The following is an 858794-nucleotide window of genomic DNA, read 5'->3' as shown; positions in this document are numbered from 1 at the left end:
AGTCGTCATGGGCTGTCACCCGCTGCTGAACACATAGGCAGTGTGGAGGGAACGAGGGGAAGTGAAACATCTCAGTACCCTCAGGAAGAGAAAACAACCGTGATTCCGGGAGTAGTGGCGAGCGAAACCGGATGAGGCCAAACCTGTGACGTGTGATACCCGGCAGGGGTTGCGTTTCAGGGGTTGTGGGAGTTCTCTTGATCGGTCTGCCGGCCGGTCGGCGAGTCAGAAACCGTATGGGTAGGCGAAGGACATGCGAAAGGTCCGGCGTAGAGGGTAAGACCCCCGTAGCTGAAATCTGTACGGCTCGTTTGAGAATCACCCAAGTAGCACGGGGCCCGAGAAATCCCGTGTGAATCTGGCGGGACCACCCGCTAAGCCTAAATATTCCCTGGTGACCGATAGCGGATAGTACCGTGAGGGAATGGTGAAAAGTACCGCGGGAGCGGAGTGAAATAGTACCTGAAACCGTGTGCCTACAAGCCGTGGGAGCGTCGCGCATCGAGTTTACTCGGTGCGTCGTGACTGCGTGCCTTTTGAAGAATGAGCCTGCGAGTTTGCGGTGTGTTGCGAGGTTAACCCGTGTGGGGTAGCCGTAGCGAAAGCGAGTCCGAATAGGGCGGTTTAGTAGCGCGCTCAAGACCCGAAGCGGAGTGATCTAGCCATGGGCAGGTTGAAGCGGCTGTAAGAGGTCGTGGAGGACCGAACCCACCAGGGTTGAAAACCTGGGGGATGACCTGTGGTTAGGGGTGAAAGGCCAATCAAACTCCGTGATAGCTGGTTCTCCCCGAAATGCATTTAGGTGCAGCGTCGTGTGTTTCTTGCCGGAGGTAGAGCACTGGATAGGCGATGGGCCCTACCGGGTTACTGACCTTAGCCAAACTCCGAATGCCGGTAAGTGAGAGCGCGGCAGTGAGACTGTGGGGGATAAGCTCCATGGTCGAGAGGGAAACAGCCCAGAGCATCGACTAAGGCCCCTAAGCGTACGCTAAGTGGGAAAGGATGTGGAGTCGCAGAGACAACCAGGAGGTTGGCTTAGAAGCAGCCATCCTTGAAAGAGTGCGTAATAGCTCACTGGTCAAGTGATTCCGCGCCGACAATGTAGCGGGGCTCAAGCGTACCGCCGAAGTCGTGTCATTGCAGTATGTACCCCCAACGGGGACTGTGATGGGTAGGGGAGCGTCGTGTGCCGGGTGAAGCCGCCGCGTAAGCGAGTGGTGGACGGTTCACGAGTGAGAATGCAGGCATGAGTAGCGATACACACGTGGGAAACGTGTGCGCCGATTGACTAAGGGTTCCTGGGTCAAGCTGATCTGCCCAGGGTAAGTCGGGACCTAAGGCGAGGCCGACAGGCGTAGTCGATGGACAACCGGTTGATATTCCGGTACCCGCTTTGAAACGCCCAGTATCGAATCAGACGATGCTAAGACCGTGAAGCCGTCCTGGAGCCTTCGGGCAAAGGGAAGTGGTGGAGCCGTCGGACCAGACCTGTAGTAGGTAAGCGATGGGGTGACGCAGGAAGGTAGTCCATCCCGGGCGGTGGTTGTCCCGGGGTAAGGGTGTAGGGCGTTGTGCAGGTAAATCCGTGCAACATGTGTCTGAGACCTGATGCCGAGCCGATTGTGGTGAAGTGGATGATCCTATGCTGTCGAGAAAAGCCTCTAGCGAGTTTCATGGCGGCCCGTACCCTAAACCGACTCAGGTGGTCTGGTAGAGAATACCGAGGCGTTCGGGTGAACTATGGTTAAGGAACTCGGCAAAATGCCCCCGTAACTTCGGGAGAAGGGGGGCCACACTAGGTGATCACTCTTGCAGTGTGAGCTTGGGGTGGCCGCAGAGACCAGCGAGAAGCGACTGTTTACTAAAAACACAGGTCCGTGCGAAGCCGTAAGGCGATGTATACGGACTGACGCCTGCCCGGTGCTGGAACGTTAAGGGGACCGGTTAGTCAATCTTCGGGTTGGCGAGGCTGAGAACTTAAGCGCCAGTAAACGGCGGTGGTAACTATAACCATCCTAAGGTAGCGAAATTCCTTGTCGGGTAAGTTCCGACCTGCACGAATGGCGTAACGACTTCTCGACTGTCTCAACCATAGGCCCGGTGAAATTGCATTACGAGTAAAGATGCTCGTTTCGCGCAGCAGGACGGAAAGACCCCGGGACCTTTACTACAGTTTGATATTGGTGTTCGGTTCGGCTTGTGTAGGATAGGTGGGAGACTTTGAAGCTCATACGCCAGTATGGGTGGAGTCGTCGTTGAAATACCACTCTGGTCGTGCTGGATGTCTAACCTGGGTCCGTGATCCGGATCAGGGACAGTGTCTGATGGGTAGTTTAACTGGGGCGGTTGCCTCCTAAAGGGTAACGGAGGCGCCCAAAGGTTCCCTCAGCCTGGTTGGTAATCAGGTGTTGAGTGTAAGTGCACAAGGGAGCTTGACTGTGAGACCGACGGGTCGAGCAGGGACGAAAGTCGGGACTAGTGATCCGGCGGTGGCTTGTGGAAGCGCCGTCGCTCAACGGATAAAAGGTACCCCGGGGATAACAGGCTGATCTTCCCCAAGAGTCCATATCGACGGGATGGTTTGGCACCTCGATGTCGGCTCGTCGCATCCTGGGGCTGGAGTCGGTCCCAAGGGTTGGGCTGTTCGCCCATTAAAGCGGTACGCGAGCTGGGTTTAGAACGTCGTGAGACAGTTCGGTCCCTATCCGCTGTGCGCGTAGGAGTCTTGAGAAGGGCTGTCCCTAGTACGAGAGGACCGGGACGGACGAACCTCTGGTGTGCCAGTTGTTCTGCCAAGGGCATGGCTGGTTGGCTACGTTCGGGAGGGATAACCGCTGAAAGCATCTAAGCGGGAAGCCTGCTTCGAGATGAGGACTCCCACCCCCTTTGAGGGGTTAAGGCTCCCAGTAGACGACTGGGTTGATAGGCCGGATATGGAAGCCAGGTGACTGGTGGAGTTGACCGGTACTAATAGGCCGAGGGCTTGTCCTCAGTTGCTCGCGTCCACTGTGTTAGTTCTGAGACAATGAACGGCTGTGTGTTATCCGGTTGGTTGTTGTTTTACAGTGTTTCGGTGGTCATGGCGTGAGGGAAACGCCCGGTTACATTCCGAACCCGGAAGCTAAGCCTCACAGCGCCGATGGTACTGCAGGGGGGACCCTGTGGGAGAGTAGGACGCCGCCGAACAATTATTGTGTGAAGTGCCCTGTGCCGGTTATCCGGTACGGGGCATTTCTGCGTTCCAGGACCGTTCATGGCACATTCAAGTCCCGTTCAGGGGAGAGGTTCTGACCTGGGCTCAGCATCAGGTATGCTTCTTCTCGTTGCAGCGCCCCAATAGCTCAGTCGGTAGAGCGTCTCCATGGTAAGGAGAAGGTCTACGGTTCGATTCCGTATTGGGGCTCCGCGTAGAAGTAAGGCCCCCGCCACCCGGCGGGGGCCTTCTTTGTCAGGTCCTAGGGGTTGTCAGGTCCTAGCTGGGGTGGGGCTCCGGGACGCGCATCGTGAGGATGGCCATGTCGTCGGAGGCCGGCTCGGCGGCGAAGCGCTCCACCGCGCGCATGACACGGGAGGCGACCGCGCCGGCCGTCAGTCCCGTGCAGCTCGTCAGGACATCGGCCAGGCCGTCGTCGCCCAACATGCGTGTGCCTTCACGGCGTTCGGTGACTCCGTCGGTGACACACAGCAGGACGTCGCCCGGGTCCAGGGTGATCGTCTGCTCGTACAGCTCCAGGTCTTCCATCACACCGAGGAGCGGCTGCGGTTCGGCGGCCGGTTCGACCGTGCCGTCCTGGCGCAGGCGCAGCGGGAGCGGATGGCCGGCGCAGACCACCTTGAGGATCGCGCTGCCGTCCTCCTGCGGCCACAACTCGCCGTACAGCAGGGTGAGAAAGCGGCTGCGGGCGCCCTCGTCGAGGATCGCCGCGTTCAGCCGTTCGAGGACCGCGGGTCCGCCGAAGCCCTCGCGGGCCAGCAGCCGGAGCGCGTGCCGGGCCAGGCCGGTGACGGCCGCGGCTTCCGGGCCCGTACCGCAGACATCGCCGATGGCGAAGCCGTAGGCACCGTCCCGGATGGGGAACAGATCGTAGAAGTCACCGCCGACCTCGTTGCCTTCGCCCGCGGCGCGGTAGATGACATCGACCTCGACACCCGGCACCTCGGGCAGACCCGGTGGCAGCAGACTGCGCTGGAGCGCCTGGCTGATGGCGGTGCGCTCGGAGTAGAGGCGCGCGTTGTCGAGTGCCAGTGCCGCCCGGCGTGAGAGGTCCTCGGCGAGTTCGAGGATCTCCTGGCGGAAATGGTCGTCCGAGGGCTTGCCGAGAGTCAGCATCCCGATGACCCGGTTGCGGGCCACCAAGGGCAGTACGACCGTCTCGCCGCCGACCGCCGCGGCCGTCGCGAGCGTGGTGCCCACGCCAGAGGAGAGCGAGGAGGAACTCCGTCCCAACTCGCGCATGGAGGTGCGCAGTGCCGCTTGGTGGGCGGCTTCCGAGGGGGCGTTCCAGATACGGGCGCCGGGGGTGGGGACGGGGTCCGGTGGGTTGATTTTGGAGAGGAGGGCCTTGAGACCGTCGATGCGCTCCTCGTCCTCGTGCAGCACGTACGAGAGGTACGGGTCGGACGACTGGTCGGCGATCGTGTAGACGGCGCACCAGGTGGCGAGGGTGGGAACGGTCATCTGGGCCATGAGGGCCAGTGTCTGGTCGCGGTCCAGCGTCCCGGCGAGCAGATCGGAGGCCTCGACGAGGAAGGAGAGCGAGCCGCGGCGGAGACGTTCGAGTTCACCGAGGCGGGCCGATTCGACGGCCAGGGCGATACGGTCCGCGGCGAACTGGAGGCGCAGCGCCTCCTCGTTGGAGTAGCGGCCGGCGCCTTCCGCGGCGACGCCCAGGGATCCGGTGAGCCGGCCCTCGACCTTGAGCGGGACGGTCACGACGGAGCGCATCCCGGTGTCGTTGAGCAGCGGGACGGCGCCCGGGACGGCCGTGAGGTCGTCGTGGACGGCGGGCATGCGTGCGGAGCCGTACCGTCCGGTACCCGCCTCCACGGGGACGCGTGCGAAGCGCTGGCGGGCGGAGGGGAGCCCGGTGGAGGCCCGTACCTCCAGCTCCGTCTCGTCGTCCGTGGCGAGCAGCAGAAAGGCCGAGTCGCCGTCGAGCATGTCGCGGGCGCGCTCCACCGTGCGCTGGAGGAGTCCGTCGAGATCTTCGGGGGCGGGGGAGCCGATGAAGACCTCGAAGGGATCCGTGGTGCGGCTCTCGGCGCCCGCCTCGCTCGGGGCGCGCAGCGGGGTCTGGATGACGGCGCGTTCGTAGTCGCGTACGAGGAGGCAGACGGTCGACGGCTCGCCGTGGGTGTCGCGCACCCTGAGGTGGGAGGCGTAGACGGGGATGACACGGCCGTCGGCGCCGCGGATTCCGTAGCTGCCCTCCCACCGGGAGAGCTGGAGCGCCTCGACGATCCCGGTGCCGAGGCCGGGGGTGTGCGGCCAGGCGGCGATGTCGGGGAGGGGTTTTCCGATGACCTGATCGGCCGCGTATCCGAAGATGTGTTCGGCGTCCTCGTTCCAGTTGACGACAGCGGCGCTTCGGTCGATCTGGATGACGGCGACCCTTACGCGTTCGTCGGCGACCGGCAGCAGACTGGTGGGCAGGACGGGACCGGCCGAGCGGGTGCCCACGGGGCGCTGGGGCAGATCGAGCTGGAACCAGACCTGCTTGTACGTGGACGTGTATTCGACGCCCCAGCGCGAGGCGAGGGCGGCACAGAGCAGCAGCCCTCTGCCGTTCTCGCGGTCGGCGTTGGCGAAGGACCGTCCGGCGCCCTGGATGGGGATCTCGCGCTCGGGGTAGCGGTCGGCGACCTCGACCCGGACGCCGTCCTCGGTACGGAGGCAGAGCACGTCGGCGGAGGTGCCCGCGTGGATGACGGCATTGGTGACGAGTTCGCTGGTGAGGACCACCGCGTCGTCGACGACATCCGCGTAGCCCCAGCCCTGGAGCGTGTCGCGGACGAATGCGCGGGCAGTGGCCACGGACCGTCCGACAGGGTCGAAGGTGGCAGCCGCCCGCGCGGTGATCACAGAACTCCTCGTACGCGTTTCGACGCCCGGCTCCGCCATGATCGGCCCTGCCCCTCCTGGTGCCCGGTGGTAGTACCTTCGCCACACCGCCCCCTGCCGGGCGGACCGGGGTGGTTGGACAGCCGGATGCCAGGTTACTTACCTTCGCTGTCCGAGCGGATGCCGGTCGCCGCTGTTTCCGCCCTCCAGGGGCGGGGACGCTAAGCGAAGCTGCTGCCGAACTGTTATGGCCTGGTTCGGACGTGGTGAAACACTGGGCAGGCTTCCGGAGACAGCCCGGCGGTACGGTCAACCCCTGCGGAGGGACACGGTGGAGTCTGGCACGGCGGCGCGTGGCACGAGTACGCGCGCGAAAGGCGGACGGTCCCGGAGCAATGGGACCACCGAGGTGGACACGGCAGAGCTGCAGAGACTGCTGGCCGCCCTGGTGTCGATGCGGGACGGCAACTTCCGTAAACGGCTGACCGTCGCCGGTGACGATGTGATGGCGGAGATCGCCGCCGTCTTCAACGAGGTCGCCGACCGCAATCTCCATCTCACGGGTGAGCTGGCCCGGGTGCGCCGTATGGTCGGGCGGGAGGGAAAGCTCACGGAGCGGCTGGAGACGGGCGCCTGCGAGGGGTCCTGGGCCGCCGCCATCGACGCGTCGAACGCGCTGGTCGACGATCTGGCGCGGCCCGTCTCCGAGGTCGGACGGGTGCTCTCGGCGGTCGCCGAGGGTGATCTGGAGCAGCGGATGGAGCTGCGCTCGCAGTCTCCGGACGGTGGGGAGAGGCCGCTGCGGGGCGAGTTCCTGAAGGTGGCCCGTACGGTCAACAATCTGGTCGACCAGCTCTCGGCGTTCACCGACGAGGTGACCCGGGTGGCGCTGGAGGTCGGTACCGAGGGCAAGCTCGGCGGCCAGGCCAAGGTGCGCGGCATGTCCGGTTCGTGGAAGGACCTCACGGATTCGGTCAACACGATGGCGTACCGGTTGACCGCTCAGGTACGTGATATTGCTCTCGTCACGACGGCCGTGGCCAAGGGTGATCTGTCACGCAAGGTCACCGTCCATGTGGCCGGTGAGATGCTCCAGCTGAAGAACACCGTGAACACCATGGTGGATCAGCTCTCGTCGTTCTCCTCCGAGGTCACGCGCGTGGCCCGGGAGGTCGGCACCGAGGGCGAGCTGGGCGGTCAGGCGACCGTGCCCGGGGTGGCGGGGGTCTGGAAGGACCTGACCGACTCGGTGAACACGATGGCCGGCAACCTGACCAGTCAGGTGCGCGGTATCGCGGAGGTCACGACGGCCGTCGCCAACGGTGATCTGTCGCAGAAGGTCACGGTGAGCGCGCGGGGCGAGGTGGCGCAGCTCGCCGAGACGATCAACCAGATGACGGAGACGCTCCGTACCTTCGCGGACGAAGTGACCCGGGTGGCGAGCGAGGTCGGCGCCGAGGGTCTGCTCGGTGGCCAGGCGCAGGTGCCGGGGGCCGCCGGGACCTGGAAGGACCTCACGGACTCGGTCAACACCGTCTTCCGCAATCTGACGACTCAGGTGCGGGACATCGCGCAGGTGACGACGGCGGTCGCGAACGGCGATCTGTCGCAGAAGGTCACCGTCGATGTGGCGGGCGAGATGCTGGAGCTGAAGAACACCGTCAACACGATGGTGGACCAGCTCCAGTCGTTCGGTTCAGAGGTCACCCGGGTCGCGCGGGAGGTCGGTGTCGAGGGACGGCTCGGCGGCCAGGCCGAGGTGCCGGGCGCGGCGGGCACCTGGAAGGACCTCACCGATTCGGTGAACACGGCCTTCCGTAACCTCACCGGCCAGGTGCGGGACATCGCGCAGGTGACGACGGCGGTCGCGAACGGTGACCTGACCCAGAAGGTCACCGTCGATGTGGCGGGCGAGATGCTGGAGCTGAAGAACACCGTCAACACGATGGTGTCGCAGCTCTCCTCCTTCGCCGACCAGGTCACCGTGATGGCCCGGGACGTGGGCACGGAGGGCCGGCTCGGCGGCCAGGCGCGGGTGGACGGCGTCAGCGGTACCTGGAAGGAACTCACCGACTCCGTCAACTTCATGGCGGGGAACCTCACGGACCAGGTGCGTCAGATCGCGCAGGTGACCACGGCGGTGGCGCGGGGTGACCTGTCGCAGAAGATCGATGTGGACGCCCGGGGCGAGATCCTGGAGCTGAAGAACACCATCAATACGATGGTCGACCAGCTCTCGGCCTTCGCCGACCAGGTGACCAGGGTCGCGCGTGAGGTGGGTACGGACGGCCGGCTCGGCGGTCAGGCGAAGGTGCCCGGCGTGGCGGGTGTCTGGCGGGATCTGACGGATTCCGTCAACGGCATGGCCGGGAACTTGACCGATCAGGTCCGCAACATCGCGGGTGTCGCGACGGCGGTGGCGCGGGGTGATCTGTCGCAGAAGATCGACGTGGACGCGCGCGGCGAGATCCTGGAGCTGAAGAACACCCTCAACACGATGGTGGACCAGCTCTCCAACTTCGCCGAGCAGGTCACCCGGGTGGCGCGCGAGGTGGGCACCGAGGGCATCCTCGGCGGTCAGGCCGAGGTCCAGGGCGTCTCCGGTACCTGGAAGGACCTGACCCAGTCCGTCAACTTCATGGCGAACAACCTGACCTCGCAGGTCCGCAATATCGCCGAGGTCACGACGGCGGTCGCCAGGGGCGATCTGTCGAAGAAGATCACGGTCGACGCCAAGGGCGAGATCCTCGACCTGGTCACGACCGTCAACACGATGGTCGACCAGCTCCTGAACTTCGCGGACGAGGTGACGCGGGTCGCCCGTGAGGTGGGTACGGAGGGCATCCTCGGCGGCCAGGCCAGGGTCCGGGGCGTCACCGGCATCTGGAAGGACCTCAGCGACAACGTCAACACCATGGCCAACAACCTGACCAGTCAGGTGCGGAACATCTCCCGGGTCTCGGCCGCGGTCGCCAACGGTGATCTGACGAAGAAGGTGACGGTGGAGGCGCGCGGCGAGGTCGCGGAGCTCGCCGACACCGTCAACACGATGGTGACGACGCTGTCGTCGTTCGCGGACGAGGTGACGCGGGTCGCCCGCGAGGTGGGCACCGAGGGCGAACTGGGTGGTCAGGCCAGGGTGCCCGGTGTGTCGGGTACGTGGAAGGACCTCACCGAGTCGGTGAACTCGATGGCGTCCAATCTGACCGGTCAGGTGCGCCAGATCGCCACCGTCACGACCGCCATCGCGAAGGGCGATCTCACCAAGAAGATCGACATCGACGCGCGCGGTGAGATCCAGGAGCTCAAGAACACCATCAACACCATGGTCGACCAGCTCTCCTCCTTCGCCGAGGAGGTGACCCGGGTGGCCCGCGAGGTGGGTACGGACGGTCAGCTCGGCGGACAGGCGCGGGTGCGGGACGTCGACGGCACCTGGCGCGACCTCACCGAGTCGGTGAACGAGATGGCGGGCAATCTGACCCGTCAGGTGCGCGCGATCGCCGCCGTGGCCACCGCGGTGACCAGGGGCGATCTCAATCTGAAGATCGATGTCGACGCGGCGGGCGAGATCCAGGTCCTCCAGGACAACATCAACACGATGATCGCCAATCTGCGGGACACCACCCTCGCCAACGAGGAGCAGGACTGGCTGAAGGGCAACCTCGCCCGTATCTCCGGTCTGATGCAGGGCCGCCGCGATCTCGACGACGTGGCCTCGCTGATCATGAGCGAGCTGACTCCGGTGGTCTCGGCGCAGCACGGCGCGTTCTTCGTGGCGATGCGGACCGGCAATGTGCCCCCGGTCGGTCCGGACGGCGGCAGGGACGGTTCGTACGAGCTGTGCATGCGCGGCAGTTACGGCTACTCGGCCGGGTCGATGCCGACGGTCTTCCGGCCCGGCGAGACGCTCATCGGCACGGCCGCCGAGGAGAAGCGCACCATCCAGGTCAATGTGCCGCCGGGCTATCTCAAGATCTCGTCCGGACTCGGGGAGGCGTCACCGGCGCATGTGATCGTGCTGCCGGTGCTCTTCGAGGGGAAGGTCCTCGGAGTGATCGAGCTGGCGTCGTTCCAGCCGTTCACGCATATCCAGAAGGACTTCCTCAACCAGATCGCCGAGATGATCGCGACGAGCGTCAACACCATCAGTGTCAACTCCAAGACGGAGGTGCTGCTGAAGCAGTCGCAGGAGCTGACCGAGCAGCTCCGTGAGCGCTCGGCCGAGCTGGAGAACCGGCAGAAGGCCCTTCAGGAGTCCAACGCCGAGCTGGAGGAGAAGGCGGAGCTGCTGGCGCAGCAGAACCGCGACATCGAGGTGAAGAACACCGAGATCGAAGAGGCCAGGCAGGTGCTGGAGGAGCGGGCCGAGCAGCTCGCAGTCTCGATGCGCTACAAGTCGGAGTTCCTGGCGAACATGTCGCACGAGCTGCGGACACCGCTCAACTCGCTGCTCATCCTCGCCAAGCTGCTCGCGGACAACGCTGAATCGAATCTCTCCCCGAAGCAGGTGGAGTTCGCGGAGACGATCCATGGCGCGGGCTCGGATCTGCTCCAGCTCATCAACGACATCCTCGATCTGTCGAAGGTCGAGGCGGGCAAGATGGATGTGAGCCCGACCCGGATCGCGCTGGTCCAGCTCGTCGACTACGTGGAGGCGACGTTCCGGCCGCTCACCGCGGAGAAGGGGCTCGACTTCTCCGTACGGGTCTCGCCGGAGCTGCCCGCGACCCTGCACACCGATGAGCAGCGTCTGTTGCAGGTGCTGCGGAATCTGCTCTCCAACGCGGTGAAGTTCACCGACTCCGGCGCGGTGGAGCTGGTGATCCGCCCGGCGGGTACGGATGTGCCGCACGCCATCAGGGAGCAGCTGCTGGAGGCGGGTTCGCTGCGTGACGCGGACGGCGATCTGATCGCCTTCTCGGTCACCGACACCGGGATCGGTATCGCCGCGAGCAAGATGCGGGTGATCTTCGAGGCGTTCAAGCAGGCGGACGGCACGACCAGCAGGAAGTACGGCGGTACGGGTCTGGGCCTGTCCATCAGCCGGGAGATCGCCCGGCTGCTCGGCGGTGAGATCCACGCGGCGAGCGAGCCGGCGCGTGGTTCCACGTTCACGCTCTATCTGCCGCTGCACCCCAGCGAGCTGCCCCCGCAGGGCTATCCGCAGTTGACGCCCGCGGGCGTGCGGTCGCAGGGGCGCCCGGTGGAGGACGGTCCGGGGGAGACGGCGGGCCGGCAGGAGGCGGAGGCGGCCTCTCCGGACGCCGAGCCGGCGGGTCCCGCCGCGCTGTTCCGGCGCCGCCGCAGGAGCCCGGGTGCCGGGACGCAGGGTGCCGGGCCGTCGGGACAGGGCGCACAGGCTCCGCGCGCGGGGGGCACGGGCTCCCTGGGCCGCCAGGAGTCCTGGGGCTCCCGCACGGGCGGTACGGGCCGTCAGGACACCGTCCGGGAGACCCGTACGTTCAGCTTCGCCGGCGAGAAGGTGCTGATCGTGGACGACGACATCCGCAATGTCTTCGCCCTCACCAGCGTGCTGGAGCAGCACGGACTGTCCGTGCTGTACGCGGAGAACGGCCGCGAGGGCATCGAAGTCCTGGAGCAGCACGACGATGTGACGGTCGTTCTGATGGACATCATGATGCCCGAGATGGACGGGTACGCCACGACGACGGCGATCCGCAGGATGCCGCAGTTCGCCGGACTGCCGATCATCGCGCTCACCGCGAAGGCGATGAAGGGCGACCGGGAGAAGGCCCTCGAATCGGGTGCTTCGGACTATGTGACCAAGCCGGTTGATCCCGACCATCTCCTGACGGTGATGGAGCAGTGGATGCGCGACAGGTGACCGGCCGGCGGGAGCGGACAGGGCCGGATCATCAGAATGTCCTGACGGACTGTGCCGCGCGGTGTGTGAGACGGGGATATTCGGGGAACCTTCTGGTCTCGCGCTACGTTTCCGATTCGTGCACAGTGACATCACGGTGACAGGGTGTGGCGACAGGCGGGGTGCGGCTACCATGACCGGCACAAGGACGGACGGCGTAAGGGAGTCGTCCCCTGGGGCGGCGCCCGGTATGACGCGGGGCACCGTGAACGGGGGGCGTCCCATGCCGGGGCGAGGAGGGCGGGTGGCCATGGTGCAGAAGGCCAAGATCCTCCTGGTCGATGACCGGCCGGAGAATCTGCTGGCGCTGGAGGCCATTCTCTCCGCGCTCGATCAGACGCTGGTGCGGGCATCGTCCGGGGAGGAAGCGCTCAAAGCGCTGCTGACGGACGACTTCGCGGTCATTCTGCTGGATGTCCAGATGCCCGGCATGGACGGGTTCGAGACGGCCGCGCACATCAAACGGCGTGAGCGGACGCGTGACATCCCGATCATCTTTCTGACGGCCATCAACCACGGCCCGCACCACACCTTCCGGGGTTACGCGGCGGGTGCGGTCGACTACATCTCGAAGCCGTTCGATCCCTGGGTGCTGCGTGCCAAGGTCTCGGTCTTCGTCGAGCTGTACATGAAGAACTGCCAGCTCAAGGAGCAGGCCGAGCTGCTCAGACTCCAGCTGGCCGGTGCGGGCGAGACCAGGGAGCCGGCCGGTCTGCTCGCCGAACTCTCGGGACGGCTCGCGGCAGTTGAGGAGCAGGCCGAAGCGCTCTCCAAGCAGCTCGACGACGATTCGGCGGACGCCTCCGCCGTGGCCACCGCCGCCCATCTGGAGCGCAAACTCACCGGTCTGCGGCGGGCACTGGACGCGCTGGAGCCGGGCACGGGAAGTGGGACGCCCACCCTGCCCTCGCAGAGCTGAGAGCGGCCCTTCACCGAGCTGACCACCGGCGAGGGCCGCTCCGGCCGTGCTTTCGTGAACGTTCCGGCTGTGCTTTCGTGAACGTTCCGGCCGTGATCCCGTGAACGGTGATCCGGTGAACGGCGTCAGTTTTCCCCGGACTTGTGGCGACACGTACGGGTGAAGCGGTAGGCACACGTGTCGACGGACGTGCACACCGGTAACCTCACCATCATGGCCTCACGTACGTCCGGCAAGGGTTCCCAGGGCACGGCGGGCGCCGCGAAGCCGCGGGCCGGCCGTACGACCGGCGCCGCGAAGGCGGCACCCGCCAAGAAGACGGCGGCGAAGAAGGCGGCGGCGCCCGCGAAAAGACCACCGGCCAAGAAGGCGCCCGCCAAGAAGGCCGCCGGCCCCGCGCCCAAGGCCGCGCCGTCCCCCACCGGGGGCGTGTACCGGCTCGTACGCGCGCTGTGGCTCGGCACGGCCCATGGCGTCGGAGCGATGTTCCGCGGCCTGGGGCGTGGTGCGAAGGGACTCGACCCGGCCCATCGCAAGGACGGTCTGGCCCTGCTGCTGCTCGGCCTCGCCCTGATTGTCGCGGCCGGCACCTGGTCGAATCTGCGCGGTCCGGTGGGCGATCTGATCGAGATGCTCGTCACCGGCACCTTCGGCCGGCTCGATCTGCTGGTGCCGATACTGCTGGGCGCGATCGCCGTACGGCTGATCCTCTATCCCGAGCGGCCCGAGGCCAACGGACGGATCGTCATCGGGCTCTCCGCGCTGGTCGTCGGTGTGCTCGGACTGGTCCATATCGCCTGTGGCGCCCCGGGGCGCGGTGAGGGCACCGAGGCGATCCAGGACGCGGGCGGTCTGATCGGCTGGGCCGCCGCCAGGCCGCTGATCTTCACCATGAGCGAGGTCCTCGCCGTACCGCTGCTCCTGCTGCTCACGCTGTTCGGTCTGCTGGTCGTCACCGCCACCCCCGTCAACGCCATTCCGCAGCGGCTGCGGCTGCTGGGCACCCGGCTGGGCATCCTGTCCTCCCCCGACGCGACGGAGCGGACGGACGACGACGAGCGGTACGAGCGATACGGGGACGGGGACGACGACCGGTACGACGACCAGTGGCGCGCGGGGCTGCCCGCCGGCGTGCGCCGTACCTCCGGGCGCCGGGGCGGCCCGCCCGGGGAGTACGACCCGGACCAGGCGGAGGCCGAGGCGCTCTCCAGACGGCGCGGGCCGCGCCGGGCCTCCGTACAGCCGGCCGTCGACCGTCCCATGGACGCGGTGGATGTGGCGGCCGCGGCCGCGGCGGCGCTGGACGGCGCGGTGCTCAACGGGATGCCGCCCTCGCCGATCGTCGCCGACCTCACGCAGGGCGTCTCCGTGGACCGGATGCGCAAGGGCGGTGACGGGCCCGGGGAGCGCCAGGAACGCCCGGAGCGCCCCGCACCCGTACCGACCGCCAGGGAGCCCGAGAAGCGGCCCGTGGGCGGCGCCGTGGCGGATCTGACCAAGCCCGCGCCCCCGATCGACAAACCGCTCCCGCCGCGCGCCGAACAGCTCCAGCTGCGCGGGGACATCACCTACGCGCTGCCCTCGCTGGATCTGCTGGAGCGCGGCGGTCCCGGCAAGACGCGCAGCGCCGCCAATGACGCCATCGTCGCCTCGCTCACCAATGTGTTCATGGAGTTCAAGGTCGACGCGGCGGTCACCGGTTTCACCCGGGGCCCGACCGTCACCCGGTACGAGGTCGAGCTGGGCCCGGCGGTGAAGGTCGAGCGGATCACCGCGCTCACCAAGAACATCGCGTACGCCGTGGCCAGCCCCGATGTCCGGATCATCTCCCCGATCCCCGGCAAGTCCGCGGTCGGTATCGAGATCCCCAACACCGACCGCGAGATGGTCAACCTCGGCGATGTGCTGCGTCTCGCGGACGCCGCCGAGGACGACCATCCCATGCTGGTCGCGCTCGGCAAGGACGTCGAGGGCGGCTATGTGATGGCCAATCTCGCGAAGATGCCGCACATGCTGGTCGCCGGTGCGACCGGCTCCGGCAAGTCGTCCTGCATCAACTGTCTGATCACCTCGGTGATGGTCCGGGCGACCCCGGAGGACGTCCGGATGGTCCTGGTCGACCCCAAGCGGGTCGAACTGACCGCGTACGAGGGCATCCCGCATCTGATCACGCCGATCATCACCAACCCCAAGCGGGCCGCCGAGGCGCTCCAGTGGGTCGTACGCGAGATGGATCTGCGCTACGACGATCTCGCCGCCTACGGCTACCGGCACATCGACGACTTCAACCAGGCCGTGCGCGACGGCAAGGTCAAGCCGCCGGAGGGCAGCGGGCGCGAGCTGTCCCCCTATCCGTATCTGCTGGTCATCGTGGACGAGCTGGCCGATCTGATGATGGTCGCTCCGCGTGACGTCGAGGATTCCATCGTCCGCATCACCCAGTTGGCCCGTGCCGCCGGAATCCATCTCGTGCTCGCCACCCAGCGGCCCTCGGTCGATGTCGTCACCGGTCTGATCAAGGCGAATGTGCCCTCCCGGCTCGCTTTCGCGACCTCCTCGCTGGCGGACAGCCGGGTCATCCTCGATCAGCCGGGCGCGGAGAAGCTGATCGGCAAGGGCGACGGGCTGTTCCTGCCGATGGGCGCGAACAAGCCGACCCGTATGCAGGGCGCCTTTGTGACCGAGGACGAAGTCGCGGCGATCGTCCAGCACTGCAAGGATCAGATGGCGCCGGTCTTCCGCGACGATGTCGTGGTCGGGACGGCGAAGAAGAAGGACATCGACGAGGACATCGGTGACGACCTGGATCTGCTCTGCCAGGCCGTCGAGCTGGTGGTCACCACTCAGTTCGGCTCGACCTCGATGCTCCAGCGGAAGCTGCGCGTCGGTTTCGCCAAGGCGGGCCGGCTGATGGATCTGATGGAGTCGAGGAACATCGTCGGGCCGAGCGAGGGCTCCAAGGCGCGCGACGTTCTGGTGAAGGCGGACGAAGTGGATGGAGTGCTCGCTGTGATTCGCGGGGAGCCTCAACCGTAGGAAAACGGAAATCCCGAGCGAGCCCGACCGAGTCCGACCGACTTCTGTCGAGTCCGCCCGGGTTCTGGAACCCCTGACAGAACCCGGGCGAATCCGAAGGCAACCGTTTCCCTTGGGTAAACGTCAAGTTGGGGAGGGAGCGCGCCATGTCCCTCCGCCACGCCGTCCGGTCATTCCGATGGCGTACAAAGTGCATCCGCCCGGTTGCCCCACCCTTTCGTACCACCCATAGACTGAACGTCCAGCAGGTGGCTACACGCTCGAAAGGCTCCCCCGTGTCCATCGGCAAATCCCCCGACGGCAGTGCCCCCGACGGCAACTCCCCGGAAGACGACCGGAATCCACCCGAAGACGACCGGAACTCCCTGGAAGAAGAACGGAACTTCCTTGAGGACGACCGGAACTCATCTCCATACGATCAGCCGTTGATCGAAGACGATCGGCCCTCGATCGGGCAGACCCTTCAGCAGGCGCGTATCGCCGCCGGGCTGAGCGTCGACGACATCAGCGGTTCCACGCGCGTGCGCGTCCCCATCGTGCACGGCATCGAGCAGGACGACTTCTCCCGCTGTGGTGGCGACGTCTACGCCCGTGGCCATATCCGTGTGCTCGCCCGCGCGGTGGGGGTCGACCCCGAAGCCCTGGTCGGGCAGTTCGACGCCGAGCACGGCGGCCGTCCCGTACCCACACCCGCGGCACCGATGTTCGAGGCGGAGCGGATCCGGTCCGATCGGCCCCGTCCCAACTGGACCGCCGCCATGGTCGCGGCGATCGTCGCCGTGGTGGGTTTCGTCGGCTTCACGGTGTTCGACGGGGAGGAGAACACCGGCAAGGCCAAGCAGGCCGCCGAGGGGCCCAAGCCCCAGAAGAGCGGTGTCAAACCCACCGCCACCAAGCAGGCCCCCAAGCCCGAACCGTCGGACAGCGCCATCGCGGCGGCGCCGCTCGACAAGGTCACGGTGCGACTGTCGGTCATAGACGACAAGAGCTGGATCTCGGCCAAGGCGCACGACGGCAAGCTGCTGTTCGACGGAACACTCAACAAGGGTGACTCCAAGACCTTCCAGGACGACGAGCAGATCGATCTCATCCTCGGAAACGCCGGTGCGATCGAGCTGTTCGTGAACGGCAAGAAGGTCGAGGACGAGTTCGAGCCGGGACAGGTCGAGCGACTCTCGTACACCCAGGGCGACCCCGAAGACGGCTGAGCAACCCTGCACGCCAAGGGCAGGGCCAGGACAAAGTAGTCTTGAGCCCATGCCCGAACGCCGTACCGTCGCCCTTGTCACACTCGGCTGCGCCCGTAACGAGGTGGACTCGGAGGAGCTCGCAGGCCGCTTGGCAGCGGATGGCTGGGAGCTCGTCCAGGACGCCTCGGACGCGGATGTCGCCGTCGTCAACACCTGCGGATTCGTCGAGGCCGCGAAGAAGGACTCCGTCGACGCCCTGCTGGAAGCCAACGATCTCAAGGATCAGGGCAGGACCCAGGCCGTCGTCGCCGTCGGCTGCATGGCCGAGCGGTACGGCAAGGAACTCGCCGAGGCCCTGCCGGAGGCGGACGGTGTCCTCGGTTTCGACGACTACGCCGATATCTCCGACCGGCTCCGGACCATCCTGAGCGGCGGCGTGCATGCCTCGCACACGCCCCGTGACCGGCGCAAGCTGCTGCCGCTCAGCCCGGTCGACCGGCAGGGCACCGAGGTCGCGCTGCCCGGTCACGGGCAGACGGCGGCCGGGGTGGTCCCGGCCCCCGAGGATCTGCCCGAGGGGCTCGCTCCGGCCTCCGGGCCACGGGCGCCGCTGCGGCGGCGCCTCGACCGCAGTCCCGTCGCCTCCGTCAAGCTGGCCTCCGGCTGTGACCGGCGCTGCTCCTTCTGCGCCATTCCGTCGTTCCGCGGATCCTTCGTCTCCCGGCGCCCCTCCGATGTGCTGGGCGAGACGCGCTGGCTGGCCGAGCAGGGCGTCAAGGAGGTCATGCTCGTCTCCGAGAACAACACCTCGTACGGCAAGGACCTCGGCGACATCCGGTTGCTGGAGACCCTGCTGCCGGAACTGGCGGCGGTCGACGGGATCGAGCGGGTACGGGTCAGCTATCTCCAGCCCGCCGAGATGCGGCCGGGGCTGATCGACGTACTGACATCCACGCCCAAGGTCGCGCCGTACTTCGATCTCTCCTTCCAGCACTCGGCGCCCGACGTGCTGCGCGCGATGCGGCGCTTCGGGGACACCGACCGCTTCCTGGAGCTTCTGGAGACCATCCGCGGCAAGGCGCCGCAGGCCGGAGTGCGCTCCAACTTCATCGTCGGCTTCCCCGGCGAGACCGAGGCCGACTTCGCGGAGCTGGAGCGTTTCCTCACGGGTGCGCGGCTCGACGCCATCGGGGTCTTCGGATATTCGGACGAGGACGGCACCGAGGCGGCGACGTACGAGAACAAGCTGGACCCGGACGTCGTCGCCGAGCGGCTGGACCATCTGTCGCGGCTGGCGGAGGAACTGACCGCGCAGCGGGCCGAGGAGCGGCTCGGCGAGAGCCTTCAGGTGCTCGTCGAATCGGTCGGCGGGGAGTCGGACGGCGAGGAAGGCGGCTACGGGGAGGCGGCGGTCGGCCGCGCGGCGCACCAGGCGCCCGAGACCGACGGCCAGGTGATCTTCACTTCGGGCGAGGGCCTGCGTCCCGGCCTTCTGGTCGAGGCGAAGGTGATCGGCACCCAGGGCGTGGACCTCGTGGCCGAGTGCTACGAGCTCCAGGGACTCCGGGGGCCTCAGGGGCTTCAGGGGCTTTCGCGGGACGATGCGAGGACTCCGGGCGAGGAGGCGGCCAGATGACCGGAGTCCCGGCGTCCGCGGCCGGGGGAACCGGCGCGAAGCCGGCGCCCGGCGGAAAGCGGGTGGCGGTGGTGGTCGATCAGGCAAGTCTGTGGAACATCGCCAATATCCTCACGATGGTGCGGCTGGTGCTGGTGCCCGCCTTTGTGATGCTGCTGCTCCAGGAAGGCGGGTACGACCCCGTCTGGCGTGCCTGGGCGTGGGCCGCCTTCGCCGTCGCCATGATCACGGACATCTTCGACGGCCATCTCGCCCGTACGTACAACCTGGTCACCGACTTCGGGAAGATCGCCGACCCGATCGCGGACAAGGCGATCATGGGAGCGGCGCTGGTCTGTCTCTCCGCGCTCGGCGATCTGCCGTGGTGGGTCACGGGCGTCATTCTTTTCCGTGAACTCGGCATCACGCTGATGCGGTTCTGGGTGATCAGACACGGGATCATCCCGGCCAGCCGGGGCGGCAAGATGAAGACCCTGGCCCAGGGCACGGCGGCGGGGATGTATGTCCTGGCGCTGACCGGGCCGCTGGCCACGCTCCGCTTCTGGGTGATGGCGGTGGCCGTCGTGCTGACGGTGGTCACCGGGCTGGACTATGTGCGGCAGGCGGTCGTGCTGCGGCGGCAGGGGCTCGCGGCGGAGCGCGCGGCGGCCCGGCCCGGGGCGCCGGCGGGACCAGGTGCGTCCGGCGGATCCGTGGCGCCTCCCGGGGAGCTGGGCGGGACCGGTGCGCCGGGAACGTCCGGCGCGTCCGGCGAGGGGGAGTCCGCGCGGTGACCGGAGGGCCGACCGGGACAGGGGCCGGCAGGGCGACCTCGCGGGAGTACGCCGCACGGGTGCTGGCGGCCCTGGAGAAGGCCGGCGGGACGCTGGCGGTCGCGGAATCCCTCACCGGCGGTCTGGTGGCCGCGGAGCTGACGTCGGTCCCCGGCGCCTCCCGGACCTTCCGCGGGTCCGTCACGGCGTACGCGACAGCCGTCAAGCGGGACGTACTGGGTGTCGACGGGGTCCTGCTGGAGGAGCGCGGCGCGGTCGACCCCGAGGTGGCGCGCCAGATGGCGGCCGGAGCGCGGCGGGTGCTGGGCGCCGGGTGGGGTGCGGCGACCACCGGTGTCGCGGGCCCCGACCCACAGGACGGACAGCCCGTCGGAACGGTCTATGTCGCCGTCGCGGGACCGGAAGGCGCGGGGAAAGTGACCGCTTTGCGGTTGAACGGCGACCGTGCGGACATCCGTAAAGAGAGTGTACGCAGCGTGCTCGCGCTGCTCCTCAGCGAACTCTCATGGAACGGGCGGGCACAGGATACGGAACAGAACGGGGGGAATTGATGTTTGCAGCCCTGAGTGAACACGACATCGCTCCCCGCACGGCCGCGGCGCGAGGCGGTACGGTGGGGCGTGAAGGATGCGGCTACGCGGTCCGAGGAGGGAGCCACCGATGATTCTGCTCCGTCGCCTGCTGGGTGACGTGCTGCGTCGGCAGCGCCAACGCCAGGGCCGTACTCTGCGCGAAGTCTCCTCGTCCGCCCGAGTCTCGCTCGGCTATCTCTCCGAGGTGGAGCGGGGGCAGAAGGAGGCATCCTCCGAACTGCTCTCCGCGATCTGCGACGCGCTTGACGTACGGATGTCAGAGCTCATGCGGGAAGTGAGCGACGAACTGTCGCTGGCCGAGCTGGCGGCGTCGGCGGCGGCCAATGAGCCGGTGCCTGCGCCAGTACGCCCAATGCTCAATTCCGTCTCTGTGACGTCGGTGGCGGGAGTACCGACGGAGCGGGTGACGATCAAGGCGCCTACGGAGGCGGTGGACGTCGTCGCCGCCTGACGGTGAGTGTTCCGTAGCGTTGCACAGAGCTCGTTACCCAGAGTTGGTCAGATGATGTCGTTCACATGACGTCGGCTGCACAGCGCTTGACGGAAGCCCCGATCGGTCCTGAGGACCGGCCGGGGCTTCTGTCGCTTGCGGAATGACCGTTTTGCGTCATATGTGCCATGGTGGAAAGTGCCTTTGCGGGAACAAGGGTGAATGGAAACCGTGACGGGAACTGGCGCGAATGGAACTGGAGGGCACGCATGTCTGTCGTGAAGAGTCCCTTGTCCGAGGCGGATCTGAAGCTGGTCGGCGAGACGTTGCAGGGCGCGCTCGTGGATCTGGTGGACACGGCGCTGGTGGCCAAGCAGGTGCACTGGAACATCGTCGGGCCGCGCTTCCGCTCCGTACATCTCCAACTCGACGAGGTCGTGTCCACGGCCCGGAAGCACTCGGACACCGTCGCGGAAAGGGCCTCCGCGATCGGGGTGACACCGGACGGAAGGGCCGCGACGGTCGCGGCGACGAGTGCGTTCGTCCCGGTGCCCAACGGCTGGATCAAGGACGGGGACGCGGTACAGCTCATGATCGACGGGCTGGGATCGGTGATCACGCGGATGCGTGAGCGCATCGAGGCGACGGCCGATCCGGACCCGGTGACCCAGGACATACTGATCCAGGTGGCCGCGGATCTTGAGAAGCACGCGTGGATGTTCCAGGCGGAGAATGTCTGACGGGGCCCGCGGAACCGGTCTCCCCGGAACCGGTGCGCGCCGGGGTGTGCATCCGGTGCGCCCTCGCGGCGGTGGTTCCTTCAGGTCTAGGGTCTTTCATTTGGATCGGACCCATTTAAATCGGACCGGACCGGACCGGACCGGATCGGACCGGATCGCGGGGTCCACCCGCGGGGCGCGCGACGGACGACCTGCGGCGAGGCGCGGCCATCACGGCTGCGGCTGATGTCATCGCGGGCGTGAAGCCCGGCAAGAACCGAACGAGAGGCCCGAGCGTCGGCCGGAGGAGGCAGCCATGGCAAGGCGATGGGCCCTTCTGCCGGCGCTCGCCCTCGGCGGGCTGTGGTGGTGGGCCGTGCTGCGACTCGCGCTGGTGCCCGAGCACAGCGGTCTGGTGGAGGGAGCGGTGGCGGCGGGCAGTTGGGGACTGAGTCTGCTCCCTGTCCATGTCACGGCCGTGCGGCGCCGTCGCCCGGACAACCGTCGTCCGGACAGGCGTCGCCCGGACCGCGGTCGGCTCGACAGCCGGCGACGAAACGACGCTTCCGGCCGGTCCGGCGCCATTGCGGCCGACGGAAAAGGCAGTTGAGCTGACGGGAACGGCAGTTGAGGAGAGGCGGTTGACGTGCCACGGCAGCGGTCCGTGCGGCAACGTCTGTTGACGCGTCGTCAACTCGTCGGTCCCGGCTGACACGCAGGGCACCAGTAGGCGGGGCGGTCGTCCTGGTCGGCCGTACGGATGAGAGTGCCGCAGCGGGGGCAGGGCCGGCCCGCGCGGCCGTACACGGAGAGCCGTCGACTGCCGCCCGGACGGTTCCGGTTGGCTTCGAGCAGCCTCTTCGCCGCTGTCACCAGACGCTCGGGGGACGGGACTTGCCCGATGGGGAGCCAGGGAGTCGCGCGGACCAGGAAACACGTCTCGGACTTGAAGATATTGCCGACGCCGGCGAGGTTGCGCTGGTCGAGCAGTGCCTCTCCGACCGGACGGGCGGGGTCGGCGAGGAGATTGCGCAGCGCGGTGCCGGGATCCCAGTCGGGTCCGAGCAGATCGGGGCCGAGATGGCCGACCGCCTTTTCCTCCTCGCGGGTACGCAGAAGCTCCAGGACCGGGAGCCGGTAGCCGACCGCGGTCCGTTCCGTGGCGCCGAGGATCGCCCGGATCTGGTGTGCGGGGCCGCCGCGCCAGCGTTCACCGGGGCCGTCACCTTCCAGGCGCCCTCCATGCCCAGATGCGAGTGGAGGGTGAGCCCGCCCTCGATACGGGTGAGGAGATGCTTTCCCCGTGGGGTGACGTCCAGGACGGTCCGCCCGGTGAGATCCGCGGTCGCGAATCGGGGCACCCGGAGATCGGACCGGACGAGTGGCCGGCCGGCGAGCGCGATGTGCAGACGTCGGGCGGTCTGCCAGACGGTGTCTCCTTCGGGCATGTCTTCCATGATGCGCGACGCGGCGGGGCGGGGAGCCATGGGCGTGGTACGGGCGGGCGGTATAGCGCGCGGTACGGATGGGGCCGGGTGATGGCGGGGTGCGTCACGGCGCGTCACGGCGGTGGGCCGGAGGCTCTGGCCGGACCGGGCGGGAGTGTCTCAGGCGCGCAGACGCAGGCCCCTGGGGGTGGCGTGGAAGCCCGTCGCCTCCAGGGCGCGGCCCAAGGGTGAGGTCAGCGCGGGGGCGCCATTGGTCCGCTCCACCGTGACCGTGCCGAGGGTGCCCGCTCGGGCCGCGCCCGCCAACGCCTCGGCGGCGGCCCGGAGAGCGGGGTCGTCGGGATCCACGGGCCAGGCCAGCAGTGTCTTGCCGCCGCGCTCCATGTAGAGCGTCAGCTCACCGTCGACGAGGACGACCAGTGAGCCGGCCTTCCGGCCCGGTTTGTGACCGGCGCCGTCCGGTGGCTCGGGCCAGGGGAGCGCGGCACCGTAGGCATTGGCGGGGTCGGAGGCGGCCAGGACCACGGCACGGGGCGAGGGATGCGCCTCGGCGCGGTCACGGGCCGTCGCCGCCGCGCGCAGCCGGTCGACCGCGCCGTCCATCGCGAACTGGGCCGCGCCCAGGCCCTCGACGACATAGCCGCGACGAGCCTGTCCGCTGTCCTCGAAGGCGGACAGCACCCGATAGACGGCGGAGAAGCCGCCTTCCACCCCCTCGGCCGCCACGGCGCCCCTGGTCACCACGCCATGGCGGTCGAGCAGCGTACGGGCCAGGGCATGGGCGCGATGCGTGGGGTCCGGCTCCTGGGCGGGGAGCAGCGACCAGCGTCCGCTCACCGTCGGCGGGCCCGTACGGGACGCGGGTCTGGCCGCGGCCGTGAGCGTGCCGTACCGCCCGCGTGGCACCGGGCGCCGCGCGCGGTGGGCCGTGGAGCCCGCGGTCCGTCCGGAGCCGAGCAGGGAGCGCAGCGGGGCCAGGGTGTCATTGGTGAGCCGCCCCGACCAGGCCAGATCCCAGAGGGCGTCGGCGAGTTGGGGATCGGTCGCGTCCGGGTGGGTGGTCGCACGGATCTGGTCGGCGATCTGCCGGAAGAACAGGCCGTATCCGCCCGACAGCGTGGTCAGGACCGATTCGTGGAGGGCGGTCAGCTCCAGCGGATGCGGGGGAGGCAGCAGCAGTGGCGCGGCGTCGGCGAGATAGAGCGAGACCCACCCGTCCTTGCCGGGGAGAGCACCCGCCCCGGCCCACAGAACCTCGCCGGTGGTGGTCAGTTCGTCCAGCAGCCCCGGGGTGTAGCCGGAGATCCTGGAGGGCAGGACGAGCTTCTCCAGTGCCGACGCCGGGACGGGCGCTCCCTGCAACTGCTCGACGGCGCGGGCGAGTCCGTCGATGCCGCGCAGACTGTTGGCCTGCAGATGCTGCCACTGCGGCAGGAATGTGGCGAGCGCGGCGGGCGCCACCGGCTCCAGCTCCTGGCGCAGCGCGGCCAGGGAGCGGCGGCGCAACCGGCGCAGCACCGTGGCGTCGCACCACTCCTGGCCGATGCCGGAGGGGTGGAACTCGCCCTGGACGACCCGGGAATTCGCGGCCAGACGCTGGAGCGCGCCGTCGGTGACCGCCGTGCCGAGACCGAAGCGCTCGGCGGCCATGTTCGAGGTGAACGGGCCGTGCGTACGGGCATAGCGGGAGAGGAGATCACCCAGCGGGTCCTTGACCGGCTCGGTGAACGCCTCGGGGACACCGACCGGCAGGGCCGTGCCCAGGGCGTCCCGCAGCCGTCCCGCGTCCTCGACGGCCGCCCAGTGGTCGGCTCCGCCGATCCTGACCTTGATGGCGCGGCGGGTCCCGGCCAGTTCCCCCGCCCACGCGGGCTCCGCCCCGCGCACGGCCAACTCCGCGTCAGTGAGCGGTCCGAGGACCCGCAGCGCGTCGGCGACACCCTCGATGTCCTTGATACGCCGGTCCTCCGTGAGCCACTGGAGCTCGCGCTCCAGCTCCGTGAGCACATCCGGGTCGAGCAGCTCGCGCAGCTCGGCCTGGCCCAGCAGTTCGGCGAGCAGCCGGGAGTCCAGGGACAGCGCGGCGGCCCGCCGCTCCGCGAGGGGCGAGTCCCCTTCGTAGAGGAACTGGGCGACATAGCCGAAGAGCAGGGAACGGGCGAAGGGGGAGGGCTCGGGGGTGGTGACCTCGACCAGTCGGACCCGGCGTGACTCGATGTCGCCCATCAGCTCCGTCAGACCGGGGACGTCGAAGACATCCTGGAGGCACTCCCGCACCGCCTCCAGCACGATCGGGAACGAGCCGAACTCGCTCGCCACCTGGAGGAGTTGCGCGGCGCGCTGGCGCTGCTGCCAGAGGGGGGTGCGCTTGCCGGGGCTGCGGCGCGGAAGCAGCAGTGCCCGTGCCGCGCACTCCCGGAACCGGGAGGCGAAGAGCGCCGAGCCACCCACCTGGTCGGTGACGATCCCCCGGATCTCGCCCGCGTCGAAGGTGACGTCCGAGGCTCCGACCGGCGCCTGCTCGCCGTCGAAGGCCGTGCCGAGATGGTCCGGCCCGCCGTCCAGCAGATCCATGCCCAGCAGATCGGCGTCGGGGAGGCGCAGCACGATCCCGTCGTCGGCGTGCATGACCTGCGCGTCCATTCCGTACCGCTCGGAGAGCCTGGCACCCAGCGCCAGTGCCCATGGAGCGTGCACCTGGGCTCCGAACGGCGAGTGGATCACCACTCGCCAGTCACCCAGCTCGTCACGGAACCGCTCGACCAGGATCGTCCGGTCGTCGGGGACATGGCCGCAGGCCCGGCGCTGCTCGTCCAGATACGACAGCACATTGCCCGCCGCCCAGGCGTCCAGCCCCGCCGTCAGCAGCCGCAGCCTCGCGTCCTCCTCGGAGAGGGAACCGACCTCGCGCAGGAACGCGCCGACCGCGCGGCCCAGCTCCAGCGGTCGCCCGAGCTGGTCGCCCTTCCAGAAGGGCAGCCGGCCCGGGGTGCCGGGGGCGGGGGTGACCAGGACCTGGTCACGGGTGATGTCCTCGATCCGCCACGAGGTCGTGCCGAGGGTGAAGACATCGCCCACCCGGGACTCGTACACCATCTCCTCGTCCAGCTCACCGACCCGACCGCCGCCCTTCTTGGGGTCGGCCCCGGCGAGGAACACACCGAACAGCCCGCGGTCCGGGATGGTGCCCCCCGAGGTGACGGCGAGGCGCTGGGCACCCGGGCGGCCCGTGACCGTACCGGCGACGCGGTCCCACACCACACGTGGACGCAGCTCCGCGAAGGCGTCCGAGGGATAGCGCCCGGCGAGCATGTCGAGGACGGCCGTGAAGGCCGACTCGGGCAGGGAGGCGAACGGTGCGGCGCGGCGGGCGAGGGCCAGCAGATCGTCGGCCTGTCTGGTGTCCAGGGCGACCATGGCGACCAGCTGCTGGGCCAGCACATCCAGTGGATTGGCCGGGACACGCAACGCCTCGATCGCCCCGCCGCGCATCCGCTCCGTGACCACGGCCGCCTGCACCAGATCGCCGCGGTACTTGGGGAAGACGACACCCGTGGAGACCGCGCCCACCTGATGGCCCGCGCGGCCGACGCGCTGGAGCCCGGAGGCGACCGAGGGCGGCGACTCGACCTGGACGACCAGATCCACCGCCCCCATGTCGATACCCAGCTCCAGACTGGACGTGGCGACCACGGCGGGCAGCCGGCCCGCCTTGAGGTCCTCCTCGACCTGGGCGCGCTGCTCCTTGGAGACCGAGCCGTGGTGGGCGCGGGCGAGCAGGGCGGGCGCGCCCCTGGCCGCGCCCGACTGGGCCATGACCTGGGCCGGGGAGTGCGCCTCCGGCAGCGGCGCGGCGAGGCCGTCGCCGTCTCCGTCGCCGTCGCCGTCGAGCACGGTCCCCGTGGCCCGTTCGTACGCGATCTCGTTGAGCCGGTTGCACAGACGCTCGGCCAGCCGGCGGGAGTTGGCGAAGACGATCGTGGAGCGGTGGGCCTGGATGAGATCGGCGATCCGCTCCTCCACATGCGGCCAGATCGACGGTCTCTCCGCGCCGTCCGTCTCCGACGCGGGGGAGCCGCCCAGCTCGCCCAGATCCTCGACCGGGACGACGACGGAGAGGTCGAACTCCTTGCCGGAGGGCGGCTGGACGATCTCCACCCGCCGCTGCGGCGACAGATAGCGGGCGACCTCCTCCACCGGACGCACCGTCGCCGACAGCCCGATCCTGCGCGCCGGACGGGGCAGCAGCTCGTCGAGCCGCTCCAGGGACAGGGCGAGATGGGCGCCCCGCTTCGTCCCGGCGACGGCATGCACCTCGTCCACGATCACCGTCTCGATCCCGGCGAGCGCGTCCCGCGCCGAGGACGTGAGCATCAGGAACAGTGACTCGGGGGTGGTGATCAGGATGTCCGGTGGCTTCGTGGCCATCGCGCGGCGCTCCGCGGCCGGGGTGTCACCCGAACGGATACCGACCCGCACCTCCGGCTCCGGCAGCCCGCGCCGTACGGACTCCTGCCGGATCCCCGTGAGCGGGCTGCGCAGATTGCGCTCCACATCGACGGCGAGCGCCTTCAGCGGTGACACATACAGCACCCGGCAGCGCTTCCGGGCCTCGGCGGGCGGAGGGACGGAGGCCAGCCGGTCCAGCGCGGCGAGGAAGGCGGCGAGCGTCTTGCCGGAGCCCGTCGGGGCCACGACCAGCACGTCCGAACCCTGCTCGATGGCACGCCAGGCCCCCTCCTGAGCCGCGGTGGGCGCGGAGAAGGCCCCCGTGAACCAGCCACGGGTCGCGGGGGAGAAGGAGTCGAGCGCGGTCCTTGCCATGTCCCCCATCGTGCACCCGCCCACTGACAATCGCCCCGACCTGGGGAAACGGACCGTGTGCGGAGGTCCGGGCGCCGTGTGCGGAGATGCGGGCGCCGTGGGCGTGGAGCCGTGGGCGTCGAAGCGGGGACCCGGGGCCGAGCGGTGCGGGACCCCGGGTGAGCCCCGCAGAATGGGAGGATGGCGACACGGGAGCAGGCACGGCACTGGCACTACCCCGATCTGCCCGGTGTCGATCTCTTGCGTGCGAGCTACGTCGACAAGACCTTCGTGCGGCACACCCATGAGACGTTCGTCATCGCCGCGATCGCGGAGGGCGTCGAGGTCTTCCACCACGGCGGTGCCGATCGGTACGCGGGTCCCGGCGCGCTGGCGCTGATCAACCCGGAGGCCCCGCACACCGGTCATGCCCAGGGCCCGGAGGGCTGGCGGTACGGAGCCGTCTATCCGGCGGCCGACGTCGTCGCCTCGATCGCCGCGGAGACCACCGGGATCCGGGGCACCCCCGGCTTCACGGCCCCCGTGGTGGACGACCCGTACGCCGCGCGCCTCGTCCACCAGGTGCTGCGCGCGGCCGACGAGGGGAACGCGCTGGCCGCCGACACCCTGCTGAGGGTCGCGGTGACCAGACTGCTCCGGCTGAACGGCGGTGTCCTCCCGCAGCGCGCGATCCGCGGGGCCGGGGCGAGAATCGCGGCACGCGCGCGTGCCGTGCTGGAGGAGCGGATGGCCGACCCGCCGTCCCTGGAGCGGCTCGCGGCCGATCTCGGCACCAGCCCCTTCGCGCTGCTGCGGGCCTTCAAGGACACCTTCGGCCTGCCCCCGCACACCTGGCTCACGGACGCGCGGGTACGGCGTGCCCGCCGGATGCTGGACGCCGGTACGGCACCGGCGGAGGCGGCCGTGGCCGTCGGCTTCACCGACCAGTCGCATCTCCACCGGCACTTCACCCGGATCGTGGGCGTGCCGCCCGGTGCGTACCGCAGAGAACGCGGCGGCGGTGAACGCAGGAGCGGTGAACGCGGGAGCGGTGAACGCGGGGGCGGCGCGGACCGCGGGGCCCCGGGCTACGCCCACCAGGGGCTGCGCGCCCGCAACGCCTCCTGCGCTGAGGAGACCAGTCCCGGATAGCTCTTGCCGGGATACCACGGCATCGAGCCGATCCGGTGGAACGCGGGGATCGTCTCCATATGGCGCACCATCCGCTCCCGTGTGTCGGGGTCGGGCAGCGGACCGCGCATGGCCGCGACGTTCTCCGCCACATGCTCGGGCCGCGAGGTGGCGGGCAGGGCCACGGTGACGGCGGGGTGCGAGATGACCCACTTCAGAAAGAACGCCGACCAGGTCTCGATGCCGAACTCGGCGGCGAACCGCGGCAGGCGCCGCCCCTCCACCGCCTGATGCAGCCGGGCCTTCTCCAGGGGCATGTTCACCAGAACGGCGACGCCCCGGTCCGCGGCCGCCCTCAGCACACTGTCCTCCGCCGCCCGTGTGTGGATCGAGTAGTGGACCTGTACGAAGTCCAGATCGCCCCGCTCCACCCAGCCGGCCACCACAGGGAAGTACGCGGGGTCGTGGTGCGAGACACCGAGCTGCCGTATCCGTCCCTCCCTCTTCAGCGCGTGCAGCAGGGGCACCATCACATCGACATTGACCAGACTGTGGATCTGCACCACATCGATCGGCCGCCTCCGCCGCAGCCGCTTCAGGGAGCGCCGCAGACCGGCCTCCGCGTGCGAGGTGTCCCAGAGATGCTCACCGGTCGACCACACCTTGTCGGTGACGAAGATCCGGTCGCTGATGCCGAGCGACGCGGTGGCGGCGCCCAGTACGGCCTCGGCCGATCCGTACAGCGGTGAGCAGTCGAACACGCGGCCGCCGGCCGACCAGTGCTCGCGGACCACGTCCAGGACCGCGCGGGAGGGGTGTCCCGTCGGCGCGTCGAAGGTCATGAAGGAGCCGAGACCGATGGCGGGGAGCCGCTCGCCGGTGCCGGGAACGGTCTTGAGGATCAGATCCGCGGGAGCGGTGGACGCCGCGGCGGGTCCGGACAGGACACCTGGGGACAGGAACGCGGCCGCGGTCGCGGCGCCCGCCGAGACGACCGTACGCCGGGTCGGCGGCGGAAGGTCCGTGGTGGGCGGGCGATCGCCGGAGTGGTGCGGTGCGCTGTCCGTGGCGTCTTCCGCGGTGTGGTCCATGGTGCGGTGCATGACGGAACTCCGTTCCTGGGCAGGAGATTTCGCGGGGAACCCGAGATACGGGTCACGGGATACGGGTCTCGGGTCACGGTCATGGTCATGGGGTACGGGACTGCCCGCTGACGTGGCTCGGGTCGACGTGGCGCAGGTCCGATCCGGAGTCGGAACCGCTGCCGGGCCCGTTGATCTCACCCTGACAGGCGGGTTCGTGAGGTGTCGACGGACTGGGCCCACCCGTCGGGAATGCTCGGATACCCTCCGGGTATGTCCGTTGATCTGCGGCTCATGCGCTATGTGATCGCGGTCGCCGACGCGGGCGGTTTCGAGGGCGCCGCGGAACTGCTCCATATGACCCAGCCGCCGCTGAGCCGTCAGATCGCCGCGCTGGAGCGTGAGTTGGGCGTCCCGCTCTTCCACCGTCGGCCCACCCGGCCGACCGAGGCGGGCCTGGTGTTCATCGAGTCGGCCCGCCGGATCCTCCGGGAGACGGACGACGCGGTGCGGCGGGTACGGCTGATCGGCCAGGCGGGCACGGGTGTTCTCCGTATCGGCTACACCGTCACGACGGCGTTCGAGGAGATGCCCAAACTCTTCGCCGCGATGCGGGAGGAGCACCCCGGGATCCAGATCGACGCGCGGGAGGCCTGGGACGTCGAACTCGGCGCCGCCCTGCGCGACCGCGAGATCGACGTGCTCCTCGGCAGGCTCGTACCCATACCGCCCGGCCACCGTACGGCGACCCTGCGGCGCGATCCCCTGACCGCCGTGCTCGACATCCGGCATCCGCTGGCGGGGCGGGACACGCTGGCCCTGCGGGAGCTGCGCGGTCACATCCTGCGGTTCTTCCCGAGGGCCGTCGCACCGCGCTATCACGACGGGGTGCTCGCCGCGCTGGGTGTCTCGGGCGAGTCCTTCGAGGTGTGGGAGAACCGGCTGCCCGGACTGCGCACCCTCGGATCGGCCCTGAGCGGAGGGGACTTCATGATTCTTCCCGCCTCGCTGCGCCCGCACCTCCCCACGACCATGGTCGGCGTGACCCTGCTGGACGAGCTGCCGACCATCGATCTCCAGGTGGCCTGGGCGCGTGACGCGCCGCCGACGGCGGCCGCTCTCGTCCGTACAGCTCGCCGTCTGGCCCGTAAGGAGGGCTGGCTGCCGACCGGGGCCAGGGCGGCCAGGACCGGGGCGACCAGGACCGGGGGGACCACGATCAAGGCGGCCGGGGGTGCAAGAACGTACAAGACCGAGCAGGACCGGGCGCCGTAACGTCCCCGGCGTGGCAGAACAGACAGCGTCCGCCTCCGCGGACATACCAGCAGGCATACCGGCGGACGGCTTGGCAGACAGCGCGGCGGCGACCACCGCGCGGCAGACCCCCGTTCCGGCGCCCGTGCCGGCTCCCGCTCCCGGGCCCGCACTCGAACCCGAACCCAAAGCCGACTCGGCCGTCGTACGCGATGCCCTCGGCGTGGGTGTCGCCGTGGGACTCTCCGGCTTCGCCTTCGGAGTCACCTCGGCGGGCGCGGGGCTCTCCGTCCTCCAGACCTGTGCGCTGAGTCTGCTGGTCTTCACAGGCGCCTCGCAGTTCGCCCTGGTCGGGGCGCTCGCGGCGGGTGGCAATCCGCTCACCGCGGCGGCGGGCGCGTTCTTTCTGGGGGTGCGCAACGCCTTCTACGGGCTCCGGCTCTCGCAGTTGCTGCGACTGCCGGGGCCCGTACGCCCGCTGGCCGCCCAATGGGTGATCGACGAGACCACGGCCGTCGCCCTCGCCCAGCCGACGCGGCGTAGCGCGCGGATCGGCTTCACGGTGACGGGGCTCTCGCTCTATCTGCTGTGGAATCTCACCACCCTGGCCGGGGCCCTGGGCGCGGAGGCCCTGGGCGACACCGCCGCGTGGGGACTGGACGCGGCGGGTCCCGCCGTCTTTCTCGCGCTGCTCGCGCCCATGCTCCGTACCACCACCGAGCGGATGGTCGCGGGCCTCGCCGTCGTCCTGGCGCTGGGCTTCCTGCCGGTGCTGCCCGCGGGGGTCCCGGTGCTCGTCGCCGCCCTGGCCGCACCCGCCGTCCTCTGGCTCGAAGGACGACGGCTCGCCGCCCGCCGGACCGGTAAGACCCATCGGACCGGACAGGCGGGGCTTACCGGTAAGACCCGCCGGAAGGGAGCGGACCGTTGAACGTCTGGATCGCGATCGGTGTGACCGCCCTCGGCTGCTATCTCGTCAAGCTGCTCGGGTTGCTGGTCCCCGTCGGCCTGCTGGAACGTCCCCTCGTCCAGCGGCTGGCGGCGCTGCTGCCCGTCGGTCTGCTCGCCGCGCTCACCGCGCAGCAGACCTTCAGCGCGAACGGCGCGCTCGTCCTGGACGCCCGGGGCGCGGGGCTCGCGGCGGCAGCGCTCGCACTGGTCCTGCGCGCCCCTTTCCTGGTGGTCATCGCGGCGGCGGTGGCCGTCACGGCGGGGGTACGGGCGATGGGCGGCTGACGGCCAGGGACCGGTGGCTCGTGGCCGGCCCGCGCAGCGCGTGCGCCGTATCGAGGGGCGCGGTCGTTACCGCTGCGCCGGCCACGCTCCGGTCGTGTCGGCCATGCTCCGGTCGTAGGGCGGAATGTGCCCGGGGGCCGGGAGACCAGCTCGGCCGCCCTCCCAGGGGCGCGATACTGGTCCCATGCGGTTGACGATTTTCTGGGAGCGGATGGCGGACCACTTCGGCGCGGTCTACGCCGACTCCTTCGCCCGTGACCATGTGATGGCCGAACTGGGCGGCCGTACGGTGCGTGAGGCGCTCGACGCGGGCTGGGAGGCGAAGGATGTCTGGCGGGCGGTCTGCGCCGCCGTGGGCGTTCCGCCGGAGAAGCGGTGACGGGCGCGCCGATGGCCGGAGAGGGCCCTGACCGGGGACAGGGCCCCTCGGCGGTGGGTCACACTGGCCCAGTGGCACCGACTGACGAGACCGACGACACCGCACCGGACGCGGCGGATGTGCGACCGCCCGACGCTCCGCCGATTCCCTCACCGAGCGCTCCCGTGGACGCCCCCGCGCCGGCCCCCGCCCTCGCGCCCGGGGGCATGGCTACGGACGTGCTGACGGACGCGCCCGCGGACATTCCGGTGGACGCGCGACCCGCCCCTGACCCCGAGACCGGTGCCGGTACCGATGCCGGAGCCGGGGCGGGAGGGTCGGGAAGCGGGGGGAGCAGGACCGGCGGTCAGGTCCGCATGCCGCGCTGGCTGCCACGCGCCATGATCCTCGCGCTGGCGCTCGTCGCCTGCTTCCAGCTCGGAAGCTGGGCGTTCCATCAGCTCATCGGACTGCTGATCAATGTGCTGATCGCCTTCTTCCTGGCGCTGGCGGTCGAGCCAGCGGTGAGCCGGATGGCGGCGCGCGGTATGCGGCGTGGACTCGCCACGTTTCTGGTCTTCTTCGGGGTACTGGCCGCGTGCGTCGGCTTTGTGGTGATGCTCGGCTCGATCCTGGCGAGCCAGATCATCGACATGGTCGAATCCTTCCCGCAGTACCTCGACTCGGTGATCAACTGGCTCAACGACACCTTCCGTACGGAGCTGTCCCGGGTCGCCGTCCAGGACAGCCTGCTGCACTCCGACTGGCTCCAGAGGTATGTGGAGAACAGCGCGACCGGTGTCCTCGACATCTCGACCACCGTGCTGGGCGGGCTGTTCCGGCTGCTCACGATCTTCCTGTTCTCGTTCTACTTCGCGGCCGACGGGCCCCGGCTGCGACGCGGGCTCTGCTCCGTACTCCCGCCCGCCAAGCAGGCGGAGGTGCTGCGTGCCTGGGAGATCGCGGTCGACAAGACCGGCGGTTATCTCTACTCGCGCGGACTGATGGCGCTGATCTCCGGAGTCGCGCACTACGTCCTGCTGGAGATCCTGGGCGTGCCGTACGCGCCGGCGCTCGCCATCTGGGTGGGGCTGGTCTCCCAGTTCATCCCGACCATCGGTACGTATCTGGCGGGCGCGCTGCCGATGCTGATCGCCTTCACCCTCGACCCGTGGTACGCGCTCTGGGTGCTCGGATTCGTGGTGATCTACCAGCAGTTCGAGAACTACATGCTCCAGCCGAAGCTCACGGCCAGGACCGTCGACATCCACCCCGCGGTGGCCTTCGGCTCGGTCGTCGCGGGTACGGCGCTGCTGGGCGCGGTCGGCGCGCTGATCGCGATTCCGGCGGTCGCCACGTTGCAGGCGTTCCTCGGCGCGTATGTGAAGCGGTACGACGTGATGGACGACGCGCGGGTACGGGGCCGCAGCCCGCGCCGGGGACGGTCGGTCCTGCGGCGGGTACGGCGTGCGCTGCGGACCGACGACGCCCCCGCGCCCGTCCGGACGGCCCCGGCCGAGGCCGTCGGACCCCGGCAGGACGACAGGCGGCCGTAGACGACACGGCCCCGCTCACGGCCCCACGCAGAAGGTGGACGGCCCGTACCGAAGACGCTTCGGTACGGGCCGTCCACCTTCTGCGTGCCGGGTGGCGCGCTTGACAGTGAAATCGAACATCCATTCTTATGGGAGTCCGGCCGGTGTTCCGTGGCCGGCCGGTGAGGCTGTCCGGCGCGGTCCGCCCGTGCGGATTCGGCGTGGACGCCGACGGGGTTTCAGCGGAGTTGTCCACAGGCCGGGAGGACGTCGGGACGCGTTGTCAGTGGCAGGGGATAGCGTCTTCGACGTGAAGCGATCGACACAAGCAAATCGGGTGGAACCCATGGCAGGAACCGACCGCGAGAAGGCGCTGGACGCCGCGCTCGCACAGATTGAACGGCAATTCGGCAAGGGCGCGGTGATGCGCCTCGGCGAGCGGCCGAACGAGCCGATCGAGGTCATCCCCACCGGGTCGACCGCACTGGACGTCGCCCTGGGCGTCGGCGGCCTGCCGCGCGGACGAGTGGTGGAGGTGTACGGCCCCGAGTCCTCCGGCAAGACGACCCTGACCCTGCACGCCGTGGCCAACGCACAGCGCGCGGGCGGCGCGGTGGCCTTCGTGGACGCCGAGCACGCCCTCGACCCCGAGTACGCGAAGAAGCTCGGCGTCGACATCGACAACCTCATCCTGTCCCAGCCGGACAACGGCGAGCAGGCGCTCGAAATCGTGGACATGCTCGTCCGCTCCGGGGCACTCGACCTCATCGTCATCGACTCCGTCGCCGCGCTGGTGCCGCGCGCGGAGATCGAGGGCGAGATGGGCGACTCGCACGTGGGTCTCCAGGCGCGGCTGATGAGCCAGGCGCTCCGGAAGATCACCAGCGCGCTCAACCAGTCGAAGACCACCGCGATCTTCATCAACCAGCTCCGCGAGAAGATCGGTGTGATGTTCGGCTCGCCGGAGACCACGACCGGTGGCCGGGCGCTCAAGTTCTATGCCTCGGTGCGCCTCGACATCCGTCGGATCGAGACGCTGAAGGACGGCACCGACGCCGTCGGCAACCGCACCCGCGTCAAGGTCGTCAAGAACAAGGTCGCGCCGCCCTTCAAGCAGGCCGAGTTCGACATCCTCTACGGCCATGGCATCAGCCGCGAGGGCGGTCTGATCGACATGGGCGTGGAGCACGGCTTCGTGCGGAAGGCCGGCGCCTGGTACACGTACGAGGGCGATCAGCTCGGCCAGGGCAAGGAGAACGCCCGTAACTTCCTCAAGGACAACCCCGATCTCGCCAATGAGATCGAGAAGAAGATCCTGGAGAAGCTCGGGATCGGTGTCAGGCCGGAGACGAAGACCGAGCCCGCCGCGGAAGCGGCCGGTGCTGCCCCGGCCCCGGCCGAGGACCCGGTGAAGTCGGCGCCCGCCGCTGCCTCCAAGGCCAAGTCGGCCAAGGCGGCAGCGACCAAGAGCTGATCCGTACCGTGCCTGGTCGGAAGAGGCGGCTGACGGAAGGACCGGGCGACAGCTTCGACTCGTCGAGGGCCGAGCAGGAGCTGTCGCCCCAGGATCCGGTGGAGCGGGCGCGGGCGATCTGTCTGCGCCTGCTCACCGGGACTCCACGCACCCGTAAACAGCTGGCGGACGCGCTGGACAAGCGGGGCATCCCCGAGGAAGCCGCCGAGGAGGTGCTCTCCCGCTTCGAGGACGTGGGACTGATCGACGACGCGGCGTTCGCGGACGCCTGGGTGGAGTCACGGCACCACGGCAGAGGACTCGCCAGACGGGCCCTCGCGCGCGAACTGCGTACGAAGGGGGTGGACCCCGCCCTGATCGACGAGGCGGTCGGGCAACTGGACGCGGATCAGGAGGAGGCGACGGCCCGCGAGCTGGTCGCCCGCAAGCTCCGGGCCACACGCGGTCTGGAGCGCGACCGACGGCTGCGCCGGCTGGCGGGGATGCTGGCCCGCAAGGGGTATGCGGAGGGCATGGCGTTGCGGGTGGTCAGACAGGCGCTGGAAGAGGAGGGCGAGGACACCGAGGGGCTGGACGAGAGCCTCTACTAGGGTCCCTTTCCAGCACCGCCGCCTCGGCGACTCCCGCCCGTGTGCCGGCACTCAACACCGTGGCCACCAGCTACCACTTGCGCGAGCCGGCCCGCTACGGCTTCACCGGAAGGACCGGCGAGACCTGGGAGACCGGGGCGCGGGGCCGCGCCGGGAGCGATGGCCGGGAGCGATGGTGCCGGGCCGTCCCTGGTGACCGGGTGGCTTCCCCCGCTCGCGTGGCACGATCCGGCTCACCCTCCCCGAACTGGCCGGGACGACCGGCAGGGTCCGGACAGTCGTGCCCGAACTGACTTTTCCCGCTCAGCCGTTGACCGGCGGGCGGCGGCGATCGGTCCGGATACGGGTCCGGCTATGGGTCCGGATACGGTCACGCCTGGGAGTCCGCCACGCTCGCCCACTTCCGTGCACCGCCCGGCGGAGGCGATGGGGGAGGCATGGCGGTGTTCGTGCGACCGCTGCGGAGGACTGGTCCCGGCGGCCGACAGACCGTCCCGAATGTCCGCGCGAATGCCACCCGCATGGCGGCGGTCGTCACTCCGCTCGTCCGGCTCACCGGCATGACCTGCACGGTCCTCTTCACGGTCCTCTTCGTTCAGCCGGCCCCCGGTGACGCGGCCCGTGCCAGGCCCGCGAGGACATCCGGGCCGACCGGGCCTCACCTCCCAGGGACCCGATGCGGGGCAGTACCGCACTTCGGCTCCGCCCCGTCGAGGCGGCGGCGCGGCGGTGATCACACGCCCATCGCGCGCCCGGCAGGGGGGCACGCGCTCACCGCGTGACGGGCAGCCCTTCGGCCTTCCACGCCTGGAAGCCGCCGACGAGGTCGGTCGCGCGGTGCAGCCCCAGCGTCTTCAGGGACACCGCCGCCAGACTCGACGCGTACCCCTCGTTGCAGATCACGACCACGCGCAGATCATGGCTGGTGGCCTCGGCGGCGCGGTGGCTGCCCTGCGGATCCAGCCGCCACTCCAGCTCATTGCGCTCGACGACCAGCGCTCCCGGTATCAGGCCGTCGCGGTCCCGCAGCGCCGCGTACCGGATGTCCACCAGCAGCGCGCCCTCCGCGGCGGCCTCGAAGGCCTCTCGCGGCTCCATCCGATCCAGGTCCTCACGGACCCGTTCCAGCAGTTCGTCTATCCCCACAGGTTCGGACCGGGTCGACTCGCTCACTGCCACTCCTCCGGGCGCTCGACGTGCTCGAGGCGGAGCACGGCACCCGTGCGGCTGTAGCGGCGCATCAGCGGCAGCGGCGGAAAGTACGCGTGGACGGAGACGGCGTGGTCGGCCCCGGACTCATTGCGCACCTCGTGCACATGGTGCCTGCCGAACGCCCGGCCCTCGCCCGCCGTCAGCTTCCGCTCCCGGTCGACCCCCTCGGCCAGCTCCAGGGTCTTCCATCCCTCGGTGGGCAGCCGGGCCGCCAGCGAGTCCTCCTTGAGCGCGCCCGCCGCCGTGGCGAACGCACCGTGCGAGCCGCCGTGGTCGTGCCAGCCGGTCCCCGTGCCGGGCGGCCAGCCGATCAGCCAGGCCTCGCTGCCCGCGGGACCGTCGAGCCGGATCCAGGTACGCCCCTCGGGATCGAGGGGGAGCGAGGAGATCAGCTCGGTGTCGGTGGCCGTCCGGCGGACGAAGTCGAGGAGCTCGGCCGGGGTGGGGCCGGAGGACGGCGAGGCGGAGGACGACGCCGCGCCGGAGGGCGGGGTCGCGGTGGAAGGCCCGGCGGTGGCGGTGGAGAGTCCGGCGGTGGCGGTGGTGTCGGGCGCGGAGCGATGTACGGGGAGAGACATGGTGACCGTCCTGAGATGTTCGCGAGAGTGTGCTGCCGCGTCGGACGCGGCGAGCGCGTGAAGAGAAAGGGCGAATCAACAGGACGGGCGACACACGCAGCCCGCGTAGCGGACCAGGTCCATATGGACCCTCCGCCACAGGCGCACATCGGTGTCAGTCACGTTCCGGAGTACACCATGTGCGCCCGCGTCGGTCAATTGATGTTCGCAGTGCGGTCGGTCGATGCCGCCTCGGAAGGCCCCGAACGGGCGGAGGAACGACCGGACGGAGCGCCTCCGCGCGCCGCGTCGGCCGCCGCGTACAGATCGGCCGGACGCACTCCGCCGAAGGCCGTGACGAGGTGCCCGTCCGGCCGTACCAGCAGCACGCTGTGCGCGGACGCGCCCGGATACGCCTCGGTGACCAGCAGCTCCGCCCGTACCGGCAGGGCGTCCACCGCCGCCGCGAGCCGGGGCATCACCCCGGCCGTCAGCCAGTGCCGCCGGTCCCACACGCCCGTACCGGGCGCGACCAGCACCACCAGGAGGTGTCCCCGTCCGAGCCGGTCCCCGAGCCGTACGGTCGTCCCGTCCGGCGCCGTGACCAGCACATCCGCGACCGGACCGCCCGGGGGCGTGCCCACGGCGGTGTGCGCCTCGGCGTACGGAGGCGCGAGGGGGGAGTGCGGATAGGACGGCGGTGCTCCCAATGGCCCGTGCCCCAGATGCCCGTCGGCGAGCAGGGTGTCATGTCCACGCGCGCCCGGCATATACGTACGCAGCCCGCTGCCACCCCGCAGTATCGGCAGCGACTGGTCGGCGGCGCGCAGCCGGGAGGCGACGGCGGTGCGCCGCTCGGCCTGGTAGCTGTCCAGCAGGACCTCCGTCGCGCCCCGGTGCCAGTCCTCGGCCAGCTTCCAGGCGAGATTGGAGACGTCACGCAGCCCCTCGTCGAGCCCCTGGGTGCCCACCGCACCCAGCAGATGGGCCGCGTCCCCGGCGAGAAAGGCCCGCCCCACCCGCCAGCGCCTGGCCAGCCGGTGGTGCAGCGTGTAGACGCCCGTGTCGAGCAGCTCGTACGGCGGTGTCGCACCGCACCAGCCGGCCAGGGTGTCCCGTAAACGCGTCACCAGCGCGTCGGGCGTGACCAACTCGCCGCGCGCGGGCAGCAGCCAGTCGAGCCGCCACACACCGTCCGCGAGGGGCCTGGCGGAGACCTCCTCGCCGCCGCTGGGCCAGGGCGGCTGACGGTGCAGCAGCGCCTCGCCGGGCCAGGGAAGATCGACACGGAGCGCCGCGACGGCGTGCCGCTCCACCGCCGTACGCCCCGGAAAGCGGATGTTGAGCAGCTTGCGGACCGTGGACCGGGCGCCGTCGCACCCCACGAGATGGCTGCCGCGCCACCAGGTCGCCCCCGGCCCACGCGTGTGCACGGTGACCCCGCGGTCGTCCTGCTCCAGTGAGTCGAGCCGGTTTCCGGAGACGAGCTGTACGAGCTCCTGGCCCGCGATGGCGTCCCGCAGTCCGCGCGCGAGCGCGTGCTGGGGAATGTGCAGCGGCGCGGGGGCGCCGTTCTCACCGCCGAGCGGCAGCTCCCGCATGAGCTGCTTGCGCCGCATCAGCCGCCAGCCGGTCCAGTGGGTGCCCTGCTCGTCGAGGGTGGTGCAGCCGAGCCGGGCCAGCAGGGCGGTGGTGTCGGGCCGCAGTATGGCGGTCCTGGCCGGACGCTGTTCGTCCGTACCCGAGCCCTCGTCGAGGACGACGGCCGGGACTCCCTGCGCGGCGAGGGCCAGGGAGAGCGCGAGTCCGACGGGGCCCGCGCCGGCGACGATCACCGGGTCCACGGCGCGACCCCTCCGGCCCGTGCGGTCTTGCGGTCAAGGGCGGTAGGAGCCCGGTACGTGATCACAGAACGTATGCAACCTACTGGGGGTGCTTGCGTCAAGCGACGGCCTGAGCGGCGCGTACACCCCCTGTCCCGTCCGCCTCAGGCGCCGCTGCCGTCCGGGGTGCGCCCCACAACACTGGCCTGTTGTACATCATCGGGACCGAGCGTGGCGCCCGTGCTCTTCTTGCCCCGGCGCAGCCGCTGCTCCAGCCAGCCGGCGAAGGTGGTGAGCAGGAAGTTCAACGCGATGTACATCAGCGCGATCACGGTGAACGCGGCGATGGTGTTGGCACCGTAGTTCGCGGTGATCGTGCGGTTCTGCGAAAGCAGTTCGCTCAGACCGAGGATCGCGCCGCCGAGCGCGGTGTCCTTGACGATCACCACGAGCTGGCTGACCAGCGCGGGCAGCATCACCGTCACCGCCTGGGGCAGCAGCACATACGCCATGGCCTGGCCCTTGCGCATACCTATGGCCTTCGACGCGTCGATCTGGCCTCTCGGCAGCGAGAGGATGCCGGCCCGGACGATCTCGGCCATGACCGAGGCGTTGTAGAGCACCAGGCCCGTGACGACGGCGTACAGCGGCCGCAGGTCCGAGGAGACATCGGTGAACTGCACGTAGAGCTGACTGGCGAAGACCATCATCAGCAGGACCGGGATCGAGCGGAAGAACTCGACGACGACCCCGGCCGGTACCCGGACCCAGACATGGTCGGACAGCCGGCCGATACCGAGCAGCGCGCCGAACGGCAGGGCTATCACGATGGACAGCGCCGCGGCCCGGAGCGTTTCGCCAAGTCCCGGCAGCAGATAGGTCGTCCACACCTCGGAGTCCGTGACGAACGGACTCCACTTCTCCGAGTCGAGCTGGTGCTTGTCGGCCATGGCGGCCAGCACCCACCACGTGGCGAACGCGAAGAGCACCACGAACACGATCGTGTAGATAATATTGCGCCGCTTGGCGCGGGTACCGGGAGTGTCGTACAGAACGGATGTGGCACTCATCGCTTCACCGCCACTCGCTTGCTGACCCAGCCCAGGATCAGGCCGGTCGGAAGGGTGAGAACGATGAATCCGAAGGCGAACACCGCGAAGACCGCGAAGAGCGCGCTGCTTTCGTTCTCGATCATTGTCTTCATCAGCGCCGAGGCCTCCGCGACACTGATCGCCGAGGCGACCGTGGTGTTCTTGGTCAGCGCGATCAGCACATTGGCCAGCGGCGCCACCACGGAACGGAACGCCTGCGGAAGGATTATCAGCGTCAGCACCTGGAAGAAGCTCAGCCCCAGAGCGCGGGCCGCTTCCGCCTGCCCGACGGGCACGGTGTTGATACCGGAGCGCAGCGACTCACAGACGAAGGTGCCGGTGTAGGCGACCAGTCCGAGGACCGCGAGCCGGAAGCCCATGGTCTTGAAGTCCTCGCCGCCGAGGGTGATCTGGAGGGTCTGGCCGAGCCCCAGTGAACAGGCGAGGATGACCACGGTCAGCGGCGTGTTGCGGACCAGATTGACGTACGCGGTACCGAAGGTACGCATCAGCGGCACAGGACTGACACGCATCCCGGCCAGCAGCGTTCCCCAGATGAGAGAACCAACTGCGGAGTAGAGGGTGAGCTGCACCGTCACCCAGAAGGCGCCGAGCAGGTCGTACTGCCCGGAATCAAGAAAGTCGAACACGATGCCCCGCGCTCTCCCCTGGTTGGCTGGTCGGTACGCGCCGCCGGACGGGCCGGCGGCGCGTCACTCCTGTCTCGGATGCCTCAGCTGATCGCGGGGGCGGGCTCGTTCTTGTAACCGGCCGGACCGAAGTTGGCCGTCACGGCCTTCTGCCAGGAGCCGTCCGACTCCATCTTCTTGAGGGCGTCGTTGATCTGCGTCAGCAGCTCGGTGTCGCCCTTCTTGAGGCCGATGCCGTAGTTCTCGTCGCTGAGCTTGAGGCCCGCGAGCTTGAACTTGCCCTGGTGCTCCTGCTGCGACGCGTAACCGGCGAGAATGGAGTCGTCCGTGGTCAGCGCGTCAACGGCCTTGTTCTCCAGACCGGTCAGGCACTCCGAGTAGCCGCCGAACTCCTGGAGGTCGGCCTTGGGCGCGAGCTCTTCCTTGACGTTCTGCGCCGAGGTGGAGCCCGTCACCGAACAGAGCTTCTTGGAGTTGAGGTCCTCGGCCTTGGTGATGGAGCTGTCGTCCGAGCGGACCAGCAGGTCCTGGTGGGCGAGGAAGTACGGGCCGGCGAAGTCGACCTTCTTCTTGCGCTCGTCGTTGATCGAGTAGCTGGCGACGACGAACTTCACATCACCGTTGGAGATGAGGTTCTCGCGCTCGGCGCTGGGCGACTCTTTCCAGACAATGTCCTTGGCGTCGTAGCCCAGTTCCTTGGCGACATAGGTGGCGACGTCGACGTCGAAGCCCGCGAAGGTGCCGTCCGGCTTCTTCAGACCGAGGCCGGGCTGGTCGAACTTGATACCGATGGTGATCTTGCCACCACCGTCGCCGCCGGCGTCGTCGCTGTTCTCACCACCGCACGCGGTCGCGGTCAGGGAGAGGACGAGAGCCGCAGCGGCGGCCGCGCTTGCCTTGTGAAGCTTCATGCGTGAACTTCCCTCGGGTGAGACGTGGACGAACAGGTTCCGCCGAACTCGGTGGAACCCTGGGACGCGGTGGAGCCGTGCGACTCGGTCGAGCGGTGGAACTCGGCGGAGCCACCTGACTCGACAGAGCCGTATGAAGAGCGCCGTATGAAGAGCGGGGATCAGTGGAAGAGCCGGGATCAGTGATGCAGGATCTTCGACAGGAAGTCCTTGGCACGGTCGCTGCGCGGGTTGCTGAAGAACGCGTCGGGTGTGGCCTCTTCGACGATCCGGCCGTCCGCCATGAAGACGACCCGGTTCGCCGCGGAGCGCGCGAAACCCATCTCATGGGTGACGACGACCATCGTCATACCGTCACGCGCGAGTTGCTGCATGACTTCCAGCACTTCATTGATCATCTCGGGGTCGAGCGCGGAGGTGGGCTCGTCGAAGAGCATGACCTTCGGGTCCATCGCCAGCGCCCGCGCGATCGCGACACGCTGCTGCTGACCACCCGAGAGCTGGGCCGGGTACTTGTCGGCCTGCGAGCCGACGCCCACCCGGTCGAGCAGTGAACGCGCCTTCTGCTCCGCGTCCTTCTTGTCCGACTTGCGGACCTTGATCTGGCCCAGCGTGACGTTCTCCAGCACCGTCTTGTGTGCGAAGAGGTTGAACGACTGGAAAACCATGCCGACATCGGCGCGCAGCCGGGCGAGTTCGCGGCCCTCCTCCGGCAGCGGCTTGCCGTCGATCGAGATCGCGCCCGAGTCGATGGTCTCCAGACGGTTGATGGTGCGGCACAGTGTGGACTTGCCGGACCCGGAGGGCCCGATCACGACCACGACCTCGCCACGGGCGATGGTCAGATCGATGTCCTGGAGCACATGCAGCGCGCCGAAGTGCTTGTTCACGTTGCTCAGTACGACCAGGTCGCCCGTCGCCGGCACGGCGTCCTCGGTGCCCTTGGTCACTGACACTCCGCTCATCGGCTTCTTGCTCCGTCCTCCTCGGTTGGGAGGACCTTAGTCACGCAATGCGATCAGCGTCATCAGATCTGAGCTGGAATTGAGCATAACGATCCGGCCGCAACCGGACACACCGTGTGAAGACGGCACTGCGGGGAGTACCGGGTGGGTAACGGAAACCTTGGTGTAACGGGAAGACTCTTGACTGGCACGACACCATCGGAGTGGATGCCCGAATACCTTGTGCGACCACCACCGAGAGAGGGGGCCCGTGAGACTGCTGCTCGTAGAGGACGACGATCATGTCGCCGCTGCCCTGGCGGCCGTGCTCGCCAAGCATGGATTCCAGGTCGTGCACGCCAGGAGCGGCGAGGAGGCGCTCCAGGCGCTGCTGCCCGCCGCCGGCGCGGGCAAGGAACCGTTCGCGGTCGTCCTGCTCGACCTCGGCCTGCCCGACCAGGACGGTTACCAGGTCTGCGGAAAGATACGGAGACTCACCTCGACCCCGGTGATCATGGTGACCGCGCGGGCCGACGTACGGTCGCGGATCCACGGTCTCAACCTCGGCGCCGACGACTATGTGGTCAAGCCGTACGACACCGGTGAACTGCTGGCGCGGATCCATGCCGTGAGCCGGCGCCGTGCGAGCGAGGAGGAGCCGGGGCCGACGGCCGAGGTTGCCCAGCGGCTCGGACGTCTCACGCTGGAACTGCCCACCCGGCGGGTCAGCGTCGACGGGGAGCCGGTCCAGCTCACCCGCAAGGAGTTCGATCTGCTGGCTCTGCTGGCCCAGCGCCCCGGGGTCGTTTTCGGGCGGGAACAGATCATCAGCGAGGTGTGGCGGACCAGTTGGGAAGGGACGGGCCGGACGCTCGAAGTCCATGTGGCGTCCCTGCGCGGCAAGCTCGGGATGCCCGCGCTGATCGAGACCGTCCGGGGTGTGGGCTACCGGCTGGTCGTCCCGGCCACACGTCAGGGACCGTAACGTCCCGTGAGTTCCCGACTTCTGCCGCTGCTCATCATCCTCATGGCGGGCGTGCTCCTCGCCCTCGGCTTCCCGCTCGCCGTGAGTGTGGCCGGCGCGCAGCAGCAGCGTGTCGTCGTCGACCGGATCGACGACACCACGCGGGTCGCGGCGCTCGCCCAGCTCGTCGCCGAGGGCAAGGCGGGCACCGTCGAGCGGCGTGAACTGCTGACGGAGGAACTCACCCGCTACCACGAGGTGTACGGGATCAAGGTCGGCGTCTTCTACCGCGACGACGAGGCCATGGCGAGCGCCCCGAGGGGGTGGAAGGTGCCCCTGGAGGGGGAGGGGCGCCAGTCCTTCAAGGAGGCCCTGCTGGGCCGCCGCAGCGACGATCCCGAGCAGGTCTGGCCCTGGCAGAACCGCAGGCTCATCGTCGACTCGCCGGTGGTACGGGACGGAGACGTCGTCGCGGTCGTGGTGACCGACTCGCCGACCGGGCAGATGCGTTCACGCATTCTCAAGGGCTGGCTGGTGATCGCCGCGGGCGAGGCGGCGGCCATGCTGCTCGCCGTGGGGGCCGCGATCCGGCTGACGGGCTGGGTGCTCAGACCGGTACGGGTACTGGACGCGGTGACCCATGACATCGCCACCGGCCGGATGAACTCCCGGGTGGCGGCGGCCGGAGGGCCCCCGGAACTGCGGCGGCTGGCCAGTTCGTTCAACGAGATGGCCGACAACGTCGAGGATGTGCTGGAGCAGCAGCGCGCCTTCGTGGCCGACGCCTCCCACCAGTTGCGCAATCCGCTGGCCGCCCTGCTGCTCCGCATCGAGCTGCTCGCCCTCGAACTGCCCGACGGGAACGAGGAGATCGCCTCCGTCCGTACGGAGGGCAAGCGCCTCGCCCAGGTCCTCGACGATCTGCTGGATCTGGCCCTGGCCGAGCACACCCCCGCCGATCTGAGGCTCACCGACATCGGTGAACTCGCGGCGGAGCGGGTCGCCGCCTGGCGGGCGCTCGCCGAGGAGAAGGGGGTCCGGCTGACCGAGCACCGTGCGGCGGTCACCGCCTGGACCGACCCGATCGCGCTCTCCAGCGCCCTGGACGCCGTCATCGACAACGCTCTGAAGTTCACTCCGGCGGGTGAAGAGGTCACGGTCACGGTCACCCGTAACGGTGAAACCTCCATGATCGTCATCAATGACGGCGGCCCCGGACTCACGGACGACGAGATGGCCCGGATCGGTGACCGCTTCTGGCGCAGCAACCGCCACCAGAACATCAAGGGGTCGGGGCTGGGACTGTCCATCTCACGAGCGCTGCTGGCGGCGGGCGGCGGCTCGATCACCTACGCGCACGGCGAGCCGCGAGGACTGCGGGTGACACTGACCGTCCCGAGAGCCTCCCCCGCGTCCTGACGGGTGACCTTCCTGCGCGTGACGGTGGGTCGTATCAGGTCGGGCCGGCTGAGGTCGCCACGGCCACCTCGCGCGGGACGGCGAGGCGCGCTGCGGTGCCCGGGTGGTCGTAGGCCGCCGCCAGCGGCCGGTCGGCCCAGGCACAGGCGCCCGAGAGGAGCGACGAGTAGGCCATGACCGTCAGGTCGGGCTCATGGCGCGCGTAGTCCAGCAGTTCCGGAGTGGGCGCGCTCCCGCTTTGGTCGAGAGCAGCACCTCTTCCCGTACGCGGCGGCTCCTCGGCCAGCGGCCGATGGTCCGATGTCCTGCCGGAAAACCGAGCCAATCCGGCGGGGCGGGAAGGTGGGTGGGGGGAGAGATGCGGGCGGGAACCCGGGGCGGGACGTGGGCCGGAACGCGGTGCCAGGGCTCAGGGCTTGACCGAGCGGTAGTAGCGCTTGGCGCCCTCGTGCAGCCGCAGGGGGGCCGTGTAGATCGCCGTCCGCAGATCCACCAGTTGCGCGGGATGCACCTCCTTGCCGATGCGGTCCCTGCTGTTGATCACGGTCCGCGTGAAGCCCTCCGTAAGACCGGCGTCCATCCGGTCCGTCGTGACCAGCAGATTCGCCACCGCGACCGTCGATACGGGCGTGCCCTTCTGCGCGCTGCCGTAGGCGTCGGCGGGGATCACCGCGGAGCGGTAGTAGCGGGAAGCGGCCTCGCCCGAGGCATGGAGCCGGGCCACGAGGTTCGCGTCCAGCGGCACCAGTCGGATGTCATAGCGCTGCCACAGGAGGGTCACGGCACCGGTGGGCAGCCCGCCCGACCAGAAGAAGGCGTCCAGATCGCCCCGTTCGAGCAGACCCGGCATGGTGTCGATGCCGGCCGGGACCGGGGTGATGCCGTGCTTGGGGTCGAGTCCGGCGGCCGTCATGACCCGGTCCGCTATCAGCCGTACACCCGATCCCTCCTGTCCCACCCCCACCTTCTTGCCGCGCAGACCGGCGACCGAGCGAATTCTGGAATCCTTGGCCACGACGAGCTGTACGTAGTCGTCGTACAGCCGGGCACACCCGCGCAGCCGGTCCGCACCCGGCTTGCCGTCCTCCTGGTACTTGGCGACGGCGTCGGCGGTGGCCACCGTGAAGTCGGCCTCCCCGCTCGCCACCCGCGCGAGATTCTGCTGCGAACCCTCGCTGGTCGTGAGCCGTATCGAGACATCCGGCAGATCGCGCCCGAGGTCCTCCTTGAGCAGCGATCCGTACCGCTGGTAGACCCCGCTGGTGACCCCCGTACTGAAGGTGACCGACCCGCTCGGCGCCGACGCCCCGATCGGCAGCAGCCACCACGCCAGCAGCCCGAGCAGCACCACCACCGCGGCGGCGCCCTGGAGGAGCCGGCCACGTCCGGTACCCCGACTCGTGCGGGACAGAACGGCGAACATGCCGCGATCCTGCCAGTTCACTCCCCGCCAGGACCAGGGCCTCTCCCCAGGGCTTCTTCGAGGATCTCTGCGCGGGCTCCTCCCGAGGGCCTCTCCGTGCCCGGCCGGACCACCGGGAGGCTCCCGGACCGGGGGGTCCCGGGCACCGCCTACCCTTGTCGCATGAGCAGCAGCGACCGGAGCCGGACAGTGGGCGACAACCGAACGTACGAGGTACGCACCTACGGGTGTCAGATGAACGTCCACGACTCCGAGCGATTGTCGGGCCTGCTGGAGGGAGCCGGATACGTCCGCGCGCCCGAAGGGGCCGACGGGGACGCCGACGTCGTGGTCTTCAACACCTGCGCCGTGCGGGAGAACGCCGACAACAAGCTGTACGGCAACCTCGGCCGGCTCGCCCCCATGAAGACCAAGCGGCCCGGTATGCAGATCGCCGTCGGCGGCTGTCTGGCGCAGAAGGACCGCGAGACCATCGTCAAGCGCGCGCCCTGGGTCGACGTTGTCTTCGGTACGCACAACATCGGCAAGCTGCCCGTGCTCCTGGAACGCGCGCGTGTCCAGGAGGAGGCGCAGATCGAGATCGCCGAGTCGCTGGAGGCGTTCCCCTCGACGCTGCCGACCCGGCGCGAGTCCGCCTATGCCGCGTGGGTCTCCATCTCCGTGGGCTGCAACAACACCTGCACCTTCTGCATCGTCCCCGCGCTGCGCGGCAAGGAGAAGGACCGCCGCCCCGGTGACATCCTGAGCGAGATCGAGGCACTGGTCGCCGAGGGCGTCTCCGAGATCACGCTGCTGGGCCAGAACGTCAACGCGTACGGGTCCGACATCGGCGACCGCGAGGCCTTCTCCAAGCTCCTGCGGGCCTGCGGCGCCGTCGAGGGGCTGGAGCGCGTCCGCTTCACCTCACCGCATCCGCGCGACTTCACGGACGACGTCATCGCGGCGATGGCCGAGACGCCCAATGTGATGCCGCAGCTCCATATGCCGCTCCAGTCCGGCTCGGACACCATCCTGAAGGCGATGCGCCGCTCGTACCGGCAGGACCGCTACCTCGGCATCATCGACAAGGTGCGCGACGCCATCCCGCACGCCGCCATCTCCACCGACATCATCGTGGGCTTCCCCGGCGAGACCGAGGAGGACTTCGAGGAGACCATGCGGGTGGTGCGCGAGGCGCGCTTCGCGCAGGCCTTCACCTTCCAGTACTCGAAGCGCCCCGGGACACCGGCCGCCGAGATGGACGGGCAGATCCCCAAGGAAGTCGTCCAGGAGCGCTACATGCGGCTGTCCGCCCTTCAGGAGGAGATCTCCTGGGACGAGAACAAGAAGCAGGTGGGCAGGACGCTGGAGGTCATGGTCGCCGAGGGCGAGGGGCGCAAGGACGGTGCCACCCACCGGCTCTCGGGACGTGCTCCCGACAACCGGCTCGTCCACTTCACCGAGCCGGAAGAGGAGGTGCGCCCCGGCGATGTGGTGACCGTCGAGATCACCTACGCCGCTCCGCACCATCTCCTGGCCGAGGGACCGACGCGGAAGGTACGCCGTACCCGCGCGGGCGACGCCTGGGACAGGCGGAACGCGGCGCCCGCCGCCAAGCCGGCCGGGGTGCTGCTCGGGCTGCCCACGGTCGGCGTGCCCGCTCCGCTGCCGGCCGCGACGGGCGGGTGCGCCGTCGGCTGACGGACTCACCGGACGGGCCGGACTCACCGGCCTGGCGGGACCGACCGGACTGGCGGGACCGAACGGACGGACCGGACCGGCGGGACCGAGGGCGGGCGAGGGAGCGGGCGGGGCTATACAGGGCTGGACCGTACGTGGTCACGCCCGGTCACGCCCGCGTTAGGGTTCGATCATGCTGGTCGCCGCTGCCGTCTGTCCTTGTCCGCCGCTGCTCGTGCCCGCCGTGGCCGCGGCGGCGGCCCCCGAACTGGACGCGGTGCGCGCCGCGTGTTCGGACGCCCTCGCGGTCCTGGCCGCCGCCCGCCCTGATCTGCTGATCGTCGTCGGGCCCGCCGAGCGGGACGGCCGGGGGCCGCATCCGCAGGGTGCGGTCGGCTCCTTCCGGGGCTTCGGCGTGGACGTCGAGGTCGTCCTCGGCGGGACCGGCTCGGGCGGGACCGGCCCCGGCCTGGTGGGCGCGGGCGAGGCAGCCGGAGTCGAGGAGCGTGCCGAGCGTGTGCTCCCTCCCTCCCTCGCCGTCGCGGCCTGGCTGCTGGAGCGGGTCCGCTGGTCCGCCGCCCCTGTCTCGGGACTCGGCGTGGGGGAACCTCTCGCGGCCGAGCGGTGTATTCAGGCCGGGAAGGAGATCGCGGCGCGGTCCGACCGGGTGGCACTGCTGGTGATGGGCGACGCCAGCGCGTGCCGTTCGGTGAAAGCGCCGGGATATCTCGACGAGAGGGCGGCCGGATTCGACGAGGAGGTGGCACGGGCCCTGGCGGCGGCCGATGTGACGGCGCTGAAGGCACTGGACGCGGAGCTGGCGTCCGCTCTCAAGGCGGCCGGGCGCGCGCCGTGGCAGCTTCTCGCGGGCGCGGCCGAGGGGGCGGGGCTGCACGGTGAGCTGCTGTACGACGCCGCGCCCTACGGCGTCGGATACCTGGTCGCGACCTGGTCCTAGAACCGGACCTGGTCCTGGGGCCCCGGTCGGTCTGTCGTCCGTCAGTCTGGCGTACGTAACGCAGCCTGGCGTACGCAACGGCCGCGCGGTGCCCGGAAGCGCCGCGCGGCCGTTCCCAGCCGTTGCCGAGGATCAGGAGGCGGGCGGTGGCGGGGGTGGGGGAGCGGTGTCGTCGCCCTTGTGGGCGAGCCGACCCAGAGCGTTCTTCGCCTTACCCGTACCCGAATCGATCTTGTTGCTGTACTTGCCCTTGGTCTTCTGATCGACCGTCCGGGCGGCCTTGTCCAGCCCGTGCTCGATCTTTCCCCCGTGCTGCTGCGCGAGGTCGGAGACCTTGTCCCTGGCCGGAGCGATCTTGGCCTTCAACGAATCCATGAAGCCCATGGCCCACCTTCCCTCGGAGGAGACAACAGACTGCGCGAGGGGTCGGCCGTCCGGGTGGCGGCCTCTGCCTCGTCGCTGACGTCACGGACACGGCTGCTGACTTCCGGCGAAACCGTGAAGAAACACCCATATCTCCTCCATATAATACTCGGGAGGCCGAAATTCCGCGCTGCCCGGAGCGTTCTCTCGCGCCGCCCAGGGGCACCGGCGGGAAAACCGACGGCCGGAACGTCGCGAAGGCAACGAATCCGGCTGTGTGCCGTCACTTAACTCGTTCGGGTAAGGGCTTGCGGGTTTGCAAGACTGTGGCAGTGAGAAGCGCAGCTACCGCACCGCGGGTCATCGCCGTCGTCGGTCCCACCGCGGCCGGCAAGTCCGATCTGGGCGTCCATCTCGCCCGGCAACTCGACGGTGAGGTCGTCAATGCCGACTCCATGCAGCTCTACCGGGGAATGGACATCGGAACCGCCAAGCTGACGGGCGAGGAACGCGCCGGTATCCCGCACCATCTGCTGGACATCTGGGATGTCACCGAGGCGGCCAGTGTCGCCGAGTACCAGAAGCTCGCCAGGGCGGAGATCGACCGGCTGCTGGCAAAGGGCCGTACCCCCGTTCTGGTGGGCGGCTCGGGGCTGTACGTACGGGGGGCCATCGACGCCCTCGATTTCCCCGGCACCGATCCCGAGGTGCGGGCCAGGCTGGAAACGGAGCTGAGCCTGCGCGGCTCGGGCGCCCTGCACGCCCGGCTGTCCACCGCCGACCCCCAGGCGGGCCGTGCGATCCTCCCCAGCAACGGCCGCCGAATCGTCCGGGCGCTGGAGGTCATCGAGATCACCGGCAAGCCGTTCACCGCCAATCTGCCCGGCCATGACGCGGTCTACGACACGCTCCAGATCGGCGTCGACGTCGCCCGGCCCGAGCTGGACACCCGGATCTCGCAGCGGGTGGACCGCATGTGGGAGGCCGGACTCGTCGACGAGGTGCGCACGCTGGAGACCCGGGGACTGCGCCGGGGGCGCACGGCCTCACGCGCGCTCGGGTATCAGCAGGTGCTCGCGGCGCTCGCGGGGGAGTGCACGGACGACGAGGCGCGCGCCGAGACCGTACGGGCCACCAAACGCTTCGCGCGCCGCCAGGATTCCTGGTTCCGCCGCGACTCACGGGTGCACTGGCTGGGCGGCGGAACGGAGCAGCGGGAGGAACTGCCGCACCGGGCGCTGGCGTTGGTCGAACGAGCGGTCACAGCCTGATCACGTGATGGCATCGGGACGCTCCGCTCGTCCTTGCTGTCCTCCCGGGCGTGCCATCATCGAGCATCGATCGACCATCGGGCATCGATCGGCCAGTGGAGTCCGGATGGGGAGGGCGCGTGGCGATGGCGGCCGGCCCTCGTGACAGAGAACCAGCGGGACCGGACACGCGGGACGACGCCCCACGGCTGAGTCCCGACGGACCGGAGGAGGAGACCGCGACCCCCGAGGTCGAGGTCGAGCTGCGTCCGCAGCGCCGGCTGCGGATCTGGCAGCTCGCGCCCATCGTGGGGCTCGCGGCGATCGGTTCCCTGATGTTCGCCTTCCCCCTCGCCTTCGGTACCGGGGACGGCGGAGCGGTCGTCGCCATGCTGGGACTCCTGATCAGTTGCTGCGCGGCGGGCTGGGGCATGATGGCGGCCCGTAAGGTCGGCCACACCTGGCCGGGGCTGCCGACCCGTACCTCCGGTGAACGTCCCGACTGGCGGGTCATCGCCTTGTATGTGACCGTGGCCGCCGCCCTGGTCGCCCTCGCCGTCTGGCGGGTCGCCCGGCTGCGCTGAGCCGGAAGTCCGGCCGGCCGTGGAATGGCGCGGGACCGCAAACCCGATCGGCCGCCGAGTGGCGCGGGACCGGAAGTCCGGTCGGCCGCCGAGTGGCGGCGGGTGTCGGTCCCTGCTCGTACGATGGGTCCCGTGAGCATCTCGCAGACCGCCCCTCTCGCCTTCCTCAAGGGCCATGGGACCGAGAACGACTTCGTGATCGTCCCCGACCCGGACAACACCATCGATCTGCCCCCGCGCGCTGTGGCCGCCCTCTGCGACCGCAGGTCCGGCATCGGTGGCGACGGAGTGCTGCATGTCGTACGGTCCGCCGCGCACCCCGAGGCGCAGGACATGGCGGCCGAGGCCGAATGGTTCATGGACTACCGCAACGCCGACGGATCCATCGCCGAGATGTGCGGCAACGGCCTGCGGGTCTTCGTGCGCTATCTCCAGCGCGCCGGTCACACGGCGGCCGGGGATCTGGCCGTGGCCACCCGCGGCGGGGTGAAGAAGGTGCATCTCGCCAAGGGCGCGAGCGCCCAGGGCTCCGCCCGTCCGGAACACCCCGGTGACGGCGACATCACGGTCCACATGGGGCGGGCCGTGCTCCCCGAGGACAGCGCCACGGTCACCGTCGGCGGTCGCGCCTGGCCCGCCCGTAACGTCAACATGGGCAACCCGCACGCGGTCGCGTTCGTCGACGATCTCGCACACGCCGGGAATCTGTTCGCCGAACCGCGTGTGAGTCCCTCGTCCGTCTACCCGGACGGAGTGAATGTCGAGTTCGTCGTCGCCCGCGGCCCGCGCCATGTCGCGATGCGGGTGCATGAGCGCGGCTCGGGCGAGACCCGCTCCTGCGGTACGGGCGCCTGTGCCGTGGCCGTCGCCGCGGCCCGCAGGGACGGCGCCGACCCCTCGGTGACCGGCGCCCCCGTCACCTACACCGTGGATCTCCCCGGCGGCCGGCTGGTCATCACGGAGCGGCCGGACGGCGGGATCGAGATGACCGGGCCCGCCGTGATCGTCGCGGAGGGCCATATCGACCCGGCCTGGCTCGGAGCAGCGTCGGCCTAGTGCTGTGGCCGGCAAACCTTCCCGGCCACAGCGCCAGAGACCCCGGGGAGCTTCCCGGGAGCGTCCGTGGAGTTCCGCGGGAGCCCGCGTAGAGCTTCCCGGGAGCTTCGCTCGAATGGGTGATCCGTTTCACGCCGGGCAGGAGCGGGACTGCTCCACGTGGTGGGCTCGGTAGCATCAAGCACCGGCCCGGAGGGCGTTGCCCGTTCTTCGCGTCGCCGGTCGAAGCTGTCCGGAGGTGCCCATGAGTGCAGAGGCCACCAACCCTGGTGCCCACAGTCGGAGACGCGGCCTTCCCAGGATCGACCTCCGCAGACTCGGCAGGGCCGCGTTACTGGGACCCGCCTCCAGGGACCGGCTGCCGGACGCGATGGGCCATGTCGCGGACGCACACCGCGCCCACCACCCGGACGCCGACCTCTCCGTACTGCGCAAGGCCTATGTCCTCGCGGAGAGTTCGCACCGCGGGCAGTTCCGCAAGAGCGGCGAGCCGTACATCACACACCCCCTGGCCGTGACCCTGATCCTGGCCGAACTGGGCGCCGAGACGACGACCTTGACCGCCTCGCTCCTCCACGACACCGTCGAGGACACGGACGTGACGCTCGACCAGGTGCGGGCGGAGTTCGGCGACGAGGTCTGCTATCTGGTCGACGGCGTGACGAAGCTGGAGAAGGTCGACTACGGCGCCGCCGCCGAGCCCGAGACCTTCCGCAAGATGCTCGTCGCCACCGGCAACGATGTCAGGGTGATGTCGATCAAGCTCGCCGACCGGCTGCACAATATGCGCACCCTCGGTGTGATGCGTCCGGAGAAGCAGGCCCGTATTGCCAAGGTCACCCGCGATGTCCTCATCCCGCTCGCCGAACGCCTGGGCGTCCAGGCGCTCAAGACCGAGCTGGAGGATCTGGTCTTCGCGATCCTCCATCCCGAGGAGTACGCCCACACCCGGGCCCTCATCGCGGACAACGCCACCGCCGGCGACGCTCTCGCGGCCATTTCGGAGGACGTCAGACGAGTGCTGCGCGAGGCGGACATCCCCGCCGAAGTGCTCGTGCGGCCACGGCACTTCGTCTCCGTACACCGGTCCAGGCTCAAACGCGGCGAGTTGCGCGGCACGGACTTCGGCAGACTGCTGGTGCTGGTCGGTGAGGACGCCGACTGCTACGCGGTCCTGGGCGAGTTGCACACCTGCTTCACCCCGGTGATCTCTGAATTCAAGGACTTCATCGCGGCGCCCAAGTTCAATCTGTACCAGTCGCTCCACACGGCCGTCGCGGGGCCCGACGGAGCGGTCGCCGAAGTCCTCATCCGTACACACCAGATGCACAAGGTCGCCGAGGCCGGAGTCGTCGCACTCGGCAATCCCTACGCGTCGGTCGACAGCGCGGAGCCCGCGGACGGCGCGGCAGCGACGGCGGGCGCGGAACCGTACGACGGCGAGCGCGCCGATCCGACCAGGCCCGGCTGGCTCTCCCGGCTGCTGGAGTGGCAGCAGGCGGCACCCGACCCGGACACCTTCTGGACGACACTCCGGGCGGACCTCGCGCAGGACCGGGAGATCACCGTCTTCCGCGCCGAGGGCGGGCTGCTCGGACTGCCCGCCGGGGCGACCTGTGTGGACGCCGCGTACGCACAGCACGGAGAGGCCGCGCACGGCTGTCTGGGAGCGCGCGTCAACGGGCGTCTCGCGCCCCTGAGCACGGTGCTGAGCGACGGCGACACGGTCCAGCTCCTGCTGGCCCAGGACGCGGCCTCGGGGCCCTCGCCCGAGTGGCTCGACCATGCCCGTACGGCCGCCGCCAGGATCGCGATCACCGGCTGGCTGGCGGCGCACCCCGAAGCGGTGGGTACGCCCGACGCCGCGCCCCGGGCGTCCCACGCGCTCACCGCGGACCGGCGCGGAGCCGCCAACGCCGTGGTGGACCTGCCGGGAGCGACCGTACGGCTGGCCGGCTGCTGCACCCCCGTACCGCCGGACGCCGTCACCGGATTCCCGGTCCGCGGCGGTGTCGTCAGGGTCCACCGGCAGGAGTGCCGGGCGGTGGAGCGGATGCGCGCCCTGGACCGCGAGCCGGTCGCGGTGAGCTGGGGAGACGCGCCGGAGTGTCAGGTCACGCTGTACGTGGAGTCCTTCGGGCGGCCCCGGCTGCTCGCCGATCTCACGGAGGCCATCGCCACGGCGGGCGCCGCGATCGTCTCGGCCACCGTGGAGCCGCCCAGCGAGCAGCGCGTACGGCACACATACACGCTGGGTCTGCCCGACGCGGCGGGTCTGCCCGGACTGATGCGGGCGATGCGTGATGTACCGGGCGTGTACGACGTCAGCCGCGCCCAGCATCCGGCGACGGCGTGAGGGGCGGTGGCGGACAGGGCGCGACCGGCTGAGCAGTCGGGGCGGGTGTCCGTCGGCCGTAGGGGAGTACGGCAAGAACGCGGACGTCAGCGGAGCCTGAGGGAACGCGGACGTCAACACTGCGACAGACGGCATCCGGCGGGCTTCACCGCTCTGACCTGCCCCTTTCGGGTGGGTGCGGAGCGCGCCGTCGGTGTAGGCCGGTCGGGCGCTGATAGCCGTGGTCCATGCTGTTCACCTCCCGCCGACTGCGCGCCGCTCTGCTGGCCGCCGCCTCGGCCACTCTTGTCGCCGCGACGCTCCCCCCGCCCGAGCCGCTCGGTATCGGCGATCCGCTCTTCCCGCACCTCGGCAATCCCGGTTACGACGTACTGACCTATGACCTCGACTTCACCTACCGCGGGGACAACACCAAGCCCCTGGACGCCATCACCAGGATCGGCGCGCTCACGACCCAGCGGCTGAGGCGGATCAATCTCGACTTCACCCAGGGCACGGTCCGCTCCGTCGATGTCAATGGAGCGCCCGCCGAGTTCACGACAGCCGGCGAGGATCTGGTGATCACACCGGACGAGGCGGTCGACGCGGACACGCGTATGGCGGTCACCGTTCATCACACCAGTGACACGCATGGCAAGGAGGGCGGCTGGGTCCGTACCACCGACGGGCTGGCGATGGCCAACCAGGCCGACGCGGCGCGCCGTGTCTTCCCCAGCAACGACCACCCTTCGGACAAGGCCTACTTCACCTTCCGTGTCACCGCCCCCGAGCGGCTGACGGCGGTGGCCAACGGGCTGCCCGAGGCGACATCCCGCCGCGGCGGGACCACGACCTGGACCTATCGCACCCGTCACCCCATGGCCACGGAACTGGCCCAGGTCTCGATCGGCGACTCGGCCGTCGTCCACCGCGAAGGGCCGCACGGACTGCCCGTACGGGACGTGGTGCCGGCCGCCGACCGCGAGAGGCTGGAGCCCTGGCTGAAGAAGACACCGGCCCAACTCCGCTGGATGGAGCAGCAGGTGGGGCCGTACCCGTTCGAGACGTACGGTGTGCTCATCGCGGGCGCCGACACGGGCTTCGAGCTGGAGACACAGACGCTCACGCTCTTCGAACGCTCCCTGTTCACGCGTCCCGAGTACCCCGCCTGGTACGTCGACTCGGTGATGGTCCATGAGCTGGCCCACCAGTGGTTCGGGAACAGCGTCTCGCCCCGCACCTGGTCGGATCTCTGGCTCAACGAGGGGCACGCCACCTGGTACGAGGCGCGGTACGCGCAGGAGTTCGCCAAGCAGTCGCTGGAGACGCGGATGCGGAAGGCCTATTTGCGCTCCGACACCTGGCGCGCGGCCGGCGGCCCTCCCGCCGCCCCCGAGCCCCCGACACCGGGGCAGCAGATCAGCCTCTTCCGGCCGGTGGTGTACGACGGGAGCGCCCTGGTGCTCTACGCGCTGCGGCAGGAGATCGGTGAGAGCGCCTTCGGGCGGCTGGAGCGCGACTGGGTACGGATCCACCAGGACGGGACGGCGACCACCGCGGACTTCACCTCGCTCGCGTCGCGGATCGCGGGGCGTGATCTGTCGGCCTTCTTCACCGCGTGGCTGTACGGGCGGAAGACTCCGCCGATGCCGGGGCGTCCGGACTGGCGGAGCGAACCGCCCCGGGCCCAGCAGACGTCGCCCGGAGTGAGTGGGCACACTCCGCCCGGCGCCACCGCCCCTGCCACCGCCCCGGCGACCCCCGCGCCTGCGCCTGCCACGGCCACGACCGCCGCCACGGCCACCGAGCAGACCGCTCCCGGTGGCGGCCGAGCGACGGCACCCGGTGCGAGCGGGACGACCGCACCCAGTGACCGTGACACCGCCCGGGACTCACGGCACCGCCCGGGATCCGTCACCGCGCCGTTCCTCCTGGAACCGTCCGGCGACGGAGCGTGAAACACGAGTGACGGCCGGGCGGAACCGTGTCACCATCGACATGTCGGCGACGCGGCGGGGAATCATTCCGGTTCGTCACGCGTTGTGACTGCTGTAACAGACTCTCATTCGACGTAAGGATCCAATGACCTCCTCTTCATCCCCTTCCCAGGACGCGCGGGATTTCGCGGACCTCCGCACGGACAGCCTTCGAGCCGATGCCCTGATGGAAGAGGACGTCGCCTGGAGCCACGAGATCGACGGAGAGCGGGACGGCGACCAGTTCGACCGCTCCGATCGTGCGGCGCTGCGGCGAGTGGTCGGCCTCTCCACCGAGCTGGAAGACGTCACCGAGGTCGAGTACCGACAGCTTCGCCTGGAGCGGGTGGTGCTGGTCGGTGTATGGACCTCGGGGACCGTGCAGGACGCGGAGAATTCCCTCGCGGAGCTCGCGGCACTCGCCGAGACGGCGGGTGCGCTGGTGCTAGACGGTGTGATCCAGCGCCGTGACAAGCCCGATCCGGCCACCTACATCGGCTCCGGCAAGGCCCAGGAGCTGCGGGACCTGGTGCTGGAGAGCGGCGCGGACACCGTCGTCTGCGACGGTGAGCTGAGCCCCGGCCAGCTCATCCATCTCGAAGATGTCGTCAAGGTCAAGGTCGTCGACCGTACGGCCCTGATCCTGGACATCTTCGCCCAGCACGCCAAGTCCCGTGAGGGCAAGGCGCAGGTCGCGCTGGCCCAGATGCAGTACATGCTGCCCAGGCTGCGCGGCTGGGGCCAGTCGCTGTCCCGGCAGATGGGTGGCGGCGGCGGTGGCGGTATGGCCACGCGTGGCCCTGGTGAGACCAAGATCGAGACGGACCGGCGACGGATCCGCGAGAAGATGGCGAAGATGCGCCGGGAGATCGCGGAGATGAAGACCGGCCGCGAGATCAAGCGGCAGGAGCGACGGCGCAACAAGGTGCCGTCGGTCGCGATCGCCGGATACACCAACGCGGGCAAGTCCTCCCTGCTCAACCGGCTCACCGGCGCGGGCGTGCTGGTGGAGAACGCGCTGTTCGCCACCCTCGACCCGACCGTGCGCCGGGCCGAGACACCGGGCGGCCGGATCTACACCCTGGCCGACACGGTCGGATTCGTCCGGCATCTGCCGCACCACCTCGTCGAGGCGTTCCGTTCCACGATGGAGGAGGTCGGTGACTCCGATCTGATCCTGCATGTGGTGGACGGCTCGCACCCCGTGCCGGAGGAGCAGTTGGCCGCCGTGCGCGAGGTGATCCGCGATGTGGGCGCGGTGAACGTACGCGAGATCGTGGTGATCAACAAGGCCGATGCCGCCGATCCGCTGGTCCTCCAGCGGCTGCTGCGTGCGGAGCGGCACGCGATCGCCGTCTCGGCCCGCACGGGCATGGGAATCGGCGAGCTGCTCGCGCTGATCGACGCCGAACTGCCCAGGCCCGAGGTCGAGGTCGAGGTGCTTCTGCCCTATACACAGGGCGGTCTGGTCTCGCGTGTGCACGCCGAGGGCGAGGTGCTCTCCGAGGAGCACTCTCCGGAGGGCACGGTGCTCAAGGCGCGTGTCCATGAGGAGCTGGCCGCGATGCTGGCTCCCTATGTGCCGGTGGCCCGCTGACCGTACGGACGCCGGACATGGCGTAGTCATGACGACGGAGGCCCGTCCCCCTCTCGCGAAGAGGGGGACGGGCCTCCGTCATGATCACTTCCCGGACGATGGCCGGGTGACCGCCGGATGACTGCCGACCGACGGAAGAGCCCGGCCGGAAGAGCACGTCGTCGGGATCCGTCGGGGTCCGTCGGGACGACCTGCCCGTGGGGGCCTCGGCTCTACGCCCGAGGCCCCCGGAGGTCCGTCACTGACCCGCGAACTTCTCGCTGACCCCGTCGTAGATGCCCTTGGCGACATCACCGAGGCGCGGGCCGGCCAGCCAGCCCGCCGTCACCGGGCCGATGGAGGTGTTGGAGACCAGCGCGGGCTCGCCGTCCTGACCGGTCGCGACCCAGCCGCCACCGGACGAACCGCCCGTCATGGTGCAGCCGACGCGGTACATCGTCGGGTCGTCGGCGTTCAGCGACAGCCGGCCCGGCTTGTCCTCGCACTGGAAGAGCTTCTGGCCGTCGAACGGCGGCGCCGCCGGGTAGCCCGTCGCCGTCATGCTCTCGATGTTCGGAGTGGCCGGAGCGTTGAACTCCACCGGCAGTGCCGAACCGACCGTCTCCTCCAGCGACTTGCCGTCACTGCCCTTCTCCGGGGTGACATGGATCACCGCGAAGTCGTACGGGGCGCCCTGACCGCCGGTCGAGGCGCCCTGGGCTATCCACTGCTCGGAGGTCTGTGCCCAGTCGGCCCACCACACGCCGTGCGGTGCCACCTTCTCCTTCGCGGCGCTCTCCAGTTCTGCCCCCGACAGCCCGTCGTTGTTGTACGACGGGACGAAGGCGAGGTTGCGGTACCAGCCGCCGCTCTTGCCCGCGTGCACACAGTGGCCCGCCGTCCAGACCATGTTGGACTGACCGGGGTGGGCGGGATCCTCGACGACGGTCGCCGAGCAGACCATCGAACCCCCGGGCCCGTCGAAGAACAGCTTCCCCGCCTCGGCGGCGTTGTCCCCGTACGGCGTGTTCACCGGCTGCGCGGTGACCGGCTGCGGTGTCGGGTCGGTGACTCCCTCGTCGCCGGAGATGTCCTGCTCCTCGACGGGCCGCTCGGGGGGCTTCTCCGCGTCCCGCATCCGGTCCGGGTCCCAGAGGTCCTCGATGATCGGGTTGACGAAGTCCCTGGCCTCACGGAGCCACTTGTCCTTGTCCCAGTTCTTCCACTCGCCGCCCCGCCACTTGTCCAGGTCGATCCCGTGCTCCTTGAGCCGGTCCTTGAGCTCGTCTGGAATCGTGATCTTGCCGTCGGACGACAGACCGCCGGAGTCACCCGGCTGGACGGCGGCGTTCTCCTCGCCGGTGCCGCAGGCGGTGGCCGTCAGCGCGAGCGCCACCGCGATCGAGGCCGCGGCCAGGGCTGGGGAGAATCTGCGCCGTGTGCTCCTCCCACGGCGTGCGGCGAGCGTCGGGCGAATGGGTCGCATGGCGTGATCCCCCTGGGACTTCGGAACAGTTCGGAACAGTTCGTACGGAAAGCGAATGACGAACCCCGGAAGCGGTGTTGAGGCCGGGGCAAGACCCTCCACTATGCCGGTGCCGATGGGGACGGCGCACGGCAGGGCTCCGGTTCCCCGGGGCGTTAAGGATCTTTGGACAGCCCGTGATCCCCGGCTTTCCACGTCGTTGGTACGTACGGGGGACCCGGCAGTGTTCACCGTCGAACATTCGGCGGGCGAGCGCCGTACTGACATGCGACCGAACCGTGACAGCGGGAGGACCGAACAGCCGTGGCCGTGACCGAACCCGCTCCGGCGTCGCCCACCGTCGCGCACGAGGGCATTCTCCGGCGTCACTCCCTCCGTGAATCGGCGGCCCGCACCTATGCGAGATCGCTGCCCGTCGTGCCGGTGCGCGCACGGGGGCTGACGATCGAAGGGGCCGACGGGCGACGGTATTTGGACTGTCTCTCGGGGGCGGGCGCCCTGGCACTCGGACACAATCATCCGGTCGTCCTGGAGGCGATCAGAAGGGTCCTCGACTCCGGCGCCCCGCTGCAGGTCCTCGATCTCGTCACCCCCGTGCAGGACGCCTTCACCACCGAACTGTTCGCCACGCTGCCACCGCGGTTCGCGGAGAACGCCCGGCTGCGGTTCTGCGGTCCCGCGGCCGGCGACGCCGTCGGAGCCGCCATCGAACTCGTCCGCACCGCCACCGGCCGCGACGGTCTCCTCACCTTCACCGGCGCACACCACGGGACGACGACCGGTGCCCTCGCCGCCTCCGCCGGGGCCCGGGACGTACGGGTGACCCGGCTGCCCTATCCGTACGACTACCGCTGCCCCTTCGGCATCGGCGGCGAACGCGGCGCCGAACTCGCCGTCCGCTGGACCGAGAACCTCCTCGACGACCCCGACGGAGGGGTGCCGCCCTCCGCCGGAATGATCGTCGAAGCGGTCCAGGACGAGGGCGGAGTGATCCCCGCCCCCGATGCCTGGCTGCGCGGAATGCGCCAGGTGACCGCTGACCGCTCCATTCCGCTCATCGCCGACGAGGTCCAGACCGGGGTGGGGCGGACCGGCACCTTCTGGGCGGTGGAGCACAGCGGCGTCGTCCCCGATGTGATGGTGCTCTCCAAGGCGATCGGCGGCTCCCTTCCACTGGCCGTCATCGTGTACCGCGCGGACCTCGACCGCCGGCCGCCCCGAGACCGTACGGACACCTTCCGCGGCAATCAGCTCGCGATGGCGGCGGGCGCGGCCACCCTCGCGTACGTACGGGAGAACGGGCTCGCCACGCGCGCCGCCCTCCTCGGCGCGCGCATGCTGGGACAGCTCCAGGGGCTCGCCGCGAACCACCACTGTGTCGGAGATGTGCGCGGCCGTGGTCTCATGATCGGTGTGGAACTCGTCGCCCCGGCGGCCGGTGCCCCCGCGCCACCGGACCCCGCACTTGCCGCCGCCGTCCAGCGGGAGTCTCTGAGCCGCGGTCTCATCGTCGAACTCGGCGGACGCCGGTCCGCCGTCGTACGCCTGCTCCCTCCTCTCACGCTCACCGATGAACAGGCCGGTGCGGTCGTCGACCGCTTCGCCGATGCTCTGGCCGCCGCGGAGCGTGCCGCACTGCGCCGGAGCGAAGCCGGACTGTCCCACTGACCCCGGACACCCTCAAGGAAGCCCGCGTGAACCCCACTCCCTCACCCGATGTGCCCGAGGCCGACGGCCGTTTCACCCCCCATCCCCGGAACCACGACCAAGGGCACGAGCGAGGGAACGACCCGGCGCGGGCCGCCCGCACCGTCGAATCCCCGACCGTGCCACGGCAGCCGGAGGGCGGTTTCGACGAGCAACTTCCCACCGCGGCACCACCGTTCGCGGGTCCCACGGTGGTGGCCGACCAGCTCGACCATCCCGACCCGCAGAAGGCGGCCGACGCGGCAGCCACCGAGAATCTGCTGCGCTGCTGGGTCCGGGAGACCGATCTGCCCCGCCCCGACGGCAGTGTGCTGAGGATCCCGCTCGACGCCAGTGGCACCGCCCTTCTCGTCCCCGTCCGATACTGGTCGGCCACCGGCTGGCACCGCTTCGGCATGCCCTTCCTGGAGAACGCCCCCCAGGACGCCCCCGCCGCCGAAGCCGTCACCGTCGCCGCGCTCCTCGGTCGTGAGTCGGGCCGCTACCAGGGAGCCGATCTGGTCGGCCGGGTCGCCAACTCCCTCGGGCACACCGCCGAATTCCTCGCCGACCGGCGCCGCCGCCCCGGCGCCGGGGCCGGCGCCGACCTCTTCCTCACCGCCGAGCAGTCACTGCTCCTCGGCCACCCCCTGCACCCCACCCCCAAGAGCCGGGACGGACTCTCCGAGACCGAGGCCCGGCTCTACTCGCCCGAGCTGCGCGGCTCCTTCCCCCTCCACTGGATGGCCGTCGACCGGTCCGTACTGGCCACCGACTCGGCCTGGACCGAGCAGGGCCGTATCGTCCCCGCAGAACTGCTCACCACCCGTCTCCTCGGTGACGTACCCCTTCCCGGACACACCGTCCCGCTGCCCCTCCACCCCTGGCAGGCACGCGAGTTGAGGCACAGGCCCGCCGTCGCCGCGCTGCTCGACGCCGGTCTGCTGCACGACCTGGGACCCCAGGGCGCCCCCTGGCATCCCACCTCCTCGATCCGCACGGTGCACCGGTCCGGTGTCCCCGCCATGCTCAAACTCTCGCTGGGCCTGCGCATCACCAACTCCCGCCGCGAGAACCTCCGCAAGGAGCTCCACCGTGGTGTCGAGGTGCACCGGCTGCTCCGCGGCGGACTCGCCAAGGAGTGGCAGGCGGCACACCCCGGCTTCGACATCGTCCGGGACCCCGCCTGGCTCGCCGTCGACACCCCGGACGGTGAAGCGGTGAGCGGACTCGACGTCATGGTGCGCCACAACCCGTTCGCCCCCGGCGACGACGCCGTCTGTATCGCCGGACTGACCGCTCCACGCCCCTATCCCGGCCGTGCCGTGACGCATTCGCGTCTCGCCGAGATCGTCCTCACCCTCGCCGCCCGCACCGGTCGTTCCCGCGCGGCCGTGTCCGCCGAGTGGTTTCTGCGCTATCTCGACCAGGTCGTACGTCCGGTGCTCTGGCTCGACGGCACGGCGGGCATCGCCCTTGAGGCCCACCAGCAGAACACCCTGGTGCTCCTCGACCCCGACGGCTGGCCCGTCGGGGGCCGCTACCGCGACAACCAGGGCTACTACTTCCGTGAATCCCACCGCCCCTCCCTGGAACGCCGGCTTCCCGGCATCGGCTCGGTCAGCGACACCTTCGTCTCCGACGAGGTCACCGACGAGCGCTTCGTCTACTACCTCGGCATCAACAATGTCTTCGGTCTGATCGGCGCGTTCGGCGCGCAGGGGCTCGCCGACGAACGCGTCCTCATCGCCGCCTTCAGGCAGTTCCTCGCCGGCGCCGCGGGACTCGGCTCACCCCTGCCCGGCCGGCTTCTGGAACCCGCCACGCTGCGCTGCAAGGCCAATCTGCTCACCCGGCTGCACGGCCTCGACGAGCTGGTCGGGCCCGTCGACACCCAGTCCGTCTATGTCACCATCGCCAACCCCCTTCGCCAGTGAAGGAACACGCCCCGTCCGAACTGCCGAGAGGAGAGCGCCCCGTGCCTCCCACCGATGCCAGCGCCGACACCGGAGCCGACCCCACCCCGAGAACCGGTGGGAGCACCGAGGACACCCTCGACCTGCGGCTGCCCGACGAGCTCATCGCGCTGTTCGGAGAGCACGGGCCGACGGACATGGACCCGTCACCCGACAGCACCCCGGCCGGCGATCTGCTCGACAGCCCCGCCGGCTGGGGTCCCGCCGCCACCCTGGCCGGTGTCTTCCAGCTCGTCCCGGTCCGTATCGAGCGTGACCTCTCGCTGGTCAGCCGCTGGATGAACGATCCCGCAGTCGCGGCTTTCTGGGAGCTGGCGGGTCCGGAGTCCGTCACCGCCGCCCATCTACGCCCCCAGCTCGACGGCGACGGGCGCACTGTCCCCTGTCTCGGTGCCCTCGCCGGCGTTCCGATGAGCTATTGGGAGATCTACCGCGCGGACCTCGACCCTCTCGCGCGCCATTACCCAGCCCGTCCGCACGACACCGGGATCCATCTTCTGCTGGGAGGCGTCGCCGACCGCGGCCGCGGTGTCGGCACCGCCCTCCTCAGAGCCGTCTCCGATCTCATCCTCGATCACCGTCCTCGCTGCGCGCGCGTTATCGCCGAACCCGACCTGCGCAACACCCCCTCCGTCTCCGCCTTCCTCAGCGCCGGCTTCCGCTTCTCGGCGGAGGTCGACCTTCCCGACAAGCGAGCCGCTCTCATGGTCCGCGACCGCGCCCTTCGCGACCTGCTGTGAACGATCCGCTGCCTTACATACACCGCTCGATCCCCATCGGTTCCATCCCGAGGAGTCCTTGTGCCGAAGTCCCCTGCCACCCATGACTCCCCCGCCACCCATGACTCCATCGCCGCTCCCGACTCCACCACCCCCGGCCCCACCGTCCTCACCCCGCTGTTCGCCCCACCCGAGCTGAATCCCCGGGCCTGGGACCGGGCGGCCGGCCGCCTTCTCGCCAAACTCCTCGGAGAATTCGCATACGAGCAGATCATCGAGCCGGTCCCCGTCCGCGGCGCCGCCGACGGCTGGTACGCCCTCACTCTCGACAACGGCGAGACACTCACCTTCCGCGCCACGCGCGGCGCCTACGACGACTGGCGCGTCGAACCGGGCTCCGTCGAGTACCGGAACCAGCCCTTCACGGACCCGCTCCGCTTTCTGCCGCTCGCTCGCGGGCTGCTCGGAATCGACGGCGAGACCCTCGGCCATCTCGTCCGCGAACTCACCACGACGCTCGCCGCCGACGCGAGACTCGACCACACGGCCCTCACCGCCGCACGTCTCGCCGACCTCGACTACGCCGACCTCGAAGGCCACCAGACCGGGCACCCCTGGATCGTCCTCAACAAAGGCCGTGTCGGCTTCTCCGCCACCGACGCCGCGCGCTGGGCGCCCGAGGCCCGTACCCCGGCCCGGCTCCCCTGGATCGCGGTCAGCACCACCCTCGCCACCTACCGGGGCGTCTCCGCACTGCGTACCCCCGACCTGCTCTACACCCGCGAACTCGACGCCGCCGTCCGTGAGCGCTTCGACTCCGTCCTCCGGGACCGCGGTCTCGACCCCGCCGCCTATCTCTATCTCCCCGTGCACCCCTGGCAGTGGGCGGAGGTCCTGCTTCCGCTCTACGCGCCCGCCATAGCCGGGGGAGCGATCGTTCCGCTCCCCACCGACGGCGATCTACGGCTGCCGCAGCAGTCCATCCGTACGTTCCTGAACGTCGAACGCCCCGACCGGCACACGGTCAAACTGCCCCTGTCCATCCTCAACACCCTGGTCTGGCGTGGACTCCCCACCGAGCGCACGCTCGCCGCCCCCGCCGTCACCGCGTGGGTGCACGGAGTAAGGGACGCCGACCCCTTCCTGCGTGACGAGTGCGGTGTCGTCCTGCTCGGCGAAGTCGCCTCCGTGACGGTCGAGCACCCGCTCTACGATCACCTCCCCGAGGTCCCGTACCAGTACAAGGAACTGCTCGGGGCGATCTGGCGCGAGCCCCTCCAGACCCGGCTCGCCCCCGGTGAGCGCGCCCGTACCCTCGCCTCCCTCATTCATACGGATCCCCAGGGGCGAGCGTTCACCGCCGAACTCGTCGCCCGTTCCGGTCTGCCGCCGGCCCGCTGGCTCCAGCGGCTCTTCTCGGCGCTGCTGCCGCCCCTGCTGCACTTCCTCTACCGCTACGGAACGGTCTTCTCCCCGCACGGTGAGAACGCCATCGTCGTCTTCGACGATCAGGACGTCCCGGTACGGCTGGCGATCAAGGATTTTGTCGACGATGTGAACATCAGCGCCCAGCCGCTGCCCGAGCACGACGCGATGCCCGGAGATGTGAAGGACATCCTCCTTACCGAGGAGCCGTCCTTCCTCATCCAGTTCATCCATTCAGGGCTCTTCGTCGGGGTCTTCCGCTATCTGGCACCGCTGTGCAAAGACCAACTCGGTCTGCCGGAGGACGAGTTCTGGTCCCTCGTACGGGCGGAGATCCTGCGCTACCAGGTCCGGTTCCCGGAGCTGGAGAAGCGCTTCGAGGCATTCGACCTGCTCACGCCCCGTATCGAGCGTCTCTGCCTCAACCGCAACCGGCTCCATCTCGACGGTTACCGGGACCGCGCCCACCGGCCGCACGCCGCCGTGCACGGCACGGTTCCCAATCCGCTGGCGGCCGGGCGGCAGGACGAGTGATCGCCGTTGTCAGTGGCGCCCCGTAGGGTGGTCGGGCTATGACGAAGCCATCACTCCCCGAGCTCCTCCACGCCGCCGTCAGCTCCGTCGGCGGCGTGGAACGGCCAGGCCAGGTCACCATGGCCGAGGCCGTCGCCGAAGCCATCGACGCCCCGTCCCATCTGCTCGTCCAGGCCGGCACCGGCACCGGCAAGTCGCTGGGCTATCTCGTGCCCGCGCTGGCACACGGCGAGCGGGTCGTGGTGGCCACGGCCACCCTGGCGCTCCAGCGCCAGCTCGTGGAGCGTGACCTTCCGCGTACGGTCGACGCGCTGCATCCGCTGCTGCGCAGACGTCCGGAATTCGCGATGCTCAAGGGCCGTTCCAACTATCTCTGTCTGCACCGGCTGCACGAAGGTGTGCCGCAGGACGAGGAGGACGGTCTCTTCGATCAGTTCGAGGCGGCGGCGCCCAGCAGCAAGCTGGGCCAGGACCTGCTGCGGATGCGGGACTGGGCGGACGAGACCGAGACGGGCGATCGCGACGATCTGACGCCCGGTGTCTCGGACCGTGCCTGGGCCCAGGTCTCCGTCTCGTCCCGGGAGTGCCTGGGTGCGACGAAATGCGCCTACGGCATGGAGTGCTTCGCCGAGCAGGCGCGGGAGCGCGCCAAGCTTGCCGAGGTCGTCGTCACCAACCACGCGCTTCTCGCGATCGACGCCATCGAGGGCGCGCCGGTGCTGCCCGAGCACGAGGTGCTGATCGTCGACGAGGCCCATGAACTGGTCTCACGGGTCACCGGAGTCGCCACCGGTGAGCTGACCCCGGGGCAGGTGCACCGCGCGGTGCGCCGCTCGGCGAAGCTGGTGAACGAGAAGGCGGCGGACGCCCTTCAGACGGCGGCCGAGACCTTCGAGCGGGTGATGGAGCTGGCCCTCCCCGGCCGGCTCGAAGAGGTCCCCGAGGATCTCGGCTATGCCCTGATGGCGCTGCGCGACGCGGCCCGTACGGTCATCTCGGCGCTGGGCTCGACCCGCGACAAGTCCGTACAGGACGAGGACGTCGTACGGAAGCAGGCCCTGGCGTCCGTCGAATCCGTCCACACGGTGGCGGAGCGCATCGCCAACGGTTCCGAGTACGACGTCGTCTGGTACGAGCGGCACGACCGGTTCGGCGCCTCCCTCCGGGTCGCGCCGCTCTCCGTGTCGGGACTGCTGAGGGAGAAGCTCTTCGCCGACCGCTCCGTCGTCCTCACCTCCGCCACCTTGAAGCTCGGCGGTGACTTCAACGGAGTGGGCGCCTCGCTCGGTCTGGCGCCGGAAGGTACGGAAGGGGACGACATTCCGCAGTGGAAGGGCATTGATGTCGGCTCGCCCTTCGACTACCGCAAGCAGGGCATCCTCTATGTCGCGCGCCATCTCGCCACGCCGGGACGGGAGGGTTCGCGCGGGGACATGATGGATGAGCTGGCGGAGCTGGTGGAGGCGGCGGGTGGCCGTACGCTCGGGCTCTTCTCCTCGATGCGGGCCGCCCAGGCCGCGGCGGAGGAACTGCGCGGCAGGCTGGATGTGCCGATCCTGCTCCAGGGCGAGGAGACGCTCGGTGAGCTGATCAAGGCCTTCGCCGCCGATCCGGGGACGTGTCTGTTCGGCACGCTCTCCCTATGGCAGGGCGTCGATGTGCCGGGGCCCAGTTCTCAGCTCGTGGTGATGGACCGCATTCCCTTCCCGCGCCCCGACGACCCGTTGATGAGCGCGCGTCAGAAGGCGGTGGAGGAAGCCGGCGGCAATGGGTTCATGGCGGTGGCCGCGACGCATGCCGCCCTGCTCATGGCCCAGGGCGCCGGACGACTCGTGCGGGCGACCGGGGACCGCGGTGTCGTGGCCGTGCTCGACCCAAGGCTGGCCAATGCCCGGTACGGCAGCTTTCTGCGCGCTTCCCTGCCCGATTTCTGGTACACCACGGACCGTGATCAGGTACGGCGGTCCCTCGCGGCGATCGATGCCCTGGCCCAGACCGCCGGGGAGTAGTCGCGGCATGCACCGGGGGTCTGCTTGGCAGGGCGTGAAGCGGGCTGTTCAGAGCGTGAAGCAGGCCCCGGGACCGGCGCAGGGGTCCCGGGGCCCGGTCGGAGCCGGTGGAGTCGTCACACCCGGCGCAGAACCGCGACCACCTTGCCGAGGATCGTTGCCTCGTCACCGGGGATGGGTTGGTACGCCGCGTTGTGCGGGAGCAGCCAGACATGGCCGTCCTCACGACGGAAGCGCTTGACCGTGGCCTCGCCGTCCAGCATCGCGGCGACGATGTCACCGTTCTCCGCGACCGGCTGGCGGCGGACCGTCACCCAGTCACCGTCACAGATCGCGGCCTCGATCATCGAATCGCCGACGACCTTGAGGACGAACAGCTCTCCGTCCCCGACCAGTTGGCGGGGGAGCGGGAAGACATCCTCGACCGACTCCTCGGCGAGGATCGGTCCGCCCGCCGCGATCCGGCCGACCAGCGGGACATACGAGGCGGCGGGCTTGCCGGTCGTATCCGTCTGCTGGGTGCTCGGCTGGTCGGACCCGCGTACCTCGTACGCCCTGGGCCGGTGCGGGTCGCGGCGCAGAAAGCCCTTGCGTTCCAGGGCCATGAGCTGATGGGCGACGGACGAGGTGCTGGAGAGGCCCACGGCCTGGCCGATCTCCCGCATCGAGGGCGGATAGCCACGCCGTTGGACGGAGTCACGGATGACCTCGATGACCCGCCGCTGGCGGTCGGTGAGGCCGGAGCTGTCCGCCCTGATTCCTGGAGGTCGGCCGGGCAATGACCGGGTGGGCTTGGGCCCCTCCGGATTCATGATCGCGTCATTCATGGCATGCACCGGCTCGAGTCGGCTCTGGGAGCGGTCCTGGGCAGTGATGGTGGCACTGTCTGCGGTGGTGGTCACGTCGGGCCCCTCTCGAAATGTTCTCCCTAGCTGGACAACGGTAGTAGCTTTCGAAAGGTTGCGCCAAACACACGTTCGAGTGAAAAATCGTAGAGTGCCTGTCGTAACTCTCCGGCTAGGTGTATGGGCCCGTGTGTGGCCGTGTGTGGCGTGCTCGTCACGGTACCGTTCGCGGCCGCGCCGCCGTGGCCCGGGGCGCGGTCCGAGTGTTCCGGCGGGTCGGCCTGAAGCGTGTCCGAGGTGCCCTTCCCGTACTCTCGTGGCCGGTTCGCGCGGCTCCGCGGGACCTGTCCCCGTATACGACACGCGTCAGGGCCTAGGATGCGGTCAAACCCCAGATCTAGTGGTTGGATTGTCGCGGCCACCCAGAAGTTGTGGTCCCCGGTCTCGGTAGGTCGAGGCCATCGCCTATGCTGGGGGTTGCTTCGAGGGGCTCTTCACGGGCCCTGACGGGGCTGTTCAGTCACGCCGTGAAGGAGGGTTGGGAGCCATGCACTGCCCCTTCTGCAGGCACCCCGACAGCCGTGTCGTCGACAGTCGCACCACCGACGACGGGACGTCGATCCGGCGCCGTCGGCAGTGCCCCGACTGCTCCCGCCGTTTCACGACGGTGGAGACCGCGTCACTGATGGTGATCAAGCGCAGCGGTGTGACCGAACCCTTCAGCCGTACCAAGGTCATCTCCGGCGTGCGCAAGGCATGCCAGGGACGGCCGGTCACCGAGGACGCCCTCGCCCAGCTCGGCCAGCGGGTCGAGGAAGCGGTGCGCGCCACCGGGAGCGCCGAGCTGACCACCCACGACGTGGGACTGGCCATACTCGGCCCACTGCGGGAACTCGACCTTGTCGCGTACCTGCGCTTCGCATCCGTGTACCGGGCGTTCGACTCGCTCGAGGACTTCGAGGCCGCCATCGCGGAACTGCGCGAGCGGCCTCCCGCAGACAAGTGCGGCGCCGGCGGGACCCATGAGGTCCCCGTGCCCGCCACCGCCGCGGACTGACCGGCCGGCTCGGTCCGGCCGCTCCGCGGCAACCAAGACCCGTCACGGGCGCCCCGCGCGCACCCGAGGCTTTTGGAACACACCCCGTGCCATGGGAAGAGCATGGCACTTCAGGGCGTTTTTGTACGTATATGGGAGGCGGCATGACAGAGACGACGAGCGGCCCGGCACGAGGTTCCCGCACCAAGGGGATCAAGGCCGGCAAGGGGCTGCGTATCGAGCGGATCCACACGACACCCGGCGTGCATCCGTACGACGAGGTGGTCTGGGAGCGCCGTGATGTCGTCATGACCAATTGGCGCGACGGCTCGGTCAATTTCGAGCAGCGTGGCGTCGAGTTCCCCGACTTCTGGTCGCTGAACGCGGTCAACATCGTCACCAGCAAGTATTTCCGCGGGGCCGTCGGCACCCCGCAGCGCGAGACCGGCCTCAGGCAGCTCATCGACCGGATCGTGAAGACCTACCGCAAGGCGGGCGAGGACTACCACTACTTCGCCTCGCCCGCCGACGCCGAGATCTTCGAGCACGAACTGGCCTATGCCCTGCTGCACCAGGTCTTCAGCTTCAACTCGCCGGTGTGGTTCAACGTCGGCACCCCCCAGCCGCAGCAGGTCTCGGCCTGCTTCATCCTCTCCGTCGACGACTCCATGGACTCGATCCTGGACTGGTACAAGGAAGAGGGGATGATCTTCAAGGGGGGCTCGGGCGCCGGTCTGAACCTCTCCAGGATCCGTTCCTCCAAGGAACTGCTCTCCTCCGGCGGCAATGCCTCGGGCCCGGTCTCCTTCATGCGGGGGGCCGACGCGTCCGCGGGGACGATCAAGTCCGGTGGCGCCACGCGCCGCGCCGCCAAGATGGTCATCCTTGACGTCGACCACCCCGACATCGAGGACTTCATCCAGACCAAGGTCAAGGAGGAGGAGAAGATCCGCGCCCTGCGGGACGCGGGCTTCGACATGGACCTGGGCGGCGACGACATCACGTCCGTCCAGTACCAGAACGCCAACAACTCGGTCCGTGTGAACGACGAGTTCATGAAGGCCGTCGAGGCCGGCGGCAAGTTCGGGCTGCGCGCCCGCATGACCGGCGATGTCATCGAAGAGGTCGAGGCCAAGACGCTCTTCCGCAAAATGGCGGAGGCGGCATGGGCCTGTGCCGACCCGGGCATTCAGTACGACGACACGATCAACCGCTGGCACACCTGCCCCGAGTCCGGCCGGATCAACGGCTCGAACCCGTGCAGTGAGTACATGCACCTGGACAACACCTCGTGCAACCTGGCATCCCTGAACCTGATGAAGTTCCTCAAGGACGACGGCAAGGGCAATCAGTCCTTCGAGTCCGAGCGCTTCGCCAAGGTCGTCGAGCTGGTCATCACCGCGATGGACATCTCCATCTGCTTCGCGGACTTCCCCACGCAGAAGATCGGGGAGAACACCCGCGCCTTCCGCCAGCTCGGCATCGGCTACGCCAACCTCGGCGCCCTGCTGATGGCCACGGGTCACGCGTACGACTCGGACGGCGGCCGGGCTCTGGCCGGTGCCATCACCTCGCTGATGACGGGCACGTCGTACCGGCGCTCCGCCGAGCTGGCCGCGGTTGTCGGTCAGTACGACGGCTACGCCCGTAACGCCGAGCCGCACAAGCGCGTCATGAAGCAGCACTCCGACGCCAACGCCACGGCCATCCGTATCGACGACCTGGACACCCCGATCTGGGCAGCGGCCACGGAGGCCTGGCAGGACGTCCTCCGCCTCGGTGAGAAGAACGGCTTCCGCAACGCCCAGGCCTCGGTCATCGCGCCGACCGGCACCATCGGTCTCGCGATGTCCTGCGACACCACCGGGCTGGAGCCCGACCTCGCCCTGGTCAAGTTCAAGAAGCTGGTCGGCGGCGGCTCGATGCAGATCGTCAACGGCACGGTGCCGCAGGCGCTGCGCCGGCTCGGCTATCAGCCGGAGCAGATCGAGGCGGTCGTCGCCCATATCGCCGAGCACGGCAATGTGATCGACGCGCCCGGTCTGAAGACCGAGCACTACGAGGTGTTCGACTGCGCGATGGGTGAGCGCTCCATCTCCGCGATGGGCCATGTCCGCATGATGGCGGCCATCCAGCCGTGGATCAGCGGTGCGCTGTCCAAGACGGTGAACCTCCCGGAGAGCGCCACCGTCGAGGACGTCGAAGAGGTCTACTTCGAGGCCTGGAAGATGGGCGTCAAGGCGCTCGCGATCTACCGTGACAACTGCAAGGTCGGGCAGCCGCTCTCCGCGAAGAAGAAGGAGGAGAAGGTCGCGGAGAAGGCCGAGGACACCATCCGCCAGGCGGTGGAGAAGGTCATCGAGTACCGCCCGGTCCGCAAGCGTCTCCCCAAGGGCCGTCCCGGTCTCACCACCTCCTTCACGGTGGGCGGCGCCGAGGGCTATATGACCGCCAACTCCTACCCCGACGACGGTCTCGGCGAGGTCTTCCTCAAGATGTCCAAGCAGGGCTCCACCCTCGCGGGCATGATGGACGCCTTCTCGATCGCCGTCTCGGTCGGTCTTCAGTACGGCGTCCCGCTGGAGACCTATGTCTCCAAGTTCACCAATATGCGGTTCGAGCCGGCCGGTATGACGGACGACCCGGACGTACGGATGGCGCAGTCGATCGTCGACTACATCTTCCGCAGGCTCGCGCTGGACTTCCTGCCCTTCGAGACCCGCTCGGCCCTCGGGATCCACTCGGCCGAGGAGCGTCAGCGTCATCTGGACACCGGTTCGTACGAGCCGTCCCTGGACGACGAGACGCTGGACACCGAGAGCCTCGTCCAGTCCGCCCCGCGGGCGCCGGAGCCGCTGAAGGCGGTCTCCGCGGCCGAGGTCGCCGGCCCGGCCGCGATCCCTGCCCCCAAGGAGGCGCACACCTCGGCCGAACTGGTCGAGATGCAGCTCGGCATCAGCGCCGACGCACCGCTCTGCTTCTCCTGCGGTACGAAGATGCAGCGGGCGGGGTCCTGCTACATCTGCGAGGGATGCGGCTCCACGAGCGGCTGCAGCTGATACCGGCCGAAGGGCGCCGGGCGTGACGTCCGACCGAGGACGCGGCGTTCGGGCGCCCGGCCCCGGGCACCCCGGTGGCCGCCGGCCGGTGTAGTCCGAGCGTGATTCGCTGGCTCGCCAAGGGGATCGGCCACAGGCCGATCCCCTTGGTCTTCCTGGTCTTGTGGTCTTGGCCGTGCCGTCGGACGTCAGGACCGAGGCCTCTCAGGGGCCCGTCGACCGGGACCGCTCAGACCGGGATCCTTCAGGACCAGGGCGGGTCAGGCGGTGCCCATCAGGGCGCCGAAGGACTGCGGGTCGGTGTCGAAGCCGTGGACAGCCGTGTGGAACTTCCATGCCCCCGACGAATCCCGTGTGAACTGCGCGAGAGTCGCCGCGGTGGCGTCGGGAACCTCCGCGAAGTCGTGCTTCGCCAGCTCGGTGTACCCCTCCAGAACGCGGAGCTGCGCGTTGGCTATGTCGGCGAACGTCCTTCGTCCGTCGCGCTGCTGAATGGCCACACCCACCACCACGCGGTGGTACGCGACCGCCAGCCGGTCCAGCTCCAGCGTCATCTCCTCATCGGCACCGAATCCCTGACCGGTCCTGCTCTCCCGGTCCAGGGTGATCGTGCCGTCCGGTGAGCGGCTTCCGAAGTGGACGAGATAGGCCGGCTTGTCGCTCGGGTCCTTCGACGTGTAAGTCGCCGCGACGATATCGAGATCGTGCGGGGGCGCGCCCAGGGGACTGGGATCCCACTTGAGCGTGACCTCGACCTTCGCCACTCCTCTGTTGAGACTGCTCACCGGTCTTCCCCCTCTTCCGATCCGGGCCGGAACTCCGGGCCTCGCACGCAAGGCTAGACCGGGGCACCGACAACAGGCGGCGCGATCAGTCCGGTTGACGCCACGTTGGCCGATACTCGCCGCGCCCCGTGTTCGTACAGGCGATCCGGGTAGGGTGCACTCCGCCGGAGCGTGACCCGCGCCACCCTCCGCGCCGTACGATGGCGCGGTGCTGGTCAAGTGGACGCGCTGCACCGTGATCGACCGACGAGGTTTCGAACGCGGCCAGCGTAAATGGGCGGGGTTGCTCGGTGAGCCGGGATTCCGGGGGCAGAGCGGGGGCTGGAGCCGGACGAAGCCGGGTGTGGCCCACGTCTTCGCGTTCTGGGAGAGCCGTGCGTTCTACGACTCCTTCATGGCGCGCTCCCACGACCGGCTGGCCGCCTCGCAATCGGGGACATACAGGGACGTCCAGACCAAACTATTTGATTACCGATTCGATGTGAAGACCGGCTTCGAGCCGCGCTTCACCGACGCGGATGTGGTGCGTGTAGCGCACTGCAAGGTCCACGAGGACCGGGTCGAGCACTTCGCGCTGATGCAGGAGAAGGTGTGGAACCCCGCGATGGCGGGGTCGCCCGGGATGGTGCGCGGACTGTTCGGGGAGGCGCCCGGCCATGAGTTCATCGTGCTCTCGATGTGGCAGTCCGCGGCGGAGCACGGAAAGTACCGGGTCGAACGGGTGGAGCGGCTGACGCTGCGTGCCCAGACCGCGGCGGACGTGGCGGCGCTGGCCGGAGACGTCGTCGATCTCGAATCGACCTGGACGGTGTGAGGCGCCGGCGGAAGCCGGACGGGGGCATGCCCGCGGGCGCTGGGCGGTTGTACGCCCGTAGACGCGGAGCATACGCCCGTGGACGCGGAGCATTCGTACGACCGGTCGGTACGCCCCGGTCGGTACCGCTCCCCGGCACCGATCTAGGGTCGGGGCATGGCACGACCGCGGCGCATTGTCCTTGTCCGGCACGGAGAGTCCGAGGGCAACGCAGATGACACGGTGTACGAACGCGAGCCCGACCATGCCCTGAGACTCACCGGGAAGGGCTGGCGGCAGGCCGAGGAGACCGGCGTACAGCTGCGCGAGATGTTCGGCCGTGAGCAGGTCAGCGTCTATGTCTCGCCCTACCGCCGTACGCACGAGACCTTCCAGGCCTTCGGTCTCGATCCGGGTCTGGTGCGGATACGGGAGGAGCCGCGGCTGCGCGAGCAGGACTGGGGGAACTGGCAGGACCGGGACGACGTACGCCTCCAGAAGAGCTACCGCGACGCCTACGGGCACTTCTTCTACCGGTTCGCACAGGGTGAGTCGGGCGCCGATGTGTACGACCGGGTCGGCGCCTTCCTGGAGTCCCTGTACCGGAGCTTCGAGGCACCCGACCCACCGGAGAACGTGCTGCTGGTGACCCATGGACTGACCATGCGGCTGTTCTGCATGCGGTGGTTCCACTGGTCGGTCGCGGAGTTCGAGTCGCTGTCGAACCCGTGCAACGCGGAGACGCGCACGCTGCTGCTCGGCGCGGACGGCCGGTACACCCTGGACAGGCCGTTCGAACGCTGGCGCACCCCGGAACCGTACGGTCCCACCGGTTAGAGTGACGGGCGATGACCGCTTGGACTCCGCGATGACCACTCGACCGATACCCGACACGGCGCGCTACGAACGCGCCCTGGCCAGTCTGCGTGGACTGTCCGTGGGAGACGCCCTGGGCTCCCAGTTCTTCGTACCGTCGAACGTTCCCCTGCTGAAGCGACGGGAGCTGCCGCCCGGCAGCTGGCAGTGGACCGACGACACCGAGATGGGCGCGTCGGTCCTGGCCGTGCTGGGCACGCTCGGCCGTATCGACCAGGACACGCTCGCGCGCTCCTTCGCCGAGCGCCATGACTTCGACCGCGGTTACGGTCCGGCCGTGAACCGGCTGCTCCGGCTGGTGCGGGAGGGCGGCGACTGGCGCGAGCTGGCATCCGCGCTCTTCGACGGCCAGGGCTCGTGGGGCAACGGGGCCGCCATGCGTATCGCGCCTCTCGGCGCCTGGTACGCCGACGACCCGGAACAGGCCACGCACCAGGCCGAGATCTCCGCGTACACCACACATCAGCACCGTGAGGCCGTGGCGGGTGCGATGGCGGTGGCCGCCGCGGCCGCTCTCGCCGCGGATCCGGCAGGTCCGCCCACGCCCGAGGCCCTGCTGGACGGTGTGGTGGCACTCGTACCGCGCAGCGCCGTGGGCGTGGGGCTGCGGCGGGCACGGGACATGCTCGACTACGGGGACGCGGGCACCGTCGCCGCCGTCCTCGGCTGTGGGCGGCGCACCAGCGCGCACGACACCGTGCCGTTCGCCCTCTGGTCGGCGGCTCGCGCCCTCGGTGACTTCGAGCGGGGCTTCTGGACGACGGCTCAGGTGGGCGGCGATGTCGACACGAACTGCGCCATCGTCGGGGGAGTGATCGCGGCCGGGAGCGCCGGAGCGCCGCCGCGGGAGTGGTCCGAGCGTACGGAGGAGCTGCCGGGATGGCTGTCCGCCGCCGTAACCGGGTGACCACTGCCGGCATTTGTTTGTCACGGTCCTGCCACAGGGGCACCTGAGGACCGCGGGACCTCCTTGCCCGCGTGGTTACTCTTTCCGCCACGCCGCCTTGATGATCTTCGACGGAGGCGTGCCGACGAGACACCGGGTCGTACGCGCCACTCCGCCGCGAAGGGGCCCGGTCGGGAGGGGGTCCCGTGACAGACACACCGTCCATACCCGCGCCGGCCAAGGAGCCGGACCCGGGCCACGAGCCGAAGACGAAGAGCGAGCGGGAAGCGGCAAGCGGACAGGAGCCGCGGCGCGCGGCGGCTCCCGACTGGCAGCAGTGGCAGCCCCAGCGGCCCGAGCCGCCCGTCTGGGTCACCGAGATCAGCCCAATCACCCCGGCCCCGATCCGCGCCGCCGCACTCTGGTCGGTCCTGGCGACCGCCCTGCTCAGCGCCCTGCTGCTGGGCGACGGGGTGGGGGTGAATCTGTTGATCGTGACGGTCCCGGCGGCCCTCGCCGCCTACTTCACCGCCCAGGACGCCGGTCGCCGTCCGCGACCCTGGACACTCGTCTGGGCCCTCGGCGGCGTGGCACTGCTCGCTGTCCCCGCCCTCAACGACGCCGGTCTGCCGGCCTTTCTCGCCATCGTGTCCGCACTGGCGCTCGGTTCGCTCGCGCTGCATGGCGCCCGCACCTGGCCGGGTGTGGTGTTCGGCCCGTTCGGTCTGCTCGGTTCGATCGGCAACGGCGTGGCATGGGGCCTGCGCGGTCTGCGCGAGCGCACCGGAAGATCGCGGAAACAGTTGATGCCCCTGATCCGCGGGGTCGTCGTCGCCGTGGTGCTGCTGTTCGTGTTCGGAGCGCTCTTCGCGGGCGCCGACGCGGCCTTCGCCGATCTGCTCGGTGGTCTGACCCCCGATGTGTCGGCCGCCGACGGACCGTGGCGCTTCCTGCTGTTCGGCGTCGGACTCCTCGGCGCTCTCGCCGCCGCGAACACGGCGGCGGCGCCCCTGCGCTGGGACCGGATCACCGTACGCCCCGGCCGGGCCCGCGGCAGGATGGAGTGGGCGCTTCCGCTGATCGTTCTCAATCTGCTCTTCGCGGTCTTCATCGCCGTCCAGCTCGCCGTGCTGTTCGGCGGCTATCGCAAGGTCTTCGAGAAGACCGGACTCAGTCGTTCCGAGTACGCGCGCCAGGGATTCTGGCAACTGCTCTGGGTCACCCTCCTCGTCCTTCTCGTCATCGGGCTGGCCCGCCGGTGGGCCCCGCGTGACGGTGCCCGCGACAGCGCGCTGGTCCGGGCCGTGCTCGGCGTTCTCTGTGTTCTCACACTCGTCGTGGCCGCCTCCGCGCTGCGCCGGATGGATCTGTACGTCGAGGAGTACGGACTGACACGGCTGCGTGTCTCGGTGGCGGCGATGGAGCTGTGGCTCGCTCTGGTGATCGTCCTGATTCTGGTGGCGGGAGCCGTGGGCGGACGGTGGCTGCCGCGCGCCGTCGCCGCCAGTGGCGCGGCGGCCGTGCTCACCTTCGGGCTGCTCTCGCCGGACGCGCTCGTGGCGGAGAGCAACGTGGACCGGTACGAGCGCCTGCACAAGCTCGACGTCGAGTACTTCCAGGAGCTGTCCGCCGACGCCGTACCGGCGCTGGACCGGCTGCCCGAGCCGTTGCGCTCCTGTGCTCTCGCCGGCATCGCGGAGAATCTGGCCCAGGCGGACGACAAGCCCTGGTACGCGACGAACTGGAGCGAGAAGAGGGCCCGCGAGATTCTGGCGAAGCGGGAGGCCGCCTACTCGCCGGAGTGCCGGGGGCCGGGTGACTGGATCGAGTACGGCCGTGACATCGACGTCAACCGGCTGTGACGGTTCCGTACGTCCCGCGCGTACGGCCGATTCGCCGCGTAGGGCCTGCACGTACGGCCGGTGCGTATGGCCTGCGCGTACGGGACGCCCGGCGTTGCTGTCGGACGTCCCGTACGCGTATCCATATCCGTACCGGCGCTCCACGCCCGTACGTGCGCGTGCCAGTACGGGACCAGTACCGGAGCCGGGAATCGGGGTCCCGGACCGGGCGTGGAGCGGAGCGGAGGCTAGGCCACCGGACCGGCTGCCTCCGCCTTGCCGCTGAGTGCCTCCAGGTCGCTCTTGCGTACCCGGATCACCAGCGCCGCCGTCAGCAGCGCGACCGCCACCATGGCCACCGCCGCGATGAAAGCAGTCGAGATGCCCTGGGTCAGTACCTCGTGTCCCCAGCGTCCCGGCAGTTCCTGGGTCTTGGCCAGCTCCGCCTTCTGCGCGGGGCTCGCCTCCGCCATGAAGGACGGAAGTTGCCTCTCCGCCTCGTTGCGGCTGGCCGTACCGAAGACGGTGACCAGGATCGAGAGCCCCAGCGAGCCTCCCACCTGCTGGCTCGCGTTGAGCAGTCCGGAGGCCGCGCCCGCCTCGTGCTGCGCGACGCCCGATACGGCGGTCAGGGTGAGCGTGACGAAGTTCAGGCCCATACCGAAGCCGAAGAGCAGCAGTGGCCCGAGCACGCCACCGAGATATGAGCTGTCCGGGGTGATGAGCGTCTGCCAGAACAGACCGAGACCGGTGATGGCGGAACCGGTCACCATGAACGGCTTGGGACCGAGCACCGGAAGGAACCGCTGGGACAGTCCCGCCCCGACGATGATCGCGACCGTTACGGGCAGGAAAGCCAGACCGGACTGGATCGGGCTGTATCCGAGCACGTTCTGTACGAAAAGGACGATGAAGAAGAACATGCCGAACATCGCGGCGGCAAGGCTCAGCATGATGACGTATGTGCCCGACCGGTTCCGGTCGGCGAACATCCTGAGCGGCGTGATGGGTTCCTTCGCCCGGGACTCGATCACCGCGAACATGGCGAGCAGCACCACCGAGGCCGCGAACGCGCCCAGCGTCAGCGGGTCCCGCCAGCCCTCCTCGGAGGCCCGGATGAATCCGTACACGAGCGACGCCATGCCCAGCGTGGACGTCGCGGCGCCCGCGATGTCGAAGCGTCCCGGATGGCGCTCGGACTCATTGATGTACATCGGCGCGAGGACCGCGATCAGCACACCGATCGGTACGTTGACGAAGAGGACCCAGCGCCAGTCGAGCCATTCGGTGAGCATGCCGCCTGCCAGCAGCCCTATCGCGCCACCGCCCGCGGAGACGGCGGCGAAGACACCGAACGCCCTGTTCCGCTCGGGCCCCTCGGGGAAGGTGGTGGTGATCAGCGCGAGCGAGGTGGGCGAGGCGATCGCGCCGCCCACTCCCTGGAGCGCACGGGCGGCGAGCAACTGCCAGGGTTCCTGGGCGAAACCGCCCAGAAGGGACGCGAGGGTGAAGAGCAGGATGCCGGTCATGAAGACCCGGCGGCGGCCCAGGATGTCGCCGGCCCGGCCGCCGAGCAGCAGCAGACCGCCGAAGGTCAGGGTGTAGGCGCTCAGGACCCAGGAGAGATCCGTGGTCGAGAAGCTGAGAGCGTCCTGGATATGAGGAAGCGCGATATTCACAATGGTCGCGTCGAGTACGACCATGAGCTGACAGGCCGCGATGACGGTGAGGGCGATTCCCGGTCGCCCGCTCCGGCGGGCCGCGCCCGGTGGTTCGTTCCGTGTTTCGAGTTGAGAGGTTGTCACTGCTGGATCCCCCACAGGTGAATTAGTGAACGCACCCGTTCACTGTTGAGTTCACGGTAGTGAGTCCCCTTCAGGGAACGCAAGCGTTCACTGAAGCTGCCGTCCCGGAGTGTCAGCCCCCTATGGAGAGTTACTGATGGTTTCTTCGCGCTCCGCGGCCACCGCTCGGTCGCAGTCGGCGTCGCCGCGGCGCCGTGGGCCCGTGCTGGAGCGGGCGATCCTCGAAGCCGCCCTGGAGCAGTTGAGTACGGTCGGCTGGAACGGGCTGACCATGGAAGGCGTCGCGGCCGGGGCCCAGACCGGCAAGGCCGCGGTGTACCGCCGCTGGCCCTCCAAGGAGGATCTGGTCGCCGACGCGCTCCAGGCGGGGCTGCCGACGCTCGACGAGGCGCCCGACCGGGGGAGTGTGCGCGAGGATCTGTACGAGCTCTGCCGGCTCGTTCGGGACTCGATGTACTCCCGGCCCGGGTTCGCGCTCCGCTCGGTTCTTCACGAATGCGACGCGGCGGGCGCCGAACGCTTCCAGGGGCTGATCGTCAAGTGGGTCATCGAGCCGTCCTACCGGCTCTTCGGCGACGTGGTGAAACGGGGGATCCAGCGTGGTGACGTACGTCCCGATGCCACCGGCGCGCTGATCTGCGATGTCATTCCGGCTCTGATGATGTTCCGTTCCAAGGTGTGCGGGAGCGAATGGACCGATGATGAGATCGCCGAGATGATCGATCAGGTCATGGTGCCCCTGCTCCAGGCACGCGCCCGCTGACGCATCCCGCGCGGCAGGCCGGACAAGGCTGTTGAGGACGGCCGGTACCCGGTCTGTCGCACGGCGTTCCGGCGGCGTAACCTTGCAGGTGCCATGCCGTACGAACCACCCACGCACACCGTTGAGCGCTCGCTGCGCGCCACCACCGACGCCAGAGTCATCGCCGGCGTCGACGAAGTCGGACGCGGAGCGTGGGCCGGGCCGGTCACGGTGTGCGCCGCCATCACCGGACTGCGCAGACCGCCGGCCGGTCTCACCGACTCCAAGCTGATCAGCCCCAAGCGCCGTACGGAGCTGGCCGGTGAGCTGGAGAAGTGGGTCACCTCGCACGCACTTGGGCATGCCTCTCCGGAGGAGATCGACGCCCTGGGGATGACCGCGGCACTCAGGCTCGCCGCCGTACGCGCCCTTGAGGCGCTGCCGGTACGGCCCGACGCGGTGATCCTCGACGGCAAGCACGACTATCTCGGAGGGCCCTGGCAGGTGCGTACGGTCATCAAGGGCGACCAGTCCTGTGTCTCGGTGGCGGCGGCCTCGGTCATCGCCAAGGTGCGCAGGGACGCGCTGATGGCCGAACTGGGCGCGGTGTCCGAGGAGTACGTTCCCTTCGCCTTCGGCGCCAACGCCGGGTATCCCTCACCGGTGCACAAGGCGGCGCTGGAGGAACGGGGGCCGACACCGCACCACCGGCTCTCGTGGGCCTATCTCGACTCGCTGCCCCAGTGGCGGCACCTCAAGAAGATCCGGATCCCCGTAGGGGCCGCGGCCATGGAAAGCGGGGGCCAACTCGGCTTCGACTTCTGACACGTCCGACTCCGGCACGTCCGACTTCCGATCCGTCCGACCTCTGGAACATCCGGTGACCTCTTCGTCCACGTGCCCCCGGCCGTGGGCCGGGCCGCGAACGTGCCCACCCGCCGATGCCTCTGGCGTCGGCGTTTGATAGACATCCAGCCATGCCTCTCATCCCCCAGGAGCCTCAGATTCACGAGAGAGCCCAGGGTCCCAGCGCCACCCCGGCCACCGGCCGCACCGCGCCGACCCCACGTCCTGTACCCGGTCCGCGTCCCGTACCCGGGCCGCGCTCCGCGGCCACACCGCGTCCCGGTCGCCCGGGACCCGGTCCCGCGAGGCCCGCGCCGCCGGCGCAGCGCTCGCAGAGCTCCGCCGGGCAGCCCAAGGCGTCCGGGCCCACCACTCCTTCCGCTCCTCAGCTCCAACTGATCCCGGCTCCGGCGGGCGGGGCGCTCGACGCCGCCGAGGAGGCGGTCGACCTGCTGCTCGACTCGGGTCGGGCGCCGGGCGACATCCTGGTCCTCACCACCGGCGAACAGCACCCGTGGGCCACCCATGAGCTGTCCTTCGGTGAAACCTCCTACTGGGCCCAGCACGACGCCCGCGAAGACGTGTTCTTCGCCGACGCCGCCGCTGTCACCCGCGCGCAGTCACGGCCCGTCGTGGTCGTGGCCGTCAACGGAGGCGACGACGCCGTCGCCGCCCAGGTGCTGCCGCTGGCCCGGGAACGGGCCACCGCGCTGCTGGTCGTGTGCGGTGACAACGAGCGGATCAACGCCGTGCTCGGCGCGGGGGTCTGAACCGTACGACAGTCGTACGGCGTGTGGTGCGCGGGCGTCGGCGCCCGCGCCTGGACGTCCGTACGTCCCGGTCGTGACCCGGCTGCCCGTTCAGGGGGTGGCCGGGCCGCTGTGGTGCGTCCGCACGCGGAAACCCCTCGGCCGCTCGGCGCGTTGTGTGGACGCGTGTCCGCTTCCGCTCAGCGGGCGGCCGTGCGCCGCAGCGCCTCGACGGCGACGCCGCCCCCGCGCACCGGCGACGAAGCGGCGTCGATCACCGTCTCCGACAGATCAGCCGGCGGGGACATGGAGTTGGGCCGACGGCCCCCACGGCCCTCGCCCAGCACCTGCCAGCCGCCGCGTGTCAGGGTGATGTACGCGCCGCACCGCAGCCCGTGCAGGGTGCAGGCGTCCCGCAGTCCCCACATCCAGGCGCCGTCCTCCTCCGTCCACCGTTCGTCGCCCTCACGGCAGTAGAGGAGTACGGCGGTGCGTATGGGCGTGCGACGGCGCAGATCGTGCGGGATGACACGGCGTAGATGTGCCAGCAGCGCGTTGCGGAACTCCCAGCCGTCCACCGGCGCCTCCCGTGGGACGAAGGAGGCGCTCGCGGCAAGCCGTTCCTCATGGTCGAGGACGGCCACGACCGCGGTCCCCGGAGTCGGCCGGTGTCTGCTGTGCAGACCGCTGACGACCTCACGTGGGTTGCGCAGCAGCGGAATCCCCGCTGCCGCCCATTCGTCGAGTTCGAGCATCCTGGCGAGGCGGTTGGCGGAACCCGTCGGCCCGGTGATCGAAGTGGCTGCGGACGGAGCGAATCCGAAGGTCACGATCCTCCCTTCGCATACGCGCCCACAGTGCGGGCTGGGTCGGACGGGGGCGCACCTCGGCACAGCCCTTGCGGACCGCGAGCGACCGTGCGGGGGTAGCGTCAATTCTCCTTGGCGCGGGGGCGTGCGGCAACGAGCAATTGGCGCCGTTGACCGGAATGGGCAGTTATGGCGGTCATATCCCCGGTCGTAGTCGTACGGCTGATGCCGCCTGTCATGCCTGAACGGCGAGGACCAGCGGAAACACCCCCTTCGCCCCTGCCTTGCGCAGCAGTCGGGCGGCCACCGCGAGAGTCCAGCCGCTGTCCGAGAGATCGTCGACGAGCAGAACCGGACCGCCCGCCGAGGCGAGCGCGCCGGCCAGCTCGGGGGGTACGGTCAGCGATTCGTGCAGGGCACGCACCCGCTGAGCGCTGTTGGTGCGGGAGATATGGGTGTCGCCCGCCGCCGGCCCGTACTCGACCGTGCCGAGCAGCGGCATCCGGCCGATCTGCGAGATCCGGTCGCCGAGCGTGCCGACGAGCCGGGGCCGGCTCCGCGAGGCCACGGTGACGATCCCGACGGGCCGGGGTGGCGCGTCGGCAGCGCCGGAGGCCCAGCCGCCCGGTCCCTTGGCCCAGTCGGCGAGCACGCTGACCACCGCGTTCACCACATCGTCGGGCACCGGGCCGTCCGCGGCGTGCGCCGCCAGCATCGGCCGCAGCCTGTTGCCCCAGCCGATGTCGGACAGCCGCCCCAACGCCCGGCCGGCGAAGGACTGTTCGCCCGGGGGGATACGCCCCTTGAGATCGACACCGACCGCGGAGAGTCCGGTCGGCCACATCTTGCGCGGCTCCACCTCCACACCGGGCCTGCCCAGCTCACCGCGTGCGGCGTCGAGGGCGGCGGCGGTCACCTTGTCCTCGAACCGGGCCCCCGCGCAGTTGTCGCACCGACCGCACGGGACAGCTTCCTCGTCGTCCAGCTGCCGCCGCAGGAACTCCATCCGGCAGCCGTCCGCCGACGCGTAGTCGCGCATCGCCTGCTGTTCGGCCTCGCGCTGGCGCGACACCCAGGCGTACCGCTCGGTGTCGTACGCCCACGGGCGGCCCGTGGCGGTCCAGCCGCCCTTCACCCGGTGCACCGCTCCGTCCACATCGAGGACCTTGAGCATCGTCTCCAGACGCGTGCGCCGCAGCTCGACGAGGGGTTCGAGCGCGGGCAGCGACAGCGGCCGCTCGGCCCGGCCCAGGACATCGAGCGTCCGGCGGACCAGTTCCTCGGACGGGAACGCGACGGACGCGAAGTACTGCCAGATCGCTTCGTCCTCCCTGCCGGGCAGCAGCAGCACCTCGGCATGCTCCACCCCACGGCCCGCGCGGCCCACCTGCTGGTAGTAGGCGATGGGCGAGGAGGGGGAGCCGAGGTGCACCACGAATCCGAGGTCGGGCTTGTCGAACCCCATGCCCAGCGCCGAGGTGGCGACCAGTGCCTTCACCCTGTTCGCCAGCAGATCGTCCTCGGCCTGCTGACGGTCGGCGTTCTCCGTGCGTCCGGTGTACGAGGCGACCGTGTGCCCGCACTGCCGCAGATACGCCGTGACCTCCTCGGCCGCCGCGACCGTCAGGGTATAGATGATCCCCGAGCCGGGCAGCTCGCCGAGATGATCGGCCAGCCACGCCAGCCGGTGCGCGGCGTCCGGCAGCCGCAGCACATGGAGACTGAGACTCTCCCGGTCCAGTGGCCCGCGCAGCACGAGCGCGTCCGTCCCCGCCGCGGTGCCCAGCTGCTCGGCGACATCGGCGGTCACCCGTGAGTTCGCCGTGGCCGTGGTGGCGAGGACCGGAACACCGGACGGCAACTCAGCGAGCATCGTGCGCAGCCGCCGGTAGTCCGGACGGAAGTCATGGCCCCAGTCGGAGATGCAGTGCGCCTCGTCCACCACCAGCAGTCCCGTCGCCGCGGCGAGCCGGGGCAGGACCTGGTCCCGGAAGTCCGGATTGTTCAGCCGCTCCGGGCTGACCAGCAGCACGTCGACCTCGCCCGCGGCCACCTCGTCCTGGATCGTGTCCCATTCCTCCGCATTGGACGAGTTGATCGTCCGGGCCCGGATTCCGGCGCGGGCGGCGGCCTCCACCTGATTGCGCATCAGCGCGAGCAGCGGCGAGACGATCACGGTCGGGCCCGCGCCGCGCTCCCGCAGCAGTGAGGTCGCCACGAAATACACCGCGGACTTGCCCCACCCCGTCCGCTGGACCACCAGTGCCCTGCGTCTGTCGGCGACGAGCGCCTCGATGGCCCGCCACTGGTCCTCGCGCAGCCGGGCGGTGCCGGTGGTGTCACCGACGAGGCGGGTGAGTACGGAATCGGCCGAGGCCCGGAGAGCCGCGCGGTCTGCGTTGGTCATGTCCCCATGCAACCCGATGGCCCGGACAAAGCGCGAATGCGGCCACCAGCCTGTGGATAACGTTATCCACAGGGGTCGCGGGATTTGGCCCGCCGCGGGACGGTCGACCCATGAACAAGCACCACGAACCGACCGGATCCGCCGACCGCCAGCAGATCACCCTGCGCAGTCCCGCGGAACTCGCCGACGCCCTCCCGTATTTGCTCGGTTTCCACCCCACCGACTCCGTCGTCATGGTCGCTCTGCACGGCGATCAGGGGCGCTTCGGCGGGCGGCTCAGGCTCGGCATCCCGCGCTCGCCGCAGGAGTGGCCGCCGGTGGCCGAGCAGCTCGCCGAATGCCTGATCGAGGGAAGCGCGCGGCGCGGCTCCCGGCCCGACGGCATCGTTGTCTTCCTCTGCCAGGATCCGACGGAGGGCGGGACGGGCCGGCAGGTGATGGAGCGGCTCCGCCCGCTCGCACAGGGGCTGCGCACCGCGTGCGGGAGCCTCGATGTACCCGTGTACGAAGTGCTCTGTATCTCCGACGGCCGCTTCTGGTCCTACTGCTGCCCCGATGTCCGCTGCTGTCCGCCGGAGGGCACCGGGCTGGCCCTCCCCGGTACGTCGGTGATGGCCGCCGCCGCCACCTACGCCGGTGTCCAGGTCCGAGGATCACTGCGCGAGATGGAGGCGCGACTGTCGCCCTGGCGGACACCCGCCGCTGTGGCACAGGAACGGGCGCTGGACGAGGCGGGCGCGGCCCTTGTGCCGAAGATCCTGGTCGGGGGCAGCAGGGAAGAGGTCGGTGCCGAGACGCTGCGGACGGCGCGCACGCTCATGAAGCGGCTCGGGGAGGCGCCGCGTGGGGGAGAGACCGACACGGACGCCGAGGACGACCGGCTCATCAGCCATGACGAGGCGGCCGCCGTCATCCTCGGGCTCCAGGACCGGGAGACACGGGACCGGGCCGCGGAGTGGATGGAGGGTTCCCAGGCCGGGCCCGCCCTGCGGCTCTGGCGCGCGCTCTCCCGCCGCTGCGTCGGCCCCTACGCGGAACACGCGACCGCACCGCTCACCCTGGCCGGCTGGGTCGCCTGGTCCACCGGTGACGAGCCCGGCGCCAGGGTCGCCCTCGGGCTCGCCCTGCGCCTGGACCCCCGGTATGTCTTCGCGCAACTGCTCCACCAGGCCTGCAACGAGGGACTCGACCCCGAGACGCTGCGCCGCTGTCTCCGCCAGGAGCGTGCCGCGCGCGCTCTGCCCGGCGCACGCGGCGGGGAAGGGCGGCCCGCGTCGCGTCCGGTCCGTCCCCCTGTGCCACGGAAGGCACTGCCGCCCGCGGCACACCCCGGTGGGACGGCGGCGCGGGGCCGCGCGCCCCGGCGCGGTGGCAGGCGCGGCAGCAGGAGCGGGCGATGACGGCCGTGACCAGGTCGGCCGGGTGGGCGTTCACCTCAGTGGCGGAATCGTATGAGCCGCGCCGCCGCAGAGACGGCGGTCCTCCGGAGCGCAGAGAAGGCAGAGCAGACCACCCATGGCCCTCACCGCCCCTCCCCCGAACAGCGAGCCGCCGCGAGCCATCCCCTCCGGAGCCGGGCGCGGGAAGACCGTGCCGCGCGCGGTGCCGCCCGCCGTGCACCATGTCCTGCTCTGTGTCGCGCTGCCGTGTCTCGCGGTCTCGGCCGAGCACGGACAGCTCACCGGTGAGGGGATCGAGGGCTTCTACCAGTCCGGAAGGCGTCTGCTCTCCCGCTGCCGGCTGCGGATCGGCGGACGGGAACCCCTCCCGGTGCAGGGCAGGCTGGTCGCTGCGGACCGGGCGCGGTTCCTGGGGGTCGTCCGCACATCCGACGACGCCGGGCCCGACCCGGAGATCCATGTCGAACGGGTACGGGACGCCGACGGCACCGAGCGGATCACCCTGCACAGCTCGGCCCGCCGCGTCCGCAGATTCCCGGTGGAGATCTCCTTCGGCACCGACCTCGCGGAACTGGCCGCGATCGGAGCGGGCCAGGCCGGGCCCGGACTGCCCGCGGCCGTCCACCCCGCGGGGCTGCGCTGGTCCGCGCCCGGTGGCGGATCCGCCGTCGTCACCGCGTCCCCCGGCCCCCACGACACACTGGCCTCGGCGGGACTCCTGCGCTGGGAGGTGGAGCTGGGGCCCGGTGCCGCCCACACGATCGAACTGCGGATCCGCTCCGGCCGACCGGTACGGCCGACGGGCCGGACGGGGAGCAATCCACTGCCCGAGGCGGCGGCCGAGGGTGACGATCCCCGGGTGGGGGCGCTGTTCGCCGCGAGTCTCGGTGATCTCCGGGGGCTGCTGGTACGGGGGCCGGACGGCCCCGCGGATCTTCACCTCGCCGCGGGCGTGCCCTGGCGCTGCGGACCGCCCGCCGCCGAGGCGCTCTGGGCCGCACGGATGGTGCTTCCGCTCGGCACCCGGCTGGCCGCGGGCACGCTGCGCACCGTCGCCCGGGGCCAGTTCACCGGAAAGGGACGGGACTTCGGGCGGCTCCCCGGGCCGCTGCGGGACGCCGGTCCCCATCTGCCGCCGAGCTGCGGCGGTGTGGAGGCGACACTCGCCTTCCCCGTGGTCCTCGCCGAGGCACGCCGATGGGGGCTTCCCGAGAGCGAGCTGGCCGAGCTGCTGCCGGTCGCGGAGCGCTGTCTGCACTGGCTGCGCGCCGCCCCGGACGGTGGCGGGCTGCTGGGGGAGCCGGGCCCCGCCGGGCCTCAGCGGGTGGAGACCCAGGCCCACGCGCACCGCGCGGCCCTGCTGGGAGCCGATCTGCTGGACGCCTGCGGACGGCCGGGGGCCGACGGCTGGCGCGAGTGGGCGGGCGCGCTGCGGGTGCGGTTCGCGGAGACGTTCTGGATCGACGATCGCGCGGGGGGCCGTCCGGCCGCGGCACGTCTCCATGACGGCCGGCTGCTTCCGTATCCCAGCGGCAGCTCCGCCCATCTCCTGGACACCGGTCTGCTCGGGGAGGGCAGGGCGGCTCCGGGACTGCTGGACCGTGAGCGGACCGAGCAGTTGACCCGTGTGCTCGGCAGTCCCACGCTCGACTCCGGCTGGGGGCTGCGGGGTCTCGGTGCCAGGGAGCCGGGACACAATCCGTTCGGCCATCGCGCGGGTGCGGTGCGGGTCCATGAGACGGCCGTCGCGGTCGCCGGTCTGGCGATGGCCGGGCACGAGAAGGAAGCGGTGTCCCTGCTGCGTGGAGTGCTGGACGCGGCGGAGACCTTCGGCCATCGGCTGCCGGAGATGTACGCGGGGGAGCAGCGCACCGCCGGGGGCGCTCCCGTGCCGCACCCGGCGGCGTGCCGTCCGGCCGCCGTGGCGGCCGCTGCGGGCATCCATCTGCTCACCGCGCTCGTCGGTGTCCGCCCCGATGCCCCCGGTGGCACGGTCGCGCTGTATCCGGTCCGCTCGGCCCCGCTCGGGGCGGTCCGGCTCAGCGGGCTGCGGGTCGCGGGGGAGCCCTTCTCCGTACGGGTCAGCCGGCTCGGACTCGGGATGGTGGAGGAAGCGGCGGACGGGCTCCAACTCGGCGGGGGCGACGGATGAGCCCCGGGCGGGGAGCCGGATGAGCCTGCGTGTCCGACCCGGACATGAGGGCGGCCGGGAGAGCGAAAGAAGTAATCAGTGGTCATGACCGAAGGAGTGTTTATCGTCAGGCAGACGACTATGATCACGGCATGTCGCCCTACGACCCGTCGGCCTTCCCCGCTTTTGCCGTCACCGTCGACCTGGTCGTGCTCACCGTGCGGCGCCACGCGCTCTGCGCGCTGGTCGTACGGCGCGGGGAGTCGCCGTTCCAGGGCCGGTGGGCGCTGCCCGGCGGTTTTGTCAGGGCCGACGAGGATCTCGCCGACGCGGCGGCGCGGGAACTGTCCGAGGAGACCGGGCTCTGCGCCCACGATCCCCACGCGCCGGCGCCCGGGAACGGGGCCCATCTGGAACAGCTCGCGACCTACGGGGACCCCGGACGGGACCCCCGGATGCGGGTGGTCAGTGTCGCCCATCTGGCGCTCTCGCCCGACCTTCCGGCCCCCCGCGCGGGGGGTGACGCCAACAGCGCGCGATGGGCCCCCGTCGAGGCGCTGCTCAACCAGGAGGGTGGTTTCGTCCGTGAGGACGGACAACCCGCGCAGCTCGCTTTCGACCATGGGCGGATCCTCGCGGACGGTGTGGAGCGAGCCCGTTCCAAGATCGAGTACTCCTCGCTCGCCACCGCGTTCTGCCCGTCCGAGTTCACCGTCGGTGAGCTGCGTCGGGTGTACGAGGCGGTGTGGGGCGTGGCGCTCGATCCCCGTAACTTCCACCGCAAGGTGACGGGGACGCCGGGTTTCCTGGTGCCGTCCGGGGGCACCACCACCCGGCAGGGCGGCCGGCCCGCCCAGCTCTTCCGGGCCGGCGGGGCGACCGTGCTCAACCCGCCCATGCTGCGGCCCGAGGTCTGACGGAGAGGGAGACCGGGGCGGGGACAGTGGCGGCCTGACGGCCCGTCAGTCATGAGTCGATGGTGTCAGGTGTCGGGACATAAGACACCCGGGTAGAGAGCCCTGCGCTGCAAGTCGGACATATCGCGTTATCTTGCTGCGGTACTCACCCTGCCGCCGAGCGGTCTCACCCCGCGGGAGAAGCGATGCTCCAGGCCGTCGGACTGACCAGCACCCCCCGTCGAGACCTCACCTCCGCCGTGGACGATCTGACCTTCGAGGCCCGGCCCGGTTCCGTCACCGCGCTTCTCGGTGCCTCCGGCGCGGGCAAGACGACGGCACTCAGACTGATGCTCGAACTCCAATCCGGCCGAGGGATCACCTACTTCCGCGGCCGTCCGCTCCATCGCATCGCCCATCCGGCGCGTGAGATCGGGGTGCTCCTCAGTGATCTGCCCGGCCATCCCGGACGCACGGTCAGGGGCCAGCTCAAGATGCTCAGCGCCGCCGCGGGCGTCCCCGCCTCGCGCGCCGACGAACTCCTCGACGTCGTGGGCCTCAAAGGCCTGCGCGACGAACGTCTCGGCACGCTCTCGCTCGGTATGGAGCGCAGACTCGGGCTCGCCGCCGCGCTGTTGGGCGACCCGCACACCCTGCTGCTCGACGCGCCGTCCGGGGGACTCTCGCCCCGCGAGACCAACTGGCTGTTCGGACTGCTCAGCGCGCACGCGGCCCAGGGCGGCACGGTCCTCTACACCACCGACGACCCGAAGGAGGCCGCTCGAACCGCCGATCATGTCGTCACCATCGACGACGGCCGCCTTGTCGCCGACCAGGACGGGGCGGCCTTCGCCCGCACCAGGCTGCGCCCGCGCGTCGCTGTCAGGACACCGCACGCCGCACGTCTCGCCGATGTGCTGAGCCGTGAGGCCCGCGCGAGCAGACGCTCCGTCGAGGTGGTGGCCGAGGCGGGCAGCCGGCTCACCGTCTTCGGCAGCACCTGCCCCGAGATCGGCGAGGCGGCCTTCCGGCACGGAATCCTCGTCCATCAGCTCGCCGACGAGTTCGGTGACACCGGTCCGGGTCCGGTTCCCCGCCTCGCCCCGGTCCCGGCCGCCGTCTCCGTTCCGGTACCCGGCCCCGGCTCGGGCTCGAGCTCGGGCCCCGGCTCAAACGCGGGCCCCGGTTTCGGTTCCGGTTCCGGTTCTTTCTTCCGCACCGTCTCCGTACCGGGTCCGGCTCGGACCTTCAAGCTTCGGCAGACACGGGCCGAGGCGGATACGGCACCGACCGAGGCGTTGGGCACCCCGCACGCCGCGCCGCACACGCCGTCCCACGCCACGCCGCACGTCGCTTCGCACGCCGCTCCGCAGATCGCCCCTCACTCCGGGACGCACAACAGTCCGCACATCGAACCCCGGGCCGAACCGGCGGCCGACGGTCTCGGGCCGCTGCCGCCGCCGCTGTCGGCCCGCCCGGTCCGCAGTCCGCTCAGACCGGTGCGTTACGAACTCCGCCGCCTGCTCGGTGTCCCCAGCACCCATCTGATCGTGGCCGCCGTCCTTGTCGCGTCGACGGTTCTCGCCGTGACCCTCGCCCACACCGGCAGGACCCCGCTGCCCGGTCTGCTCGCGGCCTGGCCGGGCATTCTGCCGCTGCCGCCCGCCGCGCTCGGTGCCGGACTGCTCGGCGCGCTCTCCTTCGGCCACGAATTCCGCTACCCCGCGCTCGCCGGTGCGCACGGCACCGTTCCACGCCGTCTCGGGCTGCTGCTCGCCAAGTCCGTGGTGACGGCGGCCTCAGCACTGCTTCTCACCCTGCTGGTGGTGGTGGCCGACCTCGGGGTCCTGCGTCTCGTGTACGGCGCCGGCGCCGCGCCCGTACCGGACAACTGGATGGCGCTCTGTGTCGGCTGGGCCGGTCTCGCCGCCGGCTCGGCCTGGGCGGGGCTGCTCGCCGCCGGGGTCTTCCGCGCCGCGGTCGCCGGGGTGGCCGCGGTGATCGCCGTACCGACCCTGGTCGTACCCCTGCTTCAGATGGTGTTCGCCGGTCCGTCCGCGCGTTCGACGGCCGGACTCCCGGGCAGACTCCGTGAACTGGCGTGGCTCCAGTGGCCCGGCCAGGTCGACCGGTGGCTGATGATCGCGGTCAGACTCGTTGCCCAACCGATCGCGGCAGCACTGACGTTGTCACTTTCAGTTCTTCTCTGTGCATATCTGTTCACCGGCCTTCGTCGCAGGGCCCGTTGGTGACCGAGGAACGACCGGAGCGTGCCCTCCTGTCCACAACTCCCCTGAGAAAGCCCGCTTCTTTCCGATAAGGCGTCAATCGAAGAGCGAGCGCCGATCACCCTTTCGTGTGCTTTTCACCAAAGACCTCAAGGCTCATGGAAGCAACGCCGACAAAGGATGCGTGAGTACCCTTGCGCACACCATGATGACCGCCGCCCGTTCCGTCGACTCCGGCCTCGCCGACCCGGGTGAACTCGACCGCTACCCCTTCGCGGAGGCGCCCGGCGCCGACCGCGCGGCCGCCCCCGTCTGGGAGGGCGCCGACACCGATTTGGGCCGGGTGGGACGGCGTACGACGAGCAGCCGCGGCCGCGGACTGCACGGCCAACTCGTCCAGCAGCTCGGGCAGATGATCGTCTCCGGAGACCTGGGCGCCGACCGGCCGCTCGTACCCGAGGAGATCGGCCAGCGCTTCGAGGTCTCCCGCACCGTGGTGCGGGAGTCGTTGCGCGTGCTGGAGGCCAAGGGCCTCGTGAGTGCGCGGCCCAATGTCGGTACCCGTGTCCGTCCGGTGAGCGACTGGAATCTGCTCGACCCCGACATCATCGAATGGCGGGCTTTCGGACCACAGCGTGACGACCAGCGCCGTGAGCTGACCGAGCTGCGCTGGACGATCGAGCCCCTGGCGGCACGTCTGGCGGCCGGCCACGGCAGGGCGGAGGTCCAGCAGCGGCTCACCGACATGGTGGAGATCATGGGCCACGCCCTCGCCCAGGGTGACTCGATCACCTTCGCGCGTGCGGACGCCGAATATCACTCCCTGCTGATCCAGCTCGCGGGCAACCGCATGCTGGAGCACCTCTCCGGCATCGTTTCCGCCGCCCTCCAGGTCTCCGGTGGCCCGATCACCGGATGTGACCGCCCCACCGAGGTCTCGCTCGCCCACCACACGCGGATCGTCGACGCCCTCGCCACCGGCGACGCGCACGCCGCGGAATCGGCCATGCGTCAACTGCTCACCGTGCAGCCCGAGGTGGAGCGCGTCGTGCCAGCGCCGCGCGAGCACTGAGCGCCGCCGCAGCCAGGACGTACGGGGATGTACGCATCGTGTGTCGCCGGACCCGGAGGGTCCGGCGATGCGATTGTGGGGCCTTAGATCCCACTTCTGCTCGCTTTGTCGCAAATGAGGTGTGACTCGGGCCACGTGGATTGGGCGTAACACTCCTCGAGGCAGGGCGATGACTTAAGAGGTGACAGCCGAGGAGGGAATACGACCGCCGTGCGTGGCGCTGTATTCACCCTCTGAGGTCCTAACCCGCGCCGTCGGCACATCCCCAGCCGACGGTCGTCGGCTCCGGCCCGAACCTGGGCGGGGCCGGAAGCCGTTTCCATCGTTCCGAGAGGTTGTTCGTGTCGGCCAGCACATCCCGTACGCTCCCGCCGGAGATCGCCGAGTCCGAGTCTGTGATGGCGCTCATCGAGCGGGGAAAGGCTGATGGGCAGATCGCCGGCGATGACGTGCGTCGGGCCTTCGAGGCCGACCAGATTCCGCCAACCCAGTGGAAGAATGTTCTGCGCAGCCTCAACCAGATCCTCGAGGAAGAGGGTGTGACGCTGATGGTCAGTGCCGCGGAGTCGCCCAAGCGCACCCGCAAGAGCGTCGCAGCGAAGAGCCCGGTCAAGCGCACCGCCACCAAGACTGTCGCGACCAAGACGACCACGACGAAGACCGTCGCGGCCGCCACCGCGGCTCCCGTGGTCGAGAGTGTGGACATGGCGGCCGACGAGGCCGCCGTAACCGCCAAGAAGACCGCCGCGAAGAAGACCGTGGCCAAGAAGGCGACGGTCAAGAAGACCGCAGCCAAGAAGACGACCGCCAAGAAGACCACGGGCAAGAAGGACGCCGACGAGGTCGCGGACGGCGATGAGCCGACCGATGAGATCCAGGGCGGCAAGGTCGAGGAGGAGGAGACCGAGGGCGAGAACAAGGGCTTCGTACTCTCCGACGACGACGAGGACGACGCGCCGGCCCAGCAGGTCGCCGTCGCCGGTGCCACCGCCGACCCGGTCAAGGACTATCTGAAGCAGATCGGCAAGGTCCCGCTCCTCAACGCGGAGCAGGAGGTCGAACTCGCCAAGCGCATCGAGGCCGGTCTCTTCGCCGAGGACAAGCTGGCCAACTCCGACAAGCTCGCGCCGAAGCTCAAGCGTGAGCTGGAGATCATCGCGGAGGACGGCCGACGCGCCAAGAACCATCTGCTGGAGGCCAACCTCCGGCTCGTGGTCTCGCTGGCCAAGCGCTACACCGGCCGCGGCATGCTCTTCCTGGACCTGATCCAGGAGGGCAACCTCGGTCTGATCCGCGCGGTCGAGAAGTTCGACTACACCAAGGGCTACAAGTTCTCCACGTACGCCACCTGGTGGATCCGTCAGGCGATCACCCGCGCCATGGCCGACCAGGCCCGCACCATCCGTATCCCGGTGCACATGGTCGAGGTCATCAACAAGCTCGCGCGCGTCCAGCGCCAGATGCTCCAGGACCTGGGCCGTGAGCCCACCCCGGAGGAGCTGGCCAAGGAGCTCGACATGACCCCTGAGAAGGTCATCGAGGTCCAGAAGTACGGCCGTGAGCCGATCTCGCTGCACACCCCGCTGGGCGAGGACGGCGACAGCGAGTTCGGAGACCTCATCGAGGACTCCGAGGCGGTCGTCCCGGCCGACGCGGTGAGCTTCACGCTTCTCCAGGAGCAGCTCCACTCGGTGCTCGACACGCTCTCCGAGCGTGAGGCGGGCGTGGTCTCCATGCGCTTCGGCCTCACGGACGGCCAGCCCAAGACGCTGGACGAGATCGGCAAGGTCTACGGCGTGACGCGGGAGCGTATTCGTCAGATCGAGTCCAAGACGATGTCGAAGCTGCGCCACCCGTCGCGTTCGCAGGTCCTGCGCGACTATCTCGATTAGGTCTCTTTCAGGGGCGCACTGAAGCGCGTTCGAAGGCCCGGATGCCACCACGGATCCGGGCCTTCGCCTCGTGCGCGGGGTGCGGGACGGACGGGGGAGGATGACTCTGGGTAGATACGTCTTCACCGGAGAGTCAGGAGCCCGTATGCGTCATTCGCTTGCCCGAGTGCTGACGGGAGGAGTGGCGGTGATCGCGGCGGGGGTCCTGTCGCCGCTTCTCGCGCCGCCGCCCGCCGTCGCCGAGAGTGTGGTCATCGGTGGTGAGCCGGTACGGGTCGCCGACAGCCCCTGGGCCGTGGCCGTGTCCAGCCGTGACCGCTTCGGCGGTACGCGGGCGGGCCAGTTCTGCGGGGGCGTGGTGGTGGCTCCCACGAAAGTGCTGACGGCCGCTCACTGTATGAGCCCGGATGTGCTCGGAGGGCCTCCGGGACAGGTGCGCGACCTCAGGATCATCGCGGGGCGGGACCGGCTGCGCGCCAAGGGCGGGCATGTCGTCGCCGTACGGTCCGTCCAGGTCGATCCGGGGTACGACCCGGGCACCAACGCGGCGGATCTGGCCGTGCTGACTCTGGAGCGCCCGCTGCCCGGAAGATACGCGATCCGGCCGGCGGAGCCCGGTGACTCCGCCGCGGAGCCGGGGACCGCCGCCGCCGTCTACGGCTGGGGCGACACCTCGGGTGACGGCGACTACGCCAGCACGCTGCGTTCGGCGCCGGTGACGGTCCTGCCGGACGCGAACTGTTCGCGGGCGTACCCGGGTGGCGGCTCAGGTGGCCGCTACGAGCCCTCCACGATGCTCTGTGCGGGCGATCCCGCGGGCGGGCACGACGCCTGCCAGGGGGACAGCGGAGGGCCGCTGGTGGCCCAGGGGCGCCTTATCGGGCTGGTCTCCTGGGGGAGCGGCTGTGGACGCCAGGACAGTCCCGGGGTCTACACCCGGATCACCACGGGGGTCAGGGCCGTCGCCACCGCGGTCGGAGCACACGTTCCGCGGTGACGAGAACAGGCGGCCACCTCGCTCTCAGCGGAGGTGGCCGCCCGTCGGTCGGTCAGGACCGACCCTTGGCTCGTCGTGGATGCGAGGTGTCAGCGCTCCTCTTCACCACCGCCGGCCGGCACGGCCGTCAGTCGGTCGCTCTCATCCTGTATTTCCGCGGCGATCTTCTTGAGTTCCGGCTCGAACTTACGTCCGTGGTGGGCGCAGAAGAGCAGTTCACCACCGCTGATCAGGACGACGCGCAGATAGGCCTGCGCGCCGCAGCGGTCGCAGCGGTCAGCCGCGGTCAGCGGGCTCGCGGGGGTCAGAACAGTAGTCACGTCGCCTCTTCTCTAGCTCGACGAGCTGTCGTACCAGGGTCAACATCCAACCAGGCCGAAAACGTTCCCGCTCTCGGCTTTTCCTTGAAAACTTCTTTCCGGGTGGCTGGCTGCTGGCGGTTGGCGGCGAATGGGCCGTATCGCTCCGCTCGGGCTTCGCTCTACGGGGTTCGCGTTGCTTGACAGTGCTTGTCAGTGGGGAGCGCCCTCGCCGGCTGGCTTGCCGGTTGTTGATGAGGACGTGCCCGGAGCCTAAATGGTTCATGCCTGGAAGGGAACGTGATGTGTGCTTCACCCCGACGAGGGATCGAACACCTATGCGACCGTGGACTAGCATAAGAAATCGCGAGGGTGGCGTGACAACGGCTCTACCAGGCCTCTGTACCCTCTGACCGGTGACAGACGCCGGGCCTTTACCCCACGGGGCCACATCTCAAATTCAGCGAGGAGCGAACCGCGTGACCGCCGAGACGTCCGTGCCGTCCACTGCGCTGCTGACCGCAGACCGTGACGGCTCCAACTACACCGCGCGGCACCTGCTCGTCCTTGAGGGGCTCGAAGCGGTCCGCAAGCGACCCGGAATGTATATCGGCTCGACCGACAGCCGTGGTCTGATGCACTGCCTCTGGGAGATCATCGACAACTCCGTCGACGAGGCCCTGGGCGGGTACTGCGATCACATCGAGGTGATCCTCCACGAGGACGGCTCGGTCGAGGTCAAGGACAACGGCCGGGGCATTCCGGTCGACGTCGAGCCCAAGACCGGCCTGTCCGGCATCGAGGTCGTCATGACCAAGCTGCACGCCGGCGGCAAGTTCGGCGGCGGCTCGTACGCCGCCTCGGGCGGCCTCCACGGTGTGGGTGCCTCCGTGGTGAACGCGCTCTCCGCCCGGCTCGATGTCGAGGTGGACCGCAACAGCGCCACCCACTCGATCAGCTTCCGCCGCGGAGTTCCCGGGATCTTCACCGAACCGGGACCCGACAGCCCCTTCGATCCGGCGAACGGGCTGATCAAGGGCAAGCGGGTGCCCAAGGCGCGGACCGGTACGCGCGTGCGCTACTGGGCCGACCGGCAGATCTTCCTCAAGGACGCCAAGCTCTCCCTGGAGACGCTCCACCAGCGCGCCCGCCAGACCGCCTTCCTGGTCCCCGGACTGACCATCGTCGTCAGGGACGAGCGCGCGGCCGGCGAGAGCGAGGGCAACGGCACGGTCGAGGAGACATTCCGTTTCGACGGCGGCATCAGCGAGTTCTGCGAGTATCTGGCGCAGGACAAGGCCGTCTGCGACGTGCTGCGCCTGACCGGTCAGGGCACCTTCAAGGAGACCGTCCCGGTTCTGGACGACCGCGGGCACATGACACCCACCGAGGTCACCCGGGAGCTGGGTGTCGACATCGCGCTGCGCTGGGGCACCGGGTACGAGACCACGGTCAAGTCGTTCGTGAACATCATCGCGACGCCCAAGGGCGGTACGCATGTGAGCGGCTTCGAGCGCTCGCTGACCAGGACGGTCAACGAGGTGCTGCGCTCGGCCAAGATGCTCAGGGTCGCCGAGGACGACATCGTCAAGGACGACGCCCTGGAGGGCCTGACCGCCGTGGTCACGGTGCGGCTCGCCGAACCTCAGTTCGAGGGTCAGACCAAGGAGGTGCTGGGCACCTCGGCGGCCAACCGGATCGTCTCCAACGTCGTCGCGAAGGAGCTCAAGGAGTTCCTGACGTCCACGAAGCGTGATGCCAAGGCGCAGGCACGGGCCGTGCTGGAGAAGGCCGTCGCCGCCGCCCGTACGCGGATCGCGGCCCGCCAGCACAAGGAGGCGCAGCGCAGGAAGACCGCGCTGGAGTCCTCCTCGCTGCCGGCCAAGCTCGCCGACTGCCGCAGCGACGACGTGGACCGCAGCGAGCTGTTCATCGTGGAGGGGGACTCCGCGCTCGGTACGGCCAAGCTCGCCAGGAACAGTGAGTTCCAGGCGCTGCTGCCGATCCGGGGCAAGATCCTCAATGTCCAGAAGTCATCCGTCTCGGACATGCTCAAGAACGCCGAGTGCGGGGCGATCATCCAGGTCATAGGGGCGGGCTCGGGCCGCACGTTCGATATCGACGCGGCCCGCTACGGCAAGATCGTGCTCCTCGTCGACGCCGATGTCGACGGCGCACACATCCGCTGTCTGCTGCTCACGCTCTTCCAGCGCTACATGCGGCCGATGGTGGAGGCGGGCCGGGTCTTCGCCGCCGTACCGCCGCTGCACCGGATCGAGCTGGTGCAGCCCAAGCGGGGCCAGGACAAGTACGTGTACACGTACTCGGACAACGAGCTGCGGCAGACGCTGCTGGAGTACCAGCGCAAGAACATCCGGTTCAAGGACTCCATCCAGCGCTACAAGGGTCTGGGCGAGATGGACGCCGACCAGCTCGCGGAGACCACGATGGATCCGCGCCACCGCACCCTGCGACGGATCAACATCGGGGACCTGGAATCGTCCGAGCAGATCTTCGATCTGCTGATGGGCAATGAGGTGGCGCCCCGCAAGGAGTTCATCACCAGCTCCGCGGCGACCCTGGACCGCTCGCGCATCGACGCCTGAGCCACGACCTCGCGAGCGCGGCCTCCACCCACGGGTGGAGGCCGCGTTTCCACCCTTGATCCACCCCCGAGCCGATGCTCTGACCTGGTGCTTCTCCGTAACGTCGAAGTCGCTGAACTTCTTCGTCCCCGGAGGCACCGCATGTCCTCGTTCCTCACCGTCCTGGTGGTCGCCGCCGCTGTCGCGCTGGTCGCCGTACGCCAGTTCAAGCCACAGCGGATCGCCACCGGCGGGCGTGGCCAGCTGGTCCTTCCCGCCGTCCTGGCGGTCGTCGCGCTGAGCCGGCCGGGACTGATCGACGCGGACGACCGCTCCCTGTCGCTGCTGCTGCTCGGAGCCGAGCTGGTGGTGGGGCTGGTGATGGGAGCGGGCTGGGCCTGGACCGGCCGGCTCTGGACCGCCGAGGACGGCTCGGTGTGGACGAGGGGCACCGGGGCCACGGTCGCGGTCTGGATCGGCGGTATCGCCCTGCGGCTCGGGCTGATGGGCATCGGCGCGCTGCTCGGCGTCCACCAGGGCTCCGGAGCGCTGCTGCTCGCACTCGCCGCCTCCGTGCTGGTCCGCAGAGGCATGCTGGTGTGGCGGGTCCGTGCCGTACACCCGTCGTACGGTGACGCGATAGCCGCCGCGCCGTGGAAGGACCGTGTGTGACAGCCGACGCCTGGACGAACTGGCCCTCCCGGGAGGCCCTCACCCGGGAGGGCCGTACCGAGGCGCGGCGATGGCTGGCCCGGTCCGTCCGGACGCTCGGTCTGGCGGCTCTGCTCTGGTCGACTTTCAGCCAGCGCCATGTGGAGGGATGGGCGACGGCCGCGGCCGTGGCCGCCACGCTCGCTCTCGTCCTCTGCGCCTGGGCCTTCTACCGCACCACCCTGCGGCATCAGCTCTGGCCGTCGGTCGGGCTGCTGGTGGCGCTGATGGGCGGAGCCCTCGTCGCGAGCCGGACCGGATTCGACATCGCCGCGGTCGTGCTGTGGTGCGGCTGCGCCGTCACCGCCATGGAGCGGCTGCCGCTCGCCGCCGCACTGCCCACCACCTGTCTCGTCCTCGGCGGATTCGCCGCGTTCGACCAGGACGCCTGGCTGACCACGTCGCTCACCACCGCGGGGCTGCTGCTCGGCGGCTATGTGCTGCGGCTCGACGCGGAGGCGCGCGGCAGCGCCCAGCGGCTGCTGGCCCAGGAGCGGGCCGCCCGAGCCGCCGAGGCCGAGTCGGCCGCCCTCGCCGAGCGGGCCAGGATCGCCCGGGACATCCATGACGTCCTGGCGCACAGTCTCTCCGCGCAGCTCGTGCATCTGGAGGCGGCCCGGCTGCGGATCGAGCGGGAACCGTCGGGACCGTTCCGCGACCAGATACTGGAGCGGGTCGTCGCCGCGCGTTCCATGGCGCGCGACGGGCTCGCCGAGACCCGGCAGGCGCTCTCCGCCCTGCGCGGCGAGATGGCCCCCCTCGGGGACCATCTCCGTGAGCTGGCCGCCATGGAGGGCGCCGAGGTCACGGTCGAGGGGGCGCCGAGGCCTCTGCCCGCGGAGGCCTCGCAGACGGTGCGCAGAGTGGCGCAGGAGGCGCTCACCAACGTACGGAAACACGCGCCGGGCGCGCGTGTACGGATCGTGCTCACGTACCGCGCGGACGAGGTGACGCTGGACATACGGGACTCCGGCGGGAAGGACAGCGGCGGGGCGGGGGCGGAACCGGCCGGTCTGGTGACCTCCGGCTCCGGGTACGGTCTGCTGGGGATGAGGGAGCGCGCCGAACTGCTCGGCGGCACTCTGGAAGCCGGCCCCGACGGTCCTGACCGTCGTCCTGGCTCTCCTGGGACGGGTCCCGGGGGCGCTGGGGGCGTTCCGGGGAAGGGCTCCGGGACAGACTCGGACGGCTCCGGGACCTCTGTGGGATCCGAAGGTCCTGTGGGATCCGAAGACCGTGAAGGGAAGGGTTTCACCGTGCGTCTGCGAGTGCCCGCATGACGGCCCGCGTGATCGTGGCCGACGACCAGGCCGTGGTGCGCGAGGGCATCGTGATGCTGCTCGGGCTGCTCCCGGGCATCGAGGTCGTCGGCGCGGCCAAGGACGGCGAGGAGGCCGTGGCCCTGGTCGCCGAACTCGGTCCTGATGTCGTGCTGATGGATCTGCGGATGCCGCGCTGCGACGGTGTGGAGGCCACCCGCCGTATCCGCGCCGAGCACCCGGGGACCCAGGTCGTGGTGCTCACGACCTACGCCGACGACGATTCGCTCTTCGCCGCGCTCCGGGCGGGCGCCCGCGGCTATCTCACCAAGGACGCGCGGGGCGAGGAGATCGTCCGGGCCGTGGAGGACGTACTGGCGGGCCAGGCCGGACTGGCGCCCGCCGTGCAGCGCAGACTGCTGGAACGGGTCACCGCCCAGCCCGCCCCGCCGGCGCCCGTGGAACTGCCCGACGGACTGACCGCGCGGGAGGCCGAGGTGCTCTCCCTGGTGGCCGAGGGGCTCTCCAACAAGGAGATCGCGCAGCGGCTGCACATCGGGGCGGCCACGGTGAAGACGCATATCAACAACCTCTTCGGCAAGACGGGGGTGCGCGACCGCGCGCAGGCCGTGCGATACGCCTACCAACGGGGACTCATCCCGCCACCCGGGACAATCATCACCTGATGGGGTGAAGCCGGGGCGGAGACGAGCTCGCTGTCCCGCCCCTCCGCCCATCCTTGCTACGCGGCCGAAACGGTTCGCCGACAAGGAGAGTTGACCGGTGGAGAAGCAGGAAGGGCGTGACGCCGCAGCGATGCGGCTCGACGACCCGTGGTACGAAGCGCTGGCCTCGGACTGGGGCGAGCCCGCCGGTCCCGGCATGCCCATGATGTCCGTACCGCCGGGCGGGAGCGCCGCTCCCGGGTACGGGCACGGCGACGGTGACAGCGACGGCGACGGCGCCACCGGGCAGCCGGCCTCCGAGATCTATCCGCGGGTCCAGCGCAGTGCCGCCTTCCAGGAGGTCAGGAGCCGCTACCGGCGGTTTGTCCTCCCCGCCACGCTCGCCTTCCTCCTCTGGTACTTCGCGTATGTCGTGGCCGCGACGGCCGCGCCCGAGCTGATGGCGAGACCGGTGGCGGGAGCGGTGAATGTCGCGATGGTGGCCGGCCTCGGCCAGTTCCTTTCGACGTTCCTGCTGACCTGGGCGTACGCGCGCCATGCCCGGCTGCGCCGGGACCGGGCGGCGCTCGAACTGCGCTGGAGTGTGTTCGACCAGGAGCGAACCCAAGGGCGAACCCAGGGACGGCACCAGGCGCGGACTCAGGAGACATCGCGGGGCAGTGCGCGGGGGAGCGCGACGGTACGGGGGAGCGCCCGGTGACCGGCGACCATCAGACCCTGGCGCTGGTGCTGTTCAGCGCGTTCGTCGCGGTCACTCTGGGGATCACCACCTGGGTGAGCCGCAAGCGCCAAGGCTCCGCCGAGGAGTTCTACGCGGGCGGCCGGCTCTTCTCGCCGATGGAGAACGGATTCGCCATCGCGGGCGACTATATGTCCGCTGCCTCCTTCCTCGGGATCTCCGGCCTGATCGCCCTCTTCGGCTACGACGGCATGCTCTACTCGGTCGGGTTTCTCGTCGCCTGGCTGGTCGTGCTGTTCCTGGTCGCCGAACTCGTACGCAACTGCGGGCGGTTCACCCTCGCCGATGTCGTCGCGGCGAGGATGAGCGAACGGCCGGTCAGGATCGCGGCGGGCACCTCCTCGGTCACCGTCTCCGTGCTCTATCTGGTGGCGCAGATGGTCGGGGCGGGCAGCCTGGTCGCGCTGCTGCTCGGCGGTACGAGCGCCTCGGCGCGCACCTGGACCGTGATCGGAGTGGGCGCGCTCATGGTCGTCTATGTCTCCTTGGGCGGGATGCGGGCCACCACCTGGATCCAGATCGTCAAGGCCGTGCTGCTGATGGCCGGTGCGATCGCGCTGACCGTGCTTGTCCTGGTCCGCTTCCACGGCGATGTCAACGGCCTGCTGAACACCGCCGTCGCGCACAGCGGCCACGGCGCGGAGTTCCTCGCCCCCGGTCTCAAGTACGGCGGGGACTGGACCGCGCGCCTCGACTTCATCAGTCTGGGGCTGGCTCTCGTCCTGGGGACGGCCGGGCTGCCGCACATCCTCTCCCGCTTCTACACCGTGCCGACCGCGCGCGCCGCCCGGCACTCGGTCGTCTGGGCCGTCGGTCTCATCGGCGGCTTCTACCTGATGACGATCGTGCTCGGGTTCGGGGCGGCGGCGCTGGTCGGTTCCGACGCGGTCCGTGCCTCGAACGCCGCGGGGAACACGGCCGTTCCGCTGCTGGCGCTCGATCTCGGCGGCGGGGCGGGATCGACCGGCGGAACGGTTCTCTTCGCGGTGGTCGCGGCCATCGCCTTCGCCACGATCCTGGCCGTCGTCGCGGGCATCACCCTCGCCTCCTCGGCGTCCGTCGCCCACGATCTCTACGTCTCGCTCAGACGCCGGCACGCGAAGCGGCGAAGCGAGGTGGCGGTGGCCCGGTTTGCGGCGGCCGGTATCGGCGCGGTGGCGATCGCGCTCAGTCTGCTGGCCCAGGATCTGAATGTCGCCTTCCTGGTCGGTCTGGCGTTCGCGGTCGCCGCCTCCGCCAATCTGCCCGTCCTGCTGTACTCGCTGTTCTGGCGGAACTTCACCACGCGGGGCGCGGTCTGGTCGGTGTACGGCGGGCTGATTCCGGCCGTGGTGCTGGTGGCGCTCTCGCCCGTGGTCTCGGGGAGTCCCGACGCGGTGCTCCCCGGCCTCGACTTCCAGCTGTTCCCGCTCCAGAACCCGGGTGTGGTCTCCATTCCGCTGGGCTTTCTCGCGGGCTGGATCGGTACGGTCATCTCGTCCGAGCCGCCCGACGAGACCAAGTACGCGGAGACGGAGGTTCGTTCACTCACGGGGGCGGGGGCCGTCTGAGAGCCCGTCGCCTGGCCCCCGGCCACCCGCCGCCCCGCGTCCGTCAGGTGCTCGCCGCCCAGGTGTAGCGGTGTTCGGGGCGCCCCGTCTCGCCGTACCGGAGGGTGAGCCGTACCCGCCCGGCCCGCTCCAGCAGCTTCAGATAGCGCTGCGCGGTCTGCCGGCTCATCCCCGCGTTCTCCGCGATCTCCTGGGCCGACAGCGGACCGTCCGCGTTCATCAGCGCCTGGCGCACCAGCGCGGCGGTGGCGGGGGAGTGGCCCTTGGGCAGGGGCGGGGCGCCGGCGGAGGAGAGCGCGGCGGCGGAGAGCGCCCCGAACATCCGGTCCACCTCCGACTGTTCCGCCTCGCCGCCGCGGTCCAGAGTGCGGCGCAGTGCCGCGTATGCCTCCAGCTTGGCCCGCATGCCGGCGAAATTGAATGGTTTGACCAGGTATTGAAGTGCGCCAAGGCGCATCGCGGCCTGCACGGTGGCGACATCGCGGGCAGCCGTCACCATGATCACATCGGTCTGATGGCCGAGTCGCCGCAACTCCCTCACCACCACGAGTCCGTTCTCGTCCGGCAGATGGTGATCGAGGAGGATCAGATCGATGGTGCGCTCGGATATCCGGCCGAGCGCCTCGGCGGCCGAGTGGGCCTGCGCGACCACCCGGAAGCCCGCCACCTTGGCCACATAGGCCGTATTGATCTCGGCCACCCGGATGTCGTCGTCCACGACCAGTACGTCGATCATCGTGTCTCCCCGGCCGCTGCCCGCGCCTGCGTGGCGTCGTCCGTGCCTTCGTTCGGACCGTCATCCGCGGATCCGCCGTCGTGCGCGGCTCCGTCCTCGTGGGCGGATCCGCCGCCGGGCAGGGCCGCTTCGGCGTCCGGTTCCGTCAGGGCCTCCGGCAGTACGACGGTGAACTCGGCGCCGCCGTGCGCGGATTCGGCGACCCGCGCGCTGCCGCCCTGCCGCTCGGCGAGTCTGCGTACCAGGGCCAGACCGAGACCGCGCTTGCCGTGGGCCGGCGGCTCCTTGGTCGACCAGCCCTCGGAGAAGACGGCTTCACGGTGGGCGGCGGGGACACCGGTACCGCTGTCGGAGATCACAAGAACGACGGTACGGCCTTCGGCGCGCAGTTCCACCTCGATCCGCGGGTCCTCGGAGCCCGCCGCCGCGTCCAGCGCGTTGTCCACCAGATTGCCGACGACCGTCACCAGCCCCTGCGGATCCACCAGCCGGTCGGGCAGCAGTGTGCGGGACGAGAGCCGCAGCGAGACACCGCGCTCGGCGGCCACGGTGGCCTTGCCGACCAGCAGCGCGGCCGGCAGCGGATCGTGGACGCGCTCGGTGATCTGCTCGGCGGTGGCCCGGTGCACCCCGACCACCTCGGTGACGAACTCCGCCGCCTCCTCGTGCATCTCCAGCTCCAGCAGTCCGAGCAGTGTGTGCATCCGGTTCGCGTGCTCATGGTCCTGGGCCCGCAGGGCGTCGATCAGTCCGCGCGTGGCGTCCAGCTCACGGCCCAGCCGCTCCAGCTCGGTGCGGTCGCGGAGGGTGACGACGGCGCCGCCGTCGTCGGTCGGCATCCGGTTGGCGACCAGGACCCGGCTCCCCCGCACGGCGAGCAGGTCGTCGCCCAGTACGCGTCCGGTCAGCACCTCGGTGGTGCGTCCTGCCCCCAGCACCTCGTCGAGCGGCCGTCCGATGGCATCGGGACCGAGTCCCAGCAGCCGCTGCGCCTCGTCGTTGATCAGCCGGATCCGGCCGCTCCCGTTCAGCGCCACCACACCTTCCCGGAGGCTGTGCAGCATGGCCTCGCGCTCGGTGAGCAGCGCCGAGATGTCCGAGAAGGCCAGGTCATGGGTCTGCCGCTGGAGCCGCCTGGAGATCAGATAGGCGGCGAGCGCCCCCGCCGCGAGCGCCCCGCCCGCGTAGGCGAGCAGCCCGGGGATCGCGGCGAGCAGCCGGTCGCGGACGCTGTCGTAGGCGATACCGACCGAGACGGCGCCGACGATGGCGCCCGTACGGTCGCGCAGCGGGACCTTGCCCCGGGCGGAGCGGCCGAGTGTGCCGCTGTCGATCTCCCGTATGTGCGCGCCGGCGAGCGCCTCGCTGGGATCGGTGGAGACGACCTTGCCGATCTGGCCGATATCGGTGTGTGACCAGCGGACTCCGCGTCTGTCCATGATCACCACATACTCGGCGCCGGTGGCGCGTCTGATCCGCTCGGCCTCGGCCTGCACGGGACCGCCGGGCGTCGGCCGCGAGGCCAGCAGATCGGCGGCGGTCTCCGCGGAGGCGGCGGTCTCGGCGATCGCCAGCGCGCGGCTCATCGCCTGGTTGTCCAGCTCCTTGCTGAAGGGCGCCAGAAAGAGCCCCGTGGCCAGCACGGTGACGCCCGCGGCGATGGCGAGCTGCATCAGCAGCACCTGCGAGAAGACCCGGCGCGGCCAGCCGAATCGGCGTCGTCTTCCCGCGGTGCTCGGTCCGGCGCTCATGTCCAGGAACGGTAGAGGGCGGGAGGGGCCTTCTCGAAATTTCCACAGTTACGCAAATCCGTCGCAAGGTTTGCAGATCACTTACGTTTGCCTGATGAGCGGCCAAAAACAGGCTGGCGCAGCGCCGCAGGTGTCAACTCGGGAGGCGAACCACGGGATTTGGTTCTGTCTCAGTGGTGGACGGACTGGCAGTTCTCTGCAACTCTCTGACCGCAAAACGCAAAAGACCCTGTTCATCAGTGCAGAAATGCTTGCCATACCGGCAGGCAGTCAGAGCCGCGCCCTCGCCGCCCCCCGCGCCGAGGCCGAAGATCGGGGATCCATGAGATCGCTACGCCGGAGATGGCGGGTTCTCTCCACCGCCATAGCCACCAGTCTTTTGATGATGGGCTGGCCGTCGTTGACCGCTGCCGCGGCCGACGGTCCTAACATCGCCGCGGGGCGGACCGCGGCGACGAGTGCCAGTACGGGCGACACCGAGGCCCGCAATGTGACGGACGGGAACCAGTCGACGTACTGGGAGGGCAACGGCAAGGGCTCCCAGTGGGTGCAGTCGGACCTGGGCTCCAGCAAGCGCGTCGACCAGGTGGTGCTGAAGCTTCCCGCAGGGTGGGAGAGCCGTAAGCAGACCCTGTCCCTCCAGGGGAGCGCCGACGGGACCAGCTTCGCCACGCTGAAGAGCTCGGCCACGTACAGCTTCAGCAAGGGCCAGGGCAACAAGGTGACCGTGGCCTTCCCCGCCACCAAGGCGCGGTTCGTGCGGGCGAACTTCACCGCCAACACGGCCGGGAAGAAGGCCCAGCTCGCCGAGCTGGAGGTGCGTGCCGCGGCGGCGGCCTCGGTGAATCTGGCCGCCGGCAAGACGCTGACCTCCAGCAGCTTCACCGAGGTCTACGGGCCGGGCAACGCCAACGACGGCAACAAGGCCACCTACTGGGAGAGCAGGAACAACGCCTTCCCGCAGTGGATCCAGGCCGACCTCGGCTCCTCCGTCGGCGTCAACCAGGTGGTGCTGCGCCTGCCCGACGGCTGGGGCGCCAGGGACCAGACCCTGAAGATCCAGGGCAGCGCCAACAACTCGACCTTCTCGGACCTGACGGCCTCGAAGGCGTACACCTTCAGCCCCGCGGGCGCGCAGACGGTGACGATCTCCTTCGACGCCACCAGCACACGCTATGTCCGGGTGCTGATCACGGCGAACACCGGGCAGCCCGGCGGGCAGCTCTCCGAGCTGGAGATCTACGGCCCCGAGACCGGTGACACCCAGGCCCCCACCGCTCCCACCGAGCTGACCTACACCGAGCCGGCCACCGGTCAGATCAGGCTGGCCTGGCGCCCGTCGACCGACGACACGGGTGTCACGGGCTACGACATCTACGCCAACAACGAGCTGCGGACCAGCGTCGCGGGCAATGTCACGACCTTCACGGACACCCAGCCGGCCGGTACGACGGTCTCGTACTACGTACGGGCCAAGGACGCGGCCGGGAATGTCTCGGGCAACAGCAACACGGTCACCCGGCAGGGGGACACCGGTGACACCCAGGCGCCGACCATCCCCGCCAACCTCGCCTTCACCGAGCCGTCCTCCGGCCAGATCAGGCTGACGTGGGGCGCGTCGACGGACAACAGGGGCGTCACGGGTTACGACATCTACGCGAACAACGTCCTGCGGACCAGCGTCGCGGGCAATGTCACGACGTACACCGACAGCCAGCCGGCCGGTACGACGGTCTCGTACTACGTGCGGGCCAAGGACGCGGCCGGGAATGTCTCGGGCAACAGCAACCTGGTGACCAGGAACGGCACGCCGGGCCCGACGGGCTCGAACCTCGCCATCGGCAAGCCGATCACCGCGTCCTCCTCGGTCTTCACCTTTGTCGCGGAGAACGCCAACGACAACAGCGTCACCACCTACTGGGAGGGCGCGGGCGGCAGCTACCCCAACACCCTCACCGTGAAGCTGGGCGCCAACGCCGACACCGAGAACGTCGTGGTCAAGCTCAACCCGGACAGCAGCTGGGGCCCGCGTACCCAGAACATCCAGGTGCTGGGACGTGAGCAGAACGCCACCGGCTTCACCAGCCTGGTGGCCGCCAGGGACTACGCCTTCTCCCCGGCGAGCGGCAACCTCGTGACCATTCCGGTCAGCGCGCGGGTCGCCGATGTCCAGCTCCGGTTCACCTCCAACACCGGTTCCGGTGCGGGCCAGGTGGCGGAGTTCCAGGTGATCGGCAACGCGGCGCCCAACCCGGACCTCACGGTCACCGGGCTGAGCGCGTCCCCGGCCTCGCCGGTCGAGTCCGACCCGATCACCCTGTCGGCGACCGTACGCAACGCCGGAGCGATCGCCTCCCCGGCCGGTTCGGTCGAGTTCCGCCTTGGCGGCACCAAGGTCGGCACCGGTTCCGTGGGCGCGCTCGCGGCCGGGGCCTCCGCCACGGTCACCGCGGACATCGGCGCGCGTGACGCCGGTTCGTACCAGCTCAGCGCTGTCGCGGACCCGGCCAACCAGATCATCGAGCAGAACGAGACCAACAACACCTTCACGGGCGCGAGCCCGCTGGTGGTGCGGCCGGTCGCCAGCTCGGACCTGATCGCCTCCGCCGTCTCCACGTCCCCGTCCAGTCCCGCGGCCGGTGACACCGTCTCCTTCTCGGTGGCGATCAAGAACCAGGGCACGGTGGCCTCGGCGGCCGGCGCCCATGGCATCACGCTGACGGTGCTGAACTCGACGGGTGCCACGGTCAGGACCCTGACGGGCACCTACAACGGCACCATCGCCGCGGGCGCCACCTCGGCCGCGGTCGGCCTCGGCACCTGGACGGCCGCCAATGGCTCGTACACGGTGAAGGTGGTCCTCGCCGACGACGCCAACGAACTGCCGGTCAAGCGCGTGAACAACACCAGCTCGCAGCCCCTCTTCGTCGGTCGCGGCGCCAATATGCCGTACGACATGTACGAGGCGGAGGACGGTGTGGCGGGCGGTGGCGCCCAGGTCGTCGGTCCCAACCGGACCGTCGGCGATGTCGCGGGCGAGGCGTCCGGCCGTAAGGCCGTCACCCTCAACAACACCGGCAACTACGTCGAGTTCACCACCAGGGCCAGCACGAACACGCTGGTCACCCGGTTCTCCATCCCGGACGCGGCCGGCGGTGGCGGGATCAACTCCAGTCTGAACATCTATGTCGACGGCACCTTCCTCAAGGCCATCGACCTCACCTCGAAGTACGCGTGGCTGTACGGCAACGAGACCGGTCCTGGGAACTCTCCCGGTGCCGGCGGGCCCCGCCACATCTATGACGAGGCCAATGTCCTGCTGGGCAGGACCGTTCCCGCGGGCAGCAAGATCCGTCTCCAGAAGGACACGGGCAACGCGCACACGTACGCGATCGACTTCATCAACCTGGAGCAGGCCACCGCGGTCGCGAACCCGGACCCGGCCACCTACACCGTGCCGGCCGGATTCACGCACCAGGATGTGCAGAACGCGCTGGACCGGGTGCGCATGGACACCACCGGCACGCTCGTCGGTGTCTATCTGCCGGCCGGTGACTACCAGACGTCGAGCAAGTTCCAGGTCTACGGCAAGCCGGTCAAGGTGGTCGGCGCGGGTCCCTGGTTCTCCCGGTTCTTCGCCCCGTCGACCCAGGACAACACGGACGCGGGCTTCCGGGTGGAGGCGGCGGCGAAGGGCTCGTCCTTCGCGAACTTCGCCTTCTTCGGCAACTACACCTCGCGTATCGACGGGCCCGGCAAGGTCTTCGACCTGTCCAATGTGTCGGACATCACGATCGACAACATCTGGAACGAGCACACCGTCTGCCTCTACTGGGGCGCCAACGCCGACCGGATCACCATCAGCAACTCCCGGATCCGCAACACGTTCGCCGACGGCATCAACATGACCAACGGCTCGACGGACAACCACGTCGTCAACAATGACGCGCGGGCCACCGGCGACGACGCCTTCGCGCTCTTCTCGGCGATCGACGCGGGCGGCGCGGACATGTTCAACAACGTCTACGAGAACCTCTCGGCGACGCTGGTGTGGCGGGCCGCGGGCCTCGCCGTCTACGGCGGCTACCGCAACACCTTCCGCAACATCCATATCGCGGACACCCTGGTCTACTCGGGCATCACGGTCAGCTCGCTGGACTTCGGCTACGCGATGAACGGCTTCGGGACCGAACCCACGACGATCGAGAACGTGTCGATCGTCCGGTCCGGCGGTCACTTCTGGGGCAGCCAGACCTTCCCGGGAATCTGGCTGTTCTCCGCCTCGAAGGTGTTCCAGGGGATCCGGATCAACAATGTCGACATCGTCGATCCGACCTACAGCGGCATCATGTTCCAGACCAACTATGTGGGCGGTCAGCCGCAGTTCCCGATCAAGGACACCATCCTCAACGACATCTCGATCACGGGCGCTCTCAAGAGCGGGGACGCCTTCGACGCCAAGTCCGGCTTCGGACTGTGGGCGAACGAGCTGCCGGAGGCGGGCCAGGGACCGGCTGTCGGTGAGGTCACCTTCAACCGTCTGAGGCTCAACAACAACGCCGTGGACGTGAGGAACACGACACCCGGCTTCAGGATCATCATCAACCCGTAGAAGCCGTATCAATCCGTAGAGGATCGAAGGCGTGGTGTCGGCCGGATCCGTCCGGCCGGCACCGCGCCTGCCACCCTCTTTACGCTCATAAGCAAGTAGCTTGCATCTCTTGCGATAGTCTTGCGTGTATGACGCGACGACTTGCTCAGGTGGCGAAGAAGGTTGGGGTCAGCGAGGCCACGGTCAGCCGGGTGCTCAACGGCAAGCCCGGAGTTTCGCAGGCCACGCGGCAGTCGGTGCTGACCGCGCTGGACGTTCTCGGCTACGAGCGGCCGACGCAGCTTCGCGGGGAGCGGGCCCGGCTCGTCGGTCTGGTGCTGCCGGAACTGCAGAATCCTATCTTCCCCGCGTTCGCCGAGGTGATCGGCGGAGCGCTGGCCCAGCAGGGCCTCACACCCGTGCTCTGCACCCAGACCAAGGGCGGGGTCTCCGAGGCGGACTATGTGGAGCTGCTGCTCCAGCAGCAGGTCTCGGGGGTGGTCTTCGCGGGCGGGCTGTTCGCGCAGGCGGACGCCCCGCACGACCACTACCGGCAGCTCGCCGAGCGCAAGATTCCGGTCGTCCTGATCAACGCGCCGATCGAGAACCTCGACTTCCCCTGTATCTCCTGCGACGACGCCGTCGCCGTGGAGCAGGCCTGGCGCCATCTCGCCTCGCTCGGCCACGAGCGCATCGGCCTGGTGCTCGGCCCGTCCGACCATGTGCCGTCCCGGCGCAAGCTCGCCGCCGCGCTCGCGGCGTCGCGGGCCGCCAAGGCGCAGCTTCCCGACGCGTACATCGAGCGGACCATGTTCTCCCTGGAGGGCGGCCAGGCGGCGGCCTCGCGCCTGCTGGACCGGGGGGTCACCGGAATCATCTGCGCCAGCGATCCGCTGGCCCTGGGGGCGGTACGGGCCGCACGCCGGCGCGGTCTCGACGTACCGCGCGAGGTGTCGGTCGTCGGCTTCGACGACTCCGCCTTCATGAACTGCACCGAGCCGCCGCTGACCACCGTGCGCCAGCCCATCGAGGCCATGGGCAGGGCGGCCGTCGAGATGCTGAACGCCCAGATCCAGGGCGGTGCCGTACCCCCCGGAGAGCTGCTGTTCGAGCCGGAGCTGGTGGTACGGGGCTCCACCGCGCAGGCGCCCCGCCAGACACCCGCGGAGGCGTCCGCCGACGCCTGAGCGGCCACCCGGACCCGCCTCGGGCGGACCGGTAGGACAACACCCGGACGGGGCCCACTTGTTGGGCCCCGTCGGCGTTTGCGCACGTCCCCGTCGGCGTCCGCGCAGGTCCCGTTGTGTGGGAGGGCCCGCTCGGGATGAAATCGCCACATGCAGCTCACTGTCAAGTATTTGCGAAATCGGGGCGACATATTGCGGTCATCCGTAGTTAGTGGTTGAGTGAGCGCCGCCACACAGCGATGAAGCTGTGGGTTTGCCACGCTCCTGCCGCAAGAGGGGTCCCACCGATGAGAAGTTCCGGGTTCCGCCGTACCTGTACCGCAGCCATAGCCTCCGCGCTCGCCCTGACTGGACTGGCCGCGTGCGGCTCGGACAGTGAGGACACCGCGGGGGGCAAGACGCGTATCACCGTCAACTGCATGCCTCCGAAGAGCGCCAAGATCGACCGGCAGAGCTTCGAGGACGACATGAAGGCGTTCGAGAAGGCGAACCCGACCATCGACGTCGTCGGACGCGACGCCTTCCCGTGCCAGGACCCCAAGACCTTCGACGCCAAGCTCGCCGGCGGTCAGATGGAAGACGTCTTCTACACGTACTTCACGGACGCCAAGCACGTCGTCGACATCAACCAGGCCGCCGACATCACGTCCTATGTGCAGGACATGAAGGGCTACAGCGACATCCAGCAGTCGCTGCGCGACGTCTACACCGTCGACGGCAAGGTCTACGGCATTCCGCGCACCAACTACTCGATGGGCCTCCTCTACAACAAGAAGCTCTTCGAGCAGGCCGGCCTCGACCCCACCAAGCCCCCGGCCACCTGGGAAGAGGTCCGCGTCGCCGCCAAGAAGATCGCGGAGCTGGGCAAGGGCTACGTGGGATACGCCGACTACAGCGCGCAGAACCAGGGCGGCTGGCACTTCACCGCGGAGATGTACTCGCAGGGCGGCGATGTCGTCAGCCCCGACGGCAAGTCGGCGAGCGTCGACAGCCCGGCCGGCAAGGCCGTCCTCCAGACGCTGAAGGACATGCGCTGGACCGACAACTCCATGGGCACCAAGCAGCTCCTGATCCTCAACGACGTCCAGCAGATGATGGGCTCCGGCAAGCTCGGCATGTACATCTCCGCCCCGGACAACATCCCGATCCTGGTCAAGGAGAAGGGCGGCAAGTACGAGGACCTCGCGCTCGCCCCGATGCCCGGCGGCAAGGGCACGCTCATCGGCGGCGACGGCTACATGTTCAGCAAGAAGGCCTCCCCCGAGCAGATCAAGGCCGGCCTGAAGTGGCTGGAGTACCAGACGAACGCCCCGGGCACCGGCCTCAACAACTGGAAGCGCGCGTCCGATCTGAAGGCCCCGGTCGGCCTCCCCGAGCCCCGGCTGTGGACGGGCGCGACGGACGCCAAGGACCAGGAGCTGAAGAAGCAGTACGCCAACGTGCCGGTGGAGAACTACCAGGCCTTCCTCGACGGCAGCCAGCAGCTCACCGCGAAGCTGGAGCCGCCGAAGGCCCAGCAGATCTACTCGGTCCTCGACGGAGCGGTCTCCTCGGTCCTCACCAAGAAGGACGCCGACATCGACGGACTCCTGAAGGACGCGCAGTCCAAGATCGACGGAATCCTGTCCCGAGGCTGAGGCTGACGCACCGATGAAGACTGTCCAGGCCCCCCACCGGTCCGCCGCCGCGCCGCCCGCCACCCCGGGGCCGCGCCCGGCGGGCCGCCGGTCCGCGAGCCCGCTCGCGCGCCGGCTCTCCCACCAGGTCCGCGCCTACGGCTTCCTGATCGGCGGCCTGCTCTGCTTCGCGCTGTTCTCCTGGTACCCGGCGATCCGCGCGGTGATCATCGCCTTCCAGAAGTACACCCCCGGATCCGCCCCCGAGTGGGTCGGGACCGACAACTTCACCCAGGTCTTCCATGACCCGGAGTTCGGGGCGGCCTGGCGCAACACCCTCACCTTCACCCTGATCGCCCTGCTCATCGGCTTCGCGGTGCCGTTCGTGATGGCGCTCGTCCTCAACGAGCTGCGCCACGCGAAATCGTTCTTCCGCGTGGTCGTCTATCTCCCGGTGATGATCCCGCCGGTGGTCAGCGCCCTGCTGTGGAAGTGGTTCTACGATCCGGGCGCCGGTCTCGCCAACGAGGCACTGCGCTTCCTCCATCTGCCCACCTCGAACTGGACCAACGGCGCGGACACCGCGCTGCTGTCCCTGGTCATCGTCGCCACCTGGGCGAACATGGGCGGCACGGTCCTCATCTACCTCGCCGCGCTCCAGGGGATCCCGGGGGAGCTCTACGAGGCGGCGGAGCTGGACGGCGCCAACATCTGGCAGCGGGTGAGGCATGTGACCATCCCGCAGACGCGCTTCATCATCCTGATGCTGATGCTGCTCCAGATCATCGCGACGATGCAGGTGTTCACGGAGCCCTTCGTGATCACCGGCGGCGGTCCGGAGAACTCCACGGTCACCATCCTCTATCTGATCTACAAGTACGCCTTCCTCTACAACGACTTCGGCGGGGCCTGCGCCCTGAGCGTGATGCTGCTCATCGTGCTCAGTCTCTTCTCCGCCCTCTATCTGCGGCTCACCCGCACCGACGACTGAGAGGAGCGCAGCGCCATGACCCAGATCGCGCCGCCTCCCCGGCAGGCACCCCCCGCGCCCGAAGAGGCCACCCGGCGCAAGACGCGAGGCCCGTCCGTACGGACCCTCGTCTCGCCGCTCGCGCTGGCCAGCACCCGCGGCAAGACCCTCTACTGGACCGTCTTCGGCGGGGTCGTCCTCGCCTTCGTCCTGGCCTTCCTGTTCCCGGTGTACTGGATGGCCTCGGGCGCCATGAAGTCCCCCGACGAGCTGGTCCAGACGCCGCCGACACTGGTCCCGGAGTCCTTCTCCGTCACCGCGTACACCGATGCCTGGGATCTGATGCAGCTCCCGACGCATCTGTGGAACACGGTGGTGCAGGCCGCCGGTGCCTGGATCCTCCAGCTCGTCTTCTGTACGGCGGCGGCCTACGCGCTGTCCAAGCTGAAGCCCGCGTTCGGGAAGATCATCCTGGGCGGCATCCTGGCCACCCTGATGGTCCCGGCCCAGGCTCTGCTCGTACCGAAGTACCTGACCATCGCCGATCTGCCGCTGATCCACACCAGTCTGCTCAACGATCCGCTCGGCATCTGGCTCCCGGCCGTCGCCAACGCCTTCAACCTCTATCTCCTCAAGCGGTTCTTCGACCAGATCCCGCGCGATGTGCTGGAGGCGGCGGAGATCGACGGCGCCGGAAAGCTCCGTACGCTCTGGTCGATCCTGCTGCCCATGTCCCGACCGGTGCTCGGCGTGGTGTCCATCTTCGCGCTGGTGGCCGTCTGGCAGGACTTCCTCTGGCCCCTGATGGTCTTCTCGGACACCGACAAGCAGCCCATCAGCGTGGCGCTCGTCCAGCTCTCCCAGAACATCCCGCTCTCGGTGCTGATCGCCGCCATGGTGATCGCCAGTATTCCGATGGTCCTGATGTTCCTGGTGTTCCAGCGGCACATCATCGCCGGCATCAGCGCCGGCAGTACCAAGGGCTGACCAGCCCCGCGCCGGCCCACCCCCCTCACCTCGACGCAGAAGGCTTCGCACTGTGAGACAGCCCTCCCCTGCCCCTCTGGAGCCCGCCGACAAGAACTGGTGGCGGAACGCCGCCATCTACCAGGTCTACGTACGCAGCTTCGCCGACGGTGACGGTGACGGCACCGGTGATCTCGCGGGCGTACGGGCCAGGCTGCCGTATCTCGTGGAACTGGGCGTGGACGCCCTCTGGTTCACCCCGTGGTATCTGTCCCCGCTCGCCGACGGCGGCTACGACGTCGCGGACTACCGCACCATCGACCCGGCGTTCGGCACCCTCGCGGAGGCCGAGAAGCTCATCGCCGAGGCGCGTGAGCGGGGTATCCGTACGATCATCGATGTCGTGCCCAACCATGTCTCCGACCAGCACGCCTGGTTCAAGGCGGCGGTGGCGGCGGGCTCCGGCAGCCCCGAGCGCGACCTGTTCCACTTCAGGACGGGACGCGGCGAGAACGGCGAGATCCCGCCCAACGACTGGATCTCCGAGTTCGGCGGCACGCCCTGGACCCGGCTCGACGACGGGGAGTGGTATCTGCATCTCTTCGCGACCCAGCAGCCCGACCTCAACTGGGCGCATCCCGCGGTACGTCAGGAGCACGAGGACGTCCTGCGCTTCTGGTTCGAGCGGGGCGTCGCGGGCGTACGGATCGACTCGGCCGCGCTGCTCGCCAAGGACCCGGCCCTGCCGGACTTCACCATCGGCCGTGACCCGCATCCCTTCGTCGACCGGGACGAACTGCACGACATCTACCGGTCCTGGCGTGCCATCGCCGACGAGTACGACGCGATCTTCGTCGGGGAGGTGTGGCTGCCCGACACCGAGCGCTTCGTACGGTATCTGCGCCCCGACGAACTGCACACCGCGTTCAACTTCACCTTCCTCGCCTGTCCTTGGGACGCGGACCTGCTGCGCTCGGCGATCGACACGACGGTCGCCGAGCACGCGCCGGTGGGCGCCCCCGCCACCTGGGTGCTCTGCAACCACGATGTGACCCGTACGGTCACCCGGTACGGGCGTGAGGCCAGCGGCTTCGACTTCGCGGCCAAGGAGTTCGGGACCCCGACCGACACGGAGCTGGGTACGCGGCGGGCCCGCGCCGCGGCGCTGCTCTCCCTGGCGCTCCCCGGCGCCGTCTATCTCTACCAGGGCGAGGAGCTGGGGCTGCCCGAGGTGGAGATCCCGCTCGACCGGATCCAGGACCCGATGCACTTCCGCTCCGGCGGTACGGATCCGGGACGCGACGGGTGCCGGGTGCCGCTGCCGTGGACGGCCGACGCGCCGTACGCGGGCTTCGGCTCGGAGAACGAACCCTGGCTTCCGCAGCCGGAGTCGTGGTCCTCGTACGCGGCCGATCTCCAGTCGGGCGACCCCGGCTCGATGCTCACGCTGTACCGCGAGGCCCTGCGGCTGCGCCGTACCGTACCGGGCTTCGGGGACGGACCGATGAGCTGGCTGGAGGCGGCTCCCGGGGTGCTGGCCTTCACCCGTACGGACGGGCTGATCTGCGTCGTCAACTTCGGCGACGAGGCGGCGGAACTCCCGGCCCACACCGGCGTTCTGCTCCTCAGCGGCCCGCTGGACGGCAACGGCCGCCTGCCCCAGGACACGGCGGCCTGGCTACAGGGCTGACGGGGACCGGCGCCCGCGTTCGGGACCGGCGTCGCCCGGAGCGGCGCCCGCGTCGAACGGGGGCCCGCGCCCGGTCGGCTGCCCGGTCGGCCCGCGGTCGGTCGGCCCGCGCCCGGTCGGCCCGCGCCCGGTCGGCCCGCGCCCGGTCGGCCCGCGGTCGGGACCCGCGGCCGGCCGGGCCGGCACACCGGGTCCCGGTCCCGCTCTTGGGCGAGGGCCCACTCCTGCCCGGGACCGGCGTCCGCGCCGGGCTCCGGGTCCGCGCCCGGCCGACCGCAACGGGACCTGTGGTCGGCCGGGCCGTGTGTCGCGGTCGCCGTCGCCCGGCCGGGCGGGCCGGCGACGGACCTTTCGCTCGGTCTCCCGTCCGTCCGGGATCCGTCCGCTCAGAGCCTCCCCGCTCCGGGCAGGTCACCGGGCGGACGGGGGCCGTTGTACTGGCCGTTCGGGCGCAGCCGCAGCGGCTGTTCCCCGTACTCCTCCAGCGCGTGCGCGATCCAGCCCGCCGTACGGGCCACGGCGAAGACCGTCTCGCCCGCCTCGGCCGGCATCCCGGCGGTCACCGAGAGCACCGCGAGCGCGAGGTCGACATTGGCGTGCGGGGGCGCGTGGCGCGCGGTGGTCGCCTCCACCTCCCGCGCCGCCGTCAGTACGGGACCGGCCCCCGGCACCTCCCGCAGTACGGTGAACAGCGCCTCGGCGCGTGGGTCCCGGCCCGGGTAGAGCCGGTGGCCGAGACCCGGCACCGGGCGGCCCGCCCGTAGATGGTCCGCCACCACCGCGGCGGCGCTGCCGCGCTCCAGGACCTCGGTGAGCATCCGGTGGGCGAGACCGCTCGCCGAGCCGTGCAACGGTCCCTCCAGCGCGCCCAGCCCCGCCGAGACCACGGCGTAGGGATGCGCGCGGGCCGAGGCGGCGACCCGGACGGCGAGCGTCGAGGCCGCCAGATCGTGGTCGATGAGCAGGGACAGCGCCATGTCGAGGGCGCGTACGCCCGGTTCGCCGGCCGGCCGCGCGGTCAGTCTGGACCAGAGCCGCCGGGCGAGCGAGCCGTCGTCGTCGCCGTCGCGATCGACGCGATCGACCGGCCGACCGGTACCGCGCGACGGCTCCTCGACCTCCGGCAGCGCGTCGACCAGGGTGGGGATCAGCGCGCGGGCGGTGGTCAGCACCGCGTCCCGGGAGAGGTCGAAACGCAGCGGATCGGCCACCGCCGCCGCGACCGCGGCCACGCGCAGCCGGTCCGTGGACCCGCTGTGCGCGGGCAGGGCCCCGATCGCCCGCCGCGCGGCGACGAGAAGGGCCGCGGGCGCGTCGAACCCGATGCCCTCCCGCAGGGTGCCCGTCCAGAGCCACTCGGCGATCTCCTCGTAACGGAACCGCCGTGCCAGCTCCGTCGCGTCCACGCCCCGGAAGTAGTACCGGTCCGTGTCGATCAGGGTGATGCCGGTACGGATCCGCTGGAAGGCGTCGCCGCCCGCTGAGGGCTCGCGTCCACCCCTGCGGGCGAGCGCGTCGACCTCCTCGGCGTCGAAGGTGCTGCCACGGCCCCGGGGATCGCGCCGGCTCGTGAGCTGGCCCCGGCTGACATAGGCGTACACCGTCTCCGGCTTCACCCCGAGCCGCTCGGCCGCCTCCCGGGTGGTCAGCCGCTGTCCCTCATCCATGCCCTCATCCATGTCCACGCCTCCAGGGCCACACCGTACATACATTGATTGAATCAATGTTGACAGTGATTGAGTCAAGCATGGACAGTCGCATCAAGTTCAGGAGTTCAGGAAGTCGAGCCGCGAGACTTGGCGGCTTGCCAGGTTTGGGAGGAAATGTGTCGACCAACGGGACCCACGGCACCAACACGGCCGCCCCCGGCGTACCGCGCGGACTCGCGGGCGTCGTCGTCACCGACACCGCGCTCGGGGATGTCAGAGGAAGCGAGGGCTTCTACCACTACCGCCAGTACTCCGCCGTCGAGCTGGCACGGAGCCGCGGCTTCGAGGACGTATGGCATCTGATGTTCCACGGAGAACTGCCGGACGCCGCAGGCCGGGCCGCGTTCATGGAGCGCACCGCCGCCCTGCGCCGGCTGCCCGAGGATGTCGCGGCGGCCCTGCCCGTCATCGCCCGCTCCTCCGCGCGGTCGGGCCCGCTCGCCGGGCTGCGGACGGCGCTCTCCCTCTTCGGCGCCTCGGCCGGGCTCAGGCCGCTGTACGACATCGGCGCCGGCCGCCGCCGTACGGACGCGCTCGCGGCCTGCGCCGCCGTACCGACCATGCTGACCGCGCTGTACCGGCTCGGCCGGGGACTGGAGCCGGTCGCGCCGCGCGAGGATCTCCCGTACGCCGCCAACTATCTCCACATGCTGACCGGTACGGAACCGGACCCGGCGCGGGCGCGGGCGGTCGAGCGGTATCTGATCTCCACCATCGACCACGGTTTCAACGCCTCCACCTTCACCGCCCGGGTGATCGCCTCCACCGGGGCCGATCTGGCCGCCTGTCTGGCGGGCGCGGTCGGGGCGCTCTCGGGGCCGCTCCACGGCGGGGCGCCGAGCCGGGCCCTCGACACGCTCGACGCCATCGGGACCGTGGACCGTATCGACCCCTGGATCAGGGAGCGGGTCCTGGCCGGGGACCGGATCATGGGGTTCGGGCATCCCGTCTACCGCACCGAGGATCCGCGCTCACGCATGCTGCGCGGGATCGCCGAGGAGTTCGGCGGCCCGCTGGTCCGCTTCGCCGTCCAGGTCGAGGCGAGGGTGGAGGCGATTCTCGCCGAGCTGAAGCCGGGCCGTGAGCTGCACACCAATGTGGAGTTCTACGCGGGCGTGGTCATGGAGCTGTGCGGACTGCCGCGCGAGATGTTCACACCGACCTTCGCCGCCGCCCGGGTCGTCGGCTGGAGCGCCAATATCCTGGAGCAGGCGGAGGACTCCAAGATCATCCGCCCGGCGGCCCGTTACGCGGGACCGCCCCCGCCCCAGCCGGTCCCGGCCTGCTGAGCGGGACGGCACCGACTCGACCCCCACGCGGCACGGAGGCGCATTCGTGAGCAGGCAGCAGATCCCGGTGGTCGTCCTCACCGGCTTTCTGGGATCCGGTAAGACGACCCTGCTCAACCATCTTCTGCGCCGCCGCGCGGGCCGGCGTATCGCGGTGGTCGTCAATGACTTCGGCGCCATCGAGATCGACGCCATGACGGTCGCGGGACAGGTCGGTTCGACGGTCTCGCTCGGTAACGGCTGTCTGTGCTGCGCCGTCGACGCGAGTGAACTCGACACCTATCTGGAGCGGCTCAGCCGGCCCGAGGCCCGGATCGACATCATCGTCATCGAGGCGAGCGGACTGGCCGAGCCGCGGGAACTCGTCCGGATGCTTCTGGCCGGGGACCATCCGGGCACGGTGTACGGGGGACTGGTCCAGGTCGTCGACGCGGCCGAGTTCGACGCCACCCGGGAGCGCCACCCCGAGATCGACCGGCATCTCGCGATCGCCGATCTCGTGGTCCTGAACAAGTCCGACCGGGTGGCGGAGCGGGAGCGGCGGCGCGTCCTGGCCGCCGTCGGAGGGCTCACGTCCGGGACACCCGTGATCTCCGCCTCGTACGGACGGATCGATCCGGAGCTGCTGTTCGACCCGGCCGTGCCGGCGGAGGAGGAGAAGGTCCGTCAGCTCTCCTTCGAGGATCTGCTGTACGGGGAAACCTCGCACGAGGGGAGCGAAGGCCACGAGGGCGGCGAGGGTCACGGGGGCAGCGGCGGCGACGGCCACGAGGGCCATCTCCACGCGGCGTACGAGAGCGTCTCGTACACCGCGCGGGCCCCGATGAACCCGCGCCGGCTCATGGAGTTCCTCGACTCCCGGCCCGAAGGGCTCTACCGGATCAAGGGGTTCGTGGACTTCGGCGCGTTCGATCCGGGCAATCGGTACGCCCTGCACGCGGTCGGCCGGTTTCTGCGCTTCTACCCGGAGCCCTGGGCGCGCGACGAGGAGCGCCGCACCCAGCTCGTACTGATCGGCTCCGGCATCGACGGCGACGCGCTGCTCAAGGAGCTGGCGGTCTGCGAGGAGTCCGGACCCCAGGACGCCCCCGTCGACGACCGGGCGATGTGGGGCGTCCTGCGCTACGTACCCGACCCGTCCGAGCCAGGGCCCGCCGCCGGGGCCGAGCCCTGAGCCGGCGCCGGGCCCGAGGGCCCGGCCGCCGCCCCGGACCAGCCGTAACTTCAGCCGGACCGGAGATCCGGGATCCGGGTCCGCGATCCCGGGCCCTCGTCCGTCAGTGCGCGGGCCCGGCCAGTGCCTCCACCGCCAGGGTGAACGGCGTACCCGAACCGTCCCGGCGCGGATCGGGATCCGGCAGCTCCACCGGAGCGCCGTTCTTCTGCGCCGCCCGCGCCGGGCTCGCCCCGGCCCAGGCCAGCACGAGCATGTCCTCACCCTTCAGGAACCGGTGGCAGCGCACACCGCCCGTCGCCCTGCCCTTGCGTGGGTACTGGTCGAACGGTGTGAGCTTGGCCGTACGCACCGAGTCGTCCAGTGTGCCGTGCGAGCCCGTGACCGTGAACACCAGGGCGTCCACCGCCGGGTCCACCGCCGTGAAGGAGATCACCGTGGCGTCGTCGGTCAGCTTGACACCCGCCATACCGCCCGCGGGGCGGCCCTGGGGCCGTACCTGCGAGGCCTGGTAGCGCAGCAGTTGGGCGTCCGAGGTGATGAAGACCAGATCCTCCTCGCCCGTGCGCAGCTCAGCTCCGCCGACGATACGGTCGCCCTCCTTGAGGGTGATGACCTCCAACTCGTCCTTGTTGGCGGGGAAGTCGGGCACCACCCGCTTGACCACGCCCTGGAGCGTGCCCAGCGCGAGGCCCGGGGACGACTCGTCGAGTGTGGTCAGACAGACCAGTTCCTCGTCGCCCTCCAGCGCGAGGAACTCCGAGACCGGAGCCCCGCCCGAGAGATTCGGCGCCGAGGCGGTGTCCGGGAGCTGTGGCAGATCGATCACCGAGATCCGCAGCAGCCGTCCGGCCGAGGTGACCGCGCCGACATCGCCGCGCGCCGTCGCGGGCACGGCCGAGATGATCACATCGTGCTTGACGCGCCTGCCGTCGCCGCCCTCCAGCGGCTCGCCGTTGACCGTACGGGCCAGCAGACCGGTCGAGGAGAGCAGCACCCGGCACGGGTCGTCCGCCACCTCCAGCGGCACCGCGGCCACCGAGGAACCGGCCGACTCCAGCAGCACCGTGCGCCGGGGGGTGCCGAACTTCTTCGCCACCGCGGCCAGTTCGGCCGAGACGAGCTTGCGCAGCTCGGTGTCCGAATCCAGGATTCCGGTCAGCTCGTCGATCTCGCCGTTGAGCCGGTCGCGCTCGCTCTCCAGCTCGATCCGGTCGAAGCGGGTGAGCCGGCGCAGCGGGGTGTCCAGGATGTACTGCGTCTGGACGTCGCTCAGCGAGAAGTGCTCGATCAGCCGCTGCTTGGCCTCCGCAGAATTGTCGCTGGACCGGATCAGCCGGATGACCTCGTCGATGTCGATGAGCGCGACGAGCAGGCCCTCGACGAGATGCAGCCGGTCGCGCCGCTTGGTCCGCCGGAACTCGCTCCTGCGGCGCACGACGTTGAACCGGTGGTCCAGATAGACCTCCAGCAGCTCCTTCAGCCCCAGTGTCAGCGGCTGGCCGTCCACCAGCGCCACATTGTTGATACCGAAGGACTCCTCCATCGGCGTCAGCTTGTAGAGCTGCTCCAGCACCGCCTCGGGCACGAAGCCGTTCTTGATCTCGATGACCAGGCGCAGTCCGTGCGAGCGGTCCGTGAGGTCCTTGACATCCGCGATGCCCTGCAGCCTCTTCGCGGAGACCAGGTCCTTGATCTTCGCGATCACCTTCTCGGGACCGACCGTGAAGGGCAGTTCCGTGATGACCAGACCCTTGCGGCGCGGGGTGACGTCCTCCACCGTGGCGGTGGCCCGGATCTTGAAGGTGCCGCGCCCGTTCTCGTACGCGTCCTTGATCCCCGTCAGTCCGACGATCCGGCCGCCGGTGGGCAGATCGGGACCCGGGACGAAACGCATCAGCGTCTCCAGGTCCGCGGCCGGGTGCTTGATCAGATGGCGTGCCGCCGCCACGACCTCCCCCAGATTGTGCGGCGGCATGTTCGTCGCCATACCGACCGCGATGCCGGAGGCGCCGTTGACCAGGAGGTTGGGGTAGGCGGCGGGAAGCGTGACCGGTTCTCGCTCCTGGCCGTCGTAATTCGGCTCGAAATCGACGGTGTCCTCGTCGATCGACTCCGTCATCAGTGACGTGGCGTCAGCCATCCGGCACTCGGTGTAGCGCATCGCGGCCGGCGGGTCGTCATTGCCGAGCGAGCCGAAGTTGCCATGTCCGTCGACCAGCGGCAGCCGCATCGAGAACGGCTGTGCCATCCGGACCAGCGCGTCGTAGATCGACGCGTCGCCGTGCGGGTGGAGCTTGCCCATCACCTCGCCGACGACACGAGCGCACTTCACATACCCGCGGTCGGGGCGCAGGCCCATCTCGTTCATCTGGTAGACGATGCGGCGGTGCACCGGCTTCATGCCGTCCCGGGCGTCCGGCAGGGCCCGGGAGTAGATCACCGAGTACGCGTACTCGAGGAAGGAGCCCTGCATTTCATCGACCACGTCGATGTCGAGGATCTTCTCCTCGAAGTCCTCCGGCGGCGGGGTCTTCGTGCTGCGGCGGGCCATCGCTGCTGCGGCTCCTTCACAGGTCCTGTACGGCAACTTCTCTAGCTGACGCCGACCATTGTGGACCGAGCCAGTGACAACGCCGACCTCGACCCGTCGTTGGGGATGCGGCGAGGGGCCGTCCACAGGTCCCCGGGAGCCCGCCCGGAGATCGCTGAGAGCCCCCGGGAGACCGCTGAGAGGCCCCGGCGGGACCTCGGCGAGACCTCGGAGAGGTGTCCGCCGAGATGTCCGGCGGGACGTCCGCCGGGACGTCCGGCGCGGGTGTGACACCCGGGAACTTCGCCAGGTGTCGGCACGCTTGCATACAGTGGCAGGACTTCTCCATATCGCGATCGAAGGGACGTACATGCCCATGGGTCACACGGCCACAGCGCAGGCCGGTTCCGGCGGCCTGACAGCGACTGAGCACCGCCTGGCCAACGGCCTGCGCGTGGTGCTCTCCGAGGACCACCTGACCCCGGTCGCCGCGGTCTGCCTCTGGTACGACGTCGGCTCACGCCATGAAGTCAAGGGCCGTACGGGACTCGCCCACCTCTTCGAGCACCTGATGTTCCAGGGGTCGGCCCAGGTGAAGGGGAACGGCCACTTCGAGCTGGTGCAGGGCGCCGGCGGCTCGCTGAACGGCACCACCAGCTTCGAGCGGACGAATTATTTCGAGACCATGCCCACCCACCAGTTGGAGCTGGCGCTCTGGCTGGAAGCCGACCGGATGGGCTCGCTGCTCGCCGCGCTCGACGAGGAGTCCATGGAGAACCAGCGGGACGTCGTCAAGAACGAACGCCGCCAGCGCTACGACAACGTGCCGTACGGCACGGCCTTCGAGCGCCTGACCGCGCTCGCCTACCCCGAGGGCCATCCGTACCACCACACCCCGATCGGCTCGATGGCCGACCTGGACGCGGCGACGCTGGAGGACGCCCGCGCGTTCTTCCGTACGAACTACGCGCCGAACAACGCGGTGCTCTCGGTCGTCGGTGACATCGACCCCGAGCAGACGCTCGCCTGGGTCGAGAAGTACTTCGGCTCCATCCCGTCCCACGACGGCAAGCAGCCGCCGCGCGACGGCACGCTGCCCGACACCATCGGCGGGGAGTTGCGCGAGGAGATCCACGAGGAGGTCCCGGCGCGCGCGCTGATGGCCGCCTACCGGCTGCCGCAGGACGGCACACGCGAGTGCGACGCCGCCGATCTGGCGCTCACCGTCCTCGGCGGCGGCGAGTCCTCCCGGCTGCACAACCGGCTGGTGCGCCGGGACCGGACCGCGGTCGCCGCGGGCTTCGGACTGCTGCGTCTGGCGGGCGCCCCCTCCCTCGGCTGGCTGGATGTGAAGACGTCCGGCGGGGTCGAGGTCCCGCGGATCGAGGCCGCCGTCGACGAGGAGCTGGCCAGGCTCGCCGCCGAGGGACCGACCGCCGAGGAGATGGAGCGGGCCCAGGCCCAGCTCGAGCGCGAGTGGCTGGACCGGCTGGGCACGGTCGCGGGCCGCGCCGACGAGCTGTGCAGGTTCGCGGTGCTCTTCGGCGACCCGCAGCTCGCGCTGACGGCCGTCACGCGCGTGCTGGACATCACCGCCGAGGAGGTGCGCGCCGTCGCCGCGGCACGGCTGCGCCCCGACAACAGGGCGGTGCTGGTGTACGAACCGCTCGCCTCCGAGGACGCCGCCGACGCGGCGCGCACGGCCGGCGACGAGACCGACGAGCACGAGGGGACGGACCAGTGAGCGACGCTGCCGTGACCATGGACTTCCATCCGCAGCCGACCGCCGGCGAGGCCAGGCCCTGGGCCTTCCCCGCCCCCGGGCGCGGTGCGCTCGACAACGGCCTGACGGTGCTGCGCTGCGACCGCCCGGGACAGCAGGTGGTGGCCGTCGAGATCAATCTCGACGCCCCGCTGGAGGCCGAGCCCGAGGGGCTCGACGGTGTCGCCACGATCATGGCGCGCGCCTTCTCCGAGGGCACCGACAAGCACAGCGCCGAGGAGTTCGCCGCCGAGCTGGAGCGCTGCGGCGCCACCCTCGACGCGCACGCGGACCACCCGGGTGTACGGATCTCCCTGGAGGTCCCCGTCTCCCGGCTGCCCAAGGCACTCGGCCTGCTCGCCGAGGCGCTGCGCGCCCCCGCCTTCGCGGACAGCGAGGTCGAGCGGCTCGTACGGAACCGGCTCGACGAGATCCCGCACGAGACCGCCAACCCGGGCCGCCGCGCCGCCAAGCAGCTCTCCAAGGAGCTGTTCCCCGCCGCCTCACGGATGTCCCGGCCGCGCCAGGGCACCGAGGAGACGGTGGAGCGCATCGACGCCGCGGCCGTCCGGGCCTTCTACGAGGCGTATGTGCGTCCCGCCACGGCCACCGCCGTGGTCGTCGGCGATCTCACCGGCGTCGATCTGGACGAGGTGCTCGCGGAGACCCTCGGCACCTGGACCGGTGACACCGCCGAGCCGCGCCCCGTACCGCCCGTGACCGCCGACGACACCGGCCGCGTGGTGATCGTGGACCGGCCCGGGGCCGTCCAGACGCAGCTGCTGATCGGCCGGATCGGTCCCGACCGGCACGACCGCGTCTGGCCCGCCCAGGTGCTCGGCACCTACTGTCTGGGCGGCACGCTCACCTCCCGGCTCGACCGGGTGCTGCGCGAGGAGAAGGGCTACACCTACGGGGTGCGGGCCTTCGGGCAGGTGCTGCGCTCGTCCGCCCCCTCGGAGCCGGGCGGGCCGACGGGTGCCGCGATGCTCGCCATCAGCGGTTCCGTGGACACCGCGTCCACGGGTCCGGCGCTGGACGACCTCTGGAAGGTGCTGCGCACCCTCGCGGCCGACGGTCTCACCGACGCCGAGCGTGATGTGGCCGTCCAGAATCTGGTGGGCGTGGCGCCGCTGAAGTACGAGACGGCCGCCTCGGTCGCCGCCACGCTGGCGGACCAGGTCGAGCAGCACCTCCCGGACGACTTCCAGGCACAGCTCTATGCCCGGTTGGCCGAGACCGGCACGGTCGAGGCGACGGCCGCGGCCGTCAACGCCTTCCCGGTGGACCGGCTCGTCACCGTGCTCGTCGGGGACGCCGAGCAGATCAAGGAGCCGGTCACGGCTCTCGGTATCGGAGAAGTGACGGTCGTCTCCGGCTGACCGATCGGCTGACCAGTCGGCTGACCGAACGGTCACCGGTGACCGATTCCGATCGCTGGAGCTCTGCTCGGTAAGCCCGATAAGCCCGGTAACGATAAATCCGTCGGTGAGATAAACCCCGGTGACACCCGTCACCGGGGTTTCCTCATATGTCCGCTTTAGTGGGGAGGTTGCCTGTCTGCCCTGTGGTGTGCGCTACAAAACACCCTGTCCATTTGGTGATTGAAAGATGAGCCGCTTAGCGTCGGTCCGGCTGTTCGCCAGCACCCCGCCGCGACCGCGGCATCGGACAGCCATCGCCGAGTCCCCGTCAGGCGCGAGCCTGGGGAGCCGGGGACCCACACGCAGTCCCCGGGGTGAATCGGACGCCTTGGCGCACACCCGCGCCGAGGTGTCCGTAGGAGACCTTCCTGCTCCCACCCTCTGTCCCGGTAGGCGAGAAGGAGGGAAAGGACCAACCGCTACATGGCGTTCACCCGTGCCACCGGCAAGCATCGTGCCCGGAGCCGTCGGACCCGCAGGGGCATGGGCGCCGCCGGCGCCGCGACGCTCACCGCGACAGGTGTCATCAGCGCCCTGGCCGCCCCGGCGCACGCCGCCGAGCCGGACACCCGGGCCTCCGGACGGACCGGGCTGGCCCAGGCCCTGGTCATCGGTGACTCCCTCGCCGACGCGATCGACGCCCAGGCCGAGGCCCAGCACCAGGCCGCCGTACGGGCCAGGGCGAAGGCCGAGGCCCGGCGGGCGGCCGAGGCCCGTGCCAAGGAGATCCGCGCGGAGAGGCAGCGCGCCGCCCGCGCCGCCGAGCGCAGGCGCCTCAACGCCTTCCGGCTCCCCGTCACCGGCTCGTACGTCACCACCGGCTACCGGACCGGCGGCTCGCTCTGGTCCTCCGGCAGCCACTCGGGCGTCGACTTTTGCGCGGCGTCCGGGACCCCGGTGGTGGCCGTCGGCGCGGGCACCGTCGTCGAGGCCGGCTGGGGCGGCTCGTACGGCAACAACGTCGTGCTCCGGATGACCGACGGCACCTACACCCAGTACGGCCATCTCTCCTCGATCGCCGTCTCCGCCGGTGGGACCGTCGTCCCGGGACAGCGGATCGGTCTCTCCGGCGCGAGCGGCAACGCGACCGGACCGCATCTCCACTTCGAGGCCAGGACGGACCCTGAGTACGGCTCCGACATGGACCCCGTCGCCTATCTGCGCGCACACGGTGTGAACGTCTGACCGAAGCCGGCCGCTGGCCAAAAGATATCTATTGATTCCGGGCACCCATCGGAAATCCGCGTTGATTGCAATAGAGTCACGGAACAGGCGTCGATCGGCAGCGTTTCGCGCGGATTAAGTCGGAGGTTCGGACATGCGCATTCCCGCGCACTCGGTATGCACGGCGATCCGCGACGACATTGTCTCCGGTGTATTCGAACGGGGCAGCCGGCTCACCGAGGAGCAGCTCGCGCGGCGCTACGGCGTCTCCCGGGTCCCGGTGCGCGAGGCCCTGCGCACGCTGGAGTCCGAGGGCTTCGTGACCACCCGCCGCCATGTCGGCGCGTGTGTGGCCGAGCCCACGGACCAGGAGGCGGCGGACCTCCTGGAGGTACGGCAGCTGCTGGAGCCGCTGGGCGCGGCCCGCGCCGCCCAGCGCCGTACGGAGGCCCATCTCAAGGTGCTCCGTGGCCTGGTCAGACTGGGGCAGGAGAGGGCCAGGCGGGGCCAGGGCGAGGATCTGCGCTCGCTCGGCGCCTGGTTCCACGAGACGCTCGCACAGGCGTCGGGGAGTCCGGCGCTCACCGCCCCGCTCACCCAGCTCCGGCACAAGATCGCCTGGATGTATGTGGTCGACCAGCCCGCGCATCCCGTGGAGTCCTGGGCGGAGCACGGCGCGATCGTGGACGCGGTGGCGCGCGGCGACGCGGAGCGCGCGCGGTCCCTGACCGCCCTGCACGCGGAGCGCACGGCGGCGGTGCACCGGCTGCGCCGGGCCGAGCGCGGCCGGGAAAAGGTGAGGGCTTCGCAACATGTTGTAAACACCGCGAGTGCTCGCACTTAACATTCTCGCCGTATACAAAGAATTGGAATAGCGCGGCTTATTCTTCGCTGCCCGCACGAAAAGACGGAGCCGCGGTGCGCCGAATTCGGCGCACCGCGGCTCCGCCGTGCGAAATGACGGCCGACCGCCCGACGGCTGTCGGGCCGTCCGGCGACCGCCGGATAGCCGGGCCGTGCGGACGGTTCAGACCGTCTCGGGCAGCTCGTCCAGTCCCTCGGCGACCAGCTTCGCCAGCCGGTCCAGAGCGGCGTCCGCGCCGTCCGCGTCGGAAGCCAGCACGATCTCCTCGCCGCCCCGCGCGCCCAGACCGAGCACCGCGAGCATCGACGCGGCGTTGACGGGGTCGCCATCGGCCTTCGCGATCGTCACGGGGACGCCGGCGGCCGTGGCGGCACGGACGAAGATGGACGCGGGTCGGGCGTGCAGCCCCTCGGCCCAGCCGACATTGACGCGGCGCTCAGCCATGGTGTTGCCCTTCAAGTCTCAAAAGTCTGAAAAACGATGTCCGGCCCAGAGTCTCATGTGATGTGGAGTGTCCCCGTTCCGGCCCCGTCCCGCCCCCGCTCCCGCCGTAGGCTTTGGCCATGGAGACCCCGCCGGACCAGAAGCCGCCGGACCATGCGTACCCCGACCACGCGTACCCCGACCACGCGTACCCGGATCACTGGGAAGCGGACGTGGTCCTGCGCGACGGGGGCACCGCCCGGATCAGGCCCATCACCACGGACGACGCCGAGCGGCTGGTCAGTTTCTACGAGCAGGTCTCCGACGAGTCGAAGTACTACCGGTTCTTCGCGCCCTACCCGCGGCTGTCCGCGAAGGACGTGCACCGGTTCACCCACCACGACCAGGTGGACCGGGTGGGGCTCGCGGTGACGGTGGGCGGGGAGTTCATCGCGACCGTACGGTACGACCGCATCGACGACCGGGGGCGGCCCGCGTCCGCGCCCGCCGACGAGGCGGAGGTCGCGTTCCTCGTCCAGGACGCGCACCAGGGGCGCGGGATCGCCTCCGCCCTGCTGGAGCACATCGCGGCGGTCGCCCGCGAGCGGGGCATCCGGCGCTTCGCCGCGGAGGTGCTGCCCGCCAACGCCAAGATGATCAAGGTCTTCCGGGACGCCGGGTACACACAGAAGCGCAGCTTCGAGGACGGTTCCGTACGGCTCACACTCGATCTCGAACCGACCGCGGAGTCGCTGGCGGTGCAGCGCGGCCGTGAACAGCGGGCCGAGGCGCGCTCGGTGCAGCGGCTGCTCGCGCCGGGGTCGGTCGCCGTCGTCGGCACGGGGCGCGCGCCCGGCGGGGTCGGCCGTACGGTCCTGCGGAATCTGCTCGGCGCGGGCTTCACCGGCCGTACGTACGCGGTGAACCACGCCTTCGAGGAGGACAGGACCGAGATCGACGGGGTCGCCGCCGTGCGGTCCGTCGGGCGGATCGGCGAGCCCGTCGATCTCGCGGTGCTCGCCGTACCGGCGGAACGGGTGCCGGAGGCGGTCGCGGACTGCGGCGAACACGGCGTACGGGGGCTGGTGGTGCTCTCCGCCGGCTACGCGGAGAGCGGTCCCGGGGGCAGGGAGCGGCAGCGCGCGCTGGTGCGGCAGGCCCGTTCGTACGGAATGCGGATCATCGGCCCGAACGCGTTCGGGATCATCAACACCGCCGACGCGGTACGGCTCAACGCGTCGCTCGCGCCGGAGCCGCCCGAGCGGGGGCGCATCGGTCTCTTCACCCAGTCCGGCGCGATCGGGATCGCGCTGCTCTCCGGGCTCTACCGGCGCGGCGCGGGCCTGTCGTCCTTCGTCTCGGCGGGCAACCGCGCGGACGTCTCGGGCAACGACATCCTCCAGTACTGGTACGAGGACCCGGACACCGATGTCGCCCTGCTCTATCTCGAATCGATCGGCAACCCGCGGAAGTTCACGAGGCTCGCCCGGCGTACGGCGGCGGTGAAGCCGGTCGTGGTGGTCAAGGGCGCGCGCCACAGCGGCAGCGCGCCACCGGGACACGCGGTCCCGGTCACCCGTATCCCAGACGCGACGGTCTCCGCGCTGATGCGGCAGGCCGGAGTGATCCGTGTCGACACGGTCACCGAACTGGTCGACGCGGGACTGCTGTTGGCGTACCAGCCGCTGCCGGCGGGTCCGCGTGTCGCGATCCTCGGCAATTCCGAGTCGCTCGGTCTGCTCACCTACGACGCCTGCCTCACCGAGGGCCTGCGCCCGCTCCGTCCCCGTGACCTCACGACGGCGGCGACCCCGGCGGACTTCCGTGTCGCGCTCGCGGACGCCCTCACCGACGACGCGTGCGACGCGGTCGTGGTGACCGCGATCCCCCATGTCGGCGAGACGGGCACGCTCGACCCCACCGACGGCGGCGCCCTGGGCACGGCCCTCAGGGAGGCGGCCTCCCGCACCCCGTCGAAGCCGGTCGCGGTGGTCCATGTGGAGATCGTCGGCCTCCCGGAAGCCCTCTCGCCTCCGGCGGGCGCGCCCGCCGCTCAGACCGCACCCGACACGGGACCGGCCACCGGGCCGCCGACGACAGCCGTATCCGGCGACGGCGCCGGTCACACCAGTGGCGCCGGTCACGCCGCGGGCCCCGGAGGTGCCACACCGGCCGTTCCCCCGCGCCCCGGAGGCGGTGTTCCGCAGGACAGCCGCAGTCACGACAGCCACGATCACGACAGCCGCAGTCACGACAGCCGCAGTCACGACGGTCGCAGTCACGACAGCCGCAGTCATGACGGTCGCACTCACGGCGCCGTCTCGCGCATTCCCGCCTATCCCGCCGCCGAGCGGGCCGTGCGGGCGCTCGCCGAGGCCGTGCGGTACGCGCGGTGGCGGCGGGAGGCCGGGCGGCCAGGGAAAGTGCCCGAGACCATCGACGACGCCATCGACCAGGGCGGGGCCGCCGCGCTGATCGAGCGGCTGCTCGGCGAGGACGCCGACCCGCGCGGGACGCGTCTCGCCCCGGCCGACGCGCACGAGCTGCTCGCCCTGTACGGCGTCCCCGTACGGCCCACCCTGCCCGCGCCCGACCCGGACTCCGCCGCACTCGCCGCCGCCGGGCTCGGCTACCCCGTCGCGCTCAAGACGACCGCGCCCCACCTCCGCCACCGCGCCGACCTCGGCGGCGTACGGCTCGACCTCGCCGACGAGGCACAACTGCGTCTCGCCTATCGCGAGCTGACCGAGGCGCTCGGCGGTCCCGACGAGCTGAGACCCGTGGTCCAGGCCATGGTCCCGCGCGGGGTGGACACCGTCGTACGCGCCGCCATCGACGCCGCCGCGGGCGCCGTACTCTCCTTCGGACTGGCCGGCGCGCCCTCCGAACTGCTCGGCGATCTCGCCCACCGGCTCGTACCCGCCACCGACCGCGACGCGGCCGATCTGATCCGCTCCATCAGGACGGCCCCCCTCCTGTTCGGCTGGCGCGGGTCCGCCCCGGTCGACACCCCCGCCCTGGAGGAACTGCTCCTGCGGGTGTCCCGGCTGGTGGACGACCATCCCGAGATCGTCTCCGTCACCCTGGAACCGGTCGTCGTCGCCACCCGCGGACTCTCCGTCCTCGACGCGGGCGTCCGCCTCGCGCCGCCTCCCGCCCGCGACGATCTCGGCCCGCGCAGGCTCCCCAGCTACTGAGAGGTCACCGAGGCGCAGACCGGGAAGTCACCGGGAAGTCACCGGGACGGACCGGGTCTCCTGGGCGTCTCCGGCAGCCATCCCGCCCCCGTAGGATGGGGGCCATGGCGAAGACCGGTACGACGACCCAGGGGCTGCGCACGGCGATCGAGCGCAGCGGCTACTACCCGGCTCTCGTGGCCGAAGCGGTGGAGGCCGCTGTCGGCGGTGAGCAGATCGCGTCGTACGTGGTGCACCAGGAGACCACCTTCGACGCCAACGAGGTGCGCCGGCATGTCACCGTCCTCGTCCTGACCGCCCACCGTTTCATCGTCAGCCACACCGACGAGCAGACCGCCGACACCAGCTCCCCGACCCCGTACGCCACCACCTCCACCGAGTCGGTCAAGCTCGACCGGATCTCGTCCGTCGTGGTCAGCCGGGTCGTCTCCAACCCGGAGTCGTACACCCCGGGCAGTCTGCCGCGCGAGGTCGTCCTCACCATCGGCTGGGGCGCCGTCTCCCGGATCGATCTGGAGCCCGCCGCCTGCGGCGACCCCAACTGCGAGGCGGACCACGGCTACACCGGCAGCTCCACCGCCGACGATCTGAGTCTGCGGGTCAGCGAGGCGGGTGACGGTCCCGACACCGTTCGCCAGACGCTCGTCTTCGCCCAGGCGCTCTCCGAAGCCACCGCCGCCACGACGGCCGCCACGGCCACCGGCCGCTGATGGCCGCCGAGGCCCTCTGGCAGGAGCAGGACCCCGTCCCGCTCGCTCTCGGTTCCGCGCCGCTGCCCGAGTACGGCACGGGCTCGCTCGCCGATCTGCTGCCCACCCTCGCGGCCGGTCAGGGCGTACCGCATCTGACCGCCGCCATTCCCGAACTGACCCCGGCCGACCGGAACTGCGTCTTTCTGATCGACGGCCTCGGCTGGGAGCAGCTCAGGGCCCATCCGGACGAGGCTCCGTATCTGACCTCGCTGCTCGGCACCTCCCGCGGTTCCACCGGCCGTCCGCTGACCACCTGCTTCCCCGCCACCACCGCGACCTCTCTCGTCTCCGTGGGTACGGGGCTGCCGCCCGCCGTGCACGGACTGCCCGGCTACACCGTCCGCGACCCCGCGACCGGCGCGCTGATGAACCAGCTCCGCTGGAAGCCCTGGACCGCGCCGGAGGTCTGGCAGCCGTATCCCACGGTCTTCCGGCTCGCCGACGCCGCGGGCGTGCATACGGCCCAGGTGTCCTCCCCGACCTTCGAGAACACCCCGCTCACCGAGGTCGCGCTGAGCGGCGGCACCTTCCACGGCCGTCTCTCCGGCGAGGACCGGATGGATCTCGCCGCCGAGCAACTCGCCGCGGGGGACCGGTCGCTGGTCTACACGTACTACAGCGAGGTCGACGGCAACGGCCATCGCTTCGGCGTCGACTCGGACGCCTGGCGCGGCCAGCTCATGTATGTCGACCGGCTCGTCCAGCGGCTCGCCGAGCGGCTGCCGCCCCGTACCGCGCTCTATGTGACCGCCGACCACGGCATGATCGACATCCCCTTCGACGAGGAGTCGCGCATCGACTTCGACGAGGACTGGGAGCTGCGCGCCGGGGTGGCCCTGCTCGGCGGCGAGGGCCGGGCCCGTCATGTCTACGCCGTGCCGGGCGCCGAGTCCGATGTCCTCGCCGTCTGGCGCGAGGTGCTCGGCGACCGGTTCTGGGTGGCGAGCCGGGAGGAGTCGATCGCCGAGGGCTGGTTCGGACCGCCCGGTACGGTGGACGAGCGGGTGTACGGACGGATCGGCGATGTCGTCGCCGCGGCCCACGACGATGTGGTGATCACGGCCTCCGTCCAGGAGCCGCACGAGTCGGCGATGGTCGGGATGCATGGCTCGATGACCCCCGTCGAGCAGCTCGTCCCCCTCCTCGAAGTACGCTCCTAGCGCCGCGGGCCACGGGGCCACCAAGGCCCCTGGCCGCTGGGCCACCAGGGCCCGCGGGCCACCAAGGCCCGTCCGACCGCGACCCGAGTCGCACTGCCGAGAACCGAAAGGCCGTCACCCCCTCATGCCAGAGCTGGTGTTCTTCTCCGGAACGATGGACTGCGGAAAGAGCACCCTCGCTCTTCAGATCGAGCACAACCGCTCCGCGCGCGGACTCCAGGGGATGATCTTCACCCGTGACGACCGGGCCGGCGAGGGCAAGCTCTCCTCCCGCCTCGGGCTGGTCACCGACGCCGTCGAGGCCGCCGAGGGCTTCGACTTCTACGCGTATCTCGTGAACCGGCTCTCCCAGGGCGGCCGTTGCGACTACGTCATCGCCGACGAGGCGCAGTTCCTCGCCCCCGAGCAGGTCGATCAGCTCGCCCGTGTCGTGGACGATCTGGAGCTGGACGTCTTCACCTTCGGCATCACCACCGATTTCCGCTCCAAGCTCTTCCCCGGCTCGCAGCGGCTGGTCGAACTGGCCGACCGGGTCGAGGTCCTCCAGGTCGAGGCGCTCTGCTGGTGCGGCGCGCGGGCCACGCACAACGCGCGGACGATCGGCGGCGCGATGGTGGTCGAGGGCGCCCAGGTGGTGGTGGGCGATGTGCATCAGTCGGGCGACGAGATCGGTTACGAGGTGCTGTGCCGCCGCCATCACCGTCGGCGGATGACCGCGGCCACCGCGCGGGCGGCCACGCTCTCGCCCGATGTGCTCCCCGTCGAGGTCGGTGACGCGCCCCTGTCCGGGCGACCGCGATCGCTGTCCGACGGCCGAACGGCGGTCCGCTGAGCGGCAGATGGCCGCGGGCCGTCGGCCTCGTCGGCCCGTAGTTTCCACCCCGGGCCCCGCGCCCGTGCCCCCGCGCCCCGATTGCCGCCGCAGAGCTCAGTGAGCCACCGGTGCCCCGTGCCCCGCCGACTGGACGAGAGTGAAGATCGCGCCCTCCGGATCCGCCACCGTCGCGAGCCGGCCGTGCGTGCCCTCGTGCGGCGGCTTGACCACCCGGCCGCCCAGCTCCGTCACCAGCCGTACGGCCGCGTCGGTGTCGTCCGCCTCGAAGTACGTCATCCAGTGCGAGCCCAGATCGCGGGGGAGCGCGCGGCCCACCCCGTGCAGTGAGGCGACGGGCAGGCCCTCCAGACGCAGCGTCAGAAAGTCGAAGTCGGCGGAGACGACCGACTCCGCGTCATAGCCGAAGACCGCCTCGTAGAACTTGCCGACCGCCGATGTCTCGCGTGTGATCAGTTCGTTCCAGACGGGCGTGCCGTGCGGCCCCGCCACCGCCGTCCCGATGTGCGCCGCCGCCTGCCAGATCCCGAAGACCGAGCCCGCCGGGTCCGCGGCGATGGCCATCCGTCCCGCCTCCGCCGCGTCCAGCGGTCCGACTCCGACCGTGCCACCGCAACTTCTGATCATGTCGGCCGTCCGGTCCGCGTCATCCGTCGCCAGATATGTCATCCACGCGATGGGCAACTGGCGGTCGCGCGGAATCTGGCCGATGCCCGCGATCGCCTTGCCGTTCAGCATTCCCCGCACATACGGCCCGAGCTGCTGGGGTCCCGGCTGGAACTCCCAGCCGAACAGCGACCGGTAGAACTCCTCCGTCGTGGCAAGGCCGTGCACCATCAGACTCACCCAGCAGGGCGTGCCGGGTGTGCGCCGGATCGCTGCCTCGGTCATCGTCACTCTCTCCTCGGACCGTCGTGGCCGTACGGGTGCCGGTCGCGGGCCGCCGGATGGGAACAGCCGTACGCCCGAGCAGATGCTTGCACCCGGCACCACGTGCCGCTCCCCGGCCGCGCCGTCCTTGGCGGGATCTCGATCGGGTGTTTACCGGCCGTTTCTCCACCGTTTTGGGCCGGGGCGGCCGTGCGCGAGGATGGCCTTCATGACAGCCATCATCACCGCAGCAGAACTCGCGGGCGAGTCGGCCGGACCGCGTCCGCCCGTGCTGCTCGACATCCGCTGGCAGCTCGGCGGACCCTCCGGCCGGCCCGCCTACGAGGCAGGTCATCTGCCCGGCGCCGTCTATGTCGACCTCGACAGGGAACTGGCGGGTCCGCCCGGCCCCGAGGGCCGGCACCCGCTGCCGGACGTGGCGGCCTTCGGCGCGGTGATGCGCCGCGCCGGAATCTCGCAGGACACGCCGGTGGTGGTGTACGACGGCGGACAGTGCTGGGCGGCCGCCCGTGCCTGGTGGCTGCTGCGCTGGACGGGCCACTCGGACGTCCGGGTGCTCGACGGCGGGGTCGCCGAATGGACCGGCCCGCTCACCACCGAGATCCCGCTCCCCGCCGAGGGCGACTTCACCCCTGTCCCCGGTTCGCTGCCCGTGCTGGACGCGGACGGCGCCGCGGCCCTCGCCCGGAGCGGTCTGCTGCTGGACGCGCGGGCGTCCGAGCGGTACCGCGGGGACGTCGAGCCGATCGACCGCGTCGGTGGTCACATTCCGGGCGCGCTCTCCGCGCCGACAACGGGGAATGTGGCTGAAAATGGCACCTTCCTGCCGGCCCCGGCCCTCGCGGCGCGCTTTCAGGCACTGGGTGCCACCTCCGGAACCACGGTCGGTGTCTACTGCGGATCCGGGGTCTCGGGCGCCCATGAGGTGCTGGCCCTGGAGATCGCAGGTATCCCGGCGGCGCTGTATCCGGGCTCCTGGTCCGCGTGGAGCGCGGACGAGTCCCGTCCGGTCGCCAAGGGCCCCGACCCCCAGTAGCCCGGAACGGCACAGACCGGGCACACAACAGCACATACATACGAAGGGGCCCGTACGCATATCCCGCGTACGGGCCCTTCCACGAACGTCCTGCTGGTCCGCTTCCTCCGCGAACACCCTCGGCTCTGCGTCGGCGTCTGCGTCGGGCGGACCGTTCCGGCTACTCCTGTTTCTTGCGGCGCGTACCGAACACGATCTCGTCCCAGCTCGGCACGGCGGCCCTGCGGCCGGGGCGGACCCCGTCCGCCTCGGCCTGACGGTCCGTCGTGCCGGTGAGCCGGTCCCGGTGACCGGTCACCGAGCGGGGCATCAGCACATCCGCGTACGCCGAACCGGCACCGGCCGACGCGGCGGGCGCCACCGGCTCCTCGGCGTCCGGATCCTCGTCGGGGTCCGTGACCGGGGCGTCCGGAGCGGGCCGCTCCGGCACCACCATGTCGCCCCGGAAGCTCGGCACCGCCTCCAGCAGGCTGGTCAGGGAGTCGCGTTCGCTCATCTCGTCCGCTTCCGGACCCGCCGGCCGCTCCGACTGCCGGTCGAGTGAACGGTCCAGCGGCCGGTCACGCGGCAGCCGCGCGATCCTCGGGACGAACGGAAAGCTCGGCTCCTGGGTGGTGACCGTGTCGTCCGTGTCGCCGATCAGCGCCCGCGCCTCGTCGTCCACGGCCTGGACGAGCCGTCTGGGCGGGTCGTACGTCCAGCTCGCCGAGTGCGGTTCACCCGCGACGCGGTAGACGAGCAGTACCTCCCAGGTGCCGTCGTCACGGCGCCAGGAGTCCCACTGCACGGTGTCCTTCTCGGCGCCGCGCAGCGTGAGCCGCTCCTGCACCGCCTCACCGAGCTGGGGTCCCGCGTTCTCGCCGGGGCGGCGCACGGCGGTCTTCCTGGCCCGCTCGGCCATGAAGGCGCGCTCGGCCAGCACCGGTCCCTCGAACCGGCGCACCCGGTCCACGGGGATTCCGGCGTGCTGGGCGACTTCCTCGGCGGAGGCTCCGGCCCTTATACGTGCCTGGATGTCGCGCGGTCTGAGGTGGCTCTCGACCTCGATCTCGATCTGACCGAGGCGGGCGCGGTCATTGCGCACGGCGGCGCGGAGGCGCTCATCAATCGGAAGCGTGTATTCCGTGCTGTCCGCAGCCTTGAGCACCAGTCGTGTGCCGTCGTTGGAGACGGCCACGACACGCAGTTCGGGCATGGGGACCTCCCGGGTGGTGCCTGCCGACGTCACGTGCGTCGCTGCTTCCGCTAGTCGAGTGTGACCTGCCCGGGTGCAGCCTGCCACAACCTTGCCGTGCTTCCCGGCGTGTCGGGCAAGGGCCCTCGATCGCCGTTATGGCACGGTTACCTCTTTGCGACGCAGAGTGACAGACCCGGTCACTCTGTGCAGCAGGCGCCCGTGCGGTGCCGTGGCGCCGCCGGTTCGAGTGCCACGTTCGGCCCCCTTCCCGTCGGTCCCGGACGCCCATGAGGGAGTCCGGCCCCAGGGCTCGCCACAGTACTCCATTCGGGCCATGTGGGTGGACCGGCACGCCGCCCAAGTTCTCCCCGGGGCCGGGAGTTGAGGTTCGGGACAGACCCCGTACGGGTGTCATTCTTCACAGAATCCACAGAATCGGAACGATCCGTTTCGCCCAGTTGTCCCTTCTGGTGCAAGGTGGGCCGGATGGGTGAGCAGGGACCGGAGATGAACCAGGGGCCGGGTGGCGGCGCGCGAGCGGGAGAGGGCGCGGCGGCGCCGAAGGGACCGCGGCTGGAGCTGAGCGTGCCGCAGGTCGCGGGCAGCGCGGTCGCGGCGGTCGCCGCGGCGGTGCTCGCCTCCCGGCTCGGCGTGTACGGCACGATCATCGGCGCCGGCGTGGTCAGCGTGGTCGCCACCTGCGGGGGTCCGGTCTTCCAGCACATGTTGCGCCGTACGGGTGAGCAGCTGCGCGAGGTCACGGTCCAGGGGAGGCCGGGCGGGCGGCGGCTGTCCGCACCGGGCGATTCCCCCGGCGGTCCCCGTGGTGAAGCGCCCCTGGGGGACGGGGAGTTCGGCGCGCCCACGACGCACGGCACCCGGGTACGGGGCTGGAAGCGGCCGGTCCTCGCGGCCGCCGGTGTCTTCGTGGTGACCATGGGCGGCATCACCGGATACGAACTGATCTCCGGTCATGGTCTGAGCGGAGGGGCGGCGACGACCGTCGGGTCCGCCGTACGGGGCGGTGGCGGTGGTGGCGGCGGTGACGACACCCCCGCCACGCCGTCCGGAACCCCCTCCGGTTCCACCGGTTCCCCGGATCCCGGCCAGGAACAGGAACAGGGACCGACATCGGACACCCCGGCTCCGGGCGGCGGTACCGGTACGGATCCGAGTGGTTCGCCCGGCGGCGGAGCGGGCGCCGGCCCGGATCAGGACGGCTCCGCCGACCCGTCGCGGCCGCCTTCCCCCGCCCCCTCGCACTCCGGGAGCGGCTCCGGACCGTCCTCGCCGGCCCCGGCACCGACACCCTCCGACGGCGGCGGCGCGTCGAGCCGGGACAGCCACTCCGGAACGCCGGGCCGGTAGCGGGACCGCCGACGGGCGGCGGACCGGCGAGGCGGGCATCGCCCCTCAGTCCCCCAGGATCCGCCGCAGATAGTCGTTGCCGAACAGCCGGTCCGGGTCCAGCCGGTCCCGTACCGCCGTGAACTCGCCGAAGCGCGGATACGCCTCCGAGAGATACGCCGCGTCCCTGGTGTGGATCTTGCCCCAGTGGGGCCGGCCACCGTGCGCGGTCATGATCCGCTCCACGGCGCTGAAGTACGCGCGGTACGGCGTACCCCGGAAGAGATGCACCGCGATATACGCGCTCTCCCGCCCCGAGGCCGTCGAGAGCGCGATGTCGTCCGCGGGCGCCGTCCGTATCTCCACCGGGAATCCCACCCGCAGCGGTGAACGGTCGACCATCGCCTTGACCTCGCGCAGCACTCCGACCACCGCCTCACGTGGAAGCGCGTACTCCATCTCCACGAAACGCACCCGGCGCGGGGAAGTGAAGACCTTGTAAGGGATGTCCGTGTACGTACGGGCGGAGAGGGCGCGGCTGGAGAGGCGCGCGATCGCGGGGATGGTCGCGGGGACGGCCCGGCCGAGCAGACAGGCCACCTGGAAGACCCCGTTGGAGAGGAACTCGTCGTCGATCCAGGCACCGACCCGGCCGGGCGGTGCCGCGGGGCCCTGGCTGCGGTTGTTGCGCTTGGTGGTGCAGTTGCCCGTGTGCGGGAACCAGTAGAACTCGAAGTGCTCGTTCTCGGCCACATGCTGATCGAACTCGGCGGTGACCCGGTCGAAGGCCATCGGTTCCTCACGGGCCGTCAGCAGAAAGAGCGGCTCCACGGCGAAGGTGACCGACGTGATCACACCCAGCGCGCCGAGTCCGATCCGGGCGACGGCGAAGATCTCCGGATTCTCCCGCTCGGAGCAGCGCAGCAGCGAGCCGTCCGCCGTGACCAGTTCCAGCGCGAGGATCTGCGCGGCCAGGGAGGCCGAGTCACGGCCGGTGCCGTGGGTGCCGGTGGAGGTCGCGCCCGCGACGGTCTGCTCCATGATGTCGCCCATATTGGTGAGCGACAGACCCTCCCGCGCCAGCGCCGCGTTCAGCCGTTTCAGCGGGGTGCCCGCCGCCACGGTCACCGTGCCCGCGTCCCGGTCGATGTCCCTGATGCCGGTGAGCAGATCGGGCCGTACGAGCACCCCGTCGGTGGCGGCGGTGGCGGTGAAGGAGTGGCCCGTGCCCACGGGCTTGACCTTCAGTCCCTCCTCGGCGGCCCTTCGTACGATCCCGGTCAGTTCCTCGACGGAGGCGGGGGAGACCTCGCGGGCCGGACGGGCGGTGACGTTTCCCGCCCAGTTGCGCCACACGCTCATGCCCGGTCCGCCTGTGCGGGTCCTGGTCATCCGCCCCGTGCCCTCCCCGCGTCGGTAGAGCGCCACGGCCGAGAAGGACGTATTCCCGGCCCAGTTGGAGGGGGATCATACTCATGGCCGTCACCCGGACACCCGCTCGGCTCCGCCTTACCGCGGTTTCCGGGCGGACCGGGGCGTGGTGGTCCGGCGCGGCCGGGTGGATGGCAGGATCGAAACATGGCCGATCAGCTCGGGACTTCCCCCTACGACGCTCTGCTCCTGCTCTCCTTCGGCGGCCCCGAAGGCCCCGACGACGTGATCCCGTTCCTGGAGAACGTGACCAGGGGCCGAGGTATCCCGCCGGAGCGGCTCAAGGAGGTGGGACGGCACTACTTCCTGTTCGGCGGGGTCAGTCCCATCAACGAACAGAACCGCGCCCTGCTGGACGCGCTGCGCAAGGACTTCGCCGAGCACGGCGTGGAGCTGCCCGTCTACTGGGGAAACCGCAACTGGGCGCCCTATCTGACCGACACCCTGCGCGAGATGGCCGCGGACGGCCGGCGCCGGATCGCCGTCCTCGCGACCAGCGCGTACGCCTCGTACTCGGGCTGCCGTCAGTACCGCGAGAACCTCGCGGACGCGCTCGCCGCCCTCGCCGCCGAGGGGCTCGAACCGCCCCGGGTGGACAAGCTGCGCCACTACTTCAACCACCCCGGCTTTCTGCGTCCCATGGTCGAGGGCGTGCTCGCCTCGCTCGCCGATCTGCCGGAGTCCGTACGCGCGGACGCGCACCTCGCCTTCACCACCCACTCCATCCCGGTCGCGTCGGCCGACTCCTCGGGGCCCGTCGAGGACCACGGCGAGGGCGGCGCGTATGTGGCCCAGCATCTCGCCACCGCCCGGCTGATCGTGGCGGCCGTGCGCGAGGAGACCGGTATCGAGTACCCGTGGCGGCTCGTCTACCAGTCGCGCAGCGGCGCCCCGCACATCCCGTGGCTGGAGCCCGACATCTGCGACCACCTGGAGACGCTGCACGGCGAGGGCGTCCCGGCCGTCGTGATGGCCCCCATCGGCTTTGTCTCGGACCATATGGAAGTCCTGTACGACCTCGACACGGAGGCCGTCGCCAAGGCGGCCGAGCTGGGGCTGCCCGTCCGCCGCTCGGCGACGGTGGGAGCCGATCCGAGGTTCGCCGCCGCCGTCCGCGATCTCCTGCTGGAACGCGCCGCCACGGAACGGGGGAGCGTGGTGGAGCGGTGCGCGCTGGGCGCGCTCGGCCCGAGCCACGACCTCTGCCCGGTCGGCTGCTGCCCCGCCCGTGCCCCCAGGCCCGCCGCGGCGGGCGCCGACAGCCCGTACGCCTGAAGGAGCCACGCCGTGACCGACGTACCGCCCGACGAGACCCTCACCGCCGAACTGCTCACGGTCGCCCTGGAGGCGGCGCGCAGGGCCGGTGAGCTGCTGCGCGACGGCCGCCCCGACGATCTGGCCGTGGCCGCCACCAAGTCCAGCCCCATCGATGTCGTCACCGAGATGGACATCGCCGCCGAGAAGCTGATCACCGGCCATATCGCCGAGTACCGCCCCGACGACGGCTTCCTCGGCGAGGAGGGCGCCAGCTCGGCGGGCAGCAGCGGGATCCGCTGGGTCATCGACCCGCTGGACGGCACCGTCAACTATCTCTACGGACTGCCCACCTGGGCCGTCTCGATCGCCGCGGAGCGCGACGGCGAGACGCTCGTCGGCGTCGTCGGCATCCCGCTGCGGCGCGAGACGTTCCGCGCCGTGCTCGGCGGCGGCGCCTTCCTCAACGACCGGCCGGTCCGTGGCCGCCCCGCTCCGCCGCTGGAGCGCGCCCTCGTCTCGACCGGTTTCAACTACGTCACCACCGTCCGCGCCCATCAGGCCGAGGTCGCCCAGCGGCTGATCCCGCGGCTGCGGGACATCCGGCGCGGCGGCTCGGCCGCGACCGATCTCTGCGATGTGGCGGCGGGCCGTCTGGACGGCTACTACGAGCGCGGGCTGCACCCCTGGGACCTCGCGGCCGGCGATCTCATCGCCCGTGAGGCGGGCGCGCTCACCGGGGGCCGCCCCGGCGCCCGGCCGGGCTTCGATCTCACGGTGGCCGCCGCCCCGGGCGTCTTCGAGCCCCTCCAGGCCCTGCTGGACGAGTACGGAGCCTGGCACGACTGAGCCGCCGCCTCCGGGGGGACATGACGGAAGGGCCCCGGCGCCGTCCCCTCGGCGCCGGGGCCCTTCTCTGTAGGTCGCTACGGCTCTTTCACTTAGGTACGGCTCGGGCCCCGCGAAGAATCTGTGGCAGCGAGGCCGTACGGCCGGGGAGTGCGGGTCAGGCGCTCGCGGCGCCGACCTCCACGCCATGTTCGGCCGCGAGCCGGCGGAGGTCTTCGAGCTCCTCCTGATCGACGTCCACAAGGAAGTCGTCGCCCGTCTCCCGGGCTCGGTTGAGATCCGTTTCCGTGGCCTTTATACGCTGCAGAAGCCCGGCGGTGAACGCGTCCATTGCGCCCCCTCGTCGTGGGTCAGTGGCACGGGGGTGTGCCGACGGCGGGTAGATCACGCACCCACTGCCTCTGGATGACAGAAAGGGTGTGGCGTGCCACAAACAGGGCGTGATCTCGGGTGTGAAGTCGTCTTCCCCAGGGTCCGACTTCGAGAAACCTCAACGACTCAAACAATCCGTTCCATTCCCGGGCGTCCCAGGTCACCCCGGCATCGTCTTACCGCCGGTTTATAGCCACTACGGGCAGGATGGGGCCGCACAGCCAGTGCTACAACCTGCCCCGACCACGGGTGACGGGCCCAGAGGAAGGAAAGCGACGTGCGTGTACTCGTCGTCGAGGACGAGCAACTGCTCGCCGATGCGGTGGCCACCGGACTGCGCCGGGAGGCCATGGCCGTCGACGTGGTGTACGACGGCGCCGCCGCCCTGGAGCGCATCGGGGTCAACGACTACGACGTGGTGGTGCTCGACCGTGACCTTCCCCTCGTCCACGGCGACGACGTCTGCCGCAGGATCGTCGAGCTGGGGATGCCCACCCGGGTCCTGATGCTCACGGCCTCGGGCGATGTCAGCGACCGCGTGGAGGGGCTGGAGCTGGGCGCGGACGACTATCTGCCCAAGCCCTTCGCGTTCAGCGAGCTGATCGCCCGGGTGCGCGCCCTGGGACGGCGTACGACCGTGCCCCTGCCGCCCGTCCTGGAGCGCTCCGGGATCAAGCTCGACCCCAACCGGCGCGAGGTCCTGCGGGACGGCCGGGAGATCCAGCTCGCGCCCAAGGAGTTCGCGGTGCTGGAGGTGCTGATGCGCAGCGAGGGCGCGGTGGTCTCGGCCGAGCAGCTCCTGGAGAAGGCCTGGGACGAGAACACCGACCCTTTCACCAATGTCGTACGGGTCACGGTCATGACGCTGCGCCGCAAGCTCGGCGAGCCGCCCGTGATCGTCACGGTGCCCGGCTCCGGGTACCGGATCTGATTGCCCATGGCAACCACCCCGATGCCGCCGGCGGCACCTCCGAAGCCCACCTGGGACCCGCGCAGGCCCGATCAGGCGCTCCCCTGGGTCCGCCCGACCATCCGCATACGTCTCACGCTGCTCTACGGCGGAATGTTCCTGATCGCCGGCATCCTGCTGCTCTCGATCATCTATCTGCTGGCCGCACAGGCCCTGCACGTGGGCAGCGAACTGCCCTTCAAGATCGTGACCGGCAAGGTGAGCAGCGAGGTCTGCAACTTCCCGGACCAGGCGCCGCCCGAGCAGTTCAACGCGGCGATGAACAGCTGCGTCAACCACCAGCGCAAGCAGGCGCTCGACGATCTGCTCAGCCGCTCCCTGTTCGCCCTCGTCGGCCTCAGCGTCATCGCCTTCGCCTTCGGTTACGCGATGGCGGGACGGGTGCTGTCGCCGCTGGGCCGGATCACCCGTACCGCCCGTCGTGTGGTCGGCTCCGACCTGTCCCGGCGGATCGAGCTGGACGGCCCCGACGACGAGCTGAAGGAGCTCGCGGACACCTTCGACGAGATGCTGGAGCGGCTGGAGCGTGCCTTCAGCGCGCAGCAGCGGTTCGTCGCCAACGCCTCGCACGAGCTGCGCACCCCCCTCGCGATCAACCGCACCCTGCTGGAGGTCCATCTCTCCGATCCGGCGGCGCCGACGGAGCTCCAGCAGCTCGGCAGGACGCTGCTGGCCACCAATGAGCGCAGTGAGCAGCTCGTGGAGGGCCTGCTGCTGCTCGCCCGCAGCGACAACCAGATCGTGGAGCGAAAACCGGTCGACCTCGCCGAGGTCGCCACCCGCGCGGTGGACCAGGCCCTCACCGAGGCGGAGGCGAAGGGGGTGGACATCCGTTCGGAGTGCGCGCCCGCGGTCGTCCAGGGAAACGGTGTCCTGCTGGAGCGGATCGCCCTGAACCTGGTGCAGAACGCCGTACGGTACAACGTCCCGGAGGGCGGCTGGGTGGAGGTTTCCACCGAGGTCCAGCAGGGGCAGGCGATCCTGGTCGTGTCGAACACCGGTCCCGTCGTTCCCGCGTACGAGATCGACAATCTCTTCGAACCGTTCCGGCGGTTGCGCACGGAGCGTACGGGCAGTGACAAGGGTGTGGGACTCGGCCTCTCGATCGCCCGGTCCGTGGCACGCGCCCATGGCGGCCGTATCTTCGCGGAACCCCGCGAGGGCGGTGGACTGGTGATGCGTGTCACCCTCCCGGTCTGAGATGCTGCGCGCGGTATTCGGGGAGCAGATGGCTTTGTTCGCTTTGCGCGGAATTTACGGTCCGAGTTACCGACGAGTCCGTGTGTGATCGATCACAGGGTCGAATTCACGCCTATCCACTCTGCGTGATCAGGCCTTCATCGGAAAGCCGGTAAAGTCCGGGTTTCCGGGGGCCGGGATCACGGGAAGTACACGGGGTGGCGCCCGTGAAGCACACCAGGAGGACCGTGTACGGTCCCCTTCGCCACCCGAAGCCGATCACTCCTCAGGGGTCCGGTTGGGTGTCGATTGAGTAACAGACCTTGATGTGAGGCAAAATCTCCGCCTCAGGTCGGGCACAAGTCCGGCCTCTCACGCGTTACGTGCGCTGGAGACACCACAGACACCCAGAGGGGGAGAGCGACATGGCAACGGATTACGACACCCCACGCAAGACCGATGACGACGTCGATCAGGACAGCCTTGAGGAACTGAAGGCCCGTCGGAACGACAAGTCGACTTCAGCGGTCGACGTCGACGAGTTCGAGCAGGCCGAAGGGCTCGAACTGCCCGGCGCGGATCTCTCCAACGAGGAGCTGTCCGTCCGGGTGCTGCCGAGGCAGGCCGACGAGTTCACCTGCATGAGCTGCTTCCTCGTGCACCACAGGAGCCAGCTCGCCAGGGAGAAGAACGGTCAGCCCATCTGCCGCGACTGCGACTGAGGTCAGGTCGGCCGTGGCAGGCGACACACCGTTTCGGAAACGACGCTTCCTCCGCAAGGGTTCACCGGAGGCGTATCAGGGCGGCACAGGCCCGGCAGAAGGCACTCAGCCCGCTGCCGAGCACTCCGCCCTCCTGCCCCAGCACGACGTAGGTGACGACGACGAGCGAGGCCTCCCGGCCTCGCTCGAAGCGGCCCGGGAGGACCACGGCGGCCCCATGAGCAGGGGCCGGCGCCTGGACACCGTCAAACGAGGGGTACGCAAGGGAGGCGCGGGCGCCAAGGCGGCGCTGGCACATATCGCCGACCGGATCATCGAGAACGCTCCCCGGGTCCCGGTCCGCGACCTCGCGACGCTGCGCAAGCAGTTTCCCGGCCTCGGTCCCGAGGAGCTGGCCGACAAACTGGTCGCGGGCGCGGCGAACAGCAGCTCCACGGTCGGTGCCGGTGTCGGCGCCGCCGCGATGCTGCCCGTACCGCCGGCGATGCCCGCCGAGCTGGCGGCCGAGATCACGGCCGTCGCCGCGATCGAGCTGAAGCTGATCGCGGAGCTGCACGAGGTGTACGGGCTGCGCCCGCCCGGCACGCTCAAGGAGCGCAGCGCCGCCTATCTGACCTCCTGGACGGAGGAGCGCGGCGTCGACATCAGCAAACCGTCGACGATCAACGGCGCGCTGAGCGGCCGGATGAAGCGCGAGCTGCGGCAGCAGATCATGAAGCGCACGATCCGCAATCTGCCCAATCTGGTCCCGTTCATGATCGGAGCGGCCGTCGGCGCGATGATGAACCGACGGGACACCAAGAAGGTCGCCGAGCGCGTCCGTACGGACCTGCGCAGCCGCCAGATCCCCTGGGACGCCCTCCCGGAGCTGCCTCCCCTGGAGAGCCCCGGACAGCTCCCTCCCGGGCTCCCGAAGGAGCTGGGGAGCTAGGGCCTCCCGTTTGGATCTCGCTGGACTCGCGTGCCCCGGCAGGCCGCTCGCGTGCCTCCCGCAGGCCGTGGGTCCTCAGCCGGTCCGTACCGCGTCCAGCGCGGTGGCCAGTGCCCGGGGGTTCCGCGTGGAGAGATAGACGTACGGAGTCGGATCGTCCGGATCCGTGATCTCCACGCGCAGCGCCGTCGGCACATAGCTGCGCAGCAGCATGAAGGCCCGCGGATCGGCCTTGTGCAGCCGCCAGTCCCGCGCCTCCTCAGGACCGAGCACCTGCGCCTCGCCGAGCGCCGACACCGGGATCCGGGCGTCGCCCGCGACCAGCGAGTCCGCCACCACCCTGATCCGCGCGGAGCCGTAGGAACTCACCCCGGCCGCCGCCAGCGCCCCCGCGCCGATCACGCCGCCGAGCAGTGGCAACGGTCCCAGCGGCAGGGTGATCAGACCCCCCGCCACCGCGATGAGAGCGGCTATGGCCCACCAGGAACCGGGGGCGGTCAGACGTTCGTCGTAACGTGCGGCGGAATGCTCCATGGAGGCAAGCTTGGCACGGTGCGGTGCCCGGACTGCCGCGCGGGTAAGGTCTGCGCCTGTGAGCAACGTGCCATCCCCGGGGACACCGCCCGGACCCCCGACAGCACCGGGGGCGCTGACACCTCCGGCCGACGCCGGACCGCCGGTCCGGCATCCCGACGCCCCCGCCCCCGGTGAGCTGCTCGGGGCGCACTACGAGCACTGCTTCGGCTGCGGCGAGGCACAGCCGCACGGCCTTCAGCTGCGGGCGCGCGCGGGCGAGGGTGTCAGCATCACCGCCGAGTTCACCGTCAAGCCCGGCCACCAGGGCGCTCCCGGCCTCGCGCACGGCGGCGTCCTGGCCACCGCGCTCGACGAGACGCTCGGCTCGCTGAACTGGCTGCTGCGGGTGGTGGCGGTGACCGGCCGGCTCCAGACCGAGTTCGTCCGGCCCGTACCGGTGGGCACGCTGCTGTATCTGGAGGCCGAGACCACCGCCGTCCAGGGGCGGAAGATCTACTGCACCGCCACCGGCAGGATCGGCGGCCCCGACGGACCCGTCGCCGTCCGCGCCGACGCGCTGTTCATCGAGGTCAAGGTCGACCACTTCATCGAGAACGGCCGCCCGGAGGAGATCCGGGCGGCGATGTCCGATCCGGACCAGATCAGGCGCGCCCGCGCCTTCGAGGTGAACCCATGAGCCGTACCCCCGCCGCCCCTCTCGACGTACTGATCCGCCGTGTCGACCCGGAGGTCCCGCTTCCGTCGTACGCGCATCCGGGCGACGCCGGAGCCGATCTGGTGACCACGGAGGCCGCCGAGCTGGCTCCGGGGGAGCGGGCCGTACTGCCCACGGGAGTCTCCATCGCGCTGCCCGACGGGTACGCCGCCTTCGTGCACCCGCGCTCCGGGCTCGCGGCCCGCTGCGGAGTCGCCATGGTGAATGCCCCGGGGACGGTGGATGCCGGGTACCGTGGAGAGATCAAAGTGATCGTGGTCAATCTGGACCCGCGTGAGAGCGTGCGGTTCGAGCGGTTCGACCGGATTGCCCAACTGGTCGTCCAGCAGGTCGAGAAGGTCCGCTTCCACGAGGTGGCGGAACTTCCCGGGTCCGCGCGGGGCGACGGGGGCTTCGGGTCCACCGGCGGTCATGCCGCCGTGGGCGGCGTACAGGGCGGGAATCGATACGCTTCGGTCGTATCCGACCGGGAAGGACAGTGACGTGTTCGGACGTCGCAAGAAGAGTGGTTCCGCAGCGGACGCGGCGGACGCAGCGGGCGAGGCCGAGCAGTTCACCGACGAGGCCGGTGCCGACGCGAAGGCCGACGGGGCGACGACGTCCCGCAGGGTGAACCTTCCGCCGGCGCCGAGGCCGGACGGTCCCTGGGACATCTCCGAGGTCTCCAGGCCCGAGGAGGGCCGGGTCGACCTGGGCGGGATCTTCGTTCCCGGGGTCGAGGGCATGGAGCTGCGTGTCGAGGTCGCCGGTGACGCGATCGTGGCCGCCACGGTCGTCGTGCGCGACAGCGCCGTACAGCTCCAGGCGTTCGCGGCGCCCAAGAAGGAAGGTATCTGGGGCGAGGTCCGCGAGGAGATCGCCTCCGGTATCACCCAGCAGGGCGGCATCATCGACGAGGTCGAGGGCCCGCTGGGCTGGGAGCTGCGCGCCCAGGTCCCCGTACAGCTCCCGGACGGCACCGGCGGTGTACAGCTCGTGCGCTTCATCGGTGTCGACGGCCCGCGCTGGTTCCTGCGCGGGGTGATCTCCGGGCAGGGCGCGGTGCAGCCCCAGGCCGCCGGGCTGCTGGAGCAGATCTTCCGGGACACCGTGGTCGTACGGGGCGAGGGGCCGATGGCCCCGCGTGACCCGATCGTCCTGAAGCTGCCGGACGACGCGCAGATGGTGGCCGAGGGCGTACAGCAGGAGGAGCAGGAAGGCTCCCGCTTCTCCGGTGGCATGGGACAGCTCCAGCGCGGTCCCGAGATCACCGAGGTGCGCTGAGGCGAGACGAGGCACGGCGCGCGAGGCGCCGTCGACGCCGCGGTTCGGGACGGAACCGCAGGCGAGACGGACGGACACGCGACGGGCCGGGACGCGAGACAGACCGAACGGCCGGTGGGCCGCATCCTCACAAGGGGTGCGGCCCACCGGCCGTTCGGTCTGTCTCGGTCTCGGCCCTTCCCCGTCCTGTGGCTCCCATGGCCCCTATGGCTCCCATGGCTCCTATGGGGCACATCACAGGGCATGGCCGCGCCCATATGAACTCCGTCAAGCCGGTGGCATCGGCCGTATGGGACCCGTCAACGGAAGCCGGGGCCGGGAAATCAGCGGGTTTCCTCAGGGAGTCAGATTTCCCGTACTCATCTAGGAGCACACGATGGCCGATGTGGCCTTCGTCGTCACCACGATCGCGGTCTTCGCGCTGGTGGCCCTCATCGCCAAGGGGGTGGCGAAGCTATGACCGCCGAGAACGTCGTCGGACTGGTCGTGGCCGTCGCCCTGCTGGGCTATCTCGTCCTCGCCCTGTTCTTCCCGGAGAGGTTCTGAGTGATGAGCCCCGTCCTCGCCGGTGTGCTCCAGTTGCTCGCGCTCATCGCCGCGCTCGGTCTGGCATACCGCCCGCTGGGTGACTACATGGCCCGGGTCTACAGCTCGACCGGACATCTGAGAGCCGAGAAGTGGATCTACAAGGCCATCGGCGCCAATCCCACCACCGAGATGCGCTGGCCCGCCTATCTCCGTGGCGTCCTCGCGTTCTCCGCGGTGAGTGTCCTCTTCCTCTATCTGCTGCAACGGGTCCAGGGCGGCCTTCCGGGGTCGCTCGGCTTCTCCGCGATCGACCCGGACCAGGCTTTCAACACCGCGGCGTCGTTCGTCTCCAACACCAACTGGCAGTCGTACTACGGCGAACAGGCCATGGGCCATGTCGTACAGACCGGTGGTCTGGCCGTCCAGAACTTTGTCTCGGCGGCGGTCGGTATGGCCGTCGCGGTGGCGCTGGTACGGGGTTTCGCGCGGGCCCGCACCGGTGAGCTGGGCAACTTCTGGTCGGACCTGGTGCGTGGCACCGTCCGTATCCTGCTGCCCGCCTCCGTGGTCGGCGCGATCGTGCTGGTCGCCTGCGGAGCGATCCAGAACTTCGCCGGGATCCATGAGGTCGGCCAGTTCCTGGGCGGCTCGCAGCAGTGGAACGGCGGCGCGGTCGCCTCGCAGGAGGCCATCAAGGAGCTGGGCACCAATGGCGGCGGTTACTTCAACGCCAACTCCGCCCATCCCTTCGAGAACCCCGGCCCGATCTCGAACCTCTTCGAGATCTTCCTGATCCTGGTCATCCCGCTCGCGCTGACCCGGACCTTCGGCCGGATGGTCGGCAGCGTCCGGCAGGGTTACGCGATCCTGGCCACGATGGTGACCATCTGGCTCGGGTTCACCGCGCTGATGATGTGGACCGAGTTCCACCACGGCGGTCCGGCGTTCGATATCGCCGGCGGTGCGATGGAGGGCAAGGAGACGCGCTTCGGGGTCGGCGGTTCGTCGATCTTCGCGGTGGCCACCACGCTCACCTCGACCGGTGCGGTCAACTCCTTCCATTCCTCGTTCACCGGCTTCGGCGGCGGTATCACCATGCTGGGCATGCAGCTCGGCGAGATCGCGCCCGGCGGTGTCGGCTCGGGTCTCTACGGCATGCTGATCATGGCGGTCATCGCGGTGTTCATCGCCGGGCTGATGGTCGGCCGTACGCCCGAGTATCTGGGCAAGAAGCTCGGCAGCCGCGAGATCAAGTTCGCCGCGAGCTACATCCTGATCACCCCGGCGCTGGTGCTCGGCTTCACCGCCGTCGCCATGGCGCTGCCCACGCCGGGCAACTCGATGACCAACTCGGGGCCGCACGGATTCTCCGAGATCCTCTACGCGTACACCTCGGCCGGCAACAACAACGGCTCGGCCTTCGCCGGGCTCAACGCCGACACCCAGTGGTTCAACACCACCACCGGTCTGGCCATGCTGCTCGGCCGTTTCCTGCCCATGGTGTTCGTCCTGGCGCTGGCCGGCGCGCTCGCGGAGCAGCGTCCTGTCCCGGAAACCGCGGGCACGCTCCGTACCCACAAGCCGCTCTTCACCGGGCTGCTGGTCGGCACGATCCTGATCGTCACCGGTCTGACCTACTTCCCGGCGCTGGCTCTGGGGCCGCTGGCCGAGGGGCTGGCGTCATGACCACTCGTCTGAAGCAAGAGGACACGATGTCCACAGTCACTCCGACCCGTGCGCCGCACCCGTCCGTGTCTCCCGGTCACAGCTCCGGGAGCGAGCGGGTGGGCGGGGGCCTGTTCGATCCCAGGCAGTTGCTCGTCTCCTTCCCGCAGGCGCTGCGCAAGCTCGACCCCCGGGTGATGGTGAAGTCACCCGTGATGTTCGTGGTCCTCATCGGATCCGTGCTGTCCACGGTCTTCGCCGCGCTCGACCCGGGTGACTGGTTCGGCTGGGCCATCGCCGGCTGGCTGTGGCTGACCACCGTCTTCGCGAACCTCGCGGAGGCCGTGGCGGAGGGCCGTGGCAAGGCGCAGGCGGACACCCTGCGCAAGGCCAAGACCGACACCGTCGCCCGGCGTGTCACCGGCCGGGGCGAGGAGCGCGTACCCGGCACCGATCTGCGGATCGGTGATCTGGTGGTCTGCGAGACCGGCGACATCATTCCCGGCGACGGCGATGTGGTCGAAGGCGTGGCCTCCGTCGACGAGTCGGCCATCACCGGTGAGTCGGCGCCGGTCATCCGGGAGTCGGGCGGTGACCGCTCGGCCGTGACCGGGGGGACGAAGGTCCTCTCGGACCGGATCGTCATCAGGATCACCACCCGGCCCGGTGAGACGTTCATCGACCGGATGATCAAGCTGGTCGAGGGCGCCGCGCGGCAGAAGACGCCCAACGAGATCGCGCTGAACATCCTGCTCGCGTCGCTGACCATCGTCTTCCTGCTCGCGGTGGTCACCCTTCAGCCGTTCGCGGTCTACGCGGGTCAGCGGCAGTCGATGATCGTGCTGATCGCCCTGCTGGTCTGTCTGATACCGACGACCATCGGAGCGCTGCTGTCCGCGATCGGGATCGCGGGGATGGACCGGCTGGTGCAGCGCAATGTGCTGGCGATGTCGGGGCGCGCGGTCGAGGCGGCGGGCGATGTGTCGACGCTGCTGCTCGACAAGACCGGCACGATCACCCTGGGAAACCGGCAGGCCGCCGAGTTCGTCCCGGTCAGGGGCGTGACGGAGGCCGAACTGGCCGACGCGGCACAGCTCTCGTCGCTCGCCGACGAGACCCCCGAGGGCCGCTCGATCGTGGTGCTCGCCAAGGAGAAGTACGGGCTGCGCGAGCGCCACCAGGGCCAGCTCACCGGCGCCGAGTGGATCACGTTCACCGCCCAGACCCGGATGTCCGGAGTCGACCTCACCGAGGGCGGGACGGTACGCACCGTACGCAAGGGAGCCGCCGGGTCGGTCATCGCCTGGGTCAGGAGCCGCGGCGGGCAGGTGTCCCAGGACGCCCAGTCCCTCACCGACCGGATCTCCCAGGCCGGCGGCACACCGCTGCTGGTGGCCCTGGACGACGCGGCCGGAGCCCGGGTGCTCGGGGTCATCCATCTCAAGGACGTGGTCAAGGAGGGGATGCGGGAGCGGTTCGAGGAACTGCGCCGGATGGGCATCAGGACCGTCATGATCACCGGTGACAATCCGCTGACCGCCAAGGCGATCGCGGAGGAGGCCGGGGTCGACGACTTCCTCGCCGAGGCCACCCCCGAGGACAAGATGTCCCTGATCAAGCGTGAGCAGGCGGGCGGCAAGCTGGTCGCCATGACGGGCGACGGCACCAACGACGCGCCCGCGCTGGCCCAGGCGGACGTGGGTGTGGCCATGAACACCGGTACCTCGGCCGCCAAGGAGGCCGGGAACATGGTGGACCTGGACTCCAACCCCACCAAACTGATCGAGATCGTGGAGATCGGCAAGCAGCTCCTCATCACGAGGGGCGCGCTGACCACCTTCTCGATCGCCAATGACGTCGCGAAATACTTCGCGATCATCCCCGCGATGTTCGCCGTGGTGTACCCGAGCCTCGACAAGCTCAACATCATGGATCTCTCCTCGCCGGAGTCCGCGATCCTCTCCGCCGTCATCTTCAACGCGCTCGTCATCGTCGCGCTGGTGCCGCTCGCCCTGAAGGGTGTGCGCTACCGGCCCACGAGCGCCGACAAGATGCTCCGCAGGAATCTGGGGATCTACGGCCTCGGCGGGCTGATCGCCCCGTTCATCGGCATCAAGATCATCGACCTGATCATCTCCCTCATCCCCGGCATCGGGTGAACGGCATGTCTTCCATGAACATCGGCAGTACCGCACGGCTTCTCGGGGCGGGGCTGCGCGCCCTCCTCGTCCTCACCGTTCTCTGCGGCGTGCTCTACCCCCTGGCCGTCACCGGCGTCGCCCAAGGCCTCTTCCCCCACCGGGCGAACGGCTCGGAGGTCGAACAGGGCGGCAAGGTCGTCGGCTCCTCACTCATCGGACAGCGGTACGACCTGCCGCTCAAGGAGGGCCAGGAGACCCCGGAGCCGGACCTCAAGTGGTTCCAGCCCCGCCCGGCCAACGGCCTCGGCACCAACGGTGTCAACACCCAGTACAAGCTCATCCTCTCCGGAGCCACCAACCGTTCCGGGGACAACGAGGATCTGATCAAGTGGGTCACGGACGCCAAGGCCGCCGTCGTCAGGGACAACTCCACGCCCGGTTACCGGGTCACCCCTTCCCGGGTCCCGGCGGACGCCGTCACCTCCTCGGGCTCGGGGCTGGACCCGGACATCTCGCCCGCGTACGCGAAGCTCCAGGTACACCGGGTGGCGGAGCGCAACCACCTGCCCGTCGAGCGGGTGGAGAAGCTGGTCGAGGACCACACCCAGCAGCGCGTTCTCGGCTTCGTGGGGGAGCCGCGGGTCAATGTGCTCGCGCTCAACATGGCGCTCAGGGAGCTGGCCGGCTGACCCGGTCCGCCCGCACCGCCCGCTCACACGTCCGGGCCCGCCCCCGCCGGGCGGGCCCGGACCTCTCCGTACCGGCGTCGGATCACTCCGTACCGGCGCCGGACATGTCCGTACCGGCATCAGAATCGTGTCAAGACCACGATCGTGCCCACCGGCCGCCCTGTCCGCCGCGATCGCGGAGGGTAGTTTCGACTCAGCCGACGCGTCGCACGCGGTGGCTCTTCCAGGAAGACAATGGGGCCATGGGACGCGGCAAGCTTCGTATCTACCTCGGGGCGGCACCGGGCGTCGGCAAGACGTACGCGATGCTCTCCGAGGCACACCGCCGGGTGGAGCGGGGTACCGACTGTGTGGTGGCCTTCGTGGAGCACCACGACCGGCCGCGTACGGAGGTCATGCTGCACGGCCTCGAAGAGGTGCCGCGCCGTGAGCTGGAGTACCGGGGGACCGTCTTCACCGAGATGGACGTCGACGCGGTGCTGGAGCGCCGTCCGGCCGTCGCCCTCGTCGACGAGCTGGCGCACACCAATGTGCCGGGCTCGCGCAACGTCAAGCGGTGGCAGGACGTCGAGGAACTCCTCAAGGCGGGCATCGAGGTGGTGTCCAGCGTCAATATCCAGCATCTCGAATCACTCGGAGACGTGGTCGAGTCCATAACCGGTGTGCGGCAGCAGGAGACCGTCCCCGACGAGATCGTCCGGCGGGCCGACCAGATCGAGCTGGTCGACATGTCGCCCCAGGCCCTGCGCCGCCGTATGGCGCACGGCAATGTCTACAAGCCCGACAAGGTCGACGCCGCCCTCTCGCACTACTTCCGCCCCGGCAACCTCACCGCCCTGCGCGAGCTGGCCCTGCTCTGGGTCGCCGACCGGGTCGACGAATACCTTCAGCAGTACCGCGGCGAGCACAACATCCGCACCACCTGGTCGGCCCGGGAACGGATCGTCGTCGGCCTCACCGGCGGCCCCGAGGGACGTACGCTGATCCGCCGCGCGGCCCGGATGGCCGCCAAGGGCTCGGGCAGCGAGATCCTCGCCGTCTACATAGCCCGCAGTGACGGTCTCACCGCCGCCTCGCCCAAGGAACTGACCGTCCAGCGCACCCTGGTCGAGGATCTCGGCGGCACCTTCCACCATGTCATCGGCGACGACATCCCCTCCGCGCTGCTGGAATTCGCACGCGGGGTCAACGCGACCCAGATCGTGCTGGGCTCCAGCCGCCGCAAGACCTGGCAGTACGTCTTCGGACCCGGCGTCGGCGCCACCGTCGCCCGGGAGTCCGGCCCCGACCTGGACGTACACATCGTCACGCACGAGGAGGCCGCCAAGGGCCGCGGACTGCCGGTGGCGCGCGGGGCCAGACTCGGCCGCTCCCGGATCATCTGGGGCTGGCTGGCCGGAGTCGTCGCACCCGTACTGCTCTCGCTGCTGCTGGCCAGGGTCGGCAACTCCCCGGGACTCGCCAACGACGTCCTGCTCTTCCTCTTCCTGACCGTGATGTCCGCGCTGCTCGGCGGACTGCGGCCGGCACTCGCCTCCGCCGCCGTCGGGTCGCTGCTGCTCAACTTCTACTTCACCCCGCCCACCCACACCCTGACCATCTCGGACCCCAAGAACCTGGTCGCCATCGTGATCTTCTTCGCCGTCGCCGTGTCGGTGGCCTCGGTGGTCGACCTGGCGGCACGCCGTACCCATCAGGCGGCCCGGCTCAGAGCCGAGTCCGAGATCCTCTCCTTCCTCGCGGGCAGCGTGCTGCGGGGCGAGACCACGCTGGCCGCGCTGCTGGAGCGGGTCAGGGAGACCTTCGCCATGGAGTCCGTGGCGCTGCTCGAACGCGAGAGCGATGTCGACCCCTGGACCTGCGCGGGCAGCGTCGGACCGCAGCCCGTCGACCGCCCCGAGTCCGCCGATGTCGACATGCCGGTCGGCGACCATATGGCGCTGGCGCTCTCCGGGCGGGTCCTGCCCGCCGAGGACCGCCGGGTGCTCGCCGCCTTCGCCGCGCAGGCCGCCGTCGTACTGGACCGGCAGCGACTGGTGGGCGAGGCCGCCCAGGCCCGTGAACTGGCCGAGGGCAACCGGATCCGGACGGCCCTGCTCGCGGCCGTCAGCCACGATCTGCGGACCCCGCTGGCCGGCATCAAGGCGGCGGTCTCCTCCCTCCGTTCCGACGACGTCGAATGGTCCGAGGAGGACCAGGCGGAACTGCTCGAAGGCATCGAGCACGGCGCCGACCGCCTCGACCATCTCGTGGGCAACCTCCTCGACATGTCCCGGCTCCAGACCGGCACCGTCACCCCGCTGATCCGTGAGATCGACCTCGATGAGGTGGTTCCGATGGCGCTCGGCGGCGTACCGGAGGACAGCGTGGAACTGGACATCCCCGAGTCGCTGCCCATGGTGGCCGTCGACCCGGGCCTGCTGGAGCGCTCGGTGGCCAATATCGTCGAGAACGCCGTCAAGTACAGCCCCGACGGCCGGCGCGTCACCGTCGCCGCCAGCGCGCTGGGGGAGCGGGTGGAGGTACGGGTCGTGGACCGCGGCCCCGGCGTTCCCGAGGACGCCAAGGAACGCATCTTCGAACCCTTCCAGCGCCATGGCGACGCGCCGCGCGGGGCCGGGGTCGGTCTCGGGCTCGCGGTGGCGCGCGGCTTCGTCGACGCGATGGGCGGCACTCTCACGGCCGAGGACACCCCCGGTGGCGGCCTGACCATGGTTCTCACCCTCACGGCGGCGTCCGGCGGACTCACGCCGGCGCGCTCCGGACCACCGGCCCGGATCGGCTCATGACCGGGACAGCAGAAAGGCAGAACCCTATGACGCGGGTGCTCGTGGTCGATGACGAGCCGCAGATCGTACGCGCATTGGTGATCAATCTCAGGGCACGCAAGTACGAGGTGGACGCGGCCTCCGACGGCACGAGCGCGCTCGAACTCGCCGCCGCGCGCCACCCCGATGTCGTCGTGCTCGACCTCGGGCTGCCGGACATGGACGGCGTCGAGGTCATCAAGGGCCTGCGCGGCTGGACGAGGGTCCCGATCCTGGTGCTCTCCGCCCGCCACACCTCCGACGAGAAGGTCGAGGCACTGGACGCGGGCGCGGACGACTATGTCACCAAGCCGTTCGGCATGGACGAGCTGCTGGCCCGGCTGCGTGCCGCGGTCAGACGCGCCGAGCCGGTGGGCGGGGACGGCGACGACTCCCTCGCGGTCGTCGAGACCGAGGGTTTCACCGTCGATCTGGCCGCGAAGAAGGTGCACCGCGAGGGCAGGGACGTACGGCTCACCCCGACCGAGTGGCATCTGCTGGAGGTGCTCGTACGCAACACCGGCCGGCTGGTCAGCCAGAAACAGCTCCTCCAGGAGGTCTGGGGGCCCTCGTACGGCACCGAGACCAACTACCTGCGGGTCTATATGGCCCAGCTCCGGCGGAAGCTGGAGGCGGACCCCTCGCACCCCAGGCACTTCGTCACCGAGCCGGGCATGGGGTACCGCTTCGAGCGTTGATCCCGCGGCCGGGTCCGATGATCCGACGGCCGGTGATTCGGGGGGCCGGTGATTCGAGGGGCGACGGTCGGTGATTCGGGGGTCGGTGATTCGACGGCCGGTCACGACGGCCGGTCACGACGGGCGTCGATCACGTGTGGATCCGGCGCCCGCGCCCCTGGATCCGGCACCCCCTCGCCCCGGTACGCTCTAGCTATGAGTGCTGAGAAGCCGACCGGCCGCTTCCGCCGGATGCTCGACCGGCTCTCCAGCTCCCAGGGGGATCTGGAGTCCGAGGAGCTGCGGGAGGACGCGCAGGCGTCGGGGTGCACGCGGATCTCCGACTGCAACGACCGCCAGATCGTCCGGGTGACTGGTACGTTGCGGACGGTCACGTTGCGTCCGCGGGCGGGAGTGCCCGCGCTGGAGGCGGAGCTGTTCGACGGCACCGCCCCGCTGGACGTGGTGTGGCTGGGCCGGCGCTCCATCGTGGGCATAGAGCCGGGCCGCAGAATGATCGCCTCCGGCCGGATCTCCCTGAGCCACGGCCGGCGGGTGCTGTTCAATCCCAAATACGAACTCCGACCGCTCGGACAGGAGTAGCCGGTGACGTCACTCGACAAGCCCGCCGCCTCGAACGTTTCCAGCGCTTCACCCGACGGGCCTGCCGGGCCGGACGGTGCGGCAGGCCCGTCCGGTGCGGCAGGGCCGGATGCTGCGGCCGACGCGAAAGCCGTCACCGAGGCGGCTCTTTTCGAGGCCTTCGGCGGCCTGCGGGGCATGGTGGAGACGGTTGTCCCCGGCCTGCTCTTCGTCACGATCTTCACGATCAACCAGGATCTGCACACCTCGGCGATCGCGGCCGTGGCGGTCTCGCTGCTGCTGGTCGTGGTCCGGCTGGTGCGCCGGGACACCGTCAAGCACGCGTTCAGCGGCGTCTTCGGGGTGGCCTTCGGTGTCGTCTTCGCGATGATGACCGGCAACGCCAAGGACTTCTATCTGCCGGGCATGCTCTACACGCTGGGACTGGCGCTCGCGTACATCGTCACCACGCTGGCGGGCGTACCGCTGATCGGACTGATCCTGGGTCCGGTCTTCAAGGAGAACCTCTCCTGGCGGACGCGGAACCCGGGGCGCAAGAAGGCGTACGCGAAGGCGAGTTGGGCGTGGGGGCTGATCCTGCTCGCCAAGTGCGCGATCCTCTTCCCGCTCTACTGGTGGGCGGACACGACCCAGCTCGGCTGGGTGCTCATCACCCTGAAGATCCCGCCGTTCCTGCTGGCCGTGTATCTGACCTGGGTCTTCCTGGCGAAGGCTCCGGCACCGATCGATGTCTTCGCCGAGATGGAGGCGGAGGAGGAAGCGGAGAAGGCCCGCAAGGCCGCCGCCGCGACCACCCCGGACGGCCCGACGAGCCACCGTCGCGAGCGCTGAGAGCGCGAACGCCGACCGTGGGCTGAGACCGACCGGGAGCGAGCGCTTGACCGCGGGCGTCGCCCGTACGAGCCGAGGCCTAGTCGCGGGGCCGGGCAGGTGCAGGCTGAGCCCGGGTGTCGCGCGTACGGGCCTGGCGCGGTGCCGGCGGCGGGCGGCTTCGTGACCGGTGGGGACCACCGGGTGGCGGACATACGGAAACGGAAAGGGCCCGGCACCCAAGGTGCCGGGCCCTTTCGCGCGGGCCGCGTGCGCGGGGGCGCGGTCAGCCCGTCGCGTCCTCGCGGCGGACCGACAGAAGGTCCTCCAACTGCTCCTCACGGGCCTGGGCCGCGACGAAGAGCAGCTCGTCACCCGCCTCCAGCGTCTCCTCCGGATTCGGCGTCAGCACGCGCGTACCCCGGATGATCGTCACCAGCGAGGTGTCCTCGGGCCAGGTCACATCGCCCACCAGCGTGCCGGTCACGGCCGACTCCGGCGGCAGCGTCAGCTCGACCAGATTCGCGTCGCCATGGCTGAAGCGCAGCAGCCGCACCAGATCACCGACGCTCACCGCCTCCTCCACCAGCGCCGACATGAGCCGAGGGGTGGAGACCGCGACATCGACGCCCCAGGCCTCGTTGAACAGCCATTCGTTCTTGGGGTTGTTGACCCGGGCCACCACCCGCGGCACGCCGTACTCCGTCTTGGCGAGCAGCGAGACGACCAGATTGACCTTGTCGTCCCCGGTCGCGGCGATCACGACATTGCAGCGCTGGAGCGCCGCCTCGTCCAGCGAGGTGATCTCACAGGCGTCCGCCAGCAGCCACTCGGCCAGCGGCACCCGCTCCACCGAGATGGCGGTCGGCGCCTTGTCGATCAGCAGGACCTCGTGTCCGTTCTCCAGCAGCTCGCCCGCGATGGAACGGCCCACCGCGCCTGCTCCGGCAATCGCGACACGCATCAGATCCCGCCTCCTTCCGGTCCTTCGGCGAATGCCGCCTCGACCTTCTCGATGTCGTCCGTACGCATCATCACGTGGACGAGATCGCCCTCCTGGAGCACCGTCTGGGACGTCGGCAGCATCGCCTCGCCGAGCCGGGTGAGAAACGCGACGCGTACGCCGGTCTCCTCCTGGAGCGTGCTGATCTTGTGCCCGATCCAACTCGATGCCGTATGCACCTCGGCCAGTTGCACCCCGCCGCTGGGGTCGCGCCACAGCGGCTCGGCGCCCGACGGCAGCAGCCGGCGCAGCAGCTGGTCGGCGGTCCAGCGGACCGTGGCCACCGTCGGGATGCCCAGGCGCTGGTAGACCTCGGCCCGCCGCGGGTCGTAGATACGGGCGGCGACGTTCTCTATGCCGAACATCTCGCGGGCCACCCGCGCGGCGATGATGTTGGAGTTGTCTCCGCTGCTCACCGCCGCGAAGGCGCCGGCTTCCTCGATCCCCGCCTCACGCAGGGTGTCCTGGTCGAACCCGACCCCGCTGACGCGACGGCCGCCGAAACCCGCGCCGAGCCGGCGGAACGCGGTGGGGTCCTGGTCGATGACGGCGACTGTGTGCCCCTGTTGCTCCAGGGTCTGCGCGAGTGCGGCTCCCACCCGGCCGCAGCCCATGATGACGATGTGCACGTGGACTTACCCCGCACTCCTGGTCGCCTTGCTGACCTGCGAAAACACCCTGTTCACTCTTCCTTCTCGACCTGCCGGGCACCAAGCGGGAGACCGTATACGACGATTCCCCGGGTCGAGCTTATGCGGCAGGGGTGACAATCCAGTCATCCACGTGAGGGCTCGACCTGACAAGAGAGAGGGGTGCTGCCCGCACGGGCGGCTGTTCGAACGCATAGCATCCTGTCCGTGTCCAAACTGACCGACGTGCCCAAACGGATTCTCATCGGGCGGGCGCTGCGAAGCGACAGACTGGGGGAAACGCTCCTCCCCAAGCGCATCGCGCTGCCCGTCTTCGCCTCCGACCCGCTGTCCTCGGTGGCGTACGCGCCGGGAGAGGTCCTCCTGGTCCTGTCGATCGCGGGTGTGTCGGCCTACCACTTCAGCCCGTGGATCGCGGTGGCCGTCGTGGTGCTCATGTTCACCGTGGTCGCCTCCTACCGCCAGAATGTGCACGCCTACCCGAGCGGTGGCGGCGACTACGAGGTGGCCACCACCAACCTCGGCCCCAAGGCCGGTCTCACCGTCGCCAGCGCGCTGCTCGTCGACTACGTGCTGACCGTTGCCGTGTCGATCTCCTCCGGGGTGGAGAACCTCGGCTCCGCCATCCCCTTCGTCGTGGAGAACAAGGTCCTCTGCGCGATCGCGATAATCGTGCTGCTGACGCTGATGAATCTGCGCGGCGTCCGCGAGTCCGGGAAGCTCTTCGCGATTCCGACGTATGTCTTCGTCGGCGCGGTGTTCATCATGATCGTCTGGGGCGCGGTGCGCGGACTGGCGCTCGGCGACACCATGAAGGCGCCCACGGCCGACTTCCAGATCAAGCCCGAAGAGCAGGGACTGGCCGGTTTCGCGCTCGTCTTCCTGCTGCTGCGGGCCTTCTCCTCCGGCTGTGCCGCGCTGACCGGCGTGGAGGCGATCAGCAACGGTGTGCCGGCCTTCCGCAAGCCGAAGAGCAGGAACGCCGCGTCGACGCTCGCCCTGATGGGCGGTCTCGCCGTCACCATGTTCTGCGGCATCATCGGCCTGGCCATGGCCACCGATGTGAAGATGGCCGAGAGCCCCGGGACGGATCTGCTCAGGGACGGTGTCCCCGTCGGGCCGGGCTATGTGCAGAACCCGGTGATCTCCCAGGTCGCCGCCGCCGTCTTCGGCGACGATACGTTCTTCTTCGTCCTTCTCGCCGCGGCCACCGCGCTCGTCCTCTTCCTGGCGGCCAACACCGCGTACAACGGATTCCCGCTCCTCGGCTCGATCCTCGCGCAGGACCGCTATCTGCCCCGGCAGCTCCATACCCGCGGCGACCGGCTCGCGTTCTCCAACGGCATCGTGCTGCTGGCGGGCGCCGCGGCCCTGCTGGTGGGTCTCTACGGCGCGGACTCGACCCGGCTGATCCAGCTCTACATCGTCGGCGTCTTCGTCTCCTTCACGCTCAGCCAGACCGGTATGGTCCGGCACTGGAACCGCCATCTCAAGACCGAGCGGAACGTGGCCAAGCGCCGTCATATGATCCGCTCGCGCGCGATCAACACCTTCGGTGCCTTCTTCACGGGGCTGGTGCTGATCGTGGTCCTCGCCACCAAGTTCACCCATGGCGCCTGGGTCGCGCTGCTCGGCATGGTGATCTTCTACGGAACGATGACCGCGATCCGCAAGCACTACGACCGGGTCTCCGACGAGATCGCCGCCGAGGAGGGCCCGTCCGACGACAGCGTCAAGCCCTCCCGGGTGCACTCCATCGTGCTGGTCTCCAAGGTCCACAAGCCCACGCTGCGGGCGCTCGCGTACGCCAAGCTGATGCGCTCGGACACCCTGGAGGCGCTCAGCATCAGCGTCGACCCGGCCGAGACCAAGGCGCTCAGGGAGGAGTGGGAGCGGCGTGGCATCAATGTGCCGCTGAAGATCCTCGACTCCCCGTACCGCGAGATCACACGGCCGGTCATCGAGTACGTACGGGGCCTGCGGACCGAGAATCCGCGTGACGCGATCAGCGTGTACATCCCGGAGTACGTGGTCGGCCGGTGGTACGAGCATCTGCTGCACAACCAGAGCGCGCTGCGGCTCAAGGGGCGGCTGCTCTTCACGCCTGGGGTCATGGTGACGTCGGTCCCGTACCAGCTCGAATCGTCGGAGCTGGCGAAGCAGCGGGCGAAGAAGCGGCGGGCGTACAACGCGCCGGGGTCGGTACGACGGGGTCCCGTGGACGCGCGGCCGAGGGAATCGGGAACGGGTAACGGGGGTGACGCCGGCACCGCTCCGGGGGGCGCCGGCAACGCGGGCAGGACCGGCGGCGGTGGCGGCAGCGGCCGGGGCAGCGGGGGCGGGACCGGCGGCGGTGGCGGGACCGGCAGCGGTGGCGGGGGCAAGGACAGGGACTGAGCTGTCTGTGGCGGGCGGCCGGGTGACACGCACGTAGACTGGTGGGCTGGTGTCCCGCCGTGTCCGTCGACGCGTCGTATCCCTCGACGCCTTTCGATGTCCCCGAACGTCCCTCGAATGTCCCTCGCACCCTTGATCCTTTGGAGCCACCCCGTCATGCACACAGAACCGCAGGCTTCGTTGATCGGGGAGGAGTACGAGGTCGAGGTGGGCCCCGTCGCACACGGCGGCCACTGCGTGGCCCGTACCGGCGAGGGCCGGGTGCTCTTCGTACGGCACGCCCTGCCCGGCGAGAAGGTCCGTGTCCGGGTGACGGAGGGCGACGAGGACTCCCGCTTCCTCCGCGCGGACGCGGTGGAGATCATCGACGCGTCCAAGGACCGGGTCGAGGCGCCGTGTCCGTACGCCGGTCCCGGCCGCTGCGGCGGCTGCGACTGGCAGCACGCCAAGCCCGGCGCGCAGCGGCGCTTCAAGGGCGAGGTCATCGCCGAGCAGCTGCACCGGCTCGCGGGCCTCACCCCCGAGGAGGCGGGCTGGGACGGGACCGTCATGCCAGCGCCGGGCGACAAGCTGCCGACGGGCGAGGTCCCCGCGTGGCGCTCACGCGTGCAGTACGCGATCGACGAGAACGGACGCGCGGGGCTGCGCAGGCACCGCTCGCACGACGTCGAGCCGGTCGAGCACTGCATGATCGCCACGGAGGGCGTCAGCGAACTGGGCGTCGAGCGGCGCGAGTGGCCGCAGATCGCGACGGTCGAGGCGATCGCGGCATCGGGTTCCGGCGACCGCCAGGTGATCCTCACCCCGCGCGAGGGCGGCCGGCTGCCGCTGGTGGAACTGGACAGGCCCGTGTCCGTACTGCGCGTGGAGGAGCACGACGGGGGCGTGCACCGGGTGCACGGCCGCGCCTTTGTGCGCGAGCGCGCCGACGGCCGTACGTACCGCGTCGGCATGGGCGGCTTCTGGCAGGTGCACCCGAGCGCTCCCCAACTGCTCGTCGAGGCCGTGATGCAGGGCCTGATGCCGAGGAAGGGCGAGACCGCGCTCGATCTGTACTGCGGGGTGGGCCTGTTCGCCGGGGCGATCGCGGAACGCGTCGGGGAGACGGGCGCGGTGCTGGGCATCGAGTCCGGCAAGCGCGCGGTGGAGGACGCCCGGCACAACCTCCAGGACCTGCCCCGCGTCCGTATCGAACAGGGCAAGGTCGACCAGGTCCTGCCACGCACCCGCATCACCGAGACGGACCTGATCGTCCTGGACCCCCCGCGCGCGGGCGCCGGCAAGCAGACCGTCAAACACCTCTCCACCCTGGGCGCGCGCCGTATCGCCTACGTAGCCTGCGACCCGGCGGCCCTCGCCCGAGACCTGGCCTACTTCCACGAAGGCGGCTACCGCCCCCGCACACTGCGCGCCTTCGACCTCTTCCCGATGACGCACCATGTGGAGTGCGTGGCGATCCTGGAACCGATGGCTAAGGGCTCCTGAACACCGGAAGTCTCAACCTCACGGGTCCCTCCGGCCCGGGTCACGCGGACCGGGGGCAAGGACTCCGGCTCAAACGTCCCACAGGACCTCCCCATCGGCGGTTTGAGCTGCTACCTCGGTCGCGCTCGTATGGGAACCGAGAGTGCGGGCCGGTCGGACATGGAGGACGGCGCCGTGGTCCGAGGTCTCGAGTGGCTGGTATCACCTGGCCACCCAGATACCAGGTCGGTATCATCGCTGTATGGCGATGACACTCCGACTCCCTGACGACCTTGACGCGAAGCTCACCGAGCGTGCTCGTCGGGAGCGCCGCAGCAAGCAGGAGCTTGCCATTGAGGCCATCCGTGACGCCCAGGATCGGGCCGAGCTGAAGGTCGATGACGTCTTGGCCGAGCTCATGGACAGCGATGCGGAGATCCTGGACTACCTGAAGTGACCGAAGTGCGCTACATCCAGATCGACGAGATCCTGGCCGTTGCTCGCACGGTCAACGGTACCGAGCACAGCGTGCGTGACATGGGACTTCTGGTGTCGGCGATTGAGCGGCCCCGGACCAATGTGTTCGGAGCCGAGCTGTATCCCACGCTGCACGAGAAGGCGGCAGCACTGCTGCACTCCGTTGCCCGAAATCACGCGCTGATCGACGGCAACAAGCGCACCGCCTGGCTTGCCATGCGTGTTTTCCTGCGATTCAACGGCGTCAGCGCCGGTACCGTCCCGCCGCCTGTCTCCATTGCCGGCCCGTTTGTCGAGGAAGTCGCGCAGGACAACATCGATGTACCGGTCATCGCCAAGCGCCTGTCGGTCTGGTTCCCTATTTCCTGACACACGACGTCGTGAGTGGGCGGTTCGTAAGGTGATGTCCTTTTCTGGCTGAGGTGGGAGCAAGGACGCTGGTGGAGGTTCGGTCGGCTATTGCTTTCGAGCGAAGTTGCCGGTGTCGGCCTCGGTGAGGATGCCGAGTTTGACCAGGCGTTTCAGTTTGGCGCGGGTGCCTTCGACGTTCTTCGGCAGCAGTTCGTGGCCGAGGGCTTCGCAGACGTCCTTGGCCCGTAGCGGCCCGGTCGTGTGGTTGAAGGCGGCAAGGATGCGGGGGTAGTCCGGATGCTCGGGCAGGTCCGGCGCGACGGCCGGGAGCCGGTCGGCAAGGCTGGTGACGGTCTTGCGGGTGATCGCGAGGTGCTCCAGGTGCATCTCGGCCTCCCGCAACCGGGTCTGCAGGCCGTCGATCTGCGCACGAAGGTCGTCGGCCAGGGCCCGGGCGGCGTCTTCCTGCAGGTCCAGGGCATCGAGCAGGGGCCGGAGGTTCACGCCGCCACCGCCGCCGTCTCGCGCCAGGTGGGGGCGTTCGCGCCGGTGAGGCGCCGGGTCATGACGTGGGTCATCGCCCAGTAGACGCGGGAGACGGAGGAGGACGGGCGGTGCTCGTAGTCGCGGACCAGGCGCCGGTGCAGTATCAGGATCCCGTAGGTCTGCTCGACCCTCCACCGCTTCGGCTGCGGCACGAACCCCTTGACCTGCGGGTTGCGTTGGACGATCTCGACGTCGATCCCCAGGCCGGCGCCGTGCGCGACGACCTGGTTCTTGAAGCCCTGGTCGACCAGGGCTTTGCGGACACTTCCGCCGGCGTGCTCGGCGACCTGGTCCAGCAGGAGATTTCCCGCGGCGTTGTCGTGGGTGTTCGCAGCGAGGACGACGACCGCGATGACCAGGCCGAGGACGTCCACGGCAAGGCCCCGCTTGCGGCCGGGCACCCGCTTGGCCGGATCATGGCCACTCGTGGAGACGGGGACCCCGGCGGCCACATGGACACTCTGGGTGTCCAGCACCACCAAGGTCGGGTCCTCTAATCGTCGGGCGCGTTCGCGGACCTGGCAGCGCAGGAGTTCATGGATGACCTGGTCGGTCCCGTCGTCCCGCCAGGCGGCGAAGTAGTAGTACGTCGCGCTCTTCTGCGGCAGGTCGTGCGGGAGATAGGCCCACTGGCAGCCGGTCCGCCCCTGGTAGAGGATCGCGTTCACGATCTCCCGCATGTCGTACGCGCCCTGGTGGCCGCTGACCGAGCGGTGCCGGCCCTTCCACGCGGTGATCACCGGCTCGATCAACGACCACTGCTCGTCCGATAAGTCACTCGGATACGGCTTGCGTTCACTCACCCGAACACATCACCAGATCAACAACCGCGGACCGGCAGATTCCGCCCCGCTGCCACACCATCAGGCGACAGCAGAACCACTCAAAGACTCACGAACCGCCCACTGAGAGCCGGACACGCGCGTGCCCGGCTCTCACGCACCACCGGGGTTTCTCATGATCAGACCGGGACCGGGCTCAGATCTGACTGATCGGGTCCTCATCCGCGACGTGGGGCAGGACGTCGCGCAATCTCGATGTGCTGCGTCTTTCCCAACCCCGGCAGAAGCGGGTCTCCCCTCGACCACGGTCACGCCCTGGCGGAAACGAGGGAGTTCTTCAAGGAGCTTTCGGTGACGTGCTCGTGGACAAGATTGACGGTGGCGAGTCGACCCTTGCTGCCCGCCACGGTGTGCTGGGTGTCGAGATAGGCGTACAGGGGGCGACGTTCCCTGATCAGCCGCTGACGAGGCAGAAGGGATGCCCACACGGCTTGGTGAGGGCCGTCTTCCGGCCCCATGAAACTGACGAGCAGGCTTGTACGCACCCAGTTCGAACAGTTGTGCCTCGGCCTCGTCCAGGTCCACGACGTCGGAGCAGAGGTGCAGCTACTGGGGAACGGTGTACCCCGGCCTCGCTCTCCGAGTCCGGACCGTCTACGTTTGCTGTCCCCCACAGACAGCGCGAAGGCGTTTGTGGTTGCGGAAGGCAAAGTCAGGAGCACCGGTCGGTCGGCTCGTCGTTCCTGGGCAGTATGAAGGATGTCCGTCCACTGGACGACGGGTCGGGGTGTGCGGCGGCTTGGTGGCCGTTGAGTCGGTAGACCATTTCGTCGGGACAACGGTGCAGGCGGGCCTGGCGCCAAGCGGCATCGTACGACAGGGCGGTTGCGCTGCGCCGTTGAATGACCAGGGCTCGAAAGCTGGTTAGGGGGTCCAGCAGCACTCGCCACAGGACGAGTTTCATGAATGCGCCCTTCGAGACGCTCCTGCAGACCCAGGTGTGTCCACCGGCGCGATGATGCTGGGCAGGCTGCCGCCGTTGAGAGCCTTGAGGGAGTCGGACAGCACGAGCATTGCCTGCTGTCGCTTCTCGACGTCCGTGAACCCTTGCCCAACCTGCTCCCATTGCTGCAGGAGCGGGAACCACCAGCGGTCGCAGGAGCAGATCAGACGAGCCAAGCGCTGGAGTTCGGCAACATGGTTGTCGCCCAAGGTGCCGAGTGCGTGGTGCTCAAGTTGGTCCAGGACGACGAGATCTGGGTGATCGTAAAGGTTCTCTTTCAAGAAGCGCAGGCGGCGGATGCGTTGCTCGTCCGCCGCCCGCTGCGCCAGTAGCTCTAATGCTGCGGTGGGTAGACCGAGATCCGCGTGGGCATTCAGCAGGCAGTAGTTCAGGGCGCGTCGAGGCAGACGGCCGAGGGCAGCGTTGATGGCGTCCTGTGCGCCGGCCACATCCGAGGCTCCCAGACCTGCCGCTGTTTCAACAGCCGTGGCGTGCGCGGTGGCGCGTACCGTCTCCTCCACATTGAGAGGCACACGCCGGAGTGGTCGCCAGGTGATCGTGTACACGGCCTCGAAAGCGATGTCGTCGGAGGCACTGGGCAGCAGACGCGGCTGGACAGACCTGCTCGTACGGACTGCGCGGCGCCATGACCACCTCACGCGAGGCTCTCTTCGAGCGGGAAGACCGCGCGAAGACGGCTGTCGACGAGGTGTCTATAGAAGTCGTCAGCCACGCTGACTCCCTCAGCGGTGGAGATGCCACGCAGCTCGTTCATGAGACTCATGCCAGCCTCGAACATGTTATGGCCGCGCAGTGCTGGCAGGAGCTGTTCGCGCAACTGGGTATAAGCGCTGGGATCGCTGGCGCAGGAACGGATCCAGTCCGTCAGCCGCGAGATGACTTCGGCGGCGGTATCCGAAGAGGAGAGCAGGTCGTGGACGGCACGCTCTACCTCAATGGTGGCGGGAGGTGTGCGCACGAGCCACGGTGTGCCGTCGTGGCGTACGGTCATCAATGCGAGGAAGGCCAGTGCGCCGCTGCGGCTGGAGGAGCCCTTGCCCTGCTGCCAGCTCTGAACCTCGCCGACCAGTCGCTGGGCCACGGTGGGGTGTTGGGCCAGCGCGTCGAAGGCGGCCTGGACTTGGCTGACTACGGTGGCGTCCGTGTTCTTGTGCGCGACGCGGCGCAGGCGCACCATTGCTCGCTTGGCCAGAGCAGTGGCGGCGGAGGTGTCTTCCAGGATGCGTCGGCACAATGCGATCACGACGGCGGCGTAACTCCTCTGTTCCGCCCACCCGTACAGCGCTGCCCAAGCCAGGCGTCCGACATGCTCGTTGCGCACGGCGCTTTCCATGACCGCACCGAGTACCTTCGGCTGATTGCCGCCGACGAGTTCGCCCAGTGTTGTGAGGTAGTCCACTGTTCCGTGTCGCACAGTCAAGTCGGCCAGCGCGGCCACTGCGTGGTCTTCGGGATCATCGCTTTGAGATGTCGCGACGAGCCAAGTCAGCAAGGGCTTGCGCATAACGTCGTAGTTGTCCCAGACGTACTCCAGGACCGCGCGCCCGTAGGCAGGTCGGTCGAAGATGACGGTGTCCTGCATGTCGACTCGGCCCCCGATATCCTGGACACGTCGACGCATTCCCCGTCCGGCCAGGGAACTGAGGGGCGGAGAGAATCCTGCTGCTGTGCCGGGAGCGTCGGGAATGTCTGCGATGGCTTTCAGCAGAACTGCCGCACTGCGTGCGATGACGGGCATAGGCGCGGATTGCTGCACAGCCAGGGCCAGCAGCAGACAACGGTCCTCCACGGTGAGGGAGGGGTTGTCGTGGGTGTGCAGGCTGTTCATCTCGCCGAACCGGCTGTCGAGTTCACCGCGCCAGTCGGTCAGCGCCGCGATGAGGCGTTCTTCCAGGGTGGGGGTTTCAACCTCGCTGCCGGTCTGTACGAGCGACAGCGTGGAATTGGTGTGGATGTGTTCTTTCCAAGCCATCGCAGCGGTCTGTGCGGCTCGCACGGCGGCCACTGCCGTCAGTCCGTCCAAGGAAGCGGTCGCCTTGGGGAAGGAACGCAGCGATGTGACCAACTGTCCGTAGCCGTGGGCGTCCAGATGCGCCTCGACCACTTTCCGGGCATCGGGCGCCTCGCGCAGACGAACCACCTGGATGCCGTCACGGTCGCTGAGGCGGTGATCCTTCCACAGGTCCTGTGCCACGGTCAGCACCAGATAGGAACGGCAGTCCCGGAGGTGCATGGCGTGTTCCGACAGCGCGTTAAGGAAGTCGGCTGAGACCTGATCGTTTTCCGGGTGCTTGAGGTCAAGCTGATAGGCGTGTGCCTTCTCGAGCGGCAGGCGGCCCTTGCTGGGAGTCTGCCAGTCCGCGTCCAGCTTGACCACGGTGGTGTGGCCGGCAGTGTGTTCGGCCAGCAGTCGCAGAGCGAGGGTTGTGGAGCCGCATGAGCGGGGCGCCACAATGATGATCACGGGCCGGTGAGGGCGACTGGTGGTGGGATCGATGATTTGGTCCCATAGCGTTTTCCAGTGCGTGCTGCGAGCGAACGGTTGATCGAGCAACTGCTCGCGGTCTTGTTCGACGCCCTCCAGCAAATCCCGCTTCCGGGTTTCCAGGATCAGCTGTTCGACGACGTTGGCAACGACGTCGACTCCCCCATACACGTTCGTTGTTGCACTGTTGGTTTCATGCACGTGCGGCAGGGGTGGGACTGCGTCCGGCGACGGGGGAACGGCGGAGACGAATGGGGTGTCGAGGTTCGACTCCGGCCGATCGACAGCGCCGGCGCTGGGACGCCATCGTTGCAGCCAGCTACCGGAGCCGTTGGGCTGATCCTCGCCAGCCTCGCCGGTCGGCGAGGTGGAGTCGGAGTGGGCGGGGTCGAATGGGCCGTCAGGCATGCGGGAACTCCATTGTGACTCGGCGAAAGACAGTGGGGTGGGCGGGCGGACGCCTCACCGCTGGCGGCGGTCGATCCGCAGGGTTTTGATGCTGTTGGCGATCGTGGGGTCGTTGACCTGACCGTGGAACTGGAACGTGCCGCCGCTGTCGGCAACTGGTGCCGTCGACGCATCGCTCGGCCGTTCGGGCGATGAGTAAGCGGCAGCTGGCGATATGGCGTCGTTGAGGTAGGGGCGTACGGCCGGTCCGGTCAGCCCCGGCACGTGGATCCGGCACGGCTGCTCGAAGCCGGGCTTGTCGCTGACGCGGGCAATCGCCTCAAGGAAGTGGTGTGAGCTCAGGTCCGGCGTGCGGCCTGCGTGGACGGTGCGTTGGTAGACGATCTCGGAGAGGGCGGCCGCGAGAAATGCACCGCTGTCTTTCGCGGCCGACAGCGCTTGGCGGGTCGCCTGGCTGTTGAGCAGTCGGGTGGTGTCGTTGATGGCGTTACCGCGGTGGTCGGGCACAGACAGAGGGCCGACGTGCACGCTGGCCCGCAGTCGCAGGACGGGACTACTGGCCAGACGCTGCTGCTCGTAGCGCATCAGTGCCGCATTGAGCTGGACCAGCAGCGGGTCCACGAGTTGGGCCAGCACCGAGGGCGGGAACAGCAGGATCGCCCCATCGCCGTTGTCCTTGTAACCCCCGGGAATGTTCTGAGGGGCTGGCAGCTGACACTTGGCGAGCGTGGTCACCACGATGTTGTCCAAGTCGCACCGTACGGTGGCCATTCTCGCCTCGGGGATCTGGCTGTACTTCTCCATGTCGATGGACACCAGGGCGAGCTCAGCGGGGACGTCCAAGGACTCTGCGTGCAGCGGCGCATCCATCGGGCACCGTCCTTTCGGCACAGGCGGTCAGGGGAGTGCCCATGCTGATCGGACGGGACAGCTGCCGCTGCCCAGCAGTGGGCACGCCTGGAGTGCGACCCGTCACGCCTGCGTACGCGCGTGCGATTGAATCGAATGGATGTCGCGAACGAGGAGCCCGCCACCGGAGGTGGTTCGGACCCAGTCTTGCTCGCGCCAGGGCTTGAGCGCGTTGACTACCGCGTTGCGGGAAGCCCCGATCATCTGAGACAGCTCTGTCTGTGTCAGGCGCACGGCGAGATCCGACGCCGAAGTGGATGCGGCTTCTACCAGTCGCGACAGAGCCGATGCCAGACGCAGCGGGACGGACGCTGTGGCCAGTTCGAGCCGGACGGCCTCCGATTCCCTTACGCGAGCGATGGCACGACGCAGCAGAGGGGCGAGCAGGTCATGCTCGTCGACGAAGCTGAGAAAGGCGGCGGCCGGAACGATGTGGATGAGGCAGGGCTCGGCAGCGATGACGGTGGCGGTGCGTGGCTGGGAGTCCAGAACGGCTAGCTCCCCGAGCAACTCACCGGCGCCGCGCACGGCGAGGAGTGTCCTTCCCCCGCAGTCCCCGGTCAGGGTGATCAACGTCGACCCTGCCTCCAGCACGATCACGTGCGTTGCTGGATCTCCCTGGCGGAGCAGCACACTCCGAGCTGGCCTGATGCGCTGCGGTGCGAGCGCTTTCAGATGTGCCCATAACTTGTCGCCGATCACCGTGGCATGCGGCTTATACATAGGTCCCTCTGCTGTGCGGCCCCGACACACTCAGGTGATCGTCTCAACTAACCAGAATATTGCTCAATAGGCACATTCCAGCCATCGTGAGAGCTGCTAGGGCAAAATCAACGGACAGGCGGGCCGCTCGCAGCTTCCTGTCTGCAAGCCAGGCAAGCACCTGTAGTCGGTTAGCCTCGACATGCCGTTCAAGCTCCCCATGCGCGGCCTCGCTCACGCCAACCCGGTGGTGGACGACCGCATCGCTCATCAGTTCGGCGCCTAATCCCGACCTTGGGACTGCGGGTCGAAGGGTGAGCAACGCAGCCCCCAGCGCGGCTATCAGCAGCAGGCACGTCAGTACTAGCAAGATCGTCGTGAGCAGGGGCATGCCATCTGTGCTCGACAGTACGGCGACGCCTGCGGTCAGTAATCCACCGGCTATTCCACACAACGTCGTGGCCTTTGTATCCGCCCGTTGTATTTCGACGAAGGCGCGATCGGCATGTCCTTGCAAGCGCTGTACCTCCGGCGGAAGTTCCCATGGCTCCTGCATACCGCCCACACCCTCCGCAGCCCTCGCCTGCTTGTCATGGCAGTAAGCAGCCTGCTGGCAGCCGCCAAGGGGTGTTGCCCACCGAAGGGCACGAGGAGCGCTGGGTCCATCACTTCTCGGTCTCCGAAGCAAGGCTGGCGGGGTCTGCGCAGGCGTGGCGTCGCATGGTCGAGTCAGCTGTCGGCCTGCAGTCTGGTGTCACGTCCGCGAACGAGTGCGCTCCCGCGCCTCCGCTGCCGAACGGTAGCCGGGATCGCGGAGTCTGGGCTGGTCAGCCGTGACGCTCGTTTGACGCTTCGACTGTCTGACGCTCCCAATCCAGCTCGGGGAAAGTGCCTCTGACCTGTATTTTCAGGACCTCGCCCTAGGAGCACCTTTCCGATGACGCACCACGTGGAGTGCGTGGCGATCCTGGAACCGCTGAAGAAGGACGCCTGACCTATGGGTTTGTGGGTGCGCGTTGCGCGCTCGCGGGCGGCCGGGGGCCGTGGGCTCGTGCGGCAAGTACTCGTCTGACACCTACGGCTCCGGACGGTTCCCGGAGCCGGTTCAGGGCGGTTGGCTCCCGGTCGGACACGTCGTCAAACACCGGCGCGGTGGCCGGCTCCAGGCACTCGGCGAACAGCTGCCGGGTGGTTTGGGAAGGCGGGGTGGGGTCAGGGGCCGTGGGCTCGCGGCGTGCACGCTGGTGTCAGAGGCGTGCCAGGGCCAGGAGGCGGTGCATCTGTTCGGGGGGCAGGTTGGGGTTGGCGGCTGCGGTGGTCGCGACCGATTCCGATGGATCGGCCAGAAGCTGGATCAGTTCGGGGGTCGGAAGCTGGGGGTGGGAGGCGATCGCGCGGCGCACCGTTTGATCGGGATCGGCGGCCAGATGACGGATGAGTTCCACCGGCAGGTCGGAGTCGCGCGGGGCGAGCTGCCGCATTCTCGGGTCGGGATCGGTGGCCAGACGGCGGAGGACGTCCGCCGGGAGGGGGAAGGCGTCGGCCGGACGCCACCGGGTCTTTTTCCCCGGGCGGTAGCCGCGGTCGATGCGTTCGGCGGTGGCGGGGTCGACCCGGTCGCGGGCGTGCAGAGCCATCGTCGTGCGGACGTCGCTCTCCTCGTCGTCGAGCAGCCGGGCCACGACCGGCGCGGGGAGGCTGTCGGACATCGCGGCCGAGGCCCGGAAGCAAGCGTAGGGGGAGTCCACGTACGGCAAGGGGTCAGCGGTCACCCACGGCAGACGCAGTGTCCGGCACTCCAGACGCGCCATCTCGTTCATGAACTGCCGTTCAAGCGCGTCGTCGTCCAGGACCTGATCTTCGGGCCGGTCCAGCGGGGGCGCGTAGGACAGGATCTGCGCGTGGATCGCGGCGCGGCTCGACTCCGGGGTGTCCTGGCGGGCGAAGACGCCGAGCCTGACCCGCAGGCTGGGATCTTCAGCAAGTACGTCGCGCAGCCGCGGCGGGAGGTCGGGGTGCTCGGCGAGTTCCTTGCGCACCTCGTCGTCCGGATCGTCGGCCAGCCGCCGGGCCGTGCCGGCGTCCAGCGCGCAGTGGCGCACCGCCCCGGCGCGGGTGACCGGGTCGGCCAGCAGCGCCGGAAGCAGGTCGGCAGGCGGGACGGGACGGGGAAGCCGTCGATAGTAGGTCGCGCAGGCAGCTGTGCGCACCGCGTCCTCAGGATCCGTCAGCAGGATCCGGCGCACCGCTTCCGGGGCTCGCGTCCACCATTGGGCGAGCGTCGCCCGGACCTCCGGCTCCGGGTCGGCCGCCAGCCGCTCGCGCAGATCCGTCGGCACATGATCGCTCTTCGCCAGGTGCTCACGCACCTGCGGGTCGGCGTCGCCGAGCAGCCGCTCGAACAGCTCGCGGGGCGCGCCGTCCGCGCCCGCCACCGCGGCCGCGCGGATTCCCGGATCCGGGTGCTCGGCGAGCGTCATCCGGAAGGCATACGGGAGGCTGCGGTTGAGCGCGAGTGCGTGCGTGAGCCAATCGTCGTCGGCGGCGATGATCTCGGCGATCATGTCGTCGGTCAGGTCCGGGCGCTTGGCGACGCTGCCATATCCGTTGCGGTAGGAGAAGAGGCGGCGGACGAGTTCCGTCGGTAGCGCGGGGTTCCCCGCGAGTCCCTCCACCACCTCGTCCAGGTGTACCGGCGGCGGCATGACGTCCGACACGGCGAACGACCCTTCTGGCTCGGCGAACTGACCGCCGAGTCTCTCATTCTCGGTCGTCCTCCCGCGCTGCGCGAAGACGGTTGGGGAGCTTCAGTGAGCAGGTCCCGACGGAGATCCCCCCTGACATCGCACAGATGTATGCGCTGATCCGTGACCGTGCGTCGGCGGAACCGTTTCTCCGGGCGTCGTGTCCTCCTTCGGGACAGGTGTTCCACGCCGCGGAACCACCGGTGAAGGGGGATGGCCATGGGGCAGGTACGTGAGGGGGCACGGTTAGGGGTTTGGGCCGTCAGCGGGGTCATCGGCCTGGCGGTGTTGTACGTGATCGGGGCGTTCGCCTTCGGTGGCGCGGGGTGGATCACCGCACCGTTCCGCGGTGAGGCGGACAAGCGCGAGAACACCGTCGGCTCGGGCGAGTTCCGGCAGACCACGTACGAGGAGTTCTTCGATCTGTGCGGGGCCGTGCAGAACGCCGAAGGGACGATCCAGGCGCTCCAGGAGGAGCGGAAGGCCGCTTCGGGGACTCGTACGACACAGATCGACCAGTCGATCACCGCGCTGAAGGCCACGCGGATCGAGTCGGTCAACGCCTACAACGCGAAGGCCGCCCAGGAGCACCGCGCGCCCTTCCGTGACAAGGATCTGCCGTACCGGCTGGATGCCACCGCCGAGCGCACGACGTGCGCCAACTGATCGCCATCTCATCCCGGGAAGAGGGCAGCACCGCATGAAGAAGTTCGCACGCATGGCCCTGGCCACCGTCGTCGCGCTCGTTGTGGGCCTCGCCCTGACGTCCTGCACCGACTCCAGCCAGGACAAGGAGAACAAGGCCAAGCAGGACAGCTACGACCTTCTCGTGGCCCAGCAGCCGGCGGGCCGCATGGAGTACTCGCCGACCCGCGAAGCGATCAACCAGTGGGTCGAGACGTGGGGGAAGCGGGGCAAACTCTCGTACGTCTACATCCAGAACGCCAACGGCGAGTACGGGTACTTCATCATGAAGGGCCTGCCGGTGCCGCGCTGCAAGATGCTCACTCCGACGGAGCGGGTGGAGTCCTACTCCAACGGCGTCGCGGTCCTCGCACAGCCCGGCATGGACGGCACCTACACGTCGGGTTCCACCTGCAACGCCTACTACGGTTTCGACGCCACGACGGGCGCGTACATGGAGTTCACGGTCGGTACGAACCAGTCGTTCTTCCTGTTCGACAAGCCCATGACGATGCCGGAGTACGCCAGCGCCAAGCAGTTGGGGCCGACCTCGGTGAAGGACGTAGAGAAGCAACCTTGAGCGGTCGGGGGCCTGTTGGAGGGGTTGCGGCCCCTGTGTCCCGTCAAGCGCGTCGATGGCGCCGGTGACCTCGCGGGTCAATCGCCTTCGTCAGGACGGGACCGGGCCCGCCTTCGCCTGCCTGGGGCGCCGCCTTGTGGGGCGAACCGGTGGCATCGGCGGCGGCCCTGCCCGTCCCCGGTCACCTGGAATCACGGTCAGGTCCGGACCACTCGGTCTCCGGATCGGCCGACGACATGGGCAGGTTCGCGAACTTGACCGGGCCCGGGTGGAAGACGGAGCTGTTCGGCCCTGTCATGTCTTCTCCCGCCAGGTGCCGGTACAGCCACTCCGCGAAGGAAACGGGGTAGTGATGGAACTCCCCGTCACCTCGTTCGGCAAAGATGGAGCTTTCCGCCCCCGGGGCGCCGTGTGCCAGGAAGACGGTCTCTCCGCGATCACTTCCCAGGAGGGGAGTCAGCCCTCGTGCGACACCGAACCTGATCTCATCCACTCCGAGAATCGGACGAGGGTCGCCCTCCAACTCGTCGTCCCACTCGACATCGGACCAGACGTCCACTGTTTCCCGGACCCACCGCACAAGGTTCCATCTGTGTGTCGCGGGGTGAAGAAGGTAGAGGTGCGCGTTGAGGCGCACGGGGGCGTATCCGTCGATGATGCCCTTGTAGTCCTCCGGCAGTTCGAATCCGAGCTCTCGCTCAAGGTCCTGCCACGCTGAGGGCGACGCGTGAAGTGTCGGCGGTTCACCCAGCACGCCGACGAGAGCCTGAAGATAATCCGCCGCGTTCATGATCATCGGATCGTACGGCAATTCACTGTCCCAGCAGTCGTACCTTCGGTCGGAGGCCGCCGAACGACAATCCGGTGTGCCCCCGCCACGCTCTCGCCGACGAGATCCGCCACGAACGTCCGTGCCACACACCTCATTTGACTCAGCGTCACCTGGTGTCACAGCATCCGGCGAAAGCCCGGGACGCGATATTGCCCGGGGCAAGAGACCGTGGCACGATCGAAAAAATATTCGCCCTGATGGCAGTGAGGTGTTCATGAAACGGACACGACGCCTGGTGGCTCACCTGGTGGGCCGGAAGCGGGTCAGCGGACGCTACATCTACTGGCCTTACCACGCTCGGTAGCCCGACCCGCTCAGCGGAGAACGCCGATCGCGGGATCCCTCACGAGGGGTCCTGCGATTCACCGGGGAGAGGGCGCATGGCGCACCGTGAGAAGCTCAGATGGCCGCCGGGCCCGCGCGGGCACTGGCTGAGGGGCAACACCCGCGAGTACGAGGCCGACCGGATCGGCTTCCTGCGCCGCTGCCACCGGGAGTACGGTGACGTCTTCTCGTACGACGAGCACACGCTGTTCGTGATCGACCCGGAACTCACCCACGAGGCGCTCGCCCGCACCGGCGACGCCTTTGTGACCGAGCTGGCGCCTTTCGACATGCGGCGGGATCTCGACCAGGCCTCCGCACACGCCACCTCCTGGATGTCCGAACGCCGGGCCGCGTGGCCGGGGCTCAACCGGACGGCGGCGGCCACGACCGACGACCTGACCGTCGCGGTCCTCGACGCGGTCATCGCCGACGGGGCCGGCCGTGAGGTCGACGTGCTCACCACGATGCGGACGCTCACCGCCCGGACGATCGCCGAGTACTGCTTCGGCGCGGACTCCGCCGGCGTCCCCGATCTGCTCCAGGAGACCGTTCGCGCCACCCAGCCCTTCGCGGAGTCGTCCCACGAGTTCCCCGCGTGGCTGCCGCTTCCCCGCCACCGCCGCTTCTTCCACACCTACCGGCGCCTGGCCGAGACGCTGACCGGCCTGGTCCGGGAGCGGCGCGCGTCGAAGTCCGGCGTACCCCGGAACGATCTGCTCGGCTTTCTCCTCGCCGCCGAACCGGCCCCGCCCGTCGACACCGTGGTGTCGACGCTGCACAGCGTCCTCATGGGCGGCCATGGCGTCCCCGCCGCCGCCCTCACCTCCGTCGTGTGGGAACTCGCCCGCCGTCCCCGGCTCGTGGACGACCTCCGCGACGAGGCGGACGGTCCGGCGGACGGCGGCACCCCGCTGGCCGAGGCCGTGGTCCGGGAGACACTCCGGCTGTATCCGCCCGCGTGGCTGATGACCCGTACCGCCAGTACGGAGACCACCCTGGGCGACTGGACGCTCAGCCCCGGTGACGACGTACTGCTCAATCCCTATCTGATCCACCGGGACCCCCGGTGGTGGCCCCGACCGGACGAGTTCGACCCCGCCAGGTGGCTGGACGGGCGATCGGCCCCCGGTCCGGCCTACCTCCCGTTCGGTGCCGGACCACGGGTGTGCCTGGGCTCGGCGCTGACCATGCGACAGCTGACGCTGACCACCTCCCGGCTGGCACACCGCTTCACCATCGAGTCACCGAACGCCGCGTCGGTGACACCGGAGTTCGTCGACCGACTGGCCCCCGCACACCTCAGAGCCCGCTTCCTGCCGATCGGGTAGCGGCAACGGTCACAGGTACGCCGGACCGCGCGGCCGTCGCCCACTCGCGGCGGTCGAAGCCCCGTGCCCGCGACACCTGACCCCGCGTGGAGACCAGCGCTTGGGGACCACCGCGTGGAGACCAGCGCGAGGGGACCAGCGCGAGGGGACCAGCGCGAGGGGACCAGCGCGAGAAGAGCAGAGTCTGAGGGGGCACGTCGGTGAGCCGGGTCCGAGGGTCCGGCTCACCGACGTGCCGGCTGCCGGTCAGGTGGTGATGGGGGTGGTCTGGGTGCAGTTCTTCCACTCGACCCAGGGCCGGGCGCCGCCGCTCTGGGGCGCGGTGGCGTAGGTGGGGTCGCCGGTGATGGTCTGTTCCTTGTGCTCGTGGGTGATGTCGATGCCGAAGAGCTTGAAGCCGAGACTGACCTGGCCCGCGGAGATGCCGAAGCCGATGCCGAGCGAGGCGTTCCACCAGTCGGTGTTGGCCTTGTAGTCCAGGCGTGAGAGCTTGCCCTTGTCGTGCATCAGCCGTTCGATCGGGCCGGCGTCGTCATCCGGCGCCTCGGCGGCGTCCGAGGGGGAGGGCAGCGGGTTGCTCGCGGGGGCGTCACCCCGGCCGCGCAGCCAGTCCTCGACGGCGGTGCTGTCCGCGTCGTTGTCGAGTGTGATGTCGGCCGACTCGGTGTGTATCTGCGACTCGATGGTTCCGCCGCCGCCACCGACATCGATCGTCACGGGACCGGCGTTGGCGCCGGCGCCGGTCTGGATGCCGGGTCCGTCGCCGGCTTCCTGGCTGGTGGTGATCACCAGCTTCTGGGGGTGGTGCGCGGCGCCGTCCTTCTCCTCCTGGTCATAGGCCGCCGCGTCGTAGGTGACCGCGACCTGCTGCATCCTGCTGCCCTTGGCCTGTGCCACCCCGCCGGCCGTGCCGCTGACGGAGAAGGTGTAGACGAACGTGATCTTGCCCGCGTCCGGGCCGGTCTTGGCGCGCATGACCACCACGTCCTCGGTCATCGAACCCGAGAGCCCTTCGAAGGAGATGCTGCCGAGGTCCTTGGGACCGTCGGCGCCCTGGCCGTCCTTACCGCCCTTGGTGTCCTTGCCGCTCTTGCCGTTGCCCTTGAAGGTCTTGCCGAAGCTCACTCCGCCGGCCGCCTCGGTGGAGGTCTTGGTGATGTCGACGTCGGGTGCCAGTTCCGGTTCGAGATCGGGTTTCTTGGAGGCCGCGTCCTGGGCGCAGGCTCCCATCGCCGCCCCGGGGTTGTAGCCGCTTTGGTAGCGGCACCCGTCGTTCGCCCTGAGGTACGCGGCGAACTTCTGCGCGTCGGCGAGATTGGCCTCCAGGTCCGCCTGGGGGTTGTCGCTCTTGTTCCCGTTGAAGAGCCACTGTCCGCCGTTGCCGCTGCCCGCCATATAGCTGCCGCTCAGTGAGGCGCTGCCGCCCCAGTCCTTCAGACCGGGGATGCCGGCGGAGATGCTGGCCGTCACCCCGCCCCCGTTCTCGTGCACCCGCTCCAGGGTGACGGTCCCGTCGGACCACTGCTGGAGCTTGACCGTCTCGGAGCTGCTGATCTTGATGAAGGCCACCTGGATGACGACGGTGTCCTTGGTCTGGTCCTGGGAGAGCAGACACTTCGCGGGCTCGAACGGGTCGCCGTTGGGTACGAAGGGATCTCCGTCCCCGTCCCCGCCATCGCCACCGTCGCCCTCGCCTCCGTCGTCGCCCTCGCCGTCCGCGTAGTCGCCGGTGGCGCAGGCGTCGGACCCGCTCAGCGGGTGGAGTATTCGGCACACCGCGCTCTTCAGCCCGGTCGCCGTGTCGGTGGGCACACTCACACCGACGATCGCGGCCACGACCAGTGAGACCACCCCGACCATCGCGGCGTACTCGGCCCCGCTCTGTCCTCTGTCCCCCAGGCCACCGGGCCGCCGACCACTCCGTCCCTGGTCATGCTCATGCCATATCCGAAACCTGCGCGAGCCCTTCATCTGTTCTCCTCGCCGACATCACCACCCGTTCCCCCAAGCGACAGCATCCTAAGGATGGGACCGGGCCCAAGCGCAGGGCCCGGGGGCCCAGTTGAGGGCCCAGCCGCCGAGGGAGCCAGGTCCACCGGCCCATCCCGCACCCCGGTACCGGTCGGCTGTTCCGCCGCGCCGCGCCGCGCCGCATCGTCGGAGGGGTCTCCGCCGCGCCGCATCGAGGAGGGGGCTCCGCCGAGGGGTCTCCTGCCGTCACTTCCCGGGCGGTGGAAGGTCGTACAGGCGAGTCGCGCCGCCGGCGGAGATCGCCAATTCGGTGCCGTCCTCGTTGAGGGCGAGGGCATCAATCCCTCTATGGCCGGTGATCGTCAGGGCCTTCTCCTTCCGGCACCTGGCGTTCCAGAGGTGTGCGGTGGGGGCGCCGTAATGTGCGGTGACGAACCGGGTGCTGTCGGCGTCGGTCCCCAGGAGGGTCGCGGGATCCGGGATCGTACAGAGGCGCTTGCCGCTGGTCATGTTCCACACGGCGGCTTCCTGGGTGCGCCCGCCCCCGGAGACCACGAGCGTCCCGCGGTCGTTCAGGGCCGGCCGCCAGGTCCACAGATCCCCGTCGAGGCGGAATGGGGACTCCTCTCCGCTCCGTACGTTCCGTAGCACCAGACCCGACGTGTCACCGGTGAGGAGATAGCGGCCACCGGTGCTCAGAGCGTGCACATCGCTGTCGCCGGTGTTCACCGGGGAGTCGGGGAGACCGGGTGAAGTCAGCCGTGCGGTCCCGTCCCAGGGGAGCCGCCATGTCGCGAAGGGGAGCCCGTCCTCTTCGGCTTCGGGCGCGTATATCACCGCGCCGTCCTCACGCGCCGCCAGATGGAACGCCGTGCCGCCCTCATAGGCAGGGCTGATCCTCGTCGCCGCGCTGCCCTCGCCGGTGCGGGTGTCCCACCGTCGCACGATGCCGTCCTCGTCGATCGTGACGAGGGCGTGCTTCCCCGCCGGGCCGAAGACCATCGCCTCAACCCCGCCGGTGGGCAGGGTCATACGGGAGGTGTCCTCCGGCATGACCAGGCGGACGAGGAGGCCGACCGACACCAGAGCGGCACCGGTGACGGCGAGTTGAAGACGGCGCCGGCGGACGGTCCCGGCCCGTGGGACCGGCACGCGGTTCCGGGCCAGGGACCGGCCGGCCAGACGTTCCTGAAGCCGGATATGGCGGAACTGATACGTACCGGCGGACTGGCGCAGCAGCTGCCGCTCCCGCGCGTCGGACAGGAACCGTACGAAGCGCCAGGGCAGGCGGCCCCTCGCCGCGAGGAAGAGACGCAGCAGGACGAACCTCGGCCAGGCGCGGGGGAGGAACATCAGTACCGCGAAGATCGCGCCGGGCAGCACGGTGGTGGCGGCGACGAGCTCGGGGGTGCCGTAGGCGCCCGTGTCGTCGGCCACCCGGGACAGGACGTCGGTCAACCGGGGCTCGCCGGACCAGCCGGTCAGCGCCAGGAACACCAGGTACGCGATCGAGACGACCGTCAAGAGCAGCGGGAGCGCGGTGACCCCGAACAGGGCTCCGGCCAGCCCCGCTGCCACCAAGGACGATCTGCGGTCCTGACGCAGCAGAACCATCGGGGTGGCGTGGGTGGAGTGTTCGGGCGGGGTGCCGAGCCACTCGTGGACGGCGAACGCCAGACCGACGGCGATCGAGGCCCCCAGGGCGTACGCGGCGATCCCGAGGAAGTCGGCCAGTACCGCGGGCAGCCAGTCCTCGGTGACGCTGCTGATGACGCCGGCGGTGCCCAGCAGCACCACCGCCAGGACGGACGTCAGGGCGAAGCCCGTACGGAATCCGCCGCGCAGCCGGTGCAGCGACCCGCGCAGGGCGAACGACACCCGGCCCGGCGGCCGGTCCGGTGCCGCGTACCAGGTGAGCATCGCCAGCACCGTGGCCGCCGCTCCGAACACGGGGAGGATCTCCACGTCCCATTCCTCCCGCATGGCCGCTTGTACGGCCGCCACGCCGAGCATGGTGATCACACCGACCCCGATACCGACCAGGAGCCCGGCCCAGTGGGACAGGAGGCGGCGGCTCATGAGCCACCACGCGAGGTCCCGTTCCCGGTGCTGGTGGAGGTAGGTGGCCAGGAAGGTCAGCCACCGCTCGGCCTGCTGGGCCTCCCGCTGCCAGGCACCGGCCGACTGCCCGGGGAGGCCGCCGCCGGGCGGTGGAGCGTAGGCCGCGGGGATGATGTGGTCGACAAGGTGGTCCTCCGCGGCGTGCCGGCTGTCGAAGCCGAGGAGTTCGCGCGGGTCCCGGTCGCAGTGCCGGTAGACCGCACGCGCGAGGGACAGCGCCAGCGGGGTGGAGAGCGCGGTGGCCGCCGGGCCGTCGGGGTGCTGCCGCAGATGGGCGTAGACCGGTTCCCAGTCGACACCGTCCGGCCAGTTCACTTCGCTCAGATAGGCGACGGTGTCCGGCACGGACACGGGGGCCACCTCGACCACCGGCGCCCGGCGGAGCGGGGGCGAGCCGCCCTCGATCACGTCCTGGTACTCGGCCGACCGGCAGGTCAGTACGACACCGCGGCCGTCACCACAGGCCTCGTTGAGGGCGCGTACGGCGCTGCGGCGGGCCGCCTCGGGTATCTCGTCCAGTCCGTCGAGGACGGGCAGCAGCATCCGCCGGTCCAGCAGCTGACGCGGAACCTGCGGGCGTTCGCCGTAGTACGCGGTGGCCAGGGTGCCGACGATCCAGTCGTCCAGGGATTCGCTGACCGGGTCCCAGGCCGACACGGACAGCAGTACGGGGACGGGCGTCCGCGGAGCACGGTCGGCGAGCAGACCGAGCGTCAGCATGAGGGCCAGGACGGTCTTTCCGGCTCCCGGCTCCCCGAGCACCACCAGCCGCCCGCTGGGCAGCTGCCGGTAGCCGGCGGCAAGTTGGGAAGCGGCGCGGTGGAAGTCGCCCTCCAGCCGGCCGTCGAGGGACATCCGCAGGACGCGTCCCGCCTGAGGGCCGACGACGGTCTCGGCCGGCGCCGCCACCGGCCGATCGGTGGCGGCCCAGGAGAGCGGGATCACGCGCGGGTCCCGCAACTGACGGGCCACGACCTCCTCCGACCACTGTTCCCGCACGGTGGCCGCCAGTTGGTCGGCGGCGTCCATCGGATCCTGGGGCGGGGTGTGCGCGGGAAGGAACGGGGCGACCGTTGCCCCGAGCGCCCACAGTCCGGTGAACATGCTGGTGATGGCGGTCAGTTCCTGCACGGAGTCGGGATCGGCAGCGAGCAGCACCCACCCCAGATGGAACGACGCGTACGTCAACGAGGCGAGCAGTACGAGGCGGAGCCACCTGCGCCCCGGATGCCTTGGGAGTCGTATCACCCGCGACAGCGTGCCCGACGCACCAGTCCCACGTCATGAACTCCCGCCCGGATACGCCTACTTGGTGAGTCGTCCTCTCTCGGCGGGGCAACGGTGCCGTCGGGGTCAGGATTCGTAGGCGCCCACGTCGAAGGGTGTGGAGCGTTGTTTCCGGTCGGCGTCGAGCGTGGGAGCGTCCCTGGTGGTCGCGGCGCCGATCGCGGGGGATCCCTGCCTCAGATGGAGGTCTCCGCCCGGATAGTTGACGAAGTGGGTCGAGTAGGCGGTCCCCACCGTGATGTTGTTGGAGTGCTGGACGTTCGTCGCGGCGCCGGTGTTGAAGGTGCGCGCCAGGTTGTTGCGGATGATGTCGCCGCTCGACGGCGTACCGTCCTTCTGATGGGTGAGCCGGATCTCGCTGTCGGTGGCCGGATACCGGGGGACCACGGTGTTGTTGACGATCTTGCTGTCGTTCATACCGTAGAGGCCCATGGCGAGACCCACCTCCACCTGGACCACGTTGTTCTCGATGGTCCAGTTGCGGTACGGGCCGTCGAAGGCGCCGATCCCCTGGATCGTGTACTTGCCGTTGTACTGGAAGGGGATCTTCGTGTACCGCGTGCCCGTGCGGCTGGTGAAGACGTTCCCGCGCAGCACGACGCCGGTGACCGGGGTGAAACTGCCGTCGCCGCGGTAGCTCTGGAACATGTCCCGGTGCGGCGGGTCACTCTCCATGCCGGGTGGTACGACCGCGTAGCTGTTCACCGCCGAGTTGTACTCGACGAGGCAGCCGCTGACCTTGCACCGGAAGGCGTCCTCCCAGAAGTGGTTGACGCTGTTTCCCCTGACCACCGCTCCGGTCGCGCCGGCGCCGGCCTGGGAAGTGCGCTCCAGCATCACACCGTTGCGGACGTTGCGGATCTGATTGTCGAGAACCTGGTTGTCGGCGCCGATGACCAGGACGCCCGTGCCGCTCCGGTTGACCCAGTCGTTGTTGTACCAGGTGTCCGCCGACGCGTCGCTCGCGGCCCGGACCTGTGAGTTCCGCAGAATGTCGTGGGTGGCACCCGCGTCGAACTGCACCAGATTGCCGGTGGTGTACGTACCGTCCGCCTCCTGGGGCGAGATGAGCACCCCGTCGACCGTCCAGCGTGTGGCCCCGGACGCGAACCTCAGCGTCTTCATGCGGGGCGCAGCGCCGGGCGCCGCCTTGACGGTCCGGACGCCCGAGGAGACGCCCCCGGTGATGACCGGGCTTCCGTGATTTCCACTGCGCAGGTAGATGACGTCTCCGTCGGCGAAGGTCCGCCCGGACGCGAAGACTTCCTGCAAGGTCCGCCACGGTCTGTCCGCGGTGCCGGGATTGCCCGCCGAACCCACGGCGGGGTCCACGTAGTACGCCGTGGCGGCGGCCGCGGCGGCCGAGGTTTCGGTCCCGAAGGCGGTCCCGTCCGCCTGGAACCCGATGACCAGTACTGCGCAGGCGAAGAGTGCGGTGCGCCTGCTCGTTCCGCGCACGGACAGGGTGATGGCCACGAGGGAACCTCGTCTTCTTGTGTGGGGGGATCGTGCGTGGGGGATCGCGATGACTGACGCCGCGTCTGGTGAGGAGTTTCGGTCAAGTCATGCCATGCGTCAACAGATTCATTGGAATGAATTCGGGGCCGGTGCTCTCTCGGCGGCGGCGGCTCCGTGCCGGGTAGGGTCGTAAGCTCGTCATGTCGGGCCGGTGCGGGCGCAGATCGAGGGGGATGCGGTGAGTTCGCCACGTACTCCTGTCGGTGCGGCCGCGCGGGGGCACAAGACACGCCGTCTCGCGGACGAGCTGCGACGGGCCATCGCCGAACTGCGCTGGCCGGCCGGCAAGCTGCCCACCGAGCAGCAGTTGGCCCGCGACCAGGAAGTGAGCGTCAACACCGTGCGGCGGGCCGTCGACCTGCTGGTCCAGGAGGGCCTTGTCTACCGCCGGCAGGGATCCGGAACGTATGTCTCGGAGTCCCGGGCGTCCGGCACCGGGTACACCGTCGGCGTCGTGGTGCCCTCGTTGACCTACTACTACCCGCGCGTCATCGCCGGTATCGAACGTGAACTCTCCCGCCACGGCTGCCGGATGCTCCTGCGCTGCACCGAATGGGACCCGGGCATGGAGCAGGAGGCCGTCGACGAACTGATCCGGTCGGGAACGGCCGGGCTGATACTGGTACCCACTCTCGGCGAGGACGGTCCACAGCACTGGCTCGGGATCTCGGGGGAACTCGCCGTGCCCGCGGTGCTCGTCGAGCGGGGGATGGACCTGACGGCGACATCGCACGAGTTCGTCTGTTCCCATCACGCGGCCGGGGCGCGTGCGGCTGCCGAGCATCTGCTGGGGCTCGGGCACACCCGCGTCGGCTATATGGAGAGGACCAGTCCGCACACGGCCCCGCAGATCCGGTCGGGCCTCGCCGTCGGACTGGAGCGCGCCGGGCTCGACCCGGCTCCCGTGGTCACGGCCTCACTGCCGCGCTGGACCGCCGAGGACGCGGACGGCTTCCTCGGCCGTCTGGTGGCGCGGGGGGCGACGGCCGCACTCTGCTTCGCGGACCGTGAAGCGTCCTTGCTGGTCGGCGCGGCGCGGCGGCGCGGACTGAACGTCCCGGAGGACCTTTCCGTGATCGGCTACGACAACGAGGTGGCCGACCTGTGCGAAGTGCCTCTGACCACCGTGTCCCCGGCGAAGACGGATATCGGCCGACGGGCCGCGGACATCCTCAGAGCCCGTATCGCCGACCCGGACGCCCCACGGCGGCAGGAAGCATTTGTGCCGCACCTTGTGGTGCGCGACTCCACGGGCCCGGCGCCCCGGCGGCACTGAAGCACGCGCGACGCTCCCTCGTACTCGCGGTTCGGCGGTCGCGAGCGGACGTACGCGTCAGAGTTCGCGGCCATGGGTTTCGGCGTACCTGATCAGATCCTCGTAGGTCTGTCCGTCGGGGCGGTAGAACTCGTCGCGGTCACGGCCGGGGCCGTCGGCCAGGGCTTCGCCCAGAAGCCTGGAGACGGTCAGGGCCGCGGACAGCGGCCGGTGATCGACGACGATCTCGTCCACCTGGCCCTGGTCGTTGATATGGAACACGCCGACCCCCGTCACCGGCCTGCCGTCGACCACGGCGGTGTACTCGTTCATCCGGCGGTCACCGAACTCGCCCTCCCAGACGGGAGTGAACTCCCGGTAGAGGCCGAGCACGGCACGAATCTGCGCCCGCACCGCCTCGGCTCCCCGCAGACTGCCGTTCATCACCGAACCGGCGAGCACGACATCCGGCGCCAGATCCCTCAGAAACCACGGATCCTGTGACACTGAACCTCCTCGTGGAACAGACGAGTTACGCCATGAACGTACGCGACGCGACGATGCCGTCGTGGTCCCGGCGCACTCCCCAAGGACGGTCCCCTCGTTCCACCGCTTTCCTCCCCGAATAGCGGCGATACGCACTCGACACGCGCCCCGACGCGGAATAAATGACACCCACGTCGAATTGATGGGAGCATCGGGGCATAGCGCACCCGTTTTGAAAAGTAATTGTATGGGCGTTTTGCCCGCATTCTTCCCATGGTGCATTTGAGTAGTATTGGTACACCTTGGCATTCTCTGTACGGTGTTGTGACGTCAGAAATTCCGTCAAGGGTCATGATGTGCGTCACATCGGCGGTGTTCCATGCTTCCCGTCGCCTTGGCCATTTCGCTCCCGGGGAGCGAGAGTTGAGCTCCCGGATGACTTCTGTGTAACCGGATCATTCCGCTCTGGATTCGTCCGCCGGGATCGCGCTGTGAATTCAGGTCTTGTTTTTGTCCGGACGTTCCGCCTACGTTCACGTCAATCCGGACGGACCGCCGAATCCTGCCGCCGTCCGGAAACCGAATCCACTCACGCACGGCAGGAGCGGGGGACCCAGGTAAGGCGCCGTTCCGGAATCCGGACCGGCTTGGGGTGAAGCCGCGCTCATACCGCGGCCGGGCAGCTCCAGCCCGAACCCGACAGCTCACCTCGCAGGCGACGGAGAGGAATTCGTCATGCCCGCACAGGCCAAGCACCGCCGCCCCAGAACCAGCCCGTTCGCCCGAGGTCTCGCCGTCGTGGGCACGGGTGGTGCCGTACTCGCGCTCCCGTTCATCGCCGCGACCACCGCCGAGGCGGTGTCGTCGCCCGCCGCCGCGACGCAGAAGGACAATCCGGAGACCTACTCCGTCGTCGCGGGGGACTCGCTCTCCAGGATCGCGGCGGCGCACTCCGTCAGCGGCGGCTGGAAGAAGCTGTACGAGAACAACCGTGAGGTCATCGGCGGCAACCCGGCACTGATCCACCCCGGCGTCGAACTGACCCTCGGTGAGAGGACCGCGTCCGACCCGCCCGCCACCGCCACACCGGCCACCGCCACGTCGGCGACCACCGCACCGGCCACCGCCGTGGTCGAGCAGGAAACCGCCACACCGGCCACCGAGGAAACGACGGCGACCACGGAGGACGCTACGGCGACCGCCGAGGACGCGACGGCTGCCACCGAGGACGCTACGGCTGATACGAGCGACACCGTCACCCAGGCGGCCCCGAAGACGTACACCGACGATCTGGACGGCTGGATCAACGAGTCGCTGGACGTCATGGCCGCCCAGGGCATCCCCGGCAGCTACGACGGTATCTACCGGAACATCATGCGTGAGTCCTCCGGCAATCCGTCGGCCATCAACAACTGGGACTCCAACGCCGCCGCCGGTACGCCCTCCAAGGGCCTGCTCCAGGTCATCGACCCCACGTTCCAGGCCTACCACGTGCCCGGTACGTCGATGGACAGCTTCGACCCGGTCGCCAACATCACCGCCGCGTGCAATTACGCGGCCGACCGGTACGGCTCGATCGACAATGTGAACGGCCCCTACTGACAGGCCCCGCCGACAGGCTCCGGCGGCGGTCGACGCTGACGTACCGTCACCTCCGTACAGACCCGCGCGCTCGCGCACACGCGCACCCGCACAGACGGCCGGACCCGGCCGGGACATCCCTCCGTCCCGGCCGGGTCCGGCCATCTGCCCGTCCGCCGCCGCCCTCGGTTCATCGCCCTCCGGCGGGCACAGGTGCGAGGGGGTGTTCACGCACCCGCGCGAGCAGGGCCGCCGGATCCGGGTCCGGCTGAAGGGCGTTCAGGAGCAGCAGCCACAGATCGTGCAGCGCTTCCTCGATCTGCCGGCGCCCCTCCAGTGCGTCGGAGACGGTGTGCAGTCCGAAGAAGGCGCACACGAGTCCGTGCGCGGCCACCTGAGGGGTGACGCCCTGCGTGAGTTCCCCCTCCTGCCGGGCCTCTTCGAGAAGTTTGGTGACGGTTTCCAGCCAGCCCACAAAAGGTCTCGGCAGCGTGACATTGATAGCGGTGCGCTCCGCCCAGAGCCGGGCGCCCGCGCGGATGACCACATCGTCCCGGAAGGCCCTCGCCACCTCGAAACTCAGCGCGACCAGCCGTTCCAGCGCCGGGCGGTCGGACGAGCTGTAACGGTCGATCAGATCGGGCCAGGTCGCGAAATGCTCCTCGACAATGGCGAGGGCGAGATTCTCCTTGCTGGCGTAGTGGAAGTAGATGGCTCCGCTGGTACGGCCGGACTGCGCGCTGATATCGCTGATACTGGTGCCTGAGTAACCCCGCTCATCGAACAACTGTGCCGCCGCTTCCAGGAGAAACCTCCGCGTCGTTTTCGCCCGAACCTGCTCCACCCGAACCCGCACGTGTACCTCGGATTGCCGTTCCGTTAAATGACAGCAGGCAATGTAGCGGCTTTTCCCACCGGGCGTGGCGGGCTTGGCGGCTCCGGGCTGGGGTGCGTAGCAACGAAAATTGCGGTGTTCTTGTCGCATGAATACAACGGTTGCTGAGGCATCGATCGTCGGCACCATGGAGGACGTCCGCCCACTGTCCTGGTCGCGTACGGTCGCACGCGAGATGGTGCACCGGGACTCCGTGGCCGAGGTGCTGCTCACCGATGTACGGCGGAGTCCGGACGGCGGATTCGAAGCCGCGGCGTCCTGGTCCCGGTCCCATCCGACTTTCCCGCGCGACGGCGCCGATCTGCACAGTCCGCTGATGATCGTCGAGACTCTGCGCCAGCTCGGGATCTATATCCCGCTCCGGTATTTCGATGTCGCGCCCACCGCGCATCTGCTCATCACCGATCTGTTCTTCGGGATCGACCCGTCGGCGGAACCCCGGGCGGTCTCCGGTGCCACCGGCGTGACCTGCGCCGTACGGGCGAGCGAGGTGCGCCGCGCCGCCGAGGACGGCGCGGTCACCGGACTGCGGCTCGATGTCTCCTTCTCCGCCCGGGGGACGGTGTTCGCGCGGGCCGGGGGCGGTGCGCGCGTCATGGACGGCGAACGGTACGACGCCGTACGGACCGGCCGTCAGCGCTTCGCCGCACCGGGGAGTGCGACCGGCCCGCCCCGCCCCGACTTCCGCGGGCTGGGGGTGACGGGCGCGCACGATGTCGTCCTGGGACTCGACGGCTCCACCCTCCTGGTCGATCCGGCCGACCCGCGGCACCCCTTCTTCTTCGACCACGCCACGGATCATGTTCCCGGCATCATTCTGCTGGAAGCCGCGCGCCAGGCCGCCGCCGTGGAAAGCCGGGGCGCTCTGCTGCGTCCCACCGGCGGACGACTCGAAGCAGCACGCTTTATCGAATACAGTCCGCCCGCTCGAATTATCTGCGTGCCCCACCACGACATCTGTGTGTTCCGTTTTCTCCAGGACGGGGAACAGAAGGCTTTTGGCGTCCTCCGCTACAGGTAAAGCCTGGGAATACTCTGTGAAGTCACTTGACTACCAATAGTTTTCCTCTCTAGCGTAGCGATCGTTATGTTCTTGGGTGGTCGCCTCAACCGGCCTTCTCCATAAGGCCGCGACTGCCCGGATCGCGCCCGCCCGACAGCGGGTGACCAGCGTGCCCGCGGTGTTTCGCACTGTCGCGGCGGCCAGTGCTGCCGCTAATCGGGCTCTTCTGAACGGAACAATCGGATGACAGCTCATCGCATCCTTTCCTGGACTCCCGCGGCCATCGTCTTCGACTGCGACGGAACCCTCATGGACACCGAAATCCACTGGCAGGACGCTCGAATTCTGGCGCTGCGCGAGTATGGATTCGCCCCCATGCCGGGCTTCGCCGAGCGGGCCAAGGGACTGCACTACACCGAATGCGGCCGCCTCATGGCCGAGGAGGCGGGACGCCCGGAACTCGTCGAGGACCTGACCGTCCTGCTGCTCGGGCACTTCCGCGCGCTCGTCGCCGACAACCCCCGTACCATGCCCGGCGCCCGCCGGCTCGTCGAGGAATCGGCGGGCCTCGCCCCTCTCGCCGTCGCCAGCAACTGCCCGAGGGAAGTCGTCGAGTCCTGCCTCGGCACGGCGGGACTGCTCGACCACTTCGACCACATCGTGGTGCCCGAGGGTGAGATCAGACCCAAGCCCCTCCCGGACGTCTATCTCGCCGCCGCACGGCTGTGCGGCGCCGAGCCCGTCGACACCCTGGCGGTCGAGGACTCCTCCTGCGGGATCCGGTCCGCCGCCGAGGCCGGTATGCGGGTCATGGGCGTCGGTCCCTGGCCCGGCGAGGACATCGTGGCGCTGGTGGACGTCTGGGTCCGCTCGCTGAACGAACCGGAGGTGCGCGGCTGGACCGGCGCCCGGGTGCCGGTCCAGGTCTCCTTCGACGTGATGCCCGTGATGCCCGCCACCCGCTGACGCGCCGACGCGTGGCCCCGGGGACAGGATCGGGCGCTGCCCCCGGAACTCGCCGTCCCGGCGAAACGGCCTACCATGATGGCCACGGGACATATACGTTCAAAAGCCTCCGCACAGGGAGATGGGGCATCGGATGGACGAGGAACGCGCCGGCCGTCTCGTGTCCTCCCTGCGGGCCCGGGGCGTCATGGCCCATATGGCCCACCTGGGTGTCTATCAGTGCGGTGTGCAGATCGTGCTCGCCGAGGGGGGCGAGGCGATCTGGGACATGGACGAGGTACTGGGGCTACGGGCCGAGGTCGTGGAGGACGGCGTACTCGTCGGCTTCGTACCGCATGTGCGGGGTTCCGAGGTCTTCACCGAGGAGCAGCTCGTCGAGGTGATCGCCGCCACCCGGTACGACAAACCAGGACTGCGGTCGGCGGCGGACGGAGACGCCGGACCGTATCTGGATCTGGACGAGGACCCGCCGTACCGCGGGGCCGGTCCCGTGGCTCCCTCGCGCCGCTACCGCCGCAGACTCAGGCTTCCCTGGCGGATCAGGCGGTCGGGATGACCGGCCCGGGTGCCCGCCCCCGCGCCGGGGCCGGTGCGTGCCCGCCGCCGGGCACGCACCCGTATGCCTCGTACCATCCCGTGTTCCTCACACCGTCAGCAGACTCGGCGTCGCCGCCATGTCCTCGGGCAGGAACGCCTCCGGGACCGGATCCTGTCCGAGGATGAAGCGCAGGATGGAGACATGCATCGCCTCGACCGGCGCGATGGTGGCCGCGGTCTCGATCCCGGCGGCGCTCTTGCCGTTGTAGCTGGCGAAGAGATAGGTCTGCGCGGCCTGGTCCTCCAGCTGGAGGGCGAGCTTGGCGGCGTCGTCGACGCTGGTGATCCTGGCCAGGGCGGTGGTGATCGCCCGCTGGTTCGACAGCGGCACATCGGTGACGGCCGGCTTGTCCGCGTCCGTCAGGGCCGTGTTCCAGGCCTTGGCGTGGTCGATGTGGTGGGCCATCGCCATGGTCACGAAGGTCGACACGGCGGGCGGTACGGCGCCGAACTTCTCCGCCCCGGCCGCCGCCAGGATCGATCCGTAGGCGCCCACGGCCTGGTTCTCCAGGGCCGCCGACAGCGCGACGAATCTGAGGTGCGCGGTGTACATGACCGTGTCCGCGGCGGCGCGGGGCGGCAGCACGTCCGCCGGCGCCCCCGGCGGGGAGGCGCCCTTCTCATCGGTTCCGGCGCTGGTGCAGCCGGTCAGCAGAAAAGCGGCACCGAGGCTTCCGGCGCCCAGCAGGAAGCGGCGGCGTCCGGCGTCGGCCGGGCCGGTGTTCCCCGTACCGTTCGCCGGCGCGGCGCGGTCCGCCGCCCCGAGGCCCGCCGGGAGACGGCCGGCGCGGTCCCCGCCCGTCGCAAGACCACCGCGCCGCGCCGGGCCGAGCGCCCTGATCCGCTCCGTGAGCGACGCGGCGTCCGCGCGCAGGGCGGGCAGTGTGTCTTGGTGAGCCTCCGTCATCTCCTTGGTGAGACGGCCGAGTTGGCTCTCACTGATGGGCAGCTCCCAGCCGCCTCGCGCGCGTCTCACTTCAGGGCTCCTTCGGGCATCGGCCGGGCGTTGGCGATCGGCTGGAAGACTTCGGGAATGGCCGCGCTGCCGACGGCCGCGGGCAGTCTGGGGGCGTCCGTCGGGATCTCGATGAGGCTCTCGTGGCCCGAGGCGAGCAGGGACTGCACGGCCAGCAGCGTGGCGCGGTGCTGCGCCTCGACCGGTGCGACGGAGCCGAAGAGCCGGCGCAGCTTGGTGTCGGCGACCCTGGTCACATTCCTGGTGTGGGTCCGCGCGGCCACGTCCTCCAGATACAGGGCGAGCCTGACCACGTCCGCCGGGGCCTTGACGGCCGGCAGCGCCCGGGTGACGACGGCCTCGTAGGTCTCGTCGGGCTGGGTCTGGGCCCGGCCGCCCGCCTTGGCGGCGGCGTCGTTGAACGCCTTGGCGTGGGCCTGGTGCTGCTGGGCGGTGGTGTCGAAGAACTCCGCGACGGTCTTGGTCCCGTTCTTGACGAACGGCAGCGCGACGGCGCTCCGGTAGACGCTCACCAGCAGGTTCTCCAGCGACGCGGCGCTCTCCAGCGCCGTGATGTCGTTCCTCGACGCGGACTCCGCCGCGGCGAAGTCGGTCAGCGCGCTCCCGGTGATTCTGCGGGCGTCGCTGTTCAAGTCCTGCGACCGCTCGGTCAGTTCCTCCAGCAATCGGGTGTCGATGTGCTCCGCGCCCATCACGCCCCCTTTCTGCTCGGCGCCCGCGCCACCGCGGGACTCTCACCGACACATTCGCGAGGAGGGGGCCGGTGGATCGCCGACCGCACCGACGGGAGGGGGTGTTTCACCTCATCGGCGGAGCAATACGAGCAGAAACGATGCAAGCGGGTTCGGCGCGCCCCGGCGTGGTACCGGCAGGAGCGCTACGGGCCGGGGTGGTACGGGCCGGGGCCCGGCGGGAGTTTCCCGCCGGGCCCCGGCCCTTCCCCGTCACCGTGCCGCACTCACTCCTTGACCGCGCCCGAGTTGGCGCCGTTGACGAAGTAGCGCTGGAAGCAGAAGAACAGCGCCGCCACCGGCAGGGTGGAGAGCAGCGCGGCGGCCAGCTTGAGCGGATACTGCGTACCGCCGCCCAGACCGCCCGAGACAAAGCGGGCCAGGCCCGTGGTGAGCGTCTCGTACTGGCCGGACTGGGTGGCGACGAGGAAGTGCGTGAACTCGTTCCACGACCCCTGGAAGGACAGGATGGTCAGGGTGATCAGCGCGGGTCTGGCCATCGGCAGGACGACGGACCAGAAGATACGGAACACCCCCGCGCCGTCCACCCGCGCGGCTTCCTCGACCTCGCGGGGCACCGACTCGAAGAACTGCTTCATGATGAAGATGCCCGCCGCGTCCACCAGCAGCGGCAGGATCATGGCGGTGTAGGTGTCGAAGATCCCGAAGGTGTTGAGCACCAGGAACTTCGGGATCAGCAGCGCCACCCCGGGCACCGCCATCACCGCGAGGACGAAGGCGAACAGCACTCCACGGCCCCGGAAGCGCAGCCGCGCCAGCGCGTACCCCGCCATCGAGTCGAACAGCACCCGCCCCGTTGTGACGAGCACCGCCACCAGCGCCGAATTGCTCAGCCAGCGCAGGAAGGGCACCCCGTCCCCGGACTCGCTCAGCCCGAAGAGCCGCTGGTAGGCGGCGGTCGTCGGGGTGACGGGCAGCAGGGAGAGCGGATGCGAGGCGGCGTCCGGATCGGTCTTGAAACCGGTCACCAGCTGAAGCGCGAACGGCAGCAGATAGAGCAGGCCCACGCAGACCACCAGGGCGTACCCCAGCACCCGCAGCGGAACGGGGAACCGGGGCAGCACAGGGCGTCCCTGGTCACGCGAGGCCCGTCGGCGCCGGACCCGTTCCGCCCGGCCCTCCCGTATCGTCCGGCTGTTGCGTTCCGTCTGTCCGTCGAGGTCGCTCGCAGGCGTACCGGTGGCGGTCATCGTTTCCTCCCGGTGCGCGCTCCGCGCTCCCGCAGCACCCAGCGCTGGAACCCGGTCAGACAGAGGATCAGGGCGAGCAGGATGAACGCGATCGCCGCGCCCTGGCCGAAGTCCGCGTTGTCGAAGCCCGCGGAGTACGACAGGAAGGCGGGTGTGAGCGTCGTATTGCCCGGGGCGCCCTGGCCCATCACATACACCTGGTCGAAGACCTGCCAGGTGGAGATCAGTCCCAGCGTGAGGACCAGGAACAGCACGGGACGCAGCGCGGGCAGCGTCACGTACCGCAGGAGCTGACGGCGGTTGGCGCCTTCCAGCGCCGCCGCCTCCTCCAGCTCGCGCGGGATGTCCTGGAGCGCCGCGAGGAAGATCAGCATGAAGGTGCCCGAGGTGGTCCAGACGGCCAGCAGGATGATCGTGCACATCGCGACCGAGGGGCCCGAGAGCCACTCGAACCAGGACAGCCCCATGACCGAGTGGTCCGCCAGCACCCCGGCCGGCCGCTCGGGATCGACGATCCCCAGACCGCCCAGGACCAGCGAGAGCACTCCCCGTGGATCCGCGAACCAGTTCGGTCCCTTCACCCCGATCCACGACAGCAGGGAGTTGACCGCCCCGCTGCCCTGGAACAGGAAGAGGAAGACCGTGGAGACAGCGATGGAGCTGGTGACCGAGGGAAAGAAGAACGTCGTACGCAGGGCGCCCCGCCCGCGCAGGATCTTCTGGTTGACGATCAGGGCCAGGCCCAGCGCCAGGATGGTCTGGAGCGGCACGGTCAGCAGTACGTAATAGGCGTTGTTGCGCAGGGCGGTCGCGAAGAGCGTGCGGTCGAGACCGTCCTGCGTCAGCAGGGTCCGGTAGTTGTCCAGACCCACGAAGTCGGCCTGCCCGGAGAACGGATTGGACTGCCCGTCCCAGCGCAGCAGGCTCACCCACAGCGCCATCAGGATGGGCAGGACCAGGAACAGACCGAGGATCACCACCATGGGGCTGACGAACAGCCAGCCCCAGGCGCCCTCCCCGCGACGGCCCGCGCGCCGGGCGCGGGCCGTCGCGGTCGTACCGGTTCCGCCGGATGCGCCGTCAGGAGCGCCTGGCGTGCCGGTCGCGCGGGGGGTACGGCGCGCGCGGGGCGCGCGCATCGTGCGGATGGACATCGGGCTCAGTTGCCCTTCGAGATGGCCTGTTCGCCGTTGCGCTGGAGGTCGGCGAGGATCTTCTTCGGGTCGGCGGTGCGCAGCGACTGGAGATCGGTGTTGAACTGGCTCAGCACCTTGTCGAAGCCGGCGATCGTCACCGGACCCTGCGCGTACGCGCTGCCGTCGACCCAGGCCTTGGCCGCGGGGAACTGCTCGGCGTACGTGGTGAGCGCGCTGGTCCGCGACGGCATCACACCGAACGCGTCCGCGAAGGCGATCTGCTGGTCCGCGGTGGTGAGCGACTTCACGAGGTCGACGCCCGCCTCGCGGTGCGCGCTGTCGGCGGCCACGCCCCAGCAGGTGCTGAAGGCGAGCGTGCCCTGGCCGGCCGGGCCCGCGGGCAGCGGCGCCACGGCGTACTTGACGTCCGGGTAGTCGAGCTTCATACCGCCGTCGAGCCAGTTGCCCTCGATGGTCATCGCGGCCTTGCCCTTGCCGAGCGCCTCACCGCCCCAGCCGGTGTCGACGTTCTTGGCGAACTTCATCGAGCCCGACTTGAGCAGCGACTGGACGAACGCGAGCCCCTCGGCGTTCTCGGGGCTGTCGGCGGTCATCTTCTTCTGGTCCGTGTCGGTGACCCAGCCGCCCGCCTGCTTCATGAAGACACCGAGGCGCTGGTACTCGTCGCTGGTGACCAGACCGGTGACACCGCCGGTGGTGAGCTTGTCCGCGACGGTCTTCAGCTCCTCCCAGGTCTTCGGGTAGTCCTTCTCCGTCAGACCGGCCTTCTGCCACAGATCGGTGTTGATGGCGAGACCGAGCGTGGAGGTGTCCTTGGGCAGGCACATCAGCTTGCCGTCGTACGTGAACGACGTACGCAGCTGCTCCGAGAAGTCGGAGGCGTCGGATATCTGGTCGCCGTATGCGTAGAGCGAGCCGCCCTTGGCGTAGTTGGCGAACTGGTCGGAGTTCACATAGAAGACGTCCGGCGGCTTGTGCCCGGCGAAGGACTGGGCGAGCTGCTGGTTCATGTCCTTGGCGACCTCGACGGTGACCGTGTTGCCGGACTTCTTCGCGTACGCGGCGGCGGCGGTCTTGACCGCCTGGGTCTCGGCGTCACCCGAGGTGGCGATGAGGACCGTCAGGCTCTGCTTGGCGGCCTTGTCCTGGGCCGGCTCCTTGCTGTCGTCGAAGCTGGACGAACAGCCGGTGGCGGTCAGCAGCGCCGCGCACGTGGCGAGGGCGGCGACGGCCGTGCGGGTGACCATGAATTCCTCCTGAAAGGGATGAAACGTGCGGCTCAGCGGCCCGGAAGGGCGTGCTGTGAATCGATGGGCCGCCACCGGGGCGCGTCGTACGACGGCTCCGGCGGGGGCGGGTGGGCGCGGCGGGGGCGCGGGTGAACGGGGGCTCGGCCCGGACGGGCTCAGCCGGCTAATACCGGTGTGCTGTCCCGGACGACGAGTGAGGGTTCGAGCAGGACGCGCTCCGGCGGCGCGTCCGGGTCCGCCATCCTGGCCAGCAGAAGCCGGACGCATTCGCGGCCGACGGCTTCCAGCGGCTGGGCGATGGTGGAGAGACCGGGGGAGAGGAGCGCGGCGGTGGGGGAGTCGTCGAAGCCCACCACGGCGACGTCAGCGCCCGGTACGGCCTCGCGTTCGCGCAGGGCGTGGTAGCAGCCCAGCGCGAGCATGTCACTGGCGGCGATCACGGCCGTGGCGCCCGCGTCCAGCAGCGGTCCCGCGGCGGCCTGTGCCGAGTCGATGTCGTCGACGCTCTGCGCGCGCCTGCCGCGGATCGGCAGACCGTGCCGGCGCATGGCGCGCTGCCAGCCCTCGGCGCGGTCGTCGCCGACGCCGGAGCCGCGCGGCCAGCCGAGGAACGCGATCTTCCGGTGGCCCAGACCGACGAGATGGTCCACGGCGGCGTCCGTGCCCGAGGCGCCGTCGACATCCGCCCAGTCGCCTATCTGACGGCCCGACCACATCCGGCCGAAGCCCACGAACGGCACGCCGCGCTTGGCCAGCCACGCCTGGCGCTGGTCGCCGCGGTCGGTGCCGCTGAGCACGAAGCCGTCGACACGGTGCAGATCGAGGAGTTCCTCGTAGCCGTCCAGCGCCCCCGCGCCCGGCGGTGAGGCGAACAGCAGCACCCGGTAGCCGGCCTCGTCCGCGGTCTGGGAGAGCGCGTGCAGGAACCGGTCCATGACCGGCGCGGTGGTCCCGGGCGGCATGGGGCGTATGCCGTAACCGATCAGCTTGCTGGAGCGGGTACGGAGCGCCTGCGCGGCCCGGTGCGGCCGGTAGCCCATCTCGTCGATGGTCCGCCGGACGCGTTCCAGGGTCTCAGGACGGAGCAGCCCGGGTGAGTTGAGGGCATTTGACACCGTTTGCGGAGAGACCCCGGCCCGTCGCGCGACCATGGCCAGGGTCACTGGACCGGCCTTGGCCGAGGGGGTGTCGGGGGAGCGGGGCATGGGTGTCTCCGGAGGCGGGTCGTGTACAGAGCGAGTTCGGTGTGAGTTTATTGGAGCGTTCTAATGCCATTGTCAACGCCCTGAGGTCGTCGTTAGGGTTCTTGGAACGCTCCAATGCCTGAGAGGTTCTGCTCTGTTGGATACAACTGTCAAGACCCACGACATAACGAACTCCGTCGCGGGGGCCGCCCCCTCGGCCGAAGGCCTCCAGCCGTTCCTGCACGACGCCGTGGTGACGCTGTACGCGCCGAGCTTCGCCGTCTCGCACGCGGACGGTCAGATCGACGGCGGCGCCGACGGCTTCTACCACGGCGACAGCAGGGCGCTGGCCCGGCTCACCGTGGCGGCCGACGGCATCGCGATCGCACCGGTGCGCGGAGCCCTTGACGGTGCCGACAGAGCCGCTTTCCGCGGTGTGCTGCGCGGTCTCGGCGAGGACACCGCGGACCCCGCCGTCACCCTGCACCGGCGCCGGGCCATCACCTCCGGGCGGCTGGAGGAGACACTGGAGGTCATCAACGCCGGGGGGCAGAATGTCCGTTTCCGGCTGATCGTGACCGCCGCCACCGATCTCGCGCTGATGGAGCGCGTCAAGACCGGGGACACCCGGCCCGTGGTCACCGCCACCGCGTTCGCGGGAGGACTCGACTGGTCGCGTGGGGCCTTCGCCGTACGGCTCGTCTCCACCCCGAAGCCCACCGCCGTCGACCCGGCGGCAGGGCGGCTGGAGTACGAGATCGAGCTGGCGCCCGGCGCGGTCTGGACCGCCGTACTGCGCTGTGACGCCGCTCACGAGGACGGCGACCAGTTCCCGGCGCCCCCGGCGGACAGCGTGCCCTGGCGCGTCCCGGCGCTGCGCAGCGCCGACCGGCGCTTCGACCACTGGATCGACCAGTCGGCCGCCGACCTCGACCGGCTGCGGCTGACCGACTCCGAGGCGCCCGAGGACCAGTTCCTGGCCGCGGGAGCCCCCTGGTTCCTCACGCTCTTCGGCCGCGACTCCCTCTGGGCGGCCCGTATGCTGCTGCCGCTGGGCACCGGACTCGCCGCCGGTACGCTGCGTACCCTCGCCCGCCGCCAGGGCACGGCGTCCGACCCGGAGAGCCAGGAGCAGCCCGGCAAGATCCTGCACGAAGTGCGCCGCGCCGCCCAGGAGTTCCACGACAGCTTCGCCCTGCCGCCCAGTTACTACGGCACGGTCGACGCCACCCCGCTCTGGGTCACCCTGCTGCACGACTCCTGGCGCTGGGGCCTCGCACCCGAGCAGGTCGAACAGCTGCTGCCGAACGCCGAGTCCGCGCTCGCCTGGATGCGTGACCACGGCGACGCGGACGGCGACGGCTTCCTGAAGTACATCGACCTCACCGGACGGGGCCTCGCCAACCAGGGCTGGAAGGACTCGGGCGACGCCATCCGGCACCGCGACGGCCGGCTGGCCGCCGCGCCGATCGCGCTCTGCGAGGTCCAGGCGTACGCCTACGAGGCGGCCCGCGGCGGCGCCGCGCTGCTGCGCGCCTTCGGCCGTTCCGGCGCCGACGAGTGGGAGGAGTGGGCCGAGCGGCTGGCCGACCGGTTCCGCGCCCACTTCTGGGTGGAGGACGAGCGCGGCGCCTATCCGGCCGTCGCCCTCGACCGCGACAGGAAGCCGGTGGACTCGGTCACCTCGGGCTTCGGCCATCTGCTGGGCACGGGTCTGCTCAACCAGGAGGAGAGCGCGCTGCTGGCCGCCCGGCTCAGCTCCCCCGATCTCGACTCGGGGCATGGGCTGCGCACACTGAGCAGTGACTCGGTGGGCTACAACCCGTACGGCTACCACATCGGTTCCATCTGGCCGCACGACACCGCGATCGCCGTGCACGGGCTGGTCAGGGCCGGATTCCCGGACGAGGCCGCGTCGCTCGCGGCGGGTCTGCTGACCGCGTCCGCGGGCTTCGACGCGCGCCTTCCCGAACTCTTCGCCGGCCATGGCGTGGCGACCGACGCCTGGCCCTCGCCGTATCCGGCGTCCTGCCGTCCGCAGGCCTGGGCGGCGGCCTCGTCCGTGCTGGTGCTCCAGTCCGTCCTGGGGCTCAGCGCCGATGTCCCCGGCGGCACGCTCACCGTCGCGCCCGGGTTCGCGGAGGCGTACCGGCCGCTGACGGTGACGGGACTCGATGTCGCGGGCGGACGGCTGGACATCTCGGTCGACGCCGACGGTACGGCGCACATCGAGGCGCCGGCCGGTCTGGAGGTGAAGAGGGAGCACCAGGCGCCGCGTTGAGGGGGTGCCTGCCCCGCGCGCGGGCGGGACTCCGGCGGCGGCCGGAGTCCCGCCGGTTTCCGTTGCCGGCGGGGCCGTGTCGCTGTTGGGCCGAACGAGTGAGGGACGAGAGTATGGCCGGATGCAGACTCAGCGCAGGGGCGGGGTGGTCCGGTGAGCAGGTACGGCAGATACGGCGAGTTCGACGCCACCGACGAGCAGTGGGAGGGCCTGGCACAGGTCGTCCCGCTGCGTGGCCGCGACGAGTGGCCGTCCCGGGTCGACCACCGGGCCGTCCCGCGTGACTACGCGGCGGAGAACCGGCGCTTCATCGTCCTGCGGGTGCAGGTGTTCGGGGACGCGCGGGAAGTGGCGGACCATCTCATCGCGCGGATCCCGGTGCTGCTCGATCTGACCGGCGCGGAGCCGGATGTGGCCAAGCGCATCCTGGACTTCAGCAGCGGGGTCGTCTTCGGACTCGGCAGCGGGATGCACCGGGTGGACAAGAACGTCTTCCTGCTGGCGCCGATCGGCACGGAGGTCGAGGGGATCGCGGCGGAAGCCGTCCCCCGGTCGTAGGGAGGCCGCCGAGGCGGAACGGTTCCCCGCGTCGCGGGCCCTGTACGGACGGTCCGGTCGGTGCGGCCGGTCCGGCCGGTCCGGTCGTGAGCGCGGGCGCGGGTACGGAGCCGTCGTGGAGGGCTCGCGCGCGGGCCGCCGGAGTGACGGTGGTAGACCTGGAGCCGTGACGGAACATGACGTGGCGGGACTGCAGCGCAGGCTGGCCGAGTTCGCGGCGGCGCGGGACTGGGAGCCGTACCACACCCCCAAGAACCTGGTGGCGGCGCTGAGCGTCGAGGCGTCCGAGCTGCTGGAGATCTTCCAGTGGCTGACGCCGGAGCAGTCGGCGCGGGTGATGGAGGACCCCGGGTCGGCGCACCGGGTGACCGACGAAGTCGCCGATGTGCTCGCCTATCTGCTCCAGCTCTGCGAGGTGCTGGGGATCGACGCGCTGGCGGCGCTCGCGGCCAAGATCGACCGGAATGAGGTCCGCTTTCCGCCCAAGCGGCCCTCGGCGGGGCCCGATTCACCATGATCGTCACTCTGCGGAGTGATTGAGTTATACACATTGAGCTTGCTGTCCAGAGATTTCCGCATTGCTCTGGCCTTTCTGTCGCCATTCCCTCACTCTGGGTAGTGGAGTGAATGGGCAGGATTGTCGTATGAGCGGGGGCTGTGCATGGATGCGGAACGGCTCATCGGAGTGAGCCGGCATGCCCTGGCGGGGAGCGCGGAGGCGCTGGATGTGATCGCGGAGGCCTGTCAGGCGCAGGCCCTCGCGCAGGCGATCGGCAACCAGTTGGCGTTGAGCGGACCGCAGGAGCTGAGGGCCGAGGCGCGGGAGCTGGGCGAGGCAGGCGGGCGCGGCTGCGGACCGCCGGATCAGCCGGGGCTCTGTCCCGGCGGGATACGGGCGGGGCAGCTCTCCGGGGTGCGGGACCCGGGGGGAGCGCTGACGAGGCTGGGCGAGCTGTTGGGTGAGGTGGGCATCGCGCTGGTCGCGGTGGCCTGTGCCACGGACGAGGAGGGGCTCTACTGGCAGTGCATCGAGGCGATCGACGCCGCCGACGAGTCGAGCGACCGGGTGGGCGGAATGCTGCGCAGGCTGAGCGCACGGGAGCGGGAAGGGGGCAGGCGGTTCGAGGGTGCAGGATAGAAGCATGGATCTTCGAATCTTCACCGAGCCCCAGCAAGGGGCGACCTACGAGACCCTGCTGACCGTGGCCAAGGCCACCGAGGACCTCGGCTTCGACGCCTTCTTCCGGTCCGACCACTATGTGCGGATGGGGTCGGGCGACGGGCTCCCGGGGCCGACGGACGCCTGGATCACCCTGGCCGGACTGGCCAGGGAGACCAAGCGGATCCGGCTCGGCACGCTGATGACGGCCGCCACGTTCCGGCTGCCGGGCGTGCTGGCCATCCAGGTCGCGCAGGTGGACCAGATGTCCGGCGGCCGGGTCGAACTGGGCCTGGGCGCCGGCTGGTTCGAGGAGGAGCACAAGGCGTACGGCATCCCCTTCCCCAAGGAGAAGTTCGACCGGCTGGAGGAGCAGCTCGCCATCGTGACCGGGCTCTGGGGGACGGAGGTGGGCAAGACCTTCAGCCATGACGGCACGTATTACCAGCTCACCGACTCGCCCGCGCTGCCCAAGCCCGCGCAGGGCAAGGTGCCGGTCCTGATCGGCGGGCACGGCGCCACCCGCACCCCTCGGCTGACCGCCCGGTACGCGGACGAGTTCAATATGCCGTTCGCCTCCATCGAGGACACGGAGCGGCAGTTCGGCCGGGTGCGGGACGCCGCAGAGGCGGCCGGCCGCCGGGCGGACGAGCTTGTCTACTCGAACGCGCTGGTGGTCTGTGTGGGCAGGGACGACGCGGAGGTGGCCCGGCGCGCGGCGGCCATCGGCCGGGAGGCGGACGAGCTGAGGACGAACGGGCTCGCGGGCTCGCCCGCCGAGGTCGTCGACAAGATCGGCCGGTACGCGGCGGTGGGCGCGTCGCGGTTCTATCTCCAGGTCCTGGACCTGGACGATCTCGACCATCTGGAGCTGATCTCCGCACAGGTCCAGTCACAGCTCGGCTGAGTCCCGCGCGTGACCGGGACCGAGGGCCCTGGACCCGGGAGGAGCCAGGACCCGCTCGGTGAGCACGGAGACCGACCCGGCGAGCAGTGGTGAGCACGGAAACCCGGTGAGTGCCGGTGAACGCCGGTGAGTGCCGGTGAGTACGGAGACACTGGAGAGCAGTCATGAAACCCGCCCGCACACTCGCCGCCGCCCTCGCCGGGGAGACCGTCGTCCTCGACGGCGGTCTCTCCAACCAGCTCGCGGCACAGGGCTGCGACCTCTCCGACGAGCTCTGGTCCGCGCGGCTCCTCGCCGACGGTCCCGAGCAGATCGAGGCGGCCCACGCGGCGTATGTGCGGGTGGGCGCGCGGGTGCTGATCACCTCCAGCTACCAGGCCACCTACGAGGGCTTCGCGCGGCGGGGTGTGGAGCGGCGGGAGGCGGCCGGTCTGCTGGCCAGAAGTGTGGAGCTGGCGCGCCACGCGGGGGAGACCGTGGAGCACGAGGTGTGGGTGGCCGCGTCGGTCGGTCCGTACGGGGCGATGCTCGCGGACGGCAGTGAGTACCGAGGTCGGTACGGACTGACCGTACGGGAGCTGGAGCGTTTCCACCGGCCGAGGGTCGAGACCCTCGTGGCGGCCGGTCCCGACGTGTTGGCGCTGGAGACGGTGCCGGACACCGACGAGGCGGAGGCCCTGCTGCGGGCCGTGGACGGCTGCGGGGTGCCGGTCTGGCTCTCGTACTCCATCGCGGGGGAGCGCACCCGGGCCGGACAGCCGCTCGCCGAGGCCTTCGCCCTGGCGGCCGGTGCCGGTGAGGTGATCGCGGTGGGCGTCAACTGCTGCGAGCCGGCGGACGCCGACCGCGCCGTGGAGGCCGCCGCCTCGGTGATGGGCAAACCGGTCGTCGTCTACCCCAACAGCGGCGAGGGCTGGGACGCGGGGAAGCGGAGCTGGCGCGGTGACGCCACCTTCGATCCGGCGCGGGTGGGGGCCTGGCGGTCGGCGGGGGCGCGGCTGGTGGGCGGATGCTGCCGGGTCGGTCCGGCCGACATCGCCCGGCTCGGCGCCGCGCTGGAGGGGTGAGGACACCGGGGGCGCGGCGGGAGGACGCCGGAGTGCGACGGGAAGACGTACAGGACGAAAACCCCTGGTCGTAGTGGTCCTCCCGGGCAATACTCGATCGGGTGTTCCTGACGATCAGTACGACCGGCACCCCGGAACGTCCCGCGACCGACCTCGGATTTCTGCTGCACAAGCACCCCGACCGGGCGCAGACGTTCTCCACAGCGCATGGCACCGCCCATGTGCTCTACCCCGAGGCATCCGCCGAGCGCTGCACGGCCGCGCTGCTGCTGGAGATCGATCCCGTGGCGCTGGTACGGCGGAGCAGGGGGAAGGGCCGGGGCGGCGCGCCCGACGCGGCGCTCGCGCAGTATGTCAACGACCGTCCCTACGCGGCCTCCTCACTGCTCGCGGTCGCGCTGAGCACGGTCTTCAAGAGCGCCCTGCGCGGGGTCTGCGCCGCGCTGCCCGAGCGCGCCGCGCGGCCACTGCCGCTGCGGATCGAGGTCCCCGCCGTGCCCGCGCGCGGTGGCGCCGAGCTGGTCGGCAAGCTCTTCGGGCCGCTCGGCTGGACATCGGTGGAGGCACGTCCGGTGGCACTGGACGAGCGGTTCCCCCAGTGGGGCGAGTCACGCTATGTCCAGCTCGTCCTGGACGGCGAGCTGCGGCTGGCCGACGCGCTGCGCCAGCTCTATGTCCTGCTGCCGGTGCTGGACGACGCCAAGCACTACTGGGTCGCGCCCGACGAGGTGGACAAGCTGCTGCGCGCGGGCGAGGGCTGGCTGGCCGAGCACCCCGAGCAGAAGCTGATCACCAGCCGCTATCTGGCCCGCCGCTGGGGTCTGACCCGGCAGGCGATGGAGCGCCTCGAACTGGTCCGGCTCGCCGAGGCCGACGACATCGACGTCGAGGCGATCGACAACGCCGTGGAGGAGATCCTCACCGACCCCGCCCTGGACGGCGCGGAGACCGGGGAAGCGAGCTCGGACGCCACGGAAGCCACGGAAGTCACGGACACGGCAAACGCCACCGACACCGCAAACGCCACCGCGGACACCGCGGCGGGCGCGGCCGGCGCGGCCGGAGCTGACGACGGGCGTGTGAGGAGCTTCACGAAGGAGCCCTCGCTCGCCGATCAGCGGCGCGAGGCGATCCTGACCGCCCTCCGTGCCACGGGCGCGGGCACGGTGCTCGACCTGGGCTGCGGGCAGGGACAGCTCGTACAGGCACTGCTCAAGGACGCGCGCTTCACCCGGATCGTCGGTGTGGATGTGTCGGTACGCGCCTTGGCCATCGCCGGGCGCCGGATAGGGCTGGACAGGATGAGCGAGCGCCAGGCCGCCCGTGTCACGCTGCTACAGGGCGCCCTCACCTATACGGACAAGCGGCTCAAGGGATACGACGCCGCCGTGCTGAGCGAGGTGGTCGAGCATCTCGATCTGCCGCGTCTGCCCGCCCTGGAGCACGCGGTGTTCGGCGCGGCACGGCCCCGTACCGTCATCGTGACCACGCCCAATGTCGAGTACAACGTCCGCTGGGAGACCTTGCCCGCCGGGCACGTACGCCATGGCGACCACCGCTTCGAGTGGACCCGCGAGGAGTTCCGCGACTGGGCAGGCGAGGTCGCCCGACGCCATGGCTATGACGTCGCGTATGCCCCGATAGGTCCCGATGACCCCGAGGTGGGACCGCCCACACAGATGGCCGTCTTCACACAGAACGACAAGACCGTCGTGACCGAGACCGTCGTGACCGGGACCGTCGCGACCAGGACCGCCGTAACAGCAGCGGACGAGCAGGAGGGGAAGACCGCATGAGCGACCGCACCGGCATAAGCACCGGCACCGGCATGGACACCGGCACCGAAGCCGTAGACGAGCAGCCGGCCTCCGCCTCGCGCGCTCTCCCCGTGCCCGATCTCTCCCTCGTCGTACTGATCGGTGCCACCGGCTCCGGCAAGTCCACCTTCGCCAGGAGCCACTTCAAGCCCACCGAGATCGTCTCCTCGGACTTCTGCCGTGGACTGGTCGCCGACGACGAGAACGACCAGAGCGCGAGCCGTGACGCCTTCGACGTACTGCACTACATCGTGGGCAAGCGGCTCGCGGCCGGCCGCCTCACTGTCGTGGACGCGACCAATGTGCAGTCCGAGAGCCGTAAGCAGCTCGTACGGATCGCGCGCGAGCATGACGTCCTGCCCGTCGCGATCGTCCTCGACCTGCCGGAGGAGGTGTGCGCGGCACGGAACGCCGGCCGCCCCGACCGGGCCGGTATGCCGCGCCATGTCATCAGGCGCCACCGCGGCGAACTGCGCCGTTCGCTACGAGGCCTGGAGCGTGAGGGCTTCCGCAAGGTCTACATCCTGCGCGGTGAGCGGGAAGTGGCCGCCGCCGGTGTCGTGCTCGAACGCCGCTACAACGACCTCACCCATCTCACCGGCCCCTTCGACATCATCGGGGACGTCCACGGCTGCCGCTCCGAGCTGGAGACCCTGCTCGGCAGACTGGGCTACCGGGACGGCACCCACCCCGAGGGGCGTACGGCCGTCTTCGTCGGCGACCTCGTCGACCGCGGTCCCGACAGCCCCGGTGTGCTGCGGCTGGTGATGGACATGGTCGCGTCCGGCGACGCCCTGTGCGTACCGGGCAACCACGAGAACAAGCTCGGCCGCTGGCTCAAGGGAAGGAAGGTCCAGCACACCCACGGACTCGCCGAGACCGTCGAGCAGTTCGAGAAGGAGGACGACGCGTTCCGCGCGCGGGTGCGGGAGTTCGTCGACGGGCTGGTCAGCCACTACGTCCTGGACGGCGGCAAGCTGGTCGTCTGTCACGCGGGTCTGCCCGAGAAGTACCACGGCCGTACCTCGGGCCGGGTGCGTTCGCACGCCCTCTACGGCGAGACCACGGGCGAGACCGACGAGTTCGGGCTGCCCGTGCGCTACCCCTGGGCCGAGGACTACCGGGGCCGGGCGGCCGTGGTGTACGGACACACCCCCGTACCGAACACCTCGTGGATCAACAACACCATCTGTCTGGACACCGGGGCGGTCTTCGGCGGGAAGATGACCGCGCTGCGCTGGCCGGAGCGCGAACTCGTCGACGTACCCGCCGAGCGGGTCTGGTACGAGCCGGCCAGACCACTGACCACCGAGGCGCCCGGCGGGCGGGAGGGCCGGCCGCTCGACCTCGCCGATGTGCACGGCAAGCGGATCGTGGAGACCCGCCACATGGGCAGGCTCGCGGTGCGCGAGGAGAACGCGGCGGCGGCGCTGGAGGTCATGAGCCGTTTCGCGGTCGACCCCCGGCTGCTCGCCTATCTCCCGCCCACCATGGCACCCACCGCGACCGCCGGCGCCGAGGCCCGGGGCGCGGGTGCCGACGGGCACTATCTGGAGCACCCGGCCGAGGCGTTCGCCCAGTACCGCTCGGACGGTGTCGCGCGGGTCGTGTGCGAGGAGAAGCACATGGGATCGCGTGCGGTGGCCCTGGTCTGCCGGGACGAGGCGGCGGCGCGTGAACGCTTCGGCGTGGCCGGGCCGACCGGCGCCCTGCACACCCGTACCGGCCGTCCCTTCTTCGACGACCCCGCGGTCACCGAGGAGATACTGGAGCGGCTGCGCACGGCCGTCACGGCCGCCGGGCTCTGGCGGGAACTCGACACGGACTGGCTGCTGCTGGACGCCGAGCTGATGCCCTGGTCGCTCAAGGCCACAGGTCTGCTGCGCACGCAGTACGCGGCGGTCGGCGCCGCCGCGGGCGCCGCCTTCCCCGCCGTGACCCGGGCGCTCGAAGCCGCCGTGTCCCGGGGTGTCGAGGCCACCGCGCTGCTGACGGCGCAGCGCGACCGCGCGACCGACGCGGCGGCGTTCACCGAGGCGTACCGGCGCTACTGCTGGCCCACGGACGGACTGGCGGGAGTGCGTCTCGCGCCGTTCCAGCTCCTGGCCGTCCAGGGCCGCAGCCTCGCGGCGGTCCCGCACGACCAGCAGCTCGCCTGGCTGGACCGGCTGGTCGAGCACGACCCGACCGGCCTGCTCCAGGTCACCCGGCGGCTGATCGTCGACACGGGTGACGAGGCATCGGTCCGCAGCGGGACCGACTGGTGGCTGGAGATGACGGAGCGCGGCGGCGAGGGCATGGTCGTCAAGCCGCTCGCGGCGCTGGTACGGGACGAGAAGGGACGGCTCGTACAGCCGGGCATCAAGGTGCGCGGCCGTGAGTATCTGCGGATCATCTACGGGCCCGAGTACACCCGCCCGGACAACCTCCAGCGGCTGCGCAGCCGATTCCTCGGCCACAAGCGGTCGTTGGCGCTGCGGGAGTACGCCCTCGGCCTGGAGGCGCTGGACCGGCTGGCGGACGGCGAGCCGCTGTGGCGGGTGCATGAGGCGGTCTTCGCGGTCCTGGCCCTGGAGTCGGAGCCGGTGGACCCCCGGCTCTGACACCGGCGGCCGACGCCGACACCACGGCCGACGCCGACACCCCGGCTGACGCGTCGCCGTCGCCGAACGCCGACACGGCAGCCGGGGTGGGACCAGGCCGGGTGCTGGGATCAGGGCCGGTGCTGAGACCAGGGCCTCATCCGTTCACCGCGTGAACCGCGCCTCATGCGGTGAGGATGGGGTCATGGGATTCCAAGTCGACTCCGAGGCCGGGCGGCTGCGCCGCGTCATACTGCACCGGCCTGATCTGGAGCTGAAACGGCTCACGCCCGGCAACAAGGACGCGTTGCTCTTCGACGACGTGCTGTGGGTGCGGCGCGCCCAGGAGGAGCACGACGCGTTCGCCGCGGTGCTGCGCGACCGCGGAGTGCGGGTGCATCTCTTCGCCGATCTGCTCCGTGAGTCCCTGGAGCTGCCGGTGGCGCGGCGGCTCGTGCTGGACAGGGTCTTCGACGAGAAGGAGTACGGTCCGCTCGCCACCGGCCATCTCCGGGCGGTGTTCGACGGACTGCCGACCGCCGAGCTGGTCGAGGCGCTGGTCGGCGGGATGACCAAGCGGGAGTTCCTGGAGCGGCACGCGGAGCCGACCTCCGTACGCTTCCATGTGATGGCGCTGGACGACTTCCTGCTCGACCCGCTGCCGAACCACATCTTCACCCGGGACACCTCCGCCTGGATCTACGACGGAGTGAGCATCAACGCCATGCGCTGGCCCGCGCGCCGGCGCGAGACCGTGCACTTCGAGGCGGTCTACAAGCACCATCCGCTCTTCACCGCTCCCGAGGCTGGTGCCTTCCACCACTGGTCGGAGGGGCAGGACGACTATCCGTCCACCATCGAGGGCGGCGATGTGCTGGTCATCGGCGAGGGAGCCGTACTGATCGGGATGAGTGAACGCACCACCCCGCAGGCGGTCGAGATGCTGGCCCGAGGACTCTTCGCGGCCGGTTCTGCGACCACGATCGTGGCGCTGGACATGCCCAAGCGCCGGGCGTTCATGCATCTCGACACGGTGATGACGATGGTCGACGGCGACACCTTCACGCAGTACGCGGGTCTCGGCATGCTCCGCTCGTACACCATCGAACCGGGCGGCGACGGCCATGAACTGAAGGTCACCGACCATCCGCCGGAGCATATGCACCGCGCCATCGCGGCGGCGCTCGGGCTGCCGGAGATCCGGGTGCTGACCGCCACCCAGGATGTGCACTCCGCCGCCCGAGAGCAGTGGGACGACGGCTGCAACGTGCTCGCCGTGGAGCCCGGTGTCGTCGTCGCCTACGACCGCAATGTCACCACCAACACCCATCTGCGCAGACAGGGCATCGAGGTGATCGAGATCCCCGGCAGCGAGCTGGGGCGTGGTCGTGGCGGGCCGCGCTGTATGAGCTGTCCGGTCGAGCGCGCCGCTGTGTAGTACGCACACCACCGCGGACTACGTACACCACCGCGCGAGGCCATGCGCGCCGCGGGCCGTATGTGCGCCCCGCGCCCTGTGTGCGCCACGCACCCTCTGTGATCGTATAGCAATACGGGCGATCGTATATAGTTCCATGGTCCCGGTATGTGCCACCCCCTTCACCACCCCCTTTCCACTCCCCTCCCATCTGTGCCCCAGGAGCAGCCACCATGGCGATACACCTCGCAGGCCGCCACTTCCTCAAGGAGCTGGACTTCACGGCCGAGGAGTTCCGCGGCCTGATCGAGCTCGCCGCCGAGCTGAAGGCCGCGAAGAAGGCGGGCACCGAGATCCAGCGGCTGCGCGGCAGGAACATCGCGCTGATCTTCGAGAAGGCCTCGACCCGTACACGCTGTGCCTTCGAGGTGGCGGCGGCGGACCAGGGGGCGGCGACGACCTATATCGACCCGGCGAGTTCGCACATCGGGAAGAAGGAGTCGGCGAAGGACACGGCCCGGGTGCTCGGCCGGATGTTCGACGGTATCGAGTTCCGCGGGGACGCCCAGACGACCGTCGAGGAGCTCGCCGCGCACGCGGGCGTGCCGGTCTTCAACGGCCTCACGGACGACTGGCACCCCACACAGATGCTCGCCGATGTGCTGACGATGACCGAGCACTGCGCCAAGCCCCTGACGGAGACGGCCTTCGCCTACCTCGGTGACGCGCGCTTCAACATGGGCAACTCGTATCTGGTCACCGGCGCGCTGCTGGGGATGGACGTACGGCTCGTCGCGCCGCGCGCCTACTGGCCGGACGAGGAGATCGTCACCCTGGCACGCAAGACCGCAGAGGAGAGCGGGGCGCGTCTGACCCTCACCGAGAGCATCGAGGAGGGGGTCGCGGGCGCGGACTTCGTGGCCACGGACGTCTGGGTGTCGATGGGGGAGGCCAAGGAGGTCTGGGACGAGCGGATCGCCGCGCTCGGTCCGTACGCCGTGACCATGGACGTCCTGCGCGCGACCGGGAATCCCGGGGTGAAGTTCCTGCACTGTCTGCCGGCCTTCCACAACCTCGACACGGCGGTCGGCCGCGAGATCCATGAGCGCCACGGTCTGACCGAACTGGAGGTCACCGACGAGGTCTTCGAGTCGGCGCACTCCGTCGTCTTCGACGAGGCCGAGAACCGGCTGCACACGATCAAGGCCGTACTGGTCGCCACCCTCGCCCGGGACGGCGCGCCCGCTTAGCCGCGCCCGCTTAGCGGCTCCCGCTTAGCCGCGCCCGCACAGGCGCTCCCGGCTGAGGTCGGGTCAGGCTGAGGTCGGGTCAGGCCGAGGTCTGGTCAGCAGGTGGGGAGCGTGAACCAGACCGCTTTTCCCTGATCCGTGGGCCGGTGGCCGCAGTCCGCGCTGAGCGTATGGATCAGCAGCAGACCGCGCCCGTCCTCCTGCCACGGATCGGGCATCGCGCCGAACCCCGGACGCGAGAGATTCCCCGGCGGGGCCGGGTCGCGGTCGTGCACCTCGACCTGGCAGCCGGTGGGCAGCAGCTCCACGACCAGCTCGATCGGGTCGTTCCCCGGTGTGTGCTTGATGGCGTTCGCGACCAGCTCCGCCGTGAGCAGCTCCGCGGTGTCGCTGTCGGTCATGTCCGCGAGATGCGCGATCGCCGTCCGGACCAGGGCGCGGGCGAGCGGTACTGCTTCCGCACTGTGGGGCAGTGCGACACGCCAGGAGGGGAGGCCTGAGGGTTCCGGCACAGCGGGTGGTCCGATCAAGGGTTCGGCGGGTGTCGTGAGGCTGAAGTGCTATCGGCTTCAACTTTACGGAGCGTAAGGGCGCGGACAAGAGGCGGCGGCCCGCCGGAAAAGGGACCTAAGTCCCGCCCGGATCGGGACCTTTGGCCGCTGGACGTTTGGGCCGGTGTGGGCCATTCGCCGGGTACGGGAGGGGAACCTGCGCGCCCGTGGAGTGGCCCAGTCGGCCCAGCGCGCCCGAGGGCGATCGGGGACGGACGGCCGGGGGCGATCGAGGCCGGACGGCTCTGGGCCGACCGGGGACGGACAGTTCGGGGCGATCGGGGGCGGATGGCCGGGCGATCGAGGGCGCGGGTGGCTCGAAACGTATCGCGCACTCGTGACGACAGTCACACACGAGTGATACCGTTCCGGCGAGGGACAGCGTCCGCTGAGGGAGGCCGTACTCCATGAGCCACTCCACGAGCCCGTTCACCGGCTCCGCGCCCCGCACCCAGGAGTGGCGCCATCTCCGGCTGACCCGCGACGACGACGGGGTCGCGACCGTCACCCTCGACCGCCCCGCCAAGCTCAACGCGCTCACCTTCGGCGCCTACGCCGATCTGCGCGATCTGCTCGCCGAGCTCTCCAGGGAACGTTCCGTACGCGCCCTGGTCCTGGCCGGTGAGGGGCGCGGCTTCTGCTCGGGCGGCGATGTCGACGAGATCATCGGCGCGACCCTCGGGCTGGACACCGCCCGGCTCCTCGACTTCAACCGGATGACCGGGCAGGTGGTCAGGGCGATCCGTGAATGCCCCTTCCCGGTGATCGCCGCCGTGCACGGGGTCGCCGCGGGCGCCGGGGCCGTCCTCGCGCTCGCCGCCGACTTCCGGATCGCGGACCCCACCGCGCGGTTCGCCTTCCTCTTCACCCGGGTCGGGCTCTCCGGCGGTGACATGGGGGCGGCCTATCTGCTGCCCAGGATCGTCGGTCTCGGTCACGCGACCCGGCTGCTGATGCTCGGCGAGCCCGTCCACGCCCCCGAGGCCGAACGGATCGGGCTGATCAGCGAACTGACCGACGAGGGCGGCGCCGACGTACGGGCCGCGGAGCTGGCCCGCGGGCTCGCGCGGGGCCCGGCCCTCGCGTACGCGCAGACGAAAGCACTGCTCACCGCGGAGCTGGACATGCCGCTGGCCGCCGCCGTCGAACTGGACGCGGCCACCCAGGCGCTGCTGATGCACGGGGAGGACTACGCGGAGTTCCACGCCGCCTTCACCGGGAAGCGCGCCCCGAAGTGGCGGGGACAGTAGCGAAGTGGCGGGGGTCGCGGCCGTGCCGGGCGTCCGGCGTATCGCGGTGATCGGCGGCGGACCGGGCGGGCTCTACGCGGCGGCCCTGCTCAAGGGGCTCCGTCCCGACCGCGAGATCACCGTCTGGGAGCGCAACGCCCCGGACGACACCTTCGGTTTCGGTGTGGTCCTCTCGGACGAGACACTCGGCGGTATCGAGCACGCGGACCCGGTCGTCCACCGGGCGCTCCAGGACGAGTTCGTCCGCTGGGACTCCATCGACATCGTCCACCGCGGCCGGACCCTCACCTCGGGCGGCCACGGCTTCGCGGCGCTCGGCCGGCACCGGCTGCTGGCGATCCTGCGCGAGCGCTGCGCGTCCCTCGGGGTACGGTTCCGCTTCCGCACCGAGGCCCCGCCCGCCGCCGAACTCGCCGCCACCCACGATCTGGTGATCGCGGCGGACGGGATCAACAGCCTCACCCGCGACACCCACGCGGCGGCCTTCGGGCCGCGGATCACCACCCACCGCTGCCGCTACATCTGGCTCGCCGCCGACTTCGCCTTCGACGCGTTCCGCTTCGAGATCGCGGAGACCCGGCACGGGGTGATGCAGCTCCACGGCTATCCCTTCGCCGCCGGGGCGGGTGTCACCGGCGGGGCGGGTGTCACCGGCGGGGCGGGCGTCACCGGTCAGGCGGGTGTCACAGGTCAGGCGGGTGTCACCGGCGGGGCGGGTGCCCCCGGGGCCGCCGGTGCGCATGGCTCCGGCGGACCGAGGAGCACGGTCATCGTCGAGATGCGGGAAGAGGTCTGGCGGGCGGCCGGGTTCGACCGGCTCGACGAGCGGCGGTCGGCCGAGCGGTGCGCCGCGGTCTTCGCCGAGGCGCTCGGCGGACGGCCCCTGCGCTCCAACGCCTCCTCCTGGACCGCGTTCCGTACGGTCGTCAACGACCGCTGGAGCCACGGCAACACCGTACTGATCGGCGACGCCGCGCACACCGCCCACTTCTCCATAGGATCCGGCACCAAGCTCGCCGTGGAGGACGCCCTCGCGCTCGCCGCCTGTGTCGAGGAGCACCCGGATCTGCCGGCCGCGCTCGCCGCGTACGAGAGCGAACGCCGGCCGGTCGTCGAGTCCACCCAGCGGGCCGCCGCCGCCAGTCTGCGCTGGTTCGAGGAGCTGGCCACCTATACGGACCAGCCGCCGCGCCAGTTCGCCTTCGGACTGCTGACCCGCAGCCGCCGGGTCACCCATGACAATCTGCGGCTGCGCGACCCCGGCTTCACCCGGGCGGTGGAGACGGACTTCGGCTGCCCGCCCGGCACACCCCCGATGTTCACCCCGTTCCGGCTGCGCGGGCTGACCCTGCGCAACCGGGTCGTCGTCTCGCCCATGGACATGTACTCCGCGGTGGACGGCGTGCCCGGGGACTTCCATCTCGTCCATCTCGGCGCCCGCGCCCTCGGCGGCGCCGGTCTGGTCATGACCGAGATGGTCTGTGTCAGCCCCGAGGGCCGGATCACCCCGGGCTGCACCGGTCTCTACACCCGGGAACAGGGCGAGGGCTGGCGGCGGATCACCGACTTCATCCACGCCGGGTCACCCGGTACGGCCGTGGGGGTGCAGCTCGGCCACGCGGGGCGCAAGGGCTCCACCCGGCGGATGTGGGAGGGCATGGACGAGCCGCTGCCCGCCGGGAACTGGCCGGTGGCCGCCGCCTCCCCGCTGCCCTACCGGCCGGGTGTCAGTCAGATACCCCACCAGCTCGGCCGCCGCGAACTCGACGCGGTCCGTGAGCACTTCGCCGCCGCGGCCGGAAGAGCCCGGCGCAGCGGCTTCGATCTGCTCGAACTGCACTGCGCCCACGGCTATCTGCTCTCCGGATTCCTCTCACCTCTCACCAACCGGCGCACCGACGCCTACGGGGGCACGCTCGCGAAGCGGCTGCGCTTCCCGCTCGAAGTCTTCGACGCCGTACGGGCCGACTGGCCCGACGAACTGCCCATGACCGTCCGTATCTCCGCCACCGACTGGGCGCCGGGCGGGACCACCCCGGAGGAGGCCGTCGAGATCGCCCGTGCCTTCGTCGCGCACGGCGCCGACGCCATCGATGTCTCCACCGGCCAGGTCGTCGCGGACGAGCGGCCCGAGTTCGGCCGCTCCTACCAGACCCCGTTCGCCGATCTGATCCGTAACACCGTGGCCGTCCCGGTGATCGCCGTCGGCGCCATCTCCTCCTGGGACGATGTGAACTCCCTGCTGCTGGCGGGCCGCGCCGATCTCTGCGCCCTCGCCCGGCCGCATCTCCACGATCCGCAGTGGACCCTGCACGCCGCCGCGGCCCAGGGATACGAGGGACCCGCCGCGCCCTGGCCGCCTCCGTACCGCGCGGGCAGCCGTCCGCCGCCGTCGGGCCGTACCGACGCGCCCCGGCCGCGCCTCACCCTGAGCTGAGCGGTCCCCGTACGAACTCCAGTCCCGGGTCGCGCAGCCGGGCGTGCAGCCGGGTGAAGACCTCCGCGGAGCGCTCGCCCGGCCAGTTCTCCGGGAGCAGCTCGCCGGGAAGACCGGGGTCCGTGTAGGGGAGATGGCGCCAGGAGTCGAGGGCGAGCAGATAGTCGCGGTAGGCGTCCCGTACCGAGTCCAGGTGCGGCACCGGCCCGGCCGCGCCCTTCTCCCAGGCGCGCAGCACCGGCTCGTGCGCGGTCAGGAACTCCTCGTGCAGGGCGGCGATCGCGTCCAGATCCCACCAGCGGGCCACGGCCTCCTCCGTCGGCTCGAAGCCGAGGTGCTCGCCGCGGAACAGGTCCACATACGTGTCGAGTTCGAGCCGTCGCAGTGTGTGGCGGGTCTCCTCGTAGAGCCGGCCGGGCGCGATCCAGACGCCGGGCGCCGCCGTGCCGAAGCCCAGCCGGCCCAGCCGGGAGCGGAGCAGATGGCGCTTGTGGCGCTCGGCCTCCGGTACGGAGAAGACGGCGAGCACCCAGCCGTCGGAGAGCCGGGGCGCGGGCCGCTCGTAGATCCGGCGGTCGCCGTCGTCGAGCAGCTGACGGGCCTGCGCCGAGAGCCGGTATCCGGCCGCGCCGTCCGCCGTACGCTCGGGGACCAGCAGCCCACGGCGTTTGAGCCGGGAGACCGACGAGCGTACCGAGGGCGCGTCGACACCGAGGGCCCCCAGCAGCCGGATCAGCCCGGCCACGGGGAGCGGTGCGCCGTCCGGTGTGCGGCCGTACGCGCCGTACAGGGTGACGATCAGGGAGCGGGGGGTGTGCTGCTCGGCCACATGATCACTGTAGGCCCTGGGGTACCGAGTCCGGATCGCGCAGCAGGAAGCGCTGGAGCTTGCCGGTGGGCGTACGGGGAAGGGCGTCCAGGAAGACGATCGCGCGCGGGCGTTTGTACGGCACCAGCCGCGTACCGACGAAGTCCCGCAGACCCCGCGCGGTCTCCTCGCCGCGCTCGACCCCGTCCCGCAGGACGACATACGCGGCGACGATCTGACCGCGTATCTCGTCGGGGCGGCCGACCACCGCCGCCTCCCGCACATCGGGATGGGCCAGCAGCACATCCTCGACCTCGGGGCCTGGAATGTTGTAGCCCGCCGAGATGATCATGTCGTCCGCGCGGGCCACATACCGGAAGTAGCCGTCGGGCTCGCGTACATACGTGTCACCGGTCAGATTCCAGCCGTCGCGCACATACGCGCGCTGGCGCGGATCGGCCAGATACCGGCAGCCCACCGGACCCCGTACGGCCAGCAGTCCCGGCTCCCCGTCCGGCACCGGAGCGCCCGCGCGGTCCACCACACACGCCTGCCAGCCGGGCACCGGCACCCCGGTGGTGCCCGGCCGGATCGCCTCGTCCGCGGCCGAGATGAAGATATGCAGCAGCTCCGTCGCGCCGATGCCGTTGATGATCCGCAGTCCGGTCCGGCCGAGCCAGGAGTGCCAGGTGGCCGCGGGCAGATTCTCGCCCGCCGAGACACAGCGCCGAAGCGAGGAGATGTCGTACGGGCGCGTGTCCAGTTCGTCGAGCATCACCCGGTAGGCGGTCGGCGCGGTGAACAGGACCGACACCCGGTGCTCCGCGATCGCCGCCAACAGCTCCCGGGGACGGGCCTGTTCGAGGAGGAGCGCGGACGCCCCGGCCCGCATCGGGAAGATCACCAGACCGCCCAGACCGAAGGTGAAACCGAGCGGCGGACTGCCCGCGAAGAGATCGCCGGGCTCCGGCCGCAGCACCTGGCGCGAGAAGGTGTCGGCGACGGCCAGTACATCCCGGTGGAAGTGCATACAGCCCTTGGGCCGGCCCGTCGTCCCCGAGGTGAAGGCGATCAGCGCCACATCGTCCGGCGCGGTCCGTACCGCCGGATACGGATCGGACCGGGCGTCCCGGGCCAGACTCAGCAGATCGTCCGGTCCGTCCCCGCCGTACGCGGTGATCCGCAGCCCCGGCACCCGCGCGCCCACCAGATCGTCCAGCGACCTGACATCGCACAGGGCATGGCTCACCCGGGCGATCTCGCACATGGCGGCCAGCTCCGGCGGTCGCTGCTGGGCCAGTACGGTCACGGCCACCGCGCCCGCCTTCAGCACGGCCAGCCAGCAGGCCGCGAGCCAGGGGGTGGTCGGACCGCGCAGCATGACGCGATTGCCGGGCACCACCCCGAGACCGGAGGTGAGCACATGCGCGATCCGGTCGACCCGCTCACGCAGCTCCCCGTACGACCAGACCTCACCCGTGCCCGTGCGGAAGACCGGCCGGTCCGGGCCGAACCGCTCGGCCGTACGGTCCAGCAGCTCGGCCGCGCAGTTGAGCGGGCCCGTGGGCCACGGTCCGGGAGGGAGGGGGAGAAGCCGTGGCCACTGGTCCGACGGCGGTAACTGGTCGCGCGGAAAGGTGTCTCTGTGCGCCGACGGCGTCAGCTGCATGGTTCGCCCCCTTGCTGTCGTGGGGTCGCCCATCGAGCGTATCGTGAGGATGACGACAGTCAACGGTCCGCGATAGACGCGCGGGAAGTGGGGGCTCGGATGCCCGTATTCTCACTCGATCCGGAACAGACCGACTGGTGCGCCGAGTTGCGCACCCTCGCCGTGGAACGGCTGCGACCGCTTGCCGAGAAGGGCGAGCCGGGCCGGGTGAACCGGCCGTTGATCGCCGCGCTCGGTGAACTCGGCCTGCTGGCACGGCTGTTCGGGGAGGCAGACGGGGAGCGGGCCGGGCGCGGCGCGGGCACGCTGGAGCTCTGCCTGCTGCGGGAGTCCCTTGCCCAGGGCTGTACGGAGGCCGAGACCGCGCTCGCGCTCCAGGGTCTCGGTGCCTGCCCCGTCGTCCGGGCCGGGACCGGACGTCAACGGGCGCGCTGGCTGCCCGAGGTGAGCGCGGGCCGCGCCGTGGCCGCGTTCGCGCTGAGCGAGCCCGGCGCGGGATCGGACGCGGCGGCGCTCGCGCTGCGGGCCGAACCGGACGGCGACGGCTGGCTGCTGACCGGTGAGAAGCGCTGGATCTCCAACGCTCCCGAGGCGGACTTCTACACCGTCTTCGCGCGCACGGGCGAGGGCGAAGGGGCCCGGGGGATCACGGCTTTCCTCGTCCCCGCCGGCCGTCCAGGACTGACGGGCAGCGCGATCGAGATGCTCGCGCCGCACGCCATCGGCTCTCTCGTCTTCGACGCCGTGCCCGTGACCCGCGAGGATCTCCTGGGCGGGGAGGGCCATGGCTTCCGGGTCGCCATGGAGACCCTGAACCTCTTCCGTCCCAGCGTCGGTGCCTTCGCCGTGGGCATGGCACGCGCCGCCCTGGACGCCACGCTCGAACACACCGCGCGGCGCGGCGCGTTCGGCGGCCGGCTGAAGGATCTCCAGGCGGTCGCGCACCAGGTCGCGGAGATGGCGACGCGTACGGAGGCGGCGCGGCTGCTCGTCTATGCGGCGGCCGAGGCGTACGACACGGGCGCGCCGGATGTGCCGCGCCGCTCGGCCATGGCGAAGCTGTTCGCCACCGAGACCGCGCAGTTCGTCGTCGACACCGCGGTCCAGCTCCATGGCGCCCGCGCCCTCCAGCGCGGCCATCTGCTGGAACATCTCTACCGCGAGGTCCGGGCGCCGCGGATCTACGAGGGCGCCACCGAGGTCCAGCGCACCATCATCGCCAAGGAGTTGTACAGAGAACGGCGCGCGGAACTGGGGCGTACGGAGCCGGAGCGTACGTACCCGGGTCCCGCAGACCCGGGGCCCGGGGAGCCGGAGCGTACGGAGCCGGACGCGTGAGCCTGGAGCGGGTCAATCCGGCGGGGCTCTCCCCGGCCGCCGGCTTCTCGCACGCCGTCGTCGCCACCGGCGGACGGCTGGTCCTGCTGGCCGGACAGACCGCGCTCGACGAGGCAGGAGAGGTCGTGGGACGGACCCTTCCCGCCCAGTTCGAGAGGGCGCTCGGCAATCTGCTGGCCGCGCTCGCGGCGGCGGGCGGCGCGCCGGACGAACTCGCCCGGGTGACCGTCTACACCACCGATGTCGCGGACTACCGCGCCCACGCGGCCGAACTGGGCGTGATCTGGCGGAGGCTGGCGGGCCGTGACTACCCCGCCATGGCGGTGATCGGAGTCGTACGGCTCTGGGACGAGGAGGCGCTGGTCGAACTGGACGGTGTCGCGGTGCTGCCCTGACCGGTCCAGCACCGCGGGCCGGGCCTGTCCCCCCGTGGGTACAGGCCCGGCCCACGGCCCATGGCCCCCGCCCGACCGCCGGTCAGGCGGTGATGGGGGTGGTCTGGGTGCAGTTCTTCCATTCGACCCAGGGGCGTGTGCCGCCGCTCTGGGGCGCGGTGGCGTAGGTGGGGTCGCCGGTGATGGTCTGTTCCTTGTGCTCGTGGGTGATGTCGATGCCGAAGAGCTTGAAGCCCATGGTGACCTGGCCTGCGGAGATGCCGAAGCCGATGCCGAGTGAGGCGTTCCACCAGTCGGTGTTGGCCTTGTAGTCGAGCCTGCTGAGTTTTCCCTTGTCGTGCAGGAGCCGCTCGATCGGGCCTGCGTCCGCGCCGGGCGCCTCGGCCGCGTCGGAGGGCGAGGGCAGCGCGTCACCGGCGGGGAAGTCACCGCGCCCGCGCAGCCAGTCCTCCACCAGCGTGCTGTCCGCGTCGTTGACGAGGACCAGTTCGGCGGACTCGGTGTGGATCCGGGACTCCACCTCGCCGCCGCCCCCGCCGACGTCGATGGTGACGGGCCCGGCGTTGGCCCCGGCGCCGACATTGATCCCGGGCCCCTCACCGGCCTCCTGACTGGTCGTGATCACCATCTTCTGCGGGCGGTGCGGCTGGCCGTTCTTCTCCTCCTCGTCGTACATGGCCGCGTCGTAGGTGACCGCAACCTGCTGCATCCGGGTGCCGCTGACCTGGCCCACCTCACCCGCCTTGCCGCTCACCGAGAAGGTGTAGACGAAGGTGACCTTGCCCGCGTCCGGGCCGGTGTTGGTACGGAGAACCACCACGTCCTGGGTCATGGAGCCGCTGATCAGATCGGTCGAGATGCTGCCGAGGTCCTTGGGCTCGCCGTCCTTGCCGCCCTCGCCGCTGCCCTTCTTGAACGACTTGCCGAAACTCACCCCGCCCGACGCCTCGGTGGTCGTCTTGGTGATGTCGACGTCCGGCATGCGCTCCGGATTGGTCCTCTCCATCTGCGACACGGCGTTGTTGCTGCAGCCGACCTGGCTGATGGGGGAGACGGGGGAGCCGATCATGGCGCGGCAGAAGTCCTGCTGCTTGAGCGCCTCGGCGAAGGCCTTGGCGTCGGCGAGATTGGCCTCCAGATCGGCCTGCGGGTTGTCGCTCTTGTGGCTGCCGAACAGCCACTGGCCCCCGCTGCCGTTGCCCTTGGTGTAGGTGCCGCTCAGCGAGGCGCTGCCGCCCCAGTCCTTGAGCCCCGGGATACCCGCGGAGACGCTCGCCGTGACCCCGACGCTGCTGTCCGTCACCCGTTCCACGGTGACCGTGCCGTCGGACCACTGCTGGACCTTGAGCTGTTCCGAGCCGCTGATCTTGATGAAGAGGATCTGGATGACGACGGTGTCCTTGGTCTGATCCTGCGAGAGCAGACACTTCGCGGGCTGGAAGGGGTCGTCGGGGGGTACGACGGGATCCTCGCCGCTGTCCCCGCCGCCACCGTCGTCCCCGGCTCCGCCGTCCCCGTCCTCACCCGAGGCGCACCCGAAGGCGCCCTTGTCGGCATGAACGATTCTGCACACCGCGTTCTTCAGCCCGACCGCCTCGTCGTCGGGCACCGTCAGCCCCACGATCGCCGCCACGACCATGGCCACCACCCCGACCAGTGCGACGTACTCCACCCCGCCCTGGCCCTTATCGCCATGCGCATGCCAAATCGGGAGACCTCTGGCGCCCCTCACCATCCACTCCTCGTCCCACACCGTGACCGTTCCCCCGAACGGAAGGCAGCGTAAAGACGAAGCGGGACCCAACGGCAGGGTCCCCGGGCCCACTTGGGGGCCCAAGACGATCAATCGCGTGCATACTCGGTATGTTTCACTTCGGGGGTTAGTTCGATTTATGACCGCATCTCAACAGGTGTACACAGGGGGAGAGTTGTCCGGTAGACGAAGCAGGGTCGGCGCGGCCATGGTGGCGGCGCTGCTCACGGCGGGACTCATCACAGGGGCCGCTCCAGGGACGTCGTCCGCTTCCGGTTCCGCCTCGGGCTCGGGCTCGGGCTCCGGTGCGGGATCCGGCGCCGCGGCACCGGGGGATTTCGCCGCGAAGGCACGCAAGGCACAGGGCGAACCGTCCGTGGTCACCCTGATCACCGGGGACCGCGTGCGTGTGGACGCCAGGGGACGGGTGACCCGGATCGATACCGCCAAGGGGCGTGAGAGCGTCCGCGCGACCGTCAGGCGCGTCGGGGGCAGTACGTACGTCCTGCCGGCCGACGCGTCGCGGCTGGTGGCCCAAGGTGTTCTCGACCGGCGGCTGTTCGATGTGACCGGTCTCATCAGGGACCGGTACGACGACGCGCACCGCGCGACACTGCCGCTGATCGTGTCGTACACCAAGGACACCGAGGACAAGGCACGGGCGAGGTCGGCGATCTCGGCCGCGGACGTCTCCGTACGCCGGAGCCTGCCCGCGGTCAGGGGGGAGGCGCTCACCGCGCCCAGGACCGGCTCGTCCGAGGTGTGGCACGCCCTCACCGCGCCCGTCGCCGGTCAGCGGACGGCGCGCGGCACGGCACCCGGTGTGGCGAGGGTGTGGCTGGACGGCAGGCGCCACGCGAGCCTGGACAGGAGCGTCCCGCAGATCGGCGCCCCGGCCGCCTGGCAGGCCGGATACGACGGCACCGGCGTGAAGATAGCCGTCCTGGACACCGGGGTCGACGAGACCCATCCCGACCTCAAGGGTGTCGAGGTGGGACAGCGGGACTTCTCCGGTTCGGGCAGCACCGCCGACCGAGTGGGCCACGGCACCCATGTCGCCTCGATCGCGGCGGGCTCGGGGGCCAAGTCCGGCGGGAAGTTCAAGGGCGTCGCGCCCGGTGCGCGGATCCTCGACGGCAAGGTCCTCGACGACTCGGGCTCCGGCTCGGACTCCGGGATCATCGCGGGGATGCAGTGGGCCGCCGACCAGGGCGCGCAGGTGGCCAACCTGAGCCTGGGCGGATTGGACACCGTGGAGACGGACCCGCTGGAGGCAGCCGTCGACAGGCTCTCCGCGGACAAGGGCATCCTCTTCGTCGTCGCGGCGGGCAACGAGGGCCCCGAGGCGGGGACGGTGAGCTCGCCCGGCAGCGCGGCCTCCGCGCTCACCGTCGGCGCCGTCGACCGGGCCGACGGGATCGCCGACTTCTCCAGCGTGGGCCGGACGGCCGACGGCTCGCTCAAGCCGGACCTCACCGCGCCCGGTGTGGACATCGTCGCCGCGAGAGCGGCCCAGGGACGGCTCGGGACCCCGGCGGCCGACGGCTATGTGTCGATGTCCGGTACGTCCATGGCGACCCCGCATGTGGCGGGAGCCGCGGCGATCCTCGCCCAGGAGCACCCGGACTGGACCGGACAGCGGATCAAGCAGACGCTGACCGCGTCCGCCAGGCCGACCGCCGGGCTGACGGCGTACCAGCAGGGCACCGGACGTACCGATGTGGCCGCGGCGATCACCCAGACGGTGGCCAGCGAGCAGACCTCGGTGAACTTCGGTCTCCAGAGATGGCCGCACACCGACGACACCCCGGTGACCCGGCAGATCACCTACCGCAACAGCGGTACGGAGCCGGTCACCCTCGATCTGTCGCTCGACACGACGGGACCCCAGGGACAGCCCGCCCCGGCCGGTTTCTTCGGGCTCGGCGCGCGGCAGGTCACCGTACCCGCGGGCGGCGGCGCGAGCGTCGATCTCATCTCGGACACCCGGACCGGCACGCTGGACGGCGCGTTCTCGGGTTCCGTCGTCGCCGCCGCGAGCGGGGGCGGCCAGAGCGTGCGCACGTCCTTCGGCGTCGTGCGGGAGGCGGAGTCGTACGACCTCACGGTGAAGTTCATCGACACCAAGGGCAAGCCCGCACGGGCCGGCGCGATGGTCTACGGCCACAGCGGCGAGTTCTGGGAGGACCTCTTCGAGGCCGACGGTGACGGGACCGCCAAGCTCCGTGTCCCCAGGGGCGGTTATCTGATCGAGGCCCCGGTCGAGACTCCCAGGGGATCCAAGCCCGGCTCCGACATCGCCCTGATGGTGGCGCCGAAGCTCTCGGTCACCGCGAACTCGACCATCACCTTCGACGCCCGCAAGGCGAAGCCGGTGAGCATCACCCCGCCGGAGTCCGCGACGAATACCGCCGCGTATCTGAACTACTCGCTGGAGCTGCGGAGCGGCGGCCTCGGCAGTTCCTGGTTCCTGGACGGCTTCACGGGCTTCAGGACCGCGCAGGTCGGCCCGGCCCTCGCCGCCCGGGACCTCAGCTCCCAGGTGGGCGGCGCCTGGCAGAAGGGCAGTACCAGTTACAACGTCTTCTACAACCGCACCGGTTCGCTCCACACCGGGCTCACCCACAAGGTGACCAAGAGCGAACTGGCCCTGGTGAATCTGCGCGTCGGCGCCTCCGCGAAGTCCCAGCGGGCCGTCGTCAACCCCGTGTGGAACGCCCCGGAGTTCGGCATCGGCACGGTCACCCGGCCGTTCGCCCTGCCCGCCGTGGCGAAGACCTATGTCACCGTGCCCAAGGGCTTCACCTGGGAGTTCGCGGTCGAACAGCAGGGCGCGACGGAGGCCGGGGGCTATGTGTTCCTGGCGTCCGACGGGGCGAGGACCTACCGGGCGAAGAAGACCTACGAGCACACCTACAACGTCGGGGTGTTCAGTCCGAAGACCGGCGGCGACAGCGTCGCCCAGCGGTTCCAGAACGAGCTGGCGGTCTGCGTCCCCGAATTCACCGACGGCGCGGGGCACTTCGGGCAGTCCTCGGTGACCAAGCAGCGGACCGTGATCACCGCGGGCGGCAGGAAGCTCGTGGACAGCAGAGGTGAACTCTGCGCGTACACCGACGCTCTGCCCACCGCGTCGGCCGCGTACCGGATCAGTACGGACGTGTCCCGTTCCACCGCGGTGGCCGGGGTCAGCACACGGATCGTCGCGGGCTGGACGTTCACCTCGAAGAGGCCGGGCGGTGAGTCCGTGGTGACGCTGCCGCTCTCCACCGTCCGCTTCGCCCCGAAGCTGGACCTCGGCAGCGCCGGAGCCAAGGGCAAGAAGCTGACGGTCCCGCTCTCCGTCCAGGGCCCGGCGGCGGGCAAGGGTCTCAAGTCCCTGTCCGTACAGGTCTCCTACGACGGTGGCACCAAGTGGGCCAAGGCCACGGTCACCACCGCCAAGGACGGCGGGCGGAGCCTGACGCTGAGCCATCCGAAGAAGGCCACCTCGGTCTCGTTCAAGGCGAAGCTCACGGACAGGAGCGGCAACGTCTACGACCTGACCGTCGTCAAGGCGTATCTGCTCAAGTGACCAGAGGCGGCGCCGGCCGGGCGCCGCCCAGATCCCGCCCCCGTCGTCCCGGGCCTCTGTCACCTGCCCGGGACGACGGGGGCGGCCGTGCACCGGCGGTAGGAGCACCGGGCGGCGCACGGCCCCGTAGTCCTCACGGACCGAGGCGTGCCGCCAGTACTCGTCGCGATCGCCCGCAGACTCGGCGGCTGCCGGGCCTTGTACTTCGAAGCCCTGGCGGGTCTAGGCTCTGCGGATGACCTTGGAATGGGAACAGGTAATCGTTCACTCGGCGGATCCGGCGGCCCTGGGGCAGTGGTGGGCCGAGGCACTTGGCTGGGTTGTGGTTTATTCCACCGACGAGGAGTTCGAGATCCGCCCGGCGCCGGATCGCCTGCCGGGGCTGGATTTCGTCCGGCTCGATGAGAGCAGGAAGGCCAAGAGTCGGCTGCATCTCGACTTCAGGCCTGACGACCAGGACGCCGAGGTGGCTCGTCTGGTGGCTCATGGCGCACAGCGTGTCGATATCGGCCAGGGTGATGCGTCGTGGGTCGTCCTGGCGGATCCTGAAGGTAACGAGTTCTGTGTCCTCAGCCCGCGGCGTCAGTGACGCGGGCACCGAACGGACCCGCCCGCCGTGTTGACCGGGCACCGCACGGCAGGGTCGGTCCATCCGGTGACAGGGGCCCGGTCACCGGACAGACCGACCTGTGGTCGGCTCACACCAGGTCGAGCACCTGCTACCGTGCTCCGGCGGCCTCCTGGCTCACCGGTTCGACCGGGGGTGCTATGAAGGCAGGGGCGTTCGGCTCGTAGAAGATGTCGATGTCGGCCTCTTCGCCACCGACGATCAGTGTGTCCCACGCACCGCTCTCCCGCAGGGTCCGCAGGGTCGACGGAGCGAGTGCCGACAGATGGCTCCGCAGTTCCTCGTCGCTGGGCATTCCGGGAAGACGGACGGCGAGACGCTCACGGATCGCCCGCATACGGTCCAGCAGGATGTCCAGGTCGTCGGACCGCTCGGCGGGGGCTTCGGCAGCCCCGTCCTCCACCATGCTCAGCGCGACAATGTCCTTGATCGCGCGAGTGGTGCCCTGTTCGTCGGTGGTGACCATGGCGTTCCAGGCGCGGCTCTTGTGCCGGTACTGGAGCATGGACATCGCCGCCTCGTGCCGGATGAAGTCGGCGTCACGCAGCGGACGGCCCTGCCACACCCGGCTGAGGGAGCGAGTCAGGGAGACGGCCGAGGCAAGGCCGCTGTTGAGGCCGCGTCCGGGCCAGAAGTGGATGGCGTTGGCCGCGTCGCCGAGCAGAAAACCGTACGTTCCGGGGCTCGTGGGGGTGGGGCGTGTGAGCTGCGCGGTGAACCGGGGGCGCTGCACCATGTCCAACCGGAACGAGGTGATGGCGGTCAGATCGTCCTCGGGGACACCGAACAGCTTCAGGCCCTCCTTGATCCGCTTCCACAGCGGCGAACTGCGCAGCAGGGCGGGCAGGAACAGGGTCCCGTGGGTCGGGCAGACGAACTCGCTGTCCTCGTGGCGGCTCATCACGCAGGGCCGGGCCGCGATGCACTCCTCGAAGACCTGCCGGACCGGATCGATACCGACCACGCTGCGCGCCTCGTCGCGCGTCAGCCTCATGTTCAGGAAGCCCTCGCCGCGCAGGGAGTTGAGCAGGAACCTGTTCTGGGACACGGTCAGCAGGACGCTCATCGGATCCGTGAGCTGAGACTTGACACGCAGTCCCAGTACCACGTCCTGGAGGTGCTCCCCGTCGAGGGAGTAGATCGAGGCGTCGGCCGTGCCGAAACGGTCCGCGAAGTGCTCGCGGGTACGTGACCGACCGCCCTCACAGATGACCAGGACGTTCTCCTGGGAGAGCCGGTGCTGGGGCTGCGTCGGGTCGAAACGCTCAGGTACGAGGCGGATCGCGGACTTGGTGTTGGCCAGCTCCAGCAGTTTGTCCTCGATGTAGGCGATCCGGATGTTGCGGGGCGCGCGGCCGTCCACGGAGTCGGGTCCCACAGGCCACATCTCGGAGCTGGACGCCTCGTCGCCGAAGAGGACCGACTGCATCTCGTCGGTCAGCGCGAGGTACTGCCGGCTCTGCACGGTGACGACCTGCTGGCGCCGTACGTTGCCGTGGGTCTCGTCCTTCCAGACCACCCTGGCGCCGTCATTGATCCACCGGCCTTCATAGACGGTGACCGAGACCTTCCCGGGCAGCGCGTTCTCCAGCAGCAGGGCGAAGGCGAGGCCGACCGGTCCCCCTCCCGTGACCGTGACGCGCAGCTCGCCCGGGTCGGCCGGGCTGTCGGCACGGGGTGATTCGAGATGAGAGACCAGGACCGTCTCCAGAGCCTCCTGGGTCTCGAACAGGAAGGTCTCGTCGCCGATGCGTATGGAGTCGCCGGGTACCAGAACATGACGGGTGATCCGCCGGTCGTTGACGAAGGTTCCGTTTCTGCTGTTCCGGTCGTGGAGCACGTACGCGCCGTCCTCCGTAAGGATTTCGGCGTGCAGGCGGGAGGCGTTGGCGCTGACGATGATCACGTCATTGTCGCTCTTGCGTCCGAACCGCAGCGGAGCACCGCCCAGAACCGCACTCTGACCGGCGAAGGGACCCGTACGTCCCACGATGACCGACGACACACAAACTCCTTGCGAAAGTCTCGGTTGCGGGCGAAGGAACCACCACATCCCTGGTCGGCCCGCCACGAGAGTGGAATGTTCCCGGCCCACCTTAGGAACTCCGGTCCGGCAGACCGAACTTGACCGGCGGCGTCCGAGTATGCCCGACAACGTTTCAATCCTTGCCGGTTGAAGTATGCCGGATATGCCATGCCGTGGCCGCGTGCAGCGCCTTTGTCCGGGCCTCGACCGGTGAGGAAAGGATCTGGGCCCTGTCCGGCGGATCTTCGTGGACCCGGAACGCCTGGCACGGCACCTCGCCGCGTTGTCGGAGTCGTCCGAGTACGTCCGGTCCATCGGCGACGCCGATCCTCCGCCTTGCGATGCTCCCCGTAGCCTGAACGGCACAGGTGGTACCCCCTCCACCAGCGGCCCCGGGCTGATCCACGAAGATCCGCCGGACAGGACCTACCCGCCCGCCGCCGTGACGCATGTCACCGAGAACGGGACCGAGTTGGACACCGCCTCGAAGGGGGACTGGATCTCGACAGCCATGCTGCTTTCGAGCGTTCCGGCCTGCGCGTATGTCGACAGCTGCACCGACTCCTGATGGGTGCGGGGGCCGCCTTCCTCGAACGCCAGCGTCCGCCACTCCTGGTCGATCACCGAACCGTTCGCCGAGACCCAGCGGTACGAGAACTGGAAGGGCAGCTCGGTGACCGTGAAGGTCGCGGTGAAGCGCGGGGACGAGTCATTGGCGGGGCAGCTTCCGGTGTATGTGGTCGAGCTGCCCTCCACACTGACCGAGACGGGCCGCCCGGCCGTGTCGCCCTGCTCCAGGAGTGAGCCGGCGTTCGTACCGGTCCCCTGGTCGTCGTCGCCGAGCACGTAGGCCAGTCCTCCGGCGACCAGGGCCAGCACCAGGGCTCCCCCGGTGATCAGGTATCCGACGCGCCGCCGTGCGGGTCGGGAGCCGGATGCCGACGCGGGCGTCGCGGATGCGGACCCTGCTGCCGATCCTGCCGATCCTGCCGATCCTGCCGATCCTGCCGATCCAGCCGATCCAGCCGATATGACGGGTGGCCTGGCGGTGTCCGCGGCCGAGCCGGTCTCCGGGGAGCGTGGCGCCGGAGCGGCTGCCGTCGTGGTGGCGGTCGTCGCCGAATCGGAAAGCGTCGGCTGCCCAGAGGAGTTGGAGATGCCGACCGCGGTCGTGGTTCCAGATTCCGGAACGGCGGGCCGGGGCGCAGCAGGAACCCCCGCTGCCGGAATATCGGCAGCCGTCGTCATGTCCCCGGTGTCCGTGGTGTTCCCCGGGACCGGCGATGCCGCTGTCGTGGTCGGTGACCCGACCGTGGCCTCTTCCGCGGTCGCCCCGAACGAGGTCTCGGCGGTGGGCAGTTCCCCGTCGGCGGGCACGTGGGGCCGCGCGGCGGGTACCGCCGTGTCGGCAGCCGCCGCGCGTAGCTCCCGCTCAGCCTCGTCGGGCGACATACGCTTGGCGGGGTCCTTGTGCATCAGGCGCTCGATGACGGACGTGAGGGGTCCGGCCCGGTGCGGCGGGGGCAACTGGTCGTCAACGACAGCGCGCAGGGTGGCGAGGGGAGTCGTCCGACGAAAGGGCGACCGGCCCTGGACCGCCGTGTAGAGCAGCGCACCGAGGGACCAGAGATCCGACGCGAGGGTGGGGATCTGGCCCAACGCCCGTTCCGGCGCCAGATATTCGGGAGAACCGATGACTTCGCCGGTCATCGTCAGTGCGGTATCCCCCTCAAGGGTCGCGATGCCGAAGTCGGTGAGTACCACCCTGCCGTCGTCACCGAGCAGGACATTGGCGGGCTTCACGTCGCGGTGCAGCACTCCGGCGTCGTACGCGGCGCGCAGAGCGGCGAGCACCTCGGCACCGATACGGGCGGACCGCTGCGGGGAGAGGGCGCCCTCGGAGCTGATGACTTCGGCGAGCGAGCGGCCACGGACGAACTCCATGACGATCCAGGGCCGGCCGTCGTAGGTGGTCACGTCATGGACGGTCACCACGCTCCGGGCACTGATGCGCGCCGCCGACAGGGCCTCCCGCTCCAAGCGGGTATACATCCGCTGGACCTGCTCCGTGGCCAGTCCAGCCGGAGCGCGTACCTCCTTGACGGCGACCTCACGGTGCAGCACCTCGTCACGGGCCCGCCACACGGTGCCCATACCGCCCTCGCCGAGCACGGACCGCAGGCGATAGCGACCGGCTACCAGCCGTTCGGCGGCTTCGTCGGTCGAGGCCACGTCATCATGAGGCATCGGGCTCATATTTCCTGTCTCGTGCGAATGGCCGGGGCGTGTCGATGCCGGCCGTCCACATCAGTGGCGTCTGCATCGTCCCCCATCGTGCCCCCAGTATCCAAGAAGCCGAACCGGCGCCCGTTGCCGGGGACAGGGCGGGCGACCTGCCGACTGCGGGCACACACTAAGTCACCACACACACAAGGGGGAAGTTCCTTCTGGGGCTCGTCGGCACCGGACACGTCCGCCGCGCTTCAGCTCTCGATCGGACGCATGGCACGGCATGGATCAACGACGCCCGCGGGCCGCCGACCGTGAACGCGACACCGTTTGGGCCGCGCGATCCCCATCACCAGGGGGCGGACCGGCCGACTCCTTGACGATGGGAAGCACTGCCCGCCCCACTCCATGAGGCACACCTGAGATGCCGCCATCATGCCGCGGTTCCAGGACTTGGCCGTCCGGGCGAGGCCGGCCCACCGCGGATTTCTCCGTGAGGCCGCTTACGCGCATGACCGGGTGAATGACAGCAAGGTCAAGAAGATACGTCATGAGTACGGTACTCATCGCGGAGTCGTCATCGTTCCGGACTGGATCGCCGGCCAGGAATATGTCGTTCAGCGGCAGCAGAAAACGGTCGACGCCCACCCGGACTTCGGTTCTTCGACCGCGCTACGTGTCCACGCGCGCAGCGCGGAACGCATGGCGTCCGCTCCTGTTGAGGATGCCGGTCTTGGCCGGGCCACCTTTGGCTGTGGCGCGTTCCGTGACATGTTTCCGGAGATCACCTCGCCTTATCCGCTGCAATTGAGCGTGGAGGCGGGACTGGCCGGAGTGGTGCATGGTTCGGGCATTCCGCTGGTGACGGCACCGACCGGGGACGGTAGGACGGAGACCGCCCTGTACGCGGCGTCCTTGATGGGCGCGGCATGCGGGACCGGCGGACTGTACGCGGGACGACCCTCGTTACCACCCCGGCGGTCGTGGCCAACGCGGCTGCCAGCCGTTCCATGAGGGGCGAGTGCCTTCCAAAAGGCGTAGTGGTGGTCGGCCGCGAAGTCGGTGCGACCGATGCGGCCGGACGCGAGCCGCTGCACGTAGGGGCCGCTGTTGGTGAACCGCTTCCACATGGGCAGGCCATGTCCGTTCACCTGCCCGGTGGACGCGAACCGGCTCCAGTAGGCGACCACCGTGTCCGATAGTCCGGCCTGCGTGGCATCGAGCGGTTCGAACAGGTCGTTGGCGAAGAGATAGGCCAGGTCGATCATGTGGCCGGTGCCGAGCGGGAAACTCGTCGGCCGCGGCACGTTCTTGAAGTACGGGGCCTCGGCCTCGGCGAAGTCATAGGCGTAGAGGGGGGTGTGGCGGGCCAGCGCGCGGTGGGTGTCGAGCGCCGCGGTCGACCACTCCGAGTCGGTCAGCACGGCCGACAGCGCCGCTCCGGGTGCTGGGTAGTCCGCGGCCGGATACTCGGCCAGGACGGCGGAGGCGTCCTTCCCGAACTGCTCGGTGACCTTCTCGGTGTAGCCTTCGGCGGTCAGCGGCTGCCCTGTCATGATCTCGTCGAGCCCGGCCAGTCCGCTCATCTCGTCGTGAGTGGAGCCGTGCAGCAGCGGCACCCGGGCGAACCGCCCCGCGGCGATCGCACGTGCCGGGGCCTCGGGCAGCACCTTGCCGTCCACCACGGGCCGATACCCGTCGTGCCCGGAGGCGGATGCCTCGATGAGCTCGGCGCTGGACCTGCCTCGCAGGCAGGAGCCGGCGGTGCGTGGATCGTCGCAGCCCGCGGCCTCAGCGACGGCGAGCCCGTTGGCCTTGGCCTGCTCGCGGGTCAACGAACCGTCCGGTCCGACGCAGCCCGCGCTCTGCACGATCGCCTTGCTGAAGAGCCCGCGGGCTCCGGGCGAAACCAGCTGGGCGCAGACGCTGTAGCCACCGCCCGACTGCCCCATGATCGTGACGTTGCGGGGGTCGCCGCCGAAAGCGGCGGCGTTGCGGTTGACCCATTTCAGCGCGGCCTGCTGGTCAAGAAGGCCGAGGTTGGCCGGTGCGCGCAGACCGGGCGCGGTGAGGAAGCCGAACGCGCCGAGCCGGTAGTTGATCGTCACGACCATCGCGCCCTGCCGCGCGACGGCCAGCTTGGCCGCGCGGTAGGTGGCGCCGTCGCCGTAGGTGAAGCTGCCGCCGTGAATCCAGACGATGACCGGCAGACGCCCCGTCGTCCGCCCGGCCGGAGTCGTGACGTTCAGGTAGAGGCAGTCCTCCCCGCTGCCCTCGATCGAGATGGGCTGGTCGGTCGGCTGCGCGCAGGCGCTCATCGGCGCCCGGACGTTCAGCGGCGATGACCAGGGGCGCACCGGCTGCGGCTCCTTCCACCGGCGTTCTCCGGTCGGCGGGGCCGCGTAGGGGATGCCCTGGAACGTGCGCACCACACCGGCGGCCGTGCCCTGCACCGGGCCCTCGGCGGTCGTCACCCGGGTGGGGACGACTTGGGCGCCGGGGTGCGCGGAGGCGGGGCCGCCCGTGATCACCGTGGCGGCGAGCGTCGCGGAGACGGTGGCCGCAGCAAGGGCCGCGACGCGGGACTTCCTGGTGTTCATCCGGGCTCCAAGGATCGGCGTGATCTTCGATGTCCGAAACGGTAGCCAGGATTTGGGCAAGTGCGCAAGACGTATGCCTAAGTCGATCGTCTGAGGCGTTCGTCTGGCGCAAACGCGCCGATCGTTGCTAGGGTCTGCGTCATGGGAAATCGGGAGAAGCTGCTGGAGGCCGCGAGGCAGTGCCTCTTCGCGAAGGGCTACGAGCGCACGACGGTCCGCGACCTGGCCTCCGCGGCGGGCGTCAGCATGGCGGCGATCGGCTATCACTTCGGCTCGAAGGAGGCGCTGCTCAACCAGGCGCTCTTCGAGGCGCTCGACTCGGGAGACCAGGTCTTCGGACCGTCGGCGGGCGACACCGACCTCGGCGCACTATGGCGCGGGCTGATCGAGGCGTTCTCTGCCAACAAGATCTTCTGGACCGCCAATCTGGAGACCGTCCTGCGCGCACAGCGCGACCCGGAACTGCGTGAGCAGGTGGCCGCCGGGCTACGGCAGGGGCGCAGCGGCATGGCGCGAGAGGTCACCGGAACCGTAGAGACCGAGCTCTCCGAAGAAGCGATCCGTACCATCGGCTCGGTGCAACTCGCCCTCGTCAGTGGCCTGATGATGCAGCACCTCACCGACCCCGAGTCCGCTCCCACCGCCGACGAGGTGCTGGCGGGCTTGCGGGCGCTGGCCGCCTACCTGCCCGAGAAGGCGTGAGACTCAGGCCCTCGACCGAAGGCAACACGACCACCACGGCGCCACCCGCCCCATGCCCACGGTGGGCAGTTGCTCGACTGACGGAATTCGCCTGCGGAATCCCGTCGATCAGCGGCTTGAGAGAGCGGTTCGTGAGGTGGGGATCCCGAGGCCGACGGTGGGGCGTCGGGCCCGACGGTGGGTGTCGTCGCGTTTGGCGCGGAGGAGTTGGAGGGTTAGGCCGAGCCCTTCGATCCCCCCGGCCCAGCCCCCGGCTTGGGCACGTGCTCGGCGGGTGATGAGGTCGGCTTCGAGGTCGTCGAGTCGGCTGATCATCTTCGGACTGACCTGGAGCATGGGGCACCGGACGCAGGCGTGTTCATGCTGGCAGGGGGGTCGTCACTCACGAGATCCTCGACCGCTTCGCCACCGCGCCGACCGTCGAGTATCCGCGTGCCGCGCTGGTCGGCCTGCGGGGGTGAGGGCGTCGGTGGTGACGTAGGCGCAGGCGACCACGATGGTCAGGAACGCACCGGGCACGGCGACCGGGGCGGTGGCCGCAAGGGCTCTGCCACAAGTTCCGTGACATGGCGACCTCCATGTACCGGTCACGCCCGCCAGGGCGTGACCGGACAGTCATTCCCCGCGACCGGCGGTCAACTCATCACAGAATCTCGATGGAGTTGACCTTCGGCGGGCGGTTCGGGAAGCTGATTACCTTCCAGCGATTGATCCTCACCGAGTCACCGTTGGCATCGTAGTAGATCAGGTCGTTGTTGCCCGTGGAGATCTTGTCGACCCACCACCCACCGAAGCTGGTCCTCCCGCGGTTCGCGTAGCAGTCGACGCTTTGCCTGCCACCGTTGTGTGACCAGATCTTGAGGAAGTTCTCTCCGCCGCGACACTCGACATGATCGATGGCGTAGGCGTTGCCGCTCGTGCTGACGGTGAGGGCGGTAACTGCGGCGAGCGACACGGCCAGGGCACGCGCGGCCCTCCTGCTTTTTGAGATCACAGACTCTCCTTCATACAAAGGCCGGCCGCACGGGCTGCCCCTGTCGGCGATGCCGCCTCATGACGGAGCGATACTTCGCCGAGCGGACAGACGGATACGACCCGTCAGGACCCCTCGGGCAGCTCATGCGATGTTGTCGCCACGCTATAGACGAAACGACGCTAGACCGATAGAAGCCAGTTAAAACGCATCAAAAAGGTGATAACTCCGGGGCCGCGTCTTCTCGGCCTTGTCGCCACCGCAGCCCTCGTCAGTCGGCTCCGGACGTGATCCCCGGACAGGTGCTGGCCGAACGCTGCGGCTGTCGTGATCTCGACCGGGAACCGTCTGGTTGTGTCGGTTCGTGGTCTCCTACGGTGCTGGTGGCCGGCTCGCGGGGGAGTCGGCGGATGACGGAGGGGATACGGCGTGGGTACGGGGGACACGGGGGCGGCTTCGGTGCTTGTCGGGCGTATTGCTGAGCGGCGTGCGGGGGTGGGGGATCCGCGGGCTCTGGTGGGGGAGTTGCGGCGGGCGTTGGTGCTGGTGCCTTTGGAGGGTGGGGGGTTGTGGACGGCGGAGCTGGGCGGGGTGCGTTGGGTCTGCGGGTTTACGGATGAGGCGGCTCTGGCGCGGTTCGCGCGGGCGCGGGATGGCGGGGACGGGCGGGTTTCGGGGCGGGAGTGGGAGTTCGCGGAGATACGGGGCGCGCGGCTGCTGGATGAGGTGATTCCGGCGATGGGGGTGCCGGCGGGGGTGGCCGTGAACATCGCGGACGCGGAGGGGTCGATGTTGTTTCCGCCGGTGGTGGGGATTGTGCCGGAGGCGGTCGCGGTGGACGCGCGGGTGCCGGGGGCGGTGGGTGTGGACGCGCGGGTGCCGGACGCCGTGGCTGTGGATTCTCGCGTCGTGAACGTACCGCTGCCGCGGCAGCCGGATGGGAACGGGGAGCGCCGATGAGTGAGTTCGGGGATCTGCGGTTCGATGAGGAGAGTGTCCGGCGGATCACCGAGGGGCTGCGGGGTGCGATAGCGGAGTTGCGGGAGGTCGGTACCGGTACGGGGGCGGTGCTGGGCAAGGGTTTCTCGGAGCTGGCTTTGACGGGGATGGAGGCCGGGCACCACGGTCTGGCGGTCGACTTCGAGGATTTCTGCGAGCGGTGGGAGTGGGGGGTTCGGGCGCTGGTCCAGGACGCGAACACGATCGCGTCGACGCTGGGGCTGGCGGCGGGGCTGGTGTGGGAGGAGGACCAGTACATCCAGGGGACGTTCAAGATCGCGGTGAACGCGGCGGTGGGGAATCCGCATGCGTCGGAGGAGGAGATCACCCGGCAGGGCTGGGGTGAGGTGTGGACGCCGGATGCTCTGAGTCCGGACTACAGCGGGGAGTCGTTCGACCGGGCGGGGGACGAGGCGCTGCAGACGTGGCGGGACACCGGTCGGACGGTTCTGACGGAGGGGCAGGGCGGCCGGCAGTCGCGGATCCTCAACGATCTGCTGGGGGTGGATCAGGGGGCGTACGACCAGGCGCTGGATGACACCTTCGGCCCGTCCCCGGAGGCACGCGCCCAGCAGGCCCAGCAACAGCAGCAGCCGGGGTCCGGTGGTGAGGGAAGCGGCGGGGGGAGCTGAGTCATGGGTATCGGTGATTTCGTTCCGGATGTCATCGAGGACGCGGCCGAGGACGCCACGGAGTGGGTCGGTAACCGTGTCGAGGACGGCGGGCGGTGGACGGCGGACCGGCTGGACGATGTGGGCTGGGAGTCCGGTGCGGACTGGGTGCGTGAGCAGTCGGGTTCGCTGGCCAACCGGCTGGGTGCCGAGGTCGACGAGCTGGATCTCGGGCAGAGCGAGGACCGGACGAAGCTGGTCTACGGCAGTCCGGGCAAGATCCGGAGCACGGCCTCCCATCTGCGCGACCTTCAGAGCGCGTTCAGCAATGTCGGCCAGGGTCTGCGGGGCCTGGACTCGGGCTCACTGCGGGGTGAGGGGGCAGACGCGTTCCGCGAGACGGTCGCGATCGAGCCGCCGAAGTGGCTGCGGGCGGCGGACGCGTGCGAGGAGGCGGCCGGCGCGCTGGAGTCGTTCGCGGGGACGGTGGAGTGGGCGCAGGGGCAGGCGCAGACCGCGATCGACATGTGGAAGGCGGGTACGCAGGCGTCGGAGACGGCGCGTGACGCGCACAACGGGCGGGTGGACGCGTACAACCAGGCTGCCGACCGCTACAACGCGCAGTCCGCCGACCGGCGTGACCCGGCTTCCCTGCCGGCGCGGCCGGGCGAGTTCACGGATCCGGGCCGGGCGCGGATGGAGGAGGCGCAGGAGCTGCTGGCGGAGGTCCGGCGGCAGCGCAACTCGGCGGCGGAGACGGCGCGTTCGGCGGTACGGGCAGCGCGGGACGCGGCGCCGCCGAAGCCCTCGTACGCCGAGCAGGTGCGGGACGGCATGGACGAACTCCAGCTCATGCGGACCCACTTCGGCGCGGGCATCATCAGGGGCACGGCCGGCCTGGTCACGTTCGCACGGGGGATCAACCCGACCGACCCGTACAACATGACGCATCCGGCGGAGTATCTGACCTCGCTGAACAGCACGGCGGCCGGGCTGGTGCAGGTGGCCAACGACCCGTGGGGCGCGGGCCGTCAGATGGTCACCGACTTTATGAAGGATCCCTCCGAGGGCTTCGGCCGGCTCGTCCCCGACCTGATACTGACGGCGGCGACCGGCGGCGCGGGGGCCGGGGTCAAGGGCGCGCGGGTGGCGATGGACGCGGCGGACGCGGCAGCGGACGCCAATCGTGCGCGCAGGCTGCTGGACGACGCCCCCGACGGCACGCACAACCGCCCCAACGGCGACCGCACCACTGACGGTACCGACCCGGTGGACCTCGCCTCGGGCCGGATGTTCCTGCCGCAGACGGATGTGACTCTGCCCGGGATCCTGCCGCTGGTCTTCACCCGCCGCACCGAGTCGGGGTATACGGCCGGGCGTTTCCTGGGGCCCTCCTGGTCGTCCACCGTCGATGAGCGGCTGGAGATCGACGCCGTCGGCGTCGTCCATGTCACTGCCGACGGGCTCCTGATCCCGTATCCGCATCCGGTTCCCGGCACGCCCACCCGGCCGGAGACGGGCAGGGGGCGCGCCGTGCTGGCCCGCGACGCGGACGGCGACTACACGGTCACCGATCCGGACAGCGGCCTGGCCTTCCACTTCACCGCCCCGTCCGGCAGCGAGCCGGGCGGCGACGGCGAGGCGTGGCTGACCCGGACAGGCGACCGCAACGGCCACACCATCAGCTACGACCGCACAGCGGACGGCACCCCCCAGGCCCTGGTCCACTCGGCGGGCCACCAGGTGAAGGTGTCCGTCGCCGACGGCCGCGTCACAGCCCTGATCCTCGCCGGGGCGGGTGAGGACGGCGCGGATCTGCCCCTGATGGGCTACGGCTACGAGGACGGCGACCTCACCGCCGTCACCCGGCCCTCCGGCGCCACCACCACCTTCGCCTACGACGACCGCCACCGTGTCATCGCCTGGATCGACTCGAACGCAAGCCGCTACGACTATGTCTATGACGACGGCGACCGCGTCGTGGCGGAGGGCGGCGAAGCAGGCCACGTCCAGATCACCCTGAGTTACACCGAACCTGACGCCGAGACAGGCCATCGCACCACCACACTCACCACCGCCGACGGGCGCACGACCCGCCATCTGATCGGCCCCGGCTGCCGGATCCAGGCCACCACCGACCCGCTCGGCCACACCACCAGGTTCACCTACGACCCACGCGGCAATCTGCTGACCCGCACCGACCCGCTGGGCCTCACCACCGTCTTCTCGTACGACGAGGAGGGCCGGCTCATAGCCGCCACCCGCCCCGACGGAAGCGAACTGCGCACCGTGCGCGGTCTGTTCGGCCTGCCGGTGGAGGTCGTCGGGCCGGACGGCACCCGCATGGTCCATGAGTTCGACGAACGCGGCAACCGCACGGCAGTCACCGACCAGGCCGGCTCCATCACCCGTCACACCTACGACCACGCCGGCCGGCTCACCTCGGTCACCGATGCCCTCGGCGCCACGACACACGTGGTGTGCGACGCGGCGGGGCTGCCCGTGGAGGTGACCGACCCGGCCGGCGCCACCACCCGCACGGAACGCGACGGTCTCGGCCGCCCGGTCCGCGTCACCGACCCGGTGGGCGGGGTCACGCACCTGGAGTGGGACGCGGACGGTCAGCTCGCCCGCCGTACGGGGCCCGACGGTGCCACGGAATCATGGACCTACGACGGTGAAGGCAACCGCACCAGCCACACCGACGCGTCCGGCGGGGTCTCCCGCTTCGAGTACACCCACTTCGACCTGCCGGTCGCCCGCACACAACCCGACGGCACACGTCACGAGTTCGAGCACGACGCCGACCTGCGCCTCACCCGCGTGGTCAACCCGCAGGGCCTGGCCTGGAGTTACGAGTACGACGCCGCGGGCAACATCGTCTCGGAGACCGACTTCGACGGGCGGACACTGACCTACCGGGTGGACCCCGCAGGCCGGCTCGCCGCCCGCGTCGACGCGCTCGGCGGCACCATCTCGTTCGAGCGTGACCGACTGGGCCAGGTGATCCGCAAGGACGTCGACGGCCGGACGACGGCCTACACCTACGACGGGGCCGGACGCCTCCTTGAGGCGGTCGGACCGGACAGCGAACTCCGGTACCAGTACGACCGTCGCGGCCACGTCAAGACCGAGCTGGTGGACGGCCGTCCCGTCGCCTACGCGTACGACGAACTCGGCCGCCGCAAGCGCCGCACCACACCCACCGGTCATGTCACCGGCTACGCCTACGGTCCCGACGGACGACCCCTCCGGCTGACCACCGGAGATCACCGCGTCGACTTCACCCACGATGCCGCCGGCCGGGAGCTCGCCCGCGTCTTCGGCGACGCGGTCACCATGGCCTCGGCCTGGGACGAAGCCGGACAGCTTTCCGCGCAGACCATCACCGCCGGAGCGCGCACCGTGAACCGCCGCTCCTACACCTATCGCGCCGACGGCCACCTGACGTCCGTCGTGGACCAGTTGTCGGGCGCCCGCACCTTCGATCTCGACCAGGCGGGCCGGGTCACGGCCGTCCACGCCCGGGGCTGGACGGAGCGGTACGCCTACGACGACGCCGGCAACCAGACATCGGCGTCCTGGCCGGCCCGCCACCCCGGCGGCGAAGCGACCGGGGAGCGCGTCTACACCGGCACCACCATCACCCGCGCCGGAGGCGTCCGCTTCGAACACGACGCCCTCGGCCGGGTCACCCTCAGGCAGAAGACACGCCTCTCCCGCAAGCCCGACACCTGGCGCTACACATGGGACACGGAGAACCGCCTCACCTCCGTCACCACACCCGACGGAACACGGTGGACGTACCGCTACGACGCGCTCGGCCGCCGCAGCGCGAAGCAGCGCCTGGCGGCCGACGGCGAGAGCGTGGTCGAGGAGGTCCGCTTCACCTGGGACGGCCTCACCCTGTGTGAACAGACCAGTCACCGGCCGGACGTCCCGAACACGGTCGCCCTCACCTGGGACCACCGGGACGTCGTCCCCCTTGCCCAGACGGAGCGCATTCTCACGGCCGACGATCGCCAGGAGGAGATCGACCGCCGGTTCTTCGCCATCGCCACCGACTTCATCGGCACTCCCACCGAACTGATCGACGAGTCCGGCGACATCGCGTGGCGCTCCCGGGCCACCCTGTGGGGCACCACGGCCTGGGCCCGTGACAGCGGCACGTACACGCCTCTCCGCTTCCCCGGCCAGTACTACGACCCCGAGACCGGCTTCCACTACAACGTCTTCCGCCACTACGACCCGAAGACCGGCCGCTACACCTCCCCGGACCCCCTCGGCCTGGCTCCAGCCCCGAATCCCGTCGGCTACGTGGACAACCCGTACACCGGGTGCGACCCGCTGGGCCTGATGCCCAAGTACACGAAGGAGGAGAAGGCCCAGCAGGCCCGGGAGAAAGCCATTCAGACCTCGGACGAGGTCATCGAGAGGGCGCAGGGCGGCCGGATGAAGAAGGCCGGCAACTACCACGCCGATTCCATGCACGGCTTCAGCGACGAACGGGTCCTGGAGATCCTCAAGGAGCCGGACGCGGTGTACCACTCGACGGGGGGCAGCGGAAGGTTGGTCTTCCGGCAGGGGGAGGACATCGTGGTGTCGGAGGGGGGCGGCGCCGGGGCAGGCAACGTGGTTACGGCGTACGGCCCGTCCGGCATCAGGGGCGACTCCGGTGTGCGGGCGCTCGGCGGCTCGCCCAGCGATCCCGGCGGACCGATTACCCACGCGGACGTGGTGGAGGGCAGGATTCCGGCCAAGAACGGCTACATGGCTCCTGCGGTGCGGATTCGATGAGGCGGCATTCACCATGAGACTCACCCTCGACGGCGACTGGCATGCGACGGTGGCGGGCGATCCACTACGCAGCACCCCGCGCTTCGACTTCCCTGGCCAATGTGTGCGCATCGCGGAGTACACGGACGTGGAGGAATGGCAGCGGTTCCTCGGTGAGACTTTCGGCAGCCAGGAGTGGCTGTGGGATGCTCCCGACGAGCTCCGGTTCGACCAGGCCGCCCGGGAACTGGTCGGCGCCGGATTCCGGTTGCCCTATTGGTCCGCCGATGCCGAGGACTCCGCCCGCATCCCCGCCACGCCCCCCGTCCGACCGGGCGGCCTTCGCGCGGACGAGACCCGGGACTTCCGCTTGGAGGTCACCACGGAGCTCTGCCGCGCCCCCGGGGACACCGTCCTCACCTGCCTGCGCGACCTCGACGTTCTTGACGCCCCGCTGGAGGCCCGCATCGGTATCGCCCCCGACGTGGCACTCCTCGTCCAGGGCGCCACCGTCGTCGGCTGGAGCCTCACCGACCCCGCGCGGTACCTGACCACCGGCTTCGCCGCCCCCGACCCGGCTCCCCCTTCCCCAGCCACCCGGCTCCTGCTCACCGAATGCCTGGACATCGTCACCTCGCCGCTGCTCGATGAGGTGAGAGACCGTAACCCGGCCTCCCTAAAACGGCTCCGCACGCTCGATCACGCCCTCCGGAACCAGCGCGGGGACCGCCACCGAGCCGACGCCCTGCTCGCACTCATCAGCAACCTCGTCGAGGACTACGCCGACCCATCGGCTGCGCAGGAGCCGTGAACCAGCCGCCTGACCGGCCCATGGCAACGTCGCGGACGGTCAGCGGCACGACGCCGCCCGCCGACCCAATCCGCCCGCTGACGCTCAGCCCATGCTCGCTCTCGACATTCCTCATGTGATCGTCGGGGAGTTCACAGACCGGGCGGGATTCGAGCGGCCACTACGCGGCGCCTTGCCGCCGCACCCCTCCCTGACCCGCCAAATGGCAGGTCGGACGGGGGGCGGCGGCATTCGCGGATCAAATGTCGCGGAAGATCTCGATCTGCGCGCCCACCGAGTTGAGGCGTTCCGCCAGGTCCTCGTAGCCGCGGTTGATGACATAGACGTTGCGCAGGACGGAGGTGCCCTCCGCCGCCATCATCGCCAGCAGGACGACGACGGCGGGGCGCAGGGCGGGCGGGCACATCATTTCGGCGGCGCGCCAGCGGGTGGGGCCCTCGACCAGGACGCGGTGCGGGTCGAGGAGCTGGAGGCGGCCGCCGAGGCGGTTGAGGTCCGTCAGATAGATGGCGCGGTTGTCGTAGACCCAGTCATGGATCAGGGTCTTGCCCTGGGCCACCGCCGCGATCGCCGCGAAGAAGGGCACGTTGTCGATGTTCAGGCCGGGGAACGGCATCGGGTGGATCTTGTCGATCGGGGCCTCCAGCTTGGAGGGCCGTACGGTCAGGTCCACCAGCCGGGTGCGGCCGTTGTCGGCGGAGTACTCGGTGGACCGGTCGTGGTCGAGGCCCATCTCCTCCAGTACGGCCAGCTCGATCTCCAGGAACTCGATCGGCACCCGGCGGATGGTGAGCTGGGACTCGGTGACCACGGCGGCGGCGATCAGGCTCATCGCCTCGACCGGGTCCTCGGACGGGGAGTAGTCCACGTCCACGTCGATGCTCGGCACGCCGTGCACGGTCAGGGTGGTGGTGCCGATGCCGTCGACCCTTACGCCCAGGGCTTCGAGGAAGAAGCACAGGTCCTGGACCATGTAGTTGGACGAGGCGTTGCGGATGACGGTGGCGCCGTCGTGGCGCGCGGCGGCCAGCAGGGCGTTCTCGGTGACGGTGTCCCCGCGCTCGGTCAGCACGATGGGGCGGCCGGGGGAGATCGAGCGGTCCACCTGTGCGTGGTAGAGGCCCTCGGTCGCCGCGATGTCCAGCCCGAACCGGCGCAGTGCGATCATGTGCGGCTCGATGGTGCGTGTACCGAGGTCGCAGCCGCCGGCGTACGGCAGCCGGAAGCTGTCCATCCGGTGCAGCAGCGGACCGAGGAACATGATGATGGAGCGGGTGCGGCGGGCCGCCTCCGCGTCGATCGCCTCCATGTCCAGCTCGGCGGGCGGCACGATCTCCAGGTCGACGCCGTCGTTGATCCAGCGGGTCCGCACCCCGATGGAGTTGAGCACCTCCAGAAGCCGGAACACCTCTTCGATGCGCGCCACCCGGCGCAGTACCGTACGGCCCTTGTTGAGCAGCGAGCCGCAGAGGAGTGCCACACACGCGTTCTTGCTCGTCTTGACATCGATGGCCCCGGAGAGCCGGCGTCCGCCGACCACCCGCAGATGCATGGGCCCGGCATAGCCGAGCGACACGATTTCACTGTCGAGCGCCTCACCGATGCGCGCGATCATCTCAAGGCTGATGTTCTGGTTGCCGCGCTCGATGCGGTTCACCGCGCTCTGGCTGGTGGCCAGAGCCTCGGCGAGCTGGGTCTGAGTCCAGCCCCGGTGCTGGCGCGCGTCTCGGATGAGCTTGCCGATGCGTACGAGGTAGTCGTCTGCCATAGCGGCAGGTTATCTCAGTTGTGAGATAAGAGAGATACTGGGGAGTGCCGTTGGGGTGACGGCCGCCCGGGTGTATCCAAACCGGCCCTAGGGGAGTCCGGGAGGGAATCCAAGGAGGATTTTCCGGCTGATATGACCGGAATATCCACCAGGACGGACCCGGACGGACCAGGGGTGGACCCCAGGGCAGGCCGAGGCGGACGGCCCGGACGCGTGTCCGGGACGGCCACCTATGTCCGATCCTGTGCACCTGGAGGCCGCCCCGGCAACCGCGGCGCCGCCGCACGGGTGACGCCGCGGTGCGGGTGGGCCGTACGGACGGTCAGGCGGGCTTCACTCCGGGCCGGCCCGCCTCGGTGACATAGGAGACACGGGTCGAGACGGGAGCGCCGGGGGCGGTCACATAGGGAAGCACCCGGAAGTCGGCGCGGCAGGTCTTCGGGGTCAGCTGGCAACGGACGTATCCGCGCTGGAAGTTGGTGAACTTGATATGTGAGTTGGCCGCGAGCAGATTCGCTCCCGAGGGGTCCAGGTCCATACCGTCCTTGCCCGTGGCGATCGAACTGCCGACGAATTCGACACCGACCGTCGGTGAGTCCGGGTCGTCGTAGTTCCGCTTGAGATCGGCGGCGAGATGGCGGTGCATGTCGCCGGTCAGTACGACGGGGTTGCTCACATCGCGGTCGGCGAACTGCTGGAAGAGCCGCTGACGCGAGGCCGCGTAGCCGTCCCAGAAGTCCATGACGAACGACTGGCCGGGACCCGGGTCCGTGTCGACCTGGCCCACGGGGATCTGCTGGGGGATGAGATTCCAGGTCGAGTCGGAGCGCCCGAGGCCGCGGTAGAGCCACTGCTCCTGCTCCGCGCCGAGAATGCTGCGCTCGGGCAGCAGCCGTTCGGCGCAACCGCTTCTGGTGCCGTCACCGCACGGCTGGTCGTCACGGAAGAGCCGGGTGTCGAGGATATGGAACGTGGCCATCCGGCCGTACCGCAGACTCCGGTACATACGGGCGTCAAAGCCCCTCGGCTTGTTCGGCAGCCGCAGCGGAAGGTGCTCGTAGTACGCCTGGAACCCCGCCGCGGCCCGCGCGCGGAAGACCGCCGGATCCTGGTCGGCCTCGTTGTCCAGCTTGGAGACGTCCCGCGCCCAGTTGTCCTCGACCTCGTGGTCGTCCCAGACGACGGCCCACGGATGGGCCTGGTGCGCGGCGATCAGATCGGGGTCGAAGCGGTGCAGCGCGTGCCGGTTGCGGTACTGGGTGAGGTCCATCGGCTCGGGGCGCAGTTCGGCGGCCACCGGGACCTGGCGTACCCCGCCCATCGCGTCGATGGGGTTCTCGTAGATGTAGTCGCCGAGATGGAGGACGAGGTCGACATCCTCCTCGGCGAGATGCCGGTACGCGGTGTAGAAGCCCTCGAACCACGCCTGGCAGGACGCGAAGGCGAAGTTCAGGACCTTGGGACGGCTGAACGGTGAGGGCGCCGTACGGGTACGGCCCACGGGGCTGATGACCCCGCCGGCCCGGAAACGGTAGTGGTACTGGCGTCCCGCCGGCAGGCCGGAGACCTCGACATGGACGGAGTGGGCGAGTTCGGCCACCGCGCGGGTCCGCCCGCTGCGGACGACATGGCGGAAGCGTTCGTCGGTGGCCACCTCCCAGTGGACGTCGACGGGGTACGGAGTCATCCCGCCGGTGCCGTCGGGGGCGAGGGGGCGGGGGGCGAGCCGGGTCCACAGCACGAATCCGTCCGGCCAGGGATCGCCGGACGCGACGCCCAGGGTGAAGGGGTCCTCGCGGAACCGCTCCGCGGCTCTGGCGCCGGTGGCCGACAGTCCGCTCGCGGCGAGTGCCAGGGCGACGGTCCCGGCGCTGAGCACCGCCCGTCTCTCCAGGCCTCTGATGCCGCCGGTTCCACTGTTCATTCTCATGAAGGCTGGTCCGTTCGTCGTGCGTGATCCCGTCCGCCCGAGGGCGGGATCACACGTGATTTAACGTCCGTTCATGTGGTAATCACACGGTGACTATCACACAGGGATCGTGGGCCACAAGGGCACCCGCCGTGGGGGTGCGACCCCCGGTGCGACGCTTGTCCCGGGCGCCCTGTATGAGGAGTTCGGTCACGCTATGAGATGGGTGGTCGAGCGCGTCGGTAACACTCTTGACACCTCTCGCGGGGGGCTCATAGTCTCCACGCCACAGAATTCACGTTAGATTTCACATTCAAAGATGGTCGTCTTCACGGCGGACAGGTGACGACGGGCAGACGAACGGACGAACAGCCGATGGCGCCGCGTCGCTCCCGGCGCGGAGGAAGGACGTGCTCGTGTCCCTGCGGCCCTATGCCCTGCGATGCGACCACCGGACCACTCCCCTGGGAATCGACGAGCCCGCTCCGCTGCTGTCCTGGCGTCTGACATCCGATCACCGGGGTGATGATCCGACCGCCTATCGGATCCGGGTCGCCGAACGGCCGGAGGACCTGGACGAAGGCGGGCGGCCCCGCTGGGACTCGGGCCGGGTCGACGACCCGGACGCGATCGGCGCCGTGTACGAGGGACCCGCGCTCCGGGCCCGTACGCGCTACCACTGGCGGGTCGCCGTATGGCCGGCCGGGGCGGCCGGTCCGGCGGAGGCCACCTCCTGGTTCGAGACCGCGATGTCCGTCATGGCGTCAGAAGCCCTGGCACCGCCGGGCGTGCCACCGGGCGCAGACCTGCCCGCAGACCTGCCCGCCGCCCGGCCCGCCGTCCCGTCGGAACCCGGCCCCTGGCGGGCCTCCTGGATCTCCCACGACCCCCGCCCCATCGATGTCATGGACGCGCCCACCGAGGGCGAGCACGCCCTCGACGCCCACGGCCTCGCTCCCTGCCCGCTCTTCCGCCGAACCTTCGCCTCCGCCACCGTCGCACGCGCCCGACTCCATGTCAGCGCGCGCGGGCTGTACGAGGTACGGCTCAACGGGACCCGGGTCGGTGACGCGGAACTCGCACCCGGCTGGACCGACTACACCCGCCGGATCCAGTACCAGACGTACGACGTGACGGAGCTGGTCCGGTCCGGTGAGAACGTCCTCGCGGCGACCGTCGCCGACGGCTGGTGGAGCGGATTCGTCGGCTTCGAACCGCGCAGGGCGGGAGCCCACTACGGCTCACACCCCCAGTTACTGGCCGAGCTGCGTCTCACCGGCACCGACGGCCGTACCACCACGGTCGTCACGGACGAGTCATGGCGCACCAGCACCGGAGCGATCCGCCACGCCGATCTGCTCATGGGCGAGTGCCATGACCTGCGGTACGCGGCCGACGGCTGGGAACTGCCCGGCTTCGACGGCTCCGACTGGTCACCGGCCCTGATCGCGGACACCGGCCACCGGCTGCTCGTGGCCTCCGTGGACGAGCCCGTACGGGCGACGGCCGAACTGCGCCCGCGCTCCGTCACCCGGCTGCGCGACGGAGTCCATGTGGTCGACTTCGGCCAGAACCTCGCCGGCCGGGTACGGCTCCGCGTCGACGGACTCGCCCCCGGCGCCCGGGTGGTCGTACGCCACGCCGAGGTGCTGGACGGGACGGGCGGGCTCTACACGGCGAATCTGCGCACCGCCGCCGCCACGGACGTCCTGATCGGCGACGGCCGTACACCCGTCGTCTTCGAGCCGCGCTTCACCTACCACGGCTTCCGGTATGCGGAGATCAGCGGCGTGGACCGGCTCGGTGCCGACGACATCGTCGCCGTGGCGCTGCACAGCGACACCCCGTGGACCGGCGAGTTCGACTGCTCGGACCCCGAGCTCCGGCGCCTGCACGCCTGTGTGGGCTGGGGACAGCGTTCCAACTTCGTCAGTGTGCCCACCGACTGTCCGCAGCGCGACGAACGGCTCGGCTGGCTCGCCGACGCGCAGGTCTTCCTGCCCACGGCCGCGCTCAACGCCGATGTCGCCGCGTTCTTCACCAAGTGGCTGCGCGATGTGGACGACGCCCGGACCCCGGACGGCGGCTTCACCAATGTCGCGCCGCGTCTTGTCGGGGTCGCCGACGAAGGCGCCCCCGGCTGGGGCGACGGCGGAGTGATCATTCCCTGGCATCTCTACCGCGTCTACGGCGACCCGCGCTTTCTCTCCCGCGCGCTGCCCGGTATGCGCGCCTGGGTCGATCTGATCCACCGGCACAACCCCGATCTGATCTGGCGCAGGCGCGTGGGACCGCACTTCTCCGACTGGCTGGCACCCGGCACCCCCACCCCACGCGATGTCATCGCCACCGCGTACTTCGCGCACAGCGCCCGTCTCACCGGCAGGGCCGCCGACGCCCTGGGGCGGCCGGATGTCGCGGACCGCTACCACCGGCTGGCCGCCGACATCCGGGAAGTCTTCGTCGAACGGTTCGTCACCACCGCGGACGACGGCACCACCGTACGGATCGCGGGCGACACCCAGACCGGCTATCTCGTCGCGCTCGCCTTCGGCCTGCTGCCCGAGGACGGCGTCGCCGCCGCCGCGCACCGGCTGGCCGAACTGATCGAGTCCGCGGGTCCCGCCCTCAGGACCGGCTTCCTCGGTGTCGCGCTCGCCGCGCCCGTACTGGACGCGCACGGCAGGGACGATCTCGCCCACGCGCTGCTGCGCCGTACGGAGGTGCCCTCCTGGCTGTTTCCGCTGCGCCATGGGGCCACCACCATCTGGGAACGCTGGGACGGCTGGACCCCGGAGACGGGATTCCGGGCCCCGTCGATGAACTCGTTCAACCACTACGCGCTCGGCTCGATCGGCGAGTGGCTCTACCGCGGTGTCGCGGGGCTCGACCAGAGCGCGGACTCCACCGGATACCGGAAGCTGAGCATCCGCCCCCGCCCCGGCGCGCTCACCCACGCGAGCGCCCGCTACGAATCCGTACGCGGCACCGTCGCGGTGAACTGGCGGCGCGACGGCGACCGGTTCGACCTCGATGTCCAGGTGCCGCCCGGGGCCACCGCCGAGGTACGCGTGCCCACCAGCGACCCGGGCTCGGTCCGGGCGCCGGACGCGGAACCGGCGGACGGAGGCGGTGCCGACCGGGGCAGTGACGACCGGGGCAGTGACGACGGGGGCGGTGACGACCGCCCAGGTCCCCGCTCCGGTCCCGGCCCAGGTCCCCGCTCCGGTCCCGCCTCCGGCCATGACCACATCTCGCTCCTGGCGACCGGGTCCGACCACGCCGTCTATCGCGTCGCCTCGGGCCGCTACCGCTTCACCGCCGTCCTCCCGCCGGTGCCGGCGCACCGGCCCAAGCCGTCGGAGCCGCCCGAGCCGCGCGCGTACGCCGTCACGCCCCCGGCGGACCTGCCCCGACCGGTCCTCACCCCGAGCCGACGCACACCAAGCCCGGCGGCGCCGTCGTCCGCCGGCTCCCACGAGGAGGACACACCATGACCATGGGTTCTCGCAGCGAGCCGGGCCCCGTCCCGGGCCTGAGTACGGCCGGCGGCACGGGTACGGCGGCCCGCACGGGCAGGGCCGGCGGCCGGGGCACGGTCAGCCGCCGGGGGTTCCTCCGTATCGGCGGTGGCGCCGCCGCCCTCGCCGCGCTTCCCCCGGCCCTCACCGCGTGCTCCGGTCAGGGCGGCGGATCGGGACAGATCCGTGTCGTCGGCGTCGCCGACCAGCAGAAGCCGATGGACGAACTGCTCACCGAGTACCGCAGGACCCATCCGGACGACCGCTTCAGCACATCCTTCGCCCCCACCGACCAGGTGCAGACCGTTGTACGCACCCAGCTCGCCGGCGGCAACGCGCCCGATGTCCATGTGCTCTTCCCGGGCAGCGGCAGCGCGATGTCCATGGTCGAGCTGGCCAGGGCGGGGCTGCTCACCGACCTCGGCGACCAGAAGTGGACCGAGGGCATCCCCGAGAACTTCGACGCCGCCTACCGGTACGAGGGCAAGACGTATCTCTACTCGGCGGGCAGCAGTGTCATAGGGGCCATCTACAACAAGAAGGTCTTCGCCGCAGCCGGGTTACAGCCGCCCAGGACTTGGGCCGCGCTCCTGGACGTCTGCGCCGAGCTCAAGGCCAGGGGCGTCGTGCCGATCGCACTCGGCGCCCAGACCCCCTGGGTCACCCAGCTCATCACCTACGCCCTGGTCCCCAACGCCGTCTACGCCGAGAACGCCGGTTTCGACCGGGAGATGGCCGCCGGACGCGCCACCTTCGCCGGCTCGGGCTGGGCCGACGCCATGGGCAAGTACCAGGAGCTCCAGCGCCGGGGCTTCTTCAACGACAACCCCAACGGCACCACCTACGAGCAGCAGACCGCGCTGGTCGCGGGCGGCAAGGCGGCCATGGCCGTCCAGGTCTCCGCCGTACTCTCCAACTTCCGCGCCGCCGCCGCGTCCCCCGACGATCTGGGCATGTTCCCCTTCCCCGGCGGCGACGACCCCGGCCGGCTGTGGATCCCCGCGGGCATCGTCGTCGGTCTCGGTGTCGCCGCGCACGCCAAGAACACCGCCAAGGCCAAGGAACTGATCGCCTTCCTCGGACAGCAGGAGAACATCGACCGCTGGGCCACGGCCGTCTCTGCCATCCCGTTCAAACGCGGTCCGTCCACGAGGATCGATCCCGTACTGGACGCGTTCCTGCCCATCATCGACTCCAACCGCGCCGTCCCCTTCATGGACCAGAGCTGGCCCAACGCCGAGGTGCAGCCCGCCCACTTCGTGGCCGTACAGGAGTTGCTCGCCGGGAAGACCGACGTCAGGGGCGCGCTCGGGCGGATGGACGAGGCCTACAGGAAGAAGTCGTGAACTCCCTTCCCGAGGGCGCCACTTCGGGGGCCGGAACAGGAAGCGGACCCCCGGCCGGACCCTCTGCCGGATCCGCCGCCGGACCTTCTGCCGGAGCCGCCGCCGGTCCCGCCGCGCCGGGCACGGTCACCAAGGCCGGGCACCCCGGTCGGCGCCGTCCGCTCCGGCTCCGGGACCGAGGCCCGGTCCGCCGCGATCCCACCGTCCCGCCCTGGATCTTCGTCGTCCCGGCGCTCGCCGTCTACGCGGTCGTCGTGCTCTACCCGAGTCTCGTCGGCGTGGGGTACGCCTTCACCGACTGGTCGGGCGTCGGTGACTTCTCCTTCGTCGGGCTGGACAACTTCCGCACCCTGCTGGACGACGACCGGGCGCTGGAGTCCATCGGCAATACGCTGCTGCTCACCTTCGCCGTGGTCGTCGTCCAGAACGGCATCGGTCTGCTGCTCGCGCTCGGAGTCAACGCCGAGATCAGATCCCGGTCGCTGCTGCGGATCATCTTCTTCGCCCCCGCCGTGGTCAGCCCGGTCATGGTCGCGTTCCTGTGGAAGTACGTCTACAACCCCGACAACGGCGCCGGTCTCAACGCGGTCCTCGGCGCCGTCGGTCTCGACGGGCTCCGGCAGGACTGGCTGGGCGATCCCTCGCTCGCGCTCTGGTCCGTGGCCGCGATGGTCGTGTGGCAGTACGCGGGTTACTCCATGGTGATCTTCCTGGCCGGGCTCCAGGGCGTGCCCGCCGAACTCCACGAGGCCGCCAGGATCGACGGCGCGGGCACCTGGCAGCGCTTCCGCCATGTCACCTGGCCACTGCTGGCCCCGGCGCTGACCATCAACCTCATGCTGTCCACCATCGGCGGCCTCAAGCTCTTCGACCAGGTCTACGCCGCCACCAACGGCGGCCCCGGCACATCGAGCGAGACCCTGTCGACCGTGCTGTACAAGGAGGCCTTCGTCTTCGGGAAGTTCGGCTACAGCACCGCCGTCGCCCTCGTCCTCGCGCTCTTCGTCGCCGCCGTCTCCCTGGTCCAGCTCCGCTATCTGCGCGCCCGGGAGGTCACCGCGTGAACACCACCGCGAGTACCACCGCGAGCACCATCGCCCGCAAGCACCGCCCCAGGTACGGGAGTTACGGCCTCGAACTGCTGATGACCGCCGCCGCGGCCGTGTTCCTCTTCCCCGTGTACGCCCTGATCGCCCTGGCGATGAAGGACCCGAGGCAGATCGCGGAGTCACCCCTGTCCCCGCCCCTGCCGCCCACCTGGGCCAACTTCGGCAACGCCTGGTCCTCCGCGTCCCTCGGCCCGGCCCTGGTCAGCAGCACCGTCATCACCGTCGCCGGCCTGCTGCTGCTCATCGCCCTCGGCTCCACGGCCGCCTACTGGCTCGCGCGCCGGGCACACGGACTCGGCTACGGGCTCTACATCCTCTTCCTGCTGGGCATCGTGCTGCCCTTCCAGCTCGGGATGATCCCCCTGTACAAACTGGTCGACAGTCTCGGCTGGCTCGGCACGTACCACGGCATGGTGCTCTTCTACACGGGCGTCCAGCTGCCGTTCACCGTGTTCCTCTACACCGGCTTCATCCGCGCCCTGCCGCCGGACTACGCGCAGGCCGCGCTGATCGACGGCTGCGACCACCGCCAGGCGTTCACCCGGATCGTCTTCCCGCTGCTGCGGCCGATCACCGGCACCGTGATCATCCTGAACGCCGTCTTCATCTGGAACGACTTCTTCACCCCGCTGCTGTACCTGGGCGGTTCGGGCAAGGAGACCGTCCCCGTGGGGGTGTTCTCGTTCGTCGGCCAGTACGTCTCGGACTACGGTCTGGTCTTCGCCGGTCTGGTCCTGGCCGCGCTGCCCGTCCTGGTGGTCTTCCTGCTGCTCCAGCGCTATGTGATCAAGGGCTTCGCGGGCGGCCTCAAGGGCTGAGCGGGCCGAGCGCCCGGGTGCTGAGGAGGCCGAAGAGGCCGAGGAGGCCGAAGAGAGGGGGGATTCCGGACGGGGGCTTTCAAAGGAACGAGAACATGGTCATGGCGTACGGAAAGCTCCCCGCGGACATCGAGGCGGTGCTGGCCGATCCGCCGCGCTCCTTCTCACCCACCGCCATCTGGTGGTGGAGCGGGGAACGGCTCGACCGCGCGCGGCTGCGCGCCCAGCTCGAACGCTTCGCGGAGGGCGGGGTGTTCAACCTCGTACTCCTCAATCTCGCGCCGTCGGGACCGCTGTTCGGCTCCGACGCCGACGATCCGCCGTTCATGTCCGAGGAGTGGTGGACCCTGCTCGAAGGCGTCTGCGACGACGCGCACGCGCTCGGGGTCCGCCTCTGGTTCTACGACCAGCTCGGCTTCTCCGGGGCCGATCTCCAGGCACGGCTCGTCGACGAGGAGCCGGCCCACGCGGGCCGCCGGCTCGAACGCGTCCGTACGGTGGCCGACGGCGACGGAGAACTGCGCTGCCCCGCGCACGGACAGCCGCTCGCGGGCAGCGCCGTACGGCTCGACGGCGACGGCCGGTGCACGGGACCCACTGTCCCGCTCCCCCTGGACGGCCGGACCGTACGGGCGCCGGGTCCAGGTCGATGGCGTCTGACGCTCCATCACCATGTGCCCCTGGGCTTCGACTATCTCGGCAAGGACGCCTGCGCGGCACTGCTCGACCGGGTGCACGGCGCGTTCGAACGACGGCTCGGGGACCGGCTGGGCACGGTGGTCGCCGGGTCGTTCCAGGATGAACTGCCGACCCTGCCGACCTGGTCGACCGGGTTCGCCGACGCCTTTCTGCGGCTGCGCGGTTATGACCTGACCGAGTGTCTGGACGCGCTGTACGAGGATGGCGCGCGCCCGGACACCGGCCGTGTCCGGCGTGACTACCACCTCACCCGCGCCGAACTGGCCGAGGAGGCGTTCTTCCGGCCCCTCGCCGCCTGGCACGAGCGCCACGGTCTGCTGGCCGGCTGCGACCAGCAGGATCCCGCCCGCGCGGGACACCCCGTCGGCGGTGTCGAGCTGTACGCGGACTACGCCCGTACCCACCGCTGGTTCTCCGCGCCCGGCTCCGACCACCACGGCGACGCCCGTATCCACTCCTCGCTCGCGCATCTCTACGGCAGGCCCCGTACCTGGATCGAGGCCTTCCACTCCACCGGCTGGGGCGGCACGCTGGAGGAGACGTTCGACTGGCTGCTGCCCTGGCTCCGGGCCGGCGCGAACCTCTACAACCCGCACGCCGTCTACTACACGACCAAGGGCGGCTGGTGGGAGTGGGCACCTCCGGGCACCGACTGGCGTCAGCCGTACTGGCGTCACCACCGTGTCTTCGCGGACGCCGTGACCCGGCTGTGCGCCGTCCTGAGTCTCGGCCGCCATCTCTGCGACACCGCGATCCTGCTGCCCACCACCACGGCGCAGGCGGGTACGGCCCTCGACGGTGTCTCCGAGGCGGCGGCCGGGGCGCAGGCGGTCTATCTCGAACTCGTCGGGGACATGACCTGGTTCCACAGCCGGCCCGGGGTGTTCGACCGGCTCGGTCTCGACGCCGATGTGATCGACGACGAGTCGGTCGCGCGCGCCCGGGTACGGGAGGACCGCGGCGAAGGCGTCCATGAGGGCGCGGACGACGGTGCCGTACGCCTGTGTGTCGCGGACGAGCGCTACGCGACGATCGTGCTGCCCGCGTGCACGGTGCTCGAACAGGACACCGCGCGCCGGCTGGTCGAGTTCGCCTCCGCCGGTGGCGGTCTGATCGCGCTGGGCGCCCTTCCCGAACAGGTCGTCGGCCCCGACGACACGGCGACCCTGGACAAGGTGCGGGACGAACTGCGCGCGTGCTTCGCCGAGGGGAGGGCCGTCTTCGTACCGTCGGCGGCGGATCTGGGCCCGGTGCTCACCGCGCCCCGTCCGTCTGCCACCGCGCCCCGCCCGTCCGTCACCGGGCACCGCCCGTCCGTCGCCCCGTCCCGTCCGTCTGTTACCGCGCCCCGTCCGGCCGTCCGGGCGTCGGTGCCCGCGCTCGCGCGCCGGGTGGACGACGCCATGGTGGTGTTCCTGACCGCCGCGTCCCCCCGCGCGACCCGCGCGTCCGTCGCCGCCCCCGACGAGCGAGGCGCCGCGCTCGGCTGGCTCGACGCGCGCTACGACTTCGACCCCGACCGGTACGCGCGCACCGCGCGGGTGCGGGTTCTCGGCACCGGGGGCCCGGCCGTACTGCTCGATCCGTTCGGCGGTCCGCCGCGTACGCTGCCGGTCCGGCAGGCCGAGGACGAGCCACGGGCCGTGGACATCGAGGTGCCCTTCGACACCGGGCCCGCGGCGGTGCTGGTCCTTCCCGCGCGCGGCTCATGGACCCCCGGGACCGGGCAGCCCGGGGCGGGGCAGCCCGGGACCGGGCCGGTGACCGCGCCGGGGCCCTTCCGTACGGCGGTCGAGATCCCGGCGGACGCGGAGTGGGAGATGACGCTCGTACCGACCCTCGACAACACCTGGGGCGACTTCGCCCGGCCCGTGACCGGCCCGCCCGCCGGGCCGTCCGCCGACCCGTCCGCCGATCCGCTCACCGCACCTCCCGGTGCCACGGCGGTCACCGAGTGCCGTACCTTCCGGCAGGGCGGTGCCGAAGGTCCTGACGGGCCGCCGGTCCACGCGACGTTCGGGCCGCGCGCGGTCGTGCTGGGCGCGGACGGCGGCCTCCGGTCCACCCTCTCGTGGTCCGACAGCCGGGGTATCCACAAGGACCCGATCCACCGTGAGGTCCTCGGACCCAAGGGCCATGTGCCGGAGGAGTTCGTCCTTGTCGGCCCGACGGCCGCCGGGGCGACGGCACGCGTGCGGTCCGATCTGCTGCTGGACGAGGACTTCGACGGGTATCTCGCGGTCGGGGCGGCGGCGGCGAAGGCGGCCAGGCTCGGCGGCGCGCGCGTGGAACTGGACGGCAGAGGCCATCTCGCCATGGGACCGGTCCGGCTGGCCGCGGGCCGACATCTCCTCGAACTGGACCTGACGCCCCATCAGGACGGTGATCTGCGCGCGCACATCGCGCTCGTCCGGGACCCGGAACGCTACCGGCGTCCCGAGTGGATCCTCGCGGACGGTCCCCGCGCGGACACCGGCGACGGGCGGGCCACCGTGGGGACGACCCTGACCCTGGCGGCGGTGCCGGGCCGGGCGGTCGTCCAGGTCGCGGCACGCGGACGGTGTGTCCTGCGTGTCAACGGCCATGTCATGGGCAGGCAGGGCGGCTTCGACCCGTACGCCGAACACGCCGTGCCACGCGTACGGCGGCACGAGGTGGCGGCGGCCCTGCGCGCCGGGGAGAACGAGATCACCGTGGAGAGCGCCGACGGCGACGATCCGGCCGTCCTGGTGGACGCGGTGCTGTACGACGACCACGACCGTGTGGTCGCGGCCACGCACAGCGACGCCACCTGGTGGGCCGAGCGTGGTGGCGGACGGGCGCCGGTCGCGGTGCGCCGGCGGCAGATCGGGGACCCGGCCGCGCTGTATCTGCGGCGCAGGCCGCACCCCCTGCCCGGCGCCGCCTGGCTGGATCCGGACGCCGACGACGGCACGGTGGTCCCGGTCGGCTTCGCGGTCCCGGGAGCCGGTGACGGGACGGAGTGGCTGTGGTGCGAACTGCCCCCCGGCACGCTCCGGTTGACGGTGAGCGCGTACGGCGGGACAAGCGTGTTCGTGGACGGCCACGAGCGCCCGGCGACGGCCGGCCGTACCGGCGCCGACGGCGTGCGCACGGTGGCCGTCGATCTCCCGGCCGACGGCCCCTCCGGACCACGCACCGCCGCCCTGCGCGTGGAGACCCGTCCCGGCCGTCAGGGCGGCGCCGCCCTGGCCGGACCGCTGCGCTGCGAGGTCGGCCCCGGAGTGATCCGGACGGGCGACTGGGAGGCGCGGGGCCTCGCCGAGTACAGCGGGGGAGTGCGCTACCGCCGTGTGGTCACGGTGCCCGCCGAGGCCATGGGCGCCGAGGCCGGCGGCCCCGCCGCGCGGCGGGTGTCTCTCGATCTCGGCCGGGTACGCGGCACGGCGGAGGTACGGATCGGCGGTGCCGCGGCCGGGGTGCGGGTGTGCGCCCCGTATGTCTTCGACGTCACGGGGCTGGTCGGACCCGGCGCCCAGGAGATCGAGATCACCGTCTTCGGCACGCTCGCACCGCACCTGGACGCGACGAGCCCGACCCACTTCGTCTTCCCCGGCCAGCGGGTCACGGGTCTGATGGGTCCCGTACGGCTGCTGCTCGGTTCCACGGAGAGCGAGGACGGGGGCGGACGCTGAGAGCCCGGAGCCCGGAGCCCGGAGCCCGGAGCCCGGAGCCCGGAGCCCGGAACGCGGAACGCGGCGGCGTGCGGGGCCGGTCAACTCCCCGCCGTCGGCCCCCGCCACCGCTCCCGCGCGCTCTCCACCCTGAGCAGATAGTCGGCGTAGGCCTGTTCGTAGAACTCCACCCCCGCCGGATCCGGGTCCACCACCGTGTCCGGCGCGGTCCACGCGGCGGTGTCCAGGCCGGGTCCGAACTCCGCGCCCTGAGCCGCGACCGCGGCCAGCACCGCCCCGCGCGCGCCCGGTTCCGGTCCACGGGCGACCCGCAGCGGGCGGCCGAGCACATCGGCGAAGACCCGCAGCCACGCCAGACTGCGCGCGCCGCCGCCGCAGACGGCCAGCTCACCGGTGAGGCCCGCGGCCTCCAGACAGTGCCGGGCCGCGAAGGCGATCGCCTCGCACATGCCCCGTACCAGATCGGCGCGCGACGCCCGCAGATCGAGGCCCGTGAACTCCGCCCGCGCGGTGGGGTCCACAAAGGGCGCGCGTTCGCCGGAGGGCGACAGATAGGGCAGCGCGGCCACGCCGTGGGCTCCGCGCGGGGTCGTGTCCAGCAGGCCCGAGACCTGCTCGTGGGAGGTGCCGGTGAGACCGAGCACCCAGTCGAGCGCGACGGTCCCGGTCATCGCGGGCAGGGCCCGCAGATGGCGGTCGGGCCGGGCCGTGGCGAGATGGAATCCGACCGGGTCCTCGTCCAGCGCGACCCGTTCCACCACGACCTCGCACGCCAGGGTCGTACCGACGATGAGCAGTCCGTCACCCGGCTCGGTCACACCCGCGCCGATCGCGCACGCGGGCAGATCGTACGGACCGGAGCTGACCGGGGTCCCCTGAGCCAGTCCGGGGGTACGGCCGGTGGCCTCCCCGTACGGCAGGTCCGCCGCGATCGGGGGCAGCAGATCCGCGCGGTGCCCGAGTCCGAGGGCCGCCAGTACCTCGGGGGAGTAGGTACGGGTGCGGGGATCGAGGAAGGGCACCGACGCGTCGGAGAGATCGGTGCCGCGCTCGCCGGTGAGCCGGAGATGGAGGACGTCCTTGCAGCACGCGGCGGTGGTGGCGGCGTCCAGGGACTCCGGTTCGTTGCGGTCGAGCCAGGCCATGAGAGGGCCGGGGGAGCCGGAGAAGAGGACATTGCCGGTGTGGCGGTAGAGCCGCTCCGCCGTACCGTCGGCCATCCAGCCCGCGACGAGATCACCGGCCCGGCCGTCCATCCACGACAGCGCGGGGCGTACGGGCCGTCCCCCGGCGTCGACCAGCCAGAGCCCGTCGCCCTGTCCGGTGAGGGCGACCAGCGCGGGCGCCCGGCCCTCGGTCACCGCTCCCAGGACACGGGAGGCGGCCCGTACGACCTCTTCGACGCTCTGTTCCACCCGGTCACCGCGCCCGCCGAGCGAGATCGGTGTCGATTCCACGCGCAGCGCGGTGCCGTCCTCGTCGAAGGCCGCCGCCTTCGCGACCGAGGTTCCCATGTCCAGGCCGACGAACACTGTGCAGTCCCTTCCCAGCCTTGGCCGACGCTCTTTCAACTCCCGGTGACGCTCATGAACTTACGGACCCGTGGTCGACGTTCTCCTCAGACGACACGGTGGGCGAGCGGTTCGCCACGCAGAAACCGGCCGACCTCGGCGGCGGCGACGCGTGCCGCGTTGTGCGCGACCGACTTGTTCGCGCCCGCCAGATGGGGCGTCATGACCAGCCGGGGAGCCGAGCGCAGCCGGGAGCCGGGCGGCGGGGGCTCCACGGCGAACACATCGAGTCCGGCCGCGGCGAGCCGGCCCGATTCCAGGGCGTCGCACAGGGCGTTCTCGTCCAGGAGCGCGCCACGCGCGCAGTTGACCACGACCGCGCCGTCGGGGAGCAGGGCGAGTTCCCGGGCGCCGAGCAGACCGCGCGTCTCGGGTGTCAGCCGCGCGTGCAGCGAGACGACGGCGGACCGGCGCAGCAGCTCGTCCAGACCGGCGACGGGTGTGCCCACCTCGCGCAGGGCGTCCGGGTCGGCGTAGGGGTCGTACACCAGGACGTCCGAGCCGAGGGCGGTCAGGGCCCGCGCCACCCGGCTGCCGACCGCGCCGCAGCCGATCAGTCCGACGGTCGCGCCGGCGAGACCGGGTCCGCAGTTGCCGTATGTGTAGAACTCGCCCGCCCAGCGCCCTTCGGCGAGCGCGGCCGAGGTCTCCGGGATACGGCGCATCGTGGCGAGCAGCAGTCCGACGGTGTACTCGGCGGTGGCGGCGGCATTGCGTCCGGGGGTGTTGCAGACCTGGACGCCGTGCTCCTTCGCCGCGTCCAGATCGACATTGACGGGCCCGCCCCGGCCGACGACCACCAGCCGCAGATCCGGTGACCCGTCGAGGACCTTCCTGGTCACCGGGGCCATCTGGGTCACGCAGATCCGCGCCCCGTCGAGCGCCGCGAGGAGTGTCTCCTCGTCACCCGACGCCTCGTCCACCTCGGCGACCCGCCCGAAGGGGGTGAGGGGCCAGGGCAGGCGCATCTCGTCGATCGTGTGAGCGGTGCCGATCTCGGCCGTCAGCTCCCGGGTGAGCAGTTCGGGGGTGACGAAGTGGTCGCCCGCGGCGAGGATTCTCATCGGCCAGGTCTCCTTGGCGGTGGATCGGCCCAGGGGTGGGGAGTGCGGAGGCGGAGGATGCGGAGGCGGGAAGCGCGGGGGCGGGGAAGCATGGGGGCGGGGAGGCCAGGGGCCCTCACGGGGGAGGCCAGGTGCCCTCAGGTCGGGGCGAGTTCGTACCGGACACCGCTCTCGTCGAGGGCCCGCAGGGCCTCCGGCGGTGTGCGGTCGTCGACCAGCACCAGATCGAAGGTGGCGAGCGGGGCCAGCCGGTGCAGCGCGGTGCGGGTGAGCTTTGAGTGGTCGATCATCAGCACCGTGCGCCCGGCGGACTTGAGCATCGCGCGTTTGACCGCGACTATGCGCTGTTCCTGATGGAAGGCGTAGTCGCCGTACACGGACGAGGTGGACACGAAGCAGAGATCCACCCGCAGCGCCTCCACGGCCTCCACGCACGGCACCCCGAGGAAGGAGTCGTGCAGCGGGTCGTAGTCGCCGCCCAGGGCCATGAGATGGAGACCGCGCTCGTCGGCCAGCAGATTCAGCGCTTCGAGGAAGTTGGTGACGACGGTCAGCGGCTCGATACGGGGGAGGAGCCTGGCCAGTTCGAGCGCGGTGGTCGAGTCGTCGATCATCACGGACATCCCGGGTTCGATGAGGGTGACGGCCTTCGCGGCGAGTGCCTCCTTCTCCGCCCGCATCGAATTCTTGCGGTAGGCCACATTGCTCTCGAACACCCCGGAGGGCTGCGCGGTGACACCGCCCCGGAACTTGCGTACCACACCTTCGCGTTCGAGCTCGTCGATGTCCCGGTAGATCGTCATCGGACTCACACCGAACCGCTCCGCCAGGTCCGCCGCCGATGCCGACCCCTCGGTCAGCACATGGTCGGAGATCTCCCGGCGCCGCTGTATGGGGCCCCGCTGGCTCTTGTCCTGTGACATTCCCCGGTCCTGTTCCGATCCGTCGTGCACGGGACAGGTGAGGACGTGTGTGCTCCTCCGCCCGAGACACCTCATCAATAACATGAAGCTCTGAGGATATAACATAGATTGTTGATGTACCGTTCGGCAGTGTTCACCACGGGCGGCGATCGGGTCAACCCGTCAACCGGTGCTGTCCGCCGCCGTCCCACTGTCCTCACCAGGTGAGACAAGGGAATCCGGGTCCTGTGGACCCCTGTGCGCGCCCCCTGGTGCACCATCGTGGTCACCGTGTGAAAAGCATCGTGAGATCACCAGCGGGCGACGAGAAGACGACCGGCAGGCGACGGGACGTGGAAGGCGGGAATCTGTGACGGACGCACGCCACAAGGACGTGTGGATGGGGATCGACCTGGGGACGCAGAGCGTGCGTGCCCTGGCCGTCACCGACGACGGACACGTACTGGGCCGCGGCTCGGCCCCGCTCACCGGGCGGCGCGACGGCAACCGCCATGAACAGCTCCCGTCCGACTGGTGGGAGAGCACCCGCGCCGCCGTCCGCCGGACCCTGCGTACGCTCTCCGCCGCGCGCGTACGGGGAGTCGCGGTGTGCGCCACCTCGGGCACCGTTCTGCTGACCGACTCCCGGGGGACCCCCCTGACGCCCGCGCTGATGTACGACGACGGCAGGGCGGCGAGCGAGGCGCGGGAGGCGCAGGAGGCCGGCGCGGAGGTGTGGCGCACGCTCGGCCATCGCATCCAGCCGACCTGGGCCCTCGCCAAACTCCTCTGGCTCACCCGCGCCGAGCGCGAGGGACGGCGGGACGGCGCCGGGGCCGGGCTCAAGGGCGCGCGCGTCTGCCACCAGTCCGACTTCATCACCACCCGGCTGGTCGGGCGTCCGGTGCCGGCCGACTCCAGCCATGCCCTCAAGACCGGCTACGACCTGCACACCCGTACCTGGCCCACGGCCGTCCACGACCGGCTCGGCCTGTCCCGTCTCGACTTCCCCGACGTGGTGGCGCCGGGCACCAGGATCGGTACGGTGTGCGAGGAGGCGGCGGCCGGTACGGGGCTGGCCGAGGGCACTCCGGTCATCGCGGGGATGACCGACGGGTGCGCGGCCCAACTGGGCTCCGGGGCCTGGGGCGTCGGACAGTGGAACACCGTCCTCGGCACCACCCTCGTCCTCAAGGGCGTCACCGAGGAGCCGCTCCACGATCCCGCCGGGGTGCTCTACAACCACCGCTCACCGGACGGACACTGGCTGCCCGGCGGCGCCTCCAGTGTCGGCGCGGGCGCCCTGACCCGGGCCTTCCCCGGGGCGGATCTCGACCGGCTCGACCGGCTCGCCGCCGAGCACGAGCCGGCGAGCGTCGTCGCGTATCCCCTCGTCTCGCGCGGGGAACGCTTCCCGTTCCTGGCGGCGGACGCCGAACCCTTCGTACTGGGCAGGCCCGCCGACGACGGCGATCGCTATGCGGCGCTGCTCCAGGGGGTGGCACTCGTCGAACGGCTCTGTCTCGCCTACATCCGTTTTCTGGGCGCCCCGGCCCAGTCGCCGATCGCGTTCACCGGCGGCGCCACGAGCAGCCCGTACTGGAACCAGCTCCGCGCGGACGTCCTCGGGCTGACCGCGACGGTCCCCGAACACACGGACTCGGCGCTCGGGATGGCGGTGCTCGCGGCGCACGGTGTGCGGTCGGGCGGCGAGCCCTCGTCGCTGTCCGCCGTACGGGGCATGGTCCGGGTACGGACGATTCTCGATCCGCGGCCGAGGATCAGCGCGCGCTTCGCCGGGCCCTTCGTCAATCTGGTGGACGCGCTCGAACGGCGCGGCTGGCTGCCCCCGGCGACGGCCGCCTACGCACGGGAGCACGGATGACGGCGTCGATATCTCCCTCTCCAGGGCCTGCGGTATCTCCCGTTTCCACGACCCTCTTTCTGGCCCGGCACGGGGAGACCGTCTGGCACGACGAGAACCGCTACACCGGGATCAGCGACATCGAGCTGACCCCGCGCGGTGTCGAGCAGGCCGAAGGACTCGGTGTCTGGGCGGCGGGCGCCCGCCTCGGCGCGATCGTGACCTCACCGCTCTCGCGGGCCCGCCGCACCGCCGAACCGGCCGTCCGCTCCACGGGTCTGGACGCCGTCGTCGAATTCGACCTGGCGGAGCTGGACTTCGGGGTCGCCGAGGGCCGGACCATCGCCGAACTCGAAGTGACGTATCCACGGGAGGTCGCGGACTTCCGCCGCGACCCGGCCGCGTGTCCGCTGCCGGGCGGCGAGGACCCGGAGGCCGCCGCCGCCCGGGGCGCCGCCGCGCTGCTGCGGCTGGCCGAGGCCCATCAGGGCCGCCGGGTCCTGGCCGTGGCGCACAACACCCTGTTCCGGCTGGTGCTGTGCCGGCTGCTCGGTATCCCCGGGAGCGAGTACCGCCGGGTGCTCCCGGGGATGCGCAACTGCGCGATCACCGAACTGCGGGTGTCATCGGGGCAGGTGGCCCTGATGTCGTACAACGTGCCGACGCCGTAGGGCGGATCCGGTCACCCGGTGGTGCCGGGCGTCGTGCCGGGCGAGGGCGGGGGCGAGGGCGGCAGCGGGATGCCGGCCAGGACCGGGAGCAGCGACTCCTCCTCGCGGTCGAGATGGGCATGCAACTCCCGTGTCATCCGGTCCAGTTCGGCACGGAACCGCTGCGGATCGGCCGTAGCGATCCCGCCGAGCAGGGTGAGCAGTTCGGCCTGGACGCGCGCGAGCGTACGGTGCTCCTCGCCGAGCCGGTCGAAGACATCGCGCAGATGCGGGTAGTGACGTGCGAGTCCGGGGAACATGTGCGCGTCCTCGCTGCTGTGATGGAACTCCAGGGACTGGCAGAAGGCCAGACAGTGCTGCCGGAGCTGGAGACCCAGACCGATTTGAGGACCGGTTCCGGCACCTGGGCCGGTCCCGGTTCCGGCATCGGCGAAGTGGGCATCGGCCTCTGCCCGTACCTGCCGCAACTGCGCGCGCAGCCAGGTGTGGATCTCCCGGAGCTTGCCGGCCAGATCGACGACCCGTTCCGGACCCTCCCCGGGCTCGGGACCGGACCGTTCCAGCGCGACGACCGGCAGGATCCGGGTGGTACGGGCCTGGTAGTCACCGTATCCGGGCGCCGTGCGGACGATCTGCTCGAACAGCAGATCGCGCCGTGCGCCCTCGGCGGGGACCGCGATCGCCTCGAACGTCTCGGTGCCGATCTCCACCCGCACCATGGGACGGGCGAGCAGGTTGTGATACCAGGCGGGATGACGGTCTGCTCCACCGGCGGAACCGACGACGAGCAGCAGGCCGTCGGCGCGGACGAAGCCGAGCGGAACGGTGTGCTCCGTCGCGGACCGGGCGCCGGTGGTGGTCAGCAGGAGGAGATCGCCGCCCTCGAAGGGGCCACCGACCTTTCCCGCGTTGGCCCGGAACTCGTCGATGATCGATTGGTTGAAGGACAGATGAGGGGAGGACATGGGCATAGGGCGTCGGCTCTCCGGACGTGTGTGGGGCCGCGGTGACGGCGGCGAGGATGGTGAAGGCGGCTGACCGCGCACCACATACGGACCTCGCCCGGAGGAAGGAACTCAGGACGTCACACGGCGGTGCGGGGCACCACGAAGGACGGAGAGGGGCAAGGAACGCGCGGCGGCGTCCAGCGCGCGGCGGCGGCTCACATCAGACGAGGCTGGTGGAGTGTGCGCTCATGGCGACGTCCCTTGCTGACAGGTGTCCGCCCAACCGCCGGTCCGCCCACTGCTCTTCGACCGGTGTCACGCGACACGCGTCCCATTACAGCCAGCCCTGTCGCGCTCTGTCAACGTCGCTCTCCGTCGACGCGGTCGGCCGGCGCGGCCGGCGCGGTCAGTGCGCGAGACGGAGGAAGAGCAGTGAGGTGTCCAGCGCGGCTTCCAGATGCGTGCTGCCGCCGGTGGACATCAGGATGGTGACACCGCCCTGGATGGCCGCGACGATCGCGGCGGCGGTGCGTCCGGCGTCGAGGTCCGCCGAGATATGGCCGCTCCGCTGCATCCCGGTGATGCCCACGTGCAGTTCGTACTGCCACTGCTCGATGAGCCGCACGGTCACCGCCTGCGCGGCGGGCGTGCTGCGGCCCAGCTCGGTGATCAGCACGCCCAGGGGGCAGTTCATCCCCTGCCGCTGATAGCGGCGTACGACCGCGTCCCGCCAGGCCTGCCACGCGTCCCAGGTGGTCAGTTGGCCGAGATGCGGCTGCTGGTCCTCCAGCACACGCTCGGCCTCCTGCTCGGCGACGGCGAGCAGAAGCTGCTCCCTGCCGTCCGGGAAGTAGTGGAAGAGCTGGCCCTTGCTGGTGGCGGTCCTGCGGCAGACGTCGTCGAGCGTGGTGGTCAGCACACCGCGGTCACGGATCTCGGCCGCCGCGCCGTCGATGATCCGCTGCCGGGTCGCGGCCCCCTTGGCGGTCAGCGTCTTGGCCATGTCGGCCGTCCTTCCGGCTTCCGGGAACCATGATTCTGGACTTGCCGGTCTATTTTAAGCGCGCGATGGTGGGACTGTCGACCGAAGCGCCGACCCGGAGAGCCGACCGAAGAGCCGACCGAAGGCCGACAAGAAGACCTGACCGAAGAGAGGGGCGCGGGCGATGCGCGCGATTGTCGTCGAGGAACTGGGCGGTCCCGAGGTGCTGAGGCCGGCGGAGCGGACGTCCCCGGTACCGGGCGCCGGAGAGATACGGGTGGACATCACCGTCGCGGGTGTGAACTTCATGGACACCGGCAGCCGCCGTTTCGGCCCGCCGGGCGTCGGGGTGCCGTTCGTGCCCGGTGTCGAGGGAGCGGGGCGGGTCAGCGCGCTCGGCGCGGGTGTGACGGACTTCGCCATCGGTGACCGGGTGGCCTGGGTGTACGCCTACGGCTCCTACGCCGAACAGCTCGTGCTGCCGGCGGCGAGCGCCGTACCGGTCCCCGAGTCCCTGACGGACGAGACGGCGGCGGGTGTCATGATGCAGGGCCTCACCGCCCATCACTTCGTGACCGAGGCCGCCCCGGTGGGGCCCGGTGACATCACCCTGGTGCATGCCGCGGCCGGCGGTCTCGGGCAGCAGCTCACGCGGCTGATCAAGCTCCGGGGCGGTGTGGTCATCGGTCTGGTCTCGCGCGAGGCCAAGGCGGATGTGGCACGGGCGGCGGGCGCCGATCATGTGCTGGTGTCCACGGACGACCGGTTCGTGAAGGACGTCATGGAACTGACGGACGGCGAGGGCGTGCACCAGGTCTACGACGGCGGTGGCGAGACCACCTTCCGCGCCTCTCTGAGCGTGGCGCGCCGGCACGGCACCGTGCTGTACTACGGCCCGCTGATCGGCGAGTCCCCGGTCGTGACCATGCGCGAGCTGCCGAACAGCGTCAAGGTCTGCTATCCGGTCTTCCACGATCACATCCCGACGCGGGAGGCCCTGCTCGCCCGGACGGCCGAGATCTTCGAACTGGTCGGGACGGGACAGCTCAAGGTCCCCATCGGGGGGAGATATCCACTGGCCGAGGCCGCGCGGGCCCACCGCGACATCGAATCCCGCGCGACCACGGGCAAGCTGCTGCTCCTGCCGTAGCCGCACGGCGGCGCGGTACACCGCGCCGCCGGGTCTCCGGGGCTCCGCACCACCGGGTCTTCGGGTCTCGCGGCCCTTCCCCGACCCTTCCCCGGCCCGTCCTGCCCTCAGCCGTGCTGGACCGTCAGCGGGTCGAAACCGACGCGGGTCGTCGAGCCGTCGTCCGCCCAGGTCACCTCGATCGTGCTCCCGTCGACGCCCGGCGTACGGACCTCGCTCACCGCCTCGGACAGCGGGGCGGGGCCGGGCTCGGCGGTGAGGACGGCGAGGGCGGCGAAGAGGGCCGTCCCCTCTGCCTCGGCGGTCAGCCGGGGCACACGTGCCCAGCGTGTGAACGCCGTACCCTGCGGTGCCCGTGGCTCGTCCGGCGACTCCCAGCCGGACAACCCGAACAGAGCGGACCGTACGTGGTCGCCAGCTTCGGCCCGGTCGCCGCTTGCGGCTCCGGCGCCCATGCTGTCACCGGAGCCGGAGCCGGAGCCGGAGCCGGAGCCGGAGCCGGAGCCGGAGCCGGAGCCGGTCGCCCAGCCCGTCTGCCGTACGCGCGTTCCGGGCGGCGCGCCGACGACACGGTGCACACGTAGTTCGTACCGCCCCCTGACCACGGTGACGCTCTCGACCCGCAGTCCCGGTGCCGCGGGCGGCCCCGGCACGAAGACCGGCAGATGCCAGGAGGCGGCCCAGCCCCAGCCGTCGCCGTGTCCGGCGCCCAGCGGGCGGATACGGCGGCGCACACTGCCCACTCCCGCGATCTCGACGCCGAAATGGTTGTCCGCGATGTTCTCCGGCGAGGTGGGCCCCGTCCTGGTGGAGTAGGCCTGCCGGCCGTAGTGCGGGTCGTCCTCGGCCGCCGACTCGCCCTCGTGGGGCCGGATGTTGTCGCTGCCGTGGTTGTGCAGCCGTACGATCCCGTCCGCCGCCGTGGACTGGATCAGCAGCCCCGGCGCGGGCAGGGAGAGCACCCGGTCGGCGCCTTCACTGGGCGCCGGTTCCTCGGTGGCCGTCCACAGCGGATGGTCCTGGGGCGCGAGCAGCGCGACAAAGGCCTTGGACGCCCAGTAGGGCGAGGCCGGCCCCGAGTAGCGCTGGAGCGTGGGGACATGGGGCCCGTGCCAGCCCAGGCCGAGCAGACCGTCCGCGCCGACGGCGCCGCGGTCGAGGAAGTAGCGCAGCGATCCGTTCAGCAGCCGCCGCGAGACACCGGGAGCGAGCGGGGTGTGCCCGGTGACGGCGCCCAGGGCGACCGCCGTGCCGGCCGCGAAGCGGTAGGTGAGCGAGCGGCCGAAGTGGATGGGGGCGCCGTCGGCGCCGAACAGCAGCGAGAAGCTCTCCAGATGCTCACTCAGCCGCGCGCCGAGACGAGTCCGGGTGCCCGGCTCCGTGGTGCCGTCCGTGAGACGTGCGTCAAGGGGACGGGCCTCACGGGCATGGGCGTCGCGCGGACGGGCGTCGAGCCGCGCGAGATGGGCGTCCAGCACCGGATAGAAGTGCAGCGCCCAGCCGTTGTAGTGGTCGAAGGCGCGCCCGTCGCCGTCGGCGTACCAGCCCTGTCCTCGGTACCACCCCTCCAGCAGACCGAGCGCACGCTCCCGCGCGCGTGCCGTCTCGGCGTCGCCGCGTCCCACCGACTCCAGGAATCCGGCGACGGTGTACGGGAAGAGATACCAGTTGTTGGGGGCCGGGGTGTGCCGCAGCGTGCCCCGCAGCCACTCCTCGGCGCGGTCCCGCACCCCCGGATCCAGCCGGTCCCAGAGCCAGTTCCTGGTCAGCCGCAGCCCGATGGCGACGGACGCGGACTCGACCATCGGCTGCCCGTGCACATCGTGGCCGAGGATGTGCGGCCAGGACTCGGTGTCGTGCCGGCCGGGGGTACGGGTCCCCGCCGCGAGCCCGTCCGCGTACCGGTCGAGCCAGCCGTGCGGATCCTCGCCGCCCGCGCCCGCGACCCGGAAGGCGGCGGCGAGGAACGTACGGGCGTACCCCTCCAGACCGTCCGACCGCACACCGGAGACGGAGGGCCGGCCGGGCAGGTCGAGCAGGGCGCGGCCGGGGGTGGCCCACCGCCAGGCGGCGTGCAGCAGACCGTCGGCGGTGGCCTCCCAGTGCGCCCGGGTGTAGCCGGTGAAGGGACTCAGCGCACGGTCCTCGGCGGGCGGCGGGAACCCGGGGCCTTCACGGTTCTCGCGGCTCCCCAAGCTCCCGCGGCTCCCCGGGCTCTCACGCGACGGGCGTCCGGGCCCGGGGAGCGGGGACGGCCCGGGGACTTCGCGAGGTGAGGTCATGCGAGAAAGGCCAGCCTTTCGCGTCGTACGGGATGGGCGAAGCCGTCGCCCGCGGCCCAGCGGGCGGCTTCACCGACGGCGAGATCGGCCAGCCGCCGCAGCTCATTGCCCTCCGAGCCGGCGAGATGCGGGGTGATGACCGCGTTCTCGCACTCCCACAGCGGATGGTCCGGCGGCAGCTCGTCGGGATCCGTGACATCGAGGACGGCCCGGATCCGCTCCGCCCGGAGCACGTCGACGAGGGCGTCCTGATCGATGACGGCGCCGCGCGCGGTGTTGATGAGAACACCGTCCCGCCGCATCGACAGCAGGAGTTCACGGCTGACGAGACCACGGGTCGCGGGCAGCAGCGGGGTGTGCACGCTCACGGTGTCGCTCAGCGCGAACAGTTCATCCAGATCCACCCGCCGGACGCCGAGCGCGGCGGCCTCCTCGTCATCGACGTACGGATCGTGCAGCAGCACGCGCAGATCGTAGGGCCGCAGCAGTTCGATGACGCGCCGGCCGATCAGCGAGGCGGACAGAATGCCCACCGTACGGCCGTAGTTGCCCACCTCGGCGGAGGTACGGGGTGCCTCCGGGCGGCGGCGCGCGGCGCGGTGGTCGCGGGCGCGCTCCAGGGCGCGTTTGCCGGACAGCAGGATCATCGCGACGGTGTACTCCGCCACCGGAAGGGCGTTGGCCGCGGCGGCCGAGGACACCTCGATCCCGCGCTCCCAGCAGGCCTCGGTGATATGGCCGCGGACCGACCCCGCGGTGTGGACGACGGCGCGCAGCCGCGGTGCCGTCTCCAGGACGGCCGCGTCCAGGGGCGGGCAGCCCCAGCCGGTGACGAGGAGTTCGACGTCCGCGAGCGTGGCGCGGGCCCGGTCGGTGGTGAAGTCGTCGAGGACGGGCGGTGGCGCCAGATCGCACACGGCGCGCAGGGCGGTCAGCGCGTCGGGGCCGAGGACGGAGTCCGCGACATCCGGTGCCATGGCGAGCGCGGCGCGCGGCCGTGCCCCGGCCGGTACCGGGGCCCGTACCGGGGCTGGAGCCGGCGCGGGGGGTTCCACATGGGGCTGTACGGGGCGTGGGGTCGGTGCGGCGGTCAACGAACTCGATCTCCTGATACGGGAGTGCCGGGCACGGGCGCCTCCCGTGGCTCCGGTCCTGGACCAAGTATGTCGGCCCGCGCACCGGGACCGGGTGCCGGGCGGCGTCTCGTACGGATACGAACGCCGAACGCCGCTCCGGCACGACCGGGACGTATCACTTCACACGGCCGGGACGTATCACCTCATTCGTCGGCGGCGGACGGTTCGAAGGGCACGGTGAGACAGGCGAGCCGTGCCCCCGCCGTCCCCGCCGCACCGGGGGCCGTCGAGGTGTGGTGCTCATGGATGACCACGGAACGCGCCCCGCCCGGCCGGAAGCGCCAGTCGTGCCGGGACACGGCGGCGCCATGGCCCCCGGCGTCGGTGGTGAAGTCCAGCCAGACCTCGTTCTCGGCGTTCGCGTAGGCGGGGTCGGTGGAGGGCTGGACCGGGTCCTCGACGTTCTGGTAGTGCGGCCCCGCGGCCTCCGGGGCCCGGCCGCACGGCCCGGTGTGCACATGCGCGCCGTACATACGGTCCGGGAGCAGACCGCTCACCCTGAGCCGGACCGTGGTGACCGCCCCGCCGGCCTGGTCCCCGGCCTGATCCCCGGTGTGCTCACGGCCCTGCCCGCCGCCCTTCTCGCTGCCCTGCTGGACGACGGAGATACGGGAGCCCACGGGCACCTTCGTCACGTCGTACGTCAGCGGGTTCGAGAGCTGGAGGGCGGAGACCGGTGCGAACCACCCCCCTGCCTCGACCAGGTCGGAGCCGTCCCGCGCGAATGCCGTGGTGGTCATGGCCGGCATCACGAGCGCGGCGGTGACGGCGAGGGCCGCGGACGCCTTGCGATGAGCCGACGCCTTGCGATGAGTCCTCACGAGCGGTCTCCTTCGACGGTGATGTTGAGGAGTCCAGGGTGGTGGACGGCGGCGGTCCCGCCGTGTCGCATGGCGAGTCCGCGCCATGCGTTTAAGGCGTTCGGTGCAGTGAAGCGCCGGGTGCGCCGAGGCGTTGGCCACGACTGGGCGTTCCGCGCCGGCGACTCGGACAGCGCCAGATTAGCTCCGGGGCACATCGGCGGCATTCGAGAGTGATCATCTCCCGGGATCCGGGGAGGGTCTGCCGGGGACGGCTCGACGGGCCCGCCTCGTTCAGCACGTCCGCTCCCGCCCGACGACCGGTCCGGCCGGCCGGATCCTCCGGGCGGGTGACGCGACAGCGTTCGACGGGCCGATGGGCCGGCGGGAGAGCCGAGCCCGCGCATGACCCGGCAGCGGTCATGTACTAGAGTTATCTCGACATCGAGATATCTGCCCGAGGCGTACCGCGGCCGCCACTCGGTAAGGGTTACCTAACCAAGCCTTACCTTAGCGGATCGGCGAGGGCCGTGGCGGCACCACGCGGCGGTAGCCGCACATAGAGGTACAGGCGCGGTAGTACGCGCACATTGATGAAGGAGACTGTCGTGTCGGCGAACAGCTTCGACGCCCGCAGCACGCTGCGCGTGGGCGACGAGTCGTACGAGATCTTCAAGCTGGACAAGGTCGAGGGCTCCGCGCGCCTCCCTTACAGCCTGAAGGTGCTGCTGGAGAACCTGCTCCGCACCGAGGACGGCGCGAACATCACCGCCGACCACATCCGCGCGCTCGGCGGCTGGGACTCCCAGGCGCAGCCGAGCCAGGAGATCCAGTTCACCCCGGCACGCGTGATCATGCAGGACTTCACCGGCGTGCCCTGTGTCGTGGACCTCGCCACCATGCGCGAGGCCGTGAAGGAACTGGGCGGCGACCCGGCGAAGATCAACCCGCTGGCGCCCGCCGAGCTGGTCATCGACCACTCCGTCATCGCCGACAAGTTCGGTACGGCGGAGGCCTTCGCACAGAACGTGGAGCTGGAGTACGGCCGCAACAGGGAGCGTTACCAGTTCCTGCGCTGGGGCCAGACCGCGTTCGACGAGTTCAAGGTCGTCCCGCCCGGCACCGGCATCGTCCACCAGGTCAATATCGAGCACCTGGCCCGTACGGTCATGGTCCGGGGCGGCCAGGCGTACCCCGACACCCTCGTCGGCACCGACTCGCACACCACCATGGTCAACGGCCTCGGTGTGCTCGGCTGGGGCGTGGGCGGTATCGAGGCCGAGGCCGCGATGCTCGGCCAGCCCGTCTCGATGCTCATCCCGCGCGTCGTCGGCTTCAAGCTGACCGGTGAGCTGCCCGCCGGCACCACCGCCACCGACCTCGTCCTCACGATCACCGAGATGCTGCGCAAGCACGGCGTCGTCGGCAAGTTCGTCGAGTTCTACGGTGAGGGTGTCGCCGCCACCTCCCTCGCCAACCGCGCCACCATCGGCAATATGTCGCCGGAGTTCGGCTCCACCGCCGCGATCTTCCCGATCGACGACGAGACGCTGAAGTATCTGCGGCTGACCGGCCGCAGCGACCAGCAGGTCGCGCTCGTCGAGGCGTACGCCAAGGAGCAGGGCCTCTGGCTCGACCCGGCCGCCGAGCCCGACTTCTCCGAGAAGCTGGAGCTGGACCTCGCCACGGTCGTCCCGTCCATCGCGGGCCCGAAGCGTCCCCAGGACCGTATCGTCCTGGCCGAGGCCAAGGAGAAGTTCACCGAGGACGTACGCAACTACGTGTCCGAGGACGAGGAGGCGGGCAAGGAGTCCTTCCCGGCCTCCGACGCCCCGGCCTCCGCCGATGGCGTACCGACGCGGCCGACGCTGGTCACGGCCCCCGACGGCTCGACGTACGAGATCGACCACGGCGCCGTGGTCGTCGCCGCGATCACCTCCTGCACCAACACCTCGAACCCGTATGTCATGGTCGCCGCCGCGCTGGTGGCCAAGAAGGCGGTCGAGAAGGGCCTGACCCGCAAGCCCTGGGTCAAGACCACCCTCGCCCCCGGTTCGAAGGTCGTCACCGACTACTTCGACAAGGCGGGTCTGACCCCGTACCTCGACAAGGTCGGCTTCAACCTCGTCGGCTACGGCTGCACCACCTGCATCGGCAACTCGGGCCCGCTGCCCGAGGAGGTCTCCAAGGCGGTCAACGAGCACGACCTCGCGGTCACTTCGGTGCTCTCCGGCAACCGCAACTTCGAGGGCCGGATCAACCCCGACGTCAAGATGAACTACCTGGCGTCCCCGCCGCTGGTCGTCGCGTACGCCCTCGCCGGCTCGATGAAGGTGGACATCACCAAGGACGCCCTGGGCATCGACCAGGACGGCAAGCCCGTGTACCTCAAGGACATCTGGCCCACCGAGGCCGAGGTCAACGATGTCGTGGCCAACGCCATCGGCGAGGACATGTTCAACAAGTCGTACCAGGACGTCTTCGCGGGCGACGCGCAGTGGCAGGCGCTGCCGATCCCGACCGGCAACACCTTCGAGTGGGACCCGCGGTCCACCTATGTCCGCAAGCCCCCGTACTTCGAGGGCATGACGATGGAGACCAGCCCGGTCGAGGACATCGCCGGCGGGCGGGTGCTCGCCAAGCTGGGCGACTCGGTCACCACGGACCACATCTCCCCGGCCGGTGCGATCAAGGCCGACACCCCGGCCGGCACGTACCTCACGGAGCACGGTGTCGAGCGGCGCGACTTCAACTCGTACGGCTCCCGCCGTGGCAACCACGAGGTGATGATCCGCGGCACCTTCGCCAACATCCGGCTGCGCAACCAGATCGCGCCGGGCACGGAGGGCGGCTTCACCCGCGACTTCACCGTCGAGGGCGCCCCGGTCTCCTTCATCTACGACGCCTCCCAGAACTACCAGGCCGCCGGCACCCCGCTGGTCGTCCTGGCGGGCAAGGAGTACGGCTCGGGCTCGTCCCGAGACTGGGCCGCGAAGGGCACGGCGCTGCTGGGCGTGAAGGCCGTCATCGCCGAGTCGTACGAGCGCATCCACCGCTCGAACCTGATCGGCATGGGCGTCCTCCCGCTCCAGTACCCCGAGGGCGCCTCGGCGGAGGCCCTGGGCCTGACGGGCGAGGAGACCTTCTCCTTCACCGGCGTCACGGAACTGAACAACGGCACCACCCCCCGCACGGTCAAGGTCACCACGGACACCGGCGTGGAGTTCGACGCGGTGGTCCGCATCGACACCCCGGGCGAGGCGGACTACTACCGCAACGGCGGCATCATGCAGTACGTGCTGCGGAGCCTGATCCGCAAGTAGCCCACGCGTCGTCACCAGAGGCACCGACAGAGGGCCGTGTCCCGTACGCACCCGTACGGAACACGGCCCTCACCACGTCCCGATGGCGTGAACCCGCCCTTCGCCGAACATTGCTCTGAGTAATCGAGTGCATATACAATGTGATCCAGTTGCGCACTCAATCACCCCTGAGTGGAGGCAAGGCATGGCACGTGCCTGGGAGGCCGATCCGTCGGCGTTATTCGAGCGACGACTGGGAAAGTCGCCGAAGGAATTGGGAAATTCCAACGGCAAGGATGAATGCCCGGACATCTGGCAGCTCGACAACGGCGATATCGCTGTGATCGGCCGGGATCTCACCTCGCATTATGTTGCGCGGTTGCCGGAAGGTGTCGCGCTTGCCGCGGATGAACGGCTGGTGATAATCCCCGGGAACACGCTCAGCGCGGCGAAGGCGGATATCGCCGATGCTTGATCTACTCGCTCCGAAGCTGCCGCCCGAGCAGGGCGAGAGGCTCGTACGTGACGTCTACAAAAGGGACTTCCGGCAGCGGGACGCGGCGCTCCGCAACCGACACTCCTGGAAGCTGGAGCGACGCCAGCACTTCCAGGAGCAGGGAAACGCCAGCCGGGACGCGCTTGCGCGGGGCGACTGGGACGAGGCGCTGCGCCTCATGCGGGAACAGCGCGGCAACCTGCTCGAAGCCGCCGGTGACGACCGCCGCCGCGGCTCGGTCTTTCACCGACTGAGGGTTGTCGAGGAACCGCTGACGCCCTATCTGCAATGGGAGCTGCATTCGCTGCGGCAGCGTGCGCAATGCGGCGAAAAAGTCCGTACGGTCAATGCCGAACTGCTGGCCGCCTCGGAGCGGGAATCCCTCCTGCCCGAAGTGGTGATCCTCGGCGGACATACGCTCTACCACGTGCTCTATACCGAGTCCGGCGTCCCACAGGGGGCCCTCCGCTACACCGACCCGGAGCTCATCGCACGCTGGGAGAGCTACATCAGGGAACTCTACGAGGCAGGTGAGGACGTGGAGAGCTACTTCACCCGCGAGGTGGCACACCTTCCCCCGCCGACGATGGACGCGGAGTAGACGATCAACGAGCACAGCAGAGACGAGCGTCTCGGCAGGTCGAACAATGACCTGTCGGGAACGTCGCGCGATGTCGTACAGGCCGGAAGCGTGAGCGGAGGCATCCACTTTCACGGACTCGGACTCGGACGCGGCACAGAGGACGAGGACAGTTCCTTGAACACCACACCCCGCCAGCTCCCCGCCGACATACGCGGATTCGTCAACCGTACGCATGAACTCGACGAGCTGAACGCGGTTCTGGCCGATGACGAGGGCCATCCGCTTGTCATCTCGGTCTATGTGATCGCCGGTACGGCCGGCGCGGGAAAGACCTCGCTCGCGCTGCGCTGGGCCCATCAGGTCCAGGGCCGTTTTCCCGATGGCCAGCTCTATGTCAATCTGCGGGGTTACGACCCGGGGGAGCCGGTCACGGCTCAGGAGGCTCTGCACCGTTTCCTCGGCGCACTTGGCGTACGACCGCCGTCGGTCCCGCAGGACCCCGACAGCGCCGCCGCGCTGTACCGCTCCCTGCTGGCCGACCGTCGGATGCTGATCGTCCTCGACAACGCCGCCACGGTCGGCCAGGTCCGCCCGTTGCTGCCGGGCAGCGCGGGGTGTCTGGTGGTCGTCACCAGCCGGAGCCGGCTCTCCGGGCTCGCCGTCCGGGACGGGGCGCGTCGGCTGACGCTCGGGACGCTGCCGCAGCCCGAAGCGGTCGCCCTGCTGCGGGCCGTCACCGCCGGATACCGGCCGGAGGACGATCTCGAAAAGCTCACCGAACTGGCGGGGCTCTGCGCCCGGCTGCCGCTGGCCCTGCGGATCGCCGCCGAACGCGCCGCGAGCCAGCCGCATCTACGGCTCGACGACCTGATCGCCGATCTGAGGGACGAAAGCGCGCTGTGGGACGCGCTCAGCACCGGGGACGACGAGGAGGCGGAAGCGGTCCGTACCGTCTTCGCCTGGTCCTACCGCGCTCTTCCCGACAGGGCGGCCCGGCTGTTCCGGCTGCTCGGTCTGCACCCCGGCCCCGAGTTCGGCCTCCACGCCGCCGCGGCCCTCGCCGGACTGACCGCCGCCCGTACCCGGCAGCTGCTGGACTCCCTGGTCGGCGCCCATCTGCTGGAGCAGACCGCACCGGACCGCTATCAGTTCCATGACCTGCTGCGCGCCTATGCCACGGACCAGGCGCAGCACGAGGAGCCACCGGAGGAACGGAAAGCCGCGCTGCGTCGCGTACTGGACTGGTATCTGCATACGGCGGACGCGGCGCAGAGCTGGATCAACCCCGCCGAACTCCATCTGGAGCTGGCGCCGTCCGCGGAAGGCGTGGAGCCGTTGTCCTTCGCCGACTACGACGCCGCCGTCGACTGGTCGGAGCGTGAGCACACGAATCTGCTCCAGTCCGTGCGGGACGCCGCGGCCGCGGGAGACGACCGGCTCGCCTGGCAACTGTCCGCCGTTCTGGCGAACGCCTACTCCCCCTCCGCTCCCGTCGCGGACTGGACGGCTGCCGGCCGTATCGGCCTGCAGTCGGCACGCCGGCTGGGCGACCGTCGCGGAGAGGCTCAGCTCCTCACCGAACTGGGCATGAGCCACACCCGGAACAACCGCCTGGCCGAGAGCTACGAGAACCACAGCGAGGCACTTCGGATCCGGCGCGAGCTGGGTGACCGTACAGGAGAGGCCGATTCGCTCAACCTGGTGGGGTTGGTCCATCTCCACGCGAGGCGACTCGGCGCCGCCGCAGAGCACTTCGAGCAAGCCACAGCCATCTTCCAGCAGCTGAACTCGGCCCACTGGGAGGCCACGACTCTCTCGAACCTCGCCAGTACCCACTACCGCGCCGGCCGTCTTCCGGAGGCCACCGCCGTCGCCCGTCAGGCGCTGGCGGCGCACCGCGCCCTGGACAATCCGCGGGGCGAGGGCAACATCCTGCGGCTTCTCGGCCATCTGGAGCTGGAGCAGGGGCAGGAGGAGAAGGGACTCGGCTCGGCCCGCGACGCCGTGGACATCGCGCTCACACTGCGCGATCACCGGCTGGAGGGCTACTGGCTTCTCACCCTGGGCGACGCCCAGCAGGCGAACGATCAGCCGGCGGAGGCGCTCATCTCCTACCAGCGGTCCGCGACCCTTCACCGTCGCCTCGGGAACCGGAGCCGTGAGGCCATGGCCTGGCACGGCGCGGCCCAGACGTACCGTCGGCTCGACCGGCACAAGGAGGCGGCCCAGTTCCACCGCCGGGCCGCCGACGTCCACCATGAGCTCGGTGACACCTGGGACGAGGCCATGGCCCTGGACGGGCTGGCCGAGGCCGTGATCGTCGACGACCCGGAAGCCGCCCGTACGCACTGGACGGACGCGCTGCGGCTCCTCGCCGGCTATGACGACCCCCGCGCGGTCGCGGCGCGCGAGCGGGCCGAGGGCCGTCGCGCCGGGATCGGATGAGCGGGAGCACGGACTGGTAGGGCGCCGGAGAGGACTCAGTACTGTCCGCGCCCCGCGGTCGCGGCGATCCCTGAGCGGAACGGCGGGAACGGGCCGCCGGCTCGTACCGGTGGCCCGTTCCCGCCGTTCCCATGGTGCGTTCCCGTGATCCGTTCGCAGGCCCGTTCCCGTTCCCGTGGTCCGTACTGACGGATCAACTCACCGCGTCACCGCAGCAGTTCCACCTCCGCCAGGGTCGGCGGGGTGTCGTTCGGGCCGGTGGTCACCAGGCGGTACTTCTCGTACGCGCCCGGTTCGGCGATCGTGAAGGCCCGGGTCTGTTTGTCCCAGGTGAAGGACTGCGCCGACCTGGTGTCCAGGGTCTGCCAGGCCGTGCCGTCCGCCGAGCCCTGGAGTGTCCAGCCGGTCGGGGCCTTCGAGGCCGCCGAGGACGTCAGGGTGTACTGGACGGCTCGGGTCGCCGACCCGACCGGGAGGTCCACCGACCCGGCCGTCCCCTCCGTACGCGAGGAGTTGTCGAAGAGCGGGCCGGCCGAGGCCGGCAGGGCGTCCGTCCGGGGGGACGGGGCCTGGTCGTCCTGGGTGATCGAGACCGGCGCCGCGTCCTTGCCCGTACCCCACGCCGAGGGCTTCGGGCCCATCGTGAAGTCCAGCGTGCCGCCGTTCGCGATCACCTCGTGCGGGAGCGCCGTGGAGTTCCACGCCTTGCCGTTGACCGTGAGGCCCTGGACATAGATGTTCTTGTCACTGTTCTCCGGGGCCTTGATCACCAGCGTGCGGCCGTTGTCCAGATGGACCTTCACCTTGGTGAAGAGCGGCGAGCCGATCGTGTACTCCCCGCTGCCCATCACCAGCGGATAGAACCCGAGCGCCGAGAAGAGATACCAGCCCGACTGCTCGCCGTTGTCCTCGTCGCCGTGGTAGCCCTGCCCTATCTCGCTGCCGACGTAGAGCCGGCCCAGGACCTCGCGGACCTTCTCCTGGGTCTTCCAGGGCTGGGAGGCCGCGTTGTACATGTACGTGACATGGTGGGCGACCTGGTTGGAGTGGCCGTACATGCCCATCCGTACGTCGCGCGCCTCCGTCATCTCATGGATGACACCGCCGTACGAGCCGACGAACTCGGGACCGGCCGTCTCGGGCGTGGCGAAGTAGGTGTCCAGCTTCTCGCCGAGGCCCGCGCGCCCGCCGTACAGATTCGCCAGACCGCGCGAGTCCTGCGGGGCGGTGAAGGCGTAGCCCCAGCCGTTCGTCTCGGTGTAGTCGTAACCCCACACCCTCGGGTCGTACTTCTCCGAGTCCACCCGCCAGTCGCCCTTGAGGTCACGGCCCTGGAAGAAGCCGGCCTTCGTGTCGAAGAGGGTGACGTACTTCTGCGCCCGGTTCCGGAAGTACTCCGACTCCTCCTTGTAGCGGGCCTCGCCGGTCTTCTTGTAGAGCGCCTCGCCCATCTTCGACAGGCCGTAGTCGTTGAGATAGCCCTCCAGCGACCAGGACAGGCCCTCGTGCGTCTCCGTGGAGGCGTAGCCGAGGAAGGGTGAGGTCTCCATGCCCTTGCGGCCCACACCCGAACTGGGCGGCACCACCGTGGCGTTCTTCAGCGCCGCCTCGTACGCCGCCTCCGCGTCGAAGTCGACGCCCTTCACATACGCGTCGGCGAACGCCACGTCCGAACTCGTGCCGGTCATCAGGTCCGCGTAGCCCGGCGAGGACCAGCGGGAGATCCAGCCGCCGTCCTTGTACTGCTGGACAAAGCCGTCCACCAGCTCGCCCGCCCGGTCCGGGGTGAGGAAGGAGTACGCGGGCCAGGTCGTCCGGTAGGTGTCCCAGAAGCCGTTGTTGACGTACACCTCGCCGTCGACGATCTTCGCGCCCGTCCGGGTCGGGGTGTCCTGGCCCGTCTTCGCCGAGAACGGGCTCGCGTACTGCTGCTTCGGGCTGGACCCCGTACCGGTGTTCTCGAAGCCGGAGTTGGGATACAGATACAGCCGGTAGAGGCTGGAGTAGAGCGTGGTGAGCTGATCGTGGTTCGCGCCCTCCACCTCCACCCTGCCCAGGATGTCGTCCCAGGCGTCCTGCGCCCGGTCCTGGACCTTCTTGAAGCGGGTGCCCTCGGGGATCTCGTCGGCGAGGTTCTTCTTCGCCTGGTCCACGCTGATCAGCGAGGTCGCGATCCGCAGGGTGACGGTACGGTCCTCGCCGGCGGCGAAGCGCAGATAGCCGGTGACGTCCGCGCCCCCGCCGCCGGGCAGCTTGCCGCTCGCGGTGACGGGCGCGTCGAAGACGCCGTATACGAAAAGACGCGTCGCGCCGGTCGACAGACCGCTCTTGACGTCCGAGAAACCGGTGAAGGAACTCGTCCCCGGGTCGAGGGTCAGCCCGCCCGCGTTGGACACGTTGTCGAAGATCATGCTCGCGTCCGCGCCCGGGTAGGTGACCCGGACCATCGCCGCGTGATCGGTCGGGGTCATCTCCGTCCTGAGACCGTTCTCGAACGTCACCCCGTAGTAGTGCGGCCTCGCGGTCTCGTTCTCGTGCCGGAACGGCAGCGCCCGCGCCGTACGGGACGCGTCGGGCGTGCCCGGGGCCACCGACGGCATCATCTGGAACGTCTGCCGGTCGCCCATCCAGGGGCTCGGTTCATGGCTGGCGCTGAAGGCCTGCACGGTCGGCAGATTGTCGGCGTTGTTGGCGCGGCTGTACTCGTAGAGCCAGCTGTTGGACCCCGCGTTGGTCACCGGCGTCCAGAAGTTGAAGCCGTTGGGCACGGCGGTCGCGGGGAAGGTGTTGCCACGCGAGAAGGACCCGCTGGAGTTGGTGCCGCGCGTGGTGGACGCGTAGTCCGACAGATGCTTGAGCCGCGGCTCGGGCGCCTTCGGGGCCAGGGTGATGTCGTCGATCCAGCCCTGGAACGTCGCGGGGCCCTTGGGGGAGTCGTATGCCACCAGGATCCGGTCGACGGTCTTTCCGGCCGCGACCGGGCCGATCCGCGCGTCGACCTGGTTCCACTGGTTGACATAGAGACGCTTGGCGGCGCCCTGGCCCTGCGGGGTCAGCGCTCCGCCGTGGGCGTCGACGGCCTGGAGATCACTCAGATAGGTGCCGTCGGTGAAGGCGAGGTCGACGGAGACATTGGTGGCCGGATAGTTGAGATCCGTCTCCGGGAGGGAGGGGTAGATCCGGTACGAGAGCGCGGTGTCGCTCTGTACGGCCGTGTCGACATCGAAGATCTTGTTGTACGAGTACGCCCGGCCGTCCGGCTGGTGCGTGCCCGCGTACTTCAGCGCCCGTGTCCCGGTGAATCCGACGGCGGCCTTGGCGGTGGGGGAGCCCGACGGGCCGCGGTCGACCTGGGTGCGCATGTCCTGGGGCGGCGGTGTGCTCGTATCGCCGTCGGAGAACTGGACATCGGCGAGCTGAGTGGCGTCGGAGCCGCCGTTGTTGGCGGTGATGTCCAGTCGGTAGTGCTGGTACGCGGTGGTGTTGGCGATGTCGTACGACTTGGTCTGGAAGCGCTCGCCGAAGGTCTCGCCCTTCCGCGTGTCCAGGTCCCGCCACTCCTTGCCGTCCGCGGACCCCTGGAGCGTCCAGTCCCTGGGGTCACGCTCGGCGTGGTCGTTCGCCGAGGTCAGGGCATAGGTGAGGACCTTGACCGGTTCGTCGAGGTCGAACTCCACCCAGGCGGTCCTGGTGAACGCCAGCCACTTGGTGGCGGACTGGACATCGACCAGATTCTCCTTGGTCTCACCGGAGCCGGTGTTCTCACCGCTGGCGCGCAGTTCCACCACCCGGTCGGTGACATTGCCCGGGATTCCGCTGGTGAAGCCCCCGTCGACACCGGATGCCCGCTTCTCGCCGCCAGGGCCCACTTCGACGGTATTGCGCCAGTCCGGCTGTTTTTCGTCCGCCTCGAAGGACGAGCTGAATTCCTTTTCCGCCGGCGCGGGTTGCGCGGGTTGTGCCACGGCGGCGGACTGTGCCGTTACGACGAGCAGCGCGGCGGCCGCCACCAGGGCGGCTGTGTGCCATTGTCTGCGCCGGGGTCCGGTTCTCTGCTCCATACCGAGTCTTTCCTCCTGCGTACCAAGTCGGACAACGTTGTCAAACGAGAGCGCAGGGTCCAGTAGGAGCCAAGTGCAGAGTGGTGTCAAGGGTGTTGCGGGGGTGGAACATTTGGATTCGGCCATTCCGATGGGGGCGGAGGTGGTCGAATGAGTACACAACCGTCTCGGATATCCGCGAGGTCTCAACTAGGGAAAGACTGCCGTCCAAACCTGCTTTCGATCTTGCTCCGTCGGCGGGAAGTGGACTATACCTGTCGGCGTCCGCCCTGGAGCTTTCCGCAGTGGCGGACAACACGTAGGAGGGCAGGGGGCGGTGGGGAGGGCTCTGTCCGCTCGCGGCCGGTCGGCCGAGGCCCCTGCTCCCGCGACCGGCACACACGACGAAGAGCGACATTCCCGTACGACCCGGCTTTATCTGCACGACCCAGCTTCATTTGACCGCGGTGGCGGGGCCCTTCTCCTCAGGTGAGAAGCACGGGCGACCGGTACACCGCCTGAGTCCTGGAGAAGGCGAGGACTTGAGCATGGGATCCACCTCCGCTCAGTACAACGGGGGCCTCGGCCGTCGTGATGTGATCAAGCGGTCCGCCGCGATCGGTCTGATCACCGTCCCGACGATGAGCTTCCTGGCGTCCTGCGCGAGCAGCGACAGCGGGACCGACAACAAGGTCGAGAAGGGCACGGCGTCCGAGAAGAACCCGCTCGGGGTGAACGAGACCGCGCAGCTCGACTTCGTCCTGTTCAACGGCGGATTCGGTACGGAGTACGCCACGGACGCCGTGGAGCAGTACAAGAAGGCCTTCCCGAAGGCGGAGGTGAAGTTCACCCCGACGCAGAAGATCCAGTCCGAGCTCCAGCCGCGCTTCAACGGCGGCACCCCGCCCGACCTGATCGACAACTCGGGCGCCGAGCAGATGGACATGGGCGTTCTCGTCGGCAAGAAGCAACTCGCCGATCTCACGCCCCTGCTGGACGCGCCGTCCTACGACGACCCGGCCAAGAAGGTCCGCGACACGCTGCGGCCCGGCGTCGTGGAGATGGGTCAGTTCGACGGCGACCCGGTCTGGATCATGTACTACGCCTACACGGTCTACGGTGTCTGGTACTCGCAGACCGCGCTCGACCGGCTCGACGCGGAGTACCCCGAGGACTGGGACGCGATGCTGGCCCTCTGCGCGAAGGCCAAGAAGCAGGACATCGCGGGGTGGACGTACGCCGGCAAGTACCCGTACTACCTGCCCTTCTCGCTCTACCCGTTCATTGGCAAGATCGGCGGCCGCGAGGTCCTCGACGCGATCGACAACCTGGAGCCCAACGCCTGGAAGCACCCGGCCGTGAAGTCCGCCTTCGAGGCGTACTACGAGCTGTTCAGGAAGGGCTACATCCTCCAGGGCACCCCCGGTCTCGACCACATCCAGTCGCAGACCGCGTGGACCGAGGGCAAGGCGCTGTTCATCCCGAACGGCTCCTGGGTGGAGAACGAGGCGGCCAAGACCACGCCGAAGGACTTCCAGATGAAGGTGTCCGCGCCGTCCGGTCTGGACAGCTCGGACAAGCTGCCGTTCGGCACCATCTGGGCCTCCGGCGGTGAGCCGTTCATCGTCCCGGCGAAGGCCAAGAACCCCGACGGCGGCATGGAGCAGCTCCGCATCATGCTGAGCGAGGCGTCGTCGAAGAACTTCACCTCCAAGGTGAAGTCGCTGACCTCCTTCAACGGCGGCACCGACGGTCTCACCCTGTCCACCGCGCTCCAGTCCGGTGTCGACGCCCTCGCCAAGGCGGGCGACAACGTGCTGAACCCGCGGATGCAGGACTGGTACGTCGCCCTCCAGAAGGAGAAGCTCGGGGTGGGCGTGCTCGGCGAGATGATGGCCGGGCGCATGACTCCCGCCGAGGCCATGAACAAGGCCCAGGAGTTCGCCGACGCGGCGGCCAAGGACGACTCCATCAAGCACTACAAGCACCAGTAGGAGCGGAAGCGGCCGGAAGCCCCGCCGGGGCTTCCGGCTCCGGCCCGTCGGACCCGTCGGACGGGCTCCCCAAGGCAGCACGGCGGCACCCGCCGGGATTCGGGGTCGGGAGACATGCAACACGGCAAGTACCGGTTCATCGTGGGGTTTCTCATTGTCCCCCTGGCGCTGTACGGACTCTTCGTCGTATGGCCGTTCGTCCAGTCCATCTACTATTCGTTCACGGACTGGACCGGGCTCAGCCCGGACTTCGCGATGGTCGGCTTCGACAACTACACCCGGATGCTCGACGACGAGACTTTCTGGAGTTCTCTCCGGCACAGTCTGACCTTCGCGCTGCTACTGCCCCTGGTGGTGCTGGGACTGGCGCTGTTCTTCGCCTTCATGCTGAATGTCGGCGGGCGCCACCGTAAGGGATCCGCGATTTCGGGTGTGCGCGGATCGGCCTTCTACAAGATCGTGTATTTCTTCCCGCAGGTGCTCTCGATCGCGATTGTCGCGCTGCTCTTCCAGTTCGCGTACAACCCGAACAGCGGTGCCATCAACTCGGCGCTCGACGCCGTCGGTCTGGGCGGCGTGCAGCCGGAGTGGCTGGGCGATCCGAATCTCGCGCTGTGGTGTGTGATGGCCGTCCTGGTCTGGTCCACCACCGGCTTCTTCGTGGTCCTGTTCTCCGCGGGCATGGCCTCGATCCCCAAGGACTTCTACGAGGCGGCGCTGCTGGACGGCGCGAACCGCTTCACCACCTTCTTCCGCATCACACTGCCGCTGCTGTGGGACACGGTGCAGTCGGGGTGGGTCTACATGGGCATCCTCGCCCTCGGCGCGGAGTCCTTCGCCGTCGTACAGATCATGACCGTGGGACCCGGCGGACCCGCCGATTCCACCAACGTACTGACCCTGCTCGTCTACCAGAAGGCGTTCCGTGACGGTCAGGCGGCCTATGCGACCACGATCGGTGTCGCCCTTCTCGTCGTCACGCTGGCCTTCTCCGCCATCGTGATGCGGCTGGGCCGACGTGAGCGGCTGGAGTTCTGATGAAGACCACCGACACCCCTCCTCCGGCCGACACCCCGCCCCCGGCCGGCCCCCAGGACCCCGCCGGCACCCAGGACCCGGCCGCGGCCGGGACGGTCACGGCGCCGCCGGCCGTGAGCAAAACGGCCCCGCCGTCCGCCGGGGGGTCGAAGAGCGGCGGCGTCCTCAATGTGTTCTCGCACGGGGTGCTCGTCATCTGGGCCGTCCTGGTCGTGATGCCGCTGCTGTGGGCGGTCATGACGTCCTTCAAGGACGACAGGTCCATCTTCACCGAGCCGTGGTCGCTGCCCGACTCGCTGCACTTCGAGAACTGGTCGCGCGCCTGGACCCAGGCGCATATGAGCGACTACTTCCTCAACACCGTGCTGGTGGTGGCCGGTTCACTCGTCGGCACCCTGCTGCTCGGCTCGATGGCCGCGTATGTGCTGGCGCGCTTCGAGTTCCCGGGCAACCGCTTCATCTACTACCTGTTCATCGGCGGGATGAGCTTCCCGATCATTCTCGCCCTGGTCCCGCTGTTCTACGTCATGAACAATCTGGGCCTGCTGAACACCATCCACGGTCTGATCCTGGTCTATATCGCGTACTCGCTGCCGTTCACCGTCTTCTTCCTCGTCTCGTTCTTCAGAACGCTGCCGACCTCGGTGGCGGAAGCGGCGATCATCGACGGCGCCTCGCACACCCGGACGTTCTTCCAGGTGATGCTGCCCATGGCCAAGCCCGGTCTGATCAGCGTCGGGATCTTCAACTTCCTGGGGCAGTGGAACCAGTACCTGCTGCCCACGGTGCTCAACACCGACCCGGAGAACAAGGTGCTCTCACAGGGGCTGGTGCAGCTCGCGGTCAGCCAGGGATACAAGGGCGACTGGTCGGGTCTCTTCGCCGGCCTGGTGATGGCGATGCTGCCGGTGCTCGCCGCGTACATCATCTTCCAGCGCCAGGTGGTGGCCGGCCTGACGGCCGGCGCCCTGAAGTAGACCGCCGGGCGTCCCGGGGTCCGGGACGGCCCAATCCACCCGAACCGCCCGTCGACACAGGTCGGCGGGCGGTTTGTCGTGTTCCGCATTGCTCAAGGTCTTGACGGGGAGCAGCCCGAAAGGCTGAGCTTAGGGTTCACAAGTTGGAGATACGTCGGGGTCTCATTGGCGCGGCCCCGACCGGCGGCGGCGGTCGTGCCGTCCGCCAAGGGCAGGAGTGGATCAGTCGTGGAGACTCCAGGGTCGCAGTCGTCTCTGCACCGGGCCAACCTCGAACGGGTCGTACGAGCGGTTCGTATGGCCGGTTCGCTCACCCAGGCGGAGATCGCCCGGAGCACGGGACTGTCGGCGGCCACGGTCTCCAATATCGTCCGCGAGCTGAAGGACGGCGGCACGGTCCAGGTCACGCCCACCTCGGCGGGTGGCAGACGGGCCCGGAGCGTCTCGCTCAGCGGGGACGCGGGCACCGTCATCGGGGTCGACTTCGGCCATACCCATCTGCGGGTGGCCGTAGGCAATCTCGCCCACCAGGTGCTCGCCGAGGAGTCGGAGCCCCTCGATGTGGACGCCTCGTCCGCCCAGGGATTCGGCCGCGCCGAGGAGCTGGTCGAGCGGCTGATCGTGAGCACCGGCGTCAGCCGCGGCAAGGTGATAGGCGTCGGGCTCGGCGTCCCCGGGCCGATCGACGTGGAGTCGGGCACGCTCGGCTCCACCTCGATACTGCCGGGCTGGAGCGGTATCAACCCCAGCGACGAACTGGCCGCCCGCCTCGGCGTACCGGTGTACGTGGACAACGACGCCAACCTCGGCGCGCTCGGCGAGCTGGTCTGGGGGAGCGGGCGCGGGGTCAGGGACCTGGCGTACATCAAGGTCGCCAGCGGTGTGGGCGCCGGTCTGGTGATAGACGGGCAGATCTACCGGGGCCCCGGCGGTACGGCCGGTGAGATCGGCCACATCACGCTCGACGAGTCGGGTCCGGTCTGCCGCTGCGGCAACCGCGGCTGTCTGGAGACCTTCACCGCGGCCCGGTATGTCCTGCCGCTCCTCCAGTCCAGCCATGGCGCCGATCTGACCATGGAGCGCGTCGTCCAGCTCGCGCGGGAGGGCGACCCGGGCTGCCGCCGTGTGGTCGCCGACGTGGGCCGTCATATCGGCAGCGGCGTGGCGAATCTGTGCAATCTCCTGAACCCCAGCCGGGTGGTGCTGGGCGGGGATTTGGCGGAGGCTGGGGAGCTGGTGCTCGGACCGATACGCGAGTCGGTCTCCCGGTACGCGATCCCCAGCGCGGCACGGCAGCTCTCGGTGCTTCCCGGAGCGCTCGGCGGCCGGGCCGAGGTGCTGGGCGCGCTCGCCCTCGTGCTCAGCGAAATGGGCGATTCGACCCTTTTGGAGAGCGTCATTCCGGCCACGGCGGCTGCCTTCACTTAGATAACGAATGGCACCGTTGTCATCTCGTTAAGGATTTACTCCTTGACGCCGACCCCGGAGCCGAGTTGACTTCCAGCCACCTCGGCCGCAACGACGCGGCCTCGTCAGGGAGGTTTGTTAAGTGAACGCAATGATGCGTCGTGCTGCCGTGGCCGCCGCCACCACCGCGATGGCTGTCTCGCTCGCCGCCTGTGGCAGTGCGGCGGAGTCCGGCGACAAGGCGGAAGCGTCGAAGTCGGACACCAAGGGCCCGATCACGATCGGCCTGCTCCTGCCGGAGAACGAGACCGCTCGGTACGAGAAGTTCGACAAGCCGCTGTTCGAGAAGAAGGTCAGCGAGCTGACCGACGGCACGGGCAAGGTCGTCTACGCGAACGCCAAGCAGGACGCCACGCTGCAGAACCAGCAGGTCGACACGATGATCACCAACAAGGTCAACGTGCTCGTCGTGGACGCCGTCGACTCCAAGGCCATCGCCAGCTCGGTGCAGAAGGCCAAGGACGCCGGAATACCGGTCGTGGCGTACGACCGTCTGGCCGAGGGGCCGATCGACGCCTACACCTCCTTCGACAACGAAGAGGTCGGCCGGGTCCAGGGCAAGGCGCTCGTCGAGGCGCTCGGTGACAAGGCCAAGTCCGGCGACATCGTGATGATCAACGGCGCCGTGACCGACCCGAACGCCGCTCTGTTCAAGAAGGGCGCGCACTCCGAGCTCGATGGCAAGGTGAACATCGGCAAGGAGTACGACACCAAGGAATGGAAGCCGGTCAACGCCAACACCAACATGGAAGGCGCCATCGCCGCCCTGGGCAAGGACAAGATCATCGGCGTCTACTCCGCCAATGACGGTATGGCCGGCGGTATCATCACCGCCCTCAAGGGCGCCGGCTTCACCAAGCTCCCGCCGGTCACCGGCCAGGACGCCGAACTCGCCGGTGTGCAGCGCATCGTCGCGGGCGAGCAGTTCATGAGCGTCTACAAGTCCTACCCCGAAGAGGCCTCCGTGGCCGGTGAGATGGCCGTCGCGCTCGCCAAGGGCGAGAAGCTCGACTCGATCGCCAAGTCGACCGTCGACAGCGCCACCACCAAGGGTGTTCCCTCCGTGCTCGTCCCGGTCGTGTCGCTGACCAAGGACAACATCAACGACACGGTCATCAAGGACGGCATCTACACGGTCGCCGAGATCTGCACGGGCGCCTACAAGGCCGACTGTGACGCGATCGGTCTGAAGTAGGTCACCCGGGGGCCGTGAGGTCCCCGCCGGGTCCGCCCGGTGACCTGCCTCCGGTGAAGCCTGTCCGGCACCCCGCCCACTCAACAGCCCCGCAGCTCGGGCGGGGTGCCGGATGGAACCACCTCGGCCGCCGTGCCGCACGCCGCGCGCGAGCGCCGTGCGGCCGCCCCTTCCGTTCTCTTCTGCTCGACCTCCGCGCCTCCCCCCGGCGCGGCATCCCCGCCGGTCAGGCGGCGAAGGAGATGGTTCACGTGACCGCTACGCCCGTGCTGGCGTTGCGAGGGGTCTCCAAGCGATTCGGTGCCGTCCAGGCGCTCACCGAAGTAGAGCTTGAGGTCCACTCCGGTGAGGTGGTCGCCCTGGTCGGCGACAACGGTGCCGGGAAATCCACGCTGGTGAAGACCATCGCCGGCGTGCACCCCGTCGATGACGGAGTCATCGAGTGGGAAGGCCGGCCCGTCTCGATCGACAGGCCGCACGACGCCCAGACCCTGGGCATCGCCACGGTCTACCAGGACCTGGCGCTGTGCGACAACATCGATGTCGTCGGCAACCTCTATCTCGGCCGTGAACTGCGGCGCTGGGGAGTGCTCAACGAGGTGGAGATGGAGCGCCGCTCGCGCGAGCTGCTCACCACCCTGTCGATCCGGATCCCCAGCGTCCGTATTCCGATCGCCTCGCTCTCCGGCGGCCAGCGGCAGACCGTGGCCATCGCCAGGTCCATGCTCGGCGAGCCCAAGCTCGTCATTCTCGACGAGCCGACCGCGGCCCTCGGTGTCGAGCAGACCGCCCAGGTGCTCGACCTCGTCGAGCGGCTGCGCGAGCGCGGTCTCGCCGTACTGCTCATCAGCCACAACATGGCGGACGTCAAGGCCGTCGCCGACAAGGTGGCCGTGCTCAGGCTCGGCGGCAACAACGGCGTCTTCGATGTCGCGTCCACCTCGCAGGAAGAGATCATCGCGGCCATCACCGGCGCCACGGACAACGCCGTGACCCGTCGCGCGTCGCGCACCGTGGAGGTTCAGAAGTGACCACCGAGAACACCTCCCCCTCGCTCGACAAGGCGGCGCCGGCCAATCCGGCCCCGGTCGACGCCCCCGCCGCGGCGGACGGCGCGGTCACCGCGGTCGACCCGCGGCTGCTCGTACGCGAGCAGGGGTTCGGCGGCTATATCACCGAGTTCAAGCGCAAGATCCGCGCCGGTGATCTGGGCGCGATACCCGTCGTGCTCGGCCTGATCATCATCTGGGCGATCTTCGGAAGCCTGAACTCCAACTTCCTGACCGCGGAGAACCTCAGCAACATCTCCGTGGCCATGGTCGGCACCGGCATGATCGCCGTCGGTATCGTCTTCGTCCTGCTGCTCGGTGAGATCGATCTCTCCGTCGGTTCGGTCAGCGGTGTCGCGGGCGCGGCCTTCGCGGTCCTCAGCGTCACGCACGGCATGGCGGACTGGCTGGCGTTCATCCTCGCCATCCTGACCGGTACGGTCGCCGGGGCCATCCACGGCTTCTTCTTCGCCCGGATCGGCGTCCCCGCCTTCGCCGTCACCCTGGCCGGTCTGCTCTTCTGGAGCGGCTTCATGCTCCAGCTCCTCGGCGACAGCGGCACGGTCAACCTGAGCGCCGACAGCGTGGTCGCCAAGCTCACCACGTACTACTTCACCGATGTCGCGGCCGCCTACGGCCTCGCCGTGGTCGCGGTGGCGGTCTTCTTCCTGACCTCGTTCTTCGAGAACCGACGCCGAGAGGCGGTCGGAGTCCCGTCCAGGCCGCTCAGCGAGACCATCCTGCGCTCCGCGCTGCTGGCCGTGGTGGCCTTCGCCGCGGCGGCCCTCTACAACCAGTACAAGGGCCTGCCCCTGGCGGTCGTGATCTTCCTCGTGGTGCTTGTGATCACGGACTTCGTACTGCGCCGCACCAGTTACGGCCGTAAGGTCTTCGCGCTCGGCGGCAGTGTCGAGGCATCCCGCCGCGCGGGTATCAATGTTGCGCTGGTCCGTATCTCGATCTTCTCGCTCGCCGGTACGTTCGCCGCGCTCGGCGGTCTCTTCATCGCCTCCAAGATCGCCGCGGCCAACCAGGGAGCGGGCAGCGGTGACCTGCTGATGAACGCCATCGCGGCGGCCGTCATCGGTGGCACCAGCCTCTTCGGCGGGCGCGGCCGGACCTGGAACGCGCTGCTCGGTGTGCTGGTCATCGTCTCGATCCAGTACGGCCTCGCCCTCCAGGGCATCGCCTCGCCGATCCAGAACATGATCACCGGCGCGGTGCTCCTGGCGACCGTCGTCATCGACGCCGTGACCCGCAAGACCCAGAAGGCGGCGGGCCGCGCCTGAGCGGACGCCGTACGATTCGCGGGCCTGTGCCCGGCATCCGTCCCCGGGTGCCGGGCACAGGCCCGTTGCGGGCACCGGCGATATGACGTACATACATCCGATCGAGTGATGTGCAACGGACCGCCCGCTGATGACCCACGCGAGCGGAACATTAGACTCGCCAGATCGGCAGAGCTCGACCAGCCCAAAACGCAAGGAGGCACAGTGAAGCAGGTGCCGCGCGAAGCGCGCCGAGCAGGGTCGGGGGTGGGCGGATGGGAGCTGATGACTCGTATCAGGGGGCCCCGCGATCTGGACCGGCTCGGCCCGGAGCAGCTTGAGGAGCTGGCCGGAGAGATCCGGTCGTTCCTCGTGGACGCGGTCTCCAAGACCGGCGGCCACCTCGGCCCAAACCTCGGTGTCGTCGAGCTGACCATCGCCCTGCACCGTGTCTTCCACTCGCCGAAGGACAAGATCCTCTTCGACACGGGCCACCAGTCCTACGTCCACAAGCTGCTCACCGGCCGTCAGGACTTCTCGCGGCTGAAGAGCAAGGGCGGTCTGTCGGGCTATCCCTCCCGTGCCGAGTCCGAGCACGACATCATCGAGAACTCGCACGCCTCCACCGTGCTCGGCTGGGCCGACGGTCTCGCCAAGGCCAACCAGGTCCTGGACAGGGACGACCGCGTGGTCGCGGTGATCGGTGACGGCGCGCTGACCGGCGGTATGGCCTGGGAGGCGCTGAACAACATCGCCGACGCCAAGGACCGCCCGCTCGTCATCGTCGTCAACGACAACGAGCGCTCGTACGCACCGACCATCGGCGGCCTCGCGAACCATCTCGCCACCCTGCGCACCACCGACGGCTACGAGCGCTTCCTGGCCCGCGGCAAGGACCTCCTGGAGCGCACCCCGGTCGTCGGCAGGCCCCTCTACGACACCCTGCACGGCGCGAAGAAGGGCCTCAAGGACTTCATCGCCCCGCAGGGCATGTTCGAGGACCTCGGACTGAAGTACGTCGGTCCCATCGACGGCCATGACATCGAGGCCCTGGAGTCCGCGCTGCTGCGGGCCAAGCGCTTCGGCGGTCCGGTCATCGTGCACTGTCTGACCGAGAAGGGCCGGGGCTATCAGCCCGCGCTCGCGGACGAGGCGGATCGTTTCCACGCGGTCGGCAGGATCCACCCGGACACCGGTCTGCCGATCGCCTCCTCGGGTGTCGACTGGACGGCCGTGTTCGGCGAGGAGATGGTCAAGCTCGGCAGGGAGCGCGAGGACATCGTCGCGATCACGGCCGCCATGCTCCAGCCGGTCGGTCTCGACAAGTTCGCGAAGCTCTTCCCCGACCGGGTGTACGACGTCGGCATCGCGGAACAGCACGGCGCGGTCTCCGCGGCGGGTCTGGCCACCGGCGGGGTCCACCCGGTCTTCGCCGTCTACGCGACCTTCCTCAACCGGGCCTTCGACCAGGTCCTGATGGATGTCGCCCTGCACCGCTGCGGTGTGACCTTCGTCCTGGACCGCGCCGGGATCACCGGCACCGACGGCGCCTCGCACAACGGCATGTGGGACATGTCGATCCTCCAGGTCGTGCCCGGTCTGCGGATCGCCGCCCCGCGCGACGCCGACCAGGTACGGGCCCAGCTCCGCGAGGCGGTGGCCGTCGACGACGCCCCGACCGTGGTGCGCTTCTCCAAGGGCGCGGTCGGCCCCGCCGTCCCGGCCGTCGGCCGGATCGGCGGTATGGACGTCCTGCGCAGGCCCGACGAGGGCACGGCGGACGTCCTGCTGGTCTCCGTCGGCGCGCTCGCCCCGATGTGCCTGGAGATCGCCGGGCTCCTCGACAAGCAGGGCATCACGACCACCGTCGTCGATCCGCGCTGGGTCAAGCCGGTGGACGAGGCGCTCGCCCCGCTCGCGGAGCAGCACCGTGTCGTCGTCACCGTCGAGGACAACAGCCGGGTCGGCGGCGTCGGTTCCGCCGTCGCCCAGACCCTGCGCGACGCCGGGGTCGACGTGCCGCTGCGGGACTTCGGCATCCCGCCGCGCTTCCTCGACCACGCCTCCCGCAAGGAGGTCATGGCCGAGATCGGCCTGACCGCGCCGGACATCGCGCGCCAGGTCACCGGCCTGGTCGCGAAGCTGGACGGCCGGCTGGAGGGCTCGCCGGCCGAGGCCGCCCGCGACTGAGCGCGCGTTCCCCCGAACGGCTGATGGGCCGGTCGGTCCGCCCTGTACGGGGTGGTCCGACCGGCCCATCCGTGTGAAATAAGACATCGCGGGACCCCGGGGGTGCACGACCTCTCGATCATTGCCGGAACGACGCGCGCACGGAGGTATGCCGGTGAGTACGCTGCACGCCCCGGAACCAGCGAAAAACGGGATGTTCCGCACCAAAGGTGTCGAGCAGTCCATCCGTGACACCGAGGACCCCGAGTTCGCGCTCAGGAAGTCCCTCTCCGCGCTCGATCTCACGGTCTTCGGCGTCGGTGTGATCATCGGTACGGGAATCTTCGTACTGACCGGGGTGGTGGCCCGGCAGCACGCGGGACCCGCCACCGCCCTCGCGTTCGTCGTCTCGGGCGTCGTCTGCGCGCTGGCCGCCCTCTGCTACGCCGAGTTCGCCTCGACCGTACCGGTGGCCGGATCCGCGTACACCTTCGCGTACGCCTCGCTCGGCGAACTGCCCGCCTGGATCATCGGCTGGGACCTCGTCCTGGAGCTCGCGCTGGGCTGCGCGGTCGTGGCCGTCGGCTGGTCCGGCTATGTGCGCTCGCTGCTGGGGAACGCCGGCGCGAGTCTGCCGGACTTCCTGTCCGGCACCCGCGACGGGGCGTTCGGCTTCGATCTGCTCGCCTTCCTCCTCGTGCTCGTCCTGGCCGGCATCCTCGTCGTCGGCGTGAAGCTCTCCTCACGGGTCACCACCGTCATCGTCGCCGTCAAGGTCACCGTCGTCCTGCTCGTGATCGTCGTCGGCGCGTTCTTCATCACCGGATCCAACTACCGGCCGTTCATCCCGCCCGCCGAACCCAGCCCCGGCGGCGGCGGACTGGCCGCCCCGCTCATCCAGCTGATGTCCGGCTATGTCCCCACCGACTTCGGCGTCATGGGCATCTTCACCGCCGCGGCCGTCGTCTTCTTCGCCTTCATCGGCTTCGACATCGTCGCCACCGCCGCCGAGGAGACCGTCGACCCGCAGCGCGACGTCCCGCGCGGCATCCTCGGCTCGCTGTTCCTCTGCACCGTGCTGTACGTCGCCGTCTCCCTCGTCGTCACCGGGATGCAGCACTACTCACGGCTCTCGGTGGACGCCCCGCTCGCCGACGCCTTCAAATCCGTCGGCCATCCCTTCTGGGCCGGGGTCATCAGCTTCGGCGCCGCCGTCGGACTCACCTCCGTCTCCATGATCCTGCTGCTCGGCCAGACCCGGGTGTTCTTCGCGATGAGCCGCGACGGACTGCTCCCCAGGACCTTCTCCCAGGTCCATCCCCGGTTCGCCACGCCCTACCGCTCGACCGTCCTCCTCGGTGTGATCGTGGCGATCATCGCGGGCTGCACCTCCATCGAGGAACTCGCCGAACTGGTCAACATCGGCACCCTCTTCGCCTTTGTCGTCGTCGCGCTCGGCGTCATCATCCTGCGCCGGCGGCGCCCCGATCTGCCCCGCGCCTTCCGCACCCCCCTGGTGCCGTATCTGCCGATCGCCTCCGTGCTGGCCTCCTTGTGGCTGATGCTCAATCTGCCCGCCGAGACCTGGCTGCGCTTCGGTATCTGGATGGTCATCGGCTGTGTCGTCTACGCCTTCTACGGACGGGTCCACAGCCGCCTCGGAACCGCCCGCTGACGGCGGACGACGGCTCGCACCGGCCCCCGCCATGCTCGCCGAGCCGCCACCGCCCGCCCTCCGGTACGGACCCTCCGGGCACCGTGCCGCACCGGCCACGGCCGGCGGGAGCGCCCCCTACTGGCGGCGGCTGCTCCCGGTCGTCGCGCTGCTGGTCCTGATCACCCGGATCCCCTCCTTCCGCCACCCCCTGTGGAGCCCCGACGAGGGCTATCTCGCCGTCCAGGCGCGGATGCTGGCCGACGGGGGAGCGCTCTACGAGACCGTCGTCGACCGCAAGCCGCCCCTGCTGCCCTGGCTGTACGAGGCCGTCCTCGCCCTCTTCGGCGACGGCTCCCCGTACGCGATGAAGGTCCTCGCCGCCGTCGCCCATCTCCTCACCGCCGCCCTGCTCGCCGCCGTCGCGCGCGAGCGCTGGGGCGACCGGGCGGGCCGGACCGCCGGAGTCCTCCACCCGCTGCTCTCCGTCGGCCTCAACCCCGAGGACACCCAGGCCGCCACCTTCGAGGTCTTCATACTGCCGTTCACGGCCGCGGCGATCTGGTGCGCGGGCCGGGGACGCCCCGGCGCCGCCGGACTCGCCGTCGCCGGGGCACTGCTGACGAAACAGACCGGCGGCGCGGTCCTCGTCCCCGTCCTGTGGCTCCTCTGGCACTCCGCACCGGGCAGAGCCGGACTGCCGCGGCTCGCCGCCGGGCTCGCCCTGCCGGTCCTCGCGGCGGCCCTGCTCACCGACCCGTCCGGTTTCCTCTTCTGGACGGTGACGGGATCGGCCGCGTACGCCGCCTTCACCGGCTCCGGACTCCATATGGCCTCCCGGGGCCTGGCCAACTCCGCCCTGCTCGCTCTCGCCTGCTCCCCCCTGCTGGCCCCGCTCGTCCGCGCCCGGCGCACCGCCCCAGGGGGCACCGCCCGAGGCGGCACCGCGGATCTGTGGGTGTGGCTCGCCGCCTCGGCCGTCGCCGTCGTGGCGGGCTTCCACTTCTTCGGCCACTACTTCCTGCAACTCGTGCCGCCGCTCGTACTGCTGGCGACGGCCGCCCTGCGCCCGCTGCCCCGCGAACAGGCCGCGTCCGCGCTGCTGACCTCGGTCTGCGTCTGCGCGCTCTTCGTCACCTGGGGCATCCTCGCGCCCCGCCCCGAGCTGGCCCACGCGCAGCGGATCGCCGACGCCGTACGGGCCCGTACGGCGCCCACCGACCGGGTCCTGGTCTGGGGGATACACCCGGAGACGTACTGGCTCGCCGACCGGACCCCCGCCAGCCGCTATCTGACGGCCGGTCTGCTCACCAACTACAGCGGCGGCCGTGACGGGCCCCGCGTGGGGGAGAAGTACGCCATGGCGGGCGCCTGGCCCGTACTCGTCGCCGAACTGAGGTCCCGTCCGCCGGCCCTGGTCGTGGACGACTCCCGCGGCGGGCCCTACGCCCCCGGCCGGCTGCCCACCCTGCGCGCGCTGCTGGCCCGGCAGTACCGGCCGCTGCCCGCGACGGTCGACGGCGCGGTGCTCTACGTACGCTCCCCCGGAGGCTGACGTACGGTCCTGGGACCCACGCACTGCGCGCCGTACACCGCCACCCGGCGGCACAGCTCACGGTCGGCCGAGACGACGACACAGCCGAGCCCGTCCGCCGCCGCCCGTGCCGCCAGCTCCACGATCCGGTCGTCGCCGCTGCCGGGCGCGGGCTCGACCCGTACCCCCGGCACCGGCGCCACCTCCCTGGCCGCGCCCTCCACGACCAGCACCACCTCGACGGGTCCTGGATGACCGGCGATCCCGCGCCCGGTGTACGGCACCAGGGAGTCGCGCAGCCGCTCGGTGGCGCCACGCCGGTCGCGCCACCATCCGTCGGGGACGGAACCGACCACGTTCGCCGCGTCCACGATGATCTGGGTCCGCATCACACCAGCGTGTCACAGAGGCCGTGCCGGAAGGCTCCCGGATGCGCCGGAGTACCCGCGCGTATCATCGTGTCCCGGGTTTCCAGCGCTCGGGAAGGTGGCGGCGGGCCATGACACCGAGGTCCGGACGGACGTCGAGACGATCGGGAGACGGCGCGGGCAAGGCCATGACGGGCGAGCCGCGCCGCACGCTCCCGACGCCTCCTGCGGACAACTCCCTCCCGGCGACCACCGGCTGGCTGCTGCGCGGCAAGGACGGCAGGCTCACGGCCTACGCGCCGGCCGCCGACGGCGTGCTGCGCTGGACGGAGGCCAGGGCCGGCGGTCCGGACTGGTCGGGACCCGAACCGCTCGCCTTCCCCGGTCTGCTGCCGTATCTCTCCATCGCCCGGAGCACCGAGGGCTTCGTCCATCTGCTGGCGGTGCGGAAACGTCCCGCTGCCGACGGGCCCGACGAGATCGATCTCCTGCACGCCATCCAGTTCCAGACGGGCCGTCCCCTGCGGGACTGGCAGTCGCTGGGCAATCCGCACGGCAAGGACCGGGTGAAGGGCGGCCGGATCGGCATGCCCTCGATCGTCCTGGACGCGGTCGGCTCCGTGCATCTCTTCGTACGGAACGCGAACGGCAACATCTCGGCCAAGAACCAGTCCCGGACCGGCCGTTGGCAGGCCTGGGGCGGCGCGAACGCCAAGGGGACCGTGCTGACCGGCGAGCCGGTCGCGACCATGACCGACCACGGTCCGATCGAAGTCCTCGTCCCGGCCCGGGACACCATCGTCCGCTGGCTCCGCGACAAGCCCGAAGCGGCCCTGGAACGCGCCGAGGAGGAGCCGGTCGCCCCCGTCGCGTCCGGCACGCTCATCGCGGAGCGCACGGGTCCGGGGCGGCTCACCCACTTCTGGCGCGACGCCGAGGACAGTACGGTCCACGCCTGGCGCCCGGGAACGGAAGCGGCCCGCCTGGGCGGCCCCGGCACCGGCCCGCTGGCCGTGCTCCGTACCCCGGTCGACGGCCACGACTGCACGATCCTCGCCCAGCGCGGCCCCGACGGCCGCCCCAGCATCGCCGCGTACCCCACCGAGAACGAGGCCGCGGGCCTCAACTGGACCCCGTCGGGCGAACCCTGCGTGGGTGCCCCGGCCCTGGCGCTGGACGGTGACGGAAGGGTGGTCCTGGCCGCACTGGGCGAGGACGGCACCCTGCGTCTGGCCCGTCAGAAGGCGGAACCGGGCCTGGCCCTCGCGGCCTGGACCCGGGTGAGCCCCTGACGGCCGGCGCTCCCGGCTCCGGCATCACAGGCGCGTCAGAGGGCCTGAGGGCCCGTCAGCCGGACCGCCGGCCCACTGCGCGACCGTCAAGGCCCGCTACCCGCCGCGGGCAGCGGACAGGCCGTACGGAGGGTTTCCGCACGGCCTGTCCGGTTCGCCTGTCGCGCCGCGCGCTACGCCGGCACGCTCGCCACGCCCGGCGCCAGGAACGGCTTGCCGTTCACCCGCTCCGAGACGCCTTCCCGGTCCAGATACGGCGTGATGCCGCCCAGATGGAAGGGCCAGCCCGCGCCCGTGATCAGACACAGGTCGATGTCCTGGGCCTCGGCGACGACGCCCTCGGCCAGCATCAGACCGATCTCCTGCGCCACCGCGTCCAGAACACGCTCGCGCGTCTGCTCCTCCGTCAGAACCGTGTCGCCCTGCTTCAGGAGCGCCGCGACCTCCGGGTCCAGCTCCGGCGCACCCGAGTCATAGACGTAGAAGCCGCGCTTGCCCGCCTTCACGACCGCCGCGAGATTCTCCGAGACCGTGAAACGGCCGGGGAACGCGCGGTGCAGCGTCTCGGAGACATGCAGCCCGATCGCGGGGCCGACCAGCTCCAGCAGCACCAGCGGCGACATCGGCAGCCCCAGCGGCTCCACCGCGCGCTCCGCCACCTCGACCGGAGTGCCCTCGTCGATGACGTTCTGGATCTCGCCCATGAAGCGGGTGAGGATACGGTTGACGACGAACGCCGGGGCGTCCTTCACCAGCACCGCGCTCTTCTTGAGCTTCTTCGCCACCCCGAACGCCGTCGCCAGCGCCGCGTCGTCGGTCCGCTCGCCGCGCACGATCTCCAGCAGCGGCAGAATCGCGACCGGGTTGAAGAAGTGGAAGCCGACGACCCGCTCGGGGTGCTTCAGCTTCGACGCCATCTCGGAGACCGACAGCGACGAGGTGTTGGTGGCGAGGATCGCGTGCGCCGGGGCGACCGCCTCGACCTCCGCGAACACCTGCTGCTTGACGCTCATCTCCTCGAAGACGGCCTCGATGACGAAGTCCGCGTCCGCGAAGCCCTCGGCCTTGTCCAGCACACCCGTGACCAGCGCCTTGAGCCGGTTCGCCTTGTCCTGACCGATACGGGACTTCAGCAGCAGCTTGTCGATCTCGCCATGGACATAGCCGACGCCCTTGTCGACGCGCTCCTGGTCGATGTCCGTGAGGACGACCGGGACCTCCAGCCGGCGCAGGAAGAGCAGCGCGAGCTGCGAGGCCATCAGCCCCGCCCCGACGACACCCACCTTGGTGACCGGACGGGCCAGCGACTTGTCCGGCGCCCCCGCCGGGCGCTTGGCACGCCGCTGCACCAGATTGAAGGCGTAGATCCCGGCGCGCAGCTCGCCGCCCATGATCAGGTCCGCCAGCGCCCGGTCCTCGGCGTCGAAGCCCGCCTGGAGGTCGCCGTCCTTGGCCGCGGCGATGATGTCGAGCGCGCGGTAGGCGGCCGGGGCCGCGCCGTGCACCTTGGAGTCGGCGAAGGCCCTGCCGTGCGCGACGGCCTGGTCCCAGGCCTCGCCGCGGTCCACCGCGGGCCGTACGATCTCCAGCTCGCCCTTGAGCACCGACGCCGTCCAGAGCAGCGACTGCTCCAGGAAGTCCGCACCCTCGAAGATCGCGTCGGCGATCCCCAGCTCATGGACCTGGGCGCCCTTGAGCTGCCTGTTCTGATTGAGCGAGTTCTCGATGACGACCGAGACCGCGCGCTCCGCGCCGATCAGATTCGGCAGGAGCGTACAGCCGCCCCAGCCCGGCACCAGACCGAGGAAGACCTCGGGCAGCGAGAACGCGGGCAGCGCGGCCGACACCGTGCGGTACCGGCAGTGCAGACCGATCTCCACGCCGCCGCCCATCGCCGCGCCGTTGTAGTACGCGAACGTCGGCACGGCCAGACCGGCGAGCCGCTTGAAGACATCATGGCCGCCCCGGCCGATCGCGAGGGCGTCCTCATGGCGCTTCAGCAGTTCCACGCCCTTGAGGTCGGCGCCGACGGCGAAGATGAACGGCTTGCCGGTCACCCCCACCCCCACGATGGCGCCCTCGGACGCCTCCGCCTCGACCTGGTCGATCGCCGCGTCCAGATTCGCCAGCGACTGCGGACCGAACGTCGTCGGCTTCGTGTGGTCGAGGCCGTTGTCCAGCGTGATCAGCGCGAAGCGTCCGGCCCCGGGCAGATCGAGATGGCGTACCTGCGCCTGGGTGACGACCTCGTCGGGGAACAGCTCGGCCGCGCCCTTCAGGAGTTCAGCGGTGCTCACTTGGTGCCTCCGTCGAAGTGCGGGTTCTCCCAGATGACCGACGCGCCCATGCCGAAGCCGACGCACATCGTGGTCAGGCCGTAGCGGACCTGCGGCTGCGCCTCGAACTGCCGGGCGAGCTGTGTCATCAGCCGTACACCGGAGGAGGCCAGCGGGTGGCCGAACGCGATGGCGCCGCCGTACTGGTTGACGCGCTCGTCGTCGTCCGCGATGCCGTAGTGGTCGAGGAAGGCCAGCACCTGCACGGCGAAGGCCTCATTGATCTCGAACAGCCCGATGTCGGAGATCGAGAGCCCCGCCTTGGCGAGGGCCTTCTCCGTCGACGGGATCGGGCCGTACCCCATGACCTCGGGCTCGACGCCGGCGAAGGCGTACGAGACGAGCCGCATCCTGACCGGCAGCCCCTGCTCGCGCGCGAAGTCCTCGGCGGCGATCAGCGAGGCGGTGGCGCCGTCGTTGAGCCCGGCGGCGTTGCCCGCGGTCACCCGGCCGTGCGGCCGGAACGGGGTCTTCAGCCCGGCCAGCGTCTCCAGCGTCGTCCCCGGCCGCATCGGCTCGTCGGCGGTGGCGAGCCCCCAGCCGGTCTCGCCCGCCGCCGGGTCGGTCCGGCGGATCGAGATCGGCACCAGATCCTGCTGGATCGCGCCGTTCGCATACGCCTTGGCGGCCTTCTCCTGCGAACGCACCGCGTACTCGTCGGCACGCAGCTTGGTCAGATGCGGGAAACGGTCGTGCAGGTTCTCGGCCGTCATCCCCATGAAGAGGGCGGAGTCGTCGACGAGCCTCTCGCTCACGAACCGGGGATTGGGATCCACACCCTCACCCATCGGATGCCGCCCCATGTGCTCGACACCGCCGGCCACGACGACGTCGTACGCGCCGAACGCGATGGAACCCGCCGTAGTGGTCACCGCGGTGAGCGCGCCCGCGCACATCCGGTCCACGGAGTAGCCGGGCACGGACTGCGGCAGCCCGGCGAGGATCCCCGCGGTACGGCCGAGGGTGAGGCCCTGGTCACCGATCTGCGTGGTCGCGGCGATGGCGACCTCGTCGATCCGCGCCGGGTCGAGATCCGGGTTGCGGCGCAGCAGCTCCCGGATCGCCTTCACGACAAGATCGTCGGCCCGGGTCTCGTGGTACATGCCCTTCGGGCCCGCCTTGCCGAACGGGGTACGGACGCCGTCGACGAAGACGACGTCCCTGACGGTACGAGGCACGATGGCTCTCCTCCAGGGTGCGGGATGGCACTGCGGGGCACGCCGAAGCGTGCCCTCCCCATGCTACTCGCCGGTAACCATCCCGCCCAGCCGGGGAGGATTTTTTTTGAGGACCCGCGCGGGACCGCAACGTCCCCGCGGCCCGGTTCCGTCCGTCCAGCGGGTTCGTCCTCAATCGCCGGACGGGCTTGATGTGGGCCCGGACCGGCCGGCAGCCGCACCACCACACACCGCACCCCGCGCCCACGGCCCCTAGCCCGCAGACGCACCGCCGGCAGGCGCGTCGCCCGGTGTCAGGGAACGGGTCAGCAGCGGTGCCACCTGTTCGATCTGCCACCTCCGCGCCCCGTACTCCGCCAGCGCCAGCGCCACCGCCTCCACCGTCCGCTCCCGCGGCGGCTCCCAGCAGACCCGCCGCACCGTGTCCGGCGTGATCAGGTTCTCCTGCGGCATGTTCAGCCGTTCCGCCAGCGCCGAGACCGCCGCCCGCGCCGCCGACAGCCGCGCCGCCGCCTCGGGGTCCTTGTCCGCCCAGGAGCGCGGCGGCGGCGGACCCGCGACCTGCTGGCCCGGCTGCGGCAGCTCCGCGTCCGGCAGTGACCGCGCCCGGTCCACCGCCGCCTGCCACTGTTCGAGCTGGCGCCGCCCCATCCGGTGGCCGAAACCGGGCAGCGCGGTGAGCGCGTGCACATTCACGGGCAGGGCCAGCGACGCCTCGATGATCGCCGTGTCGCTCAGCACCTTGCCGGGCGAGACATCGCGCCGCTGCGCCACCTGGTCACGGGTGGTCCACAGCTCCCGTACCACCGCCATCTGACGCCGGCGGCGCACCTTGTGCATCCCCGACGTACGGCGCCACGGGTCCTTGCGCGGGGCGGGCGGCGGGGCCGAGGCGATCGACTCGAACTCCTGGTGCGCCCATTCCAGCTTGCCCTGCCGGTCCAGTTCCTTCTCCAGCGCGTCGCGCAGATCGACCAGCAGCTCGACATCGAGCGCGGCGTACCGCAGCCAGGGCTCGGGAAGGGGCCGCGTCGACCAGTCGACGGCGGAGTGGCCCTTCTCCAGCGCGTACCCGAGGACGTTCTCGACCATCGCGCCGAGCCCGACCCGGGGGAAGCCCGCCAGCCGGCCTGCCAGTTCCGTGTCGAACAGCCGGGTGGGCGTCATGCCTATTTCGCGCAGACACGGAAGATCCTGGGTCGCCGCGTGCAGAATCCACTCGGTCTCCGCGAGCACCTCGCCGAGCCCGGAGAGATCGGGGCAGCCGACCGGATCGATCAGCGCCGTGCCCGCGCCCTCACGGCGTAGCTGGACGAGATACGCGCGCTGTCCGTAGCGGTAGCCGGACGCGCGCTCCGCGTCGACGGCCACGGGGCCCGTGCCCGCGGCGAAGGCGGCGACCACCGTGGCCAGGTCTGCTTCGGTGGCGACCACCGGCGGAATGCCCTCGCGGGGCTCCAACAAGGGGATCGGCGCCGATTCGACGTCGCCCGGGGGCTGCGACATCAGCGGCTGCCGCCGCGGGCCCCCGGTGGTTCGCAGTGCTGGCTCTGCTGCGGTCTCTTGGGCGTCGGTCACCTGTCAAGGGTATCTGTGAACGGACGGCGCCCGTCGACGGAACGTTCCGTCGACGGGCGGTGGGCGGGAAGAGACGGTCAGTGGATGATGCCGGTACGGAGGGCCACGGCGACCATCCCCGCCCGGTCACCCGTGCCGAGCTTGCGCGCGATACGGGCGAGATGGCTCTTGACGGTGAGGGCGGACAGGCCCATCGAGACACCGATGGCCTTGTTGGACTGGCCTTCGGCCACCAGCCTGAGCACCTCGACCTCACGGCCGGAGAGCTCGCGGTAGCCGCCCGGGTGGCTCGGCGCGCCGGGCGGGCGGCGGTGCATCCGCTGACCCGCGCCGATGGGGGCGGCGCCGGGGCGGGTGGGGTGGCCGATGTTGGTGCGCGTACCGGTCACGACATAGCCCTTGACGCCGCCCGCGAGGGCGTTGCGCACCGCGCCGATGTCATCGGCGGCGGAGAGGGCGAGGCCGTTGGGCCAGCCGGCGGCTCGGGTCTCGGACAGCAGGGTCAGCCCGGAACCGTCGGGCAGGTGGACGTCGGCAACGCAGATGTCGCGTGGGTTGCCGACGCGGGGGCGTGCCTCCGCGATGGACGATGCCTCGATGACGTCTCGTACTCCAAGGGCCCACAGATGGCGGGTGACGGTGGAGCGGACGCGCGGGTCGGCCACGACGACCATGGCCGTCGGCTTGTTCGGGCGGTAGGCGACCAGGCTTGCGGGCTGCTCGAGGAGAACGGACACCAGGCCTCCTGGGAGGGTGCGGGACGGGGCCGGCTCTGGGGGATGAAGCCGGGGGGAACCGTGTTTGAAGGGTCATTGACCTCTTCGGCAGCAATCCCGCCCGGCTTTAGGGAATGATCACGATTTGGTGAGTAACAATTCGGGCAATTCGGACGGGTGATCGATCATCCTATTGACCGGTCCCGCCGCGCCCATGTGCGCCGAGCATGCCGGACGTGGGTGGAGGGTGTGAAGAGCCCGGCGGACCGCAGTAGTGGCGTCATCACGCCATGGCGATGGCGTGAAGGCCCGTCAGGACACCTGTGGACCGCGCCGCTGGGGCAGGGACACCACACCCGCGCCGGAGCCCGCCTCGGCGGGCCCCTGGAGCGGACCCGGCGCGGCCGGCGGCAGCCCCGCGATCTGGCAGAGCAGATCGCACCAGGCCGCGAGATGCGCCGCGGTGTCGGGCACCCCGGCCCGGCCCTCGCGCGGCGTCCAGGACGCGCGGATCTCGATCTGGGTGGCCGGCCTGCGCTCGGCGAGACCGCCGAAGTAGTACGAGCCGGCCCGGGTGACCGTGCCGCTGGCCTCTCCGTACGACAGTCCGCGCGCCTCCAGCGCGCCCGTCAGCCACGACCAGCACACCTCGGGCAGCAGCGGATCGGCGGCCATCTCCGGCTCCAGCTCCGCGCGCACCAGCGTCACCAGCCGGAACACTCCCTGCCAGGCCTCGTGCCCGGCCGGGTCGTGCAGCAGGATCAGCCGGCCGTCCGCGAGATCGTCCTCCCCGTCGACGACCGCGGCCTCCAGGGCGTACGCGTACGGTGCGAGCCGCTTCGGCGGCGGGGTCGGCTCGATCTCGATCTCGGGACGCAGCCGCGCCGACCGCAGTGCTTCGACCGCCGTACGGAACGCGGACGGGACGGAGCCCCCCTCCGCGCTGTCTGTTCCCTCGGTGCCGTTGGAATGATCGGAAAACTGTCCCTGAGCCGCAGCCATGCGGGGAAGAGTAGGCGGAACCCGCGTCTCGCGCAGGGAGGGACACCCGGGCCGGGGCAGCGGCTTCCCCGTACATGCGAAGATTCTGGGCGTGAGCGCGATTGACCGCCCCTCGGGCCAGCAGACGAAGACGTACGAATCGGCCTTCCTGAAGGCGTGCAGGCGTGAACCGGTACCGCACACCCCGGTCTGGTTCATGCGGCAGGCGGGGCGCTCGCTGCCGGAATACCTCAAGGTCCGCGAGGGGATTCCGATGCTGGAGTCCTGTATGCGGCCCGAGCTGGTCACCGAGATCACCCTCCAGCCCGTACGGCGTCACAAGGTCGACGCCGCGATCTACTTCAGCGACATCGTCGTCCCGCTCAAGGCCATCGGCCTCGACCTCGACATCAAGCCGGGCGTCGGTCCCGTCGTCGCCGAGCCGATCCGCGGCCGGGCCGATCTCGCGCGGCTGCGCGATCTCACCCCCGACGATGTCTCCTATGTCACCGAGGCGATCGGGATGCTGACCGGAGAGCTGGGCTCCACGCCGCTCATCGGGTTCGCCGGCGCTCCCTTCACCCTCGCCAGCTATCTCGTGGAGGGCGGTCCGTCCCGCAACCACGAGCACACCAAGGCGATGATGTACGGCGATCCGGCGCTCTGGGCCGATCTGCTGGACCGGCTCGCGGACATCACCGCCGCCTTCCTCAAGGTGCAGATCGAGGCGGGGGCGAGCGCCGTGCAGCTCTTCGACTCCTGGGTGGGCGCCCTGGCCCCGGCCGACTACCGCCGCTCCGTACTGCCCGCCTCGGCCAAGGTCTTCGACGCCGTCGCGCCCTACGCTGTGCCGCGTATCCACTTCGGTGTCGGTACGGGCGAACTGCTCGGTGCGATGGGCGAGGCCGGCGCGGATGTCGTCGGCGTCGACTGGCGCGTACCGCTCGACGAGGCGGCCCGCCGGGTCGGCCCAGGCAAGGCGCTCCAGGGCAACCTTGACCCGGCCGTCCTCTTCGCCCCGACCGCCGTGGTGGAGGAGAAGGCCGACGAGGTGCTCGACGCGGCGGCGGGCCTGGAGGGCCATGTCTTCAATCTGGGCCACGGCGTACTGCCCAGCATGGACCCGGACGCCCTGACGCGGCTGGTGGAGCACGTCCACACCCGGACGGTCCGCTGAAGTGCGGGGGCGCGGGAGCGCGGGAGCGCGGCCGGGGCGGTGTTCCGCGCCGCTCCCGGCCGTAGTTGCTCTGTGGCCCGTCCCGGCTACATCCCCGCCGCCCGTACCGCTGCCGTCGCCTTGCGCGCGGCGACCAGCACCGGGTCCCAGACCGGGGAGAACGGCGGGGCGTAGCCGAGGTCCAGGGTCGTCATCCGCTCCACCGTCATTCCGGCCGTCAGCGCCACCGCCGCGATGTCCACGCGCTTGCCCGAGCCCTCACGGCCCACGATCTGAACCCCCAGCAGCCAGCCCGTACGGTGCTCCGCCAGCATCTTCACCGTCATCAGGGCCGCGCCCGGGTAGTAACCGGCGGTGTTGGTCGACTCGATGGTCGCGGTGACGAACTGGAGGCCCGCCCGGCGGGCGTCCTTCTCGCGCAGCCCCGTACGGGCGATCTCCAGATCGCAGACCTTGCTGACGGCCGTACCGACCACTCCGGGGAAGACGGCGTAACCGCCGCCCGCGTTGGCGCCGATGATCTGGCCGTGCTTGTTCGCGTGGGTGCCCAGGGCGAGATGGCGGGTCGTCCCTGAGACCAGATCGAGGACCTCCACACAGTCGCCGCCCGCCCAGATGTTCTCGTGGCCGCGCACCCGCATCGACTGATCGGTGAGCAGTCCGCCGTGCGGTCCGAGCGGCAGCCCGGCGGCGCGGGCGAGTGAGGTCTCCGGCAGGACACCGATCCCGAGCACGACGACATCGGCCGGATACTCGGCGTCCCCGGTGACCACGGCCCGCACCCGGCCGTCCTTCCCGGTGAGGACCTCGGTGACCGGGGCGCCGCCCACGGTGGTGATGCCCATCCCGTCCATCGCCTCATGGACCAGCCGGCCCATGTCCGGGTCGAGTGTGGCCATCGGCTGCTCGTCCTGGTGGACGACCGTGACCTCGTAACCGCGCTTCAGCAGCGCCTCGGCCATCTCCACACCGATATAGCCCGCGCCCACGACGACCGCCCGCCGGCCCCGTGTGCCGGTCAGGGTGTCCAGCAGGGCCTGGCCGTCGTCGAGGGTCTGTACGCCGTGCACGCCCGGCGCGTCGATACCGGGGAGCGCCGGGCGCACGGGGCGCGCGCCCGTCGCGACGACCAGCTTGTCGTAGCCGGTCCAGCTCTCCGTACCGTCGGTGAGATCCCGTGCCAGGACCCGCTGTCCCGCCACATCGATCTCCACGATCTCCGTGCGCATACGGAGGTCGATCGCGCGCTCGCGGTGCTCCCGGGGGGTACGGGCGATCAGATCGTCCCGGTCCGCCACATCGCCGCCCACCCAGTACGGGATGCCGCACGCGGAGAACGAGGTGAAGTGGCCGCGCTCGAAGGCGACGATCTCCAGCTCCTCCGGGCCCTTCATCCTGCGGGCCTGCGACGCGGCGGACATCCCCGCCGCGTCGCCGCCGATGACCACCATGCGCTCCGCCGCCATTGCGCGTCCCTTCGTTGCGTATGCGTGGGGAACGCTACGCGGGCGGAGCCCCGATCAGTCCTCCGGTGTCGCCCGCGGACCCGGCCCGCCGGGAGTGCCGGGAGTGCCTTCGGGGCCGCTCGGGCCCGCCGGGCCGTTCCCCTCAGGGGCGGGCGGCGCCGGACGCCCGGTCCTGGGCCGGGCCGGGACCGCGGCGGGACGTCCCTGGTGCGCCCCGGTCGCGGACAGCAGCCGGCGCGCCAGCCGCCACAGCGCGTAGAGCACGGCGAACGCCGCGGCGAACGGCGCCACCGCGCCGATCACGACCGCTATCCAGCGCACCGTCGCGGTGAACGCGTCCCAGCCGCCGCCCAGGGCGTCCAGGAAGCCCGGACCGTCATCCTCCTTCGTCTTCTGCGGCCTGGCGAGCGGTGCCTCGGAGAGCTCCAGGGTGATCGTGGCCAGCGTGGTGCGGTCCTTGAGCGAGGCCTGCTGGGCGAGCAGGGACTCCAGCGCCGCCTGACGGCTGCTCAGCTCCCCCTCCAGCGCGACCACGTCGCCGAGCTTGGTGGCCCGGTCCATCAGCTCCCGTATCCGCGCCACGCTCACCCGCTGCGAGGCGATCCTGCTGTCCACGTCGACCACCTGGTCGGTGACGTCCTCGGCGTTCGCCTTACGGGCCAGCAGCGTTCCGGTGCCCTCCAGTTCGGCCAGGACCGAGTCGTACTCGTCCTGCGGGACCCGCAGCACGATGCGCGACATCACATAGGAGTCCCCGTCCAACTCGGTGGACTCGTTCTCGACCAGGCCCCCGGCGTTCACGGCCGCGGCGCGCGCCGTGGACAGCGCCTTCTGCGTGTCCTTGACGCGCACGGTGAGTTCGGCGGTACGGATCACATGGGTGCCCGCCCGTGAGGGCGCTGTGGTCGCCTTCGCCCCCTCGCTGCCCGGAGCCTGGGCCGCCTGGTCGGCCGCCCCCGCGCCTTTCTGCCCGCCCCCCTGCGCGGGAGCGGCGTCCGCGGCTCGGTCCGAGGACGAATTCTGGCTCTCGGTGTCGTTCGCACCGCATCCGGCGAGTGCGAGCGAGATGGTGAGTAGTGCCGCCGCGAACGCGGGTGTCCTGCGCATACCGGCCCCCCTGGGCAAAATCGGATGACGCCGGTTCGACGTGTGAGGCCTGTGGACGGGTTGCCCGTTATCGGTTCCGAAGCGGTCACGGTCGGGACTCGTTACGGGTTTGAGAGAGTGGGGTCATGGAGCCGAGCGCGCAGCACGTGGACACACACACAGGTCATGTCGTCGTCATCGGGGGCGGAATCGCCGGTCTGGCGGCGGCGCACCGGCTGCTCGGCGCCGGGATCGAGGTGACCCTGCTGGAGGCCACCGACCGGCTCGGCGGAAAGCTGTACGCGGGCGAGATCGAGGGCGCGCCCGTCGACCTCGGAGCCGAGTCGATGCTCGCGCGCCGCCCCGAGGCCGTCGATCTGGCCCAGGCCGTAGGGCTCGGCGGACTGCTCCAGCCGCCCGCCACCGCCACCGCGTCGGTCTGGACCCGCGGCGAGCTGCGGCCCATGCCCAAGGGCCATGTGATGGGCGTGCCGGGCGATCCCGCGGCCCTCGCGGGTCTGCTCTCCGACGAGGGCCTGGCCCGGATCGCCCGCGAACCCGAACTGGCGCCCACGGAGGTCGGCGACGACGTGTCGGTCGGCGCGTATGTCGCCGAGCGGCTCGGCAGGGAGGTCGTCGACCGGCTGGTGGAGCCGCTGCTCGGCGGGGTCTACGCGGGCGACGCGTACCGCATCTCCATGAAGGCGGCCGTCCCGCAGCTCTTCGCCGCGCTCCGGACCCATGACTCCCTGCTGGAGAGCGTCCGCGACCTCCAGGCGAAGGCCGCCGAAGCGAGTGCCGCCGGCGGCGCGGACACCGCGCACGGCGACGGCTCCGGGAAGTGGCGGACGGGCGCCGTCTTCGCGGGCATCGAGGGCGGCGTGGGCCGGCTGCCGGGCGCCGTGGCCGACGCCGTACGGGCCGGGGGCGGCCGGATCCGTACGGAGACCCCCGTCCTCGGTCTCACCCGTACCGCCGACGAGTGGCGGATCCGTACCGGCGGCGAGGTACTGACCGCCGACGGCGTGGTCCTGGCGACCCCCGCCTGGTCCGCCTCCGCCCTGCTCGCCGACGAGTCCCCGGCCGCCTCCGCGGAACTCGCCGAGGTCGAGTACGCCTCGATGGCGCTGGTGACGATGGCCTTCCGGCGCGCCGACGCCGCCGCGCTGCCCGCCGGCAGCGGCTTTCTCGTACCGCCCGTCGACGGGCACACGATCAAGGCGTCGACCTTCTCCACCCGCAAGTGGGGCTGGGTCGCGGACGCCGCCCCTGGTCTCTTCCTCCTGCGTACCTCGATCGGGCGGTACGGCGAGGAGGAGCGGGTGCACCAGGACGACGCCGATCTGGTCGAGGTCTCCCTGCGCGACCTCGGCGAGGCGACCGGGCTCGCCGCGCGTCCCGTGGCCACCGAGGTGACCCGCTGGATCGGCGGTCTGCCGCAGTATCCCGTGGGGCACCAGACCCGGGTGGCGCGGATCCGCGAGGCGGTCGCCAAGCTGCCGGGACTGCGGGTCTGCGGAGCCCCGTACGACGGGGTCGGTATCCCGGCCTGTATCGCGAGCGCCCGCCGCGCGGCCGACGAGATCATCGCCACGTCGACCCTGGCGTGGGGCACCGGACGGGGCGCGGGAGAATAGGCGTATGACTGCTGCTCCAGAGAAGACCCCGAACGCGGGCAAGAAGGCCAAGGACCTCAACGAGGTCATCCGCTACACGCTGTGGTCCGTCTTCAAGCTGCGTGACGTGCTGCCCGAGGACAGGAACGGCTACGCGGAGGAGGTCCAGGAGCTGTTCGACCAGCTCGGTGCCAAGGACATCACCGTACGGGGGACGTACGACGTGTCCGGGCTGCGCGCCGACGCCGATGTCATGATCTGGTGGCACGCCGAGACCTCGGACGAGCTTCAGGAGGCGTACAACCGCTTCCGCCGCACACGGCTGGGGCGGGCGCTGGAGCCGGTCTGGTCGAACATGGCGCTGCACCGGCCCGCCGAGTTCAACAAGTCGCACGTACCGGCCTTCCTGGCCGACGAGACACCCCGCGACTATGTGAGCGTCTACCCCTTCGTGCGCTCGTACGACTGGTATCTGCTGCCCGACGAGGACCGCCGCAGGATGCTCGCGGACCACGGCAAGATGGCGCGTGGCTACCCGGACGTACGCGCCAACACCGTGGCGTCGTTCTCGCTCGGCGACTACGAGTGGGTGCTCGCCTTCGAGGCCGACGAGCTGTACCGGATCGTCGATCTGATGCGTCATCTGCGCGGCTCGGAGGCCCGGATGCATGTCCGCGAGGAGGTCCCGTTCTACACGGGCCGCCGTAAGTCGGTCGCGGAACTGGTCGCCGGGCTGGCCTGAGTCCGGGGTGATGCCCCAGGGCGTGTCCACGGCTTTCCGGACACGCGCGGGGCGCACGGGTTTCCGTCGCCCGCGCTCGGTGACCGGTCCCCGGCTGTACGGACCGGTCACCCCGCCCGGAAGATCAGACGATCGGCGGCAGCTTGCGGCCGCCCGACCGTTCGTCCAGCGACACCGGGTTCGGCTCCGCGTGCGGCGCGCACTCCGCGCGCCGCACCGGTGTCTCTCCGCGGAGCAGATAGTCCTCCAGGTATTTGTTGACACAGGCGTTGCCGCCGCCGGCGATCCCGTGCGTACCCGCGTCGCGCTCGGTCACCAGGGCGGAACCGGCCAGCCTGCGCTGTAGTTCGAGCGCCCCCTCGTAGGGCGTCGCCGCGTCCCGTTCGGCCGCGAGGATCAGCGTCGGCGGAAGCTCACCGGGCCAGGTGCGGATGTCGAGCGGCCGCTGCCGGGGCGCCGGCCAGTAGGCGCACGGCAGATTCATCCAGGCGTTGTCCCAGGTCTCGAAGGGCGCGCGGCGGGCGAGTTCGGTGTTGTCGCGGTCCCACACCCGCCAGTCCGTCGGCCAGGGCGCGTCGTTGCACTCGACGGCGGTGTACACGGCGTTGCCGTTCTCGCTGTCGGCGGCGGCCACCGGCCGGGGCGAGGCCTGTGCGATCAGCGGAGCCGGGTTGCCCTTGACGTACTCGGAGAGCGCGGTGGCGCGCATCGCCCAGTAGTCGTCGTAGTAACCGGCCCCGAGCATCGCCGCCTGCAACTGGCCGGGGCCGACCTTTCCGCCGGCGGGCTCGTGCGCCACCTCGGCGCGTACCTTCTCGTAACTGCTCTGGACCTCCTCCGGAGTGGTGCCCAGCCGGTAGGTCTTGTGGTGCTTGGCGACCCAGGCGCGGAAGTCGGCCCAGCGGCGTTCGAACGCGACCGACTGGGCGAGGTTGTTGCCGTACCAGATCTGCCGGGGGTCCGGGTTGACCGCCGAGTCGAAGACCATCCTGCGCACATGGGAGGGGAAGAGCGTCGCGTAGAGCGCGCCGAAGTAGGTGCCGTACGAGGCGCCCATGAAGGTCAGTCTCTCCTCGCCGAGCGCCGCGCGCAGCACATCCAGATCGCGGGCGTTGTTCAGGGAGGTGAAGTGGGCCAGGGCGGGCCCGGCGTTCTCGGCGCAGCCCTGGGCGTACGCCTTGGCCTCGGCGATCCGCTCCCGTTTGTACGACTCGGAGGGATGCGCCGGGGACGGGGTCGGGGCCTTGGTGAAGTCCGCCGGGTCCGCGCAGGAGAGCGGGGCGGACCGGCCCACTCCCCGGGGGGCGTAGCCGACGATGTCGTACGCCTGGGCGATCCGCTTCCACTCGGACATCTCGGCGGCCATCGGGAAGTACATGCTGGAGGCGCCGGGGCCACCGGGGTTGAAGACCAGCGCGCCCTGCCGCTGGTCCGGCTCGCCGCCCGCGCGGACCCGGCTGACGGTGAGAGAGATCTTCCGGCCGTCGGGCTCCGCGTAGTCGAGCGGGACCTCGACCGTGCCGCAGGTGATGGGAGCGGGCAGCATCTCGGACTCGGGGCAGGGACCGAACCGGATACCGGTGGCGGCGGCGTGCCGGGCGGCACGGGCGACGCCCCGGCTCTCGGCCGCGACGGCGGCCTTGGTACGGGAGATGACCGCGCCGGCGATACCGGAGCCCGTGCCGTCGGCGCCGTCGGCGGGGGTGACGACGAGCGCCGACAGGACCAGGGAGCCGAGGGTGGTCAGAGCCCCGTACTTCGCTACAGCTCGCATCGCGTTCCCTTCAGGCCTGCGATTGAGGGTCAACCGCAGACAGAGGGTCAGCAGAGGGAAGGGGCTTCGCAAGGACTGGTGAGCGGTGTCGGGAGCGATGACCCCGATGCGCCCCAGGGCCACTCAGGAGGGTCTTCCGGGGTGCGGAGTGGTCGGGGATGTGCGGGGGGAGGGAGCGGGGCGCGGGGGCCGCGCCGCCGCCCTCACCGTCGGATCCGCGAAGGGGACGCGCTGCCCGTGGGCTCCGGTCTCAGGAACCGCCTCCGCCGCCACCTCCGCAACTACTGCCTCCGCCGCCGCCTCCGCCGCAACTGCTGCCGCCTCCGCCGCCGCCTCCGCCGCAACTGCTGCCGCCTCCGCCACCTCCTCCGCCGCAGCTGCTGCCGCCCCCGCCTCCGCCGCAGCTGCCGCCCCCGGAGGAACCCCCGCCGCCACCGCAGGAGTTCGCGCCGCAGCCGGACCCCGACCCGCCGCATCCCGAACCCGAACCGGGATCTCCGCCCGAGCACCATGCCACCACCGCGGCGGCGGTGGACCCGGCGGTGGAGAAGTCCCGTCCCGGCCGCAGCCGGGTGGCGGCCAGCAAGTGCTGTTGCAGCAGGGGATCGGGCAGCGCCGTGATGCCGTGCGCCGCGACGAGACGGTCCGCCGGTGCGCCGCCGCCGTACGGATGAGCCGCGACGAACTCCCGCAGCGCCCGCTGCCCCGCCGCCGTGATCCGCCGTCCGGTGAGGGACGAGCAGACCATTCCGACGACGGCCCCCGCGAACAGGGTCGGCAACAGGGAGAAACCCGCCGGACTGCCGTCGCCCGGGACGGAGCCCGCAACGAACACCATGATGGCCAGCACGAAGCACACGGGCAGTCCGAGAAAGCACAGGAGCGCCTGTATCCCTCCCCAGCGCCTCGGCCCGCGCGCCTCCGCCGGGGGCACCAGCAGGCCCCGGGCCGCGAGGCCGTCGCCCACCCGCTGTACGGCGGGACCGCGCATCACCGCGAGCCGGAGCGTGTGCAGGGCGCCGCTGGGCGCCGTGGCGTGTTCCTGGAGTACGGCCTGTTCCACCTCGTTCCTGGCGACCGGGTGCGGTACGGAGACGATGCCGGGGCCGCCGACGATCAGCCGGCCGTCCGCGTGCATCCCGGCGATCGCGGCGTCCGCGACCCGGCCGGGACCGCCGCCGAGGAAGGCCGCCTCCATCACGTCATGGACGTGACCGCCCGGACCCCGGCGGCGCAGCCGGACCACGGCGGAGATCAGCAGTGCGGAGGAGACGGCCACGGCGAGATGGACCACCGTCACGAGGATCACGGTCATCGTCCGTCACCTCCCCGCGAGCGCGGCGCGCGCCCTGCGGACCAGCCGGGTCGCCCGGCGCGGCGGACGCGATCCGGCGCGCTCCTGCCACCAGGAGGTCAGCTCGCGCCGGGCGACGGGGTCCTCCGGCCGCCCCTCGATCAGCAGATGCTCGGCGAAGTCGAGGGCGTCGCGGCGGTAACCGGCGCGCATGGGCCGGTTCGCGGCGTACGAGAGAAAGGCCGGCCGGTAGCCGCCGCCGAGGATCCCGGGCAGCTCGGGAGCGACCTTGGCGATCACATCGGCACGCTTGGCGGCGAGCGCACGGCTCTGCACCCGCACCCGCCGGGTGTCGAACCCTTCGGGGACGGGCGTACCGGCGACCAGCGCGGAGAGCAGGGCGGCCTCACGCAGCGCGAGCCGCTCGCGCGCCGCGTCGGTGGAACTGTCCGACGTGTCGTCGGCCGAGGGGAGTTGGCGCGGTACGGAAGGGACAGACGGTACGGAAGGCGCCACGAGCAGGGTGCCGGGGCGGGCGTCGCGCCGGGCGCCGGCGGCCGGGTGCGACAGGGTGGCAGGCTCACCCGTAGCCGTAGCCGTAGCCGTAGCCGTAGCCGTAGCCGTAGCCGTAGCCGTAGCCGTAGCCGTAGCCGTAGCCGTAGCCGTAGCCGTAGCCGTAGGGCCAGCCATTGCCGTAGCGGTACCGGCGTGCGCTGTGATCGTGAGGGTCTCGCGGATCACCGTCAGTTCGCCCGCCAGCTCCGACGCCGGCGGGAAGTCGTCGTCCCGCTCCAGCAGCACACCCGGCGGGGCGATCCGCGAGCGCAGCTCCGCCAGCACATCGAGGACCGGCCGCGTGACCGGGTGCGCGTGGGTGTCGTGCCAGACCCCGTCCCGCTCGACACCGCCCGCGACATGGACGTACGCGATGGCCTCGACCGGCAGTTCGTCCAGAGCCTTCGCGGGGTCCTCGCCCCGGTTCACCCGGTTGGTGTGCAGATTGGCGACATCGATCAGCAGCCGTACCCCGGTGCGCTCGACCAGCTCCGCGAGGAACTGGCCCTCGCTCATCTCCTCGCCGGGCCAGGAGATCAGCGCCGCGATGTTCTCCACCGCGAGCGGCACGGGCAGCGCGTCCTGGGCGATGCGTACGTTCTCGCAGAGCACGCGCAGGGCGTCCCTGGTCCGTGGCACCGGCAGCAGATGCCCCGCTTCGAGCACGGGGGACGCGGTGAGCGGCCCCCCGGCCCGTACGAACGCGATGTGCTCGGTGACCAGCGGGGAGCCCAGCGCCTCGGCGCGCTCCGCGAGATCCGCGAGCCGCCGCGCGTCGGGCCGCTCCGCGCCGCCCAGACCGAGTGAGACCCCGTGCGGCACGACGGTGACGCCGCGCTCACGGAGCCGTACGAGCGAGTCGGGCAGATGGCCGGCGCAGAGGTTCTCCGCGACGGCCTCGACCCAGTCGACCCCGGACAGCCCTTCCACCGCGTCGGCGATCTCCGGACGCCAGCCGATACCGATGCCCAGCTCTGGTATGTCCCTCATGGCTCCCCCTCCTCGGTGCGCGACAGCGCAACGGTGCAGGGGTGATGACCCCGCCGGGCGCCGCTGAATCCGCTGAGGAGGACGTTCAGAGGTCGATTTGAGGTTCCACGGCCTTCCGACGGCTCCGGGCCCGTCGGCGGGACTGCCGACGGGCCCACCGGCGGGCCCGCCGACCGGCGCTGTTACGGAAGGGGAGTGGGGGGAGCGGGCGTCTGCTGTTCCGTTCCCGGCTCCGGCCGGTTGGTGTTGATCGCCGTCGGCGCGCCCGGCTGGGTGGAGGGCCGGGAGGTGAAGGACTGGTCGCCGGTGGCCTCGGCGGGCGACGGCGCCGGCGGAAGGTTCCCGTCCGGGGGCGGCGGCCCGGTCGGACTGGCGGTGGCGGTGCCCGCGGCCTCGTTGGCGATGCCGTCGAAGTCGACGAAGCCGGTGGCCTCCAGCATCGTGATGTGGTCCAGGACGGTCTGGTTGGCGTCGCTGGCGAGCTGCCGTATCAGGGTGTTCCTGGTGGTGTGCCGTACCTGCGCGATCAGCGCGAACACCTTGCCGTGGGCGTTGCGCAGCAGATTGGCGAACTTCCGCTCGTACTCCTGGCCCGTGGCCGCGGACAGCTCTCTGAGCCACCCCTGCTGCTGCTCGGTCGGCTGGTTCGGCAGCTCGATCCCGAGCTTGGCCGCCACATCGCGGGCGCGCTTGTCGAGATCGGTGTGGCCGACGACGAGATGGTCACCGCAGTCCTTGATGGCCTGGCTGGGCGCGCGCTGGATGGCCTGCTGCCCGGCCGGCAGCTCCCAGAGCCCGGCCAGCCGCACCTTGACCAGCAGATCACGGTCGGTCGCGGAGAGCGGCCCCCACTGCGTCGCGACGGACGAGGCGTTGAGATTGGCCTGCCCGGTGCCGGAACGGTCGGCGTACGACCAGACGGGGAAGGCCAGCGCCCCGACTGTGGCCACGAGTGCCGCGATGATGAGCGCCGTACCGTTGATGCGTCGCAACAATGTGCTGCCTCCCGAACCGTTGAGGACACCGCTGAACCAACCGCCGCCCGACGGGGCCGTTGAACCTGCGCGGCGGTACCGGGAGATACGTACACGGCCTCCGGAATGTTCAGCTCCGCAGGGCCGGGTGGTCGGCCACCACCGTGGCGCTGCCCGGGGCGATCTCCGTGAAGCCCGCGTCGCGGACCAGGGGGAGGCCGCTTGTGGTGAGTGTGTGCCAGTGGGCGGGGGTGGCGGTGCGTACGGCGAGGCGGAAGTCCGCGGCGTGCCAGGCCTTGCGGTCCGTCTCCGACAGTTCCCACCAGGCGAGTTGGGCGCCGTGGCCGGCCTGGGCCATGGCCTTGCCCGCGGACATGTCCAGTTCGGGGTTGAGCCAGAGGACCGGGTGCGCCGGGTCGGGGGCGGGCGGGGGCTCGGGGTCGGTGAGGTCGGTGCCCGAGACCTGGAGCTTGGCCAGATCCTTGGGCCAGCCGTCGAGCGGGACCGGCGGGAAGACCCGTACCTCGGCGGGCGGTACGGCCTGCGCCGAGGGCCCCGTACCGATGACCGTCAGACCCGGGAGCGCCGAGGCCCGGCGCCACTCCGCGCCGCGGGCCCGCCGTACGACCTTGCGGATCCGGGCGTCCTGCCAGTCCCGTATCGCCTGTGCCCACTCGCCCTCGTCCAGCGACCGCTCGTCGGAGAGCATGACCAGCACCGCGCGGGCCGCCGTCTCCAGGGCGTCGGTACGGGCCGGAGGCGTGGCCTTCTCGATATGGACCACCAGCGGCAGCACGAACTGCGGGGCCTCGTCGCGGCCCGTCCGCTCGTGCTGGAACGGGCTGTCGGTGTCGGTGCCGGTGTCCGTGCCCGTGGCGGTGCCGCTGTTGGTGCTGGTGACGTCGTCGCTGTCGCTGCTCACCGCTCCAGTCTGCCAGCCGCTCCGCCGCCGCCTCGCGCCGGATGATTGGCGGAATGGAAGCCTCCGGGCGAGGATGCACGGCATGAAGAGCGACCTTTTCACCGCGGAGCATCTGGCACAGCCGGCGACCGCCCCCGGGATGACCCTCCAGAACGCCAAATCGATCAAGTACGCCGTCAACGGCGAGATGCACGCGCGGCAGGGCTCCATGATCGCCTACCGGGGCAGTCTCCAGTTCGAGCGCAAGGGCCAGGGCCTCGGCGGCATGCTCAAGCGGGCCGTCACGGGCGAGGGTCTGCCGCTGATGGCCGTCCGCGGGCAGGGCGAGGCCTGGTTCGCCCACGAGGCCGCCAACTGCTTCATCGTCGACGTGGAACACGGTGACTCGCTCACCGTCAGCGGCCGCAACGTCCTCTGCTTCGACCCGACCCTCGCCTACGAGATAAAGACGGTGAAGGGCGCCGGTATGACCGGCGGCGGACTCTTCAACAGCGTCTTCACCGGTTACGGCAAGCTCGGTCTGATCTGCGAGGGCACCCCGATCGTGATCCCCGTCACCGCGCAGGCGCCGGTGTACGTCGACACGGACGCGGTCGTCGGCTGGAGCACACAGCTGGGCACCTCGCTGCACCGTTCGCAGTCGGTCGGCTCGATGATCCGCGGCGGCTCGGGCGAGGCCGTCCAGCTCATGCTCCAGGGCGAGGGCTTCGTGATCGTCCGGCCGAGCGAGGCCACCCCGGCGAAGCCCGCCGCGCACTGACGATGGAACTCCGGGGGGTGGGCCGCCGTTACGGCCTCGGCGGGCCTTGGGTGCTGCGCGGGATCGATCTCGACCTGCCTCCGCGCGCCCTGATCCGGGTCGAGGGCACCAACGGCACCGGGAAGTCGACCCTGCTGCGGCTTCTCGCGGGTATCGACACACCCACCGAGGGGCGTCTGACCGGCCGGCCCCGTACGGCGTACGTCCCCGAACGCTTCCCGGTCTCCCTGCCGTTCACGGCCCTCGGCTATCTGGTGCATCTGGGCAGGATCCACGGGATGGGACGCGTGGTGGCCGAGACCCGCGCCGTCGAGTGGCTGGAGCGGTTCGGGGCCGCCGGCCATGCCCGTACACCCATGTCCGAGCTGTCCAAGGGGACCAGCCAGAAGGTCGCGGTCGCCCAGGCGCTGCTCGCCGGGCCCGAACTGCTGGTGCTCGACGAGGCCTGGACCGGGCTCGACTCCGCCGCCCGTACGGAACTGGACCGCGCGGTCGCGGAACGGATCGCGGAGGGCGGCACCGTCGTGTTCGTCGACCACGATCCGCTGCGGCTGGCGGGCGCCGCGGACGAGGTGTACGCGCTGGTGGACCGCGGACTGGTACGCCGTACGGCCGAGGCTCACGGGGACGGCGGCGGGCACGGGCCACGGGTACGGATCGTGGCCGTGGGACCGCCGGGGGCGCCGCCGCCAGGCGGACTGCCCGGTTCGCCGGCGTACGAGCCCGGCCCGGACGGAGCCGTGGCGCTGACGGCGCCGGCCGTGCACTCCGACGCCCTGCTGCGGGCCCTGCTGACGGCACGTCCGCCCTGGCACATCAGAGAGGTACGGGACACGGATTCAGGGGACGACCGCTCACCGGCCGACCGCCCACCCTCCGAGCTCCCAGCGGCCGAGCCCTCACCGGACGTCCGCTCGCGGTCGGCCGCCGTGCCGCTCTCCCCGTCCGCTCCCTCCGTCACCACCACGAGGCACCCCTCCGTATGACCGCTCTGCTCCGCTATCAGACCGCACTGCTGCTGCGCTCGCAGCGCTGGCTCCCGCCCGTCCTGCTGTACGGGATCTTCCTTGTGGTCGGGGTGCGCGCGGGGGAGCCGATTCTGGACTCGCTCGGCTACTCGGCGGCGGCGCTGCTGCCCGTCACCGCCTGGCTGGTCCGTATCTGTGTCACCCAGGAACCGGCCGCCGCCCGTGCGGTCACCGCCGCCGCGCGGGGAACGGCCCGGGTCCATCTCGCCGCGCTGCTGGCCGCCGCCGTCGTCGCGGCCGTGCTCGGGACGGTCGCCACGCTCGTCGTCACCGTGATCAGCGAGCCGAAGAGCGCGGACCACACCGTCGACGTGTCCCCGCTCTCCGCCGGGGCGGCCGGACTGCTCGCCGCCATGGTCTGTTTGCTGCTCGGCGCGGCGGTCGGGGCCCTGTGCGGCAGACCGCTCCTGCGCGGCCGTGGCTGGTCGGTCACGATGACGGCGCTTCTCGCCCTGCTGGCCCTGGTGACCAGCGGATCGCCGGCGAAATACGCGGTCACCGGGCTGGTGACCGGTTCGCGGACGGGGACCGTCGAACTGCCGGGAGCGGCGCTCGCGGGCGCCGTGCTGGTGGCGGCCGTGGCGGCGGCGGTGGCCTGCGGCCTCGCGACGCGCCGGGGCTGAGTACGCTCGACGGTATGACTGAGGCCGGTATGACCGAGAAGACCGCCGTGGACCGGTCCACGGCGGAGGAGATCGCCTACGCGGACTGTGTGCACTGCGGAAAGCCGACCGAGTACCCGGAATCGGTCAAGGGCGCGACGCTCTGCCCAGTCTGCGAGTGGCAGGAGGCCCAGCGGATGGCCTGCTCGGGCTGAATCCACCGGGGCTCCGCGTACTGCCGGCTGCTGGTGTTGCCGTCGCCGGTGTCGCCGTCGACCGGTCCGGTCCGGACCCTCGTGCTCAGTGCCGCATCAGTTCGGAGACCTTGACGAAGCGGTAGCCGCGCTTCCGCAGCTCGGGCACGATCTTCCCGACCGCCTCCTCCGTCACCGGCGCCGCGCTGCGCGTGCAGTGCATCACCACCAGCGAGCCCGGCTTCACATCCTTGAGGACCTGTTCGGCGACGGCGTCCGCGTCCGTGGCGAAGGCGTCCCCGCTGACGACGTCCCACTGCACGGCGGTCACCTTGGCCGGGGCGAGGGCCCGGAGCGCGGTGTCGTCGTAGCAGCCGCCCGGGAAGCGGAAGTACGGCACCACGTTCCGGGCCCCCGCGTCGCGGAAGGCGGCGAACGCGCGCCGTACGTCCTCGGCCATCTTCTTCTCGCCGACGGTCGGCAGCCCGTAGCAGTCGGCGGTGTAGGCGTAGTGGCTGTAGGAGTGGTTGGCGATCTCGAAGCGCGGGTCGCCGCCGATCGCCTTCGCCTGGCTCGGATACTCCTCGGCCCACCGCCCGGTCATGAAGACCGTCGACGGTACGTCGAGCCGGCGCAGCAGCGAGATCAGGTCGGGATTGTCGAACTGCTCGCCCCGCGCCGCCCGGGGCCCCTGATCGGCCGTCATATCGGCGTCGAAGGTGAGTGCCACGGTCTTCCCGGCGGCCGGGGTCCCGCGCTTGAACACCGGTGTCAGCCCACCGGGACCCGGGGCCATGGTCGGTGGCGCGCCGACCCCCGTACCCCCGGGCGCTCCGGCGGCGCGGGAGGCGGAGAGCGAGGCGGGCGAGTCCGTGCCGCCGGCGCATCCGGCGAGCGCGGCACCCAGGACGGCGACGATGGCGAGCATGCGTACATATGTGGTCACTCACGGAAAATATAGGATGATCTGCCCGGAACGGTTGTACGGCACTCGCGTATACGGCACTCGCGTACACGGCGCGCTTGTATGGCACTAGCGCACCCCCGAGGCCGCCGGGCTCCGTCGTACGGCGGTCGCGCGGTCAGGGCATCCTCAGCAGCTTGTCCCGGGCCCCCTCGACATCGAACCCGGCCTTCGGATAGGCCGGGTCCAGGGCTTCGAGATGTTCCAGGAGCAGGGTGCTGATCACCCAGTTGCGGTACCACTTGCGGTCAGCCGGGACCACATACCAGGGGGCCGCGTCCGTGGAGCAGCGTTCGAGGGCCAGTTCGTACGCCTCCCGGTACGCGGGCCACAGGGCGCGGTCGGCGATGTCGGCGGGGCTGAACTTCCAGTGCTTGTCGGGGTTGTCGAGACGGGCCAGCAGCCGGGCGCGCTGCTCCTCGTAGCCGATGTGCAGGAAGACCTTCACGACGGTCGTGCCCGTGTCGGCGAGCGACTGCTCGAAGAGATTGATCTGGCCGTAGCGGCGGCCCAGATCACGGCGGGGGACCAGCTCGCGTACCCGGGTGATCAGGACGTCCTCGTAGTGCGAGCGGTCGAAGATACCGATCTCGCCCGGCTCGGGGAGAGCGCGTCTGACCCGCCAGAGGAACGGATGGCTCCGCTCCTCCGCGGTCGGGGTCTTGAACGCCCTGACCCGGCAGCCCGCGGGATTGAAGTGCCCGATCACATGCTTGACCGTGCCGCCCTTGCCACTGGTGTCCATGCCCTGGAGGACGAGCAGCAGCCGGCGGGTGCCGCCCGCCGTGCTCGCCGCGTACAGCCGGTCCTGGAGGCCGGCGAGACGTTCCGCCAGCCGGGCGGTGGCGGCGAGCCCCGCCGCCTTGTCCTCCGGGCCGCTCGGAACGGCCCTGGTGTCGTACGAGGAGAGGTCGACGGGCCCGTCCCCGGGGATGCGCAGCAGCTCGCGGAGAGCGGGCGGCGGCTGGTCCCGCCGCTTCTTCTTCTCCTGCTTCGCCGCCTTCGTGGCCACCGCGCACCCCTTCCGGTCGGATCGGTCGGTCACCCCAGGGTGTGTCGGACGGGCGCGCTCCGCGACCGCTGAGCCGTCGGACACCGCGCGCTCCCCGACCGCCGGGCCCCGGGCCGGGCCCGCCGGTGCGGGCCGGGGCGCCGGGCCGCACCGGGGCGCCGGACTACCGCCAGGGGCCGGTCACCGCGAAGGTCGTACCCGGCGCATAGCAGTTGACGTACATCGTGGCGCCGTCCGGAGCGAAGGTGACTCCGGCGAACTCGCCCCACTCGGGATCCTCCGGGGAGCCGAGGGACTGCGCGTTCCGCGCCAGCGCGTACACCTCGCCCTTCCGCGTCACGCCGTACACATGCTGCGCGCCCCCGCCGTCCTCGCACACCATCAGACCACCGCCGGGCGCGAGACAGATGTTGTCGGGGGACTCACCCGGGAGCTGGATGTCCGTGCCGGGGCCGAAGACGATCACCAGGGTCAGCCGGCGCCGGTGCGGCTCGTACTTCCACACCTGTCCGAAGTGGTCCGCCGCCGAGCCCGCCGCGCGCTGCGCGAAGCTGGAGACGAAGTAGACCGAACGCCCGCCCCAGTAGCAGCCCTCCAGCTTCTGCGCGTGGGTGATGCCGCCGGGCCCGAAGTCCTGGAAGCGGACGGGTGTCCCGACGGCGAGCGGGTCCGGTACGGGGACCCACTCCACGCGGTCGAAGCTGGTGCCCGTCTCCTGGACGGCCGAGAGATCCGGCACCCCTGGCACCCGCATGGCCTCCAGGGCGCCGCCCGCGCGCAGCGATCCGGTGCCGCCGCGTGGTTTCTCCGGGAGGAAGCGGTAGAAGAGCCCGAACGGTTTGTCGAACGCGTCCTCCGTCTCGTACACGATGCCGCTGCCGGGGTCGATCGCGACCGCCTCGTGCTGGAAGCGGCCCATGGCGGTCAGCGGTACGGCTCCGGTACGGCGCGGATCCGCGCCGTCGACCTCGAAGATGAAGCCGTGGTCCTTGGTGTAACCGTTCGTACCGGCCTTGTCCTCGGTCTCCTCGCAGGTGAGCCAGGTACCCCAGGGGGTGGGCCCGCCCGCGCAGTTGACGGCCGTACCCGCGAGGGCGACGCGTTCGTCGAGGACATGACCGCGGCCGTCCACTTCGAGCGTCGTACAGCCGCCCTTGCCCATCGGGTCGTAGGTGAGGCCGGGGACGGCCGGGACGGGGAGCGGTGCGGTATTGCGGTTCTCGTGGTTGCGCACGAGACGGACCCGGCCGCGGCGGCCCGCGAAGGCGGCCATACCGTCGTGGTTGCCGGGGACCGTGCCCTCGCCCGAGCGGAGCGGATCGCCCTCCCTGGAGAGGACCTTGTAGCGGAATCCCTTCGGCAGATCGAGCAGACCGTCCGGATCCGGGACCAGCGGACCGTAGCCGTGGTGGCCCAGTCCCGGTGCGGCGGCGCTCGCGGTGCCGGTGAACAGCTCCGGTACGGCCCCGCTGAAGGCGATGGCCGTGGCGCTCGCTCCGGTGCGGGCGAGGATCTGACGTCGTGTTGCGGACATGAGGCAACTCCCTGTTGGCGGACAGGAGACGTGACCCGCTTGTGTGTACCACGTGTGCCGGGACACGTGAACCACGCGGGTCACGGCGTGCCCCGGGTGCCGGACGGGACATCGGGTCCGCGCGTGGCGTGCGTGGCGCGTGTGGCGAGCCTGGGGAATGTGCCGCTTGTGCCGAAGGCGCCGTCTGTGCCGAAAGTGCCGGCGGTGCCGTAGGTGCCGGGTACGACGACGGCCGTGCCGCCCGGTCCGGTGGACGGGGCGGCACGGCCGGTGAGCCGCATTCCCGGATTCGGATCCGGGACCGCGTCAGGAGGCGAGCGACGCGCTCAGCGTGATGGGCGTGCCCGAGAGCGCCTGGCTGACCGGGCAGTTCGCCTTCGCGTCCTCGGCGGCCTTGACGAACTCCGCCTCGTCGAGGCCGGGAACGGTGCCCTCGACCGTGAGGTGGATACCGGTGATGCCGGTACCGGGCTGGAAGGTGACATCGGCCTGCGTGGTCAGCTTGGTCGGCGGGGTGCCGGCCTGGGAGAGACCGTGCGAGAGCGCCATCGAGAAGCAGCTCGAATGGGCGGCCGCGATCAGCTCCTCCGGACTGGTCTTGCCGTTCGCCTTCTCCGCGCGGGAGGGCCAGGAGACCTCCTGGGCCGCGATGCCCGAGGAGTCGAAGGAGACGGTGCCCGTGCCCTGGAGGAGGTTGCCCTCCCAGACCGTGTGCGCCTGGCGCGTGGTGGCCATGGTGGAACCCTTCTGCTTGGTTCTGGGTAGTACGGACGCGACGCGATGACGCGGGTCACCGCGTCTGCTGACCTGCCGACCCGTTGAACTTACCGACCTGCTGAACTTACCGACCTGCTGAACCTATCGACCCGCTGAACCTACCGGGGCACGAGCCCCTGGGCGTCCCGGGCCAGTGCCGTCAACCGCGAGATCGCCCGGAAGTATTTCTTCCGGTAGCCGCCGTTCAGCATTTCCTCGCTGAACAGCCGGTCGAAGGGGAGACCGGAGGCCAGCACCGGGATCTCCCGGTCGTACAGCCGGTCGGCGAGGACGACGAGCCGCAGCGCCGTCGACTGGTCGGGCACGGGAGTGACATCGGTGAGACAGACGGCCCGTACCCCGTCCGTGAGCGCGCCGTACCGGCTCGGATGGACCTTGGCGAGATGGTCGAGCAGCCCGGGGAAGTCGTCCAGACTCGCACCCTCGGTGGCATAGGCGGCCCTGGTCACCTGGTCGTCGGAGTACGGAGCGGGCGCCTCGGGCAGTCCGCGGTGCCGGTAGTCCTCGCCGTCGATACGCAGCGGGCGGAATCGCGCCGCCAGGCCCTGGATCTCCCGCAGGAAGTCCGCCGCGGCGAACCGGCCCTCGCCGAGCTTGCCGGGCAGGGTGTTGGAGGTCGCGGCCAGTGCCACACCCGAGTCGACCAGCCGGCGGAGCAGGCTGGAGATGAGGACGGTGTCGCCCGGGTCGTCCAGTTCGAATTCGTCGATACAGAGCAGCCGGTGGCCGCCCAGGGTCTCCACGGTCTGCTGGAAGCCCAGAGCGCCGACCAGGTTCGTCAGCTCGACAAAGGTGCCGAAAGCTTTCTCTTCCGCCGGGGCGGGGGTCGCGTGCCAGAGGGACGCCAGCAGATGTGTCTTGCCGACGCCGTAACCGCCGTCCAGATAGACCCCGCGCGGACCGGTGGGCGCGGCCGGCTTCCTCGCGAACCAGCGCCGCATTCCGGACCCCGACCCCGCTCCCGGTCCGGAGCCGCCTCCGCCGGGGCCGTGCGCCCCGCCGAGACCCGCGGCGAACGTGCTCAGCGCCGCGACGGCCTGGGACTGACTGGGCTGACCGGGGTCCGGTACGTACGTGTCGAAACGTACGGAGTCGAAGCGCGGCGGCGGCACCATGTCCGCGACCAGACGGTCGGCGGGGACACGCGGCTCACGTGCGCGGAGGGCGACCGGGGTCGCTTCGGTGACCGACCGTTGGCCGGAGGCGGCGGTGGAGTACGACACAACTCTTCACTCTATGCGCCGTGCCAGACTGCTTCGCATGCGACGCCTGTTCCCTGTGACCGATCAGACAGTCCCGGCCGAGGACCGTGCCGAGGACCGGGAGTGGACGCTCGACGAACTGGCCGACGCCTACGCGTACCCCTCGGTGACGGCCGTGGGGGCGAGCGGCGGGGGCAGGCCCTGGCTCCGGGCCAACATGGTGTCCACCCTCGACGGCGCCGCCCAGCACGACGGCCGCTCGGGGACCATCTCCTCCGCCGCCGACATGCGGATCTTCGGGACCCTGCGCGGGCTCGCCGACGCGGTGGTGGTCGGCGCGGAAACGGTTCGTCTGGAGGAGTACCGGCCGGCCCGCGCCCGGGAGGCGTTCGCCGCGCGCCGCGCGGCGGCCGGTCAGGGCCCCGCGCCGGCCATCGCGGTGGTCAGCGCCGGTCTTCACCTCGACTTCTCGCTGCCGCTGTTCAGCGAACCGAGTGTCCCGACCCTGCTGCTGACCGGCGCCGAGGCCCCCGCGGTCCGGATCCGCGACGCCGAGAAGGCGGGCGTGGAGGTGGTGATCGCCGGGGAGGGACCGGGCGTGGACCCCGCCCGCGCCGTACACGCCCTCGCGGAGCGGGGCCTCGTACGGCTGCTCACCGAGGGCGGGCCCCGGCTGCTGGGGCAGTTCGTGGCGGCGGGCGTCCTGGACGAGATGTGCCTCACGGTGTCCCCGACGCTCACCGCGGGGTATGCGCAACGCATCGCGGGGGGCCAGGGTCCCGCGGTACCCGAACGGTTCGCTCTCGTATCGCTCCTGGAGCAGGACGGGTTCCTCTTCAGCCGGTACCGACGCGTCTGACAATCAGCGGAATTCGCCGTTCCGGTTAGCTTCCGGTGGGCAGACTTACTCTCGCAGACCCCGTGCGGGCACGGGGAAGGATGGTTTCAGCAGTGGGGCCGGACGGTCCATGAAGACGAAGGGCGCCTGTCGTGTTCACAAGCGTACTGATGATCGAGAAGCCCCTGACGCCCGAGGACGTGGAATTCGTCACCACCCTCCATGGCGATGAGCCGGTCTCCTTCGTCGTGCTCATGCAGCCCCGCGGAGATCAGGCGGATGTGCTGCTGCGCGCCATCGACGATGTCGCGCTCGGCGAGCTGAGGGATGCCGCCCGGGAGGGCGACACGCCGGAGGGCGCGCAGGCCAGAGGGCCCGCGGAACTGGCCCTCCAGGCATCCCTGGCCGCTCTGCGCGCCCAGGGGTCCGAGGCCACCGGCCAGGTCGTGGAGGAACATCCGCTCGACCATCTCAAGGGGGTCGTGGAGGAGTGCGGCGCCGACGAGGTGATCGTGCTGACCGAGCCGCACTACGTGGAGGAGTTCTTCCACCGGGACTGGGCGTCCAGAGCCCGCCACAAGGTCGGTGTACCGGTGCTCAAACTCTTCGCCCACAGCGAATAGGCTGGGACGACACATAAAACTTGACGCTCCGCCCACGCGCGCACCTGGGAGAACCACCTATGGCACCGGCCCCCGCTGTCCCCGCCGACATGGAACGACCGCACTTCATCGGCATCGGCGGCGCCGGAATGTCGGGTATCGCGAAGATCCTCGCCCAGCGCGGGGCCAAGGTCGCGGGCAGTGACGCGAAGGAGTCGGAGACCGCGGAGGCGCTGCGGGCCCTGGGCGCCACCGTGCACATCGGCCACGCCGCGGCGCATCTCGCGGACGACGCGTCGTGCGTGGTCGTCTCCAGCGCCATCCGCGCCGACAACCCCGAGCTGGCGCGGGCGGCGGAGCTGTCCGTACCGGTGGTGCACCGCTCGGACGCGCTGGCCTCCCTGATGGCGGGCCTGCGGCCGATCGCCGTCGCGGGCACCCACGGCAAGACGACCACGACGTCCATGCTGGCCGTCGCCCTCACCGAGCTGGGCCTCGACCCGTCGTACGCGATCGGCGGCGATCTCTCGGGGCCCGGAACGAACGCGCGGCACGGCGAGGGCGAGATCTTCGTCGCCGAGGCGGACGAGAGCGACCGGAGCTTCCAGAAGTACGACCCCGAGGTCGCGATCGTCCTCAACGTCGAGCTGGACCACCACGCGAATTACGCGTCGATGGACGAGATCTACGAGTCCTTCGAGGCGTTCGCCGCCAAGATCGTCCCGGACGGCACCCTGGTGATCTCCGCCGACCAGGCGGGCGCGGTCGAACTGACCTCGCGGGTCCGCGCGCGGCCGGCGGTCAAGGTCGTCACCTACGGTGAGGCCGAGGCGGCGGACGTACGGGTCCACAAGATCACCGCACGCGGGCTGACCAGCGAGGTCACCGTGCTGCTCGACGGCCGGCCGCTGACCTTCACGGTCTCGGTCCCGGGCCGGCACTACGCACTCAACGCGGTCGCCGCCCTCGCGGCCGGGGTCGCGCTGGGCCTTCCCGCGCACAATCTGGCCTCGGCCCTCGGCAAGTACACCGGTGTCAAGCGCCGCCTCCAGCTCAAGGGCGAGGCCGCCGGCGTCCAGGTGATCGACTCGTACGCGCACCACCCCACCGAGATGACGGCCGACCTGGAGGCGATGCGCGCCGCTGCTGCCCCCGGCTCCCGGCTGCTGGTCGTCTTCCAGCCGCATCTCTTCTCCCGGACGCAGGAGCTGGCCACCGAGATGGGCCAGGCCCTCGCCCTGGCCGACGCCTCGCTGGTCCTGGAGATCTATCCGGCCCGCGAGGACCCCATTCCCGGTGTCACCAGCGCCCTGATCACCGACGCGGCCGTGGCGGCGGGCGCCAGTGTGACGGCCGTACCCGACAAGAACGCGGTCGCCGACGCCGTGGCGGGAATGGCGGGACCCGGTGATCTCGTTCTCACCATGGGCGCCGGAGATGTCACGGACCTCGGTCCGCGCATCCTGGCCCGTCTGACCGACTGAGGAGAGCGCATGTCGTACGACATCGACAAGCCGGACGAGCAGTGGCGCGCGGAGCTGTCCCCCGCGGAGTACCAGGTACTCCGCAAGGCCGGCACCGAGCCCGCCTTCACCGGTGAGTACACGGACACGAAGACGGCCGGTGTCTACTCCTGCCGCGCGTGCGGCGCCGAGCTGTTCCGCTCGGACACGAAATTCGAGTCGCACTGCGGCTGGCCGTCCTTCTACGACCCGAAGGACACGGACGCGGTCGAACTGATCGAGGACCGCTCCCACGGCATGGTCCGTGTCGAGGTCCGCTGCTCCCGCTGCGGCTCGCATCTGGGCCATGTCTTCGAGGGCGAGGGCTACCCGACCCCGACGGACCAGCGGTACTGCATCAACTCGATCTCACTGCGGCTGAGCCCCGACGAGAGCTGAGCCGCGACGAGAGCTGAGCCCCGGCGTGACCGGCACCCGTCGAGGGGTGCCGGTCATCTGCCAGGCCCGCCAGGAGCGCCGGTCAGGTCATGGGCGGTCGTCGCGCGGTTCGTCCGTGGCGGGGGTGCGGGAGCGCCCGCCGAAGCGGAAACCGAGCCGGCCCAGGGCGCCCGGCTTGTTCCACGTTCTGAACTCCTCCACCTTGCGGCCGTCCGTACGTTCCAGACAGCGCTCGACGGCGGCGACGTCGCCCGCGGACAGTGCCCGTACGGCCGGACGCAGCACCTTGTCGAGCAGGGCCGTACGGGTCTGGTCCCAGGTCTTGTTGGCGCCGGGGAGCGCGGTCCAGGTGGTGAAGCAGTGGGCCGCGAACGCGGGTACGGCACGGAGCCGTTCGCGTACGAGATCGTCCTGGGCCGCCCTGCGGTACGCGTCGGTGAGATCCGCGTCGCCGCAGTGGACCAGGGCGTAGAGCTCCCCCTCGGGCCGCTTCTCGGAGATCAGCTGACGGCAGAGCGCCCCGAACGCCTGATCGAGCACGCCCGGTTCGACCGACTCCGCCATGGCGCGCAGCGTGAGCGCCCGGTCGGTCCAGCCCGGACCCGCCCGCCCCGCCGTGAGATCCCCGGCGTATTCGAGAAGCTGGAGAGCGCTCCGTACGCGCGGTTCCAGCTCCTCGCGGAAGCCGCGCAGCAGATCGTGGGCGAGAGCGGGCGAGTCGGGGCTGTCCCCCGGACCTTCGAGCGCGGCCCTGACGAGGGTCTGCCAGGTTCCGGCGGTCCGGTGGGCGTCCGAGCCGGTCTCCGCCAGCAGCAGCCGGGCCTCACCCGGGGTCGGCGCGCCGTCGGCCCACACCAGCCGGGCGGCGGTGCGCAGGACGAGCGGATCGGCGAACGGGGAGACACCGCAGGCCCGCAGCACGGAGCGCAGAACGGTGACACGGCTGCCGTCTACCGGCGCCGCGACGGCCGAGCCCGCCACCTCCGCGCACATCCGCAGATGCGGTATGGCCTGGACCTCCGTGAGAGGGAGGTCGATACGGCCGAACAGGCGGGCGGCGGCGGGCGGGTCGTCCGCGGCGAGGCCGTCGAGTTCGCTGAGCAGCGCGGTGCGCAGATCGAAGTACTCCTCCAGCGCCGTCCGTACGGCCGGGGTGTACACGGACACCGGATCGGCGGTCAGCGCGCGGGAGAGCCGGTGGGCCAGGGCGGGCAGCAGATCCGCGCAGTCCACACCGAGCAGTTCGGCGACGCGCAGCAGCTCCGCCGCCCTTGAGGTGCCGGCCGAGCCGGTCGGGTCCGCGCTGTCGCCTTCCGCGATGCCCGCGCGGAGTTCAGGGGCCAGCTGGTCGGCGAGGCTCCGCTTGAGGTCCTCGGGGAGCGACACGATGTGCAGGGCGGGCAGTTCGAGCCCGGCGGCCGGGTTACGGACGGCCTCGGCCAGGACGAGCGCCGCGAGGGGCGCGGTCGTACGGGCCGGTGCCCGGTCGCCGAGCACCGTGAACAGGCGTGCCAGCGCGGCCGTCTCGGCCGCACCGCGGTCCACGGCGGGCGCGGTCAGGGCCTCGGCGAGCTGATCGAGCCGCTGCCCGTCCAGCGCGTTCGCGTGCTCGTAGGCCCAGACGGCCGCCGCCGTACGGCCGTTCGTGCCCGGGGCTATCCCCGCGCAGAGCGCGGCCACGGCGAGCGGGCCGGGAGCGAAACGGCCGCCCGGCAGTGTCGCCGCCTCCGCGAACAGCTCGGGGGCCCTGCCCAGCCAGATATGCGCGGCGATCTCGGCCCAGACGTCCACGACGGGTGTGTCCTGCCCGGCCGCGTTCGTCGGCCGGGGCGCCGTGCAGTCGATCACGCGGTAGCGGTGGTCGAGACCGGCGAGTTCCCGTGCGTCGTCGGGCAGCACACCGATGATCTGCTGCCCGGCCCGCTCGGGACGCCGGGTGTAGGTGGTGAAGGTCAGCCGGTGGGCACTCGCGCCCGGCAGTACGGCGCCGGCCAGCGCGATCCACCGGGCCACATCGGCGCTGTTCCGCTCCACGAGCACGAGCCGTGGCGCGGTCTCCTCCTCGGCCAGCCCGCGCACGGCGGCGAAGAACCGGGCGAGCCAGGTCGCGCGGGAGGCGGCGAACGACACCAGCTCACGCCGGTCGAAGCCCCGCGACGACGGCGGCCGGTCCAGCGGCGGGAGCGCCCCGCCGTCCGGCGTACCGGCCACCCACTGCGGTGAGTCCCAGGCGCTGATGGGCGGCGCTCCCGTGAAGTGCGCGGCATCGGGCGGCAGATGGACGGCGTGGGCGTGGAAGGTGCCCCAGACGCCGGTGAAGTCGGCTCCCGCGTAGACCGTCCTGGCCAGCAGCCGGCTGCCGTCGGAGAGCACGCTGTAACTCAACGACTGGGGAAACGAGGTGAGTTCGGCGGCGGTCGCACGCAGCGGCGCGCCGGACGGCGGCTCGTACGCGAGGAGCTGCTCGGCCTCCTTGAGGAGCGACTCGGGGACGCCGGGCGTGACCGCCGTGAAGCGGAAGCCCGGCCCGCCGGGGGCGGGTGATCCGTCGGCGTCCGGCACGGCGGAGGTGCAGTGAAGCTGTGCCAGGCTCATGCGCCGGCCCCTTTCGGACCGCGCCGCCGCGCCACCGGGGCACGGCTGGAGGAGCGGGGGCGGATGACGGTCGTCATGTCAGCGAACCACCAGGTGAACGGGGAGGGTTGTGCGAGACGCCGGCCGTCGGCCGCCGACCGCCCGGTCTCGCGGATGACCGTACCGGCGCGACGCGGCCCGGCACCACTCGGCCCGGCACTGCCGCACCGTCGGCGAGGCGGGGCCGGGTGGGACGGCGGGGTGCGCCGGGGCGGGGTGTTCACTCCACGATCGTTCATCTCGGCAGATCCCAGCAGATCTTCTGCCGCGGCGGCGGAGTTTTCGGAATTCCGGTCCGGCCGGTGGCCGCCGCTTCAGCCCGGCTGCCGGACGGAGCAGGTCTGGGCGGCCGGCTGGAGCAGGTCCCAGAGGTTGCCGTAGAGGTCCTCGAAGACCGCGACCGTGCCGTACGGCTCCTGGCGTGGCTCCCGCACGAAGCGGACTCCCGCGGCGCGCATGCGCGCGTGGTCGCGGGCGAAGTCCTCGGTGTAGAGGAAGAAACCGACCCGGCCGCCCGTCTGAACGCCGATGCTCGCCCGCTGGGCACTGTCCTTGGCGCGCCCCAGCAGCAGACCGGTGCCGTCGGAACCGGGCGGACGGACCACGACCCAGCGGGAGCCGTCGCCCCGGTCGGTGTCCTCGACCAGTTCGAAGCCGAGGGCGCCGGTGTAGAAGGCGATGGCCTTGTCATAGTCGTCCACGACGAGGGTGATGAGGGCGATGAAGGACATAAGCAGAAGTTATACGTATGACTGATGGCCGGGCAAGATGAAACAATGCCGGCCATGGATGCGCAGCAGATCGCCGAGCTGACCGCCCGCGCCCGCCGGCTCGCCGACCCGGGCCCGGGGCGTGGTGGCGTCCCCGTCCTCCCGGGCGACCCCCTCGCTGCCCTCGGCACCCCGGGCGCCGATCCCGCCGACCCTGCCGGTCCCACCGCCCCCGTCGACCCCGCTGATCCCGCAGCCCCCGCCGACCCCGCCGGTCGGCCCGCCCTCCCCGGCTCCTCCTCCACCGGCCCCGGCGGTCCGTGTCCTCCTGGACCCCGGCGCATCCTCGGAATCGCCGGGCCGCCCGGCGCGGGGAAGTCCACCCTCGCCGCCGCGCTCGTCGACCGGCTCGGCGGGCTCGCCGTACTCGTCCCCATGGACGGATTCCATCTCGCCCAGGCCGAGCTGAACCGTCTCGGACGGGCCGGCCGCAAGGGGGCGCCCGACACCTTCGACGCCACCGGCTATGCCGCGCTGCTCGCGCGGCTGCGCGCCCCCGAGCCGGGCACCGTCGTCTACGCGCCCGCCTTCGACCGCTCCCTGGAGGAACCGGTGGCGGGCAGCATCGCCGTCGGGCCCGAGATCCCGCTCGTCATCACCGAAGGCAACTACCTGCTGCACGACGCCGGTCCCTGGGCCCCGGTCCGTGCGCTCCTCGACGAGGTGTGGTTCCTGGAGCTCGACCCCGCGATACGGGTCGCCCGTCTCGTGGACCGGCATGTGAGCTACGGGAAGGACCGGCCGTACGCGGAGCGCTGGGTCAGGGAGTCCGACGAGGCCAATGCCCGTCTCGTGGAGCGTGGCCGGGACCGCGCCGATCTCGTTGTCCCCCTCTCGGACTAGCATCGGAGATACGACGATCACCGGGCATGAGCGGAGGCGATGGAGTGGGGCTGTTCCGGCGGGGACCGAAGCGTGACAGTCGCGACACGACACCGAGGGACGCGGCCTTCCCCTTCTTCTCGGCCGACGAGGCCGCGCGCTTCCGCGGCCAGGTCCGGGAGGCCTTCGCCGAGCGAGGGCTGGAGGTCACGCTCTACGCGGACATGGTGAAGGACAGCGCCGGCCGCCAGTTCGGTCTGGGCAATCTCGCGGCCGTCTGCCACAACGACGACCGCGGCCCGCGCGTCTGGGGCACGCTGGTCCGGCGGCATGTCGGCATGGTGCTGCGCACCATGGACGCCCCCTCGGCCCTGGACACCCTGGCCCCGGAGCAGATCCGCGCCCAGCTCTATCCCCGGGTGATCAGCCAGGACGGCCTCGACCCGCAGACCTTCGGCTATGCGCGCTCCGTCGCCCCCGGGCTGTACGAGGTCCTCGCCCTCGACCTTCCCGAGAGCGTCATGATGCTCACCGACGACGCGCTGGAGCCGCTCGGTGAGACCAGGCAGCTGCGGGAGCGGGCCCTGCACAACCTCCGTGAGCTGCCGGTCGAGGGCCGCGAGACCGTCAAGGACTCCGACGGGACGCGGTTCGAGGTGGTGCTCGGCGACTCCTTCTACACAGCGAGCCGGGTGCTGGCCCTGGAGACGGTCGTGAAGCAGCTCACGGGCCGGCCGATCCCCCCGGAGGGCGCGCTGGTCGCGATGCCCTTCCGCCATCAGCTCGCCTTCCATGTCATCCGCGACAGCACCATGATCCCGTCGCTGAACGCCATGGCCTCCTTCGCCGCCTCCGGGTACGAGGACACACCGGGGGCGATCAGCCCGTACGTCTACTGGTGGCGGGGCGGCAAGCTCACCCAGCTCAGCGACGAGGACGAGGACGGCGAGGGACTGCGGATCGTGGTGGGCGAGGACTTCCAGGAACTGCTGGAACGCCTGGTGGAACAGGACCCACCGGACAGGGGCCAGTGATCATCAAAAATCCCGTCCGCCACAGGGCACTTGGCGCGCGGAGGTCCGGCGCGCGGCGCCCGTAAGGCCGGCATCCGGAAGCCCGGCGCCCGGCAGGTGAGCGTCCGGTACGCGCCCGCCGCCCCGCGCGTCGGCTCCGGCCGTCACCCTCCCGCCAGGATCACTCCCGACTCCGGCGGCAGACGCAGCACCCCGTTCCCGTCCGGCGGTCCGACCGGTTCCCAGGCGGCGAGCACCCGGCCGCCGCCGTGCTGGATCCTGGTGCCGCCCAGCGGGATCCGCACCGGTTCGGCGGAGAGATTCACCGCGATCCGCAGATCGCCCCTGCGGTACGCCAGCCAGCGCGCCTCCTCGTCGTACGCCACCTTCGTGGCGGCCAGATCCGGATCGGAGAGATCCGGCTGACCGTGGCGCAGGGCGATCAGCTCGCGGTACCAGGCCAGCAGCCGCGCGTGCGGCTCCTTCCCGGTCTCGGAGCGGTCCAGACAGGAGCGCTCCCGGGTCGCCGGGTCCTGGGGGTCGGGGATCTCCTCCGCCGCCCAGCCGTGCGACGCGAACTCCCGCCGCCGGCCCGTCCGTACGGCCTCGGCGAGCACCGGATCGGGGTGGTCGGTGAAGAACTGCCAGGGTGTGGAGGCACCCCACTCCTCGCCCATGAAGAGCATCGGCGTGCTCGGCGCGGTCAGGACGATCAGCGCGGCGCAGGCCAGCAGTCCGGGGGAGAGGGTGGCGGAGAGCCGGTCGCCGAGCGCCCGGTTGCCGATCTGGTCATGGGTCTGGGCATAACCGAGGAAGCGGTGCGCGGGCGTTCTCGTACGCTCGACCGGACGGCCATGGGTCCGGCCCCGGAAGCTCGAATACGTGCCGTCGTGGAAGAAGACCCGGGTGAGGGTCTTGGCGAGCGCGGCGAGCGGCTCACGGGCGAAGTCGGCGTAGTAGCCCTGGGACTCACCGGTGAGCGTGGTGTGCAGGGCGTGGTGGAAGTCGTCGTTCCACTGGGCGTGCACACCGAGGCCGCCCTCCGCGCGCGGAGTGGTGGTACGGGGATCGCCGAGATCGGACTCGGCGATCAGGAAGAGCGGCCGGCCCAGATCGGCGGAGAGCGCGTCCACGGCCGTCGACAGCTCTTCGAGGAAGGTCAGCGCCCGATGGTCGGCGAGGGCGTGCACGGCGTCGAGCCGCAGCCCGTCGAGCCGGAAGTCCCGCAGCCAGGCAAGCGCGCTGCCCAGGAGATACGCCCGTACCTCGTCGGAACCGGGGGCGTCGAGATTGACCGCGGCGCCCCAGGGCGTGTGATGGGTGTCGGTGAAGTACGGGCCGAAGCGCGGCAGATGGTTGCCGGACGGACCGAGATGGTTGTGCACCACGTCCAGTACGACACCGAGGTCCAGTCCGTGCGCCCTGTCGACAAAGCGCTTGAGCGCCTCGGGACCGCCGTACGGCTCGTGGACCGCCCAGAGCGACACCCCCTCGTACCCCCAGCCGTGGGTCCCGGGGAACGGGCACACCGGCATCAGCTCGACATGGGTGATCCCCAGCTCGGCCAGTGGCGCCAGCTGGTCCGCCGCCGCGTCGAGGGTGCCCTCGCGGGTGAACGTGCCGATGTGCAGCTCGTACAGGACCGCGCCCGGCAGCTCGCGGCCCCGCCACGGGGTGCGCCACTCGTACGCGGCCTGGTCGACGACGGCGCTGGTGCCGTCGGGTCCGTCCGGCTGGCGGCGGGAGCGGGGATCGGGGAGTACGGGGCCGCCGTCGAGCGCGAAGCCGTACCGCGTGCCGTCGGCGGCGGGCGCCTCGGCGGTCCACCAGCCGTCCCGCTCCGGGTCCCGGCCCATGGGCAGCTCGGTGTCCTCCAGCCGGAGTACGGCCCGCTCCCTCGCCAGTGGTGCCCACACCTCGAACTGCACGAGCGCTTCCCCCTCGTCGTCGGGCCCGCCGGCCCGGCCCTTCGGCGGGCCTTGTCCCCGCCCTGTTCCAGGCCCCTTCGGCTTGTCCCTCTCATGGTCGCAAGAGAGACGGCCCCGGGCCCGGTGATCGGGGCGAATCGGGTGGAGGAGCGGTGGAGCCCCGGTGGAGACGGCAGGGCTGAGGCCGGAGAGGCCCGGCCCGCCGCTCCGGGTGAGGTGGGGAGCGGCGGGCCGGGCCGGTGCGGGTGCCGACGGGGGGCGAGCCCTCGTCAGGGGCGTATGGGCCCCGCTCACGGGATCACGGAACGGATCACGGGCCGGGGACCGGGGATCAGTGGACCGAACAGGGCGCCGTGGCGGCGGTGTCCGGCGGTCCTCCGGAGGCGACATAGCTGAAGGTCGTGGTGGCGCCCGCCGCCAGCGAGCCGTTCCAGTCGGTGTTGTGGACCATGACCTCCTGTCCTCCGTAGGTGGCGGTGCCGTTCCAGAGGCTGTCGACGCGCTGGCCGGTGGGCAGGGCGAACTCGACCATCCAGCCGAGGATCGGGTTGGCGCCGGTGTTCTTCACCGTGATCTCGGCCTGGTAGCCGCCGGACCAGGAGTTGGTGGTCCTGCGGGTCGCGGTGCAGACGGCCGTGGGGTCGGTGGGCGGGTCGGTCGGGGGTGTGGTGCCGGGTTCGCCGACGCCGGTCACCTCGCCGTTGCCACCGTCGAAGACCACGTCGGAGCAGCTGTAGAAGGTCTCGTTGCTGTCGGAGCGCTGCCAGACCATATAGATGACATGACGGCCGGTCTTGCCGCCGGGCAGGGTGCCGCTCCACTTGTACGCGCCGTTCACGGTGCCGACGGTGCCGGTGACCGCCGGGTGGTCGACGGTCAGGAACGGCTGCGACTCCAGATCGTCCCAGGTGAAGGTCCTGGCGGGGTCGAAGCCGTCCTTGGTGACATAGACGTAGAACCAACCGGGGTGCGCCGCCCAGGCGTTGTACGAGAAGTCGAGCCGCGCGCCGGAGGTGAGATGGGTGAGCGGCCAGTCGTTCCTGGCCTGGTTGAAGCCGGAGAACGTGGTGTTGCCGCCGCTGCAGAGCTGACCGTCGGGGATGAATCCCTTCGTCCGGCCGGCGCCGTCGGAGCGCAGTACGGAGAACCAGTTGTAGAGCGGGGTCGTACCGCTCTCCGCCACGGCGGCCTTGCAGGCGGGGTTGACGGGCTTGATCTCACCGGTGCTGGTGAGCCCGTCCCGCCAGCACATGAAGGTGCGGCTGGCGGGCTGCATGGGGGTGCCGTGGGCGGTCGAGGTCCCGCTGCCGCCGACGATCAGCAGAAGGGCGGGAAGGACGGCGAGCAGGGCGAGCAGTACAACTCTGCGCGGGGGTGACAACCACAGTGGGGGGCGAGTCATCGCACAAGTCCCTTCGGCGTGATCATGACAAGCGAATGAGTGACTGGGAGCGCTCCCAATTCGGAACGTAGCGCCGGTGGGCCACTCTGTAAACGCCTTGCGACGGGAATTTCCGGGCGTCGGGGCGGGAGCGCCGCCCGTAACGGGCGTAACGACGCGCGTAACGGTGGGCCGCGGTGCGCCCGTTCCGTCTGGACACCTCAGGGCCGTCCGGCGGACAATCACACGTGTGACGTCCTCCTTCGAGTTCCACACGTATCCCGCGCGGCTCTCCGACGCCGAGCGCGACCGTGTTCTCGCGGTGCTCAGGGAAGGCGCGGCGCAGGGCATGCTGTCGCACGACACCTTTCTGCGCCGGATGGATCTCGCGCTGGCCGCGCGGCGGTCGGACGAGCTGAAGGTGCTCACCGCGGATCTGGAGACCGAAAGCCCTTGGTCACGGCGGCTGTTCGGCGCGGTGAGCCGGGTGTCCGCGTTCTCCGTACGGCTGCGCAGGGCCTGGCAGGCGGAGCGGCTGCCGAAGTTGCTGCTGCCGCAGCCGGGTCCGTATCCGCTCCGTATCGGCCGCGATCCGATGAACGGACTGAGGCTCAGCCATGACACGGTCTCGCGGATGCACGCCGAACTGAGCATGCAGGGCGGGGCGTGGGTGCTGCGCGATCTGGGCTCGACGAACGGCACGACCGTCAACGGACGGCGCGTGACCGTGACGGCGGTCGTCCACGACGGGGACCTGGTGAGCTTCGGGCAGATGAGCTTCCGGCTGGCCACGGACTGAGCCCGGTTCGGTACGGGGCTCGGTTCCGTACGGAGCGCGGTTCGGTACGGAGCCCGGTTCAGCACGGGGCTCGGTCCCGTACGGGGCTCGGCCCCGCCGGGGCGCCCGTCCCGGCCCATGAGGAGCCGGCTTCCGGCGATCACTCGACGCTCACCGGGCGCGGGCCGGTCAACCGGGCACCGCCGCACGCCACTTCGCGAGCCGTCAGACCTGTCGGCTCAGCAGTGCGACCGGGCGGTCCGCGAACAGCACCGCCAGATCGACCGGGCCGCCGCCCTCGAACTCCCGTCCGGGCGAGGCGAGCAGATCCGTCCAGCGGCCCTCCGGCAGCGTCAGTTCCGTACCGGCCCAGCCCCCCGCCTCCGTCAGCCCGAGCGGCAGCCGGGTGACGGCCGTGACCACCTGGCCCGACCGGCAGAAGGCCAGACAGTGGGCCGCCCCCGGGCCGGTCGCGAGCAGCGGGGCATAGGTGCCCGACTCACCGAAGACCGCGGGCCGCTCGCGCCGCAGCCGGAGCGCGGCCGTCGTGACCACCGTCTTCTCGTCGGGCGGCCCGGTCCTGAACGGCGCCCGGTTGTCCGGATCCACCAGCGCCACATACTCACGCTCCGTGCCCTGGTAGAGATCGGGCACCCCCGGCATGGTGAGATGCACCAGCGCCGCGCCCAGAGCACCGGCCCGTACATACGGATCGAGCGCCCGCCGGAACTCCGCGACCGTCTTGCGCGCGGGACCGGCGGGACCCGCCTCGGCAAAGGCCGCCACCGCCTGCTCATAGAGCGGATCGGGCTCCGTCCAACTCGTGTGCAGTCCCGCCTCCCGTACGGACTTCAGCAGCGCGGGCACCATCCGCGAGCCCGAGGGCACCATCCGCGAGTCGTCGGGAAGGCTCGCGCCGCCTTCCAGGGGCGGGGTGAAGCCGACCGCCGTCTGCCACGCCTGCCAGGCCAGCTGCGGATCGGGCGCCGCCACCCCCGTCTCGCCCGTGACCCGCTCCAGCAGCGCCGACCAGCGCCGTGGGCACTGGGACAGGACGGCGATCCCGGCCCGTACGTCCGCGCTGCGCTTGGTGTCGTGCGTGGTCAGCACGGTGCCGGTGGTGGGCCAGTCACGCGCGAGACGCGCGCAGTACGCGTGGAACCGCTCCGGGCTCACCGCCGGGTGTCCCGGATCGCCGCCGACCTCGTTCGCCGAGATCAGCGGCACATAGCGGTAGAACGCCGTGTCCTCGACGGACTTGGCGCGCAGCGCGGACGAGGTCTGGGCGAAGCGCGCGCAGAACGCCGTGTGGTCCGGGCCCGTACCGAGCCTGCCGAGCGCCAGCTCCCGCACCACGTCCACGGCGGCCGCCTCCCGCTCCACAGCGAACGCGGCCTTCGCCCGGCGGACCGCCTCCTCGGGGACCGCCGCCTCGGCCGCTTCCGGACAGGGGCCGCCCGCCGTCGTGTAGGGGCGGTAGACGGGGACCCGTACGAGCAGTTCCTGAACGGCCGTACGCAGCGCCCAGGGGGCATGGTCGCGCAGCGCGGGATCGGCGGCGCAGATCCGCAGCGCCGTACGGACCAGGAAGGAGGTCTCGGCGGCCAGTTCATGGATGACCACCTTGTAGGCGGCCCGCCGGACCGTTCCCTCCCAGTAGCCGCCCCGGTCGCCGACCGGGCCCGCGACATCGCGGTAGTGCCGCTCCAGCGCGGCGGCGCCCGCCGGGTCCGTGAAGAGCCCGTCGACATGGCGCAGCGCGTCATAGCCGGTGGTGCCGGCGACCGGCCAGCCGGCGGGCAGCACCTCGTCGTCGGCGAGGATCTTCTCCACCACGGTCCAGCAGCTCCGGCCGGTCGCGCCCGTTGCCTCGCCCAGCCGGCGCAGATACTCCTCCGGGTCGGCGAGCCCGTCCGGGTGATCGATCCGCAGCCCCTCGACGACCCCGTCCCGTACCAGCTCAAGGATCTTGGCATGGGTGGCGGCGAACACCTCGGGGTCCTCGACCCGTACGCCGATCAGCTCGGAGATGGTGAAGAAGCGCCGGTAGTTGAGTTCGGTACGGGCCAGCCGCCACCAGGCGAGCCGGTAGTGCTGCGCGTCCAGCAGCTCGGGCAGCGGGAGATGCCCGGTGCCGGGCGCGAGCGGGTAGCGCGCGTCGCCGTGGCGCAGCTCGCCGTCCTCGACGCGCAGCGCGCCCAGCTCGTCCCCGACGGGGGACGGCAGGACCGGCAGCAGCAGCTTGCCGTCGCCCGCGTCCCAGTCGATGTCGAACCAGCGGGCGTACGGCGAGTCCCGGCCCTCGCGCAGCACCTCCCACAGGGCCCGGTTGTGGCCGGGCGCGGCGGCCATGTGGTTGGGCACGATGTCGAGGACCAGCCCGAGTCCGTGCTCCCGGGCGGTACGGGCCAGCCGGCGCAGCCCCTCCTCACCGCCCAGCTCGGCCCGTACGGCGGAGTGGTCGACGACGTCGTAGCCGTGGGCCGAGCCCGGCACGGCCTCCAGCACCGGCGACAGATGAATGTGCGACACCCCGAGCGCGGCGAGATAGGGCACCGCCCTCTCCGCCGCCGAGAAGGGGAAGTCCGGCTGGAGCTGGAGCCGGTAGGTCGCGGTGGGTGTCATACGATCGTACGTACCCAGCTCGGCCGCTTCTGTGTCATCGATGTCCCCGGTCCCCGCGTACTCCTGGACCGCGCCGCACGGTGCCGGCGCCGCGCCCGGCCCCGCGCGGCCAAGGCCCCCGAGGGCCGGAGCCCGCGCCCGGCCCCGCGAAGGCCCCCGAGGGCCGGAGCCCGCGCGGGCCCGGATCTACGCGGGGCGCATCAGTACCGTCATGCTGCGGCCGATCATGGTGATCCGGTCGCCCCCGTCCACCTTCTCCCCCTGCCCCGGGACCACCCCCTCCGGGCGGGCCGTGTCCACCATGAGCTGCCAGTGTCTGCCATGGTTCAGCGGCACCACGAACTCCAGCTTGTCGGCGCTCGCGTTGAACATCAGCAGGAACGAGTCGTCCGAGATCCGCTCGCCGCGCGGCCCCGGCTCGGAGATGGCGTTCCCGTTCAGAAAGACCGTCATGGCCTGCGCGTGCGCCGCCGTCCAGTCCTGCTGCTTCATCTCCTCGCCCTCCGGGGTGAACCACGAGATGTCCGACAGATCGTCGTGGGTGCCCTCCACCGGCCGCCCGTGGAAGAAGCGCCGGCGCCGGAAGACCGGATGGTCACGGCGCAGCCACACCATCGCCTGGGTGAACTCCAGCATGCTGGTGTCGGTCTCCACGCCCGGCTCGGGCCAGCGGACCCAGGAGACCTCGTTGTCCTGGCAGTAAGCGTTGTTGTTGCCACCCTGCGTACGGGCGAACTCGTCGCCGTGACTGAGCATCGGAACGCCCTGGGAGAGCATCAGCGTGGCGATGAAGTTGCGCATCTGACGGTCGCGCAGCTCGATGATCCCCGGATCGTCGGTCTCGCCCTCCACCCCGCAGTTCCAGGACCGGTTGTGGCTCTCGCCGTCCCGGTTGGACTCGCCGTTGTCCTCGTTGTGCTTCTCGTTGTACGAGACGAGATCGCGCAGCGTGAAGCCGTCGTGGCAGGTGGTGAAGTTGATGGAGGCCAGCGGCCGGCGCCCGTCGTCCTGGTAGAGATCGGACGAGCCGGTCAGCCGGGAGGCGAACTCCGCCAGGGTCCTGGGCTCGCCCCGCCACAGGTCCCGCACGGTGTCACGGTACTTGCCGTTCCACTCCGTCCACAGCGGCGGGAAGTTCCCCACCTGGTAGCCGCCCTCGCCCACGTCCCAGGGCTCGGCGATCAGCTTCACCTGGCTGACCACCGGGTCCTGCTGCACCAGATCGAAGAACGACGACAGCCGGTCGACCTCGTGGAACTGGCGGGCCAGTGTCGCCGCCAGATCGAAGCGGAAGCCGTCGACATGCATCTCCGTCACCCAGTACCGCAGCGAGTCCATGATCAGCTGGAGGACATGGGGACTGCGCATCAGCAGCGAGTTCCCGGTGCCCGTGGTGTCCGTGTAGTACCGGGGATTCTCGGCGAGCCGGTAGTACTGGGCGTTGTCCAGCCCCCGGAAGGAGAGCGTCGGACCGAGGTGGTTGCCCTCCGCCGTATGGTTGTAGACGACATCGAGGATGACCTCGATCCCGGCGCGGTGCAGTGCCCGTACGGCCTGTTTGAACTCCAGGACCTGCTCGCCCCGGTCGCCCCACGAGGCGTAGGCGTTGTGCGGGGCGAAGAAACCGATCGTGTTGTAACCCCAGTAATTGCCGAGGCCCGAGTCCACCAGCCGGTGGTCGTTGACGAACTGGTGCACCGGCATCAGCTCCAGCGCGGTGACGCCCAGCTCCGTGAGGTGCTCGATCACCGCCGGATGGGCCAGTCCCGCGTAGGTGCCGCGCAACTCGTCGGGCAGCTCCGGATGGAGCATGGTCAGACCCTTCACATGGGCCTCGTAGAGCACCGTGCGGTGGTAGTCCGTACGCGGCAGCCGGTCGTCGCCCCAGTCGAAGTACGGATTGACCACGACCGAGGTCATCGTGTGCGGCGCCGAGTCCATGTCATTGCGCGAGTCCGGCTTGCCGAAGTGGTAGCCGTACACCGACTCGCCCCACTCGATACTCCCGCTGATCGCACGCGCGTACGGATCGAGCAGTAGTTTGGCGGAGTTGCAGCGGTGCCCGCGCTCCGGTTCGTACGGCCCGTGGACCCGGAAGCCATAGCGCTGACCGGGCATGATGCCGGGCAGATAGGCATGCCGTACGAAGGCGTCCGTCTCGCGCAGTTCCACCGCCGTTTCCGAACCGTCGTCGTGCAGCAGGCACAACTCGATTCTGTGGGCGGCCTCTGAGTAGACCGCGAAGTTGGTCCCGGCGCCGTCGTACGTGGCGCCGAGGGGATACGTCTGTCCCGGCCAGACCTGCATAGACAAGACTCTTCCACTTCTGATCCGGGTGCTGCGGGCCCAGGGCGTGTGCGGAAGTCCCGCCGGCCCTGCTTCCGTGGCACGCCCTAGAGCCAGATCTTCCCCGAAAGACGCCGCTCGACCTAGGAACTCGATGGGTTCTTGCCGCTGGGTCAGGCCGGGGTCAACTTCACGTTTCCCGCCGTCGCTCCGACCTGGCCGTCGTCCCGGACGCCCCTCAGGAGGCATGACGTCCCATCGGGTCCGGTCACGGAATGGCTCCAACCACTATGAATCCGCTCACTCCGGCCGAAGTCGGCCCCGGGAACGCTTGTCACGAATAAGGGAGTTGAGAAAGGAGCCTGTGCATCGGGCTGCACCGCCTCCGGTCGGCGGAGTACCCTTCCTTGATCGTTGAAGGGGGAGAAAAGGCGGTGCGCGGGTGAGCTCGGGAGGGTTGGAGCTGCCCCCCGGTGACGCAGGTCACGCGGGGGACTCCGGCGACATTCCGCCCGGAGCGGTCTCCCTCGCGCGGCCGATGGAGATCGGGGCGGAGCTGGACTGGGGGCCGGACGCCTGGAGCGAGGTCCGTACGCGCGCCCAGCGAGCGGGACGTGCGTATATCTGGCTGAATCTGGTGGAACAGCGGCTGCGCGCGGTCGTCGCGGCGGTGCTGCGGCCCATCTACGAGCCGGTGCACGGCGAGGAGTGGGTGGTCGCCGCCGCCGGTCCCGCCGGGCAGGAGTGGGTGCAGCGCGCCGTCGCCGTACGGGAGGTCTCGCGGCGCAAGGGCTATCTGCTCGACCCGGCCGACGACAATGTCCTGAGCTTTCTCACGCTTCCGCAGCTCCGGGAGCTGATGGTCCAGCACTGGCCCGGATTCGAACCGTATTTCGACGACCGCCGCGATGTGGAGCTCGCCCTCGACGAACTGGAGGTCGCGCGGAATGTCGTGTCCCGCAACCGCGCGCTCTCCGAGACGGTCCTCGCCCAGGCGGAGCGGGCCTCCGCCCGGCTGCTGGAGATCCTGGGCGGCGGCAGCGGGGTGCCGTCGGCGGCCCGGCTGCGGGTCGACGCCATGGAGGATCTGGTCGGCGACCGGTACGCGGACGTGGTCTCCGTCCACCCCGACCGGGTCAGACTGCAACGGCAGATCCCGGCGGAGGATCTCTTCGGCGGCGCCCGGCGTGTCGACGCCATCGGGATCGGACTGAACCTCCTCGTCCAGAACTTCTCGGGGCGGCGGCTGATCCGGCTCGCCGAGTCGGGCTGCCGGATACGGCTGGTCTTCCTCAACCCGGCGAGCAGCGCGGTCAAGCGCCGGGAGCGCGAGCTGGGGCTCAGGAAGGGCGAACTGAGCCGTTCGGTGGAGATGAACATCCTTCATATGCGCCGGGTGCGCTCCAAGCTGCGCGACCCGGGCGCCTTCGAGATCCATGTCTTCGACGAGACCCCGCGCTTCACCGCGTATCTGGTCGACGGCGACGGCTCCGACGGACTCGCCGTCGTCCAGTCCTATCTGCGCCGGGCACGCGGTATGGAGGCGCCGGTCCTGGTGCTGCGGGGCGGCGGGCGTGACGTCGTCCGTTCGGGACAGGAGACGGAACACGGTCTCTTCCAGACCTATCGCGAGGAGTTCGAGTCGGTCTGGACGGACTCCCGTCCGGTCTCCTGAAGCCCGTGGCACGGCCGGCCGCCGGTGGGCGGTCCAGGCGTTGTCAGTGGCGCGTGGCAGGGTGAATGTCCTGCGGGGGAGCACCAACGGGGGAAGCTCCGGCGCACCATGAGGGAGGGCCACGATGACTTGGCATGGGGTACGGCCGGCGGGTTCCGGCCCGGGGACGAGGGGCACGGGGCCCACGGCGGTCCACGGCGGGGCGGGGGCCGGGCGATGAGCTGGCTCAGCGGGCCGCTGGTGGCCTTCGATCTGGAGACCACGGGCACGGACGTGGAGACCGACCGCATCGTCACGGCGGCGCTCGTACGGCTCGAACCGGACGGGAGCGTCTCACGGGAGCGGACCTGGCTCATCGACCCCGGTGTGGTCGTGCCCGAGCAGGCGTCGGCGATCCACGGCATCTCGACGGACCACGCGCGCCGGCACGGGGTGCCGGCCCCCGCCGCGATCGAGGAGATCACCGAGGCCGTCGCCGAGGTGCTGCGTCCGGGGACGCCCCTGGTGGTGATGAACGCGCGGTACGACCTGTCGCTCCTGGACCGCGAGTGCCGGCGGTACGGGGTGGAGTCGGTCGGCGAGCGGCTGGGCGAGGTGCCGTCACCGGTCATCGATCCCCTGGTGATAGACAAGCACGTCGACAAGTACCGCAAGGGCAAGCGAGCCCTTCAGGCGCTGTGCGCGTACTACGGGGTGCCGCTGGACGACGCGCACGACGCGCGGGCGGACGCGGTGGCCGCGGCCCGGGTGGTGCGGCGCATGGGCGAGAAGCACCAGCCCGTCGGGCTGCTGCCACCGGCGGAGCTGCATGCCCTTCAAGTCGGCGCGGCGGCCGAGCAGTCGGCCTCCTTGCAGGCCTATCTGCGGCGCACCGCCAATCCGGCGGCGGTCGTAGAGCAGGCCTGGCCGGTCATCCCCCGGAGCCGCTGAGGCTGCCATCGGCGGTCCGAGCGGCCTGGGCGGTCCGAGCGGCCCGGGTCCCGGCGGTCCGTCAGAACGGGTACCAGCGGACCTCGGGGTCGTCCTCGCGCAGGGAGGCGACCCTGCGGCGGAACTCCGCCAGGGCCTTGGGGTTGGTCGGGGCGTGCTGGGCCACCCAGGCGCAGCTCGCCGTCTCGCGGGCGCCGCGCAGGACCGGACAGCCCGGCCAGTCACGGACGTCCCAGCCGTAGGCCTCGGTGAAGGCCCCGTACGCCTCGGCGGACAGGCCGTACCGGTCGCGGGAGAGGGCCATCACCACCAGATCGTGTTCACGGAAGTCCGTGGAGAAGGTCTCCAGATCGACCAGGACCGGCCCTTCGGGACCCACATGGACATTGCGCGGCAGCGCGTCGCCGTGGATCGGGCCCGGTGGCAGCTCCGGGGTGAGCGTGGCCGAGGCCTCGGCGAAGCCGTCCCGGCGCTCGCGCAGATAGCCGGCGTCGGCGGGGTCGATCGCGTCGCCCGCGATCCGCAGCCAGCGTTCGACACCGTCGAGCAGATCCCGGCGGGGGAGCGCGAAGGAGGGCGCGGGCAGTGCGTGGACGAGTCTGAGCAGGGAGGCCAGATCGCCGGGGCCGGCGGTCCGCACGGCGGCGGGCAGCCGGTGCCAGAGGGTCACCGGATGACCGTCCACCGACCGGGGGCGCGGCTCGACGGCGCGTACGGCCGGGATGCCGCACTCCACGAGCCAGGAGGCGATGGCGACTTCACGCCGTGCGCGCTCCAGCAGCTCGGGGTGGTCCTCGGCGCTCCGTCCGACCTTGACGATCAGCTCCCCGGTCCCGAACACCGCGTTCTCCCCCAGGGAGAGCAGCTCAGCGGTGTCCGGCAGTCCCGTCGCGGCCAGGATCTCCCGCGCGCGTGCCTCGTCCATCGTTCGCCCACTCACTCGTACTTCCGGCCGATCGGTCCGCGTAAGTCTCGCATCCGTGCCGGCCGTCTTGACGGGTGGAGACACCCGTCAGCACGATGACAAGGGCCGCCGGGGCGGCTGTACCCCCACAGGCCGCCCGAAGGAGTTGAATCCGTGACATCGGCGACCGCGGTGGAGCGGTCCGGAGAGGACCGGGCCCCCGGGGGACGGTCCGGCAAGGAGCGGTCCCCGGGCGGACGGGCGGGCGGACCGCTGGACCACGGTGCCTGGTTCCTGGTGCTGCCCGCGCTGATCCCGATCCTGGTGCTGAGCGTCGGACCGCTGCTGTACGGCATCGCGCTCGCCTTCACCGACGCGCAGTCCGGCCGTACCGAGCCCACCGAGTGGATCGGCACGCTGAACTTCCAGGACCTGCTCCACGACACCCTGTTCTGGGACTCGTTCGGGATCGGTCTGCTGTGGGCGGTCGGGGTGACCGTGCCGCAGTTCGCGCTCGCGCTCGGTCTCGCCCTGCTGCTCAACCAGAATCTCCGCTTCCGCTGGCTGGCCCGCGCCCTGGCGGTCATTCCCTGGGCGATGCCCGAGGTGGTCGTCGGCATCATGTGGCGGCTCCTCTACAACGCCGACGCCGGAATCCTCAACGAGACCTTCCGGGATCTCGGCCTCGGTGAGGGGCGGGACTGGCTGACCGGGCTCGCCACCGCCCTGCCCGCGGTGATCGTCGTCGGTATCTGGGCCGGTATGCCGCAGACGACGGTCGCCCTGCTGGCCGGCCTCCAGAACACCCCGCGCGAACTGCACGAGGCCGCCGCGCTGGACGGCGCGGGGGCCTGGCGCCGGTTCCGTACCGTCACCTGGCCCGCGCTCCGGCCGGTCGCGCTGGCCATCACGGCGCTCAATCTCATCTGGAACTTCAACTCCTTCGCGCTGGTCTATGTGCTGACCAACGGCGGACCAGGCGGGCGCACCCGGCTGCCCATGCTCTTCGCCTACGAAGAGGCCTTCCGCTACGGCCAGTTCGGCTACGCCGCCGCCATGGGGTGCGTGATGGTGGCCGTGATCGCGGTGATCCTGGCACTCCAGCTCGCGGGACGGCTCCGACAGGGGGAGGACGAGCGATGAGTCCGCGTACCAGCGGGTCCGTGCGCGCCGGACAGTATCTCGCGCTTCTCTGCTATCTCGTCTTTCTCGCCCTGCCGTTCCTCTGGCTGCTCTCCACGGCCTTCAAACCCGCCAGGGAGCTGGGCAGTCTCCACCCCACCTGGATCCCGCGCGATCCGACGCTCGGCAACTTCCGGCAGGCCTTCGAGGAGCAGCCGCTGCTGCGGGCGGCGGGCAACAGTCTGACCGCCGCGCTGGCCGCGGCCCTGATCGCCGTGGTCATCGCGACTCCCCTGGCCTATGTGATGGCCCGCCGGCGCGGCAGACTCGCGGCGGCGGCGACCGGCTGGGTGGTGATCAGCCAGGCGTTCCCCTTCGTCCTGGTGATCATTCCGCTCTTCCTGGTGCTCAAGAACCTCCGTCTGATCAACTCCCTGACCGGGCTGGTCATGGTGTACGCCGTATGGGCCCTGCCGTTCGCGCTCTGGATGCTGAGCGGCTATGTCCGGGCCCTGCCCGTCGAACTGGAGGAGGCGGCGGCCGTGGACGGCGCGGGCAGGCTCCGTACGCTGGTCTCGGTCACGGGACCGCTGCTGGCACCGGGCATCGTCGCCACGGCGCTCTTCGCCTTCATCACCGCGTGGAACGAGTTCTTCTTCGCGCTCGTCCTGCTCAAGTCCCCGGAGAAACAGACCCTGCCGGTGGTCCTCACCCACTTCCTGGGGGCGGAGGGCGTGGCCGATCTGGGGCCGCTGGCCGCCGCCGCGTTTCTCGCGACCCTGCCCTCGCTCGTCCTCTTCGCGGTCATCCAGCGGCGGATCACGGGCGGGATGCTCGCCGGGGCGGTGAAGAGCTGATGAGCCGTTCGCGCGGATGGCCGCGCATACGGAAGGCTCCGGTCGTGGCGGCCGTGCTCGCCCTGCTGCTCGGCGGCTGCTCCGGTGGCGGGGAGGGCGGCCAGGACGGTGGCCGGATCACCCTGCGCTTCCAGTCCCTGGCCTGGCAGGACGAGTCGGTCCAGGTCAACAAGGAGCTGGTGAACGAGTGGAACGCGGCCCATCCGGAGATCCGGGTCGAGTACGTCCAGGGGAGCTGGGACAGCGTCCATGACCAACTGCTCACCTCCTTCGAGGGCGGTGAGGCGCCGGACATCATCCATGACGCCTCCGACGATCTGGCCGACTTCGCGTACGGCGGCCGTCTCGCGGATCTCGGCCCCCTGCTGCCCGGCCGTCTCCGGCGGGACATCCCGGAGCGCGGCTGGGAGACGGCCACCTTCGGTGAGGGTGTGTACGGTGTGCCGTTCCTCCAGGAGCCGCGCGTCCTGATCGCGAACAGGAAGATCCTCGAAGCCTCCGGGGTGCGGATCCCGACGGCAGAAGAGCCGTGGAGCTGGCCGGAGTTCCGGCGGATCGCCGGCGAACTGACCGGGCGGATGGGGCCGGGGAAGTACGCGGTCGCCTGGCCGCTGAAGGATCCCGTCTCCGCCACGCTCAATCTGGGGCTCTCCGCGGGCGGACGGCTCTTCCACCGGGGCGCGGACGGCAAGGTGACGATCCGGTTCACCGACGGGGACGGAGTGGTCCCGGACACCATCCACGATCAGGTCAACAAGGACGGAAGCGCTTCCGCGGCCACTCTGGGGATGGGCGGATCGGACACCCTGCCCGGACTGTTCGGCGGCAAGTACGCGATGGTCCCGCTGGGCTTCTCGTACCGCCAGCAGATCATCCAGCAGGCGCCGGAGGGGTTCGAGTGGACCGTACTGCCCGCGCCCGCCGGTGACGGCGGGAGGCCGGTCCAGGGGGTGAGCCCGCAGACCCTCTCCGTGGCCGAGGACAGTCCGTACAAGAAGGAGGCGGTGCGGTTCATCGACTTCCTTCTGCGGCCGGAGAACATGGTGCGGCTCGCGAAGGGCGACTGGATGCTGCCGACCGGTACGCGGGCTCTCCAGGACCCGTCCCTGCGGGTCGCCGAGAACGGCTGGGCGACGGGGGCGGCGCTCGCGCGGGAACTGCGTCCGGCCCCCGCCCAGTCGGTGCGCGGCTATCCCGAGTGGAAGGACAAGGTGGCGACACCGGCGCTCCAGGAGTACTACAGCGGAGCGATCGACCGCGCCGAACTGGAGAAGCGGCTGGTCGAGGACGGCAACAGGGTGCTGGCCCGCTATCAGCGCTGACCGGCCGCCAGGGCCGACCGGCGGGTCCGTGACGCGGATATCGGATTGCACGAGACGTCTCGTCTCGTTTACGGTGAGGTCATGACCGCATCGCAGTCCGCCCATATCGCCATGTTCTCCATCGCCGCTCATGGCCATGTGAACCCGAGTCTCGACATCATCCGGGAACTGGTCGCCCGGGGGCACCGGGTCAGTTACGCGATCCCCGCGCTCTTCGCCGGGAAGGTCGCGGCGACCGGCGCGGAGCCGGTGATCTATACCTCCGTCCTGCCCACGCCCGACGACGATCCGTCGGCCTGGGGCACGGAACTGGTCGACAATCTCGAACCGTTCCTCGACGACGCGATCCAGGCGCTGCCGCAGCTCGCCGCCGCGTTCGAGGACGACCGGCCCGATCTGGTCCTCGGCGACATCACGTCCTACCCGGCGCCGCTCCTCGCGCACCGCTGGGGTGTCCCGTACATCCAGCTCTCGCCGAACATGGTCGCCTGGGAGGGGTACGAGGAGGAGGCCGCCGGGCCGATGCTCGAACAGCTGAAGGCCTCCGAACGCGGCCGTGCGTACCGGGCGCGCTTCGCGGAGTGGCTCACGGAGAACGGCATGGGCCATACCGACCAGGACCGGCTGGTCGCCAGGCCCGGCCGCTCCCTGGTGCTGATCCCCAAGGTGTTGCAGCCCCACGCCGACCGCGTGGACGAGTCCGTGTACACCTTTGTCGGCGCCTGTCAGGGCGATCGCGCGGATCAGGGCGAGTGGCGGCGGCCGGCCGGGGCGGAGAAGGTCCTGCTGGTCTCGCTCGGCTCGGCCTTCACCAAGCGGCCCGCGTTCTACCGGGCGTGTGCCGAGGCCTTCGGCGGTCTGCCCGGCTGGCATGTGGTGCTCCAGACCGGGCCCCATGTGGACGCGTCCGAACTGGGCGAGGTGGCCGCCAATGTGGAGGTGCGTCAGTGGGTGCCGCAGCTCGCCGTTCTCCGGCAGGCCGACGCCTTCGTCACCCACGCCGGCGCGGGAGGCAGCCAGGAGGGTCTCGCGACGGGCACCCCGATGGTCGCCGTACCGCAGGCGGTCGACCAGTTCGGCAACGCCGACACGCTGGTCTCGCTGGGGGTGGCCCGTCGCCTCGACACGGAAGAGGCGACACCGGAGGCGCTGCGGGAGGCGGTTCTGGCGGTGGCCTCCGACCCGGAGGCGGCCAGGAGGCTCGCCGGGATCAGGCGCGGGATGGCGGCGGAGGGCGGCACACCGAGGGCGGCCGATCTGATCGAATCGGCGCTTCCGGCCGTGGCGTCCTGACGCGGCCGGCTATCCGGACAGACCGGAGACGCCGGAGGGACCGGGAGCGTCGGACGGACCGGGAGTGCCGGAGGGACTGGGAGCGCCGGACGGACCGGGAGCGCCGGACGGACCGGGAGTGGTGGCCCGGGGTGCCGTCCTCCTCAAAAGGTGGGGTTGGGATCAGGCCATTCCGTCCGCGTTGTTGATATGCGGGCAGTGCGGCCCGTTCCTCCCCATGGCCGGTCACATCTCCGACGAGAAGAATCGAAGCTCTGTGCCGTCAACGGGGGTTAACGGGCGAGCCCGACGCTTTCCGGACTGGCCGATTCCTTGTGGGGGATCGAGGTTTACGAGATCGGCGCCGCCCGGAGGCCTTGATCTGCACGCGTCAATCGGTCAGGGTTCGAGCCAGTTCGGCGGAGAACTGCCGTCCGCCGGGCGTCCCCCCACAGAAGATGACGAGGAGCTTCCCTCTTCATGGCAACTCAACAGCGTGCGACCAGGATCAAGCTCACCGCCGCCCTCACGGCCGTCGCCGCGGCGGCCGGAATCACCGCGCTCACCTCCCCCACGGCGGGCGCGGCTCCGGCACAGGGCGTGGTGCACGGCGCCGACGCCAAGGGCGCGGTGGCCGGCAGCTACATCGTGATGCTGCACCGGCCGGCCGGTCAGGACACCGGCCGCGGGACCGGCGAGAAGGCGGCCGGGCAGAGCTACGACAGGACCGAGAAGCGGGAACTGGCCGAGGAGTACGGCGGCCGGCTCGCGCGGAACTACAGCACGGCCGTCAACGGCTTCTCCGCCAGTGGACTCACCGAGGCGGAGGCCAAGCGTCTCGCCGCAGACCCGGCCGTCGCCAAGGTCGTCCAGAACAAGACCTTCAGCGTCAGCGCCACCCAGAGCAACCCGCCCTCCTGGGGCCTCGACCGCGTCGACCAGACCACGACCGCCGGGGACAGCTCGTACACCTACCCGGACAGCGCCGGTGAGGGGGTGACGGCGTATGTCATCGACACCGGGGTCCGGATCACGCATCAGGACTTCGAGGGCCGCGCCAGCTACGGCTACGACGCCATCGACGGTGACAACTCCGCCGACGACGGCTACGGCCACGGCACGCATGTCGCCGGAACCATCGCCGGCGCCGCGCACGGAGTCGCCAAGAAGGCGAAGATCGTCTCCGTACGGGTGCTCGACAACAGCGGCTTCGGCACCACCGAGCAGGTCATCGCCGGGATCGACTGGGTCGCCGCGAACCACCAGGGCCCGTCCGTCGCCAATATGAGCCTCGGCGGCGGCGCCGACCCGGCCCTCGACGAAGCCGTACGCAACGCCATCGCCAGTGGTGTCACCTTCGGTGTCGCCGCCGGCAACAACGCCGCCGACGCGAGCATCATCTCTCCGGCCCGGGTCGAGGAGGCCATCACCGTCGCCTCGTCCACCGTGGACGACGCGCAGTCGTCCTTCTCCAACTTCGGCCCGATCGTGGACATCTACGCTCCGGGCTCCGGCATCACCTCCGACTGGAACAACAGCGACACCGCCATCAGCACCATCTCGGGCACCTCGATGGCCACACCCCATGTGGTCGGCGCGGCGGCTCTCTATCTCGCGGGTCACCCGGACGCGACCCCGGACCAGGTCGCCACCGCCCTGACCGACGGCGCCACGCCCGACGCGATCGTCAACGCGTCGGAGGGCACCCCGAACAAGCTGCTCAAGATCGTCGAGTAGCGATCGTCGACCAGCCGCACCGCACGCGGACCGGCGGCCGTCGCGCCCTCCCCCACGGGGCGCGGCGGCCGCCCCGCTCGTGCCTGGCGCCCCGGGCGCGGCCCCGCGGCCTATCGTGTGCTGATGACCACGACATACGCGGCGCTCCTGCGCGGAATCAATGTCAGCGGCCACCGACGCGTTCCGATGGCCGATCTGCGCGAGCTGCTCTCGGAACTGGGCCATCGCGATGTCCGTACGTATCTCCAGAGCGGCAACGCGGTCTTCACCAGCGACTCCGCCGACGAGAGCGCCCTCGCGGCCGGTCTGGAGCGCGCCGTCGAGCGGCGCTTCGGGTTCACCGTCGGCTGTCTGGTGCGCGGCGCCGCCTATCTGCGGGCCGTCGCCGACGAGTGCCCCTTCCCCGCGGCCACCCTTGAGGGCAAGCAGCTCCACGCCACCTACTTCTCCGGGCCGGTGGAGGCCGAGCGGCTCGCCACCGTCGACCGGGCCGCCCATCTCCCCGAGGACTTCCGGCTGGGCGACCGGGTGCTGTATCTCTACACGCCGAACGGTCTCGGCCGCTCCAAGCTCGCCGAAGCGCTGGCCAGGCCGGGCCTGTTGCGGGGCGTCACGGCCACCAGCCGCAACTGGAACACCGTTGTCAAACTGGTGGAGCTGACCCGTGACTGACCGCACCTCCGTGATCTCGGCCGCCATCGAGGCGGAACTGCGTCTGCTCGACCCGGCGGTCCGCTCCTCCGCCGACCTGCTCGCGGAACTGCTCCATCCGGACTTCAGGGAGTTCGGTGTCTCGGGCCGGGAGTGGGACCGCGGTTCGATCGTCGAGGCGCTCGGCGCGAAGGGCGCGCCCGCGCCCCGGCCGATCACCACCTCCAAGATGCGAGGCGTCCAGCTCGCCCCCGGCGTGGTGCTGCTGACCTTCGACACGGAGTTCAACGGCCGCCGGGCCCACCGCAGTTCGCTCTGGCGGCTGACCGAGCGCGGCTGGCTGCTCTACTTCCATCAGGGCACCCCGTTCGACTGATCCCGCGCCGTCCGCCCGGCGCGGGCCACTCGGGTCACCGGGTCGCGCGGGTCACCGGGTCAGGCGGGGCGGGCCAGCCGTATGAGACCGTCCGGGGCCGCCGCCCGCTCGTCGTAGCGGCGCAGCAGCAGCCGTGCCAGCTCCGGGGCCGCGCCCAGGACACCGGCCAGTACATCGGCGCCGCCCTCGCGGGCGCCGGCCGCGATACGGTCCGGAAGGAAGCCGGGGGCGATGACATACGGGGCCACGGCGACCTTCCGTACACCCTCGGCCCGCAGCGCGCGCACCGCGTCCTCGGTGCGCGGAAGGGAAGCGGAGGCGAACGCGGGGCGCACAGCGCACCAGCCGGTGCGCAGCCACTCCCGCGCGATGCCCGCGATCACCGCGATCGCCTCGGGATCCGAGGAGCCCGCCGAGGCCAGTACGACCCCGGTCGAGGCCCGGTCGGCGGGCCTGAGCCCCGCCTCGTACAGCCGCCGCTCCAGCGCGTCGGTCAGCAGCGGCGACGGGCCGAGGACCTCGGCCTGACGGATCCGCAGACGCGGATGGCGCGCCGCCGCCTCGTGCAGCACCGCCGGGATGTCGGCCTTGGCGTGGAACGCGCGCGTCAGGAGCAGCGGCAGGACCACCACGTCCCGTACGCCCTCCCGCGCCAGCCGGTCCAGCAGCCGTGGCACGGCCGGGGCGTTGAAGTCCAGGAAGCCGGTCTCCACCCGCAGTCCGGGCCGCAGCGCGCGCAGCCGCCCGGTCAGGGCGTGCACGGTCGCGGCGTGCCGAGGATCACGGCTGCCGTGGGCGACGACGAGCAGCACCGGCCGGGGGAGGGGGCGTGGTCCGGACCGGGGTCCGGACGGCTGAGCGGAGTGGTGGCGCATGGGGAATCAGCTTTTCACGAGAAGACCGCGGCCGCGCAGCACCCGCCGCTCCAGCGGACTGAAGATCAGCAGGTCGATGGCGATACCGACGACCAGGATGAGGAAGATGGCGAGGAACACCATGGGCATACTGCCGACCGTACGGCCGTTCTCCAGCAACTGGCCCAGCCCCACACCGAGATCGGGCGAGGACGCGATGATCTCCGCGGCCATCAGCGAGCGCCAGGAGAACGCCCAGCCCTGCTTCAGCCCGGCCAGATAGCCGGGCAGCGCCGCCGGCATCACGATGTGCCAGGTGCCCCGCAGTCCGGTCGCGCCGAGTGTCCGCCCGGCCCGCAGGAACAGCGGCGGCACCTGGTCGACGCCGGAGACCAGACCGTTGGCGATCGAGGGAACCGCGCCGAGCAGGATCACGGCGTACATCATCGAGTCGTTCAGCCCCAGCCAGATCACCGCGGGCGGCACCCAGGCCACCGAGGGCAGCGACTGGAGTCCGGACAGGATCGGACCGATGGCCGCGCGGACGAACCGCACCCGGGCCACCAGCAGTCCGAGCGGTGTACCGATCGCCAAGGACAGCAGGAAGCCCAGCAGACCGCGCGAGACACTGGTCCAGATGTAGCCGAGCAGGGTGCCCTGGGCCCAGGCGTCCGCCACCTCGTCCCACACCGCCGACGGCGAGGGCAGCTTGTAGTCGTCGGTGATCTTCGCCCAGACGAGGATCTGCCACACCACCAGCACCAGCGCGACGGCGATGACGGGCGGCAGGACCTTCTGGACGAGCGTCTGGCGCAGCGGCGCCCGTCCGGTCTGTACGGTGTCCAGCGCGTCGAGCCCGGCTTCCAGGTCCGCCAGATCGTGCTGGAGCGCCGGGCCCCCGGACTCCGTCCCGCCCGCCGCCGGGCCCTCCGGTGTCGTGTCCTTCGGCGCTGTGGTCTCAGTGCTGCCCATGGCGGCGGATCTCCCCACGCAGTTCTTCGGTGATCTCGACGGACAGCTCCGCGACGGCGGGGTCCTCGATACGGCGCGGCTGCGGGATCTCCACACGCCACTCATGGGCCACCCGGCCGGGCCGCGACGACAGCAGGACGACACGCTCGGCGAGCCGCACCGCCTCCCGTACGTTGTGCGTGACGAACAGCACCGAGAGATTCGTCTCGCGCCAGATCCGGGTCAGCTCGTCGTGCAGCACATCCCGGGTGATGGCGTCCAGCGCCGCGAACGGCTCGTCCATCAGCAGCAGTTGGCTGTCCTGGGCGAGCGCGCGGGCCAGCGCGACCCGCTGCCGCATACCGCCGGACAGCTCGTGCACCCGTTTGCCGAACGAGCCGTCCAGCCGTACGAGGGAGAGCAGCCGCTCCGCCTCGCCGCGCCGCTCCTGCTTGGGCACCCCGCGCAGCCGCAGCGCCAGCTCGATGTTCTTGCCCGCGGTCAGCCACGGGAACAGCGCGTGCTCCTGGAACATCAGAGCGGGCCGGCCGCCGGGCGTCTCGATGGACCCGGCGGACGGACGGTCCAGCCCCGCGACCAGATTGAGCAGGGTGGACTTGCCGCACCCCGACGCTCCCAGGAGGGTGACGAACTCGCCGGGAGCGACATCGAGCGTGATGTCGTCCAGGACGAGCTGCTGCCCGGCGGGCGTCACGAAGGACTTCGAGACATGCGCGATACGGGCGGCGTGGTCCACCGCCGGGGTGCTGTCGGCGGCCTTGGCGAGAGCTGTCGCCATGGTCGTCACCTCCTGGGAACGGTGTGGGAACGGTCGGGAATCACGCGGACACGGCGGATACGCCGGATGCGCTGGATACGGCGTACATCGCGGTTACCCGACGCCGAGACCGGCGTCGGCGACCTCGGGCTGACCGGCGGCCGTGAGCACCTTGTTCAGGGGCCGCAGGTCGTAGATACCGGCCAGATCGGGCTTCTCCAGCAGACCGGCCTTCACCGCGTGGTCGGCCTCCGCCTGGAGCGTGGCGGCCAGCGGGTCGTTGATGATCTCGATCGACTCCCACGCCGGGTCGAGCACCTCCGGCGGCAGCGCCTTGCCGGAGAGGACCTTCAGCGCCTCGTTGGCGGACGCCTTCGCCTGGGCGTCGTTGGCGTTGATCCACTCGTTCGTCTTCACCGAGGCGCGCAGCACGGCCTCGACCACGTCCGGGTGCTCGCCGAGGAACTTCTGCGACACGATGATGTTCGTGATCACGAACTTCTTGTCCGGCCACAGGTCGGACTCGTTCAGCAGTTCCTTGGCGCCTTCGGCGACAAGCTTGGACGCGGTCGGCTCCGGCACCCAGGCGCCGTCGATGGAACCGGCCTTGTAGGCGTCCGGGGTGATCTTGTTGTCCGTACGGACGACGGAGACATCACCCTTGCCGGACTGGGCGTCGACCTTCCAGCCCTTCTCGGAGACCCAGTTGAGGAAGGCCACGTCCTGGGTGTTGCCGAGCTGCGGCGTGGCGATCTTCTTGCCCTTGATGTCGTCCAGGGTCTTGATCTTGTCGGGGTTGACCACGAGCTTCACACCCCCGGAGGCCGAGCCGCCGATGATACGCAGGCTCTTGCCGCCCGTCTGGGTGTAGCCGTTGATGGCGGGGGAGGGGCCGATGAAGCCGATGTCGATGCTGCCCGCGTTGAGGGCCTCGATCTCGGAGGGGCCCGCGTTGAAGGTGGAGGGCGCCACCTTCGTACCGCCCAGCTCCTTCTGGAAGAGCCCCTCCTGGATGCCCACGAGAGCCGTGGCATGGGTCAGATTGGGGAAGTAGCCGATCTTCACCGTGTCGGCCGAGAGCGCCTTGCCGGTGGCGGCGGGGGCGGCCTTGTCGTCCTTGGTGTCGGAGTCCGAGCCGTAGCCGCAGGAGGTGAGCGCGACGGTGAGCAGCGGCAGTGCGGTGGCGACGGCGGCGAGACGGCGGCGCGCGATGGAGCGGGAGGCTGGCACGGGAGGTTTTCCCCTCGTTGGCCCGGTGCTCACGCCCTTCCGGAGTACGGGGGCGGGGCCGGGAAGTCGGTAGGTCTTCGGCGGTGCGGGGGGTTCGGGTGGTGCGGGAGTCGCGGGAGACGGGAAGACGGGTACGGCGGGTGGGGGGTGCGGGCGCGCGAGCGGTGCGCGTACGTCATCACGCACATCGCGCCACCCCGCCCGTTCCCGCGCCGAGGGCGCCGCTGCCGACCCGGCCGCCCTCCTTCGCGAAGGTCGCGAACACGTCCATCACCATCAGAAATCCCAGCCCTCGTCGTCGGCGGTCACGGCCGCGGTGGCCCCGGCGGTCGCCTCGGTGAACGCGTCGCCCGCCATGCCGGCGGTCAGCGTCGTACCGTCCGCGGGGTCGATCAGCAGAAAGGAGCCGGTGCCCCGGGAGTCCGCGTAGGCGTCGAGCGCGAGCGGCTCCGCCGTACGGACCCTGACCCGGCCGATGTCATTGGCCACGAGCTGCCCGGGGTCCGGGTGCTGGGAGAGATCGTCCAGCGTCAGCCGTGACGGGATGTCCTTCACGATCGCCTTGACCGTACGGGTGGTGTGCCTCAGCAGTACCCGCTGGCCGACGACGAGCGGCGCGTCGGCGACATGGCAGACGGTCGCCTCCACATCCTGGGTCGTCGCGGGCGCGCCGGCGCTGGGCGCGATCAGATCGCCGCGCGAGATGTCGATGTCGTCGGCGAGCCGGACGGTCACCGACTGCGGCGCCCAGGCGATGTCCACGCTCTCGCCGAGCGCGTCGATGCCCTCGATGGTGCTCGTACGGCCCGACGGCAGCACGGTCACCGGGTCGCCCACCCGCAGCACCCCGGAGGCGATCTGGCCCGCGTAGCCGCGGTAGTCGGGGTGCTCGGCGGTCCGCGGACGGATCACGTACTGCACCGGGAAGCGCGCCGGGCTGCTCGCCAGATCACTGCTGACGGGCACGGTCTCCAGATGCTCCAGCACGGTCGGGCCGCCGTACCAGTCCATGTGCGCCGACGGCTCCACGACATTGTCACCGGCCAGCGCCGAGATCGGGATCGCGGTGATCTCCGGGATGCCGAGGGAAGCGGCGTACGCCGTGAACTGCTCGGCGATGGCGGCGAACACGGGTTCGGCGTAGTCGACCAGATCCATCTTGTTGACGGCGAGGACGACATGGGGGACACGGAGCAGCGCGGCCACCGCGGCATGACGGCGGGTCTGCTCGACCACGCCGTTGCGGGCGTCCACCAGGACGACGGCCAGCTCCGCGGTGGAGGCGCCCGTCACCATGTTCCTGGTGTACTGCACATGCCCGGGGGTGTCCGCGAGGATGAACCGCCGCCGGGGCGTGGCGAAGTAGCGGTAGGCGACATCGATCGTGATGCCCTGCTCGCGCTCGGCCCGCAGCCCGTCGGTGAGCAGCGCCAGATCGGGAGCGTCCTGGCCCCGGCTGCGGGAGGCGTGCTCGACGGCCTCCAGCTGATCGGTGAGCACCGACTTGGAGTCGTGCAGCAGCCGGCCCACCAGAGTGGACTTGCCGTCGTCGACGGAGCCCGCGGTGGCGAAGCGCAGCAGCGTGGTCGCCGAGAGCCGCTCGGTGAACTCCGCGAACCCGGCGGCCGGCTGGGTGGGCCCGGTGGTGCTCGTCATGGTTAGAAGTACCCCTCGCGCTTGCGGTCTTCCATGGCGGCCTCGGACAGCTTGTCGTCGGCGCGGGTCGCGCCGCGCTCGGTCAGCCGGGACGCGGCGATCTCGGCGATCACCGCGTCCAGCGTGCCGGCGTCCGAGTCGACCGCGCCCGTGCAGGACATGTCCCCGACCGTGCGGTAGCGCACCTGGCGCCGCTCGACGGTCTCGGACCCGGCGGGGCCGCCCCACTCACCGGCGGTCAGCCACATTCCGGAGCGCCGGAAGACCTCGCGCTCGTGCGCGAAGTAGATCCGGGGGAGTTCGATCTCCTCGCGGGCGATGTACTGCCAGACGTCCAGCTCGGTCCAGTTGGAGAGCGGGAAGACCCGGACATGCTCACCGGGCGCGTGCCGGCCGTTGTAGAGCTGCCACAGTTCGGGCCGCTGCCGGCGCGGGTCCCACTGGGAGAACTCGTCGCGCAGCGAGAAGACCCGCTCCTTGGCGCGCGCCTTCTCCTCGTCGCGCCGGCCGCCGCCGAAGACCGCGTCGAATCGCTCGGCCTGGATCTTCTCGGTCAGCGGCACGGTCTGGAGCGGATTACGGGTGCCGTCGGGCCGCTCCCGGAGCTTCCCGGCGTCGATGTACTCCTGTACGGAGGCGACATGGAGGCGCAGTCCGTGCGCGGCCACCGTGCGGTCCCGGTACTCCAGCACCTCGGGGAAGTTGTGCCCGGTGTCCACATGCAGCAGCGAGAACGGCACCGGCGCGGGCGCGAACGCCTTCAGCGCCAGACGCAGCATGACGATCGAGTCCTTGCCGCCGGAGAACAGGATCACCGGCCGCTCGAACTCCCCCGCCACCTCACGGAAGATATGGACCGCCTCGGACTCCAGGGCGTCGAGATGGCTCAGCGCGTACGGGGCGTCCGTGCCCCCGGTGACGGCTGCGACGGTGGTCACGCGAGACCCCTCTCGGTGAGCAGCGCGTGGAGCGCGGCGGCGGACTCCTCGACGGACTGGGTGTGCGACTCGATCCGCAGATCCGGCGCCCCGGGGGCCTCGTAGGGGTCGTCGACCCCGGTGAGACCGGAGATCTCGCCCGCCGCCTGCTTGGCGTACAGCCCCTTCACATCGCGTACGGAGCACACCTCGACCGGTGTGGCCACATGCACCTCCAGATACCCGGTGCCCTCCGTGTGATGGCGCTTGCGCACCGCCTCCCGGCTGTCCGCGTACGGCGCGATCACCGGTACCAGCGCCTTGACGCCCTGGGACGCGAGCAGTTCGGCGACAAAGCCGATGCGCTGGACATTGGTGTGCCGGTCCTCGCGGCTGAAGCCGAGACCGGCGGAGAGGAACTCCCGGATCTCGTCGCCGTCGAGCACCTCGACCCGGTGGCCCTCGGCACGGAGCCGGCCGGCCAGCTCGTACGCGATGGTCGTCTTGCCCGCGCTCGGCAGTCCGGTGAGCCAGACCGTCGCGCCCCGCTCCGTCGCGCTCGCGCGCCCCTCGTGACGCACGCGCCCCTCCTGATGGTCCGTCATCCGTGCAGCCCGCATTCGGTCTTGCCCCGGCCGGCCCAGCGGCCCGCGCGCGCGTCCTCGCCCTCCAGCACCCGGCGGGTGCAGGGGGCGCAGCCCACGGAGGCGTAACCGTCCATCAGCAGGGGATTGGTGAGGACACCGTGCTCGGTGACATAGGCGTCCACGTCGTCCTGCGTCCAGCGCGCGATGGGGGAGACCTTGACCTTGCCGCGCTTCTCGTCCCAGCCGACGACGGGTGTGCCCGCCCGGGTCGGGGACTCGTCGCGGCGCAGCCCGGTGGCCCAGGCGTCATAGCCGGTCAGGCCCTCTTCGAGGGGCTTGACCTTGCGCAGGGCGCAGCAGAGGTCGGGATCGCGGTCGTGCAGCTTGGGACCGTACTCGGCGTCCTGCTCGGCGACGGTGCTGCGGGGGGTGAGCGTGATGACATTGACGTCCATCACGGCGTCCACCGCGTCGCGTGTGCCGATCGTCTCGGGGAAGTGGTAGCCGGTGTCGAGGAAGACCACATCGACGCCGGGCCGCACCCGGGAGGCGAGATGGGCGACCACCGCGTCCTCCATCGAGGAGGTGACGCAGAAACGTTTCCCGAAGGTGTCCGTGGCCCAGCGCAGAATCTCCGTGGCCGAGGCGTCCTCCAGCTCGCGGCCCGCCCGCTCGGCGAGCGCCCTGGGATCGCCGGTCTCTGTCAGAGCCGTCATATCTCTTCCCCGCCGTCACCGTGCCGGAGCCCGCGGGCGAGCAGCCCGAGGAACTTCAGCTGGAAGGCCCGATTGCAGGCCGCGCACTCCCAGGCGCCATGGCCCTGCTCGCTGGGACGCAGATCCTCGTCGCCGCAGTAGGGGCAGTAGAAGGGGGCCGCGCGCTCGCTCATGACAGCGACTCCTCGCTGGCGCGGGCCGCCCAGGTGGCGAAGCGCTCGCCCTCCTCGCGCTCCTTCTGGAAGCGGCCGAGCACCCGCTCGATGTAGTCGGGCAGCTCGTCGGACGTGACCTTGAGCCCGCGCACCTTGCGGCCGAAGCCCGCCTCCAGGCCCAGCGCGCCGCCCAGATGCACCTGGAAGCCCTCGACCTGGTCGCCGTTCCCGTCCAGCACGAGCTGGCCCTTGAGACCGATGTCGGCGACCTGGATACGGGCGCAGGCGTTCGGGCAGCCGTTGACGTTGATGGTGATCGGCTGGTCGAAGTCCGGGATACGGCGCTCCAGTTCGTCGATCAGCGTGGCACCGCGCCGCTTGGTCTCGACGATCGCCAGCTTGCAGAACTCGATGCCCGTGCACGCCATCGTGCCGCGCCGGAACGGCGACGGCTTGACCCGCAGATCGAGCGCTTCGAGACCGGCCACCAGCGAGTCGATCCGGTCCTCGGTCACATCGAGGACGATCATCTTCTGCTCGACGGTGGTACGGAGCCGGCCCGAGCCGTGCGCCTCGGCCAGCTCGGCGATCTTCGTCAGTGTGGCGCCGTCCACCCGCCCGACCCGGGGTGCGAAGCCGACGTAGAAGCGGCCGTCGCGCTGACGGTGCACCCCTACATGGTCACGCCACTGCTGTACGGGCTGCTCGGGCGCCGGGCCGTCGATCAGCTCGCGCTTGAGGTACTCGTCCTCCAGGATCCGGCGGAACTTCTCCGTACCCCAGTCGGCGAGCAGGAACTTCAGCCGGGCGCGGGTGCGCAGCCGGCGGTAGCCGTAGTCGCGGAAGATCGAGATCACGCCGGTGTAGACATCGGGGACCTCGTCCAGCGGCACCCAGGCGCCGAGACGCTGGCCGATCTTGGGGTTGGTCGAGAGCCCGCCGCCCACCCAGAGATCGAAACCGGGGCCGTGCTCGGGGTGGTTCACCCCGACGAACGAGATGTCGTTGATCTCGTGCGCCACGTCGAGCAGCGGCGATCCGGAGATCGCGGACTTGAACTTGCGCGGCAGATTGGAGAAGTCGGGGTTCCCGACGATCCGGCGGTGGATCTCGTCGACCGCCGGGGTGCCGTCGATGATCTCGTCCTCGGCGATCCCGGCGACCGGTGAACCGAGGATCACCCGGGGTGTGTCACCGCAGGCCTCGGTCGTGGAGAGACCGACCGCTTCGAGCCGCCGCCAGATCTCCGGCACGTCCTCGATCCGGATCCAGTGGTACTGCACGTTCTGCCGGTCGGTGATGTCGGCCGTGCCGCGCGCGAACTCCTGCGAGATCTGGCCGATCACCCGCAGCTGCTCGGTGGTCAGCCGCCCGCCGTCGATGCGCACCCGCATCATGAAGTACTCGTCGTCCAGCTCCTCCGGCTCCAGGATCGCGGTCTTGCCGCCGTCGATCCCGGGCCTGCGCTGGGTGTACAGCCCCCACCAGCGCATCCGTCCGCGCAGATCGTTCGGGTCGATCGAGTCGAAGCCCGCCTTGGAGTAGATCGTCTCGATACGTGTCCGTACGTTGAGACCGTCGTCGTCCTTCTTGAACTGCTCATTGCCGTTGAGCGGAGTGAAGTGACCCACGGCCCACTGGCCCTCGCCGCGGTGACGGCTCACCTTGCGGCGGGGCGTGGCGGTGGACGGCTTTTCCGGGGTGGCGGCCATGGCGGGTACGTCCTTCGAGACATGCAGGAGGGCGGCTCTGAGCCGCACACTCACGCGGGGGGCGTCGGTGCGCGGCGGGATGACAGAGAGGGGGGATCGCGGCGGTGCTGGGACTCTCAGCCCGCTGGACAGATGGCGCTGGACAGGCGGCCGAGATCGACGTGCCGCCGACTCACCAAGGCTATTCCAGCTCTAGACATGACGGAAGCGTGTCACGCGTATCTCCGGGCAGTCCACCACTATCCATTATCTGGACGAGACTGTCCCACTCTACGAGACGATGTGTCGCCCGTCACGGGCTGTGCGGGTTTGACCGCGACCGGTGGCCCGGCCGGCCGGAACCCGTGATCCCGAAGCGGTCATACGGACCTGGTGGCTTCCGTTTCCTGGGGCGCGTGGGGCGCGTGGGTCTCCTGGGGCGGCTGAGCGCCGGGCCAGGGGCCGGGGGCCGCCACTTCGGGCTCCTCGGTGATTTTGGTGTCGAAGAGGGTGAAGCCTCGGCGCAGATAGTTGTCCATGGCGTACGGGCCGTCCTTGGAACAGGTGTGCAGCCAGACCCGCTTGGTCGGCTCGGCGCCGGGCCACCGCTCGGCGAGGTCCCAGGCCCGTGCCACTCCGTACGAGAGCAGATGGCCGCCGATGCGCCGGCCGCGGAAGGCGGGGATCAGCCCGAAGTACACGATCTCGACCACGCCCTCCGGTCCCGCCTCCAGTTCCAGATAGCCGGCCGGTGTGCCCTTCTCGTAGGCGACCCAGGTCTCGACGCCCGGCCGCGAGAGGAACTCCTGCCACTGGGTGTACGAGAGCGTCAGCCGGTCGGTCCAGCGGACGTCCCCGCCGACGGCCGTGTAGAGGAAGCGGCTGAACTCGGGCGAGGGGATCTCGGCCCGTACGATCCGCACCTCGCCCGCGGGCTCGGCGGCGGGCCGCAGATCGGCGGGCGAGGTCTGCTCCAGGGACCAGGTGGTCACAGTGATGCTCATACGAGCCAGCGAATCACGCGCCGGGAACGCGCTGGAAGCCGCCCCCGCGCCGCCTTCGCGCCGCCCCCGCCCCAGGGCCCCCGGGACCGGCCGGTCGCGTCCCGGGCGGCGGCCTCACGCGCCGCCCGGCGGGTGTCTGGCGTTCAGTACCGCCGGCGCCTGTGAACGCGGCAGCAGATCCAGCGGGTCCTCCGGCCCCACCACCGCCACCTCGATCCCCTCGCTGAAACGGTACGGCCGGTGCGCCAGCACGCCCGACAGATGGCGCCGGACCCGGGAGACCTCCGCCCGTACCGTCACCGTCCGGGTGGGGTCGCCGAAGACGTCGGAGGCCAGTTCCGCCGCGCTCCGGCCGTCCCGGTGCACGGCCAGCAGATAGAGCAGCTCGGCGTGGCGCGGGGTCAGCTCCTGGGTCCAGCTCCCCGCCGATCCGGAGACCGTGACCGTCGGGTGCCGGGGCCGGCTCAGATCCAGTACGACCCGGCCCGGTGTCTCCGCCCGCGGCCGTGTCTCGTCCACCCGTACCAGCCAGCCGCCGGGCAGCGGCTCGACGGTGCACATGCCCAGCGAGGGCAGCAGGACCCGGCCCGCGCGGAGGGACTTGGGCAGCGGCAGCCGGTCCACCGGCGCCATGCCCGTGACGGCCGCGGTCCAGCCGTGCGCGTCGACCGCCACCGCACGGCCCCCGCCCAGCCGGCACATGATCGGCGCGGCCACCGAACGGAGCCGCTCGACGGCCCGGCCGTGCCGCTCGCGCAGCTCCCCCTCCGCGAGCCGGGCGACCGAGGTGACCAGCGCCAGCGTCATCGGATGGAAGCCCGTCGCCGGACCGCTGACATCCACCACGCCCAGCAGCCGGCCGTCCCTCGGATCGTGCACGGGCGAGGCCGCGCAGGTCCAGGTGTGCAGCGTCTGGGCGAAGTGCTCGGCCGAGTGGACCCGTACCGGCCGGCGTGCCGCCAGCGCCGTACCGATGGCATTGGTCCCCGTGGAGTGCTCGGACCAGGCGGCGCCCTCTTCGAGCTGGATGCCGTTCGACTTCCGCAGCCCGCCGAGGCCGCCCCTGCGCCACAGCACCCGTCCCTCGTCGTCGGTGACCACCATGATCTGGAGCGAGGAATCGATGATCTCGCTGAGGGAACCGACGAGCGTACGCACCACCTCGCCCAGCGCGGAGGTGCGCCGGCGGTGCTCCAGCTCGTCCCGCTCCAGCAGCGCGCCGGAGTCGTGCCGTTCCGGGTCGGCCCCGATCCGGAACATCCGCCTCCAGGACGCGTCGATCACCGGCCGCGGAGCCACCGGGGGCCGTTCACCCGCGAGGACGGCGTCCCGGATCTCATGGAGCAGCCGGGCGCCCTGCGCGCTGTCCGCGGCGGTGAGCCTCGCCAGGTCGAGCGGTCCGTTCCTGAGCGGTCCGTTCCTGAGCGGTCCGTTCCTGAGCGGTGTCCCGCCGAGCGGCGCGTTCCCGAGCGGGGTGTTTCTGAGCGGTGTCTTTCTGAGCGGTGCGTCACCGAGCGGAATGTTCTTCATCGGCCTCCCCCAGCCACCGGTGCTGCTAAATCGGTTCTTCTGCAACGGGCTGCAACCCTGGCGAGCGGTGGACGCGTACAAGAAGGTGAGTACGGGTCAGAGGTGGTGCCGTGTCGGCGCGGCATCACCTCTGGCTCACCTCGCGCCTGTCCACCCGCTCGCACCCGTCCGTTCAGCCGACGGGCCGCGCCCGGTCCACCACCGACGCCAGACCGAGGGTGTGGGGCAGCGTCCCGAAGGCCGAGCCCCAGTCCCCGCCCAGCCGCGAGGCACAGAACGCGTCCGCGACCTCCGGGGGTGCCCAGCGCACCAGCAGCGAGCCCTGGAGCACCAGCGCCAGCCGCTCCACCAGCCGGCGGGCACGGGCCTCGATCCCGGTCAGATCGGCCAGTTCGGTCAGCAGATCCTTGATCGCCGCGTCGAGCCGGTGGTCGGCGCCGCGCGCCCGGCCCACCTCCTGGAGGAAGGCGTTCAGCGCCTCCGGCTCACGCTGGAGGGCCCGCAGCACATCCAGTGCCTGTACGTTCCCGGACCCCTCCCAGATCGAGTTGAGCGGCGACTCGCGCAGCAGCCGCGGCATACCGGACTCCTCCACATAGCCGTTGCCGCCCAGGCACTCCAGAGCCTCGCCCGCCACCGGCGTACACCGCTTGGTCACCCAGTACTTGGCGGTGGGCACCGCGAGCCGCAGAAAGGCCCGCTCATGGTCCGCGCCGCCGTCGCCGCCGTTCCCGCCGCCTCCGCCGGCGGCGTTCTGGATCACGTCGTACGCCGACGCCAGCCGCAGCGCCAGCACCGTCGCCGCCTCCGACTCCAGCGCCAGATCGGCCAGTACGTTCCGCATCAGCGGCTTGTCGATCAGCTCACCGCCGAACGCGCCGCGGTAGGTGGCGTGATGCACCGCCTGTGCCACGGACTGCCGCATCAGCGCGGCCGATCCCAGCACACAGTCGAGCCGGGTCGCCGCCACCATCTCGATGATGGTGCGCACCCCGCGGCCCTCCTCGCCGACCCGCCTGGCCCATGTACCGTCGAACTCCACCTCGCCCGAGGCGTTGGACCGGTTGCCCAGCTTGTCCTTGAGGCGCTGGATCAGGAACACGTTGCGCGTTCCGTCGGCCAGGACCCGGGGGACCAGGAAACAGGTCAGTCCGCCGGGCGCCTGGGCCAGTACGAGGAAGCCGTCGCACATCGGTGCCGAGCAGAACCACTTGTGCCCGGTGAGCAGGTACTCGCCCTCCGTGTCCAGCGGCAGCGCGCTCGTCGTATTGGCTCGTACGTCGCTGCCGCCCTGCTTCTCCGTCATGCCCATCCCGAAGAGCGCGCCGGCCTTCTCCGCGGCCGGCCGCAGCCCCGGCTCGTACCGGTGGGAGGTCAGCCTCGGCTCCCACTCGGCCGCGAGATCAGGTTCGGCGCGCAGCGCGGGCACCGCGGCATGGGTCATCGACACCGGACAGCCGTTACCGGCCTCCACCTGCGTCCAGACGAAGAAGCCGGCCGCCCGGCGCAGATGCCCGCCCGGTCTGCCCCAGGCGTCGGTCAGTCCGGCCGAGACCGCCTGCCCCAGCACCTGATGCCAGGCCGGATGGAAGTCGACCTCGTCGATCCGGTTGCCGTAGCGGTCATGGGTGCGGAGCTCCGGCGGACACTCGTTGGCCCGCGCTCCCCACTCCTGGGCCGCCGCGGATCCGGCGGTGCGGCCGAGCGCCATCAGCTCCGCGCGGGTCTCGTCGAGAAGAGCGGGTGCGCTGTGCCGCTCCACGCCCTCCACGAGGACCCGGTCGGCGCTGAAGACGTCGTACCCCACCAGGGGCGGAACCTGATTGGTCACTGTGTGGGTGGTGGCTGCCATGCCGATACGGTAAGGAGGTGCAGGCAGCAAAAGAAACACCCGAGCGGCCGGCGGGTCGACTCCACCGGGCCCGAGTCCTCTACCGCAACGTATCCAAGCGGCGGATGACCTGGTTGCTGCTGAAGGACACGGTCAACTCGTGCATCGAGTACCGCGTGCTGGGGCTCGCGGCCGAGGCGGCGTTCTTCACGCTGCTCTCGCTGCCGCCCCTGCTGCTCGGTCTCATCGGGCTGCTCGGCTATGTGGACGACTGGACCAGCACCGCCACCGTCGCCTCGATCGAGAAGAACATCCTCTCGGCGGTCGGCACCGTGCTCTCGGACCGCGGGGTCAACCAGATCGCCAAGCCGCTGCTGAAGGACATCACCCATGGCGGACGCCCCGATGTGATCTCGCTCGGTTTCGCGATCGCGCTCTGGTCGGGCTCCCGGGCGGTCAATGTCTTCGTCGACACCATCACGGTGATGTACGGGCTCGACGGGCGGCGCGGCATCGTCGCGACCCGGCTGCTCGCCTTTCTGCTCTTCCTTGTGGCGCTGCTGATCGGCGCGGTGGTGCTGCCACTGGCGGTGGTCGGCCCCGACCGGGTGGTCGAACTCGTCCCGTGGGGCACGGCGGTGGTGAGCGTCCTGTACTGGCCGGTGGTCATATTGCTCTCCATCGCCTTTCTGACCACGCTCTACCACGTATCGGTGCCGGCTAGGTCCCGCCGCTGGCTGGAGGATGTGCCGGGCGCGCTGGTGGCGCTGGCGATGTGGGTGCTGGGGAGTTTTCTGCTCCGGATCTATCTGACCAGCACGGTCGAGGGCCTGACCATCTACGGCTCGCTGGCCGCGCCCATCGCCGTACTGCTCTGGATCGGCGTCTCCGCGTTCGCGGTCCTGGTGGGCGCGGCGGTCAACGCGGCGACCGACCGGGTCTGGCCGTCGGTCGCCACGGCGGCGGCGCGCGCCTCCAACGAACGTCTGCGCGCGGCCCACGCGGCGGAACTGGTGGCCCGCGCCGCGGCCGCCGCGGAGGCCAGGAACGCGATCGAGGACGACGACGGAACCGATCCGGGCATGCCCTCGGAGTACCCGGAGAGATGGTCGAGGTTCCTGCCGCCGGACGATGTGAAGGCACGTGTGAAGGCCCGGCTGCACGCGGGCTGGGACGGCTACCGCGAGAGCCGGGAGAAGGGCCGTGGCGGCCAGGGGAACGGGGACAAGGTCGACGGGGACAAGGGGTAGGGCGGCCAGGGGAGTTGGCGTCCCGGGGAGCCGGCCGTAGGCGACCGACGACGACGCGGCGAGGCGCGGTGCCAGGGCACGCGAGCCCAGCAGGTCCAAGCGAGAGGCCCTAACCTCGTCGGCATGTACGAGGAACGGGCGTCGCGGCTCGAAGGCGCGGTCGTCTGGACGCGGACGGTGACGGCGGGCGGGCGATCCACGCCCTACCCCGTGCTGCCCGACGGCTGTATGGATCTGCTGTGGATCGGGGACAGACTGCTGGTCGCCGGACCCGATACCCACGCCTACGCGCCCGAGGGGATCGACGGGCTGTACTGCGCCGGGGTGCGCTTCGCGCCCGGGGCCGCGCCCGCGTTCCTCGGCGTACCGGCGCACGAGCTGCGCGATCTGCGGGTGGAGCTGGCCGATCTCTGGTCACCGGCCGAGGTGCGCGGGCTCACTGGGCGGCTCGCGTCCGCCGATGACCCGGCGGAGGCGCTGGAGGCGGTGGCGCTGGGGCGGGCCGCGGCCGTCGGACCGCCCGATCCGCTGCTGCGGGCGGTCGTCGACGCGCTGAACGCGGGACATACGGTCGCGGCGACCGCCGACGCCGTCGGGCTCGGCGTCCGCCAGCTCCACCGCCGCTCCCTGGACGCCTTCGGTTACGGGCCCAAGACGCTGGCCCGGGTGCTGCGGCTCCAGCGCGCGCTGGCGCTCGTACGGGCGGGGGAGCCGTACGCCGCGGCGGCGCTCGCCGCGGGCTGTGCCGACCAGGCGCATCTCGCCCGGGAGACACGCGATCTGGCCGGGCTCACCCTCGGTGCCTACGTGGCACTGGCGAACAGCGAGACCTCGCAGCCGTCCGGGTCCAGGACCACCGCGTAACGCTGTCCCCACACGGCGTCCCAGGGCTTCAGATGCCCCCGGTGCCCGGCCGCGACCAGGGAGTCGTAAGCGGTGTCCACCTCGGCGGGGCTCCCGCAGAGGAAGGCGAGCCCGATCCGTCCCCCGCGCTCCGGCCGCGTCCAGCCGGGATCGTAGGTACGGACGGTCTCCTCGGTGTCCCAGAGGATGCGAGAACCCCCGGGCAGGGTGGCCTCGGCATGGGGCGCGGTATCGGCGTCGGCGGGTACGGGCACGCCGAGCGCGCGGTAGAAGGCGAGCGAGGCGGCCATGTCGGAGACGACCAGGCCGATCGCGTCGAGTCGTGGGGCCGGAACGGAAGCGGTAGTCATGTCTCCACGGTAGGAGCGTGCGCGGGGGCCGGTCTTGAACGAATCGGACGGGGAACGCGACGGGCCGCGCACCAGGTGCGCGGCCCGTCGGTGTTCCGAGGAACGATCAAGCGGATGAAGCGTGTTGTCCGTGCCGTGGTGCGTGTGGTGCGAGTCGTGCGCGGAGACTAGAAGATGCTGACGCCGTAGGCGTTCAGGGCCTCCACGACCGGCTGGAAGAACGTGGTGCCACCGGAGGAGCAGTTACCGCTGCCGCCCGAGGTCAGGCCCAGCGCCGTGGTGCCGGCGAAGAGCGAGCCGCCGCTGTCGCCGGGCTCGGCGCAGACGTTGGTCTGGATGAGACCGCCGACGATCTGGCCGCTGCCGTAGTTGACGGTCGCGTTGAGACCGGTGACCGTACCGCTGTGGACACCCGTGGTCGAGCCGCTGCGGCGGACGCTCTGGCCGACCGACGGGTTGGCGGCGCCGGTGATCTCCTGGTACGAGCCGTTGTACAGGTACACCCGGCCGTCGGCCGCACCCGCGTTGGAGTGGCGGATGATGCCGTAGTCGTTGGTCGGGAAGCTCGAACCGGCACGGGTGCCGATGTTCCAGGTGGCGCCGGCGTTGGTGCAGTGTCCGGCGGTCAGCGCGTAGTACGTCGAGCCGCTGCGGACGTTGAAGCCCAGGGAGCAGCGGCTGCCACCGGTGGTGATGGCCTCGCCGCCGGCGATGAGCGTGTTGAACTTGCCGGGGGTGTGCTTGATCGTCAGGCCCGCGGTGGCACCCACGGAGTTCTTGAGCTCGGCTATCTCCGAGTCCGAGACCGTGCTGTCGACGGTGACGACGACCTTGCCGGAGGCCGCGTCCGTGTACCAGGCCGTACCGGCGATGTCGGCGCCGCGGACGGCGGAGCTGGCGTCGGCGAGCTGGGCCGCGGTGGCCTTGGGGGCCGGGGCGGGCGCCGCGATGGCAGTCGGGGCCGCAAGCGCGACAGCGGTCATCAGACCTGAGGCGACGGCGAGAAGCCGTACGCGTCCTGATACCGCGCCGAGGGGGGAAAAGCGCTTGAAGGTCACAACATCCTCCATAGGTGGGGGAACTCGCGATCCGTTGGGTAATCGGGCCGCTGCGGTGCGACCGTTCACCGCCATTCGGTTTTGGCCGTGAACCTGTCAATCGCACGACTGAATCGTTGACTCCGTTTGGTCTTTGGGCAAGGCCCACTTCTGGACCGGCGGGCGGAGAACGGCTGCCGTGACCGGACACGCTCCTGGGACGGGTCCGAAGTCCTGCCGTGGGAGGGCCTGTTGGCGGGGCCGGACTTCCGGCCCTCGCACCCCTCAGTGAATTGCTGCAAAGCCGGTGCCGACGGGAGCGTGACCGGTGAATGGCCGTCAGAACACACGGTCAGCACGAGAATCGACCGGGAGCGCCATTCGGCCATGTGGCCGGGGCGTCACAATCACACATGCTTCACCGTGGGTGATGGATGTATGACACAGGGGGTCCGGGGGGTCCGGTATGTGATGGCCGGAAGGCGGCGGCGCGGCGGAAGTTCTACCCGCGTCCCGGAGGGCGGCTCGCCCGTTTGCGCGGCGTACCCCCCAATTGTGCCCGAGTTGATCATGGCTGGAAATGAGCGGAGGCGGGGCGTCCGGAGGCGGAACGGCGTGGGGCGGCGGTCGGATTCGACCGGCGGGGCGCTCTTGCGGGGCATCAGTGACGTGTGCTCCGGATGGGTCGGCGGATGAGGCCTCCGGCCGGTGCCACGGCAACATACCGACTGGTCGGGCTGGTGGGTAGAGGACCCCGGTGGGGCGGGCGTACGGCGGAGGCCCCGGGGTGGCGGGCCCGCACCCGGGGTACCCGGGTAGCAGCGGCCGGCCCCACGGCCCCGAGCGAGGAGCCCCGGCATGAGCAGCGAACTGAAGATCCTCATCGCCGTGGCGGCCGTCCTGGTCGCGCTGACCCTGGGCGTCGCGATCGCTCTGGTCGTCCGGCTGGTACGGGCCCGCCGTGCCCTGCGCCGGGCGGGGCTGCCGGCCGAGAGGCGCTGGGTGTTCTGGGCGGCGATCGGTTATCTGGTGCTCCCGGTCGATCTGCTGCCCGATCCGGTGTTCGTCGACGACATCGGGGTGCTGATGCTGGCGCTGCGCTCGCTGAGGCCGCGGACGCCGGAACTCCGCTCACGGACGCCGGAACTCCGGTCGAAGACCACTCGGTAACGATCACACCCACCGGTACGGGCACCGCGTCCACCACCGTCGGTGACGGCCGGGACAGGGCGTCCACCAGCGCCGCGACCGCCCCGCGTGTCCCGGCCGGGCGGCCGGAGCCGTATGCCCTGCGGGAAGTCTCACACCGCGGGCTGACCCATTTGATGCGCTCAAGGGATGATCGCACCGGCACCATGGCAGTCGGCCCAGTGGCCCCGACATCCCGGCACGAGAGGTATCAGTGACTCAGCACGCGTTCCCGGACGGCAACGGAAACGGCGACGGTGACGGCAACGGCGTCTTCACCGATGGCGGCACCCACGGCGGTACCGGCATCGGTTCCGGCGACGGCACCCGTACCGGCGGGGGTGATCGCGACTGGTGGCGGGAGTCCGTCGTCTACCAGGTCTACGTTCCGAGCTTCGCCGACGCCGACGGGGACGGAATGGGCGACCTCCAGGGGATCGCCGACCGGCTCGGCCATGTGGCGGACCTCGGCGCGGACGCGGTCTGGCTCACTCCGTTCTACCGCTCCCCGCTGGCCGACGGCGGCTACGACGTCGCCGACTACCGCCAGGTCGATCCGCGCCACGGAACCCTCGACGACTTCCGCGCGCTGCTCGGCCGGGCCAGGACGCTCGGTCTCCGTACCATCGTCGACATCGTGCCCAACCACTGCTCCGACCAGCACCCGTGGTTCGTCGAGGCACTCGCCTCCCCGCCCGGCTCCGCCGCGCGCGACCGCTTCGTCTTCCGGGACGGAACCGGCCCCGGCGGCGCGGAGCCGCCCGCCGACTGGCAGTCCAAGTTCGGCGGCGCGGCCTGGACACGGGTCCCGGACGGCCAGTGGTACATGCATATCTTCGCTGCCGCCCAGCCCGATCTGAACTGGGAGAACCCCGAGGTCGCCGCCGAGTTCGAGGCCATCCTGCGGTTCTGGCTCGACCTGGGCGTCGACGGCTTCCGTATCGATGTGGCCCACGGGCTGCGCAAGGACCTCGCCGCGCCCCTGCGTAACACCCACGGCGGCGACTCGGCGTCCCTCAACGCCCCGCCCAGCGGCGAGGACCATCCGTTCTGGGACCGCGACGAGGTCCATGAGATCTACCGTCAGTGGCGGAAGATCACGGACTCCTACGCGCCGCCCCGGATCATGGTCGCGGAGGCGGGCGTCAGCGCCGACCGGCTGCCGCTCTACACCCGGCCCGACGAACTCCACCAGGCCTTCAACTTCTTCCATCTGCGCTGCCCGTGGAACGCGGGCGCCTTCCGCGACGTGATCGACACCTCACTCACCGGAGCGGCGGCCAACGGGGCACTGCCGACCTGGGTGCTGTCCAACCATGACGTGGTGCGCCACCGCACCCGCTACGGGGTGCCCGAGGGCACCGATCTGCGCGGCTGGCTGCTGACGGACGGCCGGGAACCCGCCGTCGACGAGGAGCGGGGCCGCCGGCGGGCCAGGGCCGCCGCGCTGCTGACCCTCGCGCTGCCCGGTACGACCTATCTCTACCAGGGTGAGGAACTGGGCCTGCCCGAGGTGGCCGACCTGCCCGCGGACGCGCTGCGCGACCCCATGTGGGAGCGGACGGGGCACGCCGTGAAGGGCCGCGACGGCTGCCGGGTGCCGCTGCCGTGGACCAGGACGGGATCCTCGTACGGCTTCGGGCCCGGCGGCAGCTGGCTGCCCCAGCCCAAGGGATGGGGCGAGCGCTCGGTCGAGGCCCAGACCGGTTCTCCCGGGTCCTTCCTGGAGCTGTACCGTACGGCGCTGCGTCTGCGCCGTGGCTGTCTGGGGGACGAGGACTTCGCGTGGCTGCCGTCGGCGCCGGGCGAACTGGCCTTCCGCAAGGGCGGGAGCAGGGGTGCGGACGGGAACGGGAACGCGGGTCTGGAATGCCGCGTCAATATCTCCGACGAGCCGCTGCCGCTGCCGGCCGGCGCCGAACCGCTGCTGGCCAGCGCCGAGTTGGCGGGTGACGCGACGACCGGCCGTCTGCTGCCCCCCGACACGGCGGTCTGGCTGAGCACCGGGGCGAGCTGATCCGACGGGCTGAGCCGACGGGCTGTTCCGACGGTGGGGGCCGCCCGTACCTCGTACGAGCGGCCCCTTCCGTGGCGGGTGCCGACCGGCGACAGTGCCTGCCGGTGACGGTGCCTGCCGGTTACGGTGTCAGCCGGTGATGATCGCAGGGTCGCTCACACCGGGCGCGCCGTTCTCCACATGTCCGGCCAGCCGGCGCAGGAAGCCCTTGTCCTTGTCGGACACCACCGTCAGGTCGTACCAGCGCTTGTCGCCGCGCAGTTCCACCGGGTGGACCACGTGTCCGCCCGCCGGCACCTTGACGGTCACGCTCTTCCCGCCGTACGCGTCGGTGATCGTCAGACGGCGGTCGGTCCTGGTCGCGTTCGTCAGGGTCAGCACCACCCGCGCGGTGCCGGAGTCCTTGCCCGGACCCCGGCGGGACCCGTGGGCCTCATGGCGAGCGGTCACTTCGGGGCCCGCCGCGGTGCCGGAACCCTGGAACGTACGGAGGAACCCGTTGGGCCCGAACACCGACAGGTCGTACACGCCCTCCGAATAGGCCGTGTTCCAGGTGTCGGAGAGCCGCTGCCCGGCTCCGGTGGAGTAGGTCCAGGGACCGTCGGCGCGGTTCGCGGAGGTCACGGTGAAGGACGCGCCCGCCGACGCGCCACCGCTGAAGGTGAGGGTGAAACGCCCGGTCGAGGGGGTCGAGGACCCGTCCGCGAACGGCGCGTACGGCAGCGGGCGCGCGGGCCGGGACCCCTTCTCCTGCTTGGGCAGGGCCGCGCGGTCGGGCGGGGTCGGCCGGTAGCTGGGGTGCCGCTCGTGGTCCGCCGGCTCGTACGCGTCGGTGTCCGGCAGCGAGGCGGGCCTGGTGTCCTTGAGGCCGAAGTCGAAGGCGGAGGTCAGATCGCCGCAGACGGCCCGCCGCCAGGGCGAGATATTGGGCTCGCGCACCCCGAACCGGCGCTCCATGAACCGGATGATCGAGGTGTGGTCGAAGACCTCCGAGCAGACATAGCCGCCGGTGCTCCAGGGGGAGACGACCAGCATGGGGACCCGCTGGCCCAGACCGTAGGGTCCTGCCGCGTGGCGGCTGTCGCCCGGGAAGTGGTCGAGCGAGGTGTCGACGGTGGAGGCGCCCTGCGCGGCGGAGGCCGGGGGATAGGGCGGTACGACGTGGTCGAAGTAGCCGTCGTTCTCGTCGTAGGTGATGAAGAGAGCCGTCCTGCTCCACACCTCGGGGTTGGAGGTGAGCGCGTCCAGCACCTGCGAGATGTACCAGGCGCCGTAGTTCGCGGGCCAGTTGGGGTGCTCGGAGAAGGCCTCGGGCGCGGCTATCCAGGAGATCTTCGGCAGCTTCCCGGCCTTCACATCGGCCTTGAGGATGTCGAAGAATCCGTCGCCGTTCTTCGCGTCCGTGCCCGTACGCGCCTTCTCGTACAGCGCGTCACCGGGCTTGGCGTTGCGGTAGTTGTCGAAGTAGAGGAGCGAGTTGTCGCCGTAGTTGCCGCGGTAGGCGTCGTCGATCCAGCCCCAGCCGCCGGCCGCGTCGAGCCCGTCGCCCGTGTCCTGGTAGATCTTCCAGGAGACACCCGCCTCTTCGAGCCGCTCCGGGTAGGTCGTCCAGCCGTACCCCAGCTCGTCGTTGCCGAGGACGGGGCCGCCGCCCTTGCCGTCGTTCCCGGTGTGGCCGGTCCACATGTAGTAGCGGTTGGGGTCGGTGGCCCCGATGAACGAGCAGTGGTAGGCGTCGCACACGGTGAAGGCGTCGGCGAGCGCGTAGTGGAACGGGATGTCCTCACGCTTCAGATACGCCATCGTCCCCGGGGACTTGGCCGGGATCCACTGGTCGTAGCGGCCCTGGTTCCACGCCTGGTGACCGCCCGCCCAGTCGTGGTCGAGCCCGGCGATGAACTGCATACCGAGATCCTCGGCGTCCGGGTGGTACGGCAGGACGTCCTTGGTGCCGTCCGACTGATGCCAGACCGACCGGCCGTCGACCGGGGTCACCGGGCGCGGGTCGCCGAATCCGCGGACGCCCTTGAGTGAACCGAAGTAGTGGTCGAAGGAGCGGTTCTCCTGCATCAGCACGACGATGTGGTCGACGTCCTGGATGGTGCCGGACCGCCGCCCGGCCGGGATGGAGCCGGCGCGGGCGATGCTCTCGGAGAGCGCGGAGAAGCCCGCGGTCGCGCCGGCGATCTGGAGGAACCGTCGCCGATTGAGTTCGGGCATGAGCGTGGGGACCTGTCTCTTCGGGGGTGTGGGGAGCGAAGCGGAAGGAGGCATTTCAAGGTCACCCACCGAGGGGGAATGACCGGTATCGCCCACTCGACGCCGATCGGTACACGACACGAACAGCGGACCCCGGGAGATCAGCCGCCGGCCGGGCCGGGCAGGGGGTACTCGAACCAGACCGTCTTGCCGTCACCGGCGGGGGTGGCACCCCAGCGCCGGGCGAGGGCGTCCACGATGTGCAGCCCGCTGCGGAAGGGAGCGGGGGGATGGGAAAGGCCGAGCCGGGGCATGGTCCGGGAGCCGTCCACGACCTCGCAGCGCAGTACGTTCGTACGGATCAGCCGCAGCTCGACAGGACCGTCCGTGTGTACGACGGCATTGGCCACGATCTCGTGCACCATCAGCACGACCGGGTCGGTCAGTTCGTCCAGTCGCCAGTGGGTCAGCCTCTGCCGGGTCAGTTCTCTGGCCCTTCGCAGGGACTGAGGCTCCCGCGTCACGGGCCAGGAGACCACATGGCGCGGCCCGGTGCCCTCGAAGCGGGCGGCGAGCAGCGCTATGTCGTCGAACCGTACGCCCGGTCCCGCCAGCTCCAGGACCTCGTCGCACAGCGGCTCCAGCGGCGGTCCGAGCCACGATCCTTCCCGCAGACCGATCTCGGAGAGCCGTGCGCGCAGTTCGTCGGTCCCCGCCCCGGCGTCACGCTCACGGGTGGCGACCAGCCCGTCGGTGTAGAGCAGGAGCGTGGTGCCGGACGGGGCCTCGAACTCCGCCGTCTCGAACTCCACCCCGCCGACGCCGACCGGTGCGCCCGTCGGTATGTCGAGCAGGTCGGACCGGCCGCCCGGATGCAGGAGCAGAGGAGGAAGATGGCCCGCGTTGGCGACCGCGATCCGGTGCGAGGCGGGGTCGTACACCACATACAGACAGGTGGCCATCCTGCCGTCCCCGATCCGCTGGACCTGCTCGTCGAGCCGGCTCAGTACCTCGTCCGGCGGCAGACCCAGCCCGGCGAAGGTCCGCACCATCGCGAGCAACTGACCTGTGATCGCCGCTGATGCGAGGTGACGGCCCATCACATCGCCGACGGTCAGCGCGATCCTGCCTCCGGGCAGCGGGAACGCGTCGTACCAGTCGCCCCCGAACCACTTGGTGTCGGTGGCCGGGAGATAGCGGCTCGCGAGCTGGACACCGGGGTGCCGGGGCAGTCGCTCCGGCAGCATCGCGCGCTGAAGGTCCTCGGCGATCCGCGCCTCGCGTTCGCGTCGGTACAGCAGCGACTTGTCGATCCCCAGCGCGGTGTGGGTCGCCAACTGGGCGGCGAGCAGAAGATCGTTGGGCTCGAACGCGGGACGGTCCGGGCCGCGCAGGAAGACCGCCGAGCCGATCACCCGCCGTCTGCCGCGCAGGGGCGCGAGGATCGCGCGACGGCCGTGCGGTACGGACCGCTCGTCGCCGAGCAGATCGAGCAGCGCGGCACGGGACTGTGCCGAGTCGCCGAAGACGGGCCGTACCCCGCGCAGCACCTCCGCGAGCGCGTCGCCCGGCAGGACCGTCTCCACCGCAGGCACGGCGGACGGCCCCCCTCCGCCGGGACTTCCGCTCCGGTCCCGCCGCGCGTGCGCCTCGGGGGCCGGGAACCGCACCCGGAACCGCGAGGGCTTGACGGGCTTGCTGTCGCCGACCGGCAGGGGGTCGCGGATATGGACCAGGATCGTGTCGCAGAACGCCGGCACGCTCGATCTGCGCAGACCGTTCACGATCTCGTCGATGTCGATACCACGGGCGATCCGGCGGGTCGCCGAGCCGATGAACGCGGTCGCGCTCGTCCCCGACGACTCCTCGGGGACGAGCCCCAGCGCGCTCAGCACATCGAGTGTGGCCCGCCCGAAGGGACGCAGTTCGGACGGGAGCAGATCGATCGCGTTGGGATCGTGGGCGACGGACGGGAACGCCGGCCGGGAATCCGTGTGCGCGGTCACATGATCGCTCAGGACCCCGTACACCCGCCATGCCTCGTGCTCCGGCAGCAGTGTCTTGAGCTCCTCCTGCACGCCGTCGTGGAAGCCGAGCGTGAACTCCCCGTTCTCCTCGGCCCGCAGCCACACCAGATCGCTGGTGACCAGCTCCGCGACATCGGAGACCGAGGCCTCCGGGACGAGCTTGTGCCGCAGGAGCTGGAGCAGGGGCAGACCGATACGGCCGATGGGGGCGCAGAGTACGGCGAGCCGTTCCGCCTCGGGAGAGGCCGTACGGACAAAGGCCCTGGCCAGCCTGTGCCCCGGCACACCGTCCCGGGACACATCGCCCCGGGACACACTGTCCCCGGGCACACCGTCCGGGGGCACATCGCCCCGGGGCACACCGTCCCAGGGGACAGCGGCTTCTTCCTCCCCCGCGGCACCGTCCCGCGAGCGGCCCCCGGCACCATGCTCCAGCCGTCCGGACGCGGGGATCAGCACCGCGTCGCAGCCGTCCGGGTCACCGCGCATCTGCGCCCGCGCCCAACGGCCCAGTGAGTACGGGCTGAACGTCAGGACCGGGACGGGCAGCCACGAGGTGTCACCGCCGGTCACCTCGTCCAGCAGGAGTGAACGGGCGTAGCGGAGCGTGGTGCTGTCGCCGCCCGGGACGGTCTGACCGGCCGTCACCCCGGGCAGATCCAGCCCCGTACGGCGCCGGCGCCCGGGAGGCAGCGGATCGAGCAGCGCGACCGCTGTCGACTGCGCCCAGCCGCGCAGAAGCCGCCAGACCTCCGGCCGGTGCCAGCCGGGCGCCGAACAGTCGGAGAGGACCAGCACCAGCCGTCTGCCCTGCGGCGACAGCGCGTGGTCCGGTCCCGCCACCGCACCCTGGTGATCGTGGAGCACGGGGCCCGCCGCGTCGAAGGTCAGCCCCCAGGTGCGCAGCAGACGGAACGCGCCGAGATGGCCGAGCACGCGCTCGAACTCCATGACCGTCTCCCGCCACACCTGCATGGACAGGGACCGGTCCACGATCAGCAGCAGATCGAACCACCGCTCGGGGGCGGCGCCGAACGCCGGGATCAGCTCGCCGCTGCGCGCGTAGCCGTCGATGGTCTCCTCGATGTCCAGCTCCGTACGGAGCCCGGCCGTCCACGGTCGCTTGAAGGCACGGAGCGCCCGGGAGAGTTCCAGCCTCCGGGGCAGCGCACGCCCCCGCTCCACCGGCACGGGACTGCCGGGCAGATCGGCGCCGCCGCCGGGCAGCCGTTCGTGCAGGGGCAGCGCGCCGCCCGTCTCGCTCGCGCCCTGGTCGGCCGCCCGGTCGGCCGCGTCGGCGGGCCGCTCCGCCGCGGGCGGCCGGTCCTGGCCGGCTTCCGGGGGCGTGCTGTGCGGCGAAGGGGCGGGCCGCGGCAGGGTGGCCGCGAGCCAGAGGGCCTCGGCCAGCGCGGTGGCGTCCAGCTCGGCCGCCGTCGAGCGGAGTCCGGAGAACACGCGGGAGAGGCCGTCGGACGGGCCGTCGGACGGCTCGTACGGCGCGTCGTACGAGCCGTACGGTGCGTGGGTCGAGCCGTACGGTGCGTCGGTCGAGCCGTACGGTGCGTCGGTTGTCGAGCCGTACGGCGTGTCGTACGCCGCTTCGTCCGGTCCCCGGTCGTCCGGCGGGCGCCGGTCGTCAGGCACGCGACAGCTCGCGCAGCAGCAGCTCCACCAACTGCCGGCGATGGCCCTCGTCCGGTGCCGAGCCGCCCGACATCACATGGACCGCGTTGAGCAACTGGTCGACGGCCAGGGTCTCCCCGCCCTCGACACGCGCCACGAAGTCCGTGATCAGATCGCTCAGCGGGCTCCCGTCCTCGATGTCCAGCCGAAGATGCGCCATCACCATCCGGCGCAGCAGCGGAATCGTCGGCTGCGGCATGGTGTACCGGATGCAGCGGCGCAGAAAGGCCGCCGGGAAGTCGCGCTCGCCGTTGCTCGTCATCACGATGAAGGGGAACTGCGTACAGCGCACCCGTCCCCGCTCGACCGCGTGCCGCTCGTCGCCGCCCCACTGCCGTACGTCCACGACGTCGTCCTTGTACCGGGCGAGTTCGGGGATCTCGTACTCACCGCGCTCCAGTACGTCGAGCAGATCGCTCGGCAGATCCAGATCGCTCTTGTCGACCTCGTCGATCAGCAGGGCCCGTGGCCGGCCGGACGGCAGCAGCGCGGTGCCCAGCGGCCCCAGTTGCAGGAACGGCGCGATGTCGTCGACCCCGTCGGAGCCGCCCAGCCGCTGGGCATGGATACGCCCCAGCGCGTCGTACCGGTAGAGCGCGTCGGTCAGTGTGCTGCGCGAGGTGATGTGCCAGCGCAGCGCGTCGCCCAGCTTCAACTCGTTCGCCACCTGCTCGACCACGGTCGACTTGCCCGATCCGGCGGGGCCGGTCAGCAGCAGCGGGCGGCGCAGATGCAGGGCCGCGTTCACGGCCTCCACGAGACCGGGCGGCGGCTGGAACTCCTTGCCCATCGCGCGCCGGGGGAAGGTGCGCCAGGGCGGCGGATCGGCGATTTCGACATCACGAGGAATCCCGTCCCCGGTGTAGTACGGACTCCAGGTCATGAGAAGCTCCCGTGGGTCGGGTCGGGGCCGCCTTCGAGCCAGGCGCAGAAGTCGAGCCATTCCAGGTCGTGCCAGACGGTTCTCAGATCGGCGAGCCGGCCGCTCTCCGGATCGGCCGGTACGGAGCCGAGACCGCCGCCGGAACCGGCGCCGGAACCGGCATCGAGGTCGTCGCCGGGGCCGTCCTCGGGGCCGCGCGGGCCAGGGCCGTCACGCCAGCGGCGCCGGTAGGCCTCGGCCAGCTCCGCCGGCAGCCTGTCCCAGAACGTGTCCACCACGGTCCGTTCCGCCGCGGTGAACTCGCCGTCGCCGTCCGGCCACACGACGATCGGCGCGTACGCGAGCAACAGCTCCATGACCTGTTCGAGCTGGGCGGGGCGGTGGCCCAGGGCGAGCGCGCGGGTGTACGCGCCCGAGCGCAGCCGGTCGCCCAGCTCCTGCGGCCGGCCCGTCTCCCGCTCGCTCAGCCAGTCGACGGGCGCGGTCTTCGCCGCGCGCGAGGCCATCCGTTCGAGGCCGGAGCGGGCGTGGTCGTTGATCCACCACAGATGCGCGGGCGGGTTCAGCCGGTGGCTCCACCGCAGCACCACATCGTGGTGGACCCCCAGCCGTACCCCGAAGTCCGTCTCCTCGGGCTTCCAGCGCGTCAACAGCCCGGCCGGTACGGCGATGTCCACCTGGCGCAGGGGCGAACCCCGCAGCCGCGCGTGGCGTCGCGCCCAGCCGATGGCCTCCCCGAGTCCGGCCTCCACCGCGTTCTGGGCGGGGACACAGGGGAGTTCCGTACGCTCGCACACCTGCCCGCCGTCCAGCAGCCACAGCCCGAGGGACTCGGGCCAGCCGTCGGCCACGGTCGCGTGCAGACCGATGACCAGCCGCATCCGCCGGGCCGCCACGCCCCTGCCCAGTTCCTCGCGGGCGTCGTTCAGCTCGATGCGGGCACCGGTCGACTCCGCCCAGGCGACGGCCTCGGGGGCGGTGAGATCGAGCGAGGCGTCGAGCGCGAGCGCGGCGACGAAGCGGGCGAGCGGCGCGGTACGGCTGCCGCCCACGCGAGGCACGCGCAGGATCAGCGACTCCAGCAGATCACGCAGCAGTTCGGTGCCCGAGGACTCGGGGAGCCGCCGGCGGGTGTCGGCGGGCAGCGGGGGCAGCGCCCTTCGGAGCCGCTCCGTGGTCAGCGCGCCGCCCATCCACGAGGTGAGGAAGGAGTGGGTGACGAGACAGATCCGCAGACCGTCCACCACCTGAAGGGCCCGGACGAGCGGTGGCCGGGGTCCGGCCCCGGCCGCCCCTTGCCCGCCCCGCTCCTCCTGGTCCTTCCTGATCCGGTCCCGGACGCGGTCCCGGAGTTCGCCGACGGCCGGCAGGGTCCACTCGGCGGGCCACGCGCCGTCCAGTCCGGCCGCGTCCAGCGCCCCGCGCAGCTCCTCGGCGCCGACCGGGCCCGGACCCTCCGTATCGCGGTGGCAGGCGTTGCGCGCCAGCCAGAGCGGTTCGGCCGCGAAGTGATCGCCGTCGTGCTCCAGGGAGACGACGTCCTGACCGGTGACGGTCCGCCGCAGGGCCTCCCTGGCCGCGGAGATCCCGACGAAGGCGCCCTCGCCCGGCAGTCCCCGTCTGAGCAACTCGTCGAGACGGCGGCTGAACGCGAGGTCGTACGCCTCCTGGCCGGTTTGGGACGACATCAGCAGGGAGAGCCGGGTGCGCCCGCCCCGCACCCCCGACCCCAGCGCCTTCAGATCGGGCACCGCCCCGGCGGCATGGCAGGTGTCGACGATCCCGATGACCCCGTCGACACCCGGCTCCTCGACGGCCTGGACCAGCAGTTCGCTCACATTCACGGCGGTGCTCAGGGTGTCCGGCCGCGAGTCCCCGGCCATCAGATAGAGCGTCGGCTGCGAGCCCGGGGTGATCCCGTGTCCGAGGAACGCCAGCACCAGCGTGGCACCCGTCTCACCGGCCCGGCCGATGGCCGCGCGGACGGCGGCCTCGATACGGGCCTGGGTCAGCCCGGGACCGTAGAGCAGCGGCAGCGGGGTGCCGGGGGACGCCTCGCAACCGCCGAGTCCGCCCGCCATGAGCGTGGCGGACAGCTCCCGCGCGGCGTTCTCCAGCTCGGTGAGCGTTCCCATGGCGCTGTTCTGCGGGGCCACGACCAGGAGCAGTCTGGGACCCGTCATACGTCCACGGACCTCCCGCCCACTCCACCCGAACACACCTCGCGCGGCACGGCGAGACCGAACGCCCGCGCCGGGGAGCCGAGTTGCCCCGGTGCGCCGCGAGTCCGTCGAGACTAACAAGCCGTTCGGACAGCCCGGTCCATATCGCCGGCTCCGAGGTCTCGGGTTCTTCCTTGCTCGCGGTGTTCCGGTGCGGGTCCGGGCCGTGTCGCCGTGAGGCGTGGACCCGCACCGGAAGGGAGTGGGGTCAGACGCCCCAGCGCAGGGCGATGGTGTCGCCCACGTCGATCACCTTGTTACGGGCGGCGCCCGCGAAGGCGGTGCCGTCGACGCTGACCTTCCAGGTCGAAGTCCCGCTGTTGGCCTTGCCGTTGACCGCGGTGACGGTGCCGGTGCCGGATGAGGGGGTGACACTTGTCACGCAGCCCGCCGGGGTAGCCGCGGTCGTGGCGGCCGTCAGGACGTCGCCGAGGGTGGTCGTCGTGCCCGTGGGGGTGAAGGCCACGGAGCAGACCTTGAGGCCGCCCGCGCCGTCGTCGACCGTCACGGCCAGTGTGGTCGCCGTACCCGCGGTGAAGGTGCTCTGGGCGGCCCACCGCGGGGCACCGGCGGTGACGGGGACCGGCGGGGCGGTGGTGAAGCCGCCGCCCGCCACCGCGCGCAGTCCGTCGATGGACGCGTAGGCGGAGGGCGAGGTGTCGCCGGGGAGGTATCTGAAGCCGCCGCCGGGGTTGAACTGCTGGGCGATCAGGAAGTCGACCGGGGTCTTGCCCATGGAGGTGAGGAAGTCGCCGGTCTGTGGGTTGACGCCGCAGGCGTTGAGCCCGGAGACGGCCCAGCCGTTGGAGTCGGTGTTGGCGCCGAACATGGCGTTGAAGGCGCCGGAGTTGCTGACGAGTTTGCTCTTGAGGAAGGCCTTGGCCTGGCTGATGTCCGTATCGGTGTTCGGCACGCCGGAGGCGCAGAGGGCGGCCATGGAGGCGCCGGTCATGTCGATGTCGCTCGCGGCGGCGAGCTGGGCCGGGTTGCCCTCGGCCTTGCTGTAGTTCCAGCCGCCGTCGTTGTGCTGGTTGGCGCGGATCCGCGTGATCATCGCGTCCAGCAGAGCCTGCGGCACCCGCTGTCCGCCCGCCTGGGTTCTGGCGCCGCCGAGGGCGAGCGCGGCGAAGACCGTGCCGTTGTAGTTGGCGGACGGCCCGAAGTAACCGGTCTCCGCGGTCTGCCAGTAGGAGTAGATGTCCGCGATGAGATTGCGGGAGGCGGACACGCGCGCGGGATCGACGCCTGCCGCGTACGCGTTGAGCGTGCCGCGTTCGTAGTCGGTGACCACGGGCGAGGCGGACGGCCACCCGGCGGTGGCCAGGAGGTTCCGGTAGACGGTGCGGGCGTTCTTGGTGGCGTCGCCGCCCGGCGTGACGTCCACGGCGGCCGTGCCGGCCGCGGCGAAGGCGCTGAACACCCACTCGTTGGACAGACCGGCGCCCGCGTACGAACCGTCCGCGGCCTGGAGGGATTCGAGGTAGGCGACACCGTTGGTCTTCGAGGTGGCGATCTGCGCCGGGGTGGAGGTCGCGGCCGCGGGCGGCACCGTCAGGGCGAGAGCCCCCAGCGCCGCGGGGACGGCGAGCGCGACGCGGCGGGACGTGAGAGAACGGGACATGGCCTGCTCCTGGGATGAGGGACGCCGGCCTGGCACACCGTTCTCGCGGCGCAACGCCGGAGACGGGCGGGGCCGCCGTCCGGACGCGTGGTACGGCTTCCTGTGTCTCGCCGCCATATGGGCATTCGGGCTCGGGACAGCCCCCGCCGTCCCATACCGCTGCGCGTCAGCCCCGGATTCCCACCGGGTTCCCCCACATGGCAGCCCCGGACGCTACCCGAGGGATCACCGGCCCGCCAGACGCCCCGGCCGCCGCCCGCCGCAGGGGGAACGGACGCGGTCCAGGCCGCCTTGACGCTGTCTTCACAGGCGTGTTCCAATCCGGCTGATAAGCGAGCAGCTCCAGGGGAAGCCGGTCGGAATCCGGCGCTGACCCGCAACCGTAGGCCCGACGCAGCACGGGCGAGCCGGACTGCCTGGAGCGCTGGATCAGCGAGAAACGCCGTCGCGGACTACGGCGTGGTTCGATCGGCCTCCCCATGACATGAGCCGTGTGACGGGGGTCTTTTCACCACGCGCGAGCCGCCCGGACAACACGAGGGGCCGTGGTGGGGACCGCACAGGGAGCAGACCGGCGCGACGCCGGGCGGAGACGACCGGTGTCGCTGATATCGGCGGCCCTTCTCGCCTTCGGTGCCGCCATGGCGTTCGTCACGGGAACGCCCCTCGCGGCGGCCGACCCCGTCGGGGACTGCACGGCCACCAGGGGCGCGGTGGTCGCCGTCGACTTCGGGCCCTTCGGCGGCACGGTCGAGCGGGGCTGCGACACCACCCCCACCACCGGCTACGAGCTTCTGCACGAGGGCGGGTTCACCACGGAGGGCACCGAGCACGACGGCCCCGCCTTCATCTGCCGTATCGGTTCCGGATCCTTCAACTCCGGTACGCGGTACCCGACTCCCGACAAGGACGACTGTGTACTGACGCCGCAGGCCACCGCCTACTGGTCGTACTGGATCGCCTCGCCCGGACAGGACGAGTGGTCCTACAGCCCGCTCGGCGCCATGGACCGCGAGCCCGAGGCGGGCGATGTCGACGCGTGGGTGTTCGGCGGCACGGATGTCGGCGGCACCACCGGCAGACCCAGCTTCACGCCGGATGAGGTACGCGCCGGTGGCGGCGGCCCGTCCGAGCCCAGCGGCCCCCCGACCCTTCCCGCGGGTGAGGTGGACATTCCCGCCGCCGCCCGGTGGCTGACGGGCCGGCTCACGGACGGCGAGCGGGTCGTCGACGAGGGCGCCGACAGTCCGAACCACCTCCTGACGACCGAGGCCGCCTACGCCCTCGCGGCGTCCGGCGGCGGGAGCGGCCGTCTCGACAAGGTCACGGCGTTCCTCACGGCCAGTACCGACGCCTACGCCTATCCCGGCGGCGAGGACGCCCCGCCCGACGCGACCGCCGCCGCCCGGCTGGCCCTGCTCGCCGAGATCACCGGAGGCGACCCGCGTGCCTTCGCGGGCCATGACCTGCTCGGCGATCTGGTGGAGAACGTCTGCGCGGCCGGTCCCGAGTCCGGCGGTCCGGCGCCCGGCTGCACGGCGAAGGGCGACTTCCCCGGTGCCTCGTACGCCGACGGGCAGGCGCTCGCCGTGCTGGCCGTGGTGCGCGGCGGTCTTCGTCCCCCGGCCGGGACCGTGGAGCGGCTGACCCAGCTCCAGTGCCAGGACGGCGGTATCACCAGCATCCTGATCCGTCCGGGTGAGTACTGCGACGGCGATCCCGCGACCACCGGGCTCGTCGCCCTTGTCCTGGACAAGGCGGGCGGCCGGGCCGACGCCGTCGGCAGGGCCCGCGCGTATCTCAGGAAGGCCCAGCGCCAGGACGGCGGCTTCCCCGGCTACACCGGCTCCGCCACCGGCAGTGTGACCGCCACCGCCTACGCGGCCCAGGCGCTGCGCGCCCTCGGTGACACGGACCGGGCGGACGCCGCCGTCTCCTGGCTGTCCGCACGGCAACTCCCGGACGGCGGCTTCGGATTCGAGGAAGGGGCCTCGGACGCGGCCCTCTATCCGACCGCCCCCGCCGTACTCGCCGGCGTGGACACCAGCCTGGTGACCCTGACCACGGAGCGGCCCGAACCCACCCGGCCGCCGACCACCCCGCCGACGGCTCCCCCCACCACCCCGCCCGGCGCGGGCCCGGACCTGAAGAAGGGCGTCGCGTACCTGACCGGCCCGGACCGTCTCAAGCAGGGGCGGTACTACACGGCAGGCGGCGGCCGGGCGGACTTCGGTCTCACCATCGACGGCGCCTTCGCGCTGGCCGCGACCGGCCACGACAACAACGCCCTGCGCGGCATCGTCGACTTCCTCGACAAGCGCGGCGAGGACCCCGAGGGCCGTACGGTCCACGACTGGACGGGCGTCGGCACCGAGTACGCCGCGGGCGGATCGATCGGCAAGACCGCACTCCTCGCCGAGAGCGTCGGCCGGGACCCCCGGGACTTCGGCGGCCGGGACCTGATCGCCGCTCTCGGCACGGCGGTGTGCCGGACACCGTCCCGTAGCTGCCCGGCCGAGGGCGCCTACACCTACGCCCCGTCCGTCTTCGCCCAGTCCCTGGGCGTGCTGGCCCAGTTGCGGGCCGGGGAGAAGGAGGCGGCGCGGGCGCCCGTCGCGTATCTGGAGAGCCTTCAGCACCCCTCCGGCGCCTGGCCCAGCCTGATCCCGGCGACGGGTGACTCGGATGTCGACTCCACCGCCATGGCCGCGATGACCCTGGATCTGGTGGAGGACGAGAGGGCCCGGACCGCGGTGGACAAGGCTCTCGCCTGGATCGCGGCCGAGCAACTGCCGGACGGCGGCTTCCCGGGCGCGGCCGGCGACTCGGTGAACTCCGCGGCTCTGGCGGTCCAGGGACTCTCCCTGGACACATCCAAGTACAGCGCGCGGATCGCCAGGGCCCGTGCGTTCCTCGCCTCCCAGCAGAACGGCGACGGCGGCTTCAATGTCGCGAAGGAAGGCCAGCGCGGCTCCGACGTACGGGCCTCCACGCAGGCCGTCGGGGGTGCCACCGGAATCTCCTTCGGGGTGCTCGCCCGCAGCCTGACCGGCACCGTCCCGCAGCCCACCCCCGCCCCGTCCTCCTCCGCTCCGGTGATCGTCACCCCGGGCGACACCATCGGGGGAGCCGGCGGTACGGGCGGTACGGGCGGCTCCGGCGGCGGTTACCTGGCGTCGACCGGTGTCCAGGCCGGGGCGCTCGCGGCGGCCGCCGCCGCGCTGACCCTGGCAGGCTGGGGCACGGTCGCCCTCGCCCGCAGGCGCCGCGCGGCGATGGGGGGAGCACGGTGAGAATCCGTCTCCCGCGCGCCTGCGCCCGCGTCGTCACGGCCCTCGTACTGACGGCGGGCACGACGGCGGGCGCGCTCGCCGCGGCCACCGGCACGGCCGCCGCCGCGCCGCAGCCGATCGGCAGGTGCACCACGACGTCCGGCGTCGTCCTCGCCGTCGACTTCGGCCACTGGGGCGGCCCGGTCCACCGCTCCTGCGGCACCACACCCACGACCGGTTACGAGCTGCTCAACCAGGGCGGCTGGCGCACCACGGGAACGGGGCACGACGGCCCGGCGTTCATCTGCCGGATCGGCTACAGCGGCCACCAGGGCGGCAAGCAGTACCCCACCTCGGGGCAGGAGGACTGCGTCCTCACCCCGCCCGCTTCCGCGTACTGGTCGTACTGGCACGCCGACCCGGGTGCCGACACCTGGGAGTACAGCCGGCTCGGCGCCATGAGCTACAAGCCGAAGCCGGGCAGTGTCGATCTGTGGATCTTCGGCGGTACGGACATAGAGGGCACCGAGGGCCGCCCGACGCTCACCCCCGACCAGCTCCGCGCCCGCAACACCGAGCCGGTCGGGTCCGGTTCGCAGGACAAGCCCGCCCCCCGGCCCAGCGGCACCGTGGGAGGGGAGGCGGGGAAACCACCCGCGCCCGCGCCCACGCCCGCGCCTTCGGCGAAGGTGCCCGCCCCCGGCACGCCCGCCCCGTCCGCCGTCGTGCCGTCCCCGTCCACCAGCGCGCCCGTGTCCGCCGCGCCGTCCCCGTCGTCCACCACCGCCCCGCCGGCCCCGCCGCCCCCGTCGTCAGCGCCGACCGTACCTTCCGGGGACGGGCGCGGGGACGGGGACGGGGACGGGAGAAGAGTGGTCGACGCCGCCCCGGCGGCCGAGGCCGCCCACGATTCCGGATCGGCGCTGCCCGCCACCGTCACGGCCGGTCTGCTCCTGGTCATCGCGGGCGCGGCCGTCTTCGCGGCCAACCGCCGACGCCGCGCGGAGTAGTACATGTCAGGCACCCCCGCGTCCGAGCGGCTCGCCCCCGCGTCCGGCCGGCCCGCGCCGGACCCGGGCGGGCGCCGGCTTCCCCGTACCCTGCACCCCGTCGCCTGGTGGATCTGGGCCCTCGCCCTCGCCACCGCCGTCAGCCGCACCAACAACCCGCTGCTGCTCCTCCTCGTCCTGGCGGTCCTCGGCTACGTCATCACCGCCCGGCGCACCGAAGCGCCCTGGGCACGCGGCTTCAAGTACTACCTCTATCTGGCGCTGACCGTCGTCGCCATCCGGGTGATCTTCCGCGCGGTCTTCGCCACCGGCATCACCCCGCACGACCACTTCCTCTTCTCCCTTCCCCGCGTCCCCACCCCCGACTGGTACGCGGGCATCCAGATCGGCGGGCCCGTCTCCCTCGAAGCGGTCCTCTCGGCCGCCACCGACGGCCTGCGCCTCGCCTGCATGCTCTGCTGCGTCGGCGCCGCCAACACCCTCGCCAACCCCAAACGCGCCCTGCGTGTCCTGCCCGGCGCCCTGTACGAACTCGGCGTCGCCGTCACCGTGTCGCTCAGCGTCGCGCCCCAACTCGTCCAGAGCGTCCAGCGTGTGAGCCGTGCCCGCCGGCTGCGGGCCGGCCACCACAAGGGTCCGCGCGCCCTGCGCGGTATCGCCGTCCCCGTACTCGAAGACGCGCTCGAACGCTCCCTCCGCCTCGCCGCCGCCATGGACTCCCGCGGCTACGGCCGCGCGGGCTCGGCCACCCCCCGCTCCCGTCGGCTCACCGGCGCGCTCATGCTGCTCGGCATGTGCGGACTGTGCGCCGGGGCGTACGGCCTCCTCGACGCCACCGCCCCGAAGCCGCTCGGTCTGCCCGCGCTGGCGGCCGGCTCGCTCCTGTGCGTCGTGGGACTCCGCCTCGGCGGGCGCCGGATCACCCGGACCACCTACCGGCCCGACCCCTGGCGGTTCGCCGAATGGGCCGTGGCCGGCTGCGGTGTGCTCTCCGCCGTACTGCTCTTCAGCAACGCCGGCTACGACCCGGCGGAGCTCAACCCCTCCATCTATCCGCTTACGTGGCCGGCGCTGCCACTGGTCCCGGCCGCCGCGATCCTCCTCGCCGGAGCCGCCGGAATCCTCGCGCCACCGCCCGCCCCGCCCACGTACCCCGTCCCCGCGCAGCGCACCGAGGAACCCGAGTGATCACCTTCGACCATGTCAGCGTGGAGTACGACGACGGAGCCGGACCGGTCCTGCGTGATGTCAGCCTCACCGTCGACGAGGGCGAGCTGTGCCTGGTCGTCGGCCACACCGGAGCCGGTAAATCGACCCTTCTGGGCGCGGTCAACGGGCTGGTCCCGCACTTCACCGGCGGCACCCTCCACGGGCGCGTCACCGTCGACGGCCGGAACACCGCCGAACACCCGCCCCGGGAACTCGCCGACGTCGTCGGCCTGGTCGGTCAGGATCCGCTCGACGGCTTCGTCACCGACACTGTCGAAGAGGAGCTCGCCTACGCGATGGAGCAACTGGCCGTTCCGCCCGCGGTCATGCGCAAGCGCGTCGAGGAGACCCTCGACCTGCTGGGCCTGGCGGACCTGCGCCATCGCGCCCTGTACGAACTCTCCGGCGGCCAGCAGCAGCGGGTGGCCATCGGCTCCGTCCTCACCGCGCACCCGCGCGTCCTGGTCCTGGACGAGCCGACATCCGCGCTCGACCCGACCGCGGCCGAGGAGGTGCTGGCCGCCGTCACCCGCCTCGTCCACGACCTCGGCGTCACCGTGCTCCTCGCCGAACACCGGCTGGAGCGGGTCGTCCAGTACGCCGACCGGGTCCTTCTGCTGCCGGGCGACGGCCGCGTCGTCCCCGGCCCGCCGGCGGAGATCTTCCGTACGTCGCCCATCGCCCCGCCCATCGTGGAACTGGGCCGCGCCGCCGGCTGGTCACCCCTGCCCCTCTCCATCCGGGACGCCCGTCGCGCCGCCGCCCCGCTGCGTACCCGGCTGGCCGACACGCAGCCGCCCCCCGTCCGTCCGGTGCCCGGAGCCGGCCGGCCGGACCTGCTCAAGGCCCGTGGCATCACCGTGGCCTACCACGGCGTACCGGCCGTACGGGAAGTCGATCTCGACCTGCGCGGCGGGGAGATCACGGCCCTCATGGGACGCAACGGCTCCGGCAAGTCCTCCCTGCTGTGGGCCCTTCAGGGCTCAGGACCGCGAAAGGCCGGCACCGTGGACGTACGGTCCGACGACGAGGCGCGCGGGCGCGACCCGAGGACGCTGTCCGCGGCCGGGGCCCGGCGGCTGGTCGGCCTGGTGCCCCAGACACCCACCGACCTGCTCTATCTGGAGAGCGTCAGGCAGGAACTCGAACAGGCCGACACCGAGTCCGGCACCGTCGGGGCTCTTGGCGGCGGAGCGTCCGCCCGCGCGATCCTCGACCGGCTCGCTCCCGGCATCGACGACGCGACCCATCCACGCGACCTCTCCGAGGGACAGAAACTCGCCCTCGTCCTCGCCATCCAGCTCACCGCGGCCCCGCGGGTCGTCCTGCTCGACGAACCGACCCGCGGCCTCGACTACCGGGCCAAGAGCCGGCTCATCCAGATCGTGGACGCTCTCGCCGCCGAGGGCCGGGCTGTCGTGATCTCCACCCATGACGTCGAGTTCGCCGCCCGCGCCGCCGACCGGGTGGTCGTCATGGCCGAGGGCGACATCGTCGCCGACGCCCCGACCCCGGAAGTCATCGTCGCCTCACCGGTCTTCGCACCGCAGGTCGCGAAGATCCTGGCACCCCTGCCCTACCTCACGGTCGGCCAGGTGGCCGCCGTACTCCGTGACGACGAGGCGGACTCATGAGCCCGCGTGCCGCGGCCATCGGCATCACACCGCGCGCCGGAATCGTCATCGCCATGGCGGCCCTCCTCGGTGCCGTCGCCTTCTTCTGGCCCTTCCTCGTCGCCCCGGGCACCTTCGGATCGAACTACGCGCCGCCCCTCATCTTCGGTGTGCTCCTCGTACTCGTCCTGTGTGTCGTGATCTCCGAGATCGCCGAGGGCGGCATCAACTCGAAGGCGCTCGCCATGCTCGGGGTGCTGTCGGCGGTCAACGCGGCGCTGCGTCCGCTCGGCGCGGGCACGGCGGGCATCGAGACCGTCTTCTTCGTCCTCGTCCTGGCCGGCCGTGTCTACGGCCCCGGGTTCGGCTTCACCCTCGGCTGCACCTCACTCTTCGCCTCCGCGCTCATCACGGGCGGGGTCGGCCCCTGGATGCCCTACCAGATGTTCGGCTGCGCCTTCGTCGGCATGCTCGCCGGCCTGCTCCCGCGAGCCACCGGCCGGCGCGAGGTACTGATGCTGGCGCTCTACGGAGCGCTCTCCGGCTATCTCTTCGGCTTCCTGCTCAACCTCTCCTTCTGGCCCTTCTCCCTGGATCCCGGCAGCTCCATCGCCTATCTGCCGGGACTGCCCTTCACCGAGCAGTGGCAGCGCTATCTCGCCTTCGACCTGGCCACCTCCCTCGGCTGGGACACCGGCCGCGCCGTCACCAACTTCCTCTGCGTCGCACTCGCCGGCCCCGCCGTCCTCACCACCTTCCGCCGCGCCGCCCGCAAGGCCCGCTTCCAGGCCCCTGTCCGCTTCGCCACCCCCGCACCGGAAGACGCCGGGGATCCTTGACCACTCGCACCACGGGTCCCTCTCCGCCGCCACCGGGCGGGCAGACGGACGAACGCCCGGTGGCGGCGGAGAGGGACCTTCGTAGGCTTGGGGGCGTAGGCCAACGGGCCTCCTGTTTCCGGGGGTCCGCTCTCTTGTGCTCTCAGAAGGAGATACGTCATGGCGGCTTCCTCCGCTCCTGGAGCTTCCCGGCGTCCAGAGTCCGATGCCGCCGGATTCGCCGCCTCGCCGGGGCTTTCCCGGGCGTTGCAGCAGATCGTGGTGGATCTCGTCGAACTGCACCTCCAGGGGAAGCAGGCCCACTGGAACGTCGTCGGCCACAACTTCCGTGACCTGCATCTGCAACTGGACCAGGTCGTCGACGACGCCCGGGAGTCGGCCGACACCATCGCCGAACGCATGCGTGCTCTGGCGACCTGGCCGGACGGCCGCTCCGACACCGTGGCGGCGACCACCACTCTCCCCGCGTTCCCGGAGGGGGAGCTGAGTGTGAGTGCCGTCGTCGATCTTGTCACCGCGCGCCTGCGTGCCACCGTCGATACGCTGCGCACGCACCATGACCAGGTCGACAGCGAGGATCCCTCCACGGCCGACCTGCTGCACGCGATCATCGACTCCCTGGAGAAGCACGCCTGGATGGTCAGCGCGGAGAACCGTTCCGTCTGAGACCGTTCCTCCGTGGCCCTCCGTGGCCTGGGGTACCGGCAGCCGTACTCGCCAAGAACCGGATCGGGCCGGATCGGATCGGATCGGCGAGCCTAACCGGCGGCCTTTGCCGCGTCGGTGACCGCGGGAGCGGTCGGCTCCACGGCGGCGGATGGCGTGCGGTAGGCGCGGAGGGGGCCGTTGACCGCGGCCACGGCGGCGACCGCCAGGGTGGCGAAGAGGCCTCCGGCGACCAGGGAGAAGGAGGCGGAGGTGACCGACGCCACCAGACCCCCGCGGAAGTTGCCGAGTTCGGGGCCCGCGACACCGATGACGTGTTCCACGGAGGAAACCCGCCCCCGGTAGGCGTCGGGGGTCTCCAACTGGACCAGGGCACTGCGGGTGACCACCGACACGGTGTCGGCGGCGCCGGCCACGGCCAGACAGCCGAGCGCAAGCCACAGCGGCCCGGCCAGACCGAAACCCGCCAGCGCCAGGCCCCAGACGCCGGCCGCGGTCAGCTGGACCAGGCCGGCACGGCGCCGGCGCGTCACCGTGCCGGAGAGCAGACCGGCGGTGATCCCTCCGACCGCGACGGCCGAGAGGAACAGCCCGAGGGTCCGCGGATCGCCGTCGAAGCGGATCTCGTTGACCAGCGGGAAGAGCGCGACCGGCATGGCCAGCAGCGTTGCGGACAGGTCGGCGGCCAACGAGCCCCACAGCGTCGGGCGGCGCAGAACGATCCGCCAGCCGCCGCGCTCCGGCCGGCGCCTGCCGCCCGTGGTGTCGGCGCCCCCGGGTTTCATGGCCGGAAGCCGGATCACCGCGAGCATCGAGACCACGACGGCCACGGCCTGCGCGGCGTAGGCGGCGGGGAAGCCCCAGCGGGCGATGACCAGCCCGGCCAGCGCGGGCCCGGCCAGCATCGCCGCCTGGAAGGAGACGTTGGTCAGCGCGAGCCCGGCCGCGACCTGGTCGGCCGGCAGCAGCCGGACGGGAAAGGTGCGCCGGGCAGGGGCGCCGAGCGCACCGCAGGCGCTCCCCAGGGCGACCAGGGCGAGCAGCAGCAGTACGTTCCGGTTGTCCGCCAGAGCCTGGGTACACAGCCCCGCGGCGGCCAGCAGTTGGCCGGCGGTGGTGGCCCGTACCACCGCACGGCGGTCGACGGTGTCGGCCAACGTGCCGCCGAGCAGCCCGAACAGCACCATCGGCAGGCCGGTCGCGAGTCCGATGGCGCCGGTGCCCACCGGGCTGCCGGTCAGATCCCAGACCTGCGCCAGCACCGCCACCGTGGCTATCTGCGCGCCGAGTTGGGAGGCCGAGGTGCCGATCCACAGGTCGCGGAAGGGCCGGCTGCCACGCAGCGGGCGGGTGTCGAGGAACCGGACACGCCCCCTCATCGCGGTGGCTCGACGAGATGGCCGAGGACCCGCTGCCGCATCGACCGGTGCTCCAGCGCCCGCCGCAGCTCCTCGACGACGGTGGTCAGCGCGTACGGGATCTCGCCGTCCAGCTCGGCGACCGTCGCGTGGGTGGCGCGCCACTCGGCCTCCAGGAACGGCACCAGCGACCGGCCGCGCTCGGTCAGGTCGATCCGCCGGGTGCGGGCGTCGGGCCCCGGCTCGGAGGTGACCAGATCCTCCTTGCGCATCGCGGCGATGGTCTGGCTGATCGCGGAGTGCGAGCGGTCCAGGGACTCCGCGAGCTCGCGGATGGTCAGGGGCCCGGTGTGGGCGAGCCGGATCAGCGGATAGGCGAACCGGGGCCGCACCCCCTTGATGCCACGCTCGATGTAGACCTGCTCGATCTCGGCGTCCATGGCGGCCAGCAGCTTGTGCAGCGACTGCCAGGGATCGGGCAGCGCTGTGGGATCGGAAGATGTCACAGCGCTAATATAACAGCGCAGCGATAATCGGAGACCGTGCCCGTAATCGCGCCTGACCGGCGTCGTGCCGGTCGTCACCGCGCGGGCTCGCCTCGTGCACGGCCGGGGCGGAGTGCCGGGGCGTCCGCCGGGAGCCGGACGCCGGGAGCCGGGAGCCGGTGGCGTCTGTCAGTTGAGGCCGGCGAAGGCGCGGAAGAAACGCTCGGTGAAGGCGGGATCGTGCTGATTGTCGATCAGGTGCCGGATGTACGCGGCGGGATCCAGGCGCGCTGTGACCAGGGCGCTTTCGTAGGCCGGGGTGAACTCCTCACGCAGTTGCTGGGCGTACTTCGCCAAGGCGGCATCCACCTGCTGGGTGTCGTCGAGCGGGATGTCCAGGCGCTCGGCGAGCATTTCGGCCTGGATGAAGGCGTCGGTGATCCCCCGCCCGGGTGTGGGGTCCTTGTTGTGTGCGGCGTCACCGACCAGCGCCCACCCAGGACCGTGCGGTTGGCGGAAGAAGTTGGGCAGGTCCGAGCAGCAGTAGAGGCGGTCCTCCTGTTTCCCTTCGGAGAGTCGCCGGTCCAGCTCCGCCGACGAGCGCCTGGCCATCTCCCGGTAGGTCCGCTGCCGGTCGTCGTCGGCGGGGAGGGCGCGGGAGACCTGGACGGATACGAGGGTCAGCCCGTCCTGGGTGGGGATACAGCCGGCTCCCATGCCTTGTCCGGTGTACATCTGCAGACCGTGGTCGGGGATGCCGCTCCAGTAGGAGTAGTAGGCGCGGGTGCCGCGGGGGTCCTGGCGCGCGACGGGTGCGTCGGCCAGGCGGGCCACGGTGGAGTTCCGGCCGTCGGCGCCGACGACCAGATGGGCGCGGGCCAGGGTCGTGGAGCCTCGCTGGGTGCCGTGGCGCACGCCGGTCACCTTCCCGTCCTCCCAGTGCAGATCCACGACCGTGGTACGGGGACGGAACTCGGCTCCCGTGCGGACGGCCGCCTCCACCAAGAGGTGGTCCAGGGCGTAACGGCGCGGGGCGCAGCCCCCGTTGATCGCTCCGAGGGCGGGGGCGGGCCCGGTGAGACGGGCGCCGGGGAAGTTGAGGGACAGACGGGTCAGCAGGGGCGCGCCTGTGGCGAGTACCTCGCCCAGGAGGCCCCACCGGTCCAGCCGGGCCAGCCCGCGCTGGTGGATGTAGAGGGTGGACAGGGTGTCGCTGGGGAAGCGGGCGCGGTCCAGCAGCAGGACCCTGCGGCCGGCGCGGGCCAGCAGCAGAGCGCTGGCGGCTCCGGCGCAGCGCGCGCCTACCACGATCACGTCGTACATGTCGGGCCTATCTGGAAGGGGTGTCGTCAGGGGCCGGCCGGTCCGGGACGTATCCCGGGACCTGCTCCCGCGGCGTGTGCGGTGCCGACGGGGCCGCGCCCGTCGGATGTCCGCGGCGGGACAACGCCTCCCGGGCGGCCGGAACCTCGGGCACCACGCCGCTCAACCACCCTCGCCCCGCGCCCCGTTGGTCCACCAGGCCCGCCAACCGCCCCGCGCGTACCGCGCGCCCCCGGACTCCACGTACCGCACGTTCTCCGTCGACCGCGGCTTCATGACGCCCCGCGGTCAGCACGCGCGCGTTCCTTCTGAGCCAATCTCCGCTCCTTACTCTCTCCGCCGCCCCGGTACCGGGGCGGCGGGAGGCCGCCCGCGAGAGCCGTCACCCTGCGGGCGGCACCCCAACTCCACCTGAATATCGATACCTAGAGTACGGGCGCGTAAACTCTCCGTAGTCGGGTGATTCGGATCTGCTCGGACCGCGCGGGCGATGTCGCCCAGCGGGCGGAGGCACCCGGAGCCGAGCCGCGGTCACTCCGGGGCCGTCTGCCGCTCGATGAGTTCGGGCAGCCGCCTCATGTCGTCGAAGACGACGGTGCCGGGTCCGGCCAGCCGCTCGGCGGGTGTGAGGCCGGCGCGGTAGGCGAAGACGCGCATACCCGCCGCGCGGGCCGCGGCCGCCCCGTACGCGCTGTCCTCCACCACCGCGCACCGGTCCGGGGGGACTCCCATGCTCCGGGCCGCGTGCAGGAAGAGGTCCGGGGCCGGTTTCCCCCGCTCCACCGCGGTGGCGCTGAAGACGTGCTCGCCGAACCACGGGTCGAGACCGGTCCGGCGCAGACTCATACGGACGCTCTCCGCGCGGGTGTTCGACGCGACACAGAGCGGCACCGTGAGGGCGGCCAGCGCTTCGCCGACACCGTCGACCGGGGTCAGCCCGCCGGCCGCGTACGCCTCCTGGTACAGGTGCTCGTAGGGCTCCTGCCAGTCGGGGGCGAGGGCACGGCCGAGCCGTTCCTCCACGGCCCTGCGGTAGACCTCCTTCGAGGACCCCACGAAGAGGTCGACGATCTCGGCCCGGGTGAAGTCGCAGCCGAGAGCCGCCAGGATCCTGGCGTGGACTCCGACGGCGATGCGCTCGCTGTCGACGAGAACCCCGTCGCAGTCGAAGATGACCAGCCCGACCGGCGGGCGGGCCGTTCGGGTCCCGGCCGGGTCCGGCGCCGTCATGCGGGTCGCGGGTGGTCGGGCGTACCGGCCCATACCAGGTCGGGTCCCATCCGTACGGTGGACAGATCCTTCAGCCGCAGTGCGTCGGAGAGACGCCGGACACCGAGATCACCCACGGCTTCGAGCCCCTTGCCCATGATGATGGGAGCGAGGGACACCACCACCCGGTCGACGAAGCGGGAGCGGAGCAGAGCGGTGAGGACCGCGGTGCCGCCCTCCACCATGAGGCTTTCCAGCCCGTGCGCGCGCAGGGCCCGGAGACCGGTTTCGAGGTCCGTCCGCCCGTCGCGGTCGCAGGCCACCCGGACGACCTGCGCGCCCGCCTCACGCAGGGCATGGCCCCGGCGCACCGAGGCGTTCTCCGTGCTCAGGATGACGGTGGGGGCCGCCGTGTCGAGGACGCGGGCCGTGACGGGGGTGCGGAGGGCGGAGTCGAGGATCGCCCGCACCGGTGAACGGCCCGGCACTTCCCGCACGGTGAGATGGGGGTCGTCGGCGAGTACGGTGCCGATGCCCACCAGGATGCCGTCGCAATGGGCCCGGACGGCGTGCGTGAAGCGTCTCTCCTCGGGCGAGCTGATCCACTGCGAGTCACCGGAGACGGTGGCGATACGACCGTCCAGCGTCTGCGCGTACTTGGCCACGGTCCAGGGGAGTCCGGGCCTCGGCGCCGGACGGCCGAGGAGTCCGGTCACTTCGTCGGCCAGGCTGGTGCGAGAGGGCGAAGCCACTGTGTGTACGACCCTTCCTCGGGCAGGGGGGATTCCTGCGACCGTCGCTGCCACGAGCGGGCCCCGCTCCCGGCACTGCTGAGCACTGTGGCAAGCGGTGGCTCCCAGGTGGGAGCGGCGCATCTCTCAGGAACCTGCATGGCAGGTTCCTGAGAGATGCGCCGTCTGGCCCGACGGCTCCGTAACTCCTGAGACTTGGGGGGACCGCGGGAATCCGAGATTCTGGAGGGGCAGCCACTGTGCACACCGTCGTCGCCCACGACGTCCCTGATGTGATCGCCGAGTTCCTGAGCGTCCTCGACCTGGCGGACGAGGACGTGCGGATCCTTCTGACGGGACGGTCCTGCGAGGTCGTCGAACTTCCCCGGGCGAGTGCGGCCGTCCGCCTCAAGTACGTGCTGTCGAACCACCCGGGCCACGCCGAGGGCCCCGGCTCCGGCCCCGGATCCGGCAGCGGTAGCGCGGCGCTCCTGCGGGAAGCCGCCGCGGGCGTCCCGGCCGCGCACGACATCTGGTGGGCGCACAACCCCGGTGACTGGCGCCGGGAACAGGCCGCGTCGGGACTGGCGGCGGCACGCGCCGCCGACGGCCGGAGGGTACGCCACGCCCTCGGCAGCGCGGGTCACTCCCAGTTCGTCGTGGACGAGGCCCACCCGCTCTCCGCCGAACTGCTCGGGGCCAAACTCGCCGCTCTCAACGAGATCGGCCACGAACTGATGGGCAACGACGCGGGATCCCGGCAGATCACCACCGGGACGGTGCCCTCCGTCGAGCAGTTCCTCACCCTGACCCCGCCCCGGGCCGAGCACCTGTACTACCTGCTGTACAGCCCGTTGACGGGGTTCGCGGTCCCCGTGGACCCGTGGGAGTTCGAGTCAAGCACTTTTGGGTGGCGATCGAGGAACTCCACCCCGGCCAGCAGGGCCTGCGGATCGCTCCCGACCTCTACAACCGCTGGCGCGAGACCATCCGCCTCAAGGACGACGGCACCCACCGCAGGGGCCAGGACGACATCGTCATCTCGGTCCGCAGCTTCTACTATGACCTGCACACCTGGGCCGCTGACGAGCCCGAACGCTGGGCGGCTTGGGTTGCCCCCTGCCCCGTCCCCCCTGGCGAGTTCCACGGCCTGGGCCGTCGGCGACGCAAGGAAAACGAACGGACCGCTGACCGCACCCGCCAGCGCCAACCACTCCTGCCGATCCTCGTCGAGCACGTCGAATTCCGCTACGACCAGACCCGGCTGCTGCTCGAACGAGCAGACCAGGCCGCCGACGGATGAAGAGTTCACCCACTGCGGCACCGCCTACCGCCGGGTGATCAGCGAATCGGACCACAAGCTCCTCCGACACGGTGCCCCAGTTCCCACCCGCGTGGTGAACCTGGACACCGGCGTGCTGATGCACATCGGCGCAGAAGAGGAAGCCGCCTTCTGGGACTGGGCAGCAGTCGAGACGCTGCGGCACTCCGGCGTCCGCATCGAGGAGCTGTGCGAGCTGACCCACCTCGGCATCCGCCAATACCAGCGCTCAAACGGCGAGGTCATCGCCCTCCTGGTCATCGCGCCGTCCAAGACTGACCGCGAGCGGGTCATCCCCATGTCCGCCGAGCTGTTCCACGTCGTCGCCTCGATCATCCGCCGCCACAGCCGACGCGGAAAACCGATTCCCCTGGTCAGCCGCCACGACCATCACGAGAAGGTCTGGAGCGCGCCGATGCCCTTCCTCTTCCAGCGCCAGAACGGAGCGATCGGCTCGAAGGTCTTCAACCCCGGCACGATCCAGAAGATGATCAGCCGGCGCTGCGAGGACCTAGCACGGACCCGTCCCGGGTTCCGCGGGCTGAAATTCACCCCGCACGACTTCCGAAGGATCTTCGCCACCGAGCTGGTCAACAGCGGCCTGCCCATCCACATCGGGGCCGCGCTGCTGGGGCACCTCAGCATCCAGACCACCCGCGGCTACGTCGCCGTCTTCGATGAGGACGTGGTCCGCCACTACCAGGCCCACCTCCACCAGGGGCGCCAGGTCCGGCCCTCGGAGGAGTACCGAGATACCACCGAGCAGGAGTGGACCGAGTTCGAGGAGCACTTCGACCGCCGCAAGGTCGAGCTCGGCTCCTGCGGACGCCCCTACGGCACCCCCTGCCAGCACGAACACGCCTGCATTCGCTGCCCGATGCTCCACGTCAACCCCAAGATGCTCGCCCGGCTTTTCGAGCTCGAAGCCGACCTCCTACAACGCAGGACGCAGGCCGAGGCCGAAGGCTGGATCGGTGAGATCGAGGGCATCGACCTCACCCTCACCTTCCTCCGCGCCAAGCGCGACGAGACCCAACGCCGAGCCGAGCGACCAGCTGTCCACCTCGGCATCCCCGCACGCCGCCGTCCGAACGAAGCGCAATGACATTCCGCTGGATATTCGGAGGCCCTGAGCTGCCAGTGTGTCTGCAACCAAGTCCTGCTCAGGAAGGCATCTCCAAGCTGGCAAGGAGCTGGGCGACATCGAGCCCGGCGGTGAGGTATTCCTCGAAGATCCGGTTGCTGAGGGCCCAAGGAGACCTCCGCTGCCGGATGAGCGTAATTGCTGTGGCTGGCTCGTATCCGAGATCGACAAGAGTCTGCCCCACGAGGAGACCAGAGCGGTTGAGGCCGGCGTTGCACCGGATCAAGGTGCGCTGTCCGTCACCGACGGCTCGTGCTGCCTGCTGGGCGAGCTGCTGCACGATGCCGAGCTGCGCGGCAGTCAGGGGCTCGTCGGGGATCTCGGCCACACGGTGGCTGACCTCCGGAGCAGGCCCGTGCCCTGGAGAGGTGAACAAGCTGATCACCAGCTCGAACTCACTGCCCACGATGGCTTGCTGGATGTCACCCGAACCGAGCGCCCAGTAGTGGCCGCCCATCCACAGTCCCGGCACGATCTCGTTGCAGGGCTCCTGCGGCTCAGGATTGCCGCGGCTCTTGCTGCGTGTCTTCACCCGGCGCCCCCGTCGCTCGTTGCTCGCCTTGCGCTCCCCCATGGGAGCACTGACCCTACCGGCGCCCCACAACCTGCTGGGCGGTCGCCAACCTGCCCACCGCTGTCCCCCAGCACGCCCCTATCCGGTCCGGAGGCGCATTGACGAATCACATAACGCCCTTCACCTATGAGAGTGAAGTGCAGAGAAGGGCCGTGAGGTTGAAACGTAACGTCGTACGCAGGTCCACGGGATCTCCAGGACGTAGCAGGACGGGAGGCGGGTCGGGACAAGCGGCAACTGGACGGAGTTCGGCCTTCCTGGACGGTCGGGGACAAAGGCGACTATAGGTATAGACCAGCCAGTCGCCTAGGTCGTGTTCGGCCATGATCCGCCCGTCAGGACGCGGACCTGACCATGCCGTTCGGTTCGTGGCCGCGGTCCTTGTGGCGGGGGCGGGAAAATGGCTCGCGGTGGTCGGCGGGGTTTGGCTAGGGTGGGTCCCGGTCGCGGCGGTGTTGTGACCCGCTGGTGCTGACGTGTTGTCGGATCGTCGAGGAAGCAGGAGGTGAGGACGTTGATGACTGTCATTGCGCTGGGCGCTGCCCAGGTTCAGAGGCTCATCGTTCCCATTCCTGTGGTCTCCGGCTGACCTTCGTCTTCTTCCGTGCCTGATCGGCGCGTGTGCCGGGGCCGCCCTTGTGAAGGGTTTCCCTTGTCTTTCTCTTTCTTCGAGGTTTCCTCCGTTTCGCATCCGCTCGCCCCGTACGGCTGGGACGAGGGCTGGGAGGCGGAGTTCGCGCCGTACGTCCGGCGGGGGCTGTTGCCCGGCCGGGTGGTGCGGGTCGACCGTGGGCAGTGTGATGTCGTCACCGCCGACGGTGTGGTGCGCGCGGACACCGCATTCGTCGTCCCGCCGGATCCGATGCGGGTGATCTGCACGGGGGACTGGGCGGCGGTCGATCCGGTGGGCGGGGATCCGCGTTTCGTACGGGAGTATCTGCCACGGCGTACCGCCTTCGTACGGTCCACCTCCTCCCTGCGGTCCGAGGGGCAGATCCTGGCCGCCAATGTCGATCACGCGATCATCGCCGTGTCGCTCGCCGTCGAACTCGACCTCGGCAGGATCGAACGCTTTCTGGCCCTGGCCTGGGAGAGCGGAGCCCTGCCGTTGATCGTGCTGACCAAGGCCGATCTGGTGGGTGATCCGACCGTGCTGGGCCATCTCGTCGACGATGTCAGGACCACCGCGCCCGGTGTGCAGGTGCTCGCCGTCAGCGCGGCGACGGGGGACGGGGTCGAGGTGCTCTCGGCCGTGCTGTCGGCCGGTACGAGCGTGCTGCTGGGGGTCTCCGGCGCGGGCAAGTCGACGCTCGCGAACGCGCTGCTCGGGGACGAGGTGATGGAGGTGCGGGCCATTCGTGAGGTCGACGGAAAGGGGCGGCACACCACCACGACACGCAATCTCCTCGCGATGCCGGGCGGCGGGGTGCTCATCGACACACCTGGGCTGCGCGGTGTGGGGCTGTGGGACGCGGAGACCGGCGTCGGGCAGGTCTTCTCGGAGATCGAGGAACTGGCGCGGGGGTGCCGTTTCCATGACTGCGCCCATGTGTCCGAGCCGGGTTGCGCCGTGCTCGGCGCGGTGGAGGACGGTGCGCTGTCCGTGCGCAGGCTGGAGAGCTACCGCAAGTTGCTGCGGGAGAACCAGCGCATCGTCGCCAAGACCGATGCCCGGCTGCGCGGTGAGATCCGGCGCGAGTGGAAGCGCAAGGGCGCGGAGGGCCGCGCGGCCATGGAGGCCAAGCGGGGCGGCCGGAGCGACCGTACGCGGTAGCGAGCCGTATGCGGTGGCCGGCCGGGGGAGCGGGCCGGTGCGGAGTGCGGGGGGCGGGCGCTGGGATCGGGGCGGGTGTCCCGGCCTCCGCGGCCCGTTCCCGGGCCGCGCCCGTCCCGCGCCCGTCCCGCTTCCGGCTCCGCACTGGGCCGGGCGCGGGACCTGTCGTCCCCGTCCGGCCCGGTCACCTCGTACGGCGCCGGCGCCCGGCGCCCCGCCGTTTCAGTCGAGGCCCCAGCTGTGGATCTTGTGGGGATGAATACGGATCAGCTCCTGGCTGAAGTGCGCACCGAGGTCGTGCGGGCCGGTCAGCAACTCCGCCTCACCCCGGATGTCCACACCGCGCACCGTCCACGGATCCACACTCACGACGTCGTCGACGACCAGCGCCACCTTCGGATTCGTGCGGAGATTCCGCCACTTCTTGGTGGTGGCGAGGGCGAGCCCGCCGATCAGGATCGTTCCGTCGTCCTGCGGGAAGAAGCCGACCGGATTGGCCTGCGGCTGCCCCTTCGGATCGACGGTCGCCATCCGCCCCAGTCGCTGGGTCCTCAGATACGCGCGCTCGGACTCGCTGAATCGGGTCATGATCCCAGCGTCACACGGGCACCCGCCCCCGCGCATCCGCCATGGGTCCTACGCCCCCGACCCCAGCTCCCACCGGCAACTCCGGGAACACCGGCACCACGGAACGGGCGGCTCACTCCCGCAGACCCCGCGTCACCCAGCCCTTCTCGTACGCGTGCCAGCCGAGCTGGAGCCTGGTCGTCACCCCGCTCAGCTCCATCAGCCCCTTCACCCGGCGCTGTACGGTCCGCAGTCCCAGGTCGAGCTGTTTGGCGACGCTCGCGTCGGTCATCCCGGCGAGCAGCAGCGACAGGATCTCCAGATCGGTGGAGTCGGGTCCCGGCACCCCGCCTTCGGTCACCGCGCCATCCCTGCCGAGCCGCAGTGGCAGTGCCTCCCGCCACACCGACTCGAAGAGCCCCACCAGCGACTCCAGCAGCCCGCTGGCATGGACGACCAGAACCGCCGGTTCCGCCCCGGGGCCCGTCAGCGGCACCATCGCCAGAGTGCGGTCCGCGACCACCAGCTTCGTCGGCACCCGCTCGACGACCCGGACCTGCTCGTCGCGCCCGAGCGCCGCGGAGAGTTCGCTGATCCCGGCGGGCAGCGAGAGCACCTCGCGCTCGATCACCACGCGGTACGCGACCCCTCGGGCCGCCGCGCGCTCCTCCGCCTCGTTGTCGATGCCGGTCACGGCCACGGGCCTGCCGGTGACCAGGGCGCAGACCTCCTCGGCCGCGCCGAGCTGGAGCTGGAGGAAACGGTGGGCCACCGCGCTCGCGCCCGTGACGACCTCGACCAGATCGTGCACGGCCGGTTCCGTGGCCTCCGCGCGGTACTCCTCGGCGAGCAGCACCGCGGCCAGTTCGGCCTGCTCCAGCTCATGGCGGTGCTGGGTGAGCAGCGCGCCCAGCGCGACGGCGGGCGGCGCCGCGACCCACCGTCCGGTACGGGACGAGGACTGCGCGGCCAGGCCCTGCCGCTCCAGCCGGCGCAGGGCCTGTTCGGTGTCCGGCTCGGGAAGGGCCAGCCGATGGGCCAGATCCGCGACCTCCGCGGCGCCGATCGCCACCAGCGCGCGGTAGGTGGACTCCTGTCTCTCGTCGAGACCTATCGCTCCGAGCACCCCTGCTCCCCTCCCCGGACCCCTGCGTTCCACCGCGGACCGTGGCGGATACCGGCCACGGCGTAAACCCGCCGTGCCACATCATCGCTGTTCCGTGCGGCACTCTGCCAAGGTGGCGCCATCACAGCAGCAACAGACCCCGGTCATATGCCCCTTGGGGGTGATTTGGCCCGGATTGCTCGGGAGAGCGATATGCGCGGCCCTGGTGGCGGCGCATCGGCCCGCGCTGGACCTGTGACGTTCGCCGGGCGTCCTTCCCGTGGGGGGTGGGGCCGCCCGGCGGACTTGAATATTTCCCGGTGCCCCGTTTTCGTACCCCTGGCGCGGTCGAAGATAGGGGCATGAGTCAGCAGGGGCAGAGGCCAGCCGCCGACGACTGGTGGAACCGGTTGTACGAAGAGTCCGCACCGGACACCGGTCCCGCCGCCGCTTCGGGGGACACGCTCGACGACCGCTTCGACTCGGCCGCGGACGCGGTGGGTACGGACACGGTGGCCGCGGACACGGCCGGTACGGACGGCCGGGGTGCGCCTGGTACGGACGGCCGGGGTGCGCCCGACATGCCGAAGGAAGCCCCGGGGCCCGGTCCCGACGGGATAGAGGCGCGACAGCCCAGGGCCTGGTGGGAGCAGCCGCAGCAGCCGCCGGCGCGGCAGACGCCACCGCAGCAGCCGCCGGCGCGGCAGGCGCGGCCGTCGGCCGAGCCGCCACCCCCGCCGTACACCCCCAGTGACGCGAGACCTCTGCCGGGGAGCGCCGATTCCCCCGGTCCTGAACGTCCGTCGGTCCCGGATCCGCGTCGGCCGGAACCGGGCAACAGGTCCTCCGGCGGACCCGCCGACGGACCCGCCGACAACGACACCGTATGGCTGCCCCGGCAGCAGGGCCCCCTCGGGAGCCCCGCGGCGGGAAGCGCCTGGGGTACGCCGCAGCCGCAGCCGCGCCCGGAGTCCGAGCCGCCCCCGCCTCCGATGCCGGCCCCGGCTCCTGCTCCGACCCCAACCCCAACCCCCGTTCCACCTCCGCCTTCGGCACCCGCCCCCGCCCCGACCAGGGCCCCGGCCCAGGCTCCCGCCGCGCCGTCAGGGGCCCTGCCGCCGTCCGGTCCTCCGCCGTCCTCGCCCCGGCGGACATCGGCGGCGCCCCCGGCACCGCCCGCGCCCCCACCGCCGTCCACCCCCCGGCCCGCTGTCACCCATCTCGGGGACAGGCCCCCGACCTACGCCCCCCAGCCCGCCACGCTGCCCGCCGCCGACGCCGAGCGGCTGCACGAACTCGTTCCCGACACCGTTCTCGACGGCGCGTCCTACGGTTCGTACTCCCTGCGGACCGTGTCCGTACGAGGCGACTCCGCCCGCTACCGTGGCGAGCCCCGCCGCGACGCGCTGCTCACCGCCCGCTTCGGCACCGGTGTCCACGCGCTCGTCCTCGTGGCCGTCGCCAGTGGTTCCCGCGCGGCCGAGGGCACCCATCGAGCGGCGGCGGATGTGTGCCACTGGATCGGCGGCGCCGTCGGGCGCAGCCACAGCCGGCTCTCCGAGGACATAAGGGCGGGACGCAGGGGCGAGCTCAAGTCCGGGCTGCACCGGCTCACCGACCGCGGTTTCGGCAAGCTCCGCGCCCGCGCCGCCGAACTGGGCGTGGCACCCGAGGAGTACACCGCGGGCCTGCGCTGTCTGCTGCTCTCCGCCGACCCGGAGTGCCGGACCCGGGTGTTCTTCGGGGTCGGCGACGGCGGCCTCTTCCGGCTGCGGGACGGTGTCTGGCAGGACCTGGAACCGGCGGTCCCCGAGCCGGGTGCCGTCACCGGTGCCCCGGTCGTCGGCTTCGGCTCCCGGCCCGCCGGGGCCCTGGAGGCCGATCAGCTCACCATGGATCTGGCGATCACCAAGCCCCCGTCCCCCTATATAGAGGGTCCGCTTCCACCGCAGCCCGAGCCGTTCCGGTTCCGCGCCTCGGTCGCCCGGCCCGGGGACACGCTCCTGCTGTGCAGCGGCGGCCTCGCGGAACCGCTGCGCGGCGAGCCCGCCTTCGCCGGGGAACTGGCCGCCCGCTGGGCACCGGCCGGCGCTCCGGGGCTGGCCGAATACCTCGCGGACATCCAGCTCAGGATCGAGGGATACGCCGACGACCGCACCGCCGCCGGTGTCTGGGAGGAGTAGCCGCCGGGGTGTCGGAGGAGTAGCCGCCGTGGCGTAACCGCGCAGGCGCGACCGCGTCCGCCATGGGTTGATGGACTCGTGCGTCTACGGGCCCACGAGTACCCGACACCGGCGGAGAAGGGCGCGCTTCCATGGCCAGACAGAACGTGGCGGAGCAGTTTGTCGACATCCTCGTCCGGGCGGGCGTCAAGCGGCTGTACGGAGTCGTCGGCGACAGTCTCAACCCGGTCGTGGACGCCATCCGCCGTAACCGCGCCATCGACTGGGTCCAGGTCAGACACGAGGAGACCGCCGCCTTCGCGGCCGGCGCCGAGGCCCAGATCACCGGCAGACTCGCCGCCTGCGCGGGCTCCTGCGGCCCCGGCAATCTCCATCTCATCAACGGCCTCTACGACGCGCACCGTTCCATGGCCCCCGTGCTCGCCCTCGCCTCCCACATCCCGTCCGGCGAGATCGGGCTCGGCTACTTCCAGGAGACCCACCCCGAGCAGCTCTTCCGGGAGTGCAGCCACTACTGCGAGATGATCTCCAGTCCCAAGCAGATGCCTCGGCTGCTCCAGACGGCGATCCAGCACGCGGTCGGGCGCAGCGGTGTCAGTGTGGTCACCCTGCCCGGTGACATCGCCTCCGCGCCGGCGCCCGAGCGGGCGGTGGAACACGCGCTGGTCACCACCCGGCCCTCCGTACGGCCCGGCGACGCGGAGATCGAGAAGCTCGCCCGGATGATCGACGAGGCGGAACGGATCACACTCTTCTGCGGCAGCGGCACGGCAGGCGCGCACGCCGAGGTGATGGAGTTCGCGGAGCGGATCAAGTCCCCCATCGGGCACGCCCTGCGGGGCAAGGAGTGGATCCAGTACGACAACAAGTACGACGTCGGTATGAGCGGACTGCTCGGCTACGGCGCCGCCTACGAGGCCACACACGAGTGCGATCTGCTGATCCTGCTCGGCACGGACTTCCCGTACAACGCGTTCCTGCCCGACGACGTCAAGATCGTCCAGGTCGATGTCCGGCCCGAGAACCTCGGCCGGCGCTCCAAGCTGGATCTCGCGGTCTGGGGTGATGTCCGGGAGACCCTGCTCTGTCTCACACCGCGCGTACGGGCCAAGACGGACCGCCGCTTTCTCGACAAGATGCTGAGGAAGCACGCCGACGCGCTGGAGGGCGTGGTCAAGGCGTACACCCGCAGGGTGGACAAGCATGTCCCGATCCACCCCGAGTATGTCGCCGCCGCGCTGGACGAACTCGCCGACGACGACGCCGTGTTCACCGTAGACACCGGTATGTGCAATGTCTGGGCGGCGCGCTATCTCTCGCCGAACGGACGCCGTCGTGTCATCGGCTCCTTCAGCCATGGGTCGATGGCCAACGCACTGCCGCAGGCCATCGGCGCGCAGTTCGTCGACCGGAACCGCCAGGTCGTCTCCATGTCGGGCGACGGCGGATTCTCCATGCTGATGGGCGACTTCCTCACCCTCGTCCAGCACGATCTGCCGGTGAAGGTCGTCCTCTTCAACAACTCCGCGCTGGGGATGGTGGAGCTGGAGATGATGGTGGCCGGGCTGCCGTCGTACGGCACGACCAACCACAACCCGGACTTCTCGGCCATCGCCCGCGCGGCGGGGGTCCACGGCGTACGGGTGGAGAAGCCCAGGCAGCTCGCGGGCGCGCTCAAGGACGCGTTCCGGCACAAGGGCCCGGCCCTGGTCGATGTGGTCACCGACCCGAACGCGCTCTCCATCCCACCGAAGATCAAGGCGGACATGGTGGCCGGCTTCGCGCTGTCGGCGAGCAAGATTGTGCTCGACGGCGGGGTGGGCCGCATGGTCCACATGGCCCGCTCGAACCTGCGGAACATGCCACGCCCCTGATTTCCGCGACGCGGCGAGCCCGGCCGGGGTGCGCCGTCGCAACACACCCCGCGCCACGGTCCCTAGCCGGGAGGCGTACCGCCAGGAGGCGGAGGTGTGAGGCGGAGTGTCAGGATCTGGAACGGCCTCAGCCTCAGCCGCAGCCCCTCCTCGCCCGTCTCCGCCTCGTACAGCGGACGCTCCAGCAGATCGGTCACCCGCGCGCCCACCACCGGGAAGCCGATCCGCAGTGTGGTGTCGGCCCGGCCGCCCGCCGACTCGTAGAGCCGTACCACCACATCGCCGCTCCGGTCCTCCGCCAGCTTGACCGCCTCCACCGTCACCGCCGGATCGCCGGCGTCGACCAGCGGCGGCGACTCGGGCGCGGTGGCCACGCGCAGGGGGAGATTGAGTGCCAGTCCCTCCCGTACGGTCTCCTCCTGCGAGGTGCCCGGCAGCAGGGCGTAGGTGAGGCGGTGTGTGCCGAGGTCGGTTTCCGGGTCCGGGCTGTGCGGGGCGCGCAGCAGTGTCAGCCGTACGGTCGTACCGAGCCCCTCCGGATGCGGCACGCGCGTCACATCGTGCCCGTACGTCGAGTCGTTGAGCACCGCGACCCCGTAGCCGGGCTCGGCGACCCGCAGCCAGCGGTGGGCGCAGATCTCGAACCGGGCCGCGTCCCAGCCGGTGTTCTCGTGTGTGGCCCGGTGCACATGGCCGAACTGGATCTCGGCGGTGGACCGCTCCGCGTGCACATCGAGCGGGAAGGCGGCCTTGAGGACCTTCTCGGACTCCCGCCAGTCGATGTCGGTGACCACATCGATCCGGCGGCTGTCGGCGGTGAGCCGGATCTCCTGGACGATCCGCGACGCCCCGAACGTACGCACCACCCGCACCGACGCCCGCAGCGGACCCTCCTCGATCAGCTCGACCGAGTCGACGGCGGTGAGATCGGTGTGCTTGTGACGGTAGTGCCGGTCGATGTCCCAGGCGTCCCACTGATTCGGGTGATCGGGGTGGAGCTGGAGCAGATTGCCCCGGCTGCCGGGGGCCAGCACCTCGCGGTGCGCGACGAGATCACGTACGGACGACAGCAGCCCGTCCGCGTCGACGACGACCGCCAGATACCGGTTCCGCAGGGTGACGGTCCCCCGCTCGCGGTCCTGGAGGGCCGAGACGGGGGAGGGGGCGAGCGAGGTGAAGGTGCCCGGCGCCAGCGCCCGTACCAGGGCGGGAGCGAGCACCCGGCCGTCGGCAAGCGGCTGGGTCCCGACACTCTCCGGTACGTCCGTGGCGTCGGCCGCGATCACATCGCGCCGCCCGTACGGCGCCGCGTTCCACACCCCCACGGAGCCTTCGCCCAGCACCGCCAGCGCGTCCGCGACGATGCCTTCCAGTTCTGCCAGGACCGCCGCATAGGTCTCGCGGGCCTCCCGGTGCACCCACGCGATCGAGGAACCCGGCAGGATGTCATGGAACTGGTGGAGCAGCACCGTCTTCCAGATCCGGTCCAGCGCGTCGTACGGATAGCGGTACGCGGGCGACCGCAGCGCCGCCGCCGTCGCCCACAACTCGGCCTCCCGCAGGAGATGTTCACTGCGCCGGTTGCCCTGCTTGGTCTTGGCTTGGGTCGTGTACGTCGCCCGGTGCAGCTCCAGATACAGCTCGCCCGACCAGACCGGGGCCCGCGCTCCGTACTCCTCCTCGGCCGCCGCGAAGAAGGCCGAGGGCGGCTCGATCTCGACCCGGGGCGAGCCCTCCAGGGACTTCAGCCGCCGTGCCTTCTCCAGCATCTCCCGGGTGGGGCCGCCACCGCCGTCGCCCCAGCCGAACGGCACCAGCGACCGTGAGGCCCGGCCCTTCTCGGCGAAATTCCGCTCGGCGTGGGCGAGTTCGGCCGCGTGGAAGTGGGCGTTGTACGTGTCGACCGGCGGGAAGTGTGTGAAGACACGGGTGCCGTCGATGCCCTCCCACCAGAAGGTGTGGTGCGGCATCTTGTTGGACTGGTTCCAGGAGAGCTTCTGGGTGAGGAACCACTTCACCCCGGCGAGCTTCGCCAGCTGCGGGAACGCCGCCGTGTAGCCGAAGGAGTCCGGCAGCCAGATCTCCTCCGTCTCCACGCCCAGCTCCTCCTGGAAGAAGCGCTTGCCGTGCACGATCTGCCGTGCCAGTGCCTCACCGCCGGGCATATTGGCGTCCGACTCCACCCACATGGAGCCCACCGGCGCCCAATTGCCGTCCGCCACGGCCCGCTTGATCCGCTCCCAGATGGCCGGCTGGTGATCCCGCACCCACGCGTACTGCTGGGCCTGCGAGCAGGCGAAGACCAGCTCCGGATAGTCGGGGGCGAGCGCCGTGACATTGGCGAAGGTCCGTGACGCCTTCCGTACCGTCTCGCGCAGCGGCCACAGCCAGGCCGAGTCGATATGGGCGTGGCCCGCGGCCGAGATCCGGTGCGCGCTCGGGGAGGCGGGCCGCGAGAGCGCGCCGGCCAGCTCGCCGCGGGCGGCGGTGGCCGTGCCCGCGACATCGTGCGGATCGAGCGCGTCCAGCATGGACTCCAGGGCGCGCAGGATCTCATGGCGCCTCGACCGGTCCGCGGGCAGCTCACGCATCAGCTCGGAGAGCACCTCGATGTCGAGGACGAGATGCCAGACCTCCTCGTCCAGGACGGCCAGCTCGGCGGCGGCGAAGCGGTAGAGCGGGCGGTCCCCGGCGGTCAGTACGTCCCCGAGGAGCGTCGGCTCGAAGCCGTGCAGGACGGCCGGGTTGGCGGCGGCCTCCAGCAGCAGCCGTACGGACTCGCCGCCGGCCGCGGGCGCGGCGACGGGGATATGGCGGTTGCGCGGATGGATGCCCTTCAGCGGGACGCCCTCCGCGTCGTACACCAGCCCCTCCGCCTGGAAGCCGGGACCCTCGCCGGTGAACCCGGGGTCGACGACCGCCTCGACCCGGCGGCCCGCCCACGCCTCGGGGACGGTGCCCTCCAGCCGGAACCAGCTCGTTGACCAGGGCGAGCCCCATTCCGTACCGGCCGCGAACGGTTCGTACACCCCCTTCAGCGCCCGGCCGACCGCCACCGGCTCACCCGGCACCTGCCAGACGGAGAGCGCGAGCGGCTCCCGGGCGGCGTACTGCGCCGGGCGGACGAACTGGCGCAGCGCGCGCTCCAGCCGCCCTTCCACCTGCGTGCGGTCGTCGTGCATCGGGGCTCCTCGCTCCTGGGCCGCGGCGGTCGGTCCTCGTATCACTCCTTCCTCACTTCCCCACACCGTCCCCACGCATCCGCCGCACCGTGGCGAGTAGGTGACGAACGACATGGCCGACGACACGAGTGCCGTGATCGGGGCGGGGGCATGCTCCCGATGAGCGTCCGAGAGCGGGATCCGTCACCGGTACGAACGGGGGGACAGAACCATGACAGGGCTACGGCGCAGAGTGGGAGGAGCCGATCTCGCGGCCGTCCCGGAAGTGCGGCACGCCTTGCGGGAGATGCTGCTGCACTGGCGGGAGCGGGATTCGGCGGAGGTGGCGGAGCTGCTCATGAGCGAGCTGGTCACCAACGCGCTGGTGCACACCGAGCAGGGCGCGGTGGTCACGGCGACCGTCGCGGACTCACGGCTGCGGGTGGAGGTCAGGGACTTCGTCGCCGCCCTGCCCCAGCCGCTGACCAGGCCCGAGACACAGCCGCCGGCGGCGGACGACGCGACACACGGCAGGGGTCTGGCGCTGGTGAGGACCCTGGCGGACGACTGGGGCATACGGGCCCGGCCGCTGGGCAAGGTGGTCTGGTTCGAGATGAACGCGGAAGCGGCGTAGCCACGAGCGGCGCCGCCGGGCCGCCGGCGGGTGTGGTCCGGGCCGCCGGTGGTGCGGCAGGGGCGTCGGGACAGCACACGCGACGACCGCCGGGACAGCACACGTGACAACACGCCGGACAACACAACAGCGCGCCGGATACGTGGGGGCGCACGGGAGACACAACAGCGGACCGGCGCGACGGGAGTCCGTCACACCGGTCCGGTTGCTGTGTGTCCGATGGATCCTGGTCAGCCGAACTGCCGCTCCAGGTCCGTGAGCTTGCGCTCCAGGGAGTCGAGCCGGGGGAGGGCCTGGGTGTCGTCCTCCGCGGTCAGGTCCACGGTCCGGGCCTCACCGCCTTTGACGGCCTGAAGGGAGAGCGGGGACCGATGAGGCAGCTGACCCTTTTCCGCTATGGCAGGCTCCGCGGCGGCCTCGACGGCGGCCGGTGACGATCCACCGCCCCCCGCGGTCAGGGGCACCTGACGGCCACCGCGGGCGCGCCCCCAGGCCCGGTGCTGACGGTTGAGCGCCTTGATCTGCGCCCGGTCCAGCTTCTGCTGCTCACGCCTGCGGTGCCGGTTCTGCTCCTTCTGGCGGCGGTCCTCGCGGACCTCTTCGACCGCCTCGTCCAGCGTGCGTACGTTTTCGAGCAGCATCAGCGACCAGGCGCCGAAGGTCTCACGGGGAGCGCGCAGCCACCGTACGATCCGGATCTGCGGCAGCGGACGGGGCACCAGGCCCTGCTCGCGCAGCGCCGCCCGGCGGGTCTGCTTCAGCGCGCGGTCGAAGAGGACCGCGGCCGAGAGCGACATGCCGGCGAAGAAGTGCGGGGCGCCGTCGTGGCCCAGACCCCGGGGCGCGTGCACCCAGTTGAACCAGGCGGCCGCACCGGCGAACGTCCACACCAGCAGTCGCGAGCCGAGGGCCGCGTCACCGTGGCTGGCCTCGCGCACGGCGAGCACCGAGCAGAACATCGCCGCGCCGTCGAGACCGAAGGGGACGAGGTACTCCCAGCCGCCGCTCAGGCTGAGGTTCTCCTGGCCGAATCCGACCAGGCCTTTGAACGAGAGGGCGGCGGCGACCGCCGCACAGCAGAAGAGAAGTGCGTAGGAGGCGGCGCCGTAGATGGTCTCCTTCCTTCTGCGGCGTTCTTCACTGCGTTCCCATGAATCCTCGGCCGCGGCCTTGTCACCGGCGCGCTTACCGCGCGCGAGCACTGCCACCGCCACCAGGATTCCGACGATCAGCACGCCGACGGGAAGCAGCCAGTTCAGCGATATGTCGGTCAGTCGCATGCGGTGTTCCTTGCATCGCAGTAGGGCTTTTCGGGCGCCATATTGGCGGAAGAGCGGTGCCGCTCAGGGGGTTTTGGAGCAAGAAGACGCCAACGAGGTGGTGGGGCACACTGATAGGCGCGATCAACCAGAACTGCCGCACGGGAGGCGGCTGTCATGTTCGATTAATATCACCCTAGCGGGTGGCGTGGCTCCTTGAGTGACGAGGGGTCAGACGCCGGCACTCAACTTCTGGACACGATCGGCGTCGCATGTACGGGGACATGTGCCACATGCGTCCTCCGGGCGGAGTGTGTAGAAAAGGCAGCAGCTCGCCCGGTCACGGGTCGGCAGCGGCTCCCCGCCGGGGCCCGTCAGCTCGCGGAAACCCGCGGTGCCGACATACGGTCCGGTCGTGCCCGGCAGCAGCAGCTCCAGCTCCGACATCGCGCGCCGCTCCTCGCCCAGGAGTTCGGCGATGTACCAGAGGCCCTCGACGATCTCGTCCGTGGCCATCCCCCACAGCGCCCTGCGGCCCCGCCGCATACGGGGACCGAAGCCGTCCAGAACCGGTCCGAGATGCTCGGCGGCGGCGGCCCGTACCTCGGCGCGCAGGGCCTCCTCGTCCGGTACGACCCGGGCGCCGGGCAGCGCCGCGGCGGGGTCGTCCGGCAGACAGGCGAAGTCCTGGACCCGGACGCTCATCCGGCCCAGAGCGCGCTGGAGGAAGACGTTCCCGACCGGGACCCGGGGCACCCTGCGGTGCAGGAACCAGGGCACGGTGATCAGCAGACAAGCCGGCCAGGCATAGCGGTGCAGCGCGAAACTGGCGATCACATCGGGGCGTGCCCGCTGTCCGTAGTCCTGGATGACCTGCTCTTCGTCCCAGGCGAGAAATGTGTCGAGTGCCACGCCCCCGGCGGCGAGATCCGCCGCGCCGACCCAGCCGCCGTCGAGCGGGGGCCGCTCGCCGTCGGTGAGGTGGTCGATGCTCAGCGAGGGAAACACCTCGGTGAGACGGGCGTACGCGTCCGTCACGGGAGAGGCGGGAAGGCCGGGCAGCAGAGTGGGCACGGTCATGCAGGGACCACCGAATCGGGATCGTTTGCAGGTAAGCCTTACCTTACCCGATGTGATCGGGTTTGAAGTCCGGCAAGGGCGGCCTATCGTGCACAGATGACTCCGGCGCCGGGCCGGGCTGACGGCGACGGTGGGCGGGCGGAGGTGGGCGGGGTGGAGCAGCGCGGCAGGGCGCGGCAGAGCGCCGCGCCGACCCCGCGCCGGACCGGCCGGGACGGCGTTCAGGGCACCGTCTCCGGCACCGGTGCGCGCCCAGGACCGGGCGCCGGTTCGGGCACTGGTCCGGGCGCCGGTTCGGGGATCGCCGCCGGGGCCTCGCGCGCGGCCGATTCCGCGGCGGCCACCGCTGACGGGACCGGTTCCGGGGCATCGGGGCGTGTGCCCGAGCAGACGCGTACGGAAGCCGGGGGAGACACCCGGCGCGCGGTCCGGGGCGAGCACACCCACAGCGAGCCGCCCGCGCCCCGGGTCGTACGCCGGCACTCCGTACGGGGACAGATCCTGGACGCCCTGCGCTCCGCGCTCGTCGTCGGCGAGCTGGTCCCCGGTGAGGTCTATTCGGCCCCCGTGCTCGGCGAGCGCTTCGGTGTCTCCGCCACGCCCGTACGCGAGGCCATGCAGCAGCTCGCGCTCGAAGGCGCGGTCGAGGTCGTCCCGAACCGCGGCTTCCGGGTCGTCGAGCGCGGTGCGCGGGAGCTGGCGGAGCTGGCCGAGGTGCGTGCGCTGATCGAGGTACCGGTGATGCTGCGGCTGGCCCGTACCGTACCCGCCGAACGCTGGGCGGAACTACGTCCGTTGGCGGAGGCGACCGCCACGGCCGCCGCCGTCGGGGACCGTGCGGCGTACGCGGAGAGCGACCGTGCCTTCCACCGCGCGCTGCTCTCGCTCTGCGGCAATGAGCAGCTGGTCATGGTCGCGGACGATCTGCACCGCCGCTCCCAGTGGCCGCTGGTCAGCGCCCCGGCCGTGCGCCGCGCCGATCTGGTCGCCGACGCGGCGGAGCACTCGGCTCTGCTGGACGCCCTGGAGACAAGGGATCTGACGGTGATTCAGTCCCTGGTGCGGGAGCACTTCGCCGGGGCGCCGGACTGATATGCCATATGCCGGACTTATGTGCCGGACTTGTATGCCCGACCGATGTGCCATGCCGATGTGCCATGCCGATGTGCCGTGCCGACGCACCGGAAACGACCCACCGGAATGGCGCACACCGGAAATGACGGACTGGAATGAAGACGCGCTGGAATGACGTGTCAGGCCGAAGGCGGCCCCGGGCGGTCGGCCACGAGGGCGTCTATCGCCGCCGTGCGGCTTCCGAGGCCGCCACGGCCGCCGTCAGCAGTTCCGCGTCGAAGAAGGTCGCGTCGGCGAGGCGATTGGCCCCCGCGTAGGCGTTCAGCATGGCCTTGGTGGTCCGCAGTGCCGTGGGTGACCTGCGGAGCAGCGGCTTGGTCCACCGCGTCACGGTCTGGTCGAGCTCCTCCACCGGGACGACCTTGTGGAGTATGGAGAGCTCGGCCGCTCTGGCCGCGTCGAAGTTCTCCGCCGTCAGCATCAGTTCACGGATCCTGGCGGTGCCCGCCTCGCTGAGCAGCCGTGACATCACACCCCCCCAGGCGGGGGGCACCCCGAGACCCAGCTCCGGCATTCTGAAGCGGCAGTTGTCCGCCCCCACGCGCAGGTCGCAGAAGACCGCGAGCCCCAGCCCCGCCCCGACCACGCCTCCGTGCAGCCGGGCGATGGTCACCGCGTGGACGCTCGCGAGGGCGTCGCACATCCGCCGGGCCTTGTTGCCGAGGGCGTGCAGACCCGCGCCACCGGGATGCTCGGCGAGCAGACCGGGAAACTCGCCGCGGTCACCGCCCAGACAGAAGTCGTCCCCCGCGCCGGAGAGGATCAGTACGCGGACGGCGGGGTCGCCGTGAACGGTGTCGAGTACGGCGAGGAGTTCGTCGAGGAGCGGCCCGGAGACCGCGTTCCCGGTCTCCGGACTGTTCAGCCGCACCGTCAGGACAGGCCCTTCGCGCAGAACCTGAAGAGCCTTGAAGTCTTCCATCATGCTGTTCCTCGTATAGGTCGTGCCACGCTGCCGATTGGATGCCGTACCGTCAGGAAGCCGTCACGCGGAACGACTTCAGGCGGCGGAAGGCCACCCGGGGGGCGTAGGACGGCCCGTCGGCGAGACGCAGTCCGGGCATCCGCCCGAGCAGCGTGGTCAGCAGGGATGTCGCCTCCAGCTTGGCCAGCGGCGCCCCGAGGCAGTAGTGGATCCCACCGCCGAAGCTGAGGTGCGAGGCCTTGCGGCGGATGTCGAAGATGTCGGGATCGCTGTGCTGGTCCGGGTCGTGATGCGCGGCACCGACCATGAGCTGCACCATCTCACCGCGCTGGATGGGCATACCGGCCAGCGTGGTGTCCTCCGCGGCGATCCGGCTGATCATATGGATCGGGGGGTCGTAGCGCAGGGTCTCCTCGATCGCACCCGGCATGTGCTCGGGGTGTGTGCGCACCCAGTCGAGCTGGCGGGGGTGCTCCAGCAGCAGCCACACCAGGGTGGCCAGCAGATGCGAGGTGGTCTCCAGAGCGGCCAGGACCACGAAGAGCGCCAGCGAGTGGACGGCGGCGTCGGCGGCGTCCTGGTCGGGCTCCAGCTCGTCCCAGGTCCGTATCCAGGCCGAGACCTTGTCGTCCCCGGGCGCCCTGCGGCGCTCCCGGATCAGCTCGGTGAAGTACTCCCGCAGTTGCCCCGTCGCGGCGTCGGACAGCGCGAGCTGGCTCGGCGACGGGAACAATTCCTGGGTGAATACCTGGTCGTGGGTGAGTGAACGCAGCAGCGGATAATCCGCGGCCGACAGTCCGAGCCATTCACCGATCGTTATTACGGGCAATTCTTCGCAGACCAGCTCCACGAAATCCGGTTCACCGTCGTGCAACTCCTCCCGGACCTGGTCGAGGAGCCGCTCGGTTATTCGGTCGATCGAATTCCTCATGGCGTCGAGGGATTTACGGTCGAACATGTTGCCCACCGACCGCCGCATCCGGGTGTGATGCGGCGGGTTGAGCATGGGCAGGGTGCTCCCCATCTGGAGCGAGGCAGGTGCACTCCAGCGTGCGGCGTCCTTCTGCCGGGTGCGCCACTCGTTGCCCGGCACCTGCCAGGCCCTGTCCCTCAGTACCTGGTCACACAGCTTGTAGGAGGTCACCAGGTGCCCGCCCCAGGGGGCGGGCATGATATTTCCCATTGCCCTGAGTTCTTTGTAGAAAGGCAATGGATTTGACTGGCCGCCCGAAGTTCGCAGGCGGGAGAATAGCGAAACCACAGAGCGTCGATCGACGGATGAGGTGGCCAGGGAAGGCTCCACAGCGACTCCTTCTTTTAAGAGATCACATAAGATTCGCCAACCCTGTCTACCCCTATGGTTGAACATTCATGCGAGGGTAAATCGTCCCCTATTGTTGGGCATGTCACACCTTCCACCAGGACAGGAATCCGCTCCACCAGGTACCCTTCTGCGCCGCGTGCTGCGGCGGAACCGGGGCATTTCCGACAGTGCGTGAGGTGCTCGGCTGGGGCGCGGACGTCCTCTTCTCCCTGCGCACCGGGGTGAACCGGGCGGGCAGGGCGTTGAGCGCCCGGTGGATCGGGCCCGGCCGCCAGGACAGATTGTCCGCGTGGACGCCCAGCTCGATGTCCGGCAGGCTGTTGAGGAGCTTCTCGATCGCCATCACGGAGATCAGCAGGGCGGGATCCTTGGCCGGGCAGGCGTGCGGCCCGGCGCCCCATGCGAGATGGGCCCGCTTGCTGAGCGTCTGCCGGCTCACGGACAGGCTCGGATCGGTGTTGGCCGCGGCGAAGCTGATGACGACGGGATCGCCGGCGTCCAGCTTGCTCCCGGACAGGTCGACGTCGTACATGGGGTAGTGCACGGCGTAGTTGGCGATCGGCGGGCTGTTCCACAGCACGTCGTTGATGGCGTCCTCGACCAGCAGACCGGCCGCGTGCTGTCCCCCGGCGTACTTGTCGTCCGACAGCAGGAGCCGCAGCGCGCTCGCGATGATGTTCTGCGTGGGCTCGGTGCCCGCGCCGATCAGCGTGACGAGCTGATGGATCATCTCCTCGTCGGACAGCCGCGCCTGATGCTGCATCAGCCAGGAGGTGACATCGTCGCCCGGCTTCGCGCGCTTCAGCGCGACCAGCTCCATCAGGGCCTCGGTCAGAACCTCGTTCGCCTTCTCCGCGTCCACCCCGTCGAAGAGACTGGAGATACCGAAGACCAGCCGGTCGCCGATCTCGGCGGGGCAGCCGAAGATGTCGTTGAAGACCAGCAGAGGCACCAGCTGCGCGTAGTCGCTGACCAGATCGGCCTTGCCGCGGCTGCTGAACTGGTCGATGAGATACGCGGCCACACGGTCGGTGTGCCGGCTCAGCCGGTGGGTGTCGATCTTGGCCAGCGACTCCGTCACGGCCTGACGGAGCCTCAGATGGTCGGCACCGTCGGAGAACAGACAGTTCGGCCGGTAGGCCATCATCGGCAGGATGGGACTGTCCACCGGTATCCGGCCCTCGTTGAGAGCACGCCAGCGGCGCGAGTCACGCGCGAAGGTGTCGGGGTTCTGGAGCACATGCAGCGCCGCGGCGTAGTCCGTGACGAGAGAGGCCTCCACACCCGGAGCCAGTTCGACGGGTGCCGCGGGACCGTGCTGCCGCAGATACTCGTAGAACGCCTGGGGATCGGCGGCGAATTCGGGTCCGTGCAGGGGCACGCTCTTGCCGCTGTTGTGAGCGGGGCAGCCCGGTGGTGGCGCCTGGTGTTCCGAGTGGGATTGCATGGCGAACTCCTAGCTGAGGCGCGACTGGAGATAACGGACAAGGACCATGAGCGAATTCGCTGACGAACGCTGGTCGCGTGCGTCACAATTGACGAGAGGCGTCTCGGGGAGCAGGTCGAGTGCTTCCCGTATCTCCTCGTCCGTGTGGCTCGGTGTGCCGTCGAAGCGGTTGACGGCGATGGCGTACGGGATTCCGTAGTGCTCGACCAGGTCCATCACCGCGAAGGACTCTTCGAGACGCTGGGGGTCCACCAACACCAATGCCCCGAGTGCTCCCCGGGACATGTCTTCCCACACCTGGACGAAGCGCTGCTGTCCGGGGGTGCCGAAGAGATAGAGGACAAGTCTCTCGCTGAGGGTGAGCCGGCCGAAGTCCATGGCCACGGTCGTCGTGGTCTTGCCCGGGGTGCCCCTGAGGTCGTCCACCCCCTCGCCCGCCTGCGTCATCACCTCTTCGGTGCGCAGCGGCGGAATCTCGGACATGGTCCCGATGAACGTCGTCTTGCCGACGGCGAAGTGGCCGACGACAAGGATCTTCGCCGCCGTCTGCACTGAATTGCGCAGATAAACGCCGTCATCCAAAACGGGCTTGAAGGCCATTCAGCACCTCCTCGAGTATGTGCCGCTCGACAAGCTTCGCGGGAGGTATAGGGGCACGCGTGGTGAGATACCCCTGCTCCGTGAGATCGGACAGCAGAATTTTGACGACGCCGACGGGCAGATTGGTGTGCCCGGCTATTTCGGCGACCGAGAGATAACCGCCGGCGCACAGATCCAGCAGACGGTGCTTCTCAGGATCGAGATGTCCCGTTCTGGGGCCGTCGGGGGACACCGTGACCAGAGTGATGAGTGAGAACTCGCCATCATCCAGCAGATTGCGGCCGTTGGTGATGACGTACGGTCGCACTAAGGGCGCTGCATGTTCCAGCTCGGGCTCGTCCGGAGTCGTCATGCCTTGGTGTCAGCAATCTCGCGAGGGGGACTGGTCAGGGACTTACCGAGCTGGCCGACGAGCTGCATCATACGGAAGGTGATCTCCGCCATGTCGACCTCGGGCGATGCCGAGACGGCGAGATAGGCGCCTTCGCCGGCGGAGATGAGGAAGACCCAGCCGTGGTCGAACTCCACCAGCGTCTGGCGCCACTGCGGCCGCTCGTTCGCGGGGCCGCCGCAGAAGTCGGCCACCGTGCGGCTCAGCGACTGCATTCCGCTCATCGCGGCGGCGACGGTGTCGGCGTGGTCCTTGCCGACATCGTTCGAACGGGCCATGAGCAGACCGTCCGCGGAGACCAGGATCGCGTGGCGCGCCTCGGGCACTTCCAGAGCACTGTCAAGCATCCATGACAGATCGTAATTCACTGAGACTCATGCCCTTCGCTGCTTGCGTTGGTGGAACGACGGCCCGACTGCGTTCCCCGCTGGAACGCGCCCATGACGGAGGCGGCCTGCTCGCTGGAACGGGCAGGGGTCTCCGTGCTCTCGGCCGCCGGAACGATGGATATCGCGCCGCGCCGACGGCGCTTCGGCAGTCCGCCGAAGGTGGTACCGCGCGTCGCCGGGGTCTCTTCCGGAGGCATCGGGGAGGACGCGGCCATGGCGGGTTTCTCCTCGGGCTCGAGCGCGGGCGCGGGCATGGACGTGAGGAGCTCCTCGGGAAGAAGCACGACCGCGCGCACGCCACCGTACGGAGAGGTCGAGTCCACCGAGACCGTGAAGCCGTAGCGGGCCGCGAGCACACCGATCACGGTGAATCCGAACTGCGGCGGGTTGCCGAGACCGGAGACACCGGGGGAGCGTTCGCTGGACAGCAGCTTGGCGGCCCTGCTCTTCTCTTCCTCGTTCATGCCGACACCGGCGTCGTCGACGATGATGCAGACGCCCTTGGGTACGGGCCGGATATTGATCTCGATCATCGTCTCGGGCGCCGAGTAACTGGTCGCGTTGTCCAGCAGTTCGGCGAGCGTGAGCGCGACCGGTTCGACGGCGCGGCTGACGATGGCGAAATTGCTCTGGGCCCGGATCTCGACGCGCGTGAAGTGGCGGATACGGCCCTTCGCGCTGCGGACCACGTCATAGAGGGAGGCCGAGGCGCGCTGGCGGCCGAGCCATCCGTCGCAGAGAACGGCGATGGACTGCGCACGCCGTGCGAACTGCGAATTCATGTGGTCGATGTCGAGGAGGTCCTGGAGAATCTGCAATTCTCCGTACTTGTCCTGGAGTTTGGTGATGGCGAGCTGCTGCTCGCTGGCGAGACCCTGGAGTGTCCGCATCGCGGATTTCAGAGCGGTTTTGGTGGCCTCTTCCGCCCTGTCCTTGGCCTCTTCGACGGCCTCGGTGTAGTGATCTTCCAGATTGGCGTAATGTGCCCTGAGTTCCTGTTTTTCCTTCTTGAGTTCGGCGATCGACTTTCTACCGCGAATGATCGCGGTCGCGGCGACAGGAGTACCAGCTGCTATGAGACCCCAAAGCGCTGGATCCTGGAAGTATTGCGTCATAAGGCTCTCTTCGGGCGACTGGGGCACCGGACACTGAATGTCTGGACGCTGCGTTCGAGTGCGCTCACAGTCTCAGACATACGGGATCGGCCGCGCATACTCGCCCGCCGGACTGCCTTGAAAGGCCCGGCTGATGGCATAGCTCTCCCCGGGGTGGCGGATTTCTGGGCCGATGCGCTGACTTTCCCTTTATGCCATAGCGGGTTTACCACCGCTTGGCAAGCTCGGCGATCTTATCATCACACCAAGGCTCGACGTCCATGTCCTTCTGTTCCGTTTCCGGCATCTGACGGAAATTCAGCAAGGCTCCGTCTTTGGGGTCGTTGGTGTCTGGAACCCCTGGTCGGAGCGGCTGTCTGACGGTACGTCGGGGCGGGAGCGCGGGACCGTGCGGGGTGCCTCCGGATCGTTAGGGTGCGGACATGGCTGACTCGTACAAGGATCCGGGGACTCCGGATCGTCGTAGTGCCGGAGGGTACCTGTGGTGGCTCGTGACGAGTCAGCGGGGTCGGGTTGTCGCCGGCGCGACGTTCGGCAGCGTGTGGATGACCGGGCTGGCGCTGCCGCCGTATCTGCTGTCGCGCGCGATCGACGACGGACTCGTACCCGGCGACCGTGGAGCGCTTCTCGGCTGGGCCGGGGCGCTGTTGGGGATCGGCGCGCTGAACGCCTGGGTGGGCATCATGCGCCACCGCACCATGACCCGGGTCCGGATGGACGCCACCTTCCGTACGATCCAGGTCGTCGGTCCGTCCGGCGCCGGGAAGTCCACCCTGGGCCGGCCGCTCGCGGGTGTCGACCGGCTCGACACCGCGCGCGACGCCGACCGGGTGGCGGTGATGGACGACGGTCGGCTGACGGAACTGGGCACGCACGACGCCCTGGTGGCCGCGGGCGGGCCGTACGCCGAGCTGTGGCGTTCCTGGCACGGAGAGCCGTCGAGGCCGCCGGAGCCGCCGGAGTCCTCGGAGCCGTCGCGCCCGGTGGCCGGGTGACGCCGTCGGCCGGTCGGTGCCCGCGTGGTCACCGGTCAGGTGTGCGGGGCACCGGTCGGCGCGTACGGGTCAGACGTCGGCGGCCCGCGGTCCGACGACCGGAGCCCGGGGTGCGAGCTGGTCCGCCAGCCAGGTCGGTACGCCGCCCAGCAGACGGAAGAGACGGCCCGCCTCCTCGCGCAGACGGGTGGCCTCCGGCTCGGGTTCGGCCTCGGCCAGGGCCGCCAGGGCCGGGGCCGTACCGACCAGATAGCCCAGCTCCACACGGATACGGAGGGACTCGCCGAAGCCGTGTCTCGCCTCGGCCAGTTCGCCCTCCCGCAGCGCGAGTCCGGCGAGATGGCGCCAGGTGAAGGAGAGCAGCAGCGTCTCACCGTGCGCCGTGGCGGCGGCGTGGGCGCGGCGGTACGCGGCGCGGGCGGACTGCGGGGAGTCCGAGAGATGCTCCGCGATCAGCCCGCGCCGGAAGTCGAGCAGGGCGCGGCCCGGGTCCGTCGGATCGAGCAGGGCGGCCGCCCTGCCGAGCGCCGCGCGCGCCTCGTCCGCGCGGTCGCGTACGCCGAGGACGGTCGAGGCGTAGGCGAGATGGCCGCGCTCGCAGGCCGCGGCGCCCCGTTCGTGGTCCTCGCGGGCCGTGGCCTCCGCCGAGCGGAGCGCGTCCTCGGCCTCCGGCCAGCCGCCCCCCGTGAACAGACAGCGCTCGACGAGCAGCGAGGCCCGCTGGAGCGCCGGCGCGGGGGCGGCGGTGTGCGGTGCGAGCAGGGCCGCTGCGTCGGTCCAACAGCCGCGTGAGCGCAGCCGCCATACCGCGGTCTGGAGTGGGTCGTCACCGGCAGTGGTTCCGGAACCAGACATGGCGGTATGCGCCACATTGCCCTCCCCGAGCGCGCCATTGTGCTGTTGAGTGTGGACGCATCTCAGCACGGATGGGCACGCCGGGCCAATAGGTCAGGTGAAAAATTTCACAATCCCGCGGTCGCCGACGCCGCTCCGCACGGGCGGTTGACGGTGGTCCCCGGGGGTGCCGCCGCCGGGGCGTAAGGGCCTCGGAAGGGCTGTCACCTGCGGCGACGGTGACGGTACGGTCGGTGGCCGTGCCGTCGAAGGCCCGTCCTCGCGGCGGAGTTGGATCTTTCCATGCCCGTATCGGGTGATGGCGTCAACCAGGGTGGACAGGGCATGGCATGCCACCCGGTGGCGGCCGGACCGTACCGCCCCGCGCGTCAGCTCATGCGCAGCGCCAGGAAGAAGTCCAGCTTGTCCTCCAGCCGCGACAGATCGCGACCGGTGAGCTGCTCGATCCTGCCCACCCGGTACCGCAGCGTGTTCACATGCAGATGCAGCCGGGCCGCGCACCGGGTCCAGGAGCCGTCGCAGTCGAGGAAGGCCTCCAAAGTGGGGATCAGCTCCGCGCGGTGACGGCGGTCGTAGCCGCGCAGGGGGTCCAGCAGACGCGCGGTGAAGGCGCGGCGGACATCGTCCGGGACGAAGGGGAGGAGCAGTACGTGTGAGGCCAGTTCATGGTGGCCCGCCGCGCAGACACGGCCGGGCCGGGCCGCCGCCACCCGGCGGGCGTGGCGGGCCTCCTCCAGCGCGCCGCGGAGCCCCTCCGCCGAGTGGACCGCCGCGCTGACGCCCAGCGTCAGCCGTCCGTCGTCCGCCAGACCCGCCGTCAGGGGGCCCCGTACGGCGGCCAGAAGCGCGTCCGCGTGCAGTCCCGGGCCGCCGCCGAGGTCCGGCGCCTGGCCGGGTGCCTGTTCCGGCGCCTGACCCGGCGTCTGTCCCGTCGCGGGGTGGGCCGCCGGGTCCGCCGCGCCCGCCGCCCGGCCGGGCCCGTGTCCCGGTCCGTCCGCCGGCTCGGATGTCCGGGGCATCTGGGATGTCCTGGGCGAGACCGCGGGCAGCGGCACCAGCGCGATCGCCTCGTCCTCCGTCCGGGCCACCGCGATCCGGTCGGCGGAGTCCGCCCCTATGCCCGCCGCTCCTGCCACCGCCGCCCCGGCCCCCGTGCCGCCCGCCGCGGGATCGATCAGGATCTCCTCCAGCAGCGCCTGCGCCACCGGACCGCCCGCCAGAGCCGCCTTCAGAGCCGTCTTCGTACCCTCCGGGTCCGGACCGTACGTACCGTCCGGACGGTACGGGCCGTCCGGACCGTTCGTGCCGTCCCGGCCGTCCTGGCCCCACTCCACCCTGGCCACCACCACCTGCCACTGCGGCGCGATGCCCAGCCCCGGCAGCAGCACCGGGGCGGCCACCCGCAGCCGCGCCGCGATCTCGGCGGGGGCCGCGCCCGTCTGGACCAGTTCCAGCACCTCCTGGGCGAGCCGGCGCCGTACCGCACGGGCCGCGTCCCGCCGGTCACGTTCCACCGCGATCAACTGGGTGACGCCCTGGAGCAGATCGAGCCGGGCCGCAGGCCAGTCGCCCGCGTCTGCCTCCACCACCAGCAGCCAGTCGGAGAGCACGGTCTCGCGCACGTCTCGTACACCGGGCACGTCTCGTACACCGGGCACATCTCGTACACCGGGCACATCTCGTGCACCGCGCACGTCTCGTGCACCGCGCACGTCTCGTACACCGCGCACATCGCGGGCACCGGCGGGCGTCGCCCCGCCGGCGGGGACCGGCTCGAAGTCCTGGGCGCGCACGGGGAACAGGGAGTACGCCGTCCCCTCGACAGTCGTGCGGTACGGGCTGCGGCGCCCCGCGCGGATCGAGGCGAGATGCTCACCGGCGAGCGCGGCGGCCCGCGCCGGGGACAGCGGCTCACCGGCGCCCGCGATCCGCCGGCCGGTGGGGGAGAGCACCCAGGCCCGCAGATCGAGATCGGAGCCCAGCAGATCGAGGACCACATCCGGGCCGCCGCCCGCCGGGCCCGCGGTCATCAGCCGGCGGTGGCGGTCCACGACCGCGGCCAGATCGTCGGCCCGCTCCCCGGACACCTGGCGGACCACGTACTCGGTGATCGTCGCGAAGGCCACGTCCTCGCTCACCGCGAAGAGCGGCAGCCGGTGGCGGGCGCACGCCGTGATCAGATCGTCCGGGACATCGCCCAGCTCCGCCTCGCCCGCGGCCAGCGCCGCGACCCCGGCGGCGACCAGGAGACGGACGAACGGCTCCGACTCCTCGGGGTGCCGTCGCCAGGCGAGACCGGTGAGCACCAGCTCACCGCCGGAGAGATAGCGCCTCGGATCGCGCAGATCGGTGGTCATCACCCCGCGGACGGTCCGGTCCAGCTCGTCCTCGCCGCCCAGCAGCCGCAGGCCCAGCGCATCGGTTCCCAGCAGTGCGCGCAGCCGCATCTCGTTCGTCGCCGCCGATCTCTCTCGTGATCGCCCACCCGTCGGTGCCGAGTGGCTCGGGTCGTGAAGCGCAGGGCTCCCGAATCTCAGGGGGGTCCTGAAGCCCAGGGGTGAAGCTCACCGCTCTGAAGACGATGGTGTGCGCGCACAGACCGCGTACGCGTGTTTCAGGAGGAAAGCCTCACGGTTACCGAGTCCCGTCTTTCGTTCGAATCTACAAGACCCGGAAGTCGACCAGCCAACTCCTTCATGGTTTCAGTGACTGCACCAGGCGGAGCACTACTTGTGTACTTGTGCCACACAGCGTTAACAGCTCATGAATAGCCCGATCAAGACCGGTCAGGATCGTCATCGTTCCCGAATCGCCACCGATCACGCCACCGATCAAGAAGAGAGCCATCATGGACTTCCTTCGCCCAGCGAGCTGGGAGGAGGCGCTCGCCGCCAAGGCGGAGCACCCCACGGCTGTGCCCATCGCGGGCGGTACGGACGTCATGGTCGAGATCAACTTCGACCATCGGCGGCCGGAGTACCTGCTCGATCTGAACCGCATCGGCGAGCTGAGCACATGGGCCGTCGGCGAGGAGACCGTCGAGCTGGGCGCCTCCGTCCCGTACACCCGCATCATGGAGCACCTCAGGGCCGAGCTGCCGGGCCTCGCGCTGGCCTCCCACACCGTCGCCTCGCCGCAGATCCGCAACCGCGGCGGCGTCGGCGGCAACCTCGGCACCGCCTCCCCGGCCGGTGACGCGCATCCCGCCCTGCTCGCCGCCGGCGCCGAGGTCCAGGCCGAGTCGGTACGGGGCAGCCGCCGTATCCCGATCGACGCCTTCTACACCGGGGTGAAGCGGAACACGCTCGCCCCCGACGAACTCATCAGGTCGGTGCACATCAGGAAGGCGGACGGCCCGCAGCAGTTCTCGAAGGTCGGCACGCGCAACGCGATGGTCATCGCCGTCTGCGCCTTCGGACTCGCCCTGCACCCCGCGACCAGGACCGTACGGACCGGAATCGGCTCCGCCGCGCCCACCCCCGTACGGGCCCGCGCGGCGGAGGAGTTCCTGAACGCGGCGCTCGACGAGGGCGGCTTCTGGGAGAGCGGCCGGATCATCACCCCGTCGATCGCCCGGCAGTTCGCCATGCTCGCCGCGGGTGCCTGCAACCCCATCGACGATGTGCGCGGCACCGCGCGCTACCGCCGCCACGCGGTCGCCGTCATGGCCCGCCGCCAGCTCGGCTGGACCTGGGAGCGGTACCGCGGCACCGGCCGCACTCTGGAAGGAGCCGCATAGCCATGCGCGTGCATTTCACGGTCAACGGACACGAGCAGCGGGCCGACGACGTCTGGGAGGGCGAGAGCCTGCTCTACGTCCTGCGCGAGCGGCTGGGCCTGCCGGGCTCCAAGAACGCCTGTGAACAGGGCGAGTGCGGCTCCTGCACGGTACGGCTGGACGGGGTCCCGGTCTGCTCCTGCCTGGTGGCGGCCGGTCAGGCCGAGGGGCGTGAGGTCATCACCGTCGAGGGCCTCGCGGAGTACGCCGGCCACCGCGCCGCCGCCCACCCCGGCAAGGCCTGCGGCGCGGGCACCTGCGAGGCCCGGGGCTCCGATTCGCACACCGGTGAGGGCGGCGAGCTGTCCCCGGTCCAGCAGGCGTTCATCGACGCGGGCGCCGTGCAGTGCGGCTTCTGCACCCCCGGGCTGGTGGTCGCGGCCGACGAACTGCTGGAGCGCACCCCCTCCCCGAGCGACGCGGACATCCGGGAGGCGCTCTCGGGCAATCTCTGCCGCTGCACCGGCTACGAGAAGATCCTCGACGCGGTCCGCCTCGCGGCCGCCCGGCAGGAAGGGACGGTCTGAGGGGCATGCCCACCACCGGAACCCCCACCAGCCTCAGCCAGGGCTCCCGGACCAGCGGCGGCATCGGCGAGTCGACACTCCGTCCCGACGGCACCCTCAAGGTCACCGGTGAGTTCGCCTACTCCTCCGACATGTGGCACGAGGACATGCTGTGGGGCCACACCTTGCGTTCCACCGTGGCCCACGCCGAGATCCGGTCGATCGACATCGCCGAGGCCCTCGCCACCCCCGGTGTTTACGCCGTACTGACCTACGACGATCTCCCGGCCCCGGTGAAGAACTACGGGCTGGAGATCCAGGACACCCCCGTACTCGCCCATGGCAAGGTCCGCCACCACGGCGAGCCGGTCGCCGTCATCGCCGCCGACCACCCCGAGACCGCGCGCCGCGCCGCCGCCAAGATCCGGGTCGACTACGCAGAACTGCCCGTCGTCACCGACGAGACCTCCGCCACCGCACCCGGCGCACCGCTGATCCACGAGGGCCGTACGGACCACCACAGCGGCCATGTCCCGCACCCGAACATCGTGCACCGCCAGCCGATCGTCCGCGGCGACGCCGACGCCGCCGCCGCGCGCGCCGATGTGGTCGTCTCGGGCGACTATGTCTTCGGTATGCAGGACCAGGCCTTCCTCGGCCCGGAGTCCGGTCTCGCGGTGCCCGCCGAGGACGGCGGGGTGGATCTCTATGTCGCCACCCAGTGGCTCCACTCCGACCTCCGCCAGATCGCCCCGGTCCTCGGGCTGCCCGAGGAGAAGGTCCGGATGATCCTCTCCGGGGTCGGCGGCGCCTTCGGCGGCCGGGAGGATCTGTCGATGCAGATCCACGGCTGTCTGCTGGCACTGCGCACCGGCAAACCGGTCAAGATGGTCTACAACCGGTTCGAGTCGTTCTTCGGTCATGTCCACCGCCACCCCGCGAAGCTCTGGTACGAGCACGGCGCGACCCGCGACGGCCGGATCACCCATATGAGATGCCGGATCGTGCTGGACGGCGGCGCGTACGCCTCCTCCTCCCCGGCCGTCGTCGGCAACGCCGCCTCCCTCTCCGCCGGCCCGTACGCCATCGACGACGTCGACATCGAGGCGATCGCGCTCTACACCAACAACCCGCCCTGCGGCGCCATGCGCGGCTTCGGCGCCGTCCAGGCGTGCTTCGCGTACGAGGCGCAGATGGACCGGCTGGCGGCGGCGCTCGATCTGGACCCGGTGGAGTTCCGGCAGCTCAACGCCATGGAACAGGGCACGCTGATGCCGACGGGCCAGCCCGTCGACTCCCCGGCGCCCGTCGCCGAACTGCTGCGCCGTGTCAAGGCACGGCCGCTGCCGCCCGAGCGGCAGTGGCTCGTGGCCGGTGAGGAGGCGGACGTACGCGCCCTGCCCGGCGGACTCTCCAACACCACCCACGGCGAAGGGGTCGTCCGGGGCGTCGGCTACGCCGTCGGCATCAAGAACGTCGGTTTCTCCGAGGGCTTCGACGACTACTCCACCGCGCGGGTACGGCTCGAAGTGATCGCCGGGGAGCCGGTCGCCGTCGTCCACACCGCGATGGCGGAGGTCGGCCAGGGGGGCGTCACCGTCCACGCGCAGATCGCCCGGACCGAACTCGGCGTCGCCCAGGTCACCATCCAGCCCGCGGACACCCGGGTCGGCTCCGCGGGATCCACCTCCGCCTCCCGTCAGACCTATGTCACGGGCGGCGCCGTCAGACACGCCTGCCAGGCCGTCCGGGAGAAGGTCCTGGAGCGGGGCAGGCGCCTGTTCGGTACGTACCACCCCGCGTGGGCCACCGCCGAGCTGCTGCTCGAAGGCGGCAAGGTCGTCACCGACGCCGGTGAGGTCCTCGCCGATCTCGTGGACGTCCTGGCGGACGAGCCGGTGGAGCTGGAGCTGGAGTGGCGCCACCGCCCGACCGAGGCCTTCGATCTCCTCACGGGACAGGGCAACGGCCATGTCCAGTACTCGTTCGCCGCGCACCGCGCGGTCGTCGAGGTGGACACGGAGCTGGGGCTGGTCAAGGTGATCGAACTGGCCGTCGCCCAGGATGTCGGCAAGGCGCTCAACCCGCTCTCCGTCGAGGGCCAGATCCAGGGCGGCACCACCCAGGGCCTGGGCATCGCGGTCATGGAGGAGATCCTCGTCGACCCCACGACCGCGAAGGTGCGCAACCCGTCCTTCACGGACTATCTGATCCCCACCATCCTCGACACACCGACCATCCCCGTCGATGTGCTCGAACTGGCCGACGACCACGCGCCGTACGGACTGCGCGGTGTCGGCGAGGCCCCGACCCTCTCGTCGACTCCCGCGGTGCTCGCGGCGATCAGGAACGCGACGGGTCTGGAGCTGAACAGGACACCGGTACGCCCGGAACATCTCACCGGGACCTGACGGCCCGCCCGCCACCGCACATGACGTCCCGTCGGCCGGGACCGCCCGTGGGGCGGGCCCCGGAGAGCGGGGTCCGCCCCCATCAGAGCCTTGAGGAGACCGTCATGCTGGACATCGCCGAAGAGCTGAACCGGTGGGTCGGGCAGGGACGCCGCTTCGCCGTCGCCACGGTGGTGGCGGTCGGCGGCAGCGCGCCCCGGCCGCCGGGCGCCGCGCTCGCCGTCGACAGCGAGGGCACGGCGATCGGCTCGGTCTCCGGGGGCTGTGTGGAGGGGGCCGTGTACGAACTGTGCCGGCAGGCGCTGGAGGACGGCGCCACCGTGCTCCAGAGCTTCGGCTACAGCGACGACGACGCCTTCGCCGTGGGGCTGACCTGCGGTGGAGTCATCGACATCCTGGTGACGCCGGTAGGGGCGGACGCCACCGGACATCCCGTCGGCGCGGTGTTCGCGACGGCGCTGGCCGCCGCGGCGCGCGGGGAGCCGGCGGCGCTCGCGCGGATCACCGGGGGACCGGAGGAACTGCGGGGCCGCGCCCTGCTGGTACGGCCCGGCGGCTCGTACGAGGGCACCCTCGGCGGGCATCCGGAGCTGGACCGCACGGCGGCGGCGGAGGTCCGTGCCCTGCTGGACGCGGGCCGCACGGGCACGGTCGTCATCGGTGAGCGGGGATCGCGCTGCGGACAGCCCCTGACGCTGTTCGTCGAGTCGAGTGTGCCGCCCCCGCGCATGATCGTCTTCGGGGCCATCGACTTCGCCTCGGCGCTCGTCACCACCGGCAAGTTCCTCGGCTACCACGTGACGGTGTGCGACGCGCGGCCCGTCTTCGCCACCCGGACCCGCTTCCCCGACGCCGACGAGATCGTCGTGGACTGGCCGCACCGCTATCTGGCGTCGACCGCGACCGACGGGCGTACGGTGCTCTGCGTACTGACCCACGACGCCAAGTTCGATGTGCCGCTGCTGGAGACGGCCCTGCGGCTTCCGGTCGCCTTCGTCGGCGCGATGGGCTCCCGGCGGACCCATGAGGACCGCGAAAGGCGGCTGCGCGAGATCGGTGTCACCGAACTCGAACTGGCCCGGCTGCACTCACCGATCGGACTGGACCTCGGCGCGCGTACGCCCCAGGAGACGGCGCTCTCGATCGCCGCGGAGATCGTCGCGGCGCGGCGGGGCGGCAGCGGTGTCCCGCTGAAGGGCGCGCACACCCCGATCCACCACGACGGGCCGCGCGCGGGCGAGCGGCAGCGGAAACGGACACCGGCGGAACGGATCGGTTCCGCGGCCTGAGCCGGCGCGTCACCCCGACGCCCGGCGCACCAGTTCCGTCCGCAGCACCACATGCTGCCAGGCCGACGAGGCATCGCTGATCGACTCCAGCAGCACCCGCGCCATGGTCCGTCCCATCTCCTCCACGGGCTGGCGCACCGAGGTGAGCCGGGGATCCGTATGGCGCGCGATGGGGGAGTCGTCGAAGCCCACCACGGCCACATCCTCGGGAATCCGGCGGCCCGCCGCCCGCAGTGTGTGCAGGGCACCCACCGCCATCACATCGGAGGCGGCGAACACCGCGTCGAGCCCGGGATGGAGTGCCAGCAGCTCGGCCATCGCACGGCGTCCGCTCTCCTCCGTGAAGTCACCGTGGGCGATCCAGGAGGGGCGCGGGCCGCCGGGCGCGCCCCGTACGGCCTCCTCGTACCCGCGCAGCCGGCACTGCGCCACATACATGTCCAGCGGTCCTGTGATGGTGGCGATACCGCTCCGTCCCGACGCCGACAGATGGCGTACGGCGGCACGTGCGCCGCCCACATTGTCGGAGTCGACGTAGGACACGGACTCGTCGCCGGATCTGCGGCCGCTGAGCACGGTGGGCATCTCCATCCCGGCGAGCAGATCGGGCAGCGGGTCGTTGTCGTGGAGGGAGACGAGCAGCACGCCGTCGATCCTGCGGGCGCGCGCGTACTGGAGGAAGCGCTGCCGCTCCTTCTCCGTACGGACCAGGGTGAGCAGGAGCTGGAGATCGGTGTCGGCGAGACCGTCGCCCACACCATGGACGATGTCGGAGAAGTACGGCTCGGCGAAGAACCGCTTCTCGGTCTCCGGTATCACCAGGGCCACGGCGTCGGTACGGCTCCCCGCCAGGGCGCGGGCCGCCCGGTTGGGTATGTAGCCGAGCTGGGCGATCGCCTGCTCGACAAGGTGTCTGGTGGTGTCCTTCACCCGCGGTGAGTTGTTGATGACGCGGGACACCGTGCCCCGGCCGACGCCCGCGAGCGCGGCGACCTCCTCCAGGGTCGGCTGGCCCGTACGTCCCCTCGTCGCCATCGTGCGGCCTCCCGTCGAGAGTGTGCCTGAGCCTGATCCAGGAGCGGGGAACGGGCTGGTCGCCATCCAATCACTGGGAGCGCTCCCATGCACGAGAACGGCGAAGTGCGCGAGAACGGCGAAGTGACAGGGAAGGGGACAGGCCGGGACAGGACCGGCCCGGACCGGCCTGGAGAGGACCGGCCCGCACAGGACCGGCCGTCTACAGCGGCAGGCCGGCCGTCTACAGCGGCAGCGCGCAGACCGCGACCGGCGAGGTGAACGGTTCGCCCGCCGGGCGCAGTCCACCGCCGTCCTGGTCGACATGGAAGACCGTCACCGAGTTCGACCGCTGATTGGCCGCGAACAGCAGATTCCCGTCGGGGGAGAGGGCGAGCTGCCGTGGGAAGTCGCCCCCGACCGGCACGGTGTCCAGCAGCCGGAGCGTCGCGCCGCCCGCTCCGACGGCGTACCGGGTCAGTGTGTTGGGACCGCGGTTGGCGAGATAGGCGAAGGCGCCGTTGCCGGTGACCACGAGCTGGGCGGGGAAACCGCCGTCCGCGCCGCCCGTGCCGGTGGACTGCGGCTCGCCGGGTGTCAGCAGACCGCTTCCCGGGTCGTACGCGCAGACGACGACGGTGTTGTCCAGCTCGTTGGCGAGATAGGCGTACGCGCCCGACGGATGGAAGGTGAGATGGCGGGGGCCCGCGCCGGGGCGCAGCCGCGCGTACGAGACCTGCGCGAGCGTCCCCGCCGATGTGTCCAGACGGTAGGTGTAGACCGTGTCGTTGCCGAGATCGACGGCGAGGACATGGCCGCCGTCCGGGGAGCTGATGATCTGGTGGGCGTGCGGGCCGTCCTGGCCGGGGCCGGGCGGCGGAGCGGAGTGTGTGACCAGATCCGTGCGCTCGCCCAGCGCGCCGGACGGGTCGACGGGATGCACGGCCACACTGCCGGAGGTGTAGTTCGCGCTGAGCAGCCACCGCCCCCGCGGATGCACCGAGAGATGGGTGGGTCCGGCCCCGCCGGTGCTCCGGGTGCCGAGGATCCGGTGGTCTCCGTCCTCGGCCAGGGCGATCGCCGTGACACCGCCGTTCTGCTGCTCGTCGACGGTGTAGAGCGTGCCGCCGTCGGGATGCACGGCGAGGTACGACGGGTTCTCGACGCCCGTGAGCGTTCCGGTGCCCGAGACCGCGCCCGTCGCGGGATCGTAGGTGGCGAGTCCCACACCGGTCCCGCCGCCCGCGGCGGAGGTGTACGTACCGAGGAAGAGCGGCCGGGTGGCGGCGGCGCGCGGCCGGGAGGGGGCGGCCGGGGCGTCGGCCGTGCCCGTGGCGGGTCCGGGCGGGGACGGCCGCGCGTCGGCGGCGGGCGCCGCGAGGACCGAGGTGGCGGCCAGCACTCCCATGCCGATGAACCGCCTTCTGTTCACTCCACCCATGCCGCAACCTCCTCTGTATGAAACCCTCTTGAGCCTTTGTGACGTTCCGTCGGCTTGCGTTTGGTTCCCTCGTACCATTCTCATATCATCCGGCGATGATCATAAGTAGACGGTCGGCAGCCGCCGTGTGCGGTCTGGTGGCCACTTTGGCCGTAGGGCTCTTCCCTCCCGCTGCCGCCGCCGATGAACCTACCGGGAAACCGGCACCGAAGGTCGATCTCGTACTCGATGTGAGCGGCTCCATGCGGGCCCGTGACATCGACGGCCAGTCCCGGATGGCCGCGGCGAAGCAGGCGTTCAACGAGGTGCTGGACGCGGTGCCGCAGGAGGTGGAGCTGGGCATCCGCACCCTCGGGGCCGACTATCCGGGCAAGGACACCAAGGTCGGCTGCAAGGACACCCGGCAGCTCTACCCCGTGGGACCACTGGACCGTACGGAGGCGAAGACTGCGGTCGCCACCCTCGTGCCCACCGGCTGGACACCGATCGGACCCGCCCTCCTCGGCGCGGCCGAGGACCTCGACGGCGGTGACGCCACCCGGCGTATCGTCCTCATCACCGACGGCGAGGACACCTGCGCCCCGCTCGACCCCTGCGAGGTCGCGCGGGAGATCGCGGCCAGGGGCATCCATCTCACCATCGACACCCTGGGGCTCGTGCCCGACGCCAAGACCCGGCGCCAGCTCACCTGTATCGCCGAGGCCACCGGTGGCACCTACACCTCCGTGCGGCACACCGACGAGCTCTCCGGCCGGGTCAAACAGCTCGTCGACCGGGCCGCCGACCCCGTCGTCACACCGGTCGCGACCGAGGGTGCCGCACGCTGCGCGGACGCTCCGCGGATCAAGCCCGGTCTCTACAGCGACCGCGAGGAGTTCTCCGAGCACCGCTGGTACCGCGTGGACGTCCTCCCCGGCCAGGAGCTGCGTGCCTCGGTGAGTGTCGCCGCGGACCGCGCCGTCGACCGGGACTACGCGGTGCTGCTGCGCGCCGTGACCGTGCACGGCAGGGAGATCGTCCGGGGCGCGGAGGCGGGCGACGGACGCACCGATGTGATCTCGGCGGGGCTGCGCTATCCGAAACCGCCGGCCGAAGGCGGTGACGACGAAGATCTGAAGCCGGCGGCGGAGACGGTCTGCCTCCAGGTCAGCAACGCCTTCTCCGCGCCGGACTCCGTGAAGACCACTCCAGGTCTGCCCGTCGAGCTGACCGTCGACCTGGTGGACTCGCCCGACGAGGCGTCCGACATCGCCGCGTTCGGTCTCGGCCGCGGCTGGTGGCTGCTCGCCACCCTGGTCCTCACCGGCCTCGTCGCCGGACTGCTGTGGGGCTGGATCTCCCGCCTGCGTGTCGTCCGGAGGACCAACTGATGCGTATCACCGCCATGCTCACGGGCCCCCTGCTGACCGCGGCGCTGCTGCTCGGTACGGCGGGCGGCGCCGTCGCCGACGAGACACCCACGCCCACCGCCGACGGGTCGGAGAGCGCCGCGGGGCCCACCGAGGCGGGCACGTCCTTCCGTACGGCCACCGCCTTCAAGCCGGGGCAGCGCGCCACGGCCGAGGCCTCCACGGGCGACTATCTCTACTGGGTCTTCCCGGCCGACACGGGACAGCGTCCGACCGTGACCGCCACGGTCACCCTGCCCGGGTCCGCCGCCGCCCGGAAGGGCGCGGCCACCTGGCGGGTGGATGTCTACGACGGGCTGCGCCGCCGCCAGCCCTGTGTGAACGGTGCCCAGACCGGAGCGGTCGCCGCGGACGCGGACACGGTGGCGCTGCGCTGCACGCTCCGTACCGTACGGGCGTGGGCCGAGCCCTGGGCCAACGATCCGCTGCCCGGCAGCTACTACGTGCGTCTCACCGTCGTGAGCGCGCAGGAGGAGGATCTCGGGCTGCCCGTGCGCACGGAGATCGAGGCGTCCACTGCGGACCGGGGCGGGGCGTACGCGGTCGGCGGGAAGCTGGCCGCGCCGCTGGTACCGGGCGTCGCCGACGCGTCCACCGGGACCGGCACCGGGAACGAGAGCGGGAGCGGAACGGACGACGGCGAGGACGGGACGGTGCTCGCGTCCGAGCCGGAGGACGGCTGGTCCTCGGGCCGGTGGACGGACCGCTGGATCTGGACCGTGGCCGGGGGTGTGCTCGGCGCGCTCGCGGGCATCGCCGGCTACACCCTGGCGCGCCCGTCCCGCCGCCCGTCGGCGCCCTCGTACGGCGCCTGACCGTCCTCGTAGGGCGTCTGGCCGCCTTCGTACGGCCTCCGACCGAGCGGCCGGGCAGGCCGGGCAGGCGCCCGACGGACAGCGCGGGCCCCGGGAACGCTCCTGGGGCCCGCGCCTCGTCCCACCGGGTCCGGCGCGCGGTCATCCCGCCTTCGCGGACTCCTCGAACAGCTTGTCCAGGAACCGGTCCAGATTCGCGCGGGTTCTGGCTATCTGCTCGGCGAGGGTGAGCGACTCCTCCAGCCGGCGGCCGAGCAGGGTCTTCCGCTTGCCCCGGACATACAGGGGGCACGCGAGATCCGCGCACATATAGATCCCCACGGCATTGCCCTGACGGCCCGCGGGCCCCGCCTTGGGCGCGCTCATGAGATCGACACCGGACGCGGTGTGGGGCGTGACACAGATCGAGCAGATGCTGGACTTGAAGACGCTCTTCTGTCCGGAGGACGGTGCGCGCAGCGTGATGCCGGTCCAGGCGCCCTCGCGCTCCGTGACGAGATAGCCGCGGTCGGGGGCGCCGGGATCGCGCCAGCCCAGAAAGTCCAGATCGGCCCAGGGAAGGCCGTCCAGATCGCGGGGGAGGCTGATTCTGCGGGCCTCGCCCTTGGAGCAGTTGACGAACGAGCCACGGATCTCGTTCTCGCTGAGCGGCTTCATGACGGGGAAGCTAACAAGCGCCCGAACGGTGTGTCGCGGTATTTTCCGCCGGCGCTCTCCGGTCTCCGCCGACGGTCCCCCGTCCCTCGTCTCCCGTCGCCGGTCCCTCGTCTCCCGTCTCCGGTCTCCCGCTCCCGCCCGGCTCAGAGGCCCACGTCCCGGGCGTGCAGATCCTCGAAGCTCTCCCGGCGCACCAGCAGCCGCGATCCGCCCCCGGAGACCGCCACCACCGGCGGGCGGCCCGTCATGTTGTAGCCCGACGCCATCGACACGTGGTACGCCCCGGCGGCCGGGACCGCCAGTACGTCGCCGGGTCTGATGTCCTCCGGCAGTTCCACGGGACCGGCGAGCACATCGCCCGCCTCGCAGTGCCGGCCGACGACCGTCGCCGTCCGCATCGGGGCCGCCGACGTACGGCCCACCCGGCGGACCGTGTAGCGCGCCCCGTACAGTGCGGGCCGCGGGTTGTCGCTCATCCCGCCGTCGACGGCCACGAACACACCGCCGGCGCCGCGCTTGACCGACAGCACCCGGTAGAGCGCGATCCCGGCCGGTGCCATGATCGAGCGGCCCGGTTCCACGGTCAGCGCGGGGACGGGAAGACCGTGCTCGGCGCAGGCGCTCGCCAGGGTCCGGGTGATCAGCTCCCCGTAGACCGAGGGGGCGGGCGCCGGATCTCCGGGCAGATACGCCACCGCGAAGCCGCCGCCGAGGTCCAGCTCGGGCAGGGTCACACCGTGGCGGTCCCTGATCGCCGCCAGGAACGCCACCAGCCGGCGTACGGCCTCCGCGTACGGTTCCGCCTCGGCGATCTGCGAGCCGAGATGGCAGTGCAGACCGACGAGTTCGAGCCGGGACTGGCCGAGGATCCGGTCGACGGCGTCCGCCGCCGAGCCGTCCGCGATCGAGAGGCCGAACTTCTGGCCCTCCGTACCCGTACGGATCTTGGGGTGCGCGCCCGCCTCGATGCCGGGCAGTACGCGGACCATCACCCGCTGGGGCTCGGGCCCTTGCACCTGAGCGGCGATCCTGGCCGTCTCGCAGGCCGAGTCGATGACGATCCGGCCGACGCCGAGGCGCAGCGCCGTGCCCAGGTCCTGGGGGGACTTGGCGTTGCCGTGCAGCACGATCCGCTCGGGCGGGAAGCCACGGGTGGCGGCCAGCCGGAGTTCACCCGCGGAGCAGACGTCGAGTCCGAGGCCTTCCTGCTCCATCCAGTCGACGACGGCCCGGCAGAGGAACGCCTTGGCGGCGTAGACGACATCGGCGCCGGGCAGCGCCCGCCGCCACGCCCGCGCGCGGGCCCGCACCTCGTCCTCGTCCAGGACGTAGACCGGGGTGCCGTAGCGGTCGGCCAGTTCGGCGAGCCCGACCCCGGCCACGGCGATGTCGCCACCGGGCGCGAGGACCGCGGACGCGGGCCAGACGCTCGGCGCGTTCAGCTCACTGATCAGCAGGGACGGTTCGGTGGTCATACCGACATCGCCTCCGGCAGCTCCGGAGCGTGGCGCGCACAGGTTCTGACCGGGGCGGGCCTGGGAGCGGGGGCGGGTGCCGGGACCGGGGCGGGGGCGGTGAGCTGGGGGTCCACGGTGACGATCGCGGCGCCGAGCGGGGCGGCCAGCCCGCGCAGCACGGGCTCCGCGAGCCTGATCCACGCCTGCTGCTCGCCGAGGACGGCGGTCAGCCTCCGGGCGCTGGTGAAGGCGATCGCGGTCCGCGCGCCGAGCGGGGTGCGGGCGAAGCGCAACTGCTGTCCACCGCACGAACCGAGCCGTACGGGTACGTACAGCGGCCGTGCCGCGGCACGGCCCTCGTCCACGGCGGGATCCGGACCGGGGTCGGGGTCCGGGTCGGGATCGGGGTCCGAGGCCGGGCCGGCGCCGCGGGCGGAGCCCCGGTCCGAACCGGGCTCCGTGCCCGCGTCCTCGGTGATGAGGCGCTCCATGGTGTCCTCCCAGGGGAGTCGTTCACTGACTGACACCAGGAAGCTATGCCCGGGGGACGGCGGATCGCCGGGCTCATGACGGACCGTTGACCGGGAAGGCCCGCATTTTGACGCACTCCTGGCGCGGATCCCACGACGCCCGGGTGGCGCGGATCCCATGACGCCGGGGCCCGGCACCGTCCCGTCCCGTCCTACGGCAGCAGGCCGGCTCGCCTTGCCGCCACCACCGCTTCCAGGCGCGTATGCGTGCCCAGCTTGCGCATCGCCGAGCGCAGATAGCCCTTCACCGTCTCCGGGCGGAGCCCGAGCAGTTCCGCCGTCGTCACATTGGTCGAGCCCGCCGCGACACAGCCCAGTACATCCACCTCGCGCGGTGCCAGTGTGACCGGCAGCGGACGCGGGGGAGTGTCCGCCGGGCGCGCGGCGCCCGCGAGCCGGCCGCAGACGGAGAGCAGTTCCTCGCGCAGTTCCGCGTCCACGATCCGGGGTGCCAGCGCGCGCAGCTCGCCGTGGGCCGCCCGGACCTCCTCCCAGGCTCCGGCGCCCGCCGTCGCCTCACGGGTCACCGAGAGCAGCCTTCGTACCTCGTCCCGTACGACGAGCGCCTGTTCCACATCGCGCGCGGCGGCGACCGCCGCGTCGAAAGCGCGCTCACCGATCGGCAGCGCGCTGCGCAGGGCCCCGTACAGCACCCCGCGCACCGTGCGCCGTACGACCACGGGTACGGCGAGCACGGAGCGCAGCCCCTCCGCCGCCACGACCGCGTCGTACTCATGGCTGATGTGGCGCGCCTCCCGGTAGTCCGTGACCGCGCAGGGCCTGGCCATGGCGATCGACTTGCCGCCCAGACCGCTGCCCGAGGAGATCGCGAGCCCGCGCAGGGCGCTTGTCGCGGTGCCGTTCAGCTCGGCGATCCGCAGCTCTCCCACGTCGTGCGTCAGCCCGCCGAAAGCCACGGTCAGCCCGGTCGTCCTGCGCAGCCGCGCCAGCGCCGACCGCATCTCCACCGCCTCGGCCATGCCACTTCCTCCCGCCCGCGCCGCGACCCTCCGCCCACCACCCCCGTCCGGGGGTGGTGAGACCTGCGTCACCAATTAAACGATGCTAGTCCCTGTCGGTCCTCAGCCCGTCCGCCCGTGCGGCGGCCCATCGGCGGGACTGGCGGGACGCACGCCGGGGAGACGCGGGCCGGACACCCGGCGAGGTCAGGCAAGAGGAGGGCAGATGACGGCAAGGACGCCGAGCGGTCCGACCGAGGAGTTCAGAGCGGCCCGGGACTTCCTGCTGGCACACCGGGAGGACTACGCGACGGCGTACAAGGGCTTCTCCTGGCCGCGGCCGATGCGCTTCAACTGGGCGCTGGACTGGTTCGACCGGATCGCCGAGGGCAATGACCGGGTCGCCCTGCATCTCGACGAGGAGGACGGGCGGCAGACCCGCCTCTCCTTCGCCGAGATGTCCGCCCGCTCCAACCAGGTCGCGAACTGGCTGCGTGAGCAGGGAGTCCGGGCCGAGGACCGGATCGTCGTCATGCTCGGCGACCAGTCCGAGCGGTGGGAGACCGCGCTCGCCGCGATGAAGCTGCGGGCCGTCGTCATCCCCGCGCCCCCTCCGCTCGGCCCCGCCGGGCTGCGGGACCGTATCGAACGCGGCCGGGCCCGCCATGTGATCATCCGTGCCGAGGACACCGGGAAACTCGCCGGTGTCGCGGGCGGCTTCACCAGGATCGTGGTGGGCGGTCCCGCCGCCCCGGACGGCACCGGGGACTGGCGCTCGTACGAGGACGCGTACACCCGGCCGGAGACCTTCACACCGAACGGTGTCACCCATGCGGATGACCCGCTGATGCTGTACTTCACCCCGGGCACGACCGCGCGCCCCAAGCTGGTCGAGCACACCCATGTCTCGTACCCCGTCGGTCATCTCGCGACGATGTACTGGATCGGGCTCAAGCCCGGCGATGTCCATCTCGACATCGCCCCGCCCGGCCGGGCCAGGCACGCCTGGTCGAATCTCTTCGCCCCCTGGAACGCCGAGGCGACCGTCTTCGTGCACCACCGCACCCGCTTCGACCCGGCCCGGCTGACGGCCGCGATGGACGCCGCCGGAGTCACCAGCCTCTGCGCACCGCCCACCGTGTGGCGGACGCTCGTCCAGGCCGGTCTCCCCCTGCTGCGTACACCGCCGCGCGAGGCCGTCGCCGCGGGCGAACCGCTCGACACCGAGGTGATCGAGGCGGTCCGCCGTGTGTGGGGTGTGACGATCAGGGACGGCTTCGGCCAGACCGAGACCGCAGTCCAGGTCGCCAACTCGCCGGGGCAGCTGCTGAAGGCGGGGTCCATCGGGCGGCCGACCCCCGGCTTCACGGTCACCCTGGTCGACCCGGTCACCGGAGTGCCCGGTGTGGACAAGGGCGAGATCTGTCTCGATCTCTCCACCTATCCGGTGGGGCTGATGACCGGCTATCACGGTGACCCCGACCGGACCACGGCGGCGATGGCCGGCGGCTACTACCGGACCGGTGACCTCGGGGCCCGTGACGCCGACGGCTACCTCACCTACCTCGGTCGCACCTGCCCCGGTCGCTCCGGCGATGTCTTCAAGGCGTCAGGATCAGGGGAGTTCCTTTCCGAACGCGGTTGAGCGACTGAGGAACGAACGGCTGAGGAACGAACGACTGGGAAACGAGCGACCGAGAAACGCCGGTTCCGGGCGAGGGAGAGAGCGATGCGGGTACCGATGACTGTCACGGACTTCCTCGACCGGGCGGAGCGGGGGTTTCACACCAGCCCTGGAGTGGTCGACGAATGGGATCAACCCGGGCCGCCCGTACCCGTGTCGACGTACGGGCGGCTCGGCGAGCGGGTGCGGGCCTGGCAGGCGGGGCTCGACGCGCTCGGCGTGGGCGAGGGGGAGCGGGTGGCGGTGGTGAGCCACAACTCCGCCCGTCTGCTTGAACTGCTGTTCGCGGTACCGATGAGCGGGCGGATCTGCGTGCCGGTCAACTTCCGTCTGAAGCCGGAGGAGATCGAGTATGTGGTGCGGCAGAGCGGAGCCTCGGTCCTGTTCGTCGACTCCGAGCTGGACGCGGGACTCGCCGGGGTCGGGGCGCGCCACCGCTTCGTACTGGGCGAGCGGACCGAGACCGGACTCATGCGCTTCGGCGTCGAGCCGCGACCGTGGTCGAGGCCGGACGAGGACGCCACCGCGACGATCAACTACACGTCGGGAACCACCGCCCGTCCCAAGGGCGTTCAGCTGACCCATCGCAACATCTGGGTCAACGGTCTGACCTTCGGTCTGCATACCCGGGTGTGGGAGCGGGACGTCTATCTGCACACACTGCCGATGTTCCACTGCAACGGCTGGGGAATGCCGTTCGTGATGGCCGGACTGGGCGTCAAGCAGGTGGTGCTGCGCAAGGTGGACGGTACGGAGATCCTCCGCCGGATCGACGAGCACGGAGTCACGCTGATGTGCGGCGCGCCCGCGGTGTGGAACGCGGTGCTGGACGCGGCGGCGTCCTGGGAGGGAGAGATCCCGGGCCGGGACAGGGTGCGGATCGTCTGCGCGGGGGCCCCGCCGCCGAGCAGGATGATCCAGCGGGTCGAGGAGGAGCTGGGCTGGGAGTTCACCCAGATCTACGGTCTGACCGAGACATCACCGCTGCTCACCTTCAACCGGACCCGGCCCGGCGACGAGGACCTGCCCGCGGAGGAGCGGGCGCGCAAGCTCTCCCGCGCGGGACTCCCCGCGCTCGGGACCGGACTGAAGATCTCCGGGTCCGGAGAGGTCCTGGCCCGGTCGAATGCCGTGCTTGAGGGGTACTGGGACAAGCCGGAGGAGACCTCGGCGGTTCTTGAGGACGGCTGGTTCCGCACCGGGGACGGCGGCGCGCTGGACGAGGCCGACGGGCATCTGACGATCTCCGACCGGAGGAAGGACGTGATCATCACGGGCGGTGAGAACGTGTCGTCGATCGAGGTGGAGGACACGATCTTCAGCCACCCCGCGGTCGCCGAGGTGGCCGTCATCGGCGTGCCGCACGAGAAGTGGGGCGAGACCGTCAAGGCCCTGGTGGTCCTGGCGGACGGGGCGACGGCGTACGAAGCCGACATCATCGCCCACTGCAAGCAGCGGATGGCCGGCTACAAGGCACCGACGACCGTCGAATTCCGTGCGGCCATCCCGCGCACGGCCACCGGCAAGGTCCAGAAGTTCAAGCTCCGCGAGCCCTACTGGTCCGGCCTGGACCGAGAGGTCAACTGACCGCGGGAAGTCGGCTGACAGCGGGAAGTCAACTGACCGCGGGGAGTCGGCTGACCGCGGGGAGTCAACCGGCCGTGGCCTGTGACGCCCGGACGAACCGGTCGCGGGACTCCTCGATGTGTTCCAGATACCGGCGGGTCCACGCGCACATGCCGTAGACGGTGTGCCGCAGCGCCTGACCCGCGTCCGTGAGCGTGTATTCCACGCGCGGCGGCACGGTCGGGTAGACGGTGCGCTCGACGAGCCCGTCGCGTTCGAGTCCGCGCAGCGTCTGCGTGAGCATCTTGTGGCTGATGCCCTCCACCTCACCGCGAAGCTCCGTGAACCGCAGGGTGCGCTCGCCGAGGACAGTGACCACCAGCAGCGTCCACTTGTTCGCGATGCCGGAGAAGATCTCACGCGCGAGGGAGTGGGCGCGCGTCACATCCGCGTCCTCCGGAACGCCCCTGACCTCTTCGGTAACCACCGGGTGCCCCTCTCTCCCAAAAGTGCGTTCTTCCGTCTGACCTCATCACTCTCCTACGGTTCCCAGGTATCCACAAGTTACCGCGAGGAGACGTCATGACCATTCTCAAGACATACGCACGCCTGTGGGCCGACGAGTTGGACACGTCGCTGGCGCTGCTGCGTGAACTGACCGGCGCGGAGACCGATCTCCGCTTCGCCTTCGGCTCCGTCGAACTCGCGGCGATCGGTGACTTCCTCGTCATCGCGGGGCCGCCCGCGGAGCGCGCCCGCTACTCCCACGCCAGTGCCACCGTGATCGTCGACGATCTCGATGCCCTGACCAGGACACTCGCGGACGCCGGCGCCGAGATCACCACCCCGGAAAGCACCAGCGCCACCGGCCGGTTCCTGTACGCGCGCCATCGTGGCGGCGCGGAGATCGAGTACGTGGAATGGGTCCCGGAGTTGGTGGCGCGCGTCGTGCGCGCCTAGGCCGACGGCCGGTGGCGCCGCTGTGCCGCTTCCGGAGAGGCGGAATCACGTAACCCGGCCAAGGATGGTGAGGAGCGGGGCGAACGAACAGCTGGAGAGCGGAACGCGAAACGGAGAGGACAAGCGATGAACGAGGCAGACAAGGAACGCCGTATGGCGGCGGAGATGCCGAAGGACGATGTCGTGGCGATCCTGCTGCGCCAGCACGCGCGCATCCGGGATCTGTTCACGGAGGTGAGGAAGGCGCAAGGGCAGGCCAAGCGGCAGGCGTTCGAGGAACTGCGCGCCCTGCTGGCGGTGCATGAGACGGCCGAGGAGATGATCGTGCGCCCCGTCGCGAAGGAGACGGCGGGCAAGAAGGAGGCCGACGCGCGGAACCAGGAGGAGAAGGAAGCGAACAAAGTGCTCGCCCACCTGGAGAAGATGGACGTCGCCGACCCTCGGTTCGACGTCCAACTAGCCGACTTCGAGCGGTCCGTCATCGAGCACGCCACCCACGAGGAGCGGGAGGAGTTCCCCGCGGTGCGCGGCGGGCGGAGCGAGGATCAGCTCAGGGACATGGGCAGGCGGCTCCGGGCGGCCGAGAAGATCGCCCCCACGCGCCCGCATCCGATGGTCGCGGGCTCGCCGCTGGCGCAGTGGACCGTGGGCCCCTTCGCGTCGCTGGTCGACCGTACGCGGGACGCGATCACCCGCAGCGGGACACCGAGCCGCTGACCTGGCACGCTCACCCGGTGACACCTCACCCGGAGGCACCGGTGCGGCACGCCACGGGGTCCGGGCGCCACGGATTCCGGACGCCATGGGTTCCAGAACGCTCAGTCGTCCGGCCTTCACCGTGTGTACTCCGGCCCCCGGCGGATCGGCGCGGGGCGGTCATGGCACCGCCACCGCGCCCGGTCCGGTGTCGGCGTCGCCGCATGGCGCCGTTCCCGCCGTCCCGGCCCGCGTTCGTCGCCGTCCCGCACTGCGGGTGTTTTATCGCGGGTGTTTCATAGGAAAGTAGGGCAAAACCCCATGAAACCCTCGATATGAGTGTGAGTGGAAGCGACATGGTCGGCAGTGAGCGGCGGGATGCGAACGGTGCGCGGTCCTCCCGGACATCCGGGAGCCGGCATCGGGACGGCGCCGCCCGGGAGGAGCGGCCCCGGAGTTCCATGGAGATGGGGCAGGCACTGCGGGAGGCCACGGAGCAACTCGCGGCGCTTCTCGGCAAACAGCCCGAGTCGGTGTCCGCCGTCAAGCGCACGGAGGACGGCTGGCAGGCCGACGTCGAAGTGCTGGAGATCCCACGGGTGCCGGACACGACCAGCGTGATGGCGAGTTACCGGGTGCGACTGGACGAAGCCGGCCGCCTCACCGAGTACGAGCGCCGCGAGCGGTATGCCCGGGGCCGGATCGAGCGGTGACCGCCAGGAGCACGCGCGGCGGCCGCTGAAGGGAGTCATCGTGACTGTAGCGCCGCAGGGAGGCCAGGTCGCCGTCGGTGGCGGCGGAAACCTCTACGACGTCCTGGAGTTGATCCTGGATCGCGGGCTCGTCATCGACGCGTTCGTACGGGTGTCCCTGGTGGGTATCGAGATCCTCAAGATCGACGCACGGGTCGTCGTGGCGAGCGTCGACACGTACCTCCGCTTCGCCGAGGCGGTCAACCGGCTCGACCTGGAGGAGGGACGCAAGGCACCCGAGACGCTCACCGGCCTGGTCGGCGAGGTGACCGAGAGCGGGGCACGCGGCAAGAGCAAGGGCGCCCTGACCGGAGCCGTCGAAGCCATTACCGATTCCCTCCAGGGCGACCGGACACGGGAACGGGAGGAGCCGGAGCCGGAGCCGGAACCGAGGCGCCGGAGCACCGCACGGCGCCCCGCCAAGCACCGGGAGGAGTGACGCATGTCCGTCTACGTCTACGCCATCACCTCTTCCGACTGCCATCCACGCCTCGACGACCTGCGCGGTGTGGGCGAAGAGGCGCCCGGCCTGCGTACCGTCACCGAGGGTTCCCTTCAGGCGATCGTCAGCGACGCGCCACAGAACCTGCGCGCCAAGAGAAGAGATCTCAGCGCCCACCACGACGTACAGCAGCGACTGCTGTCCGAGCACGCGGTACTGCCCATGCGATTCGGTCTGATCGCCGCCGACGACGAGGCGGTGCGCGCGGCACTCGGCGAGAACGCCGAGCCGTACGCCGAAAGGCTCGCGGCGCTCGCGGACCGGGCGGAGTTCAATCTCAAGGCGGCGGAGGACGAGGACGTCCTGCTGCGCCAGGTGATCGAGCGTTCGGACCGGGTGCGGCGGCTGAGCGAGACGACACGGGGCGGCGGCGGAACGTACGAGGAACGCCTGGCGCTCGGTGAGTTGATCTCCGCCGAGGTGCGGGTACGGCAGGACGAGGTGACCGCGGACGTGATCGAGGCGCTGCGGCCGTACACCGTCGACGAGTCGCGGGGCGGCGCCACGTCGGAACACTTCCTCAATGTGTCCTTCCTTGTGGACCGGGACCGGTCGAAGGAGTTCACCGCCGCCGTGGAGAAGCTCGGCGAGCAGTACGCGCCCGACATCGAGCTGCGCCTGAGGGGGCCGTTGTCGCCGTACAGCTTCGTATGACCCGTAAAGCTACGACCCGTAAAGCCTCGTAGGACATGAGGAGTCGCACGATGGGCCTGCTGACTCAGATCCTGACCGCGCCGCTGGCACCGGTGCGCGGCTTCGGCTGGGTGGTGAACCAGGTCATCGAGGTCGCAGAGCAGGAGGCCTACGACACCACCCCCGTCGAACGCCAACTCGCCGAGCTGGAGAGGGAGCTGCTGGAGGGCCGCATCGACGAGGCGGAGTTCGACCGCCGGGAGGACGAGCTTCTCGACCGGATCGAGGCCATCGAGCGCGCACGCTCCGGCGCCCCCCAGGGGCAGTGGGCCGAGGAGCAGGAGCAGGGACAGGAGCAGGAGCAGGAAGAGCGGGAGGAGCGGGAGGAGCAGGAGCAGCAGGCACAACGGGGACACCACGAGCCCGAGCGCTGAGCGACCAGGATCGAGGCCTGACGCATCGTGACAGATCCGACTTCCGCCCGACAGCCCGTTCCGCGGACCATGCAGGCCGTGTCCCCGTACGGGCAGGGGTCGTCGGCGAATCTGGCCGACATCCTCGAACGGGTCCTCGACAAGGGGATCGTCATCGCCGGGGACATCCAGATCAACCTGCTGGACATCGAACTGCTCACGATCAAGCTCCGGTTGCTCGTCGCCTCCGTCGACAAGGCCAAGGAGATGGGCATCGACTGGTGGGAGCACGATCCGTCACTGTCCTCCCGGGCCCGGGAGGAGACCCCGCGGCCGTCGCTGGCCGAGGAGAACAGCCGGTTGCGCGCCGAGGTCGAGAATCTGCGCAGACGCTCCCTGGCCCCCGCCGACGAGCGCCCCGCCGACGAGCGTTCTTCTGACATCGAGTACGACGACATCCAGTACGAGGACGAGCGCGACGACAGCGCGTACAGGGCCGAAGGGGACAGGGCCGACGGGGACAGAACCGAAGGGGACAGGGCCACGAGGGACAGGGAACGGAGAGCGCGCCGGGAGAGGAGGCGGTGACGGATGAGCGCGGACATGCGATACAGCTACGCGGTCACGCGCGCCGACGCCGCTTCGGACGCCCTGGAGGAGGAACTGCGCCGGATACGCGGAGTGGCGGACACTCCGGTACGGCTCGTACGCGCGCATGGCCTGGCGGCGGTGGTGAGTCCCGTACCGGAGCGCGACTTCGACGAGAGAGCCCTCAAGGCCCGGCTGGAGGACCTGGACTGGCTGGAGTCGGTGGCCCGCGCCCATCACGCCGTCGTGGAAACTGTCTTCGCCCGTACCGCCCTCCTCCCGCTGCGTCTGGCCACGCTCCACCGTGACGACGACCGCGTACGGGACATGCTGAGCCGGCGCGCGGAGGAGTTCGGCGCACTGCTCGACCGGCTCACCGGCCAGGTGGAGTGGGGTGTCAAGGTGTACGCGCTGCCTCCGCCGCCCGGTTCACCGGTCCCGGCCACCGCGACGGCCTCGGCGGGCGGCAGTCCCGGCCGTGATTATCTGCGGGGCCGCCAGCGGCAGCGCAGATCGGGTGAGGACGCGTGGCGCGCGGCCCGCGAGGCGGTGCTCCGCGTGGACGCCGAAGTACGCCCCCTCGCCGTCGACCGTGTGCAGCACCGCCTCCAGGAGGGGGAGCTGGCCGTCGGGCCCGGTCGCAACGTCTCCAACGACGCCTATCTGGTCCCGCGCGGGAGCGGGGACGACTTCCGGGCGCGGGCGGAGGGCGTCGCCAGGAGCTTCGACGGCATCCGCGTGGAGGTGACCGGGCCATGGGCGCCGTACTCGTTCGCCGCCCCCGAGCGGACCGACGAGGAGGTGGGCGCCCCGTGACCGATGGCGCCCGGCCCGCCACGGGCCCCGACGACCGGACGGACGCCCTCGCCGGCCGGCAGATCGCACTGATCGACCTTCTCGACCGGCTGCTGACCGGGGGAGTGGTGCTGACCGGTGATCTGACCCTCTCGATCGCGGACGTCGATCTCGTACGGATCTCGCTCAGGGCCCTGATCGTGGCCGTCCGCGCGGAACAGCGTCCACAGGGGACTCCCGCCGAGCGCGCGGCCCTCGAACGCGCCCTCGGCCCGCCGCCGGGGAACGGCCCGTGAGCCGCGGCCGAGGCGCCGACCGGCGCGACCGGGCCGACGAGGCAGAACGGGCCGACGAGGCAGAACGGGCTGACCGGGGCGAACGGGCTGACCGGGGCGAACGGGCTGACCGGGGCGAACGCGTCGAACGCGCCGGCCGGAGACGCGAACCAGGACACCGGGGACGCCCCTCAGCCATCCGCGATCTGGACGAGGTCACCCAGGCCGCGTCGGACGTCTTCCGTCTGCTTCCGGCGGGCCCGGACGACATCCCGCCCGAGGAGGACCGTGGCCGGCGGATCGCCCAGCGCCTGCACACCGATCAGGACACCGTGGAACGGGACCTGGTCAAGCTGGTGCTGACCATCGTCGAACTCCTCCGCCAGTTGATGGAGCGTCAGGCCCTGCACCGTGTCGAACAAGGGGACCTGACGGAGGACCAGGAAGAACGCATCGGCGTGACCCTCATGCTTCTCCACGACCGTATGACGGAGCTGTGCGAGCGCTACGAGCTCACGATGGAGGACCTCAACCTCGATCTGGGCCCGCTGGGGACCCTGCTCCCGCCGGCGTGACCGCGACGGCGTCCCGCCGGGCGCCGCGTGTGCGGCGCCCGGCGGGACGGTCAGGTCAGGCGAAGGTCAGGCGAAGGTCAGGCGATCACTTCGGCGAGCCGTCGCCACTCGGCGCGGGGCAGGGGCCCCGGCGCGCCCGCGGTGCTGTCGGGCGTCACGATCTGGAGGGCGACATGGTCCGCGCCGGCCGCGTGGAAGGCGTCGATCCGGGCCTTGATCCGGGCGTCGTCGCCCCAGGCGTAGACGGCGTCGATGAGCCGGTCGCTGCCGCCGTTCGCGATGTCGTCCTCGGTGAAGCCCAGCCGCAGGAAGCTGTTGGTGTAGTTCGGCAGGGTGAGATACATGGCGAGATAGTCACGGGCCGTGGCACGCGCGGTCTCCGGGTCGGTGTCCAGGACGACCTTCAGCTCGGGGGCGAGGAGCGGTCCGGAGCCGAGGATCTCGCGGGCCTGCGCGGTGTGCTCGGGGGTGACCAGATACGGATGCGCACCGCCCGCGCGGTCACGGGAGAGTTCGAGCATCTTCGGGCCGAGCGCGGCCAGCACGATCCGTCCGGCCGGGACCTTGCCCTCGTCCAGACCGTCGAGATACCCGGCCAGCGAGGAGTAGGGGCGTTGGTACTGCGCGGCGAACTTGGCGTGGCTGGCGCCGATACCGAGCACGAAGCGCCCCGGATGCTCGGATTCCAGCCGCAGGAAGCGGGCGGCGGTGTCGGCGGCCTCGTGCTGCCAGATGCTGAGGATGCCGGTGGCGACGGTGAGCCGCGATGTGGCCTCGATGAGCGGTACCGCCTGCTCGACATCGCTCATGCCCAGCCATACGGCGCCGAAGCCGAGCTCCTCCAGCTCGGCGGCGGCCTCCGGTGCCTCACCGGCCGCGGGGCCCTCGGGGCGGAGCCCGGAGCTCCAGATCCCGTACCGGCCCACGGACTCCTGCAGAGTAACCATCGTTTCGTCTCCCACATGCCTTCGAAGTACTGCGATCACCGTGCCAACCCGGGCCCGGCATCCGGCTATTCCTGTATCAGACCAAGGTCGCCCGTTCGGCCCCGTTCCGGGCTCCGTGCCGAGGGCGCGGTGTCACGGCATCGGTCCCTCGCTGCTGCCGTACGGCGCGAACAGATCGAGCAGCCGGGTCCTCGCCTCGTGCAGCCGGTGGGCGAGCACCCCGCCGATCCAGAGCGCCACGGCCTGGCCGAACACCGGATCGCCGTGGCACATCCGCCGTACGTCGTCCGCGTCGAACTCGTATGTGCGCACCAGCGTCATCGCCTCCGCCCCGAGCTGCCAGACGAACGGAGGGAAGAGCCAGGACCAGCCGACGAGACTGCCCGCGCCCAGCGACGCTATCTCCGCCGGGCGGCGGCCCGGCACCCTCACGTCGAGGATCACGCAGCCGCTGCGCACGATCCAGAAGCGGTCGGCGGACTGGCCCTCGTCGAAGATGCGCGTGGCCTCGGGGAAGTTCACCTGGCGCGCGCCACGCATCAGCCGCTCACGGTGGACCGGGGAGAGGGCGTGCAAGGTGGTGTCGGTCGTGGTGGTCATGGCTGCCGCCTCCTCGGAGAATGTCGCGGCGGCCGGCCCACGAAGCCCCCGGCGGCCCGCGGGTTCCTCATCTCCAGACTCCACCCGGAGCTGCCCTGGCGCTACGGGGCGTCCGCGTCCTTCCGCGCCCGGCTGTTCGCGTCCGCTTCCGCGGCTTCCCCGCCGGGGGAGATCCCCCCGGTCCTGCCGGTCGCGGCGTTTTCGGGTTGGATGGAAAGAGTTCCCGATACGGGCCGCAGGGCCCCGGGAGAGGAGGCGGACCATGCGCTTCGTCGACCGAACGGCCGCCGGGAGACGGCTGGCCGAGGAGCTGGAACGGATGGATCTCGAAGATCCCGTGGTGCTGGGGCTGCCGCGCGGCGGGATTCCGGTGGCGTACGAGGTGGCCCGCGCGCTGGACGCGCCGCTGGATGTGATCGCCGTCCGCAAGCTGGGGGTGCCGTACCAGCCCGAGCTGGGATTCGGCGCGATCGGTGAGGACGGCGTACGGATCATGAATGACGATGTGCTCCGCGCCGCCCGGGTCGGCCCGCGCGAGCGCGCGGCGGTGGAGCGGGACGCGCGTCAGGCGCTGGAGCTGCGCCTGCGGCGCTACCGGGGGGACCGGCCGCCGGTCGGGCTGCTGGGCCGGACAGCGGTGATCGTGGACGACGGCATGGCCACGGGCTCCACCGCGTTCGCCGCCTGCCGCGTGGCGCGGGTGCGCGGTGCGGCGCGAGTGGTGCTGGCCGTACCGCTGGCGCCCGCCGACGCCCTGGCCTGGCTGGGGCAGGAGGCCGATGCCGTGGTGTGTCTGTCCTCGCCGGAGTACTTCGGCTCGGTCGGGCAGTGGTACGTGGACTTCGCGCAGACCAGTGATGACGAGGTCGCCGCGCTGCTCACCCGGGGCGCGATGCCCGGGGAGCGCGAGAGGCGAGGCAAGCGCGGGAAGGGTCCCGTGCCCGCCGACACCGGTCCGGGCATGGACATGGACATGGACATGGGCACCGGTCCGGGCATGGACACGGGCATGGGCATAGGTACGAGCATGGGCGCGGGTACGGATACGGGTACGGGCTCAGCGCCGGGGCCGGGGGCGGCCGGGCGTGCCGCCGGGGATCCGGAGGTCGTGATCGGCGCCGGACGGACCGCGCTGCCCGGGAGCCTGGTGGTGCCGGACGGCGCGCCGGGCATCGTGGCCTTCGCGCACGGCAGCGGAAGCAGCCGGCACAGCCCCCGCAACCAGGCGGTGGCGTCGGCCCTGAACCGGGCGGGCTTCGGCACCCTGCTGTTCGATCTGCTCACGTCGGACGAGGAGCAGGACCGTACGAACGTCTTCGACATCGGGCTGCTGGCCGAGCGGCTCACCCTGGCCGTCCTGTGGCTGCGCCGTGAACGCGCCCTGCCGGTCGGCTGCTTCGGTGCCAGCACCGGGGCCGCGGCGGCTCTGATGTCGGCGGCCGAGCCGCATACGGACATCGCCGCGGTGGTCTCCCGTGGCGGCCGTCCCGATCTGGCGGCGGGCCGGCTCGCGGAGGTACGGGCACCCACACTGCTGATCGTCGGCGGCGCGGACATCGAGGTACTGCGTCTCAACCGGCAGGCGGCCGGGCGGCTGCGCGGTGAGCACCAGGTCGCCATCGTGCCGGGAGCCACCCATCTCTTCGAGGAGCCGGGCGCCCTCGAAGCGGTGGCCCATCTGGCCACGGGGTGGTTCACCCAGCACATGACGCCGCACGGAGCGGCGGCGATGTCCGGCCCAGGCCGGCCGCACTGAGGCCCAGGCCGCGCCGAAGCCCGGCCGCGGCACCGCCGGCCGGGAGCACCAGGCGACGCGGGAGCACCATGCGACGGGGGACATTACGTGCCGGGGGGCATTACGCGCCGGTCGAGACCAGTGCGTCCGCCGGGCCGTTGACCGGCCGTGGAGTGCCCGTGAGATCCATGACGAAGAGCGGGATACCCAGATCCTCGGCGCGGGCGAGGGCGTCGTCCGCGTACCCGGCGAGGGAGAAGAAGACACCCGGCGCCGAGGCCTGGAGCCCGTTGAGCCAGAGGCACTCGACGGAGCGCGGATTGACGGGCCGGGTGGTCGGTTCCACCTGGGCGACGACGTCCGGGCCGCGCAGATCGATCACGTACGGCGCGCCCTCCGTTCCCTCCCCGGCCCGGTCGACGCTCTGGAAGCCCAGCCAGCGCAGATAGAGCGCCGCGGCCGTGACCGCGTCGTGCGCGGTACGGATCGTCAGCGGGCGGAACGACGGACGCGGTGACGCGGCGGTCCGCGGCAGCGGGAGACGCGGGGGCGATCCCGCTGGAGGCGCCCCGGGCGGCGGCCCGAGAGGCGGCGGTCCGAGCGGCGGTCCGAGCAGCGGTCCGGCCTCAGGGACAGCCGGGACCGCCGGGGTCGCGGGGGCCGCCGGAGTCCCAGGATCCCCGGGGACAGCCGTGGCCCACGGGGCCACAGGGGTCACCCGAGCCGTCGGCGTCCCCTGTGGTGGCGTCGGGACCGCCGGGCCCGTGGCGCCGGTCTCCCGTATCGGAATCCGCAGCACCGTTCCGCACGGACAGCCCAGCTCCGGCCGTGGCCACTGGTCCTCACGTCCGCACGCCCCGCAGCGGACGGCCACCCACTCCTCCGCCCAGCCGCGGTACGTGACCGGCTCCACCGGTACGCCGCCGGCCAGCGCGGGCGCCACCGGAGCCCCGCACGCGCAGGGATAGACCGACACCGCGAAAACGTGCCGGCCGCCGCAGGACGGACAGCTCACCCACACGCTCTCTGTCACCACGTGCCCCCTTCGGCCGCGATCCGTCGCGCTCGGTGTCCCATCGTCCACCAAGAGCGAGGCCGCGGGGAGGGTCTTCGGGCATCCCTTGACGCGGTACGGAGTCCACCCTAGATTGATTCCATATTGCAGAACTAAACTTCCGCATTACGGAATCGACTCTCAGGTGGCGCGACAGAGCCCGAATCCGCCGGCCGAAGCAGGAGTACTCCATGCCTCGAATGACCGCTGCCCGAGCGGCAGTTGAGATCCTCAAGCTTGAGGGCGTGACCAACGCCTTCGGTGTGCCCGGCGCCGCGATCAACCCCTTCTACGCGGCCCTGAAGGCGTCCGGCGGGGTCCACCACACGCTCGCCCGCCATGTCGAGGGCGCCTCGCACATGGCCGAGGGCTACACCCGTACCCACCCCGGCAACATCGGTGTCTGCGTCGGCACGTCGGGCCCCGCGGGGACGGACATGATCACCGGCCTCTACTCGGCGACCGGTGACTCGATCCCGATCCTGTGCATCACCGGCCAGGCCCCGACCGCGGTGATCCACAAGGAGGACTTCCAGGCCGTCGACATCGCCTCGATCGCCCGGCCCGTCACCAAGGCCGCGACGACGGTCCTGGAGGCCGCGCAGGTCCCCGGCGTCCTCCAGCAGGCCTTCCATCTCATGCGCTCGGGGCGGCCGGGTCCGGTCCTCGTCGATCTGCCGCTCGATGTGCAGCTCACCGAGATCGAGTTCGACCCGGAGACCTATGAGCCGCTGCCGGTCCACCGGCCGGCCGCGAGCCGCGCGCAGATCGAGAAGGCCCTCCGGATGCTCAACGCGTCGGAGCGCCCGCTGATCGTCGCGGGCGGCGGTGTCATCAACGCGGACGCCTCCGAACTGCTCGTCGAGTTCGCCGAGCTGACCGGCACTCCGGTCATCCCCACCCTGATGGGCTGGGGCGCCATCGCGGACGACCATGAGCTGAACGCCGGCATGGTGGGCCTCCAGACCTCGCACCGCTACGGCAACGCGACCTTCCTGGAGTCGGACTTCGTCCTCGGTATCGGCAATCGCTGGGCCAACCGCCACACCGGGAAGCTCGATGTCTACCGGCGGGGGCGGACCTTCGTCCATGTCGACATCGAACCCACCCAGCTCGGCAAGATCTTCCCGCCGGAGTACGGGATCGCCTCCGACGCCAAGGCCGCCCTGGAGCTCTTCGTCGAGGTGGCGAAGGAGCTGAAGGACGCGGGCGGACTGCCCGACCGCGCCGAGTGGGCCGCCTCCGCGCGGGAGCGCAAGGCCACGCTCCACCGCCGTACCCACTTCGACAATGTGCCGCTCAAGCCGCAGCGGGTGTACGAGGAGATGAACCGCGCCTTCGGTCCCGAGACCCGCTATGTCACCACCATCGGACTCTCCCAGATCGCCGGCGCGCAGATGCTGCACGTCTACCGGCCGCGCCACTGGATCAACTGCGGCCAGGCGGGACCGCTCGGCTGGACCGTGCCCGCCGCGCTGGGGGTCGCCGTCGCCGACCCCGAGGCCTCGGTGGTCGCGCTCTCCGGTGACTACGACTTCCAGTTCATGCTGGAGGAACTGGCGGTCGGCGCCCAGCACCGTATCCCCTATGTGCATGTGCTGGTGAACAACTCGTATCTGGGGCTGATCCGCCAGGCGCAGCGCAACTTCGACATCGACTTCCAGGTCAATCTGGAGTTCGAGAACATCAACTCGCCCGAGCTGGGCGTGTACGGGGTCGACCATGTCAAGGTCGTCGAGGGACTGGGCTGCAAGGCGATCCGGGTCACCGAGCCCGATCAGCTTCTGCCCGCCTTCGAGGAGGCGAAGAAGCTCGCCGCCGAGTACCGGGTCCCGGTCGTGGTCGAGGCGATTCTCGAACGTGTCACGAACATCTCGATGAGCGGCAGCGACATCGCGAGCGTGAACGAGTTCGAGGACATCGCGACGGAGCCGTGGCACGCGCCCACGGAGATCCTTCCGCTGACCGGGTCCGACGCGGCCTGAGCCGGCTGGAGCGAGCCGACCTCCGTCGCCGTCCCCGACCGAGCGGCGGCGGAGGGACGCGGCCCCCGCACCGGAGGGAATCCGGTGCGGGGGCCGTCGGCTTCTCACGGTCGTGGCGGGCACAGCTGCTGTCCGGCGCTCCCGGGCGCTCCCAAGTGCCGGGACGTTCTGCGGAAGTCCCGCCCGGCGCACGGCGCGACACGCCCTCGGCCGACCGCACGGCACGGCACCGCACCGCACGGCAGAGCGCGGAGCACGGGGGATCCCGTGCTCCGCGCTCCGGTGTGGTTCCGGGCGGCGGCAGCGCCTGGGCGCGACAGGACAGGTGTCAGCGCTGGCGCCGCCCGGGTTCGGAGGTCCGGCGGCGGTCCCGGTCCCGGGGTCCTGCGAGGCCTGGAGCCCTTGGAACCCTGGGAGCCCTGGGAGCCCGGAGTCAGACCTGCTCGCCGGAGAGGCGCTCGACGGAGCGCAGCAGTGCGGAGTGGTCCAGGCCGCCGTCGCCCTGCGCGCGCAGGGAGGCGACCAGCTGGGCGACCACGGCACCCACCGGAAGCGCGGCACCCACCGCACGGGCGGCGTCCGTGACGATGCCCATGTCCTTGTGGTGCAGATCGATCCGGAAGCCGGGCTTGAAGTCGCGGTTCAGGAAGTTGTCCTTCTTACGGGTCAGTACGGTCGACCCGGCCAGACCGCCGTTGAGGACGTCGAGGGCAGCCGTGAGGTCCACCCCGGACTTCTCCAGGAAGACCACGGCCTCGGCGCACGCCTGGATATTGACCGCGACGATGAGCTGGTTGGCGGCCTTCACCGTCTGGCCCGAACCGTGCGGCCCGCACAGCACGATGGTCCTGCCGAGGGCGTCGAACAGCGGCCTGGCCTCGTCGAAGTCGGCCCGCTCACCGCCGACCATGATGGAGAGCACCGCCTCGACGGCGCCGGCCTCGCCACCGGAGACGGGGGCGTCCAGCACCCGGATGCCCTTCTCGGCCGCGTTCCTGGCCAGATCCACCGAGGTCCGCGGGGTGATGGACGACATGTCGATCAGCAGCGCGCCCCGCCGGGCGTTCTCCAGAATGCCGTCCTCGCCATAGGCGATCGCCTCGACCTGGGGAGAGGCGGGCACCATCGTGACGATCACATCGGCGTCCCGTACCGCTTCGGCGACCGAGCCCGCGACCGAGCCGCCGGCCGCGGCCAGCCGGTCCAGCTTGGGCTGCTCCAGGGTGAAGCCGGTCACCGGGTAACCGGCCTTGATCAGGTTCTCGGACATGGGCGAGCCCATGATGCCGAGGCCGATCCACGCGATCTTGGGAGGATTGCTCATGAGGGTGCCCTCTTTCAGCACACGCGCGTGCGTCACGGCACGCGCGTGACGGTGGTCAGTTGGCGAGCCAGCCGAAGGCCTCGGCGCTCGGACGGTCCCCGGGCTTGTACTCCAGGCCGATCCAGCCGGCGTAACCGGCCTTCCGCAGCCGCCCGATGAGATCGTCCAGCGGCAGCGACCCGGTGCCCGGAGCGCCCCGGCCCGGGTTGTCCGCGATCTGTACATGGCCGGTCTTGTCGGCGTAGCGGTAGATGACCTCGTTGAGGTCCTCGCCGTTCATCGACAGGTGGTAGAGATCGAGCAGGAACGCGGCGTTGTCGAGCCCCGTGGCCTCGTTGACCCGGTCGACGACCGCGATGGCGGACTCCGCGCTCACCAGCGGATAGAGAGGGGACTCCGGCTTGTTGAGCGCCTCGATCAGCAGGATCGCCCCGGCGTCGCTCGCCGCGCGGGCGGCCAGCACCAGATTGTCCAGGGCGAGGGTGTCCTGGAGGTGCGCGTCGACGCCCTCGACGCGGTTGCCGTACAGCGCGTTGAGCGCCGGGCAGTCGACGGAGGCGGCGAAGCCGGCCGCGACCGAGACATTGGCGCGGAACCGCTCGGCCTCCTCACCGGGCACGGAGACCGCGCCGCGGTCGGGTCCCGGGAGCCGGCCGGCGTAGAAGTTCAGCCCCACGAGCTGGGTCCCGGCGTCGTCGAGCGCCCTCTTGAGCGCGTCCAGCTCGCTCTGCGGCGGGGTGGGGGTGTCGATCCAGGGCCACCACAGCTCCACGGCGGTGAAGCCCGCCGCCGCCGCGGCGGCGGGGCGCTCCAGCAGGGGAAGCTCGGTGAAGAGGATGGACAGGTTCACATCGAAGCGCTGCTCTGCGCCGCGCCCGTTCGTGGTGAGAGGGGCCATGAGGAGTCAGACGCTCCTTCCGTATTGCGGAAGTTATCTTCTGCTTTATGGAAATCCTGCCTCTGGGGCTCCTGGGCTGTCAAGAGGCGACAGGTGAACACGGCGGAAATCGGCGGCCGGACAGCGGCCGGACGGCCGGACATGGTCCTGACGCGGCGCGAGCTCGCCGGACCATAATCCGTACGAGGACACCGAGAAGGCGGAGGCTCCCCATGGCGTATCAGCAGCCGGTGCTCGACGAGCTCGACCGGCGGATTCTCGCGGCACTCATCGCCAACGCCAGGAGCAGCTTCACCGAGATCGGCCAGGCGGTCGGACTGTCGGCCCCCGCGGTCAAGCGCAGGGTCGACCGGATGCGCGACGACGACGTGATCACCGGATTCACCACCATCGTGCGGCCCGCCGCGCTCGGCTGGCGCACCGAGGCGTATGTCGAGGTCTTCTGTGACGGCGCGGCGCCGCCACGGCGGCTCGCCGAAGTCACCCGGAACCATCCCGAGGTGGTGGCGGCGGTGACCGTGACCGGTGGCGCCGACGCCCTGCTGCACATCAGGGCCGCGGACATCGGCCATTTCGAGGAGGTGCTGGAGCGGATCCGGGCCGAGCCGTTCGTCACCCGTACCAACAGCTTTGTCGTACTGACCCATCTGCTGCCCAACAGTCCCGAGGCCGGAAGTCCCGCCGCGGCTCCCGGCGCACACCCCGACGCACCCGCCGTCACCCCGTCCGACACCCCCGCTGCCGCACCGCCCGACGTGCCGCCACACCGCCCGACGTGACCGGCGCAACGAACAGCCGCTGAACGGCCCCACGACGCAGCGTTCCGGCGCCCGCGCGCAAGTCCCGTTCCTTGAGGGCCTTCTCCTCTCCTTCCTATCGTTGAGACATCCCCCCGTCGGCGAGAGGAAACTCCGTGCCGCCCCTTCGCGTGCCCCGGCCCCGGCGCTATCTGACCTGCGAACCCCGTCACTTCGACGTCAGCTATGCCATCAACCCCTGGATGAGTGAAGGGGCGCCCGTCGACACCGCCCTCGCGCGCGCCCAGTGGGAGTCGCTCGTGCGCGTCTACCGCGATCTCGGCCATACGGTGGAGACGGTCGAACCCGTCGCCGGACTGCCCGACATGGTGTTCACCGCCAACGCGGCGCTGGTGCTCGGGGGCAAAGTCCTCGGGTCCCGGTTCCACGCGCCGCAGCGGCGCCCCGAGGCCGGGGCGTACGCGCGGTGGTTCACGGCGGCGGGGTTCGAGGTGCGCACCCCGGTGAGTGTGTGCGAGGGCGAGGGCGACTTCGTGCCGGTCGGCGGTCTCGTCCTGGCCGGGACCGGTTTCCGTACGACGGTCGCGGCGCACCAGGAGGCGCGGGAGTACTTCGGGGTGCCCACGGTCGGCCTCCGTCTCGTGGACCCGTACTTCTACCACCTGGACACCGCGCTGTTCGCCCTGGACGACGAGAATGTCGCGTACTACCCAGGGGCCTTCTCGCCGGAGAGCCGCCAGGTGCTGGAGCGGCTCTTCCCCGACGCGCTGATCGCCACCCTGGACGACGCCAGGGCCTTCGGGCTGAACTCCGTCTCGGACGGCTGCCACGTGATCACCAGTCCACGTGCCACGGGTCTCGCCGAAGGTCTCACCCGGCGCGGTTATGTCCCGGTGCCCGTCGAGCTGTCCGAGTTCCACAAGGCGGGCGGCGGGGCCAAATGCTGCACCCAGGAGATCCGCGGCTCGTCGGACCGTCGGTTAAGGTCGTCCTCGTCCCGGGGCGGTGCGATGGAGGCACGATGCGACTGAGAGTCGAGTTCACGACCGAACCCTTCGACCTCGACGAGGCGCCCGCGCACGCGGTGGTGGCCCGCGAGATCGTCCAGCGCGCCGCACTGGACTCCGTCGACGTGGGGCCCTTCGGCAATACGGCGGAGGGCGGCGCCGATGTGGTGCTGAGCACGGTGGACGCGCTGCTGCGCCGGTCGCTGGCCGTCGGCGCCACCCGGATCTCGCTCCAGGTGAACGTGATAGGTGATGCCGTTGTCGCGGTTGCCGACACCGAAACCGACACCGACACCGGCACCGACGGTGATGGCGAGCGCCGGGCGAGAGCGGAGGAAGTCCGGTGACCGGGCCGCTGGACCATCCCTTCATCACGGCGGTCAAGCCGCTGGTGGACGCCATGGGCGGCGAACTGGTCGCGCCCCAGGAGGCCCTGCCCGACGATGTCGTGCTCGCCTGGGAGGGCGCGGACATCCTCGCCGTACGGCTGCCTCAGCTCTCGGAGTCGCTGGACCACATCCTGGCGGCCCTGGAGCGGCAGCACGGTGTGCCGCTCGCCGATCTCGACCGCAGGACCAAGCAGTCGGTCGTACGGATACTGGAGGCGCGCGGCGCCTTCTCCGTACGTCATGGCGTGGAGACGGTGGCGAGCGCCCTCGGGGTCAGCCGCTTCACCGTCTACAACTACCTCAACCGCGAGAACGCGGCGAAGGGTGATCGTGTGTGACGAGCCGCCGCCCGGTGCCGTGGCGCCGTAACGCCATGGGGAGGCGGCCATAGGGGATTTCAACAAAGTGTTGACGTTGTCGAGCCGAGGGCGTTAGCTAGGCCCTGTCCGGCGGATCTTCGTGGATCAGGCCGGGGCGTCTGGTGCGGTGCATCGCAAGGCGGAGGATCGTCCTCGTACTGGACGTACTTGGACGACTCCGACAACGCGGCGAGGTGCCGTGCCAGGCGTTCCGGGCCCACGAAGATCCGCCGGACAGGACCTAGGCGAAGCCCGCCCAGCACAGCCACGGAGGCTCCCGTGACGTCGACACCGCCATCGGGCCTGGCCCGGTTCAACACCTCTTCCGACCGCGCGGTCCTGGCCGCGCTGCACGAGGTGTGCGCCAGTCCGGCGTGGGGGAGGAAACTGCTCGCCCGGCGCCCGTACGCCACTGCCGACGCCCTGCTGGCCGCCGGCGACACCGCGACGGGTGAGCTGACCGACGCGGAGCTGACCGAGGCGATGGCTGGGCATCCGCCGATCGGCCGGCCCAGGCCCGGAGATCCCGCCTCCTCCCGTGAACAGCGGGGGATGGCCGGTGCCTCCGAGGAGCTCAGGGCCGAGATGCTCGAACTGAATCTGGCCTACCAGGACCGGTTCGGACATGTCTTTCTGATCTGTGCCACCGGCGCGACCGGTGAGCGGATGCGTGACGCGCTGAAGGAGCGGCTGGCGCACACACCCGAGCGGGAACGCGCGATCGCGCGCGCCGAACTGGGGAAGATCAACCGTATCCGGCTCACCCGTCTGGTGACGGAGGACCCCGTGGCAGAGGACAAGGACTCATGAGCACCGCGCCCGCCGATCCGCCCGCCGATTCGCCCACCGCCTCGGTGTCCACGCACATCCTGGACACCGGCGTCGGACGCCCCGCCGGGGATGTCGCCGTCTCGCTCGCGGCCCGGAGCGGTCCCGGCGCCGCGTGGGTGGCGCTCGGCGGCTCGCGCACCGACGCGGACGGGCGCTGCAAGGACCTGCCGGCGCTGCCGGCGGGCACGGCCCAGGTACGTCTCGACTTCGGGACCGAGGCGTATTTCGTCAGCGGGGACCGAGCCCGAGCCGTGGCCGGGGACCGGCCCGGAGACCGGCCCGGAGACCGGGCCGAGGCGCGGCAGGAGGCCCTCCGCGCACCGGGCGGCGGCACACCGTTCTTCCCGGAGGTGACGATCACCTTCACCGTCAGCCCCGGCGAGCACTATCACGTACCACTGCTGCTCAGCCCGTTCGGCTACTCCGTATACCGAGGGAGCTAGCGAGTCATGTCCACGATTCTCGGCCAGAACCAGTATGGCAAAGCGGAGAACCGCGTCGTCAGGATCACGCGGGACGGCCGTACCCATCACATCAAGGACCTGAACGTCTCCGTCTCCCTCTCCGGAGACATGGCGGACGTCCACCACTCCGGTTCCAACACCCATGTCCTGCCGACCGACACCACCAAGAACACGGTGTACGCGTTCGCCAAGGAGTACGGCATCGAGTCGGCCGAGCAGTTCGGCATCCATCTCGCCCGGCACTTCGTGACCAGCCAGGAGCCGATACACCGGGCGCGTATCCGGATCGAGGAGTACACCTGGGAGCGTATCGACACCTCCGGCGGCGACACGTCCGGCGGCGACACCTCCGATGCCGGGACCGGTGCCGGGACCGGTGCCGGGGCCGGTGCCGGCCCGGCGGAGGAGCCCAGGCACTCCTTCGTCCGTACGGGCCAGGAGACCCGTCTCACCCAGGTCACCTTCGACGGCGAGAGCTGGGAGGTCGTCTCCGGGCTGACGGATCTGACCGTGCTGAACTCGACGAACTCCGAATTCTGGGGCTACGCCAAGGACAAGTACACAACGCTCCGGGAGGCGTACGACCGTATTCTCGCAACCGACGTCTCCGCGCGATGGCGCTATCGCTGGTCGGGCGGCGACGAACCGGCGCCGGACTGGGACGAGTCCTACACGCGGACGAGGGCGCACATCCTCCGGACCTTCGCGGAGACGTACTCGCTCTCGCTCCAGCAGACCCTCTTCCAGATGGGTACGAGCGTGATCGAGAACCGCGCCGAGATCGACGAGATCCGGTTCTCCCTGCCGAACAAGCACCACTTCCTGGTCGATCTGGAGCCCTTCGGGCTGGAGAACGACAACGAGGTCTACTTCGCGGCCGACCGTCCCTACGGACTGATCGAGGCCACCGTCCTGCGTGACGGGGCCGAGGCGCGCATCCCGGTCGACCTCGCCCGTCTTTGAACAGTCCGATGAGCCCGATGAGCCCGATGAGGCCGACGAATCCGGTGGATCCGATGGATCAGGGCCGACGCCCGAGGACAGGAAGAGGAACCGCCATGGCGGCTTCGCGCATTGTCATCGAGAACTGCGCCATCGCGACGGTGGACGCGCACGACACCGAGTACGCCTCGGGACATGTCGTCGTCGCGGACAACCGGATCGAGTCGGTCGGCGCGGGCCGGGCCCCCGCCGCTCTGGAGCGGGTGGTCCGCCGTATCGACGGCACCGGCCATCTCGTCACCCCCGGCCTGGTCAATACGCACCACCACTTCTACCAGTGGATCACCCGCGGGCTCGCCACCGACCACAACCTCTTCGACTGGCTGGTGGCGCTCTATCCGGTCTGGGCGCGGATCGACGAGCCGATGGTACGGGCGGCGGCGCGCGGCTCACTCGCGATGATGGCCCGCGGCGGGGTCACCACCGCCATGGACCACCACTACGTCTATCCGCGCGGCACGGGCGATCTGTCCGGCGCGATCATCGGGGCCGCCGCGGAGACGGGCGTACGGTTCACCCTCGCCCGTGGCTCCATGGACCGGGGGGCCTCGGACGGCGGGCTGCCCCCGGACTTCGCCGTCGAGTCCCTCGACAGCGCGCTCGCCGCCACCGAGGAGACCGTCGACCGCCACCACGACCCCGCGTTCGACGCGATGACCCAGATCGCGGTCGCACCCTGCTCACCGTTCTCCGTCTCCACCGAACTGCTCAGTCAGGGCGCGGAGTTGGCCCGCCGCAAGGGCGTGAGGCTGCATACCCACGGCAGCGAGACCGTGGAGGAGGAGCAGTTCTGCAAGGAGCTGTTCGGGATGGGGCCCACCGACTACTTCGAGTCGACCGGCTGGCTCGGCTCCGATGTGTGGATGGCCCACTGCGTCCATATGAACGACTCCGACATCGCCGCGTTCGCGCGTACGGGTACGGGAGTGGCGCACTGCCCGTCCTCCAACGCCCGGCTCGGCGCCGGAATCGCCAGAGTCCCCGAGATGCTCGCGGCGGGTGTCCCGGTCGGTCTCGGTGTCGACGGGACCGCCTCCAACGAGTCGGGCGAACTCCACACCGAGCTGCGCAACGCGCTGCTCATCAACCGCCTCGGCGCGCGGCGCGAGAGCGCCCTGAACGCGCGTCAGGCGCTCCGGCTCGGTACGTACGGTGGCGCTCAAGTCCTCGGCCGCGCCGCCCAGATCGGGTCGATCGAGCCGGGCAAGCTCGCGGATCTCGTGCTCTGGAAGCTGGACACGCTCGCCCACGCCTCGATCGCGGACCCGGTCGTCGCGCTGGTCTTCGGCGCCGCCGCGCCCGTCACCCTCTCCCTGGTCAACGGCGAGACCGTGGTCGAGGACAGCCGTCTGACCACGGTGGACGAGGACGCCGTCGCCCGTGAGACACGGAGCGAGGCACGGCGCCTGGCGCGGATCGCCGCGGAGGGCTGACGGTGCCGACCGTCCGGTCGAGGAGCGGGTACGGCACCGGTGGAGCCAGGGGTGCCGTACCCGCCGTACTACCGCCTGCGCCCTGTCACCGGCTCGTTCAGCCGATGTGGAAGCTGTCGCCGTAGACCTTCCAGTCCAGCGGCGGGTCCAGGTTCAGATTGCCCTTGTCGAGGAACACCCGCTGCGCGGTGTCCACCCGGCTGGTGTCCTCGTGCGCCTCCTCCTGCTTCATCGCCCAGACCCGGGCGTCGAGGAAGGCGTGCAGATACTGCTTCTCGTCGCCGCCCTGGGCCGGCGTCTTCGCCTTGGCCAGGGCGCGCTTGCGGATGCTGCCGAAGCTGGTGCTGTCGCCGCCGTCGCCGTGCATCACGATGGCGTCGTAGTACGCGAACTGCCCGAGCGTGCCGAGCTTGTCCTGCTTGGCGCGGTTCACGGCCGGGTTGAAGTAGACCCGGTCGCGCTCGTCGTTCTGCGCGGTCTTGAACGCGGAGTCCTTGGCCGCCTGCTTCCAGGCCGAGGTGAAGCCCGGGTCGAGGCCCTGGTGCGAGTCGGTGCCGTCGACCTGGCGCAGGGCGGGCAGATACGCGGCGAGCGGGTTGCCCGGCTTGCGGGCCGTGTACAGCTCGACGAGGTCCAGCATGTCGCCCGTACCGGAACAGAATCCGATGATGCCCGCGGTGTAGCCGCGGCCGTCGCCGATGTCCTCGATGTAGCCGTACTGGGCCTTCCAGTCCAGCGAGGAGTTCTCCGCGCTGGAGACGAGCTGCATGGCGATCTCCTTCTTCGCCGGGTCGTCGAGTCCCGCCGCCGCGGCGGGCGCGATGGCGGCGCGGTCGGTGCCGGCGGGCTCCGGTGCCGCGTTCGCCGTGGTGGTGGCGGTGAGGGGAACGGCGATCAGTGTCAGTGCGAGCAGGACAGTGCGTACGTGGGGGGTGGGCACCCTGACCTCCATGGGGAGAGTTCCTGGTTGCGCTTATCTGTTAGGAAGCTTTCCTACCAAAGGCGGGGGGTGGCGTATACCCGTGCGGATGTGAAGAGGGAGTGAGAGGTGGACAGTTGACGGTATTTCGACCGCCGCCGCGCACCGGGAGCCAGGCGTCAGGTGCCTGGTGCCGGGCGCCGGGTGCCAGGCGCTACTTCGCGGCGATGCGGTAGCGGTCGCCGTAGACCGTCCAGTCGAGCGGGGGGTCCAGACTCAGATTGCCCCGGTCGAGGAAGACCCGTTGGGCCGTCTCGACGCGGCTGGTGTCCGTGTGGGACGGTTCGGCGCGCATCGCGGCGACACGCGCGTCCAGGAACGCGTCGAGATACGCGGTCTCGTCGCCTCCGCGCGCGGGCGACCGGGCCTTCCGCAGGGCCTGTTCGCGGATCGTACGGAAGCCGGCCGAGCTCTTGCCGTCGCCGTAACCGTGCATCACATAGGCGTCGAAGTAGATGAACTGCCCCAGCGCGCCGAGCCCGTCGGCCTTCGCCCGGGTGACGGCCGGGCCGAAGTACGCCCGGTCGCGCTCCGTGTCCTGGGCCTCGCGCAGGGCGGGGTCCTCGGCCGCCTTCTTCCAGGCGACGGTGAAGGCGCGGCCGAGCCCTTCGTGGGACGCGCTGCCCCGGACCGCGCGCAGCGCCGGGAGGAAGCGCTCCAGGGGGTTGCCGGGGCGCGCGTCCGTGTACCGCAGGACGACCAGAAGGAGATCGCCGCAGCCGGTGCAGAATCCGATGACGCCGGCGGTGTAGCCGCGGCCGTCGCCGATGTCCTCGATGTAGCCGTACTGGGCGCTCCAGTCCAGCGAGGAGTTCTCCGCGCTGGAGACGAGCCGCAACGCGATCTCCTTCTTCGCCGGATCGTCCAGCCCCGCCGACGCGGCGGGGAGGGCGGAGGAGGCGGGGCCCCCGGCGGGGGCGGCCGTGCACGCGGCGCAGAGCGCGAGTACCGGCGCCAGGAGGACGAGCAGCAGCCGGCGGAGCGGATGGATCACGTACCGGCCCCCTCCTCGCGGTGTGCACCGGATTGCGCGTGTGCACCGGCCGTATCGTCAGATTACGGGAGTGCGCGGCTTGTTCCCGCGCGGCTTCTTCCCGCCTGACTTCTCGCCGCCTGACTTCTTCCCGCCCGGCTTCTCCTCGCGCGGCTTCCCCGTACGGGACTCCCGCGCTCGTCGGGGGTCCTCCGTACGGAGGAGAGCCGCCGCCACCGCGAGCGCCACCACGACCACACCCGCCGCCGTACGGAACGCGAGCCGGTAGCCGTCGCTCAGCGCCGAGACCGCGTCGTCACCCGCCCCGAGCAGCTCACTCGTGCGGCCGGAGGCGAGCGTCGTGGTGACGGCGAGACCGAGCGCACCGCCGACCACCTGGCCGGTGCTGAACAGGCCCGACGCGAGACCGCCGTCCCGCGGCCGTACGCCCGCCATCGCCAGGCCGGTGAGCGCGGGCATGGCGAGACCGAAGCCGACACCGAGCAGCAGCATCACGGGCAGCACGTCGACGGCGTACGTACCGTCCGCGGGCGCCCGCCCGAACAGCGTCAGCCCGGCGACGATCAGCACGAGTCCGGTGAGCAGCACACGCCGGGGCCCGAACCGTACGGTCACCCGGGCCGAGAGGCCCAGCATCAGCACACCGATGACGACCGGCGCGGGCAGGAACGCGATGCCCGTCAGCAACGCGTCGTAGCCCAGCACCCGTTGGATGTAGAGCGCGCCGAGATACTGGAAGGTGAACATCCCGGCGACCATCAGAAGCTGGACGAGATTCGCGCCCACCAGGGTCCGGGAGCGCAGCAGCCGTGGCCGCAGCAGGGGATCGGCCGCGTACGACTGCCGTACGGCGAAGGCCGCGAGCAGCAGTACGGAGACTCCGCCGAACCCGAGGGTGCGGGGGGCGGCCCAGCCGTGGTCGGCGGCCTTGACGATGGTGTGGACACCGAGCATCAGCGCCGCCGTGACCAGCACCGCGCCCGGGTAGTCGGCGCCCTTGCCGAGACCCTGTCCGCGGTCGTTCTCCAGCACGCGCGTGGCGGCGATCAGCGCGGCCACCCCGATCGGCAGATTGATCAGGAAGATCGAGTGCCAGCCGAGCGCCGAGGTGAGGGCGCCGCCGAGAAAGGTGCCGAGCGCGCCGCCCGCGGCCCCCACCGCGCTGAACACGGCGATGGCCCTGGCCCGGTCACGGCCCTCCTCGAAGAGGGCGACCAGCATCCCCAGGACGACCGCCGAGGTCATCGCCCCTCCGACGCCCTGGAGAAAGCGCGCGGCGATCAGGGCGCCCGAGCCGGTGGAGATCCCGCAGAGCACCGAGGCGGCGGTGAAGACGGCCAGTCCCGAGATGAACATCCGCCGTCTGCCGATGAGATCACCGAGCCGCCCCGCCAGCAGCAGGAGTCCGGCGAAGGCGATGAGATAGGCGTTGACGACCCAGGCGAGACCGGCCGGGGAGAAGCCCAGACCGGACTGGATCGCGGGCATCGCCACGGTGACGACAGTGCCGTCGAGGACGGTCATCAGAGTCCCCGCGCACAGCACGGTCAGCGCTGTCCAGCGGGAGTGGCGAGAGGGTGGTACGACCCTGTCCATGGGCTTCGGACCTCCAAAGGTGCACGATATGTAACAGGGGTTATCGTGGGCGGCCGCCGAGCCGCCGGTAAGGAGGCACTTCGATGTCCCAAGGGAACACGCGGGTAACAACCCAGCTCGTGCACGCGCAGGCGTGTCCGGTGCGGGAAGTTCTTGACAGGGTCGCCGGGAAGTGGAGCGTCCTGATCATCATCGCCACCGCCCATGGACCGATCCGTTTCACCGAACTGGAGCGCTCCATCGAGGGCATCAGCCGGCGGATGCTGACCCTGACCCTGCGCAATCTGGAGCGCGACGGGCTGCTGATCCGTACGGTGCACCCGACGGCCCCGCCCAAGGTCGAGTACGAACTGACCGCGGTCGCCCGCGAACTGCACGCCTCGCTGCTGGGACTGACGGACTGGGCCGAGCGCCACCGGGTGACGATCGCCGAGTCGCGGGCGGAGTACGACGAGGCGCACGGCCGCGGTCTGAACGCGGTCCGTTGTCAGACCCCCATGACACGATTCCGGTCATGGATCTCGTACAGGTATTCGCCGATCTGGACGCTCAGCCGTGGGCCGAGCTCGAACACGCCTACGGCGGCGCGGAGGATGTGCCCGAGCTGCTGCGGGGGTTGGCGGGTGAGGACGAGGAAGAGGCGTCGGAGGCTCTGAGCGAGCTGTACGGCAGCATCTTCCACCAGGGCTCGGTGTACGAGGCCACCGCGCGTGCCGTGCCCTATCTGGCGGGGCTGGCCGCCGCCGGGGTGCGGAGTTCCGAACTGCTGCTTCTGCTCGGCGGGATAGCCGAGAGCGAGGACGAGGGGGACGGCTCGGAGGCGGGTGACTGCCGGGCGGCCGTCATCGCCCAACTGCCCCTGATCCTGCCGTTCGTCGAGGCGGACGACGCACGGCTGCGACAGGCCGCGGTCTGGGCGGCGGCCAGGACGGGAGCTGTGGAGCCGGTCCTTCCGGTGCTGCGGCGGCGCGGGGAGCGCGAGAAGGACACGCTCGTACGGGCCGAACTGCTGGGCGCGACGGTGCTTCTCGACCCCGCGGGCGCGGCGCACGCGGTGTCGGCGGCGCTCGACGCCGGGGAGCCGGGGGAGCTGCGGATCGCTGCGGTCCTCGGCTGTCTGGACGCCGGGCTGCCCTGGACATCCGCGCACCATGAGGCCGTGCTGTCCCTGCTCCCGCTCGACGGACTGGTCGCCGACCGCTTCGACCTGGACCGGATGGAGCCCCTCCGGCACATCGTGGACACCCTGCTGGACCGGGAGACCGCCGCCGATCTGGAGGCGGTGCTCTCCCTGCTCGACACCGCGCTGCGTGCCCCGGACAGCGAGACACGGGCCGAGGCCCTCTGGGCGGCGGAAGCGGCCTGCGAGTTCTCGCGTGGCGCCCCGGCCCGGCTCGCGGCTCCGCTGACCGGGCTGCTGGACGACCCGTCCTCGGTCCGCTCGGTCCGCTCGGTGCTCACCGCGCTCGACAAGCTCGGCGCGCACGCGGCTCCGGCCGGTCCGGCGCTGGCCGCCCTCGCCTCCGGCGGCGGCGAGCTCGCGGACCGCGCGCTCGCCTCGCTGGCCCGGATCGACCCGGAGCGGGCGGCCCCGCTGCTCGCACGCGATCTGCCCGAGCGTCCGGCGGCTCTCGGGGCGGCCGTCGGCTTCCCGGAGCGGGGGAGCGCCGCGCCGTTCCCGTACGACCCGGAGCTGCTGACCGCCGTCCGGGCCCGGCTGGCCGATCCGGATCTCACGGGGAACGAGCCGATCCATCTCACCCGGCTGCTGACCAGCTGGGGCGAGCGCGCCGCGCCCGCGTTCCCCGAACTCCTCGCGGCGCGGGGGCGCTTCCCCGTCTTCGTACCGCGTGCGTTGGCGGCGGCCGATCCCGTGAAGGCCGTCGGACCGCTGCGCGAGGCCGCGGCGACGGGGCCCGAGGAGGGGCGCCTCGCGGCGGCGCGCGCACTGCACGGGCTCACCGGGGACAGCGGCCCGCTGCTGACCGTTCTCGCCGCCGAGCTGGCCACCGGCGACTGCCACCGGCAGAAGGAGGCCGCCGGCGCCATCGACGGCCTGGGCGGGGACGCCGCCGTACTGCTGCCCTCTCTCCGGGCGGCTCCCGGCACGGACGGAGGAGACAGGACGGTCCCCCGCATGGAGGCCGATCTGGAACTCGCCCTCGCCCTGTGGCGGCTGACCGGCGAGGCGGACGACGTGGTGCCCTTGATCGCGGGCGTACTGGAGGAGGCGGACAGCGACTGGGCGCGCTGGACGCTCGTACGGGCGGCGCGCGCCGCCGCCCTCCTCGGCCCCGCCGGCGCTCCGCTGCGCCCGGCCCTGGAAGAGGGCCTGGACGACCCCGAACTGGCGCCGTCGGCGGTTCTGGCCCTGCTCGCCGTGGACCCGTCGGGCCTGGACCGTACGGATCTCGCGGACGCGGCCCTGGACTCCGCCGAGAGCCACTCCGACGCGATGGGGGCCCTGGACGCGCTCGCCGCCCTCGGCCCCGAGACCCTGTCGGGGCCGCACCTCGACCGTCTCGCCGACCTGGCGGAGCGGGACCGCCGTGTCTGGTGGCCGGGCAGCGCCCTGGGTGTGGTCAGGGCCGACGCCCTCTTCCAGGAAGCCGCCCGCGCACTGCTCCGCGGGGCCGGAGCCATATCCGCCGGTCCGGCGGCGGTCCCGTCCACGGCCTCCTGACCGCCCCCATGGCCTCCTGACCCCGCGGCCCGCGCACAAGGACGCCATGGCCCGTCGACCGGCGCTGGTCAGGCGCCGGCCGACGGGACAGCACGCCCGGGTGCCGGAAGGTCATACGCCCGGGTGCCGGAAGCTCACACGCCTGGGTGCCGGAAGGGGCATGGGTGCCGGAAGGTCATGGGGCCTCGGGGGGAGAGCCCCGGAGAGCGGGTCCGGACCGGTCGACCGCCAGGCCCCCCGGCCTCCGGGCGGCGGTCCGGACCCGCCCGTCTCACGCCCCCGGCCGCCAGTCCGGGCGCCGGCCGCTCAGACCGATCACCCGGTCCAGCAGCGGGGCGTCCCCGGGCAGCTCGACGGGCGGGCCGAACAGCCCGTCAGGTCCAGGACCGCTCTGCGCCGACGCCGCCGCGTCGGCCAGCATCGTGTACGAGACCCGCAGGCCCGCCTCGTCCGGCGCGTACTCCTGACCCGTGCTCCGCGCGAGGTCCCAGCCGTGGACCAGGACCTCGTTGAGCCCCACGACCGCCGTCACCTCCCCCGGCAGCTCGACCCCGCCGACCCGGGTGCCGCCCTGCCACGCCCCGGGCGACCGCCAGGCCTCCGCCATCTCGTCGAGCTGCCGGGGCAGCGACTCGCGCCAGTCGTCGGGCGGCACGGGCAGAGCGTCGTCCGGCGGGGTGTCCGTCGTCGGTCCCAGCTCCTTCCGTGCCGCGTCCCGGAACGCCACGGTCAGCCCGGCGAGATGCCCGAGCAGTTCCCGCACGGTGTACGCGGGACAGGGCGTGGGCCCGGTGAGCTGTTCCTCGCTGATACCACCCACCAGTCCGGCCACGGTCCGGCAGACGGGACCGAGATCGAATGGGGCGGTCTTGAAGTTCGTATCCATACAGAGGTCGACCGGTCCCGTCGCCGGAACTCATCGGACACGAACGGATTTGGGACGGTTGTCTCGAAGGGTGGTCGAATATGGCTGGAAATAATCCCTCGCATGTACGATCCACTCGTTCCAGACCCGACAGCGACAACGCGCGCCGGATCGAACCTTTTACGCAGACCGGAGCGAGTTACGCATGTCCGTACAAACCCGCGCTTCCGCGGCGGCCATAGCCGCCGCCCAGGCTGGTTTTGACGCCTGGCGTGCCTCACGGCAGACCGCCGTGACCGGGCCCCTCGGCAATCTGGCGCTGGTCGAGACCCGTTGGCTGGCTCCCGGCGCCGACGCGGCCGAGGAGTCGGCGCGCGCCACGGTGTCCGACGGTGTGACGGTCACCACAGTGGGGCGGACCAATCTCCACACCGGCGAGCCGGAGCACGCCCTGCGCTTCTGGGACGCCGACGCCCCGGCGGTGCGGCACTTCTCACATATCGACGCCTATCCGTTCCACCCCGACTGGGTGGTCGAGGCCGCCTTCACCCCCGTCGCCTCCGACCGGCGTGTGCCGTTCGAGCACATCAGGGACAGCGGAGGCAGCCGGGAACTGGTCGTCCCCGGCGACATCCACGTCACACTGGACGGCGTGGACCACACACTGTCGGCCTTCGACGACGACGGGACGCTCCTCCTGGTCTTCGGTGACCCGACCAACGGCGATGACACCTATGGCGCGGGCCGCTTCCTGTTCGTCCCGCACGAGGGGGAGAGCGAGACCGTGATACTCGACTTCAACCGCGCCTTCGTGCCGCCGTGCGGCTTCTCCGCTCAGTACAACTGTCCGTTGCCGCCCCGGCAGAACCGGCTGAACCTGCCCGTCGAGGCGGGCGAGAAGATCCCGGTCTTCCGCGGCGGCTACACCGTCCACTGAGCTCACCCACGGCACCACAGCCGGACCCGTCGCCCCTCGCGGGACCTCCGTCCGGCCGTTGATCTGGAGTAGAAGAGATGAGAAAGTCCGTACCGCTGCTCGGCGGCACCCTGGCGGTCACCCTGTCCCTGGCCCTCACCGCCTGCGGCTCGGGAACCGACAGCAAGAACACCACACCCGCCGGCTCGTTCGACAAGAACGCGACGATCGGCGTCGGATCGCTCTACGAACCGCAGAATCTGGACAACACCGGAGGCGGCGGCCAGGGCGTGACCGAGGCGCTCAACGGCAATGTCTACGAAGGGCTGTTCAAGCTCACCGACGGCGGCAAGGTCGAGAACCAGCTCGCCAAGGACTACACCGTCAGCCCGGACGGCCTCACGTACACCTTCAAGCTGCGCGACGGTGTCACCTTCCACTCGGGCAAGAAGCTCACCTCCGCGGATGTGAAGTACAGCATCGAGAAGGTGACCGCCGAGAACTCCCAGTCGGCGCGCAAGAGCAGCTTCGACATGATCAAGTCGATCGCGACCCCCGACCCGGCCACGGTCGAGGTGACGCTGTCGTCCAAGTCGATCTCGTTCGTCTACAACCTCAGCTATGTGTGGATCATCAACTCCGAGGCCAAGGACCTCAAGACCTCGGAGGACGGCAGCGGTCCCTACAAGCTGGACAAGTGGACCCGGGGCTCCGCGCTCAGCCTGGACCGCTTCGCGGGCTACTGGGGCACGCCCGCGACCAACGCGAAGGTCGTCTTCCACTACTACAAGGACGCCACCGCCCTCAACAACGCGCTGCTCACCAACGCCGTGGACGTGGTGACCAGCGAGCAGAGCCCGGATGCCCTCGACCAGTTCAAGAGCAACCCGGCCTACAAGGTCAACGACGGCAAGTCGACCACCAAGCTGCTGCTGGCCTTCAACGACAAGGTCAAGCCGTTCGACAACGTCAAGGTCCGCAAGGCCGTCAGCTCGGCGATCGACAACAAGAAGCTGCTCGAATCCGTGTGGGGCGAGCACGGCACACTGATCGGCTCGATGGTCCCGCCGACGGACCCCTGGTACGAGGACCTCACCAAGGTCAACCCGTACGACGAGGCGCTCGCCAAGCGGCAGCTCGCCGAGGCCGGCTACGCCAAGGGCTTCGACTTCACGCTCGACACCCCGAACTACGACCCGCACCCGACGGCCGCCACCTTCATCAAGTCGGAGCTGGCCAAGGTCGGTATCAATGTCAAGATCAACATCATCACGCCGGACGAGTGGTACACCAAGGTCTACAAGAACCACGACTTCAGCGCGACGCTCCAGGAGCATGTCAACGACCGCGACATCGTCTGGTACGGGGACCCGGACTTCTACTGGGGCTATGACAACAAGCAGGTCACCGAGTGGGTGAAGCAGGCCGAGCAGTCGGACACCACCGACGAGCAGACGGCGCTGCTGAAGAAGGTCAACACGCAGATCGCGCAGGACGCGGCCAGCGACTGGCTGTATCTCTACCCGCAGATCGTGGTGGCCTCCACCAAGCTGTCGGGCTACCCGCTCAACGGTCTCAACTCGCAGTTCTACGCCTACGGCATCAAGAAGAGCTGATGCCCTCCGCCGCCGTGCGGGTCCGGTCGCCCCACCGGACCCGCACGGCGGAACCCCCGCTGTGGTCGATATCCCCGTTCCCGTCGATCGGTCCTCCTCCCTGATGATCTCGTACCTGCTGCGGCGGCTGGCCTTCCTGGTCGGCTCCCTGTTCCTGGCCGGCGTGGTGATCTTCCTGCTGCTACGGCTGCTGCCCGGCGATCCCGCGAACTCCCTGCTCTCCGTCGGCGCCACCCCGGAGCAGATCGCCGCGGCCCGGCATGAGATCGGCTCGGACCGGCCGCTGCCCGAGCAGTTCGTCACCTGGCTCGGCCAGCTGGCCACCTTCGACCTGGGGAACTCGTTCATCAGCTCGCTGCCGGTCGCCCCCGAGATCACCTCCCGGCTCGATGTCACCGTGCCGCTGACACTGCTCTCGTTCCTGCTCGCCGTGGTGATCGCGGTCCCCGTCGGTTTTGTCGCCGCCCACCGCTCGGCCACCTGGTACGGCACGCTGATCAGCGGAATCTCCCAACTGGGCATCGCCGTACCGGTCTTCTGGATCGGGATGATCCTCATCACCGTGTTCGCGCTGCGCCTCGGAGTGCTGCCTGCCGGCGGCTTTCCGCAGGACGGCTGGGCGCGGCCGGGGGAGGCGCTCACCTCACTGACCCTGCCGGTGATCACCGTCGCGCTGGTGATGTCGGCCTCGCTCATCCGGTACGTACGGTCCGCCGCCCTGGATGTCCTCGGCAGCGACTATCTGCGTACGGCCAGGGCGCTGGGCTCGTCCTTCCACCGTGCGATGTGGCGCCACGGAATGCGCAACGGCGCCGTACCGGTCGTCTCGGTCCTCGGTATCGAACTCGCCACGACCCTGCTGGGCGCGGTGGTCGTCGAGACGGTGTTCGCACTGCCCGGTCTGGGCAGTCTGCTCGCGCAGGCGGTCGCCCAGCACGACTACCCCACGGTCCAGGGGGTGCTCTTCGTGAGTACCTTCGCCGTGCTGGTCATCGGATTCCTCAGTGATGTCGCGCAGCGGCTCATCGATCCCCGGTTGCGGGGCCGGCTGTCGGGAGGTGCCCGATGAGCGAGCGGACCGAGGCGGTCGCCAAGATCTCGGGGCAGCCCTCGGGGGAGACCTCGGGCCAGGCCTCCGGTCCGGTCCCGGGGCCGGGCTCCGGTCCGGGCTCCGGGCCCGTACGGAGGCGTCGTTCGCCGGCGCTGGCGGCCGGATGCGTCCTGGTGGGGCTGATCGTCGCGATCGCGCTGGTCTCACTGTTCTGGGTGCCGTACGCCCCCGACGACACCACGGGCGGCCGGCTCATGTCACCCGGGCTGCCGCATCTCCTGGGCACGGACAAACTCGGCCGCGATCTGCTCACCCAGCTCATGACCGGCGCGCGTATCGCCCTGGAGGCCGGTCTCGGCGCGATCGCGATCGGCGCGGCTCTGGGCGTCTGCGCCGGACTGGCCGCGGGCTTCGCCACCCGCTGGCTGGACGACACCCTCTCCACGCTGCTGGATGTGCTGATCGCCTTCCCCACCCTGCTGCTGGCCATGCTGATGGTGGCGGCCCGGTCGGCCTCGCTCAGCTCGGCCGTCCTCGCCATCGGACTCGCCATGACCGCGGTGGTGGCCCGGCTGACCCGGATCCTGGTCAAGCGGGTGCTGGCCCAGGACTACATCACGGCGGCCCGCACCTCGGGAACGTCATGGCCACGGGTCATCACCGGCCATGTGCTGCCGAACATCTGGCCCACCCTGGTGGTGAATCTCGCCCAGCAGTTCGGTCTCGCGGTCATGGCCGAGGCGAGTCTGTCGTTCCTGGGGCTCGGCGCCCCGCCGCCGAACGCCTCCTGGGGACGGATGCTCCACGAGGCACAGGCGACCGTATTCACCGCTCCCACTGGGGTCATCGCCCCCGGAGTGCTGCTGGTCATGCTGGTCGTCGGGGTCAATCTGATCGCCGACGGGCTGCGCGACACGCTGGACCCGACCCGGCGGAGGACCCGATGAACACACCCGACCCGCAGGCGCCCGGCGCGCGGGAGTCCGACCCCCGGACGCCCGAGGCGAAGGTGCTCGAAGCCAGGGGGCTGACGATCCGTACCGACCAGGGCCGGGCCCTGGTCTCGGATCTGTCGTTCTCGATCGGCGCCGGCTCCCGGCTCGGACTGGTCGGCGAGTCGGGCTCCGGCAAGTCCCTCACCGCGCTCGCCGTGCTGGGCCTGCTGCCGCCCGGGATGACCGCCTCCGGCAGTGTCGTCCTGCGCCCGGCCGCGGACGGACCCGGCACCGAGGTCATCGGCGCGACCGAGCAGCGGCTGACCGGTCTGCGCGGCCGGGCCGCCACGGTCGTCTTCCAGGAGCCGCTCACCGCGCTCGACCCGCTGATGCGGATCGGCGGCCAGATCGCCGAGCCGCTGCGCCGGTGGCGCGGGCTGCGCGGAGCCGCGCTGCGCCGCGCGGTGGAGGAGGCACTCGACCAGGTACGGCTTCCCGAGCCGGAGCGGATCATCCGCGCCTATCCGCACGAGATCTCCGGCGGGCAGCGTCAGCGGGTGGCGCTCGCCATGGCCCTGGCCTGTGAACCGGCCCTGCTGATCGCGGACGAGCCCACCACCGCCCTGGACGTCACCGTCCAGTCGGAGGTGCTGGCGCTGCTGGACGGACTGGTCGCCCAGCGGGACATGGCGCTGCTGTTCGTCAGCCATGATCTGGCGGTCGTCTCCGCCGTGACCGACCATGTCCTGGTGCTCAAGGACGGATCGGCCGTCGAGTCCGGGAGCGTGGACGACATCGTGCGCCGCCCCCGGCACCCCTACACCCGGGACCTGGTGGACAGCGCCCGGCATCTCGAAAGCGCACTGGAACGGATCGTCCGATGACCGCCCCGCTCCCCGCCGCCCCGGCGGTCCTGTCCGCGCGTGACGCGGGTTTCGCCTATCGCGGCTCGCCCCCCGTGCTGCACGGTGTCTCGCTCGACATCACCGCCGGCCGCAGCGTCGGACTGGTCGGTGAGTCGGGTGCCGGCAAGACCACGGTGCTCCGGCTGCTGCTCGGCCTCACCCGGCCCACGAGCGGACGGATCCTGTTCGACGGGGACGAACTCCGACTTCGCGACCGTGAATTGATGCGCCGCTTCCGCCGGGGCGTACAGAGCGTGTTCCAGGACCCGTACTCGTCGCTCGACCCCCGTCAGCGGGTCAGCGGGATCGTCTCGGAGCCCCTGCGCTCGCTCGGGCTGAGCGGATCCAGGGGCGACGATCCCCGGGTCGCCGCGGCGCTGGAGGCCGTCGGTCTGCCCGCGGACGCGGCGGGCCGGTATCCGCACGAGTTCTCCGGCGGCCAGCGGCAGCGCATCGCGATCGCCAGAGCCACCGTGTGCGAGCCACGGGTACTGCTGGCCGACGAGCCGGTGAGCGCTCTCGATGTCACCACCCGGGTCAGGATCGTGGATCTGCTGATCGAGCTGAAGGAGACGAGAGGGCTGACCATCGCGATGGTCTCGCACGATCTGTCGGTGGTGGCGGCGCTCTGCGAGTGGACGGCGGTGCTGGAGCACGGCCGGATCGTGGAGCAGGGGGAGACGGCCTCGGTCCTGGGCTCGCCCTCCCATCCCTACTCGCGGCGGCTGATCGCCAGCGTGCCGAGGCTTCCCGCGCCGGAAGAAGCCTGACCGTCTGACTGACTGACTGACCGCCCGACCGCCCGGAGCCCGGAGCTCGGAGCTCAAGGCTGGAGCCCAGAGCGCCGGGCGCGCCCGGGTCCGACGGTTCAGCCGCGGAGCTGCTCGTACGCGGGGAGCGTGAGGAAGTCCGTGTAGTGGGCGTCCAGGGCCACCGTCAGCAGCAGATCATGGGCCTGCCGCCACTTCCCGGCCGCGAAGGCCTCGTCACCGATCTCGGCGCGGATCGCGGTCAGTTCCTCGTCGGCGAGCGCGCGGGCGAGTTCCGGAGTGGCCCGCAGGGTCCGCCCGTCGTGCTCGAACTCCACACCCGCGTTGATCCACTGCCAGATCTGGGAGCGGGAGATCTCCGCCGTGGCCGCGTCCTCCATCAGATTGAAGATCGCGACCGCGCCCATGCCGCGCAGCCAGGCCTCGATGTACCGGATTCCGACCTGGACGGCGTTGCGCAGGCCCTCGTACGTGGGCTTCGCGTCCAGCGAGTCGACGGCGATCAGATCGCCGGCCGCGACGGAGACGTCCTCGCGCAGCCGGTCCTTCTGGTGGGGCCGGTCGCCGAGGACCGCGTCGAAGGAGGCCATCGCGATCGGCACCAGATCCGGATGGGCGACCCAGGAGCCGTCGAAGCCGTCGGCGGCCTCGCGGTCCTTGTCCGCCTTGACCTTCTCGAAGGCGACCTTGTTGACCTCGGCGTCGTGCCGGGACGGGATGAAGGCCGCCATGCCGCCGATGGCGTGCGCCCCGCGCTTGTGGCACGTACGGACGAGCAGTTCGGTGTACGCGCGCATGAACGGGGCCGTCATCGTCACCGCGTTGCGGTCGGGCAGGACGAACTTGGCACCGCCGTCACGGAAGTTCTTCACGATCGAGAAGAGATAGTCCCAGCGGCCCGCGTTGAGCCCGGAGGCGTGGTCGCGCAGCTCGTAGAGGATCTCGTCCATCTCGTACGCGGCGGTGATCGTCTCGATCAGCACGGTCGCGCGCACCGTGGACCGCGGAATGCCCGCATAGTCCTGGGCGAAGACGAAGACGTCGTTCCAGAGGCGGGCCTCCAGATGCGACTCCGTCTTCGGGAGGTAGAAGTACGGGCCCTTGCCCAGCTCGATCAGGGTCTTCGCGTTGTGGAAGAAGTACAGACCGAAGTCGACCAGCGCGCCGGGCACCGGCACCCCGTCCACCTGGAGATGGCGCTCCGCCAGATGCCAGCCGCGCGGCCGCATCACGACCGTCGCCAGTCGGTCCGCGTCCTTGAGGGCGTACGACTTGCCGGAGCGCGGGTCGGTGAAGTCGATACGGCGCGCGTAGGCGTCCATCAGATTGAGCTGGCCCAGGACCACGTTCTCCCAGGTGGGGGCCGAGGCGTCCTCGAAGTCCGCGAGCCAGATCCGCGCGCCCGAGTTGAGCGCGTTGATGGTCATCTTGCGGTCCGTCGGGCCGGTGATCTCCACCCGCCGGTCGTCGAGCGCGGCGGGCGAGGGGGCGACCCGCCAGCTCTCGTCCTCGCGGATCGCCGCCGTCTCCGGCAGAAAGTCCAGACCGGCGGTACGGGCGATCTCGGCGCGGCGCTCGCCACGGCGGGCGAGCAGTTCATCGCGCCGGGGAGTGAACCGCCGGTGCAGCTCCGCCACGAATGTGAGGGCTGCGTCGGTGAGCACCTCGTCCTGCCGGGGCAGGGGTTCGGCGTCGACGACGGCCGCCGGGGACGGCGCTGGTGCGGACATGAGCTGTCACTCTCCTTCGCGGGGGGCCTTCGCGGGGGGTGCGCCCGGCGGCCGGCGGTTCACCTTGGACGGCACGGGGTGCCATGGCGCCGGGATACGGTCGCGGGCGTCGGCCGAGGGGTCGGACGCTCTGACCTGTGGATAGTAGTTTCCTCATGGTGGAAGTTCAATGGTCTGTTGATGTCGAGAGTCTCCGGGTCGACAGATCATGACGCCGAGTGCCAGGGGAGACCGAAGCACTCCCGAGGCCCACCGCGCGGTCCGTCGGGCCCAGGTCCTGTCCGCCCGGACAGGACCTACTGATCCAGCTGCGACAGATCCTCCTCCGTGTCGATGTCGTACGCCTGCGCGACATCCCCGCACTCGACCAGAACGATGTCGCTCTCATGCGCCCTCAGATAACCGCGTGCCCCGCGGTCGCCGTCCGCATCCGCCGCGATCTCCGCCCACCGGCGGGCGCCGAACAGTACGGGATGGCCGCGCTGTCCGTCGTACGCGGCCGACACGAGCGCGTCGGGACCGGTGTACGCGGCCAGCACCCGGGCCACCGCCGCCGGGCCGACCCCCGGCTGGTCCACCAGGAGGACGAGCGCCGCCCCCGTGTCCGTACCGAGCAGCGAGGTCAGCCCCGCGCGAAGCGAGGACCCCATGCCGTCGGTCCATCGGGGGTTGTCGACCAGCACGCATCCCGCCAGCTCGGCCCGGTCCCGTACCCGGTCCGCCGCGGCCCCCAGCACCACATGCACCGGGGCGCAGCCCCCCTCGCGCAGGGTGCGCGCGGCGTGCTCGACCAGCGGGCGGCCCCGGTGGGTCAGCAGTGCCTTCGGCCGGCCGCCCAGTCTGCGTCCGCCGCCCGCGGCGAGCAGCAGTCCGGCGACGGCCCGGTCCATGGCATCGCGAGCGCCCGTGCTGTCGTTGTCCGTCCCTGCCATGGCCCCTGCATACCTCATACGCGCGGGGTGTGCCGAGATCTGTTCGCCGTGATCATCGGGTGTTCTGTCCCCATTCCACTCGGATTCCCGCTGTATTCCGTCCCTGGAGTGGCGCGTACCGCGCGGAATGGCGTTAACTTGCCCGCGAACCTTGGCGCTTGACCACCGTCCGGGAACCGGAATGTCAGCGCGAAGGTGTGCCGACACAAGAATGTGCGGGCACGAGGGGCAAGGGGGGGAAGCTTTGTTGCAGAGCGTGGGGCAGACGCCGGTGACAGAGAAGCCGGTGACAGAGAAGGGCGAGGACCCGAGAGTGGCGGGTCTGGACGGAGCCGTTTCCCGGCTCCGGCGTGAACTGGCCGGTTATCCGGTCGAGTTCAGGGACCGGGCCATCGCGGAGGACGAACTGGCGGCGCTGGCCGTGATGGTGGCGGACGGTGCTCCGGACGTCTCCCGTATGCGCCGTTCGCTGCTGCTGATCGTGGGTTCGATCGGCTCGGTCAGCGCGCTGGGACCGGCGCTGATGGGCGTACGGAACGCGGTCGACCTCTTCGGAGAGGCGCCCCGGCCGCGCCGGTAGCGCGTTCCCGATCGCCGGGGCGACCTGGAGAGCTGGTGCTGTGGATCGGCCGGGCGGGCCGCGCGGTGGCCCGCCCGGCCATCTGCGCGGAACGGTGTCCCGGACCGCGAGGCGGGGACGGGGTCCCGGACGGACAGGTCGGCCGCCGCACACACCCGGTCCTCGGCCGGCTCAGCCCTGTGCCGTCGTGCTCGCCAGCACCTCCGAGAGATCCCGTGCCACCTCCTGGAGCACCGGCACGATCTTCCCCATGGCCTCCTCCGTGACCCGGCCCGCCGGTCCCGAGATCGAAATGGCCGCCGCCGTCGGGGAGTTGGGCACCGGCACCGCCAGACAGCGGACCCCGATCTCCTGCTCGTTGTCGTCGACCGCGTATCCGGACCTGCGCACCAGTTCCAGGGCCTCCAGAAAGCCCTCGGGTGTCGTGATCGTCTTCTCGGTGGCGGCCGGCATACCCGTACGGGCGAGCAGGGCGCGGACCTCCTCCGTCGGCGCGTGCGCGAGCAGCGCCTTGCCCACACCCGTGGAGTGGGGCAGCACCCGGCGGCCGACCTCGGTGAACATCCGCATCGAGTGCTTGGACGGGACCTGCGCGACATAGACGATCTCGTCGCCGTCGAGCAGCGCCATGTTCGCCGTCTCGCCGGTCTCCTCGACCAGCCGGGCCAGATACGGCCGGGCCCAGGTGCCGAGCAGCCGGGACGCCGACTCGCCGAGCCGGATCAGCCGCGGGCCGAGCGCGTACCGCCGGTTCGACTGCTGGCGCACATAGCCGCAGGCGACCAGGGTGCGCATCAGCCGGTGGATCGTCGGCAGCGGCAGTCCGCTGCTGGCGGAGAGCTCGCTGAGGCCGACCTCGCCGCCCGCGTCCGCCATCCGTTCGAGCAGGTCGAAGGCGCGCTCAAGGGACTGGACGCCGCCGCTGGCGGAGGCGGATTTGCCGGCGTCGGCGGTACTGGCGCTGGAGGACGGCACGTCAACGGTCCTTTCGGAGCAGGTGGGGCCGAACAGGCAGCCTACCGGGCCGTGCGGCCAGGCAGGGGCCGACCGAAGGGCGTCTCCGCCGGTCAGCTGGTCCCTCCGGGGCCGGGTGACGCCTGCGCGGGGCCGAGTGACGCCTGCGCGCGTTCCGGCCGGGCTCTGTCCGTGTTCTGGCGGTAGTTCTGTTGGTATTCTGCTTGGTGAAATCTCATTTCCGCTTCATGGAAGTGACCCAGTCTAGCGCGGCGGGGTCCGTCCTGGGCGGGTGCCCTGGAAATGTGGTCTTGACGGGCCGGGATCCGGAGTGAAGACTCCTTCAACAGTTCGTTGAATTCATGCTTCGAACGCGTGCTTCGCCGGAGACAGCGGCGACAGCGGCGGCAGTGAAGTGGGCGACAGCGAAGTGAGGGCACAGGTGTCCGAGGTGAACCTGGTACTGCGGTCGACACGCGTCATCACCCCCGAGGGGACACGGGCCGCCTCCGTCGCCGTCGCCGGCGGACGGATCGAGGCCGTCCTGCCGTACGGTGCCCAGCCGCCGGCGGGCGCCCGGCTGGAGGACGTCGGGGACGATGTCGTCCTGCCCGGACTGGTCGACACCCATGTCCATGTGAACGATCCGGGGCGTACCGAGTGGGAGGGCTTCTGGACCGCCACCCGCGCCGCCGCGGCCGGCGGGATCACCACGCTGCTGGACATGCCCCTCAACTCCCTGCCGCCCACTACCACCGTCGGCCATCTCCGCGTCAAACAGCGCGTGGCGCGTACGAAGGCCCATGTCGACGTGGGTTTCTGGGGCGGCGCGATCCCCGGCAATCGCAAGGATCTCCGGCCGCTGCACGACGCCGGGGTCTTCGGCTTCAAATGCTTTCTGTCGCCCTCGGGGGTGGAGGAGTTCCCCGAGCTGGACCAGGAGCGGCTCGGGAGTTCACTGGCCGAGATCTCCGGTTTCGGCGGACTGCTGATCGTCCACGCCGAGGATCCCCATGAGCTGGCCTCCGCGCCCCGGCGCGGCGGTCCCGCGTACGCCGACTTCCTGGCGTCCCGGCCGCGCGGCGCCGAGAACGCGGCGATCGAGGGAATCGTCGCGCTGGCCGGGCGGCTCGACGCCCGGGTGCATGTGCTCCACCTCTCCTCCTCGGACGCGCTGCCGCTGATCGCCGCGGCCAAGCGCGCGGGGGTGCGGATCACCGTCGAGACCTGTCCGCACTTCCTCACCCTCACGGCAGAGGAGGTGCCGGACGGGGCGACGGAGTTCAAGTGCTGTCCGCCGATCCGCGAGGCCGCGAACCAGGACGCGCTCTGGCAGGGACTCGCCGACGGCACCATCGACTGTGTCGTCTCCGACCACTCGCCCTGCACCGCCGATCTGAAGACGCCCGATTTCGCCGCCGCCTGGGGCGGTATCTCCTCGCTCCAGCTCGGTCTTCCCGCGATCTGGACCGAGGCGCGCGCACGGGGCCGCACGCTGGAGGACGTCGTCCGCTGGATGTCGGCGGGCCCCGCCGCGCTCGCGGGACTGACCCGTAAGGGCGCCGTCGAGGCGGGCCGCGACGCCGACTTCGTGGTGCTCGCGCCCGACGCGGCCTTCACCGTGGACCCGGCCGCCCTGCACCACCGCAACCAGGTCACCGCGTACGCGGGCAAGCGCCTGTACGGAGTCGTCGGATCGACCTGGCTGCGCGGCACCCGGATCCTCCACGACGGCGCCTTCGCCGAACCCTCCGGCCGACTGCTCGAAAGGAACGACTGACCTTGTCCGAAGCCGAAGCCGAAGCCGAGGCCGAAGCCCGGGGCGCCGTGTCGTCCGGTCCCTCCCCGCCCGCCTCCCACGCCCGCACCCCGCCCGCCTTCGTCGCGCCCTCCTTCACCGGTGACGCCCGGCCGTACGGCGGCGGCGACCCGTACGCCGACTACCGCACCGCGGACTTCCCCTTCGCGCACCTCACCGATCTCGCGGACCGGCGGCTCGGCGCCGGAGTCGTCGCCGCGAACGACGAGTTCTTCGCGGAGCGCGAGAATCTGCTGAAGCCGGAGCGCGCGGAGTTCGACCCCGAGCGCTTCGGGCACAAGGGCAAGATCATGGACGGCTGGGAGACCCGGCGCAGACGCGGTACGGGCGCGGAGCGGCCGCATCCCGCCGACGAGGACCACGACTGGGCGCTGATCAGGCTCGGGGCCCCCGGCGTCATCCGCGGGATCGTCGTCGACACCGCGCACTTCAGGGGCAACTATCCGCGGGCGGTCTCGGTGGAGGGCGTCTCGCTGCCCGGCTCCCCGTCGCCCGGGGAACTGCTCGCGGACGGGGTGAAGTGGACGGTACTGGTGCCCCGTACGCCCATCGGCGGCCACGCCGCCAACGGTTTCACGGTCGACGCGGAGCGGCGCTTCACCCATCTCCGGGTCGGTCAGCACCCCGACGGCGGGATCGCCCGGCTGCGGGTGTACGGCGAGGTCGCGCCCGATCCCGGCTGGCTCGGCGTCCTCGGTACGTTCGATGTCCTCGCGCTGGAGAACGGCGGCCGGGTCGAGGACGCCTCCGACCGCTTCTACTCGCCCGCCGCCAACACCATCCGGCCCGGCCGCTCGCGCAAGATGGACGACGGCTGGGAGACCCGGCGGCGCAGGGACAAGGGCCACGACTGGATCCGCTACCGGCTGGCGGAGCAGGCCGAGATCCGCGCGGTCGAGATCGACACCGCGTATCTGAAGGGCAACGCGGCGGGCTGGGCGGCGCTGTCCGTACGCGACGCGGGGCCGTCCGACAGCGGGGCGCCCGGCGACGGGACCGGCGAATGGACCGAGATCCTGCCCAGGACCCGGCTCCAGCCCGACACGAACCACCGCTTCGTCCTGCCCGAACCCGTGGTGGCGACCCAGGTACGGATCGACATCTACCCCGACGGGGGTATCTCCCGGCTGCGGCTCTTCGGCTCCCTCACCGAGGAAGGCGCGCGGCGCCTCACGGCCCGCCACCGGGAACTGGACGGGTAGCGCTGTGACCGGCCTCCCGGCCGGTCCACGGGGCGTACGTCACCGCGGGTACGCCCCGGGCGGCGGGAGCGTTCCGAAAGTCGTGACCTGCGCGACTTTGGTCTCGTCCGGCCGCCACGGGGCTCCGCCGCCACCGCCACATCCGTACATTCGTCGATATGACACGGACGGACCTCCCCTGGCTGCTTCCCTCGGCGATGACCGACCCGCGAGGGCCTGAGCTGCCCGGTGACCGGGGCGCGCCCAGGCCGCGCCGTACCGTGCGCGACTGGGCCGTGGACCTGTCGATGTTCCTTCTCGCGGCCGGTATCGGTCTGCTCGCCCTGGAGTCGAGCGAGCGGGCGGGCAACACCGAGACCGTCGTCCTCCTCGACCTGCTGACGGGTGTGATCGCCTGCTGCGCCCTGTGGGCACGGCGGCGCTGGCCGGTGGGACTGGCCGTCGCGCTGGCCGTGCTCAGCATGCCGGCCCCGGTCATGAGCGGGGCCTCGCTGCTCGCCCTGTTCGGCGTGGCCGTGCACCGGCCGCTGCGGCCCGTCCTGATGGTCGCCGGGCTGATGTTCCTGAGCGGAAGCGTGCAGGCGCTGATACGCCCCGAGCCCGGCGCCTCCGTGGTGGTCTCCGTGATCGCGACCGCCGTCCTCGTTCTGCTGGTGACCGGCTGGGGCATGCTCGTACGGTCCCGGCGCCAGCTCTTCGTCGCCCTGCGTGAGCGGGCGCTACGCGCGGAGGCCGAGGCCGGACTCCGGGCCGAGCAGGCCCAGCGGCTCGCCCGGGAGGCCATCGCCCGGGAGATGCACGATGTGCTCGCCCACCGGCTGACGCTGCTCAGCGTCCACGCGGGCGCCCTCGAATTCCGGCCCGACGCACCGCCGCCCGAGGTCGCCAGGGCCGCCGGTGTGATCAGGGACAGCGCGCACGAGGCCCTCCAGGACCTCCGCATGATCATCGGAGTGCTGCGGGCGCCCGCCGACGAGGGCAACCGGCCGCAGCCCACCCTGGCCACCCTCGACACCCTGGTCGCCGAGTCGCGGGAGGCCGGGATGAAGGTCACCCTCGACAGCCGGGTCGAGGACCCGTCGGCCGTGCCCGCGGCCATCGGCCGCACCGCCTTCCGTATCGCCCAGGAGGGTCTGACCAACGCCAGGAAGCACGCGCCGGGCACCGAGGCCGTCGTCGAGGTGAGCGGCGGAGCGGGCAAGGGACTCACCGTCCAGATACGCAACTCCGCGCCCCGGGGCACGGTCCCCAGGGTGCCCGGATCCGGACAGGGGCTGATCGGGCTGACCGAGCGCGCCGCGCTGGCGGGCGGCCGGTTCGAGCACGGAGCCACCGGCGACGGCGGATTCAGCCTCCGGGCATGGCTACCGTGGACCGCATGACCATACGGCTGATCATCGTCGACGACGACCCGCTGGTCCGCGCCGGACTGACCTTCATGCTCGGCGGCGCCGACGACATCGAGATCGTGGGGGAGGCCTCCGACGGCACCGAGGTCCCGGCCCTGGTCGAACGGACCGCGCCCGATGTGGTGCTGATGGACATCAGGATGCCCGTCCTGGACGGTCTGGCCGCGACCGAGGCGCTGCGCCGCCGCCCGCACGCGCCGGAGGTCCTCGTCCTGACCACCTTCCACGCCGATGAGCAGGTCGTACGGGCGCTGCGCGCGGGAGCCGCCGGCTTTGTCCTCAAGGACACCCCGCCCGCCGACATCGTCACCGCCGTACGGCGGGTGGCGGCCGGGGATCCGGTGCTCTCACCGGCTGTTACACGCCAGTTGATGATCCAGGTGGCGGGGACGGGGGCGGTTCCCGGCGGCCGCAGGGCCCACGCGGCGGACCGGCTCGCCGCCCTCGCGGAGCGGGAGAGGGAGGTCGCGCTCGCCGTCGGCCGGGGCCGGTCCAACGCGGAGATCGCCGCCGAGCTCTATATGAGCGTCCCCACCGTCAAGGCCCATGTCTCCCGCGTCCTGGCCAAACTCGGTCTCAACAACCGTGTCCAGATCGCCCTGTTGGTGCATGACGCGGATCCGGCCATCGGTGATCCCGGCCCGGGGAGCGGCCACGTAGGCTGATCCGATGGCGGTCATCGAACTGGCGGACTACGGCCCGGACTTCAATGTCAACCCCTATCCGTACTACGCGAAGCTGCGCGAGGCGGGGCCCGTGCACGAGGTGGTGGGCCCGGACGGCAACCGCTTCTGGCTGGTCGTCGGGTACGAGGAGGGCCGCTCGGCCCTCGCCGACTCCCGGCTGTCCAAGGCGCCCGCGACCATGGGGTACGAGCCGGGCGACGAGGCGATCATGGGCCCGCACGTACTGACCCTCGACCCGCCGGACCACACCCGGCTGCGGAAGCTGGTCGCCCCCGAGTTCACCCCGCGCCGGGTGGAGGCGCTGCGCCCGCGCGTCCAGCGGATCACCGACGAACTGCTCGACGCGATGGTCCCGGCCGGCCACGCCGACCTCGTGGACGCGCTGGCATTCCCGCTGCCCATCACCGTCATCAGCGAACTGCTCGGGGTGCCGCACGCGGACCGTGACACCTTCCGCGCCTGGACCAACGAGATCGTCGCGCCGACCACCCCCACCGGCCCGCGCGACAACACCATCGCCCTGTGCGCGTATCTCGACGAACTCATCGAGGACAAGCGCTGCTCCGCCCCGGCCGACGATCTGCTCTCCACGCTGCTGCGCACCCGCGCGGAGGACGGCGACCGGCTGTCCGCGGCCGAACTGCGCGCCTGGGCCTATGTGCTGCTCATCGCCGGACACGAGACGACCGTCAATCTGATCTCCAACGCGGTCCGCTCGCTGCTCTCCCATCCCGGTCAACTGGCGGCGCTGCGCGCCGACTTCTCCCTGCTCGACGGGGCGATCGAGGAGACGCTGCGCTACGAGGGACCGGTGGAGACCAGCACCATACGGTTCACCAGGGAGCCCGTCTCGTACGGCGGCACGGAGATCCCGGCCCGGCAGACGGTTCTGGTCGCGCTCGCCTCGGCGGACCGCGACCCCACCCGCTTCCCCGATCCGGACAGCTTCGACATACGCCGCTCGGCGACGCCGGGACGCGGCCCCGCGCATCTCGCCTTCGGGCACGGCATCCACTTCTGCATCGGCGCCCCGCTCGCCCGGCTGGAGGGCCGGATCGCGGTGCGCGCGCTGCTGGAGCGCTGTCCCGGGCTGGCGTTCGACCCGGAGGCGGGCCCGTACGAGTGGCTGCCCGGCATGCTCATCCGCGGAGTGCGCGAGTTGCCGGTGCGCTGGTAGACGCGTCGTAGGCCCGCCCTGTCCGGTCGGCCGGCGCCATGACGGACCGGCCGGACGGGATGCCCGTTCCACCGCACCCCGGACGGGATGCCCGTTCCACCGCACCGGGGGTCCGTCGTGGCCCCGGCGCGGTGGGTCCGTCGTTCGGCCGACGGGATTCCCCTCGGTCTCGGCCGGCGGGGACTCCCCTCGGTCCGCGGGCCGGTCCGCGGAAACCCCTCAGTCCGCGGGGATCTCCGCCAGTGCGACCGGCCGGTGCTCGCGCCGGGACAGCTCGCACGCCTCCGCGATCCGCAGCGCGTGCAGTGCCTCCCTGCCGTCGCACGGATTGTCCAGCTCGCCGTTGACCACCTGGAGGAAGGCGTTCAGCTCCGCCTCGTACGCCGGGGCGAACCGCTCCAGAAAGCCCGGCCATGGGTTGTCGCAGGGCGGCGGGCCCTTCGGCTCGGTCGAGGTGATCGGCGTGCGGTCGTCGAGACCGACCGCGAACTGGTCGCGCTCACCGGCCAGTTCCATCCGTACGTCATAGCCCGCGCCATTGCGCCGGGTGGCCGTGGCGGTCGCGAGCGTCCCGTCGTCGAGGGTGAGCACCGCCGCCGCGGTGTCGATGTCCCCCGCGTCCCGGAACATCCCGGGCCCGCCGTCCGAGCCGGTCGCGTAGACCTCCACCACCTCGCGTCCGGTGACCCAGCGCAGGATGTCGAAGTCATGCACCAGACAGTCGCGGTACAGCCCGCCGGAGAGCGGCAGATACGCGGCGGGCGGCGGCGCGGGGTCGGAGGTGATCGCCCGTACGGTGTGCAGCCGGCCGAGCCGGCCCGACCGTACGAGTTCGCGCGCGGCGCCGTACCCCGCGTCGAAGCGGCGCATGAATCCGATCTGGAGCACCGTGCCCGCCGACTCCACCTCGCGCAGCGCGCCGAGCGTCCCGGCCAGATCGAGGGCGATCGGCTTCTCGCAGAAGGCGGGCAGCCCGGCGCGGGCCGCGCGGCTGATCAGATCGGCGTGGGACGAGGTGGCGGAGGCGATCACCACGGCGTCCACGCCCCAGGTGAACACTTCGTCGACGGAGGGGGCGGCGGTCGACCCCGTACGGTCGGCGACCTCCGCCACCCGTGCGGAATCCGTGTCCGCGACAACCAGGGAGCCGACCTCGCGATGGCGGCTGAGCACGTCCGCGTGAAAGGTGCCGATACGGCCCGTGCCGATGAGTCCGATGCGCATGGCCCCAAAGGTGGCCGTACACCCTCACCATGTCAAGCATTTGTCCTGACAATCTGACCTCACGACTTCCCGTCAACAATCAGTGCGACTACGCTCGGCCCGTGCCTCATCAGCCGAGACCAGCCCAAGCCGGACAGGAGACGCCCGGACCGGAGGCGGAGCACGCCCCGCCGCTCCAGCTCGGCGTCGACCGCACCAGTCCCGTGCCGCTCTACTACCAGCTCTCGCAGCAGTTGGAGGCGGCGATCGAGCGCGGCAGACTGGCCCCCGGCAGCCTGCTGGGCAACGAGATCGAACTCGCCGGGCGGCTCGGGCTCTCCCGTCCCACCGTGCGGCAGGCCATCCAGTCCCTGGTCGACAAGGGACTGCTGGTGCGCCGCCGGGGCGTCGGTACCCAGGTCGTGCACAGCCAGGTCAAGCGCCCGCTGGAGCTGAGCAGCCTCTACGACGATCTGGAGGCGGCGGGTCAGCGCCCGGCCACGCGCGTACTGCGCAACACGGTCGAGCCGGCCACCGCCGAGGTCGCCGCCGCGCTGGGCGTGGCCGAGGGCACGGACGTACAGCTCATCGAGCGGCTGCGGTACGCGCACGACGAGCCGATGGCCCGGCTGCGCAACCATCTGCCGTCCCATCTCATCGACTGCGACACGGAGCGACTGGAGGCCACCGGGCTCTACCGGATGATGCGCTCCGCCGGGATCACCCTGCACAGCGCCCGGCAGACGGTCGGGGCGCGGGCGGCCACCGAGGAGGAGGGCGGACTGCTGGCGGAGCCCGCGGGCGCGCCGCTGCTCACGATGGAACGGACCACGTTCGACGACACCGGGCGGGCCGTGGAGTTCGGTTCGCACATCTACCGGGCGTCGCGGTACGCCTTCGAGTTCCAGCTCCTCGTACGGTCGTAGCGCGGTCGTAGCGCGCCTGTGAGACGTCCGGTGGGACACCCGATGACCACCCGGCGAACGGACATGACCGATACTTGGGCGGCCGGGCCGGATCTGTACGCACCCCGGCCGTACCGAGGACTTCAGCAGAAGGGCACGGCGTCGTGGCAACGGTTCGGACAGGGGTACGCGCGCTGAGCGCGGTGGTGGCGGCGGTGCTCGGGGCCTCGGCCCTCGCCGGATGCAGCAGCACGGGCGGCAAGCGCGCGGAGGAGCGCGCCCAGCGGGCCGCCGCCCAGGGGCGGGCCGCGGTGGACACCCCGAAGTGGACCGTCGCCATGGTCACCCACTCCGGCGACGGCGACACCTTCTGGGACATCGTCCAGCGCGGCGCCGAGCAGGCGGCCGTCAAGGACAACATCGACTTCCTCTACGCGCACAGCGACGAGGGCCAGCAGCAGGCCCAGCTCGTCCAGTCCTACATCGACAAGAAGGTCGACGGGCTCGTCGTCACCCTCGCCAAGCCCGACGCGATGAAGGACGTCGTCGCCAAGGCGGTCAAGGCCGGTATCCCGGTGATCACGGTGAACTCCGGAGCCGAGCAGTCCAAGGCGTTCGGCGCGCTCAGCCACATAGGCCAGGACGAGTCCATAGCGGGCGAGGCCGTCGGCGAGGAACTGGACAGGCGCGGCAGGAAGAAGGCGCTCTGTGTCATCCACGAACAGGGCAACGTCGGCCACGAGCAGCGGTGCGCGGGAGCCAAGAAGGCCTTCGGCGGTCAGCTCCAGAACCTCTATGTCGAGGGTACGAACATGCCGGACGTCCAGGCGTCCATCGAGGCGAAGCTCCAGGCGGACCGGAGCATCGACGCCGTGGTCACCCTCGGCGCGCCCTTCGCGGACGCCGCCGTCAAGGCGAAGGAGACCGCGAACAGCGAGGCGGAGATCGACACCTTCGATCTGAACGCCAAGGTCGCCTCCGCGCTCACGGCCGGGACGCTCGGCTTCGCCGTCGACCAGCAGCCGTATCTCCAGGGGTACGAGGCCGTGGACCTGCTCTGGCTCTACCGCTACAACGCCGATGTGCTCGGCGGCGGGCGACCGGTCCTCACCGGACCGCAGATCGTCACGGAGAAGGACGCCGGGGCGCTGGCGAAGTACACGGAGCGGGGCACCCGATGACCGCGACCGCGCCACCGGTGAACGGCCGGCCGGAGGGGCCGCACAGGACCGGGGGCGGCGACGAGCGTCTGCTCCGCGTCTCCCCGCTGCGTACGCTGCTGGGCCGGCCCGAACTGGGCGCGGCCGTCGGCGCGATCGCCGTCTTCCTCTTCTTCTCGGTCTTCGCGGACTCGTTCCTGAGGGCGTCGAGCCTCGGCACCGTCCTGTACGCGGCCTCCACGATCGGGATCATGGCCGTCCCGGTGGCGCTGCTGATGATCGGCGGAGAGTTCGACCTCTCCGCCGGTGTGATGGTCACCAGCTCCGCGCTGGTCTCCTCGATGTTCAGCTATCAGATGACGGCGAACGTCTGGGTCGGCGTCGGGGTGTCCCTGCTGGTCACCCTGGCCCTCGGGGCCTTCAACGGGGTGATGCTGACCCGTACGAAACTGCCCAGCTTCATCATCACGCTGGGCACCTTCCTGATGCTCACCGGGCTCAATCTCGGACTGACGAAGCTGATCAGCGACACGGTCTCCACCAAGACCATCGCGAACATGGAGGGCTTCCCCTCCGCCAGGAAGCTCTTCGCCTCCCAGCTCACCGTCGGCGATGTCGAGCTGAAGGTGACCATCCTGTGGTGGGCGGCGCTGGTGGCGCTGGCGACCTGGATCCTGCTGCGGACCCGCTTCGGCAACTGGATCTTCGCGGTCGGCGGCAACGCCGAGGCCGCCCGCGCGGTCGGCGTGCCGGTCGCCAGGACCAGGATCGGGCTGTACATGGGCGTGGCCTTCTGCGCCTGGGTCTCCGGGCAGCATCTGCTGTTCTCGTTCGATGTCGTCCAGTCCGGCGAGGGCGTCGGCAACGAGCTGATCTACATCATCGCGGCCGTCATCGGCGGCTGTCTGATCACCGGCGGCTACGGTTCGGCGGTCGGCGCCGCGGTCGGCGCGTTCATCTTCGGCATGACCAGCAAGGGCATCGTCTACGCGGAGTGGAACCCGGACTGGTTCAAGTTCTTCCTCGGAGCGATGCTCCTTCTCGCCACCCTGCTCAACGCGTGGGTGCGCAAGCGTGCGGAGGCGACACGATGACGGCGGACGGCGTGACGGCGGCGGGCGGTGCGCTGGTCGAACTGGTCGACGTCAGTAAGTACTACGGCAATATCCGGGCCCTGGAAGGCGTCTCGCTGGAGGTGCGCGCGGGCGGGATCAGCTGCGTACTGGGCGACAACGGCGCGGGCAAGTCCACCCTGATCAAGATCATCGCCGGGCTGCACCGGCATGACGCGGGGGACTTCCTGATCGACGGCGAGAAGACCGTGCTCGCCTCGCCGCGCGAGGCGCTGGACCGGGGTATCGCCACGGTCTACCAGGACCTCGCCGTCGTGCCGCTGATGCCGGTCTGGCGCAACTTCTTCCTCGGGTCCGAGCCGACGAGGGGAAGCGGTCCCTTCAAGCGGCTCGACGTCGGGCTGATGCGGGAGACGACCCGTGCCGCGCTGCTGCGGATGGGCATCGATCTGCGCGATGTCGACCAGCCGATCGGCACGCTGTCCGGCGGCGAGCGCCAGTGTGTGGCCATCGCCCGCGCCGTCCACTTCGGGGCGAAGGTCCTGGTCCTGGACGAGCCGACCGCGGCCCTCGGCGTGAAGCAGTCGGGTGTGGTGCTCAAATATGTGGCCGCCGCACGTGACGCGGGACTCGGTGTGGTGCTCATCACGCACAACCCGCACCACGCCTTTCTGGTCGGCGACCGGTTCATCATGCTCAAGCGCGGAATCATGTCGGGGAGCCATACCAAGGGCTCGGTCACTCTCGACGAGCTGACGCGTGAGATGGCGGGCGGCTCGGAGCTGGAGGAGCTGAGCCATGAACTGGAGCGCGCCACGGACGGCACCCCTTGACGCCGACACGTCAGCCGACACATCACCCGTCCGCCGATCCGTCCGCGGGGCGGTCCGCGCCGGGCCGCCCAGGTCCGTAGCGACGCCGTACGGCCTTCGTACGGACCCCGTACGGACCCCGTACGAGCGCGCGGCGCCGTGCCGGACCTGACGGCGCCGCCGGGCCGCACCTGACGGGCCGCGCGGCCACCTCACCCGTCCTCACCCGCCCCGGGTGGCACAATCTGCCGGGGCGGACACCGTCCGCCGCCGCTGCCCACCCGGGCCGGCCGGCCCCCGATCCCAGGGACGACACGACCCGTGCGAGCACCCGAACCGCGGCCCGGCCGACACCGGCTCACCCGGCACGCCAGGCCTGAGCCGACGCGTACGAGGGAGTCCGGCCGATGAGCACCTACCGCGACTTCGCCGCCCACCGCGGCTCCGCCCGCGCCACGGTCCTGCGGACCGCGGGCACCCGTGAGCGCCGCTCGCTGCTCACCGCGCCCCGGGTCCCGACCGTCGGTATCGACATCGGCGGTACGAAGGTGATGGCCGGGGTCGTCGACCCCGACGGCAACATCCTGGAGAAGCTCCGCACCGAGACACCGGACAAGTCCAAGAGCCCCCGGGTCGTCGAGGACACCATCGTGGAGCTGGTCCTCGATCTCTCCGACCGCCACGATGTGCACGCCGTCGGCATCGGCGCGGCCGGCTGGGTCGACGCGGACCGCTCCAAGGTGCTCTTCGCGCCGCATCTCGCCTGGCGCGACGAACCCCTCAGGGACGCGCTCTCCGCGCGGCTCGCCGTCCCCGTGATGGTCGACAACGACGCCAACACCGCCGCCTGGGCGGAGTGGCGCTTCGGCGCCGGACGCGGCGAGGACCATCTCGTCATGATCACGCTCGGCACCGGCATCGGCGGCGCCATCCTGGAGGACGGCCGGGTCAAGCGCGGCAAGTACGGGGTCGCCGGCGAGTTCGGCCATATGCAGGTGGTGCCCGGCGGCCACCGCTGCCCCTGCGGCAACCGCGGCTGCTGGGAGCAGTACAGCTCGGGCAACGCGCTCGTACGGGAGGCCAGGGAGCTGGCCGTCGCCGACTCACCGGTCGCGTACAGCATCATCGACCGCGTCAAGGGCAACGTGCAGGACATCACGGGCCCGCTGATCACCGAACTCGCCCGTGAGGGCGACGCCATGTGCGTCGAACTGTTCCAGGACATCGGCCAGTGGCTCGGCGTCGGCATCGCCAATCTCGCCGCCGCCCTCGACCCGTCCTGCTTTGTCATCGGCGGGGGTGTCAGCGCCGCGGACGATCTGCTCATCGGCCCGGCCCGCGATGCCTTCCGCCGTCATCTCACCGGCCGCGGCTACCGCCCCGAGGCCAGGATCGTCAAGGCGGAGCTCGGCCCCGAGGCGGGCATGGTCGGCGCCGCCGATCTCTCCCGGCTGGTGGCCAGACGTTTCCGCCGCGCCAAGCGCCGCCGCGTCGAGCGCCATGAACGGTACGAGCGCTATGCCCAGGCCATCCGCACCGGCCGTACGAGCACGAGCCAGGAACCGCCGTCATGACGCTGTCCCGATCGTTGCCGGCCACGGACGAGACCGGAAAACCGCCGGAGGACCGGCGCCACCGCAACCGCCGCCGCTGGCTGACGGCCGTCGTCATCGTGCTGCTCATCGGTATCCCGGCCGGCTATCTGGTGATCTCCGCAGGACAGAGCCGGGAGAGCGGCCGGGACAAGGAGGCCGAGTCCTCCGCCACCGGACTCCAGCATCTGCGCCCCTCCAAGATGAAGCGCCGGATCTTCGAGGTGCCGATCCCCACCGGAGCCACCCGGGTGCGGTACTTCGAGACGAGCAACTGGAAGACCAGCCGGTTCTACGTGCAGTTCGACGTCACCTCCACCCAACTCGACGCGTTCCTCACCGACATGGGGACCAGCAGGTCCGCGCTCAAGGACGGCGCCATCACGATCGGTCCGCGCGATCTGGAGACCGTCGGCTGGAACTTCGACATCCCCGGCCACGACTGGGCGGGCACCAGCCACCGGCAGAAGGCACCCAGACCCAGCCAGGACGTGGTCGTCGACCTGAGCGAACCGGGCTTCCCACGCGTATTCGTCGTCTCCACCACCACCCCGTGACCGGTCGGTGTTCCGACCCTCTCCAGTGGGAAAATGTGAGATGTGGGAGCGTGAGCGGGTGAGTGAGACGACGACCAAAACCCTGCAATACCGCATGGACGGGCCGGAAGACGCGCCCGTGCTGATCTTGGGGCCCTCTCTCGGTACCACCTGGCACATGTGGGACCGGCAGGTGCCCGAGCTGGCTCGGCAGTGGCGGGTGATCCGCTTCGACCTGCCGGGCCATGGCGGAGCGCCCGCGCACCCCGCGAGCAGCGTCCCCGAACTGGCGGAACGGCTGCTGGCCACGCTCGACGGGCTCGGGGTGCAACGCTTCGGATACGTGGGCTGCTCCATCGCCGGGGCCGTGGGCGCGGAGCTGGCGCTGCGCCGCCCCGACCGGATCGCCTCGCTCGCCGTGGTGGCCGCCTCGCCCCGGTTCGGCACGGCCGACGAGTTCCGCCAGCGCGGGGTGATCGTACGGGCCAACGGTCTGGACCCGATGGCCCGCACCGCGCCCGAGCGCTGGTTCACCGCGCACTTCGCCGCCGCGCAGCCCGCCATCGTGGAATGGGCCGTCCAGATGGTCCGCACCACCGATCCCGGCTGTTACATAGCCGCCTGTGAGGCGCTCGCCGCCTTCGACATCCGCGCGGAGCTGGGCCGTATCACCGTACCGACGCTGGTCCTGGTCGGAGCCGAGGACAAGGTCACCGGGCCGGCCGAGGCCCGCACCCTGGTGGCCGGGATACCGGACGCCCGGCTCGCGCTGGTGCCGGGCGCCTCCCATCTCGCGCCGGTCGAGCAGCCCGCCGCCGTCACGGATCTGCTCGTGCACCACTTCTCCACGGCCTGGTACAACCCGTCCGACACCTCCACCGGTCTGACCGTGCTGCCCGACCGCCCGCTCCAGCCCGTCATCTCCGCGCCGGCGGGACCCGTCGCCGAGATCGCCCCCGCCGCCGAGCAGCCGGAGGCCGTGTCCGACGGGCGCCCCGACCCGTACGAGGCGGGGATGCGGGTGCGCAGACAGGTTCTCGGGGACGCCCATGTGGACCGCGCCATGGCCACCGCCGACGACTTCGCGGCCGACTTCCAGGAGCTGATCACCCGCTATGCCTGGGGCGAGGTGTGGACCAGGCAGGGCCTGGACCGCCGTACCCGCAGCGCGGTGACGCTGACCGCGCTGGTCGCGGGCGGGCACACCGAGGAGCTGGCCTTCCACACCCGGGCCGCGCTGCGCAACGGTCTGACCCCCGCCGAGATCAAGGAGGTGCTGCTCCACTCGGCCGTGTACTGCGGTGTTCCGGCGGCGAACACGGCGTTCCGGGTGGCGCGGACCGTGATCCAGGAGGAGACGACGCCCGAGGCGTAGCAGGATGGAGGAAGGGATCCGCGACGGGGATCCGGCGGCACGAGAACGGACTACGCGAGAGAAGAGGCGGTCACCGGTGAGGCTCACCAAGAAGACACACGCCTGCGTCCGGCTGGAGAAGGACGGACGGACACTTGTCATCGATCCCGGTGGCTACAGCGAGGAGGACGCCGCCGTCGGCGCGGACGTCATCCTCGTCACGCACGAGCACCCCGACCACTTCCACGAGGGCCGGCTGCGGGCGGGTCTGGAGGCCAATCCGGCGGCCGAGCTGTGGACGCTGCGCAGCGTCGCCGAGCAGGTCTCCGCGGCCTTTCCCGGCCGGGTCCACACCGTCGGCCACGGTGACACCTTCTCCGCGGCCGGGTTCGATGTGCGGGTGCACGGCGAGCTGCACGCCGTGATCCATCCGGAGATCCCGCGGATCACCAATGTCGGCTTCCTGGTGGACGGCTCGGTCTTCCACCCCGGCGACGCGCTGACCGTCCCCGACGAGCCGGTCGAGACGCTGATGCTGCCCGTGATGGCGCCCTGGAACAAGGTCTCCGAGGTGATCGATTACGTACGGGAGGTCAAGCCGGGGCGCACGCTCGATGTCCACGACGCCCTGCTGACCGAGCTGGCACGGCCCCTGTACGACACCCTTCTCGGCAATCTGGGCGGCGCCGACCATACGAGGCTCACCCCGGGCGACTCCTTCGAGGTCTGACGCCGGGGCCGGACACGGCCTAGGGGGTCCGGCCCAGGGGTCCGGCGCCGCGACCCGACGCCGACCCCGTCGGGCCGCCGGCCGCCGCCCCCCGGGCCCCCACCTCGCCGGACGCCGACTGTCGGACCCCGCCGATAGGCTGTCCGCATGCGCATCGCGACCTGGAATGTCAATTCGATCACCGCTCGGCTGCCCCGGCTGCTGGCCTGGCTGGAGAGCAGCGGCACGGATGTGCTGTGCGTGCAGGAGACCAAGTGCACCGCCGAGCAGTTCCCCGCCGAGCAGCTCCGTGAGCTGGGTTACGAGTCGGCGGTCAACGCGAACGGGAGATGGAACGGAGTCGCGCTGATCTCCCGGGTCGGTCTGGCGGACATCGTCAAGGGCCTGCCCGACGGTCCCGAGTACGACGGCGTGGAGGAGCCGCGCGCGATCTCCGCGACCTGCGGCCCGGTCCGTCTGTGGTCGGTGTACGTACCCAACGGCCGCGAGGTCGGCCATGACCACTACGCGTACAAGCTGCGCTGGTTCGAGGCGCTGCGGAAGGCCGTGGCGGACGATGCGGCGGGCCCGCGCCCGTTCGCCGTCCTCGGTGACTTCAATGTCGCGCCGGCCGACGAGGACGTCTGGGACATCGCGCTCTTCGAGGGCGCCACGCATGTCACCCCGGCCGAGCGCGCCGCGCTCGCCGCGCTGCGCGAGGAGGGGCTCGCGGATGTGGTGCCCCGTCCGCTCAAGTACGACCGTCCGTTCACCTATTGGGACTACCGTGAGCTGGGATTCCCGAAGAACAGAGGGATGCGCATCGACCTGGTGTACGGCAACGCGCCGTTCGCGGCGGCGGTCAAGGACAGCTATGTCGACCGCGAGGAGCGCAAGGGCAAGGGCGCCTCGGACCACGCCCCGGTCGTCGTGGAGCTGGACATCGTGTAGCTGGACATCCAGCACCGGCGTTCCGCGTGGCCCCATGGTGGTCCGCGCGGGGGAATGGCACTCTGAGCGGTATGAACATTCCTTTTCTGGACAACTGGCGCAAGCGGCATGGTGGTGATCGCGGCACATCGCTCGCCGCCGCCGTCCGCGGTGAGCCGGAGGGCGTGGCCGAGCTGCTCTCCGAGTGCGAGCTGCTCCGTGTCCGGGCGGGCCGGGAGGGTCTTCAACTGGACGACTCCCCGGCCTCGTTGGAAGCGCTCGACCAGCTTCCGCCGCGCTGGCGCGACGATCCGGAAGAGCTGCCCTGGCTGGGCAACGACGCGGGTCTGTATCTCGGCACGGTGATCGTCCGTACCGTCCCCGGCGCGGTCTGGCACATCTGGCCGGGCGGGCACCCCGTGGTGCGTCTGGCGTCGGGACGGGAGATCCCGGTGGTCGAGGCGGGGATCGACTGGGCGGCCACCGGGGCGCCCGAGCTGTCCCAGATGTACGGGGAGGCGGCCGAGGCCTGACCTTGCCCCCCTGATCTCCCGGTGCCCCCTTGATCTCCGGGCTGATTCCCCGGCTGATTCCCCGGTTGATTCCTCGGCTGATCCCCCGGCGCCGCTGTTGGCAGGCGCCTCTTGCGTTAAATATCGCTTATGTCCTATCTGTGCGTGTCGGGTACGAAGTCCCTTGTCCGGCTGGATAGTTTGCGCTGACCTCGACACAGCCGGGAGTGGGGTGGGGCAGCGTATGGCCGTCGGTACGAGAAGGACCCTCACCGCCCTCGTGCTCGCCCCGCTCGTCCTCCTCGCCGCCGGTTCCGGCGCCGGGTGCGGCAGACCGGGCAGTCCGCCCGTCAAGGGCCCGGAGCCAGGCACCCTGCCCCGTTACCGGGTCGACCACACCTTCCGGCTCACCGGCTCCGCCACCTGGACGGCGGCGCGCGAGCGCGGCCATCTCGTCGTCGGCGCCAAGGAGGACCAGCCGTACATGGGCGAGAAGGACCCCGCCGACGGTGTCTACTCCGGCTTCGACATCGAGATCGCCAAGATGATGGCGGCGTCCCTCGGCTTCGGCCCGGCGGCGGTCCGCTTCCGTACGATCGCCTCCGCGAACCGCGAAACCGCCCTCCAGAACGGGCAGATCGACTACTACGTCGGCACCTACACCATCAACGACAAGCGCAAGAGGCTCGTCGGCTTCGCCGGTCCGTACTACATGGCCGGCCAGTCCCTGCTCGTACGGACCGACGAGCACGGCATCGACGGACCGCGCGACCTCGACGGCAGACGCGTCTGCTCGGCCGCGGGCTCCACCCCGTACCAGCGGATCAAGGACGACCACCCGCGTGCCGAACTCGTCGCGTACGACACCTACTCGGTCTGTGTGGACAATCTGCTGACCTTCCAGGTCGACGCCGTCACCAGCGACGACACCATTCTGATGGGCTACGCGGCCAAGGTGCCCGACGCGCTGAAGGTGGTCGGTCGGCCCTTCTCCAGGGAGCCCTACGGCATCGGCGTCCCGCGCGACGACAACGCCCTGCGGTTCGCGCTCGACGATGCCGTCGTGGCGCACGAGAAGAACGGCGACTGGCGGAAGGCGTACGACGCGACCCTCGGGCTCTCCGGCCGTGAGCCCGCCCCCGCCCCCGCCGTCGACCGCTACCCGGCGAACTGAGGGAGCCGGCATGGACGTACTCACCGAGAACTTCTCCCTCTACGGCGAGGGCTTCCTCGGCACGGTCGAGCTGACGGTCTACGCCTCACTGCTCGCCCTGGCCCTGGGGTTCGTGACGGCCTCCTGCCGGGTGGCGCCCGTACGGTCCCTGCGGGCCCTGGGCGCCGTCTGGGTCACCGTGCTCCGCAACACCCCGCTGACCCTCCTCTTCTTCGCGGTCCTGCTGGGTCTGCCGCGGTTCGGGCTCGTGCTGCCGTTCCAGCTCTTCGCCGTCCTCGCCCTCGGCTGCTACACCTCCGCGTTCATCTGCGAGGTGCTGCGCTCGGGCATCAACACCGTGCCCAAGGGGCAGGGCGAGGCGGCCCGCGGCCTCGGGATGACCTTCGGACAGACGCTCGGCGCCGTGATCCTGCCCCAGGCGTTCCGCTCCGTCATCCCGCCCATCGGCTCCACACTGATCGCCCTCGCCAAGAACTCGGCGATCGCGGGCGCGTTCAGCGTCACCGAACTGCTCGGCACCTACAGAACCCTCAACGAGACAGGTTTCAGCATCATCTGGACCTTTGTGTGGATCGGGGCCGGCTATCTGATCATCACGCTCTCCATCAGCGCCCTCTTCCATGTGCTGGAGAAGCGCTGGGGAATCGCCCGGTGAGGCCGGTGAGGTCAGTGAGGCCCACGAGGCCGGTGAACACACCGGGACCGTCGGCCGCACCGGGTCCGGAGCGTGAGGAAAGCGGTACCCGGTCCAGGGCGTCGATGGCCGACTCGACGGCCCTCTACGACATCCCCGGCCCGAGGACCCGCAGGCGCCACCGGCTGTACGGTGTCGTCTCGACGGCCGCCATCGTCGCGCTGCTCGGCTGGGTGCTCCATCTGCTCTTCGCCACCGGCCAGTTCAGCGCCACGAAATGGCGGCCCTTCGAGTACCGGGGCATCCAGGAGCTGTTGCTGCGCGGTCTCGGCAACACCCTTGTGGCATTCGGCTGCGCCGCGGTGCTCTCGCTCGTGCTCGGCGGTGTGCTCGCCTGCGGCCGGCTCTCCGCGCACCGGCCGGTACGGTGGCTCGCCACCGCGCTGGTCGAGTTCTTCCGCGCCATGCCCGTACTGGTGATGATCTTCTTCATCTTCGTGGCGCTCCAGGTGCGGGCCCTGCCCGCGCTGGTGGCCGGTCTGACGCTCTACAACGGCTCCGTGCTCGCCGAGGTGCTCCGTACCGGAGTGAACTCGGTGGAGCGCGGTCAGCGGGAGGCGGCGTACGCGCTCGGCATGCGCAAGACGCAGGTCATGACGTACGTGCTGGTGCCACAGGCGGTCCGCGCCATGCTGCCCACGATCATCAGCCAGTTGGTGGTCGCTCTCAAGGACACATCACTCGGTTATCTCATCACCTATGAGGAGTTCCTCCATGCCGGAAAGCTCATCGCGTCGAATCTCGACTACGATTTGCCGTTCATCCCCGTGGTGATGGTGATTTCACCGATCTACATCGGGATGTGCATGGTGCTCTCGTGGTTCGCCCACCGGCTCGCCGGCCGCCAGCGGCGCGGACCGGGGGCGCGGGCCATGGGCGCGGTCCCGGCCGCACCGGGGACGCTGCCGCCGGACGGGCGGTAGCTCAGGGGCAGTGGCCCGCCCGGCAGCAGCCGGAGATCACTTCTCGGACGGGAAGAAGGTCAGCTGCGTGCCGGTCGGGTGGCGCCCCGCGACGCTCGGCCAGGGGTGCTCCGCCGGAGGTGCTCAGCCTGGGATGCCCGGTCGGCGTGCCCGGTCCACGGTGCTCGCCGTGGTGCTCGCCCGTTGCTCACCCCGCGGGGTCCCGCCGTGCGGCGTTCAGTCCTTGGCGCGGTGCGAGGTGTGGACGACGGGTACGGGCTCCCGGGCCGCCCGGGTCACATCGGCGACCAGCTCCACCACATCGGGGCCGTACGCATGTGAGTTGACCACCTTCAGCAGCAGACAGAACGCGTTGCCGCCGTACTTGCGGGCCAGCTTCTCGTGGTGGCGGGCCAGATACCGCGAGGCGGCCTGGTTGGTGATGGCGCGCTGGCCGCAGAAGAGGAAGACCGGCCGCTCCCCCTCCCCGGCGGTCAGCCGCGCCAGCAGGACATACTCCGCGACACCCGGCTCCGCGCGATAGCGCTCCGAGCCGATCTGGAACGCGCCGCGGTCGGCCTTGGGCTCGGGCTCGGTGTTCACCTTGACGCCCGGCAGCAGCGAGGCGAGGTGCGCGGCCATCCGGCGATTCGACGCGGGGCCGCCCACACAGAACTCCGTACGCTCACCGAACCCCTGGCGCGCGGTGTCGTGCTGGACGATCTCGGCGTGCGCGCCGCAGTCCTTGATCAGGGCGGACAGTTCCAGCAGCGCGAAGACGTCATGGCGGTGGACCGCGCCGTCACCGCCCGCCTCGCGATTGACGACGAGCAGGCACTCCGAATTTCCGGGCAGTCCGAAGAAGGCCTGCTTGCGGCGGAGCCTGCGGCGCCAGAGATAGGTACGGGCGAGCCAGCCCAGGGAGGCGCTGACGCCCGCGGCGACCACACCGAGCACGATGTTGCGTATGTCGTCAGTCATGGGCGCGCATCGTATAGGCATGGCGCGAACATTGTTCGGGACGGTCCTGACGGCACGGGTGCGCTGAAGTTACGCTGCCCGGACTGTTCTTGACTGGAGGTACGGATGCGTCGCTCCGCCGCGCGGAATGTTTCGGTTGTGGCCGCTGCCGTCGCCCTGCTCTCGGCCTGTGCCCAGGCACTGCCGTCATCAGTGGCGACCACACCCCGTCCACCGGAGAAAACGCCGGTGGCGGCGGGATACGGGGGAGCGGTCGCGAGTGTGGACACGGACGCCTCGGCCGTCGGGATCGAGGTGCTCAGACAGGGCGGCAACGCGGTGGACGCGGCCGTGGCCACCGCCGCGGCCCTCGGGGTCACCGAGCCGTACTCCGCGGGCATCGGCGGTGGCGGCTACTTCGTCTACTACGACGCCAAGTCCCGTACGGTGCAGACCATCGACGGACGGGAGACCGCGCCGAGGTCCGCCGACAGCTCGCTCTTCCTGGAGGGCGGCAAGCCGATCCCGTTCGCCGACGCGGTCACCAGCGGCCGGGGCGTCGGCACGCCGGGGACCCCGGCCACCTGGGACACCGCGCTTGACGCGTGGGGGAGCAAGTCGCTCAAGCGCCTGCTCGAACCCGCGGAGCGGCTGGCGAGGAACGGGTTCACCGTCGACGCCACCTTCCGCTCCCAGACCGAGGCCAACCAGGCGCGGTTCGCGGACTTCCCCGCCTCCGCCGAGCTGTTCCTGCCTGGCGGACAGCTCCCGGTGGTCGGATCGGTCTTCAAGAACCCCGATCTCGCCCGCACGTACGCGGAGTTGGGACGCAAGGGCACGGACACGCTCTACCGGGGCGACCTCGCCGACGACATCGTCCGTACGGTGCGCAAGCCCCCCGTCGACCCGGCCGCGACCCGGGTCGTACGGTCGGGCGATCTGACCGCGCGGGACCTGGCCGCGTACCGGACGAAGCGCCAGGCGCCGACGAAGGTCTCCTACCGCGGTCTCGACGTGTACGGCATCGCGCCGTCGTCCTCGGGCGGTACGAGCGTCGGCGAGGCGCTCAACATCCTGGAGCGGACGGATCTTTCACGCGCGACCCAGGCGGGGTATCTGCACCGCTTCATCGAGGCGAGCCGGATCGCGTTCGCGGACCGGGGCCGCTGGCTCGGTGACCCCGCCTTCGAGGACGTACCGACGAAGGGACTGCTGTCCCAGCGCTTCGCGGACTCGCGGGCCTGCCTGATCAAGGACGACGCGGTTCTCAAGAGCCCGCTCGCGCCCGGCGATCCGAGCGATCCCACACCGTGCGCGACCGGCGGGACCGCCGCGCCGACGACATACGAGGGCGAGAACACCACACATCTCACGGCGGCGGACAAGTGGGGCAATGTCGTCGCGTACACCCTGACGATCGAGTCGACGGGCGGCAGCGCGATCACCGTGCCGGACCGTGGCTTCCTGCTCAACAACGAGCTGACCGACTTCTCCTTCGCCCCGGCGAACCCGGCGGTCCACGACCCGAACCTGCCCGGTCCCGGCAAGCGGCCCCGGTCGTCGATCTCCCCGACCATCGTGCTGGACGGACACGCCCGTCCGGTGCTCGCACTCGGCTCGCCGGGCGGCGCGACCATCATCACCACCGTGCTCCAGACCCTGACGGGCCATCTCGACCGTGGTCTGCCGCTGGTCGAGGCGATCGCCGCACCCCGCGCCAGCCAGCGCAACGGGGCGGCGACGGAGCTGGAGCCGGGACTGTGGAACAGCCCGGTGCGCGCGCAACTGGAGGCGATCGGGCACGTGTTCACGCAGAACCCGGAGATCGGCGCGGCGACCGGCGTCCAGCGGCTGCCCGACGGGCGCTGGCTGGCCGCGGCGGAGAAGGTCCGCAGGGGCGGCGGCTCCGCGATGGTGGTGCGTCCGGCGGGAAAGCCGGGTAAGTAGCGGCCGGACCGGTCCGGTTCACTCCCGGTCGCCGTACGGGTGGAAGAACGTACGGCGACCGGGGCGGCCGGTGTCGCGGGGCGGGGCCGCCGGAGGTGTCGCCGGGCGGCTCGCGGGGAATGCCGCCGGGCGGGAGTGCGGGGCAGGGGCGCCGGGGTGCTCAGAGCGCCGTGAGGATCCGCGGGCCGTCATCGGTGATCGCGACCGTGTGCTCCGCGTGGGCGGCCCTGCTGGAGTCCAGGGTGCGGACCGTCCAGCCGTCATGGGCCGTGAAGTGACGGTCCGTACCACTGCCGATGAGCATCGGCTCGATCGCCAGGACCATTCCGTGGCGCAGCGGCAGACCACGCCCCGCGCGCCCCTCGTTGGGCACCCCCGGATCCTCGTGCATCGTGCGGCCCACGCCATGGCCGCCGAAGCCGCCCGGGATGCCGTAGCCGGCCGAGCGGCAGACACGGCCGATCGCATGGGCGATGTCGCCGATGCGGTTGCCCACGACGGCCGCCGCGATCCCCGCCTCCAGCGCCTCGTTCGCCTTGTCGATCAGCCGGAGGTCGTCGGGGCGCGCGCGGCCCACCGTGAAGCTGACCGCCGCGTCGCCCACCCAGCCGTCGAGCACCGCGCCGCAGTCGATACTCACGAGATCGCCGTCGTGCAGCCGGTAGGAGCCGGGGATACCGTGCACGATCGCGTCGTTGACGGACGCGCAGATGACGGCGGGGAAGGGGGTGGGCGCCCAGGCGGGGTGGTAGTCGAGGAAGGGCGAGCCGGCCCCGGCCTCGCGCAGCACGGCGCGCGCGGTCTCGTCGAGGGCGCCCAGTGTGACTCCCACGGCCGCGGCCTCACGTACCGCCGTCAGCGCTTGTGCGACGACCCGGCCCGCGGCGCGCATCGCGTCCAGGGACGCAGCGGTTTTGATCTCCACCATTCCAATAACTATACCGGTCGCCATGGGGCGGGGCATGCTGGTGCGGCGGTATTAGAATGACGAGATGGTACGGAGTCCTCTCACCCCCCAGGAACGCGAGCGCGGCGAGCGGCTCGGCCGTCTGCTCCGCGAGGCGCGCGGCGCGCGCAGCATGGTGGAGGTCGCGGCGGTCGCCGGGCTCTCCGCCGAGACCCTGCGCAAGATCGAGACCGGCCGCGCCCCCACCCCGGCGTTCTTCACCGTGGCCGCGCTGGCGGCCGCGCTGGGCCTCTCGATGGACGAGATCGCCGCGAGCTGCGTCCTCGTACCTGTCTGACCCCGGCCCGCCGCTGACCCCGGCCGGGAGCTGACCCCGACCTGCTGCTGACCCCGGCCGGGAGCTGACCCCGACCTGCTGCTGACCCCGGCCGGGCGCGGGGCCCGGAGCGGCCTTCGCGCGTCGGCCCGGCGGCGGGCGCGCGAACAGCGGTGGAGGAGTGGTTGAAGGGACTACCGGGACAATCCCGTGACGCGTAGTCTCCCGTCCGTGACGATCCTGGACGAGCTAGCCCCCTGCCGCTATGTCAGCCTCACCACCTACCGCAAGGACGGAACGGGTGTCGCCACGCCCGTCTGGCACGCGGTGGAGGGTGGCGAGATGTTCATCTGGACCAGGACGGATTCCTGGAAGGTGAAGCGGATCCGTAACAACGGCCGTGTCGTCGTCGCGGAGTGCGACCTGCGCGGGCGGATCGCCGAGGGCTCGCCGACCGTCGAGGGCACCGCGCGGCTGCTCGACGCGACGGCCACCGACCGGATCAGGAAGATGCTCTCGCGCAAGTACACCTGGCGGTTCTGGGTGGTCGACTGGCCGGCCAGGCTCGTACGGGGCAGCAAGCGTCCCCAGATCGGCATAGTCGTCACCGTCTGAGCGCCGCCGGGGAGGTCTCCGGGGCCGCCGCGAAGAGCTCCGGGGAAGCGCCCCGGACAAGGGTCCGCACCGCGCCGGAAAACAGCCCGTAGCCGTCCTGTAACACGACTGAGGTCGAATGCCTGCGGACTGAAGGGTTCCCTTCGGCAGGGCAGGGACGGGGCAGCGATGGCGGTGCGACAACTCCCGGCGGAGATCGGGGCGTTCGCGAGGTACTTAAGGGATCTCACGTCGCTCCTCGACCCGGGTGGCGGCTGGTACGGAGTCTTCCGCCAGCGCGACCCGGAGGGCCTGCGCGCCTGCTTCGACGGTACCGAGATCCCGCCCTGGGACGTGGTGGACTCACTGCTCCAGGACTTCGCGGCGGGGCGGGACCCTGAGGAGACGGCACGCGAGGGCGTACGGGCGCGGCGCCTGCACGCGGCCTCGGCCGCCACGTACGACCGGCTGCCCGGGGGCGGCGAGGCCCTCTCCGAGCGGCTTCAGCTCATGCTGCGCGAGCAGGCGTACCTGGCGAACCGGGCCGAGGAGCTGACACGGCTGCTCCGTACGGCGCCGCCGGACACACCCCAGACCCAGGAGCTCACCCATGAGCTGGCCTGGACCCGTGACGATCACGCGCGCGCGACGGCGCGCTGCGCCGAACTGCGCGCCCGTCTCGCCGCCCTGACCACGCCGGGCCGCGCCACCACGACGGGGCGCCCGCTGGCTCCGGAGGGCTGGTTCCGCGCCGAGGAGCCCTCGGTCTTCGACCGCCCGGCCGCGACGGCCCGGGGGAGCGCGGACGGCGGACCTGCCGTAGCCGATGCCTCCATGGCTGACGGACCGTCAAACGCCCCTCGTGCCAAGGACGTTCCGCAGTGGGTCGAGGGCGGCGCACAGGCCGAGGGCGGCGCACGGGACGCGGCCACGGCGGAGACCGCGCCGCCCGCCACCGCGAAGGAGAGCGCGAAGGAGGCCGCGAAGGAGGCCGCGAAGGAGAAGAAGCGCGCCTCCGCGGCCCGGCGCAAGCCGCGCGGCGCGCGCTTCGCCGGGCTCGATGTCGAGGAGGACACCGAGGCCCAGCCCGCGCCCGTCGTGTCCGCGCCGCCGCCCGCCGCCCCCGCCACCCCACGTGGCGCCCGCTTCGGCGGTGTGCCCGCCGCGCCCGCCCCGGCCGCGCCCGTACCCGCGCACTCGGCGGAGGACCGGCGCGCCGCCGCCGAGCTCGTCGCCACGCTGACCGGACTGCGCGCCGACGGCCGCAGCGGGGAGGCGCATGTCGTGCTCTGCGAAGCCGCGGGCCGGCCCCCCGAGCAGCTGCCCCTGCTCGCCGCCGAACTGCACCGCGCCGGGCTCGGCGCCGACTGGGCCGAGTTGCTCTGGGAAGCGGCCTTCCTGCCCCCCGCCCAGCTCGCCGCCGCCGCCGGGGCGCTCTCCTCGGCGGGCCGGGACGACGACTGCCGCCAGCTGCTCCTCCAGGGCGCCTCCCGCCCTGCCGGGGAGATCACCGACGCCGTGCTCGCCCTCGGCGGGGCGGGCCGTCCGCACGAGGCGAGAGCGCTGCTCAGCGCCTTCGTACAGGTCCGTGCCCCTGAGGACGCCGTGCTCGTTGCCGCGCCCGACCCGCACCGGCTCGTCCCGCAGCTCATCGACGCCGCCCGCGCGGTCTCCGCGTCCCGTGAGCGCGATGTCGTCCACGCCCTCAGAGTGGCGGGGATCGCGGACGCCTGACCGGCCCGTCAAGAGCCTGGTCAGACCCGAATCGCCCGATGTCGACCGCTCGGGTGTGAAACTTGATCGACTCTGCGGGTTAACGACGATGGTCTTGCCCCAGTGTGGGACGGGGCTTACGTTCTCCTCCTACGCATCCCATCTACGGGCGTAGAGCTATCGCCGCCCCCGCCGAAGGAGCAGCTCGTGGCCAGAGTCGTACGCGCCGCACTCGTCCAGGCGACCTGGACCGGCGACACCGAATCGATGATCGCCAAACATGAGGAGCACGCCCGCGAGGCGGCCCGGCAGGGTGCGCAGATCATCGGGTTCCAGGAAGTGTTCAACGCGCCCTACTTCTGCCAGGTGCAGGAGCCCGAGCACTACCGCTGGGCCGAGCCCGTCCCCGACGGTCCGACCGTCAGCAGGATGAGGGAGCTGGCCCGCGAGACCGGAATGGTCATCGTCGTCCCGGTCTTCGAGCTGGAGCAGTCCGGCTTCTACTACAACACCGCCGCCGTGATCGACGCCGACGGCTCGTATCTCGGCAAGTACCGCAAGCACCACATCCCGCAGGTCAAGGGCTTCTGGGAGAAGTACTACTTCAAGCCGGGCAATGCCGGCTGGCCCGTCTTCGAGACCGCCGTCGGCCGGGTCGGTGTCTATATCTGCTACGACCGCCACTTCCCCGAGGGCTGGCGCCAGCTCGGGCTGAACGGCGCGCAGCTCGTCTACAACCCCTCCGCCACCTCCCGCGGACTCTCCGCCTATCTCTGGCAGTTGGAGCAGCCGGCCGCGGCCGTCGCCAACGAGTACTTCATCGCGGCGATCAACCGGGTCGGCCAGGAGGAGTACGGCGACAACGACTTCTACGGTACGAGCTACTTCGTCGACCCGCGCGGCCAGTTCGTCGGTGACACCGCGGGCGACAAGACGGAGGAACTCCTCGTACGGGACCTGGACTTCGGTGTGATCGACGAGGTACGCCAGCAGTGGGCGTTCTACCGTGACCGCCGCCCCGACGCGTACGAAGGACTGGTGCAGCCATGACACAGCCGTTCGTGAACGATCTGTACGACCGCCACCGCGCCGTACTCCCCGACTGGCTGGCGCTCTACTACGACCGCCCCATCGAGATCACCCATGGTGAGGGCCGCCATGTCTGGGACTCCGAGGGCAATCGCTATCTCGACTTCTTCGGCGGCATTCTCACCACCATGACCGCCCACGCGCTCCCCGAGGTCACCAAGGCGGTGAGCGAGCAGGCGGGACGGATCATCCACTCCTCCACGCTCTATCTCAACCGCCCGATGGTCGAACTGGCCGAGCGGATCGCCGCCCTGTCCGGCATCCCGGACGCCCGTGTCTTCTTCACCACCTCGGGCACCGAGGCCAATGACACGGCGCTGCTGCTGGCGACCGCGTACCGTTCCTCGAACCAGATCCTGGCGATGCGCAACAGCTACCACGGCCGGTCCTTCTCCACGGTCTCCGTCACCGGCAACCGCGGCTGGTCGCCGACGAGTCTGTCCCCGCTCCAGACGCTGTACGTACACGGCGGCGTCCGCAGCCGCGGTCCCTACGCGGGCCTCACCGACGAGCGCTTCATCGAGGCGTGCGTCGCCGATCTGGAGGATCTGCTCGGGCACACCCGTGCGCCCGCCGCGCTGATCGCCGAGCCGATCCAGGGTGTCGGCGGCTTCACCGCCCCGCCGGACGGGCTGTACGCCGCGTTCCGCCAGGTCCTCGCCCGGCACGGCATCCTGTGGATCAGCGACGAGGTGCAGACCGGCTGGGGCAGGACCGGTGAGCACTTCTGGGGCTGGCAGGCGCATGCCGAGAACGGCCCGCCGGACATGCTCACCTTCGCCAAGGGCATCGGCAACGGAATGTCCATCGGCGGTGTCGTCGCCCGCGCCGAGATCATGAACTGCCTGGACAGCAACTCCATTTCGACCTTCGGCGGCAGCCCCGTCACCATGGCGGCCGGTCTGGCCAATCTCTCGTACGTGCTGGAACACGATCTCCAGGGCAATGCCCGCCGGGTCGGCGGACTGCTGATCGAGCGGCTGCGGGCGATCGGCGCCGGGGTCGACTCCGTACGGGAGGTGCGGGGCCGGGGGCTGATGATCGGCATCGAACTGGTCAGGCCCAGCACGGGAGAAGCGGCCCCCGAGGCGGCCTCGGCCGTGATCGAGGCGGCGCGCGAGGGCGGGCTGCTGATCGGCAAGGGCGGCGGACACAGCACCAGCGTGCTACGGATCGCGCCCCCGCTCACCCTGACCGTCGCGGAGGCGGAAGAAGGCGCCGCGATCCTGGAACAGGCCCTGCGCGACGCCTAGCGGGCGGGCGGACCGTCCGAACGGCAGGGCCCGGACCCGTCCGTACGGCAGGGCCCGGACCGGGTCTGTACCGGGGGTACGGCACCGGGGGTACGGCCGGACCGCTCGTACCCCTGGTACGGGTGGACCGCCCCGCGCCGACGTACCGCCGTGCCGACATACCGCCCGTCCCCCCCCGTCCCCCGTACCGCCGCTCGCCGCGGCCGTCGCACCACCGGAGCCGTCGCACCGCCGCACGCCGTATCACCGCACCGCGCCGCCGGACCGCTCGCACCGAGCGGTCCGGCCCGAGGTCGGCCGATCGTTCTGAAAGGGAGCGCCACCACCATGAGCAGTACCCGCACCCTGATCCGTGGCGGACTCGTCATCACCGCCGCCGACGAGACCCATGCCGATGTCCTCATAGAGGACAGCCGGATCGTCGCCCTCGCCGCGCACGGCACGGACGTGGCGGCGGGCTGGACCGCCGACCGTACGATCGACGCCACCGGCAAATACGTCATCCCGGGCGGAGTCGACGCCCACACCCATATGGAGCTTCCGTTCGGCGGCACCTTCGCCTCCGACACCTTCGAGACCGGCACCCGCGCCGCGGCCTGGGGCGGCACCACCACCATCGTGGACTTCGCCGTCCAGTCACCGGGCCAGGCTCTGCGCGAGGGCCTGGACGCCTGGTACGCCAAGGCCGACGGCCAGTGTGCGATCGACTACGCCTTCCATATGATCATGGCCGACGTCAACGAGAGCTCGCTCAAGGAGATGGACCTGCTGGTCCAGGAGGGCATCACGTCCTTCAAGCTCTTCATGGCCTACCCCGGTGTCTTCTACAGCGACGACGGCCAGATCCTGCGCGCCATGCAGCGCGGCGCGCACAACGGCGGGCTGATCATGATGCACGCGGAGAACGGCATCGCCATCGACGTCCTCGTCGAGCAGGCCCTGGCCGCGGGCCGTACCGATCCGCGCTACCACGGCGAGGTGCGGAAAGCCCTGCTGGAGGCCGAGGCCACGCACCGGGCGATCAAGCTCGCGCAGGTCGCCGACGCCCCGCTGTACGTCGTCCATGTCTCGGCGGAGGAGGCCGTCGCCGAACTGGCCGCCGCCCGGGACAAGGGACTGCCCGTCTTCGGCGAGACCTGCCCGCAGTATCTCTTCCTCTCCACCGACAATCTCGCGGAACCGGACTTCGGGGGCGCCAAGTACGTCTGCTCCACGCCGCTGCGGCCCAGGGAACACCAGGACGCGCTCTGGCGCGCGCTGCGCACCGACGACCTCCAGGTGGTCTCCACGGACCACTGCCCGTTCTGCTTCACCGGGCAGAAGGAGCTGGGGCGCGGCGACTTCTCGAAGATCCCCAACGGACTGCCGGGTGTGGAGAACCGGATGGATCTGCTCCATCAGGCCGTGGTCGAGGGGAAGCTGAGCCGCCGCCGCTGGATCGAGATCGCCTGTGCCTCCCCGGCCAGGATGTTCGGTCTCTATCCGCGCAAGGGCACCATCGCGCCAGGCGCCGACGCCGATGTCGTCATCTACGACCCGCACACCGAACAGACCGTCTCCGCCGAGACACACCATATGAACGTCGACTACTCCGCCTACGAGGGCAAGCGGCTCACCGGACAGGTGGAGACGGTGCTCTCGCGCGGTGAACTCGTCATCGACCGGCGGGAGTTCACCGGCCGGACGGGACACGGGCAGTACACCCCGCGCGCCACCTGCCAGTACCTCGCCTGACAGACACCGGTCTGACAGACACCGGTCTCATCAGACACCGCACTCATCCGATACAGATCTCATCCGATACCGAGGAGTGACCAGGCCATGGACTTCGGACTTGTCCTCCAGACCGACCCGCCGTCCTCGGCGGTCGTCGGACTCATGCGGCGCGCGGAGCGCAACGGCTTCCGCTACGGCTGGACCTTCGACTCCGCCGTGCTCTGGCAGGAACCTTTTGTCATCTACAGCCGCATTCTGGAGCACACCACCACACTGACCGTGGGACCCATGGTCACCAACCCGGGCACCAGAACCTGGGAGGTGACCGCCTCCACCTTCGCCACGCTCAACGAGATGTACGGCAACCGGACCGTCTGCGGTATCGGGCGCGGTGACTCGGCGATGCGGGTGGCCGGCCGTAAACCCAACACACTGGCCCGGCTGGGCGACGCGATCGAGGTCATCCGCGATCTGGCGGAGGGCCGCGAGGCCACCGTCGACGGGCAGACGCTGCGGCTGCCCTGGGTACGCGACGGGAAACTGCCGGTGTGGATGGCGGCGTACGGGCCCAAGGCGCTGGCCCTGGCGGGACAGAAGGCCGACGGTTTCATCCTCCAGCTCGCGGATCCGTTCCTGACCGAGTGGATGGTCAAGGCGGTCCGTACGGCGGCCTCCGACGCGGGGCGCGACCCCGACTCCATCACGATCTGTGTCGCGGCGCCCGCCTATGTCGGCGACGATCTCGCGCACGCGCGTGAGCAGTGCCGCTGGTTCGGCGGGATGGTCGGCAACCATGTGGCGGATCTGGTGGCGCGGTACGGAGAGGACTCGGGCCTGGTGCCGGACGCGCTGACCACGTACATCAAGCAGCGCGAGGGATATGACTACAGCCACCACGGCAGGGCCGGGAATCCCTCGACGGACTTCGTACCCGACGAGATCGTGGACCGGTTCTGTCTGCTGGGTCCCGTCGAGGCGCATATCGAGAAGCTCCAGGTGCTGCGCGACCTGGGCGTCGACCAGTTCGCCGTCTACGACATGCATGACGCCAAGGAAGCGACGATCGACGCGTACGGCGCCGAGATCATCCCCGCGTTCCGGTCCTGAAGCCGCCTGCGGCCCAGGGCTGAACGGGCCCTGGCCCTGGGCCGGGACCGAACCGGCCCCGACCCGGGACCTGGCCCTGGCCCCGGCCCCGGAGCCCGGACCTGGCACCGGCTTCGGCTCCCGGGGTCCCGGCCGCGACCCCTCGGCGCCAGGGCCGAGCAGGCCCCTCCAACTCCCCGCACGGACTCGTTCGACATATCCCCGACGCCCGCTCTCGAACGAAGGGTCCCGCCGCCATGACCGCGACCGTACCTCCCCCGCCCCCGTCCCCCCGAGAACCGATAGCCGGGGGACGGACCGATGCCCAGGGCCGTGTCGAGCTGCCGCCCGGTGTGCTCCCCGACGACGGCCGCTTCGTCAACGACGATCTGCTGCCCGTCCCGGTCGCCCGGCGCCGCTGGACCACCTACAACTTCGCCGCGCTGTGGGTCGGTATGGCGCACAACATCCCGTCGTGGCTGCTGGCCTCCGGTCTTGTCACCCTGGGCATGGACTGGAAGCAGGCGGTCCTCACGATCGCGCTGGCCAATCTGATCGTGCTCTTCCCGATGCTGCTGACCGGGCACGCGGGACCCAAGTACGGCATTCCCTTTCCCGTACTCGCCCGCGCCTCGTTCGGGCTGCGCGGCGCCAATCTGCCCGCGCTGATCAGGGCGGCGGTCGCCTGCGCCTGGTTCGGCATCCAGACCTGGATCGGCGGCCAGGGCATCTTCGTACTGCTCGGCAAGATCTTCGGCGGCTGGGCGGACGCGTCGAGGATCGGCGGCCAGCCCTGGACGCTCTGGCTCTGCTTCGTTCTCTTCTGGGCGCTCGAACTCGCCATCATCTACCGGGGGATGGACACCCTGCGGCGCTTCGAGAACTGGGCGGCGCCGTTCGTGATCGTCGGCGCGCTGGTGCTGCTCGTCTGGATCACCGTCAAGGCGGGCGGCCTCGGCCCGCTGCTCGACCAGCCGTCCGAGCTGGGCTGGGGCGCGGACTTCTGGCCGGTCTTCTTCCCGTCCCTGATGGGAATGATCGCCTTCTGGTCCACCCTCTCGCTGAACATCCCCGACTTCACCCGCTTCGGCGCGGGCCAACGGGCCCAGATCTGGGGGCAGTCGCTCGGTCTGCCGACGACCATGACCCTCTTCGCGCTGCTCTCCGTCTTTGTCACCTCGGGCTCTCAGGCGGTGTACGGGGCGGCCGTCTGGGACCCGGTCGAGCTGGCCGCCAAGACCGACAACGTCTTCGGACTGCTCTTCGCGCTGGTGACCGTGCTGATCGCGACGATCTCCGTGAACATCGCGGCCAATGTCGTCTCGCCCGCCTACGACCTCGCCAATCTCGTACCGAAGCTGATCAACTTCCGTACGGGGGCGCTGATCACGGGTGTGGTCGGGGTCCTCGTCATGCCGTGGAAGCTGACGGCCACACCCGAGCTGTACATCTTCACCTGGCTGGGGCTGGTGGGCGGGCTGCTCGGTACGGTCGCGGGCATCCTGATCGCCGACTACTGGATCGTCCGGCGCACGGTTCTCGACCTCGCCGATCTCTACCGCCCCGGTGGCCGGTACTGGTACGTGAACGGGTGGAACCCCAAGGCGGTGGTGGCCTTCGCCGTCGGCGGTGTGCTGGCCGTGGGCGGCTCCCACTCGGCGCCGGGGAAGGGACCCTTCCCCGAGGACGGTCTGATCCCCTTCCTGAAGCCGCTCGCGGACTACGGCTGGGCGGTGGGGCTCGCGGCCTCGCTGGTGCTGTACGTGGCTCTGATGGCCCCGGCCCGAAGGACCGCGACAGCCTGAGGGCTCGAAGGGCTCGGCCGGAGGAGGCTTACCCGGACGGAGCTTGCCCAGCCCGGGTCTGCCCGGCCGGGGTCTGCCCGGCTGAGGTCTGCCCGGACGGGGCTTCGAGGAGTGGCGCCAGCGCGCGGGCCAGGCGCTCGCGCCACTCCTCGGTGTCGCCGGCGCCGTCGGGCTCGTTGTCGAGGGCCCTCCAGTCGGCCGGGTCCACCCGCCAGCTCCGTACGGTGTCCAACCCGAGGCGATCCGTCCGCTCCCGGCCCAGGACCTTGCGCAGCAGCCGGGGCGTCAGCCGCGTACGCGGGGACTCGGCCAGCAGCACCGCGTCGAAGAGATCCTTGGCGCCCACGGACTCACCCTCCTCCCCGTCGGTGCACAGCCACAGCAGCTTCCAGGCGAGGGAGAGCGCGGGACTCGCCGTACGCACCGGCGTGGGCGGACCGCCGTCGCCACGTGGCACGGCCGTCCAGACGGGGGCCTCCGGCAGCGTCTCGTCGGAGGCGAAGTCGAGCTGGACCGTGCCTGGTTCGAGGCCCTCGGCGTGCCACGGAACGATGATCCGGACACCCGGGTTCTCGTACTCCCGGTATGTCCAGTCGCCGTCCTCCCGGCAGCCCTCCGCGTCCAGCACGACACCGCCGTACGCGGTCGGGTGCTCCCGTATCGCCGCCATCAGATCGTCGTACGGACCGCTCGGGTGCTCGTACTCCCCGGCGTCCACCCAGCGCAGTCCCTCGGGCGGCAGCACCGGCCGTGCGCCATGGGTGCCGGACTCCTCGTCCGCCCAGAAACCGGGTGTCCCGACGCCGTGCGCCGCCTCCGGCCACTGCTGGACGGCCGAGAGGTCATCGACGTACGGATACGGGCCGAGCGGATCGGGGAAGGACGCGGGCGACGGCTCCAGCATCACCCAGTCCAGATCTCCCGGCTCGCGCGCCAGACCGCCGAGCCAGGCCCGGAGCGGCACGCTGCCGCGCAGCACCAGGCCCGCGCTCCACGGGGCCTGCGCGATCAGCCCGAGCACATGGTCCATGGCCGCGCGCCGGGCGGCGCGACGCCGGGCGTCCTGCTGGTCCTCGCGATGCACGGGGTGAACGTAACAAAGGTACTGGCGCGGAGCCGTTGTTCCGTGCTGCGCTATTCCGCCCGCCGGCCCAGAACGACGCGGCAGCCGCCACAGCGTCCGGCCGGCACAAAAATGTCGATCATGAAAGGGGCACGACCACCTAAACTGCGGCGCCATGACGACATCACCGGATGACAGCATCCAACCGTTCCGAGTCTCGATTCCGGACAGCGACTTGGACGATCTGAGGAACCGTCTGGACCGCACCCGGTGGCCGGACGAACTGCCCGACGTCGGCTGGGACTACGGTGTTCCGCGCGACTACCTGCGGGAACTCGCGCACTACTGGCGGCACGAGTACGACTGGCGGGCGGCGGAGACCCGGCTGAACCAGTGGCCGCAGTTCACGACCACGATCGACGGCGCGAACATCCACTTCGCGCACATCCGCTCCCCGGAACCGGATGCCACACCGCTGATCATCACGCACGGATGGCCCGGATCCATCGTCGAGTTCGAGCGGATCACGGGCCCGCTCACCGACCCCCGGGCGCACGGCGCCGATCCCGCGGACGCCTTCCATCTGGTCCTGCCGAGCATTCCCGGCTTCGGGTTCTCCGGCCCCACCCGCGACAAGGGCTGGGAGTACCAGCGCGTCGCGGCCGCCTTCGCCGAGCTGATGCACCGCCTGGGCTACCACCGTTACGGGACACAGGGCGGCGACTGGGGATCGGCGATCTCCCGCGAACTGGGCCGCATCCGCCCCGACCACGTCATCGGCGTCCATCTGAACCTGATCCCAGGCGCCGGAGCGACCGCCGAGCCGACCGAGGCGGAACTCGCCGCCCTCAGCCCCGCGGAACGCGAACTCACCCGGGCCTCCTGGGAGCGGATGCGGGCGTGGAGCCGCGAAAAGCAGGGCTACGCGGACATCCAGTCCACACGTCCGCAGACCCTCGCCTACGCGCTCACCGACTCACCGGTCGGCCAACTCGCCTGGATCGCCGAGAAGTTCAAGGAGTGGACGGACAGCGCCGACCGGCCCGAGGACGCCGTCGACCGTGACCACCTGCTGACCAACGTGATGCTGTACTGGCTGACCGGGACCGCCGGCTCCTCCGGCCGCATCTACTACGAGCGCGCCCACGCCGCCTACCAGGGAAAGCCGCCGGAGCCCTCGACCGTCCCCACCGCGCTCGCCGCCTTCCCGCAGGAGAACTTCATTGCCCTGCGGCACATCGCTGAACGCACGAACAACATCGTCCGCTGGACGGAGTTCGACCGGGGCGGCCATTTCGCCGCCATGGAACAGCCGGACCTGCTCGTCGGTGACATCCGCGCCTTCTTCCGCGGCCTGCGCGACGCAAACGCATCCTGACTCCGGCTGTTGGCGGGTGGCGGACCGGACAAGACCGCATCGGACAAGACCGGACCGGGCAAGGCCGGACCGGACCGTATGGCGGTGTGCCGCTATGACGTATGGCCTACGGCCTACGGCACCCGGGCCGTCCACTCCGGGGTGCTGAACTTCGTCTCCGCCAGCTGCCGCGCCCGAGCCATCTCCTCGTCCGTGACCTTGCCGTCCGTGAGCCCGTAGCGCCCACGGAAGGAGTCGATCATCCGCTCGATGACCGCCTCGCGCGGCAGCCCCGTCTGGCGCCGCAGGGGGTCGACCCGCTTGTTGGCGCTGCGCGTGCCCTTGTCCGAGAGCTTCTCGCGGCCGATGCGGAGGACCTCGACCATCTTGTCGGCGTCGATGTCGTACGCCATCGTCACATGGTGCAGTACCGCGCCCGTGCCGCTCACCACGCGCTTCTGGGCGGCGCCCGCGACCTTGCCGCTCTCGGTCGCGATGTCGTTGAGGGGCTGGTACCACGCCTTGATGCCCATGTCGCCGAGCGCGCCCAGGACCCAGTCGTCCAGATACGCGTAACTGTCGGCGAAGGTGAGCCCCTTGACCAGCGAGTCCGGGACGGAGAGGGAGTAGGTGATGGTGTTGCCGGGCTCGATGAACATCGCGCCGCCGCCCGAGATACGGCGGACGACCGTGACGCCATGGCGTTCGGCGCCCTCGGCGTCGACCTCGTTCCGCAGGGACTGGAAGCTGCCGATCACCACCGCGGGCGCCGCCCACTCCCAGACCCGGAGCGTTGGCGGCCGTCGGCCGGCCGCGACCTCGGTGGTGATGACCTCGTCGAGCGCCATATGGAGGGCGGGGGACTGGGGCGTGTCGTGGATGAGCTGCCAGTCGTAGTCGGTCCAGTCGGTGGCGTGCGCCAGCGCACGGCGTACGGCGACGGCGATGCCCTCGGCGGTCAGCCCGTACATCACCGTTCCGGCGGGCAGCGCGGCCTCGATCCGGGCGGCGAGGCCGGCGGCGTCGGTGTCGGCGGGAGCGCCCTCCAGGGCGCGGTCGATCGCCTCGATCGCCTCGTCGGGCTCCAGGAAGAAGTCCCCGGCGACCCGGACATGGCGCAGCAGTCCGTCCTCCGTGTCGAGATCGACCACGACGAGCTTGCCGCCGGGGACCTTGTACTCACCGTGCACCGGAACCTCCACCACTGGGCGTGAACAGTGCAAATCGTACTGCTGGGCGAAGACACTCCCGGACACTCCCGGACGCTCCCGGACCCGACCCTCCCCGAGCACTCCCGGAGCACTCCCAGAGCGCTCCCGCGTGAGCCTCCCGCCCGCCCGGCGGACGACCGCTGAATGGCGGGATTGTTCGGGGGTAGGCGGCTGCTCGGAGGTTGATAGCTATGGTTCCCCTGCTTCTCGTTCTTCTTCTCGCGCTGATTCTTTTCGGTGCGGGATTCGCACTCAAGGCGCTGTGGCTGATCGCGGTCATCGTGCTTGTCGTATGGCTTCTGGGCTTTGTGATCCGCCCCGGCGCGGTGGGCGGCCGACGTGGTCGCTGGTACCGCTGGTAGCCACCGGCACGGACCCTGTGACCAGGAACGATGCCGCTACGGGTGGGCCCGGAAACTGTCCGGGCCCACCCGCGCGGCTTTATGGCCCATTGGCCCGTCGGAGGCCGTCCGAAGCGGGGCGGAGGTCCTTCGGAGGCCCGTCGGAGGCGTGTCGGACGGGGATACCCTGAGACATATGGAGAACCGGAACCGCCCAGGTGAATTCCGCAGGTCGCGCCGGGCCGGGATTTCACCGGAAGACGTCGCGCGTTGTGCGCGCCGGGGGTGGGGGCGGTTCGGCCTCCCCGTCCGGGGCGCTCTCTCCTACCGTGGTGCGTGACGGCATGTGGTGGGAAGGACCCGCACCACGGATGGGAGACCCCTGTGACCGCGCGTGAGGTCGCGACCCCCGAGGGCATGGCGCCCCGACCCCGTATGACCCGGGCTCTGACCCTGCTGTTCGCGATCTCCGCCGGTGCCGCCGTGGGCAGCCTCTACTACGCGCAGCCGTTGCTGGATGTCATCGCGGGAGATCTGCGGGTCAGCGAGGGGGCCGTAGGCCTCCTGATCACGGCCACGCAGATCGGCTACGCGCTCGGCATCCTGTTCATCGTCCCGCTCGGCGACTTCCGTGACCGTCGCCGGCTGATCCCCTTGATGATGGTTCTCTCGGCCGGTGCCCTGGTGGCCTGCGCGGTCGCGCCCGGGATCGTCACACTGGCCCTCGCGATGGTCGCGGTCGGGGTGACGACGGTGTCGGGGCAGATCCTCACCCCGCTCGCGGGAGATCTCGCCGACGAGGCGTCCCGGGGAAGAATCGTGGGCATCGTCGTCAGCGGTCTGCTCTCCGGAATCCTGGTCGCCCGGATCTTCAGCGGACTGATCGCCGATGCCACCAGCTGGCGCGTGGTGTTCCTGATCGCCGCGGGCGTCGTTCTCGTCCTCGCGTTCCTGCTGTCCCGCGCGATCCCCCGGCTGAAGCCCAAATCGGCGGTCATCTCCTACGGCGCGGTACTGCGCTCGGTCTTCTCGCTGATCGCCCACGAGCGGAAACTGCAAGTGACGATGGTGCTCGGGGCGACCGGGTTCGGTGTGTTCACGATGTTCTGGACCGCGCTCACCTTCCTGCTGAGCGCTCCCCCCTACCGCTATCCCATCTGGGCGATCGGTCTCTTCGGTATCGCGGGCCTGGTCGGCGCGGTCGCGGCCCAGGGCGCGGGGCGGGTCCACGACCGCGGCCGGTCGGTCATCGGCACGGGACTGGCATGGCTGCTCGTGACCGTCGCCTGGATCATCGCCGGATTCGGCGGTCACATGCTCCTCTTCGTGGTCGTCGGCATCGTGGTGCTCGACATCGGCGTCCAGGGCCAGAACATCCTGAACCAGTCGAGGATCTTCCAGATCTCCGCCGCCGCCCGCAGCCGCCTCAACACGGCCTATATCGCGGGCAACTTCGTCGGAGGCTCCATCGGCTCCTTCGCCGCCGCACTGCTCTGGTCGTCGGGCGGTTGGCCCGCCGTCTGCGTCACCGGAACCGCCCTGTCCGTGGTCGCCCTGCTGATCTGGCTCACAAACCGCCACGGCGCCCTGCGAACCATCCCGCCTTCCACTCAGCACTGATCCCGGCACACTTGACCGTTTCCGGGGCATGGCATCGACCGAACCTCGCACTTTATTCGTTCACCTGTCATTCGTTTATTGTGAAGTGAGCGTTCTCCTTGCCTCCTGAGCTGGTCGAAGCGCAAATCGCGTCTTCTCTCTGGTTAAAGGCATAAATCTCCACACTGTGATCCGGATCACCATTGATTTCCTGTGTGTTTCCTTGGTTGGATCCGGGGCATATTCGTGAAGCTTGTGCGCTACATGGGGTGGGGCTGTGAATTCAAGCGTGTGGGGTCGGGTTGCCCGTGTGTAACCCGTGGACGCGTCGTGTTGTCGCGAGATTTCTGGCGTGGGCGTTGCTTGTCGGTGGAATAGTCGTTGTGAATTCCCCAGCGGTTCATGCCGATACGCCCGCACCCCGAACGCCCTCGGAGCGGGCCGCCGCCTCGGGTGAGCCGGTCGAGGTGACGGCGGAGCGGACCGAATATACGCAGACCTTTGCGAATCCGGATGGTTCGTACACCCTGAAGCAGGCGACGTCGCCGCAGCGGGCGAAGGATGCCTCCGGCGCGTGGCACGACTTGGACACGACGCTCGTGCGCAGGGCCGACGGCACGGTCGGGCCGCGGTATGCCGCGGTGGATGTGTCGTTCTCGGCCGGTGGTGCCAAGGACATGGTCCGTCTGGACCATGAGCAGGGGGGCGCTGTCGGTGCGGTGGCCGGGTGATCTTCCCCAGCCGTCGCTGGACGGCGCGACGGCCACCTATTCCGAGGTGCTGCCCGGGGTGGATCTGCAGCTGACCGCGATGCCGGACGGGTATCGGGAGATTCTTCTGGTCAAGTCGGAGGAGGCCGCGCAGAACGAAGCACTGGAGGAGCTGCGGTTCGCCGTCGCGGGCGAGGGCGTGTCCGTGGTCGCGGGGGCCGGCGGCGGTCTGCGCGCGGTCGACGCGGATGGCAACGCGGTGTTCACGGGGCCGGCGGGGCAGATGTGGGACTCGGCCGGGGACGGTACCGGCGCTGGCGTCCAGCCTCAGACACGCCGGGCCGCCGCTGCCGAGGCGGCCGGCGATCCGAAGGCGGCCGGCGATTCGGCCGCGGCCGGTGAGGCGGGCACGGACGACCCGGGTTCCGTCCAGCCACGTGATGGTGACGCGACCGCCATCCTGCCCGTGCGGGTCGATGCCGACAGCATCGCTGTCGCCCCCGACCTGGGCCTGCTGCGTGGGGACGACACGGTTTACCCGGTGCGCATCGATCCGTCGGTGGGTCTCTCGCGGCCGGAGCGGACGGTGCTGTCCTCCGACGGCGACAAGTTCTACCAGTTCTCCGGTGAGTACGGAGTGGGGCGCTGTTCGAGTGCGGACGGCTACTACTGCGGCGACAACTACGCGAACCGGATGTATTTCGAGTTCAGTCCTGCCGGCCTGGCCGGAAAGCATGTTCTGAATGCCACGTTCCGGGCGCATGAGACATGGTCGTTCAACTGCAATCCCTATACGATCAATCTGGAGCGGACCGGAAATATCTCCGAGGGGACGCGGTGGCCGGGACCGGCCATCGGGAATCTCATGGATTCCCAGAAGGTGTCAGCCGGCCGGGGTGACGAATGCAGCCCGTCCCAGCCCGATTCCTGGGTCGAGTTCAACGGCGGTCTTACGCAGAACGTACGGGACTTCGCCAACGGAAAGTTCTCGCGTCTCACGCTGATGCTGCGTGCTTTCGACGAGAACGAACCGCGCGCCTGGAAGCGTTTCGACGACAACGCCGAACTCACCGTGGACTATGTGCCGGATCCCGGTGTTCCGATCAATGTCGGCGTCATTCCCGGTGTGGCCGGGGTGAAGTCGCGCGGGTTCTGCGAGCCGGCGAGCGCTCCGCTGGCTGTCACGGTGGATCAGCCCACGGTCCGTGGCCGGGTGGAGACGGAGGTCTCGCCGGGACCCAATGACAGCAAGGGCCAGCTGAAGATCAACTACCGCATCGCGCGCAAGCTGGACACCGGCGCGTGGGAGGAGATCTGGGCGGAGGACAGCCCTGATGCGGAGAAGGACAAGCCCGATAGTGGCTATGTTCCGGACGGCACGCTGCTGGACAAGCAGACGAGCAAGCGCACGGACGGTACCCAGTATCGCTACCGTGCCCGCACGCAGTCCCATTGGTCGTACAAGGGTGACAGCGGCGAGTTGTACTCCTCGTTCTCGCCGTGGTGCTACTTCACCATTGATTCCTCCGCGCCGAAGGCTCCGACGATCGAGCCCAAGGACCCGGTCAATGGTTCGCCTTACGTGGAGTGCGCGACAGACGCGTGCTCTCCCAAGGGCGGTCCGGGGATTGCCGGCACCTTTGTGTTCAAGCCGAACAGCGCCGATACGGATATCACCAAGTACCAGTGGACGCTGAACGGTCCGAGTGGGCAGGTCGAAGGTACGCGCACCGTTACGGCGAAGGCTGATCACACTGCTGAAGTCACCGACGTCATCCCGACCGTGGGCGGCGCGCACTACCTGAAGGTGTGGGCCATCGATGTCCGGGCGCGGACGGGTACACCTGAGACTTTCGATTTCCAGGTGAGTCTGCCGCCGGGCCCGGTCGGCCGCTGGCGCTTCGACGACGGCGCTCCCGATTCTGGGGAGACCATGGCCAGGGACAGCTCGGACGAGGACCCGCAGCATGACCCTTCCGCGGCCGAGCACGACTTGACGCTCAGGGGTGGTGCCGGCTTCTCCAGCCTGGCGCGGCGGGGCGACGACGACACCTCGCTGTGGATGGACAGCAGCGACCCCGCTCGCCAGCAGGCGTATGCCGAAGCGCCCGTGCCGGGGGATACCGGACAGTCACCCACCGGCGACGCGTCCACACCAGTGGTCAATACCGCGCACTCCTTCACCGTCTCGGCCTGGGTGAACCTCACGGATGCCTCGTCCAGCCGGATGATCCTGACCGCGCCCGGCGCTCAGGCTCAGGCGTTCGCTCTGTACTACTCGTCGTCGTCGAGGTCGTACGCGTTCCACTACACGGCCACGGACTCGGCCACCCCGGTCATCGTCAGGTCGGACGCGTCGGCCGTCGACCCGCCGCTGCGGGTGTGGACGCATCTGGCCGGCGTCTATACCGCGGCCACCGACGCGAACGGCACTCGGACCCCGCAGGACGACACCATCCAGCTCTTCGTCAACGGCCGTGCCCAGGGCGAGCCGGTCAACCTGCACTCCGCGGCGCCCAGTTACGCGCCCTGGGAGGCCACCAGTAAGGGATTGCAGGTGGGGCGGTCGATCGTGCGGGGCGCGGCGGGGCAGTACTTCCGGGGGCGTATCGACGAGGTCGCGGTCTGGCAGAGCGCGCTGTCCGCGGACGAGATCGTCAGGGAGGCTCAGACGAGGCAGAGCGATGCCAACGCACCGGCTGTCGAACTGGTCGCCGACTGGAACGCCGAGATCTCCTCCGGGACAACGGTGGGTGAGTTCTCGCCCTACGCGATCGGTGCCATGGCGCTGTCCGGCGGGGCGAGCCTGGACGAGGAGTCCAGCACCCTGGTTCTGGACGGGAGCAACGGCTATGCGTCGGTGACCGGTCCGGCGATCGACGAGACGGGATCTTTCACGGTCTCCGCCGAGGCTCAGATCAATCCCGTCGTACTCAACACCAAGCCCGACGGCTATCAGGCACAGATCGCGGGCCAGGCGGGCAGCGGGGGCGCCTCGTGGGCCCTCGCGGTGCAGAAGTTGGGGCCGGACACATTTGTGTGGAGGTTTCTGCGTACCACGCCTTCCGGGACCACTGTGGCAACGGCTGACGTGACGTATCTGTTGCAACTGGCCGTCACCGAATCCTCAGTGACGCTGACGGGGGTGTATGACGCGCAGGAACAGGGGGGCCGGATGCACCTGTACGTGGGTACCGAGTTGGTGGAAGACGGCGCCAACAATGCGGTCCCCGCGCCCCAGCAGGGCACCGGCACCCTGTTTATGGGCGGCACCTCGGACAGCAGTCGCTTCGCGGGACAGTTGAGCCGACTGCGGATCTGGGCCGGAGCGATGACCCGCGACCAGGTCCGCTCACCCAACATCGTCGGTGACTGATCCGGTCCCGGTGGGCGAGGAGATCTCTCTCTTCGCCCACCGCGATCCGCCCTGTACTTCGTACGACCAGCAGCCCACCGGGCCGACTGTGTCCCCTCATCTCGCCCGCCGTGCATGAGCACGGCCTCCCACCTTCCCTCCCCTCGTGCCCCTCGGGCCCTTGATGGAACTTGGACGTGAGACTCATGCCGCCGTTCCGCCGTCGCACCGCCACCAGGGTGAGAACCCGCTTGCGTGGTCGGGTAGCCGCGACCACCGCGTTCGTTCTCCTGCCCGGCCTGCTCAGCCCACTGACCGCGGTGGCCCAGGACGTACAACCGCTGGGCCGTCCCGACGCACCGAAGCCGGTGTCGGTGAAGATGGTGCCGCTGAAACCGATACAGACGGCGACATCTCGCCTGATCGCCCGTCAGGAGGCCGCCAACAGGAAGGCGGCGGAGCGGGCAGTACGTGACCAGGCCGCGACGGTGGTCTGGCCGACGGCCGCGACCGCCACCCTCACCACTCCCGCCACCGGAACGGCGAAGGCCACCGCGGGATCCCTGCCTGTCTTCTTGTCCGCCCCCACCACGTCCACCCTCACCACCAAGGCGGCCGGGGCGAAGAAGCCGGCGCAGTCCGTCAAGGTGTCCGTGCTGAGCCGGAAGCAGACAACGGCGCTCGGTATCAAGGGCGTTGCTCTGACCGTCACGGCCCCGAGCGGCGGCGGGACGGCTGATCTCGCCATCGACTACTCCGCGTTCGCCGGAGCGTACGGCGGTGACTGGGCCGGCCGCCTGCAGGTCGTGCGCCTGCCCGATTGCGCCCTTGACCAGCCCGGCAAGGCTTCATGCCGAAGCACGACGCCGGTGACGTACACCAATGAGCGCGGCGGACAGCAGCTCCGCACCCGTCTCGACTTCGGTACCGCCGGAACCGCCGCCGGCACTGTCAGTGGGAAGACCATGGTTCTCGCGCTCGCGGCCGGAACCAAGTCCGGTGGCGGTGACTACAAGGCCACCCCGCTCTCGGCCTCTTCCACCTGGGAAGCGGGTGGCTCCTCGGGCAGCTTCACCTGGAACTACCCGCTCAAGGTACCGCCGGCCGCTGCCGGTCCCACCCCGGACCTGTCCATCTCCTACGACTCGGGCAGTGTGGACGGGCGCACCGCGAACACGAACAACCAGGGCAGCCAGATCGGTGAGGGCTTCGACCTGACCTCGTCGTACGTCGAGCGCAAGTACGGCTCCTGCGACGACGACGGTCAGACGGACAAGTTCGACCTGTGCTGGAAGTACGACAATGCCTCCCTCGTCCTCAACGGCAAGGCCACCGAACTGGTCAAGGACGACACCAGCGGTCAGTGGCGGCTGAAGAACGACGACGCCTCGGTCGTCACCCACTCCACCGGTGCCGACAACGGCGATGACGGCGACGACGTCTCCGGTGGCAAGGGGGACGGCAAGGGGGAGTACTGGACGGTCGTCACCGGCGGCGGCACCAAGTACGTCTTCGGCCTCAACAAGCTCGACGGCGCGGGCAGCGAACGCACCAACAGTGTCTGGACCGTGCCGGTCTTCGGTGACGACGCCGGGGAGCCCGGATACAGCAGCGGCACCTCTCTCGGCGGGCGCGCCAAGACCCAGGCATGGCGCTGGAACCTCGACTATGTCGAGAACACCCACAACAACGCCATGAGCTACTGGTACACCGCCGAGACCAACAACTACGACACGCTCGGCGACGACACCACCGGCACGCGGTACACCCGTGGCGGATACCTCACCAGGATCCTCTACGGTCAGCGGGCCGGAGCCCTGTTCACGGGCACGCCCGCGGCCTCCGACAAGGTCACCTTCACCTACGAGGAGCGGTGCATCCGGGACACCGGCTGCGACTCCCTGACCGAGAGCACCAGCCCCCAGTGGCCCGACGTGCCCTTCGACGCCATCTGCGAGAACGACGACAAGTGCACCGGCAACGTCGGCCCCGCCTTCTTCACACGTAAGCGCTTGACCGGCATCACCACACACGCGTGGAACGCGGCCCTCACCCCGAGCGCCGACTTCCAGCCCGTCGACTCCTGGAAGCTGACGCAGAAGTACCAGGACAACGGTGAGATCGGCGATTCCTCCGACCAGTCCCTGTGGCTGCAGTCCATCCAGCACACCGGCGAGCACGGCACGCCGCTGTCGACGGAACCGGTCACCCTCACCAACGAATTCCTCACCAACCGCGTCGACGCCAGCGACGACAACATCCTGCCGCTGGCCAAGCCTCGTTTGACCGGCATCACGAACGAGACCGGCGCCAAGACCGCCGTCACCTACGCGGCCGCCGATTGCGTCGCCGGCGAGACCATGCCACGCCCCGACCAGAACACCCGCACGTGCTACCCCGTCCGCTGGAAGCCGAACGGGAGCGGGGACGCCATTCTGGACTGGTTCCAGAAGTACCCGGTCACCGCCGTCTCGACCAGCGATCAGACGGGCGCCTCCGGCACCATCACCGACACCTACGAGTACTCCGATGGCGGTGCCTGGCACTACAACGACGACCCCATGACGCCTGAGAAGGACCGCACCTGGTCCATCTGGCGCGGCTTCGCCAAGGTCACCCACCAGACAGGCCCCGCGGGCGGCACCAGGAGCAAGAGCGTCAGCGTCTATATGCGCGGTATGGACGGCGACCGCCTGCTGAAGGCGGACGGCAAGACACTTGACCCGGATGCCCGCAGAAGCGCCCAGAGCACGGGTATCAAGGCTGCCGCGATCACGGACGCCGACCAGTACGCGGGCTTCACCCGGGAGGCGGTCACCTACAACGGTGCCGGCGAAGTGGCCGGCACCGTCAACGACCCCTGGTCCCGCAGGACCGCCACCCAGCACAAGTCCTACGCCGACACCGAGGCCTACTTCGTCCGCACCGGCGCCACCCACAACCGCACCAACATCACCGTCACCAGCCCCGTCGACCGGGTCCGCTCGACCGTCACCACCTACGACGACTACGGCATGCCGCAGACCGTGGAGGACAAGGGCGACGACGCCGTCACCGGTGACGAGACCTGCGCCCGCACCTGGTACGCCCGCAACCCGTCCGCGGGCCTGACCTCACTGGTCTCCCGTACCCGCGTCACGGCCAAGCCCTGCGCCACGGCCGAGAGCACACTCGACCTCCCGGCCGACTCCACCCGACCGGGCGACGTCATCTCCGACAGCGCCGTGACCTACGACACGGCCGCCGCCTGGACCGCCGACCAGACCCCCACCCGGGGCGAGCCCCGGTGGACCGGTCGTGCGAGTGGTTACGACAGCAGTGACCAGCCGAGCTGGCAAAAGGTCAGCACGACGACGTTCGACACGCTGGGCAGGCTCCTGCTCGTCAAGGACACCAACGACCAGCAGACCAGCAAAAACACCTACACCCCCACTGCCGCCGGGCCCCTCACCGCCTCGACGGTCGCCGACGGCAAGGACTACACCACCAGCAGCGTCATCGACTTCGCCACGGGCGCGGCCACCAAGGTGACGGACCCCAACTCCAAGATCACCGAGTCCACTTACGACAGCCTCGGACGCGTCACCCAGGTCTGGCTGCCGACCCGGCTGCGCATCCTGAACGCCACGCCGAACTACAAGTACGCCTACCACCTGTCGCAGGACTCGGCTTCCTGGGTCTCCACGGACACCATCACCCCGACCGCCTCGGGCTACAACACCAGCTACACCATCTACGACTCCCTGCTGCGCGCCAGGCAGACCCAGTCGCCCTCCCCGGCCGGCGGGCGCGTCGTCAACCTGACCCAGTACGACACCCGCGGCCTGGTCAGCTCCACCCTGTCGGACATCTGGGACGGGAGCACCCCACCCTCCGGCGACGACCCGGCCACGGTCGAGGGCGGCCAGGCCCCTCTGCAGGTGGACACCACCTATGACGGCGCGGCCCGTCCCGTCGCCAGCGAGACCAAGGTGCAGGGAGTCCACCGCTGGACCACCACCACCACGTACCAGGGTGACCGCGTCATCAAGACAGCCCCCGGCGGCGGTCAGGCCACGGCGACGCTCACCAACGCCCTGGGACAGACCACCGAGACCCGCGAATTCGCCAACCACGAGAACACGGGTCCCTACAACCACACCCGCTACACCTACACCCCCGCCGGGCAGCAGAAGACCGTCACCGCCCACGACAACAGCGTCTGGTCCTACGCCTACGACCTCTTCGGCCGCCAGACCAGCACCACGGACCCCGACAAGGGCACCACGGACACGCACTACACCAGTCTCGACCAGGTCGACTGGACCCAGGACGCGGAAGACCGCAAGCTCCTCTACCAGTACGACCTGCTCGGCCGTAAGACCGACCTGTGGCAGACGGACAAGACCGTCGCGGCCAACAAGCTCGCCCACTGGGACTACGACCAGGTGGCCAAGGGCCTGCAGGACACCGCCACACGCTATGTCGGTGGCACCGCCGGGCAGGCCTACATCCAGAAGGTCACGAAGTTCGACGGCGTCTACCACGCCACGGGCAACCAGTTGACCCTCCCGGCCAACGACCCCCTCGTAACCGCCGGCGTCCCGCAGACTCTGACCTTCGCTGCCACCTACAACGCGGCCAACCAGCTCGCCACCATCACCGACCCCGCAGTCGCCGGCCTCGCCCTGGAAGGCATCACCAACGCCTACGACAACCTCGGCAACCCAAAAACCGTCAACGGCACCACCGGATATCTCCTCGGCGCCGGCTACTCCGAACTCGGCGACCTCACCACCCTCACCCTGGGCACCGACTCCACCAGCTCCGCGAGGAAGGCATCTCTCAACTACCGTTATGAGAACGGCACCCGCCGCCTGAACCGGTCCTTTGTCACCGACACCAACGGCAACACGCCGCAGGACCTCACCTTCGCCCAGGACGACGCGGGCAATGTCACCTCCATCAGCGATGCCAGCACCCTCGGCGGCACAGGCCAGGCCGACAACCAATGCTTCCTCTACGACGGCTACCGCCGCCTGACCGAAGCCTGGACCCCCAAGACCGCCGACTGCTCCGACACCGGACGCACCACCGGCAACCTCGGCGGCGCGGCCCCCTACTGGACGTCGTACGGCTACACCACCGCCGGCCAGCGCTCCACCGAGACACAGCACCTGGCCACCGGCGACCAGACCACCACCTATGCCTACGGAACCCCCACCGGCCAGCCCCACCCCCTGGACCACACCACCGGCGCCAAGAGCGCCACATACGTCTACGACGACACCGGTAACACCACTCGCCGCCCCGGCACCACCGCCACCGCGACCCAGATCCTCGCCTGGAACAGCGAGGACCAGCTCGCCGGCCTCACCGAAGGCACCAAACAGACCGGCTACCTCTACGACGCCGACGGCAGCCTCCTCATCCGACGCGCCACCGGCGACGGAGACACGATCCTCTACCTCGGCGACATGGAAGTCCGCCTGACCGTCAAGGGCACCACCAAAACCCTGTCTGGCACCCGCTACTACACCGCGGCCGGCCAGACCATCGCCGTCCGCACCGCCACCGCCGGAGTCACCGGCACCAAGCTCAACTTCCTGGCGGGCGACCACCACGGCACCTCCAGCCTCGCCATCGACGCCACCACCTGGGCCGTCACCAAGCGCTACACCACCCCCTTCGGCGCACCCCGAGGCGCCAAACCCACCACCTGGCCCGACGACAAACGCTTCCTGGGCAAACCGGCCGACGACACCACCGGCCTCACCCACATAGGCGCCCGCGAATACGACCCGGCCATCGGGCAATTCATCAGCGTCGACCCGCTCCTGGAGCTGGACAAGGCCCAGACCCTCAACGGCTACACCTACGGCGCCCAGAACCCCCTCACCAACGCCGACCCCACCGGAATGGGACTCGCCTGCGGCGGCGCGGGTGGTTCAAGCGAAGGTTGCCCCACCACCGCTGAAGGCCACCCCGGCAACGGCCGACCCAATGAAGCTGTCAGCGGCAGTCCCGTGAAGCAGCATCACTGCACAGGTGGTTACTGCGCCGGGGATGACAACGAGTCCCACCCTGCAACTCGCCCACTCGATGACTCAATTCCTTCGTGCCAGAGGTGGCACGGCGAAATATCTGGTTGTGCGCCACTTGATCGTTACTACGGGAATATCCAGTACCCAGCAGGGTATCCGACTGATTCTCGCTTTCTCAATTCTGTAGACGAGTTGACACCCTTCGACTTTGCAGACATGTGGATGAGCGGAATTGGGGAGTTCTTTCCTTTGCTTATTTTTGGCCCCACTTCGAAGGCTGTGCGGATGCTGGCCATGACGCCGCATAATCAAAGAGTGGAGAAGGAAATTGCAGAGCGGGCCAGGTTGGGGGATTTCATGAATGTGGGTGTTGATTCCGAATGGCATCCCGCGTCACGCGATGCGGAAGTGGTGAAGGATTTGCTCGGGCTCGCCACGGGCGGTCGTATGGGCAGTGGGGAATTCGAGACCGTGATTGGGTCTTGGAGTGAGGACTACCAGGTCCTTCGTATAAACAAGACAGCCCAGACGGTGACCGTGAATTTTAAGGCGCACAATGATACGGATTGGCGCTCTTTTTGCCATGATCACGCTTGTTCCGGAAAAAATATCTCAAGTGGCGTTGGTGTGGGAATTCGGCAAGAGTTCTACTGGACAAAGGTTCTCTCGCTGCACCATTTGGAGAGGATGTCGTAGCCGTGGTACTCTGCATCGCTCTGGGGTGAGTCGAAGGGTCGAGCGTTCTCCCGTTATCGCCTTTGATGGTGACGATGTGACCTCTTAAATGGGATGCAGAGTGCCATGCGTGAGTCGACGGAATATTTACTCGCTAGCCGCTGATATTTGGCAGGGAGGATCTGTATGCTTGGCTTCTGCGAGAATGTGCACGGTACTTGCAAGGCTGCCTCGCGGTAATTGCATTCAACCAGGTGTGCTTTCTGAGAGGAGGGGGCATGGAAACGTATGGAGTCTTCTTCGTTGTGCTGCTCTGGGCGGGAATTGCCGTAGCGCTGTTGGTTACTGTGGTCGCCTTAGTTCTTGCCGCTCGTTGGAGGCGAAGGATGATCGAATCGTTGAGAGATGCCGAGCTAGACATGCCGGAATGGAAGTCGGAATGAATTCCTTGCAATTTTTAGTCTTACACATCCGATCGTGTGGTAAGCGGGTGGATTGCCCTCTTTCCTTATAATCTAGAGACCCTGCTGAATCGTGATCTGTGGGAATTTTATTCCGCCTCACGGTCAAATCGTTTCAGTGATGGCACGGCAACGGTGGCATGTCTGCTTTGATGTGCCACTCGCACGCATGGAGTATGCTCGCTCATGCGGCGTACCTTCGTGCACGCACCACCCGTCCCTGGACATGGCTCCGCGCGAATGAAGACCGTCAGTAGCTCCGCGAGCGCTGGGCCGACTATTTCACCCGTCGCGACATTCTGATTGCCCCGGCCGCACCCACGTTGGCGGTGTGTTGCGGTGCCCCCTTTAGACGCCATTTCACTTGGTGAGTCTGCAGCGGTGAGGGCGAGGAAGTGTTCCGACTTGCGCTCGTAGCTGCGGTGGAGGTGTTATCAGCCGGATAGCCAGGAAACGGTCCGCTCCACGACCCAGCGGTGACGGCCCAGCCGCTGCGAGGACTCGACGCCCTTACAAGCGAGACGGTGTCGGATGCCACAGGAAGCGAGCCATCGCCGAAGGTAGCGGTAGTTGTTGCCCTTGTCGCCATGCGGTTTGCCGGGTCGCCGGTGTCGGGGGCCGCGACGGGAATGGATGGGCGAAATGCCGCGGACGAGCGTGATGAGGGCCTGGCTGTCATGGAGTGTGGTGGCGGAGATGCCGACTGACAGGGGCATGCCCTGGCGGTCCACGGTGAGGTGGATTTTCGAACCCTTCTGGCCACGGTCGGTCGGATTCGGTCCCGTCATCTGCCCTCGTTGAGGGCCCGGACGCTGACGGAGTCAATTGCGCACCGCGAGCAGTCAAGCTCGCCCCGGGCCCCGAGTTCGTCCGGAACCAGACGGTGGAGCGTGGCTCACACCCTGGCCTCGGTCCACTCGGTGAACCACCGGAAGGCGGTGACCCCCGACAGCCTGGAGCCCGGAGGGAGTTGGTTCCAGGTGTAGCCCGAGGTGGCCACGAAGACGATCGCGGCCAGCACCTCGCGGTCTCCTCGCCGCCGGTGTCCTCCACCTTGCGGACGAACCGGTGTCGGCGGCACCATCCGCTGGAACAACGTGCACAGTTCTTCCGGCGCCATCCGCTCGACAAGCGCGGCAGTCATCACCCCGGACTGGCGCAAGATCACACCGAGTGAAATAACTTCTAAGCAACACCGGGATGGTGGAGGAGTCGCCCCGGAAGGCCAGTATGTGTGCTCAACTCCAGAGTTTGGAGGTGAGCGAACTCCGACTGCTTGCTGTGCTACCAGCACGTGTGGATTATCTGCGGCATGTGGTATACGACCGGGTGGAGTCGGTGACGGTACCTGTTGTGGTCAGAACGGGCACAGGCATCCTTACCACTCGGTTCGGACGATGTCGATCCATGCGTATGGGGTCGTTCAGGTCGAACGCCAGGTGTGGGTGCTCAGCTGCCGTACGTACTTCACGTGGGGGATACGCTGCTTGGTGGTGGTCTGATGAACGGGGGCCTGGTGTGGACTTTCCGGGTTCTGGCCGTGAGGTTTGTGGGCGCTGGTCGGTGTGGTTGATTCGGTTCAACAGTGAGGTGACCTAGGGATGTTCACGACCCGGCCCACCCTTCAGGGGACCTTCGGCATGGTGTCCTCCACTCACTGGCTCGCCTCGCAGTCCGCGATGGCTGTGCTGGAGGACGGTGGGAACGCCTTCGATGCCGCCGTGGCCGCCGGTTTCGTTCTGCATGTCGTCGAGCCGCATCTCAACGGGCCCGGGGGAGAGGTGCCGATCATTCTCGCGCCCGCCGGTGGCGAGGTGCGGGTGCTCTGTGGGCAGGGTCCGGCGCCCGCCGGTGCGACCATGGGGCACTATCGCTCCCTGGGGCTCGAACTGGTTCCCGGCACCGGGCCGTTGGCCGCCGCTGTGCCCGGTGCCTTCGATGCGTGGATGGTGCTGCTGCGTGACCATGGCACCAAGTCGTTGGCTCAAGTGCTGCGTTATGCCATCGGATACGCCGAGGACGGCCACGCGCCCGTCGAACGGGTCGGTGAGACCGTCGAGTCCGTCCGTGAACTCTTCGAGACCGAGTGGACGTCCTCCGCCGACGTCTATCTCCCCGGCGGCAAGGCACCGGCGCCGGGGGAGTTGTTCCGTAATCCCGTTCTCGCGGCGACCTGGCGCCGGCTGATCTCCGAGGCGGAGTCGGCCGGCGAGGACCGGGAGGCGCAGATCGAGGCCGCCCGTACGATCTGGCGTGAGGGCTTCATCGCGGACGCGCTGCTGCGCCAGTCCGCCACCCCCACCATGGACACCAGCGGTTCGCACCACACCGGCACCCTGACCGGGGCCGATCTGGCCGGCTGGTCGGCGGCGTACGAGGCGCCTGCCACCTACGAGTGGGACGGCTGGACCCTCTGCAAGGCGGGGGCCTGGAGCCAGGGGCCCGTCTTCCTCCAGCAGTTGGCGCTGCTGCCGTCCCGCGCGGCCGATCTGCCCGCGTACGGTTCGGCGGAGTACGTTCATCAGCTCATCGAGGGCTGCAAGCTCGCCATGGCCGACCGGGAGGCCTGGTACGGCGACGCCGCCGACGCACCGCTCGCCGCCCTGCTCTCCGAGCCGTACAACACCGCCCGCCGCGCGCTGATCGGTGACCGTGCCTCGTACGAACTGCGCCCCGGCAGTCCGGAGGGGCGCGCGCCGGTCCTCAGCGCCCATGCCACCGCCGTCGCCGCGGGTGAGCCCGGTTTCGACCCGCTGGGTCTCCCGGCGGTGGCGGGCGTGGGGGAGCCGACCGTCGCCTTCGCGGAGCCGACCGTCGCCGCCGGCGAACCGGCCCTCGCGGTCGCGGAGCCGATCGTCGCCAAGGACGGTGCCACCCGTGGCGACACCTGCCATGTCGACATCGTCGACCGCTGGGGCAATATGGTCGCCGCCACGCCCAGCGGCGGCTGGCTCCAGTCCAACCCCGTCGTCCCCGAACTGGGCTTCCCGCTCGGCACCCGGCTCCAGATGGCCTGGCTGGACCCCGGTCTCCCGAACTCACTGACTCCCGGCCGACGGCCCCGTACCACCCTCACCCCGTCACTCGCGCTGCGCGAAGGAGTACCGGTGCTGGCCTTCGGTACACCCGGCGGTGACCAGCAGGACCAGTGGCAGTTCCACTTCTTCCTGGCCCTCGCCCTGCGCGCGCCGGTCCGTGGCGGGCTCGATCTCCAGGGCGCCATCGACGCGCCCAACTGGCACAACGACAGCTTTCCCGGTTCCTTCTACCCGCGCGGGATGCGGCCGGGGAGCGTGACCGTGGAGGCGGGCATGGCCCCGGACGTCATCGACGAGCTGCGCCGCCGCGGCCATGCGGTGACCATCGGTGAGTCCTGGTCCGAGGGGCGGCTGTGCGCGGTCGCCCGGGACCCGGAGACCGGCGTCCTGTCGGCCGCGGCGAATGCCCGTGGCATGCAGGGGTATGCCGTGGGGCGCTGAGAGTCCGCAGGAGTATGCCGTAGGGCGCTGAGAGTCCCCAGCACGCTGAGAGTCCCGTGGCACGCGCGAGTCCTGTAGCGCGCCGGGAGTCCCCGGGCACGGCGAGAGTCGTAGGACGCCGCAGATCCCCGAGCTGTTACGCGTGCTGTCGCACAGGCTGCCCTCCGCAGTGTCACAGGGGCGTGGTTGGCTGGTGGACATGATCGATGACGCTGTGTACGGAACGGTTCCCCTGCGGGAGACCGCGGACGGGGCGACGGGACAGGGGATGCCCCATGGGCTCCATGTGTCCGCCGTCGAGGAGGCGGTACGCGCGGCGGCCGCCGCCGAGATCATGCCGCGCTTCCGGCAGCTCGCCGCGCACGAGATCGTCGAGAAGAGCGGTCCGCACGATCTGGTGACGATCGCCGACCGGCGCGCGGAGGAACACCTCACCGCCGCCCTCACCGCGCTGCTCCCCGGCTCGGTGGTGGTCGGTGAGGAGGCGGTCCACGCGGACCCGGCGGTGTACGACGCGCTGCGCGGGGAGGCGCCCGTATGGATCGTCGACCCGGTCGACGGCACCCGCCAGTTCGTCCGGGGCGAGCCGGGTTTCTGCACGCTCGTCGCCCTCGCGCAGGGCGGCGAGGTGCTGGCGTCCTGGACCTACGCGGCGGCGCTGGACGAGATGGCCATCGCCGTACGGGGCCGGGGCGCCTGGCTCGACGGTGTCCCGCTGCGCTCCGGCGCACCCGCGCCCGGCGCGGTGCTGGCGGTCGCGATGTCCCATCCGGACTACACCACGGACGCCGAGAAGCGCGCCCTTCTGGGGCTGCGCACCGAGGACGTCGAAGCCCGCGCGTGCGGCTCGGCGGGGCTCGAATATCTGGCCGTCGCGCGGGGCGAGCTCGACGCGGTGGCCTTCAACTGGGAGCTGGCGTGGGACCACGCGGCGGGATTGCTGCTGGTGATGGAGGCGGGTGGCGCGCAGTCGACGCTCACGGGCGAGCCGTTCCGTATCACGGGCGGCAACACACTGCCCTTCACCGCCGCCCGCGACGAGACCACGGCGCGGCGGATACGGGAGCGGCTGCTGACGGGGGCGGGAGCGTGAGTAAGGAGCGCGGGAAGCGCGGGAAGGGGTGAGCGGGGGCGCGGGAAGGGGCATGAGCGGGGCGCGGGAGCGGGCTTCGGGCCAACGGCCACGCGGCCCGCGCGGCCGGGCGCCGGAGGCGAGGCCACCGGGGACGGAGCTGCGATGGCCGTCGCGGACCGTACCCGCCCTCGGGCTGTCGGTGCCCCGGAATATCCTGGGGCCTCTTGCCATCGGCTACGAAGGAGTCCGAAGGTGACGTCGATGCTCGATGCCGTTGTCGTGGGGGCGGGACCCAACGGGCTCACCGCCGCCGTCGAGCTGGCCAGGCGGGGCTTCTCGGTGGCTGTGTTCGAGGCCGCGGACACGGTGGGCGGGGGCGCCAGGACGGAAGAGCTGACGCTGCCGGGCTTCCGCCACGACCCCTGCTCGGCGGTGCATCCGCTGGGTATCGGATCGCCCGTCTTCGGGACGATGCCCCTCGGCCGGTACGGACTGGACTGGCTGCACCCCGAGCTGCCGATGGCGCATCCCTTCGACGACGGCACGGCGGCGGTGCTCTCCCGCTCGGTCGCCGAGACGGCCGCGTCCTTCGGGCCCCGTGACGCCGGCGCGTACCGCCGTCTGGTCGCGCCCTTCCTCGGCAAATGGGACACGCTCGCCCGGGACTTCATGTCCCTGCCGCTGACGGCGCTGCCGCGCGACCCCGTCACCCTCGCCCGGTTCGGACTGGCCGGGCTGCCGCCGTCGACCTGGCTCACGCGCCGCTTCCACGACGAGAAGGCCCGTGCCCTCTTCGCCGGGCTGGTCGGCCATGTCATAGCCCCGCTGAGCGGGATCGCCACCGGCGCCGTCGGACTGATCTTCGCGCTCGCCGCGCACGAGGGCGGCTGGCCGCTGCCGCGCGGCGGCTCGCAGTCGATCTCCGACGCGCTCGCCGCGTATCTCCAGGATCTGGGCGGCTCGGTCCACACCGGATACGAGGTCAAGCGCCTGGACGAGCTGCCGCCCGCCCGCGCCTATGTCTTCGACACCTCGCCCACCGCCCTGGCCCGTATCGCGGGTCTCGGCCGCGTGTACGACGGCTATCGCTACGGAGCGGGCGTATTCAAGATCGATTACGCGCTGGACGGCCCCGTGCCCTGGACGGCCGAGGAGCCCCGCCGGGCCGGGACCGTCCAGATCGGCCCCACCAGCGGGGAGATCGGCACGGCGCTTCGGCGGGTCGCGGCCGGCCGGCCGCCCGAGACCCCGTTCCTGATCACCGCCCAGCCCAGCCTGGTGGACCCGTCCCGCGCGCCCGAGGGCAAACATGTCTTCTGGGCGTACGGCCATGTCCCCAACGGCTGGCGGGGCGATCTCACCGACGCCGTCGAGCGGCAGCTGGAGCGCTTCGCACCCGGATTCCGCGACCGCGTCCTGGCCCGCGCCACGGCGGGACCGCCCGAGCTGGCCGTCCGTAATCCCAACTATGTCGGCGGGGACATCGCCTGCGGCGCGGCCTCGGGACTCCAGCTGCTGCTGCGCCCCAAGATCTCCCTCTCCCCGTACACCACCCCGCACCCCGCCGTATTCATCTGCTCCTCCGCGACCCCGCCGGGTCCCGGTGTGCACGGCATGTCCGGGCACAACGCGGCCAAGGCGGTCTGGCGGCGGCTGCGCGAGATCTGAGGAGGCGCTCCATATGACGGTCCTGACGCTGATCCGGGGAAGCATCACCGACCAGCGGGTGGACGCCATCGTCAACGCCGCGAACTCCTCGCTGCTCGGAGGGGGCGGTGTCGACGGTGCCATCCATCGCGCCGGCGGCCCGGAGATCCTGGCCGAGTGCCGCGCCCTGCGCGCCGCGCGGTACGGCCGTGGCCTCCGCACCGGCCAGGCGGTGGCGACCACGGCCGGCCGCCTCGACGCCCGGTGGGTGATCCATACGGTGGGCCCGGTGTGGAGCGCCACCGAGGACCGCTCCGGCCTGCTCGCCTCCTGCTACCGCGAGTCCCTGCGCGTCGCGGCCGAACTGGGCGCGACGTCCGTGGCCTTCCCCGCGATCTCCACCGGGATCTACCGCTGGCCGATGGACGACGGCGCCCGGATCGCCGTCCGTACGGCGAGAGAGTCCGTGACGGCACCGGTCGAGGACGTGCGGTTCGTGCTCTTCGACGAGCACGCGTACGGCCTCTTCGAGGCGGCGCTGGCCGCCGAGGACTGAGAGAGCCCCGACCGGGCAGGGCGGTGGCGCTTTCCCCGTTTACGGCGCCGCCTCACCTCACATCGGCGGGCGCTGTTTCGTCATAGGGGTATGAGCGCGAAAATCCGGTACGCCACCCTCGGCCTCCTGGCCGTGAGCGGGCTGTACACAGGCCTCTGGGCCTACTTCTCCCCGAAGGCGTGGTACGAGAACTTCCCCGGTTTCGGGCGGAGCCGGCTGCCTCAGCTGGGGCCCTACAACGAGCATCTCGCCAAGGACGACGGAGCCATGTTCCTGGCGCTGGCGGTGCTGGCGGTCATCACCCTGCGCCATGTACGGGACAACCGGTTCGTGCTGACGTCCGGACGGCTGGACGGCGGACGGCAGGGCGGCGGACGGCAGGGCGGCGGACGGCAGCGCGCCGGACGGGAGGGCACACGATGACGTACGGGAAGCAGATCGGCGAGGAGGGGCCCGGCATGCGGGTGGCGGTGGCGGGCGGAACCGGGCTCGTCGGACGGCATGTGGTCGAGGAACTGTCCGCGGCGGGCCACGAACCGGTGGTGCTGTCCAGAGCCCGGGGCGTGGACCTGGTCTCGGGCGCGGGACTCGACGCGGCCATGGCGGGCGTTGAGGCGGTCGTCGATGTGAGCAATGTGACGACCATGAACGCCCGGAAGGCGATCTCGTTCTTCGAAGCCGTCGGCGGCAACCTTCTGGACGCCGGTGCGCGGGCCGGGGTACGGCACCACGTAGCGCTGTCGATCGTCGGTATCGACCGGGTCGGCCATGGCTACTACCAGGGGAAACTCCGCCAGGAGGAGCGGGTGAAGAGCGGGCGGGTGCCATGGACGGTGCTGCGCGCCACACAGTTCCACGAGTTCGCCCAGCAGACCGTCGACCAGTTCCCGAGGCCCCTCGCGGTGGTGCCCCGGATGAATACGCAGCCGATCGCGGCGCGTGAAGTGGCCCAGCACCTCGTGGGACTCGTCCTCGGCCCGCCGCAGGGCATGGCACCGGAACTCGCCGGCCCGCGTGTCGAACAGCTTGTCGACATGGTGCGCAGGCTGCTGCGGGCCCAGCGACGGCGACGGCTGCTGCTGCCGGTGAAGTTCCCCGGCGCGGCGGGCGCCGCCATGGCGGGGGACGGGCAGCTACCGACGGGACCGGGCCCCCGGGGCGCTCAGACCTTCGACGATTGGCTCGCCCGGTCCGTCGCGCAGGGAGGGTGAACAACCGCCATGCCCACGCCACCCGGACCCGCGCCGGACCCCGGACCCGCGCCGGACCCCGGACCGGGACAGGTTCCCGTACCAGGACCGGAGCCTGGACGCCCGCAGGACCTCGTACCCGGGCAGGACCTCGTACCCGCGCAGGACCTCGTACCCGGGCCGGACCCCACCCTCGGTTCCCTCATGACCGAGCGCCGCAGGCTGCTCAACCTCGGCTACCGGATGCTCGGTTCGGTGCAGGACGCCGAGGACGTCGTCCAGGAGACGTACGCCCGCTGGTACGCCCTGTCCGAGGCGGAGCAGGAGGCGATCAACGCACCGCTGGCCTGGCTGACCCGGGTCGCCTCACGCATCTGTCTCGACCATCTCGCCTCGGCGCGGGTCCGCCGTGAGCGCTACACAGGTGAATGGCTGCCCGAGCCCGTCCGGTCCGGTGCGACATGGACCAGCGCGGACGGCGAAGGCGGGGACGATCCGGCCGACCGGATCACCCTCGACGAATCGGTCAGCATGGGGATGCTCGTGGTGCTGGACTCGATAACTCCCGCGGAGCGCGTCGCCTTCGTCCTCCACGATGTCTTCGGCATGCCGTTCACCGAGATCGCCGAGACGGTGGGCCGCACCCCCGCAGCCTGCCGCCAGCTCGCCGCCTCCGCCCGCAGACGTATCGCCCACCGGCGGCCCCCCAGGGCCGAGGCACCGGAGCACCGGCGGGTCGTGTCCGCCTTCCGTGAGGCGTGCGAGACCGGCGACCTCGCCGCCCTCGTCTCCCTCCTCGACCCCGGCGTCGAATCGCGCAGTGACGGCGGCGGCAAGGTGCGGTCTGCCCTGCGTCCGATCGTCGGCCGGGACAAGGTGGCCCGGTTCTTCCTCGGTCTCATGCGCAAGGAACCCGGGATGGAAGTCGTGGAGGACGGTGTCAACGGCGCCCCTGCCCTGACGGTCCGTATCACGGGTACCACCATGGCCGCCCTCACCATGGACGTCCGTGACGGTCTGATCACCGATCTGTGGCTGGTGGTCAACCCGGACAAGCTCCACGCGTGGACCGAAGAGGCACCCACCGAGTCGCCGACCGAGGCACCCATCGGGGCTGACAGCACGGCGGACGGCACGGCGGACGGCCCCTGACGGGTGGCGGTGACTCAGGTCCGTGACTCCAGCCTTCCCCGGTTCTGGAGGATGTAGAGGGCCGCCAGCGACGGGGCGACGAGCAGCCCGGCGGCGCAGGCGACACCGGTGAGTACCCAGAGCGTGGGCGTCGGCGCCGCCCCCTCGGCGATGCTGAGATGAGTGCCCAGCAGATACGGGTACTGGGCCACGCCCCAGCCGCAGACGACCGTCGCCACGGCCAGGGCGGCCAGCATGCGCAGGGCGAGGGGCTTCTCCCGGCTGAGCAGGAAGAGGCTGGTCAGCCCGCAGAGCGCCGAGATGATGAGCAGCGGCAGCCCGCGATGGCTCAACTGGTGGAACAGACGAGGGGAGTCGGCCCGGAGCAGGAAGATCCCGGCCAGGCAGACCAGACCGGTGACGGCCCCCGCGAGCAGCGCACGGCGGCGGAACCACCTTTCGAGCGGCCGGCTCCGGCTCTGCCGTGCCGAGGCGGTCAGATACACCGCGGCGAGATAGGCGCACACCGACACGGCCAGGATTCCGCCGAGGACGGAGGTCGGGTTGTTCCAGCTCCCCAGTGGATCGCCCTGGCCCGCGGTGGGCACCCGGCCGGACGCGATGGCGCCGGCCACACTGCCGAAGCAGTACGGGGTGAGCACCGACGACAGTGCGAACGCCGCGCCGTAGATGCGCTGTTCGGGTGTGCGCATCGAGGCCTTGCGGAAGGCGAAGCCCGCGCCCCGCAGGACGATTCCCAGCGCGGCGAGGCCCAACGGGATGTACAGCGTCGTGGTGATGGCCACGAACGCGGTGGGGAAAGCGCTCCACAGCATGACGAGGCAGTAGATCAGCCAGATGTGATTGGCCTCCCAGACGGGGCCGATCGATGTGTCGATGAGACGGCGTGGCCTGCTGCCGCGCGCCGCTCCGCCGGCGGTCAGGTCCCAGAAGCCGGCGCCGAAGTCCGCGCCGCCGAAGAGCGCGTAGGCGATGACGCCGATGAACAGCAGGACCGAGACGGTGTCACTCATGCCTGCCGGCCTTCTTCCGTGTGCGCGTCGGTCAGCGGCCGGTTGGGACCGTAGGGGACGTCCAGCCCCTCGTCGTCCCCCTCACCCCCGCCGGCTCGCCATCGTCGTGTCAGGGACCGCAGGATCAGTACGGCGCTGGTGCCCACCGCGACATAGATGACCAGCACCGCGGAGAAGAACGGCCAGAGATTGCCCTGGGTCGCCACGGCGTCCCTGGTGAGCAGCAGACCGACCACCGTCCACGGCTGCCGCCCCACCTCGGTGACCACCCAGCCGCTCTCCAGACACACCACGGAGACGACTCCGCTGACGGCGGCGCAGCGCAGGAACCACCGGTTGGTGGGCATCTGCCGTCGGCGCCACCACAGCCAGGCGAACCAGACGACCAGGGCGAGCAGAGCGCTGGCCGTTCCCACCATGATGTCGAACGCGAGATGGACGACGCTCACCGTGGCGTCGTCGGGACGTACCGCCGGGGCGATCGCGTCCAGTCCGCGGATCTTCGTGGACGGACGGAACCCGGCGAGCAGCGAAGCCACGTCCGGAATCCTGAGGCCGTAGCGCACCTCGCCGTCGATCAGTACGCCGCCCAGCGTCTCGGGGACATGGGTGCCGGTGTCCGGCAGCAGTTCGAGCGCGGCGAACTTCGCGGGCTCGCTGTGGAAGACCTGGCGGGCGACGACATCACCGACGTAGATCTGTACGGGCAGGACGACGGCGGCCACGACGAATCCGATGAGGAAGCCGACCCGGTGGTAGTGGTCCCGGCGTCCTCTGAGCATGCCGACCGCGTAGACCGCCGCCACGGAGAAACCGGCGACGATATAGGCGGCGAGCAGCATATGCACGGTCTCGAACCAGAAGGCCCCGTTGAAGAACACCTCGGCCGGACGGACCTCCACGACCCGGCCGTCGCGCATGGTGATACCGCCCGGCTGGTTCATCCAGCTGTTCGCCGCCACGACGGAGGCGGTGCCGCCCATGCTCGCCAGCACCACCGGTACGCCCGTCCAGAAATGCACCCAGGGCGGGAGCCGCTTCCAGCCGTAGATATAGATCGAGACGAAGATCGCTTCCAGGAAGAAGAAGATGCCTTCGATCGCGAACGGGAAACCGAAGGCGGCGCCGTATTTGCCCATCAGCCCCGGCCACAGGATGCCGAGTTCGAAGCTCAGCACCGTACCGGTGATCGCTCCCACGGCGACCAGTACGGCTGCGACCTTCGACCAGCGCTGGGCCAGCAGCAGCGCCTGCTCGTCGCCGTGCCGCAGACCGCGGTAGTTGGCGATGAGCATCAGGGCGGTGAGCGCCACCCCGAACGGCACCAGGATGATGTGGAAGCCGAGGGTGAAGGCCATCTGCTCCCGGGCGGGCAGCAGCTGCGGCGGGTCACCGGCCGAAGCCGCGGCCCGGAGCAGAATCCCGGCAGCGTAAGTGGAGGATGGCATTCCTGCATCGTCCACGCGCAGGTCGGCGCGGTGGTCCGGCGACACGGACCGACGGCGAGCGACACCCGTTCAGGTGACCGGGGGCCGAACCGGGCCGGGGCGCAGGCGTCCCCTCCGTGGGTGTCAGTCGGAGAGTCCGGCCATCGCGCGGGGGTTGATGATCCGGTCGTACTCCTCCGCGCTGAGATAGCCGGTGGCCAGCGCGGTGTCGCGCAGGGTGCTGTTCTCCTCGGCGGCCCGGTGGGCGATCTCGCTGGCCCGGTCGTAGCCGATCTCGGGGGAGAGGGCGGTGACGAGCATGAGCGAGCGGGAGACGTCCTCGTCGATACGGTCGCGGTGCAGCTCGGTGCCCTCCACGCAGTAGACCCGCAGCTTCTCGCTCGCGTCGGCGAGGATCCGCGCGCAGTGGAGCACATCGCTGATGATGACCGGACGCATGGCGTTGAGCTCGAAATTGCCCTGACTGGCGGCGAGCGCGACGGCACTGTCCTCGCCGAGGACCTGGATACAGACCATGACCATGGCCTCGCACTGGGTCGGGTTGATCTTGCCGGGCATGATCGAGCTGCCGGGCTCATTGGCGGGCAGGGCGAGTTCGCCCAGTCCGCAGCGCGGGCCGGAGGCCAGCCAGCGCAGATCGTTGGCGATCTTCATCAGCGGTACGGCGACCGCGCGCAGTCCCGCCGAGGCTGCGGCCATCGCGTCCAGTCCGCCCTGAGCCGCGAAATGGTTGGCGGCCACCGTGTAGGGATGGCCGGTCTGGCGGGCCAGCTCGGCGGCCACCGCCGTACCGAAGTTCTCGGGCGCGTTGAGTCCGGTACCGACCGCCGTCCCGCCGATCGCCAGCTGGTGGAGCGCGGGCAGGGTGGCGCGGACACGTTCATGGGCGTCAGCGAGCTGTGCGGCGTAGCCGGACCACTCCTGGCCGACGGTGAGGGGGACCGCGTCCTGGAGATGGGTGCGGCCGACCTTGACGACATCGCGCCAGGAGACGGCCTTGTCCTCGATGGCCTGGGCGAGCGCGGCCAGGGAGGGCAGTAGGTCGTCGTGCAGGGCCCGTACGGTGGCGAGATGCATCGCGGTGGGAAAGGTGTCGTTGGAGGACTGCCCCATGTTGACATGATCATTGGGGTGGATGGGGGTACGTGAACCGAGGGTGCCGCCCACCAGCTGAATCGCCCGGTTGCTGATCACCTCGTTGACATTCATATTGCTCTGGGTGCCGGAGCCGGTCTGCCAGACGTAGAGCGGGAAGTGCTCGTCGAGAGCGCCGGAGATCACCTCGTCGGCGACCTTGGCGATCAGCTCGCACTGCCAGCGGAGCAGCCGGCCGTCACGGCCGTTGACCAGGGCGGCGGCCTTCTTCACCTGGCCGTAGGCGTGGTAGACGGCCTTGGGCATCCGGTCGTCGCCGATCGAGAAGTGGATCAGCGAGCGCTGGGTCTGCGCGCCCCAGTACCGGTTGGCGGGCACCTCGACCGTGCCCAGTGAGTCACGCTCGGTACGGGTGCCCTCCGCGTCGATCCCGATCGGCAGATCCCGTACCACCGGCGGGGTCCCGCTCATCGCGCGCTCCCCTCGCCGGGAGGGCCGGGAGGGCCGGGAGGGCCGGGAGGGCCGGAAGATCCGGAAAGGCCGGGAAGGGGTCCGTACCGCGGCTGCCACATCGCGTCCTGGACGGCCTGCACCAGATTTTCCGGAGCGTTCTCGGCGACACCCTCCGCGATCGCGGCGCGCGCGACGGCGACGGCGACGGTGGCGGAGGACGCGCGCAGATCCGACACCGGCGGCAGCAGGGACGCGCCGGGGGCGCCGACCCGTGCCTGGCCCGCGACCGCCTCGGCCGCGGCCAGCAGCATGCCGGGGGTCACCCGACGGGCCCGGGAGACGACGGTGCCCAGCCCCAGCCCCGGATAGAGCAGGGCGTTGTTCGCCTGGCCGATGACATGCCGGATCCCGTTCAGTTCGACAGGGTCGACCGGGATGCCCGCGCTGGTCAGCGCCTTGCCGTCACTCCAGGCGAGGATGTCGGCCGGCATGGCCTCGATCCGCTCGGTGGGATTGGAGAGCGGGAAGATGATCGGCCGCTCGGTATGCCGGGCCATCGTGGTCACCACCTCCTGGGTGAAGGTTCCCGGGGCGGTGGAGGTGCCGATCAGAATGGTGGGCCGTGCGTGGCGCACCGTGGTCAGCAGATCGATACCGGTCCGGCCGGACCAGTCGCGTACCTCGGCGGCGGGGCGGGCGTAGTCGCGCTGGTAGTCCCGCAGATCGTCCATGTCGTCGGTGAGCAGCCCCTGCTTGTCCACCAGCCACACCCGCCGCGCCGCCTCGGCCGGGTCCAGACCGTCCCGGACCATCGCCGCCACGAGCTGGTCGGCGATCCCCACCCCCGCGGTGCCCGCCCCGAAGACCACCACGCGCTGGTCGCGGAAGGCCGTTCCGGTCACTTCGAGGGCGGAGACGACAGCGGCGAGGGTGATCGCGCCGGTGCCCTGGAGATCGTCGTTGAAGATCCGGTAGCGGTCGGCGTTCTGCTCCAGGATGCGGCGGGCGTTGCCGGGCCCGAAGTCCTCGAAGTGCAGCAGGGCGTGCGGGAACAGGTCGGCGGCCGTCGCCAGATAGGCGCCGATGAAGTCGTCGTACGGCTTTCCCCGGGTGCGGCCGCGCCGTACGCCGAGATAGAGCGGGTCGTTGAGAAGCGTCTCGTTGTCGGTGCCCACGTCCAGTACGACGGGGATACAGCGGTCGGGGTGCAGACCGGCCGCCGCGGTGTAGACGGCGAGCTTGCCCACCGTGATCTGCACACCGTTGACGCCCCAGTCACCGATACCGAGGATCTCCTGCGCGTCGGTGACCACCAGCATGTCCACATCGTCGGGGCCCAGCCCCTGGTGTTCGAGCGCGGCCCGGATGTCCCGCGGGTGGTCGATGGACAGATACACCCCGCGCGGACGCCGGTACTCATGGCTGTACCGCTTGATCGCGTCCCCCACCGTGGGGTCGTAGACGATCGGCAGCAACTCGGCGAGATGGTCGGCCAGTACCCGGTAGTACAGAACCTCGTTACGGTCGTGCAACTGCTCCAGATACACATTCTTGGCCAGCGCGTCGGGCTGGCGCTGAAGCTGCTCGTACGCGCGCCGGAGCTGCTCGTCCAGGGACAGCACGGCATCGGGCAGCCGCCCCACCAGATCGAGTCTCTCGCGTTCCTCCTCGGTGAACGCGGTGCCGCGGTTGGTCAGCGGATCGGACAGAACGGGGGGCAGGGCCTGGGACACGGGAACACTCCTCTCGAAGGTCCGGCACATGTCCATCGTCACTCCCCTCGCTGCGCCCCGCTCGCCCAGACGGGTCATGGGCCCGGTGTACGTACGGTGGCGGACGGTGACACCCCTCTCATGGTCCGGCGCTTCATGTTCAGCGCGTCGAGCGCTTCATGGTTCAGCGCCTCAGGGAGTGTTCGAGAGCCGGTTCAGCCACTCGGTCATCAGGGCCGCCTCGGTGGTGCTGAGCACCGAACTCGGTGACCGGTGCAGCAGGGCACCCAACCGGGCCGCCGCCGAGGCCACTTGTGTCCGGTCCGCACTGTCCGCACCGTCGGATTCGTCCGGGGAGTCGTCGGCGGAGGCGGTGCCGGGGCCGGTGCCCTCCGGGGCCAGGACCGCCGCGTGCACGGCGTCACGTACGCGGCGCGATGTACTCGGGTCGGTGAAGGTCGAGGGGCGGGAGACGAGCATGAGGGCCACACCGACATTGGCCGACATGACGACCTGCGCGGCCAGTTCGGGGGTGAGACGCAGTCCGCCCCGGGCCGCCGCCCGTCCCAGGTCCCGTTCGAGGATCCGGTGGGACTCCAGAGCCGCGCCCGGCGGGGTACGCATCGCGGGGGAGTTCATCAGCCGGTACCGGTTGGGGTTCCGCAGGGCGAAGTCCACATGGCTGTCCCAGCCGTCGCGCAGATCCTCCACGGGGTCCGCGCGGGGACTGTGGTGCTTCTTCGTCGCGAGGTAGGTGTCGAAGCCCTGGTCCACGACGGCCGACAGCAGCCCCTCCTTGTCCCCGAAGTTCCGGTAGAGCGCCGGCGCTCCCACCCCGGCGGCCTCACACACGGCCCGTACGGAGACATCACCGTTCGCCGACCGCGCCACCAGATCGGCGGCCACCTCCAGGATCCGCTCCCGCGTACTCACGGGAGCGACCAGCCGGCGGTGTGGGGGGTGAGGAGGTCCTCCAGGCCTATGCGGGTGAGGAATTCGGCGCGGATACGGTCGGCGACCTCGCTCACTTCCTCGGAGCCGTCGTTCGCGGGGTCCACATGGACCCGGAAGGGCCGGCTGCCGTGCGGGGTGTCGACGACCTCGACGATGGCGTCCGCCACCTGGGACACATCGGCGCCGGGCGGGGCGAGTGCGGCCAGACGCCGGGAGACCTGGTCCATCAGACCCGCGTAGCGCGCCTCGTACGCGGGCATCACGGTCTGCTCGGAGGGATGTCCGCCGGTGGTGAAGTGGTTGGTGCCCGAGGTGAAGGAGCCCGGCACGATGATGGAGGTCTCGATGTTGAAGCGGGCCAGCTCCGCGGCGTAGGAGACGGCCAGCGAGTCCATCGCGGCCTTGGCGGCGAAGTACGGGGCGAGATAGGGCGGGGTGCCGCCGCGGGTGGACGTGGAGCCGATCCACAGGACCAGTCCGTGCCGCTGGGCGCGGAGATGGGGCAGTGCGGACCGGTTGACGCGCTGGGTGCCCAGCACGTTCGTGTCGTAGACGGCGGCCAGTTCCTCCGGGGTGAAGGCCTCGGTGGGGCCGGTCACCATATGGCCGGCGTTGTGGATCACCACATCGAGCGAACCGGCCTCGGCCAGAACGGTGTTGACGGCCGCGTCGGCGGACTCCTGGGAGAGCACGTCGAGTTCCACCGTACGCAGGTCCACCTGGTGCTCGGACGCGTAGGACTTGGCCTCGGCGACACGGCCGGCGTTGCGTCCGGTGGTGGCGCGCATCGCGGCGTAGACGGTATGCCCCGCCTCGGCCAGGGCGCGCGCGGCCAGCGCTCCGAAACCGGAACCGGCACCCGTGATCACGATGGTCTTGCCCATGACAGAACTCCTCGGTCGGTGAGGGAAGGGGTGGTGGAGGGGGGTGAGGGGTGGCGAGAGGCGTGGGAAAAGCGGCGGTGAGAGGGGTGGCGAGAGGGGTGGCGAGAGGAACGGCGGCGGGCCGGCGGCGGCCGGGCTTGTCAGACGATGCCGCCGTTGGCACGCAGGACCTGTCCGTTGACCCAGCGAGCCGGACCGGCGAGAAAGGCGACGACCTCGGCCATGTCCTGCGGGGTGCCCAGGCGCTCCAGGGGCGCCTGACCGGCCATCCTCGCGATGGTCTGCTCGTCCTTGCCGTCCAGGAACAGGGCGGTGGCGGTCGGTCCCGGGGCGACGGCGTTGACGGTGATGTCCCGTCCTCGCAGCTCACGGGCGAGGATCAGGGTCATGGCCTCGACCGCGCCCTTGGTGGCGGCGTAGGCGCTGTAGCCGGGGAGGGCCAGCGACACCACGGAGCTGGAGAAGTTGATGATCGCCCCGCCGGCGCGCAGCCTGCGGGCCGCCTGCTGGTCGACGACGAACGTCCCCCGGATGTTGGTGCGGTGCATACGGTCCAGGGCGTCCAGGTCCGTCTCGACCAGCGGTGCCAGTGTCATGACTCCCGCCGCGTGCACGACCACGTCGACCCCGCCGTACGTGGCCTCCGCGGCGTCGAAGAGGGCCGAGACGGCCTTCTCGTCGGCCACGTCGGCGCGGAAGGCCATCGCCTGTCCGCCGGCCGCCGTGATGGCCGCGACCGCCGCTTCGGCCTCTGTGCTGTTGCCCGCGTAGTTGATGACGACGGCGAGTCCGTCGGCGGCCAGCCGCTCGGCGCTCTCCCGGCCGATCCCGCGGGACCCTCCGGTGATGATCGCCACCCGCGCCGCGCGGTCCGAGGAAATGGTCTGCTCAGTCATGATGCTGCTCCCTGTCTCGATCTCTCGACTTGTGTCGACTTGTGTCGACTTGTCTCGACCGGGTAGCGATGTTCGCGACCCGACGAGAGCAACGTTAACACCTTGATGTTAGGAGTGCTACCCCTGTGTGTTAGCGACGTTACGGTCGTTGTGGTCGGGGAAGGCTGATGTCGTATTCCTGCCAGCTCCGGGGTCTTCCGTGGCGGATGCTTGAAGCCATGTACACCGATAGCGAGCGCTGTGTGCGGGCCGTGAGGTCCAAGGACGCGCGCTTCGACGGCTGGTTCTTCACGGCAGTGCTGACCACCCGGATCTACTGCCGGCCGAGCTGTCCGGCCGTGCCGCCCAAGGCCGAGAACATGACGTTCTATCCGAGCGCCGCCGCCTGTCAGCAGGCCGGCTTCCGGGCCTGCAAGCGGTGCAGGCCCGACACCAGCCCCGGCTCGCCGGAGTGGAACGCCCGCGCCGACACCGTCGCCCGCGCCATGCGGCTCATCCAGGACGGAGTCGTCGACCGGGAGGGCGTGCCCGGTCTGGCCGGGCGGCTGGGCTACTCCGCCCGCCAGATCGAGCGGCAGCTCCTCGCGGAGCTGGGCGCGGGACCCCTCGCGCTGGCCCGCGCGCAGCGGGCGCAGACCGCGCGTGTGCTCATCGAGACGACCGCGTTGCCGATGGCCGAGGTCGCCTTCGCGGCGGGTTTCGCCTCCATCCGGGCCTTCAACGACACCGTTCGCGAGGTCTTCGCGCTCGCGCCGAGTGAACTGCGTACGCGCGCTTCACGCACCTCCCGCACCTCGCCTGCTCCACGCACCTCAGGTGTCACGGGCGGCACACGGGCGCGGGACACGCGCGCGCCGGAACACTCCGCCGTCCCCGGGGCGATCTCGCTGCGGCTGCCGTTCCGTACACCCCTCAACCCCGACAATCTCTTCGGGCACCTCGTCGCGACCGCTGTTCCCGGCGTCGAGGAGTGGCGCGACGGCGCCTACCGGCGCACGCTCTCCCTGCCGTACGGGCACGGCATCGTCGCCCTCTCGCCGCGCCCCGACCACATCGCCTGCCGGCTCTCCCTCACCGACCCGCGCGATCTCACCCTCGCCATCAGCAGCTGCCGCCGGATGCTGGACCTGGACGCCGATCCGGTCGCCGTCGACGAGCAGCTACGCACCGATCCGCTGCTGGCCCCGCTGGTCGACAAGGCGCCGGGGCGGCGGGTGCCCCGTACCGTCGACGCGGCGGAGTTCGCCGTACGGGCCGTGCTCGGCCAGCAGGTCTCCACCGCCGCCGCGCGGACACACGCGGCCCGGCTGGTCAGCGCGCACGGGGTGCCGGTCGACGATCCCGAGGGCGGGCTGACCCATCTCTTCCCCGCCCCCGAGGCGCTGGCCGGGCTCGACCCGGAGGCGCTGGCCCTGCCGCGCACCCGGCGCACCACCCTCATCACCTTGATCGCGGCGCTCGCCGACGGCTCGCTCCGGCTCGGCACCGACAGCGACTGGGAACAGGCACGGGAGCGGCTCATCGCCCTGCCCGGTTTCGGGCCATGGACCGTCGAGGCGATCGCGATGCGCGCGCTCGGTGATCCCGACGCGTTCCTGCCGACCGATCTCGGCGTACGCAGGGCCGCCGAGAGGCTCGGCCTGCCGTCCACCCCCGGCGCGCTCACGAAGCGCGCCGCGGCCTGGCGACCGTGGCGCGCGTACGCCGTGCAGTACCTCTGGGCGACCGACGACCACGCCATCAACCGCCTTCCCGTATAAGTCTGTTCAGCGTCCAGCGTTCAGCGTTCAGAGCCCCAGCAAGCGTTCAGAGCCCCAGCAAGGAAGTTCCCTCATGGCCGGACAGCGCCACACCGTGCACACCGTGATCGACAGCCCCTACGGACCACTCACACTCGTCGCGGCCGACGACGTCCTGAAGGGTCTCTATATGGTCGGGCAGCGCCATCGCCCGCCGGAGGAGAGATTCGGCGCCCCGGACCCCCGGCCCTTCACCGAGGTGGTGCGCCAGCTCGACGCGTACTTCGCGGGAGAGCTGACGGACTTTGATCTGCCGCTGCGGCTCGACGGCACCCCGTTCCAGCGCAGTGTCTGGGAGCAGCTCCAGAGGATTCCGTACGGCGAGACGCGTTCGTACGGCGAACTGGCCGAGAACCTCGGCAAGCCGGGCGCCTCACGTGCGGTGGGACTGGCCAACGGCAAGAACCCGATCGGCATCATCGTGCCCTGCCACCGGGTGATCGGTTCCACCGGCGGACTCACTGGCTACGGCGGCGGGCTCGACCGTAAGCAGCGGCTGCTGGTCTTCGAGGGCGCGGCGGCCGACGCCCCGGCCACCGCCACGCTCTTCTGACCTCGGACGAGACCGGCGTATCAGTCCTTGCGGTATCTCGTCAGCAACGCGGGCAGCGCCGTACCGATCGGCTCGCGGATGATCTCGTCCGCGCGGTCGTCGTACGGCGTCGGCTCCGCGTTCACCACGATGAGCCGTGCCCCGTGGTCGGCGGCGATCCCCGCCAGCGAGGCGGCCGGCTGTACCTGGAGGGTCGTACCGACCGCGATGAACACCTCGCACGCCTTGGAGATCGCCATCGCCTGGGCCAGCACCTCCGGGTCGAGCCGCTCGCCGAACATCACCGTCGCCGACTTGAGGATCCCGCCGCACGCCGGACAGCGCGGGTCCTCCTCGCCCGCCGCGACCCGGCCCAGCGCCTCCGTCATCGAGGACCGGAGGTGACACCCGGTGCAGATGATCTCCCGTGCGGTGCCGTGCAGTTCGAGCACCTTGCGGGCGGGCATCCCGGCGAGCTGGTGCAGTCCGTCGACATTCTGGGTGATCACCCGGACCGCCGTCCCCGACCGGTCCAGCTCGGCCACCGCGCGATGGGCGGCATTGGGTTCGGCACGCAGCGTGGGACTGTCACCGCGCATCCGCCAGGACCGGCGCCTGATCTCCGGGTCCGTCATGTACAGGTCGTATGTGACCAGCTTCTCGGCCCCGGGATCGCGTCGCCACAGGCCGTTCGGACCGCGGTAGTCGGGGATGCCGGAGTCCGTGGAGATACCGGCGCCGCTGAGGAGCGCGACGAGAGTCATGGTGCGAGCGTACGCAGCGGGGGCGACGGACGGCCAACCGTTTGCGGCCCCGAGATCTCTGATGTGCCCGGCGCCGGGGGCGAGCCCGCCGACAGGGGCGCTCCGGCCGGTGAGAAGGGCGTCGGGGTACGGCCCGTCCAGCGGTGCAGTACGGCGCGGCCGGTCTGCCGTGTGACACCGTCCACCTCGACCGTGCCGCTCTCGGCGAGATAGAAGCGGCCGTCGTCGAGCGAGACCAGTCCGTACTGTCCCGTCGACTCCCAGCCGTACACACCGGACGGCGCGTCGTGCAGCCCGCGGGGGAGGAGCGACAGCAGCAGGCCCTGCTCGGGGCGGTCCTGGCCGCGGACGGTGCCCAAGACGGGGGCCTTCGAGCCGTCGAGTACGAAGAGGGAGTAGTCGGGGAACCCCGGCTTCGTGCCCTTGTACACGGCCAGCAGCCAATTGCCGCTGTGCTCGTCGTACTCCAGGTTCTGTACGCCGTAGGTGGTGTTGCCGGTGTACGCGAAGTACTTGCCGTCGGGCGCGGCCGGGCCGCTGGTGTGCGGAGCGTCCTCGGTGAGCGGCCGCTCGTACTCCTTCCACCCCTGGACGTCGTACTGGAGCAGCACCTGGTGATCGTTGTCCTGGCGGCCGGTGTTGGCGTAGACCCCGTACGCGACCGTCAGCCTGACACCGCCCCCGCCGTCGAAGGCGGGGCCGAACGCGACACCGTCGATACCACTGCATCCGTACCGGTGGTCGGGGGTGGTGGCGGTGTCGCCGTCGAAGACGCCGTCGCCGTTCAGATCGGCCGTGTAGTCCTTCACGACCTCCTGGAGATGGACGGTGGAGACCACACCGCTGGACTGGGCGTCCATGTTCATACGGGTGATGCGGTCGCCGTCGAACACGGCGATGTAGAACGCCTTGGCCGCCTTGTATTCGAGGGAGCCGTAGATCCGGCCGTCCCGCGCGTCGAAGTCCAGATCACCGAGATGACCGGTGAGTCCGGTGACGGAGCCGAGGGGTCTGCCGTTCAGATCCGTCTTCACCAGCAGGCTGGTGAAGGAGAAGTACATATGGCCTTTGGCGCGGTCGATGGCCATGCCCTGGAGATGACCCGACTGCCAGGCGCCGCCGTCGACGGCCGTGGGCAGCGGGGAGAGCCGGTCCACGGGCAGACCGGCCGCGCCCACGGAACGATTCCGCGTCCCCTGGCCCCCGCCCTGCGCCTGGCTCTGTTCCTGTGCGACGACACCGCCCGTGCCGACGACGACGGTCGACACGACGAATACGGATGTGACCAGGGCCGCCAGTCGGTCGTGGGTCCGGCTTCGCATCAGTCCTCCGGGTGCGTGGGACACAGGAAGGATTCCGCTCGGGAGTACACGGCGGACGAACGAGGGATGAACGCGGGGCATGGTCGCCGATGCTACGTCAGTTGTATTGGGGACGGGCGCGGTTGGGGTTCAGCACCGTGAACGCCACCAAGGTCCGTGGGTGATTCTCAGCCGTTGCCGGTCAGGGCGATCGGCATCACCAAGGTCGTGAAGCTGCCCTGGTCGGCGGAGCGCACCAGCACCGGCCGGGTCGCGGTGGAGATCTCCAGCAGGACGTCGGGGCCGACGCCCGCCTCCAGGGCCGGGGCCAGTACGGCGGGGTCGAAGCCGATACGCAGGGGTACGGTGCCCAGGACCGTGGCCCGGAGAACGGTGGTACGGGAACCGTCGGGCAGCGAGATCGCGGCCTCGTCCCGCTCGCCGAGCCGCAGGGCGACACCCGGCGCGTCCTCGAACCCGTGGAGAGCCGCGAGAAGGGCCGACCGGTCCACGATCACCCGGTGCCGGGCCGGGGGCAGATCCGACAGCATCTCGCGGTACGCGGGGAACCGGCCGTCGAACAGGGCGAGTTCACGGGCCCCGGCCCCGGCCCCGGCCCCGGACCAGGCCCCGGATCCGGACCCCGCCCCGGACAAGGCCCCGGACCCCGCCCAAGACCCAGGCCCGGCCTCAGACCAGGCCCCGGATCCGGTGGCGGACCCGTCCGTACCGTGCACCCGGGCGCCGAAGGGTCCGGCTTCGACGGTCACCTCCGGGTGGCGGGTGGCCCATGCTCCGACCGCGATCAGCTCGGCCGCCTCCACCAGCAGCCGGCGCGACGGCCCCGCCATCGCCGCCGGACCCAGGACGCGCAGGGACAGCCGGTAGCGGTCGGTGGCCACGAGCCGGACCTCCGTGTCCTCCATCTCCATGAGGACACAGCCGAGGACCGGGTGTTCCTCGTCCCGGCCCACGGCCGGGACGACCTGCCGTACGGCACTGGCCAGCTCCGCGCCGTCGAGCCGTACCTCCGTGACGCGGAACCTGTCCTCGGCGGAGTCGGCGGACTTGGCCGGCTCGACGGGCCCGGTCGACCCAATCGCCCCTGCCGACGCGGTCGACACGGTCGACGCGGTCGATCCGGCGAAGGAGAGGGACCGCAGGATCTCCGCGATCGTGGCGTCGGCGGTCCGGGTCCGGTCCCGTACGGTCTCCCGGTGCCGCTCCAGTACGGTACGGGCCTCGTCGGCGGGACCGTCCAGTACGACGCCGGCGTCGGCCAGTGGCAGACCGGCCATCCGCAGACTCCGCAGCAGCCGGGCCCGCGCCTCCTGGTCGGTGCTGTAGTAGCGGTAGCCGGTCGCGCCGTCCACCCGCGTGGGCCGGAGCACACGGCAGTCGTCGTAGAAGCGCAGCGCGCTCGGCGCGAGTCCGACGCGCCGTGCGAACGCGCTGATGCTCAGCAGTTCCGCCGGCGCCGGGGAGTCCGGAAGCGCCGGGGACCCGGGAAACTCCGGTGTGTGGTCCGTGGTCTCGTCCATGGCGGCGATTGTCGACGTTCAGCCAACGTGAAGGTCAACTCCGGGCGAGGAGAGCGCTCCAGCGTTCCCCGACCGGCGGCGGACACATCGCTACGGCCGGCGGCCGTTCTCCAGCTCCACCGTGCCCGCGCCGGATTCCACCACGTCGAGTGCCGCCCGTACCCGCAGCCCGAGCGAACCCAGCAGATACGACGGGATCTCCTCGCGGTCGAGCAGCCGCCACGACACCAGCTCCTCCTCCTGGAGGCGGATGGACGCGAGCTGCCGCTCGTCCAGCACCCCGCCGTCGTAGAGATAGACCGCGATCGGCGGGCGGGCCTTGCCCGGCACCCAGTCGACCGCCAGCAGCCGTCCGGGCTCGATGTCCAGCCCGATCTCTTCGAGCGTCTCCCGCCGGGCGCCCGAGCGCGGGGTCTCGCCGTCGTCGGACTCGACCGTTCCGCCGGGGAGCGCCCAGCCCTCCCGGTAGTTGGGCTCGACGATCAGTACGCGGCCCCCGCCGTCCCTGAACAGCATGGCGGCGCCGGCGAGGACTCGGGGGAGACCTGCGATGTACGCGGCGTATTCGGCATCGGTATCCGTCACACGGGAAGCCTAGGGCTTGTCGTCAAGGTGGCACCGTCCGTCCGTGGGAAGGAGCCGGTGACAGCGGGCATGGGCAGACGGACGGCGGGCGGATAGGGTCGAAGCGGCGCGACTGCCTGTTCGAGAGCAGAGGATGCAAAGTGACGGACGGAGCGGTAACCGAGGTCGCCCGCGTACTGATCGCGGCGGACAAGTTCAAGGGCTCGCTCACGGCGGTGCAGGTCGCGGAGCGGGTGACGGCCGGGCTGCACCGGGTCGCTCCCGAGGTGACGGTCGAGACCCTGCCCGTCGCGGACGGCGGCGACGGCACGGTCGCGGCAGCCGTCGCGGCCGGTTTCGAACGGCGCGAGGTACGGGTCACAGGGCCGCTCGGCGACGAGCTGACCGCCGCCTACGCCCTGCGGGACGGCATGGCCGTCGTCGAGATGGCGGAGGCCTCCGGCCTCCAGCGTCTTCCGGCGGGGGTGTTCGCGCCCCTGACGGCGACGACCCACGGATCCGGCGAACTGCTGCGCGCCGCGCTCGACGCGGGCGCCCGGAGCATCGTCTTCGGAGTCGGCGGCAGTGCCACCACCGACGGCGGCGCGGGGATGCTCGCCGCGCTCGGCGCGCGCTTCCTGGACGCGGCCGGCCGGCCGATCGGGCCGGGCGGCGGCGGCCTGCGGGACCTCGCCACCGCCGATCTCTCCGGTCTGGACGGCCGTCTCGGCGCGACGGAGATCGTCCTCGCCAGCGATGTGGACAATCCACTGACCGGGCCCAAGGGCGCCCCCGCCGTCTACGGCCCCCAGAAGGGCGCGAGCCCCGAGGACGTGGTCACGCTCGACGCGGCACTCGCCCACTACGCCACGGTCCTGGAGACGGCCATCGGCTCCCGAGCCGCCGATCTCGCGCTCTCGCCGGGCGCGGGCGCGGCGGGCGGAATCGGCTACGGCGCGCTGGTCGGCCTCGGCGCGGGCTTCCGCCCCGGCATCGAGGTGATGCTCGACGTACTGGGCTTCGCCTCCGCCCTGTCCCGGGCGACCCTGGTCATCACCGGTGAGGGCTCGCTGGACGAGCAGACACTCCACGGCAAGGCCCCCGCGGGTGTCGCGGCGGCGGCCCGCGCGCGGAACATCGAGGTCATAGCGGTCTGCGGCCGACTGGCCCTCCCGCCGGAGGCCTTGGGCCGCGCGGGGATCCGGCGCGCGTACGCCCTCACCGAGCTGGAGCCGGACCCCGCGGTCTGTATGGCGGAGGCGGGACCGCTGCTGGAACGCCTGGCGGCGGACATCGCCCGGGATTTCCTGGTCTGACCCGGGCACCCCGATCGGCGTCCACCAAGGGCCGGGGAAAGGGGCGGGGGAAACGGGCAGGGGGACAGGGCTGTCCCCCTTGTCCCGCCCGCCTCCCACGTGCGTCCTCTCCCGCCCTCAGGTGTGTCCTCTCCGGCCGTCGCGCGTGTCCGGACCCGCCCCCGCCCGTACGGCACGTATGACTAGAGGACTGCTGACCACAGGCCTGCGCGCCGAGCGAAGGAGCACTCTCCCATGGCTTACCGCCTGAAGACGATCAAACGTAAGGAACATCTGGCCTTCGTCGGAGCCAGACCCTCGATCAGTCCCATGCAGGTTCCCTCGTGGGGGGACGTGAAGCCGGACTGGCGGGCGGAGAGCCTCGGGTGGTTCGACGAGCGGGGGGACATCATCGGCGCGGGGCTCGTCCTCTACCGGCCCGTACCGAAGATCAAGCGGTATCTCGCCTATCTGCCCGAGGGCCCCGCCATCGACTGGTTCGCCCCCGACCTGGCCCGGTGGCTCCAGCCGATGCTGGCCCACCTCAAGTCCCGGGGCGCGTTCTCGGTGAAGATGGGGCCGCCCGTCGTCGCCCGTCGCTGGACGGCGGACGTGGTCAAGGCGGCCGTCGTGGACCCGGAGGTCCGTCGGCTGCGGGACGTCGAGCCCACCATGACCGACCCGCGCGCGCTCGCGGTCAGCGACCGGCTCCACCGTATGGGCTGGCGGCGCAACGACGACGGCGCCGACGACGGCTTCAGCGCCGGACAGCCCCGGTACGTCTTCCAGGTGCCCTTCGCGGGAAGGTCGTTGGACGAGATCCAGCGCGGCTTCAACCAGCAGTGGCGGCGCAACGTCAAGAAGGCCGAGAAGGCCGGGGTGAAGGTCGAGCGGGGCGGCTACGAGGATCTGCCAGCCTTCTACGAGCTGTACCGGGAGACCGCGGAGCGCGACCAGTTCCTGCCGCGCCCGCTGACCTACTTCCAGGGCATGTGGACCGCGCTGACCAGCGAGAACCCCGACCGGATGCGGCTCTATCTCGCCCATCACGACGGTGAGGTCCTGTCCGCGGCCACGATGCTCACCGTCGGCGACCACGTCTGGTACTCGTACGGTGCCTCCACCGCCCGCAGACGTGAGGTGCAGCCGAACAACGCCGTCCAGTGGCGGATGATGTGCGACGCCCATGAACTCGGCGCCAGTGTGTACGACCTGCGAGGCATCACCGACACCCTGGACGAGAGCAACCATCTCCTCGGTCTGCTCCGTTTCAAGGCGGGCACCGGCGGTGAGGCCGCCGAGTATCTGGGCGAGTGGGACTATCCGCTCAACAAACTGCTGCACAAGGCACTCGACCTCTATATGGCCAGGCGCTGAACCGGACACCGAGCCGGACGGCGAGCCGGACACCGAATCAGGCGCTGGACCAGGCGCTGAACCAGAAGCTGGACGGCAGTGTGACGAAGGACCCTGGAGTCGGGGCCGTGCGGATACGGGACGCGCGCCCCGACGAGGCGCGGGCACTGAGCGGCCTTGTGCTGCGCTCGAAGGCCCACTGGGGTTACGACGAAGCCTTTATGGCCGCCTGCCGCAAGGAACTCACGATCTCGGCGGCGGACATGGCGGCCCGTCGGATGATGGTCGCGGAGGACGAGAAGTCCGGCGCCGCCCTCGGTGTCGCCTCGCTGGAGGGGAAGGCCCCCGACGGCACGCTCGGACTGCTCTTCGTCGAACCGCGCGCCTTCGGCCGGGGCATCGGCCGCACCCTGTACGCCCATGTCCTGGACGCCGCCCGGGACGAGGGCATCGAGCGGCTGACGATCGACTCCGATCCGCACGCGGTCGGTTTCTACCGGGCGCTGGGCGCGCGGCCCGTCCCCGGCGGCGCGGAGCCGCTGTCCCGGCTCCGGGTGGACGTACCCCCGCGCGCGAGCTGGGCGCGGGCATGGACGGGCGGTCGGCGCACCGTACAGCTCGGCAATGTCGCCGAGTTCCAGGCGCAGTTCATGTCCTCCTCCGGATCGCCGGAGGCCGTCCGCCGGCCTGAGGTCTCCCGCCGGCCCGAGGTCTCCCGCCGGGCGAGCGCCCACTACTCCTGTCTGGCCGCGCTGGGCAGCCCGTACCCCGCCGCGGTGGTCCTGCCCGGCACCGTCCCCGAGGGCTGGCTGGAGCTGCTGTCCCGCCAACTCGCCTGGGAATCGGTGGAGTTGTACGACGGTCTCGGCACCGGCCCGGCGGGACTCACTCCCGAGATCCTGGACCGCCCGGCCCTCGTACGCCATCTGCGCGGCCTCGGGCTGCCCTTCGTCCCGTGGGGCCGCACCGGTGCGACGGGCGAGCTGTCCGGGGAGCCGCTCCCGCCCGGGGCGCTGCGATACGAGTCCAAGCGCGCGGCCAGTGTCCTCTTCCACCAGCTCGCCGCCGCGCATCCCGGGATCGTCGTGCCGGACCAGTGGCCGGTGGCCACGCGCCGTGCGGCGGCCCGGCTGATCCTGGCACGGGCCCGTTCCGGCGAGCGCAGTGTGGTCAAGACCGAGCACGGGGTGGGCGGTTCCGGGACCCATGTGGTCACCTCCGTATGGCGTCTGCTGCCCGTACTGCGCGCACTGCCCCAGGGGCCGCTGCTCGTCGAGGAGTTCCTGAGCGCCGGCCCGGACTGCCCGGACGCCACCCCGCGCGATCTCACCTACGACGGTCTCGTGGACACGGCGGGCGAGGTGCACGATGTCGGCGCCGCGCGGATGGATGTGGCGGGTACGGCGTACCAGGGAGCGACCGTCGGTCCCGGCGCCGTCACGGACGGGGCGGCGGCCGTCGCTCTGCGCTTCGGGCACGATGTCGGTCTGCGGCTCGCCGCGAGCGGCTACCGGGGCTGGTACGACGTCGACTTCGTGACCGCCCCGGCCGACCGGCCGGCACCGTCCCGGTCCGCCCCGGCGGACAGGCTCGCGCCGCCCAGGCCCGCAGCGCCCCGGCTCGCACCGACCGAGATCAATCTGCGGCTGACCGGTCCCTCGGTCGCCTTCGTCGTGAAGGCACGGCTGGACGAGACCCGGGGCGGCGACCATCTCGTACGCTCGCTGGACCGGATCCCGCTCGGCGCCCGGCTCCCGGACGGCGAACTCATCACATGGCTCACCGGACTGACGGCCGACTGCGCGAGGACCGGGGCGGTGCTGGTGCCCTCGATCCCCACGGCGGCCTTCGACCCCGCACCCTTTCTCGGGGTCCTGCTCGCCGCCCGTACGGCGGAACGTCTCGACGCGGCCGAGGCACTGGTCCGAACGGCGGGCGCGGACCTCGGCCGGCTGTTCACTCCTGGCCACCGGCCTCCGGCTACTCGCTCCGCCGGGCCGGCGGTGAGCCGATGACCGCCCAGACCACCACGATCCCCGCCGCGATCATCAGCGGCACATTGAACGTGTAGACGAGCGCGGCCTGTCGCGGCCAGTCCTGTTTGGCGGCCAGCCGGTAGAGATTGTCCTGCGGCCACCAGGCCACCAGCAGCCAGACGATCGCGAGATGGGCCGCGGTGGTCAGACCGCGCGGGCCGCCCCGCCGCAGCATCGGTTTCCGTCCGGCCACCAGGAATCCGGCACCGGCCGCGAAGGAGACCACCTCGAAGGCGTAGAGGACGCCGAACAGTCCGTTCCACGGACTCGGCACGCCGGTCAGATCGGTGGAGCCGGGCCAGAAGGTGTTGGTGAGGGCGACGGCCAGGATGCCCGCGACGACCGGCACCGCACAGCCGCCGACGGCCGCCGCCCTCTCCTCCCCGGTCATCCCGCCCTTGCCCGCGTGGCGCACGGCTCCGGGTACCGGTGGCAGCGGCAGCGCCGCGCGGTCCACCTTCCCGGCCGCGTTCCTCGGGAGCGAGGCGACCCGTACGACCGTTCCGGGGATATCGGCGGCCGGCACCAGACCGGTCAGCCGCGCCCGCAGGGACGCGGCGTCCGGCGCGGCGCCAGGCGAGGCATTCGATGTGGCGAGTGTCGTGCCTGACGGGGTGTCGGGGCCCGGTGCCACATAGGCGATCAGTCGGCCGCCGGTACGCCCGCGGTCCCCGGTGAGGACGACCTCCCGGAGGTCCGGGTGCCCGGCCAGCGCCGACTCCACCCGGTAGGTGTCGACCGTCCTCCCGCCGATCTCGACCCGGTCGGCGGTCCGGCCGCGGAACTCCAGCGGCCCTCCGCCGTGCTGCCGCCCCGCGTCGCCGGTGGGGACCGCGTCGCCGCCGTCCGGAGGAGTGAGCCAGATCCGCCCCTTGCGCAACTCCACCGCGCAGCCGGGGAACGGACGGCCGAGATACGCGGCGCGCTCCGGGTGTTCGACGGGCCCCGGCAACTGCTCGGGCTCGAACCAGGTACCGCATCCGACGACCTCCGCCGGACCGTACACACTCAGCACCCGGGCCCCCGGAGCCGGCAGCAGCCCCTGGAGCCGTAGCTGTTCGTCGAGCCGCAGCGGTTCGCCGCCCACCGCCAGCAGCCGCAGGGCGGGCAGTGCCCGCTCCGCCAGCCGGGCCGCGGCCGTCGGGTCCACCTCCGCGACGGTGACACTCTCCGACTCGGCCGCCCGTTCCGACAGCACCAGCGTTCCGCCCGAGCACAGGGCGCGTATCCAGCCGCCGGTGAACTCGGTGGTCTCGGAGCCCGCCGTCACCAGCAGCCGGTCGTGCGCCGTCAGCGCGTAGACCTCGGCCCAGGCGGCGTACGCGGCGAGCCATCGGCCGTGCCCGGAGACAACAGCCCTCCGCTCACCCGTGGTGCCCGCCGTGAAGAGGACGGTGGCCCGATCGCTCCCTGCCCCGCCCTCCGCGGGCGCCGCGTCGGAGTGGGCGGCGATCGCCTCCCCGTCGCCGTCCAGACAGATCTCCGTACGGCGGCGGCCGTCATCGATCCGCGCCAGCAGCCTCCGATGGGTGATGACGACCTCCGCCCGGGTGAGCCCGAGCAGCCGGCGCGTCTCCTCGCGCGCGGTCCCCGGCGCGACAACGGCGTACGCGTACCCCGACTTGAGCGCGGCCAGCATCGCCACCAGGGCGTCGAGCGGGCGCTCCGTACAGATCGCCACGGTGGCACCGGACTCCGGCACCCCGGCCCGCGCGATGAGATACGCCGCCAGCCGGTTGGCCGAGCCGTCCAGCTCCTGATAGGTCGGCCGCGCGCTCTCGGTGATCACGGCGGTCCGGTCGGGTGCCTGCCGGACCTGATCTTCGAACAACTGATGTATGAATCCCCCGGTCATGGCCGACGATCATTCCAGAGCCGGGCGACCGCCGACAGGCCATCGGAGCGAGCCGGGACAGGACCGTGACAACGCACGAGAGCCCGGGTGCGCCATGCACCCGGGCCCTCACGGTCACGCCGTACTCAAGCCGTACTCAGGACATACATCGGAACGGGACGCACTACGGAAGCTGCGCCGCCCGTGCCTCGCGACGGTTGTCGCGGAAGGTGTTCACCCGCCGGGCCGTGGCGAAGAGCGGAATGACCGCGCCCGTCACGACCTGGAGCGCACAGCCCGTCTGGAGCAGCAACTGACCACCGGGCGCGTCGAACGCCCAGGCCGCCAGCAGCCCCATCGCCGCCACGATCCAGCTCAGCATCGCCACCGCGAGAATTCCCCGTGGCTTCGGATACTCCACCCGGCTGACCATCAGCCACGCGACCCCGACGATCGCGAGCAGCGTCGGTACGAAGGGAAGCTCCAGCAGCACGATCGAGATGACCGTCAGCGCGCCGAAGGGGCTCGGCATGCCCTGGAACATGCCGTCCTTCAGGGTCACACAGGAGAATCTGGCCAGCCGCAGGACGACGGCCAGCAGCACCACCACGGCCGCCAGCGCCGAGACCCGCTGATGGGCGTCGTCCGCGACCATCCCGTACACCAGGACGAAGTACGCCGGGGCGAGGCCGAAGCTGATCAGGTCGGAGAGGTTGTCCAGTTCGGCGCCCATCGGTGAGCTGCGCAGCTTGCGTGCCACGAGCCCGTCGAACAGATCGAAGATCGCCGCGCACAGCATCAGGATCACGGCCGTCGCCGCGGAGTGCCGCGCCATACCGCTCTCGTCGCTGCCCGTGAGATGGGGGATGAGAATGCCGGTCGTGGTGAAGTAGACGGCCATGAAGCCGCAGGTGGCATTGCCGAGTGTGAGGGTGTCCGCTATCGACAGCCTCAGTGACAGCGGCATGTCCTCCGCGTCGTCCTCCGCTTCGGCCTCGGCCTCGGTGGCCCAGCCGGCTTGCGTATCAGGATCAATCACGGTCAATTCGAGTCACCCCTGCGGTCGTGGTCTGACCGACCTCGACAGCGACATCGACACCTTCCGGAAGGTAGATGTCGACACGCGAGCCGAAACGGATCAGGCCGATGCGCTCGCCCTGTTCCACCTTGGTTCCCTGGGGCAGATACGGGACGATGCGGCGGGCCACCGCACCCGCGATCTGCACCATCTCGATATCGCCCAGCTCGGTGTCGAAGTGCCAGACAACGCGCTCGTTGTTCTCGCTCTCCTTGTTGAACGCCGGAACGAATCCGCCGGGGATGTGCTCGACGGAGGTCACGGTCCCCGCGAGGGGAGCGCGGTTGACGTGGACGTTCAGCGGGCTCATGAAGATGGCGACCCGGGTGCGCCCGTCCTTCCACGGCATGATGCTCTGCACCACACCGTCGGCCGGGGAGATGACCCGGCCCTGCGTGATCTCGCGCTCGGGGTCGCGGAAGAACCACAGCATGCCCGCCGCGAGCGCGGTGGCGGGCACAGCGAGGACAGCGGCACGCCGGGAACGGCGCGCACGGACCAGCCCGATCGCCGCGGTGGCGACGGTGGGCAGGAGCCACGGCGATGCTCCGCGCGCGAGGCGGACCCGGCCGCGTGGTGCAGAGGTTTGGCTGTGGGGCATGGATGACCTTCGTAGCGGATGATGCCGCGCGGGTAACGGGGGACGGCGGCTTTCCAGCGATGGTATCGGTTGCGAGCAGCAACTGAGCAAGCCAGCAGCCGAGTCGAGCGGCTGGAAGCCGGTGGCACCTGTTGGCGGAGTGTGATCTACTTCGCGGCTAAACAAGATCAAAAGCGACAATCAGCCCTGCGAACGGTACTCCTCCAGCAGTCGGCGGCCAATGATCATTTTCTGGATCTCGGCGGTACCCTCGCCGATCAGCAGCATCGGTGCCTCGCGGTAGAGGCGCTCGATCTCGTACTCCTTGGAGAAGCCGTAACCGCCGTGGATCCGGAAGGCGTCCTCGACGACTTCCTTGCAGTACTCGGAGGCGAGGTACTTCGCCATCCCTGCCTCCAGGTCGTTTCGCTCCCCGGAGTCCTTTTTGCGTGCCGCGTTCACCATCATCGCATGGGCGGCTTCCACCTTGGTTGCCATTTCAGCCAGCTTGAACTGGATCGCCTGATGCTGCGCGATGGGCTTGCCGAAGGTGTGACGTTGCTGGGCATATGCCACACCCAGCTCGAAAGCACGCTGTGCGACACCACAGCCACGTGCGGCGACATTGACCCGCCCCACCTCGACCCCGTCCATCATTTGGTAAAACCCTCGGCCGGTGGTACCGCCGAGGACCCGATTGGCCGGAATGCGTAGTCCGTCCATGATCAGCTCGGTGGTGTCGACGCCCTTGTACCCCATCTTGTCGATTTTCCCGGGGATGGTGAGTCCGGGCCGCACCTCACCGAAGCCTGGTTCCTTCTCGACCAGGAACGTGCTCATCGACCGGTGCCGGGCCGTGCCCTCGGGATGGCCTTCGTCGGTACGGCACAACACCGCCACAAGGGTGGACGTACCGCCGTTGGTGAGCCACATCTTCTGGCCGTCCAGTACATACGTGTCGCCGTCCCGCACCCCCTTGGAGGTGATGGCGGAGACATCCGAGCCGAGAGCGGGCTCGGACATCGAGAAGGCGCCACGCACCTCGCCGGCCGCCATCCTGGGCAGGAAGGTGTCCTTCTGCTCCTCGGTGCCGTGCTGTCGGAGCATGTACGCCACGATGAAGTGGGTGTTGATGATGCCCGAGACGGACATCCACCCCCGGGCGATCTCCTCCACACAGAGCGCGTAGGTCAGCAGCGACTCGCCCAGACCGCCGTACTCCTCGGGGATCATCAGTCCGAACAGCCCGAGTTCCTTCAGGCCCTCGACGATCCGCGTCGGATACTCGTCACGGTGCTCCAGCTCCGTGGCGACCGGGAGGATCTCCTTGTCGACGAAGTCCCTGACGGTCGCCAGGATCTCCCGCTGGATGTCGGTCAGCCCGGCTGTCTGGGCGAGTCGGCTCATGGCTCTGTCACTTCTCCCGGGGCTCGGGGCGGCCGGGCTGCTCGCCGCCGCGCTCCTTGACGTACTTCTCGGTGGGGACCATCACCTTGCGGCGGAACACACAGACGACCGTGGAGTCCTGCTTGTACCCCTTGGTCTCGACATACACGATTCCGCGGTCGTTCCTGGACTTCGACGGAGTCTTGTCCAGCACGGTCGTCTCGCCGTAGATCGTGTCGCCGTGGAAGGTCGGGGCGATGTGCCGGAGCGACTCGACCTCCAGATTGGCGATGGCCTTCCCGGAGACGTCCGGCACCGACATGCCCAGCAGGAGCGAGTAGACGTAGTTGCCCACGACGACGTTCCTGCCGAAGTCGGTCGTCTTCTCGGCGTAGTTGCTGTCCAGGTGCAGCGGGTGGTGGTTCATGGTGAGCAGACAGAACAGATGGTCGTCGTACTCCGTGACCGTCTTGCCGGGCCAGTGCTTGTAGACCGCCCCGACCTCGAACTCCTCGAAGGTCCTCCCGAACCGCATGCCTCACGCCTCCGGGGCTTCGAAGGCGGTGGTGCGCCGCATCCCGGCGGCCCGGCCCTTGCCGGAGACGACCAGCGCCATCTTGCGGCTCGCCTCGTCGATCATCTCGTCGCCGAGCATCGCGGACCCCTTCTTGCCGCCCGCCTCGGACGTGTAGTACTCGTACGCGTCGAGAATCAGCTCGGCGTGGTCGTAGTCCTCCTGGGAGGGCGAGAAGATCTCGTTCGACGCCTCGATCTGGCCCGGGTGCAGCACCCATTTGCCGTCGTAGCCGAGCGCCGCCGCGCGGCCCGCCACCTCGCGGTAGCCGTCCACATCGCGGATCTGGAGATACGGGCCGTCGATCGCCTGGAGACCGTGTGTACGGGCCGCCATCAGAATGCGCATCAGGATGTAGTGGTAGGCGTCCGCGCCATAGCCGGGCGGCTGCTGCCCGACCACCAGCGTCCTCATGTTGATCGAGGCCATGAAGTCGGCGGGACCGAAGACGATGGTCTCCAGACGCGGGGACGCGCCGGCGATCTCGTCCACGTTCACCAGGCCCTTGGCGTTCTCGATCTGCGCCTCGATCCCGATCCCGCCGACCTCGAAACCCATCGTCTTCTCGATCTGGGTGAGCAGCAGATCGAGGGCGATGATCTGCTGGGCGTCCTGGACCTTCGGCAGCATCACACAGTCGAGGTTGTGGCCCGCGCCCTCCACGACCGTGATCACATCGCGGTACGTCCAGTGCGTCGTCCAGTCGTTGACCCGGACGACCCGGGTCTTGCCGCTCCAGTCACCCTTGTTCAGCGCGTCGACGATGGTGTGCCGGGCGCCCTCCTTGGCGAGCGGGGCGCAGGCGTCCTCCAGATCGAGGAAGACCTGGTCGGCCGGGAGCCCCTGGGCCTTCTCCAGAAAACGCGGGTTCGAGCCCGGTACGGCGAGACACGAGCGGCGCGGACGCAGCCGGTTCGCGGCGGCTCCCGCCGTCTCCGGCACCGTGGGCGGGACGGGCGTGGCAGGCGCGGTCATGCGGAGACCTCCAAGGGATCGAGCTTGTTCGCTTTCCTGATCTCGTCGACGATACGGCCGACGATCCCGGTGATTCCGAAGTCCTTCGGGGTGAAGACGGCGGCCACTCCGGCCGCCCGCAGCTCCTCGGCGTCGCCGTCCGGGATGATCCCGCCGACGATCACCGGGATGTCGCCCGCGCCCGCCTCACGCAGCCGCGCCAGTACGTCGGGCACCAGCGCGGCATGCGATCCGGAGAGGATCGACAGACCCACACAGTGCACGTCCTCGGCGAGCGCGGCACCGACGATCTGCTCCGGGGTCAGTCTGATGCCCTGGTAGACCACCTCGAAGCCGGCGTCGCGCGCGCGGACGGCGATCTGCTCGGCGCCGTTGGAGTGCCCGTCCAGACCGGGCTTGCCGACCAGCAGCCGCAGCCGCCCCGACCGCAGTTCAGCCGCGGTCCGGGACACCTTCTCCCGTACGGTCGCGAGCGCGGTGCCCGCCTCCGGGCCCATCGCGACCGGTGCGCCGCTCACCCCGGTCGGCGCGCGGAACTCGCCGAAGACGTCGCGCAGCGCCCAGGACCACTCTCCGGTCGTCACCCCGGCCCGCGCGCACTCCAGGGTGGCGGGCATCAGATCGGCGGTGCCCGCCCCGGCCTTCTTCAGCGCGGCCAGCGCCTCGGTGGCACGGGCCTCGTCGCGGGTGTCCCGCCAGGTGCGCAGGGCCGCCACCACCCGTGCCTCGTTCGCCGGATCGACCGTCATGATCGCGGTGCCGAGGTCGGCGGTGAGCGGACTGGGCTCGGTGGACTCGTAGCAGTTGACGCCGACGATCCTCTCCTCGCCCGACTCGATCCGCGCCCGGCGCTCGGCGTGCGAGGAGACCAGCCGCGACTTGAGATAGCCGGACTCGACGGCCGCCATCGCCCCGCCCATGGCCTGGATACGGTCGATCTCCTCCAGACTCTCCGTGACCAGGGCCGTCACCTTCTCCTCGACGACCCGCGAGCCCTCGAAGATGTCCTCGTACTCCAGCAGATCGCTCTCGTGCGCGAGCACCTGCTGTATCCGCAGCGACCACTGCTGGTCCCACGGCCGGGGCAGCCCCAGCGCCTCGTTCCAGGCCGGGAGCTGTACGGCACGGGCGCGGGCGTCCTTGGAGAGGGTCACCGCCAGCATTTCGAGGACGATCCGCTGGACGTTGTTCTCCGGCTGGGCCTCGGTCAGCCCGAGGGAGTTGACCTGGACGCCGTAGCGGAAGCGGCGCTGCCCGGCGTCCTCGATGCCGTACCGCTCACGGGTGAGCGTGTCCCAGATACGGGAGAACGCCCGCACCTTGCACATCTCCTCGATGAACCGCACTCCGGCGTTGACGAAGAACGAGATCCGGGCGACCACGTCCCCCTTGCGCTCCTCGGGGATCCGCCCGGAAGCGAACACCGCGTCGAGCACGGCGATCGCGGTGGACATCGCGTACGCGATCTCCTGCACCGGGGTCGCCCCCGCCTCCTGGAGGTGGTAGCTGCAGATGTTGATCGGGTTCCACCGGGGCATGTGGTTCACCGTGTAGGCGATCATGTCGGTGGTCAGCCGCAGGCTCGGGACCGGCGGGAAGACATAGGTCCCGCGCGAGAGGTACTCCTTGACGATGTCGTTCTGAGTCGTCCCCCGCAGGGCGGAGATGTCCGCGCCCTGCTCCTCCGCGACCACCTGGTAGAGCGCCAGCAGCCACATCGCGGTGGCGTTGATGGTCATCGAGGTGTTCGTACGCTCCAGCGGGATGTCCTGGAACAGCCGCCGCATGTCCCCGAGATGCGAGACCGGGACCCCGACCCGGCCGACCTCGCCGCGGGCGAGCAGATGATCGGGGTCGTAGCCGGTCTGCGTCGGGAGGTCGAACGCGACGGAGAGCCCGGTCTGTCCCTTGGCGAGATTGCGCCGGTACAGCTCGTTGGACGCCTCGGCGGTCGAATGACCGGCGTAGGTCCGCATGAGCCAGGGCCTGTCCTTCTGACGGTCGGTCATGGCGCCGCCCTCAGGCTTCTGTTGCCACGGCGGCGGGCGGGCGGCCGTGGGTGCGCGGGCGTCCGTGCCGCTCCGCGGGCGTGTCGCGGAACAGGTTGATGGCGTCGATGTGCCGCGCGCGCAGCTCCTCGTCGCGTACGCCCAGGCCCTCGCGGGGCGCCAGCGCCAGCACGCCGACCTTGCCCTGGTGGCGGTTGTCGTGCACGTCGTACGCGGCCTGGCCGGTGTCCTCCAGGGCGTACACCTTCGACAGCGTGGGGTGGATCCTGCCCTTGGCCACCAGCCGGTTGGCCTCCCACGCCTCACGGTAGTTGGCGAAGTGCGAGCCCACGATCCGCTTCAGGGACATCCACAGATAGCGGTTGTCGTACTCGTGGGTGTAGCCGGAGGTCGACGCGCAGGTCACGATCGTGCCGCCCTTGCGGGTGACATACACACTCGCGCCGAAGGTCTCGCGCCCCGGGTGCTCGAAGACGATGTCCACGTCCTCGCCGCCGGTCAGTTCGCGGATGCGCTTGCCGAAGCGCTTCCACTCACGCGGGTCCTGGTGGTGTTCGTCCTTCCAGAACCGGTAGCCCTCGGCGGTACGGTCGATGATCGCCTCGGCGCCCATCCGCCGGCAGAGCTCGGCCTTCCGGTCGCTGGAGACCACACAGACCGGGTTCGCGCCGCCGGAGAGCGCGAACTGCGTGGCGTACGAGCCGAGTCCGCCGCTCGCGCCCCAGATCAGCACATTGTCGCCCTGCTTCATCCCGGCGCCGTTGCGGGAGACGAGCTGGCGGTACGCGGTCGAGTTGACCAGGCCGGGTGCCGCCGCCTCCTCCCAGGTCAGATGCTGGGCCTTGGGCATGAGCTGATTGGACTTCACCAGGGCCAGCTCCGCCAGGCCGCCGAAATTGGTCTCGAAGCCCCAGATCCGCTGCTCGGGGTCGAGCATCGTGTCGTTGTGGCCGTCGGACGACTCCAGCTCGACGGAGAGACAGTGCGCGACGACCTCGTCGCCCGGCCGCCAGGCGTTGACACCGGGGCCGGTACGCAGCACGACACCGGAGAGGTCGGATCCGATGACGTGGTACGGCAGGTCGTGCCGCTTGGCGAGTTCGCTGATCTTGCCGTACCGCTCCAGGAAACCGAAGGTCGGCAGCGGTTCGAAGATCGAGGTCCAGACCGAGTTGTAATTCACCGAGCTGGCCATGACGGCCACCAGGGCCTCACCGGGGCCGAGCGCGGGCACCGGCACCTCGTCGAGATGGAGCGACTTGCGGGGGTCCTTCTCATGGGTGGGGAGACCGGCGAACATCTCCGTCTCGTCCTTGTGCACGGTCACCGCGCGGTACGAGGCGGGGACGGGCAGTGCGGCGAAGTCGGCGGACGTGGTGTCCGGCGATTGGATCGCGTCCAGGATTTCCTTCACGGTGGAGCCTCCGGCGAAGCTGGGGGAGCGAGATGCGAGGGGGCTGCTCGCTGCTGTGCGGGGGAGGGGTGCCGTCGGTTCGGCGGGTGCGGCTGATCAACGGGCGGAGCTGATCGTGCTGATCGGCGGCGCCGGGTGGGCGCGGAGGTTGCCTGTGACGCAGGCGTCCGGACCACAAACGGGATGGCTTGCGGGAACAGCCGGACAACCTCACGGTATGGCACGCCGTGACGCATGACAAGGCACTGAGTGCCAGGAGTCTCTCTCATTTGTCATCGGTGCGACACGCATGAGCAATGTCTACCGCTCCCTCGGCAGGGAGTATCACCTCATGTGACCATATGGGCGCAGGGCGTGCCGATGCGCGATCGCGGGGCCGAACGGGCGACGCGACGGGACCCGGGCTCGGAGACGGGACCCGGGGCGGGGCGGGGAGCGTGCGGTGTTCGGGAGGGGCGTGAGGTGTTCGGGAGGGGAGGGGGTGGCTACGCGTCCCTGAGTGCCTGCTTGATGGTGCGCATGACCTCGTCCAGCGGGGCGTCCGTACGCGCCACCGTCACCAGGACATCCCCGCTGGTGCGGGCGGAGGCCGCGGCGTGTTGCGGCTTGGCGCCGATGGTCCGGCCCGAGCCGATACCGGAACCGAAGGTGTCACGCACGATCGCGAAGGCGTGGTCGAGCTGTGCCTCCACATCACCCTTGCCGCCGGCCCGCAGCCAGCGGCGCAGCACATGGTTGTGCGCGGTGACGACCGCGGACGCGGCCACCTCCGCCAGCAGCGGGTCGTCATTGCCGTCGGTGTGGTCGCGCTCGTCGAAGTGCCCCAGCAGATAGCGGGTGAACAGCCGCTCGTAGCGGGCCACAGAAGCGATCTCGCGCTCGCGGAGCGTGGGCACCTCACGGGTGAGGCGGTAGCGCTCCACGGAGACCGCGGGGGAGGCCGCGTACATCCGCATGACTTCCTTGATGCCCCGGCAGACCGTGTCCAGCGGATGCTCGTGCGCCGGCGCGGCGTTGAGCACCGCCTCCGCCCGTACGAGCGTGTCGTCGTGGTCGGGGAAGATCGCCTCTTCCTTGGAGCGGAAGTGCCGGAAGAAGGTGCGGCGGGCGACCCCGGCCGCGGCGGCGATCTCGTCGACGGTCGTCGCCTCGTACCCCTTGGTCGCGAACAGTTCCATCGCCGCGGCCGCCAGCTCCCGGCGCATCTTCAGCCGCTGGGCGGCCGCGCGGGTGCCTGCGGCACTCTCCGGAACGTCGGACCTGGTGCTGGTACGGGAGGACTTGGCGGGCTGGGACATGAGGTGAACGTACTGCATCGGCGCGGGAGAGCGCGCCCGTGGGGGCGGAGCGCCGGGCGCACCACCCGGCGCACCACCTGGTGCAACGCCCGGCGAACCGGTCCATGGCTCCGGTCCATGGGCCGGAGCGCGGATCGGGGAGCCCGGTCAGCGCCGGGCGTATTCGCGGAAGCCGCGCCCTGTCTTACGGCCGAGGCAGCCCGCGGCCACAAGATGTTCGAGCAGCGGGGCCGGGGCCAGGCCCGGGTCGCGGAACTCGCGGTGCAGCACCCTCTCGATGGCCAGCGAGACATCGAGGCCGACCACGTCGAGCAGCTCGAAGGGGCCCATCGGATAGCCGCCGCCCAGCTTCATGGCGGCGTCGATGTCGTCGAGCGACGCGTAGTGCTCCTGGACCATCTTGATCGCGTTGTTCAGATACGGGAAGAGCAGCGCGTTCACGATGAAACCGGCCCGGTCGCCGCAGTCCACCGGATGCTTGCGGACGGCCGTCGCCACCGCTCGGGCGGTGGCGTGGACATCGTCGGCGGTCAGGACCGTACGGACCACCTCGACCAGCTTCATCGCCGGGGCCGGGTTGAAGAAGTGCATCCCGATCACGTCCTGCGGGCGCGAGGTCGCCCGCGCGCAGGCGACCACCGGCAGCGAGGAGGTCGTGGTGGCCAGGACCGCGCCCGGCCGGCAGACCTTGTCGAGCGTGGCGAAGAGCTGCCGCTTGATCTCCAGATCCTCGGCCACGGCCTCGACGGCGAGATCCACCTCGGCGAGGGCGTCCAGGGAGCCGGCCGGGGTGATCCTCGCCAGGGCCTGGTCACGCGCCTCGGCGGTCAGCCTTCCCTTGTCCACGGAGCGGGCGAGGGACTTCGCGATCCGGGCCGTGGCGCCCTCGGCCTTCTCGGGGGTACGGGCGGCGAGCACCACATCGAAACCGGCTTTGGCGAAGACCTCCGCGATCCCGCTCGCCATGGTGCCGGAGCCCGCCACACCGACCGAGCGGACGGGCCGGGCCTCGCTTCCGGACCGCTCGCGTGTGTCGGAGCCGCGTCCGGTGCTGTCCGGCTGGGCGGGCGCGTCCGCGGGTGTGCGGACGGGCGCAGGGGCGGGCGCGTCCGCCGGGGTGAGCGCTGCTGCCGGGGCCAGCGCGTCCGCAGGGGTCAGCGCGTCCGGCACCGTCGTGCCGCTGCCGGGACCCTCGTACGTATAGAAGCCGCGCCCTGACTTGCGGCCGGTCAGCCCTGCCTCGCTGAGCTGTCTGAGGACCGGCGCGGGGGCGTGCAGCCGGTCGCGCGAGGCGGCGTACATCGCGTCCAGCACCGTACGGGCGGTGTCGACGCCGATCAGATCCAGCAGCGCGAGCGGCCCCATCGGCAGCCCGCAGCCGAGCCTCATCGCCGCGTCGATGTCCTCGCGGGAGGCGTACTTGGCCTCGTACATCGCGGCGGCCTGGTTGAGATAGCCGAAGAGCAGACCGTCCGCGACGAAGCCGGGGCGGTCGCCCACCGCGACCGGCTCCTTGCCCAGCTCCCGGGCGAGCGCGGTGACGGCCGCCACGGCCCGTGGCGCGGTGAGGACCGAGGAGACCACCTCGACCAGCCTCATCGCCGGGGCCGGGTTGAAGAAGTGCAGACCGAGCACCCGCTCGGGGTGCGCCGAGCCGGCGGCCAGCCGGGTCACCGACAGCGCGTTGGTGCCGGTGGCGAGGATCGTCGAGGGACCGACGATGCCGTCCAGCGCGCGGAAGACCCGCTGCTTCGTCTCGTACGACTCCGGGACCACCTCGATCACCAGATCGGCGCCGGCGGCGGCGTGCGGATCGGAGAAGGTACGGAACCGCGCGAGGACCGTGCGCCGCTCCTCCTCGGTGAGCCGCCCGCGCTCCACGGCCCGCGCGGTGGACGCTTCGAGCGAGGCGACGGCCCGTGCGGCGGCCATGTCACTGATGTCGATGCCGACGACCTCACGGCCGGCGCGGGCGAGGACCTCGGCGATACCGGTCCCCATGGTGCCGAGACCGACGACGGCGATGGTGGAGAGAGGGATGTCCATCACGGGACTCCAGAGGATGAGTGACGACTGAGAGAAGGCGCCGGATGAGGAGAGGCGCGAAAGAGGGGGCGCGCGGAGGACGGCGCCGGAGCGCGGCGGGCGCGCTTCTGCTGAAGCGGATCGCGGCGGTGGGCGGCGGGCTCTGTTCCGGAGCCGCGCCGTACGGACGGTCCGGACGGGCCGGACCGCGAGGGTGCTGAACCGACAGCGCTCTCGACGGCTGCGTCACCAGGCCGTCGGGAGCCGCGGGGGTTTCCCGCTCATTTGAGATTAACCGACGGGTAACGAGCGCGCCATAGCTGGGCCGCTGTGCGCTGCGTCACGAAGCGCGGCGGCGGAGGCGGTCTCGCCGACGAGGCGGGGGACTCCCGTGCGCGCCGATACGCTGACCGTATGGATGAGGACTTCCGCTCGCTCGTGGACCGGGTGCGGGACGAGTCCGGCGGGTCCGAGGCATACGAGCGGCTCATCGCCACCGAGGACCCGGAAGAGTTGGCCGCCGTCCTCGTCGAGCGTGGACGGCCCCTGTGGGCACGGGAGATCGCCGCGTTCCGGCTGGGCCGCGCCGGTGACCGGCGGGCGTTCGAGACGCTGGTGCTGCTGCTCAACCACCGCGACCCCGAGCGCTGTGTCTCCGCCTCCCACGCCCTCGCCGGGCTCGGTGATCCGCGTACCCCCAGGGCCGCCGCCGCGCTCGCCGTCAACCGTCTCCGTACGGCCTACGCGCTGCATCCCGTACGGCTGCTGACCGCGTTACGCGCCCCCGAGTCCGTACCCGCGCTGATCACCACGCTGGAGCGGCTGCTGGCTCCCGACGAGCCGCACTGGCGGGTGGCGCTCGCCTGTGTCGAGGGCCTGGGGCGGCTCGGCGACTCCCGGGCCCGTGCCGTGCTGGAAGCCGCCCGGGATCATCCTCGGCTGGGCACCGCCGCCGAGGACGCGCTCAGCGCTCTCGCGTAGCGCACCTCGGACACCGTGGCTCCGCCCACCTCGAACGCCTCCGCCGCGCCGTCGGGCTCGAAGCCCGCCTTCGCGTAGAAGCGGCGCGCGCGTTCATTGGCCGCGAGGACCCACAGGACCAGAGCCGAAGCGCCTTCCGACACGGCCCTGGCGATCAGCGCGTCCATCAGCGCCCTGCCGACGCCGGTCGAGACCTGTTCGGGCAGCACATAGAGCGCGTACACCTCCGCCGACCCGGCCGGCGCGTCCTCGTCGCGGCTCGGGCCGCGGCAGCCCCAGCCGACCACCTGGCCCGCACGCTCCGCCACGAGATCGACCACCCGGCCGTCACCCCTGGTCAGATACTCGCGGCGCTTGGCCGTCTCCTCCTCGACGCTCATCGCGTCCAGATACGCCCGCGGTATCAGTCCCGCGTACGCGTACTGCCAGCCGCGCACCCGGACCCTCGCGACGGCTTCGCAGTCGTCGGCGGTCATCTCACGGATCCGGACCGGGCCGGCCGTCGTCGTGCCGAGGGGCATGGCTTCAGCCCCGGCCGGCGCCGGAGCCGCCGTCCTGCCCGGGACCGGTCTCCCGTACCGCCGGCGGATGCGCCGCATCGGTGACGAAGTACGTCAGCTCGACGACATCGGCGAAGGAGACTCCGGCCGCGCGGAGACAGCGGCGCAGATGGGTCAGTTCACTCATGCGCCCATACTCGCCCATGCCACTGACAGCCGGCCAAGAGGTTTTCCCCCGGTCGGTCACAGCCGCGTGAGCTCACAGCAGCGTGAGCTGGGTGGCGTCCGGCCGGACGGGCAGATCGGGCCGGTCGGGCCGGTCGGACTGGTCGGGTCGGCGGGACTGGTCGGGCCGGTCCGGGTCCCTGGTGGGAGTGATACGCCGGGCCTCGCCCCGGCTCGCCGGTCCGATCCCGAACTCGTCGGCCAGTTCGTGCACCTGCCGTGTGATCCGGCGCTGGTACCACTTGGGCGCGTACGCGCCGTCCGCGTACAGCCGCTCGTACCGCGCCACCAGATACGGATGGTGCTGCTCCAGCCAGGCCATGAACCACTCGCGCGCGCCCGGCCGCAGATGCAGCACGAGCGGGGTCACGGAGGTGGCCCCGGCGCCGGCTATCGCCCGTACCGTCGCCCGTAGCTGGTCGGGCCTGTCCCCCAGGAAGGGGATGACCGGCGCCATGAGCACTCCGCAGCCGATGCCGTTCTCGGCCATCGCGCGCACCACGTCGAGCCGCCGCTCGGGCGAGGGTGTGCCGGGCTCGACCGTGCGCCACAGCTCCTGGTCGACGAAGCCGACCGAGACCGAGATCCCCACCTCGGTGACGGAGGCCGCGTCCCGCAGCAGTTCCAGATCGCGGAGGATCAGCGTGCCCTTGGTGAGGATGGAGAACGGGTTGGCGCGGTCGCGCAGCGCCGTGATGATGCCGGGCATCAGCCGGTAGCGCCCTTCCGCGCGCTGGTAGCAGTCGACATTCGTCCCCATCGCGATATGCGCCCCCTGCCAGCGGCGCGAGGCGAGCTGGCGGCGGACCAGCTCCGGCGCGTTGATCTTGACGACGATCTGGGAGTCGAAGTCCAGACCGGTGTCGAGATCCAGATAGCTGTGGGTCTTGCGGGCGAAGCAGTAGACGCAGGCGTGTGTACAGCCCCGGTACGGATTCACCGTCCATTCGAACGGCATCCGGGACGCGCCCGGCACCTTGTTCACGATCGAACGGGCACGGACCTCGTGAAAGGTGATTCCGCGGAATTCGGGGGTGTCGAAGGTCCGGGTGGTCACCGCGTCCGTTCCGAAGAGCGCGATGTCCCCGTTCGCCCCCGGCCTTGAGGTGTTCTCGACCAGATTGTCCCAGCGCATGGGTACCTCCTCGGTAGCACTGGCCTCAGAATAGAACACATGTTCCCTTGATCGCATGTGACCCGGATTTGGGCGGGCGTACCGGAGGGTGGTTGGGTGGCCGCACCCCACCGAAAATCGAGTGCTGGAGGAAGAGCCATGGCGCAGGTCGAGGCCACGACGGAGCGAATCATCGCGGCGGACCCGGAGACAGTGTTCGATGCGCTGGCCGACTACGAGAACACCCGCGCGAAGCTGCTGCCCCAGCAGTTCAGCGAGTACGAGGTGCGGGAGGGCGGCGACGGCGAGGGCAGCCTGGTCCACTGGAAGCTCCAGGCCACGAGCAAGCGTGTACGTGACTGTCTGCTGGAGGTGACGGAGCCGAGCGACGGGCGGCTCGTGGAGAAGGACCGCAATTCCTCGATGGTCACCACCTGGACCGTCACCCCGGCCGGAGAGGGCCGTTCGAAGGCTGTCGTCACCACCGTCTGGGACGGCGCCGGCGGCATCGGCGGCTTCTTCGAGCGGACCTTCGCCCCCAAGGGCCTGGGGCGCATCTACGGCGTGATCCTCGAACGGCTCGCCGCCGAGACCGAGACCGCGTCGCAGTCCGGGAACGGGTCGGACACCGGGAAGTAGCGCACGGCTTTCCGTCCGCCCACCCGTCCTGCCCGTCCTCTTCACCCGTTCTCGCGGATCCCGGCGACGGAATCCCGATGTCAGCACGACTCGTCTCGGCGGGTCTCGGCGTGTTGCCGCCGAGGTCACCGTTTCGAGTGGTTTTCCCCGCGGCGCCGTTGCGCGCCCCCCGCGTGACACGTCGCGGGAAAGCCCCTGATGAGCGCCATGGCGCATGCTCTGCCGCTCAACCCGCCCCCGTCACAACCCCGTTCGGCGGGAAAGTCTTCCGCTTGCTCCTGCTTGGCGTGCAATGTGAAGAATGACGCCGCGCAGGTGCGACGAGGGGAGCAGTACGTGGGCGGGACCACTCTGGTCAAGGACGGCGAGCAGGGCATCGAACACGGCGCCGCGCCGGCCATGGCGCCGGCCGTGGCCGCCACCGCCGGCCCACCGCCACCACCGCCCGTCGGCGGCACGGCGCCCGGGGAGCCCCTCAGCCCCCGCCGGGTGCGACTGGTCTTCGTCGGGCTGATGCTCGCCCTGCTGCTGGCCGCGCTGGAACAGATGATCGTGGCCACGGCGCTGCCGAAGATCGTCGGCGAACTCCAGGGCCTGGACCGGATGTCCTGGGCGATCACCGCGTATCTGCTCACCGCCACCATCGGGCTGCCGATCTACGGCAAGCTCGGGGATCTCTTCGGCCGCAAGGGCGTCTTCCAGTTCGCGATCGTCGTCTTCGTCATCGGCTCCGCGCTGGCCGGCTGGTCCCGCACCATGGACCAGCTCATCGCCTTCCGCGCCATCCAGGGCATCGGCGCCGGCGGACTCATGATCGGCGTCCAGGCCATCATCGCCGACATCGTGCCCGCCCGTGAGCGCGCCCGCTTCATGGGGCTCATCGGCGCCGCGTTCGGGCTCGCCTCCGTGGCGGGACCGCTGCTCGGCGGCTTCTTCACGGACCATGTCTCCTGGCGCTGGTGCTTCTACTTCAATGTGCCCTTCGGTCTGGTCACCCTCGCCGTCGTCGCCGTGGTGCTCAGACTTCCCAAACCCACCGCGCCCGCGCGGCTCGATCTCCTCGGCGCGCTGACGCTCACCGCCGCGTCCACCTGTCTGGTCCTGCTGACCAGTTGGGGCGGGACCGAGTACGCCTGGGACTCCCGGGTCATCCTCGGTCTCGCGGCGGGCACCGTCGGAACGACCCTGCTGTTCCTGGTCGTCGAGCACTTCGCGGCCGAACCGATCATTCCGCTGCGGCTGTTCCGCGACTCCGTCTTCAACATCACCAGTCTGGTCGGCGCGGTCGTCGGTGTGGCGCTGTTCGGCGCGGCCAGCTATCTGCCGACCTTCCTCCAGATGGTCGAGGGAGCCAGCGCCACCGAGTCCGGGCTGCTGATGCTGCCCATGATGGGCGGCATCGTCGTCGCCTCCCTCGTCTCCGGACAGCTCATCAGCCGTACCGGCCGCTACCGGATCTATCCGGTGCTCGGCAGCGCGCTCTCGGTGGCGGGCATGTGGCTGCTGTCGCGGCTGGAGACCGACACGTCCATGGCCGAGTGCGGCCTCGCGCAGGCGGTGCTGGGCCTGGGCATGGGCCTGGTGATGCCGGTGCTCATCCTCGCCGTGCAGAACGCCGTACCGCCCGCCGACCTCGGCACCGCCACCAGCGCCAACAACTACTTCCGGCAGATCGGCGGCAGCGTGGGCGCCGCCGTCTTCGGCACCCTCTTCGCCAACCGGCTCGCCGACGCGCTCGGCGACCGTATCCCCGCCGGGACGGGCCTGCCCGACGCCGAGTCCATCACCCCGCAGGCGGTCCACGCCCTGCCGCCCGCCGTCCGCGACGGCTATGTCCAGGCGTACGCGGACGCCATGCCGCGGATCTTCCTCTATCTCGTGCCGGTGCTCGTCCTCGGCCTGTTGATCGCCTTCTTCCTCAAGGAGAAACCACTGGTGTCCCAGAACGCCTCGGCCGCCGAGTCCGTCACCGTCCCCGGCGCGCGCACCGCGCCGGGCGGCCCGGCCGCCCCGCTCCCGCCGGCTCCCGCCCCGTATGTCTCGGGGGTGGCCGTCTGCGGCACGGTGCAGCACCACGACGGCTCCACCGTGCCCCGCGCCGCCCTCACCCTCATCGATGTCCATGGACAGCAGATCGGACGCGGAGCGAGCGGGAGCGACGGGCGGTACGCGCTGAGTGTGCCGGGCGCGGGCTCCTATGTGATGATCGCGGCGGCCTCCGGACATCAGCCGCAGGCGGTCACGGTGACCGTCGGCGAACGGCCCGTCGAACTGGACGTGGTCCTCGGCGGCGCGGGCCGGCTGGCCGGGGCCGTGCTCACCGCCGACGGCACCCCGGTGCGCGACGCCGCCGTCACCCTCACGGATGTACGGGGAGAGGTGGTGGCGTCCACCCGCAGCGGACGCGAGGGCGCCTATGTCATCTCGGAGCTGGTCGCCGGGGAGTACACCCTCGCCGCGAGCGCCCCGGCCTTCCGGCCCGCGGCGCTTCCGGTCAGTGTGCAGGCCTCGCGCGAGACCCGGCAGGACATCGAGCTGGCCGGCGGCGCGGTGCTGCGCGGTACGGTACGCGCGGGCGGCGGGCGTCCGGTCGAGGACGCGCGGGTCACCCTGCTCGACGCCGCGGGCAATGTGGTGGACACCCTGACCACGGGAGCCGACGGCACCTTCCGGTTCGTGGACCTCTCCTCCGGTGAGTACACGGTGATCGCGGCGGGATATCCGCCGGTCGCCACCGTCCTCCAGGTGGCGGGCGGTGGACGCACCGAACGCGATCTCCAACTGGGCCACGAAGATTGACTGAATTTCAGTCAATAGATGGTTGTGCGCGGGCGCGCTACCTATTAGTTCATTGCCCGGCGCAACCCCTGTGAGGGGCCGTACCGTGGAGGGCGGAGCCGCGGATTTTGGCGGCAGGGAAGGAGCCTTCCACCCATGGACAGTGGTGTTCCGCCGGGACTGCCGCAGCAGTTCGCCGCGGCCGGCCGGATTCCGCTCGCCGTGGTCGTCGTGGACGGTGACGGCCTCGTATCGCACTGGTCGTCGGGCGCACGGCGGCTTTTCGGCCATCCGAAGGAGGAGGCCCTCGGGCAGCCCGCCGGTGATCTGATGCCGGTCGCCGGAGCGCTCGCCGAGGAAGAGGGCGGGGTGGCGCACGGTACGTACGACGACTACGACGACCTGGGCCCCGGACTGCACGCCCGTGGCTCGTATCCGACGGCGGGCCGCGCGAAGGTCTCCCATCCCGAGCGCGGCCGGCTCGATGTCCTCTGGTGGGCCTATCCGCTGATCGGTCCGGGACCGGGGCGCCATCTCGTACTCGCCGCGGACGCGGGCGAGTTGCGGCCCGAGCCCGGGGAGACCGACACGGACTTCCTCAGGATCGCGCCGGGTTTCGCGCATCACACGGAGTTCGCCGACTCGGACGCGCTGGCCCGGCGGCTGCCGGACATCCTGCCGAGCATGGGCCCGGCCGAGTCCAACCGGATCATCGCGCAGGTCCTCGAACTGGGCTACCCGGTGCTGGAGTTCAGCCGCCACGACCGGGTGCCGGTCACCCCCGACTGGGGTGTGCCCAGACGGGCTCCCGGACGGTTCGGCGGCCCCGGGCCCGGTCTGGGATCGACTCGGCCGGAACGCGAGGCGGAGTGGCCGGAACAAGAGGCGGCACGGCCCGGAGGGGGTGCGCCGCCCCGGCCCGAACTCGACCTCGAATACGCGGCGGTGCGCGAGCGGCTGGAGTTTCTCAACGAGATGAGCGGCCGTATCGGTTCGTCGCTCGATCTGGCCCGTACGATCCGCGAGGTCACCAGCGCCGCCGTACCCCGCTTCACCGACTTCGCGGGGACGCATCTGCGGGCGGCGGTCCTGGCCGGTGAGGGATTCCCGGACGGCCCGCCCGATGTGACCACCATCTGGCACCGGGTGTGGGTCGAGCACAACGACGAGCCGGGGCGCTGGGACGACACCGTGCCGGTCGGCGAGGCCATCGCGTTCCCGGAACACACCCCGTTCTTCCAGTGCATGGTCACCGGAGAGCCCGTGCTCATCCCACGGCTGAGCGAGGAGGCGGGAAACCGTATCTCCGCCGAGTTCGAGAAGCGGGATCTGCGTCCGCTCATCAACAACCGCTCCATGCTGCTCGTACCGCTGAAGGCACGGGACGTGGTGCTCGGTTTCATGGTGCTGATGCGGCGGCCGGACCGTGAGCCGTTCGACGACATGGACCGGACGACCGGCGCCGAACTCGCCGCGCGGGCCGGGCTCGTACTCGACAACGCGCGGATGTACACGTACCAGGAGAATGTCGCGGAGACGCTTCAGGACAGCATGCTGCCGCAGGTCGCGCCGCGGATGGCCGGCTGTGACATCGCCACCCGGTATCTGCCCGGCACCCGGCTCGGCCGGATCGGCGGTGACTGGTTCGACGCCGTCAAGCTGCCCGGATCGCGTACCGCGCTGGTCGTCGGCGATGTGATGGGCCATGGGCTCAACTCCGCCGCGATGATGGGCCAGTTGCGCACCGCCGTCCAGACGATGGCGACCATGGAGATGCCGCCCGCCCAACTGCTCCGCAATCTGGACGACCTGGCGCAGCGGCTCGGCGAGCAGTATCTGGCCACCTGTCTGTACGCGGTGTACGACCCGATCAGATCCGAGGTCCAGATCGCCAACGCCGGTCATATCCCGCCCGTGCTCGTGCGCGCCGAGGACGGCAGCGGCGAAGTGCTCGGCATTCCGACCGGTGCGCCCATAGGGGTGGGCGGGGTGGCCTTCGAGACGGTGACCGTACGGGTCGAGCCGGGCGACCGGCTGGTGCTGTGCACCGACGGCCTGGTCGAGGTGCGCGGCGAGGACATCGGGGACGGCCTGGCCGCGCTCTGCGCGTCCGCCGCACACCCCGCCGCCTCGATGGACGACGCCTGCGACACCATCATCCGCGCGCTGAACACCCGTGGTGGCCGCAAGGACGATGTGGCGCTGCTGATGGCCAGACTGAACGGTATCCCGGACGGTGATGTGGCCGAGTACGAACTCGCCGTGGATCCGCGGGAGGTGGGCAGAGCGAGACGGATGGTGCGCGAGCGGCTGCTCGGCTGGTCGCTTCCGCACGCGGTGGAGACGGCCGAGCTGATGGTCAGTGAGCTGGTCACCAACGCCATGCACCACGCGCGCGCCCATCGGGTCGGGCTGCGTCTGGTCCGTACGGACGCCCTGCTGTGCGAGGTCACCGATGACGAGCCGGCCCCCGCGACCCTGCTGAACGCGGGCCGTGACGACGAGTCCGGACGTGGTCTGCGTGTGGTGAGCAGTCTGGCGCGTGAGTGGGGGACGAGCAGTACGGCACACGGCAAGACGGTCTGGTTCGAACAGTCCCTGACGCGGAAGGCGCCCGCCCGCCACCACGGCTGAGGAAAGAAATCCCCCTTCCCCTTGCCCCCGGAACCGCGGGGACGGTAGGCCGGACCGTACAACTCGCCTCCGGCGGGCCGGATCCGGGGAGGGCCGTATGGATGTGTCACAGCGTTACCGCGAGGCGTGGGAAGGGTACTGGCGGGAGACCTCGGACGCTCCCGGCGAGGCGATCTGGGACGCCGACCCGTCGCTGACCGCGATACCCCACAGCGAGCTGCTCCTGCCGTACGCGGACGTCTCGCTTCCCGTGGTCGATCTGGGGTGCGGCAACGGCACCCAGACCCGCTATCTGGCCACCCGGTTCGCCCGTGCGATCGGGGTCGACCTGTCCCACGCGGCGATCGAGCACGCGCGCCACGCGGACACCGCGAAGACCGCCGAGTTCGAACAGCTCGATCTGGTCGACCAGGACGCGGTGCGCGCGCTGCGGGACCGGATCGGTGACACCAATGTGTATATGCGGGCGGTCATCCACCAGAGCGAGCCGCAGGACCGCCCGGTGGTCGCGGGGGCCGTCGCGGAGCTGCTCGGTGAGCGCGGCCGGGCCTTCGTGGTGGAGCTGACGCCCGCGTCGAAGGCGGTGTTGCAGCAGGCCGCGTCGGGACCCGGCGGACCGCCCGCGAAGCTGCGGCGGGTCTTCGACCATGGCCTCAGGCCGGCCGGTGCCACGGACGAGGAGGTGCCGGCGCTGCTGCGGGCGGCGGGTCTGACGGTCCTGGCGACGGGGGACACCGCGCTCGCCCAGACGGAGAAGATGCCGGACGGGTCCCGTATCGATCTGCCTGCCAGATGGTTCGTGCTGGAGAGGGAGTGAGCGGCCCGGCGGAGGGCGAGGGGCCTGGCGGGGAGTGAGCGCCCCGGCGGGAGGCGAGGGGGCCGGCGAGGCGGGCCAGCGAGGCAGGGCGCGGTCTGACGGGGGAGCGGTCGGCCCGGTCACGCGCGCGGTCCTTCCCGGGCTCCGTCCCGGAATGTGGACGGGTGGGGCCCGGGAGTGGGATTCCCGGTGTCACGGGTGAGACTTCCGTCATGACACCTCAACCGACGCTCGTGATCGGCGGCACCGGCAAGACGGGCCGCCGGGTCGTGGCCCGGCTGCGCGAGCGGGGCGTGCCCACGCGCGCCGCCTCGCGCTCCGGGGACACGCTGTTCGACTGGGAGGACCGTGCCACCTGGAAGGCCGCGCTGGACGGCGTGGCGGCGGTGTACATCGTCCCGGTGGACACCGCCCCGTCCCGGACGCCCGCCCTGGTGGAGCAGGCCGTGGCGGGCGGGGTCACACGGCTGGTCCTCCTCTCGGCCCGGGGGGCCGACGTCCCCGGTTACTTCGGCCCGGCCTTCGACGGCGGACCCCATGTCGAGGGCGAGCGGGCGGTACGTGCCTCGGGTGTGGCCTGGACGATCCTGCGCCCCGGCTGGTTCGCGCAGAACTTCAGCGAGGGCGCCTTCCGTGACGAGGTGATCGCCGGCGAACTCGCGCTGTTCGCCGGGGACGGGGCGGCGTCCTTCGTGGACGCCGAGGACATCGCCGAGATCGCGGTCGCCGCGCTCACCGAACCGGGGCACGACGGCCGGAGCTACGAGCTGTCCGGGCCGCGCGCCCTGACCGTCGACGACTGTCTGGCCGAGATCGGGAGGGCCACGGGCCGCCGGGCACGCTATGTCCCGCTCGACGAGGCCGCGTACCGCGCGCGTCTGATCTCCCGGGGAGTGTCCGAGGATGAAGCGGCGACCTGGGCCGACGCGCTGAAGCCGATCAGGACGAGTCAGGAGGCGCCCGTGCTCGACGGTGTCGTACGCGCCCTCGGCCGGCCGCCGCGCGATTTCGCGGACTTCGCGCGTGCGGAGGCCGCGGCGGGCACCTGGCACGTGTGACACGGGCACCTGGCACATGTGACAAGAGTGGTCCGGACCGTCGGTGGTTATCCACAGGGCTGGCAGGGCGGGGCGAGGACGCGTACGGTTTCCAGCCATGAAGATCTTGATCAGCGCCGACATGGAGGGCGCCACCGGTGTGACCTGGCCGGCGGACGTTCTGCCGGGCACACCGCAGTGGGAGCGGTGCCGTTCCCTGTTCACATCCGATGTCAACGCGGCGGTGCTCGGCTTTCTCGACGGCGGCGCCGATCAGGTGCTCATCAACGAGGCGCACTGGAGCATGCGCAATCTGCTGCTGGAGCGGCTGGACGAGCGCGCGCAGATGATCACCGGGCGGCACAAGTCGCTCTCCATGGTCGAGGGCGTGCAGCACGGTGATGTGGACGGGATCGCCTTTGTCGGCTATCACACCGGTGCCGGTACGGAGGGCGTGCTGGCGCACACCTATCTCGCCAACTCGCTCACCGGTGTCTGGCTGAACGGCGCACGGGCGAGCGAGGGACTGCTGAACGCCCATGTGGTCGCGGAGTACGGCGTTCCGGTGGTGCTGGTCACCGGTGACGATCTGACCTGCGCGGACGCCGACGGGTATGCGCCGGACGCGCGCAAGGTCGCGGTGAAGGACCATGTCTCGCGGTACGCGGCGGTGTGCAGGACCCCGGCGCGCACGGCCGGTGACATCCGGGCCGCCGCCAAGGAGGCCACGGCGCTCGCCGGGCGGTACGAACCGGTCACGGGCGGCCCCTTCACCCTGGAGCTGGAGTTCGACGCGGCCCATCTCTCCGAGGCCGCCACGGTCGTGCCGGGTGTGGCCCCGAGCGGAGAGCGGCGGGTGACGTACACCAGCGGGACGATGTATGAGGCCATTCGTACCTTCAAAGCGGTCACCACGATCGTTTCGGCCGCGGTGGAGGAGCAGTATGGCTGACATGACGCCCATCGACACGAGTGCGGCTCCTGATACGGCGGCGTTCGACGAGGTGGTCACCTTCACCTCGGAACTGATCCGTATCGACACCACCAACAGGGGCGGTGGGGACTGCCGGGAGCGGCCCGCCGCCGAGTATGTCGCCGAGCGTCTCGCCGACGCGGGAATCGAGCCGACGCTGCTGGAGCGGACCCCCGGCCGTACCAATGTGGTGGCCAGGATCGAGGGCACGGACCCGTCCGCCGACGCGCTCCTCGTCCACGGCCATCTCGACGTCGTGCCCGCGGAGCCCGCCGACTGGACCCTGCACCCCTTCTCCGGGGAGGTCAGGGACGGTGTGGTCTGGGGCCGCGGCGCGATCGACATGAAGAACATGGACGCGATGGTCCTGTCGGTCGTGCGGGCCTGGGCCCGGTCGGGAGTCCGGCCGCGCAGGGACATCGTGATCGCCTACACCGCCGACGAGGAGGCCAGCGCCGCCGACGGCTCGGGCTTTCTCGCCGAGCGGCACCCCGAGCTCTTCGAGGGGTGCACGGAGGGCATCAGCGAATCCGGGGCCTTCACCTTCCACGCGGGTCCCGGAATGGCGCTCTATCCGATCGCGGCGGGGGAGCGCGGCACCGGCTGGCTGAAGCTCACCGCCCATGGCAAGGCCGGCCACGGCTCCAAGGTGAACCGCGCCAACGCGGTCAGCAGGCTCGCCGCCGCCGTCGCCAGGATCAGCGAACACCCCTGGCCGGTCAGGCTCACCCCGACGGTCAGGGCGGCCCTCGCCGAACTCGCCGCGCTCAACGGCATACACACCGATGTCAACGCCGAGGACTTCGACCCGGACGGGCTGCTCGGCAAGCTCGGCCCGGCCGCCGCACTGGTCGAGCCGACGATAAGGAACAGCACCAATCCGACCGTCCTGGAGGCCGGTTACAAGGTCAATGTGATTCCGGGCCAGGCCATCGCCTATGTCGACGGGCGGATGGTGCCCGGCGGCGAGGAGGAGTTCCGCACCACCCTGGACCAGCTCACGGGGCCGGATGTGGAGTGGGAGTTCCACCACCGTGAGGTCGCGCTCCAGGCACCGGTCGACTCACCGACCTTCGCCAAGCTGCGCGCCGCCGTCGAGCGCTTCGACCCCGCCGGGCATGTCGTGCCGTACTGCATGTCCGGCGGCACCGACGCCAAGCAGTTCTCCCGGCTCGGGATCACCGGCTACGGCTTCTCGCCGCTCAAGCTGCCCCCCGGCTTCGACTACCAGGCGCTCTTCCACGGGGTGGACGAGCGGGTGCCCGTCTCGGCGCTCCACTTCGGTGTCCGTGTCCTCGACCACTATCTGAAATCCGCTTAGGAGCCCTGACGATGCCGATCACGCGGTCCGTGGACCCCTACGGGACGTGGCCGTCACCGATCGACGCCACGCTGGCCGCCTCGCACGACGGGCGCCCCGAGTATGTGGGGGTGGTCGGTGACGAGGTGTGGTGGACGGAGCCGCGTCCGGCGGAGGAGGGCCGGCGCGCGCTCGTGCGGCGGCGCGCGGACGGCCGTGAGGAGTCGGTGCTGCCGGCTCCCTGGAATGTCCGCAGCCGTGTGATCGAGTACGGCGGTGTGCCCTGGGCCGGTGTCACCCGGCCCGGCGCCGGCCCGCTGATCGTCTTCGTCCACTTCCCCGACCAGCGGCTGTACGCGTACGAGCCGGACGGCGATGGCGGGCCATGGCCGCTCACCCCGGTGTCGGCGACCGGCGGCGGACTGCGCTGGGCCGATCCCCGGCCGTATCCGGACCGTGGTGAGGTCTGGTGCGTGCTGGAGGAGTTCACCGGCGAGGGACCCACCGATGTACGGCGGGTGATCGCGGCCGTCCCGCTGGACGGCTCGGCCGCCGAGGACCGTTCGGCGGTACGGGAGCTGTCCGACGACCGGCACCGCTTTCTCACCGGACCCCGGCTCTCGCCCGACGGACGGAAGGCCGCCTGGCTCGCCTGGGACCATCCGCAGATGCCCTGGGACGGCACGGTGGTGATGCTGGGCGAGGTGACCGGGACCGGTCCGTTCGCGGAGGTCGGGCCGCTCGTGGGGGACATCGACGAGTCGGTCGCGCAGGTCGACTGGGCGCCGGACGGCTCGCTGCTCTTCGTCTCCGACATCGGCGGCTGGTGGGAGCTCCAGCGCATCCGCCCCGAGGCGCTCGGCCCGGACCGGACACCGGGCGTCATTCCGAGCACCAGCCTCTGTCCCGGCCGGAGGGAGGAGTTCGGCGGACCGCTCTGGAAGATCGGCCTCCAGTGGTTCCACCCCATGGAGAACGGGCTGATCGCCGTGCTCCACGGCAGGGGCAGTACCGCGCTCGGCGTTCTCGACCCGGCGACCGGCGAGCTGGCGGACGCCGTCGGACCCTGGACGACATGGGCACCCACCCTGGCCGTGCGGGGCGACCGTGTGATCGGGGTCGCGGCGGGTCCGCGCGGCGCGTACGAGATCGTGGAGCTGGACACCGCCACCGGACATACCCGGGTGATCGGCGCGGAGCACCGGGACGCGGTGGACCCCGCGTACTACCCCGAGCCCCTGGCCCGTACGTTCACCGGGCCCGGGGGCCGTGAGATCCACGCGCATATCTATCCGCCGCACCACCCGGGCCACCGCGCGCCCGACGGCGAACTGCCGCCCTATGTGGTCTGGGCCCACGGCGGACCCACCAGCCACGTGCCGCTCGTCCTCGATCTGGAGATCGCCTACTTCACCTCGCGGGGCATCGGTGTCGCCGAGGTCAACTACGGCGGCTCCACCGGCTACGGCCGGGCCTACCGCGAGCGGCTGCGCGAGCAGTGGGGCGTGGTCGATGTCGAGGACTGCGCGGCCGTCGCCGAGGCGCTCGCCGCGGAGGGCACCGCGGACCCGGCCCGACTGGCCGTACGGGGCGGCAGCGCGGGCGGCTGGACGGCGGCGGCTTCGCTCACCACCACGGATGTCTACGCCTGCGGCACGATCATCTATCCGATCCTCGATCTGCTCGGCTGGGCGACCGACGAGACCCATGACTTCGAGTCGCGGTATCTGGAGTCGCTGATCGGCCCGCTCGCCGAGGTCCCCGACCGCTACCGCGAGCGTTCGCCGCTGCACAACGTCGACCGGATCACCGCGCCCTTCCTGCTGCTCCAGGGGCTCGACGATGTGATCTGCCCGCCCGCGCAGTGCGAGCGGTTCCTGGAGCGGATGGCCGGACGCGGCATCCCGCACGCGTACCTGGCCTTCGAGGGGGAGGGCCACGGCTTCCGCAGGGCCGACACCATGAGCCGCGCCCTGGAGGCCGAACTGTCGCTGTACGCGCAGACCTTCGGCATCGACCGGACCGACCTCCCGCGGCTGGAGCTGATGAAGTGACCGACGCACCTCGGAGGTCACCGGCCTCACCCACGCCGCCCACAGGTCTGCCGCCGCTGACCAGGCCCGCGCGGCTACGTCCCGGGGCCAGGGTCGCGGTGGTGGCCCCCAGCGGGCCCGTACCGCCGGACCGGCTCGAAGCGGGCCTCGACATCCTGCGCGGCTGGGACCTCGACCCCGTCGTCGCCCCGCATGTCCTGGACCTCCATCCCCGGCTCGGTTATCTCGCGGGCACGGACGAGGACCGTGCCCGCGATCTCCAGGAGGCGTGGTGCGACCCGTCCGTCTCCGCGGTGCTCTGCGCGCGCGGCGGCTACGGGGTCCAGCGCATGGCCGATCTGCTCGACTGGACGGCGATGCGGGCGGCGGGGCCCAAGGTCTTCGTCGGCTACAGCGACATCACCGCGCTGCACGAGGCGTTCGCCCGGCGGATGGGTCTCGCCACCCTGCACGGCCCGATGGTCGCGACCGTGGCCTTCCTGAAGGACGCCATCACCCAGGAGTCGCTGCGCGCCACGCTCTTCGACCCCGAGTCGGTGCGGACCCTCGGCCGGGACACGGCCCGCGCGCTCGTCCCCGGCCGGGCCCGGGGCGTCACGCTCGGCGGCTGCGTCAGCCTGCTCGCCGCCGATCTCGGCACCCCCTACGCACGCCCCTCGGCGGCCGGGGGGCTGCTGCTGATCGAGGACGTGGGCGAGGAGCCGTACCGCCTCGACCGTATCCTCACCCAACTCGTGCGCTCCGGCTGGCTGGACGGCGTCGCGGGTGTCGCGCTCGGATCCTGGACGGAGTGCGGTCCGTACGACGCCGTGAGGACGCTGTTCCTCGACCGGCTCGGCGGGCTGGGTGTACCGGTCGTGGAGGAGCTGGGCTTTGGGCACGGCGAGTCGGCACTGACGATGCCGCTGGGTGTGCCGGCGGTCCTGGACGCGGAGAGCGGTACCCTCACCCTGGAGATGCCCGCGCTGGTCTGACCTCGCGCCTGCCTGACCCTGCTGAGCCGGCCAGGTGCTGAGCCGGCCAGGTGCTGAACCGGGCCCGTGGCCGCCCGGTCCCGCGCGCCCCCCTGGCCCCCCGGTCCCGCCGGCCGCCCGGTCTAAGCTGACGCGATGCCCGACACGCACATCCCGCTCGCCGAGGGTCCCCGCGTCCTCGTGCGTTCCTTCCGCCACGACGACGCCGACGAGTTCACCGCGCTCGTCCGCGAGAGCAAGGCCCTGCACCACCCCTGGCTCTTCCCGCCGGGGACCGCGGAGGCGTACGCCGAGTACGCGCGCCGGCTCATCGAGGACCCCACCCGGGCGGGCCATCTCGTCTGCGCCCGCGACGACGGCCGGATCGCGGGCTTCATCAACATCAACAACATCGTCCGGGGCGCCTTTCTCTGCGGAGCCCTCGGATACGGAGCGTTCGCGCACGCCGCCGGGCGCGGACTGATGGGCGAGGGGCTCGGGCTGGTGGTGCGCCATGCCTTCGGCCCGCTCGGACTGCACCGGCTGGAGGCCAACATCCAGCCCGGCAACACCGCCTCCATCGCGCTCGTACGGCGTGCGGGCTTCCGGCTGGAGGGTTACTCGCCGGACTTCCTGCTGATCGACGGTGCCTGGCGCGACCACGAACGCTGGGCGATCACCAAGGGGATGCCGGGCGCGGCCTTCGAGTGAACGTCCGCCGAGTGAGCGCCCGCCGGATCAGCGTCCGCAGAGTGAAGCGTCCGCCGAGTGATCGTCGGCGGACGGGTGAGCGGGTGACCGGCCCCGGGGTCAGCGGCCCTTGCGGTTGATCTTCATGGTGTCCATGTCGGTCACGGTGGACCGCAGCTCGCCATGGCCGTACCCCAGCGTCTTCAGCGCCGTCCCGGCCCGGTCCTCGGCGAGCGCCCCCGCCATCTCCTCGCCGTCCGCCGCGTCCGAGACGACCACATACCGGTAGCTGAAGTGCTTCAGCGTCCGGTCGTAGGTGAGCGAGCCCTCGGGGGTGAACCGCATCTCCGTCAGACCGTGCTGGTCCGCCTCCCCGAGCAGCCGGGCCCTGGTCCCGTCCGTCAGCCCCTCGAACGTCCCCCGCACGATCACCCGGTAGGTATGCCGTGTGGTCATCCCGTCGCCCGCCTTCCGTTCTTGCTTCCGCTCTCGCCGAAACCGCTTGGAGATGGAGAATACGACGGTGAGGATGGCCCGCATGCGGAATATCGTGGTGATCGACGCCCCCTCCAACCTGGGGCTGCGTCCCCCGGCGCCCGGTGCGGTACCGGGCTGTTACAAGCTCGCGGGCGCCCTGCGTGAGCAGCGGATCGTCCAGCGGCTCGGCGCCTTCGAGGGCGGGGTCGTCGTCCCGCCGCGTTATGACCGGGGTGACTGGAAGGAAGGCGACGGCGTCTTCAACGCGGCTGCCATCGCCCGCTACACACCCCGGCTCGCCGACCGGATCGAGCACCATGTCAGGGCGGGGGACTTCCCGGTCGTGCTGGGCGGCGACTGTTCCATCCAACTCGGCGCGTCGCTCGCGCTGCGCCGGATCGGACGGTACGGCCTGGCCGCCATCGACGGTTCCGCGGACTTCCGGCACCCCGGCAACTCCGGGCACGTCGGCGCGGCGGGCGGCGAGGAACTGGCGATCAGCACCGGACGCGGCCAGCGCGATCTGACCGATCTGGAGGGGCTGCGGCCGTATCTGCGCGACGAGGACATACGGCTCTTCGGGATCAGGGACTACGACACGGACCGCGAGGAACTCGCGCGGCTGAGGATCCCCACCATGTCCGTCGGAGAGCTGCGCGAATGGGGCGTCGCGGAGATGGCGGGCGCCGTGCTCCAGACACTGGAGGTTCCGGTCACCGAGGGATTCTGGGTCCATCTGGACGCGGATGTGCTCGACCCGGAGGTCATGCCGGCTGTCGACAGCCCGGACCCCGGTGGTCTGCTGCCCGCCGAACTCGCCGTACTGCTGCGGACCTTGGTGCGCTCGGAGCGCTGTGCGGGCCTCAATGTGACGATCTACGACCCGGACCTCGACCCGGAGGGCACGGCGGGCGCGCTGCTCGCGGATCTGATCGTGGGCGCCCTCGGCGACGGCCACCCCGGCCGTGAGAGCGGCGCCGGTTCCGACGGCTCGCCCTGAGGGCCGGGCGGCCAGGCCGCCGCGTCTGAGCGTGCGCACCAGGCGTCGCGTGCCGGGCGGGATCTGTCAGACAGGACCTGGTCCGCCTGGTACGCCGAGTCCCCCTGGTCAGCGGGGCGTCCACCGTGTTCCATGGTCATCGGGCCGCCGGCCAAAGGAGCTGTCGGCCGCCCGCGTGAACGAAGCGAGGTTGCCGTGGCCACGACCGTGCGACGTGCCGTACTGACCCTGCCCGCCGCCCCCCTGGGGCCGGAGAATCCACTGCCGGCCCTGCGGACCCTCGACGAGGCGCACACGGTCGACGAACGCGCCAGAAGGAAACTGCCGAGCGACATGGCACGGCAGATCGGCTATGAACCGCTGCGCACACCGCTGCCCGTCCGGATTCTGGACGGATACGGACGGGAGCGCCGCGAGACCGATATCGACGCGATCGTGATCGAGAACGACCGGCTGCGAGCCACCGTGCTGCCCGGCCTCGGCGGCCGGGTCCACTCGCTCCACCACAAGCCGACCGGACGTGAACTGGTCTACCGCAACCCCGTGTCGCAGCCCGCCTGCTTCGCGCTCAACGGGGCGTGGTTCTCCGGCGGTATCGAGTGGAACATCGGCGCCACCGGCCACACCACCCTCTCCTGCGCGCCGGTGCACGCCGCGCTCGTACCCGCGCCCGACGGCGGCGAGATGCTCAGGCTCTGGGAGTGGGAGCGGCTGCGCGATCTGCCGTTCCAGGTGGATCTGTGGCTGCCCGACGGCTCAGACTTCCTCTATGCCGGCGCGCGGATCCGCAATCCCCACGAACGGACCGCGCCCGTCTACTGGTGGTCCAACATCGCGGTCGAGGAGGGCGAGGGGACCCGGGTGCTCGCCCCGGCGGAGTCGGCCTGGCACTTCGGGTACGAACGCAGGCTGCGCGAGGTGCCGGTGCCGGTGGCGGAGCCCGGCGGTACGGACCACACGTACCCCACGCGCGCCGAGTTCCCGGCCGACTACTTCTACGAGGTGCCCGGCGGGGCGCGGAAGTGGATCGCCTCGCTCGACGCGCGCGGCACGGGCCTCGTACACACATCGACCGACACACTGCGCGGGCGCAAGCTGTTCCTGTGGGGCACGGGCCGCGGCGGGCGCAACTGGCAGCGGTGGCTGACCGAGCCGGGCACACCGGGGTACGCGGAGATCCAGGCCGGGCTCGCCCGTACCCAGCTCGAACACATCCCCCTCGAAGCCGAGGGCGAGTTGAGCTGGCTGGAGGCGTACGGACCGCTCACGGCGGATCCGGAGGCGGTCCACGCGGACGACTGGGACAGGGCCCGTACCGAGGTCACGGAGCGGCTCGAAGCGGTGCTCCCGCGCGCGGACGTCGACGCCGCGTACCGGGCTTGGCTGCCGTACGCCGACGCCGAACCGGGAGAGCGGCTCGCGGCCGGCTCCGGCTGGGGCGCGCTCGAAGTGCTCCGCGCCGGGTACAAGCTTCCGGGCACGCCCTTCGAGGAGTCCACGCTCGACGAGGAGCAGGAGCCCTGGGTGGAGCTGCTGACCACCGGCATGCTGCCGGTGCCGGACACCGCCGTACCGCCGGGGCCCACGCTGGTGGCCCCGCACTGGCGGGACATGCTGGAGACCGCCCTGGACGAACCGCTCACCGAGTACCACCTCGGTGTCGCGCAGTGGCACGCCGGGGATCTGGCCCAGGCCGTACGGAGCTGGGAGCGCGGGCTGCGCCGGGCGACCTCGCGGTGGCCGCTGCTGCGCTGCCTCGCCGTCGCCGACCAGCAGGGCGGACACCCGGGTCTCGCAGCCGACCACTACGCGGCGGCCTTCGACAGCCTGTACGAGGAGAGCGGCGCGCGCGGTCTTCGGGAGGAGGGGACCGGGGGCGCGGACGGCGGCGACGCGGACAGCGTCGCGGACGGCGGCGACCGTGCGGCATGGACCGCCGCGACCGCCGCGCTCGGGCGCGAGGCGATCCCGGCACTGCTCGCGGTGGACCGTACCGCCGAGGCGCGCGGGGTCTGGGACCGGCTGCCCCCGGAGGTACGGCGGCGCGGCGCCTTCCGGTTCGCCGAGGCCCAACTGCTGCTCGCCGAGGGGGAGAAGGCCGCGGCCCGCGCGGTCTTCGACGCCGGTTTCGAGGTGCCGGACCTGCGGGAGGGCGCCGAGACACTCGGTGAGGTGTGGGCGGCGCTGACGGACGATCCGCTGCCGGACGCGTACGAGTTCCGGATGCGGCCGAAGGGCTGAGCCGCCCGCCCTGCCCCGGCTCGTCGGCTCCGCCCCGGCTCGTCGGCTCTGCCCCGTCGGCCCTGCCCGGTTCATCGGTCCGGGCGGGGCCGGCCGGCGGGCCGTCAGTTCTGGATGGCTCTGCGGTCGACGTACTCGAAGATCGAACCGTCGGGGTGTACGGCGATCAGATTGCGGCCCACCGGGGTCGGCACCGGCCCCACGAGGACCTGGGCGCCGACCCCGGTGAGGGTCGTGACCGCCTCGTCCACATCCTTGACGGCGATGGTCGCCGTGACCTTGCGCAGGACATCGATCTCGGACGCGGGGCCGCTCATCAGAAGGAAGCAGCCGACAGCGGCGACCGAGACTCCGCCGCGCTCGTAGCGGAGCGCGGAACTTCCGGTGAGTCGTTCGTAGAACACCACCGAACGGTCCAGGTCGTCGACGCAGATGCGCAACGTGGTTCCCAGGATTTCCATACGGATCAGGTTAGTTGGCGACGCCGGGACAGGTCAGGTTAGTTGGCGACGCCGGGGCAGGAGATCGATTCGGGCGGCGGAAGGCGGACTCACACGCGGCAGAGGATCTCGCCGTGCGGGACCATGAACCAGCCGTCCTCGTCGGCGCCCCACTCCCGCCAGGCCCCGGCGATCTCCGCCAGCCGGGCACGTGTGGCGTGTCCGCCGCCGACCGCCAGTTCGCCATAGCGCGAGGCCGTCGTACGGTCCGCCCACAGCCCGCTCCACCAGGCCCGCTCCTCGGGGCTGGTGAAGCACCAGTTCGTCGCGGTCGCGGTGATGCCGGAGTCGGCGAAACCGGCGCGCCGCGCCCAGGAGAGCAGCCGCCGCCCGGCGTCCGGCTCACCGCCGTTGGCGCGCGCCACCTCGCGGTACAACTCCTGCCAGCCGTCCAGCCCCGGTACGGCCGGGAACCAGGTGAAGGCGCCGTAGTCCGCGTCGCGCGCCGCGACGACACCGCCCGGTCTGCACACCCGGCGCATCTCGCTCAGGGCCCGTACGGGATCGCCGACATGCTGGAGGACCTGATGGGCGTGGACGATGTCGAAGGAGTCGTCTGGGAAGTCCAGCGCGTGGACATCGGCGACCGCGAAGCGGACCTGTGCCACGCCGGCCGCCGCCGCCGTCTCCCGCGCCTGGTCGAGGACGGACTCGGAGGCGTCGACCGCCGTCACCGTCCCCGTGGGGGCGACGAGCGCGGCCAGATCGGCGGTGATGGTGCCAGGGCCGCAGCCCACATCCAGCACGTCCTGCCCCGGCCGCAGCTCGGGAAGGAGATACGCGGCGGAGTTGGCGGCGGTACGCCAGCGGTGCGAGCGCAGCACGGACTCGTGGTGTCCGTGGGTGTAGACGGCGGTCTCCTTCGGCATGGCCGGACTCCCTCTCGCGAAGTGGTCAGGCCACGGTACGCCGCGATGTCGGATGATGAGACCCGTGTCTTACGATGTGGGCGGAAGGCTCCGGGCTCCGGGTGCCGGTCGCGGGCCGGGCCGAGCGGGGCGGGCCCAGCGGGCGCGGGCCGGGACCGTTCCCGGTCCGGCCGGGTGAGGACGCCCTCCGCCCCGCGATCCACGGCACCGGCCACCGCTCCCGGCCGGCCCTGGTCCGGCCCTGGTCCGGCCCTGGTCCGGACGGAGGACCTCAGAGCAGCGCCTGCGGGCGGTAGACCGTCAGCGACTCCGCCGCCTTGTCCAGGACCAACTCCGACGGTGCCTCGGCCACTTCGCCGTCGAACGCCAGCGGTGTGCCCGGAGCGATGCCCTTGATGTGCAGCCGGCTTCTGCGCTCCGCCGCGTGGACGGGAGAGCGGCTCAGCGGGCCGGCCAGTGCGGCGGCGAGCAGCCGCAGGCCCGGGGCACGGCCGCCGTGCACCACCCGTACATCCAGCAGACCGTCGGCGAGATGGCGCCGGTGACCGGGGGTGGGGCCCATCCGCTCGTACAGGGAGTTCCCCGCGAACAGCAGCCACAGCGAGCGCCGTCGGCCCTCGAACTCGGCCTCCAGAGGATGTCCCTCGCGGAGCACCTTCAGCGCGGCGAGGATCCCGGCGGGCCAGCCGCCGATCCGGGGCGCCCAGTGTTCACGCACCCGTACCAGCTCCGGATAGACGCCCAGACTGAAGGTGTTCAGGAAGTGGCCCGTGGCAGCGCCGTCGGGACCGGGGGTGAAGCGTCCCAGATCGACCCGGATCGCGTCGCCCGCCGTCAGCGCCCGGCAGGTGTCCTGGACGGTCTCGTTCCCCAGGTCGTACGCGAAGTGGTTGAGCGTGCCGCCCGGGAAGACGGCCAGCGGCAGACCGTACCGGAGGGCGGTCCTGGCGGCCCGGTTGACCGTTCCGTCACCGCCGAGCACACCGAGGGCCCGGCAGCGGCCCGCCGCCTTCTCCAGCTCGGTGCCGATCTCCTCCGGCGCGCACTCCACGATCTCCGCGTGCGGCAGCGCGTCACGCACCTGCGCGGCGGTGCCCGACGAGCCGGAGGCCAGATTGACCACGACGATCAGCTCCCGGCCGCCGGGCAGCGCGGGTGCCTCGGTGTACGGGCGGCCGGGCGCGGGGAGCTGCGAACGGGTCGGTACGAGCCCGCGTACGGCGTAGGCGGCCCCGACCCCGAGCGCCGCCCCCGCCAGCACATCGCTCGGATAGTGCACCCCGGTGTAGACCCGGGAGAGAGCCACGGCGGCGGCCAGTGGCGCCACCACCGCGCCCCAGCCCTTGGACTCCAGCGCCACGCCCGTCGCGAAGGCCGCCGCCGAGGCGGCGTGTCCGGACGGGAAGGACGTGGTGAACGGCTGGCGGTTCAGCCGCCGTATCACCGGTACGCCGTCGATCAGGGGTCGCGGACGGCGCACCGCGCGCTTGCCCACCGTATTGATGGTGGCCGACGCGAGCCCGAGCGACACCACACCCCGCAGGGCGGCCCGGCGCGAGCGCGCGCCGCGGCCCAGTACGGCGATGCCCGCGGCGGCGCCGAACCAGAGCAGTCCATGGTTGGCGCCGCGGCTGAGCCGGGGCAGCACAGGGCCCGCGCCCGGCCAGTGCCGGGTGGCGACGGAACCGAAGGCCCGCTCGTCCCAGGAGCTGAGCAGCGCCGCGATCCGGGCACGGGTCCCCGGGGGCACCTGGCCGTGGAGTGTGGAGCCGGCGAACGTCGCAGAGGTGGGGAACATGGAACGCGGGTACCCCGAAGGCGGCGTCGTCAAGCAGGCCGGCGGGACGGTGTCCCGGGAAGCACCCGGGAAGCACCCGGGAAGCACGGAGCCGCGAACCTCCGTATAAAGGGCTGGAAAGGGATGGAAAAGGCCCGGATCGCAAGGGGCCGGATCGTGAGGTCCGGGCCGCGGGGAATTCAGGCCGCAAGAGTCCAGGGCCCAGGGTCCGGACGGCGGACGGCGGACGGTGGACAGCGGACGGCAGACGGCTGCGGGAGGTGGCGGTATGCGGCGGCGGAGTGCTCCCGAGGGCCGCGTACCCGTCCGGTTCGCCCCGCCCGTCCCCGAGGCGGGGCTGCCCGCCCTGCCCGGACTGGCAGGCGCGTGCGCCGGAGCCGCCCTGCGGACCGAGCCGGAGCCGCCCGGCGGCGGCGCGGTCCTGCGGCGGGCGGCGTGCGGCTACTGGTCGCGGCGCGGACTGCACGGCGGCCCCGACGACATGGTGGCGGCGCCCGGCGGGCAGCCGCTGCTGTTCGCGCTGCTCGCCGCGTACGGCGGGGACGTGCTGATGCCACGGCCCTGCCCCGCCTGGTGGGCCCCGCAGGCGCGGCTGCTGGGACGGCCCGCCTACCAGGTGCCGACCCCGGCGGAGACGGGCGGAGTACCCGATCCTTACGCCCTGCTGGAGACGGTCCGCAGAGTACGGGCCGAGGGCGGCACCCCCCGGGTGCTGCTGCTCTGCCCCGCCGACGACCCCACCGCGACCGTCGCCCCGCCCGAACTGGTCCATGAGGCCTGCGAGGCGGCGGTCGGCGAAGGGCTGCACGTCATCAGCGACGAGACCTGGCGCGACACCCTCTTCAGGCCGCACGAGACCGTGCTGTTCAGCCCGGCGGAGATGTGGCCCGACGAGGTCGTCGTCGTCCATGACGCGGCGGGCTCACTTCTTCCGGCCGCCTGGCCGATGGCCGTCGCCCGCTGTCCCGCCACCGCGGAGGGCGCCGCCCTGCGGGCCAGGACGCTCGACATCCTCACCGCGCTCGGCGCGCTGGTCGCGGGACCCGTGGCCGGGGCCGCCGCCCTCGCGCTCGACGAGCCGGAGACGGTGACCCGGCGGACGCGGGCCACGGCCGAGCTGTACGGGAGGGTCGCCGTGGCCGCCCACCGCGCGGTGCTCGCCTCCGGCGCCTTCGCCAGACCCCCGCAGGCGGGCCGTCATCTCTACGCCGACCTCGGGCCGCTCAGGGCGCGGCTGGCGGAGCGGGGGGTCACCGACTCCATGGAGCTGGAGAACCATCTCGGCGGGCGTCTCGGGACCCCCGCCCCCGGCGGCCACCGGTTCGGGGACGAACTGGGCGCCCTGCGCGTACGTCTGTCGACCGCGGCGCTGCTCGGGGCCACCCCGGAGCGCCGTCTGGAGTCCCTCATGGCGGCGGAGCCCCTGGAACTGCCGTATGTCGCGCGGGCGCTCACCGACTTCGCGTCCGCCTTCGCCGAACTGCGCTGAGGTGCTGACGGTGCTGACCGTCTCGGCTCAGGTCTCCTGTCCCTCCGGGCTCCGCGGCCCCTCGGCGCGCTTCCGTCCCGCCGCGTCCCGCCGTCCCTTCCGGCCGGGGCCGCTCCCGTCAGGACCGTCCGTACCGTCCGACCGGTCCGCTCCGCCTGTCCGGTCCGGACGCCGCACTCTGTGCCAGAGCGCGGGGGCGCCGCTCAGTACGACCGTCAGCACCACCGCGGCGAGCACGCCCTCCCAGGGTTCGGCGAAGAGCGAACCGCCGAGCACCCCGATGAGCTGGTACGTCACCGCCCAGGCCAGACAGGCCGGTACATCACCCCGGGCGAACCGGCGCAGCGGCCAGTCCGCGAGCAGACAGGCCAGCATCACCGGAATCCGCCCGGCGGGCACCAGCCGGGAGAGCACCAGCACCGTCACCCCGTGCTCGCGCAGCTTGAGCTGGGCCTGCTCCAGCCGGTCGGGCGGGGCATGCCGGCGCAGCGCGGCCAGCCAGCGCGAGCCGTTCTTCGAGCCGACCCCGCGCTTCCCCAGCCAGTACAGCGCCACATCGCCGAGGAAGGCCGAGAAGGCCGCGACCAGGAACACATAGACCATGGAGAGCGGTGACGTCTGATGGAACGCCACCACCGCCGCCGAACTCACCACCGCGCCCGTCGGCACCACCGGCACCAGCGCGCCCAGCGTCACCAGCAGAAAGACCGACGGATAGCCGACGGCCTGCTGGGTCGACTCGGGCGGCAGCTCGGCGAGGCGGGATATGAGTCCGTCGATCACACCCCCACCCCCGGGCGCACGCTCTCGCCGTGCCGCAGCAGATGCACGGCCACCCCGGGAGCGAGCCGGGCCGCCTGCCGGACGAACTCGTCGCCCGGCGCGTAGAACTCATGGGGCCGTACACCGTCCAGACCGATCGGCCAGTACGTACCGAAATGCACCGGTACGGCCGCGCGCGGCGCCAGTTGGGTCAGTGCCTGGGCCGCACGCCCGGCGTCGAGATGGTCCGGCCCGAGATGGGGTCCCCAGCCGCCGACCGGCAGCAGTGCCACATCGACCGGACCCACGGCGTCCGCCATCCCGTCGAAGAGTCCGGTGTCACCGGCGAAGTAGGTCCGCGACTCACCGCTGATCACATAGCCGAGCGCCGGGGAACGGTGGGGTCCGACCGGCAGCCGCCGGCCGTCGTGGCGCGCGGGCACGGCCCGTACCCGCAGCTTCCCGATCTCCATCTCGTCGCCCGCGTCGACCTCGGTGATCCGCAGTCCCGCCGGGTTTCTGCGGGCGTCGAGCCGTCTGAGCGCCGGAACCGACCGGTCCGCTCCACGCGGCACGATCAGCCGGGTACCGGGCCTGAGGCGGCTCAGCGAGCGTGGATGGAGATGGTCGGAGTGGAGATGGGAGACCAGGACGGCGTCGGCGACCGTCGCCTCCGGCGGTGGCACCGGTCCGAGCCGGCGGCGCAGATGGGCCAGCCTGCGCACGAAGAGCGGGTCGGTCAGCACCCGGACCCCCGAGTCCTCGACCGTGCAGGTGGCATGGCCCCACCAGGTGATGACAGTTCCCAACCCGACCTCAGCTCCGACCTCGGCAACGTCCGGCCGGCTCCGGCCACCGGCTTCCTCCGCCCGCCCCGCGGACGCGATCTCCGCACTCAGCGTACGGCGGTGGCGGGACGGGCGGGGCGGCATGGCGGCGGCCATGCGCGCGGGCCGGATGCGCCTGGTCGCGCGCCCCTTGCCCGCCGCGTACGCGCCTGCCCGGCGGGGGCGCCCTCGGAGTAGGGTCTGCGCACGGGGCCGAGCGCGGGGAGCGGTGGGGGACAGCCATGGACGATGTACGGGTGGCCGCGATCGCCAGCCTGACCCCGCTGGAGGAACTCGACAGCGATCCCTTTCTCGTGGACACCCGTGGCCAGCACGCGATGTGCGCGCGCTGGGCCGAGGACAAGGGCTATGTCGTCACGAGACAGCTGCTCCTCTACGGACTGCGGCCCGACCACCGCGGACTGTGGGTCGATGTCGACGCGGGGGTGGTGGACCTGTTCGTCGCCGCCAACGAGCGGGTGCTCGACCGGGCGTTCACATCGGTGCGGGCCTTCGCCGAGGAGTGCGAGCGCAGAGGCGTACGGCTGGAGACCGTCGGGCTGGACGAACCGCGCTATGACGCCGCGATGAAGGCGGGTGTCCACCGCAGGCTGTCGATGCCGACGGCCGGCTACGACGGCCGCTGACACCCGGCCGCTGACACCCGGCCGCTGACACCCGGCCGCTGGCACCATGCCGTCGGCAGCCAGCCGCTGACACCAAGCCGTCGGTACCAGGCCGTCGGCGCCCGGCCGCCAGTGCCCCGTTCCGTCCCGGGGGCAGAGTGTTCGAATCCCGCTCCGCCCGGAGCCCGGCCGCGGCTGTGCGAGGCTGGGCCGGAGCCCGTGGAGGTGCACGGGCCCGGACATGAGGTGGCAGGGGAAGTGCTCCAGGGGCGGTGGCGTACGACAGGCAGGGCCCTGCTGCGGGTGATCGTCGTGTGGGCGGTGTCCTCACTGACGATGCTGGTGCTCGCCGGGATCCTGCCGGACTTCCGGCTCCAGTCGGGCGACGGCGAGAGCATCACCAAGGTCGCGCTTACCGCGGCCTGGGGCGCGGGCGCCTTCGGTCTGCTCAGCGCGCTGGTCTGGCCCCTGCTGGTACGGGCGCTGCTGCTGGTGCCCGCGCTGGTCCTCGGTCTGCTGGTGTTCTTCCTCAACGGCTCGCTGCTGCTGTTCGCGCTCTGGATCATTCCCGTCGGCCAGGGCGCGGCCAACGCGGAGACGGCGGTGATGGTCGCGGCCGTGATGTCCGCCGTCGCCTCCGCGACCTCCACCGGACTCGCGGTCGGTGACGACGACGCCTACCGGCGCAGGCTCTCGCGGCTCGCCGACCGGCGGCGGCGCAGAAGCGGCGAGGACGGCCGGCACGCCGGACAGCCCGGCACGGTCTTCCTTCAGCTCGACGGGGTCGGCCACCGGGTACTGGAGGACGCCGTCGCCGGGGGCGTGATGCCCCATGTCGCCGCGTGGCTCGGGGAGAACCCGACCCACCGGCTGACCCCGTGGCGCACCGACTGGTCCAGCCAGACCGGCGCCAGCCAGCTCGGCATCCTGCACGGCACCAACCACGACGTCCCGGCCTTCCGCTGGTACGAGAAGGACAGCGGCCGGATCATGGTCAGCAACCGGCCCGCGAGCGCGGCCGTGCTCCAGCGCCGGGCCATCGAACGCACCGGTGACGGCGGGCTGCTCACCCTCGACGGCGCCAGCCGGGGCAATCTCTTCAGCGGCGGTGCCGACCAGCTCGCGCTGGTGCTCTCGATCGCCGCGCGGCGCGGCAGGGCCAACCGCTCCCGCGCCGGCTACTTCGCCTACTTCTCCGACCCGGCCAACGCCGTTCGTACGGTGGTCTCCTTCGTCGCCGACGTCGGCCGCGAGATCGGGCAGTCCACCCGGGCGCGGCTGCGCGGCGACCGGCCCCGGGTGGGGCGAGGCGGGCTCTATCCGCTCATCCGGGCCTTCGCGACCGTCGTCGAACGCGATGTGGTGGTCGCGGCGGTGCTGGGGGACATGCTGGCGGGACGGACCGCCGTCTACGCCGACCTCGTCGCGTACGACGAGGTCGCCCATCACTCGGGACCGCACAGCAAGGACGCCCTCCAGATCCTCCGGCGGCTCGACCGCTCGGTCGGGCTGATCGCCAGGGCGGCCGAGCACGCGCCGCGCACCTACCGGATCGTGCTGCTCTCCGACCACGGCCAGAGCCCGGGGGCGACCTTCGAACGCGTCTACGGACTCACGATCAGGGATCTGGTCAGAGCGGGCTGCGGACTGCCCGTACCGCGCAGGGCCCAGCGGACCAAAAGCGGGGCCGAGGCGCGCGACGCCGCACGCCACGCCGTACGCTCCGCACTCCACCGGCCGGAGCGGGTGGGGCGGGAGGAGACGGCGGAGCCGGGCTCGGACCCGGTCGTGCTCGCCTCCGGCAATCTCGCGCTGATCTCCTTTCCCGACGTACCGGAGCGGATGAGCCGCGAGCAGATCGACCGGCGCCATCCGGCGCTGCTGCGCACCCTGGCCAGCCATCCGGGCATCGGCTTCCTGCTGGTACGGAGCGAGGAGCACGGCTCGGTGGTGCTGGGGCCCGGCGGGGCGGAGGTACCGGTCGGCGAACTGGACGACACGGGGCCGCTCGCCCATATGGGTCCCGGCGCGGCCGACGCCGTACGCCGTACCGACTCCTTCCCGCATGTCGCCGACATCATGGTCAACTCGATGTACGACCCCGCGACCGGGCAGGTGCACGCCTTCGAGGAGCAGATCGGCTCGCACGGCGGGCTCGGCGGCGAACAGTCACGGGCCTTTCTGCTCTCGCCGCTGGTGCTCTCCGCACCGGTTCCCGCGCCGAGCGAGGACGGCGGTGGTGAGGACGGTCAGGGCGGCGACGGCGAGGGCGGCCGTAACGGTGGCGGTGACGGTGGTGAACTCGTCGGCGCCGAGTGCGTGCACCGGGTGTTCAGACGCTGGCTCCGCGAGGGCGGCGGACCTCAGGTGCCCCTCGGAACGCTGAGCGGCGGCATCGCGAACGCGTGGTCCACCGAGGCACAAACTGCCGAGGGCGAACTGGACTCGGCATAGGCATCATCCCCCATGCGAGCGATTTCCGCCGGTAGCAGGACGCGCCACGGCGGTACCTGGGCAGAGGACGCATGTCCAGGAGGTCGTGCCCATGTACCATGCCGCGCCCGCTGTTACCCATGCCGCAGCCGCCCGTGCTGCCGCCGTGCGGCGGGCCGGGCTGGTGACGCTGCTGGTACTGATGGCCTTCCTGGGCATGTCGCTCGGACCGGGCGTCCCGGCGGTGCGGGGCACGGAGCCCCCGCCCCCCGCCTCGGCCACCCGTGAGCCCGCGGGTGAGGGACAGCAGGACCCGGCCGAGACCGAGCTGAAGACCGCTCCCGGCAGGACGGAGCGGATCGGCGGGCCCCGGGTACACCCGCTGCCCCACGGCGGACCGTACGGGACGGAGCCGACTCCGTACACCGGCCGGTGCGCCCCGGCAGGACCGCCGCGCGAACCGGCGTTCCCCCGCTGTGTGGTGCTGCGCTGCTGACAGGTTCCGGCACCGCGTGCGTTCCGCGCGCCAAGTGCCCTTCGAACGTCAGCAGTTGATTCAGCCCCATCTCACAGTGAGGACACAGCCATGCCTATTGACCCCTTCGCCGCACTGAACGCCATGCTGCGCGCCGAGGCCGCCCGCGCCGACGCGTCCCGTCGCCGCGCCGCGGCTTCGGGCTCGGGCTCGGGAAGCTCCGTGGGCTCGGGAGGTGCCGAAAGTTCGGCAAGCTCGGGAAGTTCGGGAAGTCCGGCCCGGTCGGCGGCCTCCGCGCGCCCGGCGGGCACCGGGCGGGACGCCGAGCCCGTACCCGCCGTGGACCGCGCGGCCACGGACAGGAAGAGGATGAGGATCGGTAGGCGCGCGTAGCGGTCCGGCTCGCCACGCGGCCGGTCGTGTCCGCCCCTTGAGGACGCGACCGGCCGTACGGCACGCCGGGGACGGCTGACGAATCAGCGGACCGCTCTCGGCCGGACGCTCACGGCGGCCGGACGCCCGGGGTCGGACGCCCGGGGTCGGGCGTTCCGGGGCCGGACGATCCGGGTCAGACCACGGTCACTTCGTGGTGTACGACGGCGTTGAAGAGATAGCCCTGCGTGTTGTGGACCGCGACCTCGGGCTGCCGACGCCCCGCGTGGTCCGTCGCACGCGCCAGCAGTACGGCCGTGCCCCGCTCGCGTGGGACCCAGTCGGTGGCCCAGCGGACCCAGTTCCCGGGCCGGGGCGCGTCGCGCAGCCGTGCGTGATGCCAGTGCGCGCCGCCGTCGGTGCTGATCTCCACCGACCGTACCGGCGCCCCGCCCGACCAGGAGCGTCCCGTCAGTATCCGCCGCCGGCCGGCGGTGACGGTGGCTCCCCGCTCCAGCTCGAAGGCGCTCTTGAGGCTCTGCCGGGTCAGCGGCGCACTGCCTTCGGCGGGGTACGCGTCGCCGAACAGCCGGTAGAGCGTGGTGTTCCAGGGGCTGTACAGCGGCTCGTCGCTCACCTCGATGTCACCGAGCCACTTGATGTTCGAGACGCCCACCCAGGACGGGACGATCAGCCGGACCGGGAAACCGTGGTCGGCGGGCAGCGGCTCGCCGTTCATCTCGTACGCGAGGATCACATCGTCCAGCGCCTTCGCCGGCGGCAGTGGTCTGCGCACCCGGCCCAGGTTGACGCCGTCGGTGACGACCTCGGAGTCGAGTCCGCGCGGCAGGATGTCCACGGCGTCACGGGTGAGACCCGCGCGGCGCAGTACGTCGCCGAGGCGCGCCCCGCGCCAGCGTCCGACGCCGATGGCGCCCAGGGTCCAGGCCGTGCCGGTCACCTGCTGGTTCTGCTGGGTGGTGTAGTAACTGCGGCCGTTTCCCGCGCACTCGACGAAGGCGGTACGGGTGACGGACGGCAGCGCGCGCAGATCGTCGTAGCCGAAGTCCACCGCCGGGCCGCGCAGTCCGCTGCCCCAGACCGTCAACTTCCAGTCCTCGGCGGCGATCCGCGGTGTGACGGTGTGGTTGCGGACGAAGAAGTGGCTGGCGGGGGTGAGCCGGCCGGTGGAGCGCAGGGCCGCGAAGTTGGTCTCGGCGTTGGTACCCCGGACGGTGAAGACGTCGGACGGCAGTGGCTTCACGATGCCGGGCGCGGCCGAAGGAGCCGTGGCCGCCTGCGCCGTAGCCGTAGCCGTGGCCGCCTGTGCCGCAGCGGTCGGTGCCGTGGCCCGCGCGGTCGTCGCACCGACCGCCGTGAGGGAGCCCGCGGCCGAGGCCGCCGTGAGCAGCTTCATCAGGACACGGCGTTCGACACCGGCGGATCGCGCGTGGCCGAGGTACCACTGACGCAGTCTCATCCGGTCGTACGCGGACTCGGTCGGCGGAACGGGCGGCATCGGGCGCTCCATGGGTAGGGAGAGATCCGTAGGGCGTCGGCAGCGTCGCAGCGGCTCCGTCGCACGTCAACCACCCTTCTGGGACGCCGAGTTGCCCGGCCCGGCGGGCTCGCGGACCTGTCACGCCGCCCCGTACACCCGCTCCGACCTGCGCCGGAGCGACCGGATCCGACGCGTGCGCGCCGTTGTCCCGGCGGGGCCGGGCGCACGGGTGATTTCATCGGGCCGCAATACAGCCCGGCGCCGGACGCGCGCGGTACGGGCAGGGCGCGGTACGGGGGAGGGGGCCGTGAGCGGCTCCCTCCCCCGTGAACGTGCTCGGCACACCCGTGGGCCAGCTGGGTCAGCTGGGTCAGCCGGGTCGGCCGGGTCAGCGCACCGGAGCGCCGGGGCCGAGGGGGATGCCCACGGCCCACCAGACGAGGAACAGCGCCGTCCACGCGAGCGTCATGGCGACCGCCAGCGGAAGCGTGTACGAGGCCAGCGTGCCGATACCCGCGTTCTTGCGGTAACGCTGGAGGAAGCCCAGCGCCATGATGAAGTACGGGCTCATCGGGGTGATCGCCGTCGACCCGGAGTCCGCGACCCGGAACAGCGCCTGGGTCGTCTCGGCGGGCACGCTGACGAGCATCAGCATCGGCACCAGGACGGGCGCGGCCAGTGCCCACATCGCGGATCCGCTGGTGACCATCACATTGACCAGCGTGAGCAGTACGAGGATCAGCAGGAACACCAGGACGATCGGCATCCCGCTCTGTTCCAGCGCCTCGGCGGCCCTGACCGCCAGCACATCCCCGATGTGCGTCCAGTCGAAGTACGCGAGGAACTGGGCGATCGCGAAGAACAGCACCAGCACCGGCGCCATCTGCTTGACGCCCTCGCCCATCAGCCTCGGTACGTCGCCCGGCGAGCTGATCGAGCCCGAGCGGTAGCCGTACACGGTGCCGACCAGACCGAAGACCACCGCGACGACCGCCGCGATCCCGTCCAGGAACGGCGAGTCCACGATGCTGCCGCCCTCGCCGCGCAGCGGTGACGCCTGCGGCAGCATGACCGCGACCACCACCACGAGCGTCGCCAGCAGGGTGAGCACGGCGCCGCGCAGCGCCGAGCGCTCCCGGGCGCTGAGGGAGAGCGCTCCGAGGTCCTCCAGATCGGCGTCGGGGTCGGCGTCGAGATCGGGCCGTCGGCTCAGTACGAACTTGGTGACCAGGGTGATGACGGCCGCGAGCAGCACCGACGAGGCGATGTTGAAGAACCAGTTGCTCAGCGGGGAGACATAGGCCGCGTCCCCGCCGACGATCTGCGCCGCCGCGGTGGTGATGCCCGCGAAGATGGCGTCGTTGGGCGTGGGGATCGGGCTCGCGTCGTACCCGGAGGCGATCGCCGTGTAGGCGACGACGATACCGAGGATGGGGGAGCGGCCCACCGCGCGGAAGGCCAGACCGCCCAGCGGTACGAGGATGATGTACGCGGCGGCCGAGGCGACATGGGCCACCGTGCCCGCGAAGGCGACGGCGAACACCACCCAGGAGGCCGGTACCCGCGAGACGCTGACCCGCATCAGCGCCGCGAGGAAACCGGTGCGCTCGGCCACGGCGACGCCCATGATGACCACGACGATGGTGGCCATCGGCGGGAAGGTGGCGAAGTTCTCGATCATCGTCGAGACGGCCATGGCCAGACCGTCGCCGCTGAGCAGATTCTGTACCGCGACGGTCTTGTGGTCGCTGGGCGAGACGACCGAGACATCGGCCGCGGCCAGAATGGCGCTGACGACCGCGAGCACGGCGGAGAGGATCCAGAACAGCCAGAACGGATGCGGCAGCGCGTTGCCGGCCCGCTCGATGACGGCCATCGCGCGGACGACGCGGGGCAGTCGGTTCTCGTCGCCCGGCGGGGCGGGTCTGCCGGGTGGCGCGGGGGTCGAAGTGGTCATGGGAGCGGCTCCTTGCTCGGTTCCTGGGCCGTCGGGGCTCAGTGACGGGAGGACGGGGACGGGGGAGTGCGGAACTGGCGCAGGAACTTCCACAGGACCTCGTGCGCCTCGATGGTCTGGGTGGTGTAGCCGCCGCCGCTGTAGATCTCGGCGCCGGGCCAGGTGTGACCGCCGTCGGTGACCGCGACATGGCGGACCTCGGCGCCCCGGTCACAGCCGCGCCAGCGCGAGACGGTGATGTCGGGTCCGGTCACCCGGTCACGGGCGCGCGTGTCACAGCCGTTGCGGTCGGCCCAGCCGGCCACCCAGTCCTGGATCGCGGGGAGTCCGCGGTCGGCGTCCCCGGCGTACGGGATGGTCGCGTCACCCGTGCCGTGGAACTCGATGACCGGCACGGGACGTGACGGCTCGCACTCCTCGCCGGTCGGGTAGAGGGCGGCGGCCACGGGGGCGATGGCGGCGATCCGGTCGGCCGCGCGGCAGGCGAGCAGCGTGCCGACGAAGCCCGCCCCGTTGGACTTGCCCGTGGCGTACACCCGCCGTTCGTCGACGCAGAGTGTCGCTTCGAGCCGGTCGAGGAGGTCCTCGGTGAACTTGACGTCGTCCACACCGGCCGCCGCGTACGGAGCGCCCTGCCACGCCTGCCGGTCACCGTCCCCGGTGCCGATGACACCGTCGGGGTACACCACCACGGCGGGGAGGGTCGAGAGCTTGGAGAACTCCTCGGTCCCCGCACCGGTGTTGCCACGGCCGTGGAAGGCGAGGACCACCGGCCAGTCGCGCTTCTTCGCGTAGTCGTCGGGGAGATGGAGCTGGTACGTACGGTCACGGCCACCGCTGCTGATGGTCTGCGACACGCTGGTGCCGGGCTGCTGAGGGGCGGGCAGCCGGCAGGCGGACTTCGAGCCGCCCTTCGAGGATGCGGCGGTCGCGGGGGCGGCGGCGGTCGCGGTCCCGGTGGCCGCGACACACAGGACGAGGCTCACGGCGGCTGTCGCCATCCGTTGGAGGGAGTTCATGGCAGGCTCCTTCTGCCGGACGCCGGAGGCGGACGGCTGGACTGGGTTCCGGGCAGGGGTGCCCCACGCTGCGGGGCGGGATCGCGTGCTGGACGCGCGACGGCCGATGCGCGACGGGCGTCGTGTGTTCGCGATGTGAGGTGCGTACGGAGCGGTCCGACGCGGTGCGGTGCGGTGCGTGTCACGTGCTGTGCGCGCTCTGTACGGTCGCGCTCTGTGCGGTGCGGTGCGGTGCGGTGCGGTGCGTGGTGTGGTGCCGGGTGTGCTGTGGTGTGTGCTGTGCGGGATGTGTTGTCGTACGGGAAGGGGCTGCCTACGGCATCACGCGCGCCCTCGCGGCCTTGCGGAAGGACGGACGGGACGGGTGCGCGATGCCGTACACGGGTGGAGCGGCGGCCGGTGTGGTGTCAGACGTCCAGCCACTCCTTGACGAAGGCGACCAGCCGGACCACGACGGCGTCGACGACCGCCTGTCCGTCCTCGGCGGTCGCCCGGCGCGGGTCACCGAGGATGCCGTTGTCACTGATCCGGTCGTAGCGGACGGCGAGCGCGGGGTGGCTGCCGTGGCGCGAGAGCCGGGGGAGCGGATCGAGCTGCGAGGTGGACGTCGTACCGGCCACAAGCCGGTCGGTGTGCACCAGTTTGGGGGCGAGATGGAGCATCTGCGCGGTCTCGGCCTCACCGCTGTGGCCGTGCACCTCGCTGACCCCCATCCCCGACACGACATCCGCGGCGAGCGCGGTGACGGGTGACCAGGCGAACTGGAGATCGGGGTGGGTGGTGAGCAGATCCTGCGCCACCGTGCCCAGCGTGGCGTTGTTGCCGCCATGGCCGGTCACCACGAGTATCTTCCGCCAGCCATGCCGGTGGAGGCTCTCCACATACTCACGGACCACCGCGGCCAGGGTCGTGGTGGTGAGGGTGACCGTGCCCGCGAAGGCGAGATGGTGCGGGGAGACACCGACCGGCAGAGGGGGACCGATCACCGCGCGCCCGGCCAGTGCGGCGGCCACCCGGTCGGCCACCCCCTCGGCCCGGATGGTGTCCGTGGCCAGTGGCATACCGGGACCGTGCTGCTCGAACGCGCCCGCCGGGATGATCACCACAGGGCTCGCGGTGACCGCCTCGGCGGCCTCCAGGGTCGTCATCTCGGCCAGCCGCAGCGGCGGTCGGGCGTTCATCGGGACACCTCCGTCTCCGCGCCGGTGTCTTCGGAGGGCCTGGCATCGCCCTCCGCGCCGGCCGCCGGGAAGTCTGCGGCGAGGACCGCCTCGCGGATGGACCCGAGGTGTTCCCGGGTCAGCCGCTCGGCCGCCTCGGCGTCCCCGTCCCGTACCGCCGCGAAGATCTCCACATGCTCCGCGTGGTCCCGCGCGCGGTCGTTGTAGCGGTGCCGGATCTCGACCTGCTCCCGGGCCCTGACCTGGAGCAGCGCCTCGACGGCCTCGCGCAGCAGCGCGTTGCCGCTGGCGGCGGCCAGCGCCACATGGAAGTGGACCGACTGCCGCAGCGACTCCTGGGGCGGATGCAGCGCGTTGGTGGACGCCGCCTCCAGCCGTGCCACGGCCTCCGGCACCCGGGTACGGGCGGCGGCCGCGGCCACGGCGGGTTCCAGGACCAGCCGAGCCTCGACGAGTTCGAGCACCGACTCACGACTGCCGCGCGGGAGATGCGGATTGGCGAGCAGCCGCCGCTCACTGCCGGGACCCACATACGTACCCGAGCCGTGCCGGAACTCCACCACGCCCGTGGCCTCAAGTCTGCGCAGGGCCTCGCGGACCGTGGGCGTGGTGACGTCGAACCGGCGGGCGAGATCCCGGGAGGACGCCAAGGCGTCCCCGGGAACCAGCCGTTCGGTGCGGATGATCTCGACGATGCTGTCCGCGAGATGCTCGGACAGCGACAGTTCACTGCGACTCATAAAGTGAATAGATCACTTGATCTCTTGGGGTGTCAATGGTCGTGACAGGAATGATTTTCGGCCAAGCGGAACGTGTCAGACCGCGCCCGGCACCGGGCCTGTGCTCTCCCGCTCGATCAGCGTCGGCAACGGCACCTGTACGGTGCGGGGCTCGCCGCCGTCGAGCAGCGCGGCCAGCTCCCGCGCCGCGATCCGGCCGAACCCGATGGTGTCGCGGGAGAGCGCCGTCAGCCACGGCCGTACCAGCCGGCACAGGGCCGAGTCCTCCCACGAGACGACCGAGACATCGCCGGGTACGGAGAGTCCCAGCTCCGCCGTGACCGCCGCGCCGGCCGCGGCCATCACATCGTTGTCGTAGATCAGGGCCGTCGGCGCCCCGTCCTGTGCCAGCACCCGACGGGTCACCGCCGCGCCCTGGGTGTCGGAGTAGTCCGTCGTCAGCGAGCGCACCTCGGCCAGCCCGCGCCGGTCGGCCTCGATCCGCAGCGAGCGGATGCGCCGCTCGGTGTGCGCGAGCGAGGGGAGTCCGGCGATATGGACGATCCGCCGGTGGCCCAGCGCGGACAGCCGCTCGACGACGGACGCCATCGCGCCCGCGTCGTCGGCCCGTACCTGTGACAGAGCCGGATGCGGACCCGTGTCGCTGCCGGGCAGCGCGCCGATGACGACCCCGGGCAGACCCAGCCCGTCCAGCAGTCCCGGCCGGGGGTCGTCGGTCCTGGGGTCCACGACCAGGACGGCGTCCACCCGGTGCTCGGCCCACCAGCGCCGGTAGACCGCGCACTCGGCGTCCATGTCCTCCACCACCTGGAAGAGCAGACCGAGTTGGCGTTCCGACAGGATCTCCTGGATGCCGGAGATGAGCTGGAGGAAGAACGAGTCCACGCCGAGGGTCGCCGCGGGCCTGGCCAGCACCAGCCCGACCGTGGCCGAGCCCTCGCCGGAGAGCGCCCGCGCCGCGGTGCTGGGCCGCCAGCCGAGCTGTTCCGCGACCCGGCGGACCCGGTCCCGGGTCACCTCGGAGACACCGGGCCGGCCGTTGAGCGCGAACGAGACGGCGCTCTCGGAGACCCCGGCGCGCTGGGCGATGTCCTTCATCGTCGGACGGCGCGCCGGAGTGCGTCTGCCCGCTGGACCGTCACTGGCCGACGGCCGGTTCGCTGCCACCCGTGTGCCCCTTTTTCCCGTACCTTCCGGCCGTACCGGACGAGCTGTGTGGACCTGGACTAATGCGCTTGAGTCCGAGCATCCTAAAGCGCATTAGTCTTTCGTACAAGGAAACCGGCAGAGCCGCTCTGAGCTGCACCGACGCTGTTCCCTTCGGTGTAACTCCCGGTTCCGGCAGGCGAATCTGTTGACTTTGCCCCGGACAGCTTGCAAGGTCTGCGGGGAATGAGCGGCCGGCGGCCCGTGGCTCCGGCCCGCCGCAGGCCCGCCAGAATCCGAGCAAAGGAGCCGTTCACCGTGCGCATCTCCCGCAGAGCAGTCGCCGTCGCCGCTGTTCTCGCCACCGTCCTGCCGCTCAGCGCCTGTGGCGGAGGAACCGACACGGACGAGTCCTCCGACGCCTCGGGTGCCGTCAAGGGCCGGATCACCTTCCAGACCTGGAACCTCCAGGCCAACTTCAAGGACTACTTCAACGGGGTCATCGAGGACTTCGAGAAGAAGTACCCCGACACCGAGGTGAGATGGGTCGACCGGCCGGCCGAGGGCTACGCCGACAAGCTCAGCGCGGACGCCGCCGGCGGCACCCTGCCCGATGTCGTGAACGTCTCCCCCGACCAGGTGGCCCCGCTGGCCAAGGCCGGACTCGCGCTCGATCTCGACCAGGACAGCACGGCGGCCGCGTTCCGCGACGAGTATCTGCCGGACGCCTGGAAGAGCCATCAGATACCGGGCATGGAGGGGACGTACGGCTTCCCCTGGTACCTCAACACCGGCCCGATGTTCTACAACAAGAGGCTCTTCAAGGAGGCCGGGCTCGACCCCGAGAAGCCGCCGACCACCTATGACCAGGTCTTCGAGAGCGGACTGAAGCTGGCCGAGCGGAGCGACGGCGAGATCGCCACCCTCGCCCAGGTGCCCACCATCGAGGACTTCGGCCGCTACGGCGTCCAGCTCATGAACAAGGAAGGCACCGCCTTCGCGTTCAACGACGCCAAGGGGGTGGACATGCTCACCCGTTACAAGGAGCTGTTCGACGCCAAGGCGCTCGATCCGCAGGCGCTCACGGCGACCCCCGAGACCTCCGGCAGCAAGTTCCTCACCGAGTCCGTGGCCATGAACCCGGGCAGCGCGCTGGATCTGGAGAACTTCAAGAAGCAGGCCCCGACGCTCTACAAGAACATCGGCATCACCGACCAGGTCACCAGCACCGGCAAGGTCAACATGTATGTCATGGGCGTGATGGTCAACTCCAGGACCAAGGAGAAGCCCGCCGCCGTGGCCTTCGCCCACTTCGTGACCGACGCGACCCGTCAGATGTCGTTCGCCAAGCAGGTCGCCATCTTCCCGAGCACCAAGGGATCGCTGGACGACCCGTACTTCACCGAGGAGGACGGCACCGACGAGACCCGCGTCCGGATCGCCGCCGCCAAGTCCCTGAAGAACGCGGTCAATTACACACCGGTCCTGTTCAGCGAGCAGATGAAGACCGAGCTGCGCAACGAGGTGGCGAAGGCGCTGCAAGGGAAGCAGAGCCCACAGGAGTCGCTCGACCGCGCTGTCGCGGCCTGCGACAAACTGCTCAAGCAGAGCTGAGCCGGGCGTTCATGAAGAGCACCACCGCACTCGGGGCGTCCGCCCCGGACTCCGCCGCGGCGGGGCCCGTGTCCCGGAGCTCCGGCTCCGGCCCCGGGTTCCGCCGTGGACCCGGCGCCGGGTCCGGCCGCCCGTCCGGCCGTGGGATCCGCCGTCAGCTCCCCCTCAGCCCATGGCTGTTCGCCGCGCCGGGGCTGCTGATCGCCGGCGCGTTCAGCCTCTATCCGTTCCTCAGCACCCTGGCGAACTCCTTCACCGACCGACGGGCCCTGATCCCCGGCCGGTATGTGGGGCTCGCCAACTTCCGTGAGCTGATCCATGACGAGATGTTCTGGATCGGACTGCGCAACAGCACGCTGTATGTCGTCGGCGTCGTCCCGGCGCTGGTCGTCCTGCCGCTGCTGCTGGCGATGCTCGTCCAGCGGCACATCCCCGGCATCACCTTCTTCCGCGCCGCCTTCTACACCCCCGTCGTCGCCTCGATCGTCGTGGTCGGGCTGATCTGGGTCTGGATGCTGGACGACCGGGGGCTGATCAACTCCGTACTGGAGACCGTGGGGATCGGCAGGATCGGCTTTCTCAGCGACCAGTGGCTGCTGCTGTTCAGCGCGATGGGCGTCACGGTCTGGAAGGGCCTCGGCTACTACATGATCATCTATCTGGCCGCCCTGGCCAATGTGCCGCGCGAGCTGCACGAGGCCGCCGCCGTGGACGGGGCGGGCGCCGTACGCCGCTTCGTCACCGTCACCGTTCCCGCCGTCCGCTCCACCATGGTCCTCGTCGGGGCGCTCTCCTCGGTCGCCGCCTTCAAGGTGTTCTCCGAGGTCTATCTGATGGCGGGACCCAGCGGCGGCCCCGCGGGCGAGGACACCACCCTGGTGATGCTCGTCCAGCGTGTGGGCACCGGACTGACCGGCCGGGTCGGCTATGCCTCCGCCCTCTCCGTGGTCGTCTTCTGCGTCACGGTGGCCCTGATGCTGCTGGTGCTCCGCGCCGACCGCAAGGAGGACGCGTGAGCTTCCCGACGGCCACCAACACGGCCACCAACACGGCCACCGACATGGCCACGGAGACGGCCACACGTGCGAACGGGACCCCGGGCACGCGTAGGAACAGGGCCCCGGGCGCCTTCACCGACGCCGGCGGACGGCGTGTCGCGCCCTGGCGGCTCGCGGTGCGCTACGCCCTGCTGCTCGCCGTACTGGCCCTGATGACCGGCCCGTTCCTGTGGCAGTTGTCCACCTCGCTCAAGGGGCCGCACGAGAACATCTTCAGCTCCCCGCCGGCGTTCCTCCCGGGCGATCCGACACTGGGGAACTACGAGCGGGTCGCCGACACCATCCCGGTCTGGGACTACGCGTTCAACTCGCTCAAGGTCGCCTCGGCCAATGTGATCACCAACTGCGTCGGTGCCGCGCTGGCCGGATACGCGCTGGCCAGGATGCGCTACCGCGGACGCCGGGCGGCGACCCTGGCGTTCGTCCTCGCCATGCTCGTGCCCGTCGAGGGCATCTTCATCGCCCAGTTCACCACCATGCGGGACCTCGGTCTGAACAACACCCTGATCGGGGTGCTGCTGCCCGGATCCATCAGCGCGCTGAACGTCCTGCTGATGCGCAACGCCTTCCTCAATCTCCCGCACGAGGTGGAGGAGGCGGCCTATGTCGACGGGGCCACCGTCTGGCAGCGGTTCCTGCGGATCGCCCTGCCCTCGGTCAAGGGCACCCTCGCCGTGGTCGCGATCTTCGCCTTCATGGGCGCCTGGGACGATTTCCTCTGGCCGCTGATCGTGCTCAGCGACCCGGAGAACTTCACCCTGACCATCGGACTGAACTATCTGCACGGCACGTTCGCCAATGACGAGCGGCTGGTCGCGGCGGGCACGATCATCGCCGTACTCCCGCTCCTCGCGCTCTTCGCCTGTCTCCAGCGCTACTTCTTCCGGGGCGTCGGCGAAGGCGCCGTCAAGGGCTGACACCGGCATCCCCGGCGGACCGGCGCGCACCGCACCACAGTGGCGCGCACCGCACCACAGAACCAGGACAACGTTGCCAGTATGAACACTTCCGCCCCGCGCTTCGGCGTCAACTACACCCCCAGCCAGGGCTGGTTCCACCACTGGCTGGACTTCGATCCCGACGCCGTGCGCGCGGACCTGGACTCCATCGCGGAACTCGGTCTCGATCACATCCGGGTCTTCCCGCTCTGGCCGCTCTTCCAGCCCAACCGCACCCTGATCAGGCCCCGTGCCGTGGAACAGCTCGTCCAGCTCGCCGACGCGGCGGCCGAACGCGGTCTGGACGTCAATGTCGACGGACTCCAGGGCCATCTGTCGAGCTTCGACTTCCTGCCCGCCTGGACACGGACCTGGCACCGCGGGAACATCTTCACCGACAACGATGTCGTCTCCGGACAGACCGAGTATCTGCGGACGCTCGCCGCCGCGCTCGCCGACCGCCCCAACTTCATCGGGATGACCGTGGGCAACGAGATCAACCAGTTCTCCGGGCCGCCGCACCCCGATCCCGACCCCATCACCCCGCGTCAGGCGGCCGACTGGCTCCGCCGCATGCTGGACGCGTGCGAGGAGGGGGCGCCCGGCAAGCTCCATCTGCACGCCGAGTACGACGCCGCCTGGTACCAGGACGGGCATGCCTTCACCCCGGCGCACGCGGCGAGGATCGGCGCCGTCACCGCCGTGCACTCCTGGGTGTTCAACGGGACCGCCCAGCGGTACGGCCGTACCGGCACGGCCACCGAGCACCACGCCGCGTATCTGATCGAGCTGTCCAAGGCCTGGGCGCTGGAGCCGCACCGGCCGGTCTGGCTCCAGGAGGTCGGCGCCCCCGCGCCGGTGATCCCGGCCGAGCACGCGGCCGGGTTCACCGAGGCGACCGTGGCCAACGCGCTGGACTGCGCCGATGTCTGGGGCATCACCTGGTGGTGCTCGCACGATGTGTCGCGCTCGCTCGCCGACTTCCCGGAGCTGGAGTACAGCCTCGGTCTGCTGACCAACGACCGGCGGGTCAAGCCCGCGGGGCGGACCCTCGCGCGGATCGTCGAGGAGCGGCGCGGTGTGCCGTACGCGCCCGCGGTGCGCACCACCGCGCTCGTCGTCGGCACCGGGGACGGTACGGGTGACGGCACCGGAGACGACGACGCGGCGCCCGCCCGTGCCGCCTGCGGTCCCGGCGGAGCCTTCTTCGAGGCCTTCGCCCGGCTCACCGCGGCCGGGATCCGTCCCACCGCGGTCCTTGCGGGCCGCGCCGAGGACAAGGAACATCTGGCGGTGCGCGGTATCACCGAGATCGTCCACCCGGACCAGGTCGGCTGACCCCGGGGCACCATTCCGTAGCCCGTAGCCCGTAGCCCGTAGCCCGTAGCCCGTAGCCCGTAGCCCACGACCTCGAATACCGTCTTGGCCGGCCGCCGGCCACCCGCACCCACCGCCGCACTCTTACGCACCTCAGGAGCGTCCCCTCATGCACGACGACCGCAGCCTGGTCGAAGGCCGCCTCAAGCGGGTCCTCGACGAGCGCATCCGGCCCGCCGTATACCCCGAATCCGTACCGCTCGACATCGCCGTCTGGACCGCGCCGGGAGAGCCCGTACCGGTCGAGGAGGGCCTCGCGGGCCCGGCCGAACCGATCGCGGCAGGCGACCGGTGGGGCGCCCCCTGGGGCACGAGCTGGTTCCGGGTCTCCGGAACCGTCCCCGAGCGCTGGGCGGGCCGCACCGTGGAGGCCCTGCTCGACCTCGGATTCGACGAGAACATGCCGGGATTCCAGTGCGAGGGCCTGGTCTACCGGCCCGACGGCACCCCGGTGAAGGGTCTCAACCCGCGCAACCAGTGGGTGCGGATCGGCGCGCCCGTCGCGGGCGGCGAGGAGGTGCTGCTGCACATCGAGGCCGCGTCCAACCCCGTGATCCTCGACTACCACCCCTTCCTGCCGACCGCGCTCGGCGACAAGGCGACCGCGGGCACCGAACCGCAGTACACCCTCGCCCGGATGGATCTCGCCGTCTTCGACGAGACCGTCTGGCAGCTCGTCCAGGACCTGGAGGTCCTCGGGGAGCTGATGGCCGAGCTGCCCCTCGACGGCGCCCGCCGCTGGGAGATCCTGCGCGCCATCAGCCGCGCGCTCGACGCGGTCGACCTCCAGGACGTCAACGGCACCGCGGCCGCCGCCAGGGAGCGGCTCGCCGGGGTGCTGGCCACCCCCGCGCCGTCGACCGCGCACCGGATCAGCGCGGTCGGCCACGCGCACATCGACTCGGCCTGGCTGTGGCCGCTGCGCGAGACGGTCCGCAAGGTCGCCCGTACGACGGCCAATATGACCGCCCTGCTGGAGGACGAGCCCGAGTTCGTCTTCGCGATGTCGCAGGCGCAGCAGTTCGCCTGGATCAAGGAGCACCGGCCCGAGGTCTACGCCAAGGTCAAGAAGGCCGTGGCGGAGGGCCGGTTCGTACCGGCCGGCGGCATGTGGGTCGAGTCCGACACCAATATGCCCGGCTCCGAGGCGATGGCCAGGCAGTTCGTCCATGGGAAGCGCTTCTTCCTGGACGAGTTCGGCATCGAGAACGACGAGGCGTGGCTGCCCGACACCTTCGGCTTCGCCGCGGGGCTGCCGCAGATCATCAAGGCCGCCGGCTCCAAGTGGCTGCTCACCCAGAAGATCTCGTGGAGCAAGATCAATAAGTTCCCGCACCACACCTTCCGCTGGGAGGGTATCGACGGGACGCGGATCTTCACCCACTTCCCGCCCGTCGACACCTACAACTGCGCGATGACGGGTGCCCAGATCGCCCACGCCGCACGGAACTTCAAGGAGAAGGGCGCCGCCAGGCACTCGCTCGCGCCCACCGGCTGGGGCGACGGAGGCGGCGGCACCACCCGTGAGATGGTCGCCAAGGCCGCCCGGCTGCGCGGCCTCGAAGGCTCCGCGACGGTCGAGTGGGAGACCCCGGGCGCCTTCTTCGCCAAGGCCGAGGCGGAGTACCCGAATCCGCCGGTCTGGGTGGGCGAGCTCTATCTGGAACTGCACCGTGCCACCCTCACCAGCCAGGCGAAGACCAAGCAGGGCAACCGGCGCAGCGAGCATCTGCTGCGCGAGGCGGAGCTGTGGGCCGCCACCGCCGCCGTACGGACCGGCGCCCCGTATCCGTACGAGCGGCTCGACCGGATCTGGAAGACGGTGCTCCTGCACCAGTTCCACGACATCCTGCCCGGCTCGTCGATCGCCTGGGTGCACCGCGAGGCGGCCCGGACCTACGCGGGTGTCGCCGAGGAACTGAACGAGATCATCGACGGGGCGCAGCGCGCCCTCGCCGGTGACCCGGCCGGCTCCACGACCCTGCTCTTCAACTCCGCCCCGCACGCGCGCGGTGGTGTCGCGGCGGGCGGCGCGGGACCGGCCACCGGTGGCGGCGGCGCCGAGCTGCTGCCGCGCGAGGACGGCGGCTACGTACTCAGCAACGGTCTGCTGGAGGTCGAGATCGACGGCCGGGGACTGGTGGTGTCGGTCTACGACATCAGCGCGGAGCGCGAGACCGTCGCCCCCGGCGAGGCGGCCAACCTCCTCCAGATCCACCCCGACTTCCCGAACCAGTGGGACGCCTGGGACGTGGACGAGTTCTACCGGAACACCGTCACCGATCTCACCCAGCTCGACGAACTCACGCCGGTCGAGGGCACGGACGCGGCCTCCGTCCGTCTTGTGCGCACCTTCGGCGCGTCGAAGGTCACCCAGGTGCTGACGCTCGCACCGGGGGTCAAGCGGCTCGACATCGACACCGAGGTCGACTGGCACGAGACCGAGAAGTTCCTGAAGGCCGCCTTCCCGCTGGACGTGCACGCCGAACGCTATGCCTCGGAGACCCAGTTCGGCCATGTCTACCGGGCCACCCACACCAACACGAGCTGGGAGGCGGCCAAGTTCGAGGCCTGCAACCACCGCTTCGTGCATCTGGAGGAGCCGGGCTGGGGCGTCGCCCTGGTGAACGACTCCACGTACGGGCACGATGTGACCCGTACGGTACGGACGTCGGACGCCGGTACGACCACCACGGTGCGGGTCTCGCTGCTGCGCGCGCCGCGCTTCCCCGACCCGGAGACCGACCAGGGTGTGCACCGCTTCCGGCACGCCCTGGCCCCCGGCGCCTCCATCGGTGACGCGGTCCGCGAGGGCTACCGGATCAATCTGCCGGAGCGCGGGGTCACCGGGGACACCGAAGTGGCCCCGCTGGTCACCGTCGACAACGACGCCGTCGTCGTCAGCGCGCTGAAGCTGGCCGACGACGGGAGCGGCGATCTGGTCGTACGGCTCTACGAGTCGACCGGCGGCCGGGCCAAGGTCCGGGTCGGCCTGGGCTTCGAGGCCACCGGACTGGAGGCGACCGATCTGCTGGAACGGCCGCTGCGGGACGCCGGACCGGCGGAGGGCGAGGAGCGGCCGGAGACCCGGGAGCGGCCGGAGCTGACGGACGGCGCGGTACGCCTGTCGCTCCGCCCGTTCGAACTGATCACCCTGCGGCTGACGCGCGGCTGACGCGGCTGACGCGCGACTGACCCGTCGTCCGACGGGGCCGGACGGACCTTGGCGGCGGGCGCCCCGGGAACAGGGCGCCCGCCCCATGGCCTCTCCGGACCCCGCTCCTCCCCGCCCCCGACACCCCCCGCCCCCGACACCCCGGGACGCGGGGCCCGTTCACCGGTCCTCCGCCTCCGCGCCGCCCGGTGCCGGGCCCAGGGCCTGGGTGGCGACGAGACGCAGGAAGTCCCGCTCGTTGCCCGCCAGACCGGCCGCGGTCAGGGCCGCGTCAGCCTCGGCGAGGGGAGCGGCCAGCAGCGGGGCGGCGAGCGAGGCCTGGAGGGGATCGTCCAGCACCGCCCGGACGGCCGCCATGAGCCGCAGATAGGCCTGGGCCGCGGTGGACCCGCTCGACGTGCCGGACATGCCGGACGTACTCGACGTGGTGGTGCTCATACCGGGCTTCCTCCCTGTGGATCTGCCGGACCATCAAGTGTTGTCCATGGGTCTGACAGTGAGGACGCGCAGCGCCGGGCACGCGGGCCCGGAGCGCCGAAGGTCAGGGTGACCGCACGGTCAGATACTTGACCGTCGCCGGATCCGCCGGGAGGAAGGTCTCGATGGCCAGTTCGGCGACCGTCACATCCATCGGTGTGTTGAAGGTGGAGATGGACGAGAGGAAGGAGAGCACCCGCCCGTCGTGCTCGATCCGCAGCGGCAGCGCGAACCTCGGCCCGGCGCCGGGCCACGGCTCCTCGGCGGCCTCCCCGGCCTCCCCCGCCGATCCGACCGGTCCGGCCGACGGGGGGAGCGGATAGCCGGCCACCTCGTCGTACAGCTCGCGCAGCGCCGGAGAGCGGTCCAGCGCCAGCCTGCGCCCCATCTGGTCCAGCAGATGCCCGCGCCACTCACGCAGATTGCGGATACGCGGGGCCAGGCCCTCCGGATGGAGCGTGAGCCGCATGGCGTTCAGGGGCGGCGCGAGCAGCTTCTCGGGCACCCCCTCCAGCAGCATGGCGATGCCCCGGTTGGCGGCCACCACGGTGTACGTCCCGTCGACGACGAGCGCCGGATACGGCTCGTACCCCTGGAGCAGCCGGCTCAGTCCCTTCCGCAGGGCGTCCATGGCCGGATCGTCCAGCGCGGTCTCGGTGAAGCGGGGCGCGTAACCGGCCGCCAGCAGCAGGGAGTTGCGCTCCCGCACCGGGATGTCGAGCCGCTCGGCCAGCCTCAGCACCATCTCCTCGCTGGGACGCGCCCGGCCCGTCTCGATGAAGCTGATGTGCCGCGCGGACGAATCGGCCTGGAGGGCCAGCTCCAGCTGGCTCACCCGGCGCTGTCTGCGCCAGTCGCGCAGCAGAGGCCCGATCGCCAGGCCGGGAGCGGAAGCCGGGGCGGAAGCGGGAGCGGAAGCGGAAGCGGGAGCGGAAGCGGGAGCTGCCATGCGGAAACCGTAGTGCAACGTCCCGGCGGGGTCCCACCCGATGCCCGGCCCAGGACGTATCGTCGGCCGCGTCGCCGCCCCGCCGTTCCCGCAAGGAGCCCCGCCATGGCCACAGAACCGCTGTCCCCGCAGGAGATCGAGACACGGCTGCGTGACCTTCCCGCCTGGTCCCTGACGGACAGTCGCCTCACCCGTACCTACCGTCTCGGCAGCCATTTCGCCGCGACCGCCATGGTGGTCCATGTCGCCCGGATCCAGGACGAGTTGAACCATCACTCCGATCTGACACTGGGTTACAGCTCCGTCACCGTCGCCGTGCACACCCATGACGCGGGCGGCGCCGTCACCGTGAAGGACTTCGCCCTCGCGGGGCGGGTCGAGGAGATTGCCCCGGCACACGGCGCGAACTGATCGGTGCGGCGACGAGTACCCCCACCGGTGCATTTACGCTGGTGACCATGGACGTACTCGCCGGACTCCTGGACGGACCTCGGGCCCGGGGGGCTTTTCTGCTGCGCATGGTGATGGAGCCGCCGTGGTCGGTGCGCATCGAGGACCACGCCCCGCTCTGTCTGATGTGTGTCACCCGCGGCGAGGCGTGGATCGTCCCCGACGGCGGCGGGGAGCCGGTGCTGCTGCGCCCGGGGGACGTGGCGATCGCCCGGGGCCCCGAGGCGTACATCACCGCGGACAGCCCCCTGACCACGCCGCGCGCGCTGATCGGCCCCGGCGGTGTCTGCCACACGCTGGAGGGCGAGCCGCTCGCCCAGTCCATGCGTCTGGGCGTACGGACCTGGGGGAACGCTCCGGACGGCGGTACGACCGTGCTGATCGGCACGTACCAGATGGACGGTGAGGTCAGCAGACGGCTGCTGGACGCCCTGCCCTCGCTGCTCCAGCTCTCGTCCGGCGCCTGGAACGGCCCGCTGATGCCGGTCCTCGACGAGGAGATCTCGCGGGACGAACCCGGCCAGGGCGTGGTCCTGGACCGGGTGCTGGACCTGATCCTGATAGCCGTGCTCAGGGCATGGTTCTCGCGCCCGGACGCGGAGGCCCCCGGCTGGTACCGCGCCATGGCCGACCCCGCGGTCGGCAACGCCCTGAGGCTGCTCCAGAACGAGCCCGCCCGTTCCTGGACGGTCGCCTCCCTCGCCGCCGCGTGCGGAGTCTCCCGGGCCGGACTCGCGCGCCGGTTCACCGAACTCGTCGGGGAGCCCCCGATGGCGTATCTGACGGGCTGGCGGCTCGCGCTCGCCGCCGATCTGCTGCGCGGGACGGACGCGACGGTCGAGTCGGTGGCCAGGAAGGTCGGCTACAGCGGCTCGTTCGCGCTGAGCGCGGCCTTCAAACGGGTACGGGGGGTCAGCCCCCAGGAGTACCGCGCGGGCGCCACGACGGGTTCCTAGGCCCTGTCCGGCCCTGGCCTTCGCGGCGCCGCGGCACCCCGAACGCGCGTCTCCGCACGCGCGGTACGGGCGCGGAACGCGCGGTACGGGCTCGGAACGGAACCGCCCGGCGGCCGGGGACGGACCCGCCGCCGGGTCGGTCGTCGAACCTCTCAGACGTTGAACGTCGCCGGGTCCGGGCCGAGGCGCCTGCCCTCGTCCAGCGCGGCGAACGCCGCCAGGTCGTCCGCGTCCAGCTCGAAGCCGAACACGTCGATGTTCTCCTGGATCCGGGACGGGGTCACGGACTTGGGGATCACCACATGCCCGAGCTGGAGGTGCCAGCGCAGCACCACCTGCGCCGGGGTCCTGCCGTGCTTGCGCGCGACCGCCACCACCGTCGGGACCTCCAGCAGCCCCTTGCCCTGGCCCAGCGGCGACCAGGCCTCGGTGGTGATGGAGTGCTCCGCGTGGAAGGCGCGGGACTCGGCCTGCGGCAGCTGCGGGTGCAGCTCGATCTGATTGACGGCGGGGACCACGGAGGTCTCGCCGATCAGCCGCTCCAGATGGACGGGAAGGAAGTTCGAGACACCGATGGACCTGGCGCGGCCGTCCGCGTGGATCTTCTCGAACGCCCTGTACGTGTCGGTGTAGGTGCCGGCCTCGGGCCTCGGCCAGTGGATGAGATAGAGGTCGACATAGTCCAGACCGAGCTTCTCCAGCGAGGTGTCGAAGGCGCGCAGGGCCGAGTCGTACCCCTGGTCGCTGTTCCACAGCTTGGTGGTGACGAACAGCTCCTCCCGGGCGATCCCGGAGGCCGCGAGGGCCTGGCCCGTGCCCTCCTCGTTGCCGTAGATGGCGGCGGTGTCGATGCTCCGGTAGCCGGACTCCAGGGCGGCGGCGACCGCCTTCACCGCCTCGGCGTCCGGTACCTGCCAGACCCCGAAGCCGAGCTGGGGCATCTCGATGCCGTTGTTGAGGGTGAGGGTGGGGACCTTGCTCACGAGCGGTCGATCCTAACGTCGTCGGTTGTTTCTCCCCGCTCCAACGAGCACAGGGACGGGCGGATTCCCGGCCTCAACGGTAGAGCGCGTCGACCTCCACGGCGTACGCGGCCTCGATCGCCTTGCGCTTGAGCTTCAGCGAGGGGGTGAGCAGCCCGTGCTCCTCGCTGAACGGATGCGCCAGGATCCGGAACGTACGGATCGACTCGGCCTGGGACACCGCCGTGTTCGCGGCCACCACCGCGCGTCTGATCTCCGTCTCCAGATCCGGGTCCCGGACCAGCTCGGCCGGGGTCAGCGGCGGTTTTCCCTGGACGGAGAGCCAGTGGTCCACGGCCTCCCGGTCCACGGTGACCAGCGCGGCGACATACGGACGGTCGTTGCCGACCACGATGCACTGGGCCACCAGCGCATGGGCCCGTACCCGCTCCTCCAGGGGGCCGGGCGACACGCTCTTGCCGCCGGAGGTCACCAGGATCTCCTTCTTCCGGCCGGTGATGGTGAGATAGCCGTCCTCGTCGAGCGCGCCCAGATCACCGGTGGCGAGCCAGCCGTCGCGCAGCACGGCCTCGGTCGCCTTCCGGTCGCCCAGATAGCCGGAGAAGACCTGGCCGCCGCGCAGCAGCACCTCGCCGTCGCCCGCGATACGCACCGAGGTGCCCGGGACCGGCTGCCCCACCGTGCCGTAACGGGTGCGCTCGGGCGGATTGGCCGTGGCCGCCGCGCTCGACTCCGTGAGCCCGTACCCCTCGTAGACGGTGATGCCCGCGCCCGCGAAGAAGAGCCCGAGACGCCGGTCCATCGCGGAACCGCCGGACATGGCGTGCCGTACCCGGCCGCCCATCGCCTCACGGACCTTGGCGTAGACGGCCTTGTCGAAGAACTGGTGCTGTACGCGCAGCGCCGCGGAGGGTCCCGGGCCGAAGCCGAAGGCCCGCTGTTCCCGCGCCTGCGCGTAACGCACCGCCACGTCGACGGCCTTGTCGAAGGGGGCCGTTCTGCCCTCGCTCTCCGCCTTGCGGCGCGCCGCCGCGTAGACCTTCTCGAAGATGTACGGCACGGCCAGGATGAAGGACGGCCGGAACGCCGCCAGATCGGGCAGCAGGGCGCTCGCCTGGAGCGCGGGCTGATGGCCCAGCTTCACCCGGCCGCGGATCGCCGCGATCTCGATCATCCGCCCGAAGACATGGGAGAGCGGGAGGAAGAGCAGTGTCGAGGCCTCGTCGCCCGACTTGGTGTGGAAGACCGGCTCCCAGCGGCCCAGCACCGTGTCCGCCTCGAACATGAGGTTGGCGTGGGTGATCACACATCCCTTGGGGCGGCCGGTGGTACCCGAGGTGTAGATCACCGTGGCCACGGAGTCCGGGGTGACCGCCCTGCGGTGCCGGTGCACCATCTCGTCGTCGAGACCGTCGCCCGCCGCGAACAGCTCCGCCACCGCGTCGGCGTCGAGCTGCCAGAGCCGTTTGAGCCGGGGCAGCCGGTCGATCACCGAACCGACGGTCATGGCGTGGTCCTCGTGCTCCACCAGACAGGCCGAGACCTCGGCGTCGTGGAGCATCCAGTGGACCTGCTCGGCGGAGGAGGTGGGATAGACGGGTACGGGCTGGGCGCCGACGGACCAGAGCGCGAAGTCGAAGAGCGTCCACTCGTAGCGGGTACGGGACATGATCGCGACGCGGTCCCCGAACCGTACGCCGTGCGCGAGCAGCCCCTTGGCCAGCCTGAGCACGTCGTCACGGAAGGCGGCGGAGGTCATGTCCCGCCATCGGCCCTCCTCGTCCTTGCGGCCGAGGACGACATGGCCGGGAGTGGCGAGCGCGTGCTCGAAGACGGCGTCCGCGAGCCCGCCGACATGGGGGGCGGCCGGCAGCGGGGGGACGGTGAACTCGCGCAATGACCTGCTCCTTGTGGCGCTCCGCGCAGCGCCGGTGAAGGTACCCCAGCGCGAGGCCCGTGGGGAGAGCACGCGCGGCACCTGAACGGAGCCGTATCCCTCCAGGTCAGCGCCCCGGTCACGGTGGGACCGACGGGGCGGGGGCCGATATCTGACCACGGAGGGAGCGGCGATGGGTGGAATCTGCACCGAATCCGTACGGCACTGATACGCCACTGACACGGGTGCTCCACCACCGGGGACCTTGGTCCGTACCTGCCGTATGCGGTGGCGGGGGACATGGTGTGGCGGCTCCGTCAGGCGTCGGTGGCCGCCGAGGACAGGCGGTGCAGCCGGTCGCCGGCCGCCAGAATCGCCGCGGCCAGGGCGTCCGCCGCCTCCTGGGCCGCCGCGTGCCCGCGGCCCCTGCCGTGCAGCAGGACGAAGTCCACCTCGCCCAGCTCGGGCAGCCCCGCCCTGGCCGGTACGGGGACCAGGCCCGGCGGGATCAGCCCGCGCGTATGGGCCATGACGCCGAGCCCCGCGCGGGCCGCCGCGATCAGTCCGCTCAGGCTCGCGCTCGTACACGCGGCGCGCCAGCTCCTGCCCCGCGTCTCCAGCACCTCCAGCGCGCGGGCGCGGGTGATGGCGGGCGGCGGGAAGAGGATCAGCGGGAGCGGGCGGTCCGGGTCGAGCCGCAGCCGTGGCGCCCTGATCCAGTCGAGGGCGGACCGCCAGACCAGTTCGCCATGGGTGTCGGCAGGGCGCCGTTTGGCCAGTACGAGATCGAGCCGGCCCGCCGCGAGCTGGGTGTGGAGGGTGCCGGACAGCTCGACCGTCAGCTCCAGATCCACCTCGGGATGGTCGCGCCGGAAGGACTCCAGGATCTCCGGCAGCCGGGTCAGGACGAAGTCCTCCGAGGCCCCGAAGCGGAGCCGGCCGCGCAGCCGGGTACCGGTGAAGAAGGCCGTCGCGCGCTCATGGGCCGCCAGGATCGTCCGGGCGAAACCGAGCATGGCCTCGCCGTCCTCCGTCAGCTCCACCCGGTGGGTGTCCCGGGTGAACAGCGGTCGCCCCGTGGCGTCCTCCAGCCGGCGGATGTGCTGGCTCACCGTGGACTGGCGCAGCCCCAGTCTGCGGGCCGCCTGCGTGAAGCTGAGCGTCTGGGCCACGGCGAGAAAGGTGCGGAGCTGTCCTGGGTCGTACATACGGCCAGGTTATGGCCCGATCATGGGGTTATCGCGCGGCACGATAACAGTCAGAGCGGTATACGGGATTCCCGATCAAGCGTGAGCGGCGGATGATGGGGAGGCACGACGCGTACCGACAGCCAGTAGTGGAGCACATGAACCGCCGCCGTACCCCACGCCCGCGCATACCGTCCTGGCTCCCCGTCGATCCGTTCGTCCTGGCCCTTCTCGGAACCGTCGCGCTCGCGGCCGTACTGCCGGCCTCCGGTCCGGCCGCCGAGGTCGCGGACGGCGCGTCGACCGGCGCGGTGGCGGTGCTGTTCTTTCTCTACGGGGCCCGGCTCTCCACCCGTGAGGTGGTCGGGGGACTGCGGCACTGGCGGCTCCATCTGACCGTCCTCGCCTGCACCTTCATGGTCTTCCCGCTGCTGGGACTGGCGGCGGGGGGACTCGTGCCGTCCGTGCTGACACCCCAGCTCTACAGCGGGCTGCTCTTCCTCTGTCTGGTGCCGTCGACGATCCAGTCGTCCATCGCCTTCACCTCCATGGCGCGCGGCAATGTGCCCGCGGCGATCTGCGCGGGATCGTTCTCCAGCCTCGCGGGCATCGTGGTCACACCGGTGCTCGCGGCGCTGCTGATCGGCGGCGACACGGCCGGATTCTCGGCGGACTCGCTGGCCGGGATCGTGGTGCGGCTTCTGCTGCCCTTCCTGGCGGGACAGGCGCTGCGCCGCTGGGTCGGCGGTTTTCTCACCCGGCACCGGAAGCTGCTGGGCTTCGTCGACCGGGGTTCGATCCTGCTGGTCGTCTACACCGCGTTCGGCGAGGGCATGGTCGCGGGCGTCTGGCACCGGGTGACCCCGGCCGCCCTCGCCGCGCTGCTGGCCGTCGAGGCGGTGCTGCTCGCGACGATGCTGACGCTGAGCTGGTACGGCGCCAAGCGGCTCGGCTTCGCGCGGGCGGACCGTATCGCGATCCAGTTCGCGGGCTCGAAGAAGAGTCTGGCGGCCGGACTCCCCATGGCGAGCGTGCTGTTCGGGCCGGGGGCGAGCCTCGCCGTACTGCCGCTGATGCTTTTCCACCAGATGCAGCTCATGGTGTGCGCGGTCATCGCGAAGCGCCGCGCGGCGGAGTCCGGCGGGCCACCGGCGACCGCGGGGCCCGTGGCCGGCCCTCTCCCGCGCGAAAGCGCCGCACCGCCGGCGAGGGTAGGGACCGCGCTCTGACCGGGGGCGCGCTTGGCCGCGAGTGCTGAACGCCGATGCAAGGCCACCGGGTCCGTGCGGGGCCGTTCCGTCCTCAATCGCCGGACGGGCTGGGTTTTGCCGGCCGGTACCGGTACCGGGGCGTGGGGTGCGCCTGGTGGCGCGGGGCCGGTGCCGTGGTGGGTGCGGATGCCGGGGCCTCCGGAGGTGCGTGTCCGGACTGCTATCCTCACCGCGCTTCGCGCGAGTTGCGACGCTTTACGTCCGGACACGCACCTCCTGCGACCCCGACCCCCTCCCGCCCGGACGCCGGGTTTCCGCCCGGTGCCGGCCGCGTATCCAGCCCGTCCGGCGTTTGAGGACGGAACGGCCAACCCTGGTGCGGCTTCGTGCGCGGAGGAGGCCCAGCTCCTCGCCGTACTCCGGCCGCAGGCCGAAACGCGAGCCGTCCGGCGATTGAGGACGCAGAGACGAGGCCGGTCGGATGCGGCTGTGGCTCGGGGGTGGTGGCCTGCCGGCGGGGTGCGGGTGCTGGTGGAGCTAGACGGTGCCCGTGCGTACGGCGTTGACGAACTGCTGCCATACGGCCGGTTCGAAGGCGTGGGCTCCCAGGAGGCGGTTCTTGCTGTCGCCGACGGCGACGAGGCCGTCCGCGGTCATCTGTCGTTCGAAGCATTGCCCCCCGTTGTCAGGGCTGTAGGAGGACTTCTGCCACTTGTCCTCGGGGAGGCCGTGCCGGATCATTTTTCGTCTACCTGCCTCTAGCTGGTCAGCGCTCTGGCCAATCGTGCGATCAGGCCCATGGACTGTCGCGACGGTAGAGCGCTCGCCCGGAGCTGGTCAAAAGCGAGCTTGTACCGGTCGACAGGTCCATCCTCCTCCAGATAGAGCATCCCGTCGAGGTATCCCAGGCTGACAACGTCCAGATCCATGGGATCCGGGTACGAGAAGATAGTGAACGCACCATCCAGACCCGCGTGCCAGCCCTGCCCGAAGGGGACCACTTGGATGGACAGTTGGGGCGGGTTGTTCAACTCGATGAGCCGTTGGAGCTGAGCGGCCATTACCTTCGGTCCGCCGACCATGCGATGGAGTACCGCTTCGTCCAGCAGACAGACGAACTGTGGCGGGTTCTCCCTCCGCAGGATCTCTTGCCGGTCCATCCGTACGGTGATGAATGACTCGATCCGGTCCTCGGGGGCGCCCTTCTCAACGCCTCGGATGGACTCCTCCGCGTACTCCCGCGTCTGAAGAAGGCCCGGGACCAGCAGCGGTTGGAATGCGAGTATCCGGACCGCGTCGGACTCGATGCTGATCTGCTCCTCGAAGTGTTCACCGACCAGGTCGCTGTACTGTGCCCACCAGCCCTTTCGTCGGCCCTCGCGCGCCATGGTCGTCAGGGCCGTCTTCAGCCGCTGGTCCTCGACCCGGTAGAGCTCCAGCAGCGCCTCGGCCTCCAGTTTGGTGATTCCCTGACGCCCGTTCTCCTGGCGGGAGATCTTGGACTTGTCGCCGCCGATGCGCTCGGCGGCCTCCTCCATCTTGATGCCCGCCGCTTCGCGCAGGCGCTTGAACTCGCCGCCTACCTTGCGGCGTCGGACCGTTGGGCGTGGATGGCTGGGCAACTCGGCCCCCTTCCGGATGAGTTCGGCAGCGTTGTGCCATATCGAACCACAGCATCTCCAACTGCCGCCACGCGCCAACTTGGTTGGCGAGTTCTTGCCAATCTACAATTTTGTAGCTCAGCTAGTTGCGGTACGGGCACGGGCGAGTCCACTCTGTTGTCATCACAGATGGCGTCCAAGAGGTCACGGGGCGTCAAAGTCACTTGCGATGCGCCTGGTTCAGGGCGCCGAAGGAGCCATGGGCGTCATGGCAGACACAGACATCACGCAGTACCGGCAGGAGCTGACAATTCGACCGGGTGCCCTCGCGGGTATCCGGCAGATGGTCAGCGTGTACGTACGGCTCTGGGGCTTTGCCGCCTTGGCGGAGACCACCGCGCTGTGCACGCATGAGCTGCTGTCCAATGTGGGCAAGCACACCGACTCCGCGCAGTGCGTGCTGACTCTCCGGCGTCGGCTTGACGGCGTCCGCGTAGTGGTCAGCGACACCAGCGGCGAACTGCCGGTCGTCCGCGAACCGGACTGGGCCGCCGAGAGCGGACGCGGCCTGGTCGTCCTGGAGAGCATGGCCGATACCTGGGGGGTTGAGGGGCACTCCTTGGGCAAGGACGTCTGGTTCGAGATCCGCAGGCCCTCCCGGGAGGTCGTGGCGTGACCGGCGGGTTGAGGGTCCCGTTCATTACGCGGTGGAGTGACGAGCGGGATGTGTCGAGGGCGGACCTGTGCCTTGGCACGAAGGGGCTCTTCTATCGTCACGATGACGCGGCCGACCGTGACAAATTCGGTGCGCTGTGGGCGCGGACCGTGGGCAGGGCCGGGGTCGGTGAGCCGCGGTTTCGTGATGTGAGCTTCTCCCGGCAGCGCCAGGCGATGCGGGACCTGCTGTGCCAGGTGTGCGCGGGTCCCGCCAGTACGACCCGGCTGGGCACGCTCTTCTTACTTCAGGGCAAGGTCCGCAGTGCCTCGGAGCTGGAGGACGAGCCCACCGGTCACCCACCGCTGTGCCTGCCGTGCGCCCGGCTCTCCCGGGACCAGTGCCCGCGCCTTGCGCGGCGCTGCACAGCTGTACGGGCCAGGAAACCGACCGTGTGGGGGGTGCTCGGAGTACCGTACCTTCCGCCGACACCGTTACTTCCGGCCATGGGCGGCCTCGTACCGGAAGGCAGAACCCTGTACGTGGGGTACGGCAGGGCCGACCTCCGCTTTGTTCTCGCCCATCAACTCCTGCGCCAGCTGCGACGCGTCACGGTCATCGATCTGGATGCAGAACTTTCAGCAGGTCCGTTGTGACGTCCGCCAGCCGGGCCGCCGGGCCGGGTGGGAACAAGGCTTCCCCCGAGGGGAGTTCGGTGGAGAGATTGAACGCGCTGAGGGGCGCTCCGGGCGGGTCGTCGAGGAGCCGGAGGATGGGCGGTGCGACCTCGGCGGCGGGTTTCGCCGTGAGCTTCTGCTGGGCGATGAAGGCCGCCGTCGGGGCGTCGAACTCGCCGGCGAAGCTCGTGGCGGTCGTTCCCGGGTGGAACAGGACGTATCTGACCGGGCCCTCGCCGTGGCGTTCGGCGAAGGTGACTCCGAGCAGATCGTTCAACCTGCCGGTCACGAACATGGGATGCCGGTAAGAACGCTGTCACCGATCCTGCTGGCTTATTCCGTGCCCGGCGGGGCTGGCGGCTCGTTGGTCAGGACAGCAGCGGCCGTCTTGGCGTTCCCGGTCGCGGGTGGGGTGTGGAATGTCGATGCGGCCGAGGCCGTGGCCGAAGGTGCCTGAGCTGACCGCGCAGGTGGCGCGGGCGGTGGCGGCACGGGGCCCATATCCGTTGGCGATGCGGGTCCGTGACGAGCTGGGCGAGTTGTTCGCGGACGCCGAGTTCGCCGAAGCGTTCGGATCCAGAGGGCGGCCGGGCTGGTCACCGGGCCAGCTGGCGCTGGTGACGGTGTTGCAGTTCGCCGAGAACCTCACCGACCGGGCGGCAGCGCATCGGGTGCGGTACGGCATGGACCTGAAGTACGCGCTCGGCCTGGAGCTGGATGATCCCGGGTTCGACGCCTCGGTGCTGTCCGAGTTCCGCACGCGGTTGGTCGAGCACGGGATGGAGGAGAAGGTGCTCGACCTGCTGCTGACCGCCCTCAAGGACCGGGGCCTGGTGAAGGCCGGAGGCAGGCAGCGCACTGACTCCACCCGCGTGCTGGCGGCAGTACGCGACCTGAACAGGCTGGAGCTGGCCGGGGAAACACTGCGGGCCGCGCTGGAGGCGCTGGCCTGTGCGGCCCCGGACTGGTTGACCCAGGCGGTGCCCCGTTCGGGAATGGGCCGAACGCTACGGCCCGCGGATTCACTCCTGGCATCCGCCAGCTTCCACGAGCAAGCGCGAGGAGACGGCCCTGGTCTACGGCCGGGACGGGTTCGCGCTGCTGGAGGCGGTGCATGCCCCTGACGCGCTGGCCTGGCTGCGTGAGCTCCCGGCGGTGCAGGTCCTGCGCACGATATGGGTGCAGAACTACCACCGCACTGTGACCGAGGCCGGGGCGGAGGTGAAGCGGCGGGAGAGCGGAGACCTCCCGCCCGGCAGACTGCGGCTGGTCTCTCCGTATGACGCTGACGCGCGCTACGGCCTCAAACAGGGCTCCGGGTGGACCGGCTATAAGGTCCACATCAGTGAGTCCTGCGACGATACCGATGACCAGGACTCGGCTGCCAGCGGCCAGGCGCTGATCCCTGGAGCCGACGGACCGCAGCTGCGCTTGATCACCGGCATCGCGACCACCGACGCCACAGTGACCGATGCGGAAATGACCGAACCGGTCCATCACATGCTCGCCATCCGTGATCTCCTGCCCGCCGAGCACTTTCTCGATTCCGGTTATGCCTCCGCCGAGTTGATCGTGGGGATGAAGAAGAACTTCGGGGTCACCCTGGTCACCCCGGTCCTGATGAACAGCTCACCCCAGGCACGTGCCGGCGCCGGGTTCGACCGCACCGCGTTCACCATCGACTGGGACAAGCGACAGGCCACCTGCCCACGCGGGGACACCAGCACCTGGTGGAGCCCCGCCACCCTGCGCGGCACCAAGGCCATCGTCATCAAGTTCGACAAGGAGACATGTCGCCCCTGCCCGGTGCGCGACCAGTGCACCCGCTCGAAGACCGGTGGCCGGACCCTCTCCCTGCAACCCCGCGAGCTGCAAGAAGTCCTCGATCATGCCCGCCTCCAGCAGGGCGACGAGCTCTGGCGAGCCAAGTACGGAACCCGCGCGGGCATCGAGGGAACCATCCACCAGGCCGTCGCGGTCACCGGGATGAGACGTGCCCGATACCTCGGTCTCCAGAAGACCCACCTGGAGCACGTCTTCTCCGCCGTTGCGCTCAACCTCATTCGCCTCGATGCCTGGTGGAACGGTCACCCGCTCGACCGCACCCGCGTCAGCCACCTTGCCCGCCTCGGCCTCTCCCTCGCCGGGTGACCGAATAAGCGAGCAGGATCGCCACCAGCCGCAAACCGGGTGATCTACTCCGCCCAGTCCCAGGCGGTGGCGCGAGGCTGGGCGCCGATCTCGGACATGAACGAGTCGGTGCCGTCCGGCGGAACTGGGTTCTGCTTGGAGGCCAGCTCGGGCGCGCACACCTGCCAGTACAGGGTCCGGGTCCCGTATGGGGCGATGCCCGCGTCCTGCGTGAGCATCTTGACCGGGCCGTCCACTTCGTCGGGGTACTCGCTGTCGGCGTGCTTGGGCGTGTACAAGGTCTGGAACTTCTGGGTGATGGAGATTACCGCGGTGTCGGAGCGGTTCTCGTAGACGGTCATGACGTTCACGCACTTGTTCGTCGCGTCGCCGTCGTGCCATTCGGTCAGGACGACCGATCCCTGCGGAGTGCGGGCCGGGGCTGGCGCGGGCGCCGAGGAAGCGGCCGGTGTGGGGGTGGCCGAAGTGCGGCTGGCTACAGGCGTTGGTGTCGGTGTGGGGGTGGGCGTGATGGTCTGGGTGACCGTGACCGTGGGGGCTGCTGCAGCGGGCTGCGGGGCTCGGCCGCTACAGCTGGCGGCGAGGAGCGCGGCCGCGCAGGCGGCTATGACAGGACGGAACCGGCGGGTCATGTCTGCCTTTCACGTTCAGCGAGATGACTGCGGCAGGCGCTGCTCGGCCGGTTTCTGTGGGGGACGAAAGCGGGGATCGCCACCTGACATTCGGTACGAAGCGGATCATAGCGGCGGGTACGGGGCGGTGATCAGCCCTCGGGCTTTGGAGACAGCTGGGGCACGTAGTTGTAGATGGTGTTGCCCCCGTCCGAGAGAAGTGACAGCGGGCTCATCGGGCGGCCTTCTTTTGCAGGATCCATACGTAGTACCACTTGCCGTGTGTGCGTTTGGGTTTGATATCAGCAAATGCCTGGATGGTCGGCCACAGGCCGGTTGCGCCAGCCGCGATCGTCGCGCTGGTGGCGAGCGCACCTTGGAGGGCATCGGGGCGGACCGCGGCAAGGACGGCGCTCGTCGAACCCAGCACAGCACCGGACCGGATCAGGGCCCGGGACCGGGCCGCCTTGTCTATCTCAGCAGTAGCGGCGCTCAACTCGTCACGGATGGCGAGCGCGATCCGTTCCAGGGCGAGCTGGGAGTCGACCGCTTCCAGCGCGTCGTCGAGTTCGAGGAGCCGAGAGCGCATGAAGTCACGGTACTGGGTGTAGGAGTCGAACTCCTCGCTGGTGACCTGCGCGAAGTCGCTGAGGCTGAGCCCGTTGATGAAGGGCAGATCGATCTCCAGGATCGGCCGGACCACCCGGCTGGCAAGGGGCTTGGCCCTCGCCAGATCCACGGCCCGGCCATGCTCCACTACGAAGTCGATCGACCGGTCACTGAACGAAGGGAGTGGATCGGGCTCCGCAGGCTCCCGGTCAAGGTCCGAATCGCGGACAGAGGTCCCGACTATTTTGACCGGGCAATACCAGACCAGCCCACTGCGTAGCAGAGGCTCAGCGTTCAGAAGCCACTGGCCTAACTCGCCAATGTCCTTGGTCACCATCCCGTAGCGGCTGATCAGACCCGTTGTGTAGGGAACTCCTGTTCCTGATGGGTCGACCGTACGGGTTTGGGTTGGGTGGAACCCGAGCTGGTGCACGGCTCCGGTGCCGTGCTCGGACAACAGCATGGTGTCCGCGACCAGGACAACCCGCTTGGTGACATGCGTGAAGCTCCCCATCTCTGAGGACAGCCCGACGTAGTACGGGGCGGCCGAGGCGTTCTTCGCGCGCAGTAGACGCAGGTAGTCGACTTCTCGGCCATACTTGATGGCGACGTCCTGGACAGACGTCCTCTCCTGCTCCGACAGCGAGTCGTAGAACGCGTTCATCCGGCCCGCCACGCCCCGGTTCTGTGCCCGTCGATCCTGCCACGCTCGCCATCCACGTCGGGACATCTGCACAGCATGATTGGCAGTCGAGCCCCCTGTCCAGAGGTGCTGTGGCCGCTCGGGGTGCTGCACGATGGGTACGAGGTCGCCGCTCGCCGCGTACGGCGCTAAAGCGAGCGCCCTCGCGCATGACTCAGCCCCGGCGACATGGTCGGCCTGCCAAGCCCAAGACCTGATCACCGCCGTTTGCGGCTGGTGACGATCCTGCTGGCTACGAATAAGCCAGCAGGATCGTCACCAGCCGCAAACGGCGGTGTCTTGCGCGGCTGATGCCAGCTCAGCCGCACCACCCGCAACAGCACGGTCGCACCGATGAGACCGGATTACGCCTTATCCGCTGATGGGCATGCGCGCCACCCTTGTGACGACCGAAGGTGAAGTCTCGCGAAAGGCGACAAGCCTGGCGGGACCAAGGCAGTTCGACGCCATGTCGACTGCACAGGGAGGGGCGAGCAGTGAGGACAGTGCGTCGTACTCTGGCCAGTGTCGCGATCGGGTTCGGATTGCTGATGGGGACCATGGCTGCGCCTGCCGCAGCCACGTCACCCGCGCAGGCCGCATGCTACCCGGCGTATATGGACAACCAGTTCGTAGCGAACACGCCGTGGCACGTCGAGCCCTACGGCAGTAGCCGGGTCGCCGCCCGCGGCGGCGGATCGATCTACATCATCCAATACTGCCAGAACTCGTACCTCAACTGGTGGTACCAGAGAAGTGACGGCCTGTGGGCGTACGAGGCGTACATCGGCGTCTGACCCGGCCTGATAGCGAGAGCCGTCCACGTCAGTGGTTGTGGGCCCGGAAGGCACCCTGCCTTCCGGGCCCTTCCCTCTCACCGCCGTTTGCGGCTGGTGACAGCGTTCTTACCGGCACCCCAACATCGCGCGGACGCCGTCGTAGCGCTCGGCGCTCTGGAGGTCGTCCCAGTCGATCGGTGTGTCATGGCCCGGCCCGGCCACATTGACGACGGCCGGCCTCTCCGCCTTCTCCAGGGCGTCGAGCAGTCCGTAGCTGAACAGCACACGGCTCAGATAGAAGAGCGCGAAGTTGTCCTCGAACCCCTCGGCGGTCACCCGCCGGTGTGTACGGAAGTAGCGCGCGCACAGGACCAGACCGTCGATCGCCGGATGCGCCTCCACCACCTCGCCGATGACGCGCCGGGTGCTCGACACCAGACTGAGGTCCGCCCGGACGAAGTCCAGGCCCCCCGGCGCCGCGGCCGCCTCCCGTGCGAGCCGGTCGCCCTTCTCCGGATCCGTTCCGATCACCACGACATGGTCGCCCCGCGAAAAGAGCGCGCGGGCGACGGCGGCACCGATCCCGTCGGTGCCGCCGGTAATCACAAACGTCTTCGTCGAGCGCATGGCCGCGACTTTACCAGCGCGCAAGGTTAGTTGAACCGGTGGGTTCAATCCCGGCCGCCTCGGGACGCGCTGACGTTCCGGCACGGTTGACCGTCGGGGGCGCCCGCGGCCGGAGGCCGCTGATGGACACAGCAAGCGCCCGGAGGCGAACCGAGCCCTCAAAAATTACGGAACAGACCCGGCCGGCGCAGGGGGCGCTCCCCGCCGGCCAGGTCCTTGTCCCGTGCAGCGGGGAGAGTCACACCCCGGTGTGCAAGGCGATTCGCTCATCGCCCGCGTACACGTTCATGGACGAGCCGCGCAGAAAGCCGACCAGGGTCAGCCCGGTCTCGGCCGCGAGATCGACGGCGAGCGACGACGGCGCGGATACCGCCGCCAGCACCGGAATTCCCGCCATCACGGCTTTCTGCGCCAGCTCGAAGGAGGCACGGCCCGACACCAGCAGGATCGCCCGGGAGAGCGGCAGGAGATCCTGCCGCAGTGCCCGGCCGACCAGCTTGTCGACCGCGTTGTGCCGGCCCACGTCTTCCCGGATGTCCAGCATTTCGCCGCTCTCCGAGAACAGGGCCGCCGCGTGCAGACCCCCGGTCCTGTCGAAGACCTGCTGTGCCGCCCGCAGCCGGTCCGGGAGTCCGGCGAGCAGCTCCGGCTCCACCCGGAGCCGGGGATCGTCACCGATCGGGAAGCGGGCGGTGGTCCGTACCGCGTCCAGGCTGGCCTTGCCGCACAGGCCGCACGACGAGGTCGTGTAGACGTTGCGCTCCAGTGTGATGTCCGGGATCGGCACACCGGGGGCGAGCTGGACATCGACCACGTTGTAGGTGTTGGTGCCGTCGGCCTTGGCCCCGGCGCAGTACACGATGGAGCGCACATCGGCGGCGCTCGCGAGCACGCCCTCGCTCACCAGGAAGCCCGCCGCGAGTGCGAAGTCGTCACCCGGGGTGCGCATAGTGATGGCGAGCGGCTTGCCGTTCAGCCGGATTTCCAGCGGCTCCTCGGCCACCAGGGTGTCGGGGCGGGCCGAGACGGCTCCGTCCCTGATACGGATGGTGCGACGGCGTTCGGTGACCCGTCCCATGGTGATCAGTCCTACTCGTCAGGCGTTCAGCGCTGCTGTACGTGCTGGTAGCCGAAGCGGCCCTTGATACAGAGGTTGCCGTGTGTCACGGGGTTGTCGTGCGGAGAGGTGACCTTGACGATCTCATTCTCCTGTACGTGCAGTGTCAGATTGCATCCGACGCCGCAGTACGCGCAGATGGTGGTGGTCTCCGTCTGCGCCGACTCGTTCCATGTCCCGGCCTCCCGCATGTCGAACTCCGACTTGAAGCTGAGCGCTCCGGTCGGACACACCTCGATGCAGTTGCCGCAGTAGACACACGCGGAGTCGGTGAGCGGAGTGTCGTGCTCGGTGGAGATACGGGCGTCGAAGCCCCGGCCCGCCACTGAGATCGCGAAAGAGTTCTGCCACTGTTCGCCGCATGCGTCCACACACTTATAGCACTGGATGCACTTGTCGTAGTCACGGACGTACAGATCGTTGTCGATCTTGGGCTCCTCGTCGAGCCGGGCCGCGTCCGGGCCGAAGCGGGCCGGCTTCGCCTTGTACTCCTTGATCCATTCGGCGGCCCTCGGGGTGGTCGAGAGGTCCGTCGACGAGGCGAGGAGTTCGAGGACGATCTTGCGGCTGTGCCGGGCGCGCGGGCTGTCGGTGCTGACCGTCATCCCCGCCTCGGCCTTGCGTGAGCAGGCCGGGGCGAGCACGCGCGCGCCCTCGACCTCGACGACACACACCCGGCAGGCGTTCTTCGGCGTCAGTGTGTCGCCCTCGCAGAGCGTCGGGATGTCCTTGCCCGCCGCCCGGCAGGCGTCCAGGATCGTGGAGCCTTCCGGCACTCGTGTCTCCTGGCCGTCGAGGGTGAACTCGATCAGACGGCGCGGAAGCTGGAGAGGTATCGCGGTCACTTGTAGGCCCCCAGACGGTCGATGGCGGACTCGACGGCACTCCACGCGGTCTGTCCCAGACCGCAGATGGAGGCGTCCTTCATGGCCTGTCCGACCTCGCGCAGCAGCGTGATGTCGTCGGCCGCCGCGGCACCGGTACGGTCCACGATCCGGTGCAGCGCTTCCTCCTGGCGGACCGTGCCGACCCGGCAGGGGACACACTGCCCGCAGGACTCGTCACGGAAGAACTCGGCGATACGGAGCAGGATCCTGGGCAGTTCGACCGTGTCGTCCAGCACCAGCACCACCCCGGAACCCAGCGTGGTGCCCGCGGCCCGGGTGCCCTCGAAGGTGAGCGGGATGTCCAGCTCGTCGGGGCGTACGAAACCGCCCGCGGCGCCGCCGAGCAGGATCGCCCGCATGGTGGGCGACGGGCCGGCCAGCGCGAGCAGCTCGCCGAGCGTGGCGCCGAACGGCAGCTCGTAGATGCCGGGCCGCTCCACATTGCCCGACACGCAGAAGAGCTTGGGGCCGGTGGACTGGCCGGTCCCGATCGCCGCGTACGCCTGCGCGCCCCCGGTCAGGATGGGCAGCACATTGATCAGCGTCTCGACGTTGTTCTCGGCGGTGGGCTTGCCGAACAGGCCCTTCTCCACCGGGAACGGGGGCTTGGAGCGGGGCTCGCCGCGGTAGCCCTCGATCGAGTTGAACAGCGCGGTCTCCTCACCGCAGATGTACGCGCCGGCGCCGCGCCGGATCTCGATGTCGAAGGAGTAGCCCTGGCCGAGGACGTCGTCCCCGAGCAGTCCGCGGGCGCGCGCCTGGTCGATCGCGTGCTGGAGGAGCCGCAGGGCACGCGGGTACTCGCCGCGCAGATAGAGGAAGCCGCGCCGCGCGCCGACCGCGTACCCGGCGATGGTCATCGCCTCGACCAGGGAGTACGGATCGCCCTCCATGACCACCCGGTCCTTGAAGGTGCCGGGCTCGGACTCGTCGGCGTTGCAGACCAGATAGTGCGGATGGGCGGGCTGGGAGGCGGTGGCCTGCCACTTGCGCCCGGTGGGGAAGGCGGCGCCGCCCCGGCCCACCAGACCGGCGTCCGTGACCTCCCGGATGACCCCGGCGGGCCCGAGCTCGAAGGCCCGCCGCAGCGCCGTGTAGCCGCCGTGCGCGCGGTAGTCGTCGAGGCTGTACGGATCGACGACCCCGACCCGTCCGAGCAGTGTCAGCCCCGGCTGCCCGGCCTGCGGTACGGCCATGGCGGCGGACGGTTCCGCGGGCGCCGCCTCCGGCTCGGCCGCCGCGAGGACGAGCGCCTCGGCGGTCGCGGGCGCGATGACGGCCGTGGCGTAGCGCCGGGCGGACAGCTCCCGCGGCGCCGCGCCCGCGGCCGTGCCGTCGGGGCCGGTCCCGTTCAGCTGCCGGGTGGCGGCGCCGTACGCCGGTCCGGCCGGGTCCGCCCCGGCCGGCCAGACGGGGCGGGCACCCGCCAAGGGGGGTGCCGGCTCCGCGCCGTCCCGCGCGGAGCCGGCGTTCGGGTTGGCCGTAGTGGTCCCGGACGGGGCACCGGCCTGGATGACCAGCGCCGCCGGGGCCCGTTCACAGAGACCGAGACAGGGACTCGGCTGCCAGACGACCCCGCCCGCGGCGGAGCCGGCCGCGCCGAGACGCTCCTCCAGCGCCGCGCAGAGCGCCGTGGAGCCATGGGCCGCGCAGGCCACGTCCGTACAGACGTGCAGCACCTTCGCGGGGCGCGGCTTGACCGCGAACATCGCGTAGAAGGTGGCGACGCCGTACGCCTCCGCCGGCGGCACGGTGAGCCGTCGGCAGAGATAGTCCAGCGCGCCTTCGCTGATCCAGCCGATGCGGTCGTTGACCGCGTGCAGCCCCGGCAGCAGCAGGTCCCGCCGTTCGCGCGCCTCACGGCCGCCCCGTGCCCAGCGCAGATCCGTGTCCGTACGGTCGTCCGCGCCTTCCCAGGCCGAGGCCGGAGGGCCGAGCAGCGCGTCGACCGCCGCCCGTTCCTCATCGGTCGGTTTGCTGTCACCGAAGTGCAGATCCACTGATGCTCAGCTCCTCACGCGGGCAGGGACGCGGTCGTCACGGACAGCTTCTCGATCCGGATCGCCGAGGCCTTGAACTCGGCGGTGCCCGCGATCGGGCAGTTGGCCTCGATGGTGAGCTGGTTGGTGTCCACCTCGTCCGGGAAGTGCATGGTCATGAAGGCCAGTCCCGGCCGCAGCCCCGGATCGATCCAGACCGGTGCCTGCACCACGCCGCGCCGCGAGCTGATCCGTACCTCCTCGCCGACCGACACCCCGTACCGCTCGGCGTCCTCCGGGCACAGCTCCACATACTCGCCGCGCCGCAGCGGGGAGGCGAAACTCCCGCTCTGCACCCCGGTGTTGTACGAGTCGAGCCGGCGGCCCGTGGTGAGCCTGATCGGGAACTGATCATCCGTCAGATCGACCGGGGGGTCATGCTTGACGATGCCGAACGGTGCGAGCCTGCCGCGGTCGGCGGGGTCCGCCTCCCACAGCCGGCCGTGCAGATAGGTGGGTTCGAGCCGCTCCGTGTCGGGGCAGGGCCACTGGATTCCCTGGTGCTCCTCCAGCCGCTCGTAGGTCATCCCGTAGTGGTCGGGGGAGACCGAACGCAGCTCGTTCCAGACCGACTCCGCGTCCGCGTACTTCCAGGGGTGGCCGAGCCGCCCCGCCAGATCGCAGATGATGTCGATGTCCTCACGCGCCTCGCCCGGCGGCTCGACCGCCTTGCGTACGCGCTGCACACGGCGCTCGCTGTTGGTGCTGGTGCCGTCCGTCTCGGCCCAGGCGGCGGTGGCGGGCAGCACCACATCGGCGAGTTCGGCGGTCTTGGTGAGGAAGATGTCCTGCACCACCAGACAGTCGAGCCGCCGCATCCGCTCGACCGCCTGCTCGCTGTCCGCCTCGGACTGCGCGGGGTTCTCGCCGATGCAGTAGACGGCCTTGAGGTCACCCGTCTCCATCGCCTCGAACATCTCCGTCAGCGTCATCCCGTACCGGGGCTGGATGACGGTGTCCCACGCGGTCTCGAACTTCCGCCGCACCTGCGGCTCCAAAATGTCCTGGAAGCCCGGCAGCCGGTTGGGGATGGCCCCCATGTCGCCGCCGCCCTGCACGTTGTTCTGGCCGCGCAGCGGCTGCACACCGGAGCCGTACCGCCCGACATGCCCGGTGAGCAGCGCGAGATTGATCAGCGCCCGGACGTTGTCGGTGCCGTTGTGATGTTCGGTGATGCCCAGCGTCCAGCAGAGCTGTGCCCGTTCGGCGCGGGCATAGGCATGGGCCAGATCGCGGATGGCCTCGGCCGGTACCCCCGTCACCTTCTCGGCCGCGGTGAGGGTCCAGGGCTCGACCTCGGCGGCGTACTCCTCGAAACCGGTGGTCGCGCGCTCGATGAAGGACGCGTTGTGCAGCCCCGCGTGAATGATCTCGCGGCCGACCGCGTGCGCCAGCGGAATGTCCGTACCGACATTGAGTCCGAGCCAGCTCTCGGCCCATTCCGCAGTGGAGGTACGGCGGGGGTCGACGGCATACATACGTGCGCCGTTCCTGATACCCCGCAGCACATGCTGGAAGAAGATGGGATGCGCGAAACGCGCGTTGGAGCCCCACATCACGATCAGATCGGTGTGGTCGACCTCGCCGTACGAGGAGGTGCCGCCACCGGATCCGAAGACCGCGGAGAGACCGGCCACGCTGGGCGCGTGGCACGTCCGGTTGCAGGAGTCGACGTTGTTGGTCCCCATGACCACACGCGCGAACTTCTGCGCCACATAGTTCATTTCGTTGGTCGCGCGTGCGCAGGAGAACATCCCGAACGCTCCGCGCGCGGCGCCCAGGCCCGCCGCGGCCCGGTGCAGGGCCTCGTCCCAGCTCGCTCTGCGGAGAGGGCCGCCCTTTTCGTCCCGGACCATGGGATGGGTGATACGGGCATAGGTCTTCGGTGTTCGCTCTCGCTTCTTCACGCCGCGCTCTCCTCATGAGTGAGGGCCAACTGGCCGCGCCCATTGCATACAGTATTCAGTAGGCGGGTACGCGTGGGAACCCTCTGTAAGGGAATTGACGCGTACCCGCCTATCGCGAGTGGGGATCAGGTAGTGCGGGATGGAGCGGGGAGGATCACGCGGCCGCGCCGCGGGCCAGCAGATCCGAGATCGCTTCCACCGTGCGGAGCGTCGGCACCGGCACGCCGGTGATGTCCGCGAGCTCCACCACGGCGGAGAGCAGGACGTCCAGCTCCAGCGGTTTGCCCTTCTCCAGGTCCTGGAGCGTGGACGTCCGGTGGTCACCGACCCGTTCGGCGCCTGCCAGCCGCTTCTCGATGGAGATGTCGGGACGGCAGCCGAGCGCCTCCGCGACCGACAGGGTCTCGGACATCATGAGCTCGATCACCTGACGGGTACTGCCGTGCAGACACATCTCCCGCATCGTCGCCCGGGTGAGGGCGCTGATCGGGTTGAAGGAGATATTGCCGAGGAGCTTGATCCAGATGTCATCGCGCAACTCGGGCTCGACCGGGCATTTGAGACCGCCCGTCCACATGGCTTCGCTGAATTCCAGACACCTTCCGGACACCGTGCGGTCCGGCTCGCCGATGGAGAAACGGGTTCCTTCGAGATGCCGGACGATGCCCGGTCCCTCCAGTTCCGTCGCGGCGTAGACCACACACCCGATGGCGCGTTCGGGCGGCAGCACGGAGCTGACCGAACCGAGCGGATCCACGCTTTCGACGCGCCGGCCGTCGTACGGGCCGCCATGTCCGTGGAAATACCACCAGGGGATGCCGTTCTGGGCGGCGATCACCGCGGTGTTCTCCTTGAACAGCGGTGTCACCAGCGGCCCGCACGCCGCGTAGGAATTCGCCTTGAGGCCGAGGAACACATAGTCGACCGGGCCGATGTCCTCGGGCCGGTCGGTGGCGTGCACCCGTGCGGTGAAATCACCGCGCGGGCTGAGCACCCGTACTCCGTGCTCTCTCATGGCCGCGAGATGCGGCCCGCGGGCGATGAGATGAACGTCGGCACCCGCCCGGTCGAGGGCGGCTCCGACATAGGCGCCGATCGCTCCGGCGCCGACGACTGCGACTTTCATGTGGGGCTCTCCGTTCGGTTTGAGGGAGACCGAGGGAAGGGTCACACTCTGTTGCTCGCACCCCGAGGGGCGATATATTGTCTACAGTATGGAGTTCTGGCCGACAAGGCTTCCGTTCGGTATGCAGTCGGCAAACTCGGGCGTGGATCTTGTCCGGACCTTCCCAACCTGGGCGGTCGGTTTCTAGAGTTCGCGGATGACCCCACCAATCGCACCTGTCGGCTGGAGCCGCTGGCTGGTGCCCCCCGCCGCTCTGTCGGTGCATCTGTCGATCGGCCAGGCCTACGCCTGGAGCGTTTTCAAACCCTCACTTGAATCCGCGCTCGGTCTCTCCGGCACCGAGAGTGCTCTTCCTTTCCAGCTCGGCATCGTGATGCTCGGCCTCTCGGCCGCCTTCGGCGGCACACTCGTCGAGCGCAACGGACCGCGCTGGGCGATGACGGTCGCCCTCTGCTGCTTCTCCTCCGGCTTTCTGCTCGCCGCGCTCGGCGCGGCCACCGAGCAGTACTGGCTGATCGTCTTCGGCTACGGCTTCGTCGGCGGCATCGGGCTCGGCATCGGCTACATATCCCCGGTCTCCACGCTCATCAAGTGGTTCCCCGACCGGCCCGGTATGGCCACGGGCATCGCCATCATGGGCTTCGGCGGCGGCGCGCTCATCGCCTCGCCGTGGTCCGCGCAGATGCTGGAGTCCTTCGGTCCGGATTCCCACGGCATCGCGCTCGCCTTCCTGGTGCACGGCCTCGTGTACGCGGTGTTCATGTCGCTCGGCGTGCTGCTGGTCCGGGTGCCCCGCCCGGACGACCGGCCCCGCAAGACCCCCGACGCGGCGCGGCCCGCCGGCGCGCTGATCTCCACCGCCCAGGTGTCGGCGCGCTCCGCCGTGCGCACCCCGCAGTTCTGGTGTCTGTGGGTCGTGCTGTGCATGAACGTCACCGCGGGTATCGGGATCCTGGAGAAGGCCGCCCCGATGATCACCGACTTCTTCGCGCGGACGGACACGCCGGTCTCGGTCTCCGCCGCGGCCGGATTCGTCGCCCTGCTCTCCGCCGCGAACATGGCGGGGCGCATAGGCTGGTCGTCGACCTCGGACCTGATCGGCCGCAAGAACGTCTACCGCGTCTATCTCGGCGTCGGCGCCGTGATGTATCTGCTGATCGCCCGGTTCGGCGACTCCTCCAAGCCGCTGTTCGTGATCTGCGCGCTGGTCATCCTCTCCTTCTACGGAGGGGGCTTCGCCACCATCCCCGCCTATCTCAAGGACCTCTTCGGCACCTATCAGGTCGGCGCCATCCACGGCCGGCTGCTCACCGCCTGGTCCACCGCGGGCGTGCTCGGCCCGCTCATCGTCAACCGGGTCGCGGACAGCCAGGAGGCGGCGGGCAAGAGCGGTTCGAGCCTCTACGGACTCTCGTTCACCATCATGATCGGCCTGCTGGTCGTCGGCTTCGTCGCCAATGAACTCGTCAGGCCCGTCCATCCCCGCCACCATGTCCCCGCCCCGAAGGAGGCAGCAGATGACCGGCTCACCGTCGAACAGCAGCGCAGCGCCTGAGAGCGGACCGTCCGTGCCGCCGGGCCGTACCGGTCTGATCGTCTTCGCCTGGCTTTGGGTGGGCCTCCCTCTCGCGTACGGTGTGTACGAGCTGGTCCTCAAGGCCAAGCAGCTCTTCACCGGATGATCGGGAGTCTCCAAGCGGCGGCGGCGAATCCTGTTGGATCACCCGTCCCCTTACCGGTGAGTCGCTGAGGAGACTGGTGCTCTCCTGACGTCGACTGCAGAGGGGGTCCCGGGCATGACCGGCACTCGTATCGCCGCGCTCGGGCACTACCAGCCCGCCAAGGTGCTCACCAACCACGATCTGGCGGCACTGGTCGACACCAGTGATGAATGGATCAGCAGCCGGGTCGGTATCCGGACCCGCCATGTGGCGGGTCCGGACGAGCCGGTGGACGAGCTGGCCGCGCACGCGGGCGCCAAGGCGCTCGCCGCGGCCGGTCTCACCCCGGCGGACGTCGATCTCGTACTGGTCGCCACCTCCACCGCGACCGACCGCTCGCCGAACACCGCGGCCCGGGTCGCCGCCCGGCTCTCCATGGGCTCGCCCGCGGTGATGGACCTCAATGTCGTGTGCGCGGGTTTCACCCACGCCCTCGCCACGGCCGACCACGCCGTACGGGCGGGCTCCGCGGCCCGGGTGCTGGTGATCGGCGCCGACAAGATGACCGCCGTCACGGACTGGACGGATCGTTCCACCTGTGTGCTGGTGGGGGACGGCGCGGGCGCGGCCGTGGTCGTGGCGACCGGTCAGGCCGAGGAGCCGGGGATCGGTCCGGTGCTCTGGGGCTCGGTGCCGGAGATGGGGCACGCCGTACGGATCGAGGGCACCCCGCCGCGGTTCGCCCAGGAGGGCCAGTCGGTCTACCGCTGGGCCACCACCCGGCTGCCGCCCATCGCGCGCGAGGTCTGCGCGCGGGCGGGGGTCACCCCCGAGGAACTGGCCGCGGTCGTACTCCATCAGGCCAATCTTCGGATCATCGAGCCGGTCGCCCAGAAGATCGGCGCGATCAACGCCGTGATCGCCCGTGATGTCGTGGAATCGGGCAATACGTCCGCCGCCTCGATCCCCATGGCCCTGTCCAAACTCGTGGACCGCGGAGAGGTCGAATCCGGTGCTCCGGTGCTGCTCTTCGGCTTCGGGGGCAATCTCTCCTATGCGGGCCAGGTCATCCGGTGCCCATAACCCCGGCCGTTCTCGGTAGACTGTAGACGATAGCCAATGTCTTGAAGTGAGTTGCTGCCGTCATTGACACCGCCGGCCATGAGGGGGACCCGCGATGTTGTCCGCGAAATTGGCACAGGGAGCCGTACCCAAGCTCGAACGGCCCGGTCCGCTGCGTGAGCGCGTGTACGAGGCCCTGCTCGAACTGATCACGACGAGGGCGCTCCGGCCCGGCCAGCATCTCGTCGAGAGTGAGCTCGCGGGCCATCTCGGAGTCTCCAGGCAGCCGGTGCGCGAGGCGCTCCAGCGGCTCAACACGGAGGGCTGGGTGGATCTGCGCCCGGCTCAGGGCGCCTTCGTCCATGAGCCGACGGAGGAGGAGGCGGACCAGCTGCTCTCGGTCCGTACGCTCCTGGAGGCGGAGGCCGCCCGGCTGGCCGCGGCCAACTCCGGCTCGGCCGGGATCGCCGCCCTGGAGGCACTCTGCGCCCGGGGCGAGCAGTCCGTGGCGGACGACGACGTCGATCTGACGGTCGCCACCAACGCGGCCTTCCATGCGAAGGTCATGGAGCTGGCGGGCAATGTCGTGCTGGCCGAACTGGCCGCGCAGGTGGACCGCCGGGTCCGGTGGTACTACACCCCGGTCGCCAGACAGCGCGGCAAGCAGTCCTGGATCGAGCACCGGGAGCTGATCGAGGCGATCTCGGCGCGTGACGAGCGGCGCGCGGTCGAGGTCATGAAGGGCCACACGGAGCACACCCGTAACACCTATCACCACCGTACGCAGGGCTGATCTGCCGATAACGGTCTGATCCGGACGAATCACACATAAGGCCCCACGGGGTCTCAAAAGTCATGCCGGAAAACAGCTTTGTCCTCGGTGTGGAGAAAGTTGGAACGGATTCCCGCGCAACTTCTTCCCACTGAGGGCAAGCGCTGCTACGTTCCCTCGAAAGCCCGACAAACATGGCCGAGAAGGCGGGGAGGGGCGCGTGAGACGCATGACGGCACGACCCGCGAACGCCCATCAGGCGCGACTGCTCAGACTGCTGCGCGACGGTGGGCCCAACTCCCGTGCGCAGCTCGGTGACCAGGTCGACCTGTCGCGCTCCAAGCTCGCTGTCGAGGTGGACAGGCTGCTGGAGACGGGCCTGGTCGTCGCCGACGGACTCGCCGCCTCACGCGGCGGCCGGCGCTCCCACAACATCCGGCTGGCGCCCGCCCTGCGCTTCCTCGGCGTCGACATAGGCGCCACCTCCATCGATGTGGCCGTGACCAACGCGGAGCTGGAGGTGCTGGGGCATCTCAACCACCCCATGGATGTCCGCGAGGGGCCCGTCGCCGTCTTCGAGCAGGTGCTCGCGATGGCCGCCAAGCTCAAGGTCACCGGACTCGCGGAGGAGTTCGACGGGGCGGGGATCGGGGTCCCTGGCCCTGTCCGCTTCCCCGAGGGTGTCCCGGTCGCGCCGCCGATCATGCCCGGCTGGGACGGCTTCCCCGTGCGGGAGGCCCTCAGCCAGGAGCTCGGCTGCCCGGTCATGGTCGACAACGATGTGAATCTGATGGCGATGGGGGAGCAGCACGCGGGCGTCGCCCGCTCCGCCGGAGACTTCCTCTGTATCAAGATCGGCACCGGTATCGGCTGCGGGATCGTCGTCGGCGGCGAGGTCTACCGCGGTACGACCGGCAGCGCCGGTGACATCGGCCATATCCAGGTCGTGGCGGACGGCCGCGCCTGCGCCTGCGGCAACAAGGGCTGTCTGGAGGCCTACTTCAGCGGCGCCGCGCTCGCCCGTGACGCGGAGGACGCGGCGCGCACCGGACGCTCGCCCGAACTGGCGGCGCGGCTGGAGGCGTCGGGCCGGCTCACCGCGGTGGATGTCGCGGCGGCCGCCGCCGCGGGTGATCCCACCGCGCTGGATCTGATACGCGAGGGCGGTAACCGCGTCGGCCAGGTCATCGCCGGCCTTGTCAGCTTCTTCAACCCCGCCCTGGTGGTGATCGGCGGCGGTGTGACCGGCCTCGGTCACACACTGCTGGCCAGCGTCCGCACCCAGGTCTACCGGCAGTCACTGCCACTGGCCACCGGCAATCTCCCCATCGTCCTGGGGGAGTTGGGCCCGACCGCCGGAGTCACCGGCGCGGCCCGGCTCATCAGCGACCACCTGTTCTCGCCGGCCTGAGGCCGGCGGCACGCACCACCGGACACCACGCACCACCCGTACGAGCCGCACCACCAGCACCGCGAGCACACCGAGCGCCACCCCGTAAGAGCCGCACCACCCGCGCCATCGAGCACCACCGGTACCACCCGCGCCACCGTAAGAGCCGTACCACCCGCACCACTTGACCCATCCGCACCACCGGCACCACTGGCACGAGCCGTACCCGATGTCGCCGCGTTCCCGTGTTCCACGGGCCCTCGGCACCCGCACGAGCCGCACACCACTGTCACAGCGTCAGCACGAGCCGCAGCACACGCACCGTACGACCGGCGTCGCCGTACCCGTACGACCCCACACAGCTCCGCCGTACCTGGTTCCGCCCTGCCCTTGTTCTGCTCTGCCTCTGTTCAGCCCTGCCCGCGGGGCGGGCCGCATCCGCCGAGGGGATTACGCCATGGCACCAGCACCACCCGAGAGCCCTCTGCTCACCATGTCCGGCATCACCAAGATCTTTCCTGGCGTCCGCGCGCTCGACGGTGTGGACCTGGAGGTCCAGGCGGGCGAGGTCCACTGTCTGCTGGGCCAGAACGGCGCCGGCAAGTCCACCCTCATCAAGGTGCTCGCCGGGGCTCATCAGCCCGACGGCGGAGTGATCACCTGGCAGGGTGAGGAGGTCACGCTCAAGTCGCCCGTCGCCGCCATGCGGCTCGGGATCGCCACCATCTACCAGGAACTCGACCTGGTCGAGGGGCTGTCGGTCGCCGAGAACATCTTCCTGGGCCATGAGCCGACCACCGCCGGCTTCGTGGTCAAGGGCCGGGAGGCGAGGAGCGCGGCGACGGCGCTGCTCAAGCGGCTCGGCCACCCCGAGATCCAGGCGCACCGGCCGGTCGGCTCGCTCTCCGCCGCCCAGCAGCAGATCGTCTCCATGGCACGGGCCCTCTCCCACGAGGTACGGCTCATCGTGATGGACGAGCCGTCGGCCGCCCTCGACCCCGACGAGGTCGACAATCTCTTCCGGGTCGTCTCCACACTGACCGCCGACGGTGTCGCCGTCATCTACATCTCCCACCGCCTGGAGGAGATCCGGCGTATCGGCGACCGGGTCACGGTCATCAAGGACGGCCGTACCGTGGCGGTCGCCCTGCCGGCGAAGGAGACCCCGACCCGCGAGGTCGTCGCCCTGATGACCGGTCGCAATGTCGAGTACGTCTTCCCCGAGCGCCCCGCGCCGTCCGCGGCCGGCGCCGTGTCGGCCGAACCCGTACTGCGTGTCGAAGGACTCGCGAGGGAAGGGGAGTTCGAGCCGGTCGACCTCGAACTGCGGCCCGGCGAGATCGTCGGACTCGCGGGGCTCGTCGGCTCGGGACGCTCCGAGATCCTGGAGACTATCTACGGGGCACGCAAGCCCAGCGCGGGCCGTGTCCTGGTCAACGGCACCGCGCTGCGGCCCGGCAGCGTACCCTCCGCCGTCCGCGCGGGACTTGGCCTGGCGCCCGAGGAACGCAAGGCCCAGGGCCTGCTGATGCTCGAATCGGTCACCCGCAATGTGTCGGTGTCCTCGCTCTCCCGGTTCGCGCGGATCGGCTGGCTCGACCGCTCGGCGGAACGGACCGAGGCCAGGGCGGCCACCAGGGAACTCTCCCTGCGCCCCGACAACCCGGACACACCGATCCGTACCCTCTCCGGCGGCAATCAGCAGAAGGCGGTCCTCGCACGCTGGCTGCTGCGCGGCTGCCGGGTCCTGCTGCTCGACGAACCCACGCGTGGTGTCGATGTCGGCGCCCGCGCCGAGTTGTACGCCGTGATCCGCCGGCTGGCCGACGAAGGCCTCGCCGTGCTGCTCGTCTCCAGCGAGGTACCCGAAGTACTGGGCCTCGCCGACCGGGTGCTGGTGCTCCGTGAGGGGCGGATCGTCCATCGGGCGCCCGCCCAGGAGCTCGACGAGCACCGTGTACTCGACCTTGTGATGGAAGGGAGCCCGACGCCATGAAACAGCCTGCCTCCGAGGCACGGCAGGGCGGGCCCGACGCCGTGGCCACGCCCGAGCCGACCACGCCCGCCTCAGCCACGTCACCGGCCAAGCCGACGGGAGGGAAGGGCGGCGGGCGTCCCCTCGGGTTCCGCCTCGACGTCCGTAACCTCTCTCTGCTCGGGGTGCTCGCCGCACTGATCATCGTCGGCGGTATCACCAAGCCCGATCAGTTCCTGGACACCAACAACCTCCAGCTCATCCTCACCCAGGCCTCGGTCATCGGTGTGGTCACGGTCGGTATGACCTTTGTGATCACCAGCGGTGGTATCGATCTGTCGGTGGGCGCGATCGTGGCGCTGGCCTCCGTATGGGCGACCACACTCGCCACCCAGGAGTACGGTTTCGCCGGCATCCTCTTCACCGCCATGGTCGTCGGTCTCGGCTGCGGACTGGTCAACGGGCTGCTGATCGCGTACGGCGGGATGGTGCCGTTCATCGCGACCCTCGCGATGCTCGCCTCCGCCCGCGGTCTCGCCCTCCAGATCACCGACGGCAAGACCCAGATCGTCACCGTGGACTCGGTGCTCGACCTCGGCATCCCCGACTCGTACATCCTGGGGATACCGCCGCTCGTGCTGGTCTTCGCGGCCGTCACGATCATCGGCTGGCTGGTGCTGAACCGTACGACCTTCGGCCGGCGCACCGTCGCCGTCGGCGGCAACGCGGAGGCCGCCAGGCTCGCCGGTATCGATGTCCGGCGCCAGCGGCTCTATCTCTATCTGCTCTCCGGGCTCTGCTGCGGTATCGCGGCCTTCCTGCTGATCATCCTGGCGGGCTCGGGACAGAACACCAACGGAAACCTGTACGAGCTGGACGCCATCGCCGCGGCGATCATCGGCGGCACCCTGCTCAGCGGCGGCCGGGGCACCATCGTCGGCTCCGTCCTCGGTGTTCTGGTCTTCACCACGATCACCAATATCTTCGCGCTCAACAATCTCCAGAGCGATGTCCAGCAGATCGCGAAGGGCGCGATCATCGTCGCCGCCGTACTGGTCCAGCGCCGCACCGTGCGCAACGGCGAGGCCTGACCTCCGACCTCGCACCCGCCACCCCTGTACCGCCCTACCTTGAAGGGTTGAACCGCCATGCCAGAAACCAGCCGCAGAGGACTGCTCTTCGGCACCGCCGCCATCTCCGCGGGTGCCTTCCTCACCGCCTGTACCAGCAACGAGCCCGAGAAGAAGGAGCCGGCGGCCAACACCCAGCCCGCCGCCGACGACAAGCCCGGCACGCCCGTCACCATCGGCTTCGCCGGACCCCAGGCCGACCACGGCTGGCTCAACGCGATCAACGAGAACGCCAAGGCGCAGGCCGAGAAGTACTCGGAGGTGACGCTGGACATCACCGAGGGCTCCAACGACACCGCCGCCCAGATCGGCCAGGTCGAGACGCTGATCAACAAGAAGGTCGACGTCCTGGTGATCCTGCCGGCCGACGGCAAGGCGCTCACCCAGGTCGGGCTGAAGGCCATGCGCGCCGGTATCCCGGTCATCAACCTGGACCGTATCTTCGCGTCCCCGCAGGCCTACCGCTGCTGGGTCGGCGGCGACAACTACGGTATGGGCCTCAACGCCGGCAACTACATCGGCGAGAAGCTCAAGGACAAGCCGAACGCCACGGTCATCGAGCTGTCGGGACCCGACAGCCTGGAGCTGACCCAGCAGCGCACCCAGGGCTTCGACGACGCGCTGAAGAACTACCCGAACATCAAGAAGGTGGCCCGCCAGGCCGCCGACTTCACCGTCGAGTCGGGCCAGGCCAAGATGGCCCAGCTCCTCCAGGCGCAGTCCAGCTTCGACGCCCTCTGGAACCACGACGACGACCAGGGCGTGGGCGCGCTGCGCGCCATCGAGCAGGCGGGCCGCGACGGCTTCCTGATGGTCGGTGGCGCCGGTGCCAAGGCTGCCATGGACGCGATCAAGGCCGACGACAGCGTCCTCAAGGCGACGGTTCTCTATCCCCCCATCATGGCCGCGTCCGCCATCGACCTGGCCCGCGCGCTGGGTCAGAACAAGGGCGTCAGCGGGTTGTCCGGGCTGGAGATCCCCGCCCAGGTGACCCTGTTCTCGGCGGTCGTCGACAAGACGAACATCGACGACTACCTGCCTCAGGGCTTCAGCTGACCGGCCTGTTACCGGCCGCCCCCACCAGCGACAGACGAGGAGTACTCCGTATGACCCCCAGGGAAGCGTCGGAGAAAGAGGCCGGTGCGCCACCGACACTCGGTATCGGCATGGTCGGATACGCGTTCATGGGCGCCGCCCACTCACAGGGGTGGCGTACCGCGGGACATGTCTTCGATTTGCCGGTGCGCCCCGTGCTCGCCGCGATCTGCGGCCGTGACGAGGGCGCGGTACGGGCCGCCGCGGCGAAACACGGCTGGGCCGCCGCCGAGACCGACTGGCGCCGGCTCATCGAGCGCGACGATGTGCAGGTGGTCGACGTCTGCACACCCGGGGACAGCCATGCGGAGATCGCCATCGCCGCGCTGGAGGCGGGCAAGCACGTGCTGTGCGAGAAGCCCCTCGCCAACTCGGTGGCCGAGGCCGAGGCCATGGTCAGGGCCGCGGAGGCGGCGAGGGCACGCGGTCAGCTCGCCATGGTGGGCTTCAACTACCGCCGGGTGCCCGCCGTCGCGTACGCCAGGAAGCTGATCGAGGAGGGCCGGCTCGGCACCCTGCGCCATGTCCGGGTCACCTATCTCCAGGACTGGCTCGTCGATCCGGCGTTCCCGCTGACCTGGCGGCTCAACCGTGAGCAGGCGGGGTCCGGCGCGCTCGGCGATCTGGGAGCGCACATCATCGACCTCGCGCAGTTCCTGACGGGGGAACCGCTGGTCGGGGTGTCCGCGCTCGCGGAGACCTTTGTCAAGGAACGGCCGCTGGTCAGCGGGGTGTCGGCGGGGCTCTCCGCGACCGGCGGCGGCGAGGTCGGCCCGGTGACCGTGGACGACGCCGCGGTCTTCACGGGCCGGCTCGCCTCGGGCGCGCTGGCCTCCTTCGAGGCCAGCCGGATGGCGGCGGGACGCAAGAACGCGCTGCACCTGGAGATCAACGGCGAGCGCGGCTCGCTCGCCTTCGATCTGGAGCGGCTCAACGAACTGTCGTTCCACGACCACACCGAGCCCGCGCCCTCCTCCGGCTTCCGCCGGATCCTGGTCACGGAGCCGGAGCATCCCTATCTGGACGCGTGGTGGCCGCCGGGTCACGCGCTCGGCTACGAGCACACCTTTGTCCACCAGGCCCGCGATCTGGTCGAGGCGGTCGCCGCCGGAACCGATCCGGTGCCGTCCTTCGCGGACGGACTCCAGGTGCAGCGGGTGCTCGCGGCGGTCGAGGACAGCGCGGCGAAGAACGCGGTGTACACGCCGGTTCCGCAGCCGTAGGAACCGGCCGGGGCGACCGCACGGCAGACAGTGAAGACGTAGCAAGTACCAAGCGAAGGCACAGCACCTAGAGAAGGAGGTCCGAATGCCACGCCCGTTCACGCTGTTCACCGGCCAGTGGGCCGATCTGCCCCTGGAGGAGGTGTGCAGGCACGCCCGTGACTTCGGTTACGACGGTCTGGAACTCGCCTGCTGGGGAGACCACTTCGAGGTCGACAAGGCGCTCTCCGACCCCGGGTATCTGGACAGCCGCCACCAGCTCCTCGACAAGTACGGGCTGAAGTGCTGGGCGATCTCCAACCATCTCGTCGGCCAGGCCGTCTGCGACAACCCCATCGACGAGCGTCACCAGGGCATCCTGCCGTCCCGTATCTGGGGCGACGGCGAGCCCGAGGGGGTCAGGCAGCGCGCCGCCGCCGAGATCAAGGACACCGCCAGGGCCGCGGCGGCGTTCGGGGTCGACACGGTCATCGGCTTCACCGGCTCCTCGATCTGGCACCTCGTCGCGATGTTCCCGCCCGTACCGCCCGGCATGATCGAGCGGGGGTACGAGGACTTCGCGGAGCGGTGGAACCCGATCCTCGACGTCTTCGACGCCGAGGGCGTGCGGTTCGCCCATGAGGTCCATCCGAGCGAGATCGCGTACGACTACTGGACCACCAAGCGCGCGCTGGAAGCGGTCGGCAACCGGCCGGCGTTCGGGCTCAACTTCGACCCGAGCCACTTCGTCTGGCAGGACCTGGACCCGGTCAATTTCCTCTACGACTTCCGGGACCGGATCTACCACGTCGACTGCAAGGAGGCGCGCAAGCGCCTCGACGGCCGCAACGGCCGGCTCGGCTCGCATCTGCCCTGGGGCGACCCGCGGCGCGGCTGGGACTTCGTCTCGGCCGGCCACGGTGATGTCCCCTGGGAGGACGTCTTCCGGATGCTGCGGTCGATCGGCTACGAGGGTCCCATCTCGGTCGAGTGGGAGGACGCCGGCATGGACCGGCTGGCCGGCGCGCCCGAGGCCCTGAGGGATCTGAAGCGCTTCGACTTCGACGCGCCGACGGCCTCCTTCGACGCGGCCTTCGGAGGCGGCGAGTAGATCGGTGACCGAACTGGTCCACCGGGTCCGCCCGGCGGCCGGTTCGCCCTCGCCCGCCGGACGGGCCCACCTCGGCCCGTCCGGCGGTCGAACCGAAGAACGAGCCGCCCCCACCCCGGCCACCCCGGCCGCCCGGGTGCGGATTCGTTCCGGCCCCGCACGCCCGCCGGCGAGTGAGCCGAAGGGCGCGCCGCTGTCGAAAGGGAGAGCGCGCGCAGGGTCCCGAGGTACGAGGGACCCGAGCACGGTCGACCGTCGACAGTGGCATAGAGCGCCCGGAGGCGAACCGAGCCCCCCCAAAAAAGGTGCGGGCTCGGGCACTTCGGGCTGCCCTGAAGTCTTTGTCCTGAGGGAGGAAAAAGTACAACTTCTCCTCTGCGCAAGGTCTTTCGGTCCCGGACGAACACAGCTACGGTCCACTGAGATGTACAGGACATAGGTGGTCTCCGATGTGACGGCGCACGTCGGTGACACAGCCACCTCCCCCGGGGATCCGGTGCGGGACGAGCACCGCCCCCCAGAGGCGAGCGCGATCACATATGCGCGCTCCATTGGCAACCCGCACGTACGAACAGCCCATTGTGGAGGACTTTCGTGCACAGAAAACGCCCCAGAGCCAGAACCCTCCTCGCACTCCTGACGGGCGCCCTGCTCGCAGGTTCGAGCATCAGCGCCGTACCCGCCGCCGCGCACCCGGATCACCCGGTCGCGGAGGAAAGCTTTCAGCAGGTGACCCTCGCCAAGGGCGCCGACGAGGTGGGCGAGCCGATGTCGCTCGCCGTCCTGCCGGACCGGCAGGTGCTGCACACCTCGCGCGACGGCACACTGAGGATCACCGACGCCGGCGGAGACACCACCATCGCCGGCACGCTGGATGTCTACAACCATGACGAGGAAGGCCTCCAGGGCGTCGGGGTCGACCCCGACTTCGCCGAGAACCGCGCGATCTATCTCTTCTACGCGCCCAAGCTCAACACCCCCGCCGGTGACGCGCCCGAGAACGGCACGGCCGCCGACTTCGCCCCCTTCGACGGGTACAACCGCCTCTCGCGCTTCACGCTGAACGAGGACGGCACCCTCGACAAGGCGAGCGAGAAGAAGGTCCTCGACGTCGCCACCTCCCGCGGCACCTGCTGCCATGTCGGCGGAGACATCGCCTTCGACGCGGACGGCAATCTCTATCTGTCGACCGGTGACGACACCAACCCCTTCGCCTCCGACGGCTACACGCCGATCGACGAGCGCCCGGACCGCAACCCGGCGTTCGACGCGCAGCGCAGCTCGGGCAACACCAACGACCTGCGCGGCAAGGTCCTCCGTATCAAGGTCGCCGAGGACGGCTCGTACACCATCCCGGAGGGCAACCTCTTCGCCCCCGGCACCGAGAAGACCCGGCCCGAGATCTACGCGATGGGGTTCCGCAACCCCTTCCGTATCTCCGTGGACCAGAAGACCGGCATCGTCTACGTGGGTGACTACGGCCCCGACGCCGGCGCCGCGTCCGCGACCCGCGGCCCCGCCGGACAGGTGGAGTTCGCCCGGGTGACCGAGGCGGGCAACTTCGGCTGGCCGTACTGCACGGGCGACAACGACGCGTACATCGACTACAACTTCGCGACCCAGGCCTCCGGCGCCGCCTTCGACTGCGCGGCACCGAAGAACACCTCGCCGCACAACACCGGACTGACGGACCTTCCGCCGGCCCAGGCCGCGTGGATCCCGTACGACGGCGGCAGTGTGCCCGAGCTCGGCTCCGGCTCCGAGTCCCCGACGGGCGGTCCCGTCTACCGGTACGACGCCGATCTGGACTCGCCGGTGAAGTTCCCCGAGTCCTACGACGGCGACTTCTTCGCCGGTGAGTTCGGCCGCCAGTGGATCAAGCGGATCGAGCAGGGCGAGGACGGCACCGTCGAGTCGATCAACCCGTTCCCGTGGACCGGTACCCAGGTCATGGACATGGAGTTCGGCCCCGACGGCGCGCTCTACGTCCTCGACTACGGACTCTCCTGGTTCGGCGGTGACGAGCACTCGGCCGTCTACCGGATCGAGAACGCCACCGGCGGGCTGTCGCCCATCGCCGAGGCCACCGTCGACAAGACGTCCGGCAAGTCCCCGCTGACGGCGGTCTTCTCCTCCGCCGGCACCTCGGACCCCGACGGTGACGCCCTCACCTACGCGTGGGACTTCGGCGACGGAGGCACCTCCACCGAGGCCAACCCCACGTACACGTACAAGAAGAACGGCACCTACAGCGCACGGCTCACCGTCACCGACCCGACGGAGCGCACCGCGACCGCCTCCGTGCGGATCGTCGTCGGCAACACCGCGCCCGAGGTGGAGCTCGATCTGCCCGACGAGGGACACCTCTTCAACTTCGGTGACTCCATCCCGTTCAAGGTGAAGGTCAAGGACCGGGAGGACCGGGACAACGGACCGATCGACTGCTCCAAGGTCGTCGTCCGCTACATCCTGGGCCATGACAGCCACGGCCACCCGATCACCTCGGTCAACGGCTGCGAGGGTGTCATCACCGCGCCCGCCGACACCGAGCACGACCCCAACGCCAATATCTTCGGTGTCATCGACGCCGAGTACACCGACGGCGGAGGCGGCGGCCAGGCCCCGATCACCAGCCACGACCAGTCGCAGCTCCAGCCGCGCCACCGGCAGGCCGAGCACTTCAGCGCCTCCTCCGGCATCAGGACCTACGACAAGGCACCGGCCAACGGCGGCAAGACCGTCGGTGACATCGACGACGGCGACTGGATCTCCTTCACGCCGTACAACCTGAAGGGGTCCAAGACCCTGACCGCGCGGATCTCCTCCGGCGGCGCCGGCGGGTTCCTCGAAGTACGCACGGGTTCCGCCACCGGTGAGCTGCTGGGCTCCTCGCCCGTCCCGATCACCGGCGGCTGGGAGACCTTCCAGGACATCGACGTACCGCTGCGCTCCGTACCGAAGAAGACCACCGAGCTGTTCCTGGTCTTCAAGGGTGGTGTCGGCGGGGGTGCCCTCTTCGACCTGGACGACTTCGAGATCTCCACGGCCGAGGCGGGCAGGACCGAGAAGCGCGTTCTGGTCTTCTCCAGGACCGCAGGGTTCCGTCATGACTCGATCCCCGAGGGTGTCGCCGCGCTGAAGGAGCTGGGCGCGACCACCGGGATCAAGGTCGACGCCACCGAGACGGGCGCGCAGTTCACCACCAACAACCTGGCCCGCTACGACGCGGTGGTGTTCCTCTCCACCACCGGTGATGTCCTCAACGCCGACCAGCAGAAGGCGTTCGAGAACTATGTCGCCACCGGCGGCGGCTACATGGGCGTCCACGCGGCGGCCGACACCGAGTACGACTGGGCCTTCTACGGCGGTCTGGTGGGGGCGTACTTCACGTCCCACCCGCAGATCCAGCCGGCCACCGTACGCGTCGAGGACCACGACCACCCGTCGACCGCGCATCTGGACGACGAGTGGCAGCGCACCGACGAGTGGTACAACTACCGCACCAACCCGCGTGAGCAGGCACGGGTCCTCGCCACCCTGGACGAGACCACCTACCAGGGCGGCACGATGAAGGGCGATCACCCGATCGCCTGGTGCCAGACCTACGAGGGCGGCCGTGCCTTCTACACCGGTGGCGGCCACACCAAGGAGTCCTACGCGGACGCCGCCTTCCGCCAGCATCTCCTCGGCGGACTGCGGTACGCGGCCGGCCAGGTGAAGGCGGACTGCGAGCCGCAGACCGGCTACCGGGACCTCTTCAACGGAAAGACCCCGGAGGGCTGGAAGCAGGCCGGACCGGGCAAGTTCAACGTCGTGAACGGTGAACTGCGCTCCGAGGGCGGCATGGGTCTGCTCTGGTACCAGGCCAAGGAGCTGAAGTCCTACTCCCTGAAGCTGGACTGGAAGCTGGACGGGGACGACAACTCCGGTGTCTTCGTGGGCTTCCCGGCCTCCGACGACCCCTGGTCCGCGGTGGACAAGGGGTACGAGGTCCAGATCGACGCCACCGACACCCCTGACCGCACCACCGGCTCGGTCTACGGCTTCAAGTCGGCCGACCTCAAGGGCAGGGACCGGGTCCTGCGCCCGGCGGGGCAGTGGAACAGCTACGAGATCAGGGTCCAGGGTGAGCGTCTCCAGGTCTTCCTCAACGGAGCGAAGGTCAACGACTTCACCAACAAGGACCCGGAGCGCAGCCTCAAGGACGGCTACATCGGTCTGCAGAACCACGGCACTGACGACCAGGCGTCCTTCCGCAACATCCAGCTCAAGGAACTGCCGGCCTCCTAGGGACTCCTAGGACGGGCGGCCCGTCAGCCGGCGGCGGGCGGGGAGGCGCCGTACCCCCCGCCCGCCGTCCACCAACCACCACCACACCATCGGCAGGGAGGCAGCCCGTGATGACGAGCGGTACGGAATCGACTGCAGTACGCACCGGAGTCTGGTTCGTCGGAGCGCGCGGCTCCGTCGCCACGACGGCTGTCGCGGGATGCGCGGCGGTCACGGCGGGGCTCCATCCCGCGACCGGCATGGTCACCGAGACCGCGCCCTTCGCGGGGACGGGCCTTCCCGCCCTCTCCTCGCTCGTGTTCGGCGGTCATGACACGGCGAGCTGCCCGCTGCCCAAGCGGGCGGAGGAGCTGACCGTCGCGGGGGTGCTGCCGCACGGTCTGCCCGCCGCGATACACGCCGAACTGAGCGCCGCCGACCAGGAGATAAGGACCGGCGGCCCCCAGCCAGGGGACACCAGGAGCGACGAGGAACTCATCGCCGCCTTCGCCGACGACATCGCGGGCTTCGCCCGGCGTACGGGTGTCGCGCGGACGGTCGTCGTCAATGTGTCCTCCACCGAACCCACCCCGGCGCCGGGCGATCCGCGGCTGCCCGCCAGCTCGCTGTACGCGGCGGCGGCGGTGCGGGCCGGCTGCTCGTACGTCAACTTCACGCCGTCCACCGGGCTGCGTACCGAGGCCCTGACAGCGGCCGCCGAGGCCGGCGGACTTCCCCACGCCGGCCGCGACGGCAAGACAGGCCAGACGCTGCTCCGTTCCGTGCTCGCCCCGATGTTCGTGCAGCGCGCCCTGACCGTACGGGCCTGGTCGGGCACGAACCTGCTGGGCGGCGGGGACGGAGCGGCGCTGGCCGACCCGGGCGCGGCCGCGGCCAAGAACGCGGGCAAGGAGCGCGTACTCGCCGACACCCTGGGCACGGCGCCCGAGGGCGAGGTGCATATCGACGACGTGCCGGCGCTCGGCGACTGGAAGACGGCCTGGGACCATATCGCCTTCGACGGCTTCCTCGGCTCGCGGATGATCCTCCAGACGATCTGGCAGGGGTGCGACTCCGCGCTCGCGGCGCCCCTGGTGCTCGATCTGGCGCGGCTGGTGTCGCGCGCGCACGAGGCGGGACTGAGCGGTCCCCTGCCCGAGCTGGGCTTCTACTTCAAGGATCCGGACGGCGGACCGGCGGCGCTGGCCGAGCAGTTCGAGGCGCTGCTGGGGTTCGCCGACCGGCTGAGGGAGAGCCGGTGAGCCTGCGCGCCTGGGCGGAACTGCTGCGGGTGTCGGCCCTGTTCACGGTCCCGGGCGACGCCCTGGCCGGCGCGGCTGCCCTCGGCGTACGCCCCAACCGGGGTACGGCGCTGGCCGTGGGCGCGTCGCTCTGTCTCTACGAGGCGGGCATGGCGCTCAACGACTGGGCGGACCGCGACGAGGACGCCGTGGACCGCCCGCACCGCCCCATCCCGTCGGGCCGGATCACCCCGGCGGCGGCCCTGACGGCCGCCGCCGCCCTGACCGCCACAGGACTGACCCTCGCCGCCCGCGCGGGCCGCCCGTCCCTCGCGATCGGCACCGCCCTGGCCGCCGCCGTCTGGTCGTACGACCTCCATCTCAAACACACCCCGGCCGGCCCGCTGGCCATGGGCGCGGCGAGATCCCTGGATCTGCTCCTGGGCGCGACGGCGACCGCGCCCAGGACCCGCGCCCCACGGGCCACGCCCGCGCGCCCGACACCGCCGCCGGTCCACGGCCGCGGCCGGCCGGGCGGCGCGGGCGCCGTCCGTAAGGCGCTGCCCGCCGCGGCCGTGCTCGGGGCGCATACCGTCGGGGTCACCGTCGTGTCGCGCCAGGAGGCACAGGGCGGGTCCACCCTCGCGCCTCTCGCCGCGCTCATGGGGACCGCCGGGCTCGGGGTCCTGACCGGGCGGTGGCGCCGGGGCACCCCCGCCTCCGCCGGTTCCCTCGCCGCCGGGGGGCTCGCCGCCGTCTACGTCGGTACCGCCGGCCGTCCGCTGGCGCACGCCGCGCTCAACCCCTCCCCGCCTCTCACCCAGCGCGCCGTCGGAGGCGGGATCCGCGCGATGATCCCGCTCCAGGCGGCGCTCGCCGCACGCGGCGGGGCCGCCGGGACCGCGCTCGGAATCATGGGGCTCGTACCACTGGCACGGACGTTCGCACGGAAAGTGAGCCTCACATGAGTCTGCGTTTCGGATACGGCACCAACGGACTCACCGATCTCCGGCTCGACGACGCGCTCGGGCTCCTCGCCGATCTCGGCTACGACGGTGTGGGACTCACCCTCGACCATATGCATCTCGACCCCATGGCCCCCGATCTCGCCGCCCGCACCCAGCGTGTCGCCCGCCGGCTGGGGGAGCTGGGGCTCGGGGTCACCGTCGAGACCGGCGGGCGCTATGTGCTCGATCCGCGCCGCAAGCACGGCCCCACCCTGCTCGACCCGGACCCCGAGGGCCGCGCCGCCCGAACGGGGCTGCTGCTGACGGCCGTTCAGGTCGCCGCCGATCTCGGTGCGCACGCCGTGCACTGCTTCAGCGGGGTCACCCCGCCGGGCACCGACACCGACACCGCGTGGAAGCGGCTCGAAGAGGCGCTGACCCCCGTCGTCAACGCCGCCGAGCACGCCGACATCCCCCTCGCCGTCGAGCCCGAGCCCGGTCATCTCGTCCCGGACATCGCCGGTTTCCACCAGCTCAGACACCGGCTCGGCGACCCCGACCCGCTCGGCCTCACCCTCGACATAGGCCACTGCCAGTGTCTGGAGCCCGCCCCGCCCGTCGACTGCGTCCGCGAGGCCGCGCCCTGGCTGCGCCATGTGCAGATCGAGGACATGCGGCGCGGTGTCCATGAGCATCTGCCCTTCGGGGACGGCGAGATCGACTTCCCGCCGGTGCTCGCCGCGCTGGCCGCCACCGGCTACGAGGGCCTGACCGTCGTCGAACTGCCCCGCCACTCCCACGCGGGCCCCGAACTCGCCCGTACCTCCCTGGACTTCCTCCGTACGAAGGGAGCAGCAGCATGACCTCGGACCCGCCGCCCACCCGCGAGGACCCGCCACTCCGGCTCGACGGAGCCGCCGGGGCCTGGCTCGACGCGGCCCTCGCCGAAGCGGCGGAGGCCGCCGCGGACTCCGGACCCACGGAGGAGACGGAGGAGAGCGACAACGTTGCCGCCGCCCCCTGGGAGCTGCGCTTCGCCGCCGCCGGACGCCACTGCGGCCAGGAACACGCCGACTCCGTACGCGTCCTGCTCCTCCAGGAGGCCCGCGCCGGCCTCGCCACCCTCACCCGGCTCTACCACCAGGGCACCGCCGCCGAACGCCGCGCCGTACTGCTCGTCCTGCCCCACCGTGTCACAGGACCCGGCGCGCTGCCGCTGATCGAGGACGCCCTGCGGACCAATGACACCCGGCTGGTCGCCGCCGCCGTCGGTCCGTACGCCGCCGCCCACCTCGACCCCCACGCGTGGCGGCACGCCATCCTCAAGTGCCTCTTCACCGAAGTGCCCGTCGCCGCCGTCGACGGCCTGGCGAGACGCGCCCACGGAGACGCCGAACTGGCCCGTATGCTCGCCGACTTCGCGGCCGAGCGCACCGCGGCAGGCCGTCCCGTACCCGCCGACCTGCACCACGCGCTGAATCTGACCGGCGAGGAGTCCTGATGCGCATCTTCGACCCCCACATCCATATGACCTCCCGCACCACGGACGACTACCAGGCGATGTACGCCTCCGGCGTCCGCGCCCTGGTCGAGCCGTCCTTCTGGCTGGGCCAGCCCCGTACCTCACCCGCGAGCTTCTTCGACTACTTCGACGCGCTCCTCGGCTGGGAGCCGTTCCGCGCCGCCCAGTACGGCATCGCCCACCACTGCACGCTCGCCCTCAATCCCAAAGAGGCGAACGACCCTCGCTGCGCGCCCGTGCTGGACGCCCTGCCCCGCTATCTCGCCAAGGACGGTGTCGTCGCCGTCGGCGAGATCGGCTACGACTCCATGACCCCGGCCGAGGACACCGCGCTCGCCGCGCAGCTCCAGCTCGCCGCCGACCACGGGCTGCCCGCGCTGGTCCACACCCCGCACCGGGACAAGCTGTCGGGCCTGCGCCGCACCATCGACGTCGTACGGGAATCGGCCCTCGACCCGGAGTGGGTCCTGCTCGACCATCTCAACGAGACGACGGTCAAGGACGCGGCGGAGAGCGGGAGCTGGCTGGGCTTCTCCATCTACCCCGACACCAAGATGGACGAGGACCGTATGGTCACCGTCCTCAAGGCCCACGGCACCGAGAAGGTGCTCGTCAACTCGGCCGCGGACTGGGGCAAGAGCGACCCGCTCAAGACCCGCAAGGTCGCGGACGCGATGCTCGCCGCCGGTTTCGGCGAGGACGACGTCGATCAGGTCCTGTGGCGCAACCCCGTCGCCTTCTACGGGCTCAGCGGGAGACTCCAGCTCGACGTCCCCGCACCGGAGGCCCTCCACGAGGGCAACTCCATCCTCCGCGGCGGGGAGTGACCCCATGCGCTTCCGCCACCCCGACGGCACCACCGTCCATCTCTCCTACTGCACCAATGTCCACCCCGCCGAGAACCTCGAAGGCGTACTCGCCCAGCTGCGCGACCACTGCGAGCCGGTACGCAAACGGCTCGGCCGCGACCGTCTCGGTATCGGCCTCTGGCTCGCCAAGGGCGCGGCCCAGGCCCTGATCAACGACCCCGCCGCGCTGCGCGGACTCCGCGCCGAGCTGGACCGGCGCGGCCTCGAAGTCGTCACGCTCAACGGTTTCCCCTACGAGGGATTCGGCGCCGAAGAGGTCAAGTACCGCGTCTACAAGCCGGACTGGGCCGATCCGGAGCGGCTCGCCCACACCAGCGATCTGGCCAGGCTGCTGGCCTCGCTGCTGCCGGACGATGTCACCGAGGGCTCCGTCTCCACCCTCCCGCTCGCCTGGCGCACCGCCTTCGACGCCCCGGCGGCCCGCGCCTCCCGCACCGCGCTGACCACGCTCGCCGGACGGCTCGACGCGCTGGAGGACCTGACGGGCAAGTCCATCAGGATCGCCCTGGAGCCGGAGCCCGGCTGCACCGTCGAGACCACCGCCGACGCGATCGGCCCGCTCACGGAGATCGGCAGCGGCAGGATCGGCATCTGCATCGACACCTGCCATCTCGCCACCTCCTTCGAGGACCCGGCCACCGCCCTGGGCGCGCTGGAGGCCGCGGGCGTCGTCATCCCCAAGGCGCAGCTCTCCGCCGCCCTGCACGCCGAGAACCCGCATCTGCCGGAGGTACGGGAGGCACTCGGCGCGTTCGCCGAGCCCCGCTTCCTCCACCAGACCCGTACCCGCACCGCCGCCGGGCTGCGCGGCACCGACGATCTGGACGAGGCACTCGGCGGCGAGACACTGCCCGACGGAGCCCCCTGGCGCGCGCACTTCCATGTCCCGCTGCACGCGCCGCCCGCCCCGCCGCTCACCTCCACGCTTCCGGTGCTCCAGGACACCCTCACCCGGCTGATCGGCGGCGCCGTGCCGAAGACCCGCCATCTGGAGGTCGAGACCTATACCTGGCAGGCGCTCCCGGCCGAGCTGCGTCCCCGCTCGCGCGGACAGCTCGCCGAGGGGATCGCCGCCGAACTCACCCTGGCCCGCGACCTGCTGGTCGACCTCGGCCTGAAGGAGCTGCCATGACCGAGACCCCGGCCGCGTCGCCGGCCGAGATCCCCGCCGAAGCCCCGGCCCCCGCCCCGGCCCCCACCCCGGCTACGGACCCCGCCCCGGCCCCGGCCCCCGCGGCGGAGCCGGCCGTGTCGCCGACTCCCCTTCTGGTCCTGGATGTCGTCGGGCTCACGCCCCAGCTGCTCGCGCATATGCCGAACCTGCGCAAGCTGGCCGGTTCCGGCTCCCAGGCCCCGCTGAGTACGGTGCTGCCCGCCGTCACCTGCAGCGCGCAGTCCACCTTCCTCACCGGAACCCTCCCCGCCGAGCACGGCATCGTCGGCAACGGCTGGTACTTCCGCGAGCTGGGCGACGTACTGCTCTGGCGCCAGCACAACGGTCTGGTCTCCGGCGACAAGCTCTGGGACGCCGCCCGCCGGGTCCACCCCGGCTATACGGTCGCCAACATCTGCTGGTGGTACGCGATGGGCGCGGACACCGACTACACCGTCACCCCGCGCCCCGTCTACTACGCCGACGGCCGCAAGGAACCCGACTGCTACACCCGTCCGCCGGCGCTGCACGACGAACTCACCGAGAAGTTCGGCACGTTCCCCCTCTTCCACTTCTGGGGCCCCGGCGCCGACATCGTCTCCTCCCAGTGGATCATCGACGCCACGCGTCACATCATCCGCACCCGCACCCCCGATCTGGCGCTCTGCTATCTGCCGCATCTCGACTACGACCTCCAGCGTTTCGGTCCCGACGACCCCCGCTCCCACCGGGCGGCGGCCGAGCTGGACACCGCCATGGCCCCGCTCCTCGACGACGCCAGGGACGAGGGCCGTACCGTCGTCGCGCTCTCCGAGTACGGCATCACCCGGGTCTCCCGGGCCGTCGACATCAACCGGGCACTGCGCAGGGCCGGGCTGCTGGAGGTCCACACCCAGGACGGCATGGAGTATCTCGACCCGATGGCCTCCCGGGCCTTCGCCGTCTCGGACCACCAGCTCGCCCATGTCTATGTACGCCGCCCGGAGGATCTCGACGCCACCCGTGAGGCGCTCCAGGACCTGCCCGGGATCGACGAGATCCTGGACGACGAGGGCAAGAAGGCGCACGGTCTCGACCACCCGCGCTCGGGCGAGCTGGTCGCCATCGCCGAACCCGACGCGTGGTTCACGTACTACTACTGGCTCGACGACGACCGGGCGCCCGACTTCGCCCAGCTCGTCGAGATCCACCGCAAGCCGGGGTACGACCCCGTCGAGCTGTTCATGGACCCGCTCGACCCGTATGTACGTCTCAAGGCGGCCAAGGCGATCGCCCGCAAGAAGCTGGGTATGCGCTACCGCCTCGCGGTCGTGCCCCTCGATCCCTCACCGATCCGCGGCAGCCATGGCCGCCTCCCCCGGAGCGACGACGAAGGTCCGCTCATCCTCTGCTCCACCCCCCGTGCCGTCGATGGCCGTGTCGCGGCCACCGATGTGAAGTCGCTCCTCCTCCACCTTGCCGGACTGCACTGACACCCCACTGACAGAAGGAGTTCCGCAATGAGCCGCAAGAAGTCAGCCGACCCCGAGCTCGCGCAGAAGCTCAGCAGACGCTCCATGCTCGGGGTCGCGGCCGGCGCCACCGCCGCCGCCGTCCTCGGCGCCGCGGCCACCCCGGCCGCCGCGCACGGCAAGGGACACGGACACGGTCACGGTCATGGGCACGGACCCGGCAAGGGACAGCCCGTCCTGCCCACCGGCCGACTCGGCGTCCAGCTCTACTCACTGCGCGACAAGGTCTCCACCATCGGCTTCGCCAAGGTCTTCGACGAGCTGGAACGCTTCGGCTACGACGAGATCGAATTCGCCGGCTACACCCAGGGCTCCGCCGGGGAGATCACACTGGCCCAGCTCAAGCGGCTGGCCAGGGACCACGGGCTCAAGCCCATCGGCAGCCATGTCAACTACTACGACGACAACAACCCCGGCGCCTACAGCTTCGCCCAGAACCTCGAACAGGTCCTGGACGACGCCCAGGCCCTCGGTCTCGAACATGTGGGGACGGCCTCGGGACCGTTCCGCTACGGCTCCACCGTGGACGCCTGGAAGCGGGCCGCCGAGGACTTCAACACCTACGGCGCGGCGGCCAGGCGACGGGGGCTGAAGTTCTACCAGCACAACCACGCGGAGGAGTTCTCCTTCGCCACCGACCAGCCGAACGTCCGCCTCTACGACGTCCTGCTGGCCGAGACCGACCCCGATCTGGTCTTTCTGGAGATGGACATCTACTGGGCCTTCGCGGGCCAGTTCCGCTTCAGCAAGACCCCGGAGGGCAAGCCCGCCCCCTTCGACCCGCTGCGCTATGTGCTCAAGCAGCCCGACCGCTACCCGCTCTTCCATGTCAAGGACGGCATCGAGGACATCGCCGCCCGCGACGGGTACCGGATGGTGGACGTCGGTGACGGCGACATCGACTACCAGCGCTTCATATCGGCGGTGAACAAGACCCGCGGTGGCCGCCGTGACCACCACTGGCAGGTCGAGCACGACCAGCCGGTGGACTCGATCGCCTTCGCCCGCAAGTCCGCCGCGCATCTGCACTCGCTGCGCGAACGGCGGTAATCCGTACCCCCCGCGGGACGGGCAAGAGCGACGGCCCCCCGCGCGGCTTCGAAGGAAGCCGCGCGGGGGGCCGTCTGTGTGATGACGCCCGCCCCCGCCGGGTCAGGCGGGCGCCTCACCCGGCGCGCGCGTACGCGCCCACGGCAGTACGACCGTCCTTCGCCCGCGTTCCGGACCGCCGGGCTGCCGCAGTACCAGTGAGAGTCCCGCGGCGATCAGCGAGACCACACCGGACGCCACGTACGCGCCGACGAAGCCCCACGAGGCCACCACGACCGCCCCGAGACCACCGCCGAACAGACCGCTGACCAGCTTGGCGCTGTAGACCATGCCGTAGTTCGAGGCGTTGTTGTTCTCCCCGAAGTAGTCGGGAACCAGCGCCGCGAACAGCGGATAGAACGCACCGCCGCCGAAGCCGGACAGGAAGGCGAAGACCAGGAACAGTGTCTGGTTGCGGATCTCGCCCGCCCACAGCACACCGAACTGGGCCACGGCCAGGGTCAGACACACATAGGTCAGCGTGGCCTGCCGGCCCAGCTTGTCCGACAGCCAGCCCACCACACCGCGCCCGGTGCCGTTGATCACCGACATCACACCCATGGACGACGCCGCGATGAGCGGGCCGAAGCCCATCTCCTTCGCGAACGGCACCTGGAACGAGATACCGAAGATCGACACCCCGGCGCAGCAGAGCATGCAGAGCCACATCAGTGGCACCACACCCGTCCTCAGCGCCTCCTTCGGCGTGAACTGCCGTACCGCGGGAGGGTTCTTGGCGAGAGCCCTCCCGGTCTTCGAATCACCGGCGATATTGAGCGGATCCACCTCCTCCGGCCACCAGTTCTTCGGCGGATCCTTGAAGAACAGGCCCGAGACCAGCGTCAGCACCAGGACGTAGATCCCCACCAGGTCGAGCACCGTGTGGTAGTTCGAGGTGTCGAAACCGTAGGTGAAGAGGAAGATGAACGGCACGGCGCCATAGGCGAACGCCCCGTTCACCAGCCCGGTTTTGCCGCCCCTGCGCTCCGGATACCACTTGCCGACCATATTCACGCAGGTCGAGTAGATCAGTCCGGAGCCGAGCCCGCCCAGCAGGCCGAAACCCACCAGCGCGAGCCAGATGTTCGGCGCGTGACTGAGGCTGACGAACCCCACCAGCGAGAAGAACGAGCCGATGAGCATGGCCGCCCTGCTCTTGAGGATGCCCTTCTCCCGCAGCCGGCCGGCCGGGAAGGAGACAGCGGCCTGGAAGAAGATCCAGACGCTGAGCACCCAGAAGGTGTTCGTCGAACTCCAGTGATGAGCCTTGGACAGGGTCTCCTCCGCAGCCCCGAAGGCGTACTCGAAGACGCTGATGGCGAGCATGGCGAGCCAGGGCAGCGCCACCATCGTCCAGCGGGGGAGGCCGAGGATCTGCCGGTCGGATTCACCGATCCGGTAGACACGGCCACGTGCGTCGGTGATTTCGCGGTAGTCCGCGCCGGCCGGAGCCGGCGCGGACGTACCGGAGAGAGGTTGTGCTGTCATGTCAGGCGATCTCCCGACCGATCGGGTTGGGGTTGGGCTGGATCTTCTTGTGACTCGGCCTTCCTGGCGCCTTGAGGAACAGGGCCAGTACCGCTGATGCGAGGCCGATGCTGCCGGCGATGACGAACGCGCCCTCGTAGTCCCAGGCGGCCACCACCACGGCTCCCATACCGGAGCCGACCAGGCCGGATATCAGCTTGGAGCTGTAGACCATGCCGTAGTTGGAAGCGTTGTTGTTCTCTCCGAAGTAGTCCGCCGTCATCGCCGCGAAGAGCGGGAAGATCGCGCCGCCGCCGAAGCCGGAGACCATCGAGCAGAAGAGGAAGAACGGCATGCTTCCCATGGAGCCGGAGACGAGCACACCGAACTGCGCGCTGCCCAGGACCAGACAGACGAAGATCAGTGTGTTACGGCGTCCGTACCGGTCGGAGATCCAGCCGATGACACCGCGTCCCGTACCGTTCACGATCGCCTTGAGCGACATCGCGGTTGCCACGATCCCGCCCGCGAAGCCCATGTCCTTGCCGAAGGGGACCTGGAAGGCGATACCGAAGATGTTGATGCCGGCCGTGCACAGCAGGCAGAACCACATCATCCACAGCACGGGCGTCCGTGCCGCTTCCTTCGGTGTGTACTGCTTCAGCGCCGGCGGGTTCTTCTCCAGCGCACGCCGGATACGGGGGTCCTCCGACGTCTTCAGCGGGTCCGCTCCCGTGGGCCACCAGTACTTCGGCGGGTCCTTGAAGAACCAGCCGGCGACGGCGACGACCAGGCAGCAGATGACACCGACAGCCACCAGAACGGTCTGGTAGTTGCTCAGGTCCATGTACGAGGTGAAGAGGAAGACGAAGGGCACGGAGCCGTAGGCGAAACCGCCGTTGACGAGGCCGGTCTTGCCTCCCTTCCGCTCCGGATACCACTTGCCGACCATGTTCACACAGGTGGCATAGACCAGACCGGCGCCTATACCGCTGAACATTCCGAAGCCTATGTACGCCACGATCACATGCGGCGCGTAGGCCAGGGAGAGATAGCCCAGGACCGTACCCAGTGCGCCGAGCATCATGGCGTACCGGGCGGGCAGCTTGCCGCTCTCACGGAGCTGCCCCGCGGGGAAGGCCACGGCCGCCTGGAAGAAGATCCAGACGCCCATGAGCCAGAAGATGTGCCCGCTGCTCCACAGGTGTGCTTCGTGCAGAGTGTCCTCCGCCGAGGTGAACGCGTACTCGGACGAGCTGATGCCCATCATCCCCATCCAGGGGAAGAGCACCATCGTCCATCGGGGACGGCCCATGATGTCCCGGTCGGTCTCACCGATCCGGTACACACGGCCATTCCCGTCCGTCACCTCCTTGAAGGGGACGGATGTCGAGATTTCGGTAGTTGTCATGTGGTGTTGCACCCCTTGCATCGAAAGAGCTGGCCAGCGCCCCCTGTCCAAAACCTTTCGTGCTGCCCCGGGCGGGCTAGGTCATCGGTAACCTCCCAACCACCTGACCGGTGTGCTGTTCCGACGGTGCGCCAGGAGTGCGGAGCTGACGGTGTCTCGAAAAAACCCCGCGGTCCCGGCCCACTGGTTGTGTTGTCCCGGGTGCAACCCCCGGACCTCCGGCGGTCCCGGGCACGAACCCCGGTCCACCGGACGACTGTGTGTGCTGACGGTGTGTCATATCAGCGAATGCGGTGTGCGTGCGGGGCATCACGGGCGCCCCGGCCGTTTTGGTGTGTCGGCGGCGTGTCACAGCAACCCCGCAGCCCTGGCCCACCGGCCGTGTTGTCCCGGGTGCGACCCCCGGACCCCCGGCCGTTTCGGTGTGTCGGCGGCGTGTCACAGCAACCCCGCAGCCCTGGCCCACCGGTACTTCGCACCGAGCGCGGCGACCGGTTTCTCCGTGGTGTACGGGTAGGCCACCACCCCGCGCTCGAAGAGGTACTGGCACGCCTCCTCGACCTCCACATCGCCCGCCAGTGACGCCACCACGGGCTTCTGGACGCCCTGTGCCCGGAACTCCGCCACGACCCGCGCCGTGAGTTCCGCGAAGACCATCGGCGGGGTGACGATCGTGTGCCAGTACCCCAGCACCAGCGCGTGGATCCGCGGATCCGCCAGCCCCAGCCTGATCGTCGCCTCGTAGGTGGAGGGAGGCTCACCACCGGTGATGTCCACCGGGTTGCCGGCCGACCCGAAGGGCGGGATGAAGGCGCGGAACGCCGCGTCCAGATCCGGCGGGATCTCCATCAGCGACAGACCGTTGTCGACGATGGCGTCCGAGAGGAGCACACCGGAGCCGCCCGCACCCGTGATGACCACGACATTGCCGCCCCGCGGGGTGGGCAGCACGGGCAGCGCCCGCGCGTACTCCAGCATCTCGTTCAGCCCCGGCGCCCGGATGACACCGGCCTGCCGCAGGATGTCGTCGTACACCGTGTCGTCACCGGCGAGCGCGCCGGTGTGCGATCCCGCCGCCCTCGCCCCCGCCGCCGTACGCCCCGCCTTGAGGACCACCACCGGCTTCTTCGGTACGGTCGCGCGCGCCGCTTCCACGAAGGCGCGCCCGTCCTTGAGGTCCTCCAGATGCATCGCGACGCATTCCGTGTCGGGGTCCTCGCCGAACCAGGTCAGCAGATCGTCCTCGTCGAGGTCCGACTTGTTGCCGAGGCCGACGATGGCCGAGACGCCCGTCCTGGTGGTCCTGGCGAAACCCAGGATCGCCATGCCGATACCGCCGGACTGCGAGGTCAGCGCCACGCCGCCCTTGACGTCGTACGGTGTGCAGAAGGTGGCGCAGAGATCGTGCCAGGTGGAGTAGTAGCCGTAGATGTTCGGCCCCAGCAGCCGTACGCCGTACTCCTCGCCGATGGACACGATCCGGTCCTGGAGTTCGTGCTCGCCGCTCTCGGCGAAGCCGGACGGGATCAGCACGGCGTTCGGTATGCCCTTGCGGCCCACTTCCTCCAGCGCCGCGGGGACGAGCTTCGCGGGGATCGCGAAGACCGCCACATCGGGCTCACCAGGCACATCCATCACGCTCTTGTACGCCTTACGGCCGAGTATGTCATCGGCTTTGGGGTTCACCGGATGGATCTCGCCCGGGAAACCGCCGTCGATCAGATTGCGCATGACCGAGTTGCCGATCTTGCCCGGCTCGCCGGAGGCACCGATCACCGCGACCGAGGCGGGCTTCATCAGCCGCCCCATGGAGGTGAGGATCTCCTCCCGGGTGTACGTACGCCGTACGGCCGGGACCTCGCCGGTCAGCAGGATCCGTACGTCGGCGGCCATCACCCCGCTCTCGGACGCGAACACCGGGTTGAGGTCGACCTCCGCGATCTCGGGGAAGTCGGCAGCCAGTTGTGACACCTTGACCACCAGCCCGGCCAGCGCCTCCCGGTCCACGGCCGCGCCGCCGCGCACCCCGCGCAGGATCTCCGCGGCGCGGATCCCGTCCAGCATCGACAGCGCGTCGTCCCCGGTCGCCGGCGCGAGCCGAAAAGTGACATCCTTGAGGACCTCCACCAGGACCCCGCCGAGACCGAAGGCCACGATCTTGCCGAAGGTCGGGTCGGTGACGGTACCGATCAGTACCTCCGTACCGGCCGGCACCATCTGCTGGACCTGGACGCCGAGGATCCGCGCCTTCGGGTCGTAGGCCCGGACATTGGTGACGATCGACAGAAAGGCCCCGCGTACCTCCGCGTGCGAATTCAGGCCGATCCTCACCCCGCCCGCTTCCGTCTTGTGCGGGACCTCGGGAGAGACGATCTTCAGTGCGACCGGGAAACCGATCCGGTCCGCGAGTGCCACGGCGTCGTCGACGGTCTCGGCGAGAGCCTCGGCCGGGGTGGGAATGCCGTACGCGTCGGTGACGGCCTTCCCCTCGGGAGCGGTCAGGGCCGTACGGCCTTCGGCGAGCGCGGCGTCCAGGACCGCCCGTACGGCCTGCTGATTCGGTTCCGTGCTGTCCACTGCTAGATGACTCCGTTCGACTTGAGCAGGCGCAGTTCCTCGTCGTCGAGACCGAGTTCGCCGATGTACACCTCTTCGTTGTGCTCGCCCAGCAGGGGGGAGGTGACCACGTCGACGGGGGAGTCGGAGAGCTTCAGCGGGTTGCCCACGGTGGTGAACGACCCGCGCTTGGGGTGGGGGACCTCGATGACCATGTCGTTCGCGGCCAGCGAGGCGTCCTCGATGATCTCCTTGGTGGAGAGGATCGGCCCGCACGGGATGTTGTGGGCGTTGAGCTTCTCCAGCACCTCCCACTTGGGCAGGGTGCTCGTCCACTCCTCGATGAGCTGGAACATCTTGCCCAGCTTGGGCAGCCGGGCCTCGGGGGTCGCCCACTCCGGGTCGTCCGCCAGCTCGGGACGGCCCATCAGCTCGGTGACCGGCCGCCAGCCGACGGGCTGGACGATCACATACACATAGTCGTTGGGGCCGCCGGGGGCGCATCTGACCGCCCAGCCGGGCTGGCCGCCGCCGCTCGCGTTGCCGCTGCGCGGCACCTCGTCCCCGAAGTCCTCGTTCGGGTACTCCGCGAGCGGACCGTGGGCCAGCCGCTGCTGATCACGGAGTTTCACCCGGCAGAGATTGAGCACCGCGTGCTGCATCGCGACATTGACCCGCTGGCCGCGACCGGTGTGCTCACGCTGGAAGAGCGCGGCGAGAATGGCGGCGACGGCGTGGATGCCGGTGCCGGAGTCGCCGATCTGCGCGCCGGTCGCGAGCGGGGGCCCGTCCTCGAAACCGGTGGTGGCCATCGAGCCGCCCATGGCCTGCGCCACGACCTCGTACGCCTTGAAGTTGGTGTACGGGCCGTCGCCGAAGCCCTTGATGGAGGCGTAGACGATCCGCGGGTTGATCTCCCGGATGCGCTCCCAGGTGAAACCCATCCGATCCACGGCTCCCGGACCGAAGTTCTCCACCATCACATCGGAGCGGCGGATGAGCTCCGTGAGGATCTCCTTGCCGCGCTCCGTCTTGGTGTTGAGGGTGATGGAGCGCTTGTTGCAGTTGAGCATCGTGAAGTACAGCGAGTCGACATCGGGGATGTCGCGGAGCTGCTTACGGGTGATGTCGCCGGAGGGTGCCTCCAGCTTCACCACGTCGGCACCGAGCCAGCCGAGCAACTGCGTTGCCGAGGGGCCGGACTGAACGTGCGTCATGTCCAGCACCCGTATGCCTGTGAGCGCCTTCGTTCCCACTGCGGTCTCAAGAGCCTGCGTCATGAGGGGGCTCCTCTACTTGTACCTGGTCTGGTTCACGGTCGCGGGGATGTACGCGTCGGGGTCGACCCGGACGTTGATCAGCGAGGGCAGCCCGGACTCGCGGGCCCGCCGGAGAGCGGGCGCGATGTCGGCCGGGTCGCGTACCTCTTCGCCGTAACCACCCAGCATCTGGGCGAATGTGTCGTAGCCGATGTCTCCGAAAGGGTTGCCGCCGGCCCGTTCCCGCTCCCGGCCGTATGCGGCGGCCTCCGCGTGACGAGCCGGATTCATCCGGTGGTTGTTGCCGATGATGCCGACGAACGGCAGGTTGTGACGGACGAGGGTCTCGAAGTCCGGGCCGGTCAGCGAGAAGGCGCCGTCGCCGAAGAGCGCCACGACCTCCTTGCCGGGCCGGGCCCGCTTGGCGGCGAGGACGAACGGGATACCGACACCGGGGGTGCCGAGCGGGCCCGGATCCATCCAGTGACCGGGGGACTTGGGCTGGACGACCTGGCCGGCGAGGGTGACGATGTCGCCGCCGTCGCCGATGTAGACCGAGTCCTCGGTGAGGAACCGGTCGATCTCGTGGACCAGCCGGTACGGGTGGATGGGTGTGGCGTCCGAGGTGAGCTGCGGGAGCCGCCTCTCGACCGCCGTCCGCTCGGCGGTACGCAGCTCCTCCAGCCAGGCCTCGCGCCGGAGGGAGCCAGGACCGGTCCGTGCGCTCGCGGCCTCGGTGGCCGACGAGAGTACGAGTCCGGCGTCGCCCACGATGCCGAGGTCGATGTCGCGGTTCTTGTCGACGGTGCGGTGGTCGAGGTCGATCTGGACGACGGTCGCCGTCGGCGAGAGCCGAGTGCCGTACTCCGTGCGGATGTCGAGGGGGGTGCCCACGACGACGATGAGATCGGCGTTGGCGAACGCGTACGGACGGGAGAGCTCGAAGTGGTGCGGGTCGCCGGGCGCCAGGGTGCCACGGCCCGCCCCGTTCATATAGGCGGGTACGTTCAGTGTCCGCACCAGCGCCACGGCGGCGTCCGTTCCCCGGGTCGTCCAGACCTGGCCGCCGAGCAGCACGGCCGGCTTCTCGGCCCGGACGAGCAGATCGGCGAGCTTCTCGACGGCCTCGGGGTCACCGGCCGCGGGGGCCGGGGTCCGGTGGTGACCGGCCTCGGGTATCCGGGCCTTCTCCAGTGGCACCTTGGCATCCAGTACATCGCTCGGGATCTCCAGGAAGGACGGGCCGGGGGCGCCGAGGCAGCACTCGCGGAACGCCATCGACACCAGACCGGCCGCGTGCGCCGGTTCCGGCACGGTGGCCGCGAAGTTGGTGATCGGGTCCATCAGGTCCACGTACGGCAGTTCCTGGAGTGACCCCATCGTGTGCCGGCCGTGCGCTCCTCGGACGCCGATGAGCAGCATCGGGGACTCGGCGCGGAAAGCGCCGGCGACGCCGGTGAGGGCGTCGGTGATGCCGGGACCTGACGTGACCACCGCGCAGCCGGGCCGGCCGGTGATCCTCGCGTGGCCGTCGGCGGCAAGTGCGGCCACCCGCTCCTGCCGTACGCCGACGATGTCGATGCCTGCGTCGGCGCAGCCGTCATGGAGGTCGGTGGTGTGGCCGCCGGCGAGGGTGTAGACGACCTCTACACCATGCGCTTTGAGTACCTTGGCGACCAGATGACCACCGGAGATGAGCTCCTGGCTGTCGTCGGGCATGAGGGCGGTCCTGTCCCTTCGTAGGGGAGGGCGGGGGCCCTCCCGGTACATTGCATACAGTCGACGAATACTGTATGAAGCTTGTTATCCCGCATCCGGTGGATGGTGTCCAGGGGGCGTGCGGCACTTTCGTCAAATGGGAGCCGGCATGGATCTGTACGAGCACCAGGCAAGAGAACTCTTCGCGGACTACGGCATCCCGGTGCCCGAGGCCGAAGTGGTGGAACTGGCCAGGGAGGCCCGGTTCGCCGCCGAACGTCTCGGCGGCCGTGTGGTCGTCAAGGCGCAGGTGAAGACGGGGGGCCGCGGGAAGGCGGGCGGGGTCAAGGTGGCGGCCGACCCGGCCGCCGCCGAACTGACCGCGCGTCAGATCCTCGGTATGGATATCAAGGGCCACACCGTCAGGAAGGTGATGCTCGCTCAACCAGTGGAAATCGAAGCCGAGTTCTATGTTTCGTATGTCCTCGACCGTGCGGCGGGGACCTTCGTCGCCATCGCCTCGGCCGAGGGCGGAATGGAGATCGAGGAGGTCGCCGCCACCCGACCGGAGGCCGTCGCCCGTATCCCGGTCGATCCCGCGGAGGGGGTCACCGAGGCCAAGGCGGCACAGATCGCGGCCGCCGCGAAGCTGCCTCCGGACACGGTTCCGGTACTCCAGGCGCTCTGGCAGGTCGTGGTCCGTGAGGACGCCCTGCTGGTCGAGGTGAATCCTTTGGTGCGTACATCGAACGGGCCGATCATCGCCCTCGACGGCAAGGTCACCCTTGACGACAACGCGCGCTTCCGGCAGGTGCGTTGGGGCGACACCGAGGAGGATCCGTACGCCGACCCGCTCGAAGCGGCCGCGGCGGCCAAGGGGCTCAACTACGTCAAGCTCGACGGCGAGGTCGGTGTCATCGGCAACGGCGCGGGCCTGGTCATGTCCACCCTCGATGTGGTCGCCGGCTGCGGGGCCCGCCCCGCCAACTTCCTCGACATCGGGGGAGGGGCGTCCGCGCAGGTGATGGCGGACGGACTGTCCGTCATCCTCTCCGACCCGGACGTCAAGTCCGTTTTCGTCAATGTCTTCGGCGGCATCACGGCCTGTGACGCCGTCGCCGAGGGGATCGTCCAGGCACTGGAGTCGGTGCGGCTGACCAAGCCGCTCGTGGTGCGTCTCGACGGCAACAGCGCCGCCCGCGGCCGTGCGATCCTCGCGGACCGCGCGCATCCGCTCGTGGACCAGGTCAACACGATGGACGGGGCGGCCCGCCAGGCCGCCGTACTGGCATCCGCCGGATAGGACGCCCGGCCATCGAGAGAGGCCGGCCACCAACAGGCCCGACCACCCGGATCCGGCCACCCGGCTCAAGGAGAGCGGACACCATGGCGATCTTTCTGACCAAGGAGAGCAAGGTCCTCGTCCAGGGCATGACCGGCGGCGAGGGCATGAAGCACACCCGGCGGATGCTCGCCGCCGGCACCGATGTCGTCGGCGGTGTCAACCCGCGCAAGGCGGGCCGTACCGTCGACTTCGACGACCGCGCCGTGCCCGTCTTCGGCTCCGTGCGTGAAGGCATGGAGGCGACGGGCGCGGATGTCACGGTCGTCTTCGTACCGCCGCCGTTCGCGAAGGCCGCCGTCATCGAGGCCGCGGACGCGGGCATCGAACTGGCGGTCGTGATCACCGAGGGCATCCCGGTCCATGACGCGGTCGTCTTCCAGGCGTACGCCAGGGAGCGGGGCACCCGTGTCGTCGGCCCCAACTGTCCCGGGCTGATCAGCCCCGGACAGTCCAACGCGGGCATCATCCCGGCGGACATCGCCGCCAAGCCCGGCCGGATCGGGCTCGTCTCCAAATCCGGCACGCTCACCTACCAGCTCATGTACGAACTGCGGGAGACGGGCTTCTCCTCGGCGGTCGGAATCGGCGGCGACCCCGTCGTGGGCACCACCCATATCGACTGCCTCGCCGCGTTCGAGGACGACCCGGACACCGAGATCATCGTGCTCATCGGTGAGATCGGCGGCGACGCGGAGGAGCGGGCGGCGGCCTATATCGCCGGCCATGTCAGCAAGCCGGTGATCGGCTACATCGCCGGGTTCACCGCGCCCGAGGGCAAGACCATGGGGCACGCGGGGGCGATCGTCTCCGGTTCCTCAGGGACGGCCGAGGCCAAGAAACGGGCTTTGGAGGCGGTCGGCGTACGGGTCGGCTCGACTCCCTCGGAGACGGCCAGGCTGGTCCTCGACCGCCTCGCGGCGACACGTGACGTCACTCATAATTGACGGAGTGCGTGCCGCCGCCCCGGACCGGCCCACCACCGTCGGGCGGACCACCGCTCTACCGTCGAGTAACAAGAGGTCGCGACCCATGACGACCTGATTCCCCTCACCACCATCACTCCTTGTCTGCCGGCTTCCACGGCAGGCAGGACAAGCCATGTCATTTCCCGCCCCTGAAAGCGGAGACCCTCAATGGCACCCACCCTCACCCCTCAATTGACTTTGTCGCTGAAGCCCGGCACGGCCTGGGCCGACGCCTGGGAGCGCTGCCTCGCGGTGGCGCCCGAGGCCTTCCAGGACGACCGTGTACTGAATCTCTGGGCCGGCTCGTGGCAGTCCGACGGCCGCGCCCTGCCCGCCACCAGCCCGGTCGACGGAAGCCCCATAGCGGGGCCGCCGCGGCTGGACGCGGCCACCGCCCAGCAGGCTGTGCGCGCCTGTCTGGACGAGCACCGCGTCTGGCGGCACGTTCCGCTCGCGGAGCGCAAGGCGCGTGTGGGCGCCACGCTCGACGCGCTCACCGAACACCGTGAACTGCTCGCCCTGCTCCTCGTGTGGGAGATCGGCAAGCCGTGGCGGCTCGCCCAGGCCGACGTCGACCGTGCGATCGACGGCGTGCGCTGGTATGTCGACAACGTGGACCGGATGCTGGAGGGCCGGACCCCGCTGGCGGGCCCGGTCTCCAACATCGCGAGCTGGAACTATCCGATGTCCGTCCTGGTCCACGCCATGCTGGTGCAGGCACTGGCCGGCAACGCCGTGATCGCCAAGGCCCCCACCGACGGGGGAGTGGCCTGTCTGACCCTGGCCTCCGCGCTCGCCGTGCGCGAGGGAATCCCGGTCACCCTGGTCAGCGGCAGCGGCGGCGAGCTCTCCGAGGCGCTCGTGCGCTCGCCGGAGATCGGCTGTGTCTCCTTCGTCGGAGGCCGGGACACCGGCGCCAGGATCGCCACCGCGGTCGCGGACCTCGGCAAGCGCCATGTGCTCGAACAGGAGGGACTCAACACCTGGGGCATCTGGAACTACAGCGACTGGAACGCCCTGACGGCCGTCATCCCCAAGCTGTTCGACTACGGCAAGCAGCGCTGCACGGCGTATCCGCGCTTCGTCGTCCAGCGCTCGCTCTTCGCGGACTTCCTCGCGGCGTACCTCCCCGCCGTACGCTCCATCCGGCTGGGCCACCCCCTGGCGGTCGAGCAGCCGGGGGACCCGCTGCCGGAGCTCGACTTCGGTCCGCTCATCAACGCGGCCAAGGCCAAGGAACTGGCGGACCATGTCGCCGAGGCGATCAGCCGCGGCGCGGTCCCGCTGCACGAGGGATCGCTGTCCGACGGTCTGTTCCTGCCCGGCCAGGACACCAGCGCCTACCTCCCGCCGGTGACCCTCCTCAACCCGCCCCCGTCCTCCCCGCTGCACCACGCGGAACCCTTCGGCCCGGTCGACACCATCGTCCTGGTCGACACGGAGGCGGAACTGCTGGCCGCGATGAACGCCTCGAACGGCGCCCTCGTCGCGACCCTCTCCACCGACGACCCGGCCACCTACGCCCGGCTCTCCCCGCAGATCCGCGCGTTCAAGGTCGGCCACGGCAAGCCCCGCTCGCGCGGTGACCGCGACGAGCTCTTCGGCGGCTTCGGCCACTCCTGGCGAGGCGCCTTCGTCGGCGGGGAACTCCTCGTACGAGCGGTCACGGACGGCCCCCCGGGCGAACGCCCTCCGGGCAACTTCCCGGACTACCACCTGATGCCGTGACCCACACCCACTGACCCCGACCCGTCGGGCGCCCCTCCCCACCCCGGAGGAGCGCCCGACACCATGGCACGGCACACGCGGGGGCCACACCAACCGCAGCCCCACAGGACCGCTGACCACCGGATATACGGGTGAGGAGCACCGCGATCCCCTGGTATCGTTGTCCTCGTCGCCGCGACCGAACGCCGCGGTTCGACCACTCGTCCGGGTGGCGGAATGGCAGACGCGCTAGCTTGAGGTGCTAGTGCCCTTTATCGGGCGTGGGGGTTCAAGTCCCCCCTCGGACACCGACCGGTAGCCCATGGGTTGCCGAAGAGTGCTGGTTGAGATCCATCTCAGCCAGCACTTTCTGTTTTCCGGAGTCGTAGGTGAAGGTGAGTCCGAGCCTTCGGTCGAGATCTTTCGGTGATCCGTCAACCGTTTGCTCGGACGGGAAGTTCGGTGATGCTGAGGGCGAAGTCCACGTTCCCCACCCCGTGGTTGGCGAGGCCCACCGTGACCACGCCCGCTCCTTCCAGCCAGTGCGCCAGTTTCAGGCCGCCGACGTCCAGCGGGCGCAGCCCGAGGCTCTCGATGAACGTTTCCACACTTGCCTTGGCCTGCGCATTGTCGCCGGCGATGAAGACGTCGGGCCGGCCCTTCTCCAGGACATGGCGGAAGACGGTGTTGAACGCCTTCACCACGCTGGCGCCCGCCGGGGCCGCCTTGGCGACTTTCTGCGCGATCGAGGTCTCCTCGCGGTGGGCCAGCCCGTCGAACGTGGAATTGAAGGGATTGCTGATGTCGACGATGACCTTGCCCGCGAGAGCGTCTCCGTACTGGGCGACGGCCGGCACGACACCGTCGTACAGCAGGGCCACGATGACGATGTCCCCGGCCGGGGCGGTGCCCCATTCTCCCGTCGTGGCGCCGCCGCCGAGAGCCTTGGCCAGGTCGGCGGCCTTGGACTGATCGCGGCCCATGACCTCGACGGTGTTGCCGCCCGCTATCGCCCGTGCTCCGATGGTGCGGGCCATGTTCCCGGTGCCGATGATGCTGATGCTGCTCATGAGATGTCCTGCCCTGGTTGTGCGTTGTCCGGTTCAGATGGCGGTGGTGCCGCCGTCGGCGACGAGTTCCATGCCGTTGACGTAGCTGGAGTCGTCGGAGGCGAGGAAGAGGGCGGCGGTGGCGATTTCGTCGGGGCGGCCCATCTGGCCGCGGGGGATGAGGGACTCGAACTGGCGCTTGGTGGCCTCGTCGAAGAGTTCTTCCTGCTTGGCGGTGGCGACCTGGCCGGGGGTCAGGACGTTGACGCGGATGCGGCGGTCCTTGAGCTCGTTGAGCCAGACGCGGGCCCATGCCTGCTGGACGGCCTTGCTGCCGGCGTAGACGCTCCAGCCGGGGAAGGCGCCGAGGGAGGCGTTGGAGCCGGTCATGAGGATGGAGCCGCCGTCGTTGAAGAGCGGAAGGGCCTTCTGGACGGTGAACAGGGTGCCGCGGGCGTTGAGGTAGAACGCGGCGTCGAAGTGGGCCTCGGTGATCTCGCCGAGCGGGGCGGGCTCGCCCCCGCCTGCGCTGGCCCACAGCACGTCGAGGCTTCCCTTCTCCCGCTTGACGGTGTCGTACAGGCGGTCCAGGTCGTCCAGGTCGGCGGCGTCGCCCTGGACGCCGGTGACGTTGCGGCCGATCTGCTTCACGGCCTCGTCCAGGGCGTCCTGGCGGCGGCCGGTGATGAAGACGTGCGCTCCCTCCTCGACGAACAGCTTCGCGCCTGCCAGCGCCATGCCGGTGGTGCCGCCGGTGATGACCGCGACCTTGCCGTCAAGCTTTCCCATAGTCATTCCCTTGGGTCGGTGGTGCCGTGCGCACCTGGGATGACGGTGTTATGTACACCGCCCTGTGTGCTTACGGTACGGGGCGGGCGGCTGGGACGCAAACTATGTACACCGGTCGTTACCTAGCTGCGGTACGATGGACCCATGACGGAGTTGGAGAAGGGCCCCACGGGCCGCCGCCGCGGCCGGGGCGCCCGCGAACGCATCCTCAGCGCGTCCCGGCAGCTGTTCCGCGAGCAGGGCATCAACCGCACGGGCATGGACCAGCTTTGCGCGGCGGCCGAGGTGTCCAAGCGCACGGCCTACCAGCACTTCACCGGCAAGGACGAACTCGTCGCCGAGTACCTGCGCCGGTTCGACCCCTCCGTTCTGTCCGGCGTGTTCGACCGCACCGACCTCACGCCCCGCGAACGGCTCCTCGCCGCCTTCGACATCCCCCCCACCACCCCCCTGTGCCCCTACATCGCCGCCGCCGTCGAACTCCACGACCCCCAGCACCCCGCATCCCAGTACGCACGCGACTACAAGAAAGCCGTCGCCGCGCGGTTCACCGACACCGCTCGCGAAGCCGGCGCCACCGACCCTGAACAGCTCGGTGAGCAGCTCGCGCTGCTCCTCGACGGTGCCGCGGCCCGCACCCGGGTCCTCAACACTGACGCCTTCCCCACCGCCGCCGCCATCGCCGCCGTCCTCATCGACAACGCCATCCCCGCCACAGCCGGCGATGACCGGCGACGGGAGGAAGTGTCGAGTTGACGTGGGACTCCGTTGCCGGGCTGGGCGCTTTGCCGCTCGCTCTGCTGAGCCCGCTGGTACGCGACACCAGCCGCCCGGCACCTGGCCCGGACCTGCCGGCTCTTACGGAACTGGCCACGCGCCTGCTGAAGGCCGCAGCAGAAACCGCCGGGGAGACCGGTGACCCCCGAGGACTTCAGGAGTTCGAGGCCGTCATCCCGGCCCAGGACGCTGACGCGCCGCCGGTTCGAACAGGCGGCTGATCACAGTCCGTACGCGGTGGCGCATGAAGAACTCGTACGCAGCTGGGAGGTCCTGAGGATGCGGGTGGCCCGCCGGCGACGCTGGCGGGCAGCCAACATGTCCGGCTGAAACCCGCCGTCGGGTTCTGGATCCCACGGACCGACTCCCCGACACCACGAACGGCGGACCGCCGGCGATCAGCCGACTTGAGCCGCATCCGCGGCACGTACTTCCAGTCGGTCTCAGGTGCTTCGGGGCCCCTCAGAAAACTGCCGGCCGAAGAACGGAACCGGCTCAGAGGTCAGCTGCAACAGCCCAGTCCGTCAGGCCATTTCGCTCTCCAGCGCATGATGAACGGGGGGCAGTCGAACTACTCAAGCGTGCCTTGAGACGACATCGCCTCCACGCTGCCACATCTCGTAGTTCCCGCATTCTGCCGTGATCTCGGCCGTCGACCGAGCCGCAGTGACGAAGTCATCTACTACCGGCGAGGTGTGCGATGCCGCCACCGCGAGGCACACCTGGTCGGGCGCCAGATCCGGGATGGGTACGAAGACGACGTCCGGATGCGAGTAGAACACGGACGCCGAACGGGCCAGGAACGAGATGCCCCGTCCGGCCGCGACATGCTCGAGAGTCTCGTCCACCCCGCGCACCGGGTACCCGGCATTGGAGAGCGGGCGCTTGGTGGGCTGCGTGCTCGAGTCACCGTGCCAGACCAGCGGTTCGCCGGCCAGGTCGGCCTCGGTGACCTCCGCCTTGCCGGCCAACCGGTGTCCGGCGGGCAGTACCGCTACCCGCGGCTCGGTGTACAGCGGGGTGACGCGCAGGCCGGCCTCGTCGATGGGCAGCCGCACATAGCCGACGTCGATGCGGCCGTCGAGCAGCATCGCAGCCTGGTCGTCCCCTTCGATCCGCTGCACGTCCACGACCACGTCCGGGTGCCGGTCCTCGAACGCACGGGCCGCCGGAGTGACTGCAATGCCGGCCCGGAAACCGACCATCAGCCGCCGCTTGCCGCCGGCGGCCGCGGACACCCGGCGGCGGATCGCGTGGGTTGAGGCGAGCAGCGGACCGGCGTCGGCCAGTAGTTGCCGGCCCGCATCTGTCAGCTCTACGCCGTGGCGATCCCTGGTGAACAGCGAGACGCCGAGATCCTGCTCGAGCGCGCGGATCTGCCGGCTGAGCACCGGCTGGGCGATGTGAAGCTCATCGGCGGCGCGGCCGAAATGCAGCCGGTCGGCCACGGTGACGAAGTAACGCAGTTTGCGCAGATCCAGATCCATGGAACCCCCAGCCCGGTGATGCCTCCAGGGTATCACCACGGTTTGAATAGGTCTTGGACGCCACTCAAATCCGATGGCAGCATTAAAAACAGACGCTTAAGGGCGTCGAAGTGAATTCGGCACAAGAATTCGACACTGGAATTTGACAGCAGGGCCAAAGTCCGGAAAGAAGGAACGCCGATGAGCAGCATCAGCATTATCGGACTGGGAAACATGGCCCGTGCTTTGGCCGGCCGGGCGCTCGCCGGCGGTAACGCCGTCGAGATCATCGGCCGCGACCAGGCCAAGGCCAAGGAATTGGCCGCCACACTCGGCGGCGCCACGGTCGGGACGGCCGGGGCCGGCCCGACCGGGGACATCGTGATCCTCGCCGCGCCGTACACCGGCGCGGCGGCGGTGGTGAGGGAGTACGGGGACGCACTGTGCGGCAAGATCATCGTCGACATCACCAACCCCGTAGCCCCCGACCTGCAGGGCTTCGTCGTCCCCGACGACAGTTCCGGCGCACAGGAGATCGCCAAGGCGGCTCCCGGCGACGCGCATGTCGTCAAGGCGTTCAACACTGTGTTCTCCCACGTTCTGGCGGCCGGCCCGGCCGAGGACCGCCCTCTGGACGTGTTCATCGCCGGCGACGACGCGCAGGCGAAGGCACGCGTGTCGGCGTTCGTCGAGAGCCTGGGGCTGCGCCCCTGGGACACCGGGGAACTGTCCATGGCGCGAGCACTGGAGAACGTCGGCATGCTGGAGCTGGGCCTCATGAACCACTCCGTCAAGCACACCAATTTCTCCCTCGGCATCACCCTTCTCGGCTGAGCACACCCCTACCACTACCTCTCGTGCCGCATTACGACAGTTCACTTACGGCACGAAAAGATCCTGCACCTACCCTCACAAGGACAATCAGATGCGCGTATTCGTTGCCGGGGGGACCGGCCATTCCGGTTCGTACATCATCCCCGAGCTCATCGCCGCCGGGCACGAGGTCACCGGCCTGGCCCGGTCGGACGCTTCCGCGGCGGCCCTGTCAGCGCTCGGCGCGAAGGTGCGTCGCGGCGACCTTCAGGATCTCGACGGGCTCAAGGAGGCAGCCTCGGGCTCCGATGGCGTCATCCACGTCGCCCACAGGCAGGATCTGCTGCCCTCCGGCGGGCTCGACGCCGTGGCCGCCGCGGAGCTCCCGATCATGCTCGCGTACGGCGAGGCACTCGCGGGAACCGGAAAGCCGCTGGTCACGGCGGGAAGCATCGGCTCACCCGGGCAGCACCTGGGCCGGCCGGCCACCGAGGAGGACCCGGCCCTCCCCGCCGGCGAGGAGCACAAAGGCACCCTGCGGATCCGCAACGTCGTGGAAAGGGCCGTGGTCGACCTCGCCGAGCAGGGGGTGCGGTCTTCGGTCGTGCGGATCGCCAACATCGCGCACAGCACGACCGATCGTGCCGGCTTCCTCCCCACGCTGATCGCGCTCGCGAAGGAAAAGGGCTTCGTCGGCTACCACGGCGACGGCGCGAACCTGTGGAACGCCGTGCACATCCGCGATACCGCCACCTTGTTCCGCCTGGCGCTGGAGAAGGGGCCGGCCGGCAAATACTGGCACGCGGTCGAGGACGGGGGCATCACGTTCCGCGACATCGCCGAGGCCATCGCCAGCCGCCTGGGCCTGCCCGCGGTGAGCGTTCCCGACGATGCCCTGATGACGCCGGGGTACTTCGGGTTCCTCACGAATATCGTCACGCAGAGCTACCCGGCGTCCAACCTCATCACCCGCCGGACCCTCGGCTGGGAACCCGCCAGGCCCGGCCTCCTCGCCGATCTGGACAACGGCCATTATTTCCCCGCCGGCTGACGGCGGGAACCCGGATCGTAACGAGCCCGGCAACCGGCAAGTTCGGCTCTTCTGATTCGTCGCAGCCCTGTTGCTACCGATGGGGCTATGGCTGTGCGCTCGCACTCTGCGCGCGGCTCGCAGCCGCAGCCGCAGCCGCAGCAGCGAAACCCAGCCCTCGCCCCGGGCAACGACCATGCCGGCCCTGGCTGTTGGTGTCGTCGGCGGGATCTACGGGATCGGGGGCGGCTCCCTGCTCGGACCGATCCTGGTCGGTCGTGGCGTACCAGTCGCTACGGTTGCACCCGCAGCCCTGGCTTCCACTTCTGTGACCTCGATCGTCGGCGCGGTCACCTACGCACTGCTCTCACTGACCGCTACGGGCGACATCGCCCCAGACTGGCTGCTCGGCCTGGCCTGCGGCGCAGGTGGCCTGGTCGGCGGATATCTCGGCGCCCGCTTCCAGCCCTACCTGCCCGAAACCACGCTCCGCCTCCTTCTGGGTGCCCTCGCCGCAAGCGTTGGCGCGCTCTACGCCGTCCAGGTGCTGCACTGAACTGTTCCCGGGCGCCTCGGCGAAAGCATGGGGAAGGCCCGGTGCTGTCGAAAATCAGGCTCTGGCCCGCTCGGTAGGCAACTGTCCGCGTGTCTCACCGTCAAGGTGACGCGGTGTTGTGCCGATGGCGATCACGGCGGCCAGTCCGGATACGAGGGCGAGCAGTCCGAAGAGATGCGGGTAGCCGCCCAGCGGGGTGGCCAGGGCGGCTCCGGCGAAGGGCGCGAGCGCGGACGCCGTGGTGGCCGGGGCCGCGAGGAGACCCGACCCCAGCCGACCGTACTGGCTCGTGCCCCATCGGTCGCTGATCGCCGTGGCTTGCAGCAGGGTGAGGTTGCCACGGACCATCCCGGCCGCGACCGACAGCGCGACGACCAGCGCGTACGGGCCGGGGACGAGCGCGAGCGCGGCCGTGGTGACGCCGCCGAGCCCGATCAACACCGCTGTACGGACAGTCGTGCCGGTACGGCGCGTGAAGGCGGCGTACAGCGTACGGCCGACGGTTTGCCCGGCGCCGCCGAGGCCGAGGGCGCAGGCGGCCTGGCCGGTGGCGAATCCGCGCTCGATCAGGAGGGGGACCAGGGCGACGACGACGGCGTAGACGGCGAACGCAGAGAGGGTCAGCGCGGCGGCCAGCATCCAGAACGGCCGACTGCGTACCACTGCGCTCGCTCCTTGGACGGCGTTGGCGCGCCCCTGGGGCGCCTTCGACCACGGTGCGTTCAGGGCCGGCGCGTGAGCCGGGATCGTGACGGCGGCGAGGATCAAGGCGAGTACGGTGCAGGTCGCGCGCCAGGACAGATGGTTGGCGAGCAGGGCGGTCACGGGCGCGAAAACGGTGGAGGCCAGCCCGCCCGCCAGCGTGACAACGGTCAAGGCGCGGACATGGTCGGGCGCCCACCAGCGGGTCAGAACCGCGAAGGCAGGCTGGTAGAAAGTGGACGCCATGGCCAGCCCGGCCAGCGCCCAACCCGTGAAGAAGACCGGCAGGTTCGGGGCGGCGGCCACGATGAGGACGCTGAGCACGCCGAGGGCGGAACCGGCCGTCATCACGATCCGCGGGCCGTGGTGGTCGATGATCCGGCCGACCCGGATCCCTGCGAGGGCGGATACGAGCAGGGCGGTGGAGAACGCGGCCGTTGTCGCCCCGGTCGCCCAGCCGGTCGCGGCCGTGATCTGCGGGTTCAGTACGGGGAAGGCGTAGTAGACGATTCCCCAGCTTGTGATCTGAGTGGCACACAGCGCCAGGAGCACAGCGCGGGGTTTCGACCGGTCCCCGGTTCCGGTCGAAACCCCGTGCTCGCGAGCGTCGAGACCGGTCACGAGCCGCAGCAGCCGCCAGCGGGAGCTTCCTTCGTCGCAGCCGGGGCCGGTGCACCGATCTGTACGAGTTCCGGTGCAGGCGTGGCGCAGCAGCCTCCGCCGTCGGCCTGCTCGGTGGCCGGTTCGTCGAACAGCCCTGCGCCGCCGCACACCCCGCTCTCCGGGAGGGTCAGCTCGACGCGGTCGGCGGACTCGGTGTCGCCGGCGATCGCGGCGGCGATGGAGCGGACCTGTTCGTAGCCGGTCATGGCAAGGAAGGTGGGGGCGCGGCCGTAGGACTTCATGCCCACGAGGTAGACGCCCTGCTCCGGGTGGGACAGCTCGCGGTGGCCGTGCGGATAGACAGTGCCGCAAGAGTGGACGTTGGGGTCGATCAGGGGCGCGAGGTCGACGGGGGCCTGGAGCCGCTCGTCCAGACCGAGGCGCAACTCGGCGAGGAAGGACAGGTCGGGACGCAAGCCGGTCAGGACAATGACCTCGTCGACCGGGTCGAGACGGCGGCCGTCCTCGGCCACCAATACCAGCCGACCGTCACTGTCCCGCTCGACCGCCACGGCACGGAAGCCGGTGACGGCATCGGCGTATCCGTTGTCCACGGCCGCCTTGGCCGCCAGGCCCAGCGCGCCACGGGCGGGCAACTGGTCGGCCTCGCCGCCGCCGAAGGTCGAGCCGCTGATACCGCGCCGAAGGATCCACACGGCATGCGTACCGGGAACGCCCTCGGCGAGGTCGGCCAGGTAGGCGAGTGCGGTAAAGGCGGAGGCGCCGGAGCCGATGACGGCCGTGCGCCTACCCGCGTAACGGGCCCGTACGGTTTGGTCCTTGAGGTCCGGAACGCGGTAGGAGATCCGCTCCGCGGCCGTACGCTCGCCCAGCGCGGGGAGTCCATCGGCGCCGATGGGGCTGGGGATGGTCCAGGTGCCGGAGGCGTCGATGACCGTACGAGCAGTGATCCGTTCCTCGGTGCCGTCCGAGTACACGACGTGGACGGTGAAGGGCTGCTTCTCCCGCTCGGCGTCCACAACCCGGTCGCGTCCGAGACGGGAGACACCGGTGACGCGGACGCCGAACCGGACCTTGTCCCCGAAGACGTCGGCCAGCGGCTGGAGATAGCGGTCGGCCCAGTCGCCGCCGGTGGGGTAGGAGGCGCCGTCGGGCGCGGTCCAGCCGGTGGGCGCGAGGAGCTTCTCAGCGGCCGGGTCGACCAGCTCGGCCCAGGTGGAGAAGAGCCGTACATGACTCCATTCACGTACGGCGCTGCCCGCTCGGTCGCCTGCCTCCAGGACCAGGGGCTCGATGCCGCGCTCGACCAGGTGGGCGGCGGCGGCCAGACCGATCGGGCCTGCGCCGATCACCACGGTGGGCAGGTCGCTGGTGGGCACCTCGGTCGTCGGCACAGTCACGGCGACTCCCTCTTGTTTCGACGTCTATCGATACCTTGCGCTGTCAGGGTTCCACCTGATTCGATGACTGTCAACATAGACATTCATCGAAACAAGGAATCCGCCGTGGAGCACGTCGACGTCGCGGTCACCGACGGCGGGCAGTCCGGGCTCGCCGCCGCGCATGGACGAATGGCCACGTGTCCCGCCCGGCGGTAGCGGTGGGAGGTGGCCCCTGGGGCGTTGGTTCGACGTGTGTCAACATAGACGTATGTCGAATACGAAGGTGCTGCCGCTGCTGGAGCCGGACGTGGTGCGGTGCTGCCCGCCGCTGTCCGAGCGGGCGCTCACCGCCGAGGAAGCGGTCCGTACGGCCGCGATGTTCAAGGCCCTCGGCGATCCCGTACGGCTGAGGCTGTTCTCGCTGGTCGCCTCGCACGAGGGCGGCGAGGCGTGCGTCTGCGACATCTCGGACGTCGGCGTCTCCCAGCCCACCGTCTCCCACCATCTGAAGAAGCTCCGCGAGGCCGGTCTGCTCACCTCCGAACGGCGCGGGACCTGGGTGTACTACCGCGTCGCCCCCTCCGTCCTCGCCGCCATGGGCCAACTCCTCACCCAGCCCGCCGCGTGAGTTCGCCGGACGGACCAGGCTCGGTTCGTCCGGTACCGCGCGATGCTGGACGTATGGAGATCGAGATTCTCGTCGTACCGGATTGCCCGAGCGAGAAACTTGCGGCCGAGCGGCTGCGAAGCGCGCTCAACGATGTCGGGCTGCATGGCACGACGTTCACGACCCGCACCATCAGTGACGCCGAGGAGGCTGAGCGAATCGGCTTCACCGGCTCCCCAACCATTCTCATCGACGGCCAAGACCCGTTCGCCGAGCCAGGCCGCACCGCCGGACTGAGCTGCCGGATCTACCGGACTCCGGACGGCCTTGCCGGTGTCCCGGGACACGACCAGCTCCGCCAGGCCCTCACCACCGTCACGGAACCGCCCACTCCTCCCTCACTCTGAACTGCCGCGACCTTCACGTCGGGTCGAAGGTTTGCCGCCGAGGACGTGACCGGCTTTCAAATCTCCCAGCATGCGGAATGCCCCGAAGTCCCTGCCACTACCGTTCGCCTCTGCGAGACCGCCGGACTGCTGCCAGCCGGCCGTACCGCGTCCCGCTGGCTGCCGGACCCCGGAACGAATTGTTGCCCACCGTCAATCCATCGGGCCGGTGGGAGGCGGTGCGTTCCGGTGGGCCGTGCCGCCTCCCCGATGGGCTGCGCTGGTTCAGGCCGGCAGAGGGCGCGGGACAGGTGCGGCCAGGCGGCCGGTGCGGGCCAGGGAGGGCCTGGCCGCTGGTGACGCCGAAGGTGGCGATGGCGACTGCGATGGCCAGTTCGAAGTTGTTGCCCGCCGCGGTGAAGGCGAGGGTGGCCGTACGGTCGTACGCGAGTCCGAGGGCCTTGCCGAGCACGAAGGTGCTGAACCACATCGCCGCGAAGTACACCAGCAGGGGCAGGGCGATGCGGGCGACGTCGAGCGGTTGTGAGGTGATCGTCTTTCCCTATGGAGATGTCGAGGCTCTCGCCGTCGCCGAGACCGAGCCGGTTCGGCAGGAGGTCGAGGTAGAGCCAGGCGAGCAGGCCGAACGCGGCAACCTGGAATGCGGAGTTGAGTGCGACGAGGACGGCGGCGGCCTCGCGGTCGCCGCAGGCCAGATCGTTCCAGATGATGACCATGGCGATGCAGCGGGCGAGACCGACGATGATCAGGCCGGTGCGGTATTCGGGCAGGTCCGGCAGGAAGGTCCAGGCGAGCGCGAACATCACGGCCGGGCCGACAACCCAGTTGATGACCAGCGAGGACACCATCAGCTTCCGGTCGCCGGTGACCGCGTCGAGCTTGTCGTAACGCACCTTGGCCAGCACCGGATACATCATGATCAGCAGGCCGACCGCGATCGGTAGGGAGATGCCGCCGATCTCGGCTTTCGCCAGGGTGTCGTCGAGCCCGGGGATCAGCCGGCCGAGGCCCAGGCCGAAGCTCATGGCGATCAGGATCCAGACGGCCAGGAAGCGGTCGAGGGTCGAGAGTTTCGCGACGACCGGGTCCGCGCCCGGCGGGGTGGGTGTGCTGGTGGTTGCCTGTCCGCTGCTGGTCACGGACAGGCCCTCTTCGTGTCGGCCGCTCGGGTGGCACGGGCGGCCGTGGCCAGAGCGGTGAAGGAACCCGCCACGGACTCGATGACGTCCGGTCGCAGCTTGTAGTAGGTGAAGCGCCCGCACGGCTCCGTCTCGACCACCCCCGCTTCGCGCAGGACGCGCAGGTGGTTGGAGAGGTTGGTCTGCTTGGCGCTGGTCCTGGTCGCGGGCGCCGAGATGCACCTCAAACGCGGCAGTATCGAGCAGGCGTGCGCCACCTGGCACCGGGCCATCGACCACATGGACGACGTCCCCTCCGTCCGTACCCGCAAGGCCGTCTCCCGTATGCGCGGCGACCTCGCACGCTTCCGGGCCCGCAGGCTGCGACGCGTGGCCGGGCTGGAGCAGCGCGCGGCCGAGATCGTGGCCAGGACACTTACCCTCCCCAATGCCCGAGGGCGTGGACGCGCCGAGCGCCCTGCTGATCCCGGCGGGCTGAGGCGCCGCCGGGGTGCGGCTCGCATCCAGTTCCTGGCTACCGCTCCCGGACGGCGTAGGTCAGGTGCGTCACCCTCGGGGAGGGGTCCGTGCGGAGCGGCTCCAGGGCCACGCGGGCCGCGTCCACGCCCTCGAACAGGCGGATCCCGGAGCCGAACAGCACGGGCGACAGCGCTATCGAGAACTCGTCGATCAGGCCGGCGTTCACGTACTCCAGGATCGTCGCGCCGCCGCCCGCGACGCGGACATCCCGGTCGCCGGCGGCCTCACGGGCCCGGTCGAGCGCGGTCTCGACACCGTCGTTGACGAAGTGGAAGGTCGTGCCGCCCGGTCGCTCCCAGGGGTCACGCTTCTCGTGCGTCACGACGAAGACCGACGTGTGGAACGGCGGCTCCTCCGGCCATGCCTGCTCACCGGCGTCGAACATGCGCTTGCCCATCACGCTCGCGCCGGTGCGCTCGAACGTCTCCCGCGCGATGTCGTTGTCGCGCCCTTCCTCGCCGCCCTCGCCGAGCTTCAGATTCTCCCGGAAGAACCGCAGCGGGAAGATCCACTGCTGCAGTTCCATCCACTGCCGGCCCATCAGCTCCTCGGGGGGCTCGGGCGCGATGAAACCGTCCAGCGACATCGACACGCTGAAGAACACCTTCCCGGCCATCAGGCTTCGGCTCCCTTCCGGACGATCTCGGTGACGTAGGCAGCCAGGTTGCCCAGGGTCTGCCGGCCGCCCTCGATCGCGTGGTACTTCTCGACCGCCTCGTCGCGCAGTTCCTTGGTGGGGAACACCGTGCGCATCTCGATCCGGGTCGCCGCCCCGTCGGGCTCGAACGTCAGGACCGACTCGAAGGCGTTGGGGTCATCGCGGGACTCGCCGTGGAGAAACTCGATCCGCTCCGGCGGGGCGATCTCGGTCCAGGAGATCCACTCCTGGTAGTCCGTCCCGTCCGGTCCGTGCATCACGAAGTCCCAGTCCCCGCCGGCACGGAACTCGAACGCCCGGGTGGTGGTGGTGAACCCCTCCGGCCCCCACCACCGCGACAAGTGACGCACCTCGGTGAACGCCTCGAACACCAGCTCCCGCGGAGCGTCGACGACCCGGGAGATCACGATCTCGCGGCCGGCTGTCGCCGACAGCGCCGGCGTTCGTCGTTCTGTCGCGCTCATCAACTACTCCTCTTGACTTGCCTGTTTCAGTTCCTGCACATATGTGTCGAGCCGGTCGAAGCTCCCGCTCCAGAATCGCTCGAATCCGCCGGTCCACTCGTGGACCGGTCGCAGCCCGCGGGCGTCCAAGCCGTACAGACGCTGCTTGCCTGCCTTGCGGTCCCTCACCAGCCCGACCTCCCGGAGCACCCGCAGGTGTTTGGACGCCCCCGGCTGGGTCATCCCCAGCTCTTGGGCCAACTCGGTCACCGGCCGCTCACCGGCCCGCAGCAGCAGCAGGATCTCCCGACGCTGCGGCTCGGCGATCGCGTTGAAGACGTCCGACGTCGTTGCCGCTCGTGCCATGACATCATCATATACCTATATCGGCATGCGTAAAGTCGAGCCGGGGTCTCGGAGTCCGGCACCGCCAGCCGCTTTGCCTAAGAGGAGTTAACAGAAAGCTTTCGTGGGTCCATGTCCCGTTCCCGGTGGCCTCGTTGGACAGCCCATGGGTAGGGGAAGAGTCCGCCGTGGCTGGTGACGGACGACTTGTGGGTGCGGGTTGGGCCGCTGCTTCCGGTGCGGTCCCGGCGGGTGCGCAATGCTGGTCGGCTGCCGCTGGATGACCGTAAGTGCCTGCAGGGGATCTTGTTCGTGCTGCATACCGGTATCCAGTGGGAGTGGCTGCCGCAGGAGCTCGGCTTCGGCTCCGGTATGACGTGCTGGCGTCGGCCGCGGGACTGGAACGAGGCCAGCCTGTGGGACCGCCTGCACCAGGTGCTGCTGACCGGGCTGCACCGGGCCGGGCGGCTGGACTGGTCCCGGGCGGTGATCGACGGCTCGCACCGGCAGGCACGTCGGGGCGGCCCAAAACCGGGCCGGGCCCGGTCGACCGTGCCAGACCGGGCTCGAAACACCACGTGATCACCGACGCGCACGGCACCCCACTGGCCATCACACTCACAGGCGGCAACCGGCACGACGTCAAACTGGCCTGCTGCGTGATCACCTACCGCCGCGTCAAAGCTTTCTGTTAGCTCCTCTTACCCAGGCCGCCTACCGCTTCGCCGGCGTCACCATTCCCCGTATCGCCCAGGCACAGTACGACCACGGCCCCCGCCTCCTACGGAGCACCCCACTGACCCCGGGAGACCTGCTGTTCTTCGGCACCAGCCCCGGCACCATCACGCACGTCTCGATCTACACCGGCCACGACCGGGCCATTGATGCGCCACGCCCCGGAGCAGTTGTCCGTGAAGGTCCCGCGAACTCCAACGCCCCCTCCTTCCAGGGCGCGACAAGACCAGCGATACGACAAGGTGGTGTCCGGTGAAGCAGATCGCCGCCCGCGAGGCCGTCGGCCTGCTCAGGTCCATGACCTGGGTACTGTGCGCGGTCGGCGTGCTGGCCCTGGTCTTCACCACCGTCAACGTCACCCGCTTCGCCACCACCCGAGGCGTACCGCCGTCCATCGCCGTACTCCTTGACCCGATGATCGGCACGGCACTCGCCGGCGTCCTGTACGTGGACGAACGCCTGGCTTCCTGGGGCATCCGCCCGTCAGCCTGGTCAACCGCGGGGCGCCGGCTGCACCGCCGCACTGATGAACTCCTGGGAAAGCCTGTGGCCCGACCGGCAGATCGGCTGGCCCCGACACGCCGATCCGGCCGCCGTATTGCTCCACCTGACCCCGGCCCTGCTCCTGATCGCCCTGACAGAAACGATCGCCGCCTACCGAAGAACCGTCACCGACCTTCTCGACCGGACCGACCCCGCCGAACACCCCGCATCGGCCCCTACCGTCACAACCCGATCGCCCAAAGACCACGCCGACCCAAATACCACCGAGCCGGATCCGCTCAACGCCCCGCCCTTGGTGGACAGATGCGATTCTGAACCTCACTCAGCCTGCCACAGTCCCACCACTACCGAAATCGGCTACAACAGCCCCCGCACCGTCAACGACATGCCCGATCGCCGACCCCTGGCACCCGACCACCGACCGGCCGGGGACAGGGCGGCAAACGCCGATGTATGGGCCCGCGCTGTCGCGCTGGACGCCGCCGTCCGCGCCGCCATGGGGACAGTCGTGAGTATCTGGCGGCTGCGCACCGATCTGCGCATCGGGGCCACGGCGCGCCCGCCAGATCCGCGACCAGCTCCTGGCCCGACACCCCGCCCCACGATCCTGACACCCCTCTGAGCTGGACCGATCCCGAACCGATCGAGCCGCTTGACGTCCCGCCCCGAGTGGAGCATCCATGGTCGTGGCCGACAGAACAAGCGGGTCACGGGCAACCGCCAACCCGCTCTCGTCACAGCCATGCCCGTCCGGGAACAACGCGATGCGCACGCGCCCGACGGATCCCCGCAAGCCCGTGCACACGGGCTCGCACCCCGGCCGGGGACCTCAACCACTGCCATCCTCACGGAAACGAGGTTCCCCCATGTCCAACACCACAACCGACCGCACACGCACCCTGCACGCCGTCCCCAACCCCGAACCGCTCGCCGGACTCACCGGCACACCCGCCACCATCTACACCGAACTGGTCGGCCTCACCGAACCCGCCACCGCCGCCGAACTTGCCCTCGCCACAGGCCTGGGACGCTCCACCGCCGGAAAAGCCCTCACCACACTGGAACAACACGGCCTCGCCGCACGAACCCCCGGCAGCCACGACGGCCCCCGCCGCACTCCCGACCGCCGGCGCGCCACACCCACCAACGAGACCAACAACACCGACGCGCCCCGCACTCACGAACCCGCCAGCACCGCAGTGGAAGCCACCACCACCGACAGCACGGAGCCGGCGCCGCGCCGCTGCCTCGTACGGGTCCTTTCGCCAGAGTGCGCGGCCCGCTGCACCAGCCGCTGGTGAGCGCGGGCGTCCTACTGTATGAGGGGCACCGTCCTGCACCCGATCAGCAAGGAGCACCGGGCTGTGAACGTCGAGATTCCCCCGCACGTACGCGATACCGCCTCCCAGTTAGGGGCCGGTGTCCCTTACGCCCTGAAGGTTCTGGCTGGCCAGCTGGCCGACGACGCGGACATGGGGCGGCCTTCGGGGTTGTCCGGTGTTCTCACCTTGACGGTCGACGGCGAGCTGTTCGAGGACTGCCCGGCCCTGGTCATCGACTACGTCCGCGAGCCGGACCGGATCGAGGTCCGGTACGTGAATCCGGCTGCCTCCGCCGAGCCTGTCGCGGATGCCCAGGACCAGGACCGGGAGCAGCTTGCCGACGCTGCCGCGGACGCGGTCACCGGACGGGAGATCGCCGACGTCTGGCAGCGCATCGTCCGTTGGCTCCAGCACAACGCCCCCGACTCCCACGCTGCGCTCCGCGCCGGCGCCAGCCCCGCCGCCATCACCGCGCTGGAACACGACCTCGGCATCCAGATAACCCCCGACCTGCGCACCCTGTGGTTCCTCACCGCAGGCGACGACGGGGTCAACGGCCGGGGATGCCTGCCCGGCAACAAGGCCCTGATGACCCTGGACGAGGCAGCCGGCTTCTACCAGCGTTCGATGCACGCCCAAGCCCACGAGGACACTCTCAACGCCCTTTACCCCGAAAACGACCGGACTACCGTGTGGAAGGCAGCCTGGATTCCGGTTGTCGCCTTCGGCCCGGCTGACCGCACGTCGGGCCTGTACCTGGATACCGCGACCGGCTACCTGGGCCGCTGGTCCCGCTACAACGAAGGCCCCGGCGACGAGCTCGACACCCTGGTCACCTACCTGGAAGAGGTCGCCGACATGCTCGAAGCCCCCGCCCTGGCCACGCGGGACAAGCCCGGCCTGATCGGTGGGGCGCTGGTGTGGCTCAGCAGGATCGACCCCGCGCAGGAACCCCGGTGGCAGCCCCTGACCGGCTGACCACACACGAGAAGGGGGCCGGCCCTGCGGGCCGGCCCCCTTCTTGCTTCACCTGTCGACGCTCACGCTACGTCAGCCGATTTTGCGCCACGTGCAGGTCGTCGCGGTTGACGTGCAGTGCTCGAACCCCGGAAGGGTCAGGAAGAACCCATCACCGTCCAGCATCCGCCACGACGGAGCCGGGAATTTGTCGAACACATGCTCATTCTGATAGAAGGGGATCGCCGCACGCCCGCACCGCTCCGTGCCGCTCGGCCCGTTCGTCGCCGTGCGGGTGTCCGCGAGGACGCCGAAGTTCGCCGAACCGTCGCCCATCTTGTCGGCGAACAACTGGGCACACTGGCTGCCCGACGTCACCAGGTTCACGCTCTTCGGGTAACCGCCGGACTCGTGCGTCGAGACCATCGCGAACTCGTCACAGTCGGCCACCCCCACCGACGCATCAGACGGGTGCACACTCCAGGTGCCGTCACCACATACCTTTTGGCGGCTGTTGTCCGACGTCCACTTACCGCCGGTGCTGTTCTTCACCGGGGTGTCCGGGCCCAGATAGTGCATCAGGCTGTCCCACCGCTTCGAGCCGGCGTGATCGGGCATCACCTGCTGCATGTACCAGTAGTACGCCCCAGCGGCCGGGTACAGGTTGGTGTCGGCGGTGTAGGTCGGCTTGAAGAATGGCAGGACGGGATCTTGAGGCCGCGAGCAGCCCATGGCAGGCTCATGCCGCATGATCGATGAATTCGCGAAGGACAACCTGCACGGGAGACTGCGGCGGGACCGCAAGGCGCTGCTCTGGAAACTCGACGGCTTGTCCGAATACGACGCCCGCCGACCTTTGACAGCGACCGGGACCAACCTCCTCGGCCTGGTCAAACATGTGGCCAGCGTCGAGGCCAGGTACTTCGGCGAGGTCTTCGACCGCCCTTCCCCGGACCCGGAACCGCTGCCCCGGTGGCAGGACCACGACGGCAGCGATCTGTGGGCAACCGAGGACGAGACGCGCGATCAGATCATCGAGTCCTACCGGCGCACGTGGGAACACTCGGACGCGACGATCGACGAGCTTGCCCTCGACGCCCCCGGCCACGTGCCGTGGTGGCCGGAGCCTTATCCCAACACGAACCTGTTCGCCGTCATGGTCCATGTCCTCGGCGAGACCAACCGGCATACCGGGCACGCCGATATCCTGCGCGAGGGCCTCGACGGCCGGACCGGGATGCGCGCCGAACACGAGAAGCAGATCGACGAGGAAGCCCGTGCAGCCTACTGCGCGAAGATCGAGCAGGCCGCCAGGTCGGCCGCACCAATCAAGGCTTACTAGGTCCTGCCCGTCGGGCTGTTCGGCGGTAGCGGTGAACGTCGTAGTCGTTCCCGGGTTGTACGTGGTAGACGGGATCTGTGACCCGCTTGTCCTTGTCGAATTCCGCGAAGCCCTTGATCCGGTGCTTGGTGCGGTCGACGGAGATCTCCCGCTTCCTTCGGTCAATCGCGCTGAAGGACGCCCCCATCTCGAGGCGACGGGGGCGGCCTTGTCATACGTGCGTTGGGCGTGAAAGATCACCGCGCGGTGAGAAGCTCTCCATTCGCCTGACCGGCGCCCCGGTTCACACCTACGCCGCAGAAGCCGTGGTTCAGCCTGCCTGAGCCGACGTCTGCCCCGGCTTGTCAGTGATGGTACGGCTCAGGACCGCGATGTCGTCGATGACCTCGCCCTTCTCGCCCCACACCGTGCCCTCGACCATGACACTGCGCTGGCCGAGGAAGTGCAGGCTGTCCTTGTTGAAGATCCATTCCGTGCGCTTTCCCATGTAGACGCGGGCGACCGCCACGCCGTCCCGGCCCGCCGCGTCGGTCGTCCGGTCGACGACCGTGACACCGGGGATCTTCGCCGCGGCCCGGTACAGGGCGGCACTGACCTTCGGCGGGGCGAGCTGCTCGCCCAGCAGGTCGCCGATGGTCGTGAACGCCTGCTCGTGGGGGTCGGATCCCATCCCCTCGGTCTCGTCGTAGATCTTCGTGAGCAGTCCGCCGGGGTCGGTCGGCAGGGACTCCAGGTAACGGTAGGTGGGGTCGTTCAGGGACGGTGCCGAGTCGCCTCCGTCGACGAACTGTCTGGTGCCGTACTCCCAGAGGAGTGCGGGGCGGGATCCGTCGACGGAGAGCCAGATCTGCCGCGTGTGGGGCTTGTCGCCGAGCCCGCCGTTCGGACCGCTCACCCTGGTCGGGGCGACCTCGCTGACAATGTGGACGTACTGGTCGTCGCGGATCGTGGGCGCCGGCCGGGAGGCGGCGGCGACCGCGATCCGGTCCAGCAGTACTGCGGCGGAGGGGCCGGAGGCCACAGTCGGGTCCGGGCTTCCCGCACCGACGGGACCGTTGTCGGACAGGCTCCCGGTGGCCAGTACGACGGCGGCCACGGCGCCCGCGGCCAGCGGTACGGCCGCCAGTGCCAGGCGGCGGCGCAGGGGACGGGAAGCGGTTCGGTCGGTGGTGGTGCGCTGCCGGACTTCACGCATGAGGTGGTCCTTCAGAAGCTGGTGGCGGCGTCCGGGCAGATCCCGATCGGCCGGGACCGGCAGCAGCCGGGCCATCTCCTCACGCTCCGCCGGGGTGGGCCGGGGCGGTTCGGCGTTCATCGGGTCTCCTCCTGGGGTGGCCGGACCGCGGAGCCGCGGTCACCAACTGTCTGTCCGTGGCTCCGCCGCGAGTTCCCGGTGTCCGCCCCGGGGTCCGTGGCGGCGAACTTGTGGAGTTTCCTACGAGCGCGAGACAGCCGTGAACGCACCGTCCCGACGGGGACGCCCAGTGTCCGGGCCGCCGTGGCGTAGTCAAGACCCGACCAGACACACAACGCGACCACCTCCCGCTCCGGGCGGCGCAGCCGGGACAGTGCCTTCCGAATGCGGGTGATCCGGTCGGCGTCGTCGATCCGGCCGACCAGTTCCTCGGCGAAGTCCGGGAAAGCCTCTTCGCGCGGCAGCCGCCCGACGGCGGCCTCGTGACGTCGGGCGGCACGACGGATGTTCCTCGCGGTGTTGGTCGCGACCCCGAGCAGCCACGGGCGCAAGGACCCACCGTCCAGATCGACCGACTCCCGCAGCCGCCACGCCTCAAGGAAAGTCAGGGACAGTACGTCCTCGGCCACCGACCAGTCCCCGGTCAGCCGGAAGGCGTGGTTGTACACCCCCCGGGCGTAATCGTCGAAGAGAGCCCCGAACGCCTCCGGGTCTCCCGCCCGTATCCGGGCACGCACACTCAGGTCCATACCCTCGAACTGTCCGCTCGGCCCGGGGGAGTTCCCGGGAAGCTGCGCGCGGGCCGCAGGCTGTGGCGCGCCCCGCAGCCCGATGTGATGTCAGGGGGACCAGGTCAGGTAGAGCAGGGCGAGGAGTTCGCCGTTCTCGTTCAGGGCTTTGAGGGTGGACACGCTGTTGTCGGCCACAGGGAACACCATCACGTTGGCTCCGGAGCCCGGATCGGTCACCTCGTCGATCCAGGGCCCTCGGCGGGAAAGGACCCCGGTGGACAGCGTCGACTCCTTGAACCTCACGAAAGATTCGACGGGCATGTTCCGTTCGGCCCTGTCGCTCCACAGGCACGCGTATCCATCGATACGCAGAGCGGAGGATTCGTCGAAATCCCAGGTCGAATCGGCGAGTTCGTCGGCGGCGGCGAGGGCGACGAACAACGTGGTCACATAGTGCCGGGACTGGCCTGGGTCTTCTCCCAGACCGACACTCCCCGCGTAGACCGGGTAAACGCCGGGCCTCACTTCGAAACTGTCGATCCCGGAATCGGCGCATTCCGGAGTGGACCAGTTCAGATCGCCGTCGACCACCACCAGATCGCCCGCCCGGTCGATCCATCTGGGCCCCGGACCGCAGAGCGATTCCATCTCCAGTTCGGTCCAGCTCTTCCTGATGAACTCCGGAACGAAAACATCCATGTCCATGCGGCAAACCTGTCAGATCGTCAGAAACAGCTCCGGTCCGGCCCGCGACGGGCCGGACCGGAGCTGCTCTACTCGGAGTGTGTGGTCGAGAAGTACGTACGCGCCGTCGGCAGGAACATCAGCACGACAGCACCGGCGATCAGGACGACCGGACTGACACCGACGACAAGATCGTAGACGCCGTCGGCGGTGGCCTCCGGCTGATATTCGTCGGAGCTGACGCTGTTGACCAGAACGAACAGCAGAAGGGCGCCGACGGCGGTGATCATGTTCCGCGCCCATGTCCGCCCCCGGCGCATGGCCAGGGCGAAAAGCAGCAACAGGGCGGTGGTGACCACCGTGAATCCGGCGGACAGGACGGTCTGCCGAATCGCTCCGTCCTCCCCCGTCTCGCCACGCATTTCATCGAATCCCGAGGGAGAGACGACGAATGTGTCCAGTACCCACGAGACCGGGCTCAGGGCAATCGCCACGAGGAAGAGCAGAAAGGCTGCCTCCACCTCCCTGGGGCGTATCTCGCTTCGGTTCATCTCTGCCTTCGTCGTCATGGTGTCCTATGGTCTCGGCGGTCCCGGCCCGTGGTGGTCACGAGTACGTCCGGACCCGCTCCGCGATGCCCTTCTTGATGATCACCTCGACGCGCAGGTTGCCGGCCTTCGCAGCGTCGTCGAGCTCCTCCGGGGTGCACTTCTCGGCCTCCGGGGTCTCGGGGTCCCCGCAGATTTCCCCGCCGATGATCTCGGTGTCGACGGCGACCCAGAAGGCTCGTTCCCCGACCCGTAGCTTGCCGGGCGCCCAGAAGGTCAGCTCGCCGTGGAACGTACCGTCGGCGCCGGGGGCGTCGGGGTTGTCGACGGGACCGTTCTCCGTACCGCTGCCGGGGGCGTCATCGGCGTCGTCGTCCGAACCGGAACCCGGATCCCCTTCGGAGTCCGTACCCGAACCGGAATCCGTACCCGCGCTGGAGTCCCTACCCGCGCTCGGGCTCTCGCTCCCGCCACCCGAACCCGCGTCGGAGCTGCCCTCCTCGTCGGCACCGGCACTCGCGGTGGGGCTGGAACCGCTCCCGGAACCGTCGGCGACGGAGTCGGGACCGCATCCCGTGAGGAATAGGCCCGTGGCGGTCAGGAAGGCCAGAGCGGCGAGCGTGCGGGTGCGCGTACGGGTGGATCGCATGGAAGTGCCCTTTCGGCGTTGTTCGTTGGTGAGTGGCAACGCCGCGCCCCTGTCCGGGCCGCGGCGTTGCCGTAAGGAAGTTCTGGTGGTCGCGATGGGGTCGGTCAGCCGACCGGAGCGATCCGCCGCGACACGTCGGCGTCGTCCTGGCCCGGCTGAGGCGCCACCTGGAGGTGCGGGCCCGTCCGGCGATCGCGCCGCGTGGCGAGCAGCATGCCGGCGAGGGCGACCTGTACCCCCAGGACGCATGCCTGGGTCAGCGGGGACTCGACGGTCAGCATGGCCATGGTCGCGTTGAAACCGAGATGGACCGCGACGGCCGCCGCGACTCCGGCACGCTCGTACGCGTAACCGGTCAGCAGTGCCACGGGGAAAACGCTGAGCGAGAACATCAGGCCGCTCCAGCTCATCAGCCCGAGCTCCGCCTGAACGGTTCCCCCGATGAAGAACAGCGGCAGATGCCAGACCGCCCAGACGGCACCCAGCAGAAGTCCGGCCCGAAGCCGGCTCATGGACGCACGCAGACGGGGATACGCAGTGCCGCGCCAGCCGGGCTCCTCGGCCACCGGACCGCCGATCAGCATGCTGACGAAGAACGGCACGATTCCGCCGACGCTCGAAATCAGTTCCTTGCCCTCGCTCAGGCTCACCGTGGCGTCACCGAGGAAGCCAGCGAGGAGCGCGCCCGCCACCACGCTCCCCGATGTCAGCACCAGCAGGGGCAGCACCCACAACAGGCGTACGCCCTGCCGGAATTTCACCGTACGAACGGGTACGGGCTCCCCGCGGCGGGCGCGGCGTACCCGGACCGCGATCGCGCCGAACACCGGGCCGAAGCCACCGAGCAGAAAGGGAATGGCGGTGGGGGAACTCGTCGGCGACCCGCCGAGTGTGATCACGATCAGCCAGAAGGTCCAGGTCATCGCGAAGGTGACAGCGAAAAAGAGGCCGAGGCCGTTTCGCCGGCCCTGAATGCCGTCGGCTTCGACCTGCCGCGGCGCTTCGCCACTCCCGGTGAGTCCGCCTCCGCTTTTCTGCTGGAACATCTGAACTGCCCTTCCACTGAGGCGCTCTCTGCGCCAAGTCCACGACGCTACGCACGGCGAAGGCCCGGCACACTGGGCGTAGGGCCAGGCGGTCGACCGGGGTGCCGGCCGCCACCACGGAAGATCCCTTCGGTGCGGTGGGAGTGCCGCAGGATCACAGGCGACCCGTGGGTCGATTCTGAGGTGGGGCTGCATTCGCCAGGAACGGTGTGCGCCTTTGTTGCCTTCCGGTACAGGCCAGTGTGCCCTCGTGTCCTGCGGCGACGCGGTGGCGGGCGACCGGGCGGGCGTCGCCCTGTCGTACCTCGCAAACCTCGGCGTGCCACAGGACCCCACGCGGAATCGCGGCGTGCGAGTTGTACGGGCGCCGGGAAGTCGCCGAGCATCGGTGAGGGGCTCGACTCGTTTTCACGGTCTTCCCGGGTTCGTGCCGTGGATCGGGGGCAGTTCGCCGCAGTGGTCGAGCCGGGGTCGCGGGCGGTCAGGCGGTGGTGTGTCCGGTCACGGGCGTGGACTTCGGCCTCGGCCGTGGACGTGACAGAACAGCAGGTCCGGTGCGGTGGCGCGTCGGGGGAACCAGTTGCTCATAGACAACGAGATCAACAGGTCAGGTGAACCGGCGAGGCTGAACAAAAGCCTCAAGGAAGAGGGTGACGACGTCGGCGGCGTGCCAGTTGCAGACGACGGGCTTGTGGACCTGGACGGACTCGGAGAGCACGAGGTGGCCGGCGCCGTCGTCGGAGACAGAGAGCGTGTCGAACAGCTTGCCCTCGTCGGTGTTGCTGCTCTGAGGGTTGACGCCGATGTGGGCGGCGGTGGAGCCGTTGAGCTGGTGCTGTGGCCGGCAAACGTTCCCGGCCACAGCACTAGCTGGGCCCTGTCCGGCGGATCACGGTCGGAGTCATAAGCGGATGGCTGCGGTGCTGACGGTGCCGTGGAAGACGTAGGCCTGTTTACCGTAGCGGGTGGCGACGGTCCGGAAGTTCTTGAGCCGGTTGATCGTCCGCTCGACTTCGTTGCGGCGCCGGTAGCTCTTGCGATCGAAGCCGGTGGGCGACAGGCCGTGCGTCGGGCGGCGGGGCACTGGGGCGTGGAGAGTGTGTTTGGTGGCTTCCAGCCGGAGTGCCTTGTCGTGCTCTTCGAGGCACAGTGCGACCGGCAAGTGGCGCGGCGACCAGTGCTGGGTCGGCGCATCGGGCGGTGCGGCGGCCGCGCCCGCCGGACTGCGGGCGTGCCGCGATGACGCTGTACCACCGCGTGCGCCCAGCGCCCTGTACTGCCGTGAACGGTGCGGCCGTACGCCGGCGCACGAACGAAGGCGGGCGTCCTGCGCGCCGAGCGGTGGCGGGAATGGCATGCGCCGAAAGTGTTGCCGCTCCTACCACAGGCTGCGGGGGGAGGCCGGGGGAGCTGCGGCGCTGTCCACGCGCCCGTCGCTCGCCGGCGGGCGGGCGCGTGGCCAGTGCAACCGCAGGGGCCCAGGGTGCGACACCGGGGGCCCGCGTCGGCCAGCGCGTGGTGGCCTGAAATCAGCGGTACGGCGTGCGGACCACGGCGGACCGCGGTCGGCGCGTGGCGGGTTCGGCAATGATGCGCCGCATGGCAGCGAACACGGATCCTGCGAAGGCGTCCACCACCGGCACATCCTTTACCTACTGTCTCGACGCGGGCCCGCTCGGCAGCAAGGACGAGACCCGCGCCTCGACCCTCTGGCGGCTGAACGGCACGGCCTGGGAGTACCTCGCCGGGAAGGCGTGGACCCCCGTGAGGATCGACCTGGTCCCGGAGTCGGTCCGCACACTGAGCACGAGGATCACCGCCGGGCAGGCGGACACGGTCGTCGGCGGGCTGCTCGACCTGAGCTACTGGGGCGTGTACGAGACCGACGCGCCCGAGGGGGCGGACCCGTACACGGTGATCCGCCGCGACGAGCGGACCGGTGCCCGCGACCAGGCGCTCGGCCGTGACGGCCGCTGGTCCAACACTCTGACGCTGTACAAGGTGTTCACCGCGCCGGGCGCCGACCTGCCCCGGGTGCGTAGGTTCGACACCGGCATTGAGGTGGTCCGCGCGCTGGCCCTGTTCACACCGCCGCCCGCAACCCCGCCCGCCACGGGCGGCGGTTCCCCGGAGCCCGCCGCGCTGACGCCGGAGGAGGAGAGCAGGCTGGTCGCCTACCACAAGACGGCAATGGACCGGAAGAACGAAGTCGGCGCGCTGATCGACCGCATCGCCAAGGCGACCGAAGGCACGCTCGTCGGGACCGAATACGCGCTCAAGAGCCTCGGCTCGCTGCGGGAGAAGGTCCTCAGGATACGCGAGGAGCACGCGGGCAAGCCGGGCCCGGCCGCCCAGCCGCTGACTCTCGAAGTGGCGCTGGCGGCGGTCGCCGACCTGCACCGCTACACGATCCTCTACGCCCCCGCGCAGTATGCCGCAAAGGCCAGGGACGCCTGCGCGGCGTTACGCGCGACCTACCTGGACCGGGTGTTGCGGGACTACTGGTCGACCGACTATTACAAGGGTTTCAACACCTCCTGGCAGGCCAAGGACCAGTCGTACATGATCGAGGTCCAGTTCCACACGCCCAACAGCTACGCCACGAAGTCCGCGACGCACGTCTACTACGAGATCAACCGCGCGCTGGCCTCCGGGGAGTGGGACCGGCGTGCCTGCCGGGCCCTGCAGGTGCTGGCCAACGCGGAGTTGGAGATCCCGCCGGACCTGTATCTGCTGCCGGTGAAGGTGCCGGCGACGGAGCCCGACTACCGGACTGCCCCGGAGTTCCAGGCGGCTCTGGTCCGGGTGAAGGCGCAGGCGCTCGGACTTGGCCGGAAGGCCGCGGGGTTGAAAGCCTGAGCGGCCGGGCGACCGGACGGCGTGGAAGGCGTCGGAAACGGCCGCGAGTTGCTGCTCAGCCGTTGCCCCGGGGTGCTTGTTCATGGTGGTTGCCGGGGCGGGGGATCGAGCGGTGGGTGACCCAGACCCTCCCCGCCGGCCGGATCGTTGTCCACGAGGCTGACTGCTGGGTCGCCTCCGGCCGGCTCACGGCGGCGAGTGCCGAGCAGGTTACCGACATGATCACGGGCGGGCGGGCCGAGGCCTGCGACGTCTGCAAGCCGACGCCTGAGGACATACGACCAGCGCGTTCAAGGTCTCCCCAAGGAATCCGCAAGACCGACCGGAGACGCTGATCGGACCGCCGCATCAACGGGGCGTCGGAAGCCCAGCCACCAGGGGGAACCCATGCGTCTTCGCCATGCCATGGCCAGCACCGCATTCAGCACCGCGCTCCTCGCCGGCGCAGCCGCCGCGCCAGCCCACGCGGCCTCATCCGGCGCGGCAGCGTGCCAGACGGCTTCCTGGAAAAGCGTGGACGGCACGGAAACGAGACTCACCCAGAGTGCGACACTCCACCAGCGGGGCCCGTACTCGGACTGCACACCTGGATACAGCCTGACCCCAGGGACAAGGGTCGTATACGACTGCTTCACCTCCAACAGCTACGAAAACACGTGGACACACGTGACCGCGTACTACAGCAACCTGGTCCTCAAGGGCTGGATCTGGGACGCAAAGCTGCCGGGTGGAGGCAGCTACGTGGAATGCCCCTGGTGAATCCAGAGACACGCCCGCCAGCCCCACGCCCTGGCCACCGCGAGCGGCCAATGTGACGGTCACGACGCGGGTACGAGTCCCGCCGCCGGCCCCGGTCGGCGTGGTCGAGCAGGCGACACGAAGGCCCTCACCCCGAGCGATCCGGGCGCGGGCCTTCGGCGTCCGGGCTACGGTCGCCACGCCACCGCTGCCGGGCGGTAGATGCTCGTGAGAAGGGCGCTGTAGTTCCTGTCTCGAACGGTGTCCGGGCTGGTGCTGAGCCCACGCTCAGTGAGGTGGGCCAGGCGCGCGATGAGAGTGAGCCCCGAAGGGGAACCCTCGTGGCCGCCGCAGACCAGGCCCGCGTTGAGCAGCCGCATCGATGTCGCATGATCCACAGCCTGGTCGCCGTTGAGCAGGATTTCGCCCTCGCTGTCGCGTCCCCACACCAGGCGCCTGACGCTCCGCGCCAGAAGATCGACCGCGTGGAACTCGTCAGCGGTCAACGACAAGAGGCTGGCAGGACTGATGGTAACCGTGCGAATCGTCCCGGGTGAGGATCACGCTGGGTACACAGGTGTCGACCGTGAGAGCGAAGCCCTGATGGTGCTGCGGTCGCGGATCGTGCCAGGGGAGCGCGGACGGGCATGCGATCGCGGAGGTGGCCCGGCGGCTGGGTGTCACCACGGACACGGTCCGGCTCTGGCGCCGGCGTTTCCTGGAACGGCGGCTCGACGGGCTGTGCGACGAGCCGCGGCCGGGTGTCGCACGGAAGACCACCGACGCCGACGTCGAGCGGGTCATCGTGAAGACGCTGGAGGAGACGCCGAAGGACGCCACCCACTGGTCGACCGGGTCGATGGCCGCGGCGACCGGGACGTCGCAGTCCGCGGTCTCACGGATCTGCCGGGCCTTCGCTCTCCAGCCGCACCGGGCCGAGACGTTCAAGCTTTCGAGGGACCCGCTGTTCATCGACAAGGTCCGTGACGTGGCCGGTCTGTATCTCGACCCGCCGGAGCGGGCCCTGGTGCTCTGCGTGGAGAAACGGACGCGTTCCGTGCCGGACGCGGTCGCTTCGCCGGGGTGAGGCCCCGGCTCGCCGCCCGGGTCGAGAGTGTCAGGAGTATTCGGTCCGGTGTCGGCCACTGCGCGAGTCTCACGGCCCCTCTGGGCAGCGCGGGCGTGATCAGGAGGCGACCACCACAACGAGTGAGCCGATGTGGCGCCCCCCTTTGCAGGTCTTCGCGCAGGCGCGCCCCGGTTCTGGCCGCCAGTGTCATCGCCGCAGGACTCGCTCCGCGGGAGGGAGCCATGCCGGTCAGGCGCTGTGCGCGCTCGTTCAAGGGGATCATCAACTGGATCCGTGCGATGTCGGTTGCGCTGAAGGTCGAGGCCGGTGATGCGTCCGCTCCTGGCGAGGTGCCGGTGGTCGGCCGCGTAGTGCGGCCGACCACCAGCAGCGCCATGGCTGTGGCGCATGCCGGACGCAGGGTCAGAACGTGCCGGCGGAGTTGCACTTGGCCTTCTGGGTGATGCAGTCCTTCACGCGGTGCCCCTGAGCGGCGTTGTCCCACGCGTTGAAGAAGTCTCCGTGGATGGACGATGCCATGCCCGAGGCCAGCCGGAAGCCGGCCGTACTGCCGTTGGTCGGGTAGCTGACTACGAAGGAGAGGTTGGGGATGGCTACGGGATAGGCGCCGCTGCACTTGCCGTCGTAGGTGTACGCGACGTGCGACTTGTGGTCGGGGCTGTCCAGGTTCTTGCCGTCCCAGCAGTCGGGGAAGACAAGCTGGTGGGTGAGGTGTGCGGTCGGAGCACAGACCGGCCAGTTGCCGTCGGCGCTGCGGCCGATCTCGCCGCCCGTGCCGGCGCACCAGTACTGGCCCGGCGATCCCGCGGGTGTGGATGTCTGCGCCCTGGCGTCGCCCGCGATCATGCGGAAGCCCTCGGGGAAGGGCAGTGTCGCCGAGGGGTCGGGCAGCCGGGAACCGTAGTAGACGATCATGTTCTCGGGCTCGACAGCCCTGTTGCCCTCGTACAGGGACGGGATCCAGTACGCCGAGAGGTCCTCGGCGGGTGCGCAGGTGGTGGCCTTGTTGTCCAGCAGCGACTGGGTGGTGGAGAACGCGTCGGTGCTCTTGTTGCCGAAGAAGCTGTGCATGTGGGACGCGCCGGCGAGTCCGGGCAGGACGATGGGGTCGTCCGGCTTGGAGTGGCTGTAGTCGCAGGTGGCGTTGAACTCAGGAACCCGGACCACGTCGGCGGGTACGGGGGCCGGGGTCATCGCGCGGAATTGCGCCACTTGGGCGTTCCACTTGGCCTGGTCGACGGGGACCCAGCCTGCCGCCTGGCCGTCTCCGTCGCCGACGAAGGAGAACCAGTTGATGTTGACGAAGTCACCGGGTGCGGTGCTGCGCAGTACGGCGAACACGGTCTGCGCACCGGTGGGGTGGGTGGTGACGTCGGTGGTGCGGGTGGCCCAGTTCTGCCAGCCGCCGGTCGGCGCGACCTGTACGACGGCGAGCAGTGGCCCGGTCGCGCTGGTGGTACGCAGTTCGATGGTGCCCGAGCCGACGGCGGAGGCGATCCGGGCGGAGACGGTCAGCCGGCCGGCGGCGCCGAGATCGACGTTGTCGAAGCGCATCCAGTCGCCGTCGGCGAGGAACGCCGCGTTTTCTCCTCCTCCGGAGTCCGCAGTCGCCTCCAGGCCGACGCCGGACTGGGCGGCGTAGGACTCCGCCTGGACGGTGACTGTGGCGGCCTGCGCCTCCTGGGTCGACACGGTCAGGCTCACGGCGGCGGCCAGCGCGACCACCAGTGCTCCTACTAACAGCGTGTACAGATGGGCGGGATATCTGCGCATCTCACTTCCTCAGGAATGTCGGGATGGAACGCCGGATCCTTCGACCGCGGCGGCAAGCGAGGATCAGCGGGCCGAGAGCGAGGTGCGCCTGCTGCGTGATCCGGAGACTCCGGGCCGCGCCCAGGAGCGGGCGGGCGCGGCCAGGAGCGGGCGGGCGCGGCCAGGAGCGGGCGGGCGCGGCCCGGGGGATTGGAGGTGTTCGCGCGTGCTTACTGGAAGACCCGCACGTAATCGACGAGCATCCTGGACGGGAACGGGGTGCTGGAGTCGGTCGGGCCGGGCCAGTCACCTCCGACCGCCAGGTTGAGGATCATGTAATGGGGGTGGTCGAAGATCCACGGTCCACGGGTCTGCTCCACCTGGTCCTTGTCCAGAGAGAAGACGACCCGGCCGTCGAGGCTGTAGGTGATGCCCTTGCTGTTCCAGTCGGCGGTCCAGGTGTGGAAGTCGTCGGAGAAGTCAGCGTTCCCGGGCAGCGTGTAGGGGGCGCCGATGCCGCCTCCGCCGTTGTAGGCGGGCGCGTGGACGGTGGAATACGCGGTCTTCACGTCCTTGCCCAGGACTTCCACGATGTCGATCTCGCCGTTGTACGGCCACGGCCGCCCGGTCAGGAAGTCGGCGCCCATCATCCAGAACGCGGGCCACAGTCCGTTGCCCTTGGGCACCTTGATCCGTGCTTCGACCCGGCCGTACGTGAACTGGAACGTCGCGCCGGTGTTCATCCGCGCCGAGGTGTACTGGCACGTGGTGCTGCCGCTCAGGGGGTCACGCGGGCACGACGATCCGGCCGTGGCCTCCTTACGCGCCTCCATCACCAGGTGTCCGGCCCCGTCCAGCGCGGCGTTGCGGTGATCGGTGTAGTACTCCAGTTCGTTGTTCGGCCCCGTCCCCGGATCGGCCCTCCACTTCGAGGCGTCGGGCCTGCTGCCCGCAGCACCGTCGAACTCGTCGCCCCACACCAGCCGCGGCGGGTTCGCGGGGTCGCTCGGCAAGGGCGGAGCCGGTATCGGAGCGCCACCGCTGCCGTACACCTGGAACTCCCACAGTGAGTAGCCGTACGGGGTGGCACGCTCCGTGCCGTACATGCGCACATAGCGGCCGGTGCCGGAGACGGTGAGCGTCTGTTTGAAGCCTGTGCCGGCCGTCGTCGAGTAGATGGGGGTCCAGTCCTGTCCGTTCGGTGAGACCTGGATCTGGAACGACTTGGCATAGGCCGGATCCCACTGCAGGACGACTTTGTCGATCTGGGCCGTCGCGCCGAGATCGACGGAGATCCAGCCCGGATCGGTCCATCCCGTGGTGGAGCTGGTCGCCCAGCGGGACGCCGCGTCGCGGTCGAATGCCCTGGCCGGTGTGCACTCCCAGCAGTTCTGGTCGCTCTGGGAAGAGGAGGCCGTGCCGGTCCTGCCGTAGGAGAGCAGCGTGCCGGCATCGCTCGGCCCTCCGGAACCGGTGGTGCCGTACACCTGGAATTCCCACAGCGAGTAGCCGTACGGAGTGCCGCGCTGTGTGCCGTACATCCGTACGTAGCGGCCGGTGCCGGCGACGGCCAGGCTCTGGGCGCCCCCTGTGGCCGTGGTGGTCTCGTGGACGGGGGTCCAGTCCTGTGCGTTGTTCGACACCTCGATCCGGAACGCTTTGCCGTACGCGGCCTCCCAGTTGAGGGCGACGCGGCTGATGCGGGTTTCGGCTCCAAGGTCGATCTGTATCCACTGCGGATCGGTGAACGCGCTGGACCACCGGGTGCCCAAGTCGCCGTCGACGGCGGCGGGTGCGTTGAAGGCTCCCTCGGTGCTTGAGGCGGTGGCGGGCTTGCCCTGCGAGAGCAGAACCTCCGCCGCCTGGGCGGATGGTGCGGGTAATGCGACGAAGGCTAGTAACGACGCAGCTATCACCCAAAACAGAACGAATCTTTTGCTGAGAGTTTGCATATGCAACTCCTCAAGTGGGGTTTGAGGTGGGGGAGCGCTCCCTCAGGGGAGGATGGAGGGGGCGGAGGGGCCTGTCAAGACTCCTATCCACTAAGAAAAATCGACGACAGAAGGGTTGTCAGACAGCGAGGGAACGATCCCCGGGGTATCTCCGCGGAAGGCAAACGCTTGCGAGAAACTGCAAAGGTGGATGACGGCTTGGGCGAGTTCATGCCGCCCCGCCTGCGGATACGCTGCTGTCCTTGCCACGACGCAGAGCCGGAGGTCGCCTCGATGAGAAAACCCTCCTCGCGCACGTACCCGGGCGGCGGCACGGGGGACGGCCAGACATGAAACGCCCCACTCTCGAAGTGGTCGCCGCACGGGCGGGCGTGTCCAAATCGAGCGTCTCCCGCGTCATCAACGGCGAGACGACCGTTGCTCCGCAGATCCGGGACGTCGTCATGCGGGCCGTCCGCGAACTCGGCTACGTGCCCAACGGAGCGGCACGCAATCTCGTCACGCGGCGCACGGACACACTCGCCCTGGTCATCTCCGACCCACCTCAAGGAGTCGTCTCCGACGACCCCCTGTTCTCCGCCGTTGTGCGCGCGGTCAGCCGCGAACTGGAGGCCGCGGGTAAACGACTTGTGCTCATGCTCGCGGAATCGGACCAGAGCCGGACCAGAGTGGAGCGGTACGTCGCCGGCGGGCACGTGGACGGCGTACTACTCGTTGCCCTGCACGGCACGGATCCACTGCCGGCGGCGCTGGCCCGTCAGGGCCTGCCCCTCGTCTCCTTCAACCGCACCTCCGCACAGGACGTCCCGTACGTCGCCCTGGACAACACCGGCGGGGCGGCGCTGGCCGTACGTCACCTGCTGGAACGGGGCCGGCGCCGGATCGCCACCATCACCGGACCACTCGAACTCCACGAGGCCCGGGAACGCCTTGACGGCTACCGCCGAACACTGCGCGACACAGGCCGCCGTTCCATCGTGGCCCTGGGCGACTTCACCAGGGTCTCCGGCGCCGAAGCCATGCGTCAGCTCCTGGAGGACGACCCCGACCTCGACGCCGTCTTCGCGGCCAACGACCTGATGGCGATCGGAGCCCTGCGTACCCTCCGCCAAGCGGGCCGGCGCGTCCCGGAAGACGTGGCCGTGGTCGGCTTCGACGACATAGAAGCCGCGTCCTACACCACCCCCGCGCTCACCTCGGTGCGCAGCCCGATGGCCAACCAGGCAACCGCCGCAGTCCACTTGCTCCTCGGCCTCATCAACGGTGGCCCCACAGACCCGGTGATCATGCCGAACGAACTTGTGGTCCGCGAATCGACCTGATGTAGACAACTCGCTCTTCAGTTGCTCAAAAGGGCGCGAAGTGCGGTCGTGGAGGGCCTTGAGTCGCCGTGACGGTGGCTATGTCTGTCTCGGGGACGCTTCGAAGGAGCAGTGGTTGCCCCGGCCCCACCGCACCGGTCGACCAAGGCGATTGCAAGATCTTGGTGATCTTCTGGGCGCGTAGGGAAAGGATGTGCGGTAGGCGGATCGGCTCAGGTGAGGTGATTCGAGCTCAGTGCGAGCACGCAGCCGAGCCATGTGGTGTTCTTCGCGTGCTCGACGGGGTCGGGCGGGGGCAGTGCGCTGATCGCGGCGAACAGGGCGGCGTGCGCGGTGATGGAGAACGAGTCGGCGGAGACGCCGGTCACGTTGCTGAGCCGGTGTGGGTCGAGGAGGAGGGCGCAGAGGAGGGCCTGCTCGACGTGGAACACCGGCTGCGGCGACACCATCGTGCCGAGGTCGTCTTCGTCGGGTTCGGGTGCATGAGGCATCAGGCGGCGAGAGTGAAGTCGCCGGGGTCGAGGGCGACGCCGAGGTGTGGGTCGAGGAGGTGGCCGGTGAGCAACGGCGGGACGGCGTTGCCGATCTGGCCGAAGACCTGGCCTTTGTTCCCGGCCCAGGGGCAGTGGGCGGGGAAGGTCTGCAGGATGCCGGCCTCGTATGTCCTTCGCGTCGGCGGTCTCGTCAGTGACCGTCATGCGAACCGGCGGGGAGCCGTCCGGGGCGATCAGGTTGTCCAGCGTGCGGCTGGGCCACTGCTCGCCGCCGGTCAGCGCTGCCACGAGCGCGGGCGGGGCGCCGGCGGGAGACGAAGAGTCTGCCGCCCTCGGCCTCGGCCAGCGAACGGGCCAGCGCGAGACCGATGCCATGGCCGTCCTCCGTCGCGTGGCCGCGCCGTACGAACGGATCCGTGCCCTCGGGGATCCCGTCGCCCTCGTCCTCGACATCCACGGCCAGCACTCCGGCGCTCTCCCGGACGCGTACGGTCACCGTTCCTCTGCCGTGCGCGCGGGCATTGGCGATCAGCACGTCGAGGACCTGCCGGGCGGCCCGGGGTGAGCCGACGGCGAGGATCACCGCCAGGAACAGCGCGCTGGTCCCCACGGTGCCGAGCCCCAGTCCACCGTCCGCACGTGCCTGGGACAGATAGTCGCCGAAGGACGCGCCGAGTGGGCGGGTGAGGACATAGGCGATCCAGAACGACCAGACGGCGTTCAGATCGAGGGCGCGGTGGGCGACCGCCACCGCGGCGATCAGGACGGCGAAGATGACGGCGGAGAGCCAGTATCCGAGATTCAGCCGCTCGGCGGTGAGGTCGCCCGCGGCGGTACCGAGGGCGAAGGTGAAGAGGATCGCCAGCCAGTAGAAGCCCTCGCGCCGGCCGGTGCGGATGGAGTGGATGGAGAGCGTGCGCTCGCTCGCGTACCAGCCGATGAAGGTGAGGGCCAGGGCGACCGCGAAGACCGCCGTCGTGATCTCCAGGGGAACGCCGAGGTTGTCGGTGAGATTGTCGCTGACCAGTGTGCCGACCACGCTGATCAGCACGACGGCGAGCCAGTACAGGCCCGGCACGTAGGCGCGGGCCCGGAACTGGAAGAACAGTGTGATCACGAGCAGGGCGCCCATGATCAAGGACGTGTTGGTCAGCCCGAGGCCGAGATTGGCGTTGAGGAGATCGGCCGCGGTTTCCCCCACCGTGGTGCAGAGGACTTTGATGACCCAGAAGTAGAGGGTGACCTCGGGGACCTTGTTCATCAGCTCGCGGCGCCGTGAGGAAGCGCCCGGCAGATATGTGTCTGCTGTCATGACGCGGCACGCTGGCAGGGTTCACCTGAACGTTTCCTGACCGGAGGACACGGTCACCCGGTCCGAGCGGGGGGCAGCCGTGCCGTGAAGACCGTGTGGCCGGATCGGCTGGTCATACCCACCGATCCGACCCGCCATGGGCGGCGATCACCGCGACCCCGACGCCGGCAGGTGCGGCTCCAGCCGGATCCAGAGCGGACGAGAGCCGCGCCGGCTACGAGCGCGCGAAGTTCCGTCACCGGGTCGATGCGGACCGCGACGGCTGCCACAGCCGGGCCGAAGTCCTCAAAGCCGAAGCCATCGAGGCCCGCAGCAGGGGCCGGGCTGCGTGCTGAGCGGGGGCCGTTGGTACTCGCCGTACGACGACGTCTACATCACCGACGCGCGCGCCCTCGACATTGATCACCTCGTCCCGCTGGCGGAGGCATGGGACAGCGGCGCCTCCGCCTGGACATCCGCGGAGCGGCAGTCGTACGCGAACGATCTCGGGGACGAGCTGGCGCTGATCGCGGTCACCGCGAAAACCAACCGCAGCGAGTCGGACCAGGGTCCCGGCACATGGCAGCCTCGCGCCGTCGGCTACCGCTGCGAGTACGCCAACCTCCTGGATCGCGGTGAAGGCCCGCTGTGGCCTGGCGTTAGACCCCGGCGAGCAGGCCGCGCCGGCACAGGCCCTCGCCGGGTGCCCGAACGCGCCGGTCGCGGTCACGCTCGCCCGGTGGCGGAGATGCCGGGGGCGGCGGTCCGACCAGCTGGATGGCATGGCCGGCCGCCGCGCCGGATTGGTGTCAGCCTCGCCTGCGGCGCTTCGTACGGGCGTACCGTACGAGGCAGGAGGGAGGCTCATGGACGCCACCCTCAAGGCCGTCATCGGCGAGCAGCTCGTGAGGCTGTCCGGCACCGTCGCGGTGATCCGCGCGGCCCTGGATGCCGACCGAGCGGCCGAGTTCGACCGTGCTGATGCCGCGTCGGTTGTCGCGGTTGTCAGTGGCGGGTGTTGGTGGCCCAGCGGGCGATGTACCCGTTTTGGTAGATGACTACATTGCCGTCCGCCTGTACGGCGAGGAAGTAGTCCGAGTGGCAGCAGGTGTTCGAAACCCACTCCGACTGGCCGTTGGCGTTGTAGACGACCAGGTTGCCGTCGGCGTTGAAGCGGGCCCAATCGCCTCGGCCTTGGGTGTTGGTAGCCCACCTGGCGCGGTTGTTCTCGTCGTAGAGGACGAAATTACCGTCGGTCTGCATCCGGAGGCTCGACTTGCCCACGTTGCAGGACTGGCCCGGGAAGAATGCGGTATTTCTTGATATAAACCATAAATCGCCCGTCGGGTGCGTGATCAGTGACGGCCCGATCGGGGGATCGGTGACCACATTGCAGGACGGCGGATACAGCGCGGCTGCCGCGCGCGGGGCCGCGGTCGCCTGCCCCGCGACTAATACGGTCATCGCCAAGCTCATGATCACCGCTAACAGTCGGCGCCTTGGGATTCGCTTCATTTCAGCCTCCTTGAAAATCACTAAGAGATGTCCATTCCCTGGTGTCCGCCGGTGAGATGCGGTGACGAGCGGACGAAATCGGAGTGTTTCCGGTTCTCGGAAATGGGTGCGGAACATTTCTCGCCCCCACGTCCATCGTGGAGGGAGCGGCTTGCGGACAACAGGTGCCTTTTCCGCCACCTTGACACCTCGGTGGCTGCGCGGCGGCGGACAGTGTCGGGGAGGGGCTAGGTGTATTGATCACGAGCGTTGTTGACACTGGCCGGGCTTGATCATGGCGAAGACCTCCGGTGTGGTGGAGCTGTCTAGGACTGCACCACACGGAGGTCTTCGTGTCCCACCGTAATGCCCGGCTGACCGTTCATGGCATCCGGGCTCCGGCGGAGTGCTGGTGGGCTCGGCAGACGGTGGAGTCCACCGAGATGGTCCAGCCGATGTCGGCATCAGCGTCGGCCGCTGCCAGAACTGCGGCGAGGATGCGTTTCCAGGTGCCGTCCACGGCCCACCTGATCAGGCGTTTGTGAGCGGTCTGGAACGAGCCGAGCTCGTCTGGCAGGTCCCGCCACGGCGAGCAAGTGCGGTACTTCCACGCGATGGCCTCCAAGGTTCGGCGGTGATCGGCCCACCGCCGACCGCGGACCGGATCGGCCGGCATCAGCGGCTCGATCCGGTCCCACATCGCATCAGTGATCACTAATCGGACGGACACATCCGATCAACTGACCAACCGATCAAAGAGACACGCTCTAGCCGCGCCGAGGCCGCGGAACTGTTCGAGCTGGGTGTGCAGATAAGCGCCGCGCTGCGATCCGAAGGAGTCGCCATCCCGGCCGTCCTGCCGCGCACTGCCGGTCCGGCCCCTGCGCCTTGACGGTTCAGGGTGAGGCGGGCGTACGGGCGTTGGGGCTGTTGGGGGACGCCTACCGGGTGCGGTGCGTAGTTCTGCTTCTGCGCGTGCGCGGTGGGTGGCGAGTTTCGCGTCGCATTCGGCGATCGCCGTGCGGGCTCGCCGGGTGGATGTGTTGTCGGAGTCGTGGCCGACGTCGGTTGTGGCTGATATGAGGTCGATGGTGTTGTCGAGGGTGGTGGGGCAGAAACACCCGGGCGAGCCAGTTGTCCAGCGGGGTGAGGATCCAGCTTTCGCGGAGGTAGATGTTGCGGGGGTGGTGGACGCGGTTGGCGAGCGCGTACTCGTTGAGGTAGCGGCAGCGGTAGAGGCGTGGTCGTGTGATCAGTGTCCCTGCATCTTGCGCCGGCATGTGGCACAGATGAGCGCCCCTCGTAGGACGTAGTGTTACGGGTTCGTCTGACGCAGTGTGCCGATCCAGTGCGGGTACGGGCTCTGGTCTCGCTGCCGGTGGCCAGGGTGCGGCCGTCCGGACTGAACGCCACAGAGAGGACTGCGCCGGTGGGCCCGGAGAACGTGGCCAGGGTGATGCCGGTGGCCGTGTCCCACGGCCGTACCGTGTGGTCGGGTCCGCGGGTGGCGAGGATGCGTCCGTCTGTGCCGAATGCCAGTGGGCCGATGCCGTCGGTGGGCTCGGCAGCTTCCTGTGGACGCCGCCGGTGTCCGCGTTCCACAACTCCACTCTGCGCTCACACCGGCCCGGCGTCTGTACGTGGCGCCCGCGGTGCCGTTGCTTGGCGCGGTTCCACTTCGACCAGGTTCAGCACGTATGGCGGTAGGGGATGTCGGGGATGTGTGTCCGCCATTCCGCTTGGGACGGGCCTGCTGCAAGGCGGTGACACACCTGGGCGGCTGTTCGTTCCGGGGAGAGTGTGTATTTCTGTAGTTGAGTGTGTTTCCCTGCTGCGTACAGTGTTTTGCCGTCGGGGCTGAAGGTGATGGTGAGCAGGGTGTCGTCTGCTGTGGGGAGGGGAGTTCCGAGTGGCCGGCCGGCTTGGGTGTCCCAGAGTCTGAGCGTGCCGTCCTTGCCCGCCGCTGCCAGGGTGCGTCCGTCCGGGGAGAACGCCACATCCGATACAGGTCTGGAGTCCGTCCCCCGGGCCGGGGTGGCGGGAAGGACTCCGAGGGGCCTGCGGGCATCGCCGTCCCATATGGTGACCTGGCCGGATTCATCGCCTGCCGCGAGGTAGCTGCCGTCCGGGCTGAAGGTGAGCGCTGTCGTGATACCTGGTGTGAGTGCCCGCTGGGTGATGCGGCCGGACCGCAGGTCGATGAACTGGCCGAGGTCGGTGGCCATGACCCGTCCGCCAGGCTTCACTGCCAGGTTCCTGCCGCCGGCACCGGGAAGCTCTCGCGTCATGGTACGGCGGCGGAGGTCCCAGAATTCGATGCGTTCGGCCTGCGGTATTCGAGAGGTCATCAGGGATGTTCCGTCCGGATGGAAGGCGATTCCGTCGACGGCGTTTCCGGGCATTCCGTAGCTCTTGGGATGGTTCCACGTTACCGGCAGTGATCCGGTGAGTTGACGGGTCCGGGTGTTCCAGAGGTAGATCTTTTCTCCTGGAAGGGAAGTCGTCGGATCGCTGACCCCATAGGCGAGGACACGTCCGTCAGCGCGGAATGCCATGTGTATGGGACAAGGCGCGAACTCTTTCATGTCTTCTGGGGGAGTGGGGCAAGGAGCGGGTGGCAGTTCGGTCATGTGGCTACCGCTGCGGCCGTGGCGTAGCCGGATCTGTGCCTGGCCAGTGGCCGTGTCCTGGTAGGCGATGGCGAGTGCGCTGCCGTCCGGGCTGAAGGCCGCGGCGGTTGCGGGCTCTTGGTGCCATCGGGAGTCGATGATTCCGTCCAGAGACAGGGAGCGCACGATGGTCTGGGACCGGCCGGCGAAGTAGCGGATCTGTTGCTCCGCTGTGTCCAGATGCAGTTCGCTTACGACCTCGTCGGAGAGCGGATACCGAAAGACGGGGACTGCGGGTGTGCCGGTCCGCCACAGCAGGACTTCGTCGGAGTCCGTTGCGGCCATGAACGTGCCGTCCGCACTGAAGTCGAGGTTTCTGAGGCCCTGATGCTGGATCCTCGGCAGTTCCCTCCCGGAGGCGATGTCCCACCTGCGGATGCCCGCGGGGCCTCGCAGGACGAGGTAGCGGCTGTCGGGGGTGAACTGGATATCTTCCCTTGTACAGTTCCCTGCGGCCGCAGTGAGTTTCGGTACGGTGGGCAGCGCACGCTGACGGGGGATGTCCCACAGCTGGACGCGGGCGCCGGGCAGGCAGAGCGCCATGAGCTGGTCGTCCGCGCTGATCTGGGCATCGGGAAACGGATACCCCACCATGGCACGCTGCCGGTAGAGGCGCTGCATGCGCCAGCCAGGGATATCGTACGGTCCGCCAGCTCCGGTCGCCGGCAGAAGGCTGGTCATACGGTGCTCCAGCAGCAGGTGCCCGGTTTGCATGTTCCGTAGCTGGACCACTGGCTGTGGCCCGGTCGTGCGGTACAGAACAAGGGTCCGGCCGCTGGGGCTGATCTCGGCTCCGCCGTCAGCGGGCACCGCCTCCCGATCGACGCGTCCCGCCCGTATGTTCCAGACGCTGACGCTGCCGTCACTATTCAGCAGGGTGAGTTCCCGGCTGTCGGGGCTCATCACTCCGGCGTGTGCGAGGTTGGCGCCCAGTCCGGGGAACGAGGCGGTCCGCCGACGGGTGCGCACATCCCACTGCACGGTCCGGCGCGCCCCGACACTCAAGACAGTGCGTCCGTCTGCGCTGAGGTATCGCATGGTGCCAGGGCTGCCGTCGGGGTCGGTGAAGGCATTCTGCTCTGGCTGCACCGCCGCACTCATCAGCGCGGAGCGGGTCTCGGGAAGATCGGCGAGGGTCCACGAGGCCAGGCTCAGGCGCATCGCGGTCTGCGGGTCGGTCGCGCGCAGGCTGTCGGCCAGTGCTGCGATCCGGCGGGCCTCGGCCCGGACCCGCTCCCGTTCCTGGGACTGGTTCTGCTGCCACATGATCAGGCTGGCGAGCGTAATGAGCACGGTCGCGACAGCCATAGCGGTCCACAGCCGCCGCAGTCGCCTCGCGGCACGGGCGGCCGCGCACCGCTCCCGGTCGCGGGCGGTGATGCCCGCGGCGAGGAAGGATCGTTCCACCGTGTTCAGGTCGAGTGCCGCGAGCTGCTCCTCGGCCGCGGCCAGGCGGTTGCCGCGGTACAGGGCGCTCGGATCGCGGCCCGTCTCGGTCCAGGCTGTGGCGTCGTCGGTGAGGCGGCGGTGAAGGCGCAGGCGGTCGCGGGCGTCCTCGATCCATCCGTGGAACCGGGGCCAGCCGGTGAGCAGGGCCTCGTGGGCGAGGTCGACAGTGTCGTCGTCGAGGGTGAGCAGCCGGGCCCGGGCCAGGTCCTCGATGACCGCCCCGGCCTGCTGGGGATCGTGTGCGGTGTCGACTTCGCTGCGTGGGACCAGGCGCCGGGTGTCCGGGGTGCCGTCGCCCGGGGTTACCAGCCTGAGCAGGATGCTGCGGGCCGTCTCCGCCTGCTGGGGGGTGAACCGGGTGTAGACGTCCTCGGCGGTCTGGGCGACGGCTCCGTTCAGTCCGCCGGCCGCCTGGTAGCCCTCCAGTGTGAGCTTGCCGCCCCTGCGCCGGCGCCAGGTCTCCAGCAGGACGTGCGACATCAGGGGCAGCCCGCCCGGCTGGCCGACGACCTCGTCGACCAGCCGCGCGGTCAGTGCCCGCTCCACCGTCAGTCCGCGGGCCGCGGCCGGCTTCACCACGGCTTCGCGCAGTTCATCCGGAGTCATCGGGCCGACCAGCACACTGGTGTCGCGCAGGGCGTCCGCCAGATCGCGGTGTTCGGCGCACCGGCCGTAGAAGTCGGCACGAACCGCGATGAGTACACGTAATCGGCTGCCGGTCCGGCGTGCTGCCAGCAGGAGATCGATGAAGGCAGCGCGTTCCGCGGGATCCTTGCAGAGGGTGAAGACTTCCTCGAACTGGTCAACGACCACGAGCGTATCCGCGGAGGAGTCCTTCGGAGTCACGAGGTGCGCCTGGGTACGGAAGGGGCGGTCGCCGGGAGTCAGAACCCGGATCGCGGCCAGCCGCGCACTCCCGTCTTCGGCATGCTGGAGCGCGGGAATCACTCCCGCGCGCAGCACAGACGACTTTCCGCTGCCTGACGGGCCGAACACCGCCGCGAACCTTTCACGATGCAGCAAGTCCACGAGATCGCTTGTGAGCTGCTCGCGGCCGAAGAACCGTCCGCTGTCGCCTGTTTCGTACCGGGCCAGTCCTCGGTACGGCGGATCCGGGTTCCCCGTGCCGTCCTCGGCCGCCAGCGCGGCCGCTTCCGTGGATGCCTCGCGCCATCGGGCTTCCCACTCCCCGCTGTTGCCTCCGCACGCCGCCGCATAGGCCAAGACGACCGGCAGCGTCGGCAATTGCTCGCCCGCTGCCGCCTGCGACAGCGTGGTGACCGAATAGCCCGACCGCTGAGCCATGGCCCGGTAGGTGAGGCCGCCTGCCTCCGTGCGCAGCTTCCGCAATTCGAACGCGAACCGCTGTACCGGGCCGGCTCCTGGATCCACTGGCACTTCACGACGACCCGCCACAGCTGCCATCCCTCCTACCGCCCCGGTACTAAGCCAACGGCCACGCTACGCAGCTCCTACCGCCCTCTGCGAGATCACACCCGGCCATCGTTTGGTCGGCAAAACGGGGCTGCCGAACAAACGACTTGACCGAGAAATTAGTCGGGAAGCGCCGGGGAGGACATCAGCGCCCCTGCACGGTGGACAGGAAACGACCCGAACGAACTGGGTTTGCGGAACGTCCCCACCGAAACCGAGGACGAGTAAAAGAGGAACGAAAGGAAAAGCATGAGTGCACGCCATATGCTGACGATCGGTGCTGCCAGCGCTGCATTTCTCGGCGGCTTGGCCGCAGTGCCGGCCTCCGCCGATTCAAACGCGTCGGCTTCAAGCGCCACCATCCTGGCGAGTCATGACGCCTACGCGGATCTCTACGAAGGCAGCGAGTGGGTCGCCAGTTTGTCCCAAGTGGGTATCCCGGTGGACTTCAATCACAATTTCGGCGAGGGCCGAAAGGTGGAGCTGCGGGTTTGCGTCGAGGACGCCTGGTTCGACCCGTGCAGTGACTGGGAGACCGGCTACGCGTAAGAGATTCGGCAGTAACTCGGAGGCGCTACGGCTCTCGCGGCCTTTCGCGACCGAGACCCGGGTTGGCGGTATTTTGTTCACCCGCTGGCGCCCACCCCACTGACCTGCCACAGATGGGCGACGTCCTGTGAGTTCCCCTGAGCTCTGCTGAGTCCCTGGGCCCGTGCCCGGGAGATTCTTCCTCCTTCGTGTGCCTGGTGGCCTCTGACGTAACTTCGGGATTCCTGAAGCGTTCTCATCTCGTCCGACCGATTCGTAGTCGGGCCGAAGGCGAGGAGGCTCGGGTTGGCGGCGCTGGCAGTCGTGCGAGACCTGCGTGAGCACCGGGCGTCCGCGTCGGCGGAGGAACTGGAGCGGTTCGAGACCGACGTGCTGTCAGGGTTCGTCCTCGCGCGGGCCTCGGCAGGGCTGGCGGACGGCACCATTCGTGGAGTTGCGGCACAAGGTCGAGATCCATCGGATGACCGGCCGGGTGGTCGAGTGCCCGATCGACGAGATGAACCGGCCGCGCGGGCCAAGGATGCACAGTTGCGGATCCCGGCGAGTGAGCCGGAGGTCGGTGCGCTGTTCACCGGCTGGGGTGGCGAGCTGGCGACCTGCAGGAAGTTCGCCCCGACCGCCCGGAACTACACTGCCTCGAAGCTGATGTCCCAGGTCGGCCTGCGGGTGAGCGAGGTATGCGGCCTCGACTTGGACGACATCAAGTGGGACCTGGGCCGCTTCGGCAAGGGCGCCCGCGGCTCGGGGTCGCGTGAGCGGATGGTGCCGCTGATCAACGGTGCTGAGGGGCCTCGCGTTTTCCGGACAGGATTCTGACCGTTTATTTCACGCGGCGATTCGCAACTTCTCGTACTCGGCGTGGACTTCGCACGGAGGGCGGTAACCCACCGCCGAGTGGAGGCGTTTGCGATTGTACCAGAATTCGATGTAGCGAGTGATGTCCTGCCGAGCGGCCTCGCGGGTCAGGTAAGTCACCCTTGATACGAGCTCGTTCTTCAGGGCGCCGAAGAATGATTCGGCCATGGCGTTATCGAAACAGATCCCGGTGCGGCCGGAAGATCTGCGGAGCCCGAACCGGTCGAGCGTCTTCCCGAACTCGGCTGACATGTAGTTGCTTCCGCGGTCGGAGTGAAATATCGCGTCGACCGAAAGGTTCCTGTTGCGTGCCGCGTTGCGAATTGCCCTGGATATCAGTGGGGTTTGGTAGTGGTCGTCCATCGCGTAACCGATGACTTCCTTCGTGCAGCAGTCGATGACCGTTGCAAGGTACAGCCAGCCTTCCCCGGTCGCGATATAGGTAATGTCGCCGACGAGCTTTTTGCCGGGCGCATCCGCAGTGAAGTCGCGGCCGACGAGGTCCGGCACCTGGCCGGCCGCGGCCTGAGTGAGGTTGAACCTCTTCGGCCGTGGCAGGCAGGGCACCAGGCCCAGTTCGCGCATGAGGCGACGGACCAGCTCCACGCCTGCGGCGACGCCCCAGCGGTGCAGCTGGGCCTGGATGCGCCGGTGCCCGTAGGTGCTGTCGGACATGTCGAAGGCTTTCTCGATGAGCAATTTCAGTTCTTCGCGCCGCTGAGCTGTCGCGGATTCCGGGCGGGATCTCCAGTCGTAGTAGCCGGATCTGGAGACGCCGAGTCGGCCGCACATGAACTCGACGCTGTATGCGTACTCCTCGGTGTCGAGCCGCATCTCGTCGATGAACTCGTACTTGCTTGCTACCGGGGATCCTTCGCGAAGTACGCTGCGGCTTTTTTCAGGAAGGTAACTTCCATCTCCAGCTCGCGGTTGCGTCGTTCGAGTTCCTTCAGGCGCGCCCGCTCGTTCACCGTCAGTTCCGCATCGGGAGCCGGTTCCTGCTGCTTCTGGTACTTCTTCACCCAGCCGCGTAGCGTCTCCGGGTTCAGCTCAAGCTCCCGGGCGACTTCGGAGATCGTCTTGCTTGACCTCAACGCGATCTGGACGGCTTCCTCGCGGAACTCCGGCGAGTACTTACTCGGTGGCGCCACTTCTTCCTCGTTTCCTTGTTCAGGACAACCCTATTGGGTGGCTGTTCGGAAACTTCGTGGCCCCTCAGTGCCGACCGCTTCGAGGGCTGGCTCGCCGAGCGTCTGGAGGGCCTCGCACCCGGCATCCGCTCGGAGGCCGAGCGCTGACCCGCGTCCTGCGTGACGGTGGCTCCCGCAGCCTCCCGCGACGGGAAGGCACGGTCTGGCTCTACCTCAACCGTGTCCGGCCGGCCCTGCTGGAATGGTCGGACCGCTATGAACATCTGCGGGAAGTGACCCGCGACGACGTCCTGACCTACATCAAGACACTGCACGGCCACCAGCGGCGTGACCAACTCGTGGCCCTGCGCTCGCTATTCACCTAAGCCAAGGGGAATGGGCTGCTTTTCCGCAACCCGACCAGCCGGATCAAGGTCGGCCAGTACGAGTACAGCGTGCTGCAGCCGCTGGTCCTCGCCCAGGTCGGCCGGTCCGTCGCGGCGGCCACCACCCCGGCAACACGACTCATCCTTGCTCTCGCCGCGGTGCACGCCGCCCGGGTCGCCCAGATCGGCATGCTCATGCTCGACGACGTCGACCTCGGCAACCGACGGCTGACCATCGCCGGACGCGTCCGCCCGCTCGACGACCTCACCCTGAAACTGCTGCTGGACTGGCTGGAGCATCGGCGAAACCGGTGGCCGAGCACCGCGAACCTCCATCTGCTGATCAACAACCAGACCGCCACCAAGACAAGCCGCGCCAGCAACCACTGGATCAGCACCTCGATGCGCGGCCAGGACGCGACGCTGGAGCGGCTCCGCGTCGACCGGCAACTCGAAGAGGCCCTGACCCACGGGCCCGATCCGCTTCACCTCGCCGAGGTGTTCGGGCTCGACGAGAAGACCGCGATGCGCCACGCAGATTCCGCCCGCCAGCTTCTGGAAGCGGCCGCCGAACAGAAATTCCGTGAGGACCGACAGTGACCTTCTGTCATTCTGCTTGCCATGTCCGCACGAAATCGAAGACTGCCCCGGCACCGTGCCTGGCCACTGACCACCACCGACATCAACGAGTGTCTCGGCCCCTACATGACCCGAGTCACGGACCTGCGGTTCCTCACCGGACATGACAGCGAGACCATTGTTCTGGGAGTAGAATGGATCGCTCCGATACCCCGCAACTATGGCCGCAGCATGCATCCGGACATGGTCGGCTTCCGCATAGACGTCCACCCAGTCGATGCCGCTGAACGTGCTGCCACCCGCGCTGTTCTACAGGCGTATGCCCTCCCGCAACTCCACGAGTGGATCACGCAGGCGATCGCTGCCGACGAGACCTGGCAACTGACTCCCCATCGGCGCTACTGGCGGCTCACCAACGGCCACCTCACCCACCGCGACGAAGCATGAACCCAGTCCGGACGACACGCACACCCCCCACCACATCAGCGAGGTCACACGCGCAGGTTCCCAACGAACCCAAGGAGCAACACCCGGGAAACAGGACACCAGACCCTCGGGTTCCCACCGAGAACCCTTCAGTTTGCATGAACTCGCGGGACTCACCGGGTGTGAGCAGTTGCGGTACAGAAAGTGCCGCTGAGATTGATCATGGTCTCGGGGAGGGCAGTCGCGGCGTGTGAGCCGTGTGTCAGCCGTCCTGAGGAGCGGGGTAGACGTCGAGCGTCACGTAGGAGTTGGTCACCCACTCCCTGCCGTCCCACGTGCCCGTGTCCACCCCGGCCGCAGTGACGACGTACCGGTCGTCGGCGACGTCCATGGGGTGTTCCTCGTCGGAAACGTTCACCCGCAGCGGGGTGTTGATGGCGACTTTTGAATCTCCCCACCCCGTGCTCGGGGTGGGGACAGACCTGCTCGCCTCGATTCCCCACCCACAGGTCGCTGACCTGCGGCGGGATGCCACAAGGGAGGGGCCGCCCGATAGTCAGCCAGGTTCAGGGGCGGGACGGACTGTGCATGGCGGGAAGCGCGCGAGCGCCGAGCTCTGGAGACATGACAATCCATCTACCAGGAGCTTCATCTCTTCTCGCGCCCGGCCACACACCAACTCACGTCGCCGTCAGCCAGGTTCGCAAGGTCAGTGCAGAGGCTGACAACAAATGAGCAAGGTCGGTGCCGTAGGAGCCCGGCCTCCCGGGGCCCTACGGCACCTGGACCAAGGACGGCGGCCAGGACGCCGCGGAGCTCGCGCTGAGCAGCTGAACCGAGTGTGCCTTCGCACTCGCTGCAGGTGCCGAGCGGGCCATAGGCGCCCTGGCGCACGGGCGCGACGGGTGATTACCCAGGCGACGTCTCCCCGCGGGCCCAGTGACCCCATCGCTGTTCGGTGGCCTGGCGGGCGATACCTCCGACCCCGTCAGCCGTCCTCGGACGTCCTGGTCATCTCGTCGCAGTTGGAAGGTGTCGTGTCGTTGGCCCCGTCGACGAGGCATATCTTCAGGCCCACACTCTGACGTGCCGTGACGTTGCCGAACGGGTCCCAGACCACGTACTGCAGGTTGCCGTTCCCGTTGTACTTCGAGCCGAGGTAGGTGCCGTCGAGCCATGCGTAGGCCCTCACGCCGTGGCCGTCCCCGCAGGTGTCCCAGACCTCGACGTAGTCGTCGTTGGACCCGCCGCCCGGGGCTCCCTCTCCGTAATCGATGAAGTCGGCCGAGCCGCACAGGTCGGTGGTCCAGACCATGAAGCTGTCGTCCGCTGCCACGGCTGAGGGGGCGGCAACTGTCTGGGCTTGGGCCGCCGGCGCCCCCCACAGCGCGACCGCCGTAGCAGCGACTCCCAGCCCTGCAATGATCTTCTGGCGCATATCGCTCTCCGATTCTGGTGATCCATCCGGAACTGAGGGAAAGACCGAACCCCATGACCGTCCGGCAGTCCGTCGGCCGGATGGGCCCCTTGGGGCTCGCATCACCGAGTTCAGCGGTCGGCGCATTGTTTGGCAGGGCTGTTCCAGCGGCCAAACAATGGCCCGTCGCGAACTGCCGATCGCGCTGGACACCACGAACCAGGCTCAGATCGAGGCCGCGACCGTCTGGGAGTCATCCTCCAGGCAGCGGCCAGGCGGCCCGATCAGGTCGCGGACACCGGAGGGCGTCCGGCAGGAACTGTGGGCCTACCTCGCCGTCCACCACGCGATCCGCCAGTTCGCGCACACAGCGGCGCTCGCCCGGCCGGCGGTGGACACCGACCGTGTTTCCTAGCTGCAGTGGGTCCGCATCATTCGCCGCACCATCCCGTCCCAGCTGGGAGCGACCGCCCCCAAGCTCACCCGCTCCTACACCGAGGCTCGGCAGGAAGCACGCAGCCGCCTCCTACCGACCCGTCGCAGTCGGGACTGCCCACGAGCGATCAAGAAGCCGAACCGCTGGCCTGTGCTGAGAACCCGCGCAAGACGCAACACGGTGCAGCCCGGCCGCTGGGCCCACAACTCGACCTCGAAGCCGAAGAGCACCCGCCGGGCAGGACGGCCCGCGCAGAAGAATGCGCAAGCTCTGTCATCGCCCGCTGGTCCCTAATCGGGTTGTGCCAGCGCTCCGTCCCAGACGTTGCCGCCGTCTGCCCAGGTCCACAGCCACTGGCGCAGCGATGGCGCCGCATACCGCAGGCCGTCATGAGGGTCCTGGCCCCAGTCCGGTTCCCAGCCGTCGGCATCCCAGAGCAGCACCGGGTGATCAACCGCTATCAGGGAGACGTACCACTTCATCGTGCAGCCGCCGCCCGTCAAGAAGAACCACGACGCCGGTCCCCACCCCGCCCGCTGGGCGTGGATGGTCGTCGCGCAATGCCAGTCCGGCAGATGCCAATGCGGAACACGGCGCGGCGTCAGCGACGCAAGGCCGCCCTCCGGCCCGAACCCCCCGTCGCCAACCTCTGTGTAGATGCGGCGGAGCAATCCAGGCAGGGGATACCCGAGGCTGTGTTCAGCAAGGTCCACTTCTGTGTTCGTAAGAGGCGGGAACGGCTGATCCGGGAGGCACCCACGAGAGGCGGGCACACTCTCCGAGCCCCACGCGATTGCGTGCAGCCTCTCCAGAAGCACGTCGTCGTCCGCAGCAGTGCGGTGCGCAGCATCGGTCACGAGCCGGGACTGTAGTACGCGCCACTCCTTCGTCAGCCCGCCAGGCCAGGTGAGATGCCCGTCAGCATGTCCGGGCAACCACCGAAGGTCGGAGCCAGCCTGTATTCCGGGCCGTCTCCCGCCACACAGCCCTAAGGCAACTGCATTGGCCTTCGCCGGCCCCCGAGCCCGCGCTTCCGTGGCACCGACCGGCGCGGCAGGGAGGCGAGGGGTGCGGCGCGGTACGCGCCGGACCGCACCACGGCCCGTGCACGGTCGTGAGTCGTAGGTCTCGGCGGCAGGGGCCACCTGTGTGGGGAGGGCGACATCAGGGTGGACCTCGGCATACACCGTTTCGGACAGGCGAGGCGGTGTCCTGTCCGCTGGGCGAGCCAGTCTTGAAACGTGCGCCAAATCTCCCAGTCGCGTGCGTAGCCGGTCCGGGTCTTGTGTGTCCGGGCACGGTGCAGTTCCTTCTCGGCACCGTATTCCAGCGCCGCGAGGACGGCGGCCGCCGGGCTGCGTACGGCGACCTCGCCAGTTCCGGGGGCGTCGTTGTTCTCGACCAACTCGGGGTCGAACACCTTCACCGGCTCCAGCACGGTCCCATACTCCTCGGCGGTCGTCACTCGGCGACCTCCACCTCGTCGGCGAGCTTGCCAACCCGGGCGGCGGTGTGGGTGATCAGCTCCATCTCGACCCGCAGCGAGCTCTCCGCCTCCGAACCCCGCGACACGTACCCGGCTGCGACCCTGCCCACAAGGTGGGCCAGCTCCTCAAGGACCTCGGCGACGTCCTTGAGGCCGGGGCGCAGTTCGCCGCGCTCCAGGTAGTAGGAGGCGCGGGCGAGTTCGCCGTACGCGAGCAAGTCCTTGCGTGTGGCAACGGCGGCCTGCTCCTCCGTGTCGGCCAGAGAAGGTACGTACACCTGGGTGAGCAGCAGCCTGGGCTGCTTACTCTCGGCCCGGGTGGCGAGCCCCGAGACCATCGCCACCAGGCCGGTGCTCAAGCCCCTCATCAGCGGTCCGTCGATGCCTCCGGGCCCGGTGACACCACCCCCCCCGGATCATCAGTAACAGGGGGGAAGTCATGCCGGACCCGAAGGCCGGTAGCCCCTTTGCGGAGCGATGAAGAAGGTAACGGGGGGCGTCGCGGGAGTGGCGCGGTGGGCAGGGCTGGCTGTGGGGCCGAGTCGGCCTCGCGCGTGCGGCCGCACCTGCGGCGGGGCCAGCTCGTCCGGTTGTGCGCCGGCGGCGCATCCTCGCGGCGCGCGGGCCCGTTATCAGTGCGACAAGGACGGGATCACCCTTTTTGTCCTTGCTGCCGAGTCGCGGTGGTGCGGGCCTGGCCAGGCGATTCCCCCGGCCAGGTGGTACATCTCTTCGTCGGCGAAGTATCGCGCCGGGAAGTTGCCGGGGACGAGCGCGATCCACGCTTTCTCGAAGCCCGGCTCGCCTGAGGTGCCGTCGATGCGGGTTGGGTCGGGACCCGCGTTGGGTTGGTAGGTGTTCACACCGTCGAAATCGAGGGTGCGGTGCTGGTGGGTGGCCAGAGCGCATGCGGGGCACGGCACGGTGAGTCGGCGGCCCCATGAAGGGATTTCGTCTGCTGCGCTGGAGCGCGGTGGGGATGATGAACCCGAGGGCCTGTCAGGCGGGGGCTGATCGCTCATTCCTCGCCTTCTCTCAGTTACGGCGGAGCCGCTCTGACTGTCAGGGCGCACTGAAAGGCTGTGCCGGTGCTGGGCCGCCCGCGCCATGGTTCGTGAGCTGCGGCCGCAGACGGACATGTAGGGTCTCGCCGCTCGTGTCATATCTATCTTGCGTGACCTGGGGGTTCTTGGCTGTCTCACGGCCTTGTCACCCATGATCAGTCTCAAATCCGTGGCGTTTCCTCGCGAGGGCGAGGGCGAGGGCGAGGTCGAGGTCGAGATCAGGCGGCTTGCCCGTGTCGGCCGAGTACACCACGCTGAGCCTCAAGCGCGAGGACTACCAGCGAGCCCAGATCGCGCACCGATGAGTTTTTCGTGCCGCGTTGGTCTATACGCCGGACACCCACGGACGGAAGGCTGGCGCCATGAGGAAACTGATCTACGGCATGAACCTGACCCTGGACGGCTACATCGCCGCGCCCGGCGACGACATCGGCTGGAGCGTGCCGAGCGACGAGCTGTTCCAGTTCTGGTCCGACCAGTTGCAGGCGACCGATCTGACGCTGTACGGGCGCAAGCTGTGGCAGACGATGAGCTCCCACTGGCCGACCGGCGACCAGCGGCCCAACGCCACCCCGGCGGAGATCGAGTTCGCGCGCCGCTGGCGCGACATGTCGAAGGTGGTGTTCTCCTCGACGGTCGACAAGGTCGACTGGAACACCCGCCTGGTCACCGGCGACGCGGTCGCCGAGATCACCCGGCTCAAGGCCGAGGACGGCGGCCCGATGGACATCGGCGGCGCGACGCTCGCCGGGGCGGCCATGCGCGCCGGGCTGATCGACGAGTACGTGATCGCCGCCCATCCGGTCCTGGTGGGCGGCGGCACGCCGTTCTTCACCGCGCTGGACAGCTGGGTGAACCTGAACCTGGTGGAGACGCGGACACTTCCCGGCGGCGTGATCCTGACCAGGTACGAGACGAGGCGCTGAGCGCCCGTCCTGGGTGGGGTGTGACCGAGATACGCGCCAAAGGGGCAACGGGATGATCTTGAAGCCCTGATCCGCTCGGATTTACGTGCGGCGACGTGCGGCGGGGTCGCGTTCGGCGACGTGTCGGGTGACCGAGTCGACGCCGGGGCGGGCGTATCGCTCCAGGGAGCGGACGGAGGCGTGGCGGGAGCGGGCCAGTAGCATCGGGGTAGAGGTGCCGTCCTCGGCGTCGTGGGTCAGGGCGCTGTGGCGGAGCCGGTGCAGGGTCCAGCCGTCCAGGTCCTCGATGTCCTCGGGTGAGGCGAGCGGGTTGGCCAGCAGCCGGGTGTTCTCCTCGAAGATCTCCCCAGCCCGCCGGTAGGAGAGCCGGGCCCGGCCGGTCTCCGGGCACACGTCGAGCGTCGGCGTTCCGGCCGGGGCCTTGCGGTCGGTGAGGAACAGCGGGCCGCGGGTCCGGCGGGCGATCAGGCAGGGCAGCAACTGGGCGGTGCCGGACTGCCAGTGAATCCACTCCGTCGCCCCGCCCTTGGCGGTGATCCTGCCGCGCTTGTCCTGCGGGTAGAGGTCTTCCACGTTGAGGCGCAGCACCTTGTCGGCCCGTGCGGCGGACTCGTAGAGCATCTTCCGCTGCGTCTTCTCCCGCAGGGCGACGTCGAGGCGCCACAGGGCGGCGATCTGGTTCTGCGTCAGGGCCTTGGTGCGGTCCGGCGGTGCCGGCCGCCGCTCGATGCCGATCGTCGGGTCGCCTTCGATCCAGCCCTGGCGCTGCCACCAGCCGATCGCCTTGCGGGCGATGGATAGCTCCCGGTTGACGGTGTCGGCGTCCATCTCGTTCGCCCGCGCCGCCGCCAGTTCGGCCAGCACCCCCGGCAGCGCCGAGTCGTCGATTGCGGTGACGGGGAAGAGGGGCGGCTTCGCGCTCCGGCGGGCGGGTCCGGTCGGCGCGGGTTCGCCGGCGAGCATCCACCCCCATGCCGTGAGCGAGATCCGGCAGATCCGTGCGGAGGACTTCGCGATGCCCGCGCCGGTGAGGTACCGCTCGACCGCCGCGGTGTACGACGCGGGTGGGGCGGGCAGAGGCACGACCCGAGCGCGCGACAACCGAAGCGCGCGCCGGCTCCCGAGCTCGGTCACCGGTTCGATCGTCATACCTGTCCCGCCCCTCCGGCTCTGCCGCAGTAAATGCGTACACCTCGCCCCGGCGGCCGGATGCCCCGCCGCAGGTCGCGGTGATCACCGTAAGGACTCCGCCGCAGTAAATCCGGCCTTCACCGCGGCAGTTGCGAACGCGTCTCCGCAATCAAGCATCTGCCTGAATGCGGTTCTGCTGTGCGGACTTGGGGGAGGGGGGACTGTCAGTGCCCGACGCCGACTAGGCCCGGCGCCAGCATGCTTACCTGGGTCATGCCCCCAGGTCCTCCGTCGCGGGCAGGCACTCGGTGAGCAGGTCGATGACGTCGCGCCAGGCTCGCCGCGCGTGCTGTGGGTGGTAGCCGACGCCGGGGACCACGGGGTGGTCGACCGGCGGGTGGTGGAAGGCGTGCAAGGCGCCGCCGTAGACCGCGAGGCGCCAGTCGACGCCCGCGGCCTGCATCTCGGCGGTGAACGCGTTCCGTTGGGCGGGCGGCATGATCGGGTCTTCCGACCCGACCCCGGCCCACACCGGGCAGCGGATGCGCGCCGTCTCGCCCGGTCGGCCCGTGGTCAGTGCGTTGACTGTGCCGATCGCGCGTAGGCTGACGCCGTCGCGCCCGAGTTCCAGCCCGACGGCGCCCCCGGTGCCGTAGCCGACGGCGGCGATCCGATCGGGGTCGGTCCGCGGTTCGGTGCGCAACACGTCGAGCGCCGCATGGCCGATGCCCCGCATCCGATCGGGATCAGCGAGCAGCGGCAGGCAACGGGCCAGCATCTCCTCGGGGTCGCCCAAATAGCGCCCGCCGTGAAGGTCGAAGGCCAGTGCTACGTATCCCAGTTCGGCGAGAGCATCGGCCCGGCGGCGCTCGACGTCGCTGAGCCCCGGGCCCTCTGGTCCGAGCAGCACTGCGGGCCGGCGGTCGGCGCCGGCCGGGAGCGCGAGGTGCCCGATCATCGTCAGACCGTCGGCCGGGTACTCGACCGTGCGCGTTGTAATCGTCGTCATGCGACTGGACCGTAGTGATCGTCGAGCCCGGTCCGGCTGGTGTTCTGCCGCTGGCAGAACAGCGCGGGTATCCCTCTGAAATACGGCGAGGGCTCACGAGAACCGTCACAAACCCCGTCCCCACGGCAGCGCTGTCGGATCACCTGCCCAGGCCACGGTGTTGGAGGCTGACCCTTGAAGCAGGATTTTGGGGTCGAGGCTGGCGGGGGTCAGGTCCTGCTCGCGCAGCGGGGTGAAGTCGACGTCGAGTTTCGGGTCGTACGCCTCGGGCTGGATGCCGAGTTCGTGGGTGCTGTACTCGCCGAACCGGTTGATGTGTTCGGTCAGGTACGGCGAGATGTGCGCCAGGTCCTCCGGGTCGATCTCCCATCCCTCCTCCAGCAGCTGGCGGAGGGTCTCCGCTATGTCCAGGGCGTTGTGGAAGATCACGGCGTTCGTGAGCAGCGCGTTGAACTTCATCGCCTTCTCCTGCTCGATGGGGTCGTTGTCGGCGATGACGCCGCGGTTGCCGAAGCCGATCCACTGGGAGAACCGGTTGAACGACTCCACCTTGTTGGTCGCCGCAGTCACCCGTCGGCGCAGCGGCGCGTCGGAGAGGTAGCGCAGCAGCTGCACGGTGCGGATCACGCGGCCAACCTCGCGGAAGGCAGCGTAGGTGGCGTTCTTCCGTGACCCGGAGCGCAGCCGCTTGAGCAGTGTTGAGGAGGAGATGGTGTCCTCGCGTACGGAGACGGCCACGCGCATCAGGTCGCGGAACTGGGACTCGATCAGGTCGAAGTCGATGACGTGCTTGCCGGCTCGCCGAACAGGGCATCAGGTCGAAGCCCAGGAGGTGGGCGAGCGCAAACACAGGGAAGCTCTGGCCTTGGGTATCCGCGTGCACGGTGGTCGGCCGCACCTCGCTGGTGTTCTTCAGCAGGCCCTCGATGATGTAGACGGCCTCCCACACGCCGCACGGGATGAAGTGCGTGAACAGCGGGATGTAGGTGTCCGAGACGCGGTGGTAGGCGATGCCGCCCGGCTTGCCATACCTCCCGCTGGTCTCGGAGAGCAGGTTGTCGAGGTAGGTGTCCATGTGGGTGCCGTCCGCCGCGACGGCGGTCCCGTCGCCCCACGCCTGCGAGATGTCCAGGCGGGCGTGCGCGTTCACCAGGTCGGCGACCGCCTCGTTCAGCAGCACGATCGAGAAGTGCTTGTTGGCGACGTACGACAGCTCGTGCCCGCTCACGCCGGGGATGTGCCGGGCGGCCTCGTACGGGCCCATGTTGGTGCCCTTGACGAACGTGACGATCACGTAGCGGCCCAAGGGGTCGGTGAGCTTGGGCTCGTTGCCCGACGGCGGGCCGAAACGGCGCCACCACTCCACCCAGTACGCGGTCCGGGCCACGATCCCCCATCAGGGAACGCTCCGGCATCCTCGCCTTGATCTCCTGCTCCAGCCGCTTCGCCGAGGGCCGCTGGCCGTCAGCCCGGAACGCCTTCAGCGACGGGACGCCCGTCTCCGGATCGATGACCAGGCCATCGTTCTTCGGTACCCGGCGTCCGCCGCCGCGGCGGCGTTTCGCAGCTTGTTCTCCAGCTGCCAGCTGAAGGTCTTCGCGTCGATCTCGGCGCTCTCGCCCCGCGCTTGACGGGGACGAAGTCCCGCAGCTCCGAGGCATCCGCCGCGTCCGCCTCTCCGGTAAAATCGGTGACCTTCCCCGCGGCGACTCCGTCCATCCACACATCGGTGTCGCCCAGCTCGTCCAGCCATTCCAGACGCTTGGTCAGGTTCTTGAAGTGCGACCAGGTCGGGGCCCTTGGCGGGCTTCTTCAGCCGGTTGAACAGCGTCGTCCCGTCGCCGTCGCGCTCATCCAGCAGCCGCGTGAGCCCCGCCCGCTGAGCGCCGCTCATACGGTCGTGGACGCCCGTACGGATCGAGGCGTTCACCTCGGTGCGGATTTTCGAGGCCATCTTGTCGAAGGTCGAGAACCCCGGCAGCTCCAGTCCGGCCTCCACGACCTTCTCCAGCGCGATGTTGATGAGGTCCGCCGGGCGGTTCTTCGCCGCGGCTTCCTTGCGGATCGACTGCTCGACGAACTGCCGGGCCTTGGCCTGGTCGTACGTCACGTCGGCCTGCTTGCGGACCAAGCCCCGGTGATGCTTGGCGGTCCGCTCCGCCCGGTACACCGGCAGCGTGCGCTCCGGCAGCTCCACCGCACGCCGGACGAAGTCCACCACCATCTCCGCGGATAAGCGGTCCGTTCAATCGATGTCACAACCCACCCCAGGCCCCAGAAGACGCTCGACATCACCACCAACGACACTGAGCCGAATGGGTGACGGGCGACGGGCACTCAGGGCTTCAAGATCATCTCGTTGCCCCTTTGGCGCGTATCTCGGTCACACCCCGAGAGTGCCCCCGCCCGTTCTCACACCCGTCTGGTGCCCTGCCCGGGACTCGAAACTGTGCTTACGCGAGCCGTAGGGTGCCCCGCAACACCGGCGTGTACGTATGGTGCGTGTCGCCCCTCGGACACCGACCGGTAGCCCATGGGTTGCCGAAGAGTGCTGTTGAGATCCATCTCAGCCAGCACTTTCTGTTTCCCGGGGTCGTAGGCGAGGGTGAGTCCGAGCTTTCGGTGGATCTCCGCGGAAAATGCGCGACGCGAAGCGGTCGCGTCCGGCAGCCTGATGTGTGATCGTCCCAACATGGGGGGAGCGCCAAGTGCCGCCTCCTGTATGGAAGTTGCCTGGTTCTCCGTCGGCATTGCGAGACTTCGAACGCATCGGGTTCCGGGTCGCGCGGTCTGGTGGAAAGCAGTTGGCGGGCGGAGACTTCGGGGATGGACGAATTAGGGGCGGGCGCGGGAGACGGGTCGGATCGCCGGGCTGTCGCGGGGACGGCCGGGCGGGCGCGGGGCGGGCGGGGCAGCATCGACTGGGGCCGCTGGTTCCCTGAGCGGCCGGGCCATCACGAGTGGGCCCGTCAGTGGGTTCAGGAGATGCTTGACGAGGGCCGGATCGAGGAGCTGCGGTCGGCCGCCCGCACCGGTACGGTCCTGGCCCGCGTACGGCTGGCGGAGCTCTACGCCGAGCAGGGCGATATCGGGGAGGTGCGGGCACTTGCCGGCACCGAGAACAAGAGCCTGGAACTCCTGCTGACCGACACACTGGCCGACACCATGGCCGGGCGGGACGGCCTTGAAACGGCGGTCGCCGTGATGAAGATACGCCTGGAGAGCCGTCAGAAGGACGCCTTTGACGAGTTGATCGAACTGCTCCGCGCGCAGGACCGGATCGAGGAAGCCATCACCTTCCTCCAGGCGCGTTCGGAGGGGAGCGATCACACCGAACAGAGTCTGCTGGTCCATTTGCTTCTCCTCCAGGGCCGTGTCGAGGACGTACGGACGATGGCCGGCGACAGCAGAAGTCGCTATGCCCGCACGCTGGTGACGGGCATCCTCGCCGAGCAGGGCCGGATCGAGGAGTTGCGGGCACTCGACGCCGACGGCTTCGTGGTGTCCCACGCGCTGGTCGGGCTGGGGCGTGTCGACGAGGCGATCGCCGTGATGCAGGAGTGCGTCGACGCCAACGAGCAGCATGCCTACGACTTTTTGATCAAACTGCTGGTGGAGCAGGGGCGTGCCGATCAGGCCCTGACCGTCCTGGAGTCCAGGTCGCACAACCCGTATGACGTGGTCTCCACGGCCTCTGTCGACGTGGCACGGCTCCTGGACGAGCAGGGCCGCCCCGAGGACGCGATCAGAGTCCTGCAGGCTCGCGGGCCCGCGGATGAGCAGCTTGCCGCGCTGCTGGCCGCGCAGGGCCGTATCGACGAGGCCGTCCGGGTCTTGGACCGCGCCATGACCGACCACGATCGCCGCTTCGCCATCGACAAGTTGGCCGGGGCCCAGGCAGACCTGCTCATCGAGCACGGCCGGATCGACGAGCTGCGCACCCGCGCCGACACGGGCCACCCGGCATACGGCACACGGCTGGCGGCGTATCTGGCGGAGGCCGACCGGACCGGTTGAGTGTGTGGCCAGTGCCAAGGCGCTCAAGTGGAGCACATGTCGTCAGCGTCACTCGTACGCTCAGGTGCATGCGCTCCACACACACTCCGTGACCCTCGCCCTGGCGGACGAACTCGACTACTCCCCGCCAACGTTGGCCCGGCGTGGCGCTTCGGGCAGGTGCGCTGTCCGATGTCGTCGCCGTCCGACCGCGGTCGTAACGCCTCACCGAATCCTCGACTGCGCGCTTGGCGCATTGTGGGGCGGGCGTGCGACAGGTTGGCCGACAGAGGGGAAGCCGTGCGGAACGCCACCGTGCCGGACAGTTATGGAGCGGCGCGTGGCCCGTCAGACTTCGGTAATGCCGTCTTGCCTTCTCAGAGCGCTGGGAGGGCACTGGGATGGAGTCATGAACGCTCCAGCCTGGCTTCCCCGTTTCCGGGGACCGTTGCACGACGCCCGAACCGCCACGGTGGTGGGCCGGCTCCTGGGTATCGCCGTCTTTCTCTGCTTTCTCACGGGGGTTGTCTCCCATTTCCTGCAGGAACCGCCGGCATTCCTTTCGGGACATCTGCCGACGCGTCCCGTATCCGGATACCGCATTACCCAAGCTCTGCACATCATCAGCGGAGTCGCGGCCGTTCCCCTGCTGCTCGTCAAGTTGTGGACGGTCTACCCCAGCCTCTTCCAGTGGCCGCCGGTGCGTTCGGTGACTCACGCTCTGGAACGGATCTCGATCGCTGTGCTGGTCGCGGCCACACTGCTGGAGTTGTTCAGCGGACTGCTCAACATCGTGCAGTGGTATCCGTGGCCGTTCGGCTTCCGCCAGGTGCACTGGGCCCTGGCCTGGGTGATCACCGGTTCGCTGCTGGTCCATCTCGGTGTCAAGGCGCCCACGATCGCCGAGCACTGGCGACGCGCTCCCCGGACGTCCGCCATCGGCGCCGGCCGTCCGGCGCCTGACAGCGCTGACGCGGACCGGCGGGCGCTGCTGTGGGGGCTGGCCGCCGCGGTGGGTGCGGTGACCGTTGTGACCGCCGGTCAGAGCGTCACACCGCTGAAGGATCTGGCGCTGCTCTCGCCTCGCGATCCTGACGTGGGGCCCCAGGGTCTGCCCGTCAACCGGACCGCCCGCGCTGCCGGGATCACCGCCGCCGCGGTGCGGGACTGGCGACTTCATGTGGATGGTCCACGACCTTACGGACTGACACTCGACGAGTTGCGTTCGATGCCCCAGCACTCCGTGGAGCTGCCCATCGCGTGTGTGGAGGGCTGGTCGAAATCGGCCCGCTGGGAGGGAGTGCGCGTCTGTGACCTGCTGGCCCGCGCCGGTGCCGAGGACGGGGCACGGCTGCGCGTCGTGTCGTTGCAGACCCGGGGAGGATACGGCGTCACGGAAATGGACAGCGCCTACACCCGTGACACCCTGACCCTCCTCGCCCTGCGTCTCAACGGTGAGGTACTCGCTCCCGATCACGGATATCCGGCACGCGTCATCGCCCCCAACAGGCCGGGTGTGCTCCAGACCAAGTGGGTCACACGTCTGGAGGTGCTGGTATGAAGAGGCTCCTGCTACGCGCCGCGCTGTTCTCCTCGGGACTGGCCGCGATCGCCTTCGGAGGGTACGAGTTCTACGATCGGACCCGACCTGATACGGGCGACGTCCTCGGTGTGGGCCTGTGGCTCGCGGGCGGTGTGATCCTCCACGACGCCCTCCTCGTGCCCGCCGTTATGGCAGTGGGACTGCTCATTCACCGTTCGCCAATACAGTCGGCACTGCCGGCACTGCCGGCGCTACGAGGCGGTCTGCTGACCGTCGGTTCGCTGACTCTCATCGCCCTGCCCGCGCTGCTGCGGCCCGGAACGCCGTCCAACCCCACGGTTCTTCCCTCCGACTACCTGCTCAACTGGTCTGTCGCGGTTGCCGTCGTCGGCCTCGGCACGGCCTGTGCCGTTCTCCTGGCTCGGCGCCAGCGCCGGCGTCGGCCCGGGTGCCGGCGCGGGCAGCGGTCCGGCTGATACCACCCCTTCTTCACACGTCAGTTTCCGCTCGGGGCCCTGGCCGGTTCCGGCCCACCGCCGGCGTACGACCCATCCGGCCAGGACCGCGACCGCGGCCAGTGTGTAGGCCACCGTACCCGTCTCGCCGCCCAGCGCCCGGCCGGTGACATAGGCGGCGGCGCCCGCGACGGCGACACCGAGCCACTCCCAGCGGCCGTCGAGGGCGACCAGCGCGACCAGGAGCAGTGCGTACCAGGAGTAGCCGGGGGTCATGACCAGAAACGCTGTCCCGGTCACCGACAGGGCCCCGCTCCAAGGGCGTTCCGGGTCACCTCTGCGCAGCACGTATCCGACCACCGCGAGCATGACGGCCCCGACCACCGGCAGTGCCCAGGAGTCGGGGACCAGCAGACGCAGCAGGGCGTAACGGCTGCGGGCCGAGGCGTCCTCGTATCCCTCCTCCTCGGCATAGCCGCCCAGATAGCCGAGGACGGACGCGTGAGAGCCGAGGACGTAGGGCAGATAGACCAGGCCCACGGCCACGGCGGCGGGCAGCGTCACGGTCACCGCATCGCGACCGCGGCGTACACCGGACAGGGCTCCCGGCAGGAGGATGGCCGGCAGCAGCTTGGCCGTGATCGCGAGGCCCAGCAGCGCGCCCCCCGTCGTCCGGTGCCGTACGACCACGCCGAGCGCGGCGACGGACAGCAGGACGGCGAGTACATCGACATGGGCGTTGTTCACGGCCTCGACGGGTACCGCCGGACACCAGGCCCAGAAGGCGGCGTTCCGCGGATCACCGCGGCGCCGCAGGATCATCAGGAGAGCGCCGGAAGTCATCACGGACAGCAGGGCCGCGCCGGTCTGCAGGCCCTTGTGGCGGACGCCGGGCGGTGAGAGTTCGTGGACCAGCAGGAAGTAGCCCTCGGCCACGGGCGGGTAGATGGTGGGCACCTGGGGGCGGTTGATCCGGGTACACCTCCTCTCTGTCACCGGTGTCCGGTCCGGGCCGGTGCAGGCGGCGCCGCGCGGGAAGAGCCACTCGTCGCGCAGGCGGGTGAGCGCGGGGTCTGCCGGGGCGTGGTCGTACGGGGAGATCCCGGCGGCCTGCACTCTGCCGTCCCAGGCGTAGCGGAAGGAGTCGGTGCTCGTACGGGGAGCCGCCACCAGTCCGGTGGCGGCGATCACGACCGCGCCGGTCAGCACCAGTGTCACGGCCTGCCGCGCGGGCACCTTGCGCAGGCTCCAGACGGCCGCGGCGAACAGGGTCCAGGAGGCCGCGTACCACCAGGACAGCCCGACCGGATCCGTGTGATAACTGTCCTTCCGCACGGTCAGTACGAGTGTGACGGCCAGGGCTGCCACCAGGAGGGCGGAGACGGTGGTACGGAGGCTGCGCATGGCCACAGCGTGGCAGCGGGAGCGTGGGAAACCGATCTCACGGGGCACGACGTCCGTGTTTCGTAAGGTCCTGGACGCGCCTGCCGGAGTCCGGTCTCCGGCCGGAGGGCGGGCTCGGGGTGAGCCGAGCCCGCCACTCAGCGCCGCGGTGGGAGCAGCCCGGGGCGCCGTGTGAGTTCCATGAAGGCGCGTCCCGCCTCCGTCCACTCACGGTGGCGGACCCAGCCGGCCTCCTGGGCATGGCCGTTCAGGGCGCGGGCGCCGACTCGTGCCCAGGAGAAGGAGGTACTGAGTCCGCCCCGGCCGTTGTCGAGCCGCACCTCACAGCGCTCGTCCACGTCCAGGGCGAGGGATTCGACGATCACGGTCCCCTTCCGGTCGGTGATCTCCCCCAGACGCCTCAGCAGGGCCACGGGATCGCCGCCGATGCCGATGTTGCCGTCGATGAGCAGCGTGGTGTCCCAGCGGCCCTCGCCGGGCAGTGGTTCGAACACCGATCGGCACAGCGCGAGTCCGCCCGACAGCTTGGCGCGCGCCACCGCCGCCGGGCTGACATCGATGCCCAATGCCGGGTGCCCCCGTGCCGCGAGGGCGGCGACCAGCCGACCGGGGCCGCATCCGACGTCCAGGACCGAACCTTCGCACCGGGCGAGCACACCCAGGTCCGCGGTATCGGGGGCGGCGCACCAGCGTTCCACGTCCAGGGACAGCAACCGGCCGTCGTCCCGCCGCAGATAGAGCGGGCCCCGGCCGCTGCGCAGCGCGTCGGAGTATGGATCCTGCGCGTCGGAGTAAGGATCCTGATACCAGGCGGCCGGGGGCGCAAGGGCGCGGCCGGGAGCCACCACCGCCGTCAGCGGTCCTCGTACCCTCATGCGCGTGCCGGTCGGCTGCCGGGAGCGGGAGCGGGAGCGGGCGCGGGCGGAGCCAGCCGCGTGTGCAGGGTGTGAAAGCTGCCGCCGCCCGCCTCGGCGGCCACCAGCCGCGCGTCCTCGGCGGTGTCGACATCCCGCAGCGTCGCCATGCGCCCGACCCGTAGGCCGGCGGCGACGAGCCGCGCGTACTGCGCGGCTCCCGTCTCCGGCACCGACATCGGTATCCCGCGCAGCAGCGCGGGGTCCGGTGCCGCGAGTCCCAGCGCCCAGAAGCCTCCGTCGACGGCGGGCCCGAACCAGGCGTCATGCTCGCGCCAGGCGTCCGGGGCGAGCGCGGGGGCCAGCAGACGCGTGGTGACCTGCGGGGTGTCCATCCCGATGAGCAGGGCCGGGCCCGAACACAGGGCGAAGGCGGCGGCGAGCCGCTCGTCCAGTCCGCCGGCACTCTGGGGCACCACTTCGAAACCCGGCACCAGCCAGGGTCCGGGCCGCCCTTCCAGCACCAGCACCCGCCGGGTGGCCGGAGTCCGGGCGAGTGTGGCCAGAGTGTCGGCGAGCGCGGCCTCGGCCAGCGCGGCGGCCTCCTCCGGGCTGAAGGGCGGGGTGAGCCGGGTCTTGACCCGGCCAGGCACGGGTTCCTTGGCGATGACGAGGACCGTGGTCACCGGCCGGCGCCCGTCATGGCCGCGCCCGGCCCGGTGGTGGCCGGCCCGGTGGCGCCCGGCCCGGTGGTGGCTGGTTCGGTGGTGGCCGGTTCGGTGGTGGCCGGTTCGGCAAGTACCCGGCGCATGTCGTGCACGGCCTGCCAGGTGCCCCGCCAGGTGCCGGTGACCTTGGACTCCCCGGTCCGGGGCAGGTACGGCACGTCAGCCTCTTGCACCCGCCACCCGGCGTCGGCGGCGCGGACCACCATCTGGAGCGGATAGCCGCTGCGCCGGTCGGTCAGATCCAGGCCGAGCAGTGCCTCGCGGCGCGCGGCCCGCATGGGACCCAGGTCGCGCAGCCGCAGACCGGTGCGCCGGCGCAGCATCCAGGCCAGCGCGAGATTCCCCGCGCGGGCATGCGCCGGCCAGGCACCCCGCCCCTGGGGACGGCGCCGCCCCAGCACGAGATCGGCGCCACCGTCCGCGACCATTCGTACGAAGTCGGTCAGCAGCCCGGGATCGAGTGAGGCGTCGCAGTCGCAGAAACACACGATGTCGGCCTCGGCGGCCAGCAGCCCGGCGTGGCAGGCCGCGCCGAAACCGCGGCGGGACTCGTGCACCACGGTGGCGCCGAGTTCAGCCGCGAGTTCGGCGGATCCGTCGGTGGATCCGTTGTCGACCACGACGGCCCGCCAGCCGGCGGGAACACGGGCGAGCACCCAGGGCAGGGCCTCGGCCTCGTTCAGACAGGGAAGTACGAGATCTACGGTCACGGTCCTCACCGTAGGAATTCCGCACGGACATAGCGGACATCGACTCCTTACGAAACACGGACATCGCTCTCCGCGCCCCGTTCCGCCGGGAACGGGCGGGCCGGCTGATGCGACGCTTGGGGCCATGAGCATGGAGATCCCACCGGGCCGCGTCCTGGTCGTAGACGATGACCCGACAGTCGCCGAGGTTGTCAGCGGATACCTGGAACGGGCCGGCTTCGCGGTGGAACACGCCGCCGACGGCTGGGCCGCGCTCGACAGTGTTGCTCGGCGCCGGCCGGACCTGGTCGTCCTGGATCTGATGCTGCCGGGGCCGGACGGGCTGGAGGTATGCCGCAGACTCCGCGCCACGGGCCCGGTGCCGGTGGTCATGCTCACCGCACGAGGTGACGAGGAGGACCGGATCGCCGGACTGGAACTCGGCGCCGACGACTACGTGACCAAGCCGTTCAGCCCGCGTGAGCTCGTACTGCGTGTCGAGTCCGTACTGCGCCGCAGCCGGGGTCCGGGCCGGGGACCGGATGCCCAGGCGGCCACCGGTTCGGGGGCCGCGCTGCGCGGTGCCGGGCTGACCCTGGACCCCGCCACCCACCGTGCCTCCAAGGACGGACGGGAACTCGCCCTCACACTGAGGGAGTTCGATCTCCTCGCACACTTCTTGCGCCACCCCGACCGGGCACACGGCAGGGAGGATCTGATGCGGGACGTATGGGGCTGGGACTTCGGAGACCTGTCGACGGTCACGGTCCATGTGCGGCGGCTGCGCGCCAAGATCGAGGACGATCCCGGCCGGCCGCGGCTCATCCAGACGGTCTGGGGCGTCGGCTACCGCTTCGCCCTTCGACCCGGTGCCGGCTCTCCGCACGGAGAGGATTCCCGGTCCGGGCAGGATCCCCGGTCCGGGTCCGACGACCGGCCAGGGGCGGGAGAGGCACTGTGAAGGACCTGCTGCTGATCGCCGCCTTCGCCCTGGCGGGGGCCGCCTGCGCGGGAGTCCTCGGCGCCGTCGCCCTGCGCCTGGTGCGCCATCGGTCGGTCACCGTGTCCCTCACCGTGGTGGCCGCCGTCACGGTCGCCGCCATGCTGACCGGAACACTCACCGTCGCCCAGGCGATGTTCCTGTCCGGGCACGACCTCACCGTCGTTACGCTCGTGGTGACCATGGCTGCCGTCGTCTCGCTGGCAACCGCCTTGCTGCTGGGCCGCTGGGTGGTGGCCCGCAGTCATGAACTCGCGCTCGCGGCACGTGACTTCGGTGATGAGGGAAGCTTCGCCGCCCCGGCGGGACCGGCCACCGCCGAACTTGCCGCGCTTTCCCGGCAGCTTGCCGCCACCAGTGCCAAGCTGGCCGCCTCCCGCGAGAGGGAACGGGCGCTGGAGACCTCACGCCGCGAGCTGGTCGCCTGGATCTCCCACGATCTGCGGACACCGCTGGCCGGGCTGCGGGCCATGTCGGAGGCGCTGGCGGACGGCGTGGCCGACAACCCGGCCCGCTACCACCGGCAGATCGGTGCCGAGGTCGACCGGCTCAACTCCATGGTCAACGACCTGTTCGAACTGTCCCGGATCCACGCCGGAACCCTGACCCTCACCCCGAGCCGGCTCTCGGTCTACGACCTCGTGGGCGATGCCCTCTCCGGAGTCCATCCGCTGGCTCACGAACGCGGGGTGCGGCTGGTCGGTGACGGAGTCGAACCCGTGCCGGTGGAGGTGGACGGCAAGGAGATGACGCGGGTCCTCGCCAACCTCCTCGTCAACGCCATCCACCACACCCCCGCCGACGGCACGGTCGCCGTCGCCGCCGAACGCCAGGCCGACGCCGTCATCCTGTCGGTGACGGACAGCTGCGGCGGCATACCGGACGAGGATCTGGCGCGGGTTTTCGACACCGGCTGGCGGGGCAGCGCCGCCCGGACCCCTCCGGCCGGCGCCGGACTGGGCCTCGCGATCGTGCGTGGCATCGTCGAGGCCCACGCCGGCCGCGCGGAGGTACGCAACGTGCGCGGCGGCTGCCGCTTCGAGGTCACCCTGCCCCTGCGGACGCCCGCACTCTGAAGGCGCGGCGCATACTGCGCGGCGCCGCTCGGCGAACCGGGCCGGGCCGGGCCGGACCGTACCGTACCGGGCCGGACCGGACGAGTCTTCAGGCCGTCGACCGTCGGCCGCCTGCACCGCCGAGGTACGGGAAAGGGGCCACGCTGTTTCACATTCCGGGTATCAAGCCCCTCGGGGCGCCGCGGAAGAACGCTGGCGCGCCCGCGCGAACTCGGCCATCCCTTCGTCGAAGCCGACCTGTGGCCGCCAGCCCGACTCCACACGCAATCGCGTGGAGTCGGCCGTGATGTGCCGTACGTCGCCGAGCCGGAACTCTCCCGTCACGACCGGAGGCGGTCCGCCGTGGGCCCTGGCCAGAGCCCGCGCCATTTCCAGAATGGTGTGGGGTTCGCCGCTGCCCGTGTTGTAAACGGTCATCGAGCCGGCGGGCCGTTCCGCGACCGCCTCAAGTGTCACGAGATTGGCCGCGGCCACATCCCGTACATGCACGAAGTCGCGCCGCTGGGCGCCGTCCTCGAAGACCCGTGGCGCCTCCCCACGTGCCAGCGCCGACCGGAAGAACGACGCGACCCCCGCGTACGGGGTATCCCGGGGCATTCCCGGCCCGTATACGTTGTGATAGCGCAATGACACCGCCCGGCCCCCCACACTCCGCGCCCACGCGGCTGCCAGGTGCTCCTGCGTCAGCTTCGTCGTCGCGTACACACTGCGCGGATCCACGGGCGCGTCCTCACCGACCAGTCCGGGGACGAGCCCGGCGCCGCAACGAGGGCAGCGCACTTCGAACCGCCCCGCTTTGAGATCAGCGGTCTCACGCGGACGGGGCCGTACGGTCCCGTGGCGCGGACACACATACCGGCCCTCCCCGTACACGACCATCGACCCGGCCAGCACGAGCCTCGCGACCCCGGCCTCCGCCATCCCCGCGAGCAGCACCGCGGTACCCAGGTCGTTGCAAGCGGCGTACGCGGGCGCGTCCGCGAAGTCCTGCCCCAGCCCCACCATCGCCGCCTGATGGCATACGGCGTCGACCCCGCGCAGGACCGCACGTACGGCCTCCGGGTCCCGGACGTCCCCTCGCACCACCGAGGTATCCGTCAGAACCGGGATCTCCGGATGAGAGGTGGGCAGGAACGCGTCCAGAACGACGGACTCATGCCCGTGCTCCCTCAGCGCCATGACAATGTGGGCGCCGATGAAACCCGCGCCTCCCGTGACAAGTACTCGCATGTCGGGAACGCTACGGAACTCCGCGCGTACAACGTGGTTTCCGCACCGGCACGTAAGAGTTCCGTCACCTGTCATCGCGCGAGCGGAAGCCGTACCTCCGCCGTAGTTGGTGGATGGAGGTAGCGCCGGTCTGCCCGGTCACTCGGACGGGTCGCCGGGCGCCGCGGGCTTTGAACCGTTGTGCGGACCGGGCCGGTCGCGGAGCGCGAGGGACACTACGTACCAGACGGCCGAGCCCGCGAAGAGGGCCGCGGTGACGAGCAGCCAGTGGCCCAGGAAGACATCGGGACTCAGCCCTGTCGCAGCCGCGTATCCCGGAACCCGGCGCAGTACCAGCGGGTACCAGACGAGCAGCAGGAGCAGCGAGACGAGGCCCGGGACCCGGACGTGGTTGATCAGGGCCGCCCGGTCGGCAGCCCGATCCGCGGAGGTGGTGGCGCCCGCCGGCAGCAGTCGCCGCACCGCGCGGTCGAGGAGGGTGTAAAGGGGCAGCAGTACCAGGTCGTGCACCAGGGCGGCGCCCACGAACCAGACGGCGACGGCCAGGGCGTTCGCTCCCAGCAACCGGACGCCGGCGTACGCCGTCAGGGCGAAGGAGCAGAGGATCAGCAGCAGATGGAGCGGGGAGCCGCCGTAACGGGCACGGAAATACCTCACGAGACGGCTCCCGACTCCGTGGCCGAGGCCGTTCCGAAGGTGAGGTTCGTGACCCACTTGGTGTTGTGGACGCCCGGGTTGGCGGGGACGATGATCCGCGCCGGATAGCCGTGGTCGAGCGACAGGTCGGCGCCGTTGACGCGCAGCGCGAGCAGGGAGCGGGGATCGCGGACCTGGTTGTCCCGCAGGACCGTGGAGCCGAAACCGCCGCGTTGCAGGGAGTCGACCCGGACCGAGGGCAGGTCCTCACGCAACCCCACCAGAGCCGCGAGGTCGGACAGCCGCACTCCGCTCCAGTGCTGGTCCTCGGTGGACCACCCCTCCACACAGGCGATGGGCAGCCAGGCCGAGTGCTGCGGCAGGCGGAGCGTCTCGGCGCGGGTGAGCACGACCTCGCGGGTGCCGCCGCGCACCACGAGCCGCCAGCCGGCGCCCGTGTCCTCGGCCTGGATGCCGACGTCCGCGGCCGTTTTGTTGATCGGGAAGCCGCTGGGACCCTGCCCGGGGTTCCGGCCGTGCGGAGCGAGCAGGGCCGTCCGCCGCAGGCTGCCGCCGATGCTCTGACCGGCCGTCACGACCAGCAGCGCCAGGGAGGCGAGGCCCACCGTGCCGAGGGCGCCGCGTCGGGACATGGTCGGCGGAGCGGGCAGCGGGGAGACCAGGCCGGTCCGGTCGGGCGGTTCGGGGCGGGTGCCGCTGAGAGGGGTGCGCAGCTCGGTCCGCAGCCGCCGGCTCCGCAGCGCGCGTGCCACCACGCGGAGACGGAGGGCGACATGTACGACGAACGCGCCGATGAACACCCAGGCACCGTAGAAATGGAGGGTGTAGAAGGAGCCCGGAAAGATGTAGTGAAGCTGGATGTTCAGCAGGCCGGTGGCGAACTCGAACAGGGCGCCCCCGACGAGCAGCAGCAGGGAGAGCCGCTCCAACGCCTGGCCGGGCGAGCGCAGGGGCGGCCAGGTGAACAGCTTCGGGATGACGGACCACAGCTTGGCCAGCAGTACGGGGACGAGGACGACGCCGAGTGTGACATGGACGCCCTGGGTGACCCGGTAGAGCCAGGACGGACCGGTCGGCCAGGCGAAGAGGTAGAAGCCGAGCACACCTTTGTCCGGTGTCTCGTCGTTGATCGGGGACAGGTTCGGGTTGTAGGCCGCGTAGGAGAGCAGGCCGGTCACGAAGAGCACCGTGATGCCGACGAGCAGGACCAGTCCGAGGACCGAGGTCAGCCATGGCCCCCGCAGCGGGCTGCGCCAGAATCCCGGTCGGGACGGCCCTGGCGGCGGCCCGCCCGTCAGCCGGGCCCGCAGCCGGGTGCGGGGAGACTCCGGTGCCCGCGTGGAGCCTTCCGCGACGGGGCCGCCGGTCCGCCGGCCGGCCTGCTCCCCTCCCGGACCGGGCGGGTCGGGCGGCGACTGCGGGCGTTCGGCGGCCGATGGGCTGTCAGCCGTCATCGTTGCCTCTTTTCTTGGTTGCGTTCGACAGGTCGTGCTTCCTGAGGCACGCGCGTCAGGGTTTCCGCCGCTGGTGACGGACCCCGGCCCGGCCAGTGGCGGTGGGCGGCCGCGCCGCAGACCACAAGGGCGGCGGCGCCGTACGCCAACGCCTGCAACGGCATCTGAGGGAAGGCGGCGTTTCCGACATAGAGCACCGCGCCGGCGGCGGGGACGGTGAGCCACTCCGCTCGGCCGTCGAGCGCGACCAGGCCCACGACCAGCAGGGCGTACCAGGAGTAGCCGGGCGAGACCAACGTCAGCGTGGTGCCGGTCACCAGGAGGGCCCCCTGCCACGGCTGCTCGGGGTCTTCGCGCCGCCAGACGTACACCGCGGTCAGTGCGATGAGCGTGGCGGCGACGGGTGCCGCCGCCACATCGGGCAGCAGCAGCCGCAACAGGGCGAAACGGCGCACGTCGCCGGGCTCGTAGCCCTCCTCCTTCAGATAGCCGGGCAGGTAACCCAGGACCTGGCCCCCGGAGACCGCCGCGTACGGCAGATAGACGAGCACGAAGGCGGCGACCGCGGGAGCCACGGTCCGCAGCATGGACCGCCGCCCCGCCACGGAGCCGAGCAGCGCGAGGACCGGCAGCAGCTTCACCGCGGTCGCGGCGCCCAGCAGAACACCGCGTCGGCCGCCCGGCCCCACGGCGCCCAGCGCCAGAACGGTGAGCAGTACCCCCAGGGTGTCGACGTGGGCGTTGTTGACCGCCTCGACCGGCACCGCCGGGCACCAGCCCCAGAGCGCCGCCGTACGGGGGTCCCGGCCACGGCGGCGCAGCACGGCCAGCAGCGCGGCCGTGGTGGCGAACGCGAGTACGGCGCCCGCGGCCTGGAAAGGCTTGTGCCGCCCGTCGGCGGGCGACAACTCGTGGACGGCGAAGAACCACCACTCCGCTACCGGGGGATAGATCGTGTGCGCCTGTGGACGGTTGATGCGAGTGCATTCCGTCGGCTGGGCGCCAGGTCCGTCCTGTGCCGCCGGAAACGTGTGCAGCTCCAGACGCAGGGCGGTGGCGGGGTCCTGACAGGCGGAGTCCGGAGGGAAGAGCCATGGGTCGCGCAGCCGGGTGAGTTCCGGAGCGGCCGGCGGATAGGCGTATGGGGAGATGCCCGCCGCCTGCACGGTGCCGTCCCAGGCGTAGCGGAACATGTCGCTGCTGGTACTGGGCGGTCCGGCCAGGCCGGTCAGAGCCAAGGCCGCGCTTCCCGCGAGGATGACGGCCGTCGCCCGCCGCACCGGGACCGCCCGCACCGCCCAGCAGGCGGCGGCGAACATGGCCCAGGCCACCGCGTACCAGAGCAGGATGCGTTCCGGGCGGGCGAGGACTCCACCGGTGCGGACCGAAACGGTGGTCGCCGTGACGACGCCGGCCAGCAGTACGAGTGTGCCGGCCGTCCGGACGCCGGAACGGCCGGCGCGAGCCCGCCCGGCGAACGGGGCGAGCGTGCTCATGCCGGCCCGCCGGGAGGGGGATTCGGGCAACGGGCGAGAGATACCGGGCGGAGACCGGGGCGGCAGGGCCTCGGCATCCGGGCGTTGCGCGTGGTCATCCGGTGATGGCCCGTCATGAGCCGAAGACCGACCCACGAGGCCCTGGCCGTTCCGTACCGGCGCCACAGCTCAGGGCAACGTCGGCCGCGCCTCCGATACCTGGGCGGGAGAGGCACGGGGTCACCAATCTCTGTTTCCTTCACGGACGACGGTCACGGGCAGCCAGGGGAGGGAACCGGGCACAGGAGCACGCGGGGAAAGGCGGTTGCCGACGGGACGCCCGCCGGGAGGCGAGACGCCAGCCGAGAGGCGAGAGCGGCGGGCGGAACCGGGTGATCAGGGACGGAGATCCAGGAAGCGGCGGCCACCCTCGGACCATTCACCTGCCACTGTCCAGCCCGCTCCGACGGCGACACCACGGAGCGCCGCCGAACCCACCCTGGCCCAGAGGAAGACGGGACCACAGCGGCCGGAGCCGTCCCGTACCCGGACAACCAGGCGCTCGTCCACCTCGTGGGCATCCGCCTCGACGAGCAGCCGGCCTTCGGGGGCAAGCAGACCGCGCGCCCGGGTCAGCAGCGTTTCCGGGGCACCGCCGATCCCGATGTTGCCGTCCGCCAGCAGCACCGTGCCCCACCGCCCCTCGGCGGGCAGCCGGTCGAAGACCGACCTGTGGACCACCGGCCGGCCCTCCCGATGGGCGCGGGCGACGGCAGCGGGGCTGATGTCCACTCCGAGGACTGGCCGGCCCCGCCGAGCCAGGGCTATGACCAGCCGTCCGGGCCCGCAGCCCAGATCGAGGACAGGCCCGTGGCAGCGGTGCAACAACTCCTGGTCCGCGGAATCGGCGGGGGCGCACCAGCGCTCCACGTCCAAAGGCAGCAGCCAGCCGTCGGAGCGCTGAAGGAAGAGGGGACCGCGGCCGGCGTCCAGTGCGTGCACATACGGGTCGGCGGCCCAAGCGGCGTCGGCGGCGCGTCCACGCAGTACCGTCTCGTGCACTACGCGACTCCTTCCGCCCGGACGTCGGCGCGGGCCAGTGCCGCGGCGAAGCGCGTTCCAGGCGCGTCGGCGGCAACCGCGACGGCGTCGGCGGCGGTGTCCACGTCACGCAGCGAGGGCAGGTCACATACCGTCAGACCGGCAGTCGCGAGGCGATGCCGCTGCACCCGTCCGGTCTCGGGGGTCGACATGGGCACACCCCGCACCAGAGAGGGGGCCAGCGACGGGTCGGCGAAGCCCAAGGCCCAGAAGCCGCCGTCGGCGGCCGGACCGAACCACGCGTCGCCCCCGCACCAGTCCACGGCATCCAGCAGTCCGGCCGTCAGCTGCGGGGTGTCCATGCCGATGAGCAGCGCCGGACCGTCGGAGACGGCGGCGAAGGCCGCCGCGATCCGCTCGTCGAGTTCACCGTCGGCCTGCGGGACGACTTCGACTCCCGCGGGCAGCCACGGCCCCGGCTCACCGTCCAACACCAGCACACGGCGGCGCACGGCCGCGCGCAGCACGGCGTCCAGGGTGTCGGCCAGGGCGGCCTCGGCGAGGATGGCCGCCTGGGCGGGGCTGTACGGCGGAGTGAGCCGCGTCTTGACCCTGCCGGGCACCGGCTCCTTGGCGAGAACGAGCACGGTGGGCGCGGTGTGCCGCCGCGGGGCGGGTGTCATCTCCGAGCCTTCCCGGCGTCGGCCGGAGTGACGGCGGGCGCCTCGGCGAGGACCGCCCCCATGTCGCGTACCGCCTGCCAGGTGCCGCGCCAGGTCCCGGTCACCTTGGACCGACCGACCCGTGGTGAGTAGGGCACGTCCGTCTCACGCACCCGCCATCCCGCCTCCGCCGCACGGACGAGCATCTGCAGGGGGTAGCCGGAACGGCGGTCGGTCAGACCCAGACCGAGCAGGGCCGTACGACGGGCGGCCCGCATCGGGCCGATGTCGTGCAGCTCCACCAGACCTGTGCGGCGGCGCACCCGCCGTGCCAGTTCCCGGTTGGCGAGCCGGGCGTGCAGCGGCCAGGCGTCTCTGGTCACCGGTCTTCGACGGCCGAGCACCAGGTCGGCCGACCCGTTCAGCAGAGGGGCCGTCAGAAGCGGAAGCTGGGCCGGGTCGAGGGAGGCATCGCAGTCGCAGAAGCAGACGACCTCAGCGGTGGCGGCACACAGGCCGGCGTGGCAGGCGGCACCGAACCCACGCTGCGGCTCGTGGACGACCAGGGCTCCCAGCTCGGCGGCGAGAGCCGCGGAGCCGTCGCGAGAGCCGTTGTCGACGACGACGGCCCGCCAGCCGGGCGGGATCCGGCCAAGTACCCACGGAAGGGCGGCGGCCTCGTCCAGACACGGCAGGACCACATCGACCGGGGCTGTCACGACCACAGGGGAATCGGTGTCGGTCACGGTCACCCTATTCGACAGAAAAGGACATATGGGACATGGCGACCTTATGGGATGTGGAGGTGCGGCGCACCAGCTCGGTACGCTCCCTCCCTCCCTCCGTCCCCTCCCTGCCTGCCGCGGTCGAAGGCGATGACGGAGGTTCAGAGGCACATGTCTTCGCCCTGCCGACGACTCGGATCGTCGCCCATACCCCCGGCCGCCACAGGGACGTAGCGATGACAGCCTGGTTGTTCCGGAAGGCATCCAGAAAGGAAATGGGGTGTCAGAAAGTCAGGACGATACGGCCGCGCGTTCCGCCGGCCTCCATCATCCGGTGGGCTTCGGGTGCCTGTTCGGCGGGGAGGGTCTTCGCCACCCGGAGCGTCAGCGCACCGCTTTCCGCGGCGTGGCGCAGTGCCGCCATCCGCCTCTGATCACCCAGGGAGTTCGGCACGTTCACCATGTGCGGGGTGATCCGGCGCCGGCTCATCTCGACGACACGGGCCCGGTCGGGGACCTCGCCCCGAACAGCCACGATACCCCCGCCGTCACGGACGGCGCGGACCAGCCGGGAGGTGCCGATCACGGCCCCGTCGAGCAGGCCGTCGACACCGCCTGGTACGGCCTCCAGGAAGCGGTCTGCCACGTTGTCGCCTCTGACCACAAGGAGATCGGCGCCAAGCGAGCGCAGAAGGTCCGCGTCCTGGGGCGCGCAGTCGGCGACCACCTCCAGGCCGTCGGCCTTGGCGAGCTGTACGACGTTCCCGCCGACGGCACCCGCCCCTCCGGTGACGGCGAGGATCTGCCCCGGCGCCAAGTCCAGCAGGTCGAGGGCCTGGCGTGCGGTGAGACCGTTCATGGGCAGCGTCGCCGCCTGTGCGTGGCTCGCGCCGGCCGGCGCGGCGGCCACCCAGTCGGCCGGCAGGACCACGTACTCGGCGTAGGCGCCCCCCTCGCGCCGGTTGGGCATGACCATCGCCATCACGTGCTCCCCGGTCCGCAGGCGGGTGGCGGTGCCGGGGCCGATCTCGTCGAGCACACCTGCGGCTTCCATGCCCGGGATGTACGGGGGTGCCGGGGCGGCCAGGGCGACCGCGCCGATCCGCATGTCGCGGTCGCCGGGGTTGACGGTCGCGGCGTGCACCCGGATCCGTACCTCCCCGGGTCCGGCGTGCGGTTCGGGCGCGTCGAAGACCTCCAGGACCTCGGGCCCGCCGAACCGCCGCACTCCTACGACTTTCACGCGCTTCTCCCTTTCGAGGGTCGAAATAATACTGATCGTTCGTTCCATATTCGCCTCGGACCACGGCCTCACGCCGGTCCGCCAGTGGGGATCTGGCCTATCGGCTTCGCTCGGCGGCGACCATCTCTCGTACGGCGGGCGCGACCTCTGCGGCGAACCGGCTGATGGAATCGGCGGTATCGACGCGGTAGAGCATGTACGTGCTCATTCCCTCGGTCAGTGTGAGTTCGGCGAGTTGTTCGGCCCAGACCTTCGGGGGCCCGTGGAGGAAGCCACTGGCAGTGGCGGCGAACTCGCCCTCGATGTTGTAGGCGCGGCGTACCGAGTTCGGGGTCCGTCCCGCTTCGATCGCCGCCTCATCGAGGGTGCGGTTGGCCGCGGGAAGTTGTCCGGGGGGAAGAAAGGGCGAACTGGGAACCCACGCGTCCGCTACCCTGCCGGTCAGCCGTAGCATGCGGCGCTGGTAAGCGCCGAGCCATATGCCGATGTCGTGAACGGGAACAGGGCCGGGTGTGGCGCCGTCGATGCGGTAGTGCTTGCCCTCGAAGCGCACGGCGGCGCCAGGAGTCCAGAACTTCCTGATGATCTGGACAGCCTCGTCCAGCGCCTCGATGGACTGCGCCGCATTGCGCCGGGGGCCGCCTTCGGCAACGATCAGGTCCCACATGTGCTGAGTGCCGCTCCCCACACCGAGTTCGAACCTGCCACCGCTGAGAAGGTCCAGCGTCACCGCCGTGCGGGCCAGAGTCGCGGGCGGGCGAAGCGGCAGATTGGCGAGGTTCGACAGAATCCTCACCCGTGTTGTCTTGGCGGCTATCGCGGCAAGTAGTGCGAGGGAGTCCAGTCGCTCGGGCCAGTACGGGTGGTCGGACAAGCTGACCAGGTCCAGCCCCGCCTGCTCGCTCGCCTGCGCCAACTCCACGACGCCCTGCGGGTTGCCGGCGGGCGGCTCAAGGAGCGTACCGAATATCAAATCGTGGCCGTAGTCGGTCATCATTACTCCTGCGGAGAGAGTCGTGCGGTTGCGACCCCGGTCCGGTGCGGGGCGCTGTGATCGTGGACGTCGGCCGGCGAACCCATCGGGAATACCTCTCCCGGACTGAACAGCGTTGCCGTACGGACCGGGTTGCCGTACGGACCGGATCCCCGCTGCTCGGCTCATCAGTCAAGGGTGGTCAGCGCCACATCCGCGATGGGCATGAGAGAAGACCTGTCGGGGTTTATCGCACCCATCACCCGAATGCCCTGCATCGCCGTTATCAGGAACCGGGCGATGGAGCGGGCGGGCTGTTCACTGGTCACGTCGCCGTTCCGCTGGCCTGTGGCGATGACCTCGGTGAGGGCGTCCTCGATCGATTCGATGGTCTCCTGGATCTCCCGTGCCAGCTGAAGGTCGTGCGGCACACGCTCCGTGGACGCGGAGACGATCAGGCAAGCCTGCCGGGTTTCGTCCTTGACGATGTCATCCACCAGGCTGACCAATATCCCCCGCAGGAGCTCCCGGGGCGGTGCGTCGCACCGCAGGGCCTCGGTGATGGGCATGGCGTAATGCTTGCGGTAGTGATGCATCGCGGCGTGATACAGCTCGTTCTTGCTGCCGAACGCCGCGTAAAGCGAGCCGCGGCCCACTCCCGTCGCGTCCACGAGATCCTGCACGGAGGTGCCCTCGTAGCCCTTGCGGCGGAAGGCGGCCAGAGCCGCTTCCAGCGCTGCGTGTGTGTCGAACTCCCTGACGCGTGCCATAAGGTCACACTACCGCTCACTGGAACGTTCAGTCAAAAATTCGACACGGACCCCTCCACCTCCCGCCTGCTCCGCGGGGGGCGTGACGAGCGACTCATTTGATGTGGAATGAACGTTCGGTATAGTTAGCTTGCCATCGAGCCCTCGCCCCCCTGTGACCTGGAGGGCGGACGAGGGTCTTCTATCTGTAACGAGTAGTAAAGAAAGTGGGAGTCGTGTCTTCAGGGCTGCAGTCGAAGGTGATCGTTGTAACCGGCGGTACCGCGGGGATGGGTGAGGCGTTCTCGCGTCGCGCCGCCTCGGACGGCGCCACCGTGGTAATCGGTGCCCGTGACAAGACCCGAGGCGAGCAGCTCGCCGCGGACATCAGGAAAGACGGCGGACTGGCGGTGTTCGTCCCTACCGACGTCACTGTCGAGGAGCAGGTGGCCAACCTGGTCCGGACCGCGGTGTCGGAGTTCGGACGTCTCGACGGAGCATTCAACAACGCGGGCGGTGGCAACGCTCTGGGGAAGGTCCGCGAAATCGACGAGTCCTTCTGGCGGGCGACCCTCGACCTTAACCTGACCAGCATATTTTTCAGCCTCAAGCACGAGATACCGGCAATCGTCGCCTCCGGCGGCGGCTCGATCGTCAACAACGCCTCCACGGCGGGCGTGATCGGTGACGCGGCCATCGCCGCCTACACGGCCGCCAAGCATGGCGTCGTGGGCCTCACCCGGGCCGCCGCACTCGATGCGGCCAGAGAGGGCGTACGGATCAACGCCCTGGTCACCGGCCTGGTGGATACCCCACTGTGGCGCCAGGTCGCCGCCGCCAACCCCGAGGTCGAGGACTACTTCTTGGGGCTCCAGCCCAGCGGCCGGATCGGCAGGCAGGAGGACATCGCGGCCTTCGCCGCCTTCCTGCTCAGCGACGCCTCCACGTACATCACCGGGGCCGCGCTGCCAATCGACGGTGGACTGACCGCCAAGTGACGGGACTGACCGCCAAGTGACGACCGTGTCCCGCCGTGCGGCGGGGCACACCCCACCACCCCACCACCCCACCCCCACCCCTGCCCCCGCCCCCGCCCGTGAAGAGGTAGAGCCTTGTCCCCGAATCCCGCACAGCCGGACCCCAAACGCTGGCTCGCGCTGCTGTTCATCTCCATCGCACAGCTGATGGTTTTCCTCGACGGCGCGATCATGAACATCGCGCTGCCCTCGGCCCAGGAGTCGCTGCACTTCAGCGACGGCAACCGGCAGTGGGTCATCACCGTCTACGGGTTGGCCTTCGGTGGGCTGCTGGTCCTCGGGGGGCGCCTGGCCGACCTCTGGGGCCGCAGGCGGATATTCATCATCGGTCTGATCGGCTTCGCCCTGGCCTCGGGCATCGGCGGGGTGGCGGCCAATCTGCCGATGCTGCTGACGGCGCGGACGCTCCAGGGCGTTTTCGGGGCGCTCCTGGCACCCGCCGCTCTCGCTTTGATCTCCGTGGCCTTCACCGACACCCGGGAGCGCGCCAAGGCTTTCGGCATCTACGGAGCGCTCGCTACGGCGGGTGGTGCGATCGGGCTGCTGCTCGGGGGCGTGCTCACCGAGTATGCGACCTGGCGCTGGGGGCTGCTCATCAACCTGCCGATCGCGGCGATCGGCATTGCCGGGGTCCTCGCGGTCGTCCGCGACAAGGGGCGGGAGGCGAAACGCGCCCGGCTTGACGTACCGGGGGCGATCCTGGCCACTGCGGGCGCCGTTGCCCTGGTGTTCGGCTTCGCCAGGGCGGAGAACGACGGCTGGGCCTCGGCCGTCCCGATCGGAATGTTCCTCGCCTCCGCGGTACTGCTCGCGGCGTTCGTCCTGCTGGAATCACGGGTGAAGTCGCCGCTGCTCCCCCTGCGGGTGCTCAAGGACCGCAATCGGGCAGGTGCCTACCTGTCCATGGGCTTGTCCGTGATGAGCATGTTCGGCATGTTCCTCTTCCTGAGCTACTACTTCCAGCTGGTCAAGGGCTACTCCCCGGTGCAGAGCGGGGCGGCCTTCATACCGATGGCGATCGCCCAGGCCGTCGGCTCCACCCAGATCGCCGCGCGGCTGTCGCGCTTCGTTCGCCCCGGCCGGCTGATGGGTGCCGGGTTCGCGGTCTCCGGCGTCGGCGTCCTCATGCTGGCGGCCCTCGATCCGGGCTCCTCCTTCGTGTATGTGTCGGCCGCCGAGATCGTGATGGGCCTGGGGATCGGCACAGCCTTCATGCCGGCGTTCGGGCTGGCGAGCCACGGGGTCGACGCCTCCGACGTGGGCGTCGCCTCAGCGATGATCAACACCTCCCAGCAGGTCGGCGGCTCCGTCGGAACGGGTCTGCTCAACACCGTCGCGGCGAGTGCGACCGTCTCATTCACGGCGTCCCGCACCGGGAGCGCCGGGCTGGTGAACCGCGCACTGGTCCACGGCTTCTCGGTCGCGTACGTGTGGGCAACCGGGATTCCTGATCGCGGCCGCGGTTGTCGCCTTCGTGGCTATCACGGCAGGACGACCAGAAACGGCGGCGGCCGACCCGGCGGGCACTTTGGATGAGCACGTCAAGGACGGCGATCAGGACGACCGCCTGCCGAGCATGATTCCCAACCGAGCATGAGTCCCAGTGGGGCGATAAAACAGTCGACCTCGTGAGGGGCCGGAGCGACGATGCCTACTCCGCCCTGAGGCACGACTCCGATTCGGACAACAGCGCGCGCTCGCTGCGCATGAGGCAGGGCACGAGTACGCCGTAGTTCCAGCCGGTGGCCCCGACTTTCTCCCCAGCGTCATAGCTTGGCGGATTCGTAACGTATCCAGGTGCCTCCGACGGCCACCGTCACCTGTCCGACCGACATTCGAACCAGGTGTGCGGCGGTGTCTTTCACCGGGACCCGCAAGACCTGGCGCCGGAATTCGTCGGGTGTGTCCCAGCAGTGGTCGGTGGTGGCCGGTCGGGGAGGTCCATTTCCGCCCAGATGATCTTGCCGCCGGACGTCCATCGGCTGCCCCACCGGTTGCACAGGTGGGTAAGCAGGAAAAGGCCGCGGCCGTTCTCGTCGGTGGAGCAGGCTTGCCTCTGGCGAGGCTGACTGCCGCTGGCATCGGAGACCTCGCAGATGAGCACCCGGTCGCGGATGAGTCGCAGTTGAATCGGGCCCGAGCCGTGCAGGATAGCGTTGGTGACCATCTCGCTCACCACCACCTCCGCCTCGATCTCAAGATCGCCCAGCTGCCACTCCGCCAGATGACGGCGCGTCAGGGAACGTGCGTCGGCCACGAGAGCGGGATCCGTTGCGGGCAGCTCCCAAGTGGCCGTCCAACTGGGGCTGATCACCTTGGTGGCGGCCAGCAGCAGGGCCACATCATCCGACTGTCTCTTGGTCGGCAGCATGCCTACCGCTTCCGAGCAGAGCTCCTCCAATGAACGGTTCGGCCGTCCGAGTACGCGCGCCAGACTGTCCATGCCCACGTCGATGTCCGCGTCGCGGCTTTCGACGAGGCCGTCGGTGTAGAGGGCGATAAGGCTGCCCTCGGAGAGAGTCATCTCGAAAGCCGCGTAGGGCACGTTGTGGATGGGCCCCAGCCCGAGGGGAGGTCCCGCGGGGACGTCCGGGTAGCTGACGCCGCCGTCGGCGTCGACGATGGCCGGGGGCAGATGACCCGCGCGCGCCATGGTGCAGTGGCGCGCGACCGGGTCGTAGACGACATAGAGGCAGGTGGCGCCGGCCGGGCTCTGCGGGGCCTCTCCCGTCATGCCGTCGGCTGCGACGAGGCGGAGGATCAGGTGGTCGAGGTGCGTGAGCAGTTCGTCCGGCGGTAGGTCCAAGTCGGCGAGGCTCTGCACGGCGGTACGTAGTCGGCCCATGGTCGCCGCGGCCTGGATGCCGTGTCCCACGACATCTCCCACCACCAGCGCCACCCGCGCACCGGACAGCGGGATGACGTCGAACCAATCCCCGCCCACCCCCGATTCACTGTCCGCCGGGAGGTACTCGGAGGCCAGATCGACGGCGGAGCCGCCGGAGAGCGTCGCAGGCAGCAGACTGCGCTGGAGGGCGAGTGCCACCGCGCGCTCGCGTGTGTAGCGGCGCGCGTTGTCCAGGGAGAGGGCGGCTCGGGACACGATGTTCTCGGCCAGCATCAGGTCGGATACATCGAACGGCGACGGATTCTTGGTCCGCACGAAGATCGCGATACCGAGTACCACACCGCGCGCGTGGATGGGCACCATCATCAACGAGTGCATGCCGTTCTCGCGCATCTTCTCGGCTCGGCCGGGATCGAGGATCTCCCATTCCGCCACATCCAGCTCCGGCTCCAGATAGGACTCCCTGGAGAAGTAAGCACGGGTGAAAGGTGAATTGGGTGGAACGAAGACCGGCTCCTCCTTCTGCCAGATGCTTTCAGGTATGTCCTGCTGAATCGACGCGGCGCCGGCCCGGTGGAATATTGTCTCGTCGTCCCGGTTGGTTCCCAGCCTCAACTGCGGTTCTTCACCGAGCGGGATCGTCTTCGCCAGATCGACCGCACCGTAGTCGGCGATGAGGGGTACTGTGAAGTCCGCCAATTCCTGCGCGGTACGCAGAACGTCGAGCGTGGTCCCGATACGCGTGCTCGCCTCACTGAGCCGGACTAGATGGCTGGTGCTTCGCCCGCTCTCTCCTCTGTGGGCAGACTCGGAAGAGCGGAGGCGTTCGATCGACTTGCGATGAATGAACTTCATCTTCTCACCTATTTGCTGGCGCTTCGGGGTACCTCGAATACGGGAAGGCCGGACCGGCCGCCCTGGCCCGCCGCACTGTCGCCCTGGAATCGTTGATCACTGTCCACTGAGTCTCCCTTCACTTCTGGACTTGATCTCGGGACTCGGCAGACTCTGACGTATTCACCACATGTCAGTACGCGAGGCGACAAGCGCTGACATTCGACAAGCCTACATCTCGAATGACCGTTCGTTCCAATATTCCGCCGTGCCACTTGCGTGATCACGCGGGGCCATATCTCTCGCAGCAGAGCCGACGATCTTGCCGTCGTCCGCGCCCACGTCCAATGCTCCGCCCCGGGACCCAGGGGCCGCGCCAGCAGGAGAGCGCGATCGTCCTCGCCGGGTGAAGCGGCTGGCGTTGTCAAGACTCGGTCCGGCGCGACTGGCGATGCCTCCGGCAAGCAGCAGATCGCGTCGGGTGAACGGCCTCGTGTTCTCTGACCCGGTCTTCGATAGGTGTGACCGTGTGGAATCCGGACCTCCAACACGACATACGCCGGACCGTTACCACCGCGCTGACCGCTGATCGACTGTCACGCCATTCGGACTGCGATCTTTCCCGCGGCCGAAGCGGCGTTGTGGTAGGCGAGTTCGGCGGTATCACCCCGCGCCAGGAGAAAGGCGATGGCGCCACGCTGGTCCGTAGTGCTGACAATGGTTCCTCCCGGAAAGCACACAGGGTACATTTCAAGCTCTCCGGGGTGGCGGTCCAGGAGATCCATGCCCTCCAGCCCGGCGAAAACTCCGGCCCTGGGTGCGTAGATACACACCATCGCGGTTCCCTGCTTGACGTCGACCGGTTCATCCATCAAAGCGGGACGTCGGCCCAGGGCGAGATCGATGAAGGCCCCGTGCACGTCCACACCGAGCGAGTTCCGGATGGACTCCCCGATGAGCGCGCCACCCATGCGGGAATTGATCTCCACGATCTCGAAAAGCGGCCATGGTCCACCGAACCCGCCTTTTCACGGACAGGGCCTAAACGCAGGCGGGGAGGCATCCGCCGGTCGCACATGGGCATCCGGGCCGCCCGAAGACAGGGCAACTGCCCGATGCCGTAGATCGTCCTGGGGGCGCAGGCTTGGCCGTAGTTCGCACCGGGTGCCATGAGACTCCCGGTGAGAGCGCCGCCACATCGACAGGCGACGGCCAGGGCTGCGGATGGCCGCGAGTCGGTCGTCGGACTGACGGGGTGGCCGAAGGGTCACCGAGAGTGAACGCGGCAGTTTTTTGACTGAACGTTCGTTATTTTATGCTAGCCTCGCTGGGAGACCGGTGGAGATGACCACGCCTCCTTTGAGGAGTTGCGGGGTTCGGGGCGGCCCGGCATTTGCTTCGTTCAAAATCTGGAGCGGGGCCGACGTCATACTGCTCCCCTCTTCCTGGTATTCCGGCGACTGAACTCAGACCTGGAGGTCACCATGACATCGACCAACGGCCCGTACGCGGATACGCGCGATATGTACATGGCACACACCATGTTTCGACGAGAGTTCTCTCTCATGCCCGGACTGGTTCGCGACGTCGCCGTCGGGGATGCGGAGCGTGTGCAGATCGTCTCGGATCACATCGAATTCGTGGAGACCATTCTGCATCACCACCATGACGCGGAAGACAAGCACCTGTGGCCGAAATTGCAGGCACGCGAACCTGTGTCGGCCGCCGGGATCGTTCGTGTGATGGAGGAGCAGCACGCGGAAATCGATCGGATAGGCACGGAAATCGCCGATGCGATGGCCGCCTGGCGCAGGAACGCCGACGCCGACTCCCGGGGAACGCTAGCTGATGCCCTTGACCGCATGAACTTGCTGGTCGTCGAGCACACAGCCCTGGAAGAGGAGAGGATCCTCCCCCTCGTGGAGAAGTGCGTCACCGCGGCGGAGTGGGATCTGATGATCAGGGAGGGGGGCGAGGACACGCCTCCGGAGATCCTCCCGCTGATACTCGGAATGATGATGTATGAAGGCGACCCCGAACTTATCAAGGACATCGTCTCCGGTCTGCCGCCGAAGCAAGGTCCGGCGATCGAGGATATCGCCTCCCAGGCGTTCGCTTCCCATTCCAAGCGTATTCACGGAACTTCCACTCCGCCGCGCAGTACGGGCTTTTAGGGACTGCTCAGGCTTGGACTGCACAGGCTTGGACTTCCAGGGCGCCGCCCATCATGCCGACGCCCCCGATCTCGATGAGAACACTGCAAGGGGAGATGTTATGAGCACGGTAAGAACAGAGGATTTCACCCGAAGCGACGGCCCGTCCCGAGAGGAGCTGGTGGCCCGGGCGGTAGCGCTGCAGCCGCTGCTGCGGGAGCAGGCCGCGAAGAATGAGGCACGCCGGCGGTTGACCGACGAGGTGAGCACCGCACTGATCGAAGCAGGGCTGTTCCGACTGCTGACGCCCAAGCGGCTCGGCGGCTACGAAACCGGCCTGCGCACAGTCCTCGAGGTCACCGAGGCCCTCGGCGAGGCGGACGGCTCCACGTCCTGGCTGATATCGGTGGGTTCGGTGGCCAGCTGGGTCAGCGGACTGGCGTCCGCCCAGGCGCAGGACGACGTATTCGGCACGGACCCCGATGCCAGGATCGCCGGCGGCAGCGCGCCGGCCGCGGCCCGCCGGGTCGAAGGCGGCCTGCGGGTAAGCGGCCGCTGGGCGTACTCCTCCGGCGCACACAACGCGACATGGGCGTCGATGGGCGCACTGATCATGGACGAGGAAGGCGGCGTGGTCGACGCCGTGCTTTGTTTCGCACCGGCATCGGAGGTGACACTGGAGGACACCTGGCACACCGTTGGCATGCGCGGCACCGGCAGCAACACCTGGGTCGCCGAGGACGTCTTCGTACCCGAACACCGGATCATCTCCATGGGGGCGATGGCGGAAGGTGCCTGGCCCGTCCCGACCGACGAGGCCATGTACCGGCTGCCGTTCGTCCCGCTCGCGACGGTGCCGCTCGTCGGCCCGCTGCTCGGTATTGGCCGCGCCGCCCTGGCCCTGGTCATCGAGACCGCGCCGACCAGGGGCATGCACCACACGTTCTTCACCAAGCAGAGCGACTCCGTCGGTGTCCAGATCCAGATCGCTGAAGCGGCCCTGAAGCTCAAGACGGCGCGTCTGCACGCGTACGGCATCGCCGACGACCTGGACGCCGCAGCAGCCCGAGGTGAGGACAGCGACTACTCGGCCCGCGCTGAGATTCGCGCCCAACTCGGCTATGCCGCCCAGCAGGTGCTCGAGGCCATCACCATTCTCGTGAACGTGCATGGCGCCGGCAGCTTCGCCGAGGCCAGCCGCATGCAGCAGTACTGGCGCGACGCCAACACGGCAGCCCGCCACGCCGGACTCAACGCTGTCATCGGCTACGAGGTTCTCGGCAAGGCGCTCCTCGGGATTGAGGAGCGGATCAGCCCGGCGATTTGACCGACACGGGCTCCGTCCGGCTCCGTCCGGGGCCGGACGGAGCTGACCGGCTGGACAGTGACCTCGTCGCTCGATTGCGACGGCCGCGGGTCGACAGCGCGGTCAAACAACTCTTCTTACGGGCCGGTCAAGGTCGAAGTCTGTCCAAGATGGCCGAGCACCTCGCGCCAGGCTGGCGGAAGGAGAATCCGCCATGATCACCGAAACAGATGTACTGCGCATTCGAGGTACCTGTGCCGACTCTCGACGCAACCGAGACCTGATTCTGGTGGCGGCCCGCGAGATATTCGTGGAGTTCGGTGCAAGGGTCTCGCTGGACGACATCGCCCGTCGAGCGGGCGTCGGCAATGCCACGCTCTACGGGCACTGCGCCGACCGGGACACCCTGATCCACGATGTCATGCTCTCCGTCGCGGTCCGCGGTGCCGACCACGCCGAGATGCTCGTAGCCGAGGAGTCCGATGCCTTCGCTGCGGTGAGCCGCTTCGCGCATGCGGCCGCGGACCGAAGAGTCGGGATCCTGTGTGGGATGTTCGCGATGGGAACGGAAAAGTACGCGCCGGATAGCCTTGCACAGCGGGAACTTATGTTGAGCGCCCCAACTGCCCTGATGGAGCGGGCGCAGCCGACCGGGACTTTGCGAAACGATGTCACAATTAAGTACCTGTGGGGTGAGTGCCCACATTGACCGGCAGTGATCACGATGGACACGGGCTTCCGGCCCTGCTCGACCGCGAGGTGGACCTCGGTGGTCGGGCCGCCGTGCGAGCGTCCAGGTCCATGGTCGGCCGGCTCGGTGTCGATGCCTCCGGGCGATTCCTTTTGGAGATCCCCCTTTTTTTGCCGTTCCGGCGGCCCTCTCCCCGTCTGCTGGTGGGCACGGCAGACAGTGGAGTCGACGCTCACATCTCAGGTGATCAGGCCTTTGCGTCCGACTGGGCCTGCGGTTCGGTGAAGACGCGCTTCCGGGTGCCGTCCCGCTGCAACCGCCTGAACAGGTCGTGGACCCGGCCCCACGGACCGTACTATTCGGGCATATCGTGCCACGGCGTCCCGGCCCGAGTCCGCCACCGTATCCTGTTGACCAGCTGCCGCCGCGTCCATATCGGCGGTCGCCCAGGCTTCTTCCCTCTGGGCGAGAGCAGCTCCAGCCGGGCCCACTGTTCGTCCGTCAGATCTCCGCGTGCCACAGTCCTTGATCTTTTCGCAGTCGAGATCCACTTACGCGATGGGCTCGATGTACATCACAAATCGATGGCCGAGCGTGTGAGGGAGCGTCAGAATCGCTGCCCATGGAACCTGTCTCGCTGACGACACAGCGTCTGCTTCTACGCCCGCATGATCCCAGCGACGAGGACGTGGTCTTCGCCGCTTGCCAGGACGCCGACATTCAGCGGTGGACGGACTTTCCCGAGCCATACGAACGTCAGCACGCCGCCTTCTACTTACGCGAACTGGTGCCGCGTGGCTGGAACGACGACACGATGTACCACTTCGCGGTGGAGGACCGGGACCGGGAAAGCGGAGTACTGGTGGCATCCGTCAATGTGCACCGCCACGCCGACACATGGGGAATCGGGTACTGGACCGTGGCAGAGCACCGAGGCCGAGGCTATGCGACGGAGGCGGTACTCGCCCTGGCCACGTGGTCCTTCACCGAACGAGGAGTCCAGCGACTGGAGTGGAGAGCGGAGGCGGGGAACAGGGCCTCCTGGGCCGTGGCGGAGAAGGCCGGCTTCATTAGGGAAGGCACCCTGCGTGCGGCGCAGACCAACGGAAACAGCCTGAGGGACACCTGGGTCGGCGCTCTCCTGCCCGCCGACCTCGGTCTGCCCTTCGCTCTCCCCTACTGCCCCGCACAGAGCGATCCCGGGTGACACGCACAGACACGCCCGCAAACGAGAGCCGCCAGGGCCCCGGGGGCCGGGCCACGTGGTCCTGGACGGGATGGTGGAGGCCGGTCAGATGGACAGGTCATCCCGGGCCGGGAAAGAAGAAGCTGAGAGCCGTGTGATGGTCATGGTCCATATCCCCTCAACCGATCCACAGAGCAAACGCGTCAACGACGGCTACGGCTCCGGTTACCCGCAGGACTCCAACGGTCGGTGTGTCCCATGCGCGCCAGGCGGCCCCGCCCTCGCACCGGTTGAACGCCACGGCCGCTTTCCGGGTAGCGGCGGGTGCGCAGAGCGGGGGGCAACCGTCAGAGTGGTGACCCCTAGGCCGTTTTTTCGGATCATCTGATCGTTGGTTGATGTGTGTCGTTGAGTGATGCCCAGTGGGCGAGGTCCGAGCCGCTGTTGCCGGATCGGACCCCGAAACGGGGTGGGCGGTGGCGTGATCACCGGCAGGTGATCGACGCGATCGCGTTAAAATACCGCACTGGCACGCCGTGGATGGACCTCCCCGAGCGCTTCGGGTCGTGGAAGGGCGCCCACAACCGCCTGCGGAAGTGGGCCGCCGACGGCGCCTGGGAGAAGGTCTTCATCGCACTGCTCGCCCAGGCCGAGGTGACCTCGGCTGGGTCATCGCGGTCGACTCCACCATCGTCCGCGCCCACCAGCACGCCGCCGGGGCCCGTCAGAAGGGGCCCCGGCCGGCGAGCCGGACGACCATGCCCTAGGACGCTCCCGCGGCGGACTGACCACCAAGGTCCACCTCGCCGCCGACAGCCGGTGCCGTCCGCTCGCCTTCGTCATCACGCCCGACCAGGCGGGTGACGCACCCGCATTCCCCGAGGTCATGTCCCGCCTGCGGGTCCCCCGGCCGATCGGCCGGCCCAGGACCACACCGGAGATGGTCCCGGCCGACAAGGCCTGCTCGTCCCGCGCGATCCGCGCCCATCTCCGCCGACGCGGGATCCGGGCAGTGATCCCACAGTCGGCCGACCAGGCCGCCCAGGCCGCCCACCGCAAACGGCGCGGCCGGCGCGGCGGCCGTCCACCGGCCTTCGACCGCGACGCCTACAAACAGCGCAACACCGTCGAGCGGTGCATAGACAAGATCAAGCAGTGGCGCGGTCTGGTTACCCGATATGACAAGACCGCCACGATTTACCTCGCCGGACTCCACCTCGCCGCCATCTTCACCTGGTCAGCCAGGTGACTCCGGCGGGGCTGCCTAGTACTCCAGCGGTAGTTCGCTATCGTCGCTGGTCAGGGGCCGTTTCTCGACTGTAGCTGACTGACGGCTCATCAGGTGACGGCAGTTCGTGACCAGTCGTGCGGCGGGTGTAGTGGCAGCGTTTCGCGGTGGCTTGGTGGCGTCGTCTGTAGCGGGACCAGATCAGTGTGCGGGCGGGATGCCCGTGGCGTGCTGGGCTGGGATGGAGAGCTTCCAGGAGTCTCCGGATTTCTGCCAGGGTGAGGGGCGCGAGGGCGGGTTCATCGTTTCTTCGGCCCCCCTTTCGGTCTCGGCGGCCGCCATGGCGGCGAGGAAGGCGTGCGCGAGCATGACCAGGGTGATGTGCCGGTACCAGCCGACGTAGCGGCGGACTTCGTACTGGTCCAGGCCGCATTCGTTCTTCGCGGCCTGGAAGCACTCCTCGATCGCCCACCGTGATCCGGCGATGCGGACCAGGTCCTCGACGGTGGTGCCGTACGGGGCGTAGGCCAGGTAGTAGGCGATCTCGTCCGGCCGGGCCGGGCTGCGGCGGGCCAGCACCCACCGCCGGTGGGTCGGTGTGTCGCCGGCGAAGATGTCGATGACCGGCAGCTCGGCCGCGGCCCAGTCGTAGACGCGTGGGCCCTTCGCGCCGTCGCCGCAGGACAGGTGCTGCCACGCGTCGTCGGGTGCCTCGGCAATGAGAGCGTCGATGCGCCATGTCCCGGGCGGCGACTTGACCTGCTGTGATTTCGGGACGGCGAGCACATAGCCGACGCCGGCTTCCTCAAGCATCCGCCGGAACCCCCACTCCTGGCCGTAGGCGGAATCGGCGGTGACCCAAGCGACGGGCAAGGCGGAGGCCAGAGCCCGCCGCACCAGCTTCCGGGCCAGTTCGCCCTTGGTCGCGAAGGTCCGCTCTTCGGGGATTTTCGCAGCCCGGCAGCGGTCCGGATCATCTGTCCAGGACTTGGGAAGATACAGTTCCCGGTCCACCAGCGCCCGCCCCTTGTCCGAGGAGTAGGCGGCGAACACGCCGATCTGGCAATTTTCCGTCCGGCCCGCGGTGCCCGAGTACTGGCGCTGGACACCAGCGGAGGTGATGCCCTTCTTGATGAACCCGGTGTCGTCGATGATCAGGGTGCCGTCCCCGTCGCCGAGCTTCTCGGCGACGTACTTCTGCAGGTCGTCGCGGAGTTCCTCCGCGTCCCAGCGTGCACGGTTCAGCAGGTTCTGAAGCCCGTCCGGTGTGCTGTGGCCTGCGAATTCCGCGAGTTGCCAGCCGTGTTTGCGGCCCACCGAACCCAGCAGACCACGCACATAGGCCCGCATCCGCCGACGAAGGTCCGCCCGGCTGAACCGCTGCCCCACCCGCAACAGCAGGTCTTCCAGCTCGGCCGCCCACCCCGCTGCCAGTTCTGCCTCTTCCACAACCATGACAACGGACACGCCGCACGACTGGTCACGAACTGCCGTCACCTGATGAGCCGTCAGCCAGCTACAATCGAGAAGCGGCCCCTGACCAGCGACGATAGCGAACTACGGCTGGAGTACTAGACCCATCCCTCGTCGAGGTAAACCGTCCAGATGTCTCCCACCGCCTTGTGCAGTTCAACCAGGGCCGCAACATCCGCGATGACTGCCGGAGCGTTGGACAGCCGCAACGGGGAGTCCGGGACGCTGCTGCGGGTGTAGACCGGGAGCTCGCCGTCGCAGTCGAACGCGTGAAGTGACGGGGGAGCACCGCCGAACCATGCGGGGCAGTTTTCCTCGGCCCACGCAGCCGCGGCGTCGACACGATCCACATGCGCCAGTAGACGCTCAGGAGCAGGCCCGCAGCTGAACTGCACGAGGAAGCCCTGAGCGTCCACTGCCCACCAGTCCCACATGAATCCAGGTCGGGGGTGCCGCAGGATCGTCGTCATGCCGTCACCGTATCCAGGCCGGGCAACACCGCTGACGGTGATCCGAAGGAAACGGCCTAGCGGTGCGGTGAGTGCCCGTAGCGCGGGCTCGGCGAGTCTGATCCAGGGCTGCTCCACGCCGAGCGTGGCGGTCAGCCGTAGTTCGGTGGCGAAACCGACAGCAGTACGGTCGCCGAGAGGCGTGCGGAACAGACGAGCCGCATCTCCTGCGGGCCCCGACCGGACAGGAAGATAGAGCGGTCCGGTCGGGAGAGGATCGGAAGGATCCGAATCCTCACCGCACACAGCTTCTGCCATGGGAATCCTCCTGGAGGATCCTCGACAAGGACATGAGGCCGCGGCTCGGCCGATCCGGCCGGGGCGCGGCGTTCACGTTATGCCCGCGAGGCGCACCCTGCCGATACCTCATGACGTGACGCTGACGGTGATCGGGCAAGCGCTGACGCAACACTGACGCGGTATGCGGCCATTCCGGCTATCCGGTTCGGAGTACCGCGGCCCGTCCGTTTGCCGGCCGGTGCTCGTACGAACGTCATGCCCCCGTCAGGGTTCTCGTCCGCGGCATCGGGGAGACGCCAAAGAGTCCTGAGGCGAGCCGAGAACGCTACGGAACTGACGAACCGCCTGCGCTGGATGCAGCCTCCGAGATCCCTGCCCTCATCCAGGGCACGGTCAACGCATCGTCCCCAGCATGGCAGCGACTCGGCACGCTCATTCGCGCACAACTGGACGCGTGACTCGACGTGTACGGGCGCACGGCCCCGGCCGTGTTCGGAAACCAGCGGGTTCGTGGATTCTGAAGGTCGGCCGGAAGCGAACCCGCTGGTGGTGGCGAGCATTCGGACGGCTGGGCACTCGGGTTGAGCGCTGCTTGAATGTTCCGGTGATCGAACTAGTGGTTGCCCTGGCAGTGGCAGGGCTGACGGCGTGGCTGTTCCGCCGCAAAGCGAAGCAACGTGCAGCCAGCGCCGCTCAGGGAGATGTGATCAAGGTTTTCTGCCTGCTCCGGCATCCTTCGCTTGAAGGGCGGTGGCTCCGTGGGCGGCTGTTGATCGGCCCCTCCGGGATGGCCTGGGAGCCCCGGACCAAGGCCGGTGCGGCGGTATCACTTCCGGATGGGTTGCGGCAGGTCAGTGTGCGTGCACCGTCGCTGCGCGAAGCAGTGAAGATCAACGGTGGGTCCAGGATCGTTGAGTGCACCTCGTCCGAGGGCGCTCTTCTTGTTGCTGTGATGCCGAATGAGTTGGATCACGTGCTCACGGGCTTGAACAGCAACGGAGCACAATAAACGGCGTCCCCTCATACCTGGGTGGGGTCGATGGTGAAGCGTCCGGGGTAGGCGGTGCGGATGTAGCGGATCGCGGTGTGAGAGGTGATGCCGAACAACCGCATCAGCCGGACCGGATCCGCGGTCTCTCGTGCCTCGTTAAGGGGCCACACGGAACCCGCGTGAACTCCACTTGAAAGCAGTCGGCGCGCGCCGTGAACCAAAGGCCGTGCGTTGCCTGCTGCGGTATTGGGGCGTGTCTTCAATTGATCTTGAGTAGTGGATCACGGTCGTGTGATACGTCGCCTTGAACTGTCGGATGCGGAGCGGGAGTTCCTCCGTCCGTTGCTGCCTCAGTCCTTGCGCGGCCGTCACTCTCGCGTCGCTCCTGATGCGGGCGTGACATGTGAAGACAACTCTTCAGCGGCCTGGCCGAGGTTCGCTGCGGTATGGCCGTGCCCGGTAGGGGCGCCGGGACCGGCGGCGCGCTTCGCCGTGCCCGCTTGGCGCAGTAACCCGAAAAGCAGTGGCCGCGCGGGGTCGGGGCCGCATACGTTCGCCTCCATGGTTGACGCATCTGTTGACGCGGCTTTCGGGCATCCGCGCCTCGCCGCCATCTACGACCCGCTCGATCCGGACCGCGGCGATCTCGACGCGTATCTCGCGATGGCGGAGGAGTTCGGGGCGCGGTCCGTGCTGGACATCGGGTGCGGTACGGGCGTGTTCGCGCTGCTGCTCGCCGAGCGCGGGATCACGGTCACCGGGATCGATCCCGCGCGGGCGTCCGTCGACGTCGCGCGTGGCAAGCCGGGCGCGGAGCGGGTGCGCTGGCTCGACGGCGACGCGGGGGACCTGCCGCCCATGCGGACCGACCTGGTGACGATGACCGGGAATGTCGCCCAGGCGATCGCCGATCCGCAGGCGTGGCGTACGACGCTGCGCGGCGCGTACGAGGCGCTGCGGCCCGGCGGGCGGTTTGTCTTCGAGACACGCGATCCGGCGCGGCGCGTGTGGGAGGAGTGGGCGGAGTGGACGCGCGAGACCACGTACCGCATGACGGACATCCCGGGCTTCGGCCGCGTCGAGACCTGGGTCGAGCTGACGGACGTGAGCCTGCCGCTGGTGAGCTTCCGGGGTACGCACGTGTTCGCTGCGGACGGGGACGTACTGACCTCGGAATCGACACTTCGATTCCGTGAACGTGCGGAGATCGAGCGGGACTTGCGCGAGCACGGCTTCGTCGTCGAGGACGTACGCGACGCACCCGACCGGCCGGGCAGGGAGTTCGTGTTCGTGGCGCGGCGCGGTACCGCGGAGCCCGTCCCTCCCGGAATGCCCGAGGGAGCGCACACACCACACAGCGCCGGGCGGACGGGACTCTGAAGACACTCCCAAGCCCGTATGCCGGTTCCTGCGCCTGCGCGGCCTGCTGGTGGAGGACCCCGCCCTGCACCGCGACGCGGATCGAGTGTGGATCGAGGGGGGCCGAGCCCGGTCACGCTCGGTAAGGGCCCTGGCAGGTGGGTATGGGCGTCGGCATCGGGCCGTGTTCATTGCGGCGTGGGGCGACTCGCGGTGTGGCGGCGGAGGGCTTCGGTGAGAACAGGGGTGATCTCGATGAGCTGTTCCTGCTGTTCGGGGCTGAGGTCGTCGAAGGCCCTGCTGATGTCTGTCCGGTACTCGTCCCAGGCCAGTTTCTGGAGAGCGGTTCCGCCTCGGGTGAGGGAGACCACGGTACTGCGGCCGTCGGCGGGGTTGGGCCGGCGCTCGACCAGGCCGTCCTCGTCAAGGGCGTCGACGAGCGCGGTGATACGCCGCTGCGTGACGCCGAGCGCTTGGGCGAGCTGGGTCATGGTCTGCGCCCCGTCGGTGTGCAGTGCGTTCAGGAGCCGCATGCGGACGTAGCTGACCGAACCAGCCGGGGTGCAGGCGTTGATCCAAGCTCCCCAAGCTGGGCCGAGTTCGGTGAAGAGCGCGACGAGTTCCTCAGATCTCGGTCGGCTGGTCTTTCGGGGCATGTCGGGACCCTATCCTGCGAGCCCGCGGAGTGACGGCGCTGCCTGGCCGCCGACGCGGCCAGGCAGCAGGGCGGTTCAGGATCCGCCCGTGACCTTGATGTTCGTCCCCGTGATCCACTGGGCGCGGGGGGAGAGCAGGAAGGCGACGGCCTCGGCGATGTCGCCGGGTTCGCCGGCACGCCCGAGAGGGACACCGGCGACCAGGGCTTCGCGGGTGGCGCCGATTCCCTCGGCGATGGTCCGGAGGATGGCGGAGCCTCCGGGAGTGTCGACCGGGCCAGGGGTGACCAGATTGACGCGGATTCCCTCCTTGGCGAGGTCTTGGGCGATGCCCTTGGTGTAGGTGTCCAAGGCGGCTTTCGCCGCGACGTAGTGCAGCAGCGGGCCGGACGGCGTCTCGGTGCCGTTGGTGGAGATGTTCACGATCGCCGGGTTCTCAGCCTTGCGCAGCGCCGGAAGAGCCGCGTTGATCAGGCGGACCGCGGACAGGAAGTGGATGTCCAGGGAGTCCTGCCACTCCTCGTCCGGAATCGACTCGGAGCCTTCGAGGTGCACGCGGGCAGCCCCCGCGTTGTGCACCAGCAGATCGAGGCCGCCGAGTGTGTGTGCTGCTTCGGTGACCAGGGCCGTGATCGCGTCGGCCGAACGCAGGTCTGCCGGGATGAAGGTCGAGCCTTCCGGCGTCGTCGCCGCGCGGGAACGAGCGGTGGTCACCACTTGGGCGCCTTCATCGAGCAGCTGCTGAGCGATGGCAGCGCCGATGCCGCGGGATCCCCCTGTGACCAGCGCGCGGCGGCCGGCGAACTCGCCCGGGATGGGCTTGCTAGGTGTGTACATGCATCCAGTGTTACCACCAGATGCTGTACAGCGCCAATAAAAACTTACCCCCGCTTGTAGTTTCACGGGCCCGCGCGCCTCGTCTACCCGCATGTGGCATACCTGACATATCTGCACGTAGCTGCCACGCCTTGCAGGTGTGATCGCTCTCCGCTTGCATCTCCTCCAGTGAGATGTACTGTGGCTCAGGTAGTTGCTGAACCCCGCCATTAGTTGGTGTGGGAGTGGTGGCCGACAGTCCGCACGGGGCGCGTCCGGGCCGAGCGGCCCCGAGATCGTTCGGTCGGACAAGGTACGGCCGAAGCCCCCTTCCGCCACGCCCGAGCGGGATTCGACCGCTTTCCGCGCTTTCCGGCGGCACCTTTCGCGCCGCCGTCTGCCCGGCACCAGGCCGGCCCTGGAGGCGCAGGCGAAGCGGCACCACCCGTCCCCCTCTTCAGAAAGACGTGAAATGAGCAAGATCCTTGTGACAGGCGCCAGCGGTGTGCTCGGGAAGAAGACCCTCCAGCACTTGCTGGACCGGCGACCCGCGAGCGATCTGGTCGGACTCGTGCGCGATCCGGCCAAGGCTCAGGACCTGGCCGAGCTGGGCATCGAGCTGCGTACGGGCGACTACCTGGATCCGGAGTCGCTGCGAAAGGCGTTCGTGGGCATCGGCAAGCTGATGCTGGTCCCCACGCACGCCTTCACCGACCGCAGGACCGCCCACGCGAACGTGATCGATGCCGCGGTTGGCGCCGGCGTCCGGCACGTGGTCTATGCCCCCATCATCCGCGATGAGGGCTCGACGTTCTCGATGAAGGAGATCACCGCCGAGGACGAGTTCACACAGGCGAAGCTGGCCGCGTCGGGGCTGGCCTGCACCCTGGCCGAGCACCCGCCGTTCCTCGATGTCATCACCCCCTACATGGGAGCCGACCCGTACGAGAACGGAGTACGGGTCCCTGCCGGGGACGGGCGATTCGCCGCCGCTTCCCGCGACGACCTGGCGGCAGCGCAGGCCGCCATCCTCACCGGGGAGGGACACGAGGGGAAGACGTACCGCCTGACCGGCGGGCCGTCCGTTTCCTTCGCCGAGATCGCGGAGATCCTCTCCGCCATCCACGGCTTCGATGTCCCCTACGTTCCCGTCTCCGACGAGGAGTACCTCGACGCGATGCGCACGGTGGGGTTCCCCGACTTCGCCGTCGAGTTCGTGCTCACGTGGGTGCGAGGGATGAACGCCGGCGAGTGGGAGGCCAAGGGCAAGGATCTGGAGACCCTCATCGGCCACAGCCCCACGACCACGGCGGAGTTCCTGCGTGCCGAATACGCCACCCGCTGACCGCGCTCTCGGTCAAAAAACACTGAGAAAAAACACTGAGAAAGGTACATCCATGAGAATCGGATTTCTCGGAGCGGGCGTCGTCGCCCAGACCATCGCCCGGCACGTACTGCCCCTGGGACACCAGGTCCTCTTCAGCAACACCAAGGGACCGGACTCCCTTGCGCCGCTGGTAGAGGAACTCGGCTCTGGCGCCTCGGCCGGAACCCCTCAGCAGGCCGCCGAGCAGGACATCGTCGTCCTCGCGGTCAACTGGCCCAACGTGCAGAACGCCCTGTTCTCCGTTCCCGACTGGTCGGGTCGCCTCCTGGTCGACGCGACCAATCGGGTCGCCGGCTACGACCCGTTCACCCTCGGCGACCTCTCAGGACGCACCTCCAGCGAGATCGTCGCCGACCTCGCCCCCGGTGCCCGCGTCGTCAAAGCCTTCAACTCCGTTCCCATGTCCTGGATCTCCGACTTCTCCTCCGCCAAGCCGCACACTGTCCTGTTCGTCTCAGGCGACGACAGCGAAGCGAAGAAGCCAGTCACCGAACTGATCGAGCAAGCCGGCCTGGTGAGCGTCGACCTCGGTTCGCTGGCAACCGGCGGACGCTTGCAGCAGCTCGGTGGCCCCCTCGCCGGGATCAACCTCACCTTCGGCGGAAGGTTCACCACATGAAGGCCCTGGTGTACGAGACGGCGCACGACCTCGCCGACTTCGCCCTTGAACGGACCGAGGTACCCGAGCCGACGCTGCGCGACCAGGACGTCCTGGTCGAGGTCCGTGCCATCGGCGTCAACCCCGGCGAAGCCTTCATCCGCAGGATACGCAGTGCCGAGCCCGGCGGCCGGGTCCTCCTCGGCTGGGAGTTCGCCGGGGTGGTCATCGCGGTTGGGGAGCACGTACGGCGCTTTACGGTAGGCGAGCGCGTCTTCGGCACCGGCGACACCACACGTGACGGTAGCTGGGCGGAGCGGCTCGCCGTCGACCACCGGATCCTCGCCAAGATCCCGCAGCAGCTCTCCTTCGTTGACGCCGCGAGTCTGCCCATCGGCGCTCTGACCGCGTCCGAAGCGCTCTTCAGAGACCAGGACACTCTGCCGGCCGGAATCACCCGGGTCCTTGTGCTCGGGGGTGCCGGCGCCGTCGGCTCACTCGCCACCCAGCTCCTGAAAACCAGGACATCCGCGCTCGTCATCAGCACCGCGTCGCGAGAAGCCTCCCGGCAGTGGTGCTCGCAGATGGGCGCCGACCTGGTGCTCGACCACACGGGCGATGTCCCCGCACAACTGAACGCGGCCGGCATTCCGCACGTGGACATGGTGCTCTCCACCGCCGCGAGCGCCGACCACCTCAGCTGGATCCCAGACATCCTGCGCCCGTTCGGATACCTGTCCGTCGTGGACGGCGTCTCTTCGCTGGACGTAGGCGCTCTCGCGGCGAAGTCCTTGTCCCTGCACACGGAAATGGTCTTCAGCCGGATCGTCCACGGCGCCGATCCCGAAGCCCAGGGCCAGACCCTCGAAAGCGTCGCCGAGCACGTCGCCGCCGGACGCCTGCGCCCCATCACCACGCGCAGACTCGACGGGCTCACGGCCGAGACGATGCGCACCGCCCACGAACTCGTCGAAAGCGGACGAACCATCGGCAAGATCGTCATCGCTACCTGACCCGCTACGGGGCCCCGGCAGCACGTCGCAGCTCTACGTCGAGTGCAGGACGGCCGGCTTCAGGAGCGCTGCGACGACCCGCGGCGGCGGACCACATCATCCCCGCATAGCGCAGCTTGCTTGAGCGTAGGATAATCCACATTGGCGGTACCTCGGTACCTCGGTAGCGTGGGGCTTTGATTCGGCTTTTCATGAGATGGATGTTCCAAGCAGCCTTGCCGGTAATCAACCGCGCGATCGGTGAAGGGGAACTCATGGATATGCCAAGGCGTCTGAAGGTTGAAAAGGTCATCTGAATTCGGACGCAGCGAATCGCTCCAGGAGTACCTCGCCGCAGAGAGGGCGTTGTCGCCGGCCGACTTCATGGCACCACGCCTTAGCCCTATGAAGTGTGCACTGCACGGAAGAAAGGCTCGGACCATGTCCAAGACGCGTTCTTCGAAGAGCTTGGACGTCAACGTATTCAACTCGCCTCGCAGGTCTGCCGTCGGCGAGCGGCCGTTCGAGATGGGTCCGCCGTTCGGCTGGGATCCGACCACAGCCACGCTGATCTACGGTGAACGTGACGCCGTGCTGGTCGACGCACTCACCACCGCAGCGGAGGGCGAGGCCCTGGCGAGCTGGATCGCTCTGCACGACAAGAACCTCACGACGATCTACATCACTCACGGACATCCCGATCACTTTTTCGGACTGTCGGCTGTGCTCGAACACTTCCCGAACGCCAAAGCGATCGCCACGCCCGGCACGATGGAACTCATCGCCCAGATCCCACCGGAGCTGATCGAGTTCAGCCGGAAGATGTGGCCTGGCTTGCCCACGACCATGGCCCTGCCCGAGCTGTACGAGTCGGACACCTTCACGCTCGAAGGCGAGGAAATCCGCATCATCGAGCAAGGGCGCACCGACGGGCTGCACAGTACCTCGGTGCATGTGCCCTCCATCGACCTGGTTGTCGCCGGCGACGTGCTCTACAACCAGTGCCACATGTTCGTTGGCGAGACGACACCGGCGAGCCGGAAGAACTGGATCGCCGCGCTTGACCGGCTGGCGGCACTCAACCCGAGGATCGCGGTCGCCGGCCACAAGAAGACCGGTGCCCCCGACACCCCCGAGTGCATCGAAGGCTCCAAGCGCTACTTGCGTGACTTCGGCCGGCTCAAGGAGTCCACCACCTCTGAGCAGGAGCTGTTCGAGGAGATGGACAAGCTCTATCCGCACTGGGACAGCCACCAGTCCTGGCTGATGTTCGGGCTGCCCGTCAAGACGATCCCCGAAGGAGCAGGGTGATGCTCGCGGACCAGGTCGTCGGAACGTGGCAGCTGATGTCGTTCACGGCCGAATACACCGAACGCCCAGGAATCACCTATCCCCTCGGCCAAGATGCCACCGGCATCATCATGTACACCGCAGACGGCTACATGTCGGCTCAGATCATGCGGCCGGGCCGCCACGACTACCATCTGCTCGACAGCGACGGCGATGACCTCGAACAAGCGGCGGCCGCCGCAACCGGGTACCTGGCCTACAGCGGCAAGTACACCGTGGACGAGTCGGCCCGGACGCTCCACCACGATGTCGAGGTGTCCCTGCTGCCGGCCTGGCTGGGCACCATCCTGATCCGCGAGGCCACGTTCGACGGCAATCAACTGACGCTGGTAGCGGACGACACCTTCCCGCGCGGCATGGTGCACTCCGTCCTGGTCTGGAAGCGGGCGGCACCCCGCCCTCAGTGAACCGGCCGCCAGGAGCGGTATTTGGACGGTGTCGTACATGGTCAGTTCGAGGAGCGGTTTGTAGCAGCGGAGGTGGGCGGTCGCGATCGTGGGGAAGGCCGGCTCCGGGAGTTCGTCCCCGGCACCTGGGCGGGCGCTCGCCTTCTCGTGGACCGCTGTGGTCGCCACCGCGGTGCACTGGAACGAGTCCCGGTAGGCCACCCGTAACGCGCCGGCGGGAGTGGGGTCAGGGGCTGGGCGGGAGCAGGGTGCGGCGGGCGAGAGCGAGTGCGGTGCGGACCGCGATGGCGCCGATGAACGCCGTGATCGCTGCGAGCAGCAGATATGTATAGACAGTTTGTCCGGCGGGTCGCCCCGCCTCGTTCCAGTGGAGGGTCGCCGTGACCGCTGCGGCCCAGGAGAAGGTGAAGGCCCACGTACTGGGGGTGAACCGGAGGCGGAGGAAAACGGGAAGCAGTCTGATCTGTGCGAGGACCATCAGCAGCGCGTAGCCCGCCAGGGCCGCCGCGAAGAAGTCGATCCGGCCGCCGTTGACGGCGAAGTAGGCAACGCTCGCCACGGTCGGGGGCGCCACCTCGATGGCCAGCGTGGGCAGCAGCGGAGTGGGCAGCGTGGGACGGAAGAAAAGCCGGGCCATGATCATCGAGCCAAGGATGAACCAGCAGACGATGCCCAGGCCGAGCATCGCCTCGGCCAGCCGTTGTTGGCCGACCTCAGCGGCCGATGCCGCGGCGACCAGGCCGCCGGCGACGGTGGGCAGGAAGTAGCCGGGGTGCAGCCGGTCGAGTTCGAGGGGCCCGTAGATCCACTGGCCCGTGAGCCAGCCCCCGAGGAGCACGGTCAGCACCAGGAAGATGTCCACCAGCACTTTCCCCGCGCTCGGTGCGTGTGGGGCGAGGCCTTGGGACGCCAGCAGCATGGGCGTGATGACGGCGAGCGAGGAAAAGGGGCTCCCTACGGGGTCGAGCAGGTCTGCGCGGAAGGCGCCCCGCTTCGACAGGACGTAGCGCAGGTAGAAGACCACCGTGGCCAACCAGACCACGGCGCAGAGCGCCAGAAGCGCGTCTCCCACCACGTGGGTGACGTGCCCCCCTTTGGCGGCTGTGACCCAGCAGCCCGCGAGGCCTGCCAGACCGAAGGCCATACTGAAGAAGTTGAGCGGGATCCGTTGTGCCTGCGTAGCCAAGACGAACTCCTCGGAAAGGTGGCAGCGTGGCGCACTGGGCTCGGGGCGCAGCCGCTCGGGTCGTAGCCACTCGGGGCGTAGCCGTTCGCGGCGGCGGAGTGTGAGGCCGGGGCGCCAGAGCTGCGCCTCGCGATGTCCTGACAACGGCCTTCCCTGGGGCGGCGGCAAGGCGGTCGGCCCGTGGCCACTTCAACGGCTGACACCGTTGAGAAGGTCGGCGTGCGCGCGGGCATACTCACCGACGGTCATGGAACGGCGGCCGGTGAGCTCTTCGATGTTGTTGTCGGCTCCCGACATGGCGCCGTTCTGATAGTCGACCATCGCGCCGGTGATGTGTGCGACACCGTACGGGGGGACGCCCGCCTCCTCGAGGTGCGCGGCATATTCCTCCATGGGCGGGTTCTCGAAGACGATCCTCCTGCCCAGAGCTTCGGAGAGCTCGGCCGCCATTTGCTCGTGGCCCATCTCCACGGGCCCGGAGAGCGGGACGGTGGTGCCGATGTGCTTCTCGGGGTGGAGGAGCAGCGCGGCAATGGCACGTCCCTGGTCCTCGGCGGCGACAGGGGAACTGGTCCCCTTGCCGACCGAGCGCGAGGGACTCTTGTACGGTCGCTCGCCCGGTGTCACCGGTCGCTCCCGAGACCAGGACGGTCTTGCCGTCGGCTGTTGCGGACATGATGCCTCCACTTTGGATGACAGGCGCGTCCCTCTGGTCGTGCTGTGATGTGGATGAGAACGGGTGATCGCACCGTCCCGACCGTTTAAATGCTCCGATTAAATGCTCCGAACGGTCCCCTACACCTCGAACCCACGTGTGCCGAGCCGCTCCTCAAGGTCTCCGGGCTGCTGCAATCCTTGCTCGAAGGCTCGAGTGATCCATCCACTGACCTCGGGACCAGCCACTCGGGCGAAGAACGCGTCAGATTGCGGCCTGAACTCCTGGTCATCAGGAAGGGTCATCTCGTTGACCCAGCCCTTCATTTCCGCGACGGCACCACGATCGGTGCCGGCGACGCGATGGGCGAACGAATTGATGAACTCGTCGAACTCCGCATCCGGGACGGACCGGTTGACATAGCCGTACCGCTCTGCGAGGTCGCCGTCGAAATCTTCGGCACCGGCCAGGATCTCAAGCGCACGTCCGCGACCGACCAGTCGTGGAAGACGCGAAACGGCCCCGCCGCCGGGGGCGACGCCAGTGGTCATCTCGAACTGTCCGATAAGAGCACGCTCGCGGCTTGCGAAGCGGATGTCGGTGGCGAGAAGGAATTCGCTACCGGCCCCGCGTGCCCGGCCTCGGATGGCGCTGATGGAGATGACGGGCAACTTGCTGAGCCGGATGAGCACGTCCACGAAGGCCTGCTGCCCCGTGACGGGGGGCGGCTCGCTCGCCAGGGACGATGTGTCGTCGGTGAGATCCCAGTGAGCGCAGAAATAGTCGGGATTCGCGCTCTCGAACAGGATGACGGTGAGATCCGGGTCGGTTTCGGCGGCGTCGACAAGGGTCCGCAGCTCGATGATCGTTTGCGAGCTGAACACATTCACCGGAGGATTGTCGAAGGAAACCCGCCACAGTGAAGACGATGGCTTGGTGATGGTGAAGTGGTTCATGAATTCACGTTACATACCTGACTTGGGGAACGCAAGTCAAGTGGATTCTGTCGTTTCGTCCCGACCGTTCCTTCGGTGATGTGCTGAGCGTGGGGGAGCGGGGTGAACCGATTGCCGGAAATCCTGCGGAGAACCTTTCGGCGGGTCTTCGCTCCGCCCGACATTGCGACAGGAAGCGAAGGCGCCACCGCGTCGTCGGCGCGAGCACAGACGCCTGGATTGGTTTCTGCAATCCAGGTTAAAATTGACCCATGAAGGTCTTGGAGCTCCCTCCCAACAGGTACTGCCCGATCGCCCACAGCCTTGAGGTGCTGGGCCTCAAGTGGAATCTGCTGATCCTCCGGGAGGCGTCCTTCGGGCGTACGCGTTACGCGGAGTTCCTGAAGATCGGAGTGCCCACGGATGTCCTCATCATGCGCCTCGCCTCACTCGTCGAGGCGGGGCTCCTGGAGCGCAGGCCTTACCGCGAGCCCGGAAAGCGCACACGTGACGAGTACATCCTCACGGACGCGGGACGCGATGCGCTTCCGATTCTCGCGGCCTTCACATCCTGGGGCAACGTGCACGCGCCGACCAGTCGCGAACCCGCGGTGCTGTTCGTCGACGAGGCCACGGGGCAACCGGTCACCCTCGCCTTCACCGACGCGGACGGCACCGCCGTGAACCCCGAGCACGTCCGCATAATCTACGGCCCCGGAGCCGTACAGCCCGAGGACTGAGAACCTGTTGTCCGCGTCGCTCGGTCCGAGCGGAAGTCGCCTTCTGCGTACGGGGTTAACGGCTCTCGTCCGGGAGGCGGAGGAGGGAGTCCACGCGGAGCGTAGGCGACCGACGGCAACGCGGCGAGGCGAGGTGCCAGGGCAGGCGAGCCCAGCAAGACCCAAACGAGAGGCCCTGGCCCGAAAACGCCAGCGGGGCTCCCCGCCCACAAGAACGGGAAGCCCCACCTGCCCGCCTGCGCCGGTCAATTGGCCATGGCCGCCACGACCAGCGCAACAGCCGCACCGCACAGCAGCACCACAAGCGGCCATGCCGGCCGGCCGCGCCCGGTACGCCTGCGCCACAGCACCAGCCACAGCGCACACGCCGCCACGAACACGACCGTCACACCGCTCATCTCGCCCTCCCGCCACGCCACCCGCACGGCGCCACGGTCGGCACCCCATACAAGGAGCGCAACGAGGACGCCCACGGTCAGCGCACACACCGCTTCCAGCAGCCTGCTCATACGGGCCCTTCTTCTCCGGAGTGCCCGTCAAGGTCACTGCGCGGGCGGAACGGACGGCTTGACCTCGACGGTCTCCGTCTTGCGGCCTTCTGCGTCCGTGCTGACGGACCGCTTCTCCCCGGCCCGGGGACCAGCCACGGGCGCCTGGGGCGCACCGGACTGCGCGATCTTGACGCGTGTCCTGACCATGAGGTCTTGCCGTTTGCGTCCTTGACCACCTTGCCGTCCGCCCCGATCAGCGGCAGCTCTTCGGGCATCTTGGACTCGTCCACCGTGCCGTCAGGGTTGACCCACTCCGGGGTGGGCGGTGCCGGCGGCACTGCGGCCTTCTCGGCCTGCCCGCTGTCGGCGGGGCGGATGCCCTGGACGAGCTGGGTCATGATGTCCAGGATGCCCTGGCCGACCGGTGTGGGGGTGAGCAGCACCCCCAGGGCCAAGGAACCAGTGCTGCGGCGGTGCACACGCAACGCGTGCTCGACATTCTCGATCACCGCTCTCGTCCTCCTCGTTGACGGTGCCGAGACGGCCCGGAGTACGAGGTACTTACGGCCTGGGGCGGGTGTACGGGTGCGGTGAGGGTGCGCCCTGGTCCGCGACGGCGTGCTCAGCAGGTTGGGGAGCTGGAGATGCGCACCGCGTCCAACTGTCCTGTACTGAATCCGATCGTGGAACTCGGGGGAAGGCATGCTGTTGTGCCGGTGGTCCAACGAATGGAGACGGCGCTGTTGCGGGTGTTCACGACGGTGAGCGGGGCCGCGGGTTTCGACGGCAGGAACTGCCATCCTCCCGTCAGGTCCTGGAACTGCCCGATGATGTTGTTGTTCTTGATGACACACACGTAGGGGTAAAGGCAGGTGGCCCTGGATCCCTGTTCGGCGGCGCCGGCTGTGCCGGTGAGCAGGGCCCCGGTTACGGAGATGGCGAGTAGTCCTGTCGTCGCAGCCGTCGACAATCGCATGGATCTCCTTATCGAGGGTGAGTTGATACCGGGTATTACATGCCATGGCCGCAGTGCTCATGTATCCGTAAACCGGTCACCTGATGGCGGATTGTGGCCGCGGCCGTACGGCTGAGTCACCGCGGCCCCGATCCGGTCCCGTGCCACGCCTGGCCTGTGGACGGACCTGCCTCCTGCCGGGCGGGAGCCGGTCCACGGAACTGGCAGTGTGATGTGCCTGTGCTGCTGTCGATCTGCCGTCTCAGCTGAACTCGGCCGTTCGATCGGTGAGTTGGGGCACGCGTCGGTAGGGGGCTCGATCAGATCAGCGGCCTGAATTCGACAAGCGGGCTTGAAGCGAACCATTCACTGAGGTCCATGTCTTCGCCGTCCTCTCCGTAGCTTCGCGACTGCCGGGCGATTTCGGGCAGAACCTTCCGGCGGGTGGCCTCGGCGGTGATGATCTCGGCACGGGCGGGCACGTCGGCGCGGATGCCGTTCTTGAGATGCACGGTGAAATCCGGATGCGCTTCGCCCGTAAGACCGTCATCATCACCGGCGGCTCGAGCATCGGGCTCGCCACTGCCCGCAGGGTCGCCGCCGAAGGCGCCGGCGTCACCATCCTCGGCACTGAACAGGGCGCCCGGCTCCCTCGGCCTACAGACCCGCGTACCCAATCAGGATCGGGAACCGGGGTGACGCGGCGACACCGCGGTTGGCGGCCCCCCCACCGACCCTCCCGTAGGAATCGCCCTCCCGTAGGAATCGATGGACAGCTTGTCCCCGAAGCTGCTGCCGTCGCCGACCTCGATCAGGACCCCGGCTCCGGTCCTGACGCCGGCTCCCGTCATCGACGTCACCGCGCCGTCGATCGCCCGGACGTATGCCGTTCTCCACCACGCGGACCGCCGGGGTCGAGTTCCGTACCGGGCCGGACAGTGCCGTGGCTGCGACCACTGTCCGGCCCGGAGACTTCAGGGCCCTGTTGCGAGTGCGGGGTGCTCGTGTTCGCAGGTGTCGTCGATGCCGTAGGTGTCCCAGCGGGGGAACGGGTCGGTGGAAGGCCGTGCCTCGCCGTCCGCCATCAGACAGTCGGCCAGGGCCGCTCGCAGCGCGTCCGCGCGCAAGTGGGTTCCGATGAAGACCAGTTCCTGAGCGTCGGGACTGCGGGAGTCGCGCGCGGCGGAGGGTTCGAAGCGGGCCACGGCGCCGGCCTGTGACCACAGGCCCGTCACATGCGAGCGGCCGGCGAGAGTGAAGAAGCCCTTGGAGCGCAGGATCTGCCCGTAGGCGCCGCTGTCGAGTTCCTCGGTCACGAACGTCCACAGCCGCCCGGGGTGGAAAGGCGCCTCGGAGCGGAAGACGGTGGAAGAGATGCCGTACTCCTCCGTCTCGGGCACATGGTCGCCGTTGAGCTCCATCACCCAGCCCGGGGCCTGCTGCGCCCGCTCCAGGTCGAAGAGCCGGGTGCCGAGGACATCCCCGAGCCGGACGCGGCCGTGGATGGCGGGGACGATCCGGGCGGCCGGGTTGAGGCGGGTCAGGGTCGCCCGCAGCCGGTCGGCGGCTTCGGCGTCGACGAGGTCGAGTTTGTTGAGGACGATGACGTCGGCGAACTCGATCTGGTCCATCAGCAGGTCGCTCACGGTGCGTTCGTCGTCCTCGTACTGGTCCAGGCCGCGTTCCACGAGCTCGTCTCCGCTTGCCAGTTCGGTCAGGAAGTTCGCCGCGTCGACGACGGTGACCATGGTGTCCAGCCGGGCGAGATCGTCCAGTGTCGCCCCGTCGTCGCGGGCGAAGGCGAACGTGGCGGCGACCGGCATGGGTTCGGAGATGCCGGACGACTCGATCAGGAGGTAGTCGAAGCGGTCCTCGCGTGCCAGCCTGCCGACCTCCTCAAGCAGGTCGTCGCGCAGGGTGCAGCAGATACATCCGTTGGTCATCTCGACCAGACGTTCCTCGGTGTGCGAGAGGGCGGCCTCGCCGCCGCGCACCAGGGCGGCGTCGATGTTGACCTCGCTCATGTCGTTGACGATGACGGCGACGCGCAGGCCGTCGCGGTTGCCGAGGACATGGTTGAGCAGGGTGGTCTTGCCGGCACCCAGGAACCCGGACAGGACGGTGACGGGCAGGCGGCTGAACTGGCCGTTCGGCATGGGGTGTCAGCCTTCGGGGCGCAGCAGGCCGCGCTCGTACGCCTTCGCCAGCCGCTGGGGCACCAGATACGGGACTCCGTCCACGGTGATCGGCACGAGCTGGGGCGTCGTGGCCTTCCACTGCGCGCGGCGGTGGCGGGTGTTGCTGCGGGACATCTTGCGTTTGGGCACGGCCATGGGGACCTCCGGAGGGATGGGTGAGAGACAGACCGTATATGAAAACGGCTATCATTACCAACGAGGTGTGTGGCGCCGGAGTTGACCGAGAGCGCCGACGGCCGGCTCACCCATATCTCGTACCTCGCTGAATTCGGTCAACCGGTCGAGATCCACGGGAGTCCCACGCTGAGCGTCGGCCTGACACCGGACTGCCCATACGTCGACCTGCATGCGGTCGGATGACCCGCACCGTTCCTTGGGCGCCCGGCGGGCGATGCCGAACGCGACCCGTCCCTCAGGTCGCCGCGGTCTCCGGATCGGCTATGTCCGTTCTGTCCGTACGGTTCTGCATCCCGCCTGCGGTCCGCCTGTGGCCCACCTGTGGCCCGCCTGTGGTCCGCGGGCCGGGCGCTGACGGTTCCGGGTCTGTTTTTCGTTGCCCTTCGAGGGCGATCGTCTCGCTTTCGGACACACGAAAATCTATGTTGGCCGGAGTAGACATTGGGTGATGGTGCGGTTATGGTTTCTCTCGTAGCCAGAGAGACGAAGAGCCCGGCAGAGACGAACTGCCGGGCAGCGGTACACGCAGTCGCAGTTCGTGGGACGGGCGGTGGTGGAGTTCCGGAGCCAGGGTTGTCGCAGGATGGCGACGGGACTGACGACCGCCCCGCGGCCCGCGGTGATCAGGGGCCGCCGTGAGCAGTACCGGTAAGTGCAGTGCGCAGTACCCAGCAGTGAAGTAATCGAGCAGCACCTCGGTGAAGGCGTCGACTGCGGACGCGCGCACCGGGAAGTTCGGCAGTGGGGTTCCAAGCCAGAGCGGACGCAGGACGGGCGACGGGGCTGGCTGCCGAAAGTGGCGCTGTCACAGGCCACTGAGCGGTTTTCACCAGCAGTACGCAACACCCGATTGGTAAGTGATTGATCCAGAGGGAAGAACGGAGGAGCCAGGCGCCATCAGGATCGCCCGGGGCGGATATATCGGTCCCGGGTACCGCAGGACATCGATAGTGAGGTGGTCTCCGGTCAAGCAACCGCGATCCCCGCGCACGCTCTCATCCCCCGCGAGCTGGTGCGGAAAAAGAAGGCCGACGCTGTACCGAGGTCGGCAGATGGTGTAGCAGTTCCTTCGGGGCCCTGGTGCTGTACGGCACCAGGGCCCCTCCACGCGTTCCACGGAGAGGTGCAAATGACAGCAGACGACTCCTACGACCGTCTCGACGACGACGACTACCCCGCCTACACCATGGGCCGGGCCGCCGAAATGCTCGGCACCACCCAGGGCTTCCTCCGCGCCATCGGCGAAGCCCGGCTCATCACCCCGCTCAGATCCGAGGGCGGCCACCGCCGCTACTCCCGCTACCAACTGCGCATCGCCGCCCGCGCCCGGGAACTTGTCGACCACGGCACCCCCATCGAGGCGGCCTGTCGCATCGTCATCCTCGAAGACCAGCTCGAAGAAGCCCAGCGCATCAACGCCGAATACCGCCGCGCCGCCGAATCGGCGAAGCCGACGGCCGCGGAATGAGACGGCCGGGCCGCACCGCCCCCAAGGCTCGCGGCTGCCGCCCACGCATCCCGCCCGGAACGCCGGCCGCGTTCCGGGCTCGTTCTTCGTCCTCCCGACGGACCGGAATCTCCCCATGCCGGGCGACCGTACCGGCCGCGGCGGTGCGGGTGTCCGTCCGGTTCGGCCGGAGAGATTGAAGGCCGGGCCGCTCGGAAATAGACCACGCATGTCCGCGCAGACACCGCGCCCGGAGGAAATACCTCCCTCTGGCCCGACCGGACCGGCAGGCGGTTCGCGGTTCGCGTTGAGCGGCGGCTTGCGCGGGGAGCGGTTGTTTGCCCACGGTGGGCCTTCGAGGGTGTGGTCGGTGGTACGGGCCGGTCGGCAGATACCGCCTGAGCCGACCATCAGCGGGACCGGTCCAGCCGCGATGCCGCATCGAGTTCGGCGGGCAGGACCTCGGGCAGCCGCTGCCATACGCCGGCGTCGTTCCAGTTCCGCAGCAGCACCGAAGCTCCTGGCGGGCTCCATCTTCTCGCCAACGTGCCGATTTTTATTGGAAGATGAGCGGGAGAGCCTCCTGTTATGGTGCGCCTGTGTCATCGATCAAGCAGTTCCAAGTCACCTTTGACTGCGCGGAACCTGAGCGCGTCGCTCGTTTTTGGTGCGAGGTGTTGGGGTACGTCGTATCGCCGCCCCCTGCGGGGTTCGCCACGTGGGACGATTTCGACCGCTCCCGGTCTCCTGAGGATCAGGGTTCATGGTTCGCCTGTAGTGATCCCTCCGGTGTGGGCCCGCGCCTGTTCTTTCAGCGCGTCCCCGAAGGCAAGGTCGTCAAGAACCGGCTGCATCTCGACGTGAGGGTCGGTACCGGGCTCGTGGGTGAAGAGCGCCTCGCCGCGCTCGAAGCCGAGTGCGCGCGACTGGTCCCGCTCGGCGCGGTACGTGTGCGACTGCTGTATGACGGCAACGATTCGTGCATCGCGATGCAGGACATCGAGGGCAACGAGTTCTGTCTCGACTGAGCGTTCAGCGACGCCGAGTACGGGGCGCCGCCGCAGTGGGGCCCGTACCGGACCGGGCGGAGAGGCCCGTACCGGACCGGGCGGAGGGGACACCCTGCCGGTCTGTCGTGGCTCCGTGCTGACGGTACTTGCCGACGGTGATCAGTTCGGCCGTACCGTTCATCTGCATGGCCCCCTCATCCACGAGCGCCACCGCGGGACCGACGGTTCAGTGCGGGAGCGCTCTCGCGGAGGCGGGAGGCGGGAGGTGCAGGCACGGGGTCGCCCTCAGCCTCAGAGGTACGGGAGCGCCCTCGCCCCAGCGCCCCAGCGCCCCGCCGGATCGTCAGCGCGAGCCGTCGGGGTGAAGAACGTCCTTGGTCCAGCCGTTGTCGCGGGCATCGAAGTGCTCGTAGCCGTCGGACGCCTGATCCAGCGTCAGCTCGTGCATGCGCCACGTACCGCACACCGCACACCGTAAGCGATGTGATGACGCACACCGTGGTCACCGTCGTGGACGGCTGCCCTCCTCGCTCAGGCCGCGGACCTCTCCAGAATCACCTTGAGTGCTCCGCTCTCAGCGGTGGAGAACACGTCGTACGCCTCCTCCATCCGGTCCAGTTCGAAGCTGTGTGTGACCAGCGACGAGGTGGGCAGACGGCGGGCGGCCGCCATATCCATCAGCATCGGTGTGGAGAAGGTGTCCACCAGCCCTGTCGTGATGGTCACGTCCTTGATCCACAGGTCTTCCAGGTGCAGTACGGCCGGCTTGCCGTGCACTCCGACATTGGCGACGTGCCCGCCCGGCCGCACCATGCGGGTGCACAGTTCAAAGGTCTCCGGCAGCCCCACCGCCTCGATCGCCACATCGGCCCCGAGTCCGCCGGTCAGATCCTCGACCAGATGCGCGGGATTCTCCTTCGCGTCCGCCACCGCGTCGGCGCCGAGCTTGCGCGCCATCTCAAGACGGGACGGCGCCAGATCGACCGCGATGACACGGCCCGGTGAGAACAGCCGCGCCGTGGCGACGGCGGCCAGACCGATGGGCCCCGCGCCGACCACGACCACCGTGTCGCCCGGCCGGACTCGGCCGTTGAGCACCCCCACCTCGTAGGCGGTGGGAAAGATGTCGGCGAGCAGGACCGCGTCCTGGCTGTCCAGGGCACCGGGCAGCGGGTGGACCGACAGATCGGCGAAGGGCACTCGCACATACTCGGCCTGCGTCCCGTCGATGAGATGTCCCAGTACCCAGCCCCCGCCGCCCAGGCACTGGCCGTACCGCGCCTCGCGGCAGAAACGGCAGCGCCCGCACGCCGAGACACAGGACACCAGCACCCGGTCGCCGGGCCGTACGGTACGCACATCACCACCCGTCTCCACGACCTCGCCGACGGCCTCATGACCGAGAACGGTCCCGGGAACGACCTCCGGGAGGTCTCCCTTGAGGATGTGCAGATCGGTGCCGCAGATGGTGACCGAGTCGACGCGGACGATCACATCCGCCCCGTCCTTGATCGAGGGTTCGGGGACCTCGTCCCATGAGGACCGTCCGGGCCCGTGAAAGACCAATGCCTTCATGACGCGCGTCTCCTCGCTGGCGGGTCGGTGGTGGCCCGCCGATGGCGATCGGGGGTTGATTCGGGGATGTTCAGGGGTGTTCAGCGGTGTTCGGGGATGCTCTCCCTACGCCCCAGCCTGCGGCGGTGTACCCGGCGGGCGCATGGGCCGACCGGCCCCGTACAGGGACCCGTCGGCCCGTTGGGCATGGGGACCCGCCGACCCGTTCGGCCCGGCCGCCTACCTGCTCGCTCGTACGGCCTGCTCGCTCGTACAGCCCGTCGGCCCGTTCGGCCCGGGAGCTCAGTCGTGGGGGACGACGGCCACGGGGCACGGCGCGTGATGCAAGGACGCCGACAGGACATGTCCGACCCGGGGGGAGAGCGCGGGCCGGGTCCTCCGGCGGCCGATCACCAGCAGCCCGGCTCCGGCCGCGCTCCGGACAACCGTCCGCGCCGCACTTTCCACCCACACCGTGTCCTCCACGCACACCTTCGGGTACTTCTCCCGCCAGGGCCGCAGCGCCCCGGCCAGTTCCTCACGCGCCTCCCGCGCCGCCCTCCCGGCCACTGTCCCCGGGGTGTACGGGTCGGCGCCGCCGCCGTGAGTGAAAGCGGGCGGCGGGAGGTTCCTGCCGTGGACGGCCCGCAGGGTGACCCCGCGCCGCGCCGCGCTGTCGAAGGCGAACTCGACCAGAGCGTCGCAGGGACCGTGCAGACTCAGTCCCATCACCACATCACGTCCCTCGACCACGGACGCGGTGTCATCCCGGTCGTCCCCGGCGCGCACGAGAACCACGGGGCCGTCGGCTCCCGCCACCACATGCAGACCCGCTTGGCCGAGGAAGTAGCTGGCCATGGGGGCCATGTCCTGGGAACCGAGCACCAGCGCGTCCGACTCCCGCGCCGCCGCGAGCAGCGCGCTCACCGGGTCCTGGGCGACCAAGTCCTCGACGACGGACAGATCCGGGTGGCGCTCGGTGACGGTACGCAGAGCCTCCGCCATGATCCGTTCCGCCCAGTAGTTCTGATCGCTCTCCCGGACGGCCCCGCCGGGTTCGACGGACAGCAGTACCCACGCGTGCAGCAGACGCAGCGTCGCCTGCCGCAACTCCGCCTCCCGCGCCGCCCAGCGGACGGCGGACAGCGACTCGGGGGTGCCGTCCAGTCCGACGGTGACGACCGGTGTCACGACGACGCTCCGCGGCCAGGACCGGAGGCGCCGGTGTCCCACACCGGTTGCCTCAGATCCTCGGAGACCGACACGACACCGTCCACACTGCGGCACAGCCGTAGCAGTACGGGCACCAGGCGGCCGTCCTCCACCGTGCCGTGCAGGGCGACTTCGCCCTCCTTGACATCGGCCGTGACCGCCCCCGGCGCCAGGCCGAGCGTTCCGGCCAGGACATCGTGTGCGATCTCGTCCCGGATGGCGTGGTCCTGCCGCAGAAACACCCTGAGCAGGTCGGCGCGGCTGACGATGCCGCGCAGTGTGTCCGTCTCGTCCACCACGGGCAGACGCTTGACGTTCTGCACCGCCATGAGACGGGCGGCCTCCACAACGGTCCAGTCGGGGTGCGCGCAGACCACCGGGGCGGACATGATCTCCCCGGCGGTGCTGCCCTCGACACGAGCGCGTTCCCACGCCTCCAGGTCCGGCAGCGGTGTCCGGCCCGACAGATCGGACCGTCCCGCCGCCTTGCGCAGCAGATCCGCTTCCGACACCAGGCCGACCGGACGGCCCGCGGTGTCAACCACGGGTACGGCGCTGATGTCGTGGTCCGCCAATGTCCTGGCGATCTCCTTGAAAGGGGTGTCGGGTCGCACACTCACCACGTTGTGGGTCATCAGCTCACTGATGCTGCGGTGGTCCATGTCCTCACTGCTCCCTTTGTGGCCGTTTCTCAGGGGTGACCGTTTCTCATGGCCATGACCGCAAGGGCACGGCCATATCTCCTCTCCTCCACCGTCTCCGGCCCCACCGCCGGACGCCATGAGCCACTCGGCCCCTCATGGCGGGAACGGGGGGACCGGCCCCCACCCAGGGCCGATGGGCCCTGCCTTCAGGCCGACGGGCCCCGGGACAGGGCCGTACGGCCCCTGCCGCCGACTCGACCGCGGCGGCAGGCTGGCGGGAGGTCGGAGAGAAACGGGAGGTCGGAGAGAAACGGGTATCACCCCAGCGGGGGAGCAGTCACCCAATCGGGAGCAGTCGTGTGGTCACCCACGCTTGACGAAACGACGGTGAGCGGCCTGGTCGCCGAGGCCGCGGCCGCGCCTTCCATGCACAACGCTCAGCCCTGGCGTTTCCACTACACCCCGGAGAGCCGGACCCTCGCCCTCTCCGCGGACCTCGACCGTGCCTTGCCGGACTCCGATCCCACCCTGGCCGGTCTGCACATGGGCTGCGGTGCCGCACTGCTGAACCTCCGGGTCGCGGCCGTCCACCAGGAGCTCCGCCCGGTGACGACTGTGCTGCCCGACCCCCGTGATCCCGTACTGCTGGCGACCGTACGACTCGAATCCGCGGCGACCGTGACCGTGACCGCGACCGAGGCACCGGACGACGGACTTCGCGCGTTGTACCCGGCGATCCTGGAGAGGCACACCAGCCGTCAGCCCTTCTCGGACCAGGAGTTGCCGGAGGAGGTCCGGCGCGCGCTTGCCGGAGCCGCCGGGCAGGAAGGCGCCGAACTCGTCTTCCTCACCGGCCCGCACCTCCAGTTCGTCGTGGATCTGATCCGAGACGCCGAGGGATACAGCCGAATGTCCCCCGGAAGGGAGGCCGAGCTGCACCGTTGGACCTGGAACGCCGCGTCCGATTCACACGCCGACGGAGTCCCCGACTACGCCTTCGGACCGCGCGAGAGGGGCGGCAGGGCTCCGGTGCGCGACTTCGCGGGCAGCGGCGTGGTGCCCGGCAGACCGATGGTGGACTTCGAGGACCGGCCCCAGCTGTCCTTGCTGAGCACTCCGGGGAACGGGCCCGGCGACTGGCTGCGCGCGGGACAGGCGATGGAACGCGTACTCCTCCTCGCCACACTGCGCGGACTGTCCGGTACACCCGCCACTCAGGCACTTGAACGGCCGGAACTGCGCTGGCTGCTCCGCGATCCGGTGTCGGGCTCCGGACATGTACAGATGGTCCTGCGCCTGGGCTACGGCCCTCGCGGCCCCCGGACCCCACGCCGCCCGGTACGGGACGTACTGACGATCGGCGACTGACCGGCGACTGACTGGCGCTCCGAAGAACGACGCGAATGACGCGAACGACGCGACCAACGAGAACAACGAGGAGAGGCGGTGGCAGCCATGGAACTTCCCATGGTCGTGGGAGTGGACGGATCCGAAGCCAGCCTTGAGGCGGTCGACTGGGCGGCAGCCGAGGCGGCGCGTTCCGGCCTGCCGCTGCGACTGGTCCATGCCTCGTTGTGGGAACACTACGAAGCACCCCTCACGGGACTTGACACCGATCGCCCCTCCGAGCGGATATTCGCGGAGAACGTCGTCGCCACGGCCGAGGAGCGTGTGCACCGGCTCGCCCCCGATGTGAAGGTGTCCACCGACATCCAGGCGGAGGACCCGGTGACGGCGCTGCTGCGAGCAGTACCGGACGCCTCCGTTCTGATACTGGGATCCCGCGGACGCGGCCCGGTGAAGACCATGCTTCTCGGATCCGTGAGTCTGGCCGTCGCGGCCAGGGCCCGCTGTCCCGTGGTCGTGGTCCGCGGCCAGGAGACCAACCGGGGGTCCGCCTGCCGCCGTGTGGTCCTCGGCGTCGGGAATTCCACCGGAAGCACCGCAGCCGCGCGCTTCGCCCTTCGCGAGGCGCGGCTGAGGGGCTGTGAACTCCTCGCGGTACGTGCCTGGCGCTGTCCGGCCTACGAGATCACGCCGTGCCAGATGATCGGCGGAGACCAGGCGGAGGCGTACCGGCAGGAGGCCGACGAGTACCTGGACCAGGTCCTGGGGGCTGTGGACGACGAGTACTCCGACGTCGTCGTACAGCGCAAGCTCGTCCAGGGCACGGCACACCAGACACTCCTTGAGGAGGCGACAAGTGCCGACCTGCTGGTCGTCGGCGCGAAGCGGCGGCACGCCGCCGTCGGTCTCCAGCTCGGCCGTGTCAATCACGCGATGCTGCACCACGCCGCCTGCCCGGTCGCGGTGGTCCCGGCCACCGACCGCGCGGCGGACGGAGAAGCCGGAGAAGCCGGAGAAGCCGGAGAAGCCGGAGAAGCCGGAGAAGACCGAGGAACGGTGTCGGCCATGAAGAATCGAACCCGGAAGGATCCGTCCAGGTCCGAATCCCAGCCCGCGTCGGAGCCCCAGCCCGCGTCGGAGCCCGAGTTCGCGATGTTGAGCACCGCAGAGTGTCGTGCCCTCCTCTCGACGCACGGTGTCGGCCGGGTGGCCGTGAACACGCACAACGGTCCCGCTGTCGTTCCCGTCAACTATGTCGTGGCGGGAGACGGCTCGGTGGCGTACAGGACGGCCCCGGGCACCGCCGCGGCGGCTGCCGCCGAACACGAGGTCGTCTTCGAGGTCGACCATGTCGACGACGCGGTGTGCCAGGGCTGGAGTGTCAATGTCGTCGGTACCGCGCGTGCCGTGACGGGAGACGCCGCGGCGCGCGGACTGGACCAGCAGGCCTACACCACTCCCTGGGCGGGCGACAGCCGTCGGCTGTGGCTCGCGATCTTCCCCGCCCGGATGACGGGCCGTCGGATAGGCCCCGCCAGGGGCGGTCAGCCGGGTTCCATGTAGGGACGCCGGAAGATCCTCGTCCGCTCCGCGCCGTCCGGGCGTACCACCTCCACCGCCCGCTCCACCGCGGACTCCAGCCTTCCGCTCGTATCGACCCTGACCGCCTCGGTCCACGGATCCGCCGCCGCGGCCATCGCTTCGGCCACGCCGGGACCGGCGTCGGAAGGTCCTGGAGGGCGGTCGGCGAGCCGGCGGGCCGTCAGACCCGGCGGTACCTCACAGCGCAGTGGCACCAGATCCGCGCTGCGGTCCCGGGCCATCTCGGCGGCCATGTTCCGCCATGTACGGTCCGTCCATGTGGCGTCGAGCACCACGGACTCTCCCAGGGACAGCAGGGCCGAGGCCCGGTCGATCAGCTCTTCGTACGTACGCCGTGTCCACTCGGGGGTGTACGCGCCTTTCCCGTACTCGGCGGGTGCGGGTTGTTCCGGCGGGATACCGGCCAGTTCTTTCCGGAGCCGGTCGCTGCTCAGCAGGGTGAGACCCAGCCGGTCGGCGAGCGCGCCGGCCAGGGTGGACTTCCCGCTCGCGGGGAGACCACCGACCAGGACGAGCCGTACCGCCGAGGTCCGCAGGTGCCGCAGGGTGAGACGCGCGAGCCGTTCCGCGTCCGACCGGGCCACGGCACTCCCTTGCGCGGCCTGGAAGAGCGAGACCTTCGCCCGGACGAAAGCGCGGTAGGCGACGTAGTGGTGACGCAGGGACGGCGGAGCGGGATCGCCGGAGAACTCGCTGTAGCGCGCGAGGAAGTACGCGGCGGCGTCGGGCGCCCCCAGGTGTTCCAGATCCATGGTGAGGAACGCGGCGTCGTCGAGGCCGTCGACGTAACGCAGGGTGTCGTCGAATTCCAGGCAGTCCAGAACACGGGGGCCGTCGTCGAGGCAGAAGATGTCCTCGGCCCGCAGATCGCCGTGCCCGTCCACCACACGGCCTTCCCCGATACGGGCGTCGAAGATGTTCCGCCTGCCGTCGAGATAGCGCCGGACCAGGCGTTCGATCTCCGCCATGCCGCTCGGAGGAGGCTGGCCGCTGAGTCCGTGGACCTGCTCGAAGCTCGCCTCCCAACGGGCGCGCAACGCGTCACGGGTGCCCTCGTGGGAGATCACGGGGCTGCGTGGCGAGTCGGCGTGGCAAGTCGCGAGCAGGCGGGCGATCCCGCGCAGATCGTCGTCCACCGGAGCTCCGATGCCCACACGGTGTGCCAGCCGGCTGCCGGGAGGCATACGGCTCATCACCACGACCGGTTCCGGCCGGCCGCCCCACGGCAGGTGGACCTCGGCGACACCCTCGTACACGTCGGGCGCGAAACGGCGGTTGAGCCGGACCTCCCGCTCGCACGCCGCGAGACGGGCGGCCGGCGTACTGAAGTCGAGGAAGCCGAGGTCGACGGCCTTCTTGACCTTGTAGGCGTGCTCGTCGATGAACACCACGACCGCGGTATGCGTCTCGGACAATTCCGCGCGGGACCCACCGCCGGCGCGGAATACCTCGCGGTTCGATGACACCACTGCCTCCTCCGCGAGATGCCCCGAGACACCATCTGACGAATACCCGCACCGTGGTTGGACCTCCCCGTGACCGGATATGAATCACCTGATGGGCCCAGCCGCCATCGTCGCTGACCCCGCTTCCCGGCGTCGGCGCCGGAGGAAGCGCCTTCACGACGTGCACGCTGGTCCGGTCGCCCAGCCGGGCAGGTAGGTTGCGCGTTCCTGCCGGGTGAGGTCGCGGGCGACGGCCTCGCATATGGCCGTGGCCGTCTCCTCGGGGCCGGGGAAGAACACCTTCCACAGCCGGACCGTCCCGTCCTCGCTGCCGGTCACCGGTGTCCGGCCGTCGCGGGCGAACGCCATGACGGTCACCGCGCCGGTGTGAGCGGTGAGAGTGGCCCGTATCCGGCCCGTGGTCACGTCCCACACCCGTACCGTGCCGTCGTAGCTCCCGGCAGCGACGGAATGGCCGTCCGGGGTGAACACCACGGAGTGGACCGCCCCGATATTGTCGCCGAAGGCGGCGCCCGCGGCGCCGGTGGCCGCGTCCCACAGCCGGACCGTCCCGTCGGAACCACCGGTGGCCGGTGTGTCCCCGTCCGGGCTGAGTGCCAGCGCGTTGAGGAGCGGTCCGACGCCATCTCTCCGCGCGGCCGCATAGATCGTCAGGCCATCGGTGTCTGTCCGACCGCGCGGGCAACTTCTCTGTGTCAGTAGGGATATATCTGCCGAGCGATGCTAACTTAGGCTAGGCTAACCTAAGGAGTGTTGATGGCTCTTGCAGACGTCCGGGCGGCCGGACCCACCGACGCCGAGCGGATCCGTTCGGTTATGACGCGTTCCGACTCCTTGAGTCTCACGACCGACGGCAACGGCTACGACTTGATATCCATGCACACCGTTGACAGTGGCGGAACGCTGCGGCTGCGCGTTCCCTCGGAGAGCCTGCTCGCCGACGAGGCCGTGCTCGCCCCGCGTGGTGCCCTCACGAGTCTGATCGAGTTCACCGACCTCGCCCCTGTCCCGGTCCGCGACCGGGTCCGGTCTCGCGTCACCCTCGCGGGCCGTCTCACCCCGGCCGAGATCCAGGACGCGCCCAAGGTGCTTGTCCTCCGCCTGGACATGGCCCGTGCCGCCATCGAACGGGACGGCAGAACCGCGAGCGTCGGTCTCGACGAACTGACCATCGCGCGTCCCGACCCGTTGGCCATCGAAGAAGCGGCGCTGCTCACTCATCTCGACCGGGACCACGGCGATGTGGTTGCCCGGCTGAGCAGACTCGTCGACCGGAATGTCCTGCAGGGCGTTGTCCACCTCCGTCCACTCGCGCTGGACCGCTACGGGCTCGTCCTGCGCTGCGAGTACGCCCGGCAGCACCAGGACGTGCGGCTCACGTTCTCTTCGCCGGCCCGGAACGCGGACGATATCGGCGTCCGGGTCGCGCAGCTCCTTTCCCGGCTCCGGGACAACTCGCACCGGTGCCGCTTCGAACACTCGTGACGCGACTGTCGGCTGACCGCGAGAGCGAGAAGCCATTGACCCCGGCTGTGCCCGAATTTGATCACCGCCTCGGCCGGCCCGTGGTGCGGACCGCCACACCGGCGGACGCCCGGACCCTGCACCGGTTGTCAGCGACGTTCGTCCACAGTGGCGCGCTGCGAGAACGCCCGGAAGGTCACTACGCTCGCCATGCCGAGCACTTCCTCGTCGCCGCGACGGCGACGGGAACCATTGAGGGCTGTGTGGCGCTGCGCTACTACCCGGCGCGATCGCCCATGTATCGGAATCCTTCGGGGGTCGCGTGGTCGGACGTCGGTCGAACCGCTGCGGTCGTCTACAACTTTTGTGTTGCCCCCGGTAGTCAAAGGCGCGGCGTCGGCTCGGCCCTGCTGCGGGCGGTTCTCTCCGAAGCCGGACCTCGGTCCGTATTCACCGCGACGACCGGTAGCGGTGAGCTGTTCCTGCGACATGCTTTCCATATCTGCGACGCGAGCACCGCACCTGCCGCTTGGCTGGCCACACTCGACCCACGCCGAGGATCGACGGTCCTCTCCCGATGCGTCGAGACCTGCCGACGGGAGTGAGCCGGCCTGTCCGGGTGCGCGGCACCGAAGCGGGGGCGAGTGGTCGAGGACAAGGCCGGGCGACCTGGTCCAGGGGACTGCCGGTCCGTGGTCGGCGCCCGTCAGGCGAGGGGCGGTCAAGCGTTTGGGGCGGTCAAGTGTTGAGTGTGTTCCAGTGGAGTGTGCGGTCGCATCGGCGGCGCAGGACGGCGCGGTCGTGTCCGATGGTGAGGCCGGGTGCCGGGCGCGCCGGGTGCCGGGTGCCGGGCGCGCCGGGTGCCTGGGGCCGAGGCGCCCCAGCTTGCCTGGCCGTTGTGCGGACATGCCCGGCGTCCTCTTCCCGGTCGCGCCGGTGCCGGTACCGGCGGGACCGCCAACTTGCCTATGAGGAAAGTCAAAGGTAGCTTTCCTTGTAGGAAAGTAAAAGCGGGGACGGGAGGGCAAGAGACGTGAGCACGCCGGTGGATGCCGAACAGGCATGGAGAGATCTGCAGCGCATCCGAGTGCCGCAGGAGCGGGTGTACGACGAGGTCGAGCGGTTCGCCGCGGGCGGCTGGGGCACCACCTGGGCCACGGCCGCGCTCATGTGGCTCTTCCTGGCCGGTCTGGGTCTGGACCTGCCCGGGTGGGGCGTGGGGCTGGTCATGGCCTTGTACGCCGCGCTGCTGAGCATGGTGGCCGTGCTCCACAACCGCCGGAGCCGGGTGCGCCTGCACCGCACCCGGTGCACCCCGCGGATGTTCGGCACCTTCGTCGCGGGGGCGGTGGTGACCGGCGGGACGACCCTGCTGTCCGGCCGTCTGGTCGATTCGCTGGAGCCAATGCCCGGCAGTCTGATCCAGGCCACGGTCTCGGCGACGGTGTTCGTGCTGTTCGTCGGGCCGACGGGCCGCTGGGCGGCCGGGTCGGCACGGGACCGCGGCACACAGGCCGCCAACGCGGGCGCGGGGGCGGACCGATGAGCATTCCCGCCGGCTTCGACGAGCTGATCCACCCCGCCACCCGGCTGTCGGTGGTCGCGCTGCTCGCCGCCACCGAATGGGCGGACTTCGCGTTCGTCCGCGACAGCCTCTCGCTCAGCGACTCCGCGCTCTCCAAACAGCTGCACACCCTGGAGGAGGCCGGATATCTGGAGCTCCACAAGGACGGCGGCGGCCGCAAGCGGCGCACCAGGGTACGGCTGACGGACCACGGCCGCACCGCCTTCGAGGGGCACGTCGCGGCGCTCCGGGCGATCGTCGAGGGCGCCGGTCCCCTGGCGGAGGCGGAAACACCGCCCGAAACACCACCACGACAGCGACATCACTCGGGGGCAGGACGATGACGCCGAAGCACACACACGCCCAGCCCGTCGTCCACGCGCGCGACGTGACGATGACGTACGGCGACATCGACGTCCTGCACGGCGTCGACCTGGACATCCACCGCGGCGAGGTCTTCGCGTTGCTCGGACCCAACGGTGCCGGGAAGACCACCACCGTCGAAATCCTGGAGGGCTTCCGCCGGCGTACCGCCGGTGAGGTGAGCGTTCTCGGTACGGACCCGGAGCGGGGCGACGACGCGTGGCGCGGCCGGATCGGACTGGTCCTGCAGTCCTGGCGCGACCACCGCCGCTGGCGGGTCGCCGAGCTGCTCACGCACTTCGCCATGTACTACCCCGACCCGCGCGACCCGGCCGAACTGCTGGCCCTGGTCGGCCTCACCGACCAGGCCGGCCGGCAGGTGGGCCGGCTGTCCGGCGGCCAGCGCCGGCGGCTGGACGTCGCGCTCGGCATCGTAGGCCGCCCCGAACTGCTCTTCCTGGACGAGCCGACCACCGGCTTCGACCCGGAGGCGCGGCACGAGTTCCACGCCCTGGTCGAACGGCTGGCCCGCGACGAGGGCGTCACCGTCCTGCTCACCACCCACGACCTGGTGGAGGCCGAGCGGCTCGCCGACCGGATCGCCATGCTGGTCGGCGGCCGGATCCGGGCCTGCGGCACGCCCGTGGAACTGGCCCGGCGGGCCGCCGCCCGTGCCGAGGTCCGCTGGACGGCCGGCGACGGGACGTCCCGTCGCGAACGCACCGGGGACCCCTCGCGGCTCGTCTGGGAACTCCACCAGCACGCGGACGGTCCGATCGCCGGCCTGGAGGTCCGCCGCCCGACGCTGGAGGACACCTACCTGCACATGGTGCACCGGGAGGCCGAGGGCACGGACGACGGCACGGACGGCGACGCGGACGAGGAGGCACGGGCCGCATGAGGAAGACACCAGTGAAGACACCAGTGAAGACACCCAAGAAGACGCCCATGACGAACAGTTGGCGTGCCGGGCTCCAGCGTGGCGGCATCGAGCTGCGGCACCTCCTGCGCAACGGCAAGGAGATGTCCGGCCACGTGACCAACGTGGTCGTCGCGCTGCTCGTCGCCGCCTACGTCAGCGACGACGTGCCCGGCACCCGGACCCCGATGGCCCATCTGATGCTGGCGGGCTTCGCCGCCTACCTGCTGTTCCAGATCGGGCTGATCAGCCTCCCGCAGATGCTCGTGGCCGAGCGGGAGGAGGGCGCCCTGCTGCGGCTGCGCGCCACGCCCGGCGGGATACCGGCCTACCTCGTCGCCAAGTGCATGCTGGTGGTCGTCGTGGCGGTCTCCACCCTGGCCCTGCTTCTGGCGGCCGCGGCGCTGCTGGTGGACGGGCCACTGCCGCACGGGCCGGGCGACTGGCTGACACTGCTGTGGGTCACCACGCTCGGGCTGCTCGCCGTCGTACCGCTGGGCGCGGCCGTAGGAGCGGTACTGCCCAACCCCCGCGAGGCGCTGGCGTTGATCATGCTGCCGACGATGGGGCTCCTGTTCACCTCAGGAACGGTGTTCCCGATCACCTCGCTGCCCGTGCCGGTCCAGCAGGTGGCCGCGGTCTTCCCGCTCAAGTGGATGGCACAGGGCCTGCGTTCGGCGCTGCTCCCCGACACGGCACGGACCGCCGAGGCGGCCGGTTCCTGGGAACTGCCCATGGTCGCCCTGGTCCTGACCGCCTGGACGGTCCTCGGGTTCCTCCTCGCGGTGCCCCTCCTGCGCCGCGCCGCCCGCCGCGAGTCCGGCTCCCGCCTGTCCGCGCGGCACCGCAAGGCGGCACAGAACGGCGCGCTGCCCGCGTAGATCCATGCAGACGCAGACGCAGACGCAGACGCAGACGCAGACGCAGACGCAGCCTCGGATATCGGCTGGTCTGCTGACGCTCGGCGCCGCTTGCGCAGGCTCTGGTGCCTCGTCACCGGTCGTTCACGCATGATTCGTTGTGAAATATTCTGTCGTCGCTCGATGATTGCGGCATGAGTGAATCCGAGCGGCCCCACCACCATCACGGCATCCATGGCATTGTCGAGCGCTTGACCGAGCACCATGAGCAGGCTGCTCGGCGTCGCGAGGAGGAGGTGCTCGCCGAGGCCGCCGAGACCGCCGCCTTCGACCTCGGTGCCGATATCGCTCATCCCATGGCGGGGCACCAGCCCGTAGGCTACGACGTCGAGGCCGACCTCGGCATCGACGAGGAACCCTCAAGACCCCGCCGCTAGTGGCTTTTGTCCGGTGGATGCTTGTCCGGCGGATGCTGCCGGGCATGTGAGGGCTGCCGCCGCGGCCTGCTCGCCGGGGCAGGCCGGTCAGCCGGAACGGCGCGGCGGAATCCGTGAGGAGCCGGGCCCCGTCTCGTCGGAGTCCGGCTCCTCGCGTACACGTATCGGCGCCGCCCCGTCGGCGATACGCGACTGGGTCAGGAGCGGACGGCCGCTCGGGCGGCGTCGCGGATGACGTCGGTCACCGCGCCGGGCCGGGTGATCAGGGACAGGTGACCGGCGTTGACCTTGGTGATGTGAGCCTTCGCGCGGGTGGCCATGGCCAGCTGCTCGGCCGGCGGGATGACGTGGTCGGCGGTACCGACCACCGCCCAGGACGGGATGGTCTTCCACGCGGGCGTACCGGAGGGCTCGGATCCGGCGCTGACCGCGAAGGGGCGCTGGCCGGCCGCCAGGAGCCGGGCCTGGTCGCGGGGGACACCGTTCGCGAAGCAGTCCGCGAATCCCTGGTAGACGCCATTGGCCTCGACCTTGAGGTAGGCGTCGAAGTCACCCTGGGGAGAGCCCGGGTAGGGCACCAGGTTCAGGAACGCCGACGGGTCGGCGGTGACACACGAACCGGGCTTGGCGGCGTTGATCTCGAACACGGTCTCGCCCTGGGCGGGGATGTAGGCGTTGTCGTAGACCAGCGCCTTGACATTGGGGTTGCCCGCGGCGGCGTTGGTGATGACCATGCCGCCGTAGGAGTGGCCCACCAGGACGACCGGACCCTTGATGGTGGCCAGGTAGTTCTTCAGGGTCTGCGCGTCGTGGTCGACACCGCGCAGCGGGTTGGGCGGGGCGGCGACGGTGTAGCCGTCTTGCTGGAGGCGGCTGATCACCGGGTTCCAGCTCGACGCGTCCGCCCACGCACCGTGTACGAGCACGATCGTCGGCTTGGGACCGTGGTCCTTCACGGTGGTGGCCTGCGCGACCACCTGGGTGGCCGACACTCCCACCCCGGCGATGGCCAGGGCGCACGCGGCGGCCAGCGCGCGGGACTTTCTCGGTCGTATTCCTCGGAATCGCATGATGGAGGTCCTTTCGGCGGCCCTGTGACGGGCCGTTTGATCGAGGTCACCGAGCACCGATGTGTCATCGGCGCGGGTACGGGATGAGGCACGGCCAGGACGTGACACACCAGGACGGTGCGACGACGGAACGGTGTTTCCCGGGGAGGGCGCTGAGAGGCAGCGCGCTCCATGCCGTGGCTATTCGCCGTTACGCCGGTCCTGCCGGCGGGACGACCCGGATCACACGCGAAGTGCTCCGGCGCCGTCGCTTTCACGCTAAAGCCGCTGTGCGGGTGGCAGTCGCCCGTGTGTGTACGACCGCTGTACCAACAGCGCACGGAAGGCGGCGGCCGTACCCGGGTGACGGATCCCGGGTGACGGATCCCGAGTGACGGTGATGAGGAAAACGTTCGGTGTTGTGACGGCGTGGACGGCCGACAGGTGTCCCGGTCGCCGTCAGATGATGTGCCGCAGCAGCGCGGCGACCGCCGGGGGTGCGTCACCGGGAGGCCGTACCACCATGATCTTCCAGTTCGGCGCGTGCCGGTCGAAGCGGTACTGGGCCAGATCGGGGAAGCGGTCCGCGATCGACCTGGGCATGATGCAGACCCCCAGGTCGTTGCGGACCAGTTCGGCCGCCGCGACGATGTCGTTGACCTCGAACGTCGTGCCGTGGTCGATGCCCGCGGCACGGAAGGCCCGGTCGACCGCGTAGCGGATGGCCCAGCCGGGTGTGAAGTCGACCAGGGGCAGCTGGGCGACGTCGCCGAGTCGTACCTCGCCGTTCGGCGTCGTCCCGGCGAGCACCCGCCGGGACGACGTCAACAGCACCATGTCCTCACGGGACAGCAGCCTGGTCACCAGCCCCCGCTGCTGCTGACGGTCGAGCGCCACCACGGCCAGGTCCACCGTGCCCTCGCGCAATGCCTGCCGGATGTCGGCGACCGCCGCCTGCCGCAGATGGACGACCACGCCCGGATGCTCCGCCCGTAGCGCGGCGAGAGCGTGGTGGAGCCCCGCCCACACCCCTTGCATGGTGCCGACCGTCACCCGCCCGCGCAGCTGTCCCCGTACGGCGTCGACGGCCTCCCGCGCCAGTTCGGCGGCCCGGAGCACCGTGCGTGCGGCGGGTACGAACGCCTCTCCGGCCGGGGTCAGCGCGACGCGGTGCGTGGTGCGGTCGAACAGCGGGGTGCCCAACTCCCGTTCGAGGGCCCGGACCGTGCCCGACACGGCGGACTGGACCACATGCAGCCGTCTCGCCGCCGCCGTGAAACCGCCCGCGTCCGCAACCGAGACGACGACCTCCATCTGCCGCAGATCCATCATCCGCTCCCGGTCCAGTAGCGCTCCGTCCGGTACGAAGGCGACGGTCCTCGATCTTCGCCGCATCGTATGCGGAACGCGGGGCGTCGTCGTGCGCTGCCGGCTCATGCCCCCCTCGGACACCCGCTCGCGTACGCCCGGCACCCGCTCGCGGACGTCCGGGCGGCGCGGCGAGGCCATTCGTCAGGCGCGTACCAGTGGTGTGTCGACCAGATGCTCGGCCAGGAACCACGCCTGCCGTTCGCCGGTCCTGATCACCTGTGACACCAGCAGGTCGATGGTGCCGTCGTCACCCCACTCGGCTGTCCGGGCGGAGGCGTCGTGGGCGTCGATGAGGATGGCCTCGTGGGCTTCCAGCAACCGGGACAGCATGGCGGGCACCTCCTCGACACCGTCCGGGGGGCGCGGGATCGAGGTGATCTCCGCGACATGCCGTGGGTCTCCCACCGCGACGCCGCCCAGGGACTGGACGCGCTCGGCGATGGTGTCGATGATGTCGAGCTGCTCTCCCGCGTGCTTGTCCAGGACCAGGTGCAGTTGGTAGAAGGTCGCGCCGCGCATCAGCCAATGGTGCTTCTTGTAGAGGCCGTAGAGGATCTGCGAGTCCGCCAGGACCTTGTTCAGGCGCTGGCAGGAGTACATCCGGGCCTCATAGGTCAGACCGACCGGGAATTGCTTGACGGTCCCGAATTCCTGGATCACCTCGCCCTTCTGGTGCAGCCAGGGCTGGCTGCCGTTCACCGGCTTGGAATGGGTGGTCATGGTCCGCCTCTCGCAGTGCCGTGCTGTGCGTACCCGGGCGACGCTAGGCGCGGGAGCGCGGAGCGGGTTGTCCGGCAGCGCATGCGCTTGTGCCCGCCAGCGCACCGTGCCGGGTGCTCATGCCCGGCGTTCGCTCTCGGGCAAGCCTCCGTGCGCCGACGGACTCGGGCCGCCGTCCGGCCGCCCTAGCCTCGGTCGGGAGAGTCCATACCCGGAGAGCGGGTGGAACGAGGAGACCCATGAGCACGAACGAGCAGGCGGATGTGGTGGTCGTCGGGCTGGGGCCGGGCGGCGAGTACGCCGCCGGCACGCTGGCCGAGGCGGGACTGGACGTGGTGGGGGTCGAGGCGGAACTCGTCGGAGGCGAGTGCCCGTACTGGGGATGTGTGCCCAGCAAGATCATGATCCGGGCCGGGAACCTGCTCGCGGAGGCGGGCCGGATCCATGCCCTCGCCGGTGAGGCGGTCGTGACTCCGGACTGGACCAGAGTCGCCGGACGTATCCGCCACGAGGCGACCGACGACTGGAACGACCAGGTGGCAGCCGACCGGCTCGTGGCCAAGGGCGCCCGGCTCGTCCGGGGGAGAGGCCGCCTCGCCGGACCGCGCCGGGTGACGGTCGGGCACCGTACGTTCGAGGCCCGCCGCGGTGTTGTGCTGGCCACCGGTACCCGGCCCCGGATCCCCCCGGTGCCGGGCCTGGAGGGAACGCCGTACTGGACCAACCGGGACGCCATGGCGGCCAAGGAACTGCCGGTGTCGATGGTCGTCCTCGGCGGCGGCGCCATCGGCGTCGAACTCGCCCAGGTCTTCGCCCGCTTCAAGTGCGCGGTCACCGTGATCGAGGGGCAGGACCGGCTGCTGTCGCAGGAGGAACCGGAAGCGGGGGAGCTGGCCGCACGGGCGCTGCGCGCGGACGGTGTCAGCGTCCTCACGGGTGTACGGGCGCGGCAGGTCGGACACGACGGCGGCGAGTTCACCGTCGACCTGGAGGGAGACGGGGAGCCGATACGCGCCGAGCGGCTGCTGGTCGCCACCGGACGCCACGCCGACCTGACCCCGCTGGCGGTCGGCACGGTGGGGCTCGATCCGACGGCGGGAGCCGTGCCCACGGACGGGCAGATGCGGGCCGGGGAAGGACTGTGGGCGGTCGGCGACATCACCGGCCGGGGCGCCTTCACCCATGTGTCGATGTACCAGGGCGAGATCGCAGTCCGGGACATCCTCGGGCAGCCCGGACCCGACGCCGACTACCGGGCGCTGCCCCGCGTCACCTTCACCGACCCGGAGATCGGGGCAGTGGGGATGACGGAGCGTCAGGCCCGTGAGCGCGGACTGCGGGTGCGTACGAGTGTGGTGTCCCTGGCCTCCTCCACGCGCGGCTGGATCCACGGGCCGGGCGGCGAGGGGTTCGTCAAGCTCGTCGAGGACGCCGACCGAGGGGTGCTGATCGGCGCGACCTCCGCCGGACCGGCGGGAGGCGAGGTGCTCTACGGACTGAACGTGGCCGTCCACGCCGAGGTGCCCGTCGACCGGCTCCGGCACATGATCTACACCTATCCGACCTTCCACCGGACGGTCGAGGCGGCTCTGGGAGCCCTCCGCTGAACCGCGCCCCGACCACCCGGGCCGACCCCGCCGTCCCGCGGTGGCGCGCCATGGCGGGCCGTAATCCCGCCGAGCCGCACAGGTCCGCCACCTCGCTGGAGCTCTTCTTCGACCTGTGCTTCGTCATCGCGGTGGCGCAGGCGTCCGGGAGCCTGCACGAGGCGCTGACGCACGGGGACCATGCCACCGGCGGACTGCGCTTCGCGCTGGTCTTCTTCACCATCTGGTGGGCCTGGATGAACTTCACCTGGTTCGCCTCCGCCTACGATCCGGACGACGTCCCGTACCGGCTGGCGGTCCTGGCCCAGATCACCGGCTCGCTCGTCCTCGCCGCCGGTGTGCACCGCGCGTTCGAGGACGGGGATCTGCGTGTCATCACACTCGGATACGTCGTACTGCGTTCGGCGTTGGCCGCGCTGTGGCTGCGCGCCGCACTGTCCGACTCCGCCCGGCGGAGGACCGCGCTGCGCTTCGCAGCCGGTGTGACGGTGTGCCAACTCGGCTGGGTGGGGCTGCTCCTCGTCCCGGCGCCGGTGCGGCTGCCCGGCATCGTGGTCATGATCGTGGCCGAGGTGTCCGTTCCCGTGTGGGCGCAGTCCGCCGGAATGACGCCCTGGCATCCGCACCACATCGCCGAGCGCTACGAACTGTTCACCCTCATCGTCCTCGGCGAGTCCGTCGCGGCGGCCACCGTCGCCGTGCGCGGCGCCTTCGACCGGCACCACGGCACCGGTGCGCTGTACGCGCTGGCGGGCGGCGGCCTGCTCATGGCCTACGCCATGTGGTGGCTGTACTTCGCCCGGCCCGCACACACGCTGCTCGCCGCGACGCACCAGGCCCACCGCAGAAGATTCCCCTGGGCCTACGGGCACTACCTGATCTTCGCCTCGGCGACCGCCGAGGGCGCCGGCCTGGCCGCGTACGCCGATCACATCACGCGGCACACCGGGACCTCCCCGACCGCCGCCGGAGCGGCGGTCACCGTTCCGGCGGCCGTTTTCCTGATCACCGTCTGGGCGGTGCACCTGCGGCCACACCAGAGGAGCGTGGCCGAGCGGATTCCGTTCCCCATCGCCGCCGCCGTCGTGCTGTCGGCCGCGTGGTCCCCGGTACCCGCGCTTCTCGCCGGCGTGACACTGGCGGTCCTGGTCGTCGTGGTCACGGTGCCGCGCCGGTGACAAGGCCCGCGGCGGGATTCCCGCCCTGGGGCAAGACGGTTGGGCCCGGCCGGACCAACTCCCGTATTCCGAAGGGCCGGCCGGGCAGATGTCTTGTCCGCCGGCGCACCGGCACCGACCCCACAGCGCACACGGAGGAAGGCAGTGCACTGTCGGAACGCGGCCGGTGCACTGGCGGGACACACAGCGGCCTCGGCTCCGCATAGCTTTGCATCGCAGCAGTCGAGGGTCGCCGGGCCCGGTCCTGTGCGTCGCACGGAAAGCCCGCCCGGAAATCCGGATCAGTTCAGCTCGGGCGCGATGACGCGCGTCCCCGCTTCTCTTCCGCCCGCCCCCATCGACGCGCATGGAAGTCGATCCGAACGGAATCGACTCCGTCCATCCCGCAGGAGGTTGTCGAAGGTGTCCCCGATGCCGGTCGGTGGGCTGGTTCCCCGCGCCACCGACAATGCCGCGGACCTCGTGGTCCGCAACGCGAAGATCCACACAGGAGACCCGGGCCGCCCGCAGGCCGAGGCGATCGCCATCCGCGACGGTGTCATCACGGTTGTCGGTGACGACAACGACGTGGCCCCTCAGGTCGGCCCGGCCACGAAGGTGGTCGACGCCCTCGGCCGCCGGATGGTCCCCGGCCTCAACGACGCCCATCTGCATGTCATCCGGGGCGGACTCAACTACGTTCTGGAGCTGCGCTGGGACGGTGTCCCCACGCTGCGCCAGGGCCTGGCGATGCTGCGTGAGCAGGCGGCGCGCACCCCCAAGGGCCAGTGGGTGCGGGTGGTGGGCGGATGGTCGGCCGAGCAGTTCGCCGAACGGCGGCTGCCGACCGTGGCCGAGCTCAACGCCGCGGCGCCGGACACTCCGGTGTTCGTCCTGCACCTGTACCAGTCCGCGGTGCTCAACCGGGCGGCGCTCAAGGCCGCCGGATTCACCCGGGACACTCCCGACCCCAAGGGCGGCCAGATCGTACGGGGCCGGAACGGCGAGCCCACGGGCATGCTGCTGGCCGCTCCCAGCGCCCTGGTCCTCTATTCGACCCTGGCCAAAGCCCCGGTGCTGGAGGGTGAGGACAAGAGGACGTCGACCCGTCACTTCCTCCGGGAACTGAACAGGTTCGGCCTCACTTCGGCGATCGACGCGGCCGGAGGGTTCCAGAACTTCCCCGACAACTACAGCACGGTCGTCGAACTGGCCAAGGCCGGTCAACTGTCACTGCGCATCGCCTACCACCTGTTCCCGCAGACCGCCGGCCAGGAAATAGACGATCTCACCCGCTGGATCGAAACGGCCGACCCCGAGGACGGGGACGAGTGGCTGCGCCTCAACGGCGCCGGAGAGAATCTCACCTGGGCGGCGGCGGATTTCGAGAACTTCGCCGAGCCGCGACCGGAACTCGCCGACTACGAAGCGGAATTCGAGAAGGCCGTCCGTCTCCTCATGGAGAACGGCTGGGGATTCAGACTGCACGCCACCTATGACGAGACCATCCGCCGGGACCTCGCGGTATTCGAGAAGCTTGCCGCGGAAGGGCTCTTCCCGGCCGGGAACCGGTGGCTGTTCGACCACGCGGAGACCGTCTCCGCGGACAGCCTCGACCGTATCGCCGCGCTCGGCGGCGCCATGTCCGTGCAGAACCGGCTGTCCTTCCAGGGCGAGGCGTTCGTACGCCGCTACGGCCCCGGTGCCGCCGCGGACGCGCCTCCGGTCCGGGCCATGCTGGAACGCGGGCTGACCGTCGGCGCAGGGACCGACGCCACCCGGATCTCCACCTACAACCCGTGGATCGCGCTGCACTGGCTGATCACCGGCCGCACCGTCGGCGACCTCGTCGTCCGTCCTCCGCACAACCGGGTGGACCGGCGGACGGCGCTGACGATGTTCACCGAGGCCGGTGCCACGCTGACCGGCGAGGCGGGTGTCAAGGGGGTCCTTCGCCCAGGTTACCTCGGCGACCTCGCGGTCCTGTCCGAGGACTACTTCACCGTGCCCGAGCCGGACATCGCGCACATCGAGTCCCTGCTCACGGTCGTCGGCGGCCGGATCGTTTACGCCACCGCCGAGTACGAGGGCCTGGACGAGGAACTGCCGCCCGTGAGTCCCGGCTGGAGCCCGGTGGCGCACTTCGGCGGCTACCAGGCCGCACCCCGAACCGGTCTGACGGGCGCCCGCCAGGCTGAGTTGCTCGGCCAGGCAGTCGCCGAGTCCGAGCAGCACCGCCAGTGGCGCGCCCGCCGCGGCCTCACCCCCGAGTCCGCGAGCACGTTCTTCGACCCCTGCTTCTCCCTCTGATCTCCCGGGAGGGCCGGTCACGAACCGCCCCTCCCGGGACCCCGGCCCGATTCGCGCCGTCCACCGGACGGTCGCTCTCGGGAGCGGACACCCGTCCGCGATCACCACACACCTGGAAAGGCTCTCTCATGGTCAACATCTCCGAGGTCACCGCGGCTCCCAGCCCGGACCTGCTGACCCCCGACAACTGCGCGGTGCTGTTCGTGGACCACCAGCCGCAGATGTTCTTCGGTACCGGCAGCGGCGACCGCACCGCGATCATCAACTCGACCGTGGGCCTGGCGAAGGCCGCCAAGGTCTTCGGCGTGCCGGTCGTGCTGAGCACCGTGGCCGCCGAGTCCTTCTCCGGTCCGATCATGCCGCAGCTGGCCGAGGTCTTCCCCGGCCAGGAGATCATCGACCGCTCCACGATGAACGCCTGGGAGGACGCCGCCTTCGTCGAGGCCGTCAAGGCGACCGGGCGTAAGAAGCTCGTCATCGCCGGTCTGTGGACCGAGGTCTGTGTCGTCCTGCCCGCGCTCTCCGCCCTCGCGCAGGGCTACGAGGTCTACGTGGTCACCGACGCGTCCGGCGGCGTCAGCCCGCAGGCCCACGAGTACGCCGTCCAGCGGACGGTCCAGGCCGGCGCGATCCCGGTGACCTGGGTGCAGGTGCTGCTGGAGCTCCAGCGCGACTGGGCCCGCACCGAGACGTACGGCCCCGTGACGCAGGTGGTGAAGGAGCACGGCGGCGCCTACGGCCTGGGCCTGGTGTACGCGCAGACCTTCATCGGCGCCCACGCGGCCGGCTGACCCCTCCGAACGGTCATCGACGGACGCCAGGAACAGGCAGGAACGCGTATGGACACCGGACTGTTGGTCCTCCGGCTGGTAGCGGGCCTTCTCATCGCCGGACACGGAGTGCAGAAGGTCAGTCACCGGCTGGGAGGCAACGGCTTGGCCGGCGGAACCGAGGAGTTCCGGCACGACGGCTTCCGCGGCGGCCGGATCACCGCTCTCGCCGCGGGCGGCAGCCAGGTCGGCGCCGGCCTGTTCCTGGCGGCCGGACTGCTCACACCCGCCGCGGCGATGGCCGCCATGGGGGTGATGACGGTCGCGAGCACCGTCAAGTGGCGAAACGGGCTCTGGGTGCAGAACGACGGCTACGAGTACCCGCTGGTCCTTGTCGCCGTCTCCGCGGTGCTGGCCCTGACCGGCCCCGGCCGCTGGTCGGCCGATCACGCCCTTGGGCTGACCCCCTGGCCACGGTGGGTCTCCCTCGCAGTCATCGTGATCGGCCCGGCCAGCGGGCTGCTCACCCGGGTGGTACTGCACCGCTCGCCCGCTTCCCGCAGAAGGACTCGCCATGCACAAGCTGCTGACTGACGCGGCCCGTACACTCGTCCCGCCCAGGGGGGACCGGCACGGACCGCTGCCGCCTCTCATGCTGACGCTGACAGCGGTGACCGGTCTCGTGGACGCGGTGAGCTATCTGGCGCTGGGGCATGTCTTCGTCGCGAATATGACCGGCAACGTGGTCTTCCTCGCGTTCGCCCTGGCAGGGGCCAAGGGCCTGTCCGCGCTCGCCTCCGTCGTCGCGATGGCGGCGTTCCTCGTCGGCGCGCTGGCGGGAGGACGGCTCGGTACCCGGTTCGCCGCACACCGCGGGCGGCTGCTGACCACGGCCACGGCGTTGCAGGCCGTGCTCGTGGCGGCGGCCGTCGTCACGTCCGCGGTGAACCACGGCAGCGTGACCACCGCGGTCCAGTACACCTTGATCGTGGTCCTCGGCCTCGCCATGGGAACGCAGAACGCGGTCGCCCGGCGCCTCGGCGTCCCCGACCTGACCACGACCGTGCTGACCCTCACCCTGACGGGACTGGCCGCGGACTCCGCCTCGGCCGGCGGGACGGCGCCCCGGCCCGGCCGGCGGATCCTGTCCGTCCTGATCATGTTCCTCGGCGCCCTCGCCGGCGCCGCGCTGCTGAACGCCGGACTCACCCCGACCCTGGGCCTGGCGCTGGTGCTGCTCGTGGCGACCTCGGTGATCACCCGTCGTCTCTCGGCCGCAGACGCCTCCTGGATCAAACCGCAGTCGTGAACGCGGCGTGGGCCCCTCATCCGATCGCGGACGAGGGGCCCACACCCATTTCCGCGCGAGGCACGCGCGGGAGTCGCGGCCCGACGCACGCGCGGGAGCCGCGGCCGGACAGCCGGGAGACACGTCATCTCGGTGGCCGCCCGCCCCGGAAGACGGTGTCGGACATCCAGATGTACCGGCGCACAGAGGCTCCGTCGTACGCGCGGTCGCGGACCCGTGCCGAACAACCGTCTCCGTCCGGCGCGTTACCCGGTGAGCGCGTTCCTCACGTCGTACCCGCGGTTCACCGGTGGCCGGTCGTGTCCGACGCGCGGACTTGTGGGCTCAGCCGCAGGGTGTGGGACGCGGGGAAGGGGATCCGGTCGTCGAACCGGTCCGGCAGGGCGATCACCAGGGCGCTGTCCGGCAGGGCGCGGCGGACGCCCGTCAGCATCCTTACCGCCGTACGGTCGTCCAGGCCTGCCGTCGGTTCGTCGAGCAGGAGGACCATGGGCGCCCGCAGTACCGCTCTCGCGATCACCAAGCGGCGTCGCTGGCCCTGTGAGAGCGCACTGCCCAGCGGGCCCGTCCGGGTGTGCAGGGGCAGCCGCTCCAGGGCCGCCGCCGCGAGCGCGGCCCGGAGAGTGCCGTCGTCCGCGCCGGGCGCGGCCTGCCGGAGGTTCTCGGCGACGGTCGCGTCGGCGATCCAGTCCTCCGCCTCGACGAGGGTGAGCGTATCGGCGACCGTCCTGGCGGGCAGGGACTCGATGGGCGCACCGTCGAGCAGCACCGACCCCGGGGCGGTGGCGGCGACGCGTCCCGCCAGAGTCTCCAACAGGGTGCTTTTCCCGCTCCCGTTGGGCCCGGTGACCACGATGACACCGCGCGGCTCGATCACCGCGGACCACCGGGTGCGGTCGTCGCCGACGCCCACGGGCACTCGGTGGGCCACCAGTGCCCCTTTCGGCCCTGTGAGCGGTGGCGTCGCGGAGGACGAGGTCCCCGGCCCCTCGGAGCGCGCGCGGCCCGCCAGATCCGTCAGCCGCCGGGCGGCCTCGGCTGCCAGGCCATGGTCGCGGAGCACCTGGGGCAGTGTCTCCATCAGCTCGTACGCGGCGGCGACCAGCAGCACCTCACCGATGGCGGCGGCGGCAGGCTGCGTGAAGGCAGGACCGGACAGCGCCAGGATCAGCACCGCTGTCTGACCGGCCAAGGCCAGCAGCCGCAGCAGCAGCCGGGCCCGGCGCATCACCGACGCGGCCGTGATCTCGGCCCGCCGGGCCCGGCCGACCGCCTCCGCGACCTGACCGCGGACCAGATCGACGGCGTCCAGGCAGCGCAGTTCCGGAAGAGCGGAGCGGGCGCTGAGCAACGCGGTGCGTGCGGCGGCACGGGCCACCGCGGCCGTCTGCTGATGGCTGCTGCTCGATCTCTCGGCGGCCACGGCGATGACCGCCGAGAGCGCGAGGAGCAGCAGTTCGGCCGCGCCGGCCAGTGGGCTTGCCACCAGCAGCAGGGTGACGACGACGGTGACGGTCACACCGATCCCCGCCAGCGGCGGGACGACCTGGCCGACGATCCCGCCCACCGCGCCGACGTCGCTGGTGAGCCGGGTCATCAGGATGCCGTCACGCTGGTCGCGCAGTTCGCGCGCCGACACGGTGGTCGCGGCGCGAACCATCCGTGAGCGCAGGGAGACGGTCGCGTCGAGCAGGACGCCATGGCTGACCAGGCGCTCCCCGTACCGCAGACCGGTGCGGCCCAGGGCGAGAGCCCGGACCGTCCCCGAGGGGTACATCCACGACCAGGTGGTGTTGGCCTGTGCGGTGACCACGGCGCAGGAGGTCAGGAACCAGCCGGACACTCCCAGCAGACCGGCGGCGCAGAGTTCGGCGATCCCCGCGAGCACCGCCGCGAACAGCAGGTCCCGGCGTGCCCGGTGGTCTGCCGCCGTCCACAGCAGTCTGAACGCGGTCACCGTGTCCCCCTGATCCGGGACACCCGTCCCTGGTTCAACCGCACGACGTCGTCGGCGATTTCGAGCAGTGTCCGGCTGTGTGTCGTGAGCAGCACGGTACGGCTGCGCGCGAGCGTCCGGATGGCACCGATGACACGGGCCTCGGCGCCCGGGTCGAGATGGGCGGTGGGTTCGTCCAGGCACAGCAGCGGTGCGTCGCGGAGCAGCGCCCGCACCAGCACCAGTTGCTGCGTCTGCCCGGAGGACAGCCCCCCACCGCGTTCCCCGATCCGCGTATCCAGGCCCTGGGGAAGCGCGGCCAGCAACTCCCCGAAGCCCAGTGCCTCGAACGCCGCGGCCAGTTGCCCGTCGCCGGCTTCGCGTCGGGCGAGCAGCAGGTTGTCGCGCAGCGTGCCCGGGAGGAGGTAGGAGGGCTGGCCGGCCCATGCCGTCAGAGCGGGTGAGGCGGGCAGGATTCCGGAATTGGTGGTGTGCAGGCAGCGGCCGCGGTCCGGTTCGCGCAGACCGGCCACCACGGAGAGCAGGGTGGTCTTTCCGGCGCCGCTGGGCCCGCCGATGGCCACGATCGAACCCGGCCGCACGGTCAGGCTGACATCGTCCAGGGCCATGTCGTCGCGACCCGGATACCGGACCGCGACCTCTTCCAGGATCACACCGGCCGGGTCCGGCGGGCCCGGACGGCGCGCGGAGGGCACTCGGGCCGGGGGACCGCCGGCCGGTGCGGCCGGAGTCCGGTCGATGATCTCCGAGATCAGTTCGGCCGCCGCGGCCGCCTCGGCGCGGGCGTGGTAGCCGCGGGCGAGTTCCCTGGCGGGGGCGAAGTACGCCGGGGTCAGGACGAGTACGAACAGCGCGGTGCCCAGGCTCATGGTGGAGGGGACCACCGGCAGATCGAGGTAGCCGAGCAGGGCGAGCCCGCAGTACGTGGCGACAACGGCCATGGCCACGGTGATGAGAAGCTCGGTCCAGGCGGTCGAGAGGAAGGCCACCCGCAGCACGGTGCGGGTGCGCCGGGCCAGTTCCCTGTCGGCTGCCTCTGTTTCGCGCACCGCTTCCTCCCCGGCCCCCAGGCCGACGAGCGTGGGGAGTCCGCGCAACTGGTCCAGCAGGTGGGTGCTCAGCCTCCGGGTGGCGGTGAGCTGGGCGTGCACGGCGGCGTGGGTGCCCATACCGATCACCTTCAGGTTGACCGGCAGCAGCGGGGTGGCCAGCACCAGCAGCAGTGCGACGGCCCAACTGCCCACCAGCACCGCGGCCAGGATGATGCCGCTTCCCAGCAGCATCGCGCGCCGGGCGGGGACGTACGTCGTCAGCCACTGGGTCAGCCGGCCCACCTCGCTGTCGAGCGCCTCACCGAGAGCGGCGTCGGACACCTCCTCGGAGGGAGTGCCCGTCGTCGGGAGCGCGGCCTGGAGCAGACGGGTACGCAGGTGGTCCTGGACCGCGACCGCACCGTTGTCGGCGACCCGGTCGGCCGTCGCGAGCAGGACCGTACGCAGCAGCAGCCCGGCGGCGACCAGAGCCGCACCGGAGAGCACCGGAGCCAGGGCCACGCCCCCGTGCGGGGACCGCAGTGCGGCCTGGGCCGCCCGGCCCAGGCCCGCGGCCCACAGCACATGTCCCACCGCCGTCAGCCCGCGCAGAGTGCCGGCCCGCCGGAACGCGGGTTCGCCGGCCGCGGCCCACGCGCCGAGCAGTCCGGCTGCCCGCCGCCGGCCTTCGTCGTCCTTGCCGAGCCGGGCGAGTTGGCCGGCGATGTCGTTCACTTCTCGGCTGCCGGGAGGTCGAATTCGCCCGCGGCCTCGGAGCGGCGGTCGGACCGGATCCACACCGCGAGTGCCGTCACGGAACACACCGCGACCCCGACCGGGCCGATCCATGCCCGCACTCCGCCGAAGACGTCCTGTGAGAGGGCGGCCACTGCGACGGCCAGCAGCGTCAGGAGTACGCGTCGCCCGACGACGGCCGCCCACGGACCGTCGTCCTCGGCCCGCGCCTCCGCCGTGTGCAGCTCGGCGGCAGCCGCGCCGCTGGACGGTCCCGGCCCGCCGGTGGACGGGTCCGGCGCACCGCTTGACGGGTCCGGCCCGCCGTTGCGCGCCGGCGGCTGGGCGAACTTTCCGCGGAAGACCCACCACGCGTAGATGTTGTAGGCGAGGACGACCGGTATGCAGCTGCCCACCCCGATGAGCAGGAAGAGCTGTGACCCGCGCGGGCCGGCGGCCGCGTGCACGGTCAGGTCGGGTGGGACGACGACGGGCGCGGTGGCGGCGACGAGGGCGAGCAGGCCCGCGGCCTCCGCACCGGCCACGGCTGCGAACGGACGCCAGTCCGGCCGACGGCCGAAGCCGTACCACGCGATCGCTCCGCACGCCGCGGCCACCACCACCGCGATACCGAACAGGGCTGCCCGGAGCGGTTGGTCGAAGCGCAGATGCTGCGGGTCGGCGAGCCGCAGCCCGAACCCCAGGACGACGGAGACCGCCGCGACCGCCGGCAGCAGCGGTCGGCCCAGCCGGCCCGCCCGCTCATGGGCGGTACCGGTGGTCTTGTCCTGTAGCCACGCGGCACCCGCCAACAGGTAGACGGCCGTGAGCCCCAGAGCGGTCAGCACGCTGTAGGGCGTCAGCCAGTCCCAGGTGCCCCCGGTGAACATCCCGCCGCGGTGGGGCAGTCCGGACAGGACGGCTCCGCCCACGAGGCCCTGGCACAGAGCGGCCACCAGCGATGAGAGACCGAAGACGAGGCCCCAACCGCGCCGGTAGCCGGGCGCGGCGCTCTGCAACTCGATGGCCGTGCCGCGCAGCACGATGGCGAGCAGCATGACCACCAGCGGCAGGTAGACGCCCGGCAGCACGGTGGCGTAGACGGCGGGCAGGCCCGCCCACAGCAGGACGCCCGCCAGGATGATCCAGCTCTCATTGGCGTCCCAGGCCGTGGCGATCAGCTCGCTGTACTCCTTGCGCCGCTGGTCGCTGCGGTCGAACAGGCTCAGGACGCCGATGCCCAGGTCGTAGCCGTCGAGCAGCACATAGGCGCCGAGTGAGAGCAGGATCAAGGCGTATGACGTGTACTCAAGCATGGCTGATCTCCGTGGGGCGGACCGTGGCGCCGTCGTCGGTCACCAGCTCTTCCGGGCCGCCGCGCACCGTGCGGACGATGTAGCGGATCCATATCCCGAGCAGCAGCGCGTAGACGGTGACGAAGCCGGTGAGGCCGGCGATCGCCGCGCCGAGGGAGAGGTGGGAGACGGCGTCGCTGGTACGGATCAGGCCGTAGACGACCCAGGGCTGGCGACCGGTCTCGGCGGTGATCCAGCCGCCGCTGACGGCCAGGACACCGGCGGGGGCCATCCAGACCATCAGCCGGTGGAACCTCCGGGCCGTGTAGAGCCGGCCGCGCAGCCGCAACACCAGTCCGGCGAAGGCCATGCCGAACATCACCAGAGCGCTGAAATACATCAGCCGGAAGCCGTAGAAAGCGGACCACATATTGGGGCGCTCGTCCTCGGGTGTCTGGAGCAGTCCGGGGACGTTCGCCTTTCCGGACAGGTCCTTGCCGATGACGGCGCCCAGATGCGGTATCGAGACCTGGAAGTCGTTCCGGCCCTTGTCGGTGTCGGGCACCACAAGGAGGTTGTAACCGTTGTTGTCCGTCTTCCAATTGCCCTCGAAGGCCTGTAGTTTCGCCGGCTGGTGCTCACCCATGAACGCGGCGGTCGCGTCCCCCACGTAGAGCTGTACGGGCATCAGGATCGCCAGTACTCCGAGGGCGATGGACAGGGTGCGGCGTGCGAAGGGCAGCGCCCGCTGCTTGACCAGGTACCAGGCGGCGATCCCGCCGATGAACCAACTGGCGCTGATCAGCACCGCGAGCAGGATGTGCGGGTACCGGTAGGAGAACGCCGGATTGAACAGCACATGCCACCAGTCGCTCGCCCGGAACTGGCCGTCGACCTCGGTGAACCCCACGGGGTCCTGCATCCAGCTGTTGGCCGACAGGATCCATGTCGTGGACAGCAGGGTGCCGACGACGAGCATCCAGCAGGCGAACGCCATCGTCCGGGGACGTACCCGGCCTTCGCCGTACAGCATGATGCCGATGAATCCGGCCTCCAGGAAGAAGGCCGTGATGACCTCCATGCCGATCGTGACACCGAGGATCGGACCGACCGCATGGGCGTATCTGCCCCAGTTGAGGCCGAACTCGAATGTCATGACGGTCCCTGCGACCACGCCGAGTCCGAATCCGACCGCGAATATCTTCTTCCAGAAACGGAATATCTGGAGATACAGCGGGTTCCCGGTTCTCAGATGGACCGTGTACATCACGGCCAGGAAGACGGAGAGTCCGACGGTCAGTGCGGGAAAGCTCATGTGAAAGACCGCGGTGACGGCGAACTGCCATCGGGAGATCTCCACCACTGCGGGCGAGGCCACGGTGTTTCCTCTCGGTCGATATCGGTCGGTCCGGCGGCGCGGCGGAAGAGCCACGAATTCAGGGACGGTCCCGGAATGCCCCGACTCCTGAGATCACCGTAGGGCCGGCCGGCGGGCATCCTTTGTCTCTGGGCGCATCGCTCGTGTTCCAGCAGCGCAATGCGCGGGACGCGGCGCGGCCGGCCTCATGAGCGGGCCGTGGACGAACCAGGCACCGGCGTCAGGTTTCGATGAGCCCCGTGAGCGACGGGATGTAGGGCGCCATGTCCTGGGCCTCCCGCCATTCGCGGGGGGACATCCCGTAGGCCGCCCGGAACACCCGGCTGAAATGCGCGGCGCTCGTGAAGCCCCATCGGTGCGCCACCGCGGCGATGGTGGAGCTGTTCGCTGGGCGCACCAGATCGCGTCCGCACGCTTCCAGCCGGCGCCGCTGGACCCACCGGCCGACAGTGACGTCCTCGCTCTCGAAGAGCCTGTGCAGATGGCGAAGGGATATGCGGTGGGCGCGGGCTATGGCCTGCGGGGTCAGATCGGGGTCCGCGAGGTGACGGTCGATGAACGCCTGGATCCGCAGCAGCAGTGCCTGGTTCCCGCCGGGTGTGTCCGCGCTCGTCCGGCCGAGCCGCTCGTCGGCCAGTACGCCGAGCAGGTCGATGATGTTGCGGGCCATCAGTTCACCGGTGTGTGGCGGGTAGGTTCCCGCGCCGTCCACGAGCCCCGCCAGAAAGGGCGACAGCAGCCCGCCCAGGGGTGTGTCGGGCCTGAGCGGGGAGGCCGTGATACGCGTCACGTCGGGCTCGCCCAGACCCAGGACGTCTCTGGGCAGCACGAGGGACTTCGTCCGGAAGGACTGGGGAAAGTGCAGCCGGAAGGGGCGTGCTCTGTCGTAGACGAAAACGTCCCCCGGCCCGAGGAGCGCTTCACGGCCGTCCTGCTCCAGTCGGGCGACGCCTCTGGCCAGCAGTTTGACGACCACGTACTCGTCCTTGGCGCCTCGCGCGACGAGCCGGCGGGTCCGCAGGGCGGACAGGGGCCCGCCGTCCACGGTGACGGCCCGTAGCCGGCCGAGCGACACCGTGCGGATCGTGCCGCAGCACACCTCGTCGGGGACGGTGGTGTCGACGGCGCCGAACGTACGGGACAACGAATCGCACCAGTACGCCCGTCTGCGGTGGGTGGGCAGAGAGGCGGTGGTGTAGAGGGTGCCCGGAAGTTGGTCGAGCTCCGGGCGCGATGAGTCCGGCGACATGAGGTCCGCTCTTCAGCAGCAGTGCTTTGTCAACACCGTGCCAGCGGGCCCGCGCTCGCACATCGCGTGAATCCGCTAGATCAGGGCGCTAGATCAGGGGAGGGGCGCGGGGCCGGGATGCCTTGGATCAGAACGGACCGGGCGGAGGCGGGGGAGCGTCCCTCACTTGACGGCTCCGCTGTCGGCGACGGCGGCGACACGGCGCTGGGCGATGACGAGGAGCACGGCCGCCGGTACGGACGCCAGGACGGCGGTCGCCATGATGGCGTTCCACTGGGTCGTGTGGGCGCCGGCATATTGATAGATACCCAGGGTGATCGGCCGCACGGTCTCCGTGGTGGTCAGCGTGAGCGCGAAGAGGAAGTCGCTCCAGCTGAAGAGGAAGGTGAAGAGGCCGGCGGTGATCAACGCGTTGGCACTCACCGGAAGCACCACGGAGCGGAAGACCCGCAGCTTCCCGGCGCCGTCCACTCGCGCGGCGTCGATGATCTCTCCGGGGATGTTCCGCATGAACGACCGCATGATGATGATCGCGAAGGGGACCCCGGCGGTGGAGTCGGCCAGAATCAGTCCGAGGTAGGTGTTCAGGAGTCCCAGGTCGTTGTAGGCGCTGTAGAGCGCGTTGGCCACGACGATGCCCGGCACCATCTGTGTGATCAGGATGCCGAGGAGCACCAGGTTGGCTCCGCGGAGGGGGAACCGGGCCAGCGCGTACGCGGCCGGCGCGGCGAGCCCGAGGCTGAGCACGACACTGCCGAGGGCCACGACGAGGCTGGTGACGAGGTGGTGTCCCTGATCACGCAGTGCGGTGGCGTAACCGCCGAAGTCCGGATGGAAGGGGAACCAGCCTCCCCCCAGTGTGTTGCCCGCCGGCTGGAGGGAGGCGTTCACCATCCAGTAGACGGGAAAGAGCATCAGCGCGAGCAGGACGATCCCTACGATCGTGGACAGTCGGCCACGGTTGGGTGCGCGCTTCACGGGATCGCCTCTCAGACGTTCCGGGCGCCACGGCCGGCGCGCAGATAGACGAGGGCGAAGACGAGCGAGATGACGACGAGTACGTTGCTCATCGCCGCACCGCGTCCGAACTCGAACTGCTGGAAGGACAGTTCGTAGGACTGGGTGGCGAGGGTCTCCGTGGCGTTGGCCGGTCCTCCGCCCGTCACCACGAGGATGATGTCCAGGACCTTGAGCGTGTAGACCACGCCCAGCACCAGCACGACGCTCACCACGGGGCGCAGCAGTGGCCAGGTGACATGGCGGAACAACCTCACCGGCCCGGCACCGTCCAGCTTCGCGGCCTCGTACAGATACGTCGGAATGTTCTGCAGACCGCCGTACAGGATCGTGGTGTTGAAGGGGATTCCGACCCAGATGTTGATGAGGATCACCGACACGAGCGCCTGTGAGGTGCCGGTGAGCCAGGGGACGCCGGACGACGCGAGGTGAAGGTGGCGCAGCACGTCGTTGACAACTCCCGTATCGGGGTCGAGCATCCACCTCCACGTCGTTCCGGAGACGACCAGTGGCAGCAGCCACGGCAGCAGAAGGAACGACCGCAGAACGCGGCCGAGGGGGAAGCCGCGCTGGAAGAACAGGGCGAGGGCCAGACCGAGTACGAACTGCCCGACGAGCGAACCAGCGGTGAACAGGGCCGTGGTCAGCAGGGTCTTGGAGAACAGGCCTGACGAAAGGATCTCCGCGTAGTTCCGCAGTCCCGCGAACGGTGCGGCACCGGTGTAGAACGTGGCGGTCGTGTAGTGCTGAAAGCTCATCACGGCGTTCTTGACGACCGGGTAGCCGAAGAACAGCAGCAGATATGCCACCGCGGGTGCGATGAACATCCAGTGGGCGAGCCGCTCCCACGTCCGGGGGGCCGGGGACAGCTCAGTTGCCGGTCGCGATGCGCTGCGCATGCCTGAGCGCTTCCTCCGGTGTCTGCTCGCCCGTCACCGCGGACTGGATCGCGGTGTATATCCCGGTCGCCGCTTTGGGCCATCCGACGCCGAGTTCGCCGGTACGGGCCCGAGCCCCCTCGACGCTTCTGACGAAGGCAGCCATCGACGGGACCTGGCCGCCGTACCGGGAGGCGACCGCGGAGCGGGAGGGCACGGTGAAGTGCTGCTCGGCGAGGGTGAGCATGCTCGTGGAGTTGTTCAGGCAGGCGAGTACCTGGGCGGCCTTCTCCTGCCGGGCCTTGGAAGCGCTCTGCGGAACGGTCCACACCTCGCCGCCGAGCGGTGTGACAGGGGTCTGTCCCGTCCGGGGGACGGGGATGGGAGCGACCCCCCAACGCAGATTCTTCGCCTTGTCCAGGGCGGGGATCCGCCAGGGGCCGTTGATCATCATGGCCGTCCTGCCGGCGGCGAACTGATCGTGGACGTCGGCCTGCGTCCAGTTCAGTACCGACTTCGACATGGATCCGCTCTTCACCAGGTCGACCCAGAGCTGGAGCGCTTGTGCGGCCTGCGGGGTGTCCAGCCGCTTCTCGTCCCCGCCGTTGGACCACAGGAAGGGCAGGAACTGCCAGGTGCCCTCAGAAGAGGCGTTCGCGTCGACCGCCATCCCGTAGCGCCCCGGGCGGGTCAGCTTCGCCGCCGCCGCCTTCAGCTCGTCCCAGGTCCTCGGCACGGCGACACCGGCCTCGGAGAGCATGTCCTTGTTGTAGAAAAGGGCGACCGTGCTGACATTGGGCGCGAGCCCGTACACCTTTCCCTGGTAGGTACCCGCCGACAGGATGCCCCTGGCGAAACCGCTGGAGTCGATGCCGTACCGGTCCAGCGGGGTCAGCGCGCCACTCTGTGCGATCTGCTGCATGTCGGGGTTGTCCAGCATCAACAGGTCGGGAAGGGTCCGCGACGAGGCCTGCCGCAGGACTTGGGGGACGAGCGACGCCGCTGGAACGCTTGTCTGCTCGACCTTCACGCCGACGGTCCTGCCGCATCCGGTGAGCAGATCGCCCCACTGGGCGTGCTCGGACTCGTCGGTGTAGTAGTCGAGTGCGGTGATGGAGGTGACCTTGCCTGTGGCGGACCCGGCACTGGTTCCCCCGCCACACCCGGTGGCAGTGAGTATCAGGGCGATGGTTCCCAGGAGGGCTGCGATCTGCCGCGCAGGAGGACTGGCGGGTGAGATCATGAAGGTGCCTTTACCGAATGAGATGGGTGGCCGAAGTGCCGGGCGGAAGGTACGAGCGGAGTCCAGGGCCTCCCGCGGCGACTCGACGAGCCTAAACGTTCGGGCGGGACTCGGGCGTCAGATGATCGTCGAACGAGACGTCCATACCGGCGGCTTCCCGGATCATCGCCGCCACCGCGCCGGGCCGCGACAGCACGACGGCGTGCGAACCGTGCAGCGCGTATTCGGTGGCCGCCATGCGCTGTGCCATGAAGCGCTGAGCGATGGGGTTGAGCATGCGGTCGGCGGTGGCGACGGCGTACCAGGACGGTATGGAGACCCAGGCCGGCGGGCCCGATCTGCCGGTCACCGCGCTCAGGGCGATCGGGCGTTGTGCGACGGACATCACATTCTTGACGCGGGGCGGCAGGTCGGCGGCGTACACCTGCGGGAACCGTTCCTTGCGGATGTACAGCTCGCTTTCAGGGGCGCCGGGACACAGGGCGGGGAGGGCTGTGGTGAAGACCGCGTCGGCCGCCGGTGTGGGGGCGAAGCGGCTTGTGATGTCCAGGACGCACTCGCCGGCGTCGAGGCCGAACGCCGCGACGTAGCACAACGCCACGACGTTGTCGCCATCGGTAGCGGCGTGTGTGATGACCGCGCCACCGTAGCCGTGGCCGACGAGCACGACGGGGACGTCGATGTCACGCACCACGCTCCTGATGTAGGCAGCGTCCTGCGCCAGACCGCGCAACGGGTTCGCCGGGGCGCGCACCCTTGATCCGGCGGCACGGAGGATGCTGATGACCCCCGCCCAGGACGAGGCATCGGCGAACGCCCCGTGCACAAGCACGATGGTGGGCGGTACGGCGGTGGATTCGAGCATGTCCGTGGCCTCCGTGACCTCCGACCGGGTGTGGAGGTTGCCAGCCAAGCGCATGCGGGTACGGCCGGGCATCGCGTGAACGTACCAACAGGCCCGCTCAGCCCTCGGGCAACGCCCTGACCAGGTTGGCGAGCTGAACTCGGGAGTTGACCGACAGTTTGCGGAAGACGGAGGTCAGGTGGGTGTTGACCGTGTGCGGGGAGACGACGAGGAGGTCGGCGGCCGACCGGTTGGTGTGGCCCTCGGCGACAAGGCGCGCGACCCTCTTCTCCGAGGCGGTGAGGGCCTCCCACCCCTGGACGGGACGCCGGGCGGCCGCTGCCCGGTGGCCGCCGGCCCCGGCGCGTTCCAGATCCCGCTGTACGCGGGCCGCCGCGGCATCGGCTCCCGACTCCGCGAATGTGCTACCGGCGTGGGTCAGGGCGGCCACCGCCTGGGCTTTCCGGCCCGCCTCCAGGAGCGCCTGCCCGAGATCGGCGTAGGCGGCGGCCCGGACCAGCGGGCGAGGGCTTGCCTTGAGCAGTGTTACGGAGCGCTCCAGCATGGCGGGATCGTTCTTCACGAGACCCAGGGCCTGCGCCGCGATGCCCATGGCGCTGGGCACGGCGGGGTTACGTTCCGCGTGGGCTTTCGCCTGTGCGGCCAGGTCCTCGGCGAGCGCGTGGTCCGCGCCTCGCAGGGCCATGCGTATCGCGGAATCGATCCAGTCGCGCAACAGCCGCCAGCGCATGAAAGAACCCTGCCGCTGTACCTGCCGTATCTTGTCGACGGCGAGGTGGACATCCCCGTCGGCCTCTGCGTGGACGGCTTCCAGGAAGCGCACCGCGGCCGTGTTGCCCGGGTTCGGTTTGACCGCCAGCCTTTTCCGCGCCGCGGCCAGGTGCTGCCGCGCCGCTTCCCGGTCACCGCGCAGAAGGGCGATCCGGGAGCGGATCACGCGAGCGTTCACCTGCTGGACGGGTACCCGCACGTCGTCTTCCAGGCGCTCCATCGTCAGGAAGTCGGCCTCGGCGTCGTCGAGCCTGCCGAGCCCCAGGTCGTACTGGCCCTGTGCCCACAGCAACATCGCCTGCCGCGTCACCCCGGCGTTGTCCGCCGCCCGCAGGAGCAGCCGTTCGCCGGACTCGAAGTCGTCGACGTGCACGTGCGCGACGATCTCCTCGGGAAGGAAAGCGGGATCGACGGCGCTGAGCGCGGTGAAGCGCTCCAGCGCGACGGCGTTCTCCCCCGCGTTCTGCGCGATCTCGCCGAGTGCGGACAGGGCGAGGATGTGCGCCTCCCGGTCACCGGTCGCGGTGGCCGCACGCAGCGCGGTCTCGCCGGCCTCACGCGCCACGACGAGATCACGGTCCCGGGACAGAGCCAGCGCACGCAGGGCGGCCAGCTTCGCCTCGACCTCCGGGGTGGCGCCCCCGATCGCGAGGGCTGTCTCGGCCCGGCGGCGCAGCTCCTCCGCCAGATCCATGTTCCACAGCGCGCCGCCCAGGGCGGCCTGCAACCGGCTGAACTCCTCCAGCGGCGGGCGGTCGGCCAGCAGCCGGTCGCCGATCGCCAGCGCCTCTCGATTCCTCCCGGCCCGGGTCAGGCAGATGATCGCCTTCTCACCCACCGCGAACCTCAACGGCCGTGCGGATGGCAGCAGTTCCAGGGCGCGTGTCATCAGGTCGGCCGCGAGGCCCGGTGTGACCGGCAGTACGTCGTCAGCGGCTCGCCGCAGCAGCGCCACGGCTTCCTCGTCTCCTGGCAGGGCACCCTTGAGGATGTGCGGCACCGCGTCGAGCAGTTGGTGGCCCCCGGAGACCAGGCGATGGGCGGCGTCCCGGTGCAGGGCCCTCCGGGCCGACGGGGGGATGTCGACGTAGACCGCCTGGCGCAGGAGATCGTGCCGGAAGACCAGATGATCGCCGTCGTCGTCCAGGAGCCCGGCGCGTACCGCCTCTTCGAGCGCCGCGATCAAGGTGTCGGACGGTTGGCCGTGGAGCCCGGCGGCGTCATGGAAGCCGAACCTGCGCCCCAGCACCGCTCCCATCTGGAGGAAGCGCAGGGTGCCGGGTTGCAGGGACTTGAGTCTGCCGCGCACACCCACCACGAGCCCTGGGGGCACCAGTTCACCGGAGGCCTCGGCGGTCCGCAGGCCCGCGAGCATCTCGACCGCCAGGAAGGGGTTCCCGCCGGCTCCGTCGAGCAGGTCCCGTACCCGCCCGTCGACGGCCGCACCCATTTCGTCGTCGGCCAGTTGTCCGATCGCCTCGCTGGAGAGGGGCCCCAGTGGCACATCGACCGTCGGGAGGTTGCCGGTCGCGGCCGCGACGACCTCCCTCGCCGGCTCGGCGGGCTCCGGCCGTCCTGTCAGCATCCACAGAACGGGCGAGGTCCGCAGGAGTGCCGGAAGCTGCTTCAGGGCGAACCGGCTCAGTGGGTCGGCCCACTGCACGTCGTCCAGGGCGATCAGCACCGGCGCGTCGGCGGCTCTGGCCTCGATCGCCTCTGCCAGGCGCTCCACCAGCCAGATCCGCTGATCGTGATGGCGGGCGAGATCGACAAGGGCCTCGCCGGAGACGAGCGGCTGATCGCCGTGCAGGATGCAGGCCGCCAGCGACGAGAGGGGGACGATGTGATGCAGCTCATCGGCCTTGCCGAGGCCGGCCGAGAATCCCGCTGCCTCGGCCCTGGTGACGGCCTCGGCGAGCAGCGTGGTCTTGCCGAGGCCCGGTTCCCCCTGGATGAGGGCCAGGGCACCGCTTCCGGTGCGGGCCACCGAGTCGATCAGTGCCTGCAGCTTCTCGATCTCGGCCTCTCGGCCGCGCAGACCGCTACGGGTCAGCGATCCTGACCCATCCACTTACGCCCCTTCCTTTCCGCTCTCGCCGGCCGAGGCCGGGCTCACGTCCTTCAACCGCTGGAAACGCGCGAGGGCGGGCGTGAATTCCAGCGGGTCGCGGCTCTCGGCGGGTACGCCTCAGGCGGCTGCCTCGCGGTACGTCGATCGGGGTCAACGCTACTCGCCGATGATCATAATGGCGCCGCTCACCGAGGCGTACGCCCACGTCATGGCGTTGCCTGGGCACGCGGCGGCGGGGCCGCGTGCCCAAGGCCGTCGTTCGGGCCCGCCGGCCCAGCCGCTGGTGTCCACCGCCACCGTTACAGACGTGCCGCGCTCGGGTTCGCCGACGCCCGTTGCCGGCGTTCGGTGGCCCAGTAGAGCAGGGCGGTGAGGGGAAGGGCCGCACCGAGGGCGGTGACGGCGGTCCAGCCTCCCGCGTGGTAGAGGACGGAACCGAGCTGGGAGCCGATCGCGCCGCCGACGAAGAACACCGCGATGAAGACGCTGTTGAGACGGGCGCGGGCGGCGGGGTCGAGCTGGTAGACGGTGTGCTGGCCGAGGACGAGGGTGATCTGTACGGCCATGTCGATCAGGATCGCGGCCAGGGCGATCAGGAGAATGCTGTGTCCGCCGAACCCGGCGAGCGCGAAGGCCAGGGCGGCGACCACGAAGGCGATGCCCGTGATGGGGCGTACGAGCCCTCGATCCGCCCAGTGCCCGGCGAACGGGGCGACGGCCGCTCCGGCCGCGCCGACGAGGGCGAAGACGCCGACTCCGACCTGGGAGTAGTGGAAACCGGGGCCGGTCAGGACGAAGGAGACAGTGGTCCAGAAAGCGCTGAAGGCGCCGAACATCGCCGCCTGGTAGAGGCCGCGGCGCAGCAGTGCCGGGTGTGTGCGGACGAGTCGGACGGTCGAGCGCAGCACATGGTGGTAGGGGATGGTGGTGGTCGGCGCGTGCTGAGGCAGAGCCACCCGCAGGGCCACGGCGAGCAGGGCCATGAGTCCGGCCGAGCCGAGGAAGACGGCGCGCCAGCCCGCGAGGTCGGAGACCAGGCTGCTCAGGGTGCGGGAGAGCAGGATGCCGGTGAGCAGGCCGCTCATCACCTGGCCGACGATGCGGCCCCGGGCGTGGTCGGGGGCGAGGCCGGCGGCGAAGGGCACCAGTATCTGGGCGACGACCGACGTGGCGCCGCTGACCAGCGAGGCGATCAGCAGCATGGGGAAGCTGGTGGCGAGCCCGGCCGCCACGAGGGCGAGGGTCGTGATCGCCAGCAGGACGGTGATCAGGTTGCGCTTCTCCAGCCGGTCGCCGAGCGGGACCAGGAAGAGCATGCCGATCACATAGCCGACCTGGGTGAGTGTGATCAGCGCTCCGGCCGTGGCCGTGCTGGTGTGGAAGACACCGCTCAGCGAGGACAGCAGGGGCTGGGCGTAGTAGAGGTTGGCGACCGTCATTCCGGAGGCGACGGCGAGGAGCGCGACCAGCCAACCCGGCACGCCGTGAGGGGACTTGGCGGTCGCGGGCCGGCGCGTGCTGTGGACGTCGGGCGATGCGGACATATGCACCTTCTTGACGGGGAGAGCCGGGAAACCGGCCCGGACGGACGCGCTGTGCGGTGATCGGCGGCTTCTTCGATGCCGTCACGCAGGCGTAAGCGTCGGTCCGCCCCTCGATGCTTCCTCGCCGCTCGCGATGGTTCGGGATTTCAGTCATCTCGATCGGAGATGAACGTGACCGCGCGCCCTTCCGAAGGCGTTGGGAAGGGCGGCGGCGCGGGCCGTCACCGTGGCAGTACGGTCTTCAGCCACCGCAGGAGTTCGGGGGTCACGGGGTCGGTGATGTCGGCGAACTCGTCGTGCTTCTTGAGGAACTTCGCCACATACGGGCAGACCGGCACGATGCGCTTCCCGGAGGCGCGTACGTCGGTCAGGGCCCGCTGCACGAGGAGCGACGCCAGGCCTTGACCGGCGAAGGCGTCATCGATCTCGGTGTGGTAGAAAACGCGCTGGTCATCGCGGTCGCGGTACGCGGTGAGGCCGGCGGTTATGCCGTCGACCAGGATTTCGTACCGGTGCTTGGCGTCCACTCGCTCGACACGGGGAGCGGCGGCGGGCTGTGTCATCGTGTGCCTTTCAGCGGCGTCGGGTTCTTGCGCGGCGCGATGGTGCCATTCGGAAGGGCGGGCGCGGGAAGACGGTCGCCGTCGTAACCGCCGACACTGCCGAAGCGGTCGGACCATCAGCGGTCGGCGAACCGTCAGTATCGGTCCCCGAGGAGACAGCACGACCATGGCGACCAAGACGTTGGCCCGTGGCATGGGCACCTTCTTCAAGGACTGTATCCACCCCGAGTCCCGGTGGTCCGAGTGCCCCCACGAGTACAAGATCCGGTACCGCGACGCGGCTGGCGAGCAGACCGAGGAATCCGGCTGCGCAACCCAAGACTCGGCGATCGACCGCCTCACGGAGATCTACGCCGCCGAGCGGGCCGCACGTCGCCTCCAACTGCCTTACCCACGGCCGGAAATCCCGATCGGGTAGTCGCCGCTGGCGGCGGGCATGAGACAGGCGGTCGGCGGGGCGTCTGCCGGCCTCCGGCATCAGCCCGCTGCGCCGTATCTGAGTCCGTCGAGTGTGAGGTCGAGGAGACGTTCGGCCTGCTCACGCTGGTCGGGCTTTCCTGAGGCAAGGGCGACGCCGGTGAGCGCGGCGAACATGTCGGTCGCCTTGATGTCCGATCGGATCGTACCGGCATCAGTTGCGGCGTCCAGGAGCGAGGTGAGGGCGGTCATCATCAGCTCGTGGCTCCGGGCGTAGGGGTTGACACCGGAGCCGACGACGGCGCGGAGGGCCTCGGCCATCCCGAGTTTGGCGGTGGCGTAGTCGATGAAGCGCCCCATCCAGGCGCGGAGCGCCTCGCGTGGCGGCATGGCTGCCAGAAGGCCGGGGGCGGCGTCGCACAGTCGGCTCAGTTCGTTGCGGTAGGCGGCCTCGATCAGCACCTCACGGGTGGGGAAGTTCCGGTAGAGGGTGCCGGAGCCCACACCGGCTTCCTTGGCGATGCGCTCAAGGTGCGCGTTCAGCCCTTCTTCGGCGAAGACGCGCACGGACCTGTCCCGTGCGCGGCTCATCGTCCGGCGTCCCGGCGAACGGCACGTCATCTACCTGGACGAGCTCATCTGCCGCTGCGTCTCCGGGTGGCTCCGTGAATGTCACCGCCGTCGGCCGGTGACGACCGACCCGCATCTGCTGATCAACCGATGGACCGCGGTGGACACCACACACTCGTCCATCGGCACCACGTTCAGCGCTCTCTTCCGGCCCACCGGACTCACGATGACGATGCTGCGGCAGGACCGGATCCGCGACGAGGCGTTCGAGGCCGACGATTCGATGCACCTGATGCACCTGATGCACCTGTTCGGCATCGCCTCGCACACCGCGCTGCGGTACAACACCGCGGCCCGCCCCGAACCGCAGGGGCTCAGGTACCGTCCTCGAACTCCAGCTACCGATCGCGGGAGCGCCCCTACGAAATCGATGTCTGCCCGCGTGACGGCACAAGCGGCTGCTGCCGCGGCTGTTGAAGGCAGCACGCGCGGGCCGGCCCGCCCTGATGGCGGGGAGCGCGGCGAGGAGAAGCCGGGTCAGGCGTCATAACCGACTTTCGCCCGTCTCGTTTCCCCTGTGGATGCCGGCAAGTCCCCGGCACCGATCACCCAGTTGGATTGGAAGTTCACCCGTGAGGCCTCAGGCCACCGACACGCCTCATATCGCCGAGCAGCGCCGGACGGCAGACCGTAGCAGCACCAGCCACCGCGCCCTGACCGCGTCGGCCGCAGTGCACACCTCCACCGCCTGCCACTCCCGCCGGCACGGCCATCCTGCCCTGCGCGCCGCCCTCGCCACCGCCGCCGAGGACGCCATCATCTACGACCTGGACGGCATCGGTCGCCAGTACACCGCTCTGTGCGCCGAACTGCCCGGTGTCGCCATCCGGTTCGCGATGAAGGCATGCCCCGTGGGCGAGGTGCTCGACCACCTCGCCCGCCTCGGTTCCGGCTTCGACGCGGCCGGCCCGCAGGAGATCGCCCAGGCGCTGCGCACCGGGGCTGCCCCCGAATCGATCCACTACGGCAACACCGTCAAGTCCGACCGCGACATCGCGGAGGCCTACCGGCTGGGCATGCGCGATTTCGCCACCGACAGCGTGGAGGACGTCGCCGCGATCGCCGAACACGCCCCGGAATCGCGGGTGTTCTGCCGGATCGCGACGACCGGCGATGGCGCGTTGTGGGGCCTGAGCCATAAGTTCGGCTGTTCACCGGAGGATGCCCTGCGGGTGCTCGGTGCGGCACGGGCCGCCGGGCTGGTGCCCTCTGGTCTGTCTGTGCACGTCGGCTCCCAGCAGATGACAGCCGAGGCCTGGACCGAGGCGATCGAGACACTGGCCGCCCTGCTGGAGAGGCTCAACCGGCACGGCATCGTTCCGGACCGGGTCAACCTCGGTGGCGGGCTGCCCGCCCTCGGTGTCCTCGACCGGCGCGGCCGGCCACTGGAACCGCCGTTGGACAAGATGTTCACGGTGATCCGCGAAGGCATGGAACGGCTGCGCGCCGTCAACTCCGCTCCGCTGAACTTCCTGCTGGAGCCCGGCCGCCACCTGGTCGCCGACCACGGCGCGATCCGTGCCCACGTCGCCCGGCTCACCTCCCGCCATCGGCTCGACGGCACCCGCGAGGAATGGCTCTACCTCAGCTGCGGTAAGTTCAACGGCCTTTACGAGATGGACCAGTTGCAGTACCGGCTGGAGTTCCCGACCCGCCCCGACGGGCAGTTCGTCGACGCCGTGGTGGCCGGTCCGACCTGCGACAGTGACGACGCGTACGCACAGGACGCCACAGTGCGGGTCCCGCGCACGATCGCGTCCGGCGACCCGGTCTGGGTCCATTCCTGCGGTGCGTACGCCGCCGCCTACGCCACCCAGGGGTTCAACGGCTTCTCTCCGCTGCCGTACACCTGCATCGGCGGCCTGGCTCCGGAAGAGGACGGCACATGACCGACACCCGGATCCGGCTGCTCCAGGAGGACGACTGGGACGAGTTGGTGACGTTGGAGGAACGCGCCTACGCGGCAAGCGGCCTGTCCGAGGGAGAGGCGGCGCTGCGCTCCCGGCACCGTGCCTCGCCCTCGACCTGCTTCGTGTTGGAGCACGCGGGCGGCTTCGGCGGCTACCTGCTCGCACTGCCGTACCCGCTCTTCCTCTGCCCGGACCTGAGCCTGGCCGAGGAAGGCGCGGTGCAGGGGAGCAACCTGCACCTTCACGACCTGGTGATCGCCGAGCGTGCACGCGGTCGGGGCCTGGCTCACCGGATGCAGCAGCACCTGGAGGAGACCGGACGGGTGGCTTCCTACCAGACGCTCTCGCTGGTCGCCGTGAACGGCTCGCAAGTGCTGTGGACCACCCTGGGCTACCGCGCCGAGCCCGGGATCGGGCTGCCCGCGAGCTACGGCGCCGAGGCGGTCTACATGGCGAAGCCCCTTGAGAACGCTGTCACGAGCCGGCTCTCGGGCCATCCTGGTGAGCCGCTGGGCGCACCATGGGCGACCGGGTGCGCCGGGCCACCAGTCGGTCCGAAGCGGAACTGAGCCGCGGCAGGCCCGGCGGGAGCTGTTCGATCATCTGCCGAGCCGTCGGGCCCGGGGCCGTTGCGTGACTCGCGCGTCAGTACCGCCAGCGCGCCGCCTCGATGACGTCCGCGTCGGTATGCGTCGCGAACAGCTCTGCCTCCGCCCGCCGGACGGCGAGCACGGCTTCGTACAGTTCGGCGCCGAGCGCCTGTCGAAGCAGCGCGGACTTCTCGTACGCGTCGGTCGTCTCCGGCAGGCTCGCCGGGAGGCGTTCGACGCTGCCGAGGGCGGCGGGGTCGCCTCGGGTCTCGGGAGGCAAGGGCAGGCCGGCGTCGAGACCGGCGAGTCCGGCGGCCAGCACACCGCCGATCTCCAGATACGGGTTGGCGGTGGCGTCGAAGCACTTCAACTCGGCGTTGGCCTGCCCGGCGGTGGAGCCGGCGATCAGGCGCAGCGCCGCCTCACGGTTCTCCAGGCCCCAGCAGCGATAGGCCCCGGCAAAGCGGGAGGGGACCAAGCGCAGGTAGGAGGCGACGCTGGGCGCACCGAGGGCGAGCAGCGCGGGCAGCTCGGCCAGTACGCCGGCGAAGAAGTGCTCGGCGTCGGGGTGGAGCCCGTGGCGGCCGGGGCCGCCGTGTCCGAGGTTCTGGGCCTGCCGCCAAAGGCTGAGGTGCAGGTGGCCTCCGTTGCCGATCTCGCCCTCGGTGAAGACGGGGGCGTACGAGACACGCAGACCGTGCCGGGCGGATACGGCCCGGATGGTGTGGCGCACCAGCATCGTGGTGTCGGCCGCCTCGACCGGCCCCTCGGCGGCGACCGAGACCTCGAACTGTCCGGCGGCGTACTCGGGGTGGAGCTGCAGCACTTCCAGTCCTTGCCTGGTAAGGGCGCGCAGTACCTCCCGCAGATAATCGGAGTGCTCGATGAAGCGGGTCATCCCGTACCCGGGCCCGACCGTCGCGGGGTCTCCGGCGGCGTCGGCCACCACCCACTCGATCTCGATCCCGGCTCGCACCGAGAGCCCGCGCCGCTCGACGGCCTCGGTGGCCCGGCGGGCGAAGCCGCGCTGGCAGCCGGGGTGCGGGGCGCCGTCCTGGGTGTACCGGTCGGCCGGAGCCCAGGCCCAGCCGGGCTGTGCGGCGAGCGGGGTGAGCTGGTCGAGGTCGGGGACGAGCCGCAGGTCGCCCATCGGGCCGGCACTCGAAGGCGCGGTGGTGAAGGAGTCGTCCATCAGGGAGACGTCGAAGCAGGGTAGGGCGCCGACACCGTACTGGGCGGCGTGTTCGAGCTGGGCGAGCGGGACGGATTTCACCCGGGTGAGCCCGGCGTTGTCGACCCAGCCGAACACCACCCCGTCGATTCCGTCGGCAGTGAGCTGAGCTTCGGCTGCACGGGCCTGGGCGGCCCGTTCGGCTCGGGAGCGTGTGGTGATCATGCCGCCCATGTTGATGCTCGCGGCAGCGGGTGCGTCAGGAATTGCCAACAGTTCACTCATCTGTGAACGGACGGAGCGGAGACGCGGCACGGGACGGAAAACGACCGTGAAACACAGCGCCTTCCCTGTGCCCGGGTGTTCGCGTTCCGGAGGCTCGCGTCGGCCGGGATCGACGGGGTTCGAGGTTCGGCAAACCACCTGAGGGCATATCAGTTCTGTGGATGGTCAGGCGTGCCGGAGGCAGAGGGTTCCCCACTGGAAGCCCGCGCCGATCCCGGACAACACGTAGGTGTCTCCCGGAAGGAGGGAGCCCTTGGTGACGGTGGTGTGCAGTGCGGTGAACAGGCCTGCTGATCCGGTGTTGCCCAGCCGGTCGATGGTGATGGGCGCACGCTCACGGGGAACGCCCAGGGCGGCCATGGCCTCCGTGAGAATGTTCAAATTGGCCTGGTGCAGGAAGAAGTGCCGGATCTGGTCGATCGGCACGCCGGCACGGTCGGCGGCGCAGGTGATGCTCTCGGGCAGGCGTGTGGTCGCGGCGTTCCAGACGGCGCGGCCGTCCATGGACAAGTAGTGGTCTCCGGCGGCGACGGTGGCGCTGCTGGCGGGCAGCCGGGAGCCTCCGGCGGGGATCTGGACATCGTAGGAAAGCTGGGAGCCCAGGTTGTAGGAGAGCAGGCCCGCGCCAGGGGTGTCGGCACGGGTGAGGACGACGGCTGCCGCGGCGTCCCCGAAGAAGACACCTGTGGTGCGGTCGGTGGGATCGGTGATCCTCGAAGCGCAGTCGGCCGCGAGGAGCAGGACGGTGGTGATGGAAGGGTTTTGCAGGAGGTGGGCGGCGATCAGCATGGCCTGGACGCCGGAGGCGCAGGCGGCTTGGGTGACGTCCAGGGACAGAGCGCGGTGGGCACCGAGGGCGTCTTTGACGATCAGCGCGGTCGACAGGAGCGGCTGGTCCCAGGTGTAGGTGGCGACGATGACCGCGCCCAGTTGTGCGGGCTCGATGCCGGCGGCGTCCAGAGCCGGGCGGGCGGCGGCGACGCACATGTCGGAGGTCGCCAGACGCGGGTCCAGGCGGCGGCGTTCGCGGATACCGGTACGGCTGGTGATCCATTCGTCGCTGGTGTCCAGGGTGCGGGTGAGCTCCTGATTGGTGACGACCGTCGGTGGCAGGTGCATCCCTGTTCCGGCGACGGCGAACGGCACGGACAGGCCGGCACCGGTCTGGTGGAACAGGGTCCGGTCCAGGGCGACGGTCACTCCGCGGAGCTCCCCTCGGGCGCGTTCGGGGCACCTCGAAGAATTCCCATATTCCGTCCTCGATATCGGTTTGCGAATGTCCGGCGCTGCCAGGTCCGTCGAACCGCAACGCCGCCGCAGCATCTCACGGGACAAGGATCTGAAGTTCGCTCCTTAATCAATAAGAGTGCAGAAAGATTTAACTGCTTGACGTCGCATTACTGGAAAGCCTTCGCCGTGCTCTGAGTGGGCAGGGGCGGATATTGGCCGTGATCGATTTCGAATACCTGCGCGGAGGGCCGATGCGACGGGACCGGCGGGACGGACGAGTTGCGGATTCCCTGCTCGCGCTGTTGAGCCGGGACTGGATCGGGGTGCCGGTCGCGGTACTGGTGGCGGCGCCGGGCGGAGGGCTGGCCGGGGCGGGGGCGGGCTGGGCGGCGGCGCTCGGTGCCCTGGTGATGGCTTTTGGTGTGCTGCTGGCGGTGGGAGCCGTTCGTCACCTGGTGCTGGTGGCCCGCGAGCGGCGGGAGAACCCTCCGCCGGGGCGGCTGGTCGGTGTGGGCGGCCACAGGATGCACCTCCTCGGTGAGGGGGAGGCCGGGAGCGGGCCGACGGTGGTCTGGATGCCCGGCGGGCACGCCCCTGGGGAGGACTTCCGGGAACTGCACACGATGCTGTCGGCCGGAACCCGGTCGGTGCTGGTCGACAGGTTCGGTTCGGGCTGGAGCGATGTCGGGACCTTCCCCAGAACGACGGCGGGTGAGGCGGAGGAGCTTTGGGCAGCGCTGGAGGGAGCGAGGGAGCGGGCGCCCTTCGTGCTCGTCGGTCATTCCTTCGGAGGGTTGCTGGTCGCGAACGCGGCCAGGCGCCGGCCGGATCTGGTGGCCGGTCTCGTCCTGCTCGATCCGACGCCCCTGGAGGTTGTCGCCTTCGCGCCGCGCAGCCGGCAGCTCGCGCGGATACGTCGCGGCTTCCTGCTGACGGCGATCCGGGATCTGTTCGGTGCCCATCGCGGCACGGGGAGCCGGGCCGGGCAGGGCTGCGCCGCAGCGTCGATCTTCGCCGAGCTGTCGCCGTCCGGGCTGGCGGGAGTCGGCTGGGAGACCGTGGTGTACGACGGGGATCTCGGGGACCTGCCACTGGTGCTGGTGATACCCCGGGATCTCATCGGCGGTGAGGCGGTGCTGGTCGGCGCCCGGGACGCTGCCGAGGCCGAGCGGATCAGCGGCTTCTACCTCCGCAGCAGGATCCGGTATCTGTCGGCGTCGACGTCGTCACGACTGGTGCACACACCGGAGGGAACGGGCCACGACTTTCCGCACGAGGTTCCCTCGTTCGTGGTCGGCGTGGTCGGGGACCTGGTGCGGGAACTCCGCACCACCGCCCCCTGACCACCCGCGCGCGGTCGGGCCCGACCGGGCGTCGGCGGGAGGAGGAACCCAGGTTCATGAACGGCGCCGCTCCGACGGGCACCGCGTCCGGGCGCCCAACGGTCATGACGGCCTCTCCTCGCGGGGGGACGTGCGCAGGGACGGCACGGAGGCGAGCAGTGTTCGGGTGTAGGGGTGCCCCGGTGCGCGCAGGATCGTCTCGGTGGGGGCGGTCTCGACGATCCTGCCGTACCGCATGACCGCCACGACGTCGGAAACGTGGCAGACCGCCGGCAGGTTGTGGCCGATGAACAGCATGGACAGTCCGAGCCGTCGCTGCAGTTCGCGGATCGTGTTGAGGACGGAGGCCTGCACCGAGACGTCGAGCGCCGAGGTGATCTCGTCGGCGATCAGCAGACCGGGGTCGACGGCCAGGGCGCGGGCGAGGGAGATCCGCTGGCGCTGGCCGCCGGACAGCTGCCGCGGCAGGGAATCGGCGAGCCGTGGCTCCAGGCCGACGAGGCCGAGCAGTTCGGTGACGCGCTCAGCGCCGGCGGCCCGGTCGAGCCGGCGGAAGACCGTGGCGGCTTCGACGAGCGTCCGGCGAACCGTCATCCGAGGGTCGAGCGCGGTGTCCGGGTCCTGGAGGACGATCTGGACGAGGCGGCCGAGCCGACGCCGGTCGCGGACGGTGCGGGTGCGGACCTCCTGGCCGTCGATCAGGACCCGGCCGCCCCGCACGGGGACGAGGCCGACGATCGCGCCGGCCAGGCTGGATTTTCCGGAGCCGGATTCCCCCACCAGACCGAGCGTGGTGCCGGACGGAATCTCCAGCGAGACACCGTCCACGGCGGCTGGGGAGTCGCGGGGGCCGGGGTGGCGGACGGTCAGGTCGGTCACCTGAAGGGTGGTCATGACGCGGTCACCGTCTCCAGGACCCCTGCCACCGGTGCCGGATACCAGCAGGCGACCCGGTGGTCGGCGTCGAGGGCCTCCAGTGGTGGAGCCTGCTCGGCGCAGCGGTCCTGGCGTCGCGGGCAGCGGGGCTCGAACGGGCATCCTGGTGCGAGTGCGAGCGGGTCGGGCGGTGCGCCCTCGATCGTCGGCAGCGGCCGGCCGCGGTCGGCGGCGAGGTTCGGAACCGAGGCGACCAGGGCCTGGGTGTAGGGGTGCTGGGCGCCGTCGGCGAGGCGGTCGGCGGGCAGGGCCTCGACGATGGTGCCCGCGTACATCACCAGAACCCGTTCGCAGAACTCGCCCACGAGTGCGATGTCATGGCTGATGAACAGGATCGCGGCGGAGGTGTCCCGCCGGATGTCCGTGAGCAGCCGGGTGATCTGGCGCTGCACGGTGACGTCGAGCGCGGTGGTCGGTTCGTCGGCGATGATCAGCCCCGGTCGCACCATCAGCCCGGATGCGATCATCACGCGCTGGCGCTGGCCGCCGGAGAGCTGGTACGGACGTGAGCGCAGCAGCGCCGGCGGCAGGGCAACCCGGCGCAGGGCGTCGGCAGCCTCCGCAGCGGCCTGTGCCCGGCTCGCACCGCGGTGGGCCCGGACGGCCTCGGTGAGCTGGGTGCCGATCCGCAGGGCCGGGTTGAGCGCCGAGGCCGGGTTCTGGAAGATCACCGACAGGCCTGTCGCAAGGCGCCGGTCCCGCTCCCTCGGCGTCAGGGCCGCGAGGTCGGCTCCGAGCAGGCGCAGAGTGCGCCGGGACACCCGGGCACCGTACGGGAGCAGGTCGGCGATGGCGAGCGCGGTGAGCGACTTTCCCGACCCCGACTCGCCGACGAGTCCGACGATCTCCCCCGGCCGCAGCGAGAGGCACACACCGCGTACCGGCCGGATCGTGCCGTACGGGGTGGGGAGTTCGACGGAGAGGTCCTCGACCTGGAGGACCAGCCCGTCCTCGGCGGGGCCGCTCGGGATGGGCGTCGGCACGGGTGCGCGCGGCGCCGGGCCGCGGCGCGCGACGTTCCCGGCCAGGACCTCGCCGAGCAGCTGGAAGGTCAGGGCCGCGTAGAGAACGGCCAGGCCCGGGGCGAGCGCGGGCAGCGGCTCGGCGTAGATCCGGTCGAGCCCCTGGCTGAGCAGCTGCCCCCAGTCGTAGCCGGGCGGTTGGACGCCCAGACCGAGGAAACTCAGCCCGGAGAGCGCGACCAGGGCGGTGCCCGCCGCCGTGGTGGTGCTCAGGAGCAGCGGCTCGGCGATGTTGGGCAGGACGTGCCGCCACAGCAGCCGGTGGCGGCGCAGGCCGAGGACTCGGGCTGCGGCCAGGTGGTCGGTGCCCGCGACGCCTGCGGCGAGGGTCTGGGCGAGCCGGGCGAAGCCGGGGACGCCCGCCGCCGCGAGAGCCAGCACCGCCCCGGCGGCGCCCGCGCCGAACACGACCGCGAGGAACATCGCGACGAGGAGGGCCGGGAAGGCGAGCAGAAGGTTGATGAGCCCGGCGGTCAGCCGACGGCCGCGCCGGCCGAGGACGGCGGTACAAGCCCCGAGGAGGATTCCCGCAGTCGCACCGAGCAGCGCCGCCGCCAGCGCGAGCAGCAGGGAGGGCCGGGCGGCCGTCAGGACTCGGGCGAGCAGGTCCCGGCCGAGGTTGTCGGTGCCGATCGGATGTTCCGCGGAGGGGCCCTGGAGCACGGCCGAGGGGTCCGGGCGCTCTGCCGCCGCCCCCCAGACCAGCGGGCCGAACAGTGCGAGCGCGACGAGCGACACCAGCATGGCCGCGGTGGCCCAGGCCATGGGTGAGCACCGGAGGCCGGTTGGAACGCTCATGATCACATCTCCCGGATCGCCGAACGAGGGTCGAGTACGGCGAGCAGCACGTCGACCAGGAGGCCTGTGAGCAGCACGGTGGTGCCCAGCACCAGCACCATGGCCTGTACCACCGGGTAGTCCTGTGCGACCACGGACTGGGCCATGGCGGAGCCGATGCCGGGCCAGGCGAAGATCTTCTCGACCAGCACGGTGCCGGCGATCAGGGCAGGCAGCAGGCTCCCGGCGACGGTGAGTGCGGCGGAGGCCGTATTCGGTGCCGCGTGCCGGAGGTAACGGCGTGCGGACGACAGCCGTTTGCTCCGGGCGGTGCGCAGGTAGTCCTCGTTCAGCACCTTCAGCGCTTCCACCCGGACGATGCGGAGCAGGACCGCGGTGGGGGCGAGGGAGAGCGCGAGGACGGGCAGGACGAAGGACCCGACGCCCGCCGCACCGGCCACCGGGAGCAGGTTGAGGCCGACGGCCAGCAGCGCGGTGAGTCCGGCGGCCAGGACGAAGTCCGGCACTCCGGTCAGACCGGCGGTGACCGCGACGAACACCAGCTCGGTGCGCGGACGGCGGCCGTCGCGGGTGCGGACTGCCGCCAGCAGGCCGCCGGGCAGGGCGACGGCGAGTGTGACCAGGAAGGCGAGTCCGGCGATCTCCAGGGTGGCCGGCAATCGGGTGCGCACCAGCTCCGCGACCGGTGCCCCTGTGACCAGCGAGGTACCGAGGTCGCCGTGCAGGAGGCCGCTGAGGTAGTGCTGGTACTGGGACAGGAAGGGCGTGTCGAGCCCGAGGGCGTGCCTGCGGGCGGCCACCAGGTCGGGGGCGGCGTCGACACCGAGCGCGGCCCGGACCGGATCGCCGGGGATGAGGCGGATCATCGCGAACGACGCGGTGATCACGACCCCGAGGGAGAGGAACAACCGGAGGCCGCGGCGGCCGAGGCACACCGTCCAGGGGTGACGCAGCAGCTGGGGTACGAACATGGTGGGCCCCAGGTCACTGGTGGAGGCGGATGCTGGTGGGAACGAGCTGGCCGCCGAAAGTGGTGGCGAAGGTGGTGCGGTAGCCGTACACGCTGCTTCGGCCTTCGGCGATCGGCAGCGCGTCGGCCGAGCGGAAGAGCGCGGCGGCGGCCCGGTTCCAGGTGCCGCATCCGGTCGTGTCGGTCTCCCGGAGGGCCTGGGCGACCAGGGCGTCGTACGCGGGATTGGCCACCCCCGCGAAGTTGAGGCCCTGGGCGGGGGTGGAGCCGGAGAAGAAGGGGATGAAACCGGCCGGCAAGGCGAAACCCGGGGTACTGCCGACCACAACGTCGAAGTCAGCGCTCCGGTACATCGCGTTGACGAGGGCGGGCAGGCTCTCGGTGACCAGGTCGACCTCGGCGCCGAGCGCCGTCCACTGCTGGGCCATCAGCTCGGCGACGGAGGCCAGGGTCGGGCCGAGGTCGGGGCTGGTGATCAGGCGGAGCCGGAGCGACTGGCCGTCCTTGGTCAGCGGGCCGTCGGCGGAGCGGGTCCAGCCGGCGGAGCGCAGGGCCTCGACGGCGTTCCGCGCGGGCAGGTTGGCGTCAGCGAGGTCCGCGTGGCAGACGGCACCTTCGGCGCCGAAGTCGGTGGCGGGGCTGCCGGTGCCGCCGACGGCGACGTTGGCAAGGCCCCGGCGGTCGAGGGCGGAGACCAGGGCACGGCGGAGCGCCAGGTCGGCGAGTGCCCGGCCGGGGCGCTGGTTGAAGAAGGTCAGCCCGACCACGGTCGCCACGTCGGCGGTGGCAAGACCGCGGCCGGTGAGCCGGGCCCGGTCCGGCCCGCTCACGCGCGCGATGTCGATGCCCCCGGTGAGCAGCAGGTTCGCCGCCGTGGAGGTCTGGGGCACCACCGAGATGACGATGTGCTCGGGAAGACCGGGTTCCGTGGTTGTCGCCCCGGCGGGTCCCCAGGAGTAGTCGTCGCGGACGGTGAACTCGTACGGTCCGCCCGGGGTGTAGCGGGTCAGTACGTAGGGGCCGGTTCCCTGAGTGGTGCGGTCCAGGGAACCGGGCCGGTCGAGGCCGGCGGGGCAGACGATCGGCAGCAGGCCGAGGGTGCGGGTGAGGAACGGGAAGGGGGCGGCGGCGGTCGCCGACACCGTGCCGGTCCCGTCGTCGGGGCTCGCGGTGAACGGGACGTTCGGGAGGACGGTCCGGGCGCCGGCGAGCTGGTTGGCCGGGTCGCCCGCGTACGTGAGTGCGCGGGCCACCGCCGAGGCGGTGAGGGGCGTGCCGTCGGAGCAGGTGATGCCTGGGCGGAGTGTGAAGGTGGCCGTGGTGGCCGTGGCCTGCCAGGAGGAGGCCAGGCCGGTGACCAGGGTGCCGTCGGGAGCGAGGTTGACCAGGGAGTCGTAGGCGTAGCGGGCCTGGGAGGCGCCGAAGGTTGAGTACGGGTCGAAACTCGGTGTCTCACTGGACTCGGCGATCCGGACGGTGCCGTGGTCCGCCAGGGGGGTGGTCGTCGAGGAGACGGCGCCACCACCACAGCCGGTCAGCGCGACGGCCGAGGCGGTCAGGACGGCCGCGAGGACGACCGCAGGGGTGCGTCGAGGCATGGCGTCATGCTGCCACCGGGGATTGGCGGTGGTAAGTCACCAACGAGTGAGGCGCGGATGTTCGAATACCGAAGAGAATGCGACCCACCTAGGGGTGAGTAATCAGGTAATCGCACTGACCAATGTGCGAACATGCTGGAATTTGGTCGCACAGGACGGTCATGAATACTCGCATGAGTGAACTCGGAGGCGGCCATTTGGCGCAGGTGGGCGTGGTTCGACTACGGTGATCACGGGATCGGACGGCGTGTTCCGATGTCCGGGAATCCGCTTCGTCAGGTGAATCCCAGATTTCGCGATGGAACGCTTTCATCCACCCGGCTGTGCGCTACTCCGGTGGTCCCCGTACCTGGGTTCCTGTCATACGTATCGTGGAGAGGATGGAGCATCATGCTGCCGCCCCTAGTCCCGCCCTTCCTGGTCGGCCTCGTCGTCGCACCGCTCGCCAAACGCCTGCTCAAGCCACTGCTGGGTGGAGTCGTCAGAGCATCCGTCGGTATCGCGATGGAGGTGAAGAAGGCGGCGGAGGAGGCCGGGGAGAACATTCATGACCTCGCGGCCGAAGTGGCCGCCGATGTGGTGGCCGCCCAGATCGCTGCCGGGGAAACCGGAGGGGATTCCGGTGATGGCCAGCACGGCACCAAGGGGGAAGCGAGGATCCCGAAGATTCGCACGCCCACCGGTAGCGCCACCGGAAAGGCGCGCTGACGACCCGTAAGAATTCACGGCCGCCGCCAGGCGCGTATGCCGATCGATTTCGGCGGAATGCGCCCTGGGCGGCGGCCGTTCGCAGGCCGTTCGGCCGCAGAGATTTTCCGCTCCGTCGCCGTAATTCCGTCGTGTCCGTGGCGGTTTCCGCGACCTCCGCAAACAGGTGAACGTAACACATGCCATCGCTACTGGGTGCCGCAGCCGGATTCCGCTCCGTGGAATTGGGTGCGAGGCCGCGCTCGATCACACCGGGCCGCCAGCGCTGGGACGTCAAGCTGCTTCTCGGACGACCCCGGACGGCCGAGGTCCTCGCCGCTGCGCTGCGCCGCATTCCCGGAATCACCGAGGCCCAGGCCAACCCCGTCACCGGCGGGATGCTCATCCGGCATGACGCGCGGCTGCGCGCCACGGACATCGGCCGGATCGTCCGCGGGGCCGTCGCCCGGGTCGCGGAGGAACCGACCGGGGTGCGGCGTCCGGCACCGGCCCGCCCCGGCCCCGCGCCGGCCCCGCGGGCGGGCCGCGGCCTGGTCGTACGCCCGGTACTCGCCGTCGGCGGGGTCGCGGCCGGGGCCGCGCTGATCAAGGGGTCGGCGCTGAGCAGGCAGCTCGTGGCCGTGGTCGGGGTCGCCGCCGCGACCGCGGTCGTCCTCCGGAAGGCGTGGCGCGGAACGGCCGACGCGTCCCGGGCCGCGTCCCGGGACGGTGCCGAACGCCACGTCCTGCTGGAGATCGTCGGTCCGCACCGACGCCGCCTCTACCGCGCCGCCGCCCTGTCCGTCGCCTGCCAGGCCGCGGAGATGGCGCTCGGCACCTTCCTCGGATGGACCGGCCTGGTCCTCATCAAGGGCGAGGCGGCTCCGCTGGTCGGCCTCGGCCTGACCACGGCCTCCGCTCAACTGTGGGGCCTGGCCGGGCTGGTGGCCGCCGCCTGTGCCGCGGTGGCGGGCCTTTCGTACGCCTCGACCCTCCAGTGGCGCCGACTGGGCCAGGACATCGAGCACGACTGGCGGGGCCGCACGTACCGACACGTCCAGCACCTCGAACTGGGGCACCTGGAGGGTGAGCGGACCAGCCGGGTGGCCGGCGTACTCACCAACGACGTCGGCCAGCTGGGCGCCTTCTTCGCCGGACCGGCCAACGACGTGCTGCAACTCGCCACCAGTCTGGTCCTCCTGGTGCCGGCGTTCCTCCTGCTGGCACCGCAGATCGCCTGGATCGCGTTCCTGCCGATCCCGATCATCGCCTGGCTGTCGCTGCACCACCAGGAAAAGGCCGCGGCAGACTACGCCGTCACCGGCGAGTCCCGGGCCAGGCTGGGCAGCCAGGTGATCAACTCGCTGGAAGCCGTTGCGACCGTCAAGAGCTTCTGCACCGAGGACTACGAGGCCGAACGCATCGACGAGCTGAGCGAGGCGGTCCAGGAGAGCAGCCGGCAGACCGACCGGAGCACGAGCCGCCACGCCGAGACCGTCCGGTCCTGCACCACCGCGTCGATGGCGGGAACCCTGCTGATCGGCGGTCGTTCGGTGCTCAACGGCACCCTGCGCTTCGAGGTGTTCAGCCCGCTGATCGGGCTGCCTCAGATGCTGCTGATGCGGATGAGCCGACTCGGCGGCATCGCCGACCACTACCAGCGCACCCTCGCCTCCTACGACCGGGTCCAGCGGCTGCGCGCCCTGCCCGTCGAGGCCGACGGCGGCGACGGGACGCTCAACCTCGCCGAGGTGCGGGGCGAGATCGTCCTCGACCGGGTCACCTTCGCCTACCCCGGCCGATCGACGGCACTGAAGGATCTCTCGCTGACCGTCCCGGCCGGGCAGGTGACCGCCCTGGTGGGCGCCACCGGCTCCGGCAAGACGACGATCGCCAGACTGCTGATGCGCTTCCAGGACGCCCAGTCCGGAAGGGTGCTGATCGACGGACAGGACATCCGGGGCCTCCGGCGACACAGCTTGCGCCACGCCATCGGCTTCGTCGCCCAGGACCCGTTCCTCTTCGACGGCAGCATCGCCGACAACATCCGCTACGGCAGCTTCGAAGCCTCGGACGAGGCAGTACTCCAGGCCGCCGCCATGGCCGAGGCGCACACCTTCATCGCGACGCTGCCGGACGGCTACGACACTTTGATCGGTGAACGCGGTGCCGCGCTCTCCGGCGGTCAGCGGCAGCGGATCGCCCTGGCTCGTGCGATTCTCAAGGACTCGCCGGTCGTGATTCTCGACGAGGCCACCTCCGCCGTGGACAACGAGACCGAGGCCGCCATCCAGCGCACACTGCGCGGCTTCGCGGCCGACCGCACGATGGTCGTCATCGCCCACCGCCTCTCCACGGTCCGCCACGCCGACCGTATCTACGTCATGGACGAGGGCGGCATCGTCGCCGAACAGGGCACCCACGACGAACTCCTGGCCCAGCACGGACTCTACGCATCTCTCTGGCAGCTCCAGGCCGGCGAACTCGCCGCCTGACCGCAGAAAAGCCCTTCCGCCCGCCGATCGCGTGACACCACCGCGGTCGGCGCGGCCCGGCACGTCCTGCGCGCATGCCCGCCCATACTTCTGGAGGTACCCCCATGTCCCGTCGCGACGGAGACGTCCTTCCCCTGACCGCGGCCCAGCGGGAGATCTGGCTCGCCGAGCAGAGCTCCCGGACGCCTGTCCCGGGCTACCGCGTCGGCGAATGCCTGGAGATCCACGGGCCGGTCGACCCGGAGCTGTTCGAAGCCGCGCTGCGCCGGGTGGTCGACGAGGTCGACGCCCTGCACGTGACCTTCGTCGACGACGGTGAAGGCCCGCGCCAGATCCTCCGCGAGACCTGGGACTGGGCGCCCGTCCACCTCGACCTCGGCGCAGAGCCGGATCCCCGGGCGGCGGCCATGAACTGGATGGAGCGGGACCTCGCCCGTCCGTTGGACCTCGCCCGCGATCCGCTGTTCGGCCATGCGCTGATCCGGCTGTCGCCGACGGAGTTCCTCTGGTACCTGAACTACCACCACCTGGTGCTGGACGCGATCAGCAGCTCCATGGTCCGGCAGCGGGTCGGCGAGGTGTACTCGGCGCTGGCCGAGGACCGTGTTGTACCGCCCTGCCCGTTCGGCTCGCTGCGGGACCTGGTCGACAGCGACACCGCCTATCGCTCGTCCGCCGACTTCACCGCCGACCGCTCCTACTGGACCGAACGCTTCACCGATCTGCCCGCCCCGACACGGCTCACCGACACCTCCGCGACCGACCCGCACCGGGCCCTGCGCGTGGCCGGGGAACTGGAGCTGCGGAGCCCCGAGGCACTGCGGGCGGCGGCGGGCCGGGCCGGTGTCAGGTGGTCCCGGGTGGTGGTCGCGGCGACGGCGCTCTACGCCCACCGGCTGAGCGGCGCCCAGGACGTGGTGCTCGCCCTCCCCGTCACCGCCCGTCGGGGCTCCGGCCGCGACCTGATGTCGGTGCCCGGCACGATGTCCAACGTGGTGCCCCTGCGGCTGACCGTGCGACCGGACATGCCGTGGGGCGCTCTCCTCGCCCAGGTGGCGCGGGAGGTGGAGTCGGCCGTCGCGCACGAGCGTTACCGCAGCGAGGACCTGCTGCGCGACCTGGGCGCGCCCGGCGGCATCGGAACGGCGTTCCCGCTGATCGTCAACATCATGGCCTTCAACGCCAGGCCGAGCTTCGCCGGGCACCCCGCCTCGGTTCACCACTTCGTCTCGGGGTCGACCACCGACCTGGCCGTCTGGCTCTTCGACTACCGGGACGGCAATCCACCGCTTCTCCGGCTGCACGGCGCGCCCGAGGCGTACGGCGACGACGACCTCGCCGCGCACCAGCAGCGGCTGCTCGCCCTGCTCGACGCCGTCGCGGACTGCGACCCGGACGAGGCGGTCGGCCGGATCGACCTGCTCACGGACGAGGAGCACCGCGAAGTGGCGGCCCTCGGCACCGGACCGACAGCGGCGGCTTCGACCGGGAGCCTGCCGGAATTGTTCCGGGAGCACGTCCGGGCGACTCCGGACCTCGTCGCGTTGGTGTGCGGCGCCGAGTCTCTGACGTACGCGGAGTTGGACGTGCGGGCGAACCGGTTGGCGCACGCGCTGATCGCGCGGGGTGCGGGGCCGGAGCGGCTGGTGGCGGTGGCCCTGCCGAGGTCGGCCGAGCTGGTGGTGGCGATCCTCGCGGTGCTCAAGACCGGTGCGGCGTACGTTCCGGTCGACCCCGAGTACCCGGCCGCCCGGATCGCGTACCTGCTCGACGACGCCCGCCCGGCCCTGGTGGTGACCGACACCCGCGGCGGGAAGCGTCTGCCCGACGGCGGTACGGTCGACCGGCTGATGCTCGACGCCCCCGAGACGGCCTCCCTGGTGGCGGGCTGCCCGGTGTCGGACCCGATGGTGGCCGCGGATCCGAGCCACCCGGCCTACGTGATCCACACCTCCGGTTCCACCGGCAGGCCCAAGGGCGTGGTGGCAACGCACGGCGGTCTGCTCGACCTGCTCACCGACCACCGGCTGGCGCAGTTCGCACCGCTGCTGGAGAACCGGCGGCGGCTTCGGGTGGCGCTGACCACCTCGGTGTCGTTCGACGCCTCCTGGAACCAGCTGATGGCCCTCTTCGCGGGCCACGAGCTGCACGTCCTGGATCACGCGACCTGGACCGACCCGGAGGCCTTCGTCGACTACACGGCGCGCTGCGGGCTGGACTACGTCGAAGCCACCCCTTCCTACCTCCACGTCCTCGTCGCCCATGGTCTGCTGGACGATCCGCAGCGCCGTCCCCGGCTCGTCGCGGCGGGCGGCGAGGCCGTCCCCGAGCAGCTCTGGCAGCGGCTGCGGGCCGCGGACGGGGCCTCCTGTCTCAACCTCTACGGACCCTCGGAGTGCACCGTCAACTCGGTGACAGCGCCCACGGCATCGAGCCCGCGCCCGGTCATCGGCCGGCCTGTCACCAACGCCCGGCTGCACGTGCTCGACGGCGCCCTGCGGCCGCTGCCGGCCGGTGTGCCGGGTGAGCTGTACATCGCAGGCGCGGGGCTGGCGCGCGGTTATCTGAACCGGCCGGGTCTGACCGCGGGGCGGTTCGTCGCGGACCCGTTCGGGCCGGACGGCTCGCGGATGTACCGCACGGGTGACCTGGTGCGGTGGAACCCGGACGGAAACCTGGAGTTCCTCGGCCGTACCGACGACCAGGTGAAGATCCGCGGCTTCCGGATCGAACTCGGCGAGATCGAGGCGGTCCTCGCCGAGCACCCGCAGATCGCGCGGGCCACTGTCACGGTGCGCACCGACGAGGCACCCCGGCTGATCGCCTACGCCGTACCCGCCGCGGGGCAGGCCGTTCACACGGACACACTGCGGGCCTGGCTGCGGGAGCGCCTGCCCGAGTACATGGTGCCGTCGGCGCTCGTGACGCTGGACGCGCTGCCGCTGACCCCGAACGGCAAGCTCGACCGGCGCGCCCTCCCGGCGTCCGAGCCGCAGACCGTCGCACCAGGCCGCGCACCGCGCACCGCCGTCGAACACCTGCTCTCCAGGCTGTTCGCCGAGCTGCTGGGACTGCCGCAGGTCGGTGTCGACGACGACTTCTTCGACCTCGGCGGGCACTCCCTGCTCGCCACCCGGCTGATCGCCAGGGCGCGGTCCGTGCTGGGCGTGGAGCTGAGGCTGCGCGATCTGTTCGACGCGCCGACGGTGGCGGAGCTGGCGGCCGCGGTGGACGTCGCGGGGCGGGCACGCCCGGCTCTGGGGCGGCGCGAGCGGCCCGAGACGGTCCCACTGTCCTTCGCGCAGCGCCGACTGTGGTTCCTGCACCGCATGGAGGGCCCGGGTGCCACCTACAACATCCCGCTGACTCTGCGGTTGTCCGGAAGCCTGGACCAGCGCGCGCTGCGAGCCGCCCTGTCGGACGTGCTGGAGCGGCACGAGAGCCTGCGCACCGTCTTTCCGGTGGTCGACGGCGTGCCATGCCAGCGGGTGCTCGGCATCGACGCGGCACGGCCGCGGCTGCGGGTGACCGAACTCGGCGAGGGCGACCTGCCTCACCGGCTGGCGGAGGCAGCGCGGTACGGCTTCGAGCTCTCCGAGGAGCCGCCGCTGCGTGCCGAACTGTTCCGGCTCGGCACCGAGGAGCACGTACTGCTGCTGCTGATGCACCACATCGCCGGCGACGGCTGGTCGACGGGCCCGCTCTCGCGGGACTTGGCGACTGCCTACGCGGCCCGCAGCGAGGGGGCGGAGCCGGAGTGGTCACCGCTGCCGGTCCAGTACGCCGACTACACCCTCTGGCAGCAGGACCTGCTGGGTGACGGCACCGACCCCGACAGCCTGCTCAACGGCCAACTCGCTTACTGGCGGGAGCGACTGGCGGGCCTGCCCGAGCAGGTCGAGCTGCCCTTCGACCGGCCCCGGCCGGCGGCGATGTCCTACCGGGGTGCCCACCTGCCGGTGCGGATGGACGGCGAACTGCACCGGAACCTGCGCGAACTCGCCCGCGACGGCGGAGCCAGCCTCTTCATGGTGCTCCAGGCCGGCCTGGCCGCCCTGCTGGGCAAGCTGGGCGCCGGTACCGACGTGCCGATCGGCACTCCGATCGCGGGACGCACCGACGAGGCCCTGGACGACATGGTCGGCTTCTTCGTCAACACCCTGGTGCTGCGTACCGACCTCTCCGGTGACCCGTCGTTCACCGAACTGCTGGGCCGGGTGCGCTCGGACGCGCTGGCCGCGTACGCGCACCAGGAGGTGCCGTTCGAGCACCTCGTAGAGGCGCTGAACCCGACGCGGACGCTTGCGCACCACCCGCTGTTCCAGACCATGCTCACCCTGCAGAACGCTCCGTCCGGCTCCTTCGACCTGCCGCGCCTGCGGGTGGCGACCGACCTGGTCCCCACCGGGACGGCCAAGTGCGACCTGACCTTCGTCCTGGCCGAACAGCCCGGCGAGGACGGGTTGTCGGGCGTGGTGGAGTACAGCACCGACCTGTTCGACGCGGCCACCGTCACCGGGCTCGTCGAGCGGTGGCTGCGGCTGCTGCGCGCCGTCGTCGCCGACCCCGGCCGACGGATCGGCCAGGTGGACGTGCTGTCCGCCGACGAGCTCGGGGCACTGCTGCCGGCCGGCTCCGACCAGGGCGGGGAGCTGCCGGGGAGCAGCCTCCCCGCGCTGTTCGAGCGGCAGGTGCGGGCGAACCGGGACGCGACCGCCCTCACGGACGGCGAGGTCACTCTGACGTACGGCCAGGTGAACGCCCGCGCCAACCGGCTGGCGCACGCCCTGACCGACCGGGGGGTGGGGCCGGAGCAGCTGGTGGCGCTGGCCCTGCCACGCTCGGCGGAGCTGGTCGTGGCGGTGCTCGCGGTACTGAAGACCGGCGCCGCGTACGTACCGGTGGACCCGGAGTACCCGGCCGCCCGGATCGCCTATCTCCTCCAGGACTCCCGGCCCGCCCTGCTCGTGACGACGAGCCGGACCGGAGAAGTGCCGGGAGCGGAACACGTGGACCGGCTGCTGCTGGACACCGCAGACCTGGACGGGCTGCCGGACACGGACCTGGGAGTCGCCGTCGCCCCGGGCCACGCCGCCTACGTCATCCACACCTCCGGTTCCACCGGCAACCCCAAGGGCGTGGTGGTCCCGCACCGCAACGTGGTGCGCCTGTTCGACACGACACGGGAGCTGTTCGGCTTCTCCGCCGAGGACGTGTGGACCCTGTTCCACTCCTACGCCTTCGACTTCTCGGTGTGGGAACTGTGGGGCCCGCTGCTGCACGGCGGCCGCCTGGTGGTCGTGGACCACGACACCAGCCGCTCGCCCGGCCGGTTCCTGGAACTGCTCGCCCACGAGCGGGTGACGGTGCTCAACCAGACGCCGTCCGCCTTCTACCAGTTGATGCGGGCCGACGCGGAGGCCCCGGAGACCAGCCGCCGACTTGCCCTTCGCACGGTGGTGTTCGGCGGCGAGGCGCTGGAGCACGCCCGGCTGGCGAGCTGGTACCAGAGGCACGCGCAGGACGCGCCGCGGCTGGTCAACATGTACGGCATCACCGAGACCACGGTGCATGTCACGTACGCGGCCCTCGACCGGTCCGGGACCGCCGCCGGCCATGTCGGCGCGCCCCTCCCGGACCTGCGGGCGTATGTGCTCGACGACGGCCTGCGGCCGGTGGCCCCGGGCGTGCCCGGCGAGCTGTACGTTGCGGGCGCGGGCCTGGCGCGCGGCTACCTGAACCGGCCGGGCCTCACCGCCGGGCGGTTCGTGGCGGACCCGTTCGGACCACCGGGGTCGCGGATGTACCGCAGCGGCGACGTGGTGCGCCGCTCGGCGGACGGCGGTTTGCGCTACGTCGGCCGGGCCGACCAGCAGGTGAAGGTGCGCGGCTTCCGGATCGAGCTCGGCGAGATCGAGGCGGTGCTGGCCGCGTACCCCGGCATCGCCCAGGCCGCCGTCCTGGCACGGCAGGACCGGTCCGACGACACCCGGCTGGCCGCGTACCTGGTGCCGGCCGCGGGCGCCGCACCGAGCTCCGCCGACCTGCGGGGGCACCTGCGCGAGCGGTTGCCGGAGTACATGACGCCGTCGGCGTTCGTCATGCTGGACGCACTGCCGCTGACCGTCAACGGAAAGCTGGACCATCGGGCCCTGCCCGCTCCCGACCTCACCCCGGCGGCCACCTGCCGTGCGCCCCGCACCCCGCAGGAGCAGATCCTCTGCCAGCTGTTCGCGGAGGTCCTGGGGGTGGCGTCGGCCGGCGTCGAGGACGGATTCTTCGACCTGGGCGGGCACTCGCTGCTCGCCACCCGCCTGGCCGCCCGGATCCGCGCGACGCTCGGCGTGGAGATGCCGCTGCGCACCCTGTTCGAGGCGCCGACCCCGGCAGGTCTGGCCGCCGCCCTGGCAGCGGCCGGGCCGGCGCAGGCCGCCCTGGTCCGGCGTGAGCGCCCCGAGGTGATCCCGCTGTCTTTCGCGCAGCGGCGGTTGTGGTTCCTGCACCAGCTGGAGGGGGTCAGCGCGAACTACCACATCTCCCTGGCCTGGCGGCTGTCCGGGGATCTGGACCGGCGTGCCCTGGAGGCCGCCGTGGCGGACGTGACGGCCCGGCACGAGAGCCTGCGCACCATCCTCCCGGCGGTGGGCGGAGTACCGCACCAGCAGGTGCTGGACGCGGAGGCGGCCCGCCCACGGCTGCTCGTGAACCGGACCACCGAGGCCGAGCTGCCCGCTCTGATGGCGGCGGCCAAGGACCGCCGGTTCGATCTGGCTGCCGATGTGCCGCTGCGGGCCGGGCTGTTCGAGCTGGCGCCGGACGAGCACGTCTTCCAGCTGGTGCTCCACCACATCGCGGGCGACGGCTGGTCGCTGGGCCCGCTCGCGCAGGGTCTGACCGCCGCCTACGCGGCGCGCTGCCGCGGCCAGGAGCCGCAGTGGGCCCCACTGCCTGTCCAGTACGCCGACTACACCCTGTGGCAGCACGAACTGCTCGGCGACTCCACCGACAGGGACAGCCTGTTCGCCGGCCAGGCGGACTACTGGACCCGGCAGCTGGCCGGTCTGCCGGAGCGGATCCAGCTGCCCACCGACCGGCCCCGCCCGGCGGTCGCCTCGCACCGGGGCGCCTCTGTGCTCGCCGGTCTCGACGCCGAGCTGCACCGCGGCCTTCGCGCGCTCGCCCGTGCGCACGGGACCAGTCTGTTCATGGTGCTCCAGGCAGGGCTGGCGGCGTTGCTGAGCAAGCTCGGCGCGGGCGACGACATTCCGGTCGGCAGCCCGGTCGCCGGCCGGACCGATCAGGCGCAGGACGAACTGGTGGGCTTTTTCGCCAACACCCTGGTGTTCCGTACCGACACCTCTGGCGATCCGGCGTTCGCCGAGCTGCTGGACCGGGTCCGGGACACCGCGCTGGCCGGATACGCCCACCAGGACCTGCCGTTCGAATACCTGGTCGAGGTCCTGAATCCACCCCGGTCGCTGGCGCACCACCCGCTGTTCCAGGTGATGCTGGTGCTGCAGAACGCGCCCCGGGCCGATTTCGCGCCGCCCGGCCTGCGCGTCGACGACATGCCGTCGACATCCACCACGGCCAAACTCGACCTGATCTTCACCATGTCCGAGCGGCACGCGGAGGACGGCTCCCCGGAGGGGATCGACGGGGCCGTCGAGTACGCCCGCGACCTGTACGGCCCGGCCGCCGTCGAGACGATGATCGGGCGGTGGGAGCGGCTGCTCCGCGCCGCGGTCGCCGACCCGCGGCGGCCGCTCAGCCGGTTCGACCTGCTCACCGCCGAGGAGCGCGGAGAGCTGACGGCGCTGGGTACTGGCCCGGCGGCCCAGGCCCACACCGCGAGCCTCCCGGAGTTGTTCCGGGCCCAGGTGCGCGCGATTCCCGACTCCCTCGCGGTGGTGGGGCCGGAAGCGTCTCTGACGTACGCGGAGTTGGACGCGCGGGCGAACCGGTTGGCGCACGCGCTGATCGCGCGGGGCGCGGGGCCGGAGCGGCTGGTGGCGGTGGCCCTGCCGAGGTCGGCCGAGCTGGTGGTGGCGATCCTCGCGGTGCTGAAGACCGGCGCGGCGTACGTCCCGGTGGACCCCGAGTACCCGGCCGCCCGGATCGCTTACCTGCTCGACGACGCCCGCCCCGTTCTGACGGTCACCGACACCCGCACCCTGGGCCGGCTGCCCGACGGAAGTACGGTCGACCAGTTGGTGCTAGACGAGCCGGAGACGGCCGCCCTGGTGGCGGGCTGCCCGGCGGCCGACCCGATGGTGGCCGTCGATCCGAGCCACCCGGTCTACGTGATCTACACCTCTGGTTCCACCGGCAGGCCCAAGGGCGTGGTGGCGACCCACGGCGGCCTGGCCAACCTCTTCGCCAACCAGAACCCGCTGGTCTTCCGGACGGGGAAGCGGATGCGTGTGGGGCTGACCACATCCGTGTCGTTCGACGGCTCCTGCGACCAACTGTTCGCCTTGTTCGCAGGCCAGGAGCTGCACGTTGTCGACGAGGCGACCTGGTCCGACCCGGAGGCCTACTTCGAGTACGCCGTGCGGGCCGGGCTGGACACTGTCGGCGGCACCCCTTCCTATCTGCAGGTGCTGGTCGAACACGGTCTGCTGGACGACCCGCGATGGCGTCCTTCGGTGGTCGCGCTGGGCGGGGAAACCGTTCCGGACCAGCTGTGGAAACGGTTGCGGGCAGCCGACGGGGTGCTCTCGCTCAACTACTACGGGCCCTCCGAGTGCACGGTGGACTCTGTCGTCGCACACCTGGCGTCGAGTCCGTGCCAAGTGATCGGCCGACCGTTCGGCGGCGTACAACTGCGCGTGCTCGACGCCGCGTTGCGGCCCGTGCCCGCAGATGTGCCGGGTGAGCTGTACATCGCCGGTGCGGGCCTGGCGCGGGGCTATTTGAACCGGCCGGGTCTGACCGCGGGGCGGTTCGTCGCGGACCCGTTCGGGCCGGACGGCTCGCGGATGTACCGCACGGGTGACCTGGTGCGGTGGAACCCGGACGGAAACCTGGAGTTCCTCGGCCGCACCGACGACCAGGTGAAGATCCGCGGCTTCCGGGTGGAACTCGGCGAGATCGAGGCCGTCCTCGCCGAGCACCCGGGGATCGCGCGTACCGCCGTGATCGTCCGGCAGGACCGGGCGCAGGGCCCCCGTCTGGTCGCCTACCTGCAGACCGCCACCGCGGCGGAGCTCAGGGCGGAGGACCTGCGGGCGCACCTGCGCGAGCGGCTGCCGGAATACATGGTGCCGGCCGCCTTCGTCTCCCTCGACGCTCTGCCGCTGACCCCGAACGGCAAGCTGGACCGGCGCGCCCTGCCCGAGCCCGAGTCCGGCGCGACGCCGGCCGGCCGGGCACCGCACTCTCCTCACGAGCATGTGCTGGCCGGGCTGTTCGCCGAGGTACTGGGCCTGCCCCAGGTCGGTGTCGACGACGACTTCTTCGATCTCGGCGGGCACTCCCTGCTCGCCACCCGGCTGGTGGCCCGGGTCCGTGCGACGCTGGGCGTGGAGCTGGCTCTGTCCGCCCTGTTCCGTACCCCGACCGTGGCCGGGCTGGCCGCCGGGCTGGGCGGCGCGGACCGGGCCCGGCTCGCCCTGGGGCGGGCGGAGCGGCCCGAGCTGGTGCCGCTGTCGTCAGCTCAGCGGAGGCTCTGGTTCCTGCGCCAGTTGGAGGGCGCCGAGTCGGTTTACAACATGCCGCTCGCGTGGCGGCTCTCGGGACCGCTGGACCTGGCGGCCCTGGAGGCGGCGCTGGGCGACCTTGTCGACCGGCACGAAACCCTGCGCACGGTCTTCCCTGCCACGGACGGCGTGCCCTACCAGCGGGTACTGGCCGCGGGGGAGGCGCGCCCGGAGCTGTCGGTCACCCCGGCCGACGAGTCGACCCTGCCGGAACTGCTGACGGGAGCCGCTGCGCGCGGATTCGACCTTGCTGTCGAACCACCCCTGCGCGCCGAAGTGTTCGGGGTCGCGGCGGACGAGCACATCCTGCTCCTGGTGATGCACCACATCGCCGGTGACGGCTGGTCGCTGGGTCCGCTGGCCGCCGACCTGGCCACCGCGTACGCGGCACGCCGCAAGGGCGGGGCGCCGCGGTGGGCGTCACTGCCCGTGCAGTACGCCGACTACACCCTGTGGCAGCACCGGCTGCTCGGCGACGCGGCCGACCAGGACAGCCTGTTCGCCCGTCAGACCGACTACTGGACGCGGACACTCGCGGACCTGCCGGAGCAGATCCGGCTCCCCGCCGACCGCCACCGCCCCGCGACACCTTCCTGCTCCGGCGGCCATCTGGCGGTCGAACTGGACGCGGAACTCCACGCCGGCCTGGTCCGGCTGGGCCGGGATCACGGCGCGAGCGTGTACATGGTGCTGCAGGCCGCCCTGGCATCGCTGCTGGACAAACTCGGTGCGGGCACGGACATCCCGGTCGGCAGCCTGATCGCGGGCCGCACCGACCAGGCCCTGGACGACCTCATCGGGTTCTTCGTCAACACCCTGGTGCTCCGCACGGACACCAGCGGCGACCCGTCCTTCGCCGACCTGCTGGTCCGTGTCCGGGAGGGGGCACTCGGCGCGTACGCGCACCAGGACCTGCCGTTCGAGCATGTCGTCGAGGCCCTGAACCCGTCCCGGTCCCTCACCCGGCAGCCGCTGTTCCAGGTACTGCTCGCGCTGCAGAACGTGCCCCGCACCGAGTTCGAGCTGAGCGGTCTGACCGCCGAGGTCGTCCTGGTACGGACGCCGACGGCGATGTTCGACCTCGGCTTCCACCTGCTGGAGCGCGGCGGCACCGGCGGGCCGCCCGAGGGCATCATCGGGCGGGTCGAGTACAGCACCGACCTGTTCGACCCCGCCACGGTGGAGGCACTGGTCGCCCGGTGGCTTCGGCTGCTGGCGGCGGTGGTCGCCGCCCCGGAGCGTCCGCTGAGCCGGATCGATGTCCTCACCGCCGAGGAGCGGCGCGAGCTGCTGGTCGCCCGCAACGACACGGCCTGCCCAATTCCTGACGCCACCCTGCCCGCGCTGTTCGAGGCAAGGGTCCGGGCGACTCCGGAGGCCCCGGCCGTGGTGTTCGAGAGCACCGTGCTGACCTACCGCGAGCTGAACCGCCGGGCCAACCGCCTGGCCCACGCTCTGATCGCGCGAGGCGTGGGCCCGGAGCAGGTCGTCGCCCTGCGACTGCCGCGTTCGGCCGAGCTGGTGGTCGCCGTCCTCGCCGTGCTCAAGACGGGCGCGGCGTACCTGCCGATCGACCCTGACTACCCGGCCGCCCGCATCACGTACATGCTGGAGGACGCCCGCCCGGCGGTCGTGCTCGACGACCTCGCGGCCGTCACACCGGCCGACGAGCTGCCGGAGCACGATCCGGCCGTCCCCTCGGACTCCCGGCATCCCGCCTATGTCATCTACACCTCCGGTTCCACCGGCCGGCCCAAGGCCATCGAGATGCCCGCCGCGGCACTGTCGAACCTGCTGGAGTGGCACCACCGGACCGTCGGTGGCGAACCCGGCACGCGCACCGCGCAGTTCACCGCGATCAGCTTCGACGTCTCGGTGCAGGAGACGCTTTCCGCGCTGCTGTACGGCAAGACCCTGGTGGTGCCGACCGAGGAGCAGCGCCGCAGCGCGGAGCTGCTCGCCCACTGGCTGGACCGGCACCGGGTCGAGGAGCTGTTCGCGCCGAATCTGGTGGTCGAGGCGCTGGCCGAAGCCGCCGAGGAAGCCGGGCTGGACCTGCCGCACCTGCGGCTGGTCGCCCAGGCCGGAGAGGCCATGCGGCTGAGCGGTGCCATGTGCCGCTTCCAGGCCCGCAGGCCGGGCCGGGTGCTGCACAACCACTACGGACCCGCCGAAACACACGTGATCACCGCATACGCGCTTCCGCCCGACCCGGCCGACTGCCCGCTGCCGGTGCCGATCGGCCGCCCCATCGCCAACTGCCGGACTTATGTGCTGGATTCGGCGCTGCGACCGGTGGCCTCCGGTGTGCTGGGCGAGCTGTACCTGGCCGGAGCGGGGCTGGCTCGCGGCTATCTGAACCGGCCCGGACTGAGCGCCGGGCGCTTCGTCGCCGATCCGTACGGCCCGGCGGGCGCGCGGATGTACCGCACCGGCGACCTGGTGCGCTGGCGTGCCGACGGCGAGCTGGAATTCGTCGGCCGGGTCGACCACCAGGTCAAGGTGCGCGGGTTCCGGATCGAGCCGGGTGAGATCGAGGCCGAGCTGACCGCGCACCCGGGCGTGTCCCAGGTCGCGGTACTTGCCCGGGAGGACCGGATCGTCGCGTACGTCGTCCCCTCGGACGCGGCCGGGGCGACCGTGCCGGCGCTGGCGGCGTTCCTGCGCGACCGGGTGCCGGAGTACCTGGTTCCGTCCGCGTTCGTGCTGCTCGACTCGCTACCGCTGACATCGAACGGCAAGCTCGACCGGGCGGCGCTGCCCGCGCCGGAGCCGGGCCCGGCCGCCGGCGGCCGGGCACCGCGCACACCGCAGGAGCAGATCCTGTGCGAGCTGTTCGCCGAGGTGCTGGGCCTCGCCGCGGTCGGGGTCGACGAGGATTTCTTCGAGCTGGGCGGGCACTCCTTGCTCGCCACCCGGCTGGTCTCGCGAGTCCGGGCGACCCTCGGGGTCGAACTGGAGCTGCGCGCTCTGTTCCGGACCCCGACCGCTGCCGGGCTGGCGGCCGGGCTGGCGGCCGGACTGCACGACGCTGGAACCGCGCGGCGGGCTCTGGTGCCGAGGCCCCGCCGCGAACTGATGCCGCTGTCGTTCGCCCAGCGCCGGCTCTGGTTCCTCCAGCAGTTCGGGGCGCCGAGCGCCACCTATCACATGCCGCTGGCCCTGCGGCTGTCCGGAGACCTCGACCGGACCGCGCTGAGCGCCGCACTCGTGGACGTGGTGGCCAGGCACGAGACCCTGCGCACCGTCTTCCCGCACACCGGCGGAATTCCTTACCAGCGGGTGCTCGACACCGCCGAGATCGCCGTCCCCCTGGCCGTGCGCACGGCTGAGGAAAGCGAGCTGTCCGCGCTCCTGCGCGAGGCGGCGGTGCGCGGCTTCGACCTGACCTCGGAGGTGCCGCTGCGGGCGGAACTGCTCGCACTCGCGCCGGACGATCATGTACTGCTGCTGGTCATGCACCACATCGTCGGGGACGGCTGGTCCATGGGCCCGCTAGCCCGTGACCTGGCCGCCGCCTACAGCACCCGGCGGGGTGGCGGGGCTCCGGCATGGCCACCGCTGCCCGTGACATACGGCGACTACACCCTGTGGCAGCACGAGATCCTGGGCGACGAGGACGACGCCGACAGCCTGTTCGCCCGCCAGGTCGCCTACTGGACGCGGACGCTGGCCGGTGTGCCCGAGCAACTGCGACTGCCCGCCGACCGGCCGCGCCCGGCCGCCATGTCGTACAGCGGTGACGTGCTGGAACTCCGCATCGATGCCGAGCTGCACGCGGCACTTGTGGAGTTGGCACGACGATCGGGGGCGACCCTGTTCATGGTGCTGCAGGCGGCGTTGGCGGCGTTGTACACGCGGTTGGGTGCGGGTACGGACATTGCGATCGGGA

The 858794-nt window shown here is 70.2% G+C and carries 688 protein-coding genes, 2 tRNA genes, 2 rRNA genes, 23 pseudogenes and 4 riboswitches (2 of these 719 running past the window's edge); of the genes and pseudogenes, 392 read left to right on the top strand and 323 right to left on the bottom strand.

All coding sequences use genetic code 11. The features are described 5' to 3' along the window. From OG214_RS10445 to OG214_RS10435, 3 genes are all read left to right on the top strand, one after another. A 23S ribosomal RNA gene (locus OG214_RS10445) occupies positions 1–2991 on the top strand; it begins 133 nt to the left of the window's first position. A 78-nt stretch (positions 2992–3069) separates the two neighbouring features. After that, a 5S ribosomal RNA gene (gene rrf, locus OG214_RS10440) occupies positions 3070–3186 on the top strand. A 144-nt stretch (positions 3187–3330) separates the two neighbouring features. Beyond that, positions 3331–3403, top strand: a tRNA-Thr gene (locus tag OG214_RS10435). A gap of 69 nt (positions 3404–3472) precedes the next feature. Here the strand turns inward: OG214_RS10435 and OG214_RS10430 are convergent. Continuing rightward, positions 3473–6121: a SpoIIE family protein phosphatase gene (locus tag OG214_RS10430; RefSeq protein WP_363081288.1), complete on the bottom strand. Its 2649-nt coding sequence runs from the start codon at positions 6119–6121 to the stop codon at positions 3473–3475. Positions 6122–6392: 271 nt separating this feature from the next. Between OG214_RS10430 and OG214_RS10425 the strand changes: the two genes are divergently transcribed. The 10 genes from OG214_RS10425 (at position 6393) to OG214_RS10380 (ending at position 21854) form a co-directional block, all read left to right on the top strand. Then, positions 6393–11909: a HAMP domain-containing protein gene (locus OG214_RS10425; protein WP_405984592.1), complete on the top strand. Its 5517-nt coding sequence runs from the start codon at positions 6393–6395 to the stop codon at positions 11907–11909. A 289-nt stretch (positions 11910–12198) separates the two neighbouring features. Next, positions 12199–12867 (top strand): response regulator, encoded by a 669-nt coding sequence (locus OG214_RS10420; RefSeq protein WP_363081305.1) that lies wholly within the window; start codon positions 12199–12201, stop codon positions 12865–12867. A gap of 213 nt (positions 12868–13080) precedes the next feature. After that, positions 13081–15903, top strand: coding sequence for a DNA translocase FtsK (locus OG214_RS10415; protein ID WP_405984591.1), 2823 nt, complete (start codon positions 13081–13083; stop codon positions 15901–15903). A gap of 425 nt (positions 15904–16328) precedes the next feature. Further along, the gene (locus OG214_RS10410; protein ID WP_363081291.1) at positions 16329–17111 is read left to right on the top strand and encodes a helix-turn-helix domain-containing protein; all 783 of its coding nucleotides are present in this window, start codon (positions 16329–16331) and stop codon (positions 17109–17111) included. A 49-nt stretch (positions 17112–17160) separates the two neighbouring features. Further along, positions 17161–18729 (top strand): 30S ribosomal protein S12 methylthiotransferase RimO, encoded by a 1569-nt coding sequence (rimO, locus tag OG214_RS10405; RefSeq protein ID WP_405984590.1) that lies wholly within the window; start codon positions 17161–17163, stop codon positions 18727–18729. After that, complete coding sequence (pgsA, locus tag OG214_RS10400; protein WP_405984589.1) at positions 18726–19502, top strand: CDP-diacylglycerol--glycerol-3-phosphate 3-phosphatidyltransferase; 777 nt, start codon at positions 18726–18728, stop codon at positions 19500–19502. The genes rimO and pgsA overlap by 4 nt, the downstream gene beginning before the upstream one ends. Then, positions 19499–20053, top strand: coding sequence for a CinA family protein (locus OG214_RS10395; RefSeq protein WP_405984588.1), 555 nt, complete (start codon positions 19499–19501; stop codon positions 20051–20053). The genes pgsA and OG214_RS10395 overlap by 4 nt, the downstream gene beginning before the upstream one ends. Before the next feature lie 109 nt (positions 20054–20162). Beyond that, positions 20163–20546: a helix-turn-helix transcriptional regulator gene (locus tag OG214_RS10390; protein WP_363081294.1), complete on the top strand. Its 384-nt coding sequence runs from the start codon at positions 20163–20165 to the stop codon at positions 20544–20546. Positions 20547–20794: 248 nt separating this feature from the next. Then, positions 20795–21265: a DNA starvation/stationary phase protection protein gene (locus tag OG214_RS10385; RefSeq protein ID WP_363081295.1), complete on the top strand. Its 471-nt coding sequence runs from the start codon at positions 20795–20797 to the stop codon at positions 21263–21265. Positions 21266–21560: 295 nt separating this feature from the next. Further along, positions 21561–21854 carry a hypothetical protein gene (locus tag OG214_RS10380; protein ID WP_405984587.1) on the top strand — a complete coding sequence of 98 codons (294 nt, stop codon included), beginning with the start codon at positions 21561–21563 and terminating at the stop codon, positions 21852–21854. 80 nt (positions 21855–21934) lie between these two features. Here OG214_RS10380 and OG214_RS10375 read toward each other — a convergent pair. Both OG214_RS10375 and OG214_RS10370 read right to left on the bottom strand, forming a co-directional pair. Then, a pseudogene (locus OG214_RS10375) lies at positions 21935–22692 on the bottom strand (Fpg/Nei family DNA glycosylase). A gap of 159 nt (positions 22693–22851) precedes the next feature. Beyond that, positions 22852–27516 carry an ATP-dependent helicase gene (locus OG214_RS10370; protein ID WP_405984586.1) on the bottom strand — a complete coding sequence of 1555 codons (4665 nt, stop codon included), beginning with the start codon at positions 27514–27516 and terminating at the stop codon, positions 22852–22854. A gap of 180 nt (positions 27517–27696) precedes the next feature. Here OG214_RS10370 and OG214_RS10365 point away from each other — a divergent pair, with 180 nt between their 5' ends. Beyond that, positions 27697–28647: an AraC family transcriptional regulator gene (locus OG214_RS10365; RefSeq protein WP_405984585.1), complete on the top strand. Its 951-nt coding sequence runs from the start codon at positions 27697–27699 to the stop codon at positions 28645–28647. Here the strand turns inward: OG214_RS10365 and OG214_RS10360 are convergent. After that, entirely contained in the window at positions 28584–29729 is a 1146-nt protein-coding gene (locus OG214_RS10360; RefSeq protein ID WP_405984584.1) for an aldo/keto reductase, read from the bottom strand. The genes OG214_RS10365 and OG214_RS10360 overlap by 64 nt on opposite strands. A gap of 252 nt (positions 29730–29981) precedes the next feature. Here OG214_RS10360 and OG214_RS10355 point away from each other — a divergent pair, with 252 nt between their 5' ends. The 7 genes and pseudogenes from OG214_RS10355 to recX all read left to right on the top strand — a co-directional run. Beyond that, positions 29982–30983 (top strand): LysR family transcriptional regulator, encoded by a 1002-nt coding sequence (locus OG214_RS10355; protein ID WP_405984583.1) that lies wholly within the window; start codon positions 29982–29984, stop codon positions 30981–30983. Between the two features lie 124 nt (positions 30984–31107). Further along, positions 31108–31893, top strand: coding sequence for an AzlC family ABC transporter permease (locus tag OG214_RS10350; RefSeq protein WP_405987466.1), 786 nt, complete (start codon positions 31108–31110; stop codon positions 31891–31893). Next, positions 31890–32198: an AzlD domain-containing protein gene (locus OG214_RS10345; protein ID WP_363081303.1), complete on the top strand. Its 309-nt coding sequence runs from the start codon at positions 31890–31892 to the stop codon at positions 32196–32198. The genes OG214_RS10350 and OG214_RS10345 overlap by 4 nt, the downstream gene beginning before the upstream one ends. 184 nt (positions 32199–32382) lie before the next feature. Further along, positions 32383–32577: a DUF3046 domain-containing protein gene (locus OG214_RS10340; protein ID WP_363081304.1), complete on the top strand. Its 195-nt coding sequence runs from the start codon at positions 32383–32385 to the stop codon at positions 32575–32577. Between the two features lie 356 nt (positions 32578–32933). Then, positions 32934–34112, top strand: a complete 1179-nt coding sequence (locus OG214_RS10335) for an AI-2E family transporter (RefSeq protein WP_405987465.1) — start codon at positions 32934–32936, stop codon at positions 34110–34112. 325 nt (positions 34113–34437) lie between these two features. Continuing rightward, on the top strand, positions 34438–35565 hold the full coding sequence (gene recA / locus OG214_RS10330; RefSeq protein WP_365905326.1) for a recombinase RecA: 1128 nt from the start codon (positions 34438–34440) through the stop codon (positions 35563–35565). Then, positions 35448–36155, top strand: a pseudogene (recX, locus tag OG214_RS10325) (recombination regulator RecX); the annotation flags it as partial. The gene recA and the pseudogene recX, both read left to right, overlap by 118 nt. Before the next feature lie 771 nt (positions 36156–36926). Here recX and OG214_RS10320 read toward each other — a convergent pair. The 8 genes from OG214_RS10320 to OG214_RS10285 form a co-directional block, all read right to left on the bottom strand. Next, positions 36927–37328, bottom strand: coding sequence for a rhodanese-like domain-containing protein (locus OG214_RS10320; RefSeq protein ID WP_405984582.1), 402 nt, complete (start codon positions 37326–37328; stop codon positions 36927–36929). Further along, entirely contained in the window at positions 37325–37945 is a 621-nt protein-coding gene (locus tag OG214_RS10315) for a cysteine dioxygenase (RefSeq protein ID WP_363084660.1), read from the bottom strand. The genes OG214_RS10320 and OG214_RS10315 overlap by 4 nt, the downstream gene beginning before the upstream one ends. A 75-nt stretch (positions 37946–38020) precedes the next feature. After that, positions 38021–38092, bottom strand: a complete 72-nt coding sequence (locus OG214_RS10310) for a putative leader peptide (RefSeq protein WP_309544753.1) — start codon at positions 38090–38092, stop codon at positions 38021–38023. A 47-nt stretch (positions 38093–38139) separates the two neighbouring features. After that, positions 38140–39768, bottom strand: coding sequence for an FAD-dependent monooxygenase (locus tag OG214_RS10305; protein ID WP_363084661.1), 1629 nt, complete (start codon positions 39766–39768; stop codon positions 38140–38142). 143 nt (positions 39769–39911) lie between these two features. Continuing rightward, complete coding sequence (locus OG214_RS10300) at positions 39912–40817, bottom strand: amino acid ABC transporter permease (RefSeq protein WP_405984581.1); 906 nt, start codon at positions 40815–40817, stop codon at positions 39912–39914. Continuing rightward, positions 40814–41488: an amino acid ABC transporter permease gene (locus tag OG214_RS10295; RefSeq protein WP_363084663.1), complete on the bottom strand. Its 675-nt coding sequence runs from the start codon at positions 41486–41488 to the stop codon at positions 40814–40816. Before OG214_RS10295 ends, OG214_RS10300 begins: the two co-directional genes overlap by 4 nt. A gap of 83 nt (positions 41489–41571) precedes the next feature. Continuing rightward, on the bottom strand, positions 41572–42399 hold the full coding sequence (locus OG214_RS10290) for a glutamate ABC transporter substrate-binding protein (RefSeq protein WP_405984580.1): 828 nt from the start codon (positions 42397–42399) through the stop codon (positions 41572–41574). A 179-nt stretch (positions 42400–42578) separates the two neighbouring features. Next, on the bottom strand, positions 42579–43364 hold the full coding sequence (locus tag OG214_RS10285; protein ID WP_363084665.1) for an amino acid ABC transporter ATP-binding protein: 786 nt from the start codon (positions 43362–43364) through the stop codon (positions 42579–42581). Between the two features lie 250 nt (positions 43365–43614). Between OG214_RS10285 and OG214_RS10280 the strand changes: the two genes are divergently transcribed. Both OG214_RS10280 and OG214_RS10275 read left to right on the top strand, forming a co-directional pair. Next, positions 43615–44328, top strand: coding sequence for a response regulator transcription factor (locus OG214_RS10280; protein ID WP_405984579.1), 714 nt, complete (start codon positions 43615–43617; stop codon positions 44326–44328). Between the two features lie 6 nt (positions 44329–44334). Then, positions 44335–45726, top strand: coding sequence for a sensor histidine kinase (locus OG214_RS10275; protein WP_405984578.1), 1392 nt, complete (start codon positions 44335–44337; stop codon positions 45724–45726). Positions 45727–45760: 34 nt separating this feature from the next. Here OG214_RS10275 and OG214_RS10270 read toward each other — a convergent pair whose 3' ends face one another. Both OG214_RS10270 and OG214_RS10265 read right to left on the bottom strand, forming a co-directional pair. Beyond that, positions 45761–46051 (bottom strand): hypothetical protein, encoded by a 291-nt coding sequence (locus OG214_RS10270; protein WP_405984577.1) that lies wholly within the window; start codon positions 46049–46051, stop codon positions 45761–45763. Positions 46052–46135: 84 nt separating this feature from the next. After that, entirely contained in the window at positions 46136–47149 is a 1014-nt protein-coding gene (locus OG214_RS10265) for a TAXI family TRAP transporter solute-binding subunit (RefSeq protein WP_405984576.1), read from the bottom strand. 162 nt (positions 47150–47311) lie between these two features. Between OG214_RS10265 and miaB the strand changes: the two genes are divergently transcribed. Continuing rightward, positions 47312–48829 (top strand): tRNA (N6-isopentenyl adenosine(37)-C2)-methylthiotransferase MiaB, encoded by a 1518-nt coding sequence (miaB, locus tag OG214_RS10260; RefSeq protein WP_405984575.1) that lies wholly within the window; start codon positions 47312–47314, stop codon positions 48827–48829. A gap of 172 nt (positions 48830–49001) precedes the next feature. Then, a complete protein-coding gene (locus OG214_RS10255; RefSeq protein WP_405984574.1) occupies positions 49002–49766 on the top strand; it encodes a class III extradiol dioxygenase subunit B-like domain-containing protein in 765 nt (254 codons plus the stop codon). A gap of 132 nt (positions 49767–49898) precedes the next feature. On the opposite strand, the gene OG214_RS10250 is transcribed toward OG214_RS10255, so the two are convergent. Further along, complete coding sequence (locus OG214_RS10250) at positions 49899–50150, bottom strand: antitoxin (RefSeq protein WP_363086046.1); 252 nt, start codon at positions 50148–50150, stop codon at positions 49899–49901. Positions 50151–50461: 311 nt separating this feature from the next. On the opposite strand from OG214_RS10250, the gene miaA reads away from it, so the two are divergent. From miaA to hflX, 6 genes are all read left to right on the top strand, one after another. Next, positions 50462–51400 (top strand): tRNA (adenosine(37)-N6)-dimethylallyltransferase MiaA, encoded by a 939-nt coding sequence (miaA, locus tag OG214_RS10245; protein WP_363086047.1) that lies wholly within the window; start codon positions 50462–50464, stop codon positions 51398–51400. A 125-nt stretch (positions 51401–51525) separates the two neighbouring features. Then, entirely contained in the window at positions 51526–51963 is a 438-nt protein-coding gene (locus OG214_RS10240; RefSeq protein ID WP_405984573.1) for a hypothetical protein, read from the top strand. Positions 51964–52086: 123 nt separating this feature from the next. Beyond that, complete coding sequence (gene dapF, locus OG214_RS10235) at positions 52087–53019, top strand: diaminopimelate epimerase (RefSeq protein ID WP_405984572.1); 933 nt, start codon at positions 52087–52089, stop codon at positions 53017–53019. A 244-nt stretch (positions 53020–53263) separates the two neighbouring features. Then, the gene (locus OG214_RS10230; protein ID WP_363081385.1) at positions 53264–55375 is read left to right on the top strand and encodes an HD domain-containing protein; all 2112 of its coding nucleotides are present in this window, start codon (positions 53264–53266) and stop codon (positions 55373–55375) included. 227 nt (positions 55376–55602) lie between these two features. Next, entirely contained in the window at positions 55603–57312 is a 1710-nt protein-coding gene (locus OG214_RS10225) for a M1 family metallopeptidase (protein WP_405984571.1), read from the top strand. Between the two features lie 124 nt (positions 57313–57436). After that, positions 57437–58927, top strand: a complete 1491-nt coding sequence (hflX, locus tag OG214_RS10220; protein ID WP_363081387.1) for a GTPase HflX — start codon at positions 57437–57439, stop codon at positions 58925–58927. 238 nt (positions 58928–59165) lie between these two features. Here hflX and OG214_RS10215 read toward each other — a convergent pair whose 3' ends face one another. Continuing rightward, the gene (locus OG214_RS10215; RefSeq protein ID WP_363081388.1) at positions 59166–60392 is read right to left on the bottom strand and encodes a hypothetical protein; all 1227 of its coding nucleotides are present in this window, start codon (positions 60390–60392) and stop codon (positions 59166–59168) included. Between the two features lie 303 nt (positions 60393–60695). Here OG214_RS10215 and OG214_RS10210 point away from each other — a divergent pair, with 303 nt between their 5' ends. Genes OG214_RS10210 through OG214_RS10190 form a run of 5 tightly spaced genes read left to right on the top strand, consistent with a single transcriptional unit; the run spans position 60696 to position 68741 of the window. Beyond that, entirely contained in the window at positions 60696–62060 is a 1365-nt protein-coding gene (locus OG214_RS10210) for a diaminobutyrate--2-oxoglutarate transaminase family protein (RefSeq protein ID WP_405984570.1), read from the top strand. A 26-nt stretch (positions 62061–62086) separates the two neighbouring features. Next, positions 62087–64015 carry an IucA/IucC family protein gene (locus OG214_RS10205; RefSeq protein ID WP_405984569.1) on the top strand — a complete coding sequence of 643 codons (1929 nt, stop codon included), beginning with the start codon at positions 62087–62089 and terminating at the stop codon, positions 64013–64015. A gap of 41 nt (positions 64016–64056) precedes the next feature. Continuing rightward, on the top strand, positions 64057–64794 hold the full coding sequence (locus OG214_RS10200; protein ID WP_405984568.1) for a GNAT family N-acetyltransferase: 738 nt from the start codon (positions 64057–64059) through the stop codon (positions 64792–64794). A gap of 60 nt (positions 64795–64854) precedes the next feature. Beyond that, entirely contained in the window at positions 64855–66732 is a 1878-nt protein-coding gene (locus OG214_RS10195; RefSeq protein ID WP_405984567.1) for an IucA/IucC family protein, read from the top strand. Between the two features lie 38 nt (positions 66733–66770). Then, on the top strand, positions 66771–68741 hold the full coding sequence (locus OG214_RS10190; protein WP_363081392.1) for an ATP-dependent DNA helicase: 1971 nt from the start codon (positions 66771–66773) through the stop codon (positions 68739–68741). 116 nt (positions 68742–68857) lie between these two features. Here the strand turns inward: OG214_RS10190 and lexA are convergent, their stop codons facing one another. Then, positions 68858–69643 carry a transcriptional repressor LexA gene (gene lexA / locus OG214_RS10185; protein ID WP_066946872.1) on the bottom strand — a complete coding sequence of 262 codons (786 nt, stop codon included), beginning with the start codon at positions 69641–69643 and terminating at the stop codon, positions 68858–68860. A 490-nt stretch (positions 69644–70133) separates the two neighbouring features. Between lexA and nrdR the strand changes: the two genes are divergently transcribed. Together nrdR and OG214_RS10175 are read left to right on the top strand one after the other, a co-directional pair. Then, complete coding sequence (gene nrdR / locus OG214_RS10180) at positions 70134–70643, top strand: transcriptional regulator NrdR (protein WP_363081393.1); 510 nt, start codon at positions 70134–70136, stop codon at positions 70641–70643. A 143-nt stretch (positions 70644–70786) separates the two neighbouring features. Then, positions 70787–73681, top strand: coding sequence for a vitamin B12-dependent ribonucleotide reductase (locus OG214_RS10175; protein WP_383039461.1), 2895 nt, complete (start codon positions 70787–70789; stop codon positions 73679–73681). 260 nt (positions 73682–73941) lie between these two features. Here the strand turns inward: OG214_RS10175 and OG214_RS10170 are convergent, their stop codons facing one another. Further along, complete coding sequence (locus OG214_RS10170; RefSeq protein WP_363081395.1) at positions 73942–74466, bottom strand: TerD family protein; 525 nt, start codon at positions 74464–74466, stop codon at positions 73942–73944. A 208-nt stretch (positions 74467–74674) separates the two neighbouring features. Here OG214_RS10170 and OG214_RS10165 point away from each other — a divergent pair, with 208 nt between their 5' ends. From OG214_RS10165 to OG214_RS10150, 4 genes are all read left to right on the top strand, one after another. Then, the gene (locus OG214_RS10165) at positions 74675–75280 is read left to right on the top strand and encodes a YdbC family protein (protein WP_382862056.1); all 606 of its coding nucleotides are present in this window, start codon (positions 74675–74677) and stop codon (positions 75278–75280) included. 156 nt (positions 75281–75436) lie between these two features. Beyond that, positions 75437–76096 (top strand): histidine phosphatase family protein, encoded by a 660-nt coding sequence (locus tag OG214_RS10160; RefSeq protein WP_405984566.1) that lies wholly within the window; start codon positions 75437–75439, stop codon positions 76094–76096. 31 nt (positions 76097–76127) lie between these two features. Beyond that, on the top strand, positions 76128–77042 hold the full coding sequence (locus tag OG214_RS10155) for an ADP-ribosylglycohydrolase family protein (RefSeq protein ID WP_405984565.1): 915 nt from the start codon (positions 76128–76130) through the stop codon (positions 77040–77042). 185 nt (positions 77043–77227) lie between these two features. Next, the gene (locus OG214_RS10150; RefSeq protein ID WP_405984564.1) at positions 77228–78883 is read left to right on the top strand and encodes a DUF4173 domain-containing protein; all 1656 of its coding nucleotides are present in this window, start codon (positions 77228–77230) and stop codon (positions 78881–78883) included. A 227-nt stretch (positions 78884–79110) separates the two neighbouring features. On the opposite strand, the gene OG214_RS10145 is transcribed toward OG214_RS10150, so the two are convergent. Further along, positions 79111–80667 carry an MFS transporter gene (locus tag OG214_RS10145; protein WP_363081400.1) on the bottom strand — a complete coding sequence of 519 codons (1557 nt, stop codon included), beginning with the start codon at positions 80665–80667 and terminating at the stop codon, positions 79111–79113. Positions 80668–80803: 136 nt separating this feature from the next. On the opposite strand from OG214_RS10145, the gene OG214_RS10140 reads away from it, so the two are divergent. The 3 genes from OG214_RS10140 to OG214_RS10130 all read left to right on the top strand — a co-directional run bounded on the left by OG214_RS10140 (position 80804) and on the right by OG214_RS10130 (position 83025). Next, positions 80804–81430, top strand: coding sequence for a TetR/AcrR family transcriptional regulator (locus tag OG214_RS10140; protein WP_405984563.1), 627 nt, complete (start codon positions 80804–80806; stop codon positions 81428–81430). A gap of 93 nt (positions 81431–81523) precedes the next feature. Next, positions 81524–82234, top strand: a complete 711-nt coding sequence (locus OG214_RS10135) for a ribonuclease HII (protein WP_365905356.1) — start codon at positions 81524–81526, stop codon at positions 82232–82234. Positions 82235–82386: 152 nt separating this feature from the next. Continuing rightward, positions 82387–83025 (top strand): hypothetical protein, encoded by a 639-nt coding sequence (locus OG214_RS10130; RefSeq protein WP_405984562.1) that lies wholly within the window; start codon positions 82387–82389, stop codon positions 83023–83025. A gap of 179 nt (positions 83026–83204) precedes the next feature. On the opposite strand, the gene OG214_RS10125 is transcribed toward OG214_RS10130, so the two are convergent. Beyond that, the gene (locus OG214_RS10125; protein WP_363080897.1) at positions 83205–83834 is read right to left on the bottom strand and encodes a hypothetical protein; all 630 of its coding nucleotides are present in this window, start codon (positions 83832–83834) and stop codon (positions 83205–83207) included. Between the two features lie 214 nt (positions 83835–84048). Next, positions 84049–86220 carry a RecQ family ATP-dependent DNA helicase gene (locus OG214_RS10120; RefSeq protein ID WP_405984561.1) on the bottom strand — a complete coding sequence of 724 codons (2172 nt, stop codon included), beginning with the start codon at positions 86218–86220 and terminating at the stop codon, positions 84049–84051. 110 nt (positions 86221–86330) lie between these two features. Between OG214_RS10120 and OG214_RS10115 the strand changes: the two genes are divergently transcribed. From OG214_RS10115 to OG214_RS10085, 7 genes are all read left to right on the top strand, one after another. Then, complete coding sequence (locus tag OG214_RS10115) at positions 86331–87620, top strand: DUF4192 domain-containing protein (protein WP_405984560.1); 1290 nt, start codon at positions 86331–86333, stop codon at positions 87618–87620. Between the two features lie 115 nt (positions 87621–87735). Then, positions 87736–89772: a glycogen debranching N-terminal domain-containing protein gene (locus tag OG214_RS10110; protein ID WP_405984559.1), complete on the top strand. Its 2037-nt coding sequence runs from the start codon at positions 87736–87738 to the stop codon at positions 89770–89772. Positions 89773–89903: 131 nt separating this feature from the next. Beyond that, positions 89904–90668, top strand: a complete 765-nt coding sequence (locus tag OG214_RS10105; protein WP_363080890.1) for an NUDIX domain-containing protein — start codon at positions 89904–89906, stop codon at positions 90666–90668. Between the two features lie 185 nt (positions 90669–90853). Beyond that, positions 90854–92899, top strand: a complete 2046-nt coding sequence (locus OG214_RS10100) for an ATP-binding cassette domain-containing protein (RefSeq protein WP_405984558.1) — start codon at positions 90854–90856, stop codon at positions 92897–92899. 160 nt (positions 92900–93059) lie between these two features. After that, complete coding sequence (locus OG214_RS10095; RefSeq protein ID WP_363080888.1) at positions 93060–93947, top strand: FadR/GntR family transcriptional regulator; 888 nt, start codon at positions 93060–93062, stop codon at positions 93945–93947. A gap of 341 nt (positions 93948–94288) precedes the next feature. Next, positions 94289–95839: an RNA polymerase sigma factor gene (locus OG214_RS10090; RefSeq protein ID WP_363080887.1), complete on the top strand. Its 1551-nt coding sequence runs from the start codon at positions 94289–94291 to the stop codon at positions 95837–95839. A 145-nt stretch (positions 95840–95984) separates the two neighbouring features. Further along, a complete protein-coding gene (locus OG214_RS10085; protein ID WP_363080886.1) occupies positions 95985–96836 on the top strand; it encodes a serine protease in 852 nt (283 codons plus the stop codon). 89 nt (positions 96837–96925) lie between these two features. On the opposite strand, the gene OG214_RS10080 is transcribed toward OG214_RS10085, so the two are convergent. Beyond that, positions 96926–97156, bottom strand: a complete 231-nt coding sequence (locus OG214_RS10080; RefSeq protein WP_363080885.1) for a hypothetical protein — start codon at positions 97154–97156, stop codon at positions 96926–96928. Between the two features lie 458 nt (positions 97157–97614). Between OG214_RS10080 and OG214_RS10075 the strand changes: the two genes are divergently transcribed. The 6 genes from OG214_RS10075 (at position 97615) to OG214_RS10050 (ending at position 104665) form a co-directional block, all read left to right on the top strand. After that, positions 97615–99741: a DNA topoisomerase IV subunit B gene (locus tag OG214_RS10075; protein WP_363080884.1), complete on the top strand. Its 2127-nt coding sequence runs from the start codon at positions 97615–97617 to the stop codon at positions 99739–99741. Positions 99742–99882: 141 nt separating this feature from the next. Beyond that, a complete protein-coding gene (locus OG214_RS10070) occupies positions 99883–100392 on the top strand; it encodes a DUF1453 domain-containing protein (protein ID WP_363080883.1) in 510 nt (169 codons plus the stop codon). Then, positions 100389–101711: a sensor histidine kinase gene (locus OG214_RS10065; RefSeq protein WP_405984557.1), complete on the top strand. Its 1323-nt coding sequence runs from the start codon at positions 100389–100391 to the stop codon at positions 101709–101711. Before OG214_RS10070 ends, OG214_RS10065 begins: the two co-directional genes overlap by 4 nt. Beyond that, on the top strand, positions 101708–102376 hold the full coding sequence (locus OG214_RS10060; protein ID WP_405984556.1) for a response regulator: 669 nt from the start codon (positions 101708–101710) through the stop codon (positions 102374–102376). The genes OG214_RS10065 and OG214_RS10060 overlap by 4 nt, the downstream gene beginning before the upstream one ends. Before the next feature lie 97 nt (positions 102377–102473). Then, the gene (locus OG214_RS10055; RefSeq protein ID WP_405984555.1) at positions 102474–103076 is read left to right on the top strand and encodes a DUF485 domain-containing protein; all 603 of its coding nucleotides are present in this window, start codon (positions 102474–102476) and stop codon (positions 103074–103076) included. After that, positions 103073–104665 carry a cation acetate symporter gene (locus OG214_RS10050; protein ID WP_405984554.1) on the top strand — a complete coding sequence of 531 codons (1593 nt, stop codon included), beginning with the start codon at positions 103073–103075 and terminating at the stop codon, positions 104663–104665. The genes OG214_RS10055 and OG214_RS10050 overlap by 4 nt, the downstream gene beginning before the upstream one ends. Positions 104666–104708: 43 nt before the next feature. On the opposite strand, the gene OG214_RS10045 is transcribed toward OG214_RS10050, so the two are convergent. Together OG214_RS10045 and OG214_RS10040 are read right to left on the bottom strand one after the other, a co-directional pair. Further along, a complete protein-coding gene (locus tag OG214_RS10045) occupies positions 104709–105401 on the bottom strand; it encodes a response regulator (RefSeq protein WP_405984553.1) in 693 nt (230 codons plus the stop codon). After that, positions 105398–107152 (bottom strand): ATP-binding protein, encoded by a 1755-nt coding sequence (locus OG214_RS10040; RefSeq protein WP_405984552.1) that lies wholly within the window; start codon positions 107150–107152, stop codon positions 105398–105400. Before OG214_RS10040 ends, OG214_RS10045 begins: the two co-directional genes overlap by 4 nt. 322 nt (positions 107153–107474) lie before the next feature. Between OG214_RS10040 and OG214_RS10035 the strand changes: the two genes are divergently transcribed. The 6 genes from OG214_RS10035 (at position 107475) to OG214_RS10010 (ending at position 118172) form a co-directional block, all read left to right on the top strand. After that, positions 107475–111764 carry a discoidin domain-containing protein gene (locus tag OG214_RS10035; protein WP_405984551.1) on the top strand — a complete coding sequence of 1430 codons (4290 nt, stop codon included), beginning with the start codon at positions 107475–107477 and terminating at the stop codon, positions 111762–111764. A gap of 128 nt (positions 111765–111892) precedes the next feature. Beyond that, a complete protein-coding gene (locus OG214_RS10030; protein WP_405984550.1) occupies positions 111893–112930 on the top strand; it encodes a LacI family DNA-binding transcriptional regulator in 1038 nt (345 codons plus the stop codon). Positions 112931–113217: 287 nt separating this feature from the next. Beyond that, positions 113218–114567, top strand: coding sequence for an ABC transporter substrate-binding protein (locus OG214_RS10025; RefSeq protein ID WP_405984549.1), 1350 nt, complete (start codon positions 113218–113220; stop codon positions 114565–114567). A gap of 13 nt (positions 114568–114580) precedes the next feature. Then, on the top strand, positions 114581–115537 hold the full coding sequence (locus tag OG214_RS10020; protein ID WP_363080873.1) for a sugar ABC transporter permease: 957 nt from the start codon (positions 114581–114583) through the stop codon (positions 115535–115537). Positions 115538–115552: 15 nt separating this feature from the next. After that, positions 115553–116503 (top strand): carbohydrate ABC transporter permease, encoded by a 951-nt coding sequence (locus OG214_RS10015; protein WP_363080872.1) that lies wholly within the window; start codon positions 115553–115555, stop codon positions 116501–116503. Between the two features lie 52 nt (positions 116504–116555). After that, complete coding sequence (locus OG214_RS10010; RefSeq protein WP_363080871.1) at positions 116556–118172, top strand: glycoside hydrolase family 13 protein; 1617 nt, start codon at positions 116556–116558, stop codon at positions 118170–118172. A gap of 386 nt (positions 118173–118558) precedes the next feature. Here OG214_RS10010 and OG214_RS10005 read toward each other — a convergent pair whose 3' ends face one another. Continuing rightward, a complete protein-coding gene (locus OG214_RS10005; RefSeq protein ID WP_405984548.1) occupies positions 118559–119839 on the bottom strand; it encodes a citrate synthase in 1281 nt (426 codons plus the stop codon). 158 nt (positions 119840–119997) lie between these two features. Between OG214_RS10005 and OG214_RS10000 the strand changes: the two genes are divergently transcribed. Then, complete coding sequence (locus OG214_RS10000; RefSeq protein ID WP_405984547.1) at positions 119998–121170, top strand: citrate synthase; 1173 nt, start codon at positions 119998–120000, stop codon at positions 121168–121170. Positions 121171–121216: 46 nt separating this feature from the next. Then, positions 121217–122344 carry a CobW family GTP-binding protein gene (locus OG214_RS09995; protein ID WP_405984546.1) on the top strand — a complete coding sequence of 376 codons (1128 nt, stop codon included), beginning with the start codon at positions 121217–121219 and terminating at the stop codon, positions 122342–122344. A gap of 103 nt (positions 122345–122447) precedes the next feature. Here OG214_RS09995 and OG214_RS09990 read toward each other — a convergent pair whose 3' ends face one another. Continuing rightward, positions 122448–124898 carry a DNA topoisomerase (ATP-hydrolyzing) subunit A gene (locus OG214_RS09990; protein ID WP_405984545.1) on the bottom strand — a complete coding sequence of 817 codons (2451 nt, stop codon included), beginning with the start codon at positions 124896–124898 and terminating at the stop codon, positions 122448–122450. Between the two features lie 349 nt (positions 124899–125247). On the opposite strand from OG214_RS09990, the gene OG214_RS09985 reads away from it, so the two are divergent. From OG214_RS09985 to OG214_RS09970, 4 genes are all read left to right on the top strand, one after another. Beyond that, a complete protein-coding gene (locus OG214_RS09985) occupies positions 125248–126621 on the top strand; it encodes a pitrilysin family protein (protein WP_363084087.1) in 1374 nt (457 codons plus the stop codon). 17 nt (positions 126622–126638) lie between these two features. Then, positions 126639–128021 (top strand): M16 family metallopeptidase, encoded by a 1383-nt coding sequence (locus OG214_RS09980; RefSeq protein ID WP_405987464.1) that lies wholly within the window; start codon positions 126639–126641, stop codon positions 128019–128021. 287 nt (positions 128022–128308) lie between these two features. Then, positions 128309–128474: riboswitch (cyclic di-AMP (ydaO/yuaA leader) on the top strand. Between the two features lie 12 nt (positions 128475–128486). Beyond that, the gene (locus OG214_RS09975) at positions 128487–129248 is read left to right on the top strand and encodes a M23 family metallopeptidase (RefSeq protein ID WP_405984544.1); all 762 of its coding nucleotides are present in this window, start codon (positions 128487–128489) and stop codon (positions 129246–129248) included. 133 nt (positions 129249–129381) lie between these two features. Further along, complete coding sequence (locus tag OG214_RS09970) at positions 129382–130071, top strand: GntR family transcriptional regulator (RefSeq protein WP_363084086.1); 690 nt, start codon at positions 129382–129384, stop codon at positions 130069–130071. 183 nt (positions 130072–130254) lie between these two features. On the opposite strand, the gene OG214_RS09965 is transcribed toward OG214_RS09970, so the two are convergent. Then, entirely contained in the window at positions 130255–130536 is a 282-nt protein-coding gene (locus OG214_RS09965) for an HPr family phosphocarrier protein (protein WP_363082304.1), read from the bottom strand. 119 nt (positions 130537–130655) lie between these two features. Here OG214_RS09965 and OG214_RS09960 point away from each other — a divergent pair, with 119 nt between their 5' ends. From OG214_RS09960 to OG214_RS09945, 4 genes are all read left to right on the top strand, one after another. After that, positions 130656–133712: a GNAT family N-acetyltransferase gene (locus tag OG214_RS09960; protein WP_405984543.1), complete on the top strand. Its 3057-nt coding sequence runs from the start codon at positions 130656–130658 to the stop codon at positions 133710–133712. Between the two features lie 104 nt (positions 133713–133816). Then, positions 133817–134422 carry a DUF5998 family protein gene (locus tag OG214_RS09955; protein WP_363082302.1) on the top strand — a complete coding sequence of 202 codons (606 nt, stop codon included), beginning with the start codon at positions 133817–133819 and terminating at the stop codon, positions 134420–134422. Beyond that, positions 134422–135624 (top strand): alkaline phosphatase family protein, encoded by a 1203-nt coding sequence (locus tag OG214_RS09950; protein WP_405984542.1) that lies wholly within the window; start codon positions 134422–134424, stop codon positions 135622–135624. The genes OG214_RS09955 and OG214_RS09950 overlap by 1 nt, the downstream gene beginning before the upstream one ends. 124 nt (positions 135625–135748) lie before the next feature. Further along, on the top strand, positions 135749–136456 hold the full coding sequence (locus tag OG214_RS09945; RefSeq protein WP_405984541.1) for a thymidine kinase: 708 nt from the start codon (positions 135749–135751) through the stop codon (positions 136454–136456). Between the two features lie 96 nt (positions 136457–136552). On the opposite strand, the gene OG214_RS09940 is transcribed toward OG214_RS09945, so the two are convergent. Beyond that, entirely contained in the window at positions 136553–137347 is a 795-nt protein-coding gene (locus tag OG214_RS09940) for a VOC family protein (protein WP_363082299.1), read from the bottom strand. A 208-nt stretch (positions 137348–137555) separates the two neighbouring features. On the opposite strand from OG214_RS09940, the gene OG214_RS09935 reads away from it, so the two are divergent. Beyond that, positions 137556–138383: a sulfurtransferase gene (locus OG214_RS09935; protein WP_363082298.1), complete on the top strand. Its 828-nt coding sequence runs from the start codon at positions 137556–137558 to the stop codon at positions 138381–138383. A gap of 160 nt (positions 138384–138543) precedes the next feature. Here the strand turns inward: OG214_RS09935 and sepH are convergent, their stop codons facing one another. After that, positions 138544–139611, bottom strand: a complete 1068-nt coding sequence (gene sepH / locus OG214_RS09930; protein WP_363082297.1) for a septation protein SepH — start codon at positions 139609–139611, stop codon at positions 138544–138546. A gap of 435 nt (positions 139612–140046) precedes the next feature. Here sepH and OG214_RS09925 point away from each other — a divergent pair, with 435 nt between their 5' ends. Then, on the top strand, positions 140047–140928 hold the full coding sequence (locus OG214_RS09925) for a hypothetical protein (RefSeq protein WP_405984540.1): 882 nt from the start codon (positions 140047–140049) through the stop codon (positions 140926–140928). A gap of 45 nt (positions 140929–140973) precedes the next feature. On the opposite strand, the gene OG214_RS09920 is transcribed toward OG214_RS09925, so the two are convergent. Further along, positions 140974–142299, bottom strand: coding sequence for a D-arabinono-1,4-lactone oxidase (locus OG214_RS09920; protein WP_405984539.1), 1326 nt, complete (start codon positions 142297–142299; stop codon positions 140974–140976). Positions 142300–142485: 186 nt separating this feature from the next. Between OG214_RS09920 and OG214_RS09915 the strand changes: the two genes are divergently transcribed. Together OG214_RS09915 and OG214_RS09910 are read left to right on the top strand one after the other, a co-directional pair. After that, a complete protein-coding gene (locus OG214_RS09915; protein WP_405984538.1) occupies positions 142486–143613 on the top strand; it encodes a ferrochelatase in 1128 nt (375 codons plus the stop codon). Positions 143614–143625: 12 nt separating this feature from the next. Further along, positions 143626–144441, top strand: a complete 816-nt coding sequence (locus OG214_RS09910) for an inositol monophosphatase family protein (protein ID WP_405984537.1) — start codon at positions 143626–143628, stop codon at positions 144439–144441. Between the two features lie 157 nt (positions 144442–144598). Here OG214_RS09910 and OG214_RS09905 read toward each other — a convergent pair whose 3' ends face one another. Beyond that, a complete protein-coding gene (locus OG214_RS09905) occupies positions 144599–144772 on the bottom strand; it encodes a hypothetical protein (RefSeq protein ID WP_169922638.1) in 174 nt (57 codons plus the stop codon). A 318-nt stretch (positions 144773–145090) separates the two neighbouring features. On the opposite strand from OG214_RS09905, the gene OG214_RS09900 reads away from it, so the two are divergent. The 4 genes from OG214_RS09900 to OG214_RS09885 all read left to right on the top strand — a co-directional run bounded on the left by OG214_RS09900 (position 145091) and on the right by OG214_RS09885 (position 148615). Further along, positions 145091–145744, top strand: coding sequence for a response regulator transcription factor (locus OG214_RS09900; RefSeq protein ID WP_363082292.1), 654 nt, complete (start codon positions 145091–145093; stop codon positions 145742–145744). Between the two features lie 6 nt (positions 145745–145750). After that, the gene (locus OG214_RS09895) at positions 145751–146983 is read left to right on the top strand and encodes a HAMP domain-containing sensor histidine kinase (RefSeq protein WP_363082291.1); all 1233 of its coding nucleotides are present in this window, start codon (positions 145751–145753) and stop codon (positions 146981–146983) included. A gap of 404 nt (positions 146984–147387) precedes the next feature. After that, complete coding sequence (locus OG214_RS09890) at positions 147388–147684, top strand: DUF4193 domain-containing protein (protein ID WP_030350183.1); 297 nt, start codon at positions 147388–147390, stop codon at positions 147682–147684. Positions 147685–147697: 13 nt separating this feature from the next. Then, positions 147698–148615: a hypothetical protein gene (locus OG214_RS09885; RefSeq protein WP_363082290.1), complete on the top strand. Its 918-nt coding sequence runs from the start codon at positions 147698–147700 to the stop codon at positions 148613–148615. Between the two features lie 75 nt (positions 148616–148690). On the opposite strand, the gene OG214_RS09880 is transcribed toward OG214_RS09885, so the two are convergent. Beyond that, entirely contained in the window at positions 148691–149149 is a 459-nt protein-coding gene (locus tag OG214_RS09880; RefSeq protein ID WP_363082289.1) for a DUF3093 domain-containing protein, read from the bottom strand. 58 nt (positions 149150–149207) lie between these two features. Between OG214_RS09880 and OG214_RS09875 the strand changes: the two genes are divergently transcribed. The 11 genes from OG214_RS09875 to OG214_RS09825 all read left to right on the top strand — a co-directional run bounded on the left by OG214_RS09875 (position 149208) and on the right by OG214_RS09825 (position 161071). Beyond that, positions 149208–149828, top strand: a complete 621-nt coding sequence (locus OG214_RS09875) for a PaaI family thioesterase (protein ID WP_363082288.1) — start codon at positions 149208–149210, stop codon at positions 149826–149828. Then, positions 149825–150349 carry a dUTP diphosphatase gene (gene dut, locus OG214_RS09870; RefSeq protein ID WP_363082287.1) on the top strand — a complete coding sequence of 175 codons (525 nt, stop codon included), beginning with the start codon at positions 149825–149827 and terminating at the stop codon, positions 150347–150349. The genes OG214_RS09875 and dut overlap by 4 nt, the downstream gene beginning before the upstream one ends. Before the next feature lies 1 nt (position 150350). Then, entirely contained in the window at positions 150351–151130 is a 780-nt protein-coding gene (locus OG214_RS09865) for a DUF3710 domain-containing protein (RefSeq protein ID WP_365905391.1), read from the top strand. 456 nt (positions 151131–151586) lie between these two features. Next, entirely contained in the window at positions 151587–151676 is a 90-nt protein-coding gene (gene kdpF, locus OG214_RS09860; RefSeq protein ID WP_358717709.1) for a K(+)-transporting ATPase subunit F, read from the top strand. A gap of 3 nt (positions 151677–151679) precedes the next feature. Further along, positions 151680–153344 (top strand): potassium-transporting ATPase subunit KdpA, encoded by a 1665-nt coding sequence (gene kdpA / locus OG214_RS09855; RefSeq protein ID WP_363081532.1) that lies wholly within the window; start codon positions 151680–151682, stop codon positions 153342–153344. Between the two features lie 26 nt (positions 153345–153370). Next, positions 153371–155482 (top strand): potassium-transporting ATPase subunit KdpB, encoded by a 2112-nt coding sequence (gene kdpB / locus OG214_RS09850; protein WP_405987463.1) that lies wholly within the window; start codon positions 153371–153373, stop codon positions 155480–155482. A gap of 5 nt (positions 155483–155487) precedes the next feature. Then, entirely contained in the window at positions 155488–156153 is a 666-nt protein-coding gene (locus OG214_RS09845; protein ID WP_405984536.1) for a potassium-transporting ATPase subunit C, read from the top strand. Positions 156154–156395: 242 nt separating this feature from the next. Continuing rightward, positions 156396–158942 (top strand): sensor histidine kinase KdpD, encoded by a 2547-nt coding sequence (locus tag OG214_RS09840; protein WP_363081535.1) that lies wholly within the window; start codon positions 156396–156398, stop codon positions 158940–158942. A gap of 26 nt (positions 158943–158968) precedes the next feature. Next, complete coding sequence (locus tag OG214_RS09835; protein WP_363081536.1) at positions 158969–159658, top strand: response regulator; 690 nt, start codon at positions 158969–158971, stop codon at positions 159656–159658. A gap of 195 nt (positions 159659–159853) precedes the next feature. Then, complete coding sequence (locus tag OG214_RS09830; RefSeq protein WP_363081538.1) at positions 159854–160240, top strand: OB-fold nucleic acid binding domain-containing protein; 387 nt, start codon at positions 159854–159856, stop codon at positions 160238–160240. A gap of 3 nt (positions 160241–160243) precedes the next feature. Then, entirely contained in the window at positions 160244–161071 is an 828-nt protein-coding gene (locus OG214_RS09825; RefSeq protein WP_363081539.1) for a DUF3159 domain-containing protein, read from the top strand. 265 nt (positions 161072–161336) lie between these two features. On the opposite strand, the gene OG214_RS09820 is transcribed toward OG214_RS09825, so the two are convergent. Together OG214_RS09820 and OG214_RS09815 are read right to left on the bottom strand one after the other, a co-directional pair. Further along, entirely contained in the window at positions 161337–162014 is a 678-nt protein-coding gene (locus OG214_RS09820; protein WP_093594355.1) for a TrkA family potassium uptake protein, read from the bottom strand. Next, positions 162014–162682: a TrkA family potassium uptake protein gene (locus OG214_RS09815; RefSeq protein WP_363081540.1), complete on the bottom strand. Its 669-nt coding sequence runs from the start codon at positions 162680–162682 to the stop codon at positions 162014–162016. Before OG214_RS09815 ends, OG214_RS09820 begins: the two co-directional genes overlap by 1 nt. A gap of 228 nt (positions 162683–162910) precedes the next feature. Here OG214_RS09815 and OG214_RS09810 point away from each other — a divergent pair, with 228 nt between their 5' ends. The 4 genes from OG214_RS09810 (at position 162911) to OG214_RS09795 (ending at position 167410) form a co-directional block, all read left to right on the top strand. Next, positions 162911–165100 carry an APC family permease gene (locus tag OG214_RS09810; RefSeq protein WP_405984535.1) on the top strand — a complete coding sequence of 730 codons (2190 nt, stop codon included), beginning with the start codon at positions 162911–162913 and terminating at the stop codon, positions 165098–165100. A 156-nt stretch (positions 165101–165256) separates the two neighbouring features. After that, a complete protein-coding gene (locus OG214_RS09805) occupies positions 165257–166585 on the top strand; it encodes a class I SAM-dependent RNA methyltransferase (RefSeq protein ID WP_405984534.1) in 1329 nt (442 codons plus the stop codon). A gap of 241 nt (positions 166586–166826) precedes the next feature. Then, complete coding sequence (locus OG214_RS09800; protein WP_031089472.1) at positions 166827–167021, top strand: ribbon-helix-helix protein, CopG family; 195 nt, start codon at positions 166827–166829, stop codon at positions 167019–167021. Continuing rightward, positions 167018–167410, top strand: coding sequence for a type II toxin-antitoxin system death-on-curing family toxin (locus tag OG214_RS09795; RefSeq protein WP_363081543.1), 393 nt, complete (start codon positions 167018–167020; stop codon positions 167408–167410). Before OG214_RS09800 ends, OG214_RS09795 begins: the two co-directional genes overlap by 4 nt. A gap of 87 nt (positions 167411–167497) precedes the next feature. On the opposite strand, the gene OG214_RS09790 is transcribed toward OG214_RS09795, so the two are convergent. The 8 genes from OG214_RS09790 to OG214_RS09755 form a co-directional block, all read right to left on the bottom strand. Then, complete coding sequence (locus tag OG214_RS09790; protein ID WP_331746043.1) at positions 167498–167896, bottom strand: hypothetical protein; 399 nt, start codon at positions 167894–167896, stop codon at positions 167498–167500. After that, complete coding sequence (locus OG214_RS09785; RefSeq protein ID WP_331746046.1) at positions 167893–168741, bottom strand: IS5 family transposase; 849 nt, start codon at positions 168739–168741, stop codon at positions 167893–167895. The genes OG214_RS09790 and OG214_RS09785 overlap by 4 nt, the downstream gene beginning before the upstream one ends. 939 nt (positions 168742–169680) lie before the next feature. Next, positions 169681–170256 carry a hypothetical protein gene (locus OG214_RS09780; RefSeq protein ID WP_405984533.1) on the bottom strand — a complete coding sequence of 192 codons (576 nt, stop codon included), beginning with the start codon at positions 170254–170256 and terminating at the stop codon, positions 169681–169683. A 122-nt stretch (positions 170257–170378) separates the two neighbouring features. After that, positions 170379–172637, bottom strand: coding sequence for a hypothetical protein (locus tag OG214_RS09775; protein WP_363081546.1), 2259 nt, complete (start codon positions 172635–172637; stop codon positions 170379–170381). Positions 172638–172691: 54 nt separating this feature from the next. After that, positions 172692–173507, bottom strand: a complete 816-nt coding sequence (locus OG214_RS09770) for a hypothetical protein (protein WP_405984532.1) — start codon at positions 173505–173507, stop codon at positions 172692–172694. A 102-nt stretch (positions 173508–173609) separates the two neighbouring features. Further along, a complete protein-coding gene (locus OG214_RS09765) occupies positions 173610–174269 on the bottom strand; it encodes a Crp/Fnr family transcriptional regulator (protein WP_363081548.1) in 660 nt (219 codons plus the stop codon). A 43-nt stretch (positions 174270–174312) separates the two neighbouring features. Then, on the bottom strand, positions 174313–174804 hold the full coding sequence (locus tag OG214_RS09760; RefSeq protein ID WP_405984531.1) for a hypothetical protein: 492 nt from the start codon (positions 174802–174804) through the stop codon (positions 174313–174315). A gap of 691 nt (positions 174805–175495) precedes the next feature. Further along, complete coding sequence (locus OG214_RS09755; protein WP_405984530.1) at positions 175496–176965, bottom strand: hypothetical protein; 1470 nt, start codon at positions 176963–176965, stop codon at positions 175496–175498. Positions 176966–177205: 240 nt separating this feature from the next. Between OG214_RS09755 and OG214_RS09750 the strand changes: the two genes are divergently transcribed. Both OG214_RS09750 and OG214_RS09745 read left to right on the top strand, forming a co-directional pair. Continuing rightward, positions 177206–177658: a hypothetical protein gene (locus OG214_RS09750; RefSeq protein WP_363081551.1), complete on the top strand. Its 453-nt coding sequence runs from the start codon at positions 177206–177208 to the stop codon at positions 177656–177658. Positions 177659–177692: 34 nt separating this feature from the next. Then, the gene (locus tag OG214_RS09745) at positions 177693–178256 is read left to right on the top strand and encodes a hypothetical protein (RefSeq protein ID WP_405984529.1); all 564 of its coding nucleotides are present in this window, start codon (positions 177693–177695) and stop codon (positions 178254–178256) included. A gap of 181 nt (positions 178257–178437) precedes the next feature. On the opposite strand, the gene OG214_RS09740 is transcribed toward OG214_RS09745, so the two are convergent. Next, the gene (locus OG214_RS09740) at positions 178438–179052 is read right to left on the bottom strand and encodes an SMI1/KNR4 family protein (RefSeq protein WP_405984528.1); all 615 of its coding nucleotides are present in this window, start codon (positions 179050–179052) and stop codon (positions 178438–178440) included. A 416-nt stretch (positions 179053–179468) separates the two neighbouring features. Here OG214_RS09740 and OG214_RS09735 point away from each other — a divergent pair, with 416 nt between their 5' ends. Further along, positions 179469–180743, top strand: coding sequence for a cytochrome P450 (locus OG214_RS09735; protein ID WP_405984527.1), 1275 nt, complete (start codon positions 179469–179471; stop codon positions 180741–180743). 246 nt (positions 180744–180989) lie between these two features. Here OG214_RS09735 and OG214_RS09730 read toward each other — a convergent pair whose 3' ends face one another. The 3 genes from OG214_RS09730 to OG214_RS09720 form a co-directional block, all read right to left on the bottom strand. Then, positions 180990–182603, bottom strand: a complete 1614-nt coding sequence (locus OG214_RS09730; protein ID WP_405984526.1) for a hypothetical protein — start codon at positions 182601–182603, stop codon at positions 180990–180992. 357 nt (positions 182604–182960) lie between these two features. After that, positions 182961–186083, bottom strand: coding sequence for an NACHT and WD40 repeat domain-containing protein (locus tag OG214_RS09725; RefSeq protein WP_405984525.1), 3123 nt, complete (start codon positions 186081–186083; stop codon positions 182961–182963). Between the two features lie 105 nt (positions 186084–186188). Next, entirely contained in the window at positions 186189–187598 is a 1410-nt protein-coding gene (locus tag OG214_RS09720; RefSeq protein WP_405984524.1) for a choice-of-anchor Q domain-containing protein, read from the bottom strand. Between the two features lie 220 nt (positions 187599–187818). On the opposite strand from OG214_RS09720, the gene OG214_RS09715 reads away from it, so the two are divergent. Beyond that, positions 187819–188916, top strand: a complete 1098-nt coding sequence (locus OG214_RS09715) for a substrate-binding domain-containing protein (RefSeq protein WP_405984523.1) — start codon at positions 187819–187821, stop codon at positions 188914–188916. A 57-nt stretch (positions 188917–188973) separates the two neighbouring features. Here the strand turns inward: OG214_RS09715 and OG214_RS09710 are convergent, their stop codons facing one another. Next, entirely contained in the window at positions 188974–189402 is a 429-nt protein-coding gene (locus OG214_RS09710; protein ID WP_405984522.1) for a hypothetical protein, read from the bottom strand. A 548-nt stretch (positions 189403–189950) separates the two neighbouring features. Beyond that, a riboswitch (cyclic di-AMP (ydaO/yuaA leader) is annotated at positions 189951–190112 on the top strand. 4 nt (positions 190113–190116) lie between these two features. Here OG214_RS09710 and OG214_RS09705 point away from each other — a divergent pair. Further along, positions 190117–190983 carry a transglycosylase SLT domain-containing protein gene (locus OG214_RS09705; protein ID WP_405984521.1) on the top strand — a complete coding sequence of 289 codons (867 nt, stop codon included), beginning with the start codon at positions 190117–190119 and terminating at the stop codon, positions 190981–190983. A 169-nt stretch (positions 190984–191152) separates the two neighbouring features. Here the strand turns inward: OG214_RS09705 and OG214_RS09700 are convergent, their stop codons facing one another. Beyond that, positions 191153–191818: a ScbR family autoregulator-binding transcription factor gene (locus OG214_RS09700; protein WP_405987462.1), complete on the bottom strand. Its 666-nt coding sequence runs from the start codon at positions 191816–191818 to the stop codon at positions 191153–191155. A 166-nt stretch (positions 191819–191984) separates the two neighbouring features. Here OG214_RS09700 and OG214_RS09695 point away from each other — a divergent pair, with 166 nt between their 5' ends. The 3 genes from OG214_RS09695 (at position 191985) to OG214_RS09685 (ending at position 194382) form a co-directional block, all read left to right on the top strand. Further along, positions 191985–192878 carry a ScbA/BarX family gamma-butyrolactone biosynthesis protein gene (locus OG214_RS09695; RefSeq protein ID WP_405984520.1) on the top strand — a complete coding sequence of 298 codons (894 nt, stop codon included), beginning with the start codon at positions 191985–191987 and terminating at the stop codon, positions 192876–192878. A 225-nt stretch (positions 192879–193103) separates the two neighbouring features. Further along, complete coding sequence (locus tag OG214_RS09690; RefSeq protein WP_363085211.1) at positions 193104–193826, top strand: HAD family phosphatase; 723 nt, start codon at positions 193104–193106, stop codon at positions 193824–193826. Positions 193827–193959: 133 nt separating this feature from the next. Beyond that, positions 193960–194382, top strand: coding sequence for a hypothetical protein (locus tag OG214_RS09685; RefSeq protein ID WP_405984519.1), 423 nt, complete (start codon positions 193960–193962; stop codon positions 194380–194382). 87 nt (positions 194383–194469) lie between these two features. Here the strand turns inward: OG214_RS09685 and OG214_RS09680 are convergent, their stop codons facing one another. From OG214_RS09680 to OG214_RS09655, 6 genes are all read right to left on the bottom strand, one after another. Continuing rightward, complete coding sequence (locus OG214_RS09680) at positions 194470–195399, bottom strand: ferritin-like domain-containing protein (protein ID WP_405984518.1); 930 nt, start codon at positions 195397–195399, stop codon at positions 194470–194472. Further along, positions 195396–196091 (bottom strand): ferritin-like domain-containing protein, encoded by a 696-nt coding sequence (locus tag OG214_RS09675; protein ID WP_363085208.1) that lies wholly within the window; start codon positions 196089–196091, stop codon positions 195396–195398. Before OG214_RS09675 ends, OG214_RS09680 begins: the two co-directional genes overlap by 4 nt. 266 nt (positions 196092–196357) lie before the next feature. Beyond that, positions 196358–197341: a carbohydrate ABC transporter permease gene (locus tag OG214_RS09670; protein ID WP_405984517.1), complete on the bottom strand. Its 984-nt coding sequence runs from the start codon at positions 197339–197341 to the stop codon at positions 196358–196360. After that, complete coding sequence (locus OG214_RS09665) at positions 197338–198324, bottom strand: carbohydrate ABC transporter permease (protein WP_382866484.1); 987 nt, start codon at positions 198322–198324, stop codon at positions 197338–197340. Before OG214_RS09665 ends, OG214_RS09670 begins: the two co-directional genes overlap by 4 nt. A 176-nt stretch (positions 198325–198500) precedes the next feature. Beyond that, positions 198501–199745 (bottom strand): extracellular solute-binding protein, encoded by a 1245-nt coding sequence (locus tag OG214_RS09660; protein WP_363082318.1) that lies wholly within the window; start codon positions 199743–199745, stop codon positions 198501–198503. Between the two features lie 158 nt (positions 199746–199903). Further along, positions 199904–200953, bottom strand: coding sequence for a LacI family DNA-binding transcriptional regulator (locus OG214_RS09655; protein ID WP_363082317.1), 1050 nt, complete (start codon positions 200951–200953; stop codon positions 199904–199906). A gap of 136 nt (positions 200954–201089) precedes the next feature. On the opposite strand from OG214_RS09655, the gene OG214_RS09650 reads away from it, so the two are divergent. The 10 genes from OG214_RS09650 to argF all read left to right on the top strand — a co-directional run bounded on the left by OG214_RS09650 (position 201090) and on the right by argF (position 213970). Beyond that, on the top strand, positions 201090–203213 hold the full coding sequence (locus OG214_RS09650; protein ID WP_405984516.1) for a glycogen debranching N-terminal domain-containing protein: 2124 nt from the start codon (positions 201090–201092) through the stop codon (positions 203211–203213). Between the two features lie 153 nt (positions 203214–203366). Then, positions 203367–203771, top strand: coding sequence for a cell division protein SepF (locus OG214_RS09645; RefSeq protein ID WP_363082315.1), 405 nt, complete (start codon positions 203367–203369; stop codon positions 203769–203771). 166 nt (positions 203772–203937) lie between these two features. Further along, the gene (locus OG214_RS09640; RefSeq protein WP_405984515.1) at positions 203938–204288 is read left to right on the top strand and encodes a nucleotide pyrophosphohydrolase; all 351 of its coding nucleotides are present in this window, start codon (positions 203938–203940) and stop codon (positions 204286–204288) included. A gap of 144 nt (positions 204289–204432) precedes the next feature. After that, positions 204433–204909 (top strand): DUF6099 family protein, encoded by a 477-nt coding sequence (locus OG214_RS09635; RefSeq protein ID WP_363082313.1) that lies wholly within the window; start codon positions 204433–204435, stop codon positions 204907–204909. Between the two features lie 4 nt (positions 204910–204913). Then, on the top strand, positions 204914–205837 hold the full coding sequence (locus OG214_RS09630) for an LLM class F420-dependent oxidoreductase (protein WP_405984514.1): 924 nt from the start codon (positions 204914–204916) through the stop codon (positions 205835–205837). A gap of 164 nt (positions 205838–206001) precedes the next feature. Continuing rightward, complete coding sequence (gene mmuM / locus OG214_RS09625; protein ID WP_405984513.1) at positions 206002–206904, top strand: homocysteine S-methyltransferase; 903 nt, start codon at positions 206002–206004, stop codon at positions 206902–206904. A 101-nt stretch (positions 206905–207005) separates the two neighbouring features. Beyond that, positions 207006–208700: a 3' terminal RNA ribose 2'-O-methyltransferase Hen1 gene (locus OG214_RS09620; protein ID WP_405984512.1), complete on the top strand. Its 1695-nt coding sequence runs from the start codon at positions 207006–207008 to the stop codon at positions 208698–208700. Between the two features lie 32 nt (positions 208701–208732). After that, positions 208733–211324: a polynucleotide kinase-phosphatase gene (locus OG214_RS09615; RefSeq protein WP_405987461.1), complete on the top strand. Its 2592-nt coding sequence runs from the start codon at positions 208733–208735 to the stop codon at positions 211322–211324. Positions 211325–211508: 184 nt separating this feature from the next. Next, positions 211509–212741: an arginine deiminase gene (locus OG214_RS09610; RefSeq protein ID WP_405984511.1), complete on the top strand. Its 1233-nt coding sequence runs from the start codon at positions 211509–211511 to the stop codon at positions 212739–212741. A 212-nt stretch (positions 212742–212953) separates the two neighbouring features. Beyond that, entirely contained in the window at positions 212954–213970 is a 1017-nt protein-coding gene (gene argF, locus OG214_RS09605) for an ornithine carbamoyltransferase (RefSeq protein WP_363082308.1), read from the top strand. Between the two features lie 95 nt (positions 213971–214065). On the opposite strand, the gene OG214_RS09600 is transcribed toward argF, so the two are convergent. Then, the gene (locus tag OG214_RS09600; RefSeq protein WP_363082307.1) at positions 214066–214482 is read right to left on the bottom strand and encodes an ATP-binding protein; all 417 of its coding nucleotides are present in this window, start codon (positions 214480–214482) and stop codon (positions 214066–214068) included. A gap of 446 nt (positions 214483–214928) precedes the next feature. Here OG214_RS09600 and OG214_RS09595 point away from each other — a divergent pair, with 446 nt between their 5' ends. Together OG214_RS09595 and OG214_RS09590 are read left to right on the top strand one after the other, a co-directional pair. After that, on the top strand, positions 214929–215771 hold the full coding sequence (locus OG214_RS09595) for an enoyl-CoA hydratase family protein (RefSeq protein WP_365905536.1): 843 nt from the start codon (positions 214929–214931) through the stop codon (positions 215769–215771). A 4-nt stretch (positions 215772–215775) separates the two neighbouring features. Continuing rightward, positions 215776–218208, top strand: coding sequence for an FAD-dependent monooxygenase (locus OG214_RS09590; protein ID WP_405984510.1), 2433 nt, complete (start codon positions 215776–215778; stop codon positions 218206–218208). Here the strand turns inward: OG214_RS09590 and OG214_RS09585 are convergent. Both OG214_RS09585 and OG214_RS09580 read right to left on the bottom strand, forming a co-directional pair. Next, positions 218195–219037 carry a PaaX family transcriptional regulator C-terminal domain-containing protein gene (locus OG214_RS09585; RefSeq protein ID WP_405984509.1) on the bottom strand — a complete coding sequence of 281 codons (843 nt, stop codon included), beginning with the start codon at positions 219035–219037 and terminating at the stop codon, positions 218195–218197. The two genes, OG214_RS09590 and OG214_RS09585, sit on opposite strands and share 14 nt — an antisense overlap. A gap of 4 nt (positions 219038–219041) precedes the next feature. Then, positions 219042–220685, bottom strand: coding sequence for an AMP-binding protein (locus OG214_RS09580; RefSeq protein ID WP_405984508.1), 1644 nt, complete (start codon positions 220683–220685; stop codon positions 219042–219044). A 99-nt stretch (positions 220686–220784) separates the two neighbouring features. On the opposite strand from OG214_RS09580, the gene OG214_RS09575 reads away from it, so the two are divergent. Then, positions 220785–222023, top strand: coding sequence for an acyl-CoA dehydrogenase family protein (locus OG214_RS09575; protein ID WP_405984507.1), 1239 nt, complete (start codon positions 220785–220787; stop codon positions 222021–222023). Beyond that, a complete protein-coding gene (locus tag OG214_RS09570; RefSeq protein WP_405984506.1) occupies positions 222020–222418 on the top strand; it encodes a RidA family protein in 399 nt (132 codons plus the stop codon). Before OG214_RS09575 ends, OG214_RS09570 begins: the two co-directional genes overlap by 4 nt. Before the next feature lie 82 nt (positions 222419–222500). On the opposite strand, the gene OG214_RS09565 is transcribed toward OG214_RS09570, so the two are convergent. After that, positions 222501–224090, bottom strand: coding sequence for a hypothetical protein (locus OG214_RS09565; protein WP_405984505.1), 1590 nt, complete (start codon positions 224088–224090; stop codon positions 222501–222503). 256 nt (positions 224091–224346) lie between these two features. Between OG214_RS09565 and OG214_RS09560 the strand changes: the two genes are divergently transcribed. Both OG214_RS09560 and OG214_RS09555 read left to right on the top strand, forming a co-directional pair. After that, complete coding sequence (locus OG214_RS09560) at positions 224347–227745, top strand: S8 family serine peptidase (protein ID WP_405984504.1); 3399 nt, start codon at positions 224347–224349, stop codon at positions 227743–227745. A gap of 235 nt (positions 227746–227980) precedes the next feature. Further along, positions 227981–228334 (top strand): VOC family protein, encoded by a 354-nt coding sequence (locus OG214_RS09555; RefSeq protein ID WP_363084256.1) that lies wholly within the window; start codon positions 227981–227983, stop codon positions 228332–228334. Between the two features lie 130 nt (positions 228335–228464). On the opposite strand, the gene OG214_RS09550 is transcribed toward OG214_RS09555, so the two are convergent. From OG214_RS09550 to OG214_RS09540, 3 genes are all read right to left on the bottom strand, one after another. After that, entirely contained in the window at positions 228465–230378 is a 1914-nt protein-coding gene (locus tag OG214_RS09550; protein WP_405984503.1) for an FHA domain-containing protein, read from the bottom strand. A 447-nt stretch (positions 230379–230825) separates the two neighbouring features. Then, entirely contained in the window at positions 230826–232646 is a 1821-nt protein-coding gene (locus OG214_RS09545) for a serine/threonine-protein kinase (protein ID WP_405984502.1), read from the bottom strand. A gap of 776 nt (positions 232647–233422) precedes the next feature. Next, a complete protein-coding gene (locus OG214_RS09540; protein WP_405984501.1) occupies positions 233423–235228 on the bottom strand; it encodes a carboxylesterase/lipase family protein in 1806 nt (601 codons plus the stop codon). Between the two features lie 141 nt (positions 235229–235369). On the opposite strand from OG214_RS09540, the gene OG214_RS09535 reads away from it, so the two are divergent. Continuing rightward, the gene (locus tag OG214_RS09535; protein ID WP_405984500.1) at positions 235370–235930 is read left to right on the top strand and encodes a TetR/AcrR family transcriptional regulator; all 561 of its coding nucleotides are present in this window, start codon (positions 235370–235372) and stop codon (positions 235928–235930) included. A gap of 643 nt (positions 235931–236573) precedes the next feature. On the opposite strand, the gene OG214_RS09530 is transcribed toward OG214_RS09535, so the two are convergent. After that, a complete protein-coding gene (locus OG214_RS09530) occupies positions 236574–236924 on the bottom strand; it encodes a beta/gamma crystallin domain-containing protein (RefSeq protein ID WP_382851266.1) in 351 nt (116 codons plus the stop codon). 408 nt (positions 236925–237332) lie between these two features. Between OG214_RS09530 and OG214_RS09525 the strand changes: the two are divergent. From OG214_RS09525 to OG214_RS09510, 4 genes and pseudogenes are all read left to right on the top strand, one after another. After that, positions 237333–237755: pseudogene (locus OG214_RS09525) on the top strand (hypothetical protein); the annotation flags it as partial. A gap of 104 nt (positions 237756–237859) precedes the next feature. Beyond that, positions 237860–238534 carry a hypothetical protein gene (locus OG214_RS09520; RefSeq protein ID WP_405984499.1) on the top strand — a complete coding sequence of 225 codons (675 nt, stop codon included), beginning with the start codon at positions 237860–237862 and terminating at the stop codon, positions 238532–238534. A 3-nt stretch (positions 238535–238537) separates the two neighbouring features. Then, a complete protein-coding gene (locus OG214_RS09515; RefSeq protein ID WP_405984498.1) occupies positions 238538–243310 on the top strand; it encodes a putative T7SS-secreted protein in 4773 nt (1590 codons plus the stop codon). Positions 243311–243323: 13 nt separating this feature from the next. Beyond that, positions 243324–244100, top strand: coding sequence for a hypothetical protein (locus OG214_RS09510; RefSeq protein WP_405984497.1), 777 nt, complete (start codon positions 243324–243326; stop codon positions 244098–244100). 238 nt (positions 244101–244338) lie between these two features. Here the strand turns inward: OG214_RS09510 and OG214_RS09505 are convergent, their stop codons facing one another. Both OG214_RS09505 and OG214_RS09500 read right to left on the bottom strand, forming a co-directional pair. Then, complete coding sequence (locus OG214_RS09505) at positions 244339–245868, bottom strand: UDP-N-acetylglucosamine 1-carboxyvinyltransferase (RefSeq protein ID WP_363079845.1); 1530 nt, start codon at positions 245866–245868, stop codon at positions 244339–244341. Between the two features lie 322 nt (positions 245869–246190). Beyond that, positions 246191–247792 carry an alkaline phosphatase D family protein gene (locus OG214_RS09500; RefSeq protein ID WP_405984496.1) on the bottom strand — a complete coding sequence of 534 codons (1602 nt, stop codon included), beginning with the start codon at positions 247790–247792 and terminating at the stop codon, positions 246191–246193. Positions 247793–248193: 401 nt separating this feature from the next. Here OG214_RS09500 and OG214_RS09495 point away from each other — a divergent pair, with 401 nt between their 5' ends. The 5 genes from OG214_RS09495 (at position 248194) to OG214_RS09475 (ending at position 258926) form a co-directional block, all read left to right on the top strand. Beyond that, complete coding sequence (locus OG214_RS09495) at positions 248194–251274, top strand: family 78 glycoside hydrolase catalytic domain (protein ID WP_405984495.1); 3081 nt, start codon at positions 248194–248196, stop codon at positions 251272–251274. After that, the gene (locus OG214_RS09490; RefSeq protein WP_405984494.1) at positions 251271–252644 is read left to right on the top strand and encodes an ABC transporter substrate-binding protein; all 1374 of its coding nucleotides are present in this window, start codon (positions 251271–251273) and stop codon (positions 252642–252644) included. Before OG214_RS09495 ends, OG214_RS09490 begins: the two co-directional genes overlap by 4 nt. Continuing rightward, on the top strand, positions 252641–253708 hold the full coding sequence (locus tag OG214_RS09485; protein ID WP_405984493.1) for a carbohydrate ABC transporter permease: 1068 nt from the start codon (positions 252641–252643) through the stop codon (positions 253706–253708). Before OG214_RS09490 ends, OG214_RS09485 begins: the two co-directional genes overlap by 4 nt. Continuing rightward, positions 253705–254571, top strand: a complete 867-nt coding sequence (locus tag OG214_RS09480) for a carbohydrate ABC transporter permease (protein ID WP_363079840.1) — start codon at positions 253705–253707, stop codon at positions 254569–254571. Before OG214_RS09485 ends, OG214_RS09480 begins: the two co-directional genes overlap by 4 nt. A 95-nt stretch (positions 254572–254666) precedes the next feature. Then, positions 254667–258926 (top strand): hypothetical protein, encoded by a 4260-nt coding sequence (locus tag OG214_RS09475; RefSeq protein WP_405984492.1) that lies wholly within the window; start codon positions 254667–254669, stop codon positions 258924–258926. An 80-nt stretch (positions 258927–259006) separates the two neighbouring features. On the opposite strand, the gene OG214_RS09470 is transcribed toward OG214_RS09475, so the two are convergent. The 3 genes from OG214_RS09470 to OG214_RS09460 all read right to left on the bottom strand — a co-directional run bounded on the left by OG214_RS09470 (position 259007) and on the right by OG214_RS09460 (position 262484). Continuing rightward, positions 259007–260458: an FGGY family carbohydrate kinase gene (locus tag OG214_RS09470; protein ID WP_405984491.1), complete on the bottom strand. Its 1452-nt coding sequence runs from the start codon at positions 260456–260458 to the stop codon at positions 259007–259009. 86 nt (positions 260459–260544) lie between these two features. After that, on the bottom strand, positions 260545–261561 hold the full coding sequence (locus OG214_RS09465) for a 2-hydroxyacid dehydrogenase (protein ID WP_405984490.1): 1017 nt from the start codon (positions 261559–261561) through the stop codon (positions 260545–260547). 137 nt (positions 261562–261698) lie between these two features. Then, positions 261699–262484 (bottom strand): DeoR/GlpR family DNA-binding transcription regulator, encoded by a 786-nt coding sequence (locus OG214_RS09460; RefSeq protein WP_363079835.1) that lies wholly within the window; start codon positions 262482–262484, stop codon positions 261699–261701. Positions 262485–262863: 379 nt separating this feature from the next. Here OG214_RS09460 and OG214_RS09455 point away from each other — a divergent pair, with 379 nt between their 5' ends. Then, the gene (locus tag OG214_RS09455; protein WP_405987460.1) at positions 262864–264348 is read left to right on the top strand and encodes an FGGY-family carbohydrate kinase; all 1485 of its coding nucleotides are present in this window, start codon (positions 262864–262866) and stop codon (positions 264346–264348) included. After that, the gene (locus OG214_RS09450) at positions 264345–264998 is read left to right on the top strand and encodes a histidine phosphatase family protein (protein ID WP_405984489.1); all 654 of its coding nucleotides are present in this window, start codon (positions 264345–264347) and stop codon (positions 264996–264998) included. Before OG214_RS09455 ends, OG214_RS09450 begins: the two co-directional genes overlap by 4 nt. A gap of 11 nt (positions 264999–265009) precedes the next feature. Here the strand turns inward: OG214_RS09450 and OG214_RS09445 are convergent, their stop codons facing one another. Both OG214_RS09445 and OG214_RS09440 read right to left on the bottom strand, forming a co-directional pair. Beyond that, positions 265010–265969, bottom strand: a complete 960-nt coding sequence (locus tag OG214_RS09445) for a nitroreductase/quinone reductase family protein (RefSeq protein ID WP_405984488.1) — start codon at positions 265967–265969, stop codon at positions 265010–265012. A gap of 382 nt (positions 265970–266351) precedes the next feature. Then, positions 266352–266948, bottom strand: coding sequence for a TetR/AcrR family transcriptional regulator (locus OG214_RS09440; RefSeq protein ID WP_405984487.1), 597 nt, complete (start codon positions 266946–266948; stop codon positions 266352–266354). Positions 266949–267111: 163 nt separating this feature from the next. Between OG214_RS09440 and OG214_RS09435 the strand changes: the two genes are divergently transcribed. Beyond that, the gene (locus OG214_RS09435; RefSeq protein ID WP_405984486.1) at positions 267112–268077 is read left to right on the top strand and encodes a quinone oxidoreductase family protein; all 966 of its coding nucleotides are present in this window, start codon (positions 267112–267114) and stop codon (positions 268075–268077) included. 107 nt (positions 268078–268184) lie between these two features. On the opposite strand, the gene OG214_RS09430 is transcribed toward OG214_RS09435, so the two are convergent. The 3 genes from OG214_RS09430 to OG214_RS09420 all read right to left on the bottom strand — a co-directional run bounded on the left by OG214_RS09430 (position 268185) and on the right by OG214_RS09420 (position 272316). Further along, positions 268185–270272 carry a DUF2264 domain-containing protein gene (locus tag OG214_RS09430; RefSeq protein ID WP_405984485.1) on the bottom strand — a complete coding sequence of 696 codons (2088 nt, stop codon included), beginning with the start codon at positions 270270–270272 and terminating at the stop codon, positions 268185–268187. An 83-nt stretch (positions 270273–270355) separates the two neighbouring features. Next, positions 270356–271336, bottom strand: a complete 981-nt coding sequence (locus OG214_RS09425; protein WP_405987459.1) for a hydroxyacid dehydrogenase — start codon at positions 271334–271336, stop codon at positions 270356–270358. A 302-nt stretch (positions 271337–271638) separates the two neighbouring features. Continuing rightward, positions 271639–272316: a superoxide dismutase family protein gene (locus OG214_RS09420; protein ID WP_405984484.1), complete on the bottom strand. Its 678-nt coding sequence runs from the start codon at positions 272314–272316 to the stop codon at positions 271639–271641. A gap of 587 nt (positions 272317–272903) precedes the next feature. Here OG214_RS09420 and acnA point away from each other — a divergent pair. The 4 genes from acnA (at position 272904) to OG214_RS09400 (ending at position 279121) form a co-directional block, all read left to right on the top strand. Then, positions 272904–275618: an aconitate hydratase AcnA gene (acnA, locus tag OG214_RS09415; protein WP_405984483.1), complete on the top strand. Its 2715-nt coding sequence runs from the start codon at positions 272904–272906 to the stop codon at positions 275616–275618. 184 nt (positions 275619–275802) lie between these two features. Continuing rightward, entirely contained in the window at positions 275803–276072 is a 270-nt protein-coding gene (locus OG214_RS09410) for a hypothetical protein (RefSeq protein WP_363083844.1), read from the top strand. Then, positions 276065–276694, top strand: a complete 630-nt coding sequence (locus OG214_RS09405; protein ID WP_405984482.1) for a DUF6879 family protein — start codon at positions 276065–276067, stop codon at positions 276692–276694. The genes OG214_RS09410 and OG214_RS09405 overlap by 8 nt, the downstream gene beginning before the upstream one ends. Positions 276695–276850: 156 nt before the next feature. Next, positions 276851–279121 (top strand): ATP-binding protein, encoded by a 2271-nt coding sequence (locus OG214_RS09400; RefSeq protein WP_405984481.1) that lies wholly within the window; start codon positions 276851–276853, stop codon positions 279119–279121. A 206-nt stretch (positions 279122–279327) separates the two neighbouring features. On the opposite strand, the gene OG214_RS09395 is transcribed toward OG214_RS09400, so the two are convergent. Continuing rightward, positions 279328–283182: a GH92 family glycosyl hydrolase gene (locus OG214_RS09395; RefSeq protein ID WP_405984480.1), complete on the bottom strand. Its 3855-nt coding sequence runs from the start codon at positions 283180–283182 to the stop codon at positions 279328–279330. Positions 283183–283709: 527 nt separating this feature from the next. On the opposite strand from OG214_RS09395, the gene ngcE reads away from it, so the two are divergent. From ngcE to OG214_RS09345, 10 genes are all read left to right on the top strand, one after another. Then, the gene (gene ngcE / locus OG214_RS09390) at positions 283710–285155 is read left to right on the top strand and encodes an N-acetylglucosamine/diacetylchitobiose ABC transporter substrate-binding protein (protein ID WP_363084999.1); all 1446 of its coding nucleotides are present in this window, start codon (positions 283710–283712) and stop codon (positions 285153–285155) included. Positions 285156–285269: 114 nt separating this feature from the next. Further along, positions 285270–286193, top strand: coding sequence for a carbohydrate ABC transporter permease (locus OG214_RS09385; RefSeq protein ID WP_382851333.1), 924 nt, complete (start codon positions 285270–285272; stop codon positions 286191–286193). After that, a complete protein-coding gene (locus tag OG214_RS09380) occupies positions 286193–287170 on the top strand; it encodes a carbohydrate ABC transporter permease (protein WP_383041319.1) in 978 nt (325 codons plus the stop codon). The genes OG214_RS09385 and OG214_RS09380 overlap by 1 nt, the downstream gene beginning before the upstream one ends. A 228-nt stretch (positions 287171–287398) precedes the next feature. Beyond that, positions 287399–288598: an ROK family transcriptional regulator gene (locus tag OG214_RS09375; RefSeq protein WP_363085320.1), complete on the top strand. Its 1200-nt coding sequence runs from the start codon at positions 287399–287401 to the stop codon at positions 288596–288598. Positions 288599–288731: 133 nt separating this feature from the next. Further along, a complete protein-coding gene (locus OG214_RS09370) occupies positions 288732–289832 on the top strand; it encodes a substrate-binding domain-containing protein (RefSeq protein ID WP_363085323.1) in 1101 nt (366 codons plus the stop codon). Positions 289833–290074: 242 nt separating this feature from the next. Beyond that, on the top strand, positions 290075–290863 hold the full coding sequence (locus OG214_RS09365; protein WP_382851820.1) for an ATP-binding cassette domain-containing protein: 789 nt from the start codon (positions 290075–290077) through the stop codon (positions 290861–290863). Beyond that, a complete protein-coding gene (locus OG214_RS09360; protein WP_363085322.1) occupies positions 290860–292170 on the top strand; it encodes an ABC transporter permease subunit in 1311 nt (436 codons plus the stop codon). The genes OG214_RS09365 and OG214_RS09360 overlap by 4 nt, the downstream gene beginning before the upstream one ends. A gap of 264 nt (positions 292171–292434) precedes the next feature. Next, positions 292435–294339, top strand: a complete 1905-nt coding sequence (dxs, locus tag OG214_RS09355; protein ID WP_363084281.1) for a 1-deoxy-D-xylulose-5-phosphate synthase — start codon at positions 292435–292437, stop codon at positions 294337–294339. A gap of 193 nt (positions 294340–294532) precedes the next feature. After that, positions 294533–295993 (top strand): amino acid permease, encoded by a 1461-nt coding sequence (locus OG214_RS09350; protein WP_405984479.1) that lies wholly within the window; start codon positions 294533–294535, stop codon positions 295991–295993. A gap of 31 nt (positions 295994–296024) precedes the next feature. Beyond that, a complete protein-coding gene (locus OG214_RS09345) occupies positions 296025–297527 on the top strand; it encodes a glycosyltransferase family 39 protein (RefSeq protein ID WP_405984478.1) in 1503 nt (500 codons plus the stop codon). Here the strand turns inward: OG214_RS09345 and OG214_RS09340 are convergent. After that, positions 297503–297895: an NTP pyrophosphohydrolase gene (locus OG214_RS09340; protein ID WP_363084277.1), complete on the bottom strand. Its 393-nt coding sequence runs from the start codon at positions 297893–297895 to the stop codon at positions 297503–297505. The two genes, OG214_RS09345 and OG214_RS09340, sit on opposite strands and share 25 nt — an antisense overlap. Positions 297896–298005: 110 nt before the next feature. On the opposite strand from OG214_RS09340, the gene OG214_RS09335 reads away from it, so the two are divergent. After that, a complete protein-coding gene (locus OG214_RS09335; RefSeq protein ID WP_405984477.1) occupies positions 298006–299166 on the top strand; it encodes a hypothetical protein in 1161 nt (386 codons plus the stop codon). A 173-nt stretch (positions 299167–299339) separates the two neighbouring features. On the opposite strand, the gene OG214_RS09330 is transcribed toward OG214_RS09335, so the two are convergent. From OG214_RS09330 to OG214_RS09310, 5 genes are all read right to left on the bottom strand, one after another. Then, a complete protein-coding gene (locus tag OG214_RS09330) occupies positions 299340–301463 on the bottom strand; it encodes a 3-hydroxyacyl-CoA dehydrogenase NAD-binding domain-containing protein (RefSeq protein ID WP_405984476.1) in 2124 nt (707 codons plus the stop codon). Further along, positions 301460–302680 (bottom strand): acetyl-CoA C-acyltransferase, encoded by a 1221-nt coding sequence (locus OG214_RS09325; RefSeq protein ID WP_363084280.1) that lies wholly within the window; start codon positions 302678–302680, stop codon positions 301460–301462. Before OG214_RS09325 ends, OG214_RS09330 begins: the two co-directional genes overlap by 4 nt. 252 nt (positions 302681–302932) lie before the next feature. Beyond that, a complete protein-coding gene (locus tag OG214_RS09320; RefSeq protein ID WP_405984475.1) occupies positions 302933–304258 on the bottom strand; it encodes an HRDC domain-containing protein in 1326 nt (441 codons plus the stop codon). Positions 304259–304335: 77 nt separating this feature from the next. Continuing rightward, entirely contained in the window at positions 304336–304995 is a 660-nt protein-coding gene (locus OG214_RS09315; protein ID WP_093605154.1) for a response regulator transcription factor, read from the bottom strand. 291 nt (positions 304996–305286) lie between these two features. After that, a complete protein-coding gene (locus OG214_RS09310) occupies positions 305287–305976 on the bottom strand; it encodes a DUF3000 domain-containing protein (protein WP_363085828.1) in 690 nt (229 codons plus the stop codon). Positions 305977–306067: 91 nt separating this feature from the next. Here OG214_RS09310 and hemE point away from each other — a divergent pair, with 91 nt between their 5' ends. Then, complete coding sequence (hemE, locus tag OG214_RS09305) at positions 306068–307132, top strand: uroporphyrinogen decarboxylase (protein ID WP_405984474.1); 1065 nt, start codon at positions 306068–306070, stop codon at positions 307130–307132. An 86-nt stretch (positions 307133–307218) separates the two neighbouring features. On the opposite strand, the gene OG214_RS09300 is transcribed toward hemE, so the two are convergent. After that, the gene (locus tag OG214_RS09300; protein WP_405984473.1) at positions 307219–308598 is read right to left on the bottom strand and encodes an FAD-dependent oxidoreductase; all 1380 of its coding nucleotides are present in this window, start codon (positions 308596–308598) and stop codon (positions 307219–307221) included. Between the two features lie 54 nt (positions 308599–308652). Continuing rightward, positions 308653–309705: a DUF4349 domain-containing protein gene (locus OG214_RS09295; protein WP_405984472.1), complete on the bottom strand. Its 1053-nt coding sequence runs from the start codon at positions 309703–309705 to the stop codon at positions 308653–308655. Positions 309706–309830: 125 nt separating this feature from the next. Here OG214_RS09295 and hemG point away from each other — a divergent pair, with 125 nt between their 5' ends. Next, a complete protein-coding gene (gene hemG, locus OG214_RS09290) occupies positions 309831–311321 on the top strand; it encodes a protoporphyrinogen oxidase (RefSeq protein WP_363085582.1) in 1491 nt (496 codons plus the stop codon). 4 nt (positions 311322–311325) lie between these two features. Beyond that, positions 311326–312042 (top strand): hydrogen peroxide-dependent heme synthase, encoded by a 717-nt coding sequence (gene hemQ / locus OG214_RS09285; protein WP_363085581.1) that lies wholly within the window; start codon positions 311326–311328, stop codon positions 312040–312042. Between the two features lie 124 nt (positions 312043–312166). Here the strand turns inward: hemQ and OG214_RS09280 are convergent, their stop codons facing one another. The 5 genes from OG214_RS09280 to OG214_RS09260 form a co-directional block, all read right to left on the bottom strand. Continuing rightward, positions 312167–313816, bottom strand: coding sequence for an alpha/beta hydrolase (locus OG214_RS09280; RefSeq protein WP_405984471.1), 1650 nt, complete (start codon positions 313814–313816; stop codon positions 312167–312169). A gap of 250 nt (positions 313817–314066) precedes the next feature. After that, positions 314067–315131: a TIGR04222 domain-containing membrane protein gene (locus OG214_RS09275; protein ID WP_405984470.1), complete on the bottom strand. Its 1065-nt coding sequence runs from the start codon at positions 315129–315131 to the stop codon at positions 314067–314069. Between the two features lie 6 nt (positions 315132–315137). After that, positions 315138–316655 (bottom strand): DUF692 domain-containing protein, encoded by a 1518-nt coding sequence (locus tag OG214_RS09270; protein WP_405984469.1) that lies wholly within the window; start codon positions 316653–316655, stop codon positions 315138–315140. Positions 316656–316837: 182 nt separating this feature from the next. Beyond that, positions 316838–317647 (bottom strand): DUF4142 domain-containing protein, encoded by an 810-nt coding sequence (locus tag OG214_RS09265; protein ID WP_363084228.1) that lies wholly within the window; start codon positions 317645–317647, stop codon positions 316838–316840. 112 nt (positions 317648–317759) lie between these two features. After that, positions 317760–318551 carry a peptidyl-tRNA hydrolase gene (locus OG214_RS09260; RefSeq protein ID WP_405984468.1) on the bottom strand — a complete coding sequence of 264 codons (792 nt, stop codon included), beginning with the start codon at positions 318549–318551 and terminating at the stop codon, positions 317760–317762. An 82-nt stretch (positions 318552–318633) separates the two neighbouring features. On the opposite strand from OG214_RS09260, the gene OG214_RS09255 reads away from it, so the two are divergent. Genes OG214_RS09255 through OG214_RS09240 form a run of 4 tightly spaced genes read left to right on the top strand, consistent with a single transcriptional unit; the run spans position 318634 to position 321156 of the window. Next, complete coding sequence (locus tag OG214_RS09255; protein WP_365906850.1) at positions 318634–319311, top strand: AIM24 family protein; 678 nt, start codon at positions 318634–318636, stop codon at positions 319309–319311. A 2-nt stretch (positions 319312–319313) separates the two neighbouring features. After that, positions 319314–320297: an ATP-binding cassette domain-containing protein gene (locus OG214_RS09250; protein ID WP_405984467.1), complete on the top strand. Its 984-nt coding sequence runs from the start codon at positions 319314–319316 to the stop codon at positions 320295–320297. After that, the gene (locus OG214_RS09245) at positions 320294–320962 is read left to right on the top strand and encodes an ABC transporter (RefSeq protein WP_405984466.1); all 669 of its coding nucleotides are present in this window, start codon (positions 320294–320296) and stop codon (positions 320960–320962) included. The genes OG214_RS09250 and OG214_RS09245 overlap by 4 nt, the downstream gene beginning before the upstream one ends. Before the next feature lie 14 nt (positions 320963–320976). Further along, positions 320977–321156, top strand: coding sequence for a hypothetical protein (locus OG214_RS09240; protein ID WP_363084236.1), 180 nt, complete (start codon positions 320977–320979; stop codon positions 321154–321156). Positions 321157–321241: 85 nt separating this feature from the next. Here the strand turns inward: OG214_RS09240 and OG214_RS09235 are convergent, their stop codons facing one another. From OG214_RS09235 to zapE, 6 genes are all read right to left on the bottom strand, one after another. After that, on the bottom strand, positions 321242–322063 hold the full coding sequence (locus OG214_RS09235) for a polysaccharide deacetylase family protein (RefSeq protein ID WP_363084235.1): 822 nt from the start codon (positions 322061–322063) through the stop codon (positions 321242–321244). Between the two features lie 154 nt (positions 322064–322217). Beyond that, positions 322218–323111, bottom strand: a complete 894-nt coding sequence (locus OG214_RS09230) for a polyphosphate kinase 2 family protein (RefSeq protein WP_363084233.1) — start codon at positions 323109–323111, stop codon at positions 322218–322220. Between the two features lie 163 nt (positions 323112–323274). After that, positions 323275–324645 (bottom strand): alkaline phosphatase PhoX, encoded by a 1371-nt coding sequence (locus OG214_RS09225; protein ID WP_405984465.1) that lies wholly within the window; start codon positions 324643–324645, stop codon positions 323275–323277. 80 nt (positions 324646–324725) lie between these two features. Further along, positions 324726–324926 carry a hypothetical protein gene (locus tag OG214_RS09220; RefSeq protein WP_405984464.1) on the bottom strand — a complete coding sequence of 67 codons (201 nt, stop codon included), beginning with the start codon at positions 324924–324926 and terminating at the stop codon, positions 324726–324728. A 25-nt stretch (positions 324927–324951) separates the two neighbouring features. Beyond that, a complete protein-coding gene (locus tag OG214_RS09215) occupies positions 324952–325380 on the bottom strand; it encodes an OsmC family protein (RefSeq protein ID WP_363082282.1) in 429 nt (142 codons plus the stop codon). 140 nt (positions 325381–325520) lie between these two features. After that, positions 325521–326645: a cell division protein ZapE gene (zapE, locus tag OG214_RS09210; protein WP_405984463.1), complete on the bottom strand. Its 1125-nt coding sequence runs from the start codon at positions 326643–326645 to the stop codon at positions 325521–325523. A gap of 37 nt (positions 326646–326682) precedes the next feature. On the opposite strand from zapE, the gene OG214_RS09205 reads away from it, so the two are divergent. The 4 genes from OG214_RS09205 (at position 326683) to msrB (ending at position 329965) form a co-directional block, all read left to right on the top strand. Beyond that, on the top strand, positions 326683–327483 hold the full coding sequence (locus OG214_RS09205; RefSeq protein ID WP_405984462.1) for a pyrimidine reductase family protein: 801 nt from the start codon (positions 326683–326685) through the stop codon (positions 327481–327483). A gap of 131 nt (positions 327484–327614) precedes the next feature. Further along, positions 327615–328085: an indole-3-glycerol phosphate synthase gene (locus OG214_RS09200; protein ID WP_363082279.1), complete on the top strand. Its 471-nt coding sequence runs from the start codon at positions 327615–327617 to the stop codon at positions 328083–328085. Positions 328086–328144: 59 nt separating this feature from the next. Then, positions 328145–329548: a UDP-N-acetylmuramate--L-alanine ligase gene (gene murC, locus OG214_RS09195; protein WP_405984461.1), complete on the top strand. Its 1404-nt coding sequence runs from the start codon at positions 328145–328147 to the stop codon at positions 329546–329548. A 9-nt stretch (positions 329549–329557) separates the two neighbouring features. After that, positions 329558–329965 (top strand): peptide-methionine (R)-S-oxide reductase MsrB, encoded by a 408-nt coding sequence (gene msrB, locus OG214_RS09190; protein WP_363082277.1) that lies wholly within the window; start codon positions 329558–329560, stop codon positions 329963–329965. Positions 329966–330052: 87 nt separating this feature from the next. Here the strand turns inward: msrB and OG214_RS09185 are convergent, their stop codons facing one another. Together OG214_RS09185 and OG214_RS09180 are read right to left on the bottom strand one after the other, a co-directional pair. Next, positions 330053–332560 carry a GTPase-associated protein 1-related protein gene (locus OG214_RS09185; RefSeq protein WP_405984460.1) on the bottom strand — a complete coding sequence of 836 codons (2508 nt, stop codon included), beginning with the start codon at positions 332558–332560 and terminating at the stop codon, positions 330053–330055. A 353-nt stretch (positions 332561–332913) separates the two neighbouring features. Further along, entirely contained in the window at positions 332914–333330 is a 417-nt protein-coding gene (locus OG214_RS09180; protein ID WP_405984459.1) for a VOC family protein, read from the bottom strand. 321 nt (positions 333331–333651) lie between these two features. Here OG214_RS09180 and OG214_RS09175 point away from each other — a divergent pair, with 321 nt between their 5' ends. Both OG214_RS09175 and OG214_RS09170 read left to right on the top strand, forming a co-directional pair. Continuing rightward, positions 333652–334212, top strand: a complete 561-nt coding sequence (locus OG214_RS09175; RefSeq protein ID WP_363082285.1) for a nucleoside/nucleotide kinase family protein — start codon at positions 333652–333654, stop codon at positions 334210–334212. Positions 334213–334256: 44 nt separating this feature from the next. Beyond that, positions 334257–335225, top strand: a complete 969-nt coding sequence (locus OG214_RS09170; protein WP_363082284.1) for a hypothetical protein — start codon at positions 334257–334259, stop codon at positions 335223–335225. A 143-nt stretch (positions 335226–335368) separates the two neighbouring features. On the opposite strand, the gene treZ is transcribed toward OG214_RS09170, so the two are convergent. Next, positions 335369–337132: a malto-oligosyltrehalose trehalohydrolase gene (gene treZ, locus OG214_RS09165; protein WP_405984458.1), complete on the bottom strand. Its 1764-nt coding sequence runs from the start codon at positions 337130–337132 to the stop codon at positions 335369–335371. Between the two features lie 331 nt (positions 337133–337463). Continuing rightward, a complete protein-coding gene (locus OG214_RS09160) occupies positions 337464–338534 on the bottom strand; it encodes a lytic polysaccharide monooxygenase (protein WP_405984457.1) in 1071 nt (356 codons plus the stop codon). A gap of 229 nt (positions 338535–338763) precedes the next feature. Here OG214_RS09160 and OG214_RS09155 point away from each other — a divergent pair, with 229 nt between their 5' ends. After that, entirely contained in the window at positions 338764–339312 is a 549-nt protein-coding gene (locus OG214_RS09155) for an FHA domain-containing protein (RefSeq protein WP_405984456.1), read from the top strand. A gap of 204 nt (positions 339313–339516) precedes the next feature. Here OG214_RS09155 and treY read toward each other — a convergent pair whose 3' ends face one another. Further along, entirely contained in the window at positions 339517–341916 is a 2400-nt protein-coding gene (treY, locus tag OG214_RS09150) for a malto-oligosyltrehalose synthase (RefSeq protein ID WP_405984455.1), read from the bottom strand. Positions 341917–342102: 186 nt separating this feature from the next. Next, complete coding sequence (glgX, locus tag OG214_RS09145) at positions 342103–344223, bottom strand: glycogen debranching protein GlgX (RefSeq protein WP_363082283.1); 2121 nt, start codon at positions 344221–344223, stop codon at positions 342103–342105. 421 nt (positions 344224–344644) lie between these two features. Here glgX and OG214_RS09140 point away from each other — a divergent pair, with 421 nt between their 5' ends. Both OG214_RS09140 and OG214_RS09135 read left to right on the top strand, forming a co-directional pair. After that, the gene (locus tag OG214_RS09140; protein ID WP_365901820.1) at positions 344645–345877 is read left to right on the top strand and encodes an SAV2148 family HEPN domain-containing protein; all 1233 of its coding nucleotides are present in this window, start codon (positions 344645–344647) and stop codon (positions 345875–345877) included. A 216-nt stretch (positions 345878–346093) separates the two neighbouring features. Continuing rightward, the gene (locus OG214_RS09135) at positions 346094–346807 is read left to right on the top strand and encodes a 3'-5' exonuclease (protein ID WP_405984454.1); all 714 of its coding nucleotides are present in this window, start codon (positions 346094–346096) and stop codon (positions 346805–346807) included. Positions 346808–346868: 61 nt separating this feature from the next. On the opposite strand, the gene OG214_RS09130 is transcribed toward OG214_RS09135, so the two are convergent. Beyond that, positions 346869–347732, bottom strand: coding sequence for a phosphotransferase enzyme family protein (locus OG214_RS09130; RefSeq protein WP_405984453.1), 864 nt, complete (start codon positions 347730–347732; stop codon positions 346869–346871). Between the two features lie 153 nt (positions 347733–347885). Here OG214_RS09130 and OG214_RS09125 point away from each other — a divergent pair, with 153 nt between their 5' ends. The 7 genes from OG214_RS09125 (at position 347886) to OG214_RS09095 (ending at position 355048) form a co-directional block, all read left to right on the top strand. Next, positions 347886–348854, top strand: a complete 969-nt coding sequence (locus tag OG214_RS09125) for a carbohydrate ABC transporter permease (RefSeq protein ID WP_405984452.1) — start codon at positions 347886–347888, stop codon at positions 348852–348854. Continuing rightward, a complete protein-coding gene (locus OG214_RS09120; RefSeq protein WP_405984451.1) occupies positions 348851–349690 on the top strand; it encodes a carbohydrate ABC transporter permease in 840 nt (279 codons plus the stop codon). The genes OG214_RS09125 and OG214_RS09120 overlap by 4 nt, the downstream gene beginning before the upstream one ends. Continuing rightward, positions 349690–351012 carry an ABC transporter substrate-binding protein gene (locus tag OG214_RS09115; protein ID WP_405984450.1) on the top strand — a complete coding sequence of 441 codons (1323 nt, stop codon included), beginning with the start codon at positions 349690–349692 and terminating at the stop codon, positions 351010–351012. Before OG214_RS09120 ends, OG214_RS09115 begins: the two co-directional genes overlap by 1 nt. An 81-nt stretch (positions 351013–351093) precedes the next feature. Continuing rightward, complete coding sequence (mgt, locus tag OG214_RS09110; RefSeq protein WP_405984449.1) at positions 351094–352305, top strand: macrolide-inactivating glycosyltransferase; 1212 nt, start codon at positions 351094–351096, stop codon at positions 352303–352305. Positions 352306–352764: 459 nt separating this feature from the next. Next, on the top strand, positions 352765–354021 hold the full coding sequence (locus OG214_RS09105; RefSeq protein ID WP_405984448.1) for a S8 family peptidase: 1257 nt from the start codon (positions 352765–352767) through the stop codon (positions 354019–354021). 123 nt (positions 354022–354144) lie between these two features. After that, positions 354145–354693, top strand: a complete 549-nt coding sequence (locus OG214_RS09100; protein WP_405984447.1) for a DUF1697 domain-containing protein — start codon at positions 354145–354147, stop codon at positions 354691–354693. After that, on the top strand, positions 354686–355048 hold the full coding sequence (locus OG214_RS09095) for a nuclear transport factor 2 family protein (RefSeq protein ID WP_363082738.1): 363 nt from the start codon (positions 354686–354688) through the stop codon (positions 355046–355048). Before OG214_RS09100 ends, OG214_RS09095 begins: the two co-directional genes overlap by 8 nt. A 59-nt stretch (positions 355049–355107) precedes the next feature. Here OG214_RS09095 and OG214_RS09090 read toward each other — a convergent pair whose 3' ends face one another. From OG214_RS09090 to OG214_RS09025, 14 genes are all read right to left on the bottom strand, one after another. Beyond that, positions 355108–355923: a sirohydrochlorin chelatase gene (locus OG214_RS09090; RefSeq protein ID WP_382851441.1), complete on the bottom strand. Its 816-nt coding sequence runs from the start codon at positions 355921–355923 to the stop codon at positions 355108–355110. A gap of 6 nt (positions 355924–355929) precedes the next feature. Continuing rightward, positions 355930–356874: an ABC transporter permease gene (locus OG214_RS09085; protein ID WP_363082736.1), complete on the bottom strand. Its 945-nt coding sequence runs from the start codon at positions 356872–356874 to the stop codon at positions 355930–355932. Continuing rightward, positions 356861–357652 (bottom strand): ABC transporter ATP-binding protein, encoded by a 792-nt coding sequence (locus OG214_RS09080; protein ID WP_363082735.1) that lies wholly within the window; start codon positions 357650–357652, stop codon positions 356861–356863. The genes OG214_RS09085 and OG214_RS09080 overlap by 14 nt, the downstream gene beginning before the upstream one ends. A 93-nt stretch (positions 357653–357745) precedes the next feature. Then, positions 357746–358861: an aliphatic sulfonate ABC transporter substrate-binding protein gene (locus OG214_RS09075; protein ID WP_405984446.1), complete on the bottom strand. Its 1116-nt coding sequence runs from the start codon at positions 358859–358861 to the stop codon at positions 357746–357748. 276 nt (positions 358862–359137) lie between these two features. Continuing rightward, a complete protein-coding gene (locus OG214_RS09070) occupies positions 359138–360517 on the bottom strand; it encodes a sulfate adenylyltransferase subunit 1 (protein WP_405984445.1) in 1380 nt (459 codons plus the stop codon). A gap of 2 nt (positions 360518–360519) precedes the next feature. Further along, positions 360520–361455: a sulfate adenylyltransferase subunit CysD gene (gene cysD / locus OG214_RS09065; protein ID WP_363082732.1), complete on the bottom strand. Its 936-nt coding sequence runs from the start codon at positions 361453–361455 to the stop codon at positions 360520–360522. Beyond that, a complete protein-coding gene (gene cysC, locus OG214_RS09060; protein ID WP_405984444.1) occupies positions 361452–362039 on the bottom strand; it encodes an adenylyl-sulfate kinase in 588 nt (195 codons plus the stop codon). The genes cysD and cysC overlap by 4 nt, the downstream gene beginning before the upstream one ends. Then, positions 362036–362737, bottom strand: a complete 702-nt coding sequence (locus OG214_RS09055; RefSeq protein WP_405984443.1) for a phosphoadenylyl-sulfate reductase — start codon at positions 362735–362737, stop codon at positions 362036–362038. Before OG214_RS09055 ends, cysC begins: the two co-directional genes overlap by 4 nt. Beyond that, positions 362734–362910, bottom strand: a complete 177-nt coding sequence (locus OG214_RS09050; RefSeq protein ID WP_405984442.1) for a hypothetical protein — start codon at positions 362908–362910, stop codon at positions 362734–362736. The genes OG214_RS09055 and OG214_RS09050 overlap by 4 nt, the downstream gene beginning before the upstream one ends. Further along, positions 362907–364604: a nitrite/sulfite reductase gene (locus OG214_RS09045; RefSeq protein ID WP_363082728.1), complete on the bottom strand. Its 1698-nt coding sequence runs from the start codon at positions 364602–364604 to the stop codon at positions 362907–362909. The genes OG214_RS09050 and OG214_RS09045 overlap by 4 nt, the downstream gene beginning before the upstream one ends. A gap of 116 nt (positions 364605–364720) precedes the next feature. Further along, entirely contained in the window at positions 364721–364804 is an 84-nt protein-coding gene (locus OG214_RS09040) for a putative leader peptide (RefSeq protein ID WP_342671247.1), read from the bottom strand. A gap of 159 nt (positions 364805–364963) precedes the next feature. Further along, on the bottom strand, positions 364964–365587 hold the full coding sequence (locus tag OG214_RS09035; RefSeq protein WP_405984441.1) for a GNAT family N-acetyltransferase: 624 nt from the start codon (positions 365585–365587) through the stop codon (positions 364964–364966). Between the two features lie 114 nt (positions 365588–365701). After that, complete coding sequence (locus OG214_RS09030; RefSeq protein WP_405984440.1) at positions 365702–367117, bottom strand: GAF domain-containing protein; 1416 nt, start codon at positions 367115–367117, stop codon at positions 365702–365704. A 172-nt stretch (positions 367118–367289) separates the two neighbouring features. Beyond that, positions 367290–368969, bottom strand: coding sequence for an acyl-CoA dehydrogenase family protein (locus OG214_RS09025; RefSeq protein ID WP_405984439.1), 1680 nt, complete (start codon positions 368967–368969; stop codon positions 367290–367292). 17 nt (positions 368970–368986) lie between these two features. On the opposite strand from OG214_RS09025, the gene OG214_RS09020 reads away from it, so the two are divergent. Both OG214_RS09020 and OG214_RS09015 read left to right on the top strand, forming a co-directional pair. Beyond that, entirely contained in the window at positions 368987–370198 is a 1212-nt protein-coding gene (locus OG214_RS09020) for a YihY/virulence factor BrkB family protein (RefSeq protein ID WP_363082724.1), read from the top strand. 123 nt (positions 370199–370321) lie between these two features. Next, the gene (locus tag OG214_RS09015; RefSeq protein WP_405984438.1) at positions 370322–371062 is read left to right on the top strand and encodes a helix-turn-helix domain-containing protein; all 741 of its coding nucleotides are present in this window, start codon (positions 370322–370324) and stop codon (positions 371060–371062) included. Here OG214_RS09015 and OG214_RS09010 read toward each other — a convergent pair. Both OG214_RS09010 and OG214_RS09005 read right to left on the bottom strand, forming a co-directional pair. Then, entirely contained in the window at positions 371002–371412 is a 411-nt protein-coding gene (locus tag OG214_RS09010; RefSeq protein ID WP_363082722.1) for a VOC family protein, read from the bottom strand. The two genes, OG214_RS09015 and OG214_RS09010, sit on opposite strands and share 61 nt — an antisense overlap. Positions 371413–371579: 167 nt before the next feature. Then, positions 371580–372470 (bottom strand): S1 family peptidase, encoded by an 891-nt coding sequence (locus OG214_RS09005; RefSeq protein ID WP_405984437.1) that lies wholly within the window; start codon positions 372468–372470, stop codon positions 371580–371582. A gap of 837 nt (positions 372471–373307) precedes the next feature. Here OG214_RS09005 and OG214_RS09000 point away from each other — a divergent pair. Together OG214_RS09000 and OG214_RS08995 are read left to right on the top strand one after the other, a co-directional pair. Continuing rightward, entirely contained in the window at positions 373308–373619 is a 312-nt protein-coding gene (locus tag OG214_RS09000; RefSeq protein ID WP_363083025.1) for a DUF1232 domain-containing protein, read from the top strand. A 325-nt stretch (positions 373620–373944) separates the two neighbouring features. Continuing rightward, positions 373945–375654 (top strand): glycoside hydrolase family 13 protein, encoded by a 1710-nt coding sequence (locus OG214_RS08995; protein ID WP_405987458.1) that lies wholly within the window; start codon positions 373945–373947, stop codon positions 375652–375654. A 129-nt stretch (positions 375655–375783) separates the two neighbouring features. Here the strand turns inward: OG214_RS08995 and OG214_RS08990 are convergent, their stop codons facing one another. The 5 genes from OG214_RS08990 to OG214_RS08970 all read right to left on the bottom strand — a co-directional run bounded on the left by OG214_RS08990 (position 375784) and on the right by OG214_RS08970 (position 386289). Beyond that, positions 375784–377874, bottom strand: coding sequence for a phosphocholine-specific phospholipase C (locus tag OG214_RS08990; protein ID WP_363083026.1), 2091 nt, complete (start codon positions 377872–377874; stop codon positions 375784–375786). A 140-nt stretch (positions 377875–378014) separates the two neighbouring features. Continuing rightward, complete coding sequence (locus OG214_RS08985; RefSeq protein WP_405984436.1) at positions 378015–381524, bottom strand: SAV_2336 N-terminal domain-related protein; 3510 nt, start codon at positions 381522–381524, stop codon at positions 378015–378017. Continuing rightward, positions 381517–382446 carry an AAA family ATPase gene (locus OG214_RS08980; RefSeq protein ID WP_405984435.1) on the bottom strand — a complete coding sequence of 310 codons (930 nt, stop codon included), beginning with the start codon at positions 382444–382446 and terminating at the stop codon, positions 381517–381519. The genes OG214_RS08985 and OG214_RS08980 overlap by 8 nt, the downstream gene beginning before the upstream one ends. After that, positions 382443–384629, bottom strand: coding sequence for a hypothetical protein (locus OG214_RS08975; RefSeq protein ID WP_405984434.1), 2187 nt, complete (start codon positions 384627–384629; stop codon positions 382443–382445). Before OG214_RS08975 ends, OG214_RS08980 begins: the two co-directional genes overlap by 4 nt. 247 nt (positions 384630–384876) lie before the next feature. Further along, positions 384877–386289 carry a hypothetical protein gene (locus OG214_RS08970; RefSeq protein WP_405984433.1) on the bottom strand — a complete coding sequence of 471 codons (1413 nt, stop codon included), beginning with the start codon at positions 386287–386289 and terminating at the stop codon, positions 384877–384879. A gap of 119 nt (positions 386290–386408) precedes the next feature. Then, a riboswitch (cobalamin riboswitch) is annotated at positions 386409–386483 on the bottom strand. A 96-nt stretch (positions 386484–386579) separates the two neighbouring features. After that, positions 386580–386724, top strand: a riboswitch (cobalamin riboswitch). A gap of 113 nt (positions 386725–386837) precedes the next feature. Here OG214_RS08970 and OG214_RS08965 point away from each other — a divergent pair. The 6 genes from OG214_RS08965 (at position 386838) to OG214_RS08940 (ending at position 394898) form a co-directional block, all read left to right on the top strand. Then, positions 386838–389582: a prenyltransferase/squalene oxidase repeat-containing protein gene (locus OG214_RS08965; protein ID WP_405984432.1), complete on the top strand. Its 2745-nt coding sequence runs from the start codon at positions 386838–386840 to the stop codon at positions 389580–389582. Further along, the gene (locus tag OG214_RS08960) at positions 389579–390571 is read left to right on the top strand and encodes a hypothetical protein (RefSeq protein ID WP_405984431.1); all 993 of its coding nucleotides are present in this window, start codon (positions 389579–389581) and stop codon (positions 390569–390571) included. Before OG214_RS08965 ends, OG214_RS08960 begins: the two co-directional genes overlap by 4 nt. A 3-nt stretch (positions 390572–390574) precedes the next feature. Continuing rightward, a complete protein-coding gene (locus tag OG214_RS08955; protein ID WP_405984430.1) occupies positions 390575–391759 on the top strand; it encodes an energy-coupling factor transporter transmembrane component T in 1185 nt (394 codons plus the stop codon). After that, the gene (locus OG214_RS08950; RefSeq protein WP_405984429.1) at positions 391756–393414 is read left to right on the top strand and encodes an ABC transporter ATP-binding protein; all 1659 of its coding nucleotides are present in this window, start codon (positions 391756–391758) and stop codon (positions 393412–393414) included. Before OG214_RS08955 ends, OG214_RS08950 begins: the two co-directional genes overlap by 4 nt. Next, the gene (locus tag OG214_RS08945; RefSeq protein WP_405984428.1) at positions 393411–394232 is read left to right on the top strand and encodes an ECF transporter S component; all 822 of its coding nucleotides are present in this window, start codon (positions 393411–393413) and stop codon (positions 394230–394232) included. Before OG214_RS08950 ends, OG214_RS08945 begins: the two co-directional genes overlap by 4 nt. Before the next feature lie 159 nt (positions 394233–394391). Next, on the top strand, positions 394392–394898 hold the full coding sequence (locus tag OG214_RS08940; RefSeq protein WP_405984427.1) for a Dps family protein: 507 nt from the start codon (positions 394392–394394) through the stop codon (positions 394896–394898). A 92-nt stretch (positions 394899–394990) separates the two neighbouring features. Here OG214_RS08940 and OG214_RS08935 read toward each other — a convergent pair whose 3' ends face one another. The 5 genes from OG214_RS08935 to OG214_RS08915 all read right to left on the bottom strand — a co-directional run bounded on the left by OG214_RS08935 (position 394991) and on the right by OG214_RS08915 (position 400025). Beyond that, complete coding sequence (locus tag OG214_RS08935; protein ID WP_405984426.1) at positions 394991–396277, bottom strand: MFS transporter; 1287 nt, start codon at positions 396275–396277, stop codon at positions 394991–394993. Continuing rightward, positions 396274–396762 carry a MarR family winged helix-turn-helix transcriptional regulator gene (locus OG214_RS08930; protein ID WP_405984425.1) on the bottom strand — a complete coding sequence of 163 codons (489 nt, stop codon included), beginning with the start codon at positions 396760–396762 and terminating at the stop codon, positions 396274–396276. Before OG214_RS08930 ends, OG214_RS08935 begins: the two co-directional genes overlap by 4 nt. Before the next feature lie 168 nt (positions 396763–396930). Then, entirely contained in the window at positions 396931–398064 is a 1134-nt protein-coding gene (locus OG214_RS08925; protein WP_405984424.1) for an NAD(P)/FAD-dependent oxidoreductase, read from the bottom strand. Between the two features lie 531 nt (positions 398065–398595). Beyond that, positions 398596–399294, bottom strand: coding sequence for an HAD family hydrolase (locus OG214_RS08920; RefSeq protein WP_405984423.1), 699 nt, complete (start codon positions 399292–399294; stop codon positions 398596–398598). Further along, positions 399291–400025, bottom strand: a complete 735-nt coding sequence (locus OG214_RS08915; protein ID WP_405984422.1) for a RibD family protein — start codon at positions 400023–400025, stop codon at positions 399291–399293. The genes OG214_RS08920 and OG214_RS08915 overlap by 4 nt, the downstream gene beginning before the upstream one ends. A gap of 889 nt (positions 400026–400914) precedes the next feature. On the opposite strand from OG214_RS08915, the gene OG214_RS08910 reads away from it, so the two are divergent. Both OG214_RS08910 and OG214_RS08905 read left to right on the top strand, forming a co-directional pair. Further along, positions 400915–401307, top strand: coding sequence for a hypothetical protein (locus tag OG214_RS08910; protein WP_405984421.1), 393 nt, complete (start codon positions 400915–400917; stop codon positions 401305–401307). Between the two features lie 94 nt (positions 401308–401401). After that, positions 401402–402430, top strand: a complete 1029-nt coding sequence (locus OG214_RS08905; protein WP_405984420.1) for a tyrosine-type recombinase/integrase — start codon at positions 401402–401404, stop codon at positions 402428–402430. A 58-nt stretch (positions 402431–402488) separates the two neighbouring features. On the opposite strand, the gene OG214_RS08900 is transcribed toward OG214_RS08905, so the two are convergent. After that, positions 402489–403043: a protein phosphatase gene (locus OG214_RS08900; protein WP_405984419.1), complete on the bottom strand. Its 555-nt coding sequence runs from the start codon at positions 403041–403043 to the stop codon at positions 402489–402491. A 652-nt stretch (positions 403044–403695) separates the two neighbouring features. On the opposite strand from OG214_RS08900, the gene rsgA reads away from it, so the two are divergent. After that, positions 403696–404817 carry a ribosome small subunit-dependent GTPase A gene (gene rsgA, locus OG214_RS08895; protein ID WP_363081427.1) on the top strand — a complete coding sequence of 374 codons (1122 nt, stop codon included), beginning with the start codon at positions 403696–403698 and terminating at the stop codon, positions 404815–404817. A 222-nt stretch (positions 404818–405039) separates the two neighbouring features. On the opposite strand, the gene OG214_RS08890 is transcribed toward rsgA, so the two are convergent. Then, positions 405040–405405, bottom strand: coding sequence for a PPOX class F420-dependent oxidoreductase (locus OG214_RS08890; RefSeq protein ID WP_405984418.1), 366 nt, complete (start codon positions 405403–405405; stop codon positions 405040–405042). A 112-nt stretch (positions 405406–405517) separates the two neighbouring features. Next, the gene (locus tag OG214_RS08885; protein WP_363081425.1) at positions 405518–406510 is read right to left on the bottom strand and encodes a helix-turn-helix domain-containing protein; all 993 of its coding nucleotides are present in this window, start codon (positions 406508–406510) and stop codon (positions 405518–405520) included. Between the two features lie 341 nt (positions 406511–406851). Between OG214_RS08885 and OG214_RS08880 the strand changes: the two genes are divergently transcribed. Then, positions 406852–408672 carry a protein phosphatase 2C domain-containing protein gene (locus OG214_RS08880; RefSeq protein WP_405984417.1) on the top strand — a complete coding sequence of 607 codons (1821 nt, stop codon included), beginning with the start codon at positions 406852–406854 and terminating at the stop codon, positions 408670–408672. Between the two features lie 131 nt (positions 408673–408803). Next, complete coding sequence (locus OG214_RS08875) at positions 408804–410546, top strand: pyruvate dehydrogenase (protein WP_405984416.1); 1743 nt, start codon at positions 408804–408806, stop codon at positions 410544–410546. Between the two features lie 62 nt (positions 410547–410608). Here OG214_RS08875 and OG214_RS08870 read toward each other — a convergent pair whose 3' ends face one another. Beyond that, positions 410609–413728 carry an alpha-mannosidase gene (locus tag OG214_RS08870; RefSeq protein WP_405984415.1) on the bottom strand — a complete coding sequence of 1040 codons (3120 nt, stop codon included), beginning with the start codon at positions 413726–413728 and terminating at the stop codon, positions 410609–410611. 211 nt (positions 413729–413939) lie between these two features. Between OG214_RS08870 and OG214_RS08865 the strand changes: the two genes are divergently transcribed. Beyond that, positions 413940–414341, top strand: a complete 402-nt coding sequence (locus OG214_RS08865) for an ATP-binding protein (protein ID WP_363081420.1) — start codon at positions 413940–413942, stop codon at positions 414339–414341. 230 nt (positions 414342–414571) lie between these two features. Here the strand turns inward: OG214_RS08865 and OG214_RS08860 are convergent, their stop codons facing one another. Further along, the gene (locus OG214_RS08860) at positions 414572–415621 is read right to left on the bottom strand and encodes a DUF2637 domain-containing protein (protein ID WP_363081419.1); all 1050 of its coding nucleotides are present in this window, start codon (positions 415619–415621) and stop codon (positions 414572–414574) included. A 210-nt stretch (positions 415622–415831) separates the two neighbouring features. After that, complete coding sequence (locus tag OG214_RS08855) at positions 415832–416680, bottom strand: (2Fe-2S)-binding protein (RefSeq protein WP_405984414.1); 849 nt, start codon at positions 416678–416680, stop codon at positions 415832–415834. Between the two features lie 96 nt (positions 416681–416776). Between OG214_RS08855 and OG214_RS08850 the strand changes: the two genes are divergently transcribed. Continuing rightward, entirely contained in the window at positions 416777–417772 is a 996-nt protein-coding gene (locus OG214_RS08850; protein ID WP_405984413.1) for a GntR family transcriptional regulator, read from the top strand. 202 nt (positions 417773–417974) lie between these two features. On the opposite strand, the gene OG214_RS08845 is transcribed toward OG214_RS08850, so the two are convergent. The 7 genes from OG214_RS08845 to OG214_RS08815 all read right to left on the bottom strand — a co-directional run bounded on the left by OG214_RS08845 (position 417975) and on the right by OG214_RS08815 (position 424005). Continuing rightward, on the bottom strand, positions 417975–418739 hold the full coding sequence (locus OG214_RS08845) for an enoyl-CoA hydratase/isomerase family protein (protein ID WP_363081416.1): 765 nt from the start codon (positions 418737–418739) through the stop codon (positions 417975–417977). A 49-nt stretch (positions 418740–418788) separates the two neighbouring features. Further along, positions 418789–419922, bottom strand: coding sequence for a cytochrome P450 (locus OG214_RS08840; protein WP_405984412.1), 1134 nt, complete (start codon positions 419920–419922; stop codon positions 418789–418791). A gap of 223 nt (positions 419923–420145) precedes the next feature. Further along, complete coding sequence (locus OG214_RS08835) at positions 420146–421510, bottom strand: cytochrome P450 (protein WP_363081414.1); 1365 nt, start codon at positions 421508–421510, stop codon at positions 420146–420148. A gap of 9 nt (positions 421511–421519) precedes the next feature. After that, a complete protein-coding gene (locus tag OG214_RS08830; RefSeq protein ID WP_363081413.1) occupies positions 421520–422110 on the bottom strand; it encodes an ATP/GTP-binding protein in 591 nt (196 codons plus the stop codon). Next, the gene (locus tag OG214_RS08825; RefSeq protein ID WP_363081412.1) at positions 422085–422462 is read right to left on the bottom strand and encodes a DUF742 domain-containing protein; all 378 of its coding nucleotides are present in this window, start codon (positions 422460–422462) and stop codon (positions 422085–422087) included. The genes OG214_RS08830 and OG214_RS08825 overlap by 26 nt, the downstream gene beginning before the upstream one ends. Further along, positions 422459–422869, bottom strand: coding sequence for a roadblock/LC7 domain-containing protein (locus tag OG214_RS08820; protein ID WP_363081411.1), 411 nt, complete (start codon positions 422867–422869; stop codon positions 422459–422461). Before OG214_RS08820 ends, OG214_RS08825 begins: the two co-directional genes overlap by 4 nt. Next, on the bottom strand, positions 422866–424005 hold the full coding sequence (locus OG214_RS08815) for an ATP-binding protein (protein WP_363081410.1): 1140 nt from the start codon (positions 424003–424005) through the stop codon (positions 422866–422868). Before OG214_RS08815 ends, OG214_RS08820 begins: the two co-directional genes overlap by 4 nt. 422 nt (positions 424006–424427) lie before the next feature. On the opposite strand from OG214_RS08815, the gene OG214_RS08810 reads away from it, so the two are divergent. After that, complete coding sequence (locus OG214_RS08810; RefSeq protein ID WP_405984411.1) at positions 424428–425000, top strand: hypothetical protein; 573 nt, start codon at positions 424428–424430, stop codon at positions 424998–425000. 69 nt (positions 425001–425069) lie between these two features. Here the strand turns inward: OG214_RS08810 and OG214_RS08805 are convergent, their stop codons facing one another. The 3 genes from OG214_RS08805 to OG214_RS08795 form a co-directional block, all read right to left on the bottom strand. Beyond that, entirely contained in the window at positions 425070–425855 is a 786-nt protein-coding gene (locus tag OG214_RS08805; protein WP_363081409.1) for a hypothetical protein, read from the bottom strand. A 368-nt stretch (positions 425856–426223) separates the two neighbouring features. Further along, positions 426224–428302: a PucR family transcriptional regulator ligand-binding domain-containing protein gene (locus OG214_RS08800; RefSeq protein ID WP_405984410.1), complete on the bottom strand. Its 2079-nt coding sequence runs from the start codon at positions 428300–428302 to the stop codon at positions 426224–426226. A 247-nt stretch (positions 428303–428549) separates the two neighbouring features. After that, positions 428550–428705 carry a hypothetical protein gene (locus tag OG214_RS08795; protein ID WP_363081407.1) on the bottom strand — a complete coding sequence of 52 codons (156 nt, stop codon included), beginning with the start codon at positions 428703–428705 and terminating at the stop codon, positions 428550–428552. Between OG214_RS08795 and OG214_RS08790 the strand changes: the two genes are divergently transcribed. The 4 genes from OG214_RS08790 to OG214_RS08775 all read left to right on the top strand — a co-directional run bounded on the left by OG214_RS08790 (position 428704) and on the right by OG214_RS08775 (position 433839). After that, positions 428704–429594 (top strand): FAD binding domain-containing protein, encoded by an 891-nt coding sequence (locus OG214_RS08790; RefSeq protein ID WP_405984409.1) that lies wholly within the window; start codon positions 428704–428706, stop codon positions 429592–429594. The genes OG214_RS08795 and OG214_RS08790 overlap by 2 nt on opposite strands. Positions 429595–429596: 2 nt before the next feature. After that, the gene (locus OG214_RS08785) at positions 429597–430160 is read left to right on the top strand and encodes a (2Fe-2S)-binding protein (RefSeq protein WP_405984408.1); all 564 of its coding nucleotides are present in this window, start codon (positions 429597–429599) and stop codon (positions 430158–430160) included. A 5-nt stretch (positions 430161–430165) separates the two neighbouring features. Then, positions 430166–432550: a xanthine dehydrogenase subunit D gene (gene pucD / locus OG214_RS08780; RefSeq protein ID WP_363086163.1), complete on the top strand. Its 2385-nt coding sequence runs from the start codon at positions 430166–430168 to the stop codon at positions 432548–432550. Positions 432551–432654: 104 nt separating this feature from the next. Then, positions 432655–433839 (top strand): XdhC family protein, encoded by a 1185-nt coding sequence (locus OG214_RS08775; protein WP_405984407.1) that lies wholly within the window; start codon positions 432655–432657, stop codon positions 433837–433839. Positions 433840–433848: 9 nt separating this feature from the next. On the opposite strand, the gene OG214_RS08770 is transcribed toward OG214_RS08775, so the two are convergent. Beyond that, the gene (locus OG214_RS08770) at positions 433849–434874 is read right to left on the bottom strand and encodes a LacI family DNA-binding transcriptional regulator (protein ID WP_363082838.1); all 1026 of its coding nucleotides are present in this window, start codon (positions 434872–434874) and stop codon (positions 433849–433851) included. Positions 434875–435097: 223 nt separating this feature from the next. Further along, on the bottom strand, positions 435098–436294 hold the full coding sequence (locus OG214_RS08765) for a lactonase family protein (protein ID WP_405984406.1): 1197 nt from the start codon (positions 436292–436294) through the stop codon (positions 435098–435100). Between the two features lie 95 nt (positions 436295–436389). Between OG214_RS08765 and OG214_RS08760 the strand changes: the two genes are divergently transcribed. Both OG214_RS08760 and OG214_RS08755 read left to right on the top strand, forming a co-directional pair. Beyond that, positions 436390–437664 carry a VWA domain-containing protein gene (locus tag OG214_RS08760; protein ID WP_365901759.1) on the top strand — a complete coding sequence of 425 codons (1275 nt, stop codon included), beginning with the start codon at positions 436390–436392 and terminating at the stop codon, positions 437662–437664. Continuing rightward, positions 437664–438518, top strand: a complete 855-nt coding sequence (locus OG214_RS08755; protein WP_405984405.1) for a hypothetical protein — start codon at positions 437664–437666, stop codon at positions 438516–438518. Before OG214_RS08760 ends, OG214_RS08755 begins: the two co-directional genes overlap by 1 nt. A 141-nt stretch (positions 438519–438659) precedes the next feature. Here OG214_RS08755 and OG214_RS08750 read toward each other — a convergent pair whose 3' ends face one another. The 4 genes from OG214_RS08750 to OG214_RS08735 all read right to left on the bottom strand — a co-directional run bounded on the left by OG214_RS08750 (position 438660) and on the right by OG214_RS08735 (position 442142). Continuing rightward, positions 438660–439175: an FBP domain-containing protein gene (locus OG214_RS08750; protein WP_363082834.1), complete on the bottom strand. Its 516-nt coding sequence runs from the start codon at positions 439173–439175 to the stop codon at positions 438660–438662. A gap of 143 nt (positions 439176–439318) precedes the next feature. Then, positions 439319–440650 (bottom strand): diaminopimelate decarboxylase, encoded by a 1332-nt coding sequence (lysA, locus tag OG214_RS08745; protein WP_405984404.1) that lies wholly within the window; start codon positions 440648–440650, stop codon positions 439319–439321. After that, a complete protein-coding gene (locus OG214_RS08740; RefSeq protein WP_363082832.1) occupies positions 440647–441123 on the bottom strand; it encodes an SAV_915 family protein in 477 nt (158 codons plus the stop codon). The genes lysA and OG214_RS08740 overlap by 4 nt, the downstream gene beginning before the upstream one ends. Positions 441124–441314: 191 nt before the next feature. Next, positions 441315–442142, bottom strand: coding sequence for a LuxR C-terminal-related transcriptional regulator (locus OG214_RS08735; protein ID WP_363082831.1), 828 nt, complete (start codon positions 442140–442142; stop codon positions 441315–441317). Positions 442143–442347: 205 nt separating this feature from the next. On the opposite strand from OG214_RS08735, the pseudogene OG214_RS08730 reads away from it, so the two are divergent. Further along, positions 442348–443733 (top strand): annotated as a pseudogene (locus OG214_RS08730) (AMP-binding protein); the annotation flags it as partial. Positions 443734–443850: 117 nt separating this feature from the next. Then, positions 443851–445392, top strand: a complete 1542-nt coding sequence (locus tag OG214_RS08725; RefSeq protein WP_405984403.1) for an AMP-binding protein — start codon at positions 443851–443853, stop codon at positions 445390–445392. A gap of 64 nt (positions 445393–445456) precedes the next feature. Here the strand turns inward: OG214_RS08725 and OG214_RS08720 are convergent, their stop codons facing one another. Continuing rightward, complete coding sequence (locus OG214_RS08720; protein WP_363082829.1) at positions 445457–445858, bottom strand: helix-turn-helix domain-containing protein; 402 nt, start codon at positions 445856–445858, stop codon at positions 445457–445459. A 95-nt stretch (positions 445859–445953) separates the two neighbouring features. On the opposite strand from OG214_RS08720, the gene OG214_RS08715 reads away from it, so the two are divergent. The 10 genes from OG214_RS08715 (at position 445954) to OG214_RS08670 (ending at position 451560) form a co-directional block, all read left to right on the top strand. Next, on the top strand, positions 445954–446331 hold the full coding sequence (locus OG214_RS08715) for a VOC family protein (RefSeq protein WP_363082828.1): 378 nt from the start codon (positions 445954–445956) through the stop codon (positions 446329–446331). A gap of 126 nt (positions 446332–446457) precedes the next feature. After that, entirely contained in the window at positions 446458–447048 is a 591-nt protein-coding gene (locus OG214_RS08710) for a hemerythrin domain-containing protein (protein WP_405984402.1), read from the top strand. 440 nt (positions 447049–447488) lie between these two features. After that, positions 447489–447740, top strand: a complete 252-nt coding sequence (locus tag OG214_RS08705; protein ID WP_363082839.1) for a gas vesicle protein — start codon at positions 447489–447491, stop codon at positions 447738–447740. A 40-nt stretch (positions 447741–447780) separates the two neighbouring features. Further along, on the top strand, positions 447781–448218 hold the full coding sequence (gene gvpJ, locus OG214_RS08700) for a gas vesicle protein GvpJ (RefSeq protein WP_363082826.1): 438 nt from the start codon (positions 447781–447783) through the stop codon (positions 448216–448218). A 3-nt stretch (positions 448219–448221) separates the two neighbouring features. After that, entirely contained in the window at positions 448222–448935 is a 714-nt protein-coding gene (locus OG214_RS08695) for a GvpL/GvpF family gas vesicle protein (protein ID WP_405984401.1), read from the top strand. A gap of 50 nt (positions 448936–448985) precedes the next feature. Beyond that, positions 448986–449348, top strand: coding sequence for a gas vesicle protein GvpG (locus OG214_RS08690; RefSeq protein WP_405984400.1), 363 nt, complete (start codon positions 448986–448988; stop codon positions 449346–449348). 69 nt (positions 449349–449417) lie between these two features. After that, positions 449418–449915 (top strand): gas vesicle protein, encoded by a 498-nt coding sequence (locus OG214_RS08685; RefSeq protein ID WP_405987457.1) that lies wholly within the window; start codon positions 449418–449420, stop codon positions 449913–449915. 3 nt (positions 449916–449918) lie between these two features. Continuing rightward, a complete protein-coding gene (locus tag OG214_RS08680; protein WP_405984399.1) occupies positions 449919–450731 on the top strand; it encodes a GvpL/GvpF family gas vesicle protein in 813 nt (270 codons plus the stop codon). Continuing rightward, positions 450728–451006 carry a gas vesicle protein gene (locus OG214_RS08675; protein WP_405984398.1) on the top strand — a complete coding sequence of 93 codons (279 nt, stop codon included), beginning with the start codon at positions 450728–450730 and terminating at the stop codon, positions 451004–451006. The genes OG214_RS08680 and OG214_RS08675 overlap by 4 nt, the downstream gene beginning before the upstream one ends. A gap of 176 nt (positions 451007–451182) precedes the next feature. Next, a complete protein-coding gene (locus OG214_RS08670; protein ID WP_405987456.1) occupies positions 451183–451560 on the top strand; it encodes a gas vesicle protein K in 378 nt (125 codons plus the stop codon). A 77-nt stretch (positions 451561–451637) separates the two neighbouring features. On the opposite strand, the gene OG214_RS08665 is transcribed toward OG214_RS08670, so the two are convergent. Continuing rightward, positions 451638–452507 carry an LLM class F420-dependent oxidoreductase gene (locus OG214_RS08665; protein ID WP_363085388.1) on the bottom strand — a complete coding sequence of 290 codons (870 nt, stop codon included), beginning with the start codon at positions 452505–452507 and terminating at the stop codon, positions 451638–451640. Between the two features lie 132 nt (positions 452508–452639). Continuing rightward, complete coding sequence (locus OG214_RS08660; protein WP_363085389.1) at positions 452640–453107, bottom strand: cyclic nucleotide-binding domain-containing protein; 468 nt, start codon at positions 453105–453107, stop codon at positions 452640–452642. Between the two features lie 262 nt (positions 453108–453369). Here OG214_RS08660 and OG214_RS08655 point away from each other — a divergent pair, with 262 nt between their 5' ends. Continuing rightward, on the top strand, positions 453370–454863 hold the full coding sequence (locus OG214_RS08655) for a phosphoribosyltransferase family protein (protein ID WP_405984397.1): 1494 nt from the start codon (positions 453370–453372) through the stop codon (positions 454861–454863). A gap of 100 nt (positions 454864–454963) precedes the next feature. Here the strand turns inward: OG214_RS08655 and OG214_RS08650 are convergent, their stop codons facing one another. Continuing rightward, the gene (locus OG214_RS08650) at positions 454964–455875 is read right to left on the bottom strand and encodes a hypothetical protein (RefSeq protein WP_405984396.1); all 912 of its coding nucleotides are present in this window, start codon (positions 455873–455875) and stop codon (positions 454964–454966) included. 212 nt (positions 455876–456087) lie between these two features. Here OG214_RS08650 and gcl point away from each other — a divergent pair, with 212 nt between their 5' ends. Next, positions 456088–457881: a glyoxylate carboligase gene (gene gcl, locus OG214_RS08645; RefSeq protein ID WP_405984395.1), complete on the top strand. Its 1794-nt coding sequence runs from the start codon at positions 456088–456090 to the stop codon at positions 457879–457881. A 433-nt stretch (positions 457882–458314) separates the two neighbouring features. Here gcl and OG214_RS08640 read toward each other — a convergent pair whose 3' ends face one another. Together OG214_RS08640 and OG214_RS08635 are read right to left on the bottom strand one after the other, a co-directional pair. Next, the gene (locus OG214_RS08640) at positions 458315–459205 is read right to left on the bottom strand and encodes a 2-hydroxy-3-oxopropionate reductase (protein ID WP_363086340.1); all 891 of its coding nucleotides are present in this window, start codon (positions 459203–459205) and stop codon (positions 458315–458317) included. 55 nt (positions 459206–459260) lie between these two features. Continuing rightward, on the bottom strand, positions 459261–460103 hold the full coding sequence (locus OG214_RS08635; RefSeq protein WP_405984394.1) for a TIM barrel protein: 843 nt from the start codon (positions 460101–460103) through the stop codon (positions 459261–459263). 212 nt (positions 460104–460315) lie between these two features. Between OG214_RS08635 and OG214_RS08630 the strand changes: the two genes are divergently transcribed. From OG214_RS08630 to OG214_RS08595, 8 genes and pseudogenes are all read left to right on the top strand, one after another. After that, complete coding sequence (locus OG214_RS08630; RefSeq protein WP_405984393.1) at positions 460316–460882, top strand: Lrp/AsnC family transcriptional regulator; 567 nt, start codon at positions 460316–460318, stop codon at positions 460880–460882. Between the two features lie 134 nt (positions 460883–461016). Continuing rightward, on the top strand, positions 461017–461892 hold the full coding sequence (ddaH, locus tag OG214_RS08625) for a dimethylargininase (RefSeq protein WP_405984392.1): 876 nt from the start codon (positions 461017–461019) through the stop codon (positions 461890–461892). Then, positions 461883–462122 (top strand): annotated as a pseudogene (locus OG214_RS08620) (hypothetical protein); the annotation flags it as partial. The gene ddaH and the pseudogene OG214_RS08620, both read left to right, overlap by 10 nt. Positions 462123–462211: 89 nt before the next feature. Next, the gene (locus tag OG214_RS08615) at positions 462212–462595 is read left to right on the top strand and encodes a helix-turn-helix domain-containing protein (protein ID WP_363086123.1); all 384 of its coding nucleotides are present in this window, start codon (positions 462212–462214) and stop codon (positions 462593–462595) included. A gap of 300 nt (positions 462596–462895) precedes the next feature. Beyond that, complete coding sequence (gene uraD / locus OG214_RS08610) at positions 462896–463426, top strand: 2-oxo-4-hydroxy-4-carboxy-5-ureidoimidazoline decarboxylase (protein ID WP_405984391.1); 531 nt, start codon at positions 462896–462898, stop codon at positions 463424–463426. Further along, a complete protein-coding gene (locus tag OG214_RS08605; protein WP_405984390.1) occupies positions 463423–463890 on the top strand; it encodes a hydroxyisourate hydrolase in 468 nt (155 codons plus the stop codon). Before uraD ends, OG214_RS08605 begins: the two co-directional genes overlap by 4 nt. Positions 463891–463896: 6 nt before the next feature. Further along, positions 463897–464874: a factor-independent urate hydroxylase gene (gene pucL, locus OG214_RS08600; protein WP_405984389.1), complete on the top strand. Its 978-nt coding sequence runs from the start codon at positions 463897–463899 to the stop codon at positions 464872–464874. A gap of 95 nt (positions 464875–464969) precedes the next feature. Then, entirely contained in the window at positions 464970–466346 is a 1377-nt protein-coding gene (locus OG214_RS08595; protein WP_405984388.1) for an 8-oxoguanine deaminase, read from the top strand. 97 nt (positions 466347–466443) lie between these two features. Here OG214_RS08595 and OG214_RS08590 read toward each other — a convergent pair whose 3' ends face one another. The 3 genes from OG214_RS08590 to OG214_RS08580 form a co-directional block, all read right to left on the bottom strand. Next, complete coding sequence (locus OG214_RS08590; RefSeq protein WP_405984387.1) at positions 466444–467298, bottom strand: chitosanase; 855 nt, start codon at positions 467296–467298, stop codon at positions 466444–466446. A gap of 181 nt (positions 467299–467479) precedes the next feature. Beyond that, positions 467480–468319 carry a chitosanase gene (locus OG214_RS08585; RefSeq protein ID WP_405984386.1) on the bottom strand — a complete coding sequence of 280 codons (840 nt, stop codon included), beginning with the start codon at positions 468317–468319 and terminating at the stop codon, positions 467480–467482. A 57-nt stretch (positions 468320–468376) separates the two neighbouring features. Further along, positions 468377–469915 (bottom strand): MFS transporter, encoded by a 1539-nt coding sequence (locus tag OG214_RS08580; protein ID WP_405984385.1) that lies wholly within the window; start codon positions 469913–469915, stop codon positions 468377–468379. Between the two features lie 83 nt (positions 469916–469998). Here OG214_RS08580 and OG214_RS08575 point away from each other — a divergent pair. Together OG214_RS08575 and OG214_RS08570 are read left to right on the top strand one after the other, a co-directional pair. Further along, positions 469999–470373, top strand: a pseudogene (locus tag OG214_RS08575) (winged helix-turn-helix transcriptional regulator); the annotation flags it as partial. A 56-nt stretch (positions 470374–470429) separates the two neighbouring features. Continuing rightward, on the top strand, positions 470430–472598 hold the full coding sequence (locus OG214_RS08570; protein ID WP_405984384.1) for a hypothetical protein: 2169 nt from the start codon (positions 470430–470432) through the stop codon (positions 472596–472598). 271 nt (positions 472599–472869) lie between these two features. Here the strand turns inward: OG214_RS08570 and OG214_RS08565 are convergent, their stop codons facing one another. After that, a complete protein-coding gene (locus OG214_RS08565) occupies positions 472870–473484 on the bottom strand; it encodes a TIGR03086 family metal-binding protein (RefSeq protein WP_363086075.1) in 615 nt (204 codons plus the stop codon). A 184-nt stretch (positions 473485–473668) separates the two neighbouring features. On the opposite strand from OG214_RS08565, the gene OG214_RS08560 reads away from it, so the two are divergent. The 6 genes from OG214_RS08560 (at position 473669) to OG214_RS08535 (ending at position 479656) form a co-directional block, all read left to right on the top strand. After that, the gene (locus tag OG214_RS08560) at positions 473669–474400 is read left to right on the top strand and encodes a DUF1684 domain-containing protein (RefSeq protein WP_405984383.1); all 732 of its coding nucleotides are present in this window, start codon (positions 473669–473671) and stop codon (positions 474398–474400) included. 77 nt (positions 474401–474477) lie between these two features. Continuing rightward, positions 474478–475995: an ABC transporter substrate-binding protein gene (locus OG214_RS08555; protein ID WP_405984382.1), complete on the top strand. Its 1518-nt coding sequence runs from the start codon at positions 474478–474480 to the stop codon at positions 475993–475995. Between the two features lie 103 nt (positions 475996–476098). Continuing rightward, positions 476099–477064: an ABC transporter permease gene (locus OG214_RS08550; protein WP_363086238.1), complete on the top strand. Its 966-nt coding sequence runs from the start codon at positions 476099–476101 to the stop codon at positions 477062–477064. Beyond that, a complete protein-coding gene (locus tag OG214_RS08545; RefSeq protein ID WP_405984381.1) occupies positions 477061–477993 on the top strand; it encodes an ABC transporter permease in 933 nt (310 codons plus the stop codon). The genes OG214_RS08550 and OG214_RS08545 overlap by 4 nt, the downstream gene beginning before the upstream one ends. Then, positions 477990–478865, top strand: a complete 876-nt coding sequence (locus tag OG214_RS08540) for an ATP-binding cassette domain-containing protein (RefSeq protein WP_405984380.1) — start codon at positions 477990–477992, stop codon at positions 478863–478865. Before OG214_RS08545 ends, OG214_RS08540 begins: the two co-directional genes overlap by 4 nt. Further along, positions 478862–479656, top strand: coding sequence for an ABC transporter ATP-binding protein (locus OG214_RS08535; RefSeq protein WP_363082558.1), 795 nt, complete (start codon positions 478862–478864; stop codon positions 479654–479656). Before OG214_RS08540 ends, OG214_RS08535 begins: the two co-directional genes overlap by 4 nt. A gap of 98 nt (positions 479657–479754) precedes the next feature. Here the strand turns inward: OG214_RS08535 and aceB are convergent, their stop codons facing one another. After that, positions 479755–481386, bottom strand: a complete 1632-nt coding sequence (gene aceB, locus OG214_RS08530; protein WP_405984379.1) for a malate synthase A — start codon at positions 481384–481386, stop codon at positions 479755–479757. 296 nt (positions 481387–481682) lie between these two features. After that, positions 481683–482318 (bottom strand): NTP transferase domain-containing protein, encoded by a 636-nt coding sequence (locus OG214_RS08525; RefSeq protein ID WP_405984378.1) that lies wholly within the window; start codon positions 482316–482318, stop codon positions 481683–481685. Between the two features lie 244 nt (positions 482319–482562). Between OG214_RS08525 and OG214_RS08520 the strand changes: the two genes are divergently transcribed. Next, a complete protein-coding gene (locus OG214_RS08520; RefSeq protein ID WP_363082555.1) occupies positions 482563–482898 on the top strand; it encodes a DUF5955 family protein in 336 nt (111 codons plus the stop codon). Positions 482899–483069: 171 nt separating this feature from the next. On the opposite strand, the gene OG214_RS08515 is transcribed toward OG214_RS08520, so the two are convergent. Next, positions 483070–483873: an IclR family transcriptional regulator gene (locus OG214_RS08515; protein WP_405984377.1), complete on the bottom strand. Its 804-nt coding sequence runs from the start codon at positions 483871–483873 to the stop codon at positions 483070–483072. A gap of 421 nt (positions 483874–484294) precedes the next feature. Between OG214_RS08515 and allB the strand changes: the two genes are divergently transcribed. From allB to OG214_RS08490, 5 genes are all read left to right on the top strand, one after another. Next, positions 484295–485632 carry an allantoinase AllB gene (gene allB / locus OG214_RS08510; RefSeq protein WP_405984376.1) on the top strand — a complete coding sequence of 446 codons (1338 nt, stop codon included), beginning with the start codon at positions 484295–484297 and terminating at the stop codon, positions 485630–485632. Between the two features lie 47 nt (positions 485633–485679). Then, on the top strand, positions 485680–486873 hold the full coding sequence (gene alc, locus OG214_RS08505) for an allantoicase (protein ID WP_363082560.1): 1194 nt from the start codon (positions 485680–485682) through the stop codon (positions 486871–486873). Positions 486874–487031: 158 nt separating this feature from the next. Further along, complete coding sequence (locus tag OG214_RS08500; RefSeq protein WP_405984375.1) at positions 487032–488255, top strand: sensor histidine kinase; 1224 nt, start codon at positions 487032–487034, stop codon at positions 488253–488255. Continuing rightward, positions 488252–488947, top strand: coding sequence for a response regulator (locus OG214_RS08495; RefSeq protein ID WP_405984374.1), 696 nt, complete (start codon positions 488252–488254; stop codon positions 488945–488947). Before OG214_RS08500 ends, OG214_RS08495 begins: the two co-directional genes overlap by 4 nt. A 4-nt stretch (positions 488948–488951) precedes the next feature. Next, entirely contained in the window at positions 488952–490145 is a 1194-nt protein-coding gene (locus OG214_RS08490; protein ID WP_382851617.1) for a cytochrome P450, read from the top strand. 219 nt (positions 490146–490364) lie between these two features. Here the strand turns inward: OG214_RS08490 and OG214_RS08485 are convergent, their stop codons facing one another. After that, positions 490365–491369: a Gfo/Idh/MocA family oxidoreductase gene (locus OG214_RS08485; RefSeq protein ID WP_363082549.1), complete on the bottom strand. Its 1005-nt coding sequence runs from the start codon at positions 491367–491369 to the stop codon at positions 490365–490367. A 101-nt stretch (positions 491370–491470) separates the two neighbouring features. On the opposite strand from OG214_RS08485, the gene OG214_RS08480 reads away from it, so the two are divergent. The 13 genes from OG214_RS08480 to OG214_RS08420 all read left to right on the top strand — a co-directional run bounded on the left by OG214_RS08480 (position 491471) and on the right by OG214_RS08420 (position 503722). Beyond that, positions 491471–492274 (top strand): GntR family transcriptional regulator, encoded by an 804-nt coding sequence (locus OG214_RS08480; RefSeq protein WP_363082548.1) that lies wholly within the window; start codon positions 491471–491473, stop codon positions 492272–492274. Between the two features lie 143 nt (positions 492275–492417). Beyond that, entirely contained in the window at positions 492418–493434 is a 1017-nt protein-coding gene (locus OG214_RS08475; protein ID WP_363082547.1) for a sugar ABC transporter substrate-binding protein, read from the top strand. Further along, on the top strand, positions 493431–494507 hold the full coding sequence (locus OG214_RS08470) for an ABC transporter permease (protein WP_405984373.1): 1077 nt from the start codon (positions 493431–493433) through the stop codon (positions 494505–494507). Before OG214_RS08475 ends, OG214_RS08470 begins: the two co-directional genes overlap by 4 nt. Beyond that, positions 494504–495319, top strand: coding sequence for an ATP-binding cassette domain-containing protein (locus OG214_RS08465; protein WP_405984372.1), 816 nt, complete (start codon positions 494504–494506; stop codon positions 495317–495319). Before OG214_RS08470 ends, OG214_RS08465 begins: the two co-directional genes overlap by 4 nt. Positions 495320–495705: 386 nt before the next feature. Next, entirely contained in the window at positions 495706–496872 is a 1167-nt protein-coding gene (locus tag OG214_RS08460) for an ROK family glucokinase (protein ID WP_363082544.1), read from the top strand. Next, a complete protein-coding gene (locus OG214_RS08455) occupies positions 496869–497447 on the top strand; it encodes a hypothetical protein (RefSeq protein ID WP_363082543.1) in 579 nt (192 codons plus the stop codon). Before OG214_RS08460 ends, OG214_RS08455 begins: the two co-directional genes overlap by 4 nt. Positions 497448–497505: 58 nt before the next feature. Continuing rightward, positions 497506–498801: a 4-carboxymuconolactone decarboxylase gene (gene pcaC / locus OG214_RS08450; protein WP_363084363.1), complete on the top strand. Its 1296-nt coding sequence runs from the start codon at positions 497506–497508 to the stop codon at positions 498799–498801. Between the two features lie 76 nt (positions 498802–498877). Then, the gene (locus OG214_RS08445; RefSeq protein WP_382851629.1) at positions 498878–499510 is read left to right on the top strand and encodes an MBL fold metallo-hydrolase; all 633 of its coding nucleotides are present in this window, start codon (positions 498878–498880) and stop codon (positions 499508–499510) included. A 147-nt stretch (positions 499511–499657) separates the two neighbouring features. Next, positions 499658–500440, top strand: coding sequence for an exodeoxyribonuclease III (locus tag OG214_RS08440; RefSeq protein ID WP_382851631.1), 783 nt, complete (start codon positions 499658–499660; stop codon positions 500438–500440). A gap of 71 nt (positions 500441–500511) precedes the next feature. Then, positions 500512–500952, top strand: coding sequence for a DUF6278 family protein (locus OG214_RS08435; protein ID WP_363084366.1), 441 nt, complete (start codon positions 500512–500514; stop codon positions 500950–500952). A 223-nt stretch (positions 500953–501175) separates the two neighbouring features. Further along, a complete protein-coding gene (locus OG214_RS08430; RefSeq protein ID WP_363084367.1) occupies positions 501176–502105 on the top strand; it encodes a glutamate ABC transporter substrate-binding protein in 930 nt (309 codons plus the stop codon). A gap of 10 nt (positions 502106–502115) precedes the next feature. Further along, positions 502116–502760 carry an amino acid ABC transporter permease gene (locus OG214_RS08425; RefSeq protein ID WP_363084368.1) on the top strand — a complete coding sequence of 215 codons (645 nt, stop codon included), beginning with the start codon at positions 502116–502118 and terminating at the stop codon, positions 502758–502760. Between the two features lie 104 nt (positions 502761–502864). After that, positions 502865–503722, top strand: a complete 858-nt coding sequence (locus OG214_RS08420; protein ID WP_363084369.1) for an amino acid ABC transporter permease — start codon at positions 502865–502867, stop codon at positions 503720–503722. Positions 503723–503938: 216 nt separating this feature from the next. Here the strand turns inward: OG214_RS08420 and OG214_RS08415 are convergent, their stop codons facing one another. After that, positions 503939–504682 carry a hypothetical protein gene (locus OG214_RS08415; RefSeq protein WP_405984371.1) on the bottom strand — a complete coding sequence of 248 codons (744 nt, stop codon included), beginning with the start codon at positions 504680–504682 and terminating at the stop codon, positions 503939–503941. Positions 504683–504787: 105 nt separating this feature from the next. Between OG214_RS08415 and ggt the strand changes: the two genes are divergently transcribed. Then, complete coding sequence (gene ggt / locus OG214_RS08410; protein ID WP_405984370.1) at positions 504788–506608, top strand: gamma-glutamyltransferase; 1821 nt, start codon at positions 504788–504790, stop codon at positions 506606–506608. Between the two features lie 160 nt (positions 506609–506768). On the opposite strand, the gene map is transcribed toward ggt, so the two are convergent. Further along, positions 506769–507536 carry a type I methionyl aminopeptidase gene (gene map, locus OG214_RS08405; protein WP_405984369.1) on the bottom strand — a complete coding sequence of 256 codons (768 nt, stop codon included), beginning with the start codon at positions 507534–507536 and terminating at the stop codon, positions 506769–506771. 64 nt (positions 507537–507600) lie between these two features. Between map and OG214_RS08400 the strand changes: the two genes are divergently transcribed. From OG214_RS08400 to OG214_RS08365, 8 genes are all read left to right on the top strand, one after another. Beyond that, positions 507601–507852, top strand: coding sequence for a helix-turn-helix transcriptional regulator (locus OG214_RS08400; RefSeq protein WP_365901696.1), 252 nt, complete (start codon positions 507601–507603; stop codon positions 507850–507852). Positions 507853–508068: 216 nt separating this feature from the next. Further along, positions 508069–508446 carry a PPOX class F420-dependent oxidoreductase gene (locus OG214_RS08395; RefSeq protein WP_363085294.1) on the top strand — a complete coding sequence of 126 codons (378 nt, stop codon included), beginning with the start codon at positions 508069–508071 and terminating at the stop codon, positions 508444–508446. A 168-nt stretch (positions 508447–508614) separates the two neighbouring features. Further along, entirely contained in the window at positions 508615–510159 is a 1545-nt protein-coding gene (locus OG214_RS08390) for a hypothetical protein (protein WP_405984368.1), read from the top strand. A gap of 186 nt (positions 510160–510345) precedes the next feature. Continuing rightward, the gene (locus OG214_RS08385; RefSeq protein ID WP_363085290.1) at positions 510346–511188 is read left to right on the top strand and encodes a nitrilase-related carbon-nitrogen hydrolase; all 843 of its coding nucleotides are present in this window, start codon (positions 510346–510348) and stop codon (positions 511186–511188) included. Further along, on the top strand, positions 511185–512480 hold the full coding sequence (locus OG214_RS08380) for an aspartate aminotransferase family protein (protein WP_382851643.1): 1296 nt from the start codon (positions 511185–511187) through the stop codon (positions 512478–512480). Before OG214_RS08385 ends, OG214_RS08380 begins: the two co-directional genes overlap by 4 nt. A gap of 327 nt (positions 512481–512807) precedes the next feature. Then, positions 512808–514214 (top strand): dihydropyrimidinase, encoded by a 1407-nt coding sequence (gene hydA / locus OG214_RS08375; protein WP_405984367.1) that lies wholly within the window; start codon positions 512808–512810, stop codon positions 514212–514214. 87 nt (positions 514215–514301) lie between these two features. Then, complete coding sequence (locus tag OG214_RS08370) at positions 514302–515303, top strand: TIGR03842 family LLM class F420-dependent oxidoreductase (protein ID WP_382851647.1); 1002 nt, start codon at positions 514302–514304, stop codon at positions 515301–515303. Between the two features lie 236 nt (positions 515304–515539). Beyond that, a complete protein-coding gene (locus OG214_RS08365; protein WP_383037914.1) occupies positions 515540–517087 on the top strand; it encodes an NCS1 family nucleobase:cation symporter-1 in 1548 nt (515 codons plus the stop codon). 28 nt (positions 517088–517115) lie between these two features. Here the strand turns inward: OG214_RS08365 and OG214_RS08360 are convergent, their stop codons facing one another. Then, positions 517116–518171, bottom strand: a complete 1056-nt coding sequence (locus OG214_RS08360) for a nucleotidyl transferase AbiEii/AbiGii toxin family protein (protein WP_405984366.1) — start codon at positions 518169–518171, stop codon at positions 517116–517118. Between the two features lie 154 nt (positions 518172–518325). Here OG214_RS08360 and OG214_RS08355 point away from each other — a divergent pair, with 154 nt between their 5' ends. Beyond that, a complete protein-coding gene (locus tag OG214_RS08355; RefSeq protein WP_363084748.1) occupies positions 518326–519528 on the top strand; it encodes an epoxide hydrolase family protein in 1203 nt (400 codons plus the stop codon). A 113-nt stretch (positions 519529–519641) separates the two neighbouring features. Here the strand turns inward: OG214_RS08355 and OG214_RS08350 are convergent, their stop codons facing one another. Next, positions 519642–520697, bottom strand: a complete 1056-nt coding sequence (locus OG214_RS08350; RefSeq protein WP_363084747.1) for a lipoyl protein ligase domain-containing protein — start codon at positions 520695–520697, stop codon at positions 519642–519644. 212 nt (positions 520698–520909) lie between these two features. On the opposite strand from OG214_RS08350, the gene OG214_RS08345 reads away from it, so the two are divergent. From OG214_RS08345 to OG214_RS08320, 6 genes are all read left to right on the top strand, one after another. Further along, entirely contained in the window at positions 520910–521080 is a 171-nt protein-coding gene (locus OG214_RS08345) for a hydrophobic protein (protein WP_363084746.1), read from the top strand. A 363-nt stretch (positions 521081–521443) separates the two neighbouring features. After that, a complete protein-coding gene (locus OG214_RS08340; RefSeq protein ID WP_363082090.1) occupies positions 521444–522679 on the top strand; it encodes an MFS transporter in 1236 nt (411 codons plus the stop codon). A gap of 446 nt (positions 522680–523125) precedes the next feature. Continuing rightward, positions 523126–523389 (top strand): hypothetical protein, encoded by a 264-nt coding sequence (locus tag OG214_RS08335; RefSeq protein WP_363082089.1) that lies wholly within the window; start codon positions 523126–523128, stop codon positions 523387–523389. Beyond that, positions 523352–526744, top strand: coding sequence for a LamG-like jellyroll fold domain-containing protein (locus OG214_RS08330; RefSeq protein ID WP_405984365.1), 3393 nt, complete (start codon positions 523352–523354; stop codon positions 526742–526744). Before OG214_RS08335 ends, OG214_RS08330 begins: the two co-directional genes overlap by 38 nt. A 185-nt stretch (positions 526745–526929) precedes the next feature. Beyond that, positions 526930–533442, top strand: coding sequence for an RHS repeat-associated core domain-containing protein (locus tag OG214_RS08325; protein WP_405987455.1), 6513 nt, complete (start codon positions 526930–526932; stop codon positions 533440–533442). A gap of 257 nt (positions 533443–533699) precedes the next feature. After that, positions 533700–533864 carry a hypothetical protein gene (locus tag OG214_RS08320; RefSeq protein WP_405984364.1) on the top strand — a complete coding sequence of 55 codons (165 nt, stop codon included), beginning with the start codon at positions 533700–533702 and terminating at the stop codon, positions 533862–533864. Between the two features lie 455 nt (positions 533865–534319). Here the strand turns inward: OG214_RS08320 and OG214_RS08315 are convergent. After that, positions 534320–535026: pseudogene (locus OG214_RS08315) on the bottom strand (IS5 family transposase); the annotation flags it as partial. 457 nt (positions 535027–535483) lie between these two features. Here OG214_RS08315 and OG214_RS08310 point away from each other — a divergent pair. The 7 genes from OG214_RS08310 to sigJ all read left to right on the top strand — a co-directional run bounded on the left by OG214_RS08310 (position 535484) and on the right by sigJ (position 542981). Next, positions 535484–537361, top strand: coding sequence for a gamma-glutamyltransferase family protein (locus OG214_RS08310; RefSeq protein WP_405984363.1), 1878 nt, complete (start codon positions 535484–535486; stop codon positions 537359–537361). Between the two features lie 199 nt (positions 537362–537560). Further along, positions 537561–538454, top strand: a complete 894-nt coding sequence (locus OG214_RS08305) for an inositol monophosphatase family protein (protein WP_405984362.1) — start codon at positions 537561–537563, stop codon at positions 538452–538454. 234 nt (positions 538455–538688) lie between these two features. Then, positions 538689–540104: a phytoene desaturase family protein gene (locus OG214_RS08300; protein ID WP_405984361.1), complete on the top strand. Its 1416-nt coding sequence runs from the start codon at positions 538689–538691 to the stop codon at positions 540102–540104. 13 nt (positions 540105–540117) lie between these two features. Then, positions 540118–540639 (top strand): O-acetyl-ADP-ribose deacetylase, encoded by a 522-nt coding sequence (locus OG214_RS08295; RefSeq protein ID WP_405984360.1) that lies wholly within the window; start codon positions 540118–540120, stop codon positions 540637–540639. Between the two features lie 90 nt (positions 540640–540729). After that, positions 540730–541062, top strand: a complete 333-nt coding sequence (locus tag OG214_RS08290; protein ID WP_405984359.1) for a hypothetical protein — start codon at positions 540730–540732, stop codon at positions 541060–541062. After that, complete coding sequence (locus OG214_RS08285) at positions 541059–541850, top strand: SDR family oxidoreductase (protein ID WP_405984358.1); 792 nt, start codon at positions 541059–541061, stop codon at positions 541848–541850. The genes OG214_RS08290 and OG214_RS08285 overlap by 4 nt, the downstream gene beginning before the upstream one ends. A 183-nt stretch (positions 541851–542033) precedes the next feature. After that, complete coding sequence (sigJ, locus tag OG214_RS08280; RefSeq protein ID WP_405987454.1) at positions 542034–542981, top strand: RNA polymerase sigma factor SigJ; 948 nt, start codon at positions 542034–542036, stop codon at positions 542979–542981. 14 nt (positions 542982–542995) lie between these two features. On the opposite strand, the gene OG214_RS08275 is transcribed toward sigJ, so the two are convergent. The 7 genes from OG214_RS08275 to OG214_RS08245 form a co-directional block, all read right to left on the bottom strand. Continuing rightward, positions 542996–543994, bottom strand: coding sequence for a cytochrome d ubiquinol oxidase subunit II (locus OG214_RS08275; protein ID WP_405984357.1), 999 nt, complete (start codon positions 543992–543994; stop codon positions 542996–542998). Continuing rightward, the gene (locus OG214_RS08270; RefSeq protein WP_405984356.1) at positions 543991–545442 is read right to left on the bottom strand and encodes a cytochrome ubiquinol oxidase subunit I; all 1452 of its coding nucleotides are present in this window, start codon (positions 545440–545442) and stop codon (positions 543991–543993) included. Before OG214_RS08270 ends, OG214_RS08275 begins: the two co-directional genes overlap by 4 nt. 123 nt (positions 545443–545565) lie before the next feature. Further along, entirely contained in the window at positions 545566–547008 is a 1443-nt protein-coding gene (gene fumC / locus OG214_RS08265) for a class II fumarate hydratase (RefSeq protein WP_405984355.1), read from the bottom strand. After that, positions 547005–548723 carry an NAD-dependent malic enzyme gene (locus tag OG214_RS08260; protein WP_405984354.1) on the bottom strand — a complete coding sequence of 573 codons (1719 nt, stop codon included), beginning with the start codon at positions 548721–548723 and terminating at the stop codon, positions 547005–547007. Before OG214_RS08260 ends, fumC begins: the two co-directional genes overlap by 4 nt. A 171-nt stretch (positions 548724–548894) precedes the next feature. Next, on the bottom strand, positions 548895–549635 hold the full coding sequence (locus OG214_RS08255) for a TetR/AcrR family transcriptional regulator (RefSeq protein WP_405984353.1): 741 nt from the start codon (positions 549633–549635) through the stop codon (positions 548895–548897). Continuing rightward, complete coding sequence (locus OG214_RS08250) at positions 549632–550540, bottom strand: SDR family NAD(P)-dependent oxidoreductase (RefSeq protein WP_405984352.1); 909 nt, start codon at positions 550538–550540, stop codon at positions 549632–549634. Before OG214_RS08250 ends, OG214_RS08255 begins: the two co-directional genes overlap by 4 nt. Positions 550541–550680: 140 nt before the next feature. Further along, entirely contained in the window at positions 550681–551436 is a 756-nt protein-coding gene (locus OG214_RS08245; protein ID WP_363080764.1) for an SDR family oxidoreductase, read from the bottom strand. A 218-nt stretch (positions 551437–551654) separates the two neighbouring features. On the opposite strand from OG214_RS08245, the gene OG214_RS08240 reads away from it, so the two are divergent. After that, positions 551655–553196, top strand: a complete 1542-nt coding sequence (locus OG214_RS08240) for an AlkA N-terminal domain-containing protein (RefSeq protein WP_405984351.1) — start codon at positions 551655–551657, stop codon at positions 553194–553196. Between the two features lie 73 nt (positions 553197–553269). Next, complete coding sequence (locus OG214_RS08235) at positions 553270–553788, top strand: methylated-DNA--[protein]-cysteine S-methyltransferase (RefSeq protein ID WP_363080762.1); 519 nt, start codon at positions 553270–553272, stop codon at positions 553786–553788. Positions 553789–553808: 20 nt separating this feature from the next. On the opposite strand, the gene OG214_RS08230 is transcribed toward OG214_RS08235, so the two are convergent. From OG214_RS08230 to OG214_RS08215, 4 genes are all read right to left on the bottom strand, one after another. Beyond that, entirely contained in the window at positions 553809–554531 is a 723-nt protein-coding gene (locus tag OG214_RS08230) for a Sir2 family NAD-dependent protein deacetylase (RefSeq protein WP_363080761.1), read from the bottom strand. Continuing rightward, positions 554528–555853, bottom strand: a complete 1326-nt coding sequence (locus tag OG214_RS08225; RefSeq protein WP_405984350.1) for a hypothetical protein — start codon at positions 555851–555853, stop codon at positions 554528–554530. The genes OG214_RS08230 and OG214_RS08225 overlap by 4 nt, the downstream gene beginning before the upstream one ends. Before the next feature lie 167 nt (positions 555854–556020). Then, on the bottom strand, positions 556021–557373 hold the full coding sequence (locus tag OG214_RS08220; RefSeq protein WP_405984349.1) for a MerR family transcriptional regulator: 1353 nt from the start codon (positions 557371–557373) through the stop codon (positions 556021–556023). 90 nt (positions 557374–557463) lie between these two features. Continuing rightward, the gene (locus OG214_RS08215; protein ID WP_405984348.1) at positions 557464–557958 is read right to left on the bottom strand and encodes an NUDIX domain-containing protein; all 495 of its coding nucleotides are present in this window, start codon (positions 557956–557958) and stop codon (positions 557464–557466) included. Positions 557959–558098: 140 nt separating this feature from the next. Between OG214_RS08215 and OG214_RS08210 the strand changes: the two genes are divergently transcribed. From OG214_RS08210 to OG214_RS08200, 3 genes are all read left to right on the top strand, one after another. Continuing rightward, entirely contained in the window at positions 558099–559253 is a 1155-nt protein-coding gene (locus OG214_RS08210; RefSeq protein WP_363080757.1) for a glycerate kinase, read from the top strand. A 234-nt stretch (positions 559254–559487) separates the two neighbouring features. Continuing rightward, complete coding sequence (locus OG214_RS08205; protein WP_363080756.1) at positions 559488–560609, top strand: peptidoglycan bridge formation glycyltransferase FemA/FemB family protein; 1122 nt, start codon at positions 559488–559490, stop codon at positions 560607–560609. Between the two features lie 80 nt (positions 560610–560689). Beyond that, positions 560690–562603 carry a GNAT family N-acetyltransferase gene (locus tag OG214_RS08200; protein WP_405984347.1) on the top strand — a complete coding sequence of 638 codons (1914 nt, stop codon included), beginning with the start codon at positions 560690–560692 and terminating at the stop codon, positions 562601–562603. Here the strand turns inward: OG214_RS08200 and OG214_RS08195 are convergent. The 11 genes and pseudogenes from OG214_RS08195 to OG214_RS08145 form a co-directional block, all read right to left on the bottom strand. Continuing rightward, on the bottom strand, positions 562569–564479 hold the full coding sequence (locus OG214_RS08195) for an AMP-binding protein (RefSeq protein ID WP_405984346.1): 1911 nt from the start codon (positions 564477–564479) through the stop codon (positions 562569–562571). The genes OG214_RS08200 and OG214_RS08195 overlap by 35 nt on opposite strands. A gap of 163 nt (positions 564480–564642) precedes the next feature. Beyond that, the gene (pssA, locus tag OG214_RS08190; protein WP_363080774.1) at positions 564643–565497 is read right to left on the bottom strand and encodes a CDP-diacylglycerol--serine O-phosphatidyltransferase; all 855 of its coding nucleotides are present in this window, start codon (positions 565495–565497) and stop codon (positions 564643–564645) included. Next, positions 565490–566137, bottom strand: coding sequence for a phosphatidylserine decarboxylase (locus OG214_RS08185; RefSeq protein ID WP_066943027.1), 648 nt, complete (start codon positions 566135–566137; stop codon positions 565490–565492). Before OG214_RS08185 ends, pssA begins: the two co-directional genes overlap by 8 nt. Positions 566138–566317: 180 nt before the next feature. After that, a complete protein-coding gene (locus tag OG214_RS08180) occupies positions 566318–567523 on the bottom strand; it encodes an acyl-CoA dehydrogenase family protein (protein ID WP_363080753.1) in 1206 nt (401 codons plus the stop codon). Between the two features lie 7 nt (positions 567524–567530). Next, complete coding sequence (locus OG214_RS08175; RefSeq protein WP_363080752.1) at positions 567531–568037, bottom strand: MaoC family dehydratase; 507 nt, start codon at positions 568035–568037, stop codon at positions 567531–567533. Positions 568038–568040: 3 nt separating this feature from the next. Beyond that, on the bottom strand, positions 568041–569051 hold the full coding sequence (locus tag OG214_RS08170) for a CoA ester lyase (protein WP_363080750.1): 1011 nt from the start codon (positions 569049–569051) through the stop codon (positions 568041–568043). Continuing rightward, positions 569048–571060 (bottom strand): protein meaA, encoded by a 2013-nt coding sequence (locus OG214_RS08165; protein WP_405984345.1) that lies wholly within the window; start codon positions 571058–571060, stop codon positions 569048–569050. The genes OG214_RS08170 and OG214_RS08165 overlap by 4 nt, the downstream gene beginning before the upstream one ends. Positions 571061–571070: 10 nt before the next feature. Next, the gene (gene ccrA, locus OG214_RS08160; protein ID WP_363080748.1) at positions 571071–572474 is read right to left on the bottom strand and encodes a crotonyl-CoA carboxylase/reductase; all 1404 of its coding nucleotides are present in this window, start codon (positions 572472–572474) and stop codon (positions 571071–571073) included. 485 nt (positions 572475–572959) lie between these two features. Next, a complete protein-coding gene (locus tag OG214_RS08155; RefSeq protein WP_405984344.1) occupies positions 572960–573772 on the bottom strand; it encodes a TetR family transcriptional regulator in 813 nt (270 codons plus the stop codon). 147 nt (positions 573773–573919) lie between these two features. Continuing rightward, positions 573920–574780: pseudogene (locus OG214_RS08150) on the bottom strand (3-hydroxyacyl-CoA dehydrogenase family protein); the annotation flags it as partial. A 108-nt stretch (positions 574781–574888) separates the two neighbouring features. Further along, positions 574889–575818, bottom strand: a pseudogene (locus tag OG214_RS08145) (3-hydroxyacyl-CoA dehydrogenase family protein); the annotation flags it as partial. 393 nt (positions 575819–576211) lie between these two features. Between OG214_RS08145 and OG214_RS08140 the strand changes: the two are divergent. Further along, a complete protein-coding gene (locus OG214_RS08140; protein WP_405984343.1) occupies positions 576212–576778 on the top strand; it encodes an adenylosuccinate lyase in 567 nt (188 codons plus the stop codon). On the opposite strand, the gene OG214_RS08135 is transcribed toward OG214_RS08140, so the two are convergent. From OG214_RS08135 to OG214_RS08125, 3 genes are all read right to left on the bottom strand, one after another. Next, positions 576727–577299: a GNAT family N-acetyltransferase gene (locus OG214_RS08135; RefSeq protein ID WP_405984342.1), complete on the bottom strand. Its 573-nt coding sequence runs from the start codon at positions 577297–577299 to the stop codon at positions 576727–576729. The two genes, OG214_RS08140 and OG214_RS08135, sit on opposite strands and share 52 nt — an antisense overlap. Positions 577300–577303: 4 nt before the next feature. Further along, the gene (locus OG214_RS08130; RefSeq protein ID WP_405984341.1) at positions 577304–577465 is read right to left on the bottom strand and encodes a RidA family protein; all 162 of its coding nucleotides are present in this window, start codon (positions 577463–577465) and stop codon (positions 577304–577306) included. 72 nt (positions 577466–577537) lie between these two features. After that, positions 577538–578638, bottom strand: a complete 1101-nt coding sequence (locus tag OG214_RS08125; protein WP_405984340.1) for an Rv2578c family radical SAM protein — start codon at positions 578636–578638, stop codon at positions 577538–577540. 138 nt (positions 578639–578776) lie between these two features. Between OG214_RS08125 and OG214_RS08120 the strand changes: the two genes are divergently transcribed. From OG214_RS08120 to OG214_RS08075, 10 genes are all read left to right on the top strand, one after another. Then, positions 578777–579256, top strand: a complete 480-nt coding sequence (locus tag OG214_RS08120) for an SRPBCC family protein (protein WP_382851715.1) — start codon at positions 578777–578779, stop codon at positions 579254–579256. A gap of 336 nt (positions 579257–579592) precedes the next feature. After that, positions 579593–582055 (top strand): MFS transporter, encoded by a 2463-nt coding sequence (locus OG214_RS08115; RefSeq protein WP_405984339.1) that lies wholly within the window; start codon positions 579593–579595, stop codon positions 582053–582055. Positions 582056–582190: 135 nt separating this feature from the next. Continuing rightward, the gene (locus tag OG214_RS08110; RefSeq protein ID WP_405984338.1) at positions 582191–584668 is read left to right on the top strand and encodes a SpoIIE family protein phosphatase; all 2478 of its coding nucleotides are present in this window, start codon (positions 582191–582193) and stop codon (positions 584666–584668) included. Positions 584669–584765: 97 nt separating this feature from the next. After that, positions 584766–585485, top strand: a complete 720-nt coding sequence (locus OG214_RS08105; protein WP_405984337.1) for a class I SAM-dependent methyltransferase — start codon at positions 584766–584768, stop codon at positions 585483–585485. A gap of 212 nt (positions 585486–585697) precedes the next feature. Beyond that, positions 585698–586543 (top strand): NAD(P)H-binding protein, encoded by an 846-nt coding sequence (locus tag OG214_RS08100; protein ID WP_363079628.1) that lies wholly within the window; start codon positions 585698–585700, stop codon positions 586541–586543. Positions 586544–586640: 97 nt separating this feature from the next. After that, on the top strand, positions 586641–587474 hold the full coding sequence (locus OG214_RS08095) for a M55 family metallopeptidase (RefSeq protein ID WP_363079627.1): 834 nt from the start codon (positions 586641–586643) through the stop codon (positions 587472–587474). A 1-nt stretch (position 587475) separates the two neighbouring features. After that, entirely contained in the window at positions 587476–588816 is a 1341-nt protein-coding gene (locus OG214_RS08090) for a M20/M25/M40 family metallo-hydrolase (RefSeq protein ID WP_363079636.1), read from the top strand. A gap of 11 nt (positions 588817–588827) precedes the next feature. Next, positions 588828–590849 (top strand): S9 family peptidase, encoded by a 2022-nt coding sequence (locus OG214_RS08085; protein ID WP_405984336.1) that lies wholly within the window; start codon positions 588828–588830, stop codon positions 590847–590849. Then, the gene (locus OG214_RS08080; RefSeq protein WP_405984335.1) at positions 590846–591823 is read left to right on the top strand and encodes an LD-carboxypeptidase; all 978 of its coding nucleotides are present in this window, start codon (positions 590846–590848) and stop codon (positions 591821–591823) included. Before OG214_RS08085 ends, OG214_RS08080 begins: the two co-directional genes overlap by 4 nt. A gap of 135 nt (positions 591824–591958) precedes the next feature. Then, the gene (locus tag OG214_RS08075; protein ID WP_405984334.1) at positions 591959–592513 is read left to right on the top strand and encodes a GNAT family N-acetyltransferase; all 555 of its coding nucleotides are present in this window, start codon (positions 591959–591961) and stop codon (positions 592511–592513) included. A 99-nt stretch (positions 592514–592612) separates the two neighbouring features. On the opposite strand, the gene OG214_RS08070 is transcribed toward OG214_RS08075, so the two are convergent. Then, a complete protein-coding gene (locus OG214_RS08070; protein WP_405984333.1) occupies positions 592613–592948 on the bottom strand; it encodes a DUF6204 family protein in 336 nt (111 codons plus the stop codon). Positions 592949–593030: 82 nt separating this feature from the next. On the opposite strand from OG214_RS08070, the gene OG214_RS08065 reads away from it, so the two are divergent. Beyond that, on the top strand, positions 593031–593969 hold the full coding sequence (locus OG214_RS08065) for an arginase family protein (protein WP_405984332.1): 939 nt from the start codon (positions 593031–593033) through the stop codon (positions 593967–593969). Positions 593970–594164: 195 nt separating this feature from the next. Next, the gene (locus OG214_RS08060; protein WP_405984331.1) at positions 594165–596210 is read left to right on the top strand and encodes a DUF5107 domain-containing protein; all 2046 of its coding nucleotides are present in this window, start codon (positions 594165–594167) and stop codon (positions 596208–596210) included. A 104-nt stretch (positions 596211–596314) separates the two neighbouring features. On the opposite strand, the gene OG214_RS08055 is transcribed toward OG214_RS08060, so the two are convergent. The 3 genes from OG214_RS08055 to OG214_RS08045 all read right to left on the bottom strand — a co-directional run bounded on the left by OG214_RS08055 (position 596315) and on the right by OG214_RS08045 (position 599377). Further along, complete coding sequence (locus tag OG214_RS08055) at positions 596315–596671, bottom strand: VOC family protein (RefSeq protein WP_363079622.1); 357 nt, start codon at positions 596669–596671, stop codon at positions 596315–596317. A gap of 89 nt (positions 596672–596760) precedes the next feature. Beyond that, on the bottom strand, positions 596761–597579 hold the full coding sequence (locus OG214_RS08050; protein ID WP_405984330.1) for a methyltransferase domain-containing protein: 819 nt from the start codon (positions 597577–597579) through the stop codon (positions 596761–596763). A gap of 271 nt (positions 597580–597850) precedes the next feature. After that, entirely contained in the window at positions 597851–599377 is a 1527-nt protein-coding gene (locus OG214_RS08045; protein ID WP_405984329.1) for a bifunctional phosphatase PAP2/diacylglycerol kinase family protein, read from the bottom strand. Positions 599378–599645: 268 nt separating this feature from the next. On the opposite strand from OG214_RS08045, the gene OG214_RS08040 reads away from it, so the two are divergent. Further along, the gene (locus OG214_RS08040; protein ID WP_363079619.1) at positions 599646–600866 is read left to right on the top strand and encodes an aminotransferase class I/II-fold pyridoxal phosphate-dependent enzyme; all 1221 of its coding nucleotides are present in this window, start codon (positions 599646–599648) and stop codon (positions 600864–600866) included. A 27-nt stretch (positions 600867–600893) separates the two neighbouring features. Here OG214_RS08040 and OG214_RS08035 read toward each other — a convergent pair whose 3' ends face one another. Together OG214_RS08035 and OG214_RS08030 are read right to left on the bottom strand one after the other, a co-directional pair. Next, on the bottom strand, positions 600894–601646 hold the full coding sequence (locus OG214_RS08035) for a DedA family protein (RefSeq protein WP_405987453.1): 753 nt from the start codon (positions 601644–601646) through the stop codon (positions 600894–600896). Beyond that, on the bottom strand, positions 601646–602437 hold the full coding sequence (locus OG214_RS08030; RefSeq protein ID WP_363079618.1) for an MBL fold metallo-hydrolase: 792 nt from the start codon (positions 602435–602437) through the stop codon (positions 601646–601648). Before OG214_RS08030 ends, OG214_RS08035 begins: the two co-directional genes overlap by 1 nt. Positions 602438–602697: 260 nt before the next feature. Between OG214_RS08030 and OG214_RS08025 the strand changes: the two genes are divergently transcribed. From OG214_RS08025 to OG214_RS08015, 3 genes are all read left to right on the top strand, one after another. Next, a complete protein-coding gene (locus OG214_RS08025; RefSeq protein WP_363079617.1) occupies positions 602698–603102 on the top strand; it encodes a hypothetical protein in 405 nt (134 codons plus the stop codon). A gap of 237 nt (positions 603103–603339) precedes the next feature. Further along, on the top strand, positions 603340–605535 hold the full coding sequence (locus OG214_RS08020; RefSeq protein ID WP_405984328.1) for a phage holin family protein: 2196 nt from the start codon (positions 603340–603342) through the stop codon (positions 605533–605535). A gap of 85 nt (positions 605536–605620) precedes the next feature. After that, a complete protein-coding gene (locus OG214_RS08015; protein ID WP_405984327.1) occupies positions 605621–606010 on the top strand; it encodes a hypothetical protein in 390 nt (129 codons plus the stop codon). 547 nt (positions 606011–606557) lie between these two features. On the opposite strand, the gene OG214_RS08010 is transcribed toward OG214_RS08015, so the two are convergent. From OG214_RS08010 to OG214_RS07985, 6 genes are all read right to left on the bottom strand, one after another. Next, positions 606558–607880 (bottom strand): sulfite oxidase, encoded by a 1323-nt coding sequence (locus tag OG214_RS08010; protein ID WP_405984326.1) that lies wholly within the window; start codon positions 607878–607880, stop codon positions 606558–606560. A 370-nt stretch (positions 607881–608250) separates the two neighbouring features. Continuing rightward, the gene (locus tag OG214_RS08005; protein WP_405984325.1) at positions 608251–609819 is read right to left on the bottom strand and encodes an AbgT family transporter; all 1569 of its coding nucleotides are present in this window, start codon (positions 609817–609819) and stop codon (positions 608251–608253) included. Between the two features lie 38 nt (positions 609820–609857). Continuing rightward, positions 609858–610838 carry an alpha/beta hydrolase family esterase gene (locus tag OG214_RS08000; RefSeq protein ID WP_405984324.1) on the bottom strand — a complete coding sequence of 327 codons (981 nt, stop codon included), beginning with the start codon at positions 610836–610838 and terminating at the stop codon, positions 609858–609860. Between the two features lie 407 nt (positions 610839–611245). Then, on the bottom strand, positions 611246–612019 hold the full coding sequence (locus OG214_RS07995) for a creatininase family protein (protein ID WP_363079609.1): 774 nt from the start codon (positions 612017–612019) through the stop codon (positions 611246–611248). Then, positions 612016–612759: a FadR/GntR family transcriptional regulator gene (locus OG214_RS07990; protein ID WP_405984323.1), complete on the bottom strand. Its 744-nt coding sequence runs from the start codon at positions 612757–612759 to the stop codon at positions 612016–612018. The genes OG214_RS07995 and OG214_RS07990 overlap by 4 nt, the downstream gene beginning before the upstream one ends. A gap of 75 nt (positions 612760–612834) precedes the next feature. Then, positions 612835–613857 (bottom strand): LacI family DNA-binding transcriptional regulator, encoded by a 1023-nt coding sequence (locus OG214_RS07985; protein WP_363079632.1) that lies wholly within the window; start codon positions 613855–613857, stop codon positions 612835–612837. 366 nt (positions 613858–614223) lie between these two features. Here OG214_RS07985 and OG214_RS07980 point away from each other — a divergent pair, with 366 nt between their 5' ends. The 5 genes from OG214_RS07980 (at position 614224) to OG214_RS07960 (ending at position 622067) form a co-directional block, all read left to right on the top strand. After that, entirely contained in the window at positions 614224–615519 is a 1296-nt protein-coding gene (locus OG214_RS07980) for an ABC transporter substrate-binding protein (RefSeq protein WP_405984322.1), read from the top strand. Between the two features lie 11 nt (positions 615520–615530). Continuing rightward, the gene (locus OG214_RS07975; protein WP_405984321.1) at positions 615531–616535 is read left to right on the top strand and encodes a carbohydrate ABC transporter permease; all 1005 of its coding nucleotides are present in this window, start codon (positions 615531–615533) and stop codon (positions 616533–616535) included. Positions 616536–616579: 44 nt separating this feature from the next. Further along, on the top strand, positions 616580–617494 hold the full coding sequence (locus OG214_RS07970) for a carbohydrate ABC transporter permease (RefSeq protein ID WP_405987452.1): 915 nt from the start codon (positions 616580–616582) through the stop codon (positions 617492–617494). Positions 617495–617575: 81 nt separating this feature from the next. Beyond that, positions 617576–618853, top strand: coding sequence for a glycosyl hydrolase (locus tag OG214_RS07965; protein ID WP_405984320.1), 1278 nt, complete (start codon positions 617576–617578; stop codon positions 618851–618853). A 148-nt stretch (positions 618854–619001) separates the two neighbouring features. Next, complete coding sequence (locus OG214_RS07960; protein WP_405984319.1) at positions 619002–622067, top strand: alpha-mannosidase; 3066 nt, start codon at positions 619002–619004, stop codon at positions 622065–622067. Positions 622068–622226: 159 nt separating this feature from the next. Here the strand turns inward: OG214_RS07960 and OG214_RS07955 are convergent, their stop codons facing one another. Together OG214_RS07955 and OG214_RS07950 are read right to left on the bottom strand one after the other, a co-directional pair. Then, positions 622227–622505, bottom strand: coding sequence for a hypothetical protein (locus OG214_RS07955; protein WP_405984318.1), 279 nt, complete (start codon positions 622503–622505; stop codon positions 622227–622229). A 103-nt stretch (positions 622506–622608) separates the two neighbouring features. Further along, positions 622609–623493, bottom strand: a complete 885-nt coding sequence (locus OG214_RS07950; RefSeq protein ID WP_405984317.1) for a helix-turn-helix domain-containing protein — start codon at positions 623491–623493, stop codon at positions 622609–622611. Between the two features lie 105 nt (positions 623494–623598). Between OG214_RS07950 and OG214_RS07945 the strand changes: the two genes are divergently transcribed. Together OG214_RS07945 and OG214_RS07940 are read left to right on the top strand one after the other, a co-directional pair. Next, positions 623599–623904: a 4a-hydroxytetrahydrobiopterin dehydratase gene (locus tag OG214_RS07945; RefSeq protein ID WP_405984316.1), complete on the top strand. Its 306-nt coding sequence runs from the start codon at positions 623599–623601 to the stop codon at positions 623902–623904. A 47-nt stretch (positions 623905–623951) separates the two neighbouring features. Continuing rightward, entirely contained in the window at positions 623952–624899 is a 948-nt protein-coding gene (locus OG214_RS07940; protein WP_363079600.1) for an AraC family transcriptional regulator, read from the top strand. Positions 624900–625051: 152 nt separating this feature from the next. On the opposite strand, the gene OG214_RS07935 is transcribed toward OG214_RS07940, so the two are convergent. The 3 genes from OG214_RS07935 to OG214_RS07925 all read right to left on the bottom strand — a co-directional run bounded on the left by OG214_RS07935 (position 625052) and on the right by OG214_RS07925 (position 628966). Next, complete coding sequence (locus OG214_RS07935) at positions 625052–625882, bottom strand: aldo/keto reductase (protein ID WP_382851769.1); 831 nt, start codon at positions 625880–625882, stop codon at positions 625052–625054. 73 nt (positions 625883–625955) lie between these two features. Continuing rightward, complete coding sequence (locus OG214_RS07930) at positions 625956–627755, bottom strand: AMP-dependent synthetase/ligase (RefSeq protein ID WP_405987451.1); 1800 nt, start codon at positions 627753–627755, stop codon at positions 625956–625958. Between the two features lie 320 nt (positions 627756–628075). After that, a complete protein-coding gene (locus tag OG214_RS07925; RefSeq protein ID WP_405984315.1) occupies positions 628076–628966 on the bottom strand; it encodes a LysR substrate-binding domain-containing protein in 891 nt (296 codons plus the stop codon). Between the two features lie 137 nt (positions 628967–629103). Between OG214_RS07925 and OG214_RS07920 the strand changes: the two genes are divergently transcribed. Further along, positions 629104–630174 (top strand): bile acid:sodium symporter family protein, encoded by a 1071-nt coding sequence (locus OG214_RS07920; protein WP_405984314.1) that lies wholly within the window; start codon positions 629104–629106, stop codon positions 630172–630174. 519 nt (positions 630175–630693) lie between these two features. Here the strand turns inward: OG214_RS07920 and OG214_RS07915 are convergent. Continuing rightward, positions 630694–630897: a DUF397 domain-containing protein gene (locus tag OG214_RS07915; RefSeq protein WP_382851773.1), complete on the bottom strand. Its 204-nt coding sequence runs from the start codon at positions 630895–630897 to the stop codon at positions 630694–630696. Between the two features lie 17 nt (positions 630898–630914). Continuing rightward, complete coding sequence (locus tag OG214_RS07910) at positions 630915–631778, bottom strand: helix-turn-helix domain-containing protein (RefSeq protein ID WP_405984313.1); 864 nt, start codon at positions 631776–631778, stop codon at positions 630915–630917. Between the two features lie 247 nt (positions 631779–632025). Here OG214_RS07910 and OG214_RS07905 point away from each other — a divergent pair, with 247 nt between their 5' ends. Beyond that, positions 632026–632433 (top strand): ATP-binding protein, encoded by a 408-nt coding sequence (locus tag OG214_RS07905; RefSeq protein ID WP_405984312.1) that lies wholly within the window; start codon positions 632026–632028, stop codon positions 632431–632433. A gap of 594 nt (positions 632434–633027) precedes the next feature. Here the strand turns inward: OG214_RS07905 and OG214_RS07900 are convergent. Further along, the gene (locus tag OG214_RS07900) at positions 633028–633378 is read right to left on the bottom strand and encodes a hypothetical protein (protein ID WP_405984311.1); all 351 of its coding nucleotides are present in this window, start codon (positions 633376–633378) and stop codon (positions 633028–633030) included. A 223-nt stretch (positions 633379–633601) separates the two neighbouring features. Here OG214_RS07900 and OG214_RS07895 point away from each other — a divergent pair, with 223 nt between their 5' ends. Both OG214_RS07895 and OG214_RS07890 read left to right on the top strand, forming a co-directional pair. Continuing rightward, positions 633602–634213, top strand: coding sequence for a transposase (locus OG214_RS07895; protein ID WP_363079591.1), 612 nt, complete (start codon positions 633602–633604; stop codon positions 634211–634213). Next, positions 634200–635240 carry a transposase gene (locus OG214_RS07890; protein WP_363079590.1) on the top strand — a complete coding sequence of 347 codons (1041 nt, stop codon included), beginning with the start codon at positions 634200–634202 and terminating at the stop codon, positions 635238–635240. Before OG214_RS07895 ends, OG214_RS07890 begins: the two co-directional genes overlap by 14 nt. Positions 635241–635284: 44 nt before the next feature. Here the strand turns inward: OG214_RS07890 and OG214_RS07885 are convergent, their stop codons facing one another. Both OG214_RS07885 and OG214_RS07880 read right to left on the bottom strand, forming a co-directional pair. After that, positions 635285–635590 (bottom strand): hypothetical protein, encoded by a 306-nt coding sequence (locus tag OG214_RS07885; protein ID WP_363079588.1) that lies wholly within the window; start codon positions 635588–635590, stop codon positions 635285–635287. Between the two features lie 493 nt (positions 635591–636083). Beyond that, positions 636084–637124, bottom strand: a complete 1041-nt coding sequence (locus OG214_RS07880; protein WP_363079587.1) for a hypothetical protein — start codon at positions 637122–637124, stop codon at positions 636084–636086. Positions 637125–637759: 635 nt separating this feature from the next. Here OG214_RS07880 and OG214_RS07875 point away from each other — a divergent pair. Then, a complete protein-coding gene (locus OG214_RS07875) occupies positions 637760–637939 on the top strand; it encodes a hypothetical protein (protein WP_405984310.1) in 180 nt (59 codons plus the stop codon). Positions 637940–638047: 108 nt separating this feature from the next. Here OG214_RS07875 and OG214_RS07870 read toward each other — a convergent pair whose 3' ends face one another. The 6 genes from OG214_RS07870 to OG214_RS07845 all read right to left on the bottom strand — a co-directional run bounded on the left by OG214_RS07870 (position 638048) and on the right by OG214_RS07845 (position 645624). Beyond that, positions 638048–638548 carry an SDR family NAD(P)-dependent oxidoreductase gene (locus OG214_RS07870; RefSeq protein ID WP_405984309.1) on the bottom strand — a complete coding sequence of 167 codons (501 nt, stop codon included), beginning with the start codon at positions 638546–638548 and terminating at the stop codon, positions 638048–638050. A 238-nt stretch (positions 638549–638786) separates the two neighbouring features. Beyond that, positions 638787–639626 carry a formate dehydrogenase accessory sulfurtransferase FdhD gene (gene fdhD / locus OG214_RS07865; protein WP_405984308.1) on the bottom strand — a complete coding sequence of 280 codons (840 nt, stop codon included), beginning with the start codon at positions 639624–639626 and terminating at the stop codon, positions 638787–638789. 26 nt (positions 639627–639652) lie between these two features. Then, positions 639653–640510 (bottom strand): 2Fe-2S iron-sulfur cluster-binding protein, encoded by an 858-nt coding sequence (locus tag OG214_RS07860; protein WP_363084556.1) that lies wholly within the window; start codon positions 640508–640510, stop codon positions 639653–639655. Further along, positions 640507–642552 carry an NAD(P)H-dependent oxidoreductase subunit E gene (locus OG214_RS07855; RefSeq protein WP_405984307.1) on the bottom strand — a complete coding sequence of 682 codons (2046 nt, stop codon included), beginning with the start codon at positions 642550–642552 and terminating at the stop codon, positions 640507–640509. The genes OG214_RS07860 and OG214_RS07855 overlap by 4 nt, the downstream gene beginning before the upstream one ends. Before the next feature lie 14 nt (positions 642553–642566). Continuing rightward, positions 642567–644498, bottom strand: a complete 1932-nt coding sequence (locus OG214_RS07850) for a molybdopterin-dependent oxidoreductase (RefSeq protein ID WP_363084558.1) — start codon at positions 644496–644498, stop codon at positions 642567–642569. Positions 644499–644652: 154 nt separating this feature from the next. Next, positions 644653–645624, bottom strand: coding sequence for a 2-dehydropantoate 2-reductase (locus OG214_RS07845; RefSeq protein WP_363084559.1), 972 nt, complete (start codon positions 645622–645624; stop codon positions 644653–644655). A gap of 196 nt (positions 645625–645820) precedes the next feature. Between OG214_RS07845 and OG214_RS07840 the strand changes: the two genes are divergently transcribed. The 19 genes from OG214_RS07840 (at position 645821) to OG214_RS07750 (ending at position 669584) form a co-directional block, all read left to right on the top strand. Further along, positions 645821–647179, top strand: coding sequence for an OFA family MFS transporter (locus tag OG214_RS07840; protein ID WP_363084560.1), 1359 nt, complete (start codon positions 645821–645823; stop codon positions 647177–647179). Further along, the gene (locus OG214_RS07835; RefSeq protein WP_363084561.1) at positions 647142–647306 is read left to right on the top strand and encodes a hypothetical protein; all 165 of its coding nucleotides are present in this window, start codon (positions 647142–647144) and stop codon (positions 647304–647306) included. The genes OG214_RS07840 and OG214_RS07835 overlap by 38 nt, the downstream gene beginning before the upstream one ends. 114 nt (positions 647307–647420) lie before the next feature. Further along, positions 647421–648368, top strand: a complete 948-nt coding sequence (locus OG214_RS07830; protein ID WP_405984306.1) for a beta-ketoacyl-ACP synthase III — start codon at positions 647421–647423, stop codon at positions 648366–648368. Positions 648369–648462: 94 nt separating this feature from the next. After that, a complete protein-coding gene (locus tag OG214_RS07825) occupies positions 648463–649140 on the top strand; it encodes a GntR family transcriptional regulator (protein ID WP_363084629.1) in 678 nt (225 codons plus the stop codon). Between the two features lie 208 nt (positions 649141–649348). Next, positions 649349–650530 (top strand): ROK family transcriptional regulator, encoded by a 1182-nt coding sequence (locus OG214_RS07820; protein WP_363084628.1) that lies wholly within the window; start codon positions 649349–649351, stop codon positions 650528–650530. Between the two features lie 436 nt (positions 650531–650966). Beyond that, positions 650967–652505: a sugar ABC transporter ATP-binding protein gene (locus OG214_RS07815; protein WP_405984305.1), complete on the top strand. Its 1539-nt coding sequence runs from the start codon at positions 650967–650969 to the stop codon at positions 652503–652505. Beyond that, positions 652502–653575, top strand: a complete 1074-nt coding sequence (locus tag OG214_RS07810; protein WP_405984304.1) for an ABC transporter permease — start codon at positions 652502–652504, stop codon at positions 653573–653575. The genes OG214_RS07815 and OG214_RS07810 overlap by 4 nt, the downstream gene beginning before the upstream one ends. 57 nt (positions 653576–653632) lie before the next feature. Beyond that, positions 653633–654670, top strand: a complete 1038-nt coding sequence (locus OG214_RS07805; protein ID WP_405984303.1) for a substrate-binding domain-containing protein — start codon at positions 653633–653635, stop codon at positions 654668–654670. A gap of 50 nt (positions 654671–654720) precedes the next feature. Then, positions 654721–655932 (top strand): Gfo/Idh/MocA family protein, encoded by a 1212-nt coding sequence (locus tag OG214_RS07800; protein WP_382851797.1) that lies wholly within the window; start codon positions 654721–654723, stop codon positions 655930–655932. An 85-nt stretch (positions 655933–656017) separates the two neighbouring features. Continuing rightward, positions 656018–657022 carry a sugar phosphate isomerase/epimerase family protein gene (locus tag OG214_RS07795; RefSeq protein ID WP_365901606.1) on the top strand — a complete coding sequence of 335 codons (1005 nt, stop codon included), beginning with the start codon at positions 656018–656020 and terminating at the stop codon, positions 657020–657022. Positions 657023–657616: 594 nt separating this feature from the next. Continuing rightward, a complete protein-coding gene (locus OG214_RS07790) occupies positions 657617–661312 on the top strand; it encodes a ThuA domain-containing protein (protein WP_405984302.1) in 3696 nt (1231 codons plus the stop codon). Between the two features lie 110 nt (positions 661313–661422). Beyond that, a complete protein-coding gene (locus OG214_RS07785) occupies positions 661423–662553 on the top strand; it encodes an inositol-3-phosphate synthase (protein WP_363085578.1) in 1131 nt (376 codons plus the stop codon). Then, positions 662550–663500: an SCO3242 family prenyltransferase gene (locus OG214_RS07780; RefSeq protein ID WP_405984301.1), complete on the top strand. Its 951-nt coding sequence runs from the start codon at positions 662550–662552 to the stop codon at positions 663498–663500. Before OG214_RS07785 ends, OG214_RS07780 begins: the two co-directional genes overlap by 4 nt. Continuing rightward, entirely contained in the window at positions 663497–664342 is an 846-nt protein-coding gene (locus OG214_RS07775; protein WP_363085519.1) for a sugar phosphate isomerase/epimerase family protein, read from the top strand. Before OG214_RS07780 ends, OG214_RS07775 begins: the two co-directional genes overlap by 4 nt. After that, on the top strand, positions 664339–664980 hold the full coding sequence (locus OG214_RS07770) for an EboA domain-containing protein (protein ID WP_405984300.1): 642 nt from the start codon (positions 664339–664341) through the stop codon (positions 664978–664980). Before OG214_RS07775 ends, OG214_RS07770 begins: the two co-directional genes overlap by 4 nt. Beyond that, on the top strand, positions 664980–665828 hold the full coding sequence (locus OG214_RS07765) for a TatD family hydrolase (RefSeq protein WP_363085521.1): 849 nt from the start codon (positions 664980–664982) through the stop codon (positions 665826–665828). Before OG214_RS07770 ends, OG214_RS07765 begins: the two co-directional genes overlap by 1 nt. A gap of 4 nt (positions 665829–665832) precedes the next feature. Further along, complete coding sequence (gene eboE, locus OG214_RS07760) at positions 665833–667002, top strand: metabolite traffic protein EboE (protein WP_405984299.1); 1170 nt, start codon at positions 665833–665835, stop codon at positions 667000–667002. After that, the gene (locus OG214_RS07755; protein ID WP_405984298.1) at positions 666999–668495 is read left to right on the top strand and encodes a nucleotide pyrophosphatase/phosphodiesterase family protein; all 1497 of its coding nucleotides are present in this window, start codon (positions 666999–667001) and stop codon (positions 668493–668495) included. The genes eboE and OG214_RS07755 overlap by 4 nt, the downstream gene beginning before the upstream one ends. Positions 668496–668522: 27 nt before the next feature. Continuing rightward, positions 668523–669584 carry a sugar phosphate isomerase/epimerase family protein gene (locus OG214_RS07750; RefSeq protein WP_405984297.1) on the top strand — a complete coding sequence of 354 codons (1062 nt, stop codon included), beginning with the start codon at positions 668523–668525 and terminating at the stop codon, positions 669582–669584. Positions 669585–669686: 102 nt separating this feature from the next. Here OG214_RS07750 and OG214_RS07745 read toward each other — a convergent pair whose 3' ends face one another. The 5 genes from OG214_RS07745 to OG214_RS07725 form a co-directional block, all read right to left on the bottom strand. After that, the gene (locus OG214_RS07745; RefSeq protein ID WP_405984296.1) at positions 669687–671111 is read right to left on the bottom strand and encodes an OFA family MFS transporter; all 1425 of its coding nucleotides are present in this window, start codon (positions 671109–671111) and stop codon (positions 669687–669689) included. 1 nt (position 671112) lies between these two features. Next, positions 671113–672501 carry an OFA family MFS transporter gene (locus OG214_RS07740; RefSeq protein ID WP_405984295.1) on the bottom strand — a complete coding sequence of 463 codons (1389 nt, stop codon included), beginning with the start codon at positions 672499–672501 and terminating at the stop codon, positions 671113–671115. 438 nt (positions 672502–672939) lie between these two features. Further along, complete coding sequence (locus tag OG214_RS07735; protein ID WP_405984294.1) at positions 672940–675078, bottom strand: acetate--CoA ligase family protein; 2139 nt, start codon at positions 675076–675078, stop codon at positions 672940–672942. A gap of 2 nt (positions 675079–675080) precedes the next feature. Then, on the bottom strand, positions 675081–676337 hold the full coding sequence (gene frc, locus OG214_RS07730; protein ID WP_363082773.1) for a formyl-CoA transferase: 1257 nt from the start codon (positions 676335–676337) through the stop codon (positions 675081–675083). 12 nt (positions 676338–676349) lie between these two features. Next, positions 676350–678035 (bottom strand): thiamine pyrophosphate-binding protein, encoded by a 1686-nt coding sequence (locus OG214_RS07725; protein WP_405984293.1) that lies wholly within the window; start codon positions 678033–678035, stop codon positions 676350–676352. 148 nt (positions 678036–678183) lie between these two features. Between OG214_RS07725 and sucC the strand changes: the two genes are divergently transcribed. The 4 genes from sucC (at position 678184) to OG214_RS07705 (ending at position 682339) form a co-directional block, all read left to right on the top strand. Continuing rightward, the gene (gene sucC, locus OG214_RS07720; protein ID WP_405984292.1) at positions 678184–679317 is read left to right on the top strand and encodes an ADP-forming succinate--CoA ligase subunit beta; all 1134 of its coding nucleotides are present in this window, start codon (positions 678184–678186) and stop codon (positions 679315–679317) included. An 83-nt stretch (positions 679318–679400) separates the two neighbouring features. Beyond that, positions 679401–680303, top strand: a complete 903-nt coding sequence (gene sucD, locus OG214_RS07715; protein WP_363082776.1) for a succinate--CoA ligase subunit alpha — start codon at positions 679401–679403, stop codon at positions 680301–680303. A 189-nt stretch (positions 680304–680492) separates the two neighbouring features. After that, entirely contained in the window at positions 680493–682052 is a 1560-nt protein-coding gene (locus OG214_RS07710; RefSeq protein WP_363082777.1) for an aldehyde dehydrogenase family protein, read from the top strand. 202 nt (positions 682053–682254) lie between these two features. Next, positions 682255–682339 (top strand) — tRNA-Leu (locus OG214_RS07705). A gap of 126 nt (positions 682340–682465) precedes the next feature. Here the strand turns inward: OG214_RS07705 and OG214_RS07700 are convergent. Both OG214_RS07700 and OG214_RS07695 read right to left on the bottom strand, forming a co-directional pair. Next, entirely contained in the window at positions 682466–683101 is a 636-nt protein-coding gene (locus OG214_RS07700; RefSeq protein WP_405984291.1) for an NADPH-dependent F420 reductase, read from the bottom strand. Between the two features lie 33 nt (positions 683102–683134). Further along, complete coding sequence (locus tag OG214_RS07695) at positions 683135–683869, bottom strand: SDR family NAD(P)-dependent oxidoreductase (RefSeq protein ID WP_405984290.1); 735 nt, start codon at positions 683867–683869, stop codon at positions 683135–683137. Positions 683870–684013: 144 nt separating this feature from the next. On the opposite strand from OG214_RS07695, the gene OG214_RS07690 reads away from it, so the two are divergent. Beyond that, complete coding sequence (locus OG214_RS07690; RefSeq protein WP_405984289.1) at positions 684014–684625, top strand: TetR/AcrR family transcriptional regulator; 612 nt, start codon at positions 684014–684016, stop codon at positions 684623–684625. 596 nt (positions 684626–685221) lie between these two features. Here the strand turns inward: OG214_RS07690 and OG214_RS07685 are convergent. Further along, positions 685222–686133 carry a LysR substrate-binding domain-containing protein gene (locus OG214_RS07685; RefSeq protein WP_363084673.1) on the bottom strand — a complete coding sequence of 304 codons (912 nt, stop codon included), beginning with the start codon at positions 686131–686133 and terminating at the stop codon, positions 685222–685224. 180 nt (positions 686134–686313) lie between these two features. Between OG214_RS07685 and OG214_RS07680 the strand changes: the two genes are divergently transcribed. The 3 genes and pseudogenes from OG214_RS07680 to OG214_RS07670 form a co-directional block, all read left to right on the top strand. Beyond that, positions 686314–686946, top strand: a complete 633-nt coding sequence (locus OG214_RS07680; protein WP_405984288.1) for an NADPH-dependent F420 reductase — start codon at positions 686314–686316, stop codon at positions 686944–686946. A 91-nt stretch (positions 686947–687037) separates the two neighbouring features. After that, positions 687038–687976, top strand: a complete 939-nt coding sequence (locus tag OG214_RS07675) for an SDR family oxidoreductase (protein WP_405984287.1) — start codon at positions 687038–687040, stop codon at positions 687974–687976. Positions 687977–688034: 58 nt separating this feature from the next. After that, positions 688035–688511 (top strand): annotated as a pseudogene (locus tag OG214_RS07670) (TSUP family transporter); the annotation flags it as partial. Between the two features lie 54 nt (positions 688512–688565). On the opposite strand, the gene OG214_RS07665 reads toward OG214_RS07670, so the two are convergent. Together OG214_RS07665 and OG214_RS07660 are read right to left on the bottom strand one after the other, a co-directional pair. Then, positions 688566–689834, bottom strand: a complete 1269-nt coding sequence (locus OG214_RS07665; protein WP_405984286.1) for an MFS transporter — start codon at positions 689832–689834, stop codon at positions 688566–688568. Beyond that, positions 689831–691237 (bottom strand): NAD(P)-binding domain-containing protein, encoded by a 1407-nt coding sequence (locus OG214_RS07660; RefSeq protein ID WP_405984285.1) that lies wholly within the window; start codon positions 691235–691237, stop codon positions 689831–689833. Before OG214_RS07660 ends, OG214_RS07665 begins: the two co-directional genes overlap by 4 nt. 250 nt (positions 691238–691487) lie before the next feature. Here OG214_RS07660 and OG214_RS07655 point away from each other — a divergent pair, with 250 nt between their 5' ends. After that, entirely contained in the window at positions 691488–691847 is a 360-nt protein-coding gene (locus tag OG214_RS07655; RefSeq protein ID WP_363085558.1) for a metalloregulator ArsR/SmtB family transcription factor, read from the top strand. Between the two features lie 53 nt (positions 691848–691900). Then, positions 691901–692233: a hypothetical protein gene (locus OG214_RS07650; RefSeq protein ID WP_405984284.1), complete on the top strand. Its 333-nt coding sequence runs from the start codon at positions 691901–691903 to the stop codon at positions 692231–692233. Between the two features lie 313 nt (positions 692234–692546). Here the strand turns inward: OG214_RS07650 and OG214_RS07645 are convergent. The 5 genes and pseudogenes from OG214_RS07645 to OG214_RS07625 form a co-directional block, all read right to left on the bottom strand. After that, positions 692547–693378 (bottom strand): annotated as a pseudogene (locus tag OG214_RS07645) (arsenic resistance protein); the annotation flags it as partial. After that, positions 693369–693653, bottom strand: coding sequence for a winged helix-turn-helix domain-containing protein (locus tag OG214_RS07640; RefSeq protein ID WP_405987450.1), 285 nt, complete (start codon positions 693651–693653; stop codon positions 693369–693371). The pseudogene OG214_RS07645 and the gene OG214_RS07640, both read right to left, overlap by 10 nt. A 233-nt stretch (positions 693654–693886) precedes the next feature. Next, positions 693887–694507, bottom strand: coding sequence for a dihydrofolate reductase family protein (locus tag OG214_RS07635; RefSeq protein WP_405984283.1), 621 nt, complete (start codon positions 694505–694507; stop codon positions 693887–693889). Next, positions 694507–695013 (bottom strand): SRPBCC family protein, encoded by a 507-nt coding sequence (locus OG214_RS07630; RefSeq protein ID WP_363085555.1) that lies wholly within the window; start codon positions 695011–695013, stop codon positions 694507–694509. Before OG214_RS07630 ends, OG214_RS07635 begins: the two co-directional genes overlap by 1 nt. A gap of 3 nt (positions 695014–695016) precedes the next feature. Continuing rightward, the gene (locus tag OG214_RS07625; protein WP_363085554.1) at positions 695017–695358 is read right to left on the bottom strand and encodes a metalloregulator ArsR/SmtB family transcription factor; all 342 of its coding nucleotides are present in this window, start codon (positions 695356–695358) and stop codon (positions 695017–695019) included. Positions 695359–695529: 171 nt separating this feature from the next. Between OG214_RS07625 and OG214_RS07620 the strand changes: the two are divergent. The 5 genes and pseudogenes from OG214_RS07620 to OG214_RS07600 form a co-directional block, all read left to right on the top strand. Beyond that, a pseudogene (locus tag OG214_RS07620) lies at positions 695530–695981 on the top strand (IS5 family transposase); the annotation flags it as partial. Between the two features lie 8 nt (positions 695982–695989). Continuing rightward, positions 695990–696328, top strand: coding sequence for a C40 family peptidase (locus OG214_RS07615; RefSeq protein WP_405987449.1), 339 nt, complete (start codon positions 695990–695992; stop codon positions 696326–696328). 270 nt (positions 696329–696598) lie between these two features. Further along, positions 696599–697198 carry a hypothetical protein gene (locus OG214_RS07610; protein ID WP_405984282.1) on the top strand — a complete coding sequence of 200 codons (600 nt, stop codon included), beginning with the start codon at positions 696599–696601 and terminating at the stop codon, positions 697196–697198. A gap of 244 nt (positions 697199–697442) precedes the next feature. Beyond that, positions 697443–697877 (top strand): helix-turn-helix domain-containing protein, encoded by a 435-nt coding sequence (locus OG214_RS07605; protein ID WP_405984281.1) that lies wholly within the window; start codon positions 697443–697445, stop codon positions 697875–697877. Positions 697878–697940: 63 nt separating this feature from the next. After that, a complete protein-coding gene (locus tag OG214_RS07600; RefSeq protein ID WP_405984280.1) occupies positions 697941–698876 on the top strand; it encodes a hypothetical protein in 936 nt (311 codons plus the stop codon). Positions 698877–698948: 72 nt separating this feature from the next. Here OG214_RS07600 and OG214_RS07595 read toward each other — a convergent pair whose 3' ends face one another. Beyond that, positions 698949–699605, bottom strand: coding sequence for a hypothetical protein (locus tag OG214_RS07595; RefSeq protein ID WP_405984279.1), 657 nt, complete (start codon positions 699603–699605; stop codon positions 698949–698951). Between OG214_RS07595 and OG214_RS07590 the strand changes: the two genes are divergently transcribed. Continuing rightward, positions 699604–700197, top strand: a complete 594-nt coding sequence (locus OG214_RS07590) for a DinB family protein (protein ID WP_405984278.1) — start codon at positions 699604–699606, stop codon at positions 700195–700197. The two genes, OG214_RS07595 and OG214_RS07590, sit on opposite strands and share 2 nt — an antisense overlap. A gap of 310 nt (positions 700198–700507) precedes the next feature. On the opposite strand, the gene OG214_RS07585 is transcribed toward OG214_RS07590, so the two are convergent. The 8 genes and pseudogenes from OG214_RS07585 to OG214_RS07550 all read right to left on the bottom strand — a co-directional run. Then, on the bottom strand, positions 700508–701512 hold the full coding sequence (locus OG214_RS07585; RefSeq protein ID WP_405984277.1) for a CU044_5270 family protein: 1005 nt from the start codon (positions 701510–701512) through the stop codon (positions 700508–700510). Then, positions 701509–702141: an RNA polymerase sigma factor gene (locus tag OG214_RS07580; RefSeq protein ID WP_405984276.1), complete on the bottom strand. Its 633-nt coding sequence runs from the start codon at positions 702139–702141 to the stop codon at positions 701509–701511. Before OG214_RS07580 ends, OG214_RS07585 begins: the two co-directional genes overlap by 4 nt. 90 nt (positions 702142–702231) lie before the next feature. Beyond that, positions 702232–702828: a hypothetical protein gene (locus tag OG214_RS07575; RefSeq protein ID WP_405984275.1), complete on the bottom strand. Its 597-nt coding sequence runs from the start codon at positions 702826–702828 to the stop codon at positions 702232–702234. A gap of 68 nt (positions 702829–702896) precedes the next feature. Next, positions 702897–703376, bottom strand: coding sequence for a hypothetical protein (locus OG214_RS07570; RefSeq protein WP_405984274.1), 480 nt, complete (start codon positions 703374–703376; stop codon positions 702897–702899). 37 nt (positions 703377–703413) lie between these two features. Further along, a complete protein-coding gene (locus tag OG214_RS07565) occupies positions 703414–704004 on the bottom strand; it encodes a hypothetical protein (protein WP_405984273.1) in 591 nt (196 codons plus the stop codon). A gap of 104 nt (positions 704005–704108) precedes the next feature. Next, complete coding sequence (locus OG214_RS07560; protein ID WP_405984272.1) at positions 704109–705050, bottom strand: CPBP family intramembrane glutamic endopeptidase; 942 nt, start codon at positions 705048–705050, stop codon at positions 704109–704111. Between the two features lie 607 nt (positions 705051–705657). Continuing rightward, positions 705658–705912 carry a hypothetical protein gene (locus tag OG214_RS07555; protein WP_405984271.1) on the bottom strand — a complete coding sequence of 85 codons (255 nt, stop codon included), beginning with the start codon at positions 705910–705912 and terminating at the stop codon, positions 705658–705660. 39 nt (positions 705913–705951) lie between these two features. Continuing rightward, positions 705952–706173: pseudogene (locus OG214_RS07550) on the bottom strand (IS5/IS1182 family transposase); the annotation flags it as partial. A 476-nt stretch (positions 706174–706649) separates the two neighbouring features. Between OG214_RS07550 and OG214_RS07545 the strand changes: the two are divergent. Both OG214_RS07545 and OG214_RS07540 read left to right on the top strand, forming a co-directional pair. Then, positions 706650–707909: a hypothetical protein gene (locus tag OG214_RS07545; protein ID WP_405984270.1), complete on the top strand. Its 1260-nt coding sequence runs from the start codon at positions 706650–706652 to the stop codon at positions 707907–707909. A 116-nt stretch (positions 707910–708025) separates the two neighbouring features. After that, positions 708026–708244 (top strand): DUF6233 domain-containing protein, encoded by a 219-nt coding sequence (locus OG214_RS07540; RefSeq protein WP_363085805.1) that lies wholly within the window; start codon positions 708026–708028, stop codon positions 708242–708244. A 591-nt stretch (positions 708245–708835) separates the two neighbouring features. Here the strand turns inward: OG214_RS07540 and OG214_RS07535 are convergent. After that, the gene (locus OG214_RS07535) at positions 708836–709153 is read right to left on the bottom strand and encodes a hypothetical protein (RefSeq protein WP_405984269.1); all 318 of its coding nucleotides are present in this window, start codon (positions 709151–709153) and stop codon (positions 708836–708838) included. A 155-nt stretch (positions 709154–709308) separates the two neighbouring features. On the opposite strand from OG214_RS07535, the gene OG214_RS07530 reads away from it, so the two are divergent. After that, positions 709309–709734, top strand: coding sequence for a helix-turn-helix domain-containing protein (locus tag OG214_RS07530; protein ID WP_405984268.1), 426 nt, complete (start codon positions 709309–709311; stop codon positions 709732–709734). Between the two features lie 405 nt (positions 709735–710139). Here the strand turns inward: OG214_RS07530 and OG214_RS07525 are convergent, their stop codons facing one another. Together OG214_RS07525 and OG214_RS07520 are read right to left on the bottom strand one after the other, a co-directional pair. Beyond that, positions 710140–711510, bottom strand: a complete 1371-nt coding sequence (locus tag OG214_RS07525) for a DUF1996 domain-containing protein (RefSeq protein ID WP_405984267.1) — start codon at positions 711508–711510, stop codon at positions 710140–710142. A 209-nt stretch (positions 711511–711719) separates the two neighbouring features. After that, positions 711720–713441: a discoidin domain-containing protein gene (locus OG214_RS07520; RefSeq protein WP_405984266.1), complete on the bottom strand. Its 1722-nt coding sequence runs from the start codon at positions 713439–713441 to the stop codon at positions 711720–711722. 329 nt (positions 713442–713770) lie between these two features. On the opposite strand from OG214_RS07520, the gene OG214_RS07515 reads away from it, so the two are divergent. Continuing rightward, a complete protein-coding gene (locus OG214_RS07515) occupies positions 713771–714763 on the top strand; it encodes a LacI family DNA-binding transcriptional regulator (protein WP_365904805.1) in 993 nt (330 codons plus the stop codon). A 236-nt stretch (positions 714764–714999) separates the two neighbouring features. On the opposite strand, the pseudogene OG214_RS07510 reads toward OG214_RS07515, so the two are convergent. The 4 pseudogenes from OG214_RS07510 to OG214_RS07495 all read right to left on the bottom strand — a co-directional run. Next, positions 715000–715254: pseudogene (locus tag OG214_RS07510) on the bottom strand (DnaB-like helicase N-terminal domain-containing protein); the annotation flags it as partial. Beyond that, positions 715254–715421, bottom strand: a pseudogene (locus OG214_RS07505) (DNA cytosine methyltransferase); the annotation flags it as partial. The pseudogenes OG214_RS07510 and OG214_RS07505, both read right to left, overlap by 1 nt. A gap of 197 nt (positions 715422–715618) precedes the next feature. Next, positions 715619–715762: pseudogene (locus OG214_RS07500) on the bottom strand (two-component sensor histidine kinase); the annotation flags it as partial. 63 nt (positions 715763–715825) lie between these two features. After that, positions 715826–716569, bottom strand: a pseudogene (locus OG214_RS07495) (hypothetical protein); the annotation flags it as partial. A 136-nt stretch (positions 716570–716705) separates the two neighbouring features. Here OG214_RS07495 and OG214_RS07490 point away from each other — a divergent pair. Beyond that, positions 716706–717530, top strand: a complete 825-nt coding sequence (locus tag OG214_RS07490; RefSeq protein ID WP_405984265.1) for an HNH endonuclease family protein — start codon at positions 716706–716708, stop codon at positions 717528–717530. Positions 717531–717553: 23 nt separating this feature from the next. Here OG214_RS07490 and OG214_RS07485 read toward each other — a convergent pair whose 3' ends face one another. The 4 genes and pseudogenes from OG214_RS07485 to OG214_RS07470 form a co-directional block, all read right to left on the bottom strand. Further along, the gene (locus tag OG214_RS07485) at positions 717554–718063 is read right to left on the bottom strand and encodes a hypothetical protein (protein WP_405984264.1); all 510 of its coding nucleotides are present in this window, start codon (positions 718061–718063) and stop codon (positions 717554–717556) included. A gap of 370 nt (positions 718064–718433) precedes the next feature. After that, a pseudogene (locus OG214_RS07480) lies at positions 718434–718772 on the bottom strand (transposase); the annotation flags it as partial. Further along, the gene (locus OG214_RS07475) at positions 718757–719644 is read right to left on the bottom strand and encodes a WD40 repeat domain-containing protein (protein WP_405984263.1); all 888 of its coding nucleotides are present in this window, start codon (positions 719642–719644) and stop codon (positions 718757–718759) included. The pseudogene OG214_RS07480 and the gene OG214_RS07475, both read right to left, overlap by 16 nt. A gap of 86 nt (positions 719645–719730) precedes the next feature. Then, the gene (locus OG214_RS07470) at positions 719731–723552 is read right to left on the bottom strand and encodes a helix-turn-helix domain-containing protein (RefSeq protein ID WP_405984262.1); all 3822 of its coding nucleotides are present in this window, start codon (positions 723550–723552) and stop codon (positions 719731–719733) included. A gap of 291 nt (positions 723553–723843) precedes the next feature. On the opposite strand from OG214_RS07470, the gene OG214_RS07465 reads away from it, so the two are divergent. Both OG214_RS07465 and OG214_RS07460 read left to right on the top strand, forming a co-directional pair. Beyond that, positions 723844–724143, top strand: coding sequence for a hypothetical protein (locus OG214_RS07465; RefSeq protein WP_405984261.1), 300 nt, complete (start codon positions 723844–723846; stop codon positions 724141–724143). Positions 724144–724428: 285 nt separating this feature from the next. After that, the gene (locus OG214_RS07460) at positions 724429–724959 is read left to right on the top strand and encodes a tyrosine-type recombinase/integrase (RefSeq protein ID WP_405984260.1); all 531 of its coding nucleotides are present in this window, start codon (positions 724429–724431) and stop codon (positions 724957–724959) included. 9 nt (positions 724960–724968) lie between these two features. Here the strand turns inward: OG214_RS07460 and OG214_RS07455 are convergent. Then, positions 724969–726149 (bottom strand): IS3 family transposase gene (locus OG214_RS07455; protein WP_405984259.1). Its coding sequence is split into 2 segments (ribosomal slippage): positions 724969–725885 and positions 725885–726149, totalling 1182 coding nucleotides; the frame shifts between segments, so codons are not numbered across the junction. Positions 726150–726583: 434 nt separating this feature from the next. Here OG214_RS07455 and OG214_RS07450 point away from each other — a divergent pair. After that, positions 726584–727114 (top strand): hypothetical protein, encoded by a 531-nt coding sequence (locus OG214_RS07450; protein ID WP_405984258.1) that lies wholly within the window; start codon positions 726584–726586, stop codon positions 727112–727114. 21 nt (positions 727115–727135) lie between these two features. Continuing rightward, complete coding sequence (locus OG214_RS07445; protein WP_405984257.1) at positions 727136–727540, top strand: hypothetical protein; 405 nt, start codon at positions 727136–727138, stop codon at positions 727538–727540. Positions 727541–727781: 241 nt separating this feature from the next. On the opposite strand, the gene OG214_RS07440 is transcribed toward OG214_RS07445, so the two are convergent. Both OG214_RS07440 and OG214_RS07435 read right to left on the bottom strand, forming a co-directional pair. Further along, positions 727782–727910 carry a hypothetical protein gene (locus OG214_RS07440; RefSeq protein ID WP_405984256.1) on the bottom strand — a complete coding sequence of 43 codons (129 nt, stop codon included), beginning with the start codon at positions 727908–727910 and terminating at the stop codon, positions 727782–727784. Between the two features lie 597 nt (positions 727911–728507). Then, a complete protein-coding gene (locus OG214_RS07435) occupies positions 728508–728957 on the bottom strand; it encodes a hypothetical protein (RefSeq protein WP_405984255.1) in 450 nt (149 codons plus the stop codon). A gap of 157 nt (positions 728958–729114) precedes the next feature. Between OG214_RS07435 and OG214_RS07430 the strand changes: the two genes are divergently transcribed. After that, positions 729115–729351 carry a hypothetical protein gene (locus tag OG214_RS07430; RefSeq protein ID WP_405984254.1) on the top strand — a complete coding sequence of 79 codons (237 nt, stop codon included), beginning with the start codon at positions 729115–729117 and terminating at the stop codon, positions 729349–729351. A gap of 311 nt (positions 729352–729662) precedes the next feature. On the opposite strand, the gene OG214_RS07425 is transcribed toward OG214_RS07430, so the two are convergent. The 3 genes from OG214_RS07425 to OG214_RS07415 form a co-directional block, all read right to left on the bottom strand. Continuing rightward, a complete protein-coding gene (locus OG214_RS07425; RefSeq protein ID WP_382864618.1) occupies positions 729663–730085 on the bottom strand; it encodes a hypothetical protein in 423 nt (140 codons plus the stop codon). Positions 730086–730833: 748 nt separating this feature from the next. Beyond that, complete coding sequence (locus tag OG214_RS07420) at positions 730834–731226, bottom strand: hypothetical protein (RefSeq protein ID WP_405984253.1); 393 nt, start codon at positions 731224–731226, stop codon at positions 730834–730836. A 264-nt stretch (positions 731227–731490) separates the two neighbouring features. Next, positions 731491–731721, bottom strand: a complete 231-nt coding sequence (locus OG214_RS07415) for a hypothetical protein (protein ID WP_405984252.1) — start codon at positions 731719–731721, stop codon at positions 731491–731493. A gap of 563 nt (positions 731722–732284) precedes the next feature. Between OG214_RS07415 and OG214_RS07410 the strand changes: the two genes are divergently transcribed. After that, a complete protein-coding gene (locus OG214_RS07410; RefSeq protein WP_405984251.1) occupies positions 732285–732848 on the top strand; it encodes a dihydrofolate reductase family protein in 564 nt (187 codons plus the stop codon). Between the two features lie 81 nt (positions 732849–732929). On the opposite strand, the gene OG214_RS07405 is transcribed toward OG214_RS07410, so the two are convergent. The 4 genes and pseudogenes from OG214_RS07405 to OG214_RS07390 all read right to left on the bottom strand — a co-directional run bounded on the left by OG214_RS07405 (position 732930) and on the right by OG214_RS07390 (position 737206). Continuing rightward, on the bottom strand, positions 732930–733931 hold the full coding sequence (locus tag OG214_RS07405) for a tyrosine-type recombinase/integrase (protein WP_405984250.1): 1002 nt from the start codon (positions 733929–733931) through the stop codon (positions 732930–732932). Positions 733932–734250: 319 nt separating this feature from the next. After that, entirely contained in the window at positions 734251–734988 is a 738-nt protein-coding gene (locus OG214_RS07400; protein ID WP_405984249.1) for a dienelactone hydrolase family protein, read from the bottom strand. A 105-nt stretch (positions 734989–735093) separates the two neighbouring features. Beyond that, positions 735094–736354 (bottom strand): annotated as a pseudogene (locus tag OG214_RS07395) (transposase). A 114-nt stretch (positions 736355–736468) separates the two neighbouring features. After that, positions 736469–737206 (bottom strand): DUF4158 domain-containing protein, encoded by a 738-nt coding sequence (locus OG214_RS07390; protein WP_405984248.1) that lies wholly within the window; start codon positions 737204–737206, stop codon positions 736469–736471. A gap of 767 nt (positions 737207–737973) precedes the next feature. Here OG214_RS07390 and OG214_RS07385 point away from each other — a divergent pair. Both OG214_RS07385 and OG214_RS07380 read left to right on the top strand, forming a co-directional pair. Then, on the top strand, positions 737974–739005 hold the full coding sequence (locus OG214_RS07385) for a hypothetical protein (protein ID WP_405984247.1): 1032 nt from the start codon (positions 737974–737976) through the stop codon (positions 739003–739005). A 388-nt stretch (positions 739006–739393) separates the two neighbouring features. Beyond that, positions 739394–740545, top strand: coding sequence for a molybdopterin-dependent oxidoreductase (locus tag OG214_RS07380; protein WP_405984246.1), 1152 nt, complete (start codon positions 739394–739396; stop codon positions 740543–740545). A 233-nt stretch (positions 740546–740778) separates the two neighbouring features. Here the strand turns inward: OG214_RS07380 and OG214_RS07375 are convergent, their stop codons facing one another. The 4 genes from OG214_RS07375 to OG214_RS07360 form a co-directional block, all read right to left on the bottom strand. Continuing rightward, positions 740779–742386: a glycosyltransferase 87 family protein gene (locus OG214_RS07375; RefSeq protein ID WP_405984245.1), complete on the bottom strand. Its 1608-nt coding sequence runs from the start codon at positions 742384–742386 to the stop codon at positions 740779–740781. 137 nt (positions 742387–742523) lie between these two features. Continuing rightward, the gene (locus OG214_RS07370) at positions 742524–743261 is read right to left on the bottom strand and encodes a class I SAM-dependent methyltransferase (RefSeq protein ID WP_405984244.1); all 738 of its coding nucleotides are present in this window, start codon (positions 743259–743261) and stop codon (positions 742524–742526) included. Then, on the bottom strand, positions 743258–743926 hold the full coding sequence (locus tag OG214_RS07365; RefSeq protein WP_405984243.1) for a DUF2064 domain-containing protein: 669 nt from the start codon (positions 743924–743926) through the stop codon (positions 743258–743260). Before OG214_RS07365 ends, OG214_RS07370 begins: the two co-directional genes overlap by 4 nt. Then, on the bottom strand, positions 743923–744678 hold the full coding sequence (locus OG214_RS07360; RefSeq protein ID WP_405984242.1) for a glycosyltransferase family 2 protein: 756 nt from the start codon (positions 744676–744678) through the stop codon (positions 743923–743925). The genes OG214_RS07365 and OG214_RS07360 overlap by 4 nt, the downstream gene beginning before the upstream one ends. Before the next feature lie 124 nt (positions 744679–744802). Here OG214_RS07360 and OG214_RS07355 point away from each other — a divergent pair, with 124 nt between their 5' ends. Next, on the top strand, positions 744803–745618 hold the full coding sequence (locus tag OG214_RS07355; protein ID WP_405984241.1) for a response regulator transcription factor: 816 nt from the start codon (positions 744803–744805) through the stop codon (positions 745616–745618). After that, positions 745615–746733, top strand: coding sequence for a sensor histidine kinase (locus OG214_RS07350; RefSeq protein ID WP_405984240.1), 1119 nt, complete (start codon positions 745615–745617; stop codon positions 746731–746733). Before OG214_RS07355 ends, OG214_RS07350 begins: the two co-directional genes overlap by 4 nt. Positions 746734–746895: 162 nt before the next feature. On the opposite strand, the gene OG214_RS07345 is transcribed toward OG214_RS07350, so the two are convergent. The 10 genes from OG214_RS07345 to OG214_RS07300 all read right to left on the bottom strand — a co-directional run bounded on the left by OG214_RS07345 (position 746896) and on the right by OG214_RS07300 (position 756963). Continuing rightward, positions 746896–747963 carry an NAD-dependent epimerase/dehydratase family protein gene (locus OG214_RS07345; protein WP_405984239.1) on the bottom strand — a complete coding sequence of 356 codons (1068 nt, stop codon included), beginning with the start codon at positions 747961–747963 and terminating at the stop codon, positions 746896–746898. A 138-nt stretch (positions 747964–748101) separates the two neighbouring features. Continuing rightward, a complete protein-coding gene (locus OG214_RS07340; RefSeq protein ID WP_405984238.1) occupies positions 748102–748620 on the bottom strand; it encodes a hypothetical protein in 519 nt (172 codons plus the stop codon). Continuing rightward, positions 748617–750074: a molybdopterin-dependent oxidoreductase gene (locus tag OG214_RS07335; RefSeq protein ID WP_405984237.1), complete on the bottom strand. Its 1458-nt coding sequence runs from the start codon at positions 750072–750074 to the stop codon at positions 748617–748619. Before OG214_RS07335 ends, OG214_RS07340 begins: the two co-directional genes overlap by 4 nt. Next, positions 750071–751570 (bottom strand): glycosyltransferase 87 family protein, encoded by a 1500-nt coding sequence (locus OG214_RS07330; RefSeq protein ID WP_405984236.1) that lies wholly within the window; start codon positions 751568–751570, stop codon positions 750071–750073. The genes OG214_RS07335 and OG214_RS07330 overlap by 4 nt, the downstream gene beginning before the upstream one ends. 375 nt (positions 751571–751945) lie before the next feature. After that, the gene (locus OG214_RS07325; RefSeq protein WP_405984235.1) at positions 751946–752611 is read right to left on the bottom strand and encodes a class I SAM-dependent DNA methyltransferase; all 666 of its coding nucleotides are present in this window, start codon (positions 752609–752611) and stop codon (positions 751946–751948) included. Next, a complete protein-coding gene (locus OG214_RS07320) occupies positions 752611–753273 on the bottom strand; it encodes a DUF2064 domain-containing protein (protein ID WP_405984234.1) in 663 nt (220 codons plus the stop codon). The genes OG214_RS07325 and OG214_RS07320 overlap by 1 nt, the downstream gene beginning before the upstream one ends. After that, positions 753270–753998: a glycosyltransferase family 2 protein gene (locus OG214_RS07315; protein WP_405984233.1), complete on the bottom strand. Its 729-nt coding sequence runs from the start codon at positions 753996–753998 to the stop codon at positions 753270–753272. The genes OG214_RS07320 and OG214_RS07315 overlap by 4 nt, the downstream gene beginning before the upstream one ends. A 262-nt stretch (positions 753999–754260) precedes the next feature. Then, a complete protein-coding gene (locus OG214_RS07310) occupies positions 754261–755220 on the bottom strand; it encodes an NADP-dependent oxidoreductase (protein WP_405984232.1) in 960 nt (319 codons plus the stop codon). Positions 755221–755317: 97 nt separating this feature from the next. Continuing rightward, on the bottom strand, positions 755318–756217 hold the full coding sequence (locus tag OG214_RS07305; RefSeq protein ID WP_405984231.1) for an LLM class flavin-dependent oxidoreductase: 900 nt from the start codon (positions 756215–756217) through the stop codon (positions 755318–755320). Positions 756218–756381: 164 nt separating this feature from the next. Beyond that, positions 756382–756963 carry a TetR/AcrR family transcriptional regulator gene (locus OG214_RS07300; RefSeq protein ID WP_383035100.1) on the bottom strand — a complete coding sequence of 194 codons (582 nt, stop codon included), beginning with the start codon at positions 756961–756963 and terminating at the stop codon, positions 756382–756384. A 215-nt stretch (positions 756964–757178) separates the two neighbouring features. On the opposite strand from OG214_RS07300, the gene OG214_RS07295 reads away from it, so the two are divergent. Then, entirely contained in the window at positions 757179–757940 is a 762-nt protein-coding gene (locus OG214_RS07295; RefSeq protein ID WP_405984230.1) for an SDR family NAD(P)-dependent oxidoreductase, read from the top strand. Positions 757941–758054: 114 nt separating this feature from the next. After that, a pseudogene (locus OG214_RS07290) lies at positions 758055–759576 on the top strand (DHA2 family efflux MFS transporter permease subunit). 264 nt (positions 759577–759840) lie between these two features. Here the strand turns inward: OG214_RS07290 and OG214_RS07285 are convergent. Both OG214_RS07285 and OG214_RS07280 read right to left on the bottom strand, forming a co-directional pair. Beyond that, positions 759841–761682 (bottom strand): SpoIIE family protein phosphatase, encoded by a 1842-nt coding sequence (locus OG214_RS07285; protein WP_405984229.1) that lies wholly within the window; start codon positions 761680–761682, stop codon positions 759841–759843. Positions 761683–762257: 575 nt separating this feature from the next. Further along, on the bottom strand, positions 762258–762650 hold the full coding sequence (locus tag OG214_RS07280) for a hypothetical protein (protein ID WP_405984228.1): 393 nt from the start codon (positions 762648–762650) through the stop codon (positions 762258–762260). A 495-nt stretch (positions 762651–763145) separates the two neighbouring features. Between OG214_RS07280 and OG214_RS07275 the strand changes: the two genes are divergently transcribed. The 3 genes from OG214_RS07275 to OG214_RS07265 all read left to right on the top strand — a co-directional run bounded on the left by OG214_RS07275 (position 763146) and on the right by OG214_RS07265 (position 765829). Then, entirely contained in the window at positions 763146–763835 is a 690-nt protein-coding gene (locus tag OG214_RS07275) for a hemerythrin domain-containing protein (RefSeq protein WP_405984227.1), read from the top strand. A 100-nt stretch (positions 763836–763935) separates the two neighbouring features. Next, on the top strand, positions 763936–765141 hold the full coding sequence (locus tag OG214_RS07270) for an acyl-CoA dehydrogenase family protein (protein WP_363080311.1): 1206 nt from the start codon (positions 763936–763938) through the stop codon (positions 765139–765141). Positions 765142–765334: 193 nt separating this feature from the next. Next, positions 765335–765829 carry a TetR/AcrR family transcriptional regulator gene (locus tag OG214_RS07265; RefSeq protein ID WP_405984226.1) on the top strand — a complete coding sequence of 165 codons (495 nt, stop codon included), beginning with the start codon at positions 765335–765337 and terminating at the stop codon, positions 765827–765829. A gap of 337 nt (positions 765830–766166) precedes the next feature. Here OG214_RS07265 and OG214_RS07260 read toward each other — a convergent pair whose 3' ends face one another. After that, positions 766167–766331: a transposase gene (locus OG214_RS07260; RefSeq protein ID WP_405984225.1), complete on the bottom strand. Its 165-nt coding sequence runs from the start codon at positions 766329–766331 to the stop codon at positions 766167–766169. A 102-nt stretch (positions 766332–766433) separates the two neighbouring features. Between OG214_RS07260 and OG214_RS07255 the strand changes: the two genes are divergently transcribed. Next, the gene (locus OG214_RS07255; RefSeq protein WP_405984224.1) at positions 766434–767018 is read left to right on the top strand and encodes a GNAT family N-acetyltransferase; all 585 of its coding nucleotides are present in this window, start codon (positions 766434–766436) and stop codon (positions 767016–767018) included. Positions 767019–767399: 381 nt separating this feature from the next. Beyond that, positions 767400–768246, top strand: a pseudogene (locus OG214_RS07250) (IS5 family transposase). 180 nt (positions 768247–768426) lie between these two features. On the opposite strand, the gene OG214_RS07245 reads toward OG214_RS07250, so the two are convergent. Further along, a complete protein-coding gene (locus OG214_RS07245) occupies positions 768427–769680 on the bottom strand; it encodes an IS701 family transposase (protein WP_405984223.1) in 1254 nt (417 codons plus the stop codon). Between the two features lie 542 nt (positions 769681–770222). Next, positions 770223–770465, bottom strand: a pseudogene (locus tag OG214_RS07240) (SAV_915 family protein); the annotation flags it as partial. Between the two features lie 586 nt (positions 770466–771051). Between OG214_RS07240 and OG214_RS07235 the strand changes: the two are divergent. After that, positions 771052–771456: a hypothetical protein gene (locus OG214_RS07235; protein WP_405984222.1), complete on the top strand. Its 405-nt coding sequence runs from the start codon at positions 771052–771054 to the stop codon at positions 771454–771456. A 543-nt stretch (positions 771457–771999) separates the two neighbouring features. Further along, the gene (locus OG214_RS07230) at positions 772000–772818 is read left to right on the top strand and encodes a class I SAM-dependent methyltransferase (protein ID WP_405984221.1); all 819 of its coding nucleotides are present in this window, start codon (positions 772000–772002) and stop codon (positions 772816–772818) included. Between the two features lie 167 nt (positions 772819–772985). Here OG214_RS07230 and OG214_RS07225 read toward each other — a convergent pair whose 3' ends face one another. Together OG214_RS07225 and OG214_RS07220 are read right to left on the bottom strand one after the other, a co-directional pair. Then, positions 772986–773453: a MarR family transcriptional regulator gene (locus tag OG214_RS07225; RefSeq protein WP_363080306.1), complete on the bottom strand. Its 468-nt coding sequence runs from the start codon at positions 773451–773453 to the stop codon at positions 772986–772988. A gap of 75 nt (positions 773454–773528) precedes the next feature. After that, positions 773529–774290, bottom strand: coding sequence for an oxidoreductase (locus tag OG214_RS07220; RefSeq protein WP_405984220.1), 762 nt, complete (start codon positions 774288–774290; stop codon positions 773529–773531). A gap of 451 nt (positions 774291–774741) precedes the next feature. Here OG214_RS07220 and OG214_RS07215 point away from each other — a divergent pair, with 451 nt between their 5' ends. The 5 genes from OG214_RS07215 to OG214_RS07195 all read left to right on the top strand — a co-directional run bounded on the left by OG214_RS07215 (position 774742) and on the right by OG214_RS07195 (position 779003). Then, complete coding sequence (locus tag OG214_RS07215) at positions 774742–775614, top strand: NAD(P)H-binding protein (RefSeq protein WP_405984219.1); 873 nt, start codon at positions 774742–774744, stop codon at positions 775612–775614. A gap of 52 nt (positions 775615–775666) precedes the next feature. Next, positions 775667–776275 carry an NADPH-dependent F420 reductase gene (locus tag OG214_RS07210; protein ID WP_405984218.1) on the top strand — a complete coding sequence of 203 codons (609 nt, stop codon included), beginning with the start codon at positions 775667–775669 and terminating at the stop codon, positions 776273–776275. Further along, entirely contained in the window at positions 776272–777267 is a 996-nt protein-coding gene (locus tag OG214_RS07205; protein WP_405984217.1) for a zinc-binding alcohol dehydrogenase family protein, read from the top strand. The genes OG214_RS07210 and OG214_RS07205 overlap by 4 nt, the downstream gene beginning before the upstream one ends. 420 nt (positions 777268–777687) lie before the next feature. Continuing rightward, entirely contained in the window at positions 777688–778557 is an 870-nt protein-coding gene (locus tag OG214_RS07200; RefSeq protein ID WP_405984216.1) for an MBL fold metallo-hydrolase, read from the top strand. Beyond that, complete coding sequence (locus tag OG214_RS07195; RefSeq protein ID WP_405984215.1) at positions 778557–779003, top strand: lipocalin-like domain-containing protein; 447 nt, start codon at positions 778557–778559, stop codon at positions 779001–779003. Before OG214_RS07200 ends, OG214_RS07195 begins: the two co-directional genes overlap by 1 nt. A gap of 226 nt (positions 779004–779229) precedes the next feature. On the opposite strand, the gene OG214_RS07190 is transcribed toward OG214_RS07195, so the two are convergent. From OG214_RS07190 to OG214_RS07180, 3 genes are all read right to left on the bottom strand, one after another. After that, the gene (locus OG214_RS07190; RefSeq protein WP_405984214.1) at positions 779230–780189 is read right to left on the bottom strand and encodes a TDT family transporter; all 960 of its coding nucleotides are present in this window, start codon (positions 780187–780189) and stop codon (positions 779230–779232) included. A gap of 189 nt (positions 780190–780378) precedes the next feature. After that, positions 780379–780816 carry a hypothetical protein gene (locus tag OG214_RS07185; protein WP_363080297.1) on the bottom strand — a complete coding sequence of 146 codons (438 nt, stop codon included), beginning with the start codon at positions 780814–780816 and terminating at the stop codon, positions 780379–780381. A 168-nt stretch (positions 780817–780984) separates the two neighbouring features. Then, the gene (locus tag OG214_RS07180) at positions 780985–781800 is read right to left on the bottom strand and encodes an enoyl-CoA hydratase/isomerase family protein (RefSeq protein WP_363080296.1); all 816 of its coding nucleotides are present in this window, start codon (positions 781798–781800) and stop codon (positions 780985–780987) included. Positions 781801–782051: 251 nt separating this feature from the next. On the opposite strand from OG214_RS07180, the gene OG214_RS07175 reads away from it, so the two are divergent. Then, positions 782052–782519, top strand: a complete 468-nt coding sequence (locus OG214_RS07175) for a winged helix-turn-helix transcriptional regulator (protein ID WP_405984213.1) — start codon at positions 782052–782054, stop codon at positions 782517–782519. Positions 782520–782764: 245 nt separating this feature from the next. Here OG214_RS07175 and OG214_RS07170 read toward each other — a convergent pair whose 3' ends face one another. The 6 genes from OG214_RS07170 to rpmF all read right to left on the bottom strand — a co-directional run bounded on the left by OG214_RS07170 (position 782765) and on the right by rpmF (position 786298). After that, the gene (locus OG214_RS07170) at positions 782765–783028 is read right to left on the bottom strand and encodes a hypothetical protein (protein ID WP_363080294.1); all 264 of its coding nucleotides are present in this window, start codon (positions 783026–783028) and stop codon (positions 782765–782767) included. Next, the gene (locus tag OG214_RS07165; RefSeq protein WP_405984212.1) at positions 783025–783519 is read right to left on the bottom strand and encodes a hypothetical protein; all 495 of its coding nucleotides are present in this window, start codon (positions 783517–783519) and stop codon (positions 783025–783027) included. The genes OG214_RS07170 and OG214_RS07165 overlap by 4 nt, the downstream gene beginning before the upstream one ends. Before the next feature lie 113 nt (positions 783520–783632). Then, entirely contained in the window at positions 783633–783986 is a 354-nt protein-coding gene (locus tag OG214_RS07160; RefSeq protein WP_405984211.1) for a hypothetical protein, read from the bottom strand. 299 nt (positions 783987–784285) lie between these two features. Beyond that, positions 784286–784477: a hypothetical protein gene (locus OG214_RS07155; RefSeq protein WP_405984210.1), complete on the bottom strand. Its 192-nt coding sequence runs from the start codon at positions 784475–784477 to the stop codon at positions 784286–784288. A gap of 462 nt (positions 784478–784939) precedes the next feature. After that, on the bottom strand, positions 784940–786121 hold the full coding sequence (locus OG214_RS07150) for a GTP-binding protein (RefSeq protein ID WP_405984209.1): 1182 nt from the start codon (positions 786119–786121) through the stop codon (positions 784940–784942). 6 nt (positions 786122–786127) lie between these two features. Further along, entirely contained in the window at positions 786128–786298 is a 171-nt protein-coding gene (gene rpmF, locus OG214_RS07145; RefSeq protein WP_363084188.1) for a 50S ribosomal protein L32, read from the bottom strand. 1171 nt (positions 786299–787469) lie between these two features. On the opposite strand from rpmF, the gene OG214_RS07140 reads away from it, so the two are divergent. Next, positions 787470–787808 carry a MerR family transcriptional regulator gene (locus tag OG214_RS07140; RefSeq protein ID WP_383035146.1) on the top strand — a complete coding sequence of 113 codons (339 nt, stop codon included), beginning with the start codon at positions 787470–787472 and terminating at the stop codon, positions 787806–787808. Between the two features lie 578 nt (positions 787809–788386). Continuing rightward, positions 788387–788815: a VOC family protein gene (locus tag OG214_RS07135; protein ID WP_363080570.1), complete on the top strand. Its 429-nt coding sequence runs from the start codon at positions 788387–788389 to the stop codon at positions 788813–788815. Between the two features lie 4 nt (positions 788816–788819). On the opposite strand, the gene OG214_RS07130 is transcribed toward OG214_RS07135, so the two are convergent. The 4 genes from OG214_RS07130 to OG214_RS07115 form a co-directional block, all read right to left on the bottom strand. Beyond that, entirely contained in the window at positions 788820–788984 is a 165-nt protein-coding gene (locus OG214_RS07130; protein ID WP_405984208.1) for a hypothetical protein, read from the bottom strand. Positions 788985–789328: 344 nt separating this feature from the next. Further along, positions 789329–790372 carry a zinc-dependent alcohol dehydrogenase family protein gene (locus OG214_RS07125; protein WP_405984207.1) on the bottom strand — a complete coding sequence of 348 codons (1044 nt, stop codon included), beginning with the start codon at positions 790370–790372 and terminating at the stop codon, positions 789329–789331. 282 nt (positions 790373–790654) lie between these two features. Beyond that, on the bottom strand, positions 790655–791542 hold the full coding sequence (locus tag OG214_RS07120; protein ID WP_405984206.1) for a universal stress protein: 888 nt from the start codon (positions 791540–791542) through the stop codon (positions 790655–790657). Then, a complete protein-coding gene (locus tag OG214_RS07115; protein ID WP_405984205.1) occupies positions 791539–792225 on the bottom strand; it encodes a CBS domain-containing protein in 687 nt (228 codons plus the stop codon). Before OG214_RS07115 ends, OG214_RS07120 begins: the two co-directional genes overlap by 4 nt. Before the next feature lie 369 nt (positions 792226–792594). On the opposite strand from OG214_RS07115, the gene OG214_RS07110 reads away from it, so the two are divergent. Both OG214_RS07110 and OG214_RS07105 read left to right on the top strand, forming a co-directional pair. Then, positions 792595–793575, top strand: a complete 981-nt coding sequence (locus OG214_RS07110) for an Acg family FMN-binding oxidoreductase (protein WP_405984204.1) — start codon at positions 792595–792597, stop codon at positions 793573–793575. An 87-nt stretch (positions 793576–793662) separates the two neighbouring features. Beyond that, a complete protein-coding gene (locus OG214_RS07105) occupies positions 793663–795117 on the top strand; it encodes a universal stress protein (RefSeq protein WP_405987448.1) in 1455 nt (484 codons plus the stop codon). Here OG214_RS07105 and OG214_RS07100 read toward each other — a convergent pair. Continuing rightward, positions 795099–796622 (bottom strand): AAA family ATPase, encoded by a 1524-nt coding sequence (locus tag OG214_RS07100; RefSeq protein WP_405984203.1) that lies wholly within the window; start codon positions 796620–796622, stop codon positions 795099–795101. The genes OG214_RS07105 and OG214_RS07100 overlap by 19 nt on opposite strands. A gap of 153 nt (positions 796623–796775) precedes the next feature. Continuing rightward, positions 796776–797222: a WD40 repeat domain-containing protein gene (locus OG214_RS07095; RefSeq protein WP_405987447.1), complete on the bottom strand. Its 447-nt coding sequence runs from the start codon at positions 797220–797222 to the stop codon at positions 796776–796778. A 156-nt stretch (positions 797223–797378) separates the two neighbouring features. Between OG214_RS07095 and OG214_RS07090 the strand changes: the two genes are divergently transcribed. The 7 genes from OG214_RS07090 to OG214_RS07060 all read left to right on the top strand — a co-directional run bounded on the left by OG214_RS07090 (position 797379) and on the right by OG214_RS07060 (position 802229). Then, the gene (locus OG214_RS07090) at positions 797379–798107 is read left to right on the top strand and encodes a DUF2470 domain-containing protein (RefSeq protein WP_405984202.1); all 729 of its coding nucleotides are present in this window, start codon (positions 797379–797381) and stop codon (positions 798105–798107) included. Then, positions 798086–798691, top strand: a complete 606-nt coding sequence (locus tag OG214_RS07085; protein WP_405984201.1) for a GNAT family N-acetyltransferase — start codon at positions 798086–798088, stop codon at positions 798689–798691. The genes OG214_RS07090 and OG214_RS07085 overlap by 22 nt, the downstream gene beginning before the upstream one ends. Positions 798692–799119: 428 nt before the next feature. Further along, on the top strand, positions 799120–799632 hold the full coding sequence (locus tag OG214_RS07080; protein ID WP_405984200.1) for a hypothetical protein: 513 nt from the start codon (positions 799120–799122) through the stop codon (positions 799630–799632). Next, positions 799629–799994, top strand: a complete 366-nt coding sequence (locus tag OG214_RS07075) for a transcriptional regulator (RefSeq protein ID WP_363080579.1) — start codon at positions 799629–799631, stop codon at positions 799992–799994. Before OG214_RS07080 ends, OG214_RS07075 begins: the two co-directional genes overlap by 4 nt. Further along, positions 799991–800914 carry an ABC transporter ATP-binding protein gene (locus OG214_RS07070; RefSeq protein WP_405984199.1) on the top strand — a complete coding sequence of 308 codons (924 nt, stop codon included), beginning with the start codon at positions 799991–799993 and terminating at the stop codon, positions 800912–800914. Before OG214_RS07075 ends, OG214_RS07070 begins: the two co-directional genes overlap by 4 nt. Positions 800915–800961: 47 nt before the next feature. Continuing rightward, positions 800962–801813, top strand: coding sequence for an ABC transporter permease (locus OG214_RS07065; protein WP_405984198.1), 852 nt, complete (start codon positions 800962–800964; stop codon positions 801811–801813). Positions 801814–801986: 173 nt separating this feature from the next. Next, complete coding sequence (locus OG214_RS07060) at positions 801987–802229, top strand: hypothetical protein (RefSeq protein ID WP_405984197.1); 243 nt, start codon at positions 801987–801989, stop codon at positions 802227–802229. A gap of 197 nt (positions 802230–802426) precedes the next feature. Here OG214_RS07060 and OG214_RS07055 read toward each other — a convergent pair whose 3' ends face one another. From OG214_RS07055 to OG214_RS07045, 3 genes are all read right to left on the bottom strand, one after another. Then, positions 802427–803299, bottom strand: coding sequence for an alpha/beta fold hydrolase (locus OG214_RS07055; RefSeq protein ID WP_405984196.1), 873 nt, complete (start codon positions 803297–803299; stop codon positions 802427–802429). A gap of 438 nt (positions 803300–803737) precedes the next feature. Then, complete coding sequence (locus tag OG214_RS07050) at positions 803738–804607, bottom strand: LysR family transcriptional regulator (RefSeq protein ID WP_405987446.1); 870 nt, start codon at positions 804605–804607, stop codon at positions 803738–803740. Positions 804608–804790: 183 nt separating this feature from the next. Further along, a complete protein-coding gene (locus OG214_RS07045; protein WP_405984195.1) occupies positions 804791–805369 on the bottom strand; it encodes a Dps family protein in 579 nt (192 codons plus the stop codon). 239 nt (positions 805370–805608) lie between these two features. Here OG214_RS07045 and OG214_RS07040 point away from each other — a divergent pair, with 239 nt between their 5' ends. From OG214_RS07040 to OG214_RS07015, 6 genes are all read left to right on the top strand, one after another. After that, the gene (locus OG214_RS07040) at positions 805609–806976 is read left to right on the top strand and encodes a dihydrolipoyl dehydrogenase family protein (protein ID WP_405984194.1); all 1368 of its coding nucleotides are present in this window, start codon (positions 805609–805611) and stop codon (positions 806974–806976) included. 50 nt (positions 806977–807026) lie between these two features. Continuing rightward, complete coding sequence (locus OG214_RS07035; protein ID WP_405984193.1) at positions 807027–808154, top strand: low temperature requirement protein A; 1128 nt, start codon at positions 807027–807029, stop codon at positions 808152–808154. 411 nt (positions 808155–808565) lie between these two features. Then, positions 808566–810443, top strand: a complete 1878-nt coding sequence (locus OG214_RS07030) for an amidohydrolase (protein WP_363080587.1) — start codon at positions 808566–808568, stop codon at positions 810441–810443. Between the two features lie 128 nt (positions 810444–810571). After that, positions 810572–811234, top strand: a complete 663-nt coding sequence (locus tag OG214_RS07025; RefSeq protein ID WP_405984192.1) for a hydrolase — start codon at positions 810572–810574, stop codon at positions 811232–811234. Positions 811235–811282: 48 nt separating this feature from the next. Beyond that, on the top strand, positions 811283–811807 hold the full coding sequence (locus OG214_RS07020; protein WP_405984191.1) for a DoxX family protein: 525 nt from the start codon (positions 811283–811285) through the stop codon (positions 811805–811807). Further along, positions 811788–812522: a YoaK family protein gene (locus tag OG214_RS07015; protein ID WP_405984190.1), complete on the top strand. Its 735-nt coding sequence runs from the start codon at positions 811788–811790 to the stop codon at positions 812520–812522. The genes OG214_RS07020 and OG214_RS07015 overlap by 20 nt, the downstream gene beginning before the upstream one ends. 283 nt (positions 812523–812805) lie before the next feature. Here the strand turns inward: OG214_RS07015 and OG214_RS07010 are convergent, their stop codons facing one another. The 13 genes and pseudogenes from OG214_RS07010 to OG214_RS06950 all read right to left on the bottom strand — a co-directional run. Next, on the bottom strand, positions 812806–814479 hold the full coding sequence (locus OG214_RS07010; RefSeq protein ID WP_405984189.1) for an ATP-binding cassette domain-containing protein: 1674 nt from the start codon (positions 814477–814479) through the stop codon (positions 812806–812808). After that, positions 814476–816245, bottom strand: a complete 1770-nt coding sequence (locus tag OG214_RS07005) for an ABC transporter ATP-binding protein/permease (RefSeq protein ID WP_405984188.1) — start codon at positions 816243–816245, stop codon at positions 814476–814478. The genes OG214_RS07010 and OG214_RS07005 overlap by 4 nt, the downstream gene beginning before the upstream one ends. Next, positions 816242–817561: a cytochrome d ubiquinol oxidase subunit II gene (locus OG214_RS07000; RefSeq protein WP_405984187.1), complete on the bottom strand. Its 1320-nt coding sequence runs from the start codon at positions 817559–817561 to the stop codon at positions 816242–816244. Before OG214_RS07000 ends, OG214_RS07005 begins: the two co-directional genes overlap by 4 nt. After that, positions 817554–818918, bottom strand: coding sequence for a cytochrome ubiquinol oxidase subunit I (locus tag OG214_RS06995; RefSeq protein WP_363080594.1), 1365 nt, complete (start codon positions 818916–818918; stop codon positions 817554–817556). Before OG214_RS06995 ends, OG214_RS07000 begins: the two co-directional genes overlap by 8 nt. A gap of 220 nt (positions 818919–819138) precedes the next feature. Next, positions 819139–820167 carry a helix-turn-helix domain-containing protein gene (locus tag OG214_RS06990; protein WP_363080595.1) on the bottom strand — a complete coding sequence of 343 codons (1029 nt, stop codon included), beginning with the start codon at positions 820165–820167 and terminating at the stop codon, positions 819139–819141. A 162-nt stretch (positions 820168–820329) separates the two neighbouring features. Next, positions 820330–821145 carry a carbohydrate ABC transporter permease gene (locus OG214_RS06985; protein ID WP_405984186.1) on the bottom strand — a complete coding sequence of 272 codons (816 nt, stop codon included), beginning with the start codon at positions 821143–821145 and terminating at the stop codon, positions 820330–820332. Between the two features lie 11 nt (positions 821146–821156). Next, positions 821157–822083 carry a sugar ABC transporter permease gene (locus tag OG214_RS06980; RefSeq protein ID WP_363080597.1) on the bottom strand — a complete coding sequence of 309 codons (927 nt, stop codon included), beginning with the start codon at positions 822081–822083 and terminating at the stop codon, positions 821157–821159. After that, positions 822055–823305, bottom strand: a complete 1251-nt coding sequence (locus tag OG214_RS06975) for an extracellular solute-binding protein (RefSeq protein ID WP_405984185.1) — start codon at positions 823303–823305, stop codon at positions 822055–822057. Before OG214_RS06975 ends, OG214_RS06980 begins: the two co-directional genes overlap by 29 nt. Positions 823306–823396: 91 nt before the next feature. Continuing rightward, a complete protein-coding gene (locus OG214_RS06970; protein ID WP_405984184.1) occupies positions 823397–824218 on the bottom strand; it encodes an alpha/beta fold hydrolase in 822 nt (273 codons plus the stop codon). Between the two features lie 49 nt (positions 824219–824267). Beyond that, positions 824268–827012 carry a helix-turn-helix transcriptional regulator gene (locus OG214_RS06965; RefSeq protein ID WP_405984183.1) on the bottom strand — a complete coding sequence of 915 codons (2745 nt, stop codon included), beginning with the start codon at positions 827010–827012 and terminating at the stop codon, positions 824268–824270. A gap of 299 nt (positions 827013–827311) precedes the next feature. Beyond that, on the bottom strand, positions 827312–828556 hold the full coding sequence (locus tag OG214_RS06960) for an MFS transporter (RefSeq protein ID WP_405984182.1): 1245 nt from the start codon (positions 828554–828556) through the stop codon (positions 827312–827314). Between the two features lie 221 nt (positions 828557–828777). Then, on the bottom strand, positions 828778–829119 hold the full coding sequence (locus tag OG214_RS06955; protein WP_363081228.1) for a GNAT family N-acetyltransferase: 342 nt from the start codon (positions 829117–829119) through the stop codon (positions 828778–828780). Beyond that, positions 829116–829232: pseudogene (locus tag OG214_RS06950) on the bottom strand (pirin family protein); the annotation flags it as partial. The pseudogene OG214_RS06950 and the gene OG214_RS06955, both read right to left, overlap by 4 nt. Positions 829233–829285: 53 nt before the next feature. On the opposite strand from OG214_RS06950, the gene OG214_RS06945 reads away from it, so the two are divergent. Then, positions 829286–829537, top strand: coding sequence for a hypothetical protein (locus OG214_RS06945; RefSeq protein ID WP_405984181.1), 252 nt, complete (start codon positions 829286–829288; stop codon positions 829535–829537). Between the two features lie 59 nt (positions 829538–829596). On the opposite strand, the gene OG214_RS06940 is transcribed toward OG214_RS06945, so the two are convergent. After that, on the bottom strand, positions 829597–830127 hold the full coding sequence (locus tag OG214_RS06940; RefSeq protein WP_405984180.1) for a TetR/AcrR family transcriptional regulator: 531 nt from the start codon (positions 830125–830127) through the stop codon (positions 829597–829599). A gap of 97 nt (positions 830128–830224) precedes the next feature. Between OG214_RS06940 and OG214_RS06935 the strand changes: the two genes are divergently transcribed. From OG214_RS06935 to OG214_RS06925, 3 genes are all read left to right on the top strand, one after another. Continuing rightward, complete coding sequence (locus OG214_RS06935; protein WP_405984179.1) at positions 830225–830656, top strand: hypothetical protein; 432 nt, start codon at positions 830225–830227, stop codon at positions 830654–830656. 181 nt (positions 830657–830837) lie between these two features. Beyond that, entirely contained in the window at positions 830838–832055 is a 1218-nt protein-coding gene (locus OG214_RS06930; RefSeq protein WP_405987445.1) for a type III PLP-dependent enzyme, read from the top strand. Further along, on the top strand, positions 832052–832645 hold the full coding sequence (locus OG214_RS06925; RefSeq protein WP_363081232.1) for a GNAT family N-acetyltransferase: 594 nt from the start codon (positions 832052–832054) through the stop codon (positions 832643–832645). The genes OG214_RS06930 and OG214_RS06925 overlap by 4 nt, the downstream gene beginning before the upstream one ends. Before the next feature lie 76 nt (positions 832646–832721). Here OG214_RS06925 and OG214_RS06920 read toward each other — a convergent pair whose 3' ends face one another. After that, positions 832722–834062 (bottom strand): glutamine synthetase, encoded by a 1341-nt coding sequence (locus tag OG214_RS06920; protein WP_405984178.1) that lies wholly within the window; start codon positions 834060–834062, stop codon positions 832722–832724. A gap of 225 nt (positions 834063–834287) precedes the next feature. Next, positions 834288–835322, bottom strand: a complete 1035-nt coding sequence (locus OG214_RS06915) for a 3-oxoacyl-ACP synthase III family protein (RefSeq protein WP_405984177.1) — start codon at positions 835320–835322, stop codon at positions 834288–834290. A gap of 248 nt (positions 835323–835570) precedes the next feature. Here OG214_RS06915 and OG214_RS06910 point away from each other — a divergent pair, with 248 nt between their 5' ends. Further along, a complete protein-coding gene (locus OG214_RS06910; protein WP_405984176.1) occupies positions 835571–836695 on the top strand; it encodes an alpha/beta fold hydrolase in 1125 nt (374 codons plus the stop codon). A 102-nt stretch (positions 836696–836797) separates the two neighbouring features. Here OG214_RS06910 and OG214_RS06905 read toward each other — a convergent pair whose 3' ends face one another. From OG214_RS06905 to OG214_RS06890, 4 genes are read right to left on the bottom strand one after another with little or no spacing between them, the layout of a single operon-like run. Beyond that, positions 836798–837589: an ABC transporter ATP-binding protein gene (locus OG214_RS06905; RefSeq protein WP_405984175.1), complete on the bottom strand. Its 792-nt coding sequence runs from the start codon at positions 837587–837589 to the stop codon at positions 836798–836800. Continuing rightward, positions 837586–839451 (bottom strand): dipeptide/oligopeptide/nickel ABC transporter permease/ATP-binding protein, encoded by a 1866-nt coding sequence (locus OG214_RS06900; protein WP_405984174.1) that lies wholly within the window; start codon positions 839449–839451, stop codon positions 837586–837588. The genes OG214_RS06905 and OG214_RS06900 overlap by 4 nt, the downstream gene beginning before the upstream one ends. A 2-nt stretch (positions 839452–839453) precedes the next feature. Continuing rightward, the gene (locus OG214_RS06895) at positions 839454–840422 is read right to left on the bottom strand and encodes an ABC transporter permease (RefSeq protein WP_405984173.1); all 969 of its coding nucleotides are present in this window, start codon (positions 840420–840422) and stop codon (positions 839454–839456) included. Positions 840423–840435: 13 nt separating this feature from the next. After that, a complete protein-coding gene (locus tag OG214_RS06890) occupies positions 840436–842019 on the bottom strand; it encodes an ABC transporter substrate-binding protein (protein ID WP_363081239.1) in 1584 nt (527 codons plus the stop codon). Positions 842020–842409: 390 nt separating this feature from the next. Here OG214_RS06890 and OG214_RS06885 point away from each other — a divergent pair, with 390 nt between their 5' ends. The 3 genes from OG214_RS06885 to OG214_RS06875 form a co-directional block, all read left to right on the top strand. Beyond that, on the top strand, positions 842410–842727 hold the full coding sequence (locus tag OG214_RS06885) for a DUF5132 domain-containing protein (RefSeq protein ID WP_363081240.1): 318 nt from the start codon (positions 842410–842412) through the stop codon (positions 842725–842727). A 179-nt stretch (positions 842728–842906) separates the two neighbouring features. Next, complete coding sequence (locus OG214_RS06880) at positions 842907–845201, top strand: ATP-binding cassette domain-containing protein (protein WP_405984172.1); 2295 nt, start codon at positions 842907–842909, stop codon at positions 845199–845201. 104 nt (positions 845202–845305) lie between these two features. Continuing rightward, positions 845306–858794, top strand: partial view of a non-ribosomal peptide synthase/polyketide synthase gene (locus OG214_RS06875; protein ID WP_405984171.1) — the 5' portion only. Its footprint extends 10469 nt past the window's final position; 13489 of the gene's 23958 nt are visible here — the first part of the coding sequence; its start codon is at positions 845306–845308; its stop codon lies off the right edge, out of view.

The sequence above is a fragment of the Streptomyces sp. NBC_00872 genome (assembly GCF_045161915.1).
In the GTDB taxonomy this organism is placed as follows: domain Bacteria; phylum Actinomycetota; class Actinomycetes; order Streptomycetales; family Streptomycetaceae; genus Streptomyces.
Note: the sequence above shows the minus strand (reverse complement) of the source record. Positions and strands in the feature narration are given on the sequence as shown.

Excerpts from the sequence above, each read along its gene's own strand:
- OG214_RS10315 (WP_363084660.1), bottom strand. The coding sequence starts at position 37,945 with ATGTCTCTCCCCGTACATCGCTCCGCGCCCGACACCACCGCCACCGCC.
- OG214_RS08735 (WP_363082831.1), bottom strand. The coding sequence starts at position 442,142 with ATGGCCGAGGCGGTGGAGATGCGGTCGGCGCTGGCGCGGCTGCGCAGG.
- OG214_RS07000 (WP_405984187.1), bottom strand. The coding sequence starts at position 817,561 with ATGCTTGAGTACACGTCATACGCCTTGATCCTGCTCTCACTCGGCGCC.
- OG214_RS08105 (WP_405984337.1), top strand. The coding sequence starts at position 584,766 with ATGGATGTGTCACAGCGTTACCGCGAGGCGTGGGAAGGGTACTGGCGG.
- OG214_RS10385 (WP_363081295.1), top strand. The coding sequence starts at position 20,795 with ATGTCTGTCGTGAAGAGTCCCTTGTCCGAGGCGGATCTGAAGCTGGTC.
- OG214_RS08380 (WP_382851643.1), top strand. The coding sequence starts at position 511,185 with ATGACACAGCCGTTCGTGAACGATCTGTACGACCGCCACCGCGCCGTA.
- OG214_RS07490 (WP_405984265.1), top strand. The coding sequence starts at position 716,706 with ATGGGCGGCGATCACCGCGACCCCGACGCCGGCAGGTGCGGCTCCAGC.
- OG214_RS07745 (WP_405984296.1), bottom strand. The coding sequence starts at position 671,111 with ATGACAGCACAACCTCTCTCCGGTACGTCCGCGCCGGCTCCGGCCGGC.
- OG214_RS06905 (WP_405984175.1), bottom strand. The coding sequence starts at position 837,589 with ATGACCACCCTTCAGGTGACCGACCTGACCGTCCGCCACCCCGGCCCC.
- OG214_RS07815 (WP_405984305.1), top strand. The coding sequence starts at position 650,967 with ATGGCACCAGCACCACCCGAGAGCCCTCTGCTCACCATGTCCGGCATC.
- OG214_RS07330 (WP_405984236.1), bottom strand. The coding sequence starts at position 751,570 with ATGAGCACGCTCGCCCCGTTCGCCGGGCGGGCTCGCGCCGGCCGTTCC.
- OG214_RS08535 (WP_363082558.1), top strand. The coding sequence starts at position 478,862 with ATGACCGCCCCGCTCCCCGCCGCCCCGGCGGTCCTGTCCGCGCGTGAC.
- OG214_RS07445 (WP_405984257.1), top strand. The coding sequence starts at position 727,136 with ATGTCCGCACGAAATCGAAGACTGCCCCGGCACCGTGCCTGGCCACTG.
- OG214_RS09100 (WP_405984447.1), top strand. The coding sequence starts at position 354,145 with ATGACCACGACATACGCGGCGCTCCTGCGCGGAATCAATGTCAGCGGC.
- OG214_RS09555 (WP_363084256.1), top strand. The coding sequence starts at position 227,981 with ATGACCTTGGAATGGGAACAGGTAATCGTTCACTCGGCGGATCCGGCG.
- OG214_RS10250 (WP_363086046.1), bottom strand. The coding sequence starts at position 50,150 with ATGGGCTTCATGGATTCGTTGAAGGCCAAGATCGCTCCGGCCAGGGAC.
- OG214_RS08945 (WP_405984428.1), top strand. The coding sequence starts at position 393,411 with ATGAGCCCGCGTGCCGCGGCCATCGGCATCACACCGCGCGCCGGAATC.
- OG214_RS09695 (WP_405984520.1), top strand. The coding sequence starts at position 191,985 with ATGGAGGACGTCCGCCCACTGTCCTGGTCGCGTACGGTCGCACGCGAG.
- OG214_RS08580 (WP_405984385.1), bottom strand. The coding sequence starts at position 469,915 with ATGGACAGGGTCGTACCACCCTCTCGCCACTCCCGCTGGACAGCGCTG.
- OG214_RS07990 (WP_405984323.1), bottom strand. The coding sequence starts at position 612,759 with ATGAGTCGCAGTGAACTGTCGCTGTCCGAGCATCTCGCGGACAGCATC.
- OG214_RS08155 (WP_405984344.1), bottom strand. The coding sequence starts at position 573,772 with ATGTCCCAGCCCGCCAAGTCCTCCCGTACCAGCACCAGGTCCGACGTT.
- OG214_RS09345 (WP_405984478.1), top strand. The coding sequence starts at position 296,025 with ATGCTCGCCGAGCCGCCACCGCCCGCCCTCCGGTACGGACCCTCCGGG.
- OG214_RS09205 (WP_405984462.1), top strand. The coding sequence starts at position 326,683 with ATGCGACGCCTGTTCCCTGTGACCGATCAGACAGTCCCGGCCGAGGAC.
- OG214_RS10100 (WP_405984558.1), top strand. The coding sequence starts at position 90,854 with ATGCTCCAGGCCGTCGGACTGACCAGCACCCCCCGTCGAGACCTCACC.
- OG214_RS09840 (WP_363081535.1), top strand. The coding sequence starts at position 156,396 with ATGGGACGCGGCAAGCTTCGTATCTACCTCGGGGCGGCACCGGGCGTC.
- OG214_RS09180 (WP_405984459.1), bottom strand. The coding sequence starts at position 333,330 with ATGTCCTTCATCGCCCTCATCACCCTCGTCGTGGACGACTATGACAAG.
- OG214_RS09920 (WP_405984539.1), bottom strand. The coding sequence starts at position 142,299 with ATGACCAGGACCCGCACAGGCGGACCGGGCATGAGCGTGTGGCGCAAC.
- OG214_RS08460 (WP_363082544.1), top strand. The coding sequence starts at position 495,706 with ATGAGCACCTACCGCGACTTCGCCGCCCACCGCGGCTCCGCCCGCGCC.
- OG214_RS10085 (WP_363080886.1), top strand. The coding sequence starts at position 95,985 with ATGCGTCATTCGCTTGCCCGAGTGCTGACGGGAGGAGTGGCGGTGATC.
- OG214_RS07915 (WP_382851773.1), bottom strand. The coding sequence starts at position 630,897 with ATGATCCGGCACGGCCTCCCCGAGGACAAGTGGCAGAAGTCCTCCTAC.
- OG214_RS09535 (WP_405984500.1), top strand. The coding sequence starts at position 235,370 with ATGGGAAATCGGGAGAAGCTGCTGGAGGCCGCGAGGCAGTGCCTCTTC.
- OG214_RS10070 (WP_363080883.1), top strand. The coding sequence starts at position 99,883 with ATGTCCTCGTTCCTCACCGTCCTGGTGGTCGCCGCCGCTGTCGCGCTG.
- OG214_RS08710 (WP_405984402.1), top strand. The coding sequence starts at position 446,458 with ATGAACGAGGCAGACAAGGAACGCCGTATGGCGGCGGAGATGCCGAAG.
- OG214_RS07625 (WP_363085554.1), bottom strand. The coding sequence starts at position 695,358 with ATGGCACGAGCGGCAACGACGTCGGACGTCTTCAACGCGATCGCCGAG.
- OG214_RS09045 (WP_363082728.1), bottom strand. The coding sequence starts at position 364,604 with ATGGCCGCCACCCCGGAAAAGCCGTCCACCGCCACGCCCCGCCGCAAG.
- OG214_RS09670 (WP_405984517.1), bottom strand. The coding sequence starts at position 197,341 with ATGACCGCCACCGGTACGCCTGCGAGCGACCTCGACGGACAGACGGAA.
- OG214_RS08415 (WP_405984371.1), bottom strand. The coding sequence starts at position 504,682 with ATGACTGACGACATACGCAACATCGTGCTCGGTGTGGTCGCCGCGGGC.
- OG214_RS07175 (WP_405984213.1), top strand. The coding sequence starts at position 782,052 with ATGAAGGTCTTGGAGCTCCCTCCCAACAGGTACTGCCCGATCGCCCAC.
- OG214_RS07285 (WP_405984229.1), bottom strand. The coding sequence starts at position 761,682 with ATGAAGTTCATTCATCGCAAGTCGATCGAACGCCTCCGCTCTTCCGAG.
- OG214_RS08325 (WP_405987455.1), top strand. The coding sequence starts at position 526,930 with ATGCCGCCGTTCCGCCGTCGCACCGCCACCAGGGTGAGAACCCGCTTG.
- OG214_RS10030 (WP_405984550.1), top strand. The coding sequence starts at position 111,893 with ATGACGCGACGACTTGCTCAGGTGGCGAAGAAGGTTGGGGTCAGCGAG.
- OG214_RS07040 (WP_405984194.1), top strand. The coding sequence starts at position 805,609 with ATGAGCACGAACGAGCAGGCGGATGTGGTGGTCGTCGGGCTGGGGCCG.
- frc (WP_363082773.1), bottom strand. The coding sequence starts at position 676,337 with ATGACGCAGGCTCTTGAGACCGCAGTGGGAACGAAGGCGCTCACAGGC.
- OG214_RS07650 (WP_405984284.1), top strand. The coding sequence starts at position 691,901 with ATGGAGATCGAGATTCTCGTCGTACCGGATTGCCCGAGCGAGAAACTT.
- OG214_RS10110 (WP_405984559.1), top strand. The coding sequence starts at position 87,736 with ATGGCCCTCACCGCCCCTCCCCCGAACAGCGAGCCGCCGCGAGCCATC.
- OG214_RS08775 (WP_405984407.1), top strand. The coding sequence starts at position 432,655 with ATGCTGGACATCGCCGAAGAGCTGAACCGGTGGGTCGGGCAGGGACGC.
- OG214_RS10355 (WP_405984583.1), top strand. The coding sequence starts at position 29,982 with ATGTCCGTTGATCTGCGGCTCATGCGCTATGTGATCGCGGTCGCCGAC.
- OG214_RS07685 (WP_363084673.1), bottom strand. The coding sequence starts at position 686,133 with ATGGATCTGGATCTGCGCAAACTGCGTTACTTCGTCACCGTGGCCGAC.
- OG214_RS09010 (WP_363082722.1), bottom strand. The coding sequence starts at position 371,412 with ATGACTACCGCTTCCGTTCCGGCCCCACGACTCGACGCGATCGGCCTG.
- OG214_RS08470 (WP_405984373.1), top strand. The coding sequence starts at position 493,431 with ATGACCGCGACCGCGCCACCGGTGAACGGCCGGCCGGAGGGGCCGCAC.
- OG214_RS07105 (WP_405987448.1), top strand. The coding sequence starts at position 793,663 with ATGGAACTTCCCATGGTCGTGGGAGTGGACGGATCCGAAGCCAGCCTT.
- OG214_RS10130 (WP_405984562.1), top strand. The coding sequence starts at position 82,387 with ATGCCTCTCATCCCCCAGGAGCCTCAGATTCACGAGAGAGCCCAGGGT.
- OG214_RS07560 (WP_405984272.1), bottom strand. The coding sequence starts at position 705,050 with ATGTTCCAGCAGAAAAGCGGAGGCGGACTCACCGGGAGTGGCGAAGCG.
- OG214_RS09185 (WP_405984460.1), bottom strand. The coding sequence starts at position 332,560 with ATGAGCCTGGCACAGCTTCACTGCACCTCCGCCGTGCCGGACGCCGAC.
- miaB (WP_405984575.1), top strand. The coding sequence starts at position 47,312 with ATGAGCAGCAGCGACCGGAGCCGGACAGTGGGCGACAACCGAACGTAC.
- OG214_RS08070 (WP_405984333.1), bottom strand. The coding sequence starts at position 592,948 with ATGACCACACGGCATACCTACCGGGTGATCGTGCGGGGGACGTTCGAG.
- OG214_RS10265 (WP_405984576.1), bottom strand. The coding sequence starts at position 47,149 with ATGTTCGCCGTTCTGTCCCGCACGAGTCGGGGTACCGGACGTGGCCGG.
- OG214_RS06880 (WP_405984172.1), top strand. The coding sequence starts at position 842,907 with ATGCCATCGCTACTGGGTGCCGCAGCCGGATTCCGCTCCGTGGAATTG.
- OG214_RS09030 (WP_405984440.1), bottom strand. The coding sequence starts at position 367,117 with ATGAAGAACATTCCGCTCGGTGACGCACCGCTCAGAAAGACACCGCTC.
- OG214_RS10285 (WP_363084665.1), bottom strand. The coding sequence starts at position 43,364 with ATGAGCGGAGTGTCAGTGACCAAGGGCACCGAGGACGCCGTGCCGGCG.
- OG214_RS09115 (WP_405984450.1), top strand. The coding sequence starts at position 349,690 with ATGAGCCGTTCGCGCGGATGGCCGCGCATACGGAAGGCTCCGGTCGTG.
- OG214_RS07245 (WP_405984223.1), bottom strand. The coding sequence starts at position 769,680 with ATGGTTGTGGAAGAGGCAGAACTGGCAGCGGGGTGGGCGGCCGAGCTG.
- OG214_RS07810 (WP_405984304.1), top strand. The coding sequence starts at position 652,502 with ATGAAACAGCCTGCCTCCGAGGCACGGCAGGGCGGGCCCGACGCCGTG.
- OG214_RS07995 (WP_363079609.1), bottom strand. The coding sequence starts at position 612,019 with ATGAACGCCCGACCGCCGCTGCGGCTGGCCGAGATGACGACCCTGGAG.
- OG214_RS07830 (WP_405984306.1), top strand. The coding sequence starts at position 647,421 with ATGACCGGCACTCGTATCGCCGCGCTCGGGCACTACCAGCCCGCCAAG.
- OG214_RS10105 (WP_363080890.1), top strand. The coding sequence starts at position 89,904 with ATGTCGCCCTACGACCCGTCGGCCTTCCCCGCTTTTGCCGTCACCGTC.
- OG214_RS07520 (WP_405984266.1), bottom strand. The coding sequence starts at position 713,441 with ATGCAAACTCTCAGCAAAAGATTCGTTCTGTTTTGGGTGATAGCTGCG.
- OG214_RS08835 (WP_363081414.1), bottom strand. The coding sequence starts at position 421,510 with ATGCAATCCCACTCGGAACACCAGGCGCCACCACCGGGCTGCCCCGCT.
- OG214_RS08560 (WP_405984383.1), top strand. The coding sequence starts at position 473,669 with ATGTCCGTACAAACCCGCGCTTCCGCGGCGGCCATAGCCGCCGCCCAG.
- OG214_RS09610 (WP_405984511.1), top strand. The coding sequence starts at position 211,509 with ATGGGATTCCAAGTCGACTCCGAGGCCGGGCGGCTGCGCCGCGTCATA.
- OG214_RS09160 (WP_405984457.1), bottom strand. The coding sequence starts at position 338,534 with ATGACTCGCCCCCCACTGTGGTTGTCACCCCCGCGCAGAGTTGTACTG.
- OG214_RS09775 (WP_363081546.1), bottom strand. The coding sequence starts at position 172,637 with ATGCCTGACGGCCCATTCGACCCCGCCCACTCCGACTCCACCTCGCCG.
- OG214_RS08545 (WP_405984381.1), top strand. The coding sequence starts at position 477,061 with ATGAGCGAGCGGACCGAGGCGGTCGCCAAGATCTCGGGGCAGCCCTCG.
- OG214_RS10035 (WP_405984551.1), top strand. The coding sequence starts at position 107,475 with ATGAGATCGCTACGCCGGAGATGGCGGGTTCTCTCCACCGCCATAGCC.
- OG214_RS08465 (WP_405984372.1), top strand. The coding sequence starts at position 494,504 with ATGACGGCGGACGGCGTGACGGCGGCGGGCGGTGCGCTGGTCGAACTG.
- argF (WP_363082308.1), top strand. The coding sequence starts at position 212,954 with ATGGCGATACACCTCGCAGGCCGCCACTTCCTCAAGGAGCTGGACTTC.
- pgsA (WP_405984589.1), top strand. The coding sequence starts at position 18,726 with ATGACCGGAGTCCCGGCGTCCGCGGCCGGGGGAACCGGCGCGAAGCCG.
- OG214_RS07635 (WP_405984283.1), bottom strand. The coding sequence starts at position 694,507 with ATGGCCGGGAAGGTGTTCTTCAGCGTGTCGATGTCGCTGGACGGTTTC.
- OG214_RS08665 (WP_363085388.1), bottom strand. The coding sequence starts at position 452,507 with ATGGTTACTCTGCAGGAGTCCGTGGGCCGGTACGGGATCTGGAGCTCC.
- OG214_RS06960 (WP_405984182.1), bottom strand. The coding sequence starts at position 828,556 with ATGTCCGCATCGCCCGACGTCCACAGCACGCGCCGGCCCGCGACCGCC.
- OG214_RS09335 (WP_405984477.1), top strand. The coding sequence starts at position 298,006 with ATGACACCGAGGTCCGGACGGACGTCGAGACGATCGGGAGACGGCGCG.
- OG214_RS10040 (WP_405984552.1), bottom strand. The coding sequence starts at position 107,152 with ATGAGCGCCGGACCGAGCACCGCGGGAAGACGACGCCGATTCGGCTGG.
- OG214_RS08050 (WP_405984330.1), bottom strand. The coding sequence starts at position 597,579 with ATGCCGAAGGAGACCGCCGTCTACACCCACGGACACCACGAGTCCGTG.
- pucL (WP_405984389.1), top strand. The coding sequence starts at position 463,897 with ATGTCCACGATTCTCGGCCAGAACCAGTATGGCAAAGCGGAGAACCGC.
- OG214_RS09540 (WP_405984501.1), bottom strand. The coding sequence starts at position 235,228 with ATGAACACCAGGAAGTCCCGCGTCGCGGCCCTTGCTGCGGCCACCGTC.
- OG214_RS07320 (WP_405984234.1), bottom strand. The coding sequence starts at position 753,273 with ATGACACCCGCCCCGCGGCGGCACACCGCGCCCACCGTGCTCGTTCTC.
- OG214_RS07150 (WP_405984209.1), bottom strand. The coding sequence starts at position 786,121 with ATGCCGAACGGCCAGTTCAGCCGCCTGCCCGTCACCGTCCTGTCCGGG.
- OG214_RS08875 (WP_405984416.1), top strand. The coding sequence starts at position 408,804 with ATGGCCAGACAGAACGTGGCGGAGCAGTTTGTCGACATCCTCGTCCGG.
- OG214_RS09655 (WP_363082317.1), bottom strand. The coding sequence starts at position 200,953 with ATGCCCCGCTCCCCCGACACCCCCTCGGCCAAGGCCGGTCCAGTGACC.
- mmuM (WP_405984513.1), top strand. The coding sequence starts at position 206,002 with ATGAAACCCGCCCGCACACTCGCCGCCGCCCTCGCCGGGGAGACCGTC.
- OG214_RS08635 (WP_405984394.1), bottom strand. The coding sequence starts at position 460,103 with ATGGCCCCTCTCACCACGAACGGGCGCGGCGCAGAGCAGCGCTTCGAT.
- OG214_RS08295 (WP_405984360.1), top strand. The coding sequence starts at position 540,118 with ATGACGGTCCTGACGCTGATCCGGGGAAGCATCACCGACCAGCGGGTG.
- OG214_RS08430 (WP_363084367.1), top strand. The coding sequence starts at position 501,176 with ATGGCCGTCGGTACGAGAAGGACCCTCACCGCCCTCGTGCTCGCCCCG.
- OG214_RS09835 (WP_363081536.1), top strand. The coding sequence starts at position 158,969 with ATGACGCGGGTGCTCGTGGTCGATGACGAGCCGCAGATCGTACGCGCA.
- OG214_RS09845 (WP_405984536.1), top strand. The coding sequence starts at position 155,488 with ATGTCTTCCATGAACATCGGCAGTACCGCACGGCTTCTCGGGGCGGGG.
- OG214_RS07960 (WP_405984319.1), top strand. The coding sequence starts at position 619,002 with ATGCACGACGACCGCAGCCTGGTCGAAGGCCGCCTCAAGCGGGTCCTC.
- OG214_RS08970 (WP_405984433.1), bottom strand. The coding sequence starts at position 386,289 with ATGTCCCGTTCTCTCACGTCCCGCCGCGTCGCGCTCGCCGTCCCCGCG.
- OG214_RS08825 (WP_363081412.1), bottom strand. The coding sequence starts at position 422,462 with ATGACGACTCCGGACGAGCCCGAGCTGGAACATGCAGCGCCCTTAGTG.
- OG214_RS07035 (WP_405984193.1), top strand. The coding sequence starts at position 807,027 with ATGGCGGGCCGTAATCCCGCCGAGCCGCACAGGTCCGCCACCTCGCTG.
- OG214_RS09545 (WP_405984502.1), bottom strand. The coding sequence starts at position 232,646 with ATGCCTCATGATGACGTGGCCTCGACCGACGAAGCCGCCGAACGGCTG.
- OG214_RS08925 (WP_405984424.1), bottom strand. The coding sequence starts at position 398,064 with ATGTACGACGTGATCGTGGTAGGCGCGCGCTGCGCCGGAGCCGCCAGC.
- OG214_RS09990 (WP_405984545.1), bottom strand. The coding sequence starts at position 124,898 with ATGGCCCGCCGCAGCACGAAGACCCCGCCGCCGGAGGACTTCGAGGAG.
- OG214_RS09575 (WP_405984507.1), top strand. The coding sequence starts at position 220,785 with ATGCCCGTATTCTCACTCGATCCGGAACAGACCGACTGGTGCGCCGAG.
- OG214_RS09440 (WP_405984487.1), bottom strand. The coding sequence starts at position 266,948 with ATGGCCAAGACGCTGACCGCCAAGGGGGCCGCGACCCGGCAGCGGATC.
- OG214_RS10020 (WP_363080873.1), top strand. The coding sequence starts at position 114,581 with ATGAAGACTGTCCAGGCCCCCCACCGGTCCGCCGCCGCGCCGCCCGCC.
- OG214_RS08095 (WP_363079627.1), top strand. The coding sequence starts at position 586,641 with ATGAAGATCTTGATCAGCGCCGACATGGAGGGCGCCACCGGTGTGACC.
- OG214_RS08760 (WP_365901759.1), top strand. The coding sequence starts at position 436,390 with ATGATCATAAGTAGACGGTCGGCAGCCGCCGTGTGCGGTCTGGTGGCC.
- OG214_RS09475 (WP_405984492.1), top strand. The coding sequence starts at position 254,667 with ATGGTCATGGCGTACGGAAAGCTCCCCGCGGACATCGAGGCGGTGCTG.
- OG214_RS08275 (WP_405984357.1), bottom strand. The coding sequence starts at position 543,994 with ATGAGTGACACCGTCTCGGTCCTGCTGTTCATCGGCGTCATCGCCTAC.
- OG214_RS07435 (WP_405984255.1), bottom strand. The coding sequence starts at position 728,957 with ATGCGCCAGAAGATCATTGCAGGGCTGGGAGTCGCTGCTACGGCGGTC.
- OG214_RS09965 (WP_363082304.1), bottom strand. The coding sequence starts at position 130,536 with ATGGCTGAGCGCCGCGTCAATGTCGGCTGGGCCGAGGGGCTGCACGCC.
- OG214_RS09105 (WP_405984448.1), top strand. The coding sequence starts at position 352,765 with ATGGCAACTCAACAGCGTGCGACCAGGATCAAGCTCACCGCCGCCCTC.
- OG214_RS07695 (WP_405984290.1), bottom strand. The coding sequence starts at position 683,869 with ATGGGAAAGCTTGACGGCAAGGTCGCGGTCATCACCGGCGGCACCACC.
- OG214_RS09280 (WP_405984471.1), bottom strand. The coding sequence starts at position 313,816 with ATGCGAGCTGTAGCGAAGTACGGGGCTCTGACCACCCTCGGCTCCCTG.
- OG214_RS07070 (WP_405984199.1), top strand. The coding sequence starts at position 799,991 with ATGACGCCGAAGCACACACACGCCCAGCCCGTCGTCCACGCGCGCGAC.
- OG214_RS07825 (WP_363084629.1), top strand. The coding sequence starts at position 648,463 with ATGTTGTCCGCGAAATTGGCACAGGGAGCCGTACCCAAGCTCGAACGG.
- OG214_RS07465 (WP_405984261.1), top strand. The coding sequence starts at position 723,844 with ATGAGTGCACGCCATATGCTGACGATCGGTGCTGCCAGCGCTGCATTT.
- OG214_RS10380 (WP_405984587.1), top strand. The coding sequence starts at position 21,561 with ATGGCAAGGCGATGGGCCCTTCTGCCGGCGCTCGCCCTCGGCGGGCTG.
- OG214_RS08055 (WP_363079622.1), bottom strand. The coding sequence starts at position 596,671 with ATGGAAATCCTGGGAACCACGTTGCGCATCTGCGTCGACGACCTGGAC.
- OG214_RS08025 (WP_363079617.1), top strand. The coding sequence starts at position 602,698 with ATGGACGATGTACGGGTGGCCGCGATCGCCAGCCTGACCCCGCTGGAG.
- OG214_RS08660 (WP_363085389.1), bottom strand. The coding sequence starts at position 453,107 with ATGACCACCACGACCGACACCACCTTGCACGCCCTCTCCCCGGTCCAC.
- OG214_RS08785 (WP_405984408.1), top strand. The coding sequence starts at position 429,597 with ATGCGCGTGCATTTCACGGTCAACGGACACGAGCAGCGGGCCGACGAC.
- OG214_RS08305 (WP_405984362.1), top strand. The coding sequence starts at position 537,561 with ATGATCGATGACGCTGTGTACGGAACGGTTCCCCTGCGGGAGACCGCG.
- OG214_RS08680 (WP_405984399.1), top strand. The coding sequence starts at position 449,919 with ATGAGCGCGGACATGCGATACAGCTACGCGGTCACGCGCGCCGACGCC.
- OG214_RS09935 (WP_363082298.1), top strand. The coding sequence starts at position 137,556 with ATGACAGCCATCATCACCGCAGCAGAACTCGCGGGCGAGTCGGCCGGA.
- OG214_RS08435 (WP_363084366.1), top strand. The coding sequence starts at position 500,512 with ATGAACATTCCTTTTCTGGACAACTGGCGCAAGCGGCATGGTGGTGAT.
- OG214_RS10360 (WP_405984584.1), bottom strand. The coding sequence starts at position 29,729 with ATGCACCGCACCATGGACCACACCGCGGAAGACGCCACGGACAGCGCA.
- OG214_RS08865 (WP_363081420.1), top strand. The coding sequence starts at position 413,940 with ATGACAGGGCTACGGCGCAGAGTGGGAGGAGCCGATCTCGCGGCCGTC.
- OG214_RS08790 (WP_405984409.1), top strand. The coding sequence starts at position 428,704 with ATGGACTTCCTTCGCCCAGCGAGCTGGGAGGAGGCGCTCGCCGCCAAG.
- OG214_RS09000 (WP_363083025.1), top strand. The coding sequence starts at position 373,308 with ATGAGCAGCGAACTGAAGATCCTCATCGCCGTGGCGGCCGTCCTGGTC.
- OG214_RS10015 (WP_363080872.1), top strand. The coding sequence starts at position 115,553 with ATGACCCAGATCGCGCCGCCTCCCCGGCAGGCACCCCCCGCGCCCGAA.
- OG214_RS09275 (WP_405984470.1), bottom strand. The coding sequence starts at position 315,131 with ATGACCGTGATCCTCGTGACGGTGGTCCATCTCGCCGTGGCCGTCTCC.
- OG214_RS08345 (WP_363084746.1), top strand. The coding sequence starts at position 520,910 with ATGGTTCCCCTGCTTCTCGTTCTTCTTCTCGCGCTGATTCTTTTCGGT.
- OG214_RS06940 (WP_405984180.1), bottom strand. The coding sequence starts at position 830,127 with ATGAGCCGCGCACGGGACAGGTCCGTGCGCGTCTTCGCCGAAGAAGGG.
- OG214_RS07985 (WP_363079632.1), bottom strand. The coding sequence starts at position 613,857 with ATGAAGGACATCGCCCAGCGCGCCGGGGTCTCCGAGAGCGCCGTCTCG.
- OG214_RS09510 (WP_405984497.1), top strand. The coding sequence starts at position 243,324 with ATGAGACTCACCCTCGACGGCGACTGGCATGCGACGGTGGCGGGCGAT.
- OG214_RS10290 (WP_405984580.1), bottom strand. The coding sequence starts at position 42,399 with ATGAAGCTTCACAAGGCAAGCGCGGCCGCCGCTGCGGCTCTCGTCCTC.
- OG214_RS06885 (WP_363081240.1), top strand. The coding sequence starts at position 842,410 with ATGCTGCCGCCCCTAGTCCCGCCCTTCCTGGTCGGCCTCGTCGTCGCA.
- OG214_RS06925 (WP_363081232.1), top strand. The coding sequence starts at position 832,052 with ATGACCGACACCCGGATCCGGCTGCTCCAGGAGGACGACTGGGACGAG.
- OG214_RS08845 (WP_363081416.1), bottom strand. The coding sequence starts at position 418,739 with ATGATGGAAGACTTCAAGGCTCTTCAGGTTCTGCGCGAAGGGCCTGTC.
- OG214_RS09500 (WP_405984496.1), bottom strand. The coding sequence starts at position 247,792 with ATGAACAGTGGAACCGGCGGCATCAGAGGCCTGGAGAGACGGGCGGTG.
- OG214_RS09090 (WP_382851441.1), bottom strand. The coding sequence starts at position 355,923 with ATGCGCCACCACTCCGCTCAGCCGTCCGGACCCCGGTCCGGACCACGC.
- OG214_RS08365 (WP_383037914.1), top strand. The coding sequence starts at position 515,540 with ATGACCGCGACCGTACCTCCCCCGCCCCCGTCCCCCCGAGAACCGATA.
- pucD (WP_363086163.1), top strand. The coding sequence starts at position 430,166 with ATGCCCACCACCGGAACCCCCACCAGCCTCAGCCAGGGCTCCCGGACC.
- OG214_RS07215 (WP_405984219.1), top strand. The coding sequence starts at position 774,742 with ATGAGCAAGATCCTTGTGACAGGCGCCAGCGGTGTGCTCGGGAAGAAG.
- OG214_RS09985 (WP_363084087.1), top strand. The coding sequence starts at position 125,248 with ATGCCCATGGGTCACACGGCCACAGCGCAGGCCGGTTCCGGCGGCCTG.
- OG214_RS08815 (WP_363081410.1), bottom strand. The coding sequence starts at position 424,005 with ATGACGCAATACTTCCAGGATCCAGCGCTTTGGGGTCTCATAGCAGCT.
- OG214_RS07210 (WP_405984218.1), top strand. The coding sequence starts at position 775,667 with ATGAGAATCGGATTTCTCGGAGCGGGCGTCGTCGCCCAGACCATCGCC.
- OG214_RS09970 (WP_363084086.1), top strand. The coding sequence starts at position 129,382 with ATGCGCATTCCCGCGCACTCGGTATGCACGGCGATCCGCGACGACATT.
- OG214_RS07765 (WP_363085521.1), top strand. The coding sequence starts at position 664,980 with ATGCGCATCTTCGACCCCCACATCCATATGACCTCCCGCACCACGGAC.
- OG214_RS09770 (WP_405984532.1), bottom strand. The coding sequence starts at position 173,507 with ATGGATGCGCCGCTGCACGCAGAGTCCTTGGACGTCCCCGCTGAGCTC.
- kdpF (WP_358717709.1), top strand. The coding sequence starts at position 151,587 with ATGACCGCCGAGAACGTCGTCGGACTGGTCGTGGCCGTCGCCCTGCTG.
- sucC (WP_405984292.1), top strand. The coding sequence starts at position 678,184 with ATGGATCTGTACGAGCACCAGGCAAGAGAACTCTTCGCGGACTACGGC.
- OG214_RS07710 (WP_363082777.1), top strand. The coding sequence starts at position 680,493 with ATGGCACCCACCCTCACCCCTCAATTGACTTTGTCGCTGAAGCCCGGC.
- OG214_RS08740 (WP_363082832.1), bottom strand. The coding sequence starts at position 441,123 with ATGGAGCGCCTCATCACCGAGGACGCGGGCACGGAGCCCGGTTCGGAC.
- OG214_RS07920 (WP_405984314.1), top strand. The coding sequence starts at position 629,104 with ATGAACCGCCGCCGTACCCCACGCCCGCGCATACCGTCCTGGCTCCCC.
- OG214_RS10175 (WP_383039461.1), top strand. The coding sequence starts at position 70,787 with ATGACAGAGACGACGAGCGGCCCGGCACGAGGTTCCCGCACCAAGGGG.
- OG214_RS09955 (WP_363082302.1), top strand. The coding sequence starts at position 133,817 with ATGGCGAAGACCGGTACGACGACCCAGGGGCTGCGCACGGCGATCGAG.
- OG214_RS07545 (WP_405984270.1), top strand. The coding sequence starts at position 706,650 with ATGGCAGCGAACACGGATCCTGCGAAGGCGTCCACCACCGGCACATCC.
- OG214_RS07075 (WP_363080579.1), top strand. The coding sequence starts at position 799,629 with ATGAGCATTCCCGCCGGCTTCGACGAGCTGATCCACCCCGCCACCCGG.
- OG214_RS08220 (WP_405984349.1), bottom strand. The coding sequence starts at position 557,373 with ATGGACGAGACCACGGACCACACACCGGAGTTTCCCGGGTCCCCGGCG.
- OG214_RS07955 (WP_405984318.1), bottom strand. The coding sequence starts at position 622,505 with ATGAGCACCACCACGTCGAGTACGTCCGGCATGTCCGGCACGTCGAGC.
- OG214_RS06895 (WP_405984173.1), bottom strand. The coding sequence starts at position 840,422 with ATGTTCGTACCCCAGCTGCTGCGTCACCCCTGGACGGTGTGCCTCGGC.
- OG214_RS07400 (WP_405984249.1), bottom strand. The coding sequence starts at position 734,988 with ATGACGACGATTACAACGCGCACGGTCGAGTACCCGGCCGACGGTCTG.
- kdpB (WP_405987463.1), top strand. The coding sequence starts at position 153,371 with ATGTCCACAGTCACTCCGACCCGTGCGCCGCACCCGTCCGTGTCTCCC.
- OG214_RS09135 (WP_405984454.1), top strand. The coding sequence starts at position 346,094 with ATGAGCTGGCTCAGCGGGCCGCTGGTGGCCTTCGATCTGGAGACCACG.
- OG214_RS10370 (WP_405984586.1), bottom strand. The coding sequence starts at position 27,516 with ATGGCAAGGACCGCGCTCGACTCCTTCTCCCCCGCGACCCGTGGCTGG.
- OG214_RS07590 (WP_405984278.1), top strand. The coding sequence starts at position 699,604 with ATGATCGATGAATTCGCGAAGGACAACCTGCACGGGAGACTGCGGCGG.
- OG214_RS09915 (WP_405984538.1), top strand. The coding sequence starts at position 142,486 with ATGGCCGATCAGCTCGGGACTTCCCCCTACGACGCTCTGCTCCTGCTC.
- OG214_RS07565 (WP_405984273.1), bottom strand. The coding sequence starts at position 704,004 with ATGCGATCCACCCGTACGCGCACCCGCACGCTCGCCGCTCTGGCCTTC.
- OG214_RS07525 (WP_405984267.1), bottom strand. The coding sequence starts at position 711,510 with ATGCGCAGATATCCCGCCCATCTGTACACGCTGTTAGTAGGAGCACTG.
- OG214_RS09880 (WP_363082289.1), bottom strand. The coding sequence starts at position 149,149 with ATGGAGCATTCCGCCGCACGTTACGACGAACGTCTGACCGCCCCCGGT.
- OG214_RS09295 (WP_405984472.1), bottom strand. The coding sequence starts at position 309,705 with ATGCGCAGGACACCCGCGTTCGCGGCGGCACTACTCACCATCTCGCTC.
- OG214_RS07570 (WP_405984274.1), bottom strand. The coding sequence starts at position 703,376 with ATGACGACGAAGGCAGAGATGAACCGAAGCGAGATACGCCCCAGGGAG.
- OG214_RS07225 (WP_363080306.1), bottom strand. The coding sequence starts at position 773,453 with ATGCCCCGAAAGACCAGCCGACCGAGATCTGAGGAACTCGTCGCGCTC.
- OG214_RS09425 (WP_405987459.1), bottom strand. The coding sequence starts at position 271,336 with ATGGCACCGGATGTCGCGGACTCCGTCCTCGGCCCCGACGCGCTGACC.
- OG214_RS09450 (WP_405984489.1), top strand. The coding sequence starts at position 264,345 with ATGACGGCGTCGATATCTCCCTCTCCAGGGCCTGCGGTATCTCCCGTT.
- OG214_RS09215 (WP_363082282.1), bottom strand. The coding sequence starts at position 325,380 with ATGGCCACCACGCGCCAGGCGCACACGGTCTGGGAGGGCAACCTCCTC.
- OG214_RS10025 (WP_405984549.1), top strand. The coding sequence starts at position 113,218 with ATGAGAAGTTCCGGGTTCCGCCGTACCTGTACCGCAGCCATAGCCTCC.
- OG214_RS08075 (WP_405984334.1), top strand. The coding sequence starts at position 591,959 with ATGCCCGACACGCACATCCCGCTCGCCGAGGGTCCCCGCGTCCTCGTG.
- treY (WP_405984455.1), bottom strand. The coding sequence starts at position 341,916 with ATGACACCCACCGCGACCTACCGGCTCCAGCTCCAGCCGGACTTCCCC.
- OG214_RS09055 (WP_405984443.1), bottom strand. The coding sequence starts at position 362,737 with ATGACGGCTCTGACAGAGACCGGCGATCCCAGGGCGCTCGCCGAGCGG.
- OG214_RS07220 (WP_405984220.1), bottom strand. The coding sequence starts at position 774,290 with ATGTACACACCTAGCAAGCCCATCCCGGGCGAGTTCGCCGGCCGCCGC.
- OG214_RS09015 (WP_405984438.1), top strand. The coding sequence starts at position 370,322 with ATGTACGAGGAACGGGCGTCGCGGCTCGAAGGCGCGGTCGTCTGGACG.
- OG214_RS09080 (WP_363082735.1), bottom strand. The coding sequence starts at position 357,652 with ATGGCGACAGCTCTCGCCAAGGCCGCCGACAGCACCCCGGCGGTGGAC.
- OG214_RS09300 (WP_405984473.1), bottom strand. The coding sequence starts at position 308,598 with ATGGCGGCGGAGCGCATGGTGGTCATCGGCGGCGACGCGGCGGGGATG.
- OG214_RS08330 (WP_405984365.1), top strand. The coding sequence starts at position 523,352 with ATGAGCAGGGGGGCGCTGTCGGTGCGGTGGCCGGGTGATCTTCCCCAG.
- OG214_RS09445 (WP_405984488.1), bottom strand. The coding sequence starts at position 265,969 with ATGCCCATGTCCTCCCCTCATCTGTCCTTCAACCAATCGATCATCGAC.
- OG214_RS06975 (WP_405984185.1), bottom strand. The coding sequence starts at position 823,305 with ATGATCTCACCCGCCAGTCCTCCTGCGCGGCAGATCGCAGCCCTCCTG.
- OG214_RS09225 (WP_405984465.1), bottom strand. The coding sequence starts at position 324,645 with ATGTCCGCAACACGACGTCAGATCCTCGCCCGCACCGGAGCGAGCGCC.
- OG214_RS08810 (WP_405984411.1), top strand. The coding sequence starts at position 424,428 with ATGGCTGACTCGTACAAGGATCCGGGGACTCCGGATCGTCGTAGTGCC.
- OG214_RS08860 (WP_363081419.1), bottom strand. The coding sequence starts at position 415,621 with ATGCGACTGACCGACATATCGCTGAACTGGCTGCTTCCCGTCGGCGTG.
- OG214_RS07270 (WP_363080311.1), top strand. The coding sequence starts at position 763,936 with ATGAGCACGGTAAGAACAGAGGATTTCACCCGAAGCGACGGCCCGTCC.
- OG214_RS09895 (WP_363082291.1), top strand. The coding sequence starts at position 145,751 with ATGGCAACCACCCCGATGCCGCCGGCGGCACCTCCGAAGCCCACCTGG.
- OG214_RS09580 (WP_405984508.1), bottom strand. The coding sequence starts at position 220,685 with ATGCAGCTGACGCCGTCGGCGCACAGAGACACCTTTCCGCGCGACCAG.
- OG214_RS08090 (WP_363079636.1), top strand. The coding sequence starts at position 587,476 with ATGACGCCCATCGACACGAGTGCGGCTCCTGATACGGCGGCGTTCGAC.
- OG214_RS07595 (WP_405984279.1), bottom strand. The coding sequence starts at position 699,605 with ATGCGGCATGAGCCTGCCATGGGCTGCTCGCGGCCTCAAGATCCCGTC.
- dapF (WP_405984572.1), top strand. The coding sequence starts at position 52,087 with ATGGGTCCCGTGAGCATCTCGCAGACCGCCCCTCTCGCCTTCCTCAAG.
- OG214_RS08595 (WP_405984388.1), top strand. The coding sequence starts at position 464,970 with ATGGCGGCTTCGCGCATTGTCATCGAGAACTGCGCCATCGCGACGGTG.
- OG214_RS07795 (WP_365901606.1), top strand. The coding sequence starts at position 656,018 with ATGCCACGCCCGTTCACGCTGTTCACCGGCCAGTGGGCCGATCTGCCC.
- OG214_RS07655 (WP_363085558.1), top strand. The coding sequence starts at position 691,488 with ATGTCGAATACGAAGGTGCTGCCGCTGCTGGAGCCGGACGTGGTGCGG.
- OG214_RS07060 (WP_405984197.1), top strand. The coding sequence starts at position 801,987 with ATGAGTGAATCCGAGCGGCCCCACCACCATCACGGCATCCATGGCATT.
- OG214_RS08425 (WP_363084368.1), top strand. The coding sequence starts at position 502,116 with ATGGACGTACTCACCGAGAACTTCTCCCTCTACGGCGAGGGCTTCCTC.
- OG214_RS08725 (WP_405984403.1), top strand. The coding sequence starts at position 443,851 with ATGCGGGTACCGATGACTGTCACGGACTTCCTCGACCGGGCGGAGCGG.
- OG214_RS10225 (WP_405984571.1), top strand. The coding sequence starts at position 55,603 with ATGCTGTTCACCTCCCGCCGACTGCGCGCCGCTCTGCTGGCCGCCGCC.
- OG214_RS10255 (WP_405984574.1), top strand. The coding sequence starts at position 49,002 with ATGCTGGTCGCCGCTGCCGTCTGTCCTTGTCCGCCGCTGCTCGTGCCC.
- eboE (WP_405984299.1), top strand. The coding sequence starts at position 665,833 with ATGCGCTTCCGCCACCCCGACGGCACCACCGTCCATCTCTCCTACTGC.
- OG214_RS07230 (WP_405984221.1), top strand. The coding sequence starts at position 772,000 with ATGGTTGACGCATCTGTTGACGCGGCTTTCGGGCATCCGCGCCTCGCC.
- OG214_RS09940 (WP_363082299.1), bottom strand. The coding sequence starts at position 137,347 with ATGACCGAGGCAGCGATCCGGCGCACACCCGGCACGCCCTGCTGGGTG.
- OG214_RS10365 (WP_405984585.1), top strand. The coding sequence starts at position 27,697 with ATGGCGACACGGGAGCAGGCACGGCACTGGCACTACCCCGATCTGCCC.
- OG214_RS08045 (WP_405984329.1), bottom strand. The coding sequence starts at position 599,377 with ATGTTCCCCACCTCTGCGACGTTCGCCGGCTCCACACTCCACGGCCAG.
- OG214_RS09960 (WP_405984543.1), top strand. The coding sequence starts at position 130,656 with ATGGAGACCCCGCCGGACCAGAAGCCGCCGGACCATGCGTACCCCGAC.
- OG214_RS10215 (WP_363081388.1), bottom strand. The coding sequence starts at position 60,392 with ATGCGACCCATTCGCCCGACGCTCGCCGCACGCCGTGGGAGGAGCACA.
- OG214_RS08185 (WP_066943027.1), bottom strand. The coding sequence starts at position 566,137 with ATGCCCCACAGCCAAACCTCTGCACCACGCGGCCGGGTCCGCCTCGCG.
- OG214_RS06900 (WP_405984174.1), bottom strand. The coding sequence starts at position 839,451 with ATGAGCGTTCCAACCGGCCTCCGGTGCTCACCCATGGCCTGGGCCACC.
- OG214_RS08690 (WP_405984400.1), top strand. The coding sequence starts at position 448,986 with ATGGGCCTGCTGACTCAGATCCTGACCGCGCCGCTGGCACCGGTGCGC.
- OG214_RS08525 (WP_405984378.1), bottom strand. The coding sequence starts at position 482,318 with ATGGCAGGGACGGACAACGACAGCACGGGCGCTCGCGATGCCATGGAC.
- OG214_RS06955 (WP_363081228.1), bottom strand. The coding sequence starts at position 829,119 with ATGACACAGCCCGCCGCCGCTCCCCGTGTCGAGCGAGTGGACGCCAAG.
- OG214_RS07835 (WP_363084561.1), top strand. The coding sequence starts at position 647,142 with ATGACCGGCTCACCGTCGAACAGCAGCGCAGCGCCTGAGAGCGGACCG.
- OG214_RS09405 (WP_405984482.1), top strand. The coding sequence starts at position 276,065 with ATGCTTGATCTACTCGCTCCGAAGCTGCCGCCCGAGCAGGGCGAGAGG.
- OG214_RS08355 (WP_363084748.1), top strand. The coding sequence starts at position 518,326 with ATGACGACATCACCGGATGACAGCATCCAACCGTTCCGAGTCTCGATT.
- OG214_RS07265 (WP_405984226.1), top strand. The coding sequence starts at position 765,335 with ATGATCACCGAAACAGATGTACTGCGCATTCGAGGTACCTGTGCCGAC.
- OG214_RS07950 (WP_405984317.1), bottom strand. The coding sequence starts at position 623,493 with ATGGCAGCTCCCGCTTCCGCTCCCGCTTCCGCTTCCGCTCCCGCTTCC.
- map (WP_405984369.1), bottom strand. The coding sequence starts at position 507,536 with ATGGTGGAGATCAAAACCGCTGCGTCCCTGGACGCGATGCGCGCCGCG.
- OG214_RS09975 (WP_405984544.1), top strand. The coding sequence starts at position 128,487 with ATGGCGTTCACCCGTGCCACCGGCAAGCATCGTGCCCGGAGCCGTCGG.
- hemQ (WP_363085581.1), top strand. The coding sequence starts at position 311,326 with ATGACTGCTGCTCCAGAGAAGACCCCGAACGCGGGCAAGAAGGCCAAG.
- OG214_RS08715 (WP_363082828.1), top strand. The coding sequence starts at position 445,954 with ATGACCATTCTCAAGACATACGCACGCCTGTGGGCCGACGAGTTGGAC.
- OG214_RS07410 (WP_405984251.1), top strand. The coding sequence starts at position 732,285 with ATGAGGAAACTGATCTACGGCATGAACCTGACCCTGGACGGCTACATC.
- OG214_RS08975 (WP_405984434.1), bottom strand. The coding sequence starts at position 384,629 with ATGACGGGTCCCAGACTGCTCCTGGTCGTGGCCCCGCAGAACAGCGCC.
- OG214_RS08005 (WP_405984325.1), bottom strand. The coding sequence starts at position 609,819 with ATGACCACTTCGACCCCCGCGCCACCCGGCAGACCCGCCCCGCCGGGC.
- OG214_RS07055 (WP_405984196.1), bottom strand. The coding sequence starts at position 803,299 with ATGCGATTCCGAGGAATACGACCGAGAAAGTCCCGCGCGCTGGCCGCC.
- OG214_RS09980 (WP_405987464.1), top strand. The coding sequence starts at position 126,639 with ATGGACTTCCATCCGCAGCCGACCGCCGGCGAGGCCAGGCCCTGGGCC.
- OG214_RS08540 (WP_405984380.1), top strand. The coding sequence starts at position 477,990 with ATGAACACACCCGACCCGCAGGCGCCCGGCGCGCGGGAGTCCGACCCC.
- OG214_RS07585 (WP_405984277.1), bottom strand. The coding sequence starts at position 701,512 with ATGAACGCCGAACCGCCCCGGCCCACCCCGGCGGAGCGTGAGGAGATG.
- OG214_RS09455 (WP_405987460.1), top strand. The coding sequence starts at position 262,864 with ATGGGGATCGACCTGGGGACGCAGAGCGTGCGTGCCCTGGCCGTCACC.
- OG214_RS08640 (WP_363086340.1), bottom strand. The coding sequence starts at position 459,205 with ATGAGCAATCCTCCCAAGATCGCGTGGATCGGCCTCGGCATCATGGGC.
- OG214_RS08980 (WP_405984435.1), bottom strand. The coding sequence starts at position 382,446 with ATGACCTGGAGTCCGTACTACACCGGGGACGGGATTCCTCGTGATGTC.
- OG214_RS07125 (WP_405984207.1), bottom strand. The coding sequence starts at position 790,372 with ATGAAGGCATTGGTCTTTCACGGGCCCGGACGGTCCTCATGGGACGAG.
- OG214_RS10135 (WP_365905356.1), top strand. The coding sequence starts at position 81,524 with ATGCCGTACGAACCACCCACGCACACCGTTGAGCGCTCGCTGCGCGCC.
- OG214_RS08605 (WP_405984390.1), top strand. The coding sequence starts at position 463,423 with ATGAGCACCGCGCCCGCCGATCCGCCCGCCGATTCGCCCACCGCCTCG.
- OG214_RS09365 (WP_382851820.1), top strand. The coding sequence starts at position 290,075 with ATGGTTCACGTGACCGCTACGCCCGTGCTGGCGTTGCGAGGGGTCTCC.
- fumC (WP_405984355.1), bottom strand. The coding sequence starts at position 547,008 with ATGAGCGGGACCCCGCCGGTGGTACGGGATCTGCCGATCGGGATCGAC.
- OG214_RS07875 (WP_405984310.1), top strand. The coding sequence starts at position 637,760 with ATGGACAACCAGTTCGTAGCGAACACGCCGTGGCACGTCGAGCCCTAC.
- OG214_RS08685 (WP_405987457.1), top strand. The coding sequence starts at position 449,418 with ATGCAGGCCGTGTCCCCGTACGGGCAGGGGTCGTCGGCGAATCTGGCC.
- OG214_RS08990 (WP_363083026.1), bottom strand. The coding sequence starts at position 377,874 with ATGCCCGAACTCAATCGGCGACGGTTCCTCCAGATCGCCGGCGCGACC.
- OG214_RS08565 (WP_363086075.1), bottom strand. The coding sequence starts at position 473,484 with ATGGATACGAACTTCAAGACCGCCCCATTCGATCTCGGTCCCGTCTGC.
- OG214_RS08590 (WP_405984387.1), bottom strand. The coding sequence starts at position 467,298 with ATGGAGGTCAGGGTGCCCACCCCCCACGTACGCACTGTCCTGCTCGCA.
- OG214_RS08750 (WP_363082834.1), bottom strand. The coding sequence starts at position 439,175 with ATGAAGCCGCTCAGCGAGAACGAGATCCGTGGCTCGTTCGTCAACTGC.
- OG214_RS07130 (WP_405984208.1), bottom strand. The coding sequence starts at position 788,984 with ATGCAGATGAACGGTACGGCCGAACTGATCACCGTCGGCAAGTACCGT.
- OG214_RS07805 (WP_405984303.1), top strand. The coding sequence starts at position 653,633 with ATGCCAGAAACCAGCCGCAGAGGACTGCTCTTCGGCACCGCCGCCATC.
- OG214_RS06980 (WP_363080597.1), bottom strand. The coding sequence starts at position 822,083 with ATGCGCAGCGCATCGCGACCGGCAACTGAGCTGTCCCCGGCCCCCCGG.
- OG214_RS09950 (WP_405984542.1), top strand. The coding sequence starts at position 134,422 with ATGGCCGCCGAGGCCCTCTGGCAGGAGCAGGACCCCGTCCCGCTCGCT.
- OG214_RS09615 (WP_405987461.1), top strand. The coding sequence starts at position 208,733 with ATGGACACCGGCACCGAAGCCGTAGACGAGCAGCCGGCCTCCGCCTCG.
- OG214_RS08880 (WP_405984417.1), top strand. The coding sequence starts at position 406,852 with ATGAGTCAGCAGGGGCAGAGGCCAGCCGCCGACGACTGGTGGAACCGG.
- OG214_RS07485 (WP_405984264.1), bottom strand. The coding sequence starts at position 718,063 with ATGAAGCGAATCCCAAGGCGCCGACTGTTAGCGGTGATCATGAGCTTG.
- OG214_RS09340 (WP_363084277.1), bottom strand. The coding sequence starts at position 297,895 with ATGCGGACCCAGATCATCGTGGACGCGGCGAACGTGGTCGGTTCCGTC.
- OG214_RS09120 (WP_405984451.1), top strand. The coding sequence starts at position 348,851 with ATGAGTCCGCGTACCAGCGGGTCCGTGCGCGCCGGACAGTATCTCGCG.
- OG214_RS07575 (WP_405984275.1), bottom strand. The coding sequence starts at position 702,828 with ATGGACATGGATGTTTTCGTTCCGGAGTTCATCAGGAAGAGCTGGACC.
- OG214_RS07725 (WP_405984293.1), bottom strand. The coding sequence starts at position 678,035 with ATGCCCGACGACAGCCAGGAGCTCATCTCCGGTGGTCATCTGGTCGCC.
- OG214_RS09395 (WP_405984480.1), bottom strand. The coding sequence starts at position 283,182 with ATGGAGCAGAGAACCGGACCCCGGCGCAGACAATGGCACACAGCCGCC.
- OG214_RS09350 (WP_405984479.1), top strand. The coding sequence starts at position 294,533 with ATGTTCCGCACCAAAGGTGTCGAGCAGTCCATCCGTGACACCGAGGAC.
- murC (WP_405984461.1), top strand. The coding sequence starts at position 328,145 with ATGGCACCGGCCCCCGCTGTCCCCGCCGACATGGAACGACCGCACTTC.
- OG214_RS09310 (WP_363085828.1), bottom strand. The coding sequence starts at position 305,976 with ATGGCTGCGGCTCAGGGACAGTTTTCCGATCATTCCAACGGCACCGAG.
- OG214_RS07755 (WP_405984298.1), top strand. The coding sequence starts at position 666,999 with ATGACCGAGACCCCGGCCGCGTCGCCGGCCGAGATCCCCGCCGAAGCC.
- OG214_RS07160 (WP_405984211.1), bottom strand. The coding sequence starts at position 783,986 with ATGCGATTGTCGACGGCTGCGACGACAGGACTACTCGCCATCTCCGTA.
- OG214_RS08900 (WP_405984419.1), bottom strand. The coding sequence starts at position 403,043 with ATGGGGGAGCGCAAGGCGAGCAACGAGCGACGGGGGCGCCGGGTGAAG.
- OG214_RS09705 (WP_405984521.1), top strand. The coding sequence starts at position 190,117 with ATGCCCGCACAGGCCAAGCACCGCCGCCCCAGAACCAGCCCGTTCGCC.
- OG214_RS09490 (WP_405984494.1), top strand. The coding sequence starts at position 251,271 with ATGACCATGGGTTCTCGCAGCGAGCCGGGCCCCGTCCCGGGCCTGAGT.
- OG214_RS07965 (WP_405984320.1), top strand. The coding sequence starts at position 617,576 with ATGAACACTTCCGCCCCGCGCTTCGGCGTCAACTACACCCCCAGCCAG.
- sucD (WP_363082776.1), top strand. The coding sequence starts at position 679,401 with ATGGCGATCTTTCTGACCAAGGAGAGCAAGGTCCTCGTCCAGGGCATG.
- OG214_RS08310 (WP_405984363.1), top strand. The coding sequence starts at position 535,484 with ATGTTCACGACCCGGCCCACCCTTCAGGGGACCTTCGGCATGGTGTCC.
- OG214_RS07420 (WP_405984253.1), bottom strand. The coding sequence starts at position 731,226 with ATGAGGGGCTTGAGCACCGGCCTGGTGGCGATGGTCTCGGGGCTCGCC.
- hydA (WP_405984367.1), top strand. The coding sequence starts at position 512,808 with ATGAGCAGTACCCGCACCCTGATCCGTGGCGGACTCGTCATCACCGCC.
- OG214_RS09465 (WP_405984490.1), bottom strand. The coding sequence starts at position 261,561 with ATGAGAATCCTCGCCGCGGGCGACCACTTCGTCACCCCCGAACTGCTC.
- OG214_RS07255 (WP_405984224.1), top strand. The coding sequence starts at position 766,434 with ATGGAACCTGTCTCGCTGACGACACAGCGTCTGCTTCTACGCCCGCAT.
- ggt (WP_405984370.1), top strand. The coding sequence starts at position 504,788 with ATGCGTCGCTCCGCCGCGCGGAATGTTTCGGTTGTGGCCGCTGCCGTC.
- OG214_RS07305 (WP_405984231.1), bottom strand. The coding sequence starts at position 756,217 with ATGATGACCGACTACGGCCACGATTTGATATTCGGTACGCTCCTTGAG.
- OG214_RS10190 (WP_363081392.1), top strand. The coding sequence starts at position 66,771 with ATGACGAAGCCATCACTCCCCGAGCTCCTCCACGCCGCCGTCAGCTCC.
- OG214_RS08205 (WP_363080756.1), top strand. The coding sequence starts at position 559,488 with ATGGCTTACCGCCTGAAGACGATCAAACGTAAGGAACATCTGGCCTTC.
- OG214_RS07015 (WP_405984190.1), top strand. The coding sequence starts at position 811,788 with ATGCACAAGCTGCTGACTGACGCGGCCCGTACACTCGTCCCGCCCAGG.
- OG214_RS07675 (WP_405984287.1), top strand. The coding sequence starts at position 687,038 with ATGCGCGTATTCGTTGCCGGGGGGACCGGCCATTCCGGTTCGTACATC.
- OG214_RS09515 (WP_405984498.1), top strand. The coding sequence starts at position 238,538 with ATGGGTATCGGTGATTTCGTTCCGGATGTCATCGAGGACGCGGCCGAG.
- OG214_RS08400 (WP_365901696.1), top strand. The coding sequence starts at position 507,601 with ATGGTACGGAGTCCTCTCACCCCCCAGGAACGCGAGCGCGGCGAGCGG.
- OG214_RS10390 (WP_363081294.1), top strand. The coding sequence starts at position 20,163 with ATGATTCTGCTCCGTCGCCTGCTGGGTGACGTGCTGCGTCGGCAGCGC.
- nrdR (WP_363081393.1), top strand. The coding sequence starts at position 70,134 with ATGCACTGCCCCTTCTGCAGGCACCCCGACAGCCGTGTCGTCGACAGT.
- OG214_RS08855 (WP_405984414.1), bottom strand. The coding sequence starts at position 416,680 with ATGACCGTGCCCACTCTGCTGCCCGGCCTTCCCGCCTCTCCCGTGACG.
- OG214_RS08110 (WP_405984338.1), top strand. The coding sequence starts at position 582,191 with ATGGACAGTGGTGTTCCGCCGGGACTGCCGCAGCAGTTCGCCGCGGCC.
- OG214_RS09595 (WP_365905536.1), top strand. The coding sequence starts at position 214,929 with ATGAGCCACTCCACGAGCCCGTTCACCGGCTCCGCGCCCCGCACCCAG.
- hflX (WP_363081387.1), top strand. The coding sequence starts at position 57,437 with ATGACCTCCTCTTCATCCCCTTCCCAGGACGCGCGGGATTTCGCGGAC.
- OG214_RS09735 (WP_405984527.1), top strand. The coding sequence starts at position 179,469 with ATGGCGCACCGTGAGAAGCTCAGATGGCCGCCGGGCCCGCGCGGGCAC.
- OG214_RS08125 (WP_405984340.1), bottom strand. The coding sequence starts at position 578,638 with ATGCGCTGGGACAATCTGGTCGAGAACACCTCAAGGCCGGGGGCGAAC.
- OG214_RS08655 (WP_405984397.1), top strand. The coding sequence starts at position 453,370 with ATGCGCTTCGTCGACCGAACGGCCGCCGGGAGACGGCTGGCCGAGGAG.
- OG214_RS08065 (WP_405984332.1), top strand. The coding sequence starts at position 593,031 with ATGCGGAATATCGTGGTGATCGACGCCCCCTCCAACCTGGGGCTGCGT.
- OG214_RS09435 (WP_405984486.1), top strand. The coding sequence starts at position 267,112 with ATGCGCGCGATTGTCGTCGAGGAACTGGGCGGTCCCGAGGTGCTGAGG.
- recA (WP_365905326.1), top strand. The coding sequence starts at position 34,438 with ATGGCAGGAACCGACCGCGAGAAGGCGCTGGACGCCGCGCTCGCACAG.
- OG214_RS08550 (WP_363086238.1), top strand. The coding sequence starts at position 476,099 with ATGATCTCGTACCTGCTGCGGCGGCTGGCCTTCCTGGTCGGCTCCCTG.
- OG214_RS10300 (WP_405984581.1), bottom strand. The coding sequence starts at position 40,817 with ATGAGTGCCACATCCGTTCTGTACGACACTCCCGGTACCCGCGCCAAG.
- OG214_RS07640 (WP_405987450.1), bottom strand. The coding sequence starts at position 693,653 with ATGTGGTCGATGGCCCGGTGCCAGGTGGCGCACGCCTGCTCGATACTG.
- OG214_RS08195 (WP_405984346.1), bottom strand. The coding sequence starts at position 564,479 with ATGACCGGGGGATTCATACATCAGTTGTTCGAAGATCAGGTCCGGCAG.
- OG214_RS08850 (WP_405984413.1), top strand. The coding sequence starts at position 416,777 with ATGACTCCGGCGCCGGGCCGGGCTGACGGCGACGGTGGGCGGGCGGAG.
- OG214_RS08240 (WP_405984351.1), top strand. The coding sequence starts at position 551,655 with ATGTACACCGATAGCGAGCGCTGTGTGCGGGCCGTGAGGTCCAAGGAC.
- gcl (WP_405984395.1), top strand. The coding sequence starts at position 456,088 with ATGCCTCGAATGACCGCTGCCCGAGCGGCAGTTGAGATCCTCAAGCTT.
- OG214_RS10340 (WP_363081304.1), top strand. The coding sequence starts at position 32,383 with ATGCGGTTGACGATTTTCTGGGAGCGGATGGCGGACCACTTCGGCGCG.
- OG214_RS07370 (WP_405984244.1), bottom strand. The coding sequence starts at position 743,261 with ATGAGGGTACGAGGACCGCTGACGGCGGTGGTGGCTCCCGGCCGCGCC.
- OG214_RS09685 (WP_405984519.1), top strand. The coding sequence starts at position 193,960 with ATGGACGAGGAACGCGCCGGCCGTCTCGTGTCCTCCCTGCGGGCCCGG.
- OG214_RS08000 (WP_405984324.1), bottom strand. The coding sequence starts at position 610,838 with ATGAACTCCCTCCAACGGATGGCGACAGCCGCCGTGAGCCTCGTCCTG.
- OG214_RS08270 (WP_405984356.1), bottom strand. The coding sequence starts at position 545,442 with ATGCCATCCTCCACTTACGCTGCCGGGATTCTGCTCCGGGCCGCGGCT.
- OG214_RS10060 (WP_405984556.1), top strand. The coding sequence starts at position 101,708 with ATGACGGCCCGCGTGATCGTGGCCGACGACCAGGCCGTGGTGCGCGAG.
- OG214_RS07045 (WP_405984195.1), bottom strand. The coding sequence starts at position 805,369 with ATGACCACCCATTCCAAGCCGGTGAACGGCAGCCAGCCCTGGCTGCAC.
- aceB (WP_405984379.1), bottom strand. The coding sequence starts at position 481,386 with ATGTCCGCACCAGCGCCGTCCCCGGCGGCCGTCGTCGACGCCGAACCC.
- OG214_RS07870 (WP_405984309.1), bottom strand. The coding sequence starts at position 638,548 with ATGCGCTCGACGAAGACGTTTGTGATTACCGGCGGCACCGACGGGATC.
- OG214_RS08320 (WP_405984364.1), top strand. The coding sequence starts at position 533,700 with ATGGAAACGTATGGAGTCTTCTTCGTTGTGCTGCTCTGGGCGGGAATT.
- OG214_RS07945 (WP_405984316.1), top strand. The coding sequence starts at position 623,599 with ATGGCCACAGAACCGCTGTCCCCGCAGGAGATCGAGACACGGCTGCGT.
- OG214_RS08805 (WP_363081409.1), bottom strand. The coding sequence starts at position 425,855 with ATGTCTGGTTCCGGAACCACTGCCGGTGACGACCCACTCCAGACCGCG.
- OG214_RS09805 (WP_405984534.1), top strand. The coding sequence starts at position 165,257 with ATGCACACAGAACCGCAGGCTTCGTTGATCGGGGAGGAGTACGAGGTC.
- OG214_RS09820 (WP_093594355.1), bottom strand. The coding sequence starts at position 162,014 with ATGCGTGTCGCGATTGCCGGAGCAGGCGCGGTGGGCCGTTCCATCGCG.
- OG214_RS09690 (WP_363085211.1), top strand. The coding sequence starts at position 193,104 with ATGACAGCTCATCGCATCCTTTCCTGGACTCCCGCGGCCATCGTCTTC.
- OG214_RS09025 (WP_405984439.1), bottom strand. The coding sequence starts at position 368,969 with ATGGCAGCCACCACCCACACAGTGACCAATCAGGTTCCGCCCCTGGTG.
- OG214_RS07605 (WP_405984281.1), top strand. The coding sequence starts at position 697,443 with ATGTCCAACACCACAACCGACCGCACACGCACCCTGCACGCCGTCCCC.
- OG214_RS08630 (WP_405984393.1), top strand. The coding sequence starts at position 460,316 with ATGGCGTATCAGCAGCCGGTGCTCGACGAGCTCGACCGGCGGATTCTC.
- OG214_RS08755 (WP_405984405.1), top strand. The coding sequence starts at position 437,664 with ATGCGTATCACCGCCATGCTCACGGGCCCCCTGCTGACCGCGGCGCTG.
- OG214_RS07025 (WP_405984192.1), top strand. The coding sequence starts at position 810,572 with ATGGTCAACATCTCCGAGGTCACCGCGGCTCCCAGCCCGGACCTGCTG.
- OG214_RS09050 (WP_405984442.1), bottom strand. The coding sequence starts at position 362,910 with ATGAGCGAGCGCGCGGCCCCCTTCTACTGCCCCTACTGCGGCGACGAG.
- OG214_RS07750 (WP_405984297.1), top strand. The coding sequence starts at position 668,523 with ATGAGCCGCAAGAAGTCAGCCGACCCCGAGCTCGCGCAGAAGCTCAGC.
- hemG (WP_363085582.1), top strand. The coding sequence starts at position 309,831 with ATGGAGCCGAGCGCGCAGCACGTGGACACACACACAGGTCATGTCGTC.
- glgX (WP_363082283.1), bottom strand. The coding sequence starts at position 344,223 with ATGCAGGTCTGGCCGGGACAGACGTATCCCCTCGGCGCCACGTACGAC.
- OG214_RS07090 (WP_405984202.1), top strand. The coding sequence starts at position 797,379 with ATGGCTCTTGCAGACGTCCGGGCGGCCGGACCCACCGACGCCGAGCGG.
- OG214_RS09520 (WP_405984499.1), top strand. The coding sequence starts at position 237,860 with ATGAGTGAGTTCGGGGATCTGCGGTTCGATGAGGAGAGTGTCCGGCGG.
- OG214_RS09370 (WP_363085323.1), top strand. The coding sequence starts at position 288,732 with ATGCGTCGTGCTGCCGTGGCCGCCGCCACCACCGCGATGGCTGTCTCG.
- OG214_RS08955 (WP_405984430.1), top strand. The coding sequence starts at position 390,575 with ATGTCAGGCACCCCCGCGTCCGAGCGGCTCGCCCCCGCGTCCGGCCGG.
- dut (WP_363082287.1), top strand. The coding sequence starts at position 149,825 with ATGAGCCGTACCCCCGCCGCCCCTCTCGACGTACTGATCCGCCGTGTC.
- OG214_RS09635 (WP_363082313.1), top strand. The coding sequence starts at position 204,433 with ATGGATGCGGAACGGCTCATCGGAGTGAGCCGGCATGCCCTGGCGGGG.
- OG214_RS07630 (WP_363085555.1), bottom strand. The coding sequence starts at position 695,013 with ATGAGCGCGACAGAACGACGAACGCCGGCGCTGTCGGCGACAGCCGGC.
- OG214_RS07020 (WP_405984191.1), top strand. The coding sequence starts at position 811,283 with ATGGACACCGGACTGTTGGTCCTCCGGCTGGTAGCGGGCCTTCTCATC.
- OG214_RS08130 (WP_405984341.1), bottom strand. The coding sequence starts at position 577,465 with ATGAGTGAACTGACCCATCTGCGCCGCTGTCTCCGCGCGGCCGGAGTC.
- OG214_RS07115 (WP_405984205.1), bottom strand. The coding sequence starts at position 792,225 with ATGGACCACCGCAGCATCAGTGAGCTGATGACCCACAACGTGGTGAGT.
- OG214_RS09250 (WP_405984467.1), top strand. The coding sequence starts at position 319,314 with ATGGAACTCCGGGGGGTGGGCCGCCGTTACGGCCTCGGCGGGCCTTGG.
- OG214_RS08225 (WP_405984350.1), bottom strand. The coding sequence starts at position 555,853 with ATGCGAAGCCGGACCCACGACCGACTGGCGGCCCTGGTCACATCCGTA.
- fdhD (WP_405984308.1), bottom strand. The coding sequence starts at position 639,626 with ATGGGACGGGTCACCGAACGCCGTCGCACCATCCGTATCAGGGACGGA.
- OG214_RS07700 (WP_405984291.1), bottom strand. The coding sequence starts at position 683,101 with ATGAGCAGCATCAGCATCATCGGCACCGGGAACATGGCCCGCACCATC.
- OG214_RS09070 (WP_405984445.1), bottom strand. The coding sequence starts at position 360,517 with ATGACGAGCACCACCGGGCCCACCCAGCCGGCCGCCGGGTTCGCGGAG.
- OG214_RS09740 (WP_405984528.1), bottom strand. The coding sequence starts at position 179,052 with ATGATCATGAACGCGGCGGATTATCTTCAGGCTCTCGTCGGCGTGCTG.
- OG214_RS10115 (WP_405984560.1), top strand. The coding sequence starts at position 86,331 with ATGAACAAGCACCACGAACCGACCGGATCCGCCGACCGCCAGCAGATC.
- OG214_RS07690 (WP_405984289.1), top strand. The coding sequence starts at position 684,014 with ATGACGGAGTTGGAGAAGGGCCCCACGGGCCGCCGCCGCGGCCGGGGC.
- OG214_RS07180 (WP_363080296.1), bottom strand. The coding sequence starts at position 781,800 with ATGAACCACTTCACCATCACCAAGCCATCGTCTTCACTGTGGCGGGTT.
- OG214_RS08485 (WP_363082549.1), bottom strand. The coding sequence starts at position 491,369 with ATGCGCATCGGACTCATCGGCACGGGCCGTATCGGCACCTTTCACGCG.
- OG214_RS09760 (WP_405984531.1), bottom strand. The coding sequence starts at position 174,804 with ATGCAGGAGCCATGGGAACTTCCGCCGGAGGTACAGCGCTTGCAAGGA.
- dxs (WP_363084281.1), top strand. The coding sequence starts at position 292,435 with ATGACTCGTATCAGGGGGCCCCGCGATCTGGACCGGCTCGGCCCGGAG.
- OG214_RS10045 (WP_405984553.1), bottom strand. The coding sequence starts at position 105,401 with ATGATCGACGTACTGGTCGTGGACGACGACATCCGGGTGGCCGAGATC.
- OG214_RS07355 (WP_405984241.1), top strand. The coding sequence starts at position 744,803 with ATGAGCATGGAGATCCCACCGGGCCGCGTCCTGGTCGTAGACGATGAC.
- OG214_RS08420 (WP_363084369.1), top strand. The coding sequence starts at position 502,865 with ATGGCCGACTCGACGGCCCTCTACGACATCCCCGGCCCGAGGACCCGC.
- OG214_RS07610 (WP_405984282.1), top strand. The coding sequence starts at position 696,599 with ATGAACTCCTGGGAAAGCCTGTGGCCCGACCGGCAGATCGGCTGGCCC.
- OG214_RS08370 (WP_382851647.1), top strand. The coding sequence starts at position 514,302 with ATGGACTTCGGACTTGTCCTCCAGACCGACCCGCCGTCCTCGGCGGTC.
- OG214_RS08285 (WP_405984358.1), top strand. The coding sequence starts at position 541,059 with ATGACGTACGGGAAGCAGATCGGCGAGGAGGGGCCCGGCATGCGGGTG.
- OG214_RS09630 (WP_405984514.1), top strand. The coding sequence starts at position 204,914 with ATGGATCTTCGAATCTTCACCGAGCCCCAGCAAGGGGCGACCTACGAG.
- OG214_RS09730 (WP_405984526.1), bottom strand. The coding sequence starts at position 182,603 with ATGGTCGGGGTGGTCTCACTGGTCGTGGCCGCGATCGTCGGTGTGAGT.
- OG214_RS08840 (WP_405984412.1), bottom strand. The coding sequence starts at position 419,922 with ATGGGAAATATCATGCCCGCCCCCTGGGGCGGGCACCTGGTGACCTCC.
- OG214_RS07840 (WP_363084560.1), top strand. The coding sequence starts at position 645,821 with ATGACCCCACCAATCGCACCTGTCGGCTGGAGCCGCTGGCTGGTGCCC.
- OG214_RS10415 (WP_405984591.1), top strand. The coding sequence starts at position 13,081 with ATGGCCTCACGTACGTCCGGCAAGGGTTCCCAGGGCACGGCGGGCGCC.
- OG214_RS08165 (WP_405984345.1), bottom strand. The coding sequence starts at position 571,060 with ATGACCGACCGTCAGAAGGACAGGCCCTGGCTCATGCGGACCTACGCC.
- OG214_RS09385 (WP_382851333.1), top strand. The coding sequence starts at position 285,270 with ATGCAACACGGCAAGTACCGGTTCATCGTGGGGTTTCTCATTGTCCCC.
- OG214_RS08935 (WP_405984426.1), bottom strand. The coding sequence starts at position 396,277 with ATGAGGGGGCGTGTCCGGTTCCTCGACACCCGCCCGCTGCGTGGCAGC.
- OG214_RS07140 (WP_383035146.1), top strand. The coding sequence starts at position 787,470 with ATGACAGCAGACGACTCCTACGACCGTCTCGACGACGACGACTACCCC.
- OG214_RS07065 (WP_405984198.1), top strand. The coding sequence starts at position 800,962 with ATGACGAACAGTTGGCGTGCCGGGCTCCAGCGTGGCGGCATCGAGCTG.
- cysC (WP_405984444.1), bottom strand. The coding sequence starts at position 362,039 with ATGACGGACCATCAGGAGGGGCGCGTGCGTCACGAGGGGCGCGCGAGC.
- OG214_RS08890 (WP_405984418.1), bottom strand. The coding sequence starts at position 405,405 with ATGACCCGATTCAGCGAGTCCGAGCGCGCGTATCTGAGGACCCAGCGA.
- OG214_RS07800 (WP_382851797.1), top strand. The coding sequence starts at position 654,721 with ATGACCCCCAGGGAAGCGTCGGAGAAAGAGGCCGGTGCGCCACCGACA.
- OG214_RS08390 (WP_405984368.1), top strand. The coding sequence starts at position 508,615 with ATGGCGGTGCGACAACTCCCGGCGGAGATCGGGGCGTTCGCGAGGTAC.
- OG214_RS08235 (WP_363080762.1), top strand. The coding sequence starts at position 553,270 with ATGGCCGGACAGCGCCACACCGTGCACACCGTGATCGACAGCCCCTAC.
- OG214_RS09270 (WP_405984469.1), bottom strand. The coding sequence starts at position 316,655 with ATGAGGGACATACCAGAGCTGGGCATCGGTATCGGCTGGCGTCCGGAG.
- OG214_RS09410 (WP_363083844.1), top strand. The coding sequence starts at position 275,803 with ATGGCACGTGCCTGGGAGGCCGATCCGTCGGCGTTATTCGAGCGACGA.
- rimO (WP_405984590.1), top strand. The coding sequence starts at position 17,161 with ATGCCCGAACGCCGTACCGTCGCCCTTGTCACACTCGGCTGCGCCCGT.
- OG214_RS08770 (WP_363082838.1), bottom strand. The coding sequence starts at position 434,874 with ATGGCGACGAGGGGACGTACGGGCCAGCCGACCCTGGAGGAGGTCGCC.
- OG214_RS07925 (WP_405984315.1), bottom strand. The coding sequence starts at position 628,966 with ATGTACGACCCAGGACAGCTCCGCACCTTTCTCGCCGTGGCCCAGACG.
- OG214_RS08765 (WP_405984406.1), bottom strand. The coding sequence starts at position 436,294 with ATGGGTGGAGTGAACAGAAGGCGGTTCATCGGCATGGGAGTGCTGGCC.
- OG214_RS07845 (WP_363084559.1), bottom strand. The coding sequence starts at position 645,624 with ATGAAAGTCGCAGTCGTCGGCGCCGGAGCGATCGGCGCCTATGTCGGA.
- OG214_RS09240 (WP_363084236.1), top strand. The coding sequence starts at position 320,977 with ATGACTGAGGCCGGTATGACCGAGAAGACCGCCGTGGACCGGTCCACG.
- OG214_RS10240 (WP_405984573.1), top strand. The coding sequence starts at position 51,526 with ATGGCGGCCGGCCCTCGTGACAGAGAACCAGCGGGACCGGACACGCGG.
- OG214_RS06990 (WP_363080595.1), bottom strand. The coding sequence starts at position 820,167 with ATGTCGCCGGACTCATCGCGCCCGGAGCTCGACCAACTTCCGGGCACC.
- OG214_RS06890 (WP_363081239.1), bottom strand. The coding sequence starts at position 842,019 with ATGCCTCGACGCACCCCTGCGGTCGTCCTCGCGGCCGTCCTGACCGCC.
- kdpA (WP_363081532.1), top strand. The coding sequence starts at position 151,680 with ATGAGCCCCGTCCTCGCCGGTGTGCTCCAGTTGCTCGCGCTCATCGCC.
- OG214_RS10430 (WP_363081288.1), bottom strand. The coding sequence starts at position 6,121 with ATGGCGGAGCCGGGCGTCGAAACGCGTACGAGGAGTTCTGTGATCACC.
- OG214_RS09750 (WP_363081551.1), top strand. The coding sequence starts at position 177,206 with ATGGCCATGGGGCAGGTACGTGAGGGGGCACGGTTAGGGGTTTGGGCC.
- OG214_RS08495 (WP_405984374.1), top strand. The coding sequence starts at position 488,252 with ATGACCATACGGCTGATCATCGTCGACGACGACCCGCTGGTCCGCGCC.
- OG214_RS08500 (WP_405984375.1), top strand. The coding sequence starts at position 487,032 with ATGACACGGACGGACCTCCCCTGGCTGCTTCCCTCGGCGATGACCGAC.
- OG214_RS07030 (WP_363080587.1), top strand. The coding sequence starts at position 808,566 with ATGCCGGTCGGTGGGCTGGTTCCCCGCGCCACCGACAATGCCGCGGAC.
- OG214_RS09035 (WP_405984441.1), bottom strand. The coding sequence starts at position 365,587 with ATGAGCATCACTGTGACCACCTGGTCCCTGGAGCAGACCTCGCCCGCC.
- OG214_RS07785 (WP_363085578.1), top strand. The coding sequence starts at position 661,423 with ATGACGAGCGGTACGGAATCGACTGCAGTACGCACCGGAGTCTGGTTC.
- OG214_RS06945 (WP_405984181.1), top strand. The coding sequence starts at position 829,286 with ATGGCGACCAAGACGTTGGCCCGTGGCATGGGCACCTTCTTCAAGGAC.
- msrB (WP_363082277.1), top strand. The coding sequence starts at position 329,558 with ATGTCGTACGACATCGACAAGCCGGACGAGCAGTGGCGCGCGGAGCTG.
- OG214_RS07375 (WP_405984245.1), bottom strand. The coding sequence starts at position 742,386 with ATGCGCAGCCTCCGTACCACCGTCTCCGCCCTCCTGGTGGCAGCCCTG.
- OG214_RS08175 (WP_363080752.1), bottom strand. The coding sequence starts at position 568,037 with ATGCGGTTCGGGAGGACCTTCGAGGAGTTCGAGGTCGGGGCGGTCTAC.
- OG214_RS08040 (WP_363079619.1), top strand. The coding sequence starts at position 599,646 with ATGCGGCGGCGGAGTGCTCCCGAGGGCCGCGTACCCGTCCGGTTCGCC.
- OG214_RS08290 (WP_405984359.1), top strand. The coding sequence starts at position 540,730 with ATGAGCGCGAAAATCCGGTACGCCACCCTCGGCCTCCTGGCCGTGAGC.
- OG214_RS07300 (WP_383035100.1), bottom strand. The coding sequence starts at position 756,963 with ATGGCACGCGTCAGGGAGTTCGACACACACGCAGCGCTGGAAGCGGCT.
- OG214_RS09660 (WP_363082318.1), bottom strand. The coding sequence starts at position 199,745 with ATGGTCACCCGCACGGCCGTCGCCGCCCTCGCCACGTGCGCGGCGCTG.
- OG214_RS08455 (WP_363082543.1), top strand. The coding sequence starts at position 496,869 with ATGACGCTGTCCCGATCGTTGCCGGCCACGGACGAGACCGGAAAACCG.
- OG214_RS08180 (WP_363080753.1), bottom strand. The coding sequence starts at position 567,523 with ATGAGCCGACTCGCCCAGACAGCCGGGCTGACCGACATCCAGCGGGAG.
- OG214_RS07335 (WP_405984237.1), bottom strand. The coding sequence starts at position 750,074 with ATGACGGCTGACAGCCCATCGGCCGCCGAACGCCCGCAGTCGCCGCCC.
- OG214_RS09220 (WP_405984464.1), bottom strand. The coding sequence starts at position 324,926 with ATGCGGCTCACCGGCCGTGCCGCCCCGTCCACCGGACCGGGCGGCACG.
- OG214_RS07195 (WP_405984215.1), top strand. The coding sequence starts at position 778,557 with ATGCTCGCGGACCAGGTCGTCGGAACGTGGCAGCTGATGTCGTTCACG.
- OG214_RS07205 (WP_405984217.1), top strand. The coding sequence starts at position 776,272 with ATGAAGGCCCTGGTGTACGAGACGGCGCACGACCTCGCCGACTTCGCC.
- OG214_RS08010 (WP_405984326.1), bottom strand. The coding sequence starts at position 607,880 with ATGCCGCCCGTTCCGCCGACCGAGTCCGCGTACGACCGGATGAGACTG.
- OG214_RS08570 (WP_405984384.1), top strand. The coding sequence starts at position 470,430 with ATGGATCTCGTACAGGTATTCGCCGATCTGGACGCTCAGCCGTGGGCC.
- OG214_RS08705 (WP_363082839.1), top strand. The coding sequence starts at position 447,489 with ATGGAGATGGGGCAGGCACTGCGGGAGGCCACGGAGCAACTCGCGGCG.
- OG214_RS09085 (WP_363082736.1), bottom strand. The coding sequence starts at position 356,874 with ATGGGCAGCACTGAGACCACAGCGCCGAAGGACACGACACCGGAGGGC.
- OG214_RS08120 (WP_382851715.1), top strand. The coding sequence starts at position 578,777 with ATGGCGCAGGTCGAGGCCACGACGGAGCGAATCATCGCGGCGGACCCG.
- OG214_RS09905 (WP_169922638.1), bottom strand. The coding sequence starts at position 144,772 with ATGGACGCGTTCACCGCCGGGCTTCTGCAGCGTATAAAGGCCACGGAA.
- OG214_RS09505 (WP_363079845.1), bottom strand. The coding sequence starts at position 245,868 with ATGGCAGACGACTACCTCGTACGCATCGGCAAGCTCATCCGAGACGCG.
- OG214_RS07440 (WP_405984256.1), bottom strand. The coding sequence starts at position 727,910 with ATGGACGTCGCCGACGACCGGTACGTCGTCACTGCGGCCGGGGTGGAC.
- OG214_RS09245 (WP_405984466.1), top strand. The coding sequence starts at position 320,294 with ATGACCGCTCTGCTCCGCTATCAGACCGCACTGCTGCTGCGCTCGCAG.
- OG214_RS07820 (WP_363084628.1), top strand. The coding sequence starts at position 649,349 with ATGACGGCACGACCCGCGAACGCCCATCAGGCGCGACTGCTCAGACTG.
- OG214_RS09890 (WP_030350183.1), top strand. The coding sequence starts at position 147,388 with ATGGCAACGGATTACGACACCCCACGCAAGACCGATGACGACGTCGAT.
- OG214_RS10120 (WP_405984561.1), bottom strand. The coding sequence starts at position 86,220 with ATGACCAACGCAGACCGCGCGGCTCTCCGGGCCTCGGCCGATTCCGTA.
- OG214_RS08085 (WP_405984336.1), top strand. The coding sequence starts at position 588,828 with ATGCCGATCACGCGGTCCGTGGACCCCTACGGGACGTGGCCGTCACCG.
- OG214_RS09925 (WP_405984540.1), top strand. The coding sequence starts at position 140,047 with ATGGGTGAGCAGGGACCGGAGATGAACCAGGGGCCGGGTGGCGGCGCG.
- OG214_RS07385 (WP_405984247.1), top strand. The coding sequence starts at position 737,974 with ATGCTTGACGAGGGCCGGATCGAGGAGCTGCGGTCGGCCGCCCGCACC.
- OG214_RS08170 (WP_363080750.1), bottom strand. The coding sequence starts at position 569,051 with ATGACCGCGCCTGCCACGCCCGTCCCGCCCACGGTGCCGGAGACGGCG.
- OG214_RS07895 (WP_363079591.1), top strand. The coding sequence starts at position 633,602 with ATGCGGGTCCGTGACGAGCTGGGCGAGTTGTTCGCGGACGCCGAGTTC.
- sigJ (WP_405987454.1), top strand. The coding sequence starts at position 542,034 with ATGACCGAGCGCCGCAGGCTGCTCAACCTCGGCTACCGGATGCTCGGT.
- OG214_RS06920 (WP_405984178.1), bottom strand. The coding sequence starts at position 834,062 with ATGATCACCACACGCTCCCGAGCCGAACGGGCCGCCCAGGCCCGTGCA.
- OG214_RS08100 (WP_363079628.1), top strand. The coding sequence starts at position 585,698 with ATGACACCTCAACCGACGCTCGTGATCGGCGGCACCGGCAAGACGGGC.
- OG214_RS07170 (WP_363080294.1), bottom strand. The coding sequence starts at position 783,028 with ATGAGCAGGCTGCTGGAAGCGGTGTGTGCGCTGACCGTGGGCGTCCTC.
- OG214_RS10155 (WP_405984565.1), top strand. The coding sequence starts at position 76,128 with ATGACCACTCGACCGATACCCGACACGGCGCGCTACGAACGCGCCCTG.
- OG214_RS07580 (WP_405984276.1), bottom strand. The coding sequence starts at position 702,141 with ATGGACCTGAGTGTGCGTGCCCGGATACGGGCGGGAGACCCGGAGGCG.
- lysA (WP_405984404.1), bottom strand. The coding sequence starts at position 440,650 with ATGACCACCGAACCGTCCCTGCTGATCAGTGAGCTGAACGCGCCGAGC.
- OG214_RS09745 (WP_405984529.1), top strand. The coding sequence starts at position 177,693 with ATGAAGAAGTTCGCACGCATGGCCCTGGCCACCGTCGTCGCGCTCGTT.
- OG214_RS08250 (WP_405984352.1), bottom strand. The coding sequence starts at position 550,540 with ATGGGCAAGACCATCGTGATCACGGGTGCCGGTTCCGGTTTCGGAGCG.
- OG214_RS07275 (WP_405984227.1), top strand. The coding sequence starts at position 763,146 with ATGACATCGACCAACGGCCCGTACGCGGATACGCGCGATATGTACATG.
- OG214_RS09040 (WP_342671247.1), bottom strand. The coding sequence starts at position 364,804 with ATGTCTAGAGCTGGAATAGCCTTGGTGAGTCGGCGGCACGTCGATCTC.
- OG214_RS09830 (WP_363081538.1), top strand. The coding sequence starts at position 159,854 with ATGAGTGCTGAGAAGCCGACCGGCCGCTTCCGCCGGATGCTCGACCGG.
- OG214_RS07740 (WP_405984295.1), bottom strand. The coding sequence starts at position 672,501 with ATGACAACTACCGAAATCTCGACATCCGTCCCCTTCAAGGAGGTGACG.
- OG214_RS09945 (WP_405984541.1), top strand. The coding sequence starts at position 135,749 with ATGCCAGAGCTGGTGTTCTTCTCCGGAACGATGGACTGCGGAAAGAGC.
- OG214_RS08940 (WP_405984427.1), top strand. The coding sequence starts at position 394,392 with ATGGCGGCTTCCTCCGCTCCTGGAGCTTCCCGGCGTCCAGAGTCCGAT.
- OG214_RS07905 (WP_405984312.1), top strand. The coding sequence starts at position 632,026 with ATGGCAGACACAGACATCACGCAGTACCGGCAGGAGCTGACAATTCGA.
- OG214_RS08490 (WP_382851617.1), top strand. The coding sequence starts at position 488,952 with ATGGCGGTCATCGAACTGGCGGACTACGGCCCGGACTTCAATGTCAAC.
- OG214_RS07680 (WP_405984288.1), top strand. The coding sequence starts at position 686,314 with ATGAGCAGCATCAGCATTATCGGACTGGGAAACATGGCCCGTGCTTTG.
- OG214_RS09765 (WP_363081548.1), bottom strand. The coding sequence starts at position 174,269 with ATGTATAAGCCGCATGCCACGGTGATCGGCGACAAGTTATGGGCACAT.
- OG214_RS09130 (WP_405984453.1), bottom strand. The coding sequence starts at position 347,732 with ATGGACGAGGCACGCGCGCGGGAGATCCTGGCCGCGACGGGACTGCCG.
- OG214_RS09460 (WP_363079835.1), bottom strand. The coding sequence starts at position 262,484 with ATGTCACAGGACAAGAGCCAGCGGGGCCCCATACAGCGGCGCCGGGAG.
- OG214_RS07345 (WP_405984239.1), bottom strand. The coding sequence starts at position 747,963 with ATGCGAGTACTTGTCACGGGAGGCGCGGGTTTCATCGGCGCCCACATT.
- OG214_RS07515 (WP_365904805.1), top strand. The coding sequence starts at position 713,771 with ATGAAACGCCCCACTCTCGAAGTGGTCGCCGCACGGGCGGGCGTGTCC.
- ngcE (WP_363084999.1), top strand. The coding sequence starts at position 283,710 with ATGGGATCCACCTCCGCTCAGTACAACGGGGGCCTCGGCCGTCGTGAT.
- OG214_RS07775 (WP_363085519.1), top strand. The coding sequence starts at position 663,497 with ATGAGTCTGCGTTTCGGATACGGCACCAACGGACTCACCGATCTCCGG.
- OG214_RS08795 (WP_363081407.1), bottom strand. The coding sequence starts at position 428,705 with ATGATGGCTCTCTTCTTGATCGGTGGCGTGATCGGTGGCGATTCGGGA.
- OG214_RS08695 (WP_405984401.1), top strand. The coding sequence starts at position 448,222 with ATGTCCGTCTACGTCTACGCCATCACCTCTTCCGACTGCCATCCACGC.
- OG214_RS08800 (WP_405984410.1), bottom strand. The coding sequence starts at position 428,302 with ATGCGGCTGCGCGCACTGCTGGGAACCGATGCGCTGGGCCTGCGGCTG.
- OG214_RS07940 (WP_363079600.1), top strand. The coding sequence starts at position 623,952 with ATGGACGTACTCGCCGGACTCCTGGACGGACCTCGGGCCCGGGGGGCT.
- OG214_RS08555 (WP_405984382.1), top strand. The coding sequence starts at position 474,478 with ATGAGAAAGTCCGTACCGCTGCTCGGCGGCACCCTGGCGGTCACCCTG.
- rpmF (WP_363084188.1), bottom strand. The coding sequence starts at position 786,298 with ATGGCCGTGCCCAAACGCAAGATGTCCCGCAGCAACACCCGCCACCGC.
- OG214_RS09235 (WP_363084235.1), bottom strand. The coding sequence starts at position 322,063 with ATGCTCGCCATCGTCGCCGTCCTGGGTGCCGCGCTCGCCGGATGCGCC.
- OG214_RS08140 (WP_405984343.1), top strand. The coding sequence starts at position 576,212 with ATGGATGAGGACTTCCGCTCGCTCGTGGACCGGGTGCGGGACGAGTCC.
- OG214_RS07430 (WP_405984254.1), top strand. The coding sequence starts at position 729,115 with ATGGCCCGTCGCGAACTGCCGATCGCGCTGGACACCACGAACCAGGCT.
- OG214_RS10005 (WP_405984548.1), bottom strand. The coding sequence starts at position 119,839 with ATGGATGAGGGACAGCGGCTGACCACCCGGGAGGCGGCCGAGCGGCTC.
- OG214_RS10335 (WP_405987465.1), top strand. The coding sequence starts at position 32,934 with ATGCCGCGCTGGCTGCCACGCGCCATGATCCTCGCGCTGGCGCTCGTC.
- OG214_RS07770 (WP_405984300.1), top strand. The coding sequence starts at position 664,339 with ATGACCTCGGACCCGCCGCCCACCCGCGAGGACCCGCCACTCCGGCTC.
- OG214_RS10420 (WP_363081305.1), top strand. The coding sequence starts at position 12,199 with ATGGTGCAGAAGGCCAAGATCCTCCTGGTCGATGACCGGCCGGAGAAT.
- OG214_RS09255 (WP_365906850.1), top strand. The coding sequence starts at position 318,634 with ATGAAGAGCGACCTTTTCACCGCGGAGCATCTGGCACAGCCGGCGACC.
- OG214_RS08440 (WP_382851631.1), top strand. The coding sequence starts at position 499,658 with ATGCGCATCGCGACCTGGAATGTCAATTCGATCACCGCTCGGCTGCCC.
- OG214_RS07975 (WP_405984321.1), top strand. The coding sequence starts at position 615,531 with ATGAAGAGCACCACCGCACTCGGGGCGTCCGCCCCGGACTCCGCCGCG.
- OG214_RS07970 (WP_405987452.1), top strand. The coding sequence starts at position 616,580 with ATGGCCACGGAGACGGCCACACGTGCGAACGGGACCCCGGGCACGCGT.
- OG214_RS07380 (WP_405984246.1), top strand. The coding sequence starts at position 739,394 with ATGAACGCTCCAGCCTGGCTTCCCCGTTTCCGGGGACCGTTGCACGAC.
- OG214_RS08920 (WP_405984423.1), bottom strand. The coding sequence starts at position 399,294 with ATGACGGCGCCGGACCCGGCCGGGACCCGAACGGCCCGCCCGCCGGTC.
- OG214_RS08245 (WP_363080764.1), bottom strand. The coding sequence starts at position 551,436 with ATGACTGAGCAGACCATTTCCTCGGACCGCGCGGCGCGGGTGGCGATC.
- OG214_RS07050 (WP_405987446.1), bottom strand. The coding sequence starts at position 804,607 with ATGGATCTGCGGCAGATGGAGGTCGTCGTCTCGGTTGCGGACGCGGGC.
- OG214_RS09800 (WP_031089472.1), top strand. The coding sequence starts at position 166,827 with ATGGCGATGACACTCCGACTCCCTGACGACCTTGACGCGAAGCTCACC.
- OG214_RS08870 (WP_405984415.1), bottom strand. The coding sequence starts at position 413,728 with ATGCACGACGACCGCACGCAGGTGGAAGGGCGGCTGGAGCGCGCGCTG.
- OG214_RS10160 (WP_405984566.1), top strand. The coding sequence starts at position 75,437 with ATGGCACGACCGCGGCGCATTGTCCTTGTCCGGCACGGAGAGTCCGAG.
- OG214_RS08135 (WP_405984342.1), bottom strand. The coding sequence starts at position 577,299 with ATGCCCCTCGGCACGACGACGGCCGGCCCGGTCCGGATCCGTGAGATG.
- OG214_RS08830 (WP_363081413.1), bottom strand. The coding sequence starts at position 422,110 with ATGGCCTTCAAGCCCGTTTTGGATGACGGCGTTTATCTGCGCAATTCA.
- OG214_RS07200 (WP_405984216.1), top strand. The coding sequence starts at position 777,688 with ATGTCCAAGACGCGTTCTTCGAAGAGCTTGGACGTCAACGTATTCAAC.
- mgt (WP_405984449.1), top strand. The coding sequence starts at position 351,094 with ATGACCGCATCGCAGTCCGCCCATATCGCCATGTTCTCCATCGCCGCT.
- OG214_RS08230 (WP_363080761.1), bottom strand. The coding sequence starts at position 554,531 with ATGACTCTCGTCGCGCTCCTCAGCGGCGCCGGTATCTCCACGGACTCC.
- OG214_RS07880 (WP_363079587.1), bottom strand. The coding sequence starts at position 637,124 with ATGAACGCGTTCTACGACTCGCTGTCGGAGCAGGAGAGGACGTCTGTC.
- OG214_RS09675 (WP_363085208.1), bottom strand. The coding sequence starts at position 196,091 with ATGGGCGCGGAGCACATCGACACCCGATTGCTGGAGGAACTGACCGAG.
- OG214_RS10140 (WP_405984563.1), top strand. The coding sequence starts at position 80,804 with ATGGTTTCTTCGCGCTCCGCGGCCACCGCTCGGTCGCAGTCGGCGTCG.
- OG214_RS09665 (WP_382866484.1), bottom strand. The coding sequence starts at position 198,324 with ATGGTGGTGATCCTCGGTCTGTTCCTGGTCCTGCCCATCCTGATGGCG.
- OG214_RS09380 (WP_383041319.1), top strand. The coding sequence starts at position 286,193 with ATGAAGACCACCGACACCCCTCCTCCGGCCGACACCCCGCCCCCGGCC.
- OG214_RS10230 (WP_363081385.1), top strand. The coding sequence starts at position 53,264 with ATGAGTGCAGAGGCCACCAACCCTGGTGCCCACAGTCGGAGACGCGGC.